This window comes from Halobellus limi (genome assembly GCF_004799685.1).
Lineage (GTDB): Archaea > Halobacteriota > Halobacteria > Halobacteriales > Haloferacaceae > Haloquadratum > Haloquadratum limi.
Map to the genome: position 1 here is coordinate 555,030 of NZ_CP031311.1, position 899,419 is coordinate 1,454,448.

Annotated in this window: 894 protein-coding genes, 19 tRNA genes and 18 pseudogenes (2 of these 931 only partly in view); 465 read left to right on the top strand and 466 right to left on the bottom strand. The window is 66.7% G+C overall.

The features are described from left to right. Both DV707_RS02815 and DV707_RS02820 read left to right on the top strand, forming a co-directional pair. A protein-coding gene (locus tag DV707_RS02815; RefSeq protein ID WP_103990715.1) for an RPA family protein crosses the window boundary here: on the top strand, positions 1–311 show its final stretch. The gene continues 346 nt to the left of window position 1, outside the view; the window shows 311 of its 657 coding nt (coding positions 347–657); its start codon lies beyond the left edge, outside the window; the stop codon is at positions 309–311. A gap of 138 nt (positions 312–449) precedes the next feature. After that, entirely contained in the window at positions 450–860 is a 411-nt protein-coding gene (locus DV707_RS02820; protein ID WP_103990714.1) for a ribbon-helix-helix protein, CopG family, read from the top strand. A gap of 33 nt (positions 861–893) precedes the next feature. Here the strand turns inward: DV707_RS02820 and DV707_RS02825 are convergent, their stop codons facing one another. Beyond that, positions 894–1,349, bottom strand: coding sequence for a DUF5814 domain-containing protein (locus tag DV707_RS02825; RefSeq protein WP_103990713.1), 456 nt, complete (start codon positions 1,347–1,349; stop codon positions 894–896). Positions 1,350–1,523: 174 nt separating this feature from the next. Here DV707_RS02825 and DV707_RS02830 point away from each other — a divergent pair. Beyond that, positions 1,524–1,596 (top strand) — tRNA-His (locus DV707_RS02830). 38 nt (positions 1,597–1,634) lie between these two features. On the opposite strand, the gene DV707_RS02835 is transcribed toward DV707_RS02830, so the two are convergent. The 5 genes from DV707_RS02835 to cobN form a co-directional block, all read right to left on the bottom strand. Continuing rightward, positions 1,635–2,942 carry a cobyrinic acid a,c-diamide synthase gene (locus DV707_RS02835; RefSeq protein WP_103990712.1) on the bottom strand — a complete coding sequence of 436 codons (1,308 nt, stop codon included), beginning with the start codon at positions 2,940–2,942 and terminating at the stop codon, positions 1,635–1,637. 88 nt (positions 2,943–3,030) lie between these two features. Beyond that, entirely contained in the window at positions 3,031–3,819 is a 789-nt protein-coding gene (locus DV707_RS02840; protein ID WP_103990711.1) for a CbiX/SirB N-terminal domain-containing protein, read from the bottom strand. A gap of 278 nt (positions 3,820–4,097) precedes the next feature. Then, complete coding sequence (locus DV707_RS02845; RefSeq protein ID WP_103990710.1) at positions 4,098–4,862, bottom strand: cobalt-precorrin-7 (C(5))-methyltransferase; 765 nt, start codon at positions 4,860–4,862, stop codon at positions 4,098–4,100. Further along, complete coding sequence (locus DV707_RS02850) at positions 4,859–5,587, bottom strand: precorrin-8X methylmutase (RefSeq protein WP_103990709.1); 729 nt, start codon at positions 5,585–5,587, stop codon at positions 4,859–4,861. Before DV707_RS02850 ends, DV707_RS02845 begins: the two co-directional genes overlap by 4 nt. Next, positions 5,577–9,503: a cobaltochelatase subunit CobN gene (gene cobN, locus DV707_RS02855; protein WP_103990708.1), complete on the bottom strand. Its 3,927-nt coding sequence runs from the start codon at positions 9,501–9,503 to the stop codon at positions 5,577–5,579. Before cobN ends, DV707_RS02850 begins: the two co-directional genes overlap by 11 nt. A 34-nt stretch (positions 9,504–9,537) precedes the next feature. On the opposite strand from cobN, the gene DV707_RS02860 reads away from it, so the two are divergent. From DV707_RS02860 to DV707_RS02875, 4 genes are read left to right on the top strand one after another with little or no spacing between them, the layout of a single operon-like run. Beyond that, positions 9,538–11,763 (top strand): VWA domain-containing protein, encoded by a 2,226-nt coding sequence (locus tag DV707_RS02860; protein WP_103990707.1) that lies wholly within the window; start codon positions 9,538–9,540, stop codon positions 11,761–11,763. 58 nt (positions 11,764–11,821) lie between these two features. Further along, positions 11,822–12,010, top strand: a complete 189-nt coding sequence (locus DV707_RS02865) for a CbtB domain-containing protein (RefSeq protein WP_103990706.1) — start codon at positions 11,822–11,824, stop codon at positions 12,008–12,010. A 2-nt stretch (positions 12,011–12,012) separates the two neighbouring features. Beyond that, positions 12,013–12,840 carry a CbtA family protein gene (locus tag DV707_RS02870; RefSeq protein WP_103990705.1) on the top strand — a complete coding sequence of 276 codons (828 nt, stop codon included), beginning with the start codon at positions 12,013–12,015 and terminating at the stop codon, positions 12,838–12,840. Then, a complete protein-coding gene (locus DV707_RS02875; RefSeq protein ID WP_103990704.1) occupies positions 12,840–13,175 on the top strand; it encodes a (2Fe-2S) ferredoxin domain-containing protein in 336 nt (111 codons plus the stop codon). Before DV707_RS02870 ends, DV707_RS02875 begins: the two co-directional genes overlap by 1 nt. A 23-nt stretch (positions 13,176–13,198) precedes the next feature. Here the strand turns inward: DV707_RS02875 and DV707_RS02880 are convergent, their stop codons facing one another. From DV707_RS02880 to cbiT, 10 genes are read right to left on the bottom strand one after another with little or no spacing between them, the layout of a single operon-like run. After that, complete coding sequence (locus tag DV707_RS02880; protein WP_103990703.1) at positions 13,199–13,570, bottom strand: DUF3209 family protein; 372 nt, start codon at positions 13,568–13,570, stop codon at positions 13,199–13,201. Next, entirely contained in the window at positions 13,571–14,815 is a 1,245-nt protein-coding gene (locus tag DV707_RS02885) for a CbiX/SirB N-terminal domain-containing protein (RefSeq protein ID WP_103990702.1), read from the bottom strand. Further along, positions 14,812–15,528 carry a cobalamin biosynthesis protein gene (locus tag DV707_RS02890; RefSeq protein WP_103990701.1) on the bottom strand — a complete coding sequence of 239 codons (717 nt, stop codon included), beginning with the start codon at positions 15,526–15,528 and terminating at the stop codon, positions 14,812–14,814. The genes DV707_RS02885 and DV707_RS02890 overlap by 4 nt, the downstream gene beginning before the upstream one ends. Continuing rightward, positions 15,521–15,826, bottom strand: coding sequence for a ferredoxin (locus DV707_RS02895; RefSeq protein ID WP_103990700.1), 306 nt, complete (start codon positions 15,824–15,826; stop codon positions 15,521–15,523). The genes DV707_RS02890 and DV707_RS02895 overlap by 8 nt, the downstream gene beginning before the upstream one ends. Next, positions 15,816–16,907 (bottom strand): precorrin-3B C(17)-methyltransferase, encoded by a 1,092-nt coding sequence (gene cobJ, locus DV707_RS02900; RefSeq protein WP_103990699.1) that lies wholly within the window; start codon positions 16,905–16,907, stop codon positions 15,816–15,818. Before cobJ ends, DV707_RS02895 begins: the two co-directional genes overlap by 11 nt. A 2-nt stretch (positions 16,908–16,909) precedes the next feature. Continuing rightward, a complete protein-coding gene (locus DV707_RS02905; RefSeq protein WP_103990698.1) occupies positions 16,910–17,872 on the bottom strand; it encodes a precorrin-3B C(17)-methyltransferase in 963 nt (320 codons plus the stop codon). A gap of 2 nt (positions 17,873–17,874) precedes the next feature. Then, positions 17,875–18,861, bottom strand: coding sequence for a cobalt-precorrin 5A hydrolase (gene cbiG, locus DV707_RS02910; protein WP_103990697.1), 987 nt, complete (start codon positions 18,859–18,861; stop codon positions 17,875–17,877). 13 nt (positions 18,862–18,874) lie between these two features. After that, positions 18,875–19,741, bottom strand: a complete 867-nt coding sequence (locus tag DV707_RS02915; protein ID WP_103990696.1) for a cobalt-precorrin-4/precorrin-4 C(11)-methyltransferase — start codon at positions 19,739–19,741, stop codon at positions 18,875–18,877. Next, positions 19,738–20,601 carry a cobalt-factor II C(20)-methyltransferase gene (locus DV707_RS02920; protein WP_103990695.1) on the bottom strand — a complete coding sequence of 288 codons (864 nt, stop codon included), beginning with the start codon at positions 20,599–20,601 and terminating at the stop codon, positions 19,738–19,740. Before DV707_RS02920 ends, DV707_RS02915 begins: the two co-directional genes overlap by 4 nt. Then, a complete protein-coding gene (gene cbiT / locus DV707_RS02925) occupies positions 20,598–21,218 on the bottom strand; it encodes a precorrin-6Y C5,15-methyltransferase (decarboxylating) subunit CbiT (protein ID WP_103990694.1) in 621 nt (206 codons plus the stop codon). The genes DV707_RS02920 and cbiT overlap by 4 nt, the downstream gene beginning before the upstream one ends. Positions 21,219–21,366: 148 nt before the next feature. Here cbiT and DV707_RS02930 point away from each other — a divergent pair, with 148 nt between their 5' ends. The 5 genes from DV707_RS02930 to DV707_RS02950 all read left to right on the top strand — a co-directional run bounded on the left by DV707_RS02930 (position 21,367) and on the right by DV707_RS02950 (position 25,524). Next, on the top strand, positions 21,367–22,179 hold the full coding sequence (locus tag DV707_RS02930; RefSeq protein ID WP_103990693.1) for a DUF7839 domain-containing protein: 813 nt from the start codon (positions 21,367–21,369) through the stop codon (positions 22,177–22,179). 151 nt (positions 22,180–22,330) lie between these two features. Continuing rightward, entirely contained in the window at positions 22,331–22,969 is a 639-nt protein-coding gene (locus tag DV707_RS02935; protein ID WP_103991244.1) for a hypothetical protein, read from the top strand. 20 nt (positions 22,970–22,989) lie between these two features. Then, complete coding sequence (locus DV707_RS02940) at positions 22,990–23,598, top strand: hypothetical protein (protein WP_103991243.1); 609 nt, start codon at positions 22,990–22,992, stop codon at positions 23,596–23,598. A gap of 177 nt (positions 23,599–23,775) precedes the next feature. Continuing rightward, positions 23,776–24,321, top strand: a complete 546-nt coding sequence (locus DV707_RS02945; protein WP_103990692.1) for a DoxX family protein — start codon at positions 23,776–23,778, stop codon at positions 24,319–24,321. A 171-nt stretch (positions 24,322–24,492) separates the two neighbouring features. Next, positions 24,493–25,524 (top strand): threonine aldolase family protein, encoded by a 1,032-nt coding sequence (locus tag DV707_RS02950; protein WP_103990691.1) that lies wholly within the window; start codon positions 24,493–24,495, stop codon positions 25,522–25,524. A gap of 108 nt (positions 25,525–25,632) precedes the next feature. Here DV707_RS02950 and DV707_RS02955 read toward each other — a convergent pair whose 3' ends face one another. Then, on the bottom strand, positions 25,633–26,574 hold the full coding sequence (locus tag DV707_RS02955) for a cation diffusion facilitator family transporter (protein WP_103990690.1): 942 nt from the start codon (positions 26,572–26,574) through the stop codon (positions 25,633–25,635). A 123-nt stretch (positions 26,575–26,697) separates the two neighbouring features. On the opposite strand from DV707_RS02955, the gene DV707_RS02960 reads away from it, so the two are divergent. Next, on the top strand, positions 26,698–27,231 hold the full coding sequence (locus tag DV707_RS02960; protein WP_103990689.1) for a metallophosphoesterase: 534 nt from the start codon (positions 26,698–26,700) through the stop codon (positions 27,229–27,231). Positions 27,232–27,607: 376 nt separating this feature from the next. Here DV707_RS02960 and DV707_RS02965 read toward each other — a convergent pair whose 3' ends face one another. Further along, complete coding sequence (locus tag DV707_RS02965) at positions 27,608–28,564, bottom strand: ArsR/SmtB family transcription factor (RefSeq protein WP_103990688.1); 957 nt, start codon at positions 28,562–28,564, stop codon at positions 27,608–27,610. 212 nt (positions 28,565–28,776) lie between these two features. On the opposite strand from DV707_RS02965, the gene DV707_RS02970 reads away from it, so the two are divergent. Both DV707_RS02970 and DV707_RS02975 read left to right on the top strand, forming a co-directional pair. Then, positions 28,777–28,998 (top strand): DUF7859 family protein, encoded by a 222-nt coding sequence (locus DV707_RS02970; RefSeq protein WP_200820846.1) that lies wholly within the window; start codon positions 28,777–28,779, stop codon positions 28,996–28,998. A 4-nt stretch (positions 28,999–29,002) separates the two neighbouring features. Then, a complete protein-coding gene (locus DV707_RS02975; protein WP_103990687.1) occupies positions 29,003–30,193 on the top strand; it encodes an inorganic phosphate transporter in 1,191 nt (396 codons plus the stop codon). Between the two features lie 125 nt (positions 30,194–30,318). Here DV707_RS02975 and DV707_RS02980 read toward each other — a convergent pair whose 3' ends face one another. Then, positions 30,319–31,821, bottom strand: coding sequence for a hemolysin family protein (locus tag DV707_RS02980; protein ID WP_103990686.1), 1,503 nt, complete (start codon positions 31,819–31,821; stop codon positions 30,319–30,321). A gap of 157 nt (positions 31,822–31,978) precedes the next feature. On the opposite strand from DV707_RS02980, the gene DV707_RS02985 reads away from it, so the two are divergent. Genes DV707_RS02985 through DV707_RS02995 form a run of 3 tightly spaced genes read left to right on the top strand, consistent with a single transcriptional unit; the run spans position 31,979 to position 33,546 of the window. Further along, positions 31,979–32,242 carry a glutathione S-transferase N-terminal domain-containing protein gene (locus DV707_RS02985; protein WP_103990685.1) on the top strand — a complete coding sequence of 88 codons (264 nt, stop codon included), beginning with the start codon at positions 31,979–31,981 and terminating at the stop codon, positions 32,240–32,242. After that, entirely contained in the window at positions 32,243–32,755 is a 513-nt protein-coding gene (locus DV707_RS02990; protein ID WP_103990684.1) for a redoxin domain-containing protein, read from the top strand. It begins immediately after the preceding gene. Positions 32,756–32,808: 53 nt separating this feature from the next. Then, entirely contained in the window at positions 32,809–33,546 is a 738-nt protein-coding gene (locus DV707_RS02995; RefSeq protein WP_103990683.1) for an L-threonylcarbamoyladenylate synthase, read from the top strand. Positions 33,547–33,622: 76 nt separating this feature from the next. On the opposite strand, the gene DV707_RS03000 is transcribed toward DV707_RS02995, so the two are convergent. Next, complete coding sequence (locus DV707_RS03000; RefSeq protein WP_103991241.1) at positions 33,623–34,354, bottom strand: CRISPR-associated protein Cas4; 732 nt, start codon at positions 34,352–34,354, stop codon at positions 33,623–33,625. Between the two features lie 164 nt (positions 34,355–34,518). After that, positions 34,519–35,007: an FKBP-type peptidyl-prolyl cis-trans isomerase gene (locus DV707_RS03005; protein WP_103990682.1), complete on the bottom strand. Its 489-nt coding sequence runs from the start codon at positions 35,005–35,007 to the stop codon at positions 34,519–34,521. 122 nt (positions 35,008–35,129) lie between these two features. Between DV707_RS03005 and DV707_RS03010 the strand changes: the two genes are divergently transcribed. The 3 genes from DV707_RS03010 to DV707_RS03020 all read left to right on the top strand — a co-directional run bounded on the left by DV707_RS03010 (position 35,130) and on the right by DV707_RS03020 (position 39,195). After that, positions 35,130–35,534, top strand: a complete 405-nt coding sequence (locus tag DV707_RS03010; RefSeq protein ID WP_103991240.1) for a DoxX family protein — start codon at positions 35,130–35,132, stop codon at positions 35,532–35,534. A 9-nt stretch (positions 35,535–35,543) separates the two neighbouring features. Next, the gene (locus DV707_RS03015) at positions 35,544–37,904 is read left to right on the top strand and encodes a hypothetical protein (RefSeq protein WP_103990681.1); all 2,361 of its coding nucleotides are present in this window, start codon (positions 35,544–35,546) and stop codon (positions 37,902–37,904) included. Positions 37,905–37,983: 79 nt separating this feature from the next. Beyond that, positions 37,984–39,195, top strand: coding sequence for an MFS transporter (locus DV707_RS03020; protein ID WP_103990680.1), 1,212 nt, complete (start codon positions 37,984–37,986; stop codon positions 39,193–39,195). Between the two features lie 71 nt (positions 39,196–39,266). Here DV707_RS03020 and DV707_RS03025 read toward each other — a convergent pair whose 3' ends face one another. The 4 genes from DV707_RS03025 to DV707_RS03040 all read right to left on the bottom strand — a co-directional run bounded on the left by DV707_RS03025 (position 39,267) and on the right by DV707_RS03040 (position 44,902). Next, positions 39,267–40,454 (bottom strand): sensor histidine kinase, encoded by a 1,188-nt coding sequence (locus DV707_RS03025; RefSeq protein ID WP_103990679.1) that lies wholly within the window; start codon positions 40,452–40,454, stop codon positions 39,267–39,269. A gap of 312 nt (positions 40,455–40,766) precedes the next feature. After that, positions 40,767–40,839 (bottom strand) — tRNA-Pro (locus DV707_RS03030). A gap of 63 nt (positions 40,840–40,902) precedes the next feature. After that, positions 40,903–42,753: an SLC13 family permease gene (locus DV707_RS03035; RefSeq protein WP_103990678.1), complete on the bottom strand. Its 1,851-nt coding sequence runs from the start codon at positions 42,751–42,753 to the stop codon at positions 40,903–40,905. 91 nt (positions 42,754–42,844) lie between these two features. After that, positions 42,845–44,902: a DEAD/DEAH box helicase gene (locus tag DV707_RS03040; protein WP_103990677.1), complete on the bottom strand. Its 2,058-nt coding sequence runs from the start codon at positions 44,900–44,902 to the stop codon at positions 42,845–42,847. A gap of 149 nt (positions 44,903–45,051) precedes the next feature. On the opposite strand from DV707_RS03040, the gene DV707_RS03045 reads away from it, so the two are divergent. Beyond that, a complete protein-coding gene (locus DV707_RS03045; protein ID WP_103990676.1) occupies positions 45,052–46,227 on the top strand; it encodes a CBS domain-containing protein in 1,176 nt (391 codons plus the stop codon). 93 nt (positions 46,228–46,320) lie between these two features. Here DV707_RS03045 and DV707_RS03050 read toward each other — a convergent pair whose 3' ends face one another. Beyond that, on the bottom strand, positions 46,321–47,091 hold the full coding sequence (locus DV707_RS03050) for a competence/damage-inducible protein A (RefSeq protein WP_103990675.1): 771 nt from the start codon (positions 47,089–47,091) through the stop codon (positions 46,321–46,323). Positions 47,092–47,218: 127 nt separating this feature from the next. Between DV707_RS03050 and DV707_RS03055 the strand changes: the two genes are divergently transcribed. Further along, positions 47,219–47,407 carry a hypothetical protein gene (locus tag DV707_RS03055; protein WP_103990674.1) on the top strand — a complete coding sequence of 63 codons (189 nt, stop codon included), beginning with the start codon at positions 47,219–47,221 and terminating at the stop codon, positions 47,405–47,407. Positions 47,408–47,508: 101 nt separating this feature from the next. On the opposite strand, the gene DV707_RS03060 is transcribed toward DV707_RS03055, so the two are convergent. After that, entirely contained in the window at positions 47,509–47,943 is a 435-nt protein-coding gene (locus DV707_RS03060; protein ID WP_103990673.1) for a type IV pilin, read from the bottom strand. Between the two features lie 3 nt (positions 47,944–47,946). Beyond that, positions 47,947–48,378, bottom strand: coding sequence for a type IV pilin (locus DV707_RS03065; protein ID WP_103990672.1), 432 nt, complete (start codon positions 48,376–48,378; stop codon positions 47,947–47,949). Positions 48,379–49,178: 800 nt separating this feature from the next. Here DV707_RS03065 and DV707_RS03070 point away from each other — a divergent pair. After that, entirely contained in the window at positions 49,179–52,049 is a 2,871-nt protein-coding gene (locus DV707_RS03070) for a DUF7827 domain-containing protein (protein WP_136361791.1), read from the top strand. 47 nt (positions 52,050–52,096) lie between these two features. Here DV707_RS03070 and DV707_RS03075 read toward each other — a convergent pair whose 3' ends face one another. The 3 genes from DV707_RS03075 to DV707_RS03085 all read right to left on the bottom strand — a co-directional run bounded on the left by DV707_RS03075 (position 52,097) and on the right by DV707_RS03085 (position 54,178). Further along, positions 52,097–52,411: an MTH1187 family thiamine-binding protein gene (locus DV707_RS03075; RefSeq protein ID WP_103990670.1), complete on the bottom strand. Its 315-nt coding sequence runs from the start codon at positions 52,409–52,411 to the stop codon at positions 52,097–52,099. Positions 52,412–52,499: 88 nt separating this feature from the next. Beyond that, a complete protein-coding gene (locus DV707_RS03080) occupies positions 52,500–52,919 on the bottom strand; it encodes a CBS domain-containing protein (protein ID WP_103990669.1) in 420 nt (139 codons plus the stop codon). A gap of 98 nt (positions 52,920–53,017) precedes the next feature. Next, a complete protein-coding gene (locus DV707_RS03085; protein WP_103990668.1) occupies positions 53,018–54,178 on the bottom strand; it encodes an AI-2E family transporter in 1,161 nt (386 codons plus the stop codon). A 121-nt stretch (positions 54,179–54,299) separates the two neighbouring features. Here DV707_RS03085 and DV707_RS03090 point away from each other — a divergent pair, with 121 nt between their 5' ends. Next, positions 54,300–55,034 carry a YIP1 family protein gene (locus tag DV707_RS03090; protein WP_103990667.1) on the top strand — a complete coding sequence of 245 codons (735 nt, stop codon included), beginning with the start codon at positions 54,300–54,302 and terminating at the stop codon, positions 55,032–55,034. A 178-nt stretch (positions 55,035–55,212) separates the two neighbouring features. On the opposite strand, the gene DV707_RS03095 is transcribed toward DV707_RS03090, so the two are convergent. Continuing rightward, positions 55,213–56,280, bottom strand: coding sequence for a type I restriction enzyme HsdR N-terminal domain-containing protein (locus DV707_RS03095; protein ID WP_103990666.1), 1,068 nt, complete (start codon positions 56,278–56,280; stop codon positions 55,213–55,215). A gap of 226 nt (positions 56,281–56,506) precedes the next feature. After that, positions 56,507–56,577, bottom strand: a tRNA-Gly gene (locus DV707_RS03100). A gap of 232 nt (positions 56,578–56,809) precedes the next feature. On the opposite strand from DV707_RS03100, the gene DV707_RS03105 reads away from it, so the two are divergent. The 26 genes and pseudogenes from DV707_RS03105 (at position 56,810) to DV707_RS03230 (ending at position 72,742) form a co-directional block, all read left to right on the top strand. Next, positions 56,810–57,643, top strand: a complete 834-nt coding sequence (locus tag DV707_RS03105; protein ID WP_103990665.1) for a putative RNA uridine N3 methyltransferase — start codon at positions 56,810–56,812, stop codon at positions 57,641–57,643. Between the two features lie 4 nt (positions 57,644–57,647). Then, positions 57,648–58,663, top strand: a pseudogene (locus DV707_RS03110) (50S ribosomal protein L3). 3 nt (positions 58,664–58,666) lie between these two features. Further along, positions 58,667–59,413 (top strand): 50S ribosomal protein L4, encoded by a 747-nt coding sequence (gene rpl4p, locus DV707_RS03115; RefSeq protein ID WP_103990663.1) that lies wholly within the window; start codon positions 58,667–58,669, stop codon positions 59,411–59,413. Further along, a complete protein-coding gene (locus tag DV707_RS03120) occupies positions 59,410–59,664 on the top strand; it encodes a 50S ribosomal protein L23 (protein WP_103990662.1) in 255 nt (84 codons plus the stop codon). Before rpl4p ends, DV707_RS03120 begins: the two co-directional genes overlap by 4 nt. A 2-nt stretch (positions 59,665–59,666) precedes the next feature. After that, on the top strand, positions 59,667–60,401 hold the full coding sequence (locus DV707_RS03125; RefSeq protein WP_103990661.1) for a 50S ribosomal protein L2: 735 nt from the start codon (positions 59,667–59,669) through the stop codon (positions 60,399–60,401). Further along, positions 60,401–60,823, top strand: coding sequence for a 30S ribosomal protein S19 (locus DV707_RS03130; protein ID WP_103990660.1), 423 nt, complete (start codon positions 60,401–60,403; stop codon positions 60,821–60,823). The genes DV707_RS03125 and DV707_RS03130 overlap by 1 nt, the downstream gene beginning before the upstream one ends. A gap of 3 nt (positions 60,824–60,826) precedes the next feature. Then, positions 60,827–61,297, top strand: coding sequence for a 50S ribosomal protein L22 (locus tag DV707_RS03135; protein WP_103990659.1), 471 nt, complete (start codon positions 60,827–60,829; stop codon positions 61,295–61,297). Next, positions 61,297–62,253: a 30S ribosomal protein S3 gene (locus DV707_RS03140; protein WP_103990658.1), complete on the top strand. Its 957-nt coding sequence runs from the start codon at positions 61,297–61,299 to the stop codon at positions 62,251–62,253. Before DV707_RS03135 ends, DV707_RS03140 begins: the two co-directional genes overlap by 1 nt. After that, positions 62,253–62,459 carry a 50S ribosomal protein L29 gene (gene rpmC / locus DV707_RS03145; RefSeq protein WP_103990657.1) on the top strand — a complete coding sequence of 69 codons (207 nt, stop codon included), beginning with the start codon at positions 62,253–62,255 and terminating at the stop codon, positions 62,457–62,459. Before DV707_RS03140 ends, rpmC begins: the two co-directional genes overlap by 1 nt. Positions 62,460–62,463: 4 nt before the next feature. Further along, positions 62,464–63,012, top strand: a complete 549-nt coding sequence (locus DV707_RS03150) for a ribonuclease P protein component 1 (RefSeq protein ID WP_103990656.1) — start codon at positions 62,464–62,466, stop codon at positions 63,010–63,012. Next, the gene (locus tag DV707_RS03155; RefSeq protein ID WP_103990655.1) at positions 63,003–63,329 is read left to right on the top strand and encodes a 30S ribosomal protein S17; all 327 of its coding nucleotides are present in this window, start codon (positions 63,003–63,005) and stop codon (positions 63,327–63,329) included. The genes DV707_RS03150 and DV707_RS03155 overlap by 10 nt, the downstream gene beginning before the upstream one ends. Then, the gene (locus DV707_RS03160) at positions 63,329–63,727 is read left to right on the top strand and encodes a 50S ribosomal protein L14 (RefSeq protein WP_103990654.1); all 399 of its coding nucleotides are present in this window, start codon (positions 63,329–63,331) and stop codon (positions 63,725–63,727) included. The genes DV707_RS03155 and DV707_RS03160 overlap by 1 nt, the downstream gene beginning before the upstream one ends. 4 nt (positions 63,728–63,731) lie before the next feature. After that, positions 63,732–64,094, top strand: a complete 363-nt coding sequence (gene rplX, locus DV707_RS03165; RefSeq protein WP_103990653.1) for a 50S ribosomal protein L24 — start codon at positions 63,732–63,734, stop codon at positions 64,092–64,094. Continuing rightward, a complete protein-coding gene (locus tag DV707_RS03170; protein WP_103990652.1) occupies positions 64,091–64,855 on the top strand; it encodes a 30S ribosomal protein S4e in 765 nt (254 codons plus the stop codon). The genes rplX and DV707_RS03170 overlap by 4 nt, the downstream gene beginning before the upstream one ends. Continuing rightward, positions 64,852–65,379, top strand: coding sequence for a 50S ribosomal protein L5 (locus DV707_RS03175; RefSeq protein ID WP_103990651.1), 528 nt, complete (start codon positions 64,852–64,854; stop codon positions 65,377–65,379). The genes DV707_RS03170 and DV707_RS03175 overlap by 4 nt, the downstream gene beginning before the upstream one ends. Beyond that, positions 65,376–65,552: a 30S ribosomal protein S14 gene (locus tag DV707_RS03180; protein WP_049985035.1), complete on the top strand. Its 177-nt coding sequence runs from the start codon at positions 65,376–65,378 to the stop codon at positions 65,550–65,552. Before DV707_RS03175 ends, DV707_RS03180 begins: the two co-directional genes overlap by 4 nt. Positions 65,553–65,554: 2 nt before the next feature. Next, a complete protein-coding gene (locus DV707_RS03185; protein WP_103990650.1) occupies positions 65,555–65,947 on the top strand; it encodes a 30S ribosomal protein S8 in 393 nt (130 codons plus the stop codon). Positions 65,948–65,951: 4 nt separating this feature from the next. Further along, a complete protein-coding gene (locus tag DV707_RS03190; protein ID WP_103990649.1) occupies positions 65,952–66,488 on the top strand; it encodes a 50S ribosomal protein L6 in 537 nt (178 codons plus the stop codon). Position 66,489: 1 nt separating this feature from the next. Next, positions 66,490–67,206 (top strand): 50S ribosomal protein L32e, encoded by a 717-nt coding sequence (locus DV707_RS03195; RefSeq protein WP_103990648.1) that lies wholly within the window; start codon positions 66,490–66,492, stop codon positions 67,204–67,206. A gap of 2 nt (positions 67,207–67,208) precedes the next feature. Beyond that, positions 67,209–67,664 (top strand): 50S ribosomal protein L19e, encoded by a 456-nt coding sequence (locus tag DV707_RS03200; protein WP_103990647.1) that lies wholly within the window; start codon positions 67,209–67,211, stop codon positions 67,662–67,664. Further along, positions 67,664–68,218: a 50S ribosomal protein L18 gene (locus DV707_RS03205; RefSeq protein ID WP_103990646.1), complete on the top strand. Its 555-nt coding sequence runs from the start codon at positions 67,664–67,666 to the stop codon at positions 68,216–68,218. The genes DV707_RS03200 and DV707_RS03205 overlap by 1 nt, the downstream gene beginning before the upstream one ends. After that, the gene (locus DV707_RS03210; RefSeq protein WP_103990645.1) at positions 68,215–68,865 is read left to right on the top strand and encodes a 30S ribosomal protein S5; all 651 of its coding nucleotides are present in this window, start codon (positions 68,215–68,217) and stop codon (positions 68,863–68,865) included. The genes DV707_RS03205 and DV707_RS03210 overlap by 4 nt, the downstream gene beginning before the upstream one ends. After that, positions 68,865–69,329, top strand: coding sequence for a 50S ribosomal protein L30 (locus DV707_RS03215; RefSeq protein WP_103990644.1), 465 nt, complete (start codon positions 68,865–68,867; stop codon positions 69,327–69,329). The genes DV707_RS03210 and DV707_RS03215 overlap by 1 nt, the downstream gene beginning before the upstream one ends. Next, complete coding sequence (locus DV707_RS03220; RefSeq protein WP_103990643.1) at positions 69,326–69,823, top strand: uL15m family ribosomal protein; 498 nt, start codon at positions 69,326–69,328, stop codon at positions 69,821–69,823. Before DV707_RS03215 ends, DV707_RS03220 begins: the two co-directional genes overlap by 4 nt. Before the next feature lie 3 nt (positions 69,824–69,826). Continuing rightward, entirely contained in the window at positions 69,827–71,296 is a 1,470-nt protein-coding gene (gene secY, locus DV707_RS03225; protein ID WP_103990642.1) for a preprotein translocase subunit SecY, read from the top strand. 192 nt (positions 71,297–71,488) lie between these two features. After that, entirely contained in the window at positions 71,489–72,742 is a 1,254-nt protein-coding gene (locus DV707_RS03230) for a tRNA (N(6)-L-threonylcarbamoyladenosine(37)-C(2))-methylthiotransferase (protein ID WP_103990641.1), read from the top strand. Between the two features lie 100 nt (positions 72,743–72,842). Here the strand turns inward: DV707_RS03230 and DV707_RS03235 are convergent, their stop codons facing one another. The 5 genes from DV707_RS03235 to DV707_RS03255 all read right to left on the bottom strand — a co-directional run bounded on the left by DV707_RS03235 (position 72,843) and on the right by DV707_RS03255 (position 77,471). After that, entirely contained in the window at positions 72,843–73,823 is a 981-nt protein-coding gene (locus tag DV707_RS03235; RefSeq protein ID WP_103990640.1) for a cation diffusion facilitator family transporter, read from the bottom strand. Between the two features lie 405 nt (positions 73,824–74,228). Beyond that, positions 74,229–74,804: an HIT family protein gene (locus DV707_RS03240; RefSeq protein ID WP_103991239.1), complete on the bottom strand. Its 576-nt coding sequence runs from the start codon at positions 74,802–74,804 to the stop codon at positions 74,229–74,231. Between the two features lie 11 nt (positions 74,805–74,815). Further along, positions 74,816–75,706 carry a type II methionyl aminopeptidase gene (gene map / locus DV707_RS03245; protein WP_103990639.1) on the bottom strand — a complete coding sequence of 297 codons (891 nt, stop codon included), beginning with the start codon at positions 75,704–75,706 and terminating at the stop codon, positions 74,816–74,818. Positions 75,707–75,759: 53 nt separating this feature from the next. Continuing rightward, positions 75,760–76,443: an alpha/beta hydrolase gene (locus tag DV707_RS03250; RefSeq protein WP_103990638.1), complete on the bottom strand. Its 684-nt coding sequence runs from the start codon at positions 76,441–76,443 to the stop codon at positions 75,760–75,762. After that, the gene (locus tag DV707_RS03255; protein ID WP_103990637.1) at positions 76,440–77,471 is read right to left on the bottom strand and encodes a ring-cleaving dioxygenase; all 1,032 of its coding nucleotides are present in this window, start codon (positions 77,469–77,471) and stop codon (positions 76,440–76,442) included. Before DV707_RS03255 ends, DV707_RS03250 begins: the two co-directional genes overlap by 4 nt. Before the next feature lie 132 nt (positions 77,472–77,603). On the opposite strand from DV707_RS03255, the gene DV707_RS03260 reads away from it, so the two are divergent. Beyond that, positions 77,604–78,056, top strand: a complete 453-nt coding sequence (locus DV707_RS03260) for a winged helix-turn-helix transcriptional regulator (RefSeq protein ID WP_394337392.1) — start codon at positions 77,604–77,606, stop codon at positions 78,054–78,056. Positions 78,057–78,062: 6 nt separating this feature from the next. Here the strand turns inward: DV707_RS03260 and DV707_RS03265 are convergent, their stop codons facing one another. Further along, positions 78,063–78,722, bottom strand: coding sequence for a DsbA family oxidoreductase (locus DV707_RS03265; RefSeq protein WP_103990636.1), 660 nt, complete (start codon positions 78,720–78,722; stop codon positions 78,063–78,065). Positions 78,723–78,959: 237 nt separating this feature from the next. Between DV707_RS03265 and DV707_RS03270 the strand changes: the two genes are divergently transcribed. The 5 genes from DV707_RS03270 (at position 78,960) to DV707_RS03290 (ending at position 83,656) form a co-directional block, all read left to right on the top strand. After that, positions 78,960–79,820 (top strand): hypothetical protein, encoded by an 861-nt coding sequence (locus DV707_RS03270; protein ID WP_103990635.1) that lies wholly within the window; start codon positions 78,960–78,962, stop codon positions 79,818–79,820. Between the two features lie 183 nt (positions 79,821–80,003). Then, complete coding sequence (icd, locus tag DV707_RS03275) at positions 80,004–81,266, top strand: isocitrate dehydrogenase (NADP(+)) (RefSeq protein WP_103991238.1); 1,263 nt, start codon at positions 80,004–80,006, stop codon at positions 81,264–81,266. A 170-nt stretch (positions 81,267–81,436) separates the two neighbouring features. Then, complete coding sequence (locus DV707_RS03280) at positions 81,437–82,570, top strand: Gfo/Idh/MocA family protein (protein ID WP_103990634.1); 1,134 nt, start codon at positions 81,437–81,439, stop codon at positions 82,568–82,570. 186 nt (positions 82,571–82,756) lie between these two features. Beyond that, positions 82,757–83,299 (top strand): DUF5817 domain-containing protein, encoded by a 543-nt coding sequence (locus DV707_RS03285; protein ID WP_103990633.1) that lies wholly within the window; start codon positions 82,757–82,759, stop codon positions 83,297–83,299. Between the two features lie 3 nt (positions 83,300–83,302). Then, positions 83,303–83,656 (top strand): hypothetical protein, encoded by a 354-nt coding sequence (locus DV707_RS03290; RefSeq protein ID WP_103990632.1) that lies wholly within the window; start codon positions 83,303–83,305, stop codon positions 83,654–83,656. Positions 83,657–83,661: 5 nt separating this feature from the next. Here the strand turns inward: DV707_RS03290 and hmgA are convergent, their stop codons facing one another. Next, positions 83,662–84,873: a hydroxymethylglutaryl-CoA reductase (NADPH) gene (hmgA, locus tag DV707_RS03295; protein ID WP_103990631.1), complete on the bottom strand. Its 1,212-nt coding sequence runs from the start codon at positions 84,871–84,873 to the stop codon at positions 83,662–83,664. 175 nt (positions 84,874–85,048) lie between these two features. Here hmgA and pyrF point away from each other — a divergent pair, with 175 nt between their 5' ends. Beyond that, positions 85,049–85,858 carry an orotidine-5'-phosphate decarboxylase gene (pyrF, locus tag DV707_RS03300; protein ID WP_103990630.1) on the top strand — a complete coding sequence of 270 codons (810 nt, stop codon included), beginning with the start codon at positions 85,049–85,051 and terminating at the stop codon, positions 85,856–85,858. A 39-nt stretch (positions 85,859–85,897) separates the two neighbouring features. Here the strand turns inward: pyrF and DV707_RS03305 are convergent, their stop codons facing one another. Further along, positions 85,898–86,089, bottom strand: a complete 192-nt coding sequence (locus DV707_RS03305; RefSeq protein ID WP_103990629.1) for a zinc finger HIT domain-containing protein — start codon at positions 86,087–86,089, stop codon at positions 85,898–85,900. Between the two features lie 118 nt (positions 86,090–86,207). Between DV707_RS03305 and DV707_RS03310 the strand changes: the two genes are divergently transcribed. The 7 genes from DV707_RS03310 (at position 86,208) to DV707_RS03340 (ending at position 91,705) form a co-directional block, all read left to right on the top strand. Beyond that, entirely contained in the window at positions 86,208–86,453 is a 246-nt protein-coding gene (locus DV707_RS03310) for a glutaredoxin family protein (RefSeq protein WP_103990628.1), read from the top strand. Then, a complete protein-coding gene (locus tag DV707_RS03315) occupies positions 86,450–86,983 on the top strand; it encodes a cob(I)yrinic acid a,c-diamide adenosyltransferase (RefSeq protein WP_103990627.1) in 534 nt (177 codons plus the stop codon). The genes DV707_RS03310 and DV707_RS03315 overlap by 4 nt, the downstream gene beginning before the upstream one ends. Before the next feature lie 79 nt (positions 86,984–87,062). Next, positions 87,063–87,137, top strand: a tRNA-Val gene (locus DV707_RS03320). 371 nt (positions 87,138–87,508) lie between these two features. Next, entirely contained in the window at positions 87,509–87,889 is a 381-nt protein-coding gene (locus DV707_RS03325) for a hypothetical protein (RefSeq protein WP_103990626.1), read from the top strand. A gap of 75 nt (positions 87,890–87,964) precedes the next feature. Further along, positions 87,965–88,807, top strand: coding sequence for an ion transporter (locus DV707_RS03330; RefSeq protein WP_103990625.1), 843 nt, complete (start codon positions 87,965–87,967; stop codon positions 88,805–88,807). Between the two features lie 100 nt (positions 88,808–88,907). Beyond that, on the top strand, positions 88,908–89,870 hold the full coding sequence (locus tag DV707_RS03335) for an ABC transporter substrate-binding protein (RefSeq protein WP_103990624.1): 963 nt from the start codon (positions 88,908–88,910) through the stop codon (positions 89,868–89,870). Further along, a complete protein-coding gene (locus tag DV707_RS03340) occupies positions 89,867–91,705 on the top strand; it encodes a sensor histidine kinase (protein ID WP_103990623.1) in 1,839 nt (612 codons plus the stop codon). The genes DV707_RS03335 and DV707_RS03340 overlap by 4 nt, the downstream gene beginning before the upstream one ends. A gap of 15 nt (positions 91,706–91,720) precedes the next feature. Here DV707_RS03340 and DV707_RS03345 read toward each other — a convergent pair whose 3' ends face one another. Both DV707_RS03345 and DV707_RS03350 read right to left on the bottom strand, forming a co-directional pair. Further along, the gene (locus tag DV707_RS03345) at positions 91,721–92,866 is read right to left on the bottom strand and encodes a cobalamin-independent methionine synthase II family protein (protein WP_103990622.1); all 1,146 of its coding nucleotides are present in this window, start codon (positions 92,864–92,866) and stop codon (positions 91,721–91,723) included. A gap of 242 nt (positions 92,867–93,108) precedes the next feature. After that, positions 93,109–94,032 (bottom strand): hypothetical protein, encoded by a 924-nt coding sequence (locus DV707_RS03350; protein WP_103990621.1) that lies wholly within the window; start codon positions 94,030–94,032, stop codon positions 93,109–93,111. A 185-nt stretch (positions 94,033–94,217) separates the two neighbouring features. On the opposite strand from DV707_RS03350, the gene DV707_RS03355 reads away from it, so the two are divergent. Beyond that, positions 94,218–95,390 carry an inorganic phosphate transporter gene (locus DV707_RS03355; protein ID WP_103990620.1) on the top strand — a complete coding sequence of 391 codons (1,173 nt, stop codon included), beginning with the start codon at positions 94,218–94,220 and terminating at the stop codon, positions 95,388–95,390. A gap of 36 nt (positions 95,391–95,426) precedes the next feature. Here DV707_RS03355 and DV707_RS03360 read toward each other — a convergent pair whose 3' ends face one another. From DV707_RS03360 to DV707_RS03410, 10 genes are all read right to left on the bottom strand, one after another. After that, complete coding sequence (locus tag DV707_RS03360; RefSeq protein WP_103990619.1) at positions 95,427–96,773, bottom strand: hemolysin family protein; 1,347 nt, start codon at positions 96,771–96,773, stop codon at positions 95,427–95,429. 325 nt (positions 96,774–97,098) lie between these two features. After that, on the bottom strand, positions 97,099–97,707 hold the full coding sequence (locus DV707_RS03365; RefSeq protein ID WP_103990618.1) for a translation initiation factor IF-2 subunit beta: 609 nt from the start codon (positions 97,705–97,707) through the stop codon (positions 97,099–97,101). Positions 97,708–97,791: 84 nt separating this feature from the next. After that, complete coding sequence (locus tag DV707_RS03370; protein WP_103990617.1) at positions 97,792–98,034, bottom strand: hypothetical protein; 243 nt, start codon at positions 98,032–98,034, stop codon at positions 97,792–97,794. 166 nt (positions 98,035–98,200) lie between these two features. Continuing rightward, entirely contained in the window at positions 98,201–99,310 is a 1,110-nt protein-coding gene (locus DV707_RS03375) for a deoxyhypusine synthase (protein WP_103990616.1), read from the bottom strand. A gap of 297 nt (positions 99,311–99,607) precedes the next feature. Beyond that, positions 99,608–100,405, bottom strand: coding sequence for a Nif3-like dinuclear metal center hexameric protein (locus tag DV707_RS03385; protein WP_103990615.1), 798 nt, complete (start codon positions 100,403–100,405; stop codon positions 99,608–99,610). A 106-nt stretch (positions 100,406–100,511) separates the two neighbouring features. Beyond that, positions 100,512–101,393 carry an agmatinase family protein gene (locus tag DV707_RS03390; RefSeq protein ID WP_103990614.1) on the bottom strand — a complete coding sequence of 294 codons (882 nt, stop codon included), beginning with the start codon at positions 101,391–101,393 and terminating at the stop codon, positions 100,512–100,514. A 6-nt stretch (positions 101,394–101,399) separates the two neighbouring features. After that, entirely contained in the window at positions 101,400–101,774 is a 375-nt protein-coding gene (locus DV707_RS03395) for a translation initiation factor IF-5A (RefSeq protein ID WP_103990613.1), read from the bottom strand. 189 nt (positions 101,775–101,963) lie between these two features. Then, positions 101,964–102,407 carry a DUF5518 domain-containing protein gene (locus DV707_RS03400; protein WP_160113913.1) on the bottom strand — a complete coding sequence of 148 codons (444 nt, stop codon included), beginning with the start codon at positions 102,405–102,407 and terminating at the stop codon, positions 101,964–101,966. A gap of 142 nt (positions 102,408–102,549) precedes the next feature. After that, positions 102,550–104,229: an ABC1 kinase family protein gene (locus DV707_RS03405; protein WP_103990612.1), complete on the bottom strand. Its 1,680-nt coding sequence runs from the start codon at positions 104,227–104,229 to the stop codon at positions 102,550–102,552. A 7-nt stretch (positions 104,230–104,236) separates the two neighbouring features. Continuing rightward, the gene (locus DV707_RS03410; protein ID WP_103990611.1) at positions 104,237–104,605 is read right to left on the bottom strand and encodes an Hsp20/alpha crystallin family protein; all 369 of its coding nucleotides are present in this window, start codon (positions 104,603–104,605) and stop codon (positions 104,237–104,239) included. Positions 104,606–104,825: 220 nt separating this feature from the next. On the opposite strand from DV707_RS03410, the gene DV707_RS03415 reads away from it, so the two are divergent. Both DV707_RS03415 and DV707_RS03420 read left to right on the top strand, forming a co-directional pair. After that, complete coding sequence (locus tag DV707_RS03415; RefSeq protein ID WP_103990610.1) at positions 104,826–106,178, top strand: molybdopterin molybdotransferase MoeA; 1,353 nt, start codon at positions 104,826–104,828, stop codon at positions 106,176–106,178. After that, on the top strand, positions 106,175–108,085 hold the full coding sequence (locus tag DV707_RS03420; protein WP_200820845.1) for a molybdopterin biosynthesis protein: 1,911 nt from the start codon (positions 106,175–106,177) through the stop codon (positions 108,083–108,085). The genes DV707_RS03415 and DV707_RS03420 overlap by 4 nt, the downstream gene beginning before the upstream one ends. Positions 108,086–108,097: 12 nt before the next feature. Here the strand turns inward: DV707_RS03420 and DV707_RS03425 are convergent, their stop codons facing one another. The 8 genes from DV707_RS03425 to DV707_RS03460 all read right to left on the bottom strand — a co-directional run bounded on the left by DV707_RS03425 (position 108,098) and on the right by DV707_RS03460 (position 115,083). Further along, positions 108,098–108,820 (bottom strand): HAD family hydrolase, encoded by a 723-nt coding sequence (locus DV707_RS03425; protein WP_103990608.1) that lies wholly within the window; start codon positions 108,818–108,820, stop codon positions 108,098–108,100. 117 nt (positions 108,821–108,937) lie between these two features. Further along, on the bottom strand, positions 108,938–109,309 hold the full coding sequence (lwrS, locus tag DV707_RS03430) for an LWR-salt protein (protein WP_103990607.1): 372 nt from the start codon (positions 109,307–109,309) through the stop codon (positions 108,938–108,940). An 8-nt stretch (positions 109,310–109,317) separates the two neighbouring features. Further along, on the bottom strand, positions 109,318–109,593 hold the full coding sequence (locus tag DV707_RS03435; protein ID WP_103991236.1) for a 4a-hydroxytetrahydrobiopterin dehydratase: 276 nt from the start codon (positions 109,591–109,593) through the stop codon (positions 109,318–109,320). Between the two features lie 72 nt (positions 109,594–109,665). Next, the gene (gene hemA, locus DV707_RS03440; RefSeq protein ID WP_103990606.1) at positions 109,666–111,078 is read right to left on the bottom strand and encodes a glutamyl-tRNA reductase; all 1,413 of its coding nucleotides are present in this window, start codon (positions 111,076–111,078) and stop codon (positions 109,666–109,668) included. Beyond that, positions 111,063–111,905 carry a precorrin-2 dehydrogenase/sirohydrochlorin ferrochelatase family protein gene (locus DV707_RS03445; RefSeq protein WP_103990605.1) on the bottom strand — a complete coding sequence of 281 codons (843 nt, stop codon included), beginning with the start codon at positions 111,903–111,905 and terminating at the stop codon, positions 111,063–111,065. The genes hemA and DV707_RS03445 overlap by 16 nt, the downstream gene beginning before the upstream one ends. Before the next feature lie 103 nt (positions 111,906–112,008). Then, positions 112,009–113,079 (bottom strand): siroheme decarboxylase subunit beta, encoded by a 1,071-nt coding sequence (gene ahbB, locus DV707_RS03450; RefSeq protein WP_103990604.1) that lies wholly within the window; start codon positions 113,077–113,079, stop codon positions 112,009–112,011. Between the two features lie 81 nt (positions 113,080–113,160). Further along, the gene (locus tag DV707_RS03455; RefSeq protein WP_160113912.1) at positions 113,161–114,537 is read right to left on the bottom strand and encodes an MEDS domain-containing protein; all 1,377 of its coding nucleotides are present in this window, start codon (positions 114,535–114,537) and stop codon (positions 113,161–113,163) included. A 147-nt stretch (positions 114,538–114,684) separates the two neighbouring features. Further along, entirely contained in the window at positions 114,685–115,083 is a 399-nt protein-coding gene (locus tag DV707_RS03460) for a DUF5778 family protein (protein ID WP_103990602.1), read from the bottom strand. A 172-nt stretch (positions 115,084–115,255) separates the two neighbouring features. On the opposite strand from DV707_RS03460, the gene DV707_RS03465 reads away from it, so the two are divergent. After that, entirely contained in the window at positions 115,256–116,170 is a 915-nt protein-coding gene (locus tag DV707_RS03465; RefSeq protein ID WP_103990601.1) for an MBL fold metallo-hydrolase, read from the top strand. A gap of 231 nt (positions 116,171–116,401) precedes the next feature. Here the strand turns inward: DV707_RS03465 and DV707_RS03470 are convergent, their stop codons facing one another. Then, a complete protein-coding gene (locus DV707_RS03470; protein WP_103990600.1) occupies positions 116,402–118,342 on the bottom strand; it encodes an aldehyde ferredoxin oxidoreductase family protein in 1,941 nt (646 codons plus the stop codon). A 176-nt stretch (positions 118,343–118,518) separates the two neighbouring features. On the opposite strand from DV707_RS03470, the gene DV707_RS03475 reads away from it, so the two are divergent. Both DV707_RS03475 and DV707_RS03480 read left to right on the top strand, forming a co-directional pair. Further along, positions 118,519–119,616, top strand: coding sequence for an archaeosine biosynthesis radical SAM protein RaSEA (locus DV707_RS03475; protein WP_103990599.1), 1,098 nt, complete (start codon positions 118,519–118,521; stop codon positions 119,614–119,616). A 176-nt stretch (positions 119,617–119,792) separates the two neighbouring features. Next, positions 119,793–120,260, top strand: coding sequence for an SRPBCC family protein (locus tag DV707_RS03480; RefSeq protein WP_103990598.1), 468 nt, complete (start codon positions 119,793–119,795; stop codon positions 120,258–120,260). Between the two features lie 50 nt (positions 120,261–120,310). Here the strand turns inward: DV707_RS03480 and purQ are convergent, their stop codons facing one another. From purQ to DV707_RS03495, 3 genes are all read right to left on the bottom strand, one after another. Further along, positions 120,311–120,988 (bottom strand): phosphoribosylformylglycinamidine synthase I, encoded by a 678-nt coding sequence (purQ, locus tag DV707_RS03485; protein WP_103990597.1) that lies wholly within the window; start codon positions 120,986–120,988, stop codon positions 120,311–120,313. A 55-nt stretch (positions 120,989–121,043) separates the two neighbouring features. Next, positions 121,044–121,295, bottom strand: a complete 252-nt coding sequence (purS, locus tag DV707_RS03490) for a phosphoribosylformylglycinamidine synthase subunit PurS (protein WP_103990596.1) — start codon at positions 121,293–121,295, stop codon at positions 121,044–121,046. Positions 121,296–121,427: 132 nt separating this feature from the next. Next, positions 121,428–122,477 (bottom strand): phosphoribosylaminoimidazolesuccinocarboxamide synthase, encoded by a 1,050-nt coding sequence (locus DV707_RS03495; protein ID WP_103990595.1) that lies wholly within the window; start codon positions 122,475–122,477, stop codon positions 121,428–121,430. A 245-nt stretch (positions 122,478–122,722) separates the two neighbouring features. Here DV707_RS03495 and cofH point away from each other — a divergent pair. From cofH to DV707_RS03510, 3 genes and pseudogenes are all read left to right on the top strand, one after another. Beyond that, positions 122,723–124,119 (top strand): annotated as a pseudogene (cofH, locus tag DV707_RS03500) (7,8-didemethyl-8-hydroxy-5-deazariboflavin synthase subunit CofH). A gap of 150 nt (positions 124,120–124,269) precedes the next feature. Further along, positions 124,270–125,427, top strand: a complete 1,158-nt coding sequence (locus DV707_RS03505; protein WP_103990593.1) for a tubulin/FtsZ family protein — start codon at positions 124,270–124,272, stop codon at positions 125,425–125,427. 69 nt (positions 125,428–125,496) lie between these two features. After that, complete coding sequence (locus DV707_RS03510) at positions 125,497–126,045, top strand: hypothetical protein (protein WP_103990592.1); 549 nt, start codon at positions 125,497–125,499, stop codon at positions 126,043–126,045. Positions 126,046–126,082: 37 nt separating this feature from the next. Here DV707_RS03510 and cofG read toward each other — a convergent pair whose 3' ends face one another. From cofG to DV707_RS03535, 5 genes and pseudogenes are all read right to left on the bottom strand, one after another. Then, positions 126,083–127,237 (bottom strand): 7,8-didemethyl-8-hydroxy-5-deazariboflavin synthase subunit CofG, encoded by a 1,155-nt coding sequence (gene cofG / locus DV707_RS03515; RefSeq protein WP_103990591.1) that lies wholly within the window; start codon positions 127,235–127,237, stop codon positions 126,083–126,085. Between the two features lie 267 nt (positions 127,238–127,504). Then, positions 127,505–128,197 (bottom strand): 2-phospho-L-lactate guanylyltransferase, encoded by a 693-nt coding sequence (gene cofC / locus DV707_RS03520; RefSeq protein ID WP_103990590.1) that lies wholly within the window; start codon positions 128,195–128,197, stop codon positions 127,505–127,507. A gap of 25 nt (positions 128,198–128,222) precedes the next feature. Further along, complete coding sequence (locus DV707_RS03525; RefSeq protein WP_103990589.1) at positions 128,223–129,008, bottom strand: hypothetical protein; 786 nt, start codon at positions 129,006–129,008, stop codon at positions 128,223–128,225. Further along, positions 128,977–130,157: pseudogene (locus DV707_RS03530) on the bottom strand (tubulin/FtsZ family protein). Before DV707_RS03530 ends, DV707_RS03525 begins: the two are co-directional and overlap by 32 nt. Before the next feature lie 219 nt (positions 130,158–130,376). Continuing rightward, positions 130,377–131,306, bottom strand: a complete 930-nt coding sequence (locus tag DV707_RS03535; RefSeq protein WP_103990587.1) for a complex I NDUFA9 subunit family protein — start codon at positions 131,304–131,306, stop codon at positions 130,377–130,379. A 145-nt stretch (positions 131,307–131,451) separates the two neighbouring features. Here DV707_RS03535 and DV707_RS03540 point away from each other — a divergent pair, with 145 nt between their 5' ends. The 4 genes from DV707_RS03540 to tmk all read left to right on the top strand — a co-directional run bounded on the left by DV707_RS03540 (position 131,452) and on the right by tmk (position 134,901). Continuing rightward, positions 131,452–132,519 carry a metal ABC transporter substrate-binding protein gene (locus DV707_RS03540; RefSeq protein ID WP_103990586.1) on the top strand — a complete coding sequence of 356 codons (1,068 nt, stop codon included), beginning with the start codon at positions 131,452–131,454 and terminating at the stop codon, positions 132,517–132,519. Then, positions 132,519–133,256: a metal ABC transporter ATP-binding protein gene (locus tag DV707_RS03545; RefSeq protein ID WP_103990585.1), complete on the top strand. Its 738-nt coding sequence runs from the start codon at positions 132,519–132,521 to the stop codon at positions 133,254–133,256. Before DV707_RS03540 ends, DV707_RS03545 begins: the two co-directional genes overlap by 1 nt. Beyond that, positions 133,256–134,221: a metal ABC transporter permease gene (locus DV707_RS03550; protein ID WP_103990584.1), complete on the top strand. Its 966-nt coding sequence runs from the start codon at positions 133,256–133,258 to the stop codon at positions 134,219–134,221. The genes DV707_RS03545 and DV707_RS03550 overlap by 1 nt, the downstream gene beginning before the upstream one ends. Positions 134,222–134,295: 74 nt before the next feature. Then, positions 134,296–134,901 (top strand): dTMP kinase, encoded by a 606-nt coding sequence (gene tmk / locus DV707_RS03555; protein WP_103990583.1) that lies wholly within the window; start codon positions 134,296–134,298, stop codon positions 134,899–134,901. Positions 134,902–134,989: 88 nt separating this feature from the next. Here tmk and DV707_RS03560 read toward each other — a convergent pair whose 3' ends face one another. After that, positions 134,990–135,310 carry a hypothetical protein gene (locus tag DV707_RS03560; protein ID WP_103990582.1) on the bottom strand — a complete coding sequence of 107 codons (321 nt, stop codon included), beginning with the start codon at positions 135,308–135,310 and terminating at the stop codon, positions 134,990–134,992. Positions 135,311–135,452: 142 nt separating this feature from the next. Continuing rightward, positions 135,453–135,683: an Lrp/AsnC family transcriptional regulator gene (locus DV707_RS03565; protein WP_103990581.1), complete on the bottom strand. Its 231-nt coding sequence runs from the start codon at positions 135,681–135,683 to the stop codon at positions 135,453–135,455. A 146-nt stretch (positions 135,684–135,829) separates the two neighbouring features. On the opposite strand from DV707_RS03565, the gene DV707_RS03570 reads away from it, so the two are divergent. Together DV707_RS03570 and DV707_RS03575 are read left to right on the top strand one after the other, a co-directional pair. Then, complete coding sequence (locus DV707_RS03570) at positions 135,830–136,519, top strand: potassium channel family protein (RefSeq protein ID WP_103990580.1); 690 nt, start codon at positions 135,830–135,832, stop codon at positions 136,517–136,519. Continuing rightward, positions 136,519–136,749, top strand: a complete 231-nt coding sequence (locus tag DV707_RS03575) for an Lrp/AsnC ligand binding domain-containing protein (protein WP_103990579.1) — start codon at positions 136,519–136,521, stop codon at positions 136,747–136,749. The genes DV707_RS03570 and DV707_RS03575 overlap by 1 nt, the downstream gene beginning before the upstream one ends. 133 nt (positions 136,750–136,882) lie before the next feature. Here the strand turns inward: DV707_RS03575 and DV707_RS03580 are convergent, their stop codons facing one another. Beyond that, positions 136,883–137,395, bottom strand: coding sequence for a DUF5813 family protein (locus DV707_RS03580; RefSeq protein ID WP_103990578.1), 513 nt, complete (start codon positions 137,393–137,395; stop codon positions 136,883–136,885). Positions 137,396–137,741: 346 nt separating this feature from the next. On the opposite strand from DV707_RS03580, the gene DV707_RS03585 reads away from it, so the two are divergent. After that, the gene (locus DV707_RS03585; RefSeq protein ID WP_103990577.1) at positions 137,742–138,119 is read left to right on the top strand and encodes a 30S ribosomal protein S8e; all 378 of its coding nucleotides are present in this window, start codon (positions 137,742–137,744) and stop codon (positions 138,117–138,119) included. A gap of 22 nt (positions 138,120–138,141) precedes the next feature. Here the strand turns inward: DV707_RS03585 and DV707_RS03590 are convergent, their stop codons facing one another. After that, positions 138,142–139,143, bottom strand: coding sequence for a phosphate signaling complex PhoU family protein (locus DV707_RS03590; protein WP_103990576.1), 1,002 nt, complete (start codon positions 139,141–139,143; stop codon positions 138,142–138,144). Positions 139,144–139,504: 361 nt separating this feature from the next. Between DV707_RS03590 and DV707_RS03595 the strand changes: the two genes are divergently transcribed. The 5 genes from DV707_RS03595 (at position 139,505) to phoU (ending at position 144,841) form a co-directional block, all read left to right on the top strand. Next, positions 139,505–140,560 (top strand): PstS family phosphate ABC transporter substrate-binding protein, encoded by a 1,056-nt coding sequence (locus tag DV707_RS03595; protein ID WP_103990575.1) that lies wholly within the window; start codon positions 139,505–139,507, stop codon positions 140,558–140,560. Positions 140,561–140,620: 60 nt separating this feature from the next. Then, complete coding sequence (gene pstC / locus DV707_RS03600; RefSeq protein WP_103990574.1) at positions 140,621–141,580, top strand: phosphate ABC transporter permease subunit PstC; 960 nt, start codon at positions 140,621–140,623, stop codon at positions 141,578–141,580. A gap of 1 nt (position 141,581) precedes the next feature. Then, positions 141,582–143,237 (top strand): phosphate ABC transporter permease PstA, encoded by a 1,656-nt coding sequence (gene pstA / locus DV707_RS03605; RefSeq protein WP_103990573.1) that lies wholly within the window; start codon positions 141,582–141,584, stop codon positions 143,235–143,237. A 107-nt stretch (positions 143,238–143,344) separates the two neighbouring features. Beyond that, positions 143,345–144,157 carry a phosphate ABC transporter ATP-binding protein PstB gene (gene pstB, locus DV707_RS03610; protein WP_235010748.1) on the top strand — a complete coding sequence of 271 codons (813 nt, stop codon included), beginning with the start codon at positions 143,345–143,347 and terminating at the stop codon, positions 144,155–144,157. A gap of 6 nt (positions 144,158–144,163) precedes the next feature. Continuing rightward, complete coding sequence (phoU, locus tag DV707_RS03615; RefSeq protein WP_103990571.1) at positions 144,164–144,841, top strand: phosphate signaling complex protein PhoU; 678 nt, start codon at positions 144,164–144,166, stop codon at positions 144,839–144,841. A gap of 51 nt (positions 144,842–144,892) precedes the next feature. Here phoU and DV707_RS03620 read toward each other — a convergent pair whose 3' ends face one another. Continuing rightward, a complete protein-coding gene (locus tag DV707_RS03620) occupies positions 144,893–146,140 on the bottom strand; it encodes a KaiC domain-containing protein (RefSeq protein WP_103991235.1) in 1,248 nt (415 codons plus the stop codon). A 265-nt stretch (positions 146,141–146,405) separates the two neighbouring features. On the opposite strand from DV707_RS03620, the gene DV707_RS03625 reads away from it, so the two are divergent. The 5 genes from DV707_RS03625 (at position 146,406) to mptA (ending at position 150,686) form a co-directional block, all read left to right on the top strand. After that, entirely contained in the window at positions 146,406–147,230 is an 825-nt protein-coding gene (locus DV707_RS03625; RefSeq protein ID WP_103990570.1) for an NAD(+)/NADH kinase, read from the top strand. Between the two features lie 146 nt (positions 147,231–147,376). Beyond that, positions 147,377–148,621 (top strand): NAD(P)/FAD-dependent oxidoreductase, encoded by a 1,245-nt coding sequence (locus DV707_RS03630; RefSeq protein ID WP_103990569.1) that lies wholly within the window; start codon positions 147,377–147,379, stop codon positions 148,619–148,621. Positions 148,622–148,841: 220 nt separating this feature from the next. Beyond that, positions 148,842–149,072, top strand: a complete 231-nt coding sequence (locus DV707_RS03635) for a hypothetical protein (protein ID WP_103990568.1) — start codon at positions 148,842–148,844, stop codon at positions 149,070–149,072. A 167-nt stretch (positions 149,073–149,239) separates the two neighbouring features. Continuing rightward, on the top strand, positions 149,240–149,680 hold the full coding sequence (locus DV707_RS03640; RefSeq protein WP_103990567.1) for a DUF7124 domain-containing protein: 441 nt from the start codon (positions 149,240–149,242) through the stop codon (positions 149,678–149,680). Positions 149,681–149,747: 67 nt separating this feature from the next. Further along, complete coding sequence (gene mptA / locus DV707_RS03645; RefSeq protein WP_103990566.1) at positions 149,748–150,686, top strand: GTP cyclohydrolase MptA; 939 nt, start codon at positions 149,748–149,750, stop codon at positions 150,684–150,686. A gap of 115 nt (positions 150,687–150,801) precedes the next feature. On the opposite strand, the gene DV707_RS03650 is transcribed toward mptA, so the two are convergent. After that, a complete protein-coding gene (locus tag DV707_RS03650; RefSeq protein WP_103990565.1) occupies positions 150,802–151,623 on the bottom strand; it encodes a TrmB family transcriptional regulator in 822 nt (273 codons plus the stop codon). A 94-nt stretch (positions 151,624–151,717) separates the two neighbouring features. After that, positions 151,718–153,475: a DUF255 domain-containing protein gene (locus tag DV707_RS03655; protein WP_103990564.1), complete on the bottom strand. Its 1,758-nt coding sequence runs from the start codon at positions 153,473–153,475 to the stop codon at positions 151,718–151,720. Between the two features lie 114 nt (positions 153,476–153,589). Here DV707_RS03655 and DV707_RS03660 point away from each other — a divergent pair, with 114 nt between their 5' ends. Both DV707_RS03660 and DV707_RS03665 read left to right on the top strand, forming a co-directional pair. Continuing rightward, positions 153,590–154,075 (top strand): FxsA family protein, encoded by a 486-nt coding sequence (locus tag DV707_RS03660; protein ID WP_103990563.1) that lies wholly within the window; start codon positions 153,590–153,592, stop codon positions 154,073–154,075. Positions 154,076–154,181: 106 nt separating this feature from the next. After that, positions 154,182–154,255 (top strand) — tRNA-Ile (locus DV707_RS03665). A gap of 202 nt (positions 154,256–154,457) precedes the next feature. Here DV707_RS03665 and DV707_RS03670 read toward each other — a convergent pair. Together DV707_RS03670 and DV707_RS03675 are read right to left on the bottom strand one after the other, a co-directional pair. Next, positions 154,458–155,867, bottom strand: coding sequence for an alkaline phosphatase family protein (locus DV707_RS03670; RefSeq protein ID WP_103990562.1), 1,410 nt, complete (start codon positions 155,865–155,867; stop codon positions 154,458–154,460). Next, the gene (locus tag DV707_RS03675; RefSeq protein ID WP_103990561.1) at positions 155,864–157,105 is read right to left on the bottom strand and encodes an inositol-3-phosphate synthase; all 1,242 of its coding nucleotides are present in this window, start codon (positions 157,103–157,105) and stop codon (positions 155,864–155,866) included. Before DV707_RS03675 ends, DV707_RS03670 begins: the two co-directional genes overlap by 4 nt. Before the next feature lie 189 nt (positions 157,106–157,294). On the opposite strand from DV707_RS03675, the gene DV707_RS03680 reads away from it, so the two are divergent. The 4 genes from DV707_RS03680 (at position 157,295) to DV707_RS03695 (ending at position 160,843) form a co-directional block, all read left to right on the top strand. Next, positions 157,295–158,095 carry a TatD family hydrolase gene (locus tag DV707_RS03680; protein WP_103990560.1) on the top strand — a complete coding sequence of 267 codons (801 nt, stop codon included), beginning with the start codon at positions 157,295–157,297 and terminating at the stop codon, positions 158,093–158,095. A gap of 6 nt (positions 158,096–158,101) precedes the next feature. Next, on the top strand, positions 158,102–158,929 hold the full coding sequence (locus DV707_RS03685; RefSeq protein WP_103990559.1) for a sugar phosphate isomerase/epimerase family protein: 828 nt from the start codon (positions 158,102–158,104) through the stop codon (positions 158,927–158,929). A 7-nt stretch (positions 158,930–158,936) separates the two neighbouring features. Continuing rightward, entirely contained in the window at positions 158,937–159,875 is a 939-nt protein-coding gene (locus DV707_RS03690) for a UbiA family prenyltransferase (protein ID WP_103990558.1), read from the top strand. Between the two features lie 119 nt (positions 159,876–159,994). Beyond that, positions 159,995–160,843, top strand: a complete 849-nt coding sequence (locus tag DV707_RS03695; protein WP_103990557.1) for a sugar phosphate isomerase/epimerase family protein — start codon at positions 159,995–159,997, stop codon at positions 160,841–160,843. Between the two features lie 130 nt (positions 160,844–160,973). Here DV707_RS03695 and DV707_RS03700 read toward each other — a convergent pair whose 3' ends face one another. Next, the gene (locus DV707_RS03700; RefSeq protein ID WP_103990556.1) at positions 160,974–161,450 is read right to left on the bottom strand and encodes a metal-dependent hydrolase; all 477 of its coding nucleotides are present in this window, start codon (positions 161,448–161,450) and stop codon (positions 160,974–160,976) included. After that, entirely contained in the window at positions 161,450–161,902 is a 453-nt protein-coding gene (locus DV707_RS03705) for a hypothetical protein (protein ID WP_136361792.1), read from the bottom strand. The genes DV707_RS03700 and DV707_RS03705 overlap by 1 nt, the downstream gene beginning before the upstream one ends. Positions 161,903–162,013: 111 nt before the next feature. Here DV707_RS03705 and DV707_RS03710 point away from each other — a divergent pair, with 111 nt between their 5' ends. The 6 genes from DV707_RS03710 (at position 162,014) to DV707_RS03735 (ending at position 168,092) form a co-directional block, all read left to right on the top strand. Continuing rightward, positions 162,014–162,259, top strand: a complete 246-nt coding sequence (locus DV707_RS03710) for a hypothetical protein (RefSeq protein WP_103990554.1) — start codon at positions 162,014–162,016, stop codon at positions 162,257–162,259. Positions 162,260–162,332: 73 nt separating this feature from the next. Beyond that, complete coding sequence (locus tag DV707_RS03715) at positions 162,333–162,584, top strand: hypothetical protein (RefSeq protein WP_103990553.1); 252 nt, start codon at positions 162,333–162,335, stop codon at positions 162,582–162,584. Between the two features lie 180 nt (positions 162,585–162,764). After that, positions 162,765–163,298, top strand: coding sequence for a DUF5815 family protein (locus tag DV707_RS03720; RefSeq protein ID WP_103990552.1), 534 nt, complete (start codon positions 162,765–162,767; stop codon positions 163,296–163,298). 112 nt (positions 163,299–163,410) lie between these two features. Then, positions 163,411–163,635, top strand: a complete 225-nt coding sequence (locus DV707_RS03725) for a helix-turn-helix domain-containing protein (RefSeq protein ID WP_103990551.1) — start codon at positions 163,411–163,413, stop codon at positions 163,633–163,635. Positions 163,636–163,730: 95 nt separating this feature from the next. Next, complete coding sequence (gene carB / locus DV707_RS03730) at positions 163,731–166,976, top strand: carbamoyl-phosphate synthase large subunit (protein WP_103990550.1); 3,246 nt, start codon at positions 163,731–163,733, stop codon at positions 166,974–166,976. Positions 166,977–167,480: 504 nt separating this feature from the next. Next, on the top strand, positions 167,481–168,092 hold the full coding sequence (locus tag DV707_RS03735) for a DUF6149 family protein (RefSeq protein ID WP_103990549.1): 612 nt from the start codon (positions 167,481–167,483) through the stop codon (positions 168,090–168,092). Between the two features lie 115 nt (positions 168,093–168,207). Here DV707_RS03735 and DV707_RS03740 read toward each other — a convergent pair whose 3' ends face one another. Continuing rightward, the gene (locus tag DV707_RS03740; RefSeq protein ID WP_103990548.1) at positions 168,208–169,602 is read right to left on the bottom strand and encodes an NAD(P)/FAD-dependent oxidoreductase; all 1,395 of its coding nucleotides are present in this window, start codon (positions 169,600–169,602) and stop codon (positions 168,208–168,210) included. 140 nt (positions 169,603–169,742) lie between these two features. Between DV707_RS03740 and DV707_RS03745 the strand changes: the two genes are divergently transcribed. Next, on the top strand, positions 169,743–170,618 hold the full coding sequence (locus DV707_RS03745) for a homoserine kinase (protein WP_103990547.1): 876 nt from the start codon (positions 169,743–169,745) through the stop codon (positions 170,616–170,618). A gap of 113 nt (positions 170,619–170,731) precedes the next feature. On the opposite strand, the gene pdxS is transcribed toward DV707_RS03745, so the two are convergent. Continuing rightward, positions 170,732–171,640 carry a pyridoxal 5'-phosphate synthase lyase subunit PdxS gene (pdxS, locus tag DV707_RS03750; RefSeq protein WP_103990546.1) on the bottom strand — a complete coding sequence of 303 codons (909 nt, stop codon included), beginning with the start codon at positions 171,638–171,640 and terminating at the stop codon, positions 170,732–170,734. Between the two features lie 197 nt (positions 171,641–171,837). Between pdxS and DV707_RS03755 the strand changes: the two genes are divergently transcribed. Together DV707_RS03755 and DV707_RS03760 are read left to right on the top strand one after the other, a co-directional pair. Continuing rightward, positions 171,838–172,611: a DUF1405 domain-containing protein gene (locus tag DV707_RS03755; RefSeq protein ID WP_103990545.1), complete on the top strand. Its 774-nt coding sequence runs from the start codon at positions 171,838–171,840 to the stop codon at positions 172,609–172,611. A gap of 159 nt (positions 172,612–172,770) precedes the next feature. Further along, on the top strand, positions 172,771–173,853 hold the full coding sequence (locus DV707_RS03760) for a hypothetical protein (RefSeq protein WP_103990544.1): 1,083 nt from the start codon (positions 172,771–172,773) through the stop codon (positions 173,851–173,853). A gap of 27 nt (positions 173,854–173,880) precedes the next feature. Here DV707_RS03760 and DV707_RS03765 read toward each other — a convergent pair whose 3' ends face one another. Next, positions 173,881–174,972, bottom strand: coding sequence for an aminopeptidase (locus tag DV707_RS03765; protein ID WP_103990543.1), 1,092 nt, complete (start codon positions 174,970–174,972; stop codon positions 173,881–173,883). 141 nt (positions 174,973–175,113) lie between these two features. Between DV707_RS03765 and DV707_RS03770 the strand changes: the two genes are divergently transcribed. Further along, on the top strand, positions 175,114–175,455 hold the full coding sequence (locus DV707_RS03770) for a HalOD1 output domain-containing protein (RefSeq protein ID WP_160113911.1): 342 nt from the start codon (positions 175,114–175,116) through the stop codon (positions 175,453–175,455). 6 nt (positions 175,456–175,461) lie between these two features. Here DV707_RS03770 and DV707_RS03775 read toward each other — a convergent pair whose 3' ends face one another. After that, positions 175,462–176,160 carry a helix-turn-helix domain-containing protein gene (locus DV707_RS03775; RefSeq protein ID WP_103990542.1) on the bottom strand — a complete coding sequence of 233 codons (699 nt, stop codon included), beginning with the start codon at positions 176,158–176,160 and terminating at the stop codon, positions 175,462–175,464. Positions 176,161–176,421: 261 nt separating this feature from the next. Beyond that, positions 176,422–177,012 carry a DUF1684 domain-containing protein gene (locus DV707_RS03780; protein ID WP_103991233.1) on the bottom strand — a complete coding sequence of 197 codons (591 nt, stop codon included), beginning with the start codon at positions 177,010–177,012 and terminating at the stop codon, positions 176,422–176,424. A 252-nt stretch (positions 177,013–177,264) separates the two neighbouring features. Between DV707_RS03780 and cmk (DV707_RS03785) the strand changes: the two genes are divergently transcribed. From cmk (DV707_RS03785) to DV707_RS03795, 3 genes are all read left to right on the top strand, one after another. Then, positions 177,265–177,879 (top strand): (d)CMP kinase, encoded by a 615-nt coding sequence (gene cmk, locus DV707_RS03785; RefSeq protein ID WP_103990541.1) that lies wholly within the window; start codon positions 177,265–177,267, stop codon positions 177,877–177,879. 454 nt (positions 177,880–178,333) lie between these two features. Next, a complete protein-coding gene (locus tag DV707_RS03790; RefSeq protein ID WP_103990540.1) occupies positions 178,334–178,603 on the top strand; it encodes a type II toxin-antitoxin system HicB family antitoxin in 270 nt (89 codons plus the stop codon). Then, entirely contained in the window at positions 178,603–178,854 is a 252-nt protein-coding gene (locus tag DV707_RS03795) for a type II toxin-antitoxin system HicA family toxin (protein WP_103990539.1), read from the top strand. The genes DV707_RS03790 and DV707_RS03795 overlap by 1 nt, the downstream gene beginning before the upstream one ends. Before the next feature lie 219 nt (positions 178,855–179,073). On the opposite strand, the gene DV707_RS03800 is transcribed toward DV707_RS03795, so the two are convergent. Beyond that, positions 179,074–180,003, bottom strand: a complete 930-nt coding sequence (locus tag DV707_RS03800) for a DMT family transporter (RefSeq protein WP_103990538.1) — start codon at positions 180,001–180,003, stop codon at positions 179,074–179,076. Positions 180,004–180,083: 80 nt separating this feature from the next. On the opposite strand from DV707_RS03800, the gene DV707_RS03805 reads away from it, so the two are divergent. Then, on the top strand, positions 180,084–180,359 hold the full coding sequence (locus tag DV707_RS03805; RefSeq protein WP_103990537.1) for a hypothetical protein: 276 nt from the start codon (positions 180,084–180,086) through the stop codon (positions 180,357–180,359). Between the two features lie 56 nt (positions 180,360–180,415). Here DV707_RS03805 and DV707_RS03810 read toward each other — a convergent pair whose 3' ends face one another. Then, on the bottom strand, positions 180,416–180,937 hold the full coding sequence (locus DV707_RS03810) for a CBS domain-containing protein (RefSeq protein ID WP_103990536.1): 522 nt from the start codon (positions 180,935–180,937) through the stop codon (positions 180,416–180,418). 116 nt (positions 180,938–181,053) lie between these two features. On the opposite strand from DV707_RS03810, the gene DV707_RS03815 reads away from it, so the two are divergent. After that, positions 181,054–181,728 carry a ribonuclease H family protein gene (locus tag DV707_RS03815; protein WP_103990535.1) on the top strand — a complete coding sequence of 225 codons (675 nt, stop codon included), beginning with the start codon at positions 181,054–181,056 and terminating at the stop codon, positions 181,726–181,728. 88 nt (positions 181,729–181,816) lie between these two features. On the opposite strand, the gene DV707_RS03820 is transcribed toward DV707_RS03815, so the two are convergent. The 3 genes from DV707_RS03820 to DV707_RS03825 all read right to left on the bottom strand — a co-directional run bounded on the left by DV707_RS03820 (position 181,817) and on the right by DV707_RS03825 (position 185,462). Then, positions 181,817–184,060 carry an NADP-dependent malic enzyme gene (locus DV707_RS03820; RefSeq protein ID WP_103990534.1) on the bottom strand — a complete coding sequence of 748 codons (2,244 nt, stop codon included), beginning with the start codon at positions 184,058–184,060 and terminating at the stop codon, positions 181,817–181,819. Positions 184,061–184,128: 68 nt separating this feature from the next. After that, entirely contained in the window at positions 184,129–184,254 is a 126-nt protein-coding gene (locus DV707_RS19160) for a hypothetical protein (RefSeq protein ID WP_268806870.1), read from the bottom strand. Between the two features lie 11 nt (positions 184,255–184,265). Continuing rightward, positions 184,266–185,462 carry a M24 family metallopeptidase gene (locus DV707_RS03825; RefSeq protein WP_103990533.1) on the bottom strand — a complete coding sequence of 399 codons (1,197 nt, stop codon included), beginning with the start codon at positions 185,460–185,462 and terminating at the stop codon, positions 184,266–184,268. A gap of 171 nt (positions 185,463–185,633) precedes the next feature. Between DV707_RS03825 and DV707_RS03830 the strand changes: the two genes are divergently transcribed. The 4 genes from DV707_RS03830 (at position 185,634) to DV707_RS03845 (ending at position 189,193) form a co-directional block, all read left to right on the top strand. Then, positions 185,634–186,473 carry a COX15/CtaA family protein gene (locus DV707_RS03830; RefSeq protein ID WP_103990532.1) on the top strand — a complete coding sequence of 280 codons (840 nt, stop codon included), beginning with the start codon at positions 185,634–185,636 and terminating at the stop codon, positions 186,471–186,473. 195 nt (positions 186,474–186,668) lie between these two features. After that, a complete protein-coding gene (locus tag DV707_RS03835; RefSeq protein WP_103990531.1) occupies positions 186,669–187,565 on the top strand; it encodes a basic amino acid ABC transporter substrate-binding protein in 897 nt (298 codons plus the stop codon). Positions 187,566–187,598: 33 nt separating this feature from the next. Next, a complete protein-coding gene (locus DV707_RS03840; protein WP_103990530.1) occupies positions 187,599–188,426 on the top strand; it encodes an amino acid ABC transporter permease in 828 nt (275 codons plus the stop codon). After that, the gene (locus DV707_RS03845) at positions 188,423–189,193 is read left to right on the top strand and encodes an amino acid ABC transporter ATP-binding protein (RefSeq protein ID WP_103990529.1); all 771 of its coding nucleotides are present in this window, start codon (positions 188,423–188,425) and stop codon (positions 189,191–189,193) included. Before DV707_RS03840 ends, DV707_RS03845 begins: the two co-directional genes overlap by 4 nt. A gap of 61 nt (positions 189,194–189,254) precedes the next feature. Here DV707_RS03845 and DV707_RS03850 read toward each other — a convergent pair whose 3' ends face one another. Beyond that, positions 189,255–189,476, bottom strand: a complete 222-nt coding sequence (locus DV707_RS03850; RefSeq protein ID WP_103990528.1) for a hypothetical protein — start codon at positions 189,474–189,476, stop codon at positions 189,255–189,257. Positions 189,477–189,638: 162 nt separating this feature from the next. Here DV707_RS03850 and DV707_RS03855 point away from each other — a divergent pair, with 162 nt between their 5' ends. Continuing rightward, positions 189,639–190,178, top strand: a complete 540-nt coding sequence (locus DV707_RS03855) for a hypothetical protein (RefSeq protein ID WP_103990527.1) — start codon at positions 189,639–189,641, stop codon at positions 190,176–190,178. A 124-nt stretch (positions 190,179–190,302) separates the two neighbouring features. On the opposite strand, the gene DV707_RS03860 is transcribed toward DV707_RS03855, so the two are convergent. Continuing rightward, positions 190,303–191,778, bottom strand: coding sequence for a replication factor C large subunit (locus DV707_RS03860; RefSeq protein ID WP_103990526.1), 1,476 nt, complete (start codon positions 191,776–191,778; stop codon positions 190,303–190,305). Between the two features lie 119 nt (positions 191,779–191,897). On the opposite strand from DV707_RS03860, the gene DV707_RS03865 reads away from it, so the two are divergent. Together DV707_RS03865 and DV707_RS03870 are read left to right on the top strand one after the other, a co-directional pair. Then, positions 191,898–192,356, top strand: a complete 459-nt coding sequence (locus tag DV707_RS03865) for a pyridoxamine 5'-phosphate oxidase family protein (protein ID WP_103990525.1) — start codon at positions 191,898–191,900, stop codon at positions 192,354–192,356. 135 nt (positions 192,357–192,491) lie between these two features. Next, the gene (locus DV707_RS03870) at positions 192,492–193,088 is read left to right on the top strand and encodes a transporter (protein ID WP_103991232.1); all 597 of its coding nucleotides are present in this window, start codon (positions 192,492–192,494) and stop codon (positions 193,086–193,088) included. Between the two features lie 36 nt (positions 193,089–193,124). Here the strand turns inward: DV707_RS03870 and DV707_RS03875 are convergent, their stop codons facing one another. Further along, positions 193,125–193,664, bottom strand: coding sequence for a GNAT family N-acetyltransferase (locus DV707_RS03875; RefSeq protein WP_103990524.1), 540 nt, complete (start codon positions 193,662–193,664; stop codon positions 193,125–193,127). A gap of 70 nt (positions 193,665–193,734) precedes the next feature. Beyond that, positions 193,735–194,439, bottom strand: coding sequence for a hypothetical protein (locus tag DV707_RS03880; RefSeq protein ID WP_103990523.1), 705 nt, complete (start codon positions 194,437–194,439; stop codon positions 193,735–193,737). Positions 194,440–194,619: 180 nt separating this feature from the next. Between DV707_RS03880 and DV707_RS03885 the strand changes: the two genes are divergently transcribed. After that, positions 194,620–195,327, top strand: a complete 708-nt coding sequence (locus tag DV707_RS03885; protein ID WP_103991231.1) for a helix-turn-helix domain-containing protein — start codon at positions 194,620–194,622, stop codon at positions 195,325–195,327. A 47-nt stretch (positions 195,328–195,374) separates the two neighbouring features. Here the strand turns inward: DV707_RS03885 and hmgB are convergent, their stop codons facing one another. The 8 genes from hmgB to DV707_RS03925 all read right to left on the bottom strand — a co-directional run bounded on the left by hmgB (position 195,375) and on the right by DV707_RS03925 (position 204,097). After that, entirely contained in the window at positions 195,375–196,712 is a 1,338-nt protein-coding gene (hmgB, locus tag DV707_RS03890) for a hydroxymethylglutaryl-CoA synthase (protein ID WP_103990522.1), read from the bottom strand. A 143-nt stretch (positions 196,713–196,855) separates the two neighbouring features. Continuing rightward, positions 196,856–198,364 (bottom strand): PKD domain-containing protein, encoded by a 1,509-nt coding sequence (locus tag DV707_RS03895; RefSeq protein WP_103990521.1) that lies wholly within the window; start codon positions 198,362–198,364, stop codon positions 196,856–196,858. A 131-nt stretch (positions 198,365–198,495) separates the two neighbouring features. Continuing rightward, positions 198,496–200,211, bottom strand: a complete 1,716-nt coding sequence (locus DV707_RS03900; protein WP_103990520.1) for a hypothetical protein — start codon at positions 200,209–200,211, stop codon at positions 198,496–198,498. 90 nt (positions 200,212–200,301) lie between these two features. After that, on the bottom strand, positions 200,302–200,901 hold the full coding sequence (locus DV707_RS03905; RefSeq protein ID WP_103990519.1) for a DUF2150 family protein: 600 nt from the start codon (positions 200,899–200,901) through the stop codon (positions 200,302–200,304). 176 nt (positions 200,902–201,077) lie between these two features. After that, on the bottom strand, positions 201,078–201,233 hold the full coding sequence (locus tag DV707_RS03910; RefSeq protein WP_103990518.1) for a rubrerythrin-like domain-containing protein: 156 nt from the start codon (positions 201,231–201,233) through the stop codon (positions 201,078–201,080). 116 nt (positions 201,234–201,349) lie between these two features. After that, on the bottom strand, positions 201,350–202,198 hold the full coding sequence (locus DV707_RS03915; protein WP_103990517.1) for a TatD family hydrolase: 849 nt from the start codon (positions 202,196–202,198) through the stop codon (positions 201,350–201,352). 61 nt (positions 202,199–202,259) lie between these two features. Then, a complete protein-coding gene (locus DV707_RS03920) occupies positions 202,260–202,769 on the bottom strand; it encodes an NYN domain-containing protein (protein ID WP_103990516.1) in 510 nt (169 codons plus the stop codon). Positions 202,770–202,906: 137 nt separating this feature from the next. Next, positions 202,907–204,097 (bottom strand): mechanosensitive ion channel family protein, encoded by a 1,191-nt coding sequence (locus DV707_RS03925; RefSeq protein WP_103990515.1) that lies wholly within the window; start codon positions 204,095–204,097, stop codon positions 202,907–202,909. A gap of 267 nt (positions 204,098–204,364) precedes the next feature. Here DV707_RS03925 and DV707_RS03930 point away from each other — a divergent pair, with 267 nt between their 5' ends. From DV707_RS03930 to DV707_RS03945, 4 genes are all read left to right on the top strand, one after another. After that, positions 204,365–204,643 (top strand): hypothetical protein, encoded by a 279-nt coding sequence (locus DV707_RS03930; RefSeq protein WP_103990514.1) that lies wholly within the window; start codon positions 204,365–204,367, stop codon positions 204,641–204,643. Between the two features lie 112 nt (positions 204,644–204,755). Then, on the top strand, positions 204,756–205,826 hold the full coding sequence (locus DV707_RS03935) for an amidohydrolase family protein (RefSeq protein WP_103990513.1): 1,071 nt from the start codon (positions 204,756–204,758) through the stop codon (positions 205,824–205,826). Beyond that, a complete protein-coding gene (locus DV707_RS03940) occupies positions 205,823–206,287 on the top strand; it encodes a metal-sulfur cluster assembly factor (protein ID WP_103990512.1) in 465 nt (154 codons plus the stop codon). Before DV707_RS03935 ends, DV707_RS03940 begins: the two co-directional genes overlap by 4 nt. 46 nt (positions 206,288–206,333) lie before the next feature. Continuing rightward, positions 206,334–207,677 carry an MFS transporter gene (locus tag DV707_RS03945; protein WP_103990511.1) on the top strand — a complete coding sequence of 448 codons (1,344 nt, stop codon included), beginning with the start codon at positions 206,334–206,336 and terminating at the stop codon, positions 207,675–207,677. Between the two features lie 60 nt (positions 207,678–207,737). Here DV707_RS03945 and arsB read toward each other — a convergent pair whose 3' ends face one another. From arsB to DV707_RS03975, 6 genes are all read right to left on the bottom strand, one after another. Then, on the bottom strand, positions 207,738–208,856 hold the full coding sequence (arsB, locus tag DV707_RS03950) for an ACR3 family arsenite efflux transporter (RefSeq protein ID WP_200820868.1): 1,119 nt from the start codon (positions 208,854–208,856) through the stop codon (positions 207,738–207,740). A 69-nt stretch (positions 208,857–208,925) separates the two neighbouring features. Then, positions 208,926–209,375 carry an ArsR/SmtB family transcription factor gene (locus DV707_RS03955; RefSeq protein WP_103990509.1) on the bottom strand — a complete coding sequence of 150 codons (450 nt, stop codon included), beginning with the start codon at positions 209,373–209,375 and terminating at the stop codon, positions 208,926–208,928. Positions 209,376–209,700: 325 nt separating this feature from the next. Further along, entirely contained in the window at positions 209,701–210,798 is a 1,098-nt protein-coding gene (locus tag DV707_RS03960; RefSeq protein WP_103990508.1) for an ABC transporter ATP-binding protein, read from the bottom strand. A gap of 55 nt (positions 210,799–210,853) precedes the next feature. Continuing rightward, complete coding sequence (locus DV707_RS03965; protein WP_103990507.1) at positions 210,854–211,672, bottom strand: ABC transporter permease; 819 nt, start codon at positions 211,670–211,672, stop codon at positions 210,854–210,856. Continuing rightward, positions 211,669–212,601, bottom strand: a complete 933-nt coding sequence (locus tag DV707_RS03970; protein ID WP_200820842.1) for an extracellular solute-binding protein — start codon at positions 212,599–212,601, stop codon at positions 211,669–211,671. Before DV707_RS03970 ends, DV707_RS03965 begins: the two co-directional genes overlap by 4 nt. 78 nt (positions 212,602–212,679) lie before the next feature. Further along, positions 212,680–212,961 (bottom strand): CDGSH iron-sulfur domain-containing protein, encoded by a 282-nt coding sequence (locus DV707_RS03975; RefSeq protein ID WP_103990505.1) that lies wholly within the window; start codon positions 212,959–212,961, stop codon positions 212,680–212,682. A gap of 180 nt (positions 212,962–213,141) precedes the next feature. On the opposite strand from DV707_RS03975, the gene gcvT reads away from it, so the two are divergent. The 4 genes from gcvT to gcvPB all read left to right on the top strand — a co-directional run bounded on the left by gcvT (position 213,142) and on the right by gcvPB (position 217,451). Further along, entirely contained in the window at positions 213,142–214,233 is a 1,092-nt protein-coding gene (gcvT, locus tag DV707_RS03980; protein WP_103990504.1) for a glycine cleavage system aminomethyltransferase GcvT, read from the top strand. Further along, positions 214,233–214,613 (top strand): glycine cleavage system protein GcvH, encoded by a 381-nt coding sequence (gcvH, locus tag DV707_RS03985; protein WP_103990503.1) that lies wholly within the window; start codon positions 214,233–214,235, stop codon positions 214,611–214,613. The genes gcvT and gcvH overlap by 1 nt, the downstream gene beginning before the upstream one ends. A gap of 70 nt (positions 214,614–214,683) precedes the next feature. Then, positions 214,684–216,030 (top strand): aminomethyl-transferring glycine dehydrogenase subunit GcvPA, encoded by a 1,347-nt coding sequence (gene gcvPA / locus DV707_RS03990; RefSeq protein ID WP_103990502.1) that lies wholly within the window; start codon positions 214,684–214,686, stop codon positions 216,028–216,030. Continuing rightward, positions 216,030–217,451, top strand: a complete 1,422-nt coding sequence (gene gcvPB / locus DV707_RS03995) for an aminomethyl-transferring glycine dehydrogenase subunit GcvPB (RefSeq protein ID WP_103990501.1) — start codon at positions 216,030–216,032, stop codon at positions 217,449–217,451. The genes gcvPA and gcvPB overlap by 1 nt, the downstream gene beginning before the upstream one ends. A 20-nt stretch (positions 217,452–217,471) precedes the next feature. Here gcvPB and DV707_RS18560 read toward each other — a convergent pair whose 3' ends face one another. After that, on the bottom strand, positions 217,472–217,633 hold the full coding sequence (locus DV707_RS18560) for a DUF7838 family putative zinc beta-ribbon protein (protein ID WP_170216807.1): 162 nt from the start codon (positions 217,631–217,633) through the stop codon (positions 217,472–217,474). A 206-nt stretch (positions 217,634–217,839) separates the two neighbouring features. On the opposite strand from DV707_RS18560, the gene DV707_RS19370 reads away from it, so the two are divergent. Continuing rightward, on the top strand, positions 217,840–218,193 hold the full coding sequence (locus tag DV707_RS19370; protein ID WP_103990500.1) for a DUF7344 domain-containing protein: 354 nt from the start codon (positions 217,840–217,842) through the stop codon (positions 218,191–218,193). Positions 218,194–218,281: 88 nt separating this feature from the next. On the opposite strand, the gene DV707_RS04005 is transcribed toward DV707_RS19370, so the two are convergent. Beyond that, complete coding sequence (locus DV707_RS04005) at positions 218,282–218,620, bottom strand: HalOD1 output domain-containing protein (protein WP_103990499.1); 339 nt, start codon at positions 218,618–218,620, stop codon at positions 218,282–218,284. 112 nt (positions 218,621–218,732) lie between these two features. Further along, positions 218,733–219,527 carry a TrmB family transcriptional regulator gene (locus DV707_RS04010; RefSeq protein WP_103991230.1) on the bottom strand — a complete coding sequence of 265 codons (795 nt, stop codon included), beginning with the start codon at positions 219,525–219,527 and terminating at the stop codon, positions 218,733–218,735. Between the two features lie 290 nt (positions 219,528–219,817). Between DV707_RS04010 and DV707_RS04015 the strand changes: the two genes are divergently transcribed. The 5 genes and pseudogenes from DV707_RS04015 (at position 219,818) to DV707_RS04035 (ending at position 225,442) form a co-directional block, all read left to right on the top strand. Beyond that, a complete protein-coding gene (locus DV707_RS04015; protein ID WP_200820841.1) occupies positions 219,818–220,648 on the top strand; it encodes a TrmB family transcriptional regulator in 831 nt (276 codons plus the stop codon). A gap of 62 nt (positions 220,649–220,710) precedes the next feature. Beyond that, positions 220,711–222,383, top strand: a pseudogene (locus DV707_RS18900) (transposase); the annotation flags it as partial. Positions 222,384–222,719: 336 nt separating this feature from the next. After that, on the top strand, positions 222,720–223,208 hold the full coding sequence (locus DV707_RS04025) for a DUF6789 family protein (protein WP_103990498.1): 489 nt from the start codon (positions 222,720–222,722) through the stop codon (positions 223,206–223,208). Positions 223,209–223,337: 129 nt separating this feature from the next. Continuing rightward, entirely contained in the window at positions 223,338–224,498 is a 1,161-nt protein-coding gene (locus DV707_RS04030; RefSeq protein ID WP_103990497.1) for a methionine adenosyltransferase, read from the top strand. A 212-nt stretch (positions 224,499–224,710) separates the two neighbouring features. Further along, positions 224,711–225,442 carry a ZIP family metal transporter gene (locus DV707_RS04035; RefSeq protein ID WP_103990496.1) on the top strand — a complete coding sequence of 244 codons (732 nt, stop codon included), beginning with the start codon at positions 224,711–224,713 and terminating at the stop codon, positions 225,440–225,442. A gap of 742 nt (positions 225,443–226,184) precedes the next feature. On the opposite strand, the gene DV707_RS04040 is transcribed toward DV707_RS04035, so the two are convergent. After that, entirely contained in the window at positions 226,185–226,814 is a 630-nt protein-coding gene (locus DV707_RS04040; protein WP_103990495.1) for a class I SAM-dependent methyltransferase, read from the bottom strand. A gap of 167 nt (positions 226,815–226,981) precedes the next feature. Further along, a complete protein-coding gene (locus DV707_RS04045; protein ID WP_103990494.1) occupies positions 226,982–227,419 on the bottom strand; it encodes an acyl-CoA thioesterase in 438 nt (145 codons plus the stop codon). Positions 227,420–227,622: 203 nt separating this feature from the next. Between DV707_RS04045 and DV707_RS04050 the strand changes: the two genes are divergently transcribed. The 3 genes from DV707_RS04050 to DV707_RS04060 all read left to right on the top strand — a co-directional run bounded on the left by DV707_RS04050 (position 227,623) and on the right by DV707_RS04060 (position 231,350). After that, positions 227,623–228,156, top strand: coding sequence for a J domain-containing protein (locus tag DV707_RS04050; RefSeq protein WP_103990493.1), 534 nt, complete (start codon positions 227,623–227,625; stop codon positions 228,154–228,156). A gap of 129 nt (positions 228,157–228,285) precedes the next feature. Continuing rightward, positions 228,286–229,908 (top strand): GTPBP1 family GTP-binding protein, encoded by a 1,623-nt coding sequence (locus DV707_RS04055; protein WP_103990492.1) that lies wholly within the window; start codon positions 228,286–228,288, stop codon positions 229,906–229,908. A gap of 131 nt (positions 229,909–230,039) precedes the next feature. Beyond that, the gene (locus DV707_RS04060; protein WP_103990491.1) at positions 230,040–231,350 is read left to right on the top strand and encodes a M48 family metallopeptidase; all 1,311 of its coding nucleotides are present in this window, start codon (positions 230,040–230,042) and stop codon (positions 231,348–231,350) included. Positions 231,351–231,358: 8 nt separating this feature from the next. Here the strand turns inward: DV707_RS04060 and DV707_RS04065 are convergent, their stop codons facing one another. Both DV707_RS04065 and mch read right to left on the bottom strand, forming a co-directional pair. Beyond that, positions 231,359–231,874 (bottom strand): hypothetical protein, encoded by a 516-nt coding sequence (locus tag DV707_RS04065; protein ID WP_103990490.1) that lies wholly within the window; start codon positions 231,872–231,874, stop codon positions 231,359–231,361. Between the two features lie 13 nt (positions 231,875–231,887). Continuing rightward, positions 231,888–232,832 (bottom strand): methenyltetrahydromethanopterin cyclohydrolase, encoded by a 945-nt coding sequence (gene mch / locus DV707_RS04070; RefSeq protein WP_103990489.1) that lies wholly within the window; start codon positions 232,830–232,832, stop codon positions 231,888–231,890. 123 nt (positions 232,833–232,955) lie between these two features. Between mch and DV707_RS04075 the strand changes: the two genes are divergently transcribed. From DV707_RS04075 to DV707_RS04110, 8 genes are all read left to right on the top strand, one after another. Further along, complete coding sequence (locus tag DV707_RS04075) at positions 232,956–233,246, top strand: UPF0175 family protein (RefSeq protein ID WP_103990488.1); 291 nt, start codon at positions 232,956–232,958, stop codon at positions 233,244–233,246. Continuing rightward, a complete protein-coding gene (locus DV707_RS04080) occupies positions 233,247–233,759 on the top strand; it encodes a DUF3368 domain-containing protein (RefSeq protein ID WP_103990487.1) in 513 nt (170 codons plus the stop codon). Between the two features lie 324 nt (positions 233,760–234,083). Beyond that, positions 234,084–234,287: a type II toxin-antitoxin system HicB family antitoxin gene (locus tag DV707_RS04085; protein ID WP_103990486.1), complete on the top strand. Its 204-nt coding sequence runs from the start codon at positions 234,084–234,086 to the stop codon at positions 234,285–234,287. Continuing rightward, positions 234,284–234,535: a type II toxin-antitoxin system HicA family toxin gene (locus DV707_RS04090; protein ID WP_103990485.1), complete on the top strand. Its 252-nt coding sequence runs from the start codon at positions 234,284–234,286 to the stop codon at positions 234,533–234,535. Before DV707_RS04085 ends, DV707_RS04090 begins: the two co-directional genes overlap by 4 nt. A 460-nt stretch (positions 234,536–234,995) precedes the next feature. Next, positions 234,996–237,422 carry a DUF7827 domain-containing protein gene (locus DV707_RS04095; RefSeq protein WP_103990484.1) on the top strand — a complete coding sequence of 809 codons (2,427 nt, stop codon included), beginning with the start codon at positions 234,996–234,998 and terminating at the stop codon, positions 237,420–237,422. A gap of 284 nt (positions 237,423–237,706) precedes the next feature. Continuing rightward, a complete protein-coding gene (locus DV707_RS04100) occupies positions 237,707–240,547 on the top strand; it encodes a DUF7827 domain-containing protein (RefSeq protein WP_103990483.1) in 2,841 nt (946 codons plus the stop codon). 509 nt (positions 240,548–241,056) lie between these two features. Then, positions 241,057–243,873 (top strand): BGTF surface domain-containing protein, encoded by a 2,817-nt coding sequence (locus tag DV707_RS04105; RefSeq protein ID WP_103990482.1) that lies wholly within the window; start codon positions 241,057–241,059, stop codon positions 243,871–243,873. A gap of 61 nt (positions 243,874–243,934) precedes the next feature. Next, a complete protein-coding gene (locus DV707_RS04110; protein WP_103990481.1) occupies positions 243,935–244,360 on the top strand; it encodes a dCTP deaminase/dUTPase family protein in 426 nt (141 codons plus the stop codon). A 121-nt stretch (positions 244,361–244,481) separates the two neighbouring features. Here the strand turns inward: DV707_RS04110 and DV707_RS04115 are convergent, their stop codons facing one another. From DV707_RS04115 to DV707_RS04125, 4 genes are all read right to left on the bottom strand, one after another. Continuing rightward, the gene (locus tag DV707_RS04115) at positions 244,482–244,820 is read right to left on the bottom strand and encodes a 2Fe-2S iron-sulfur cluster-binding protein (RefSeq protein ID WP_103990480.1); all 339 of its coding nucleotides are present in this window, start codon (positions 244,818–244,820) and stop codon (positions 244,482–244,484) included. Beyond that, positions 244,817–246,229, bottom strand: coding sequence for a selenium-binding protein SBP56-related protein (locus DV707_RS04120; protein WP_103990479.1), 1,413 nt, complete (start codon positions 246,227–246,229; stop codon positions 244,817–244,819). Before DV707_RS04120 ends, DV707_RS04115 begins: the two co-directional genes overlap by 4 nt. Positions 246,230–246,350: 121 nt before the next feature. Next, positions 246,351–246,505 (bottom strand) — tRNA-Met (locus DV707_RS18370). 110 nt (positions 246,506–246,615) lie between these two features. Continuing rightward, positions 246,616–247,293, bottom strand: a complete 678-nt coding sequence (locus DV707_RS04125) for a TVP38/TMEM64 family protein (RefSeq protein WP_103991228.1) — start codon at positions 247,291–247,293, stop codon at positions 246,616–246,618. 360 nt (positions 247,294–247,653) lie between these two features. Here DV707_RS04125 and DV707_RS04130 point away from each other — a divergent pair, with 360 nt between their 5' ends. After that, positions 247,654–247,980 carry a DUF5830 family protein gene (locus DV707_RS04130; protein ID WP_103991227.1) on the top strand — a complete coding sequence of 109 codons (327 nt, stop codon included), beginning with the start codon at positions 247,654–247,656 and terminating at the stop codon, positions 247,978–247,980. A gap of 19 nt (positions 247,981–247,999) precedes the next feature. On the opposite strand, the gene DV707_RS04135 is transcribed toward DV707_RS04130, so the two are convergent. Together DV707_RS04135 and carA are read right to left on the bottom strand one after the other, a co-directional pair. After that, the gene (locus tag DV707_RS04135; RefSeq protein ID WP_136361793.1) at positions 248,000–249,442 is read right to left on the bottom strand and encodes a DUF7115 domain-containing protein; all 1,443 of its coding nucleotides are present in this window, start codon (positions 249,440–249,442) and stop codon (positions 248,000–248,002) included. 221 nt (positions 249,443–249,663) lie between these two features. Further along, positions 249,664–250,728, bottom strand: a complete 1,065-nt coding sequence (gene carA / locus DV707_RS04140) for a glutamine-hydrolyzing carbamoyl-phosphate synthase small subunit (protein WP_103990477.1) — start codon at positions 250,726–250,728, stop codon at positions 249,664–249,666. Positions 250,729–250,825: 97 nt separating this feature from the next. Here carA and DV707_RS04145 point away from each other — a divergent pair, with 97 nt between their 5' ends. Next, positions 250,826–251,248, top strand: coding sequence for an Lrp/AsnC family transcriptional regulator (locus DV707_RS04145; RefSeq protein WP_103990476.1), 423 nt, complete (start codon positions 250,826–250,828; stop codon positions 251,246–251,248). Between the two features lie 82 nt (positions 251,249–251,330). After that, the gene (locus tag DV707_RS04150; RefSeq protein ID WP_103990475.1) at positions 251,331–251,534 is read left to right on the top strand and encodes a 30S ribosomal protein S17e; all 204 of its coding nucleotides are present in this window, start codon (positions 251,331–251,333) and stop codon (positions 251,532–251,534) included. Between the two features lie 74 nt (positions 251,535–251,608). Here the strand turns inward: DV707_RS04150 and DV707_RS04155 are convergent, their stop codons facing one another. Together DV707_RS04155 and DV707_RS04160 are read right to left on the bottom strand one after the other, a co-directional pair. Next, the gene (locus DV707_RS04155) at positions 251,609–251,950 is read right to left on the bottom strand and encodes a hypothetical protein (RefSeq protein WP_235010725.1); all 342 of its coding nucleotides are present in this window, start codon (positions 251,948–251,950) and stop codon (positions 251,609–251,611) included. Between the two features lie 6 nt (positions 251,951–251,956). Continuing rightward, the gene (locus tag DV707_RS04160) at positions 251,957–253,501 is read right to left on the bottom strand and encodes an acyl-CoA carboxylase subunit beta (RefSeq protein WP_103990474.1); all 1,545 of its coding nucleotides are present in this window, start codon (positions 253,499–253,501) and stop codon (positions 251,957–251,959) included. Positions 253,502–253,680: 179 nt separating this feature from the next. Between DV707_RS04160 and DV707_RS04165 the strand changes: the two genes are divergently transcribed. Then, positions 253,681–253,878, top strand: a complete 198-nt coding sequence (locus DV707_RS04165) for an HVO_0649 family zinc finger protein (protein WP_103990473.1) — start codon at positions 253,681–253,683, stop codon at positions 253,876–253,878. A gap of 57 nt (positions 253,879–253,935) precedes the next feature. Here DV707_RS04165 and DV707_RS04170 read toward each other — a convergent pair whose 3' ends face one another. Continuing rightward, positions 253,936–255,369 (bottom strand): sodium-dependent transporter, encoded by a 1,434-nt coding sequence (locus DV707_RS04170; protein WP_103990472.1) that lies wholly within the window; start codon positions 255,367–255,369, stop codon positions 253,936–253,938. A gap of 258 nt (positions 255,370–255,627) precedes the next feature. Between DV707_RS04170 and DV707_RS04175 the strand changes: the two genes are divergently transcribed. The 3 genes from DV707_RS04175 to DV707_RS04185 all read left to right on the top strand — a co-directional run bounded on the left by DV707_RS04175 (position 255,628) and on the right by DV707_RS04185 (position 258,858). Then, complete coding sequence (locus DV707_RS04175; RefSeq protein WP_103990471.1) at positions 255,628–256,281, top strand: potassium channel family protein; 654 nt, start codon at positions 255,628–255,630, stop codon at positions 256,279–256,281. A 343-nt stretch (positions 256,282–256,624) separates the two neighbouring features. Further along, complete coding sequence (locus DV707_RS04180) at positions 256,625–257,992, top strand: glycine cleavage T C-terminal barrel domain-containing protein (RefSeq protein WP_170216809.1); 1,368 nt, start codon at positions 256,625–256,627, stop codon at positions 257,990–257,992. 200 nt (positions 257,993–258,192) lie between these two features. Next, complete coding sequence (locus DV707_RS04185) at positions 258,193–258,858, top strand: helix-turn-helix domain-containing protein (protein ID WP_103990470.1); 666 nt, start codon at positions 258,193–258,195, stop codon at positions 258,856–258,858. A 93-nt stretch (positions 258,859–258,951) separates the two neighbouring features. Here DV707_RS04185 and DV707_RS04190 read toward each other — a convergent pair whose 3' ends face one another. Next, positions 258,952–260,325, bottom strand: a complete 1,374-nt coding sequence (locus DV707_RS04190) for a sodium-dependent transporter (protein ID WP_103990469.1) — start codon at positions 260,323–260,325, stop codon at positions 258,952–258,954. 318 nt (positions 260,326–260,643) lie between these two features. Further along, positions 260,644–261,600, bottom strand: a complete 957-nt coding sequence (locus DV707_RS04195) for an NADPH:quinone reductase (protein WP_103990468.1) — start codon at positions 261,598–261,600, stop codon at positions 260,644–260,646. 166 nt (positions 261,601–261,766) lie between these two features. Here DV707_RS04195 and sucC point away from each other — a divergent pair, with 166 nt between their 5' ends. Together sucC and sucD are read left to right on the top strand one after the other, a co-directional pair. Next, the gene (sucC, locus tag DV707_RS04200; protein ID WP_103990467.1) at positions 261,767–262,912 is read left to right on the top strand and encodes an ADP-forming succinate--CoA ligase subunit beta; all 1,146 of its coding nucleotides are present in this window, start codon (positions 261,767–261,769) and stop codon (positions 262,910–262,912) included. Then, positions 262,909–263,778: a succinate--CoA ligase subunit alpha gene (gene sucD, locus DV707_RS04205; RefSeq protein ID WP_103990466.1), complete on the top strand. Its 870-nt coding sequence runs from the start codon at positions 262,909–262,911 to the stop codon at positions 263,776–263,778. The genes sucC and sucD overlap by 4 nt, the downstream gene beginning before the upstream one ends. Before the next feature lie 105 nt (positions 263,779–263,883). Here sucD and DV707_RS04210 read toward each other — a convergent pair whose 3' ends face one another. Further along, entirely contained in the window at positions 263,884–264,237 is a 354-nt protein-coding gene (locus DV707_RS04210) for a type II toxin-antitoxin system PemK/MazF family toxin (RefSeq protein WP_103990465.1), read from the bottom strand. Further along, positions 264,230–264,469 carry a hypothetical protein gene (locus DV707_RS04215; RefSeq protein WP_103990464.1) on the bottom strand — a complete coding sequence of 80 codons (240 nt, stop codon included), beginning with the start codon at positions 264,467–264,469 and terminating at the stop codon, positions 264,230–264,232. Before DV707_RS04215 ends, DV707_RS04210 begins: the two co-directional genes overlap by 8 nt. 130 nt (positions 264,470–264,599) lie before the next feature. Here DV707_RS04215 and DV707_RS04220 point away from each other — a divergent pair, with 130 nt between their 5' ends. Next, on the top strand, positions 264,600–265,037 hold the full coding sequence (locus DV707_RS04220) for a CBS domain-containing protein (RefSeq protein ID WP_103990463.1): 438 nt from the start codon (positions 264,600–264,602) through the stop codon (positions 265,035–265,037). An 89-nt stretch (positions 265,038–265,126) separates the two neighbouring features. After that, positions 265,127–266,242, top strand: a complete 1,116-nt coding sequence (locus DV707_RS04225; RefSeq protein ID WP_103990462.1) for a DUF7350 domain-containing protein — start codon at positions 265,127–265,129, stop codon at positions 266,240–266,242. Positions 266,243–266,415: 173 nt separating this feature from the next. Here DV707_RS04225 and DV707_RS04230 read toward each other — a convergent pair whose 3' ends face one another. Next, positions 266,416–269,607, bottom strand: coding sequence for an oligosaccharyl transferase, archaeosortase A system-associated (locus DV707_RS04230; protein WP_103990461.1), 3,192 nt, complete (start codon positions 269,605–269,607; stop codon positions 266,416–266,418). Positions 269,608–269,838: 231 nt separating this feature from the next. On the opposite strand from DV707_RS04230, the gene DV707_RS04235 reads away from it, so the two are divergent. Together DV707_RS04235 and glmS are read left to right on the top strand one after the other, a co-directional pair. Then, positions 269,839–271,002, top strand: a complete 1,164-nt coding sequence (locus tag DV707_RS04235; RefSeq protein WP_103990460.1) for a sugar phosphate nucleotidyltransferase — start codon at positions 269,839–269,841, stop codon at positions 271,000–271,002. A 1-nt stretch (position 271,003) separates the two neighbouring features. Continuing rightward, positions 271,004–272,809: a glutamine--fructose-6-phosphate transaminase (isomerizing) gene (gene glmS / locus DV707_RS04240; protein ID WP_103990459.1), complete on the top strand. Its 1,806-nt coding sequence runs from the start codon at positions 271,004–271,006 to the stop codon at positions 272,807–272,809. Positions 272,810–272,829: 20 nt separating this feature from the next. Here glmS and DV707_RS04245 read toward each other — a convergent pair whose 3' ends face one another. Then, positions 272,830–273,813, bottom strand: coding sequence for a GDP-mannose 4,6-dehydratase (locus DV707_RS04245; protein WP_103990458.1), 984 nt, complete (start codon positions 273,811–273,813; stop codon positions 272,830–272,832). A gap of 14 nt (positions 273,814–273,827) precedes the next feature. Further along, positions 273,828–274,571: a sugar nucleotidyltransferase gene (locus DV707_RS04250; RefSeq protein ID WP_103990457.1), complete on the bottom strand. Its 744-nt coding sequence runs from the start codon at positions 274,569–274,571 to the stop codon at positions 273,828–273,830. A gap of 117 nt (positions 274,572–274,688) precedes the next feature. Here DV707_RS04250 and DV707_RS04255 point away from each other — a divergent pair, with 117 nt between their 5' ends. The 4 genes from DV707_RS04255 to DV707_RS04270 are packed head-to-tail and all read left to right on the top strand — an operon-like array spanning position 274,689 to position 278,930. Next, a complete protein-coding gene (locus tag DV707_RS04255) occupies positions 274,689–275,705 on the top strand; it encodes an SDR family NAD(P)-dependent oxidoreductase (RefSeq protein ID WP_103990456.1) in 1,017 nt (338 codons plus the stop codon). Further along, positions 275,702–276,649, top strand: coding sequence for a dTDP-glucose 4,6-dehydratase (locus DV707_RS04260; RefSeq protein WP_103990455.1), 948 nt, complete (start codon positions 275,702–275,704; stop codon positions 276,647–276,649). The genes DV707_RS04255 and DV707_RS04260 overlap by 4 nt, the downstream gene beginning before the upstream one ends. Before the next feature lie 5 nt (positions 276,650–276,654). Continuing rightward, positions 276,655–277,845: a DegT/DnrJ/EryC1/StrS family aminotransferase gene (locus DV707_RS04265; protein WP_103990454.1), complete on the top strand. Its 1,191-nt coding sequence runs from the start codon at positions 276,655–276,657 to the stop codon at positions 277,843–277,845. A gap of 35 nt (positions 277,846–277,880) precedes the next feature. Beyond that, positions 277,881–278,930 carry an N-acetylneuraminate synthase family protein gene (locus DV707_RS04270; RefSeq protein WP_103990453.1) on the top strand — a complete coding sequence of 350 codons (1,050 nt, stop codon included), beginning with the start codon at positions 277,881–277,883 and terminating at the stop codon, positions 278,928–278,930. A gap of 3 nt (positions 278,931–278,933) precedes the next feature. Here the strand turns inward: DV707_RS04270 and DV707_RS04275 are convergent, their stop codons facing one another. The 5 genes from DV707_RS04275 to DV707_RS04295 form a co-directional block, all read right to left on the bottom strand. Further along, positions 278,934–279,608, bottom strand: a complete 675-nt coding sequence (locus DV707_RS04275) for a methionyl-tRNA formyltransferase (RefSeq protein WP_103990452.1) — start codon at positions 279,606–279,608, stop codon at positions 278,934–278,936. Between the two features lie 3 nt (positions 279,609–279,611). Then, positions 279,612–280,628 (bottom strand): UDP-2,4-diacetamido-2,4,6-trideoxy-beta-L-altropyranose hydrolase, encoded by a 1,017-nt coding sequence (pseG, locus tag DV707_RS04280; protein ID WP_103990451.1) that lies wholly within the window; start codon positions 280,626–280,628, stop codon positions 279,612–279,614. 2 nt (positions 280,629–280,630) lie between these two features. Then, positions 280,631–281,287, bottom strand: a complete 657-nt coding sequence (locus DV707_RS04285; protein WP_103990450.1) for a fumarylacetoacetate hydrolase family protein — start codon at positions 281,285–281,287, stop codon at positions 280,631–280,633. A gap of 59 nt (positions 281,288–281,346) precedes the next feature. Then, a complete protein-coding gene (locus DV707_RS04290; RefSeq protein WP_103990449.1) occupies positions 281,347–282,003 on the bottom strand; it encodes a cytidylyltransferase domain-containing protein in 657 nt (218 codons plus the stop codon). A gap of 83 nt (positions 282,004–282,086) precedes the next feature. After that, a complete protein-coding gene (locus DV707_RS04295; protein ID WP_103990448.1) occupies positions 282,087–283,457 on the bottom strand; it encodes a capsular polysaccharide export protein, LipB/KpsS family in 1,371 nt (456 codons plus the stop codon). Positions 283,458–283,684: 227 nt separating this feature from the next. Between DV707_RS04295 and DV707_RS04300 the strand changes: the two genes are divergently transcribed. Then, complete coding sequence (locus DV707_RS04300) at positions 283,685–284,632, top strand: GDP-mannose 4,6-dehydratase (protein WP_103990447.1); 948 nt, start codon at positions 283,685–283,687, stop codon at positions 284,630–284,632. Between the two features lie 29 nt (positions 284,633–284,661). Here DV707_RS04300 and DV707_RS04305 read toward each other — a convergent pair whose 3' ends face one another. Continuing rightward, positions 284,662–285,876: a glycosyltransferase family 61 protein gene (locus DV707_RS04305; RefSeq protein ID WP_103990446.1), complete on the bottom strand. Its 1,215-nt coding sequence runs from the start codon at positions 285,874–285,876 to the stop codon at positions 284,662–284,664. Between the two features lie 267 nt (positions 285,877–286,143). Further along, positions 286,144–286,779 carry an IS6 family transposase gene (locus DV707_RS04310; protein WP_103990445.1) on the bottom strand — a complete coding sequence of 212 codons (636 nt, stop codon included), beginning with the start codon at positions 286,777–286,779 and terminating at the stop codon, positions 286,144–286,146. Between the two features lie 298 nt (positions 286,780–287,077). On the opposite strand from DV707_RS04310, the gene DV707_RS04315 reads away from it, so the two are divergent. Beyond that, the gene (locus DV707_RS04315; RefSeq protein WP_103990444.1) at positions 287,078–288,199 is read left to right on the top strand and encodes a glycosyltransferase family 4 protein; all 1,122 of its coding nucleotides are present in this window, start codon (positions 287,078–287,080) and stop codon (positions 288,197–288,199) included. A gap of 2 nt (positions 288,200–288,201) precedes the next feature. On the opposite strand, the gene DV707_RS04320 is transcribed toward DV707_RS04315, so the two are convergent. The 6 genes from DV707_RS04320 to aglG form a co-directional block, all read right to left on the bottom strand. Then, on the bottom strand, positions 288,202–289,560 hold the full coding sequence (locus tag DV707_RS04320) for a sulfatase (protein ID WP_103990443.1): 1,359 nt from the start codon (positions 289,558–289,560) through the stop codon (positions 288,202–288,204). Positions 289,561–289,623: 63 nt separating this feature from the next. After that, positions 289,624–291,060 carry a lipid II flippase MurJ gene (locus tag DV707_RS04325; protein WP_103990442.1) on the bottom strand — a complete coding sequence of 479 codons (1,437 nt, stop codon included), beginning with the start codon at positions 291,058–291,060 and terminating at the stop codon, positions 289,624–289,626. Between the two features lie 131 nt (positions 291,061–291,191). Beyond that, positions 291,192–292,346: a glycosyltransferase gene (locus DV707_RS04330; protein WP_103990441.1), complete on the bottom strand. Its 1,155-nt coding sequence runs from the start codon at positions 292,344–292,346 to the stop codon at positions 291,192–291,194. 1 nt (position 292,347) lies between these two features. Next, positions 292,348–293,283, bottom strand: coding sequence for an SDR family NAD(P)-dependent oxidoreductase (locus DV707_RS04335; protein WP_103990440.1), 936 nt, complete (start codon positions 293,281–293,283; stop codon positions 292,348–292,350). 78 nt (positions 293,284–293,361) lie between these two features. Then, the gene (locus DV707_RS04340) at positions 293,362–294,642 is read right to left on the bottom strand and encodes a nucleotide sugar dehydrogenase (RefSeq protein WP_103990439.1); all 1,281 of its coding nucleotides are present in this window, start codon (positions 294,640–294,642) and stop codon (positions 293,362–293,364) included. A gap of 65 nt (positions 294,643–294,707) precedes the next feature. Further along, on the bottom strand, positions 294,708–295,625 hold the full coding sequence (gene aglG, locus DV707_RS04345) for a glucosyl-dolichyl phosphate glucuronosyltransferase (RefSeq protein WP_103990438.1): 918 nt from the start codon (positions 295,623–295,625) through the stop codon (positions 294,708–294,710). A 197-nt stretch (positions 295,626–295,822) separates the two neighbouring features. Between aglG and DV707_RS04350 the strand changes: the two genes are divergently transcribed. Further along, the gene (locus DV707_RS04350) at positions 295,823–297,250 is read left to right on the top strand and encodes a flippase (protein ID WP_103990437.1); all 1,428 of its coding nucleotides are present in this window, start codon (positions 295,823–295,825) and stop codon (positions 297,248–297,250) included. A gap of 48 nt (positions 297,251–297,298) precedes the next feature. Here the strand turns inward: DV707_RS04350 and glmU are convergent, their stop codons facing one another. Further along, on the bottom strand, positions 297,299–298,501 hold the full coding sequence (gene glmU, locus DV707_RS04355; RefSeq protein ID WP_103990436.1) for a bifunctional sugar-1-phosphate nucleotidylyltransferase/acetyltransferase: 1,203 nt from the start codon (positions 298,499–298,501) through the stop codon (positions 297,299–297,301). Between the two features lie 191 nt (positions 298,502–298,692). On the opposite strand from glmU, the gene aglJ reads away from it, so the two are divergent. Then, a complete protein-coding gene (aglJ, locus tag DV707_RS04360) occupies positions 298,693–299,607 on the top strand; it encodes an S-layer glycoprotein N-glycosyltransferase AglJ (protein ID WP_103990435.1) in 915 nt (304 codons plus the stop codon). A 281-nt stretch (positions 299,608–299,888) separates the two neighbouring features. Here aglJ and DV707_RS04365 read toward each other — a convergent pair whose 3' ends face one another. After that, positions 299,889–300,212, bottom strand: coding sequence for a DUF5789 family protein (locus tag DV707_RS04365; RefSeq protein WP_103990434.1), 324 nt, complete (start codon positions 300,210–300,212; stop codon positions 299,889–299,891). A gap of 133 nt (positions 300,213–300,345) precedes the next feature. Between DV707_RS04365 and DV707_RS04370 the strand changes: the two genes are divergently transcribed. Continuing rightward, positions 300,346–300,558: a ribbon-helix-helix domain-containing protein gene (locus DV707_RS04370; RefSeq protein ID WP_103990433.1), complete on the top strand. Its 213-nt coding sequence runs from the start codon at positions 300,346–300,348 to the stop codon at positions 300,556–300,558. Positions 300,559–300,563: 5 nt separating this feature from the next. Here DV707_RS04370 and DV707_RS04375 read toward each other — a convergent pair whose 3' ends face one another. Together DV707_RS04375 and DV707_RS04380 are read right to left on the bottom strand one after the other, a co-directional pair. After that, positions 300,564–301,106, bottom strand: coding sequence for a hypothetical protein (locus DV707_RS04375; RefSeq protein ID WP_394337400.1), 543 nt, complete (start codon positions 301,104–301,106; stop codon positions 300,564–300,566). A 40-nt stretch (positions 301,107–301,146) separates the two neighbouring features. Continuing rightward, positions 301,147–301,833 carry a DUF4336 domain-containing protein gene (locus DV707_RS04380; protein ID WP_103990431.1) on the bottom strand — a complete coding sequence of 229 codons (687 nt, stop codon included), beginning with the start codon at positions 301,831–301,833 and terminating at the stop codon, positions 301,147–301,149. A gap of 241 nt (positions 301,834–302,074) precedes the next feature. Between DV707_RS04380 and DV707_RS04385 the strand changes: the two genes are divergently transcribed. The 5 genes from DV707_RS04385 (at position 302,075) to DV707_RS04405 (ending at position 307,029) form a co-directional block, all read left to right on the top strand. After that, positions 302,075–303,016, top strand: coding sequence for a DUF502 domain-containing protein (locus tag DV707_RS04385; RefSeq protein ID WP_235010724.1), 942 nt, complete (start codon positions 302,075–302,077; stop codon positions 303,014–303,016). A 101-nt stretch (positions 303,017–303,117) separates the two neighbouring features. Beyond that, positions 303,118–303,645 carry an archease gene (locus tag DV707_RS04390; protein WP_103990429.1) on the top strand — a complete coding sequence of 176 codons (528 nt, stop codon included), beginning with the start codon at positions 303,118–303,120 and terminating at the stop codon, positions 303,643–303,645. Positions 303,646–303,808: 163 nt separating this feature from the next. Next, entirely contained in the window at positions 303,809–305,224 is a 1,416-nt protein-coding gene (locus DV707_RS04395; RefSeq protein ID WP_103990428.1) for a helix-turn-helix transcriptional regulator, read from the top strand. 132 nt (positions 305,225–305,356) lie between these two features. Further along, positions 305,357–306,511 carry a DUF7096 domain-containing protein gene (locus DV707_RS04400; RefSeq protein ID WP_103990427.1) on the top strand — a complete coding sequence of 385 codons (1,155 nt, stop codon included), beginning with the start codon at positions 305,357–305,359 and terminating at the stop codon, positions 306,509–306,511. 104 nt (positions 306,512–306,615) lie between these two features. After that, positions 306,616–307,029 carry a hypothetical protein gene (locus tag DV707_RS04405; RefSeq protein ID WP_103990426.1) on the top strand — a complete coding sequence of 138 codons (414 nt, stop codon included), beginning with the start codon at positions 306,616–306,618 and terminating at the stop codon, positions 307,027–307,029. A gap of 319 nt (positions 307,030–307,348) precedes the next feature. On the opposite strand, the gene DV707_RS04410 is transcribed toward DV707_RS04405, so the two are convergent. Together DV707_RS04410 and DV707_RS04415 are read right to left on the bottom strand one after the other, a co-directional pair. Then, a tRNA-Thr gene (locus DV707_RS04410) sits at positions 307,349–307,422 on the bottom strand. 14 nt (positions 307,423–307,436) lie between these two features. Beyond that, entirely contained in the window at positions 307,437–308,078 is a 642-nt protein-coding gene (locus tag DV707_RS04415) for a GNAT family N-acetyltransferase (protein WP_103990425.1), read from the bottom strand. A gap of 112 nt (positions 308,079–308,190) precedes the next feature. On the opposite strand from DV707_RS04415, the gene DV707_RS04420 reads away from it, so the two are divergent. From DV707_RS04420 to DV707_RS04440, 5 genes are all read left to right on the top strand, one after another. Further along, on the top strand, positions 308,191–308,754 hold the full coding sequence (locus DV707_RS04420; protein ID WP_103990424.1) for a DNA-3-methyladenine glycosylase family protein: 564 nt from the start codon (positions 308,191–308,193) through the stop codon (positions 308,752–308,754). Between the two features lie 85 nt (positions 308,755–308,839). Then, entirely contained in the window at positions 308,840–310,846 is a 2,007-nt protein-coding gene (locus tag DV707_RS04425; RefSeq protein WP_103990423.1) for a 3-hydroxyacyl-CoA dehydrogenase/enoyl-CoA hydratase family protein, read from the top strand. Between the two features lie 97 nt (positions 310,847–310,943). Next, positions 310,944–311,363, top strand: a complete 420-nt coding sequence (locus DV707_RS04430; protein ID WP_103990422.1) for a universal stress protein — start codon at positions 310,944–310,946, stop codon at positions 311,361–311,363. A 106-nt stretch (positions 311,364–311,469) separates the two neighbouring features. Beyond that, positions 311,470–311,544 (top strand) — tRNA-Glu (locus tag DV707_RS04435). A 157-nt stretch (positions 311,545–311,701) separates the two neighbouring features. After that, the gene (locus tag DV707_RS04440) at positions 311,702–313,015 is read left to right on the top strand and encodes a DNA-methyltransferase (protein ID WP_103990421.1); all 1,314 of its coding nucleotides are present in this window, start codon (positions 311,702–311,704) and stop codon (positions 313,013–313,015) included. Positions 313,016–313,026: 11 nt separating this feature from the next. Here the strand turns inward: DV707_RS04440 and DV707_RS04445 are convergent, their stop codons facing one another. From DV707_RS04445 to gatD, 4 genes are all read right to left on the bottom strand, one after another. Then, positions 313,027–314,331: a 5'-deoxyadenosine deaminase gene (locus tag DV707_RS04445; RefSeq protein ID WP_103990420.1), complete on the bottom strand. Its 1,305-nt coding sequence runs from the start codon at positions 314,329–314,331 to the stop codon at positions 313,027–313,029. A gap of 82 nt (positions 314,332–314,413) precedes the next feature. Next, positions 314,414–315,928, bottom strand: a complete 1,515-nt coding sequence (locus tag DV707_RS04450; RefSeq protein WP_235010723.1) for a hypothetical protein — start codon at positions 315,926–315,928, stop codon at positions 314,414–314,416. After that, positions 315,918–316,235, bottom strand: coding sequence for a DNA-binding protein (locus tag DV707_RS04455; RefSeq protein ID WP_103990419.1), 318 nt, complete (start codon positions 316,233–316,235; stop codon positions 315,918–315,920). Before DV707_RS04455 ends, DV707_RS04450 begins: the two co-directional genes overlap by 11 nt. Before the next feature lie 51 nt (positions 316,236–316,286). Continuing rightward, positions 316,287–317,540 carry a Glu-tRNA(Gln) amidotransferase subunit GatD gene (gene gatD / locus DV707_RS04460; RefSeq protein ID WP_103990418.1) on the bottom strand — a complete coding sequence of 418 codons (1,254 nt, stop codon included), beginning with the start codon at positions 317,538–317,540 and terminating at the stop codon, positions 316,287–316,289. Positions 317,541–317,660: 120 nt separating this feature from the next. Between gatD and DV707_RS04465 the strand changes: the two genes are divergently transcribed. Further along, complete coding sequence (locus DV707_RS04465; RefSeq protein WP_103990417.1) at positions 317,661–318,218, top strand: hypothetical protein; 558 nt, start codon at positions 317,661–317,663, stop codon at positions 318,216–318,218. Positions 318,219–318,326: 108 nt separating this feature from the next. Here the strand turns inward: DV707_RS04465 and DV707_RS19375 are convergent, their stop codons facing one another. The 3 genes and pseudogenes from DV707_RS19375 to DV707_RS04475 form a co-directional block, all read right to left on the bottom strand. Continuing rightward, positions 318,327–318,629 carry a hypothetical protein gene (locus tag DV707_RS19375; protein ID WP_455429285.1) on the bottom strand — a complete coding sequence of 101 codons (303 nt, stop codon included), beginning with the start codon at positions 318,627–318,629 and terminating at the stop codon, positions 318,327–318,329. Between the two features lie 234 nt (positions 318,630–318,863). Next, positions 318,864–319,196: pseudogene (locus DV707_RS18905) on the bottom strand (ArsR/SmtB family transcription factor); the annotation flags it as partial. Between the two features lie 381 nt (positions 319,197–319,577). Then, entirely contained in the window at positions 319,578–320,294 is a 717-nt protein-coding gene (locus tag DV707_RS04475) for a DUF1405 domain-containing protein (protein WP_103990415.1), read from the bottom strand. Between the two features lie 121 nt (positions 320,295–320,415). Between DV707_RS04475 and gpmI the strand changes: the two genes are divergently transcribed. The 3 genes from gpmI to DV707_RS04490 all read left to right on the top strand — a co-directional run bounded on the left by gpmI (position 320,416) and on the right by DV707_RS04490 (position 322,554). After that, positions 320,416–321,930, top strand: coding sequence for a 2,3-bisphosphoglycerate-independent phosphoglycerate mutase (gpmI, locus tag DV707_RS04480; protein ID WP_103990414.1), 1,515 nt, complete (start codon positions 320,416–320,418; stop codon positions 321,928–321,930). Positions 321,931–322,016: 86 nt separating this feature from the next. Continuing rightward, positions 322,017–322,110 (top strand) — tRNA-OTHER (locus DV707_RS04485). 192 nt (positions 322,111–322,302) lie between these two features. Then, entirely contained in the window at positions 322,303–322,554 is a 252-nt protein-coding gene (locus DV707_RS04490; protein ID WP_394337391.1) for a TrmB family transcriptional regulator, read from the top strand. 110 nt (positions 322,555–322,664) lie between these two features. Here the strand turns inward: DV707_RS04490 and DV707_RS18565 are convergent, their stop codons facing one another. From DV707_RS18565 to DV707_RS04565, 17 genes and pseudogenes are all read right to left on the bottom strand, one after another. Continuing rightward, positions 322,665–322,814: a DUF7557 family protein gene (locus tag DV707_RS18565; RefSeq protein ID WP_170216811.1), complete on the bottom strand. Its 150-nt coding sequence runs from the start codon at positions 322,812–322,814 to the stop codon at positions 322,665–322,667. Between the two features lie 45 nt (positions 322,815–322,859). Continuing rightward, on the bottom strand, positions 322,860–323,852 hold the full coding sequence (gene fba, locus DV707_RS04495) for a class II fructose-bisphosphate aldolase (RefSeq protein ID WP_103990412.1): 993 nt from the start codon (positions 323,850–323,852) through the stop codon (positions 322,860–322,862). Positions 323,853–323,990: 138 nt separating this feature from the next. Continuing rightward, complete coding sequence (locus DV707_RS04500; protein WP_103990411.1) at positions 323,991–324,461, bottom strand: PTS fructose transporter subunit IIB; 471 nt, start codon at positions 324,459–324,461, stop codon at positions 323,991–323,993. Further along, the gene (gene ptsP, locus DV707_RS04505) at positions 324,458–326,158 is read right to left on the bottom strand and encodes a phosphoenolpyruvate--protein phosphotransferase (protein ID WP_103990410.1); all 1,701 of its coding nucleotides are present in this window, start codon (positions 326,156–326,158) and stop codon (positions 324,458–324,460) included. The genes DV707_RS04500 and ptsP overlap by 4 nt, the downstream gene beginning before the upstream one ends. 4 nt (positions 326,159–326,162) lie before the next feature. Next, positions 326,163–326,432, bottom strand: coding sequence for a phosphocarrier protein HPr (gene ptsH1, locus DV707_RS04510; protein ID WP_103990409.1), 270 nt, complete (start codon positions 326,430–326,432; stop codon positions 326,163–326,165). Next, on the bottom strand, positions 326,432–326,896 hold the full coding sequence (locus DV707_RS04515; RefSeq protein WP_103990408.1) for a PTS sugar transporter subunit IIA: 465 nt from the start codon (positions 326,894–326,896) through the stop codon (positions 326,432–326,434). The genes ptsH1 and DV707_RS04515 overlap by 1 nt, the downstream gene beginning before the upstream one ends. A 194-nt stretch (positions 326,897–327,090) precedes the next feature. Then, positions 327,091–328,245: a PTS fructose transporter subunit IIC gene (locus tag DV707_RS04520; RefSeq protein WP_103990407.1), complete on the bottom strand. Its 1,155-nt coding sequence runs from the start codon at positions 328,243–328,245 to the stop codon at positions 327,091–327,093. A gap of 105 nt (positions 328,246–328,350) precedes the next feature. After that, on the bottom strand, positions 328,351–329,304 hold the full coding sequence (gene pfkB / locus DV707_RS04525; protein ID WP_103990406.1) for a 1-phosphofructokinase: 954 nt from the start codon (positions 329,302–329,304) through the stop codon (positions 328,351–328,353). Beyond that, positions 329,301–330,080, bottom strand: coding sequence for an HTH-type transcriptional regulator GlpR (gene glpR / locus DV707_RS04530; RefSeq protein ID WP_103990405.1), 780 nt, complete (start codon positions 330,078–330,080; stop codon positions 329,301–329,303). Before glpR ends, pfkB begins: the two co-directional genes overlap by 4 nt. A 300-nt stretch (positions 330,081–330,380) precedes the next feature. After that, positions 330,381–331,361, bottom strand: a complete 981-nt coding sequence (gene leuB / locus DV707_RS04535) for a 3-isopropylmalate dehydrogenase (protein WP_103990404.1) — start codon at positions 331,359–331,361, stop codon at positions 330,381–330,383. Next, positions 331,354–331,962, bottom strand: a complete 609-nt coding sequence (gene leuD / locus DV707_RS04540) for a 3-isopropylmalate dehydratase small subunit (protein WP_103990403.1) — start codon at positions 331,960–331,962, stop codon at positions 331,354–331,356. The genes leuB and leuD overlap by 8 nt, the downstream gene beginning before the upstream one ends. Before the next feature lie 55 nt (positions 331,963–332,017). After that, positions 332,018–333,438: pseudogene (gene leuC / locus DV707_RS04545) on the bottom strand (3-isopropylmalate dehydratase large subunit). A 45-nt stretch (positions 333,439–333,483) separates the two neighbouring features. Then, on the bottom strand, positions 333,484–334,524 hold the full coding sequence (ilvC, locus tag DV707_RS04550) for a ketol-acid reductoisomerase (RefSeq protein ID WP_103990401.1): 1,041 nt from the start codon (positions 334,522–334,524) through the stop codon (positions 333,484–333,486). 10 nt (positions 334,525–334,534) lie between these two features. Beyond that, a complete protein-coding gene (gene ilvN / locus DV707_RS04555; RefSeq protein ID WP_103990400.1) occupies positions 334,535–335,215 on the bottom strand; it encodes an acetolactate synthase small subunit in 681 nt (226 codons plus the stop codon). Further along, positions 335,212–336,978, bottom strand: a complete 1,767-nt coding sequence (gene ilvB, locus DV707_RS04560; RefSeq protein ID WP_103990399.1) for a biosynthetic-type acetolactate synthase large subunit — start codon at positions 336,976–336,978, stop codon at positions 335,212–335,214. Before ilvB ends, ilvN begins: the two co-directional genes overlap by 4 nt. 165 nt (positions 336,979–337,143) lie before the next feature. Next, positions 337,144–337,269: a hypothetical protein gene (locus DV707_RS19165; protein WP_268806869.1), complete on the bottom strand. Its 126-nt coding sequence runs from the start codon at positions 337,267–337,269 to the stop codon at positions 337,144–337,146. 117 nt (positions 337,270–337,386) lie between these two features. Further along, on the bottom strand, positions 337,387–338,664 hold the full coding sequence (locus tag DV707_RS04565) for a LeuA family protein (RefSeq protein ID WP_103990397.1): 1,278 nt from the start codon (positions 338,662–338,664) through the stop codon (positions 337,387–337,389). Between the two features lie 362 nt (positions 338,665–339,026). On the opposite strand from DV707_RS04565, the gene DV707_RS04570 reads away from it, so the two are divergent. Beyond that, on the top strand, positions 339,027–339,311 hold the full coding sequence (locus DV707_RS04570) for a DUF5779 family protein (RefSeq protein WP_103990396.1): 285 nt from the start codon (positions 339,027–339,029) through the stop codon (positions 339,309–339,311). Positions 339,312–339,555: 244 nt separating this feature from the next. Here the strand turns inward: DV707_RS04570 and DV707_RS04575 are convergent, their stop codons facing one another. Then, positions 339,556–340,347 (bottom strand): VOC family protein, encoded by a 792-nt coding sequence (locus DV707_RS04575; RefSeq protein WP_103990395.1) that lies wholly within the window; start codon positions 340,345–340,347, stop codon positions 339,556–339,558. A 126-nt stretch (positions 340,348–340,473) separates the two neighbouring features. Between DV707_RS04575 and DV707_RS18910 the strand changes: the two are divergent. Both DV707_RS18910 and DV707_RS18915 read left to right on the top strand, forming a co-directional pair. Further along, positions 340,474–341,222: pseudogene (locus DV707_RS18910) on the top strand (response regulator); the annotation flags it as partial. A gap of 111 nt (positions 341,223–341,333) precedes the next feature. After that, positions 341,334–342,776: an ATP-binding protein gene (locus tag DV707_RS18915; RefSeq protein ID WP_240728558.1), complete on the top strand. Its 1,443-nt coding sequence runs from the start codon at positions 341,334–341,336 to the stop codon at positions 342,774–342,776. A gap of 24 nt (positions 342,777–342,800) precedes the next feature. Here the strand turns inward: DV707_RS18915 and DV707_RS04585 are convergent, their stop codons facing one another. The 3 genes from DV707_RS04585 to DV707_RS04595 form a co-directional block, all read right to left on the bottom strand. Then, positions 342,801–343,637: an RAD55 family ATPase gene (locus DV707_RS04585; protein ID WP_103990393.1), complete on the bottom strand. Its 837-nt coding sequence runs from the start codon at positions 343,635–343,637 to the stop codon at positions 342,801–342,803. A 73-nt stretch (positions 343,638–343,710) separates the two neighbouring features. Next, positions 343,711–344,037, bottom strand: a complete 327-nt coding sequence (locus tag DV707_RS04590) for a cupin domain-containing protein (protein ID WP_103990392.1) — start codon at positions 344,035–344,037, stop codon at positions 343,711–343,713. Between the two features lie 71 nt (positions 344,038–344,108). After that, positions 344,109–345,761, bottom strand: a complete 1,653-nt coding sequence (locus tag DV707_RS04595) for a sensor histidine kinase (protein WP_235010722.1) — start codon at positions 345,759–345,761, stop codon at positions 344,109–344,111. A 591-nt stretch (positions 345,762–346,352) separates the two neighbouring features. On the opposite strand from DV707_RS04595, the gene DV707_RS04600 reads away from it, so the two are divergent. The 3 genes from DV707_RS04600 (at position 346,353) to DV707_RS04610 (ending at position 349,871) form a co-directional block, all read left to right on the top strand. Continuing rightward, positions 346,353–347,588 (top strand): HD domain-containing protein, encoded by a 1,236-nt coding sequence (locus DV707_RS04600; RefSeq protein WP_103990391.1) that lies wholly within the window; start codon positions 346,353–346,355, stop codon positions 347,586–347,588. 203 nt (positions 347,589–347,791) lie between these two features. Beyond that, entirely contained in the window at positions 347,792–348,805 is a 1,014-nt protein-coding gene (locus DV707_RS04605; RefSeq protein WP_103990390.1) for an amidohydrolase family protein, read from the top strand. A 139-nt stretch (positions 348,806–348,944) separates the two neighbouring features. After that, positions 348,945–349,871 carry a hypothetical protein gene (locus tag DV707_RS04610; RefSeq protein WP_103990389.1) on the top strand — a complete coding sequence of 309 codons (927 nt, stop codon included), beginning with the start codon at positions 348,945–348,947 and terminating at the stop codon, positions 349,869–349,871. A gap of 32 nt (positions 349,872–349,903) precedes the next feature. Here the strand turns inward: DV707_RS04610 and DV707_RS04615 are convergent, their stop codons facing one another. The 4 genes from DV707_RS04615 to DV707_RS04630 all read right to left on the bottom strand — a co-directional run bounded on the left by DV707_RS04615 (position 349,904) and on the right by DV707_RS04630 (position 354,256). Further along, entirely contained in the window at positions 349,904–350,236 is a 333-nt protein-coding gene (locus DV707_RS04615) for a DUF7126 family protein (RefSeq protein WP_103990388.1), read from the bottom strand. After that, positions 350,233–351,150, bottom strand: a complete 918-nt coding sequence (gene guaA / locus DV707_RS04620) for a glutamine-hydrolyzing GMP synthase (RefSeq protein WP_103990387.1) — start codon at positions 351,148–351,150, stop codon at positions 350,233–350,235. The genes DV707_RS04615 and guaA overlap by 4 nt, the downstream gene beginning before the upstream one ends. Further along, positions 351,150–352,808, bottom strand: coding sequence for a glutamine hydrolyzing CTP synthase (pyrG, locus tag DV707_RS04625; RefSeq protein ID WP_103990386.1), 1,659 nt, complete (start codon positions 352,806–352,808; stop codon positions 351,150–351,152). The genes guaA and pyrG overlap by 1 nt, the downstream gene beginning before the upstream one ends. Positions 352,809–353,047: 239 nt before the next feature. Then, positions 353,048–354,256 carry a saccharopine dehydrogenase family protein gene (locus DV707_RS04630; protein ID WP_103990385.1) on the bottom strand — a complete coding sequence of 403 codons (1,209 nt, stop codon included), beginning with the start codon at positions 354,254–354,256 and terminating at the stop codon, positions 353,048–353,050. Positions 354,257–354,354: 98 nt separating this feature from the next. Here DV707_RS04630 and DV707_RS04635 point away from each other — a divergent pair, with 98 nt between their 5' ends. Then, positions 354,355–355,155, top strand: coding sequence for an aldo/keto reductase (locus DV707_RS04635; protein ID WP_103990384.1), 801 nt, complete (start codon positions 354,355–354,357; stop codon positions 355,153–355,155). 171 nt (positions 355,156–355,326) lie between these two features. Here the strand turns inward: DV707_RS04635 and ppc are convergent, their stop codons facing one another. Beyond that, positions 355,327–358,020: a phosphoenolpyruvate carboxylase gene (gene ppc / locus DV707_RS04640; protein ID WP_103990383.1), complete on the bottom strand. Its 2,694-nt coding sequence runs from the start codon at positions 358,018–358,020 to the stop codon at positions 355,327–355,329. Between the two features lie 284 nt (positions 358,021–358,304). On the opposite strand from ppc, the gene DV707_RS04645 reads away from it, so the two are divergent. Together DV707_RS04645 and DV707_RS04650 are read left to right on the top strand one after the other, a co-directional pair. Beyond that, positions 358,305–359,150: a cytochrome B gene (locus tag DV707_RS04645; RefSeq protein WP_103990382.1), complete on the top strand. Its 846-nt coding sequence runs from the start codon at positions 358,305–358,307 to the stop codon at positions 359,148–359,150. A gap of 162 nt (positions 359,151–359,312) precedes the next feature. After that, positions 359,313–359,864: a DUF7344 domain-containing protein gene (locus DV707_RS04650; RefSeq protein WP_103990381.1), complete on the top strand. Its 552-nt coding sequence runs from the start codon at positions 359,313–359,315 to the stop codon at positions 359,862–359,864. Between the two features lie 85 nt (positions 359,865–359,949). Here DV707_RS04650 and DV707_RS04655 read toward each other — a convergent pair whose 3' ends face one another. Beyond that, positions 359,950–360,369: a disulfide bond formation protein B gene (locus tag DV707_RS04655; protein WP_103991222.1), complete on the bottom strand. Its 420-nt coding sequence runs from the start codon at positions 360,367–360,369 to the stop codon at positions 359,950–359,952. A gap of 233 nt (positions 360,370–360,602) precedes the next feature. Here DV707_RS04655 and DV707_RS04660 point away from each other — a divergent pair, with 233 nt between their 5' ends. The 4 genes from DV707_RS04660 to DV707_RS04675 are packed head-to-tail and all read left to right on the top strand — an operon-like array spanning position 360,603 to position 364,711. Beyond that, positions 360,603–361,709 (top strand): branched-chain amino acid ABC transporter permease, encoded by a 1,107-nt coding sequence (locus DV707_RS04660; protein WP_103990380.1) that lies wholly within the window; start codon positions 360,603–360,605, stop codon positions 361,707–361,709. Next, positions 361,706–363,040 (top strand): branched-chain amino acid ABC transporter permease, encoded by a 1,335-nt coding sequence (locus tag DV707_RS04665; protein ID WP_103990379.1) that lies wholly within the window; start codon positions 361,706–361,708, stop codon positions 363,038–363,040. Before DV707_RS04660 ends, DV707_RS04665 begins: the two co-directional genes overlap by 4 nt. After that, positions 363,033–363,935, top strand: coding sequence for an ABC transporter ATP-binding protein (locus DV707_RS04670; RefSeq protein ID WP_103990378.1), 903 nt, complete (start codon positions 363,033–363,035; stop codon positions 363,933–363,935). Before DV707_RS04665 ends, DV707_RS04670 begins: the two co-directional genes overlap by 8 nt. Further along, positions 363,932–364,711, top strand: a complete 780-nt coding sequence (locus DV707_RS04675) for an ABC transporter ATP-binding protein (protein WP_103990377.1) — start codon at positions 363,932–363,934, stop codon at positions 364,709–364,711. The genes DV707_RS04670 and DV707_RS04675 overlap by 4 nt, the downstream gene beginning before the upstream one ends. A gap of 67 nt (positions 364,712–364,778) precedes the next feature. On the opposite strand, the gene DV707_RS04680 is transcribed toward DV707_RS04675, so the two are convergent. Continuing rightward, on the bottom strand, positions 364,779–366,188 hold the full coding sequence (locus DV707_RS04680) for an ABC transporter substrate-binding protein (RefSeq protein WP_103990376.1): 1,410 nt from the start codon (positions 366,186–366,188) through the stop codon (positions 364,779–364,781). A gap of 318 nt (positions 366,189–366,506) precedes the next feature. Between DV707_RS04680 and udk the strand changes: the two genes are divergently transcribed. Then, on the top strand, positions 366,507–367,199 hold the full coding sequence (gene udk / locus DV707_RS04685; protein WP_103990375.1) for a uridine kinase: 693 nt from the start codon (positions 366,507–366,509) through the stop codon (positions 367,197–367,199). A gap of 59 nt (positions 367,200–367,258) precedes the next feature. Next, positions 367,259–368,278, top strand: a complete 1,020-nt coding sequence (locus DV707_RS04690; RefSeq protein WP_103990374.1) for an AIR synthase family protein — start codon at positions 367,259–367,261, stop codon at positions 368,276–368,278. 24 nt (positions 368,279–368,302) lie between these two features. On the opposite strand, the gene DV707_RS04695 is transcribed toward DV707_RS04690, so the two are convergent. After that, on the bottom strand, positions 368,303–368,842 hold the full coding sequence (locus DV707_RS04695; RefSeq protein WP_103990373.1) for a DUF309 domain-containing protein: 540 nt from the start codon (positions 368,840–368,842) through the stop codon (positions 368,303–368,305). Positions 368,843–368,902: 60 nt separating this feature from the next. Here DV707_RS04695 and DV707_RS04700 point away from each other — a divergent pair, with 60 nt between their 5' ends. Further along, positions 368,903–369,721, top strand: a complete 819-nt coding sequence (locus DV707_RS04700; protein WP_103990372.1) for a M14 family metallopeptidase — start codon at positions 368,903–368,905, stop codon at positions 369,719–369,721. A gap of 44 nt (positions 369,722–369,765) precedes the next feature. On the opposite strand, the gene DV707_RS04705 is transcribed toward DV707_RS04700, so the two are convergent. From DV707_RS04705 to DV707_RS04725, 5 genes are all read right to left on the bottom strand, one after another. Next, positions 369,766–370,215 carry a UPF0179 family protein gene (locus tag DV707_RS04705; RefSeq protein ID WP_103990371.1) on the bottom strand — a complete coding sequence of 150 codons (450 nt, stop codon included), beginning with the start codon at positions 370,213–370,215 and terminating at the stop codon, positions 369,766–369,768. A gap of 546 nt (positions 370,216–370,761) precedes the next feature. Beyond that, positions 370,762–371,799 carry a dipeptide epimerase gene (locus DV707_RS04710; protein WP_103990370.1) on the bottom strand — a complete coding sequence of 346 codons (1,038 nt, stop codon included), beginning with the start codon at positions 371,797–371,799 and terminating at the stop codon, positions 370,762–370,764. Positions 371,800–371,802: 3 nt separating this feature from the next. Continuing rightward, the gene (locus tag DV707_RS04715; protein WP_103990369.1) at positions 371,803–372,855 is read right to left on the bottom strand and encodes a DUF1611 domain-containing protein; all 1,053 of its coding nucleotides are present in this window, start codon (positions 372,853–372,855) and stop codon (positions 371,803–371,805) included. Between the two features lie 152 nt (positions 372,856–373,007). Then, on the bottom strand, positions 373,008–373,910 hold the full coding sequence (locus DV707_RS04720) for a Vms1/Ankzf1 family peptidyl-tRNA hydrolase (RefSeq protein WP_103990368.1): 903 nt from the start codon (positions 373,908–373,910) through the stop codon (positions 373,008–373,010). Between the two features lie 82 nt (positions 373,911–373,992). After that, positions 373,993–374,682 (bottom strand): helix-turn-helix domain-containing protein, encoded by a 690-nt coding sequence (locus DV707_RS04725; RefSeq protein WP_103990367.1) that lies wholly within the window; start codon positions 374,680–374,682, stop codon positions 373,993–373,995. A gap of 217 nt (positions 374,683–374,899) precedes the next feature. On the opposite strand from DV707_RS04725, the gene DV707_RS04730 reads away from it, so the two are divergent. After that, positions 374,900–375,868 carry a VOC family protein gene (locus DV707_RS04730; protein WP_103990366.1) on the top strand — a complete coding sequence of 323 codons (969 nt, stop codon included), beginning with the start codon at positions 374,900–374,902 and terminating at the stop codon, positions 375,866–375,868. A gap of 69 nt (positions 375,869–375,937) precedes the next feature. Here the strand turns inward: DV707_RS04730 and DV707_RS04735 are convergent, their stop codons facing one another. Beyond that, positions 375,938–376,717, bottom strand: coding sequence for a CehA/McbA family metallohydrolase (locus DV707_RS04735; RefSeq protein ID WP_103990365.1), 780 nt, complete (start codon positions 376,715–376,717; stop codon positions 375,938–375,940). A 154-nt stretch (positions 376,718–376,871) separates the two neighbouring features. Then, entirely contained in the window at positions 376,872–377,945 is a 1,074-nt protein-coding gene (locus DV707_RS04740; RefSeq protein WP_103990364.1) for an NAD(P)/FAD-dependent oxidoreductase, read from the bottom strand. A gap of 136 nt (positions 377,946–378,081) precedes the next feature. Here DV707_RS04740 and DV707_RS04745 point away from each other — a divergent pair, with 136 nt between their 5' ends. From DV707_RS04745 to msrB, 3 genes are all read left to right on the top strand, one after another. Beyond that, positions 378,082–378,786, top strand: coding sequence for an RAD55 family ATPase (locus DV707_RS04745; RefSeq protein WP_103990363.1), 705 nt, complete (start codon positions 378,082–378,084; stop codon positions 378,784–378,786). Between the two features lies 1 nt (position 378,787). Beyond that, complete coding sequence (locus DV707_RS04750; RefSeq protein ID WP_103990362.1) at positions 378,788–379,201, top strand: hypothetical protein; 414 nt, start codon at positions 378,788–378,790, stop codon at positions 379,199–379,201. Positions 379,202–379,277: 76 nt separating this feature from the next. Further along, entirely contained in the window at positions 379,278–379,685 is a 408-nt protein-coding gene (msrB, locus tag DV707_RS04755; protein WP_103990361.1) for a peptide-methionine (R)-S-oxide reductase MsrB, read from the top strand. Between the two features lie 60 nt (positions 379,686–379,745). Here msrB and DV707_RS04760 read toward each other — a convergent pair whose 3' ends face one another. Both DV707_RS04760 and DV707_RS04765 read right to left on the bottom strand, forming a co-directional pair. Further along, positions 379,746–380,180 (bottom strand): universal stress protein, encoded by a 435-nt coding sequence (locus DV707_RS04760; protein WP_103990360.1) that lies wholly within the window; start codon positions 380,178–380,180, stop codon positions 379,746–379,748. A 130-nt stretch (positions 380,181–380,310) separates the two neighbouring features. Then, a complete protein-coding gene (locus DV707_RS04765) occupies positions 380,311–381,297 on the bottom strand; it encodes a response regulator (RefSeq protein ID WP_103990359.1) in 987 nt (328 codons plus the stop codon). A gap of 600 nt (positions 381,298–381,897) precedes the next feature. Between DV707_RS04765 and DV707_RS04770 the strand changes: the two genes are divergently transcribed. Then, positions 381,898–383,508, top strand: a complete 1,611-nt coding sequence (locus tag DV707_RS04770; protein WP_103990358.1) for a spermidine synthase — start codon at positions 381,898–381,900, stop codon at positions 383,506–383,508. 3 nt (positions 383,509–383,511) lie between these two features. Here the strand turns inward: DV707_RS04770 and DV707_RS04775 are convergent, their stop codons facing one another. From DV707_RS04775 to DV707_RS04785, 3 genes are all read right to left on the bottom strand, one after another. Continuing rightward, positions 383,512–384,267 (bottom strand): hypothetical protein, encoded by a 756-nt coding sequence (locus DV707_RS04775; protein ID WP_235010721.1) that lies wholly within the window; start codon positions 384,265–384,267, stop codon positions 383,512–383,514. 233 nt (positions 384,268–384,500) lie between these two features. Further along, entirely contained in the window at positions 384,501–384,695 is a 195-nt protein-coding gene (locus DV707_RS04780) for a cold-shock protein (protein ID WP_049987241.1), read from the bottom strand. A gap of 254 nt (positions 384,696–384,949) precedes the next feature. After that, positions 384,950–386,290, bottom strand: coding sequence for an FAD-dependent oxidoreductase (locus tag DV707_RS04785; RefSeq protein WP_103990356.1), 1,341 nt, complete (start codon positions 386,288–386,290; stop codon positions 384,950–384,952). Between the two features lie 366 nt (positions 386,291–386,656). Between DV707_RS04785 and DV707_RS04790 the strand changes: the two genes are divergently transcribed. Further along, complete coding sequence (locus tag DV707_RS04790) at positions 386,657–386,827, top strand: DUF5786 family protein (protein WP_103990355.1); 171 nt, start codon at positions 386,657–386,659, stop codon at positions 386,825–386,827. Positions 386,828–386,871: 44 nt separating this feature from the next. Here DV707_RS04790 and deoC read toward each other — a convergent pair whose 3' ends face one another. Beyond that, positions 386,872–387,513, bottom strand: a complete 642-nt coding sequence (gene deoC, locus DV707_RS04795) for a deoxyribose-phosphate aldolase (protein ID WP_103990354.1) — start codon at positions 387,511–387,513, stop codon at positions 386,872–386,874. A gap of 90 nt (positions 387,514–387,603) precedes the next feature. Between deoC and DV707_RS04800 the strand changes: the two genes are divergently transcribed. The 11 genes from DV707_RS04800 (at position 387,604) to DV707_RS04850 (ending at position 397,648) form a co-directional block, all read left to right on the top strand. Next, a complete protein-coding gene (locus DV707_RS04800) occupies positions 387,604–388,293 on the top strand; it encodes a hypothetical protein (protein ID WP_103990353.1) in 690 nt (229 codons plus the stop codon). After that, positions 388,275–389,531, top strand: a complete 1,257-nt coding sequence (locus DV707_RS04805) for a hypothetical protein (protein WP_103990352.1) — start codon at positions 388,275–388,277, stop codon at positions 389,529–389,531. Before DV707_RS04800 ends, DV707_RS04805 begins: the two co-directional genes overlap by 19 nt. A 91-nt stretch (positions 389,532–389,622) precedes the next feature. Next, positions 389,623–390,471 (top strand): DUF63 family protein, encoded by an 849-nt coding sequence (locus tag DV707_RS04810; RefSeq protein ID WP_103990351.1) that lies wholly within the window; start codon positions 389,623–389,625, stop codon positions 390,469–390,471. Positions 390,472–390,600: 129 nt separating this feature from the next. Then, complete coding sequence (locus DV707_RS04815) at positions 390,601–391,788, top strand: LolA family protein (protein ID WP_200820839.1); 1,188 nt, start codon at positions 390,601–390,603, stop codon at positions 391,786–391,788. 422 nt (positions 391,789–392,210) lie between these two features. Further along, on the top strand, positions 392,211–392,582 hold the full coding sequence (locus tag DV707_RS04820; RefSeq protein WP_103990350.1) for an ArsR/SmtB family transcription factor: 372 nt from the start codon (positions 392,211–392,213) through the stop codon (positions 392,580–392,582). A 1-nt stretch (position 392,583) separates the two neighbouring features. Continuing rightward, the gene (locus tag DV707_RS04825) at positions 392,584–392,895 is read left to right on the top strand and encodes a DUF7521 family protein (RefSeq protein WP_103990349.1); all 312 of its coding nucleotides are present in this window, start codon (positions 392,584–392,586) and stop codon (positions 392,893–392,895) included. A gap of 300 nt (positions 392,896–393,195) precedes the next feature. Continuing rightward, on the top strand, positions 393,196–393,561 hold the full coding sequence (locus tag DV707_RS04830; protein ID WP_103990348.1) for an ArsR/SmtB family transcription factor: 366 nt from the start codon (positions 393,196–393,198) through the stop codon (positions 393,559–393,561). Positions 393,562–393,689: 128 nt separating this feature from the next. Further along, on the top strand, positions 393,690–394,553 hold the full coding sequence (locus DV707_RS04835) for a carbohydrate kinase family protein (RefSeq protein WP_103990347.1): 864 nt from the start codon (positions 393,690–393,692) through the stop codon (positions 394,551–394,553). Between the two features lie 236 nt (positions 394,554–394,789). Continuing rightward, complete coding sequence (locus DV707_RS04840; protein ID WP_394337399.1) at positions 394,790–395,317, top strand: hypothetical protein; 528 nt, start codon at positions 394,790–394,792, stop codon at positions 395,315–395,317. Between the two features lie 77 nt (positions 395,318–395,394). Further along, positions 395,395–396,123, top strand: a complete 729-nt coding sequence (locus DV707_RS04845) for a nucleoside phosphorylase (protein WP_103991219.1) — start codon at positions 395,395–395,397, stop codon at positions 396,121–396,123. A gap of 1 nt (position 396,124) precedes the next feature. Next, positions 396,125–397,648, top strand: a complete 1,524-nt coding sequence (locus DV707_RS04850; RefSeq protein ID WP_103990346.1) for an HPP family protein — start codon at positions 396,125–396,127, stop codon at positions 397,646–397,648. A 36-nt stretch (positions 397,649–397,684) separates the two neighbouring features. On the opposite strand, the gene DV707_RS04855 is transcribed toward DV707_RS04850, so the two are convergent. The 6 genes from DV707_RS04855 to DV707_RS04880 all read right to left on the bottom strand — a co-directional run bounded on the left by DV707_RS04855 (position 397,685) and on the right by DV707_RS04880 (position 404,934). Beyond that, positions 397,685–398,998 (bottom strand): NAD-binding protein, encoded by a 1,314-nt coding sequence (locus tag DV707_RS04855; protein WP_103990345.1) that lies wholly within the window; start codon positions 398,996–398,998, stop codon positions 397,685–397,687. Positions 398,999–399,103: 105 nt separating this feature from the next. Then, positions 399,104–399,370, bottom strand: coding sequence for a DUF7511 domain-containing protein (locus DV707_RS04860; RefSeq protein ID WP_103990344.1), 267 nt, complete (start codon positions 399,368–399,370; stop codon positions 399,104–399,106). A 508-nt stretch (positions 399,371–399,878) separates the two neighbouring features. Beyond that, on the bottom strand, positions 399,879–400,802 hold the full coding sequence (pstB, locus tag DV707_RS04865) for a phosphate ABC transporter ATP-binding protein PstB (protein ID WP_103990343.1): 924 nt from the start codon (positions 400,800–400,802) through the stop codon (positions 399,879–399,881). Then, on the bottom strand, positions 400,795–402,429 hold the full coding sequence (gene pstA, locus DV707_RS04870; protein ID WP_103990342.1) for a phosphate ABC transporter permease PstA: 1,635 nt from the start codon (positions 402,427–402,429) through the stop codon (positions 400,795–400,797). The genes pstB (DV707_RS04865) and pstA (DV707_RS04870) overlap by 8 nt, the downstream gene beginning before the upstream one ends. Next, complete coding sequence (gene pstC, locus DV707_RS04875) at positions 402,429–403,571, bottom strand: phosphate ABC transporter permease subunit PstC (protein ID WP_103990341.1); 1,143 nt, start codon at positions 403,569–403,571, stop codon at positions 402,429–402,431. Before pstC (DV707_RS04875) ends, pstA (DV707_RS04870) begins: the two co-directional genes overlap by 1 nt. 151 nt (positions 403,572–403,722) lie before the next feature. Then, complete coding sequence (locus DV707_RS04880; RefSeq protein ID WP_103990340.1) at positions 403,723–404,934, bottom strand: substrate-binding domain-containing protein; 1,212 nt, start codon at positions 404,932–404,934, stop codon at positions 403,723–403,725. 177 nt (positions 404,935–405,111) lie between these two features. Between DV707_RS04880 and DV707_RS04885 the strand changes: the two genes are divergently transcribed. From DV707_RS04885 to DV707_RS04900, 4 genes are all read left to right on the top strand, one after another. Then, positions 405,112–406,050 carry a halo transducer protein gene (locus tag DV707_RS04885; protein ID WP_136361794.1) on the top strand — a complete coding sequence of 313 codons (939 nt, stop codon included), beginning with the start codon at positions 405,112–405,114 and terminating at the stop codon, positions 406,048–406,050. 238 nt (positions 406,051–406,288) lie between these two features. Then, a complete protein-coding gene (locus DV707_RS04890; RefSeq protein ID WP_103990338.1) occupies positions 406,289–407,542 on the top strand; it encodes a potassium channel family protein in 1,254 nt (417 codons plus the stop codon). After that, a complete protein-coding gene (locus DV707_RS04895) occupies positions 407,539–408,813 on the top strand; it encodes a TrkA C-terminal domain-containing protein (protein ID WP_103990337.1) in 1,275 nt (424 codons plus the stop codon). Before DV707_RS04890 ends, DV707_RS04895 begins: the two co-directional genes overlap by 4 nt. 31 nt (positions 408,814–408,844) lie before the next feature. Next, entirely contained in the window at positions 408,845–409,126 is a 282-nt protein-coding gene (locus DV707_RS04900) for a ubiquitin-like small modifier protein 1 (protein ID WP_327328678.1), read from the top strand. A gap of 113 nt (positions 409,127–409,239) precedes the next feature. Here DV707_RS04900 and DV707_RS04905 read toward each other — a convergent pair whose 3' ends face one another. Genes DV707_RS04905 through DV707_RS04920 form a run of 4 tightly spaced genes read right to left on the bottom strand, consistent with a single transcriptional unit; the run spans position 409,240 to position 417,015 of the window. Beyond that, entirely contained in the window at positions 409,240–411,255 is a 2,016-nt protein-coding gene (locus tag DV707_RS04905; protein ID WP_103990336.1) for a SpoVR family protein, read from the bottom strand. Between the two features lie 29 nt (positions 411,256–411,284). Next, entirely contained in the window at positions 411,285–412,643 is a 1,359-nt protein-coding gene (locus tag DV707_RS04910; protein ID WP_103990335.1) for a YeaH/YhbH family protein, read from the bottom strand. Continuing rightward, positions 412,634–414,943: a PrkA family serine protein kinase gene (locus tag DV707_RS04915; protein ID WP_103990334.1), complete on the bottom strand. Its 2,310-nt coding sequence runs from the start codon at positions 414,941–414,943 to the stop codon at positions 412,634–412,636. The genes DV707_RS04910 and DV707_RS04915 overlap by 10 nt, the downstream gene beginning before the upstream one ends. Positions 414,944–414,945: 2 nt before the next feature. Further along, positions 414,946–417,015 (bottom strand): PrkA family serine protein kinase, encoded by a 2,070-nt coding sequence (locus DV707_RS04920; RefSeq protein ID WP_103990333.1) that lies wholly within the window; start codon positions 417,013–417,015, stop codon positions 414,946–414,948. A 439-nt stretch (positions 417,016–417,454) separates the two neighbouring features. Here DV707_RS04920 and DV707_RS04925 point away from each other — a divergent pair, with 439 nt between their 5' ends. Next, a complete protein-coding gene (locus tag DV707_RS04925; protein WP_103990332.1) occupies positions 417,455–417,883 on the top strand; it encodes a DUF5820 family protein in 429 nt (142 codons plus the stop codon). A gap of 52 nt (positions 417,884–417,935) precedes the next feature. Here the strand turns inward: DV707_RS04925 and DV707_RS04930 are convergent, their stop codons facing one another. The 3 genes from DV707_RS04930 to DV707_RS04940 all read right to left on the bottom strand — a co-directional run bounded on the left by DV707_RS04930 (position 417,936) and on the right by DV707_RS04940 (position 421,615). Further along, entirely contained in the window at positions 417,936–419,504 is a 1,569-nt protein-coding gene (locus tag DV707_RS04930; RefSeq protein ID WP_103990331.1) for a hypothetical protein, read from the bottom strand. A gap of 53 nt (positions 419,505–419,557) precedes the next feature. After that, a complete protein-coding gene (locus DV707_RS04935) occupies positions 419,558–420,670 on the bottom strand; it encodes a hypothetical protein (RefSeq protein ID WP_103990330.1) in 1,113 nt (370 codons plus the stop codon). A gap of 93 nt (positions 420,671–420,763) precedes the next feature. After that, positions 420,764–421,615 (bottom strand): PspA/IM30 family protein, encoded by an 852-nt coding sequence (locus tag DV707_RS04940; protein WP_103990329.1) that lies wholly within the window; start codon positions 421,613–421,615, stop codon positions 420,764–420,766. Between the two features lie 59 nt (positions 421,616–421,674). Between DV707_RS04940 and DV707_RS04945 the strand changes: the two genes are divergently transcribed. Continuing rightward, positions 421,675–422,364 (top strand): alpha/beta hydrolase, encoded by a 690-nt coding sequence (locus DV707_RS04945; protein ID WP_103990328.1) that lies wholly within the window; start codon positions 421,675–421,677, stop codon positions 422,362–422,364. 9 nt (positions 422,365–422,373) lie between these two features. Here DV707_RS04945 and DV707_RS04950 read toward each other — a convergent pair whose 3' ends face one another. The 8 genes from DV707_RS04950 to DV707_RS04985 form a co-directional block, all read right to left on the bottom strand. After that, the gene (locus DV707_RS04950; protein WP_103990327.1) at positions 422,374–422,802 is read right to left on the bottom strand and encodes a hypothetical protein; all 429 of its coding nucleotides are present in this window, start codon (positions 422,800–422,802) and stop codon (positions 422,374–422,376) included. Positions 422,803–423,254: 452 nt separating this feature from the next. Further along, a complete protein-coding gene (locus tag DV707_RS04955; protein ID WP_235010719.1) occupies positions 423,255–424,274 on the bottom strand; it encodes a hypothetical protein in 1,020 nt (339 codons plus the stop codon). A 173-nt stretch (positions 424,275–424,447) separates the two neighbouring features. Continuing rightward, entirely contained in the window at positions 424,448–424,750 is a 303-nt protein-coding gene (locus DV707_RS04960; protein ID WP_103990326.1) for a DUF7521 family protein, read from the bottom strand. Positions 424,751–424,752: 2 nt separating this feature from the next. Further along, positions 424,753–425,178 (bottom strand): ArsR/SmtB family transcription factor, encoded by a 426-nt coding sequence (locus DV707_RS04965; protein WP_103990325.1) that lies wholly within the window; start codon positions 425,176–425,178, stop codon positions 424,753–424,755. Between the two features lie 710 nt (positions 425,179–425,888). Next, positions 425,889–426,218 (bottom strand): transcription factor S, encoded by a 330-nt coding sequence (locus tag DV707_RS04970; RefSeq protein ID WP_103990324.1) that lies wholly within the window; start codon positions 426,216–426,218, stop codon positions 425,889–425,891. A gap of 56 nt (positions 426,219–426,274) precedes the next feature. Beyond that, on the bottom strand, positions 426,275–426,796 hold the full coding sequence (locus tag DV707_RS04975; RefSeq protein WP_103990323.1) for a hypothetical protein: 522 nt from the start codon (positions 426,794–426,796) through the stop codon (positions 426,275–426,277). Next, the gene (locus tag DV707_RS04980) at positions 426,793–427,827 is read right to left on the bottom strand and encodes a putative sodium/potassium/calcium exchanger (RefSeq protein WP_103990322.1); all 1,035 of its coding nucleotides are present in this window, start codon (positions 427,825–427,827) and stop codon (positions 426,793–426,795) included. The genes DV707_RS04975 and DV707_RS04980 overlap by 4 nt, the downstream gene beginning before the upstream one ends. A 137-nt stretch (positions 427,828–427,964) precedes the next feature. After that, on the bottom strand, positions 427,965–429,323 hold the full coding sequence (locus DV707_RS04985) for a putative ATP-dependent zinc protease (RefSeq protein WP_103990321.1): 1,359 nt from the start codon (positions 429,321–429,323) through the stop codon (positions 427,965–427,967). 150 nt (positions 429,324–429,473) lie between these two features. Here DV707_RS04985 and DV707_RS04990 point away from each other — a divergent pair, with 150 nt between their 5' ends. The 4 genes from DV707_RS04990 to DV707_RS05005 all read left to right on the top strand — a co-directional run bounded on the left by DV707_RS04990 (position 429,474) and on the right by DV707_RS05005 (position 432,280). Further along, on the top strand, positions 429,474–430,490 hold the full coding sequence (locus tag DV707_RS04990) for a succinylglutamate desuccinylase/aspartoacylase family protein (RefSeq protein WP_103990320.1): 1,017 nt from the start codon (positions 429,474–429,476) through the stop codon (positions 430,488–430,490). A 118-nt stretch (positions 430,491–430,608) separates the two neighbouring features. Continuing rightward, positions 430,609–431,004 carry a succinate dehydrogenase, cytochrome b556 subunit gene (sdhC, locus tag DV707_RS04995; protein ID WP_103990319.1) on the top strand — a complete coding sequence of 132 codons (396 nt, stop codon included), beginning with the start codon at positions 430,609–430,611 and terminating at the stop codon, positions 431,002–431,004. Further along, positions 431,004–431,375 (top strand): succinate dehydrogenase, encoded by a 372-nt coding sequence (locus DV707_RS05000; protein WP_103990318.1) that lies wholly within the window; start codon positions 431,004–431,006, stop codon positions 431,373–431,375. Before sdhC ends, DV707_RS05000 begins: the two co-directional genes overlap by 1 nt. Before the next feature lie 14 nt (positions 431,376–431,389). Beyond that, the gene (locus DV707_RS05005) at positions 431,390–432,280 is read left to right on the top strand and encodes a succinate dehydrogenase/fumarate reductase iron-sulfur subunit (RefSeq protein ID WP_103990317.1); all 891 of its coding nucleotides are present in this window, start codon (positions 431,390–431,392) and stop codon (positions 432,278–432,280) included. Positions 432,281–432,286: 6 nt separating this feature from the next. Here DV707_RS05005 and DV707_RS05010 read toward each other — a convergent pair whose 3' ends face one another. Next, positions 432,287–432,517, bottom strand: coding sequence for a HalOD1 output domain-containing protein (locus DV707_RS05010; RefSeq protein WP_103990316.1), 231 nt, complete (start codon positions 432,515–432,517; stop codon positions 432,287–432,289). A gap of 489 nt (positions 432,518–433,006) precedes the next feature. Between DV707_RS05010 and DV707_RS05015 the strand changes: the two genes are divergently transcribed. Both DV707_RS05015 and DV707_RS05020 read left to right on the top strand, forming a co-directional pair. After that, the gene (locus DV707_RS05015; protein WP_103990315.1) at positions 433,007–434,857 is read left to right on the top strand and encodes an FAD-binding protein; all 1,851 of its coding nucleotides are present in this window, start codon (positions 433,007–433,009) and stop codon (positions 434,855–434,857) included. Between the two features lie 136 nt (positions 434,858–434,993). Further along, positions 434,994–435,572, top strand: a complete 579-nt coding sequence (locus DV707_RS05020) for an NADPH-dependent FMN reductase (protein ID WP_103990314.1) — start codon at positions 434,994–434,996, stop codon at positions 435,570–435,572. A 271-nt stretch (positions 435,573–435,843) separates the two neighbouring features. Here the strand turns inward: DV707_RS05020 and DV707_RS05025 are convergent. The 6 genes from DV707_RS05025 to cofD all read right to left on the bottom strand — a co-directional run bounded on the left by DV707_RS05025 (position 435,844) and on the right by cofD (position 439,662). Further along, positions 435,844–435,927, bottom strand: a tRNA-Leu gene (locus DV707_RS05025). 91 nt (positions 435,928–436,018) lie between these two features. Beyond that, positions 436,019–436,261: a hypothetical protein gene (locus DV707_RS18410; RefSeq protein ID WP_103990313.1), complete on the bottom strand. Its 243-nt coding sequence runs from the start codon at positions 436,259–436,261 to the stop codon at positions 436,019–436,021. 70 nt (positions 436,262–436,331) lie between these two features. Continuing rightward, positions 436,332–437,045 carry an SDR family NAD(P)-dependent oxidoreductase gene (locus DV707_RS05035; protein WP_103990312.1) on the bottom strand — a complete coding sequence of 238 codons (714 nt, stop codon included), beginning with the start codon at positions 437,043–437,045 and terminating at the stop codon, positions 436,332–436,334. A 133-nt stretch (positions 437,046–437,178) separates the two neighbouring features. Beyond that, positions 437,179–437,784 carry an NUDIX hydrolase gene (locus DV707_RS05040; protein WP_103990311.1) on the bottom strand — a complete coding sequence of 202 codons (606 nt, stop codon included), beginning with the start codon at positions 437,782–437,784 and terminating at the stop codon, positions 437,179–437,181. Positions 437,785–437,857: 73 nt separating this feature from the next. Beyond that, positions 437,858–438,670: a tRNA-dihydrouridine synthase gene (locus DV707_RS05045; RefSeq protein WP_103990310.1), complete on the bottom strand. Its 813-nt coding sequence runs from the start codon at positions 438,668–438,670 to the stop codon at positions 437,858–437,860. After that, positions 438,670–439,662 (bottom strand): 2-phospho-L-lactate transferase, encoded by a 993-nt coding sequence (gene cofD, locus DV707_RS05050; RefSeq protein WP_103990309.1) that lies wholly within the window; start codon positions 439,660–439,662, stop codon positions 438,670–438,672. The genes DV707_RS05045 and cofD overlap by 1 nt, the downstream gene beginning before the upstream one ends. A gap of 154 nt (positions 439,663–439,816) precedes the next feature. Here cofD and DV707_RS05055 point away from each other — a divergent pair, with 154 nt between their 5' ends. From DV707_RS05055 to purF, 5 genes are all read left to right on the top strand, one after another. Continuing rightward, positions 439,817–440,560: an alpha/beta fold hydrolase gene (locus DV707_RS05055; protein WP_235010718.1), complete on the top strand. Its 744-nt coding sequence runs from the start codon at positions 439,817–439,819 to the stop codon at positions 440,558–440,560. A gap of 186 nt (positions 440,561–440,746) precedes the next feature. Then, a complete protein-coding gene (gene dnaK, locus DV707_RS05060) occupies positions 440,747–442,681 on the top strand; it encodes a molecular chaperone DnaK (protein WP_103990308.1) in 1,935 nt (644 codons plus the stop codon). A gap of 180 nt (positions 442,682–442,861) precedes the next feature. Beyond that, the gene (locus tag DV707_RS05065; protein WP_103990307.1) at positions 442,862–443,281 is read left to right on the top strand and encodes a hypothetical protein; all 420 of its coding nucleotides are present in this window, start codon (positions 442,862–442,864) and stop codon (positions 443,279–443,281) included. Between the two features lie 115 nt (positions 443,282–443,396). Beyond that, positions 443,397–443,744, top strand: a complete 348-nt coding sequence (locus DV707_RS05070) for a hypothetical protein (protein WP_103990306.1) — start codon at positions 443,397–443,399, stop codon at positions 443,742–443,744. 105 nt (positions 443,745–443,849) lie between these two features. Further along, a complete protein-coding gene (gene purF, locus DV707_RS05075) occupies positions 443,850–445,454 on the top strand; it encodes an amidophosphoribosyltransferase (protein ID WP_103990305.1) in 1,605 nt (534 codons plus the stop codon). A 72-nt stretch (positions 445,455–445,526) separates the two neighbouring features. On the opposite strand, the gene DV707_RS05080 is transcribed toward purF, so the two are convergent. Further along, positions 445,527–445,922 (bottom strand): MoaD/ThiS family protein, encoded by a 396-nt coding sequence (locus tag DV707_RS05080; RefSeq protein WP_103990304.1) that lies wholly within the window; start codon positions 445,920–445,922, stop codon positions 445,527–445,529. 100 nt (positions 445,923–446,022) lie between these two features. Further along, a complete protein-coding gene (locus DV707_RS05085; protein ID WP_103990303.1) occupies positions 446,023–446,583 on the bottom strand; it encodes a DUF420 domain-containing protein in 561 nt (186 codons plus the stop codon). Positions 446,584–446,702: 119 nt separating this feature from the next. Here DV707_RS05085 and DV707_RS05090 point away from each other — a divergent pair. The 5 genes from DV707_RS05090 to DV707_RS05110 all read left to right on the top strand — a co-directional run bounded on the left by DV707_RS05090 (position 446,703) and on the right by DV707_RS05110 (position 450,192). Continuing rightward, positions 446,703–446,787, top strand: a tRNA-Leu gene (locus DV707_RS05090). 176 nt (positions 446,788–446,963) lie between these two features. Next, positions 446,964–447,482, top strand: a complete 519-nt coding sequence (locus DV707_RS05095; RefSeq protein ID WP_103990302.1) for a helix-turn-helix domain-containing protein — start codon at positions 446,964–446,966, stop codon at positions 447,480–447,482. 115 nt (positions 447,483–447,597) lie between these two features. Continuing rightward, positions 447,598–448,803 carry an alanyl-tRNA editing protein gene (locus DV707_RS05100; protein ID WP_103990301.1) on the top strand — a complete coding sequence of 402 codons (1,206 nt, stop codon included), beginning with the start codon at positions 447,598–447,600 and terminating at the stop codon, positions 448,801–448,803. A 110-nt stretch (positions 448,804–448,913) separates the two neighbouring features. Continuing rightward, complete coding sequence (locus DV707_RS05105) at positions 448,914–449,501, top strand: HAD family hydrolase (RefSeq protein ID WP_103990300.1); 588 nt, start codon at positions 448,914–448,916, stop codon at positions 449,499–449,501. Between the two features lie 217 nt (positions 449,502–449,718). Continuing rightward, on the top strand, positions 449,719–450,192 hold the full coding sequence (locus tag DV707_RS05110) for a hypothetical protein (RefSeq protein WP_103990299.1): 474 nt from the start codon (positions 449,719–449,721) through the stop codon (positions 450,190–450,192). A 24-nt stretch (positions 450,193–450,216) separates the two neighbouring features. Here DV707_RS05110 and DV707_RS05115 read toward each other — a convergent pair whose 3' ends face one another. The 3 genes from DV707_RS05115 to tbsP form a co-directional block, all read right to left on the bottom strand. Further along, positions 450,217–451,104, bottom strand: a complete 888-nt coding sequence (locus DV707_RS05115; RefSeq protein WP_103990298.1) for a bifunctional methylenetetrahydrofolate dehydrogenase/methenyltetrahydrofolate cyclohydrolase — start codon at positions 451,102–451,104, stop codon at positions 450,217–450,219. 97 nt (positions 451,105–451,201) lie between these two features. Next, positions 451,202–452,449, bottom strand: a complete 1,248-nt coding sequence (gene glyA / locus DV707_RS05120; protein ID WP_103990297.1) for a serine hydroxymethyltransferase — start codon at positions 452,447–452,449, stop codon at positions 451,202–451,204. A gap of 111 nt (positions 452,450–452,560) precedes the next feature. Beyond that, on the bottom strand, positions 452,561–453,382 hold the full coding sequence (tbsP, locus tag DV707_RS05125; protein ID WP_103990296.1) for a transcriptional regulator TbsP: 822 nt from the start codon (positions 453,380–453,382) through the stop codon (positions 452,561–452,563). A gap of 203 nt (positions 453,383–453,585) precedes the next feature. Between tbsP and DV707_RS05130 the strand changes: the two genes are divergently transcribed. After that, entirely contained in the window at positions 453,586–455,280 is a 1,695-nt protein-coding gene (locus DV707_RS05130; protein ID WP_103990295.1) for a YcaO-like family protein, read from the top strand. A gap of 156 nt (positions 455,281–455,436) precedes the next feature. On the opposite strand, the gene DV707_RS05135 is transcribed toward DV707_RS05130, so the two are convergent. The 4 genes from DV707_RS05135 to DV707_RS05150 form a co-directional block, all read right to left on the bottom strand. Continuing rightward, positions 455,437–456,576 carry a DUF63 family protein gene (locus DV707_RS05135; RefSeq protein WP_103990294.1) on the bottom strand — a complete coding sequence of 380 codons (1,140 nt, stop codon included), beginning with the start codon at positions 456,574–456,576 and terminating at the stop codon, positions 455,437–455,439. Between the two features lie 77 nt (positions 456,577–456,653). Further along, complete coding sequence (locus tag DV707_RS05140) at positions 456,654–457,103, bottom strand: Lrp/AsnC family transcriptional regulator (protein WP_103990293.1); 450 nt, start codon at positions 457,101–457,103, stop codon at positions 456,654–456,656. 43 nt (positions 457,104–457,146) lie between these two features. Further along, a complete protein-coding gene (locus DV707_RS05145; protein WP_103990292.1) occupies positions 457,147–457,947 on the bottom strand; it encodes an inositol monophosphatase family protein in 801 nt (266 codons plus the stop codon). 25 nt (positions 457,948–457,972) lie between these two features. Continuing rightward, entirely contained in the window at positions 457,973–458,326 is a 354-nt protein-coding gene (locus DV707_RS05150; RefSeq protein WP_103990291.1) for a hypothetical protein, read from the bottom strand. 177 nt (positions 458,327–458,503) lie between these two features. On the opposite strand from DV707_RS05150, the gene DV707_RS05155 reads away from it, so the two are divergent. After that, positions 458,504–458,785: a hypothetical protein gene (locus DV707_RS05155; protein WP_103990290.1), complete on the top strand. Its 282-nt coding sequence runs from the start codon at positions 458,504–458,506 to the stop codon at positions 458,783–458,785. A 158-nt stretch (positions 458,786–458,943) separates the two neighbouring features. Here DV707_RS05155 and DV707_RS05160 read toward each other — a convergent pair whose 3' ends face one another. Next, a complete protein-coding gene (locus DV707_RS05160; protein ID WP_103990289.1) occupies positions 458,944–459,891 on the bottom strand; it encodes a biotin--[acetyl-CoA-carboxylase] ligase in 948 nt (315 codons plus the stop codon). 19 nt (positions 459,892–459,910) lie between these two features. Further along, positions 459,911–461,773, bottom strand: coding sequence for an acetyl-CoA carboxylase biotin carboxylase subunit (locus DV707_RS05165; protein WP_103990288.1), 1,863 nt, complete (start codon positions 461,771–461,773; stop codon positions 459,911–459,913). 207 nt (positions 461,774–461,980) lie between these two features. Between DV707_RS05165 and asd the strand changes: the two genes are divergently transcribed. Both asd and DV707_RS05175 read left to right on the top strand, forming a co-directional pair. Beyond that, positions 461,981–463,015 carry an aspartate-semialdehyde dehydrogenase gene (gene asd, locus DV707_RS05170; RefSeq protein ID WP_103990287.1) on the top strand — a complete coding sequence of 345 codons (1,035 nt, stop codon included), beginning with the start codon at positions 461,981–461,983 and terminating at the stop codon, positions 463,013–463,015. 411 nt (positions 463,016–463,426) lie between these two features. Further along, the gene (locus DV707_RS05175; protein ID WP_103990286.1) at positions 463,427–463,909 is read left to right on the top strand and encodes a redoxin domain-containing protein; all 483 of its coding nucleotides are present in this window, start codon (positions 463,427–463,429) and stop codon (positions 463,907–463,909) included. A gap of 23 nt (positions 463,910–463,932) precedes the next feature. On the opposite strand, the gene DV707_RS05180 is transcribed toward DV707_RS05175, so the two are convergent. The 6 genes from DV707_RS05180 to DV707_RS05205 form a co-directional block, all read right to left on the bottom strand. Next, positions 463,933–464,238: a putative quinol monooxygenase gene (locus DV707_RS05180; RefSeq protein WP_103990285.1), complete on the bottom strand. Its 306-nt coding sequence runs from the start codon at positions 464,236–464,238 to the stop codon at positions 463,933–463,935. 99 nt (positions 464,239–464,337) lie between these two features. After that, positions 464,338–466,095 (bottom strand): dihydroxy-acid dehydratase, encoded by a 1,758-nt coding sequence (gene ilvD / locus DV707_RS05185; RefSeq protein WP_103990284.1) that lies wholly within the window; start codon positions 466,093–466,095, stop codon positions 464,338–464,340. Between the two features lie 302 nt (positions 466,096–466,397). Further along, complete coding sequence (locus DV707_RS05190; protein WP_136361795.1) at positions 466,398–467,213, bottom strand: MogA/MoaB family molybdenum cofactor biosynthesis protein; 816 nt, start codon at positions 467,211–467,213, stop codon at positions 466,398–466,400. A 142-nt stretch (positions 467,214–467,355) separates the two neighbouring features. After that, positions 467,356–467,532: a 50S ribosomal protein L37e gene (locus DV707_RS05195; protein ID WP_103990282.1), complete on the bottom strand. Its 177-nt coding sequence runs from the start codon at positions 467,530–467,532 to the stop codon at positions 467,356–467,358. Then, complete coding sequence (locus tag DV707_RS05200; protein WP_103990281.1) at positions 467,529–467,762, bottom strand: LSM domain-containing protein; 234 nt, start codon at positions 467,760–467,762, stop codon at positions 467,529–467,531. The genes DV707_RS05195 and DV707_RS05200 overlap by 4 nt, the downstream gene beginning before the upstream one ends. Positions 467,763–467,912: 150 nt before the next feature. After that, positions 467,913–469,130 (bottom strand): sensor histidine kinase, encoded by a 1,218-nt coding sequence (locus DV707_RS05205; protein WP_136361796.1) that lies wholly within the window; start codon positions 469,128–469,130, stop codon positions 467,913–467,915. A gap of 363 nt (positions 469,131–469,493) precedes the next feature. Here DV707_RS05205 and DV707_RS05210 point away from each other — a divergent pair, with 363 nt between their 5' ends. The 8 genes from DV707_RS05210 to DV707_RS05245 all read left to right on the top strand — a co-directional run bounded on the left by DV707_RS05210 (position 469,494) and on the right by DV707_RS05245 (position 478,235). Continuing rightward, positions 469,494–470,852, top strand: coding sequence for a ribonuclease J (locus DV707_RS05210; RefSeq protein WP_103990279.1), 1,359 nt, complete (start codon positions 469,494–469,496; stop codon positions 470,850–470,852). A 1-nt stretch (position 470,853) separates the two neighbouring features. Further along, entirely contained in the window at positions 470,854–471,900 is a 1,047-nt protein-coding gene (idsA3, locus tag DV707_RS05215) for a geranylfarnesyl diphosphate synthase (RefSeq protein WP_103990278.1), read from the top strand. Between the two features lie 91 nt (positions 471,901–471,991). Continuing rightward, the gene (locus DV707_RS05220; protein WP_103990277.1) at positions 471,992–473,737 is read left to right on the top strand and encodes a glutamate--tRNA ligase; all 1,746 of its coding nucleotides are present in this window, start codon (positions 471,992–471,994) and stop codon (positions 473,735–473,737) included. Between the two features lie 213 nt (positions 473,738–473,950). Next, on the top strand, positions 473,951–474,304 hold the full coding sequence (locus DV707_RS05225) for a hypothetical protein (protein WP_103990276.1): 354 nt from the start codon (positions 473,951–473,953) through the stop codon (positions 474,302–474,304). 177 nt (positions 474,305–474,481) lie between these two features. Further along, positions 474,482–475,030: a hypothetical protein gene (locus tag DV707_RS05230; protein WP_103990275.1), complete on the top strand. Its 549-nt coding sequence runs from the start codon at positions 474,482–474,484 to the stop codon at positions 475,028–475,030. 79 nt (positions 475,031–475,109) lie between these two features. Continuing rightward, positions 475,110–476,501 carry a histidinol dehydrogenase gene (hisD, locus tag DV707_RS05235; protein ID WP_103990274.1) on the top strand — a complete coding sequence of 464 codons (1,392 nt, stop codon included), beginning with the start codon at positions 475,110–475,112 and terminating at the stop codon, positions 476,499–476,501. 7 nt (positions 476,502–476,508) lie between these two features. Continuing rightward, a complete protein-coding gene (locus tag DV707_RS05240) occupies positions 476,509–477,336 on the top strand; it encodes a class I SAM-dependent methyltransferase (protein ID WP_103990273.1) in 828 nt (275 codons plus the stop codon). A 128-nt stretch (positions 477,337–477,464) separates the two neighbouring features. Further along, on the top strand, positions 477,465–478,235 hold the full coding sequence (locus DV707_RS05245; protein WP_103990272.1) for an HpcH/HpaI aldolase family protein: 771 nt from the start codon (positions 477,465–477,467) through the stop codon (positions 478,233–478,235). An 81-nt stretch (positions 478,236–478,316) separates the two neighbouring features. On the opposite strand, the gene DV707_RS05250 is transcribed toward DV707_RS05245, so the two are convergent. Next, complete coding sequence (locus DV707_RS05250) at positions 478,317–478,736, bottom strand: universal stress protein (protein WP_103990271.1); 420 nt, start codon at positions 478,734–478,736, stop codon at positions 478,317–478,319. Positions 478,737–478,908: 172 nt separating this feature from the next. On the opposite strand from DV707_RS05250, the gene DV707_RS05255 reads away from it, so the two are divergent. The 10 genes from DV707_RS05255 (at position 478,909) to DV707_RS05300 (ending at position 486,998) form a co-directional block, all read left to right on the top strand. Further along, complete coding sequence (locus DV707_RS05255) at positions 478,909–479,280, top strand: HesB/IscA family protein (RefSeq protein ID WP_103990270.1); 372 nt, start codon at positions 478,909–478,911, stop codon at positions 479,278–479,280. A 31-nt stretch (positions 479,281–479,311) separates the two neighbouring features. After that, positions 479,312–479,563 carry a DUF5816 domain-containing protein gene (locus DV707_RS05260; protein WP_103990269.1) on the top strand — a complete coding sequence of 84 codons (252 nt, stop codon included), beginning with the start codon at positions 479,312–479,314 and terminating at the stop codon, positions 479,561–479,563. A gap of 153 nt (positions 479,564–479,716) precedes the next feature. After that, a complete protein-coding gene (locus tag DV707_RS05265; protein WP_103990268.1) occupies positions 479,717–480,649 on the top strand; it encodes a winged helix-turn-helix domain-containing protein in 933 nt (310 codons plus the stop codon). A 582-nt stretch (positions 480,650–481,231) separates the two neighbouring features. Then, on the top strand, positions 481,232–482,647 hold the full coding sequence (locus tag DV707_RS05270) for an FAD-dependent oxidoreductase (protein WP_200820838.1): 1,416 nt from the start codon (positions 481,232–481,234) through the stop codon (positions 482,645–482,647). Positions 482,648–482,842: 195 nt separating this feature from the next. Continuing rightward, a complete protein-coding gene (locus DV707_RS05275) occupies positions 482,843–483,184 on the top strand; it encodes a DUF7116 family protein (RefSeq protein ID WP_103990267.1) in 342 nt (113 codons plus the stop codon). 220 nt (positions 483,185–483,404) lie between these two features. Further along, positions 483,405–484,103: a hypothetical protein gene (locus DV707_RS05280; protein WP_103991215.1), complete on the top strand. Its 699-nt coding sequence runs from the start codon at positions 483,405–483,407 to the stop codon at positions 484,101–484,103. Continuing rightward, a complete protein-coding gene (locus tag DV707_RS05285) occupies positions 484,100–484,756 on the top strand; it encodes a hypothetical protein (protein WP_103990266.1) in 657 nt (218 codons plus the stop codon). Before DV707_RS05280 ends, DV707_RS05285 begins: the two co-directional genes overlap by 4 nt. Positions 484,757–484,847: 91 nt before the next feature. Continuing rightward, on the top strand, positions 484,848–485,054 hold the full coding sequence (locus DV707_RS05290) for a dodecin (RefSeq protein WP_103991214.1): 207 nt from the start codon (positions 484,848–484,850) through the stop codon (positions 485,052–485,054). Between the two features lie 56 nt (positions 485,055–485,110). After that, positions 485,111–486,508, top strand: a complete 1,398-nt coding sequence (locus DV707_RS05295) for a bifunctional metallophosphatase/5'-nucleotidase (RefSeq protein ID WP_103990265.1) — start codon at positions 485,111–485,113, stop codon at positions 486,506–486,508. A gap of 82 nt (positions 486,509–486,590) precedes the next feature. Further along, positions 486,591–486,998 (top strand): universal stress protein, encoded by a 408-nt coding sequence (locus DV707_RS05300; protein ID WP_103990264.1) that lies wholly within the window; start codon positions 486,591–486,593, stop codon positions 486,996–486,998. 2 nt (positions 486,999–487,000) lie between these two features. On the opposite strand, the gene DV707_RS05305 is transcribed toward DV707_RS05300, so the two are convergent. Continuing rightward, the gene (locus DV707_RS05305) at positions 487,001–488,167 is read right to left on the bottom strand and encodes a mechanosensitive ion channel family protein (RefSeq protein WP_103990263.1); all 1,167 of its coding nucleotides are present in this window, start codon (positions 488,165–488,167) and stop codon (positions 487,001–487,003) included. A 120-nt stretch (positions 488,168–488,287) separates the two neighbouring features. Between DV707_RS05305 and DV707_RS05310 the strand changes: the two genes are divergently transcribed. The 6 genes from DV707_RS05310 to DV707_RS05335 all read left to right on the top strand — a co-directional run bounded on the left by DV707_RS05310 (position 488,288) and on the right by DV707_RS05335 (position 492,988). Then, complete coding sequence (locus DV707_RS05310; protein WP_103990262.1) at positions 488,288–489,031, top strand: proteasome assembly chaperone family protein; 744 nt, start codon at positions 488,288–488,290, stop codon at positions 489,029–489,031. Positions 489,032–489,201: 170 nt separating this feature from the next. Continuing rightward, entirely contained in the window at positions 489,202–490,149 is a 948-nt protein-coding gene (locus DV707_RS05315) for a cytochrome b/b6 domain-containing protein (RefSeq protein ID WP_103990261.1), read from the top strand. Positions 490,150–490,198: 49 nt separating this feature from the next. Further along, the gene (locus DV707_RS05320) at positions 490,199–491,248 is read left to right on the top strand and encodes a hypothetical protein (RefSeq protein ID WP_103990260.1); all 1,050 of its coding nucleotides are present in this window, start codon (positions 490,199–490,201) and stop codon (positions 491,246–491,248) included. 26 nt (positions 491,249–491,274) lie between these two features. Continuing rightward, complete coding sequence (locus tag DV707_RS05325; RefSeq protein ID WP_103990259.1) at positions 491,275–491,697, top strand: hypothetical protein; 423 nt, start codon at positions 491,275–491,277, stop codon at positions 491,695–491,697. A 1-nt stretch (position 491,698) separates the two neighbouring features. Next, positions 491,699–492,301: a nucleotidyltransferase family protein gene (locus DV707_RS05330; protein ID WP_103990258.1), complete on the top strand. Its 603-nt coding sequence runs from the start codon at positions 491,699–491,701 to the stop codon at positions 492,299–492,301. Positions 492,302–492,568: 267 nt separating this feature from the next. Continuing rightward, positions 492,569–492,988 (top strand): hypothetical protein, encoded by a 420-nt coding sequence (locus DV707_RS05335; protein WP_103990257.1) that lies wholly within the window; start codon positions 492,569–492,571, stop codon positions 492,986–492,988. Between the two features lie 18 nt (positions 492,989–493,006). On the opposite strand, the gene DV707_RS05340 is transcribed toward DV707_RS05335, so the two are convergent. Together DV707_RS05340 and DV707_RS05345 are read right to left on the bottom strand one after the other, a co-directional pair. Further along, positions 493,007–493,342 carry a hypothetical protein gene (locus DV707_RS05340; protein WP_103990256.1) on the bottom strand — a complete coding sequence of 112 codons (336 nt, stop codon included), beginning with the start codon at positions 493,340–493,342 and terminating at the stop codon, positions 493,007–493,009. 47 nt (positions 493,343–493,389) lie between these two features. Next, entirely contained in the window at positions 493,390–494,265 is an 876-nt protein-coding gene (locus DV707_RS05345; RefSeq protein WP_103990255.1) for a thioredoxin domain-containing protein, read from the bottom strand. Between the two features lie 113 nt (positions 494,266–494,378). Here DV707_RS05345 and DV707_RS05350 point away from each other — a divergent pair, with 113 nt between their 5' ends. Then, positions 494,379–495,074 (top strand): FxLYD domain-containing protein, encoded by a 696-nt coding sequence (locus DV707_RS05350; RefSeq protein WP_103990254.1) that lies wholly within the window; start codon positions 494,379–494,381, stop codon positions 495,072–495,074. A 120-nt stretch (positions 495,075–495,194) separates the two neighbouring features. On the opposite strand, the gene DV707_RS05355 is transcribed toward DV707_RS05350, so the two are convergent. The 5 genes from DV707_RS05355 to DV707_RS05375 form a co-directional block, all read right to left on the bottom strand. Beyond that, positions 495,195–495,602, bottom strand: coding sequence for a nuclear transport factor 2 family protein (locus tag DV707_RS05355; RefSeq protein ID WP_103990253.1), 408 nt, complete (start codon positions 495,600–495,602; stop codon positions 495,195–495,197). Positions 495,603–495,808: 206 nt separating this feature from the next. Continuing rightward, positions 495,809–496,798, bottom strand: a complete 990-nt coding sequence (locus tag DV707_RS05360; protein WP_103990252.1) for an FAD binding domain-containing protein — start codon at positions 496,796–496,798, stop codon at positions 495,809–495,811. 2 nt (positions 496,799–496,800) lie between these two features. Continuing rightward, positions 496,801–499,230, bottom strand: a complete 2,430-nt coding sequence (locus DV707_RS05365) for a xanthine dehydrogenase family protein molybdopterin-binding subunit (RefSeq protein WP_103990251.1) — start codon at positions 499,228–499,230, stop codon at positions 496,801–496,803. A gap of 6 nt (positions 499,231–499,236) precedes the next feature. Next, positions 499,237–499,887 (bottom strand): (2Fe-2S)-binding protein, encoded by a 651-nt coding sequence (locus tag DV707_RS05370; protein WP_103990250.1) that lies wholly within the window; start codon positions 499,885–499,887, stop codon positions 499,237–499,239. A gap of 305 nt (positions 499,888–500,192) precedes the next feature. Beyond that, positions 500,193–501,005, bottom strand: a complete 813-nt coding sequence (locus DV707_RS05375) for an XdhC family protein (protein ID WP_103990249.1) — start codon at positions 501,003–501,005, stop codon at positions 500,193–500,195. 303 nt (positions 501,006–501,308) lie between these two features. Between DV707_RS05375 and trmB the strand changes: the two genes are divergently transcribed. From trmB to bcp, 4 genes are all read left to right on the top strand, one after another. Continuing rightward, positions 501,309–502,370, top strand: coding sequence for an HTH-type sugar sensing transcriptional regulator TrmB (trmB, locus tag DV707_RS05380; protein WP_103990248.1), 1,062 nt, complete (start codon positions 501,309–501,311; stop codon positions 502,368–502,370). A gap of 97 nt (positions 502,371–502,467) precedes the next feature. Beyond that, positions 502,468–503,625, top strand: a complete 1,158-nt coding sequence (gene priS, locus DV707_RS05385) for a DNA primase small subunit PriS (RefSeq protein WP_103990247.1) — start codon at positions 502,468–502,470, stop codon at positions 503,623–503,625. Continuing rightward, positions 503,622–504,662, top strand: coding sequence for a DNA replication complex subunit Gins51 (locus tag DV707_RS05390; protein WP_103990246.1), 1,041 nt, complete (start codon positions 503,622–503,624; stop codon positions 504,660–504,662). The genes priS and DV707_RS05390 overlap by 4 nt, the downstream gene beginning before the upstream one ends. 90 nt (positions 504,663–504,752) lie before the next feature. Next, the gene (bcp, locus tag DV707_RS05395; protein WP_103990245.1) at positions 504,753–505,223 is read left to right on the top strand and encodes a thioredoxin-dependent thiol peroxidase; all 471 of its coding nucleotides are present in this window, start codon (positions 504,753–504,755) and stop codon (positions 505,221–505,223) included. A gap of 408 nt (positions 505,224–505,631) precedes the next feature. On the opposite strand, the gene DV707_RS05400 is transcribed toward bcp, so the two are convergent. Further along, entirely contained in the window at positions 505,632–507,893 is a 2,262-nt protein-coding gene (locus tag DV707_RS05400; RefSeq protein ID WP_103990244.1) for a CDC48 family AAA ATPase, read from the bottom strand. Continuing rightward, the gene (locus DV707_RS05405; RefSeq protein WP_103990243.1) at positions 507,890–508,138 is read right to left on the bottom strand and encodes an Hsp20/alpha crystallin family protein; all 249 of its coding nucleotides are present in this window, start codon (positions 508,136–508,138) and stop codon (positions 507,890–507,892) included. The genes DV707_RS05400 and DV707_RS05405 overlap by 4 nt, the downstream gene beginning before the upstream one ends. 192 nt (positions 508,139–508,330) lie before the next feature. Between DV707_RS05405 and DV707_RS05410 the strand changes: the two genes are divergently transcribed. The 3 genes from DV707_RS05410 to DV707_RS05420 all read left to right on the top strand — a co-directional run bounded on the left by DV707_RS05410 (position 508,331) and on the right by DV707_RS05420 (position 510,494). Continuing rightward, positions 508,331–509,110: an alpha/beta fold hydrolase gene (locus DV707_RS05410; protein WP_103991213.1), complete on the top strand. Its 780-nt coding sequence runs from the start codon at positions 508,331–508,333 to the stop codon at positions 509,108–509,110. 80 nt (positions 509,111–509,190) lie between these two features. Then, positions 509,191–509,466 (top strand): DUF5822 domain-containing protein, encoded by a 276-nt coding sequence (locus DV707_RS05415; protein WP_103990242.1) that lies wholly within the window; start codon positions 509,191–509,193, stop codon positions 509,464–509,466. Positions 509,467–509,645: 179 nt separating this feature from the next. Next, a complete protein-coding gene (locus DV707_RS05420) occupies positions 509,646–510,494 on the top strand; it encodes a translation initiation factor eIF-2B (RefSeq protein WP_103990241.1) in 849 nt (282 codons plus the stop codon). Positions 510,495–510,509: 15 nt separating this feature from the next. Here the strand turns inward: DV707_RS05420 and DV707_RS05425 are convergent, their stop codons facing one another. The 3 genes from DV707_RS05425 to tmcA form a co-directional block, all read right to left on the bottom strand. Beyond that, on the bottom strand, positions 510,510–511,001 hold the full coding sequence (locus DV707_RS05425; RefSeq protein WP_103990240.1) for a GNAT family N-acetyltransferase: 492 nt from the start codon (positions 510,999–511,001) through the stop codon (positions 510,510–510,512). Between the two features lie 141 nt (positions 511,002–511,142). Continuing rightward, entirely contained in the window at positions 511,143–511,622 is a 480-nt protein-coding gene (locus tag DV707_RS05430) for a DUF456 domain-containing protein (protein WP_103990239.1), read from the bottom strand. Positions 511,623–511,707: 85 nt separating this feature from the next. After that, on the bottom strand, positions 511,708–514,041 hold the full coding sequence (gene tmcA, locus DV707_RS05435; protein WP_103990238.1) for a tRNA(Met) cytidine acetyltransferase TmcA: 2,334 nt from the start codon (positions 514,039–514,041) through the stop codon (positions 511,708–511,710). A 262-nt stretch (positions 514,042–514,303) separates the two neighbouring features. Here tmcA and rpl7ae point away from each other — a divergent pair, with 262 nt between their 5' ends. Genes rpl7ae through ndk form a run of 4 tightly spaced genes read left to right on the top strand, consistent with a single transcriptional unit; the run spans position 514,304 to position 515,553 of the window. Beyond that, entirely contained in the window at positions 514,304–514,666 is a 363-nt protein-coding gene (rpl7ae, locus tag DV707_RS05440; RefSeq protein ID WP_103990237.1) for a 50S ribosomal protein L7Ae, read from the top strand. A 6-nt stretch (positions 514,667–514,672) separates the two neighbouring features. After that, entirely contained in the window at positions 514,673–514,897 is a 225-nt protein-coding gene (locus tag DV707_RS05445) for a 30S ribosomal protein S28e (protein WP_049986948.1), read from the top strand. A 3-nt stretch (positions 514,898–514,900) separates the two neighbouring features. Further along, positions 514,901–515,092, top strand: a complete 192-nt coding sequence (locus DV707_RS05450) for a 50S ribosomal protein L24e (RefSeq protein WP_103990236.1) — start codon at positions 514,901–514,903, stop codon at positions 515,090–515,092. Further along, a complete protein-coding gene (gene ndk / locus DV707_RS05455) occupies positions 515,089–515,553 on the top strand; it encodes a nucleoside-diphosphate kinase (protein ID WP_103990235.1) in 465 nt (154 codons plus the stop codon). The genes DV707_RS05450 and ndk overlap by 4 nt, the downstream gene beginning before the upstream one ends. Before the next feature lie 174 nt (positions 515,554–515,727). On the opposite strand, the gene DV707_RS05460 is transcribed toward ndk, so the two are convergent. The 8 genes from DV707_RS05460 to DV707_RS05495 form a co-directional block, all read right to left on the bottom strand. Beyond that, on the bottom strand, positions 515,728–516,792 hold the full coding sequence (locus DV707_RS05460; protein ID WP_103990234.1) for a methionine synthase: 1,065 nt from the start codon (positions 516,790–516,792) through the stop codon (positions 515,728–515,730). Then, positions 516,792–517,802: a 5-methyltetrahydropteroyltriglutamate--homocysteine methyltransferase gene (locus tag DV707_RS05465; protein ID WP_103990233.1), complete on the bottom strand. Its 1,011-nt coding sequence runs from the start codon at positions 517,800–517,802 to the stop codon at positions 516,792–516,794. Before DV707_RS05465 ends, DV707_RS05460 begins: the two co-directional genes overlap by 1 nt. A gap of 84 nt (positions 517,803–517,886) precedes the next feature. Then, the gene (locus DV707_RS05470; RefSeq protein WP_103990232.1) at positions 517,887–518,603 is read right to left on the bottom strand and encodes a HemK2/MTQ2 family protein methyltransferase; all 717 of its coding nucleotides are present in this window, start codon (positions 518,601–518,603) and stop codon (positions 517,887–517,889) included. Continuing rightward, the gene (locus DV707_RS05475; RefSeq protein WP_103990231.1) at positions 518,600–519,787 is read right to left on the bottom strand and encodes a mechanosensitive ion channel family protein; all 1,188 of its coding nucleotides are present in this window, start codon (positions 519,785–519,787) and stop codon (positions 518,600–518,602) included. The genes DV707_RS05470 and DV707_RS05475 overlap by 4 nt, the downstream gene beginning before the upstream one ends. 10 nt (positions 519,788–519,797) lie before the next feature. Further along, complete coding sequence (locus DV707_RS05480) at positions 519,798–520,664, bottom strand: 16S ribosomal RNA methyltransferase A (protein ID WP_103990230.1); 867 nt, start codon at positions 520,662–520,664, stop codon at positions 519,798–519,800. Between the two features lie 163 nt (positions 520,665–520,827). After that, positions 520,828–521,478 carry a DUF655 domain-containing protein gene (locus DV707_RS05485; RefSeq protein ID WP_103990229.1) on the bottom strand — a complete coding sequence of 217 codons (651 nt, stop codon included), beginning with the start codon at positions 521,476–521,478 and terminating at the stop codon, positions 520,828–520,830. 77 nt (positions 521,479–521,555) lie between these two features. Then, entirely contained in the window at positions 521,556–521,912 is a 357-nt protein-coding gene (locus tag DV707_RS05490; protein ID WP_103990228.1) for an RNA polymerase Rpb4 family protein, read from the bottom strand. A gap of 11 nt (positions 521,913–521,923) precedes the next feature. After that, a complete protein-coding gene (locus tag DV707_RS05495) occupies positions 521,924–522,214 on the bottom strand; it encodes a 50S ribosomal protein L21e (protein ID WP_103990227.1) in 291 nt (96 codons plus the stop codon). Between the two features lie 137 nt (positions 522,215–522,351). Here DV707_RS05495 and DV707_RS05500 point away from each other — a divergent pair, with 137 nt between their 5' ends. Beyond that, entirely contained in the window at positions 522,352–522,618 is a 267-nt protein-coding gene (locus DV707_RS05500; RefSeq protein WP_103990226.1) for a hypothetical protein, read from the top strand. A gap of 195 nt (positions 522,619–522,813) precedes the next feature. Here the strand turns inward: DV707_RS05500 and DV707_RS05505 are convergent, their stop codons facing one another. From DV707_RS05505 to DV707_RS05540, 8 genes are all read right to left on the bottom strand, one after another. Further along, positions 522,814–523,080 carry an elongation factor 1-beta gene (locus DV707_RS05505; RefSeq protein WP_103990225.1) on the bottom strand — a complete coding sequence of 89 codons (267 nt, stop codon included), beginning with the start codon at positions 523,078–523,080 and terminating at the stop codon, positions 522,814–522,816. A gap of 3 nt (positions 523,081–523,083) precedes the next feature. After that, complete coding sequence (locus tag DV707_RS05510; RefSeq protein ID WP_081927459.1) at positions 523,084–523,263, bottom strand: HVO_2753 family zinc finger protein; 180 nt, start codon at positions 523,261–523,263, stop codon at positions 523,084–523,086. A 100-nt stretch (positions 523,264–523,363) separates the two neighbouring features. Beyond that, the gene (locus DV707_RS05515) at positions 523,364–524,623 is read right to left on the bottom strand and encodes a tripartite tricarboxylate transporter permease (RefSeq protein ID WP_103990224.1); all 1,260 of its coding nucleotides are present in this window, start codon (positions 524,621–524,623) and stop codon (positions 523,364–523,366) included. A 198-nt stretch (positions 524,624–524,821) separates the two neighbouring features. Continuing rightward, on the bottom strand, positions 524,822–525,163 hold the full coding sequence (gene rpl12p, locus DV707_RS05520) for a 50S ribosomal protein P1 (RefSeq protein ID WP_103990223.1): 342 nt from the start codon (positions 525,161–525,163) through the stop codon (positions 524,822–524,824). A gap of 18 nt (positions 525,164–525,181) precedes the next feature. Next, positions 525,182–526,231, bottom strand: coding sequence for a 50S ribosomal protein L10 (locus tag DV707_RS05525; protein WP_103990222.1), 1,050 nt, complete (start codon positions 526,229–526,231; stop codon positions 525,182–525,184). Beyond that, positions 526,228–526,866, bottom strand: a complete 639-nt coding sequence (locus DV707_RS05530) for a 50S ribosomal protein L1 (protein ID WP_103990221.1) — start codon at positions 526,864–526,866, stop codon at positions 526,228–526,230. Before DV707_RS05530 ends, DV707_RS05525 begins: the two co-directional genes overlap by 4 nt. 418 nt (positions 526,867–527,284) lie before the next feature. Beyond that, the gene (locus DV707_RS05535; RefSeq protein WP_103990220.1) at positions 527,285–527,761 is read right to left on the bottom strand and encodes a 50S ribosomal protein L11; all 477 of its coding nucleotides are present in this window, start codon (positions 527,759–527,761) and stop codon (positions 527,285–527,287) included. A gap of 165 nt (positions 527,762–527,926) precedes the next feature. Continuing rightward, a complete protein-coding gene (locus DV707_RS05540) occupies positions 527,927–528,985 on the bottom strand; it encodes a zinc-binding metallopeptidase family protein (RefSeq protein WP_103990219.1) in 1,059 nt (352 codons plus the stop codon). 121 nt (positions 528,986–529,106) lie between these two features. Between DV707_RS05540 and DV707_RS05545 the strand changes: the two genes are divergently transcribed. The 4 genes from DV707_RS05545 to DV707_RS05560 all read left to right on the top strand — a co-directional run bounded on the left by DV707_RS05545 (position 529,107) and on the right by DV707_RS05560 (position 531,829). Beyond that, positions 529,107–529,421, top strand: a complete 315-nt coding sequence (locus DV707_RS05545; RefSeq protein WP_103990218.1) for a hypothetical protein — start codon at positions 529,107–529,109, stop codon at positions 529,419–529,421. An 82-nt stretch (positions 529,422–529,503) separates the two neighbouring features. Further along, positions 529,504–530,556, top strand: coding sequence for a mevalonate kinase (gene mvk, locus DV707_RS05550; protein WP_103990217.1), 1,053 nt, complete (start codon positions 529,504–529,506; stop codon positions 530,554–530,556). Position 530,557: 1 nt separating this feature from the next. Next, the gene (locus tag DV707_RS05555) at positions 530,558–531,295 is read left to right on the top strand and encodes an isopentenyl phosphate kinase (RefSeq protein ID WP_103990216.1); all 738 of its coding nucleotides are present in this window, start codon (positions 530,558–530,560) and stop codon (positions 531,293–531,295) included. Positions 531,296–531,484: 189 nt separating this feature from the next. Next, a complete protein-coding gene (locus DV707_RS05560; RefSeq protein WP_394337390.1) occupies positions 531,485–531,829 on the top strand; it encodes a hypothetical protein in 345 nt (114 codons plus the stop codon). 152 nt (positions 531,830–531,981) lie between these two features. Here the strand turns inward: DV707_RS05560 and DV707_RS05565 are convergent, their stop codons facing one another. The 5 genes from DV707_RS05565 to DV707_RS05585 all read right to left on the bottom strand — a co-directional run bounded on the left by DV707_RS05565 (position 531,982) and on the right by DV707_RS05585 (position 537,583). Continuing rightward, positions 531,982–533,307, bottom strand: coding sequence for a polysaccharide deacetylase family protein (locus DV707_RS05565; RefSeq protein ID WP_103990215.1), 1,326 nt, complete (start codon positions 533,305–533,307; stop codon positions 531,982–531,984). A 1-nt stretch (position 533,308) separates the two neighbouring features. Next, positions 533,309–534,613: a glycosyltransferase family A protein gene (locus DV707_RS05570; protein WP_103990214.1), complete on the bottom strand. Its 1,305-nt coding sequence runs from the start codon at positions 534,611–534,613 to the stop codon at positions 533,309–533,311. Between the two features lie 6 nt (positions 534,614–534,619). Beyond that, a complete protein-coding gene (locus tag DV707_RS05575; RefSeq protein WP_103990213.1) occupies positions 534,620–535,621 on the bottom strand; it encodes an NAD-dependent epimerase/dehydratase family protein in 1,002 nt (333 codons plus the stop codon). Next, positions 535,622–536,944: a nucleotide sugar dehydrogenase gene (locus tag DV707_RS05580; protein ID WP_103990212.1), complete on the bottom strand. Its 1,323-nt coding sequence runs from the start codon at positions 536,942–536,944 to the stop codon at positions 535,622–535,624. Between the two features lie 243 nt (positions 536,945–537,187). Then, positions 537,188–537,583, bottom strand: a complete 396-nt coding sequence (locus tag DV707_RS05585; RefSeq protein ID WP_103990211.1) for a hypothetical protein — start codon at positions 537,581–537,583, stop codon at positions 537,188–537,190. A gap of 296 nt (positions 537,584–537,879) precedes the next feature. On the opposite strand from DV707_RS05585, the gene DV707_RS05590 reads away from it, so the two are divergent. Beyond that, positions 537,880–538,530 (top strand): TetR/AcrR family transcriptional regulator, encoded by a 651-nt coding sequence (locus tag DV707_RS05590; RefSeq protein ID WP_103990210.1) that lies wholly within the window; start codon positions 537,880–537,882, stop codon positions 538,528–538,530. Between the two features lie 169 nt (positions 538,531–538,699). On the opposite strand, the gene DV707_RS05595 is transcribed toward DV707_RS05590, so the two are convergent. Both DV707_RS05595 and DV707_RS05600 read right to left on the bottom strand, forming a co-directional pair. Then, positions 538,700–539,260 carry an NAD(P)/FAD-dependent oxidoreductase gene (locus DV707_RS05595; protein ID WP_103990209.1) on the bottom strand — a complete coding sequence of 187 codons (561 nt, stop codon included), beginning with the start codon at positions 539,258–539,260 and terminating at the stop codon, positions 538,700–538,702. 66 nt (positions 539,261–539,326) lie between these two features. Continuing rightward, positions 539,327–540,187, bottom strand: a complete 861-nt coding sequence (locus DV707_RS05600) for a pirin family protein (protein WP_103990208.1) — start codon at positions 540,185–540,187, stop codon at positions 539,327–539,329. 239 nt (positions 540,188–540,426) lie between these two features. Between DV707_RS05600 and DV707_RS05605 the strand changes: the two genes are divergently transcribed. From DV707_RS05605 to DV707_RS05620, 4 genes are all read left to right on the top strand, one after another. Continuing rightward, positions 540,427–540,783 (top strand): hypothetical protein, encoded by a 357-nt coding sequence (locus tag DV707_RS05605; RefSeq protein WP_103990207.1) that lies wholly within the window; start codon positions 540,427–540,429, stop codon positions 540,781–540,783. A gap of 224 nt (positions 540,784–541,007) precedes the next feature. After that, positions 541,008–541,562 (top strand): DUF7504 family protein, encoded by a 555-nt coding sequence (locus DV707_RS05610; RefSeq protein WP_103990206.1) that lies wholly within the window; start codon positions 541,008–541,010, stop codon positions 541,560–541,562. A 237-nt stretch (positions 541,563–541,799) separates the two neighbouring features. Continuing rightward, complete coding sequence (locus DV707_RS05615) at positions 541,800–542,522, top strand: HalOD1 output domain-containing protein (RefSeq protein WP_103990205.1); 723 nt, start codon at positions 541,800–541,802, stop codon at positions 542,520–542,522. Between the two features lie 193 nt (positions 542,523–542,715). Next, entirely contained in the window at positions 542,716–543,315 is a 600-nt protein-coding gene (locus DV707_RS05620) for an LURP-one-related/scramblase family protein (protein ID WP_103990204.1), read from the top strand. Positions 543,316–543,643: 328 nt separating this feature from the next. Here the strand turns inward: DV707_RS05620 and DV707_RS05625 are convergent, their stop codons facing one another. Next, positions 543,644–544,783, bottom strand: coding sequence for a glycosyltransferase family 4 protein (locus DV707_RS05625; RefSeq protein WP_103990203.1), 1,140 nt, complete (start codon positions 544,781–544,783; stop codon positions 543,644–543,646). A gap of 827 nt (positions 544,784–545,610) precedes the next feature. Between DV707_RS05625 and DV707_RS05630 the strand changes: the two genes are divergently transcribed. Both DV707_RS05630 and DV707_RS05635 read left to right on the top strand, forming a co-directional pair. After that, positions 545,611–545,952: a hypothetical protein gene (locus DV707_RS05630; protein ID WP_103990202.1), complete on the top strand. Its 342-nt coding sequence runs from the start codon at positions 545,611–545,613 to the stop codon at positions 545,950–545,952. Positions 545,953–546,246: 294 nt separating this feature from the next. Then, positions 546,247–546,672, top strand: a complete 426-nt coding sequence (locus tag DV707_RS05635) for a DUF1616 domain-containing protein (RefSeq protein WP_160113909.1) — start codon at positions 546,247–546,249, stop codon at positions 546,670–546,672. On the opposite strand, the gene DV707_RS05640 is transcribed toward DV707_RS05635, so the two are convergent. Together DV707_RS05640 and DV707_RS05645 are read right to left on the bottom strand one after the other, a co-directional pair. After that, entirely contained in the window at positions 546,665–547,639 is a 975-nt protein-coding gene (locus DV707_RS05640) for a glycosyltransferase family 4 protein (RefSeq protein WP_103990200.1), read from the bottom strand. The two genes, DV707_RS05635 and DV707_RS05640, sit on opposite strands and share 8 nt — an antisense overlap. Before the next feature lie 7 nt (positions 547,640–547,646). After that, positions 547,647–549,005 carry a sulfatase-like hydrolase/transferase gene (locus DV707_RS05645; protein ID WP_160113908.1) on the bottom strand — a complete coding sequence of 453 codons (1,359 nt, stop codon included), beginning with the start codon at positions 549,003–549,005 and terminating at the stop codon, positions 547,647–547,649. Positions 549,006–549,178: 173 nt separating this feature from the next. Between DV707_RS05645 and DV707_RS05650 the strand changes: the two genes are divergently transcribed. Together DV707_RS05650 and DV707_RS05655 are read left to right on the top strand one after the other, a co-directional pair. Next, entirely contained in the window at positions 549,179–550,297 is a 1,119-nt protein-coding gene (locus tag DV707_RS05650) for a glycosyltransferase family 4 protein (protein WP_103990198.1), read from the top strand. A 190-nt stretch (positions 550,298–550,487) separates the two neighbouring features. Then, a pseudogene (locus DV707_RS05655) lies at positions 550,488–551,372 on the top strand (IS1595 family transposase). 2 nt (positions 551,373–551,374) lie between these two features. On the opposite strand, the gene DV707_RS19285 reads toward DV707_RS05655, so the two are convergent. Continuing rightward, the gene (locus tag DV707_RS19285) at positions 551,375–551,863 is read right to left on the bottom strand and encodes a sulfatase-like hydrolase/transferase (RefSeq protein ID WP_103990197.1); all 489 of its coding nucleotides are present in this window, start codon (positions 551,861–551,863) and stop codon (positions 551,375–551,377) included. Between the two features lie 164 nt (positions 551,864–552,027). Between DV707_RS19285 and DV707_RS05665 the strand changes: the two genes are divergently transcribed. Beyond that, complete coding sequence (locus DV707_RS05665; RefSeq protein ID WP_103990196.1) at positions 552,028–553,461, top strand: sulfatase; 1,434 nt, start codon at positions 552,028–552,030, stop codon at positions 553,459–553,461. Positions 553,462–553,479: 18 nt separating this feature from the next. Then, positions 553,480–554,400 (top strand): FkbM family methyltransferase, encoded by a 921-nt coding sequence (locus DV707_RS05670; protein WP_160113907.1) that lies wholly within the window; start codon positions 553,480–553,482, stop codon positions 554,398–554,400. A gap of 120 nt (positions 554,401–554,520) precedes the next feature. On the opposite strand, the gene DV707_RS05675 is transcribed toward DV707_RS05670, so the two are convergent. Then, positions 554,521–555,510 (bottom strand): NAD-dependent epimerase/dehydratase family protein, encoded by a 990-nt coding sequence (locus tag DV707_RS05675; RefSeq protein WP_103990194.1) that lies wholly within the window; start codon positions 555,508–555,510, stop codon positions 554,521–554,523. A gap of 496 nt (positions 555,511–556,006) precedes the next feature. On the opposite strand from DV707_RS05675, the gene DV707_RS05680 reads away from it, so the two are divergent. The 3 genes from DV707_RS05680 (at position 556,007) to DV707_RS05690 (ending at position 559,743) form a co-directional block, all read left to right on the top strand. Beyond that, positions 556,007–556,912: a glycosyltransferase family 2 protein gene (locus DV707_RS05680; protein ID WP_103990193.1), complete on the top strand. Its 906-nt coding sequence runs from the start codon at positions 556,007–556,009 to the stop codon at positions 556,910–556,912. A 246-nt stretch (positions 556,913–557,158) separates the two neighbouring features. Next, positions 557,159–557,989 (top strand): IS5 family transposase, encoded by an 831-nt coding sequence (locus DV707_RS05685; RefSeq protein WP_103990192.1) that lies wholly within the window; start codon positions 557,159–557,161, stop codon positions 557,987–557,989. A gap of 221 nt (positions 557,990–558,210) precedes the next feature. After that, positions 558,211–559,743 carry a flippase gene (locus DV707_RS05690; RefSeq protein ID WP_103990191.1) on the top strand — a complete coding sequence of 511 codons (1,533 nt, stop codon included), beginning with the start codon at positions 558,211–558,213 and terminating at the stop codon, positions 559,741–559,743. A gap of 32 nt (positions 559,744–559,775) precedes the next feature. Here DV707_RS05690 and DV707_RS05695 read toward each other — a convergent pair whose 3' ends face one another. The 9 genes from DV707_RS05695 to DV707_RS05735 all read right to left on the bottom strand — a co-directional run bounded on the left by DV707_RS05695 (position 559,776) and on the right by DV707_RS05735 (position 569,738). After that, on the bottom strand, positions 559,776–560,342 hold the full coding sequence (locus tag DV707_RS05695) for a sulfatase-like hydrolase/transferase (protein ID WP_136361798.1): 567 nt from the start codon (positions 560,340–560,342) through the stop codon (positions 559,776–559,778). Positions 560,343–560,614: 272 nt separating this feature from the next. After that, the gene (locus DV707_RS05700) at positions 560,615–561,532 is read right to left on the bottom strand and encodes a glycosyltransferase family 2 protein (protein ID WP_103990190.1); all 918 of its coding nucleotides are present in this window, start codon (positions 561,530–561,532) and stop codon (positions 560,615–560,617) included. Between the two features lie 5 nt (positions 561,533–561,537). Next, a complete protein-coding gene (locus DV707_RS05705) occupies positions 561,538–562,053 on the bottom strand; it encodes a hypothetical protein (protein ID WP_103990189.1) in 516 nt (171 codons plus the stop codon). 70 nt (positions 562,054–562,123) lie between these two features. Further along, complete coding sequence (locus DV707_RS05710; RefSeq protein ID WP_103990188.1) at positions 562,124–564,433, bottom strand: DUF2206 domain-containing protein; 2,310 nt, start codon at positions 564,431–564,433, stop codon at positions 562,124–562,126. Next, the gene (locus DV707_RS05715; protein ID WP_103990187.1) at positions 564,430–565,539 is read right to left on the bottom strand and encodes a glycosyltransferase family 4 protein; all 1,110 of its coding nucleotides are present in this window, start codon (positions 565,537–565,539) and stop codon (positions 564,430–564,432) included. The genes DV707_RS05710 and DV707_RS05715 overlap by 4 nt, the downstream gene beginning before the upstream one ends. Beyond that, positions 565,536–566,765, bottom strand: coding sequence for a sulfatase (locus tag DV707_RS05720; RefSeq protein ID WP_103990186.1), 1,230 nt, complete (start codon positions 566,763–566,765; stop codon positions 565,536–565,538). The genes DV707_RS05715 and DV707_RS05720 overlap by 4 nt, the downstream gene beginning before the upstream one ends. Further along, entirely contained in the window at positions 566,762–568,081 is a 1,320-nt protein-coding gene (locus tag DV707_RS05725; protein ID WP_160113905.1) for a sulfatase, read from the bottom strand. The genes DV707_RS05720 and DV707_RS05725 overlap by 4 nt, the downstream gene beginning before the upstream one ends. Beyond that, entirely contained in the window at positions 568,078–569,334 is a 1,257-nt protein-coding gene (locus tag DV707_RS05730) for a glycosyltransferase family 4 protein (protein WP_103990184.1), read from the bottom strand. Before DV707_RS05730 ends, DV707_RS05725 begins: the two co-directional genes overlap by 4 nt. A gap of 173 nt (positions 569,335–569,507) precedes the next feature. Further along, complete coding sequence (locus tag DV707_RS05735) at positions 569,508–569,738, bottom strand: hypothetical protein (protein ID WP_103991212.1); 231 nt, start codon at positions 569,736–569,738, stop codon at positions 569,508–569,510. A gap of 266 nt (positions 569,739–570,004) precedes the next feature. Between DV707_RS05735 and DV707_RS05740 the strand changes: the two genes are divergently transcribed. The 7 genes and pseudogenes from DV707_RS05740 to DV707_RS18925 all read left to right on the top strand — a co-directional run bounded on the left by DV707_RS05740 (position 570,005) and on the right by DV707_RS18925 (position 573,652). Then, entirely contained in the window at positions 570,005–570,244 is a 240-nt protein-coding gene (locus DV707_RS05740) for a hypothetical protein (RefSeq protein ID WP_103990183.1), read from the top strand. A 239-nt stretch (positions 570,245–570,483) separates the two neighbouring features. Then, positions 570,484–570,633, top strand: a complete 150-nt coding sequence (locus tag DV707_RS18750; protein ID WP_200820837.1) for a hypothetical protein — start codon at positions 570,484–570,486, stop codon at positions 570,631–570,633. Between the two features lie 507 nt (positions 570,634–571,140). Beyond that, positions 571,141–572,343 carry a Cdc6/Cdc18 family protein gene (locus DV707_RS05745; RefSeq protein WP_103990182.1) on the top strand — a complete coding sequence of 401 codons (1,203 nt, stop codon included), beginning with the start codon at positions 571,141–571,143 and terminating at the stop codon, positions 572,341–572,343. A gap of 141 nt (positions 572,344–572,484) precedes the next feature. Next, positions 572,485–572,697: pseudogene (locus DV707_RS05750) on the top strand (glucose-1-phosphate thymidylyltransferase); the annotation flags it as partial. Positions 572,698–572,699: 2 nt separating this feature from the next. Continuing rightward, a pseudogene (locus DV707_RS19290) lies at positions 572,700–572,884 on the top strand (hypothetical protein). A 147-nt stretch (positions 572,885–573,031) separates the two neighbouring features. Continuing rightward, positions 573,032–573,346 (top strand): annotated as a pseudogene (locus tag DV707_RS19380) (DUF7718 family protein); the annotation flags it as partial. Between the two features lie 150 nt (positions 573,347–573,496). Then, positions 573,497–573,652, top strand: a complete 156-nt coding sequence (locus DV707_RS18925) for a hypothetical protein (RefSeq protein ID WP_235010715.1) — start codon at positions 573,497–573,499, stop codon at positions 573,650–573,652. Positions 573,653–573,841: 189 nt separating this feature from the next. Here the strand turns inward: DV707_RS18925 and DV707_RS05765 are convergent, their stop codons facing one another. The 5 genes from DV707_RS05765 to aglF form a co-directional block, all read right to left on the bottom strand. Beyond that, the gene (locus DV707_RS05765; protein ID WP_235010714.1) at positions 573,842–574,291 is read right to left on the bottom strand and encodes an HVO_A0114 family putative DNA-binding protein; all 450 of its coding nucleotides are present in this window, start codon (positions 574,289–574,291) and stop codon (positions 573,842–573,844) included. A 23-nt stretch (positions 574,292–574,314) separates the two neighbouring features. Continuing rightward, complete coding sequence (locus DV707_RS05770; protein WP_103990180.1) at positions 574,315–574,653, bottom strand: toxin-antitoxin system TumE family protein; 339 nt, start codon at positions 574,651–574,653, stop codon at positions 574,315–574,317. Between the two features lie 163 nt (positions 574,654–574,816). Beyond that, on the bottom strand, positions 574,817–575,332 hold the full coding sequence (locus tag DV707_RS05775) for a winged helix-turn-helix domain-containing protein (RefSeq protein ID WP_103990179.1): 516 nt from the start codon (positions 575,330–575,332) through the stop codon (positions 574,817–574,819). 106 nt (positions 575,333–575,438) lie between these two features. Continuing rightward, positions 575,439–575,807 carry a UPF0175 family protein gene (locus tag DV707_RS05780; RefSeq protein ID WP_103990178.1) on the bottom strand — a complete coding sequence of 123 codons (369 nt, stop codon included), beginning with the start codon at positions 575,805–575,807 and terminating at the stop codon, positions 575,439–575,441. A 312-nt stretch (positions 575,808–576,119) separates the two neighbouring features. Next, complete coding sequence (gene aglF, locus DV707_RS05785) at positions 576,120–576,872, bottom strand: UTP--glucose-1-phosphate uridylyltransferase AglF (protein WP_103990177.1); 753 nt, start codon at positions 576,870–576,872, stop codon at positions 576,120–576,122. Between the two features lie 337 nt (positions 576,873–577,209). Between aglF and DV707_RS05790 the strand changes: the two genes are divergently transcribed. Further along, positions 577,210–577,770, top strand: coding sequence for a DUF7342 family protein (locus DV707_RS05790; protein WP_170216813.1), 561 nt, complete (start codon positions 577,210–577,212; stop codon positions 577,768–577,770). A gap of 271 nt (positions 577,771–578,041) precedes the next feature. Beyond that, a complete protein-coding gene (locus DV707_RS05795; protein ID WP_103990176.1) occupies positions 578,042–579,313 on the top strand; it encodes an RNA-guided endonuclease InsQ/TnpB family protein in 1,272 nt (423 codons plus the stop codon). A 157-nt stretch (positions 579,314–579,470) separates the two neighbouring features. Here DV707_RS05795 and DV707_RS05800 read toward each other — a convergent pair whose 3' ends face one another. The 5 genes and pseudogenes from DV707_RS05800 to DV707_RS19295 all read right to left on the bottom strand — a co-directional run. Then, entirely contained in the window at positions 579,471–579,740 is a 270-nt protein-coding gene (locus DV707_RS05800; RefSeq protein WP_235010713.1) for a DUF433 domain-containing protein, read from the bottom strand. 142 nt (positions 579,741–579,882) lie between these two features. Then, positions 579,883–580,314, bottom strand: coding sequence for a hypothetical protein (locus tag DV707_RS05805; protein WP_103990175.1), 432 nt, complete (start codon positions 580,312–580,314; stop codon positions 579,883–579,885). Positions 580,315–580,317: 3 nt separating this feature from the next. After that, positions 580,318–580,833 (bottom strand): DUF7342 family protein, encoded by a 516-nt coding sequence (locus tag DV707_RS05810; RefSeq protein WP_235010712.1) that lies wholly within the window; start codon positions 580,831–580,833, stop codon positions 580,318–580,320. A 203-nt stretch (positions 580,834–581,036) separates the two neighbouring features. Next, positions 581,037–581,624, bottom strand: a complete 588-nt coding sequence (locus DV707_RS05815) for a hypothetical protein (RefSeq protein ID WP_103990174.1) — start codon at positions 581,622–581,624, stop codon at positions 581,037–581,039. Positions 581,625–581,775: 151 nt separating this feature from the next. Further along, positions 581,776–582,028, bottom strand: a pseudogene (locus DV707_RS19295) (hypothetical protein); the annotation flags it as partial. A gap of 59 nt (positions 582,029–582,087) precedes the next feature. Here DV707_RS19295 and DV707_RS05825 point away from each other — a divergent pair. Next, entirely contained in the window at positions 582,088–582,831 is a 744-nt protein-coding gene (locus DV707_RS05825) for an MBL fold metallo-hydrolase (protein ID WP_103990173.1), read from the top strand. 73 nt (positions 582,832–582,904) lie between these two features. On the opposite strand, the gene DV707_RS05830 is transcribed toward DV707_RS05825, so the two are convergent. The 5 genes from DV707_RS05830 to DV707_RS05850 form a co-directional block, all read right to left on the bottom strand. Continuing rightward, positions 582,905–583,606: a nucleotidyltransferase family protein gene (locus tag DV707_RS05830; RefSeq protein ID WP_103990172.1), complete on the bottom strand. Its 702-nt coding sequence runs from the start codon at positions 583,604–583,606 to the stop codon at positions 582,905–582,907. Positions 583,607–583,826: 220 nt separating this feature from the next. Then, the gene (locus tag DV707_RS05835; RefSeq protein WP_235010711.1) at positions 583,827–585,053 is read right to left on the bottom strand and encodes a glycosyltransferase family 2 protein; all 1,227 of its coding nucleotides are present in this window, start codon (positions 585,051–585,053) and stop codon (positions 583,827–583,829) included. A 465-nt stretch (positions 585,054–585,518) separates the two neighbouring features. Beyond that, positions 585,519–586,748 carry an ABC transporter permease gene (locus DV707_RS05840; RefSeq protein ID WP_103990171.1) on the bottom strand — a complete coding sequence of 410 codons (1,230 nt, stop codon included), beginning with the start codon at positions 586,746–586,748 and terminating at the stop codon, positions 585,519–585,521. Continuing rightward, complete coding sequence (locus DV707_RS05845) at positions 586,748–587,980, bottom strand: ABC transporter permease (RefSeq protein ID WP_103990170.1); 1,233 nt, start codon at positions 587,978–587,980, stop codon at positions 586,748–586,750. Before DV707_RS05845 ends, DV707_RS05840 begins: the two co-directional genes overlap by 1 nt. Then, on the bottom strand, positions 587,973–588,704 hold the full coding sequence (locus DV707_RS05850) for an ABC transporter ATP-binding protein (RefSeq protein WP_103990169.1): 732 nt from the start codon (positions 588,702–588,704) through the stop codon (positions 587,973–587,975). The genes DV707_RS05845 and DV707_RS05850 overlap by 8 nt, the downstream gene beginning before the upstream one ends. Before the next feature lie 2,875 nt (positions 588,705–591,579). On the opposite strand from DV707_RS05850, the gene DV707_RS05855 reads away from it, so the two are divergent. The 3 genes from DV707_RS05855 to DV707_RS05865 all read left to right on the top strand — a co-directional run bounded on the left by DV707_RS05855 (position 591,580) and on the right by DV707_RS05865 (position 609,655). Beyond that, complete coding sequence (locus tag DV707_RS05855) at positions 591,580–602,229, top strand: choice-of-anchor D domain-containing protein (RefSeq protein ID WP_160113903.1); 10,650 nt, start codon at positions 591,580–591,582, stop codon at positions 602,227–602,229. 99 nt (positions 602,230–602,328) lie between these two features. Then, positions 602,329–603,168 carry a hypothetical protein gene (locus tag DV707_RS05860; protein WP_103990167.1) on the top strand — a complete coding sequence of 280 codons (840 nt, stop codon included), beginning with the start codon at positions 602,329–602,331 and terminating at the stop codon, positions 603,166–603,168. 1,723 nt (positions 603,169–604,891) lie between these two features. Then, positions 604,892–609,655, top strand: coding sequence for a PGF-CTERM sorting domain-containing protein (locus tag DV707_RS05865; RefSeq protein ID WP_146063898.1), 4,764 nt, complete (start codon positions 604,892–604,894; stop codon positions 609,653–609,655). 38 nt (positions 609,656–609,693) lie between these two features. On the opposite strand, the gene DV707_RS05870 is transcribed toward DV707_RS05865, so the two are convergent. The 3 genes from DV707_RS05870 to DV707_RS05880 all read right to left on the bottom strand — a co-directional run bounded on the left by DV707_RS05870 (position 609,694) and on the right by DV707_RS05880 (position 614,293). Beyond that, complete coding sequence (locus DV707_RS05870) at positions 609,694–610,809, bottom strand: hypothetical protein (RefSeq protein ID WP_103990165.1); 1,116 nt, start codon at positions 610,807–610,809, stop codon at positions 609,694–609,696. A gap of 121 nt (positions 610,810–610,930) precedes the next feature. Beyond that, entirely contained in the window at positions 610,931–611,968 is a 1,038-nt protein-coding gene (locus tag DV707_RS05875) for a DUF1616 domain-containing protein (protein ID WP_103990164.1), read from the bottom strand. A gap of 102 nt (positions 611,969–612,070) precedes the next feature. Further along, positions 612,071–614,293: a DUF4129 domain-containing protein gene (locus tag DV707_RS05880; RefSeq protein WP_103990163.1), complete on the bottom strand. Its 2,223-nt coding sequence runs from the start codon at positions 614,291–614,293 to the stop codon at positions 612,071–612,073. A gap of 137 nt (positions 614,294–614,430) precedes the next feature. On the opposite strand from DV707_RS05880, the gene DV707_RS05885 reads away from it, so the two are divergent. From DV707_RS05885 to DV707_RS05895, 3 genes are read left to right on the top strand one after another with little or no spacing between them, the layout of a single operon-like run. After that, entirely contained in the window at positions 614,431–615,855 is a 1,425-nt protein-coding gene (locus DV707_RS05885; RefSeq protein ID WP_103990162.1) for a DUF58 domain-containing protein, read from the top strand. Then, on the top strand, positions 615,855–616,358 hold the full coding sequence (locus DV707_RS05890) for a hypothetical protein (protein ID WP_103990161.1): 504 nt from the start codon (positions 615,855–615,857) through the stop codon (positions 616,356–616,358). Before DV707_RS05885 ends, DV707_RS05890 begins: the two co-directional genes overlap by 1 nt. Next, the gene (locus DV707_RS05895; RefSeq protein ID WP_235010710.1) at positions 616,355–617,356 is read left to right on the top strand and encodes a hypothetical protein; all 1,002 of its coding nucleotides are present in this window, start codon (positions 616,355–616,357) and stop codon (positions 617,354–617,356) included. Before DV707_RS05890 ends, DV707_RS05895 begins: the two co-directional genes overlap by 4 nt. Before the next feature lie 33 nt (positions 617,357–617,389). On the opposite strand, the gene DV707_RS05900 is transcribed toward DV707_RS05895, so the two are convergent. The 3 genes from DV707_RS05900 to DV707_RS05910 form a co-directional block, all read right to left on the bottom strand. Next, positions 617,390–618,376 (bottom strand): AAA family ATPase, encoded by a 987-nt coding sequence (locus DV707_RS05900; RefSeq protein ID WP_103990160.1) that lies wholly within the window; start codon positions 618,374–618,376, stop codon positions 617,390–617,392. A 233-nt stretch (positions 618,377–618,609) separates the two neighbouring features. Then, positions 618,610–619,515 carry a DUF4350 domain-containing protein gene (locus DV707_RS05905; RefSeq protein ID WP_103990159.1) on the bottom strand — a complete coding sequence of 302 codons (906 nt, stop codon included), beginning with the start codon at positions 619,513–619,515 and terminating at the stop codon, positions 618,610–618,612. After that, entirely contained in the window at positions 619,516–619,791 is a 276-nt protein-coding gene (locus DV707_RS05910) for a hypothetical protein (RefSeq protein WP_103990158.1), read from the bottom strand. It lies immediately after the preceding gene. Positions 619,792–619,905: 114 nt separating this feature from the next. On the opposite strand from DV707_RS05910, the gene DV707_RS05915 reads away from it, so the two are divergent. Further along, positions 619,906–620,433 (top strand): metal-dependent hydrolase, encoded by a 528-nt coding sequence (locus tag DV707_RS05915; protein ID WP_103990157.1) that lies wholly within the window; start codon positions 619,906–619,908, stop codon positions 620,431–620,433. 104 nt (positions 620,434–620,537) lie between these two features. Here DV707_RS05915 and DV707_RS05920 read toward each other — a convergent pair whose 3' ends face one another. Beyond that, positions 620,538–620,879 carry a DUF5658 family protein gene (locus tag DV707_RS05920; protein WP_103990156.1) on the bottom strand — a complete coding sequence of 114 codons (342 nt, stop codon included), beginning with the start codon at positions 620,877–620,879 and terminating at the stop codon, positions 620,538–620,540. Between the two features lie 197 nt (positions 620,880–621,076). After that, positions 621,077–621,490, bottom strand: coding sequence for a hypothetical protein (locus DV707_RS05925; RefSeq protein WP_136361799.1), 414 nt, complete (start codon positions 621,488–621,490; stop codon positions 621,077–621,079). Between the two features lie 6 nt (positions 621,491–621,496). Here DV707_RS05925 and DV707_RS05930 point away from each other — a divergent pair, with 6 nt between their 5' ends. Continuing rightward, a complete protein-coding gene (locus DV707_RS05930; RefSeq protein ID WP_136361800.1) occupies positions 621,497–622,744 on the top strand; it encodes an AsmA family protein in 1,248 nt (415 codons plus the stop codon). Between the two features lie 57 nt (positions 622,745–622,801). On the opposite strand, the gene DV707_RS05935 is transcribed toward DV707_RS05930, so the two are convergent. The 4 genes from DV707_RS05935 to DV707_RS05950 all read right to left on the bottom strand — a co-directional run bounded on the left by DV707_RS05935 (position 622,802) and on the right by DV707_RS05950 (position 625,545). Then, positions 622,802–623,380, bottom strand: coding sequence for a DUF7344 domain-containing protein (locus DV707_RS05935; protein WP_103990154.1), 579 nt, complete (start codon positions 623,378–623,380; stop codon positions 622,802–622,804). Between the two features lie 77 nt (positions 623,381–623,457). After that, positions 623,458–624,066, bottom strand: coding sequence for a hypothetical protein (locus DV707_RS05940; protein ID WP_103990153.1), 609 nt, complete (start codon positions 624,064–624,066; stop codon positions 623,458–623,460). Positions 624,067–624,148: 82 nt separating this feature from the next. Continuing rightward, positions 624,149–624,904, bottom strand: coding sequence for a hypothetical protein (locus DV707_RS05945; RefSeq protein ID WP_136361801.1), 756 nt, complete (start codon positions 624,902–624,904; stop codon positions 624,149–624,151). 56 nt (positions 624,905–624,960) lie between these two features. Further along, on the bottom strand, positions 624,961–625,545 hold the full coding sequence (locus DV707_RS05950; protein ID WP_103990152.1) for a hypothetical protein: 585 nt from the start codon (positions 625,543–625,545) through the stop codon (positions 624,961–624,963). Between the two features lie 315 nt (positions 625,546–625,860). Here DV707_RS05950 and DV707_RS05955 point away from each other — a divergent pair, with 315 nt between their 5' ends. Both DV707_RS05955 and DV707_RS05960 read left to right on the top strand, forming a co-directional pair. Next, positions 625,861–626,217, top strand: coding sequence for a response regulator (locus tag DV707_RS05955; RefSeq protein ID WP_103990151.1), 357 nt, complete (start codon positions 625,861–625,863; stop codon positions 626,215–626,217). A gap of 74 nt (positions 626,218–626,291) precedes the next feature. Then, on the top strand, positions 626,292–627,440 hold the full coding sequence (locus DV707_RS05960; RefSeq protein ID WP_103990150.1) for a signal peptidase I: 1,149 nt from the start codon (positions 626,292–626,294) through the stop codon (positions 627,438–627,440). Here the strand turns inward: DV707_RS05960 and DV707_RS05965 are convergent. Both DV707_RS05965 and DV707_RS05970 read right to left on the bottom strand, forming a co-directional pair. Continuing rightward, positions 627,421–628,047: a hypothetical protein gene (locus tag DV707_RS05965; protein ID WP_103990149.1), complete on the bottom strand. Its 627-nt coding sequence runs from the start codon at positions 628,045–628,047 to the stop codon at positions 627,421–627,423. The two genes, DV707_RS05960 and DV707_RS05965, sit on opposite strands and share 20 nt — an antisense overlap. Before the next feature lie 137 nt (positions 628,048–628,184). Beyond that, entirely contained in the window at positions 628,185–629,207 is a 1,023-nt protein-coding gene (locus tag DV707_RS05970; protein ID WP_103990148.1) for a DUF5305 domain-containing protein, read from the bottom strand. 131 nt (positions 629,208–629,338) lie between these two features. Between DV707_RS05970 and DV707_RS05975 the strand changes: the two genes are divergently transcribed. Further along, positions 629,339–630,925, top strand: a complete 1,587-nt coding sequence (locus tag DV707_RS05975) for a hypothetical protein (RefSeq protein WP_103990147.1) — start codon at positions 629,339–629,341, stop codon at positions 630,923–630,925. Positions 630,926–630,936: 11 nt separating this feature from the next. Here DV707_RS05975 and DV707_RS05980 read toward each other — a convergent pair whose 3' ends face one another. Continuing rightward, the gene (locus DV707_RS05980; protein ID WP_103990146.1) at positions 630,937–632,256 is read right to left on the bottom strand and encodes an RNA-guided endonuclease InsQ/TnpB family protein; all 1,320 of its coding nucleotides are present in this window, start codon (positions 632,254–632,256) and stop codon (positions 630,937–630,939) included. Between the two features lie 191 nt (positions 632,257–632,447). Then, entirely contained in the window at positions 632,448–633,305 is an 858-nt protein-coding gene (locus DV707_RS05985; protein ID WP_103990145.1) for a DUF7504 family protein, read from the bottom strand. Between the two features lie 194 nt (positions 633,306–633,499). Here DV707_RS05985 and DV707_RS05990 point away from each other — a divergent pair, with 194 nt between their 5' ends. Further along, positions 633,500–634,063 carry a response regulator gene (locus DV707_RS05990; protein ID WP_103990144.1) on the top strand — a complete coding sequence of 188 codons (564 nt, stop codon included), beginning with the start codon at positions 633,500–633,502 and terminating at the stop codon, positions 634,061–634,063. A 412-nt stretch (positions 634,064–634,475) separates the two neighbouring features. Further along, the gene (locus tag DV707_RS05995; RefSeq protein WP_103990143.1) at positions 634,476–635,333 is read left to right on the top strand and encodes a universal stress protein; all 858 of its coding nucleotides are present in this window, start codon (positions 634,476–634,478) and stop codon (positions 635,331–635,333) included. A gap of 285 nt (positions 635,334–635,618) precedes the next feature. Here the strand turns inward: DV707_RS05995 and DV707_RS06000 are convergent, their stop codons facing one another. The 5 genes and pseudogenes from DV707_RS06000 to DV707_RS06015 all read right to left on the bottom strand — a co-directional run bounded on the left by DV707_RS06000 (position 635,619) and on the right by DV707_RS06015 (position 640,971). Beyond that, the gene (locus tag DV707_RS06000; RefSeq protein ID WP_161569840.1) at positions 635,619–636,305 is read right to left on the bottom strand and encodes a hypothetical protein; all 687 of its coding nucleotides are present in this window, start codon (positions 636,303–636,305) and stop codon (positions 635,619–635,621) included. A gap of 560 nt (positions 636,306–636,865) precedes the next feature. Continuing rightward, positions 636,866–638,218, bottom strand: coding sequence for an APC family permease (locus DV707_RS06005; RefSeq protein WP_103990141.1), 1,353 nt, complete (start codon positions 638,216–638,218; stop codon positions 636,866–636,868). A 136-nt stretch (positions 638,219–638,354) separates the two neighbouring features. Beyond that, entirely contained in the window at positions 638,355–638,495 is a 141-nt protein-coding gene (locus DV707_RS18575; RefSeq protein ID WP_170216815.1) for a hypothetical protein, read from the bottom strand. Positions 638,496–638,520: 25 nt separating this feature from the next. After that, positions 638,521–639,008, bottom strand: a pseudogene (locus tag DV707_RS19300) (type II toxin-antitoxin system death-on-curing family toxin). A gap of 577 nt (positions 639,009–639,585) precedes the next feature. Next, on the bottom strand, positions 639,586–640,971 hold the full coding sequence (locus DV707_RS06015; protein ID WP_103990140.1) for an NAD(P)/FAD-dependent oxidoreductase: 1,386 nt from the start codon (positions 640,969–640,971) through the stop codon (positions 639,586–639,588). Positions 640,972–641,175: 204 nt separating this feature from the next. Here DV707_RS06015 and DV707_RS06020 point away from each other — a divergent pair, with 204 nt between their 5' ends. From DV707_RS06020 to DV707_RS06030, 3 genes are all read left to right on the top strand, one after another. Next, the gene (locus tag DV707_RS06020; RefSeq protein ID WP_136361803.1) at positions 641,176–642,576 is read left to right on the top strand and encodes a sulfatase family protein; all 1,401 of its coding nucleotides are present in this window, start codon (positions 641,176–641,178) and stop codon (positions 642,574–642,576) included. Positions 642,577–642,679: 103 nt separating this feature from the next. Next, the gene (locus DV707_RS06025; protein ID WP_103990138.1) at positions 642,680–643,069 is read left to right on the top strand and encodes a DUF2237 family protein; all 390 of its coding nucleotides are present in this window, start codon (positions 642,680–642,682) and stop codon (positions 643,067–643,069) included. A gap of 237 nt (positions 643,070–643,306) precedes the next feature. Continuing rightward, on the top strand, positions 643,307–644,734 hold the full coding sequence (locus tag DV707_RS06030; RefSeq protein ID WP_136361804.1) for a DUF7282 domain-containing protein: 1,428 nt from the start codon (positions 643,307–643,309) through the stop codon (positions 644,732–644,734). A 98-nt stretch (positions 644,735–644,832) separates the two neighbouring features. On the opposite strand, the gene DV707_RS18935 is transcribed toward DV707_RS06030, so the two are convergent. Next, entirely contained in the window at positions 644,833–645,138 is a 306-nt protein-coding gene (locus DV707_RS18935) for a hypothetical protein (RefSeq protein WP_235010708.1), read from the bottom strand. A gap of 338 nt (positions 645,139–645,476) precedes the next feature. After that, positions 645,477–645,653, bottom strand: a pseudogene (locus DV707_RS19385) (restriction endonuclease); the annotation flags it as partial. Positions 645,654–645,874: 221 nt separating this feature from the next. Here DV707_RS19385 and DV707_RS06045 point away from each other — a divergent pair. Next, positions 645,875–646,237, top strand: a complete 363-nt coding sequence (locus DV707_RS06045) for a hypothetical protein (RefSeq protein ID WP_103990136.1) — start codon at positions 645,875–645,877, stop codon at positions 646,235–646,237. Between the two features lie 45 nt (positions 646,238–646,282). On the opposite strand, the gene DV707_RS19305 is transcribed toward DV707_RS06045, so the two are convergent. From DV707_RS19305 to DV707_RS06070, 5 genes are all read right to left on the bottom strand, one after another. Then, positions 646,283–646,543, bottom strand: a complete 261-nt coding sequence (locus DV707_RS19305; protein WP_103990135.1) for a HalOD1 output domain-containing protein — start codon at positions 646,541–646,543, stop codon at positions 646,283–646,285. A 328-nt stretch (positions 646,544–646,871) separates the two neighbouring features. After that, positions 646,872–647,117, bottom strand: coding sequence for a HalOD1 output domain-containing protein (locus DV707_RS06055; protein ID WP_103990134.1), 246 nt, complete (start codon positions 647,115–647,117; stop codon positions 646,872–646,874). Continuing rightward, complete coding sequence (locus DV707_RS06060) at positions 647,104–647,496, bottom strand: hypothetical protein (RefSeq protein ID WP_103990133.1); 393 nt, start codon at positions 647,494–647,496, stop codon at positions 647,104–647,106. Before DV707_RS06060 ends, DV707_RS06055 begins: the two co-directional genes overlap by 14 nt. Before the next feature lie 377 nt (positions 647,497–647,873). Next, positions 647,874–648,341 carry a YccF domain-containing protein gene (locus tag DV707_RS06065; RefSeq protein ID WP_235010707.1) on the bottom strand — a complete coding sequence of 156 codons (468 nt, stop codon included), beginning with the start codon at positions 648,339–648,341 and terminating at the stop codon, positions 647,874–647,876. A gap of 105 nt (positions 648,342–648,446) precedes the next feature. Beyond that, positions 648,447–648,677 (bottom strand): HalOD1 output domain-containing protein, encoded by a 231-nt coding sequence (locus tag DV707_RS06070; RefSeq protein ID WP_103990132.1) that lies wholly within the window; start codon positions 648,675–648,677, stop codon positions 648,447–648,449. Between the two features lie 277 nt (positions 648,678–648,954). Between DV707_RS06070 and DV707_RS06075 the strand changes: the two genes are divergently transcribed. Further along, a complete protein-coding gene (locus DV707_RS06075; RefSeq protein ID WP_103990131.1) occupies positions 648,955–649,443 on the top strand; it encodes a universal stress protein in 489 nt (162 codons plus the stop codon). Positions 649,444–650,184: 741 nt separating this feature from the next. Here DV707_RS06075 and DV707_RS06080 read toward each other — a convergent pair. The 9 genes from DV707_RS06080 to DV707_RS06115 form a co-directional block, all read right to left on the bottom strand. Beyond that, positions 650,185–650,397: a hypothetical protein gene (locus tag DV707_RS06080; RefSeq protein ID WP_103990129.1), complete on the bottom strand. Its 213-nt coding sequence runs from the start codon at positions 650,395–650,397 to the stop codon at positions 650,185–650,187. A 118-nt stretch (positions 650,398–650,515) separates the two neighbouring features. Further along, entirely contained in the window at positions 650,516–650,725 is a 210-nt protein-coding gene (locus DV707_RS06085) for a hypothetical protein (RefSeq protein ID WP_103990128.1), read from the bottom strand. Between the two features lie 104 nt (positions 650,726–650,829). After that, on the bottom strand, positions 650,830–652,221 hold the full coding sequence (locus tag DV707_RS06090; RefSeq protein WP_103990127.1) for a PAS domain-containing sensor histidine kinase: 1,392 nt from the start codon (positions 652,219–652,221) through the stop codon (positions 650,830–650,832). A 212-nt stretch (positions 652,222–652,433) separates the two neighbouring features. Next, entirely contained in the window at positions 652,434–652,646 is a 213-nt protein-coding gene (locus tag DV707_RS18580) for a hypothetical protein (protein WP_103990126.1), read from the bottom strand. 66 nt (positions 652,647–652,712) lie between these two features. Beyond that, positions 652,713–652,783, bottom strand: a tRNA-Pro gene (locus DV707_RS06095). Between the two features lie 114 nt (positions 652,784–652,897). Continuing rightward, positions 652,898–653,788 carry an RNA-guided pseudouridylation complex pseudouridine synthase subunit Cbf5 gene (locus tag DV707_RS06100; RefSeq protein WP_394337398.1) on the bottom strand — a complete coding sequence of 297 codons (891 nt, stop codon included), beginning with the start codon at positions 653,786–653,788 and terminating at the stop codon, positions 652,898–652,900. A gap of 61 nt (positions 653,789–653,849) precedes the next feature. After that, positions 653,850–654,428, bottom strand: a complete 579-nt coding sequence (gene cmk, locus DV707_RS06105) for a (d)CMP kinase (protein ID WP_103990124.1) — start codon at positions 654,426–654,428, stop codon at positions 653,850–653,852. Positions 654,429–654,527: 99 nt separating this feature from the next. Then, positions 654,528–655,454, bottom strand: coding sequence for a DUF106 domain-containing protein (locus DV707_RS06110; protein ID WP_103990123.1), 927 nt, complete (start codon positions 655,452–655,454; stop codon positions 654,528–654,530). Positions 655,455–655,597: 143 nt separating this feature from the next. Beyond that, on the bottom strand, positions 655,598–656,236 hold the full coding sequence (locus DV707_RS06115; protein WP_103990122.1) for an adenylate kinase: 639 nt from the start codon (positions 656,234–656,236) through the stop codon (positions 655,598–655,600). A gap of 137 nt (positions 656,237–656,373) precedes the next feature. Between DV707_RS06115 and DV707_RS06120 the strand changes: the two genes are divergently transcribed. The 3 genes from DV707_RS06120 (at position 656,374) to DV707_RS06130 (ending at position 660,003) form a co-directional block, all read left to right on the top strand. Then, complete coding sequence (locus DV707_RS06120) at positions 656,374–656,772, top strand: hypothetical protein (RefSeq protein WP_103990121.1); 399 nt, start codon at positions 656,374–656,376, stop codon at positions 656,770–656,772. Positions 656,773–657,182: 410 nt separating this feature from the next. Further along, positions 657,183–657,698: a universal stress protein gene (locus tag DV707_RS06125; RefSeq protein WP_103991204.1), complete on the top strand. Its 516-nt coding sequence runs from the start codon at positions 657,183–657,185 to the stop codon at positions 657,696–657,698. A gap of 52 nt (positions 657,699–657,750) precedes the next feature. Further along, a complete protein-coding gene (locus tag DV707_RS06130) occupies positions 657,751–660,003 on the top strand; it encodes an amino acid permease (protein WP_200820835.1) in 2,253 nt (750 codons plus the stop codon). Between the two features lie 24 nt (positions 660,004–660,027). Here DV707_RS06130 and DV707_RS06135 read toward each other — a convergent pair whose 3' ends face one another. The 5 genes from DV707_RS06135 to DV707_RS06155 form a co-directional block, all read right to left on the bottom strand. After that, positions 660,028–660,348, bottom strand: a complete 321-nt coding sequence (locus tag DV707_RS06135; RefSeq protein ID WP_103990120.1) for a DUF5785 family protein — start codon at positions 660,346–660,348, stop codon at positions 660,028–660,030. 396 nt (positions 660,349–660,744) lie between these two features. Continuing rightward, positions 660,745–660,828 (bottom strand) — tRNA-Ser (locus DV707_RS06140). A gap of 63 nt (positions 660,829–660,891) precedes the next feature. Then, entirely contained in the window at positions 660,892–661,662 is a 771-nt protein-coding gene (locus DV707_RS06145; protein ID WP_103990119.1) for a TIGR04282 family arsenosugar biosynthesis glycosyltransferase, read from the bottom strand. A 132-nt stretch (positions 661,663–661,794) separates the two neighbouring features. Continuing rightward, the gene (locus DV707_RS06150) at positions 661,795–662,430 is read right to left on the bottom strand and encodes a uracil-DNA glycosylase (RefSeq protein ID WP_103990118.1); all 636 of its coding nucleotides are present in this window, start codon (positions 662,428–662,430) and stop codon (positions 661,795–661,797) included. A 2-nt stretch (positions 662,431–662,432) separates the two neighbouring features. Beyond that, positions 662,433–663,506 carry an Mrp/NBP35 family ATP-binding protein gene (locus tag DV707_RS06155; protein ID WP_103990117.1) on the bottom strand — a complete coding sequence of 358 codons (1,074 nt, stop codon included), beginning with the start codon at positions 663,504–663,506 and terminating at the stop codon, positions 662,433–662,435. 149 nt (positions 663,507–663,655) lie between these two features. Between DV707_RS06155 and moaA the strand changes: the two genes are divergently transcribed. The 3 genes from moaA (at position 663,656) to DV707_RS06170 (ending at position 666,024) form a co-directional block, all read left to right on the top strand. Continuing rightward, complete coding sequence (gene moaA, locus DV707_RS06160) at positions 663,656–664,642, top strand: GTP 3',8-cyclase MoaA (RefSeq protein WP_103990116.1); 987 nt, start codon at positions 663,656–663,658, stop codon at positions 664,640–664,642. Between the two features lie 315 nt (positions 664,643–664,957). Further along, a complete protein-coding gene (locus DV707_RS06165; protein ID WP_103990115.1) occupies positions 664,958–665,680 on the top strand; it encodes a type 1 glutamine amidotransferase in 723 nt (240 codons plus the stop codon). 137 nt (positions 665,681–665,817) lie between these two features. After that, the gene (locus DV707_RS06170; protein ID WP_103990114.1) at positions 665,818–666,024 is read left to right on the top strand and encodes a hypothetical protein; all 207 of its coding nucleotides are present in this window, start codon (positions 665,818–665,820) and stop codon (positions 666,022–666,024) included. A 71-nt stretch (positions 666,025–666,095) separates the two neighbouring features. Here the strand turns inward: DV707_RS06170 and DV707_RS06175 are convergent, their stop codons facing one another. Then, complete coding sequence (locus DV707_RS06175; protein ID WP_103990113.1) at positions 666,096–666,461, bottom strand: thioredoxin family protein; 366 nt, start codon at positions 666,459–666,461, stop codon at positions 666,096–666,098. 230 nt (positions 666,462–666,691) lie between these two features. Between DV707_RS06175 and DV707_RS06180 the strand changes: the two genes are divergently transcribed. The 19 genes and pseudogenes from DV707_RS06180 to DV707_RS19310 all read left to right on the top strand — a co-directional run. Further along, positions 666,692–666,777: transfer RNA gene (locus DV707_RS06180), tRNA-Ser, on the top strand. Positions 666,778–666,800: 23 nt separating this feature from the next. Further along, positions 666,801–667,334: a 30S ribosomal protein S13 gene (locus DV707_RS06185; protein ID WP_103990112.1), complete on the top strand. Its 534-nt coding sequence runs from the start codon at positions 666,801–666,803 to the stop codon at positions 667,332–667,334. Positions 667,335–667,337: 3 nt separating this feature from the next. Continuing rightward, positions 667,338–667,865, top strand: a complete 528-nt coding sequence (locus DV707_RS06190; RefSeq protein WP_103990111.1) for a 30S ribosomal protein S4 — start codon at positions 667,338–667,340, stop codon at positions 667,863–667,865. A 3-nt stretch (positions 667,866–667,868) separates the two neighbouring features. Continuing rightward, the gene (locus DV707_RS06195; protein WP_103990110.1) at positions 667,869–668,264 is read left to right on the top strand and encodes a 30S ribosomal protein S11; all 396 of its coding nucleotides are present in this window, start codon (positions 667,869–667,871) and stop codon (positions 668,262–668,264) included. A gap of 7 nt (positions 668,265–668,271) precedes the next feature. After that, positions 668,272–669,054, top strand: a complete 783-nt coding sequence (locus tag DV707_RS06200) for a DNA-directed RNA polymerase subunit D (protein ID WP_103990109.1) — start codon at positions 668,272–668,274, stop codon at positions 669,052–669,054. A gap of 176 nt (positions 669,055–669,230) precedes the next feature. Further along, a tRNA-Leu gene (locus DV707_RS06205) sits at positions 669,231–669,315 on the top strand. Between the two features lie 206 nt (positions 669,316–669,521). Further along, positions 669,522–669,871 (top strand): annotated as a pseudogene (locus tag DV707_RS06210) (50S ribosomal protein L18e). Next, complete coding sequence (locus DV707_RS06215; RefSeq protein ID WP_103990107.1) at positions 669,868–670,305, top strand: 50S ribosomal protein L13; 438 nt, start codon at positions 669,868–669,870, stop codon at positions 670,303–670,305. Before DV707_RS06210 ends, DV707_RS06215 begins: the two are co-directional and overlap by 4 nt. After that, positions 670,299–670,697: a 30S ribosomal protein S9 gene (locus tag DV707_RS06220; protein WP_103990106.1), complete on the top strand. Its 399-nt coding sequence runs from the start codon at positions 670,299–670,301 to the stop codon at positions 670,695–670,697. Before DV707_RS06215 ends, DV707_RS06220 begins: the two co-directional genes overlap by 7 nt. Before the next feature lie 12 nt (positions 670,698–670,709). Continuing rightward, positions 670,710–670,904: a DNA-directed RNA polymerase subunit N gene (locus DV707_RS06225; protein ID WP_103990105.1), complete on the top strand. Its 195-nt coding sequence runs from the start codon at positions 670,710–670,712 to the stop codon at positions 670,902–670,904. Further along, on the top strand, positions 670,901–671,083 hold the full coding sequence (locus DV707_RS06230; RefSeq protein ID WP_103990104.1) for a DNA-directed RNA polymerase subunit K: 183 nt from the start codon (positions 670,901–670,903) through the stop codon (positions 671,081–671,083). Before DV707_RS06225 ends, DV707_RS06230 begins: the two co-directional genes overlap by 4 nt. Position 671,084: 1 nt before the next feature. Further along, positions 671,085–672,290, top strand: a complete 1,206-nt coding sequence (eno, locus tag DV707_RS06235) for a phosphopyruvate hydratase (protein ID WP_103990103.1) — start codon at positions 671,085–671,087, stop codon at positions 672,288–672,290. Next, positions 672,287–673,102, top strand: coding sequence for a 30S ribosomal protein S2 (rpsB, locus tag DV707_RS06240; RefSeq protein ID WP_103990102.1), 816 nt, complete (start codon positions 672,287–672,289; stop codon positions 673,100–673,102). Before eno ends, rpsB begins: the two co-directional genes overlap by 4 nt. 145 nt (positions 673,103–673,247) lie before the next feature. Then, positions 673,248–674,399, top strand: a complete 1,152-nt coding sequence (locus DV707_RS06245) for an MBL fold metallo-hydrolase (protein ID WP_103990101.1) — start codon at positions 673,248–673,250, stop codon at positions 674,397–674,399. A gap of 115 nt (positions 674,400–674,514) precedes the next feature. Beyond that, positions 674,515–675,546: a zinc-dependent metalloprotease gene (locus DV707_RS06250; RefSeq protein ID WP_103990100.1), complete on the top strand. Its 1,032-nt coding sequence runs from the start codon at positions 674,515–674,517 to the stop codon at positions 675,544–675,546. 123 nt (positions 675,547–675,669) lie between these two features. Beyond that, the gene (locus tag DV707_RS06255; protein ID WP_103990099.1) at positions 675,670–676,227 is read left to right on the top strand and encodes a hypothetical protein; all 558 of its coding nucleotides are present in this window, start codon (positions 675,670–675,672) and stop codon (positions 676,225–676,227) included. A gap of 95 nt (positions 676,228–676,322) precedes the next feature. Beyond that, entirely contained in the window at positions 676,323–676,556 is a 234-nt protein-coding gene (locus tag DV707_RS06260; protein ID WP_103990098.1) for a hypothetical protein, read from the top strand. Between the two features lie 69 nt (positions 676,557–676,625). Next, positions 676,626–678,846: pseudogene (locus DV707_RS06265) on the top strand (AAA domain-containing protein); the annotation flags it as partial. A 68-nt stretch (positions 678,847–678,914) separates the two neighbouring features. Beyond that, positions 678,915–679,529 (top strand): annotated as a pseudogene (locus DV707_RS19310) (ATP-binding protein); the annotation flags it as partial. Positions 679,530–679,540: 11 nt separating this feature from the next. On the opposite strand, the gene DV707_RS06270 reads toward DV707_RS19310, so the two are convergent. Both DV707_RS06270 and DV707_RS06275 read right to left on the bottom strand, forming a co-directional pair. Continuing rightward, positions 679,541–681,142, bottom strand: coding sequence for an SLC13 family permease (locus DV707_RS06270; protein WP_103990097.1), 1,602 nt, complete (start codon positions 681,140–681,142; stop codon positions 679,541–679,543). Positions 681,143–681,214: 72 nt separating this feature from the next. After that, on the bottom strand, positions 681,215–684,103 hold the full coding sequence (locus tag DV707_RS06275; RefSeq protein ID WP_103991201.1) for an ATP-dependent helicase: 2,889 nt from the start codon (positions 684,101–684,103) through the stop codon (positions 681,215–681,217). 350 nt (positions 684,104–684,453) lie between these two features. Between DV707_RS06275 and DV707_RS06280 the strand changes: the two genes are divergently transcribed. After that, a complete protein-coding gene (locus DV707_RS06280) occupies positions 684,454–685,203 on the top strand; it encodes an MBL fold metallo-hydrolase (protein ID WP_103990096.1) in 750 nt (249 codons plus the stop codon). A 27-nt stretch (positions 685,204–685,230) separates the two neighbouring features. Here the strand turns inward: DV707_RS06280 and DV707_RS06285 are convergent, their stop codons facing one another. After that, positions 685,231–685,992 (bottom strand): response regulator, encoded by a 762-nt coding sequence (locus DV707_RS06285; RefSeq protein ID WP_103990095.1) that lies wholly within the window; start codon positions 685,990–685,992, stop codon positions 685,231–685,233. A gap of 165 nt (positions 685,993–686,157) precedes the next feature. Between DV707_RS06285 and DV707_RS06290 the strand changes: the two genes are divergently transcribed. The 3 genes from DV707_RS06290 to DV707_RS06300 all read left to right on the top strand — a co-directional run bounded on the left by DV707_RS06290 (position 686,158) and on the right by DV707_RS06300 (position 688,908). Beyond that, complete coding sequence (locus DV707_RS06290; protein WP_103990094.1) at positions 686,158–686,508, top strand: hypothetical protein; 351 nt, start codon at positions 686,158–686,160, stop codon at positions 686,506–686,508. Further along, entirely contained in the window at positions 686,505–687,509 is a 1,005-nt protein-coding gene (locus tag DV707_RS06295; RefSeq protein ID WP_235010706.1) for an alpha/beta hydrolase, read from the top strand. Before DV707_RS06290 ends, DV707_RS06295 begins: the two co-directional genes overlap by 4 nt. Before the next feature lie 106 nt (positions 687,510–687,615). Further along, positions 687,616–688,908: an ornithine cyclodeaminase, nickel-pincer nucleotide-dependent gene (locus tag DV707_RS06300; RefSeq protein WP_103990093.1), complete on the top strand. Its 1,293-nt coding sequence runs from the start codon at positions 687,616–687,618 to the stop codon at positions 688,906–688,908. Positions 688,909–688,993: 85 nt separating this feature from the next. Here DV707_RS06300 and DV707_RS06305 read toward each other — a convergent pair whose 3' ends face one another. Further along, entirely contained in the window at positions 688,994–689,401 is a 408-nt protein-coding gene (locus DV707_RS06305) for a universal stress protein (protein WP_103990092.1), read from the bottom strand. A 104-nt stretch (positions 689,402–689,505) separates the two neighbouring features. Here DV707_RS06305 and DV707_RS06310 point away from each other — a divergent pair, with 104 nt between their 5' ends. Further along, positions 689,506–692,160, top strand: coding sequence for a cation-translocating P-type ATPase (locus DV707_RS06310; RefSeq protein WP_103990091.1), 2,655 nt, complete (start codon positions 689,506–689,508; stop codon positions 692,158–692,160). Positions 692,161–692,244: 84 nt separating this feature from the next. Here DV707_RS06310 and DV707_RS06315 read toward each other — a convergent pair whose 3' ends face one another. Together DV707_RS06315 and DV707_RS06320 are read right to left on the bottom strand one after the other, a co-directional pair. Beyond that, entirely contained in the window at positions 692,245–692,826 is a 582-nt protein-coding gene (locus DV707_RS06315) for a VIT1/CCC1 transporter family protein (RefSeq protein WP_394337389.1), read from the bottom strand. Between the two features lie 5 nt (positions 692,827–692,831). Next, positions 692,832–693,122 carry a DUF211 domain-containing protein gene (locus DV707_RS06320; protein WP_103990090.1) on the bottom strand — a complete coding sequence of 97 codons (291 nt, stop codon included), beginning with the start codon at positions 693,120–693,122 and terminating at the stop codon, positions 692,832–692,834. Positions 693,123–693,236: 114 nt separating this feature from the next. On the opposite strand from DV707_RS06320, the gene DV707_RS06325 reads away from it, so the two are divergent. Together DV707_RS06325 and DV707_RS06330 are read left to right on the top strand one after the other, a co-directional pair. Then, positions 693,237–694,553, top strand: a complete 1,317-nt coding sequence (locus tag DV707_RS06325) for a phosphoribosylglycinamide synthetase C domain-containing protein (protein WP_103990089.1) — start codon at positions 693,237–693,239, stop codon at positions 694,551–694,553. A gap of 146 nt (positions 694,554–694,699) precedes the next feature. Beyond that, positions 694,700–695,254: a DoxX family protein gene (locus tag DV707_RS06330; RefSeq protein WP_103990088.1), complete on the top strand. Its 555-nt coding sequence runs from the start codon at positions 694,700–694,702 to the stop codon at positions 695,252–695,254. A 19-nt stretch (positions 695,255–695,273) separates the two neighbouring features. On the opposite strand, the gene DV707_RS06335 is transcribed toward DV707_RS06330, so the two are convergent. The 3 genes from DV707_RS06335 to DV707_RS06345 all read right to left on the bottom strand — a co-directional run bounded on the left by DV707_RS06335 (position 695,274) and on the right by DV707_RS06345 (position 697,364). Beyond that, entirely contained in the window at positions 695,274–695,636 is a 363-nt protein-coding gene (locus DV707_RS06335) for a hypothetical protein (RefSeq protein WP_103990087.1), read from the bottom strand. 68 nt (positions 695,637–695,704) lie between these two features. After that, the gene (locus tag DV707_RS06340; RefSeq protein WP_103990086.1) at positions 695,705–696,538 is read right to left on the bottom strand and encodes a ZIP family metal transporter; all 834 of its coding nucleotides are present in this window, start codon (positions 696,536–696,538) and stop codon (positions 695,705–695,707) included. A 97-nt stretch (positions 696,539–696,635) separates the two neighbouring features. Next, positions 696,636–697,364, bottom strand: a complete 729-nt coding sequence (locus DV707_RS06345) for an SDR family oxidoreductase (protein WP_103990085.1) — start codon at positions 697,362–697,364, stop codon at positions 696,636–696,638. A 147-nt stretch (positions 697,365–697,511) separates the two neighbouring features. On the opposite strand from DV707_RS06345, the gene DV707_RS06350 reads away from it, so the two are divergent. From DV707_RS06350 to cruF, 3 genes are read left to right on the top strand one after another with little or no spacing between them, the layout of a single operon-like run. Continuing rightward, the gene (locus DV707_RS06350; protein ID WP_103990084.1) at positions 697,512–699,014 is read left to right on the top strand and encodes a phytoene desaturase family protein; all 1,503 of its coding nucleotides are present in this window, start codon (positions 697,512–697,514) and stop codon (positions 699,012–699,014) included. 5 nt (positions 699,015–699,019) lie between these two features. After that, complete coding sequence (locus DV707_RS06355; RefSeq protein ID WP_103990083.1) at positions 699,020–699,886, top strand: prenyltransferase; 867 nt, start codon at positions 699,020–699,022, stop codon at positions 699,884–699,886. Next, positions 699,879–700,781, top strand: a complete 903-nt coding sequence (gene cruF, locus DV707_RS06360) for a bisanhydrobacterioruberin hydratase (RefSeq protein WP_103990082.1) — start codon at positions 699,879–699,881, stop codon at positions 700,779–700,781. Before DV707_RS06355 ends, cruF begins: the two co-directional genes overlap by 8 nt. A 5-nt stretch (positions 700,782–700,786) precedes the next feature. On the opposite strand, the gene DV707_RS06365 is transcribed toward cruF, so the two are convergent. The 3 genes from DV707_RS06365 to DV707_RS06370 all read right to left on the bottom strand — a co-directional run bounded on the left by DV707_RS06365 (position 700,787) and on the right by DV707_RS06370 (position 705,455). Then, complete coding sequence (locus DV707_RS06365; RefSeq protein ID WP_103990081.1) at positions 700,787–701,821, bottom strand: phytoene/squalene synthase family protein; 1,035 nt, start codon at positions 701,819–701,821, stop codon at positions 700,787–700,789. Between the two features lie 185 nt (positions 701,822–702,006). Then, on the bottom strand, positions 702,007–702,171 hold the full coding sequence (locus tag DV707_RS18585) for an HVO_2523 family zinc finger protein (RefSeq protein WP_170216817.1): 165 nt from the start codon (positions 702,169–702,171) through the stop codon (positions 702,007–702,009). 128 nt (positions 702,172–702,299) lie between these two features. Then, a complete protein-coding gene (locus tag DV707_RS06370; protein ID WP_103990079.1) occupies positions 702,300–705,455 on the bottom strand; it encodes an adenosylcobalamin-dependent ribonucleoside-diphosphate reductase in 3,156 nt (1,051 codons plus the stop codon). 506 nt (positions 705,456–705,961) lie between these two features. On the opposite strand from DV707_RS06370, the gene DV707_RS06375 reads away from it, so the two are divergent. Further along, a complete protein-coding gene (locus DV707_RS06375) occupies positions 705,962–706,183 on the top strand; it encodes a hypothetical protein (RefSeq protein ID WP_103990078.1) in 222 nt (73 codons plus the stop codon). 30 nt (positions 706,184–706,213) lie between these two features. Here DV707_RS06375 and DV707_RS06380 read toward each other — a convergent pair whose 3' ends face one another. The 4 genes and pseudogenes from DV707_RS06380 to trpD all read right to left on the bottom strand — a co-directional run bounded on the left by DV707_RS06380 (position 706,214) and on the right by trpD (position 710,495). Beyond that, positions 706,214–706,948 carry an aminodeoxychorismate/anthranilate synthase component II gene (locus DV707_RS06380; protein WP_103990077.1) on the bottom strand — a complete coding sequence of 245 codons (735 nt, stop codon included), beginning with the start codon at positions 706,946–706,948 and terminating at the stop codon, positions 706,214–706,216. Beyond that, on the bottom strand, positions 706,945–708,618 hold the full coding sequence (gene trpE, locus DV707_RS06385) for an anthranilate synthase component I (protein WP_200820862.1): 1,674 nt from the start codon (positions 708,616–708,618) through the stop codon (positions 706,945–706,947). The genes DV707_RS06380 and trpE overlap by 4 nt, the downstream gene beginning before the upstream one ends. Before the next feature lie 119 nt (positions 708,619–708,737). Then, positions 708,738–709,469: a phosphoribosylanthranilate isomerase gene (locus tag DV707_RS06390; RefSeq protein WP_103991198.1), complete on the bottom strand. Its 732-nt coding sequence runs from the start codon at positions 709,467–709,469 to the stop codon at positions 708,738–708,740. 4 nt (positions 709,470–709,473) lie between these two features. Next, positions 709,474–710,495, bottom strand: a pseudogene (gene trpD / locus DV707_RS06395) (anthranilate phosphoribosyltransferase). Positions 710,496–710,773: 278 nt separating this feature from the next. Here trpD and DV707_RS06400 point away from each other — a divergent pair. Further along, a tRNA-Val gene (locus DV707_RS06400) sits at positions 710,774–710,848 on the top strand. A 53-nt stretch (positions 710,849–710,901) separates the two neighbouring features. On the opposite strand, the gene DV707_RS18420 is transcribed toward DV707_RS06400, so the two are convergent. The 4 genes from DV707_RS18420 to DV707_RS06415 form a co-directional block, all read right to left on the bottom strand. Next, a complete protein-coding gene (locus DV707_RS18420; protein WP_160113902.1) occupies positions 710,902–711,060 on the bottom strand; it encodes a hypothetical protein in 159 nt (52 codons plus the stop codon). A 77-nt stretch (positions 711,061–711,137) separates the two neighbouring features. Further along, on the bottom strand, positions 711,138–711,365 hold the full coding sequence (locus tag DV707_RS06405; protein WP_103990075.1) for a hypothetical protein: 228 nt from the start codon (positions 711,363–711,365) through the stop codon (positions 711,138–711,140). Positions 711,366–711,436: 71 nt separating this feature from the next. Then, the gene (locus DV707_RS06410; protein ID WP_235010705.1) at positions 711,437–712,117 is read right to left on the bottom strand and encodes a hypothetical protein; all 681 of its coding nucleotides are present in this window, start codon (positions 712,115–712,117) and stop codon (positions 711,437–711,439) included. A 505-nt stretch (positions 712,118–712,622) separates the two neighbouring features. After that, complete coding sequence (locus DV707_RS06415; RefSeq protein ID WP_103990074.1) at positions 712,623–713,255, bottom strand: hypothetical protein; 633 nt, start codon at positions 713,253–713,255, stop codon at positions 712,623–712,625. A gap of 313 nt (positions 713,256–713,568) precedes the next feature. Here DV707_RS06415 and fer point away from each other — a divergent pair, with 313 nt between their 5' ends. Continuing rightward, a complete protein-coding gene (gene fer / locus DV707_RS06420) occupies positions 713,569–714,333 on the top strand; it encodes a ferredoxin Fer (protein ID WP_103990073.1) in 765 nt (254 codons plus the stop codon). Between the two features lie 113 nt (positions 714,334–714,446). Continuing rightward, the gene (locus DV707_RS06425) at positions 714,447–715,592 is read left to right on the top strand and encodes a CBS domain-containing protein (protein ID WP_103990072.1); all 1,146 of its coding nucleotides are present in this window, start codon (positions 714,447–714,449) and stop codon (positions 715,590–715,592) included. A gap of 27 nt (positions 715,593–715,619) precedes the next feature. Here the strand turns inward: DV707_RS06425 and radB are convergent, their stop codons facing one another. Beyond that, entirely contained in the window at positions 715,620–716,315 is a 696-nt protein-coding gene (gene radB, locus DV707_RS06430) for a DNA repair and recombination protein RadB (RefSeq protein WP_103990071.1), read from the bottom strand. A 143-nt stretch (positions 716,316–716,458) separates the two neighbouring features. On the opposite strand from radB, the gene DV707_RS06435 reads away from it, so the two are divergent. Beyond that, the gene (locus tag DV707_RS06435; protein ID WP_103990070.1) at positions 716,459–717,274 is read left to right on the top strand and encodes a hypothetical protein; all 816 of its coding nucleotides are present in this window, start codon (positions 716,459–716,461) and stop codon (positions 717,272–717,274) included. A gap of 88 nt (positions 717,275–717,362) precedes the next feature. On the opposite strand, the gene larC is transcribed toward DV707_RS06435, so the two are convergent. Next, positions 717,363–718,706 (bottom strand): nickel pincer cofactor biosynthesis protein LarC, encoded by a 1,344-nt coding sequence (gene larC / locus DV707_RS06440; protein WP_103991196.1) that lies wholly within the window; start codon positions 718,704–718,706, stop codon positions 717,363–717,365. Positions 718,707–718,896: 190 nt separating this feature from the next. Here larC and DV707_RS06445 point away from each other — a divergent pair, with 190 nt between their 5' ends. After that, positions 718,897–721,122, top strand: a complete 2,226-nt coding sequence (locus DV707_RS06445; RefSeq protein ID WP_103990069.1) for a CDC48 family AAA ATPase — start codon at positions 718,897–718,899, stop codon at positions 721,120–721,122. Positions 721,123–721,272: 150 nt separating this feature from the next. Then, positions 721,273–721,929, top strand: a complete 657-nt coding sequence (locus tag DV707_RS06450; protein ID WP_103990068.1) for a lactate utilization protein — start codon at positions 721,273–721,275, stop codon at positions 721,927–721,929. A gap of 27 nt (positions 721,930–721,956) precedes the next feature. Here the strand turns inward: DV707_RS06450 and DV707_RS06455 are convergent, their stop codons facing one another. Then, positions 721,957–722,379 (bottom strand): universal stress protein, encoded by a 423-nt coding sequence (locus DV707_RS06455; RefSeq protein WP_103990067.1) that lies wholly within the window; start codon positions 722,377–722,379, stop codon positions 721,957–721,959. Positions 722,380–722,482: 103 nt separating this feature from the next. After that, positions 722,483–724,483 (bottom strand): ATP-binding protein, encoded by a 2,001-nt coding sequence (locus DV707_RS06460; RefSeq protein ID WP_235010704.1) that lies wholly within the window; start codon positions 724,481–724,483, stop codon positions 722,483–722,485. 118 nt (positions 724,484–724,601) lie between these two features. Here DV707_RS06460 and DV707_RS06470 point away from each other — a divergent pair, with 118 nt between their 5' ends. Next, positions 724,602–724,949: a DUF7113 family protein gene (locus DV707_RS06470; protein ID WP_103990066.1), complete on the top strand. Its 348-nt coding sequence runs from the start codon at positions 724,602–724,604 to the stop codon at positions 724,947–724,949. A 30-nt stretch (positions 724,950–724,979) separates the two neighbouring features. On the opposite strand, the gene DV707_RS06475 is transcribed toward DV707_RS06470, so the two are convergent. Continuing rightward, positions 724,980–726,269, bottom strand: coding sequence for a DNA double-strand break repair nuclease NurA (locus DV707_RS06475; protein WP_103990065.1), 1,290 nt, complete (start codon positions 726,267–726,269; stop codon positions 724,980–724,982). A 59-nt stretch (positions 726,270–726,328) separates the two neighbouring features. Between DV707_RS06475 and DV707_RS06480 the strand changes: the two genes are divergently transcribed. Further along, on the top strand, positions 726,329–726,988 hold the full coding sequence (locus tag DV707_RS06480; RefSeq protein WP_103990064.1) for an HAD family hydrolase: 660 nt from the start codon (positions 726,329–726,331) through the stop codon (positions 726,986–726,988). A gap of 147 nt (positions 726,989–727,135) precedes the next feature. Here the strand turns inward: DV707_RS06480 and DV707_RS06485 are convergent, their stop codons facing one another. From DV707_RS06485 to DV707_RS06560, 16 genes are all read right to left on the bottom strand, one after another. After that, complete coding sequence (locus DV707_RS06485) at positions 727,136–727,516, bottom strand: hypothetical protein (protein ID WP_103990063.1); 381 nt, start codon at positions 727,514–727,516, stop codon at positions 727,136–727,138. A gap of 89 nt (positions 727,517–727,605) precedes the next feature. Beyond that, positions 727,606–729,063, bottom strand: a complete 1,458-nt coding sequence (locus tag DV707_RS06490) for a P-loop NTPase (protein ID WP_103990062.1) — start codon at positions 729,061–729,063, stop codon at positions 727,606–727,608. Positions 729,064–729,117: 54 nt separating this feature from the next. Beyond that, a complete protein-coding gene (locus tag DV707_RS06495) occupies positions 729,118–729,996 on the bottom strand; it encodes a HEAT repeat domain-containing protein (RefSeq protein WP_103990061.1) in 879 nt (292 codons plus the stop codon). Then, the gene (locus tag DV707_RS06500; protein WP_103990060.1) at positions 729,993–730,994 is read right to left on the bottom strand and encodes a phosphate ABC transporter permease; all 1,002 of its coding nucleotides are present in this window, start codon (positions 730,992–730,994) and stop codon (positions 729,993–729,995) included. The genes DV707_RS06495 and DV707_RS06500 overlap by 4 nt, the downstream gene beginning before the upstream one ends. Then, positions 730,991–731,737: a molecular chaperone TorD family protein gene (locus tag DV707_RS06505; protein WP_235010703.1), complete on the bottom strand. Its 747-nt coding sequence runs from the start codon at positions 731,735–731,737 to the stop codon at positions 730,991–730,993. Before DV707_RS06505 ends, DV707_RS06500 begins: the two co-directional genes overlap by 4 nt. Then, a complete protein-coding gene (locus tag DV707_RS06510; RefSeq protein ID WP_103990058.1) occupies positions 731,734–732,552 on the bottom strand; it encodes an ethylbenzene dehydrogenase-related protein in 819 nt (272 codons plus the stop codon). The genes DV707_RS06505 and DV707_RS06510 overlap by 4 nt, the downstream gene beginning before the upstream one ends. Before the next feature lie 96 nt (positions 732,553–732,648). Beyond that, positions 732,649–733,701 (bottom strand): nitrate reductase subunit beta, encoded by a 1,053-nt coding sequence (gene narH / locus DV707_RS06515; protein WP_103990057.1) that lies wholly within the window; start codon positions 733,699–733,701, stop codon positions 732,649–732,651. Next, positions 733,698–736,784, bottom strand: coding sequence for a nitrate reductase subunit alpha (gene narG / locus DV707_RS06520; RefSeq protein WP_235010702.1), 3,087 nt, complete (start codon positions 736,782–736,784; stop codon positions 733,698–733,700). Before narG ends, narH begins: the two co-directional genes overlap by 4 nt. Next, positions 736,781–737,008, bottom strand: a complete 228-nt coding sequence (locus DV707_RS06525; protein WP_103990056.1) for a hypothetical protein — start codon at positions 737,006–737,008, stop codon at positions 736,781–736,783. Before DV707_RS06525 ends, narG begins: the two co-directional genes overlap by 4 nt. Continuing rightward, positions 737,005–738,453, bottom strand: a complete 1,449-nt coding sequence (locus DV707_RS06530) for a cytochrome b (protein ID WP_103990055.1) — start codon at positions 738,451–738,453, stop codon at positions 737,005–737,007. Before DV707_RS06530 ends, DV707_RS06525 begins: the two co-directional genes overlap by 4 nt. A 1-nt stretch (position 738,454) precedes the next feature. Further along, positions 738,455–739,135 carry a QcrA and Rieske domain-containing protein gene (locus tag DV707_RS06535; protein ID WP_103990054.1) on the bottom strand — a complete coding sequence of 227 codons (681 nt, stop codon included), beginning with the start codon at positions 739,133–739,135 and terminating at the stop codon, positions 738,455–738,457. Then, positions 739,135–739,704 (bottom strand): hypothetical protein, encoded by a 570-nt coding sequence (locus DV707_RS06540; protein ID WP_103990053.1) that lies wholly within the window; start codon positions 739,702–739,704, stop codon positions 739,135–739,137. Before DV707_RS06540 ends, DV707_RS06535 begins: the two co-directional genes overlap by 1 nt. 205 nt (positions 739,705–739,909) lie before the next feature. Continuing rightward, the gene (locus DV707_RS06545; protein ID WP_103990052.1) at positions 739,910–740,356 is read right to left on the bottom strand and encodes a DUF2240 family protein; all 447 of its coding nucleotides are present in this window, start codon (positions 740,354–740,356) and stop codon (positions 739,910–739,912) included. Between the two features lie 109 nt (positions 740,357–740,465). After that, a complete protein-coding gene (locus tag DV707_RS06550; RefSeq protein WP_103990051.1) occupies positions 740,466–740,672 on the bottom strand; it encodes a hypothetical protein in 207 nt (68 codons plus the stop codon). Positions 740,673–740,807: 135 nt separating this feature from the next. Then, positions 740,808–741,617 carry an acyl-CoA synthetase family protein gene (locus DV707_RS06555; protein ID WP_136361805.1) on the bottom strand — a complete coding sequence of 270 codons (810 nt, stop codon included), beginning with the start codon at positions 741,615–741,617 and terminating at the stop codon, positions 740,808–740,810. A gap of 31 nt (positions 741,618–741,648) precedes the next feature. Then, entirely contained in the window at positions 741,649–741,966 is a 318-nt protein-coding gene (locus tag DV707_RS06560; RefSeq protein WP_103990049.1) for a cupin domain-containing protein, read from the bottom strand. Positions 741,967–742,085: 119 nt separating this feature from the next. On the opposite strand from DV707_RS06560, the gene DV707_RS06565 reads away from it, so the two are divergent. Next, on the top strand, positions 742,086–742,493 hold the full coding sequence (locus DV707_RS06565; RefSeq protein WP_103990048.1) for a cupin domain-containing protein: 408 nt from the start codon (positions 742,086–742,088) through the stop codon (positions 742,491–742,493). An 8-nt stretch (positions 742,494–742,501) separates the two neighbouring features. On the opposite strand, the gene DV707_RS06570 is transcribed toward DV707_RS06565, so the two are convergent. Both DV707_RS06570 and dnaJ read right to left on the bottom strand, forming a co-directional pair. Continuing rightward, positions 742,502–743,482, bottom strand: coding sequence for a sodium:calcium antiporter (locus tag DV707_RS06570; RefSeq protein WP_103990047.1), 981 nt, complete (start codon positions 743,480–743,482; stop codon positions 742,502–742,504). A 403-nt stretch (positions 743,483–743,885) separates the two neighbouring features. Further along, positions 743,886–745,061, bottom strand: a complete 1,176-nt coding sequence (dnaJ, locus tag DV707_RS06575; protein ID WP_103990046.1) for a molecular chaperone DnaJ — start codon at positions 745,059–745,061, stop codon at positions 743,886–743,888. Positions 745,062–745,182: 121 nt separating this feature from the next. On the opposite strand from dnaJ, the gene DV707_RS06580 reads away from it, so the two are divergent. The 3 genes from DV707_RS06580 (at position 745,183) to DV707_RS06590 (ending at position 747,005) form a co-directional block, all read left to right on the top strand. Beyond that, positions 745,183–746,247 (top strand): zinc-binding dehydrogenase, encoded by a 1,065-nt coding sequence (locus DV707_RS06580; RefSeq protein ID WP_103990045.1) that lies wholly within the window; start codon positions 745,183–745,185, stop codon positions 746,245–746,247. After that, the gene (locus DV707_RS06585; protein ID WP_103990044.1) at positions 746,237–746,536 is read left to right on the top strand and encodes a hypothetical protein; all 300 of its coding nucleotides are present in this window, start codon (positions 746,237–746,239) and stop codon (positions 746,534–746,536) included. Before DV707_RS06580 ends, DV707_RS06585 begins: the two co-directional genes overlap by 11 nt. Positions 746,537–746,654: 118 nt before the next feature. Continuing rightward, entirely contained in the window at positions 746,655–747,005 is a 351-nt protein-coding gene (locus DV707_RS06590; RefSeq protein WP_103990043.1) for a DUF5802 family protein, read from the top strand. Positions 747,006–747,110: 105 nt separating this feature from the next. Here DV707_RS06590 and ahbB (DV707_RS06595) read toward each other — a convergent pair whose 3' ends face one another. Further along, a complete protein-coding gene (gene ahbB / locus DV707_RS06595) occupies positions 747,111–748,211 on the bottom strand; it encodes a siroheme decarboxylase subunit beta (protein WP_103990042.1) in 1,101 nt (366 codons plus the stop codon). 139 nt (positions 748,212–748,350) lie between these two features. Between ahbB (DV707_RS06595) and DV707_RS06600 the strand changes: the two genes are divergently transcribed. The 5 genes from DV707_RS06600 to DV707_RS06620 all read left to right on the top strand — a co-directional run bounded on the left by DV707_RS06600 (position 748,351) and on the right by DV707_RS06620 (position 754,136). Next, complete coding sequence (locus tag DV707_RS06600) at positions 748,351–749,424, top strand: anthranilate phosphoribosyltransferase (RefSeq protein WP_103990041.1); 1,074 nt, start codon at positions 748,351–748,353, stop codon at positions 749,422–749,424. Positions 749,425–749,487: 63 nt separating this feature from the next. Continuing rightward, positions 749,488–749,901, top strand: a complete 414-nt coding sequence (locus tag DV707_RS06605) for a nuclear transport factor 2 family protein (RefSeq protein WP_103990040.1) — start codon at positions 749,488–749,490, stop codon at positions 749,899–749,901. Between the two features lie 72 nt (positions 749,902–749,973). Continuing rightward, positions 749,974–750,516 (top strand): peptidylprolyl isomerase, encoded by a 543-nt coding sequence (locus DV707_RS06610; RefSeq protein WP_103990039.1) that lies wholly within the window; start codon positions 749,974–749,976, stop codon positions 750,514–750,516. Between the two features lie 109 nt (positions 750,517–750,625). Continuing rightward, positions 750,626–753,037, top strand: coding sequence for a DNA topoisomerase VI subunit B (locus DV707_RS06615; protein ID WP_103990038.1), 2,412 nt, complete (start codon positions 750,626–750,628; stop codon positions 753,035–753,037). 4 nt (positions 753,038–753,041) lie between these two features. After that, the gene (locus tag DV707_RS06620) at positions 753,042–754,136 is read left to right on the top strand and encodes a DNA topoisomerase IV subunit A (protein WP_103990037.1); all 1,095 of its coding nucleotides are present in this window, start codon (positions 753,042–753,044) and stop codon (positions 754,134–754,136) included. Between the two features lie 49 nt (positions 754,137–754,185). Here DV707_RS06620 and ligA read toward each other — a convergent pair whose 3' ends face one another. Further along, on the bottom strand, positions 754,186–756,000 hold the full coding sequence (ligA, locus tag DV707_RS06625; RefSeq protein WP_103991195.1) for an ATP-dependent DNA ligase LigA: 1,815 nt from the start codon (positions 755,998–756,000) through the stop codon (positions 754,186–754,188). Between the two features lie 322 nt (positions 756,001–756,322). On the opposite strand from ligA, the gene DV707_RS06630 reads away from it, so the two are divergent. Continuing rightward, positions 756,323–757,855, top strand: coding sequence for a hypothetical protein (locus DV707_RS06630; protein WP_103990036.1), 1,533 nt, complete (start codon positions 756,323–756,325; stop codon positions 757,853–757,855). Between the two features lie 84 nt (positions 757,856–757,939). Here DV707_RS06630 and psmB read toward each other — a convergent pair whose 3' ends face one another. Then, complete coding sequence (gene psmB / locus DV707_RS06635; protein ID WP_103990035.1) at positions 757,940–758,671, bottom strand: archaeal proteasome endopeptidase complex subunit beta; 732 nt, start codon at positions 758,669–758,671, stop codon at positions 757,940–757,942. A 155-nt stretch (positions 758,672–758,826) separates the two neighbouring features. Continuing rightward, positions 758,827–759,012 (bottom strand): hypothetical protein, encoded by a 186-nt coding sequence (locus DV707_RS06640; protein WP_103990034.1) that lies wholly within the window; start codon positions 759,010–759,012, stop codon positions 758,827–758,829. A 343-nt stretch (positions 759,013–759,355) separates the two neighbouring features. Between DV707_RS06640 and DV707_RS06645 the strand changes: the two genes are divergently transcribed. Together DV707_RS06645 and DV707_RS06650 are read left to right on the top strand one after the other, a co-directional pair. Further along, entirely contained in the window at positions 759,356–759,733 is a 378-nt protein-coding gene (locus DV707_RS06645; RefSeq protein WP_103990033.1) for a DUF555 domain-containing protein, read from the top strand. Positions 759,734–759,795: 62 nt separating this feature from the next. Further along, complete coding sequence (locus tag DV707_RS06650) at positions 759,796–760,338, top strand: CBS domain-containing protein (protein WP_103990032.1); 543 nt, start codon at positions 759,796–759,798, stop codon at positions 760,336–760,338. Between the two features lie 91 nt (positions 760,339–760,429). On the opposite strand, the gene DV707_RS06655 is transcribed toward DV707_RS06650, so the two are convergent. After that, positions 760,430–761,764: a cytochrome P450 gene (locus tag DV707_RS06655; RefSeq protein ID WP_103990031.1), complete on the bottom strand. Its 1,335-nt coding sequence runs from the start codon at positions 761,762–761,764 to the stop codon at positions 760,430–760,432. Between the two features lie 11 nt (positions 761,765–761,775). Continuing rightward, complete coding sequence (gene purM, locus DV707_RS06660) at positions 761,776–762,795, bottom strand: phosphoribosylformylglycinamidine cyclo-ligase (RefSeq protein ID WP_103990030.1); 1,020 nt, start codon at positions 762,793–762,795, stop codon at positions 761,776–761,778. Positions 762,796–763,047: 252 nt separating this feature from the next. Here purM and DV707_RS06665 point away from each other — a divergent pair, with 252 nt between their 5' ends. Continuing rightward, positions 763,048–763,314, top strand: coding sequence for a hypothetical protein (locus tag DV707_RS06665; RefSeq protein WP_103990029.1), 267 nt, complete (start codon positions 763,048–763,050; stop codon positions 763,312–763,314). 212 nt (positions 763,315–763,526) lie between these two features. Here the strand turns inward: DV707_RS06665 and DV707_RS06670 are convergent, their stop codons facing one another. Beyond that, on the bottom strand, positions 763,527–764,162 hold the full coding sequence (locus tag DV707_RS06670; protein ID WP_103990028.1) for a zinc metalloprotease: 636 nt from the start codon (positions 764,160–764,162) through the stop codon (positions 763,527–763,529). Continuing rightward, positions 764,159–765,823 (bottom strand): TraB/GumN family protein, encoded by a 1,665-nt coding sequence (locus DV707_RS06675; RefSeq protein WP_103990027.1) that lies wholly within the window; start codon positions 765,821–765,823, stop codon positions 764,159–764,161. Before DV707_RS06675 ends, DV707_RS06670 begins: the two co-directional genes overlap by 4 nt. 129 nt (positions 765,824–765,952) lie before the next feature. Between DV707_RS06675 and DV707_RS06680 the strand changes: the two genes are divergently transcribed. Beyond that, on the top strand, positions 765,953–766,768 hold the full coding sequence (locus DV707_RS06680) for a hypothetical protein (RefSeq protein WP_103990026.1): 816 nt from the start codon (positions 765,953–765,955) through the stop codon (positions 766,766–766,768). 61 nt (positions 766,769–766,829) lie between these two features. On the opposite strand, the gene DV707_RS06685 is transcribed toward DV707_RS06680, so the two are convergent. From DV707_RS06685 to DV707_RS06695, 3 genes are all read right to left on the bottom strand, one after another. Continuing rightward, complete coding sequence (locus DV707_RS06685; protein WP_103990025.1) at positions 766,830–767,207, bottom strand: hypothetical protein; 378 nt, start codon at positions 767,205–767,207, stop codon at positions 766,830–766,832. Between the two features lie 338 nt (positions 767,208–767,545). Continuing rightward, positions 767,546–767,630 (bottom strand) — tRNA-Leu (locus DV707_RS06690). Between the two features lie 56 nt (positions 767,631–767,686). Then, positions 767,687–768,037 (bottom strand): ferredoxin, encoded by a 351-nt coding sequence (locus DV707_RS06695; RefSeq protein WP_103990024.1) that lies wholly within the window; start codon positions 768,035–768,037, stop codon positions 767,687–767,689. A gap of 202 nt (positions 768,038–768,239) precedes the next feature. On the opposite strand from DV707_RS06695, the gene gyrB reads away from it, so the two are divergent. Then, complete coding sequence (gene gyrB, locus DV707_RS06700; RefSeq protein ID WP_103990023.1) at positions 768,240–770,204, top strand: DNA topoisomerase (ATP-hydrolyzing) subunit B; 1,965 nt, start codon at positions 768,240–768,242, stop codon at positions 770,202–770,204. Further along, positions 770,205–772,778, top strand: coding sequence for a DNA gyrase subunit A (gene gyrA / locus DV707_RS06705; RefSeq protein WP_103990022.1), 2,574 nt, complete (start codon positions 770,205–770,207; stop codon positions 772,776–772,778). 107 nt (positions 772,779–772,885) lie between these two features. On the opposite strand, the gene rocF is transcribed toward gyrA, so the two are convergent. Together rocF and DV707_RS06715 are read right to left on the bottom strand one after the other, a co-directional pair. Next, on the bottom strand, positions 772,886–773,794 hold the full coding sequence (gene rocF / locus DV707_RS06710; RefSeq protein WP_103990021.1) for an arginase: 909 nt from the start codon (positions 773,792–773,794) through the stop codon (positions 772,886–772,888). A gap of 4 nt (positions 773,795–773,798) precedes the next feature. Beyond that, positions 773,799–774,716, bottom strand: coding sequence for an NAD-dependent epimerase/dehydratase family protein (locus DV707_RS06715; protein WP_103990020.1), 918 nt, complete (start codon positions 774,714–774,716; stop codon positions 773,799–773,801). A 318-nt stretch (positions 774,717–775,034) separates the two neighbouring features. Here DV707_RS06715 and DV707_RS06720 point away from each other — a divergent pair, with 318 nt between their 5' ends. Then, positions 775,035–775,568, top strand: coding sequence for an Rrf2 family transcriptional regulator (locus tag DV707_RS06720; RefSeq protein ID WP_103990019.1), 534 nt, complete (start codon positions 775,035–775,037; stop codon positions 775,566–775,568). A gap of 112 nt (positions 775,569–775,680) precedes the next feature. Here DV707_RS06720 and DV707_RS06725 read toward each other — a convergent pair whose 3' ends face one another. From DV707_RS06725 to cdd, 3 genes are all read right to left on the bottom strand, one after another. After that, positions 775,681–776,865, bottom strand: coding sequence for an NAD(P)/FAD-dependent oxidoreductase (locus DV707_RS06725; protein WP_103990018.1), 1,185 nt, complete (start codon positions 776,863–776,865; stop codon positions 775,681–775,683). Positions 776,866–776,964: 99 nt separating this feature from the next. Then, the gene (locus DV707_RS06730) at positions 776,965–777,783 is read right to left on the bottom strand and encodes a nucleoside phosphorylase (RefSeq protein ID WP_103990017.1); all 819 of its coding nucleotides are present in this window, start codon (positions 777,781–777,783) and stop codon (positions 776,965–776,967) included. A gap of 76 nt (positions 777,784–777,859) precedes the next feature. Continuing rightward, positions 777,860–778,351 carry a cytidine deaminase gene (cdd, locus tag DV707_RS06735; RefSeq protein WP_103990016.1) on the bottom strand — a complete coding sequence of 164 codons (492 nt, stop codon included), beginning with the start codon at positions 778,349–778,351 and terminating at the stop codon, positions 777,860–777,862. 90 nt (positions 778,352–778,441) lie between these two features. On the opposite strand from cdd, the gene DV707_RS06740 reads away from it, so the two are divergent. Both DV707_RS06740 and DV707_RS06745 read left to right on the top strand, forming a co-directional pair. After that, complete coding sequence (locus DV707_RS06740) at positions 778,442–778,732, top strand: DUF7520 family protein (protein WP_235010701.1); 291 nt, start codon at positions 778,442–778,444, stop codon at positions 778,730–778,732. 104 nt (positions 778,733–778,836) lie between these two features. Then, positions 778,837–779,118 (top strand): hypothetical protein, encoded by a 282-nt coding sequence (locus tag DV707_RS06745; protein ID WP_103990014.1) that lies wholly within the window; start codon positions 778,837–778,839, stop codon positions 779,116–779,118. A gap of 36 nt (positions 779,119–779,154) precedes the next feature. Here the strand turns inward: DV707_RS06745 and DV707_RS06750 are convergent, their stop codons facing one another. Next, a complete protein-coding gene (locus DV707_RS06750; RefSeq protein WP_103990013.1) occupies positions 779,155–779,742 on the bottom strand; it encodes a GNAT family N-acetyltransferase in 588 nt (195 codons plus the stop codon). A 143-nt stretch (positions 779,743–779,885) separates the two neighbouring features. Between DV707_RS06750 and DV707_RS06755 the strand changes: the two genes are divergently transcribed. The 5 genes from DV707_RS06755 (at position 779,886) to ileS (ending at position 787,354) form a co-directional block, all read left to right on the top strand. Further along, positions 779,886–780,506, top strand: a complete 621-nt coding sequence (locus DV707_RS06755) for an ArsR/SmtB family transcription factor (protein WP_103990012.1) — start codon at positions 779,886–779,888, stop codon at positions 780,504–780,506. 346 nt (positions 780,507–780,852) lie between these two features. Next, the gene (locus tag DV707_RS06760) at positions 780,853–781,359 is read left to right on the top strand and encodes a bifunctional nuclease family protein (RefSeq protein WP_103990011.1); all 507 of its coding nucleotides are present in this window, start codon (positions 780,853–780,855) and stop codon (positions 781,357–781,359) included. Between the two features lie 107 nt (positions 781,360–781,466). Next, positions 781,467–781,925 (top strand): hypothetical protein, encoded by a 459-nt coding sequence (locus DV707_RS06765; RefSeq protein WP_103990010.1) that lies wholly within the window; start codon positions 781,467–781,469, stop codon positions 781,923–781,925. A gap of 281 nt (positions 781,926–782,206) precedes the next feature. Next, complete coding sequence (locus DV707_RS06770; protein ID WP_103990009.1) at positions 782,207–784,081, top strand: histidine kinase N-terminal 7TM domain-containing protein; 1,875 nt, start codon at positions 782,207–782,209, stop codon at positions 784,079–784,081. A gap of 90 nt (positions 784,082–784,171) precedes the next feature. After that, the gene (gene ileS, locus DV707_RS06775) at positions 784,172–787,354 is read left to right on the top strand and encodes an isoleucine--tRNA ligase (RefSeq protein WP_103990008.1); all 3,183 of its coding nucleotides are present in this window, start codon (positions 784,172–784,174) and stop codon (positions 787,352–787,354) included. 60 nt (positions 787,355–787,414) lie between these two features. On the opposite strand, the gene DV707_RS06780 is transcribed toward ileS, so the two are convergent. From DV707_RS06780 to glpA, 3 genes are all read right to left on the bottom strand, one after another. Beyond that, positions 787,415–788,752, bottom strand: coding sequence for an anaerobic glycerol-3-phosphate dehydrogenase subunit C (locus DV707_RS06780; protein ID WP_240728559.1), 1,338 nt, complete (start codon positions 788,750–788,752; stop codon positions 787,415–787,417). Between the two features lie 105 nt (positions 788,753–788,857). Beyond that, a complete protein-coding gene (glpB, locus tag DV707_RS06785; protein ID WP_103990006.1) occupies positions 788,858–790,210 on the bottom strand; it encodes a glycerol-3-phosphate dehydrogenase subunit GlpB in 1,353 nt (450 codons plus the stop codon). After that, positions 790,197–792,005, bottom strand: a complete 1,809-nt coding sequence (glpA, locus tag DV707_RS06790; RefSeq protein ID WP_103990005.1) for an anaerobic glycerol-3-phosphate dehydrogenase subunit GlpA — start codon at positions 792,003–792,005, stop codon at positions 790,197–790,199. The genes glpB and glpA overlap by 14 nt, the downstream gene beginning before the upstream one ends. 182 nt (positions 792,006–792,187) lie before the next feature. On the opposite strand from glpA, the gene DV707_RS06795 reads away from it, so the two are divergent. Beyond that, a complete protein-coding gene (locus tag DV707_RS06795) occupies positions 792,188–792,868 on the top strand; it encodes a phosphoglycolate phosphatase (RefSeq protein WP_103990004.1) in 681 nt (226 codons plus the stop codon). 135 nt (positions 792,869–793,003) lie between these two features. Here DV707_RS06795 and DV707_RS06800 read toward each other — a convergent pair whose 3' ends face one another. Beyond that, the gene (locus DV707_RS06800; RefSeq protein ID WP_103990003.1) at positions 793,004–793,207 is read right to left on the bottom strand and encodes an HEWD family protein; all 204 of its coding nucleotides are present in this window, start codon (positions 793,205–793,207) and stop codon (positions 793,004–793,006) included. A 172-nt stretch (positions 793,208–793,379) separates the two neighbouring features. On the opposite strand from DV707_RS06800, the gene DV707_RS06805 reads away from it, so the two are divergent. Both DV707_RS06805 and DV707_RS18765 read left to right on the top strand, forming a co-directional pair. Beyond that, the gene (locus DV707_RS06805) at positions 793,380–793,934 is read left to right on the top strand and encodes a class I SAM-dependent methyltransferase (protein ID WP_103990002.1); all 555 of its coding nucleotides are present in this window, start codon (positions 793,380–793,382) and stop codon (positions 793,932–793,934) included. A gap of 109 nt (positions 793,935–794,043) precedes the next feature. Then, complete coding sequence (locus DV707_RS18765; protein ID WP_200820834.1) at positions 794,044–794,193, top strand: DUF7129 domain-containing putative zinc-binding protein; 150 nt, start codon at positions 794,044–794,046, stop codon at positions 794,191–794,193. 289 nt (positions 794,194–794,482) lie between these two features. On the opposite strand, the gene DV707_RS06810 is transcribed toward DV707_RS18765, so the two are convergent. Continuing rightward, positions 794,483–795,394: a DUF368 domain-containing protein gene (locus DV707_RS06810; protein WP_103991194.1), complete on the bottom strand. Its 912-nt coding sequence runs from the start codon at positions 795,392–795,394 to the stop codon at positions 794,483–794,485. Positions 795,395–795,633: 239 nt separating this feature from the next. On the opposite strand from DV707_RS06810, the gene aglM reads away from it, so the two are divergent. Beyond that, the gene (gene aglM, locus DV707_RS06815; RefSeq protein ID WP_103990001.1) at positions 795,634–796,926 is read left to right on the top strand and encodes a UDP-glucose 6-dehydrogenase AglM; all 1,293 of its coding nucleotides are present in this window, start codon (positions 795,634–795,636) and stop codon (positions 796,924–796,926) included. Positions 796,927–797,184: 258 nt separating this feature from the next. Beyond that, positions 797,185–798,360: a redox-regulated ATPase YchF gene (locus DV707_RS06820; RefSeq protein ID WP_103990000.1), complete on the top strand. Its 1,176-nt coding sequence runs from the start codon at positions 797,185–797,187 to the stop codon at positions 798,358–798,360. Between the two features lie 231 nt (positions 798,361–798,591). Here the strand turns inward: DV707_RS06820 and DV707_RS06825 are convergent, their stop codons facing one another. Beyond that, a complete protein-coding gene (locus tag DV707_RS06825) occupies positions 798,592–799,713 on the bottom strand; it encodes a pyridoxal phosphate-dependent aminotransferase (protein ID WP_103989999.1) in 1,122 nt (373 codons plus the stop codon). Between the two features lie 405 nt (positions 799,714–800,118). Between DV707_RS06825 and DV707_RS06830 the strand changes: the two genes are divergently transcribed. From DV707_RS06830 to DV707_RS06840, 3 genes are read left to right on the top strand one after another with little or no spacing between them, the layout of a single operon-like run. Next, on the top strand, positions 800,119–801,033 hold the full coding sequence (locus DV707_RS06830; RefSeq protein WP_338072191.1) for an ABC transporter substrate-binding protein: 915 nt from the start codon (positions 800,119–800,121) through the stop codon (positions 801,031–801,033). After that, complete coding sequence (locus tag DV707_RS06835) at positions 801,030–801,920, top strand: ABC transporter permease (protein WP_103989997.1); 891 nt, start codon at positions 801,030–801,032, stop codon at positions 801,918–801,920. The genes DV707_RS06830 and DV707_RS06835 overlap by 4 nt, the downstream gene beginning before the upstream one ends. Next, on the top strand, positions 801,908–802,699 hold the full coding sequence (locus DV707_RS06840; RefSeq protein ID WP_103989996.1) for an ABC transporter ATP-binding protein: 792 nt from the start codon (positions 801,908–801,910) through the stop codon (positions 802,697–802,699). Before DV707_RS06835 ends, DV707_RS06840 begins: the two co-directional genes overlap by 13 nt. Positions 802,700–802,713: 14 nt before the next feature. Here DV707_RS06840 and DV707_RS06845 read toward each other — a convergent pair whose 3' ends face one another. Then, a complete protein-coding gene (locus tag DV707_RS06845; RefSeq protein ID WP_103991193.1) occupies positions 802,714–802,902 on the bottom strand; it encodes a hypothetical protein in 189 nt (62 codons plus the stop codon). Between the two features lie 273 nt (positions 802,903–803,175). Here DV707_RS06845 and DV707_RS06850 point away from each other — a divergent pair, with 273 nt between their 5' ends. After that, positions 803,176–804,525 carry a DEAD/DEAH box helicase gene (locus tag DV707_RS06850; RefSeq protein WP_103991192.1) on the top strand — a complete coding sequence of 450 codons (1,350 nt, stop codon included), beginning with the start codon at positions 803,176–803,178 and terminating at the stop codon, positions 804,523–804,525. A gap of 28 nt (positions 804,526–804,553) precedes the next feature. On the opposite strand, the gene DV707_RS06855 is transcribed toward DV707_RS06850, so the two are convergent. Then, on the bottom strand, positions 804,554–804,955 hold the full coding sequence (locus tag DV707_RS06855; protein ID WP_103989995.1) for a transcriptional initiation protein Tat: 402 nt from the start codon (positions 804,953–804,955) through the stop codon (positions 804,554–804,556). 105 nt (positions 804,956–805,060) lie between these two features. Here DV707_RS06855 and DV707_RS06860 point away from each other — a divergent pair, with 105 nt between their 5' ends. Beyond that, complete coding sequence (locus DV707_RS06860) at positions 805,061–806,686, top strand: DUF790 family protein (RefSeq protein ID WP_103989994.1); 1,626 nt, start codon at positions 805,061–805,063, stop codon at positions 806,684–806,686. Between the two features lie 71 nt (positions 806,687–806,757). Here DV707_RS06860 and DV707_RS06865 read toward each other — a convergent pair whose 3' ends face one another. Beyond that, entirely contained in the window at positions 806,758–807,369 is a 612-nt protein-coding gene (locus tag DV707_RS06865) for a DUF7122 family protein (protein WP_103989993.1), read from the bottom strand. After that, positions 807,366–808,304, bottom strand: a complete 939-nt coding sequence (locus DV707_RS06870; RefSeq protein ID WP_103989992.1) for an RsmB/NOP family class I SAM-dependent RNA methyltransferase — start codon at positions 808,302–808,304, stop codon at positions 807,366–807,368. Before DV707_RS06870 ends, DV707_RS06865 begins: the two co-directional genes overlap by 4 nt. A 147-nt stretch (positions 808,305–808,451) precedes the next feature. Between DV707_RS06870 and DV707_RS06875 the strand changes: the two genes are divergently transcribed. Then, on the top strand, positions 808,452–809,195 hold the full coding sequence (locus DV707_RS06875; RefSeq protein ID WP_103989991.1) for a proteasome assembly chaperone family protein: 744 nt from the start codon (positions 808,452–808,454) through the stop codon (positions 809,193–809,195). Positions 809,196–809,405: 210 nt separating this feature from the next. Continuing rightward, a complete protein-coding gene (locus tag DV707_RS06880; protein WP_103989990.1) occupies positions 809,406–810,143 on the top strand; it encodes a nucleotide exchange factor GrpE in 738 nt (245 codons plus the stop codon). Between the two features lie 61 nt (positions 810,144–810,204). Here DV707_RS06880 and DV707_RS06885 read toward each other — a convergent pair whose 3' ends face one another. Together DV707_RS06885 and DV707_RS06890 are read right to left on the bottom strand one after the other, a co-directional pair. Then, positions 810,205–811,143 (bottom strand): DUF4349 domain-containing protein, encoded by a 939-nt coding sequence (locus DV707_RS06885; protein ID WP_103989989.1) that lies wholly within the window; start codon positions 811,141–811,143, stop codon positions 810,205–810,207. 182 nt (positions 811,144–811,325) lie between these two features. Next, the gene (locus tag DV707_RS06890) at positions 811,326–812,177 is read right to left on the bottom strand and encodes a polymer-forming cytoskeletal protein (protein ID WP_103989988.1); all 852 of its coding nucleotides are present in this window, start codon (positions 812,175–812,177) and stop codon (positions 811,326–811,328) included. 154 nt (positions 812,178–812,331) lie between these two features. Here DV707_RS06890 and DV707_RS06895 point away from each other — a divergent pair, with 154 nt between their 5' ends. Beyond that, positions 812,332–812,529 (top strand): DUF5800 family protein, encoded by a 198-nt coding sequence (locus tag DV707_RS06895; protein WP_103989987.1) that lies wholly within the window; start codon positions 812,332–812,334, stop codon positions 812,527–812,529. Positions 812,530–812,592: 63 nt separating this feature from the next. Here the strand turns inward: DV707_RS06895 and DV707_RS06900 are convergent, their stop codons facing one another. After that, positions 812,593–813,276 (bottom strand): dolichyl-phosphate hexose transferase, encoded by a 684-nt coding sequence (locus tag DV707_RS06900; protein ID WP_103989986.1) that lies wholly within the window; start codon positions 813,274–813,276, stop codon positions 812,593–812,595. A gap of 74 nt (positions 813,277–813,350) precedes the next feature. Further along, a complete protein-coding gene (locus DV707_RS06905; RefSeq protein ID WP_103989985.1) occupies positions 813,351–814,136 on the bottom strand; it encodes a ribonuclease H-like domain-containing protein in 786 nt (261 codons plus the stop codon). A 193-nt stretch (positions 814,137–814,329) separates the two neighbouring features. Between DV707_RS06905 and DV707_RS06910 the strand changes: the two genes are divergently transcribed. Beyond that, positions 814,330–815,085 (top strand): SOS response-associated peptidase, encoded by a 756-nt coding sequence (locus DV707_RS06910; RefSeq protein ID WP_103989984.1) that lies wholly within the window; start codon positions 814,330–814,332, stop codon positions 815,083–815,085. 138 nt (positions 815,086–815,223) lie between these two features. Here the strand turns inward: DV707_RS06910 and DV707_RS06915 are convergent, their stop codons facing one another. Genes DV707_RS06915 through DV707_RS06925 form a run of 3 tightly spaced genes read right to left on the bottom strand, consistent with a single transcriptional unit; the run spans position 815,224 to position 817,690 of the window. Then, positions 815,224–815,988, bottom strand: a complete 765-nt coding sequence (locus DV707_RS06915) for an amino acid ABC transporter ATP-binding protein (RefSeq protein WP_103989983.1) — start codon at positions 815,986–815,988, stop codon at positions 815,224–815,226. Continuing rightward, positions 815,985–816,704, bottom strand: coding sequence for an ABC transporter permease (locus DV707_RS06920; protein ID WP_103989982.1), 720 nt, complete (start codon positions 816,702–816,704; stop codon positions 815,985–815,987). The genes DV707_RS06915 and DV707_RS06920 overlap by 4 nt, the downstream gene beginning before the upstream one ends. 2 nt (positions 816,705–816,706) lie before the next feature. Beyond that, entirely contained in the window at positions 816,707–817,690 is a 984-nt protein-coding gene (locus tag DV707_RS06925; RefSeq protein WP_235010700.1) for a substrate-binding domain-containing protein, read from the bottom strand. A gap of 66 nt (positions 817,691–817,756) precedes the next feature. Here DV707_RS06925 and DV707_RS06930 point away from each other — a divergent pair, with 66 nt between their 5' ends. The 7 genes from DV707_RS06930 (at position 817,757) to DV707_RS06960 (ending at position 824,775) form a co-directional block, all read left to right on the top strand. Continuing rightward, the gene (locus tag DV707_RS06930) at positions 817,757–818,443 is read left to right on the top strand and encodes a TOBE domain-containing protein (RefSeq protein ID WP_103989981.1); all 687 of its coding nucleotides are present in this window, start codon (positions 817,757–817,759) and stop codon (positions 818,441–818,443) included. Positions 818,444–818,552: 109 nt separating this feature from the next. After that, the gene (locus tag DV707_RS06935) at positions 818,553–819,665 is read left to right on the top strand and encodes a putative sulfate/molybdate transporter (protein ID WP_103989980.1); all 1,113 of its coding nucleotides are present in this window, start codon (positions 818,553–818,555) and stop codon (positions 819,663–819,665) included. 144 nt (positions 819,666–819,809) lie between these two features. Then, complete coding sequence (locus DV707_RS06940) at positions 819,810–821,297, top strand: MATE family efflux transporter (RefSeq protein WP_103989979.1); 1,488 nt, start codon at positions 819,810–819,812, stop codon at positions 821,295–821,297. Between the two features lie 303 nt (positions 821,298–821,600). Further along, positions 821,601–821,984, top strand: coding sequence for a DUF7344 domain-containing protein (locus DV707_RS06945; protein ID WP_103989978.1), 384 nt, complete (start codon positions 821,601–821,603; stop codon positions 821,982–821,984). A 641-nt stretch (positions 821,985–822,625) separates the two neighbouring features. Further along, positions 822,626–823,060 carry a DUF5805 domain-containing protein gene (locus DV707_RS06950; protein ID WP_103989977.1) on the top strand — a complete coding sequence of 145 codons (435 nt, stop codon included), beginning with the start codon at positions 822,626–822,628 and terminating at the stop codon, positions 823,058–823,060. After that, positions 823,057–824,145 carry a tyrosine-type recombinase/integrase gene (locus DV707_RS06955; RefSeq protein WP_103989976.1) on the top strand — a complete coding sequence of 363 codons (1,089 nt, stop codon included), beginning with the start codon at positions 823,057–823,059 and terminating at the stop codon, positions 824,143–824,145. Before DV707_RS06950 ends, DV707_RS06955 begins: the two co-directional genes overlap by 4 nt. A 132-nt stretch (positions 824,146–824,277) precedes the next feature. Continuing rightward, a complete protein-coding gene (locus tag DV707_RS06960) occupies positions 824,278–824,775 on the top strand; it encodes a phosphopantetheine adenylyltransferase (RefSeq protein WP_103989975.1) in 498 nt (165 codons plus the stop codon). Between the two features lie 64 nt (positions 824,776–824,839). On the opposite strand, the gene DV707_RS06965 is transcribed toward DV707_RS06960, so the two are convergent. Then, on the bottom strand, positions 824,840–825,148 hold the full coding sequence (locus tag DV707_RS06965) for a transcription initiation factor IIB family protein (RefSeq protein ID WP_103989974.1): 309 nt from the start codon (positions 825,146–825,148) through the stop codon (positions 824,840–824,842). Between the two features lie 82 nt (positions 825,149–825,230). On the opposite strand from DV707_RS06965, the gene DV707_RS06970 reads away from it, so the two are divergent. Then, positions 825,231–825,313, top strand: a tRNA-Leu gene (locus DV707_RS06970). Between the two features lie 261 nt (positions 825,314–825,574). Here DV707_RS06970 and DV707_RS06980 read toward each other — a convergent pair. Beyond that, positions 825,575–827,431 carry a cation:proton antiporter domain-containing protein gene (locus tag DV707_RS06980; protein WP_103989973.1) on the bottom strand — a complete coding sequence of 619 codons (1,857 nt, stop codon included), beginning with the start codon at positions 827,429–827,431 and terminating at the stop codon, positions 825,575–825,577. Positions 827,432–827,581: 150 nt separating this feature from the next. On the opposite strand from DV707_RS06980, the gene DV707_RS06985 reads away from it, so the two are divergent. Further along, positions 827,582–828,787 (top strand): inorganic phosphate transporter, encoded by a 1,206-nt coding sequence (locus DV707_RS06985; RefSeq protein ID WP_103989972.1) that lies wholly within the window; start codon positions 827,582–827,584, stop codon positions 828,785–828,787. Positions 828,788–828,793: 6 nt separating this feature from the next. On the opposite strand, the gene DV707_RS06990 is transcribed toward DV707_RS06985, so the two are convergent. Both DV707_RS06990 and DV707_RS06995 read right to left on the bottom strand, forming a co-directional pair. After that, entirely contained in the window at positions 828,794–829,225 is a 432-nt protein-coding gene (locus tag DV707_RS06990) for a universal stress protein (protein ID WP_103989971.1), read from the bottom strand. A gap of 67 nt (positions 829,226–829,292) precedes the next feature. Then, positions 829,293–830,747, bottom strand: a complete 1,455-nt coding sequence (locus DV707_RS06995; protein ID WP_103989970.1) for a DHH family phosphoesterase — start codon at positions 830,745–830,747, stop codon at positions 829,293–829,295. Positions 830,748–830,923: 176 nt separating this feature from the next. Between DV707_RS06995 and DV707_RS07000 the strand changes: the two genes are divergently transcribed. From DV707_RS07000 to DV707_RS07010, 3 genes are all read left to right on the top strand, one after another. Next, positions 830,924–830,997: transfer RNA gene (locus DV707_RS07000), tRNA-Lys, on the top strand. 49 nt (positions 830,998–831,046) lie between these two features. Beyond that, the gene (locus DV707_RS07005) at positions 831,047–831,391 is read left to right on the top strand and encodes a hypothetical protein (RefSeq protein ID WP_103989969.1); all 345 of its coding nucleotides are present in this window, start codon (positions 831,047–831,049) and stop codon (positions 831,389–831,391) included. Then, positions 831,388–831,936, top strand: coding sequence for a hypothetical protein (locus DV707_RS07010; RefSeq protein WP_103989968.1), 549 nt, complete (start codon positions 831,388–831,390; stop codon positions 831,934–831,936). The genes DV707_RS07005 and DV707_RS07010 overlap by 4 nt, the downstream gene beginning before the upstream one ends. A gap of 221 nt (positions 831,937–832,157) precedes the next feature. Here the strand turns inward: DV707_RS07010 and DV707_RS07015 are convergent, their stop codons facing one another. From DV707_RS07015 to DV707_RS18425, 6 genes are all read right to left on the bottom strand, one after another. Continuing rightward, positions 832,158–832,742 (bottom strand): tyrosine-type recombinase/integrase, encoded by a 585-nt coding sequence (locus DV707_RS07015; protein WP_103989967.1) that lies wholly within the window; start codon positions 832,740–832,742, stop codon positions 832,158–832,160. A gap of 111 nt (positions 832,743–832,853) precedes the next feature. Continuing rightward, on the bottom strand, positions 832,854–833,285 hold the full coding sequence (locus tag DV707_RS07020; RefSeq protein ID WP_103989966.1) for a hypothetical protein: 432 nt from the start codon (positions 833,283–833,285) through the stop codon (positions 832,854–832,856). Continuing rightward, positions 833,282–833,950 carry a hypothetical protein gene (locus tag DV707_RS07025; protein ID WP_103989965.1) on the bottom strand — a complete coding sequence of 223 codons (669 nt, stop codon included), beginning with the start codon at positions 833,948–833,950 and terminating at the stop codon, positions 833,282–833,284. The genes DV707_RS07020 and DV707_RS07025 overlap by 4 nt, the downstream gene beginning before the upstream one ends. Then, entirely contained in the window at positions 833,947–834,411 is a 465-nt protein-coding gene (locus tag DV707_RS07030; RefSeq protein WP_136361807.1) for a hypothetical protein, read from the bottom strand. The genes DV707_RS07025 and DV707_RS07030 overlap by 4 nt, the downstream gene beginning before the upstream one ends. Beyond that, positions 834,374–834,880 carry a hypothetical protein gene (locus DV707_RS07035; RefSeq protein WP_136361808.1) on the bottom strand — a complete coding sequence of 169 codons (507 nt, stop codon included), beginning with the start codon at positions 834,878–834,880 and terminating at the stop codon, positions 834,374–834,376. Before DV707_RS07035 ends, DV707_RS07030 begins: the two co-directional genes overlap by 38 nt. Beyond that, positions 834,877–835,014 carry a hypothetical protein gene (locus DV707_RS18425; RefSeq protein ID WP_160113901.1) on the bottom strand — a complete coding sequence of 46 codons (138 nt, stop codon included), beginning with the start codon at positions 835,012–835,014 and terminating at the stop codon, positions 834,877–834,879. The genes DV707_RS07035 and DV707_RS18425 overlap by 4 nt, the downstream gene beginning before the upstream one ends. A 130-nt stretch (positions 835,015–835,144) precedes the next feature. Between DV707_RS18425 and DV707_RS07040 the strand changes: the two genes are divergently transcribed. From DV707_RS07040 to DV707_RS07085, 12 genes are all read left to right on the top strand, one after another. Further along, on the top strand, positions 835,145–835,357 hold the full coding sequence (locus tag DV707_RS07040; RefSeq protein ID WP_136361809.1) for a hypothetical protein: 213 nt from the start codon (positions 835,145–835,147) through the stop codon (positions 835,355–835,357). A gap of 1 nt (position 835,358) precedes the next feature. Then, the gene (locus DV707_RS07045; protein ID WP_136361810.1) at positions 835,359–835,865 is read left to right on the top strand and encodes a hypothetical protein; all 507 of its coding nucleotides are present in this window, start codon (positions 835,359–835,361) and stop codon (positions 835,863–835,865) included. A 12-nt stretch (positions 835,866–835,877) separates the two neighbouring features. Then, positions 835,878–836,300: a hypothetical protein gene (locus DV707_RS07050; protein WP_136361811.1), complete on the top strand. Its 423-nt coding sequence runs from the start codon at positions 835,878–835,880 to the stop codon at positions 836,298–836,300. A gap of 5 nt (positions 836,301–836,305) precedes the next feature. Then, positions 836,306–836,803 (top strand): hypothetical protein, encoded by a 498-nt coding sequence (locus DV707_RS07055; protein WP_136361812.1) that lies wholly within the window; start codon positions 836,306–836,308, stop codon positions 836,801–836,803. Further along, entirely contained in the window at positions 836,803–837,021 is a 219-nt protein-coding gene (locus DV707_RS07060; RefSeq protein WP_103989959.1) for a hypothetical protein, read from the top strand. The genes DV707_RS07055 and DV707_RS07060 overlap by 1 nt, the downstream gene beginning before the upstream one ends. Continuing rightward, positions 837,021–837,749, top strand: coding sequence for a hypothetical protein (locus tag DV707_RS07065; RefSeq protein WP_103989958.1), 729 nt, complete (start codon positions 837,021–837,023; stop codon positions 837,747–837,749). Before DV707_RS07060 ends, DV707_RS07065 begins: the two co-directional genes overlap by 1 nt. After that, on the top strand, positions 837,749–838,126 hold the full coding sequence (locus DV707_RS07070) for a hypothetical protein (protein ID WP_103989957.1): 378 nt from the start codon (positions 837,749–837,751) through the stop codon (positions 838,124–838,126). Before DV707_RS07065 ends, DV707_RS07070 begins: the two co-directional genes overlap by 1 nt. A gap of 1 nt (position 838,127) precedes the next feature. Continuing rightward, positions 838,128–838,553 carry a hypothetical protein gene (locus DV707_RS07075; protein ID WP_103989956.1) on the top strand — a complete coding sequence of 142 codons (426 nt, stop codon included), beginning with the start codon at positions 838,128–838,130 and terminating at the stop codon, positions 838,551–838,553. Continuing rightward, on the top strand, positions 838,550–838,804 hold the full coding sequence (locus DV707_RS07080) for a hypothetical protein (protein WP_103989955.1): 255 nt from the start codon (positions 838,550–838,552) through the stop codon (positions 838,802–838,804). Before DV707_RS07075 ends, DV707_RS07080 begins: the two co-directional genes overlap by 4 nt. Continuing rightward, positions 838,797–838,949: a hypothetical protein gene (locus DV707_RS18430; protein WP_160113900.1), complete on the top strand. Its 153-nt coding sequence runs from the start codon at positions 838,797–838,799 to the stop codon at positions 838,947–838,949. The genes DV707_RS07080 and DV707_RS18430 overlap by 8 nt, the downstream gene beginning before the upstream one ends. Beyond that, positions 838,946–839,089, top strand: a complete 144-nt coding sequence (locus tag DV707_RS18435; RefSeq protein WP_160113899.1) for a hypothetical protein — start codon at positions 838,946–838,948, stop codon at positions 839,087–839,089. Before DV707_RS18430 ends, DV707_RS18435 begins: the two co-directional genes overlap by 4 nt. A 194-nt stretch (positions 839,090–839,283) precedes the next feature. Further along, a complete protein-coding gene (locus DV707_RS07085; protein ID WP_103989954.1) occupies positions 839,284–839,868 on the top strand; it encodes a hypothetical protein in 585 nt (194 codons plus the stop codon). Here the strand turns inward: DV707_RS07085 and DV707_RS07090 are convergent. From DV707_RS07090 to DV707_RS07100, 3 genes are read right to left on the bottom strand one after another with little or no spacing between them, the layout of a single operon-like run. Further along, on the bottom strand, positions 839,831–840,139 hold the full coding sequence (locus tag DV707_RS07090; protein ID WP_136361813.1) for a hypothetical protein: 309 nt from the start codon (positions 840,137–840,139) through the stop codon (positions 839,831–839,833). The genes DV707_RS07085 and DV707_RS07090 overlap by 38 nt on opposite strands. 6 nt (positions 840,140–840,145) lie before the next feature. Continuing rightward, positions 840,146–840,454 (bottom strand): hypothetical protein, encoded by a 309-nt coding sequence (locus DV707_RS07095; RefSeq protein ID WP_103989953.1) that lies wholly within the window; start codon positions 840,452–840,454, stop codon positions 840,146–840,148. A gap of 1 nt (position 840,455) precedes the next feature. Continuing rightward, a complete protein-coding gene (locus DV707_RS07100; protein WP_103989952.1) occupies positions 840,456–840,773 on the bottom strand; it encodes a helix-turn-helix domain-containing protein in 318 nt (105 codons plus the stop codon). Positions 840,774–840,948: 175 nt separating this feature from the next. On the opposite strand from DV707_RS07100, the gene DV707_RS07105 reads away from it, so the two are divergent. From DV707_RS07105 to DV707_RS07125, 5 genes are all read left to right on the top strand, one after another. After that, positions 840,949–841,158 (top strand): ribbon-helix-helix domain-containing protein, encoded by a 210-nt coding sequence (locus DV707_RS07105; RefSeq protein WP_103989951.1) that lies wholly within the window; start codon positions 840,949–840,951, stop codon positions 841,156–841,158. A 3-nt stretch (positions 841,159–841,161) separates the two neighbouring features. Beyond that, on the top strand, positions 841,162–841,914 hold the full coding sequence (locus DV707_RS07110; RefSeq protein WP_103989950.1) for an HNH endonuclease: 753 nt from the start codon (positions 841,162–841,164) through the stop codon (positions 841,912–841,914). After that, positions 841,911–842,795: a hypothetical protein gene (locus DV707_RS07115; RefSeq protein WP_103989949.1), complete on the top strand. Its 885-nt coding sequence runs from the start codon at positions 841,911–841,913 to the stop codon at positions 842,793–842,795. Before DV707_RS07110 ends, DV707_RS07115 begins: the two co-directional genes overlap by 4 nt. Then, positions 842,782–843,816, top strand: a complete 1,035-nt coding sequence (locus DV707_RS07120) for a tyrosine-type recombinase/integrase (protein ID WP_103989948.1) — start codon at positions 842,782–842,784, stop codon at positions 843,814–843,816. Before DV707_RS07115 ends, DV707_RS07120 begins: the two co-directional genes overlap by 14 nt. A 185-nt stretch (positions 843,817–844,001) precedes the next feature. Continuing rightward, entirely contained in the window at positions 844,002–844,190 is a 189-nt protein-coding gene (locus tag DV707_RS07125) for a hypothetical protein (RefSeq protein WP_103989947.1), read from the top strand. Here the strand turns inward: DV707_RS07125 and DV707_RS07130 are convergent, their stop codons facing one another. Then, entirely contained in the window at positions 844,191–844,676 is a 486-nt protein-coding gene (locus DV707_RS07130) for an Lrp/AsnC family transcriptional regulator (protein WP_103989946.1), read from the bottom strand. Between the two features lie 342 nt (positions 844,677–845,018). Between DV707_RS07130 and DV707_RS07135 the strand changes: the two genes are divergently transcribed. The 3 genes from DV707_RS07135 to DV707_RS07145 all read left to right on the top strand — a co-directional run bounded on the left by DV707_RS07135 (position 845,019) and on the right by DV707_RS07145 (position 847,544). Continuing rightward, the gene (locus DV707_RS07135) at positions 845,019–846,098 is read left to right on the top strand and encodes a hypothetical protein (RefSeq protein ID WP_103989945.1); all 1,080 of its coding nucleotides are present in this window, start codon (positions 845,019–845,021) and stop codon (positions 846,096–846,098) included. Positions 846,099–846,207: 109 nt separating this feature from the next. Continuing rightward, the gene (locus tag DV707_RS07140; RefSeq protein WP_103989944.1) at positions 846,208–847,044 is read left to right on the top strand and encodes a bacteriorhodopsin; all 837 of its coding nucleotides are present in this window, start codon (positions 846,208–846,210) and stop codon (positions 847,042–847,044) included. A gap of 167 nt (positions 847,045–847,211) precedes the next feature. Then, positions 847,212–847,544 carry an FUN14 domain-containing protein gene (locus DV707_RS07145; RefSeq protein ID WP_103989943.1) on the top strand — a complete coding sequence of 111 codons (333 nt, stop codon included), beginning with the start codon at positions 847,212–847,214 and terminating at the stop codon, positions 847,542–847,544. 24 nt (positions 847,545–847,568) lie between these two features. Here DV707_RS07145 and DV707_RS07150 read toward each other — a convergent pair whose 3' ends face one another. Then, a complete protein-coding gene (locus tag DV707_RS07150; RefSeq protein WP_103989942.1) occupies positions 847,569–848,294 on the bottom strand; it encodes a ribosome assembly factor SBDS in 726 nt (241 codons plus the stop codon). 189 nt (positions 848,295–848,483) lie between these two features. On the opposite strand from DV707_RS07150, the gene DV707_RS07155 reads away from it, so the two are divergent. Beyond that, positions 848,484–848,672: a hypothetical protein gene (locus DV707_RS07155; RefSeq protein WP_103989941.1), complete on the top strand. Its 189-nt coding sequence runs from the start codon at positions 848,484–848,486 to the stop codon at positions 848,670–848,672. Between the two features lie 58 nt (positions 848,673–848,730). Here the strand turns inward: DV707_RS07155 and trxA are convergent, their stop codons facing one another. After that, positions 848,731–849,069: a thioredoxin gene (trxA, locus tag DV707_RS07160; RefSeq protein WP_103989940.1), complete on the bottom strand. Its 339-nt coding sequence runs from the start codon at positions 849,067–849,069 to the stop codon at positions 848,731–848,733. 135 nt (positions 849,070–849,204) lie between these two features. Next, complete coding sequence (locus DV707_RS07165; RefSeq protein ID WP_103989939.1) at positions 849,205–849,885, bottom strand: 2,5-diamino-6-(ribosylamino)-4(3H)-pyrimidinone 5'-phosphate reductase; 681 nt, start codon at positions 849,883–849,885, stop codon at positions 849,205–849,207. 130 nt (positions 849,886–850,015) lie between these two features. Between DV707_RS07165 and DV707_RS07170 the strand changes: the two genes are divergently transcribed. Then, a complete protein-coding gene (locus DV707_RS07170; RefSeq protein WP_103991190.1) occupies positions 850,016–851,041 on the top strand; it encodes a glycosyltransferase family 4 protein in 1,026 nt (341 codons plus the stop codon). 57 nt (positions 851,042–851,098) lie between these two features. Here the strand turns inward: DV707_RS07170 and DV707_RS07175 are convergent, their stop codons facing one another. Beyond that, positions 851,099–851,503 carry a DUF7510 family protein gene (locus tag DV707_RS07175; RefSeq protein ID WP_103989938.1) on the bottom strand — a complete coding sequence of 135 codons (405 nt, stop codon included), beginning with the start codon at positions 851,501–851,503 and terminating at the stop codon, positions 851,099–851,101. Between the two features lie 147 nt (positions 851,504–851,650). On the opposite strand from DV707_RS07175, the gene DV707_RS07180 reads away from it, so the two are divergent. Beyond that, positions 851,651–852,409, top strand: a complete 759-nt coding sequence (locus DV707_RS07180; RefSeq protein WP_103989937.1) for a GNAT family N-acetyltransferase — start codon at positions 851,651–851,653, stop codon at positions 852,407–852,409. Between the two features lie 263 nt (positions 852,410–852,672). Here the strand turns inward: DV707_RS07180 and DV707_RS07185 are convergent, their stop codons facing one another. After that, positions 852,673–853,524: a hypothetical protein gene (locus DV707_RS07185; RefSeq protein ID WP_136361814.1), complete on the bottom strand. Its 852-nt coding sequence runs from the start codon at positions 853,522–853,524 to the stop codon at positions 852,673–852,675. A 272-nt stretch (positions 853,525–853,796) separates the two neighbouring features. Next, on the bottom strand, positions 853,797–855,779 hold the full coding sequence (acs, locus tag DV707_RS07190; RefSeq protein WP_103989935.1) for an acetate--CoA ligase: 1,983 nt from the start codon (positions 855,777–855,779) through the stop codon (positions 853,797–853,799). A 173-nt stretch (positions 855,780–855,952) separates the two neighbouring features. Between acs and DV707_RS07195 the strand changes: the two genes are divergently transcribed. The 4 genes from DV707_RS07195 to DV707_RS07210 are packed head-to-tail and all read left to right on the top strand — an operon-like array spanning position 855,953 to position 860,394. Further along, positions 855,953–856,576, top strand: a complete 624-nt coding sequence (locus tag DV707_RS07195) for a nitrous oxide reductase accessory protein NosL (RefSeq protein ID WP_103989934.1) — start codon at positions 855,953–855,955, stop codon at positions 856,574–856,576. Beyond that, positions 856,576–858,681, top strand: a complete 2,106-nt coding sequence (locus DV707_RS07200) for a NosD domain-containing protein (RefSeq protein ID WP_103989933.1) — start codon at positions 856,576–856,578, stop codon at positions 858,679–858,681. The genes DV707_RS07195 and DV707_RS07200 overlap by 1 nt, the downstream gene beginning before the upstream one ends. Continuing rightward, a complete protein-coding gene (locus tag DV707_RS07205) occupies positions 858,678–859,517 on the top strand; it encodes an ABC transporter ATP-binding protein (RefSeq protein ID WP_235010699.1) in 840 nt (279 codons plus the stop codon). The genes DV707_RS07200 and DV707_RS07205 overlap by 4 nt, the downstream gene beginning before the upstream one ends. Further along, positions 859,510–860,394 carry an ABC transporter permease gene (locus tag DV707_RS07210; RefSeq protein ID WP_103989931.1) on the top strand — a complete coding sequence of 295 codons (885 nt, stop codon included), beginning with the start codon at positions 859,510–859,512 and terminating at the stop codon, positions 860,392–860,394. Before DV707_RS07205 ends, DV707_RS07210 begins: the two co-directional genes overlap by 8 nt. A 136-nt stretch (positions 860,395–860,530) precedes the next feature. Here DV707_RS07210 and DV707_RS07215 read toward each other — a convergent pair whose 3' ends face one another. Continuing rightward, positions 860,531–861,175, bottom strand: a complete 645-nt coding sequence (locus DV707_RS07215) for an FAD-dependent oxidoreductase (protein WP_103989930.1) — start codon at positions 861,173–861,175, stop codon at positions 860,531–860,533. 267 nt (positions 861,176–861,442) lie between these two features. Here DV707_RS07215 and DV707_RS07220 point away from each other — a divergent pair, with 267 nt between their 5' ends. Continuing rightward, positions 861,443–863,197 (top strand): 2-oxoacid:acceptor oxidoreductase subunit alpha, encoded by a 1,755-nt coding sequence (locus DV707_RS07220; protein WP_103989929.1) that lies wholly within the window; start codon positions 861,443–861,445, stop codon positions 863,195–863,197. Then, on the top strand, positions 863,194–864,057 hold the full coding sequence (locus DV707_RS07225; protein ID WP_103989928.1) for a 2-oxoacid:ferredoxin oxidoreductase subunit beta: 864 nt from the start codon (positions 863,194–863,196) through the stop codon (positions 864,055–864,057). Before DV707_RS07220 ends, DV707_RS07225 begins: the two co-directional genes overlap by 4 nt. Positions 864,058–864,110: 53 nt before the next feature. Here DV707_RS07225 and DV707_RS07230 read toward each other — a convergent pair whose 3' ends face one another. Further along, a complete protein-coding gene (locus DV707_RS07230) occupies positions 864,111–866,276 on the bottom strand; it encodes a methyl-accepting chemotaxis protein (protein WP_103989927.1) in 2,166 nt (721 codons plus the stop codon). A gap of 355 nt (positions 866,277–866,631) precedes the next feature. Between DV707_RS07230 and DV707_RS07235 the strand changes: the two genes are divergently transcribed. From DV707_RS07235 to DV707_RS07245, 3 genes are all read left to right on the top strand, one after another. After that, entirely contained in the window at positions 866,632–867,867 is a 1,236-nt protein-coding gene (locus tag DV707_RS07235) for a digeranylgeranylglycerophospholipid reductase (RefSeq protein WP_103989926.1), read from the top strand. Between the two features lie 163 nt (positions 867,868–868,030). Then, on the top strand, positions 868,031–868,861 hold the full coding sequence (locus DV707_RS07240; protein ID WP_103989925.1) for an aldo/keto reductase: 831 nt from the start codon (positions 868,031–868,033) through the stop codon (positions 868,859–868,861). Between the two features lie 90 nt (positions 868,862–868,951). Continuing rightward, positions 868,952–869,146: a DUF7333 family protein gene (locus DV707_RS07245; RefSeq protein ID WP_103989924.1), complete on the top strand. Its 195-nt coding sequence runs from the start codon at positions 868,952–868,954 to the stop codon at positions 869,144–869,146. 17 nt (positions 869,147–869,163) lie between these two features. On the opposite strand, the gene DV707_RS07250 is transcribed toward DV707_RS07245, so the two are convergent. Next, positions 869,164–870,270, bottom strand: coding sequence for a DUF373 family protein (locus tag DV707_RS07250; RefSeq protein WP_103989923.1), 1,107 nt, complete (start codon positions 870,268–870,270; stop codon positions 869,164–869,166). A gap of 264 nt (positions 870,271–870,534) precedes the next feature. Next, positions 870,535–871,458, bottom strand: a complete 924-nt coding sequence (locus DV707_RS07255; protein ID WP_103989922.1) for a coiled-coil protein — start codon at positions 871,456–871,458, stop codon at positions 870,535–870,537. A gap of 339 nt (positions 871,459–871,797) precedes the next feature. Here DV707_RS07255 and DV707_RS07260 point away from each other — a divergent pair, with 339 nt between their 5' ends. Further along, complete coding sequence (locus tag DV707_RS07260; protein WP_103989921.1) at positions 871,798–872,247, top strand: DUF371 domain-containing protein; 450 nt, start codon at positions 871,798–871,800, stop codon at positions 872,245–872,247. A 64-nt stretch (positions 872,248–872,311) separates the two neighbouring features. Next, entirely contained in the window at positions 872,312–873,172 is an 861-nt protein-coding gene (locus DV707_RS07265) for an endonuclease III domain-containing protein (protein WP_103989920.1), read from the top strand. 7 nt (positions 873,173–873,179) lie between these two features. On the opposite strand, the gene DV707_RS07270 is transcribed toward DV707_RS07265, so the two are convergent. Then, on the bottom strand, positions 873,180–873,674 hold the full coding sequence (locus DV707_RS07270) for a VOC family protein (protein ID WP_103989919.1): 495 nt from the start codon (positions 873,672–873,674) through the stop codon (positions 873,180–873,182). 187 nt (positions 873,675–873,861) lie between these two features. On the opposite strand from DV707_RS07270, the gene DV707_RS07275 reads away from it, so the two are divergent. The 3 genes from DV707_RS07275 to DV707_RS07285 are packed head-to-tail and all read left to right on the top strand — an operon-like array spanning position 873,862 to position 876,850. Further along, positions 873,862–875,049 carry a COG1361 family protein gene (locus tag DV707_RS07275; RefSeq protein WP_235010698.1) on the top strand — a complete coding sequence of 396 codons (1,188 nt, stop codon included), beginning with the start codon at positions 873,862–873,864 and terminating at the stop codon, positions 875,047–875,049. Next, a complete protein-coding gene (locus DV707_RS07280; protein WP_103991187.1) occupies positions 875,046–875,711 on the top strand; it encodes an ABC transporter ATP-binding protein in 666 nt (221 codons plus the stop codon). Before DV707_RS07275 ends, DV707_RS07280 begins: the two co-directional genes overlap by 4 nt. Further along, positions 875,708–876,850 (top strand): ABC transporter permease, encoded by a 1,143-nt coding sequence (locus tag DV707_RS07285; RefSeq protein WP_200820833.1) that lies wholly within the window; start codon positions 875,708–875,710, stop codon positions 876,848–876,850. Before DV707_RS07280 ends, DV707_RS07285 begins: the two co-directional genes overlap by 4 nt. 52 nt (positions 876,851–876,902) lie before the next feature. Here DV707_RS07285 and DV707_RS07290 read toward each other — a convergent pair whose 3' ends face one another. The 3 genes from DV707_RS07290 to DV707_RS07300 all read right to left on the bottom strand — a co-directional run bounded on the left by DV707_RS07290 (position 876,903) and on the right by DV707_RS07300 (position 879,926). Further along, the gene (locus tag DV707_RS07290) at positions 876,903–877,388 is read right to left on the bottom strand and encodes a DUF7332 family protein (RefSeq protein ID WP_103989918.1); all 486 of its coding nucleotides are present in this window, start codon (positions 877,386–877,388) and stop codon (positions 876,903–876,905) included. Positions 877,389–877,434: 46 nt separating this feature from the next. Further along, entirely contained in the window at positions 877,435–877,905 is a 471-nt protein-coding gene (locus DV707_RS07295) for a methylglyoxal synthase (RefSeq protein WP_103989917.1), read from the bottom strand. Between the two features lie 104 nt (positions 877,906–878,009). Beyond that, positions 878,010–879,926 carry a beta-CASP ribonuclease aCPSF1 gene (locus DV707_RS07300; protein WP_103989916.1) on the bottom strand — a complete coding sequence of 639 codons (1,917 nt, stop codon included), beginning with the start codon at positions 879,924–879,926 and terminating at the stop codon, positions 878,010–878,012. A 272-nt stretch (positions 879,927–880,198) separates the two neighbouring features. Here DV707_RS07300 and DV707_RS07305 point away from each other — a divergent pair, with 272 nt between their 5' ends. The 5 genes from DV707_RS07305 (at position 880,199) to DV707_RS07325 (ending at position 884,461) form a co-directional block, all read left to right on the top strand. Then, entirely contained in the window at positions 880,199–880,690 is a 492-nt protein-coding gene (locus DV707_RS07305; RefSeq protein WP_103989915.1) for a hypothetical protein, read from the top strand. Between the two features lie 75 nt (positions 880,691–880,765). Continuing rightward, positions 880,766–882,232, top strand: a complete 1,467-nt coding sequence (proS, locus tag DV707_RS07310) for a proline--tRNA ligase (protein ID WP_103989914.1) — start codon at positions 880,766–880,768, stop codon at positions 882,230–882,232. Between the two features lie 164 nt (positions 882,233–882,396). Further along, a complete protein-coding gene (gene dacZ / locus DV707_RS07315; RefSeq protein WP_103989913.1) occupies positions 882,397–883,212 on the top strand; it encodes a diadenylate cyclase in 816 nt (271 codons plus the stop codon). Next, positions 883,212–884,090: a mechanosensitive ion channel family protein gene (locus DV707_RS07320; protein WP_235010697.1), complete on the top strand. Its 879-nt coding sequence runs from the start codon at positions 883,212–883,214 to the stop codon at positions 884,088–884,090. Before dacZ ends, DV707_RS07320 begins: the two co-directional genes overlap by 1 nt. Before the next feature lie 8 nt (positions 884,091–884,098). After that, positions 884,099–884,461 (top strand): DUF7534 family protein, encoded by a 363-nt coding sequence (locus tag DV707_RS07325; RefSeq protein ID WP_136361815.1) that lies wholly within the window; start codon positions 884,099–884,101, stop codon positions 884,459–884,461. A 27-nt stretch (positions 884,462–884,488) separates the two neighbouring features. Here the strand turns inward: DV707_RS07325 and DV707_RS07330 are convergent, their stop codons facing one another. Together DV707_RS07330 and purD are read right to left on the bottom strand one after the other, a co-directional pair. Further along, a complete protein-coding gene (locus DV707_RS07330; protein ID WP_103991185.1) occupies positions 884,489–884,944 on the bottom strand; it encodes an acyltransferase in 456 nt (151 codons plus the stop codon). A 282-nt stretch (positions 884,945–885,226) separates the two neighbouring features. Further along, positions 885,227–886,525, bottom strand: coding sequence for a phosphoribosylamine--glycine ligase (gene purD, locus DV707_RS07335; protein ID WP_103989911.1), 1,299 nt, complete (start codon positions 886,523–886,525; stop codon positions 885,227–885,229). A gap of 277 nt (positions 886,526–886,802) precedes the next feature. On the opposite strand from purD, the gene DV707_RS07340 reads away from it, so the two are divergent. Further along, positions 886,803–889,118, top strand: a complete 2,316-nt coding sequence (locus DV707_RS07340) for a thioredoxin domain-containing protein (RefSeq protein WP_103989910.1) — start codon at positions 886,803–886,805, stop codon at positions 889,116–889,118. A gap of 22 nt (positions 889,119–889,140) precedes the next feature. Here DV707_RS07340 and DV707_RS07345 read toward each other — a convergent pair whose 3' ends face one another. Both DV707_RS07345 and DV707_RS07350 read right to left on the bottom strand, forming a co-directional pair. Beyond that, positions 889,141–889,551: an ArsR/SmtB family transcription factor gene (locus DV707_RS07345; protein ID WP_103989909.1), complete on the bottom strand. Its 411-nt coding sequence runs from the start codon at positions 889,549–889,551 to the stop codon at positions 889,141–889,143. A gap of 87 nt (positions 889,552–889,638) precedes the next feature. Then, a complete protein-coding gene (locus DV707_RS07350) occupies positions 889,639–890,031 on the bottom strand; it encodes a thioredoxin family protein (RefSeq protein WP_103989908.1) in 393 nt (130 codons plus the stop codon). 146 nt (positions 890,032–890,177) lie between these two features. Between DV707_RS07350 and DV707_RS07355 the strand changes: the two genes are divergently transcribed. Further along, on the top strand, positions 890,178–891,191 hold the full coding sequence (locus DV707_RS07355; protein WP_103989907.1) for a PLP-dependent cysteine synthase family protein: 1,014 nt from the start codon (positions 890,178–890,180) through the stop codon (positions 891,189–891,191). A 381-nt stretch (positions 891,192–891,572) separates the two neighbouring features. Here DV707_RS07355 and DV707_RS07360 read toward each other — a convergent pair whose 3' ends face one another. Continuing rightward, positions 891,573–892,103 carry a GIY-YIG nuclease family protein gene (locus DV707_RS07360; protein WP_103989906.1) on the bottom strand — a complete coding sequence of 177 codons (531 nt, stop codon included), beginning with the start codon at positions 892,101–892,103 and terminating at the stop codon, positions 891,573–891,575. Next, positions 892,100–892,528, bottom strand: coding sequence for a DCC1-like thiol-disulfide oxidoreductase family protein (locus tag DV707_RS07365; protein ID WP_103989905.1), 429 nt, complete (start codon positions 892,526–892,528; stop codon positions 892,100–892,102). Before DV707_RS07365 ends, DV707_RS07360 begins: the two co-directional genes overlap by 4 nt. Positions 892,529–892,680: 152 nt before the next feature. On the opposite strand from DV707_RS07365, the gene DV707_RS07370 reads away from it, so the two are divergent. Then, entirely contained in the window at positions 892,681–895,047 is a 2,367-nt protein-coding gene (locus DV707_RS07370) for a DEAD/DEAH box helicase (protein ID WP_103991184.1), read from the top strand. Between the two features lie 19 nt (positions 895,048–895,066). Here the strand turns inward: DV707_RS07370 and DV707_RS07375 are convergent, their stop codons facing one another. Beyond that, positions 895,067–895,549, bottom strand: coding sequence for an HPP family protein (locus DV707_RS07375; RefSeq protein ID WP_103989904.1), 483 nt, complete (start codon positions 895,547–895,549; stop codon positions 895,067–895,069). A 104-nt stretch (positions 895,550–895,653) separates the two neighbouring features. Between DV707_RS07375 and DV707_RS07380 the strand changes: the two genes are divergently transcribed. The 3 genes in view from DV707_RS07380 to DV707_RS07390 are tightly spaced (at most 45 nt apart) and all read left to right on the top strand, a layout consistent with a single transcriptional unit that may run on beyond the window. Next, entirely contained in the window at positions 895,654–896,826 is a 1,173-nt protein-coding gene (locus tag DV707_RS07380) for an alpha-1 4-glucan-protein synthase (protein WP_103991183.1), read from the top strand. Between the two features lie 45 nt (positions 896,827–896,871). Further along, positions 896,872–898,065, top strand: a complete 1,194-nt coding sequence (locus tag DV707_RS07385) for an extracellular solute-binding protein (RefSeq protein ID WP_103989903.1) — start codon at positions 896,872–896,874, stop codon at positions 898,063–898,065. A gap of 24 nt (positions 898,066–898,089) precedes the next feature. Continuing rightward, on the top strand, positions 898,090–899,419 hold the 5' portion of the coding sequence (locus tag DV707_RS07390) for an ABC transporter permease (protein ID WP_103989902.1). The gene runs 284 nt beyond the window's last position; the window shows 1,330 of its 1,614 coding nt (coding positions 1–1,330); it begins with the start codon at positions 898,090–898,092; its stop codon lies off the right edge, out of view.

An 899,419-nucleotide genomic window follows, 5' to 3' on the forward strand; every position in this document is an offset into this window, starting at 1 on the left:
ACGACGGGAACGTCAACGTCTCCGTTCGACCGGAGTCGATCCAGGTCGTCGACGCCGCGACCCGGGACCGCTGGGTCGTCGAGACCGCCGAGCGGACGCTCGACCGGATCGACGCCTTCGACGACGAGGGCAACGAGTACGCGCGGATGGCCCGCGAGGAGTACGACCTCCCGATCGATCGCTACACCGACTCGGCGGTCTCCGCGCTTGAGAGCCTCGAAGAGGGCGACGGCGACGAACTCGGACTCGACGGCGGGCAGGTGGAGTCCGGCGACGCCGACGAGGGCGCCGACCTCCAGCCCGAACCGTAGGCCCCTCCCGGCCCTCGCCTTCGATTCGCCGTCCGGACTCCGTTTCGGGGTCGCCCCGTCGGTCGAATCCGCGGCCGACCCGTGGGACTGTCTGACGAACGTTTAAGTGAGTCCGCCGACGAACGTCGAAACGAGCCAATGGGCAACAAAAACAAGACCATCTCGTTCCGCGTCAACGAGGACGCGTTCGAGACGCTGCGTGAGATCGCCGAGGAGCGTGACATCTCGCTGTCGGCGGTCTTCCGCGACTACGTCGACACGCTCGTTGCCCACGACGGCCAGGTTCAGGTCGTCCCCGAGCACGAACTCGAACAGTTACGCAACGGCGAGGACGAGAGCTTCCCGCCGAAGGTGAAGGTCCCCAAGAGCTTCGTCCGCGAGCACGAGCGTCTCGAACTGGAGGCCGAGCACCTCCGCGAACAGCTCGAGGAGCACAAACAGTACGTGAACTACCTCCGCGAGCAACTCGAAGACGAGAACGAGGAGGTCATCCAACTGGAAGACCTCGACGCCAGCGAGGCCGACGAGCCGTCGTTTCGGCTCGGGTAGTCAGGTCGATCCCTCACCGCAGGCGGCGAAGCGCTACCCCGAGAGCGCCTGCCGCGCGCGGTGCATCTTCCGCTCCATCTCCTGATTCCCTTCAACTTCGGCGAGGGTCTCGGCGGCCTCCAGCGTCCGGACCGCGTTGTCCAGGAACGAGAGGACGTCGCCGGGATAGGCGTACAACATGTACTCGTCGCCCATCACGTCGACGATGGCGTCGGGACCGAGCCCCTGCGCGCGCAGTTCCAGAAGGTACCGGACGAACTGCCGCTCGGGGTAGCCCGTGTAGAGGTCGTCGGGGTTCTCGGGGTCGAGGAAGTCCTCCGCGAAGTCGAGCAACCGATCCCGGGTCGCGTCGTCGACCTTCGTGAGCCCCTCGCCGGAGTAGAGGACGTCCATCGTCGCCCCCTTGAACGCCCCCTTCGGGATGTTGACGTCCAACTGGGAGACGATCTGGCGGTGGTTCTTGAGGTAGATCTTGTCCGTGATGGCCACGGTTGCTCGCGGATAGGTGACTGTGAACGAAAAGCGTCCCGGTCTGCGGCGTGTCGCGCCGCGAGAGCCGACCCCGGCGTCCGCTCGAATCGGGGGCGCACCGTGTGACGTCGGCGCACTCCGCTGCGGAGTCGTAACGTATTTGACTTCGACGGGGATACCTGAAGGTGCGTGTCCGGGTTAGGGTAGTGGACTATCCTTCAGCCTTGTGGAGGCTGAGACGCGGGTTCAATTCTCGCACCCGGACCTTTCTGTCTGCGAACGACGTGAGCCGACGCGTTCCGCTCACAGCGACTCGACGAACGCGTCGAAGGCCCCGCTCGCGGGGTGGACGTGACAGTACGTCCCGAGCGCTCGGTACTCGGTGAGCCCGTCGCGTCCGTCGTCGATGCCGTCGCCGCGCTCGACGTCGAAGGCGAACCGGGCGTCAGACGCCGCGTCGGCGCTGGAGTAGTGGAACTCGTGGCCCCGGAGGCGACCCCCCGAGCCGGCGGTGAGCGTCCCGCGACGGGCACGGAGTTCGACGTGGTCGAGCGCCTGATACCGGTCGTGCATCCGCACGTCCGCCGGGAGCACGCCGGCCATCCGGTGGCTGTCGCCGTCGGCGGTCGTCAGCGACTCCGCGAGCGCCATCAGCCCGCCGCACTCGCCGAGGACCGGGAGGCCGTCGGCCGCCGCGGCTTCGAGCTGTCGGATCGCGGGGCTGTCCGCCAGCGACGCGGCGTGCAGTTCCGGGTATCCGCCGGGGAGGTAGACGCCGTCGCAGTCGGGCAGACCGTCGCCGGCCGTCGGCGCGAACGTCACCACCTCGGCGCGCTCGCGGAGGCGTTCGATCGTCGCCGGGTAACAGAACCGAAACGCCTCGTCGCGGGCGACCGCGACGCGCCTGTCGGTCTCCGAGGAGTTCGGGTCCGCGTCTCTGGGTTCCGGTCGCGGCGGACGCCGGGCGAGGTCGAGGAGCCGGTCCGTGCGGACGTGGTCGGCCACCTCGTCGAGCACCTCGGGATCGAGCGGCGCTTCCGCCCCCAGGTGCAGCCCGAGGTGTCGGTCGGGGATTTCGAGGTCCTCCCGCGGCGGGATTCGACCCAGGTACTCCAGACCCTCTGGCAGGGCGTCGCGGATGCCGCGCTCGTGTCGGCCGCCGTGGGCGCGCTGGGCGACGACGCCGACGACGTCGAGGTCGCGGTCGGCGTGCGCCGCGTATCGCCGGAACCCCACCGCGGTCGCGGCGACGCTCTCCATCCCGGCCTTCGCGTCGACGACGAGGACGACCGGGAGGTCGAGCGCCTCGGCGACCATCGCGGTGCTGGAGCCGTCGCCGTCGTACAGCCCCATCACGCCCTCGACGACGCAGACGTCGCCCTCGCCGCGGAAGTAGTTCCGCCGGAGGCCCGCCTCGCCCTGGAGCCACCGGTCCAGCGTTCGCGACGGCCGCCCCGCCACGCGCTCGTGGTGGCTGGGATCGATGAAGTCCGGCCCGGCCTTGGCGGGCTGGACCGTCCGTCCCGTCCGTTCGAGCGCCCGCACGACGGCGAGCGTGGCGACGGTCTTGCCGACGCCGGATTTCGTCCCGCCGACGACGAGGCCCTTCACGGCGCTGGCCCCGACGTCCCGGCACCCCGTCGTCCGGACAGAGACGCCGACCGTCCGCGCTCGGCGGAGGCCGGATCCGAGCGTCTGGTCACCGCGGAACCCCCTCCCCGTCCGTCGCGACCGGTCGCTTCGTTCGGGCGAGTTGCGCCTCGAACGACGCTCCGGTGGACGAGCCCTCGCCCGCGAGCGCGCGCTGTTTCTCGACCTCCGCGTGAATCGCGTCGGTGATCCGTGGGTGTGCGCCGAGCGGGTCGGCGTACTCGATACCGCCGCGGTCGAGCTCCAACTCCGCGGGAATCCGCTCCTCGGTCGCCTCCGTCCGCGAGAAAAAGAGGGGGACCGCGACCGACCGGCTCCCGGTCGCGTTGTACCGGACGCACTCGACGGCGGGGTTCTGGAGGAGGTAGCACGTCAACACCTCGCCGTACTCCGACCCCTCGCGGAGGCGAGACGCGTGGTAGTCGGTCGTCTGCCGGTGGTACGGTTTCGAGCTACTGCCGAACCCGACGAGGACGAGAGAGACGTCCTCGGCGGCGGGGAGCAGGTCGGCGCCCCGCTCTTCGATCACCTCGGTGACGACGGGGCTCCGCCCGATCGGTTCGCAGTAACGGACGTCCCCGGAGACGTACGAAAGCGCGGCGGGGACGGCGTCGATCGTCTCGTGAGTGTGTGCGGCACACACCGGAACCGCGTACACGACGTCGGCCGCGATCCGCTCGAACCGCTCGCGGAGTTCGCGGACCGGTTCGCTCTCGTAGGTCGCCACCTCGACGGCGTCGACTGCCGCCCGCCGGCGGAGCCGGTCGGCGTGTTCTTCGAGCACTGCGCGGGCGTTTCTCGTCTCGCGGGCGATGAGCAGGATTGCTTCGGATGTCATGGATCGTCCATAAATCAACTAAGATTTAGCTACTCCAATCTGGGTTTACTAACCCGTGGAGACGGATTATAAAATAAGTTGTGGTGACGCCGAGGCGGGCCGATTCCGGCCGCGGTTCGGGGTCGACGAGGACGGCAGAGAGTAGGAGTCGCGGCGTCGTCGCCGGGGGTTCCGATGAGCGGGCGGTCCAGCGATTCATAATGATTACTCTCGGCTCTTACCGCCGAGCGCCGCAAACGGGGGTGGCGCTCGGTGGTGAAAAGTGAGAGTAAGCATTATCAGTCGACCCGGACCGCGAGCACGGAGAGGTCCGAGAACGGCGACTCGTCGTCCGCCGAGTCCGCCGCACGCGCTCCGAGCGCGCCCAGTGTCGTCCGCGTGATCGACTCGTCGGGGTGGGTCAACCGCTCGAGGACGAGCGCGTCGAGCGAGGGCGACGCGCCCGATTCGAGCAGGTCGGCCGCGACGTCCTCCGGCATCCAGTCGTAGGGGCGCGGGAGCACGAGGAGGTGCCGCCGCCCGACGGCACTGCGGAGTCGTCGCAGCCCGTCCGTGATGTCCCCGCTCCTGTGCAGCGTCACGAAGACGGTATCTTCCATCGGCGTCCGCGCTCGGCTGGCGGCCACCTGGAGCGACGAGACCCCCGGAACCACCCGAACCGGCGGCCCGACGGCCTCCTGGACCTTCCCGACGAACTGATACCCCGAGTGGTTCGGATCGCCCATCAGGACCGCCGTCCCGCGTTCGCCGTCGGCGACGCGGTCGGCGAACGCCGACAGCGTCTCGCCCTCGTCGCGGTAGCCGCAGGCGAGCAGGTCGGCGTCCGTCTTCGCCTCGACGAACCCCACGACCGTCTCGAAGCCGACGACGAGGTCGGCCTCGCGGATCGCCCGCTCGGCTCTCGGCGTCAGATACGCCGGGTTCCCCGGTCCGATCCCGACGGCGTCCACCGGGTTTTCCCGCTCGTCCGGTTCCGACTCCGGTTCCGCGGCCGCGAGCGCCGCCGGGTCGGGGCCCTCGTCCAGGTCGTAGTCGTCGCTCACGGGAGTTCGACCTCGCCGCTCCGGACGTCGCTCGCGACGTGGACGAGTTCGTTCGTCAGGCCCGCCGCCAGTCCGCTCCCGCCGCGGCGACCGACGTTCGTGACCGCCGGGACGCCGCGGGCCGCCGCGACCTCTCGGAGGCGCTCGCGGCTCTCGGCGGCCTTGACGAACCCGACCGGCGTGGCGACCACGACGGCGGGCCGCGTCCCGTCTTCGATGCAGTCCGCCAGCGCGAGCGCCGCGGTCGGCGCGTTGCCGACGACGGCGACGGCGTCGTCGTAGACGCCCTCGCGGTCGAGTTCGAGGACGGACGCCGCCGTCCGCGTCATCCCGGTCCGCTTCGCCAGTTCGCTCCCGTTTCCGATGGCCTTCCGCACGGGGCAGTCGTGCCCGCGCCCCGTGATTCCCGCCTTCACCATCGTGATGTCGGTGACGATCGGCCGCTCGTCGAGGACCGCCCGAGCGCCGGCGACGACCGGTTCGTCCTCGGTGTCGCCGGTGAACCGCACGAGGTGCTGGAACTCCGGATCGCCGGTCGCGTGGACGCTCTTCTGCCGAATCCGATCCGCGAGGGTCTCGTCGGGCACGAGTTCGCGCACGCGGTCCATACTCGTCTCTGCGATCTCCATCGCGCTCTCGGTGGTCGCGCCGAGGTCGGCGTACTCGTCGACGCCGTCGGCCTCGGCTCCGGTGACGCCATCCGTGCTACCGTCTTCAGTCGTCATCGCTCGACACCTCCGGGGCGGCCGCGCTTCCGGCCCGCGCTTCGAGGTCGCCGTCGACGCGGAGGTTGAGATCCCGGAGGCGGTCGGCCGTCGCCTCGTCGGCGTCCCACAGCCCGCGGTTGATCGCCTCTAAGAGCGTATCGGTGATGCTCTCCAGCGCCCACGGGTTCACCTCTCGCATCCACTCCTGTCGACCTTCATCGAAGGCGTACTTCTCGGCGACGTCGCCCCAGAGCGTGTCGCTCACGACGCCGGTGGTCGCGTCCCAGCCGAGGACGACGTCGACCGTCGTGGACAGGTCGCCGGCGCCCTTGTAGTCGTGTTCCTCCATACTGTCGAGCCAGTCGGGGTTGAGCACGCGGGCGCGCATCGCCTTCCGGACCTTCTCCTCGTTCGTGTAGACGGAGACGTCGTCCGGGTCGCTGGAGTCGCCGACGTAGGAGGCCGGCTCCTCGCCCGAGATCTCCGAGACAGCGGTGATGAAGCCACCGTGGAACGCGTACCAGTCGGAGCTGTCGAACTCGTCCTGCTCGGCGGTGTCCTCGATCTTGACCGTGGCGTCGACGCTGTCCAGCCGGCGCTCGAAGGCGTCGTGGGCCTCCGCGACGCGGCCGCGACTCCCCAGGGCGTACCCGCCCCACTGGACGTACACCTCGGCCAAGTCGGATCGGTCCTCCCAGTTCCCCTCGTCGACGGCCTTGTTCGTGCCCGCGCCGTACCCGCCGGGTCGGGTCGTGAACACGCGGTGTTTAGCAGCTTTCTCAGGATCGTCGACGCCTTGCGCGTCGAGTTCCTCGGTCTCCTCTTCGACGTGCTTCTTCACGTAGTTCATCTCGTATGGCTCGTCGAGCTCGCAGACCGCGTCGACGGCGTCGTGAACGACGCTCGCGGCCTGCGGGAACGCGTCGCGGAACAGCCCCGAGACGCGGGTCGTGACGTCGATCCGGGGTCGGCCGAGTTCTTCCAGCGGGATCGGCGAGACGTCGTCGACGCGGCCGGCGTCGGTCCACTCGGGTTCGACGCCCATCAGCGCGAGCACCTGCGCGACCGTCTCGCCGCGGGTCCGCACGGTCGGCGTCCCCCACGCGACGACGCCGATCTCCTCGGGGTACGCGCCGTGCTCGTTGGCGTGGCGTTCGGCGGTGCCCTCCGCGACCTCGCGGCCGACGCGCCAGGCGCTCTTCGCGGGGATCTTTCGGGGGTCGAGCGTGTAGAAGTTCCGAGCGGTCGGCAGCAGGTCGACCCCGCCGCGCGTCGGCGCGCCGCTCCCGCCGGGCGGCACGTACTCGCCGGCCAGCGCCTCGGCGGTTCGCGGGATCTCCTCGGACGCACCGCGGACGCGCGGGGCCACCTCCTCGCAGACGAAGTTCAGGGCCGCCCGGAGGTCCTCGTGCGCGCCCGACTGCACCCGCGCGTCCCCGAGCGGGTCGATATCGACGACCAGCAGGTTCATATTCGTCTCGTCGTCCGGCCCGGCGTCGACCTCCGAGGCCGGCGGGTCGAAGTCGTGTTCGGCGAGGGTTTCGACGAGGTCGAGGCTCGTCTCGTACACCTCGTCCGCGGCCTCCGAGAGCGTCATCCCGAGCTCCTCGTCGTAGTGTCCCGGCTCGTCGAGCATCCGCTCGTAGTCGACGCCGAGCACGCCCGCGACGCTTTCCCGAAGGCTCGGGCCGCCGGGGTTCTCCAGTCTGGTGAGCGCGACCAGATACTCGGTCAGTCGCTCCCCCTCGGGCGGTTCGCCCATCGTGTGCAGCCCCATCCGGATCTGGGTCGTCTTCACGTCCGTGAGGTACGCGTGGACGCGCTCGACGAGGTCGTCGACGTCCACGTCGTCGCCGTCGACCGCGCCCTCGGCGAGCGTGGATCCGGCTTCGTCGGGACCGCGAACGTCCGCTTTCTCGTCGACGTCGCCCGCGATGCCTAACTCCACCGCGAGGTCGAGTTCGTCCACCTTCTCTCGGAGCTGCCGTTCGAGGCCCTCGCCGTCGTCGCTTCGGGCGTCCTCCATCCCGGCCTCGCGGTACTGATCGGCGAGCTCCTCCAGCTCGGACAGCTCGTCGTACGTTCCGGCGTTGCGCATCACCGGCGTGAGGTAGTCGACGATCGCGGCGTAGGAGCGCCGCTTCGCCTGCGTGCCCTCTCCGGGGTTGTTGACGATGTAGGGGTAGACGTTCGGGAGGTCGTCGATCAGCTGGTCGGGGGCGCTCTCGCCGTCCAGCCCGACCGTCTTGCCGGGGAGCCACTCCAGGCTGCCGTGGGTGCCGAGGTGGACGACGGCGTCGGCCTCGAAGGCGTTCCGCAGCCAGCCGTAGAACGCCACGTAGTCGTGGGGCGGCTGGAGGTCCGAGTCGTGGTACACCTTCGAGGGGTCCATCCCGAAGCCGCGCGGCGGCTGGACGGTGACGAGGACGTTCCCGAACTCGACGCCCGGGATCGCGAAGGGCCGGTCGGGGGCCTCGCCCCACTCGTCGCGGACGTTCTCCCGGAAGCGCTCGTCCAGATCGTCGAACCACTCGCGGTACTGCTCGGGGGAGACGATGTCGACGCTCAGGTCGCGGACGTCCTCGGGGGCGACCCAGCGGTCGTCGAGGGTGAGCTGGTCGGTGAGCCGCTCGACGAGCGCCTGGCCGCTGTCGGGGAGCGACGGCGACGCGTCGCTGCCGTCGCCCCCGCCGAGGTCGTACCCCCGTGCACCGAGTTCTTCCAGGAGGTTGACCGTGCTCTCGGGGCTGTCGAGGCCGAAGGCGGTGCCGATCCCGTCGTCGCTCGGCGGGTAGTTGTGCAGGACGACCGCGACGTCCTTCTCCCCGTTCGGGACGTGTCGCAACCGCGCCCAGTTGACCGCCAGCCGCGCGGCGTGGTCGACCCGGTCGTCGATCGGGAAGTGCTGCTTCGGGGCGCTCCCGATGCCCGCCTCGTCGTCGGTGCGCTCCTTCCCGCTGATCGGGTGGGTGACGACGTTGCCGTCGAACTCCGGGAGCGCGACCGAGAGGGCGAGCTCGAAGCCCATCACGCCCGTGTCGCTCGACGCGTATCGAGAGCGAGAGCGCATCGTCGTGACGGTCTGGACCACCGGGACGCCCAGCCTGTCGAGGAAGACGTCCTCCGCGCTCTCGCCCTCGTCGTCGGCCGCGCGCCCCCGCTCGTCCATCGACAGCGAGAACATGAAGGAGGAGAGGACGGCGTCGACGACGGGGTCGCCGTCGTCGAGGAGCCACTCCTCCGTCACCCGCTCGGCGTCCCACTGCTCGTCGGTGTCGGTCGCCGGGTTACAGAAGATCGGCAGCGCGTCCGCGCCCTGGGCCTCGACGGCGCGAACCTGGGCGTCGACGTAACGCGTGTTCTCGTGGGTCCAGTGGGACTCGTAGAACCAGACCGCGACGGTCGGCGTCGACGGGTCGAGTTCGGCCGCCAGTTCCTCGTAAGATGCGCCCGGATAGTCCGGGTGGTAGACGCCCTCGGTCGGGAGCGTCACGGGGTCGTCGTACTCGCGGTCGATCCCGCCGTCCTCGCCATCGACCTCGCCGTACTCGTCGGCGAGGAAGCGGAGGCAGTTCGCGACGTTGACGGTCCCGCCGCGTTCCAGGTACTCGTAGACGCGGTCGCGGTCTTCCGCGGCGACGGACGTGTCTTCGAGCGCGTAGGCGTCACCGGTCGATTTGACCACGAGCGGCACGCCGGCGTCGTTCAGCCGCTCGACGGCGTGGTCGTATCCCGGCATACTGTCCTCAGCGCCGTGGAGCCAGAAGACCGCCGCCGTCGCGTCGTCGATCTCGTCGAGGAACGCGTCGACGTCGGTCCCGTCGTCGAGGTCGCTCTCCGAGCGGACGACCAGATCGACGTCCGTCCGGGTCGCGGCGCGCTGGACGGCCCCGAGCTCGTTTTCGGTCGCGGTGTACAGGCCGATTGTTGGCATAACGTTGTTAAACCTCTATTGCGCTAATTCAACTATGATTGAATACGACGGACGCAAAAAAGCTTCGCACGGCCGGGAGTCGAGGCCCTCGTTCTCCCGTATCGTCGGGCAGGAGGAACTCAAGCGAGCTTTACTCGCCGTCGCGGCGAACGACGGTCTGGACGGTCTCCTGATACGGGGCGAGAAGGGGACGGCGAAATCGACGGCGGTGCGGGCGCTGACGGAGCTGCTGCCGAAACAGGACGCTGTCGCTGACTGTCCGTACGGCTGTCCGCCCGACGCCCCCGAGCGGCAGTGCGAACGCTGCCGCGAGCGGCCGGATCCGCCGCGGACCGAGCGGCCGGTCCCGCTCGTGACGCTCCCGCTGGGTGCGACCCGCGAACGGGTCGTCGGGACGCTCTCGGTGTCGGACGCCCTCGAGGGTGAGCACGAGTTCGATCCCGGCCTACTCGCCCGCGCGAACCGCGGCATCCTCTACGTCGACGAGGTGAACCTCCTCGACGACCACCTCGTCGACGTGCTGCTGGACGCGGCGGCGAGCGGGGTCAACCGGGTCGAGCGCGACGGCGTCAGCGTCACCCACCCGGCCGAGTTCACGCTCGTCGGCACGATGAACCCCGAGGAGGGCGACCTCCGTCCGCAGTTGCGGGACCGCTTCGCGCTCCAGGCGACGGTGACGGCCTGCGAGGACGTGGATCGACGGGTCGACATCATCGACCGTGCGATCGGCCGCGATACGGGGGATACGACGTCAAGCACCGAAACCGACGGCGAAGCGGGTCGCCGAGACCAGCTCCGAACGGCCCGCGAACTCCTCCCGGAAGTCGACCTCTCGACCGAATTCAAACGGGAGATCGCGGAGCTGTGCCGCGACTCGGGGGCGGAGGGACACCGCGCCGACATCGCCACGGCGCGTGCCGCGACTACCTTCGCCGCCCTCGACGGACGCTCGAAGGTCATCGAACCCGACGTCCGACAGGCGGCGGAGCTCGCGCTCCCGCACCGGCTTCGCTCGCGCCCGTTCGAGGACGCGCCCGACCCCGAGGAACTCGTCGACGAGCACTTCGACGGAGCGGGCGACGACGGCGACGAGAACGATGGGGGAACCGACGGGGAACGCTCCGAAGCGGGCGACGAAAGCGAAGCCGGAGGCGAGAACGGCGACTCAGCGGACGAGCGCGACGACCCGTCGAGTCAGACCGGCGACTCCGGTGACCGGGGCGACGGCGATGGATCGGAACCACCGACGGATCCCGGATCGTCGGACGAGGGGAACGACCCCGACGAGACCGGTGAGAGCGGTTCGCCGTCGGTCCGAGACGGCGACGGCGGCCCCGATCACGCCGAAGCGGCGGCGGAGAACGGGGAGCGGGAAGCGGACTCCGACGGGTCCGACGCGGACGCCGACGGCGACGACTCGGCGGGCGACTCCGACGACTCGACGGAGGCCAGTCCGCTCGTCCCGGGGCAGTCGCCCGCCGGGATCGGGGCCGGCCGCGCCCCCGACCTGACCGCGCCGGAGGCCGTCGCGGACGCGAAGACGGGGAGCGGCACTCGAACGCGGGCCGCCCCGAACGTCGACAGCGAGGGCGCCCGGGTGCGCACCCGTCGCGCGAACTCGGCGGGGGACGTCGACGCCGCGGCCTCGGTCCGCGCGGCGGCCGCCCGCGGCGCGACGTCCGTCGAATCTCGGGACCTCCGCCAGTCGGTCCGCCGGAGCGACGCCGCCGCGCTGGTGCTCTTCGTCGTCGACGCCAGCGCGTCGATGCGCCCGGCGATGCGCGCGGCGAAGGGGACCGTGCTCGAACTGCTGAAGGACGCCTACCGGCAGCGCGACGAGGTCGGGTTCGTCGCGTTCGCCGGCGACGGGGCGGAGGTCCTCCTCCCACCCACGGACAGCGTCACGCTGGCAGCGCGCCACCTCAAGGAGCTGCCGACCGGCGACCGGACCCCGCTGCCCGCGGGGCTCCGAACCGCGGCCGACGCCCTCGACCGGGCCGATCTCGCCGCCGCCGTCGTCGTGTTGGTCACGGACGGCCGGGCGAACGTCGCCGGGGGGAGCCCGGTCGGCGAGACCCGCGAGGCCGCCCGGCGACTGGCCGAACTCGGCGCACACGTCGTCGTCGTCGACGCCGGGGACGGCGGGGAAGCGGGAGTGGCCGGCCTGGTCGCCGACGAAACAGACGGGACGCGCGTTCCGCTCTCTGCGCTCTCCGCCGAGCGGATCGACGCCGCCGCCGGTGCCGCACGCGAAAGCTGAGTTTCTCTCACACGCAAGATTTACAATCTAACTTGTCTTTGTCCAAGTGTGATTTAGAATGGCGGCAACCACCGACACCGTTCACGGCCGAATCGAAGGGGTCCGAATCGAGCTGACGCCGACGCAACTCGCCGTCGGACTCGCGCTCGTCGCCGCGCTCGGATTCGCGCTCCTGTTCGTCCAGGAACCGATGCTGCACGACTCGATGCACAACTTCCGGCACGCCGCGGGCATCACCTGCCACTGAGGATGCTCACCGACTACCTGACGCGGGGCGTGAAAGCCGGCGTCGTCGCCGGCGTGGCGTTCGGCCTGCTGCTGGCGCTCGTCGCCAACCCGCTCGTCGCGTTCGCCGACGAACTCGGCCACGAGGGCGGCGACGCCGTCGGGCCCGCAGAGTCCGAGACCGGCGGCCACCACGACGAGGCGGCCGGCGGCCATCACAGCCACGCCGGAGCCACGGCCGGAGGCGGGCACCACGAGAGCGCCGTTCCCGCGGCGGTCACGAACGGCGTGAGCGTCCTCTCCGGCGTGCTCTGGGGGGTCCTCCTCGGCGGCGTCGTCTTCGGCTTCGCCTTCTACCTCCTCGAACCCGCGATTCCGGGGCCCGAGGGCGCGAAGAGCTACCTCCTGGCGGCGGCCGGGTTCGTCACCGTCTCGGGCGCCCCGTGGCTCGTCCTCCCGCCGCAGCCGCCCGGAGTCACGCAGTCGCTGCCCACGGAGAACCGAACGCTCCTCTACGCCGGGATGATGGTCGCCGGCGCGCTGGTCTGTCTGCTCTCGGGGTACGCGTACCAGCGGCTCCGGGAGCGACGCGGACGGGGAGCCGCCGCCGTCGCGGCCGCGCTCCCGTTCGGCCTCCTGGCCTTCCCAGTCGCGTTCGCTCCGGCGAACCCGGTCGAGAGCGCGCTCCCCTCCGACCTGGCGTCGGCGCTCGTCGGGATGACCGTGTTCGGACAGGCGCTGCTGTGGGTGCTCCTCGCGGGGGCCCACACGCGATTCCGTCGTCGTTCGGGCGAGGACCGATCGTCCGACGTCGCGAGCGCGCGCTCGGACACGCCCGTTGCGGCGGACTGATGCGGTCGAGAACCGAGGACGTCGTCGACGGCGACTTCTCCGCTCACGTGCTCGTCTGCACCCACGCGCGGGACTCGGAGTACGCCTGCTGTGCGGAGGCGCGCGGTCGCGACGTGTACGAGGCGGTCAAAACGTGGCTGCGCGACCGCGACGTCTTCTGGTCGCGCGTCCGCGTCGCGGAGACGAGCTGTCTCGGCCTGTGCAGCGCCGAGGGGACCGCTGTCGCGATCCACCCCCGAAACCGCTGGTACTCCGACGTGGTTCCCGACGACGTGCCGGAACTGCTCGAAGCCGAGTTCGGCGCGGACGCGTCGCGGTTGCGCGATCCGCGGTAGAAGGTGGATCGGGGCCCCGATCGCTACTCCTCGACGGGGAACGTCTCGTGCAGCACGTCGTGTGCCTCGCCCAGTCCGTCGAGGACGCTCTCGCCCTGAGCGGTCAGCCTGTGCACCGCGCGCTCGGCGTCGCGGACGGCCACGAGCCGCCCGCGGACGTAGCCGTACTCCGGGTCGTCGGGATCGGTCGCGGCGACTTCCGCCTCCAGATCCACGAGCGCCGCGTCGAGGTGTCGCTCGATCTCCGAGAGCGTCTCCGCGTTCGCGAGGGCTTCGATCGGGCCGTCGAGGTGGCCCTCCAGTTCCTTCTCTGCGTGCTCGCGCGCGTTCCGATCTTCGGTTCCGAGCACGTTCATCAGTCCGAGTCGTAGCGCTTCGATTTCGTGACAGCTCATTTATAACACTTGGTCGACGAGGTCCGAGACGATGCGGTCCCGATCGAGGTGGGACGAGACGATTCGCTCCGCGTCGCTCCCGTCGACGCCGCCGTACCAGACGCCGTCGGGGTAGACGGCCACCATCGGGCCGTCGCCGCAGCGCCCGAGACACGACGAGCGCGTGATCCGGGCGTCGCAGGCGTCGGAGTCGCGCGCGGCCTGCCGCAGCCCTTCGAGGACGGCCGGCGCGCCGTCGGCGGCGCAGGTCTGATTGGTACACACCGCGACGTGTTTCGCCGGCGCGTCGTGCGCGTGCGGCTCTTCGTCGACGTCGTCGCGGTCGGCGTGTGACTCCCGGTGGGTCAGCGCCCGCAGCGTCGCTCTCGCGCCGCCGACGTCCTCCTCGTAGCCGTCGAGTTCGACCTTGTACTTACAGGTGTCACACGACATGTCCACGCTCTCGGTCCGAGCCTCCTGCCAGCGGTCGCCGAGGACGTCCAGCAGCCGGCTGTCCGTTCCGAGCGGATCGCCGGCGGCCGCGTCGACGTACGGGTACTCGTCGTCGAACTCGGCGGCTCCCTCGCGGATCCGCCCGGTGAGGACGCCGTCGCCGAGCATGTACGGGAGGACGACGACGGCGTCGGGCCGGTGTTTGGCGGCGGCGTCCAGCGCCTCCTCCAGCCGCGGCTCGGTGATCCCGACGAAGGCCGTCTCGACGCGGTCGAACTCCCGTCCCTCGTACAGGAGTCGGGCGAGTTTGTGCGCGTCGCTGTTGGCGTCCGGGTCGCTGGACCCCCGGGCGCAGAGCACGACCGCGACGTCGTCGGTCTCGCGATCGACGCCCAACTCGCCTTCGACGGCCGCCGCCCGGTCGTCGAGCAGGTCGACGAGCGCGGGGTGGACGCCGAGGTGTGCACCGTTCCGGATCGCGACGCCGGGGTGTTCGTTCCGGGCCCGCTGGACCGCCAGCGGGACGTCGTTCTTGACGTGGCTCGCGGCGAAGAGCGACAGTTGCACGACGCTGATTCGCGAGACCGTCGCCGCGAGGCCGGCGATCGCGTCGGGTATCGAGGGCTTCGCGAGTTCCAGGAAGCCCGCGTCGACCGGCAGCCCGAGCCGGCTCTCCAGGTCGGCCGCGAGCGTCCGGACCTGTTCGTTCGACTTCTCGCGGCGGGAGCCGTGACCCGCCAGCAACACGGCCTCGTCGTCGAGCACGCCGGTGTCGTCCCGCGCGTCCGGCGCGGCTCTGGCGTTCGCGGTCATCCGGAGAGCTCGCCCACCTCGCTCCCCGTGGCGCGCTCGACGCTCCGGCGGAGTTTCCCCCGCCGCGCCGCCGAGTACAGCCCCGAGTCGTCGCTGCCGCTGTACACCCACCGCGCGAAGGCCGCCGCGTCCGCGTCGTCTGCCAGCCCGAACCAGTGGCCGCCCGACGACGTCGCAGAGAGGTCGTCGGTCGGGACGTCCGGCTCGGCCGCATCGAGCAGCGAGCGAACGGTCCGGAGCAGGGCCTCGTCGTCGTGGACGAACGACACGCCGACCGACTCCGCGGACTCCCGGAAGCAGACGGTGCCGCAGGCCTCGAGGACCCCTCGAACGAGCTGCGGACGGTGGTCGGCGAACGCGTCGAAGCGGTAGCCGCCGGGCTGACCGTCGATCGGCAGGCCGAGTGCGGCCGCCGCGCGCTCGGCCGGCGCGCCGAACACCTGTAACTCGTACTCGTCCTCGAAACGGACGATCGAGGCGTCGTGCGCCGACTCGCGGGCCGCGACCCGGTGGTCGTGGTCCGTCCGACCCGCCCCGGCGACCGCCGCCAGCGCGTCGGCCGCCGTCTCGTCCCCTGCTCGGACGGTCACGCGATCCCGTGTCAGTTCGCCGTCGCCGGCGACGCGCCCCCAGAAGTACGCCGTCGTCGTCGCCGCCGCGAGCAGGTCGTCCACGGGCTCCGGCGTCGTCGCCCCCCGCTCCGCCTCACTCATCGTCGCCCTCCGTCAGCACGTCGATGGCGTCGACGGGACAGGCGCGGGCGGCCTGTTTCGCGTCCGCGAGTCGGTCGTCCGCGAACGAAACGAGGAGTTCGTCGCTCCCATCGGCTCCGCCGGTGGCAACGTCGCCTCCGTCGCCCCCTTCCCGTCCGCCGCCGGTCGCCAGGCGGTCCGACGTCTCGACGGTCGCCAACCCGTCCGACGCCTCGACGAACCGATCGTCGCGCACGAGGCAGGCGAAGACGCCCTCGCACGCCTCGCGGTCGAGGCGAACTCGGTACTCAGTAGTCATACTTGGACTCGTAGCCGCGGGGGGTCACCATCCGGTCGTCCCAGACGTACGTCTCCTCGTTGCCGACGAGGATGGTCGTCGTCATGTCGACGAGGTCGGTCTCGCCGAGTTCTTCTAACTCCCCGAGCTCGACGATGTCGACTTCCTCGTCGTCGCGACCCGCGCCGTGGACGATCCCGACCGGCGTGTCCGGCTCGCGGTGCTCTAAGAGGATCTCACAGCACTTCCGGAAGTTCTCCCGGCGCTTGCGGCTCCAGGGGTTGTAGATCGCGATGGTGAACCCCTCCTTCGCGGCCGCGTGGAGCCGCGACTCGATGGTCGGCATCGACGTCAGGTGGTCCGACAGCGAGATGCTGACGGTGTCGTTCACGAGCGGCGCGCCCAGCCGCGCCCCGCAGGACTGGGCGGCCGGGACGCCGGGGACGACCTCGAAGTCGACCATACTCGCGGTCGCGCCCTTCGATTCGAGGATCTCAAGCGCCAGACCGGCCAGCGCGTAGACGTTCGGATCGCCGCTGCCGACGATGGCGACGTCGTTGCCGGCGAGCGCCCGGTCGATCGCCTCCTCCGTTCGCGAGACCTCGCCGCACATCGGCGTGTCGTACAGCTCCTCCGCGGACTCGGTGACCTCGTCGGGCAGGAGGTCGACGTACGTGGTGTAGCCGACGATGTGCTCGGCCTCCAGCAACGCCCCGCGAGCCCGCTGGGTCATCCCTTCCGGCTGTCCGGGACCCAGTCCGACCGCGACGAGTCGTCCGGGGTCGGCGTCGAAGTCGTCGACGGTGGACTCGACCTTCTCGTCGGTCTTCGATTGCTTCGACCCGCCGCACTTCGAACCGGACGACGAGGAGGAAGCGCCACACGTCGAGGAGGTCTCATCGGCGCTTCCCGACGCTCCCGAGGCGCTCGCGACGCCGCCGTCGGTCGTCGCGTTCGCGGTCGACGCGCCGCACTTTGTCTCGCCGTCCGTATCCGTGCTACTCGCACCGCACTCGCTCTCGTTTCCGGTAGTCGTCCGCTCGCTGTCTGTCGCTGCCTGTTCGACGTCCGTACTCGGCTCTGTGGTGTCGTCCGTGTTCATTGTCAGAAGTCGTCGACGTCACGCCCGCCGCGCGGGGTGACGAGGTGTTTCTTATACCGGTTCTCCCAGACCGCCGTCTCGTGGTTGCCGATCAGGATCGAGGTGCCCATCCCGCCGACCTCCTCCTCGTACTCGTCGGCCTCGCCGAGGGTGGTGATCGTGTGGGTCTCGTCGTCGCGGTTCCGGCCCGCGTCGCCGCGGCCGGCGTCGTTGAAGATCCCCACCGGAACGTCGTCGGCGCGTTCCTCTCGGACGACGTCGATGGCGCGCTGGTAATCGCGCCAGCAGTTGTACAGCACGATCACGAACCCGCTGATCGCCGCGGCGCGGAGCTTCTCCTCGATCTCCTCCCACCCGCGCCACTTGTCCGACAGCGAGACGGTACAGAAGTCGTTCGACAGCGGCGCGCCGAGGTTCGCCGCGCCGCCGAGCGCCGCCGTCACGCCGGGGACGACCTCGATCGGGACGTCCTCGGCGTCCTCCGCTTCGGCCATCGTGAACAGCAGGTCGCTCTTGCCGTAGACGTTCGGATCGCCGCCGGAGACGTGGGCGACGTCCTGGCCCGCTCTGACGCGCTCGAACGCCTCGCGGGCCAGTTCGACCTGCCGCCCCATCGACGAGCGGACGAGCGTCTGCCGGGTCCCGCCGGGTCGTTCGAGGACGGTTCCTCCCTCCGCGTCTTCCGTTCTCCCGCCGTCGGCCGCGGTGTCTCCCGCGCCGGCCGCCTCGACTTCGGCGCTCTCCGGCGGGAGCGTCCCGTCGCGTCGGAGGAACTCCTGATAGAGGTTCGAGGCGATCACGCAGTCGGCGGTCGCGACGACGTCCTTCGCTCGCTGGGTCATCGCGTGGGGGAGCCCGGGTCCGATCCCGACGACGTACAGCGTTCCCAGCGAGTCGTCGTCGTCGGTGCCCCCGCCCGAATCCGACGTCCCCGTGTCGGCGACGGCGTCGTCCGTCCCCGCCATTCTCACTGCCCCACCGCCACGGTCACGGCGTCGTCGAAGCGTTCTTTCTCCCGCGCGAGGTCGTGCTCGCGACCGCCCGCGATGGCCGACGCCTCGGCGATACCCGGCCAGCCGATGAGTTCCTTCGACCGCGAGGGCGAGGGGCCCTCGAACGCTTCGAGCGTCTCCCTCTCGAAGAGGACGACGCCGGAGCTGATCTCCTGGGCGGCCTCGTAGAGGCCCTCTTCTCCCTCTTTTCGGGTGCCGGTCGCGACGAAATCGACGTCGGAGAAGTCCAACCCCAGGTCGTCGAGGGCGGCCGCCCAGGCGTCGAGCACCTGCGACTTCTTCACCCCCGAGACCGTCCCGGTCCCGAGGACGACTCCCCGCTCCGAGTTCCGCTTGAGGACGGTGACGTCGTCGTCGACGAGGACGGCGCGGGGACCGTCGAGCCGCGCGACGGGACCGAGTTCCTCGTTCAGGACCGCGAGGTTCGTCGCGACCGTCGAGTCGCCGTTGACGACGTGCGCGTCCAACGCCTTCGCCTTGCTCTCGACGCCCTGTTTCCCCGCGGCCTCGCTCGCGGTCGTCATCGCGGGTACCGCGCCCAACTGCGAGAGGTCGTGAGCCACCTGATTCGCGCCGTGGTGCCCGCCCGTGATCGGGATGGCCCACGTGAGTCCCTCGTCGACGACGACGATCGCGGGGTCGTCCCACTTGTCGTCGAGCAGCGGCGCGGTCTTCCGTATCGCGATGCCGGAGGCCATCAGCCCGACGAAGCAGTCGTACTTGCCCCAGTGCTCTTCGAAGACGTCGCCGTGGTACTCGATTATGTCCACGCGTTCGTAGCCGTCGCCGATGCCGGCCTTGACCTCCTCGGCGACGTCGAGTTTCCGCTCGAAGCTGACGATCGCGATCTCCTCGGCCACCTCCCCGTCGGAGTCCGGCGTGGAACAGTGGCCGCTCGATTCGCCCGCGTCCGTCTCGGTGTCGTTCGTTTCCGTGCTCATAGTTCGGTCGTCGTCAGTCGTCGGCCTCGCTCTCGGTTCCGCCTCGGTTCGCCCAGCCGTCGTACAGGTACGAGCGCTCGTAGCCCGCCTTCCGCGCGGCGTCGCCGATGACGACCATCGCGGAGGCGCGGTAGCCCGCCTCTTCCAGCCGCTCGCCGATCGTCCCGATCGTGCCCTCGATGACCTCCTCGTCCGGCCACGACGCGTGGTAGACGACGGCGACCGGCGTGTCGGGGTCGTGGCCATCTTCGAGGAGCCGGTCCATCGTCTCGCCGACCGCGTGGGTCCCGAGGTAGACGCAGGTCGTCACGTCGCCCATCCCGACGAACTCGCCGATGTGGTCGTCCTCGGGGTCGAGCGTCTTCCCCTGCGGACGCGTGAACGCGACGTGGTTCGAGACGCCGTTCAGCGTGAGTTGCGTTCGGAGCGTCGCGCTGGCCGCGAACGCGGAGGTCACGCCCGGAACGATGTAGGTGGGAACGCCCTCGTGCTCCAGCGCGTCCATCTGCTCTACGGCCGCCCCGTAGACCGCGGGATCGCCGCTGTGGAGACGGACGACGTCGCGTCCCGACTCGTGGGCGTCTCGCATCAGCGGTACGAGTTCCTCCAGGTCCTTGCCGATGCTCGACACCTGCTCCGCGTCCGCGCAGTACTCCGCGAGGAGTTCGCTGTTGACCAGCGACCCGGCGTGAACCACGAGGTCCGCAGACTCGACGAGTTCCCTTCCGGTGACGGTGAGAAGCCCCGGGTCGCCCGGGCCGGCCCCGATGAAGGGGATTCCCCCCTGCACCTCGCCGGCGGTCTGCTCCTCGATTCTAGGGTCGCGTTCGTTCGCTCGCGCGGCCGACTCCGCGTCGATGGCCTCCTGCGGGTCGGTCATCGCGACGGACCCTCCCGGACCGCGTCGCCGCAGGCCTCGCCCTCCGCGCGCTCGACTGACGCGATGTCGGAGGCGGTCGCAGCGTCCGCGGTCGACTCCGCTCCCCAGTCGGTCTGTGCCGTCGGCTCCACCCCTCCGTCGGTGTGTGCCGCCGGCTCGGACTCGGTCTCCGCCCCGTCGTCGAACGCCGCGGTCGCCGGCCGCGGATCCAGTCCGCGCTTCTCCGCGTACGCGAGGGTGTAGTAGTCGCGGTCGGCGAGGGCCTCGGGGTCGTCGGTCACGACGGTCTCGCCCTGCTGCATGTACAGCCGACGACCGTACACGACGTCGTAGCCGGCGTCGACGAGTCCCTCGTGGGTCACGGGCACGTCGGTGACCTTGAACAGGACCATCCGGTCCGGACCGGTGGGGGACGCCCCGCGGGCGGCCTCGCGGAGCGCGATACTCGACCCCGAGGCGATCTCGACGCCGAGGGCGGTCGTGAAGGCCGTCACGGCGCTCACGCCGGGCACGACCTCGACGCCGACGTCCGGGTGGAACGCCGCGAGCGTCCGCCGCAGGTGGCCGAACGTCGAGTAGACGTTCGGATCGCCCAGCGTGACGAACGCCGCGGTGCCGTCGCGGGCGCGCGGCGCGATCTCCGCGGCGGCGGCCTTCCAGGCGCGCCGGAGCTCCTCCTCGTCGCGGGTCATCGGGAAGTCGACGTCGCCGATCCGCGCCTCCGGAACGTGCTCGGTCGCCACGGAACGAGAGAGGCGCCCGGGCGAGTACACGACGTCCGCCTCTTCGAGGACGCGACGGCCGCGCACGGTCACGAGGTCGGCGTCGCCGGGGCCGAGTCCGACGCCGTACAGGGTCATCGCCGTCCCCCGTCGACGCCGCGCGATGGCGACCGCCGCGAATCGGTGGGGCGCTCCCCGCCGTCGGCCGCGACCTCCCCGGCCCCGCCGACGAGCATATACACCGGGTTCTGGGAGTCGAAACTCGTCGCCCCGGCGAGTTCGTAGCCGTGGCTCACCTGGAACTGGACGACCTCCTCAAGGAGGTCGCGCTCCCGGAAGGCCTCGGTGGCCGCCCCGGCGACCTCCAGCCGCGAGACGTTCATCACGACGCGGTCGATTCGGTGCGCGGCCGCGTGGTCGAGGACGGCCTCGTAGTTCCGGCTGCCGCCGAGGAACAGGGCGTCGGCGTCCGTCGGCAGGCCTTCCGGCGCCTCGGACTCGCGGAGTTCGACGTTCCCGCCCGCATCGTTGGCGGCGAGGTTCTTTCTGGTCGTTTCGAGTCGGTTCGGCTTCCGTTCCAGCGCGGTGACCCGCCCGGCGCGCCGCGCGGCCTCGACGGTGACCGCGCCGGTGCAGGAACCGACCTCGACGAAGTGATCGGTCGGTTCGAGAGCGAGTTTACCGAGAAGTACCGCCCGAACCTCCGGCTTCGTCGGACCGGCCTTCGCGTCGTGCGGGAGCGAGACGTGCGCCATCGACGAATACAACTGTCGTAGGCCGTAAAACAATTTTGGTTGTTTTAGGAAAAGTTAGATTGGTAAAACCGGCCGCTCTCCCGGCCGAAACTCAATCTCGCACGGATTAAGGCAAAGTTACTTTACTTTCCGGTCCGGACACCCGGCAATGTCGAGGAACGCCGAGGACGCCGAGGAGTTCGGCGTTCTCCAGAGTAAACGGAACGCGACCCGCTATCAGATCCTCGTGCAGATCGCCGAGCGGCAACCGGCGGTCAACCAGCAGGAGATCGCCGACGCGATCGGCATCACCGCCCAGGCGGTCAGCGACTACCTCCAGGACCTCGTCGAACACGGCTACGTCAACAAGCACGGCCGCGGTCGCTACGAGGTGACCAAGGAGGGCGTCGACTGGCTGATCACCCAGACCGACGAACTCCGCGGGTTCGTCCGGCACGTCTCCGAGGACGTCATCGGCCAGGTCGAGATCGAGACGGCGATCGCGACGACGGAGATCGAGGAGGGAGAGACCGTCTCGCTGACGATGCGCGACGGCGTCCTCCGGGCGATGGCCGGCGACACCGGGAGCGCGACCGCGGTCGCGGTGACCGACGCGGCGGCGGGCCGGGACGTCGGGATCACGAACGTCGAGGGCGTCGTCGACTACGAGCTGGGGACCGTGACGATCGTCTCGGTTCCGCAGGTCCAGAACGGGGGGAGTTCGGCGGTGGATCCCGATCGACTCTCGAAGCTGGCCGCCGACCACGACCTGATCGCCGTCGGGGGCGCGGAAGCCGTCGTCGCGGCCGACGCGGCGGGGCTCGACCCGGACGTCCGCTTCGGCAGCAGCGCCGCCGTCCAGGAGGCGGCCACGAAGGGGCTCGACACACTCCTGTTGGTCTCGACCGACCTCCTCTCGGCGCACACCGACAAACTCCGAGAGCAGAACCTCAGCTACGAGGTCGTCGACGCAGCCGCGTGATGACGGTCGGACGGGCCGGCCTCGACGCCGCGTGAGCGACCGGCCGAGACGAATCGACTTCGCCGCCGCGTGGGCGACCGACGGTCTGACGGGTCGGCTCCGCCGACTCCGCCGCTGGGCTTATCTCTCGGGAGTGTCTGGACCCGAAGCGATGAACGACGGCGTCGGCGAACCCGGCGGTTCGAGGCTGACCGAGGTCGAAGACGCCCTCCAGCGGCTGTTCCGGGACGGTCGCACGAACGCCGTTCTCGCGTGGCTGCTGGTGGGCGTGCTCGGCACGGTGTTCGTCGAGAGCCTCCTCGACGTCGACTACGGCTGGATCCTGTTCGTCGGCGTCGTCGGGTTCGTCGTGCTGCTCCCGCCGGTCGCCCACCGCGAGTGGCGCGTGATGCTCCCCTGGGAACTGCTCGTCGTCGCCCTGTTCCCCATCCTCGTCCGCGGTCTCGTCGGCGGAACCGTGGGCACGTTCGCCACCTACCTCTCGCTTTCGGGGCTCGCGCTGCTCGTCATCGTGGAACTCCACACGTTCACGACGCTGCGAGTCACCCACTGGTTCGCCGTCGTGCTCGTCGTCCTGACGACGCTGGCCGCCGCTGCGGCCTGGACGATCTTCCGGTGGAACGCCGACCGGTTCCTCGGGACCTCCTTTCTCGTCGACAACGAGACGCTGATGATCGAGTGGCTGTACGTCACGCTCGCCGGCCTCGCCGCGGGCGTGCTGTTCGACGGCTACTTCAGGCGGCGCGATCGCCTGCTCTGGCGGGCCCTCCGCCGGGTGATCCGGCGATGACGCTCCTGCCCCGCCCGTCGATGGCGAACCAGCGGCGCATCACCCGTGGGATGCAAGTCGTCCTGCTCGCGCTCGTCGGCTACGGCTTCGTCGCCGGACAGCCCAAGGCGATCAGCAACGGCGGCATCGCACTGCTGATCACCTTTTTCCCCGCGCTGCTGCGGCGGAACTACGACTTCACGCTGGACTCGTGGCTCGCGCTGTGGATCACGACCGCGGTGTTCTTACACACGCTCGGCTCGGCCGGCCTCTACGGTCAGATCGACTGGTGGGACCACCTCACGCACGCGACGTCGGCCTCGCTCGTCGCGGCCGTCGGCTACACCGCCGCCCGCGCGATCGACCTCCACCACGACCGGATCCACATCCCGCGGCGGTTCTTCTTCGTGTACATCTTCGTGATCGTGCTCTCCTTCGGCGTCGTCTGGGAACTGTTCGAGTTCGGTCTCGACATCGCGGCCGACGCGACGGGGATGACGATGCCGCTCGCCCAGCACGGCCTCGACGACACCGTCCGGGACACGATGTTCAACTCCCTCGGCGCGCTCCTCGTCGCCATCTTCGGACAGGTACATCTGACCGGCGTCGCAGAGCGGATCCGAGAACGGCTCGTCGCCACGGGGGAGTGACCGCCCCACGCGACCGACGAGGTTGCGCTCTCCGGGTCCGACGGCCGACCGCTCGCGGAGAGAGCGACCCGAGCGCCGTGTGTATGGGACGCGTTCTCCCGATTTCTGAAAAATCGAGAACCATATTCCAGTTATAACCCCCGTCCGTGCAACTGTCCATCTGTAAGGTGAACGATTATGTCCACGAACCCAACCCAGACCTCGGCCGCTGAAACGACGTTCGGAAACGTCCTCGACTTCGACCTGCAGGGAACCCTCGCCGGCTACTGGATCGTCGCGCTGCGCGTGATCACCGGCTACTGGTTCCTCCACGCCGGCTTCACGAAATTCGCCTTCGTCTCGGGCGAGCCGTTCGACGCCAGCGGCTACCTCCTCAACGCCTCGGGCAGTCCGATCGCCGGCCTGTTCGCGTGGGTCGGTAGCACGCCGTGGATGCTCGAGTTCACGAACTTCATGATCCCGATGGGCGAGTTCCTGATCGGTCTCGGCCTCGTCGTCGGCGCGCTCGTCAGGCTGGCCTCGTTCTTCGGGGGCGTCCTGATGGTGTTCTTCTACCTCGGGAACGCCGACTGGGCGCACGGGCTGGTCAACGGCGACCTGATGGGCCTGATGCTGTTCGTCACGCTCGGGGTCCTCGGGGCGGGCCGCGTGTTCGGCCTCGACGCGATCCTCGAGAAGACCGAACTCGGCAAGAAGCGCATCGCGAAGTTCCTCCTCGGGTAGCCTCGAAACGTCCCTCCGATTTCCCCCGTCTCGTTCTCTCCGCTTTCTCCCGTCCCGCGCCGTCCGCTTTCTCTCGTCCTGTGCTACCGTTCTCTTCCGTCCTACGCCACTCTCGTTCCGTTCGGCGCCGCCGATCCGCGGATATTTTGCTTCAGCCGTCGAGGATCGAGTATGGCGATCGACCTTCGATCCGACACGGTGACGCGCCCCTCGGCGGCGATGCGCGAGGCGGCCGCAGGCGCGGACGTCGGCGACGACGTCTACGGCGAGGACCCGACGGTGAACGAACTGGAGGCCGCCGCGGCCGAGCGCGTCGGCACCGAGGACGCTCTCTACGTCCCGACGGGGACGATGGGGAACCAGATCGCGGCGCGCGTCCACGCCGACCGGGGCGAAGAGATAATCCTCGACCGCGAGTCGCACGTCTACTGCTGGGAACTCGGCGGCCTCGCGCAGCTCTCGGGGCTGCAACCCCGCCCCGTCGACGCGGCCGACGCCGTCCCGACGCCCGAACAGTTCGCGTCAGCGTACGTCGAAGAGAGCCTCCACCGCGCCGGCACGGGGCTGCTCGCGCTCGAAAACACCCACAACGGCCGCGGCGGCGTCGCGGTTCCCCCCGAGTCGATCTCGGTGGCCGCCGCGGCGGCCCACGACCGCGGCGTTTCGGTCCACCTCGACGGCGCGCGCCTGTTCAACGCCTGCGTCGCGCTCGACGTCGCCCCCGAGCGGATGGTCCGCGACGTCGACTCGGTGCTCTTCTGTCTCTCGAAGGGCCTCGGCGCCCCGGTCGGCTCGATCCTCGCCGGCGACGCCGCGTTCGTGGCGGAGGCGCGCCGCGTCCGCAAACTGTTCGGCGGCGGGATGCGCCAAGCCGGCCTGATCGCCGCGCCCGGACTGCTCGCGCTGGAGAACGTCGACCGGCTCGAAACCGACCACGAGAACGCCGCGGCCCTCGCGAGCGGCCTCGACGACGTCGACGGCCTCCGTGCTTCGGATCCGGACACGAACATCGTGCAGGTGTTCACCGACGAACTCGGCGTCGACGCCGAGACGTTCGTCGACGCCTGCGAGGAGCGCGGCGTCCTCGGCGGCGTCCACGGCCCGTACCTCACGCGCTTCTGTACGCACCTGGACGTGACCCGCGAGGACGTCGAAGCGGCCGTCGAGCGCGTCGCGGCCGTCGCCGCCGACCTCCGGGAGTGAGTTGCCGCGGTCGGACACTTCCGATCGGTCTCGTTTGGTCGGACACTTCCGATCGGCCCCGTTTAGTCGGACATCAGATCGGCCCCGTTCTGTCGACTGCGATCCGACTCACACCTCGGGCTCGACGTAGACGTGCTGGATCCGGTCGTCCGTCTTCAGCAGACGGTCCTCGATGTCCGAGATGATCCCGTCGATGTCGCCCGCCTCGGTCTGCGGGTCGAAACTCACGTCCATCGTGACGAGGACGGTCTGGGGACCGACGTAGACCGTCCGGAAGGTGTCGAGGTGGACGACGCGCGGAGTTCCGGTGACCACGTCTCGGAGGTCCGCCTCGACGTCGGCCGGGAGGCTCTCGCCGAGGATCAACCGCTTGTTCTCCCAGGCCAACGCGAGCGCGAAGCCCATCAGCATGAAGCCGATGAGGAGGGCAGCGACCGCGTCGTACACCTCGTTGCCGGTCGCCTTCGAGAGCAGGATCCCGACGAGCGCCAGCGCCGCGCCGAGGAGCGCGATCGTGTCCTCGGTGAACGCCGTCAGCGTCGTCACGTCGCTCATCTTGTCGAACGCCTCGCGGATCCCGCTCCACCCGTAGTGGTCGATCTGCCGCTGCATCTCCGCGTTCGCCTTCGAGAGGGCGTAGGTCTCGAAGCCGATCGCGCCGAGCAGCACGACGACGTTCACGTACCACGAGGGGAACGTCGCGCCGGCGAGCGTGATCGTCCCGGCCGCGCCGTGACCGCCGTGGACGATGGCGTTGTAGCCGTGCTTGGCCGACTCCCAGCCGGCGATGCCGAACAGCAACACGGCGACGAGAAAGGAGTAGAAGAACTGCGCCTTCCCGTAGCCGAACGGGTGCTCCCGGCTCGACTCCTTCTCGCTGAAGCGGATGCCGACGAGGAGGAAGATCTGGTTGCCCGTGTCCGATATCGAGTGATACGTCTCCGACAGCATCGAGGGGCTCCCGGTCAGGAGGAACCCGCCGAACTTCATTATCGCGATGGCCCCGTTCGCGAACAGTGCCGCGAGGACGACGCCCTTGCTTCCAGCCATACCTCACACCTCCGCCGACGGGGATAAAGTGGTTTGCACCGGCGGGGGCCTCGGGGATCGACTCGGGCGACGATCGATACCCAGTCGGACGGTTCTTGGTCCCGGCCGGTGTAGACGGACCAAATGCTCACGGTCGTCTCCGACACCCACAGCACCGATTCCCATCGCCTCACCGGGCGGACGCTGCAGGCCGTCCGCGACGCCGACGTGGTCGCGCACGCGGGAGACTTTATGCGCGAGTCCGTCCTCGACGACTTCGAGCGCGAGGCCTCCCGCTTCCTGGGCGTCACCGGCAACAACGACGACGCCGGGATCCGATCGCGCCTGCCGGAGGCCCGGAACTTCGCGTTCGGCGGCCTCACGTTCGCGATGACGCACCGGCGACCCGGCGGCCCGACTGCCCTCCCGTTCTTCGGCCGGCAGCGCGGTGCCGACGTCGTCGTCTTCGGGCACAGCCACCGGCCGACCTACGAGACGACCGACGACGTCGTCCTCCTCAACCCCGGAAGCCACGCGCAACCGCGCGGCAACCGGGCCGCGCACGCCGAACTCGAAGCGCGCGACGAGGGCGGCGTCGAGGGGCGGCTCGTCACCGTCGAGGGCGACGTCTTCGAGACGTTCACGGTCGCTCCGCGGGACGGATCGGCCGACGGGTAATCCGGCGTCGACTGCGGGGCAAAAACGGAAGCGCGGAGTTCGGGCCGCCGACCGGCTCCGGCTGGCGGACAGACGGTCGACACCGGACCGCCGTCGACACCCGATGGGTCGGTCTCGGGGGCAGGGGGAACCGGGATCGGTCGTCGGATGGGCCGTCCGGTGGTCGCGTACCCGGAGTGGCGTCGGTGGGGTGTTCGTTCGGGGAGGGGAGACGATTCCGGGTGGAGAGCCGAAGCGGCGGCGACCCTGCGTATCCACTGTCGGGGCGGTGAACAAAATAGGCGACGTAAACTCAAATTCTCGTTTCAGCGTTCCCTCGACCTTCGCGCCGGGTTCGGCGTCGCGTTCGACCCGCGGCGACCTGCGTCCGCTCCGGTCACTGGCGCCAGACGAGCGCGACGAACGACAGCGCGACGACGCCGCCGACGAAGAACAGCGCCCCGGGCGGGAGCGACGCGATCGCGGCCGACAGGGCTTCGAGCGGGCCGTCGCCGCCGCCCGCCGCGGTCTGGGTGGTCTCGACCACGGTCTGTGCCGCGTCCGCGGCGGTTCGCGTCGCCTCCGCGACGGTCTCCGTCGGCGTCGACGGCGCCTCCGTCGGTGCCGGCGTGGCGGTCGGTTCCGACGTCGGCGTCGCGGTCGGCTCTGCCGTGGGCGTCTCCGTCGCCTCCGCGATCTGGACCCCGCCGCCGTCGTCGGGCGTCTCGGTCGACGCCTGCTCCGGTGCGGGCGTCGCCGTCTCGGTTTCCGCGGCGGTCTCCGTCCCCGTTCCGGGGGGATCCTCCGTCTCGGTCGCGCCGCTGAGGTTCGCTCCGCCGTCCGCACTTCCCGCGCCGCCCGAGGCGCTCCCGCCGTCGCCGCCCGTCGCGCCGAGCGAGACGATCGGTCCGGTTCCGGTCCGGGCGAGTCGGTCGACGACGACGCTGCCGAGCGCGACGACGCCGAGGCCGCCGAGCAGCTGCGTCAGCGCCGACTGCAGCCCCGTCGTGTCGTCCTCGTCGCCCGCGACGACGACGAGCGCTTGATCGGAGGGGGCGTAGACGGTCATCTCCCGGCCCTTCTCGGAGTACGCCGTCCCGACGGATTCGATCAGGCCCGCGGTTTCGAGGCGATCGAGGTGGTACTGGGCGTTCTGGATCGACGTGTCGACCCGGTCTGCGACGTCGGAGGGCGGCCCCGGTTCGTCGTGCAGTTCCGCGAGCAGCTCCCTCGCCGTCGTTGAGGAGATCGCCGCGAGCAGGTCGTCGACCTCCTCGCTGTCGAGGCCGACGACGCGCGGCTCTCTGTCGTCGTCGTCGGGGAGGTCTGGCCGGGAGGGCAGGATGTCGGCCATCTCTCACGTGGTTTCGTCGCGTGTATGATGAGTCTTGCTTTCGCCCGTCGGGGCGGGCCGTTCGGCCTCCCGTGCAGAATAGGCCGTTCGGTCTCCCCGTCGGGAGCGGGTACGTTCGGTCTCACGTCCGGAACGCGACGCCCGAGCCCGGGATCCGCGCAACGCACGCCGGCGGCGAAACGCATTTACTGACGCCGGGGGAAGCCCCGGCTATGCTTGCCCGTCAGCCGGGAGTTGTCGGTCGGTCCCGAGCCCTGCGTCCGGACGGCGATCCCGCGCAGGTCGACGTGGTCGTCGACTTCGTCGCGTCCAACCCCGCGTTGATCGTGCTTCTGGTCTTTCTCTTGGGGTTCGTCTTCTTCGCGTACCTCTTCGTCAGGCGGACGCTGACGGGGCTCCGCGACGGATTCGACGAAGGGTACCGGGGGAAATAGTCGGATGGTCGTGGTCGCAACGCTCGCCACGCTCGTCGTCGCCGCGCTCGCGAGTCTCTTCATGGCCTGGTCGATCGGCGCGGGCTCCTCGGGATCGACCCCGTTCGCTCCGGCGGTGGGCGCGAACGCGATCTCGGTGATGCGCGCCGGCTTCGTCGTCGGCGTGCTCGGCCTCTCAGGTGCCGTCCTGCAGGGCGCGAACGTGACGGAGGCCGTCGGGACCGAACTCGTCGTCGGCTCCGTCCTCACCGCCACCGCCTCGACCGTCGCGCTCATCGTCGCCGCGGCGCTGGTCGCGATCGGCGTCTTCGCCGGCTACCCGATCGCGACGGCGTTCACCGTCACCGGCGCGGTCGTCGGCGTCGGCCTCGCCAACGGCGGCGGCCCCGCGATCGCGAAGTACCAGCAGATCGTCTCGCTGTGGGTGCTCACTCCGTTCGTCGGCGGCGGGATCGCCTACGCGACGGCGCGCTTCCTCCGCAACGAGTCAGTCCCCGAACGCGTCGCCGTCCCCGCACTCGGCGGGGTCGTCGGGCTCCTCGTCGCGAACATCCGGTTCGCCGCGCTGGGCGGGGAGTCGGGGCGCTCGCTGGCGGAGGTCGGCGCGGCCTCGACGCCGCCGCTCTCGGTCGCGGGCGTCGACGTCGGCGTCGTCGCCGTCTCCGCGCTGTTTGTCCTCGTCTCGGTCGCGCTGGTGCGCCGCGAGATCGTCGTCGACCCCGCTCGCGGGCAGCGCCGGTTCCTGCTCGTTCTGGGCGGGCTCGTCGCCTTCTCCGCCGGCGGCAGCCAGGTCGGACTCGCGATCGGCCCGCTCGTCCCGCTCTTAGACGAGGTGGCCGTCCCGCTCCCGACGCTTTTGATCGGGGGCGGCTTGGGGCTGCTCGTCGGCTCCTGGACCGGTGCGCCGCGGATGATCAAGGCCATCTCGCAGGACTACTCCTCGCTCGGCCCGCGCCGTTCGATCGCCGCGATGATCCCCTCCTTCGCCATCGCGCAGGTGGCCGTCGCGCTCGGCATTCCGGTCTCGTTCAACGAGATCATCGTCAGCGCGATCATCGGGAGCGGGTACGCCGCCGGCGGCGCGGGCGTCAGCCGCGAGAAGATGCTCAAGACGGTGCTCGCGTGGGTCGGGTCGCTCGCGCTCGCGTTCGGCCTGGCGTACGGTGCGTTCAGCGCGCTCGATCTGGTTCTGTGAACGCGCGGTGGGGTGAGGCGGGCACGCCCCCCTCCGGCGGCCTCATACGGATTGGCTCTCACTTTTTACCGCCGAGCGCCGTCAACGGGGTGGCGCTCGGCGGGGAGAGACGAGAGTAACCCTTCTCACTCCTGCGTCGGCGACTCCGACTGCTCCTCGTCGGCCGTCGCGTCCGCCTCTTCGCCCTCCGGTTCCGGCGCCTCGGGGATGGTGATCCGCGCCTTCATAATGCGGGTGTTGTCGACCTGTTCGATGCGGATGGTGATGCCGTCGAAGGTGATCTCCTCGCCCTCCTCGACCAGACGGCCGGCGCGGTTGAAGATGAAGCCCGCGAGCGTCTCGAACTCCTCGCCTTCGGGGAGTTCGAGGCCGAGTTCCTCGTTGACCTCGTCGATGTTGACCTCCCCGCGGACGAGCGTCTCGCGCTCGTCGACGTACTCGAAGGACTCCTCCTCGTCGTCCTCGAGGATGTCGCCGACGATCTCCTCGACCATGTCTTCGAGGGTGACGAGCCCCTCCGTGGTCCCGAACTCGTCGATGACGATGACCATCCGCAGGCGGTTGTCCTGGATCTCCGTGAGGAGTTCGTCGACGTTCTTCGACTCGGGGACGTGCAGCGTCGGCTGGACCAGATCCGTCAGCGACGCGGTCCCCGAGCCGTAGTTCTTCTCGCGGACGAGGTCCCGGATCGTGACGATGCCGATGATGTTGTCGAGGTTGCCGTCGTAGACCGGCACCCGCTCGTGGTCGGAGTGGACGCACGTCTCGATCGCCTCGTCGATCGTCGAGTCCTTCGCGACGGCCGTCATGTCGAGCCGCGGCGTCATCACCTCCTTGGCGATGGTCTGGTTGAAGCGGAAGATCCGATCGAGCATCTCCCGCTCTTCCTCCTCGATGACGCCCTCGCGCTCGCCGGTCTGGATGAGGTCCTGGATCTCGTCGCGCGTGATGTAGGACGTCTCGATCGCCGAGCGCCCGCCGGTCACCTTGTTGATCACGCGAGTGAGGTAGTCGAAGACGACGACCAGGGGCAACAGCGCGTACTCGGAGTACTTCAGCGGGCGGGCGATGCGGAGCGCCCACGACTCGGTGTTCTCGACGGCGTAGGACTTGGGCGCGCTCTCGCCGAACAACAGGACGAGCGTGGTGATCCCGAACGTCGACGCCAGGACCGCCGTGCCCGGGTCGAAGTAGAGGCTCACGAGCGCCGTCGCGATCGACGACATCGCGATGTTGACGATGTTGTTCCCGACGAGGATCGTGATCAGGAGCCGGTGGGGGTTCGACTTGAGTTCGCTGACGATCTCCGCTCTGGGAACGTTGTCCTCGACCAGGGAGTCGATGCGGTGTTTCGCCAGCGAGAACATCGCGATCTCCGAGGAGGAGAAGAAGGCCGAAAACCCGATCAGCACGAGTATCGCGATCGCACCGGCGACAGTTACCGTCGCGTCGTTGATCGGAATCACCTGGAGGATCGAGGCCGAGTCAGCGAGACGCGTCGCTGCGAAGGACGGGTCGACACCGGCGACCCCCGATTCGGCGCCGAAACTCGTCTCGATCACGGTCCGGTCGTCGATTCCGCTCGGACGTCGGGCGGCGAGAGACGCGAGTGGCGGAGACAAACCCATATAACTACGTCACCTTGTCTGGCCCCGGAATTAAGAGTTACCCTCGACCGCCCCCGTGGCACGGCGGATCGGGGGCGTCGTTCGCGATAGTGGTCTCTCGTGTGCGCTGCGGACGAACCTCCGACAGCCTTAGGAGCGTTTCGACCCTACCGCGGGTATGAGCGATCAAGACCCGCCGATCACGCTGTATCGGCTTCAGGCGTGTCCGTTCTGCGAGCGCGTCGTCCGCACGCTCGACGAACTCGACCTGTCGTACCGGTCGCGCTTCGTCGAACCGATGCACGCCGATCGGAACGTGGTCAAGCGCGTCTCCGGCAAGCGCAGCGTCCCGGCCATCGTCGACGAGCACACCGGCGTCACGATGTCCGAATCCGCGAACATCGTCGAGTACCTGACGAAGACCTACGGGGAGGGAGCGTAGATGGACCTCGACTTCGAGGTCGTCGAACTCGGCGAGTCGGACCACCCGGACGTCGGCGAGACCGCGCCGGACTTCACGCGACCGCTCGTGAACCCCGAGTACTGGGAGGACGCGTCGCTGTCGGCGATCACGGCCGAAGGGCCGACGCTCCTGGTCTTTCACCCGATGGACGGCGCGTTCCCGACGACGTACATCTGGAACGAGATCGACGAGCGGGGATTCGTCGACGACGTCCAGGTCGTCGGCGTCTCCGTCTCCACGCCGTACGCACACGAGGACCTCCTCGACGAACGCGCCGAGGGCGTCCGACTCTTTTCGGACCCCGCGGCCGACCTCGCGGAGACGTACGGCATCGAGAACGACCTCGACGGGATGACCGGCGTGACCGAACACCGCCCCGCGGTGTTCCTCCTCGACGACTCGCGGACGGTGCAGTACGCCTGGGCCGCCGAAGAGTGGCCGGCGTTCCCCGACTACGACGCGGTCGAGGCCGCGATCGACGACCTCGTCTGATCGGGATCCCGATCCGCCACGCTCTTTTCGACCCGCCGCGTTCGCACACGCAGATGACGGAGTTCGACGAGACGTCCGAATCCGACGCCGAGGACGCGTCCGAAACGGGACCCGACGACGCCAACGACCCCGGACTCGGCGGTACCAGCGGCGCCGCGGCCGAACGCGACCTCGACGACGCCATCGACGCCGCGGCCGACGCGATCGGGAACGGCGAGGCCGTCGTCTACCCGACCGAGACGGTCTACGGTCTGGGGGCGGACGCCACCGACCCCGCGGCCGTCGAGCGCGTCTTCGAGGTGAAGGGCCGCGACCGATCGAAGCCGCTCTCGCTCGGCGTCCCGAGCGTCGACGCCGCGCGCCGCTATTCCCGGCCGAGCGACCGCGCGCTCCGGTTTATGCGGGCGTTCCTCCCCGGGCCGGTCACCGTCGTCGTCGACGCCGACCCGTCGCTTCCGGAGGCGCTGACCGCCGGTCGCGACCGGGTCGGGATCCGGATCCCGGACCACGAGGTGGCGCTCGCGCTGTTCGAGCGCGTCGCGCCGACGCCCGTGACGGCGACGAGCGCGAACGTCAGCGGGTCGCCGAGCGTCACCGACGTCTCGACGCTGGACCCCGGGCTCCGCGACGCCGTCGCGGTCGTCGTCGACGCGGGCCCGACGCCCGGGACCGAGAGCACGGTCGTCGACCCCGAGCGGAACGTCGTCCACCGCCGCGGCGCGATGGCCGACGCCATCGTCGCGTGGCTGGAAGACGACGGCGGCGCGGCACCCACCGTCGAGGACGGCTGATCGGTCGCCCCGTCGAGGCAGCCGCTGCTCGCGACGTCGCCGTAGCTGTCACCCCACCGTCGACGTAGCCGTCGGCTCACCCGAGTCCGAGCAGCGTCTTCAGCGACCGCGTCTTCGTCCCGCAGGTCGTCCGGTAGTCGCAGGCGTCGCACTTCGACTCCTCGCGGATCCGACTCGGGACCCCCCGCATCGACCTGACCGTCCACAGCGTGCGACGGTACGCGCCCCGGTTTCGCGTCGTCAGTCGGACGCTCCGAACGACGCCGTGGGCGGGGTACTCGACGAGCGCGCGCGGAATCTCTCGCTCGCGTTCCCACGCGAGCGCCTTCGCGACGGCGACGGCCCGCACGCGCTGCGGTTCCCAGACCCCCTGCGGCGGCGGGTCGCCCGGCGAGACGACCGTCGGCGTCGGCGGCGCGGCGTCGTCGCGTCCGTCCGATCCGTTTCGTTCCTCGGCCCCGCGGTGTCCGTCCGCCCTGCCCGTCTCACCGCCCAGTCCGAGCACCTTGTGGGCGACCCCGTGGCAGTCGCGTCCGCGGAGAAACGCCTCTCGAACCGCCGGTGCCGCGAGCCGGTCGTAGTCGTCCCGCTCTGCGAGCGAAGCCAGGTTCGACCGGTACCGCCCGGGCGAGACCGCGATCGGCAGGCGACGGAGTTCCTCGTCGGTCGCGGTTCGATTCGCCTCGTACTCGAACGCGAGGTCGCGGACGGCCGCGACGTCCCTCGGCGGTCCGTGGTCGCCGTCGCGCTCGGCGTAGTAGTACTGCCGCGGGCAGTACGCCGCGCGGGCGAGGTGCGATATCGGGATCGTGTCGGACGTTACCGTGCTGTCGGCGGGGGAGGCGTCGCCGCTGCGGGCGGGCCGCTCGGCTGGAGATTCCACGGCCTCTCTGGTCGCGTCCCCCTATTTGAACCCTCGGCGGACCGGAGGGCGTTCGCCCCCCGGTTAGTCGCCCCGCCCCGCCGGTTCGCTCACTCGGATCGGTCGGGCCGGCGATCGACGACTTCGATCTCGAACACGAGCGTCCGCCCGGCGAGTTCGTGGTTGAAGTCCACTTCCACCGCGCCCTCGCGAACGGCGACGACGTCGCCGTGGAGCCCGTTCCGGGCGTGGACGTGGAGGCCGACTTCGGGCTCCTCGCCGACCATCCCCTCGAACGTCTCCCGGTCGTACTCGCGGATCCGATCCGACTGGACCTCGCCGTAGGCGGCCTCCGGGGGCACGCGGACGGTGCGCTCCTCGCCGACGGCCATCCCGCGTACCGCCTCGTCGAGGCCGTCGATCACGTCGCCGTCGCCCACCCTGAACGCCAGCGGGCCGTAGTCGTCGGCGTCGCGGTCCTGCGCCTCGTCGAGACCGTGCTCGGCGGCGACGGCGTGCTTCGAGGTACCGAAGACGGTTCCGTCCTCGAACCGGCCGACGTACTCGACGGCGACGCGGTCGCCCCGTTCGACGGTCATACCCGGGATTGGGAGGGCAGCCGAAATAGCCTGTCGTCTGCGCTCGATGCGTCGATCGGTTCCGGCCCGCCGACCGGAGCCGAACGCTAACGCTTATTGAGCGTCCGCGAGTGATCGTCTGTATGACCGCCGACACCGATCACGGCGAGGCTTCCGAGGGACCCAACACCCTCTCGCGGCTCGGCCGGGTGCTTTTCGGCCTCGGCCTCGCCCTCCAGGCCTCCGAGGACTTCCGCGACATGGACGACACGATCGAGTACGCCGAGTCGGCGGGGGTTCCCCTCCCCGACCTCGCCGCGCCGTTCGCCTCCGGGATGATGTTCGTCGGCGGCCTCGGGATCGCCCTCTGGCGTGCACCCCGGATCGCGACGGGCGCAGTCGTCACGTTCCTGGCCGTCGTGACGCCGACGATGCACGACTTCTGGAACGCCGAGGAGGGGTCGGGCAGCGGCGAACGGCTCGCGTTCTTCGGAAACCTGGCGATGTTCGGCGCGGCGCTGGTGTTCCTGCGCGAGGCGTACAAGTAGCCGCACATCGTGACGGACCCCAACACGCACCCCGACACGCGGAACCTGGATCGCCGCACGTTCCTCGCGACGCTGGCCAGCGCCGGCGTCGGCTCGCTCGCCGGCTGTTCGTTCACCGAGCGAGAGCCCGATGGGGCGACCACCGAGACCGACCCAGAGACCGCCGAGTCGCTCGCCCGGCGGTTCGCTCCGACGCTGTATTTCGACGCCGCTGAACCGTGGTACCCGACGGACCCCCGGCCGTACGAGAGCGAGCGGGACGGCGACGCGGTCGTCGACGGCTTCGACGCCCTCGACGGCTACCACGAGCGCGTCGCCGACGCGGAGGGACCGCCGAACCCGACGGTCTTCTACAACGCCGTCGAGTACGACGACTCCCCGCTCGCTGTCGTCCAGTTCTGGCTGTACTCCGCGTTCGATCAGTTCACCACGAACTTCCACTGGCACGACTGGGAGGTGCTGCACGTCTTCGTCGACACCGAGACCGACCGGCCGCAACTGTACGTCTCCAGTTCCCACTCCCGGCGGGTGCCGAACAACGAGTTCCTCGATCCCGACCCCGAGATGGTCCCGCGGATCCTCTCGGAACTCGGCTCGCACTCCAGCGCGCTCTCGGTCAACGACGAACCCGACCAGTTCCAGCGCCTGCCGGGTGCGGACCTCCTCGCGGACATCACCAACTCCGCCATCGAGAGCGTCGAGGCGCTCTCGGAGATCCCGCTGGCCTACGGGCTCCCGCGGGACGAGGGCGCGCGGCTGCCCTACGTCGTCCCCGAGTACGAGGGTGTCCCTGTGTACGATCACGACCGACTGCCGAACGTCGACCGGACGTCGCTCGTCGACGAGGAGCTGACGGTGCGGTCCTTCGAGGCGCTCTCGTCGCCGCCGACTGACCTCCCGGCGCGTTCGACTGGCGTGGTGTTCCGCCACGAGGGTCGCGGGGATTCGGCCGCCGACGGAACGACCGAGTACGCGTACGAACTCGTCCCCACGGCGGAACTCGAACACATCACGGCGTTCACCGGACCGCAACTGAGCTTCGAGTTCTCCGTCCCCGAGTTCGCCGAGGACGCCATCGCGGGACACATCACGACGACGGGCGTTCCGTGGGAGCAACCGCGCTATGAGAACCCCGCGGCCGACATCACCGACCCCAACCACCGATCGTCGCTGTCCGAACGGTACGACGCCATCGGCGATGCGGCCCCGATCAACACCGTCGTGGCCGGCGTCACGGAGGCCGTCTCGAACGACGACGCGCCCGACGGGGAGGGGCTGACGACGCAGACGCCGACCGTCGAGGCCGTCGCGCTGCTCGAAAGCGACCCGACCGCCGTGCCCACGTTCGGCGGCGTCGTAGCGCTCCGCGACGTTTCCGAGGGCGACCACCGGCTCACGGTCAACGCCGCCGGACGGGCACCCTACAGCGAACAGTTGTCCGTCGGCGGCGAAGCGTCCTCGACGACGACTGCACCCTCGACGACCCCGTCCGATACGGGAGCGTCGACCGAGACGGAGACGACAGTGGCGACCGGGACGGAGACGACAGCGTCGACCGGGACGGAGACGACAGCGCCGACCGAGACGGAGACGACAGCGGCGACCGCCGAAACGGAAACGGAGGCCGGGACGTCAGCGGACGCGACGGACCCGGACCGCGACGCACAGCGCGTGACGGCCGCTGGATCGGAGGGAGAGATCCCGCTCGTCGCCCGCGAAAACGCCCGGAAACTGGAGATCGACGCCGACGGAACCGACGCCCACCTCACGAACCTCGCGATCGAAGACGACTTCGCCGGTCGGCTGTACGACTCGCCGCTCGACGGCTCCGACGCGGTGTACGTCCACCGCGGCGGCGCGTACACGACCGAAGTCAGAGACGCCGACGGCGCGGTCGGGGCGTTCCGCGTGAATCCGGACCCCGCTTCCGGGGCCGACGGTGACGACGCCTCCGAGAGGGGACCGCCGATCCGGATCGAGCGCCCCGAGACCGGAAAGGCGTCGCTGTCGTCGTTCCTCGCGTCGATCACCGCGGAGACGAGCGAAGAACTCAGCGGACTCTTAGACGACGGCGGGAGCGGCGGCAGCGGCGACACGCTCGTCGGGCGTGAGAACGCCCTCCGCGGCCTCGTTCGCGCCCTCGACGCCGTCGCCAGCGCGGCGGAGCGAGCGGCCGAGAGCGCCCGCGGCGGCGATCGGTCGAACGCGGACCGCCGGCTTCGGACCGTCACCACCGGCCTCGAACGCATCGTCGAACTGATCGACGAGGCCAGCGACGACCTCCCGGACCCGCTCGAACGGGCCGTCGAAATCCGAGTCGACGAGGCGACCCGGCGGGCAGAACAGGCACAGGACGCCGAAAAGCTCTGAGCGGTCTCGACTTCGCCTCCGGGGCGCGATATAAACAGTTATTTTCGAACTGGGAGTGGTATCGACACTGAGTTCTCGAATGCGAGTCGCCGACACCATCCAGCACGAAGCGACGGAACTGTGGGGCGACGGGAAGGGGCCGCTTTTGGCCTCCATCGCGGGCGGGTGGGGCGTGCTCTTGGGGACGCGGATGATCTACCCCGTCCTCCTCCCGTACCTCCGATCGTCGTTCGACCTCTCGCTCACCGTCGGCGGACTCCTGGTGACGGTCCTCTGGCTCGGGGTGTCGCTCGGACAACTCCCCGGTGGAATCCTCGCCGACCGCTACAGCGAGCGCGGCGTGATGGTCGCGGGCGCACTCGTCGTCGCGTGCGCGCTCGTCCTCGTCGTCACCGCGCCGACCCCGCTCGTCCTCTTCGCCGCCACGGGACTCGTCGGCCTCGGCCAGTCGCTTTACCCCATCGCGCGGATCACGATCCTCTCGAAGATCTACCCCGACCGCATCGGTAGCGCCCTCGGCGTGACGATGGCCACGGGAGACCTCGGACAGACGGTGCTCCCACCGATCGGGGGTGCGATAGCCGCGGCGGCCGCCTGGCAGTTCGGCCTCGGGTTCGTCGTGCCGCTGCTCCTCGTCGTCGCCGGCGTCCTCTGGACCGTCCTGCCCGCACGCCCCTCGACGGCGAGCCCGGTCGACTCCCTCTCCGCGGAGAGCGCCTCGTCCGTCGTCGGGAAACTCCGCCGGGCCAACCTCGGGTTCGTCGCGTTCATCCTCTTTCTGTACATCCTGATCTGGCAGTCGTTCACCGGCCTCTATCCGACCTACCTCGTCGAACGGAAGGGGCTCTCCTCCTCGATCGCGGGGCTCCTCTTCAGCGTCTTCTTCGCGTTCGGCGTGCTCGTCAAGCCGCTGGCCGGCGCTGCCTACGACCGGATCGGGTTGCGCCGCGCGCTCGTCATCGTCCTCGTCGGGCCCGTCGCTGGGCTCGCGATCCTCCCGTTCGTCGAGCGCCTCTGGTTGCTGGTCGTGGTGACCGCGCTCGTGAGCACGATGCTCGGTTCGGGGGCGATCACCCAGTCGTACCTCTCCGATGCGATCCCCGAGGAGGTCCGAGGGACCGGACTCGGCGTCGTCCGGACGACGTCGGCGACGCTCGGCGCGCTCGGGCCGGTGCTCTTCGGGGCGCTCGCCGACCGCGGCTACTTCGACGAGGGGTATCTGCTGCTGGCGGGGGTGCTGGTCGTCGTGATCTTCCTCACGCTCCGACTCCCGGAACGGTCGGGGGGCTGACCGCGACCTATAGTAGCGCTTGCACGTCTTCACTCACTCGATCGCACGACGGAATACGATCGGATGGGTGATCAGCTGCAAACGCTACTATCGCTCTCGCCCTCGTCGAGGCCGGTGATCTCGAACCGCGCGCCGCCGTCGCTTCCCGCCGAGACGGCGACGTCCCACCCGTGCGCGTCCACGACTTTCTTCGTGATCGACAGTCCGAAGCCGGTACCGTCCTCCTCGGTGGAGTACCCGTCCTCGAACACGTGCGCTCGGTCGGCTTCCGGGATACCGGCGCCGTCGTCTTCGACGTAGATTCCCCGCCCCTCCGACAGCGTGCCGACCCGGACGGTCACGTCGGCACCGCCGTGTTCGATCGCGTTCCGGAACAGGTTCTCGAACAGCTGCTGCAGTCGGGTCGGGTCCCCGTCGATCTCCAGGCTGTTCTCCACTTCGAGCGTCGCGTCCGCCGATCGGACGTGCGACCAGCACTCGCTGACCAGGGCGGCCAGGTCTATCGACTCCGTGTCCGTGATCTCCTCGCCCTCCCGCGCGAGCACTAAGAGGTCCTCGATCAGCGCGTCCATCCGATCGAGCGCGTCCCGACACCGCTCGATGTGTTCGGGATCGTCCGCCTCCTCCGCTAGGTCGAGATAGCCCTGGGCGACGCTGAGCGGATTCCGGAGGTCGTGTGAGACGACGCTCGCGAACTCCTCTAACTGGTCGCGCTGCCTCTCGATCCGCGCGGTGGCCTGTCGTTGGAAGAGTTCGTAGCTTACCCACTCGGCCATCAGTTCGACGTAGGTCTCCTCGTCCTCGCTGAACTCCCGTTCGCGAGGCTCCGAATCGGCGAAGCAGAAGGTCCCGTACACGTCGCCGTCGACGACGACCTTCGTCCCGATGTAGGATTCGAGACCGAACTCCTCGTAGGCGGCGTCCCGCTCCCATCCTTCGAGTGCGGCGTGCTGCACCGTCAGCGCGTTCTCGCGCTTTACCGTTTTGCGACAGTACGCCTTGGACAACGGACACGACTCCCCCGCCTGTAGCTTCTCGTGGTCGCCGCTGGCCTCGACGATCACCTGCGTCCCGTCGGAGATCTCGGTGAGAAAACCGGCTTCGACGCCGAGGTACGTCCGCCCCAGCGTCAGGAGTTCACGGAGTCGCTCCTCGAAGGGCCGTTCGTGATCCGCCGTGATGCGGTACATCCGACGGAGCGCCTCTCCCTCAGACAGCACTCTCCCGTCGTCCGATCGATCGTCGTCTGAGAGAGACATACGAACAGTAGTTGGAGAGTGGTCGTTTAGGTTTTTTCACCCCTGACGGGGAGCGTCTGTGACAACTCCGGCCCCCGGCCGGACGTGGCAGCAGAAGAGTGGGACTGCCGCGATTCGCTCCGCTCTTCCTCGTGTTCCCACTTCGACGGAGTCGAAGGTTGGACCGCCCGGATTCGAACCGGAGGAAGACGGACCACTCGCTTCGCTCGTGGTTGCGACTTCCAGGGTTCGAATCGCGGGGGCGTCCACACAACACAGACACGTATCGCTCGCACACGCTATGCGGTGCTCGCTGAGTGGGCTGTGTAGAAGTGGGACCGCCCGGATTCGAACCGGGGTCACGGGCACCCAAGGCCCGAAGTATACCAGGCTAACCCACGGTCCCGTAACTACCTCTGGAACGGTCACCGAGTAAAGGATTTCGTTCGGTTCGCGTCGCGATCGACCCTCAAACCCCCCAGATGGCGGCGATTCCGACGGTCGTCACCGCGGCGAACACCAGCTGTAAGGGCCCGCCCACGCGGATGTAGTCGCTGAATCGGTAGCCGCCGGGGCCGTAGACGAACAGGTTCGTCTGGTAGCCGACGGGCGTCATAAACGCCGTCGACGCCGCGAACGTCACCGCCAGCACGAACGAGAAGGCGTTCGCGCCGAGGGCCCGTGCGGCCTCGACCGCGACGGGGACCATCAACACGACGCTCGCGTTGTTCGAGATCACGTTCGTCAAGAGCGCCGTGAGGAGGTAGAACGCCGCCAACACGCCGACCAGCGGGAGCACCTCGCCGGTCGCGACGACGAACTCCGCGAGGAGCGCGGCCCCGCCGGTGGCCTCTAAGGCGATTCCGAGCGGGATGACGCCGGCCAGGAGAAAGACGACGTCCCACTGGACCGACTCGTAGATCTCTCCCGGGCGGAGACACCCCGTCGCGACCATCGCGAGCGCCCCGGCGAGCGCGGAGACGACGATCGGAAGGACGCCGAGCGCGGCCAGCGCCACGACGGCGACGACGATCCCCACGGCGACCGGGGTCTTCGAGCCGCGGTAGTCGTGCCGTTCGATCTCCTGGGCGACGATGAAGTCGCGGTTGGCGTCGAGGCGCTCGACGCTGTCTGCTGTCGCCTGCACGAGCAGCGTGTCGCCGACGCGCAGCGTGACGTTGTCCATCCGACGGCGAAAGAGCTCCCCGCCGCGGCGCAGCGCGAGCACCGTCGCGTCGTACCGCTGTCGAAAGCTCGCGGAGGCCAGCGACTCGCCGACGAGCGACGAACCGGGGGCGACGACGACCTCGACGAGGTTCTGTCGGGTCTGTCCGGCCTCCAACTCGGCCTCGTCGACCGCCGTCGGGACGAGATCGAGCCCCTCGACGTCGAGCAGTTCGACCAGCGTGTCGCGGTCGGTCCGGATCGCGAACACGTCGCCGGCGTGGATCTCCTTCGGCCCCAGCGGTTCGAGGAACACCTCCCCGTCGCGGATGAGCTGAATGAGATCGACGTCGAAGTCGGTCTCGACGAGCGCCCGCCGCACCTGCTGGCCCACGAGCGGGGAGTCCTCGCGGACGACGACCTCCGTCAGGTACTCGGCCATCTCGAACTCCTCGGTCAGGTCCTGTCGGGGCTTGATCCGCTCGGGCGTCAGCCACCGTCCCACGGTCAGCAGGTAGGCCGTCCCGACGACCGAGACGACGATGCCGAGCTGTGTGAACTCGAACATCGTGAAGGTGCGACCGATGAGTCGCCCCGACAGTTCCGAGGCGAGGATGTTCGTCGACGTCCCGATGAGCGTGAGCATCCCTCCGAACATCGACGCGTAGGAGAGCGCGAGCAGGAGCTTCGAGGGCGACGTGCCACCGCGCTCGGCCAGGTCCGTCACCATCGGAAGCAGGATCGCGACCGCCGCGGTGTTGTTGATAAAGCCGGAGATGGGCGCGACGACGCCGATCGTCGCCCCCAACTGCCGGTTCTGGCTCTCGCCGGTGAACGAGGCGATCCGCGCGCCGAGCCGCTGGATCACGCCCGTCCGCTGGACCCCGTCGCTGAGGACGAACATCGCCAGGACCGTCAGCGTCGCCCCGCTTGAGAACCCCGAGAGGGCGTCGCCGGGGTACTCGGCGAACAGGACGATCGGCTCGGCGAGGGCCCCGACCGCGACGAGCGTCGACGACGCCGGCTGGATCAGCAGCAGCGCCACCATCACCCCGATCGCGGTGATGTCCACGGGCACCGGCTCGGTGACGAAGAGCACGAGCGCGCAGAGGACGACGAGGAAGACGACGGCGATCCCCGGCGATATCGGTGTCACACGCGGTCAGTCGGGGTGACGAGTCAAAATACCGTGGGATTGCTCGCCTCACGTTCCGGGAACTGTCTTCTCCGCGAGGAACAGTCCCCGTTCAGAACTCGTCTTCCAGTTCCATCTCGGCGACCAGTTCGTAGGGCTCCGTGCCCGAGCGAATCAGATCCAGAATGCGGAAGGCGTCCGTCGGCGAGAGGAAGTGTCGACAGACCGCTCTCCCCAGCGGCGTCGGCTCGAAGCCGTCGATGAACTCCCACTGCAGCAGCTTTCCGAGCGCGTGCTTCGTCGGGACGTCGCCGACCATCCGATCGTTCAGCCGCTTCGCGCGCTTGCCGGCGACGACGACGTTCGCGAGCGTCTCCTCGGCGGCGGCGGTCTCGTCGTAGTGGGTCAGCACGTCCTCCATCTCGCCCTTCAGGAGCTTGAACGCCACCTCGTCTTCCGTCATCTCCATCGAGTTGTGGTAGACGCAGTCGGGTTCGACGAGCAGGTAGACCTTCCCCTGATCGTGGTAGTCGGGGCGGCCGGCGCGTCCGAGCATCTGCTCGAACTCCTGGACGGAGAGCCACTCGATGCCCATCGCCAGCGAGTCGAAGATCACCTGCGAGGCGGGGAAGTCGACGCCGGCGGCCAGCGCGGCGGTCGTGACCACCGCGGCGAGGTCCTGATCGCCGAACTGCCGCTCGACGCGCTTCCGCTGGCCGTAGTCGAGGCCGGCGTGGTACGGCGCGGCGTCGTACTCCAGCTTCCTGGAGATCTCGTGACAGCGCCGCCGCGAGTTGGTGAAGACGATGGTCTGTCCCCGGTAGCCCTTCGAGGACTTCGAGTCGAACTCGCGTCTGACCAGTTTGTTCACGATGTCGGGCTTCTCGCGGCCGTCGGCGAACGTCACGTGCCGCTCGATCGGCACCGGGCGCTCCTCGAACTCGATGAGCGTCGCGCGGAGCCGCTCGGCCAGCGACTCGGGGTTGCCGACGGTCGCCGAGAGGTAGACGTACTGCGCGCCGTCGTAGCTCTCGCGGCGCCGCTGTCGCCGCTCGTTGTAGTACTTTAATCGACTGATGAGACCGTCGAGGCGGTGGCCGCGCTCCTCCTCTTTCAGGGTGTGGATCTCGTCGATGACGACGGTCCCGACGTCGCCGAGGTCCTTTCCCGTTCGAAGCGCGTGGTCGATCCCCTCGTAGGTCCCGACGACGACGTCGGCGTTCGGGTCGAAGCGGTTGCCGTCGTCGTTGATTCTGGACGCGCCGACGCGGATCGTCACGTCGAGGACGTCGCCGTAGCGCTCCTCGAAGTCCTCGTGCTTCTGATTCGCCAGCGCGACGAGCGGGACCAGAAAGAGTAGCTTCCCGTCGCCCTTCAGCGCCCGGTCGATCCCGGCGAGTTCGCCGACGAGCGTCTTCCCGGTCGCGGTGGCGGACACGACGAGCTGGTCGCGACCCTCGAAGAGGCCGTTGTCGACCGCGAGCGACTGGACCGGAAGCAGGGTGTCGAAGCGGTCCTCGACGCGCCGCTGGAGTTCGGGGTGGAGATCGAGCGTCGACGTCTCGACGAGGTCGACCTCGTCGGTCGTCGCGCTGACGGTGTCGAACTTCGTGAGGTCGGGGTCGAGACCGCCCGAGAGGAGGTTCGAGATCCGATCGAGGTCCTGGGTTTCGAGCAGCAGGTCCTCGAGGCGGTCCTGGGCCGCGCCGGTGAGCCGTCCCGACGCGGAGAAGTCGAGTTCGCGCTCCAGTTCGCGCTTCGCGCAGTCCGGACAGATGTGCTCTCTATCGGTCTTGATCGCCGTCTCCTCGGTGATCGGCGAGTAGCGGCCGTCGGAGGCGCAGTAGCGACACGTCCGGACGACGAGCGCCTCCAGCTGGTAGCCGTCGAGCATCTCCTGTAGCTCTTTTCGGCGGTGCTTGGCGGTCTGCTGGGAGATGCGGATCCGCGCGGCGCGGCGGGCGAGTTCGACGAACTGGCTCGGGTCGCGCGGCTCCTCGGAGGACCCGCGCTTGACCCGGAACTTCGCGGGGCGGGGGCCGGCGTCCGTCTCCTTCAGTTCGAGCACCGCGCGGAAGACGCGCTCGCCGTCCCGCTCGACGACGACCAGGAAGTCGTCGCCGGATTCGTGGAGGAAGAGCGTGTCGACGCGGCCGACCTGTTGTGACACGCACGGCGGTACGTCGAGGAGGTATTTCAGCGGTTCGTCTCCGAGCGTGCGGTCCGATCGGTCGCGCCGCGCGGCGGCGACGTCGAGGGCGGAACTCCGACGGCGACGCCGCGGCTGGACTTAAGTCCCGTGCCCGACTACGCCACGGTATGCGAGGAATCCGTATCGGTAGCGCCTTCGGGATCCCGATCAAGCTCGATCTCACGTTTCTCATCGTTCTGCCGCTGTTCGCGTGGCTCATCGGGGCCGACGTCGGCCAACTCGCGGTCGTCGTCAACGACCTCTTCGGGTCGGCGATCGACGCCGGGCCGCTCACGACGGGCTCGATGCAGTGGGTGCTGGGCGCGGCCGCGGCGATCGGGCTGTTCGTCTGCGTGCTGCTCCACGAGTTCGGCCACTCGCTGGTGGCGATGCGCTTCGGCTACGAGATCGACTCGATCACGCTGTGGCTCTTCGGCGGCGTCGCGAGCTTCGCCGAGATGCCCGAAGACTGGAAGCAGGAGCTGTGGATCGCCATCGCCGGCCCCATCGTCAGCGTCGCGCTCGGCGTGCTCTCGTATCTCGTCTTTCTGGTGCTCCCTACCTCGCTCGATCCCGTGAAGTTCGTCGTCGGCTACCTCGCGCTGACGAACGTCGTCCTCGCGGTGTTCAACATGCTCCCGGGGTTCCCGATGGACGGCGGGCGGGTCCTGCGTGCACTACTCGCGCGTACGCGTCCCCACGCGCGAGCGACCCAGATCGCCGCGGAGGTCGGGAAGGTGTTCGCCTTCCTCCTGGCCATCTTCGGACTGTTCACCAACCTCTTCCTGATCGCGCTGGCCTTCTTCATCTACATCGGCGCCTCCTCGGAGGCCCAGCAGACGGTGATGAAGGCGGCGTTCCAGGACGTGACGGTCAAGGACGTGATGACGCCGCGGGAGGACCTCGACGTCGTGAGCGAGAACACGAGCGTCGCCGAACTCCTCGAACGGATGTTCACCGAACGGCACACCGGTTATCCGGTGATGCAGAACGGCCGGCTCGTCGGGATGGTGACGCTCGACGACGCCCGGACGGTCAAGGAGGTCGAACGCGACGCCTACCGCGTCGGCGACGTGATGTCGAACGAACTCACGACCATCTCCCCGGACGCGGACGCGATGACCGCCATCGAGGAGATGCAGCGGAACGACGTCGGCCGGCTCCCGGTCGTCGACGACGCGGGCGAGGTCGTCGGGCTCATCTCGCGCTCGGACCTCGTCACGGCGTTCAACATCATCCAGTCCCGGGGGACGCTCTCGTCGATCACGCCGAGCGATCGGTCCAGCCTCCCCAACGCTCGCTGACCCGTTTCCGCGCGTCGCGGACGGGACCCGCCCCCCGATGGGTCGGTTCTCGACGCGGTGTTTCGACTGCGTTCGTACTTCTGCCGAGACCCCTCAGCCGTCCGGCTCCGCTGCTCTCTCACCGACGGGTTCGGCGCCTGCCCCGGTGAGCGAGAGGTCCGCGCTCTCGCGGAGCCACGCGACGGCCTCGTCGAGGACCGCCTCGTCGTCGCCGGTGAGCTTAATCCGCGTCTCGTCGGCCGCCCGGTTCGGATAGCTCCCGACGCGGACGCCGAACTCGTCGGCGACCTCGCCGAGTTGTGCGGCGAGTGCGCCCTCGGGTTCGGGCGAGTACAGCGTCCGCGTCGCGACGGTCCCGCCGAAGTCACCGGCGACGTTGTCGAACACCGCTTCCATCTCCTCGGGGATGCCGGGGAGGACGTACACGTTCTCGACGACGCAGCCGGGTGCGAGCCCCTCGGGGTTCGGGATCGGCGTCGCGCCCTCGGGCATCGAGGCGTACCACTCCGCCCGCAACTCGAAGTCGAGGTCGGGATTCTCCGCGAAGATGCGGTCCAGCGTCTCCTGAACGTCGGCCTCGGCCACGGCGTTGACGACCAGCTCTCGATCCAGTCCGGCCGCGACGGCCGGCATCGTCACGTCGTCGGGCGTCCCGCCGAGCCCGCCGGTGACGACGACGGCGTCGAAGCGCTCGCCCCACTCGCGGACGGTCTCGGCGACGACGGCCTCGTCGTCGGGGATCACGATGATCCGCGCGACGTCGACGCCCCGTTCGGTGAGTCGCTCCGAGAGCCACGTCGCGTTCGTGTTCTCGATGTCGCCCGCGAGGAGTTCGTTGCCCACGGTGACGATCGCCGCGTTCATACAGGCTCTCTCGAACGCTGGCGATTTAAGCCCCTTCCCACAGCGCAGGCGATCGCTTCACGACCGCTCGCGCCGACCTGACGCCGAGAAGCGGAAAGTCCATATTCCGCGGCCCGTAGTGACGGGTATGGGACTGTTCGATAGCACTCGCGTGCTCGCCGGGATCGGACTGATGATCGTCGGGTCGCTGCTGCTCCTGCCGGGCATCTTCCCGGGCACCACACAGCTCTTCACCTACGCGCTCGTCATCGGCGCCGGACTGCTCACGTACGGCACGTGGCTCGTCGGGACCTCGGAAGGCTCGCCGACGGTCTGAAGTTTCGTTTTCTGACGCGACTGTCGATCTGTAGGTACGCCGCGCTAACGACAGTTATCGACGCAAAAGAAACGTATTGGATCCGAAATCCGTTCGCCCGGTTAGGCGCTCGGTGCGGTGGACTGACTCAGCGTCGCGGAGTTTTCGCCGTTCTGGGAATTCCAGATGACGCGAACGGTCTGTCCGTCCCAATCGTCCGTGCTATTGTAGGTGGCTGACTCTCCTGCGGAGATGTCGCCACCGAGACTCTCGAAGGTCGTCGAATTACCGTAGTCTATCGTGGCATCAGAGGTCACGTTCACCTGACTTGCGGAAACCGAATCTCCCGTTTCGTGCGTGACTGTGACGTTATCGGTGGATGTGTTGTAGTCGAATCCGAAGCTGGCCTGCGGTGCGCTCTGGTTGATCCCTTGGCCGAGGTTGAGCACGAAGGTGCCGATGACGGCCGCGAGGATGACCGTGATCGCGACCATCAGGATCACGCCGATGACCGGCGAGACGGCGTCGTCGTCAGTGAAAAACTCTTTGAGTCTCATATTTTATGATCCTCCCGGCGCGGTGGACTGGCTCAGCGTCGCGGAGTTTTCGCCGTTCTGGGAGGACCAGACGACGCGGATCGTCTCTCCCTCGAAATCTTCGTTAGGTGTCTTCTCGATTGAGGTCCCAGCGTCAACGGTACCTGTCCAGTAATCGGAAGCGCCCTCATTCCACGTGAGTCCACCACTCGCAGTCACGTTCAGCTGATTACCCGGAATCGAGTCGCCAGTCTGGTGTGTGACCGTAACGTTCGTCGTTCCGTTGTAGTCGAAGCCGAAACTGGCCTGCGGTGCGCTCTGGTTGATTCCCTGCCCGAGGTTGAGCACGAACGTGCCGATAACGGCCGCGAGGATGACTGTGATCGCGACCATCAGAATCACGCCGATGACCGGCGAGACGGCCGAATCGTCCGTGAAGAGTTGTTTGAGTTTCATATTTGGATTTTGGATGCCATCCCACCACGGGGCGGTTCGTATCCCCTCCCCACCGGTTCGCTTCTGCCCGGTACCGCGAGTTCGTCGTGGGACGCCTACTTCGGGATATTCAGTTACCAGTATTAAACCTAAGCCGCCAGTTATCAAATTCTATAACAGTAGACGGGCTAACGCCGGTGATTCCGAGGAGCCGTGGAACCGAACCCCACACCGCCACGGCGTCCCACACAAAGCCTATCATACAGTATCCTGATAGTAACAATGGACAGTCGACTGTGCGTTCGAGAGGGCTGCAACTCACGGTATCGGACGGTCGGTTGCGGGTTCCGGCCGGCAATCGAAGCACCGACGAAGCGATCGGTAGCCCTCCACTCGTTTCAGCCCCTCGGCGTCGACAGACGACGACTCCCCGCTAGGGCCCACGGTACGTGGGTCCGGACCCCACTAATCCCCCCACTATGACACGCTCAACGTTCCGAATCGGTGCCGTTCCGATCGCGGTGCTCGTGGTCCTGTCGGTCGTCGCCGGCAGCGTCACGTTCGCCGGGTCGGTCGCCGCCGTCGACGGTGTTTCAGCCGAATCGTCATTTTCACCTGATACGGTCTACGAAGAGACCGAGACGACACATTCGTTCAACTATTCGTTTTCCGGTATAAACACGAGTGGAAACACCACCCTCACAGTCTCCATACCGGGCGAATACCCACCGATCGTCGATCACGATATCACTGTCAAGAATTCGACTGGTGCCCAGTTGGACGCCATCTCAACTGAGGCCGACCGAGAGTTGTCGTTCGAGGTGAATTCCACGACGACTACAGTCTACCTTGATGGCTCCCTCACCTTGGAGAGTCCCTCGATCGACTCTGATCAGCAATACAATATCAAATTCAACGGGACAGACGACGACGGGGATACCCAGTCCCTCAACGAAGAGATTTCTGTCCAGAACTTCGGCGTAACGACGGTTTCACAGTTTGATCCAGTTGACGACATCCCCGAGGAAACCGAGAACGAACACACGTTCAACTACTCGTTCACCGGTGTCAACACGAGCGACGACACGGAAGTATCGCTCTCGGTGCCGGGTGAATTCACAGTCGAAGAGACGAACTTCGCACTCGAAGACGCCGACGGGAACGTGCTGAACGACTCTGTCGAGCAGTCAGACAACTCCCTCTCACTCGTCGCGAACGCGCCGCCGACGGAGACTATCTATCTCAGCGGGTCGGTGAATCTGACCAGTCCCCCGGTACCCGAGGGGCAGGAAGAAGAACAGTACACGCTCGATATTGAAGCGAGCGACACGCAGGGACGGTCCGCTTCGACGAGTGAGACTCTCACGGTCAACTACCAGGGCGGCCAGCCCGGTGATCCCGAGTTCCTCAGCGCCACTCAGTACGTCCCCTCTCCTGGATCCGCTGAAATCGAAGTGGCGTTCTCCGAGGATATCGACAACGAGAGCTTCAAGAACAATTACGGTCTCTACACCGACGAAGAGGTGGAAGTGACGGGCGATATCGTTGAGGATGTCTCCGAAGCGCAAGGTCGGGTGACTATCGAACTCAACGATACGTACAGTCAGGGACTGACGCTGCGACTCGAAGACGGAATCGTCGATTCCGATGGAAACGCTCTCGATAATCCCGGAGATAAGGACGTCACATTCGCGCCGACAACCGTGAGAGCGGACGATGACGTCACCGCCTACCGCGGATCGGTCGTCTCGATCGTCGCAGACTCCTCGAACACGGACGTCACTCTTCAGGGAACCGACGACGACACGGACAACTACTTCTTCGAGGGATCGACCGGAACCAACAGCCGCGTCTTCCTCTTCGATACGGAAGGCGAGAATATCGGCGACTACGAGGCCGAGATCGGAACCGAAGGACCTGCCACAATCAGAGTACTTAATCTCGATCTCTCGCTCGACATCGACGACCGAAACGTCACAACACTGCAAAATATTGAGGGAACCGTTGAGGCACGCTCGTCCGGTCGCGAGATCCAACTCGAACTCCTCGACGATAACGACGACGTCGTCGACGACAGGTTCGTCGACCTCTCCGGTCAGGGCGACCGCGACTTCAGTTACGACGTCGAATCCCTCCAGCTCGAAACCGGCGAGTACACGGTCCGCGCGACCGACACGGCGTCGGGCGTCTCCGTCGAATCGGAGACGATCACCGTCCGCGAGGCCGGAGACACGGAAGCGCTGCTCCCGAACGACGTCATCACCGAAGCCCGCGGTGACGTGGTTGCGATTCCCATCGAACTGCGGAACACCCGCGAGGCGACGCTGACCGTCGGCGACGACGAGGCCGGCTACCAGGCGAGCGTGACGGTCCGCGAGGACGATGACGACGCCGACGGCGAGGTGACCGTGTACTTCAACAGCTACGAGGCGTCGAACGTCGAAACCGGATCGTTCGACGGCTCGAACGACCTGTTCAGCGTCGACGACGAGGCCGAGGTCGTCGACGGCGAGGTGAGCATCGGCGTCTCGGACCTCCTCGACGCCGAGGCGTACCCGATGTCAGTCGAGACCGAGGGTCGCGAGACCGACGTCCAACTGCTCTCGCTCGAAGAGCGTTCGACGACCGCGCTCCGCACCTGGACTGCGCCGCGGAGCCGCTACGGCGACCTCGACACCGGCGCCGACTTCCGCGAGGGCATCGACGAGGAGTGGGTGACGCAAGACTCCGACATCGCCGTCGGCGACACCGTCGTCTACGAGATCGAGGCCTCGGGACTCGAAGGCGCGCTCGACGCCCGCGGCGAGGACACCGTCACCGACGAGTTCTTCGAGTTCGCGAACGGCAGCGAGGACGAGCCGGCCGCCCGGTTCACCGTCGCACAGCAGGATCCGGGCCCGAACCGCGATCCCCTCCTGCTCGACTTCGATAGCTCCAACGCGGAGGTCGTCGCCGATTCGGCGAACGACACCTACTACGTGGTCGCCCAGACCGGCGAGGACGAACTCGAAGGCGTCCGCGACGAGGACGGAGACGGCGCGATCGACCCCGACGAGGACGAGACCGGAACCGTCGACGCCGACGACAGCCTCCGAGCCACCTTCACCGTCTTCGGCGAGGACGAGAACGACCTCGATCTGACGGCCGACGGCGAGGACGAGGTCGTCGAGACCACGCACTCGCTGACCGAACCCGAGTTCGACATGAACGAGCCGTTCAACGTCACCGAGGTGAGCGGTCAGGAGATCTTCGGCGAGGCGACGGTCGCGCCCGGGACGGAAGTGAACGTCCGCGTTCGGAGCGCCGACGGCGTCCGCCCGGCGTTCCTGAAGACCGCGACGACGACCGTCGACGCCGACGGGCAGTTCCTCGTGACGCTGTCGTTCAACGACACGACCCCCGGCGACGCGTACACGATCAACGTCGACGACATCGGCCCCGCCTCCGAACTGAGCGTCGACGGGACGGTTCAGCCGGTGATCGAGACGGCGACGACCGACACGCCCGCCGAGACGACGACAACGACGACGGCGACCACGACTGCGACGACCACCACGACGACCGAGACGCCGATCGCGACGACGACTGAGATCCCGACGGTGCAGACGCGGACGACGACGCCCGGGTTCGGCGTCCTCGCCTCGCTCGTCGCGCTCGCCGGGGCGGCGCTTCTCGCCCTCCGGCGGGAGTGACCCCCGCCTGGGCCGGAATCAGGGCTGCTGGCTGATCATCGCTGGTCTCACTCGCCGTCGCCCCGCGCGGACCGCCCGAGGTGGGTCTCGACCGCCTCGACTTTCTCGCTCGCGCGTGCGTCGCTCGCCCGCTTGTCGTCGATCTTCAACACCGTGCTCACTCGGTCGGCGTCGACGGCCCGGTGGGCGGCTTCGGCGGCCGAGAAGAGCGTCCCGACGTCGTCGGCCTCGATCACGGTCCCCATCGGGTTCGTCTCGTACGCCACGTCGAACCCCTCCAACGCGTCGACCGCCTTGGCGACCTCTTCGGACATACTCCCCTCGATCACGGGCGCGACGCTCAGTAGTGCGACGACTGTCATACGAACCGATTCGACGCCGGGGCGCAAAACGCTTGCTCGGAGCCGAGTAGTCCGCCACGGGAGGTGGCGGACCGCCGGGGGATCCGGGTCAGTACGCCGGCCGCTGGGCCCGGATGATCTCCGCGAGTTTCTGCTCTTCGTCTGCGAGCAATTCGGTCAGGTCGTCGGCGGTGATGATTCCGACCAGCGAATCGCCGTCCCGGACGGGCAGGCGTCGGACACCGTGTTCGCTCATCAGTTCGGCCGCCTCGTAGAACCCGGCATCGCGGTCGACGAGACACAGGTCTCCGCTCATCACGTCCGCGGCCGTCTGCGTTTCGGGATCCGCGCCGGCCCCCAGGACGCGCACCGCGAGGTCCCGGTCGGTGACGATCCCGACCGGCGTTTCGCCGTCAGTGATCACGATGCTCCCGACTTCCTCGTCTCGCATCGCGGTCGCGAGCGCGGCGACCGACGTGTCGCGATCGGCCGTTACGACGTCGCTGCGGGCTAGGTCTTCGATTGGCATTGTCTCTCACCGCGTGAACCCACGCGCCCGTCGGGCTAATTCCCCGCGTGCGCTTCCTATCTGTTGGGAATTAGAAAAGAAACTATCCGACGGCGTCGTCAGAGAGGTTCACCGACTTCGTCGCCGGCTTCCGGCGTTCCGCCTTCGTCCGTTGGGGCCGTCTCGGTTTCCCGTTCGCCCGTCGCGCTCTCCGAGGCGCCCACCTCGTTCTCCGGGTCGAGAAGCGGCGGGAGCGCCGTGTCCGCGAACGTCAACCCGACGACGAGGACGATCGGCGCGAAGAAGAGGCCGTAGAAGCCGAGCACCACCGGCCCCAGCGTGTAGGCGAGCATCAACAGGCCGACGTGCGTTCGCTTGCCGGACAGCAGCGGGCGGAGCACCAGGTCGGGGATCGTGTCGACGACGACGACGGCGACGACGAAGAAGGCCCCGACGTACGCCAGGTTCGCGGGGTCGCCGCCGAGGACGATCGGAACCGCGGTGACGAGCGTCAACGGGACGTAGACGATCTTCATCCCGACGACGGGGATCAGGCTCGCGATGCCGGTGAGCGCGCCGGCGAGGGCGGGGTACGGAACCTCGGCGGCGGCGGGGACGAACGTGTTGTAGACGCTGAACGAGCCGATGGCGATCAGCGAGACGGCCAGCACGTTCAGGAGGTTCCCGAACAGGACCGCCTCCAGTTCCTCGTCGACGGCGTCGAGGTACTCCCGCACGATGGCGTCCTCGCCGAACTCGTTGAGCCACGCTCTGATCCTGTCGCCGTCGACCAGCAGGTAGTAGGTGACGATCACGACAATAAACATGTTCAGGAAGAACCCCGAGACCAGCGTGGTCAGGAACTCCGCGTGCTGGGTCGCAAAGTCGATGAAGGGTGCCAGATCGCCCGACTGGTACGCGTCGTAGAGCCCCTGCACGGTGAACTCGGGGATCTCGTTGATCCCGCCGAACCACTCGAGGTTCTCGTTGGCGACGTCGATCAGGGCGTAGTCCTCGATGAACTGCCGCGCCTCGATGATGAGGAGGACCGTGGCGTAACTCACGAGCAGTATCAGCGGAACCGCGAGCGACGACATCACGATGACTGCGCGCACGTTCGCGGGGAGGTGGAAGCGCTTGAGCGCCTGGTGGTACCGCCGGGTCGAGTAGTACAGGAACACCGAGACGGTCAGCGGGGCGATGAACTGGTAGGCGAGGAAGCCGATGACGACGGCGACGAGGAGGCCGAAGAGGGCGACGGCGAAGCGGTTTCCGTTCATACGCGTTGACGTTTTCACGGTTCGGTACTAAAACGTAGCTCTCTCGGGAACCCCACCGGTGCGAACCACAGGCCGCGGCGGAAAGACATTTATTCCGTATCCGGGCTAGCGTTCAACCGATATGGTCCCCCTCGTTCGCCCCCTCCGACAGCTCGCCCTGTCGCCGACCCGGTTCTTCGAGGAGCGGCCGCCGTCGGAGACCCTGCCGGTCGCCGCGGCGCTGGTCGTGTTGTTCGCGGTCGCCCTCACCGCCGCCCTGCTCCTCGTTGGCTCGATGCTCGCGGGTGCGGTCGACGCCACGGTCACGATGGACAACCCGGACCGCCCGCCCGAGACCATCTGTGAGCAGTACGAGGACGACCCCGACTCGCCGTTCGGCGAGAACTGCGACGAGCCGGCGACGGTCGAACGCGACGCGGGGCAGTTGATCCGCGAGGCCGTCGACGACTACCTCTGGATCGGCCTCGTCGGCCCGTTCGTCCTGTGGATCGTCGGGACCCTCGTCCTGTTCGCCGGCGGACGGCTGGCGGCCGGTGATCCTTCCTTCGCCGGAACGGCCGCACTCGCCGGCTGGGCGGCGCTCCCCGAGTTCCTGCGGGTCGTCGCCGGCCTCGCCGGGCTCTGGTACGTCCTCCGGGACCTCACGATCACGGACCCGGAACGCGCCGTCACGGTTCTGGAGACCGCGCTGGCCTCGGTCGAGCCCGTGCTGCTCGTCGTCTCGCTACTCACGCTCGGCTGGCAATGGTCGATTCTCTCCGCCGGTCTCAGTGAAGACGCGGATATCTCTCGCGGGGCTGCCGCCGTCGCCGTCGGCGTTCCGCTCGTGATCTTCTTCGTGGTGGGGGCGCTGTGAGCGTTCGGCGCGGGGACAATACAGAGCAACGTTTGCTGACTGGACAACAATTCCAGAAGTAGTACCGCGAGGCGAGCCGGGCGGGACCGAAGGTCCCGCTGGAAGCCGGCGCTCCGCGCCGGCGACGGTAGCGAGCCTCACGCTCTTTTTGATCCAGTTTTTCGAGACGCGTTCGAAATCACCAACCACCGGCGAACTCGCATTCTAGACCCACTTTCGCCGGAAGCTCCGATACGTACCGCTTCTTGTCACCGGAGCTCAAGTTCGTGAGCAAATAGTACCCTCCCGACACCTGCTGTTGCCCTCGCATCTGGGAACCATTCGGATGCTCGGGTTTATTGTTCAGAAGGGCACGACTCCCCCGTCCCGTACCCGGGACATACGGAATTTCGATCTCGTCCATAAGCCCTTCCTGCTGGATGAGGTACTCGACGAGTGATCCCATCGCTTCGGACTGTAAATCCTCAGATACCCGATATACTTCTCCACCATCTCGAATAAGTCGAATCACGTACTCTCCGTCTTCTGGTTTGCCGGCACCAGTCGAAAGTTCTTGGATAACGGCTGTCCGGTGGGCCTGTTCTTCCAGCGTCTCAATCAAATCATCGATGAACCCCTTCGCTTCGTTCTCGACCTGCTGTGACACCGCGTTCCCGGAAGTTTCCGTAACTACGCCCGTTACGTCCTCTGCGAGATCTTCCTTGTTACTTCGGAGGGAAGCAACCGCATTCTGTACTGCTTCGATCTTCTCTGCGATCTGTTGGGACTCTCCGGAGTCGATAGATTCCCGTGAGAGTGCTTTGAGAGGATGTTCGTTGTCCGGCACGTTGTCGATGGAAAACTCCGCGAGAGAGATTTCCTTCGGCCTGTTGCTGGATAGATCTCTTCGGTAGATCTCGAACGTGCGTCCGTTAGAGAGAAGTCCCCAATCGACGCCGACTTGCCGCATATAGCTTTTCAGTTGATTCTCGTGGCTTTGATCAAGCGGCGTGTCACACCCTTTCGCTTCGACGAACACAACGGGCGTTCCTTCCCGCTTGAGCGCGTAATCCACCTTCTTCGTCCCCGACCCCATTTGGACGGAATACTCCAGTTCGACGTCTGACGAGAGAACGTCCCATTCGAGGAGTTCGATCAGCGGCTCGATAATCTTCCGCTTGGTGTTTTCCTCGTCCATCTGTGGAGAGTTCTCGATAAGGCCCGCAGAGCGTTCCGTGTATTCAGATAACTCCTCACGAAGCGTCATTTCGAGTTGCTTTTTCGGGCAATCGGATAAAGATACGGAGAATCAGAACACCTCGAAGTAGTCCTCGATGACTCCCCTGTTCCTCATCGGGTTCACATTCTGTAGTGGATTCCAGAAGTAGTACCGCGAGGCGAGCAGAGCGAGCCTCGCGGCTCTTTTTCCCTCCAGGTTTTTGCGCCGAGTGGTTCGCGAAGCGAACCCGAGGCGGAAAAAGGTGGGTGCGTGATGCGCTGGCTGGGATTTGAACCCAGGTTGTGACCATGGCAAGGTCACGTGATACCACTACACTACCAGCGCGTGTGTGGTCTGCGTCTGCATTTCTGAGAAGACGGGATTCGTAAATAAGACTTGCGAATCCGGGAGAAAAACCGCCGGATGGCGTGGGGCAATCTACCACGGGTCGGCGGACCACGAAACCGCCGCGGACGGCCGTGTGAACGGCTCACAGCCCCCGCTAGCTTTCGCTACTCTTTTAGGGTCCGCTCCGGTATCGGAAGTACAGTCTAGACGTGACGCTGAAGGGACCGGTATGACGCTGACCGTACTCGTGCCGTCCTCTCTCGTCCGGGAGGCCGAGGACAAACGCGAGGCAACTCGCAAACTCGGCTACGTCGCCCGCGCGGCGACGGTGTTCCGGGCGGATCGGCTCGTCGTCTTCCCCGACCGGGAAGGCGAGCGACGCTGGGGGGGCGAGTTCGTCGCGACGGTGCTGCGGTACGCCGCCACGCCCCCACACCTCCGAAAGGAACTGTGGGGGCGACGCGACGAACTCGAGTACGTCGGCGTCCTCCCGCCCCTCCGCGTCCCGTCTATGACCGGCTCCGAATCAGACGGTTCGGGGTCGTTAACACAGGGAATCGTGACCGAGGTCGGACCTGACGGCCGCGTTCGGGTCAATTGCGAACTGCAACACCCGGTCTCGCTGCTCGCACCTCCGTCGATGGAGGTGGAGGAGGGGACGCGCGTCGCCATCAGGATCTCTTCGCGAGAACCGGTCCGTGCGCGGATCGTCGACGAGCCCGTTCCGGGCTTCGACGTGTCCCGCACGGACCTCGAGGAAGCACTCGGCCGCGCCGACGCGGGCGTCGCGATCGCGACGTCCCGCCACGGCGAAGCGCTGACCACCTCGTGGCTGCCGCAGCTCGCCTCGCGTATCGAGCGCGAGGGCGCGACAGTCGCGTTCGGGTCGCCCGGTCGTGGGCTTCCGGCCATCCTCGGCGTCGACGTCGAGGATGCGGTCGAACCCGCAGACGGTCCGGGGTTCGATCTCTGGCTGAATACGATTCCGCGACAGGGCAGCGAGGTGGTGCGAACCGAGGAAGCGATGTTCGCCTCCCTCTCGCCCCTGACACTCACGGAGTGAACACATGCCACAACCAAGCAGACCACGAAAAGGTTCGATGGGCTTCAGCCCGCGTAAGCGTGCGGCCAAGGAGGTCCCACGCATCCGGTCGTGGCCCGACGACGACGGGTCCCCGGGAATCCAGGGTTTCGCCGGCTACAAGGCCGGAATGACCCAGGTGATGATGGTCAACGACGAGTCCAACTCCCCCGCGAAGGGATGGAGGAGGCCGTGCCCGTGACCGTCGTCGAGACGCCGCCGATGCGCGCCGTCGCCCTTCGAGCCTACGAAGACACGCCGTACGGAGCAAAGCCGCTCACCGAGGTGTGGGGAAGCGAGTTCGAGGAGAACCTCGACCGCACGCTCGACCTCCCGAACGAGGACACCTTCGACGACGACGCCGACGACCTCCGAGCCGCGGTCGAGGCCGGCGACGTCGACGACGTGCGCCTCATCACCCACACCGTTCCGAGCGAGATGCAGAACGTCCCCAAGAAGAAGCCCGACGTGATGGAGACGCGCGTCGGCGGCGGATCCGTCGACGAGCGCGTCGACTTCGCGCTCGACCTCGTCGGAGAGGGCGGCGAGCACGAACTCTCCGACGTCTTCCGCGCCGGCGAGTACCTCGACGTCGCGGGCGTCACGAAGGGGAAGGGGACGCAGGGCCCCGTCAAGCGGTGGGGCGTCCAGAAGCGGAAGGGCAAACACGCCCGCCAGGGATGGCGGCGCCGGATCGGCAACCTCGGTCCGTGGAACCCCTCCCGCGTGCGCTCGACCGTCCCCCAGCAGGGACAGACGGGCTACCACCAGCGAACCGAACTGAACAAGCGCCTCATCGACATCGGTGAGGGTTCAGAACCGACCGTCGACGGCGGCTTCGTCGGCTACGGCGAGGTCGACGGACCGTACGCGCTCGTCAAGGGCTCCCTGCCGGGCCCGGACAAGCGCCTCCTGCGGTTCCGTCCCGCCGTCCGCCCCGGCGACCAGCCGCGTCTCGACCCCGAGGTGCGCTACGTGTCGACGGAATCGAACCAGGGCTAGAACATGAAGGCAACAATTCGCGACCTGAACGGCGACGACGCCGGCACGCTCGACCTCCCGGAGGTCTTTCAGACCCCGTACCGTCCAGACCTCATCGAGCGAGCCGTAGTCGCCGCGCAGGCCAACCGGAAACAGGCGTACGGTGCCGACCCCTACGCGGGGCTGCGAACTCCGGCCGAGTCGTTCGGCAGCGGCCGCGGGATGGCGCACGTCCCCCGCGAGAACGGGCGCGCCCGACGCGTCCCTCACGCCGTCAAGGGCCGGAAGGCGCACCCGCCGAAGGCGGAGAAGGACCAGGGCAAGGAGATCAACGACAAGGAGCGAAAGCTCGCCGTCCGCTCGGCGATCGCCGCCACGACGGACGAAGAGCTCGCCCGCGAGCGCGGTCACCGGTTCGACGACGACGTCGAACTCCCGCTCGTCGTCTCCGACGACTTCGAGGATCTGATCAAGACCCGCGAGGTCGTCGACCTGCTCGAATCGCTCGGCGTCCACGCCGACGTCGAGCACTCCGACGAGAACAAGAAGGTGAAGGCCGGCCGCGGGAAGACCCGCGGACGGAAGTACACGCGTCCGAAGTCGATCCTCTTCGTCACGAGCGAGGAGCCCTCGAAGGCGGCGCGGAACCTCCCCGGCGCCGACGTGGTCACCGCGGCCAACGTGAGCGCCGAGGACCTCGCGCCCGGCACGCAGGCCGGTCGGCTCACGCTGTTCACCGAGAGCGCGGTCGAGGAGGTGGCGGACCGATGAGTTCGCTCATCGAGCACCCCCTCGTCACCGAGAAGGCGATGGACGAGATGGACTTCGACAACAAGCTCCAGTTCATCGTCGACCTCGACGCCACGAAGGCGGAGATCGAAGACGAGGTCGAATCGCGCTATGAAGTGTCCGTCGTGAACGTGAACACGCAGATAACGCCACGAGGCGAGAAGAAGGCGACCGTCCGACTCCACGAGGACGACGACGCGCAGGAAGTCGCCTCGCGAATCGGGGTGTTCTGAACATGGGACGACGAATTCAGGGCCAGCGTCGCGGGCGCGGCACGTCCACGTTCCGGGCGCCGTCGCACCGCTACAAGGCCGAACTCTCGCACAAGAAGGACGAATCGAGCGACACGATCTCCGGGACGGTCGTCGACATCGAGCACGACCCCGCCCGCAGCGCCCCGGTCGTCGCCGTCGAGTTCGAGGACGGCGATCAGCGGCTCGTCCTCGCGCCCGAGGGCGTCGCCGTCGGCGACACGATCCAGGTCGGCGTCAGCGCGGAGATCAAACCCGGTAACACGCTCCCGCTCTCGGAGATCCCCGAGGGAGTTCCCGTCTGTAACGTCGAGAGTCAGCCCGGCGACGGCGGGAAGTTCGCACGGGCCTCCGGGACGAGCGCACAGCTGATGACCCACGACCGCCGCGTCGCGGTCGTGAAGCTCCCCTCCGGGGAGGTCAAGCGGCTGAACCCGCAGTGCCGCGCCACCGTCGGCGTCGTCGCCGGCGGCGGTCGGACGGAGAAGCCGTTCGTGAAGGCCGGCAAGAAGCACCACAAGATGAAAGCGCGCGGCATCAAGTGGCCGCGCGTCCGCGGTGTCGCGATGAACGCCGTCGACCACCCGTTCGGTGGCGGCGGCCGCCAGCACCCCGGTCAGCCGAAGTCCGTCTCGCGGGACGCCCCGCCGGGACGGAAGGTCGGCGACATCGCCTCGAAGCGCACCGGTCGCGGTGGCAAAGGAGGCAAGGATAACTAATGAGTTCGGAATACCGCACCGGCCGCGAGGGTGAGTTCACCTACCGCGGTCACACGCTCGACGAGCTGCAGGAGATGTCGCTCGACGAGGTCGCAGAACTGCTCCCCGCTCGACAGCGGCGAACCATCGAACGAGGACTCTCGGTCCAACAGGAGAAACTGCTGGAGGAGGCCCGCGAGGCCGGCGTCCAGGAGACGGCCAACGATCCGATCCGGACCCACCTTCGGGACATGCCCGTCCTCCCCGAATTCGTCGAGAAGACGTTCGAGGTGTACACGGGGCAGTCCTTCGAGCGCGTCCGCGTCGAGCCCGAGATGATCGGGCACTACCTGGGCGAGTTCCAGCTGACCCGAACGTCGGTCGAACACGGTCAGGCCGGCATCGGCGCGACCCGGTCCTCGAAGTTCGTGCCGCTCAAATAAACCATGGGTATCAACTACAGCGTCGAGGCCGACCCGGAGACCACCGCCAAGGGGATGCTCCGCGATCGGCCCATCAGCCTGAAGCACAGCAAGGCCATCTCCCGTGAGATCAAGGGGAAGACCGTCGGCGACGCGGAGGAGTACCTCCAGGACGTCATCGACGAGAAGCAGTCCGTCCCGTTCCGACAGCACAACACCGGCGTCGGGCACCGCTCCGACATCGACGGCTGGGACGCGGGCCGCTACCCCGAGAAGGCCTCGAAGGCGTTCCTCGAACTCCTCGAGAACGTCTCGTCGAACGCCGACGAACAGGGGTTCGACGCCGCGGAGATGACGATCAAACACGTCGCCGCCCACAAGGTCGGCGAACGACAGGGCCGCAAACCCCGCGCGTTCGGTAGCGCCGACCCGTGGAACACGCCGGTCTGTGACGTCGAACTCATCGTCGAAGAACCCGAGGAGGTCGAAGCCTAATGGCCGACGAACACCAGTTCATCGAAGACGGGCTGCAGCGCTCCCAGATCGACGAGTTCTTCGCCGACGAACTCGGTCGCGCCGGCTACGGCGGGATGGACGTCGCGAAGACGCCGATGGGGACCCAGATCGTCCTGAAGGCCGAAAAGCCCGGGATGGTCATCGGCAAGGGCGGAAAGAACATCCGCAAGGTCACCCGCGAACTCGAAGAGCGGTTCAACCTCGACGACCCCCAGATCGACGTTCAGGAGGTCGACGAGCCCGACCTGAACGCCCGCATCGTCGCGGACCGACTGGCCAACGCACTCGAGCGCGGCTGGTACTTCCGCAAGGCGGGCCACACCACGATCGACCGCATCATGGAGTCCGGCGCACTCGGCGCCGAGATCGTCCTGAGCGGGAAGGTCACGGGTGCGCGCTCGCGCGTCGAGAAGTTCAACCGCGGCTACATCAAGCACAACGGCGAACCCGCCCAGGAGATCGTCGACGAGGGCCAGGGCGTCGCCGTGATGAAGCTCGGCACGATCGGCGTGACCGTGAAGATCATCCCGCCGGGCGCCGAGCTGCCCGACGACTTCGAGATCCACGAGGACGTCGACGTCGAACCCGTCGAGCAGGTCGCAGAGAGCGAGGGCGTCGAATCGCTCCTCGAAGAGGAGCCCGAGGAGGTCCCCGACGTCGGCGAGGCCGACGAGGACGTCGAGGTCCCCGACGAGGCCCCCGAGGAGGTCATCGACGAGGAGGTTGTCGAGGAAGTCATCGACGAGACCGAGGAGGAGCCCGTCGAGACGGGCGACGCCGAAGAGGCCGACGAGGCCGACGTCGAGGAGGAACTCGACGAACTCGACGAGGAGGTCGAGGCGGAAGCCGAGGAGCTCCTCGACGAGATGGAAGAGGCCGACGAGGAGTCGGCTGACGCCGACGACTCCGAGGACGAAACGGAGGACGACGAATAATGGCGATCCTCTACCCCGAAGAGATCCGCGATATGACGGCCGCAGAGCGCGAGGCCGAGCTCGAAGAGCTCGAGACCGAACTGCTCAACACGAAGGCCGTGCAGGCCGCCGGCGGCGCCCCGGAGAACCCGGGTCGCGTCGGCGAACTCAAGCGGACGATCGCGCGGATCAAGACGATCCAGGCCGAAGAAGGCGACCTCGAATAGACCAATGGCACTGACACCCGAGACGCTGACGCGACACGAACTCAACGGCCTCCGCGTGGCCGTCGTCGACGCGCCCAACCCCGACCTCGTCGGGATCGAGGGTCGCGTCGTCGTCGAGACGATGCGGACGCTGCACGTCGACGTCAGCGGAAGCGACGCGGACGCGGTCGCCGTCGAGAGCGACGCGACCGCGACTGCCGTCGGCGGCGATGCCGACGACGCGACCGAGACGCGTCGCGCTCGGGTGAAACAGGTGCCGAAGGGGGGCACGACGTTCGAGTTCGCGCTCCCCAGCCGGGACGAGAGGCCCGGACGCACAGATGAAGCCGCCGACGCCGCGAAGGCGTCGGGGACCGCGTCCAAACTTCGATCGGAAACTGCCGGCGGATTCGAGGCCGGTCAGTCTGGTCGGCGCGCTGCGGACGCCGCAGCCGCTTCTCGGCGGAACGCCGAGAATTGCGAGGGCGTGGCCTACGTTACGGTGGATGGCACACGTCTGCTCTCACGACCCGCCTTGCGGACCGAGAAGGCAGGTGACACATTATGGCGATAGGACTGAACGTAGAAGAACCGGAGGAGACCTGCTCCGACGAGAACTGTCCCTTCCACGGAACGCTTTCCGTGCGCGGACAGACGCTCGAAGGAACGGTCGCCTCCACCGACATGGAGAAAACCGTCATCGTGGAGCGTGAATACGACGTTCACGTTCCCAAGTACGACCGCTACATGAAGCGGCGTAGTCGCATTCCGGCCCACGCACCCCCGTGCGTGGACCTCGAGGAAGGCGACACGGTGCGTATCGCAGAGACCCGACCGCTGTCGAAGACCAAGGCCCACGTCGTGGTCGAGACCCTCGGAGGTGCCGAGTGATGGAGGCGCTGAAAGCCGACGTCACGAAAGGCCTCGAACGGGGCTCGCTCATCACGTGCGCCGACAACACTGGCGCGCGCCAGCTGAAGGTCATCAGCGTGAAGGGTTCCTCAGGAACCAAGAACCGACACCCCAAGGCGGGCATCGGCGACCAGGTCACCGTTTCGGTGACCAAAGGGACGCCGGAGATGCGCCGCCAGGTGCTGCAGGCCGTCGTCGTCCGCCAGCGGAAGCCGATCCGCCGGCCGGACGGGACGCGCGTGAAGTTCGAGGACAACGCCGCCGTCATCATCGACGAGATGGACGAGCCTCGCGGGACCGAGATCAAGGGTCCCATCGCGCGCGAAGTGGCCGAGCGCTTCGGGAGCATCGCCTCGACGGCGACGATGATCGTTTGAATCAATGACTGAACAACCACGCAAACAGCGAACGCAGACGCAGAACGCGCCCCTGCACGAGCGGCAGAACCAGGTCCGCGCGACGCTGTCCGACGAGCTCCGCGAGGAGTACGGACAGCGGAACGTTCGCGTCAACGCGGGCGATACCGTCGAGGTGCTCCGCGGCGACTACGCCGGCACGGAGGCCGAAGTCGTCGAGGTGGACCTCACGGACACGGTCGTTCACGTCGAAGACGTGACGGTCGAGAAGGCCGACGGCGAGGAAGTGCCTCGTCCGCTCGACGCCTCGAACCTCCGCGTGACCGAACTGGATCTGGAAGACGACCGCCGCGAGGCGCGGCTGCGAGCGACGGAGGACGAAGCATGACCCGACACCAGAAGCGACTTTCGGCCCCGAACGCCTGGCCCGTCGAGCGGAAGACGGGCACGTTCACGGTCAAGGCCGGCGCGGGTCCGCACGGAGAGGCGGGGGTTCCCCTGCTCATCCTCCTGCGGGACGTGCTCGGTTACGTCGACTCGAAGAAGGAGGCGCGCTACGCCCTCAACGAGGGCTCGGTCCTCGTCAACGGCGACGCCGTCTCCGACGAGCAGCGCCCGGTGGGGATGTTCGACATCCTCGCGTTCACCGAGCGCGAAGAGTACTACCGCGTCTTCCCCGAGGAGGGCGGACGCCTGGCGCTGACGCCGATCGACGCCGACGCGGCAGACGGCCGACTCGGCAAGATCGTCCGAAAGCAGGACGTCAGCGGCGGCGACACGCAGCTGACGCTGCACGACGGCTCGAACCTCCGCGTCGAGGACGCGAGCGAGTACGCCACGAAGGACTCGCTCGTCGTCGACAACGAGACCAAAGAGATCGTCGCGCACTTCTCCTACGAGGAGGGCGCACTCGTCACCGCCGTCGACGGCTCGCACTCGGGCGAGATCGGCGAGGTCGACGAGATCGTCGTGACCGCCGGCAGCGGCGACAACACCGTCGTCGTCGACACCGGCGAGGACGCCTTCGAGACGATCGAGGAGTACGTCGTCGTCATCGACGAGCAGTTCGTCGACGACGAGGACGCCGACGATTCGGACGTCTCGTCCGACGACGAGGCCGACGCCACCGACGGAGGTGACGACGAATGAGCGAGGCGGAGTTCCACGAGATGCGCGAACCGCAGATCGAGAAGGTCGTCGTCCACATGGGCGTCGGCGAGGGCGGTCGCGAGCTCGCGAACGCCGAGGAGATCCTCGAGGAGATCGCCGGCCAGGAAGCCGTCCGCACGCAGGCGACCCGCGCGGCGACCCAGTTCGGGTCCCGCGTCGGCGACCCCGTCGGCGCGAAGGTCACTCTTCGCGGCGAGGAGGCGGAGGCCTTCTTAGAGAAGTCGCTGCCGATCGCCGACCTCAAAGAGCGGCAGTTCGACGAGACGGGGAACTTCAGCTTCGGTGTCGAAGAGCACACCGACTTCCCCTCTCAGGAGTACGACCCGCAGATCGGGATCTACGGGCTGGACGTGACGGTCAACCTCGTCCGCCCCGGATACCGGGTGAAAAAGCGCAACAAGGCGTCCCAGTCGATCCCGAACCGACACCGACTGACGCCCGAGGACGCGATCGTCTTCGTCGAGGACGCCTTCGACGTCGACGTGGAGGCCACAGACTCATGAGCGAATCAGAGACAGAACAGACGGGCGAGCACGCGAGCCGGCGCACGGGCCAGAGCCACGAGTGCCGACGCTGCGGCCGCAATCAGGGTCTCGTCGGTAAGTACGAGATCTACCTGTGCCGACAGTGCTTCCGCGAGGTCGCCCGCGAGATGGGATTCAAGAAGTACCGATAACTATGGCAGGAAACGATCCACTCGCCAACGCGCTCGCCGGCGTCGACAACGCCGAGAGCGTCGGGCACCTGTCCCACGAGATACAGCCCGCCTCCAACGTCATCGGCTCCGTCCTCGAGGTCTTCTACGACCGCGGGTACATCGACGGCTTCGAGTTCGTCGACGACGGCAAGGCCGGACGCTTCGAGGTCGAACTGAGCGGCGCAATCAACGAATGTGGTGCCGTCAAGCCCCGCTACTCGGCGGGCGCAGACGAGTTCGAGAAGTGGGAGAAGCGATACCTCCCCGCCCGCGACTACGGGACGCTCATCGTCACGACGAGCCACGGCGTCATGAGCCACTACGAGGCCCGCGAACAGGGCATCGGTGGCCAAGTAATCGCCTACGTGTACTGATACTATGACCAGAGTAGAAATCGAAATTCCGGACGAGGTCTCCGCCGAGGTGTCCAACCTCGATCTGACGGTCGAGGGGCCGAACGGCAGCGTCACCCGGACGCTGTGGTACCCCTCCGTCAGCGTGAGCGTCGAGGACGAGCAGATCGTCATCGCCGCCGAGGAGGAGGACGCCAAGACGAACGCCACCGTCGGGACCTTCGAGAGCCACGTGTCGAACATGCTCCACGGGGTCACCGAAGGCTGGACGTACGAGATGGAAGTCTACTACGCTCACTTCCCGATGCAGGTCGACGTCGAGGGCGACGAAGTCGTCATCGAGAACTTCCTCGGAGAGAAGTCCTCGCGACGGACGCCGATCCGCGGAGACACGGAGGTACAGGTCGACGGCGAAGTGGTCACCCTGACGGGCCCCTCGAAAGAGGACGTCGGGCAGACCGCCGCCGACATCGAACAGCTCACTCGCGTGACGGACAAGGACACGCGCGTCTTCCAGGACGGCGTCTACATCACGCAGAAACCGCAGACCGGAGGTGCCTGAGATGTCCGAAGAAGACGCCGAGAACGAAGCCGAGATCGAGTCGCTCGAAGACATCAGCGGCGTCGGCCCCTCGAAGGCCGACGCGCTGCGCGAGGCCGGCTACGAGAGCGTCGCCGACGTGAAGGCGGCCAGCCAGTCGGAACTCGCAGACGTCGACGGCGTCGGCAACGCGCTCGCGGCCCGTATCAAGGCCGACGTGGGCGGACTCGAGGTCTCAGAGGAGACCGAGGCCGAAGTCGAAGACGAGACCGAGGAGGAGGCCGACGAGGACGTCGAGACGGAACTCCGTCCCCGCGGCCACGCCGACAAGACGCCCGAACTCGACGACGAGACCGCGCGCGCCCTCGGTCAGAAGCACCGAGAGGGAAAGCCCGCGTTCCGTCGACAGAAGTACCACGCGAAGAAACGCGTGCCCGAATCCTGGCGGAAGCCCCGCGGCAACCTCTCGAAGCAGCGCCGCGGCATCAAAGGAAAGGGCGACATGGTCGAGGCGGGCTTCCGCTCGCCGAAGGCCGCACGCGGCCTGCACCCCTCGGGCTTCGAGGAGGTTCGCGTCCACAACGTCGACGACCTGGAAGGCGTCGACGGGGACACCCAGGCCGTTCGCATCGCCTCGAAGGTCGGCGCGCGCAAGCGCGAACGAATCGAGGAAGTGGCTGAGGACCGCGAGATCCGCGTCCTCAACCCGACCTACGTCGAAGTGGAGGTCGAAGAATAACGATGACGGATCTGAGAGCACAGAAGCGTATGGCGGCCGACGTCCTCGACGTCGGCAAAAGCCGCGTCTGGTTCGATCCAGACGAACAGTCCGAGATTGCGGAGGCCATCACCCGCGAGGACATCCGTGACCTGGTCGATCAGGGGACCATTCGCGCGAAGGACGCGAAGGGCAACTCCAAGGGTCGCGCCCGCGAACGCGCCGAGAAGCGCGCGTACGGCCACCGCAAGGGCCCCGGTTCCCGCAAGGGGAAAGCCGGCGGTCGGAAGAACTCGAAAGACGAATGGGTCAGCCGGATCCGCGCACAGCGTCGTCGCCTGAAGGAACTGCGCGACGACGGCCCGCTCACCGCGACGCAGTACCGCGAAGTGTACAACAAGGCGTCGGGTGGCGAGTTCGACGACGTGGCACGGCTCGAAGCATACATTCGGAACAACTACGACGTGGAGATAGAATAATGGCAACAGGACCACGGTACAAGGTGCCGATGCGGCGTCGCCGCGAGGTCCGGACGGACTACCACCAGAGGTTGCGCCTGCTGAAATCGGGCAAGCCCCGCCTCGTTGCTCGCACGAGCAACAAGCACGTCAGGGCGCAGCTGATCACCCCCGGACCCGACGGAGACGAAACGCACGCGGCCGCGTCCTCCGAGGATCTCGCCGAGTACGGCTGGGAGGCTCCCACTGGGAACCTGCCGAGCGCGTACCTGACGGGATTCCTCGCCGGAACGCGAGCCGTCGAGGCCGGTCTCGAAGAGGCCGTCCTCGACATCGGACTGAACACCGCGACGCCCGGTAACAAGGTGTTCGCGGTGCAGGAAGGAGCGATAGACGCTGGCCTCGAGATCCCGCACAGCGAGTCGGTTCTCGCGGACTGGTCGCGCAACCGCGGCGAGCACATCGCCGCGTACGCCGAGCAGCTCGACGAGCCCCTCTATTCGGGGGATTTCGACGCCACGAAACTCCCTGAGCACTTCGACGAAGTGCTCGAGCAACTACAGGAGGACGCATGAGCCAACGCAACGATGGCTGGACGCCGCGCACGCGGCTCGGCCGAATGGTACAGGACGGCGACATCACGACGATGGAGCAGGCCCTCGAATCGGGGCTGCCGCTCAAGGAGCCGGAACTCGTCGATCAGCTCCTCCCGGGGCTGGACGACGAGGTGCTGGACATCAATATGGTCCAGCGGATGACAGACTCCGGCCGTCGGGTGAAGTTCCGCTGCGTCGTCGCGATCGGTAACCGCGACGGCTACCTCGGCTACGCCGAGGGACGGGACGATCAGGTCGGATCCGCGATCCAGAAGGCGATCGACGTCGCGAAGCTCAACATCATCTCGGTGGACCGCGGCTCCGGGTCGTGGGAGGACTCCGCCGGCGGCCTCAACTCCCTCACGCGGAAGGCGGAGGGGAAGGCCGGCTCGGTGACCGTCGAGGTTATGCCCGCACCGCAGGGCCTCGGCCTCGCGGCCGCACCGACCGTCCGCAACATCCTCGAACTGGCGGGCGTCCAGGACGCCTGGACCCGCTCGAACGGGAACACGCGGACGACGGTCAACCTCGCGAAGGCGACGTACAACGCGCTGCGGAACGCGTCGCAGTCGCGGACGCCGCGCCGCGCCGCCGCGAAGCAGCGCGAGCAAGAGGTGAGCGAATGATGCAAGCGGTCGTTCAGCTCCGCGGCGACGTCAACATGAGCTCGGCCGTGCACGACACGCTCAAGATGCTCAACATCCACCACGTGAACCACTGCGCGCTCGTCCCGGAGACGGAGACGTACCGCGGGATGATCACGAAGGTCAACGACTACGTCGCGCACGGCGAACCGAGCGCGGACGCCGTCGAGACCGTCCTCCGGACGCGCGCCGAGCCCGCCGAGGGCGACGCCGACGTCGACGAGGAGTGGCTCGCCGAGCACACCGACTACGACGACTTCGGCGCGCTCGCGGAAGCACTGGTCGACGAGGAGACGACGCTGCGCGAGCAGGGTCTCTCGCCGGTGCTCCGACTGCACCCGCCGCGCGGCGGCCACCGCGGTCAGAAGCACCCGACGACCGAGGGCGGTCAGATCGGCAAGCATCGGACCGAAGAGATCGACGAACTCCTGGAGGACATGCGATGACGTCGAAGAAGCGACGCCAGCGCGGCTCCCGGACCCACGGCGGCGGCACGCACAAGAACCGGCGCGGAGCCGGACACCGCGGCGGTCGCGGTCGCGCGGGTCGGGACAAACACGAGTTCCACAACTACGAACCGATCGGCAAACACGGCTTCAAGCGTCCCGAGGACGCAAAGCGGTCGGTCGCCGAGGTCAACGTCCGGACGCTGGACGAGGACGCGGCGCTGCTCGCGGCGGACGGTCTCGCCGAAACCGAGGGCGACGCCTACCACATCGACGCGCGTGACGTCGCCGAGGACGGCGAGGACGCCGACCTCGTGAAGGTGCTCGGCGGCGGGCAGGTCCGACAGGAACTGCACGTCGTCGCCGACGCCTTCTCCGACGGCGCCGTCGAACTCATCGAAGACGCCGGCGGCAGCGTCGAACTCACGGAACGCGGCGAGGAACTCCTCGCCGAGGCCGAAGCCGACGAAGACGACGAGAGCGACGAGGAGTAATCTATGGGATGGAAGGAGGCCGCCGAACCGGTGCTGACGCGGATGCCGTCAGTCGTGCGTCCGGAGGGACACGTCCCGTTCCGCCGGAAACTCGGCTGGACCGCCGGGATCCTCGTGCTGTATTTCTTCCTGACGAACGTCCCGCTGTTCGGTCTGCAGACGGGCGGTGCGGGCAGCGACTTCTACGGGCAGTTCCGTAGCATCCTCGCCGGCGGACAGGGGTCGATCATGCAGCTCGGCATCGGTCCGATCGTCACGGCGAGCATCGTGCTCCAGCTACTCGGCGGTGCGGACCTGCTCGGATTGGACACTGACGACCCCCGCGATCAGGTGCTGTATCAGGGCCTCCAGAAGCTCCTGGTGGTCGTGATGATCTGCCTGACGGGGCTTCCGATGGTGTTCGCCGGCAACTTCCTCCCGCCGAGCGAGGCGCTCGGCCAGTCGCTGGGCGTCGGCGTCGGCGGCGTCCGGGGGATCATCTTCGCGCAGATCTTCGTCGGCGGCGTCCTCATCCTGTTCATGGACGAAATCGTGAGCAAGTGGGGCGTCGGCTCCGGCGTCGGCCTGTTCATCATCGCCGGCGTGAGCCAGCAGCTCGTCGCCGGGCTGTTCAGCTGGCAGAGCCTCGGCGGCCAGAGCGGCTTCTTCCCCACGTGGGTCGGGATAATCACCGGCGCGGTGGAGATCGGCTCGCCGCTGACGCCCGGCGGCCTCTCGGATCTCTTCCTCGGACAGGGACAGATCCTCGCGCTCATCACGACGGTCCTCATCTTCGCGGTCGTCGTCTACGCCGAGAGCGTCCGAGTCGAGATCCCGCTCTCGCACGCCAACGTGAAGGGCGCGCGAGGGCGTTTCCCCGTGAAGCTCATCTACGCGAGCGTCCTGCCGATGATCCTCGTTCGCGCGCTGCAGGCGAACCTCCAGTTCCTCGGGCAGATCCTGAACAACTGGTGGGCGGGGATGCCGGCCTGGCTCGGCCAGTACACCCAGGGACAGGTCACCGGCGGCCTGTTCTGGTACATCGCGCCGATTCAGTCCCGGCAGGACTGGATGTGGTTCCTCGGATTCACCTCCCAGGAGCCGACGGCGATCGCCATCCGGGTCGCGATCGACCTGATCTTCATGATCATCGGCGGTGCGATCTTCGCGATCTTCTGGGTCGAGACGACGGGGATGGGCCCCGAGGCGACGGCCAAGCAGATCCAGAACTCCGGGATGCAGATCCCCGGGTTCCGTCGGAATCCGCAGGTGATCGAGAAGGTGATGGAGCGCTACATCCCGCAGGTGACCGTCATCGGCGGCGCCTTGGTCGGCCTGCTCGCCGTCCTCGCGAACATGCTCGGCACCATCGGCGGCGTCTCCGGAACGGGGCTGCTGCTCACGGTCTCTATCACGTACAAGCTGTACGAGGAGATCGCCGAGGAGCAGCTGATGGAGATGCACCCGATGATGCGCGAGATGTTCAACAACTGACGGCGCGAAATCTGCGGCCTCGTTTTGTTTTATTTTTCACGACGGCGACTCGCGAGTTTGGCGACCGGTCCGACCTCACTCTGCAAGCCCGTCACATCGGCGATTCCCTGATTCGACGAGAGCACGCGTCCCCTCACCCCACCCCGAACCGTCGCGCTTTTGCCCGCGGATCGGATACGCTGTACCGACCGAATGGCCCGATACCACATCGAGACGTACGGCTGCACCTCCAACCGCGGCGAGAGCCGGCAGATCGAGAGCGCGCTCCGCGACGCCGGCCACTACCCCGTCGACGGTCCGGAGGCGGCCGACGTCGCCATTATGAACACCTGCACGGTGGTCGAGAAGACGGAGCGCAACATGCTCCGTCGGGCCAAAGAGCTGGAGTCGGAGACGGCGGATCTCATCATCACGGGCTGTATGGCGCTCGCACAGGGCGAGGAGTTCCGCGAGGAGGGCGTCGACGCGCAGATCCTCCACTGGGACGACGTCCCCACGGCGGTCACGAACGGCGAGTGTCCGAACCCCGGGCCGGGAACCGAACCCGTCCTCGACGGCGTCGTCGGCATCCTCCCGATCGCCCGGGGCTGTCTGTCGAACTGCTCGTACTGTATCACGAAGTTCGCGACCGGCCGCGTCGACTCCCCGCCCGTCGAGGAGAACGTCGAGAAGGCCCGCGCCTTAGTCCACGCCGGCGCGAAGGAGCTCCGGATCACGGGCCAGGACACCGGCGTCTACGGCTGGGATACGGGCGACAGGAAGCTCCCCGAACTGCTCGATCGGATCTGTACCGAGATCGACGGCGACTTCCGGGTCCGGCTGGGGATGGCCAACCCCGGCGGCATCCACGGAATCCGCGAGGAACTCGTCGAGGTCTTCGCGCGGCACGACGAGCTGTACAACTTCATCCACCTCCCGGTGCAGTCGGGGTCGGACACGGTGCTCGAAGATATGCGGCGACAGCATCGCGTCGAGAAGTTCCTCGAAATCGTCGAGACGTTCGACTCGACGCTGGAGTACTGGACGCTCTCGACGGACTTCATCGTCGGCTTCCCGACCGAGACCGAGGAAGACCACGCCCAGAGTATGGCGCTGTTCCGGGAGGTCAGACCCGAGAAGGTGAACGTCACCCGCTTCTCGAAGCGCCCCGGCACCGACGCCGCCGAGATGAAGGGCCTCGGCGGGACGGTGAAGAAGGAGCGCTCGAAGGCGATGTCCGAACTGAAGCGGGAGGTCGTCGCCGAGGCCTACGAGTCGATGATCGGCGAGACCCGTCGGGTGATGGCCGTCCGCGAGGGGACCGGCGACTCGATGAAGTGCCGCGACGAGGCGTACCGACAGATCATCGTCCGGGATGCGGACGAACGAGGGATCGAACCGGGCGACTTCCTCGACGTCGAGGTGACGAGTCACCAGACGGTCTACGCGTTCGGCGAACCGGTCTGATCGGCGTCGCTGTCGTGGTCGACCTGCGATCGGTGTTCTCGTTGGCCCACCGTTTGCCGTCGCTTCCGCCAACCTACCGTTCGCCGTCTCTTCTGCCAGCCTACCGTTCTCCGTCGCTTCCGCCGGTTTCACTGCTGACCCTCTCGTCGTTTCCGCGGGCGATCGCCGTCCCGACGAGCCGGTCCGCCTGCGCGTCCTCCTTCCACTCGCCGAGTTCCTTCGGGTCGACGTGGACGAACACGTCGTCGACCTCCGGCATCGCGCGGATCGACTCGACGACGGCCGATTCGATGTCGTGGGCCTCGAACAGCGTCATATCGCCCTCGACCTCGATGTGGAGGCTCACGTCGACCTCCGGGCCGACGTAGTGGGCGACGACGTCGTGCGCGCCGCGGACCTGCGGGTGTTCGAGCGCGCGTTCGAGGATCTCGCGGCGGAGTTCCTCCGGCGGGGCCGCGCCGACGAGGTAGTTCACGTTGTCGCGGACGATCTCATAGCCCGTGTAGAAGATGCCGAGCGAGACGACGCCGGCGGCGACCGGATCGAGGACGGGCGCGCCGAACGACGCCCCGAGGACGCCGACGAGCGCCGCGCCCGCGGTGAGGATGTCGTTGCGGTTGTCGAGCGCGGCGGCGACGACCGCCGGCGAGTGGCGCTCCTCGCCGACGCGGAGGCAGTAGCGGTAGAGGCCGTACTTCGCGCCGGCCGTACCGAGTAACACGAGGACACCGGCTGTCCCGGCCTCGACGCCGTAGGTGCCGTTCAGGACCGACGTGGTCGCGTTCCAGAGCACGGCCCCGCCGGCGGCGAAGACGCCGACGGCGACGAACAGCGAGACGAACGGCTCGATGCGCTCGTGGCCGTGTGGGTGCTCGAAGTCCGGCGGCTGGGTCGTCAGGTACAGTCCCGCGACGATGACGAGGCTGTAGACGCTGTCGGCGAGGCTGTTGACGGCCTCCGAGCCGATGGCGAGGCTCCCGGTGAGGCCCCAGACGCCCCCCTTCGCGAGCACGAGAGCGAGGTTCACCGCGAGGATGATCAGCCCCACGCGACGGACGGTGCGCCTTCGGTCGTCGCTCATCGTCCGAGCGTACTCGTCAGGAGGCTAAGTCGCTTCGGTCGCCTACGAGCGTTCGCTGAACGGACCTGTCGGTCCCGACACGGAGACGGTGTAGCCCCCGGAGGCCCCCGCGCTCCCGACTCGGGGGACTCCCGCTCGCGGTGGTTCTTCGGCCGCCGTCGATCGCCGGAGTTCACTGTAGAGTCGGGGCTGTCTTTTGGCGAACAGTCGGCACCCGCTCGGGACGCCCGCCGGTCCTCGCCCGACCCGCGGCCGTTCCCTCTCCCGCGTCGACGTGCCGAGCAACCGCGGCCCGACGCGGGGTCGTCCTCAGATCACGGGGCTTCTGGCCGCGGGTTCGCATATAAACCTGCGGCTGGACGGGGTGGCGCACGCGAGGAACCGCGTCCGGGTGCGGGTGTCGGCTCAGTCGTCGAAGTCGAGTCTGACGGCGCGGGTCGGGTGGTCGTCGTCGCGCTCGCTTTCGCCGTCGTCGGTCGCCGCCGGCAGCGACGCGAAGGCCTCGTGGAGGCGGTCGTAGGTGTCTTCAAGCGCCTCGACGATCACCTTCGTCTCGCCGATCACGGGCATGAAGTTCGTGTCGCCGCTCCAGCGCGGCACGAGATGGGTGTGGACGTGGTCGTCGATCGACCCGCCGGCGGCGTCGCCGCCGAGGTTCTCGCCGGCGTTCACGCCGTCGGGGTGAAACGCCTCGTCGAGGGCGTCGATGGCCGCGACCTTCAGCCGCGCGTGATCGAGCAGTTCGGCGTCCGTGAGGTCGCCCCACTCGCCGGTGTGGCGGTACGGGACGATCATCACGTGACCCGGGTTGTACGGGTAGTTGTTCAGGATGACGAACGCGTGCTCGCCCCGGGCGACGATCCGACTCTCCCGGTCCTCCTCGCGCTCGGGCAGCACGCAGAACGGGCACCCCTCGACGTTCTTTTCTTCGGGGTCGCGCTCGACCCACTCGATCCGCCAGGGCGCGAAGACCTGCTCCATCGTCGGCTCGCTCACGAGGTCAGGATCTCGCAGCCGTCCTCGGTGACGACGACGGTGTGCTCGGCCTGGCTGACGAGTTCGCCGTCGTCCTCCTTCAGGACGGGGTAGCCGTGGAGGACGCCCTGCTGTTCCAGCCGCTGGATGGCCATCCCCGCCCGCGGTTCGTCGAGCCAGCGGGCGGCGAAGGGCAGGGTCCTGTACTCCTCTTTCACCTGTTCGAGGATCTGTCGGGCGGTCCGGTTCCGCACCGACCGATCGCGTTCGAGGCTGTAGATCTCCGCGTTCGATCCCTCGGTGACCTTCCCCCGGCCGGTCGTCGCGAAGGGCTCGATCGCGACGACGTCGCCGACTTCGAGTTCGATGCCGCGGTCGGTGCCGCGGTTCGGGATCGTCGGACCCGTGTGGGCGTCCCACTGGGCGACGCCGTGGCCCGAGAGGTTCAACACGGGGGTGTAGCCGTAGCCGCGGATGACGTCCTCGATCTCCGCGCCGACCTCGCCGGTCTCGACGCCGGGCGCGACCGCCTCGAGGGCGGCGTCGAGCGCCTCCTCGGCGGCCTCGACGAGTTCGGCGTTCCCCGAGAGGTCGACCGTCACCGCGGCGTCGGCGATGTAGCCGTCGACGTGGACGCCGCAGTCCAGACAGACCATCTCCTCGCCGAACTCGGTGTCGTCGTCGCGACCCGGCGAGGCGTGGGAGGCCTCCTCGTCGACGCTGATGTTCGCGGGGAACGCGCAGCCGTCGGCGCGCGCTCGGATCTCCGCCTCGGCGAACTCGGCGACTTCGAGCTGCGTGACGCCCGGTTCGACCATCTCGGCGGCCTCGTCGAGCACCTCCCGAAGGACCGTTCCGGCCTCCCTGTACTTCGCCAGCGTCTCCTCGTCGAGGGGTCCGTCGCTCATACCGGAGTCATCGGACGAGCGACCCAAAGAGGTTCCGAAGCCGACGAAGCGGTTCAGTCGGCGACGACGGACGCGACGAGGTCTTCGAGGTACGCGATCTCCTCCTCGAAGATCCCGTGGCCGCGACCCTCGTAGCGGTCGAAGCGGACGTCGGCGTTCAGGCGCTCGAAGACCGCGACGGTCTCCTCCGCGCGCGACATCGGGATGTGGGGGTCGTCGTCGCTGACGCCCAGGAAGAAGGCCATTCCGTCGACGTCGCCCTCGTGATCGAACTCGGTTCCCTCCTCGCCGATCAGACCGCCCGAGAGGAGGACGAGGCCGCCGTAGCGCTTCGGGTCGCGCGCGACGAACTCCGAGACGAGACACGCGCCCTGTGAGAACCCGACGAGAACCACTTTCTCGGCCGGGAGTCCGCCGGATCGGGCTTCCTCGACCGCCCGCGCGAGGTGGTTCAGCGCCGAGTCGAGGTGGGGCTGGTTCCGCTCGATCGGCGCGAGGAACCGGTTCGGATACCAGGTGCCGCGCTGGGCCTGCGGGGCGACGTAGTAGAGGCCGTCGCGGCCGAACTCCCGGGCGAACTGGAGCATCCCGTCGGCCCGCGCGCCCCGCCCGTGGACGAGGACGACCGCCGCGTCGGCGTCTTCGGGCGCGGTGCCGGCGGTGCGGATCGGCTGGTCGGCGTGCGGGCCGGCGTCGGTGTCCGGGTCTTCGTCGCCGCTCGGGGTGCGTCGGCTCATTCGCTCGACCCTCCGTCCGCCGGGGCCTTTTCGCTTTCCGCTGGGGCCGTGGCCGTCGTCTCTCCGGAGGGGGAGCCGTCGCCGGGAGCGTCGAGGGTCGGCAACGCCGACTCGATCCGCTCGCGGTCGTCTTCCAGCCACGAGGGGAGTCTGAGTTCCGAGCCCAGCCCCTCGACCGATTCGTCGACGGTGAAGCCCGGGCCGTCGGTCGCGATCTCGAAGAGGATCCCGCCGGGTTCGCGGAAGTAGATCGACCGGAAGTACTGACGGTCCTTCTGCGGCGTCACGAACTGTCCCGCGTCGGAGAGGCGCTCGCGCCAGGCGAGCTGTTCGTCCTCGTCGGCGGCGCGGAACGCGACGTGGTGGACGGTGCCGACGCCGGGACGACCCCGCGGCGGCCCGCGGTGGAGCACGTCGACGACGGTCGCGTGATCGCCCGCGGCGGCGTAGCGGACGCGGTCGGCCCCGTCGTCGGCGTCGGCTTCGGAGCCGACGCGGTCGAAGCCGAGGACGTCCAGCACGTTCGCCGTCGCGTCCGGTTCCGCGGAGTGCAGCGTGACGCCGAAGAAGCCCCGGATCGCGTGCTCTTCGGGAACGGGACCGCCGCTCCACGGTTCGATCGGCGAACCGGCGGGGTCGGTCTCGACGAGTTCGAGCGGTTGCCCGTCGGGGTCCTCGAACGGAAGGACGGCCGCGCCGAAGCGGCTTCGTCGCTCGCCGACCGTCGCGTTCGACTCCCGGAGCCGCTCCGCCCAGTAGTCGAGGCTCCCCTCGGGGACGGCGAAGGCCGTCGCGACCGCCTGTCCGCGGCCGGGCCGCCCCCGCCGCGTTCCCTCGAACGGGAAGAAGGTGAGCGCGGTCCCCGGCGAACCGGTCTCGTCGCCGTAGTAGAGGTGATACGTCGTCGTGTCGTCGAAGTTGACCGTCCGCTTGACGAACCGCAGTCCGAGGACCTCCGTGTAGAACCGGAGGTTCTCCCGCGGGTCGCCCGCGACGGCCGAGACGTGATGGATTCCGTCTGTTTGCATAGTGTGTGTCTCCTCGCGGTCCCGGAGGGGCAGCGGAAACAGGTGGCCGCGTGCCAGTCCAATCCGGTATCGCTCTGTTACCTACTAAAGAAGCGAAACCATTTGTATCTTCGCGGACGAAGGGGTGACCAGGTGACGCCTGTGTCCCCAGACTCCCAGGACAAATACGACGAGGACGCGTGCTCGGTGATCGACTCGCTCGAACAGATCGGATCGCAGTGGCGGCTCATCGTCCTGCACGACCTCCAGGAGGGCGAGAAGCGCTTCAACGAGCTCAAGCGATCGACGGACGCCAGTTCGCGGACGCTCTCGCGCGTCCTCGACGACCTGCAGGAACTCGGCTTCGTCAACCGCCGGCTGGAGGAGGACGCGCCGGTCGCGACGTACTACTCGCTGACTCCGAAAGGGCGGTCGCTGTGTCCGGTGTTCGACGAGATCGAGTCGTGGGCCGACGAGTGGCTGCACGCGACGCCGACCGGCGAGGACCCCGCGGCCGTCGCGGCCGACGGGGGCTCGACGGACGAGGCGACTGCGGCTGGGGCGAACGACCCCGACCGGACGACCGAATCGGAATCGGCCGAGTGAGGGCTCTCAGACGCCCTCGACGAGCCTGCGAAGCTGTTCGGGCGGCACGGCTCCGCGGGCGGCGTGACCGTCGTAGGCGAACGTCGGCACGCCGGTGACGCCCTGGCGCTGGGCCTCGCGGAACTGCGATTCGAGCGCGGAGCGCCGTTCGTCGTCGTCGAGCGCCTCGCGGACGACGTCGCCGTCGACGCCGACGTCTTCTGCGATATCGACGAGGACGTCCGCCGAGCCGATGTCGCGCTCGTCGTGCCACAGCGCCTCGAAGACGCCCTCGTCGAAGTCGAGCCACGTCTCGTAGTCGTACCGGTCGCGGATCGCGACGGAGACGAGCTGTGCGGAAAGCGAGTCGACGTCCGTCGCCAACTCGACCGCCATCTCCTCGGCGCCGTACTTCTCGCGGAGCTTTCGGACGTTCGTTTTGGCCTGTTCGTAGTAGGCGTCGTCCTTGCCGTCGTCGGCGTCGTGATCGATCGTCCCGTCGGGGTTCCGCTTGCCCGAACGGAGGTCGAACGGGTGCCAGTCGATCCGCAGTTCCTCCTCGCGCTCGGATTGGTACTCCGAGAGCGAGCGTCGTCCGAGATAGCAGAACGGGCAGACGTAGTCCGAGTAGACGGTTATGCGGTCGGCCGACGTCGCTGTCTCGGGTTCGGCGGTGGCGTCTGACATCCCTCGACCGGAGGAGCGCCGCACGTAAGAAGTCGTCCCGCGTGTGCGCAGGGACGGAACGGGCGGACGAGGAGGAGGCGGACTGGGGAGAGAGCGGACGAGAGACGAGAGTGGACCGGGGAGGGCGCGGGCGAGGGACGCCGGACGGCCGTCTCGCGGCGCGAAACGGGCAGGCCGTCCCGTCGAGGTGTCGAAGCAGTACACATACGGTGTCCGAGTGAGAACACGGAGCCGGTGATGAAAGCGCAGGACTTCCTCCAGTCTGAGTGGGACTACTGTCTGGTCCTGGATGCGTGTCGCTACGACGTGTTCTGCGACGTCTACGACGAGTATCTCGACGGGACGGTCGAAAAGCGCCGGAGCGTGGGGTCGTCGACGCCGGAGTGGGCCTCCCGGACGTTCACCGGCCAGCACGACATCGCGTACTTCTCGGGCAACCCCTTCATCAACGACCTCGGAATCCCGCTGAACGAACTCAAGTGGGGCGCCAGCTGCGATTACGAGTGGACCGCGAACGAGCACCTCGCAGACGTCGTCGACGTCTGGAAACACGGCTGGGAGGACGACCTCGGGACGGTCCCCCCCGAGAGCCTCGAAGCGTCGCTGCGAGAGCGACGGGACCTCGCCGAACGCAACGAGCGGACGGTCCTCCACTATATGCAGCCGCACGCGCCGTATCTCTCCCGCGGCGCGGGACAGAAGCTGAAACAGATCCAGAAGGGGATCCGCAGACAGGAGGACAGCCAGGAGGCGGCCGCCGACGGCGGCGGGCCCATCGCGGCGCTCGGGCAGACGGTTCGACCCCGGATCGAGAGCGCCCTGGAGGGCAGCGAACTCGCCCAGAAGGCGGGGCTGTGGCTCGAACTCGACCCCGTCGACCTCGTCCAGAACGGGACGCGCGAGACCGCCTTCGAGCTCCACGAGGAGAACCTCCGAATCGCGCTGGAGGCGATCGCCGACCTGATTCCGAAGCTCGACGGCCGGGTGGTCGTCACCGCGGACCACGGCGAGGCCTTCGGCGAGGAGGGCGTCTGGGAACACCACATCGAGACGCACATCCCCGCGCTCGTGGACGTTCCGTGGCTCGTCGTCGAGTGACAGGCGGAGTGACGTCCGCCGTCGAGTGAGACCGGTCCTCCCGCTCGACGTCGACTGCACCCCTCCGGGAGGCCTCCGTTCTCGTCTGCGTGACTGTTCCGGTGGTATTTCCGCGAAATTTTGCCGGAGGTCGCAGCGATAACGGCAGTAATTTACGCCCGGTGCGGAAAGAGCCGGATGTTTATGAGCTACGACCAGATCGAGGTCCCCGATTCCGGGGAGAAGATCACGCTCGCCGACGAGGAGACCGGGGAACTGGACGTTCCGGACACGCCGATCATCCCGATCATCCACGGCGACGGGATCGGAACCGACGTCGGACCGGCGGCGCAGAAGGTCCTCGACGCCGCGGCGGAGGCGACCGGCCGCTCCGTCGAGTGGATGCGCCTCTACGCGGGCGAGTCCGCCCGCGAGAAGTACGGCGAGAACCTCCCCGAGGACACGGTGCGGGCCATCCGGGACCACCGCGTCGCGATCAAGGGGCCGCTCACGACCCCCGTCGGTGCGGGCTTCCGCTCGCTGAACGTCGCGCTCCGCAAGAAACTCGACCTCTACGCGAACGTCCGCCCGACGTACCACATCGACGGCGTCCCCTCGCCCGTGAAGGACCCCAGCGAGATGGACATGGTGACGTTCCGGGAGAACACCGAGGACGTCTACGCCGGCATCGAGTGGGAGGCCGGCACCGACGAGGTCGAGCAGGTCAAGGAGTTCGTCGAGGAGGAGATGGGCGAAGACGACGTGATCCACGACGGCCCCGTCGGCATCGGCGTCAAGCCGATCACCGAGTTCGGCACGAAGCGGCTGGTCCGCGAGGCCATCGACTACGCCCTCGAAAACGACCGCGACACCGTCACGCTGGTCCACAAGGGCAACATCATGAAGTTCACCGAGGGCGCGTTCCGCGACTGGGGCTACGAGGTCGCAGACGAGGAGTACGGCGAGGACGTGATCGTCGAGGACGAACTCTGGGAGGAGTACGACGGCGACGCCCCCGAGGGCACGCTGGTCGTCAACGACCGCATCGCGGACAACATGCTCCAGCAGCTCCTCACCCGGACGGGCGAGTACGACGTCATCGCGACGATGAACCTCAACGGCGACTACATGTCCGACGCCGCCGGCGCGCAGATCGGCGGCCTCGGCATCGCGCCGGGCGCGAACTTCGGTGAGGGCCTCTGTCTGGCCGAGCCGGTCCACGGCTCCGCGCCCAAGTACGCCGGACAGGACAAGGTGAACCCGACCGCGATGATCCTCTCGGGGCGCCTGATGTTCGAGTACATGGGCTGGAAGGACGCCGGCACGCTCATCCGCGACGCCGTCGAGGAGACCATCTCCTCGGGCGACGTCACCTACGACCTCGAACGGCAGATCGAGGGCGGCAACAAGCTCGCGACCAGCGAGTTCGCCGAGGCGGTCGTCGAGAACATCAACGAGTTGGCGTAGGCCCACTCGTTGAGCAGCCAGAAATCTCCGATTTCTGGCCACATCCACGAACTGGCGTAGGGGCTCTTCCGCGCCGAACCGTCGGTTTTTCCGAGACTCTTTCGGGAGGCGGAAGCGCCGGGCGGAGCGGACCGCTAATGTTTCTCGCGGCTGAAGTCACACGTGATTCGATGACACTCGATGTCGGCTTCCTCGGCCACCGATTTATGGGGCGAGCACACGCCAACGCGCTCGCGCGGCTGCCGATGTTCTTCCCCGACGCGCCGGCGACTAACCTCGACGTCGTCGTCGGGCGCGACGAGAGCGCGCTCGCGACGGCCGTCGACCGTCTCGGCTTCGACCGCTGCGCGACCGACTGGCGGGAGGTCCTCGACGAGGTAGACGTCCTCTACAACCTCGCGCCGAACCGCCTCCACGTCGAGCCGTCGATCGCCGCGCTCGACGCGGGGACGCACGTCCTCTGTGAGAAGCCGCTCGCGCACACGCTTTCGGCGGCCGAGCGGATGGCCGAGGCCGCCAGACGATCGGACGCGACGGCCGGGACCGCCTTCAACTACCGCTTCGTGCCCGCGGTCCAGTACGCCAAGCGCCTCGTCGAGGAGGGGTTCCTCGGGGACCTGCGGCACGTCAGGGCCACCTACCTCCAGGACTGGCTCGTCGACCCGGAGGAGCCCTGGAGCTGGCGCAACGACGCGGAACTCGCGGGCTCGGGCGCGCTCGGCGACCTCGGGGCGCACTCGCTGGACCTCGCGCGGTTCCTCACCGGCGACGACGTCGAGCGCCTGTCGGGACACCTGAGGACGTTCACCGAGGAGCGGCCGGTCGAAGGCGGGGGTGGAGACGGAGGCGGTTCCGACGGCGGGAACCCCGAGACGCGACCGGTCACCGTCGACGACGCCTACACCGCCCAGGTCGAGTTCGCCTCGGGCGCGACGGGCCTGTTCGAGGCCTCGCGCGTCGCGCCGGGGCGGGCGAACGCGAACGAGGTCGAACTCGACGGCACGGGCGGATCGATCCGGTTCGACCTCGAACGGCTCAACGAACTCGAGGTCTGCGGCGCCGACGACCGCGGCTTCGAGACCGTGCTCGTCACAGGGGAGGACGACCCGTACCTGGACCGCTGGTGGCCGCCGGGCCACGTCCTCGGCTGGGAACACGCCCACGTCCACGAGAACTACGAGTTCCTCACCGCCGCGGCGGAAGGTGAGTCGTTCGCGCCCGACTTCCGGGACGGCCTCGACGTCCAGCGGCTCCTCGACGCGATCCAGCGGAGCGACGAGCGGGGCGAGTGGGTGTCGGTCTGAGTGAAACGGGGCGGCGAACGGGGCGAGCGTGTGTCGGCCTGATACTGATTACTCACTTTGTACCGCCGAGCGCCACCCCCGTTTACGTCGCTCGGCGGGAAGAGACGAGAGTAATCAGTATGGCGGTCGGGGAGGGCGTCCCCTCCGAGCCGAAGGTTCAAATCCGACAGCGCCGAACGGGGCGGTATGTACGCCGTCGTCGGCTGCACCGACTGCGAGCACCTGTGGATCCTGAAGGACCCGCGGGCCGCCGAGACCGCGACCTGTCCGCGCTGCGGGCGGACCTATCGAACGAAGAAGCTCCGACGCTTCGTCGAGGACGAGAACCGCGAGGCCGCCAGGCAGGGGCGGGCGGCGCTGCTCGCGAAGCGCGGCGGCAACAGCGAGGCGTTCGCCGAGACGGCCCACGTCGCGGAGATGGAACGCGAGATCGACGAGCGCGGGGGAGCGGTCGACGAGGCCGAGTACCTCGAAGGCTCGGGCCTCGACGCCGAGGAGGTCGCGGCCGCCGGCGAGCGGGCGGAGCGGGGCGCGAACGCCGGATCCGGCGGCAGCCGCATCGACGTCGTCCGCGAGGCGCTCCGCGAGGGCGACGCCCCGACCGCCGACGACGTCGCGAGCTACGCCGCGGATCGCGGCGTACCGGCCGAGAAGGCGCGGGAGATTCTGACGAAACTGTCCCGACGCGGCGAGGTGACGGAGTCGGGCGGCACGTACCGCCTGCTCTGACCGATGGCGGGCGCGTCTGGGACCGGAGCCGTCGGCTGGGTCGCCCGCGGCCTCGTCGCCCTCTGCTTCGTCGGAGGTGCGGTCGCGGCGCTCACCGGCCGGCTCGTGATGGCCGGCGGCGGGTTCCTCGCCGGCCACACGCTGCTGGCCGCGGCGGCGGTGATTCAGGGGCAGCGCCGCCGCGGCGTCGGCCTCTCGCTGTCGGGCGTCGGCTGGCTGGTGCTGTCGCTGGGGCTGGCGGTCGGGCAGCGCGATCCTCCCGGACCGGAGCAGCCGCTGCTCCTCGCCGGTGCCGGACTGGTCGTCGTCGGCGCGGTACTCCTGAGCGGTTCGTTCGGCGATCGGTCCGCGTCCTGACGATGCTATCGACCCAACTCGGCGTGCGCGCTGGAGAGGTGTCGCGAGGCGAGCGCCGACAGGAGCGACAGTTCGCCCGCGAGCGCGCCGACGGCGACGTACTCGGCGAGGGCGTCGGCGTTCGACCCCGCGGGGTCGCCGCCGCCGCGGACGCCCAGGACGTCCAGCGCCTCCGATTGCGTCGGGAGCTTCGTCCCGCCGCCGACCGTCCCCACTTCCAGCGACGCCAGCGAGACCGAGAGGTAGAGGTCATCTTCCCGCACTTCGGCGGTCGTGATCGCGTTCGCCCCCTCGACGACCTGCGCCTCGTCCTGCCCGGTCGCGAGGAACATCGCGGCGACGACGTTCGCGACGTGGGCGTTGAAGCCGAGGCTGCCGGCCTTCGCCGACCCGACGAGGTTCTTCCGGGTGTTGAGTTCCGCGACGTCCTCCGGCGTCGTGTGCAGGCGCTCCTCGACGACCTCGCGTGGAATCGTCACGTCCGCCGTGACGGAGCGGCCGCGCCCCTCGACGGCGTTGATCGCGGCGGGCTTCTTGTCCGTGCAGAGGTTCCCCGAGAGCGCGACGAGGCCCGCCTCGGTCTCCGCTTCGACGACGTCGCAGGCGGCCTCCGTCGCGATGGTGGCCATATTCATCCCCATCGCGTCCTTCGTGTCGTAGCGGAACCGGAGGTAGACGGAGTTGCCGACGACGTACGGCGTCACGTCGAGCAGTTCGCCGTGGCTCGTGGTCGACTCCGCCGCCTCGACCAGCCGGTCGGTGTTGTCGCGGACCCACGCGACGAGCGCCTCCGCCTCGACGACGTCCTCGACGCGGAACACCGGTGCACGGGTCATCCCCGACTTGATCACGCGCGCGTTCGCGCCGCCGGCAGCCGAGAGCACCGAGCAGCCGCGGTTGACGCTCGCCAGTAGCGCACCTTCGGTAGTCGCCATCGGCAGGTACGTCTCGCCGCCGGCGGCCCCCCCGTTCACGGAGACGGGACCCGCGACGCCCATCGGCACCTGGACCGCCCCGAGCATGTTCTCGATGTTCGATTCGGCGCGCTCGGCCGGGAACCCGTAGTCGCCGACGGCGGAGAGCGTCGCGCCGGTCTCCGATTCGACGAGTCGTCGTCGGGCCTCGGCGGCGACGTCGGCGTCGGCGTGGTCGTCCAGTTCGTGAAGCCGGAGGTCGCCCTCGCGGACGCGCGCGGCGAGGTCGGCGGCGTCTGTCATACCGCCCCATTTCCCGGGGCGACCCTAACGGTTTCCGGTTTTCCCGACACCCGTGGGGTCCGCTCGCGGTCGGGGCCCGAGTGGAGTCCGGAGCGGCGGTGGCGGCCCGTGGCGTCCGGCGCGGCCGCGCGCCCGGAAGGGAAACCTACTCGGTTCCCGGAGGTGAGATCCGAGTATGACCGCGCCGTTCTTCGAGCGCCTCGGCGACCGCATCGAGCGGGTCGACAGCGTCGTCTCCGTCGGCCTCGACGCCGACCGCTCGCGACTCCCCGAGCACCTCCTCGAAAAGGACCTCCCGCAGTGGGCGTTCAACCGCCGGATCATCGACGCGACGCACGAACACGCCGCCTGCTACAAGCCGAACGCGGCGTTCTACGAGAGCGAGGAGGGCTGGCGGTCGCTCCGGGAGACCATCGCCTACGCCGACGGGAAAGACGTGCCCGTCCTCTTAGACGCCAAGCGCGCCGACATCGGCAACACGACGCGGCAGTACGCCGAGCTGCTCGACGACGTCGACGCGATCACGGTCAATCCGTACATGGGTCGGGACTCCCTCCAGCCGTTCCTCGACCGATCGGAGAAGGGCGTCTTCGTCCTCTGTCGGACGTCGAACCCCGGCGGGGCCGACCTTCAGGACCTCGAACTGGCCTCGGGAGAGACCGTCTACGAGCGGGTCGCCGCGCTCGCGGACCTGTGGAACGAACACGGCAACGTCGGCCTCGTCGTCGGCGCGACCGCGCCCGAGGAACTCGAATCGATCCGAGAGCAGGTGCCCGACCTCCCGTTCCTCGTGCCGGGCATCGGCGCGCAGGGCGGTGACGCCGAGGCGGCCGTCGAGTACGGGCTGTCGGGGGGCGTCGGCCTCGTCAACTCCTCACGCGGCATCATTTTCGCCGGCGAGGACCAGGACGAGGCGTTCGCGAGGGCCGCCGGCGACGCGGCCCGGCGACTGAAGCGGCGGCTGAACCGGTACCGCGACGCCTAGATCTCGCCTCTGGGATCCCGCCGACCCCGACTCCGGCGGCTACCGGAACTCCGGCACTTCGCCGTCGTCGCCCTCGGCGAAGACATCCTCTCTGCCCTCCGGATCCGCGCAGTGGACGCAGACGCCCTGCTCGGTGTCGAAGTGGACCGAGCAGACGGCCGCGCCGCAACGGTGGCAGGCGTACTCGGCCTCGCGGCGCTCGCACACCTGACAGACGCCCGTCACGCTCATAGCCGGGTGTACGCCGGCCGTTCACTTTAGTCACGGGGGCCGGTGGTCCCTCCCGAGCGACGCGGGGACGACCGATCGACGAGCAACGCTCTTTGCCCCGGCGCTCCCAACGATCCGTATGAGCATCACGCTGTACGCGCTCGACGGCTGTCCGTACTGCGAGGACGTCCACGACGCCCTGCAGACCCACGACGTCGACTACGACACGATATGGGTCGAGGGACTGCACTCCGAACGCGACGAGGTCAAGCGCGTGAGCGGCCAGCGCGCCGTCCCCGTGCTGATCGACGACGAGCGCGGCGTGACGATGAACGAGAGCGAGAACATCCTGACGTACGTCGAGCGGACGCTCGCGAACCGATGAAGATCTACACCGGCCGCGGCGACGAGGGGATGACCGATCTCCGGGACATGTCGCGTGTCTCGAAGACGAGCGCCCGGATCGAGGCCTACGGCACCGTCGACGAGGCGAACGCCCTCGTCGGGACCGCACGGCCCACGGGGTACGACGACGTCGACGAGACGCTCGAACGCATCCAGAACCACCTCCACATCGTCCAGGCGGACTTCGCGAACCCCTCGCCCGACGAGGATGACCCCGTGGTGGCCGACGCGCACGTCGAAGAACTGGAGGACGCCATCGACGAGGCCGACGAGGAACTCGACCCGCTGACGTCGTTCGTCCTCCCCGGCGGGAGCGAGGCCGGCGCGACGCTGCACCACGCGCGCGCGGTCGTCAGGCGGGCGGAACGCCGCGCGGTCGACCTCGCGGCCGACGAACCAGTTAACGGGGAAGCGATCCGGTATCTCAACCGGCTCTCCGACGCCCTGTTCGTGCTCGGAAGGCTGGTCAACGCCCGCGACGGCGTCCCCGAGGAGTCGCCGACGTACTGACGGATCGCCGAGGCGGCTGTCGCGGCCGACGCGCCGAAGAAGAACGCTTAAGTCCGGCGACGGGGAAGCATCGATGCGCGGGTCGGTGGTCTAGTCCGGTTATGACGGCTCCTTCACACGGAGCAGGCCGGCGGTTCGAATCCGCCCCGACCCATGTTTCTGCGGCGCACCGTGAGGAACGAAGTGACGAGCCGCGCCGCAGGATTGGCGTTACAGGCGGATTCGAGCCGGGGAGGTCGCGCACAGCGAACGGAGTGAGCGAGCACGTCCGACCGAGGTTCGCAATCTGCCCCGACCCATGTTTCTGCGGCGCACCGTGAGGAACGAAGTGACGAGCCGCGCCGCAGGATTGGCGTTACAGGCGGATTCGAGCCGGGGAGGTCGCGCACAGCGAACGGAGTGAGCGAGCACGTCCGACCGAGGTTCGCAATCTGCCCCGACCCACTCGTTCTCCTGACGGTTGCGAAGGTTCCGAATCGGCCGTCGCGCTCGGGCTTTATGTCACTCGGAGCCGAATTGACGGGTATGGCCGATACGAAAGAGGGACGAGAGAAACAGGCAGCCGACGAGGCGCGACGGCAGCGAGAGCGAGCACTCAAGGAGGCCCTGGCCCGTGCAGACGAGGCCGAACCGGCTGCTGACGAGCGGGGGGAGGCGAGCGGTGAAGAGGGCGACTCACTCGATCTCCCCCTGACGTGTCACCGGCGCAACTGCGACCAACCCGCGGAGTTCCTCGTGCTCGAACGGTACCAAGAAGAGACGGGAAAGGGGGCCGTCGAGGCGACGGCGGCCCTCTGTCGGGCACACACGGACGAGGAGAGTCCGACGAACCTCGACGGCGCCTACGACGAGTACGTCTTCCGCGTCGTGCCGCTTCCCGAGTCCCTCCGACAGGAATCCGCGTAGTTCGGTCCGTTCCCCGTCTTCCGCCCCGCCTGTAGTCACCGGCACTCATTACCGTCCGTCGCCAAGTGAACTCCGATGGAGCCCACCGTCTCCGGATCGGACGAACGAACCGTCCGAGAGCTGATCCGATTTTACCTCTTGGACCACCGGACGCCGGTCGGAAGGGCGATCGACATCGCGCTGTTGGGACTGAATCTACTCTTCGTCGGTGTCTTCGTCGTCGAAACGTACCCGGTCTCCGCTCGGGTCCGATCGGCCCTCTGGCAACTCGAGGTCGGAATCGCGGGCGTGTTTGCCGTTGAGTATCTATTCCGGTTGTACGGCGCACGCGACCGGCTCGCGGAGTTCTCTAACGGGTACACGATGGTCGATCTGCTTTCGATTCTCCCGACGCTTTCGATCGTGTTGCTGCCGACTTCGGTCGGGATCGTAAACGTCGGGTTCCTGCGCGCGATCCGGATCGTTCGCGTGCTCCGCTTCTACCGGTTCACCGCCGACGCGGAGTTCTTCTTCGGGACTGTCTCGGACAACACCCTCCGTGCGATGAAACTCTTCCTCACGATTCTCGTCTTGTTGGTCGTCTCCGCCGGACTGTTCTACAGCGTCGAGAGCGGAGCGAACCCCGGAATCGAGACGTTCGGGGACGCGTTCTACTACACGGTCGTCACGCTCTCGACGGTGGGGTTCGGCGACATCGTCCCGGCGACGGCCGCGGGGCGGTGGGTCACGGTGGCCGCCATCTTGGCCGCCGTCATCCTGATCCCCCGACAGGCGAGCAAGATCCTCAGAGAGTGGACGTCCAAAGAGAAGGTGAACGTCACGTGTCCCGACTGTGGGCTGGCGTATCACGACCCGGACGCGTCGCACTGCAAGGCCTGTGGACACGTGATCTATCAGGAGGCCGATTCCCGGGAGTGACCGTCGATCGATAGGGGCGCTCGTGGCCTCGGCACGAACCGTGGTGTCGACGGCCCCCTCGCGAGTACTTATTTGTGAGGCGCGTACCACGTGGTGGTATATGCCACGATCGCGCCGGGAGTTCCTCGAACGTCTCGGCGCGACTTGTGCAGTGTCCGCAGCGGGACTGAGCGGTTGTACGGGTAGTCCGTCGGTCTCCACGGGTCCGACGACGGTACGGGTCGGCTCGAAGGCCTTCGCCGAGCAGCGGATCCTCGGATACCTGGCGTACGAACGGCTCCGGCCCCTCGACGGGATCCAGGCCGTCGACGAGATCGGATACGGCGATTCGCGGGAGAACTGGGGGGCGACGGCGGCGGGGACGAAGCACCTCTACTGGGAGTACACGGGCACGGCCTGGCGCGAGCTTCCACCCCGCCGCGAGCGCCGGGTGACCGACCCACGGCGGCTCTACGAACTCGCCGCGGCCGACGCCCGCGAGCGGGGGCTTCGGATGGCCGAACCGGCGTCCTTCTCGAACGAGTACGTGCTCGTCGCCGACCGGGACTGGAGCGAGCGGACCGGCGTCGAAACGATCAGCGACCTCGCCGCCCACGTCGACGCGGGCAACGCCGGCTTCGGCGTCGCCGTCAACGAGGACTTCTATCACCGAGAGGACGCCTGGGAGGGCGTCACGGAGTACTACGGGATCGGTCCCGACGCGCGCGAGCGCGTCGAGTCCGGGCGCTTCGTCGTCACCTCCGTCGGGCTCACGTACGAACTGCTTCGGGACGGGCGCGCGCAGGTGGCGAGCGGGTTCGATACTGATCCGCAACTCGACCGCGACTCCGTCCGGACGCTCGAGGACGACCGCGAGTACTTCATCCCGTATCAGCCGGCGCCGACGGCACACGCTCCGACGGTCGCGGACCACCCGGTCCTCTTCGAGTCGCTCGCGCCCGTGGTCTCGGCGCTCGACGAGGCGACGATCCGCGATCTCAACCGCGAGGTCCTCCTCGAAGGCCGGACGGCGAGGACGGTCGCAGCGGAGTTCCTCGACCGAACCGTGGGGGCCGAGGGATGATCCGCCGACTGCTGTCGCTGCCCGGGGTCCGACTCCTCGTCGAGGCGGTCCGGGACTCGTACCGACGCAAACTGGCGGCCGGACTCTTCGTCGTCCTGCTGGTCAGCGCGGTCGCTGCCGTCGGACTGTACGTTCAGGTGGGGGTGCTCCTCAGCGAGAACGTCGAGCAGTCGATGACGGCCGCGGCGAACTCGGAGGCGAGCGAACTGACCGAGTGGACCGGACAGAACCGGCTCGTCGCGCGGCTGCTCTCGGAACATCCCGTCTACGGGTCCGGGGAGCCGGCGGCGGTTCGATCGTACCTGCAGACCCAGCGGGCCGAGCGGACGGAGGCCGAGATCGTGAACGCCTACGTGATCGATCGTCGGAACCTGACCGTCGAAACGAGTGCGCGGCGGGAACTGGAGGGGACGGCCGTCGAGGACCTCCCGTGGGAGCAGCGGTTCGCGTTCCAGCGGTTCACGGACGTCCGAATCACGCGCCCCTACGAGGACGGAACCGGCGAGACGGTGCTGGGGTTTCTGACGCCGATCCGAGCGATGCCGGGGCATCTCTTGGTGGTCACGATCGACTCCACCGGGCTCTTCGACCGGTTCGAACATCCGGTCGACGGCGGGTACACCCGCGTCGTCGACTCGAACGGGACGGTCGTCCTCGCCGACAACCGCTCGGCGATGCTGCAGCAGTATCGCGACGAGCGGCTCCGCGCTCCCGAGGTCGTCTCCGGACTGCGGGGTGATGCCGGGTTCAGCGATCCGGTGAACTACGGGCGGAGCAACCCTGACCGAACCGTCGCCGCGTATGCGCCAGTCGAGGGGACCGACTGGGTCGTCATCGAACACGCACCGGCCGACGAGGCCTACGCGATCACCGGGCAGGTGCGAACCTGGATCGGCCTCGTCGGCGTCGTCGCCCTGTTCGGGCTCCTCAGCGTGGTCGTCGTCCTCGGAGCCGACGTGACGCGATCGCTGTCTCGACTGACCGCGCGGGCCGAACGCATCCAGGCGGGCGAGTACGACGTCGACTTCGATACCGACCGCCCCGACGAGTTCGGCGACCTCAACCGAACGCTCGCGTCCACGCGAGACACGCTTCGAGAGCGGTTCGAGAAGCTCAGAGAGACCGAACGCGCGCTCCGGCGTTCGAACGTGCGCCTCGAAGAGCGATCCTCGATGGTGACCGTTCTCAACCGGATCCTGCGGCACAACGTCCGCAACGACGTCAACATCATCGCCGGCCGGACGCAGTCCGTCGCGGAGGACGTCGACGACGAGCGACTCCGCGAGGAACTGGACACCGTCCGTCGGACCGCGCTGAAACTGTCCGACATCTCGGATCGCACCCAGCGGATCAAACAACTGCTGGTGGACCGGGGGGCCGAAACGACGTCCCTCCGACTGGCCGACGCGCTGGAGGCGCCGCTCGAGGAGGTCCGGGCGGAGGCGCCCGAATCGACGATCCGCGTCGACGTCCCCGCGGACGTCGTCGTCGGAGCCTCCGAGACACTGCCGCTCGCGATCGCCGACGTCGTCGAACAGATCATCGTCGCGAGCGACGGTCCGGTCTCCGTCGATATCGACGGCACCCCGACGGGGACAGAGCGCGACGGGCAGTCGGTGACACTCGCGGTCAGCGACGACGGGGCGGGGATCCCGAAAATGGACGTCCTGGCGGTCGAACGGGGCGAGGAGACGCCGTTGAACCACGCCGAGGGACTGGCGCTGTGGTGTCTCAAGTGGACCGTGGACACGACGGCCGGCGACCTCGACGTCGATCCCGAGGGCGCGACCGTGGCGGTTCGTCTCCCCGTCGTGGACGAGAGAGCGGAGTCGTGATTCTCCCCGAGGGCGTCAGAACAGCCGTTCGCTCGCGACCGCCGCCCCCTCGACGAGGGCTTCGAGCTTCTTCCAGGCGATGTCGGGGTGGACCATCGCGAGCCCCGCCTGCGTGTCGAAGCCGCAGTCGGGCGCGGCGACGATCCGCGTGGGGTCGCCGACGGCGTCGGCGACGCGTTCGAGTCGGTCGGCGACGACCTCGGGGTGTTCGACGACGTTGGTCTTCACGTCGACGACGCCGGGGATGAGCGTCCACTCGTCGGGCAGGGGATGCTCGCGGAAGACGCGGTACTCGTGCTGGTGGCGGGGGTTCGCCTCCTCGATCGAGAGGCCGCCGATGTCCAGGTCGTAGAGGATCGGCAGGACCGCTTCGAGCGGCTTGTCGCGGTGGTGCGGCCCCTCGTAGCTCCCCCAGCAGGTGTGCACGCGGATCTGCTCGTCGGGGATGTCCTTCGTCGCCTCGTTCAGCGCCTCGACGTGCATCCGGACGACGGGCTTGAGCTTCTCGATCGGCCGGTCGCCGAACCCGCGGTGGCCGGTCGTCAGCAGGTCCGGGGCGTCGAGCTGGAGCGTCGCGCCCGTCTCGGCGATGAGTTCGTACTCCCGCTTGAGCGCGTCGCCGACGACCGAGAGGAACTCCTCGTGGGAGTCGTAGTAGTCGTTGACGAGCGTCGCGGCGGCGACGCCGGGCGAGGCCGCGGTGATGAACGTCCCCTCGAAGTCGAGATCGGACTTTTCGAGCAGTTCGTAGAAGGTGTCGATCTCCTCGCGAGCGGCCTCCTCGCCGACGTACTCCACGGGACCGGTGACCGACGGCTGCTTCGTGAGGTCGATCCCCTCCGCGTGGAAGGCGTCCTCGGCGTACTCGGGGAAGTCCGCGAGGTCGTCCCACAGCGGGGCCTCGCGGGTGTCGCCGATTCCCGAGAGCCTGTTGGCGACGTACCAGTTGAAGGAGACGCGCGGCTGCTCGCCGTTGTTCACGATGTCGAGGCCCACGTCGGCCTGTTTCTGGATGACGGTCTCGGTGGCGTCCACGACGGTCTCGTGCCAGACGTCCTCGTCGACGGCCTCGCCGTCCTGGCGGCGTTTCAGGAGGTCGAGCAGTTCCGGCGTTCGCGGCAGGCTTCCGATGTGCGTCGTCAGGATGCGGTCGTCGGTCATTCGTTACCGAAACAATCCACGTCGGTATTAATATGAATTGCGGTACTATATTATTCTTATTTATGCGTATTGGTTATCCAACAGGCGCTCGACGCGCGTGGACGAGACCGGCCCGGAGGAGATAGCCGCCGTAAGGAACCCCCTAACCGGTGTTAGTGGCGGGGCGCACCCGATCGGTCGGAACGGGCGTGTCGGTCCGACCCTCACGGGCGTCGCCCACAACCCGGCGCGGCGAGTCCCGTTCAGTCCCTGAATCCCCGTCGCCTGTCGCCGTCTTCGGGGGGTTCCTCACCGTCGCCGTCTTCGCTGCTTGCCTCGTCGCCGTCTCCGCCGTTCGATCCGTCGTCGTCATCTTCGCTGCTTGCCTCGTCGTCGTCCCCGCTGCTCGATCCGTCGTCGTCTCCATCGTCAGTCCCGTCGCCGGCTATCGCCCCGTCGATCTCCTTGCTGACGGTCTCTTCGACGGTTTCGGTCACTTCCTCTGTGACCTCTTCGCTGACGGTCTCGCCCACCTTTTCGGCGACCTCGTCGACTTCACTGCTGACGGTGTCCTCGACCGTCTGCTCGACTTTCTCGCTGACGGTGTCTTCGACCGTCTTTTCGACCGTTTCGCTGACCGTGTCCTCGACTGTCTTTTCGACCGTTTCGTTGACCGTGTCCTCGACTGTCTGCTCGACGGTTTCGTTGACCGTATCCTCGACCGTCTTTTCGACCTCCTCGCCGACGGTTTCGTCGACTGTTTCCTCGACCTTCTCGCTGACGGTCTCGCCGACGGTCTTCTCGACTTCCTTGCTGACGGTCTCACCGACGGTCTTCTCCACCGTCTCGCCGACCGTCTTTTCGACCGTTTCCCCGACCGTCTTCTCGACGGTCTCATCGACGGTTTTTTCGACCTCTTCGCTGACGGTCTCGCCGACGCTCTTTTCGACTTCCTTGGTCACCGTGTCTCCGACGGTCTCTTCGATCCGCTCGGCGACCTCCCGGGTCATCCAGTCGGGATCGAACCGCGACATCTTCCAGCCGATGTGGATGACGTACGAGACCAGTACACCGAGACCGAACGCGACCCCCACGGCCGTTTCGACCAGGAGTATCAAGCCGATCGCGATGAAGATCGTGACGCCGTACGCGAGGTCGGTGATGAAATCGGCGCGGGCCGGATTCATCGATCCCTCACCTCGGGTGGTATCTTCGTGGAATCCATACGTGTCCACTCGAACTCCAGACGGGAATACCGTCCGTTCTCCGGTCGGCTTTCGGACCGGCTCGGGACGCCTGCGGTCCGTCTGGGTCCGCTCCTCCGTCAGATCAATGTCCAACCGCTTAACCGACTGCGCTGCGTCCGGTCGGTATGGTCGAAGTTCTTCTTCTCGTCGGTATCGTAGTCGCGCTGTTCGTCGGATTCAACATCGGCGGCTCGACGACCGGCCCCGCGTTCGGCCCGGCCGTCGGGTCGGACGCGATCTCGAAAACCGGTGCAGCGGCGTTGATGGCGGTTTTTTTCTTCGTCGGGGCCTGGACGATCGGGCGTCGCGTCGTCGACACGCTCGGGACTGAACTCGTCACTGACCCCGGGGTGTTCACCATCGAATCGAGCATCGTCGTGCTCTTTTTCATCGGCGGCGCGCTGTTCGTCGGCAACTACTTCGGCGTGCCGGCGTCGACGTCGATGACCGCCGTCGGCGCCATCGCCGGACTCGGCGTCGCGGCCGGCGAACTGGACTGGGCGGTGATGGGCGAGATCGCAATCTGGTGGATCGTCGCCCCGATCGTCGGCTTCTGGACCTCCGGGATGATCGGCCGGTACCTCTACCCGCGGATCAACCGCTGGGTCGCGATCGTCAGCACCCCCGGCCCGTTGCTCGAATTCGACCGATCCGGCCTCGTTCCGCGGCCGAAACCCGGTCCGAACACCACGCGCAGGGAACTCACCGGCGCGATCGTCGTCGTCGCCATCGGCTGTCTGATGGCCTTCTCTTCGGGCACCTCGAACATCGCGAACGCCATCGCGCCGCTGGTCGGCGTCGGCGTCGACATCGACGTCTTGATCCTCCTCGGCTGTGCCGCGGTCGCCGTCGGCGCGTTCACCATCGCCCGGCGGACCCTCGACACGCTCGGCAACGACATCACCGACCTCCCGCTCACCGCCGCGATCATCGTCGCCATCGTCTCCTCGGTGATCGTCGTCGGCCTCTCGGCGATCGGCATCCCGGCCTCGTTCGTCATCATCGCGACGACGTCGATCGTCGGCCTCGGCTGGGGGCGGGCGACCCGGACCGCCACGCTCGCCGACGTCGCCCGCGGCGAGCGGTCGCCGAACGTCTCCGTCGGCGCGCTCGCCGCCGAGGAACCCGGCGAGGACGCGCCACCGATCGGCGAGGAACCCGAGGACGCGATGCCCTCGGCCTCGGACCTGTTCGACCCGGCGACCACCGGCCGCGTGATCGTGATGCAGAACGTCGTTCCGATCCTCTCGACCGCGGGTGCCTACGTCACGTTCACGCTGTTGTTCCGGATCTGGTAACGTCCGCGCTGCTTCCGATTCGGGTGACCCGACCGCTCACTCGTCTGCCGTGCCGTCGCCGTCGCTTTCTCCGTCCCGCTCGCGCACCCACACCGTTGAGATCCGGGTCCCGTCGACGCCCGTCACCTCGACGACGTGTCCGTCGACGTCGACGGCGTCGCCGACTTCCGGCGCGCGGTCGAGGCGACTGAGCACCAGGCCGCCGATCGTCTCGACCTGATCGCTCTCGAACCGCGCCCCGAGCGTCTCGTTGACCGCAGAGAGCGGAACGCCGCCGTCGACGTCGTATCCGCGACCGTCGCGCTCGCGGATCGAGGGCTCGCGCGCGTCGACGTCGAACCCGTCGCGGAGGTCACCCACGACGGCCTCGACGACGTCCTCGACCGTCGCGATGCCCTCGAAAGATCCCCACTCGTCGATGACGGCGGCCATCTGCCGGCGCTCCTCGCTGAACTGCATCAGGAGGTCGTCGGTTGCCGTGGTCTCCGGGACGACGAGTATCTCGCGGGCGATGTCGTCTGCGGTCGCCGCCGCCGCGTCGTCCGTTTCGCTCGCCCGCAACACGTCCTTGACGTCGACGAAGCCGACCACCTGATCGCCGTCGTCGGCGTCGAGCACCGGGTAGCGCGTGTGGCCCGACTCGAAGATCACCGACCGGAGCTCCGCCAGCGTGGCGTCCGCCGGCACGCTCACCACGTCCGGTCGCGGGACCATCACCTCACGCACGTGGGTGTCGTCGAGGTCGAACACGCGTTCGATCATCGCGACCTCCGCGACGTCGATCGCGCCCTCCTCGCCGGACTGGGCGAGCACGCGGCGGATCTCCTGCTCGCCGAGCGTCTCGTCGCTCTCGGAGGCCGGCGGGACGCCGAGCAGCCGCGTGAATGCGTTCGCCGTCCCGTTGAAGACGACGATTCCCGGATAGAAGAGGTAATAAAAGACCTTCATCGGCGGCGCGAGGAACAGCGAGAGCGTCTCCGTCTGGGCGATCGCGAGCGTCTTCGGCGCGAGTTCGCCGAAGACGACGTGGAGGAACGTGATGATGCTGAACCCGATCGCGAACGCGACGAGGTGGATGAGTCCGGCCGGGAGGATCGGCTCCAGCGCGGGCTCGATGAGCGACGCCACGGCGGGTTCGCCGACCCACCCCAGTCCGAGCGAGGCGAGCGTGATGCCGAGTTGCGTCACCGCGAGGTAGTTGTCCAGGTCCGTCATCACCGCCTGGAGGGAGCCCGCTCCGGCCCGCCCCTCGTCGACGAGCTGTTCGACCGACGTCCCGCGCACCCGGACGAAGGCGAACTCCGCGGCGACGAAGAACCCGTTCAGTCCCACGAGAAGCAGCGCCAAGAAGAGCTGTCCGACGGAGAGTGCGACGTTTACCATCGACGACGCCCGCTGACGGTGCCGCTACTCGTTTCTGCTGCGTTCATACTCCCCTCTCTCCGCCTGCTCACTAAAAAGGTCGAGTGCGCGACCGGCGCTCTCGGCCGCGGACGGGTCGTGCGTATGGACGTCTCCCCGTCTCTCGTCGACGGTGGGCGGATCGGTTTCGATACTGGGTATGGCCTCGGCACTCATAGGGTTCGTCGTCGCCGAGCGCCACCCCGGCTCGGAACGGTGCCGTCGTCATCGGCCGTTCGGCGCTACGACCGGAACTCAAAAGAACGTTCGGAGACGTCGGCGCCGAGTCGATACTGAGTACTCAGTATCAGACGACGCGGGCGAACGCGAGCGTCCCGCTCGTCCGCTCCACGATCGCGCGGACGGTCTGACCCTCGCGCGCGCCGGAGACGAAGATGGTGAACTTGCCCTTCTCGGCGACGCCGTCGCCCTTCCGACCCGTGCCGGTGATCTCCAGTTCGTAGGTCGTCCCCTCCTCGACGGCGGGCCCCGAGGACGACTGGGTCTGGGCCGAACGCTTCGCGACGGGTCGGAACGCACCGCAGGCCTCACAACGGAGCATGTCGACGCCGTCCTCGGTGACGAGGCGGGTGTCCGGCAGGCCACACTCCGTACAGGTGACGTACTCGGCGACGTACTCGTCGATGGCGGCCTCGAAGTCGGAGACGTTGAACGACCCGTTGTAGCGCGCGCGGTCGTCGTCGAGCTGCCCGTTCGTCCCCAGCTCGCCCTGGATGTTCCGGTGGACGTGTTCGACGTCGCGGCCGAGCGCGTCGGCGATCTCGCCGATGTTCGTCAGCCGGGTGAACGCCCCGTCGGTCTCGCCCGCGGGGTCGGGAATGCTGAGTCGTGACTGCTCTTCGTTCCGCTCCGGGAGGGCGTCGAGCGCCCTGTCGAGTGAGTCGGCGTAGTTCATACTCCCAAAAATGGACGGGGCCGTATAGCCGTTCCGTGTGCCGCGTTCGCTCGCGACGGGCGGCGGGACGTCCGGATCGCCGGGTCACTCCCCGCCCGGCGAGATGACCACGAGGTTCTCCTCGTCGACCAGGTTGGCGAGCCGATCCCGGTTCCCCGGATCGAACTGCCGCTGGCAGCGGCGGCTCCACGAGTCGGACGTCGCGGCCGAGTCTGATCCCGTTCCGGGTGGCCGTGCGTCAGTCGAGGATCCCTCGGTGGCGGTCCCCGCGTCGTCTGTCGTTCGATCCCGTCGGTTCTGGCGTGCGTGTCGGACGTTGGTGCTCACTGGTGTGGACGGCGGCGGACGTTCGTACGGCGGTACGCGTGTCGAAAAGCGGAATCACTCGCGTACGCGTACGAGAGGCATACTTCAGCATACCCCGTATCTATAATAAAAGTTAGTGTTTGTCTCTCGGTGAGGGCGGTCCCGCGGTCGACGACCGATCGAAGGCTCAGCGGTCCGTGGTTTCGGCCCGCTCGCGCGCCGCGGCGACGACGAGCGGCAGCGTGACCGTGGCGTCGCCGACGACCGTCACGTTCCGCGCGGACTTCTCCAGTTTGCCCCACGAGCGCGCCTCGTCGAGGGTCGCCCCCGAGAGCCCCCCGGTGTGGTCGGGGTCCATCGTCAACTGCACGGCGTAGTCGTAGGCGTCGGGGATCGTCAGCATCGTCTGTAAGACGTAGTTCTTCGGGACGCCGCCGCCGACGACCATCGCGCCCGCCCGCTCGGCGTCGAACGCCAGATCCGAGAGGTGGGTCATATCCCCCAGCGCGTCCAGTCCGAACTCCGACGTCTGCGAGTAGATCCACGCCTGGATCCCGAGCACGGAGTCCTGGATCGCCGGACAGTAGATCGGGACGTCGTGTTCGTACGCGGCGGCGGCGATGCCGGCGTCCTCCGCGACGTCCCGTTCGCGGTTCTGCTCGGCGTTCGCCCGCCCGAGTTCGGCGGTGAACTCCTGGATCGACACGCGGCGCTCGACGGCGGGAAAGACGTTCTCGCGGAGGTGCGACTCGAACAGCGCGAAGTGCTCCTGCGGGAGATACACGTTGTAGATCCGGTCGACGCCCTCGTCCCGGAGGCGCTCGTCGTGCTCTCGGGCGGTCTCGCCCGTCGGGTCGGCGCCGGGCGCGGCGGGATGCGGATCGTGCGGTTCCGCCCGCCCGTGGTGGTGCTTCCCGCCGATCGCCTCGATGGCGTCGTGCGTGAGGTTCGCGCCGGTCGTCACCAGCGCGTCGATGTGACCGTCGCGGATCAGGTCGACGACGATCTGTCGCATCCCCGTCGGCACCATCGCGCCGGCGAGCCCGAAGAGGTTCGTCACGTCGTCGCGAGCGAGCATCTCGGCGTAGACGTCGACCGCGCGGTCGACGCTCGCGGCGCCGATCCCCGCCTTTCCGTACTCGGTCGCGAGTTCGCCGACGGTCATCCCGCCGCGGACCTGCGCGTGGCCGATCGGCGACTCGTGAAACTCCTCGCGGTCGGGTTCGTGAGATTCCTCGTCCGATCCCGAGGGGGATTCGGAGCCCTCAGCGCCGCTCTCGTCGCTGTGGTCGCTCATACACCGTCTGTGCGGTCCGGTCAGTTATGCTTCGCGATCCGTCAGGAGAACTGCACGCTTCTCGATACCCGTCTCGGTATCGATTCTGTGCCCTCTCAGTCCGCTCCGACGCCCGGTTCCGTCTCCGCGGTCGCGAGGCCTCGCATCCTTCGCAGCGCGACGGCGACGAACCCGACCTTCGAGACGATGTCGAGGTAGGTGAACACGAGGGCCTGCGTCTCCGGGAGGAGCAGGCCGACGCCGCTGGTTATCTGGCGTGATAACGGCTATATCAGTGCTGTGGCTGACTTTCGCGTGTTACAACCCGGTCGGATGGTCGAGCACGGTCGTCTCGATTCCCCACTCCGAGACGAGGTCCGAAAGCGCTCCGACGCCGAACGTCTCCGTCGCGTAGTGACCGGCGAGGAAGACGTTGACGCCCGCCTCGCGGGCCTCGTGGTACACCTGCTGTTTGCCCTCGCCGGTGACGAGGGCGTCGACGCCGGCGTCGGCCGCCTCGCCGAGCCAGTCGACGCCGGACCCGGTCACGATGGCGACGTCTCGGATCTCCTCGGGACCGAAGTCGAGGACCCGCGGCTCCCGTCCGCCGGTGTCGAGGCCGGCGAGTCGCTCCCGCAGTTCCGCGACGTCGTAGGCGTCCGACGCGCGGCCGCGCTGCCCGATCGTGACGGGCCCCAGCGTCCCGAACGGCTCGCGGGAGTCGACGTCGAGGCCGAGGAAGTCGGCGAGGCCGGCGGCGTTCCCGAGTTCCCCGTGGCCGTCGAGCGGGAGGTGCGAGACGTACAGCGCGAGGTCGTTCTCGACGAGGGCGGCGACGTTCTCGTACTCGCGGCCGGTCACGCGGTCGAGGCCGCCCCAGACGAGGCCGTGGTGCGTCACGAGCACGTCGGCGCCCGCCGCGGCCGCGTCCTCGATCGTCGCCGCCGCGGCGTCGACGGCGAAGGCGACGTGGTCGACCGCCGGCGACGAGTCGCGCCCGGTGCGGGCGGGGTCGCCGGGGCCGACCTGGAGGCCGTTCGCGCTGGCGTCGACGTCGGCGTAGGCGTCGGTGTCGAGTCGCTCGTCGAGCCTGTCGGTGAGCGTCGAGAGTTCCATACCCCGGCCGACGGCGCCCGGACGCTTGTATCTGTATGGACCGATCGGCGCGACGGGCGCTATCCGTCGTTGCCTGCGACAGCGCTATCCGTCGGTTCGACGGGCGCTATCCGTCGGTGTGTGAGAACACGAACTCCCGACAGAGCTTCGCCGCCAGCGACGCCGCCTGGCCGTCGTCGCGGTCGTTGACCTCCACGACGTCGAACCCCTCGGCGTGCGGGGCGACCGTCCGCACGACGTCGCGCATCTCTCGCGGCTCCAGCCCGAACGGCTCCGGCGTGCCGGTCCCCGGCGCGAACCCCGGGTCCGCGGCGTCGACGTCGACGCTCAGGTACGCGCTGCGCCCGTCGAGGTGGGCTTCGAGGTCGAAGTCGGCGACGTCCTCGGGGGCGACGACGGTCACGTCGTCGCGCTCGGCGCGCTCCCACTCCTCAGGAGACCCGGTCCGCGCGCCGAGGACGACGACCTCCCCGACGTCGGCTTCGACGCCGGCGTCCGCTCCGTTGGCCGCGCTGTCGTCGTCTGCGTCGTCGACGCCGTTGTCTCGCCTCCCTTCCAGAACTCGCCGCGTCACGGTCGCGTGGCTGTACGCGTTGCCGTCGTACGCCTCGCGGAGGTCCAGATGCGCGTCGAGGCAGACGAACACGTCCGGCGCGACGGCCTCGACGCCGGCCGCGGTGACGGTGTGTTCGCCGCCCAGGAGGAGCGGGACGGCCCCCTCGCGGACGACGGCTCGGAGTTCGCCCGAGAGCCACGTCAGGTACTCCGCGGCGTCGTCCCAGGCGCGGACATCGCCGTAGTCGTGGACGGAACAGTCAGAAAAACGCAGGTCGGTTCGCCGGTCGTAGTCGTCGAACGGCCGGGCGAACCGCCGGATTCTCTCGGGACCGAATCGGGTCCCGGGTCGGAACGTTGTCGAGATATCCAGCGGGGCGCCCACGACGACGTACGCGGCGTCGGCACGCGATGCGGTCGCCCCTGGGAACATCGCCGATCAGACGATCTTCCGCTGGCCCTCGTACTCGAGGTACTCGATCTCGTCGTCGGGCGAGAGGTCTTCGCCCTCGGGGATGCGCATCGTGAACGTCTGGTAGGTCTCGAGGTCCATAATCTGGGCGTCGCCGTCGGTGACGGAGACGACCTGGCCCTGCTTTCGCTCGATGATCGGCACCCACACCTTCGCGTCGACCGGCTGACTCAGCGAGCGCTTCTTGTCGTCGAAGACTCCCTTCCCCTCGACGCGGGCCTTGGCGCTGCCGTGCTTGCCGGGCTTCGCGGTGCTGTAGGCGTTGATCTTACACGGCGAGTCGTCCATCATCACGTAGCTGCCTTCCTGCAGTTCGCGGACCTGCTTCTGCTCTTTCGGCATACGTCGGGATTGTCGTGTGGTCGGTATAAACGGTTTGGAAACGGCCCGTGGCTTCGGTGAGACCCCGGAACTCCCCGACTCCCACGTCGTGGTTGCTGCGAGTCGGCAGCGTCGTGACGATCTGTCTCGGTGAGCGGAATCCCTGCCGGCGCCTGTCGACACCAGCCGTGAAAACGGTCGCAGTAACCACTATCGAGCGTCCTCGGGTTCGCCCTCGGCCGGGCGCCGTCCCGCGTGCTCGTCAGATCGCCCGCGCGTATCGTCCCGCCGCCGCGTGAGGCTCCCGAGCGCGCCGGCCGCCACGTTCGGGAGGCTCGCGCTCAGGAGGATCGCCGCGGTCGCCTCGCCCGCCGTGTCGAGGAGCGGGAGCAGGAACTCGATCGGGAACGGCAGCGGCGCGTCGGTGACGACCGAGAGCGCGACCAGCCCCGGGATCAGGACGATCCCCCACGCCATCGCGGACATGAGTCCGTGCCAGGCCCCCTCGGCGGGTTCCTCGCCGGCGAGGTACCCCGCGAGCGCGCTCCCGGCGAGGCCGCCGACGAGCGTCACCCGCCCGGTCGCGGCGAAGACGAGCGCCTCGCTGCAGGCCGCGAGTGCGAACCCGCCCGCGACGGCCCGCCATCGCGTCATACCCGCGACGTCGTCGGTCCACCGGATAAATCCACGTGTCAAATACTCAATGGTGATAACGCGGTGGCGATCGCTTCCGGGTCGGCAGGAATGTACTGGCGGTCGACTTCGGTCTGGAAAACGGTGTCGAGGGGTGCGACAGCTACTCCCGGCCGCGCCGCTCGCGCATGCTCTGTCGCGTGAACTGCGGTTTCGCGCGGATCCCCTTCTTCCGACGGAACGACCGGTACAGCGCCACCAGCGCCGGTAGCGTCAACACGGCGGCGACGGCCGCCGGAACCACGCTCGCGCCCTCGAACGCGTAGAGGATCGCCGTCGAAAGCGCCCCCACCGCGACGAAGAGGCCGTAGACGATCCGGCGTGCGAGCCGATCCAGCACGTCGTTCTCGTCTTCGAGCCGGACGTTGATCGAGAGGTTCTCGTTCTCGACGCGGTCGAGCGTCCGGTTGAGCTTCGGCGGCACCTCGAACAGCGCCCGGGAGGTCTCCTGGACCTGTTTCCCGCCCTTCTGAATCAACTGTTTCGCCGTCTCCTCGTAGTAGCCCTCCTCTTCGAGGTAGTCGGTCGCGACGGAGATGAAGTCGAAGTCGGGGTCCAGCGTCACGCAGACGCCCTCGACGACGGTCGCGACCCGGAGCACCAACGCGAGGTTCTGGGGCAGTCTGAGCGGGAACTCGTAGATCGTCGACTCGACCTGTTCGATGATCTGCTGGACGCGGTACTGTTCGATGTCCTCCCCGCGGGCGTCGGCGATGGCCAGTTCCATCACGTCGCCCATCACCTGCCGGTCGGCCTCCGGCGAGAGCGTCCCCATCTCGACGAGCGTGTCTAAGATGGCGTCGATGTTCTGGTTCGCGACGGCGACGTAGAAGTCGATGATCTTCTCCTGGATGAACGGGTCGACCCGCCCCGACATCCCGAAGTCGTAGAAGATGATCTCGCCGGCGTCGGTGACCGCCAGGTTCCCCGGGTGGGGGTCGGCGTGGAAGACGCCGTCGTCGACGATCATCTGGAGGTAGACGCGCTGGAGCGTCGTCGCCAACTGCGTCCGGTCGAGCCCCTTCTCGTCGAGCGTCTCGACGTCGTTGATCTTCGTTCCCGGCAGGTACTCCATCGTGAGCACGCGCGGGCCGGACCGCGCGTCGATCGGCCGCGGGATCCGGATCTCCGGGCTGTCGGCGAAGTTCGACTTGATCTCTTCGAGGATGCGCTTCTCCCGACTGTAGTCCATCTCCTGGCGGATCGTCTTCGCGAACTCGTCGGCGAGGTTCTCCAGGGAGAACGCCCGGCCCTGCCCGATGAACCGGCGGATGAGCGGCAGCGACCACCGAACGACGCGGAGGTCGGCCTCGACGAGTTCCTCGATCCCCGGTCGGCGGACCTTCACGGCGACCGGGTCGCCCTCGTACCGCGCGGTGTAGACCTGCCCCAGGCTCGCGCCGCTGATCGGCTCGCGGTCGAAGTCCTCGAACGCGTCGTCCACGGGGCCGAGTTCCGCTTCGAGGACCTGCCGCGACTCCTCCCAGGGGGCCGGCGGAACGTCGTCCTGGAGGCTCGACAGCACGTCGATGTACTCCGCCGGGAGGATGTCCGGCCGCGTCGAGAGCAGTTGCCCGAGCTTGATGAACGTCGGCCCCAGCGTCAAGAGCGAGTCCAGGAGGATCTCTGCGCGTTCGATGCGTGTCTCGGTGTCGACGCGTCGGCTCCCGCCGAAGACGACGTACTTCCGCCGGTCACGGGTGTACGCGACGATCAGCGGGAAGAACTGTCGGACGACGACGAGGAATCGCCAGTACGCGCGGAGGTTCACCAGCGTGACCACCCGGCGGTTACGCGTCGTCTCCGGCCGACGTGATCGGGATCGTCTCGCCCGCCGCGGCGTCCCGCTTCGGGAGCGTGACGGTGAAGACGCCGCGTTCGACCTCCGCGGTGGCCCCCGCACCGGTCGCGTCCGGCGGCAGCGGCAGCTCGGCGTCGATGAACAGCGAGCGCCCCTCCTCGACGTAGGCGAACGACGCCGGGACGTCCTTCTCTCGTCTCGCTTCGACGACGAGCCGGCCGCGATCGACGCGCATCTCGGCGGTCTCGGCCGTCACTCCGGGGAGATCGAGCACGATCCGGTAGGCGTCCTCGGACTCCAGCAGGTCGGCGAACACCGACTCCGGGAGTTCCCGAAGCGCGTCCCGCAGTGTTGTCATACACGCCGCTAGGGACGGCGGGTCGAAAAAGCCCGCGGTTGTTCCCCGGGACGTCGGCCACAAGAGCTACAAGCACCGATTTCCGTCGGTCCGCTCGAACGCGACTCGACCGTCTCCGAACCGTCAGTCCGGCTCCGAACGCCGCCGGACGCGACGAGGCGACTCCGAACCGGCGGCGCGTGCCGCGGCTCTTTTTGTACTCGCGACCGCAACGTCACGTATGGATTCTGCGGACACCGACGACACGCCGCCCGAGCGCCAGTCGGCCGGGTTCAAGGACCGAACCCGGATCGACGCCGCCCGCCGCACGCTGCTCGACGCGGCGACGCCGCACGACCGAACCGAACGGCTCTCGCTCGTCCCCGCGGACGGCCGCGCGCTCGCCGAACCGATCGCCTCCGAACGCGCGGTCCCCGACTACGAGCGCTCGGCGATGGACGGCTGGGCGGTCCGCGCCCGCGACACCTTCGGCGCGTCGGACCGCTCGCCCGGTATCCTGCGCGTCGCCGACGGGGAGGCCGAGTCCGTCCCCGAGGCGTCCGTCGGCCCCGAGACCGCCGTCCGCGTCCACACCGGCAGCGAACTCCCCGAGGGGGCCGACGCCGTCGTGATGATCGAACACGCCGAGCGCGTCGGCGACGACCTCGAGGTTTTCGACGCCGTCACCGAGGGCGAGAACGTCGCCCCCGTCGGCGAGGACGTCGCCGAGGGGCAGGAACTCTTCGAGCCGGGCCACCGGCTCCGCCCCTCCGATCTCGGCCTCCTGAAGTCCGTCGGCGTCGACCGCGTGAGCGTCTACGAGCGGCCGACCGTCGGGGTGATTCCCACGGGCGAGGAGCTGGTACAGGAGGACCCAGACCCCGGCGAGGTGATCGAGACCAACGGCCTCACCGTCTCCCGACTGGTCGAGCGCTGGGGCGGCCTCCCCACCTATCGCAACGTCGTCACCGACGACGAGTCGGCGCTGCGGGCGGCGATCCAGCGCGACCTGACGAAGGACGTCGTCGTGACGACCGGCGGCTCCTCCGTGGGGGCGCGCGACCTCCTCCCGGAGGTCGTCGACGACCTCGGGGAGGTGCTCGTCCACGGCGTCGCGCTCAAGCCGGGCCACCCCGTCGCGCTCGGCGTCGTCGAGGAGACGCCCGTCGTGATGCTGCCCGGCTACCCCGTCGCCGCCATCGTCAACGCCGTGCAGTTCCTCCGGCCGCTCGTGAAACACGTGGGGCATCTCCCCGACGATCCGCAGCCGACGACACGCGCGCGACTCGCCCGGAAGATCCCGAGCGAACCCGGCGTGCGGACGTTCGCGCGGGTTCGGCTGGGAGACGGCGACGCCACGGCGGCTGACGTCGCCGAGGACGCGACGGGGGCTGACGCCGACGCGACGGCGGCCGAGACCGACAGCGAACCGGAGGGCGGCGACCTCCCCGAGGCGACGCCGACCCGCGCGTCCGGGTCGGGCGTCCTCTCCTCGGTGGCGCTCGCGGACGGTTGGGTCGTCGTCCCCGAGGGCCGCGAGGGCTACGACGCGGGCGAGACCGTCACCGTCGAGCACTGGGAGTGGTCGGCGTGAGCGACCGCAAGCAGTTCCGGGACCTCGTCGACCCCGACGTGGCCCACGACGCGATCGAGTCGCTGGACCTCGCTCCCGACGCGGAGACGGTCCCCCTCGCGGAGGCGCGCGGGCGAGTCCTGGCCGAGCGGATCGACGCCGACCTCGACGTCCCGGGGTTCGACCGCGCGAGCATGGACGGCTACGCCGTCCGCGGCCGCGACACCTTCGGCGCGGACGAGGTCGATCCGGTCACACTCGACCTCGTCGGGTCCGTTCACGCGGGCACGGAACCCGACGTCGAGGTCGGCGAGGGCGAGGCGGCCGAGATATCGACCGGCGCGGTGATGCCCGACGGCGCGGACGCGGTCGTGATGGTCGAGCGCACCGAGGAAGTGGGCGAGGCCGTCGCCGTCCGCACGGCCGTCGCCCCCGGCGACAACGTGATGCTCGCCGGCACCGACGTCGCCGCCGGCGCTCGCGCGCTCGGACCCGGAACCGGACTCACGCCGCGGGAGATCGGCCTGCTCTCGGCACTCGGGATCGACGAGGTGCCCGTCCGCGGTCGGCCGACGGTCGGCATCGTCTCGACGGGCGACGAACTCGTCCGGCCGGGCGAGGAGCTCCGCAGCGAGCGCGGCGAGATCTACGACGTCAACAGCTACACCATCGCCGCGGGCGTCGAGGAGGCGGGCGGCGAGGCGGAACTGTACCCGCACGCCGGCGACGACTACGAGCAGATGGAACGGCTGCTCGTCGAGGCCGCCGAGGAGTGCGACCTCGTGCTCTCCTCGGGGTCGACCTCCGCCTCGGCGGTCGACGTCATCTACCGGGTGATCGAAGAGCGCGGCGACCTGCTCTTGCACGGGGTCGCGGTCAAGCCCGGAAAACCGATGCTCGTCGGCGAACTCGAAGACAGCGCCTACGTCGGCCTGCCCGGCTACCCCGTCTCCGCGCTCACCATCTTCCGGACGTTCGTCGCGCCCGCGATCCGCGAGGCCGCCGGGCTCCCCGAATCGCAGATCGCGACCGTCCGGGGGCGGATGGCCGTCCGCGAGCGCTACGCGGAGGGACGGCTCCGCCTGATGCCCGTCGGCCTCCTCGCCGACGAGGCGGGCGAGACGCTCGTCTATCCGGTCGACAAGGGGTCGGGGGCGACGACGTCGCTCGTCGAGGCCGACGGCGTCGTCGCGGTCGATCCCGACACCGAGTACCTCGACGAGGGCGAAGCCGTCGACGTGCAACTGTTCTCGCCGGACGTGCGCGCGCCGACGCTGCTCGCCGTCGGCGAGGACGACCCCGCGCTCTCTCGGCTGCTGGACCGGCTGGAGAACCCGCGATTCCTCCCGGTGGGGAGCCGCGAGGGGCTCCGACGGCTCGGCGGCGGCGTGCCCGACGTCGCGGTCGTCGCCGGACCGGTCGAACGCGACGTCGACAGCGTCGACCTCGGCGGGTGGACCCGCGAGTGGGGACTGGTCGTCCCCGACGGCAACCCCGCGGAGGTCGGGGGGCTCGCCGACCTCGTCGATCGCGACCTCGCGTTCCACAACCGCGGCCGCGACGCCGGCGTCCGCGCGAGCCTCGACGCCGCTATCGAGGAACTGGCCGCCGAACGCGGCGTCTCCCGGGCGGAACTCGCCGACGCGATCCGCGGCTACGAGATCGGCTCGAAGGGGTTCGAGAGCCCCGCCCGCGCTGTCGCCCGCGGCGACGCCGACGCGGGTCTCGGCCTCCGGGCGACCGCGGAGAAACTCGGACTCGGGTTCGTCTCGCTCGGGACCGAGTCGGTCGGCATCCGTGCGAACCCGGACCGAACGGAGAAACCGGGCGTCGAGGAACTGTCCGAAGCGCTCGAAACCGCGGGCGAGGACGGACTGTTCGCGTCGCTCGCGGGGTACGAGGCGTCGTCGCTGTCGTCGGAACGGTAAGCGTCGCGACGTCTACGGTCCCGGTTCGGCTTCGACGGTCCCGCCGTCGGCGGCGACGTCGAAGCCGCGGTCCGGAAGCGAGAGTTCGTCGAACGAGGAGACGCGGTGATCGGCGAGGACGCAGCGCCCCCGGTGCTCCGGCGAGTGCCGCTCGACGTGGATGCCGTCGAGTCCGGCGTTCCAGGCCGCGCCGACGTCGCTCGCGCCGTCGCCGGCGAGGACGCCGCGGCCGGGACGGGACGGATGCAGGCCGAGCCGTTCGATCGCCCGGTGGACCGGGCCGGGATCCGGCTTCCAGCCGGTCTCGGCGGTGCAGGAGACGAACGCGTCGAACCAGTCGCCGACGTCGAGGTGCTCGACGACCGGTTCGGCGAGGAACTCCTGGCAGTGGGTCACGACGCCGACGGGCACGTCGGCGGCGACGAGTTCGGAGACGAGGTCGGCGGCGTCGTCGTGGAGGTACGTCGCCTCCGCGCGGGCCTGTGGATCTTCGACGGCGTGAAACGCCGGCCAGAACGTCTCGGGGTCGATCCCCCACTCGCGGAGCTGCGGGTCGCGTCCCCCGCCGAGTCCGTGCCAGATGACCTCCGCCTCGCGGTCGGTGAACTCCCGGCCCACCCTGTCGCCGACGCGGTCGAACACCTCGCGGGTGTACGACCACTCGGCGTCGACGAGCGTGCCGTCGAGGTCGAACAGCCAGAAGTCGTAGGCGGCGTCGATCGGATCGGCGTTCATCGGGCGGAGAGGTACGCCGCGCCCCCGTAAGTGTATTTCGGCGGCGGCGGTCGGCCGCTCTCGACCGTCGCGACGGCGATCGACTGCGTTTCGACCGTCACGACGGTGTCCCGTCCCTCACCCCTCGACGACGCGGATGCTGGAACCGAGGTGCCGGTGGAGCACGTCGCGCGGACTATCGCCGTCGAACTCGCCGGGGGCCGACTCGATCGCCTCTTCGAGCGCTTCGCGGTACGCCGGATCGAGACGCAGTTCGCTGAACGACATGTCCTCGACGGGCACCGACAGCCACGACTCGGCGAGTTCGCGCGCGTGTCGCTCGTCGCCGACCTCGCCGCGCCAGAGCGCGTCGCGGAAGAACAGCCACTCGCCCTCCCCGGGCGGGTCGGCGGCGACCTCGACCGTCGTCTCGACGGTCTCCGGGGAGACGCTGACCTCGGGCGGCGTCTCGAACCGCACCCGGACGCGGAAGACGTAGGCGGCGTCCACGGTCTCGGTCAGTACTCCGAGTCGAAGAGGTTCGCCAGCCGGATGTCCTTCTCGGTGATGCCGCCCTCCTCGTGGCTGGTGAGTCGGACCTCCACCTCCTCGTAGCCGATGCGGATCTCGGGGTGGTGGAACTCCTCCTCTGCGACTTCTCCGACCTGCGTGGCGAATGAGACGCCGGCCAGGTAGTCGTCGAACGCGTACGTTCGCGCGATCTCGTCGCCCTCCTGCTCCCACTCGTCCGGGAGTTGCGTTCGGATCTCCTCGTCTGAGAGTAGCTCTGCCATACCGAGTACGTCACTCGCCGGCCGCATAACGTTTCTCCCGCCTCCCGATCGGTCGCAAAAGAAAGAACCCGGTCAGTCGTCGGAGGCGCTCTCGAGGGCGTACTGCGGGACCTCCTCGTCGCCCGACTGCTTCGTCTCGCAGTCGCCCGCGGCATCGGTCGCGGAAGCCTCCGTTTTCCGGTCGTCGCCGGCCTCTCGGCCGTTTCGCTCCCGCCGGGAACCCGGCGCGATCGACGTCCGCGACTCGCCGAACTCCGGATCGAAGAGCGCCATCGCCGTCTGGATCGTCGACCAGTCGTCCTCGGTGGCGGCGTCGCGGAGGCTCTTCGTCGGCGCGGCGAGCAACTGGCCGACGAGCGCGTCCGCCATCGATTCGACGGTCTCGCGCTGCTCGTCGGTCAACTCGCCCTGCGCCTCCAGCCGCGAGATCGCGGTGTCGACCTCGCGGGACTTCACCTGCTCGGCCGCTTCGTACATCGTGCTGATCGCCTCGTCCGCCTGCCGCCGCTTGTAGGTGTCCAGCAGCCGATCGAACTCCGCGTCGATCATCGCCTCGACCTCCTCGGCTGCGGCCTTTCGAGCCGCTTTCGTCTCCTCGGTGACCGACTCCAAGGCGTCGATGTCGTGGACGACGACCTCCTCGAGTTCCGCGGCGTCGGGGTGGACGTCGCGCGGCTGGGCGAGGTCGATCACGAGCGTCTCGCCCGCCTCGCCGACGTCGTCGGGGTCGAGCAGGTACTCCGGATGACTCGTCGCGGTGACGACGACGTCGGCGCCGTCGAGCGCGTCCGCGACCGCATCGAGCGAAACCGCCCGTGCGGGCGTTTCGACGGTCTCGGCGACGTGCTCGGCGTGCGGGACGGTCCGGTTGGCGACGGTCAGTTCGGCGACGCCGGCGTCCGCGAGGGCGTTGGCCGCGAGTTTGCCCATCTCGCCGGCACCGACAACGAGCGCAGTCGACCCGTCGAGGTCGATCTCGGTCTCGGCGAGCCGCGCGGCCGCGGAGCCGATCGAGATCGCTCCCTCGTTGATCTCGGTCTCGGTCCGCGCCCGCTCGCCCACGTGGACCGCCTTCGTGAGCCCGATCTCCAGCGTCGCCCCGAGCGCGCCCGCGTTGCGGGCGATCTCGACCGCGCGCTTGAACTGCCCGAGGATCTGGTCCTCGCCGAGGACGAGCGATTCGAGCCCCGCGGCGACGCGGATCAGGTGTCGGAGGCTCTCTTCGTGGCCCGTCTCGACGACGGCGTCGTCGGGCGCGTCTCCGTGAACCGCCTCGAGCGCGCGTCGCCCCCGTGCGGTGGACTCGGCGACGACGTACGCCTCCGCCCGGTTGCAGGTCTGAATCGCGAACGCTTCGCTGACGCCCTCGCTGTCGAGAAGCGTCTCGACGACCGCCCGGACGTCTTCGCCCGCCGCGTCTTCGATCTCGTCGACGCCGGCGCGGTCGTGCGACACACGGGACCCACAGATCACTCCCACGTCCATCGGTCACCCCCTGTCGTGTTCCGTATCACGCGTGTCGCCTCTCGGCGGGGATTGGACGCCCCCGTACGTAAAGCCTTCCAAACCAGCGGGTCGCGAACCACCGCACGGATCGCATCACGACGCGCGGACGGATCGAGGTTCGAGGCGCGTAGATCGGCCCGTAACTCCCCGGTCAGTGCCGCCATCGCTTCCGCCCCCTCGATCTCCGCTTCGATCCGCTCGCGCAGGTACTTCGCGAGCGCCGGGCTCCTCCCTCCGGTCGAGATCGCGATCCGGACGTCTCCGTCCGCGACCGTCGCGGGGACGACGACATCGCGGACGGGGTCGGGATCGCCTGTGTTTCCGGTCGTCGGGTCGCTTCCATCCCGTCGGTCCGCGGCGGCGTCTTCGTCCGGTCCGTCCACGGCGTCGTCGTCGGGTCCGTCCGCCGTATCGCCTTCGCCCGATCCGTCCGCCGTGTCATTTTCGTCGGATCCGTCCGGCCCGATCGAACTGCTGTCGGCGCGGTTGACGAGCAGGCCTCGATCCCGCGCCGCGGCCGCGACGGCGTCGTTTACCGCCCCGTCGTCGGTCGCGGCCACGACGAGGACCGGGCCCGTCCGCGCGATCCACGCGTCGACGCCGTCGGGCGTCGGTCGCGCCCGAACCCGCGCGATCTCGCCCTCGGCGGTCTCGTCGGCCTCCCAGTCGCGCCCCTCGTCGAACTCGGGGCTGACGACGACGACGCGCGCCTCCGCGGCGAAGCGTCCGGCCTTCCGCGCGCCGACGGGGCCGCCGCCGAAGACGAGTACCGTCTCCCCGGTGAAGTCGTGATACAGCGGGATCATCCCTGTGAGCCTCGCTCTCGTGTCTCGCTCGTTCGGACGTTCCTCAGTCTACTCGTTCGGACGCCCCTCCACATCCGCTTACTCGGACGCTCCTGATGCCTGCTCATTCGGTGTTCGCCGCGGCGCGCTCGTCGAGTCTGATTCCCGTCTTCTTCAGGATGCCAGTCGAGAACAGCGAGTCCCAGTCGTCCTCGCCGACGTCCCAGTACTCGCGCATCGTCTCGCGCACCTGCTCGATCCGTCGCTCGCTCTCGGCCTCGGAGCGCCCGTGAGTCATCGCGAAGAAGTTGTACGGCCAGACGCCCTCGTGGCGCGGCCGCCGGTAGCAGTGGGTGACGAACGGCAGCGACGCCACCGCGGGGCCGACCTCGTCGACGACCCCGTCGGGGACGTTCCAGACCGTCATCCCGTTCTCGGTGTAGCCGAGCGCGTAGTGGTTCGGCACGACGCCGACGCGGCGGACCTTCCCCTCCCGCTCGAAGCGCTTGATCGTCTCGACGACCCACTCGACGTCGCGATCGATCGCGTCGGCGACGTCCGCGTAGGGCGTCTCGGTGATCGGCAGGCCGCCCTGGATCTCGACGACGAGGTCGCGCTCTGCGGGCGTCAGCGTCCGCGACTCGGTCGGGACCACGTCCGGACCGAGATCCGACAGGTCGACGTCGCCGTCGGGGACCGGGCCGTCGACGAGGAACTTCGCCTCGACGCGGAACTCCCGCTGTTTCGGCATGTTGTACGTCTCCTGTCCCGTCTCGGTCTCGATCTCGTCGAGCACCTCCCCGACGCGGTCCTCGTCGGCGACGCTGACGACGAACCACATGTTGAGATGCGGGTGCTCGCGCTCGTAGTTGTGCGCGACCTCGCGATGGGCGTTGACCGCCTCTTCGACCTCGTCGAAGCGGTCCTCGGGCGCGTGCATCGCGACCAGCGTGGCCGTCCCGCCGATCTCCTCGGCGTTCACGAGCGCCCCGAAGCGGCTCAGCGTGCCCGCCTCGTCGAGTTCGCGGATCCGATCGAGCAGTTCGTCCGCGCTCACGTCGACGCCGCGTTCGCGCAGTGCGGCCGCCGCCGGCCCGAACGGCCGTTCGACGACCGGGAACCCGCCCTGGAACGCGTTGATGACGGCGCGGTCGAGTTCGGAGAGATCCGAGACCTCCGCGGCTGTCTCGCTCATACACGCACTCGGGGGCGGGCGAGGATAAGCGTCTCGGAGGGGTCGCAGACCGGTGGGCCGGTTCGGCTTCGGCGGCGGCGATCAGACGATCGCCGACGACGGGAGTTCGATGCGGACGCGGCACTCCCCGTCGGCCCGCGGGAACCGCAGCGAACCGTTCGAGTTCTCGGTGATCCACTTCACCATCCAGAGGCCGATCCCGTGGCCGTGCGAGAGGGGCGTCTCCCGGCCCCGTCTGAGCGCCCGTTGGTCGTCCTCGGGGATCGGTTCTCCGGGGTTCGCGACCTCGATCTCGACGCTGTCGCCGCGTCTCCGAACGGAGACCGTCACTTCCGGGGGAGCGCGATCCTGGTGACCGATCGCGTTTTCGAGCAGTTCCTCGACGGCCCGGAGGAGGTGTCGATCCGCGATCACAGTCCACGAGCCGTCGATCGATGTCGTGATCTCGGCGTCCGGACGGCGATCGGACAGCGTCTCGGCGGCGCGGTCGACGAGCCGTGCGAGGTCGACCTCTCCGGACCGCTCCTCCGAGAGCGTCTCCTCGGCGTACCGCGCCTTCTCGGAGGTATGAGCGATCCGCTCGGCGTACCGTCGCGCGACCTCGATCCGCTCGCGGTCCTGCCCGTCGAGCCGGTCGTCGTCGAGGGCGCCGTCGAGGTGTCCCAGGATGACGTTGACCTCGTTCCGGACGTCGTGTCTGAGCGTCCGGTTCAGGACCTCGATCCGCTGCCGTCGCCGCCGGATCTCCCGCCGGGCCTGCGCGAGGCTGTAGGTCTGCTCTAACATCAGCTCCGCTCCGGACTGGTCGGTCACCGAGCCCCGGAACTCCTCCGGAGAGACGTAAAAGGGATTCTCGCAGATCCGCCCGCGGTAGACGACGTACTCGTGCGTCCAAAGCGCCTTCCCGATCGATTCCCCGTCGAACCGGTCGAGGCTGTACTGACACAGCGCCCTGACCGGCAGGTCGGGGACGCAGGCGTCGAAATCGCACTCGAACTCCAGGATGTGATCGAACGAGAACGACGTGTGGAAACACCAGGTGTTCTCGCCGGCGACCGCGAGACCGGTGTATCCGGCCTCGACCGCGTCGTGGGCCTCGCGTTCGAGGCACTCGATCAGCCGATCGGGATCGAACTCCTCGTCGAGGTACACCGACCCGGCGTCTGCGATCCGGAGGTCGCCGTCGGCCGTCCGGCGCTCGACGTCGACGTCGGCCGCCCGCAGCGCCGCCTCGATCTCGTCGGGTTCGTTCTCGTCGTACAGGTACAGAACCCGCCGTCCGTCGTCGAACCCCCATCGGACGAACGCGGCACAGACCGCGAGCTGCGTCTCGATGGAGTCGTAGAACAGCGCGAGGTGACGGGGGAGATCACGACCGAGGAACTCCGAGCGGATCGATTCCCGCGTCGGTTCCGGTTCCCGGTCGCCCGTTCCGCTCCCCGCCGCACCTGTTCCCATACCAGATCCGTCTCGCCGGAGCTTCATCCGACTTTTGCTGTTCGGACTGGACACGTCTACCCGCTCGGACCGACCCCCCGTCATCTCGGAACGGCACCCGGATTCGTCGTCGAGTTCGGGGGCTCTCGAATCCGTCCCGACCCTCGACTACGGGACCGCAGTCACGCCGTCGACGTACTCCAACGCCTCCAGATCGTCGGCGAGCGCGTCCTGATCGGGGCCGGCCTCGTAGTAGAAGACGATGTCGAAGGTACCCTCCCGGAGCAGCTGTTGGCACTCCCAGACGAAGGCGTCCCCCTCCAGGGTGAGTCCCTGAAACTGATTCGAGGCGAACTCCTCGGTGTCGTTGCCGGCGTAGATGTACGTCTCGCCCTTCTCGGCGTGCTCGGCGAGGACGTCGTTGATCTCGACGGTGAGCTCCTGCATCTCCAGGTCCTCCTGGCTCTCCAGGTTCGTGTGGACGATCGCACCGACGAGTTCGATCTCGCCGGGTTCGAGCAGCGCGAGGGTCCGTTGATAGAGTTCCTCTTCGAGTGTTTCGCTCATACCGGAGCGTCGACCGCGCGGAATAAACGGGTGGCGGTTTCGACGCCCGGCCGAAACCGCCGCGTCGAACCGGGGCCGCGGAGCGAGTCGCCGCGCTCGAAGACGGGGCGTCGCTCGCGACGTCGGTTCCGCCGACGGGAACGCTTTTTTCTCCGCGCGACGCCGTTCAGCCATGGCCATCGGAGACCTCTTCGCGGTCGAGGGAACGGACGACGTCCATTACGTCGACGTCGGGATCCACGACACCCCGCGGCACGGCTCGGTCTACGTCGTCGACGGCGACGAACCCGCGATCGTCGACTCGGGGACCGGCTGGAACCGCGAGCACGTCTTCGACGCGCTTGACGACCTCGACATCGAACGGGAGGCCGTCGAGCACGTCCTCCTGACGCACGTCCACCTCGATCACGCCGGCGGCGCGAGCTACCTCGTCGAGGCCTGCCCGAACGCGACGGTCCGCACCCACGAGATCGGCGCGCCGCACCTCGTCGACCCCGAACGGCTCGTCGTGAGCACGAAAGACGCCGTCGGCGACAACTGGGAATTCTACGCCGACCCGAGGCCGATTCCCGAAGACCGCGTCGAGCCGCTCGCCGACGGCGACGAGGTCGACCTCGGGGACAGAACGATCTCGGTGATCCACACGCCTGGGCACGCACCTCACCATTCGGTGTTCTTCGAGCCCGGCGACGGCCTGCTGTACACCGGCGACGCGGCCGGCGTCTACGTCCCCGAGCGCGACGAGATCAGGGAGACGTCGCCGCCGCCGCAGTTCGACCTCGAGGGCTGCCTCGACGACGTCCGAACGATCGAGGACCTCGCGCCCGAGACGCTCTGTTTCGGTCACCACGGCGACGTCGAGTACGACCCGGCGCTGATGGAAGGGTACAAGCGGACGCTCGTCGAGTGGGTCGAGGCCGTCAGACAGAAGCGAGCGGAACTCGGCGACGACGAGGCCGTCATCGAGCACTTCGAGGAGCACTCCGAGATGGTCGAGGTGTGGGGCGAGCGGAAGGCCCGCGCGGAAGAGCGACTGAACACGCGCGGCGTGCTCGTCTCGCTGGACAGGCAGGCCGACGACGCGTAGCTGGCACTCGCCGGGTGGTTTTTCGACGCGTGTCGGCGGCGGATCGTTTCCCTCGAAAAGGCGGGTCCGCGTGGTTCGACCCTCGCCCTGCGGCGGCCGCGCGACCCGACCGACCTGTCGCGTCCGGTGGTGCCGAGGCGGCGTCCGCGTCTCGGCCTCAGGACCGCACTGCCATCAGCGTTGTCGTGTCGATTCCCGTCTCGGCCGCCCGAATCCGTCGGCGGTCGGGAATCAGTCGTCCGCCGGCGCGGGGCTGTCGCCGCTGGAGACGCCCGTGCCGGGGCCGACCTCGATCCCGAGTTCGTCGAGTCGGTCGTCGGGGACGACGCCGTCGACCCACTGGCGACGCTCGTAGTACTCCTCTTTCATCTTCTCGAGTTCACACAGCTGTCCCTCGGCCCCGCCCTGTCCGGGGATGGCCTCGTCGTGTCCCTCGACGAACCGACCCGGCAGCGAGTCGTCCTCGCCGTCGAAGCCGACGAGGTTGTTGTAGTAGCGTTCGAGGGTGTAGATGCGGTCGCCGGCCTCCATCAGTTCGTCCTCGGTGACGTCGCGGCCGGTCATCCCGTTGTACTGGGCGACGTACTCGTCAATGCCCTCCGCGAAGGCGTTGAACTTGCAGATGTCGAAGGAGTCCGAGATCGCGTGGAGGTCCTGGAAGAGCGCGCACAGCTCGCCCTTGCCCTCCCACTCGGAGGGGTCGACCTTCTCCGGGATGCCGAGGATCTCCGCCGACGGCGTGTACCCGCGGAGGTGACACGCGCCGCGGTTCGAGGTGGCGTACCCGATCCCCATCCCCTTCATCGCGCGGGGATCGTAGGCGGCGATCGTCTGGCCCTTGACCGCCAGCGAGTTGTCGTGCGCGTCGCGCTCCTCCGCCACGCGGCGGGGGCCCTTCGCGAGGAGTTCGCCGAGCTCGGAGTCGTGGTGGGCGATCTCTTCGAGCAGGTCGATCATGTGCTCTTTGTCGCCCCACTCGAGCCCGTCGTCGAGGTCGTCGAGTTTGCCCTGCTCTGTCATCTCCATCGCCATCGCCAGCATATTCCCGGTCTCGATGGTGTCGATCCCGAGGTCGTTGCACTTGTTGATCATCACGGCGATGGAGTCGCGGTCGTCGTTCATCGAGTTCGGGCCGAGCGCGTACGCCGACTCGTACTCGTAGGACTCCCCGCGGACGTTCATCTCCTCGCCCTTGTGCTCGTAGGTGACTTCCGTCTCCTTCTTGCAGGCGACCGGACAGGAGTGACACGTCGGCTCGTCGACGAGGATGTTCTCGCGGACGTTCTCGCCGGAGACCTTCTCGGCGTCGATGTTTGGCTCGCTCGGATCGTCTTCGGCCTCCGAGTGCGTCGAGGTGTATCTCCCGTTCCGAGTCGGCAGCCCGTCCATCTCCTCGGCGAGGTTCATCAGGACGTTCGTGCCGTACAGCGACAGCCCGCCCTCGTTGGGGCCGGTGACGTCGGACTCGCGGATGAGCTGCATCGCCTGCTGGTAGCCCTCGGTGAACGTCTCCGGGTCGGCGGGTTTCGGCATCTTCGTCCCGGACTTGACGACGACCGCCTTCAGGTTCTTCGAGCCCATCACGCAGCCGGTGCCGCCGCGCCCGGAGGCGCGGTCGTCCTCGTTGATGATGCAGGCGTACTTCGTGCCGTTCTCGCCGCCCGGGCCGATCGCCATCGCCGAGAGGTTCTTGCCGAACTGGCCGTCGTGGCCCTCCTCTATGGCGTCCATCGTGTCGTGGACGCCCATCCCCCACAGGTCGGAGGCGTCGCGGAGTTCGACCTCGCCGTCCTCGACGTAGGCGTAGACCGGCTCGTCGGCCCGACCCTCGAAGAGGAGGCCGTCGAAGCCGGACCACTTGAGCCGCGCGCCCGACCAACCGCCGTGGTGGGAGTCCGTGACCGTCCCGGTCAGCGGCGATTTCGTACAGACGGCGATTCGACCGCTCATCGGCGCTTGCGTCCCCGTGAGCGGGCCGTTCATAAACGCGAGCAGGTTCTCCGGCCCCTCCGGGTCGACGTCCGTGCCGTTATCGAACACGTACTTCACGCCGAGGCCGCGCCCGCCGATGTACTTGCGCGCGTCCTCCTCGTCGATCCCCTCGTACCGCACGTCCCCGCTCGTGAGGTCGACGCGGGCGACGTGGTCGTTGAATCCACCTAGATCTGTCATAGTTAATGTCCATTCTTACATTGGACCCGAATTCTGTTAGTCGTTGCCTTCGGTGGGTAACCGGAACACGTTACGTCCGCCGACGCGGCGATCGCCCCCACCGCAGCCGCGACGGCGCCGACGAGGGGCACGCACAGACGACGGAGATTTACCGGTTCGTCGAGTAGCGACTCCCAATGAGTCAACCGAGCCCGGAGGTCTACGAGCGGGGCAAGGGGATGGACGCCCACAACCAGGTGATGCGGGAGATCCGGAGCGAGAAGGAGAAGCACTACGACCCCCACGAGCCGACCCGGGTCTGGCTCGACGAGGACAACACCCCCGACGGGGTGGTCCAGTCGCTCACGATCATCCTGAACACCGGTGGCTGCCGGTGGGCCCGCGCCGGCGGCTGCACGATGTGCGGTTACGTCGCCGAGTCCGTCGAGGGCGGCAGCGTCGCCCACGACGCGCTGATGGACCAGATCGACGTCTGTCTCGAACACGAGAGCGAAAACGCCGAGGAGCCCGCCGAGCTGATCAAGATCTACACCTCCGGATCGTTCCTCGACGAGCGCGAGGTCGGAGCCGAGACTCGGCAGGCCATCGCCGAGACGTTCGCCGACCGCGAGCGGATCGTCGTCGAGTCCCTCCCCGACTTCGTCGACCGCGAGAAGATCGCCGACTTCACCGACGTCGGCCTGTCGACGGACGTCGCGATCGGCTTAGAGACCGCGACGGACCGGATCAGACACGACTGCGTGAACAAGTACTTCGACTTCGCGGACTTCGAGGCCGCCTGCGAGGAGGCCCGCGACGCCGACCTGGAGGCCGACGGCGTCGACGCCGGGGTCAAGGCGTACCTCCTGATGAAGCCGCCGTTCCTCTCGGAGTCGGAGGCCGTCGACGACATGATCGCCTCGGTCCGTCGGTGTGCGGCCGTCGACGGCTGTCACACGGTCTCGATGAACCCGACGAACGTCCAGCGGTACACGATGGTCGACGAGCTGTTCTTCCGCGGCGGCTACCGCCCGCCGTGGCTCTGGTCGGTCGCCGAGGTCCTCGAAGCGACGGCCGACGTCGACGCTATCGTCGTCTCCGACCCCGTCGGGCACGGCTCCGACCGCGGTCCGCACAACTGCGGCGAGTGCGACGACAGAGTCCAGACGGCGATCAAGGACTTCGACCGCCGGCAGGACCCCTCCGTCTTCGAGCAGGTCTCCTGCGACTGCGAGGCGACCTGGGAGTACGTGGTCGAGGAAGAGACGAGCTACGGGATGCCGCTGGCGCGGTAGCCCGAGCGTCGCCTTCGAACCTTCTCGGAGGTCGGAGTCCCCGCCGAGCGCAACGCGCACACGGCTCACTACGACTATATCTCCTCGGCGGTCCATCGTACACCTAGTCAGACGACGCAGTTTTCCCGCGGTTGCGGAGGGCGAGTGCGTGAGGGTTTGACCGGAGCGTAACACCAATGCCCACATTCGAACACACGATAGAGATTGCAGCGCCCGTCGAGACCGTCTTCGCCTTCGACAGCGACCCCGAGAACTGGCCGCGGACGATGTCCAGCCTGCGGGACCTCGAAGTCGTCGAGGAGACAGAGACCGGCGCCCGGATGCGCGCCGTCTACAAGCTCCTGGGGATCTCCCAGGACGTCGAAATGGAGATGACTGTCGTCGAACCGAACGAGCACCTGCGCGTTCTGGTCGAGGGGTCCGGGATGCGAAGCGAGATCAACAACCGCTACTCGGCGACCGACGCCGGGACCCAGATCGTTCACGAGGCGACCTACGAGTTCGGGGATTCGCTCCTCGAAAGCCTGCTCGAACCCGTGGCGGTCCGGTACAACGACCGCCAGTTCCGGATGCACCTGCAGAACACGAAGGACCTCGTCGAGGCCGAAACCGAAGCGGCCGTCGGGACTCCCGCCGCGGCCTGATCACGGTTCGTCCCGTCGGCTGATCCGCTCTTTCGGTTCCTGCGAGTAGCTCAGACGAACGCCCGCAGCACGCCCTGGCCGTCGACGCTGCGGCCGAGGTCGGGCAGTGACGCGCGTTCGGGGTGCGGCATCATCACCGCGACGGTCTCCCGGTCGCCGAGGATCCCGGCGACGTTGCCGCGGGAGCCGTTCGGGTTCGCCTTTTCGGTTATGTTCCCGGCGGCGTCACAGTAGCGAAAGAGGATCCGGTCCTCGGCGACGAGGTCGTCGTAGCGCTCCTCGTCGATCTCGAAGCGACCCTCGCCGTGGGCGATCGGGACCTCGATCACGTCGCCGACGTCGTAGGCGGCGGTCCAGGGCGTCTCGGCGTTCTCGACGCGCAGGTGGACGGACTCACACTGGAAGCGCGCGCTGGCGTTCGTCGTGAACGCGCCGGGCGTCAGTTTCGACTCGCAGCCGATCTGTGCGCCGTTGCAGACGCCCAGGACCGGCACGCCCCGGTCTGCGGCGTCGCGGACGTCGTTCATAATCGGCGAGTGGGCGGCCATCGCGCCCGCCCGGAGGTAGTCGCCGTAGGAGAAGCCGCCGGGGAGGACGACGCCGTCGACGTCGGACGGCAGGCCGTCCTCGTGCCAGACGCGCTCGGCGTCGACGCCGACGTGGGAGAGCGCGCGGACGGCGTCGCGGTCGCAGTTCGACCCGCCGAAGGTGACGACAGCGACCGTCACGGCGAGGCACCTCCGTGTGCCGTAACGACGGTCGGTGTCGGTGAAGCGACCGACATCAGGATTCGGCCACCTCGACGTCGTAGTCGTGGATGGTCGGGTTCGCGAGCAGTCGCTCGGCCATCTCGTCGGCCCGGTCGGCCGCGGCCTCGGCCGACTCGGCGTCGAGGTCGACCTCGAACTGGTCCGCCGAGCGGAGCGCGTCCAACTCGAAGCCGAGGCGTTCGAGCGCGCGCTTGGTCGTCTCGGCTTCGGGGTCCAACACGCCCCGCTTGAGGCGGACCGTCACCGTCGCGGTGTACGTCGTCATCGAGTCGTAGTGCGCGGTCGTGCGTAAAAGTCGTTTTGGACTGATTCGGTTATGCACGAACGTGGTAATCGGCGGGCGAGGCCCGCGTCGTCGTTCGTGCCTGCAGCCCCCACACGGGGCCGTCGCTCGTCTCTACAGGTCGCGCACGGCGTCGACGGCGTCGTCGACGTCGGGGGCGTCGAACCACTCGGTCCCCGTGTAGGCGTTCGTCCCCGCGGCGTAGAGGTCTGAGACGGCGTCGAGGACGTCCGCCGGCAGCGACTCCGGCGATCGCTCACAGAGCGTCCGCCAGTCGGCGACGCCCTCCTCGCGGGAGCGTTCCTTCGCCGCCGAGACGGCCTCGACCCACTCGGGGTCCGTCCGCTTGTAGTACTGTCTGACGACCTCCTTGGAGATCTCCTGGCTCCGATAGGAGAATCGGTTCTCGTCGAACGTGCCGACGACGTCGGCGACTCTGATCTCGCCGTCGTGGTACAGACACTCGATCTTGCCGTCCTCGTGGACGAACCCGCGCTCTTCGGCGCGGCGGTTGAGCACGTCGTTCACCGCGAGCGCGAGGTCCTCCAGGTCTTCTAGGTCGGCGGCGCCGGCGATCCGGTCGGCCTCCGGACGGGCGAGGTAGCGGTCCTGTTCCTCGTACTTCGTCGAGAACTCGACGACCGGTTCGGGGAGGTCGACGACCTCGTCGGGCCACGCTTCCATATCGAGGCCGTACTCCGCGGGCGACCCCCGCGACCGGAGGCTGGACCCCTCCGGGACCGTGTTGCGGAAGACGATCTCCAGGGGGATCAGGTAGTTCTCGCCCGCGGCGTCGTGGTAGGCGTCGTAGTCGTACGCGCCGTCGCCGAGGTACGGGAGATCGGGCACCTGCGTGAGTTCGATGGCCATCTCCGTCGGCGGCTCCTCGCAGTCGTCGAGGGCGACGGGGTCGACCGTGTCATCGTCGGCCGCGTCGCCGTTCGGGTCGCACACGCCGACGTAGTGCGTCGGCACGTCCGCCTCGGCCAAGCGCTCGAAGTTGAACGCGCCCATCGTACACAGCGACGCGCCCTTTTTGGGGACGTGATCGGGCATCTCCCCCCAGTCGAAGACGGAGTACTGATCGGTGAAGACGAACCGGCCTCGACCGAGTTCCGTCGCGGTCGGCTCCGTCTCGACGCGGAACTCCTTGACGCTCGTCATACGGCGAACTGTCTCGGGAGTCCACAAGAAGGCTTCCACTCCCGTGCGTACTTCCCCTACTGAGCGGAGCCATCTGCCCACGTTCGTGTATTCAGACGACGTCGGAGCCGGAGTCGGGCGTCGTCCGAGCCGGAGTCAGGCGTCGTCGAAGCCCGGATTTCCCGTTCCGTCGCCGGCGTTCGACACCCGTCTTTCGTCTCCGGTACCGCCTGACTTTTTGATCGTCGGGGCCGTCGCTCACGGGTATGCGCGAGCCAGCGGCATCGGTAACCGAGGGGACCGAGTTCGATTTCGATATCGTCCCCGAGACGGACCAGTCGTTCGAGAACGCGCTGGCGAAGGCCCGCGCGGGCGACCGCCTGACGGTCGACGACGGGATCGAACTGCTGACGACGGGGACCGAGGAGGGGGGAATCGATCCGATCCGGAAGGAGCAGGTCCTCGAAGCGGCCGACAGGCGGCGCGCGGAGGTCGTCGGCGAGGACGTGACGTTCGTCGCGAACCTGAACAACAACGTCACGACCGCCTGCAACACCGGCTGTCTGTTCTGCAACTTCAAGGACACCGCCCACCGGTTCGAGACCGACCACGACGGCGAGCACGCGGGGTTCACGAAGACGCCCGCGGAGTCGCGTGCGATCGTCGAGGACGCCCTGGAGCGGGGTATCTACGAGGTCACCTCCGTTTCGGGGCTTCATCCGGCGTTCGCGCTGAACGAGGAGCACCGCGAGATCCTCGCCGCCCACGACGACCCCGCCAGGGACGTCGATTACAAACCCCGAGCGCCTACGACACCGACCCGGGGACGTATCTCGAACAGATGCGCGCGATGTCCGTCGGCGGCGTCCACCTCCACTCGATGACGCCCGAGGAGGCCGCCCACGCCCGCCGCGGGACCGAGTGGTCCCACGAGGAGGTGTATCGGGAGCTGAAGGCCGCCGGCCTCGACTCCGCACCCGGCACGGCCGCGGAGATCCTGGTCGAGGAGGTCCGCGACGTGATCTGCCCCGGGAAGATCTCGACCGACGAGTGGGTCGCGGCGATGGAGGGCGCGATCGCCGCCGGCCTCGACGTCACCTCGACGATGATGTACGGCCACGTCGAGAACGAGGCCCACCGCGTCCGTCACCTGAAGGTCGTCCGCGACCTCCAGGACAGGACGGGAGGCATCACCGAGTTCGTGCCGCTGTCGTTCGTCCACCAGAACACGCCGCTGTACGAGCGCGGCGTCGTCGACGGCGGCGCGAGCGACGCCGAGGACGAACTGCTCGTCGCGGTCTCCAGACTGTTCCTCGACAACGTCGAGAACGTCCAGTCCTCGTGGGTGAAGTTCGGCAACGCGAAGGCGCTGAAACTGCTCAACTGCGGCGCGAACGACTTTATGGGGACGATCCTCTCCGAGGAGATCACGACCCGGGCGGGCGGCTCCTACGGCGAGTTCCGCTCCTTCGAGCAGTACGTCGAGATGATCTCGGCGATCGGCCGGCCCGCGGTCGAGCGGTCGACCGACTACCGGACCCGTCGTCGGATCGATCCCGACGACCCGCCGCACGGTCCGCGGTTGGGGCCGCGTGCGGACGGCACGCCGGTGCTCGACGGTCAGTCCGACGGGCCGAGTGACCCCGCGCCCGCTGACGACTGATCCGAGGAGATCGCCACCCGCGCCGCAAGGGCCCGCCACCCGCGCAGTTTCGGACGCGTCGCCTGCGCCGTTTCTGACGCGTCGCCGACGTCCCGGGTCTCTCACACGGGCGACACTATATTGGTTCCAGCGGTGGATATCCCGGTATAGATGAAGATCGCACTTCTGGGCGTCGGGCAGGCCGGTGGGAAGGTCGCCGACGCCATCCTGGATTACGAGGCGGCGAGTCGGGTCGACTTCGTCACCGACGCCGTCGCCGTCAACTCCGCGAGGGCCGACCTGCTCGGCCTCAGCCGGATCCCGGTCGACAGGCGCGTGCTCATCGGCCAATCGCGAGTGAAGGGACACGGCTGCGGCGCCGACAACGAACTCGGCGTGACCGTCGCCGAGGAGGACATCGACGAGGTCCGGGGGGCGGTCGACGACCTGCCCGTCCACGAGGTCGACGCGTTCCTCGTCGTCGCCGGACTCGGCGGCGGAACGGGGTCGGGCGCCGCGCCCGTCATCGCCCGCGAACTCTCGCGGCTCTACACGGAGCCGGTGTACGGGCTGGGACTGCTCCCGGGTAGCGACGAGGGAGGGATCTACACGCTGAACGCGGCGCGGTCGTTCCAGACGTTCGTCCGGGAGGTCGACAACCTCCTCGTCTTCGACAACGACGCCTGGCGTCGCTCGGGCGAGAGCCTCCGGAGCGGCTACGCGAGCATCAACGAGGAGATCGCGCGTCGCCTCGGCGTCCTGCTGGGCGCCGGCGAGGTGTCGAAGCCGCCGGTACCCGAATCGGTCGTCGACGCCTCCGAGATCATCAACACCCTCGCCGGCGGCGGCGTGACGACTATCGGCTACGCGAACTCCCGACTGGATCGACCGGCGCGCGGACTGTTCGGCCGACGCGAGCCCGACCCCGACGAGACCGACGTCGTGAACCGGATCACGACCACCGTCCGCCGGGCGACGCTCGGGAACCTGACGCTCCCGGCGAACGTCGAGAGCACCGAGCGGGCGCTCGTGATCGTCAGCGGTCCGCCGAGGTACCTGAGTCGAAAGGGAGTCGAGGGCTCGCAGCGGTGGCTGGAGGAGGAGACCGGCACGATGGAGGTCCGCGGCGGCGACTATCCGATACCCGACTCCGACTACGTCGCCGCGCTGGTGGTCCTCTCGGGCGTCACCGACGTCCCGCGGATCAAGGAACTCCAGCAGATCGGCGCGGAGACGCAGCGAAACCTCAAGGAACGCGCGGCCCAGCGCCCCGAGGCGCTTCGAGATCTCGTCTGGGACGGCGACGGCGAGATCGACCCGCTGTTCTAGTATGGGTCTTCGGCCCTCCGAGTGGACGGAGGCACACACTCAAATTCGTCGGGCCCCTCGTCCCGTTCGATGATGGTCACCACGCACGCGGCCGCCGGCCTCCTCCTCGCGGTTCCGGTGGCCTCGGCCGCGCCGCACCTCGCGGTCCCCGCCGCGACCGGTGCGGTCCTCGGCGGCGTCGTCCCCGACCTGGACCTCCTCGCGGGCGTCCACCGCAAGAGCCTCCACTTCCCGGTTTATTACTCCGTTCTCGGACTCCTCGTCGGCGTCGCCGCGGCAGTCTCCCCGTCGCCCGTCGTCGTCGCCGCCGCGCTCTTCTTCCTCGCGGCGGGGCTGCACTCGGTCTCGGACTGGTTCGGCGCGGGCGAGGAACTCCGGCCGTGGGAACGCACCTCCGACCGCGCGGTGTATCTGCACCCGCGCCGTCGGTGGCTCCGCCCGAAGTACGTCGTCCGCTACGACGGCGCCCCCGAGGACCTCCTCCTCACGGTCGGCCTCGCGCTCCCCGCGGCGGTGACGTTCGACGGCTGGCTGCGAGCGCTCGTCGTCGCCGGCGTCGCGCTCGCGGCGGTCTACACGCTCTTTCGGAAACGAGTGCCCGAGTGGCTCGGCGTGTGATCGGGCCGGTTCCGGTCGGGGCGTCGGGCGGACCGCCTCACCGAGAGCCCGATCGAAGCGGTCCGTCTCGGACCGCCACCCTGCGGAACCGCCGCCCGTGGACGTCGTCGCCGTCGATCGCCTCCCGGATCGGGTCTGACAGCCACGTTCCCTCGGCGGGTCGGCCCCCGAAGCCGTCGCGTCGGAACCCCGCCGGGAGATACCGGTCGTACACCGGCAGCCGCTCGTACAGCGGGACGCCGGCGTCGTCGGCCAGCTCGGCCAACTCCCGGAGCGCGGGCCACTCGTACTCGGGGTTGATGTAGTCGTCTGTCACCGGCGAGACGCCGCCGAGGTCGTCGACGCCGCAGTCCAGCAGCTCGCGCGTCGGCGAGAGGTTCGGCGGCACCTGCACGGACACCTCCTCGGGGAGCGCCGCGCGGGCCATCGCGACGACGCGCCGCATCGTCTCGACGGACGGCCGGTCGAACTCGGAGCGCTCGTTGGGGACGACGTTCTGGACGATGACCTCCTGGACGTGGTCGTAGCGCTCGTGGAGCGCGCGGATCGAAAGCAGGCTCTCGGCGCGGTCGCGCCACGTCTCGCCGATGCCGACGAGGACGCCGGTGGTGAACGGGACGCCGACCTCCCCGGCCGCGCGGATCGTGTTCAGCCGCTGTCCCGGCGTCTTCCGTCGCGTCCCCGAGTGCGCGCGGACGTCCGCGGTCGTCTCCAGCATCACGCCCATACTCGCGTTGACTGGCGCGAGTCGCTCGAAGTCCGCCTCGGTCAGGTCGCCGGGGTTCGAGTGCGGGAGCAACCCCTCTTCGAGCGCCATCTCACAGCAGTCGCGGAGATACCCCAGGACGTCGTCGTAGCCCCATTCGGCGAGCTGCTCGTGTATCTCCGTGTACCGCTCGTCCGGCTCGTCGCCGAAGGTGAAGAGCGCCTCCGTACAGCCGGCGTCCGCGCCGATCCGGAGCCGCCGTCTGACGTCCTCCGGCGAGAGCAACGTCGCCTCCCCCGGCACGTCGTAGTAGCTGCAGTAGGTGCAGGTGTAGCGACAGGCGGTCGTCAGCGGGAGGAAGACGTTCCGCGAGAAGGTGAGTTCGGCCGCGGCGGCGACGTCGCCGGGCGTCACAGAGAGCAGCTCGTCGACCTCCGATCCCTCGATTTCTACGTCGACGCCGTACTCCTCGGCCGCGGGAACCATCGTGCGCCATCTGCGTCACGGACGTACAAAAACCGTCGTGCTTTCGGCATCCCTGTCGGACGCGCTCCGGTCCGTCCGACGGACGTGCGTTTATATAGGAGAGAGCGACCAGTCGCCCCGTGACGTGAGATTCACCCCGCGTCGGGCCGCGGTCGCTCGGCACGTCGACGCGGGAGCCGAGCGGTCGCATTCGAGGCCCCGCGACCGCGCGTGTGCCGACTGTTCGCCACCCCGACGCCGGACGCTCACCCGTCGATCGTGACCGTGCTACCGACGCCGGACGCCCACCCGTCCGTCGCTCCCGCTTCCGACCTCGAACCCGGCGTCGACGAGCCACCGCCGCGCCCGCCCGTCGCCGTGCAGGAGCACTTCGAGGAGGTCCGAGGGCTCGTCGACGTCGGTCGCCAGCCGCATCGAGTCGACGACGGCCACCGGCAGGTCCGCCTCGGCGGCGATCCGGCGGTGATCGCGGTACGACGCGCCGTGGTAGTCGACCGAGAAGCCGGGGTCGCGGACGACGAGGGCGTTCGTCCCCCCGCCGCGCCCCGGCGCGATAGCGACGTCGCCGCCGGCGGCGAACAGCCGTCGGAGCGCCGTCGGCGTCGCGAGCGCGAGATCCGCCATCACGACCGCCTGGACCGGGTCCCGATCCGACCCGTCGTCGAGCGCTGCGTTCACGGCTGCCGTCAGCGGCCTGTCGTCGACCGTCGCGGGGAGCGATTCGAGCCGTTCCACCGCGTCGGCGTCGAGTCCGACGCCCGGAGCGTCGTCGCCCGTAGCGGGACCCTCGAAGTCCAGCGGCTCGGGAACGAGCAGTTCGGGTTCGTGGCCGACGCCTTCGACCGCGTCGACGACGTCACACAGCATCGCAAGCGCGAACTCGCGGCGTTCGGTCGTCGAGAGAACGGGAGTGAGGCGGCTCTTCGGATCGCGGTCCGTGAAGGGGACGATGATACGCATCGAGGTGAGGGGCTTCGGGTCGGGATCAGCCGAGTTTGTCGTGGCCCGACTGCTGTGAGCGCCAGTAGAGGAACCCGCCGACGAGGAGGCCCACGACCACCAGCCCGCCCACGGCGTAGAGGATGAGCTGCATCCGCTGGTTCGACTGCTGGGTCTGCTGGGCGCGCTCTTCGGCCTGTCCGGCGAGATCGGTCGCGAGGCCGAATTCCTCGCCGTCGTACGCTTCGATCGCGTTCCCGAGCCGACGCTCGGCCTCGTCGTCGCTCACCTCTTCGACGGTCGAGGCGGCGTCGTCGATCGCGTTCCGGGCGTCACGGCTCTCCTGGGTGTAGTGCGTGGCGGTCCAGGTGTCGATCTCGTTTGTCGAGCCGCCCTCGCGGGTCTGTTCGAGCGCCATCACCGTGAACGACTGCGGCGGTTCGTACGCGTAGTCGTCCACCTGCGGGACCGTCCCGGTCACGCGGATCTCGACCTCGCTAGTGCCGTCGTCGGCGACGACCCCCGCGCCGGAGAACGACTGCCCGTCGTAGGACTCCTGGCCGACCTTCGCGCCGGTCTGATCGTAGTAGACGACCGTCCACGTCACGTCCGTGAGTTCGGTGCTCCCCGCGAGCGTCCACTCCTCCAGCGAGGGGTTCTGGTACAACTCGGTCAGCGTGGCTGTTGCGGTGACCTCGGTTCCGACCTCGGCGTCGCTGGTGACGGTCGAGTCGCCGACCGAAACGGCGGCGGCGGGGACCGTCGCGACGGAGAGGACGAAAAGACAGGCCAGCGCGAGCTTAGAAAAGCGACTCCAGCTCGTCTTCGTCATCGTTTACTAGGTTCTCCAGGTTGTCTTCGCTCTCCTCTCGGATGTCGTCGATGTTCTCTTGCGCCTCGATGGCGACCTGCTGTAGCTCCTTGATCCGCGGGACGTTCGTCACGCCGGAGAGGAGAATGACGGACGCGACCTTCCCGGAGTCTCTGATCGGGTAGTCGCCGCCGCGGACCTCCATACTGCCGGTCTGCTCTTCGATCCACTTGCGACCGCGCTCTATTCCCTTCCGGTTCAGGTGCTGGGAGGGGCCGGCCATCACGAGCAGGGCGCGTTCGGCGCCTTCGATCTCACAGGGGAGCGTGAGACGGCCCAGCGCGGCCTTGCGGACGAGCGAGGTGATCCGGTTGGTCGTGTGGGCGGTGTCGAGTTCGTTCTCCTCGTTGCCGCCGGTGATCCGAGAGAGCAGGCCGCCGCCGGAGGAGTCGTTCTCCACGGTCTCGGAGGCGTACCCGACCGTCGAGACGCCGCCGCCGGCGAGGGTGTTGATGATCTCCGAGGAGTCGACGACGCTCTCGGCGACCTCGCCGCCCTGCCCGATCTCGCCCGCCCCGAACAGGACGCCGAAGCGGGTGACGATCTCCTCGTTGATCTCGTCGTAGCCGCCCTGCACCGACTCGCCGGTCTTCCGCCAGGCGTCGTTGTCGAAGACGAGGAGGTTGTCGACCTCCCGAACGAACGTCTGGAACGACCGCGCCGCGTTCAGCGTGTAGATCCCCCCTCGTCGCTGCCGGGCAGGACCCCCAGTCCGTACACCGGCTCCGTGTAGATCCGCTGGAGGTGTTTCGCGAGCACGGGCGAGCCGCCGCTGCCGGTGCCGCCGCCGAGTCCGGCGACGACGAGGAACGCGTCGATCTCGTGGACCGGGATGCTGTCGATCGCCCCCTGGACCTCGTCGATGTCTTCCTCGGCCACCTCGGCGCCGAGTTCGTTGTCGGCCCCGACGCCGTGACCCTTCACGCGAGACTGACCGATGAGGACCCGCTGGTCCTTCGGGATGTGTTCCAGTCCCATCAGGTCGGCCTTCGCCGTGTTGACCGCCACGGCCGCGCGGACGATCCCCGAGTCGTGGCGTTTGTCGTATTCGACGAATTTGTCGACGATCTTTCCCCCGGCCTGCCCGAAACCGATCATTGCAAGCTTCATGTATCGGGTCCCCTCGCCATTGCGTGTAACCCAGTGCAAACGCGGACATAAACCTTGTGATGGTGCGAAACGTCCGTAAGGAAGTCCATACCGGAATAACCGCACGACAGCGCCGGGGTCTTAATCGGTCATTAGAACCCGCTTCCCACGAAGCGGCGCTCTATTTCTCAGGATTTATATTTGCAACCGGGCCGTCGACACGGTCCCGACTCACCCGGTTCAGTCCGACGTCGCCGCCGCGCTCCCCGCGCCCGCCTCGCCGACCCGTCCGTTCAGGTACGACTTCAGCGTCGTCAGTTCGCCCACGCCCACACCGAAGGCGTCGACGTCGTTGTCGTCGGTGACGTTGTCGAACTGCAGCGACCGGTACTGGTCTTTCCCCATCGGGAACCCCGGCACGAGGTCGCCGATGCTGAGTCCGATCTTGGCCAGCCCCATCGGCACGGGCACGACCGTCGTCGACCGGCCGTCGGACTTGTGGATCATCCGTGCGATCTCCGCGAGCGTGAGTTTGTCGGGACCGCCGACCTCGTAGATCTCCCCGACGTGTTTCTCGTCCTCGATCGCGTCCGCCAACATCGGCACGAGGTCGCCGACCCAGATCGGCTGGAACCGGGTCTTGCCGCCCCCCGGAAGCGCGCTGACGTACGGGGGTGCGAGCAGTTTCGTGAAGGAGACGAACTCCCCGCCGTCGCCGAAGACGACCGAGGGGCGGAAGATCGTGTAGTCGAGGACGGACTCGGTGACGATCTCTTCGGCCTCGCCCTTCGAGCGGATGTACGCCGTCGGCCCGTCCGGGTCGGCTCCGAGCGCGCTCATCTGGACGAACCGGTCGACGTCGTGCTTCTCGGCGGCGCGGACGACGTGCTCGGTTCCCCTCCGGTGGATCTCGTCGTGCATCTTGTCGCCGCCGCTGGGTTTGAAGAGCGGCGACAGCGCGACCAGGTTGTACACCGCGTCCTTCCCCTCGAACGCCTCGCGGATGGAGCCGTACTCCCTGACGTTACCCATCACTTTGTTGACTCCTTTCGGGAGGTCGTCGCTGCCGGGACTCCGCGACAGCGCCGTCACGTCGTGGCCCCGGCGCTTCAACTCGCCACAGAGGGTGCTTCCGATGAATCCGCTTCCGCCGACGACAAGTACTTTCATACCCGTGATATCTCTCCGTGCCGACGTAAAGCTAACTGCCGATCAGATTCCGCGCCGGCCCTTCGGTCTCGTCCGAATCGGTTATTATCTCCATCGCGTTCACGATGGCAAAGTTATTATAACTAAGCAATATATTATTAAACAGATGGAGACAACAAGACGTCGGCTGCTCGCGACGGCAGCGGGGGTGGCCGCGCTGGGTGCCGGCGCCGGCTGCGTCGGCGGAGCGACGACCGGCGACGACTCGGAAGCCGGGCGAGCCACCGTACGGTCCTCGTTTTTCGTGTTCGGAGACGTCACGGCGAACGTCGCGGGCGACGCCGCGGCGACCGAACTGCTCGTTCCGGTCGGACAGCACGGGCACGGGTGGGAGCCCGGACCGCGGGTCCGCGAAGCGATCCACGACGCCGCGCTGTTCGTTCACGGGCCGGTCGGTTTCCAGCCGTGGGTCGACGACGTCCTCGGCGACCTCGCCGCCGACGGTTCGGACGTGGCGACCGTCGACGTGACGAGCGGAGTCGACCTGCTGTCGGCCGACGGCGCTCACGACCACTCGGATCAGCACGAGCACGGGACGGACGAGCACGACGAGGAACACGCCGAAGCCGACTACGGCAGGGACCACACCCAGGACGATCACGAGGATCACACCCAAGACGATCACGAGGACCACAATCGCGGAATCGACCCGCACTTCTGGATGGACCCGCTCCGACTCGGAGCATCGGTTGGAACCGTCCGCGACGCGCTATCGGAGATCGATCCCGAGAACGCCGGGACGTACGCCGGGAACGCCGAGTCGTTCCGTTCGGGTGTCGAGGATTTCCACGAACGGCTGGAATCGACGGTCGACGAGGCGTCGAGAGACGTCGTCCTCGTGGCCGGCCACAACTCGCTCCGGTACTTCGGCGACCGCTACGGCGTCGAGGTCGAAGCGCTGACGAACGTCTCTCCCGACGACCGTCCGACGCCGCGGGACATCGAGCGCGCGCAGACGGTCATCGATCGGCACGACCTGCGGTACGTCTGCGCGGACCCGCTGGAATCCCGGCGGGCCGCGGAGCAACTCGTCGCGGAGACCGACGCGGAGGCGGTGCTGCCGCTGACCTCGATGCCGGGACTGACGGACGAGTGGGAGACCGAGGAGTGGGGGTATCTCGACGTGATGCGCAACGTGAACCTCCCGACGTTGGAACGCGCGCTGGAGGCCTGATGGCCGCGATCGACGTCCGAGACGTCACGTTCGGATACGCCGGACGGTCGGTCGTCGAGGACGTCTCCTTCGAGGTCGAGGCGGGGGCGTTCCTGGGACTGGTCGGGCCGAACGGGTCGGGCAAGACGACCCTCCTGGAGCTGATGATCGGGCTCCGGCGACCGGATCGCGGGACCGTCTCGCTGTTCGGCGTTCCCGCCGCCGAGTTCGACGAGGGCGAGCGGATCGGCTACGTCCCCCAGGACGTCGCGAACGCCGACGAGGCGATGCCGATCACCGTCTCGGAGGTCGTCCGGATGGGGCGGTACCCGCGGCGGCTCTTCGGGCGGTTCTCCGAGGCGGACCGCCGCGCGGTCGAGGCCGCGATGGAGCGCGTCGGGATCGCGGACCTGGCCGACCGACGCGTCGGCCGCCTCTCGGGCGGCCAGCGCCAGCGGGTGTTCATCGCTCGCGCGCTCGCCGGCGAGGCCGACCTCCTGGCGCTGGACGAACCGACCACCGGCGTCGACGCCGAGTCCCGCGAGTCGTTCTACGAACTCCTCCACGAACTGAACGCCGGGGGGATCACGGTCGTGCTGATCGAACACGACATCGGCGTCGTCACGACCCACGCCTCCGAGGTCGCGTGTCTCAACCGCGAGCTCTACTTCCACGGCAGCCCCGAGGCGTTCGTCGAGACCGACGCCCTGGCCGAGGCCTACGGCGGGAGCCAACACGTCGTCCACCACGACCACTGATGGTCTCCGCTTCACCGCTTCCGGCCCTCGCACTCCCGACGTCCGCGGACGCCCACGTCGCGCTCGCGGCCTCCCTCGACCGGGCGGTCGACCTCGTCCTCGACGACGTCTGGGGGACGGCGCTGGATCTACTCGCCGCTGCGACCGGAATCGAGATCCTCGCCTCGCCGTTCATGCAGCGGGCCTACCTGGCGGCGGTCTGCATCGCCGTCATCGGCCCGCTCGTCGGGAGCTTCCTGGTCCACCGCGAGATGGCGATGATCGGCGACACGCTGGCGCACTCGGCGTTCGCCGGCGTCGCGGCCGGGCTGTTCGTCAACGGCGTCTTCGCGCTGACGGTCCCGCCGCTCCTGACCGCGCTCGTCGTCGCCGCCGCCGCCGCGCTGGCCGTCCAGGCGCTCGTCGACCACGCCGGCACGTACCGCGACACCTCGCTCGCGATCGTTCTCACCGGGTCGTTCGCCGTCGGGAGCGTGCTCGTGACGGCGACCGACGGCGGGATCGCGGTCGGCATCAACGCGTACCTCTTCGGGTCGCTCGCGACCGTCTCCAGGGCGAACGCCGCGGTCCTCCTGGCGATGAGCGTCGCCGTCGGCGGCGTCGTCGCCGTCGCGTACCGCCCGCTCGCCTACGTGACGTTCGACGAGGTCGGCGCCCGCGCCGCCGGCCTCGACGTCACCCGCTACACCCGGTTGCTCGCGGTCCTGACCGCCGCCGTCGTCGTCGCCGCGATGCAGATCATGGGCGTCATCCTCGTCGCCGCGATGCTCGTGATCCCGGTCGCGGCGGCGACGCCGGTCCGCGGGTTCAAGCGCTCGATCGCCGCGGCGGTCGGGGCCGGACTCCTCTCGACGGTCGCCGGCGTCACGCTGTCGTACTGGTACGACGTCGCCGCCGGCGGAGCGATCGTCCTCGTCGCGATCGGCGTCTACGGGCTCTCGAAGGCCGCCTCGCGGACCGGGTAGCCGCGGGTGGAACGGCGCAAACGGACGCCGCCGACTCCGAGGAGTTTTAACGCTCCTTCCCGCCACCTCGAAGCATGCTCCTCACGCTGGAGGGACTGGACGGCAGCGGGAAGACCACGGCCTGGGAGGCCCTCGAAGACGAGTACTCCGAGGCGACCTTCACCCGCGAGCCGACCGACTCGTGGTACGGCGACGCCGTCGAGCGGTCGATGCGCGACGACGACGCCGACCCGCTCGCCGAACTCTTCCTTTTCACCGCCGACCACGCCGATCACCTCTCGCGGGTCGTCCGACCGGCGCTCGCCGAGGGCGACGTGGTGATCTCCGACCGCTACACCGACTCGCGGTTCGCCTACCAAGCGGCGTCGCTCTCGGAGTCGTATCTCAGCGGCGCGCGCGACCCGCTGCAGTACATCCAGGAGATCCACGGCGTCTTCTCGCACCCGCCGGACGCGACGATCTACCTCGACGTCGACCCCGAGACCGCGGCCGCCAGGGCCGGCGCGACCAACAAGTTCGAGCGCGCGGCGTACCTCGAACGGGTCCGGGAAAACTACGAACGGCTCATCGAGGCCGACCCCGAGCGCTTCGTCCGCGTCGACGCGACGCGGCCGCTCACCGAGGTCGTCGACGTCGTCGGCGACCACGTCGAACGGCTGGTCGGCGACGAGTTGTCGTAGGCGACCCGGACAGTCGGCGGCGGAACGGGCTGGTGTCTCTCAGGGTCCATCGACCGTTTTCCACTCAGATCCGATCGACTGTTCCCTCTCAGGTCCGATCGGGCAGATCGATCTCCTCTGGCGGCGGGACGTACAGGGTATCGATGGTGAACCCGAGCGCCAGCGGGAGTCCGACGGCCGCCCCCAGAAGCGCCGTCCCGCCGAGGTTCAATCCCGCACCGATCGGGAACACGCCGAAGAAGACGAGCGTCGTCACGAGGAGGACCACGGGGATGATCGCGAACGAGTAGATCACGTAGCCCCACTGGGTCTTCAGCCGAAGCCGGAAGAACCGGGTGAGGACCGCCGCGAACAGGGTGTGGACCACGAGCACCGCTCCGAACAGGACGAGTCCGACGACCGAGGCCATACCGGCGGTAGGGGTGCGGAGGACTTTACGGGTTCGGCTCCGGTGCCGCGCCGACGCCCGTCATACTAATTACTCTCACTTTTCACCGTCGAGCGCCGGCAACGGGGTGGCGCTCGGCGGGAAGAGACGAGAGTACCCGGTCTCAGTCCATCGCGATGTAGGTCTTCGTGTCGGTGACGCCGGTCAGTCCCTGAATGTCGCTCGCCGACGCGTTCAGCACCTCGTAGACCTCCTCGGCGTCGGTCTCCGCGATGATGTCGTACGCGCCCGCGACGACGTGCGCCTCGGTGACGTTCGCGAGTCCCCGGACGGAGTCGACGAGCTGCTCGGACTTCCCCGGGCCGGTCTTCACCATAATGAACGCGTGCACCATACTACCACGGTACGCGGTACCGTTTCAAAGTGTTTGCGCCGACCCAGCGCGGTCGGCAGTTCGGACCGCCCGGTCCGGCCGGGGCGCAGGTACCTCACGGACGTTCCGGAGAAACATTATTCACGCCCGCCGGCGTACGGCACTGTATGCGGTTCGTTATCATTGGTGCAGGTCGCGTCGGACTCCGGACCGCCCGGGTTCTCAGAGACGAGGGGCACCAGGTCACGCTCGTCGAACTGGACCGCGACCGGGTGGAACGCGCCCGCGAGGCCGGCTTCGAGGTGGTCCACGGCGACGGGTCGCTGGAGGACGTCCTCTCGGAGGCGGGCATCGAGGACGCCGACGGCCTGGGGGCGCTCACGAGCGACCTGAACGTGAACTTCGCGGCGTGTTCGATCGCCAAACACCACCGGACGTGGACGGTGCTCCGCGTCGACGAGGACTACCGAGAGGAGGTCTACGAGAAGTACGCCGACGAGGTCGACGAGGTGGTCTACCCCGAGCGGCTGGGCGCGATCGGCGCGAAGAACGCGCTCCTCGGCGGTTCGATCCACGCCATCGCCGACGTCGCCCAGCACCTCCAGGTGGTCCTGATGACCGTCACCGAGCAGTCGCCGATGCGCGGCTACACCATCGAGGAGGTGGCGCTCCCGGCGAACTCCCGGATCGTCGCGTTCGGGAAGGCCGACGAGCCGATGGGGCTGCCGCTGTCGGACGACTCCCTCGAGGTCGGGGACCGACTCGCCGTCCTCGCCGACTTCGACGTCCTCGAGGAGGTCAGACAGCTCATCGTCGGCGAGACGCTCGCTCCCGAACCGGAGGGAGGTGCGGCCTGATGGTCACCGCCTACGTGATGGTGAAGGCCTCGACCGGCGACGTCGACCGGCTGAAATCGGAGATGGAGGCCGTCGACGGCGGCGTCGAGTCCATCAGCGTCGTCGCGGGCGACATCGACTACATCGTGAAGGTCCGCGTCGACACTCCGGGCGACGTCAAGGACATCGCCACGGCGATCCACGAGATGGCCGGCATCGAGAACACCCAGACGTACATCGCGATGGACTGAGACCGGGTACTCTCACTTCGCACCGCCGAGTGCAACCTCCTTTACGGCGTTCGGCGGGGAGAGACGAGGGTAATCGGTATGAGACGGTCGACGATCGCTTTCGTCCCGGCGCGGCGCGCGGCCGGCGACGTTTTCAAAGCGGCGTCCCGCCCCGACTGCCGCCCGCGGCGTCGGCCGCCTGCTGGATGAGATCCGTCACCGGTTCGGTGTACTCGTACCCGGGGATGACGCCCTCGACGTACGTCCCCTCGACGTACTCGACGACCGCGACCGCGTCGTCGGCGGCGCGTTTCGCGTCGAGGTCGGACAGTTCCACGCGAACGACCGCCTCCTCTCCCGTCCGTTCGACCTCGACGCCGACGTCGTCGCTCCCGCGGAGCACGCCGTCGACGTCTTCCACTCGGAGCGCGAACGTGTCGAACCAGCCGTCCTCGACGACGGGCGCGACCCGATCGGCCGTGACCGCGTCGAGCATCGGGACGCGGACGGCGACAGAGAACGTCGCGTACCCGTCCGCCGAGCCGACCTCGACGTCCGCGTCGAACACCGTCGTCGCGACCGCGTAGCGGTCGTCGTCTCTCGGTTCGAGCGATTCGTGGCTGTCGGCGGCGCGCCGGGCGCGCTCGACGGCGTCACTCCCGCTCATCTGGACTCACTCATTGGGGAACGGAGGGGCCACGGCGACAAAAACGTCTCGCGTGACGGAGGACCGACCGCGGATTTTCCGGAAACTTCTGACCGGGTACGGCACGTTTAAGTACATTCCACCCATTCGCTCAAGTGACGCTTCGTCTGGAGGGCCGAAGCGTCAGCGGGGACCAATTCAGGGCGGCAGCGGCCGTCCGGGCCGTTCCCGGACGGCTGCTTCCTTTTCCGCGACCCGACGACGATGAGCCGCGCGGCCGTCGCTTCCGTTCTCCCGCGTGAGACGAGGGGGATCGCCGCGCCGCCACTCCGTGCGATTCAAGTACTCACCCGGCCAGTTACCCCGTATGCAGGACCAAGGACGTTCCAAGCGGAAGCGCACCGGCGGTCGACGCCGGCGCTCGCACAAGAAGACCCGCCACCAGCTCGGCCGACAGCCCGCCGAGACCACCGTCGGCGAACCCCGGTTCCAGGTCATCGACTCCCGCGGCAACAACGAGAAGGTGCGCGCGCTCTCGGCGAACACCGCGCAGGTTGCCACCGACGGCGAGGTCGCCGAGGCGACGATCGAGAACGTGGTCGAAAACCCGGCGAACGTCAACTACGTCCGCCGGAACATCATCACGAAGGGCGCGGTCATCGAGACGTCGGAGGGGCGCGCCCGCGTGACGTCCCGCCCCGGCCAGACCGGTCAGGTCAACGCCGTCCTCGTCGACGACGAGTAACTCGTTCTCTCTCGATCTCGACTCACGGCGTCGGCGCGGCCTTCTGCAACGCCGTCTCCGCGATGTTCCCGCCGTAGTCGGCGCTCCGCGACACCGAATCGACGATGAGTCCGAGGAGCTGCGCGCGTGCGGGGTCAAGATCACGAAGCAGTTCGTCGATCTTCCGCGCGCGTTCGTCGATCACCTGGACGGACTCGCGGGCCTCGTTCGCCAGCCGGGTGGCCTCGTCGCTGTCGTCCGCGAGCAGCGCGTCCATCCCGTCGTCGATGATCGTCCGGGCCTCCTCGTGCAGTTCCGCGAGCGCGTCGACGACCTCCTCGGGGATCGGCTTCTCGAACTCCAGGGTGAGGTGGGCGATCTTCGTCGCGTGGTCGGCGACGCGTTCGAGCTGGCGCGCCGCGGACTGGTAGTCGAAGCAGACCTCGCGGGGCAGGCCGAGTTCCTCGGCGGCCTTCGGCGTCCGGAGCGTGGCGCGGAAGATGCGGGAGACGACCATCCACAGCCGGTCGACGTCGTCGTCGCGCTGGATCACGTCCCGTGCCATATCGGTGTCGAGTTCGGCGAGCGCCTCGACCGCGTCCGAGAGCATCGACAGCGCGATGAGCCGCATCCGTCTGACGGCGGTGTGGATCGACAGTTCGGCCGAATCGAGCAGGTCGCGGATGACCACCGTATCGCGGGTCTCTTCTAGGACTTCGAGCCCGACGAGACTCTGGGTCGCCTGCCGGATCGTCCGCCGCTGATCGGTCGTGATCCGAGAGCTTTCGAGGGTGATGATGTCGAAGCCGCTGACGTACATCGTCATCACCGCGCGCGTCAGTTCGTCACCGGTGAGGTCGGTCACGTCGAGGCTCCCCTCGGTCCGCTCGTCCCCGTTCGTCGGTGCCAGGAACAGCGAGTCCCCCTCCGGGTAGAACTCGACGACGCTTCCGGCCGAGACGTCGTTCTCCGTCGCCCACTCTTTCGGAATGGAGACCGTGAACGTCGAGCCCCCGGTGACCTGAACTTTCCGCGTTTCCACCATACGAGGCCGTAGCGATCATCGGAATATAAATTTGGCTATTACTATATAGCAACCGGCACGAGACGGTCGACTTCGGTCCCGAACACGTTGAGCCGCTGAGATATGTACCCGAAAGTCTCACCGGGCGAAATCGGGCATCGACTCTGCGATCTCCTAGAGCGAAAGCAATTGGACTAATGTGGGACTTTCACCGATCAAAGATCGAATAACCGATCTATCATCGGCTGTTTTGAACACTACTGTTTCCCTGCGGCGCACGCCAGAGAGCAATTGATCTATCTCCGGTCGAGTATTGTCTGGTATTTTTTCTATATAGTTATATTAGTAGCGGTTTTATTCTAACTACGGATACGGAGAGGTAATGACGCGGCAATCCGAACGCAACAGTCGTTTCTCACGTCGTGAGTTCCTCGCAGCCACCGGCGGTCTGGGCGTCGCCGGCCTGGCGGGCTGTACGCAGGACAACCCGAGCGGCGACGCGACCGACGAGCCGACGGAAGCCGGTTCGGACGGTTCCGGCTCGGGCGGGGACGGCGGGTCCGACGGACTCTCGGGAGACATCTCGATCGCCGGGTCGTCGACGGTGTTCCCGCTCGCCAGCGCGATGGCCGAGCGGTTCGAAGAGCAGCACAGCGACGTCAGTATCAGCCTCCAGTCGACGGGCTCGGGCGGCGGCTTCGCGAACTACTTCTGTACGGGACAGACCGACTTCAACAACGCCTCGCGGCCGATCCAGCCCGAGGAGGAAGAACAGTGCGGGGGCAACGACGTCGAGCCGGTCGAACTGAAGGTCGCGACCGACGCGCTCACCGTGATCGTCAACAACGACAACGACTTCCTCGGCGACGGGCTCACCGTCGAGCAGCTCAACGAGATCTGGTCGGCGGAGTCGCCGCCGGAGACGTGGGCGGACGTCAACTCCGAGTGGCCCGACGAGCCCCTGGAGCTGTACGGCCCCTCGGACGCGTCGGGGACGTACGACTACTTCCACGAGACGGTCATCGGCGAGGAGGGCGGGCATCGCCAGGACTACTCTCCGACCGAGCAGGACCGGACGATCATCCAGGGCGTCGCCGGCTCCGAGTACGCGATGGGGTATCTCGGCTTCGCGTACTACAGCCAGAACCAGGACACGGTACAGGCCGTCCCGATCAAAGACGGCGAGGGCGACTACGTCGAGCCGTCGCTCGACACCGCGCTGTCGGGGGAGTACACGCCCCTCTCGCGGCCGCTCTTCACCTACCCCAAGGTGTCCGCGCTCGAAGAGGAGCACATCGCGGAGTTCGCGCGCTTCTGGATCGAAAACTCGACGAGCGAGTCGATCGTCGCCGACGAGGTCGGCTACGTCCCGCTCAGCGAGGACGAGCGCGACGAGATGCTCGAGAAGATAGACAGCGCGGTCGGCGGATCGGCCTGAGCCGCTTTCCGGAGGACTCACCGCACTGACTGACTGACACGCCACTGAAACAATGACCACATGAGCACGGACGAACTGACGACGGACATCACGAAACAGACGGAAAACTCCCCGCGAGAGCTACTGACGCGCACGTTCTTCTTCCTGTGCGCCGCGCTCTCGATCGTGACGACGATCAGCATCGTCGCCCTCCTGGTGACCGAGGCGGCGAGGTTCTTCTCGCTCACGGCACCGCTCCTGGGCGTCACCGGTCCGACCGCGTCGATCGTCGACTTCCTCACCGGGACGACCTGGAACATCAACAGCGGCGAGTTCGGCGTCCTCACGCTCGTCTCGGCGACGGTGATGATCACGCTCGGATCGGCCGTCATCGCCATCCCGCTCGGCGTCGCGACGGCGATCTACCTCAGCGAGTACGCCAGCGAGCGCGCCCGGTCGCTGCTCAAACCCGCGCTTGAGATCCTCGCTGGCGTCCCGACGGTCGTCTACGGCTTCTTCGCGCTCATCTACATCACGCCGGCGCTCTCGGTGGTCCTCCCGAGCATCGGGACGTTCAATATGCTGTCTGCGAGCATCGTCGTCGGGATTATGATCATCCCGATGGTCGCCTCGATCAGCGAGGACGCGATGTCGGCGGTGCCGGACGAACTCCGGCAGGCCGGCTACGGGATGGGCGCGACGAAGTTCGACGTCGCGACCGGGATCGTGGTCCCGGCGGCGCTCTCGGGCATCTTCTCCTCGTTCATCCTCGCGCTCTCGCGGGCCATCGGCGAGACGATGGCCGTCACGATCGCCGCCGGGTCGCGGGCGCAGTTCCTCAACCCCGTCAACCCCGCCTCGTTCCTCGAGGGGTCGCTCCCGATGACCGCCGCGATGGTGCAACTGCTCCTCGGCGACATCACCGGCGGGGGCCTCGCCTACCGGAGCCTGTTCGCGATCGGGCTCGTCCTCTTCGTCATCACGCTCGTCATGAACGTCATAAGCGACTTCGTCGCCCAGCGCTACCGGGAGGAGTACTGAGATGGCAGCCGAAACCGACACCGGGGCGATCGAGGGCTTCGGACAGGTCAGCCGCACGGTCGGCACCGTCTTCCGCTATCTGCTGCTCGCGGCGACGATGTTCGGCATCGTGATGCTGGCGGTCCTGCTGCTCTACGTCGCCAACGACGCGATCCGGCCGCTCACGGCCGACCCCGGCTGGTACCTGGCGTTCTTCCTCGCGCTCGTCGTCCCGACGGCCCTCGCGGGCTGGACCGTGCGCCGTCGCGACCCCGCGGCGCTCACCTTCGGGGCCTTTCTCGTCGGGACGCTCGTCGTCTCACTGATGTTCAGCGGTGGCGTGGCGCTCCTCGTGATCGACGTCGTTCCGCCGCTCGTCGCCCTGGCGTTCGCGATCGGCCTCGTCGTCCCCCTCGCCGCGACGATCGGCCTCACCCGCTACGCTCACCGGATCCCGTTTACGACCCGGCTCGCGGCGACGACGGCGGTCTTCTACCTCTCGCTGTTCGGCCTCCCCGGGCCGATCGGCGACGCCGTCGGCGCGCCACGGGTCCTCCCGAGCCTCGTCGCGTTCGTCCAGTCGATCCCGGTCATTCCGGTCGACTGGATGATGGTCACGGCCGTCGTCGGCGGCGCGTCGGCGGCGGCGACCGGCGCCTACGTCTCCGGCGTCCGCGACACGTCGGCCGGGCTGTACGCGGCCGGCGCGGCCCTCGCGGCGAGCGCCGTCGCCGGCGCCGCCGGGCCGCTCGTCGGCGTCGACTCGGTCCCGGCGGTCGTGATCACGGCCGTCGCGTTCGTCCCGACGGGCGCCTACGCCTGGCGCGGGGCGTTCACCGAGGAGGGCTCCCCGCTCGGCCTCGCCTTCGCGGCGACGGTCGTCGGCGGCGCGCTCCTCGGAGCCGTCGCGGTCGATGCCCTCGGGTTCGCCGGGCCGCAGTCGTGGGTCGACTGGGGATTCCTGACGAGCGCTCACAGCGGGACCGCCGAGAGCGCGGGGCTGTACCCCGCCATCGGCGGGTCGATCCTCCTGATGACGACGGTCGCCGCGCTGTCGTTCCCCGTGGGCGTCGGCGCGGCGGTCTACCTGGAGGAGTACGCCGGCGACAACGCGCTCACGCGGTTCGTCGACGTCAACATCTCGAACCTCGCGGGGGTCCCCTCCGTGGTGTACGGGCTGCTCGGCCTGGGCGTGTTCGTGACGTACCTCGGGCGCTCGGCCGGGACGGTCCTCGTCGGCGGCGCGACGCTCGCGCTTCTCATCCTCCCGATCGTCATCATCTCCGCGCGGGAGGCGATCCGCTCTGTCCCCTCCGATATGCGGCAGGCCTCCTACGGGATGGGCGCGACGCGCTGGCAGACGGTCAAGAACGTGGTGCTCCCCGAGGCGTTCCCCGGCATCCTCACCGGGACGATCCTCGCGCTGGGGCGGGCCATCGGCGAGACGGCGCCGCTCATCATGATCGGCGCGCCGAACGTCGTGTTCAACCTCCCCACCGCGCTCGGCTCGAAGGTGAGCGCGATGCCGCTGCAGGTGTACGCGTGGTCCAGTCTCTTCGCCAGCGAGGACTTCTACACGAAGGCGGTCCCCGCCGGCGTCGTCGTGCTTCTCGCCGTCCTCCTGGCGATGAACTCGGTCGCGATCGTGCTGCGGAACAAGTTCGAGCGAACACAGTGAGTCAGAACCCAACGAGCCAGATCCCAATGAGCCAGAACTCAACGAGCAAACAGAATCGGAACGAACCGGCGGAGAGAGACGAGTCGGCGGATCCGACCGCAGACGGGATGAACATCCAGACGGACGTCAGCGGAAGCGTCGACGCCTCCTCGGGCGGGTCGTGGACGCGCGACACCGTCGTCCGCGCGGAGCACATCGACGTCTGGTACGACGACGACCAGGCGCTCTCGGACATCACGATGGAGATCCCCGAACAGAGCGTCACCGCGATGGTCGGTCCCTCGGGGTGTGGCAAGTCGACGTTTCTCCGCTGCATCAATCGGATGAACGACCTCATCGACAGCGCCCGCGTCGAGGGCGACCTCTACCTCCGCGGGAAGAACGTCTACGACGACGACGTCGACCCCGTGGCGCTGCGACGAAGGGTGGGGATGGTCTTCCAGAAGCCGAACCCGTTCCCGAAGAGCATCCGCGACAACGTCACCTACGGGTTGAAGATCCAGGACAAAGAGGGCGATTACGACGCGATCGTCGAGGAGTCGCTGAAGCGCGCCGCGCTGTGGGACGAGGTGAAGGACCAACTCGACGAGTCGGGGCTGGAACTCTCCGGCGGCCAGCAGCAGCGGCTCTGCATCGCCCGCGCCATCGCGCCCGACCCGGAGGTCCTCCTGATGGACGAACCCGCCTCCGCGCTCGACCCGGTGGCGACCTCACAGATCGAGGACCTCATCGAGGAACTCGCCGAGGACTACACGGTCGTCATCGTCACGCACAACATGCAGCAGGCCGCCCGCATCTCCGATCAGACCGCGGTCTTCCTGACCGGCGGGGAGCTCGTCGAGTTCGACGACACCCAGAAGATCTTCGAGAACCCCGAGAGCCAGCGGGTCGAAGACTACATCACCGGGAAGTTCGGGTAATACAGTATGCCAAGACAAGAATACCAGGAGTCCCTCTCGAACCTCCGCGACGACGTCCTCTACATGAGCGAAGTCGTCGCCGAGCGGCTTCGGCTCGGACTCGACGCGCTCGAACAGAAGGACCGAGAACTCGCCGAGGAGGTCGTCGGCGGCGACGACGAGGTGAACCAGATGTACCTCGACCTGGAGAGCGACTGCGTCGACCTGATCGCGCTGCAGCAACCCGTCGCCTCCGACCTCCGCTTCATCGCGGCGTCGTTCAAGATCATCACCGACCTCGAACGGATCGGCGACCTCGCGGTCAACCTCGCACAGTACGCGATGGACGCCGACCGGGACGTCTTCCCGGAGGTCGACGTCCAGCAGATCGGCGTCGAGACGCTGAACATGCTCGAGTCCGCGATGGCCGCCTACGCGAACGACGACTCCGAGGCGTGCTACGCCGTCGCCGAGCGCGACGACGACCTCGACGCGATGTGCGAGGCCGCGAGTTCGACCGTCGTCCGCGACCTCATCGAACACGACCCGTTCGGCGAGGACGACGCCGACGCGGAGTCGTACCTCCAGGACATCTCACGACTCCTGCTTACGGTCCGCGACCTCGAACGCGTCGGCGATCACGCGGTCAACATCGCCGCGCGTGCGCTGTATATGATCGAGGACGACGCCGAACTGCTGTACTGATCGCCGTCGACCTGGTCACTGTCCCTCGCGAGGGAGCGACGGACCGTCCGCTCAGAAGATGTTCGCCTGCCGGTAGACGCTGATGCCCGACTCGGTGAGTTCGTAGGGCTTCGTCGCCCGCGAGTGGTTCGCGTCCCTGATCTTCTGGATCTCGACGGCCAGCCGCGTCTCCCGGAAGTCGCTCTCTCTGACGTACTGGAGGACGAACACGGCGTCGGCGAGGTACTCGACGATCCCGAACCGCGAGGTGTAGGGGTCCTCCGCGCTCGCCTCCGAGGTCAGAAGCGTCGTGATGCCGGCGTTCTTCAGCGCGCGGGTGAAGCCGAACACCTGGCTCCGTCGCTTCGGGGCGCTCTCGTACATCATCTCCAGCAGCGAGACGGAGTCCAACACCAGCCGGTCGGCCCCGAACTCCTCGATGAGGTCGGGCAGGTCGTTCTGGATGCTGTCGAGGCTGTTCGCCATCTCGATGGGGTCGATGTCGACGACGGCGAGACGGCCCTCCTCGACGTAGCCCTCGAAGTCCCACCCCTTCTCGCCGGCGGTGTCGAGGATGCGGTCGTGGCTCTCCTCTAACGTGATGTAGACGGCAGACTCGCCGTTTTCGAGGCCGTGATTCAGGAACTGGAGGCCGAACGTCGTCTTCCCGGTCCCCGCCGACCCGACTGCGACCATCAGCGACCGGCGCGGGACGCCGCCGAGGATCATGCTGTCGAGGCCCTCGATCCCGATTTCGAGCCGTTCGAGATCGGAGTCGAACGCCTCCTCGTCGAACTCCTCCTCGCCGCCAGCGGGGCCGAACGCGTCGCCCTCGGACGACGGGTCACCGAAACCGAAGTCGTTACCACCGGACCCGAACTCGTCACCACCGGAGCCACCCTCGCCGCCGAATCCGCCCCCGCCACCGAAGTCGCCGAAGCCGTCGTCCGATTCGGCGGACGACGGCTCGTTCGCTCCGCCGTCGAACCCGGACGGCCGGTCCGTCCCCGGATCCGGGGCGTTCTCCAGCGCCGTGGCGAAGTCCTGACCGAACGGGTCCTCCTCGGAGTCGGCGGGACCGTCACCTCCGCTCGGACCGGCAGCCGCCTCGGCGCCGTCGGTCGGCGCCTCGCCGTCCGTCTTCTCGCCCGCCGATCCGTCCGGGGACGGGCTGTCGCTCTTCGACCCGTTCGATCCCGGCGGGACGTCACCGTCCGACTCTCCGCCCTTCGGCGACGAATCACCGTCCTTCGGCGATACGTCCTCGGCGCCCTCCTCCTCGCGGAGTGCCCGTTCGAACCAGTCGTCGTCGTCACTCACGGTGGGCCACCCCACACCGCGGTGGCGCCGTACTCGCCGTCCGGTTCGGACACACTGCGCCCTGGCGGCTCGGTTCCATCGCCGTCGTTTCCACGTCGACCGGGGCGGCTATCAATGTTGCCCGTCGTCCGCGTCGTCGCGCCGGGGCGTCGTTTCCAGGTTCGTGTCCGATCCTGCCGAGAACGGAGCCGATCGCCGGCGGGCCACGAGCGGTCGGCCCGTGACGGAGCCCTTTTTGGACGTCGCGTCGAACGCTGCGACGGAGATGAAGGTGGCCATCGTCGCGCAGTGGGGGAACGACCGGACGGCCCGTCTGGCGAGCGAGATCCGGCAGCGACTCGTCTCGGAGGGCCTCACGGTGTGGGTCGACACGGCGACGGCCGCCGAACTGGACGTCGAGGGGCGGGACGTCGACGAGTTCGACGCGGCCGACCTCGTGGTGAGCATCGGCGGCGACGGGACGTTCCTCTTCGCCGCCCACGGCGCGGGAACCACGCCGGTGCTCGGCGTCAACCTCGGCGAGGTCGGGTTTCTCAACGCCGTCAGCCCCGAGGACGCCGTCGACGCGGTGATGGCCGAGGTCCGCCGCTTCCGGGCCGACGGCGAACTCCCGACGCGGTCGATGCCCCGACTCGCGGCGAGCGGCGAGGGGTGGACGCTGCCGCCCGCCGTCAACGAGGTCGTCGTGCAGGGGCCCCGCCGCGGCCACGGCGGCGGCGCCTCGATCGAGGTGTCGATCGACGGCTCGGCGTACGCCGACTGCCACGCCGACGGCGTGCTCGTCTCGACGCCGACCGGTAGCACCGCCTACAACCTCAGCGAGGGCGGTCCGCTGATCCACCCCGGCGTCTCGGGCATCGTCGTCACCGGGATGGCCGCCGCTGACGGGACCCCGCCGCTCGTCGTCGACCGCGACGCGACCGTCTCGGTCACCGTCTCGGACGCCGACGACGCCGTCGTCGTCGTCGACGGCCGGATCCGAGAGCGGGTCGGCGCTCCCGCGGAGGTCACCGTCGGCATCGCGGACGAGCCGGTGCGGATGGCCGGTCCGGCCTCGGATTTCTTCGAGGCGCTCGGGAAACTGGAGTGAGGCGCGGTCGCGGCGATCGACCGACGAACCGGCAGCCACTTGCACGAATTTCACAATACTCGGTCGAGACTGACCGTGAAACGTTGACAAATCAGCAGCCGATCGGATAGCAATCCACATTAACCCCGAAGCCGAATCGCTCGAATATGACCCAGTCGTACGTCATCATCGGCGACGGTGTCGCCGGCAGCTCCGCCGCCGAGACCCTCCGCGAGGAGGAGCCCGACGCCGACATCACCGTCATCACCGACGAGGGCGAGGCCCTCTACAATCGGATCCTGATCAAGGAGTTCGCCAAGGGGAAGCTCCCGGAAGCGCCGATCTCGATCCACGACGAGTCGTGGTACGCCGAGCGGGACATCGACCTCGAACTCAACACGCTCGTCGTCGACGTCGACGTCGACGGGCACACCGTCGAGACGCACGAGGGCGAGGAGTTCTCGTGGGACAAGCTCCTCCTCGCGATGGGCGGGACGCCGACGCAGCTCCCGGTCGATAACTCCGACGCGGAAGGGGTCCACCACTTCTGGACGTTCCAGGACGCCCGCGCGATCAAATCCCACATCGAGGGGGCCGACAGCTCCGTCGTCGTCGGCGCGGGCCTGCTCGGTATCGACCTCGCGGCGATCACCGCCGCCCAGGACGTCGAGGGCAAGTACCTGATGCGCGGGGACTGCTGGTGGCGCTACGCGCTCTCCGAAGAGGGCGCGGAGATCATCCACGAGGCGCTGCGCGAGCGCGACGTCGAACCGGTGTTTCAGTCCGGCGTCGACCACTTCGAGACGGACGACGACGGCCGCGTCACGACGGCGGTCGACCCCAACGGCGACGAGTACGACGCCGACTTCGTCGGCATCGCGATCGGCCTGAACTTCAACACCGAAATCTTACAGGACACGCCGATCGAGACCGACACCGGCATCGTCGTCGACGAGTACATGCGGACGAACCACGAGGACGTCTTCGCGGCGGGCGACATCACGGAGTTCGAGGACCTCATCCTCGGCGAGCGCGCGCAGAACGGCGCGTGGGGCTCGGCGAAAGAGCAGGGGTCGATCGCGGCGCAGAATATGGTCGAGTACGGCTCGGAACCGTTCGAGTGGGTCTCCTCGTACTCGATCACGCACTTCGACTTCCCGTTTCTCTCCTTCGGCCACCCGACGCTCGGCGACGACGAGGCGGAAGCGAAGTACTCCGACACCGAGTGGCGGCGGCTGGCGTTCAAAGACGGCCGCATCGTCGGCGGCGTCCTCATCGGGGACCTCTCCCCGCAGACGAAGTTCAAGCAACTGATGCGCGAACAGCGCGTCGTCGCCGACCAGAAGGACGTCCTGATGCAGCAGACCTTCGAGCTCGACGAACTCGACCTCGAAGAGACGCCCGCCGAGTGACGGCGCGGGTTCCTCGGAGCCGTCGCTGGCGGCTGTCCATCGAGCGCGACTCGGCCCGGCAGACGCGACGCTGCGGCGCTGTTCTCCGGACGTACGACTCGTTCCTCGCGTCGGATTCCTCTCCTCCGGGCGGCCCGTTCTTCTCGCCGTCACGAGTGGGGAGCGTCCCGTCCCCCGATTCGCCCCAATCTTTATGATCTTTCCTGTCATTTGGTAGCGTATGTCACGATCCGTTCGAACGCACGGCGACGCCGACGTCGGGCGCGTCGTCGTCGAGTGCGACCCGGCCGAGGTCGACTCCGGGGACAGAGTGCGGGACGTCGATCAACTGTCGCCGTCCGATCGCCGCGACTTTCTCGACGCGATCGACGGGACTACGCGGCTGATCGACGCCCCGGGGCTGGCGGCAGGCGACGTCGTTCGCTTCACCGCCTACTACCGCGTCGTTTGATGCTGATTAGGCTCGTCTCGTGCCGCCGAATGCCGTCGGCGGGGGCGGCGCTCGGCGGTAACAAGTGGAGGGACCGGTATGAGACGGTCCCGTTCTACCCCCCGGCCGCGGGGGCGACACCGCGCGCGACCGATGCAGTTTTCGGCGGGTAGGCGATAGGGGCGGGTATGAGCGACGAGTCCTCGTCACCGAGCGGCCCCGGCGGCGACGCCGACATGACGCTGGCGTTCGAGTTGGCGGCGCTGCAGGCGTTGGCGGACCCGAACGCGGTCTTCAACGACGCCCGCCAGTGGACCGAGTACGTCGGCGTCGTGAGCGAAAAGCCCACCTACGTCGTCACCAACTTCACGCGGAAACACCGGGTCAGACAGGACTTCTTCTCGGGCCCACGCGGCGTTGAGGAGAGCCTGAAGAACGTCAAGACCCAGTTCGACACCGAGCGGCACGTCTTCGTCGGGACCAGCGATGAGGACGCCGAACTCGCCGCGGCGGCCGAGTGGGAGTACCTCCCGCTGGAACAGGCGGCCGAGGCGGCGGGGTGGACGCTCGCCGGCGACGCCGAGACGGAGGACCACTTCGAGTCGAGCGGCCGCGACGACTGGCCCTGACCGTTCCGCTAGCGACGAGTTTCGGCTAACGAAAGCGTTAATCGAACTGCGTCCTTCCCGTGTGACAATGAGTCACCAGCTTCCTGACGTCCAGGCAAGCCAACCCGACGTCACGGTGGGGTTGAGTCAAGTCGGCGTGACGGGCGTCGAAAAACTCGTCAAACTCGCCCGCGAGACCAAGCGGCCGCTCATCCTGACCGCGGAGTTCGAGGTGTTCGTCGACCTCCCGAGCGGGCGCAAGGGAATCGATATGAGCCGGAACATGCAGGTCATCGACGAGACGCTCGAATCGGCCGTCGCCGAGCCCGCCTATCGCGTCGAGGACCTCTGCGGCGACGTGGCCGAACGGCTGCTCGAAAAGCACGAGTACACCTCGACCGCCGAGGTGCGGATGACGGCGGACTTCGTCGTCCGCGAGGACACGCCGGCGAGCGAACTCTCCACGCAGAGCACGATCGAGATCGTCGCCAGCGCGACGGCCACCGACGAGGGGACCCGCGAGGAGATCGGTGCCAAAGTCGTCGGGATGACGGTCTGTCCCTGCTCGCAGGGGATGTCCGCCTCCCGCGCCCGCGACGTGATGCGCGACCTCGACGTCGACGAGGAGACGATCGAGGAGTTCCTAGAGCAGGTCCCCCAGCCGGGGCACTCCCAGCGCGGCCACGCGACGCTCACGGTCACCGCCGACGGATCGCCGGACGTCGACCTGATGGACGTCGTCGAGATCGCACGGGACTCGATGTCGGCGCGGATCTACAACCTCGCGAAGCGCCCCGACGAGGACTATATGACCTATCACGCCCACGCGGACGCGAAGTTCGTCGAGGACTGCGTCCGCTCGATGGCCGAGCAGGTCGTCGACGAGTTCGACCACCTCGCGGACGACGCTGTCGTCCACATGAAGCAGTCGAACGACGAGTCGATCCACCAGCACAACGCCCACGCCGAACGCGAGGTCACGCTCGAACAGCTCCGCGCAGAAGTGGACGGCAGAGCGCTGAACTGAATCGACCGGCACGCGATTGGGCCGCATCGAACGGCGTGGAACCGGAGCAGTCGGCCCCGGACTGACCGACCCGAACCCCTCCCCTCGCTCGACCACGTTCCGCTGGGGCTGGACCTCACTCTTCGGCGAGTGCCGACAGCGACAGCGGCTCGGCCGCCTCCCACCGCGGATCGAACATCTCCCTGACGTCGGCGGCGAACTCGGGGTCCTTCAGGTCGATCATCGCGAACGCCTCACCGGGGTCGAGCGGGTTCGGCACCTCGATGCACACCTCGACGTCGTCGATGAGTTCGAACGTCCCGGAGAGTTCCGGTGCCGTTCGGACCGAGAATGTCGGATGGTCCGCGAGCCGCTCGGTGTACCGCTCGCCGACGCTCTGCGGGAGCGACTCGACCAGTTCGGGCGCCATCAGCACCGACACGTCGACGCCGCGGTCCAGCGCCTCCTCCAACTCCGCGACGACCCTGTCGCCGACGGTCCCCAGGTCGAACTGCGGGGAGACGCTGCCGGCGACGACGACCAGCGAGTCGTCGGCCGCGGCGAGACGCTCGACGAGGAGTTCGATCCACTCTTCGGCCCCGACGGCGGCCGTCCAGAACTGGCTCTGGACCGGCTCTGCGGTCTCTAACTCCTCGGTGAGTTCGTCGACGACGCCCTCGTACTGTTCGGCCTTCTCCCGGAGTTCCCGTCGTTTGCTCTCCAGCAGTCGGTCGAGCGCCGTGTCGGGTTCGACCGCGACGTACTTCTTCGGCCGACTCGCGGCCTGACTCCTGACGAGGCTGTGCTGTTCGAGGCTGTTCAGCACGTCGTAGATCCGCCCCATCGGAACGTCGCTCGCGCGAGACAACTCCTTTGCCGTTGTCGGCCCCGTCCGAAGCAACGACCGGTAGGACCGCGCTTCGTACTCGGACAGCCCGAGATCCCTGAGACTCGCCATACCACACGCTGTGAGGCCACGAACAAAAACGAATCGGAGGTTTACACCGGCGGATCGTTCCCGGATTCCACACTGACGGCCCCCGAGAGCCCGCTCAGGCGTCGCGCGTGAGCGTCGAGACCGCGTCCATCAACGCCTCGGGCGTGGTCGCCTCGCGGGTCTGTTCACCCCGCTCGACGGTCGCGACGCCCGCCGACACGGTCGGTGCTCGGGGGACGACGACGGCCTCGTGGTCGGCGACGCGCAGCGCGGCCCGATGGAGGTCACACCCCGCGGGGCCGCCGACGGCGACCACGAGATCCGGGCGCGTGAGCCGCGCCGCGACCGATCCGTATCCGGCGACCTGGACGCCGATCCGCTCCCGCGCGCCGGCGAAGGCGGCGATCCCGGCGTGCGCGGCGTCTTCGTACCGCTGAGACGCTTCGGTCGCTCCGTCCCCGTCTCCTAACTCGCCGACGAGCGCTCCGAGGTCGAGGAGCGCGTCCGCCATCTCGACGCCCCCGTCGAGCGGCCTGAGCGGCTCGTCGAGCAGACCGACGCCCGTTTCGGGGCCGTCGCGGAACGCGCCGTCGGGTTCCTGCAGGGCGTCGATCGCCCGATCGGCCACGCTGCGGGCGACGTCCAGCGGGTCCCGCCCCGAGGCGAGTGCGTCCGGGCCGAGGACCTGCCGCGCGCGAGCGAACGCGCCGACGACCCGCGCGTGGTCTTCGAGCAGGAGTTCGGGCGCGTTCGTGGCTTCGCCGCCGGAGGCCGCATCCGATTCGGACTCGCCCGACGCCCCCGCGGTCGCCTCGAAGTGCACGACCGTCCCGTCCTCGGCGACGAGGGCAGCGTCGAGTTCGTCGAGGACGCGGGTGGCGTACGACCGCGCCGTCTCGTCGTCGGTGTACGACGCGAGCGTCAGGAAGGCGTCCGCGGCCAGCGCGTTGCCGCCGGCGTAGGCCGTCAGGTCGCGTCGCGGGCCGAAGTCGCCCGAGTCGACCGCTGCCGACCCCTCGCCGTCGCCCGACCCTCCGGCGTCATCGGGTGCGGGCGCGACGCTGCCTCCGAACGCGGTCCCGTTCCAGAGGCGCTCGATCAGGAAGTCGCGGGTCCCGAGCGCCGGATCGAGCAGGCCGTCGTCGCCGGTGTAGAGGTAGCCGTTGGCGAACGCGCGAACGAGCGCCGCGTTCGCGTCGAGCACCTTCTCGGTGTGCGGGTCCGACCAGTCTCGCCCCTCCGCGTAGCGGTAGAACCCGCCGGACTCGTCGTCGTAGAGGGACTCCCCGATCACGCCGAGCGTCTCGGTCGCCTGCTCGCGGGCGCGCTTGAGCGCGAACTCGATGGTCCGGGGGAGCGGGAACTTCGCGTCGGTGCCCCACCCGGCAAAGCGCGGGTCCCACTTCTCGTCGAGTTGCCCGGCGAGGTGCGACTCGATCCGCTCGTCGACCGGTCCCGCGGGCGTCGGATCGCCCGACAGCGCTCGTGGGATCCGCCCGGCGTCGTCGCCGCGCTCGCTCCAGACGTCGCGGACGGAGCCGAGCACCTGCCGCATCCCGTCGGGGCCGAGGTACGTCGCGCCGGTGATCACGCTCCCGTCGGGCGTACAGAACACCGTCGAGGGAAAGCCGCCCATATTGTATCGTTCGCGGACGCTCGGCCGTCTGTCGACGTCGACCCGCACCGGGACGAAGCCGTCGTTGACGTTCGCGGCGATCCGCGGTTCGGCGTAGGTCTCGGCGTCCATCTCGTGACAGCTGTCGCACCACGTCGCGGTGAGCGCGAGCAGCACGGGACGGTCGGCGGCCCGGGCCTCCTCGAAGGGCGCCGGTCCCCACTCGCGCCACTCGACGTGCGTCCGATCGTCGGTCATACCACTGATCGGGCGCGCCGGCGGGTAAGCCCTTCGAGGTGACGTCCTCCGGGCGTCCGACGCTCCGAGCCGGACGACACAAGGGCTATGAACGGCCGTCGCAAACGGTGGCGTATGCGAACGCGCTGGGTCATCGCACTCCTGTTGGCGATCCCGCTCGCCGACACGCTCCTGTTGCTGCCGATCGCGGGACGGATCGGCTTCGTCCCGACAGTGCTCCTGGTGGTTCTCACCGGGCTCGTGGGGATGCTCCTCGTCCGCGCGGAGGGTCGCCACACCTTCTCGAAGCTCCAGCGGAAGGCCGCGACGGGCGAGGTCCCGACGAACGAACTCCTGGACGGGGGACTCCTGATCGCCGCCGGCGCGTTCCTGCTCACGCCCGGCGTCGTCACGGACGCGCTCGGGTTCGCGCTCGCGCTCCCGGTCACGCGCTATCCGATCCGCGAGGTGCTGAAGCGGTACGTCGTCCGGCCGTACCTGGACCGGCAGACCGGGGGCTTCGTCTCCGGCAACGTCTGGGTCGGCGGCTTCCCGGCCGACGACGACGTGGTGAACCTCGACCCCGAGGAGTACGGCCGCTCGGGCGACGACAACTCCTGACCGCGAACCCACCGCAATCGGCCCTAACCCCGGCACTCCGTGACCAACTGCCGTCGAAAGGAAACTCTTAAACTACTCATCGAACAACGAGTAGATGCGCTCGCCTGGGCCAATAGCTCAGTCAGGTTGAGCGCTCGGCTGATAACCGGGAGGTCCACGGTTCAAATCCGTGTTGGCCCACCTCCTTCCCTGCCGGCTTCCGGCCGGCGGGGAACTGGGGCCGCAACTCCCCAGCCACCTAACTTCGTGCGATACCCGAAACCGAGAGAGACTTCCCTCTTCGACCCGGCAAACCCCGACTTCCTCTCTTCGGTTTCTCGGCTCTGAGCGCGGGGAGCAGTTGTCGGACCAGACGCGTCTCCCTCGCGACGAGAAGCCGTCATCAGCCGGAAGCAGAGTGCGTACCGGACAGCAGCGAGGCCGCCTCGAAGTCCATATCGAGTCGCTCTTCGACGCCGAGCAGCTCCGCGATCGTCGGCGCCACGGCCCGCGCGTCGACTGGTCCGTCGAGCGTCCCTCGGTCCGGGGCGGCGGGACCGCCGAGTCCGTACACCCCCAGCGTCTCCTCGTCAACGCGCCCGTGGGATCCCCCGACCCGCGTCGGATCGAGCGAGGTCAGTCCGTCGTCGCCGAAGAAGAGTTCGCAGGGATCGAAGCCGGGCTTGGCGTGGATGTCCATATCCGCGGCGTACGACGGAGCCGTCTCGCGGGTGTCCCACCAGTAATACTGGAACCAGGCGTCGGGTTCGGCGACCAGCACGAGGTCGCCCGCGTTCGGGTGGTCGATATCGCGGGCCGCCTTTCCGCTGTCGTCAAGCACCTCGGCGACGCCGTCGAGCGTTTCGAGCGTCTCGCTGGCGTCGGCGAGCACTCCCGAATCGGCGTACACGTGCGCGATCTGGTGGTCGACCATCGCGAAGGCGGACGAGCGCGAGAGATCGACCTCCTCGCCGCCGCGGCCGTCGTCGGTCATCGAGAGCAGTCCCACCTCCCAGAGCGCGCGGTTGGGGAACGCGGGCGCGTCGACGGAGTGGAAGCCGTACTCGCTGACGACGTTCACGACCGTCTCCTCCCAGCGCTCGCCCCCGCGGAGGAACGACAGGAACGATCCGAGGAGTTCGTCGACGGCTTCGAGTGCCGCGTCGGTTTCCGGCGCGTCGGGGCCGTGTCGCTGCGCGTCGTAGTCGAGGTGGGGGACGTACACCCAGAGCAGGTCCGGGTCGTACCGTTCGATCGCCTCGCGGGCGGCGGTCAGAATCCACTCGCTGCTTCCCTCGTCGGCCGCCGGCCCCCAGTAGCTGTGCAGTGGGAAGTGACCGTGTTCGGCCTCCAGCTCGTCGTAGAACCCGTCGGGATTGGTCCAGCAGTCCATCTCGAGGAGGTTGTTCTCCTCGTCCTCGATCGGCGAGGGCGTCACCGCGACGTCGGCGGTCGTCCCGACGAGGTGCTGGAAGAACAGCACGCCGGAGGTGAGACCGGCGTCGGCGGCGGCCTCCCAGACGCGAGTGCGGTCGCCTCGGTCCCGCTCCCAGAAGGCCACCGCGTCGGCGTCGCGGTCGTACTCGCCGTTCGCCACGTCGCCGTGGGCCGCCGGCGAGCATCCGGTCGCCAGCGTGGTCTGCGCCGGAACCGTGACGGCGGGGAACGGCGGCCGGAGGTCGGCCGTCGTCCCCTGGCTCAGTAACTCGGTCAGGTTCGGCGTGCGGCCGTCGACGAGATGGTCGCGCTGGAGGCCGACGACGTCCAGGACGACGACGCGCCGGGCCGCGGTTGGCCCGCCGGACGCGGTCATTCGACGGCGGCCTCCCTCGCGTGCCGGTCGACGTACTCGTCCAGCAGCGCGAACTGCCGGGAGAGGTCGTGTTCGTCGACGCCGAGCGGAGCCTTGAAGAACGACGCGAGATGGCGCTGGAGGCCCCCCTCGCCGCGCTCGTCGGCGTGAGCGAGCAGACGCACCAGATCTAGCACGAGCGGAGCGGCGAGCGCCGAGTCCGAGCCCTCCCAGGTGAACTGCATCGTCATCTCGGTGTTCAGAAAGCCCTCGAAGTGGACGTAATCCCACGCGGTCTTCCAGTCGCCCAGCGACGGCGTGTAGTCGATTCGGACCCGGTTGTGTTCGAGACCGGGCAGGATGGAGTCGAGCACGCCTCCCTTACTCGCCAGTTTCCCGGCCTTGTTGGCCTCGTCTTCGAGGACCCGGCCGTCGTCGTTGCCGAGGATGTTGTGGCCCTCCCACGAGCGCACGCGGAGGTTCCGACCGGCGAACATCGGTGCGAGCGCCGACTTGACGAGCGTCTCACCCGTCTTGGCGTCTCGGCCCGTGTGCGGGACGTCCCGGTCGTCAGCGAGTTCCCGGAGGCCGCCGAGCGCCGAGCCGGTACTCGGCGTGAAGTTCAGGTACGGGTGCTCGTCGACGAGCGCGGCGTACGCGTAGAGCGCGCTCGCCGGGAGGTCGCGGTCGTCGGCGGCGATCGCCCGCTCGAACGCGTCGATCGTGTCGTACCGGCCCGAGTCGTCCAGCGGGGGTTCGGTCGAGGCGACGTTCACCACCACCACGCGATCGAGGCCGTGCTCCCGGCGGAACGCCCGGTAGTCGTCTCGGATGCGCTCGACGACCTCGTCCACGGAAAGCCGGTCGTCGAGGGGCCCCTCATCGGCGAGATCGTCGACCGCCGCTCCGCAGTTCATCGCCGTTCCCGTCTCTATCCGCCGGTCGATGCGACGGAGGTCTTCGGCCACCGCGTCGACGGTTTCCGGACTCGGGACACCGCTCGAAGAGAGGTCCCGCGCCGTCTCCAGGAGGCTCTTCTCCCGGATATCGTGGCCGCCGAAGACGAGTTCCTCGACGTCGGGGAGGGCCAGCCGGGAGTACGGTTCCCGCGCCGTCACCAGGCCCGTCGTGTCCGTTTCTCCGCGGGCCAGTGCGCGCGCTCCCGCGATCGCAGTGGTCGCGACGTTTCCGCGAGCGCCGATCAACCAGACTCCTGTGCTTGTCATAGGCGTGAGCGTCTCTTGTCGAACTATCCACATTGTTATGCCACGTCTGACCGGGACGGTCGGCTGTTACACGACGCCTGAATGGGATTGACACACTGAGAAGCCGGGTGGCGATCAAACCCTTCCGAGCGCTCGGTACGGCCCTTCCTGTTGCAGTGGTACGTTTCGAGGTCAGCCGAAGGAGGCCCATAACGAAGTACGAACTGATTGACACGTAATCCGATGCGTATAATCGACCCCCATATGCATATGGTGTCGCGCTCGAGCGAGGACTACCGGCGTGCCCGACGCGCGGGAATCGAGTGCTGTATCGAACCGGCGTTCTGGAGCGGGACCGACAAACAACACGCGGGCTCGTTCTTCGATTACTTCGAACACATCACCGACTTCGAGACCGAACGCGCCGAGCGCGCGGCCGGGATGGACCACTACGTCACCATCGGGCTCGAACCCAAAGAGGCGAACTACCCGGAGATGGCCGAGAAAGTGATGGAGCGCATCCCCGAGTACCTCGACCGCGAGAACGTGGTCGGCGTCGGCGAGATCGGTCTCGATCAGGGGACCGAAGCCGAGGAGTACGCGTTCCGCAGGCAGCTCCGGATGGCCGAGGAGCGCGAGCTCCCCGTCATCGTCCACACGCCCCACGAGAACAAACCGGAGGGGACCGAGCGGCTCGTCGAGATGATCCGGGAGGAGGACGTCACCGAGGAGCGAATCGTCATCGACCACAACACGGAACACACCATCGACACCAGCCTGCAGACGGATTGCTGGGTCGGCTTCACCCTCTACCCCGGCAAGATCGAGGACGAGAAGGCCATCGACTTACTCGAGGAGTACGGCACCGACAAGATGATTCTCAACAGCGCGGCCGACTGGGACCCCTCGAACCCCCTGGCGGTGCCGATGGCCCGGGACAAGATGATCGACCGCGGCTGGGACCGCGAGGAGGTCCGAAAGGTCGTCTTCGAGAACCCCTACGAGTTCTTCGACCAGTCGCCGAACTTCGACTACGAGCCCTGAGTGCCTATGCGATTCGCCTTCTCAGCCAACGCGTTCCAGGAGTACGACCCGGTCGAGACCGTCGAGATCCTGGCCGACGTCGGGTACGACGGGGTGGAACTGCTGTTCGGCGCGTCGCACCTCCACCCGGCCGACACCGACGAGGACGACGTCGCCGCGGTCGAGAACGCCCTCGACGACGCCGGCCTCGAAATCAGCAACTGCAACGCGTTCATGGTGACCGCGGAGGACTTCCAGCACCCCTCCTACGTCGAGACCGATCCCGGGTACCGCCAGCAGCGCCTCGACTACACCCGCGAGTGCCTCCGCCTGGCCGACGCGTTCGGGGCCGACTCCATCTCCGTCCAGCCGGGGGGCCCCATTCCCGAGGGGAAGTCCCGCGAGTGGGCGATGGAGACGTTCGCGGAGGGGATGCGGTCGATCGCACAGACCGCAGAAGACCTGGACGTCGACCTGTTGATCGAACCCGAGCCGGACCTGCTGATCGAGACGACCGATCAGTACCTCGACATCGACGGCCGGATCGACTCCGGGGCCGTCGGCTGCAACTTCGACGCGGGGCACCTCTTCTGCGTCGGCGAGGACCCCGCCGAGGCCGTCGGACGGCTCGCCGACCACACGCCCCACTACCACCTCGAGGACATCCCGGCCGACCGCACGCACGAACACACCCAGTTGGGCGACGGCGCGATGGACATCGACGGATTTCTCGAGGCGGTCGAGGCGACGGGCCACGAGGGGCTCGTCACCGTCGAGCTGTACCCGTATCAGGAGACCGCCGAGGAGACGGCCCGCGAGGCGTACGAGTACCTCGAAGAGCACGGGTGGGCCTGATCGAGCGATGACTCACTCCCGACGCGGTACAGTCCGCGTGCGACGCACCACGGCGGCGTACGCCGAGTTAGTTCGCGTCCCGAACCTCTTTACCGCACCGCCGGACGTGATAGCCGGAGCGGCGCTCGCCGTCGCCGCGGGTGGCGCAGTCGCGCTCCCTGCCGTCGCCGGCGTGGGCGCCGCGTCCGTACTGCTCTACGCCGCCGGTACGGCGCTCAACGACTTTTTCGACGCGCCCGTCGACGCCGAGGAACGCCCGGAGCGACCGATCCCCACCGGTCGGGTGTCGCGCCCGGCCGCCGGCGCTCTCGGAGCCGCGTTACTGCTCTGTGCCGTGCTCCTCGCGGCCGCAGTCGCCGGAACCGATGCCGGCATCGGCGCGGCCGCGGTCGCGGCGGCGGTCGTCGCGTACGACGGCGCTCTGAAGGGCGGCCCGGCGGGCTTCCTGGCGATGGGCGCGGCGCGCGGACTGAACGTCCTGCTCGGGACGACGGCCACCGATATCTCGGTCGCGTCTCTCCCGCCGTGGGCCCTCGGTGTACCGATCGCGGTCGCCGCGTACGTCGCGGGGGTGACGCTGGCGGCCGCCGACGAGGCGAGCGGCGCGGCCCGGCGGTCGGTGGTCGTCGCGGGCGGCGCCGCCGGCGTCGCCGGGGCCGCCGCGGTGACGCTCCTCGCGACCGTCGGCTTCACCGTCCGCCCGCTCGCCGCGGGCGTCGGCGTCGCACTCGCTGTCGGGTTTCTCGCCGTGACGGGACGAGCGCTCGCGCGGGCCTACCGCGACCCGTCGCCGGAGACGATCGGTCCGGTCATCGGAACGTGCGTGCTCGCGCTCGTCGTCCTCGATGCGGCCGTCGCGGCCGTCGCCGGCCTCGGGTGGACGCTGGTCACCGTCGCATTCCTCGGCCCCGCGGTCGGACTGGCGCGACTGTTCGAAGTCTCGTAATTTGGTGACACCACGATGAACCTGAGACACTCGATTTACCGAACCGGATCCGACCCGACGACGTCGCACCGACTCCCCGTGGCGGCCGATCCTTTCAGCAGGCTCGGGGGTGAGCGGTGATGGTCGAGTTGGCCTTCTCCACGAACGCCTACACCGAGTACGCGCTCCCGGAGGCGGTTCGCCGCATCGGCGCTCACGGCTACGACGGCGTCGAACTACTCGGCGACGAGCCCCACGCCTACTTCCCGACGTTCGGCGACGACGACGAGCGCGCGCTGTGCGACGCCCTCGCGGAGGCCGGGCTGTCGGTGTCGAACGTCAACGCGAACACGGCGATGGGTTACTACGACGACGCGCCGCCCTCGGCGTTCTTCGAGCCGAGCGTCGTCACCGACGACGACGAGGCCCGCGAGTGGCGCGTCGAGTACACGAAGCGCGCCGTCGACCTCGCCGAGACGGTGGGGTCGCCCGCGGTCTGTCTCGCGACCGGACGACCCCTCGCGGGGAACCCGCCGGAACGCGCCCGGGAGCACCTCCGCGCGTCGCTCCACGAGATTCTCGACTACGCGGAGCCGCGGGGCATCGACGTCGGCATCGAGTTCGAACCGGAACTGCTCGTCGAGTGCACCGACGAGGTGTTGGCCCTGATACACGAGATCGGCCGCGAGTCGCTGGGCGTCAACCTCGACGTCGGGCACGCGGCCGTGTACGGAGAGGACCTCACGGAGACCATCCACCGGAGCGCGGGCCACATCACCGGCGTACACCTGGAGGACATCGTCGGCGGCCGTCGGGGCAAGCACTACCACCGGATCCCCGGCGAGGGCGACCTCGACTTCCGGACCGTCTTCGACGCGCTGGACGACGTCGGCTACGACGGGTTCGTCACCCTGGAGCTGTACACGTATTCGCACGACCCCGATCGGGCCGCCGACCGTGCGTACGAGGAACTGACACAGTACTGCTGATACTGTCGGCTGTCGTTTCAGAGCTTCGCGGTCCGGGGTCGCACTACGTCGCGGGCGCACAGCCGACGGGACGAGGAGCGACCCGAGGGCGACTGTGCCGTCCGGCACACCAGTTGGCCGCTCCGGGGTTTCACCCCCGTCGCCGCGCGAGCCAGACCGGAACCGCCACCGCGATCGCGACGGCCGCCGGCCAGACGTCGGTGCTGGCGTAGAGGTTCCCGGCGGGCGGCAGCCAGGCGGTGAGCGGGAACAGATACGGCGCGCCGAACCCGTCGACGCGGATCACGAACAGGTCCAAGAACAGGTGGGTGACGCCGCCGAGAACCAGCGCGCCGAACGCCGCCCGGCGGTCGTCACTGCGGACCGTCATCGCTCCGACGCCGGCGAGAACGACCACGCCGCCGAGGGTGTGGATCCCCCAGAACGAGTACGGAACGCCGGCGGCGGTCCCGGCGACGGCTTCTCCGAGCACGGCGGCCTTCATCACGTCCGGCGTCACGGCCCCCACGGTCACGACCGGGAGGTATCGGTCCGGCAGGGCGGTCCGCCCTACGACGACCGCGCCCGCGACGTAGGCGAGCAACACGTGCGTGAGCAGATCGGGCATCACTCGCCCTCCCGCGGGACGAACCGCCACCCGCTCCGGTCGACGCGCCACCGCCGGAGGAAGCCGGCGGCGGCGAGCAGCGCCCCGAGGACGGACACCCCGTACATGTACCCGATGCGGCCGGTGGACTGGACGTCGTAGGCGGTCGTCTCCATCCGTCGATCGGGGCGGAGCGTCCCGTACACCTGCACGCTGTCGCCCGGGTCGACCGCCCGCGGCGGCGGGTCGGAGACGGCGAACCGGAGCGGGTCGGCGGCGAGGACGACCGTCCCGTCCCCCGTCTCGACCACTTCTCCCCACAGGTGCACCCGTTCGCCCACGTGCGAGGGGTACTCGTCGTCGATCGCTTCCGGATCCGGGTAGGCGTCCGACCCGTTGAACTGCAGGCCGAACCCCACGACGAGAGCGATCAGCGCGACACACAGGACGAGAAGCGTCGGAAGACGGCGCACGGGTGCAATCCGTTCGGATTGGGTAATGATGCTTTCGCTGTCGCTTCCTCCGGCGCCGTCGACGACCGTCATCCGACAGGATGAGAATGCTGCGGCTCCAAGGGCGGAACGATGAGCGACGACACGCCGAGCGAACACGACGGAGACGAGCGCCTGTTCGCGCTGACCCGAGACAACCTCCTGCTGGCGGCGATCCTCCTGTTCGGCATCGCCGGCTCGGGTCTCGTGCGCCGGCTCCTCGGTGAACTCGGCTACAACGACCTCGGTGCGCTCGTGTTCATGTTCGGCTACGGCGGGATGATCTTCGCGATCTGGTACGGTTGGATCCGTCCGATGGACATCAGCGGCCCGAACTGACCGCCGCCCGCTCGTCTGAGGGGACGAAGAACGGAACTTTAATACTCGATTCGCGCCGAAACTCCGGACAAGGATGCTCCCCCTACAGCTCGTCGACAGTTTCCTGCTCAACTACAACGTCGGGCAGGCGCTCCTGCTCGTCTTCGTGTTCGCGACAGTGGGCGTGCTCCCCCTGAAATCACAGAAGGTTCTCGCGCTCAACACCATCGTCTTCGGGCTGATCTTCGCGTTGACGCCGCAGTCGCTCGTGCCGATCCACTACCTCTTTCTCGGTCTGGCCCTCCTCGTCGTCGGCCCGCTCCTGTACGCGACCGCGAGCAACTGAGTCGGGAACGCGAGGGATCGACGTCTCGAACCGGGTCCACGGCTTATAGTAGCGTTTGCAAGTCTCCACTCACTCGATCGCACGCTGTCGTGCGATCGGATGAGCAATCAGTCGCTAACTACTATAGTTTCAACGACCGGAGAGCGCGACGTTTAACCGCCGTCGCGGACAACCGAGGCTATGGCACAACCGCAGGTCCCGGGCGACGGCGGTGAGACGCTCGAGCTTCCGTGCGGCGAGACCAGGTCCGTCCGCACGCTCGATCTGGGGATGCGCGAGTTCGAGTGTTCCTGCGGGGACGCACACGCGGTCGTGATGGACGTCCACCCCCCCGAGCGGTTCGTTCCCGAGTTCCTCGTCTCGGTGCTCCGCGACGCCGTCGAGACGACAAGCGAGGAGATGCCGGAGTTCGGGACGGCCCATCTGATGGGCATCGTCCTCGAAGAGTTCCCCCAGCGGGTCGTCTCCGCCGACGTGAGCGACGACGGCGACGTCGGCGCGGGGATCCTCTGGGTGACCGACTTCGACTCCAGACGACTCCACGAGATCGTCGTCGAACTCGTCGTCGAACTGATGGAGCACGCCGTCAGCCACGCCGAAGACGATACCGCGGTCTCGGAGTTCGAGCGACAGATGCTCGACTTCGACGTGAGCGAGTTCGTCACCGAGTACCGCGCGGAGCGGGACCTCTCCGAAGACGACGTGTACGCCTGAAGGAAACAGCACGCTCGTTCTCCTCGCCGCGTGCGTCCGTGTTCGCCCATCTTCGGGCCGTCTGACGCCTGTCGCACTGACACCTAAGCGTCGTCGGAGCGTAAACGAGGGTATGATCGCGACCCGGCCACCCGGGTTCGAACAGCTCCTCGACGTCCTCGAAGAGGCGGAGGAACCGCTCACCGCACGCGAAATCCTGGAGCGCCTGCAGGCGCGCGACGTCGATGCCTTCGAGACGCCCTATCGGGTCGCGACCGTCCTCGGGCAGATCGAAGAGCGCGGCGGTCCGGTCGACGTGGTCGAGGGGAGCCCGTACCGGTATCGGTCCGTCGAGTGAGGTGCCGCGGCGAGCAGTTACGAATTTCGAAACGGCTTTTCGCATCTCGTAGTATTTCGCCGGGCTTATTACGATGTGCGGACTCAAACAGCGTGATGACTGACGAGGACACCTCGACAGGCGGTGCGGCAGCGTCCGAAGACCGGACGATACTGCTCATCGGCAGCGGACCCATCCAGATCGGACAGGCGGCCGAGTTCGACTACTCCGGCGCGCAGGCCTGCCGAGCGCTCCAGGAGGAGGGGGCGCGAGTCGTCCTCGTCAACTCGAACCCGGCGACGATCATGACCGACCCGGAGATGGCCGACCGGGTCTACATCGAGCCGATCACCCCGGAAGCGATCGCCGAGATCATCCGCGAGGAGAACCCCGACGGCGTCATCGCCGGCCTGGGCGGCCAGACCGGGCTGAACGTCACGGCCGAACTCGCAGAGCAGGGCATCCTCGAGGAGCACGATGTCGAGATCATGGGCACGCCGCTGGACACCATCTACGCCACGGAGGACCGCGACCTCTTCCGCCAGCGGATGGAGAACATCGGCCAGCCCGTCCCCGAGTCGACGACCATCTCGCTCGACGAGGACGAGGAGGTCCAGGGGATGACCGAGGACGACCTCCGCGACCGCGTCGACGACGCCGTCGACGAGGTCGGCGGCCTCCCCGTGATCGCGCGGACGACCTACACCCTCGGCGGGTCGGGTTCGGGCGTCGTCCACGAGTTCGAAGAACTGTACGAGCGCGTTCGCAAGGGCCTCCGCCTCTCGCGCAACAGCGAGGTGCTCATCACCGAGTCCATCTCGGGCTGGGTCGAACTCGAGTACGAGGTGATGCGCGACGCCGACGACTCCTGTATCATCATCTGCAACATGGAGAACATCGACCCGATGGGCATCCACACGGGCGAGTCCATCGTGGTCACGCCCTCGCAGGTCATCCCCGACGAGGGCCACCAGGAGATGCGCGACGCCGCGCTCGAAGTGATCCGGGAACTCGGCATCCAGGGCGGCTGTAACATCCAGTTCGCCTGGCACGACGACGGCACGCCCGGCGGCGAGTACAGAGTCGTCGAGGTCAACCCCCGCGTCTCACGCTCCTCGGCGCTCGCCTCGAAGGCGACCGGCTACCCGATCGCCCGTGTGACCGCGAAGGTCGCGCTCGGCAAACGGCTCCACGAGATCGAGAACGAGATCACCGGCGAGACGACCGCGGCGTTCGAGCCCGCGATCGACTACGTCGTCACGAAGATCCCGCGGTGGCCCAAGGACAAGTTCGACGACGTCGACTTCACGCTCTCGACGGCGATGAAGTCCACGGGAGAGGCGATGGCCATCGGCCGGACGTTCGAGGAGTCGATGCTGAAGGCGATCCGATCGACGGAGTACGAGCCCGCGACCGACGTCGAGGCCGTCTCCGACGAGGTGCTCGAAACCGAACTGCTCGAACGGCCGACGCCCGATAGGACGTACGCCATCTTCGAGGCGTTCGACCGCGGCTACTCCATCGAGGACGTCCAGGAACTGACCGGCATCAAGGAGTGGTATCTCGAACGCTACCAGCGCGTCTCCAGTGCGATGGACGCCGCCCAGGAGGGCGACTTCACGACCGCCGCGACCGCCGGCGTCACGAACGCCGAGATCGCGGCCTCGACGGGATCGACCGTCAGCGAGGTCGAGACCGACGTCCCCGGGCGCACGTACAAGCAGGTCGACACCTGCGCCGGCGAGTTCGCCGCCCAGACGCCCTACTACTACTCCTCGCGCAAGCCCGAGTTCTACAAGGGCCCCTACGAGGGCGACGCCGCGGCGGGCGAGCTCCGCGTCGACCGCGACGTCGAGAGCGTCGTCGTCGTCGGCGGTGGCCCGATCCGCATCGGCCAGGGCGTCGAGTTCGACTACTGCTCGGTCCACGCCGTCCAGGCGCTCCGTGAGATGGGCATCGACGCCCACGTCGTCAACAACAACCCCGAGACGGTCTCGACCGACTACGACACCTCCGACGGCCTCTTCTTCGAGCCCATCACCGCCGAAGAGGTCGCAGACGTCGTCGAGGCGGCCGACGCCGACGGCGTGATGGTCCAGTTCGGCGGCCAGACCTCGGTCAACATCGGTCACCCGCTGAAGTCCGAGATCGACCGTCGGGGACTGGACTGCGAGATCCTCGGCACGAGCGTCGACGCGATGGACCTCGCGGAGGACCGCGACCGCTTCAACCGCCTGATGGACGACCTCGGCATCCTCCAGCCGGAGGGCGGCTCCGCGACCAGCGAGGAGGAGGCGCTCGATCTGGCGAACGACATCGGCTACCCCGTGCTCGTTCGTCCCTCCTACGTGCTGGGCGGCCGCGCGATGCAGGTCGTCTACTCCGACGCGGAACTGAAGGAGTACATCGAGGAGGCCGTCCGCGTCTCCCCCGACAAGCCGATCCTCATCGACGACTTCCTCGCCGACGCGATCGAACTCGACGTCGACGCCGTCTCCGACGGCGAGCGCGCGATCATCGGCGGCGTGATGGAGCACGTCGAGAGCGCCGGCGTCCACTCCGGCGACTCCGCGTGTATGATCCCGCCGCGCTCGCTCGACGCCGACACCCTCGAACGCGTCCGCGAGGTCACAGAGGACATCGCGACCGCGCTCGACACGGTCGGCCTGCTGAACGTCCAGTTGGCCGTCAAGGACGGCGACGTGTACGTGCTGGAAGCCAACCCGCGCTCCTCGCGGACCGTCCCGTTCGTCTCGAAGGCGACGGACGTGCCGATCGCGAAACTCGCCGCGAAGGTGATGGCCGGCGAGACGCTCGACGATCTGGACGTCGAGGAGAAGATCCCCGGCGACGTCAGCGTCAAGGAGGTCGTCCTGCCGTTCGACCGCCTGCCGGGATCGGACCCGCGCCTCGGCCCGGAGATGAAATCGACGGGCGAGGTGATGGGCACCGCCTCGACGTTCGGCAAGGCCTACGACAAAGCCCAGGACGCCACCGGCAAGCCGATCCCCGAGAGCGGGACCGCGTGGGTCGACCTCTCCGCCGACGAGTTCCCCGACCCCGAAACCGAGGACGGGAACGCGCTCGAAGCCGGCTACGACGCGCACTTCGACCTCGCGACGTTCGACGACGAGGAGGAACTCGTCTCGGCGCTGCGCGCCGGCGAGATCGACCTCGTGGTCTCTCGGGACCGCGACGCGCTGGAAGTCTGCGTCGAGGAGGAGATCACCTACTTCTCGACGACCGCCTCCGCGTTCGCGGCGCTGGAAGCCCTCGACTCGAAGGACGATCCGATCGACGTCGAGGCCGTCTCCGACCGCCCGCGCCGGATCCAGCAGTGGGGCGCGCCCTCGGACGACTGATCCGGTAGCGGCGAACCCCACATAACGCGATTCGGGATCATCGACGCCTCGCTGTTTTCGCAACCGGACGTAGGTTTATATCCGAACCCGCGGCCAGAGCCCTCGTGATCTGACGACGACCCCGCGTCGGGTCGCGGTTGCTCGGCACGTCGACGCGGGGAAACGGCGACGGCGCTGCGAGGACGTCGTCGCCGGCGGTGTGCCGACTGTTCGCTACCGGGACAGCCGCGGCTCCAAGTGGGACCCTGACCGACGGGCGGTGGGAGCCGATCGAACAACCACGGGTGGGACTGGAAGGGGCCGCGCTCTCGGCGAAGGCGCGCGACGCAAGCACCGCAAGAGTGAGCGAAGCGAACGACGAGGAGCACAGCGAGCGCACCAAGTCGAGAGCGCGGGGGCTTCCGAGATTCTCGCAGTTGCAACACCAACTCGGGCGGGCTTCACGAAACCACCAGATACGTACACGCGTGTCATTCAAGTTCGCCCGGTCCCAACGCCGATCCGATGAAACTCCGCCAGAACATCCGCCACTTCGCGGCGAAGAAGGCGCTGACGATGCCGGTCGTCGGCGACATCGCGACGGACAAACTCGTCGACCTCCACGTCCGCGTGTTCGGCGAGAAGGCCGACCCGGACCACCGCGAGGAGCGCGAGCCGCATATGGCGACGTTCTTCGAGTTGACGTTCGACACGTACGTCCGCGCGCTCGAAGAGGGGTTCACCGAGGCGGAGGCCAGAGAGATCACGCATATTCAGGCGAACTTCGACTTCTACAACCACGGCTGGACGGAGATGATGGAGTTCCCGGTCGAGGAACTCGAAGCCCACTACGAACGCTACGAGGAGTTCTTCGAGCGCTACGACATCGACATCGCGAGCCCGCTCGGGGACTTCCGCACGAAGGAGATTCCGGACGCGCCGTCGACGCCGGAACGGTTGGAGGACCCCGAGCACCCGCACGCCGCGAGCGGCTTCGCCGACGACGTCTACGTCGAGGGCGAGGACGGCGAGGTCCGCGTCGGCGGTCGCGAGGAACCCGAGGACGTCGACGTCGAGATCGCCCCGGGTCTCCAGGACGTCGACGCCGAGGGCGACGCCGACGAGACCGAGGCATAAGCGTCCGTTCGTCGCCGCTCGCCATCGAATTCGTCGCCGATCACTCGTCGCGTATCCCGCTTACCTTCCTACCGTCGCGTATCCCGCTTATCCCCCTACCGCCGCGTCTCCCGCCTCACTCGTCGACGCCGAACTCGAAACCCGTGCCGACCGCGCCGCCGGTGTCCGCGTCCACCGACGCGTCGATCCGGTCGGCCACCTCGTAGCCGGCGACGATTCCCCCGTTGAGCGACCGCTCCGGATACTGCGCCTCCGAGGCCATCCCGGCGTAGTAGACGCCGTCGCCGACGTCCTCGTCGAGGTGGTAGGGCACCACGAGATCCAGGTAGCCCCGCTCGTAGATCGGAGCGGCGCGGGGGTTGCGCGCGATCCGACACTCGGCGACCGCGGATCGATCGAAGTCGGGAAACATCGACTCGATCTCCTCGAGCCACGTCTCTCTCACCTCCTCGTCGTCCATCCGCCACAGGTCTTCCTCCCGATCCTGGACGTACGCCGCGACGTAGAGGAGGTGATCGCCGCCGTAGCGCTCCCGCTCGACGAAGTTGGTGTGCTCGATGAGCGCGCCGAAGGGCGCGTCGTGTGCGACGTTGAGCCAGTAGGTGTCGAGAAGCGACTCCTCCATCGTGAGGAGGCCGCAGATCGCCCCCTGGAAGTCGATCTCGCAGGGGAATCCCGTCAGGGACTCCAAGACGTTCGGCATCGTCGCGACGACGGCGGCGTCGACGTCGTGGCTCTCATCGCCTGTCGTCTCCGCCTCCGCGCCGTCCGAGTCGCCCGACCCGACCGTCAGCGACTGCACGCGTCCGTTCTCGACCGTGAGATCCGTCACGGGCGCGCCGGTCTCGATGTTCTCCCGCCCGACGGCGTCGACGAGCGCGTCGAGCAGGACGCCGAACCCGCCGTCGAGGTAGCCGAGAACCTCTCCGCGGAGGAGGTCCCGTTCCCCGCGAAATCGGACTCGGCCGAGGAACCACGCCGCGGAGATGTCGTCCTTTCTGTCGCCGTACTTCCCGTCCAAGAGCGGGTCGACGAAGTTCTCGTAGACGCTCTTCGTGGTGTGTTCTTCGACGAACTCCCGGACCGTGACGTGCTCGTACTCGGCGAGGTCGTCGTAGGCGTCGAAGTCGGGCACCAGCCCGCGGACGTCGACCCCCTGCGTGAGCATCCCCAGCCGGAACTTGTCGTAGAGGCTCATGTGCGGGTACGCGAGGATCTCCCACGGCGTGTCGAGGGGGTGGACCACGCCGTCGACGTAGTAGCCGTTGGTACCGATGCGCCACTCGATCCGCTCTTCGAGTCCCAACTCCGCGGCGAGTTCGACGATCGTCTCCTCCGATTTCGAGAGGTGGTGATAGAACTTCTCGACGTCGTCGCCGCGGGTCTCGTAGGTGGCCGCGAGGCCGCCGAGCTGGTCTGCGGCCTCGAACACCCGCACGTCGTGGCCGTGTTGCTGCAACCGATAGGCGGCCGCGAGTCCCGCGATCCCGCCGCCGACGACGCCGATCATACCGGCCCTACTCGGCGGCCCCGAAAGTGTGTTCCGTTCCGGTGCGCCCGACCCGCTCGAACCGCCGGATCGCCCCGCCGATCGGTCTCGCAGTACCGTCGTTCGCTACCTTTTTACCCTCGTTGGGCAACCTGACGCGTATGCAGACGGTCAGGGCCCCGGCGACCAGCGCGAATCTCGGCAGCGGATTCGACGTCTTCGGCGTCGCCCTCGACCGACCGACCGACGTCGTCCGTGTCGAGAAGGCCGACCGGACGACCATCGAGATGACCGGCGTCGGGAGCCAGTACATCCCCGAAGACCCCGAGAAGAACGTCGTCGGGGCCGTCGCGGAGGCGCTCGACGCCCCCGCGCACATCCAGATCGACAAGGGGGTCCGCCCCTCCTCGGGGCTCGGCTCCTCGGCGGCCAGTTCCGCCGCGGCGGCCGTCGCGCTGAACGCCCTCTACGATCGGGGGCTCTCCCGGGAGGAACTCGTCCCGATCGCCGCCGAGGGCGAGGCGGTCGTCTCCGGCGAGGCCCACGCCGACAACGTCGCTCCCGCGCTCCTGGGGGGGTTCACCATCGCGCGCGGCGGCTCCGTCACCGCCGTCGACGCGTCGATCCCGCTCGTTGCCTGCCTGCCGGAGATCGCGGTCTCGACCCGCGACGCCCGCGCCGTCGTCCCGACGTCGGCGTCGATGGAGGACGTCGTCCACACCGTCGGCTCGGCGGCGACGCTCGCGGTCGGGATGTGCCGCGACGATCCCGCACTGGTGGGACTCGGGATGGACGAGCGCGTCGTCACGCCCGCCCGCGCGGAACTCATCACCGGGTACGACGCCGTCCGCGAGGCGGCGCTCGACGCGGGCGCGACGGGCGTCACCGTCTCCGGGGCCGGCCCGGCCGTCCTCGCGCCGTGTCCCGACCCGGACCGCAGACACGTCGCGGCGGCGATGGTCGACGCCTTCGCCGACGCCGGCGTCGAGTCCCGCGCGTATCAGACGCGCGTGAGCGGTGGCGCGACGCTGTACTGATCGGCTTTTCGCGTTCTGCGTTCGAGACTTGTTCTCGGTTCGTAGCGATGCCTGCTCGTTCGATGCGTAACCCGCGAACCGAAATAACGGAGAACGTCGTGCGATTCGACGACTTAGACGCCGCGACCCTGCAGTTTCTCCTCTTCGGGGAGGTCCGCGTTGGACTCGCCTTTCATCCCCTTGCCGAGGTTCGAGGCGATGTCGGCGAGTTCGTCGGGGTCGTCCCAGTTGTTGACGGCCTCGACGATGGCCTCGCCCATCGCCGGCGGGTTCTCCGCGCCGAAGATGCCGGAGCCGACGAAGATGCCGTCACAGCCGTGGTGCATCATCAGCGCCGCGTCGGCGGGCGTCGCGATGCCGCCGGCGGCGAAGTTCACGACCGGCAGCCGACCCATCTCGGCGGTCTCGTGGACGAGGTCCGCGGGCGCCTCGTGCTCTCTGGCCCACTTCTCGCGCTCCTCGTGGGTCTTCCCTTCGAGTTCGCGGATCGCGCCCTTGATGTTGCGCTGGTGGTGGACGGCCTGGTTCACGTCGCCGGTGCCGGCCTCGCCCTTCGTGCGGATCATCGCCGCGCCCTCGTCGATCCGGCGGAGCGCCTCGCCGAGGTTGCGCGCGCCGCAGACGAACGGCGCGGTGAAGTCGCGCTTGTCGATGTGGTAGCGGTCGTCGGCGGGCGTGAGCACCTCGCTCTCGTCGATCATGTCGACGCCGACCGACTGGAGGATCTGCGCCTCCTTCGTGTGACCGATTCGGGACTTCCCCATCACCGGGATCGAGACCGACTCGACGATCTCCGCGACGTCCGCGGGGTCGGCCATCCGCGCGACGCCGCCGCGCTTTCGGATGTCCGCGGGGACGGCTTCGAGCGCCATCACCGCGACCGCGCCGGCTTCCTCGGCGATTCTCGCCTGTTCGGCGTCGACGACGTCCATGATGACGCCGCCCTTCTGCATCTGTGCGAACCCGCGCTTGACGAGGTCGGTTCCGCGCCGGAGTTCGGACAGATCGGTCTCCTCGGGCATACACCTGGATTACGGTCGAACGTACTTAAACCGTTGAGTCACGGCGTCGGCGCGGCGTTCGGCGGTCGGGGCGCGGCCGGTAGACTCTTACGTGAAGAGCGTCCCCCGCGGGGGAAAACGGGAGTTCCGGCCGTCCGGACGCTCCCCGCCGCTACCGGAACCGTCACCGCTTTTTCGCCTGGATCCGAGCGTCGGGTATGGCATCGCCCCGCGCGTCCGCCTCGACGCTCCACGACCTCGTCTCGGGCGACGGGCTCCCGGCACCCGAGAGCCTCCCGCGCTGGCTCGCCCCGCTGCCGACGTGGCTCGAGAACGTCGGCCTCCGCTTCGCCTGGGTCGTCGTCGCGATCAACCTCCTCGGGACCGCCTTCGGCTTCTGGTACTACGGCTTTCACCCCTTGCCGCTGTCGGATCCGCTTGTCACCTGGCAGTTCGCCGCGGAACCGGTCGCGATGTGGCCGTTCGTCCCCGACAGCCCGATGGCGACGCTGTTCATCGCGCTGGCGTTCGCGAGCTGGAAACTCGGCCGGACGAACGAGTACCTCGCGGCGCTGGCCTTCTTCGGCTGCTGGAAGCTCGGGCTGTGGACGCCGTACGTCCTCACGGTCTTCGCCGACGCGTTCCTGGAGACGACGTGGCTCCCGCTCTACGTCTTCCTGTTCGTGAGCCACCTCGCGATGGTCGTCCAGGCGTTCGTCCTCCACCGGATCGCCGACTTCCCGATCCGCGCGGTCGCCGTCGCGCTCGCGTGGTACGGCCTCAACGACGTCGTCGACTACTTCGTCCCGATCGTCGGCGACCCGCACCACACGTCGCTGCCGCTGGCGGACGCGACGGTCGTCGGGATCGGCGGCGGGACGACGGTCCTGCAGCTCGCCGCCGCCGGCGCGGTGGTGCTCACGTTCGTCGCGACGTTCTTCGCGCTCGCGACGCGCGCGAAGAAACTGGAACTGCTGGCCGGGGCGGACTGAATTGGAGCCGCTGGCCGGGGCGGACTGAATTGGAGCCGCTGGCCGGGGCGGACTGAATTGGAGCCGCTGGTCGGGGCCGACCGACACCGGGCTATCGCGTCGACGCCGTTTCGCTCGTTGACGCGACGCTTTTCCGCGTGAGGAGCGAACGTGTACCCGATGAGCGATCTCTTCGATTCCGTCGCCGACCTCCCGCTCGCGGTCGAGTCGACCGAACGGAGCCGACGCGAGCGCGACACCTCCAGCGGCTTCGTTCGAACGACGACCACGTTCCACCTGTCGGGACCGGCGGCCCCCGACGCCGACGGGGCCGAGGAGACCCACACCGGCCGCGGCGAGGACGTCAGCTACGACACCGCCGATCACGACGCCCTCGCGGACGCGCCGGCGTTCGACCTCGCGGGCGAGTACACGTTCGCTGAGTTCTCCTCCGCCCTCGACGACGTCGACCTGTTCCCGACGGCGCCCCCCGAGCGCGAGACGGCGCGGCACTACCGCCGTTGGGCGGTCGAGTCGGCGGCGCTGGACCTGGCGCTCCGGCAGAACGACCTGTCGCTCTCGGAGGCCGTCGGCCGCGCGCCCGAGCCGGTCCGCTTCGTCGCGTCGATGCGGCTCGGGGACCCGCCGACGACCGACCGACTCCACGCGGTGCTGGATGCCTACCCCGACACCGAGTTCAAACTCGACCCGACGCCCGAGTGGGACGCCGACCTCGTCGAGGCGGTCGCGTCGACCGAGGCGGTTCGGATTCTCGACCTGAAGGGCCTCTACGAGGGGACCGAGGTCGACGCCGATCCCGATCCGGACCTCTACGAGCGGCTGCTCTCGGCGTTCCCCGAGGCGGTCATCGAAGACCCGGGGCTGACCGACGAGACGCGCCCGCTCTTCGACGGCGAGGAGGGGCGGGTCTCGTGGGACTACCCGATCACGGGCGTCGAGTCCGTCGAGGACCTCCCGTTCGAGCCCGAGTGGTTGAATATCAAACCCTCGCGGTTCGGCACGGTCGAGTCGCTGTTCGAGACGATCGAGTGGGCCGAGGCCCGGGACGTCGACCTGTACGGCGGCGGCCAGTTCGAACTCGGCGTCGGCCGCGACCACGTCCAACTGCTCGCGTCGCTGTTCTACCCCGAGGGGCCGAACGACGTCGCGCCCAGTGGGTACAACGACCCCGAAGTGAGAGATGGGTTACCAACGAGTCCGCTCGACGCGCCGAAGAACGCGGTCGGACTGTCGTGGGACTGACCGCAACGCGGCGAAGGTCCGGCGGGATCAGGCCTCGTCGAAGCCGTCCTCGAAGACGAACGTCCCGTCGCGCTGGACGACCTCGCCGTCGACCTCGATGACCGAGTCCTCGCTCATGTCGACGATCATGTCGACGTGTTCGGCGCTCTCGTTGCGCTCGTTCTCCTCGCCGACCGTGTCGGGGTACGCCGAGCCGACGGCCATATGGACGGTGTCGCCCATCTTCTCGTCGAAGAGCATGTTGTACGTGAACCGGTCGATCGCGCGGTTCATCCCGATGCCGAGTTCGCCGAGGTAGCGCGCGCCCTCGTCGGTCTCGAAGATGCCGTCGAGGACGTCCTCGTTGCGGCCGGCGCTGTAGGACTCCACGCGGCCGTCCTCGAAGCGGACGCGGACGTCTTCGATCTCTCGTCCCTGCCGGTACAGCGGCATATCGAAGTGGACCTCGCCGTCGACCTCGTCGCGGACGGGCGCGGTGAACACTTCCCCGCCGGGGAGGTTCGCCTCGCCGAAGTCGTTGAGCGTCTCGTTGCCCGCGAGGCTCATCGTGACGTCGGTCTCCTCGCCCGATTTGATGCGCACCTCGTCGGCGTCGTCGAGTATCTCGACCATTTGCTCTTGGTGCTCGCGCTGTTTCTCCCAGTCGAGGCTGACGGCGTCCCACACGAAGTCCTCGTAGCCCTCCGTGCTCATCCCCGCGAGCTGGGCGTTGCCGGAGGTGGGATACTGCGTGAGACACCACGTCTTCGAGAGGCGCTCCTGGAGGACGGGCTTCATCGCACGGCGGTAGGCGGCGTTGCGCTCGGGGTCGACGTCCGACGTCTCGGTGGCGTTGACGTCGCCGCGGACGGCGACGTAGACGTCCATCTCCTCGTACATCGCGAGGAGGTGCTCGGGCGTCTCGAAGTCGCCATCGTGGTTCCGGAGGAACGCCCGGGTCGCCCGGGAGTCGCTGTTGATCGAGACGGGATGCGCCCCGCGCTCGGCGCACTCCTCGTGGAGCGCGACCACCAGGTCCTCGGCGGCCGCCGGCGCGCTGATCACGACGCAGTCGCCGGATTCGATCCCCGTGGAGTGGTCGGCGACGGTCCGTGCGTGTTCGCGGATTCGCGGGTCCATACCCGAAGGTCGTCCGTCCGGACCAAACCCCTTTCGCCCGCCGCTCGACCCGTCCCCCTCCCGCCTCTCGTTCGGCTCCCTTGATGTGTAGGGACGCTTCCTAAACCCCCTCCGTTCCAAGTAGAGCGTGGCCGAGCCACCATGGAAAACCACACCGATTCACGGCACCTCGACGACGCGGACGCCGTCGCCCGCGTCGACGGCGCGGGCGCGGACTCCGACACTGTGGTCTACACCCGTTCGGACGGAGACTCCCCGTCTCACAGCGTCGTCGAGGCGGTCGCCGACGTGACCGGCACGGAGCCGACCCGACTCCGACCGCTGTACGAGGTGATCGACACCGACGCCCTCGACGACCTGATCGCGGGCGACTCCGAACGACCCCGGGCACCCGAAGGGCTCTCGGTGACCTTCCGGTTCGAGGGCTGCGACGTGGCCGTCTACGGCGACGGCCGGACGGTCGCCTCCCGATCTCCACGGTGACGACTCTCACTCGGCGTCCGCGAACAGCGCCGAGAGGAGCTTGCGCTCGGCGGCGTGGATCTGTTCGGAGAACGTCGCCGACGTGATGTCGAGCGCCGCGGCGACCTCCTCTCCCGTCGCCTCCCGCGGCCAGTCGTAGTACCCCGCCTCGAAGGCGGTCTGGATCACCTCCCGCTGCTTGTCGGTCAACTGCGTCGACAGCAGCTGCTGGTACGTCCCGCCGCTGAACATCGGCTCGATGTTCTCCTTTTCGCGTATTCCCGTCAGTTCGGCGTCGGGATACTCGTCGAGAAACCCCTCGATGACCGCTCTGGTGTCGTACTGCGCCGGAACCTCCGCGACGATGCGACCCTCGCCGTCCGTCGCTCTGGCCGTCCGCGGGAGTCCGCCGAGGGTGCCGAGATGCTGCGCCGGACAGCCGTCGGAGACGAGAAACTCGAAGAGCGAAACGTCGTCGTAGGTGCTGAGGAGCGACGCCTCGACGGTCTCGTACTCCTCGGCGAGCGCGAGGACGCGCTGTGGGTCCACCCCGTTCACGTTGAAGAACTCCGCGTACCGGTCGCCCTTCCGGGGGAGCATCCCGACGAGTTCGACCGCGCAGTTCTCGGCGTCCGAGAGGGCGACGAACGGGTACTTCGAGCCCCGGAGGACGAACTCGACTTCGGAGACCGGATCGTCTCGGTCGGAGGCGGACTTGTTAGCCATCGACTGTCTATCGGAGGTACTCCGAGCGACGTTATGTATCTTCGGTAGCACGACGCGGTACTGTTTAGTTAGGAGTGAAATCGGTGGGAAGGATGCAGGGAAGCCCTCGGAAGCCCCCTTCCATTCCCGCCCGTCGGTGGTTTTCCGGGTGGGAGTCGCTTAACTAAACACGACCCACGACGCACTGCCGACGGCGTTCCAGCGGGTCCGGGGTTACACGGAGCCGAGGAGAGAGCCCGCGACTTCAGTCGTGAGAGGACGTCAGGGTTGCCAGTCCTTCTCGCCGGCGCGGACGGCGGTCTCCAGCCAGTTCTCCTCCGGCGGCAGCGGGCACTCGAAGGTCTCGCTGAACGCGCAGAAGGGCGTGTACGCGAGGTTGAAATCGAGGGTGACCCGGTCGCCGTCGCCGAGTTCGTCCGCCGGGTGGAGTTCGAGGTACCGGCCGCCGCGGTAGCTCTCCTGTCCGGTGGTCTTATCGCGGAACGGGACGAAGATCGGCTCCTCGTCGTCGTCGGGGCGCTGCTTGTAGCCGTGGAGGCGGTGGGTCTCGTCGGCGAGGTCGAAGGCGAACGTGACGACGCGGACGTACCGGACCTCGTTATCGGCGGTCGTCTCCATCGGTACGGGCTCGGGGTCGGCGTGCGTCTCGACGGTCGCCTCGACGCGGTACGCCGGCGCGGGATCGAAGTACTCCAGACCGTCGAAGCCCTCGCGATGCTCCGGCGGAATCGGCGACTGCGGGTGGGAGCCGAAGAAGTCGTCCTTCTCCTCGCGGTTCCGCCGGAGCTCCGAAACGTAGTCCTCGTCGGTCGTGACGGCCTCCGCTGTCGTCTCGCCTTCGTCGTCGGTCATACCGGACCCACGCGCGCCGCGCCGTAACGTCTGACGGTTCCGTGTCGCGTCCGGCAGGTGTCGCGACCGGTGAACGTCGCGTCCGGCGGACGTCGATCCGAGGGTGATCGCGACGGAGGATCGCGTCGGTTCGACGCGCCGACGCCTCATACTGAGTACTATCACTGCGGCCGTCCGTGACGTGCTCTCATCCGTCGAAGCGGCGCGAGGTCCCGCGGCTTTTTGTGGTTCGGTGGTAAGTCCTCAACGTCTATGACAGACGACGACGTCCCGACGGCGCGGTCGGTCGACAGCGACCTCTTCATCACCGTCTCGGGGCCGCCCGGTTGTGGCGCGACGACGCTCTGTGAGGGACTCTCGGCCGCGCTCGACTGCGGGTACGTCTCCGGCGGGGACATCTTCCGCGACCTCGCCGACGAGCGGGACGTATCGCTCTCGCAACTCATCGCGAAGACCGACGAGACCGACGAGATCGACCGCGCGCTGGACCGTCGTCTCCGGACGATCGCCGAGAAGTGGGGCGCGTCGAGCAAACCGTTCGTCCTCGAATCGCGCCTCGCCGGGTGGCTCGCCGGCAACCGCGCGGACCTCCGGATCTGGCTCGACGCCCCCGACGAGGTCCGCGTCGATCGGACGCGCGACCGCGAAGAGATGGAGGCGGAGATGCGCGTCCGCGAGGTCAGCGAGGCCGGTCGGTACAAGTCGTACTACGACATCGACATCTCCGATCAGTCCTTCTACGACCTCTCGATCAACACCGCGCGCTGGAGTCCGGAAGCCACCCTGGAGATGGTCCTCACCGCCATCGAGGAGTACGACCCCGAGGTCGACGAGGGCGCGTTCCCGACCGACGACTTCGAGCTGTAACCGTCGATCTGTAGTTATTAATCGAGGGCGTCCCAGAACCATTCACAAGGCGTTCTCTTCATTGGTTCTGAGAACGAATCCCCCTGTTATATCGCGCCTGCGTGTTGAGCATCCGCGAGCGGAGCGAGCGGTTCACCGACGTAGCCGCCGGAGTTCCCGTGAGCGACTGACAGGAGCGAACGGGAGCACGGAAGAGCTCTGCTCTTCCGGAGGCGGCGGAGTCGGACGTTTTTTGGTCCAGCTTTTTGCAACGAGGGCGAGACGGCAGAGCCGTCTCGCTTCCCCACGGGCGACTCACGGGTCGCCCGTGGAGAGCGGTGCGCCGGAGGCGCACCCGAGTCAGCAAAAAGGTAGCTGTATTGAGCGGTCCGCTACCCTTTATTCTGGTCGCGGCGTCCCCGAGTAGCCTCGTCGGACCAAATACTTATTCTCTCCACCCCGTATATCAGCCGTGATGGCAACCTCGACGTGGGACGGCGACAACTACGAAGACGAAATCCGTCTCTGGCGTGAGGACGAGTGGTGGATCGCCAAAGACGTCGAAACGGGAGTCACGACTCAGGGATCCTCACGAACTTCGGCACTGGAAAACCTTGATGACGCCGTTGCCCTCCGAAAGGGTGAGACTGGACGCGAACCCACGGACGAGGAACTCAGATCGATGGGAATCGATCCAGAGGATAACACGACCGGTGATCAGGACCCTCCGGACGTCCTGAAGTAATGGGGAGACGGACGTTCTCCGGGCGAGAGGTGGTCACGGTCCTCGTCAACGTCGGCGGATTCGATTGGCGTCGAACGACCGGCGACCACGCCCAACTGTACTACGAGCATCCGACCAACGAAGACGACCGGCGGCAGGTTACTGTGCCGCTCCACGATGAACTCCGGATCGGAACGCTTCGAGAGATTGCCGAGAACGCAGGTGCGCACAACTTTGACGACTTCTGTGCCTGGATCGATCGAAATTCGTAGGAAAGTACCAAAATCTCATTCCAAGTTGCCACCTCCTCCCGAGAGCGTCATACAAGAGACCCCATAGCGAACCTCAAATCGATCAATTTGCTCACTATATCCTCTGTACTGAGCGATTCCTGCTCGGGTGTGGGAACCATCCTACGATACTCTCGTTAATCAGTACCTGTCGATCAGTCTCCGCCCGCCGCTCGGCCGCGCCGGCCGTCTCCCCCGAGTTCACGGCCGCGACACCATCTTCCGGAGCCGCGGCACCTCCGCGCGGATCGCCCGGCGCTTCAGGAGCAGGAACCCGACGAAGATGACGAAGAAGCCGACCACCGTGTGGACGGTCGGCACCTCGGCGAGGACGGCCCACCCCGCGAGCGCGGCGGAGACCGGTGCGACGTAGGACACGAGGTTGATCTCGATGGCCCCGAGTCGCTCCAGCAGGTCGAAGTAGATGAGAAAGCCGAGCGCGCTCGCGACGACCGAGAGGTAGGCGAGCGCCGCCAGCGACTCGACCGTCCAGGCGACGTCCGCGAGCGACTCGCCCATCCCGAAGCTCACGACGTGCATGATGAGCGCGCCGCCGACCATCGACCACGCCTCCATCGTCTCGATCGGGAGTTCGGCCTCGACGCGCCGGGTCAACACCGACCCGAGCGCGAACGCCGCGGCGGCCCCGAAGATCAGGAGCTTCGCGACGGCGCCGCCGGCCAGGAGGTTCTCCGGGTCGGGGTTCGAAAGGATCACGACGCCGACCAGGCCGAGGAACAGGCCCGCGATCCCCGCGGCCGTGAGTCGCTCCTCCGGGAGGAACAGGCGGGCGAAGCCGGTCGTCAGCACCGGGCTGAGACTCACGATGACGGCCGCGGCGGCCGACGTGACGGCCGGGTCGGTCTCGCCGATGAAGAGCAGCGTGTGGTAGCCGGCGATGAGGAGCGTCGCCCCGATCCCGACGAGCGTCCACTGCCCGCGCGTCCGCGGGATCGGGTCGTCGGTGGCATAGAACGCGTACGCGAGCATCAACACGCCGGCGACGTCGTAGCGGAACGCCGCGAAGAGCACCGGCGGGATGTAGGCGAGACCGGCCTTGATCGCCATGAACGCCGACCCCCACGCGGCGGCCAGGAGGGTGAATAACAGCAGGTTGCGGTACCGGGACACAGAGGCACTGCGGCCCCGGGTGTTCTCAACGTTTCGTTCGCTGGCGACGTTTTAAGTTCAGGTGGTGTGACAGGTGGGGTATGGACGGGTCACCGTATCGCCCCCCAACTGAGGAGGAGTTCGAGCAGGTCGAAGCGGCGTTCAACGACTACTACGCCTTCGGCGATCGGTTCTCGCTGGACGACTTCCCCGTGATCGTGATCGACGAGTACGAGACCGGCGACGACTCCTACGGCGGTCGGCTGGCCGTCGTCGTCGACGGCGGCGCGAACGCCACCACCTACGGCTTCGACGACGACGGCGCGTTCCTCGCGAGCGACGCGCTCAACGAGAAGCGCGGCGAAGAGGTGCGCTAAGATGCTCGCTCGGGGGCGGGGTCACGGCTCCCGTCTCCCGCTGCTGCTCGGCAGGATCAGGCGTCTCCGCCCTCGGCCGTCCGCTCGTCTCGGATCGCTCGGATGACGTCCTGCCGGGCGACGATCCCCACGAGTCCGCCGTCCTCGACGACCGGTAGTCTGTTGATGTCGCGTTCGTCGTCGGCGAGGAGGTCTAGGATCTCGTCCAGCGACGTCCCGGGCGCGACGGTCACCACGTCCTCGGTCATCACCTCGCGGACGGGTTTGTTCGTGTTCCGCAGGAGGTCGATCCCCAGGTCCAGGTCGTCCCAGGAGACGTCGACCGCGTAGGTGAGCGTCTCCAGGAAGGGGGGAAAGCCGACCGGAATCCACAGCGTCCGGTCCTTCGTCTGGAACAGGCCGACGAGGTCGTGCTGGGTGACGATGCCGACGACCGCGCCCTCGTCTACCACGGGAAAGCCGTTGAAGTCCGCGCGGGCGAGGCGGCCGAGCACCTCGCTCACGTCGTCGTCGGGCGAGACGGTCTCGACGTCCGTCGTCATCAACTCCCGCGCCGTCAGAGACTGGATTCGGGCCATACCCGTCGGTTCGTCGCCCGGCGGTCTAATTATTCCGACCGGAACGCGGGGCCGTGGCGGTACGTCGGGGCCGTCGGCTGAGTTATCTTTAAGAACGCGCACGGACTAGCGAGCGTATGGCCGCTCACGGCCGTCCGACGCTCCGTGACCTGTTCGACGACTCGCCGACCCCGCACATCGCGCACCCGCCGCGCACTCACCACCGACACTTCTACGTCGCGACCGACGGGTCGTACCGCCGCGACGGCGGCGGACTGGGCGCGGTGATCGAGGCGCGAGACGGCACCCGCGTCGCGCGGGTCTCTCTACCCGACACCGCCCCGAACAACAACGTCGCGGAGTATCGCGCGCTGCACCTCGGTCTCGACGTCCTCGCCGCTCGAACGCCCTCGGACGCCCGCGTCGGCGTCCTCGTCGACCACGACCACCTCGCGGCCGCCGTCAACGGCGAGGTGCTCGCCGGTTCCGGCGGCGACGCGGAGTGGCGTCCGACCGGCCGCGAGCGGATCCCCTCCGGCAGCGAGTCCCACTGGCGGGGGATCTGCGCGCGGATCGCCGGGTTCGAGGAGCTACGGGCGGCCCGGATCGACGGCCGGGAGAACCCCGCCCACCCGCTCGCGAACGCCCCCGGCGACTACGCGCACGTGAACCGCCGACCGGACCGCTGCGTGGTCCCCGAGCCCGTCGACGCCGGCGACGCCGGACCCGCGACGGTCGAGGAGCGGGGAACCGAGAACGCCGATCCGCAGTACCCGCCGCCGTCGCGGTTCGAGGGTCGGGCGAGCGACTGATCCCGACACGCCGGCCCGGATCGACGCCCCGATCTTCGTCGGCTTCGCCTGCTCTTCTCGCTCGACTCCTTTCGAGCGTCCCCGGCCGCTACTCCTGGGCGTCGACGACGGCGACGCCGGCGAGGTTGACGATGTCTTTCACCTCGTCGCCGCGCTGGAGGACGTGGACGGGCTTGTCCATCCCGACGAGCATCGGACCGATGGCCTCCGCGCCGCCGAGGCGCTGCAGCAGTTTGTAGCCGATGTTCCCCGCTTCGAGGTTCGGGAAGACGAGCACGTTCGCGGGCTGGTCGAGCTGTGAGAACTCATAGGTGCCCTCGAGGATGTCCTCGACGACGGCGGTGTCGGCCTGCATCTCGCCGTCGACCGGGAAGTCGACCTCCGCGTCGGCGTGGAGCTCGGAGACGGCGTCGCGGATCTTCCGGGTGCCCTCGTTGTCGACGCTCCCGAAGTTCGAGTACGACAGCATCGCCGCGCGCGGTTCGACGTTGAACCGCCGGGCGAGTTCCGCGGTGTGTTTGGTGATCTCCGCGAGCACGTCCGAGTCGGGGTCGAGGTTGACGGTCGTGTCGGCGGCGAAGACGACCCGGTTCTTGAACGTCAGCATGTAGACGCCGGCCGCGTAGTCGGCGTCCGGCGCGGTCCCGATGATCGAAAGCGGCGGTCGCAGCGCCGAGGGGTAGTGGTGGGTCAGCCCCGTGAGCATCGCGTCGGCGTCGCCCTCTTCGACCATCACGCTCGCGAGGTAGTTGCTGTCGCCGCGGATCAGTTCGTGGGCCTCGCGCTTCGTGACGCCCTTGCGCTGTTGCAGCTCGTAGAGGCGGTCGGCGTAGTGGTCCCACTCGCCGGCCCAGGGGTCGGCGACCTCGGGTTCGAAATCGAGCCCGAGGTCCGCGGCGGTGCTCGTGATCTCGTCGGTGTCGCCGACGAGGACCGGGTGAGCGATCCCCTGCTCCCGCATCTGGTAGGCCGCGCGGATCATCTTCTCGTCGCCGCCCTCCGCGAGCGCGACCCGCTTGGGGTCGGACTTCGCCTTGTTGAGGACGACGCGCATCATCTCGCGTGACTTGCCGAGCCGGGCTTCGAGGCGCTCCTCGTAGGCGTCGAGGTCGACCTCGGTCCGGGCGCAGCCGGAGTCCATCGCCGCCTCGGCGACGGCGGGGGCGACCTCGAAGAGGACCCGGGGGTCGAGCGGCTTCGGGATGACGTAATCGGGGCCGAACTGCAGCGGCTGATCGCCGTAGGCTTTCACGACGGCGTCGGGGACGTCCTGTCGCGCGAGGTCCGCCAGCGCCTCCGCGGCGGCGCGCTTCATATCCTCGTTGATCTCCGTCGCGCGCACGTCGAGCGCGCCGCGGAAGATGAACGGGAACCCGAGGACGTTGTTCACCTGGTTCGGGTAGTCCGAGCGCCCTGTCGCCATGATGACCGTGTCGTCGCGGGCGGCCTTCGCCGTCTCGTACTCGATCTCGGGGTCGGGGTTGGCCATCGCGAAGACGATCGGGTTCTCGGCCATCGAGGCGACCATCTCCTGGGAGACGATGCCGCCGACGGAGAGCCCCACGAAGACGTCCGCGCCCGCCAGCGCCTCCGCGAGCGTGTCGTCGTCGGTGTCGGAGGCGAATTGGGCTTTGAACTCGTTGAGGTCCTCGCGGTCGGTCCCGATGACGCCCGAGGAGTCGCACATCGTGATGTTCTCGGTCTCGACCCCGAGCGAGGTGTAGAACCGCGCGGTGGCGATTGCGGAGGCGCCCGCGCCGGAGAAGACGACGTTCAGCTCTCCGAGGTCCTTGTCGACGACGTCGGCGGCGTTCAGGAGCGCGGCTCCGGAAATGATCGCCGTTCCGTGCTGGTCGTCGTGGAAGACCGGGATGTCGACCTCCTCGCGGAGGCGAGACTCGATCTCGAAGCACTCCGGCGCCTTGATGTCTTCGAGGTTGATGCCGCCGAAGGTCGGTTCCATCGCCCGCACCGTGTCGACGATGTCGTCGGGATCGTCGAGGTCGAGTTCGACGTCGAAGACGTCGATGTCCGCGAAGCGCTTGAACAGGACGCCCTTGCCCTCCATCACGGGTTTCGAGGCCTGTGCGCCGATGTCGCCGAGCCCCAGGACCGCAGAGCCGTTCGAGACGACGCCGACGAGGTTCCCCTTCGCGGTGTACTCGTAGGCGCGCGTCGGGTCCGCGTCGATGTCGCGACACGGCGCGGCGACGCCGGGCGAGTACGCCAGCGAGAGGTCCCGCTGGGTGTTCGTCGGCTTCGTCGTCGATATCTCGATCTTGCCGGGCGGTTCCTCGCGGTGATACTCCCTCGCGTCGTCGTCCAGTCCCATAGCGGCGGCGACGATAGCAGCACAAAAAAAGCTATCTGTCGAACGCTGCTTCGACAGACGACGAAGAACTACTCGGGGTCGAGTAGTTCCGCGTCGCCGACGACGCGTCGTGTGCGTCGTGGGCGACGCCCGATCTCCGTCGAGATGCCCGACTGCTCCGCCCCGGGAGCGTCGATCGGTCGGCGTTCGAGCACTATGGGGCCGTTCACTCCCCGCGGAGCGAGCGGACCGCGTGACGCTCGATCTCGAACCCGCCGTCGCCGCAGGAGGCGACCGTCCGCGTGGGCCACTCGCCCGTCCTCGTCAGCACCTCCGCGCCGTCGTCGGTGAGGAGGACGGTGTCCTCGGACTTCGCCCCGCGAACCGTCGGGTTGTACGCGTACGCCAGCGGGACCTCGACCGCCTCGTCGCTCCCGGGCGTCGCGATCCACTCGCGGCCCGCGAAGCCGGCGGCCCCGCCCTGGTGGTGGTTCTTCCACTCGCCGGCCTCGCCGACCGCGTCGTACGCCGCGACGACCTCCTCGAAGACGTCCCCGGCCGTCCCCCCGCTCTCTGCGGCTCGCAGGGTCGCGCCGAGCGCCGTCGTCTCCACCTGCATCGCCCGCTCGTGTCGATCCGTGAGCCACTCGGGAGCGCCCTCGAAGGCCACCGTCCGCGTCGCGCTCGCGTAGAGGCCGCCGCGCTCGGCGGTCACCGACAGCAGCGCGTAGTCGCCGAGCTCGCTCCGCGTCGGCGTGTAGTGGCGGTACCGCTGCGCGCGTTCGCTGCCCCCGACGAGCACCACGGGGGCCTCGATCCCGCGCGTCGCGAGCGAGACGCGCAGGCCCGCGGCGACCTCGTGTTCGGTGTCCGCTGCCTGGAGCTCGCGGGCGACCCGTTCGAGCGCGTCCGCGACGTCCCGGCCCAGCGTGCGGTAGCGCTCGATGTCGGTCTCGGCGAGCGGTCGGCGGAGCCGACTCACCTCCAGGGGTTCGAACCCCGGCACGTCGAAGTCGGCGGCGCCCGCGCCCGCCGTCGCGTCGGCGACGGCCCCCGCCAGCGACGACTCGTACCACGGCACCGACGTGACGTCGAACGCTTCGGGCACCTCCTCGGTCGCGAGCCGCTCGGCCTCGATGTTGTCCGTGACAACGACGAAGCCGTCGGCGCGGGTGTAGCCGGCGGCGGCGACCCCGACGTCGGCGTCGCGGTCGACGACGTTGCTCCCGCCGGTCAGCCACGCGAAGGAGTTCGGGCGGCCGAACCAGACGGCGTCGAGCCCCTTCCCGTCGAGGACGTCCGAGAGCCGCTCGCGACGGTGTTCGAGGTGGTCGTCCGTCCGGTCGACCAGGCCGTCGACCTCGCTGACGCCGCCGTCTTCGCTGCCCGGTGCTCGCTCTCCGGTCGACGCGTCGTCGGTCATACCTCCGCGTTCGATCGATGGCCTTTGAAACGTGTCGAATCGCGGCCGACCCGCCGCCGAGGCTGCACAGCGACCGCGAACCGGCGAGCGAACGACCGCGAACCCCCAACCGCGCGGTTCGGCCGCCCGACGAAAGAGCGATTCAAGTAGCTCCGACCCCGACCTTAGGGTATGGACGCGCGCCTCCGCCGTTTCGTCGGCGTCTCCGCCGCGTTGACGGGCATCCTGATGGTGCTCGGCGTGTACACCGCGGCGACGGGAGCGGGACTGACCTGTGCCGGCCGGTGGCCCTTTTGCGACGGCTTTCTGGGACTCTTCCCGGCGAACTGGAGCAGTTTCGTCGAGTGGTTCCACCGGCTCGTCGCGATGATCACCGGGTTCGTCGTTCTCGGGACCACGATCCTCGCGTGGCGGGAGGACGCGGACCGTCGGATTCGACTCGCGCTCGCCGGCGCGACGATCCTCCTCCCCTCGCAGATCGTCCTCGGCGCGCTCACGGTGACGACCTACGAGTGGGCGATCCTCCTTGCGCACTTCGGGACGGCGTCGATCATCTTCACGGGCGTCGCGCTCGCGGCGGCGTGGACGTACGGTCCCTCGCGGGGCCGGAGCGCCTCCGAAGGCGTGAAAAGGGCCCTCGCCGTCGCGGCCGCCTCGCTCCCCGCCCTCCTCGTGTTGACGCCGCACGCGTTCGTCACGTTCGGACCGCCGGTCCAGGCGGCGTACTACCTCCTCGGTCTCGGCGCGTACGCGGCGCTGCTCTCGGCGGCCGTGTGGGCGTCGCCGGCGACGGGATCCGGGACCGCTCGTCGGGTCCGCCTGCTGAGCGCGGCGGCGGCCGCCGTCGTGATCTCGCTCCTCGTCACCGGTCGGCTGGTCTACGGCGGGACGCTCCAGTACGTCTCCCTCGCGGGCGGTCTCACCGCGCTCGCGCTGGTCGTCGCCGCGTGGTACGCGCTCCGCCGGGACGTCGGCGCAGCCGACTCCCGCGGGATCCCCGGCGGCGACTGACCGCGTTCGCGGCTGTCGGTTTCGCCCGTGGTTGTCGGTTTCGCTCGGTCCGATCCCCCGTACCCGATTTCCGCACGTGCGAGCGGAACCACCCGACCGACTTCCGCACGTGCGGTCGAAAGGCCGTGAGAAGCGTGAACGGACGTATACCGAAGCGACACGTTGTTATATTCCTCTCCACAACGGAACGATGTTATGGACAGACGGACGTACGTGAAGACCGGAGCCGGCGTGATTGCCGGCGGTCTGTTCGCCGGGTGTACCGGCGGCGGATCCGGCGATCAGAGCACCGAAGCTGACGGCGACGGCGACTCCGGATCGGACTCGACGGGGACGGCGACCGAGGCGGCGACGACCGAATCGGTCGTCCCCTCGAACGTGGTCATCGGCTCGGACATCCCGTACCGCCCCTTCGAGTACGAGACGACCTCCGGGGAACTGACCGGGTTCGACGTCGACATCGCCGAGGCGATCTTCGAGGAGCAACTCGGCGTCAGTTACGAGTTCAAGCCGACGAGCTTCGATTCGATCATCCCCTCGCTGAACAACAACAACTTCCGGATCATCATGTCCGCGATGACGATCAACGACCAGCGGGCCGAGCAGGTCGACTTCTCGGATCCGTACTTCACGGCCTACCAGACCGTCATCGTCCGCGACGACGGCGAGATCTCCTCGAAGGAGGACCTCCGCGGTAACCCCGTCGGCGTCCAGAAGGGGACGACCGGAGCCGGTGCGGCAGAGGAACTGAAAGAGGAGTTCGACGGCGAACTCGACATCAAGAGCTACGACCAGATCAACGGCGCGTTCCAGGCGCTGATCAACGGACAGGTCAACGCCGTCATCAACGACAACACCGTCAACGCCGGATTCGCCAACGACCGCGACGACGTCGTCTTCCTCGAGGGCGAGGGCGTCGCCGCCGAGAGCGACCAGGAAGCGCCGCCGTACCTCACGCTCACGATCGAGAACTACGGCATCGCGTTCCGACAGGACGACGACGAGTTCCGCGAGCGCGTCAACGAGGCCCTCGCGGCGATCAGAGAGGACGGCACGTACGACGAGATCTACTCGGAGTACTTCGACGGATAATATATCACGGTTCCGCACCACAACCTCGCAACTATGGCTGATTCATACTCGGGCGCCTCACCCGAAGCCAACGCTGCGGCCGACGGGTTCTTCGACGACCAGACGCTGAAGTACCTCGGCGTCGGCCTCTCGAGCCTCGTCGCGCTCGGGATCGCGCTGCTCGTGCTGTACATTCTGGCCGTTCAGGTCGATTACGCGCTCATCCCGACGGTGCTGCCGCAGTTCATCAACGCCTACGTGTTGGTGCTTGGGATCGTCGTCACGGCCAGCGTCCTCTCTGTGACCACGGGGATCTTCGTCGGCCTCGCGCGCGTCTCGAAGACGTCGATCACGAACGGGATCTCGGCGGCCTACGTGCAGTTCTTTCGCGGGACGCCGCTGCTCTTTCAGATCTTCGTCGTCTACTTCGGCATCCCGACGCTGTGGCCCGGGACGTTCCCGATCTCGAACTGGGGGATTCCGACGGCGATCATCGCGCTGACGCTGAACCACGCGGCGTACGTCGGCGAGGCGGTGCGCGGCGGGATCGGCGCGGTTCACGACGGCCAGATGGAGGCGGCCCGCTCGCTCGGGATGGGCTACGTGCAGGCGATGCGCGAGGTCGTCATCCCGCAGGCGTGGCGCAACGCCCTGGCGGCGGTCGGCAACGACCAGATCATCCTGGTGAAAGACACCTCGCTTCTGACGGTCATCGCGGTGCCGGAACTCATCCAGCAGTTCCGCGACGTCAACAGCGCGACGTTCGACCCCTGGACGCCGCTGGTGCTCGTCGCCATCGCCTACCTCTCGATCACGATTCCGATGGGCCGACTCGTGGAGTACCTCGAAGCCCGCGCGGACTGGGGTGGTGAGTCCCAATGAGCGACAGCGACCGCCGCAGCGCCGACGACGCCGGCGAGCACGCGCTGCTCGAGTTCGAGCACGTCGACAAGTACTTCGGCGACACCCACGTCCTCAAGGACATCTCACTGGACGTCGAGGACGGCGAGGTCTGCGTCGTCGTCGGTCCCTCGGGGTCCGGCAAGTCGACGCTGCTCCGGTGTGCCAATCGACTGGAGGAGATCCAGAACGGCGACATCCGACTCGACGGGCGCTCGATCTCCGACCCCGACGCCGACATCAACCGCCTCCGACAGCGCATCGGGATGGTGTTCCAGTCGTTCAACCTCTTCCCGCACAAGACGGCGATCGAGAACCTCACGCTCGCGCCGCGGAAAGTCCGCGGGATCGACGAGGCGGCCGCCAGAGAGCGCGCGGAGGAACTCCTCGCGGAGGTCGGCCTGAGCGATCAGGCGGACTCGTATCCGAACCAGCTCTCCGGCGGCCAGCAGCAGCGCGTCGCCATCGCCCGCGCGCTCGCGATGGACCCGCGCGTGATGCTGTTCGACGAGGTGACGAGCGCGCTCGACCCCGAGCTCGTGGGGGAAGTCCTCGAAGTGATGCGCGGCCTCGCGGACGAGGGGATGACGATGATGGTCGTCACCCACGAGATGGGCTTCGCCCGCGAGGTGGCCGATCGCGTCGTGCTGATGGACGAGGGACGCATCGTCGAGACCGGCGATCCCGAGTCGTTCTTCGAGAACCCGGAGACCGAACGCGGCGAACAGTTCCTCTCGAAACTGCTCTGAGGGCACTCGCGGTTTTTCGACGAGGCCTCCCGGATCTCCTCTTCGGAGGCGATCGTCCCGCTCACGGGCCGCGTCCGAGCAGCCCGAGGACGACGAGCGCGATCCCGCCCAGTATCGTACAGAACGCCGCCATCGACGCGTACGCGCGCTGTTCCTGTCTCGCACTCTCGGGGTCCGATTCCCAGTGGTCCGCGGTCGGATAGTTGCGGATCGACAGCGGACGAGCCAGCGCGTACCCGCCGGCCAGCACGCACAGGACGCCCGTCGCCTCGGTGAGCACCATACGCGTGTGGTTTCATCCGGGCGGCGCGTACTAACGTTTCCGCCGCCGAGTCGCGAGCGCGCGGACGGCCACCGTGACGCTCACCCGTCCCACGACGCTCACCAGCACCGCGACGTCCACCGCCCGACAAAACACTTACCGCCCGTCCGCGTAGCCGCGGCCGTGACCAACGTCCCCGGTACCGGGTTCCTCGTCGTCCTCGCGGCGATCGCGACCCTCCTCGCCCTCCCGCTGCTCGCGGGCGTGAGCCTCGTCGTCGCCCGAGTCACCGACACCCGCATCGAGATGACGCTGCTCGTCGTCCACGCGCTCGCCGTCCTCACCGCCGTCGCGGTCGCCGCGTTCGGTCCCGCGGGTGGCGTAGAGACGGTCACGCTCGGGACGGTCGTCGGACTGGCCCGGTTCTCCGCCGTGACCCTCGCCGCGGGGCTCCTGCTCGCGGCCGTCGCGGAGGGGATACCGATCGCGGTCGGCGCGGCGCTGATCGTCGTGATCCGTGACGCCCCGCGAGAGTCGGCGCTCGGCTACGCCACCGCCGGTTACGCGCTCGGAGGGGTCGGCGGCGCGAGCGCGGGTATCACGCTCACCGGTGCAGTCGAGGGCGCGGCGCTCGGCGCGCTATTGGCGGGGCCGGCGGCTCTCGGGAGCGTTCTCCTCGAGGTGGCGGTCTCGCGGTTCGAGCGGCCCGTTTCGGTCCCGTAGCGCCGCGGCGGACCCCGGGGACGTCTGATTCGTTCGCGGTCGATCTCGACGTCCGCCGTCTCGTGTCGCGGTCGGCCCCGACGTCGGCCGCCTCACGTCACGGTCGGTCTCGACGCCGACACGCTCACATGAAGTCCGAGAGGCCCGCCTGCCCGTCGTCTTCCTCGGCCGGTTCGGCGTCGTCCACGTCGTCCCCCTCAGCGCGGTCCAGCACGTCCGAATCGAACGTCTGCTGGTCGTCGCCGTCGTCCGCTTCTCCGTCCGCGTCGCCGTCCGTTCCCTCCTCTGCCGCGCGCTCGACGAACGCGTCGCCGGCGTGGTCCTCGACCGCCTCCGACCGCAGTTCGGCCGCGTCCTCGACGATCGACTGGACCTTGTTCGTCGTCTCGCCGCTGCCCGTGACGTAGGAGACGGCCGCCTCGTCTAAGTCGTACCACGCGGCCATCGCGACCGTCAGCTCCCGGGGTTTACAGTGGTGGGTCATCGCCGCGAGGAACGGCAGCACGTCCAGGCGGGCGGTCGTCATCGAGAAGCCGCCGGACTCGGCGATCGAGCGGACGACCTCGTCGCGGGTCGAGTCCTTCGTCGAGCGGTAGGGCGCGCCGCCGTACTGCGTCCACCCGCCGCGGGTGCGATCGCGCGCGGCCGCGACCCCCCCGGCGAGGTTGTCGGTGGCGTAGCGCCACCAGCTGTAGTCGAAGTCCGTCGTGTACACCCGGCTGGTCCAGACGTCCGCGTTCGAGAGGAACTCGTAGGCGCGGGCGAGTTCCTCGCCCTCGTAGACCAGAGACACCTTGTCCTCGACCCACTGGAGGAGGTCGTCGGGCGTCTCGTCGACGTCGTAGGCCGTCCGGAGCGCCTCCTCGGCGGGCTCTTCTTTCAGGACCGCATCGAGGAACGAGAAGATGTCGACCGCGCGGTTTCGCGACCCCGTCGTCACGTCTTCGAGGGTCACCGTCGATTTCCCTTCGGCGGTCGCCTGGAGGTCCTTCACCGCCGCGCGCAGGTCGCCGCTGTTCTCCTCGGCGATCCGTTTCAGCGCGTCCTCGTCGAACTCGATGCCCTCCTTCCGCAGGATGTCGCGGAGGACGGGCACGATCGACCGCGCGGAGACGTCGCGGAACTCGATTTCCCTCGCTGCGTTGCGCAGCCCCTTCGACATGTCGTAGTACTCGTTGGCGATGAGAACGATCGGCTGGTTCGCCTCCTTCAGGAGGCTCGTGACCGCCTGTTTGCCGCCGCGGTCGTACTGGTAGTGGATGTTGTCGGCCTCGTCCATCACGACGAGCTGTCGGCCGCCGCTGCCGTCGCCGACCGACCCCGCGAGCGTCGAATTGCGCGAGGCCCGCCCCGCGAACCGCTCGATGGCGTCGGCCGTCCGCTCGTCGGAGGCGTTGAGCTCGACGACCTCCCAGCCCATATCGTTCGCCAGCGCGTGGGCCGCGGAGGTCTTTCCCACGCCGGGCGCGCCGTGGAGGACCACCGGCTCGCGGTGGTCGGACCACGTCTCGGCCCACTCCTTCAGCGCGTCTCGGGCCTTGTTGTTGCCGCGAACCTCGGAGAGGGTCGACGGACGGTACCGTTCGGTCCAGTCGGTCATTGTCGGGCGAAGGGCCGAGACCCGTTTAGCTTCTGCGGGTCGGACGCCGTCGGCGGCGATCGTTCCCGATTTGCTAAACCGAGCGATACTTTATCAGTCAGCGAACCGAACAGTCAGGTATGACCGACGAGGAGAGCGCGGTCGTGATGGACCGCGACGAGATCGACGAACTGCTCGGGACCGGCGGCGTCGGCGTGCTCGGACTCGCCGAGGAGAGCGACCCCTACGCGATCCCCGTCTCGTACGGCTACGACGCCGACGCCGGCGAGGTGTACCTCCGACTCGGGTTCGGCGAGGAGTCCGAAAAGGAACGCTACCTGGAGAGCTCCGAGCGCGCCGCGCTCGTCGTCACCGCCGAGGACGACCGCGGCTGGGCGTCCGTGGTCGTCCGCGGTCCGCTCGCGGAGATCCCCGAGGCGAGCATCGACGGGACCGTGGTGGAGGCGATCCGGTCGATCGACATCCCGTTCTTCACGATCTACGAGGAGGCCCCGCGGGAACTGGAGTACCAGCTCTACCGGCTCCGCCCGGAGGAGATCACCGGCCGCCGAGAGAAGCCGCCGGTCGGGATCGAATAAGCCTCGGAGAGCGATTCTCCGTCGCCAGTCGGGATCGATCACTGCCGGAGAACCGCTACGCCGCCGACGCGCGGCGTCCGGTGCCGACCGATCCCGACCAGAAGATACCTACGTCTCCTCGGCCACGTGCGGACGATGTCTCGCCCCGAATCGTCCTCGAACTCGCGCGGTGGAATCACGCCCGATGGACGGACGCTCGGCGCCGCAGCCCTCGGCGGCGTCCTCTCGTACGTCGTCGCGTACGCGATCACCTACGCGGTGACCGGCCAGCGGATCGCGAACTCGCTGGCCTCGCGGGTACTGGAGATCGCGACCGGCGACCCCGGCACGTGGAAGCTCGTCGGCTGGGTCTTTTACAGCGCACACTACGTCACGAGCGAGATCCCCGGGCTGTTCGGATCGACCGCGGTGAACCTCGTCGGCCGCGGCGACACCTTCCCCGCGGCGCTGTTTCTCCTCCCGCCGGTCGCGCTCGCGGTCGCCGGCGGCCTCGTCGCGGTCGCGGGCCGCGCCGAGACGCCGCTCGCCGGCGCGGTCGGCGGAGCGTCGGTCACGCTCGGGTACCTCCCGCTGGCGATCGCCGGCGCGTTCCTCTTCGCTATCTCCGTCGGCGACTCGACGGCCGGCCCGACGCTCGTGACGGCGATCCTCCTCGCTGGGCTCGTCTACCCGCTCGTCTTCGGCGGGATCGGTGGCGCCGTCGGCGCGCTGGCCTCGGGGGCTCGCGACTGAGGGCGCGTCGCTGCACTCGGGCGACCGTCCCCCCGGCTACAGGCCTCTTGCGACCATCTCGCCCCAGTGTTCGAACCCGTAGCGCTCGTAGAACGCCCGCGCCCTGTCGTTCTCGCGGTCCACGTCGAGCACCATCCGATCGAGCGGGAGGTCCTGCGACCGGGCGCACTCGACGGCGGCGTCCATCAGCGCGTCGGCGATGCCCGTCCCCCGCTCGTCGGGCGCGACGAAGATCTCGTTGAGGACGGCGGCGTCCCAGACGAACGACAGCGACTCCGGGAGGACGAACGCGTAGCCGACGGGCCCGGCGTCCCTCCCTCCCGTCACATCGTCGCGTTCCGCCTCGGCGACGACGACGCACCCCGGGTCCTCCTCGACGCAGCGGTCCACCCACGCCAGCCACCGGTCGCGATATCGTTCGGTCAACTTCTCCTCGTAGACCGCGCCCTTCTCGTCGCCGCCGGTCCCCTCGCCGATCCCCAACTCGAAACCGCGCTTCAGCTTCCAGAGCGCCTCGCGGTCGATCTGGGGGTCGTAGGGACGGACGCGACCGTCGACGTCTGCCTGCTCGCTCATCGGTGTCCCTCCGCGGGGAAGTGCCAAGAGCGCTGGCATTCCTCGCCGCCGGGGAGCGAAGCGGTCCGGCTCATCTGTCGGCCTCGCTGCCGACGGACGTCCGGTGGGCCCGCCACAGCCGCGTCGCCGTGACGAACGCCGACAGCGGGAGCAGCCACGCGCGAAAGCCCGTCATCGCGATCGGGAAGAGGCGCTCAACGCGCCGGGGTCCGCCGCCACCGCCCGCTCCCGACCCACCGGAGTCCGACTGCTCGACGCCGAGGGTGGGCTCGGCGTCGAGCACCGTCCGGAAGTCGAAGTTGCCCGTCGTCCGCCGCTCCGTGGGTCCGTCGGGCGAGAGGTCGACGAACGTCTGCACCCACCCCCGGTCCGTCGAGTAGTACAGCCGGCCGTCGACCGTGTAGAACGCGTCGTGCAGCGGGTACAGCGCGTTCACGCCGCCGACGACGAGGTCCGGAACGATCGCCGCGCCGAAGATGCAGAAGGCCGCGACGAACGCCACGCGGACGCCCCGGTCGCCGTACCGGCGTCGGACCGCGGAGGCCGACCCGCGCCTGGAGTCCCACAGGAGCGCCGCGAACAGGACCGCCGGCAGCAGGAACGTGTGCCCGACCGAGCGGTGCGCGCCCGACAACAGGGGTTCGAGCGCGACGTCGAGGTCGGGGACCACCGTCGCCGCCGCGACGGCGAGCGCGCTCCGGCCGTCGAACTCCTCGCCGAGCAGGCCGGCGGCGAGCAGCAACGCCAGCGAGACGTGGACGAGTGTCGAGGGCACGGCGGTATCTGTGCCGTGATCGGACTTGAACGTTCGCGCCGGAGGCGGGTCGCTCGTCCCCGCGTCTTTTCACCCGTATCGGCGTTCGTCGAACCCCACCTTCGATACGCTTTTGCGGCCGCCTCTCTCACTTCCCACCAGTATGTGCCGAGAGAACCCGGTCTCGGGGGGTCGCCGGACGTGACGACGGTGCCCAGAGAGGACCTCGCGCGTCGCATCGCCGGCGAAATTACGTTGAGTGACGATCCGGGCGCGACGCTCCGGAAGTGGCGGACGGACTTCGACGTCTCCCAGACCGCCCTCGCCGAACAGCTCGACGTCTCTTCTTCCGTTATCTCCGATTACGAGAGCGGCCGCCGCGAGAGCCCCGGGATCGGCGTCGTCCGGCGGATGGTCGAGGCGCTGCTGGACATCGACGAGTCCCGCGGTGGCGGCCGCATCCGCCAGTACGCCCGCGTCATCTCCGCCGGCTTCGAGAGCGACATCGTCCAGGACCTCAGAGAGTACCCGACGTCGATCCCGCTCGAAACCCTCTACGACGCGATGGACGCGACCGAACTCGTCCGCGGCGACCAGGACAGAATCAGCGGGCACACGGTGATCAACAGCATCGAGGCGATCACCCGGCTCTCCTCGGAGGAGTTCTACCGCCTCTACGGGCAGTCGACCTCGCGCGCGCTGGTGTTCACGGGCGTCACGCGCGGGGAGTCGCCGCTCGTGGCGATGCGCGTCGTCAATCCCACGCCCAACGCCGTCATACTCCACGGCCTCACAGAAGAGGACCTCTGGGAGCACGCCCCGGCGCTCGCGACGATCGACGGGTTCTCGCTCGCGATCTCGAACCGCGATTTAGAAGAGATGCTCGACGACCTGCGCCGGTTGCCGTAGGCGGCGCCGCGCACGACTTCCGTACTCTTTCACCCCTCCCGACTCCCTCACTCGACGTAGTCGTACCGCCGCTCGTTCATCCGGCCCCAGCCCGTGAAGACGAACTCGCCGGAGGGCTGGGTGAACTCGTCGACTTCGACCTCCTTCTCGTGGTTGTGGACGTCGTGGACGAGTTCGTACTCCTCGTAGGAGAGGTCGTAGCGGTCGTCGAGGCGGGCCTCGACGTCGACGGCCTCGACGCCCTCGCGCCAGCCGTTCTGCACCGTCTCGGCGTGGATCTCCGCCTGCGCGCCGGAGCCGTAGGACCCCACCAGCAACTTCTCGCCCGCGAGATCGACGTCTGCCTCGGCGGCCGCCCGGAGCGCCGACAGGCGCGCGATGTGGACGGATCCGGTGTACCAGTTGCCGACCTGCCCGGAGATCTGGATCGTCGGCTCGATCGCCCGCTCGTACCACTCGCGGTACCGGCGCGTCTCCTTCAGCTCGTCCATATACGCCCGGATCGCCTCCTCGTAGTCCTCGCGCTCCGGGAAGTCGGCCTCCCGCGGCTGCATCCCGATGTCGTCGGCGAGGGCGTCCTCGATCTCGGTGTCGCGGGTGATGTGGCGATACCCGAGCAACGCCGCCTTCCGAACCATTCCCGGATACGGCGTGTGGAACGGGAAGTAGACGAAGTCGTCGGGGTGCGTGTCGCCGGCGACCGACTCGTAGTCTTCGAGGGCCTCGCGCATCCGCGCGAGGTACACCTGGATCGAGCGCTTGCCGTCGACGCTGGGGAACTGCTGGTTGGGTTTCAGGAAGTCGGTCTCGTCGGCGCTGCCGTAGCCCTGTTCAGTCGAGAGCGCCACGACGTCGGGCTCCTCGTCGACGAGCATCGCGACCGCGCCCGCCCCCTGGGTGGCCTCGCCGGGGTCGCCGCGCTCGTACAGCGCCGTGTCGGTCGCGATCACGAGCGCCGCGCGCCCGCGGTTGCGACCCGCGCGGATCCAGTTGTACGCGTCGTCGATGACCTGCGTCCCCGACAGGCAGGCGAACTTCCGCTCGCCCTTGTTCGCGTGGTGGAAGTCGCCGTCGTAGACCTGCTCCAAACAGCCGGCGACGTACGTCGAGACGGGCTTGGAGTTGTCGAAGGCGGACTCGGTCGCGACGTCGATCCGCCCGATGTCGTCGGGGACGAGTCCCCTGCGGTCCATCAGGCGCTTCGCCGCGTTCGCGCCCATCGTCACGATGTCCTCGTAGACGTCGGGCAGGGAGGAGTACTCGATTCCGATGCCCTTCGTGTACTTGCCGGGGTCTTCGCCCTTCACCGGCGCGAAGGTGTTCGGCAGGTCGAGTCGCAGTTTGCCCGTCCAGAGTTCGATGGCGTCGATGCCGACGGCGGTCATACCTCGCTTATCTCGCGGGACCGCTTATTGTTTTGTCGATAGCGGTGTCGACGATCGTCTAAGTCCGGCGACGTCGGGCCGACGCGATCGGAACTGAGCGGCGTTCTCGACCGCGGCCCCCGCCCGAGGTAGCTCGGTCGGCGTCACCGGAACGGCCACGGGACGCTCCAACCGCCCCGGCCCTCGTCGCCTCGGTCGTTGCGGTCGTCGCCATCACCGCCGTCGTCTCCGTCGTCTCCGCCGTTTCCGCCGAAGAGGGACTCCCACAACTCCTCAAGTACGTCGCGGAGGCTCTCGTCCTCCTCGGCCTCCGGATGGATGGTCACGTTCACCCGGTCGGTGTCAGTCGCACCCTCGGGGTCCGTCACGGTCAGTTCGACCGTGACGTTCCGTCGCTCCGACTCCGGCAGCGAACGTAGCACCACTCGGGGCGTGGCGCTCTGTGCGTCGAGGAGATCGAGCGCGTCCGAGTCGAACCCGTCCCGCCCCGTGACCGTCCACTCGTACTGTAACTCGCCGCCCTCCGGGTCGTAGCTCCCCGTCCCGTTCAGTTCCACGGACGGATCGTCGAGTTCGGTGTCGTCGTCCGTATCGTCCGGGAGGCCCGCGTCGACGCCCGGCGGGTAGATGACCGCCGCCCCCGGTACCGTGACTGGATTCGCGAGTGCGTCCGAATCGTCTTCCTCCTCGTCTCCGCCGTCGTTGCTGTCGTCGTCTCCGTCGTCATCGCCGTCTCCGTCGTCGCTGTCTCCATCGTCTCCGCCGTCTCCGTCGTCGTCGCTGTCTTCGCCGTCCCCGTCCCACTCCCGGTCCTCACCGGCGTCGGCGACCGGCGGACGATTGAACCCCTCGATCACGACTGCCGTCCGGTCCGCGCCCGACGCGGTGTCGTTGCTCGCGGTGAACTCGACCTCGACGGTGTGGTTGTCGGTGACGTTTTCGTACACGTTGAACGTCGGATCGGTCGTCGTCTCGTCGGTCAGTCCGACGGCCTCCGCAGCCACCCCGTCGTCGTCTGTGATCTCCCAGTCGTACCCCAGACCGTTCGCCGAACCGTTCACGATCCCGTCCAGCGTGACCGACGACCCCGACTCCCCGGAGACGGTCCGCCGCGGCCCGGCGTCGACGCCGACGACGGCCTCGCTCGTGTCGGTGCCCTCAGCGCTCTCTCTCGATTCGTCCACGGTGGCCGATTCGACGGTCGTCGTCTGCCGGAGCACCAGCGTCTCGGAATCGGCGTTCACGACCGCGACGGTTACCGATTCGCCGGCCGGCTGCCTCCACCCGAGCCGCCACGTCTCGCCGGGATCGAACTGCCCGTTCGCGTCGCCGCCGTCCCGGATCTGTCCGTCGGAGAAGGCGTAGGCGAACTCCCCGGAGTCGTTCCTGACGGTGACGCGGAGGGTCCCGATCTCGTAGGACGGCCCGCCGTTGTGCGAGAGCCGGAGCGCGTCCTCGGTCGCAGAAAGCGTCAGGTCTACCGTCGATCCCGCCGCGGTGCCGGCGCTTCCCGCCGACCCGCCCGCTCCCCCACCGTCCGTCGAGGCCACGTAGTACGCCCCGAAGGTCGCCCCGCTGACGACGACCACCGCGACGAGGAGCAGGCTCCCGAGGGACTCGGCCTGGGCGCGGTCGAGGGACCGATCAGTCATCAGTTGTCCTCTGGTGTGTGGCACAGTCAAACTTCCCCAGCGATTCTCAAATTCAATAGCAATCGGAGGCGCCGTTCGGCACTCCGATTCCTCGACTCAGAAGCGCCTTGAGTGGAGGTGTCCGATACCAGCTACTCGAAGTAGAAGGTCTTCCGCCCGCCGTCGCTGGTTTCGAGTATCACAAACAGTTCCGCCTCCGTCTCCGAGGATCCGGGCGCGTACCGTAGGGCGTCGAGCGTCCCCGCCGGCACATTGTCCCCGTTAGCGTCCTTCAGTCCACGGAACTGAACCGTTTGGGTGTTTCCCGCTGATATCTCCGGGTTCTGATCGAATGCATACAGCGTTCCATCGGCATCGTAGGGACCGTCGGACGCCTCACCGTTGGCGATCTGAAGTTCTTGATTGTTGTTCGCGTCGAGTTCCGCGACGAGACCTCCACCGACTCCAAACTGGACGATCTCGACGGCCGTCGTGTCCGTGTTTTCAACGTCGAAACTAAACCGGCCTTGCGTCTGTCCCTCGATCGTTTCGTTTCCGACGAAGGCGAGTCGAGCGGCGTCTCCGCTCCCATCTCCGTCACCGCCGCCGCTACCGCTGCCACTCGTCGCCTGCACGTTCACGTCGTACTCGACGTTCTCGACGCGCTCGCCCTCGAAATCGGGGTCCTCGACGTCGTAAGCGGGGTCGTTGGAACCCGTTCGATACGTCACCCCGACCGAGTCCGAACTCGCCGTCGAACCGTCGGGGGCGGTGTACTGATAGCGGTAGCGCCCCGGTTCGAGCACCACCCCGTCCGGAACCGTCGTCTCCTCGCTCCCGGCCTCGACGGACGTTCGGACCGGGTTGTTGTACTTGTCGCGCGACTCGACCACGAACGGGTAGGTACGTCCCTCGAAGGGGTTCGACTCGAGGTCCTCGACGCTCGTCAGGTACGCCGGTTCGGTGTCGTCGACGCCACTCCCGACGCCGACCTTCGAGAGTTTCAACTGGTAGGTCGCCCCGGGCTCGAAGTACAGTTCGACGCCGTCCCGCCCGTCGCTCTCGACGCCTTCGACCCGGTAGACGCGCGCGTCGTTACCGGGATCGGCGGCCGGGTCGTACTCGCCGGTCTCGTTCAACAGGTCCGTCCACGACTGCGCGCTCAGCCGCGAGGGGACGAAGACCGAGACGTTCTCCCCCGCAGAGACGTTCGAGACGCTGATCGTGCGCGTCGAGACGCTCACCGCCCGCGGGTCGACCGAGAGGGTGCTGGCCCCGCCGCGGGAGAGGTTCCCCGAGAGCGCGACCAGCGAGATGCGCGTGCCGGCGACGACCGACTGTCCGGTCCGCGTCAGCGTCCCCGAATCGAAGCGGTTGTACACGACGCCGTTCTCGTAGACCGTCGTCGGGGCGGCGTCGTAGTTCGCGTAGTCCGGCCGGTAGACCAGCGACTTCGTGGCGTAAGTGCGCGCGGTGCCGTTCCAGAAGTCCGCCGTCTCGGGGTAGTCGGCGCCGTCGGTCGCCCGGTCGTCGGCCGTGGCGTTCGAGATCCGGATGGTTCCGAGGTCCGCCGTCGAGAGCGTGCCGCTCGGTGGCCCCGGGTTCACGGCGACGACGCGGGACGGATAGTTCGTCCCGAGTTCGACGCCGACGGGGGCGGCAGCGCCGGACGACGCCGTCCCGAGGATCGCGTTCCTGACCTGCTGCATGTCCGCCTGCACGCGCTGGTTGTGCTGGAACTCGACCTGGCGGTTCTCGTTGGGGACGACCGTCGCCTGATACAGCGACAGGGAGACGACGAGAAAGCCGAGCAGCAGGACCGCCCCGATCTGGACGGTCACGGCCCTGTCGTCGCCTCCGAGAGACATAGTTCCGATTCGGCGGCTACCGGATAAAAACGTGCCGCCGCTACGTGACGGACCGAGGCCAGAAGGCGTGACGTCGGTTCCGCTCGGGGGTCAGTCCTCTTCTTCTTCGACGACTTCCGGGTCGCTCATCGCGCTCTGGAGGCTGTCGAGGCCGTTGACCCACTCGGAGACGAGGCCGTACTCTAAGTCGTCGACGACGGCCATGTCGAGTTCGTCGCCGACGATGATGCGCGTCCCGGCCTGCACGAGGTAGCCCAGCGCGGCGTCCATATCGTCGTCCCGCTCGGCGGCCGCGGCGGCCTCGACGTACTCGTCGAGGGGCGCTTCCTCGGCCGCGCCGGCGACGATGTACTCCTCGGCGGCGTAGAAGACGCAGACGAGGCTCGTCTGGACGCCGTCGACGAGCATCTCCTTGTCCTCGCGCGCGGCGTCGTCCTCGATGTCCAGTTCGGGCTCCGAGAGGACGATCGTTCGGACGCGTTCGAGTTCCTCGATCGCCTCCTCGTCGTCAAGGCGGTCCTCCTCGTACGCGGAGACGATCTTCGCCACCGCAATGGCGGCGTCGTCCTGGAGATTCAGGAGCAATCGCGCGGAGTCTTCGTTCTCGGGATCGAGCTCTTCCTCTTCGACGCGGGAGAGCCAGTTCTGCCAGCGTTCTTCGGTGTAGTAAGTCTCCTCGGCCTCGGTCATACTCCACCATTTCCGCCGGGATTCAAATGCCTTTCTTGTCGAGGTCCGATCTTTCCGGTTCCTGGTACCGACTACGGACGCAGTTGCGCCCTCTTCGCGTGTGCGCGTCGTCGCTGTGCGTCCCCCGTCGCTCTCGGATCACGCGGCGTCGCGTTCGCCACCGATCGGACCGACGATCACTCGAGCGATTTCCCTCGGTTCTGGAACTCGCCGCCGCACTCACAGACGCCGGGATGGGACGTCGCCGTGACGATCTGGCCGCACTGGAGGCACTCGTACGTCGATTCGGAGTCGGGGCTGTTGGCGCCTTCCCGGTCTTGACCGTGGGGCATATTCGAAAGTAGTTCGGTAACGAACATAAGTATTGATCAGTTACGTCCGGGGTTCAGTAGCGGATCCGCTCACGGCTCGGCGCTGTGCGTCGATCCGCTCGCCCAACCGGATTCACTCACCGCGACAGCGTCGCGCGGGTGTCGATCCCGTAGACCCGCTGCGGCGTCTCCACGTGGGCGCGCTCGACGGCCTCACCGTGGCCCTCGTCGAGTAACCACCGCACGCGACGCGGGACGGTCTTCGGACCCAGCACCGCGCCCGGACGGTCGGGGTCGTCGACGAAGTCCGTCTCCATCAGGAACGGCGCGCCCGACTCGGCGGCGGTCTCCAGTCGATCCTTCTCGCTCATCACGCTCGGCGTCGGCCCCGCCAGCGTCCCGCCCGCGTAGTGCTTCACGACCCGATGCGACGGGAGGCCCCGCTCCTCGGCCCACTCGGCGACCTCGGTCAGGTCCTCCGCGGCCTCCGTGTGCAACTGCACGGCGCAGCCGAGGTCTGCGCCCAGGGAGAACGCGTGGCGCATCACCTCGTTCGAGGCTTCCCACACGGCCTCGGAGACGTCGTAGTGGGGCCGCCCGGACTTCAGCGCGAGCGCGTCGCCGTCGCGGACGAACCCGGCCGCCTCGTCGAGCCCGGCGCGCATCAGGTCGCCGGCCTCCTCGGGCGAGAGGCCCCGCTCGTCGACGAGTTTCGAGACGAGACCGGGGTGGACGCCGAGGACGGGCCACGCCCGTCCCGGCAGGATCTCGCTCGCTCGTTCGACGACGTCCAGCGTCGTCTCGAAGACCGGTCGGAAGTCCGCGCCCGCGTCGGGCTCGACGCCGAGCAGCCACGACGGCTTGTTCACGACGAGCAGGTGCGTCCCGCCGAGGCGGGCGAAGTCGCGGACGGCGTCGAGCCCGCGTCCGTGCTCCGGGTCGAGGTGGAGGTGGTCGTCGAGCACCGGCGTCCCGAGTTCTTCCATACCCGCCCTTCGGCGCACCGTTCCAAAAACCCGTCCGCTTTCCGGCGACGCTCCCGATCGGCTATCCGTCGTAGCCGACGAGGGTCGGGCCCTCGTCCTCGCTGTCGTCTTCGATCGTGACGCGCTCTGTCGCGGCGTTCCGGAGGGCGTCCGACCGACCGAACTCGCCGGGCGCGATGGCGAAGGTCCGACAGCCGTAGGCGTTCGCGGTCTCGATGGCGGGCTTGAAGTCGGTGTCGCGAGAGGCGATGGCGATCACGTCGGCGCGGTCCTCGACGGCGAAGCGGGTCACGTCGACCGCGAGCCGGACGTCGACGTCGCCGCTCGTGACGACGACCTCAAACCCGCGCGCCTCGGCCGCCTGAATCAGCCCCGGCGTCGCGTGCTCGTCGAGGTAGAGCCGCATCGCCGTCAACTGCCCGGCCGCCGCGGCCGCTTCGCGGACGTCGTCGAGGTCGACGTCGAACTCGTCGCGGAGGACGTTCGGCCCGTCGACGAAGAGCGCGACCCACGGCTCCCCAGGGTCGTCGTCGGCGGAATCCTCCGCGTACAGCCGTCCCAGGAGGTCCATACCGCAGCATTCGCGGGGACGAACATAACGACGACGATGTCGCAACTCCCGAGGACGTCACAACCGACGACGATCCCGCGGACCGACGACGACCTCGTGGACCGGCGACGACCCCGCGACCGCCGAGACCACCGCATCTACGCCGGACCGTACCTGTCGCGGCCGTCGGCCGCCCGCTCCCGCTCGCTCTTCGACCGCCCGCGCCCGTCGGCGGCTCGATCCTCCGCGGAGTGGACTGCCGTGGTGCCCGCCTCGGCGTCGGCAGCGATTCCCGACCCCGCTCCGGTGACCGTCACGTCGCGCTTCGGGTACGGGATCTCGATCCCGGCCGCGTTCAGCGCCTTGTACAGCGCGCGGTTGAGTTCGTGCTGCGCGCGCCGCCGTCGCGTGGGCCCGTTGACCCAGCAGAGGAGTTCGTACTGCAGCGCCGAGTCGCCGAACGACCGGAACCGCGCCCGGGGCTTCGGCGAGTCGCGGACCAGCGACTCGGCCATCGCGACCTCGACGAGGATCTCCTCGAACGCGTCGATGTCGGTCCCGTAGGCGACGCCGACGGGCACCCGGATGCGACGGCGGCGCTGCGGGGCGGACTCGTTCGTCACCTTCGCGGCGTTGAGCGCGGCGTTGGGGACGGTGACCATCACCTCGTCGCGGGTGAGAAGCGTCGTCGAGCGGACGCCGACCTTGATGACCGTCCCGGCGGTGTCGTCGTCGAGGACGATGTAATCGCCGAGCTTGTAGGTGTCGTCGAAGTACAGGGCGATTCCCCCGAAGAAGTTCGCGACGGTGTCCTTCGCGGCGAAGCCGACGGCGATTCCCGCCACGCCCGCGGCCCCCAGAAGCGGCGTGATCTCGATGCCCCAGAGCCACAGCAGCGTCCCCGCGCTGCCGACGACCACCGACAGCGTCCAGATGTTCGAGAAGACCGGCGCGAAGTCGAACCGGCCGCCCTCCTCGTTGACGGCGGCGACGAGCCGGTTCACCACCTCGTTGGCGGCGTAGGCCCACACGAGAACGAGGACCGAGAGCGCCGGCCGCCCGAACAGGTCGTCGAGCGTCCCCGGATCGACGAGCACCGACGAGCGCACCGAGGGCACCTGCGTGAGCACGAACACGCCCACCAGCGCCGCGGTGACGACTACCGGCACCCGGAGCGTGGAGAAGACGATGTTGTCGTAGACTGTGTCGGTGGCGGCGACGTACCGTTTGGCGAGCCGGAGGACGACGAACTCCATCGCGACGGCGGTCGCGACCGAGACGAGAAGCACCGCGAGCGTCGCCTCGGTCGCGGAGAGCCCATCGAAGAGTCGGAGCAGCGGTTGTATCATACCGACTGGTGGCGGTTCTGTGAGATAACCGTTTCTCGGGTACGGCTGTCGGTCGAGGTACTCGAATCCGGCAATCAGTTACTGATGGAAGCGTCGTCTCCGCTCTATTCGACGGGAAGGTGTCGTGTCCGCCTTATCCGATGGGAACGGCTCGTCTCCGCTCTGTCCGATGTGACCGTCTATCTCCAATTCAGAATAATACGTACATACTCCTTATATTCTTTATAACGTAGATTTATTAACCGATACGCTCCATAATTGGATAGAATGAGTCGAAGTACCGATTCGACCCCCGATTCGTTCACAGTAGTCGCCGAGATGAACAGCCACGACGCGGTGACGGTGCGCTCGACGGCGACACACGCGACCTACCACCTGGTCGATTTCGCCGACGACGCCACCCGGGAGGCGCTTTCGTCGCTGTCGGTCGGCGAGTCCGTCCGCCTCGACCTCTCGCGCGTCGGCCGCCGCGGGAACGTCTGGCGGGCCGACGACGCCGCGTCCCGATCCCCCGCCGAGGTCGCGACCGAGTCCGCCGGAAGCTGATTCCCGCCGCCCGGTTCGCGCTCTCGGACGCCGCTCGGTGCTGTCTCTTCGCTTTCGGGCCTCGATCTCCCGCTCCCAAACAAATATCATCACGTTCTATCATTTGGTACCTATGGACGAACTGGACGACGTGTTCGTCGCGGACGCGGTCGTACACGCCTACAACCAGGCCGAATCGAACTTCCGGGTGCCGCGGTACGCACAGCAGGTCGCCGAGATCGGCGTCGGACTGGAGAGCAAGATGCCCGAGGGCTACCGGCGGACCCGCGAGTCGTTCCTCAGCGACTGGCCGATCGAGGAGACCGAGAACGCGCTCTTCCGGGAGAGCCGGACCGACTTCGCCGTCATCCACCCCCAGTCCATCACGGTGTTCCACGACGGGCTCACCGCCGAGTCGAAGGCCGAGCAGTTCGTCGAGCGCAACCCGACGCGGGCGGCGGCGCTCGCCAGCGTCGACGCCGTCGGGATGGACGACCCGCAGGCCGAACTGACCCGACAGGTCGAGGCGTTCGACCCCCACGGCGTGAAGGTGTACCCATCGTACTGGGAACAGGACGGCACCCACCACGGCTTCAAGATGGACGACCCGGAGGTCGCGTTCCCGCTGTGGGAACACGCCGCCGACCTCGGCCTCGACGTCGTCGCCGTGCACAAGGCGCTCCCGTTCGGCGCGGTCCCGATGGATTCGTACAAGGTCGGCGACGTCGAGGAGGCGGCGGCGTCGTTCCCGGATCTCACCTTCGAGATCGTCCACGGCGGGCTCTCCTTCGCCGAGGAGACCGGCTGGCAGATCGCTCGACACCCGAACGTCTACGTCAACCTCGAACTCACGCTGGCGGAACTCGTCACGTCGCCGGAGTCGTTCGCGGAGACGCTCGAAGACCTCCTCTACGGCGGGGGCGAACTGGCGCTGGAGAAGATCCTCTGGGGCACCGGCGCGCCGCACTTCCACCCCGGCCTCCTGCTCGAACGCTTCTGGGAGTACGACTTCCCGGAGATGAAGAGCTTTTCAGGAACGTTCGAGATCACGAAGGAGGACAAGAGGAAGATCCTCGGCGAGAACTGGGCGGAGGCGCACGGCTTCGACGTCGACGAGATCCAGTCAGACATCGAGGACGATCAGTACAGCGACGTCGAACTGACCGACGAGTGGGAGTCGACGGGCTTCGAGGTGGCCCAATGAGCGTCGAATCCGAAGCGTCCACCGACGTCGAGTCCGCGGTCGTCCCCGACACCATCGACCGGGTCGACGCCGACGGGAGCGTCCCCGCCGCCCGCGTCTTCGAACGCCTCCGCGACGTCGTCGACCCCTGCAGCGCCGCTACCGGTTCGAATCTCGACGTCGTCGCGATGGGACTGGTGAAGTCGGTCGACGTCGACGGCGGCCACGTCGACGTCGAGATGCGGCTCACCTCGCCGATGTGCCACATGGTCCCGTACTTCTACGAGGAGGTCGAGGGGAAGGTCGGCGGCCTCGACGGCGTCGAGTCGGTCGAACTCGACACCGACGCCGGATTCGAGTGGAGCGAGGAGCTGATGTCCGAGGGCGCGAGGAGGAAGCGACAGGCGGTCCTCGACGAGCAGGCCGCGCGGTACGAGGCCGAGCGGTCGGCCGAGCGCACGGGCGCGTCCTCGGACGCCTAGCGCCACCGGGATATATCTCACTGCGGTTCCGACGTCCGGTCGTCAGATGACGTCGGGACGAACCGCGACCGAGACGGACGAACCGGGGCCGCTTTACGCCTTCCGTCAGTTCTTCGCGCTCGAACGAGACGTCCTGGTGCTGTCGCTGGCGATGTTCGTGTTCAGCCTCGGCTTCCAGATGACGAACCGCTTCCTCCCGGAGTACCTGGTCGCCCTCGGCGCGAGCGGGTTCGTCGTCGGGCTGTTCGGGACCGTCGGCAACGTCGTCTCCGCGGTGTACCCCTACCCCGGCGGCGCGGTCTCCGATCGGATCGGTTCGCGGTACGCGCTCACGCTGTTCGGCCTGGTGTCGACGCTCGGGTTCGGCCTCTGGCTCGCCGCGCCCGGAATCGGTCCGCTCTCGGTCGCCGGCCTGACCGTCGAGCCGTGGATCTGGATCTTCGCCGGCCTGCTCTTCGCACAGGCGTGGAAGTCGTTCGGACTCGGAGCCACCTTCGCGGTCGTCAAGCAGGCGACCGACCCCTCCCGACTCGCGGCGGGCTTCGCCAGCACCGAGACGTTCCGGCGGACCGCGTTCCTGATCGGCCCCGTCCTCGCGGCCGTCCTCATCGGCTTGCACCCGGCGTTCGCGGTGAGCTTTCAGTACGTCCTCGCTGTCGCCGTCGTCTTCGGCGTCGTCGGGACCGTCGCGCAGCACGTACTCTACGACGCGAGCGAGGACACGATCGGCGGCTCTTTCGCGGGCCTCGCACAGGTCCGCCGCGACCTCCGGGAGATGCCGAGCGAACTGCGACCGCTGCTCGTTGGCGACACGCTCGTCCGCTTCGCCAACGGGATGGTCTACGTGTTCTTCGTGCTCGTGGTCACGCGGATCTACGAGGTCGGCCTGGAGACGACAGTCTCGCTCGCGGGACTCTCCTACGCCGTCGACCTCTCGCCGGCGGCGTTCTTCGGCTACCTGCTCGGCGTCGAGATGCTGGTCGCGCTGCTGGTGATGGCTCCCGCCGCGAAGGCGGCCGAGCGCGTGGGACTGAAGCCTGTCGTCGCGCTCGGTTTCGCCGTCTACGCCGTCTTCCCGGTCGTCCTGATCAACGCGCCGGCGAGCGCAGTGGCGATGGTCCTCGTCTTCGCCTTTTCGGGACTTCGGTTCGCCGGGCTTCCCTCCCACAAGGCGCTGATCGTCGGCCCCGCACAGCGGGGGTCCGGCGGGCGCGTCACCGGGACGTACTACCTGCTGCGGAACACCGTCGTGATCCCGAGTGCGGCCCTCGGTGGCTACCTCTGGGCGTTCGTGAGCCCCGGGGTTGCGTTCACCATCGCCGCCGCCGTCGGCGTCGTCGGAACGGGCTACTTCCTCATCTTCGGCGAGGAGTTCGAGGCGTACGCGTGAGTCCGGGCGGCCGCGTCGAACCGCCGTCCGTCAGCCGTCGTCGATCGACGCACGCTCCCGTCAGTCGTCGTCGACTATCGGTTCGGTCCCGTCGGCTCCGACCGCGCCCGTCGCTTCGCCGAGACTGCCGGTCGCGTGGCCGGTCCAGTCGAACTCCCGCTGGAAGTACAGCGCGACGTTGACCAGCGCGAGCAGCACGGGGACTTCGATGAGCGGTCCGACGACGGTCGCGAAGGCGACGCCGGAGCCGACGCCGAAGACCGCGACGGCGACCGCGATGGCGAGTTCGAAGTTGTTCGATGCCGCGGTGAAGCCGATCGCCGTCGTCGTCGAGTAGTCCGCGCCGATCCCGCGTCCCATCCCGAAGCTCACGAGGAACATCACGACGAAGTAGATGGTCAAGGGAACGGCGATGAGCAGCACGTCGCCCGGTGCGGCGACGATGTTGCCGCCCTGCGTCGCGAACATCACGACCACCGTGAAGAGCAGCGCGACGAGCGTCAGCGGGTCGATCTTCGGGACGAAGACGTCGTCGTACCACGCCCGGCTCTTGACCCGAGTCCCGACGTAGCGGGTCAGGAAGCCGCCGGCGAAGGGGATCCCGAGGAAGACGACGATCGCCTCGAACACCTGCACCGGCGTGATGTCGAACGTCGAGATGCCCGCGACCAGCGACTCCATCCCGAGAAGTGGGGGCAGAAACAGCGCGAAGAACCAGACGTACACGCCGTAGGTGACGATCTGAAAGAGGCTGTTGAACGCCACGAGCCCGGTCACGTACTCCGTCGAGCCCTCGGCGAGTTCGTTCCAGACGAGCACCATCGCGATGCACCGCGCCATCCCGATGAACACGAGCCCGAGGAAGTACTCCGGTCGCGCGGGCAGGCCGGGAACGAGGCCGCTGAAGAAGACGACCGCGAGGCCGAACATCAGCGTCGGGCCGATGAGCCAGTTCTGCACGAGACTCAGCCCGAGAACCCGCCAGTTGCTGAAGACCGTCGGCAGCCGCGAGTAGTCGGCCTTCGCCAGCGGCGGGTACATCATCAGCACCAGTCCGATCTCGACGAGGTGGAGGTCCCGTATCGGCCGAGTGACCGCGGGGGCGACGTAGCCGAGGCCGACGCCGATCGCCATCGCGCCGAAGATCCAGACGGTGAGGTACTTATCGAGGAAGTCCATCGACCGCGGGTCCCCGCAGCTCTCGCAGTCGCAGTCCGGGCCGTGCTCGTGAGCGTCACCCATCGGCGGTCACTCGCTCCCCGAGGCGTCGCCACTCTCGCCGTCGGACGCACCGCTGGGCGCGCTGCCGCCCACGCTCCCCTCGACGACGGTGACGAGCGCCACCGCGCGGTTCGTCGCCCGGTACATCTTCCAGCGACCGTCCTTCCGACTCTCGACGAGACCCGCCTCGACCAGGCGAGAGAGGGCGTGACTGAGGCCGCTCTCGCTCACGTCGACGACGGCGTTCAGTTCACAGACGCAGAGTTCGTCTCTGGCCGCGACGAGGACGCGCACGAGCGTGTACCGCGTCTCGTTCGCCAGTGCCGACAGCACGTCGAGTTCGGCCTCGACCTGCTCTCGCCCGATCGCGGCTTCGAGCGTGCCGAGCTCGTCGAGCCTGCGCTCGACGTCCTCGCTGCGGCACTCTCCGAGTTCGTCCTCCAGATAGCGCTGGAGCCGTTCCGTTGCTTGTGCCATCACGAAATAATTGAAAGAATACTAAATTAACTGTTCCGATGCCGCATCCTCTACCGGACCATATATGCTCTCCACGGGATCCGGACGAGACAAGCATATCGTTCTCTTTTGGTGGTTGAATACGGTGTGAATTGAACTGAGACCCGTCGATGACGTTCGATCGATTCCCCGTCACCGGTCTCGATCCGTCGGACAGATCGGAGGCGTCGCGACCGGCCCCTCTCATCGGGAGTATCGCAGCCGATCGGACGTCCACAGACTCTCGGCTGGCCGCGGTACGCGGTTCGGATGAAACCGAGTCGACGGGTCTCTCCGATACTCCCTATCAGACCGCCGACAGCGACACGCGGCGTCCCGCCTCGCGGTCGAACAGGTGGAGGCGATCCGCCGGAAACGCCACGGCGACGTCGTCGTCGACCGCCGGCGGCGACGACACCTGCTCTGCGACGAGGTCCTCGCCGGCCCCGATCCCGACGGTCACGTCGTAGCGACGGCCGACGTCCGCGACGCGGGTCACCGTCCCGCGGATCGACGGATCCGTGGTCTCGGTCCCGATCGGCCGAACCGAGAGGTCCCCGGGATGAACGTGACACGTGACCGTCGATCCCTCCGAAACGCCCGGCGCGTCCGCCTTGAACCCCGAGACTTCTACCGTGCCGTCGCCTCGCCGGAGCGTGAGCGGGTCCGCGTCCAGCACCGTCGCGTCGAACGCGTTCGCCCGTCCGAGGAACGACGCGACGAAGGGGGTCGGCGGCGATTCGTACAGGTCCCGCGGCCGTCCGCTGGCGACGATTCGACCGCCGTTCATCACGACGAGGCGGTCGGCCAGCGCCATCGCGTCCTCCTGGTCGTGCGTGACGAACAGCGTGGTCACGCCGGTCTCCCGCTGGATTCGCGCGATCTCGTCGCGCAGTTGAATCCGCAGCGTGCGATCGAGCGCCGACAGCGGTTCGTCGAGCAACAGCACGTCCGGCGACGGCGCCAGCGCCCGCGCGAGTTCCGCCCGCCGCCGCTGTCCGCCGCTCAGCTCCGCCGGCCGCGCCGCCCGCTGGTCCGCCAGCGAGACCAACTCGAGGTGGTCCGCGACGAGTTCCTCGCGGCGAGCGGGTGCGATGTCCTGGGCTCCGAGTCCGTAGGCGACGTTCTCGCCGACGGTCATGTGCGGATACAGCGTCGAGCGCTGGAAGACGACGCTGACGCCCCGCGCCTCCGGCGGCACATCGGTCACGTCCTCGCCGCGGAGGGCGATCCGCCCGGCCGTCGGGCGGACGTGCCCCGCGACCGACTGGACGACGGTCGTCTTCCCGCAGCCGCTGGGCCCGACCAGCGCCACCAGTTCGCCCGCCTCGATCCCGAACGATACGTCGTCGACGGCCAGTTCCTCGCCGTAGCGGTGCGAGAGGGCGTCGATTTCCAGTCTCATCGGTCCCCCGCGAGCCTCGTTCGTCGGTCGCGGCCCCACTCGTCGATCGCCGCCCTCATTCCTCGACCACCGTCGGAATCCGACCGAACCGCTGCACGGCGGTGATGACGATCAGCGTGATCGCGAGCAGCGCGAGCGCGAGCGGGACGACCGTGTCGATGCCGCCCGCGATGAAGTCGATCCAGATCCGCGTCGGGATCGTCCGGGGGTTGTACGCGACCATCATCGTCGCCCCGAACTCGCCGATGGCCCGGGCGAACGTCAGCGTGATCCCCGCGAGGATCGCCCCGCGGGCCAGCGGGAGCGAGACGTTCCAGAACGTCGCGAGCGGCCCGTATCCGAGCGACCGAGAGGCCTGTTCTAAGCGCTCGTCGACCCCGCCGAAGCCCGCGCGCGCCGTGATGACGACGAACGGCGCGGCCACGAACGTCTGGGCGAGAACGACGCCGAGGAGACTCCCGGTGAGCGGGACGCCCGCGCCGGCCGCGATGCGGCCGATCGGAGTGAACCGACCGACGGCCGTCAGGAGCATCGCCCCCCCGACCACCGGCGGGAGGACCAGCGGCAGCACCACGACTCCCTCGACCAGCCGCTTGCCGACGAACGACGTCCGCGCCAGGAGATACGCCAGGGGCACACCGAAGACCGTCGCGACCGCCGTCGAGACGGGCGCGGTGAGAAGCGAGTTCCGGACCGCCGCCTGGGCCTCGGGCGTCGATAGCCTGCCGAGCACGTTCGCCGTCCCGGTGCGGGTCAAAAACGCCACGAACGGCAGGGCGAAGTAGACGAGCAGGAACCCGCCGAGAACCGCCGGAACGAGCCCTCCCGGAACCCGGAACGGTCGCCCGGAACGAACGGCGTCGGTGCGGTTCATACCTCGACGTCCTCCGGGAGGTCGCCGTGACCGCGGGGTAGATCCGCCGTGACGGTCAGTCCGGCCTCGTCGAGGAGTCCCGGGGTATCGGCGAGAAACTGCACGAACCGTCGGCCCGCGTCCGGGTTGTCGGCGTTCGCCTTCGTCGTGGCGTTGTAGACGATCGGCCGCCCCTCGGCCGTGTACCCCTCCTCGGTGGTGTACGTCGCCGTCGCGTAGTGGTCTGCCAGCGCCGGATCGGAGAAGTTGTACGCGTCGGGGAACTCGACGAACGGCATCCCGTGGTCGACGGCCATATTCCGGTAGACGACCGCTGCGGCGCGAGAGCCGCTCTCGACGCCGGCCATCATCTGCGGTTCCTCCGGTTCCCGATACACGCGCCGGGACATCTCCTCCCGGAAGCCGTCGAGGCCGTGTTCGCGCTCTGCGAGCTCGAACGCCTGGAGGGCGCGGTAGCCGAGCGGGTCCAGGTCCGGATCGCCGATGGCGACCGCCCCGTCGTCGGCCCCGCGTACCACCTCGTACCAGGGACGCCCGGCGTCGAGGGCCCGACCGATCGACGTGGACCCGCGGTAGCCGAGACCCAGGCTGTTCGTCGCGAACTCGACGTCCCAGTCCGTGAACTCGCCGTAGAGCCGGTCCCGGAGGAGCGTCGCGTCGGCGCTCACGATCACGTCGGGGTGCTTCGTCCGGTCCTCGACCATCCGCATCACGGCGTTGGTCCCGTAGTACTCGCCGTGGACCGCGGTCCCGGTTTCCGACTCGAAGGCCGGGCCGAGGTGGTCGGAGATGGCGCTGGCGAGGCTTCCGGCCGACAGGACGGAGACCGATCCGGCAGCCGACCCGGTGCAGCCGGCGTGGCCGCCGACCGCGGCGGTTCCGACCGCCGCCAGGTACGTCCGCCTCGAAATTCCCCTCCCGGTCGACATAGTAGAAACCATATATGGTGTCTAATTAAGAATAACGAAACTTCGTACGGTTACACACCGAAACCGTCCGCCGTGACGTCACTCCGGTCGCTCGGAGCGTCCATCTCCCTCGTCCGCCGGTTCGTCGGCAGCGTAGGCGACGTGATCCACCTCACGGCGACGGAGCGTCTCGCCCACCTCGACGTACCGGTACAGCCCGTCGTCGGCTTCGGTTCTCGTGTTTCGGTGGCTCCCATCGCAGAACGGGAACTCGTCGGAGAGCCCACACCGACAGACCGCGACGTCTCCCTTCTCGGGGTCCAGGTCCGACTCGTCGAGTTTCAGCGGCCCGGTCGCGTCGAGTTCGACTAACCGTCCCATAGCCGGTCTTCTCTCTCAGAGCAAATAACGACGGCGCTCGGCGCGGTTCGACGCCGTCGGTGGTGTCGCCCCGGCCGAAATACCGCATTTGTTATCGCAGTATACCGTTTAAACCTGGCAAAAGGCGGCGGCCTCGGCGGACATACCAAAACATTTCTTGCCGCGAACCATCCGTCCACTATGGCCCTTCGGAAGCCGCCGCTGTACGACGTCTACGCCGCAGACGCCACGTTCACCGGGTTCGGCGGGTGGGATATGCCCGTCGAGTTCGAATCGATCCGGGCCGAACACGAGGCCGTGCGCGACTCGGTCGGGCTCTTCGACGTCTCGCACATGGGCGAAATCGTCGTGAGCGGGTCGGACGCGACGGCGTTGATGCAGCGCCTCACGTCGAACGACGTCGAGGCGCTCTCGCCGGGCGAGTCCCAGTACTCGGCGATCACTGACGAGTCGGGGGTCATCGTCGACGACACGATCGTCTACCGGCTTCCCGAGGCGGAAGACCGGTACCTCTTCGTGCCGAACGCCGGCCACGACGAGGCGGCGTACCGTCGGTGGGTCGACCACAGGGACGAGTGGGGCCTCGACTGCGAGGTCCGCAACGAGACCGACGCGTGGGCGATGGTGGCGGTGCAAGGGCCGGACGCAGCCGAGACGGTCGACCGCGCGACGGACGCCGACGTGGCCCCGCTGTCGTGGGGCGACGTGATCGAGGCCGAGGTCGGCGGCGTCCGCTCGTTCGTCTCGCGGACGGGCTACACCGGCGAGGACGGCTTCGAGATCCTCTGTCCGACCGACGAGGCCGAACCCGTCTGGTCCGCCTTCGCGGCGGACTGCACCCCGTGCGGTCTCGGCTCCCGCGACACGCTCCGGACGGAGATGGGGTTTCTCCTCTCCGGACAGGACTTCGATCCCGACGCGGAGCCGCGCAACCCCTACGAGGCGGGGATCGGCTGGACCGTCGCGCTCGACACCGACTTCGTCGGCCGCGACGCGCTCGCGACCGTCGCCGACGCGGGCGTCGAAGAGACGTTCGTGGGGCTGGTCCTGCGGGAGCGCGGGATCGCCCGACACGGCCACGAGATCGTCGCGGACGGCGACGTCGTCGGTCACGTGACGAGCGGGACGATGAGCCCCACCCTGGGCGAGCCGATCGCGCTCGGCTACGTCCCGACGTCGCTCTCTGAGCCCGGAACCGAGCTCTCGATCGCCGTCCGCGGACAGGAGAAGCGCGCCGAAATCGTTCCCACACCATTCATCGAGGACAACTAATGTTCGAAGTACCCACAGACCGCAAGTACCAGGAATCGCACGAGTACGCCACGACCGACGGAGAGACCGCGACGGTCGGGATCACCGACTTCGCCCAGGACGAACTGGGCGACGTCGTCTTCGTCGAACTGCCGGAGGTCGGCGAGGAGATCACCCAGGGCGAGGAGTTCGGCGTCGTCGAATCGATCAAGGCCGTCTCGGACCTCTACGCGCCGATCTCGGGGACCGTGACCGCCGTCAACGAGGACCTGTTCGACCGCCCCGAACTGGTGAACGAAGAGCCCTACGGCGACGGGTGGATGCTCGAAGTCGAGGTCGCAGACGACGCGGCGTTCGACGAGTTGCTCTCGGCCGACGAATACCGCGAGCAGACCGAGTGATCAGGATGCACCCGAACGCGCGTTCGACGCGGGCTCGAACCGCCCGTTCCGCCAGCGGGAGGTGCGACGGATGAGCGAGGGCGGACGCCACGAGCGGGTCGCGGGCAGCCCGTACACGCCGCACACGCCCGCAGAGACCGCCGAGATGCTCGCGGCGGTCGGCGTCGACAGCGAGGCGGAACTCTTCGACGTTCCGCCCGAGGTGCGGTTCGACGGCGACCTCGGCATCGAACCCCGGAGCGAGCGCGAACTCCGCGCGGAGCTGTCGTCGGTGCTCGCGAAGAACGACGACCTGACGGGGTTCCTCGGGCGCGACCACCACTCACACTACGTCCCGTCGGTCGTCGACGACCTCTCACAGCGGGCCGAGTTCCTGACCTCCTACACGCAGTACCAGCCGGAGATCGCTCAGGGCTTCCTGCAGGCGCTCTTCGAGTACCAGTCGCTCGTCGTCGAACTGACCGGGCTTCCGGTCGCGAACTGCTCGATGTACGACGCCGCGACGGCGCTGGGAGAGGCGGCCAGGCTCGCCGACCGAGTTCGGAAGGTGTCCGGGTCCGTCGTGTGGGTACCCGAGGTTCTCCACGAGAACAAGCGCGCGGTGCTCGAAAGCTACGTCGACGGTACCGACCTCGCGGTCGAGACGTATCCGATGGCCGAGGGGACCGTCGACGTCGACGCGCTCGCCGAACTCGCCGACGGGGAGTCGGCGATGATCTACGCCGAGAACCCGACCGTTCACGGGACGATAGAGGAGCGTCTCTCCGACGTTGGCGACGTCGCCGACGAGGCGGGCGCGCTGTTCTGTCTCGGCACCGACACCGTCGCGCTCGGCCTGCTCGAAGAACCGGCGAGCGTCGGCGCCGACGTCGTCGTCGGCGAGGCCGACGCGCTGGGCCTGCCGACGGCCTACGGGATGGGGCTGGGCCTCTTCGCGACGCGCGAGGCGTTCCTCAGACAGGTCCCCGGTCGACTCGTCGGAGCCGGCGAGGACGCGGCCGGCAAGCGCGCCTACACGCTCACGCTGCAGACCAGAGAACAGCACATCCGCAAGGAGCGCGCCACCTCGAACATCTGCACGAACCAGGCGTGGGTGGCGCTGCGGACCGCGATGCACCTCGCGTGGCTCGGTCCGGACGGCCTCGTCGATCTCGCGAGCCGGTGCGTTCGCGAGGCGGAGTCGCTCTCGGCGCGGCTGGACGAGTTCCCCGGAGTCAAAGCGCCGGTCCACGATCGGCACCACTTCCGGGAGTTCCTCGTCCGGACCGACCAGCCGGCGCCGGCGATCGCGCGAGACCTCGAAGCGGACGGCTTCGCGGTCCACGTCCTCGACGACCACCTGCTGCAGATCTGTGTCACCGACGTGAACGCCGACGAGACGGACGCGCTCGTCGCGGCGTTCGAGGAGGCACTATGATGAACCACGATCAGGCGCGCTACGGCGACGACGACCGGTACGAATCGCTGCTCTCCGAGAAGGACACGACGGCCGTCGACGTCGCGGAGGCGTCGCCGCTGCCCGACGATCTGACCCGCGATAGCCTCGAACTGCCCGGACTCTCCGAACCGGAGCTGTCGAGGCACTACACGCGGCTCTCGCAGATGAACTGGAGCGTCGAGAGCGGGCCGTACCCGCTCGGATCGTGCACGATGAAGTACAACCCCTCGTTCACCGAGGACGTCGCGGCCGACCCGAACGGGGGCGTCCACCCCGACCGCTCCGAGGAGAGCGTCCAGGGGACGCTCGAACTCCTCTACGGCCTCCAGGACTACCTCGCACGCATCGGTGGTATGGACGCGGTGACGCTACAGCCGCCCGCCGGCGCGGCCGGGGAGTTCACCGGCATTATGATCGCGAAAGCGTGCCACGAGGCCCGCGGCGACCCGCGGTCGGAGGTCATCGTGCCCGCGTCGGCGCACGGCACGAACTTCGCGAGCGCGGCGATGGCCGGCTACGACGTCGTCGAACTCCCCTCCGGCGACGACGGTCGCGTCGACCTCGACGCGCTCGAAGCGGCGGTCTCCGAGGAGACGGCGGCGCTGATGCTGACGAACCCGAACACCGTCGGGCTCTTCGAGCGCGACATCGAGGAGATCGCCGAGATCGTCCACGACGCCGGCGGCCTGCTGTACTACGACGGCGCGAACCTCAACGCGCTGCTCGGGCGGGCCCGTCCCGGCGATATGGGCTTCGACGTGATGCACTACAACGTGCACAAGACGTTCGCGACGCCGCACGGCGGCGGCGGTCCCGGCGCGGGCCCGGTCGGCGTCACCGAGGAACTCGCCGAGTTCCTTCCTCGACCCCACGTCCGCGAGCGCGACGGCCGTTACGAACTGTACGACCCCGAGCGGAGCATCGGGAAGGTCCACGGCTACCAGGGCAACTGGCTCGTGCTCGTGAAGACCTACGCCTACATCGCCCGACTCGGAGACTCCGGGCTGAAGGACACCTCGGCGAAGGCCGTGTTGAACGCGAACTACCTCGCCGAGCGGATCGACTACGACATCCCGTACGGTCCGTTCCACCACGAGTTCGCCGCGACGGCGGGCGACCGCGACGCGGCCGACGTCGCGAAGGGGATGCTCGATCACGGCGTCCACCCGCCGACGACGAAGTGGCCCGAGTTCGTCCCGGAGGCGATGCTCACCGAACCGACCGAAGCCGAGAGCAAGGCGTCGCTGGACGACCTCGCGGACGCCTTCGACGCCGCGATGGCCGACTCGAAAGACGCACTCGAAGCCGCACCGTCGAAGACGACGGCGCGCCGGATCGACCAGGCCGCCGCGGCGCGGAACCCGCGGCTCTCCTGGCGCGCACTCGACAGAGAAGATTAACCCGCGGGCCGACCGCTCGACTACGCTTTCGCGGTGCTGATGCCGTTGATCTCGATGAAGCCGTAGCCGCACTCGTTACAGCTCCACTTCGTCTTCGTCCCGAGGTGGAGTTCCATCGACGCCGTCTTCCAGAATCCGTCGTGGCCGCACTCGGGGCACTCGTACTCGCGTTCGAGGCTCATACGCACGGATTCGGCGCCACCGGTGTTGAATATACTGATTCGAGCGCCCGCCTCGACATATACCTTATTTCACGATATACAATCCGCCAACGGGGAGAACAGTTTGAGGATCCGGGTTAACGATACGGGTTTCTGTTAGGTATGTGAAGTATCGAACCCGTGTTCACGCCAGCCGGTGTCCCAACTGAACACGATGGAGCCACCTTATGAGCGACTTACCACCGTCGATATCGACAGAGACAGCACTACGGCTGCTGACCAAACGGCAGCGACGACGGATCCTCCGCCGGGTGGCCGACACGCCCGAGGGGACGACTGTCGACGGGCTCACGGAGCACCTAGCCGTAGCGGGCTCGACGACCTCGAACGGAAACGGACTCTCGGAAAGTCGGGGTATCGAACTTCACCACGTTCACCTGCCGATGTTACGGGAGGCGAACGTGATCGAGTACGATGCCGGTCGGCCCACCGTGCGTCGGGGCCGAGAGTTCCAACGCGTTCTGTCTCTGTTGGAGGCGATCGACGGTCACCGAAAGGACACATCGACGGACCGCTCCTGATCGCGGGTATCTCAGCTCTCTCGCAGGCGACGAGTCGGGCTCCCGGATCGTCGCAGTCCGTACCGTGCGCTCCAGCGGGGAGGAGGCACTACCCGTCGTCTGTCCCCAGGAACCTTCCGTCGACTCGGACTTCGATGCTGCCGTCCCCGCTCACCGAGACGCCGGTGCCGGCGTACCGAAACGAGACTGTTACCGGCGGTGACTGTCCATCGAGCAGCGTATCGAGCGCCCCCGAATCGACAGTCTCCTGCAGAGGTGGCAGATCGGTCGTCGCCCGGTCAGTGGCCGCAGCAACTGCTTCGACGATCGCCACACTGGGCAGGGTCGATTGCTCCCAGTTGTGGCGGACCGTCGTGGACCTCGCATCTGTGTTTGCAGGCTGGTCTACTGTGTCTGAGTCACCGATCTGATCTGTGTCGTCACACATTATTTTCACTTGGTCGAGGAAACGAGAGCGGAGGTCACTGCTCGGGTTTCTGTACCGGGCCTTCGATCCGCGTCTGGATCGGATCGCTGTGCGTCTCTGCGCCCACTCATGGCTATTCGCGGTTACTGTCGAGTTGCCACGTGAACAGCGCTTTCAGGACGACGACCAGGCTGTTCGTGGGCCCCGTTCCCCAGATGGCCGTTTCGTCGCGCGGCTCGGGCGGGTGTTGACCGTCACCGTCGACGAGGACACTCACGAGCGTCTTCTCTCGGTCCACCATAAGGAGGCGACCGGCGGGCGTATCCGACCAGTCCCACAGCGACTCGAACAGTTGCGCGTCGGGGACCTCCTGTTCGAGCCGATCCTCGGCCGGTTGAGACATCTCTGCGAGCCGGATCGACGCTCCGCGGTCGCTGGCGGCGGCTAAGCTTCGGACGATCTCCTCGGTCAGTAGCTCCTCGACGGTCATGTAGACGATCTCGTCGTCAGCGGTCGAGACGAACTCCACGACGCGTTCGGTCACGGTTTCTCGGCCGGTGACCGTCCAGACGCCCTGCTGTTCGGTCGTCCGGTTCGATGATGCGAGCGTATCCAGGGCGTCTGTCAGGGCGGCCACGCGGTGGTTGTACTCCTGCTCGAAGTGACGGGCGGTCGTCTCCGTCGAGATCGCCCAATATCGCCGTGGACTCGACTGTTTGACGTCGACGAGGCCGCGCTCTCGGAGTTCGTCGGCCGCGTCGTAGACGCGGGTTCGGGGGACGTCGGCGGCTTCGCTCACGTCCTGAGCCGTTCCCTCACCGAGGCCCACGAGTGCGACGAACGTCCGGGCGGCGTAGGTACTGAGCCCGAGTTCTTCGAGTTGTTTGACGGCCGTGGACCGTGCGTGGTCGGATGGGTCACCGGACATCGAGTCGTCACCAGTCTCGTGAACCACCGAGTGTGGTGGTTTTCGGCGTGTAGCCGCAGCGAGGTTGGGACCAAATCTGCGGCTTCACGCCACGCTACTGTCTGTGCTACCCGTACATAGATGTACTGTGATTAAGTGAGTGAATAATCTCGGAGCGCTGGCTCTGGCGGTTCCAGGACCCCTAGAAATCGGGCCGTCGTCTGACTCTGTGAGTGACGCCCTCGTATCTCGGTGCCACGTACTAAACACCCGGCGGGTGAACGTCCACGTAGCGGTCGAGGTTGGGACCAATGGAAGACGTGTCAAATCAAGATAAATCGATCGAACTGCTCCAGCAACTCGGGCTCAAGGAGTACGAAGCGAAGTCGTTCGTCGCGCTCGCGCGCCGACAGCGCGGGACGGCCAAGGACATCAGCGAGACCTCGGAGGTTCCCCGGACGCGAGTGTACGACGCGATTCGCGTGTTGGAATCGAAGGGGCTCGTCGAGACCCAGCACTCGAATCCACAGGTGTTTCGTGCCGTCCCGATCGACGAGGCCGTCAATACACTCCAGACGGAGTACGTCGAACGAGCGCAAGCACTTCGAGGCGCCCTGAGCGGGCTCGAACCGACCGACGAGAGAGAATCAACAGAGGCCACCCACGAGGTGTGGTCCATCTCCGGCGATCAGGGCATTACGAGCCGGGCGCGGCAGTTGATCGAGGGAGCGACAGAGGAGTTGATCCTCGTGGTCGGCCACGAGAGTATTTTCACCGACCAGCTGGCCGAACAGCTGCAGTCGGCTCAGGAACGCGATGTGAACGTCATCATTGGGACGGTCGATGAAGACCTCCAGGCCACCATTCAAGATGCCCTGCCTGGTGTCGAAGTGTTCGTCTCAGGATTGGACTGGCTGAGCCGGTCGCCGCTTCCAGATGACGATACCGAAATCAGTCGGCTGTTACTGGCCGACCGTGAGGCGATCCTAGTAAGTTCGTTCACCGAAACGAGGGCAGACGGGCGTGAGCACGAACAAGGCGTCTTTGGCCGCGGATTCGACAACGGGCTGGTCGCGATCACTCGGCGGCTGATGGCGACCGGATTGCTGTCTGTGAACGATCCCGAAACTGAGGCGACTTGAGCATCTCGTGAGCGTCAGAGAGAACGTCATATCATTGCCCGGGAACGGCAGGCGTGTCCCCGATGGCACCGACTTCTGTCTCTCGGCGCGATGTCTTCCGTTCGATAGCGACAACAGAGTATCCCGACTGGCCGGCCTACGACTCGACGCCACTGTACGACCAGAGCTCACTGACGGCGCTCATTGAGGATTTCCGAACCGTCTCGGGAATCTGGTTCGAGCACGACGCCCACGACTCGATCGAGGGGTTCGTCTGTCAGTATCCACTGTCCTACGCGGAGTTCAACCCCCACGACCAGTACTCCGGTCCAACTGAATACGAGATGCCACAGCTCTTCAGGGCGTTCCTGCTGAAAGTGATACACGGCTGGGGCCACGAGACAGCGCTCGTCGAATATCTCCGGCAGCACTCAGAGACCCGTCGCTCGCTCGGGTTCGACTCCGTTCCCGATCAGTCGACACTCTGGCGCAGTTGGAACAAGCGCTTCAGCGCTGATCTCCGTGAGACAGTTGAGAGAACGGCTCGGACGCTCCTCATCAACGCACAGAATACCGGTGTTGTGGTTCCTCGTGACCCGGAACGGAAGCTCCAGTACTATGACGACGAGTCTGAGGCGACCGATCCGGACGACCAGACTGTTTTGGAAGAAACAGCGAAGATCAGCGATCACGTCAGCCGCGTCGTCTTCCCCGCGTTCTCGCTGGACCGTGGTGAGGGCTGTGAGATCCACGAGAACGCGTACTGAGACCTGCAGACATATCTCGGACTTCGCGAGCGGCTGGCTGCGAACGAAGGGGCTCGCAGTTTCGTCTACGAATCGACTCGAGATCGGACACCGCTGGGGCACGCCCGTCGCAAACACATCCGTGACCTCTCGATTGACCAAGTGCGAGAGATGTACCGGCAGGCCATCACTCGGCTCCTGAACGAAGTTACGGAGACAGAGCAGTTCTTTCGAGCGGGGATCGTCGCGATCGACATTACCGAAGCTGATCCGTTCACCGGCGATAGAACGGGCTACGAAGACGAGATCATCGGGACGAAGGAGAAGACCGACGAGTACGCTCACCAGTGGGCCACAGTTCAGCTGGTCGGCAACGCCGTCCCAATCGTGCTTGATGCGCGCCCGTCCGAAAGGGGGAGATACGACTGGCAATCGTCGAGGACTTACTGGATTCGGCTGAGGACCTCGTTCACGTCGATAACGTGCTGATGGACCGGAAGTTCGACAGCCAGCACGTTCTGGAGATGGTCAGTCAGCGCGGGCTTTCCTACGCCGTCCCAAAGCGGATGCAGACGAGCGAGAAAACTCAGGCCAAGCGGTTACTCCAGCGGGACCAGGATCGGTACGAGACTGACCGCAAACTACATTTCGGGAAGAATGAGTGGCACGAGGCGACGCTAATCTATCGTCGAAAAGAAGACTCTGAGCACGACGATCATCGACAATATTCGGTGTTCATAACGAATTGCGGGAGTGGTCACCTCACGGAGTACGGGTATCGGTGGGAAATCGAGAGCGGGTACAGATCGATAAAGCGGTTTATGGCTGCGACGACGTCAAAGGATTTCGAGCTTCGCTTCTCCTACTTCGCGCTCGCGTGTTCGCTGTACTCTATTTGGCGAGCAATCGATTTGCCGGTACAGGCCGATTTGACCGGTGAATATGAACACTTGCCGATCGTGACGGCCGACAACACGCTTACGCTGTTGAAGAAGGAAACCGGAATCGGATCGCGAGGGTATCTATCCGTGGTAGCGCGGCGTCTGAGTGGCTACACTAGCCGCGGTCTCGGAAACGATCCGAATGAGTTGATCATCCAACAATAATGTCCGGTCAGAAAGCGATCTGAATCAGTTTCTGCTCACCGATTCGGCTGATACTACGCATCAAAGCCCCGCTAATCCCGCTATAGTCTCAACTTCTACGGCGAGGAACTTGCGACTGGCCTTCTCGACGCGTACGAGAGTTGAACTCTCTTCGGTAACCAGAGTTCTGTTGGCCCTAATCAGACACTATCACGGCGAATCCGGTGTATACTTTTTTATATTGACATCGAAGACAGGGATATGGATCCAGTACGAAGTAGCCTCGGCGGTGGGATCGCAGCAACCGCCGCGTTATTGGTGTTTCTCCTGGTTGCGGATCTCCTCCTCGCCGGAACCAACCTCTTCGTATTCGCCACCTTCACGAGCCTGTGCGCGGTCGGTGGAGCGCCCTACTGTGAACTCGGAAGCCCGACTGCGACGTTTCTGACGTTCATCTGGTTTGGGCTTCTGTACGCCGTCGCCTGGCCACTCCTCTTCGCGGGGTTCACGTGGGGACTCCCCGGCGAAACGGGGCTGACTCACGGGGCAGTGTATGGCCTCATCCTCTGGGCGGGGTACGTCGTCGCCGTACTCTACGGGATCAGCATCGAAGGCCAGACGCTCGGCGATAATCTCCCGATGGTGGTCGTAACGCTCCTCGCGTACCTGGTCTACGGGGTCGTGCTCGGAGCGGGGTACGATTACCTCGCTGAACACCGGACCTTCCTCAGCGAGAGACAGCCCACCTAGACCCCTACCGATTCACACGATGGCTGACCCCGGCATCGCAAGTCGACTGCAGTTGTCCATTGGGACGATCGTTCACGTCGTTTCCCGGCGACGAATCACTCTTTGTCAGTCAGCGTTAATGATGATACTATGGCCGAACCCTCGTTCACCATTCGTCACCTCGACCGGAACCCGATCACCGCCCGGACGACGGAGTTCGTCGAACGGAAGGGAATCGGCCACCCGGACTCGATCTGTGACGGCATCGCGGAAGCCGTCTCGCGGCATCTCTCGCGGTACTACCTCGACGAATTCGGGCAGATCCTTCACCACAACACCGACAAGGTTCAGCTCGTTGCGGGAACGACGGTCCCGGACTTCGGCGGCGGTGAGATCACCGATCCGATCTACGTGCTGATCGGCGGTCGAGCGACCCGATCCGTCGATGGGCGACGTATCCCGATCGACGAAATTGCGATCGGCGCGGCGAGAGAGTACGTCGACGAGCACTTTTCGGAATTGAGTGGCGATATGGTCGAGTTCGAGTCGCGTATCGGCGAAACGTCGGTCGATCTGAAATCACTGTTCGACTCACCGGCGGCCTCGCTGGCGAACGACACCAGCGTCGGGATCGGCTACGCCCCGCTCTCGGAAACCGATCGAATCATCAACGGTCTCGAGCCGGAACTCCGTGAGCGGCTCCCCGCCGTCGGCGAAGATATCAAGTTGATGGGGTGGCGGACGGACGACGAACTCAGAATCACCGTCGCGGCCGCCGTCATTTCTCGAAACGTCGCAGACGTCGACGAGTACGTGGAGGTGAAAGAGCGGATTGTGGAACTCGCCACTCGGTACGCGAACCGGCATACCGAGCGAACCGTCCACGTCGACGTGAACGCCGCAGACGACGTCGAATCCGGGGTGGTGTACCTCACCGAAACCGGCCTCTCCGCGGAGATGGGCGACGACGGAAACGTCGGCCGTGGGAACCGTGTCAACGGCGTCATCACGCCGCACCGGCCGATGACCCTCGAGGCGTCGGCGGGAAAGAATCCAGTCTCCCACGTCGGCAAACTGTACAATCTCGTCGCCACGAACGCCGCAGAGCGCATCCACCGGGAACTCGGAGCCGAACACACCGAAGTGAAACTCCTCTCTCAGATCGGGCAACCGGTGACACGACCCCTGGCCGTGGACATCGACACGACGGTGCGCGACGACGACGAGGTGCGACACATCGTCACCGACGAACTCGAAGACGTGGAGTCGCTCACCCGCGATCTCGTAGACGGTGAGACGACGGTTTTCTGACGACCCCATTAGGACGGGGCACATTCAGTACGGGCCCAGACTCAGATACTCAGGGTCCAAGACGGCGCCAGCCGGACGAACATTTCTTTTATTATTCGCCGCGGTAGTTTCGGTAAGAGACGGCCAGAGAATCTCGAATTGGCGGATCAGATGTCGCTTCTCGTGACCGAGAGCGGGCCGTTGAGGCCCCCGAAGGAACATAGGCATCAGCTATGGTAGCGTTTCCGGCGGAGTTCTACTGGATTGCAGCGTTTGCCATTGTCGCGGCGCTGGTAAACAGTGCAGGAATCATCGCTATATTTCGACACCGGGAGTGGGCGGAACGATCGCTTCCGTATCTTATGTGCTTTGCTGCGGGAATTCTTATCGCGACGCCGTTGATTCACGCCGTCCCGAACGCGGTCGAGAACAACGCCGACGCGGGCTTTACCGCCTTGGCTGGTTTCCTCTTTATGTATCTCTCCAACCAAGTGATCAAACGTCGAACCGGAGAGGAGACACTCGCGTTTGGGGTGACGGCAGCGGAGGGCATCGGGGTCCACTCGCTGATCGACGGCGTCGTCTACACCGTCACGTTCAACATCTCGCTGCTGACCGGCGTTCTGGCTGGAACCGGACTGGTCGTCCACGAATTCGCCGAGGGAGTCATCACGTATCTCGTCTTATTGAGGGGGGACGTGACGGAACGAACGGCGGCAACGTACGCGTTTTTCATCGCGACATTGACGACACCGATCGGCGCCTTCGTCGCCTATCCTCTAGTGGGTGGGTTGGGACAAAGCGATCTGGGCCTCTTGCTTGGATCCGTCTCGGGCGTGCTGATCTATATTTCCGCAGCCCATCTGCTTCCCGAAGCACAGTCCTACGAGAAGGAACATTCGATGCTCGCCCTCCTGGCCGGTGTCGGCCTGGCGTTGTTTATCGTATTCGCGCGGACAATGTGAACCGATTCTGCGAATAAATCACGAGTTCGGCACCGAGACGTGCCGACAGATAGGGACGATTGTAGACGATTTCAAGTTCTCCCGATCACGGCCTCGTCGGAGTGGTCGGTTCACTGCCGGAAGGCGAACTCTCAGGGATTCGCTCTCCCCTGCGTGGTCACTTTGACGTACTCACGTCTTGGATGAGTATCTGAACACCTATACATAGAGACAGGGACTGCCGGAAGGACAGACGATTGAACGGCCAGACAGAACAACTCAGGCACCCATCCACTACCATCGATAGGATAGAACCTATCACTGCGAGAGGGTTCAACAGTGCCACCGAGAGTATGGTCGCGTGGAACCGCAGTGTAGGCTATTGTAGCCAGTTATCGCTTATGTGGCTGCTGACCGTCGTAACGCGCGGGAAGTGACCACGTTCTCCATTCCAATCCCGTCTGAATGCATCGGTGTCGTCGGCGTAGCGATCGCGACCGTCGGCCTCCGGCTAGCATCGGGTTCCTTCTCACGGAGAATTGGGACCTGATGGGATGGTCTCTGTTTCTCGGAAGCGGAACGCTCTGGGCGATTCCCTGGCTCTGCTGTCTGAGCTGGGGATGGGATTGGTTTCCGTACTCCCGGTCGTGACCTGATGTACACGTGAGAGAGGCAGCTGACCCACTCACGCGTCCAAAGATTCGATTTGGAACCGGTTGACGCGAGTACAGCAGAAAGACGAGGTTCCGTCGCGTCCTGCTCGCTACCGAGTCGCTTTGATACCCACGAAGGAGCCGTCTCCGTATCCCGATTCGATCGGTTCGGGCCCTTCGATCTCGCCGGGCCAGTGGTAGATGGTCTGGACGAACTCGAAGTCGGAGAACCCCGCGGTTTCGAGCGCGTCGACGAGCTCCTCGGTCGAGACGAAGACGGCCTCCCGGTAGAACGGGTTCTGAGCCTTCGTTTCCTGATAGATCTTTCCAACGGGACTGTCCTTGTCGATGTATCCGATCACGAGCGCCCCGTCCGGTCTGAGGACGCGCGCGACCTCGGCCAGCGTCTGCGGAACGTCGTCGACGAAGCAGATCGTCGTCACGATCAACGCGGTATCGAACGTCCCGTCTTTGAATGGGAGAGACTCGGCGACGCCCCCGACCACCTCGACCCCTCGCTCACGGGCGTGTTCGAGCATCTCTTCTGAGGGGTCGATGCCGACCTGCACTCCGAGCGGCGCGGCGAATCGAGCGCTTCCGACGCCGACCTCGATCCCGTACCCCGTCGTCGGAACGAGCCGTCGGAGTGCCTCCAGTTCGGACTGGTAGGCGGCCTCGTGTTCCTCGAACCATCCTTCGTACCGCTCTGTGTGTTTCTCGAACGGCTCCGTCTTCGGCATAGAGAGACATACGTGGCGCGACGACACCAAGGTTCGGGGCGGTAGAACTACGGGAGATGACTGGTCCCGCGTCCGCCGGGTCTCGACCTGCGAGCGGTCGCGTCCGGGGGACTCCATTCAACGAATCCGGCCCGGAGAACCGCTCGCGATGCCGCCTGCGTCGCGGTTCAATCGTGTTCGCCGTTGGCGGCGTCGCGCAGTTCGACCGCCCGTTCGGAGGAGACGTCGAGGTCGGGGACGGGCGTCGGGGAGTTGTCCTCGTCGATGGCGACGTAGACGAAGTGCGACTCGGTCGTGAGTTCGGTGTCGCCCGAGAGCGGGTCCTCGCTGAACACGCGGAGGTAGACGCTGACGCTCGTCGTGCCGGCGTCGTAGACGTACGACTTGATGAGCGCGGTGTTCCCGCGCGGGATGGGGCGGTGGAAGTCGACGCCCTCCATCTGGGCGGTGACGACCGTCTCGCCGGCGAAGCGCATCGCCGACATCGCGCCGACCTCGTCCATCCACTTCATCACGTTGCCGCCGTGGGCGGTGTCGTTGTTGTTGGTGTCGTTCGGTTGCACGAGAACCCGGTTCTCGATGTACGTGTCTTCCAGCGGAATCATAGCCGGCTATCTCTCCACGCGGGTAATTGTTCTGTCGTCTCGGAGACGGCGGCGCGTGATCGGCCCATCGATCGGCGTCGGATCGACTCCACCGGCGTGGGACCGGCCCGTCGATCGGCGTCGAAGCAGTTCGTCGGTCTACTGTCCCGGTAGTCGGCGCAGACGCCGGGAGGCTTACGGTCGTCGACGCCCTTCTCCCGATCGTGGACGAAGACGGACTCGTCATCGGTCTCGCCGCGGTGTTCGCCGGGACGACGGTGCTCTTCGGCGTCCTCGGCTTCGTCTATCAGCCGCTGCTTTTCCTCTTCGCGACGATCTTCGCGATCGCGACGTACCTCCTGTGGTACCACGCGAGCGGCCGCCTCGGCGAGCGGATCAGGCGAACCGCCGGGAGCGCACGCGAGCGGCGACGCCGACGCGGGAACGCCGCCTCGCGCGGGCCGGGCGACTTCGAGGGATTCGGTCCGGGACGGCGGGCGGCCGGGTCGGGTCGTCAGCGCCGGGCGGACGGGCGCGGCGCGGCCGGCGGCCAGCGCGGGGAGCGGCGCCGACGCGACCCGAACGAACCCACCCGCGGGGAGGCGTACCGGACGCTCGGACTCGACGCCGACGCGGACCAGACGGCGGTGAAGGCCGCCTACCGCGAGCGGGTGAAGGCCGTCCACCCCGACACCGACGACGGCGACGAGGAGCAGTTCAAGCGCGTCAACCGCGCTTACGAACGGCTCAAGGAGTGAGTGACCCGCCGGGGACGAGGAGTGACCCGCGCGTTCGCGGCCAGCTACGCCCGACCTCGGGAGAACTACTGTGACACGGGAACTCACACCACGAAAAGGGTTTTATCAGGCGATTCCCTATCCGCGGCTATGAGCGCTGACCGGGCCGTACTGGAATCGGCCCTCGAGCGCGGCGAGCAGGAGGGCGGCAGCGTCGAATTCAAAGAGCGGCTCTCGCGGGAGCTCCACCTCGCCGACGGTCGGCTCGAGAGCCTCGCGGCGCAACTGCGCCACCGCGTGCTCTCCGGCGACGGCACGGCGACGTACGTCGTCGGCGTCACCGACGACGGCGGCATCGCCGGCATCACGCCCGACGCGTTCTCCGAGTCGATGGACGTGCTCTCGATCCTGGCCGAGGAGGCGGGCGCCCACATCGACGACGTCGAGACGTGGGGCGTCGGCGACGACGGCGACCGGGGACTCGTCGGCGTCGCGACGGTCGCGGAGGGGGCCGTCCTCGACGTCGACGACGACCACATCGTCGTCGGGACCGCGGGCCACGTCGACCACGGCAAGTCGACGCTCGTCGGCTCGCTCGTCACCGGGACCGCCGACGACGGTCAGGGCCAGACCCGCGGGTTCCTCGACGTCCAGCCCCACGAGGTCGAGCGCGGGCTCTCGGCGGACCTCTCCTACGCCGTCTACGGGTTCACCGAGGACGGCCCGGTCCACCTGGACAACCCGCACCGGAAGTCCGATCGCGCGCGCGTGGTCGAGGAGTCCGACCGGCTGGTCTCCTTCGTCGACACGGTGGGCCACGAGCCCTGGCTGCGGACGACGATCCGGGGGCTGGTCGGGCAGCGACTCGACTACGGCCTCCTGGTGGTCGCCGCCGACGACGGGCCGACGAAGACGACCCGGGAGCACCTCGGCATCCTGCTCGCGATGGAGCTCCCGACGGTCGTCGCGATCACGAAGGCCGACGTCGTCGACGCGGATCGGCTCGCGGAGGTCGAACGGGAGGTCGAACGGCTGCTCCGGGACGTCGGGCGGACGCCGCTCCGGGTCGACAGACACGGCGTCGACGTCGCCGTCGAGGAGTTGAGCGACTCGGTCGTCCCGATCCTGGGAACCAGCGCGGTCACGATGGACGGCCTCGACGACCTCGATGCGATGTTCGAACGGCTCCCCAAAACGGCCCGGGACGCCGGCGACGACTTCCGGATGTACGTCGACCGGACGTACTCGGTGACGGGCGTCGGCGCGGTCGCGTCCGGGACGGTGAACGCCGGGAGCGTCGAGGCCGGCGACGAACTGCAGATCGGGCCGATGCCCGACGGCTCCTACCGCGAGGTCGAGGTGCGCTCGATCGAGATGCACCACCACCGCGTCGACCGGGCGAAGGCCGGGCGCATCGTCGGCATCGCGCTCAAGGGCGTCCGCGAGGAGGAGATCGAGCGCGGGATGGCGCTGCTCCCCGCCGACGCCGACCCGCCGGCGGTCCGCTCGTTCGAGGCCGAGGTGATGGTGCTGAACCACCCAACCAGGATCCGCGAGGGGTACGAGCCCGTCGTCCACCTCGAAACCGTCAGCGAGGCGGTCGTGTTCCGACCCGAGGGCGGGCAGTTGCTCCCGGGCGACACCGGGACGGCGACGGTCGAGTTCAAGTTCCGGCCGTACCTCGTCGAGGAGGGCCAGCGGTTCGTCTTCCGCGAGGGCCAATCGAAGGGCGTCGGGACGGTGCTGGACGTCGCCGACGACGGCGACCGGTAGCCGGCAGCGGCGCGTCGTCGCGGACGACGTCGGTGCCGTCGTCGCAGACGATCACCGAGAGCCCCGCCACGAGCGGCGGCCGACGAACCGTCCCGCGACGTTGAAGTCCCACGAGACCCGATTCGGAGGCAATGGTCGCAACTGCCGCGCTCGCGCTCGCCGGACTCCTCCTCGGCATCCAACTGCTGGAGACGGCGCTCGATTACCTGAACCTCCAGTACGGCGCCGACGCCGTCCGCGACGCCGACGAGTGGGTCCGGAACGCGCTCGACGTCGACGACCCCGAGGAGATGCTGGCGTATCAGCGCTCGAAGACGATCCTCTCTCGATCTCAGTCCTGGCTCGGCGTCGCCGCCGTCGTCGCCGTCGTCGTGTCGGGAGCGTACGGCGACGTCGCGACCGCGCTGTCGGAAACCGGACTGCCGAGCGCCGCCCAGGGCGTCTCCCTCCTGGCCGGCGCGGTCGTCGCGGGACGGCTCCTCTCCGCGCCGTTCGACGCCTACGAGACGTTCGTCGTCGAGGAGCGCTTCGGGTTCAACAACCAGACCGCAGGGCTGTGGCTCCGGGATCTCCTGATCGGGACGGTCCTCGCGCTCGTCCTCGGCGGGCTCGTCGGCGGCGCGATCCTCTTGGCCGTCGAGGCGCTGCCCGCGGTCTGGCCGGTCGTCGGCTGGGCGCTCGTCGTCGGCTTCTCCCTGCTTATGATGATCGTGTACCCGCGCGTGATCGCGCCGCTGTTCAACGACTTCGAGCCGATCGGGGCCGGCGACCTTCGGGATGCCGTCGAGGACGTCTTCGAGCGCGCGGGGTTCGAGTGCGAGCAGGTCTACGAGATGGACGCCAGTCGGCGCTCCTCGCACTCGAACGCCTACTTCGTCGGCTTCGGGCGAGCCAAGCGCGTCGTGCTGTTCGACACGCTCGTCGAGCAGATGGACCGAGAGGCGATTCAGGCGGTGCTCGCGCACGAACTCGCCCACTGGAAGAAGTCCCACATCTGGAAGCAGCTGGCGGCCTCCGCGGTGCAGATGGCCGTCGTCTTCGCGTTCCTGTGGTGGGTGACGACCTCCCAGTGGGTGTACGCCGCGTTCGGCCTGCCCGCGGAGACGTACGCCGCGCTGGGAATCGGGCTGCTGTACGCCGCGCCCGTCCTCACGCTCACCGCGCCGCTGACGAACCGGCTGTCGCTGGCTCACGAACGCGAGGCCGACGACTTCGCCGCGGCGACGATGGGCGAGGCGGCGTCAATGACGCGCGCCTTAGAGACGCTCGCGGGCGAGAACCTCAGCAACCCGTTCCCGCACCCGGCCTACGCCGCGTTCCACCTGACGCATCCGCCGATCCCCGAACGGATCCGTCGGCTCCGAGAGCAGTACGGCGAGGACGGCGGAAGCGAGGGCGTCGCGGGCGACGAGGGCGGGCCGGACGTCCCGCCGGCCGCGTAGGCGGGATCCTACGCTCGGCGTCGCGGGCTGCCGCTTCGTTCAACGCGGACGTATCCCTCGTCGCGCTCGGCGGCGAGGTCGAGGAGGACGGCCCACTCTACGATCCGCTCGACGCGCTCGCGCCACACGTCGCGCCAGTCGCCGGCCGCGCGGTGGGTCTCCCAGACGGGGACGCGATCCTCGAACTCCGCGAAGACGTCGTCGACCGTCCGTGACTCGTCGGTTTCGAGGCTGTCCAGTACCTCTCTCGCGCCGTAGATCCGGCGCTCGAAGGCCGACCGGAGGTGTTCGGGCGTCGGCTCTGTCGGCTCGCGGACGAACCCCGAGGGCGTCTCCGAGACCAGTTCGAGCGCGCGCAGGAACGTGAGCCACGTCCGCGCGACGTCGCGGCTGGGGAAGTCGAGCCGCCGCAGCAGGCGGGCAGTGCAGTCGTCCTCGCTCGCCGGCACGAGCGGAACCGCACGCCGGGCGTCGGCGACGACGTCGAGCGACTCCGGCGGCTCCGGGAGGAGTTTGAATCGCACGGTCTCCCCTCGCTCACGACCGGTAGCCGAACGACTCGGCGAGAATCTCCTCGTCGGTCTCGCCCAGCACGTGCGTCGGGCCGTCGACGACGTCTATCGTCACCGACGCGGGCGCGAAGATGGTCTCGGGCACTTCGTAGAAGTCCCAGCCGGCGTCGTCGAAGATGTCCTCGAACGGCGTCCCGTACTCCTCGCGCGCGCTCGAGGGCACGCGATCGAACTCCTCGAAGTCCTCGGCGACGGTGAGGTGGACCTCGCCGCCGTAGGCGACGGCGTCGTTCGTGCGGGCCATCGCGACGCTCTCGTCGTAGCTGACCGGGGCGATGGGGGCGGAGCCGAACGCCGACTGGACGTCGCGGACGTCGTACCCGAGTTCGAAGAGGCGGAAGACCGCGAGTTCGGCCGCGCGGGCGGCCGCGGTGACGCTCCCGACGGTCGAACCCGTGGCGTAGGCGGGGAGGAAGACCCCCGAGGGTTCGACGCCGGCCTGCTCGGCGACGTGCTCGGCGATCCGATCGCCCGGGAGGTCGATGCTCTCGACGGAGAGGACCGTGAGGTCGAACTCGTCGAAGTACTCCAGTTCGTGGAACTCGTCCTCCTCGGCGACGAGCGCGCGGGCCGGCCCGGCACCGAGGCCGTCGTACGGCGGGTCCTCGAAGGTGAGCTCCCAGCCGGCCTTCTGCGAGCAGAGCAGCGAGAGCGCGGGGTTGTCGGTCTGGAGTTCGACGTGCGGGGTCGGCGCGCCCCGGATTTCGTCCATCCGGGTCTGGACCGTCGAGAGCCCGGCGGTCTGGACCTCGGCCAGCAGCATCCCGGCCTCGATACCGCCCGGCGCGTCGACGCCGAAGTCGAGGACGGTCGCCCCCGACTCCAGTTCGTGCGGCACGACGCGGAGTTCCTCCGCGAAGTCGATGGCCTCGTCGATCAGTTCGATGGCCATCCGGTTGATCGAATCCATACGCAGGGGTTACTCGTCGTCCGGTAAAGACGTTGGCAGTCGGTCGGGATCGGCTCCTGCCCTCGTTTCTCCACGCCGCATTCGGTCGAAGCGTTTGTATACTTCGCATACAATGTATGCAATATGGGAACCGTTTCGGCACGCGTGCCCGACGACGTCGAGTCCGAGCTCGAGGCGTACCTCGACGCCGAGAAGCTCGATCGGAGTACGGCGATTCGGAAACTCCTCTCCGAGGGGCTCGAACAGTGGCGTCGCGAACAGGCGCTCGAACGGCTCGACGCGGGAGACGTCTCTTTCAATAGGGCTGCGGAGATCGCGGGGCTGTCCGTCTGGGACTTCGCGCAGTTGGTCGAGGAGCGCGACGTCACGTGGGTCGCCGAGGAGCACCTCGACGACGACCTCGAGGCGCTGTGAATGTGGGTCTTCGACGCCACGCCGCTCATCTACCTCGGGAAGACCGATTCACTCGACCTTCTCCGAAACCTCGACGAGCCGTGCGTGATCCCCGAGCGGGTCTACGCGGAGGTCGTGGAAGCGGGCGTCGAGCAGGGCCATCCCGACGCTCGACGCGTCGAACGCGCCGTTTCGGACGGCGTGTTCCGAGTGGTCGCGGTCGAAGAATCGGGGATGCTAACACGACTGCGGGAGAATCCGAACCTCAGCGAGGCGGACGCGGCAGTTCTCGCCTGCGCCGACGCACGCGACGGGACCGCAGTGATGGACGAGGCCTACGGTCGCGACGTCGCGGGAGTCGAGAACATCACGACTCGGGGCACGGCGTATCTCCTCTTACTTTTGGTGTCTCGGGACCGGATCACGGTCGAGACGGCACGGACCGTCGTCGACGCGATGGTCGAGGCGGGCTGGTACTGCGCGCCCGACGTCTACGCGAAGATTCTGCGGAAACTGGAGTCGTTCGAGGAGTGATAGCGGCCGCTGCTTAGACCCGTGATAGCGGCTACCGCAACCGTCGAGAGTTCGTCACCGATTCGAACGCAGACTGACGGGGTTAGACGTCTCCTCGCACCAGCCGATCGACGAACTGCTCTCGTTTCCTCCCCTTTGCTCGTCGGAGCCGGCGTCGTGTGCCGATTCGATCCGCGCGCTGTACGCATCGATGATTGATTCCTCGCCGACGAGCGGAGCAGCGTCCCGGAGCGCGGCGTACGCGACGTGGGTGGGCGGCGCCTCAATGTCGTGGTGGGTTGAAGCGACAGAACGCTTATCCCGAATTGTCGTCTACATTCGCGTATGAGTATGGGCCGTGAGATCCGCCTGATCGAGGAGGACGAGGGCGGCTGGTCAGCCATCGACGAGGGGGTCGGCGTCGCCAGCCAGGGCGAGACGCGCGAGGAAGCGCTCGCGAACCTCGATGAGGCGGTCGCGCTGACGAAAGAAGCACGCGAGACCGACACGGACGCGCCGGTTGCGGACGCTCCCTGGTTCGAGGGATGAGCGGCCCACCACGAGACTTCTCGGGTCAGGAGATCGTCAGCGTTCTGACCTCCTTCAACTATCGCAAGGATCGACAGCGGGGGAGTCACGCAGTTTTGAAATACACGAACCCCGACACTGGAGAAGTCCGAACCGTGACTGTCCCACTACACGACCGCGTGAAAATCGGGACATTGCATTCGATTGCGGATCAATGCGGTGCGAATGACTTCGACGCGTGGTGTCGTTGGATCGATGCGAATCGCTGAGATATTACGCCTTCTGCGGTTCACGGCGTGCGTACAGACGCACGAAGCGATGAGAAACGGTACTCAATCGCACGTCCCGTTCGACGGGAGTTCCGCTGGACGACAACCAGAGTCCGACACGTGATCCGTCGGACCGGTTGATCCGTCAAACAACCCGACATCGCCGGCGAGTGCGAACAATTTAGGCACCGATTACACGCCGAAAAATGTTGTCCGATCGATCACCGAAAGGTGTGTGAACTGTTCTCACAGAATTCCGGGGTCTGGAGCGCTCTCGCGTCCGCTCAGCGTCAGACGACTACACAAAGTATTTACCGGACGTGGTACTTGGTTGTCCCGTACCCCTACCCATGGTGGCACCAGCGAGTACTGCGGACCACGTCCGGACGCCCGGACGCACGCATCGGCGTTTCGGTGCGCGCAAAGCTGTTGTCGCCGATTGTGGTCAACACAACAAACTATGACAGGAAATACAACCAAGACCCGCGCAGTGATTCTCGCGGCGCTTATGGTCTTCAGCGTCTTCGCTGGGACCGTGGCGTTCACGGGGAGTGCTGCTGCTGGAACACCGACATACACTGGGAATGCTGTCCACTATGTAAATGAAAGTGGCAGCGGCACCCCTGTAGTTGAAGTACCGTTCGAAGGTGGAACCATCGACGTGACCACTGTAAGTAACTCCAGCTTTACGCTGCTGGACGATGGAGACAACGCCAGCGCCTACGTTGAAAACTACGAAGTCCGCGATGGTGCTGTCTACATCGAGGTGAACCAAACTATCGCCTCTAACGATTTAGAGGTAGATATTAGTGACACCGTCCAGTCTACCAGCAACGACCCTGTGAGTAACCCTGGAGAAAAGTCCATCATCTTCGCAGGTCAAACGCTGGAGTTCGATGAATCCGCACCTACTCCGAGTTCACCGGCTAACTCGAGTGCATATCAGGGCTCGGTAGTTGCGATTGAGACGAATGCGACGAACACCGATGTGACTGTTGAAGGTGAGGACAACAACTACTTCAGCGAAGGAAGTACTGGTACCAACAGTACAGTCTTCACTTTTGACACTAGTGACCGCGAAATCGGCGAATACAGAGTCTTCGTTGCGGGTAGCGACGACAGCAACAATCGGACGTTCATTAACGTCCGCGACCTGCAGCTTGACGTTGAGGTCGACGATCTGAACGTCACCAACGAAGACACGATCGAAGGAACTGTCTCCGCTGTTGCGGGTGGTCGAAACGTTGATATCGATCTCCTCGACAGCAGTGGAGATAGCGTGAATACGACGAACGTTAACCTGAACGGACAGGGAGAATACGACTTCGAGTTCAACACTCAGACCGCAGACGATGGTTCCGTCCTCGAGACGGGAACCTACACGGTCGAAGTGACTGACACCACCTCCGGTGTCGCAACTGAATCCTCCGATATCGAGGTCTCAGAGGCGGCTGACGAGGACGTTGACTTCGCGTCTAACGTTATCTCGAACCAGCGTGGTGACTTCCTCGAGGCTACGGTCGAACTGACTTCGACTGATACAGCGACGCTCTCGTTCGGTTCACAAAGCGACGGCGTCGTTGCGAACGCCACTGTTGAGGATGACGACGGTGACGGTCAGGTGACCGTCTACCTCAACACGTACAATATGCAGAACGGCAACGACGTCTACAGCCTAGACAGTGACAGCGACGACGTCATCCTCGATCAGAATAACCCCACGAAGACGTCTGATCTGATCGACGCGGGGGACTACGACTTCGAGGTCCAGGCCGGTGACCAGGGCGTCGGAACCGGCGTGACGAGCTCCGACGACGTCGCCACGGTGACGCTCGAAGAGCGCAGTACGGACGCCCTCCGGATGTGGACGGGTAGCTCCGACGAGATCGGCAGCGTCTCCGATCTCGAAGACGTCAACGAAGCGCTTGATGAGGGTCAGATCACCCAGTCCTCGGAAGTGGCTGTCGGTGATCTCGCGGTTCACCAGCTCGAAGCCTCCGGCTTCGAAGGTGCACTCGACGCTCGTGACAACGAACTGGTCACGCAAGAGTTCGTGAATCTTAACCGGACTGGTCCGATCAACCTGACGATCGAAGAGGCCGATCCGGGTGCGAACCAGGCTCCGTCCGAACTCGCACTTGACTCCACGAACAACCTGACCGTGATCGCCGATGGTGAGAACGACACCTACTTCATCATCGTCGACACGGGAGAGGCCCAGTTCAAGGGTGGAGAAGACCTCCCGGCTGACGACGACACGGCGCTGGAGACGAACTTCACCGTCATCAACCGCGACGCTGGGTACGACTTCACGCCTGAAGGCGAGTTCGACTCCGACGAGAACGAGGAGACCATCCTCGAGTGGGGCGCCAACGAGCCGGACGTCACTGTCAGCCAGCCGTACAACGTCTCGCAGGCTAGTGGCCAGTCCATCAGCGGTACGACCAACATCGCTCCGGGCACGGAACTGAATCTCCGCGTCCGTAGTCAGAGCGGGACGAGCCCGAGCTTCCTGAAGACGGCCTCGCCGGTCGTCGAGTCGGACGGCACGTGGAGTGCCGAGTTCGACTTCAGTGAACAGAACGTCGGCGACGAGTACGACATCGTCGTTAACGCCAACATCCTCGCGAGCGCAACCGAGGAAGAAGGCACAGTCGTCGAGGCTGTCGAAACCGACACCGCGACGCCTGAGCCGGACACGGACACGCCTGAGCCGGACACGGACACGCCTGAGCCGGACACGGACACGCCTGAGCCGGACACGGACACGCCTGAGCCGGACACGGAGACCTCCGAACCGACGGAGACCTCCACGCCCGGCTTCGGTGTCGTCGTCGCGCTGACGGCACTGCTCGCCGCAGCCCTGCTCGCGACTCGTCGCGACTAAGGCTCTGAACTACCGGATCTAATCCGGCTTTCGACTTCCCATTTCTTTCGACGCTACGTCGGTTAGCGACAGCTTTGATACGAGTGTCTCTTCGTTCAGTTGCCCGTGATTCTGCTGCGTTTCGCCGGAGTGATTTTCGTCTCTGAGAATCGGGAAGGAATCTATTTAGGGCTCGTCTGATCCTCTTTTCGTACCCCAGTCTGTGAGACGGTTGTGCCACGCTCTCGGTCGGTAAAGGGGGAGAGGGAGTCGGCGACGCCGTGCTCACTCGTGAAACTAACTTTATGACAACAGAGACAAACAAGATCCGCGCGGTGTTCCTCGCGGCGCTTATGGTTCTCAGCGTCTTCGCTGGGACCGTGGCGTTCTCGGGGAGCGTTGCAGCGGCGGAAAGCGCAGACGGTGGAAGCGTCTCGAACGAGACGGTGTACGAACAGACTACCAACACGCACACGGTACAGCTCAACGCGACGCTGAATACGACTGCGACGAACAACCCGTCGAACGCGAACTACACGGTGACTTTCCCGGATTCGCCGGACTTCGACCTCTCCGCGGAGGATAACTCCACGGTCCAGATCCACGGGACGGGAAGCGGTAACGTCGACGTCTCGAACACCTACTGGGACTCGGCCAACAACAACTTCACCGTCGAACTCGCTCGAACGGGTGCAGACGGTTCACCGCACGAACAGGACGTCAACCTCTCGTTCCGGCTTCGGAGCGTCGTCGCTCCGGAAGTGAGCAGCACCACGAGCGGACAAGCGTCGTTCGCACTGGATACGAACGCTGACAATACGGACGAGTACTCGACGAACATCCAGCAGTTGACCGTCGAAGCGACGCCCGAGGGGGCACCCGAACTCGAAAGCGCCGTCCACTACGACGACACCATCGACGGTGGAGTCGGCGTCGAGCTGGCGTTCAGCGAGGCGGTCGACGTCGCCGCTGACGACATCACCCTCTACGAGGGCGACTCGGAGGTCGACGCCTACACCGTCGAGGACACCGGCGTCACGGGACGCGTCTTCGTCACTACGGACGGGGAGCTCCTGACCGGCGATCTCAAGGTCGGATTGTCGAGCGACATCGCGGACGTCGACGGTGACACGCTCGTCGACACCGGCAACAATTCCGTCACGTTCGCACCCGTAACCGTGGCCGAGACAGACGACAAGAGTGCCTACAAGGGAGGAAACGTCGCGATAATCGGCGATCAGACGAACGACGATGTCGAGATCGAAGGTCCCGGAAGTTACTATTTCGAGGGCTCGACCGACACGAACAGCGAGGTACTCGTATTTAACACGACGAACCGTGACTTCGGTCAGTACAACGTCAGCATCGACGGCAGCAATATTGACAGTACTCAGGTCACGGTTCGTGACCTCGGGTTCGGTGTCACCATTGACGACGTGAATGTCACCACCGACGACACCATTGAAGTGGATCTCAGCGCTAACGCCGGAAATCGCGACGTCGAAGTCGATCTCCTCGACAGCAACGGTGACAGCGTCAACTCGACCCAAGTCACGACCGACGGTCAGGGAGAGGCGATCGTGGAATTCAACACCGCAACCGCTGACGGTGGCGATGCACTCGATACTGGTGACTACACGGTCGAAGCGACCGACCTGTTCTCCGGTGTGAGTACTGCGTCCCCGACGATTACTGTGAGCCAAGCCGCTGATACGGACGTCAACTTCGCGGAGAACGTAATCGTCAATCAGCGCGGTGACTTCCTCGAAGCCACCATCGAGATGACTCAGACCTCCGAGGCGACGCTTTCGTTCGGTTCGGAGAGTGACGGCGTCGTCGCGAACGCGACGGTTGACGACGCGGACGGCGACGACCAGGTGACCGTACTTCTCAACACATACAACTTCAAGACCGGTGGTAACATCTACAGCTTACCGGATGACAGCGACGATGAACTCCTCGATCAGAACCTACACACACCTGCTCTCGATGACCTGATCGACGCAGGCGACTACGACTTCGAGGTCCAGGCCGGCGACCAGGGCGTCGGAACCGGCGTAACGAGTTCCGACGACGTCGCTACGGTGACACTCGAAGAGCGAAGCACGGACGCCCTCCGGATGTGGACGGGGAGCTCCGACGAGATCGGGAGCGTCTCCGATCTCGAAGACGTCAACGAAGCGCTCGATGAGGGTCAGATCACCCAGTCCTCGGAAGTGGCTGTCGGTGATCTCGCGGTCCATCAGCTCGAAGCCTCTGGCTTCGAGGGTGCACTCGACGCACGCGAAAACGAGGACGTCACGAGTCAATTCCTGACACTCAACCAGTCTGGCCCGATCAACCTGACGATTGAAGAGGCCAGCCCCGGTGCGAACCAGCAGTCTCAGGAACTCGCTCTCAACTCCACGAACAACCTGACCGTGATCGCAGACGGTGTGAACGACACTTACTACATCGTCGTTGACACTGGCGAAGCCCAGTTCAAGGGTGGAGAAGACCTCCCGACGGACGAGGACACGGCACTGGAGACGAACTTCACCGTCATCAACGATGACGCTGGATTCGACTTCACGTCGTCTGACCTCGACTCCGACGAGAACGAGGAGACCATCCTCGAGTGGGACGCCAACGAGCCGGACGTCACTGTCAGCCAGCCGTACAACGTCTCGCAGGCTAGTGGCCAATCCATCGGCGGCACGACCAACATCGCTCCGGGCACGGAACTGAATCTCCGCGTCCGTAGTCAGAGCGGGACGAGCCCGAGCTTCCTGAAGACGGCCTCGCCGGTCGTCGAGTCGGACGGCACGTGGAGCGCCGAGTTCGACTTCAGTGAACAGAACGTCGGCGACGAGTACGACATCGTCGTCAACGCCAACATCCTCGCGAGCGCAACCGAGGAAGAAGGCACAGTCGTCGAGGCCGTCGAGACGCCGACGGCGACGCCTGAACCCGAGACCGACACCTCCCAGACGGAGACGGACACGTCTTCCCCGGGGACGGACACGCCTGAACCGGATACGGCGACGCCCGAACCGGCTGCGGGGACCTCCGAACCGACGGAGACCTCCACGCCCGGCTTCGGTGTCGTCGTCGCGCTGACGGCGCTTTTGGCCGCGGCCCTGCTCGCGACCCGCCGCGAACGCTAACGCGTTCGCGAGCGCCCGTCTCCGACGAGGACGCCGTGAGAACTAACTGAGTTCTCACGAGCCCTCGTCTTCGACGAGGACGCCGCGACTAAACCGCTGAACCACCGGATCGAATCCGGCCGTTCGACTTCCTTTTCTTTCGGACGCGACGATCGAGAGCGGCAGCGCCGCGTACGTGTTGTTCGCTGTCTCGCCCGAACCCGACCCGTCGGCGGTACTCGTTTCGACTGTTTGCCGTCGTCGCTCAAATCGAGAGCCGACGGCCCGCCTCCCGGTATCGGCCGTTATACACCGACTAAACGGTCGGTAAGAACGTGTTAGTCTGCGAGTAGTTGTATGGCAACCCCTAATAGAGGCAGGTGGTCGTCCCAGTACCCCTACCCGGAGGCGGCGGCCGGCCGTCCGAGAGATCCGATCGGCCCAGCGGGACGCGGAACCCACGTCGGGGGCGACGCCGGTCGGCGCAGTCGGACGGGCGGCGCGCCGCCATCGCGACCATTCACACAACTATGACAGACCACACGAACCAGCGCCGCGCGGTGTTCCTCGCGGCGGTTATGATCTGCAGCGTCTTCGCCGGGGTCACGGCGTTCGCCGGGAGTACGGCGGCGGATCTGCACGGCACAGACAACCCGGTGACGGTCGAGAACCCCGACACCGGCGCAACGACGACGCACACGCTGAACGTCTCCGCGAGCGACGGCACCTGGCCGGCGCCGATGGACACCGACAGGATCAAAATCGACTACAGCGTCGGCTCGCAGGCGGCCGACGTGAGCGGCGTCGGCGCCGGCGACGTCACAGTCGTCATCGACGAGGCCGACGGCAGCACGACGGACGTTGACGTCGACAGCGTCGCTAGCTCCAACGGCGGCGAGACGCTGACCATCGAGCTGTCGAGCGTCGAGGACGTCGGCGACGGCGACGACGTGAGCGTGCGGCTCGACGGCGTCACGAACCCGCCGAACGCGGGCACCTACAACGTGAACTTCCGGGTCTCCGACGGCGGGAGCGGAGCCCAGATCGCCGAGCTCTCCTATTCGATCGGCGACCAGTCGGAGGCGCCGCCGCAGCTCACGAAGGCCGTTCACTACGACGACACGGGTGACGAGGGAGTCGGCGTCGAACTCGCGTTCAGCGAGGCGGTCGACATCGCCGCCGACGACGTCACCCTCTACGAGGACGACAGCGAGGTCGACTCCTACACCGTCGAAGACACCGGCGTCACGGGACGCGTCTTCGTCACCACGGACGGCGAGCTCCTGACCGGCGATCTGGAGGTCGAACTGTCCGACGACGTCGCGGACCTCGACGGCAACACGCTCGTCGACACCGGACGCAACGACGTCACGTTCGCGCCGGTGACGGTGAAGACGAACGACGACCGGGGCGCCTACCGAGGGAGCACCGTCGCCATCGTCAGCGACAGCGGGACCGACGTCGGTATCCAGATCGAGGGTCCGGACCAGTACTTTTTCGACGGCTCGACGGACACGAACAGCGAGGTGTTCGTCTTCGATACGGAGGGGCGGGACCTCGGCGAGTACAACTTCGGCATCGCGGGCAGCGACAACGAGGACACCCGGCTCGATCTGCGTGACCTCGGGCTGGCGGTGACCGTCGACGACGCCACCGTCACGAACGCGGAGGCCATCGAGGGGACCGTCGAGGCCCGAAGCGCCGATCGACCGCTCACGGTCGAACTGCTCGACGGCGGCGGCGACACGGTCGACGGATCGGAGACGGCCGCGACGCTCAACGGCCAGGGCGAGTACGACTTCGCGTTCGACCTCTCCCCGTCCGGACTCGACGTGGACCCGGGGACGTACACGGTCCGGGTGACCGACGACTACTCCGGCGTCGAGGCCGACTCCTCGGACGTCACCGTCCGGGCGGCGAGCGAGGAGGACGCGCAGTTCGCGAGCGGCACAGTCACCGACCAGCGCGGTGACGTCGTCGCGATCACGGTCGACATAGAACGCACCGATCAGGCGACGGTGACCGTCGGTACCGAAGAGCAGGGTCTCGTCTCGACGGCGACCGTCGAGGACGGGAACGACGACGGGACGGTCACGCTGTATCTCGACACGTCGATCGGCGCGCTCGCGCAGTCGGAGGGATCCTCCAGCACCGGTGGGTACGGGATCTACACGGTCGCCGCTGACGACGACGAGGTCGTCGCGGCCGGTCTCTCGTCCAACGTCGACGACCTGATCGACGCCGGGACCTACGACCTCGAAGTGACGCCGGGACGGGACGCTTCGGCGGACTCGACCGACATCGCCTCGCTCGTCCTCGAAGAGCGCGGGACGACCGCGTTCGACACGTGGACGGCTCCGGGGTCGCTCTCGGTCTCCGACCTCGAAGACGTGACGACGGCGATCGAGAACGACGAACTCACGCGGGCCTCCGAGGTCGCCCGTGGCGACAAGGTCGTCCATCGTCTCCAGGCGTCCGGCTTCGAGGGCGTCCTCGGCGCACAGGGTGACGAGGACGTCACGGCCGCGTTCTTCGACAACGCCGGCTCTGGAACCGGTATCTACGACCTGACCGTCGAACAGTCGCAGGCCGGCGCGAATCAGGATCCGTTCGAGGTCGCGCTCGGTCCCGACAACACGACCGTCGTCGCCGACGGTGACGGCGACACCTACTACGTCGTCGTCGACACGAGCGCAGTCACGACGACTCGCTCGGACGGCGAACTCCCCGCCGACGAATCGCTGACGGCGGAGTTCACCGTCTACGACGACGACTCGACTGACTTCCTCCCCGACGACGTCGACGAGAATCAGACGACCTCCGTCGACTACGACGTCGTCGAACCCGAGATCACGGTGAGCGAACCCCACGACGTCGCCCCCGCCGGCGGACAGACGATCACCGGCACGACGACGTACGCGCCGGGGACGGAACTGCGCGTCCGCGTCCGGAGCGCGGGCGAGACCAGTCCGAGCTTCCTGAAGACGGCGGCGCCCACGGTGGGGCCGGACCGGCGGTGGAGCGCGACGCTCGACTTCGCAGAGCAGAATGTCGGCGACACCTACGAGATCGTCGTCGAAGGCGACGACGCGGAGACGACCGAGGACGGCGAGGTCGTCGAGGCCGTCGAGACCCCGGCCGAGACGCCGGGTCCGGATACGGACACGCCGGATTCGACCGCGACGGACACGGCGACGGCCGAACCCGACACCACCACCGCGGCTTCCGAACCGGGGACGACCGAACCCGCGACGGAGACGTCGACCGCCACGCCCGGCTTCGGCGTCGTCGTCGCGCTGACGGCGCTTTTGGCCGCGGCCCTGCTCGCGGCGCGCCGAGAACGCTAACGCGTTCGCGAGCGCCGTCTCCGACACCGACGCTTTTGCCGCACGGGCCCTACTGTGAGGTATGACAGATCTCGCCGACGCGGTCGAGGGAATCGTCCACGAACCGACGCAGGTCCGGGAGGGCGGCGTCGATCTCACTGTGAGCGAAATATACGAGATCCACGGGGCGGGACGGATCGATTTCGGTGGCGACGAACTCCGGGATGCGGATCTCGTTCCCCACAGCCGGATCTGGCGCGACGAGGGCGACGACTACCAGTGGTGGCACCTCGAATCGGGGACGTACCTGTTGGAGTACAACGAGTCGCTGTCGGGCGTATCGCCCGCCGACGAGGTGGGGCTCCAGCCGCGGACGGAGGTCCTCGAACGCGGCGCGTCCCACCCGTCGCTCCGGGTCGAGACGCTCCCCCGCGTCCCGCTGACGGTCGGCGGCGCGGGCGTTCGCCTGAAGGAGAACGCGCGGGTGTCGACGTTGCTCACGCGGTGAGTTCGCACTCCTCCGGGCCAGTTCCGGGGGCGAACCCCGGTCCGGCCGTGCCGCCGTAGACACCGGCGGCCCCGCGGTACAGACGGCCGATGCGAGACGACGGCGATACCTCGTGTCCGGGCTACTTCCACGGTGTGCCGACGACCTCGGCCTGGATGCCGTGACCGACGCGGAGCCGACAGTCCGTCTCCGGCGTGGCGATACAGGGAAGGACGTATCCCGCGTCGAGCGCCCGGTCTTTCAGCGCTCGCGGCGGCTCCAAGTGCGTCATCTCGCCCTCGAGCAGTTCGGCGGTGCAGGTCCCACAGGCTCCGTACAGACACCCGTAGGGGAGGGAGACGTCGGCTGCCTCGGCGGCGTCGACCACGGTCTCGTCGCCACCGACGCGAATCCTCTCGTGTCGGCCGTCCGCCCAGCGGAGTTCGACGGTGTGCGTCGCGCGTCGGCGACGCCCGTTCACTGCCAGACGTCGCTGGTGCAGTCGCCACCGGGCCAGCGGATCTCGTGGGCGCGCGCCGGGCCGCCGGGCGCGTCACCGAAGTCGACGAGGAACTCCTCGTCCAGCTCCATTCGCCCCTCGTCGGGGTAGACGTCCGCCTTCAGCATCAGCGATCCATCCTCGGCGATGTCGGGGAAGAACTGGTTGTCCCACGAGGAGAAGAGCGACGTCGTCCAGTAGAGCCGCCGGCCGTCGCGGGAGAGCTGCAGCATCTGCGGTGCGCCGCGGATCTCGGTGTTCTTCACCTCCTGTCGGTCGCCGAACAGCCCGCCGGCCCACACCCGGTCGACCAGCCGGGGATTCGCCGAGTCGCTCACGTCGTACATCCGCACGTCGCCGTGGAGCCAGTTCGAGAAGAAGAGGAACTGGTCGTCGAGCGACAGGAGGATGTCGGTGATCAGCGGCGGAACGGGCATGTCCCAGTCTTCGTGTTCGCGGGGTTCCTCGTCGATGACGACGTCCCAGTCCCACGTGCCGTCGTCCTCCTCGTAGAAGCGGATGATGTTCGAGGACAGCGCGGCGCCGACGTAGCCCTGCGTCTCCTCGGGGTTGTGGCTCATCCGGACTTCCAGCGGGATCCGACCGCGTTCGCCGAACTCCAGGGTCTGGACGTGCTCGCGGTCCTCCCAGGCCCAGACGTGGATGCTGTCTCCGTACTTGCCTTCTTCGACGTCTTCGAGGTCGAAGCCCGGATAGTAGGTGTTCGGCGCGGCCCACTCGCTGGAGATCAGGACGTCGTGACGCGGCTGATACCAGTAGTCGTAGTTCATCTCCATCTCGCCGCGATCGGCCTCCCAGTGGCCCTCGATGCTGAAGTCCTCCTGATCGAGCTGCAGGAAGCCGCCGGGGAGTTCGCCCTCGGCGTCGCCGAGCATACTGACGACGACCTTGCCGCCGGGGACGCAGTGGACGGTGTGGGGAGCCGAGAGGTCGTGGGCGAACACCTCCTCGGGTTCGATGACCTTCACCATCTCGGGGTCGCGCGGGTCCTCCGCGTCGATGACGTGGATGCGCGAGGAGCGCTGTCCGGGAACGACGAGGTACTGGCGAGTCAGTCCCTCGGCGTGGCAGGACGACGAGCAGGCGTTCCAGCCGAAGTGGTGGAGTTCGTCGCCCCTGTTCGGCATCTCGACGGTGTCGATGAGTTCGCTGTACGTGTCGGATTCCGGGTCGAGGTCGACGACGCCGACGAAGTCCGGGCCGTCCTCCTCCATCCCTACTCGGGGGGCCATCACGTACGCCGTCTGCTCCCGTCCGCCCTCGGTTCGCATCGCGGCGGGCGTCGGATAGCCCGGTCCCTCGACTTCGTAGTGTTCCTGGTGTCCTCGGCTACTGTGCTCCGAATGGGGGGAAGGGTCGTCGGTGCTCATCCTCGCTTCGAAGTTTCACCTCAATGAATTAATATTATATTTAATATTTGTGTCGTTTTAGGTTCGTATAGAAGGTCTCAGAGAACGCTCTCGCCATCGAGAGAAACGACGAACCGATGAGTGCCCGGGGTGGGCTCCGAACCCACGATCTCCGCATATCCCAGGTCCGAGGCTCGGCGGGCCCCGTGGGGAGCGGCGGAGGCTTCCAAGGCGTACCGCACCGAATCTCAGGAAACCCTATGAGTGCGGCGCTATGTCCAGCTAAGCCACCCGGGCTCGTCTCACCGTTGGCCGATGACGTTCTTAAACCTTCGCAAGTCCGACGACGGCGGGGCCGTCGACCCCCACCGACCGAGGGGTTCGGTCCCACACCGTCGACGGCCGACTCACGAACCGCCGTCGGGGGCGTCCCCCGCGTCGGCACCTCCGGACCGGTCGAGATACCACCCGTACGCGGTCGGCCCGAGCACCAGCGCGGCCGCGATCCCCGCGGCCGCGACGAGGCGGAGATCCGCCGCTCCCGCGACGTCGCCGGCGGCGAGCGTCTCGGCGGAGGCTCCCGCGAGCACGCCGGCGAGCACCCACGGGATCTCGCCGATAGCCGTCCCCACGAGGAACGTCGAGAGCCGGACGCCGGCGACGCCCGCGGCGACGCTCACGACGTCGGAGGGCGCGGGAACCAGGCGGCTGGCGACGACGCTTCGGATCCCGCCGGCGCGGTCGACGAACGCCTCGCCCGCGTCTGCGAGTCCGCCGCCGCGGCCGAAGCGTCGCGCCAGGAGGAACGGCGGGGCGCTCGTGAGCGCGACGAGCGCGAGCGCCAGCGGGAACCCCGCCGGGCCGAGTCCGTAGCCCAGAAGCACCGCCAGGAGCGTCGTCGGCCACGCCAGCAGCGGTCTGATCGCGGCGAGGACGACCGACGCCGCGACGAGTCGAATCGGATCGGACACGAGCCACGCCGCGCGCGAGAGCACCGCGTCGGGCGAGACGAGGAGCGCGCCGGCGACGACGAGAGCGATCGCGGCGCCGGCGACGACGCGAGCCCGCAGGCGTGACCGATCCATCGTGTCGTCTCCGCCTCGCTCTCGGGCGGGCATAACAGTTGTTTTGTCGCTGTGGCGCGGACACCCGGTCGGATCGTGGCCGACGACGAACAGCCGGACCTCTCGGAGTTCGAAGGCGGTGACGCCGAGAGCGACGCGGACGGCGAGGCCGGGCCGGGACCGGAATCGAGCGGCGAAACCGGGGTCGACCCGAATCCCGAAACCGAACCGGAACCGAACGCCGAAACTGGGAGCGATCCGAACGCCGAAACCGCGCTCGACCCGAACGCCGACACAGACGTTTCCGACGTTCCGAGCGCCGAGGCCGCGCGTCCCGTCTCGGAACTCGACCGCAGCGAGCGCGTCGAACTCGGCGTCGACCTGCTGGCGCACATAGAGCGGGAGTCGCTGTCGCTGTCGGAGGCGGTCGACCGCATCGAGTCGGTGACGACGAACCCCGCGTTGACACGGGAGATCCTCGACACCGCGGAGCTTCGCGGCGTCATCGAGCGCGAGGAGGGGCGACTCCGGACGCGACGCGGCGGCACCTTCGTCCGGTTCGAACGCCAGGTCGTCGAACGCGAGGGCGACTACGAGTGCCGCCGCTGCGGGGCCGGCCTCTCGACGGGACACTTCGTCAGATTCGAGTCCGGCGAACTCGGCCCGTTCGGGCCCTCCTGCGTGCGGAAGGTCCTCGGACGGGAGTGAGGGGCCGCCTCCGACGCGCTCACCGACCGCGGCGGAGCTCTTCTATGAGCTGTTCGACCAGTTCGCGCTGCGCCTGCAGCTCCGCGTTCTGGCGCTCGACCGTCTCGCGGAGGTCCGCGAGTTCGTCGAGGATCCGCTCGTCGGCCGCGGGCGCCGCCGACTCGAACCCGGATCCCGCGAAACCGGCGTTCGCTCGCTTTTGTGCCGGAGTCTCCTCCGGCCCCGACCGCTCCCCGCCCGTCCCGGCCTCTTCCGCACTCGCTCGCGAGCGTTCGTCGTGGGTCGTCTCCTCGGGGGACCCACGAGCCTGGTCGGCCGCGGCGGGCCCGGTCGCCTCGGGGGCCGGCGTCGTCCGATCCTCCTCGGCCGCTCGTGGGGCGCCCGACTGCGACGACGCGGCGTCGCCGGAATCGGTCCTCGTGCCGTCGGCGCCCGCTCCGCTGATCGGCTCGTTCTTCCGCTGCGGCTCGCCCTCCGATGCCGCTCTCGGCCCGTCTCCAGGTGTCGGTTCCGACCCGTTTCTCGACGCGGGTTCGGACTCCGTTCTCGACGTCTCCTCCGGGCCACTCCCCCTCGTCTGTCCCTCCGAGAGCGGGTCGGCCTCGGCCTCCGCGTCCGTCGGTCGCTCGACCTGCCGGGCGACGGCGTCGGGTGTTCCGGCCGTCGATTCGGCTTCGCTCTCGCCTCCGTCGTCCGAACGCGTCGCGTTCTCCGGCAGCTCCTCGGGCTCGGCGGGGTCGGCGATCAGCGGGTCGGGGCCGTCGCCGAAGGAGACGTCCCGTCCCTGCGCGTCGTCGGCCGCCTCCTCCGGCTCGTCCTCGTCGGGCTCGGCGGCGGCGCGGAGTTCCTCGACCGAATTGACCTCCCAGTGGGAGAGAAGCGAGGTCTCCAGGGCGGCGCGGACCGCCCGGGCCTCGTCGTTCGGGGCCTTGAACCGTTCCTGTCGGCCGTTCACCGTCAGGACGACGGAGGTGGCGACGCTGCCGTCCTCGAAGTCGAGGTCGCTCACGTCGTCGTAGTGGTAGGTCTCGCAGTCCTCGTCCCACAGGTTCGCGCCGATGTGGCGCACGACGCGCTCGCCCGCGATCGCGATGGTGAGTTCGCTGAACCGGAAGAGCCGCTCCATCGGTTCGTCGGCCTCGAGGACGCCGTTGGCCTTGAGCACGCCCTCGACGATCGGCTGCAGTGCGCGTTCGAGTCGCTTCGCCGGCAGCGAGATCGTCTTCTCGCCGTCGAGGCCGTAATCGAGCGTCACCTTCGCCTTGCGGCGGCCCTCCGAGACCGTGATCCGCTCGGCCTCGTGGGGGTACTCCTCGACGGACTCGTCGGAGAGCAGCCCCTCGGCGCGATAGAGCAGGGTCCGCGTCGGCGTCACGTACAGTTCGTCCTCGCCGCCGAGGTCGACTCGCGCGACCACGTCCTCGTCGGCGAGGTCGGCCTGGACGATCTCCGGTTGGCTCATAGATCCGTTCTCCGCCCGTTCGATCATAAATCCGTGGGTATTGTTCGTGCCCGTCGGCGGTGAAAAAGGCGGAGAGCGGCGTCGGACCCGCTCGAACGCGACGTATCGGTGTCAGAACTGCGGTCGCAACGCGACGGGTTCATACTGATTACTCTCACTTTTCACCGCCGAGCGCCACCCCGCCGACAGCGCTCGGCGGTGAGAGACGAGAGCAATCAGTGTCAGTCGTCGGCGACGACGTGGTGGCTCTCGCTCGTCATCGCGAGGACGTCGTCGAAGAAGCCGAGCGAGTCGTGCGGGCCGGGGTGTGCCTCGGGGTGGTACTGGCGGGTGATGACGTCGAGTTCGTCGTTCGCGAGGCCCTCGGCGGTGCCGTCGTTGACGTTGACCTGCTTGACGTCGAGTTCGTCGCCGGGTTCGCCGACGGTGTAGCCGTGGTTCTGCGTGGTCATCACGACCTTCCCCGAGTCGAGGTCGCGGACGGGCTGGTTGACCCCGCGGTGGCCGAAGTCCATCTTCTCGGTGGTGCCGCCGAGAGCGCGCGCGACGACCTGCTGGCCGAGACAGATGCCCGCGATGGGCACCTCGCCGACGTACTCCTCGACGAGTTCCTGTGCGGCCTCGAAGTTCGCCGGGTCGCCCGGGCCGTTCGAGATGAAGAGCAGATCGGGATCGACCGCGGCGAGTTCTTCGGGGGTCGTGTCGTAGGGAAGCACGTGGACCGTCGCGTCGCGCTCGACGAGCGACTCGACGATCGACATCTTCGCGCCGCAGTCGACGAGCGCGACGTCCGCGCCGCCGTCGCCGTAGGTGGTGTGTTCGACGGTCGTGACGCGCTTGCCGATGTCGACGTGCTCGCTCATCCCCTTGCACTCTTCGAGTTCGGCCTTCGCGTCCTCGGGGGTGACGTCCTCGCCGACCGCGATGCCGCACTTCATCGCCCCCTCCTCGCGAATGGAGGTGACGAGGTCGCGGGTGTCGATGTGATCGATCGCGGGGACGTTTTCCTCTTCTAACCACTCGACGACGTCCTCGGTGAACTCGTGGGCGATCGCCGCACGCGGGTGGACGCGGTCGGACTCGAACCGCTCCTCTCGGACGCCGTAGTTGCCGATGAGCGGGTAGGAGAACGTGAGGACCTGCTCCTCGTAGGAGGGGTCCGTCAGGCTCTCCTCGTAGCCGGTGTAGGCGGTCGTGAACACTAACTCGCCGCGGGTCCGTCCCGAAGCGCGACCGCGAGCCTCGATCACGCGGCCGTCCTCCAGGGCCAGATAGGCGTCCGACATTACGAGAAACGCACGTGATCCGGGGGCATAAGTGTTGCTTTCGTAGCTCAGTTACGATTTTCGTAATCGGTAAGCCCACGGAGGTCGTTGGGCCGCTATGGACGACCTCGACCGGCAGATCCTCGACATCCTGCGGCGAGACGCTCGGACCCCGTACACGGAGATCGCCTCGCAGGTGGGGACCTCCGAAGGGACGGTCAGGAACCGCGTCGAGCGGTTGACCGAGGAGGGGGTCATCGAGCGGTTCACCGTCTCCACGCGGACCGGGAACATCAAGGCGATGATCGAGGTGTCGGTGAAAGTCGACGTCGACACCACAGAGATCACAGAACAGATGACCGAGTGGGACCAGGTCGACTTCGTCTGGCAGGTCTCCGGCGAGGAGGACGTCGTCCTCGTCGTCGACGCCGCCGACACGCGCGCGGTGAACCAGCTCATCACCCGCGCGCGCGAGCTCGACGAGGTCAAGAACACGAAGACGCGACTGATCCTCGACGAGCGACTCGGTCGGTCGCCGTAGACCGAGGCCGACGAGCGGGCGCGACGCGCTCGCGCCGGTCCGGAACGAATCGTTTTAGTGCGCGCTGACGGAAGAGACGGGTATGGCGATCAAACCCAAGTACGTCAAACAGCTGGGGAAGCTGCTCTTAGAGAAGTATCCGGACGCGTTCAACACGGACTTCGAGACGAACAAAGAGAGCGTCTCGACGCTCACGAACGTCGAATCGAAGGGCGTCCGAAACCGGATCGCGGGTTACATCACGCGCAAGAAGAGCGGCGGCAACCAGTCCTCCTCCTCGGCGTAAATTCTCCTCGGAGCCGTCGACGTCGCGACAGTTCGGACCCGCGTTCGGCAGCGTCGACTGTGGCGAATCGAATATTAAAACCGGTCCGCACGCGCCGCGGCCGTCCACTTCTCGCGCGGTGCGCCGTCGGGGACGCGCCGGACGCGACGGCCGCTCGACGCGGCCACGCGGCCCGCGAACGTCCACTTCTCGCCGTTCCACGTCGGTACCGACCGGGCCGTCGCGGCCGCCGCAGCCGCCGCCGCGCGCTCGCCGTCGGCGACGTGGGCCGCGACCGCGGCGGCGATGGCCGCGGCCTCCTCGTCGGTGGCGTCGTCGGGGATCGACAGCCGGTCGGTGACGCGGTCGGATTCGGAGACGCCGTCGGATCGATCGGATTGAGTGACGCCGCCGTCGGGATCGGTTTCGGCTCCCATCGTCGATCAGATCGGGAGGTTCCCGTGTTTCTTCTCGGGCAGTGACTCGCGCTTCGAGCGGAGCATCTCCAGATCGGAGACGAGCCGCGAGCGGGTCTCCGGCGGCTCGATGACGGCGTCGACGAAGCCGCGATCCGCCGCCGTGTAGGGGTTCGCGAACTCCTCGCGGTACTCCTCGATCAGTTCGTCGCGTCGCTCCTCGGGGTCCTCGGCGGCGGCGAGTTCGTCGCTGTAGAGGATGTTGACCGCGCCCTGCGGGCCCATCACCGCGATCTCGGCGGTCGGCCACGCGTAGTTGACGTCCGCTCCGAGGTGCTTCGAGGCCATCACGTCGTAGGCGCCGCCGTAGGCCTTCCGGGTGATGACCGTCAGAAGCGGGACGGTCGCCTCCGAGTAGGCGTACAGCAGTTTCGCGCCGTGGCGGATGATCCCTTCGTGCTCCTGGTCGGTGCCGGGGAGGAAGCCGGGGACGTCGACGAAGGTGACGATGGGCACGTTGAACGAGTCGCAGATGCGGACGAAGCGGGCGGCCTTCTCGGAGGCTTCGATGTCGAGCGTGCCGGCGTTGACGCGGGGCTGGTTGGCGACGACGCCGACGGAGTGGCCGTCCAGTCGGGCGAAGCCGACGAGGACGTTCTTCGCGAAGCCCTCGTGGACCTCGAAAAAGGAGCCCTCGTCGAGGACGCCCGCGAACACGTCGTGCATATCGTAGGGCTTTCGGGGCTCGTCAGGTACGACGGAGTTCAGCGACTCGTCGGCGCGTTCGGGGTCGTCCCACGGTTCGACGCGGGGCGGGTCCTCGACGTTGTTCGGCGGGAGATACGAGAGCAGCCGTCGGATGTCGTCGAGCGCCTCTTCTTCACTCTCGCAGGCGAACTGGGCGACCCCCGAGGTGGCGGCGTGGGTGACCGCGCCGCCGAGTTCCTCGAAGCTCACCTCCTCTCCGGTCACGGTCTTGATCACGTCGGGGCCGGTGATGAACATGTGGCTCGTGTCCTTCACCATGAACGTGAAGTCGGTGAGAGCCGGCGAGTAGACCGCGCCGCCGGCGCAGGGGCCCATGATCGCCGAGATCTGCGGGACGACGCCCGACGCCTCCGTGTTCCGACGGAAGATCTCGCCGAAGCCGGCGAGCGACTGGACGCCCTCCTGGATCCGCGCGCCGGCGGAGTCGTTGAGGCCGACGACCGGCGCGCCCACCTCGACGGCTCTGTCCATCACCTTCGTGATCTTCTCGGCGAGCACCTCGCCGAGCGAGCCCCCGAAGACGGTGAAGTCGTGGGCGAAGACGAACGTCTTCCGTCCGTCCACCTCGCCGTAGCCGGTCACGACGCCGTCGCCGGGGAGCTGTTTCTCCTCCATCCCGAAGTTGTGGTTCCGGTGGGTCCGGAGCTGGTCGATCTCTCTGAAAGTCCCCTCGTCGAGGAAGTAGTCGATGCGCTCGCGGGCGGTCATCTTCCCCTTCTCGTGCTGGGCGTCGATGCGTTCCTGGCCGCCGCCCTTCAGCGCGCGCTCGCGCTTCTCGCGCAGCTCCTCGATTCGGTCCTCCATCGTCACGTCGGACCACCTCCGATCATCGTCCCGTACGTACCGACGGGAGGCAAAAGGGTTTCCGCAATCCAATAAAGATAGGTTCGTCGATCGTCGATAGTTGGCGCGTAGGGGGTGCGATACATAAACAATCAATAATTATATTTATTGCCTAGCGTCGTGTGGTAGTCAGTAGCACAATGGCGAGCACGAACCGGTCCCCGTTCGAGCGGCTTCGGAACCAGTACAACGAGGTCGACCTGGTCTGTCCGAAGTGCGGCTACGACGACGCCGACGGCGAGTGGCAGGCGGTGACCACCGGAGGGGTGGTGCAGTACCGACACATCTGTCCGAGCTGTGGGTCGATCCGTCGGCGGACGATTTCGCTCGGGCCGTGAGCTGATCGTTTTTTCGAGCGCAGTCAGAAACGGGCGACCGCTCGGACTAGCGACCGCTCAGACCAGCGACCGCTCGGTCCGGAGTCCGACGAACGCGACGGCGCCGGCGAGGACGGCGACGAGCACCGTCGGCCAGAAGCCGAGACTGGCGTCGACGCCGAACGTCGTCAGCAGCGTGAAAAGCAGGAAGATCGGGAGCGCAACGCCGGCCGCCAGGAGCCACGGCGTCGCCAGCGCGGCGGAGAAGCCGCCGGCCCCGGAGCGGAACTCCGCGACGGCGTCGCGACCCATCACCCATCCGACGAAGACGAGCACCGCGGTCAGTCCGGCGGTCAAGAGCGTATCCACGAGCGGGCCCGCGACGAATCCGAACACGGCAGTCCCGGCGACGGTCGGGTTGATCGCACAGACACCGCCGGTCACCACGACGGCGGTCGTGACGAGCGCCACCGCGCGCTGCCGGGAGAGGCCGTACTCGTCGACGAGGAACGAGACCGGAATTTCGAGCATACTGATCGAGGAGGACAGGGCCGCGAGGACGACGACGCCGAAGAACGCCGTCGCGACGAGCGCGCCCGCGGGCAACTGCGAGAACGCGCCGGCGAGGCCGACGAACAGCGCGCCCGGTCCCGGTGCGGTCTGGGAGGGATCGACGCCGAGCGAGAACAGGAGGGGAAAGACGACGAGGCCGGCGAGCACGCCCACGAGCGTGTTCAGCACCGCGATGACCGTCCCGTCGAACGGCAGCGAGCGGTCCTCGTCGATGTAGGAGGCGTAGGTGATCATCGTCCCCGCGCCGAGCGAGAGGGTAAAGAGCGCCTGCCCGGCCGCGGGGGCGAGCACGTCGAAGAAGTTCGCACGGACGGTCGCGAGGTCGAAGCGGAGGTAGAACGCGTACGCCTCGGCCGCGCCCGGTCGCGTGCCGGCCCAGACCGCGAGGCCGACGAGCAGCGCGAGCACCGCCGGCATCATCACCTTCGTTCCCAGTTCGATCCCGCGGCGGACGCCCGCGTAGACGACGAGCGCCGTCAGCCCGAGAAACAGCAGGTGAAAGCCGAGCGCGTCGAGGCCGGCGGCGGCCCCGCCGAAGTACTCGCCCGGCGCGGTGAAGTACGCGGGCCGAGCGCCCGCGAGACCCAGCGCGCTCTCGCCGAAGTACCGGAGGATCCACCCGCCGACGACGCTGTAAAACGAGATCAGCGCGATGGCCGTGACGACGTAGAAGACGCCCCAGAGCCCCCACGCGCGCGACCCCGAGAGGTCTCGAAGCGCGCCCACCGGGCTCTTCTTTCCGCGTCGGCCGACGACGAACTCCCCGAGCAGGCCGGGGACGCCGACCAGCAGGACGATACCGAGGTAGACTAATAGAAAAGCGCTCCCGCCGTTGTCCGCCGTCACCCACGGGAAGCGCCAGATGTTCCCGAGGCCGACCGCCGAGCCCGCGGCGGCGAGGATGAACCCCGCGCGCGTCGCCCACGTCTCTCGTGTCATTGGTTCTCAGTCCACCGCTCGCGAGTAAGTGGCTTTCGGACCGCATCTCTCTCAAATGGCCGATACAACGGACGTTCGTGAGGGATTCGGGGATCGTCGGGCCACGCACGCGGACCGGCGCTGGACCCGTGGAAGCAGCGGTTCTCACGAAGCGTGGGCAGGCGTCGCTGCTCCCGTACCGTCCCGCAGCGGTCGCCCTCTTGAAACCCACCAGTGGGCCGGGGTGACGCTTATTTGATGCTACTATAATGAACGTATATGACTGACACAGAGCACGTCGTGATCGCGGGGAGCGGACGCGTCGGACACAGAGTCGCAGAACACTTCGCCGACCGCGGTCGGTCGGTCACCGTTATCGATCCCGATCCGACCGGCGGATTCGAGAGCGACGACGTCGAAGTCGTCCGGGGCGACGCGACGAAGCCCTCGGTGCTCGAAGACGCCATCACCGAGCGGACGGGCGTCGTCGGCGCGCTCACCGATAAGGAGGACACGAACCTCGTCGTCTGTATGGCCGCGAAGCGGTACGCCACGGGGCTTCGAACCGTCGCTCGGATCGAGGACCGCGCCGGCGACGAGTACGACGAGTACGTCGACGAGGTGTACTTCCCCGAGCGCGCCAGCATCCGTGCGGCGGTCAACGCGCTCACCGGGAGCGACGTCCGAACGATCGAGGAGGTCACCGGCGAACTCGAAGTGCTGGACGTCCGGATCGACTACGACGCGCCCGCGGCGGGTGAGGTGGTCGCCGACGCGCTGCCCGAGGGCTCCGTGGTCATCGCCGAGTCCGGCGGCCACGTCGCCGTCCAGCACTCGACCAAACTGGTCGAGGGGCGGCGGTACCTCATCGCGGCCGACCGCGACGTCGTCGGCGACGTCATCGAGCAGTGCCGGGGAGAGCGCCCCTCGTGAATCGCCCCGCGATCAAGCCCCGGGAACTCCCCTCGACCGCCTGTAAACGGATGAGCTGTCGTCTCACCAGGGGACTGTAACGCGCAGACGGAGGCGGGACTACGCGAGATCTTTCCCGCCCGGTTATAAGGAGGTTATACGCTTAAGCTACAGAGCAATGCAGGTACGGGTCCTCCGTTCACCCGTATGCCACAGAGAACCCGTCCCGACAGTCGAGGCAGAGCGACCGAAACGAAATTCTACCTCCCCGCGGGGGACCGCATATCGGTCGTCGCCGATCGGTTCGAGCGTGTCTGGTCGTCGCTGTTCAACCACCACGTTGGACCGCGGAGATAGATCGCTGATGTCGGGAGACAACCCCCACCCGAACCACCCCAGCGTCGACCAATCGGACCGCACCGTTCCCAGGAATCTGCGTCAAACGGGCGACGCAGACGTCGACCTCGTGATCTCGACCCGGGCCAGGAAGTCCCCGTTCTGGCACCTCTCCGTCGAGGAAGGCTGTCACGAGGCGACGGTGTACAACCATATGTACCACCCTCGGGCGTACATCGATCCCGAAGACGGCGGTTCGGAAGCCGAGTACGAACTGCTGGTCAACCACGTGGCGCTGTGGGACGTCGCGGTCGAGCGCCAGATTCGCGTCGAGGGACCCGACGCCGAGGCGTTCGTCGACTACGTCATCACGCGGGACGCGACCGACATCGAGCCGATGCGCGGCAAGTACGCCATCTGCTGCAACTACGACGGCGGGATCCTCAACGACTTCGTCCTGTTACGGCCCGACGACGACGAGTTCTGGTTCTCCATCGCCGACTCGGACCTGCTGCAGTGGTTGCAAGGGGTCACGGTCGGAAACGACTTCGAGGTCGACATCGACGAGATCGACGTCTCGCCGATGCAGGTTCAGGGCCCGAAATCGCCCGACGTGATCGAGTCGCTCATCGATGCCGCGGTCGAAGACGTTCCGTACTACGGACTGCTGGAGGCGACTATCGACGACGTCCCGGTGTTGGTGAGCCAGACGGGCTTCTCCGGAGAGGCGGGGTTCGAGATATACGTCCGTGAGGCGACGGAGAACGCCGAAGCGGTGTGGAACCCGGTGCTCGAAACGGTCAAAGACCACGGCGGCGCCGCGGGGCCGGTAAACGGTCGTCGACGGATCGCCGCGGGAATCCTGTCGTTGGGACAGGACATGGACCACGAGACGTCGCCGTTCCAGGTCAACCTCGGGTATCAGGTCCCCGACGACAAGGACGCGGACTACGTCGGCAAGGCCGAACTGGAACGCCAGAAGGAGGCCATCGAAAACGGCGAGTTCCCGTTCACGCACAAACTGGTCGGTCTGAAGATGGCGGGCGACCCGGTCCTGGAGTGGGCCTCGGACTACTGGCTCATCTCGGACCCGGAGACGGGCGACGAATGCGGCTACCTGACGTCGGCGGGGTGGAACCCGGACCTCGAGGCCAACATCGGCCTCGGATTCGTGCCGGCGGAGAAACTGCAGGCCGCGACCGACGTTCCGCTCGACGACTCGATATACGACGCGGACGTCGACTTGGAGTTCGAGGTGCACCTCCCGGACGAGTACGCCGAGGTGCCCGGCGAACCCGTCTACGCCACGCTGGCGAAGGTCCCGTTCAAAGAGTCGGCCAACCCCAGCGCTCGCGAACAGGCCAAGATCCACGCCGGAGACGAGATGGAGGAGTAATCATTATGAGAGTCGTTCCTCCGAGGACGGGTCCGACGGACGACGGACATCCGGAAATTGCGACCGACCGACTCAGTTAAGCCACCTCGTAGCCACCGTGACAACACCGGTAGCAAGTACCGCAGTATGGATTTTCATCAAGCATCTAAAAGACTCCAATCGTACGGTTTCGCACGCTGACACTCCTCCCTCACAGAACAATGACCGATATCAAAGCGGTCGTCCGAGTTGAGCACCCGGACATCGTGCTCACAGAGACGGTCACTCACGACCCGAGTTCGAAAGTCAAGTCGGTGTCGGAAGCGGGGACTGACCCGACGTCGGGGAAGTTCTTCTATCACATCGAGTCGTCGGATTTCCCCCGGTTCGAGGACGGGTTACGGAAGGATCGTACCGTCGGCGAGTTCGAACGGGTCATCGAGACGAGAGACGAGAAGGCGATCTACAGCTTCGAGTACACCGACGAGGCGAAGATTCTCTCCCCGGTGATTTCGGCCGCGAACGGCGTCATCCTCGATATGGAGAACGACGGGAGCGCGTGGACCCTCACGGTGTGGATGCCCGACAGAACGGATCTGGTCCACCTCTGGGACTACGCCCGACGGAACGACGTCGACATCGACTTACTGCGCCTGAACGAATACGCCGGATTAGGGAACGCGGACGCCGGGTTGACCGATAGTCAGCGAGAAGCGCTGCTCGTCGCCTTCGAGTCGGGGTACTTCGAAGAACCGCGGGACGCGTCCCTCAGCGAGGTCGCCGGCGACCTGGACATCTCTCAACCGGCGGCCAGCGGTCTCCTTCGACGCGGGATCAGGCGGCTCATCGCCTCGTCGATGATCGACGACAGCGAGAACCCGGACTGACCGACGACAGCGAGAATCCGGACTGACCGATGGCCGCTCGGCGCAGCGGCGACGCTCTCGGCGAACGGATCGAGAAAAGCGATCGAGGCCCGCCTACAGCGGCGGAACGATCGCCGGGTTCTCCGCGAAGAACAGCGTCTGTACGCCGAGGGCGAGGGTGAGCACCACGCCGAGGACGACGACCGTCCGGACGAGCCACAGCCACGTCATACCGACGCCACCGCCCAGCGAGGAGCCGTTGAGGAGTTCGTCGACGGCGGGGCGGCCGAACACCCAGCCGATGAAGACGAGGACGCCGAGGACCGACACCGGGAGCAGGAGCTGGTAGGCGAGGGTGTCGAACCAGCCGAGCCAGGCGGTGTCCAGCGCCGAGGGGATCCCGAGCAGGAAGATGAGCCCGCCGAGCGCGGCGGCGATCTGCGGGCGGCGCGCGCCGTAGTTGTCGACGGCGTAGGAGACGACCACTTCGAGCAGGCTGATCGCCGACGACAGCGCCGCGATGAGGACGACGCCGAAGAAGACGACGCCGACGACGCGGCCGGCCGGGAGTTCCGCGAACGCCGTCGCGAGGCTGACGAACAGCGCGCCCGCGCCGCCGCTGCCGGGTTCGATCCCCTGCACGAACAGGAGCGGAATGACCACGAGCCCGGCGAGGATGCCGACCGCGCTGTTGAACACGACGACGGTGATGCTGTCGCCGAAGAGGCTCTGATCCTCGCCGACGTAGGAGGCGTAGGTGATCATCGCGCCCATCCCGAGCGACAGCGAGAAGAACGCCTGGCTCACGGCGAAGGGGATGATATCCGTGAGCGGGCCGCTAAAGGAGGGCAGCGGGTCGAAGGAGACGCTCAGGCTGAGTTGTGAGAGGTCCGGCGAGAGGAAGTAGCTGTACCCGGGACTCGCGCCGGGGAGGGTGAACACCCAGACGGCGAGGACTCCCAGGATGACGACGATGCTCGGAACCATCAGCTTCGTCGCCTTCTCGATCCCGTCTTCGACGCCGCCGGCGACGATGGCGACGACGAGGATCATAAACAGCGCGTGGAGCGCGAGGGCGTCGAGGCCGGCCGAGACCTGGCCGAAGTAGGCGGCCGGGTCGGCGAAGTACGCGCCGGTGACGCTGCCGCCCATATAGCGGAGGACCCACCCGCCGACGACGCTGTAGTACGACAGGATCCAGAAGCCGGTGCCGACGCCGAGGACGCCGACCCACTTCCAGTTGCGGAATCCCAGTTTCTCGAACGCGCCGATGGCGTTCAGGTTGCTCTTCCGTCCGACGACGAACTCCGCGAGCATCGCCGGCAGGCCGATTCCGATCGCGGCGACCAGGTAGACGACGAGGAACGTCGCCCCGCCGTACTCGGAGGTCTTGAAGGGGAACTGCCAGATGTTACCGAGCCCCACTGCCGAGCCGACGGCGGCGAGGATGAACCCCGCGCGCGTCGCCCACGTCTCTCGTTGACTCATACTACGTCGGCGTAGTCGCCGGGCGAGTGATAAGACACGCGATTATCGGCCGAATATCGCGAGAGAAATGTACACGACCGGCTCTGGAGTGACATTTTTGTTCATTCGTGAAGGGGGCAGGCAGATCGATCGTTCCGACGGCGATGCTCGTTGTCGGCCTCCAGTCGCTGGTCTTTCCGACGTGGCCGATCGGACCGGTTCTCACGCCGCGGGATCGGCTGCGCGACAGCGACCGGAGTCGCCGTCGTCTTCGGGCCCTTCCTCCTGGTTCCCATCGTGGCGTTGCTGTGGGCGGCGCGCTCTCGAATCCGAGGTTCCCTACGGCGTCACCACGAGCTTCCCGACGAAGCTGTCCTCCAGGACGGCGCGCTGGGCCTCGCCGATCTCTCCGAGGCCGTACGTCTCGTGGATCACGGGCGCGATCTCGTCGCGGACGGCGAGGTCCGCCAGTCGAGCGAGCACCGCACCGATGTCGTCGGCGTTGTACATCGACATGAACTGGTACCGGACCTCCTTGCCCTTCGTGACGCCGATGTCGGTGAATCCCCCGCTCGAAGTGTCGTTGCCGATGCCGATCACGCGCGCGCCGGCGTTCGCGACGTCCGCGTTGAACTGGAGGTACTGGTCCATATGCAGGTCGACGATCACGTCCGCGCCGCCGGCGTCGACGACGGCGTCCGCGAGGTCCTCGCGGGCGTAGTCGAAGACCGCGTCCGCTCCGAGCGACTCGAGTTCGTCGGCGTGATCGGGCGAGGCGGTCGCGTGGACGCGTGCGCCCATCGTCTCCGCGAGCTGGATCGCGACGTGGCCGACGCCGCCGCTGCCGCCGTGGACCAGCACCGTCTCGGCGGGTTCGGCGGCGGCGTGGTGGACGAGCCCCTGCCAGGCCGTCGTCCCGACGAGCGCGAGCGCCGCGGCGTCGTCGAAGGCGACCCCCTCGGGGAGGTGTGCGAGGAAGTCCGCGGGCGCGGCGACGCGCTCGGCGTACGATCCGGGCATCCCGTTGCCGAGTCCCGTGCCGAACACGCGGTCGCCGACCGCGAAGTGCTCGACCCCGTCACCGACGGCCGCGACGGTGCCGGCGACGTCCGATCCGCCGACGAACGGCAGGTGCGGGACGGGGTACTCGCCCTCGCGGAAGTACGTGTCCACCGGGTTCACCGCCGCGGCCTCGACGTCGACGAGTACCTGTCCGTGATCGGGGTCGGGGTCGTCGACCTCGTCGACCGTCAGTACCTCGGGGCCGCCGTGCTCGTGGAATCTGGCTGCGCGCATCGAGACGAGGTTCCGTGCGGAGGGTGATAAAAGACGCCGAAGCGAACGAGCCCTCGCGTCGGGTGCATTCGAATTCGAGTGAGTCCGCCGCTCACGGACGAACTCCGCCGAGTTGCGGAAACGATATCGACGGGCTTTATGCGGATACGTACCCCTCTCTCGGACGATGCGCTTACACGAATATCAGGCGAAGGGCGTCTTCGCCGATGCCGGGGTACCCGTCCCCGAGTCGCACCTCGCGACGACCGTCGAGGAGGTCGTCGAGGCCGTCTCGGAGATCGGCTTCCCGGCGGCGATCAAGGCACAGGTACACGTCGGCGGCCGCGGGAAGGCCGGCGGCATCAAGATCGCGACCAGCGAGGAGGAGGCCCGACAGTACGCCGACGAGATCCTCGGGATGGACCTCAAGGGCTACACCGTCGAGAAGGTCCTCGTCGAGGCGGGCGTCGACTTCGAGAACGAACTCTACGTGGGAATCACGATGGACCGCGGCGAGGGCGAGCCCGTCGCGATGGTCTCGACCGAAGGCGGCGTCGACATCGAGTCCGTCGCCGAGGAGACGCCGGAAGCGATCGCCCGCGAGCACATCGACCCCGCGTTCGGTCTGCACCCCTACCAGGCGCGAAAGGTCGTCTACGACGCCGGGATCCCCGGCGACGTCGCCGGCGACGTCGCGTCGATCCTCTCGACGCTCTACGACCTCTACGAGTCGAAAGACGCCTCCGAGATCGAGATCAACCCCGTGATGATCACGTCGGATCGAGAGGTCGTCGCGGCCGACGCCGTGATGAACATCGACGAGGACGCGCTGTTCCGTCAGCCCGACCTCGCGGAGATGGAAGACGAGGCCGCCGCCGACGACCTCGAGGCGAAGGCCAACGAGTACGGCTTCGACTACGTCCGCCTCTCGGGAAACGTGGGAATCATCGGCAACGGCGCGGGCCTCGTGATGACGACGCTCGACCTCGTCGATCACTTCGGCGGTCAGCCCGCGAACTTCCTCGACATCGGCGGCGGCGCGAAGGCCGAGCGCGTCGCGAACGCGCTGGACATGGTCTTCTCCGACGAGAACGTCGACGCGGTCGTCTTCAACATCTTCGGCGGCATCACCCGCGGCGACGAGGTCGCGAAGGGGATCAACGAGGCGCTTGAATCCTTCGAGGAGATCCCGAAGAAGGTCGTCGTCCGGCTCGCCGGCACGAACGCCGAGGAGGGAATGGAGATCCTCAACACCGACCTCGTCGACGTCGAGGCGACGCTGGAGGACGCGGTACAGCGAGCGGTCGAGAACGCACAGGAGGCATCCCAATGAGCATCTTCGTCGACGACGACACGCGCGTCGTGGTACAGGGAATCACCGGTGGGGAGGGCAAGTTCCACACCGAGCAGATGATCGAGTACGGCACCAACGTCGTCGCGGGCGCGGTCCCCGGCAAGGGCGGCCAGAAGGTCGCCGGCGTCCCCGTCTACGACACCGTCGACGGGGCCGTCGAGGCCGAGGACGCCGACGCCTCCGTGATCTTCGTCCCGCCGGCGTTCGCCGGCGACGCGATCTTCGAGGCGCTCGACACCGACCTCGACCTCGTGGTCGCGATCACGGAGGGGATCCCGACCCAGGACATGGCGAAAGTGAACAAGCGCCTCTCCGAGACCGACACCCGCCTCATCGGCCCGAACTGCCCCGGGATCATCACGCCCGGCGAGGCGAAGTTGGGAATCCTGCCCGGCAACATCTTCGAGTCGGGAGAGGTGGGCCTCGTCTCCCGCTCGGGGACGCTGACCTACCAGGTCGTCTCGAATTTGACTGAAAGAGGGCTCGGTCAGACCACCGCCATCGGCATCGGCGGCGACCCGATCATCGGGACGTCGTTCGTCGACGCGCTGGAGGCGTTCGAGGCCGACAAGGATACGAAGGCGGTCGTGATGTGCGGCGAGATCGGCGGCGAGGACGAAGAGCAGGCCGCGCAGTTCATCGCGCAGAACATGGACACGCCCGTCGCGGGCTTCATCGCCGGCCGCACCGCGCCGCCGGGCAAGCGGATGGGCCACGCCGGCGCCATCGTCTCCGGCTCCGGAACGGGAACCGCCGAGTCGAAGATCGACGCACTCAACGACGCGGGCGTCCCCGTCGGCGACACGCCGAACGAGGTCGCCGAGTACGTCGAGGACTTCCTGTAGCGATCTCTGATACTGCCGGATAGAAGTCCGCGGGACAATTCGGCACCCCGAGGGTGCCGGTACGATTCCCATAGTTCTGTCCGGCAGTACGAGTCGCCAACTCGGTCAATCGAGACCGAGGCTCAATTTCAACGCCTCGTCTATCTCCCGCATTGGTCCGGCATCGAGCGATCCGACGACCGAGTGGATTCGGTTTTCCACCGAAACGGTTCGAATCTGATCAAGCCGAACTGACGAGTCCTTCTCGAACGGTGAACTCGCCGCTTCTATCTGTACCTCGAACGGGTAGTCCCTATACGTCCCCGTTGCGGGAGCGATGATCGTCGTAGCGGAGTTCGCGTTCCCGATATCGTTCTGTACGACCACGGCCGGACGCGTTTTTTTGAGCTCGTGACCTTCTGCAGGATGGAGTCGGACGATGACGACGTCTCCCCGCCGTACCGTCGGTCCCTCATCCATCGCTCAGTTCGCCCCACGCTTCGGTCGAAGTCTCGTCCCACTCTTCGGCGAGTTCCTGGGCGCTCTCGGACGCCTCCTGATACGCTGTCGCGAGTTCCTCGGCGTCCGGTCGATCTGAATCGACCTCTACGACGGCGACGGTGACGCGCTTGTTCGCGTACTCCGTTCCGAGGTAAATTCGCCCCCGGTCGTCCGTCTCCTTCGTTCGAAGGTCTTTGGCAGTCACTTTCATCGTAGTTCGTCTTCGGACCCGCCGTAGATAGATCTTACCCACTATTACCCACGGCTGATGGATTCGATTTCACGTCCGTTCACGACTGTCACGACCGAATATATATTCCTCGCACTTGAGGTGGTATCCAATGCGCGTCAGCGACATCTGCTCCTCGTCGGTCGTGACTGTCGACCTCAACGCCTCGCTCGCGGCGGCCGTCGACCGGATGCTCGACGCCGACGTCGGGAGCGCGGTCGTCACCGACGACGGCGCGCCGGGGGGCATCGTCACCGAGCGCGACGTGCTCGAAGCGACGCACCGGACGGACGAACCGCTGTCGTCGATCGACGTCAGGCACGCGGCCAGCGCGCCGCTCGTCACGATCGGTCCCTCGGCCTCGCTCCGGCGCGCGGCCCGAAAGATGCGCGAGAACGACGTCCACCGCCTCGTCGTCGTCGACGGCATCGACGTCGTCGGCGTCGTCTCGACGACGGATCTGATCGCCAACTACGGGGAGATCCGCGAGGAGGAGCGGAAACACGCCGACGCGGAGTACGAGTGGCTCACGCGCGAGGACGTGCGGTGAAGGGCTCGATGCGATCGCTCGCTCGACGCGATCGTTCGCTCGACCTTCGGAACGGTCATCACCGTCGAGCCGCAAGTTCGGGAGAGACGATGGCACCTTCACCTCCGACGCGGACCCACTCGGGGAGGACCCGGCGCGCGTTCCTCGGGAGCGTCGCGGCCGGCGGACTGCTCGGGACCGCCGGCTGTCTCGAGACGCTGGGGTTCCAGCGACAGTCCCTCTGGCGGGACCCGCCGCTGGCGGAGGACCGCCCCGACGCGGTCTACGTCCCGGCGGTCACCGAGGGGATGGGAATGTACGGGACGGCGACCGCCGGCCGGTACGGCGTCGCGCTCACCTACTCCTACCCGCACCGCTTCTGGACGCTGACGGGAGTCGAAAAGTCGAAGACGGTCGTCGAGGCCGACGACGACGTCCACCTGATGGCGTCGCTGTGGGACACCGAGACCGGGATGGCCCTCCCGATCGACTCCGGACTGTCGATCGAGATCCGAAACGGGGACGGGCTCGTCTCCCAGGAGGTCGCCTATCCGATGCTCTCCCAGCAGATGGGGATGCACTACGGCGACAACTACCCGCTCGACGGCGCGGGCGCCTACGAGGCGCGGATACGGATCGGCGGCGTCTCGCCCCGTCGGACGGGCGGCTTCGCGGACGCCTTCGAGTCGGCAGAGACCGCGGCGATCGAGTTCGAGTTCCGTCCGGACCAACTCTCCGAGATCGAGATCGCCGAGAGCGAGAACGGCGGCGAGCGCGGCGCGATCCCCCCGATGGAGATGGGTGACGTGCCCGTCGGTCGCGCGCCCGGCGCCGACTCCCTTCCCGGGCGACACCTCGGACGCGGGCGCGCCGGCGACGTCGTCTTCGAGGCGTTCGCGGTCGACAGCGGGGAACTGGACGGCCGGTTCGACGCCGACCCGTACCTGTACGTCTCCGCGCGGACGCGACACAACGGGATCGTCCTCCCGATGATGGGCCTCGAAGCGACGGCGACGCGGGACGGCGAGACGGTCGCGAACGCCCGATTGACGTCGACGCTCGATCCGGACCTCGGCTACCACTACGGCGCGGCCGGCGCCGACGTCTCCCTTCGGCGGGGCGACGAGCTGACGCTCGCGATCACGACGCCGCCGCAGATCGCCCGCCACGACGGCTACGAGACGGCCTTTTTCGACCTTCCGGACGCGTCGATTCGCGTGTCGTGAGTGACTGTAGCGGGCTGTTCCGCTTGATGGACTTTCATTCGGAGTCTATGTATGACTCCACGGAAACTCCACTGAGTCGCTCGACCTCGGACGTGTTCTGGGTAACCACTGTCGCGTTCTGTTCTCTCGCGACGGCTGCGATGAGAACGTCGGAGATCCGTCGCGTCGGGTGGTCAGTTCGCCCGCGCGACGTCAGTCTGAACCGCCGAGTCGCTCAGACTCGACTGCGTGTCGGACGTTGAGCCGTCAGATCCGTCGGTACTCCCCGACTCGTCGGTAGACTCACTATCGCCGGACCCGCCGCCGATCTGCAGCTCCTGTTCGGTGCGTTCGAGTTCGACGCTCACGGTGCCGTCGTCGTCACCGTTGACGTCGCCCTCCGAGACCGAGAGGTTCGACTGGTAGGTGACGATCGACCCGTTCTCGAACGTTCCGGGCGAGGAGATCGTGTACGGGCTCGTCGCGCGCACGCTGACGTTCGTGTAGCCGTTCTCCGGGCCGTACTCGTCGTAGCCGGCCGTCGAGTACGGCAGCGTCATCTCGAAGTTGCCGTTCTCGTCCGTCTCCGCGCGCTGGGTGTAGGCGAACGTCGAGTTCGTGTTCGGGATCCGGAGTTCGACCTGCGCGGTCACGTTGGTGTTCGCGGGCGCGCCGCTGCCCTCGACCGTCGCGCCGGGCACGCGCTCGAAGGTCTTCACCCACGCGGGGTTGCTCGGGACGGTCGCCTGCGGGTTGATGCCGGCGATCTGCGCCTCGCGGCCGGTCGTCCGGAGGATGGAGTTCGCGGCCGAGGTGTCGCTCACGTGCGCGAGACGGTAGTGTTCGAGCGCCTCGACGCGCTCGGCCGGGTACTGGCCGACGCCGCCGATCTGGGCACTGTCGTCCTCCTCGACGTAGGATTCGGCGGCGCTCATATTATCGAAGGTCTGCACGAACGTCCCTTCGCCCTGCGGGTTGGCGGGAACGGTCACCGCTTCGCCGCCGCCGGTCTGAACCTGGCGGTCCTCCCAGTCGACGACGATCGGCGAGGGCGTCTGAGCGCTGCCGTGGTAGTAGTACAGCTTCGTCATCGTGCTGTTGTAGAAGCGCTGGGTGCGAACCGAGGTGGTGCCGACGAACTGCCCCTCGTTCTCGTCGTCGAAGCGGTAGAGCGTCCGGACGAAGTCGTCGCGAGAGACGTTCTCTTCCGCGTCGTAGAAGACGGTCGGCGCGCCGAACTTCGAGCCGGGCGTCGCCATCTGCCAGTCGACCATCACGTAGCGGGTCTGATCGCCCTCGGTGCTCTGGGAAGTGAGGACCTCTTCCGATTGGGTCTCATTCGGCGCGAGCAGGAAGTTCGCGGCCGACGTGGCACCCTGCTGGAACGGGTTGGCGTTCGGAACCCGCTCGCCCTCGACGGTGATCCAGTGGCCGTAGTCCCACCAGGACATCACGCCGTAGGCGCCCTCCGGATACTCGAAGTCGTCGGTTCGCTCGTAGGTGCCGTAGTACTGCATCTGCTCGGCGTTCCCCGCACCGCCGAGGTTACCCTCCTCGGGGGTGTTGCCCTGCATCCACTCCAGCGACTCGTCCCACACGGTGACCGCGCCTGGACCGTTGTTCTGCGCGGACTGCCACGCGGGCGACGTCTGGGTGTTGCCGACGGTGATCGGGACGGCGAGCGCCGGTCCGAGGATCAGAAGGATGGAGGCGACGACCGCGAGCACCTGATACCCGTCGATGTCGTCGACGGCCTCGCGCGCGGAGACGTCGAGGTCCACCCAGCTGAGGATCTGTCCGAAGAGGTAGGCGTTGAAGACGGCGACGACGATGGCCAGATAGTAGTTGAAGCGCACTTGCGTGAACGCCATCGACGTGATGAAGACGGCCCAGACGACGAGGAACAGTTTGTCGGCGTCGTAGTCTGCGAGGAACGTGGAACCGACGATGAGCGCCGAGACGATGAGCAGGCCGGCGACCTGCTCGTCGACGCCGGTGACGCTCTCGATCCCGCCGGGGATGGCCGGGACGAGGAAGATGAGCGCGATGACCGCGAGTGCGCCGGCGACGTAGCCGTACGCCCGCGTGGAGCCTCTCTTGACGAGCGGGCGTGTGTGCAACCAGACTGCGGCCGCGAGGCCGGTGAAGAACGTCAGGCCGTATTCGATCGAGATCCGACCGGCCGCCTCGACGCCGTAGCGCTGGAGGGTCGACGGCGCGATGAAGGGCTGGGCCTCACCGATGGTTCGGGCGGTCGCGCCCGCGGAAAAGCCGACGATGCGGAGGAGGTTGTTAGCGATCGAGTCGACGACTCCGATCGGAAGGATTGCGAGAACGCCGATTCCGACGACGGCGATACCGGCGACCGCGACGGGATAGAGGTTCGTGTCGAGGTTAGTGCTCTCCCATACGCGGGCGAGCCAGGAAAAGAAGACGGCTGCGACGGCGACGCTCAACGCGGCCCCTGGTTGAAGCAGCGATGGGTCGTTCGTCGAAAACGACGTGATTTCGAGAGAGATCAAAGCCATCACGGCCACGACGAACATACTCGTCGCGACGGCGAACGCGGTCGGTTCGGGCGTCCGTTCATTGACGACGTCGCTCGGTATCTTGACTAGAAGGAAGACGCCGACGATTCCCACGAGGACGACGCCCGGCGGCCACGTCCAGATGTAGATCCCGACGAGGAAACCGGCGAAGAGGCTCCACTTCAGCGGCTCCGAGAGCGTGTCGACTTCGCGCCTCTCGAACAACTCCTCGCGTATGACTTCCCAGACCGGCATCGTTTCCTCGGCCTTCTGGAGCGCGACGACGAGTCCCGCGACGCCGAGCGCCATCACGAGCGGTTCGACCGCGTTGTGGTCGGCGACGCCGACGAGGGTCCGGTTGAGGAACGAGCCGGGTAGCAGCATCAGCACGACTGCCCCGAAGAGACCCGAAAGTCGTCCAGCGAGGCGCTTTCCGATGAAATACACCGGAATCACCGCGAGCGCGCCGGCGACTGCGGGCGCGACGAGGAGCGTTTTTGCCACGAGTTCGGGACTGGGCGATCCTAGACCGACGATCAGTGCGACGGTCGCGACGATCTGATCATAGAGCGTTCCGAACTGGCCGGCGAACGTGCCGTAAGGGAATCCAGTCCACGGATCGAACGGCATCGTAGATGGCCAGTTTTGGACCGTATACATCGTCGATCTGTAGTGATACCACGCGTCGTTTCCCGAGAAGAATACCTCACCGTCTCGGATGAAGTTCGAGTACGATTGCATCCGGAAGGCGAACATCGCACCGACCACGAGGAGGAGTGCGGGGATCTGATACCAGTCTTCCACCAGATCGAGGATCGACTGACCCCTTCCATCGTCTGTTTCGCTGCGCGAACCCATTATGGAGTGACTGTTTCGGAAAGGGCGAATAAGCCTTGTGAAGTGTCGATTACAGAGATACGATTTTTCAAACCCGCGCTGGTAAGCAATACCGTAATTACCTGTCTTCTCGGTCATAAGGCTATTTGCGGCGGTTACTCCACGCATAAAAAAGTGGGACCTGCGGGCCGTCGGGTATCGAGAATGGGTGTCCTCCGGAAAACATATCACGCGGGATACGGACCCCAATGTATGAAAGCGGTTATTCTCGCGGCCGGAGAGGGGACACGTCTCGAGCCCCTCACGGCCGTGCGGCCGAAACCGATGCTTCCAGTGGCGAACAAGCCGCTGCTCGAATACGTGGTTGAGGCCGCAGCCGAGGCAGGAATCGACGAGATCGTCATCGTCGTGGGGTACAAACGCGAGCGGATACAGAACCACTTCGGCGACGGCGACGACTGGGGCGTCGATATAGAGTACGTCCTTCAGGAGAAACAGCTCGGAACCGGACACGCGATCCTCCAGGTGGAAGACGTGGTCGGAGACGAGTTCGTCGTACTGAACGGAGACTTGATTATGGGAAGCGAATCCGTCGAGCGGCTCGTTCGACGGCGCGAGGCTACGGGAAACACGGTGATGAGCGTTATCCGCTCACGGCAACCGTCGGCATACGGCGTCGTCGAACTCGACGGCGACACCGTGGTGAGCGTCGTCGAGAAACCACCGGAACACACCCAGCCGTCGAACCTGATCAACGCGGGTGCGTACGCGTTCGACCGGTCGATATTCGACGCGATACGGGAGACCGACTCGCCAGGCGAACAAGCGATAACCGACACCCTCTCGCGGATCGCCGGTCACGGCGACATCGAGGGAGTTCGGTTCGAGGGACAGTGGCTCGACGTCTCGCACCTCTGGGATCTGTTGTCGGTGAACGGGAGGATCCTCGATCATATGGCTGCCGCGGATCACCCGTCAGTATCGGTCCACGAATCGGCAGTGGTTTCCGACAACTGCGTCGTCGGCCCTGACACGTACGTCCGAGCGAACGCGACGGTCCTTCCGGGCGTTTCGCTCGGCGCTAACGTCGAAGTTGGATCGAACGCGGTCGTCTCGAACAGTGTCGTGTTCGCGGACGCGACGATCGAACCTGGCGCGGTCGTTCGGGATTGCATCGTCGGCGAGAACGCGACAGTCGGCGAGAACGCGACAGTCAGTGGCGGCGACACCGACATCGTCGTGAACGGCAATCACTACGAGAACGTCCGTCTCGGGGGTGTCGTCGGAGACAACGCGGATCTCGGCGGCGGCGTGACGGTTTCGCCAGGGACCGTGATCGGGAACGGCACGACCGTCGCTACCGGCGCGTCCGTCTCCGGGCGGATCGAATCGAACGCGACTGTTCGGAGGGGATAAGATGTGTGGAATCGTCGGCTACGTCGGCAGTTCGGAAGCGCTCCCGATTCTGGCGACCGGGCTCAAGAACCTGGAGTACCGCGGGTACGATTCCGCGGGTATCGCGCTCGCCGACGGGGACGGCATCGAAGTCCACAAGCAGGCGGGCGAGATCGACGATCTGGAACTTCCCAGCAACTCGCCTGAGACGATCGGCGTCGGGCACACGCGCTGGAGCACGCACGGGGAACCGACGGACGCGAACGCGCACCCGCACGTCGACTGCACGGGCGACGTCGCCGTCGTCCACAACGGAATCATCGAGAACTACGCGACGCTCAGAGACGAGCTGGAACGGAGCGGGCACGAGTTCACCAGTGAGACCGACACCGAGGTCGTCCCGCACCTCGTCGAAGAGGAACTCGAAGGCGGTGCGTCGCTCCCGGAGGCCGTCGAGGCGGTCGTCGAGCGCCTGCACGGGAGTTACGCGCTCGGCGTCGTCACGCCCGAGTACGACGGCATCGTCGCGACTCGCCGAGGCAGCCCGCTCGTCGTCGGCCACGGCGACACGGGAAATTTCATTGCGAGCGATGTCACCGCGTTTCTCGAACACACGCGTCGCGTCTCCTACATCGAAGACGGCGACATCGCCTACGTCACGGCGGACGACGTCGTCGTAGAGCAGGACGGTCAACGGGTGGAGCGGGCGGTGGAGACTGTCGAGTGGGAGGCGGAGGCCGCAGAGAAGGGCGGGTACGAGCACTATATGCTCAAGGAGATTCACGAACAGCCGACGGCGCTCAGACAGGCGATCTCCGGTCGACTGGACGAGTTACACGGCGACGTCGACCTCGACATCGAACTCCCCGAGGAGTACCTCCAGTCGCTGGAGGAAATCCAGATCGTCGCCTGCGGGACGTCGTATCACGCGGGGATGGTCGCCGCGCAGCTGTTCGAAGAGCACGCGTCGGTCCGGACGTCGGTCGAGATCGCGAGCGAGTACGAGTTCCAGGGCGGGCGTGATCCGTGGCGGACGCTCGTCGTCGCCGTCACGCAGAGCGGCGAGACGGCGGACACGCTCTCGGCGCTCAGAAAGGCGAATCGGAGCGGCGCTCGTACGCTCGCGGTGACGAACACCGTCGGCAGCACGGCGACTCGCGAGGCGGATCACACGCTGTACATCCGCGCGGGGCCGGAGATCGGCGTCGCCGCGACGAAGACCTTCGCCTCGCAGGTCGCGACGCTCACGCTCCTTTCGGTGTATCTGGGTCGCCATCGTAGCGAGTTGGGATCGAGTCGCGCGAGCGACGTGCTCGCGAGCGTTCGAAACCTCCCGGGAGCCGTCCAGCAGGCGCTGGACGCCGAGTCGCAGGTGCTCGAAGTCGCGGAAACGTACGTCGACAGCGACGCGTTCTTCTTCATCGGTCGCGAGCTCGGCTATCCGGTCGCGCTGGAGGGGGCGCTCAAGCTCAAGGAGATCTCCTACGACCACGCGGAGGGGTTCGCCGCCGGCGAGCTCAAACACGGCCCGCTCGCGCTCGTCACACCGAATACGCCCACCTTAGCCGTGCTCACAGAGGGAACGCGTTCGAAGGAGACGCTGAACAACGTCAAGGAGGTCGAATCCAGGGGGTCGCCTGTCGTGGGGTGTTCGTCGCTCGAAGACGGCGGGCTTCTGGACGCGGCGTTCGACGTCCCCGAGATCGGCGTGATGGAGCCGCTCGTCGCGAACGTCTATCTCCAGTTGTTCGCCTACCACGTCGCGAACCTGAAGGGCCGGCCGATCGACAAGCCGCGGAACCTGGCGAAGAGCGTTACGGTGGAGTGAGCGTCGACATTTAACCCTAATTAGGAGTTCCGGACGAGCGGTTCGTACCACTCGCGGTTCGCCTCGTACCAGTCGATGAACTTCGAGACGCCTTCGCGGATGTCCGTGGTGGGCTCGTAGTCGATCAGCTCACCGGCTTTCGAGACGTCGGCGTGGGTGTGTCGCGCGTCGGCGTCTTTCGCCTCCTCGTGGACGATGTCGACGTCTGCGCCCGTCTCGGCGACGATGTACTCGGCGAGCTCTCGGATCGAGATGTTGTCGTTCGAGCCGACGTTCATCGACTCGCCGTCGGCGTCGCTCGTCTCCAGTAGCGTGCGGTTCGCCTCGACGACGTCGTCGATGAACGTGAAGTCGCGCGTCTGCTCGCCGTCGCCGTAGATGATCGGCGGTTCCCCGTTCAGACAGCGCGAGACGAAGTTCGAGATGGCCATATTCGGACGCATCCGCGGGCCGTAGACGGTGAAGTATCGGAGATTTACGGTCGAGAGGTCGCGGAGGTCGTCGTAGACGTTGCAGTAGTGCTCGGCGGCGAGTTTCGTGACCGCGTAGGGACTCTTGGGATGGTTCGGGTGGTCCTCGTCGTAGGGGAGGTACTCGGGAACGCCGTAGACCGAGGAGGAAGAGGCGTTCACGACGCGGTCGACGCCGTGATCCGCGGCGGCTTCGAGGACGGTCACGATGCCGTCGATGTTGCTCTCGTTGTAGGCCTTCGGGTGCTCGACGCTCGTTCGGACGCCGGCCTTCGATGCCTGATGGAAAATCACGTCGACGTCGTTCGAGGCGACGACCTCGTCGACCAACTCCTCGTCCGTCGTCGAGCCCTCGACGAACTCGAAGTGGTCGTCACCCGCTTCGTGGCATACTTCGAGGTTGTGTTCCTTGATGCCGAGGTCGTAGTACGGATCGAGATTGTCCAGGACGACGACGCGGTGGCCCGCGTCAAGGAACCCTTCGGCGAGGTTCGAGCCGATGAATCCGGCACCCCCGGTGACTAGCACTTGCATACGGCGGCGTTCGATCAGGCCTCTTTTGTCGGTTCCGGTTCCGACCCCGTGTCGGTCTGCTGTGATTCGTCGCCAGTGAGGCGTTCCTCCGCTCGGTCGCGGTTCTCGGGATACCCGACGTCGATGCGCCAGCCGTCGAGGCGGATGGCGTCGATTGTTCGGCCGGACTGAATCAGGAGATCGATCGCGTCAGGGAGTTCGTACTCGCCGCGGTCGGAGGGCTGGACCAGGTGACAGGCGTGGAGGATGGCGGGGGTGAACGTGTAGAACCCGGTCATCACCAGGTTCGACGGCGGGTCCTCGGGCTTTTCGAGGACCTCCGTGATCTCGCCGTACTTGTTGGTGTTGCAGACGCCGTAGCGACTCGCCTCCTCGACGAGGAACGCGGCGTCCGCGCGGTCTTCACGCTGTCGGCTGACGACGTCGCCGAGGTTCCCGCGGAAGATGTTGTCTCCCAACATCAGCATAAAGTCGTCGACGTACGGCTCGGCCGTGAGGAGCGCGTGTGCGAGCCCCTTCTGCTCGCGCTGGTGCGCGTACGTGATCGGAATTCCACGGTATTCGTCGCCATAGCGCTCCATAATCTTCTCTTTGAGGTAGCCAACGACGACGAACTCCTCGGCATCGAGGTCGATAAGATCGTCGAAGACGTGCTCGACAAGCGGCTTGTCGTTGGCTTCGACGAGGACCTTCGGCTTGTCTTCGGTGAGCGGGCGGAGGCGGGTACCCTTGCCCGCGGCGAGAACGACGGCTTGCATCGTGGGATTTTCTCTTGCCGCTCGGCATAAGTGATGGAATCCAAATAATACGGAATACCGATGTTTTTCAGTACCAATTCAGTAGATTGATGAGGTGGCTAAAGAAGGTTAGAGTAAATGATTTCCGCTCAGAACGTTCTCCTCACCGGTGGTGCGGGCTCAATCGGTCGCTCACTCATTCCGAGACTCTTAGATCGTAATCCGAGTGTCCTCCGAATTCTCGACAACAACGAACCTGGGCTCGCCAGATTAAAATCCCAATTCGACGACGATCGTTGTCGATTTCTGGCAGGTGATATCCGAGATAAGGAACGGTTGGAGAGGGCAATCGAGGATATTGATATCGTCATTCACACAGCTGCGATGAAACACGTCGATGTCTGTGAATACAATCCCTTCGAGGCGGTGAAGACGAACACACTCGGCCTCCAGAACGTCGTCGACGCCGCTATCGACTCAAGCGTCGAGCGGGTCCTCTTCACGAGCAGCGACAAGGCAGTCAGTCCAGCAAACACGATGGGAACGACGAAACTTCTCGGGGAAAAACTGATTACCGCTGGAAACAAACACAGCGGTCGATCTGATCTCCGTCTCGGATCTGTCCGGTTCGGGAACGTCATCAATTCCTCGCAATCGGTGATACCGCTCTTTACCGAACAGATCCGTGAAGGCGGCCCTGTCACACTCACCGACGAACGGATGACTCGATTCTTCCTCACATACGACGACGTATTCGACCTCGTCCAGCAGGCGATCGAACGGATGCGGGGAGGGGAAGTCTTCGTCTACAAGATGCCTGCAATCCGGATCGAAGACCTCGCAGAAGCGATGATCGAAACTATCGCGCCGAAATATAACTACGATCCGACGGATATCGATATCAAACTGATCGGTCGACGACCTGGAGAAACGTTCCACGAGGAGATTATGTCTGATCGAGAAGCAACGCGTGTATACGAGAACGATTCGTTGTATTCTATTCTTCCGGAAACTACGGAATACCTATCCTACGATTCTCCCAAAGGATTTGACGAAGCTAACAGTATCGTCCGCTCGTCAGAAAACGCAGAGAAGCTGACGAAGGAGGAAATCGTAACGCTTCTGGAACGGAACGGTGTTGGAGGAGACGAATGAGCGAGACAGTCGTCGTTACCGGTGCTGCGGGATTCATCGGACGCTGGGTCGTCAACGAACTCCTCGATCGTGGGTATATTGTTCGGGGTATCGACAATCTCTCGAACGGAGCCAATCGAAATATAAAACCGTTCCGCGATCACGACCGCTTCGAGTTCCGCGAGGGAGACGTGCGTGACGAGCAAATCGTCTCGGATCTCTTCGAAAACGATCCAAACGCTTGCATCCATCTCGCGGCCGAGATCGACGTTCAAGAGAGCCTAGAAGACCCACAGGCTCACTTCGAGACGAACGTCGTCGGAACGAAAAACGTCCTCGAAGCCTGTCGACGAACGGATACGCGACTCGGGCTCGTGGGAACCTGTATGGTGTACGACGTCGCCGATTCCGACGAAGGAATCGATGAAGAGCATCCAGTCAAGCCTGCATCGCCGTACGCCGGCTCGAAGCTCGCAGCCGAGAACCTCGCGGAGAGTTACTATCACGGGTACGATCTCCCGGTCGTGACGTTGCGACCGTTCAACACCTACGGACCGTATCAGAAGACAGGAATGGCCGGAGGGGTCGTATCGATATTTACAAACCGGGATATCGCTGGTGAGCCGCTGAAGATTTTCGGCGACGGAACACAAAGTCGGGATCTCCTCTACGCAACTGACTGTGCTCGATTCATCGTTGAAGGGACGTTCTGCGATGATGCGATCGGAGAGGTACTCAACGCGGGGACCGGATCCGACATCTCGATCAATGATCTCGCCGAACTGATCGCAACGGAGGGAACAGAGATCACGCACGTGGAACACCACCATCCCCAGAGTGAAGTCCAGACGCTCCGGTGCGATCCGAGCAAGGCCGGGGAGATGTTAGACTGGGAGCCCGAAGTTTCGCTTGAGGAGGGCGTCGATCGACTTCGGACGTGGCTGCGAGAAGAGCGGTTTGACTGAAGACAATGGTGCCTGAGAAACCCGCCCGCTACGGTGGCGAGCCGATTCGTGACGAAGTGCTTGGCTATGGAGGTCAAAGCATCACCGAACGCGAGAAAGAGGCCGTCGTCGAAGCGCTCGAAGGCGACTACATCACCCGTGGACCGACCGTCACAGAGTTCGAAGAACGAGTTGCCGATCTCGTTGGGGTAGAGCACGCGATCGCGACGACGTCGGGAACGACAGCGTTGCACCTCGCCGGCGAGGCTGCGGGATTTGGTCCCGGTGACGAGGTGATTACGACACCGCTGACGTTTGTCTCGACAGCACACGCGGCGACCTACACCGGTGCAACTCCGGTCTTCGCAGATATCGATCCACATCGTCGGACGCTCGATCCCGACGCGGTTCGTGATCAGATTACTGATGATACAGTTGGGCTCGTTCCGATGCATTACGCTGGGCACCCAGCAGACATTGAGGGACTACTCGAAGTCGCAGACGAACAAGATCTCACAGTCATCTGGGACGCGTGTCACGCCTTTGGAGGCACCTGGGAAGGAGAACCCATCGGTGCCCAGCGTGATCTCGCTATCTTCAGCTTCCACCCCGTAAAGAGCGTAACGACCGGTGAAGGGGGAATGGTCGTCACGGACGACGACGACCTAGCGGCACGGATTCGTCGCCTTCGATCGTTCGATATGAGCTACGATCCGGACGGTCACGAGGAGGAGCCGTGGTATCAGGTAGCTGAAGGCGTCGGCTACAACTACAACGTTACAGACATTCAGGCAGCACTCGGCCTCACACAACTGGATCGCTTAGACGATTTCAAACGTCGACGAGACGAAATCATCGAGCAGTATGATGAAGCGTTTGCGGAGATCGATGGGATTCGGACGCCACCCCAAGCAGCCAATGCAGACCCATTGTATCACCTGTACGCGATTGAGGTGAGTGAAGAATTCGGTTGTGATTGCAAAGAGTTCGTGAACGCGATGCACGCGGAGAATATCGGTGTGCAGGTACACTATGTCCCGCTGCACTTTCATCCGTTGTTCCAGGACAGATACGGCTACACCGAGGGTGACTTCCCCGCAACCGAACGTGTATATGAGCGTATCGTGAGTCTCCCGTTCTTCCCCGAAATGGATTCGAGTGACGTACGGAACGTCGTGCAGGCTATCGACCGTCTCCATCAGTATCACGCGGAGTAGGTGGGTTTATCGGTCGGGCGTTCTCTCCTTTCGCTATGAGTGGTTTCGAGATCGGGGACCGAAAGATCGGTCCGAACGAACCGACGTACATCATCGCAGAGGCGGGATCGAACCACAACGGTGACCTCGAGATAGCCAAGGAACTCATCGACGTCGCCGCCGATGCAGGAGCGGACGCAGTAAAGTTCCAGACGTTCCGCGCCGAGGATATGTACGTGGAGGAGAGTGGCGAGGTCGAGTATCTCGACGACGATCGATCTATCTATGAGATCATCGAATCGATGGAGATGCCCTTCGAGTGGATTCCCAAATTACACGAGTACTGTCACGAGAGGGGAGTCCAGTTCTTATCGACACCCTTCGACGAACGTTCCGCGGAGAAATTAGAAGAGTTCGTCCCGGCGTGGAAGGTTGCTTCGTACACGAGTAGTCATATTCCATTCCTCGAACATCTCGCGAAGACGGACAAACCGATTATAATGTCCACGGGGGCTCACGAACTTGAGGAGGTGGCAGAGTCAGTTGGGGTGCTGCGTGAACACGATGTCTCAGACCTGGTTTTGCTTCAGTGTGTGGCGGCGTATCCCACGCCATTGTCGGACATCAACGTCCGCGTTGTCAAAACGCTTCAAGAGGAGTTCGATGTACTCTCGGGGCTATCGGATCACACGCTGGATCCAGTGATCGCTCCGTCTGCCGCGGTCGCACTCGGAGCGACAGTCGTAGAGAAGCACTTCACGCTCGACAAGTCAATGGAGGGTCCTGACCACCAGTTCGCGCTCGAACCTAACGAACTGGATCAGATGGTCTCGGCAATTCGGGGCACTGAGACAGCGATCGGAGGTAGCGAAAAAAGTGTTCTCAACGTGGAAAAAGAACTGTACGAGAAAGCTAGGCGAGCAATCCACGCTGTCAACAATATCGAAAAGGGAGACAGATTCACCTCCGAGAATATAAATATACTTCGACCAGGCGAACAAAAAGCGGGGTTACATCCTAAGTTCTACGACGAGATACTTGACGAAACTGCTTCTCGAAACGTTGAGAAAGGTGATGGAATTCATTGGGATGACGTATGCGAATGAGATTTATTTCGTAATATCGACTTCGATATAGTAGGTTTCACCGTCGACCTCTATCTCTGCGTTATCGTACGGCGGATATGTGAGAGCCCTAAGCCGGTCCAGGAAATCTTTGACTCGGACCTCCTCGTCGGGGTTGAGTTCGCAGAGATCGTCGAACTCATTCGTACGGTGGTATGTACCCTCGTCTTCGTTTTGACATCTCCCCGTCACTTCTTCTTTCACTACGTCCGGCCATACTTTCTGAAACAATTCTACCTGAGCGTCTTCGAGTTTCTCATTCAGATCTTTTCCATCATCCGAAAAGTCGGTTCCCACTTTCTGCTGCGCGATTATATTACCCGTATCTATACCCGGGTCCATCCAATGAAGAGTGACACCGGCTGGAGTCCCTTCAACGATACTCCAAACATTGGGATTCGCTCCTCGATTGTACGGTAAGTATGCTGGATGGAGATTGAGACAGCCCTCATTCGGTATATTGAGTATTTCTTCGGGCACGATATGTCTATAGCCACATGAGACCACATAATCCGGCTGGGTTTCCTTGATCACCTCTAGCTGGTCCTTAGTCGTCAAAAGGGAATGAACAAATACGTTTTTTTTATCACAAAGCCAATCATAGACTCGCATTCCTGCATCGTTTACGCCAAGGAATATGATGTCAATCTCGTCGGACATATGTTAGATATCGCTTTCGACTATCGAGAGTATTTCGGCATAAATCCGTTCAACTCCCTTTCCATCGACGAGTTGACGACCGTATTCCCGCCGGTCCCTTCTTAATTTGGAATCAGCTTCGTATTTTTTGATAGCATGTCGAAACGAGACTTTTCCAGCCTCTCGATCAAGTACGGTTGCAGCGTCACGTTCACGAAGCGCTTTTGCGATCGGTTCCTGATTGGCTACAACTGGGATGCTTACGATAGGCGTTCCTAGTGCGAGAAGTTCGTATGTCGTACTACTCGCTGTGCTCACTGCAAAGTCTGCTTGGAACATACGCTCTGGGAGGTCGTCGGGATCTCGTCTAACGCAGACATCAACTGATACATTTTCAGCGACGTTTCTGATCTCCTCTTCTTGTGTATCAGAGAAACCAGGGCCTACAATAGCATCTATCTCTAAATCGAATCTATCGAACGCTTGGATAACGGTTGGTGTCTGATTGGTCATATCGCTCCCACCCATCGTAATAATAGCTCGTTTCGGTCTTTCTCGCCAGGGAGGATCTTGATCTGTAAGTGCTCGAATTTGCTCTCGAAGCGCGACGTATTTTGGACCGAGGAGCTGCTTCGGTGACGAGCCTGCAAACTCATACGAGAGACTATTTGCGTAGAGATTTCCATTGATCAAAATATCGGCACAGATCGCGTGTCGCGTATCGTCGGACAACACTGCGGTCGCCCTTGCTGACTTTCGTAACGTCTCCTGATAGCCGGTATCTGCCTCATAGGAGTCAATCAGCACGACATTCGGCTCGTGACGTTTGATCCACTTACAAGCCGTGTTCAGTTCACCGGATTCCGGTAGCGCGACTGTGTCGATGTCGGTCGGACAGACAGTTCCTATGTTGTCAGGAGTCTTAGTTAAATACGTTACATTCCCCCCCTGACTGAGTACTTCGTCAGCGATTGTACCGGTCCGTACGAGGTGTCCGAACCCGATCTCCGGTCCGCCGTCGGCCCGGATTGCCAGATCCATCGTCAGCGGCGTACGACAGGGTTAGTCAACTGTCCGATAGACTCGATTGAACAGGTCACTTCCGAGGCCTGGTCAAGGAGAATACTGGGATTTCCGGGATCACCCAGAGCGACGACATCGTTTTCCTGGAGTTTCACAATGTTGCTCGCAAAGGAGATCATCTCTGGAATGGTGAACGACATCTGGGCGGTCGTTCCCGATACCGACTCTTCGCCATCGGCCGTCACTGAGACATCAAGGTCCTCGTAGTGACTTAGTTCCTCTTTTTCGACGTACTCGGTTAGAATTGGCGAGAACGTCGGGAGCAATTTGTATCCGACGCCGGTGATCATTCCGTGGCCCGGGTCGGACCAGCCGGGCCAGTCGCCCGAAGCCGTAACATCATTAGAGATGGTGAACCCTTTGATCGCTTCCCACGCTTCCTGTTCGTCTGCTTCGTAGAGATCGTCGCCAATGACCGCGGTGAGCTCTGATCCGGGTTTTACCTTTTCAACCCGTTCTGGAATCTCGATGGTCTCTCCGTCGCTGATAACAGCCTCATCCGGAACCACCCACAGATCGGGCCACCGATACCTGCGTTCCTTTTCATCGAGATGAGATTGAAATCCGCCACCGAGAGCGACGAATTTTCCGATAGTCTCAGGTAACAATTTGCCCATAGTACGAGTTCCCACCAGCAGGCTGTTATAACTTACCGTTCGGCCACCTACTTCGTTGCCTACCGTTCAGCCAGCCACTCTGCCACTGCGCGCGGTCGACTACCGACTGCCCCGACAGCATCCGACAGCAGCCAGTAGTCGTCCGGTGTATCGACAGCGAGGTGAGCGTCACTGAACCCCATCCATCGTTCGTTGGGCGTGACGACGACATCCCATTCTCTGGGGTTGTTCCGCAGTCGGCGTACCGGATGTGTGTCGCCCAGTTCTCGGAGTTTTTCGATCACTTCTCTGTCGATGACATCGACGGCAGTACCGATGGGCATCCCATCGGTGTGGTTCGTCGTATACCGTGCGTCGTTCTGCTCGTGTTCTTGGAACACGCGGTCGATCTCTGGGGGAGAGACGAACGGACAGTCACCCGTTATACGAACTACCGGGTCGCTGTCTGCGGTTTCGGCCGCCTGGTAATGCCGCTCCAAGAGGTCGTCTTCGGGCGCCGTATCGGCAGGAACTCCGTTTCGCTCGCACCACTCGCGGATCGCATCATTTTCAGGGCGGTCACCGACCGTTAGAACCGCCTCTGTTACGCTCTCAGCCTGACGAGCACGTTCGACCACCCAGCCGAGCACCCGCCGCGAGCCGAGTTGGTAGAGTACTTTCCCGGGGAGTCGCGTCGATCCGAGCCGAGCTTGTATCTGAATAGTTGGAGAAGTCATACCTCAACGAACGGCGAAACCATACTAGTAGTTTTATGAGACCACTGTTTCCAGATCCGACTCCGGTTCGCCGTAAACCGAGATCACGTGTGATCCTCCACGAAGGACAGTAGCGAGTCAACGATGATCGAAAGCTGGTCGGAGTCGTTCCGTGCTGCGGCTTCGTGGATCGGCATCCCTGGATAGGTAGCCTCTCTGAGTGAGTAGATACTCGACCGTACTACGGAGTCTGATACTGTTTCACCGAGAGCCCGCGCCATCGCCTCCGGGAGCGATGAGAGATCGGACACACGTGTGGCCGCTGGAACATCACCATAGAACGCGTTGCCAAGAACGACGAGCGGGACATTATAGAAGATCGCCTCGAAACCGACCGTGTTATTAGTAACGACTACCCCTTCGGCCTGCTCGATAACCTCGTGAGTGTTAAACGAGGGATGCAGCAGCTCAACTGTGTTGCGGCGTGAGACGCGTTGAATCCACGCCGGAGACTGTTTTCCCGGATGGTTCGGATGTTGCTTTACGAATAACTTGATATTACTCGGCAAAATCCGAGAGAGATAATCGATAAGAAACGACTGATCGAAGAACTCCGGTGAGAACACAGTCAGCCGCGACTCTATCGGATACTGCAGCGGCAAGAGAACGAATTTGTTTTTCTCACACAATTTCTTACTTTTTTTAATAGATGGGAGGATTCGATTATTGATACGCCCGTAGACGTTGGCTCGGAGCTTTCTGATACCGTACCGATACGGGTTGTTCGGCGTATTTCCTGCTACTGCTGTGCTAAGACTCTTGACGGTGTCTGTGACTTTTTTTATTATTTTTCTCGCATCATTATTTTTCATAGAATGATTGTATACTTTTTTATCAGAAGTAAACGAATTAATGTACTCATCGATATCTTCTCGCTCTCCCTGAGGAATCTCGTAATCCGGAATAGTCGTATATGAATCCCATTTTCCGTCCAGCTGCGTGCTGAATGCGGTCCGGTTTTCGAACGGTGAGAACTCACCCCAGACGCTTGCTACGTCGTGTTGCTGTGCGAGGTAGTGAGCGAGTAGTCTCTGTATTTCGCCGCCTCGTCCCTGAAATACGAAATCGAGATCCGTTTCAGCAAACGTCTGTTTCAATCCGGCTGCCATTGATCGAGACCGGAGAACGACCTCGGATTCGGAAAGGGCAAAATACTGCTTATCAGTGAAATAGAGATGAGGTAAACTCGGAATTCCGCACTCCGATTCGATCTGCTCGGGAGTTGGGAGTTCAGACGGCTGTGACTCCAACTGCTGATACACGTTGCCGCTCAGTTTATTGCGGTCAATATGTTCTGCGGCGGGGGAAAACAGGTGAACGGTGTAGTCCCGGGTTTCCAGTTCTTCTGCCAGTTGAGATAGAGATTTGATCTCAAACTCATTCCATGAAGTTACGAGGAGAACCTCTTTCGACATAAATATTTACTTAGATACTGGAGGATGGTTTTAATCAATCTTGTGGTTCAACCGGTTGGTACTGCGAATCGCCGTTCTCCACAATTAAATTATGCTCCGGTAGCGTAGAGTCCGGCAGTGTCTCAATGTAGGCGCGGTTGGACTATTAGCAGATAGCCATTTATCCATAATACTCGATAAGTATAGCATAATATATATACGGTGAGATCAACCTCATTATTACAATAATGCGCGTGTTAATAACCGGAGGATCTGGTTTTATAGGTTCCCACCTCGTCGACCATTTGATTGACACTACTGATGCGGATATAATCGTTCTAGACGATTTTTCTACTGGGAAAAGATCAAATATCGAACATATAAAGAGCGATCGCCTCACCGTTCGCGAAGGAGATATCAGAGACGAGTCGACCGTCCGGGATGTCGTTGAGGGAGCAGATGCGATTTACCATCTCGCTGCAGCAGTTGGCGTTAAAAAAATAATCGACGATCCGCTTGACTCCTTGCGGACTAACCTTTCCGGGACAGAAAACGTATTAAAGGCTGCAGAAAATGACAAAACACCCACATTTATTGCCTCATCATCGGAGGTATACGGCAAGACTAAAGACGTTCCGTTCGATGAAGAGGAAGATCGGGTTCTGGGACCGACAGCCTCGCTTCGGTGGAGTTATGCCACCGCAAAGGCCGCAGACGAAAGTATGGCTTTCGGTTATTACAGAGAATATGATCTCCCGGTAGTCGTCGCCCGGTTCTTCAACATTGTCGGCCCACGACAGACCGGACAGTACGGAATGGTAATTCCGACGTTCATTGATCAGGCGTTATCGGGAGAACCCTTGACAGTCTACGGTGACGGTACTCAGACTCGGAGCTTTACACACGTTCGTGATGCAGTTAGTATTGTTTATGAGCTATTACAAACTGAGGAGGCGTATGGAGATGTGTATAACATCGGGACTCCGGAGCCGATCAGTATCAATGAACTCGCCCGACGTGTGATAGAGATCACCGGATCGGATTCGGAAATCACACACATCCCGTTTGAGCAAGCATATAAGAAAGACTTCGAAGAGCCACTCCACCGAGAGCCAGACGTAACAAAGCTCAAAAAGACGATCGGTCGAATACCCGAGACGGACCTCAATGGAATTTTAACGGATATTATCAATTAGCACGCGCTGAACGCTAAATAGATCCGAGGTCACGTGGAGGCGTCGTCCAGAACGGTCTGCAGGAATTCAATATCGACGATCAGATCATTTTCTTCGGATTCGGAGATCAAATACTCATATTCAAATCCGAGCACATTAGCCAAGAAATAAAAATACGGGCTAATATACGATTCCGGAAAGAGTTCGACAATCGTAGCATCTTCCGAAAATATCATATTAGTCAGTCCGGCACCATGCGGAGAGACGATCGTCTCCGCATCGGCGATCACCTGAATCTGCTTTCGTATCGGGAGCGACTCCATAACGTAGGATTCGAACCCACGGGATTCGAGCTCCTCCATCAGTTCATCGTAGTTGAGCACGGAACGTCCTCTCGCCGATTGCTGTCTGGATATGTATATCTTCTTTCCACCATCTCGATTGGTCGCGATCTCGTTTCCGGACAGCACGGTCTCCCTGAGCCACTGATAATCGCGACGCGAGTATTCGAATAGCTTCAGATCCGAGCTGTGTATATTGAAATTCGAAATGACGAGACGATCGACTTCCGTCTCTTTTCCGTTCCACTCGATACAGCGATCCGAACCATAGCCGAGTAACGAAAGCGTTTCGACGACGAATGAGGGCGGATCCTCTGGAATCAGGAGTTGTGGTTCGCGACCGGTTTGGCTCTCATACAACTCCAGCATTCGCAGTTTCGGGAGGTATTGCGCTATCCAATGGTAGTAGTACTGATTGAAAAAGGGTACCAGAGGAAACACTGGTGTCGTTATTATCGGTATCGAACTCGATGGAGCAGATCGTCTCAGCGTCCGTATCGGCCGGTCCCCTAAAAACGTACCTAACCTGCTGACAAACCGTTCGCCGTCACTGCCAGCTGACTCAAGGATCAGCTCTCGTTCGTTGGTGAAACCAACCGCTGAAGGACCTACTAACCGACATAATTCCAGTTCACAAACGAACGATCTCCCAGTGTTGACAGTGAAATCGGAGAAATTGTCCGGTGCCGGAGCAGTGAACGATTCGGCGTCAACCGACGTCTCTGGCTCGTCAAACCAAACAGAATCGTTTAGCCTGCCGATAGCTATCAATTCCTCTCTATCAATACTATTTTCAGAGCTGTGTTTTTTCGCAATGAATTTTGTGAGATACTCGATCGCATAGGAAGGAGCACATCGAAATAACGAAACGAGGCCGTCCGTCCGTGCGATTTCAACCGCTCTATGTCTAGCCTTTTTCACCATTTCTGGTTTTATAATTGGATGTAATAAATGTGATCACTTTATCTGGTGTTGTTTAACTATAACCGAGAAATGCGTCGTAATCAGTCTCGGCTTCTATCTGGGTACCACTCTCTTCGGCGGGAGAAGCCGTCGTCTTGGGTCCGGGTGATCCGACCGAGAGAGTATGAGTGAACTAACGGCGCTCGGTTTCTGTCTTTGCTTAGCTGGGATAACGGATCTAACTCTAATCCAAGAGGCGGGATAGCGGTAAACACCCAGGGGCACTGTTCAGATTAGCTGATTGAAGCAGACGGCGAATGCTTGGAGCCACGTTTCAGCGGTTTTCGGATCAGCGTGTCTGAAGTGGTTTGCGAAGGCTTCAGTTCGGCGTTTCAACTCTTTAAACACGCGTTCGACGGCATTCCGATTCCCGTGGGTGACGTGTTGGAATCGGAGTGAGTGGCGGTGGCAGGCCGCCTGCAGCCAGGGTGCGCCATCGACCAGGAAGATCGCGTCGTCGACGAGATGTTTCTCGCGGAGTTCCGCGAGGAACATCTCGGTCAGCGCTTCGGTTCTGGTCGGGAACAGCCGCACGTGCAGCAGGCGGTTCGTGTCGGGATCGACCGCCGCAAACAGCCAGTAGCGTTGGTCATTCACTCGAATTACAGTCTCGTCTACAGCAACGTAATTCGGATCTCGGCCCTCTGTTGGCTGTAGATCGGCCTTCTGAATCCAGTTGTGAACGGTGGAACGACGACGTTCGACACCCAAGCCAGCGAGGACAGAGACGGTATCCGACAGTGACAATCCTGCTAAATGCAGTTGGATACCCACCTTCATCGCCGGTTCGGGTGTCGCCTCTCGCTCCACAAACTCTAACTCCGGAAAGTCGCTACACTCGATGAGGCGGTCTGGTTCTTGCATAGGCACCAACGAACTACGACCGCCTCACTTTTCGATCTTATCTGAACAGTGCCTCTATATTTTGTCCCTCGACTTCGACCCATATTAAAGTGGCACTGAATTTTCATTTTAAAACCGCCAGAATCAAAAATTATACGCGCTACTGAGATACAAATGAGACGTATCTGGAAATGGCTCCAGGAATAAACATTGATCAGAGGCTGAATAATCCAGCTTGTATGACAATAAAACGATCTGGTGGTTTGGAAACTAGCGTCGCCATCGTACTATCGTCGAATAAAGAATTAGCAATAACTTGATGAAGGTCGCTATTGTCACACCCCGGTACCCGCCGCGATCGAGCGGCGGGGGCGAGCAGAGTACGAAACTGCTCGCAACACAACTGACAACACAAGACCGAATCGACAGAGTCACTGTCTTCTCGTTTGATGGAACCGGGTCTACGATGCGAGATGGTGTCGAGATCCGGCGGCTCGGCAGTGTATCTTCGTTTATTACGGAGCTACAGAACCTCTCCGTTGCCAGCAAACTTCGCGGTCGACTCGCTAGCTATGATATTATCCATACATATAATATGGAACTCAATCCCATCGTTGGCTATCTGTCCACGCGCGAGGGGACCCCTTCTGTAGCGTCGCTGAACTCCTATCATTTCTTCCACAGTTCAGTAACGAACACGACGGCTGAGGGCCTCGAAAGAGTGTATGAATTAGTTGGAATGCCGACAACCGGCCGTATACTTCGATATTTGATGAAGTTGAATGATGCATTCATCGCATTAAGCCGAGCGAGTCGTGAGGTATACCATCAGCACGGCTTTGATGGAATAGAAATCGATTATGTGCCGAATATGATTGACCCATCGTTTGAGCTCCCGACCCGGGACTTGACCGACGGATTTCAGCTTCTCTATGTGGGATCACTCTCCGAAAATAAGGGTGTAAGATATCTCATTGAGGCGATGTCGCGATTACCTAAACGGTATGAGTTGCGGATCGTCGGTGACGGCGAGCGGAAAGAGGACCTCCAAGCACTCACAAGAAATCTCGGCGCTGCGGACCGGACGACATTCCGCGGTCGGGTTCCCCACGATCAGATCGGACAGGAATACGCTAGTGCTGATATATTTGTTCATCCGGGGATCTGGCAAGAGCCGTTCGGTAGGACTATTCTCGAAGCGATGTTGGCCGAGCTGCCGGTGGTCTGTACGGATATCGGAGGCCCACCAGAGATTGTCCCGACCGAGGAACTTATTTGCAAGCCGGCAGATCCTGCGGCCATATCGACGGCTATCCAGCGTGTTGAGGAACTCCCGGATGATGTCGGTGAACGAAATCGGCGCTATGCTGTGGAAAACTACTCACCATCAGTCGTCGTTCCTCAGATCGTCGATATCTATGAGAGGCTCGTCAGCCAGTAAGGTCATTTGTACCCGAGTGCCTCAAGTCTGTCTTCGGTCTCCTCACCGACCGCTGGTTCAGCCAGTTTGTCCCTCTTTGCTGCTCGGTCAAGGAAGGAGTGCATCTCCTCGCGAAAATCGTTGACGATGTCTTTTTGGCTGTCGACAGGAACTCGTTTACACTCCGGAAGCTGCCAGAGATCCCACTCTTGGTCCGGGTTTTCGGGGTTATCGATATCCCGCCACCAGACGAGTCTCCACCTTTCGTTCTGGTAGGCGAGCACGCTTGTATCCCCGAGAAACATCGAATGCTCTTGGTCTCGTGGGCCGTCCTTGATAGAGGGTACGAGGCTCTTCCCCTCCCATCGGGAGTCCTCACCGAGGTCAAACAGCCCGGCGACCGTTGGGGGGATATCCAGGAGTGAAGCGATGTCCTCGATCCGCCTGCCTTCCGGGATTCCCGGGCCGAAACAGAAAAGCGGGACGTGAAAGCTTTCTTCGTAGCCCGATGGGGGATGTCCAACCTTACCGTGTTCCCCAAACAGTTCCCCGTGATCTGATGTAACGATGAATACAGTGTCTTCTAATAGTCCCCGCTGTTTGAGCGCATCAATGAACTCACCAAGGTGGTGGTCGAGATACCGGACATCACCGCGGTAGAGCGCCTGTAAATCGGCGATGTCCTCGTCGGAAAGTTCCGTCCCATCCTCGTGCATTTTGCCGTTGACCGAGATGGCCCGGTTCTTCGAAATTGACCTGTCGGTTACATCGTCAAGAAACTCATCTGGCGGGTAGAACGGATAGTGAACGTCCATATAATGAGTCCACAAAAAGAACGGACTGTCCTTGTCACGTTCCTGATCTATCCATCGGAGTGCTTTTTCGTTGAGTGCAGGTGCTTCCGTGTAGTCGCTACTCCCGGAAGTGGTTCTGACGAAGTGATACACGCGCTTGAGTAATTTGTAGAGAACCGAGTCGCTATCCAAGTTTTGGGTGACGAGATACCGGAGACGTGAGAGCCCCCCCGCCTCGTCGTCGAAATCGTTGTAGGTGTTGAATCCGATGTCGTAGTTCTTGTCGTCACGAAGGTGGGGGTTTGTGTGGAAGCCAGCAGTAGCGTAGCCGGAATCTTGAAATTTCGAGGCGAGGAAAGGACGTTCATCGGACATATATCCGGAACCACCATAGTGGTCTGCATAGGTACCCGTGAGGATTGTCGGAAACGAGATTGGCGTTGCATACCCGTTAGCGTATGCTCGAGTAAATCGGACACCATCATCAGTATATTCGTTTATTCGCGGCATTAGCTCAGAAGCCTTAGTCGAATGGTCTGCACGGAGACTATCTACTGTGAGAAGAACGAAATTCGGCCTCATCGTCATAAAATCACTTTTAAATCAATAAGTAATTTTTGTTTCGTTCGTCACTGTAAGATCGTACTGAACTTAGGAGATCTCCGAAAGTGAAGCTGGTAGGTTATCAGAGACAATCGATCTGAACCGGCGTGAGAGAACTGCCAGTAGCGAAAAATACGTTACTGGTCCAACGGCGACAAGTAACAAGACGATAATAACGTTGTCAGCGATGTGACTCGATTCGAGAACCCGTCGAGTAATAAAAACGACGCCCCCCATCACTACAGCTGACGCAGACTGTCTCCCCATCTCAGCTATCGGTACCTCGAATTTCAAGACCTGGAATAAGTATCTGAACGCAAGGATCAGTCCCACTGTCGCTGAGATGACGGTTGCGACTGCAGCACCGACCCAGCCGAACAGGTGTACGAGAATAACGTTTAGAACGATATTAACGGTAATAAACGTTGCATTCACCCGAAACGAGAGTTCAGGACGGTCAAGTGCGTTCAAGCCGGTCATCAGCTGTCCTTGATAATCATATATAATCATTGAAACAATCAAGAGGGCTAGGACCGTAGTGCCTCGGGTGAACTCGTCCCCGTAAATCCGCAGCAGCCGGTCCCCGATAACGAGAGCACCAACCAAGCCTGGAATAGAAATAAGGCCGGTATTCGCGATCGAGTCGGTAATTATCGTCCCGAATTGATTGTCCTGATTTCTTGCGTCGGCGTGACTGAGTTCGGGGAACGTGGTCTGCTGTATACTTGAACTGAATATCCCTACGAAGTTCGTCAGATTCCATGCGATCTGATAGACTCCAACGAGCGCTGGGGAGACGAACGCTCCAAGAACAATAAAATCCATATCAGTAAATGAGCGGCTACTGAGATTTCCGAGCCAAGAGTATTTGGCGAAGTCGATCAGGCTTATAAAGTGTTCTTTCGCCGGCCACTGGAATCCAACCGAGAGGAACAGCAGTCCGAGACAGCTAACGAGAGCCGCACCGGCTGCGTACCCCACCAGCATCCCGGTCAGTCCCAACCCGGCAACTACGAGAGTGATTTGAATTAGACTCTGGCTCCCCACTCGAACCGGTCCAAGTAAGCCGGAGATGTGGACGAGTCGGTCGCCGTGTAACGCGGAGCTAATCAGAGACGCCGGAAGGCCGATGACGACAAGTAGGGTGACGAAGAAGGCAGCTTCGACGCCTAGATACGAATTTACTGCGTCTTTGAATAGGACGACAGCGAGAGAGACGACGACGCAGATGCCAACAACAATAATAAGTCCGGCAGTGAAATAAGCCTCCTTTTCGTCCGATTCGCTCATCCGCTTTGTCACCGCGGACGCCACTCCGACCTCACCGCCGGTTCGTAGCCACTTGCTGACAACGAGTACGAGCGAGTAGTACCCAAGAACCTCCGCACCAACAACCCGAGCGAACACGAGCGTTGCAGCGAAGCCAAGCCCGGAACTGAGGAATTTTGAAATGAAAACGATGAACGAGGTTTGTCCAATACGCATTATTTGTGATCCTGTCAAGCAGGCATTCTCGGATATCCCCGTAGGTGGTTTATAAGCTTTGTACTTTGTTCACCGGCGTCTCATAGACAGTATTGAACTCCATCTGTTGTCTCACAATTTGTTGTCCATAGTTACTGACATTTAAATTGCGTCTGAAACGATCCGAGCATTTCAGCGACAGTTGCTCGCAGCTGATCTTCGAACGACGCCATCGAAAACTGGCCAATGAGCGATTCCGGATCTCCCGAGAGTCCTTCACGCTCTAGTTGGTTGATCGCGGAGCGGATCGATGGCGGTGAGCCATTATGCGAATACCCGTTGATCCCGTCTTCAATAAATAGTCCCGGAAATCCCTCGTCACGAGCGAGACAGGGTTTCCCGCTTGCATTGGCTTCTATCGGGACAATTCCAAAGTCCTCGTTACGTCCATTAAATACGACTGCCCGACACCGGCCGAGGAGATCGTACTTCTCAGCCTCGGAGACGAACCCAACGTAGTCCATATTCTCGGCAGCCTGTATCCGGTCAACGACGCCCGCGTCGCCCTCACCGCCAGCGAAGACAATTCGTTTATTTATCCCTTCGAACGAGTCGACGACAGCCTTGATCCCCTTTTCTACATCAAGCCGTCCGAGGTGGAAATAGAATCCCTCGTCGCCGTGGTTTTCGTACTGGTTGAGTTTGACAGGGGGGTAGACAACCTCGGCGTCGCGCTTGTAATATTTCCATAGGCGGCGAGAAATGATAGGGCTATTGGCGAGGTAGTGGTCAACGCGGTCATCGAGCGCGCTATCGCGCATTCGGAGATAGCGGACAGCGGGTCGAGCCAACTGACCTAGGAGGGAACTTTTCCGGTCGTGGTAGAGGTCATAAAACCATCGTGGTGGCGAGTGACAGTAATTAACGTGTAGTGTCGTATCTGGCGTGATGACGGCTCGTGGTGTCGATCCGGAGGTGATGAGAACATCCGGCGATCCATAGATGCGCCAGTCGACATCCTCCCAGAGACTATACTCTGCGGAGCGGCCAAAATGACGCTTAAATGAAGTTCCAATCCCCGATATATCAGCAGTTACGTCATAGAAATGGATATCACCGTACGGATTTGTCTCGTCTGGTTCTGGGTCACCGACGGTGTAGACAGTCGTCTTCCCGAGGGCCTCGGCCAGTTTTGTCACGAGATATTCCGAACCGCCCCAAGAATCGATGTGCCAGTGCGCGATGGCGACCTCTATATCTGAAAGAGAATTGGCATTTTTCGCATCGGATACATCTCTGTCAGTCATCTCACTCCGACCAAAAAAACTCGACCGTTCGTTCTAATCCCTCAGCAAACCCGACTGTCGGCTCATACCCCAACAACTCCGTAGCCTTCGAGACATCCGCGTGCGAGTGCCGGACGTCTCCGGGACGTGGATCGTCATACTCCGGTTCAATATCCGTCCCCAGCGACTCGTTCAACGCCTCAACCAGCTCGTTGACGGTCACCCGACCGCCGGTACCGACGTTAAACGCCTCCCCGGTCACGTCGCCCTCGGCAGCCAAAATATTCGCTTCAACCGCATTCTCGATGTACGTGAAGTCTCGGGATTGTTCGCCGTCGCCGTAGATGACCGGCCGTTCTCCCTCCAGCATCAGATCGATGAACTTCGGGATCACGGCCGCGTAGTCGCCCTCGGGATCCTGCCAGGGGCCGAAGATGTTGAAGTACCGAAGCGCGACCGTATCTATATCGTAGAGGTCGCTGCACTGCAGCGCGAGCTTCTCCGTGAAGTGCTTCGAGAGCGCGTACGGCGACTCCGGGCGCTCTTCCATCGTCTCGACCTTCGGCAGCCGCTCGCTCGACCCGTACACCGACGAGGAGGAAGCGACGACGACGGTGTCGACGTCGGCGCGACGGGCGGCGTCCAGCACCGTCGCCGTCCCGGTGCAGTTGGCGTCGGTCGTCGTCACCGGGTCGTCGACGCTCCGCGGGACCGAGGGGACGGCGGCCTGGTGAAAGACGTACTCGACGCCCGTCATCAGCTCGCCGATCGTTTCCTGATCACGGATGTCCGCTTCGTGGAACGTGAACCCCTCCGAGTCCCGAAGCCGCTCGACGTTCTTCTCGCGACCGGTCGCGAAGTTGTCCACGCCGCGGACTGAATAGCCTTTATCCAGAAGCGTCGCCGCGAGATTTGATCCGATGAACCCCGCCGCGCCCGTAACGAGTGCAGTCGGCATACGAAACCTCGTGTTCGGAACTCTGTTGAGTGTATCGACTTTCGGATTCTACAGGTGAGCAGGGAACTCCCCGAGTGGTCAGAGTCGGACGACGTCGGCGCCATCGACATCGAGATCGGCTGTCGCGTTCCGCGTGTCGAACACGAGTGACGAGTTCCCGACGATTCGGTCGAGATCGAGCGTGCTGTGATCTGTCACGATGACTGCACAGTCTGCCTCCTGTAGTCGTTCGTTCGTCAAAGAAACCGACTCGTAGAGATTTCCGTCGACGTCGAGCGTCGGCACGAACGGGTCGTGGTACTCGACGTTCGCCTTCCAGTCTTCGAGTCGCCTGACGATGTCCACGGCGGGCGACTCCCGCGTATCGGAGACGTCGGGTTTGTAGGCCGCTCCGATGACGACGACGTCAGCCGTCGACAATGCCATCCCCCGGTCGTTCAACTGCTCGACGATGCGCTGGACCACGTGTTCGGGCATCTCGCGGTTGACGGTGTCCGCGAGGTGGATGAAGCGCGTGTCGATCCCCTGCTCGTTGGCCTTCCACGACAGGTAGAAGGGATCGATCGGAATGCAGTGACCACCCAACCCCGGCCCGGGATAGAAGGCCATAAACCCGAACGGCTTCGTCTTCGCCGCGTCGATGGCGTTCCAGATGTCGACGTCAAGTTCGTGAGCCACCTGTGCGAGTTCGTTGATGAGGCCGATATTGACCGCGCGGAACGTGTTTTCCAACAGTTTCACCAACTCCGCCTCCGTCGCGGAGTTCACGCGCACGACTTCGTCGAAGACGGGCTCGTAGATCGCCTCGGCGTGATCGCCGCACTGCTGGCTGACGCCGCCCAGCACTTTCGGGATGTCTGTGGGGCCATACTCCTCGTTTCCTGGGTCGATGCGCTCCGGCGAGAACGCGAGATAGATGTCTTGGCCGACTGTTGCCCCGTTCTCGGTGAGCGCGTCGCCGACGATCTCTTTCGTCGCCCCCGGATAGACGGTGCTCTCTAAGATGACCGTCGTCCCTTCGGGGACAACGGGAGCGAGCCGCTCGGCGGCGTCAACGACGAACGAGAGATCCGGCGTGTCCGTCTTGCGGAGCGGTGTCGGAACGCAGATCGAGACGCCGTCGACATCGGCTAGTGCCGCGTACTCCGTCGTAAATTCGATACCCTCCGCGAGTGCATCGGCGACGTCCGCGTCGTCTACGTCGCTGACCTTCGTCTCGCCGTCTCGGAGTTTCTCGACGGTCTCTTCGTCGACGTCGACACCGACGACGTCGTATCCGGCCCGGTGCATCGCTAACGCCAGCGGGAGGCCGACGTATCCCAGTCCCACGACGCCGACCCGACCCAGCTGCGAACTCATATGCACTCAGCAACGGACTTCGGGGATTTCAGCCCATCGCTTGCGTTCGGTCGGTCACTCCCCGATCACCACTTCGCGAGTCCGTACAGGTAACCGATACCCACCGTTCCGGTGAGCACGAAGAGCGTGAAGAGCTGTTTCGCCTCGGTCGTGTCCGGATCCGCGACGAGCGATTTCACTCGCGACGGAACGAACGCAAAGAGGAGCTTCTTCAGGAAGTCCGACTCCTCCTCGCTCGATTCCTCTGAGACGAGCGTCTCCATCGCACGCTTGGAGTACCCCTGCCAGAACGAGCGTTCCAGTAACCACCGCTTGTCGGTCCGCCATTCGAATACTTTGTGACCGACCTTCGCATCGGGATTGTAAATCACACCCCGCCCGTACTCTTCTCGCATCCGGGCACAGAACTCCGTCTCGTGAGCCTGGAGGTTCTTTTCACCCTGTCGTCCGACCTCGGTTGCGAACCCTCCAAGTTCCCTGAGCACCTCCGTCTTGAACGAGATGTTCGAGCCGAAGGTGTTTCGAACCTCCTCGCCGGGCTCGGCGAATCCGCGGTGAGTGACGCCGACCAGCCAGTAGAACTCCTCGGGGAGGAACTCGGGCTTTCCCGCGACCCACAGTGGTGTCATCTTCCCGCCGACGGCGATGGCGTCCCGTTCTTCGTACACGGAGACGAGTTCTTCGACCCACCGTTCGTCCGCGACGGCGTCGTCGTCGATGAGCGCGACGATGTCGCCGGTGACGTATTCGAGGGCGTTGTTACGACTTCCCGAGAGGCCGACGTTTTCATCGTTGCAGTGGATTTTCAGCTGCGGGTCGTCTCCGTATTCCGAGAGGATCCGCTCGTAGAGTGCTTCGTTCCCGTCGACGATTACGACGATTTCAACGTCGTCATACGTCTGGGACTGTACGCTCTCGAGGCTGTCCTCGAAGTGTTCGTACATCTCCTCGGAGTACGTACAGATGACGACGGAGACTTTCATTGATCGAGCGATGCCGACGCGGTACCGTAAGGGTTGTGTATACGACTTTTCAGAGATTGATATCTGACGTAGCCGAGATGTCGGGTCACACAGGTTAGGACGACTTATCCGTCTCGAACGTCCTACCATCCTGTGAACCGTCCCTGACGACGTCCGGCGTTCACCCAGCGACGACGTCAGTGGTTCCTCGCCCGCCAATGAGAATCGGACAGACGTCCTTCGTCGTCTTCGCGTCGAAGCTCCTCGGCTCTGCGCTGGGATTCGTTGCTACCCTCTACTTCGCACGAACCCTCGGAGCCGCAGTGTTGGGGCAGTACGCCCTCGTGCTCGCGATCGTGGCGTGGCTATCGCTGGCCGGGAATCTCGGTATTTCCGGGGCGATAACCAAACGAATGACTGAGGGAACAGACACGCCCGCGTACGCGACCGCGGGAGCACTCGTCGTCGCGGCGTTCGGCCTCGCACTCGGAGCCCTCGTGTTCCTCTTTGATGAGGCTGTAAACGCGTACGTCGGCGAACCGGTCGCGCCGCTGGTCGTCGCGCTCCTGCTGTTGGGGCTCTTTCAGTCACTCACGAACTCGGCACTTCAAGGCGAGCGGAAAGTCCACATCACGGGGCTGCTCACCCCTGTCGGGATCGCCGTCCGCAGCGTCATCCAGATCGCGCTGGTCTTCGTCGGATCCGAACTGGTTGGTATGATCGCTGGTTATGCCATCGCGAACTTTCTCGTCGCTGTCGTCGGCCTCGGGTTGCTTTCGGTCGGTGTCGCTCGTCCGTCGCGAAAGCACTTCGCGTCGCTCTACGAGTACGCGAAGTTCTCGTGGCTCGGCGGCCTCCAGTCGCGGTCGTTCAACGACGTCGACGTCCTCCTGTTGGGCGTCTTCCTCCAGTCGTCGCTCGTCGGCGTCTACTCCGCGGCCTGGAGCATCGCGAAGTTCCTCACGCTGTTCGACTCCGCCGTCAGTTCGACGCTGTTTCCGGAACTGAGCCGCGCCGACGCGGAGGGGCGGCAGAGCTCCGTCGCCGGCCTCGTCGAGGACTCGCTCACCTACGGCGGTCTCGTCCTGATTCCGGGGCTGTTCGGCGGGATCCTGCTCGGCGATCGGTTGCTCCGGATCTACGGCCCTGAGTTCGTTACCGGCGCGTCGGTGCTCTGGATCCTGATCGCCGCGACGCTTCTGTACGGCTACCAGAAACAGCTGTTGAACGCGCTGAACGGGATCGACCGCCCGAAGGCGACGTTCCGGATCAACGCCGCGTTCATCGCGGCAAATGTGATACTGAACGTGCTCTTGATCCCGACGGTCGGCCTCGTCGGGGCCGCCGTCGCGACGGCGCTGTCCGCGGGCGTCGGCGTGGTGCTCGCGCTGGTCACGCTGCGCTCGGAGATCGAATTCGAGATCCCTCTCGGGGAGATCGCCCGACAGTTCGCGGCCGCCGCCGCGATGGCCGCGGTCGTCGTCGGAGTCGAAACCCTCCTCCGGACGGCGATCGATCTGAACCACAACTTCGCGACCGTCGTCCTGCTCGTTGCCGTCGGTGCCGGAACGTACTTTATCACCCTCTTCGGGATCTCCGAAGCGTTTCGGTCGACGGTCTTCGATAACAGTCCGTTTCACTCCTGACCGACGACCTGGATCAGTATCACTCCCCACCGACGTCTCCCACCGGCTTCACTCCCCACCGACGTCTCGCATCACCGTCTCACCCGGCCGTATCCCCGCCCCGCTCGCGATCTTCACGCCCGCGTTCAGGCTCACGTTGATCCCGGTCTTCACCCCGTCACCCAGCACGACGCCGAGTTTCCGCCGTCCGGTGTCGACCCGCTCGCCCTTCACGGTCATCGCCACCGACGCGTCGTCGTGCCGCAGGTTCGCGACCTTCGTTCCGGCACCCAGGTTCACGTCCCGCCCCAGGATCGAGTCGCCGACGTAGGAGAGGTGCGGCACCGCCGCGTCGGAGAACAGAATCGAGTTCTTCACCTCGACGCCGTGGCCGACGTGCGCGTCCGGGCCCACCACGGTCGCGCCCCGGACGTACGCGTTCGGACCCACCTCCGCGCCGGACATAATCAGGGCCGGCCCCTCGACGTGGACGCCGTCGCGGACGGTCGCGCCTTCCTCGACGACGACGTTCCCGTCCAACTGCGCGCCCTCGGCGACTGCCCCTCGAACATCTCCGTCGACGTCGGCCAGCAGTAGCTCGTTCGCCCACAGTAGCTCCCAGGGCCGGCCGACGTCGAGCCACCGGCCGTCGTACTCGACCACGGAGACGTCGCGGCCATCCGAGAGCAGCAGATCGAGCGTGTCGGTGATCTCGTACTCGCCGCGCTCGCTTTCCTCTGTCCTGTCGATGTACTCGAACACCTCCGGCTCGAAGGCGTAACAGCCGACGTTCGCGAGGTCCGTCGGCGGATCCGAGGGCTTCTCGACGATCGCCGAGAGCGCGCCCGCGGCATCGACGGAGACGACGCCGTAGGAGCGCGGGTCCTCGACTGGCGTCGTCGCGATGGCGTGCCCGTCCGCGGCCGCGAGCGACGCCGGGAGCGCCGGGTCGACCAGGACGTCGCCGTTGAGCACGATGAAGCGGTCGTCGACGACTTCGCGGGCCTGTTCGATCGCGTGGGCGGTCCCCGCGGGGTCGGCCTGCTCGACGTAGCTGATCGGCGTGCCCCGATAGGCGTCGCCGAGACGGTCGGTGACGTCCGTCCCCCGGTAGCCGATCACGACGACGAACTCGTCGACGACGTCGATGCAGGCGTCGAAGACGTGTTCGACGAGGGGGCGGCCGGCGGCGGGAAGGAGCGGTTTGGGCCGGTCGTCGGTGAGCGGTCGCATCCGTGTCCCCTGTCCGGCCGCGAGCACGACTCCGTACATACGAGGGGAGAACGCAACACCGCCGTATAGAAGCCTCGGTCGTGACAGCGGCTCACGGTGACGCGGATCCGATCGCCGGAGGTCGGTGACGTGGGCCCGATCGTCGGCGCGGGCCGTCCTCGGCACCGCTCCGATTACCGCCCCGTCGAGTTCCGGTACCACTTTTATGCGCCCACGACGCACTCCCAGCAATGCCTTCGCTCGACGACGTCACCGTCCTCGTGCCCACCTACGACGAGGCCGAGACGATCGGTCAGGTCATCGACGACTTCCGCGAGGCCGGGTTCGACGACGTCCTCGTCGTCGACGGCGGCTCCGACGACGACACCGACGACATCGCCGCCGAGCACGGCGCGCGCGTCGTCTACCAGACCGGATCCGGCAAGGGCCAGGCCGTCCGCGAGGGCGTGCGCGAACACGTCGACCGCGAGTACGTGCTGATGCTCGACGGCGACGCGACCTACCGGGCCGCCGACGCCGAGGCGATGCTCGAACCGCTCTTCGAGGGCGAGGCCGAGCACGTCATCGGCGACCGCTTCGCGGACATGCGCGAGGGCGCGATGACGCGCTTCAACAAGCTCGGAAACCGCCTGATCAACCGCGGGTTCGCGTACGTCCACGGCGAGGAGTTCGGCGACATCCTCTCGGGCTACCGCGCGTTCACGCGCGAGTCGTTCCGTCGGATGACCCTCTCTTCGGACGGGTTCGGCATCGAGACCGAGATGGCCGTCGAGTGTGCGAAGCGCGGGATCGAGACGACGGTCGTCCCGATCACGTACCTGCCGCGGCCCTCCGGGTCGGACACCAACCTCCGGCCGATCCGCGACGGCGGGATCATCTTCCTCGAACTGTACCGCCGCGCGAAGACCAACAACCCGCTCTTTTACTTCGGCAGTCTCGGCGTGATGTCGACCGTCGCCGGCCTCGTCATCGCCGTCTACGTCGGGATCGAGTGGGTCACCGTGAACGTCTCCCACGAGGTGCTCGCGGTCGTCTCCGCGTTCGGGATCATCGTCGGCGTCCAACTGCTGATGTTCGGCGTGTTGGCCGATCTGATCCTGACGCTGCACCGGGACACGCTGCAGAAGATCGACGAGGAGACCTGATCGGCGTCGGTCGCTATGTCGCCTGCGTCGTTGCGTCTCTCTCCCGTCATCCGAACAGGGTGATAGCCATCACACTGTACGGCTAGGCGAGCGGACGCGATTCCTCGATCCCGAGTTTGTCTTCGACGCTGCTGTTCCTGAACAGAGTTATTACCTGGTTGTACCGCGAGGCGAGCGAATGCGAGCCTCGCGGCGTTTTTCCCTCCAGGTTTTTGCGCGGTGGGTTCCCGCAGCGAACGCAGTGAGCGAGGAAACCCACCGTGGAAAAAGGTGGGGGTGACTTAGAAGGGGAGAAGCGCCCGCAGCTGTGAGAAGATCCCGCCACCGGAGGCGCGGTACTCCTCGAAGACGGGGTGCAGCGCGTCGAGTAGTTCCCGCTTGCTGTCGAACTGGCTCGGGCCGACCGCGGCGAGCGCCTCCGAGAGCGCGACCGAATTGCCGTTGGCGTCGTAGGGGATCGCGGGATCGTTGAGTTCGCGGACGATCTCGTCGGTCGTCGCGGGAAACGAGAGATCGGTCTCCGAGAGATAAGGGGTGAGCGCCGCGATGCCGAACTCCAGGGAGTCGGGGTCGTCGCCGCCCTGCTGCGGTGGTCTGACAGCCATCGGAGACCGCTACGGCTCGGGGGATGGAAAAACCCCCGGCTCCCGTTCGACGGGGCGAAAAGCGGCGCCGCGTCGGGCCGCAGTGCCGACTCCACAGGGTTTTGTCCGCGCGACGCCTCACACCGTCCAGACGATGACCGAGTACACGACCGTCTCGATCCCGAAGGACCTCGCCGAGCGGGTCGACGAGACCATCGAGGGGACCAGCTTTTCGAGCACCAGCGACCTCGTGCGCTTCCTCCTGCGGAGCATCGTCATCCAGTACCAGCGCGAGGGCGAACTGACGGAAGCGGAGTTCGAGGACATCGCCGAACAGCTCACGGACCTGGGGTACCTGGATCGGTAGCGCCTCTACCCGGCGACCGTCTCCTCCGGCGGCTCGACGTCGAGGACGTCGAGGTCCAGTTCGCGGTCGTTCCGGTCGAAGGCCGCACACGACGCCTCGTCCCAGGGCGGCACCGCGACCACCAGCGCGGCGGCGAAGGTATCCTCGCGCGTCGCTTCCAGCGGCCCCTGCGGATGCGAGACGAACCGGGCGCGCCCCCGGCCCGCGGGCGTGCCGAGGTCGACGCCGAAGACGGCCGTCACGGAGCCGCTCGCCTCCGGGAAGTAGAAGTGGGTGAGCACCGGCGTCTCGGGATCGAGGTCCAGATCCGCCTGGAACTCGCCGGCCGGTGTCGACGCGAGCACGACGCTGACCGACGACGGTTCCTCCGCGTCGGCCATCTCCAAGAGGGCGTCCAAGAGCCCGCGCGTGATGTAGACCACGACGGGGTAAACGGCCGCACGGGTCAAAACGCCGTCGGACGTGCGGCGGTTCGGCCCGCGCGTCGCTGGGGACGGACCGGCTGTCGACGGAGGCGACCCGCGAATCGACGGAGCCGTCCGACGTATCGGTGTAGCAGCAGCCGTTCGTCGCGTTCGACCGACGACGCTACGACAGCAACTCCCTGAGCGCCCGCCCGTAGGCTCCCGGCAGGTTCGACCGCGCGTTGTCGAGTGCGTCCCGGAGCGCGGCTCCCGCATCGGTGGACACGCCCGCGCCGTGGCCGACGAGGACCCGTTCGGGATCGTACCCCGAGAGCGCGCGCCGGGGCGGGACCGGACGCAGCATCGGATGGACGCCGAGGCGTTCGCCGGGCGCACAGAAGTACGAGACGGTGCCGACCGCCTCCGGAACCAGGAGCGTTCCCTCCTCGGGGTGATACAGGCCGACCTCCTGCCACGGCGGGAGGTCGGAGTCGCGGATCCGGAAGGACTCGTAGCCCGAATCGGCCAATTCGCTCCCGAAGCGCTCGACCGGCGCGTCGAGTTCCGCCGCCACGCCGGTCATCCACTGCGGAACGTAGACCGGGACGTCGTACCGCCTCGCGAGCGCCGCCGAGTCGCGTTTGTGTCGGTCCAGGCCGACGACGACGCCCGCGACGTCGCCGAACTCCGCGAGCAGCGCGTCGAGGTCGGGCGCGTCCACCGGATCCACCACCCAGAGGCCGCCGTCGTCGCCGACGAGCGCGTGGCTGGCTCGTTGCATCGTCTCTCCCGGATGGGCGATCCAGCCGACGCCTCGCTCCCACCGGTCGATCTCGCGGTACCCGTCGCCGTCGCCGCCCTTCATCGGCATACCCGACACTCCGAGCGCGATCCGGATAAAGCTCCTCGCCGACGGGGACGCGCCCTGACGCGCGATTGTGGACGGAGCGGGTCGATCGGGCGAGTCGGAGCCGGTGGGTCCACCCGGGCGAGTCGGCCGAGACGAATCGAAGCGAGGCCGACCGTGGCAATCGCCTCCCCCGGAACTGGAGGGACGGAATGTCGTAGCCGGGACACCTTTGGGGGGATCACTCCTACGTGGGGAGTACGCTATGTCTGATGCACGCTCTGACGTCCCTTCGATGGGTCGGGTCCGACGCTCGATGTACGATGTCGTCCGCGAGGCGTTCATCTCCGGGCTCGCCGTCGTCGTCCCGCTCGTGATCACGGTCGCCGTCTTCCTCTTCCTGTTCAACGCGGTCTACGGGTATCTGAACCTGTTCTCGGAGGCCATCGTCGCGCTCCCGGTCGTCTCGCTCATCCCGGAGGTGCTGAACGTGAGTCCCGCGACGGTCGTCGAAGCGGCGGCGCCCGTCGTCGTCTTCGGTGCCGTCCTCGGGATCGGGCTCGTGGTGAACAGCTCGCGGTACGGCGAGCGCGCCGTCGAGTACTTCGACTACGTGATGGTGCAGATCCCGGGGATCGGCTCGGTCTACGAGAGCTTTCGACGGATGAGCGACGTGGTGCTCGAATCCGACGCCGAGAACTTCCGCGAGGTGAAGCTGGTCGAGTTCCCCCACGAGGGCGCCTACACCATCGGCTTCGTGACGACGGAGACGCCGGAGGTGCTGCGGTCGGCGGCGGGCCACGAGGAGATGTACACGCTGTTTCTCCCGCTCGCGCCCAACCCCGTGATGGGCGGACACCTCGTGCACCTCCCCGAGAGCCGGGTGATGGACGTCGAGATGAGCGTCGAGGAGGGCGTCCAGGCGATCGTCACGAGCGGCGTGGCGATGACCGGTCGCGGCGACGACGGGCTCTCGCCGGAGGAGTTGAACTCGCTGTCACCGGGCGAGGTCGGAACCGCCGAGCGCGACGCGGGATCCGCGTCCGAGTCCGGTTCGGAACCCGACCGTCGAACGGGAGCCGCCGGCGACGGCGACGAACCGGCCGACCGGTACGACGACCGGATCGATCCCGAGCACGCCGAGACGCCGGCGGATCTGGTTCGCCGGGCGCGTTCGGACGAAACGGACCGCGGGGACGGCGGCTGACGGGCCGACGGCGGTGATCGAGCAACGCTGACGGGTCGACGGCAGCGGGCAGACGACGGGCGACCGGAAGACCCAGGCCCTCTCGCGCCGCTCCGGTACGTATGCCCTTCGAACTTCGCGAACACACCGCCGACGTCGCCGTCGAGGCGACCGCTTCGACCCTCTCGGCGCTGTTCGGCTCGGTCGCCGACGGACTCGCCGCGGCGTCTTGCGACGCCGTCGCCGAACGCGCGGCGGGATCGGCGGCGGACGACCCCGACGGGGCCGAGCCGACGCTCCCGGCGATCGACGCCGAGACGTTCGAGGTCTCGGTCGCGTCCGAGGGTCCGGAGGCGCTCCTGTTCGACTACCTCGACGAACTCATTTACGAACGCGACGTGCGCGGCGTCCTCCCGGTCGACAACCGCCCCCGGATCGAGGCGCCGGAGGGCGCGAGTGCGGACGACGACCAGACAGCCGACGACGAGGCCGGCGGCGACGACGCCGAATGGCGGTTAGACGCCACCTACCGCGGACTCCCGCTCTCCGAGATCGACGCGAGGGAGGTGAAAGCCGTCACCTACTCGGAGATGCGAGTAGAGCGGACCGAAACCGGCGGCTGGGTCGCGTACGTCGTCTTCGACGTGTGAGTCGGCCGAGACGCGCCGTACGTCGTCGGGTACGGCGGCGAGGGCGTCGACTGCGGCGGAGGAGTCGCCCGCGAACGCCGCACCGCGCGCGTGGCAGTCCCCGGTCGGTCGCACGGTTCGTCTCGGAAGTTGTTTGTGCCCCCCGCGTCGAGAATGGCACGAGATGACCGACCGCGCAGCGCGCCTCGTCTGTGTCGCCCTCGTCGTCGCCGCCGTCGTCGGGGGTATCGGCGCGACCGCACCGGGCGCGTCGGCGCAGACGACGGACAGGATCGCCGGGTCGCAGATCGCCCCGGACGACGTCTCGATGCGTATCGAACTCCGTTCGGACGGGTCCGCGGCGTGGACGGTCGAGTACCGGGTCCGCCTCGACGACCAGAACACGACCGAGGCGTTCGAGTCGCTCCGCAGTGACATCGAAGCGAACGAGTCCCAGTACACCGCCCAGTTCGGCGACCGAATGGCGTCGACGGCAGCCACGGCCGAGAACGCCACGGGGCGGGAGATGGCGGTTCGGAACGTCTCGGTCACCGCGACGCGACAGCAGCTCCCGCAGGACTACGGCGTCGTCACGTACACGTTCGTCTGGACGAACTTCGCGGTCGTCGAGAACGGCGAGATCCGCGCCGGCGACGCTCTCGCGGGACTGTTCCTCGACGAGGAGACGTCGCTGCAGTTCTCCTGGCCCGAGGGCTACGCCCTCGACACGGTCCAGCCCGACCCCGACGACACGCGGCTGTCCTCCCGCATCGTCGTCTGGAACGGCCCGCTGGACTTCGGGCCGAACGAACCCACGCTCGTCGCCGCGGAACAGCCATCCGGCGGTGAGGGGACGCCCACGGACACTCCCGCGGACGACGCCGGCGCTGACGACGGCGGGAACGACGCACTCCTGATCGGCGCGCTCGTGCTCCTCGGAGGCGCCCTCGGAATCGGTGGCTGGTTCCTCTACCGGCGTCGCGACGCGGGGGGCCGAGGGACCGGTTCCGGCCGTACCGGTGGCGCCGCAGGGACGGGTACCGAAGCCGCCGGAGCGGACACAGCCGGTCGGACGTCGCAGCCGAGTGCCGGCTCCGACACGGACGGCGCGACCGCGGAAACCGCCGACGCCGAGGACCCGTCCGCCGCGGCTTCCGCGTCGGCAACCGACACCGGTGCGGCCGCCGATTCCGGTACAGACGTCGGTGCCGATGCAGACGCCGGATCCGGCGGGAGCGGTGTAGCCGGGAGCTCCGCGGGCGGCGGTGGAAGCTCCGCGGGCGACGGGGACGAAGCTCCGGACAGCGGCGGGACGGACGAGAGCGCGGCCGGCCCGGGGACGGCCGCCGCGGACGACCGGCCGTGGGAGGACGAACTCCTCAGCAACGAGGAGCGCGTGCTCGCCTTGGTCGAACACAAGGGCGGTCGGATGAAGCAGCAGGAAGTCGCCGGGACGCTGGAGTGGACCGACGCGAAGACGAGCCAGGTGGTCCGGAAGATGCGCGACGAGGACAAACTCGACGCGTTCCGACTCGGCCGCGAGAACGTGCTCGTGCTCCCGGGCGAGGGTCTCGGACCCGGCGACTCCGACGAGGAGTAGGGGCTCGACGGGACTCGCCGCGCCGTCCGCCGGTCCCGACGGCGTGGTGCGATACAATCCGGGTTAAACCGGCGAAAACCGGCGCAAGGATGTCGGAGGTATATGTGGTTCGGGGGTCTACCGGCAGTTGAAATGCGACCAGCATCCACGCTCCTCGTCGCGCTCGTCGTCGTCGTCGCGGCCGTCCCGGTCGGCGTCGCGGCGTCGACGGCCACCGGCGGGTCGCTGTCGCCCGCCGGAGGTCCGGTCGCGGCCCAGGTAACGGACGACGGCACGGCGGCGACGAACGCCACGGAGACGGAGACCGGAACCGAGTCGTCGCCGACGGCCACGCCGAGTGAGAACGCCTCCGAGGAGGCGGATTCGGAGCCGAACGCCTCGACCGAGATCGCGCCCGGCGCGAAGCTCGCCGGCGTGGTGGCGGTCCAGCGGACCGAGATCGACAGCGAAGTCGGATCACGTGCGTTCGGGCAGCGGGTCGCCGCCGCGGCGACGAACGAGTCGAAAGCGGCGGTCATCGCGGAGAACGTCAACGACAGCCGCGAGCGGATCGAGACGCTCCGGGACCGACTCGCCGAACTGGAGCGCGCCCGGGAGTCCGGCGAGATCTCCGAGGGCCGATACCGCGCCCAGACCGCGCAGGTGACCGCGGAGATCAACTCGGTGGAGCGCCGTCTCGACCAGGCGAACGAGTCGGCGTCGTCGCTGCCGGCACCGGTGCGGGAGGCGAAGGGCATCGACGCGTCGAACATCGAGCGCCTCCGGACTGACGCGCGGAACCTCTCGGGGCCCGAGACAGCCGCGATCGCCCGCGAGATCGCCGGCGACAACCCGGGGCGGGGGATGGGCGACGCACCCGGACGGAGCGGTGACGCACCGGGTCGAGACGGTGATACACCGGGACGAAGCGGCGATGTGCCGGGACGGAGCGACGGACCGGCGGCGGGAAACGAGTCTGAGGACCGACGGCCCGAGGAGGCCGGGAACGGCGACGCGGGCCGAGCGGACGGCTCGAACTCCGGTACCGACGGCGACGGTGCCCCCGGTCGGTCCGGCGATCCCGGCGCGGACAACGACCGCCGTGAGAAGAACGCGAGCAGGAACGACGCTGACGAGTCCGCCGAATCCGGCGACGACGACGGAGGGAACGACGCCGGACAGAGCGGTGACGGCGACGGCGACGGTGGTTCCGACGGTTCCTCCGGACAGAGCGGTGACGGGTCCGGACAGGGCGGAGACGCGCCGGGACGGAGCGGTGACGCTCCCGGACGCGACCGCGGTGAGTAGGTTTCCGACGTCGAACGTGGCGGTCGACTCTCGGCCGTCCGCTCGGATTCAGATCTGATACTGGAGGGATAGGATTATGCCGATCCGGCTGAACTGACCGACTGATGGAGTACGCGTACCCGATCGTCGGGTTCATCGCTGGGATGGCGCTCGTCGCTACCAGCGTCTTCACGGCGTTCGTCTACACGCCGACGACGACCTCCACGGTCGACACCGCGCTGACGGCCTTCACCGGCGTGACGCTCCAGGTGGGTGACTTTCTCGCCGTCGCCTCGATGACCGCGGTCGTCTTCGATCTGCTCGCGACGCAGTTGGGGGTCCGATTCTCGCTCGTGGTCCCGTTCGGGGTCGGCTATCTGTTCACGCACGTGATCATCTACTACTCGTCGCTGCGGATCACCGACGTCCAGAGCCAGCCGCTCGATCCGGATTTCGACATCCGGGAGAACCCGCTTCGGCTGGCCACCCTGTCGATTCCCGGCGCGTTGATCCTGCTACCCGCGGCACGGCGTCGGTGAGCGGATAAGTGAAACAGCTCTTTGAGGCAAGGTCGCTTTTACGTGGATCTCCCCCGTAGGCACAGGTGCCCAGGTTGGGCCGCCCGCGATTCGGTCCCCGCCGACGCGAACGCAACCGATCCCGGCCGCCTCCCCACCCCTCCCCTCCCCGCCGGGATCGGTGGCCCACCGACTGGGCACCCCCCGCTGACGCGTTCCCTCCCTCGCCTACGACGCGCCGCCTTGCCCCGCGGATGTCCCACCTCCCGACGGAGAGCGAGACGGTAGAACCCGAAACACCCCGGAAGAGACGTCACTCGCGGTCAGAACCGTAGCGGAGAGCCAGGGGTGGGATTCGAACCCACGAAGTCTCGATTACAAGTCGAGTGCATGAACCGCCCATGCTCCCCTGGCGCGGGTCGACCTACTCAGTCCTCCTTTGAGTGTGTGTCGTTTTCGGCGGGCGGGTCCGAGGCGGTCACCGCGCCGCCGTCGGCCGGCTTCTCGAACTGGACCCGGTGGGGTTCGTAGCCCCGTTCGCGGTAGAACTCGCGGGCGCGCCGGTTCGCGGCCATCGCCTCCAGCGACAGCACTGTCGCGCCGGCGGCCCGCAGGGAAGACTCGGCGGCGTCCATCAGCGCCGTTCCGACGCCGTCGCCCCGGGCTGTCGGATCGACGTAGACGTTCCGGACGACGCCGCGCGTCTCGTCCTGCTCGTACGCCCCGCGCTCGATACCGAACGTGACGAACCCGACGATGTCGCCGTCGCGGCGCGCCACGCGGATTCCACCGGTGACCGCGTGCCGCGCGAGCGTGTCGCGGACGACGGCCCGGTTCTCGTCCGGGAGGACGTGGGAGTCGTGCGCCCGCTGGTCCGACGCGAGCGCGACCCACAGGTCGACCAGCGCGTCGACCGCGTCGAGGTCCGGACTGTCGATCGAGACCTCCCGGTCCCCGGATTTCTCTGAACCAGCCCCGGCCGATTTCGGACCCCTCTCGGTCGACTGGACGCCCCCCTCGGCCGACTGGGAATCCGCTTCGAGCGCCTCGGAGTCGTCCGGATCGGCCATACGCTCCGTTCGACCGAGAGGCGGATATATCGTCGGGTTCGCCGACCCCGCTCCCGCAGGAGCCGCGACCCGAACGACGCGTCTTTGTCGGTCGCGTCCCCACTCGAAGGCGATGGAACCGCTGCGAAACGATCCGGAACTGGGCCCGCTCGTCGAAGCCCACGGCGAACTCCCGATCGGCACGGCCGACGACGAGTTCGCCCGCCTCGTCGTCGCGATTGTGAACCAACAGCTCTCGGTCGAATCGGCCTCGGCGATCCGCGAGCGGCTGTTCGACCGCGTCGAGGTCACGCCCGCGGGGGTACGCGACGCCGAGGAGTCGACCCTCCGCGACGTCGGCCTCTCCGGCCAGAAGATCGAGTACGTCCGCAACGTCGCCGCGGCGTTCGAGGATCGGGACCTCTCCCGGAACGGACTCGCGGACGAGAGCGACGAGGCGGTGATCGACGCGCTGACGGAGATCCGCGGGGTCGGGGTCTGGACCGCGAAGATGTACCTCATCTACGTGCTCGGCCGCCCCGACGTCTTTCCGGTCGAGGACCTCGGCGTCCGAAGGGCGATGGCGGAACTGTACGGCTACGACGACGGGGAACGAGCGGAGATGACCGAACACGCCGAGCGCTGGCGGCCCTACCGGAGCTACGCGAGCAGGTACCTCTGGCGCGTCGTCGACTGACGGTTCGGCGACACGGAGAAACGCTGTCTGGGTTTATTTTCCGAGCGAAGGAAACGTTGAAAGACCGAGGCTCCGACGATGCGGTATGGACATCGACGACGTCAACGCCGTCGCGGTTCTCGGAGCGGGAAGTATGGGACACGGCATCGCCGAGGTGGTCGCACTCGCCGGCTTCGAGGTCCGCCTCCGCGACGTCGAGACGGAGTTCGTCGAGGACGGCTACGAACAGATCGAGTGGTCGCTCGGGAAACTCGTCGAGCAGGGACAGATCGAGGAGGCGGACGCCGACGCGGCGCTCGACCGCATCTCGACGCACGTAGCGCTCGCGGAGGCGGTCCAGGACGTCGACGTCGTGATCGAGGCCGTGCCCGAGCAGATGGCGATCAAGAAGGACGTCTACGCCGACCTGGAGGCGGCCGCGCCCGACCGGACGGTCTTCGCGACGAACACCTCCAGCCTCTCGGTCACCGAACTGGCGGGCGTGACCGACCGCCCCGAGCGGTTCTGCGGGATGCACTTTTTCAACCCGCCGGTGCGGATGGACCTCGTCGAGGTCATCTCCGGCGCGGAGACGAGCGAGGCGACCCTGGATCTGATCTCGGCGCTCGCCGAACGGCTGGGGAAGACGCCCGTCCGCGTCCACAAGGACAGCCCGGGGTTCATCGTCAACCGCGTACTTGCCCCGCTGATGAACGAGGCGGCCTGGATGGTCGAGGCCGGCGACGCGACGATCGAGGAGGTCGACTCGACGACGAAGTACGGGCTCGGCCTCCCGATGGGGAGTTTCGAGTTGGCCGATCAGGTCGGAATCGACGTGGGCTACCACGTCCTCGAGTACATGCACGAGGAGCTCGGTGACGCCTACCGTCCCTGTCCGCTGCTCGAATCGAAAGTCGAGGACGGGAAACTCGGCAGAAAGACCGGCGCGGGGTTCTACGACTACGAGTCGGGCGAGGGCGCACAGGTCCCCTCCGATCAGGTGCGCGAGGACGTGGCCGACCGACTCCTCGCTATGCTCGCGAACGAGGTCGCCGGGCTGATCGAAAACGACGTCGCCGACGCCGAGGCGATCGACACGGCGGTGAAACTCGGCGGTCGCTGGTCCGACGGCCCCGCGAAGATGGTCGACGACGCGGATCTGGAAGCCCTCCTCGACGTCCTCGACGGGCGGTACGAGGAGACCGGCGAGGAGCGCTACGCGGCCGTCTCGTACCTGCGCGAACTCGCCGAGACCGGCGGCGGCTTCCACGCGGGCGACGGCGATGGTGCGGATGGGTCGAGTGACTCCGAGGGCGACGCAGAGACGTACGACTACGAGGACCTCTCGGTCGAGGTCCGAGACCGCGTCGGTCACGTCGAACTGGACCGGGCCCACCGGATGAACACGATCACCGACGGCATCTTAGAGGAACTCCGCGACGTCGTCGAGCGCTTCGAGGACGACGAGGCAGTCCGGGCGATCCTGATCACCGGGACCGGCGATCGCGCGTTCTCCGCTGGGGCGGACATCCAGGCGATGGCGGGCGGCGCGGGCGACGTCAACCGCGCGGCCGACCTCTCGCGGCTCGGTCAGGAGACGTTCGGCCGGCTGGAGTCCTCCCCGCTGCCGGTCGTCGCCGGCATCGACGGCTACTGTCTCGGAGGCGGGATGGAGCTCGCGATGGGCGCGGACCTCCGAATCGCCTCGGAACGCTCGGAGTTCGGCCAGCCCGAGCACGACCTCGGCCTCCTGCCGGGGTGGGGCGGCACCGCCAGACTCCAGCGCATCGTCGGGATGGGGAGGGCGAAGGAGATCATCTTCACCGCCGACCGCTACGACGCCGAGACGATGGCCGACTACGGCTTCGTCAACGAGGTGGTCGCGAACGACGAGTTCGACGAGCGGGCGTTCGAGTTCGCCCGCGACCTCGCCGCCGGACCGCCGATCGCCCAGCGGTACACCAAGCGCGCGATGCACCGCGGCTGGGACGACGTCGACGCCGGCCTCGACGTGGAGGCGCAGTCGTTCGGGTTGCTCTTCGACACTGAAGATCTAATGGAGGGGATGACGGCGTTCATGGGCGACGGCGAGCCCGAGTTCGAGGGGAAGTGATACTGTCGGGCGCCGCCGAACGTGCCGCCGGCACCGACGGGCGAGAGGAACGGATGCGCCGTCTAGACTTATCACCGGGCCGTCCGACCGTGTAGGTATGGTGTCACGAATCCTCGTCGCGATGGACGACTCGGAGATGGCGGCGGAAGCACTGCGCCACGCGCTCGACGCGCACGGGGACGCGGAGATCACCGTGTTGGCCGTCGTCGGCGAGCCGTCGCAGCTGATGGGACGGGCGACGGCCATCGCGACGGCCGACGATCCCCGGAGGAAGGCCGAGGAGATCGCCGCGCCCGTGCTCGATCGCGCCCGAAAGATCGCCGACGAGCACGGCCGGGAGATCACGACGTCCGTCGGGTACGGCGCGCCGGCGCGCGAGATCGTCAACCGCGCCGAGGAGTTCGACGCCGTCGTCATCGGCAGCCACGGCGGGACGCTCCGCGATCGACTCATCGTCGGCGACGTCGCGAAGACGGTCGTCAACCGCTCGCCGGTGCCGGTGACCGTCGTTCGGTGAGCCGTGCTCTCGGTCGGTCACGCTCCGCCGAACGTACGCGAAGCAGTGCCGCACCGCCCCCGTAACGGAATCTTTAAACGAGTATATCCGCCACGTGTGAATGCAGGCTCGGTTGGTGTAGTCCGGCCAATCATCTTGGCCTTTCGAGCCGAGGACCAGGGTTCAAATCCCTGACCGAGCATTTCTCTCCTAACAAATCGCCGAGCGACAGCGAGTTGGCTTGCGCGAGCTTCTCTCACTTCGATAGCGGACCGACTCACCTCCGCGACGCGTGAGGCTCCGACGGCGGAACTCATCACCGGCGGGAACTATACGTGACGCTCCGTATACACGTTCTAATGGAGTCCCGGCATCGGATCCGCGTCGGCGACGCGAGCGATATGTCGGACGTCGCGGCGGACGCCGTCGACCTCGTCGTCACCTCGCCGCCGTACCCGATGATCGAGATGTGGGACGAACAGTTCGCCGAGCAGTCGCCCGCGGTCGCGGCGGCGCTCGAAGACGGCGACGGCGAGCGGGCGTTCGAGGCGATGCACGAGTGTCTCGACGGGGTCTGGAACGAGGTCGCGCGCGTGCTCGTCCCCGGCGGCATCGCGGCCGTCGTCGTCGGCGACGCCACCCGAACGTTCGGCGGCCGATACCGCGTGTATCCGAACCACGCCCGCGTGATCGAGGCGTTCGAGTCGGCCGGGTTCGACGCGCTGCCCGACGTCCTCTGGCGGAAGCCGACGAACGCCGCCTCGAAGTTTCTCGGGAGCGGGATGGTGCCGCCGAACGCCTACGTGACGCTCGAACACGAGCACGTCCTCCTGTTCCGGAACGGATCCGCGAACCGGGAGTTCGATCCGGGCGCGACACGGCGCTACGAGTCGGCGTACTTCTGGGAGGAGCGCAACCGCTGGTTCTCGGACGTCTGGACCGACGTTCGGGGCACGAGCCAGGAACGAACCGACGAGCGGGAACACGGCGACGGACGGATTCCCGGCGACGGGCAGGCTCTCGAAGACGAAGGGACTCCCGGCGACGGTCGGGCTCTCGACAATGAACGCACCCCCGACGACGAACGGCCCTCGGAGGAAACGGCGGACGCCGCCGATCCGCCGGAGGAGGCCGCCGTGCCCGGAGCGGGCGGGGCGGTCGACCGCGAACGCACCGGCGCGTACCCCTTCGAGATCCCGTACCGGCTCGTCTGTATGCACTCCCTCTACGGCGACACGGTCCTCGACCCGTTCCTCGGGACGGGGACGACGACGCTCGCGGCGATGGTCGCCGGTCGCGACTCCGTCGGCTACGAACTCGACCCCGGGATGCTCTCGGCGCTCGGCGAGCGCGTCGGCGACCTCCCCGAGCGATCCCGGCGCGTCGTCGCAGCGCGCCTCGACGCGCATCGACGGTTCGTCCGGGAGGCGCGGGCGGACGGACTGACGTTCGACTACGAGGCGACGCACTACGACTTCCCGGTGCGGACGCGACAGGAGCGAGACATCAGGCTTCGCGTCGTCGACGACGTCCAGCGGGTCGAATCCGGCGAGCGCGCGGGCGACGTCGAGCGAGCCGGGGCCGACGAGAACGCAGGCGACGTCGCAGACGGGGAGACGGAGTTCCGGGTGCAGCACGCCCCGGTCGGCGACGTCCCCGCCGGCGACTCATAGGGCGCGTGGCGTCAGTCCCGAAGTCCGTCTGCGACGCGCCGTGCGCGCCCGCGGACGTCGTCGGCGTCGCCGGTCTGGAGGCCGCCGAAGGCCTCGTCGTAGACCACGTCGCCGTCGACCATCGTGAAGGTCACGTCGTCGCCGTGCGCCGAGAAGACGAGGTGCGAGAGCGGGTCGAAGAGCGGCGTCGCGCGCGTCAGGTCGGTATCGAGCGCGATCACGTCGGCCTGCCAGCCCTCCCGGAGCGCCCCGACCCTCTCGAAGCCCGCCGCGCGGGCGCCGCCGAGCGTCGCCATCTCGAAGACAACCTGCGCGGGCGTGGCCCGCGGGTCCAGCCGATCGACCTTCTGGAGGAGGCTCGCCTGCCGCATCTCGGTGAAGGGATCGAGCGTGTTGTTGCAGGGCGGCCCGTCGTTGCCGAGCGCGACGCTGATCCCGCGGTCGAGGTAGTCCGCGACCGGCGCGATTCCCGAGGCGAGCTTCATGTTCGAGGAGGGGCAGTAGGTGACGTGCGTCCCCGTCCGTTCGAGGATGTCGCGCTCGCGCTCGGTCGTGTGGACGCAGTGGGCGAGCACGACGTCCTCGCCGGTCAGGCCGACCTCGTCGAGCCACGCGATGTTCCGCATTCCCGTGTCGGACTCGACGGTTTCTATCTCCTCTCTGTTCTCGCTGGCGTGCGTGTGGATCCGGACGCCGTCGTAGCGGTCGGCGATCTCCCGCGCCCCGCGGAGGCACGCCTCGGTACAGCTCACGGCGAACCGCGGGGTGACCGCGTACCGGATCCGGCCGTCGGCCGCGCCGTGGTACGCCTCAAGCAGTCGCTCTGTCGATGCGAGCGCCTCGTCGGTGTCCTCTTTTAACCCCTCCGGCGCGCGTTTGTCCATCAGCACCTTCCCGAGTCGGCCGCGGATCCCGAGGTCGATCGCCGCCTCGAAGGCCGCCTCGGCGTGGCGGACCGAGAGGTGGTCGATTGCGGTGGTCGTCCCGCTCTCCAGCAGTTCGAGGTAGCCGAGTTCGGCCGCCGTCCGCATCTCCTCGCGGTCGAGCGACGCCTCCATCGGGAGCACGTGCTCGAAGAGCCACTCCAGGAGCGCCGTGTCGTCGGCGATCCCGCGGCCGACGCTCTGCACCGAGTGGACGTGGCCGCCGACGAGGCCCGGCGAGAGGAGGTCGAACTCCCGGACCGGACGGTCGGGGTAGGCGTCTTCGACGTCCGCGCGCGGTCCGACGGCTTCGATCGTTCCCTCCTCGACGACGACCGCGCCCTCCTCGTAGACGGTCTCGGGGTCGGCGACGACGGTTCCTGCGAGCAGCATCCCACCTCTCCGAGTGGACGCGTCGACAAGTGCCTTGCGCTCGGTTTTCACCTCGCGCCCGCGTGGCGCCGCCCGGCGTTCCCTACCCGAGGAACGCCGGCGTCGCCGTCGGCAGCGAGATCAGCCACAGGCTCACGACGGTGTAGCCGATCATCACGAAGACGAACGGGTACTGGCTCCGGATCGCCTGCAGCCGACTCGGAAAGAGCCGGTAGGCGATCGAGTGCGCCACCCAGATCGCGACCAGGTGCCCGCCGAGGACGAAGGCGATGTTCAGCGCCGACACCCACGCCGGCAGGGCGAACACGATCGGATTCGTCGGCGCCGACAGCGGCGACGCGAGCACGGCCCACAGCGAGGGAGACAGAGAGAGGAAGAACGCGAAGTAGTGCGCGAGGTGATAGCCCGCCGCGACGACCAGCAGCGACGGCGCGAAGGCGACCGCCAGTTCCCGGGGCGTCCGCGTCGTCAGGATCCGCGCCACGGCGACCCGCGCCGCAGCGAGGAACGCGCCGTAGAAGAGCGCGAACCCGCCGACGAAGAGGAACGCGTAGACGAGTATCGGCGGGACGCCGACGCCCGCGACGCTCCCGATCGCCGCGGCCCCCTGTTCGGTCGTGACGAAGCCGCTGAAGGTGAGTTCCCAGACGAGCGCGACGGCGACGGCGACGTCGTCGAGGCCGGTGACGAGGCGCTTTCGGGTCCCTCCCGATACGTCGGTCGTGGCCGCCGGTTCGTCGCCGGTCCGGGACCCGCCCCCGACCGGTCCGACGCGCTCGTCGACCTCGACGAGCCGCATCGCCGGCAGTGAGAGGCGGAGCCGTCCGTCCGCCCACGCGAGCGGAGCGACTCGACCGTAGAACCGGAAGAACGTCGCGATCGGGTCGACGTGTCGGAGCCACGCGTCGCTCCCGACGAGGGCGGTTCCCGCGACACCGACGACGACGTAGGCGGCGACGACGGTCGCGAGCGTCGCCGGCGTGTCGGTGACGCCGGTCGTCGTCTCGACCCAGACGAGGAGCAGGATGCCGGCGACGGCGGGCCACCGGCCGAGCCGCTCGGGGTAGTCGACGAGTCCGTTCGGGAGGCGCGATCCGACCGTTCTGACGGGGTTCAGCGCCGGCCAGACGTTCCCGACCGCGTAGGCCGCCATCGTCAGCCCCGCGCGACCGCCGGCGAAGACGACGACGACCGCGAGGTTGATCGTCGAGAGCGGCGGCCCGGCGATCCCTCGGTAGACCACGAGCGCGAACAGCGCGAGTCCGAGGAGCGCGGCGAGCGCGCCGCCGACAGCGCGCGCCCGCCCGCCACCGCCGAGGTCTCGCCGCCACTCGTGGACGCGCTCGACGAATCCCCGGTCCGTGACGAACCCCGCGAGCAGCGCCGAGGCGCCGATCGCCGCGCCGCCGGTCGCGACGTAGAGCCACCGCGGCACGGCGAGCGCGTCGCCCGAGGCGTCCGAGAGACCGACGGCCGCGTTGCTGGCGGCGACGCCGCGTGCGAGCAGCAGGACGCCGACGACGGCGAGACCGAACGCCCCGGCCCGGGTCAGTCGACGGGCCGACGGCCGACCCCGATCGCCGCGATCACGAGGCATAGACCACGTAGAGAAAGAGGAAGCCGAAGTACAGTGCGACGAGGATCCCCAGCGCGCGGATGCGGAACGAGCGGATCGCGCGCTCCTCGGCGGCGTAGGCCTCCCGATAGGCGTCTCGCTCGGCGTCGTCGAGCGCCTCGGGGTGCGTCACGCCGCGGTGCAGGACGAGCAGGTCCGCGGTGTAGAACCGCCGCCCGCAGTCCTCACAGACGTGTTCGGGGGCGTCGGCCGCGGCTGGTTCGTCCCGGTCGCCGGGGTCGAACCCGCGGGAGTCGTCGGTCGTGACGGCGGTGTGTGGATCGGTCATCGTGCTCTCTGTCGGCCCAGTCGGGTGGTCGGATCGGATTCGGATCGGCAGTTACGTCCAGGGGACGGAGCGCTCCTGCAACTCGCCGGCGACCGAGCGCCGCATCGCCTCGGCCGGATCGTCGCGGTTCGCGAGCGCCCACATCAGCTTCACTTTCGCCGTTCCCGGCAGGGTGTCGCCGGCCTCGACGACGCCGGCGTCCAGCAGGTCGCGACCCGTGTCGTAGACGCGGTCGCAGACGCGGCCCTCCAAGCACTGGCTCGTCATCGCGACGACGACGCCGTCGTCGACGAGGTCCTCCAGGACGGGGATCAGGTCCGTGTGGACGTGACCGAGGCCGGTCCCTTCGACCACCAGTCCGTCCAGATCCGCGGATCGGAGCAGCTCCGCGTACCGCTCCGTGTCGAACCCGGGCGTGAACTTCAGCAGGTCGACGTTCTCGTTCAGTTCGAGACCCACGTCGAGGTCGACCGCGCCGCGCTCGGCGTAGTCGCGACGGAACTCGACCGTCTCGGTGTCGTACTCGACCCTCCCGAGCGGTTCCGCCCCGACCGTCTCGAAGGCGTCGCGTCGGGAGGTGTGGTTCTTGCGGACGCGCGTGCCGCGGTGGAGCGCGCAGGCGTCGTCGGACGTCGAGGCGTGCATACAGACCAGCACCTCGGCGGCGTCGGCCTTCGCGGCCTCGACCGCGCAGACGGCGTTCATCACGTTGTCCGAAGAGGGGCGGTCAGCCGAGCGCTGACTGCCCGTGAAGACGATCGGAACCGGCGTGTCGAGCATGTACGACAGCGCCGAGGCGGAGAACTGCATCGTGTCGGTGCCGTGCATCACGACGACGCCGTCCGCGCCCGCGCGGATCTCCTCGGCGACGGCCTCCGCGAGTTCCTTCCACACCGCGGGCGTCATGTTCTCCGAGAGGATGTTCGTGACGACCCGACCGCGGTAGTTGGCGCGGCCGGCGAGGTCGGGGACGGCCCGGAGCACGTCCTCGGCGTCGAACTGCGCCGTGACCGCGCCCGTGCGGTAGTCGACCGTCGACGCGATGGTCCCGCCGGTCGAGATGAGAGAAACCGTCGGGAGGTCCTCGTCGAAGGCGATCTCGCTCTCCGCGGACTCGGACTGTGCGGCCTCGACGTCGTGGGCGTCCGATTCGAGGACGTCCACGTCGGCGTCCTCGCGCGCGATCCCGACGTTGTACCCGCCGTCGAGTTTGACGACGAGGTGGTCCGGCGTCGAGGAGGGCATCAGGACGCCCTCGTTCGTGACGCCCGCGCGCTCGACGCGGACGCGGTCTCCGGGGTTCATACACGGCGGTACCGGCGGCGCGGACTTGAATCCATTCGTTCGCGGCGCTCGGTCCGCTCGAACGTCGCGGTCGCTAGCGACCGGCACAAGAGTCAGGAGCCGGGAGGACGTTGTCTCCGTATGCAGCGCTCCAGCGAACAGGACGAACGGGAGCGGGTCGATCCCGCCTCGCTCCTCGACGACGACGCTCCCGACACGGTCGAGAGCGCGGAGGGACCGACGAGCGGCTCCGACCGCACCGGCCGCGACGGATCGACCGGCGGCGGTCGTCTCCGCCGACTGCTCCCCTCCCGGCCGCGTCCGCTACGAGGGTCGTTTTCCGCCCGCTCGTTCCTCGTCGTCCTCGCGCTCTCGCTCGCCGGCGTCATTGCGGGCGGGTCGATCCCGCTCGTGGGGACCGTCGGGCAGTTCCTCGGCCTGTTCCTCGTCGCCTTCGTCGTCGGCGCCGTCGGCGCACGGCGGCGGTATCTCGAAGTCGGTCTCGCGGGAGCGATCGCCGCCGGGATCGCGTTCGTCCTCGGGACGCTCACCAGCGTCTTCGCGCCCGTCGCGGTGCAGGTCCTCGCGGACTACGGCGTCGCCATCGCCGGCGTCGGAACCGGGGCGGGGCTGCTCGCGTCGCTCGCGGGTCACTACTTCGGTCGCGACCTCCGGGACGGGCTCACCCGCGACGTGTGAGTGGTCTGGCGCGGCTCCGCCGGCGTCGTACTGATTACGCTCACCTTTCACCGCCGAGCGCCGTTAGTGGGGGCGGCGCTCGGCGGTACGAGACGAGCGTAATCAGTATCAGACGATCCGCCAGCCGCTCCCGTCGTACTCGACGAGCTCCTGATCGGACAACCGGTCGAGCGCGGTCTCGACCCGCTCGGGATTCGCGTTGAGTTCGCGGGCGACCTCGCGGGCGCTCTTCGGCTCGTGAGCGATGGTCGCGAGGAGTTCGGCGTAGAACCGGCTGTCGGCCTCGGCCCCGACCCGCTCTGAGAGGCTGTCGAGGACGTCGGTCACCCGGCCGTGGACCCACCGCTGCGCGAGCGAGAGTTCGCTCTCGACGTCTTCGAGGTAGGCGTACTGCCGGGCGAGTTCGGCCACGTCGTCCGGGTCGTCGACGGCCGGGTCGTCGGTGTCCGGGGCGTCGACGTTCGAGTCTGCGGTGTCCGAATCCCCGGCCTGACCGTCCGTCTCGGCGTTCCTACAAGGGTCGATCCGCCCGCGCGCACCTTGACTCTCGTCCCCGCCGTCGCTCCCGTCGCCCTCGACGTCTCCTCTCTTTCCGTCCCGATCCTCGGCGTCCAGGTCGTCGACGCGCGCCCGGCCGTTCGATCCGGGGATGTCGAGCGAGATGTGCTGACAGCGACCGCGCATATCGAGGCTCCGGCTGGCCGGATACGCGCTCTTGGCGCCGAAGCGGTACGGCGAGACGCTCACTTCGAGCCGGAGGTTCCGCGCGATGTGGAAGTACTTCCGGCGCTGATCGTCCGTCCGGCTCTCGACGAGGCCGGCCTCTTCGAGTCGCCGCAGGTGGTCGATGACGGCCTTCGGACTGACCCCGAGGTACTCGCTGATCTCGGTGACGTAACACGGCTTGTGCGAGAGGAGCCGGAGGATGCGCCGCCGGTTCTCGTTCCCGAGGAGATCCAGCAGTACCGCAGAGTCCATAACCGAAGGTAAATCGTCGAGACGTAAGACGCTGACGCATCGATCGGCGGGAAACTGCCGGACGACACGGGAACGCCGGCCGAACGGGGACCCGCGGCGAGGGAGGGCGGCGTGGCCGGAGCACGCAGATGTGCTGTGTCGTGGCGAACAGTCGGCACACCTCCCGCGACGACTTCGATGCCGGCTCTCCTGCCTCCTCCCGTGGCGTCGTCGCCCTCGCTTCCCGCGTCGACGTGCCGAGCGACCGCGGCCCGACGCGGGACGGTTCTCAGATCACGGGGGCTCTGACCCCGTCTTGGTATATAAACCATCGTCGCTCCCCCGCCGTCTCCACTCGGACACGCCCTCCCCGCCTTCACTCGGCCACGCTCTCCCCCGCCGTCACTCCGCCGCTCCGCCGTCGGAACCCGATTGGTGTCGGTCGAACGCCCACGCGGCGTATCCGACGACGGCGACGGAGAGGGCGACGGTGATCCCCGCGAGCAGCGGACCGGCCTCGTATCGGAGCGGCGGGTACAGCCCCAGGCCGTAGTCGAAGGCGTCGTTGAGGAGGAGGAAGACGAGCGCCGCGGCCAGCGCCTCGCGCGTCGTCTCGCCGTAGTACGGGATCACCGCCGCCTGCAGGAGGAAGAACAGGTGCGTGATCAAGATCCCCCAGTACTCCCACAGCAGCGCCGGCGTGAAGCCGACGTAGAGGTCCGGTCGGAGGTTGAGCGCGATGGCCGTCCAGAGGCCGTACTTCACGAGCCAGACGAACGCGAGGGTGTGCAAGAGCGCGAGTAGCCGGTTCGAGGGGGCCTCGGTGACGCGGCGGCCGAGGTTCGGGAGCAGCGTCGCCACCGAGAGCGTCGCGAGCGCGAGCGCGGTGGGCGAATCGCCGAACAGCGGGTACGCGAGCGAACTGAGGTCGTTCAGCGAGGGGTCCGAGTGCACGTAGAAACTCACGCCGAGGAGGAAGGCCGCGCCGTCGACGACGAGCAGCCATCCGAGGCTCGCGCCGTTGCCGAGGTAATACTGCACCCAGCGCTCGGGGAACGGGCGTCTGAGTCGCGCCCGCCACCCGCGGCGTTCCGTCGGTCCGTCAGGCGACTCGCCCATCAGGTCCGACGACGGCGGGAGCCCGAAAGAAGGTGTCGCGTTCGCGTGACGAGTCTCCGAGCGGGAACGGACCGGCGGCCGAAGCGAAGCCTATTCCCTCCCACCTCGTCTCTCCTCAGGTATGCAGGCAGCGCTCGTCATCCTCGACGGCTGGGGCCTCGGGGACCACGACCGACGCGACGCGGTGAAGGCGGCGTCGACGCCGAACTTCGATCGACTCGCCGAGACCGGCGCCTACGGCACGCTCGACGTCTCCGGGCGGAACGTCGGCCTCCCGGAGGGACAGATGGGCAACAGCGAGGTCGGCCACCTCAACATCGGCGCGGGCCGCGTCGTCAAGCAGGCGTACACGCGCATCGAGGACGCCATCGCCGAGGGCACGTTCCGGACGAACGACGCCATCGCCTCGGCGTTCGACCACGTCGAGGAGACCGGCGGCCGCGTCCACTGTATGGGGCTCCTGAGCGACGGCGGCGTCCACTCCGAGCAGGGCCACCTCCACGCCCTGATCGAGGTCGCGGCCGACCGCGGCGTCGACGCCGTCACCCACGCGTTCACCGACGGCCGCGACACCGATCCCTACGGCGGCGAGGGGTACCTCGAAACGCTCGAAGGCGTCGTCGAGGAGTGCGGAACGGGCGGCGTCGCGACCGTCTCCGGGCGGTACTACGCGATGGACCGCGATCGGAACTGGGAGCGGACGAAGCGCGCCTACGACGCCATCGTCGGCCGCGAGGCCGACCACGAGGCCGCCTCGGCCGTCGCCGCCGTTCGGGAATCGTACGAGCGCGGCGACACCGACGAGTTCGTCGAGCCGACGCTCGTCGAGGATCGACCGGCCCTCGAAGACGGCGACGCGGTGCTGTTCTTCAACTTCCGACCGGACCGCGCGCGCCAGCTCGTCCGGCTCCTCGCGGACATCGACCCCGAGTGGCCCTTCGAGACCGATCCACCGGAGACGCGGATCGTCACGATGACCGAGTACGACGAGACGTTCGACCTCCCGGTGGCCTTCCCGCCCGAGGAACCGACAGACACGCTCGGCGCGACGCTCTCTGCCGCCGGAAAGACGCAGCTGAGAATCGCCGAGTCCGAGAAGTACGCCCACGTCACGTACTTCCTCAACGGCGGTCGCGAGGTGGAGTTCGACGGCGAGATCCGCCGGATCGTCGAGAGCCCCGACGTGCCGACGTACGATCTCCAGCCGGAGATGAGCGCCGCCGAGGTGACCGACACGGCGCTGGAACTCATCGACGCCGAGGACCCCGACGCGCTCGTGCTCAACTACGCGAACCCGGATATGGTCGGCCACACCGGCGACTTCGAGGCGGCCGTCGAGGCCGTCGAGGCCGTCGACGAACAGCTCGGCCGGCTGGTCGCGGCGGTGCGGGAGGCGGGCGGCCACGTCCTCGTCACGGCCGACCACGGCAACGCCGACGATATGGGCACCGCCGACGAGCCGCACACTGCCCACACCACGAACCCGGTTCCGTTCGTCTACCTGACGCCCGGCGGCGACGACGGCGGCCGGCGGGTCCGTTCGGGCGGATCCCTCTGCGACATCGCGCCGACGCTCCTGGAACTGATGGGCGTCGAGAAACCGGCGACGATGACGGGCGAGTCGCTCCTGGAGTGATGGCATCAGAGAGCGGCTGAGACCGGATCGGCCGGGGGTCGTCGCCGCCGCTACGCATATACGACAGCGTCACGTACCTCCGAGCCGGAAGGGTGGCTCAGTGGTAGAGCGTTCCGGCAGCGACCGTCACTCGGTCGCTCCGGCGTACGGCTTCGCGTGGTTCGACTCCCGCCCCTTCCATTCTCCCCGGCACGCCGAACGAGCAGTATCGTCAGAAGTCGAAAAAATCGACGTCGGATCGCGCCGGAACGACGATGAACGTTCGTCCACTTTCGAGCACACGTCGGGTAGGAGCGATCTGCGGCCGGATTCGCGTCTCGACTACTTCGACGATTGTCGTGGATGGGTTTTATTATCGTCGAAGCTAAGAGAATGACAACAACGATGCAGGGTACGATGCACTCACGACCGACGGCCGGGATCGAGACGCCGTCGATTCCGTCCGACCTCGAATCGCCGCGTGCGAAGCTCGTCTATCTGTTCCTTTCGACACACGGGGAAGCGAGCCTCTCGGAACTCGAATCGTGTCTGGATATGAAGAAGATCTCGCTGTACAGTATTCTCTCGACGCTCTGTGAACGCGGCCTGATCGACCAGGACGCCGAGCGCTACCGCCTCTGCTGAGACGGCCGACGACGACGAACGCGTTCGACAGCGCCGCCGCTACCGTCTTGTGAGCCGGCGGTATCGCTCGACGTGGAGTAGGGTCGCCCTTCCGCGCTCTCCGGTGTGGTCTATACCTCGTCGCCGCCGTGGAACAGCGTCAGTTCCTCGGCCTCGTAGATGTTGATGAGTTCGGTGACGATCTCGTCGTAGTCCTCGTCCTCCTGTCGGAGCGAGTCCAGTCGGGCCACCGTGTCCTCGTCGAGGTGTATCTGCGGCATACCCGAAGGGACGCCGCGTGGAGACTTAAACTCCGGGGGGAGCGTCTACGCGTACCGACTCTGTCCGGCGCTTCCGGAGACCTCGGTGAGGTCGGCGTGGACGTCGGCGATCCGTTCGCGGATGTCCCGTCCCGCGACCCGCGGGTCGAAGACGTCCTTGTTCGGCGACCAGTCGGTGTCGTTGAAGAACGTGTCGCGGTCGGCGTCGACGCCCTCGGGCGGGACGATGTCGGTGGGGTCCTCTCGGTAGAGGTCGTAGGCCGTCCGCGTGTACTCGTACTGGTACCGGGTGTCTTTGTTCACCTTGCAGATGCCGTGCTGGAGCATCCGCTGGAGCTGCTCGGGCTGGACGCCCGAGGAGCCGTGGAGCACGAGCGGCGTGTCGAGGCCGTGATCGCGGAGCGCCTGTCGGATGTCGGCGGCGAGGTCCGGCCGCAACTCTAGGTCCTTGCCCTTCGCGACGCCGTGTTGGGTTCCGACCGAGATCGCGAGCAGGTCACAGCCCGTCCGGTCGACGAACTCGACGGCCTGCTCGGGGTCGGTGTAGAACGCCTCCTCGGACTCGATCTCGTCCTCGACGCCCTTGATCTGGCCGAGTTCGGCCTCGATGAGGACGTCTGCGCCCTTCTCCTCTTTCATCTCGACGACCTCCTTGCTCCTCGCGACGTTCTCCTCGAACGGCTCGTGGGAGGCGTCGATCATGATCGAGGAGGGGATCCCGAGATCCATCTGCGCCTCGATGAACTCCAGGTCCGTCTGGTGGTCCATGTTGAGGAAGACGCCGACGTCGTACTGGTCGGCGATCGTGTCGATGTACGCCCCCATCGCTTCCAGCCCGTCCACCGGATCCTCGTTGCCGGCGAACGTGCAGGCACCGCCGCTGAGCTGGAGGAGGAGGTCCGAGTTCTTCCGTGCGGCGCCCTCCATCAGCCCCATCATGATGTTCGGTTCGGCGATGTTCGACGCGACGAGGCCGAATCCCCTCTCTAGGGCGTCGTCGTAGACGTTGGCGAGTTCACTCCCGCCGTAGAACGGCACTGTGTGTCACCTCGCTTCGGACTTCTCGGGCCTGCGTGATAAGGGATACGGAGACTGTTCGTCTCTGCACGGTATTGCACGTTCGAGGGACGAACCGTTCGCCCGGCGCGGGATTCGGCCGAACGGGACGGCGACCGATCAGGAGAAGAGCTTCTTGAGCCGCGCGAACAGCCCCTTCTCGCGGTCGCCGCCGCGTCGGCTCGGCTCCGACGCGTCAGAGCCGTCGGCCTCTGCGTCGCCGGCCTCGGTACCGGCGTCGGCGTCGGACTCCCCGTCGCCGACCTCGACGGCCTCGGTCTTGCCCTCCTCGACCAGTTCGGCCGCCCGCTCGAAGAGGCTCTCGGGGTCGTTGACGCCGTCTTTCACCGTCCCCTTCACGAGGGGCTTGCCCTCGAAGCGGTCGCGGCTGACCGCGGTGTCGGAGGCGATGATGACGGCCTCGGCGTCGGCGATCTCCCCGGCGGTGAGTTCGTTCTGCGCGCCCATCGCGCCCTGGACCTCGACCTTGATGTCGTGACCGAGCCGCTCGGCCGTCTGTTCGAGGTTCTCCGCGGCCATCTGGCTGTGTGCGATTCCGGTCGGACAGGATGTGACAGCGACGAGTTTCATTGTGTGGTCTCCGTTAACACGGCTTCGACTTCAGCTTTCGTACTGGCTGCGAGCGCCCGCTTCGCGAGCGCGCGCGCGTCAGCGACCGTCGTTTCGGTCACCGCCCGCTTCACCTGCGGCACCGTGACCGCGCTCATACTCAGTTCGTCCAGGCCGAGACCGACGAGCAGTTTCGTCAGTTCGGGGTCGCCGGCCATCTCCCCGCACATCCCGACCCAGACGTCCGTCCCCTCGGCTCCCTCGACCGTCTCGCGGATCGCCCGAAGCACCGCGGGCTGGCGGAAGTCGCCGAGATCGGACACTCGGCTGTTGCCGCGCTCTGCGGCCATCACGTACTGCGCGAGGTCGTTCGTTCCGATGCTGAAGAACTCGACGTGCTCGACGAGGTCTGGAGCCACGAACGCCGCCGCGGGCGTCTCGATCATCACGCCGAACTCCGGGACGACGTGGTCGACGCCCTCCGCCTCCAGGTCGGCGGCCACCGCCTCCAGCACCTCGCGCGCCTCGCGCACCTCCTCGACGGTCGAGACGAGCGGCAGCATCACCGAAAGCTTCCCGCCCGCGTCGTCGCCGGCCGCGCGCAGGAGCGCACGGAGCTGCGTCTCGAAGAGGTCGGCGTCGGGGCCGAGCGAGCGTCGGATGCCGCGCTCGCCGAGGAAGGGGTTCTCCTCCTCGGGCAGGTCCAGGTACTCGATCGGCTTGTCGCCGCCGACGTCGAGCGTCCGGACGACGACCCGTCCGTCGGGGAACCGCTCTAACGCGTCGCGGTAGGCCTCGTACTGCTCCTCTTCGTCCGGCGGCGACTGCCGGTCGAGAAAGAGGAACTCCGTGCGGAACAGGCCGATGCCGTCGGCGCCGCGGTCGGCCGCGGGCGCGAGATCCGCCTGCGTTCCCACGTTCGCGGCGACCTCGATCGGCGTGCCGTCGGCCGTCTCCACCGGTTCCTCGCGGATCTCGACGTCCTCGCCGCCCGCGGCGGCCTCCCGCGTCTCCGCGTCGGGATCGACGACGAGCGTCCCCTCGGTGCCGTCGACGACGACCTCGGCGCCGTCCGCGACGTCGTGGAGGCCCTCGCCGACGCCGACGATCGCCGGCAGCGCCAGCGACCGCGCGAAGATCGCCGCGTGCGACGTTCGCCCGCCGGTGGCGGTCACGAACCCGGCGACGCGATCGGGGTCGAGCTGTGCGGTGTCGCTCGGGGTCAACCGCTCCGCGAGGACGACGCTCCCCTCCGGCAGGTTCGCGAGGTCGACCCGGTCGCCGCCGACGAGCACGCGCACGAGGCGATCCCGGACGTCCCGGAGGTCGTCGGCGCGCTCGGCCATCCGCCCCTCCATCCCCTCGAACTGCTCGACGAACCGGTCGAACGTCCGGGAGACCGCGTGTTCGGCCGGGAGGCCGTCCTCGATCGCCGCCTCGACGCCCTCGGTGATCTGCGGGTCGTCGAGGAACTGCACGTGCGCGTCGAAGACCTCCGCCTCGGCCTCGCCGACGCGCTCGGCCGTCCGCTCGCGCTCGGCGCGGATCTCCTCGCGGGCGTCGTCGCGGGCGCGCTCGAACCGGTCGGTCTCGGCGTCGACGTCGATCGTCTCCGGTTCCGGCGGCTCCTCGAGGTCCGCGTCGGGCGCGTACCAGACGACGGAGCCGACGCCCGATAGCGGCGTGACGCCGATGCCGGAGAGTCGTCGCTCGGTCATCGGTTCAGAGTTCGTCCTCGGGCGTCGTGAGGATCCGTTCCAGTTCGTCGAGGGCGGCCTCGGCGTCCTCGCCCTCGGCGGTCAGTCGGACCTCGTCGCCCGCGGCGGCCCCCAGCCCGGTGACCGCCAGCATGCTCGCCGCGTTCACCTGGTCGCCGTCGACGTGCCCGACCTTCACCGTCGAGTCGAACTCGTTGGCCGCCTCGACGAACTTCGACGCCGGCCGCGCGTGCAGTCCGTCCTCGGGGACGATGGTGACGACGCGTTCGGGCATCAGTTCACGGCCTCCCTGACGGTCTCCTGGACGGTCTCTTCGTCTTCGGCCTCCAGCAGCGTCTCGCGGACGTCTTCGTGCATCAGTGCTCTCGACAGGGCGCTCAAGATCTGTAAGTGTTCCTCGCCGCCCTCCTCGGGGACGAGGATCATGAACAGCAGGCGCGCGGGCTCGTCGTCCATCGCGTCGAAGTCGATCCCCTCGCCCGAGCGGGCGAACGCGATCGAGGGTTCCTCGACGGCGCTCGTCTTCGCGTGCGGGATCCCGATCCCCATCCCGACCCCCGTCGTCGCCTCCTTCTCGCGCTCCCGCAGCGCGTCGAGAGCCGCCTCTCGGTCCGTCACGCGGCCGTTGTCCGCGATGAGGCCCAAGAGGAACTCGATCGCGTCCGTCTTGTTCGCCGGCGGCTCCGAGAGCGAAATGTGCGCGAGCGGCAGCAGCCGGTCGATGTCATCTTCGAGCATAACCAATCGAATATGTGCACGGGATTGTTAAGGAATTTTCTCTTCGGTTCGTCATCCGCGCGACGTAACGAAAAGATCGAAACCGTTCGGATCGAGGGTGCGGACGACCGCTCTATGCTGAGTACTCTCGTTCCGTCCGGCCGAGCGCCGTCGCCGGGGTGCCACTCGGCGGTGAACAGTGAGAGTACCCGGTATCAGTCGTCGCTGCCGGCCGCCGCGCCGGCTTCGGCCCCGCCGGCCGCGCCGACGCCCTCCTCGTAGTCCGGCTTGAGGAGCGTCGCCAGCGCCGCCGTCACGAGCGACCCGATGATGATCGCCGCGAAGAACATCAGCGGGCTGTTCGACAGCGGAACGACGAAGATGCCGCCGTGGGGGGCGGGCATCGTGACGCCGAGCGACATCGACATCGCCGCACCGACCGCGCTGCCGACCATAATCGACGGGATGACGCGGATCGGGTCCGCCGACGCGTACGGAATCGCGCCCTCGGTGATGAACGAGAACCCGAGGATGATGCCGGACTTGGCGTTCTCGTACATCTCCTCTGCGTACTTGTGCGGCGCGATGAAGTTCGAGATCGCCAGGCCGATCGGCGGGATCATCCCGGCGATCATCACCGCGGCCATCGGCTCGTAGATGCCCTCGGTGATCAGCCCGGTGGCGAACACGTAGGCGACCTTGTTGACCGGGCCGCCCATGTCGAACGCCATCATCGCTCCCAGAATGCCGCCGATGAGAAGCGCCTGTCCGCCCTGGAGGCTCTCGAGGTACGCGGTGAGCGCCGCGTTCCCGATGGCGACCGGCACGCCGAGCACGAGGATGACGAGCGGCGAGAGGATCGCCATCGTGAGCACCGGCACGATGAGGACCGGCATCATCGGCTGGATGAAACTCGGCACGCTCCAGTTCTTGATCCACCGGGCCACGTAGCCGGCGAGGAGGCCCGCGACCAGCGCGCCGAGATAGCCGGCTCCGGCCGCACCGCCCTCGAGGCCGATGACCTCACCCGCCGCCACCAACACGTCGCCCTGCTGGATGATCCACGACAGCAGGAAACCGGGAGCCAGTCCCGGTCGGTCAGCGATCGCGTACGCGATGTACGCCCCGAGGATCGGGACCATGATCGTGAGGCCGGCGACGCCGATCTGCGCCAGGAACCACCCGAACGTTCCGGTCGCCCCGAAGACGTCCTGCACGCCGGTCCCCGTCGCCCCGGCGACGGCGTAACCGAGCGCCAGGAAGATCCCGCCGATGGTCACGAACGGGATCATGTACGATACGCCGGTCATGAGGTCCTCTTTGACCTTCGTCAGGTGGGACCGCATCTTGCTCTCAGCTTTGGATGACATAAGTCTCCCTCACGGATGTTTCTGAAGGAACTCAAAAATACTTTCGCTCGTGTTTGTTTCTGATCGAATATGGCGCTTTCGAGGCGGAAGCGAACAGCGGCCGCGTCAGACCCGCGCGACCGTTACCCGCTCGCGGCTCGCGAAGACGTCGTCGAAGGCGGGGACGCTCGTGCCCGACACCGACACGACGCGCGCGGCGACGACGACCGCCGTTCTGAGCGCGTCCTCGGTCGACTCGCCCCGGGCGAGCCCCGCGAGGAACCCCGAGAGCATCGCGTCGCCCGCGCCGACCGTGTCGACGACGTCGACCGGGAGCGCCCGCGCGTGGACGGCCCCGGAGTCGGAGACCAAAAGCGCGCCGTCGGCGCCGAGCGACGCGAGCACGTACCGGTAGCCGCGCTCGCGGAGTTCCGCGGCGGCCGAGGCCGCGTCCTCGAGGGTTTCGATCTCGCGTCCGGTCGCCTCGGCGAGTTCCGCCCGGTTGGGCTTACACACCAGGTAGGACCCGTCGAACCGGTCGAGGAACGCCCCGCCCATGTCCACGGCGGTCTCCCAGGGGCCGGCCTCGGCCAGCCGATCGACGGTGTCGGCGCCGATCCCGCGCGGGAGGCTCCCCGCGACGACCAGCCTGTCGGGGTCGCGGTCGCGGACCCGCTCGACCAGCGCGTCGACGTCCGCGCCGTCGACGACGGGGCCGTTGTGGTTGATTTTGTACTCGCCGTCGGGACTCAGGACCGTGGTGTTCAGTCGGGTCCGGCCGTCGATCTCGACGAAGTCGCGCGCGACGCCGTCGTCGTCGAGGGCGTCGGCGATCATCCGGCCGAACGGGCCGCCGAGAAAGCCCGTCGCGGGGGCCTCGACGCCCAGTGCGGTGAGGTACTGCGAGACGTTGATCCCCTTTCCGCCGGCGTCGAACTGCGCGTCGTCGGTCCGGGCGACCGCCCCCTCGCGGAGCGGCTCTTCGACCGTGAGCGTGTGATCGACCGCCGGGTTCATCGTCACCGTCAGCACGTCGGCGTGAGCCGGTATCCCGGTACCGGCACCGGTTCCGCGAGTCATGGCGTGGGTGCCTCCGGCGTCGTGACGACCACGGTGACGTCCTCGGCCTCGAAGCGCTCTCTGGTCTCGTCGTCGATCTCACCCGCGGTGACGAACAGATCGACGTCCGAGAGGTCCGCGAAGGTCACGAACGAGCGCTCGCCGATCTTCGTCGCGTCCGCGACGAGGACGACCCGGGAGGCCCGCTGTACCATCAGTTCCTTCACGCGCGCTTCCTCCTCGTTCGGCGTCGTGAGCCCGGTCTCGACGTCGACCGCGTTCGCGCCCAGAAACAGGAGGTCGAAGTTCGTCCGTTCGAGGAACGACTCGGCGGTCGGACCCACCAGCGAACGCGTCCGCTGGCGGAGCGTCCCGCCGGTCAGTTTGACGTCGTTGTCCTCCTTCCCGAGTTCGACCGCCAGTCGCGGGGAGTTCGTCACCGCGAGCATCGATCCGTCCTTCGGCGCGTTCTGTGCGACCTGCATCGTCGTCGTCCCCGCGTCGAAGAAGACGACCTGCCCCTCGGTGATCTCCTCGACGGCGCGCTCGGCGATGGCGCGCTTGGCTTCGAGGTTCTGGACCTCCTTCTGTCCGTACGCCTGTTCGTGTCCGACGCTCGTCACGGGGACCGCACCCCCGTGCGACCGTTCGATGAGTCCCTGGCTCTCCAGTTCCTGGAGGTCCCGACGGATCGTCGCCTTCGAGTACCCCAGTTCGTCGGCGAGGGCTTCCACCGATCGCCCGTCCGCGGCGGTGACGAGTTCCACGATGCGCCGTTTTCTCTCAGCGGGTAACATAAGGTTCGTCTGAGCGGACTTCGATCTGTGTATTGTTAATGGTTTGTGTTCGTATCGGAACGTATCCCGAGACTTTCGGTCGTCTAACGATCACGAACGGACAACAGTAGACGGATACGACTGTACCGGCGGCACTGACGCGGACGGTATCTATGAACTGACGTTCCGGTATCGAACTGACGCGCACGCGTGACCCGCGAACTGACGTCACGATATCCGGGAAAGACGAGACTGAAGCCTCTCGGAACCGACGTGGAAACCCGGGCGAAACCGGACAAAGAACGGACGGGGGAACCGGCGTCAGTCCAGCCGATCGAGGATCGCGGCCGTGACTTCCTCGGTCCCGGCGTCGCCGCCGAGGTCGGCCGTCCGCGGGCCGTCTTCGAGCACGGACTCGACCGCCGTGCGGACGTTCTCGGCCTCGTCGGCGTAGCCGAGGTGGTCGAGCAGCATCGCCGCCGAGAGGATCGCCGCCGAGGGGTTGGCGACGCCCTCGCCCGCGATGTCGGGTGCGGTGCCGTGGACCGGCTCGAACAGCGCGTTGTCGGGGCCGACGTTCGCCGAGGGGAGCAGTCCCAGGCCGCCGACCAGTCCCGCGGCGAGGTCCGAGAGGACGTCGCCCGCGAGGTTCGGACAGACCACGACGTCGAACTGCGTGGGGTCCAGACAGACGCGCGTCGCGAAGGCGTCCATCAGGACCTCCTCGGTCTCGACGCCCGCCTCGTCGGCGACGTCGACGACCGCGTCGCGGAAGCGACCGTCGGTCTCGCGCATCACGTTGGCCTTGTGGACGACCTGGAAGCCGTCTTTCCCCTGGTCTCGCACGTACTCGCAGGCGTACTCGGCCAGCCGCTCTGAGGCCGAGGTGGTGACGACCCGCGTCAGCGTCGAGAGGTCCTCCGAGAGGCGATCCTCGTGGCCCGCGTAGACGCCCTCGGTGTTCTCCCGCAGGAAGACCAGGTCCGTCTCCGGTCGCACGGCGTCGACGCCGGGGTACGCCCGGGCGGGCCGGACGTTGACGAACGACCCGACCGCGGTCCGCAGCGGCAGGATGACGTCAGCGGCCGTCTCCCCGGCCGCGCCGAACAGCGTCGCGTCGGCGCCGGCGACGGTGTCGTAGGTCTCCTGCGGGAGCGCCTCGCCCGTCTCTTCCTTCACGGCGTCGCCGGCCTCGGCCGCGACGAACTCGAAGTCGCCGACGGCCTCCAGCACGGAGACCGCGGCGGGGACGACCTCCCTCCCGATGCCGTCGCCCTCGATGACGACGATCTCCTCAGACATCGACGTAGGGGAGTTCGGCGGCTTTCTCGGCGACCGCGTCGGCGTTGGACTTCATCAGCGCCGTCGTGTCCCAGACGCCCTCGGTGAGCGCCCGTCGCTGTGCGTCGTCGACGGTCGCTTCCACGGTCGTGTCGCCGTAGGTCACCGTCTCCTCCTCGACGTCGACGTGGATCTCCCCGTCGGGGTTCTCGTCGATCCACTCCTGGAGTTCGACGACGGTCTCGTGATCCGCCGTGACCGTCGGGATGCCCAGCGCGAGGCAGTTGCCGGCGAAGATCTCCGCGAACGACTCGCCGACGATGGCGTCGATGCCCCAGCGCATCAGCGCCTGCGGGGCGTGCTCGCGCGAGGACCCGCAGCCGAAGTTGGCGTTGACCGCGAGCACGGAGGCGTCCTGGAACTGCGGTTCGTTGAACGGGTGGTCCTTCTGGTTGTCGTCCTCGTCGAACCGCTGGTCGAAGAAGGCGAACTCGCCGAGGCCGTCGAACGTGACGACCTTCATAAAGCGGGCGGGGATGATCTGGTCGGTGTCGATGTCGTTCCCGCGGAGCGGGATGCCGGTTCCGGTCACCGAGTCGATCTCCGGGATCTCGTCGGTCATACGATCACCTCCAGAGCGAAGCTCTGGCGTACTCGCATTCGCTGTCGCAGACAGCTCATGCGACCGTCACCTCCTTCAGTTCGCGCACGTCAGTCACCTCCCCCTCGATCGCCGCGGCGGCGACCATCCGGGGGTTCATCAGCACCGTGCGGCCGTCCTTCGAGCCCTGCCGGCCGACGAAGTTGCGGTTCGAGGAGGACGCGGAGGCCTCGTCGCCCTCCAGTTGGTCCTCGTTCATCCCGAGACACATCGAACAGCCCGCGTTGCGCCACTCGAAGCCGGCCTCCTCGAAGATCTCGTCGAGGCCCTCCTCTTCGGCGGCGGCCTTCACGCGCTGGCTGCCGGGGACGACCATCGCGCGGACGTCCTCGTGGACCTCGCGGCCCTCGACGACCTCGGCCGCCCGACGCAGGTCGGGCAGGCGCGCGTTCGTGCACGATCCGAGGAAGGCGACGTCGATCTCGTAGCCCTCCATCGTGTCGCCGGGCGTGACGCGCATGTGCTCCTGGGCGCGTCGCGCGGTGTCCCGCTTGTCCTCGGGCAGCGACTCCGGTTCCGGAATCGGCTCGGAGATGCCGATGCCCTGCCCGGGGTCGTTCCCCACGTGACGACGGGCTCTAACTCGGAGCCGTCGATGGTGACGACGTCGTCGTACTCGGCGTCCTCGTCCGAGCGGATCGACTCCCAGTAGGGCTTGAGTTCCTCGAACTTCTCGGGGTTCTCCCGGAAGTAGTCGGTCTCTTCTAACCACTCGTAGGTGGTCTCGTCGGGGTTGACGTAGCCCGCTCGCGCGCCGCCCTCGATGGACATGTTGCAGATGCTCATCCGCCCCTCCATGTCGAGGTTCTCGATGGCCTCGCCGGCGTACTCGTAGACGTAGCCGACGCCGCCCTCGGTGCCCAAGCGACGGATCACTTCGAGGATGACGTCCTTCGCCTCGACGCCGGGGCCGAGTTCGCCCGTGACCTCGATCTTGCGGACGTCCTTCTTTTCCATCGCGACGGTCTGCGTCGCCAATACGTCGCGGATCTGGCTCGTCCCGATCCCGAACGCCAGCGCGCCGAACGCGCCGTGCGTCGAGGTGTGGGAGTCGCCGCAGACGATCGTCTTCCCGGGCTGGGTGAGTCCCTTCTCGGGCCCGATGACGTGGACGATGCCCTGTTCGCCCGTCGTGGGATCCGAGAACTCGATGCCGGCGTCCCGAACGTTCTGTTCGAGCTCCGACATCATCTCTTCTGCGGCGTCGTCGCGGTAGGGCCGCGACTGGTCCGCCGTCGGGACGATGTGGTCGACCGTCGCGTGCGTGAGTTCGGGGTAGGCGACCTCCAGGTCGCGCTCCTGCAGCATCCCGAACGCCTGCGGGCTCGTCACCTCGTGGATGAGGTGGAGACCGACGAACAGCTGCGTCTGTCCCGTCGGCAGCTCCGAGACCGTGTGTTCCTCCCAGACCTTGTCGTACAGCGTGCCCTCACTCATCTACATCACCGTGGGCTTTCGCGTTGATTACTCTCTCGGTCATCGTCAGTCGTCCGCGGCCGCCTCTGCGGCCTCCTCTTCTTCCTCGCCCCACGCGAACAGGTCGCGGAGGGGTTCGCCGACCTGTTCGACCTCGTGGGTCTCCTCGGCGTGTTTCAGCTGGGTGTAAGACGGTCGGCCGGCCTGGTTCTCCGCGATCCACTCGCGGGCGAACGTGCCGTCCTGGACCTCCTCGAGGACGACCTCCATCTTCTCTCTGGCGTGGTCGTCGATGATGTCGTCCCCGCGCGTGAGCCCGCCGTACTCGGCGGTGTCGGAGACGGAGTCCCACATGTTGGAGAGGCCGCCCTCGTACATCAGGTCGACGATGAGCTTCAGTTCGTTCAGACACTCGAAGTACGCCATCTCCGGGGAGTAGCCGGCGTCGACGAGCGTCTCGAAGCCCTCGCGGACGAGCGCGGTCATCCCGCCGCAGAGGACGGCCTGCTCGCCGAAGAGGTCGGTCTCGGTCTCCTCGCGGAACGTCGTCTCGATGACGCCGGCGCGGGTGCAGCCGATCGCGTGTGCCCACGCGAGCGCCTCCTCGCGCGCGTCGCCCGTCTCGTTCTGGTAGACCGCGACGAGCCCCGGCGTTCCCTGCCCGGCCTCGTAGTTGCGCCGCACCAGGTGCCCGGGGGACTTCGGCGCGACCATCGTCACGTCGACGTCCTCCGGCGGCCGGATCTGGTTGTAGTGGATGTTGAACCCGTGAGAGAACTGCAGCGTGTCGCCGGCCTCGAGTCCTTCCCTGATCTGCTCGAACACCGCGGGCTGGACCGTGTCGGGGACGAGCATCGAGACGATGTCCGCCTCGGCGGCCGCGTCGGCGGGCGTCTCGACACGCAGGCCGTCGGCCTCGGCGGCCGCGCGCGAGGAGGAGTCCTCGCGCAGGCCCACGATCACGTCGACCCCGCTGTCTGCGAGGTTCTGCGACTGGGCGTGGCCCTGGCTGCCGTAGCCGAGGACGGCCACGGTCTTGTCGTCGATGTAGGAGCGATCCGCGTCGTCGTCGTAGTATACCGTCGTGTTCAGGTCTTCGTCTGTCATTTTCGATTGGTTATTGTGCGTTCGTCGGTTGCGTCGGTTCGTCTGCGGTGCCGGGTTTCTCGCCGGGGACCGTCGCCTGATCGCCGCGCGCCAACGCCGTGTAGCCCGTGCGTGCGATCTCGATGATGCCGAACTGGCGGAACGCGTCGATCGCGTCGTCGATCTTCTGCTCGTCGCCGGTGAGCTGGACCGTGATGGTCCGCGGGCCGGCGTCGAGCGTCTGCCCGTCGTACATCTCCGTGACCGCGTGCACCTTGTCGGGTTCGTCGCCCTCGACTTTCAGGAGGACGAGTTCGGTCCGCACGGCGTCGTCGTCGAGTTCACCGACGGCGATCACCGGCTTGAGTTTGGCGAGTTGCTTCTCCGCCTGATCGATCCCGGGGTCGGACTCCTCTATGACCATCGTGATCCGCGAGTGGTTCTCGACGGTCGTCGGCCCGACGGTGAGGCTCTCGATGTTGAACTGCCGGCGGGAGAACAGCCCCGCGATGCGCGAGAGCACGCCCGGGTCGTCCTCGACGAGCGCCGACAGCACCGCGCGGCGCTGTTCGGGCTCGGCCTCGGCCTCCGGATCGATCCGGATCCCCTGGGAGTTACGGCGTCCCTCGGGGTGCGGCCGCTCGTCCGGCGAGGGTCCCTTCAGTCCGTGCTTCGGCAGATCGTCGGTCTCGTCGTTCTCCTGGGAGCTCATAGCTGATCCTCCGTCAGTGCGAACTGTCCGTTTGCGCCGCCGGAGGGGACCATCGGGTAGACGTTCTCCGCCGGGTCGATGTGGAAGTCGATGACCGACGGTCCGTCGTAGGCGACGGCCTCCTCGACGGTCTCTGCGACCTCGTCGTAGTCGTCGACGCGGAACCCGCGCGCGCCGAACGCCTCCGCCAGCATATCGAACTCGGGACACCAGTTGTACTCCGCGGCCATCCGTCGGCCCTCGAAGAAGGCGTCCTGCCACTGGCGGACCATCCCGATGTACTCGTTGTTGAGCACCGCGACGGTGATGTCCAGTTCCTCGCGGACGGCGACAGAGAGCTCCTGAATCGTCATCAGGAAGGAGCCGTCGCCGTCGATGCAGACGACGTCCTGGTCGTCGTCGGCCGCGATTCGCGCGCCGATCGCCGCGGGCAGGCCGTAGCCCATCGTCCCGAGACCGTGGCTCGACACCCACGTCCGCGGCTCGGTGAACGTCCAGTACTGCGCCGCCCACATCTGGTGCTGGCCGACCCCCGAGGTGACGATGGCGTCGTCGCCGGTCGCCTCGTCGAGGATCTCGACGACGAACTGCGGCTTCAGCGGCTCGTCGTCGGGCGTCGCGTAGTCCATCGGGTACTCGTCCTTCCAGGTCTGACACTGTTCGCGCCACTCGTCGGCGTCGGGGGAGGCGTCGATCGCGTCGTCGACCTGATCGAGGACGATGCCCGCGTCGCCGACGAGCGGGTAGTCCGCGTGGACGTTCTTCGAGATCTCCGCGGGGTCGATGTCGATGTGGACGACCTCCGCCTCCGGCGCAAAGGTGTCGATACCGCCGGTCAGGCGGTCGTCGAAGCGCGTCCCGACCGCGATCAGCAGGTCGGTGTGCGTGATCGCCATGTTGGCGTAGCCAGTGCCGTGCATCCCCGCCCACGAGAGACACAGGTCGTCGTCCTCGGGGAACGAGCCGATGCCCGGCATCGTCGTGACGACCGGGATCTCGTGTCCGCGTGCGAACGCGCGGGCCTGCTCGGTCGCGTCGCCCTTGATGACGCCGCCGCCGAAGAGCAGCAGCGGCCGTTCGGCCGCCTCGATCGCCTCGGCGGCCTCCTCGACGTTCTCCTCGTCGGCGACGTACTGCGGTCGCGTCGTCTCCGGCGGCTCGGCCGGACCGGGTTCGGCGTCGGTCTCGTCGAGCGTGACGTTCTTCGGGAGGTCGACGAGCGTCGGTCCCGGGCGTCCCTCACCGGCGAGCGCGAGCGCCTCGCCGACCGTGTCGCCGACGGTGTCGGCGTCGCTGGCGAAGTAGTTGTGCTTCGTGATCGGCGCGGTGACGCCGGTGGTGTCGGTCTCCTGGAACGCGTCGGAGCCGACCATGTCCGAGGGGACCTGCCCGGTCAGCGCGAGCAGGCCGTCGGAGTCCATGTTCGCGTCGGCGATGCCGGTGACGAGGTTCGTCGCCCCCGGCCCCGACGTCGCCAGGCAGACGCCCGGTTCGTTCCGGACGACGCTGAAGGCGTCGGCGGCGTGGGCCGCGCCCTGCTCGTGCGCCATCGTGACGTGCCGGATGTCCGAGTGGTACAGCGCGTCGTAGACGGGCATGATCGCCCCGCCCTGGACGCCGAACGCCGCCTCGACGCCCTCGTTCTCGAGCGCGCGGATGACGGCCTCCGAGCCGGTGGTGACGGGGGCCTGTTCCGCCTCCTCGTCCGGGTCGACCTCGGCCTCGGTCGTCGCGTTCGGCGACGACGGTGCCTGTTTACTCATCTGTGCTCACCTCCCTGTGGGTCGCTGTCGTTGTCTGCGTTCGATACGTCGGCATCGGTCGTGCGGATCGGGCGTGGTACTCCATAGTCGGTGTGTGACGGTCGCTGGTCGGTCGAACGGCGGTCGCGAACGAGGTCGAAACGGCGAGAATGGGTAGTGACGGGGCTATAGCGCCCCTACAATGATCTGCGCGTCGACGCCGAGCGTCTCGACGTCGGTCGACCGGCGCACGCGAGCGAGCGACGCCGCTGTCGGCGCGGCGGCCGTCGCGTCGGTGTGCCGTCGTCGCATCGTACCTCGAAGATGCGTCTCGTCCGTATTGAACGTTTCGCGCCGCGCGTCCGGTTCGAGCGGTCGGCCGGCGGCGCACCCGTGGCTCGTCGGATCGAGCAACCGGGGCGCGCGCCATCAGGCGCGGACCTCCTCCTGTTCGTCGTCCTCGTCCTCCCGGTCGACGCCGACCTCCCGGGCGAAGCGCGTGAGCACGTCGACGGTGACGCGCTCTTTCTCCGCGCCGTAGTCCTTGACTCGTCGGGTGACGTCTCGGACCTCCGTGTCGGTCGGCGTGAACCCGGACTCCTCCAGTCGCTTGCGGACCGAGTGAGTCCCGGTGTGCTTGCCGAGGACGAACTCGCGCTGGGCCCCGACCATGTCCGGCGTCATCACGCCCGGCTCGAACGTGTCCGTGTTCTCGAGCACGCCCGCGGCGTGGATGCCGCTCTCGTGTGAGAAGGCGTTCCGTCCCACGACCGGCTTGTTCGCCGGAACCGGGATGTCGCTCGCCTCCTCGACCATCCGCGACAGTTCGGTGATTCGAGTGGTGTCGACTCCGGTATCGACGCCGTACAGCGACTCCGCCGCCATCACGACCTCCTCGAAGGCGGCGTTGCCGGCGCGCTCGCCGATGCCGTTGACCGAGACCTGCGCCTGTGAGGCGCCCGCCTCGAAGCCGGCCATCGCGTTGGCGGCGGCCAGTCCGAAGTCGTCGTGGGCGTGGACGTCGATCCGGGCGTCGGTGTGCTTGCGCACCTCCCGGACCATACTGGCGAAGCGCGTCGGCGTCGCGACGCCGGTCGTGTCGGGGATGTTGACCCAGTCGACGCCCGCCTCGTCGACGGCGCTCAGGATCTCCGCTAAGAAGTCGATGTCGGTCCGGGTGGCGTCCATCGGCGAGAACATCGCCTCGACGCCGGCGTCTTTCACTCGTTCGACGCTCTCGACGGCGCGCTCGACGGCCTCCTCGCGGGAGGCGTGCATCGAGTCCGCCAGCTGGACGTCGCTCGTGCTGACGAAGACGTGGACCAGCCCGACGCCGGAGTCGAGTGCGGCCTCCACGTCCTTGTCGACGACGCGCGCCAACCCGCAGACGGTCGTGTCCGTCGCGGCGGCGATGTCGCTGACGGACTCGAACTCGGCGTCGGAGTTGACCGGGAACCCCGCCTCGATGACGTGCGTCCCCATCTCGTCCAGCGTCGCCGCGATGTTCCGCTTCTCGTCGTAACTGAACGAGGTGCGTGGCGACTGCTCGCCGTCGCGGAGCGTCGTGTCGAAAATCCGTACGTTCTCGATCTCGGATTCAGTTATTTGGGCTAATGTGCCCTGGAAGAACTCGACCAGCCGGGGTGTCCGACTGAGCCTCCATGTCGTCGTTAGACATTGTGTCTGTTCACTGCCCCGGAAAGATATTAAAAGCTTTCGCTGTGGCCGGTCTCGGCGGCCACTCGCGACGGATCGCGTGGAACGGTCGAACCCATCTCAGAACGGCTGTGCGGCCGGAATATATGGTTATCGAGGCGCCACGGATATCGGCTCAGAACCGTACCCGGTGTCGACTTCGGCCGTGTGAACGCTCGCCAGTTGGCGCAATTTCCGCCTCGAAACCGGTCAGTTGCCCACCGTCGCCGCTCGCGCGCGCCTCGGAGTGGACGAACGGTCATCGGTTCGGAAGCGCCGACGACGCCGAGGCCACCGCTGCGGGCGAGGTAGTATCAATTCGATTATGTCTATGGGTCCGAATCCTTTTCGTCCCGCTTCGCGTCTACGTCGGTATGAGCGATTTCAACCTGAACCTCTCGGAGGCCGAAGAGCACCTCGACGAAGACGTCGAAGGCGACGTCGTCCTCGGCGTCCTCGACGGTTCGACCGACCCCGAGGTGTGGGTCCGAACCGTCGAGGCGGACAACGTCCTCGTCCTCGCCGTCGAGGGCGACCTCAACGAACTGGCGAAGGGGTTCGCCCGCCCGATCAGGGACATGGGCGGCAGCCTCACTCACTTCCGGGACTTCCTGATCGTGGCCCCGCCGGAGGTCGACATCGACACCGACCGCCTCTGAGCTACAGGAGCGTTTGCAACTGATTGCTCATCTGATCGCACGACAGCGTGTGATCGAGTGAGTGAAGACTTGCAAACGCTACTACAGGGTCACGCGTCGTGGCCGAAAGCCGACTGTCGCCAGCGACGCGACGCCGGTCGAAGACGAGGCGTATCAGCCGTGCGAGACGTATCAGCCGCACGGGACGTACTAGCTGCACGGGACGTATCAGCCGCACGAGGCACATCTGAAGCGAGGAACGACGTCACTCCGCTCCCGACCGCAGAAACGTCAGGACGTGGCCGTCGTCGTCGACGACGCGGACGCCGCCGTCGACGGGTTCCGGACCGCCCGACCAGGGCGCTCCCGCCTCGACCGCGGCGTCGGGGCTCGGCGTATCGAACGCGAGATCGACGTGCAGTCCGCCGCGGGCGTCCGCGATCCCCAACTGCGGCTCCCAGAGTTCGAGCGCCACCGGTCCGTCGAGGCGGACGCGACGACGCTCCTCGCCGCGGTCGACGACCTCGAACCCGAGCCGTCGGTACCGCTCTTCGGCCCGGGGGAGGTCCGTCACCTCCAGGACGACCTCGAAGATGCCCGTGAGCGGCGGCGGCCGTTCTCCCTCCGCCTCGCCCGCGGGATCGGCGGCGCCGGCGTCGCTCGCAGGGTTCGCAGTGCCGACGTCGCTCTCTCTGTCCACGTCGCCGATCTCGACGCAGTGGCCGTCCGGATCGTAGACGTAGAGGGAGTCGCTCGCGCCGAAGGAGAACTCGACCGGGTCGAGGTCGTCGAGTCGCCGCCGCCACGCCGCGTACGCCGCGGGCGTCGTCGAGAACGCGTAGTGGGTGTGCACGCCGCCGCGCGGGACGTCCGTCGGCCGCCGCAGGAGCAGCGTCGTCGGAGCGGCGTCTCCGGCGATCGGGCCGATCTCGTAGCCGACGGCCGCCGGCGGTTCGTCGGTTCCGGCCGCTTCGAGACCGAGGCGCCCCTCGTAGAATTCCCGCGCCCGCGCCAGCGACTTCACTTCGAGTCCGAGACGGCGGAGTCCGGTGAGCATACCCGACGTTGGCGACCCAGCGTCAAGGGTATACTGCCCGATACCGATCGGTCGGTCGGGATCGGGCAGTATCAGTTCCGAGATCCGACGTGAATTTATATACCGTCAGTCGCAGTATTGTCTCGTATGTCTGAAACGACGGCGGAGTCGCGGGATCCGCCGACGGAAGTCCGGGTCCTCCACGTCGACGACGATCCCGGCATCGCCGAGCTAACCGCCTCGTTTCTGACGCGCTTCGACGACGCGTTCTCGGTGTACACCTCGACCGATCCCGAGGCCGCGCTCGAACGTATCGAGGGCGAACGGATCGACTGCGTCGTCAGCGACTACGAGATGCCCGGGATGGACGGCCTCGAACTCCTCGAACGCGTCCGGGAGTTCGATCGCGACGTCCCGTTCATCCTCTTCACGGGACGGGGCTCCGAGGAGATCGCGAGCCAGGCGATCTCGGCCGGGGTGACCGACTACCTCCAGAAGGAGACCGGCACCGAGCAGTACGCCGTGCTGGCGAACCGCATCGAGAACGCCGTCGAACAGACCCGTTCACAGCGGGCGCTGGCGGAGAGCCAACGGCGGCTCTCGCGGTTCATCGACCAGTCGCCGCTGGGGACGATCGAGTACGACGAGAGCTTCACGATCGTCAGGGTCAACGAGGCGGCGACCGAGATCACGGGCTACGACGCGGCGGAACTGGTCGGGGGACCTGGCTCCCGATCGTCCCCGAGGAGGCGCGCCGACACGTCGCCGCGGTCGAGCGGCAACTGCTCGCCGACCGCGGCGGCTACCACAGCGTCAACGACATCGTCCGCAAGGACGGCGAGCGGCGGCTCTGCTCGTGGCACAACCAGGTCGTCACCGGCGAGGACGGCGACGTCATCTCGATCTTCTCGCAGTTCGAGGACATCACCGAGGAGGAGAAGCGGCGACGGGAGCTCGAACGGACGAACATCCTCCGCTCGACGCTCTTCGAGACGCTGCCCGTCGGCGTGCTCGCGGAGGACGCCGACAGAGACGTGCTGCGGGTCAACGAGCGGTTCCTCGAACTCTTCGGTATCCCCGCCGAACCGGAGGACGTGATCGGCGACGACTGCGAGGCGTTCGCAGCGCGGGTGAGCGATCTGTTCGTCGATCCCGACGGGTTCGTCTCGCGGATCGACGAACTGATCGAGGGGGGCGAGCCGGTCTGGAACGACGAACTCGTGCTCGAGGACGGTCGAGCCTTCGAGCGGAACTACCGACCGATCGAACTCCCCGACGGGGGCGGGCACCTCTGGGTGTACTACGACGTCACCGAACGCGAGGAACGGGAACGCCGCCTCGAAGCGCTGAACGAGACCGCGAGAGAGCTGATGGCGGCGGAGACCTGCGAGGAGGTGGCCGAGATCGGCGTCGACGCGGCGAAGACGATCATCGGCCTCGACGCCAACGTGGTCAACCTCTACAGGGAAGGTGAGGGGCTCGTCCCCGTCGCGGCGACCGAGACGGCGAGAGACCTCGTGGGCGAGTTGCCGACGTTCGCGGCGGGCGAGGGGATCGCCTGGCGCGTCTTCGAGAGCGGCGAGGCGAAGTCGATCGACGACGTCCAGTCCGATCCCGACGTGTACAACCCGGAGACGCCGATACGCAGCGAGATGTACGTCCCGCTCGGCGAATACGGCATCCTCATCGCCGGATCGCCGACGCGAGACGCCTTCGACGACGAGGACGTCGTGCTCAGCGAGATCCTGGGGATCAACATCGTCACGGCGCTCGAACAGGTCCAGCGGAACGAGCGGATCCGCGAGCGCGAGCGCGAACTCACCCGACAGAACGCCCGTCTCGAAGAGTTCGCCAGCGTCGTCTCCCACGACCTCCGCAATCCGCTGAACGTCGCCTCGGGCCGGCTCGACCTGGCCCGCGAGGAGTGCGACAGCGAGCAGCTCGAGTACGTCGCCGACGCCCACGACCGGATGGGCGAACTGATCGACGACCTGCTCACGCTCGCTCGCGAGCGCGACACCGACATCGAACCGACGCCGATCGCGCTGGACTCGTTCGTCCGCGCCTGCTGGCGGAACGTCGACACGGGCGACGCCGAGTTCACGCTCGACGTCGAGGGGGCGATCAGCGCCGACGAGACGCAACTCAGACAGCTCTTCGAGAACCTCCTGCGCAACGCCGTCGAACACGGCGGCGACGCGGTGCGCGTCGGGACGCTGGAGGACGCCGACGGGTTCTACGTCGAGGACGACGGCCCGGGAATCCCGCCCGACAAACGCGGAGACGTCTTCGAGTACGGCTACTCGACGACCCAGGGCGGCACCGGGTTCGGCCTCTCGATCGCGAAGCAGTGCGTGGAGGCCCACGGCTGGGAGATCCGGGTGACCGACGGCGCCGAGGGTGGTGCGCGCTTCGAGATCACCGGCGTCGATATCGGCGACGCGGAGTGACTCCGGGTACCGCGTCGACCCGCCTCACCTGATCTTTCGAACGTCGCTGATGTCGAACCCGCCCTCGTGGATCTCCGTCTCGAAGCGGACGATGTTCTCGCGTTCGATCTGCGAGAGGACGCCGCGGAACTCCTGGACGACCATCGTCCGCGCGCGCTTGGAACCGCCGGACTCCCACTCGAACTGTAACGTCCCGTCGGCGGCGTCCATCAGGTGACCGAGTTCGGTCCGTTCGAGTGTCTCGCGGCTGGCGTACGCCAGAACGAGGCCGTCCCAGCGGTGTGCGGCCTTCCCGAGGCCGCGGATCAGCATCGCGATGTCGTTCCACGTCATCTCGTCGGAGACGGCGGCCACCAGATCCGTGATCGAGTCGATGACGACGAGGTTCTCCGCCGCGTGCGCGTTGAGGTACTGCCCGAGCGCCGTGAGAACCTCCGAGCGCTCCTCGCGGCCGCCGAGGTCCTGCAGCCTCGTCGTCTCGCCGAGGTACCACTCCCGGGGGACAGGACTCAACTGGAAGTACTCGGGGGAGAAATCGCGGACGGCGATCCGGTCTGCGGCCTCGCTCACGAGGTCGTCGTCGAGCACGTACGCCATCTCCCGTCGGAGGTTGTCCTCGTCGTCGGTGAACGAGAGGTAGTGCACCTCCGGGGGCAGCGCGGCGTTCTCGTGGAGGTCGCCGTAGTGCAACTCGAACAGCTCTCTGTCGCCGCGGGCGACGGCGTTCATCGTCGCGCTCGTGTACATGAACTCCCGCGCGCCGGCGCCCGGCTCGCCGACCAGAAGCACGACCGACCCCGACGGCGCGCCGCCGCCGATGACGCTGTCCAGGTGCGAGATTCCGAACGGGACCCGGTCCATAGGCGAACCTCACGGGCGTAGCCGTTAACCGTTTCGGGCACCGACGGCCGGCGTTCGAGCGATCCATCAGAACCTACGGGAGCGGACAGAGGCTGGCCGTGAAGACCGCGACGTTCCCCGACTCGTTCTGCGCTCCGTGGACGGCGCCGCGGTCGTGACGGACGACGCTCGGCGCGTCGACCGTCTCGCTCTCGCCGTCGCGAACGACGGTCACGGACCCCTCCAGCACGTGGAACACGTTCGTGCTCTCTGCGTGTTCGTGGGGCTCCAGTTCCGCTCCCGGACCGAGCGCGAACGCCTTCACGAGCACGTCGTCGGTCACGACGAGTTCCGCGGTCTGGACCTCGCCGTCGGCTGGATCGAGCGTCTCGCGAACGTCGTCGTACAGGTCGAGTGCCATACCGGCACCGTGTGGGGGAACCGCCTATAGGCTGTCGGTCGTGCGGCCTTCGGCTGTCGGTCGTGCGGCCGTCACTCCCGGGCGTACTCCGACGCGGTCCGGATCTCGAAGCGCGCGCCGCCCGAGTCGGCCTCCGTCGCTCGGATCTCCCACTCGTGGGCCTCGACGATCTCCGAGACGATGGCGAGGCCGAACCCGGTGCCGTCCTCCGAGGTCGTATAGCCCGCCTCGAAGATCCCTTCGCGGTCCGCTTCGGGAATCCCCGCGCCGTCGTCCTCGACGTAGAACCCGTCGGCGTCCGCCAGGGGGCCCACGCTCACGACGACGTCGTCGCCGCCGTGTTCGATCGCGTTTCGGAACAGGTTCTCGAACAGCTGCTGGAGGCGCTCGGGATCCGCCGAGACGGTCACGTCGACGTCGTCGTCTACCGAGAGCGACGCCTGCCCGCCGGCGATCATCCCCCACGACCGCCTCGCGAGCGCGGCGAGGTCGACGCGTTCGGTCTCGTCGATCGAGACGCCCTCTCTGGCGAGCGTCAGCATCTCCCCGATGAGTTGCTCCATCCGCTCGTGGGCCCGGACGACCGGCTCCAGGTGTTCTGTGTCCCCGCCCTCGATCGCGAGTTCGGTCCGGCCCTTCGCGACCTGCAGCGGGTTCCGGAGGTCGTGGGAGACGATGCTTGCGAACTGTTCGAGCTTCTCGTTTTTCGTCTCCAGCTCCTGGCGGTACTGCTCGCGGTGCGTCACGTCCGAGAGGACGATCGACTTCCCCGTCTGTGCGCCCCCCGTCGTGAACGGGTTCGAGGAGACGTTGTAGTATCGGGTCGTCTCGCCGCCGTCGATTTCGAGGACCGACCCCTGCTCGTCGAGCGCGTCCGCGAGCCGCGGAACGACTTCCGCGAGCGGCTCGTCCAGCGAGTCGCCGAGCGACGGGAACAGCTCCTCCGCGCGTCTGTTGTAGTCTCGCACCTTGCCGCCCCCGTCGACGACCACGATCGGATCGTCGGTCTCGCCCGCGACGCGGACGAACTGGAACCGATCGAAGTACAGCGAGAAGACGCCGACGGCGAAGGCGGCAACGCCGATCGAGGAGTACGTGATGTCGAGGACGGCCGGCGACACCGCGCCCGCGACGTCGAGGACCACCGGGATGCCGGTCAATCCGATGAGGACGAAGAGCGGGCGGGTGTCGGAGTTGACACGAACGAACAGCTCGAAGAGCATGAAGAAGCCGACGAACGCGAGCGAGTACGCCAGCCCCATCGCGATCCAGTGGAACGGGCGGTGGTTGATCTCGAGGTAGGCGAAGGGAGTGACAGCCGACTCGGCGACGAAGTACCAGTTGTGCACCGGGTTCGTCACTTTCACCGCGACGATGACGAGGAAGACGAAGAGGAACGCCCGACGGACGGCCGGGTCGCGGTGGACCGACCGGCCGGTGTACGCCGCACAGAAGTAGAGCCACGGCCCGACCGAGGCGATGCCGACGACGAGCCCGATCACGTAGAACGTGTACCGGAGCCCGGCGGTCGGCATCGTGAGGTAGCCGACGTGGGCGGCCGCCCACCCGCCGCTCGTCACGAGGAGCCAGAAGAGCCCCCGCCTGGTGTCCTCGTGTTCGATGTGTCGCGTCCGTGGGAGCATCGCGAGACAGGCGATCGCGGCGGCGGCGAAGGCGAACACGTACGCACCGTACAGCGCGCTCGAAGAGGATAGCGACAGCATCCGTATCGGTTCTGCTCCTACGTTAGGGGGGAACGCAATCAACCCACCGAATTACCGGCCGGACCGTCGGCGCCGCGGAAAAGGGGTGTCGATCGTGCGGGCGTTCGCTCGCCCGCGAGAGCGGGTGCCTCTGTCGCCGGCCGTCGGGTGGGGAGACGACCGGCCGGCGCTCGGCGGCGAACGGGTGGTCAGGCCCGCTCGCACGCGTCGACCCCCGCCGGGACGGGAGAACCGGCGGGCGTCGGCGCGTCGGACCCGCGGCCGGCCGCGCGGAACGCGGGTGGGGATCGCGTTCCGGCGCCGGCCCCGGAAGGCGGTCGCCCCGACCATCCATCGGGGCGACCGCGTTGCGACGCCGCGCAGCGAGGCACGGCGACGCGGTCACCGCTTGTGGGGCGGACCACTTCAACCGGGTCGATACTCAAGCCGAATTCACTGACTGCCGGCCACGAAAACCCGGTTAATTCGGCTAAAACGTGGCTCGAAACCCCCCGGTACCGGCGGCTGCCGGGCCGTGAATACCGGTGGAACGGCCCGCCGACCTGCCGGCGCGGGCGACTGTTTTTGTACGAGGGCGCGCCTACCCGACGTATGGCGACGATCAAGGACAGCGTCCACGACCACATCCAGGTCGAGGGCGTCGCTGCCGCCCTCCTCGACACCGAGCCGGTACAGCGGCTCCGGCACATCAAGCAACTGGGGACCGTCCAGCTGGTCTACCCCTCGGCGAACCACACGCGGTTCGAGCACTCCCTCGGCGTCTACCACCTCGCGGACCGCGCGCTCGACCACCTGGGGATCGGCGGGCGGCAGGCCGAGCGGATCCGCGCGGCCGCGCTGCTCCACGACGTCGGTCACGGGCCGTACAGCCACAACGTCGAATCGGTCACCCACCGACACACCGGCAAGTACCACGACGACGTCCACGAACTGCTCGGGGCGGGCGCGGTCGGGGAGGTCCTCCGCGAGCACGACCTCGAACCCGACCGCGTCGCGGACCTCGTCGCCGGCGAGGGCCAGTACGGCCAGCTCGTCTCCGGGGAGCTCGACGTCGACCGGATGGACTACCTCGTCCGCGACGCCCACCACACCGGCGTCCCGTACGGCACGATCGACCACGAGCGGCTGATCCGCGAGCTCACCTTCGTCGACGGCGAACTCGTCCTCGCCGAGGGGAACGTCCAGACGGCCGAGTCGCTGCTGCTCGCGCGCGCGCTGATGAACCCGACCGTTTACCAGCACCACGTCGCCCGCATCTCGAAGGCGATGCTCCGGCGCGGGGCCGAACGGCTGCTCGACCGGACGGACACCACGCCGCACGAACTCCGCCGGATGGACGATCACGACCTGCTGGTCGCGCTCCGGACCACGGACGCGACGAGCGAGGTCGCCCGTCGGCTTCGCACCCGTACCCTGTACAAGCGTGCGGTCTGGGCCGAACTGGAAGCCGTCCCCGAAGACGTCGTCGACGCCGACTACGCGACGCTCCGGGACCTCGAAGCCGAGGTCGCCGACCGAGCGGACCTCCCCGCCGAGCGGGTCGTCGTCGACGTCCCCGAGCGGCCGTCGATGACCGAGTCCACCTCGCGCGTGATGGTGAGCGGCGAGATGCGGCGCCTGGGCAAGCAGTCGCCGCTGGTGTCGGCACTGCGGACGGCGCAGAAACAGCAGTGGCGACTCGGGGTCTACGTCCCCGAACCGGAGACTGACCGGGCGGGCCGGGCGGCCGTCGACGTGCTCGGTCTCGATCTCGACGGCGCGCTCGTCTCCGACGTGCGCCCGGGCGTGACGGCGACGCTCGACGAGTTCACGGACGCGGAACGGTGAGGACGGCGCTGGACACAGTCACGGATGCGGAACGGTGAGGTCGATGCCGAACGAGTTCACCGACGCCGGGCGAATTCACCGAGCGGGACCGTGACTCCCGGTCTCCCCGCTCTCGGTCTCTCCGCTCTCTGTCTCCCCGCGATCGGAACGGCGGCCACCTCACTCCGGGAGTTTCAAGCCGCTGTGCGGGCGAGTGTGCCGCAATGATCGTCGAGGGAACGGTACTGCGCGGTCCGGAACTCGAACCCGTGCGGGGGCGCGTCGTCGTCGAGGACGGCGAGATCGTCGCCGTCGAGGAGGCGGACGTCTACTCCGAGGACGTCGTCCTGCCGGCGTTCGTCAACGCGCACACCCACATCGGCGACTCGATCGCCAAGGAGGCCGGAGCGGGGCTCTCGCTGGACGACCTCGTCGCGCCGCCGGACGGACTGAAGCACCGACTACTCCGGGAAGCGAGCCGCGAGGAGACGGTCGACGCGATGCGCCGCTCGCTGCGGTTGATGGCGGACACCGGCACCGCCGCCTGCGTCGAGTTCCGCGAGGGCGGCGTCGAGGGCGTCGAGTACATCCGCGAGGCCGCCGAGGGCCTCCCGATCGAACCGGTGACGCTCGGCCGGGAGACCGAGGCCGCGATGCACGAATCGGACGGCTTCGGCGCCTCCGGCGCGCGCGACGGCGACTTCGACCGACTCCGGAACGCCACGCGCGAGGCGGGCAAACTGTTCGGCATCCACGCCGGCGAGCGCGACCCCCACGACATCAACCCCGCCTTGGACCTCGACCCCGACTTCCTGGTCCACGTCGTCCACCCCGAGTCGATCCACTACGACCGGATCGCCGACGACGACGTACCGGTCGTCGTCTGCCCGCGTTCGAACCTCGTGACCGGCGTCGGCGTCCCGCCGATCCGCGAACTCGTCGAGCGGACGACCGTCGCGCTCGGTACCGACAACGTGATGCTAAACTCGCCGTCGATGTTCCGCGAGATGGAGTTCGCCGCCAAACTCGCCGACGTCCCCGCGACCGAGGTGCTCAGGATGGCGACGGTCAACGGTGCGGAGGTCGCGGGGCTGAACTGCGGCGTCGTCGAGCCCGGACGCGACGCGAAACTGCTGGTCCTCGACGGCGACTCGGACAACCTCGCCGGCGCGCAGGACGTCGTCCGCGCGGTCGTCCGCCGCGCCGGCGCGAGAGACGTGAAGGACGTCATCCTGTAGTCCGGACGGGTATCGACCGACGGCGACGCCCCGTCTGCGGGCTCCGACGCCCGTCGACGGACCAGGACGACCCGTCTCCGGCCGTTCCCGGGCGAACGACGGGGAACCGATATAGGCCTGGGCGGACGACTCCCCGCCGATGCGACGCAGACGACTGCTCGCCGCCCTCTCGACCCTCCCCGCATCGCTCGCCGGTTGTGGCGGTCGCACCGGGCCGGTAACTGATCGGCCCACCGAGACGGAGACGACCGTCCCGGGGCCGACTGCGACGCCGCTGACCGAGACTGACCCGCTTCCGGAACCGCCCGAGTCACCGTCGGCGGCGGACGCCCTCGCGTTCGTTCGGGAGTACGAGCGCGTCGCCGTGCGCAACCACCTCGTCGAACACGCCGGCGACGCGCCCGCGAGACGCCCGGAGGTCGGCGACCCCGCCGCGACGCTCGTCGTCGAGAGCGACGCGGGGTTCTACCTGTTCGGCGCGTGCAGCGCCTCCGCGCAGTACGGCGAGCGCGGAGGGTACGGACGGAACCGCCACGAAGTGCCCCACTTCGTCGGCCGCGACGGCCGCCACGAGGTCGCGCCGTGGAGCGCGGTGGTGTGTGAGTCCGCCGAAGAGCCCTACGCCGCGGCCGACGCCGACGAGAACGCCGTCGACCCCGGAGAGGAGTACGGCGCCGAGATCCACCTCTTCCGCTTCGACGGGGCGGCCCACGACGTCTCGGTGTTCGTCGACTACCTCGACGACGGCGCGCCCCGGGCCGTGTTCTCGACGACCGTCGAGGCGAGTGCGGACGCGCCGGATCCGGCCTACGAGTACGTCCTCGGGGACCTCGCGGTACGAGAAGGAACGTATCGAGTGACCGTCGACGTCGCCGGGGCGTCGGCGTCGGACCCCGACGCGGTGTCGACGTGGACGCTCTCGGACCCCGAAGCCGTCTCCTGGACCGGGCTCTCGGTCTTCGTCGGCGACGACGGCCGGCCGCACGTCGGCCTGCCCGACACCGGGAACGACTCGCTCGTGCCGGGGCCGTCGCTGTGTGCGAGGCAGTTGCGGCACGAGGAGTGACGTGGCCGGTTCGGAAGGGCCGTCTCGTCCCGTTACCCTTCGATCCGCCCGTCGACCAGTTCCTCGGCGACGACGTCGGGCGTCAGGAGGTCGGGATCGACGGCGAGGTCCGCCTGTCCGCGGGCGAACTCCGGGAGCGAATCCCTGGAGTAGGCGACGATCCGGACCTCGGTGTTGGCTTCCTTCGCCACCGGGATCGCGGAGGCGTCGTCCATATCTGTGAGGACGAGCGTGTGAGCCTCCGCGAGTCCGGCCGCGTCGAGCGACTCGCGGGTGGCGACGCCCGTAACGCGGACGACCTCGACGCCGAGCGCTTCGAGCGCGTCGCCGATGCCCTCTCCGTCGGCTCCTGCGACCAGGATCATTCGTACTCGATGGTCGCGGGCGGTTTGTGCGTCACGTCGTAGACCACGCGGGCGACGTTCTCGTTCTCGCCGGTGATCCGCGACTGGATGCGCTGGAGCGTCTCCCAGGGGAGTTCCTGCGCGCGCGCGGTCATCCCGTCGCGGGACTCGACCGAGCGGACCGAGACGATCCAGCCGTGGACGCGGTTGTCCCCCTTCACGCCGGTCCCCTTGCCGACGACGGCGGCGAACGCCTGCCAGGGGTCGTGCTCGGCGGTCTCCTCCTCGACGATGTGACACGCCTCGCGGGCGATTTCGACCTTCTCTCTGGTCACCTCGCCGACGACGCGGATCGCCAGCCCCGGACCGGGGAACGGCATCCGCTCGGAGATGATCTCCTCGAGGCCGAGTTCGCGGGCCACGTCGCGGACCTCGTCCTTGTACAGTTCGCGGACGGGCTCGACGAGCCCCTCGAAGTCGACGACCTCCGGCAGCCCGCCGACGTTGTGGTGGGACTTGATGTTCCCCTCCGACTCGATCCGGTCGGGGTAGATCGTCCCCTGGACGAGGTAGTCGGCGTCGGCGGAGACGGCCTCCCGTTCGAACTCGCGGATGAACCGCTCGCCGATGGCGTGGCGCTTCTCCTCGGGATCGGTGATGCCCGAGAGCGCGTCGAGGAAGCGGTCCTGCGCCTCGACGACCCGCAGGGAGTCCATGTACGAGAAGGTCTCTCTGATCTGGTCGGTCTCGCCCTTCCGCATCAGTCCGGTGTCGACGTAGACCGGCGTGAGCCGATCGCCGATCGCACGGTAGGCCAGCGCGGCGGCGACCGAAGAGTCGACGCCCCCAGAGAGCGCGATGACGGCGTTGGCGTCGCCGACCTCCGCTTCGATCTCCTCGACCGCGTCCTCGATGAACGACGGTGCGTCGACCATCAGGCCTGCACCCCCTTGTCCGCGAGGTCACGCGCGTCCAACTCCCCGGCGACGGCGTCGAGGAACCCGACGAACGGCGGGCTCGCCCGGTCCGGCCGCGAGCGGAACTCGGGGTGGAACTGCGTCCCGAGGAAGAACGGGTGGTCGGTGCGTTCGAGGATCTCCATCCGGTTGTCGGCCCGCCCCGAGAAGTCGAGCGCGCCCGCCTCCAACTCCTCGATGTACTCGGGGTTGACCTCGTAGCGGTGCCGGTGCCGCTCCGTACAGACGGTGTCGCCGTAGACCCGCTCGGCGAGCGATCCGGGCTCGATGGCCGTGTCGTGCGCGCCCAGACGCATCGTCCCGCCCATGTCGTTGACCTCGTACTGCTCGGGGAGGATGTCGATGACGGGGTGTTCGGTGTCGGGATCCAGTTCCGCGGAGTGGGCGTCCTCGAACCCGAGGACGTTTCTCGCGTGCTCGACGACCGCCATCTGGAAGCCGAGACAGAGCCCCAGGAAGGGGACGTCGTTCTCCCGACAGTACTCGACCGCCTTCAGTTTCCCCTCGATGCCGCGGGAGCCGAACCCGCCGGGGACGACGACGCCGTCGGCCTCTTTCAACCTGTTTTCGTGCCGGTCGAGCATCTCGTCGGAGTCGACCCACAGGACGTTCACTTCCGCTCTGCGCTCGATGCCCGCGTGCTTCAGCGCCTCGTGGACGGACATGTAGGCGTCTTCGAGGTCGTACTTCCCGACGAGGGCGATGTCGACCTCCTCGGTCCGCTCGCGGGTGACCAGTTCCCGCCAGCGGTTCTCTCGCTCCTCGGGCGGCAGCGCCTCCGAATCGAGGTTCAGCCGCTCCATCACGTACTGGTCGAGCCCCTCCTCTTCGACCATCAGCGGGACGTGGTAGACGTCTTCGACGTCGGCGTTCGAGAAGACCGCCTCCGTCGGGACGTCGCAGAAGAGCGCGATCTTCTCCTTCGTCTTCGGTTCGAGTTCGTTCTCACAGCGTCCGACGAGGATGTCGGGCTGGAGGCCGATCGAGCGGAGTTCCTTCACCGAGTGCTGGGTCGGCTTCGTCTTCTGCTCGCCGTTCTTCGAGTAGGGCACGAGCGTGACGTGCGTGAAGAGGATGTCGCCGTCGTCCTCCTCGTGGGCGAACTGCCGCAGCGCCTCCAGGTAGGGCATCCCCTCGATGTCTCCCACCGTCCCGCCGACCTCGACGATGCAGACGTCGGTTCCCTCCGCGGCCTCGCGGATGCGACGCTTGATGTCGTCGGTGATGTGCGGGATGATCTGGACGGTCTTGCCCAGGTAGTCGCCCGCGCGCTCCTTCTCGATGACGTGCTGGTAGGTCTTCCCCGTGGTGACGTTGTGATCGGAGGTCATGTCGACCCCGAGGAAGCGCTCGTAGTTTCCGAGGTCGAGGTCGACCTCGCCGCCGTCCTTTAACACATATACCTCGCCGTGCTGGTAGGGGTTCATCGTCCCCGCGTCGACGTTGAGGTACGGGTCGATCTTGACCGCGGTCACGTCGAAGCCCGCGTTCGACAGCAGACGGCCGGTACTCGCGGCGGTGATCCCCTTGCCCAGTCCGGACATCACCCCGCCGGTCACGAAAATGAACTTCCGACCCAGCGTGGGGTCGTACCCGGTGTCGGGTTCCTTCGGCATACCGAGTGTGCGCGAGGCCGCATCAAAACCGTTTCGGAGCGACGGAGCGTCTGTGACCGATCCGCACGAATCCTCCATCATCGATCGGTTCTATTTCTGAACAATAGGCGCGTTTTCGGGACGGAAAATAGACGAATATCTACTTGCGCATCGCGCCCGTCGTGCTGTCGGTCGCCGCGACCGCGATGCGAAGCCGACTCGCCACGCCGCCGTTTCGATCGGGGCGAGAAGTCGACTCGCTACTCCGCCGGCCGCGACGTCCCCGCCCCCGCCGTCCGCTCGACGACCTCGTCGCTTTCGAGGTCGACGCGCTCGACGCCGGGAACCTCCAGGATCAGGTCCGGTCCGAACGCGCCGGCGGGCGTCTGGTAGCCCGCGGGGGCCTCGCCGTCGAGCACCTTCGTCGCCGTCAGCAACGCCGTCTGAACGGTGAGGCGGTACGTCTCCGGGGTCCGGAGCCGCGAGACGACGCGGTCGTCCGCGGACCGTGCCTCCCCCCAGACACGCGCCTCGCCGGTCGAGCGCGTCTCCGCGTCGGGGCCGTCGACGTAGCGGTCGACGAGCCACGAGAGCCCCCGCTGGAGGGCGTCGCCGTCGAGCGCGCGGCCCGCGTACGCGGAGAGCGCGACCGCCCGCCGCGCGTTCGCGGGCAGGGAGAGGTACACGTCCACGTTCGGGACGCCGGTGGTGTGATACGCCGTCGAGACGTCCCCCCAGGGGATCGAGACCGCGCGGCGGAGGCCGTCCCCGAAGTCGACGACGCGCGTCCGCGCGCCGACCCGCTCGTGTCGCAGTCGGCCGTCGCGCCGCACCGCGCCCCCGGAGCCGAGGTCCGCCAGGACGGTCTTCAGCGTCCCCGGTGAGACGCCGCCGTCGGCCTCCAGCGCCAGCGAGAGGTGCGTCGCTTCCGGGAGGCGGCGGTGCAGGTGCGCCGCCAGACAGTCGGTCGGAACCACGTCGAAGCCGACGCCCGGAAGGAGCGTCACCCCGGCCTCCGCGGCGTCCGCGCCGCGTCGGCGGATCCGCTCGAAGACGGCCAGTTCGCCGGTGATGTCGAGGTAGTGCGTCCCACACTCGATGCAGGCGTCGGCCATCGCGTCGGCGGTCTCGGCGAACGGCCCGGCGCAGTTGAGCACCGCGTCGACGTCGCCGAGGTGCGCGGCCGCGTCCTCGACGGGGAACGTCCGCGCCCGGAGGCCCTGCGCGGTCGCGACGCCCCGAGTCTTGGTGACGTCCCGCCCGGCGACGACGGGATCGAGGCCCCGCTCGACCGCGGCCTCGACGATCAGGCGGCCGGTGTAGCCGTAGGCGCCGTAGACGAGGAGCCGGGTGTCGGCGTCGGGGTCCGCGGGAGAGTCGTCGGCGTCGGAGTCCGCGGGAGAGCCGTCGGTGTCGGAGTCCGCGGAGGAAACTGAGTCGGCATCAGAGCGGGATCCGGATTCGGACATACGCCACGTTCGGCGGGGACGGACAAAGGGACACCGGCGTCGGTGCCGCGGGTCGGGAACACCGAAACTGTCGAAAGCGTGGCCGCCGTCGAAGGCGTATGGACCTGCCACCGCTCGGATTGGGCACGTACGAACTGACTGATCCCGAGGACGCGCCGGCGGCCGTCGCCACGGCGGTCGACCTCGGCTACGACCACGTCGACACCGCACAGAGCTACGGGAACGAGGCGCTCGTCGCCGAGGGACTCGCGCGCGCCGACCGCGACGCCGACGACGTGTTCGTCGCGACGAAACTGGACACGAAGAACCTGGGATACGACGACGTGCTCTCGACCGCGCGCGAGAGCGCGGCGCGCCTCGGCGTCGACTCGATCGACCTGTTGTACGTCCACTGGCCGCTCGACACGTACGATCCCGACGAGACGCTGCCCGCGCTCGACGAACTCGTCGACGAGGGCGTCGTCGAGCGCGTGGGGCTGAGTAACTTCCGTCCCGATCAACTGGTCGAGGCGATGGACCGACTCGACACGCCGCTTTTCGCCCACCAGGTCGAGATGCACCCCCTCCTCCCGCAGACGGAACTGCACGAACTGGCCGTCGATCGCGGTCACCGCCTGGTGGCGTACTGCCCGATCGCCCGCAACCGAGTCGCCGACGTCGACGCCGTCGTCGACGTCGCGGAGAAGCACGACGCCACGCCGGCGCAGGTGTCGCTCGCGTGGTTGCGGGCGAAGGGGAACGTCACCCCGATTCCGAAGTCGGGGACGCCCGCACACATCCGCGAGAACTACGAGGCGCTGGCTCTCGAACTGGACGACGAGGACGTCGCCGCCATCGACGACGTCGACCGCCGGGACCGAATCGTCGACTTCGAGGGCACGCCCTGGAGCCAGGGCTGAGCGAAGGTTCATATACCGAGGCGGGACCAGAGCCCCCGTGATCTGAGGACGACCCCGCGTCGGGCTGCGGTTGTTTCGACACGTCGGCGTGGGAAGCGACGGCGACGGCGACGCCGTCGTCGCAAGCGGGTGTCGACTGTTCGCCCTACAGCAGCGATTGCGTGTCTTCGCTCACCCGGTGTTCTTCATTCCGGCGGCGATGCCCTTGACCGTCAGCCGCAGCGTCTGCTCCTCGTCGTCGGTCCGGTGCTCCAGATCCAGCAGGTGCGTCTGCAGCAGGTTCAGCGGGTCCACGTAGGGGTTGCGGCGGCGGAGGCTCTCGTCGAGCCACTCGCGTTTGAGAAGCGAGTCCCGGCCGGTCACGTCGAGGACGACCTCGCGGGCGCGTTCGTACTCCTCGGAGAGGTGCGGGAAGAACTCCTCGCGGAGTTCCTCGTCGGCGAGGTCGGCGTAGTACTCCGCGATCTCAAGGTCGGTGCGCGCGAGCGCCAGCGACGCGTTGTCGAGCGTCGTCCGGAAGAACGGCCACTCCTCGTACATCTCCCGGAGGGTTTCGAGGTCGCCGCCCTCCTCGAGGTACGCCTCGATGCCCGTCCCGAGCGCGTACCAGCCGGTGATGATGCAGCGCGACTGCGTCCAGGAGAACACCCACGGGATCGCTCGCAGGTCCTCGACGGTGCGCTCGCCCGAGCGCGAGGCCGGCCGGGAGCCGAGGTTCAGGTTCTCGATGACGCCGATCGGCGTCGCCTGCCCGAAGTACGTCACGAAGCCGTCCGATTCGAGCAGCTCGCGGTACTGCGCCCGGGCCGTCGTCGCCATCTCGTCCATCGCGTCGAGCCACTCGTCTCGGACGTCCTCTTCGGGTTCGCGGATGGCTCGCAGCCGCGAGCGTACCTGCGCGTTCAGCATCTGCTCGACGTTGCGCTCGGCGATCTGGGGGTTGGCGTACTTCTCCGCGATGGCCTCGCCCTGCTCGGTGAACTTGATCTGTCCGGAGACGGTCTCGTTCGGGAGCGCGAGCATCGCCTCGTTCATCGGGCCGCCGCCGCGGGAGATCGACCCGCCGCGGCCGTGGAACAGCCGCATCTTCACGTCGAAGTCCTCACAGATCGTCGCGAGGCGGCGCTGGTTCTTGTAGAGGTCCCAGTTCGCAGCTAAAAAGCCGTTCTCCTTGTTCGAGTCGGAGTACCCGAGCATGATCTCCTGGACGTTGTCCCGGGCGTCCAGCGCCGTCGCGTACGCCTCGTTCTCGAAGAGCGTCCCCATGATGCGACGGGCGCCGTTGAGCGCCGACTCGGTCTCCAAGAGGGGGACGACGTCGAGTCCGCAGTGATCCGGGAGGGAGACGACGCCCGCCTGATCGGCGAGGAAGAGCACTTCGAGCACGTGGCTCGGTTCCTCGGTCATCGAGATGCAGTAGGTGTCGATGGCGCTGACGCCGAACTCGCGCTGCCACTCGCCCAGCATATCGAACCGTTCGAGGACGCGCTCGGCCGTCTCGGAGATCTCGCCGGGATCGTCGAGGTCGACGACCCGTTCCTCCTGAAGGATCGATTCGGTCAGGACTTCGATCCGCTCGTCCTCATCGAGGGACGCGTAGTCGATGCCCTCGTTCGCGAGCGCCTCGTGGACCGCCTCCGTGTGGTTCTCCTGGTGGTCCCGCAGGTCCAGGCTCGCGAGGGTGAAGCCGAAGGTGTCGACCTGCCGCATCAGCGGTTCGACGTACTCGTCGGCGACGACGTCGGCGCCGATCGAGCGGAGGCTCTCGTCGACGACCGCCAGGTCCTCGAGGAGTTCGCTCTCGTCGGCATAGCCGTCGGGACGGACGTCCTCGATCCGGCGGAGGCGCTCGCGCATCAGCTTCAGTTTCTGCCGGTAGGGCTCGCCGGGATACCGTTCCTCGGCCTCGGCGGCGACGCCGGGGAGCCGGTCCCGGTCGGCCTTCAGCGAGCGTTCGAGGCCGGCACCGACCTCGACGCGGCGGCCGTCCTGGCTCAGGACGCCCGAGAGCCGCTTGAGCGCCTGGCTGTACTTTTCGAGGACGACCGAGCGCTGCCGTTCCAGCGTGTCGGTGGTCACCTCGGGGGTGACGAAGGGGTTGCCGTCGCGGTCGGAGCCGGCCCACGAGCGGAACTCGAAGAGCTTCGGCACGTCGACGCCGGGGTACTCCTCGGCCAGGAGGTCCTCCAGTTCGGCGTACACCTCGCCGACGACGTCGAAGAGGATCGATTCGAGGTACCACTGGACGTTCCGGGCCTCGTCCTGCGGTTCGGGGCGTCGCTCGCGGACCTGGGAGGTCTGCCAGAGGCTCGTGACCTCGGCGTCGACCTTCCGCCAGAGCTGATCGTGCTCGCGGTCGGTGAGCCGGCGTTCGTCGAGTTCTTCGAGCCGGCTCGCGATCGAGCGGAGCTTCGCTTTCACCGTCTTCCGGCGGGCCTCCGTCGGGTGGGCGGTGAAGGTCGGTTCGATGAGGACGTCGTCGAGGACCCGCTGGACGGTCTCGGCGTCGGTATCGGATTCGAGGAGGGTCTCGACGGTGGCGACGAGACCGTCTTCGAGTTCGCCCGCCTGCGAGGACTCGCGGACGACGCGGGCGCGTTCGCGCTCCTCGGCGAGGTTGATGAGCTCGAAGTAGGTGGTGAACGCGCGCGCGACGACGCTCTCGTCGGCCGGGGAGAGCCCGTCGAGCCGCTCGTCGAGTTCCGTTCGCGAGTCGCGTTCGCCCTTCCGATAGTCGATGGCGGCGGTCCTGATGTCTTCGACGGTCTCGAACGAATCTCGGGAGGTCTGTTCGGCCAGTACGTCGCCGAGGAGCGCACCGAGCTCGTGGACGTCCTGCTTGACGTCCCTGCTGTGCAAGTCCATACCGAGCGGTATACTGTCATCCGAGTAAAAACCTCCGTGTTATCGAGATGGTTCCGAGTCGACCGAAGCGCGGATCGACCCCTTCCGCCGACGCGCCCGATCGACAGGTTCGGTGGTCCAGTGGCGGGGAAATCGGGTTCCCGTCCGATCTCACGCTGTTGGGCGATCGGGCGAGCGAGGGCGCGAAAACGCCACGCCGGATCGTCCGATGGCGTCGGTCGATCGGGGTCGGGCGCGACCGCGGGTTTCGTCATCCTTTTTACCGGCGGGACGAAGGTTCTCGTATGAGTGAGCGCGACAAGTACCCGGCGGAATCGGGTCGCCGCCGGTTCGTCAAGGGTGTCGTGGGGGGTGCGGCACTCGCGGGCGTCGGCGCGACAGGCGCTGCTGCAATCAACTCCGCGACGCAGGCGTCCGGTGCCGGTGGCGGGTCGACGCAGGCGTACGCCATCGAGAACACCGACGGTCCCGCACCGCGAGGGATGCCGCAGATTCCCGTCGAGATCGACGACGAGGGGTACCTGAGAGGCGTCTGGCCGGAAGTCAAGACCGAACAGCAACAGGGCGTTCAGGTCACCATCGCCGAGACGGAGGACTTCAAGGGCTCGGGCGTCACGTACAGCACGGACTGGTTCCAGTTCTGCGGCGTCGAGTCCTACGGCGGCATCAACCCCGAGTACGACTCGGACAACTACTTCCGCTCGGGAAGTTCGCCGGGCTACGAGTGGCAGAGCGAGACGTACTCCGAGGGCGATCGGCTCCACGTCGACGACTTCTCCGATTACCAGGATTGGACGAACGGCGTCGGGACCGAAGGTCTCGGCAAGCCCGCGACCGGCCGCTGGCGCTCCGAGGACGCCGAGGACGTAATCCCGATCCAGGTCATCAAATCCGACCGGGTACAGGAGATGGCGCAGAACGACCCGTGGCTCGAAGCCTCCACGGAGGAGGGCTTCATCGCCTGGCTCAACAAGTGCACGCACTTCTGCTGCGTCCCGCAGTTCAAGGCGGAGGGATCCGCGAAGTTCGGCGCCGAAGACGACGTCTACTGTCAGTGCCACCAGTCGATCTACGATCCGTTCAGCATCGTCCAGACGCTCTTCGTGGCGCGTCCGCGGCCGACAGAGTAGGCCCGCGGCCGCGCCCCCGGCGACGCAACCGACTCTCCCGTTCGTGAACCCTGCACACCATCGGTTCGGGCGTTTCGAGCGTGAGCGAGCCCCGTCGCCCTCCCGTCCGGACACCTCGATTCGGATACATTCATGTAGGGTCCACCCCGAGGGTAACGTGAAATGACCGGATCCGAGGTCGCACCGGGGCCCGACGGTGAGAACCTGGCGGCCTCGGAGATACACGACGTGCTCCGGAACGACCGCCGGCGACTCGTCCTCGAACGGCTGCGAGCGGGCGGGGGGACCGAGACCGTCGCGGACCTCGCAGAGCGGATCGGCGCGGTCGAATCCGGGGAGTCGCCGCCGCCGCGGAACGTCCGACAGAGCGTGTACGTCTCCCTGCACCAGACGCACCTCCCGAAACTCGACGAGCTCGAAATCGTCGAGTACGATCCCGACGCGAAGACCGTCACGCTCGCGGAGAACGCCGCCGACGTCGCCGTGTACATGGAGGTCGTCCCCCAGTACGGGATCTCCTGGGCGGAGTACTACCTCGGAGTCGGCCTCCTCGGCGGCCTCTCGTCGTTCGCGGCGTCTCTCGGCGTTCCGGTCCTGCGGTCGCTCTCCCCGGGCGCGATCGGCGCCGCACTCTCTCTGGTGGTGGTCGGTTCCGCCCTGTATCAGCTCTACGAACAGGAGAGTTCGCTCCTGCACCGATTCCGCGGTGACTGACGGAATAGAGCCCTTCGACCCCGAATCGCGACAAAACCGTCGATCGGTGCCTCACGACCGTCGACGGTGTCCCGCGTCTGCCGCGTCATCGCTCGCGGCTGGAGGCCCACGCCGCGGCCGACAGCGCCGTCACGAGGACGAACGCCGCCAGCGACAGCCGCGGAATCGTGAGGAGGCCGCCCGCCATCGGGTAGAGGATCGACGAACAGCCGCCGCCGACAGAGCAGGTCGCCCCCAGCGTCGGTCGGAGCTGTAGCAACACGTGGTACGTCGCGACGACGACCCCGACTCCCGAGAGCGGGAGCGCGGTCCGTGCCACCGTCGGTCGATCGTCGAGCGTCGCGACCCCGAGGACGACCGTGAGGGGATACAGGAGGATCCGCTGATACCAGCAGAGTTCACAGGGGACGAGCCCGAATCCGAGGCTGAAGTAGAGACTCCCGGCCGTTCCGACGGCCGCGACGAACGTCGCGAGGCCGAGCAGGAGGCGCGTCCGGGAGGGCACGGTCACTCGGTATCCCCGCTCCCGCTTGATAACGATTACTCTCACTTTTCATCGCCGAGCGCCGGAAACGGGGGTGGCGCTCGGCGGTACGAGACGAGAGTGATCATTCTGAGACCGTCGACGCCCATTGCCGGTTCCGAATTATCGACAGACCGGGTCTACGGTCGGATCGCCCGCGGGAGGAAAGACTTATCATCGCTTCCCGACCGCAAACATCGTGAGGATAGTTATCAATGGGTATCGCCGAGACATACACACGCGGACGTCAGTTCGCGATCACGCGGCCCGGCTCCGTTCTGCTGGCGCTCGTCGGGGTCGTCCTGCTCTTCGATCTGGTCGCGGGGCTCGCGACCGGGCGACACTCGTTCAGCGGGATCGGCTCGCTCGTGTGGGACGGGCTGATGCGCGGGCTGGTGATCGGTCTCGCGGGCATCGGGCTCTCTATGACGTACAGCATTCTGAACTTCGCGAACTTCGCGCACGGGGACTACATCACCGCGGGGGCGTTCTCCGGGTGGGCGACGACGTACCTCGTCGCGGGGTTCGGCCGCGCCGACGTGGGGGCGCTGTTGCTCGTCGGCGCCGGCGGGTCGGTCTTCGGGGGGACGCTCGGGATCGGGGTCACGACGACCCCCGTCGCGGTCGTCGCCGGCATCCTCGTCGCCGGGATCGCGACGGTCGCGCTGGCGCTGTTCGTCGACCGGACGACGTTCCGACCGATCCGCGACGCCGACGGCATCACGCTGCTCATCACGAGCGTCGGCGTCGCGTTCGCGCTCCGGTATCTGATGCAGTTCGTCTTCGGATCGAGCGTCCGGGGAACGACGTCTCAGCCCCCGGCGATCCCGCTGTATCTCGTCGACGGTGCGGTCCGGATCGACGCCCACGACGTCGCGCTGGTCGTCGTCGCCGGCGGCCTGATGCTCGGCGTGCACCTCCTCCTGCAGATGACCAAGCTCGGAAAGGCGATGCGGGCGATGGCCGACAACGAGGACCTCGCTCAGATCACGGGCATTCCGACCGAGCGGGTCGTCCGCGCGGTGTGGGTGATCGGCGGCGGCCTCACCGGGATGGCGGGCTACATGTTCATCCTCTGGAAGGGCACGCTCGGGTTCAACGACGGGTGGCTGCTGTTGCTCTTGATCTTCGCGGCGGTCATCCTCGGCGGTATCGGCTCGATCTACGGGGCCATCGTCGGCGGGCTCGCGATCGGGCTGACGGCGTCGGTCTCGATCATCTGGATCCCCTCGGCGTTCGCCCGCGCGGCGGCGTTCTTCGTGATGATCGTCCTCCTCCTGGTGAAGCCGGAGGGGCTGTTCTCCGGGAGGTCGACCGCATGAGCGTCCGCGACGACGTCGCCGAGCGGATCCCCGGCGGCGACGCGGGGCTCATCGTCGCCGTCCTCCTCGTCATCTACGCCGCGTACGTGTTAGTCGGCGTCGGCCTCGGCTACTCCGTCCGGGGGCAGTTGAACACCGTCGGCGTGTTGACCTTCTACATCGGCGTCTTCGCGATGCTCGCGCTCGCGCTCAACCTCCACTGGGGGTACACCGGGCTGTTCAACATCGGCATCGTCGGGTTCATGGCCGTCGGGATCTACGTGATGGCGCTGGTCTCGAAGCCGCTGTACGAATCGGGCGGGGCCGCCCAGGTCGGCGGCCTCGGGCTGCCCCTGATCGTCGGCATCGTCGCCGGGATGGCCGCCGCCGCACTCTTGGGGGCGGTGATCGCGCTGCCGGCGCTCCGGTTGCGGGCGGACTACCTCGCGATCGTGACGATCGCGATGTCGGAGATCGTCCGCTTCTCCTTCCTCTCTGGGGAACTCCAGCAGTTCCGACTGTTCGGCGAACGGGTCGGCTTCGGGGGTGGATCGGGGCTCATCCTCGATTTCACCAACCCGCTCGAGGCGTTCTTCCGCTTCTTCGGCCTGTGGGACGCGTACCTCGGGTTCGTCTCGGCGTTCGAGGTGCTCATCCCCAACAATCCGAAGCCGGTCGTCGACGGCCTCGTCTACGGTACGGTGCTTCTCGGCTTCGTCGCTGTCTACTTCTGGCTGCTCAAGCGGACCGGCGAGTCGCCGTTCGGCCGCGTCCTGAAGGCGATTCGCGAGGACGAGGACGCCGCCAACTCGCTGGGGAAGAACACGAACCGGTTCAAGATCAAGGCGTTTATGCTCGGGTGTGCGCTGATGGGGCTGGCGGGCATCCTCTGGCTGATGACCAGCGGCGCGGTCACGCCGAACTTCTTCCGGCCGCGGATCACCTTCTTCGTGTGGATCGCGCTCATCATCGGCGGCGCCGGCTCGAACACGGGCAGCGTCCTCGGGGGAGCGGTCTTCGCCGCGCTGCTCTATCAGGGACCGCGTTACCTGAAGAACCTCATCGACACGGTCATCCCGAACGCCGACGCGCCCTCGGGGTTCGGCCCGGCCGTCTCGCCGCTCGTCTCGAACTTCGATCCCGCACCGCTTTTCTTCTACACGATCGACAGCGTCCGACAGCTCCAACTCGTCTTCATGGGCCTCGTCCTGATCTGGCTGATGCACAACCGGCCGGAGGGGATGCTCGGACACCGCAAGGAGACGGCCGCGGGCATCCCGTTGACCGGGCCGCCGGCGAGCGCGTCCGCGGAGACCGACGGCGGCGACACCGGAGGTGGGTCCGATGAGTGATTCCGACGTCACGGACGTCGGATCGGATCCCGCCGGTGGATCAGAGGGCGGCCGGGACGCCCCCGGTGGCCCCGATGCCCCATCGACCAGGCTCGATCTCGGCTCCGGCGGGCCGAACGTCGGCGAGGAGTATCCGCTCCAGGTGGAGGGACTGCGCAAGACCTTCGGCGGGATCACCGCCGTCGACGACGCGTCCTTCCGGGTGGAGCGCGGCAGTCTCACCGGGCTCATCGGCCCCAACGGCGCGGGGAAGTCGACGACGTTCAACCTCATCACCGGGATGCTGCGGCCCGACGCGGGAACCGTGACGTTCGACGGCGAGGACGTCACCGGACAGAAACCGCACGCCATCGCGAACAGGGGACTCGTCCGGACGTTCCAGATCGCCCGGGAACTCCAGGAGATGACGGTCTTAGAGAACCTGATGTTGGCCCCGAAGGACCAGCGCGGGGAGGCGCTCTGGCGATCGGTCACGCCCGGTTTCCGCGGCGACGTCGTCGAACAGGAGGAGGAACTCCTCGAACGCGTCTGGAACGTGCTCGAGTTCTTCGACATCGACCACATCGCCGAGGAGTACGCGGGCAACCTCTCGGGCGGGCAGCGAAAGCTGCTGGAGCTGGCGCGGGCGCTCCTCACTGATCCGGATATGCTCCTCTTGGACGAGCCGTTCGCGGGCGTCAACCCGTCGCTGGAGAGGCGGCTTCTGGAACACATTCACGAACTCCGCGAGCAGGGGTACACGTTCCTGCTCGTCGAACACGATATGGATCTGATCATGCAAAACTGCGAGCGCGTCATCGTGCTCCATCAGGGACGGGTCCTGACCGAGGGATCGCCCGACGAGATACAGGCGAACGAGGAGGTCATCGAGGCCTACCTCGGAGGGAACGTATGAGCGCAGACGCCGAGGGCGACCCGCCGTCGACGGCGGACGTGTCTCAGGAGGCGATCCCCGACCGCGAGGAGCAGGCGCTCCTCGAGGTCCGCGACCTCGACGCCGGCTACGGCGACCTCCAGATCCTGACGGACGTCGACTTAGACGTCGCCGACGGCGAGTACGTCACTATCGTCGGTCCGAACGGAGCGGGCAAGTCGACGGTGATGAAGTCCGTCTTCGGTCTCACGAACCTCATGGACGGAACGGTCGTCTTCGACGGCGAGGACATCACCGGGCTCCGCCCCGAGGAGATCATCCACGAGGGTATCGGCTACGTGCCCCAGAACGACAACATCTTCTCGACGCTGACGGTCCGGGAGAACCTGGAGATGGGCGCGTACATCCTCGATTCGGTCCCACAGGACGCCCTCGACGCCGTGTTCGACCGGTTCCCGATCCTCGAAGAACGGGAGTCACAGAAGGCCGGGACGATGTCCGGCGGCCAACAGCAGATGCTCGCGATGGGGCGGGCGCTGATGCTCGATCCCTCGTTGCTCCTGCTCGATGAACCCTCCGCGGGCCTCGCGCCGGACCTCGTCGACGACATGTTCGACCGCATCGACGCGATCAACGACGACGGGACGGCCGTCCTGATGGTCGAACAGAACGCGAAAGAGGCGCTGCGGCGCTGCGACCGCGGCTACGTGCTCGCGAACGGACGAAACCGCTATATGGACGCCGGCGACGCGCTCTTGAACGACGAACAGGTCCGTCGGGACTTCCTGGGCGGGTAGCTTCGCTCGCGTCGCTCGCGACTCTTCGACTCCAAAAAATCGGGATATCGAAACGCCGGTTCGGCGCTTAGCTGTCCGGCGCCGACAGCGCGCTGCTGACGACCGAGGAGTACGAGGACTCGCCGATGTTGAACGCGACCTGCCGGTAGACCTCGCCGTCGAAGGTGTCTTCGAACACGTTGCTGAAGCGCTCGGAGAGCTGCTGGCCGTAGTCGTTGTTGACGTACAGCGTCGAGACGGTGTCGACGCCGAGCCGTTCGGACATCACCTGCGCCATCACGCGGCCCTGCAGGATGTCCGAGGGCGCGGTCCGGAAGATGTAGTCGTCGTCTTCGAGGTTCGTCACCGACAGCGCCGTCGACGACGGCGAGCAGCCGACGATCTCGTTGGGGATGAACACCTCCTGAGAGACGGGCACGTTCACGCCCGAGGAGGCCGATCCGCAGACGCTGGGGACGCCCGCACTCACGAGCGATTCGGCCGCGGCGGTCCCCGCGCTCGGCGAGGTCTGGGTGTCTTCGACCTGCGCGTTGACCGAGAGGCCGGCCGGGTTGGCCTCGTTGACTTGCGTCACGGGGAGCTGTGCGGCCTGGATCATCGGGGCGCCGACGGAGGCGAGATCGCCCGTCTCCGGCAGGAGGATCCCGACCGACATCTCGCGGTCGCTGCCCCCGGGGCCGCTGTCCGCCGCGGGCCCGGCTCCGTCGGGGTTCTCGCCCTCGAAGTTCTGTACTTCGATGTTCTCGGCGGCGCCCTCGTCGGCGTTGAACTCCCAGATTGCGTACGCCGCCGATGCCGGATCGCCGGCCTCGTTGAAGTTCGTCGCCGAGGAGGCGCCCTGGTAGTTCACGTCGTCGCCGTTCGCCGCGGCCTCGATGCCCTCGACGAGGTTCTCCGGCGTGACCTCCATCCCGCCGGGGTTGGCGACCCGGCGCATCTGGTCGCGGACGGCCGTTCCGTCGTTCTCGCCGGCCGCGGCGTTCGCGAGCAGCTGAATCGCGACGGAGTCGTACGACTGGGAGGTGAAAACGCCCGGCGAGGAGCCGTACTCGTCCTGGAACAGGGAGCTGAACGCCTCCTGGTTCGGACCGCCCGCCGCCGGCGCGGTCCCGGTCACGTTCTCCATGTCGTTGCCGACCTGCCCCGGCATCGACCCGTCTCTGAGCCCGTCGGGAACGAGGATCTCCTCGCTGCCGTCGGACTGGCTGTAGTAGTCGCGGAACAGCTGGATCCCGCTCTCGGGGTAGCCGATGATGACCAGGCCGTCCGGACCGTCGCCGCCGCCACCGCCGCTGTCACCGCCGCCGTCTCCGCCGCTGTCGCCGTCGCCACCGCCATCGCCGCCGTCGCCGCCACCATCGCCGCTGTCCCCACCGTCGTCGGGGCTCCCGATACACCCCGCCAGTCCGGTCGCACCGATCGCTCCCGCTGCACCGACCCGTTTCAAGAACCTGCGCCGTACGATATCACGTGCCATAATCACGGGAATGGGACTCCTCAATATAAATGTATTCGTTGCGACACTGATCGGACGCGAATACCCGACGAACGATGATAGACGTTACTCGACGGCTCAATCTCGTGTGAGACACCGTTTCTGTCTCGTGTACGCCGCGGTGTGCGTCCATATCCTCTCGACGTTCTGGCACGTTGTGGTCCGCGGTGGAGGGCCTGACGGGATCAAACCGACACCTGTGAGCGTGCGCTCGGGCCGCGAAGCCGAGCGATATCGAAGCCGGACGGCCGGTTCGACGAATCGCCACGCTCAAGCGCGCGGGGACGACTCTCTGAGAAAATGAGCATTCCCTCGTTCGTCATCGGGATCGCGGGCGGGACCGGTGCGGGGAAGACGACGATCGCGCGTCTCATCACGCAGAACGTCGGCGACTCCGTCGCGCGGATTCCGATCGACAACTACTACGAAGATCAGAGCCACCTGGCGCTCGAAGAGCGCGAGGACGTCAACTACGACCACCCCTCCGCGTTCGAGTGGGACCTCCTCAGGCGGCAACTCTCGACGCTGCTCGAGGGCCAGCCCATCGAGATGCCGACCTACGACTTCGAGATCCACAACCGGACCGACGAGACGGTCCGGGTCGAACCCACGGACGTGGTCATCCTCGAGGGGATCTTCGCGCTCTCCGACGAGGAGATAAACGAGATGCTGGACCTGCGGCTCTACGTCGAGACCGACGCCGACGTCCGGATCATCCGGCGCATTCAACGGGACGTCATCGAACGCGGTCGCGACCTCGAGGGCGTCATCGAGCAGTACCTCTCGACGGTCAAGCCGATGCACGAGCAGTTCGTCGAGCCCACGAAGAAACACGCCGACCTCATCGTCCCCGAGGGTGCGAACAGCGTGGCGGTGAACCTGCTCGCGGAGAAGATCCACGCCGAGGTGGGCGGCGCGGCCGGCCGCGACTGGGAACGGACGGTGACCGAGGAGGCGCTCGCCGACCAGCTCGTCGTCGACCCCGACGAGTGACCGGCCGCCCCGCTCGGCGGGTGCGTCACGTTCAAACCGACTCGTAGAGACGGACCCGTATGGCGGACCTCGGAAAAGTCGACCGGCGGTTCTTCGACGAACACATCTTCCCCCGGCTCGGTGCCGACCGCGACGACGTCCGGCTCGGACCGACTCACGGCGTCGACTTCGGACTCTTAGATATCGACGGGACGGCGGTCGCGATCGCGACCGACCCCGTCTCGGTGTTGCCGGGGCTCGGCTTCGAGCGCGCCGGTCGGTTCGCGCTGGACTTCGTCCTCGCTGACGTCGCGGTGTCGGGACTCGCCCCCTCGCACCTGGCGATCTCGTTCACGCTCCCGCCGACGCTCTCCGACGATTCCTTCGCGACGCTCTGGGAGGCGATGCACGCGGAGGCGGCGGATCTGGGCGTCTCGATCGTCACCGGTCACACCGCTCGCTACGCGGACTGTTCCTTCCCGTGGGTCGGCGGGGCGACGGCGCTGGGCGTCGGCGACTTCGGAGACGTGATCCGCCCGGACGGGGCGCGCGTCGGCGACGACGTCCTCGTGACGAAGGGCCCCGCCGTCGAGGCGACGGGACTCCTCACGACGCTGTTCCCCGAGGAGATCGACCTCGGCGGTTCGACGCTCGAGACGGCGCAGCAACGACTCGACGAGGCCGCCTGCGTCCGCGACGCGATGACCGCCGCCGCGGCGGGCGGCGTCCACGCGATGCACGACGCGACGGAGTGCGGCCTGTTCGGCGCGTTCGTCGAAGTCGCCGAGGGAGCCGCGGTCCGACTCGATCTCTCGACCGACGAGATTCCGGTCCGGCCGGGCGTTCGCGAGACCTGCAACGCGCTCGGGATCGATCCCTGGAGGACGACGACCGGCGGCACGCTCGTGCTGGCTGTCGATCCCGAACACACCGACGACGTCGTCGGTGCGCTGGAATCGGAGGGAACGCCCGTGGGCGTCGCCGGGACGGTCGAGGCCGGCTCGGGCGTCGTCGTCGACGGCGAGGAGATCGCACATCCCGACGTCGACCCCTCGTGGGCGGCCTACGAGCGACTCGCGCGGGCGGCCGGCGAGGAGTGAGATCCCTTTCTCGTCGCCCGCGACTCAGTCCAGCCGCTCGGCGTACTCGCGGTCCAGCCGATCCGCGTCCGGGTGCGCACCGTCGAGTTCGATCCGCCATCCCTCCAGGACTGTCGGATCCTCCAGCGCCGCTTCGAGGGTGGTCCGGACATCGGCGACGTCGACGCCGTAGTAGTCGTCCGGAACGCCGCGGAGGTACTGAAGCGCCGTCCGGAACAGCGAGCGCATCCCGCCGTCGTCGCCGGACGACGTCCGGCTGCCCGAGGCGCTTTGCGCCTCGCTGTCCTCGAAGTCGAAGTGCTTGTACGCGCCGGCGGCGACCTGGACCATCCCGTGGAGGAAGGCGCTCTCCGTCGTGCCGGACCCGTAGTTGTACCACTCGTCCTCGAAGCAGTCGTGGGAGGCGTGGAACTCTCGGGCGTTGTACAGCCGCACGCCGTGGACCGTCGCGCGCCGAAGCGTGCCGTGTGCCCACCCGTTCGACGCCGCGCGCGTCGGGTCCCAGCCGGTCGGCTCGCCGGACGTCGGCGGCCCGACGGTGTCGTCGCGAGTGTGGTCGTTCATACCTCCAAATTCGTCCCCACAAATAAAGAGATTTGACCCTCCGCCGCCTGGAGAACAGCAATGCGAATCTACGAACTCGGGGAGGGGACACCCGAGGTCGCCGTCGTCGGATCGGTCCACGGGGACGAACCCTGCGGAGAGCGGGCGATCGAGCGCTTCGTCGCGGGCGAGCCGTCGGTCGAGCGCCCCGTCAAGCTCGTCGTCGCGAACGAGGAGGCGCTCGACGCCGGCGTCCGCTACCTCGACGAGGACCTCAACCGGGCGTTCCCGGGCGATCCGAAGGCGGAATCGCACGAGGGCCGGCTGGCACACGACCTCGTCCGCGAACTCCGCGGGAAGACGGTCCTCTCGCTGCACTCGACGCAGTCGTACGCCGAGCCGTTCGCCCTCGTCGACGAGGTCGACGCGGTGTCGAGAGCGATCTGTCCGCACCTCCCGATGGAGTACCTCGTCGAGACGGGACCGTTCTCGACCGGCCGGCTCATCGACCACGCCCACACGATCGAAGTCGAGTGCGGACTGCAGGGGAGTGAAGAGGCCGCGACGAACGCCTACTGGATCCTGCGGGCGTTCCTGTCTGCGACGGGCGTCCTCCCCGCGCCGGTCGAGGGCGACGTCGAACCGCCGCTGTCGCTCCACCGACGCGACGAGAACGAGGTGACGGTCTTTCGGCTCTTGGATCAGATCCCCAAGAACCCCGCCGAGGAGTACCGGATCTTCGTCGACAACTTCCAGCGGGTCGCCCCGGGGGACACCGTCGCCGCCGCCGACGGCGACGCCTACAGCGCCGACGACGAGTTCTACCCGGTGCTGCTCTCGGCACACGGCTACGAGGACGTGTTCGGCTACGCGGCCGATCGGCTCGGCACGCTCGCATAGGGGAGCGGGGAGACGCCCGAAGGCCCGGCGGACCGATGTGGTGACTACTCCTCCGGCGGTTCGAGTTCGACGAGCGTCAGCTCTCGATCCAGGTAACAGAACTCGTGGGGCGGGTCGCCGACGACCTCCTCGATCCGGTACTCGGCGTCGAAGCTCGCGCCCTCCGGGACGCAGTACTCGTGGCTCGGACACTCCGTGTGCGGGCACGGGCCCGGAAGCTCCACCTTGCTGCCGGCGTAGGCCCCCTTCGAGGCGACGTTGGCGGTGATCGACGCGGGTTCGACCTCGACGGCGCGGACGCCGGTGTCGTGGACGGCGCAGTCGAGTAGCTGTCCGTTCTCGCGGACGTCTGTCACCTCGTAGCGGACGCCCTCGGTGAGGTTCAGGCACTGCTGTCGGTAGGGACAGCCCTCGCACGCCGCCGACTCGCCCTCGTAGACGAACTCCGTCCCCGGAGACGCGAGCCGGTCGCCGATGAGCGTGACCTGAGTCATCTACGCGTCGCTACTCGGCGCTCGCTGTTAAGCCTGTGCGTCTATACGAAGTAGATCGAATAGATGGCAACACGTCGTAACAGTAGCGGCGAACACTTCGGAAGCCCCCGCGCGCTGGACTCGATGCGCTCGCTGTGGTCCTCGCTCACTACGTTCGCTGCGGTCCTTGCGTCGCGCGTCTTCGTCCAGCGCGCGGCCCCTTCCAGTCCCACCCCGGTTGTTTTTCGAATAGCAATCGCTCGCCGGAGGCGGAGATAGTCGTCGAACCGGGTGGTTGGCGCGTCGTCGACGCGTGGCTGGTCGGTTTGGGCGAACAGTCGGCACCCGCTCGCGGCGATGTCCTCGTCAGCGACGCGGTCGGCTTCCGCACTGCTGACGGCGTCGTCGCCGTCGCTCCCCGCGCCGACGTGCCGAGCGACCGCGGCCCGACGCGGGGCAGACGTCAGATCACGGGGAGCCTGGCCGCGCCTTCGTATATAAACGCTCGCTGGAGCAGTGCAGATCGGTTCGGGCGTCGAGGGCGACGCCGCCTCGTCGACCCGAGTGCTACGTCCGCCGCGCGCCGGTTCCCGCGCGGTCGACCCCGGCGAGTCGGATCTCGCTGCCGTCGATCGGCACGCCCTCGTACTCGTCGTCGTCGAGCAGCAGCGCGCCGTCGAGGTCCGCGTAGTCGACGAGCGGCGCGAGGTGACACGCGGCCGCGATGGCGGCGTTCGTCTCGATCATACAGCCGAGCATCACCTCCAGTCCGTGGGCCCGCGCGGCGTGGACCATCCGCTTCGCCTCCGCGAGGCCGCCGGTTTTCATCAGTTTCAGATTCACGACGTCCGTCCGGTCGGCGACCGCGGGGACGTCCGACAGCGTCACGCAGGACTCGTCCGCGGCGATCGGCAGGGGGGATCGCTCGTAGACGAACTTCAGCCCCTCCGGGTCGCTGGCGGGAACGGGCTGTTCGACGAACTCGACGCCGTACGCGTCGAGTCGCTCGGTCGTCCGGACCGTCTCCCGCGGCGTCCACGCCTCGTTGGCGTCGACGCGGATGCTGGCGTCGGGGGCCTCTTCGCGGACGGCGGCGACGATCTCCTCGTCGCGGTCGGTCCCGAGTTTCACCTTCAGGACGTCGTAGCCCTCCTCGATCGCTTCACGCGTCTTCTCGCGCATCCGCTCGGTCGCGTCGAGGCCGATCGTGAACGACGTCTTCGGCATCCGGTCGGGGTCGAGCCCCCACTGTCGGTACAGTGGAACGCCGAGGCGCTTCGCGGCGAGGTCGTGCAGCGCGACGTCGACCGCGGCGCGCGCCGCCGGGTTGTCCTCGACGACGCCGCGGAGTTCGCGCTCGATCCGCTCGATCGCGTGCGGGTCGCCGACTGACTCGACGACGTCGAGGAGGGCCGGCAGCACGGCCTCGACGGTGTCCGCGGTCTCGCCGTAGTGGCCCACCGGGGCGGCGGCCCCGACGCCCGTCATTCCGCCGTCGTCGGTGATCCGGACGACGACGTTCTCGGCGACCTCCTGGGTCCCGCGGGAGATGGTGAACGCGTCCGCGAGCGGGAGCGAGACGCGCTCGAACTCGGTCGAGAGCATCGCTCACTCCGCCCCGAGGACCGAATCGAGGACCGCGTCGGCGTCGAACCGGACGACGTCGGTCGCGGGTCGACCCAGTTCGTCGGAGTACGCCTCGACGGCCGCCCGCGCCGCGGCGTCGTCGTCGATGCCGGACGTGTTCAGCGCGCCCGCGACGACGTCCCCCTCGTGAACGGGCGCAGCCAGCCCCTCGTAGAGGTCGACGTACTCGTCGGTCTCGGGCAGCGAGAACGACTCGTAGCCGTGGATCGCTTCGCGGCCCGCGGTGTGACAGAGGACCATCGAATCGGGCATCGCGCCGTGGAGGATGCCGCAGGTGACCGCCGAGTACGCCGGGTGGACGATGCTGCCCTGCCCCTCGACGAACAGCACGTCGTAGTCGTCGCCGACTTCGAGGATCATCTCCTCGACCGCGCCGGCGGTGAAGTCGGAGACGACGCGGTCGATCGGGTTCCCCCAGCCGGCGATCATGATCCCGGTCTGACCGGTCGGGACGAACCCCGCGTCGACGCCGCGCTCGCGGGCGGCCTCGACGAGTTCGAGCGCGACGGTCATCTTCCCGACCGAGCAGTCGGTCCCCACCGTCAGCACTACCTCGGCGTCCACGTCGGCGCTCCGACCGCCGGCGACCGTCAGGTCCTCCTTGGGCTTCCGCACGTCGCGGAGCGTGACGCCGTGTTCCGCCGCGAGCGTCGCGAACTCCTCGTCTTCGGAGAGGAAGTAGTGGAGGCCGGCGACGACGTCGCACCCGCGCTCGATCGCGGTCCGGACGTCCGGCCGCCAGGAGTCGTCGAACTCGCCGCCGATGGGCGAGATTCCGACGAGTAGCGTGTCGGCCTCGGGCGCGTCGGCCATCGAGGAGACGATCGGAACCGACGGGAGGTCCGCGCGGTGGTCGGTCGTGACCGTCCCGGCGCGGTCGCGGTCGAGGACGGCGACGACGTCGTAGTCGGCGTACTTGAGGACGCCCGTGGCCGTCTTCGCCCGCTCGGGGAACTTCTCGTGGGCGAGCACGACGACTCGCTCCGGGTCGTTTTCCGGTGACGTGTCAGTCATACCTGCACCGACGGCGACGGTGGTTTTAACTCTTACAGGCTAAGTCCCCACCCTCAAGGAGCGAACCGCGTCAGCGGTGAGCGAGTAGGGTGGGGTAGTTCACCGGTCGTGATCCGTCGCTCCGGCGGTCGCGACCGGCAGTGCTCGACGGATCAGAGAAGCGACAGCCGAACCGTCCAAAACTCCCGAACCGCGCTTTCGAGCGCCGCGGCGGGCTCCCCGGTGGCGTCGACGGTCGCGGTCCGGTCAGCGAGGTCGGTGAACCGACCGAGGACGGTCCCCTCGCCGAGGACGATCAGATCGCGGTCCGCGCCCGACCCGACGTGGGCTTCGATCGCCTCCCGCGCCCGGTCGAGGTGTTCGTCGACCTGCTGGTCGCGGCGGCGCTCGAAGCGCGCCTGCGAGAAGCCGCCCTTCGAGTGCGACCCCATCACGTCGGACTCGACCTCGTCGACGAGCGCCACCGACTCCCCGTCGTAGACGCCGAGGGCGAACAGGTCCGAGCGCACGAGGGCGACCCACGTCGGACCCGCGGGCGCGAACCACGACCGGTCGAGTCGGAACCCCGAGCCCCACTCTGCGAACGCCGCGGGCGGCGTCGGCGGGTCGAGCGCGGCGGCGACGAGACCGGCGTCGTCGACGCAGACCAGACACGGCGCGGCCCGGCGGACGAGCGCCGACCGATCGCCGAGCGCCTCGGCGACGGCGTCGGGGACGTCCTCGTGGACCATCGCGGTCAGCGCTCCTTCCGGTCCCGTCTCGAACGACGACAAGCGGGAGAGGACCTCGTCGCGGCGGTCTCCGCGCAGCTGCTCGGTCCCGCGGAACGCGACGTCGACGTCGTCGGTCTCGGCGAGCCGTTCGACGCGCTCTTCGAGGCCCTCGATCCTGTCTTCGAGCCGGTTGACCTCGGCTTCGGCCTCTTGGCGCTCGCGGGCGGCCTCCGATCGACGCTCCTCTTCGGCCGCCGCCCGGCGTTCGAGGTGACGCTTCTCCTCCTCCAGTTCCTCGATCCGCGCCTTGAGCTCCGCGCGGCCGAGCAACTCGTCGAGCATACCACGACGCGCGGCCGCGGGGCACTTAGCGGTTGTCGTCGCGTTCGCGGCTCCGCCGGACACCGCGACGACGACCGATCGACTACGGGAGGATCGCGGAAAGGAGCTTCCCCTGCGCGGCCGAGAGGTGCTCGACGAACGTCGAGTCGTCGACGCCGAGTTCCTCGGCGACGTCGCCGGCGTTCGCCCGCTTCGGGTACTCGAAGTAGCCCATCTCGTGCGCCGTCTCGAGGACCTCCCGCTGCCGTTCGGTCAGTTCGCTGCGATCGACGAGAACGAGATCCGAGCCGTCGCGGTCGGCGTCGGAGCGGACGAGCCGACGGACGGACACCCCGGACCACCGCTGATCGAGCCGCGCGACGACCGACCGGAGCGTGTCGACGTCGGGGGCGTGGAAGCTGACCGTCAGGGAGCCGCCGCGGGAGTGCACGTCGCGCACCGGACAGCCGAACGCCTCGATGCACTCGCAGAAACAGGTCCGCTCCTGGGACCGCTCGAACCGGTAGACGCGCTCGGAGCCGTAGGAGAAGACCTCCTGGAACTCGTCGGGATCTACGTCCGACTCTGGGGTCTCCCCCTCACCCCCCCGCGCGTCTGCGGTTTCCAGCGACCGATCGCCCTCCAGCACGAACTCCTCGGTCACCGGCTCTTCGGGATCCGCTGGGACGGACTTCGTGATCGAGTCCGCCGTGCCCTCGGTCGCCTCTGCGGCGGTCGCGGCCGGGCAGTCGGGCGGCGAGTCGACGGTGATCTCCGCGCGGATCCCACTCACGTCCGACGGGACGCGTCGCGGGGGGAAGAATCGTTCGGGCGCCGCAACATTCGGCGGGAGGCGAACCCTCCTTCGGAACGAACCGTCAGCCGAGCCGGACGGATATATAAAGTGCCCGCATATACGGGGGTTTTCTATACCGGTTTTCCGGGAGAAATACCGCCCGTCCAGTAGCGACTACCACCATCCGTTGCGGAACGACCCAGATCAAACTCACATGAAACGACGAAACTCACCCGTTGCAAAGCTCGGACACGTCGCAGCACACACCCCGGACCTCGACGAATCGCTCTGGTTCTTCAACGAGGTGATGGGCCTGCAGGTCACCGAACGCGACGGCGACACCGCCTACCTCCGCGGGATGCGAGACTGGGAACACCACACGCTCAGCCTCACCGAGAGCGGGAAGAGCGGCGTGGACCACTTCGCGTTCCGAACCGCCAGCGAGGAGGCGTTAGACGAACTCGAACAGCAGTTCGAAGCGGAGGGCGAGGAGATCACCCACGTCGAGGCCGGCGAGGAGAACGGCATCGGCGAGGCCATCCGCGTCGAGAAGTTCGGCCACAACTACGAGTTCTACTGGGACGTCGAGAAGCCAGACGCGCCAGAGGGACAGCGGTCGGGGCTCAGAAACCGCGTCTACAGCGAGTCCGTCGGGAACCGGATCGCCCCGCGGCGGATCGACCACATCCACGTGAACGACCCCGGCCAGAACGCGTTCGACCACGACGAGTGGCTGCGCGAGACGATGAACTTCCAGCTGAACGAGCGTTACGAGGCCGAGGACGGCGAGTACTGGGGCTGGTGGTACGCCGTCACGCCGCTCCCGCACGACATCGCCATCCACCGCGAACCCGAGGACGACCCGACGCAGTTCCACCACGTCGCCTTCCACCTCGACAGCCTCCAGGACCTCTGGACCGCCGGCGACATCTGCAGCGAGCACGGCATCGAGATCAACAACCGCAGCGACGGCCCGGCGATGCACGCGATCACGCGCGCGGACTGTATGTACGTGAAGGACCCCGCAAGCGGCCTCCGCCTGGAGCTGTTCGCCGGTCCCGGTTACCTCAACTTCGAGCCCGACTGGGAGCCGATCGAGTGGAAAGAAGAGACCCTCGGCGGCCCGACCAACCACCAGTGGCACGGCGGCGGCCCCACCTGGGACGGCATCGACTACGTCTGATCCGCCCGGCGCCGGACGGGTCTGAACCGCCCGTTCTCTCTCACCGCTGTTTCCGGATCGACCCTCGGATTACCCCGACAGCGGCGAGATCCGATAGAGCATCCGCGCGGCTTCGAGCGCCCCGGTCTTCGCGAGCGCGCCGCTCCGATAGGCGCCGTACTTCGCGTAGAACCCGCTCTTTCTGGCGCCCGCGCCGGCGTAGTGACGCGCGGACATCGGAATCGGCGTCCGCCGGCCCTCGACTCTCGTCGCGCCGTCTCTGATCGCGTCCAGGACGACGTCGGCCGTCAGCTCCGCGCGGGTGACGTTGTCGATCTCGATCTCCGTGTACGCGCGGCCGACGTACCCGACCTTGTGCGCGTCGCTGCCGGCGACGCCGGGGTAGCCGTACGCGTCGGCGTACCGCCGCGCCCGGCGGTTCTTCCACCCGGTGAACGCCCAGGAGTTGTACACCTCGATCGCGTCGGGGTCGACGGTCTGAAGTCGGCTCTTTCGGACCCCGTGTCGGCTGCGCTGGAACGGGTGCGGCACGATGGCGGCGCCCCCGCGCTCGCGGACCCACTCGGCGGTTTCGCCCATCGGGGCGCGCCGCGGCGGCATCTCCTCGACGCCGAGCGCGAGCAGGTGGCCGTCCGCGGTCGACACCTCGACGCCCGGGATCCCGACGAGGCCGTACATCGGGGCCAGTTCCGCCGCTCGGACCGACTCGTGGATGACGTCGTGGTCGGTGACGACGACGGCGTCGAGACCGATCTCGGCGGCCTGTTCTAAGAGCAGTTCGGAGGGATCCGACCCGTCGTAGGAGGCGTCCGAGTGGACGTGCGGATCGATTCGTACGGTGAGCGACACGGCCGCGAGTACGGACCGACGGGAGTAAAGCCTGTCTGCTTCGCGCCGGGTCCGCAGATCCGAGACGAGGGACAGCCGCCGACGCGCGGGCCCCTCGGAGTGCCGCACTGATGCGTTCGCACCGCCGCGCTGACGCGTCCGCGGACGTATCGTTCTACGAGAGATCCGCCGCGATCCGTTCGCCGACGTCGTGGCCGTTCCAGAGCGCCTCGGGCACCCGTCCCTCGCCGACGACCCAGTCGCCGGCGACGTACAGCCCCGCGTCCGCGACGCGTTCGGTGGCCTCCCGGTCGACCGCCGCATCGGGGAGCGCGTAACGCCATCCCTGGTCGTCGACCCAGTCGGGATCGCGGTACCGCTCGTCTCCGAGCAGTCTCGCGACTCGATCCGCGACGTCGTCGGCGACGTCTCCGAGCGGGTCGTCGTAGCGTTCCTCCGACCACGCGGGGCTCATCTGGGCGATCAGGAGGCTCTCGCCGTCGGGGACGTGGCCGGCCTTACACTCCTCGCGGGAGAGCCAGCCGACGGCGTGTTCCCGATCGGCGTCCACGAGGCCGTACCAGGGGCGGGACTCGCAGAACGGGTAGTGGAGCACGACCGTCCGAATCGTCCGGTAGGGGACGGCCTCGACGGCCTCGACGAGTTGGCCGAGCCGGTCGTCCTCCCACTCGGTCGCCCGCAGCAACGCGGCCGTCTGCGGTGCCGGCGGCGTCAGGAGGAGCGCGTCGAACGGGCCGTGGCGTTCCCCGTCGGCGTCGACGAGCGTCCACTCGCCGCCCGCGACGCCCTCGACCTCCCGTTCGATCGCCTCGATCCGCGTCCGCCGGTGAACGGTCGCGTCGGTTCGATCGAGCAGGCGCTTCGCCAACTGAGTGATCCCCTCGGTCCACGTGAACTTCCGGGAGTCGCGGCCGTCGCCCGGACTGATCTCGCCGTCGCCGTCGAACGTCCAGACCGGTTCCTCGATCTCGGCGAGGCCGTCGTCGCCGAGTTCGTAGAGCAGGGCTTCCGTCCGCCGGTCCGCGTCCTTCAGGTAGTTCGCGCCGTGGTCGTAGCGACACCCGTTCTTCCGGCGGGTCGCCGCGCGGCCGCAGACGCCGCCGCTCTTCTCGACGACGGTCACGGCCGCGTCGGCATCGCGGAGCGCGTACGCCGCGCCGACGCCCGCCGCACCCGCGCCGACGATGCCGATGCGCGTGGCGGTCTCGTCCTCGACTCGGTCTGTCACGTTCGGAGGGGAGTCCCGAACGGGCTTTACCGTTCGGGCCGAGCGCGCCGCCTCCGAGAGTCCCCCCGCGGCTTCCCGTTACGATAGCTGAGAATCGGCCCGGAACCGTTTTAGGGGCGTCCGTCGAGTCGCCACTATGCGGATACCGAGCGGCGTCAGCGGGTTCGACCACCTGATCCAGGGGGGGTTCCTTCCCGGGCGCCTGTACGTGCTCTCCGGCCCGCCGGGGAGCGGAAAGACGACGTTCACCGCCCAGTTCGTCGCCGAGGGGCTCAGAAACGGGGAGAACTGCCTCTACGTCACGATGCACGAGTCCCGCGAGGAACTCGTCAACGACATGTCCAGCTACGAGTTCGGCTTCGAGACGCTCGCGGCCTCCGAGCAGTTCCGATTCGTCAACCTGGCGAACAAGAAGGGAAAACGGCTGTTGAGCCAGTCGTCCTCGGGCGGCGGTCCCTCCAGCGTCCAGAGCCTGACCGACAAGATGGTCGCGTTCGTGAACTCCCGCGAGATCGATCGGCTGGTGATCGACTCGACGATGCTCTTAGAGCTGTTCTTCACCGACGGCGAGGAGGAGATGGCGCGGTTTCTCACCGCGCTGAAGGGCTGTGACGCGACGACGCTTCTCATCTCGGAGATGACCGACCCGAGCGCGTACTCCGACGAGCACTTTCTCGCCCACGGCGTCGTCTTCTTCCACAACTACCTGGAGGCGACCGGGATGACCCGCGGGATCCAGGTCGTGAAGATGCGGGGGACCGACATCGACTGCGACATCCGGTCGCTGCGATTCACCGACGAGGGTCTCGTCGTCGACCCGACGAAACGCGTGGACTTCTGAAATGTACGAACGCGCCTTCGACACCGGCTGGGACTCGCTGTCGGGCGAGGAGGCGATCCGCCGGATGTACGCGCTCGGCATCGCCACGGAGCTCGGGCACCGACTCCCGGACGAGCGCTCGCGGATCCGAGCGCTCGCGTCGAGCGCCTACGAGCGGAGCGTTCTGGACCTGGCGTTCGAGGAGGGTAAGCGGGAGGTACAGGACGTACACCCCCACCACGAGAGTGCCGAGGAGACCTGGGAGGTCCTCGTCGAGGAGTCCGATTCGCCGGCGCCCTCACCGGAGTCTCTCCAGACCGACCGCCGTCCGAACGACGTTCCCGACGCGGTCGGACAGCCGCCGCTGCTCGACGGGTACGGCATCGACGACCTCGAACGGCTCCGGCTCCCGTCGTTCCTCACGCGCGAGGAGTGAGAGCGATCGGTAGGCCTCGGAGCGATCGAGCGGGATCGGGAGAGGGGTTCTTGCCGCTCCGGTTCCAAGGAGGCGTATGGCGAAGGACACGGCCGACGAACTCCCGACGACAGACTCCGAGTGGCGCGAACGGCTCACCGACGAGGAGTACGAGATCCTGCGCGAGCGCGGCACCGAACCGAAGTTCAGCGGCGAGTACCTCGACGTCCACGAGGACGGGACGTTCAGGTGCGCCGGCTGTGGCGCCGCGCTCTTCGACAGCGAGACGAAGTTCGACTCGGGGTCGGGGTGGCCCTCCTTCTTCGACGCCGACGAGGAGGCGGTCGAGACCCGGACCGACACGCGACACGGGATGCGGCGGGTCGAGGTGCTGTGTCGGAACTGCGGCGGCCACCTGGGGCACGTCTTCGACGACGGCCCCGAGCCGACCGGCAAACGCTACTGCATCAACTCGGTCGCGTTGGAGTTCGACGCCGAGGAATGACGGGGAAGGGCTGGGGAGACTCCTTCCCGGGCCACCCTACAGGACGCCGGCGGCCCGCTCTCACTCTTCCGTCGCGAGGTTCGTCGTCAGCACCGGCGTCTGCGAGCGGGCGACGACCTTCTGGGAGACGCTGCCCATCAGGTTGTTGGTGTAGTCACCGCTGCGGGTGCCCATCGTGATGAGGTCCGCGTCGATGCTCTCTGCGTACGCGAGGATCTGATCCGCGGGGTCGCCCTCGCGGATCGCCGTCGTGACGTCGATGCCGGCCTCGCGCAGTCGCGTCGCGGCCCGGTCCGTGGCCGCCTCGCCCTCGCCTTCGAGTTCCGCGAGCACGTCGGTCTTCATCTCGTCGTGCAGGGTGAGGAAGGCCCTGTCGTCGATGACGTAGAGGACGTGGACGTCGGCCCCGCGCAGATCGGCGATGTCGGCTGCGGTCTGGACGACCGCATCCATCGAATCCGTCCCGTCCGTCGGCAGCAAGATTCTTCCGAACATATGGCTCTGTCGGACGTTTCACCTCCGGCACCCTATATCCTCCTTTCTCGTTCGGGCGATCTCACCGCGGGTTACTCGGCGTCGAACGGTCTCGCGGCGGCTACTCGACGCCGAACGGTCTCGCCGCGGGTCACTCGGCGTCGGGCGCGGGAATCGTCCCCGTCACGGACGGTGCACCCTCGACGGTCTCGCGGATCGATTCGAGTTCCCTCCGGATCTCGGAGCGGCCCAGCTCCGCCTCGCCGACGCGCTCGACGAGATCCTGCACGGCGTCTCCGACGGCGCCCAGCGCGGCGTTCCGGTCCCGTTCTTCCGTGACGTCTTCGGCGATCCCCAACACCGCCTCCGTCCCGTCCGGCCGCAGCTCCAGCGGGTACTTCACGACGCGCTCGACGCGCTCGCCGGATTCGTCGGTGACGCGCTGGTCGGTGACGACGAGCGGCTTCCCCTTCTCGAGGACGACTTCGTCCTCGGCACGAAACCGGGATACGACGTCGGGATCGTCGATGACGTCCGATTCGAGTTCGCCCTCGATCGCTTCGGGCGGACGTCCGTACCCCTCCGCGCCGGCCCGGTTGACGAAGCGATAGCGTCCCTCGCGGTCCTTGAGGAAGACGCACTGCGGGAGCCGATCGAGGACCTGCCTGAGCCGGCGTTCGCTCTGTTCGACGGTCCGTTCCGCTCTGGTTCGGGCGCACGCGTTGCGGACGCTGTTGGCCAACACGTCGAAGCGGTCGGCCTTCCCGCCCTTTCGGAGGTAGTCGGTCACACCCGCCGAGATCGACTCGCTCGCGATCTCCTCGGAGCCTTTGCCGGTGAAGAGGACGAACGGGATCTCCGAGTCCCGCTCGCGGACGGCCCGGAGCAGTTCGAGGCCGTCCATTCCGGGCATGTCGTAGTCGCTGACGACGCAGTCGACCTCGCAGACGCGTTCGAGCGCGGCGACCGGATCCGTGGCGGTCTCCACCCGAATCTCGGGGTGGTCGCCGTCGCCGTCTCGGGCCAGTCTGAGCGCGGTCAGGTCTGCGAACGCGTCGTCGTCGTCGACGTGAAGGACGTCGATCGGTCCGCCTTCGTCCCCCTCGACGAGTGCGTTCGTCCCCCCGTTCCCGTTCATATCGGTTGAAAATACACTCGCTGTGATAGGTGTTTGGCTTCGAGCGGCGGTACTGTTTAGTTAGGAGTGAAATCGGTGGGACGGATGCAGGGAAGCCCTCGGAAGCCCCCGCGTTCTCGACTCGATGCGCTCGCTGTGCTCCTCGTCGCTCACTGTGTTCGCTCCTGCGGTGCTTACGTCGCGCGTCGTCGTCGAGAACGCGGCCCCTTCCATTCCCGCCCGTCGGTGGTTTTCCGGGTGGGAGTCGCTTAATTAAACACGACCCGAACGGCCCCCGAGCGTTTATATACGAACGGGCGGCCATCCGCGCCGTGATCTGACGTACGCCCCGCGTCGGGCTACGGTTGTTCGGCACGTCGACGCGGGGACGAGGACGACGACCACTTCGCGCGGCTGTCGTCGACGCAGGGACGAGCGCGACGACCGCTTCGCGCGGCCGTCGTCGCGAGCGGGTGCCGACTGTTCGCCACTTCGCGCCGACCGTTATTCGCGGGTCGCCACTCCGCACCGACCGTCGTTCCGCCGGGGCGCGCCCGAAAATCCACCTTCGCGACCGGACGGCCGCGGCGTTGAAGTCGCTCCCGCCCCTCCCCACGAGCGATGGATTCGCGGTTCTTCCCGGAACGGTGGCCGACGCGACCCGAAACGGCCGTGTTCGTCTCCGGCGTCACGAGTATGGGCCTGGAGATCCTCGCCGGCCGGATCCTGGCCCCGGAGTTCGGCAACAGCATCTACACGTGGGGCGGCATCATCGGCGTCTTCCTCGCCGCGCTCAGCCTCGGCTACCACCGCGGCGGGAAGCGGGCGGCGACGAGCGCCTCCCACGGCCGCCTCGTCGGGGTCTTTCTGGCGACGGCGCTGTACGTCGCGGGCGTCGTCCTCCTGGGTGACCTCGTCGTCCAGTCCACCGGCGTGCTCCCGCTGCCCAGCCAGTTCGCGTCGCTGCCGGCGATCACGCTGCTCTTCGGCCCGCCGACGTACCTCCTGGGGTACGTGAGCCCCTACGCCGCGGAGCTGGCCGGCGGCGACGTCGGCGCGACCGCGGGGCACGTCTACGCCGTCGGGACCGTCGGGAGCATCGTCGGCGCGTTCGCGACGACCTACCTGCTCGTGCCGCTGCTGTCGGTGCCGCAGATCGGCCTCGTCCTCGGGCTCTCGGCAGTTCTGGCGGCCGCAGCCGTCGCCGCACCCGCCCTCGACGGAACGACCGGCATCCGCGTCGGCGTCGTCGCCCTCGCGCTCGTCGCGGCGACGGCCACGGGCGGCCTCGGGCCGGGCGTCGGCGGCGACGTCGTGCACGCGGAACAGACCGCCTACCAGGAGCTCCGCGTCGTCGACCGCGGCGACACCCGCACGCTGTACCTCGACGGGCAACCCCACAGCGCGATGGCCCTCGACGACCCGACGAGACACGTCTTCGAGTACACCCGGTACTTCCACGCCTCGATGCTCTTCGCCGACGAGACGGACGACGTCGACCGCGTCCTGTTCGTCGGCGGCGGCGGCTTCACCGGCCCGCGGATCTTCCACGAGACGTATCCGAACGTCACCGTCGACGTCGTCGAACTCGACCCCGCGGTCGTCGACGCCGCCGACGAGCACTTCGGCATCCCCGACTCGCCGCGGATGAACGTCCACGTCGGCGGCGGTCGCCAGTACCTCGCGGAGACGAACCGCACCTACGACGTGATCGTCCTCGACGCCTATCGGAAGGACACCGTGCCGTTCCAACTCACCACGGTCGAGTTCATGCGGCTGGCCGCCGAGCGTCTCGACGAGGACGGCGTCCTCGTCGCGAACCTCATCTCCGCGCCCAGCGGGCCCGCCTCGGAGTTCTACCGCGCGGAGTACAAGACGATGCGGCAGGTCTTCCCGCGCGTCTACAGCTTCCCGACCGCCGGCGGCCCGGTCGTCCAGAACATCGAGGTGATCGCGACGAAGGACGACGCGTTGCTCACCCGCGAGGAGTTGCAGGCCCGCAGCGAACGCCGCGACGTCGGTATCGACCTCTCGTCGGACCTCTCCTCGTACCGGACGGACGAGCCGACCGACGACGTCCCCGTACTCAGAGACGACCGCGCGCCCGTCGACAGCCTGCTCGACGGGGCGGTCGGACAGCGGTACGTCCGCGTCCGCGCGAACGAGACGAACGGGACAGTCGCCGGCGACCGGACGTCGCTTCGGGAGCCGCGGCTCCGCGCGACGGCGTAGCGGTCAGAACCCGAGGCCGCCCCAGCGGATGTACACCATCACCGCGACGATGCTGAGCTGCAGGACGCCCTCGACGCCGCTCAGTTTCGCATTGCGCATCCCGATCGCGCCGATGAGGTCCGCGTCGGGGTCGTCCGAGGTCATCTCCAGGTACATCCGGGCCTCGCCGGGCAGGAGCACGCCGAAGCCGAGGACGGTGAGCACGGTGACGATGCCGAGCGCGGCGAGGATCGATGCCCCCGGCATCGCGAAGGTGCCGAGGTTCGCGACCAGTGACGCCGCGCCGCCGCCGACGACGAGGGCGAACAGCGCGAGCCACCGCCAGTCGGCGAACGAGTCGAACTGGTAGCCGACCGCGAGGAGCGCTGCGCCCATCGCGACGACCGAGAACAGCCCGCCCCACGCGGCGAGGCCCGGGAGTAGCCCCATCCGCGCCGCAAGCACCATCCCGCCGAAGATGGTCGTGAAGGCGAGCGTCGGCATCAGGAACGCCATCTTCGGCGTGAACCGCTGGAAGACCGCGGCCCGCTCCTCGACGTCGAGGCCGCCGAGAACCGGCCCGAGGACCATCGCCATGAAGAGGTCGATGCCCGTCCAGAGCACGCCGGCCATCACGTGGACGTAGGTCAACTGCTCTACCGTTCCGAACAGGACGGCGGCGACGAACAGCGTGATTGGTATCAGAACCGCTCCCGCGCCGAAGACCGGGTTCGCCCTGTTCGCCATCCCCCGAATCGTCGTCCTGATAGAGACGCTCACATCGTCACTCGAACGAACGGACGATAAATATTCTATCGATTGTCACAATCGGTGACTGACAGTTCGAGCCGTGTGTCGGTTCCGGCGTGGCGACGCACCCGACCGTAGAGGACAATCCTCCCGCCGTCGCCGCTCAGTGTCGGTCCGTCTCGGACGCTCGCGGCGCTGTCGAGGTAATTCGGTGGAAAAATCGCGGATCGTACGTCGCCTAGGCGGCGACGGTCAGAACCGGATTAGACGCGGACGACGTTCGTCGCGCGGGGGCCCTTGGGGGCCTGTTCGATCTCGAATTCGATCTCCGTTCCCTCGGTGAGGTCCTCGCCGCCGACGTCTTCCATGTGGAAGAATACGTCCTCGTCCGCGTCCTCTGTCTCGATGAAACCGTAGCCGCCTGTGTCGTTGAAGAAATCAACCGTACCGTTTGCCATTGCAGATAGACGAACGCCCGAGACACGGATAAGGCTTCGGTATTCGTCTCCTCGATCCCGAATCTGCTCCACGAATGTGCTATTATCGAAGGATCTGCTGATCACTCGCGTGTACGGTCGGTTCCGAGCCGTGAGGGCGACCACCCCGACAGAAGCCGAGCGGTGTCGGACGGCGGCTCCGACGTTTCGGTCCCGCCGGCACGCGACCCCGGGGAACGGCGGCGCGGGCGTTCGACCGCGGCGTCTCTCTGCCGCTACGCGCCGCGTGGGAAGTTCTCGATCGTCTCCGCGCGGAAGGCGTCCTCGTCGAACTCGTAGTCCTCCTCGAAGAACTCCAGGATGGTCTCCGTGTCGCGCATCGCGTTCTTCAGGCTCGTCGACGCCCCCGGCGAGGGCGTGATGTTGAAGATGATGTCGTCGCCGACGATCTTCGCCTCGCCCATATCGAGGGACTTCTCGCTCGTGTCGACGATCTGCGGTCGGACGCCGCCGTAGCCCTTCGCGCGCTCGATGTCGTCGAGTTCGACGCTCGGGACGACCTTCTGGACCTCGGGGAGGAACGCCCGCGTGCCGAGTTCGGGGACGTCGTAGAGGAGGTTCGTGAGGACGTACGGGAGGAGAATGCGGTCGGCGAGGATGTTGGCGTAACTGAGGAACGAGGCGGCGTTCAGCCCGAAGACGTCGAGGAAGTCACTGACCGTCGAGACGCGCCCGCGCTCCAGCGTGGGGACGAGTTTCGCCGTGGGTCCGAAGCGGGTGATACTCCCGTCGTGGACGTCGGCGTCGCCGTGGACCGCCGCGAACGGCAGTTTCTTCATCTGGAGCGTGTAGACCTTTCCATTTAAGAGGTCGTCGGCGAGGAAGAAGCTCCCCGCGACCGGCAGCAACACCATGTCCTCGCCGTAGCCCAGTTCCTTCGCGATCTGGAGGCTGTGGGAGCCGGCGGCGACGACCGCGACCTCGCAGTCGAACGGTCCCCGTCCGGTCGTGAGCGTGTAGCCGTCGGTGTTCTTCGTGACGTCTTCGACCTTCGTGTCGGTGAACACGTCGACGTGTGCCTCCTCCCGGGCGTTCTCGACCATCGACTTCGCGGTCGCACCGTAGTCGACGACGTACCCGTCCGGGGTCTGTAACGCGAGCATCTCCACGTCGGGGTCGCGGCCCTCCACGACCTTCGGTTCGATCTCGCCGATCTCCTCGCGACCGATCGGTTCGAGTTTCGGGAACAGGTCGCCGAACCCCTCCTCGTGGTAGCGGTCTTCGAGTTTGTCGACCTCCTCCTCGCCGACGCCGAGCACCATCTTGCTGCGCTTGGCGTGCATCTCGCGGTCGGGGTCGTGGTTCTCCAGATACCCCGCGAGCAGTTCCGCGCCCGTCTTGACGCCCTCGGCCTTCTCTAAGGTGTAGTTCGTCTCGATGTCTCCGAAGTGAAGCGTCTGTGAGTTGTTGGTGTGATGGGAGTTGATCGCCGCGATCTCCGACTCCTTCTCGACCAGCGCGATCGAATCGATGTCCGTGAACTTCGCAGTGGTGTACAGAAGCGATGCCCCGCTGATGCCGCCGCCGACGATAACGAGATCGTACTTTCCAGACATAATCGATTCCTGTGGGAGTGTCTATCTCCCCGAGTGCACTCCAGCGGGATAACTCCATATTTTTCCGACCGGCGTTAAGACGATCGACGAAGTCGATTTCGACGGAATTGGCGCGTCGGCGGTAGCGTCGTATCGCTCACCGAAGGCACGCCGACGAGGGCGGATCGGCGAGTTCCTGCGAGACTCGACGGCGACGGACGACTCCGTTACGCCGCAGTCCCCGGGAGGGATCCATCGGGCCGTCGACTCACCGCCTCGCCTCGAAAACACCGCCCCGAAATGACGTCTCGACGCGTCATCCTGTCACTCTCACTCGTTGCGCCCGCACTTCGTGCGTTTCTTCTACGGCGGGTAGAATCGAGGGGTATGGGCTTTGGAAGCTACGACGAATCCGAACAGCAGGAGCAGACCACCGAGGCGGACGACAGCGAGGCGGTCAACGTCCACGAGCACGACCACGACGGCGACGTCAACGTCGAGTCCGACGTCGACACCGACGCGCTCGTCGATCGACTCGGCGAGATGCGCGAGGAGTAGCGCGCCGCTCCGTCGGACTGTCGTACGCTCGCGCGATACCCCTCTCAATCCTCCTCCGGGAACCCCTCGACGATCTCCACGCCTGACGAGGCGCCGATCCGTTCGGCGCCCGCTTCGAGCATCGCCATCGCCTCCTCGTAGGATCCGATGCCGCCGCTGGCTTTGACCGGGAGGTACGCCGCCATCAGCTCGACGTCGGCGACGGTCGCGCCGCCGTCGGCGAACCCGGTGGACGTCTTCACGAAGTCGGCGCCGGCCTCCGCGGCCGCCTCGCAGGCGCGGTGCTTCTCGTCGTCGGTCAGCAGCGCCGTCTCGATGATGACCTTCACCGGGATGGGGACCGCGGCGACGACCTCGGCGACGTCGGCCGCGACGGCGTCGTCGTCGCCGGCCTTCAGGCGCCCGACGTTGAGGACCATGTCCACCTCGTCGGCGCCGGACTGCCAGGCGTCGACGGCCTCGCCGTGTTTCGCGGCCGTCGAGTGCTGGCCGTGCGGGAACCCGACGACCGTCGCGAGCGTGACGTCGGGGGCGTACGCGGCCGCCTCGGCGACGTAACACGGCGGGATACAGGCGTTCATTCCGTGCTCCTCCGCCTCCTCGAGGACGGCCTCGACGGCGTCGAGCGTCGTCGTCGGCCCCAAGACCGTGTGATCGACACACGCGGCGAACTCCGTTCTGTTCATACCGTCTCCTGGACACCGAGCGAGAAAAATCGAGGGGTCGCAATAGTGAAGTACGACAGCCGACAACACAGCGGAGACGGCGCTCGATCAATGACACCGATATTTGGGTACGGCAGCCTGATTCTCCCGACGAGTCTGATATCCAGGTTCGAGAACGTCAATCCGACGCTCGACGACGTCTACGAGGGCAACACCGATCGGAACGTCAGGGCGAACGCCCTGGAGAAGTGGGAGAAGCGACGGGAACGCATCGTGTACGTCCCGGCGAAGATACGGGGCTTTCGTCGGTACTACTCGCTGGAGTCCGATCGGGGCGGCACGATGCTGGAGGCCGTCCGGACCGACGATCCCGACGACTGGATCAACGGCGTCCTCGTGTTCGGGCTGACCGCGGAGGAGAAGGCCCAGATCAGAGAGACGGAGAGCCCGTACGATTACACCGGCGTTCGGGACCCGGAACTGGAGTACTACGTCGATCCGGACCGCTTCGACGAGTACGACATCACCGACATTTCGGAGGTCCGGCTGTTCGCCAACAGCGCCGAGAGCGCGGACATCGCCGCCGACAAACCGCGAAACGGGACGTACCACAGCCGGATCGTCAACGGGATCATGATGATCGGCGAGATGTACGGCTCGGCGGTGGCCACGGAGTTCTACCGGGACTTCTGTGCCACGACGTACGAGACCGCCTACGACTCGACCGACGCGAGCGAGTTCAACACGGTCGCGGAGAACGACGAGCTCTCGGGTGATTCAGGGTGGACAGTGCGAGAGTAGTCTCGAAGACGATTTCGGACTTCCGGAACCACTGTTTCGAGGAGGGAGACAAGTTCTGGTACGCGGCGATCGTGCCGCAGTCGACGCTCTCGGGACTGGACGACACCGAGGAGTACGAGTACGTCGAGCTGTCCGCCCCGGAGGTGGACGAAGACGGGACGCTGGCGCAGATCATCGCGTTCAGCGACGATCACGACGTCGCGGAGTTCTCGACGGACGAGGGTCGGCCCTGGGCCTGCATCCGGACCAGGCTCCAGCGGGAGATCGGCCTCGATCCGGACGACGGCGACGACGACGAGAACATGGAGGTCGTGATCCGCGAGTGCGAGACGGAGACGCTGGAGGGGCTGAACGTCCACCGCGTCTCGGCGTGGGAGCAGGAGGACCGCGACATCACGACCCAGGGCCTCGCCGGATACATCTCCGCGGGCGATATGGACGACACGGACGCCCTAAAGCGGGGCGACGTCTGCGAGCTGATCAACCCGGAGACGGGCTCGCGGATCCAGTTGCCGATCGAAACGTACGATCACAAGAACCGGAAGGACAACACGATCAGGATCAACGGCATCACGCGGAAGCTCCTCCGCGTGGACTCGAAAGACGAGGGCGAGGACAACGAGGTCAGACTCCGGATACTCACCGAAGTCGACGAGGAGGAAGGAACCGTAGAGCGGGCCTCGAAGTGGCTCGGCCGGCGGTTCGTCGATTACAGTTACTCGAACTTCCGCGTCCTGCCGGGGTACGACCGGGACGAGGGCCGGAACGTCGTCCGGATGAACGAGGACGCGATGAAGGGGCTCGGCATCGAGGAGAACGACCGCGTCCTCTTGAGTTGGCTGCGCGACGAGAAGCGACGGCGCAACGTCCGCTGTCAGTCCGGGTGGGAGGAGGACAAAGACCTCGAACCGGAGGCCACACCGGAGAGTTCCTACGGCGAGGAGGAGTCGCTGTCCGTTCGGATTCCGAGCACCGAACGCGACAACCTGAACATCAGCGTCGGCGACAGCATTCAGATACGACGCGATATGCGGTACCAGGCCGGCAAGCAGGTGTCGCTGTCGGCGTTCGGTATCCTGGGCGTGGTCGTCGGGACCGGTCAGTTGATCAATATGGTCTTCGAACAGATTACGTTCGCCTACGTCGTCTCTTCGGTGAGCATCGTTCTCGTGCTGTCGGTGTTCACCGTCTGGCTCGTGATGAATCCGATCCGGCAGAAGTGCCGAACGCCCGAGTAGGCAGTCGAACCGACACTCCCGCTGGGTTCGCCCCGGGACGGGCGTCGGCCCGCTTCGGTACCGTTTTGCCCGCGGGTCCGGATCCGCCAGTATGGCGATACTTCCGGAGGGGTTCGCGCTGCCGCCACCGACGTACCTCGCGGCGCTCCTCGCCGCCGCCGCGGTCGTCGCGCGCGCCGCGCTCCGACGACGCCCGACGGTCACGACCGGTCGCGTCCTCGCCCTCGCGCCCTGGATGGCGCTTGGATCCGCACTGCACGTCCTCTACGTCGTCGAGGCGCTTCCCGCGCTCGCCCGCCCGCTGGCGGGCACGCCCGCCGTGTACGTCACCGTCGCGGTCGCCGCCGTCGGCGCCTGGGTCGCTCTCGACGCCGTCCTCGACGAGCGCGACGGCGACTCCGCGGGGCAGTCCCCGCGCGTCGCCCGCGCCCTCGCGCTCGGCGGCGGCGCGCTCGCGCTCGTCGCCGTCGTCCGCGTCCTCGCCGTCGGCGTGGCCGCGGGCGCGTTGTCGCCGCTCGTTCCCGCCGCCAGCGTCGTCGTCGCCGCGGTTCTCGCCGCCGCCGTCTGGTTCGCCCTCACTCGCGTCGCCCCGGAGACCCGGACCACCGGCGCGCTCGGCGCCTTCGCGGTCTTCGCACACGTCCTCGACGGCGTCTCGACGGCCGCCGGGATCGACCTGCTGGGGTTCGGCGAGCGGACGCCGCTCTCGCGGCTCATCGTCGAGTTCGCCGCCGGGCTGCCGACCGAACCGGTGCTGGGTTCGGGGTGGCTGTTCGTGCTCGTCAAGATCGCGGTCGCCTCGCTCGTGGTGTGGCTCTTCGCCGACCTCGTCGAGACGGACCCGACCGAGGCGCGGTTGCTGCTCGGGTTCGTCGCGGCCGTCGGGTTCGGGCCGGCGACCCACAACGTCCTGCTTTTCGCGATCAGCGCGCCCGGGTGAACGACGAGCAGACCGCCGAACGTCGCCGCGCCCCGCAGTGCTCGACGCCGGCCGTGGCCTCCCGTCCGAGGAACCAGCGGCATTTATTTGCGAGCGACCGCAGCGAACAGTTGTAGCACGCCCTCCCGTATGATCGACGACGCCCTCCCGCTCCGAAAGCGCACGCTCGTCGTACTGCTGCTGTGCATCGTCGCCCTCTCCGCGTTCGTCTGGATGTCGGGCGCGGCTGTGACCGACGGCGAGCCGCGGGTCAGCGCCAACGTGAGCGAACGGTACCGATCGGTCGACGCGCTCACCGCGACCCGCTCTATCGAGATCCGGACCAACGGGACGACGACCACGCGAACCGTCGCCGACGTGACGCTCGTCCCCGGGACCGACCGCGAGCGGGTCCGGTTTCGGCAAGACGGCTCACGCCGCTACGAGCGGCGCGTCTCCAACGGCTCGACGCTGTGGCTCTACGACCGCGACCGGCAGACCGTCACGACCGTCGACCTCAGCGGACCGCCGACGCGGTCGGTGCTTCCGGGGCGCCTGCAGCGACTCGTCGCGGAGGCCGGACTGACGGACTCCTCCGGACGCCCGCAGAAACCGGCGGTCGCGCCGCTCCCGGTCGTACCTCGACGCGATGGCGCACAGTTCGGCCCCGCCACCGACGGGGAGTACACCGTCCGGTACGTCGAGACGGCCTCGGTCGGCGATCGCGAGGCGCACGTCCTCAGCGTCGCTCCGCGGGGGAACCGAACGGACGCCGGGTACCGCCAGCGACTCTGGCTCGACACGGAACGCTTCTATCCGCTCCGTACGCAGACCGTCTGGACCGACGACGGAACGCGGCGGTCGGTCACGACCACCTACACGGACGTGACCTTCGACGCGTCGGTTTCGGCGGCCGCGTTCCGCCCCGACATCGACTCCGAGACGACAGTCGATCAGCTCGAATCCCCCGACACCGAGTGGTATCGTAGCGCCGATCGGCTCTCCGCGCGGAGTTCGATCGCGGTCCCGGACCCGTCGGTCCCGTCGGAGTTCTCCCTGACGTACGCCACTCGGACGACCGGGCGCGTGCGGGGCGTCGGACTCCGGTACGCCACGGACGGAAGCCGTCTCACGGTGGCGAAGTACAACTTCACCTACGCGCTCGACGAGGACGAGCGCGATCTCACGATCGGCGGTCGGCCGGCGACGCTCGACCGCGGGCCGACGACCTCGCTGTCGTGGGCGTGCGGCCGGTACCGATACACGGTCCGCGGCACGGGGGTCGAGACGGACCGACTGGTCGCGGTCGGCCGGTCGATCGGATGCCCGACCGCGTGATGCCGTCGGCCCTCTCGGATCGCCGTGACGCACTCACCCCGTCTCCGGACGCGCCCCCACCTGGAACTTCTGACTGTGAAACCGCGCCTGCCGTTATATGTCCCGCCGTCTCCTCCCGTCGAGTGCGATGGACACAGCCGACGGACGTCAGGTGTCGACCCCGCTTGCGTCGCCCTTTCGCCCGTCGTCCGCGACTCCGTCGTCACCGCGTCCCCGCTGACGCCTTCCTGTGCCCTCCTACGAGACTTCGCTTCCCGGAACCGCTACCCCCGGAGTCGATGTCCCGTCTGCGCTCGCGCGTCGAACCGATTCCGCACGGCGGACGGCGGCGGGTACCCGCTGTCTCGACGGGCGGCTCGCGGAACTTCCGGTGGAGAAATCTGTGGGGCTTTTTATTCCGCCGGGCGTCCTCCGGGCAACACGTGAGCGAGGACCCGGCGCTCGGTGACGTTCTCGACGTCCTCAGCGACGAGTACGCCCGGGCGATCCTCGCCGCAACGAGTGTCAAGCCCATGTCTGCACAGCAACTCGCCGACGAGTGCGAGATGTCCAAACCGACGGTGTACCGGCGGGTCGAACGGCTCCGAGACTACGACCTCATCGAGGAGCGCACGGCGATCCAGGACGACGGGAACCACTACAGCGTCTACGCGGCGACGCTCTCGGAACTCTCCGTCGAGTTGGACGAGGGGTCGTTCGAGGCCGACGTGACGCGACGCGAACCCGAGGCCTTCCCGGGGCAACGCGAGACAGACACCGCCGACCGCTTCGCGAAGATGTGGGAGAACCTCTGAGATGCTCCCGCTGGCTGCCGTCATCGACTGGCTGATCAACGCGTTGTCCTTCGGCTCGACGCTCGTCGGCGGATACGTCGGCTACCAGGCGTACCGGGGCTATCGCCGACACGACAGCCGGGCGATGCGAGCGCTCTCGCTCGGGCTGCTCCTTCTCACCACCGTCGCGTTCGGGATCGCGTTCGGCGGCACGCTGCTCCTCCGGGAGGGGTATCTCGGCCTGCAGTACCAGCGTCCACTGACACTCGTGACGCGGGCCCTGCAGTTCCTCGGAGTCCTCCTCATCGCGTACTCGCTTCACGCCCGGGAGTGAGCGCACGGCCCCGCGTGAATCGTCCGGGGCGTTCGCCTCGGCTGTCGACCTCGTCCCACCCGTGAACGGGCGGACTTTCGCCTCGAAACCCCGTAAATAAACCGCCGGGGGAACTTCGGGGCGAGAAACTGTGCCCGCCCTCTCTTGTCGGAGCGCCCCGTAGGAGCGCGTATGATTGACATTCGAGGAGGTTCGGCGAATCCCAGTCTCGGTCCCTCGGACGGTCGGCGCTCCCCGCCCGTCCGATGCCCGGAAACGTTCGCTAACGATCCCGGCGCGGGCTCGCGGCGCGCGTGAACGATGGCGGGCCTGCTACCCTCCCCGCGATCGATCGAGCAGCCGCCGCAGGAGCGAACCGAGGTCGTCGTCGACGGGAGCGGATCCGGCACGGTGTTTACGGTCCTGGCCTCGGAGACGGCTCACACGATTCTCGGCGCGCTGCGGGAAGAGCCACGACCGGTCTCCGCGATCGCCGAGACGGTCGAGACGTCGCTGCAAAACACGCGGTATCACGTGGAGCGCCTCTGTGAGGCCGGGTTCGTCGAACCGGTCGACACGCGGTACTCCGCGAAAGGCAGGGAGATGACCGTGTACGGGTTGCGGGTCGACCGGCTCGTCATACGGTTCGAGGACGGCTCTCAGTCGGCGGAGTCGACCGCGGACTGACGCCGCTCTGGGTCCCTCTGGGAGCCGTCGGCACCGCGCGGGATCGAAGGGACACGGGTCCCGACGACGCGGACCTCCCGTCGTCGCGTCCGAGCGTTTTTGTCTCCGGCCCGCCTTCCCACGCAGAGATGCCCCGGGTTATCTGCGCCGGCCACGTGAACTGGGACGTGACGCTCCGCGTCGAGACGCTGCCGGACCCGGACGGCGAGGTCGCGGTCGACTCGCGACGCTCCGGCGGCGGCGGCAGCGCCGCCAACGTGGCCACCGGACTCGCGGACCTCGACGTCGATTCGGGGCTGCTCGGCAGCGTCGGCGACGACGAACACGGGCGGACCGCGCGCGCTGAACTCGCCGACGCGGGCGTCGACGTCGACCACGTGCTCACCGTTCCCGAAACCGAGACCACCACGAAGTACATCATCGTCGAGCCCTCGGGCGAGGTGATGGTCCTCGGCTGCTCGGGTGCCAACGAGTCCTTCGCGGCCGACGATCTCCCCGAGTCGGCGCTGGCCGACGCCGACCACCTCCATATGACGAGCCAAAGCCCCGAGACGGCGGCCCGCCTCGCCGAGCGCGCACGCGAACGCGACGTCCCGGTGAGCTTCGACCCCGGGCGGCGGATCGACCAGCGGGGGTACGGCCCGGCGCTCACGTCGGTCGATTACCTCTTCCTGAACGACCGGGAGGCGGCGCTGGCACTCGACGCGTTCGACCTCGAAGCGCAGACGCTCGTCCTCAAACACGGCCCCGACGGCGCGGAGATCCGCCGGGGCGAGGACCGCACCGCCCACCCCGGCTATCCCATCGAGGTCGTCGACACGACCGGCGCCGGCGACGCGTTCGCCGCGGGGTTCATCGCCGCGAGCGTCGGCGGGGCGAACGACCACCGTGCGCTGGCGGTCGCGAACGCCTGCGGCGCGCTGGCCTCGAAGGCGCCCGGGGCGCGGACGTCGCTCACCTGGGACGACGTCCGGGCGTTCCTTGGGGAGTGAGACGCACGGGCGTTCCGGGGGAGAGCGAGAGATCTGGGCGTTCCTGGGAAGTGAGACGTCCTGCGTTCCTGGGGGGCAAATACATCGTGCGTTCCACGGGGAACGCGATCGCGCGTTCCCCGACGGGCGAGACGTCCCGCCGCGTATCAGGAGCGTTTTTGACCCTCGCCGATGACGGGTACGTACTCGTGTTCTCTGCGTCCGCCGTCTCCGGGGGCTCTCTCACCGGGACGCCGCTGTCCGTGCTCGTCGCCGTCGCTCCGGGCCAGGTCGGGTTCGGTGGCGGTACCGGCGTCGGAGTCGGGCGCTTCGTCCTCGTCTGTGTCGCCTGTGGACTCCTCGGCGCGGCGGTGATGGACCTCCCGATGATGAAGCAGGAAGACGGGTTCACGCCGGCGTACGTCGCCGCCGCGCTCCTCAGGCGCACGTCGCCCGGAGAAGTCCCTTTCCGCGAGGCGGTCGTCGTCCACCACGCCACGGGCGCCATCGCGGGCGGGCTGTACGGACTCGCCTTTCTCCTCTTCGCCGCGGTGCTCCCCGCCGGTGCCGTCGTGGGCGGCGTCGAGGCGGTCCCCCACGTCGCCGCGGCCGCCGGGATCGCCGCGTTCGTCTACGGGTTCTTCGCCCACGTGGTGCTGCCCCGTGCGGGCCGGCGCATCTACGAGGAGCGGGCGACGGCGGTCCGCGGGCAGTGGCTCCGGTCGGCGGTCGTCTTCGGGGTCGTGATCGGCGTAGCCGTTCCGGCCCTCACGAGCGTGCTGTAGCGATCGACCCTTCTCCGGTGGCCTCCGACGTCGGCGCTGACCGCGTCGTTTTTCACCGCCTCGCGCGAGGTGCCGGTATGGCCAAACAGCCGCACCTGCTCGTCGAGTCGGGCGACGTCCACGACACCGCGCTCATCCCGGGCGACCCCGGGCGCGTCGACCGCATCGCCGCCCAGTGTGAGGACGCCGAGACCGTCGCGGAGAACCGCGAGTACAAGGTCGTGAACGCGACCTACGAGGGCGTTCCGCTGACGATCTGTTCGACCGGCATCGGCTGTCCCTCCGCCGCCATCGCCGTCGAGGAACTCTCCCGCGTCGGCGTCGAGACCGTGATCCGCGTCGGGACGACGGGCGCGCTCCAGCGCGGCATCGAGATCGGCGACATGGTCGTCGCGACCGGCGCGGCGAAGGAGGAAGGGACCTCCAAGCGCTACGAGGACGCCGTGATCCCGGCCGTTCCCGACTACGAGGTGCTCACCGCACTCGTCGACTCGGCGGAGGCGCGAGGCGAGGACGTCCACGTCGGGCCGATCGTCTCCGACGACGCGTTCTACAACGAGAACGACGCGTACGTCGAGGAGTGGGAGGCGGCGAATCTCCTCGCTATCGAGATGGAGGCCGCCGCGGTGTTCTCGCTCGCGCGGCGGAAGGGCCTCGCGGCGGGCGCGATCTGCACCGTCGACGGCAACCTCGTCGAGGGGACGCAGAAGGGCGCGGACTCCGACTCCGAACTCCCTGAGAAGGCCAAGGACAACGTCGAGCGCGCCATCGCGCTCACGCTCGACGCCGTCGTCGACCTGGCGTAGGATGCGCGGGCGGGGGCTCCTCGACGCGGCGCTGGACCGTCTCGTCGCGGCGCGGAGTCGCATCCGGCGGATCGAGCGGCGGGAGCTCGGGGAGTTCCGCCGCTGGATCCAGGACACGAGCAACCTGCTGCACCTCTCGATCGTCCTCTTCGTCCCCGTCGTGATCGGCTTCGTCACCTACGTCTCGAACCAGGTGCAGACGCTGTCGTTCCTGCTCTTCCCGCCGCTGGCCTCGGGGACCTTCACGCTCTTTCGGGACCCCGAGGGCGAGTACGCGAACCCGGTCCGGTTCGTCGCGAGCCTCAGCGTCGGGGCGCTGTGCGGGCTCGTCGCCTACACCGCGACCGTCTGGGCGTACGGGAGCGTCGCGCCCGGCGTCGTCCACCCCGAGAGCGCCGCGCTCGCCATCTTCCTCACCGGGCTGGTCACCTGGGCGGCCGACGTCGAGGCGCCCTCGGCCTTCGCGACGGCGCTCTTAGCGCTCGTGACCGGCGACGTCGACCCGGCCACCTATCTCGTCAGCATCGTCCTGGCGTCCTCGCTCGTCGCGGGCGCGTTCGTCGTCTGGCGCGAGCAGTTCTACGAGCGACGCGCGAAGTACCTCTACGAGACCGTTCGCGGCGACGACCACGTGCTGGTCCCGATGCGGGGGGACACCGACGACCGGACCGCCCTGTTCGGGGCGCGACTGGCGGCCGCCCACGAGGCGGGGAAGGTCGTCCTCTGTGACGTCGTCGACGACGCGACGGGTCGAGAGAGCGGGCAGGCCGACGCTGCCGACACCGCCGAAGCCGCGGGCGACGCCGGACGCGACGACGAGACGAGTGCCGCTGGCGGTGTCGAGGTCGATGACACGGCGAGTGCCGCGGGCGGTACCGACGACGAGACGCTCTCTCCGGCGACCGCCGAGCGGGTCGACCGACTCGAGGGGCTCGCCGGGACGATCCGGACCCGGGTCGGCGTCCCCTGCGAGGTCGTCGTCGTCGCCGGCGACCCCGTCCAAGCGACGCTGCAGGCGGCGCGGAACGCGAACTGCGACCTGATCGTGACGCCCTACGAGGCCGACCGCGGCGCGCTCTCGACGTTCGTTCGCGGGATCTTCCGCAGCGAACTCGACGCGGTCGCCTTCCGGTCGTCGTCGGACCGGCGTCGCTGGTCCCGCGTGCTGGTCCTCGTGGCGCGCCCCGGCGACACGGCCCACGCGATGATCGACTTTGCGACCCGGCTCACCTACGGCCGCGGGATGGTGAGCGTGACGACCTGCGTCGGCAGCGACGTCGAACGCCGACGGGCCGAGAACCGGCTGGACCACCTCGTCGAGACGGTCGAGGGCAACGTCGAGACGCGGGTCGCCCGCTCGTCGGTCGACGACTTCATCGCCGCGAACGCCGGACACTACGACCTGCTCGTACTGGGGTCCAGCGGCGAGCGCTCGCCCGCCTCCCGGTTCGTCTCGCCGCCGATGTTCCAGCGGTTGGAGGGCCTCGACTGCGACGTCGCCGTGTTCGACCGCGGGGCGCCGTGACGGTCCACGGTTTCCGAGCGGCCCGCAGCGCGGTCGCTATTCCCGCCGTTCGGACGGATCGCCGTCGTCACCGCCGCCGGCTCCTCCCCCGTGGTCGGTTTCCGTCCCGGCGTCGGCTCTTCCCCCGTGGTCGGCGTCCTCCCCGTCGTCGCCTGCCTCCCCGACGGCCTCGGCCGCGGCTTCGATGTCGCCGCCGCCGTCGTCGCCGAGGAGGTGCGTCTCGAGCGTCTCCGCGCCCTGCCGACCCAGCGCGGACTCCGCGAGGAAGTGCGCGCCCAGCGTCGCGGGGCTGATGACCGTGTCCGCCCCGGCTCGTTTCAGCTTGTTGATGTTCTCCCGCTGGGTCGCGGCGGCGACGATGGTGACCCCGGGGTTCAGCTGCCGGGCCGTGAGGATCGTCAGCGCGTCCTCCGCGTCGTTGTTGGTGGCGGCGACGACGGCCTGTGCGGCCTCGATCCTGCCGCGGTGCTGAGCCTCCTCGTCGCTCGGGTCGTCGGTGAGGACCGTGTACCCGCGCTCGGAGAGCCGCCTGGCGCGCTCCTCGTCGTCGACGACGACGAGCACGTCCGCCTGCGTCGAGAGTTCTTCGAGAATCGGTTCCGTCAGGTCCCCGAATCCGAGCACGAGGACGTGGTTGTCGAGTACGTCGAGTTGTTCTTCTGTCATGCGTCCGAGTGCCTTCGAAAACCGCGCCTCGATGAGCGGCGTGAACACGACCCCGAGCACGACGGCGAACGAGGAGACGGTCACGAGAAGCACCGAGAGCGCGAACAGTTCGCCGACCGCGGAGTTCGGGGTGATGTCGCCGTAGCCGACGGTGCTGCCGGTCACGAGCGTGAAGTAGAACGCGTCTAGGAGCGTGCTTATCCCGTCGAAATCCTCGCGCAGCGCGAACGCCCCGGCGGTCCCGTACGCCTGTGCTCCCCCCAGCGCCGCCAGCGAGGCGATCTGACTCGTGGTCAGCGACAGCTCCCGATCAAAGGCGCGGACGTTCAGTCCGACGATGGCGAGCGCCAGCACCGAGAGCGCGATGAGCGGGAGCGACAGCTGCGAGGACTGGAGGACCCCCTGTACGGCCGTGATCGGGAACAGGAAGAGCGTCGCGTACCAGGCCGCCCGGAGGCGTCGCTGGAGGCCGAACGCGCTCAGGAGCAGGACGAACCCGGTGAGCGTGCCGGTGAATGCCGTCACCTGCCGGATGACGCCGGGGATGACGACGCCGAACAGTGTGAAGTCCGCGCCGGTTCCGACGCCGATGTTGGCGATGCCGGTCACGACCGACAGCACGCCGACCAGGAGCGTCAGGACGACGGAGGCGCGTGCGCCGATCCAGTCCCGCGAGAGCGCCATACCCCTTCCTCCCGCGTCATCGACTTAAGAATCTCGCACTCGGGGGTGTGCCTGCCGGGTCGCTCCGTCAGCCGGCGGGGCGATCGTCGCGCGACGGGACCCGTCTCATCGCCAGGCCGCGAGGTCGACGACCGCCGAGAGGTCCACCGAGAGCCACGTCTCCATTCGCTCGATGCCGGTCAGCCCCGCCGGGTGGACGGTGCCGCGGTCCGCGCCGTCGTCGCGTTCGGCGATCGAGAGCCGAAGTTCCGGGACCGTTCGACGAGAGTCGGACTCCGAGGTCGCGGCCGCCGGAGGATCTATCGACCGTGTCGCCGACCGCTTCGACCGGCGAGCGTCGCCATCGTCGGGAGCGCGGGGTGTACTGCTCATCGCTCGGTTACGTGATCCGCCGTCGGGTACAAAGCCGCTGCTAAGAGCGTGACGTACCTCTCCGTGCGTCGGATAGCCGGACTGACGGATATATAGCGCTCCGGTCGGATCTGTCCGATTCCCCTACCACGTCCCGAGACGGGTCTTCCGAGGACTGCGGCGAGGACGTGTCGACGGACGCCTTACGGGACAGAACGCGATTGCGACGCTGAGAGAGCGTGACGCCGGGAGAGGGGTGGACGTGCACGGTATCGGCCACAGAGAGCCCGTTCTCCCGGGCCTGATCGCGCGGAGCGAAACAGTGAACGTCCCCTCGCTGACCCGCTGTACTTTGTGTGTCTCCATCTCTTGACTCCGCTGTCTTCGGCGGGTGGTTCGTGTGACTCCCGCGTCGGATCCGAGCCGGGATGCTGTCGCGGCGCACGAACGTCGCGTCCGGATCCGACCCGCCCGGGCGTCGCTGCGACGCCGCCCGGCGCTCACTGCACGCTACCGCTCGTACCCCGGATCAGCCGAACTTCCCGTTGATGTAGTCTTCGACCCGCTGGCTCCGCGGGTCGTCGAAGATCTGGTCCGTGTCTCCGTACTCGACCAGCTTCCCGCCGGTCAGAAAGACCGCCGTCTGATCGGAGATGCGCTCGGCCTGTTGCATGTTGTGCGTGACGATGACGACCGTGTACTCCCTGGAGAGCTCGTGGATGAGCTCCTCGATCTTCGAGGTGGCGATCGGATCCAGGGCGGATGCGGGCTCGTCCATCAGCAGGACCTCGGGATCCGTCGCCAGCGCCCGAGCGATGCAGAGCCGCTGCTGCTGGCCGCCCGAGAGGCCGAGGGCGTTGTCGTCGAGTCGGTCGTTGACCTCCTCCCACAGCGCCGCCTGTTTGAGAGATCGCTTGACCAGCCGTTCCTCGGCGTCCTCGTCGCTCCGGCCGAACAGCCGTGCGAGGAGGCTCGTGTCGACGTCGCCGTGTTTCCGCGGACCGTAGGAGATGTTGTCCCGGATCGACTTCGGGAACGGGTTCGGGGACTGAAACACCATCCCGACGCGCTTGCGGAGTTCGACCAGATCGACGCCGTCCTGGTAGATCTCCTCGCCGTCGAGCCGGACCGATCCGTCGACGCGGGCCGACTTGATCCGGTCGTTCATCCGGTTGAGACACCGGAGGTACGTCGACTTCCCGCATCCGGACGGACCGATGAGAGCCGTCACGCTCTGTTCGGGGATCTCCATCGAGACGTCCTTCAGGGCGTGATCGTCGCCGTAGTGGACGTCGAGGCCCTCGACCGCCAGCTTCGTCTCGCCGTCGAAGCGGTAGTCGGTCCACTCCTCGTGTAGCCGTTCGTCCGATTCGCCGCTCGTCGTCTGGAGCGGCCGGGCCGTTCCCGCGTCGCTCTCCGCCTGGGTCTGCTCTGTTGGTTCGATTTCACTCATAGCTCAGTTTCCTCCGGAAGTAGTACCGCGTCGCGATCCCCACCGCGTAGAACGAGAGCACCACGGCGAGGAGCACCAGCGCCGTCGCCCACCGGAACTCCTCGGGGTTCGCGACGTTGTCGCCGAGTCCGACCCCCGCGGTGATGAGCGCGAACAGCTGGTAGGGGAGGGCCGACGTCGCCTGGAGCAGTTCGGGATTCGTCACGAACGGCGGCGAGGCGACGAACTCGAAGCCGCCGATCACGTCGGCCGTCTGGCTCCCGGGAACGAAGGTCCCGCCGGCCATCGTCAGCAGGATGGGCGCCGTCTCGCCCGCGATCCGTCCGACGCCGAGGATCACTCCGGTCACGACGCCGGGCAGCGCCGCCGGCAGCACGACACTCCGGATGGTCTGCCACTTCGAGACGCCGAGGGCCGCGCTGGCGTCGCGGTACTCGTCGGGGACCGAGATCATCGCCTCGCGGCTCGTGATGAGGACCAGGGGCAAGAGCATGAAGCCGAGCGTCAGCATCCCAGCGAGCAGCGACTTGCTGTTGCCGAACCGGGGGATGAGGAAGGCGAAGCCGAAGAGGCCGAAGACGATGCTCGGGGTGCTCCAGAGGCCGTTGGTCGCGACCTCGACGGCCTGCGTGAACGGCCCCCGTTCGGCGTACTCGGTCAGGAAGATCGCCGCGCCGACGCCCAGCGGCACCGCGAACAGGACCGCGCCGACGACCAGCCAGACCGTCCCGACGATCGCGGGCAGGACGCCCTGGAAGTCGTTCAGCAACGCGACGCCGTTCATCACGAACGGCACGGAGAACGGCCACGAGAACGTGAAGCCGAGTCCGTCCAGTCCGATCGTCGTCGCCGGGCCGACGCCCGGGCCGAACTCGGCGCCGGTGAGGAGTCCCGGGATCCCCCGCACGACGGTGAACGCGACGAGGACGAACAGGAAGGCCACGATCGAGAGCGCGTTCAGGTAGACGAGGACGTACGCCCCCACGTGCCGGCCGCGAGCGCCGAAGCCGCCGTACGCCTTCGCCGCGGCCCAGCCGGCGTACATCGCGTTCAGGAGCGTCACGACCGGAACCACGAACTCGGCGGTCAGCGACGCGGGCTGCTCCCAGCCGAGGTCCCACACCCACCCGGGGCCGAGGACGCTCGTCAGGAACGCGAGGCCGGTGACGACCGACAGCGCGCCGATCGGGACGGTCGAACCGACGTCCTCGCGCGGGAACGCCGTCGCCGCGAAGGCGACACCGCCCAGCAGGAGACCGACGACGAGGCCGCCGGAGACGCCGAGCCCGAGCGTCTCCGAGGCGAAGCCGCCGCCGACGAGGAACCAGGGGACGCCGGCGGCGACGGCAGCTATCAGCCCCGCGCTGTCGTCCGCGGTCGTCCCGACGTACCCGAGCCGCGAACTCAGGCCGAAGGAGGAGACCGCTCCGCCGAGGAGGACGAGGAGTCCGCCGAGCAGCGTCACCGTCGGTACGCCGGCGATCGAGCCGGTGACCGACACCTGTTCCGCCAGGGAGGCGATCGCCAGGACGAAGAGGACCGTCGAGAGCCCGATCGCCGCCGCGGCCGCGAGGTCGGTCCCGGAGGTCTCCCGGTTGACGAGCGTCGATCGCGTCGCACCGGCCATCAGACGTCACCTCCGAACTGCCGCTTCATCCGCCACTCGATGTACTGCGAGCCGATCGAGATGAACAGGACGGTGATAAAGAGGATCACGCCGGCGACGAACAGCGCGTCCATCTGGAGCCCGTCCGCGTCGCCGTAGTTGCGGGCGATGATCGACGTGAGGGTCTCCTGCCCGTAGAACGCGTTATAGAGCGGATCGGTGAGCCGCGGAACCCCCTTCAGCATCACCGTCGCGGCCATCGTCTCGCCGATGGCGCGACCCACGCCGAGCAGCACCGCGGCGGAGACGCCCGAGAACGCCGCCGGGAGCGTGATCGACGTCATCGTCTGCCAGTCGGTCGTCCCGACCGCGAGCGACCCGCTCTTGATCGACTCGGGCACGCTCGAGAGCGCGTCCTCCGCGACGGAGACGACCGTCGGGAGCGCCATCAGCCCGACGACGACGCCGACGAAGAGGTACGTCCCCTGACCGGTGAGCCGGAACTGGGTGGACGCCCACGGGCTCAGGATGGTGAACCCGATGAACCCGTAGACGATAGAGGGGATGCCCGCGAGGATCTCGACGCCGGGCTTGACGACCTCCCGAACGGGTGGCGGGGCGATCTCCGAGAGGAACAGCGCCGCCGAGACCCCGAGCGGTGCGGCCACCGCCGTCGCGATGACGGTCACCATCACCGTCCCGTGGATCATCGGGACCATCGAGAACCGGACGGGGTCGCTGACGGCGTCCCAGCGCGTCTCGAGAAACATCCGAAGCCCCGGCACGGTCACGCCGAAGACGGTCGCGCTCTCGTATCGGACGACCGGGATCGACTCCAGGAAGATGAACACGATGATGAGTCCCAGGATCAGGAGCGTCGAGACGGTCGTCGTCAGCGTCAGGACGCGAGCCGTTACCTCCTGGTGGCGAAGCCACCCGTACGCGACGGCGACGAGGAACGTCGCGAACGGCACGACGGTCAGCGCCGAGACGAGCAGGAAGCCGGCGAGCGCGGCGACGAGCGAGACCGAGGCGACCGTCACGACCGCGAGCGCCTCGGGTTCGGTCTCGTCGACGAAGTCGCGCGCTTGTCGACCCCGGCGCCTCGCGACCGCCCGGATCCTCGACCGTCCGCGTTCGATGAGATTGTGAGTTGATGACATTGAGTGTATGAATATGACCGACCGCGTGCCGCGTCGGGGCCGCGGCCCCGCTACCGAGCCCTCGGGCTCGTAATGGTTACTCTCACTTTTTCACCGCCGAGCGCAACCCCCGTTGACGGCGCTCGGCGGGAAGAGCCGAGAGTAATCATCATCAGTAGTCGATCCAGTCGCTCAGCTTCTCGCGCTCGGCCTCGATGTCCGCGGTCGGGAGGGGGATGTAGTTGACGTCCTCGACGAACACCCGCTGTCCGAACTCCGTCAGGAACATGTTCAGGAACGCGGCCTCGCGCTGGTCCGTCCCGCTCGGCGTGTCCTCAGTGATCTTCGTGTACATGTGCAGGTCGCGGTTGAGCGGGTACTCGCTGTCGAAGATGGTGTTCTCCGCGTCGGGGTCGGGCTCGTAGACGGTCCCCTCGAAGTCGATCGCGATCGGCTGGACCTGATCGCTCGTGAAGGCGAGCGCCATGTACGCGATGGCACCGTCGTTCTGCGAGACGAGCTGGGCGACCTGCTGGTTCTGCCCCTGCCGGGTGTCGACGTCCATCGACGCGTCGGCGTCGCCGAGCATGTTGAGCCGGAAGGAAGTGTCCGTCCCGGAGCCCTCCGCGCGGCCGATCACGAACAGTTCCTGGTCGTAGTCGATCCCGTCGAGTTCGCTCCAGTTGTCGACCTCGCCCTGGAAGACGGCCCGGACCTGCTCGCCGGTGAGCTGGTCGATCCCGGCGTCGGCGACGTCGGAACTGACCACGATGGGCTGCCCGTCGCGGCCGACGACGTGGTCGACGACCTCCTCGTCCCGGCGCTCCTCGCTCCAGTCGAGTTCGGCCGTGATCGGCCCCGAGGAGTTCCCGATGTCGACGAGTCCGTCGACGACCGCCTCACAGCCGGTTCCCGAGTGCGAGAGGCCGACGGTCGTCGGGAACGGCGGCTCCGAGCGCTGCTCGGTCGGCTCGAACCCGGCCTGGCTCGCGAAGTAGTCGGCGATCATCATGTCCGGCTCGCCGAGTTCCTCCCAGCCGGGCACGGTGCTCTCCGAGTTCGAGCCCCAGTACTCACCGTCGCTCGGCGGCGCGTTGGAGTTCCAGTAGGAACTGCCCTTGTTCGAGATCGGGTAGACCGTCGAGGAGCCCTCGGCGTTGAGAAGCGAGGTATCGACGCCGCCCTCTCCCCCGCCCGAGGCGTCGGACTGCGACTGCGTCGGCGTGCTCTCGCCGCCGCCGTCCCCGCCGGAGGCCGACTCCGTGTTCGAGCCGCCCTGCGAGGCACCGCAGCCCGCAAGACCGGCGGTTCCGACGGCACCCGAGGCGACGAGGAATTCCCGACGTGATACGCGGTCTCCGAGGCGCTCTGATTCGCGCGTCATCACCTGTATCCATCCGGGATCGGATAAAAGCGGTTTATAATAGGCGTCTACGGTGGTCCCATCCGCTCCGGAATCCTCGTCTCCGAAAGGAGCCGAAGAGAGCCGACGCGAGTGCTCTATAGCCCTATAGACACCTAATAGCAGGACGCAAACCGTCCCGGCGACAGCGGGCGAACGATGAGTCCGAACCGAGTGGAGGGCGACCGGACGGTCGTCGGACTGCCGACCGAGGAGGCGGTGGAAGCGGTCGTCGCTGCGGACCCGACGCGCGACCCCGATGAGGTCCGGTCACTCCTCGATCACGTCACGGAGGACGGCCGAGTGACGCGCGACGGCATCGACGCGACCGTCTCGGACGTCGCGAAGCGTCTGGCGACCGCGGAGACCCGCGTCGAACTCGCCCGGTCGGCGCTCGACGACGCGTCGAGGGCCGCCGCCGGAGTCAGGGAACTCGACGTCGTCGCGTCGCGCTTAGAAGGGTATCGAGCGACGCTCGACGCGGTCACGACGCGGGTGGAACGGCTCGGGGCGGAACTCCGGGAAACGTCGACCCCGGCGGACCGCCCCGACGCAGTCTACGAGTCGGTCGTCGAACTCCGGCGGATCGCGATCGAGATTCGGGAGCCACAGCGGCGGGCCGACGACCTGCAACTGGATCTCGAAGAGTTCGGGCGGTGGCTCGGCTCCCACGAGCGCAGACGCCGCGCGTTCGCGGAGGACGTCGACGCCGTCGCCGACTCGCTCGAAGCCGCTCGGGGCGACCGCGACGACGCCGAGTCGTGGCTCGACGCGTCGTTGCAGGCGGCACTGGTCCCGGTACTGATCGCGGACCTGCGGGCCGAACTGGCCGACCTCCGCGAGATGGCCGAACGCGACGGCGTCGCGGACGGAAAGTGGGCCGAGGAACTCGAAGGGCGCCTCGACGCGCTCGAATCGCGGGCCGAATCGGTGCGGGACACGCTCGACGAAGCCGGGACCCCGGCGTGGGCGGAGGCCCACGGCGACCGGATCGACGCGTTCGCGCGTTCCCTCGACGGGGTCGAACCGCCCGTGGACTGGGGTGCGGTTCGGTCCGACCTCGAACGGGCCCGCGCGCTCGACGAACCGTATCCCTGACCGTTTCGCTGGGCTCTCGGACACTCTCGGCTGTGACTGGGCGGTTCCGGTGTGAACGGGAGGTTTAGACGCGACCGGGGCTCCGGTGTGACCGAGAGATTTGGACGCGACCGAGTGGTTTCGCCTCCGACTGCGGGAAACGCGACGGGAGGCCTCGTCGCCGGGGCGACCCGGTTTTCGCGACCCGGTTCCGGGGCCGAGCGACAAGTGTAAATCGCCTCCCCGAGAGAAGCCGTCGATGGCATCGCTCCCCGTCGAAATCCTCTACGGCCTCTACCTCGGCGTGCTCACTGGGCTCGTCCCGTCGTTCATCGCGTGGCTCCTCGGCTTCGGGTTCAAGTACTTCACCGGGATCACGATCCCCGGCCTGGGCGTCGTCGGCCTCGGCGTGATGATCGCCGGCCTCAACGGCGGACTCTTAGCGCTCGCGGACCCCTCGCTCACGGGGTCTGCGAACCAACTCCGGCTCACGGTCGCGCTGCTTGTCGTCCTGATGGGGACGCTGTACGCGCACGGCCAGGGCGACAAGATGGGCGCGTCGCTCCCGCGTCGGATGACGCTCCGCGAACTCACGAAGCGGACCCTCTCGGCGGACGTCGTCGAACTGGTCGGCGGCCGCGGCCAGGCCCGGATCACCGTCGTCGGCGAGATCGGCGACATAGAGGGGTACCCGCCGCTCCCGGCGGCGCTGCGGGAGGCGATCCGCGCGGAGACGTGGACGTTTCCGGCGGATCTCCCGCTCGTCGAACTGGAATCGCGCGTCGCGGCCGCGCTCCGAACGGAGTACGACCTCGTCGAGGTGTCGGTGACGCTCGACGAGCGCGCCCGGGCCACGGTTTCCGCGGCGCCGCCGACGAGCGGCCTCTCGAAACACCTCAAACCGGGCGAGCGGGCGGTGTCGGTGGACGCGTTGGTCCCGACGGGGGCCGCGCGGGGCGACGAGGTGACGGTCCTCGCCGACGGCGAGCGGTTCGACGCGCGGCTTCTGGGCGTCGTCGAGGACGCGGGGGCGGACGCCGGGACGTCTGGATCGGCGGGGGAGCCGCCGGCCGCCGAAACCGACGGCGGTGACGAGACGACCGGCGCGCCGGTCGCGACGAGCGAGGCGACGGTCCCGACGGCGACGGGCGGCCCGGCGCGGGTCACGCTCGCGGCCGGTCGACAGCCGGCGACGACGCTCCTCGCGGCCGACGACGTCCGTCTGATCGTCGAGTCCCGGGGGAGCCGACGGGAGTTCGAGTTGGTCGGACTGCTCCGCCGCACCGGCAAGCGGTTCCGGCGGTTCACGGTCGGGGCGGGGAGCGAGTTGGCGGGGACCACGATCGGGGAGGCCGGCGTCCGGGAGATCCACGGCGTGATCGTCCTCGCGATCAGACACGACGGGTCGTGGTCGATCGCGCCCCGCGGATCGCACGCCGTCGCCGCCGGCGACGACCTCCTCGTCGTCGGTGGCAAGGCGGACCTGGACGCGTTCGGGGAGGTGGCGGCGTGAGTCCCGCCGCGGTGACCGGGCTCTCGCTCCAGGTCGGCGCGGGCATCCCGGACGATCCGACGCTGATCGGCGCGCTGACGCGCGTGATCGGCCTCGCCCTCCTCGCTGCGCTGCTGGCCGCGCTCGGGGCGATTCTCTACCGGTGGTACACCCGCGAGGAGATCCCGGCGTGGCTGGCGACGCTCGTCGGCGCGTCCGGGGTGGCGGTGTATCTCAACGCCGTCGGCCTCTTCCAGCGCGCCGTGGGGTCGAACCCCGCCGACGTGTTCGATCCGACGGTCGTGCTCGTCAACGCGGCGACGCTCGCCGCCGCCATCGCCGTCTCGCCCGCCGGCCGGGCGGTCGGTGACCGACTGGCGACGAGCGTGTTCGCGCTCGTCGGGGCGCGCGAACTCGACACCGAGGTGAGCCGACTGGTCAGCAACGTCGGACGCATCCGCGCGGTCGAACTCCCGGAAGAGGCCGACGACGTGGCCGATATCGAGGGGTACGAGCCCGTCCCGGGGGCGACGAAGGAGGAACTGGCGGGCAAGACGCTCCTCGTGCCCCGGAACCTCCGCGGGGAGGCTCTCCGGGACCGGGTCGCCGCGCGCATCAAGGAGGACTACGGCGTCGGCTACGTCGACCTCGAACTCGCCGACGACGGGACGGTGACGAAACTCGGCCTCGGTCGTCGCGTCGCCGGCCTCGGAACGACGCTCGCGCCCGGGTTCGCCGCCGTCGCCGTCCGTGCCGATCCGGGCGCGGGGGCGTCCGCCGGCGACGCCGTACAGTTGTGGCAGCGGGTCGACGGGACGGGAGCGGACGGAGAGAGTAGCGAAAAAACGGCCAGGCGCGTCGCGAGCGGCGAACTCCGCGCCTCGACCGACGACGTCGCCACGGTGATCCTCGACGAGACCGACGCGGCGGCGCTCGCGCCCGGGGAGTCCTACCGACTGCTCACGCTTCCGACCGACCCCGGCGCGGAGCGCGAGTTCACGGCCCTGCTGCGCGCGGCCGACGAGACGATGGACGCCGTCGCCGTCGAGGAGGGCAGCGCCCTCGACGGCGCGACGCTGGGCGACGTCGCCGCGACGGTGGTCGCCATACGGCCGCCGGGGAACCCGATCGAGGCGATCCCCGCGCGGAGCAGGGAACTCGCCGCCGGCGACGAGCTGTACGTGGTCGCCCGCCCCGAGCGGCTCCGCGAGGTGGCCGGACTCGCGGCGGCCGCGTCCGCGGACGGCGGCGTCGACGGGTCGGACGGGGACCGCGACGACCCGACGGCGTAACGCTCAACTCGTCCGGGGCGCGAGTGGGAGTATGCAGATCACCTGGCGGCTGTTCGCCGATCTCGCCGAGGTCGCGGGCGGACGAGAACACACCGTCTCCGTCGGCGGCGACGGCACGGTCGACGACGCGATCGACGCGCTCTTAGCGGAGTGTGACGGTCTCGACGACCGGATTCTCGACGGTGACTCCATCGCCGACGACGTGAACCTGATGCGGAACGGCACGCCCGCCTCGCCGGCGGACGAGATCGACGACGGCGACGAACTCGCGATGTTCCCGCCGGTGACCGGCGGCTCACTGCCGATTGTTTGACCGGCGGACCCTGGGCGGCTGTGTGACCGGCGGACCCGGACCGACAGCTCCCGACTGACCGTCCCGATCGACGAACGGCTTCGTCCGTCCGGTCAACGGCGGAGAGACGCCGGCTACGACAGCCACTCGTCGGGCTTCGTGTCGTAGTCGATGTCGTCCGCGGCGATCCGCTCTTGCAGGTCGGGGTCGAGTTCGAACTCGTCGAACCCCTCGCCGTCGTAGCGGATCCGCACCCCGACTTCGGTGGGCTCCGGCTCGCGGTTGCGCCGACGCGCGATCTCGACGTCGTGGTCGTCGTACTCCTTGCGGATCGTCATCAGGTTGACCGGCCGGCCCCACAGTTCGTGGACGCGTTCGAGGACGTCGCGCGCCTCGTCGAGGTCGAGCATAATCCCGTTGTATCGGTGTCCGAGAAGCAACTCCCCGCGGTTCCGGAAGTTGTCGTCGAAGACGGCGATCGTCGGCTTCCCGAAGTTGGTGAACTGCAGGAGCAGCTTCTTCTTCACGTCGTCGGGGTCCGTCGAGGCGACGCGGAAGTCCCCCGTCGAGCGGGTGTACTCGTACGTGAAGTAGTCGTTCGACTCGACGAACTCCGGGGAGAGGAACGCGTCGAGGAACGTCACGTCGTTGTGACTCTCGCGGACCTCGTACATCCGGTTCCACCCGGCGGTCTTCTCGACCTCGGCGAGGGCCGCCTCGACGCTGCCGTACCTCGCGTCGTCGAACATGTATCTGGAGAGCTCTTCGAGCTCCGAGCGCCTGACGCGCCGGAGGAACCCCCGGTTCTGCGGTTTCACGAGCGAGAAGTGTCGCTCGGCCAGCCCCTCGTAGGTGAGGACCTTCCACGGATAGCGCTCGACGTCGACGGCGTCGGGGTCCGACAGCGCCCGATCGAGCGTCTCCCAGTCCACGCGGGGGTCGTCCTCGGGGAGGGCCGCGAGATCCTCCAGGGTGTCCGGCCTGATGCGGTCGATCGCCGGGTGCGGTTCGAGGAGGGACTGGACCGCCTCGAAGTCGACGGCGTCGTGGAAGTTCCGCCAGGTGATCCCCTCGACGCGGAGGAGCCTCTCCGCGACTTCCCGCCGGTTGGCCGCGTTCTCGACGTACTCCCAGAGTTCTTTCCCAAGCTTGTACGGGTTGAGCCCGGGCGAGCCCAGCACGCGGGCCTGGTGGTCGGCGTAGGTGAGGAACTCGTCGGTGCCGGCGAAGCGCTCCTCGCCCATCATCTGCGACTCCCAGTAGGCCGCCCAGCCCTCGTTCATCGTCTTCGTCATCTTCTGCGGCGCGAAGTAGTACGCCTCCCGGCGGAGGAGTTCGAGGACGTCGGTCTGCCAGGGCTCCATCTCGACGGCCTCGCCGGTCTCCTCGTCGTAGACGGTCCCCCGTTCGAGGAGGAACCCGAGGACGTCCGCCCGCGGCCGGTCGAGGTCCGCCGCGGCGGCCTCCGCCTCCGCGAGTTCGTCGAGCCACTCGTCGTCGAAGACCGCGCCGCTGACTGCGGGCGAGAAGTCCATCTCGTCGAGTCGCTCTCTGAGGTCCTCCGGCCGGCTCCGCTCCCCGTCGCGGTCGGCGGTCAGCGGCCGGTGCTGGTCGATCGTGTCCTCCAAGCAGGTGACGGCGTCGACGAAGCGCTCGACGTCCTCGCGGTCGATCTCGGAGTCCTCGACGTACCGCTGGATCGTCTCGGCGTGGCGTTCGAGCATCGCGGCGGCGTCGAGGTCGCCGTCGCCGGAGAACCTGGAAAACCACTCGTTGTTGCGGAAGAAGTCCGCGTGCGCCTCGACGTGGGTGATCACGGCCTTCTGGTCGGCCAGGGAGTTCGACTCCTGCAGGAAGGCGTGGCTCGGGTCGTCGTTGTTGACGATCTCGAAGGCCTTGCCCATCCCGAACTGGTCCTGCTTGCGCTGGCGGTCGTAGGTCATCCCCCAGCGCCAGTGCGGGTACCGGGTCTGGAAGCCGCCGTAGGCGATGAGCTGGTTCATCTCGTCGTGGTCGACCACCCAGTAGTTCACCGGGTAGGGGTCGAGTCCGAGTTTCCGGGCGAGCGCGGCGGCCTCCCGCACCGGCTCTTCGAGCCGATCGGCCTCCTCGCGCGCCGCCCGTCTGAAACGTCGCGGTCTGGTTGTCATGGTCTGTTGTTGGTGTGGTTCATCGGCAGTCAGGACGACCCCGCCGGTGACGCCGTCGATACCTTCGACGACGCCGGCTGGAGGATCTCGTAGATCGCGTCGGTGACGTCCTCGGGGCCGCTGACCCGCGCCACGACGACGCTTTCGTCGTCGGAGAAGGCGTCTTCGACCTCCTCGGCGTGCGTCGCGTTGATCGCCGTGCCGCCGGGCTGGGTCTCCACGTACGCGTGTCGGTTCGCGGGGATCTCGCGCATCAGCGGGATCACCTTCTCGGTGGTGTCGTTCGAGGAGTTCTCGGAGTCGCCGGCGGCGAAGACGTAGCGGTTCCACTCCGCCCAGGGGTACGCGGCCTCCAACACCTCCTTCGCCAGTTCGTACGCGCTGGAGATGCGCGTGCCGCCGCCCGAGCGGATGCCGAAGAACTCCTCGCGGTCGACCTCCCAGGCGTCGGCGTCGTGGGCGATGTAGACGAACTCGGCGTTGTCGTACTTCCCCTGGAGGTACCAATCCAGCGGCGTGAACGTCCGCTCGACGAGTTCGCGCTTGGTCTCGCGCATCGACCCCGAGACGTCGCGGATGTTCACGACGACGACGTTCTTCTGCTTCTTCTCCTCGATCTCGGGGTGGCGGTACCGCTCGTCGTCGCGGCGGAACGGCACTTCCTTGAGCCCCTTCCGCCGGATCCGCTGGACCGCCGTGGTCCGCTCGACGTTCGACTCCATCTCCGCGAAGGAGCCCCACGTCCCGCGTTCTTCGTCTTCGATCTCGTCCCACTCGGACTCGATCCAGGCGAGGGAGACGAGGATGTTCCGCTCGCGACACCACTGGAAGACCGACTGCGGCGTCTCGCCGTCGACCTTCATCGCCTCGCGGACGAACTCCTCGTCGAAGTCGGTCGCGAGCTTCCGTTTTAAGCCCTGTTTGAACAGCCGCTCGAAGTCGAGCGTGCTGTTCGGGCCCGTCCGCGTGACGTCGGTGAAGTCGCCCTGGACCTCCTCGATCACCTCCTTGCCCTTGGGTTCGAGGTCCAAGCCGAGCTCCTCGTCGAGTTCCTCGGCGAACTCCTCGGGGTCCATCTCGTAGTAGCCGTGTTCGCCGCCCTCCTCGCCGGGCTCGCCCTCTTCGCCCTCGTCGTCCCCGTCGCCGTCGCCGGGCTGCGGCTGGCCGACCGGCTGTCCGACGTCCGGCGTGCCGCCGTCGCCCTGGCCGACCCCGCCGCGGTCGAGCCTGTCGTACTGGAACTCGGGGAGGTCGACGACCTTGATCGGGATCTGGATCTGGTCGGACTCGGATCCGCTGAGGTCGCCGTAGCGGATGAACGATTCGAGGTCCTCGCGGCGCTCCTCGCCGACCTCACGGAACCGTTCGAGGTCCTCTCTCAGTCCCATCGGTGACGCACCTCCCGCATCACGGCGCGGCTCGTCAGCTCCGCCGACGCCGGCGTGTAGCCGCGGTCGATCAGTTCCTCGACGGTCTGTGCCTTCAGCCGCGCCGTCTCCGTGTTCTCCGGCGGGTCCTCCCACTGCGCGGGGTCGAAGTCCTCGTAGAGCCGACGGACGTCGGCCCACTCGTTCGTGTCCAGCACCGATCTGATCACCGGGATCTCCGAGAGGTCGACGTCGTCGACGGCGAACTCCTCGTCGCGGTTCTGCCACGCGTAGCGGTTCAGCGCGGTGATGATCTTCTCGCGGCGGAACCGCTTTACCGTCTCCGTGGGCTGGTTGCCGAGGTAGTCGTCCTCGTCGAACCGGCCCAGCTGTTCGGTCTCGAAGAGCTTCATCCGCAGCGGGTCCGGGTCGATCGAGCCGTGGATCGTCTCGACCTGCTCGTCGCCGTCCCACGCGTAGACGTGCTCGACGTACTCGGCGACGGTCTCGCGTTCGACCGAGTGCTCCGCGAGCAGCGCCGCGAGGACGTCCTCCTCCTGCCTGTCGAGGACGTACTCCTTGGCCATCGCGACCCGCCCCTCGTACTCCGCGCGCTCGGAGCGCGAGAAGACCGGCGCGTCGTGTAACCCCTGGGCCATCGCGTCGAGGACGTCCTCGGGGAGGACGACCCGCTCGACGTCGAGGTCGGGGTGCCACCGGTCGGTGTCCTCGTGTAACAGGTCCGCGATGACGTCGCGGGTGAACGTGACCGGGATGCCGTGGATCCCCTCGCTCTCGCCGTCGAAGGCGAACTCCTCGACGCCCGTCCGGCCGTCGTCCTCACGGACGTAGCCGTAGTCGAACAGCAGCGCCTTGTCGACGAGGTCGTAGCCGGCGGGGACGTCCTCGCCGTCGAGACGGGTGAGCACGCTGTACATCGCCGCGGCCTCGATCGCGTGCGGCGCGAGCTCCTTCGAGCGGACCGCTCCGGCGCCGCTCTGCACGTCGACGAGGAGCGGGGCGCGGACCCGTTCGCGCAGTTCCTCCTCCTCGTCGACGTCCCAGACCGCCGTCTCGTCGGTGAGTTCGCGGCGGATCAGCTCCGCCTCCAGAGAGAGGTTTGTGAGATACCGGAACTCGTGTTTGTCGAGCCGGCGTTTCAGCGCCTTCAGCGGGTCGCGGCCGTTCCGGTCCGCGTACTTGTCGAGCTCGGCGTCGAGGTCCGGGTTCGAGATGATGAGCAGCTGGGTGTCGACGTCCATCCCGGTGCCCTTGTCGAGCTTGACGTGGCCCTCGTCGGGGACGTTCAGGAGCTTCTGCAGCAGGTCCGCGTGCTGGGCGGCGTCCTCGACGATCGTGAGGAGCCCGTTGCCCTGCGAGAGCACGCCGTCGTAGCTGAACGCCTGCGGGTTCTTCCGCCCTCGCGAGTCGAGTTCGCGGAGCATCCCCGGCATCCACGACCCCACGAGCCGCTCTTTGGGGGAGCCGTCGTCCTCGGAGTGGAGGACGCCGATCCCCCGTCCGACGTCGACGACGTAGTTCTTCACGCGCAGGTGGGTGGGGTCGGTGACCGCCGAAAAGAGGTCGCGCGTCCCGTCCCTGCGGTACTTCTCCTCCAGGTGGTCGTACGCCTCGCGGCAGAACGGGTCGAGTTCCGTGTCGACCGCGATGGGCACGTGATCGTCGGACTGGTCGTTCAGCGCCGCCAGCAACTCCCCCCGGACGTCGGCCGGAAAGACCGAGAGCGGGTGCGACTGCACCGGGCTCTCGTACCAGTCGGTCTCGCGCTCCGCGCCGCTCGTCTCGCCGCCGTAGGAGAGCCCGCGGGTGTCGCTGGCGCTCGCGACGTTCCACTCGACGGTGTACCGGCGACCCTCCTCCGTCCTCGAGTACGCCCGCAGCCCGTTGATCAGACAGCGCTTCAGTTCGGACTTCCCGGTGGCGGTGGGGCCGTCGAACCAGAGGATCTTCTCGGATTTCCCCCGCTCGGCGGCGATGGTCCGGAGATCGTCGACGAAGCCGTTCAGCACCTCCGTGTTCCCGAGGACGGCGTGTTCGCCGTCGTTCGCCGGATCGTCGAAGAAGCGGTACCGCTGTCTGGTCTCGCCCTCCTCCAGCACCGTCCGCGTGCCCATCGACTCGATCGCGTCCAGCAGGTACTTCGAGGCGTGCGCGGCGATCGACGGCCGCTCGAAAGCGGCCTCTACGTAGGCGTCGAGGCTCATCGGCTCCTCGTAGGTGCCTCTGAGGTGCTCGTCCGCGCGCTCGACGTAGTCGCGCGCCGGGTCGGAGTCGGAGCCGTGGGTGTGTTTGGCGGTCATACTCACTCCTCGAGTTCGCTCTTGGCCACCTCCGCGCCGGCGAACTCCAGCACCTCGCGCGCGCCCTCCGGGGAGTACCCCTGTTCGATCAGCGCGTCGATCCACGCGCTGCGCTCGTCGTCGTCGAGTTCGTTCGCGCTGACCAGCGCCGAGAAGTTGATGTTGTGCTTCTTGTCCTCCCAGAGCTTCCGCTCTAAGGCGCGGCGGAGGCGGTCGTTGTCCTGCGGGTCGAAGGAGGTGCCGTCGCGGGCGCGCCGGGAGACCCAGTTCGAGACCTCTTGGCGGAAGTCGTCCTTTCTGTCCTCGGGGATCTCCAGCTTCTCCTCGACGGATCGGAGGAACGTCTCGTCGGGGTCCTGCTCGCGCCCGGTGAGTTCGTCCTCGACGGTGGCGTCGTCGATGTACGCCATCACGTGGTCCATGTACTTCTCGCCCTGCCGTCTGATCTCGTCGACGTCGTAGGCGAGGGCGTGGCGGACGTCCTCGATGGCCCGGTCTTTGTACTCCTCGCGGACGAGTTCGAGGTAGCGGTGGTACCGGTCGAGGTTGTCCTCGGGGATCGAGCCGTGGTTCTCCAAGTTGGCCTCGAAGTGCGAGAACACCGACAGCGGCGAGAGGTACGACCGGCCGCGGTGCGTCGAGTCCATGATCGCCTCGGCGATCTCGTCGCCGATGAACCGCGCGGAGACGCCGTCCATCCCCTCGCCGATGTCGGCCTTCTCCTCGCCGTTCTCTCTGAGCTTTCTGACGTCGACGTCGTCGCCGTCGTCTATCTCTCCGTTGTACGCCTTCGCCTTCTGCACGAGCGAGACCGACCCGTCGGGCTCGGTGAGCCGCGTCAGGACGCCGAACAGCCCCGCCATCTCCAGGGCGTGCGGCTCGATGTGCATATCCGGCACGTCGGCGTTCCGGAGCATCTTCCGATAAATTTCGGCCTCCTCGTCGTACTCCAACACGTACGGGAAGTCGATCCGCTTCGTCCGGTCGTTGAACGCCTCCATCTTCTCGTCGCCTTTCTTCTCTCTGTACTCGGGCATGTTCGTCCGCCCGACGATCACCTGGTCGATGTCGATTCTGGGGTTGTTCTTCGGTTTGATCGTCTGCTCTTGGGAGGCGTGCAGGAAGTCGTAGAGGAACTCCCGCTGGAGCTTCAAGAGCTCCTCGCCGGAGAAGAGCCCGCGGTTCGCGTTACAGAACGCGCCGGAGTAGTCGAAGGCGCGCGGGTCGGACTCGCCGTAGACCGCGAGTTTCGAGTAGTTGACGTCGCCGGTCAACTCCGTCTCGTCCTGGTTCTTCTTGTCCTTCGGCTCGAACGTCTCGACGCACTGGCGCTTGTTCTCCGAGGCGACGAGGCGGACGATCTCGACGTGGTTCTCCAGGACTTTCCGCAAGTCGTCGTCGTAGTGGGCCAGCAGCTTGTCGAGGTAGAACTCCGAGGCCGGATCGAGCGTCTGGTCGTTCCGGATGGTGTAGGGGGCGTCGAGGCGCTCGTTGAGCCGTTCGATGACCCCGTCGCGCTGCGGCTGCGGCAGCAGGACGAGCGGGTCCTGGTTCATCGGCGAGGTGACGACGTCGTCCTCGGGGTCCTGATCGCGGACGACGTCGCAGAGGTTCGTCCACCGGAAGGTGTACATCCGCCCCGCGTCTGTCGCCGTGTAGTCCTCGAAGTAGCGTCGCACCATCCAGTCGAAGTGCGACTTCCCGGAGCCGACCGGGCCGAGAAGGAGTTTGATACGCTTCTGGGGGCCGAGTCCCCGCGCACCCGATTTCACCTTGTTCACGAACTCGTGGATCGACTCGTGGACCTCCCGTCCGTAAAAAGTGTTCTCGCCGTCGTGGAGCGGGTCCTCGGCGGCCATTCGGTACTCGACGACGCCGGCGTCCTCGTCGTAGTCGGTGCCGTAGTGGTCGAACATGTCCGCCACCCGCTGGTGGGCGTTGCGCGCGATCCGCGGGTCCTCGTACACGGCGTCGAGGTACCACTCGAAGCGCTTGGCTTCGCGGAGGTCTTCTGGCACCGAGTCCTTGTACTGCCGGCTCAGGGTTTCGAGGGTTTCTCTGTCACCGTTCATTGTTTGTCCGTCTCGGGGAGCGACAGGCCCCGGCGGCCGTTCGGCGGACGGGGCACGGCGAGCGGGTCGTTCGCGCCGTCACTTGGTATGTCTCCACATACCAATGCGCACACGCGCAACGAGACATCACGGGGCGACGGCGACGAGACGGCGACGGGGCGACAGAACGTCGATTGCGGCTGACGGTGCGTGTGCGGGCGGTCGCTCGATCCGGTTGACCGAGACTGAACGTATGTGAGTGATCAACACACATAAGCCTTCCTTCGATTACGGTCCCGGTAGCCGGGGGGTCGATTCCGATCACTCGGCGGGGGCTCACCGTCGGCCGACGGTATTTGTAGGAGGACGAACGAAGGGAGGGTATGATCGGATACCCGGACGGCGACTCCGGCGAGGCGAGACCCCTCCGGCGGGGAATACCGGGGGCGAACGCGGCGCGATGAGCGACGACGACCCGGACGGCGCGGTCGGGGGCGACCCGTCCGAGGACGAGCCGCCGGCGGGGTGGACGCTCTGGAACGACGAGCCGCACGGCCGGCGGATCTTGGTCTACCGCCCGGACGCGTTCAACGAGGCCAACGACCTGCCCGCCGAGTGCATCCCGACGATACTGGTCTCGAACCGCTCTCGGGCGCGGCGACCGGGGGCCTCACAGATCGCGACCGACACCTGGCACGTCGCGCTCACGCTCGAACCCGAGGTCGAGGCCGTCGTCGAATCGTACGAGAGCCGCGAGGCCGCCGTCGCGGGCGCGAACGACCTAGCCGGGCGCTTCGCCGACGGCGAGGTCGACTACCGGGCGGCGTATCAGATCCCGCGGGAGGCGTACCTCGACCGCCTCGACGACGTCGTCGGCGACGGCGAGTGAACGGCCGCGGACCGCTCGACCGCCGATGTGTCATCCGACGCCCGTCGGCCGCTCACCACCGCGCGAACGGCACGCCGCTCGCGGACCGCCCGACGTAGTCCGCCTGCATCTCGCGGATCGCCGCCGACACCGACGCGCCGTCGGCGACGGCGTCGCGAACCCTCGCGCGCTTCCAGGCGCTCGGCGCGGTCCGCGCGGCTTCGCGGCGCGCCTCGATCGGGCCGAGCGCCCACTCGACCGTCTCGGCGCCGACGCCGAGTTCGTCGAGGCCGCGCCGCGCCAGCGCGAACAGCTCGTCGTAGATCCGCCCGGTCGCCGCCGTTTGCTCGCCGTCGCGGGTGACCCACCGGAGGTCGGCCGCGGGGCCGTCGTCGACCGCCGCGTAGAACGACTCGCGGGCGTCCTCCCACGGCAGCGTCGCGAGCGGGTGGTCGGTGGCGTCGACGCCGACGAGGACGCCGACGACGAGCGCCTGCACGCCGACGGTGTCCCGCAGCGTCGGCTGCGTCGGGAGCGGGCGGTACTCGATCCGGATCGACCCCTCGTCGGCCCCGGCCGACGGCCCGCCGTCGGCCCCGCGCGGGACGTCGCCGCCGAAGACCGGGCGGACCCACCGCCAGTACGTCCCCCGCTTCGCGCCGAAGGCGGGGTAGGCCTCGCTCCCGACGTCTCCCTTGCCGGCGGGATCGCCGCTCTCGACCGGATCGTCGAGGTCCGGCGGGGCGACGAGCGTCGGGTCCGACGCGATCCGGTCGATCAACTCCGCGATCGTGTCGACGTCGCGCGGCACCCGACACTTGTTCGAACCCTCGTCCACCGAGCGCTCGAAGATCGGAATCCGGAGTTCGTGCGGCGTCCGTTCGAGGACCGACGCCGCGCCCTCCTCTTCGGCCCACTCGTCGTACAGGTCCGCGGGGAGGAACGGCGAGTTCGCGGTGAGCGAGAGGACCGGGCCCATCGTCCGCGTCGCGGCGTTCACAAAGCGCGGTACGTCGTCGGGGTCCGGAATCTGGAGGTGCGGCTGCATCGACGTCGCCAGCGACTCGACGAGCATCGACTTCGCCGTCTCCAGGCCGGGGAGGTCGAGGTCGGTCCGACCGCCGTTGGCCTCGCGGATCTTCCCGTCGAGCGCGACGTACCTCGGCACGGGTCGCATGTTGTCCGCGAGAAAGACCCCGTCGGACTCCGCGCCGCGTTCGAGGTACCGAACGGTCCCCTCCGCGGGCGGCACCGTCCACATCGCGTCGAGGACGAACCGCCGATCGGACTCCCCGAGGGTCCGCTGGACGGCCCCGTGGACGTCGTCCAGTTCGTCGAACTGCCGGCGGAGTCCGGCGTCACAGACCACGTCGGGGCCGGTGTGGAGTTCGGCGTTGTGAACGCCGAGTTCGCGGCTACAGCCGTCGATCTCGAAGAGGCGTTCGGGCGCGGCCGCGAGGCTCCCGTCCCCGTCGACGACGTAGCCCTCGAGTTCGAGGCCGACCGCGAAGTCGGGGGCGTCGAACAGCCCGGCGGCGACGTCCTCCCGCAGCGACTCCGCCTCGCGCTCGACGCGTCGCTCGAACGCCGCGCGTCGCTCGGGATCGAGTGCCGCTCGGACGGCGTCGATCGTCTCGGTCATCGACTGTCTATCGCGGCCGACGGCTACTGATACTGTCGGCTCGGGATCGGCGCTCACTCCCTCCCGTCTCTCCGATCGCGACCCTCCCCGCTCGTCGTCCGCAGGATCAGCGGGCCGATCGAGAGCGTCCGCTTCGCGACCGTGCCGATCCGCAGGACGAACGAGAGGAGGATCGCGAACGGGGCGAGCGCGGCGGCCATCGCGAGCGCGACGATCCAGACGTAGTGCGCCACGCCGAGCGTCGTCGACGAGAGGGTCGCGAGCACTCCGTGAAAGAGCAACACGTTCGTCGCGACGACGAGCGCCGGGACGGCGCTGTACAGCATCGCCCGAGAAAGGTCGACGAGCTCCCACTGGAAATACAGCGTCTTGACGTGCTCTCTCGCGGGGCCGAAAAGCGTCAGCACGGCCACCACGTCGTCGAGCACGTCGGCCAGCTCTCGCTCGGACGCGGAGTCGCCCCGCGCGTCTCCTCCGACCGCGTCGGGGCCGTGGCTCGGAGCCCCCTCGTCTTCGAACGCCGCCCGCAAGCGCCGGGCCTCGTAGATCTTCCACGAGTAGTTGAAGTTCAGCGCCGCCGACAGCACGTCGAAGGTGCCGAACTGCGCGTCCGCGAGGGCCGATTCGGTCGAGGCGGCGTTGCGACGGAGTTCGTCGGCGAACTCCGTCACGCGGTCGACCTCGGGACGGGCTCCGGCCGCGCTCTCGGCGGCCTCAGAGAGCGCTCGCGCCCGGTCTCCCGCGGCACCGATCAGTTCGCGGAGGAACGTCGCCGGCGTCGCCGGTGCGACGTCGATCCCGAGTTCGTCCTCGACGTCCCGCCGGAACGACATCGCGCCCTCCATCCGCTCGCGCTGGTCTCCGAGCGGCCCGAGTTCCTGTGAGAGCACGAGCGAGTTGATCGAGACGACGAGCGTGACGCCCGTGACCGTCGCGGTCAGAAGCGCCTGAAACAGGGTCTCGACCGGGTCGCCCACTTCGACGACGACCCGGTTCGGGAGGAGCGTCGCGGCGACGACGGTCCCGAGAGCGAAGACCGCGAGGAGTGCCGCGGCGACGACCCAGCGGTTCGCCTCCAGCAGCACCCACAGCTTCAGCCGGTTCTCGTCGGCCCGTCGACGCATCGTGTCGTCCGGTTCGTCGTTCTCCGGCGTGTCCTCGCTCATGTCTCATTCCGGGATGCCACGTTCGCGAGTGCGAGTTCGAGCGGATCCGCGGACCGCTCGGACCGACTCGTCGGTCGACGCCTCGAGGAGGCGTCAGTTCTCGTCGTCTTTCAGCTCTTCGAGTTCGGCTTCGACCTCGGCGTCGGAGACGTCGACGTCGGCCGCGGAATCGCCCTCGGTGTCGGCCGCGGAGTCGCTCTCGCCTTCGGCCGCCGACGCCGCTTCGGCTCCGTCGGACTCCTCGGCCCCGCCGCCCATCTCGGCCTTCAGCGTCTCCAGTTCGGAGTCGACCTCAGCGTTCGTCCGGCCGGATTCGAGTTCGCGGTCGATGCTGTCCTTGTCGGACATCGCGTCCTCGAACGCGCCGGTGTCGACGAGTTCGTCCATCGCCTCCGAGCGGGCCTCCATCTCGTCGGTCCGCTCCTCGGCGCGTTCGATGGCGCGGGAGACGTCGTTCATCTCGTCGCCGACGCCGGTCATCGCCTCCGAGACCCGCGAGGAGGCCTCGGCGGCCTCGTAACGCGCCTTCATCGTCTCCTTCTTCGTCCGGAACTCCTCGATGCGGTTCTGCAGTTCGTTCTTCTTCTCGACGAGGTCGTCCTGCGTCGACTGGAGGTCGGCGATCTGACCCTCCAGTTCCTCGATCTGGTTCATCTTCGCCTGCTTCTTCTCTAAGGCCTGCCGCGCGAGGTCGTCGCGGTCCTGCCGGACGGCCTCTCTGGCCTGCTCGTTGTGCTTCTCGACGTTCTCTTCGAGGCGTCGCTTCTGGATCTCCAGGCGCTTCTTCTGGGTCGTCAGGTCGGCGATGCCCTGCTTTACGTCCTGGAGTTCGTCGCGCATCTGTTCGTAGGAGTAATCGAGCGTCTCCGTCGGATCCTCCGCGCGGTTGAGGAGGGCGTTGAGCTTCGAGCGGACGACGTAAGACGCGCGTGAGAGGATTCCCATACGTCTCCCGTTGGGCACGGCGGAGTTAAAACCTCACGTCACCAACGGGTCGAAACCGAATGTCAGAGACGATCCTGCTACCGGGCGGCCGCGACGCTCGCGGGACGCTCGACGCCGCGTCCGAGAACGTGGACCGCCCGGTCGATGCGACGCGCTCGACCACGGCCTGCGTCGTCGCCTGTCCGCCGCATCCACAGCACGGCGGCCACCGCGGCGACCAGCGGCTCCGCGCCGTGAGCGAGGAACTGAACGAGGGCGGGACCGACTGCCTCCGGTTCGACTACGGCCCGTGGGACGGCGGCCGCGGCGAGCGCACCGACGTCGAGTCGGCGGTCGCGTGGGCGAACGAGCGGTACGACTGGGTCGGCCTCTTCGGATTTAGTTTCGGGGGCGCGCTCGCGCTCTCGGCGGCAGCACACGGTGCGGACGTCGCGGGCGTCGCCGCGCTCGCGCCCCCGGCGTCTCTCGGCACGAAACGCTCGGACCCCGACGCGCCGGACGACGAGGGAATCGGCGGCGTCGACGTCGTCGCCGACGTCCACGACGTCCCGTCGGACCTCCCGGTTCAGATCCTCTACGGCACGCGCGACGACGTCGCCGAGGTCGGGCCGGTGGTCGCGGCCGCCAGAGAGCGCGGCTTCGAGGTCGTCGAGTTCCCCGCGGACCACTTCTTCATCGGGCAGGCGGGGAAGGTCGCGACCGCCGTGGCGGACTTCCTGGCACCACTCCTCGGCGGGTCGTCGCGGTAGCGCCCCGTCTCACGTCGACGCTTCGCTGTAGCCGGCGGCCAGGGAGACGGCGACGGCGACGACCCCGGCGGCGACGGCGAAGGCCCAGAAGCCTGCCCAGGCGGCCGCGCCGAGACTCGTCGTCGCCGCGTACGTCACCGCCACCGCCGCGAGGCCGCCTCCGACGGGGACGAGAAACGGGAGATTGGACCACTGGCCCCCGGCGTTGGCGTATTCGACCGCGTAGCCCCAGAGGTTGCCGACGGTGAAGCGGAGGACGACCACGGCGAACAGGCCGGAGGCGACGGCCGTGACGGCCTCGAACGGCGTTAGGGAGGTGAGTTCACCGAACCCGGAGAGGGCGCGCCGGAGCGAACCGACGGCCCCGAGCAGGAAGGCGGCGACGTCGAGGAAGTACCACGGGCGGAGGCGGTCGTGGAGGCGGTGGTGGAGGGACATACCGTTGTCTTAGTCGGACGTGTCAAAAATTCTCGTGACGGTTTCTTCGACGCTCTTTGTGCTGCGGAATCTACGTCGTCACAGGGCATCGCGATGTGGAGAGAGGGTAGTGTGCGGAGAGGGTGTCATAGAAGGCTTCTCACTCCCAAACAAGAATCGTTCAATACAGCCACCTTTTTGCTGACTCGGGTGCGCCTCCGGCGCACCGCTCGTTGCAAAAAGGGAATCCACGGATCGCTAAATACCACACAGAGATCGTCCGGCGACATCTCGTCAACACGCCCCAGCCGCCGTATTTCGATTGATCTGCAGACTGTTGGGAAGTATACGTTGAGGATTGTATGGCAAGGATGTCGATTATGGACTTGATGAGTCCGAACTCACTCAGTCAGAGTGAGCTGTATCTTCCGCCCTGATTCAGTCAGCATTCGGTTGAGTAGGGGGAGACGAAATCAGCGTCGACGCCAAGTAACGTATCCACCCACTACACCAATAACGACCACGATAGCTGCTATCGACTGATAAACTGTTGATGCGGGATTCTGCCGTGAGTTCCAGTCATCCATCCAGCCTTCTTCGAGTGATTCGGCCCGGTCTTGGACGTCATCGAATTCGTAGTCCGAGAGGGCAAGCGCTGCGGTTTGGTTTGCAGTGACAGTCGACTCGTTATGGACCCTCCAGAAGTGTTGAGCCGTCTCATTTCCGCGTTCGGGAACTGATGATACGTTCATCGCGATTGCCTCGCTCGTGCCGGCCATCCCGGAGAGTTGTTCGTCGATACCCTCGTATCCTAAGTGGTCCGAAACGTCGTTCTTCGCTTCGAGTGTCGCCACGTATTGGGCGTAGAGGCGCTGGGGATCGATATCAGTCCCGTTTTCTCGCTGTTCGAGTAATCCAATAAGTGTCGTCGCATTCGATCGGTACGCAGTCGAATCGTTGTCGAAGGAACGAAGTTCGGGAAGCGCTTCGTGTGCGGTTTCATTGAAGTCGGTGATCTGCGGTGCAGCCTGGACTGACGCGTTATAGACCGTCGTCCCGTTTTCACGGACCGTTTTCATTCGCTCCATATACACGAGCGTCTCGTTGATTGATGTAGCCGTTGACGACACGTTAGATGCGGCCGTACTGACGTTCTGTGACGTCGTGCGGAGTGGATCGATATCTTCCGTTCCGAGGTCTTGAGCGGCCCGTCGTTGTGCGAGTTCGGTAAGTACCGCTTCAGCAGTGGATTCCGAGGTGACACGCTCACTATTCGTATAGATGTCGATGCCACTGGCCCAGGAGAAGATGTTCTCGTGCCGGTAGACACTGTACTGTTGTCCGTCAACGGTGATATCCGCAATATGGGTCGTTTCTTGGTCCAGTAGTACTGGCCGTGGATCTGAAGCTCCTTGTGCAAGCGCAGCCATCGGCGTTGCGCCCACCAAGAGCATTATCACAACGAAACCGGTAACCAGTTTTCGTCCTTTCATCGTCCACGTGTGATATTCTGTTATGCCGATAAGAAAGAAGATGGAGAGTTACAAATGGCGAAACTGTGGGGAGTTATCGAGATGAAATTAATAGCACTGAATCTCTCAATAGATTTGTCGTTGAACTAACCAAGTCCGAAACGTGGCGTTCGACTCGTTTCTGGAGTATCCAGTCAGTATCGAGAGAGTGCATAAAAAATCACAACGAGCCCCGCGGTAATCAGCAGGCTATCAATCGTTTGAAGCGCGAGTGATTCACGTCCGCCAAGATGGTAATCTCGACGAATACCGAGCTGATAGATGATGTCGAGGAGTCCACCGAACGTGATGAGCGCGAAGCCTCCAGATGCGAGACGAAGGCTTTGTTCCTGGACGCGAAGGTAGGCTCGATAGCTGAGCGCCGTTAAGGCTCCCCCGGCGATGAATAAGAGTGAATTGGCTACGAGAAAACTCCAGAACTCCGGCGGTTCAGCCATATTTACCCACTACTGAGATCAGAAGATGAACCATCACGGTGAGGCGAGTTGGCGTTTGTATCTTTCGAGACGTCTTCTGTCCCCTTCTCCAGATCGTTCCAGAAGTCCGCGAATTTGTCACTATAGTCTTTCTTGAGCTGGATATCGATATCGAACTGCCCCTCATCAACCCGGAACCGTGCCTCCTTGAGGTTCGTTTTGAACTGCTTAGAGTGGTGGCCATCATTGTTGATATCCCTCTGCTCGTCCAGCATATCGTATTCTTGGAGCGCGTGAATCCGTCGATAGATCGTTGGCTCCGAGACATCACAGTGTTCGGCGAGTTCGGTAGCTGACAGGGGTCGGAGGCTGGCTAACGCGAGAATTTGTCGAGCAACCTCGCTCCCGAGCACGTCGAACACGTTCTCTGGCTCCCATTCTTTGCTCACAGTCTATACCTCCTCTGTTGATTTTCCACGTATGTACGATTGGGGGTCGGTTTCACGATCCGAAGCCGTCCCTCAACCGTTCGTATTCAGTTGTTGCTACGGTTGTCGTATCAATCTTTCCCGAAAAGATGGTTTCCATAGTGGAAGGTGAGGGGGGGAGGGTAGGGAGCTACAGAGAAGGGTGGCACGACGAATCGAACTCTCTGGGATTTGTTTTCCACCGGTTGTTGGGGTATCGTGATATCCGCTGTTCACTGTGTTTGGTTGGATATCATTAATACCCAACTGTCTGTTTACGCCTGTCCCTTGTTAATTAGTCTCCTGGATTCGCGTTCCGAAACCGTGCTCAACGGTGATACACGCGAAGAACCATTTACGTACTGGGTTGTCAGTGCAGAGTGCCATACCAAACGGTCCACTTTACGAAATACCGGGTGACTCGCTTAGTATGCAAACATATTCTTATGACTAATTCGGCTGTGAGATCGTGAAATAAACGCCGTGGCAACGATTCTATGACGCCTTGTGGTGCGGATGCAGTCGCGGTGCGGAAGGGCTGTTGTAGTGCGGTGGTGGTATCCCAGTATTCGTCCCGCGAGGCGAGCGGATGCGAGCCTCGCGGTCTTTTTCCCTCCAGGTTTTTGCACGGTGGGTTCCCGCAGCGGCGCGTAGCGCCGCGAGGAAACCCACCGCTGGAAAAAGGTGGGGGATTAGTTATAACCCCGCCACCGGTGCCCGCACTCGGTACACTTGAAGAACCGCGTCGGCGGTTCGTCCGCCGATCCCGTCTGCTTGATCGTGTACCACGCCTCCCGGTTGCCGCACTCGTCGCAGACGACGTCGGTCGCGGTCGGCTTGCCCTCGAAGTTCGCGTCCTCGGTCGTCTCGATCACGTCGTCGTCGGTCTGCTCCTCCGTCGAGACGAACTGCGCCGCCAACTCCTCGTCCTGTTCGGCCTGCGCGCCGCAGTCGTCGTTCGTGCAGACCATCGATCCGTCCCGGGAGACCATCATCGAACCGCACTCGTCGCAGAACTGCATTGCGTCACGCTTCGCCCCGCGGACACAAGTGTTTCACCCTTCGGCCATCGGGCTTCTCACTCTTCGACCATCGGACACTCCCGGACGCGGAAGCGCTCGCTGTCGACGACCTCGAGGATCTCGGTGCCCTCGTGGGTGCACGCCAGCTCGGGGGGGTCGGCCAGGTACGGACACCGCTGACAGTAGGACTCCTTCGAGACGACGCGCTCTGCCGGCTCGTCCTCGGAGGCCTCGGACGTCCGGACCGTCGCGTCTCCGTCGACGGGCTCGGCTCCGACGCGCAGCTCCGGCGACTCGTCGGCGTCGTCCGCCAGCGACGCCCAGAGCGTCTCCTCGTCGATCTCGGGGACCGACATCTCGTCGAAGTGATCGCCGGCGGCGTCGGAGGCGCCCTCGGTGGACGACGTCTCGTCGCCCTCGTCGGCCCGTGCTCCCGTGGAGGCCTCCCGACGGCGGCGCTCCGAGATCCGATCGGCCAACTCCGAAAGCGGGGCGTCCCGCTCGGGTTCCCCGACCGACTCGTCGTTCGATTCCGCCGGACCACTCGGGTCGGGGGAATCCCGGTCGTCCCCGCTCATTTCCGTACCATCTCCGTCCCGAAATTGAACTCCCGATCCGGCTCCTCGCGCGTGCCGGCGGATCGGTCCTCTGACGCCGTCGAATCCGTCCCGTCGCCACGGGAACCGGTGGCATCATCGCTTGCGTCAGTCGAACGCGCGTCGGCTTCCGAGGTATCGGCCGCTCCGCCCCCGTCCCCGGCAGCGGACGGTTCTCCCGCCGAGTGTGCGGGCTGCTCTCCGGAACCGTTCCGGTCGTCCTCGGTCGCGGGGCCGTCGCGCGCGCGGTCGGCCGGTCCTCCCCCCTCGCTTCCGGCCTCCAGCGCCGGCCGGTCGCCGACGGTCAGCCGGTTCGATCCGAAGAACCCCGTCTTGGGGTCGAGGCCGTCGAACGGCGAGTCGCAGTGCGGGCAGCGCGGTTCGTCGAGCAGGCCCAGGCGGACGGACTCGCCGCAGGACTCGCAGGCGGCCTCGGCGACGCCGTGGCGGTTCGCCTCCCGGCGCAGGTCCGCTGCCGCCTCTCGCGTCTCGACTGCGCCTTCGAGGTCCGACAGGCGCGACCGAAGCGCGAGCACCGCCGAGCCGAGGCGGTCGAGCTTCGAGCCGTGCTCGTCGGTCGCGTCGGTGAGGTACTCGAGGATCTCCTCGTAGTTCTCGAACCCCGCCGACAGTCGGCGCTCGATCTCCGGGTGGTCGTGCTCGGCCGACGCCTTGGCGTCCGTTTCGCGTTTGACCTGAATGACCCGCTCTCTGACGTCCGTGATCTTCTCGTCGAGATCGGCCTCCAGGGCCGCGACGCGCTCGGCGACCTCGTCGAGTTCCCGCTCGATCGATTCGACGTCTGCCTCCCGCGCTGTCTCGCCCTCGGCTCCCGGTCGGTCACCGCCGGCGAGGGCGCTTTCGCCGTCGCTACTTCCGTCCTCGTCGAGTTCGCGGTGTGCGGCGATCAGCCGGCGCACGACTTCCTCGCGCGTGCGGTCCGTGGCCGCGGCTCTGTCGTCCACCCACGCTTCGAGCTCGTCCGGCAGGCCGTCGACGCGCTCGCTCCCCATCTAGGCTACGTTCACCTCGGCGTACGTAAATCAATACCGGCGTCAGGGTCCCGTGACGACGGGGCCCGTGGCAACTCGGCTCTGTCCCGCTTCGAGCGCGGCAGCCCGGAACCGTCACCGTGGCGTTCGCGGCGGTCCTACTCCAGGTACTCCTCTTCGCGCTCGTCGTCGTCGGGCCCCCCCGCGTCGGATCGTCGGTTCACGTCGACCTGGTAGTGCTGGAGGATGTCGCGGCCGAGAAGCAGCGGGTAGTCCATGTGCGAGCGGTCCTCGACGCTCGCGGTGACGGTGTGCTGCGTGCCGCCGATGCCGATGACGAGGTCGACGACCGGGCGGGCCTTCCCGGACTTCACCGACCCCGAGCGGACGCGCGTCATGCTCTTGATCGGTCCGGCGCCGATCTCGGCGGCCAGCGACGTGTCGATGCTCGTCCGCGTCGCTCCCGTGTCGGACTTCGCCTTCGCCTGCGTCGACCCGCTGGTCCCCGAGACGACGACCTCCTCGATGTACCCGATCGTCGGGCGGTCGCCGACCGGCCCCGAGTTCACGCGCGGCATCCCCGCCGGCCGGGAGTCGTCGAGCGTCGCCGACAGCTCCTCGACGCGCTCGTCGTCGACCTCGCCGCCGCTCTGTTCGATCGCGAGCTTGGCGATGTACGGTGCGGGGCTTCGCCCGGTCGCCTTGTGCAGGCCTCTGAACCCGGCGGTCGGGTTGACCTCGAGGACGAACCAGCCGTCGTCGCCCTCGATGAGGTCGACGCCGACGTAGTCCAGTTCCATCACTTCCGCCGCGTACAGCGCGGTCTCTCTGGCCTCTTTCGGCATGTTCTCCGTCGCGTCGGTGACGTCGCCGCCGAGCGCGACGTTGGTCCGCCACTCGCCCTCGGGCGCGTAGCGGTACATCGCGCCGATGACCTCCCCGTCGACGACGTACACGCGGAGGTCGCGGTGCTCGTTCTCGTCGCGGTCGATGAGGTCCTGGAGGAACGCCTGTCGGCTCCCGACCTTGGGGTTGACCGGCTCCGTGAGGTCGACCTTCCACGTCCCGCCGCCGTGGGTCCCGATCGCGGACTTGTAGACGCCGACCTCGCCGAAGCGGTCCCGGCCCTTGTTCAGCCGCTCGTTCGAGAGCGCGAGCAGCGCGTCGGGGACCTTGATGTTCCAGTTCGCGAGCGTCGCCGCCGTGGCGAACTTGTGGATCGCGGTCAGCACCGAGGCGGGCTCGTTCAGCATCGGGCGGATCCGCTCGAAGGTCGTCGCCAGCCCCAGCAGTTCGGCCGGCTCCTCGGTGTTCGAGAGCAGCAGCCGGTTGGCCACGATGTCCACTTCGGGCTCGATGGCGACGTCGCCGTCCTCGACGCTGATCGCGGTGTTCTCCCGGCGCAGCCAGATGCCCTCGTGGCCGAGGTCGTCGACGGCGTTGAGAATCGCCTTCGTTTCCTTGCTGTTGTGCAGTGAGAGGACGCCGACTCGAACCGGATCTCCGTCAGTAGACATACCCTTCCGTACACGACCACGCCAAGAAAGAGGTGCCGGTCCGAGGCACTCTCGGCCGGTGTGAACGCTTCCCACTTCGGGGGCCGCCACCGGCCGGATCCGCGGCGTCGGGTTGCGAGCGTTTATCCCGCCGGGTGTCCGATGGCGCGTATGAGCACCGACGGGACCTTCACGTACAACGGGGGGAAGGTCGAACCCGGAGAGCGACAGAACCTCCGGTACGGTATCAGCGAGACGTACCTCGGCGATCCGGTCCGCATTCCGGTCACCGTCATCAACGGCGAGCGGTCGGGACCGACGGTGTTCCTCTCGGCGGCGGCGCACGGCGACGAACTCAACGGCATCGAGGTGGTCCGCGAGGTCGCCCACGAGTGGGACCTCGCGGACCTCGCCGGAACGCTCGTCTGCCTGCCGGTGATGAACGTCCCCGGATTCCTCGCCCAGCAGCGCTATCTCCCCATCTACGACCGCGACCTGAACCGGTCGTTCCCCGGCCGGGAGGACTCGACGAGCGCCAAGCGGATGGCCGCGCGCATCTTCGACAACTTCGTCGCGCCCTGTGACTTCGGCATCGACTTCCACACCTCCACGCGCGGTCGGACGAATATGCTCCACGTTCGCGCGGACATGTCCGACGAGGCGGTCGAGCGACTCGCGCGGGCGTTCGGCTCGAACGTGATCATCGACAGCGAGGGCAGCGACGGCATCCTCCGGACGGAGGCCACGCGGGTCGGCATCCCGACGGTGACCGTCGAGATGGGCGAGGCACACCGGTTCCAGCGCGGCCTCATCGACGACGCGCTCGACGGCGTCGAGAGCGTCTTCGCGGAGTACGAACTGCTGGAGGCGTCGGCCGTCCGCTGGCCCGGCTGGCGGACCGTCATCGACGACGCGAACGAGAAGACGTGGATCCGCGCCGACGCCGGCGGCATCGTCGATATGCACCACGAGCGCGGCTCGCTCGTCCGCGAGGGCGAACGGATCTGTACGCTCACGAACCCCTTCAAGGACGACAACGTCGCGGTCGAGGCCCCCTTCACGGGCCTGCTCGTCGGCGTGCTGGAGAACCCCGTGGTCTACCCCGGCAACCCGCTCTGTCACCTCGTCGAACTCGAACCGGACGTCCGTCGGGTCGTCGAGCGGGAACAGGCGGCCGGTGGAACGTAGCGGCACCGAATCCGTTCGGTCCGGAGTCACCCCGGCGCTGTCGGCCGATTCCTCCGACGGCGTATCCCAGCCGCACACGTAAGTTCTATAGTGGGTCCGGCCTGACTCTCAGGAGAGTATGAGTCAGTCTTACAATCGGGGCCTCATCGAGGACTTCGGCCGCTGGCGGGAGTTCTCGGCCGGGATGTGGGCCTGGGTGTTCCACAAGTTCACCGGATGGGTGCTCGTGGGGTATCTCTTCACCCACATCGCCGTCCTCTCGACGGCGCTGCAGAGCCCGGATGCGTACACGACGACGATCCAGTCCCTGGAGAGTCTGCTCGTCGTGCGCATCCTCGAGGTCGGGCTGCTGTCGGTGGCCGTCTTCCACATTCTCAACGGCCTCCGGCTGCTGTTCGTCGATCTCGGCGTCGGGCTCGAAGCACAGGACAAAAGCTTCTACGCGTCGCTGCTTTTGACGGGCGCAATCGCCGTCGCGAGCGTGCCGACGTTCCTCGCGGGGGTGTTCGGCTGATGGCCGAGCGCTACTCCTCCTTCGAGGCCGGCGGCCGCCGCTGGCTCTGGCAGCGCATCACGGCCGCGTTCCTCGTGGTCGTGCTCGCCTTTCACTTCTTCCTGCTCCACTTCGTGAACCACGCCGACGAGGTCACCTTCGCGATGTCGCAGGCGCGGATGCAGGAACTGACGTACTTCTCGCTGATGATCCTCTTCCTCCTGACCGCGACGTTCCACGGCGTCAACGGCGTCTACAACGCCCTCATCAATCAGGGCCTCACCGGGACGCGGAAGACGGCCGTGAAGCTCGTCCTCGTCGTCGCCAGCGCCGTCGTGATCGTCCAGGGCGTCAGAACCGCACTCGCGTGGGCCGGAGGCGTCCCGATCTAATCGCCCTTCCACCAATGAGCACGCAACTTCCAGACCAGACCGAGGATGAATCGTCCGCCGGCGAGGCCGAACCGACGTCCGCCGCGCAGGAGCGCCGGATGGCGAAGAAGCGCGAGCGGGCCGCCGAACGAGACGAGAGGCGGCAGGCCGAGGAGGCCGAAGCGGCCCTCGCCGACGAGGAGACGTACCACCTGAAGGTGTTCCGGTACGACCCCGAGATCGAGGGCAAGAAGGAGCCGCGCTTCGACGACTTCCACGTCCCCTACCACAAGGGGATGACCGTCCTCGACGCGCTGATGTACGCCCGCGACACGTACGATTCGAGCCTCACCTTCAGACACTCCTGCCGGCAGGCGGTCTGCGGGTCGGACGCGATGTTCGTCAACGGGTCACAGCGGCTCTGCTGTAAGACGCAACTCTCGGATCTCGAAGAGCCGGTCCGCATCGAGCCGCTCCCGCACGCGGAGGTCGTAAAGGACCTGGTCGTGGATATGGAGCACTTCTACGACCAGATGGAGGCCGTCGAGCCGTACTTCCAGACGAACGACTTACCCGACGGCGAACTCGAAGAGCAGCGGCAGTCCCGGGAGAACCGCGAGAAGGTGAAGATGTCGACGCGCTGTATCTGGTGCGGCGCGTGTATGTCCTCCTGTAACATCGCCGCGGGCGACAACGAGTACCTCGGCCCGGCGGCCATCAACAAGGCGTACCGCTTCACGATGGACGAGCGCGAGGGCGAGGATATGAAGCAGCAGCGCCTGGAGATCCTCGAACAGGAACACGGCGTCTGGCGGTGTCAGACGCAGTTCTCCTGTACGGAGGTCTGTCCGAAGGACATCCCGCTGACCGAGCACATCCAGGAACTGAAACGAGAGGCGGTGAAGAACAACCTCAAGTTCTGGTGAGCGAGACTATTCGAGAAGCGTGACGTCTCTGTTATCGTCGATGACGACGGTGTAGCCCTCGTAGTCGAAACGGACCTCTTCGATCGCCATCGAGTCGGAAGCGAACAGGGCGTCGAGGGCGTCGGGGTCGAGGACGGATGCCAGCGGCGTCAGTTCCAGCGGCGAAACGTCTTCCGCGTCTGCGACCGCCGAAACGACCGCTCCGGAGACTGTTTCTGGTCGTGGGCTGTACTCCATAGTCAAATATGTTAATCGCTCATCAATAAGGGTTGCTTACTCGTTCAGTGTTGAAAACCAAACGGGCGGGTGGACGGGGTGAGGTGGTCGCTGAAAATCGATCGTGATTATGGCTCTGTGACCGCCGTTCTCCCCGCGGGAATCCCGGAGTTAATCGACGACTAGCGTCGCGCTCGCCCCCGGGCGATCGACTCGGTCCCCGACTCGACGGGGACGGACACCCGTTCGATCAGACAGCCGAGAACGACGCGGTCGAAACGGTCACCGGACGGACCGGTCGACTTCGAATCGTCGGGAGGGCACGGGACCACCGGTCACGGCTCGCCCCCCGTCGTCGGCCGAATCCGAATCTTTTACTCTCTGTCTTCCTTTCCGTCGGCTATGGGCAGGACTATCGCCGAGAGACGCACGCTGGATTCCGGATTCGGTGAACTCACGCCTCGAAGAGCCGCTGACAACCTCGCTAGCTGATACCTCGGAGACTACACTATGCACGAACACGACGTCATCGTGGTGGGCGCGGGAGGCGCGGGCCTCCGCGCGGCCATCGCGGCGCAAGAAGAAGGGGCCGACGTGGCCATCGTCTCGAAACTCCACCCGGTACGGAGCCACACCGGCGCGGCGGAGGGCGGCATCAACGCCGCGCTCCGGGAGGGCGACTCCTGGGAGGACCACGCCTACGACACGATGAAGGGGTCGGACTACCTCGGCGACGCCCCGGCCATCGAGACGCTGGCGCAGGACAGCCCCGAGGAGGTCATCCAACTGGAACACTGGGGGATGGCCTTCTCCAGGGAGGACGACGGCCGCGTCAGCCAGCGGCCGTTCGGCGGCCTCTCGTTCCCGCGGACGACCTACGCGGGCGCGGAGACCGGGCACCAGCTCCTGCACACGATGTACGAGCAGCTGGTCAAGCGCGGCATCCAGGTCTACGACGAGTGGTACGTCCTCGACCTCGCCGTCAGCGACGAGGAGACGCCCGAAGAGCGGAGCTGCCACGGCGTCGTCGGCTACGACGTCCAGTCCGGGAACATCGAGGGCTTCCGCGCCCGGGACGGCGTCATCCTCGCGACCGGCGGCCCCGGCCAGGTGTACGACCACACCACCAACGCGGTGGCCAACACCGGCGACGGCGTGGCGATGGCCTACCGCGCGGGCGTCCCGATCGAGGACATGGAGTTCATCCAGTTCCACCCGACGACGCTCCCCTCGACGGGCGTCCTGATCACCGAGGGCGTCCGCGGCGAGGGCGGGATCCTCTACAACGAGGACGGAGAGCGCTTCATGTTCGAGTACGGCTACGCGAACAACGACGGCGAACTCGCCTCCCGCGACGTCGTCTCTCGGGCGGAGCTGACGGAGATCAACGAGGGCCGCGGCATCGAGGACGAGTACGTCCACCTCGATATGCGTCACCTCGGCGAGGAGCGGATCGTGGACCGACTGGAGAACATCATCCACCTCTCGGAGGACTTCGAGGGCGTCGACCCGCTCGAAGAGCCGATGCCGGTCAAGCCCGGCCAGCACTACGCGATGGGCGGCGTCGAGACCGACGAGAACGGCGAGACGTGCATCTCCGGACTCTACGCCGCCGGCGAGTGCGCCTGCGCCTCGGTCCACGGCTCGAACCGCCTCGGCGGCAACGCGCTGCCGGAACTCATCGTCTTCGGTGCCCGGGCGGGCCACCACGCCGCCGGCCGCGACATCGGCGAGGCCGAGATCCCGACCGGCAAGCGCGGCGAGTGGGAGGCCGGCGACGTCGAGACGCCGGTCGAACCCGGTGCCGTCGAACCGAGCGTCGAGGCCGACGCCACCGGCGGCGACGCGGTCGCTGACGGCGGCTCCGGCCCCGATCCGGCCGGCCTCGTCGAGCGCGCGACCGAGCGCGCCAAAGAGCGCGTCGAAGCGCTTCTGGACAACGAGGACGGTCGCAACCACGCGGAGATCCGCGCCGAGGTCCAGCAGTCGATGACGGAGAACGTCAACGTCTTCCGCGAGAAGGAGGGCCTCGAACAGGCGCTTCGGGACATCCGCGAGGCGCGCGAGGCCTACGAGGACGTCGGCGTCGCCGACCAGTCGCGGACGTTCAACACCGATTTACAGCAGACCATCGAGACGCGGAACGTCATCGACCTCGCGGAGGCGATCACGCTCGGCGCGCTCGCCCGCGAGGAGTTCCGCGGCGCGCACTGGCGCAAGGAGCACCAGGAGCGCGACGACGAGAACTGGCTGAAGCACACGCTGCTGTCGTGGAACGACGGCTCGCCCGAGCTGTGGTACAAGCCGGTGCTGCTCGAAGGCGAGAACAAGCGGTACGAGCCGAAGATCCGGAGCTACTGATAAAGATTACTCTCGTCTCTTCCCGCCGAGCGCCACCCGTTGCCGACGCTCGGTGGTAAAAAGTGAGAGTAATCTTTATGAGAGCGAGACGCACCGCGGCGGCAAACGTTTATACGCGCCAGCGGAAGGGCAGCGTATGACCGACCGTCCACACGTCGTCGCCGTCTGTGGCAGTCTACGCGAGGCAAGTCGGACTCGACTGGCGCTCTCTCACGCCCTCGACGGGGTTCGGGAGGCCGGCGGGAGTGGGGAACTGATCGATCTCCGGGAGTTCGAGCTGCCGATGTACGACCCCGACGTGGACGATCAGGCCGACGGCCGCGAACTCCGGGCCCGACTCCGGGCCGCCGATGCCGTCATCTTGGGGACGCCGATGTACCACGGCTCTTACTCGAACGTCGTGAAGAACGCCCTCGACTACTGCGGGTTCGACGAGTTCGAGGGCAAGACCGTCGGTCTGCTGGCCGTCGCCGGAGGGTCGTTCCCCGTGACGGCGCTCGAACACCTGCGCTCGGTCTGTCGGGCCCTCGACGCCTGGGTCGTCCCGCATCAGGTCGCGGTCCCCCGCGCTTCCGGCGCCATCAGCGAGGACGGGACGTTCGACGACGAGGATCTCGCCGAGCGGGTCCGGGTCCTCGGTCGGAGAGTCGTCCAATACGCCGACATCGAGCCCGATCCGGCTTCCTTCGAGAGCGAGCACAACGCGGGCGCTTAACACACAACTTGGTTCACGGCGCAGAGTCCTCGCTGTCGTTCGGGTACGAGATGCGAGAGAAGGGATGTTGAACCACGGTCGCAGCGGAGCTGCTCCCTGATTCAAACCCCTCGTCCGATACGCGGCCCTCACTGTCGTTCGGGCACGAGATGCGAGGGGAGGGATTTGAACCGAAGCCAGACGTGCTCGCTCACGTCGTTCGCTGCGCGCGACTGGCAGGGTTCAAATCCTCCGTCCGACAGATATCGCTCGCTGTCGCTCGGCAATCTAGTGCGAGGGGAGGGATTTGAACCCACGGACTCCTACGAGAGCGGATCTTGAGTCCGCCGCCTTTTCCAAACTCAGCCACCCTCGCGCAGTCCGGGGTTCGATTTCGCGGAGGTTTAACCCTCCGGTTTTTCGCCGTCCGAGCGGCCGATCCGAACTGGGACCGCTGCGGGCGCTCGCTACGCGAACCGCTCGCGGAGGCGGGACGGAACTTCGAGCGCGACGGCGGCGGCGACGGCGGGAGCGACGACGGCGAGAACCACGAGCGCGACGCCGCCACCGACGACGGCGAGCGCGAGGAGCCCGAGCAGCAACGCCGGCACTGCGACGACCACCGCACCGCGCGCGACGACGCCGGCGACGCCGGCCGCGTAGTCTCCGATCGCTCCGGGTACCTCGCGGAGAGTCGCGTCCTCAGACATACGCGAACCGACGCGGTCCGGAAACAAAGAACTGTCCCATCGACGCCGGTGTACCCTCCCGCCGACCGCCTCACCACTCGATGGGCTCGCGGTCCTGCCAGAACCGGCCGGCCGGCGAGCCGGGGCGGAACCGACAGAGCCACGTCGGCGTCTCCGCGCCCTCCTCGACGGACCGGTCGGCCTCCTCGCCGCCCATCTCGGTGCGGACCCACCCGGGCGACACCGAGTTCGCGAGCAACCCCTCGTCGCCGTACTCGCCGTGGAGGTACGCCGTGAGGCCGTTCAGCCCGGTCTTCGAGACGCGGTAGGCCGGCGAGCTTCCCGACTGTTCCCCGCCGAGCGCGCCCATCCCCGAGGAGAGGTTGACGACGCGGCCGCCGTCGGTTTGCAGCAGCAGCGGGACCGTGTGCTTGCAGACGAGCATCGGGCCGCGGAGGTTCGTCGCGAGCGTTCGATCGATCGTCTCGACCGGCTCGGAGACGATGTCCGTATCGGACCCTCCGACCCCGGCGTTGTTGACGACGACGTCCAGCCGCCCCGCCGACTGGAAGATCTCGTCGGCCGCGTCGGAGATCTCGCCCTCCTGGGTGACGTCGACGAGGAGGTGCTCCCATTCGTCGGGGACGTCGTGCGTGATCGACCGCGTGGCGGCGAAGACCGTCGCCCCGAGATCGTGGAGGTTCTCGGCGATCTGGCGGCCGAGTCCGCGGTTGGCTCCGGTGACGAGCGCGACCTGCCCGTCGAGGGAGTCGTACAGCTCCGGCTCCGGTGAGTGCTCGGTCATAGTCCGAGTGAGGCGGCGGGCGTAAAAGGGGATTCCGTCTCGTCGCGGGCGGCTCTCCCGAGCGCGCGGTCGCGCGCTCACGACGGCGAACCGTTCGCGCCCGGCGACCCCGCTCTCCGAGTCTCCCGTCGAATCAGTCCTCGAAGTCGCGACGCATCGCGATCTCGAACCACGGGCACAGCCGGAGTTGCCGGTACCACTCGGGGTGCTCGTGGAGGTGCTCGTAGTCGGCCCACAGCAGTCCCGCGATCTCCTCCTCGTCGGGATCGAGCGACGTGTCGTCGAGGGTCACCTTCAGCACCGAACAGACCTCCCACTCCAGGCCGGCGTTCTCGTAGTAGCGCTTGTACTCGAACTTGTCGGTCACCCGGAGGTCGTCGTACTGGTCGGGCGTGATCCCGAGTTCCTCCTCCAGGCGCTGGGCCGTCGCGTCGATCTGCGACTGTCCCTCGACGGGGTGGGAGGCGACCGTGCCGTCCCAGTGGGTGTCCCAGAGGCGCTTGCCCGGCGCGCGCTGGCCGAGCAGGATGCGCCCCTCGTCGTCGAAGACCAGACAGGTGAACGCCCGGTGTCGGACGCCGTCGCCGGTGTGGGCGTCGAGTCGGTTCGCCAGCCCCGTCCGGTTGTCGTCGGAGTCGACGGCGATCACGTCCTGGAGGGCGTTCTCGTGGACGTCGGCGTCGTCGCTCGCGGCGGTCCCGCCGGCGGCCGCGGCGTCGTCGCGCTGATCTGCACTCATACTCGCCCTCTCGAAGAGGGAGAACAAGGAGTCTTCGATGCGTCGTCGCGAACCGGCCGCGAGGGACGGCGACTCACGTCTCCCCGCCGTCCGTTCTGTCGGCACTCGCCGCTTCGCCGTCGTCGAACCGCTCGTCGATCGTCGTTCCGTCGCCGTCGAACCACTCGTCGACCGCCGCTCGAACCCGCCGTCTGACCCGTCCGTCGGTGCTCGGCCGGCCGAGGCTCACCGCGTCGGCCCCGTACGCCAGGTACTCGCGGACGCTCTCGCCCCCGCGGACCTCGTTGTTGGCGACGACGAAAAGCGACGGGGCGGCCGCGGCGACGTCGGCGACGACGGACTCCGAGTCCATCGCGTCGACGTGAATCGCGTCCGCGCCGGCGGATTCGACCGCGCGGGCGACCCCCGCGAGGTCGACGCCTGTGACCTCCGTACGGACTTTCACGCTCACGTCGGCGCCGGCGTCGCTCGCGGCGGCGACGAACGAACGGAGCCGGTCGGTATCGCGGAGGAGCGCCTCCCCGCAACCGGCGTCGCACATCTCCGACTGCCGGCAGTGGGCGTTGATCTCGACGATCGCGTCGCGGTCGGCACAGACCGCTGCGACCGCCGAGACCGGTTCGAGCGTCGCGCTCCTGACGTTGACTCCCGGCCGGATCGGAGCGTCCGAGAGCGCGTCGAGTTCGCGCTCGACGAACGCGAGCGGGTCCGGCGGGAGGAACTCCGTGCGGTCCCGGGCGACGAGCGCGCGGGCGGCCTCCCGGGTCGACTCGTCGAGGGCGATGCCCCCGAGGAACGCCGCGCCGGCGTGGTCGCTGCCGTCGCGGGCCCAGTCGGCGTCCGCCTCGCCGCTGAGACTCGCCAGCGCGACCCGGGGCTCGAACATCAATCGACCGCCTCCAGTGCTCTTTTCGCCGCTCGGGCGACCCGCTCGGCGTCGTCGGGACCCCCGATCTCCGTGTCGGTCCGGACGACCGGCCGGTCCAGGTCCGTCCCGTCGTCGGCGTCGAGGACGAACGCGTCCGCGAAGGGGTAGGCGTCCGCGACGCCCGCCGTCGAGGGATCGCGGCCGACGCCCGCCATCAGGTCCGCGGCGGGGCCGGAGAACACCTCGTCCTCCACGAACGGCGAGACGGCGACGACCCGCGTCGACGCCAGCGCGTCGGCGAAGGCGTCCATCGCGAGCATCGGGCCGAGGCTCGTGACCGGGTTCGACGGGCCGACGACCACGGGATCGTCGAGCGCGTCGAGCACCGCCGGCGTCGGCTCGGCCGTCTCGGATCCGCGGAACTCGACGTCCAGCACCTCGGGCTCCGCCCGTCGGTGGACCCAGAACTCCTGGAAGTGCATCGGCCCCTCCGAGGTGTGCACGATCGTCGCCACCGGGTCGTCACTCATCGGCAGCAACCCGATTTCGAGGTCGAACGCCGCGGCGAGCGTCCGCGTGGCCTCGGTCAGCGAATGCCCCTCGTCGAGCAGCGAGGTGCGGGTGACGTGGACCGCCCGGTCGCGGTCGCCGATCCGCATAAACTCCGCGACGCCGGAGAACCGCCGCCAGCGGGCGATGTCGCGACCGGCGGTCTGGGCCTCGTCGTTGAGGTACCGCGGCCCCGAATCGAGGCCGGCCGCGTCGGCCAGGCGGTGCAGTTCCTCGTGCGTCGCCGTCGTGTCGCCGTCGACGCCCCACCACGTCTCGGTGTCGAGGACGCCGCCCTCGTTGAAGAGCACCGTGTCGACGTCCGGACAGACGAGATGCCCGCCGAGTTCGACGTCGTCGCCGGTGTTCGCGACGACGGTCGTCTCCGCGGAGTCGAACACGCGGTCCGCGCCGTCGAGGAGCTTCGGGGTTCCCGTCCCCCCGGCGAGAAACGTGACCATAGCCGACGTTGGGCGGGCGGTGATTTGAACGTTCGCTCGCGCGAGCGCCCCGTGCGCCTCCGTCGCTGGCGGTGCGCCGCCGACGCCGTCGGGGGCGTTCGGTCGTCGATACCCTGCCCGAGGGTTTTTGCTCGCGCCGCGCCCTCTTTCGGCCGTGAACCTCCCGCTTGCGACCCGGTTCCGCGAGACGCCCCGGATGCGGATCACGCGCCGCGGAGCCGACGGCGAGGACCTGCTCGTCGTGCTCGGGTGGGGTAACAAGCCCACGCACGAGCACGTCGCGTGGCTCCTGACGCGACTGCTCGACGCCGGCTACCGCGTTCACGCCGTGACGCTGCCGACGAACGGCTGGAACTTCGAGGCGCAGTACGTCGCGCCGCTCGACGAGTACCTGACCGACCACGACGTCGACCTCGCGTTGAGCCACAGCACCGGCGGTCTCGTCGCCGAGCGTCTCGCCGATCGGCACGCGCTTCGGAACGTGTTCCTCAGCCCCTGGTGGGGCGTCCGGACCGACGGGCTCGTCGATCGGGCGATCCTCGCGGCGTTCGAGCGACTCCCGACCGCGAAGCGGCTGTACGCTCCGGACCTCGACGCCGCAGCGATCGGGGATCTGAAGTCGACTGCGGAGGCCGCCACGGGTCCCGGGGGCCTCTCGCCGGCGTTCCTCGCGACGGTCCGCGAAGCCCAGTCGCGACTCGGCCCCTTCGACGACGGCGACGCCGTCTTCTACTCGCCCGAGGACCGGGTGGTCGACCCTGCCGCGATCGAAGCGCGAACGCCGCCGGAGAACCGGCGCTCGTACGACGGCGGCCACGAGTTCTTCGCCTCCTCGGGCCGGGCAGACGTCCTCGACGACGTGCTCGCCGCCCTCGACGCGGGACCGGACGCGGTCTGACCGGGCGGGGCGACCGACCGCTGGCCGAACGGCTCGACGAGCCGCTGAGCTGCGCTTCGATATAAATCCTACTACTTGGCAACTGTTGACATAGATAAAACGCACGACAGCGTAGACCCCGTGTTCCGTCGGGACTGCCAACGTCTAGTAACCTTTAACCGATTTAGACCAGTAGTTGACGTCAAGATGGCCAGCAACAAGATCCTCGGTATCGACCTCGGCACCACGAACAGCGCGTTCGCGGTGATGGAAGGGGGCGACCCGGAGATCATCGTGAACGCCGAGGGCGACCGAACGACGCCTTCCGTAGTGGCGTTCACCGACGACGAGGAGCGACTCGTGGGCAAGCCCGCGAAGAACCAGGCGATCCAGAACCCCGACAACACGATCGGCTCGATCAAGCGGCACATGGGGGAGGAGGACTACTCCGTCGAAGTCGACGACGAGGAGTACACGCCCGAGCAGATCTCGGCGATGATCCTCCAGAAGATCAAGCGCGACGCCGAGGAGTACCTCGGCGACGAGATCGAGAAGGCGGTCATCACCGTCCCCGCGTACTTCAACGACCGTCAGCGCCAGGCGACGAAGGACGCCGGCGAGATCGCCGGCTTCGAGGTCGAACGCATCGTCAACGAGCCGACGGCGGCGTCGATGGCGTACGGCCTCGACGACGACTCCGATCAGACGATTCTCGTCTACGACCTCGGCGGCGGGACGTTCGACGTGAGCGTCCTGGACCTCGGCGGCGGCGTCTACGAGGTCGTCGCCACGAACGGGGACAACGACCTCGGCGGCGACGACTGGGACGAGGCCATCATCGACTGGCTGGCCGAGCAGTTCGAGAACGAGCACAACATCGACCTCCGCGAGGACCGGCAGGCGCTCCAGCGGCTGAAGGACGCCGCCGAGGAGGCGAAGATCGAACTGAGTAGCCGAAAGGAGACGACGATCAACCTCCCGTTCATCACGGCGACGGACACCGGGCCGGTCCACCTCGAGGAGACGCTCTCGCGGGCGAAGTTCGAGTCGCTCACCGAGGACCTGATCGAGCGCACCGTGGGGCCGACCGAGCAGGCGCTCGAAGACGCCGGCTACGACAGAGGCGACATCGACGAGGTCATCCTCGTCGGCGGCTCCACCCGGATGCCGCAGGTCCACGAGAAGGTCGAGGAGATGCTCGGGACCGAGCCGAAGAAGAACGTCAACCCCGACGAGGCCGTCGCGCTCGGCGCGGCGATCCAGGGCGGCGTCCTCGGCGGCGAGGTCGACGACATCGTCCTGCTCGACGTGACGCCTTTGAGCCTCGGGATCGAGGTCAAGGGCGGCCTCTTCGAGCGCCTCATCGACAAGAACACGACCATCCCGACCGAGGAGTCGAAGATCTTCACGACCGCCGCGGACAACCAGACCTCCGTGAACGTCCGCGTCTTCCAGGGCGAGCGCGAGATCGCCGAGGAGAACGAACTGCTCGGGGAGTTCCAGCTGACCGGCATCCCGCCGGCTCCCGCCGGAACGCCGCAGATCGAGGTCTCGTTCAACATCGACGAGAACGGCATCGTGAACGTCGAGGCCGAGGACAAGGGCTCCGGTAACGCCGAGTCGATCACGATCGAGGGCGGCGCCGGTCTCTCCGACGAGGAGATCGAGCGGATGCAGGAGGAGGCCGAAGAGCACGCCGAGGAGGACAAACAGCGCCGCGAGCGCATCGAAGCCCGCAACGAGGCCGAGAGCGCGATCCAGCGCGCCGAGACGCTGCTCGAAGAGAACGAGGAGGAGGTCGACGACGACCTCCGCGCCTCGATCGAGGAGAAGATCGAGGACGTCGAGGAGACCCTCGAAGACGACGACGCCACGAAGGAGGACTACGAGGACGTCACCGAGGCCCTCACGACCGAACTGCAGGAGATCGGCAAGCAGATGTACGAGGCCCAGCAGGCCGCCGGCGGCGCGGGCGGTGCGGGTGCCGCGGGCGCCGGTCCCGGTGGCGCGGCCGGGCCCGGCGGCGCAGGCCCCGGCGGAATGGGCGATATGGGCGGCGCCGCCTCCGACGGCGACGAGTACGTCGACGCCGACTTCGAGGACGTGGACGACGACGAGGACGACGAGGAGTCGTCCTCCTGAGTCGGTCGGGAATCCGATTTCTGACGACGTCGACGGGAACGTTACCTTCGCGGACGTCGACGGCGACGAAGACGGCGAGCGGCAACGCGTCGGTCCGCGATCTGTAACATTTCTTGTCGAAACCGGCGGACGGCGTGGGGTAAATTTTATGTAGTTTATCTATTGTTTTCGGAGTGGAATATGACGAAGGCACTCAAGTCATCGGGCTTTCTCGGGTTGGCCGTGATGATGGCCGTCGGGTTGCATCAGTTCGTGATCCTGTCCGGTGGGGATCCGGTCCCGCCGTGGATGATCGGCGGCCACGCCCACCTGGGCGTCCTCTCGATTCTCGCCATCGTGATGGGCTTTGCCGTCCCCGCACTCGGCGTCACGGGCGCCCTCCGGACGGCCGTCACCGTCCTCTTCATCGCCGGACAGTGGGGTATCCCCGGCATCGTCTGGCTCGGCGAGGGCCTCGGCCTGCTGTTCCTGATGCCGACGGGGTTCCTCTGGGGGCTCGCGCTGATCGTCTCGATGCTGATTATGCTGTACGCGACGCTCACCGAGGACGTCGGTGCCGGGGGGAGCGGTCCCGCCGCGATGGCGCCGAGCGACGACTAGTTCGACGGCGCCTCACACTCCGGTCGGTCGATGACTCTCTGTCGACGGAGGGGAGTCGACGACGCGCGTCTGACACTGCAGAAACACTTTTTGCGGCCGTGTCCGACCACCGCGTATGCCCATCAGCGAGGACGAGTGGGAGTCGGGAAAGCAGTGGGACGACGTCGAGCGCGCGGTCGCGGAGTTCCTCGACGCCGTCGAGCCCCGCGCCTACACCGTCGAGGAGCTGCACGGTCTCCTCGTCGACGGCGGGACGGTCGTCCCGCCGGAGACGGACACGTGGGACGACGAGGCCGACGGGGCCGAAGACGTCGACGTCGCACCGATGGACGTCACCGAACGGCGGGTCCGGTCGGCCGTGACCGACCTGCGCGACGCGGAGTACCTCGAATCGAAGCGCATCCAGGTCGACGACGGCGTCGTGACGTACTACCGCCGGGGCGAACACGCCTTCTTCGGATGATGTCGACGTCGAGTGAATGCACGTTCGTGGATAAGCTCACCCGAAAACGGCACCGAAGGTAGCATATGGACGGGTTTTTAGCCCTCGGCTTCCGTAGCTACGCGTATGCCTGACGGGCGGGACCTCTCGAACCCCACTCCCGGACGCGAGCCGACGAACGCGGAATCATCGACCGACGATCCACCGGCCGCCACCTCGGCGCAGGCGACGCCGCCGGGGGCGGATCTCTCCGGGCCGACCGAGAAGTGCGGGGTCGTCGGCGTCGCGCTCGAAGACCGCGCCGCGTCGCGCCCGTTGTACTACTCGCTGTACGCGCTCCAGCACCGCGGCCAGGAGTCGGCGGGGATCGTCACCCACGACGGCTTCCAACAGCACAGCCACGTCGAGATGGGCCTCGTCGGCGACGCCTTCGGCGAGGGCGATCTCGACTCACTGGCGGGCCGGACCGGCATCGGCCACGTCCGCTACCCCACCTCCGGCGGCGTCAACGCCTCCTGCGCACAGCCCTTCTCCGTCTCGTTCAAGTCGGGGTCGCTCGGGCTCTCGCACAACGGCAACCTCGTCAACGCCGACGAGATCCGCGAGGAACTGGCGAACCTCGGCCACGCGTTCACCTCCGACGGCGATACGGAGGTCATCGCCCACGACCTCGCGCGGAACCTGCTCGAAGCCGACCTCGTCCGTGCGGTCAAGCGAACGATGGACCGCATCCACGGTTCCTACGCGCTGACGATCATGCACGACGAGACCGTGCTCGCGGTCCGGGACCCGCAGGGGAACCGACCGCTCTGCATCGGGAAGCTGGAGGACGGCTACGTCGTCGCCTCCGAGTCCGCCGCGATCGACACGCTGGACGGCGAGCTCGTCCGCGATGTCCGCCCGGGAGAACTCGTCGTCCTCGAACCCGACGGCTCCGGCTTCGACTCCTACCAGCTCGTCGAGCGCGAGGACACCGCCCACTGCTTCTTCGAGCACGTCTACTTCGCCCGGCCCGACTCGATCATCGACGAGTCGCTGGTCTATGAGGCCCGCCGCGACCTCGGCCGGAAGCTCTGGGCGGAGTCGGGCATCGAGACCGACGTCGTGATGCCCGTCCCCGACTCCGGACGGTCGTTCGCCTCCGGCTACGCCGAGGCGGCCAACGAGACGACCGCCTCGGGGGAGGAACGGCCCGCCGAAGAGGAGGCCGTCGAGTTCGCCGAGGGGCTGATGAAGAACCGGTACGTCGGCCGGACGTTCATCATGCCGACACAGGACGAGCGCGAGCGCGCGGTTCGGCTGAAACTCAACCCCATCAAGAGCACCATCGAGGGGAAGTCGGTCACGATCATCGACGACAGCATCGTCCGGGGAACGACCTCCCGCCAACTCGTCTCGCTCCTGAAAGACGCCGGCGCCGAGGAGGTCCACGTCCGGATCGGCGCGCCGCCGATCGTCGCCCCCTGTTACATGGGGATCGATATGGCCTCCCGCGAGGAACTCATCGCCGCGGACCGGTCGATCGAGGAGATCCGCGAGGAGATCCACGCGGACAGCCTCGGGTACCTCTCGATCGACGCCGTCGCCGACGTGCTCGGGGAGTCGCGGCTCGATCTCTGTCTCGGCTGCGTGACCGGCGAGTACCCCTACGACATCGACGGCGAGGACACCGACCGCGACGTGCAGCGGCCGGTCATCGGGGACGGCGCGACCGCCAGCGCCGACGACTGATCTCCGGGGTCAGAGACCGGACTATCTGCCGGGATCAGAGACCGGACCGCCAGTGAAGGAAATAAAACGCGTTCACAGACAGAACAGGAACGGGTAGACCAGCGCGACCCGATCGCCCTCGTTCAGTTTCGTGTCGAACCCCGCCAGGTTCTCGTTGAACTGTCCGTTGACGAGGATCCGCGCGTACGCCCGCGTCTGCTCGCCGTCGGGGTTCTTCCGGAGTTCGCCCGGGACGTCCTCGGCGTCGATCGGCGCCCACCCGCGCGTCGCCGACTCCGCCTCCGTCTCGGCGATCACGAGGTCGCGGACGTCGTACTCCTCGAAGAACGCTTCGGCGAACTCCCGGAGCGTGTCGCCCTCGAAGGTGAAAGAGAGCCTCGGCGTCCCGAGGGCGTCGCGGACGTGTCCCGTCGCGCGCACCTCGACGGTCGTCTGTGTCGTCTCCAGGGCGGACTGCGACTGAGCCATAGCGGACCTAAGACGCCCACGGACAAATCCCTGTATCCGAATATGTTCGTGTCGCCATTCATTTCGGCGACGCGCCGGGATCGGACCCATCGATACGGGATCAGTAGACGACGTAGAGCAGGACGTAGACGACGTCCCCGAGCGCGAAGGAGACGAACCACAGCGCGGCCGCGACGCGCCCGACGCGTCGGTGGGGCGTCTCGTAGAGCTCCGCGACCGGGCGCGAGAGCGCCAGCAGCAGCACGTAGTACAGGAGCGGAATGCAGGCGATCGCGAGTGCGACGTGGACCGCGAGCGTGGGGAGATAGACGAACTGATAGACGGCCTCGGGACCGAGGAACTCGGTGGCGCCTTCCAGCGAGATCCGATAGAGGTAGAGAACGAGAAAGGCGACGAACAGCGCGAGCGTCGCGAGCATCATCGCCCGATGTCGGCGGACGTCGTCGCGGCGGATGAACCGGACGCCGAGGACGATGGTCACGAGCGCCGTCGTGCTGAGCACGGCGTTGACGTGCGGAATCGCCTCGACGACCGCGTCGGGGACGACGGGCAGCAACGACGCGGGGACGACGCCACCGACGGCGGCGAACACGGCTGCGAGCGAGACGACCGAAAGCACCGCTGTGAGCCCGAGCACGTGGTCTCGTGCGCGCAGTTCCATACGGCAATGGCCGGACGGAGCGGTGAAAACGGTGCCGACTGCCGATCGGCTCCGCCGTCGAAAGGAAACTCATTTAAATTACCCCGGACAACCAGATATTGCGCGACAGGACACAGCGAGCGTGGGTAGCCAAGCTAGGCCAACGGCGCAGCGTTGAGGGCGCTGTCCCATAGGGGTCCGCCGGTTCAAATCCGGTCCCACGCATCGCACGGCGTTTCGCGCCACTCGATGCAGGTGCTCATCCCTTCGGGGACGCAGCACCCACGCACAATCCTTCCGACGCTATCTCCGCGAGCGGCGGTGCTCGCGACTCGCGAGCGATCGCCGCGACCGACGCCGCTTGGGATACGTTTTAAGTTGTCGAGTCGGTACTGGACGCTATGGCCAAGTACTCCACCGGCAGCGGCGGGGGCGGTGGCGACGGCGACAGCTGTGAACTCTGCGGTCGCTCGACCGGCGACCTCCGCCGGGCGAACGTCGCCGGCGCGGAACTGCTCGTGTGTTCGGACTGTGCGCCGCACGACGACTCCCGAAAGCAGAGCGGTAGCTCCTCGAACGCCGAGTCCGGCGGCCGCGGTGAGGAGACGCCGCGGCGGAAACGGGCGGCCCAGCAACAGGCGCGGATGTACGACCAGACGAAGGGCGACTCCTCTCACTGGGAGGAGGGAACCGACTACGAAGAGGATCAGCTCCCGTATCTCGTGACGGGGTACGGCGATCGCGTCGAGACCGCCCGGCAGGACGCGGGGCTGACCGTCGAGGAACTGGCGGCCGAACTCGACGTCGACGAGTCCGACGTCGACGCGGTCGAACAGGGCCGGGCGACGCGGGCCGGCGTCGGCGGGTCCGTCGTCCGCGCGCTCGAAGAGCGACTGGACGTCGAACTGGTCGACGAGTAGCGGCCTTCGGGTGGCTCCGGCGGCGAAACTCGTCTTCCGGGCGCGTCGGTCCGACGAGCCACCCGTCGGAGCGGAACTGCAACCATTTTTGTCTCCGACGACCACAGCCGGAGGTATGCAGACACGCGCCCCCGAGGAACCGGAGGTCCGGGAGTTTTCGGCCGAAGTCGTCGGCGTCGACGACCGGACGGTAACGCTCGATCACACGTACTTCTACGCCGAGAGCGGCGGTCAGCCGGCCGACCGCGGGACGCTCGGTGGGACACGCGTGGTCGACGTCCAGGAGGGCGACGGCGGGGTCCGGCACGTCCTCGCGTCGTCTCCCGAGTTCGGCGTCGGCGACACGGTGACCGGGGTCGTCGACGACGACTTCCGGACGTACTGTATGCGCGCACACACGGCGAGCCACGTGCTCTACGGGGCGGGCCGGCGGCTCCTCGACGACCTCGGCTACGGCGGGTTCGACATCTCCGAGGAGAAGGTGCGCGTGGACTTCTCCACCTCGACGGACATCGACGACGAGACGCTCGTGGAACTCGAACGGCTGGCGAACCGCACCGTGTGGGACTCACGAGACGTCAGTTGGGAGGAAGTTCCGACGGCGGAGGCGACCGCTCGGGAGGACGTCGCGTTCAACACCAAGACTGAGGAGGGCGTGATGGACGACGCCGACACGGTCCGGATCGTCGACGTCGACGGCTGGGACGTCGCCGCCTGCGGCGGCACGCACGTCTCGAACACCCGCGAGATCGGGCCGGTCACGGTCCTCGACCGCTCGAACCCGGGAGAGGGCCTCACCCGCGTCGAGTTCGCCGTGGGGCCGAGCGGCATCGACCGTGGGGCTGAGCGGCATCGCGCGCTCCGCGAGACCGCCGCGGCGCTCGAAACGAACGTCGACGACCTCGCGGAGACGGCGGCGACCGTCCGGTCGGAACGCGACGACCTCGAAGCGCGCGTCCGCGACCTCGAACGCGCCGCCGTCGCGGACGCGATCGACGACTTCGAGACCGTCACCAAGGACGACACGCTCTGGCGGATCGGCGTCCTCGACGGCGTCGACCCGAACGACGCCGGCGAGGCGGCGAAGGACGCGGTCGGCGACTCGGACGTCCTCGTCGCCGTCGGCGGCGACGAGCGACCCTACCTCGTCGTCGCCGCCGGCCACGACAGCGACGTCCACGCCGGATCGGTGGTCGACGACGTCACCGACACCTACGGCGGTGGCGGTGGCGGCGGGCCGCCGTTCGCGCAGGGCGGCGGCCTCGACGCCGCTCCGGCCGACGTCCTCGACGCCGTACGCGAGTGGGAGCCCGAGGAGTGAGTTGACCGCCGCGAGGCGTCCCGGTCGTTCCGGGCCGTACGGGCCCGCGACTCGTGACACCCGCCCTCGCGCCCGAAGCGCCTTTTCCCCTCGGGACCGTACGCTCTCCGATGACCGATCGGTCGACCACGGCGACGACGCGTCCGCTCGACGACTTCGAGACCGTCGTCTGGGACTTGGACGGAACCCTCGTTCGACTCCTCGTCGACTGGGACGTCGTGACCGGAGACGTCGCGGCCGTCTTCGAGGCGGCCGGCGTCGATGCCGACGGGTACGACCTCTGGGGGATGCTCGACCTCGCCGACGAGTCCGACCTCCGTGACGACGTCGAGGCCGTCATCGGCGATCACGAACGGACGGGCGCGGAGCGCTCAGAGCGCCTCCCGCACGCGGACTTCGTCGGGCGGTTCGACGCGGAGGGCGTCTGCTCGCTGAACGCCGAACGCGCCTGCCGGACCGCGCTCGACGTCCACGGACTCGCGTCGCACGTCGACGCCGTCGTCGGCCGCGACAGCGTCGCGACCCGAAAGCCCGATCCGGCGCCGCTGCTCGAAACGCTCGATCGGCTCGGCGCGGAGCCGGACGAGGCCGTGTTCGTCGGGGACTCGGTTCGAGACGAGGAGGCCGCTCGACGGGCGGGCGTGGCGTTCCGCTACGTCGACGAGGACCGGGAGACTGAGGGGACCCTCTCCGAATAGGGGCTGACAGGCGGTACGGGTCGGATCACGAGACGCTGTACCGCACACCCGCGAGACGCCTCGTGGCTGTCGTCATCGCACGAGGTCTGTGGTCCCGTGTTCGTACATAAACCTCCGGAGGGGCTGTGTGCTGTCTACGGTCTTCGATCGCGAGCCCGCACGCCTCGGACGTACCGGCGGCGCGGGCGTTAAGTCGATTCGCCTCCCAAATCGGACGATGAGCTATCCCGTCAGGTACTACTGCCCGCACTGCGGGGCCGTCTTCGAACTCGAACGCGAGGGGTACCTCTCCGATAAGTCGGTCACGCCGTACCCGCTCGTGGGGTGGGAGTACGCCGCTCCCGACGAGGACTTCGAGTCGGCCGACGGCGTCCGCCTCGTCTGCGGGGAGGACGTCGCTGGTGGCGAGGGGAGCGATGGCGGCGAGAGGAACGATGGCGGCGAGGAGGGCACCGGCGACGTCGTCCGCTGGACCGGCGAGCGCAGCAGCGCCGACGACGTCGAGGACCCGACCCGCGAGTCGCCCTGCGGAGAGACGCTGTTCCTGTCGTTCGTCAGGTTCGTCGACGGCGAGGAGGTCGAACCGGAACCGGAGCGGGCGCACACGACGATCGCGACCGACGGTCCCGGCGGCCCTCGCGGAACGGCCGGGCCGCGCGGACCCTCCGGTCCGAGCGGTTTCGGGCAGTAGTTCCGACGGAGGGGGAGACGACGCTTACGGGAGGTCGACCTCGATGCCGGCGACGTCGCCCGCGGCCTTGACCGTGTTCCACAGGAGCATCGCACGCGTCATCGGTCCGACGCCGCCCGGGACGGGCGTGATCGCGCTCGCCTTCTCCTTCGCGCTGTCGTAGTCGACGTCGCCGACGAGTTCGGAGCCCTCGTCGGTCTCGACGCGGTTGATCCCGACGTCGATCACGACGGTGCCCTCAGAGAGCATCTCGCCGGTGATCATCTCGGGAACGCCCGCGGCGGCGATGACGATGTCGGCCGCGCGCGTCTTCTCCGCGAGGTCGTCGGTCCGGGAGTGACAGACCGTGGTCGTGGCGTTTCCGCCCTCGTCCTTCTGGATGAGGAGGTTCGCCATCGGCTTGCCCACGATGTTCGATCGACCGACGACGACGGCCTCGGCGCCCTCGGTTTCGACGTCGGCCGCGGCGAGGAGCTTCTGGACGCCGTGGGGTGTGCACGGCTTGTATCGGGCGTTCCCGGCGACGAGGCGGCCGACGTTCTCGGGGTGGAAGCCGTCGACGTCCTTCGCGGGGTCGATGCTGCGCAGGACCTCGCGCTCGTCGACGTGGTCCGGGAGCGGCATCTGCACGAGGATCCCGTGTACCTCGGGGTCCGCGTTCAGTTCGTCGATGGTGTCGAACAGTTCCTCCGCGGGCGTGTCGGGGTCGAGTTCGATGTCGCGCGTGGCGATGCCGACCTCCTCGCAGTCTTTGTGTTTCATCGAGACGTACGTCTCGCTGGCGGGGTCGTCGTTCATCAGCACGGTCGCGAGACACGGCGTCGTCCCCGCGTCGGTCAGCGTTTCGATGCTGTCGAGCAGGCCGTTCCGGATGTCTTGGGCGACCTCGTTCCCGTCGATGATCTCGGTCATAGTAAGAAGGGTGAGGGTAGCACACTTCAAATGTGCGGGTTTGGGTGCGTGACCTCTCCCTCCGCGTCGGCAGAACTGGCCCTCGAAGCGCCGCTCGTTACTCGTAGAGCGGGTGTTCGTCGGCGAGTTCGTCGACTCGCGCGGAGACCTCTTCGACGACCTCTTCGTCGTCGTAGTCGTCGATGACCCGCGTGATCAGGTCTGCGACCTCTCGGGTGGCCGCTTCGTCGAAGCCGCGGGTGGTGAGCGCGGGCGTCCCGAGGCGGATCCCGCTGGGGTCGAACGCCGAGCGGGTCTCGCCCGGCACCGTGTTCGCGTTCATCACGATGCCCGCAGCGTCGAGTGCGGCTTCGACGTCCTTGCCCGTCGTCTCCGGATGCGAGGGCCGGAGATCGACCAGGACGAGGTGGTTGTCCGTCCCGCCCGAGACCAGGCTCAGCCCGTTCTCCTGCAGTCGGTCGGCCAGCGCCTGCGCGTTTTTCACCGTCTGTTCCGCGTAAGCGTCGAACTCCGCCGAGAGCGCCTCGCCGAAGCCGACGGCCTTCCCCGCGATGTTGTGCATCAGGGGACCGCCCTGCGCCCCGGGAAAGACCGCGGCGTCGATGGCGTCGGCGTGTTCCTCATCGCACATCACGATCCCGCCGCGGCCCGCCCGGATCGTCTTGTGCGTCGATCCCGTCACGAAGTCGGCCACGCCGACCGGCGAGGAGTGCGCGCCCGCGGCCACGAGGCCGGTGATGTGGGCGATGTCGGCCAAATGATACGCGTCGACGTCGTCGGCGGTCTCCTGAATCCGCTCCCACTCGACCTCCCGGGGGTACGCGGAGTACCCGGAGACGATGATGTCCGGATCGAACTCGTGAGCGATGTCGTCGAGACCCTCGTAGTCGACGTAGCCGGTGTCGGCGTCCACCTCGTACTGTTCGACCTCGTAGGTCTGGCCCGCGAAGTTCGCGGGGTGACCGTGGCTCAGGTGACCGCCGTGAGTGAGGTCCAAAGAGAGGATCTTGTCGCCGGGGTCCAGCATCGCCAGGTAGACCGACATGTTCGCCTGCGACCCCGAGTGCGGCTGGACGTTCACGTGCTCGGCGCCCCACAGTTCCTCGGCGCGCTCGATCGCTAACTCCTCGACCTCGTCGGCGTACTCACACCCCGCGTAGTACCGCTCGTCCGGGTAGCCCTCAGCGTACTTGTTCGTCAGCGCGCTTCCCTGCGCTTCGAGGACCGCCTCGCTCGCGTGGTTCTCGCTCGCGATCATCGCCAGGGTGTTCTGCTGTCGCTCCACTTCGCCGGAGAGCGCGTCTGCGACGGCGGGATCGACGTCGCGGACGTGGCTGTAGTCCATACGTGATACGGCGCCCGTCCGTCCAATAAGTGTGTCCACTTTGGATCCGGTGGGTCCGAAAACGGTCACGAATCGACACCGCGGACGCAGCGAGCGTCGCGTCCGGCGGATTCACTCGAGGATATTCCGAGCGGTACTCGCGAGTTGGTCCGCCTCCGCGTCGCGGAGGCGCTCGTCGCCGAGTCGCAGTCGCAGCCGTGGCCGACCCACGTCGATCGGAACTTTCTCGGTTTCGATCAGTCCGACGTCCTCCAGTTCGGTCTTCGTTCGAGAGAACGTCGCCTTGCTGGCGATGCCGACGTCTTCGCCCCACTTCGAGATGTCGTACAGGAGCACGTCGTTCTTCGCGGCGACGAGCAGGCTGACGGTCACCTCGTCGAGGATCGAGCCGTCGTCCGGGACGGCCTGGAGCGATCGGAGGACCGCGTCGAAGTCGGCCCGCATCTCCGGACCGAAGTCGGACTCCAGCGATTCGCGAACCGCCGAGATGGACGGCGTCCGGAGCGTGAACGGCTCGGACGCCTCGAACGCGTCCCGGTAGGTGTCGTTCGCGCTCCGAACGAACGCCTCGTCGTCGGTGGTCAGCCCAGCGACGCGGTCGCCGGCGGTGACGACGGCGACGACGGACGATTCGGTCACGACGAGCGTGTTCTCGAACCGCTCGTCGGTCACGCGCAGATCGAGCACGCCGTCGTCGATGAGCGACGCGGCGTTGCTCGCGAGGAGGAAATCGTCCAGGACGTCTTTCAGGAGCGATTCGTCGCTGAGCACGCGGACGTGCGGGGTCGCGTCGGCGTCGACGCCGAGTTCGACGAGCGCCTCGACGATCTCTCGGGTCGGACCGACCACGTAGGCGGCGTCCGAGACCGACCGGAGGGCCGCGGAGACGACGTCCTCGACGGTAGCGCCGAGGACGTTTGTACTGGAGGACATACGTTGAATCATCCCCGAGTAGATATTTAATTTTAACGCAGTGTGTGCTGTATATACCTCCGTTCGAGAGACCACACGTGCCACATTCGAGAGACCACACGTGCCACGTTCGAGAGACCACACGTGCCACGTTCGAGAGACGACGAGCGATCCCGCGAGCGGAGACCCGCCGATTTTTCCCCTCCAGGGCCGATCACGGACCTGTGACATACGACATCGAACTCGTCGGAAGCGGTCCGGCGGCGACGGCCGCGACCGCCGCCTTCGAGGACATCGACGCGCGCGTCGTCTCCGACGCCGACGATCCGGCGTTGACGCTCGCCGTCGTTCCGGCCGGCAGCGACGCTGCGGAGGCTTTCGACCGGTGCGAGCGGCTCGTGACCGTCGAGATCGGCGGCGTCGGGGGCCGCGTGGTGCAGCGTCTCGACGCCTCCGTCTCCGTGTTCGGCCCGGCCGGTGCCGGATTCGCGGACCTGCGAGCGCGGGTCGCGGCGACGACCGAATCGACCGGATCGCCGACGGGCGACCGGAGCGCCGTCAGACTCGCCGGCGCGATCGCCGGACGGCGGGCGGTCGCCCTGCTCGCCGGCGACGAGGCTGTCGCCGGGACGGTCGTCGACGTCGTCGGCACCGACGCGGCGGGGACGCATCGGGTTCTTCCGGTCCCAGAGCCGGACTCGCGCGACCGAACGGTGCGACGCGACCACCGCGAGGTCGACGTCGACGACTCGCTGGCGCGCGCGGAGCGGGCGCTCGACGAGCGGACCGGAATCGTCGCGCAGGTCGGCGAGCGCGAGTCGTTCCCGGTCCCCTACTACCTCGCGCAGACGGCCGACACCTCCGGTTTCAGCGACGCCCGCGCCGCCGAGTTCGCCGCCGGCGTCGATCCCGACTGGGACGCCGCGTTCATGAAGGCTCTCGGCGAGGCGCTCGAACGGTACTGCGCCGGCGTCTACCGCCGCTCGGAGTTCACCGTCGCGCCGGAACGAACGCGGTCGTCGGCGGTCGCTCCCTCGCGGTTCGTGCGCCCGGAGAGGTGGGATACGGTCGACGCCGAGACGCCGATCCCGTGGGTCGAGGGCGTCGACCTCCGCACCGACGAGGCCGTGTCGCTGCCGGCGGAGTTCGTCCACTACCCGCCGCCGACCGAGCGGCACAAGCCGGCGATCACGACGGGATTGGGACTCGGCAACTCCGGGGCGGAGGCGCTGCTCTCGGGGCTCTACGAGGCGGTCGAGCGCGACGCGACGATGCTCGCGTGGTACTCGTCGTTCGAGCCGCTGGAGCTTTCGGTTTCGGACCCGACGTACGAGGAACTCCGAAAGCGGGCGCGCGCGGAAGACCTGTCGGTGACGGCGCTCCTGGTCACGCAGGACGTGGACGTGCCCGTGGTCGCCGCGGCGGTCCACCGCGAGGGCGAGTGGCCGCGGTTCGCCGTCGGCTCCGGCGCGTCGCTCGATCCGATCGACGCCGCGCGGTCGGCGCTCGCGGAGGCGCTCCAGAACTGGATGGAGTTACGGTCGATGGGCAGAGAGCAGGCCGCAGCCGAAGACGGCGCGATCGGCGAGTACGCCGACTTCCCCGGGGCCGCACGGGAGTTCGTCGACGCCGACGCCAGCGCGCCGGCCGAGAGCGTCGGCCCCGCGGAGGTCCCGACAGGCGAGGCGGAGCTCGACGCGGCGATCGAGCGGGTCGCCGACGCGGATCTCGACGTCTACGCCGCGCGGACGACGACGGCGGACGTCGCCTCCCTCGGGTTCGAGGGTGTCCGCGTCCTGGTTCCCGAGGCGCAACCGCTGTTCCAGGGCGACCCGTTCTTCGGCGAGCGGGCGCGGACGGTGCCCGCGGAGTTGGGCTTCGAGGCGGACCTCGACCGGCCGTACCACCCGTTCCCGTGACGGGGACGGTGGCACGGTCGCGACGGTGAGCGGCTGACAGCCGGCACGAATCGGTCCACGCGGCGGCGTGCCGGACTCCCGCGAGTCGCCGCGTGGTCGTTCTCAGGTGATGCGGGCCCTGGCCGCGTTCGGGTTAAAAAGTCACGGGGTGGAGTTTCACACGCCGAACGTCGCCCGGAGCATATCGCGCGTCCCGGGGCCGAGGCCGACCGCGAGCACGGCGACGAGGAGCAGCATCGTGTACCGGGGGCTCTCCTCGAAGATCTCGTCTTCGAACACCCAGAGCACGAACGTCGCCGCCAGAAGCTTCACGATCAGGAACGGCCAGGTGTCGCCCGTGACTGCCAGGACCGACGGCGGGAGGACAGAGCCGGTCACGTTGACGACGAACTCGTTGACGGGATGTTTCGGGACCAGGTTCCGGCCGGCCCCCAGCGCCGGCATCCAGTCGAGGCCGACGACGTTGGCGACGCCGTCGACCGCGTGGCCCCAGAGGACGACGAAGCCGATCCACCGGGTGCCCTCATTCACCGCGGGCGCGAACCGCTCGATGAGCAGCCACGAGACGCCCGCAGCGACGGTGGCGCCGAGGACGACGACGCCGAGTACCTGCGGGTAGAACTCGACGCCCTCGGCTCCGGTGATCACGAGCCAGAAGAGGTAGGCGAGGGTGACGAAGAGGACCGCCCATCCGACCCCGAAAAGCGGCCGATCGTACCGCTCGACGACCCCCCTCCGCGCGGCCCAGACGGCCGCGACGACGGCGACGAGGGTGATCGCGAAGACCGTGAAGTAGATGATCGGACTGATGAAAAGCGTGTTGAGCGGGTAACTGATGAGCGCTTCCGCGGCGGGGACGGCGTCGTTGGCGTCCTCGACGACGCGGAGCGCGCCGCCGAAGAACACGAACGGAACCAGCGCGTAGAAGAACTCACGGTCCGTTCCCAGATCGAGCCGTCGCAGCATGAAGACGACCCCGATGAGCGCGACCAGCAGCGTGATCATGTAGCCGACCTCCGAGACGAGCGTGTAGCCCGGGTAGGCGACCGGTTCCGCGGCGTTCGCACACGCCCCCGAATCGTACAGGTACTCGACCGTGCTCCCGGGTCGAATCGCACAGGCCGCGGAGTTCGCGTCCGCCTGGACGGGCCCCCAGAAGTAGTGCCAGATGAACCCGTCGTAGACGACTTCCGGAAGGACCAGCGATCCGGCGACGAGTGCGACGAGCGCGCTCAGCACCCCGCCGGCCCAGAGCCGTTCGGGCGCGACGCCGACGCGTTCGGCGACTGTTGACATAGCGGAAAAACCGAGGTCGGTGGTGTTGAGGATTCCGGTATCGGGCGCCAGCGTCGTCCGGACGTCTTCCGGCGCTCTCAGATCGGGAGCGCCCGCTCTTCGAGGTCGGTCGCGAGGATCACCATCGTCTGCGATCGGGAGAACCCCTCGATGCGGGAGATCTGCTCGAACATCAACTCGCGGAGGCCGTCCGTGTCTTCGGCGTACAGCCGAAGCACGACGTCCCACTCCCCGGTCGTGAGGTGGATCTCCTGGACGCCCTCGATCTCTCGGAGGCGTTCGACCGCGTCGGTCTCGTTCCCCTGTTCGATCCGGAGCCCGACGAGCGCGGACGTGCCCAGGCCGACGGCCCGCGGGTCGATCTTCGCGTGGTACCCCTCGATGATGCCCGCCTCTTCCATCCGCCCGACCCGATCGTGGACGGTGGCGCTGGACATCTCGATCTGTCTCGCGATCTCGCTGAACGGCGTCCGCGCGTCGGACTGGAGGATCCGAAGGATCGCCCGATCCGTCTCGTCGAGTTCCATGTCGCTACGTAACGGGCCAGCACCTTGCGGTTTGTGGGACCTGTCAGTTCGCACACGACCCGTCGATCTCGCGGGCGGCCTCCAAGACGGTGTCGTGAACCCGGCCGTTCGACGCGACCAGCCCCACGGAGTCGTGTCGCCACCGCTCGCCCGCGAGGTCGGTGACCGTCCCGCCCGCGGCGCGGATCATCGCGACGCCGGCGACGGTGTCCCAGGGGTGGGCTCGCAGGTTCGTCACGACGCCGTCGATGGACCCGTCGGCGACGGCCGCGAGTTCGGCCTGCGCGCATCCCATCCGACGGAGGTCGCCGAAGCGCTCTGCGAGCGCCCCGCAGGCGCGACCGTACTGGTCTCTCTCGTCGAAGTCCCACCACATCGTCGGCGTGACGACGCAGGCCTCGGGGTCGGTCTCCGTCGAGACGGTCACGCGCTCGTCGTTGCGGTAGGTCCCCTCGCCGTCGGTCCAGTAGACGTCGCCGATCGCGGGGAAGTTCGTCGCGGCCGCGACGGGGTCGCCGTCACGGACGGCCGCGACGGCGGTCCCCCACACCCGGATCCCGCGCACGTAGTTGTTCGTGCCGTCGATCGGGTCGATGACCCACGCGGGGCCCGCCTCGGGAACGTGCTTCAACTCGTCCGCTTCCTCGCCGACGACGGCGTCGTCCGGACGCGTCTCACGAATGACGTCGACGACCGCCGCTTGCGCGTCGCGGTCGGCCTGCGTCACGACGTCGACCTTGCCGTCCTTGCGTTCGACGTCGACGTCCGTGCGAAACCGCTCGTCGGCGACAGCCGCGCCCGCCTCGGCGGCCCGCCGGGCGAGCGCCGCTCGGTCTTCGTCCATACGTGAGGTCCCGACTCGGCGGTCCCTAAACACCGGGGATCCCGAACGCCTCGATGCCGAGGTTGAACACGGAGTTCACGATCAGGAGGATGACGAGCGCCGAGAGCCACGCGCCCACGCCGATGATCGCGGCCTTCGTCCATCCGCCGGGGTAGCGCCAGTTGATCACGCCGACCCAGACGACGAGCGCGACGAGCGGACCGACGAGGGGGACCCACGAGGTGAGCGCCCATCCGACGGCGCCGAGGAACGCGGTCACGACGGCGTGGCCGTAGTCGTCGACGTCGACGACGAACCTGGCGCTGACGTAGATGGCGAGCCCGCCGATCAACAGCGCGACGACGAACGTGACCACCGACCCGAGGAATCCGAGTACCATACGCGGTCGTACGCCGTCCCACCGTATAGCTGCTGGGACCGGGGGCCGGCGCGAGTGAGTGACGCCCCGACCGGGTCCGTCCGCGGCCGAGTTCACCCCGACCGCGCCGAAACCGAGATAATTAACTCGATTTCGAGTCGGAGTACCTTTTAGTACTCCTACGGCGTTGGTGTAGGTATGCGCCCGTCTGATGCGGCACGACAACTCCAGTATGCGGTCGCCTCGCAAACGGACACTTACGACTACGAGATCAGCTACTGGGAGGCCCACGCCTACGAGGACGTCTTCGCGGACGTCTCCGAGCGCGGGAGCCTCTCGGACGTGATGGACGTCGTCGACGAACTCGGCGCGCGCTTCGTCGACGGCACCCGCCCTTCGCCCGCGGAGGCACGAGAGATCGCAGACGGCGTCCTCACCGCCGGCGGCCGCCCCCTGACGGACGGCGGCGACGGGAACTGATCGGCTGTCCATCCGGGCGACCGCGGGCCTTTCTGCAGTCGCGTTCTTCGACCGGGAGTGACTACGTCGGCCACAGGCTTCTCAAGCCGGCCACAGGCTTCTCAAGCCGGCCACAGGTGCTCAAGCCGGCCGCAGGTGCTCAAATCGGCCACAGACGCTCAAGTCGGCCGCAGGTGTTCGCAGTCGCCGGCGTGGACGGCGCGCTCGTCGCCGTCGTCGGTCCGGACGACGAGGCTGCCCGGGAACCGCACGTCGACGGCCTCGCCCTCGACGACGCCGCCGGGCGTGTCGATCCGGACGCGTCGGCCGAGCGTCGCGGCGTGTTCGCGCCAGGCGTCGAGTATCGTCTCGACGTCGGCGTCCGCGCTCGTGAGGTCGTAGAACGTTTCGAGGACGCGCTGGAGGAACACGCGCCGGTCGACGTCGCCGACTGCCGCGCGGAGGCTCGTCGCCTCCGGCGGGAGCGCGTCGGCGTCGATGTTCGCGTTCACCCCGGGGCCGACGACGAGCCACGAGACGCGGTCGGCCTCGCCCTCCATCTCGGTCAGGATGCCGCAGAGCTTCCGCTCCTCGCCGTCTTCGCCCGCGAGGAGGACGTCGTTCGGCCACTTGATCCGGGCGTCGGCGCCGGCCTCTCGACTCGCGCGGGCGACCGCGACGGCGGCGGCGAGCGTGTAGATCGGGACCTCCGCGGGCGGACGGGCGGGCCGAATGAGCAGGCTCGCCCAGACTCCGCCGGAGGGCGCGGTCCACTCCCGGGCCAGCCGTCCGCGGCCGCCGGTCTGTTCGTCGGCCACGACGACGACGTTCTCGGCCCCCTCGGCGGCGAGTTCCCGGGCGCGGTCGTTCGTACTCGCGATCCGGTCGTGGTACTCGATCTCGTATGGCGCGTCGAGGCCGAACTCGATCGCCGCCGCGCCGTACGCCGGGACCGAGTCGACCCGGTAGCCGTCGTCGCCGCTCTCGACGTCGAACCCCTCCTCGCGGAGCGCCTCGACCTGCTTCCAGACCGCCGCCCGCGACACGCCGAGCCGCTCTGCGAGTTCCGGGCCGGGGACCGGGCCGTCCGCGAGCGCCGCCAGCAGTTCGCGTCGCGTGTCGTTCATCGGGTTCTCCTCTCCGTCCTCACTCCAGGACGACGAGCACGTCGTCCATGTCCACGCTGTCGCCCTCCTCGACGAGGACCCGCGTGACGGTGCCGCCGCGCTCGGTGACGACGTCGTTCTCCATCTTCATCGCCTCGAGCACGCAGACCACGTCGCCGGCGGCGACCTCTTCGCCCTCCGCGACGTCGACCGAGAGGATCGTCCCCTGCATCTCCGCGGTGACCTGCTCGCCGTCGCCCTCGACGACGACCTCGCTCTCGTCGTCGCCGGTTGCCTCGTCGGGTCGCGAGCGGGTCCGACCGCCCCCGCCGGCGGCCGAACCGCCGTTCCCGACGGCGTCGAGGTCCGGTACGGGTGGTGCGCCCCGCTCTTCGAGATTGACCTCGAAGCGCTTCCCGTTGACCTCGACGGTGAACTCCCGCTCGGTCACGTCGTCGCTAGCATCGTCGTCGGCGTCGTCGCCGCTTCCGTCGCTCCCGTCTCCGTCGCTCCCCGCCGACGCGTCGGCCGAGCCCCACTTCTCGACCGCGCGGTCGATCCGCGTCCGGTCGAGTTCCTCGTCGAGGTACTTCGTGGAGTGTTCGCCCGCGCGGAACGCCTCGTCGGTCAGCATCAGCCGGTGGAAGGGAACGATGGTCGCGAGCCCCTCGATCTCGAACTCCGAGAGCGCCCGCTCCGAACGGGCGAGACACTCCGTCCGATCACCGGCGGCGACGATCAGTTTCGCGATCATCGAGTCGTAGTCGCCGCCGATCTCGTCGCCCTGCCGGACCGCGTCGTCGACGCGGACGCCGATCCCGCCCGGCGGATCGTACGTCTCTAAGGTCCCCGTCGCGGGCGCGAACTCGTCGGCGGCGTTCTCGGCGTTGATGCGGTACTCGATGGCGTGGCCGTCGATCTCGACGTCCTCCTGTGCGAAGTCCAGTTCCTCGCCGGCGGCGACCCGGAGCTGCCACTTCACGACGTCGATGCCGGTGACCTCCTCGGTGACAGTGTGTTCGACCTGGATCCGGGTGTTCACCTCCATGAAGTAGAACTCCCCGTCTTCGACGAGGAACTCGACCGTTCCGGCGTTCGTGTAGTCGGCCTCGCTGACGCCGCGGCGGGCCGCCTCGCCGATTCGCTCGCGGAGGTCGGCGTCGAGCGCCGGCGAGGGCGCCTCCTCGATGACCTTCTGGTGACGGCGCTGCAGCGAGCAGTCGCGCTCGCCGAGGTGCCGCACGTTCCCGTGTTCGTCCGCGAGGATCTGCACCTCGACGTGCCGCGGCGCTTCGAGGTACTTCTCGACGTACACGGAGGCGTTGTCGAAGTACGCCTCGCCCTCGCGCTGGGCCGTCTCCAACTGGGACTCGACCTCGTCCTCGGAGCGGACGACCTTCAGGCCGCGGCCGCCGCCGCCCCCCTCGGCCTTGATCGCGACCGGGTAGCCGTACTCGGCGGCGATCTCTTTCACTTCCCCGGCCGATTCGACCGGTTCGGTCGTTCCCGGGACCACCGGCACGTCCGCCTCCTGCATCAGCGCGCGCGCCTTGGTCTTCTCGCCGAGGCGCTCCATCGCGTCCGCGGAGGGGCCGATCCAGGTGAGTTCGCTCATCTCGACCTTGCGGGCGAACTCCGCGTTCTCCGCGAGGAAGCCGTAGCCCGGGTGGACGGCGTCGGCACCGGCCTTCCGCCCGGCCTCGATGACGGCCTCGTGGTCGAGATACGAGTCGGCCGCGCGCGCGGGACCGACGTTGTACGCCTCGTCGGCGAAGCGAACGTGACCCGCGTGCTTGTCGGCGTCGCTGTAGATCGCGACCGTGCGCACGCCCAGGTCGCGGCACGCCCGCATCACCCGGAGGGCGATCTCTCCGCGGTTGGCGACGAGAACCTTGTTGAACATTTGCCGAAACCTTCTGAAACGCGCCACCTCTATCTGTCGGTTCCCCACGAAGGGGTGTTCGACGATCGTCGATTTCTCGGGCCCCTTCGCCGTCGGTGCAACTGACCGTTCGTCCGTCCGATAGTTCGATCCGCGAATGGATTTGAACGTTCGTGAAATACGCCGCGAATCCAAACCGCCTTATGCGTGTGTCTCCCACGCCCATTAATGTCAGTACGTGTCGGCATCCTCGGCGCAACGGGCGCAGTGGGACAGCGATTCATCCAGCTCCTCGAAGACCACCCGACCTTCGAGCTCGCGGCGCTCACCGCGTCGGAGTCGAGCGCGGGCAAGTCGTACCGCGAGGCGGCGAAGTGGCGCGTGAACACGCCGATCCCCGACGACGTCGCGGAGATGACCGTCGGCGCGACCACGCCGGAAGACGTCCCCGACGACGTCGACCTGCTCTTCTCGTCGCTCCCCTCGGGCGTCGCGGCCGACGTCGAACCCGACTTCCTCGAGGCGGGCTACGTCGTCTCCTCGAACTCCTCGAACGACCGGATGGCCCCGGACGTGCCGCTGACGATTCCGGAGATCAACCCCGACCACCTCGACCTGATCGAGGTCCAGCGCGAGGAGCGCGGCTGGGACGGCGCCCTCGTCAAGAACCCGAACTGCTCGACGATCACGATGGTCCCGACGCTCGCGGCACTGGACCAGTTCGGCCTCGAAGCCGTGCAGGTCTCGACCCTGCAGGCCGTCTCGGGGGCGGGCTACTCCGGCGTCACCTCGATGGAGATCATCGACAACGCCATCCCCCACATCAGCGGCGAGGACGACAAGATGGAGACCGAATCGCGGAAGCTCCTCGGCGCGTTCGACGGCGCGGAGCTCGAACTCCACGGGATGGACGTTTCGGCCTCGTGTAACCGGATTCCGACCCTGGACGGCCACCTCGAGAACGTCTTCGCCGAGACCGCCGAGGACGTCTCCGTCGACGAGGCGGCCGCGGCGATGCGCGAGTACCCGAGCGTCGATCTCCCCTCCTCGCCCGAGCCGCTCATCCACGTCTTCGAGGACTTCGACCGGCCGCAACCCCGACTCGACCGCGAGCGCGGCGACGGGATGCAGATCTCCGCCGGCGGCCTGCAGGAGACGACGAACGGCGTGCAGTACAACTGCCTCGCGCACAACACGATCCGCGGCGCGGCCGGCGCGTCGCTCCTCAACGGCGAACTGCTCGTCGAAGAGGGCTGGGTCTAAGAACCCACCTTTTTCCAGCGGTGGGTTTCCTCGCTCACTGCGTTCGCTGCGGGAACCCACCGCGCAAAAACCTGTCTTGCTGAGCGAAGCGAAGCAAGGCTCGTGAGACGCGCAGCGTCTCACGGCGGATGAAAAAGCCCCCGGCTCGCGTTCGTCGCCGGCGTTACGGGCCGGCTTCCAGCGGAACCTCCGATTCTGCCGGCCCGCCTCGCGGGACTACTCCTCGGACGCGACAGCCGCTTGCGACGACCGTGAGCGCCTCACGTTGATCACGCTGTCCGGAGCTGTTCCGTTTTCTGAATCCGTCTCTTCTTCGACGCGCTCGCCGGTCCGCGACGGCGGCAGCACCGTACCACCCGAACATCTGACCCAGTATCTTTTCGTCCGTGGCGATCGAACCCCGCTAGCGCAATGACATCGTCACCGGCGATCGGCGACGAGGCACCGACGTTCACCGCGACGTACAAGGGCAGCGACCACGAGTCGTTCGACCTCGCCGACCACCTCGGCGACGGTCCCGTCGTGCTCGCGTTCTTCCCCGGTGCGTTCACTCCCCCGTGTTCCAACGAGATGGTGGCGCTGCAGGAGCACCACGACGACTTCGCGGCCGCGGGCGCGACGCTGCTCGGCGTGAGCGCCGACTCGGCGTTCTCGCTCGGCGCGTTCGCCGACGAGTACGACCTGGAGTTCGACCTCGTGAGCGATATGGCCGGCGACGCCATCGAGGCGTACGGCCTCAAGATGGACATCCCCGATCTGGGACTGTACGGCATCGCCAACCGCGCCGTGTTCGTCCTCGACGACGAGGGGATCGTCGCCTACAGCTGGGTCGCCGACGACCCGACGAACGAACCCGACTACGAGGAACTGCTCGGGGAAGTGCGGAAGCTCTGAGGATCGAACGGCCGCGGTCGGCTCTACAGTTCGAGTTCTGCGGCCGATTCCACGTCGAACCTGACGACCTCGGGCTCGCCCGCCAGCAGGTCGTCCAGGGCGGCCTCGAACTCCCGGAAGTGGTCGGTCTCCGTGTGAGACTCGAACGCCTCGGCGTCCTCGTACTGCTCGAAGAACCGGACGACGTTCTCGTCTCGGACGTCCGTCGCCGCCCGGTAGTCGATCATCCCCGCCTCCCGGTTCGACTGCTCGACGAGATCCCTCGCGAGGTCCAGCGCCTCGGAACGCTTCTCGGGTTTGATCGGGAAGGCCGCGTGGAGTACGATCATCAGTACGGGGGACACACGATGCCAGCAGCAAAAAGATCTGGCGGACGTCCGCGGCGATCCGCCTGACGCCTCCGACGTTCGGAGGCGGGTCCCGATTCGCTACTCCTTCGCGCCGGGGTTCGTCACCGCGCCGTTGGCGGCCGATCCAAAGTCGTTGCCGTACTTCGCGAGCACGCCGGAGGTGTAGGCCGGTTCGCGCGGCTCCCACTCCTCGCGTCGGGCGTCGAGCTCAGATTCCGAAAGGTCGACGGAGAGTTCGCGCTCGGGGATGTCGACGGTGATCTCGTCGCCGTCCTCGATCAGTCCGATCGCGCCGCCGACGGCGGCCTCGGGCGCGACGTGGCCGACCATCGGGCCGCGAGTCGCACCGGAGAAGCGGCCGTCGGTCAACAGGGCGACGTCGTCCTCGTGACCCTGGCCGACGACCGCGGCCGTGACGCCGAGCATCTCGCGCATCCCGGGCCCGCCCTGGGGGCCCTCGTTGCGGATGACGATGACGTCGCCGGATTCGATGTGGCCCTCCTGGACGTACTCCATCGCGTCCTCTTCGCCCTCGAAGACCCGTGCGGGACCCTGGTGGTGGAACTTGTCGTCGCCGGTCACCTTCAGCACCGCGCCGTCGGGCGCGAGGTTCCCGGTGAGGATCTTGATCGCCCCCTCCTCCTGGTAGGGCTCGTCGACGGTGTAGATGAAGTCGCCCCCGATCTCGTCGTCGTCGGGCAGGTCCAGTTCGTCGAGTTCCTCCTCGATCGTGCGCCCGGTGACGGTCATCGCGTCGCCGTGGAACAGCCCCGCATCGAGCAGGCGACGGATCACGACGGGAACGCCGCCCTCCTCGTGGAGGTCGTTCATCGTCTTCGTTCCGCCCGGCTGGAGGTTCGCGATCTTCGGCGTCTTTCGCGAAATCTCGTCGAACTCCTCGATCGAGAGGTCGATGTCGGCCTCGGCGGCGAGCGCGAGCAGGTGGAGCACGGCGTTGGTCGAGCCGCCGATCGCGACCTGCAGGGCGATGGCGTTCTCGAAGGACTTCTTCGAGAGGATATCGGAGGGACGGATGCCGTTCGCGACGGCGTTGAGGACGGCCTCGCCGGAGCGTCGCGCCACCTCGTAGCGCTCCGGGGCCTCTGCGGGGGCGTCGGCGGTCCCCAGCGGCGCCATCCCGAGCGCCTCCGCGATGGACGCCATCGTGTTCGCGGTGAACATCCCGCCGCAGGAGCCCGCGCCCGGGCAGGCGTGGCGTTCCAGGTCGTCGAGTTCGTCGGCGTCCATCTCGCCCTCGGCGTAGGTGCCGACGCCCTCGAAGACGTTCTGGATGGTGACGTCGCGGCCGTCGTGCTCGCCGGGCATGATCGACCCGCCGTAGAGGAACACCGAGGGCAGGTCCGTCCGGATCGAGGCCATCATCATCCCCGGGAGGTTCTTGTCGCAGCCGGCGACGGTGACGAGGGCGTCCATCCGCTCGCCGAAGGCGACGAGTTCGACGGAGTCGGCGATGACCTCCCGGGAGATCAGCGACGCCTTCATCCCCTCGGTGCCCATCGAGATGGCGTCGGAGATGGTGATCGTCCCGAACTCGATCGGCATCCCGCCGGCGTCCTCGATCCCCTCGATCGCGGCGTCGGCGACGTCGTCGAGGTGGACGTTACACGGGGTGATGTCCGCGGCGGGGTTGGCGACGCCGACCATCGGCGAGCCGAGGTCCTCGTCGTCGAATCCCATCGCGCGGAACATCGCGCGGTGGGGCGCTTTGTCCGGGCCCTCCGTGACGTCCGTGCTGGGGAGATCCGGATCCTTGCCTGTCGAGAACGGCTCCTCGTCCGCGCCGTCCTCGCGTTCGGGTTGTTCCTGCTTGCTCATACCCAAAGCGTGGTCGCAACGGCATTAAAAGGCCACGCATAACGTCTCTCGGTGACACGGAACGCGATCTTCGGCGTGGACCGGTTCACGTCTCGGGCCCCGGAGGGATTCCCTCGGGCCGATCAGACGGTCCGAGAAGTCGGGTCGGCGCCGACGAACGTTTATATACGAAGGCGGGGCCAACGGCGGTGTGATCTGACAGTCACTCCGCGTCGGGCCGCGGTTGCTCGACACGTCGACGCGGAGACGGGGGCGACCCCCAGCGTGTGTCGACTGTTCGCCAGCGGTTTCCGCCCCGCGGCTCACTCCTCCGGGCGCGTCGCCAACCCCGCGAGATGCGGCGCTTCGGGAACGATGATCTCCTCGCTGCCGAGTCGGGCGGCGTTCTCGCTGCCGGGCAGGCAGAACACGGGGACGCCCTGGACCGTCCCCGCCGTCGCCCGCGTTCCCACCACGCGGGTCCCGATCTCGTCCTCGGAGTAGCGGCGGAACAGCTCGCCGAACCCCGGCAGTTCCTTTCCGAAGAGGCCGCTGACCGCCTCGATGGTCACGTCGTCGGGGGTGACGCCCGTCCCGCCGGTCGTGACGACCGCGTCGACGTCGTCGCGGTCGACGAGTCGGTCGACCGCCGACTGGAGCGCGTCGAAGTCGTCGCCGACGACCTCCCTGAGGGCGACCTCGTGCCCGGCGGACTCGAACGCCGCCGCGACGGCGTCGCCCGCGGGGTCGTCCTCGAGCGTCCGCGACGTCGAGACGGTCACGACAGCGGCACCGAGGGAACTGACGTCGTGAGCGTGGTGGTCGTGGCCGTCGTGGTCGTCGTGGTCGTGAGCGTGGCCGTCGTGGTCGTCGTGGTCGTGAGCGTGGCCGTCGTGGTCGTCGTGGTCGTGAGCGTGGCCGTCGTGGTCGTCGTGGTCGTGAGCGTGGCCGTCGTGGTCGTCGTGGTCGTGAGCGTGGCCGTCGTGGTCGTGACCGTGGTTTCCGTGGGTATGATCGTGAGAACCGCGGTCGGGACTGTCCGATCCGCTGTGACCGTGATCGGCCGTCTCCTCGTGGTCGTGAGAGCCGTGTCCGTGATCGCCTTCCCCGTCGTCGCTGTCGTGGTGGTCCGCATTCATACCCGAACGCGGGGGCTCCATCGCCAAAGGTATCCCTCATCCCGATCGGGGAGTGTGAACTACTGACACACGAGGAGCGAAAGCGCTTCGACGGACTCCAGCGGCGCGGATGAAAAGGAGACGAGAAGACGGGGCGTCTCGATCAGTTGTCGCCGGACTTCGACTGCCACTCGTAGTCACGACGCTTCGCCGACTTGCCGAAGCCGCACGAGGAGCAGACCTTCTTTTTTACGTGGTAGGACTTCTCGCCGCAGCGGCGGCACTTGACGTGCGTCGTCTTGTTCTTCTTTCCTTGACTGGGGGTTCCTGCGCCCGTCATGTTTGTATCGTCACGACGTTGTCGCCGCGTATAATCGTTGTGTCTTCGACCGCTGTGACCTCCAGTTCGCCGACTGCGACGTCCTCGACGTCCACCGGTGGCTCAAGGACGGCGTTCATGTGTTGGTCGTAGCCGGCGAGCGTGCCGTAGTATGCGGTGCCGTCCTTCAACGTGACCGTGACGGCGTCTTCGAGTGCGGCTTCGAGGACGTCGAGGGGTCGTCCGCTCATACCCCAAGCGCCGCCCGTTTCGGTATTAAATGTGCCGGACATACTGCGGGACCGACCGCGCCGTCGCGTGTCGGTCTGTGGCCCCGACACGGAACTCTCGACCACCGCCGTTCGGTTCGGCTCTCGCCGTTCGAATTTCGCACCCCGCGCTCACGGGTCGTCCGCGAGCGGCAGGTGCAGCGAGACGACGCTCCCTCCGTCGTCTCGGTGGCGTGCGGAGATCTCCCCACCGAGCCGTCGGACGACGAACCGCACGAGCCAGAGCCCCAGCCCGCTGCCGTGCCGCAGGGGCGTCTCCCCGTCGACGTGAAGCGCGGAGAGTTCGTGTGTGGGTATCCCCGGACCGTTGTCGGCGACGCGGACGGCGAGCCATCCCGGTCGAGTGCCGCGCGCTATCGTCACCGAGACGGGGATTCGTCCCCCGTCCTCTGCCGACTCGCCGGCGTGCTTGATGCCGTTCTCACAGAGTTCGACGAGCGCGACGTGGAGTCGTTCGGAGATGCGACACTCCGGGTCGACGTCGATCCGGACGTCGACGCGACCCTCCGGCCACTCCCGTTCGACCGTCTGCTGCACGGAAGTGACGATGTCTCTCACCGTCGCGGTCTCGACCGCCGCGTCGTCGAACAGCCGTTCGATGTCGCGCACCGTCTCGGCGAGCCCCAGCCACCGGTCGGCGACGCGGTCGATCACCTCCGCCGCTTCGACGACTTCCTCGTCTTGGTGTTCGGTGAGGGTGCTGGCGTGGCCGCGGAGGATGTTCAAGTCGTTCCGCACGTTGTGGCGCATCAGCCGATTCAGCACCTCGGCCTGCCACTCCCGACGCTGTTGGCGCGTCACGTCGACGTGGAAGACGACGTGTCCGTCGCCGTCCGACCGCGGGAGGGCCTCCGCGATCGTCTGCACCAGATGCCCCTCCGCGTCGACGAGCGCGAAGAGGCAGTCGGAGTCGGGCTCGCCGTCCCCGGCACCGGCCACGGGCAGTCGAAACGGCCGTCGGTCACCGACCCGCGGCCCGACCGCGACGGAGCGGTCGCCCTCTACCGGCGCGCTCGGCTGTCGGTCGCGCCCCGGTGTCTCGACCGATCCGCCGTCCGACTCCGCGCGTCTGTCGGCGCGACACTCGCCGGCCGAATCCTTCGCCTCGGTGTCCGGCGGAATCGAATCACCGCGGTAAACGCCCCGGAGCGGACGACCGCAGAGTTCGCTGCGGGTCCGACCGAGTCGACGGGCGAATCGGTCGTTGCAGTCGTCTATGATCTGCGTGCCCGAGTCGTCGACCGTCGTGAGTACAGTCAGAACTGGGAGATGCTCGAAGAGCCCCACTCCCCCGTCAAAGCCGGGTCCGTCCGATCGTTTCTGACTCACGACTCACCCGGCGATCGGCCACCGCCGATAGTCAACGTTTCCCACCGAGTATCGGATTCGATAACTACCCGTCTTCGATAGCTGCCTGTGGCGCTGCTCGGACGTCGCGTCGACCCGGATAGTTTTTAGTCCCCGGTCGAGAAGCACCCAGTACCAGAACTCCCGCGGGCAAGTGCTCCGGATCGACCGGAGCACGCGGGACCGACGACCGACGCGCTGTAAGACGCCGGGGCCGATCGGTCCCGAGACGCGTCGCCCCCCGACGGGGCGGCCGGCCCAGACGACGGGACGTTTGAGTGAGCACCCTCGCCACGACAGACGGGCGACGCCCGTACCGGTGGCTTTCGATGCTCGGATCCAACAATGGAAATCGAAATTGCGACAATCGGCGGTTACGAAGAGGTCGGTCGACAGATGACGGCCGTTCGCGCGGGCGACGACGTCGTCATCTTCGACATGGGCCTGAACCTCAGTCAGGTCCTCATCCACGACAACGTGGAGACCGAAAAGATGCACAGTCTCGACTTGATCGACATGGGCGCGATCCCGGACGACCGGGTGATGTCCGACCTCGAGGGCGACGTGCAGGCCATCGTGCCGACGCACGGCCACCTCGACCACATCGGCGCGATATCGAAACTCGCCCACCGGTACGACGCGCCCATCGTCGCGGCGCCGTTCACGATCGAGTTGACGAAGCAACAGGTCGAAGACGAGACGAAGTTCAGCGGGAGCTTCGACAACGACTTCGTGAAGATGGAGGCCGGCGAGACGATGTCGATCGGCGACTCCGGCAACGTCGAGATGGAGTTCGTCCACGTGACGCACTCGATCATCGACGCGATCAACCCGGTGCTGCACACTCCCGAGGGCGCGATCGTCTACGGCCTCGACAAGCGGATGGACCACTCGCCGGTGCTGGAAGACCCGATCGACATGGAGCGCTTCCGCGAGATCGGCCGCGAGGGCAACGGCGTCCTCTGTTACATCGAGGACTGTACGAACGCGGGACGGAAGGGCCGGACGCCCTCGGAATCCCACGCGCGTAACCACCTCGAGGACACGATCCGTTCGATCGAGGACTACGACGGCGGGATCGTCGCCACGACGTTCTCCTCGCACGTCTCTCGGGTCTCCTCGATCGTCGAGTTCGCGAAGGATATCGGCCGTCAGCCCGTCCTGCTCGGCCGCTCGATGGAGAAGTACTCCGGCACCGCAGAGCGACTCGGCTTCGTCGACTTCCCCGACGACGTCGGGATGTACGGCCACCGCAAGTCCGTCGACCGGACGTTCAAGCGGATCATGAAGGAGGGCAAGGAGAACTTCCTGCCCGTCGTCACGGGCCACCAGGGCGAGCCGCGGGCGATGCTCACCCGGATGGGTCGCGGCGAGACGCCCTACGAGATCGAGGACGGCGACAAGGTCATCTTCTCGGCGCGGGTCATCCCCGAGCCGACGAACGAGGGCCAGCGCTACCAGTCCGAGCGCCTCCTGCGGATGCAGGGCGCGCGGATCTACGACGAGATCCACGTCTCCGGGCACCTGCGCGAGGAGGGTCACTACCAGATGATCGACGCGCTCCAGCCGCAGCACATCATCCCCGCCCACCAGGACCTCGAAGGCTTCTCGCCGTACGTCGACCTCGCGGAGTCGCAGGGGTACCAGATGGGCCGCGACCTGCACGTCACGCGGAACGGGAATATGATCCAGCTGGTGGAGTGAGATGAGTTCGGACGCGGCGGAGAAGCGGGTGCTCGAGGCCATCGCGGAGCGGCGCGAACTCGTCAACGACGCGCTCGACGAGGACGTGCCGATGCAGTCGCCCGAGCGGCTCTACGAGGCCACCCGCTACCTGCTGAAGGCCGGCGGCAAGCGGCTCCGTCCGACCGTCGCGCTCCTGACCGCGGAGGCGCTGGCGGACGTCGAACCGCTGTCGGTCGACTACCACGCGTTCCCGGCGCTCGACGGTTCGGAGATCGACGTGATGTCGGCCGCGACGAGCATCGAGGTCATCCAGTCGTTCACGCTGATCCACGACGACATCATGGACGACGACGACCTCCGTCGCGGCGTGCCGGCCGTCCACAAGGAGTACGACACCGAGACCGCGATCCTCGCGGGCGATACGCTGTACGCGAAGGCCTTCGAGTTGCTCTCGGAGACGGGCGCGGATCCCGCGAACGGCCTGGAGGCCGTCCGACGGCTCGCGACGACCTGCACGCAGATCTGCGAGGGTCAGGCGCTCGACATCGAGTTCGAGAAGCGGACCGAGGTGCTCCCCGAGGAGTACCTCGAAATGATCGAACTGAAGACCGCGGTCCTCTACGGGACCGCGGCGGCGACGGCGGCGACCCTGATGGACGCCGACGAGGAGACGGTGGCGGCGCTCTACCGCTACGGCATCGACTCCGGACGGGCGTTCCAGATCCAGGACGACGTCCTCGATCTGACCGTCCCTTCCGAAAAGCTGGGCAAACAGCGCGGCTCCGATCTCGTCGAGAACAAGGAGACGCTCATCACGCTGCACGCGCGCCAGCAGGGCGTCGACGTCGACTCTCTCGTCGAGACCGACGACGTCGACTCCGTCTCGGAGGCGGAGATCGAGGCGGCGGTCGCCGAACTCGAAGCCGCGGGCTCGATCGAGTACGCCGAGGCGAAGGCCGAGGAACTCACCGCGAACGCGAAGGACCACCTCGAGGTCCTCCCGGAGAACGAGGCGCGCGCGCTCTTGGGCGACATCGCGGACTACCTGATCACGCGCGGGTACTGAGGTCGCCGGGACGGTTCACCTCGCCCGGGACCCGCCTTCGCGCACCCCCAATCCGACCCCCTTTTTACCGGGGAGGACGCACCGACGCGTAATGGACGACGAGTTACGCGAACGCGTCGAGCGCGAGGCCGAGAAGCACGCGCTGCTCAACGCGGTCAAGTACGAGAGCGACGCCGACGTCGGGGCCGTGATGGGGCCGCTGATGGGCGAGAACCCCGACTTCCGCCCCCACGGCGACGAGATCCCGGGCGTCGTCGGCGGCGTGGTCGCCCGCGTCAACGACCTCTCGACAGAGGCGAAGCGCGATCGGCTCGAAGACCTCGCGCCCGAGGAACTCGCCGAGATCGAGGCCGAGGACGAGGGAGACGAACACGACCTCCCGGACCTGCCGAACGTCGGCGACTACGACGAGGTGCGGATGCGCGCCGCGCCGAACCCCAACGGCCCCTGGCACATCGGCCACGCGCGGATGCCCGCGGTCATCGGCACGTACAAGGAGCGCTACGACGGGTCGTTCGTCGTCCGCTTCGACGACACCGACCCCGAGACGAAGCGGCCGGACCTGGAGGCCTACGACGCGATCTTAGAGGACATCGACTACCTCGGCTTCGAGCCGGACGAGGTCATCGTCGCCTCCGATCGCCTGGAGACCTACTACGAGCACGCCCGCGAGCTGATCGACGCCGGCGGCGCCTACACCTGCTCGTGTTCGGGCGAGACCTTTTCGGATCTAAAGAACAGCGGCGAGGCGTGTCCGCACCGCGAGAAGGCCGCTGAGACCGTGCGCGAGGAGTTCGAGGCGATGGTCGACGGCGCGTACGAATCGGGCGAGATGGTCCTCCGCGTCAGGACCGACATCGAGCACAAGAACCCCGCGCTACGGGACTGGGTCGCCTTCCGGATGATCGACACGCCGCACCCGCGCGAGGAGGCCTCGGAGTATCGCTGCTGGCCGATGCTCGACTTCCAGTCGGGCGTCGACGACCACCTCACGGGCGTCACGCACATCATCCGCGGCATCGACCTCCAGGACTCCGCGAAGCGCCAGCGGTTCGTCTACGACTACTTCGACTGGGAGTACCCGGAAGTGATCCACTGGGGGCACGTCCAGGTCGACGCCTACGACGTGAAACTCTCGACGTCGACGCTGAAGGCGAAGATCGAGGCGGGCGAACTCGACGGCTGGGACGACCCGCGGGCGCCCACCCTCAAGAGCCTCCGGCGGCGCGGCATCCGCGGCGAGGCCGTCGTGGACGCGCTGATCGGCCTCGGGACGTCGACCTCGAACGTCGACCTCTCGATGAGTTCGATCTACGCGGCGAACCGAGAACTCGTCGACGACGACGCCGAGCGGTACTTCCTCGTCCGCGACGGCGAGCGCTTCGACGTCGAGGGCGGTCCCGACGCCGGCCACCCGCCGCTCCACCCGGACCACGAGGAGCGCGGCGAGCGGACGGTCCCCGCGACCGGCGGCGTCGTCCTCGAACCCGAAGACGTCCCCGCCGCGGGCGAGCGCGTCTGGCTGAAGGGCTACGCGTGCGTCCGGCGGGAGGCGCGCGGGGATGCGACCGGCGACGGCGACGCGGACGCGCTCGTCGCGACCGGCGACGACATCGACGTGGTCCGCGACGGCGACGTCGACGTCGTCCACTGGGCGCCCGCCGAGGACAATATCGACGTCCGAATGCGGACGCCCGACGGCGACGTGACCGGCGTCGCCGAGCCCGACTTCGCCGAGACGGCGGTCGACGACGTCGTCCAGTTCGAGCGGATCGGCTTCGCGCGCGTCGACGACCACGCTCCCGAGGAGTCGGTCACCTACTGGACGCACCCGTGAGTCGCCGCCGACTGGCGCACCTGCGGCCGTCCTCGCGCGAGCGCGATCACGGGGTGATCGGGAGCGCCTCGACTTCCGTGACGGTTGCGCCGAATTAAATCCGATTCAACCCCGGCTAATCCGGACGAAACCCGTGAAAACGGGGCGAAAACCCGGTTCAGCGACTCGACGCTTTAGGTCGGTTCACGGTCACGGTGAGGATGCAGATCACCGATGAACCGAACGAAGCTACTCGCTGTCGCGCTCGCTGCACTCATCGTGGCGACGGGCGCGGCGGCGGCGACACCGGGAAGCACAGCCACGGGAGACGACGGCGCTGCGGCGAGCGCCGCGGACGCGTCCGAGCGGGCGGGATCGGGCGCCGCCGCGCAGGCCGGGCCGCCGGGTGACCTCCCGGGCGCCGTTCCGGACTTCGTCTCGGATGTCCACGAGCGCATAAACCAGTTCCTCGACGGGTCGCTGGACGCGCTCGGTCCGGCGGTGAGCGACGTGGCCGGTAACGGCGATGACGCCGGCGACGACGACACGGCCGGCGACGGCGACACGGCCACCGACGGTGAGAGCTGAACGGCGCACGGGAGCCGCAGTTTCGAGAACAGCGAACCCCGCTGACACCGGTACTCCTATCCGGGGTCCGTCCTCACCGACGAACAACACGAGGTCGTCGGCAGTGGCGTCCCAAACACGCGTCCGCCGAGAACGGCGGCCACTTCGAACACACGAACACACCGACAACACCCACGTATGAACGGAACACCAATCGTCGTGCTCGCGCTCCTCGTCGCGGTCGTCGCGGGGGCCGTCGTCGTCGGCGGCGACGTCCTGCCCGGCGGCGACGAGGCGGAGAGCGGAGAGTTCCCGACGGCGACGTCGACGCCGCAGGAAACGGCACAGGGCAGCGCGGACAGCGAATCGACCGGAACGGCTTCGGACGGAGCCGAGACGCCGACTCCCCCGTTCGGGTTCGTCATCGAGAACATCGAGGAGTGCGGGACGACCTGCCGGGACGTCACCACGACGCTGACCAACCAGCAGGACGCGACCGCCGAGGACATCACGGTCTACAGTCGGATCGTCGCCGGGCAGGGAACCGACGGCGAGGAGGTCTGGCGCGGCGAGGAGCCCGTGGGCACGCTCGAAGCGGGCGAGTCGTACACGACGACTCGACAGGTCGAACTGTCGTACTCCGAGGCGTACGCCGTGCGCCAGGAGGACGGCTGGATCACGATCCAGACGACCGTCGAGACGGCCGATCGGAAGGTCACGTTCACCGAGCAGCGACAGGTGCTCTGACCCGTCGAGACCGGGCTCGCTGCACTCGCGGAGCCCCCGATCCGGAACGTCCTTACCCGCCCGCGCCGAACCGCGCGGTATGACGCTGCAAGTTCGGGAGATCTCCGAGCTCTCGCCCGACGAGCGGGCGGCCTTCTTCGATCGCGACGCGGGAATAAGCGAGGTCCGCGCCGACGTCGAGGAGATCGTCGGCCGGGTTCGGACCGAGGGCGACGTCGCCGTCAGGGAGTTCTGCCGCGAGTTCGACGGCGTCGAGGTCGGAAACCTCGACGTGTCCGACGCCGCAGAGCGCGCCTACGACGAGGTCGACGACGACGTGCGCGAGGCGATCGAGACGGCGGCGGCGAACGTCCGTCAGTTCCACGAGCGACAGGTCCCCGAGGACTGGCGGGAGTCGTTCGTCACTGGTGACGGTGACGGGGATGACGGCGGTGACGCGGACGGGGACGCCGAATCCGGCCTGCGCGAACTCGGGCGTCGCTTCCGGCCGCTCGAACGCGTCGGCGTCTACGCGCCGGGCGGGACGGCCGCGTACCCCTCCAGCGTCCTGATGGGCGTCGTCCCCGCGAAGGTCGCCGGCGTCGAGCACGTCGCGCTCGCGACGCCGCCCGCCGAGGAGCTGAACCCCGTCACGCTGGCGGCCGCGCACGTCGCGGGCGCGGACGCGGTCTACAGCGTCGGCGGCGCGCAGGCGATCGGCGCGCTGGCGTACGGTACCGAGACCGTGACCGCCGTCCAGAAGGTCGTCGGGCCCGGAAACAGGTGGGTCACGGCGGCGAAGGCCGAGGTGCGCGGCGACGTCGACATCGACTTCCTCGCCGGCCCCTCGGAGGTCCTGGTGCTCGCGGACGCGACGGCCGGTCCCGAACTGATCGCCGCCGACCTCCTCGCGCAGGCCGAACACGACCCGAACTCCTCGGTCGTGGCCGTCACCGACGACGAGGCCCTCGCCGAGGACGTCGTCGCCGCCGTCGAGGCCCAGGCGGGCGAGCGCGAGCGCGAGGACGTCATCCGGGAGGCCCTCGACAACGACGCCTCGGGCGTCCTCTCCGCGCGCTCGATGTCGGAGGCGGTCCTGTTCGCCGAGGAGTACGCCGCCGAACACCTCTCGATCCAGGCCGACGACGACGAGGCGCTGCTCGATCGGATCACCAACGCGGGGAGCGTGTTCCTGGGCCCGTACACGCCCGTCGCAGCGGGCGATTACGCCTCCGGGACGAACCACGTGCTTCCAACCTCCGGCGGGGCGAAGCGGTACGGCGGGCTCTCGGTGGACACCTTCCTCCGGTCGACGACCGTCCAGCGCCTCGACCGGGAGGGCCTCGGCGCGCTCTCGGAGACCGTGACGACGCTCGCGGACGCGGAGGGACTGGAGGCCCACGCCGAGAGCGTTCGCGCCAGGTTCGACTCGCGGTCCGGATCGGCTCCGTCGACCCGCTCGGACGCCGACGACGGCGGGGACAGCGCGTGATCGCGGGATGACGGCCGGCGCGCGTCGCCCGCCCACGTTCGCCGACGCCTGCGAGGCCGTGCTCGCGGACCCGTCGGCGGACCACTCGGAGGACACGACGCTCGCCCCGGTTCGGATCCGGTCGGTCCCCGACGGGTGGGCCGAGCGCCGCGAACGGCTCGTCGCCTCCCGGCTGCCGGCGGACGTCGACCGGATCCTCGAACTCGGCAGCGGCCTTGGCGGACTCCTCCGGCGCTTGGGCGAGCGGTACGAGGCTATCGGCGTGGACGATCGACGCGCGCACCTCCGGTTTTCGCAGGCGCGCGGCGCGACTGCGGTCCAGGGAGCGCCGACGCGACCGCCGGTCAGGGCGGTCTTCGATGCGGTCTGTACCGTCGAGGAGGCGGTCGGACGCGCCTCCGCCGTCGACCTCTGCGTGGCGGCCGTCCGGTCGCTCCGCCCCGGTGGGATCGCCGTCGTCGCCGCCCCGACGGACCCGGCCGCGGTGGCCGAACCCGGGGTGGCCACCTACAGCGGACCGCGGTACCGGCTCGAACGGGCCGTCGACGTCGTCTCCGAGGGAAGCCCGGCATCCTATCGGACGCGGTCCGGCGCCGCCGGCGACGAACTCGTCGTCGACTACCGAATCACCGACAGACAGACCGGAGACAGCGCGGTGGTGACGGACCGTCGGACCGTCCGGACGACGACGGCCGACGGGCTCACGGGCGCGTTCCGGACCGCCGGCTTCGAGGACGTGCTGGTGTCCGGCGAGAGCGACCTGCCGGGGCTCGTCGTCGGTCGCGGGGTGCGGCCGGTCGAGACGGGCGTTCCGACGGCCGAGTTGGACGGGTGAGGCGGGGCTGGTCGATCTGACCGATCGGGGCGCTACCGCTTCTATTCCGTGCGCCCCTCTCGGCCATCCGGATGTCCCGAGATTCGGTCGACCCGAAGCTTCAAGCGATCCGTGAGCCGATTGATACTATGGTCGAGGACTTCCCGTCGAGACTCCGCGGTCGCGAACCGGTCGCCGGCTGTTGGCTCTCGATCGGACATCCGGCGAGCGCCGAACTCCTCGCCGGAGTCGGATTCGACTTCGCCGTCCTCGACGGCGAACACACGGAGATGACACTCGGGGCGCTGGCGACGGTGCTCCGGGCCGTCGAGGCCGCGGGCACCGACACCGTCCCGATCGTTCGAGTGGCGTCGAACGACCCCATCGAAGTGAAGCGGGTGCTCGATCTGGGTCCCGCGGGCGTGATGGTGCCGGCCGTCGAGACCGCCGCGGAGGCCGAACGGGCCGTCGACGCCTGTACCTACCGCCCCCACGGACGGCGCGGCGTGGCGGGGTACCGCGCCGCCGACTACGGCGCGAACCTCCAGTCGTACGTCGAGTCCGCGAGCGAGGAGATCCTCACGATCGTCCAAGTGGAGTCCGCGGCGGGTGTGGAGAACGTCGCGGATATCGCCGCCGTCGACGGCGTCGACGCCCTGTTTATCGGGCCCGCGGACCTCTCGGCGTCCCTGGGCGCGTTCGGCGAGTACGACAGCGAACCGGTGCGGAGCGCCGTCGATCGGATCGTGAGCGCGGCCGACGCCGAGAACCGTCCGGTCGGAACGCTCGCGACGAGTAGAGACGAGGTCGCAGCGCGGGACGAGTGGGGCGTCGACTTCCTGGCGATGGGGCCCGATCTGGCGTTCCTCGCCGAGAGCGCGAGCGGCTACCTGACCGAGTACCGCGACCGACACGAGTGAACCGCGGGCGGTCGGGTCGTCGGGTGTCCGTCGTCGCTTCCTCGTCGCCGTTCTGTCGTCGCCGTCGCCTCCGAGGGTCCGTCACTCCTCGCGGATGGTCAGGACCGGTACCGACGACAGCCTGACGACCCGCTCGGTCGTGCTCCCGAGGAGGTACCGGTCGATGCCGCGTCGGCCGTGCGTCCCCATCACGATCACGTCGGCGTCGACCAGGTCCGCGTAGTCGAGGATGGTTTCGACGGGCCCGCCGGTCTCGATGGCGTCGACGACGTCCACGGCGGGATCGAGCCGTTCGGTCGCCTCTTCGAGGATCCGCTCGCCCTCCCCTTCGAGCGCGTCGACGACTTCGCCGCCGAGCGTCGTGACGCTGTCGCGGTTGCTGTCGGCGACGTAGAGGAGGTGGACCGTCGCGTCGTGCGCCCGCGCGAGCGAGACCGCGTGGTCGATGGCCGCGTCGGCCTGCTCGCTGCCGTCCGTCGGAACGAGTATCGTGTCGTACACACGGGTCAGTTCTGGAGGCGGCGATATATATCCCGCGCCGCGTCTGTCCCGACCATCGGTTCCGGGTCGCCGGCGGCGGAGGTTTCCTCGCCGTCCTCCGCCGGCGAACGTAACCGGTTCCCGTAACCCCGTGCGTCAGGATTAACACCTTGCGAACGTTATCTCTCCGCATATGAGTACCGAGACCGCAGACGGAGGCGGCGACGACGACACCGCCGTGACCGTCACACAGGACGCCGCGGCGGAGGCGATTCGGCTCATCGAGTCGGAGGGGCTCGACACCGACGAGGCGGGACTCCGGTTGTTCGTCCAACAGGGCGGCTGTGCGGGCCTCTCCTACGGGATGCGGTTCGATCACGAACCCGAACCCGACGACGCGGTCGTCGAACAGCACGGCCTCCGGGTGTTCGTCGACCCGGCGAGTCAGAACTACGTCGGCGGGTCGACGCTCCGCTACGAGGGCGGCCTCCAGGGCGCGGGGTTCCACGTCGAGAACCCCAACGTCGTCAGCGAGTGCGGCTGCGGCGAGTCCTTCCGAACGTGAACCCTTTCTCCGTGGGGGCACGTCTCCGGGTATGGCCGTAGAACTCGACGCCGTCGAGACGCCCGACGGCGAGACGGTGTACGTCGACCGATCCGAAGCCGAACGCGGCGCGAAGGGCCCGTTCTTCGTCGCGTACGCGACGACCGACCGATCGGAGCGGTGGGGCTTCTTCTGTGCGAACTGCGAGTCCACCGACAACGCGATGGACACGATGGGACGGATCGAGTGCAACGTCTGCGGCAACATCCGAAAGCCCGACGAGTGGGACGCCGCCCACGAGTGACTCGCCCCGCTGTCGCTCGCGGGAAGTCGAATGCGCCGATTGTCCCTCTCCGGTTCCAACTGCGGGCCGATCGCTTCGGAGACCGCAGTCCCGTTCGGACAGGCGACTTTCGAGGGAGGCACGTCTATATCCGAGTCCGTGGTACGCTGAGATATGATGGACCGAGCAGACGGGGGGTCCCCCGACGCACTTGCCCCGGACGACGCGTTCACGCTGGTCGGTAACGAGACGAGAATCGGCATTCTCCGAGCATTGTGGACGGTTTACGATCCCTACGCGACCGACAATGCCGTTTCGTTCTCTGAACTCGTCGACCGGGTCGGGGCCGAAGACACGGGGAATTTCAACTACCACCTGGGAAAGTTGACGGGCCATTTCGTTCGCCGGACCGACACCGGCTACGAGCTGACCGCTCCCGGATTCAAGATCGTCCGGGCGGTTATCGCCGGCGGGGTCACCAGGAATCCGGTAGTCGAGTCGACCCTCGTGGGCGTGACCTGTGATCGGTGCGGGAGTACGGTGGAGATAACCTACGAAGACGGGACCGTATGGGCGCGGTGCAGCACGTGTGAGGGATACTGGCCACAGCGGGGTGGCGAGATCTTCGGGTTCAGCCTCCCCCCGGAGGGCCTTCGCGGTCGTTCCCCCGAGGAGATTTTCGACGCCACCATCGGCTACTCCATCCGTCGGTTCGAAACGATGATCGACGGGATTTGTCCCGAGTGTGGTGGCTCCGTCGACACGTCGCTCGCAGTCTGCGAAGATCACGACGACGCCGGAATCTGTGAGGCCTGCGGATCGCGGTTCCTGGGCATCCTCACGTGCGTTTGCGTTTCCTGCAAGTTCGCCTGGCGGTGTCCCAGTTACGCGTGGGTGAGCAACCATCCGGCGCTCGTCTCCTTCTACTACCGTCACGGTGTCGAACACGCTCCCAGCACCTGGGCCGCGATCAAACGGGGCTTGGGGTGGCGAGAGGAGCGCATCTCGACGGACTCACCCTCCCTCCGACTGACTGTGGAACACGACGGAGAGCGGCTCCGCTTCGTGATCGATCACGTCGGAGCGGTCACCGAGGTTGACGCGTAACCGTCTCATCGACTACCAACGTGTCAACCGGTCACTCGGCGTGGACGTTACTCCGACTGTGAACGGTACTGTTTAGTTAGAAGTGAAACCGGCGAGATCGCTGTGGTGAAGACTTCGGAAGCCCCCTCACTCTCGACTCGATGGGCTCGCTGTGGTCCTCGGCACTCGCGGGGCTCGTGCCTGCGGTCCTTGCATCGCCCGTCTTCGCCGAGAGCGCGGCCCCTTCCATTCCCACCCGAGAGCGGTTTTACGGCTGCAATCGCTTAACTAAACACCACCCTGTGAACAACACGAAAAATGATGCTGTATACCTTACAGTAATTGATTGCTGATCACGGTTATGCCGCCGCGCGGCGGACTATCTAGCGTGATGGCAGACGACTACCACTCGACTGCGGCCAACGGATCGCACGCCCCGCTCGTAACGCGCGCGGCGGGTTCGCTCACGAGGACTACCGGTGACGACTCCGAAACGCGGTTCGCCTCGAACGTCCGTCACTCCACCGCCGTCGGTGGTCACGAGATCGCGCCCAGTGGGCCTGTACAGGACCGTCAGGAGTCCCGACTGGAAGGAGGGTCCCGATGACCCTGGCGACGATTCCGCGGTACGACCGATCCGGGGTCGGCGTGATCGGTGACCACGCGGTGGTGGTCGGCGCGAGTATGGCCGGGCTGTTGACCGCACGCGTCCTGGCCGATGCGTTCGCCACCGTCACAGTCGTCGATCGCGACCGGCTACCCACAGAGCCCGTGGCACGCCGAGGCGTGCCGCAGTCGCTCCACCCGCACGCCCTGTTGGAGGCCGGGCGCGCGACAATCGAGGATCTCCTTCCGGGGTGTTTCGAGGACGTGATTTCGGCTGGGGGTGTGATCACCGATTTCGCGGGCGACGTTCGGTTCTACAGCGGGGGCGGCTTCCTCGCGCCGGGGCCGACCCGGCTAGAGACCGTTTCGGTCAGTCGGCCGGTCTTCGAACACGTCGTTCGACAACACGTATCCGACATCGGCACCGTCGACGTCCGGTCGAACTGCCACTGTGCCGACTATCTGCTCGACAGTTCGGGAACGGCCGTCGAAGGCGTCCGAATCCGGCAGGGCGGACGCCGTCGGGAACTCCGCGCCGACATCGTCGTTGACGCCACCGGCCGCGCGAGCCGGACTCCAGGGTGGCTCGAGAATCACGGCTATCCGTCGCCAGTCGTCGACGAGGTGAAGATCGATATGGCCTACAGCACCACCTTCGTCCGGCGACCGCCCGGCGATCGTCGGACCTATCTCGTCCCCCCGAGTTCACCCCGGACTCGCGGTGGGATGGCCGCGCCCGTCGAAGGCGATCGCTGGATCGTGAATCTGCAGGGCGTCCACGGCGAGAGGCCCCCGACCGACCGCGAGGGGTTTGTCGAATACGCGGCGAGCCTCCCGGTACCGGAACTGAAACAGCTGCTCGAAGACCACTCGTGGGCGGACACCGAGATCGAGCACTATCCCTTCCCCTCCAACCGACGGCACCACTACGAGCGTCTCGGCCGGTTCCCCGACGGATTGCTCGTCGTCGGGGACGCGATCGCCAGTTTCAATCCGGTGTACGCACAGGGAATGTCGGTGGCGGCGCTCGAGGCGCTGATACTCCATCACAGTCTCGCAGACGGTCTCGAAGACCTCGCGTCGCGGTTCTTCGAGCGCACGGCGTCGACCGTCGACGCGGCCTGGAATTTGGCGGTCGGTGCCGATTTCGAGTTCGCCCAGACGGAGGGACCGAAACCTCGCGGAACGGCCTTCTTCAACTGGTATCTGGGTCGGTTACTCCGCGGTGCACACGCCGACGGCGTCCTGACAGACGCCTTCGTTCGAGTACTGATGATGGAACGACCCCCCAGCACGCTGTTGCGCCCGACCATTCTCCGGCGGGTTCTCACTCCTCGGCGGCGTCTCGATCGATCGGAGTCAAGCGAGCTGAATCCCCGGCAGGATCAGCCCTCATCGGTGGGCGCACGCTGATTTCGGACGGAAATCGATATGTTCTGATCACCGGCGTGTTGACCTATTGCATCCGCTTCCAGCCGAGGGCTACGCGACGAACCTCCCGCAGCCGATCCCTCGGATCCCAACTGTCGTAATCGCGTTCGCGTTCGATCCCACCGTGTGGTAACCGGTGGCAAGATTTATGCTACCGGCTGGCGAAGGATCAGGTACATGCCCCCTGTCAGCATGCCTCCCTCGGAGGACGCCCGGGCGATCTTCAGTCGGCTGGGCTACAGTGTCTCGGGCGACGGACCGGACTTCGTCGCCGAGCGAAAGTGGCGCACGGTCCGCGTCACGGCGCTTTCGGACGGCGAAGACCTCAACGGACGCCGCGTTCTCGCGGACGGCGGCGAACCGTCGGACACGTATCGATTCCGATGCTTCGTCGCGCCCAAAGAGGCGACAGGGGACGTACAGAACCGCCTCGCGAGCGTCGATCCCGCCTACGAGTGGGCCGTGATCGGCGTCGACGACGACGGGGAGTACGACGTCCACCTCCCGGACGCCAGCTGAGGCGAGCGCTCTCGTCTCGGCGCTCGTTCGCCGTCGCGCGACGTTCCGCCGACAGCGACGAGGCCGTCGCCGACGGCCCCGTCCGCGTGCGCAGTCGGACCGGACCGTGAGCGGCGTGACCCGAGTGCGAAAAACGAGATTCGACCGCGACTCGCAGTTCCCCGGCGCGGAACCGCGGTCGGACGAACCGTTTTGTACCGGGCGCGACCTACCGACGAGTATGTCGCACACCGGCCTGTCGAGCGTCGTCGAGAGCCGCCGGCTCAACGCCGCCCTGGCCGCGACGATCCTTCTCTTCCTGACGGTCGCGGCGGTCGCGCAGGTTCTCACCGGCGACGTCCAGTGGGCGGGCTTCACGCTCGCGGTGCTGGCCGTCGCGCTCGTCCCCCCGCTCGCACGGCGCCGGGCGACCGCGATGTTGCCCTGGGAGGTGATCCTCCTCGCCGCGCTCCCGATCGTGCTGCGGGCGCTCGTGGCGGGCGAGACCGTCGCCGGAATGACCCTCTCGGGGCGCATCGTGACGTACGTCGCCGTCGCCGCCGTCGCGCTCCTGATCGCGGTCGAACTCGACGTGTTCACGTCGGTGAAGATGAGCCACCGCTTCGCGGTCGTCTTCGTCGTCGTGACGACGATGGCCGCCGCGGGCATCTGGGCGGTCGTCCGGTGGCTCTCGGACGTCCTCGTCGGCACGCGGTTCCTCTACGACGGCCGCCCCGAACACGTCATCGAGGAGGCGCTGATGTGGGACTTCGTCGCCGCGACGGTCGCCGGCGTGTTCGCCGGCGTCCTCTTCGAGTACTACTTCCGCCGCCGCGCGCGACTCGCCCGGCGGATCCCCGGCAGCGACCCGGCCGGATACCCGGACGTCGACTCGGTTTCCGAACGGTCTCCCGAGGACGCGGAGGTGAACGACCGATGAGGGTCCGCGACCTCCTCCACATCTCCGAGCGTCGCCAGCGCCAGGCCGCCCGCGGGATGCAGTTGTTCCTGGCTTCGATGCTGGTTGCGGGGCTGCTCCTCCGCAACGTCGGGGTGATCGTCAACGCCTCGATCGGGCTCGTCGTGACGTTTCTCCCCGGAATCCTCGAACGCGACCTCGACATCCCGATCGACGCGGGACTGGCGCTCTGGATCTCCGCGGCAGTGTTTCTGCACGCGGTCGGAACGATCACGATCCCGGGGGTCGGCAAACCGTACGCCAACATCTGGTGGTGGGACCACCTCACCCACGCGCTCTCGGCCAGTCTCGTCGCCGGCGTGGGCTACGCGACGACCCGCGCGGTCGACATCCACTCCGACGCGGTGTCGTTGCCGCCGCGCTTCCAGTTCGTCTTCATCCTCCTCTTCGTCCTGGCGTTCGGCGTGCTCTGGGAGGTGATCGAGTTCACGATCGGTCTCGCCGCCGAGCACACCGGAACGCCGGGTGTCCTCACGCAGTACGGCCTCGGTGATTCGATGCTGGATCTCGTCTTCGACACCGTCGGCGCGATCGTCGTCGCCGTCTACGGCAGCAGCCAACTCGGAGAGGTCGTCGACGCGCTCACCGACCGGCTGGCGGAGACGCGACCGTGAATTCGGTGCGTGGTGAGCGACGTTCCGGTCCGGACGGTCCCCGACCCGGCCCCGAAACTTATCGTCCTCCGTGCTGTACCACCGCACGACGATGGTATTCAAGAAGGTAACCCTGATCGGCCGGAGCGGAGAGAGTTTCGACGAGGCGGTCGACGACGCGATCGACCGCGCCGAGGAGACGCTCGACAACGTCCACTGGATCGAGGTGGACGAACTCGGCGTCGAAGTCGCGTCGGTCGAGGACCGGGAGTACCAGGCGGAAGTCACCGTCGCCTTCCAGCTCCGCGACGGCGAGTAATCGGCGGCCGGCGCACACCGACGGCTTCTTTTTTATTGCACCACCAGGGAGCCTGAATGCCGCGTCTCCTCCACTACTCCGACGTCGAAAACGTCTACGACGACCCGGTCCGAGTCGGTCGCCTCGCGGGGGCGCTCCGCGCGCGAAACGGGGCGGACGCCCTCGTCTGCGGGACCGGCGACAACACCTCGCCGGGCGTCCTCGCGCTGATCGAACGCGGCCGGCAGGCGCTGGATCTCTTCTGCGCCGTCGACGCAGACGTCGAGACCTTCGGCAACCACGATTTCGATTTCGGGCCCGACGCGGCGCGGTCGATCGTCGCCGCCGCGCCCCAGACGTGGGTGTCGGCGAACGTTTACGATTCCGACGGCGGGCGATTCGCCGCCGCCGACGTCGTCCCGCACACGATCGAGACGGTCGACGGCGTCCGGATCGGCCTCTTCGGCGTCACCGACCCCGCGACGCCGTCGCTGAATCCGATGGCCGGCGAACTCCAGTTTACGGACCCCTACGACGCCGCCGAAGCGGCCGTTTCGGAACTCCGCGCGGCGGGGGTCGACCGCGTCGTCGCGCTCTCACACCTCGGGTCCGGCGACGACGAACTCGCGCGGCGGGTCGACGTCGACGCCATCCTCGGCGGCCACGTCCACGCGGAACGACGCGAGCGGGTGAACGGGACGCTCCTGCTCCGCCCCGGGGCGAACGGACGGACGATCTTCGAGGTGACCCTCGACGCGACGGACGGCCCGGTAGGCGTCGAGCGTCACGAGACGGCGGACGCGCCGGTCGCCGACGACGTCGTGACCGCGCTGCGGGGACGCGTCGAGGCCGCGGGTCTCGACGAGGTGGTCGCACGCGTGGAGCGGCCCCTCGACCGGAGCGAGTCGACGGTGGCCGGCGGCGAGTGTCGGATCGGGAACTTCGTCGCCGACGCCTACCGGTGGTCGCTCGACGCCGACGTGGGACTCCAGAACAGCGGGGGGATCCGGGACGGACCGCCCCTGTCCGGAGCGGTGACCGTCGCCGACCTGGTGAGCGTCATCCCCTTCGAGGAGCACGTCGTCCGGGCGGAACTCACGGGCGCGGAACTGCTCGACGTGTTCCGCGAGTCGGCGGCCGCCGTCGTCGACTTCGGCGAACCGGGCTGGTGGCACGGCCACTTCTCGGGCGCCGAGATCCGCTGGGACGACGACGCGACCGAACTCCTCGGCGCCCGGGTTGACGGCGATCCCGTCGACCCCGAGCGGCGGTACACGGTCGCGACCTCGGCGTATCTGCTCCACACCGACCACGAGTTTCCGAGCCTCGAAGAGCGACACCGGGTCGGCGAGGGAGAGATCCAGTTCGAGGTGCTCGCCGCCTACGCCAGGGAGTTCGGGATCGAGACGGAAGTCGAGGGACGCGTTCGCCGGGTGTCGGCGACGGAGACGGCGACTCGGCCGTCCGAGGACTGACCCTGTCGGAGGCACGTCGGTGAGGTACACTCGACGGACCGAGTGGAAACGTTCAGGAACCGTCGCATCCTCCGTGCCGATAATGACTCGCGTCGTGGTCCCCGTCCGGTATCCGCTGTCGAAGCACTCTCGGGCGACGCTCTCGGAGGCCGTCCGGATCGCCGAGGAGCGCGAAGCCGAACTGACCGTGCTCCACGTCGACCTCTACCAGGAGAGCCACGGCGTGACTCGGGCGGAACTGAAACGGGCCGTCGAGTCCGAGTTCGGCCCGCTGGAGCGGACGCGCTACGTCGTGCGACGGGGGTTCCTCGTCGAGGAGACGATCTTAGAGGAAGTGGCCGCAGACGAGGCCGACGTCGTCGTCCTCGGATCGAAACAGGCCAGTCGGTGGCGGACGATGCTCCGTCGCTTCCTCGACGACCCCGACATCGAGACGTACCTCCGCGAGAAACTGGACTGTACGGTCGTCACCGCCCGCGTCGGCGACTGAGCTCACCCCTCGTCGGGACGTCGCGGTCGAGGGTCGTCGTCGCCATCGTCGGCGTCGGGGTCGGCGGTATGCCCGCCGTCGGCGCCGGGGCCGGCAGCACGTTCGGCGTCGCCACTGTCGGCGTCGAGATCGGCAGCACGTTCGACGCCGCTATCCTCGACGACATCGTCGGACCGTCCCCCGAAGGCCGTCTGTATCGACCCGTCGTCGGATCTCGCTCTGTCTCCGTCTCGACTCCCGACCGTCGCGTCGAGCGTCCCGCTGGTGTCGTCGAAGACGAGGTGGCGATGCGGGTACGCGAACTCGATGTCGGCGTCGGTCTCGGCGAACGCGTCCCAGATCCGAGTCCGGACTCGCGACTCGACGGAGGGGATCTTGTAGGGCGTTTTGGCCCAGTACCGGAGCGTGAGTGCGACGCCGTCGTCGCCGAAGTCGGATTTCAGCACCGTGGGCCGGGCGGGGTACCGCGCGCTGCCGATGCGGATGTCCGGCCCGCCCTCGATCACCGCCTCGTCCGCGGCGGCGGCCCGACTCAGCAGTCGCCGGGCCGCGTCGACGTCCGACTCGTAGGTGACGACCACGTCGAGGCTGAGTCGCACGCGCTCGTCCTCCGCCGAGTAGTTCGTCACCAGGTGCTCGCGGATCTCGGAGTTCGGAATGACGAGGAACGTGTTGTTGAGGGTGAACATCTTCGTGTACCGGATCGTGATGTCGTCGACGAACCCGCGTCGCCCGTCGTCCAACTCGATCATGTCGCCGATCTCGTAGGGCTGGTCGGCGAGCAGGAACAGCCCGTTGATCGTGCTGCCGACGATCGGTGCGAGCACGATACCCAGCACGGCCGAGAAGACCGTCACCGAGAGGACGAGGTCGCCGAACTCGAGGCCGAGCACGCTGGCGGCGATGCCGAGCGTCACGAGGACGACGCCGAGTCGCACGAGGCGGAGCGCCATCTGGGCGACGCTCTGCCGCTGGAACCGCCTCGCGACCGGCCGCCCGACGAGTCGGACGACGTACCGGGAGACGAGCACGCCGACCGCGACGATCAGGGCGGCGAGGACCCACCGCCACCCCGGAAACAGGAGCCACTCGGGGAGGACGGAGGCGAGCGTCTGACCGCCGCCGGGGGCGGGAGAGGGCGTGGCCGTGGGTGTCGTCGCCGACTGCATACCTCCGTCCACGAGAGGCCCGGACAAAAAGCGTTCCTCCCCGGTGCGGTCCGGGACACCGCCATCCGACAACTGTTCAGTTAGGAAACAATAAGGTGGCAGTCGACGAACGGGGAGACGATGAGCACGTCAGGCTCCCAGTCCACCCCCGACTTCACGATCACCCACGAGACCGAACCGAGCGAGACGCTTCTGGCGGGCTTTTCGTCGTTCGGACTCGCCGGGCTCACCGCGGCGGACTACATCGTCGACCACCTGGAACTCGAAAAGCGGGGCCACCTCTCCGTCGACGGGCTGCCGACCGTCACACCGTTCGAGGATGGGCGACCGAGACACCACACGCGGCTGTTCTCCCGGGACGACCTCGACGTGACGGTGCTGGTCGGCGAGCTGTTCGTCCCCGTCGGGGTCGGTCGGGCCTTCGCCGACGCCGTCCTCGACTGGACCGAGTCGAACGGGGTGCGCGAGATCGCGGTCCTCTCGGGCGTCCCGATCCCGCACGGCCCCGAGGAGCACCGGACGTTCTACATCGCCACCGACGACTACCGGGAGAGCCGACTCGCGGACGGGTCGGTGCCGGCGATGGGCCGCGGCTTCCTCGACGGCACCAACGCGGCGCTCATAGAACGCGGTCTCGACTCGCCGCTCGGGGTCTGCACGTTCGTCACGCCCGTCCACGCGCAGGTCCCCGACATCCAGGCGTCGATACGGCTGGTCGAGACCGTCGAGGATGTCTACGGGATCGGGATCGACGCCGGCCCGCTGGAGGCGTTCGCGGCCGAGGTCGAACAGTACTACGCGGAACTCGCAGAGCGGATGCAAGAGCGAGACGACGAACTCCCCGAAGACCGGATGTATATGTAGCGCCGATCCGTCCCCGGACCCGCGGCGAACCGTTCGAGGTCGCGGTCGACCTCGGCGCTTTTTTTTCGGCGAGAACGGCCGGTCGAAATTGCTGCACGCCGCTGGTGTGGGATTCCTCGGCGAGTTCCGGGGACCCTAAGTTTAAGTCTTGGCATGATTATCATTATGTTATGCCATTCGGGATCGAGATATTCAGATACGCTCAACGCGCCGGTCGCGAAGTCATCGTCGGGTTGAGCTGGGACATCCTGCTCGTGTTCGCGTTCCTCGGGACGCTCACGTTCCTCGTACACTACGTGCTACGGGAGCTGTGGAACCCGACAGATCACACGTCCCGACCGGACGATCCGTCGAAGTCCGAGGTCGAACGATCCCTGGAAGAGCAGGGCGTCGACGAGATCAAGCGCTTCTCGCTCGCACAGCGGGCGTCACACTGGGTGATGGCCATCTCCATCTTCGCGCTGATGCTCTCGGGGTTCGTGATAATGAACACCGAGGTGACGCTCCGGGCGGTCCCGGGTCTGTCGTGGCTGGACGTCCACATCGTCTCGGCGGTCGTCCTCCTCGGGTACGTGATCTTCCACCTCGCCCACGTCGCGTACAAGGGGACGTGGTCGAAGATGTGGTTCGGCGTCGCGGACGCGAGGGACCTCTGGCGGCGCTTCACGAACCTCGTCGGGATGACCGACGAGTACCCGCGACAGTTCGAGTACCCGAGCGCACAGAAGTTGCTTCACTGGGGCGTCACCGGGGCGTCGCTGGCCGTGATCGCCACGGGGTTCGTCCTCCTGCGCCGGGTGAGTCTCGAACCGCTCTGGGACGCGACCCGGGAGTTCTCGTTTCTCGGGATCTCCTTCGGCCTCGGAACGGCCGACGCGCCGGGGCTGGTCGCCTGGAGTTTCGTCTTCCACGACTTCTTCGCCGTCGCGCTCCTCGCGCTCGTGATGGGCCACATCTACTTCGCGCTGCGACCCAACGAGTGGGCGATCACGAAGAGTATGATCACGGGACGGGTCACCGTCGAGGAGTACGCCGAGAAGTACTCGCCGACGAGCTGGCAGATCGGCGGGTCGAAGGCCACCGACGGCGGCGACCTCGAACCCGAGGATCCCGAATAGGGCGCGAAGCGACCGCGACCGCTTTTCATCCGACGCTCGAACGAACACTATGTCCGACATCACCATCACCCTGTTCTCCGACCCGCTCTCGGTCGCCGCGTATCGCAACCGTCCGGTCCGTTCGCGACTCCGGTACGGTTTCTCGGACGTCGACCGCAGGTATCGCTGTCTCGTTTCGATCCCGGAACCGATCGACGGGGCGGACGCCGAGTCGGCCGAAAGGCTGGCGCGGTTCGACGACACCGGCGGGATGCCGGTCGAATCGGACGTGACGGCCGACGGCGTCCCCTCGTCGTGGATGGCCTGCGAGGCGATCGCCGCGGGGCGAGAAACCGGCGGCCGGGGGGCCGCGTTCGACCTCGCCCGGGCGCTCGCCGACCGGACGTTCGCGGCCGGCGATCCGCCGTCGACGCCGGAGGGCGTCCGTCGGATCGCCGAATCCGTCCCCGGTATCGACGCCGAGGCCGTCGCCGCCGCCGTCGGGACCCGGCGGGCCACGGCGGCGGTCGGACGGGACCTCGAGCGTGCCCGCGAAACCGTCTCGCGGCTCGCCGAGGTCGACGTCCGCGGGTCGCCCCGCACGGTGCCGCTGCGCCCCCGAAGCCACCTCGACGGCCCCCTGTCGGACGGCGACGGCGCAGGCAGCCCCGACGGAAGGGACAGCGACGACGGCACAGACGACGCCGACCCGACCGCCCGGACCGAGGACGCCGTCTTCGCGGCTCCGGTGTATCGGATCGACGGACCGGCCGGAACGACCGTCGTCGACGGGGCGGCGGGCTTCGACGTCCTGCGCGACGCGGTTCGGACGCACGACCCCGACCTCGGCGACGCGGGGGCGAGCACGGAGACGCAGAGCCGGAACGTGATGCAGCAGTACGGCGCCGACGCGCTCAGCGCCGAGAGTCTCGGCCCCGAGGACCACCGCGAGCGCGCGCTCGAAGTCCTCGGGGCTCTCCCGTCCGCGTTCGCGCCGGAGATCGCGGCCTGTCTGGACGTCACCGAGGAGACCTGCCGGATCGCCCTCCACCGACTCAAACGCGAGGGCTCGGTGCGTCGAGAGACAACCGGCGCGTGGACCCGGGTTCCCGAAGAGTAATACCCCGAGCTACGAAATCCAAGCCTATGACTGACACACCGGCATCGGACCTGCGCGACGCGATCGAACGGATCGAGATCGCCTACGAGTACCTCATCTCCTTCGCCGGCGAGGGGATCGACCGCGAGACGGTCAAGGCCGGAACCAGCCAGACCAAAGACTACGTCGCCGACTTCGCCTCGGGGCTCGAAGACGGATACGAGGCCGCGCTGGCGGTCGCAGACCACCACGAGGAGTTCGATACCGAAAACTACCGGACGTTCCTCGCGGATATGGAACCGGAGGTCGAGGAGGCCCGGACGGTCCTCCAGTTGCTCGGAGAACAGGAGTCGGTCACCTCGCCGATGGCGGACAACCTCAACGGGATGGCGGTCTTCCAGTCGGTGATGATGAAGTTCTTCTTCCTCGACGAACTGACCGACCACCTCGAACGCGACGCCGCGGAGTGAGATGGCCGCGGACCTCGTGGCCGCCGTCACGGCCGCCGGCGAGTCGACGCGGATGGGCGGCTTCCCGAAACCGCTTCTGACGTTCGACGGCCGGCGGTTCGTCGAACGCCTCGTCGACACGTACGCCCGCGTCGGGGTCGAGCCGGTCGTCGTCCTCGGACACGAGGCCTCGGAGGTCCGCGCCCGGGCGGACCTCTCGGACGCCACCGTCCGAGAGAATCCGGCGTACGAGCGGGGGATGCTCTCGTCGGTGCGCGTGGCCGTCGAGTACGCGCGGCAGCGGGACGCGAACGGCGTCCTGCTGAACCCGGTCGACTGCCCGCTGACGCCCCCGGCCGTCGTCGAAACCGTCGCGGCGGCCGCCGAGGCGGGAGGCGACGTCCTCGTGCCGACCGCAGACGGCGGACGAGGCCATCCCCCGCTCTTCGCCGCGAGCGCGTTCGACGCCCTGCTGGACGCACCGGACGACCGCGGCGCGCGTGCGGTCGTCCGAGCCGACGACACCGACACGCGCGAGGTCCCGGTGAACGACGAGCGGATCTTCGCCGACGTCGATACGCCGGGCGAGTACTGGGACTTGGTGAAGCGCTACGAACCGGTCTGAGCCGGCTCGACTCGTCAGCGTCGCGGTGGCGTATGCGGGTCGCGGTGAGGTCTGTGGGTCGCGGTGAGGTCTGTGGATCGCGGCTGCCGTGTCGACTCCTGAAATAACAGACGGGCCGAACGGGGCGAACCCGACGCCGACGGGCCGATCGGAGTGAATCCGAGTCCGACGAGCCGACCGGGAGGTGAGGCGCCGACGGACGTGCCCCGTCGCCGCCCGGTGGTCCGCGGCGGTATTTTTATTCGCGTACCCCGAGAACTGTGCACTATGGCAACGAGCGTCACACACTCGGAATCGGGGAGACTGAAGGCATCGCCCGACGTCGTCGGCGCCGCCGTGATCACGGTCCTGGGACTCCTCCACCTGTTCGGCCTACAGGTGGGTGGCGCCGTGGGGTTCGTCGTCCTGCTTGTGGGGTGGCCGCTCGTCGGCGGCACCGTGGCCGCTCGGCTCTCGCCGGTCGGCGAGGAACGGGTCGCCGGCGTCGTCGCCGGTGCGCTCGCGGCGATCACGACGACGCTCCTCGTGTTCGTGGTCGGCCTGTTCGGCGCCTGGTCCGGTTTCATCACCGGGACGTTCGGCGTGACGCTGTGGCCGGTGACGTTCGCGATGCTGGCGCTGCTGACGATCGCGTGGTCGGTCTTCGGGCTGGCCGGGGCGGAGCTTTCGGTCCGGGTGAGGGGCTGACACACCCGTCTCCGAGAGCTATTCGTCGGCGTCGACCCGACGGCCACCCGCGTCGAGCGCGCGGTCGACGGCCCCGTCGTCCGGACAGAGAACCGTCGTCCGGAGCGGTGCGTCCTCGACGAACAGCGCCGCCGCCTCCACGTCGGCGGGCGGATCGCCCTCGAAGACGACGCGGTAGGCGTCGAGATCCGAGACGATCCGCCACTCGTCGTCGAGGGCATCGAGGTCGGCCTCGGTCGGGACCTCGTAGCGGTCCTCGGCGTCGTTGTGGTAGCGAGCGAGCGACGGCGGAACCGACTCCTCGTCCGCGCGAAAGAGGTACACCCCGCGCATCTCGAAGACGTTGAGCGGCATCTATCCACGCCCCCTCCCGTCGGACACCCGTTCGGGAAACGACCACATCACTGTTTCGCGTCCTCACGGACACGTCCGCGTTCGACATCGTCGTGGAGACGTTCGGGATCCGCGTCCCCCCGGAGACGGACGAACGTCTCTGCGGCGAACTCCGCCGTCACCGTCTCCGAAAGCGCCGCGGCAGCGTCGACGGCGTCCCCGTAGGACCGCCCCGTCAGCGCCGATAGCTCCGCCCCGCAGAGCCACCCCTCGGGAGAGAACCGGCGGACGACGGTCTCGACGGAGGGCGACGCGTCGACCGTCGGAGCGCCGCCGACCTCGGTCACGAGCGTTCGCAGGTCCTCGATCCCGGACCGGCCGGAACGGCCCGCCCGCTCGGAGTCGCTACTGACCACGACCGCCGGGAGGACCGGCCGGTCGCCGACCGTTTCGACGCCGTCGACGCCGGAGAGATCCGGCGGAGAGAGCCGAGAGGAGTCGGGGTCGAACCGACCGGCCGCGTCGGGACCGAGCGCGTCCGCGAGCAACCCCCGGACGGCCTCGTCGGTGTCGAGGTTGGTCTGTCGGAGGAACGTCGCTTCCCGCGCGGCGCGGAACAGGCGGGACCGCGCGTCGGTCCCGGGATCGGTGGCCTGCTCGATCCCGACGCAGGCCGGCCGGGAACCGTCGGGAGCGTCCTCGAACCAGAGGTACTCGTCGATGGGCATCCCGGTCTCCTCGGCGATCCGGAGACAGGTCGCCGGTGCGGTCCGCCGCCCGCCCGGGAACTCCGGCCCGTCGTACCGGTCCCAGTCGGGGACCATCACGACCGGCTGCCGCCGCCAGTCGGCGTCGGGACACTCGATGCGGAGTCGGCGCAGCGCCGGTTGCATCCCCCACCCGGTCGGGTTCAGGGGATCGTCGTAGACTGCGATCTCGACCATTGTTCTCTCCAGGGGAAGCACGACCAAAGAACCCGGTGTCTCCGTCCCACGTGGGGTCGCCGTTCTGCCGGCGCACCCAGCGTTTATGTCCGCTGCGCCCCCTCTAACGAGAGATGGTCGACGCCAAGGCGGTCCTCGTCGGTGCGGTGCTGGCGGCAGCGCTCACGTACGGCGGACTCGTGGGTGTGGAGATCCTCGTCACGGGCGAGGTGGACGCGCCGTCGGCGCCGCTGGCCGGCGAGACGACGGTGGAGGGGACGACCTACCACCTCGACCGACTGGGTCGACCGACCGTCGTCGGCGAGGTCCGGAACGGCCGGTCGCATCCGATTGGGAACGCGACGGTGACGGTGACGTACTACCGCGACGGCGAGGCGATCGGCGAGACGACCGGGGGCGTGCTGGGGGAACCGATCGCCCCGGGCGAGTCGGCCCCCTTCGACGTCCACTACGACGCCGACGGCGACGTCGACGACTACGACGTCGCCGTCGCCGCCGACCGCGTGTCCGCAGAGAGCGCGAGTCTGACCGCCGAGGCGTCCGTCGACGACCGATCACAGAACCGCGTCGTCGTCTCCGGAACGGTCTCCAACGACGGGAGCGAGCCCGTGGCGTCGGAGGTCGTCGTCGCCTTCTACGACGACGGGGACGACGTGATCGGCGTCCGGACAACCAGACCCAACCGGGAGATCCAGCCGGGCGGGTCGGCCCCGTTCACGGTGACGTTCCGGACCGTCGGCGACGTCCCCAGCCTCGCCCAGGAGTTCGACGACTTCGCCGTCCGCGCCGTCGCCGTCGACGACGCGTGAGCGGTCCGGTGACTGACCGATGTCGTTGACCGAGAGGACATCGTGACGGACACGGTGGTGTCACAGAACACTTCGTGAGGGATTCATAACCGCGAACACACCGAGAGTGGCGATCAGACGCTACGCCCGGTGCGCCTCGTTGAACAGCGCACTGTCGGCGTAGGACGTCCACCGGACGATCTTCCGGTCCTCGAAATCGAAGACGTGCGCACCACGGAACGCGGCCGACTTCCCGGTCTCGACGTTCGTCCCGCTCCAATCGATCAGTGCGACGACCGAATCACCGCCGTCGACGTATCGCTCCGGGACGACCGAGACGTCCTCCCAGTCGTTCGCCAACCCGGCAAAGACGTTCTCTCGAATCTCGTCCGCGCCGCGGAAGGTTCCGCTCCCGATCAGTCCCTCGGTTTCGATCAGCTCGATGTCCGGATCCCAGGTGTCGACGACGGCGTCGAGGTCGCCGTCGGCGAACGACCGATACAGTCCCCGAACGGTCTCGACGTTACTCTTCGCTGTCGGTTCTGTCATTTTAAGCTCCACGTAGATAGACGGCCTCCGAGGAGATAGACCTGCGCTGCGGAGGGGCGGGCCTCGAAAGTGGACCTGGTCGACGGCCTCTCTATTTTTTCATACCGCTGTGGCTCGGTTCGAACGGAGAAAATCCCGAGTCGGGTTGAGAACGCCGCTACGACGTCTCCTGGACGACAGCGGAGGGTATGCCACCCCCGTTCCGCTCAGGCGACGCTGTTGAGCGCCCGCCTGACGAGGTTGTCCGCGAGGTTCAGTTTGTACTCGTTGTCCGGCTGCGGCGCGGCGTTCGGCAGGACGTTCTCCGCGGCCGCGTCGATGTTGCTCTCGGAGAGCCGGCTCCCCTGTATCGATCGCTCCGCGGTGCGCAGGCGCTTCGGCGTCGGCGCGAAGCCGTTCGCGACGAGGCGAACGTCCGAGACGGACCCCCCGCTCTTCTTCACGGCCGCGGCGATGTTCCCGATGGCGAAGTCCCAGGAGTCGCGACCGCGGACCTTCTCGAAGTAGAAGTCCGCGCCGCGCCACTCGCTGGGGACCTCGATGTGGGTGAGGATCTCGTCGTGGGCGAGGTCGTGCATCACGGTGATGTTGTCCTCCGGCCCGACGAAGAACTCCGAGAGCGGCTCCCGGCGCTCGCCGCGCGGACCGCTGACGACGACCTCGGCGCCGAGGGCGATGAGCGCGACGGCCCCGTCGGAGGGGTGGGCGGTGATGCACCGCGAGTAGTCGGTGACCGCGTGGTCGCTCGACTCCCCGGTGATCGCATAGCAGGTGTTCCCGCCCGCGCGGTAGCAGTCGAAGCCGCCGCGGTAGTACCAGCAACGGGAGTCCTGCGTGAGGTTGCCGCCGATCGTCCCCTGGTTTCTGATCTGCGGGGTCGCGATCTCGCCCATCGCCTCCGCGAGCACGGAGAACCCGTCGGTGACCGCGTCGTGGCTCTCGACGTCCGACAGCGTCGCCAGCGCACCGATCCGAAGCCCTCCACCGCTCGTCTCGGTGATCTCCTTCAGCTCCTCGATCGGTTTCAGGTCGACGAGGACCTCCGGCGACCGCTCGCGGTTCTTCAGCCAGTTGATCTCGTCGGTGTTACCCGCGATCGTTGCCGCGTCGCTTCCGTGTTCGTCCAGGAGCCGCACGGCGTGGTCGACGCTCGTGGCGTCGATGTGCTCGAGCGGCGGGATCATGTCTTGTTGCATGGTTAGATGTCCACCTCCCCGGCGCGGACCTTCTCAAGCACCTTGTCGGGGGTGACGGGGAACTCGTTGAAGGTCGTTCCCAGGGCGTCTTTGACCGCCGCGGCGACCGCACCGGAGGCCGCGCCGTACGGCGGTTCCCCCACTCCTTTGGCGCCGTAGGGGCCGAACGGATCGGGCTCCCCGACGGCGCCGACGTGGAGGTCGCCGGAGACGTAGTCGTGTATCGACGGCGGCTTGCTCTTGTAGAGGTCCGTGTTCACCGGGATCCCGGTGCCGTCGTCGTGTCGGTACTGCTCGTACAGGGTGTACCCGATCCCCTGAGTCGCCCCGCCCTCGACCTGGGCCTCGAAGCTCTCGGGGTGGACGACGGTCCCCGAGTCGTTGTAGTTGGCCATCTCCTCGACGGTGATCTTGCCCGTCTCCAGGTCGACCGAAACCTCCGAGATGGCGCCCGCGAAGGAGGTGACGAACCCGTCGAGGTCCTCGCCCGTGGTCTTGCCGAACGCGACCAGCCCCTGCCCGACCGCGTCGCTCGCGGCGGCGATCGTCAGCGGCACCAGGCTCTCCTGGTACTGCTCTGGGATCTCCTCTGCGGAGTACTTGCCGCCGGCGTCGACGGCGGCCTGTGCGGCCTCGGCGAACGTGATCGACTCGCCGGACTGCCCGTGGACGACCTCGTGGTTCTCCACGGTGTACGCCTCCGCCGTTCCGCCGAGTTCCTCGGCGGCCAGTTCCTTGAGGTACTGTACGGCCGTCTCCGCGGCCTTCACGTTGGCCAACCCCTCGGTGAACGTCGTGTTCGAGGAGAACTGCCCCAGCGTGAACGAGGACTTGTCGCTGCTACCCCAGGAGACCTCGACGTTCTCCCAGTCGGCGTTCATCGTGTCCGCGGCCATCCGGGCGACCGCGGCGAAGCTCTCCGTCCCGAGGTTGCCGGCGCCCTGTCGCACCTCGACGGTGCCGTCGGTGTGGACGACGATCAGGCCGTCGAAGCCGATGTAGCCCGACTGGTGGGACGACGACGCCATCCCGACGCCGTAGACCTTCGAGCCCTCCCGGGTCCCGGACCGAGCCCGTTTCTCCTCGTAACCGATCGCGTCGGCCGCCAGTTCGTAGGCCTCGCCGAGGTACGCGCTCGTCATCGGGAGCCGGTCGGCGCCCGCCGGATCGCGGTTCTCGGGCGCGTTCCGGAGACAGACGTCAAGCGGGTCCAGCCCCGCCTGCTTGGCGGCCTCGTCGATGACCTGCGCGATCGCCAGCGCCGCCTGGTTCTGTCCGGGGCCCCGCTGCGGCCACCGCTTGGGCGTGTTGGTGAAGACCCCGATCCCGCGGAACCGAAGCGTCTCCGGCTGCCAGCACTGCGTCAGCGAGTTGAACCCGGAACTGAGCGTCGACAGCGCGTCGGAGGAGTACGCGCCGGCGTCGCCGATCGCGTCGATCTCCAGCGCCGTGATCGTCCCCTCGGAGTCGAGACCGACGCGCGTTCGCGCGATGAACGTCGCGCGGCCGTTCCCCCAGTGGAACTCCTCGCGGCGGGTCCCGCGGATCTTCACCGGGCGGTTGACCTCCCGGGAGAGGAACGCCGGAACGCCCATCTGCGGGTAGGCGGTCCCCTTCGATCCGAACCCGCCGCCACAGAAGTTGCTGATGAAGGTGACCTCCGTGGGCGGCTTGCCGATTATTCCCGCCACGCCCGTGTGCGTCAGGCTGATACTCTGGCTGGACCCCCAGATGGTGACGTGGCCGTCGGTGCCCCACTCGGCGACGGTCGAACGCGGCTCCATCGGGTTCGTGGGTTGCGGTTGGGCCTTGACCGTGTCCTCGTAGACCGTGTCGGCGTTCTCGAACCCGTCGGAGACCTCGCCCCAGTTCCACTCCATCGTGAAGTCGCCGGGATTCTCGGGAAAGTCGCCACTGAAGTCGGCGTCGTTCCACTTGATCGTGTCCGCGGCGGCCTCCCCGCCGCCCTGTCCCTCGGCGCTCTCGCCGCCGGCCTCGCCGGTGGGGACGTTGCCTTCGGGCCTGGCGTTCGGACTGCCCGGTTTGAGCGTCTCGACGGGGTCGACGACGTGGTCGAGGACCTCCCACTCGACGTCGATCGCCTCGACGGCCGCGGCCGCGGTGTACTCGTCGTCGGCGGCCACCGCCGCGACGGGGTACCCGAACGTCAGCGGCTCCTCGGCGAGCACCGGCTGGCCGATCGTCGCGTCCGGGACGTCCTCGTGGGTGATGACCGCCTGAACGCCCGACATCGACTCCGCCTCGGAGGTGTCGATGTTGCGCACCCTCGCGTGGGCGTAGGGACTCTTGACGGTCTTCGCGTGCAGGAGGTTATCGAACTGGTAGTCGTCCGCGTACTTTGCCTCGCCCGTCACCTTCGCCCGGCCGTCCGGGACCTCGAAGTCGTTTCCGACGTAGTTGTGGTTGGACACGGTTGATCACATCCGCTCGGCCGCTGTGAGGACGCTGTCGATCTCGTTCTCGTAGTTGCCGCACCGACAGAGGTTGCCCTCCAGGGCGTCTTTGACCTCCTCGCGGGACGGGTCGCCGTTCTCTTCGAGCAGCGACTTCGCCGACATGATCATCCCGGGCGTACAGAACGCACACTGCCCGCCGAGTTCCTCGATGAACGACTCCTGGATCGGGTGGAGTTCACCGCCCTCCGAGAGCCCCTCGACCGTCGTGATCTCCTGGCCCACAGCGTCTTTCGTGAAGTAAGAGCAACTGTAGATCGGATCCCCGTCGACCTGGACGGTACAGGCACCGCACATCGCCCGGTCGCACCCGAACTTCGTCCCGGTCAGCCCGAGCTTGTACCGGAGCGTCTCGGCGAGGCGCTCCTGATCTTCGACCCTGACGAAGTGCTCGCGACCGTTGACCGTGAGCTTCAGTTGGTTCGAGAACCGCTCTCGAACCCCCGGCGAGCCGTCGCCCGCTGCGGACGTCTGCCTGATGTTGTTGAACAGGTACGCGTTCGCCGCAACGAGCGTCCCGCCGATGGTCCCCTTGATGATGTCGCGGCGGGACGGCCCTCCCGAGTCGTCGCCCGCCTCAGGCTCTGACTCGTCCGGTGCATCTGTCGTAGACATACCTTGATTATTTTTCATAGACGTTTATATAGATTCGGCCTCCGGAAGGGGTGTCCGGTGGACCTCACGAACGGGCTTCTTCGACGCATCCGCCGCCCGTATCCGACATTTTCGACGCGTTCCGACGTCGGCGATCACTCGGTCGATCTCACCGATCGAGCATTCGCTCGGACGCGCTCTAATCGCTTGTCGGGCAGACGCAAGTGGCGAACTTCGACGCCCCAGTCACGAGTAATCAGACCCACGTCCCACAAGGAGGCGGCCGCGTGTCCGAAATCGTCAGGAGACAGTCACGTCCGACAGCGTCAGGAGTCGATGGTGCCGGGTCGCAACCCGTGGCGGACCCGGTTGAGCTCGGCGAGGATCGAGAGGGCGACGTCCGCGGGGTCGCCGCCGCCCAGTTCGAGGCCGACCGGCGAGTGAAACCGCTCGAAGTCGCCGTCGTCGACGCCGTCCTCGCGGAGGCCGTCGGCGACGCGTTCGGCCTTCGTGTCGGAGGCGACGAGGCCGACGTAGTACGCCCCGCGTTCGAGCGCCTCCCGCGAGGCGACCCGATCGAAGTGGCCGCTCCTCGTGGCGACGACGACGGCGGTGTTGTCGGTGACGCCGACCGATTCGATCCCCGCGTCGTAGTCGTCGGCGTACACGTCGGCGTCCGGGAACCGCTCCGGGTCCGCGAACTCCTTCCTGTCGTCGACGACGAACACGTCGTACCCCATCTCGGCGGCCATCGCCGCGAGCGACTGGCCGATGTGGCCGCCGCCGGCGGCGATCAGCCGTTGCTTGCCGGGAATCACGTTGATGAACACGTCCATCTCGCCGCCGCAGACCATCCCGGTGTTGCCCTCGGGCCGGAGTTCCCAGTGTTCGGTCCGCGGGCTCCGCGCTTCGATCGCTTCGAGGGCGGCCCGGCGCGTCCGCTCCTCCACCGTCCCGCCGCCGACGGTCCCCTCAGTCCGCCCGTCCGCGCGGACGAGCATCGCCGCACCGGGGTCCTGCGGGGCCGACCCGTCCACGCCGGTCACGGTCGCGAGCGCGACCGTCTCGCCGGCCTCGGTCAGTTCCTCGACTCGACCGTACACCCCGGTCGATTCGTCGGTTCCGCCGTGCTCGCCCATTGTGATTCGGTACCGTCCGACGGATCTTATATCTGTCTTCCGTCGAACCGGGAGGGGCGACGCGATGCGGTGCGGTCGGACGCGGGCGACGCGGTTCGATCGGACGCGGGCGACGAGGAGGCTGAGGCGGAAGAGGACGGGCGAAACGCCCCTCGGCGATGGGACCGTCCGTCGGCGACGAGCGCTCTCGACGACGGGGAAGTTCGCCGGCGGCAGGGGTCCGGAGGCGGTTCACCGCGTTCCGAAACGGTGTGCTACTCGAAGCATAGTAAACAGTAAGTGTCGGGAGCGAGACCTTCCGGTATGGCAGACGAACTCCGAACGACGCTCGAACGCGTCGGCGACCGCTTCAATCTCGGGGAGTACGAGATCGAGGCGTACCTGGCCGTCCTCGAACACGGCGAACTCACCGCCTCCGAGATCGCCGACCGCACGGAGATCCCCCAGCCCAGGGTGTACGACACGGTCCGGAGCCTCTCGGACCGGGGGCTCGTCGAACTGCGGGAGTCGCGACCGATGAAGATCGTCGCCGTCGCGCCCGAGGACGCCTTCGGCAACGTCCAGCAGTCGCTCGACGAACTGGTCTCGGAGCTGGAAGCGCGCTACACCGCGCCGGCCCGCGACACCGAGGCCGTCTCGCTCGTCAAGTCGCGCTCGACGATCCTCCGCTACGTCGAGGAGATCATCGAGAGCGCCGAGTACGAGCTGATCCTCTCGCTCACGCCGGACCTCCTCCGGCGGTTCCGCGAGGACCTCGCGGCCGCCATCGACGACGGCGTGAGCATCGACCTACTCGTGACGCCCCGCTCGCGTGCGCCGGATCCCGACGACTTCGACTACCTGGAGGTCGCGACCGTCGCGCGCGCTCGGCGCGGGATCACGACGCCGGTCCTCGCGGTCGCCGACGGCAACTACTCCGTCTACGCGACGCAGGACGCCCTCCGCGACGACCGCGAGCGCTACGGCGTCATCTTCAACCGCTCGGCGCTCGGCTTTCTCGTCTCGGGGTTCTTCGGCACGGTCCTGTGGTCGACCGCGGAGACGCTCGCCGCCGACGGCAAGCGGCGGCCGTTCCCCCGGCGCTACGCGTCGATCCGCCGCGCCGTGAAGGACGTCCGCGAACTCGACGGACCGTTCTACGCCTCGATCACCGGTCGCGACATCGAGACCGGCGACGCCGTCGTCGTCGAGGGGAAGGTCCAGACGGCGAAGATCGAGGCCACAGAGGAGGTCGCCTCGCTCAAACTGGAGACCGACGACGGCGTGCTCGACGTCGGCGGCCTCGTCGCCGCGCTCGAAGACGTCGAGGCCCAGGAGATCATCCTCGGTCGCGACGGCGTCCCCGACCGCGAGCAGTTCGCCTGAGGCCGGTCATCGAGGTCGGCCGGGCGGCGAGGACCGAGAGCGATCCGCCGCCGAGGCGCAACGGCTTTACCCCTCCCTTCGCAATCCTCGCCGACCGATGGAGGCGCGCACGCGGACCTATCTGGAGGGGCGGTTCGGCGACTACTACCGCCGCAGCGACGTCTCCCTGCCGCCCGCGGCCGAACGCCGCGAGTGGGGACACATCCCCTGGAGCGCGGGCTCGACCACGATGATCCGCCACCAGTCGCTGCTCGACGTCGGCGACCTCTCGGATTTCCTGCACCGCACCGCGCCCCGGCACGTCTACTTCTCGTCGGCCCGCTTCTCCGACCCCGGCGCGAGTTCGATGGACGAGAAGGGCTGGCGGTCCGCGGACCTCGTGTTCGACCTCGACGCCGACCACCTCCCGGGGGTCGATCCCGCGGAGACGACCTACGCGGAGATGCTCGCCGCGTGCAAGGAGGAACTGCTGAATCTGCTCTCCTTCATCGACGACGACTTCGGCTTCGAGGAGACGGAGGCCGTCTTCTCCGGCGGCCGCGGCTACCACGTCCACGTCCGCGACCCCGAGGTGCGGGAACTCGACAGCGAGGCCCGTCGCGAGATCGTCGACTACGTCCGCGCGATCGACCTCGACGTCGAGGGGCTGATCGGCACGGAGTCGAACCGCGGCACCACCCGCCGGGTGCTTCGCCGCCGCGGCGGCTGGGGGGCGCGCGTGCACCGCCGGCTCGTCGACCTGGCCGAGCGCCTCCGGGAGATGGACGAGGCCGACGCGCTCGACCGGCTGCAGGAACTCGACGGGATCGGCGAGGGGCGCGCGACGACGATCCTCGGGCAGATCCAGCACAACTTCGAGGCGATCCGTCGGGGGAACGTCGAGGCCGGCGGTCCGGGGACGCGCATCCTCGTCGACGCGCTCGCCGCGGAGGCGATAGAGGAGGAGACCGCGCCGATCGACGAACCGGTGACGACCGACACGAAGCGGCTCATCCGCCTGCCGGGGAGCCTCCACGGCGGGTCCGGCCTGACGGTGACGCCGCTCTCCCGCGAGGAACTCGACGACTTCCGGCCGCTCGAAGACGCGATCCCCGAGCGCTTTCGCGGCAGGGAGATCAGGGTCGACGTGACGGATCCGGGGCCGACGACGTTCGACGGCGACACGTTTACTATCCCGGAGGGAGAGCAATCCGTAGAAGAGTGCCTCGGGATCTTCTTGATGACCCGGGGGCGCGCCGAGAAGATCAAAGAATGAACTTAGACGAGTTGCGGAGCGTCCGTCGGACCGAGCGGCAGAAGGACAGCCTCCAGCATCTCCGCGACTCCTTCTACGAGGACGTCGCCGCCTACATCGCAGAGCGGAAGGCCGAGCGCCGCCGCGCGGCCGACGCGGCCGAGGACCCCTTCGCGGACCCCGAGGTCGGTCAGTTGACCGACGAGATCGAGACCGCCGAAGACGTCGTCGAGGCCATCTACGAGCGCCGCGTCGGCAAGGTCGTCAAGCTCGCGTCCTTCGCGGCTGCGGACATGAGCGCCGACACCGACGGCCTCACCGCCGAGGAGCGGGAACTGTTCGAGAACCTCGTCAGTCGAATCAAGCAGAACCGTCGGAACGTCCTCGACGTCCTCGCGGGCGAGGGCGGCGACGCGACGACGGGCGAGTCCTCCGCCGAGACGGGCGGACCCCAGTCGGCGTCGGCCGGCTCACCGTCGGAGGCGGCCGCTTCACCGACGGACCCCGAGTCCGCCGATCCGACGGCATCAGAACCGGCGGACCCGCAGGTGACGGAGGGACAGGCGGACGCGCCGACGGACCCGAAAGCAGCCTCTCCGGACGACGTGCTGGCGGACGCGATGGGCGGGAACGAGCGCCCCGACGGCGACGCTTCGCCGTCGGACGCGACGGACGACGAACCGACCGAGTCACCTCGCGACGCGTCGGGGGGCGACCGCCCCGAAGACGTCCCGCCGGACCTCCCTCCGGACGCGCCCCCTGATGCGACGGCATCCGAAACGCCGGTGATCGGCGATAGCGGTGTCGACGGTGAGTCCGGTCAGGGTGAGCCGCGAACGGACGGCGCACCGGGACGCGTCGAGAACGGCCGTGACTCCGCGGGGGCCGGGGAGGCGGATCCGACCGAGCGCGTGACGCTCCGGATCACGGAGGACGTCGGAGCGATCCTCGGCGTCGACGAACGCGAGTACGACCTCGAATCCGAGGACGTGGTGACGCTCCCGACGACGAACGCGGGTCCGCTCATAGAGCGGGACGCCGCCGAACGCCTGGATTGACACGGCGGCGGCCACGGCGCTCGAACGCCGCGCGGTGATGCGGCGCTCGGGAACGGTACGTTGAAGCGCCTCTCCCCGAAGGTACGGACGATGCTCGACACCGGCGAGACCGCCCCCGACTTCGAGTTGCCCGACCAGAACGGACAGACAGTGTCGCTCTCGGAGTTCCGAGACGAGTACGTCGTCGTGTACTTCTACCCGCGCGCGGACACCCCCGGCTGTACGACCGAGGCGTGCGGCTTTCGCGACTCCTACGCGGCGTTCGAAGACCGCGGCGTGGCCGTCCTCGGAATCAGCGACGACCCCGTCGACGACCTGAAACCGTTCGCCGACGAGTACGACCTGCCCTTCGCCCTGCTCTCCGACGAGGACGGATCGGTCGCGACCGCCTACGACTCCTACGGCGAGAAGAATATGTTCGGAAACACCTTCGACGGCGTCTTCCGGAACACGTACGTCGTCGGACCGGAGGGCGACGTCGTCCTCGCCTACGAGGGCGTTTCACCCGAGGGACACGCCTCGGAGATCCTCGCGGACCTCGACAGCTTCGACGACGACTGATACGAGACGGTCGCGGAGCGTCGGTGCGGACCCGCCGCCCGAAAACGGTCATCGCACGGCGTCCTTCGAGCGTCGACGCCGCCCGAGCGGTAGACGTCGTGATCCGGGCAGTTTCGACACCTCATTTCCGGTGAAAGAAACTGTAAATTCGTTTCTACGATAGACCATCGCTTCCCCGACACGGGTTAAAGACGCGACCGTCGGCCGTCACGGCGCGGAACTCCGTACGGCGTTCCCCACACTGATTCCTCTCGTACCGCCGGCAACGGGGGTGGCGCTCGGCGGTGAAAAGCGAGAGTAATCGGTATCGGTCGATCGAAAACAAAAGGCCGTCGATGAGCCGAACTGGGAGCGTCCGTGGGGGGCGTTCCGGAAACGCGCTCACGCGCTACCGGAACGTCTGCCGCGCTACTGGAACGTCCGGCCGACCTCGCCCTGCGGTTCGCGCTCGACCTCGTTGGTCTGGAAGCGCTGTTCGATCTCCTCGTAGCGCTCGCGCGTCTCGGCGGTGACGCTCGGCCCGACCTCGTCGAGCGCGTCCTCGAAGTGGTCCATCGTCACGCGGACGTTGCCGACGGACTCCTCGACCTCCTCGCGGGAGACGCTGTTGATGAACTCGCGGCTCGCGGCCATCGACGCCTCGCGGGCGACCGCTTCGATGTCGGCGCCGACGTATCCCTCGGTCTTCGAGGCGAGCCTGTCGAGGTCGACGTCGTCGGCCAGCGGCTTGTGCTCGGTGTGGACCTCGAAGATGGCCCGGCGGGCGTCCTCGTCGGGGACCGGCACGTGGACGTGGCGGTCAAGCCGTCCGGGGCGCAGCAGCGCCGAGTCGATCAGGTCCGGGCGGTTCGTCGTCGCGACGACGACGACGTCTTCGAGCGTCTCCAGCCCGTCGAGTTCCGTCAGCAGCTGCGAGACGACGCGCTCGGAGACGCCCGAGTCGCCGGTGTTGCTGCCGCGCTCGGTCGCGATCGAGTCGATCTCGTCGAAGAACACGATCGTGGGGGCGTTCTCGCGGGCCTTCTTGAAGATCTCGCGGACGCCCTTCTCGGACTCGCCGACGTACTTGTCGAGCAGTTCCGGCCCCTTCACCGAGATGAAGTTCGACTCGGACTCGTTGGCGACGGCCTTCGCCAGCAGCGTCTTCCCCGTGCCGGGCGGCCCGTACATCAGGATGCCCTTCGCGGACTGCATGTCCATCGCCTCGAACACCTCGGGGTACTCCAGCGGCCACTGGATCGTCTCGCGGAGGCGCTCCTTCGTGTCTTCGAGGCCGCCGACGTGCTCCCAGGTGACGTCGGGGACCTCGACGAAGACCTCCCGCAGCGCCGAGGGCTCGATGCCCTTGATGGCCTCCTTGAAGTCCTTCGAGGTGACCGAAAGCGACTCCAGCACCTCGGCGTCGATCTCGTCGGACTCTAAGTCGAGCTCCGGCCGGATGCGGCGCAGCGCGTTCATCGCGGCCTCCTTCGTGAGGCTCGCGATGTCGGCGCCGACGAAGCCGTGGGTGTTGTCGGCGTACTCGTCGAGGTCGACGGCGTCCGCGAGCGGCATGTTCCGCGTGTGGACCTGGAGGATCTCCTTGCGTCCCTCCCGATCCGGCACGCCGATCTCGATCTCGCGGTCGAAGCGGCCGCCGCGGCGCAGCGCCGGATCGATCGCGTCCACGCGGTTGGTCGCGCCGATGACGACGACCTCGCCGCGCTCGTCGAGGCCGTCCATCAGCGAGAGCAACTGGGCGACGACGCGGCGTTCGACGTCGCCGCCGGCCTCGCCGCGCTTCGGCGCGATCGAGTCGATCTCGTCGACGAACACGATCGCGGGCGCTTCCTCTTCGGCCTCCTCGAAGATCTCCCGGAGCTGTTCCTCCGACTCGCCGTAGTACTTCGACATGATCTCCGGCCCGGAGATCGTGTGGAAGGAGGCGTCGATCTCGTTGGCGACGGCCTTCGCGATGAGGGTCTTCCCCGTTCCGGGCGGACCGTGCAGCAGCACGCCCTTCGGCGGCTCGATGCCGAGCCGCTGGAATAGCTCGGGGTGCCGCATCGGCAGCTCGATCATCTCTCTCACCTGTTCGAGCTCCCGGTCGAGGCCGCCGATGTCCTCGTAGGTGACCGAGGGCGTGTCGGCCTCCTCTTCCTCGGTCGACTGGATCTCCTCGGCGGGCGTCTGGCTGATCGTCACCTCGGTCGAGTCCGTGACGACGACCGTGCCGCTCGGCTCCGTCGAGGCGACCTTCAGCGGGATCGGCTGGTTCGACGAGGACATGAACCCGAACCCGAAGGGGACGCGGATGTTCTGCCCCTGCGTGACGGGCTGGCCCGCGAGCTTGTCCCGGAGGTGCGTCCCGATGTTACCGCTGATGCGGAGGTTCTGCGGGAGCGCGACCGAGACGTGCTTCGCGGGCTTGATGTCGGCCTTCTCGACCTCGACGCGGTCGTCGATGCCGACGTTGGCCTGCTGGCGGAGTCGGCCGTCGATGCGGACGACGCCCGTGCCGCTGTCCTCGGGGTAGCCCGGCCAGACCCGCGCGATGGCGGTGCCGCCGTTGCCGTCGATCCGGATGTAGTCGCCGCCCTCCAGATCGAGTTCCTCGGCCGCCTGGCGGTCGATGGCCGCGAGTCCGCGGCCGGCGTCCTTCTGCTTGAGTGGTTTGACAGTGAGCTTCATTTCTCGACGGTGATGGTGAGTACGCCGTTGTTCGTCGCGACCGATGCCTCCGATCCGGGCAGTTCGAACTCCGCCTCGGAGACCTCGTCTCCGGTCTCGGCGACGACGATCGCGGTCGTGCCGACGACGTCGACGTCGACGTCTTCGGAGGCGAGACCGACGTCCGCTGCGAGAACCCAACTGTCGTCGTACTCGTACCGGCGGACGATCCGTTCGTCTCCACCGGCTAATTGCTTGGTGCTCATCGTTATTCCTAACTCCAGGTTAGTCGCTTAAGTATTTAAATCTGTCGCAGGATAATCGCATCACTGCGGAGAAAACGCGTCATCGCCGGTTGAATTGCGGTTCGACTCCGCCACTCCAGCGTCCAGGCGCGCGAGCGACGACCGCCGCACCGCGCTCGGGGGTTTATGTCGGCGCCGGTCGAACAGGTCCGTATGGAGACGGTTTCACACCACGGGCGGGAGACCGCCTACCGGACGTTCGACCGCGGGGGCGGCGGCCCGACGATACTCGCCGTGCACGGCAGCGGGGGCACCCACCGGGTCTGGAGCGCCCAGTCGAAACTCGGTGCGGAGTATCCCTTCGTCGCGCTCGATCTGAGCGGCCACGGCGAGAGCGGGGACGTCGCCGCCGAACCCGGCTACGAGACCCTCTCGGCGTACGTCGACGACGCCGTCGCCGTCGCCGACGCGGTCGACGCCGACGTGCTTCTGGGCAACTCCCTCGGCGGCGCGGTCGTCCTCACGGCGCTCGCGGAGCGGGAACTCGCGGTCGACGGCGCCGTCCTGGCCGGGGCGGGACCGCGGCTCCCGGTGCTGGACGACCTGCTCCGGTGGGTGACCGAGGACTTCGAGCGGGTCGTCGAGTTCTTCCACGAACCGGACCACCTCTTTCACGACGCCGACGAGGACACGCTCGCGGTCTCGCGGGCGGCGCTGCGATCGACCGGCCGGGCGATACTCGAACGGGACTTCCGGACGGCCCACGCGTTCGACGCCCGCGGGGACCTCGCCGACGTCGACGTGCCGACGCTCGCGCTCGTCGGCGAGCACGACCGGCTGACGCCGCCGCACTTCCACGAGGAGCTCTGCGCGGAACTGCCCGACTGCGAACTGACCGTCCTCGACGACGCCGCCCACCTCGCGATGCTGGAACGTCCCGACGCGTTCAACGACGCCGTCACGGAGTTCGTCGACGGCCGCGTCTCGGGTTGAGTCCCGTCCCGACCAGGGGGGGCGCCACCGGTTCGGCCGGAAATCGGCACGTCTTTGCGCACGCTCTCGAAGACGGGCCTGTGGACCCTGTCGAGACCTCCGACCCCGACGGCGTCGACTACGGGTGGGTGATGCAGACGACGTTCGTGCTCACCATCGTGGTCGGCGCGCCGATCGTCGCCGCGCTCTCGCTGCGCGCCACCCTGCCGACGTGGGGCGCCCGCGTCGAGTTCGCGGTCCGCGTGGGGGCCGTCGTCTGGGTCCTGGTCGCGCTCGCGGTCTTCGCGTACGCCCGGCGGTTCGACGCCGGCGACGGCGGCGGTGACCCCGACGAGATCGACGGCGAGTCCGACTGATCCGGACGGCGAAAACCGAACCGGGGACGCCGAACCCGACTGATACGGACACTTCGCTGAGGGCCCGTCACCCTCGACGTCGGTGGAGAACGGCGTTTTCCACCCGCGTCGGCGTCTCGTTCGAGTGCGAAACCCACCGCCGTCGGAAACTCTTTCACCCGAGTCACCGACGTTCGATTATGATCGACGAGACGATCGCGGAGATCCGAGAGATGCAGACGCACAGTTCGTCGGTCGTCGCCGTCAAGGCGACGCGGGCGCTTTCGGATCTGTTAGAGCGCGATCACGCCACGGTCGAGGAGTTCGAGCGCGACCTCGAACGGAACGCGAGCGCGCTCAAGCGGGCGAACCCCTCGCACGCGTCGCTGTTCAACGCGATGCAGACCGTGCTGGTGAACGTCGTCGACCGGAAGGACACCGTCGAGGAGGCGAAGTCCCTCCTCGACGAGGTGGTCGAACGGGTCGTCGAGGACGTTCAACAGGGCAAGTCGCGGGCGGCGCGGAACGCGGCTCCCACGTTCGAGGACGGAGAGACGTTCCTGATGCACGACTTCTCCTCGACCGTCTTGGAGGCCGTAGAGCAGGCGGCGACGGACGGCACCTACCTGACGGCGTACGTCACGGAAGCCCGACCCCGGTACCTCGGCCGGAAGACGGCCCGCAGACTCGCCGGCATCGACCGGGTCGAACCGCACCTGGTGGTCGACAGCGCGTCGGGCACGTTCCTGGACGACTGCGACCGGGTCGTCGTCGGGATGGACTGCATCGTCGAGGACACGCTGTACAACCGCGTCGGGACCTTTCCCATCGTCGCCACGGCGAACTACCTCGACGTGCCGGTCACGGTCGTCGGGTCGGCGGCGAAGATCGTCGACGACGGCTTCGTCTTCGAGAACGAGCATCGCTCGCCCGCGGAGGTGTCCTTAGAGCCGATCGAGGACGTCGTGATCGAGAACCCCGCCTACGACGCGACGCCCGTCGACCTGCTCGACGAGGTGATCACCGACAACGGCGTCGAGAACCTGTAGCCGCCACGACGCCCCTCACTCGCCGACTACCGAGCGACGGAAGAACTCCGCGAACTTCTCCCGCAGCGAGGTGCCGTCGCCGAGGCGGAGGTAGTACGCGTCGCCGCCGTCCTCGTAGTAGCCGGTGATCCGCCGCTGGATCTCGAAGCCGAGGTGCTCGTAGAAGGAGAGCGCTCCCTCGTTCGTCGCCCGCGCGTGACACGAGATCGACTCGTGGTCCTGCAGCGCGGCGGCGACGAGGCGCTTGCCGTACCCCTCGCCGCGTCGCTCGGGGGCGACCGCGAGAAAGAGGATGTAGCCGTCCCGTCGAACCGACGCGAACCCGACGAGGTCGTCGTCCTCGAAGAGGAGGTGGTCGTTCGCCCGTCGATACGCGTCGACGAAGAACGCCCGACGCTGCTTGAGGACGTCCTCTCGCTCCCGGATCCGCTCTTTGAGGTCCCACGCGCTCTCGACGAACTCGGCGGACCCCGGGGCGTCGACTCGCGTCTCGACGTTGACGCTCACGGCGTCAGGTAGGACCACGACCGATATAATTCTGCCGTCGGTTCGCAAATCTGCCGGTCCGCGTGCCCCAGTGCGTCGTCTCACTCGTCTGCCGGTCCGCTCGTCGGCTCGCTCTCTCGAATCGAAACCGTCGAGCACGCCTCAGACGAAGGCGACCAACAGCAGCACCACCAGCACCGATCCCGTCAGGACCACCTGCACGACGGTCGACGCGAGCACGCCAACCGTGGCCCACAGCGCGACGCGGAACCCCGCCTCGGCGTCGGCGTGCTGGGCGAACTCCACGGCGAAGACGGTCGCCGCGATCCCGAGGACGAACCCGACCGGGCCGGCGACGAAGAGGAGGAAGAGACCGACGAGCACCGCGGCGGCGGTCGTGAGCGCCGAGGCCCCGCCCGCCCGCGCGGCGACGGCCCCGCCGAAGTAGTCGACGAGCATCGTGAGGAGTCCGACGCCGACGAGGATCGCGACGAGCAGCGCCGAGGGCTCCGCATAGCCCGTCGACCACCAGTAGCCGAGGACGCCGACGACCGAGAGCCCCCCGCCGGGGACCAGCGGCAGCGCCGAGCCGACGACCCCGAGGGCGACGACGCCGAGCGCGATCCAGGTGAGCGGTTCCATACGGGGACGTCGCCGCCGACGGTGATGAAGGCTGTCTTCGATCTGCTGTCGGGGCCGCCCTCACTCACTGTCGGGGGCCGCCCGATCACTCACCGAACCGCTCGCGCTCGGTCGCGACGACCTCGTTGGTCCCGCCGTAGCGCTCGACGAGCGACCCGTACGCGTCGCCGAGCGCCCGGAGACACTGCCGGGCGGACACGTATCCGAGTTCGTCGGCGACGGCGTCCGCCGGGCGCGTCTGGAGCACCTTCCTCACGAGGAGGCGCTCCTCCCGCGGCGTCAGCGTCGGTTCGCCGTCCGGGCCGTCTTCTCCCTCTTCTCCCGCCCCGACGAGCGCGGCGAGCGCGAGGCGGCGGAACGCCCGCGGGGCCGTCGCGTACTGCCCCGGACCGAACGCGACGCCGACGACGACGCGCCACTCGTAGTCGGAGAGGTCGAGCGAGAGGGGGGCCTCGCAGGCCGCCAGCGCACCGCGGACGACGTCGGGGTCGGCGTCGCGGAGGTGCTCGGCGAGCAGGTCTCCGATGCGGTCGCGGAACCAGCGGGCGTGGCGATCACAGAGCGCCCGTCCCACCTCCGAGAGCGGATCCAGCATCAGCGCCGAATACTCGCCGCTGGACTCGTTCCGCGTCGTCGAGAGGTGGACCGTCTCGTAGCCGTTCGATTCCCAGAAGGAGAGCAGGTCCGGCGTCGCGCCGTACCCGACGCCGAGGTAGTCGGCGTCGCCGTCGAACTCGGTGCGGACCTCCGAAAGGAGCGTCGATCCCAACCCGCGCGAGCGAGCGGCGTGGTGCGTCGCGATGCGGACCACGCGGTAACCCACCGGAACGCCCGCCTCCTCGTCGCGGAGTTGGCTCGTGAACACGTCCGGGAGCATGTTGCCGCGGACCCGCGCGCCCTCGTACATCGACCGGCGCGTCTCGGCGTCAAGGCCGCCCTCGCGCGCCAGCAGTGCGACGCTGACGACGTGTCCCTCGTGTTCCAGCACCCGGACCCGGAGGTTCGGCGCGTCGAGGAGGCGGGCGAGGTCGTCCGGCTCCGTCCGGTAGTGCGCCAGCACGAGGAGGCCGAACACCTCCCGGAGCAGGTGTTCGTCGGCGGCGAGTTCCTCGGGAGAGAGCGCCCGATAATCGACCGACGACGGCGACGCGTCGGCGACGAGGGCCTCGACCGGCGGGCGGGCGTCGAGAAGCAGCGCGCGGAACGCCCACGACTCGACGGGATCGGCGGGCGCGAACCGGATCGGCTCCGAGAGCGTCACCTCCGTCACGTCGTGGTCGCGCCCGTCCAGTTCGTCCCTGAAGCGCACGGAGAAACCGCGGCCGGCCCCCTCGTAGCCGTGGACGGTGGTGAAGAAGGCGACCGCCGGCCCGTCGAGGAACGACGAGAGCAGCCGAACGGGCAGCGCCGCCGCCTCGTCGACGAGGACGACGTCGGGGTCGTCCGGAAGCTCTGCGGCCTCCGCCGGCGGCGCGAAGCGGATCCGGCCGCCGCTTCTCGCACGCAACGGCCCGTCCCCGGAGCGCTCGTCGCCGAGAGCGTCGAGCGCCGACAGCAACTCGCTCGCCCGTGAGAACAGATCGCTCGCGTTCCGCCTGTCGGGGGCGGTGACGAGGACGTCGCGACCGGCGGCGGCGAGCGATCCGGCGGCGAGGCCGGCCGCGCTCGACTTCCCGCGGCCGCGGTCGGCCTCGACGACGACGGCGCGCCGCCGTCCCTCGTCAGCCTCGCCCTCCGCGTCCCGCTGCTCCCCGTCGGTGCCGCCCACCGAATGTTCGAGCGCCTCCAGGGCGTGCAGCGCGCGCGACTGATCCGCGGTCAGACAGGCCTCGTACGCCGCGGCCGGGAAGCGCCGTGTTCCCGCAGGGGGCGTCGAGGGCGTCGAACGCGCCGGAGCCGACGCGTCGGCGTCGCCGCGGCGTTCGACGGTTCCGGCGTCGACGTCGACGATCGCCACGCCGGGGTGGTCCCGGAGCGTGCCGACGAGTCGCTCGCGGAACCGGCCGCCGACGTCGTCGACGGCGTACGGCGGGACAGCCAGCGAGGACTCGAACGAACCCGGACGGTCGGGCCAGTCGTCGAGCGGCGGCGCGAGCAGGACGAACAGTCCACCGCCGTCGACGGTGCCGACGAGGCGGCCCAGGGCGTTCGGCGAGAAGTCCTCGTGGGCGTCGTAGATCACCGCCGTCCGGGTCGTGCCCAGGAGTTCCCGGGCGTGGTTCGGCGCCACGCGCTCGAACCGGAACCCCTCGGCCGTCGTGACGATGGTCGTCTCCTCGTCGGGGATCGCGGCCCCCTCGACGGCGTCGAAGGCGGCGTCGACGCCGGCGTCGCGCTCGCCCGCGAGGACGAGCAGCCGCCGGTGATCGCTCCGCCGGGCCGCCGCGCGGAGGTCCGCCGCGAGAGCGGCGACGTTCATATCCCGGAGTCGTCGCGGCCGTGTAAGGAGGTTGCGTTCGGTCGCGCGTCGTGAGCGGTCGGGGCGACACCGGCGCGTGCGTCCGACGACACAGCCGCGTGTGTCGTCGTGCCACGGCACGACGCCATTGAAAGCGCTTTTATGCGATCCGGAGCAATCGAAGTGTACAGCCTGCCCGGGGTTGATGATACTCCCCGCCGTCAGGGAAACCGGTATTTCCGGCGGGGCAGTCGAGCCCGCGAGCAGGAGAGGTGAACAACCAATGCCAGTCTACGTAGAATTCGACGTCCCAGCCGACCTCGCAGAGGATGCCCTCGAGGCCCTCGAGGTCGCCCGAGACACAGGAACCGTAAAGAAAGGAACCAACGAGACGACCAAAGCCGTCGAGCGCGGCACCGCCGAGCTCGTCTTCGTCGCCGAGGACGTCTCGCCCGAAGAGATCGTGATGCACCTGCCCGAACTCGCCGACGAGAAGGGGATCCCCTACGTCTTCATCGAGACGCAGGACGAGGTCGGCCAGGCCGCCGGCCTCGAAGTCGGCTCGGCCGCCGCCGCCATCGTCGACGCCGGCGATTCGGAGGGTGACGTCGAAGACATCGCCGCGAAGCTCGAGGAACTGCGGTAAGCGACGATGAGCGCAGAAGAGACCGCCAGCGACTCGACCTCGGCCGAAGTCATCGAGATCGTTGGCAAGACAGGGATGCACGGCGAGGCCATGCAGGTCAAGTGCCGCATCCGCGAGGGCTCGAACCAGGGCCGCATCATCACGCGGAACGTCCTGGGCCCCGTCCGCGAGGGCGACATCCTGCAGCTTCGCGAGACGCAGCGGGACGCCGACTCCATCGGAGGTCGATAACCAATGGTCGAAACGCGCACGTGCGATTACACCGGCGAGGAGATCGAACCCGGCACGGGCACGATGCTCGTGAAGAAGGACGGAACGATCCTCCACTTCAAGGACTCGAAGGCCGAGAAGAACTACCGCCTCGGCCGCGAGCCCCGCGATCTGGAGTGGACCGAAGCGGGCCGTAACGAGGGCGGCAGCGAATGAGCGAGGACGAGCGCACCTTCGTGATGGTCAAACCCGACGGCGTGCAGCGCGGCCTCATCGGCGAGATCGTCTCCCGGTTCGAGGAGCGCGGGCTGAAACTCGTCGGCGGGAAGTTTATGCAGATCGACGACGACCTCGCCCACGAGCACTACGGCGAGCACGAGGACAAGCCGTTCTTCGACGACCTCGTCGAGTTCATCACCTCCGGACCGGTCTTCGCGATGGTCTGGGAGGGCGCGGACGCGACCCGACAGGTCCGTTCGATGGTCGGCGAGACCGACCCCGCCGAGTCCGCCCCGGGCACGATCCGCGGCGACTTCGGCCTGGACCTCGGCCGCAACGTCATCCACGCCTCCGACCACGAGGACGAGGGCGCGAACGAGCGCGAGATCGACCTCTTCTTCGACGAGGAGGAGCTGCTCGACTACGAGCGGATCGACGCCGCCTGGCTGTACGAGTAGGTCGCTCGCCGATTCGTTTTCCCCGTCGCGATCGACGGGATCTCTCATCCGTTCGACGAGGCCGGGAGAGACACCTCCCGGTCTGCGGAGAGGAGGGGAGAGGAGAGAGCAACGGCGTAGTCGGGGCCGGACGCAGAAATCGGGCCGGGGAACCGAGTATCCGATCGCGGACGACTAACTTTTGGGCGCGGCGACCTCGATCTCGCCGGCGTCCAGTTCGGCCTCGACCTCGCGGGCGGCCTGCACCATGTTCGCGATCTTCTGATAGGCCACCTCGCGCGGGAGCAACTTCACCCCGCAGTCCGGCGAGACGGTGAGTCGGTCGGGTGAGACGACCTCGAGCCCCTGCCGGATGTTGCCTTTGATCTCCGCGACGGATTCGACCTCGGGGTCGTGGACGTCCACGACTCCGAGTGCGAGATCCGGCTCGAACTCGGGGGCTCGAAACACGTCGATCTGTTCGTAGCCGTCGTTGCAGAGTTCGACGTCGAACTCGTCGATCGGGAAGTCGTTGATCTCCGGGTAGATCCGGGAGTAGTCGCCGTAGCAGACGTGCAGGCAGATCCGGACGTCCTCGGGAACGCCGTCGACGATCCGCTCCATCGACTCGCCGACGATGTGGTGATCGTCCGGCGTCGTCGCGAGCGCCGGCTCGTCGATCTGGACGTAGCGCGCACCAGCGTCGACGAGGCCCTTGATCTCCTCGTTGACGAGGTTCGCGAGGTCGTACGCGAGCGCGGCCGTGTCGTCGTAGGCCTCGTTGAACGACCACCGCGCGAGCGTGTAGGGGCCGGTGATCGGGACTTTCACCGGACGGGTCGCGACGTCGGCGGCGAACTCGAACTCATCTAGGAGCCACGGGTCGTCGTATTCGACCTCCGAGACGACCGAGGGCTTGTCGAAGTAGTTGTGTCCCCAGACCTTCACGGGGCCGTTGAACTCGTAGCCGGGGATCCGGTGGGCGAAGTACTCGACCATCTCCTCGCGGCGCATCTCGCCGTCGACGACGGTGTCGAGGCCGGCGCGCTCGTGCTCGCGGGTGATCACGCGCGCGGCGTCGTCGTAGGCCTCCGCCAGGTCCGCGTCGTCGAACGCCGCGTCGGGATCCTCCGAGAGCTCTTTGACTGTGTTCAGCCACGTCGGCTTCGGGTAGCTCCCGACGACGGTCGTCAGGAGGAAGTGCTCGGCGTCGTGGTCTCCCGGCCTGAACTGCGCCCGGTTCGAGGGGTTCCGGACCATCAGGCCGTCACCTCCCTGTCGAGACCGGCGGCCGTCGCGAGCGCCGAGAGCTTCGCCCGGTGCTTGTTGATCGGGAGGTAGAACGTCTCCGTGTTCGTGCTCAGGTAGACGGTCTCGAAGTCGGTCGCGGGCACCTGTTCGGTGAACCACTCCGCGCGTTCGCGGAGCGTCTCCGCGGACTCGACGAGCGTGTTCTGGCCGTCGGCGACGCCGAGCGCGACGTCGCCGGTGACGCCGTACTCGACGGCGTTGTAGACGGTTTGCTCTCGGTCCGCGGCGACGAGGTCCAGGCCGAACGCGGCGACGTCGGCGTCCATCAGGTGGGCGTAGGTCTTCTCCTCGAGCGCGCCGAAGTACGTGTGGACGACGACGTCGGCGTCGGTCGCTCCGGCCACGGCGTCGATTGCCTCCGGGACGGCCGCCGCGAGGTCGTCGCCCGGGGGGTTCGCGACGAGCGACGGTTCGAGGAGAAACAGCGTCTCGTGGGCCGGAAAGGACTCGACCTCGCCGGCCAGGAAGTCCGCGACGGCCGAGAGGAACTCGCGGTCGTCGCCGTAGTGGTCGTCCGTCGCGAGGTCGGCCAGCGAGTGCGGGCCGGGGAGGACCGCCTGCAGGGGCGCGGCGTCGTCGAAGAGTTCCAGCGCCGCCGACAGGTCGGCTGCGACGTCGCCGGAGCGCGTCAACTCGCCCACGACGCGGGGGTTCCGGTAGAAGTTGTTGTTGTCGTAGTAGCGGCTGATGCCGCCCGTCTCCACGTTGTCGTGGACTGTCAGCGGGTGCGCGATCATGTCGTCCCAGCGGAGTTGCCCCTCGACGATCCGGTCGAGGCCGGCCTCGAACTGGTCGTCGACGACCTCCGCGCGGGCACGGCCGTACGCCGAGACGACCTGGTCGGACTCGTCGCCGGAGATGAGGTCGGCTTTCTGCCGGCCCTTGAGTTCCGAGAACTCGGACTTCGCCCAGTCCGGAAGCGGAAACAGGCCCGGTGTCGTCGCGACGAGTTCAGTCATCGACGGTCGCTACGAAATGCCGCTGCTTAATATTTACTAAAGTGTGTTATTACTATTGGGTATTTCATACGCGGGCGGTGTCGGTCACGCTTCGGCCTCGCGGGTCAGCGCGAGCACCGAGAGGGTCTCGAACGGGTACGACTCCTCGACGACGACCTCGTGTTCGAATCCGCACTCGCGGACGCGGTCGAGCACCGCGTCGTACCCGGTGAGCGAACTCACGAGCAGCAGCGCGACGCCGCCGGGCGCGAGCACCCGCCCGACGGTTCCGAGGAACGGGTCGATCAGCTCCCGCCCGGACTGCCCGCCCGAGAGCGCCCGCTCCATCCAGTCGTCCCACTCGTTCTCGGGGTCGGTGGGGAGATACGGCGGGTTGAACGCGACCGTGTCGAACGCGTCGTCGTCGAAGGGCTCGACGAGGTCCGCGCGCACGACGTCGAAGAGCGGCGGCGCTCCGGCGGGCGCCGCGTCGGCGTCGGCCTCGTCGACCGTCGCCCCGTCGACGCCGCCCGCCACGGCACGCTCGCGCGCCGCCCGACACGCGTGGGGACTCAGGTCGCTCGCGACGACCGCACTCACCTCGGGGACGTCCCGCGCCGCCCGAGAGGCGACCCAGCCCGATCCGGTACCGACCTCCAGCAGCCGTCCCCGGCCCCGTTTCTCGACCGCGGACGCGAGGAGGGCCGAATCCTCCGCCGGCTGATACACGGCCGTCTCGGCCCCGCGACGCGCGGCGAGATCCCGTTTCGTCTGCTCCTCCGTCGGGTCCGTAGGTTCCGTCCCCTCTGTCGAGTCTGTCACGAGTCGCCTCCGCCTCCGTCGCCCCCGTCGGGCGTCGGCTCCACCTGTGGCTCCGCGGGCCGTTCGTCGCCCGCGAGGACGAACCCGCCCTCTTCGCTGCGGCCCATCAGTTCCCGCTGCGGGAACGGGATCTTGATTCCCTCCGCCTCCAGGGCCTCTTTGACCGCGCCGATGACGGCCGTCTTCGAGCGCCACTTCCGCCGGGCGCTCGGGTTGTCGATCCAGTAGCGCACGCCGAGGACGACCGCGGAGTCGTCGAGCCGTTTGAGCACCACCTGCGGCGTCGGCACGTTCATCGGATCGTCGAGCTCCGAGACGGCGCGCTTTGCGACCTCCGCGGCGTGCTCGGGGTCGGCGTCGTAGTCGATCCCGACCTCGATCTCGATGCGGAGCCGACCCTTCCGACTCCGGTTGACGAGGCTCTCCGAGGAGACCACGTCGTTCGGGATCATCACGTACTCGCCGTCGAACGTCTGGATCCGGGTGTTGACGATCGTGATGTCGGTGACGATACCCTCGTAGTCGCCCACCTGGATCCAGTCGCCGATCTCGAACGGCCGGGAGAACATCAGGACGAACCCCGCCAGGAGCGCTCCGAGCGTCTGTCTGGCGGCCATCCCGACGACGATCCCGAGGAATCCCGCGCCGACGAGGATCCCGCCGACGTTCACGTCCCACAGCGCGAGGATGATCGTGAACGCGAGGAGATACAGCGTCACCTGGCCGACCCGGAAGGCGATCTCGCCCTCGTGCTCGCCGATCGACGAGCGCGTCTCCGCGAGTTCCTCGGCCAATTGCCGGACCAGCCCCGTCATCGTGTACGCGCCGATCAGGAACAGCAGGGAGATGCCGATCTGAACGATGGTTTCGGGGCCGTAGTTCGGTCCGAAGACGCCGATCAACTCGTCGGAGAGCCCCCAGACCCCGACGATCGCCACGCCGGCGGTCGCGGCGAGGAACATCGTCCCCAGCGTGACCAAGAGGTGCCACGCCGTCGACGGCAGCCGCTCGGGGGCCGCGGCGTGGACCCGGTCCGTCCGCGCCAGGAGCGCCATCGTGGCGACCCCGATCGCGAAGGTGACGGCGAGGCGGCCGGTGAACGTCGGGACCAACTCGGAGAGCGCCGCCAACGCGCTCTCTACTCCACCGAGACCGCCGGTCGACGTCTGGAGGATTCCGGACATAGAGAGCGACTCAGCGACCGTGCTCGTCGGCGATCGCGGTCAGTTCCGCGAACGCTTCGGGTGCGAGCGATCCGGCCCGCGCACGCAGGAGGTCCTCGTTCCGCTCCTCGACCGCGTCGACGACCGCGTCGGGATCGGAGAGCCCCGAGATGTGGGCGGTGTTCCGGATCCCGTTCCGGATCGTCTTGCGGCGCTGGGTGAAGAGCGCCTTCACGAAGTCGAAGAAGAACCCCTCGTCGTCGACGGTGTAGTCCGGCTCCCTCGGTCGCAGCCGGACGATCGCGCTCTCGACCGCCGGCGCGGGATCGAACGCCGTCGGCGGCACGGTCTCGACGACCTCGACGTCGGCGTAGTGCTGCGCGGTGACCGACAGCCGACCGTACGCGTCGGTGCCGGGGTCGGCCGCCATCCGCTCGCCGAACTCCCGCTGGAACATCAACACGAGCGGACGGCTCTCGGGCAGGAGTCGGAACGCGATCTCAGAAGAGATGCCGTACGGGAGGTTCGAGACGGACGCCGAGAAGTCGGGCAGGTCGACTTCGAGGGCGTCGCCCTCGAGGACCCGCAAGCGTCCGGCGTCGATTTCGGCGGCGAACTCCTCGCGGAGGAACGTCGCGAGCGGCGGATCGCGCTCGACGACGGTCACCTCGTCGGCGACCCGAAGCAGCCGGTCGGTGAGCGCGCCCGTCCCGCCGCCGATCTCGAGGAGGTGCGTCGCGTCGGCGTCCTCGGGGAGGTACGTGGGAATCCGATCCAACACCCGGTCGTCGACCAGGAAGTGTTGGTCCCGATCCGGGTCGCCGCGTACGCCCGCCCGACGGCGCAGGTCGTCGGGATCTCGGGGCTCGGAGATCCCATCGGGCGTCGTATCTGTCATTGCCCCTCGTTGCGGGCGGGAGAGTGTAAACGTCTCGGGTCGCGGGCCCGCCCCGACCGCGATCCGGGCGCCGTTCCCACCCCTGTCGCCGTTCTCGACCCCGGTGGCGTTCGCACTCCGAACATCGGCGTCGACGGACCGCCCTCGGCGCGCGACGCCGCCGCTACGAGTCGCGTCCGACGAAGGTCTTGTACTTCAGGTCGTCGTCGCGCAGTTCCTCTAAGATCCGCTCGACGAGCACCTCCTTCGGTCGGTGGAGCCCCGAGACGCGCTCTTCGACGTCCTCGAAGCTCTCGAAGGGGCCGCGTTTGCGCTGATCCAGGATGTTGTTCCGGAGTTTCTTCCCGATTCCGGGGAGGAGGTTCAGCTGGTGCAGCCGGAGGGTGATCGGCTGCGCGTCGTTGTAGAAGTCGACGAACCGCTGTTCGTTCGCCTCGACGATCTCCTCGATGGCGTACTCGAGTTCGGCGTTCGCGGTGTTCGAGAGGTCGTCGTAGGTCACCTGCTTGAATCCCGAGACGGCGTCGCGCGCCTCCGTCGGACCGATCACGACGCGGTCGCCGATCGAGACGTCGGCGTCGTCCGCGAGCGTCACCTCGAAGAGGCGGAAGTCGCGCTCGCCGAGCGCGTACGCGAGCGGGGACTTCCGGTGACGGGGCCGGTCGTCGTCCGCGCGTCCGTGCGGGAGGTGATCCAGGACGACCGCATAGCGCACGTCCTCGGGGTCGGATTCGCGTTCGCCCGCCGTCTCGTCGGCGTCGTCGCCCGCCGAGTCGGTCGGGCCGTCGGCGTCTCCGCTCTCGGTCGTGGTCATGTGGTGTCGTACGGCGAGGGTCTATTTAAATAGTTGGCCGACGCGTCGCCCCGTCGGTCGGTGCGACAGCCGCCGCCCTAGACGTACTTCGCGACGACGTTCAGCACGTCGTCGAGTTCGTCGCCGCTGAGGGCGTATCGCTCCTGGGCGTAGACCGCACGGAGTTCGTCCCGGCTCTGCGGGAGGAGGTCCGCGATCTTGATCGCCGTCGTCGCGTCGACCTTCTCCAGTTCGAGAAGTTCCTCGACGAGATCACGCGACTCCTCGGGGTCGAGATGGGCGAACCGGTTCACGTGTTCGATGGCGCGAGCCAGCTCGTAGCGGAGCTCCCGCTCCTCGTCTGCGGCGCGGTCGGCCTCGACGTCCTCCAGGAGGGTCTTGACCTCCGAGACGGTCAAGTACTCCTCGTCTACCTTCTCTTTGAAGATGGTCATCGGCGTCGATGTTACTCCTGAGCGCGCAGGTGAGCGGGACGAGCGATGAGCGTCTTCTCTTTCCCGCCGTCGACGATCCGGACCTTGAACGCGCGGCCCTGTTTGCCGACGACCTCACCGGTGTGCCCGTTGAATCGGGGGTGGAACCGACCGCCGCGAACGCTCGGGTCGATCTTCAGGTGGACCTTCTGTCCCTCGTCGTACTCCGCGATCGCGCGCTGCGGCGGCGACGTCCCGCGCTCGCGCGGCTTGTTCGAGAGCTTTCCTCGCGTCCCGTGAAGTGGACCATTGGAACTCGGCATAGTCGTTGGAGGCAGTACTTCCGACGCGGTTATAAAACGCACGTTCCCGTCCCGTCAGCGGTCGCGGGGCCACGGCGGGAGCGAGGCGCCAGCCCGTCTCGACAAAATCTAAACCACCGGGTGTCGTACGACCGGGTATGGCACAGCAACACGCTTCCGGCGGGCAGCTCCCAGAGGAGATCGACCGCGCCACCGACGGCGGCGGAACGGTGGATCACGACTCGAGCTCTCGCCTCGAAACGTTCGGGCTCGGCGTCTCGGTGAGCATCCTCCTCGGTGCGGTCGTCGGCGTCGCGGCCGCGACCGCCCTCGACGCCGGCGGGCTGCCGCTCTTGATCGCACTCGGCGTCGGCTTCATCCTCTCGCCGCTGGTCGGGCTCCTGTTCCTCCGCCGGGGCGAGTGACCGTCGTCGCGCACGGGTGAAGCGTGTGCGCGTCCGGTCGCAACAGCCGTCCGGAGAAGACACGGGACGAACACGCGACGAACGGAGCGGACACTACCGAATCGGTGCGGTCGACCGGCCGGCGGTCGGCCGATCTAGTACTGGTTACTCTCGTAAGTGAGAGTGAGCGGTGTGAAAAAAACGCTCGCGACGGCCTCAGATGCGGCCGACGTTCTCGACGGAGACGCTCTCGACGCCGTCGACGCCGTGGAACGCCTCTTCGACCGCTTCGGTGCCGCCCGCGTCGTCGGGGACGACCACGGTCGGCAGCAGCGCGACCAGCCCGAACGCGACGTCGTCACGCTCGAAGCCGTTGATCTTCGCGCCCTCGGGGAGCGACTGTTCGAGTCGCTCCTGGAGGTCGTCGAGGTCGATTTCGGGGCTGTTCGGCATGACCTTGATCTTGGCAGCTACCTTTCCCATCGTTCAGGGTCCCATGAACCCGCAGTCGGGGCACTCATAGAGGTTGCTCTGCTTTCGGCACTTCGCACACCGCGAGATCTCGTGGCCACAGTCCGGACAGTTGAACGTCGCCGCGCTCATGCCGGAGATGTTGATGCCACAGGACACGCACTGTCGGGCGTGTCGCTGTTCGGACTGGCTCATACACTACTTGACCCGGCGGCGACTTTTAACGGTTGTCTTTCCCGCCGCGTCGACGGACCGCCGGTCGCGGGGGCGTCGTACCGCCGCCCGCACCGAGGCCTCACCCCAGCGCGATCGGCCCGAAGAGCACCCCCATCAGGTGGACGCGCCGCGCGCCGACGCGCGGCGGCAGCAGTCCGACGAGCGACGCGAGACAGAAGACGGCTCCGCCCAGCGCGCCCGCGAAGCCGACCGAGAGCGCGAACAGGAGCCCCAACACGACGGCGAGGAGCGGCCGGCGCGGGAGGCGACGGACGAGTCCGAGGTACCGCTCGCCGACCGACAGCAGGATCGCGACCCCCAGACCCGCGGCGAGGACGATCACCAGGAGCATCCCCGGGAGGTCGATCGGGGCGGTCGCGGTACCGTCGCTCCCCGATCCCACGAGCGACGAGAGCGCGACGGTCACGCCGCTCCGCGGCGCGCCGAGCACCGCGAGCGAGGCGACCGCGAACACCGCCGTCGCGGTGTCGGCGCCGCTGGTCGCGACGACGTACGCGCGGTCGGAGCCGCGACCCGCGGGCCCGCTCCCGCCCGCGCCGCCGAGCGCGAGCACCGCCGCGACCCCCGCGGAGACGCCCGGCAGGTAGCCGACGAGCGCCCCGCCGCCGACGCCGGCCAGCGCGGCCCGGAGCGTCCCGACCCGCGACAGGCCGAGCGTCGTCCCCTCCTGCGGCGGGATCCGTCCGCGGGCGTCGAGCGCGTCCAGTAGGATGGGCGCGCCGAACAGGCCGCCGAAGATCGGCGCGAGCATCGAGGCCGCGCCCTCGGGAGTCAGTATTCCGGTCGCCGGCAGGTCGAGCGTCAGGAGTCCGAGCGCGGTCGCGACCGCGAGACAGCACACGCCGCCGAGGCGCGCCCGTCGGGTCGGTTCGGCGAGGACCAAAAGCGCGGCGACGAGCGCCAGGAGGACTGGCAGCGCTGCGAGCAGCGGCTCACGCCCGGCGGCGACGACGCGCGACAGCGGGACCGCGACCGCGACGGCCCCGACGAGGGCGACGCCGCTGCCCACCGCCGAGAGCCGGATCGCCTCCCGGCCGCGACCCGCGAGCACGAGCCGGTGACCCGGAAGGGCCCCCGGCGCGGTCGCGGCGTCGGGCACGCCGAGGACGAGCCCCGGAACGATCGAGAGGAAGGTGTGCACCACGCCGGCCGCGAGGATCGCCGCGCCGACGGCCGCGGGCGGACCGTCGACGCTCGGCGCGACTCCGACGAGGACGAACGCGACGCTGTTGACGTGGAGCCCCGGGATCAGCCCCGTGAGCGTTCCGAGCCCCACGCCGAAGAGCGCGTACGCGAGTGTGATCGACGGCGACGCCATCGCGACGCAGTGGTCCCGCCCTCGTATTTGAACGTTCGCGGCGGGCGAGTCGAACGAGAGCGGCCTCGACCACAGCCCCGCCCTGTGCGACCTTCACCACAGCGCCGCCGCTGGCGACGAAGCGTCGAAAGAAATCGAATCGAAAGACGGGTCGGCGCGACGTCCGGACGGGACGCTCGGCGTGTTCGTCCTCGGAATTCAGCCGAAGAGGTTGCCGAGGCCCTCGCCGGAGGCCTCCTCGTCCTCGTCGTCGTCGCCGGCTTCCTCGGCCTCGTCGGCCTCGTCGGCCTCGTCGGCCTCTTCAGCCTCGTCGTCGGCCTCTTCGACGGCGCCGGCGTCGCCGCCCGCGGCGGGCGCGGGAGCGGCGGCGGCCGTCTCGACGGCCTCGTCGATGTCGACGTCCTCGAGCGCGGCGACGAGCGCCTTCACTCGGGACTCTTCGACGTCCACGTCGGCGGCCTCGAGGACCGCGGTGATGTTCTCTTCGTTGATCTCTGCGCCCGATTCGTTCAGGGTGAGAGCTGCGTAAACGTATTCCATTGTCGTGTTCCTCTGTAGTTATCCGAACATCGCGCCGAGGCCCTCGGCACCGTCGTCGTCATCGTCGTCGGTGTCGTCGGCGTCGGCTTCGTCTTCGGTGTCGTCTTCGTCGGCCGATTCATCTGCATCGTCCGCGTCGTCCGCCTCCTCGGCGGCCGGCGCGGGCGCTTCGACGCCCCGGAGTTCCTCCGGGAGCGCCTCCTCGTCGTCGATCTGGGCGGCGAGCGCGCGGACCTGCGCGTCGGCCTTCGCGACGAGGTCGGGCAGCACGTCGGGGTCCTCGATGGCGGCGAAGAGCCCGAGGGCCTTCGCGTCGCCGGCGGCCTTCGCGAGCAGCGTCGGCGCGGTCTGCGCCGTCGGGTAGCTCGCGTTGACCGAGAGGTTCCGGGCTGCCGCGGCGGCGGACTCGATGTCCGCGCGGTACTCGTCGACGTCGATCGCGAGTTCGTCGGGCTCGAAGCGGACGCCCTCGGAGAAGACGCCGCGCAGGTCGAGACCGACCTCCTTCGGCTCGATGCCGAGCTCGGAGAGGACGCCTTCGAGTTCCTCGGAGACGGGCTCGCCGGCGTCGAGGACCTTCGAGTCCTCGGTGACCTGGATCGAGCCGTCCATGATGCGGGCGGCGGCGCCCACCTGCTGGAGTTCGCCCACGAACGGGCCGGGGTCGACGCCCGTGTCACCCTCGGGGATGACGATGTCGTTGGGCGCGACTTCGCCGGCGCTGATGGGCGCGGGCGTCTTCGAGGCTTCGAGCTGCTTGTACAGCCCGAAGGGGTTGTCGTTGGTGCCGACGAGGGCGACCTGTCCCGAGACGTACTCGGTCAGGTCTTCGAGGCCGTCGTCGACCTCTTCGAGCGCGCGGACGGTGAGCGTGTTGCGGCTCATCCGCAGCTCCGCGCTCCCGTGGAGTTCCCGCCGCATGCTCTGCAGCTGGCGGCTCGGGATGCCGGCGACGTCGACGACGCCGATCGAGTCGTAGCCCTCGAGGAAGTCGACGAGTTCGGCGACCTCCTCTTTCTTCCACTCGGGGATCGTCTCCGTTCGTCGCGCGGCGGCGCTCTCGCTCATGCGGGTACCTCCACGGACGGGCCCATCGTCGTCTTCACGTACATCGAGTCGATGTTGAGCGGGCCCTTCTCCAGGCTCGCTTCGAGACGACGGACGATGACGTCGACGTTGTCCGCGATCTCGTCGGGGTCCATGTCCTGAGCACCCACGCGGGTGTGGAACGTCCGGCGATCGCGGGAGCGGAGTTGCACCGTGTTCTTCATCCTGTTCACTGTCTCGACGACGTCGTCGTCCGGCTGGAGCGGCGTCGGCATCTTACCGCGCGGACCGAGAACCGTCCCCAGGAAGCGGCCGATGTCCTGCATCATGCTGGCTTCGGCCACGAAGAAGTCGGTCTCGTCGGCGAGGTCTTTTGCCGCGTCGGTGTCGTCTCCGAGCTCTTCGAGGTCGTCGCCGTCCAGAACCTGGTCGGCGGCCTCCTCGGCTCGGAGCGCGGTCTCACCGCTCGCGAAGACGACGATCTGTGTCTCCTGCCCGGTTCCGGCCGGCAGGACGACAGACTCGTCGACACGTTTCGATGGATCGTTTAGGTCGAGATCGCGCAGGTTGACGGCGAGGTCGACCGTCTCGCGGAAGTTCCGCGGCGGCGCCTCGTCGAGTGCGCGAGCGACTGCGTCAACTATCGTATCTGCCATTATTCACCTCCGTAGTACGCAGGATTGCTCCTACGGGTCAGTGAAACAGGCGTCTGCCTGTCTCGTCGGATCGAACGGGGATGGCGGCCTTAAGTCCGTCGAAGCAGTCTCCCCGTACCGCCCGATTTCGGCCCCGAGACGCCCGATCCGTGGGAACTGTCGGCACGGTCCGGACCGCGGAAACCGATCCCCTTCGAGCGATCACGAACTATAGTAGCGTTTGCAAGTCTTTCCTCACTCGATCGCACGACGGTATGCGGTCGGATGAGTAATCAGTTGCAAACGCTACTATAACCGTCGACGATCGAGACCGGCGTCGCGACTCTCGGTCACGTTCGAACGCGTCGAGGTCCCGTCGAGAGCGACGGTCCCTCGAACGAGGAAGTGAGAAGTCTCGGTCGTTCCCGCGGTGTCCGGACTACTCCGCGAAGACGTCGTCGTACTCGCCGTCGTCCATCCGCTCTTTGAACTCGCGCGGGTCGTTGCCCTCGATCGTGACGCCGAGGGAGGTGCAGGTGCCGACGACCTCCTTCGCGGCGTTGAACGAGTCGTAGGAGAGCAGGTCCGAGGACTTCTGCTCTGCGATCTTCTTCACCTGCTCGACGGTCAGATCGGCGACGAAGTTCTTCTGGGGTTCGCCCGATCCGGTCTCGAAGCCGGCCTCGTCCTTGACGAGTTCGGCCGTCGGCGGGACGCCGACCGAGATCGAGAAGGAGCCGTCGTCGTCGTACTCGACGGTGACGGGGACTTCCATCCCGTCGAACGCGGCGGTCTCGTCGTTGATCTGCTGTACGACGTCCTGCACGTTCACGGGAGTCGGTCCGAGTTCCGGACCGAGCGGCGGACCGGGGTTCGCCTCCCCGCCGGGAACGAGTACTTCGATAGTTCCAGCCATACCTCACAACACCCTGCGGCGACTTTTAACGGTTTTCTTTCGGCCGAACGGCCGTGTGAGGGTGCGACACGGTGTTCGCTACGGGTCCGTGGGACCCGCTGCCCGCCCGACGAGAGACGTCTTCTCTCGACCGGCTCATACCGTCGGACGTACGTCCGCGGCGTATCACAGTTCCAGCCCGAACGGCGCGGCGTCGCCGGCGCGGGCCGCGACCGAGCCGAGCAGGTCCGCGACGGCGTCGAGGTCGGTCGTGTCGATCACCTCGACGGGAGTGTGCATGTAGCGGTTCGGCACCCCGAGGTTCAGCGCGGGGATGCCGCTGCGGGCGGTGTAGAACGCGTCGGCGTCGGTGCCGGTCCGCGTGCCGGTCGCCTGCAACTGCACGTCGATGTCGGCCGCCTCGGCCGAGTCGCGCGCGAGTTCGACGAGCGACGGGTGGTTCGCGCTGCCGCGTGAGACGACCGGGCCGCCGCCGAGTTCGACGGGGCCGGTGCGCTTGCCCGGGACGTCGGGGTTGTCGGTGGCGTGGGTCACGTCGACGGCGACGGCCGCGTCGGGATCGAGGCCGAACCCGACCATCTTCGCGCCCTGGACGCCGACCTCCTCCTGGACCGTACTCACCGCATACACCGTGGCGTCGACGTCCGCCTCGACGGCCGCGCGGAGCCCCTCGGCGGCCGACCAGATCCCCACGCGGTTGTCCATCCCCCGGGCGGCCAGTCGGGTCCCGTGCAGCGGCCGCACGCGGGTCTCGACGGTCACCGGGTCCCCGACCTCGACGAGATCCTCGGCCTCCTCGCCGTCCTCGACGCCGACGTCGACGAACTGCTCGTCGATGTCGTCGTAGGACTCGTCCTCGCGGTCGCGCAGGTGGATCGCCGTCTGCCCGACGACGCCCGCGACCGGGGTCTCGGCGTGCACGGTCACGTGCTGGCCCTTCGAGACCGTCCGGTCGGCGCCGCCGATCGGGCCGATCCGAAGGAAGCCCTCCTCGGTTATATCGCGGACGATGAATCCGATCTCGTCGGCGTGACCGGTGAAGGCGATCGAGACGTCCGTGCTCCCCTCGTGGACCGCGACGGCGTTGCCGTAGTCGTCCGTCCACACGTCGTCGGCGAAGTCGCGAACGTAGTCGAGCCACACCCGCTGGCCGACGGCCTCGAAGCCCGAGGGGCTGGGCGTCGTCAGGAGGTCCGTCAGAAACGCGCGTCTGTCGTCGTCCATACTCACGCTCTGACTGGGTGGTACCTGAAAGCACCGACTGACAGGCGCTAGACATTCCGGCGGCTCCGCCGAGCGGACGTCCGCAACCGTTATGATTCCTGTCGGCGTATCGAGAGGTGTTGTGACCGAGTTCACCTTCTTCGAGATCCACCTCCACGACGGCCTCAGTTTCAGCGCGACGAACACCGCCCCGGCGATCGGCGGGTCCGGCGAGGGCGCATCCGACGGCGGGACCGAACAGAGCGAAGCGGGCTCCGTCGCCGACGAGGGCGGTTCGACCGACGACGGCTCGCCTGCCGGCGGCCGTTCCGGACAGGTCCGGATCGGGGCGGTCGTCGCGCTCGTGCTCCTCGTCGCGCTCGCGGCCGCGGCGAAGTACCTCCGCGGCGGCGACGACGCAGAACTGACGGAGCTCGACGACTTCGCCGAGGAGTAACGCGAGGGGACCGACCCTCCGGAGCTCCCGGCCCCCGATTTCAGTCGGATAGCTTAAGCGCCGCCCACGGTATGCCTCCCGTATGACCGTCTCAAGCGCCCCCGGGAAGGTGTACCTCTTCGGGGAGCACGCGGTCGTCTACGGCGAGCCGGCGGTCCCCTGCGCCATCGAGCGCCGGGCCACCGTCGCCGTCGACGCCCGCGAGGACGACCACATCAGGGTCGAGGCCCGGGATCTGAGCCTCGACGGCTTCACCGTCGAGTACGCCGGCGACACCGACGACCGGCCCGACGTCGACGTCCCGTCTGGACTCGTCGACGCCGCGATGGGGTACATCGACGCCGCGGTCGAACAGGCCCGCGACGCCGCCGACGCGCCCGACGCCGGCTTCGACATCCGCGTCGAGAGCGAGATCCCCCTGGGAGCGGGGCTCGGCTCCTCGGCGGCCGTCGTCGTCGCCGGCATCGACGCCGCCACGCGGGAACTCGGCGTCGAACTGTCGTCCGAAGAACTTGCCGACCGAGCCTACCGCGCGGAGTACGACGTCCAGGACGGTCAGGCCTCGCGCGCGGACACGTTCTGCTCGGCGATGGGCGGCGCGGTGAGAGTCGAGGGCGACGACTGCCGCCGGATCGACGCGCCGAACCTCCCCTTCGTCGTCGGCTTCGACGGCGGCGCGGGCGACACGGGCGAACTCGTCGCCGGCGTCCGCTCGCTCCGCGAGGAGTACGGCTTCGCCGCCGACACCGTCGAGAGCATCGGCGACATCGTCAGGGAGGGGGAGTCGCTGCTCGCGGCGGCCGACCCCGCGTCCGATCCCGAGCCGGAACTCCTGGCCGACCTCGGCCGACTGATGGACTTCGATCACGGCCTGCTCGAAGCGCTCGGCGTCTCCTCGCGCACGCTCGACAACATGGTGTGGGCCGCCCGCGAGGCCGGCGCCCACGGCGCGAAACTCACCGGCGCGGGCGGCGGCGGCTGCATCGTCGCGCTCGACGAGACGCCCGAGACGCGGACGGCGCTGCGGTACACGGCGGAGTGCCGCGACGCCTTCCGCGCGGAACTGGATCGGGAGGGCGTCCGGGCGGAAAAGGCACCGAACGCGACGAGCGCCCCGAACGCGGAGGCGGAGTGACGTGACGGTCGTCCTCAAACTCGGCGGGAGCGTCGTCACCGACAAGGAGACGCCCGAGACCGTCGACGACGACGCGCTCGATCGGGCCGTCGAAACGATCGCCGACGCCGACGAGTCGTCGCTGGCGCTCGTGCACGGCGCGGGGAGCTTCGGGCACCACTACGCGGACAAACACGGCGTGACTCCGACGGAGGGGAGCCACGACGCCGAGGGCGTCTGGGCGATCCACGACTCGATGCGCCGGCTCAACGACGAGGTGGTCGGTCGGCTCCAGGCCGCCGGCGTGCCGGCGCTCCCGGTCCACCCGCTCTCTGTGGGCGCGCGGGACGCCGAGTCGACGCTCTCGTTCGCGCTCGACTCCACGGCGACGATGCTTTCGGAGGGCTTCGTCCCCGTCCTCCACGGCGACGTCATCGCGCAGGCGGGCGCCGGTGCGACGATCATCAGCGGCGACGAGATCGTCGCCCACCTCGCCCGCGGCCTCGACGCCGACCGCGTCGGCCTCTGTTCGACCGTCGACGGCGTCTACGACGCCGACGGCGACGTGATCCCCGAGATCACCGACTTCGCGGAGGTCGCCGACGCCCTCGGCGGCTCCGAGGCGACGGACGTGACCGGCGGGATGGCGGCGAAAGTACGGGCGCTCCTGGCGCTCGGCGCGCCGGCGCATATCTTCGGTCCCGACGCCCTGTCGGCGTTCCTGGCCGGCGAACCGGCCGGAACGCGCGTCAGCGGGTAGTCCCGCCAGCACTCGTCGCGGCCGTTGCCATCCGGAAGTCGACTTTCGGATCGAGGCAGGTTGGAGTGAGTCCCACTGACCCCGGCCTGCGATCGGGTCGCAGGAGGCTATTGAGGATACGTAGTCCCTGGGAGCGATTAATATAGGAAATATATCATTTTATCCGGCCAGTCGTCGTTATCCCAGGTGATGTCCCAGCCACCCGCCGAGACGCGCGTCGTCGTCCGCCGCCCGATGAACGACCACGACACGGTCACCGTGGAGGTGTGTGCGACGAACGAGACGCGACACCTCGTGGAGTACGCCTCTCCGGAACTCCGACGGACGCTCTCCGACCTCCCGGCCGGAGCGGCGGTCCCGCTCGGGATGTCGCGGGTCGGCGTGCGCTCGAACGTCTGGCGCGCCACGTCCGTATCCGGAGCCGACCGAGCGCCTGTTCGCGAGGCCGACGACGCCCGGGACGGTCCTCACCAGTCGCGAACACGCGTCACGGACCGAGGTACGCCGTCCGTTTCGGCGTCCAGATCCAGGTAGCCGGAAGACGCTCCGCGCCGATCCGTCGCGAGTTTCGACCCTCCGGACCGGCACTGTTCTGATGAGAGCGCGGGAACTGGAACCGAAGCTCGGATCTCAGAAGTTCGACTCCCCACCGCTGTCGCTCCGTCGTTTCTCGCTGGAAAGACAGGCTACAGCTCCCCCGCCCTGAGTTTCGAGAGGTACTCCGAGGGGGTGATCACCTCGATCCCGTCGGTGTCGGCGACGAGGTCCACCGTGGCCTCGAAGTCCGCTTTCGAGATCCGCCCCTCCGCGTTCAGCGCGTGGTACATAATCGGGACGACGAGTCCGTATCTGGCGGCCCGATCGATCGCCTGGCAGACCGACTCGAACCGGTCGCCGTCGGTGCGACCGAGCAACAGCGGCGAGGAGACGCGCGGACTGTACTGACCGCGCTCGACCTTGAACGCGAGCCTGTGATAGTCGGCGACGACCTCCAGCGCCGCGTCGTCTACGGCCCCGTAGGGGTAGATCATCGTCTCCGCTCCCCGATCGAACCCGTGGTCGTAGAGCCACGATTTGTACGCTGCGAGGGTGTCGTCGAGCCGATCGAGACCCATCTCCGGAAGCGCTCGGTCGAACTGCGGATGGCTGCAGAACTCCCACCCCGCCGCCGCCATCTCGTCCATCCGGTCGAGCGACAGGTAGCCCGAGTGGCCGAGGTGTCGCTTGATGACCCCGACGCACCCGGCGAACCCGCGCTCTCGCATCGCCGGATACGCCACGGTGTAGGCGGACTCGGGGGCGTCGTCGAAGGTGAAAAGCACGTATCCGGTGTCGGCGGTCGGCACCGACCGGAGGTCGTCGACGAACACCCGGGAGGCGCCGTCGCCGACCCACGTCATCACGTCCATCCCGGTGACTCTCGTGAGGTCCGGGTCGCCGCCGACGGAGTGGACGCCGAGGTCGAGTCGGTGCCAGTCGCTTCGGTGCGGGGCCTCGACGACCTGCGTGAATCGGAGGAAGTCACCGTCTGCGTCCCGAAGCGTGAGCGCCACCTGGTACCACGCGTCGCTCGGAGCCTCCCACTTGGCGGCGAGGGAGAACCCCCGATTCGAGAAGTCCCGCGGCGCGTCGAACTCGCGGCAGGCGATCGCCTCGGACTCGGTCCGATCGGTCGACAACCGGAGGGCCCGTTCGCCTCGGACCCGCTCCCCGGACTGGAGGCTCGCGTCGCCGCGGGAGGCCGACCACGAGCCGGCCGTCTCGAAGTCGGCGACCGGCGTTCCGACGTCGGCGCGGGCCGCTCTGAACTCGCCGTCCACCGTGAGCGACGACCTCGGGCGGGAGGTGGCGGTTCCGGTCGGCTCGACAGGTTCGGTCGCGCCGGTCGTAGAGCGCGGAGGCGCCGTGTCGGTCCGGCCGGTCGCGGTGCTCGACTCGTCGTCCCCGAGACAGCCGCCGGCGATCGAGGCGATTCCGACGCCGACGGTCGAGAGGAAGTGACGCCGGCGCATGTCACTTCCCCCAGCTGCGGTTTCCGCGCAGGAGATCCGCGACCACTCGGAGGTAGACGTAGGTCCCCATCGGGAGCTGGAACAGCCGGACGGGCACGGAGACGAGCGCGCCCAGGAGCGCTCGCTTCCGTTCGCGTGCCACGGCGACCGCGATCACCGCGTACGTCGATAGCTCGAACGCGAGCAGGCCGAAGAGCCACTCCAGGTCGACGATTTGTAACGCCAACAGTGCGACCGTCAACAGGAGCATCGACGGGTAGAGCCCGTCGACGAACTGCGCGAGCACGGCCCGTCCGTACGGGCGGCGACGGGGGTCGTCGCCGCCTCTGACGCGCGTCGAGAGGCGTCTGAAGTAGTACGCGCTCTGGAGGTACGCCGACCCCCACAGGTACGTCTGCCGCGGTAGCTCCCGGAGCGACGGTTCCGCCGTCCGCATCGAGACGCGATCGACCTGGACGTTCGTCAGGCCGCGGTGGGCGAACGCGAACCCGAGGAAGATGTCCTCGCTGTTCGTGAGGTTGTCCCCCAGCGACGCCTCGTAGCCGTCGAACACCTCGACCAGTCGTTCCCGGTCGTACAGGACGCCGCAGCCCGCCGGGAACAGCGCCGTCCCGAACAGTCGCATGTACGCCTCCTTGATGAACCCCTGTTCGACGCGGTAGAGGGTGTCGCGGTACCGCTCGACCGGCCATCGGCCGAGGTAGTACCGGAGCTTCGAGCCGGGCGTCTCCCACGACTCGATCTCCTCTTCGAGGGGCACACGGGCGGGGTCGTCCTCGCCGTACCGACCCCGAATCTCCGAGTCGAACACCGCCGCCTTGTCGGCTCGCGTCGACGGGCGCACGCGCCCGAACGCACACGCGACGTCGTCGTCGCGCTCGTGCTCTCCGAGCAGCGCTTCGAGATACGTCTCGCTCTCCAGGTACGTGTCAGCGTCGAGGACGAAGAGCCGCTCCTCGGTGGCCGCCCGCGCGACTTCCTTGATGCTCGCGGTCTTCCCCCGCGGCGTCTCGTGGGTGCGGAGTTCGACGTCGAACGGGACCCCCGATCGGATCCCCTCGACGACGTCGCCCGTCGAGTCGGTCGACCCGTCGTCGACGACGACCAGTCGGTCCGGCGGCACCGTCTGCGTCGCCAGCGAGACGATCGCGTACGGGATCGTTCGCTCCTCGTTCAACGCCGGGATGACGGCCACCACGTCCGGCTGTGCCCCCGTACTCACCGCGGCCGGGAGCGCCCCGTAGCGGAGCTTCGCGTAGCCACACAGCATCGTCGACAGCCCGAGGATCGGCATCGGCGCGCCCATCGCCCGTCACTCCACCTTCGACCCGACTGGAGCGCGGGCCGTCGTTCCCGACTCGACTGGTCCCTCTGGCTGCTCGTCGAGGAAGGATCGGAGGCCGTCGTCGAGATCGATCTCCGGTTCGTACCCGAGCTTCTCGGTCGCTTTCGAGACGTCGGCGACGCGGCGCTCCACCGTGTAGGGCCGGGGGTGGTCCACGTGGACCACCTCGCCGTCGCCGACGACGTCGACGACCTTCCGCGCCAGCGCGCCGACGGACGTCTCGGTGCCGGTCCCGACGTTGAACGTCTCGTTTCGCCCCGCCGGACCGAGCGCTCGAACCGTACACCGGACCGCGTCGCGAACGTGCGTGAAGTCCCGCGTCTGGTCGCCGGCGCCGTGCACCGTCACCGGGTCGCCGTCGAGCGCGTTCGAGAGGAAGATCGGCACGACGTATCCGTACTCCGAGCCGTCCTGACGGGGGCCGTACACGTTGAAGTACCGCAGGACCGTGTACTCGAGGCCGTAGCGCTCCGCGAAGGCCTTCGTGAACCGCTCGTCGACCAGTTTCGCGACCGCGTAGTTCGTCTTCGGGGCGGTCTCGTCGCTCTCGGCGTAGGGCGGGACGGGGGCGTCGCCGTAGACCTCCGACGTGGAGGCGACGGCCACCCGTTCGACGCCGGCGTCCCTCGCCGCCTGCAGGACGGTCTGCGTCCCCTCGATGTTCACCGACAGCACCTCCAGGGGGTTCTCCAGCGTCCGCTGGACGCCCATCATCGCCGCCAGGTGCACGACGACGTCCTGCCCCTCGGCGGCGTCGCGAACGCGGTCGTACGCTCGCACGTCGGCCTCGACGACTCGTTCCGGGTCGATCCGCGCGAGGTTCTCGCGGGCACCGGTCGAGAAGTCGTCGAGGACCGTCACGGCGTTGGCGCCCTGGAGCCGCTCCGCCAACCGACTGCCGATGAAGCCCGCCCCGCCCGTGATCAACACGTTCCGGTTCCGAAGCCCGGCGTCTACGGTGTCGGTCATCTACATCCCCCTGACGATGAAGCCCCGCTCGCGGGCGGCCCCGCGGTCGATCGACTGCGTGGCGTCGACGAGGACCGGGTTCTCGCTCATCGCTCTCGACACCCGATCGAGATCGAGCCGCCGAACCAGTTCGTGGTCGGTGAACACGACGAGGGCGTCGAACCCCTCGGGGTCCAGCTCCGCTTGGATCGGGACGTCGAACGTCTCTGCCGCCGCGGCCGGCGACGCGTGCGGGTCGTACCCGACCACGTCGCCCTGCCGCTCGGACAGTTCCGCGATCGCGCGTCTCCTCGTCGGAACCCGGAGGTCGTCCGCCCCCGACTTGTAGGTGAGGCCGACGGCGAGTACGTCGTTCGACGACCCCCGGGCGGGAACGGTCGGTCGGCCGTCGACCCCGCCGTCGGCGACCACCTGTGGACGCTGCGCGAGGGCGTCGCACGTCAGCTCGACGACGTGGTCGGCGGCCCGGTCGTTCACCCGGCGCGCGGTCTTCATCAGTTCCGGCGAGTAGTCCGCTTCCTCGAACCGGTGGATCAGGTAGTGCGGGTCGACCGGAATGCAGTGGCCGTCGACCAGTCCGGGCCGGTAGCTGTGGAAGTTCCACTTCGTGGCCGCCGCCCGGAGGACCTCGTCGGCGTCGAGGGCCTCGACGCGCTCGCAGGCCATCGCGAACTCGTTCACCAGGGCGATGTTGACGTCGCGCTGGACGTTCTCGAGGCACTTGGCCGCCTCGCACGCCTCGATCGTCGCGACCGGGTGCACCGGTGCGTCGAGAACCGTCTCGAACAGTCGCCGTATCCGCGCTCGGCTCGCGGCGTCCTGCGCCGCCACACATCGCTCGATCTCCTCGATGTCCCGGGTTTCGGCGCCCGGACTCGACCGCTCGGGCGCGTAACCGACCGAGAACTCCTCGCCGGCCGTCCAGCCGGACGCCTCCTCGATCGCGGGCACGAGTTCCCGGCGGGTGCCGCCCGGATAGATCGTCGACTGCAGGACGACCGTGGTGTCCTCCGAGAGGTGAGCGCCGATCGTTCGACCGGCCTCCCGCACGGCGGACGTGTCGGGTTCTCCGCTCTCTGTGATCGGCGTCGGGACCGACACGAAGACGGTCCCACACGCCGACAGCCGCTCCGGCTCCGAGGTGTGCGTGAGCCGGGCGGCTTCCGCACCGGTCGCTTCGGCGAGCGAGTGATCGCCGCTCCGAAGCGCGTCGACCTTCTCCTCGTCGACGTCGTAGCCAACCACGGAGAACCCGCTCTCGGCGAACGATACCGCTAACGGGTAGCCAGCGTACCCGAGTCCGACGACGCCTATCTGGGTCATCTCGCGTCGAGAGACGCCGGATTTTCACATTGTTATTCTCAGTAAACCGCGAGTCGGGGGCGCGGTTAGCAGGCTCCTACGGATTCCGGCCCGATTCGTATCACCTCAGTAACTATACGGAGTCTCGGAGCGGGCGGATTCGAGGCGTCCGCTCGCGGCGGGGTCGAGTCCCCGCAGCGTTCGCCGTCCATCCGGCCGATACGGTATGCGTCTCGCTGCGGATTCCGTCGCGGCCCCCGGCGGCTACGTTCCGGGAACGCCGAGCGCCGAGACCGACCCCAGACCGATCAGTTCCAGCGCGGCGAGGGCGACGACCGCGGCGGCCCAGGCCGCCGCGCCGGTGACCGCCGCCTTCGCCCAGCCGCCGGGGTAGCGCCACTTGATGACGCCGATCCAGCCGACGAGTCCGAACAGCGCCCCGAACAGCGGGATCCACGAGAGGAGCGCCCACGCGACGGCGCCCAGGAGCGCCGTGAGGACGGCGTGTTCGAAGGTCAGCCCGCCGGGCTCGCCGCGGAAGACGACGTGTCTGGCCGCGACGTGGATCGCGCCGCCGCCGACGAGCAGGCCGACGGCGAAGACGACGACGCCGTCGAGCGGATCGAACCGACCGAACTGGAGCAGGGTGTCGAGATACATCGGATTCACTGACCTCCGACGCCGACTCGGCGGCCGTCGACAATGAATGGGACCGTCCTTGAACGCCAGTTTCGCCGGATTCTCCGCAGTTTGCGTCGATTTGGGCCGGGGCGGGATGCGACCGGGAGGCTCGTCAAGCACGCGTCGCACCCGCAGGGCGGGACGGCGCTTCCATAGTCGGGGTGCGGACCGCCGGCGCGAAGAGCGGCCACGACGGGGCGGGGCCGACGCGCGGACGAGGGCCGAACCGCCCGCGCGAGGAAACCGATATGTAACCCGCAGCGCAACGGTACCCTATGAGCGAACCGGACGGGTCGGTCGAGACCCAGGACACCCGTGAGGTCATTATGGAGGCCACCTTTCGGGCGCTGCGAAAGCACGGGTACAGCGACCTCCGCGTCCGCGACATCGGGGCCGAGATGGATCTCTCTCGGCAGGTGATCCACTACCACTTCGACGGCAAGTACGACCTGCTGTCGTCGTTTCTCGAATACGTCATCGACCAATACGAGGGGAGCATCGCGGTCGACGAGGAGACGGGCCCCCGCGAGGAGCTCGAGATGCGCATCGACCGCTGCCTGTTCGGACCGGAGTTCGCGGAGTTCTCCCACTGGGAGCGCATGGAGGTGTATCACGAACTGTACGCCTCCGCCCAGCACGACGAGGCCCACCGCGAGCTGTTCACGGAGCACTACGACCGGCTCAAGGCGAGCATCGTCGACGTCATCGAGCGCGGGATCGAAGCGGGGGCGTTTCGAGACGTCGACGCCGACCTGATGGGACAGCACCTCACCGACACGATCCACGTCGCGCGGGAGCGGCGGCTGGCGCTCGGCCACGACGACGCGCCGGAAGAGGCCCGGCGCGCGATAGAGGAGTTCGTCCTCGACTCGCTGTACGACGGGTCGGACGAGGCCGGCGAGGCCGACGAAACGGCAGAATCGTAACCGCTCGACCGATCCGTTTCAGTCCGGGATCGTGTTTCGATCCCGGTTCGGTTCCAGTTCAGCGTCGTTTTCGATTCCAGTTCAGCGTCGTGTTTCAGTTACGGCTCGCCGTCGTTTCCCAGTTCCGCCACGGCGTCGCGTTCCGGCCCCGGTCGGCGTCGGCCCTTCCCTACAGTTCGGGGACGTCCGACGGCATATCGAAGTCGTGGTAGTACTCGCCCTTCTCCTTCGAGAGGACGTCGAGGACGGCGGCCGCGCCGTCGCCGGCGGCGATGACGGCCTGCCACTTCTCGGCGCGACCCATCGCGCCGGTCGCGTAGACGTCCTCGACCGACGTCTCCATATCGAGATTCACGTCGACGACGTCCTCGTCGGTGAAGTCGCAGCCGAGACCCTCCGCGAGGCTCCGGTCGCCGCCGGTCGCGAGGACGACGTACGACGCGGTGTACTCGTCGTCGGCCGTCGAGACGTCGAACCCGTCGTCGGTCTCCTCGACGTCCGTGACCGCCTCCTCGACGAGCGTCGCGCCGCGGTCGCGGGCCTGTCCGCGGGTGACAGTGAGGAACTCGTCGCCGCTGATGCTCCGCACGGCGGGGTAGTTGAACAGGTGCGCCTTGTGCATCCACGACTCGTCGGTGTCGAAGACGACGGTTTCGAGGTCGTTCTTGGCGGCGTACAGTGCGGCGCTCAGGCCGGCGGGTCCCCCGCCGACGACAGCTACGTCTACCATACCTCAGTGCAATCACCGCGCGTTAATACACTTTACCATCTGGTAAAACAGGTCGTTCCGCCCGAACTACAACACGAACGGACCGCGCTGGCGGATCGGCTCGCCGTGCGGTTGCCCCGCGACGGCGACGACTCGCCAGTCGTCGGCGTCGTCGCCGCGGGGGTCGTCCCCACCGTCGCCGCGTGAACCCCCGGCAGCGTCGCCGCGGGAATCGCCCCCACCGTCGCCGCGGAGTTCGACGGGTGCGTCGTCGGTTATCGCCAGCACGTCGCCCTCGCCGAGCGGTTCCGCCGAATCGAACCCCGCGCCGGCGCCCTCGGAGCCGACCGCGACCGTGCCCGAGCCGGAGACGCCGTAGAGGAACCCCGACCAGCCCTCGGGCCGGGTCCACGTCCAGTCGCCGTCGACGGTGACGTCCAGGTACTCCATCGAGGTCCGAAGCGCGATCGGCGATCCCTCGCCGACGACGGTCGTGACCGTCGCGCCGTCGACGCGCTCGGTCGGCAGTTCCGCGGCGCTCGCGTCCTCGTAGTCGGGATCGACGTCCTTGGCCGCCCGCGGGAGGTTCACCCAGAGCTGGAGGCCCGTACAGGCTGCCCCGCCCGCCGGGAACTCCGAGTGGCGGATCCCCGCTCCGGCGGTGATCCGCATCGCCTCGCCCGCCTCCGCGGTGTTCGCGACGCCCAGGGAGTCCTCGTGTTCCATCCCGCCGTCGATCATGTACGAGACGATCTCGAACCCGCGGTGGGGATGCATCGGGAACCCCTGATCGGGGTCGATGTAGAACCGCTCGAATAGGACGAAGGGGTCCAGGTTCGAGGGATAGGCGTCCGTCGGGAACGCGCGGTTCGAGTGCACGCCCGTGCCGTGTCGGACGCGCTGTCCGGTGCGTACTCGTCCCGCCGCGTTCGACTCGTTCGGGGACATACCGACCGTTGGCTTACCGTCCGGTAAAGGCTGTCGGCACGGACGTCGTATCGGAGGGACGGCGAACGTGACATCGGAGATCGTGCGGTCGAAAGCCGTGACGCCGGCAGTCTAGGGATCGACGTCGTGGACGTCGATAAGGGCCCGAACGCGGCCGATCTACGGGGCGGCGTCGATCGACGGTCGACGGGTCTCGCGGAGCCGACCGGGATTTATCCTCGGCTGGCCTTCCCTCTCGCGTGCAACTGCCGTCGCGGCTCCGGCTTTCCGGAACGCCGTTCGGCGAGCGGGAGTTCTCGCGGCTGTGGTTCTTCGCCACGGTGACGTACGGCGTCGGCGACGTTATGACCACCATCGCGCTGATCGGCTTCAGCGATCGGGTCCGAGAGGCGAACCCGCTGATCCGGGCCGCCGTGGAAACGCTCGGCAACGCGGGGCTGGTCGGACTCAAACTGGCGGTGTTTCTGACGTTCATCCTCGTGAGCGTCGACGCCGCCCAGCGCGAGGGCCGGATCTTCTATTACTTGCCGCCGGTCGTGCTGACGGTTCTGGGAACGTTCACCACGGTGTACAACCTGCGGTTGCTGCTGGGGTGAGACGCTCGTCGACGCGCGACTGCTCGGCGCCCCCGTCGGAGACCGCGAGCGACCGCATCGACCGTCGGTCCCTCGTCGGCCACTGCCGATCCCTCGTCGCTGCCGCGCGAGGATCAGAAGTCGGACCGCCGAGCGGTTCGTTCGCGAACCCGAGGGACCGACGTCGAACACCACAGTTCATCGGGTTTATATTTTTGATTGTCAGATTACTACCTACACACCGGATGGCCCCCCACAACGCAGATCGGGATTCGGATGTCCGCATCGTCGAACGGCCGGTCATCACCAGCGCCACCGATCCCGTCTTCAGTCCGCCCTCGTCGCTCGAACCCGACACCCACGTGCTCCACCTCGATTGCGTGTTCTCCCCGCAGGCGCGCCTGCAGCACTGGTCCGAGACCGACGTCGACCGGCTCGCCGAGGTGGCGATCGTCCACACCGGGTACGCCGTCGACGACGCGACGGCCGTCGAAGCCGCCGGCGAGTCGCTGGGGATTCCCACGCGGTTCACGTACGTCGGCAACCCCGGCGACCTCTCGCAAATCGGGCTCGAACTCGTCAAGTTCTGCGATCGCACTCCAACTGATGACCCGACGATCGTCTACGTGGACTCGGTGTCGCTGCTGCTGCAGTACAGTTCGGTGGACGCCGTGGTCTCCTTTCTCGAGCGGTGTCTCGAGCTGTTCGAACAGCACGACGTCTCGGCCCGACTGTTTCTCACCCCGGCCGTCCACGACCCGGAGACGGTGGAACGACTCCGGTCGGTCGTCCCCGAGTAGCGTTTCCTCGCTCTCGCAGGGGACGCACTCTTTCACGGTCTCGTGAATTGATGGGGATCATCGTAGCAACCTATCGATTCGGTTTCAGCCGATCCGAAGACCGGGGCCAGCCGAGGTCTGTGGCTCCCCGGTCACCTCCGTTACTCCCTCTGACAAGCCCGAAGCCGAAGCCTCGGAAGCGTCGTTCCCCGGCGGCTTCCAACTACTTTTTGTACTTGAGACAACAAGTTAGTGCTGATGAGTATCGACCTGCTCCGACGGCAACCGTTCCCGTCGGAGTATCACCTCCTTTTGTTCACCGGTCTGAACGCGGCTGCGGCTGGCGGATACCTCCTGTACTCTCCGGAGCCGGTCCTCTGGGATCTCCTCGTCGTGCTCGTTCCGCTGGGCGTCTCACTCGGACTGGGGCTCTTCACGCTCCGTCTCAGACGGCGACAGCTCGAAACCGACCAGGTGAACCGGATCGTAAAGTGGGGCTGGGTCGGGACGGTGGCCGCCGCCGCGATCGCGGGGTGGATGATCGCGCTGCACCACGTCAACTCGGCTCCGATCGGCGGCGTGATCGATCAGACGCTGATCCTCATCAGCGTCGGTATCGGCGCCGGGGTCTTCGTCGGAAGGACCCGTGCCCGGACGCATCCGGCTCCCTCGCCGTCCCGACGGCGGTCTGCCGGCGGGCGGAGGCCCGTTCCCGATCGGGACCGCGTCCTCGCCGAGAACAGCTGGGTGACGCAACCGGGCGACGATCCGATTCTGGAGACGGTCGTCCAGACGCTGGCCGACGCCGACGGCGTCGATCCGCTCGAACTCGAACCGATCCACACCCACATCGATCCGGACCTCTTCGCACGCCTGCTGCAACAGGAGGACTCGGAGTGGCAACTGCTCTTTTACACCGACGAGTACGCGGTCCAGATCAGTAGCGTGGGTACGGTCACCGTGTACGAACGCGAATTATAATCGGTTCGGGGCGGAAAACCAACGGCCCGGCACTTCTGACGGTCTCTCTCGTCCCTTCGATGGCGACCGCGGGTGCGACGCGAAACGCTCTCCCGAGTCGCTCTCGGTCGCGTGGTCGCGCCGAGGCGGTCGGGACCACCGTGCAACCGCGGTCAGCAGAACACTTTTCTCCGAACGTGGACCACCGGTAGCTATGTCCCAGTTCCCCGGGTCCGACGCGTCGTCCCCCTACGACATCTCGACGGTCGATCTCACCGACGACCGCTACGAGGTCAAACAGTCGATGATCCGGAACAAGTACGTCGTCCGCGACGGCGCCGGTGACGTCGTCCTGCGCGGCAAGCAGAAGCTGTTCAAGATGAAAGAGGAGTTCCCCTTCGTCACCGGCGACGGCGCGGAGGCGTTCACGGTGAAGGCCGGCGGCATTCTGGACGTCGCCGGGAACTACGCCATCACGGACGCGGGCACCGGCGAGGAGGTCGTCGTTCTCGACGAGGACTTCTCGCTGTTCGTCGAGAACTGGACGATCCGCGACCCCGAGACGGGGGAGGCGCTCGCGACCATCCGCTCGAAGAACAAGCTCCTCTCGGCGCTCCGACACCTCGTCTCCGTCGCGAACCTCGTCCCGAACAAGTACGAGATCTTCGACGCCGCGGGCGACCACGTCGGCGACATCGAGGGGCAGTTCTCGCTGCGGGACACCTACACGGTCAGCATCGACGACGCCAGCAACGTCCCGAAGGAGGCCGTGATCGCCGCCGCGTGCATCCTCGACGCCCTCGAAAACCAGTGAGGTGAGATCCGGTGCAGTCGTCGGGCGCTCCGGTTGTGAGACGTGCGGCGACGCTGGCTCGCGTCCGATTCGGGGTTAGGAATCCTCCGGAACGTCGGCGCCGCACTCCTCGCAGTAGTCTGACTGCCACGGCACGGTGTCGATGATCGTCGAGTCGTTGCCGCAGTTCGGGCACTCTCGGGTCATTGGTCGGGCCTACGGGCGTCGTTGGATCGTACGAGAGGACGTGTCAAATAAGTTTCCTGAAAATTCCCGAGTGACGGACGGCGTAATTAGTTGACGTTCTCGCGTGCGTCTCCGGCCGGGACGCACGGCGTCCCGCGACCGACTACCACGACCCCGCTACGGCGCGTTGGTAGGCCCGCTCAGCCCGGTCGGCGACGGCATCCCAGTCGTACTGCTGGGCGCGGTTGAGGGGATCCGTCGGCGGTCGTCTCCCTCCCAAGGCGGCGTCGAGCGTCTCCGTGAGGGATTCGACCGTGGGATCGACGAGAAAGCCGGCGTCGCCGACGACTTCGTCGGCCGCGGAGTCGGGGTGGTCGGCCGCGATAACGGTGCAATCTGCGGCCATCGCCTCCGCGAAGGTGAGCCCGAAGCCCTCCCTCGTGCTGGGGGAGGCGAAGACGTCGGCGGCGCGCATCTGACCGAGGACGTCCTCGTAGTCGTCGAGGAAGCCGAGGAACTCCACGCGGTCGGCGTGGGTGAGTGCGTCGCGCTCGCGTTCGAGGCGGTCGCGCTCGGGGCCGTCGCCGACGACGCCGAGCGTGACGTCGCGGTCGTCGGCGACCGCGTCGAAGGCGTCGAGGAGGAGGTCGACGTTCTTGTGTTCGACGAGCCGGCCGGCGAAGAGCACGTCGTAGCCCCGGTCGGGCAGCGGGGCGTTCCGGATCTGTCCGACGTCGATACCGTTCGGGACGACGTCGATCCGTTCTCTGTCGGGACCGATGGCCGCGAGTCGGTCGGCGGTGATCTCGGAGATCGCGATCGGGTGCTGTGGCGTACGGGCGGTGAGGTGTTCGGTCAGTTTGCCGAACGGGGCGAGTGCGCCGAGGTACTCCTCCCAGTATTCGCCCCAGACCTCGTGCCAGGTCGTGACCAGCGGCGTGTCCGTCCGGAGGCTCGCGAGTTCGGTGGCGAGGACGGGGAAGTACGGAAAGACGCTGGCGACGACGACGTCGTGTTCGTCTTCTCGGAGCCGGCGGCGGAGCGGCGGGACAGCTCGGACGGCGAAGTCGAGGGCCTCCGTGATGGAGCGGCGCTCGCCGGCGTAGAGTTCGGCCTCGGGGGCGACGGCACGGAGGGTGATGCCCTCGTGGGTGATCTCTTCGGGGCCGTCCCAGAAGTGGCGGCCGTAGATCGTGACGTCGTGGCCCCTGTTCGTGAGTCGGGTGCCGATCTCGTGGATGCGCTTTTCCGCACCGCCGGTCACCCAAGGATAGACGACGTTGCTCACGAAGGCCACGCGCATTGTTTTGAGTGGTAATGGACAGCGACAATGGTCTTTCGATGTGTCGTCGGACTGTAGATCGGCGTCTGCTCGCCGGCCTCGGAACGGAGCCGGCATCGAACGCGCCGATTCGAGAGTGGTCGACCGAGGGATGTCGCCTCCTGGTACGCGCGGCACTGCGCTGACCCGTCGGGGAGCGGGTCACCACGACAGGTACGCGTGAAGGATCGTAATCAGGACGATCGCGAGGAACAACCCGCCGAGTAAGAGCATCGCGACCATCGCCTCCGCGGGGGTGAGCGGTCGCATATCACGCACACAGCCGTGCACGACGGAACCATCCACCCGAACGGGCTAAGTTAGAGACATTTTACCCTGGTCCGCGTCGCCGGGGGTCGGTCCACACGGGCCGGTAGGCGGTCGCTATCCCGCGGGAGTCGCCGGCGGAGTCCGCGCGCCGCCTGCTCACAGATAGCGAAACACAAGCCCGCGACCCCAGTCGCGAGAGATGCACTCGGCCTCTGTTTCGCTCGGCGTCGCTGCGAACGCCTCGTACAGTTCCACGTTCCCTTCCAAACCGCGGTCGAGCCGACGTTGTGCATCCCGATATCTCTCGACAGTCTCTCGGCGAGCTATCGATTTAGGTTTCGGGTCGTTAACGTAGGTACTATTCAGATGGGAAGCCTATGGAGAGAGGGCACTCGAGCGATTGTTCACGGTTTCGTTCCTTCGTGCTCGCAGGATCCATTTCTCTTCTAGGCTCGAGACGGGCGTGATCAGCCATAGCCGTTCCAGAGAGAGCCTCGTTTCGACTCGAAATATAAACCAACGGATGATAACACACCCGTATGCAGGCACTGGTACACTTCACTGTCGGTATCAGTATCGCGCTCCTGATTTTCACGCGCGTCGATCTCCCTACCCCCCAGGAGTTCCTCCTGATGTTCTGCAGCGGCTTCTGGGGGTTGGTCCCGGACGGTCACTGGCTGTTTCGGGAGTTCGGGATTACGGGCGTCGCGAGTACCTGGCGCGCCGTCCACCAGACGGTGTACGTGAACGTCTTCTGGTTTCACCACTTCATCGACAGCATCGAGACCGGACGGAACAACCTGGAGGCTGGAATCGCGCTCGGCATACTCCTCGTGGCGGTCGCCGGGTATCACCGCTACAACGACTGGACGATCAGTTGAGTCTCGATGTGGTGATCCGCGGGCGGGTCCGCTGAACCGCCGGCGAACGGCTCCCGCTGCGTCTCGAGAGCATCGCAGTGAGGATCGCTCAGGGATCCGTAGACTGCCGTGCGGTGTCTCTCGATTGTGCGTATTCGGGGACGAGCAGTAGGCCGATATCCCTCGTGACCGCGATCGCGTTTCCGGTCGAAGAGCGGCTCTCGGGTAGACGCCTCGGCCGCGGTCCCGGTGAATAGACGGAGGCCGCAAAACGTTTCCCCGGTGACAGTCAGATACGACTATCGGATGGACGAGATGACGACGGAACGAGCCGTCACCTGGGTGTTGGCCGTGGCGCTCCTGGCGTCGCTCTTCGGCGTGGTGTTCTTCGCAGCGAATCCCCCCACGGTGACGGAGCCATTCACGGAGTTCTACATCCTGGGGCCGGACGGGAGCGCGACCGACTACCCGACGAACCTGTCCGTCGGCGAATCGGGGACGGTGATCGTGGGCGTGACGAACCACGAACACGAGGCCGTGAGCTACACGGTGGTGATGAAACTGGACAACGAGACGGTCGGAGAGCGACCAGTGCGGTTGGGAGACGAGGAGACCTGGGAGGGGGAGATGTCCTTCACCGTCGAGGAGCCGGGTCGGCAGCGGCTTCGGCTGGAGTTGTACCGGGGTGAGGTGTCGGGGGAGCCGTATCGGTCGTTACGGTTGTGGGTGCACGTTACGTAAGATCTCGGTAGATATTCATCGTCTCTTCGGCGGCCCTCTCCCAGGAGAACTCCCACGCTCGTTCTCGCGCTCTCGTCGAGAGTGCTTTACGCTCGGTTTCGTCTTCGAGAAGTCGTTCGATGGCCTCGACGTGAGCGTCCGTATCGTGCGGATCACACAGGATAGCGGCGTCGCCGGCCACCTCCGGAACGGAGTAGACGTCGGAGGCGACGACCGCACAGCCGGCCGCCATCGCTTCGAGGACCGGCAGGCCGAACCCCTCGTGGAGGGTCGGGAAGTAGAACACGGCGGCTCGCTCGTAGAGGTCGACGAGTTCGTCCTCGGGGACGTAGCCCCTGATTTCGACGTTCTCCGTTTCCGGTCGGTCCGGGATGTGCTCGTCCCACCCGCTGCCGGCGATCACGAATCGACGATCGAGCCGTTCCGCGGCTTCGACGATCGCGGCGGGGTTCTTGCGCTTCGCCGCGAGGCTGACGTGGAGCACGAAGGGCTCGTCGTCCGTCGGTGTGGTCTCGTCGGCGCGGTATCGCGCGTCGACACCGTGGCGGACGACGTCGATCTTCGACTCCGGGAACTCTTTCCTCAGCGCCGCTTTGACGCTCTCGGAGATCGCGATGATTCGATCGCAGCTGTCGAAGAGCCACGTTTGCGTGAGGTGATTGAGCGGGTAGAGTCCGGGTCGGGCGGTGAGTTCCGGGCGATCGAGGAAGAAGAGGTCGTCGGTGGAGACGACGACGGGCGTGTCGGATCGGAGCATTCGGAACAGCGTGAGGTATTCGAACTCCGAGAGCGCCGCGCGGGAGTAGAAGTTCACCTCGAAGAGGTGGACGACGTCGGCCTCGCGCCAGTCGTCGACGGCGACGACGTCGCGGTCGGTGAGGGCATCGCGGAGCGAGGACATATAGATGTGTTCGGAGGCGTTGGTGTCGGTGAGAGTGAAGAAGTGAACGCGGAGGGGATCGGTCATCGATGAATCACTTATATCCGAGGTGTTCCAAACGGTCTTCGATCTCGTCCGGCATTTCGTCTATCGAATCGTCGCTTTCGCCCGTGAAATCTCTGCGGTTCTCCCGCACTTCGTCGACTCGTTTTCGTAGCTCGGATACGCGCTCCGGGAGCCGTTCTCCCGTCTCGGGATCGATCGCTCGATCGCCATCCTTGTCGTGGATGAACATCGCGTCCTTCGTCCGGAGCATATAGTGGTCCCGATTCCACTCGGCCGGGATGTTGGCGAGGATACCCGTGGCGTCGGGCGAGTACTGACCGACTCCCGTGCTCTCGGCGTAGACGGCTCGGTCGTCGTCGAAGTCGTCCTCGAAGAGGTTGCGTCCGCGGATGAAGTCGTCCGTGTCGATCCCGGCGAGATCGAGGATCGTCTTGTGGATCTCGAGGATGCTCGTCACGGCGTCGATATCCCTCTCTGGGACTTCATTGCCGAGCGCGACGGCGGGGACGTGGACGAGCTCGGGCCAGATGCCGTACTCGTGTCCGCGGAAGCCGTGCTCGCCGAACATTTCGCCGTGATCGGAGATGACGAAGAGCGCGTCCCAGTCGACGCGATCGATCAGTTTCGGGAGTTCGTCGTTCAGGTAGCGGGCCGCACCCCTGTAGTTCTCCCAGTGGCGGGCGTGTTCCTCGTCTGTGACGGGATCCCTTCGGAGAGTGAGGTGGAAGGGTTGCGTGTCGAGTGGCTCCTCGTCGGCGTAGCCCTCGGGTGGTTCGTACGGGAAGTGTGCCGGCATCAGATTCGCGAAGAAAAAGAGATCATCCGGTGGGTTTTCCAGGTGTTCGTCAGCCCCGTCGTGGGCCCACGAGAGAGTGTTCGAGTCGTCTGCCACGTTCGACCGGAGGAACTCTACACCCGTGCGAAGAGTCCGGAGCGTCGGGGCGTCGCTTTCGACGACGCGTTTGACCGCACGGGCGTAGCGAAGCGGACCGTCACCGATGGTCGAAAATAGCTCGTCCCAGTCGAAGTCGTCGGAGCCGGTGGGTCGCCCTTTGAGATTCGGTCCCCTGACTAACTCATCGAATCCACGACTGAAATTGAAGAAGGGATCGATGTGGACGTTGTTGCTAAACGCGACTGTGTGGTAGCCGGTGTTGGAGAGCCGTTCCGCCAGCGTCGGACGATCAGTCGTGAGATATCTGTTTTCGGAATGGGTACCGGTTTCAGTCGGGTAAAGACCTGTGAATAGAGACGCGTGTGCAGGCGCAGTCCATCGTGAGGTAGAATGAAATGCGTTCAACGACGAAGTGGCGGAGTTGAGGTCCGTACACTCAGAACAGAAAGTATCGTAGCGTAGCGTGTCAAGTACAACGATGCCTATCTTCACTCGGACCACGTCCGTTGCGCTAACCTCATTTACAAATTCCCCGATATCGCAACGTCTCGGTTCCAACTATCCGATTGGATAGAAAAGCATTTCTATTTGATACACAGTTTACATTCAATCACAAGGAGGAGCGTGAACTACTATCGATTCACGCCGATCTAAAAAAGAAACCAATGGATGTCGAACTAAACGTCGGCTGGGTATACCCCGCGATGGGACACTCGGTAAACGAGGAAAGCGCGAACTACGGACATCCGGCTCACCGGGGCTTCCAGCAGCACATCGATGCCGATCCGATTCTCTTGCCCGATGTCGATATTGGCCCATTTGCTGGGACGTTCGCGAAACCACTCGTGGAAGCTTGGCAGCTGGCCATTCCTGAGTACGACGTGTATATTTTGGAGAACGCGGAAGCAGTATACGCCGCTCCGTTCATCCGGCGAGCGTATCCAGACGCGACAATCATTCTCCTCGCTGCACACCGCGTGTTCGGCTTGGAGAGCTACGACTTCGCTAGCGATCCGTTCCCGAAATCAGTATTTCGCCGAGGAGAACGATACCTCGACCAGAGACTCATTCGGAGGTTCATACGAAGTTACGTTGACGGTGTACTCGCCGTGTCCGACCTAGTCAAATCGACTGTCGAGCAGTTCGCCCCCGGCCTGCCGGTCGAGGTCGTGTACCCGTACGTTCAGCCGGATATGGTTGAGGCTCTAGACGGAGTTACGCCGAATCTGGGATCCAATCACGCGGTCACCGTCTGTGAAGGTCGCGACCACAAGGGCGTAGATCTACTGGTCGAGGCATGGTCGCAGGTTCGCGAGCAGATTCCGGATGCGACACTCCACATTGTTGGTAGTGGTCATCCTGAGAAGTACGAATCAACGCCCGGCGTCACGGTTCGAGGGTTCGTGGATGATCTCGGCGACGAGTATGGGAAGGCATCATTGTATGTTCACCCGGCGCGCGCTGATGCCTTCGGTGTGACGGTTACGGAAGCGATGCGTGCCGGCGTCGTCCCGCTCGTCACACGTACTACTGGAGCGTACCCTATCGTTCGAGAGGTGTCGCCAGATATGGTCGTCGAACTGAACGTCGAGTCGTTAGCAGATGGGGTTATAAGATACTTTGAGCAAAGCGATAACGTGCGACAACAGTGGTCCAAGCAGGCTATTAAGGGGTCTAAACCATTCGTGGAGGACAAAATGATTAGAAAATTCAAAAACTGGCTTCGAACATTACTTGAAAAAGATAATTATCGTATACAGTTCAAGAATTTACCGAAACAATAATTTATTAGAGATTAATGGTATGTTATATCAATATTTCCTATTAAATATTCTATATTATTTTAATTCTGTCTAGTATTCTTAGAAAATATTTCTGTTGGAACGCTCTTCTGTAGGAGATTGTTGATACTGGCGAGCTGTCGCTGTGGAGTCGAAGAGGACAAGGGCACCGCGTCAGCGGTGCCCGACACGGATGATTCCGCTAGATGCGTTTGGGTCGGAATCGGTCGCAGCGGACCTGCTCCAACAGGTTCGCTGGCGTGACGGTGTGACTTGTCCCCGCTGCCGTTCTGACCGAACGGTCAGAAACGGCAGCTATGGGAAGTTTCAGCGGTATCTCTGTAAGGATTGCGGCCGCACATTCAACGATAAAACCGACACGATCTTCGCTCATTCGAAGATCGCGCTCCGCAAGTGGCTGTTTTCGACCTACGCCTTTCTCCGGTTTAACACCAGCCTCAGGCAGTTATAGTGCGAAATCGAGGTCACCTACAAAACGATCCATAGGCGTGTCGAGCGCTTCACCGAAGCACTCGACGCGCCGTCACTCAATCTCGTTGGCCCGGTCGAAATAGACGAATTCTACGTCTCTGCCGGCCTCAAAGGCCGCGAGCGCGACCGCTGGTCGCGCTCTCGCGGTCTCTCCCGACGTGGACGCGGAACGTATCACCAAGACAAACCGCCAGTTTTCGTTCTCGTAGATCGTGGCACCGAGCAACGATACATCGTGCCAGCGAAATCCGCAGATGAATCGACGATTCGGCTCCTGCTGGCTGACCGCCAGCAGGAGCCTCTCACCGTCTATACCGACGGATTTTGCGCGTACGAGCCCCTTGCGGAAGATGAGAATTTCGACCGTGAATACGTCGTTCATAGAGACGGTGAGTACACCGATGACACGGTCCACGTGAACACGTGCGAGAGCCACGCGTCGCTGGCGCGACGGTGGCTCTCGCCGCATCGAGGCATCTCAAAAGATCGTCTCACACAGTATCTTAGAGCGTTCCAACTCAGACGAGAACTCTATCGCAAACCCGGACGAAAAGCGCTCAAACACGCCATCAAAGCCACTCTCTGAAATCAACAATGTGCTCCACAAGAGCGATGAATGTTTACTGCCAATTGGCGTACTCCAGGCTTCTTCCCGATTATCGGGCCAAATGAATCAGCGATTTTAGAATACACCCTTGAACGCGTTGATGACGGGACAGTATGATCAGTTTCCTCATCCATTTCAGTTGTGAAGTCCTCGTAATGGTCGAAATCTGCAACTGTGTCATATCGCGTCGAGATCGTTGTATTAGAATGGAATGCTGCCGTAGTCAATCCGAAGCTTTGTACTGGTGTTGCAATTGTCGGACATTCTTCAACTGCCTCACCAGGAACATACTGGGAAGTCAAGAGAGAAGGAAGAGATTGCGCAGTATGTGGGCCGTTTGCAATCGTTGGATCCACTTGGGTTGCATTAGCCAACCAATCATCTATAACCGACATAGTATTTCGCCGGTATCCATATTGAGAAAGATGGTCGGCTCGGAGAGCATCAACCGTAATTATGATCGTCGACATTATTAGTAGATAGAGGTGTCTTCATCATTTAATAAGTTGCTCATCCACAGGAGACTATTGACACGGTTACGGGATGCTCAATAGGGAGTTACCTTTTGATTGTGTGCGACCCGTCAGATCCAGTCGGATTTAAATACTTAGAACGTGACCGGTGAACACGACTGATGGCTCTGAATATAGTCTGCGTTTCTATTGATAGCCTTCGAGGTGACTTTTGTTCATTTATTGAAAGTGACGAGGAGACAACACCGTTTTTATCCAAACTCTCGAACAATGCAATGGTTTACGAATCAGCAATCACGCCCTCGATATGGACACTCCCTGTCCATACCTCGATTTTCACCGGCCACTTTCCACCCGAACATGGTGTTCTAACCGGCAACGAAGGGTTAGGTGATCATCCGACTTTTGCAGAACAATTACAGGATGCTAATTATACAACTAAGGCGTTTTATTCAAACGGTTGGCTAGATACCGCAGATATCCTACGGGGATTCGACACCAGTTGGAGTTCTCAGCCCTCTAGTCAGTCTGAAGAAACAGTTAAGAAAAAAGTTTCAAATGGAATAAAATCTGTCTCCCCAAGACTTCAAGAAGCCGTGAAAAAAAGCTATTCATATTATGAGGGGTCTCGGGCAAGAGAGGCTTATGATCTCTACAATTTGTGGCGATCCTCAGAAACATCCCTGACTGGAAAGGATACGGATGGAGAACGAGATGTGAATTCGGCAATAGATGAGGTGAAAAATATCACAGAGCCATTTTGTTGGTTCCTACATCTTAATGAAGCACATTGGCTGTATAAACCACCAAACCCTCACCAGACTGCGTTTACTGATCGTTCAACCCCAGCACTGATAAAAAATGCAGTGTATTGGCAGAACCGTGTCTATGGATCTAGACCGAACCGTCTCAAGACTGTTGCCGACGAGATCTCTCCCCCTGCGCGCGAAGTTGAAACGTTCCGAAATCTCTACCGAGGGGGTATCCGATACTGCGATAGTCTCGTACAGAAATTGGTAGAGAGTTTAAAATCGGCTGGTGTCTGGGATGACACTGTATTCATTCTTTTCGGTGACCATGGCGATAGCTTCGGTGAAAACGGTGTGTTTGGACATCACTTCTCAATGGACGAATCGCTCATTCGGGTTCCGTTACTAATTCATGACCCCACGGGTCAGATCTCTTCTGGTCGAGTCTCTAAGCCTGTTTCTCTAGTTGATATTTATCCGACCGTTTTATCGCTTGCTGATGCTGATATACCGGAAAATAGTGGATTTGATCTTACTAAAGAGACACGTGATGAGGCTTTCTCTTATTATGATATCAGTAAACATGATTACTATACAAACGATTACGGGGTCAGTAAGGATGATCTGCCACCACCAATACAACATCTCGTTTGGCGATCTCAATCGGAAAAGGCTATTCACTACCCCATTAGCGACGAATATCATATTGTCGGGGCAAATAAAAAAGAACTCCGGAACTTACTACAGGAGCACAAAGCTGGATTCAACTTATTGGAAAATAGTGAGAATGAACTGAGCAAAAATGTTCGAGACAGACTAGAAAAAATAGGTTATCTGCAAGAATAATACAAGCACATGACACTAATGGAACTCCTCAATAAGATATATACGGCGGTTGGTATGATTCGAAACGGGCAGACAAAGAGGTTAGTAGCTATATTATCAGATAAGTATAGAGAATGGGTAGATATACCGCAAAACAATTCACGATATGTTTTCTTGTTCCCTATTATAGTGCTAGAAGAGATTCACATTTTACTTGATGAATGTTCGCTTGCTTATCCACTCCATGATGGGGGGTGGCAGATAATCGAATTGTCTGATTTTTCTCGTGGACGGCAGATTCTAGTACTAACTAGAAGTGTTATAGATACACGACATGGATCACCTAAACACACCAAACTGATGGAAGATATATATTCGTTTGATGGGTTTGTTACAGTTGAACAAGACGATATAATAGTTGATGTCGGTGCATATATTGGTACGCTATCTTTCTGCTTTGCTGAAACATCAAGCATCTTCATTTCGATTGACCCGATGGCTGCAGTAAGTGATGAGCTAAAATATAATACACAATCATATTCAAATGTTATTACTGTGCCGAAAGCAGCATGGACAAAAAAAACAGAATTGGAAATTAACCAGTCGTCGCTCCCGAACGAGAATTCTGTTCTCCAACCCGATCAGCGCGATTCAAATAGCTCTTTTACTGTTGATGCTGATACTGTACCAAATATTGTCAAAAACCTTGGAATTGAGCATATTGACTATCTTAAAATCGAAGCTGAGGGGGTCGAAATGGAGATTCTAGAAGCAGCACTCGCAGATGAGATCGAGATTGAGAAAATCGCAGTAGATGCTAGTGCTGAACGAGACGGTAGTGGTGTTATTGATGAAGTGGGTGCTATTCTTGAGTCCTACAATTATGATTGGCGAATTAATGAGGAAGCTCCTGAATGGGGTTCAGAAATTGTCTTCGCAAAACAAGAATCTAGTAAATGACGGCAGAAGTACATACACTCTGACAAAACCGCTCAATTAGATTTCCATTTTGTCGATTCAAAATACCTGTTTCATATTCAATAGTGGTCTCTCATTCTACGCAAAGTCAAGAACGCTTGGTTATGATTTTCGAACCAATGGCTCGTACCACTCTTGGTTCTCTCTGTACCAATCGACAAATTTCTTGACCCCCTCACGAATTGTATATTCTGGACTGTAGCCTATGAGTTCATCAGCCTTCGATACAGCTGCGTGAGTATGTTCAGCATCAGCGTCGTATCGTTCAGCATACTCTAACTCTAACTCTGGAGCCAACTGATCACGGACTTCCGTAGCTAGCGCCCGAATCTCAATATTATCTGATGAACCAATATTTAGGACCTCTCCATCTGCTTCGTCTGACTCTAACAGCGTCAGATTCGCGTCAACAATATCTTCGATGTACGTGAAGTCGCGTGTTTGCGTCCCATCCCCGTATACTACCGGTGATTCCCCGTTCATACATCGGGATACGAAGTTCGAAATAGCCATATTCGGTCGCATCCGCGGGCCGTACACCGTGAAATATCGTAGCGATACCGTCGAAATGTCGTATACCTCGTGATAGGCGGCTGCGTAACGCTCGGCAGCAAGTTTCGATGCCCCGTAAGGGCTCACAGGGAGTGTCGGATCAGTTTCTTCGAACGGAACATACTCACCACGCCCACCGTATACCGACGAAGAAGATGCCACTACAATCCGCTCAATATCTGTTTCGCGGGCCGCATCTAGAATATTTAGTGTACCATCAACATTCACCTCATCGTACACTCGTGGCTCCGCAACGCTGTCGCGGACACCAGCACGCGCTGCTTGGTGGAAGACGATGTCTGTTTTACTGACGAGGTCGTCAACTAAATTACTATTCCGAACATCACCTTCGACAAACGCATAGGTACACCCTTCAGCCTCGGCAATTGATTGGTGGACATCCAGCGTGTGTTCCTTAATCTTGAGATCATAGTAAGGGTGCATCACATCAAGAACCGTAACATCGTGGCCGTCTCTAAGGAATTGCTCGACGAGATGACCGCCGATGAAGCCAGCACCACCCGTGACGAGTATTTGCATTACCCATCCTGTTCTCAGCGGTTCTAAAAGAGCTATTGGATTCATGCCATTAAGTATACTAGGTGGCAAATTGAATCAGACTGCCCTGTAGAATCCGCATAAAGCGAAGAGATAGCGTCGCTCTTAAAATGATGACGAGACTGAGAGAAGAGATGGAGCGCATGCGCGAACAGATAGTGATCCAAAATTAATTTTCGCGTGTGATTACTGACTTGACCAAGCTCCCTATGAAGAATCCAGGCTTCCCAAATATTGGGGCTATCAATAACTCTAGATATTCCCCGCTCACTCCGGGGTGAATATGAAATGCTCGTGAGAAAGACCGTATAGCTGAAAAGGACCAGACGTGATCTCTCAAATGTGCATACCCCAGTTTCCACGCCAGACTCTCCACCTAAGACAGACCCTTACGATGAAACGGCAGATTGTTATGAGGATCTCAACAGAGACGGAAAATTAATATCCTGATAGTGCAGTAACATCCAAGAGAACAACCATGGAAGAACTGGTATCTATCATCATTACAACGCACTATCGTAATAAACCACTCCAGAACGCAATTAAAAGTGCGTTGAATCAAGAATATCAGCCAATTGAAGTTATAGTCATAGATGATTCGGGGGAGCGCTACGCCGAGCCAGTAGTACAAAAATATGATGTCCAATACGTCGCTCATAAAGAAAATATGGGACAGGTATCGGGTTGGCAAACCGGCCTCAGAGTGGCTTCAGGGGACTATATTCAATTCCTTGATGACGACGATATACTTAAGGAACAAAAAATATCGGAGCAAGTGAAGATTCTTAGGGATCAGCCAGACACTGGAGTTGCGTATTGTGGTGTTGAACGTCAGGATGGGTTCGTGAATCTTCCTCCAGAAAATGCTCGTGGTGATGTCGAGGAACTTATGTTACAGATTAATTTTTCTCCGGCTCAAACATCAACTCTGTTGATGGAGCGAAAGTGTTTAGATCGCATCTCACCTCTCCCAGATTATCAGGCAGGAACTGACATCCCACTCCGTATCGAACTTGCTCAGATTACTAAATTCGACTTCGTGAATGAACCACTCGTGAAACGCCGCGTAGAATTTGGTACACAGGCCACATCGCTGGCAGCCATTGATGCACGAGAACGAATGCTTAACGACTATGAAGATTTATATGAAAACTATCCCGAGAGAGTTCGTCAAGAAGCTATAGCAAATGTATCGCGATTCCAAGGGCTCGTCTATCTTAATCATAGTATCTGGTCACGGCATGCGATAGCTTGCTTCTGGCGGGAGATCCGGACGGATCCCAATACTGATACAGTCTCAGTCGGTCGATTCCTCGCCTCGATTTTTGGATCACCCGGTATTGATATCTCGGAAAAGTGCTTTGATTTTTACACAAGTAGGTAGATTTTCATTACTGTTATTTTCTCACGCATACAATGGAACTAACGATGGCCGAGTGCCCGAAGTTGCTCTTCTACTCTTTTTCAGACTGTTTAACGGACTTGTGTTCAGCAGGCATCAATTCCCCAGGGCCTTCCGCGGTTGTCTCAATCCAAGGAACCTTATGTACAACGGCTCTGTTGAATCACTAGACAGCGTCGGGATGGGTCGCTAAATCGAAGGAGTTGAAGCGGGAGACTTCAGTTGTCTATGACCCAAATCTCCCGCTTCACTAGTGAGATTGTCTCGATTGCTCAAAGAGTTGCTGGTGATGAGGACGAATCCGCCGCCCCGCAAGGTGGCGGCGGATTCTCCGATTCTGCTCTCATTTCTCTCCATTGTCTACGGATTTATTTTGATACGTCGTACCGAATGACGATTGATCTGCTGAAGGAGATGCCACAAATAACCCGGGAGATCGGCCTCAGCGCAGCCGATCTCCCTTCGCCGTCCACGTTGTGTAAGGCATTCGATCGGATCAGTATGAACGTCTGCCGAGTGCTGCTGCGCCAGTCGGCGCAGCTGCACGATCCTTCGAAACACGCTGCTATCGACGCCACATTCTACGAACGCTCAGCAGCGAGCCGCCATTACTGCCACCGAATAAACTACCGCGTGCAAAAACTGAAAGTCACGAAGCTCGTCGATACAGCGTCTCAAGCAGTCCTTGACGTTCACTGCTCGACGACTCGGGACGGAAGTGACGCAGACCTCGCTGAGCAGATCGCCCGCCGGAATGCGGGCGATCTGCGGTCTCTCGCCGCCGATAAAGGCTATGACAAGCAATCTCTTCGTGGCGCTCTGCGCGAAATCGGCGTCAGACCGCTCATCAAGCACCGTATCTTCGCTCCCTACGATCACGCTCACAACGCCAGAATCGACAACCAACGCTACAACCAGCGCTCTATGACAGAAACCGTGAACTCGGCAATCAAGCGCTCGCTCGGCTTCGCCGTGCGAGCGCGTTCCTGGTTCCGTGAGTTTCGAGAAATCGCTCTGATGTGTGTCGTCTATAACATCAAGCGAGCCGTGAAACAGTGAATTCCACCGCAGTATGGCGATTCAACACAGCCGTACAACAGGATGTTGAAGACCAGTCCGATGATCCCACAGGAACCGCTTACAAAATGCGTGGCCTTGATCTGCCGTGATAGCTGCCTTCGTTGCATCAATGTTTTCTAGCAATACAGGAACATCATCAGAAATCAAGTCATCAAGAATGAAACAACACTACCTAAATCCCGGAAAAATATCTTCTGATAATGACTGAAAACAGAGACGAACAATCTACAGGTGATTCGCTTGCCACAGTCCTCTCGGGTGGCGCGCTCGTCTCCGCTGGCAAGGTTCTTGCGTTAGGATTCGGGTTTTTTACGCAGATCGCGATGGCTCGTCTCTTGACGGAGGCAGCCTACGGGAATGTCGTTTTAGCGTTAGCCGTCGTGAACATCGCCGGACTCGTCGCTAAACTTGGCCTCGACGACGGCGTCATGCGAGAGTATCCACATCACGAGGATGATCCTGCCGAGGCCCATGGTGTCGTTCGTGCAAGCACAGTTATAACAGTAACTTCAGGGCTCGTCACCGCGATTGTCCTATTTCTCGCTGCACCTACTATTGCACGCGTGGTCTTCGACGATGCATCACTCATTCCACTGTTCCGTATCGGTTCGATTGCGATTCCGTTCATCACGACGAGCAGCGTTGCAGTGTCGCTAGCGCGTGGAGCTCGTGACGCTCGAGTGCAGGCATACGTACGGCAGATTTTCCAGCCCGCGGCGCGTCTGCTGTTCGTTGGGGGCCTTCTCCTCGCAGGGTTCAACGCGGTCGGTGCAATTAGTGGACAAATCGCAGCTATCGTGTTAGCTGCTCTTGCCGCATTCTATATGGCACGACGGTCGTTGCCGTCGTTCGACGTTTCACCGAACCCAATGTATCGTTCGGTACTTGCGTTCTCACTACCTTTGATCGCGGTCCAGGGTATGGGATTTCTCAATTCGAACGTGGATGTCTATATGGTCGGGTACTTTATGAACTCATCTTCACTGGGTGTTTACAATATCTCACTTCAGCTGGGGAATATCGTCAATTCTATTCTTGGTACTACGGGGTTTCTCCTTCCGCCTATGCTGACCCGTCTCCAGCAGCGCGGACAGAATACTGAGATGCTCCGTACGTATCAGGTTGTCACAAAGTGGATGGTCGTTCTCATTATACCCGTATTCATCGTTCTCTTTTTCGCCCCTCGATTGGTTATCGGGCTGTTCTTCGGTGAGTCGTACACCCGTGGTACGTTAGCATTGCGAATTCTTCTTGCCGGTAAATTCATCACTATTATTATGGGACTGAACAGCAGCGCTCTCATCGCACTTGGAAAGAACCGAGTCGTCTCGTATATCGTATTCTGCGAGACGGCGGTAAACGTAGCGATCAATTTCATCCTCATCCCAGTTATTGGGTTCGAAGGTGCCGCGATCGGGATGACAATCAGCACAATCATTGGCGACGCACTGGGAGTGGCAATTCTCTACCGTCGGTTCGGACTTCATCCGTTCACTAGGAGTGTTCTATCTCCGGTAGCTGCAATTGGGGTCGTTAGCACAGTTGGATACGGAACTCTTTGGCTACTTGGCCTTCCAACGTACTTGACAGTGGGACTAGTCGGCATAGCGTACTTGCCGATTATCGCAATTCTCGCACCCGAACCCGAAGATGAGAAATTACTAACTCAAGTCGAAGATCAAACGGGATATGATCTTGAGGTTGTTAGAGATGTGGTGAGCTCTTTCAGATAACCGAATTGAAAAGAGGGGCTGGGTTTCATAGGTTAGATTTGTGAAGAAGCACTGACGGTACCTGCTGCCCCCCGCACACGCTGTATTTCAGCTTCATGCGACAGCCGTGACGAAATTATTTGTTCGGCTAGTTCCGTGAAATTCGTAGTATTTTCTGTCTCTTGATCTCTTTCAGAACTAAGTACGTATTCTGTACCATTCTTTGACCTTTCAGAATCGACTGTTGACCAGTACTTCCTCTCAGTAGTTCGGACCGCTATCTGATTCGGCCGGAACGTACGACTGAGTGTGTACCTCGATTCATGATCCGTTGGGTCGAAGTCATCCTTCGCGATACTCACGATTATGTCATAGATTGAGGTGAGTGAGACGGGACCCGTGATCTCGTCACTGGCATCAGCATCTCTTACGACGAGCGGAACGTGAACGTTCTCCTCGAAAAACGTCCCCTGATGTCCCCACTCGCCGTGATCCAATGGACCGAATCCCTCTCCGTGATCTGAGTGGACGATCAACGACGTGTCTGACGACACGGTCTCAGACAGCCAACCGATAAATTCGTCCGCGTCCTCGATTGCGTCCTCGTATAGTTCCATCATCGCCGTGGGATCTGGAGATAGCGGACCATCAGTCCCGGATCAGTAGCGAACGTTGTTCGTGACCATCCGAAGCCAGCTGCTTCGCCGATGTTCTGCGTGCGGTAAGTACGGGGTGTGCGGTTCGAGAAGGAATATCCAGAGGAAGTAGGGTTCTGAAGCGTCGTTCAACCACGAAGATAAGTCTGACTGATATGATCTTCAGGGTTGAGCGATTCGATCCTGCCCGCAACGCGGCGGTCGAATGGTGTCTAGATGGTTTCTTCAGCTGCGTTTCACCAGATTTTCCCCTCATTTGTTTCGTCAAGGATGTATTTCGAGTATATCTGACGAGCCATATCGCGTCCGGGCCTGCCGAAGAACGCCGCAATCGCGTATCCGGTTGTTGCAATTGACGGTGAGTTTTGCGCTGCACATAGGCCGTACCAGATTGCTCGCAGTGACCATATGTGGTCTCGGAACTCTGCTTGTGCTGCTAAAAGGTTCGTTGCGGCTGTAGCACGGCGATACGCTTCTGGATGTTCTTGATAGAGGTCGCGGTACTCTGTGATTGTTTTTCGGCGGTTCTCCACGATCTCTTTTTCCCCTCCTACTCCTGCCTCTCCCGGCTGCCGTTTAGCAACAACCTCATTCACGAATTTATATTCTGCAAATTGTGCCAATTCGATATTGACTGCTATATCATCGCTTGGGAGTGTCTCCATCCTAGGTATCCTCTTCAGGGCTTCTGCCGAAATTAGCATAGTTGATGGGATACACGGTGCCATCTCGAATGCAAGTGCTTGCGGCAGTACATCTTCCTGTACCTCAGGGTTAGGTTGAAGTATACGTCCGTCTGGCCACTGGATTGCTCCATATACGACTTCTGCTCCAGTTTCTTCTGCAGCCTCAACTTGCGATTCGATAGCAGATTCTGTTAGCGTATCATCGTCATCTAAGAAGTGGATATACTTGCCATCAGCCTCGTCAATTCCGAGTTGACGGCACCCTGCGATACCGGGATCTGGGGTTGGTGAGAGATAGGTGGCTCCGAAATCTTCAGCAATATGTTGTGCGTTCCCATCAGCACCGTCTACGACGAATATTTCGACATTCTCTTCTGAGACTGTTTGGTTTTTAACACTCTCTAGGGCTCCTTCGAGTGATTCATTCCGTCTAAATGTTGGGATGATAACCGAAATTCTGGATATCATCTCTGTCACCTCACACTTTGTGATTGGCTGTTATATCGCCACGTGTGTTCACCCTCGCCGGGCGGCTGGACGCCCTCGAGGGCTGAGAGGCTGTCCCGCCCCTTCACACAGTTCGACCAGAACGAGGCGCCGGTGGCGTAGTCGATGTCGTCGGGGTCGACCAGCTCGAGGAAGTCGGCGCGGGTGGCGGAACCCTCGCATTGAAGATAGGCGTACAGCCAGGCAATCGCCCGTCGACGGCGCTCGTAGGTCTCCCCGGAACCGAGAAAGTCGAGGTCGTCGGGCACGTCCGCCGACTCGATCTCGGCGATCGCCTCGCCGCTCTCCTCTGGTTCGGCGTCGACATCGCCGCGCTGCTCGCGGAGGCGGTTGAGTACGTCGTTGAATGACTCGCCGGGGCGTTGCTTCTGTTTGGTGAACCACCGCCAGTTCGGCGTGAAACTATCTCCAGTACTCAAGCCAGTCTTGTCTGCCCGAAGGCTGTCGATGGTTACAAGAACGATATTGGAGTGTTCAGCCATTTTATTTGAATAGTAGATCAATCGGTTGATAACATTAAGCCAGTAATGATTCACCGGACTGATTTCGATATCAGTTCAGTGTTCGGTTATCATATGAGTTTTCGTAATAAATAACACCATATCCATTCGAATACACCTGGCTTCCAGTCGTGAACGCATTCATATCTCTTTGATAAAAGTTGAATTTGTATCCAATAGCGAAACCACCTAAATCCCGATTATGTGCAAGCAAGGCGAGGAAATCGCCGGATGGTACGTCCGACTGATTTGCGCCAATGACGTTGTAACTGAGCGGCAAATCCGTCTGCTCTGCGAGTGTCCCGCGGTAGTAGTCTCGTTGGTTGTCCATTCGCAGGCCAACGTGAACGGTCTCTTCACGGGGGATCTGATTTCCCCTCCACACGTGCGTCTGAACGTTACAGCGCCCACATGCCGTGGCACGTAACCGGAAATCCGGGTCGTCGCTGTTCAATAACCGTTCTCCACTCAACGAATTACTCGGTGCGACATCGTTAGTAACGGTCTCGGAGACGACGCCGATATTCAATAACAGAAACACCGCAAGAACGAGAGAAAGCGTTGTCCGACTTGGAAGATACCCGGACCAGGTTGATGAAACGCGACTGAAATCGTGCCGGAACATCCACTCCAAGAAGTTCCCAGATTCCCGTGAGCCGATTACTGCGAAGGGAACTGCGAATGTAAATATAATCATCATCACGCGCGCGACCGCGAACCCGTTCCCCGAGGGAAGTGCCGACCCGACGAACATACTCATAAAACCGATTGCGACGGCGAGATAACCGGCGTCGATCCGCTCGTCCCTGAGTACGACGAGCCGAAGCACAGCAATAGCGATGCCGAGCGACATCAGGAGACCGAATACCACATAGAGGTACTTCGAGACAGTGATCGCAGTCCCGGCATAGGTCTGCTGGAACGACGATACAGTACTCCCACTCGCCTCGGCGTAGAGTACCCCACTTACGGCGTCAATGATCTTGCGAGGCAACACCGCGAATTTCGCACCCTCGGCGGTATAGAGGTACCAGGCCATTGAGAATATACCATAATAGGCGAGGTACGACGGTCGGAGTAGAGGAGGTGCGACCCCAGTCAGCGACGTACCCAGAGACCTCCTGCCGCCATCGGATTGAACCGCTGTGAACCGCTTCGGGAGCCACCTCGGAATATTCAGGTAGAGCAATACCTGTAGTGTGTAAAACGCCGCTAGACCGGACATCAGTGCGAACAGGACCACGTAGGCTGTCCCGTAGTGGGATACGGCAACCCCGAATCCGAACGCGAGCAGGAACAGTTTCTGAATCGACGCGGGAAGCTGTCTGTCACTAAACGCCAGTCCGAGAAGCGCGATGAAGATGACCGGCGTCGCCGCGCGTCCCGCACCCGGATAGAGGACGTAGAACGAGTACGCGGACATAAACAGGAACGCCGACAGGAACGCCTCCTTCGGAGAGATGTGCCGCCGGAACGACTCGTAGAGCGTGACCGGCAGGAACGACACGAGGAACGTGTTCACGATACTCCACTCGACCGCTATCGGGAGCCCCGAGACCACCGCGTATACCGGGAATAGAACGCCGTTCGCGAGGAGTGACCCGAGCCCGTCGCTGTGGTTCGGAATCCATCGGAGGTGTTCCATCGTCACCTGCGGGAGTGGCTGAGTGATCGTGTACGAACCAAGTCCCATCCCGTGGAACAAGAGTGCCAGCGCAATCGACCAGACAGTCAGCGGGAGGTACCACGTCTCCCGCGATCGAACCGTGACGACGACTGGGATCACCGCGATCGTCGTCAGCAGGCCGAGCAACACGAGGTTGTTCCCGGTCAGTTTGTAGTGGATCGTTCCGAGAACGCTCGTTGGGAGAAACAGGAGGAAGAACGGGGTTCGAGGATCCGAAATTCGATCTTCGGGAACGCGAAACGTCAGTGATCCGCTACTCGTCCAGGCCAGAAGACCACTCAGAACGACCCACGTGACGATGAGCCAGTCCAGCGAGAGCGGCCGCATAATCCCCACAGCAGGGAACAGGAGGCTCGTCGCGCCGCCGACGAACATCACGAGAAAGAGACTCAGACCGAACGCGTAACAGACGGTCGTCGTGAAACTCTCCTCGTGGTAGTCGAACTGGAGGAGGACGAACAGTCCCGGAACGAATGTGAGGAAGACGACCGCGAGGAGCGTCCTGAATAACACCAGATCGACTACGAGGTCGCCCAACAGATCTGAGAGTTTTACGAGAGCGAGCGCCGCCACGGAGAACGCGAGGAGCGATCGCCCTGTGATCTCGATCTCTACGTGACCGTCCTGCCGACGGAACGGCTTGGTTAGCGTCGCACGAACGTAACGAGTGTTCATATTCTGTAGAGATCAGCCAAGCGATCGACCCGCCGGTCCCACCGCATCGTCTTGGCTATCTCTTCGACCCTCTCACTCATATCTCTTTGCCGCTCCTCATCCTGCAATACCTCCTGCACCGCGTCCGCGAACGAGGAACCAGATTCAACGGCCACTGCCGCGCCCTCGGCCGCAAGTTCCTCGACGACGCTCGGCCCCGCAGAGACCACCATCGGGACTCCGAGGGCCGCGTAATAGTAGAGTTTCACCGGCGAAGACGCGCGCTGGAGCCCGGACGACTGCTGGGGGTTGATCGCGACCGACGACGACGCCACCAGCTCGAACGCCTCCTCGTCGGGGAGTCGACCCGCGATCCGTAACGAGTCCAGCCCTCGTGCGTGCTTCCCTTCTTCGAGCACCTCGTGCTTCGCCCCGTCGCCGATCACGATCAGCTCTTCGACCTCCGGGAGGGCCGCCGTCTCGAAGAACGCCTCGGCGTCGAGTTTCGGATGGAGCGTCCCGAGGAACGCCACCCGACCGGGGACCGTCTCCGCGGTCCGGTACGCCTCGATCTCGTCGGCGAAGTACCCATTGGGGATCACCGTGATCGACTCGGGGTCGACGTCCCACGCGTCGCTGACGAGTTCCCGCATCCGCTCGGAGACGACGACGACCGCCGCGGCACCGCGGACCGCTCGCCCCTCGATTCGCCTGATGGCTCCCTGGACGAGTGACCCCGCGGGGAGATTGCCGTACAGCGGCGATTCGAACGCGAGGTCGTGCATATCCAAGACGAACTCGTGGGCGCCGAGGATCTGACCGACGCCGCCGAGCGTCGAGTGCTCGAACTGGACCGTCGCGTCGGTCCGCGATGCGATTCGGTTCGCTCGCCTGGCGATCGCCGCCGCCCGCAGCGGCTGGTCGACGACGCCGGAGTTCGGAACGGAAACGGGCGATACGTCGACTGCCGAGAGCCGAGAGGGGAACTCCCCTTCGGGTTCCGGGACCACGAGCGTGACGTCGTGACCGTGGTCGACGAGCCCCGAGGCGAACGCCGACACGCGGTTTGTGCCGCCACTCGGCCGACTCACGTCGCCGCCGTGCGCGATGACGATGCGGTCGCTCATAACGTCTCGTCCGTCGCGAGGGCGCTCGCCGCGGAGGCGATCGAACGCCGCTCCCGCTCTCCCGCGCGGTATCGCGCGACGACGGTGTCGATGGCTTCCGGGAGCGTCGAGTCTCCCTCACCCTCCGAAAGCGCCAGTCGGTGCGTCTCCCCGGGAATCCGTACCGAGAGCGCGTCCCCGTCGCGAGTCCGAGCCACCGCCGGACGCGTGGGGCCGATGGTCGTGTCTCCAGCGGCGATAGAGGAGAGTACGTCGGGCAGTTCACGGAGTGAAAACGGCTCCGAGATTTCCCCTGCGGGCGGTCCGTCGACGACCAACGGCACCCGCACGTTCTCCTCGTAGAGATACGGCTCGTGTCCGTACACGTCGTGCTCGCCGAACGCTTCGCCGTGATCTCCGTGGACGGCGATCACGGGGTCGTCCTCCCGGAGGTCCGAGCGCAGGCGCTCTAAGAACGCGTCCGAGTACCGAACGGAGTCGTCGTACGCGGTCACCAGTTCCCCGTGGACAGTGTCCGAAAAGGGCGTTTCGTGGCTCTGCCGCCAGAACTCCACGTTCGCGCGGAACTCCCGCAGTCTCGACTGCGTTCGGTACTCCGCAGAGGAGAGATAGGGGTTGTGCGCGTCCATCAGGAACACCCACAGGAAGTACGGCTCCGTCGCGTTCCGTGTCCACTCGAGGACCTCCTCGTAGTAGGACTCCCAGGGCTTGAACACTTCCTCGCGCTGCCAGAAGTTCACGAACGCACGGGCGAGCGACGACGCGCCGCTACCCTCCAGGAAGCCCTGAAAGACCGTCTCGTACAGCGATCCGCGGTTCGATTCGTCCATAAAGTCCTGGAAGTGATCGAACCCCTGATCGAAACCGAAGTGTCGCGAGGTGAAGGGGTTCGGGGTGAACGCGGCGGTTTCGTACCCCAGCTCTCGCATCCGCTCGGGTAACGTATATCGTGCCTCCATATGCGCGCGGATGCGTTCGCGGCGACGCACGAGCTCGGAGTCGCCGTCGACGTCGCGATCGACGGGCCAGTCGCCGGTGAAAATCACCGGCATCGACTCCGGCGTCGCCGGGCCGGGAGCGATAGCGTGCTCGAACTTCGTTCCCTCGCGAGCCATCGTATCGAGCGTCGGCGTCGTGTTCCGCTCGTACCCGTAACACCCGCAGTGATCGGCTCGGAGGCTGTCCACCGTCACTAACACGATATTCGGCCGCTCCACGTCGTTCATAGCTCCACCTCACCCTCCGTTACCGCTTCGCGCGCGGCCTCGACCGCGCGACGCTCCTGTTCGTCGTGGACGTGCGATCGAAGAGCATCACCGAAGGCCGCGCTCGACTGCGGGTTCTCATCCGAGCGGTCCCGCTGTTCATCGGGATCCGCAGAGAGGTCGTAGAGTTCGCGCCGGTCCGATTCTTCGATGTACTTGCCCGATCGCGTCCGGACCGCAGCCCGTCGGTTCCCTTCGGCGAACACCTTCGAGACAACCCACGGCCGGGCCTCCTCGGAGTCGGTCAACAACCCATCGACGTCGAAGGGGTGTTCCGCGCCGCCGAGTTCAGCGATCGTCGGTGCGAGTTGCCGCAGTTCGACCGGTTGCTCGACGCGTCCCCGCTCGTCTGCGTTCCACACCACGAGCGGCACGTGCGTTAGATCCTCGTAGAGGTACGGCTGGTGACCGTACCGACCGTGCTCGCCGAACTCCTCGCCGTGATCGGCGTGAACCACGAATACGGGGTCGTCGTCCGCGAGGTCATCCCGCAATCGGGCGAGGAACTGATCCCCGTACCGGATGGAGTCATCGTAGAGGTCGATCAGACGCTGGTGCTCCGCCGCTGAGAAGTCCGGCGTCCACCCGCTGTCGAACATCTCCCAGTACTGCCGAAACGCGGCGTACTTATCCGACCGCGAACTCCACTGCTGGGTGTCGCTCGGCGGCATCCACGGATGGTGTGGCTCCAGGAGGAGGACCCAGAGGAAGTACGGCTCCTCGGCGCGTTCGCGAAACGCGAGAATCTCGTCGTAGAAGTCTTCCCACGGCCGCAGTACCTCGCTCTGTGTGACGACGTTCCGGAACAACCGCAGGTACGTCGATAGTCCGCCCCCCTCGATCGAACTCTCGAAGATCCGCCGCCACGCGCGTTCGAGGACACCACGGTCCTCTGCGAGGAAGTCTTCGAACCAGTCGAACCCCGAATCGAAGCCGAAGTAACTCGACGCCGGCGGATTCGGGGACAGCGCGCCGGTACTGTATCCGGACTCCGAGAGCACCTCCGCGATCGTCGGCCGTGACGTCACCTGCTCGCGCTGCTGTTCGTTAAAGCCGATCTCGGGACTCGCCAGCGAATGCCGACCAGTCATCACGCTCGTCATCGACGCGATGGTCGGCACGCCCGACGCGATCGCGTTCTCGAAGAGAAGCCCCGAATCCGCCATCTCGTCCAGCGTCGGCGTCGTGTTCCGTCCGTACCCGTAACACCCACAGTGATCCGCCCGAAGGCTGTCGTAGGTCACGAGGACGACGTTTCGTCGCTCGTCCGAGCTCACGCGTGTACCTCCTCGTATACCTCGATGAACCGCTCGGCAACCGACGGCCAAGCGTACTCCGCAGCCTTTGACCGCGCCGCGTCCTCGATGTCTGTTCTCGAATCTACGATTAGATTCAACATATCCTCGATTGCGTCCGTGAGTCCGGAGACGTCACCGGGATCCGCCAGCGTGCCTGTCCGTTCAGAATCGATCAAGTCCGGGAGACCCCCAACTCGTGTGCCGACTACGGGTGTTCCCGCAGCCATCGCCTCGATTGCAGTCATCCCGAATCCTTCTTCGAGAGACGGAACGACGAGCGCATCCGCGAGGTGATAGAGCGCCGTGAGGTCCTCCCCGGGAACAAAGCCGGGCATCGTAATATGAGAATCCAGTCCGGCGCGTGCTATCAACCTTTCTACTCGTTGAGTGTACGACACGTCGAGGTCAGCCTCGCCAGCGAGTACGACATCGACGTCATAATCCCGTTCGTTCACGACCCTATCGATCGCACCCACCAACTCTGTGACACCCTTCCGGGGCATCAGTGTCCCCACGAACAGCAGGACCGGTCGATCGCCGATCCCATATGTCTCACGGACCCGCTTGAGAGCCGCAGTGTCGACCGTACCGAACCGTTCGATGTCGACGCCATTGGGGATGATCCTCACAGACGACGGAGGAACCCCCCGGTCGACGAACGCCGATTCGATGGCTGGATTGAGGACGGTCGTCTGTGCAACGCGGTTCGCGAGGAAGACGTCTGGCGAGAACACGGAGAGGAATGAGGGAACATCGGGACCGTCTCCGTCACCCTCCTGTCCTCCTTCCAATAGGTCTAACCGCAATTCTCCGAGGTGGGCCGTGTACACCATCCGATCGCGCAACCACGGCGCAACGGTCGCGAGGACGTTCGCCGCAAACGGGAGGTGGACGTGAAGCACATCGAACTCCATCCCGCGGAGCCAGCGCAGCGCCGCGAGAGCGAAGTTCGTCCGATCGGCGACGAGGCGCACCGCACCGCTTGGAGACGTCACTTCCTCGTAGGGAACGCGCGTCCACGGTTCGTCTGCGCCAGTCCGGAGGTCGAGACGGTGGAACGCGACGCCCTCGTGTTCGGCAGTCGCCGGGAGTCCCTCCCATTGCCGTTCGAGGACCGTCACCTCGTGGCCTGCGGCGGCGGTCCCGCGGGCGACGTTCCAGACGACACCGGGGACAGATCCACGGCCCCGGTACACCTGTTCGTGGCCGTCGTAGAGGTGAATGACGCGCATTACTGACCAATTCTCCCTCGGTGACGATTACTTCTGGAGAGAGTCATCCCGAATGACAACGCGTTCGCGATTCCGTAGCTCTGAATGAAGCCGAGTAGAAACGAGCGAGTGAGCAATCCCATACTACGAGAATAGATACGGATCTCGGCTGAGACAGACAGGATTCCCGATCTTCATTCGTTGAGGTAGCCGAGAGATTTCAGGCGATCTTCGACTTCCGCTTCGTCAACCGGTTCGAAGTCGTCATCTTCTGTCTCTTGCTCTACTTGATAAAGCACCTCCTCCATAACGTATGTGATGTACTCACCTGGGTCGTCCCATTCAGTCCGAGAGAGCCGATTTTCAACGCGTTCAACTATGCGTTCCGGAATATCAACCGAGCGAGTATTTTCCTGCATAACCATCGTTTCCTTGATAGACAATCTGTTGTCAGATAGGTTATTGCGGTTGTATTAACCTTTGGACCGCGTCAAAATATTGCTCACCTGAGTTCGGAGTGGAGCAATATCGGCCACTCTTCGGATGGCTTTTTAGTTGCTCCCGGAATTATAGGTCTTGTTTTGGACTGCGGTGACGTCGCTGCCCCCCACAAACCCCCATCCCAACAAATACTAAAAACGCGGTTTGTCTCTCCGACGGATTTTGTACCACCAGACCCGAAATACGAGATATGGCCCCGCAGACGTCCCCTCCACAGTCGACACCCGACAGACCCAAGCGAGCGAGCGATCCCGATTCGCCCCTCGACACCGATGGTACACGGGACGCACACGCCGCGCCGTCGATCCCGGAACTCTGCTCGATCGGCGGACTGCTCGTCGTCTACCTCGCGGCGCTGACCGCACTCGGGGTGCGGCGCGCCGTGTTGTGGCCGCTTTCGACGAACAGTGACCGGGGTTCGGTGACGTAATCACCCGAGATCAGTCAACCCCGCCGACTCCGCAGCCGTCGCACGTCTCTCGGAGTCTCCTCTCAACAGCTCCTCCACCCGTTCCCGATTCGGCGGCGCACCGGATGACAGTCTTTGCATCGATTCACGATACCGCCAGGTGCCCCGATAGAATAGGTACGCGACCATCCCCGATACGCAGGGCGTAGAGCTCCTCTAACGGATGTCTAACTTTGACACAGTACTCCATAGCTATCCACGTGAGTCAGACGATCCCCTCCCAGTGCCCCGAGTGCTCGGAGATCGCGGTCGACGTCTCGTCGGTCCCGCCCGACAGGCACGACCAGGGGGACCGCTGGGCGACCCGGGCGAAATGCGGCAACTGCGGCGAATTCGTCGGCTGGTATTGATACTGATTACTCTCACTTGTTACCGCCGACGCCACCCCCGTTGACGGCGCTCGGCGGGAAGAGACGAGAGTAATCAGTCTGAGGCGGTCTTCGCCGCAATCGCGGAGCTCGAACCCTCCGACTGTGTGGTCCGTCCTGGTAGAAACTCTATGCCATAGTAGTGACAGAGAGTACGTTTCGTCTGTCTTCGGCTCGGGAGTGCCCCGAGAGAGAGTGGATTTCGTCTGTCTTCGAGTTCCGCGGAGCGGTCCTCGGCGACCACCATCGGTGCGCACTCTCACAACGGGAATGGGTCGTGTGCATCGACGGAGAGTACGTTTCGTCTGTCTGCGGAACGGGAGCGTCCCGGACGAACGCTGCGTCTGTCTGCCGAAGAGGGAGAGTGGAATTCGTTTGTCTTCCGGCGCGGTGGAGTCTAGCAGTGCATTTCGAGTGCCACTAGCAAGACAGAAGAAACAAACAAAACGAGGTTTTAAATATGATTGGGTAGTTTCGAGCGGTAGACCAATGGCCGGGCCATTCAGCGACGTCGAACGGTCGATTTTCGCTGCCAAAGAAGTTCTCTCTGAGGACCACCAACCCGATCAGATCCTCGAACGTGACGAGGAGATCGAGGAATACCGCCACGCTCTCGAAGACGTCCTTTTCGGCCGTACTCCGCAGAACATAATGCTGTACGGGAAGGCGGGACTCGGCAAAACCGCCGTGACGAAATATATGATGGAGGCCCTCCAGACCGAAGTCACGGAGCGTCCTGACGCTGAGGAGTTACACGTCCACGAACTGAACTGTAACGGGAAGACCGTGTATGCTGTCGTCCGCACGCTCGTCAACGAACTGCTTCCGGACACCGCGAGCGACTTTCCCAAGCGAGGCCTCGGGACGGCCGACGCGTTCGAGGAACTCTACGGGCAGCTCGATCGACTCGGTGGGACACATCTGATCGTGTTCGACGAGATCGACCACCTCGATGCGGTCGACACGCTCCTGTATGAACTCCCTCGTGCCAGATCGATCGGTCACATTACGAACTCGAAAGTCGGCGTCATCGGAATCAGTAACAACTACACCTTCCGGCAGTCGCTCTCTCCGAAGGTCAAGGACACGCTGATGGAGAGCGAGATATCGTTCAGCCCGTACGATGCGAGCGAACTCCGGGCGATCCTCGCTGACCGCGCCGATCGCGCGTTCGTGGACGGCGTCTGTGAGGAGTCGGCGATCGCGAGAGCGGCGGCGATCGCAGCGAAAGACCGCGGGAACGCACGCCAGGCGATCGATCTCCTCCGAGTCGGTGGCGAAGTAGCGAAAAAGCGAGGCGACACCCACGTCGACGACACCCATATCGTCGCGGCCCAGGAACTCGTGCAACGCGGTCGGCTGCGAAACCGGATCCGGGATCAGACACAGCACGCCCAACTGCTGCTCGAAACCCTGGCATATATCGAACAACACGAGGAGGCACCGGCCCGATCGAAGGCGATCAAAAACCGATACGAAGATGTCGCCGACTCACACGCCGTCGCCCCACTCACGACGCTGAAGAGCATTCAAAACCACCTCTCGGACCTCCATATGCTCGGATTCCTGCGCCGAACTGGCCAGAATCACGGAGAGGGTGGTGGACGATACTACGAGTACAGTCTCGATCTCGATCCTCAGATCGTTCTCGACATCAGGCGCGAGATCGAAGCGGCGGCCAATCCGGGGTGACGCTCGGACTGAGACAGACGAAACGTACTCTCTCTCGGGAGCGAACTACCGACTGGTATCCGGCGAGTGTTTGCAAGTCTTCGCCCACGCGATCGCCCGACGCCGTGCGATCGGATGTGCAATCAGTTGCAAACGCTACGATACGTCGGACCGTACACCTCGATCGGCGCGAATTCAGAACTCGAAGGCGTCCACATCGAGAACAGCGTCGTCATCGGCGATTCAACCATCACCGCCAACGGTCGGATCGTCGACAGCCTCCTCGGCCGCGGCGCGAACGTCGAGAGCGCCGAGACCCTCCTCCCGGAGGGCCGTAGACTCGTCGTCGGCGAGAACTCCCAGCTCAGATTGTGAAAATGAGAATCATCACTCACTCCTGTCCGGCCTGTGGCACCGTCGTCGCCGCGAACGAACTCGAAAGCAATCGCGTGATGAAGTGTCCCGTCCCGGACTCGGCTGTCAGGAAGTCCTCCGCTTCGCGGACCTTCCCCAAGAGGCGCGCGAACACTTCCTCGACAATCGCGAGCAGTACCGGATGTAGGCGATCGAGCCATCACGGAAGGCGTCGATTCCCTCCCGGCGTCGGGAGGCTTCTTCCAACTTTTCGAGTTCGCATCCCTTCCTGTTGAGACCTGCTTCTGTGGGAACGTACCGGAGAATTAATTGCTGATTCTCGGAACCGTTAGGTATGCGAGTACCCTCACCGCCCGCTGGATACGATGTCTCGAAGGTTGTCGGTGGGAGTACGCCGAACTGTGTACGTACAGTTGGCTTCGACCGACAGTCGAACCACATTCCTCGGTTCATCGTTCAACTGCATTATCAAACCGGTGTCAACCCCGTTCAGTGGGAGGCCATCGCCCGAATCGATCATAATGAAACTGCCGCACTCGGACACGACATCTATCAAGAAGGCCTCCACATCGATACTGCTCGACGATCCCAGCCGCCTGTGAAGCTCCGTCCGTCCCATAGCCCACTCCCGACGAGTCGGGGCAAAGTAATCCGGTCCTGTACCGACTATCTTGATGCCAACGCGGATTATTTTATCGACGTCTATGAGGGCCGAATCACCCCTGGATCGCCGCCACGGTGGCCTGACGGGGGATCCACACCACCTACGTTTATACACTCGTGGGACCTAACTGAGCGTATGAGCCAGGAACCGCCGGCGGAAGACCCCCTCTCGACGGACGAGCTGACCGAACTGCTCGCCGAGGCCGAGGGGACTACGCCGGAGGCCATCGAACGGGGTGCAGCGGAGATCGAGATCGCGCCTCCAAGCGAAGCGAACGTTGTTGACGAGTAGCTCAGCACCCGTCTGCTACTGTTCTCGCAGTTCTTCTGCGCCGCCCGCAGCTGATGAGCACCGACGAATCGACGAAAACGATCGCCTGATCGCGTTCCCTATCGATTCATACTGACTGCTCTCACTGTGTCCCGGTGATCGCTATCCCCGGTCGTGGTGATCACCGGTAAGAGACGAGAGCAGTCAGTATCACGGCGCGGCAGTGGCCGTGTCGCCACTCTCTGGATCGAACGGGAGAGCGATGACGAGTTCGTCGAACCAGACGACCGGGCGTTTACGCTGGCCCTCTTCCTCGAAGAAGATGATGCCCAGCTGGGCGAGCCGACTGAGTTCCTCGTGGACGTTCTTCACGTCCCGGTCAACGACCCGTGCGGTTTCGTTGATGCTGGCTGGCTCTTCTCGGCGGATGGCGTCGATGAGATCGAGGACGCGCGGCGTCAGCGTCTCCATCAGATCGTCGTAGCTGGTGAACGAGAGCGTCGGCGTGGAATCCACCGCGTCGCCCCCTTCGAGCGCCTCGATCCCGTCGGTGACGTCGTCGTGGAACTCACTGGAGGACTTCACAGTCACGACGAGGGTTGATTCGGCCCGAAGCTGTTCGCGCTCCATCGGGTGCAGCGGCGGCGTGGTATCGTTCATAAGTATCACCGTGATTGAAGGCCTCACTTGACCTCGAACTCGGATTTTGGGATCTCGCTCCAGAACCGTTCCCAGAGTTCGACCATCCCGGGGAACGTGATGCTGTCTGGGTCGGAGTCCGGTGCAACGTGTAGTTCGTGTCCTTTTGTGTATTCGTGTGAGTTATCGTAGCGACGAATCGTTCCATCGTCAAGCGTGCGGGGCGGGTCCGGCTCCGTCGCGCCGTAGTGGAGCTTGTAGGCCCATCCGGACGGGTACGCGTCACGATCTGTCCGCATACAGAACACGCGGACGACGGTCCCGTCAGGGTACTTCTCTACCCTACGTACCCCGTCAAGGTCGTCGTCGGTCAGTGAGACCATCCTCACCTAATGGTACACAGACCAATACTATAAGAATATTGGTCAGGAGGCCAATAGCAATTGTCGCACTCCCAATACTCATACGATTTATCTTCGCACCGACCGCAACTGATGAGCACCGACGATCGACGAAAACGATCTCCCGTTCGTGTCCCATATCGACTCAATCCTCGACGATGGGACGGAGTGCATCCAGAATGACGCCCGCTTCCAGGCGCGTGAGATCCTGTTCGCGAGCCATTATCTGGTGCGTCACAGACCCGTCGACGTACTCGCGAGCGTATTCGAGTGCGACGGCGAGCCCGTCCAGTCCGTGGCGATCGATGTACGTGTCGATGTCGTCGTCCCGCAGCCGACGAGCGATCGCCTCGATCAACGCCGGCGTGATGCGTCGCTGGGCATCGCCGTCGATCAGTTGGAGGTCGATGTCGTGAGCCGTATACCTCGCCGGTCGTCCGTCGTTTGACTGCTCGATGAAGCCCGCGGCTTCGAGGTCGTCGACGTATTCGTAGACCGTTCGCTGCGGGAGATCGAGCGTCTCGACGACGTCCTGGATCGTCGTCGATGGATGATGATGGAGATAGGTGTAGATCCACGCCTTGCGCGGGTTTCCGAGGAGTTCGAACGCCTCACCGCCGGTATCGAGTGGGGTGTCCCAGCTCGCTTCTCTCGTGGCCATCCTTAGTAGCGAATTGCACGCAATGTGCAATAAGGTTTCCGCGTGATGAAGTGTCCCGGAATCGGCTGGGAAGAGGTTCTCGGGTTCGCTGGAAGACCGTCACCTGTCATTTCGCAGGTGACTCCTCGTCGTCGGAGTCCTCCTCGTCGAATTCGAGTTCGCTCGCTGCCTCTACTTCGTAGGCTGCGTCGTCTTCGTCAACGAGTCCGAGGCGGAGCTCAACACCGTGCTCACGGAGGATGTCCCGCATCGTCCACCGGTCGACGTCAGCGAGTCTCGCAGCATCGCCGAGTGTGATCCGCTCGCGTTCGTAGAGGGCGACCGCAGCCGCAATGCGCTCGTTTTCGTGGTCCTTGAAGTATTCACGCACGAACTCTCGCAACGCATCGCTCTTGCCTCCGAACACACCAGCCTCGACAGCACCCTCAATGAGGAGGTCGAGGTCGTCCGGATAGGAGCCGGTGATTCGTGCCATCGTTCTACTCTAGACTACAACTTCATACTATTTATGAACTACGCCAGAATGTCATCTGCATTGGGGGGCAGGTCTCAACTTCTGGACCGTCCGCCACGCCGGTATCACAGTAATGAGGGTATAGCGAGTACGCTCACCCCAATGACCACTCAGGAGCCCCGAATCGTCGCGGCCGACGAGTCCGAGATCCATACCGAGCCACACATTCGGGGAAGCCGACTGACGGTTCGGTTCGTCCGCAAACTCGTCGAGGAAGAATAAGCGGTCCTTCCAAAGTCTTCTCCGTACCGATTCCGACAATTCCCCCCGCGATCAGTCGCCGTCTGCCGACTCCACGGCCGCTTCGCTCTCGGTGTCGCCCCGAAGCAACTCCTCAGCTCTCTCCCGGTCCTCCGGATACCCGACGTCCACGCGCCAGCCCTCCAACGCGATCGCGTCGATCGTCCGCCCGCTCTGAATGAGTAGGTCGATCGCCTCGCTGATCTCGTACTCGCCCCGGTTCGACGGCTGCACCAGGTGACAGGCGTGGAAGATCGCCGGCGAAAACGTATAGAATCCCGTCATCACCAGATTCGACGGGGGATCTTCGGGCTTTTCGACCACGTCGGTGATCTCGCCGTACTTGTTCGTATCACACACGCCGTACCGACTCGCCTCCTCCCAGGGGACCTCCTCGACCAGGAAGGCCGCGTCGGCCCGGTCCTCGCGCTGCCGCCGCACCACGTCCGACAGGTTCGCCTGGAAGACGTTGTCCCCGAGCATCAGCATGAAGTCGTCGTCGATGTGCTCCTCCACGCTCAACAGCGCGTGCGCTAGCCCCTGCTGTTCGCGCTGGTGGGCGTAAGTGATCGGGACGCCGTCGTATTCGTCTCCGTAGTGTTCGATGATATTCTGCTTCAGATACCCGACGACCACGACGAGTTCGTCCGCGCCGAGATCGACGAGCTGGTCGAAACAGTGGGTGAGGATGGGCTGTCCGTCGACTTCGACCATCCCCTTGGGTTTGTCCTCCGTCAGCGGACGCAGTCGCGTCCCCTCGCCGGCCGCTAAGACGACGGCTTTCATACTGGGGGAGAATCGGGATTTCCTCATAGGTCTTTTCATCGACTCAACCAGATTAGCAAGTGCCGCGACGGGACGAGCCCGAGAGATCCACTCCGGGAGAGGACGTTTTTTCTGCTTCAACACCCCTAGTGCCGTCGCAGTCCGGTGAAAACCACACGAAACCACCTGTCTCCCGTATTTGTCCTGATAAAGCTCTCGGCGGAGGTAGTGGGAGCGAACGTTTCGTGTGTTCCCCGTTGACGACGCAGACACAGGAGAAGCGTCCCTCTCTTTCACCGTCTAATCGATATTTCTACTCTAGAAAAGATATATATCTTCATAGCTCGAACGGCGACGTATGTCCGAAGACGAGTCGACGGAGCCGTCGCCACGGAGCGACGCGGAGCCAGCGCGACGCCAGTGGCGCGAGGATCGGACGACGTTCCAGCGGGTGTACGACGTGCTCACCGGCCTGACCGAGTACGAACGAGTCGAGACGATCGCAGAGCGCGCGGCGTGCTCGGCGGATGGTGCCCGAAACGCACTCACGCAACTGACGGAGATGGGAATCGCGACACGTCGGGGAAGTCGTCCGGCGAAGTTCCGGCGGAACGACTCGTACTTCCGGTGGAAACGGATCGAAACGCTCGCCGATGAGCACTCGCTTCCCGAACTCCGAGAGCGGCGCGCAGAACTAATCGACGAAGACGCCGAGTTTCAAGCACAGTTCGAGGTCCCGGATCCGAACGCCGTTCCGTCCACCCAACTCGCTGACAGCGACCACGAGACGGCTCACGAGCGCCTTGAGTCACTGTCCCGCTGGCGGACAGTTCGATACGATATCGAACTCGTTCAAGACGCGATCACACGCGCGGAGCGTCGACAACGTGGCGACGATGGAGCTGGGATCTCCGCGTGACGGAGGCGCAGTAGATGCGCGATGAACACGACGGCACGCCGGAGAGTGGTCGACTCGATCGAACGACGATGGAAACGCTCGCCCGATAGTCCGAAACGCATCCGTTGGTCGCGTCGTGACCTCGTTCACAGAATAGCGAGGCGGATGCCACGGGGCTTGACCCCGTGGAGGAAGCCGACACTTGATGAAACAAACCACGCTCGAAAGCAAGGCCGACTCCCTACTCTACAATTAAACTTTTATTAGGCAACAGAACTGAATGTGAACCACGATGGACGACGCGCCACGACGCACCGTCCCCATCAAACTCGACGTGTCCGAAGAGCGTCGTGGCGACCTCCACCAAACCAAGAAGCAATTCCTGCACTGTGTCAACCGAACGAGCGAGTGGGCGTGGCGCTACGACGACTACTGTGTCACCAGCAAGTCAAAAGCCGAAAATGCCCTGTACGACGAGTTGCGCGAGGAAACCGACCTCACCGCCAACCTCGTCCAGAAAGGCATCCGCCGCGCCATCGAAGCCGTCACGAGCGGAGTCGAGAAACTGAAGCAAGGCGAGAACACGAGTCAACCAGAGTTCGACTCGTGGAGCGTCGTCTACGACAAACGCTCCGCGTCGTTCAACGACGACCACGCCACGCTCTCCACTCCGAACGGCAGAGTCACTGCCGAATACGTCCTCCCGCCCAAGGTGGAGCGAGAGGAGACGCCGTTCGGACGCTACTACGAGAGCGACGACTGGGATGCGTCGAGCGCCACGCTCCAGTACGACGAACAAGACGACACGTTCTACCTGCACGTCACGCTGAAGAACCCCGACTACACGGTTGACGGAACGGAACGCCAAGAAGCCAAGTCACCCGATGACCACGAAAAGAACGGAGTGGTTCTTGGTGTGGATTTGAACGTGACTGGCGCGTTCGCCGTCACCAGCACGGGAGCCTTCATCGGCAGTGCGGACTACCTCACCCACAAGCGCGACCAGTACGAACAACGCCGCGCCAAACTGCACCAGACAGGCACTCGATCCGCGCATCTAACGATTCAGTCCATCGGCAGCCGCTTTTCGGATTGGTTGTTGGACTGGTTGCACAACAGAGCAAACGATCTCATCGCGGAAGCGCAAGAAACGGATGTGGACGGCATCATTTTCGAGAACCTTGACCATATCCGCGAGAACATTGCAAATGGGTCGAAGTTCCAGCAGTGGGCCTATGCGAAGTTCGTGGGGCTCGTGGAGTACAAGGTTGAGTCCACGGCGTTGTTCGTGGACTTTGTGAATCCTGCGTACACGAGTCAGCGGTGTAGTCACTGTGGGTTTCCCCACGAGGACAACCGCGACGACAAGGCGTTCGAGTGCCAGTCGTGTGGGTATGAGGTAAATGCGGATTACAACGCGGCGAAGAACATCGCCGTCAGGTATTGCGGGTATATCCATCGCGGGCAGAAGTCTCGCGGTGGATGGGCCACCAGTCAACTGGCCCTCAAGTCAGGGACGTTGAACGTGAACGGCGACTACACGCCTACCGAACTACTCGGTTAGAACGGGAGTCCACTGACAAGCCTCGGGGCTTGACCCCGAGGAAGTTGACGCCGGATCGACTGTCTCCACGATCGCTCGAAATCACACTTGACGCGTCGGCGTATCCCCCGTACGTTGACGCTGTACGCCTCGATATCCACTGGTTCGTGACTGGCAATTACTTCGGAGCGCGACTCGTCTCGCGCAGTCGCTCGCGGGTCGTCGCGGCCTCGTCGGCGATCGCCGCCATCTCGTCGGGATTGGCGTCGTAGTACTCCAATGCAGCGTCGATCTCGTCGGCGGTCAGGTCGAACTCGTCGGCGACCGCTGTCGTCGACCATCCGTGTTCGCGGACGAGCGCCCCGAGCTGCTGCACGCCAACGCGGATCCCTTCAATGCGTGGCTTGCCACCGAGGACGTCCGGTGTCGACACCACGGGTATCGTCACATTTATACGCACGGATTCGCCGCCAGGAAGTATAACGCTTTGGCGAGGTCCCTCGGTTGTGTGTAATTATAGTAGCGTTTGCAAGTCTTCACTCACTCATACGACAGCGTGCGATCGGATGAGCAAGTAGTTGCAAACGCTCCTATCGTTCCGGCAGTTTTTCCTCGAACAGTCGGTCGAGCGCTGTCCAGAGTACCTCCGTCGGAATTTCGTTCTCGAACGTGGCGTGTTGGTGATCCGCAGCTCCTGTCGTGGGGTTCTCGTACTGGAAGTGTACGGGGCCGAGTTCGGGGTGATCATCGTCTCGATGCCAGCCACAGTTGAATCCGGTATTTGGGTCCGCGTAGTGAATTCGATAGTACTGGTCGTCTGCCGTGAAGCGCCATTCGACGTCAAGTGTCGGTGGATTCGGGCCGATCGAAGGATCGAGGCGCGCTGGATCGATGTGTGCACGGAGGAATTTCTTGGTGATGCTGTCGGGTTCGTAGGTGACTCTCGTTACGAACGGATAGCGTTGGAGGACATCTTTGAGTCCCTCGTAAACTGCACTATCGATTGTACCGGAGAGACCCATCGGTCAGACGGAGACGGAGTCGTGCTCGCTTGCCCAATCGTATTCGTTGAGTGCGGCGCGAACGATGGGAATGCGATCCGCAAGGTGTTCCCATTCGGTAGCTGCCTCCCGGCGGGCTGTGATTTCGTCAGGATCGTCGAGGTCGGCGATGGTTGCACGCAGCTCGCCCGGCGTTTCGACGTCGTATGCCGTCTTCCACTCCGTAATCTCGGACCGCATCGACTCGAGCGCGGACGTGAGTTCTTCTCGCGTGTGCTCGCGCTGGAGGGAGGCGACTTCACGATAGGTCGCCATCAGCTGATCGACGCAGTAGAGCGTCTGGTCGCCCTGCTCGAGTTTCCGCAAGACGTTGTCGGCGACGAGCTGGTCGAGGTACTTTTGCGCTGTTTTGACCGAGACATCGGTCTCATCGGCGACCCAAGAAGCGGTTCGAGGTGTCCGCAGCGTTCGTGCTGCCGCGCGGATACGCTCCCCCCTCGTCATCGAGGCGTGAATATCTTGGCCTGGATCTTCGGACATACTTACTACTACCACGATCTGGAATATATATCTAATGAGGTGGAAATATGTTAGAACCTTCGACGCGAGTAGTAATCGGAGAGCCAATACGGACGGGCTACGTTCCAACTGATCGGGGTGATTGGGTCTCTGAGTAGTCTCGGCGCTCCACGACACCTAACGCCGTTCCAACTGCACAGTTCCCTTCCGGACCCCCCGACTGTCTACGTATCCAAGTTCGAGGAATCGTCGACTTCTGTCTCGAATCCTTCGACGAGACGAGCAACGCCGGATCGAAGCGAGAATTCGGCATCCGCCTTCGTTTCTCGGAGATCCTTCTGCTGTTTGCCTTCGGCCTCCGCGGCCATCTCCTCCAGTTTGATCACGAGCGCTTCCAGCGTCTCCTCGTCGCCGAGGGCGTCGTAGGTTCGGAAGACGTCCTGGAGGCCGCGTCTGGCCGACTGCCTGACGCGACCGTCGTCGTCCGTGAGCGCCTCCAGCAGAAAGCCACCGATCGCGTCCGTCTGGTCGCGGATGTCCGCTTCGTCGGCCCCAATCGACCGGTCGTCGTTGTCGACTGCCATCACGGTCGGAATCCCGGGCGTGAGTTGGTCTGCCACGCGGACGAGGGACTGCCGGACGTAGCCGTCGGCGGCCGCCTCGTACGTTTGGGTTACCTCGTCGAAGCAGACGTCGAAGAGTTCGACCCGCTCGTCGAGACTCATCTCGCCGATCTCGTCGATCACGTCGTTGACGCGGTCCGGTTCACCCGATTCGAGTGCTGTCGCGAACTGCGACCATCGGTCGTGCATACTCGAACCGTTGCTCCGCATCGACAAACACTTGACTCCCTCTCTGGCTTGCCGGCCGTGAACCGCCCGGTATCAAGTCATTCGAGAATCTTAGATTCTCGTCGTCACGAGAGAGCTTCGCTCTCTCGCACGGTCCGAGACTTCCCGTGGGTCAGTTGGAAACACACACTCGGCCATCGGCTCGATAGCCTCGGGCGGTCGGGGGGTCACGGTCGGGGCGTCCACGGCCCCTGAGGCCAGCTATCGTCCGGAACTCGGATTTTTCGTGCTCACGAAAAACGGAGTCTTTCGAACGACACCTTCCGCACAACGAGATAGTCGTTGAGAGCAGACACATTCGAATCGAGTTTCTTGCTGGCTTTCACGGCAATATCGACGCTCGCACCACGGTCGCTGTGGTCTTGATCAGTGTGAGGAGCCGCCACCGTCAGTTCTTAGCCAACCGCCTCCGACGCCACCGACGATGCGCGTCACGTTGCTCGGCACCGGAAGCGCCCTTCCCTCCGCGAACAGGCTCCAGGCGGGGATCCACCTCGAACGGAACGACCATCACCTGCTCGTCGACTGCGGGAGCGGCGTCACCCACCGCCTCGCACAGGCGGGAATCGATCACCGGGACGTCGACACCGTCCTCCTGACGCACCACCACCTCGATCACGTCGCCGACCTGACGACGCTGGCGAAGGCGCGCTGGCTGGAGGGGCACCCCTCGTTCACCGTGGTCGGCCCACCCGGCACTCAGGAGATCTGCGAGCGGCTGTTCGGGATCGACGACCTCGATACCAGAATCGACCTGAAGATAACGGAACTCGACGCCGACCCCGCCGCCTTCGATCTCGGCCCGTATCGCGTCTCGACGGCGCAGACGAAGCACTCGAAGCCGGGATTTGCTTACCGGTTCGACGACGCGCTCACGATCAGCGGCGACACGGCGCCTACCCAAGCCGTCGCCGCCCTCGCGGACGGGTCGAACGTCCTGGTCCACGAGTGTGCGTACCCGGACGGAACCGACACCGAGACCCACTCGACGCCGTCGGCGCTCGGCCGAACGCTCGCCGACGTCGACGTCGATGTCGGCCGCGTGCTCCTCACCCACCTCTTCCCGGAGACGGGGGTACAGACCGAGGAGCTCGCGGAGACCGTCAGTCAGTACACGGACGCGGCGGTCGACGTCGTGTCCGACGGGGACGAGGTGACTATCGGGTGAGGTCGACACGGGAGCGGACGGAGCCGAGCGGTCGACCGCCGCCCCGTGCCCGATCACGATTTCTCGTGTGTGATCACGACACCAGCGCCGCGGCGCGGTCGAGATCCTCGGGAGTGTTCACGTTGACGCGGTCACCGGCCTCGACCGTCTCGAACGTGTACCCCGCGTGGAGCAGTAGCCCGACTGCCTCGCTTAGTTGGTACTCCCCCTCGGCTGTGGGCCGAAGGAGTCGACACGCGCGGAAGATCTCCGGTGGCAGCACGTAACACCCTGTCGTGACCAGCGTCGACGGCGCCTCGTCCGGCTTCTCGACGATTCCGGTGACCGTCCCGTCGTCGAGTTCGAGCACGCCCGTCGTCCGCGCGACCTCGCGCGAGACCGACTCGACCGCGAGCGCGCCGTCGACGCCGGGTGAGTCGGCCGCCTCGACGACCGGGTCGAGCGCGTCCGCGAAGACGTTGTCCCCGTTCACGAGCAGGAACCGCTCGTCGACGTGCGGTTCGGCCTGCAGCACCGCGTGACCGAGCCCTAGCCGCTCGCGCTGGTGGACGTACGTGAGGGGTACGTCGCGGTAGGCGTCGCCGAACCGGTCGACGATCTGTGCGCCCTCGTAGCCGACGACGACCACCAGTTCGGTGACGCCGGCGTCGATCGCCGCGTCGAACGCGTACGCGAGAAGCGGTCGCTCGGCCACCTCGACGAGGCCCTTGGGCCGCTCGTCGGTCAGCGCGCCGAGTCGCGTGCCCCGCCCGGCGGCCGGCACGAGTCCCTGCATAGGACAGCGTCGACTCGCCAGTGTCCTCAAATCAACGGTGCCGCCGGGAGGCGAGCGACGGAGAACGGACCACCCGATGCGACGGATGGACGTCCGGGGATCAGCCGGAACTGAGAGACTGAGGCGTTCGTCGACGAGAGACGACCCTCAGAAGTCGACGGCGGATGTCGGAACGCCGAGATAGGCGACCAGAAGCGGGACCGACGAGTCTCAAAAACGCCTACTCGCGGTTCGCGATCGCGCTCATAAAGAACGCGTTGAAGACGATCTGCACGCCCAGGACGATCGCGGTGAACGCCACGACGTCGCCGATCACCATCGGCAGTTGGGTGAAGCCCGTCTGGGCCCACTGGACGACCAGCCAGGTGGCGTAGACGGCCCCGCCGGTGAACACTATCAACCCCAGCGTGGACATCCGTTCGAGCGTCAGGTGCTCGACGATGGTCTCCGTGAGCACGTCGTTCGGGCGTTGGATCGGATCGCTCGCGATGGTCGCGAACGCACCCATAATGCTCACCTGAAAACCGACGAGCGTCAGCAACGACCCCGCGATGGCCGTGTGGATCCCGAACGAGGTGCTGCCGAGTGAGATATCGCTGAAGGCCAAAAGCAGGACGAGCAGTCCCAGGACGCCCATCACGGTCCCGGGGATCGAAAACAGATACCCCGGGGCATTCAACAGCATAAAGCGGACGTGCCGCCACCCGTCGCGGAAGCTCTCCAGCGTCGCCTCGCCCTCGCGTTCGTGGTAGACGATCGGGATCTCCTCGATCGTGACGTCGCGAGCGCCGGCGTCCATAATCATCTCCGAGGCGAACTCCATCCCCGTCGTCTGGAGGTGCAACTCGTCGAGCATCCCCGCTCGGAACGCGCGGAATCCCGAGTGCGCGTCGCTGACGCCCGCGTCGTAGAAGACGTTCAGGAACTTCGTCAACAGGGGGTTCCCGACGTACTGGTGGAGCGCCGGCATCGCGCCCGGCTTGATGTCGCCCTCCAACCGACTGCCCATCACCATATCGGCCTCGCCACGAATGACCGGTTCGAGGAGTTTGGGGAACTGCTCGAAGTCGTACGTCGTGTCCGCGTCGCCGATGACGATGTAATCTCCCCGACAGTGTTCGAACGCGTACCGGTAGGCGTAGCCGTAGCCCGACTCTTCGGGTTCGACGACGATCGCGCCCAGTTCCCGGGCGATCTCCGGCGTGCGGTCCGTCGAGTCGTCGCTGATGATGACCTCGGTCGAATAGCCCGACTTCCGAATCGCTCGCTTCACCCGTTCGATGCACTCGCGGATGCCCGCCTCTTCGTTCATCGTGGGCATCACGATGCTGACCATCGGGTCGATCTCGCTGTCCGCGCCGAGTAGGAGGTCCGTCTCGGGTACCGTCGTGTCTTCGTCGTGCTGTACCTCGCCGCGCTGCTGGTTCTGAACCTCTGTTGATGCCATTCTCGATTGTCTCGTGGCGATGGTCGTACGTTCCAAGCGGTGATCGCCGTCCCCACGCTTTTCCGCGCCCCACTACCTCTGGCCCTTCCACGTTGGAAGACGCCGACGCGCCCGCGTCGACCCACCCTGTGGGCAACGTGTCACTACCGTATGCAATAGGAGATGCACATAAAGGTGTTTCTCTCCCAACCCTTTTCGCGGGCGGTTTCTTTCAGGTAAATACATTATAGACGCCCTCAGCTCGGCGATCTCGTGACGAGGTCGGCACCGGGATCCGTCCCGGTTGGTGAGTCACTCCCGGGGTACGACCGGATTCCGGAGTCGTTCCGTTCGCGTTAGCCGACACTCTCTCCACGGCTGAGGATGTGAGAGTCCGCTCCGAAGGTGTCGGAATACGGGCAGAGAGGAAAAAAAGTAAGAGGGGGAATAAAAGTCCGCCGCGTTTCACCACCGTATCGACGACGGTCAGCTCAACTCTTCCAGCGGCGAGAGCCGCGAGACGCGCCAGCCCGCGACGAGCGCCCCGCCGATGCCGATCACGAGCGCGACGGCGATCCCGGCGAGGAGGATCCGCGGTTGGACGCTCACCACGTTCTCGAAGCCGACGACCGTCTCGGCGACGACGTTCAACACGCGGATCGCCGGAACGGTCAACGCGGCTCCGAGGAGGCCGCCGGCGAGGCTGAGGAGGATCGCCTGCGTCCCGACCACGCCGACGAGCGTCGAGGCGGTCGCGCCCTGCGCGCGCAGGGCCGCAAGAATCCGCCGCTGCTGGTAGACCAACGAGAGCAGGAGGTTCGTTGTCAGCGCGATGCCGGCGATCGCCGCCAGGACCACGAGGCTGCCGCCCGCGGCGAGCAACACCGCCTGCCGTTCGAGCGTCGCCTGCAACTGCTCGCGGTTGGTCCGGACGTCGTACTCCGGATACGCCGCTTGGAGGTCGCGTTCGACCCGGGCGACGTCGGCGTCGTCCGCCACGTCGACGGTGATCATCGTTGCCTTGTCGTTGGCCGTCTGGCCGGTGAGCTCCTGCAGTTCGCTCAGGTGCAACACGACTGTCGGCGTCCCGAGGAACCGCGAGAACGTCGGTGAGACGCCTACGATCCGGAACTCGTTGTTCCGGGCGCCGCCGATCGAGCCGCCGATGTAGAGCGTGTCGTTGACGCCGACGTCGTAGAGCTCGGCCGTCTGGGGAGAGATGACGACCTCGTGGGTCATCGGGCCGTCGTAGGTGCCGTCCGCGTAGTGCGTGTCTCTCGAAGAGAATCCCGAGCCCTCCGTGATCCGGACCGATCCGCCCCGGGCGGGCGCGCCGGTGCCGATGAGCGTGTCGAACTCCGAGCCGTTCGCGGAGATGTACACCGTCTGGAAGGCCAGCGGGACCGCGGTGTTCACGTCCTCGCGCGCCGAGATGTTCTCGGCCATCGGATGCGCGTCGTAGACGGTGTTCTCGAAGCCGCCGACGCTCCCGGGCGAGAGCTGAACCGGGCCGCCGGTGACCCACAGGTCCCGCCCCGACTCGTCGAACTTCTCTTCGCCGGTCTCGATGACGCCGAGCCCGACGCTTCCGAGTAGCGTCATCGAGAGCACCGCCAGGCAGATTCCTATGACTGCGAGAACCGTCCGCCCGCGGTCGTGTCGCAGCTGCTGGACGGCGATGCCGACCACGGCCCGGAGTTTCGAGAGCAGCCACATCAGCCGAGCACCTCCAGGACGTCCGTCCGGCGGGTGAGCCAGACGGGATAGATCGAGGCCGCGGCGGCGATGAGGACCGCGACCGCTCCCGCCGCGCCGACCAGGATCGGATCGAAGACGGCGACCGACTGGACGCCGAGGTACCGCGTCGCGAGCGCGTTCGTCGCCGCGATGCCGCCGACCCCGAGCGCGATCCCGACGACGGTGCCACAGAGCGTCAGGATGAACGTCTCGGCGACGACGAGGAACGCCTGCGAGCGCGTCCGGTAGCCGATGGCGGCCAGGACGGCGAGTCGCCGGCGGTCGGCGTGCAGTTCGAGGCCCATCATCGTCGCGACGAAGAGCGTGCCGACGACGACCGCGGTCAGCACGGCCGTCAGCGCGACCGCGACGGGGAGACTCGACGTCGAGACGCTTTGTTCGGCGAAGCCGCTCTTCGTGATCACCGACGACTGCGGGTAGAGCGCTTCGAGTTCGGATCTAACCCCGGCGGAGGTCGTGCTCACGAGGATCTGATCGGCCGGGTCGCCCGCGGTCGCGCCCGTGATTGCCTGAAGTTCGCTCTGGTGGACGACGACGATGGGCAGCGGGCCCGCCCCGGTGTTGTAGCTGCCCGTCGAGACGTTCTCGACGTGCAGCGATCGGTTCGAACCCTGTCGCGGCGTCGCCAGCGGATCCCCCCCTTCCAGCGCCAGCAGCTCGGCGGCCGGTCCGCTCGCGACGACCTCGCCGGTCCACTCGCCGTCGTAGGTCCCGTTCGCGTAGTAGGGATCGCCCGGCGTCAGCGCCGCCGTCGAGACGCCGAGGACCTCCCGGTCGCCGCCGTCGGGGATGACGCCCGCGACGAGCACGAATTCCGACGTATCTGAGGCGGGCGCCCGCAACTGCACCACCCGGAGCAACACGGGCGTCGCGTACTCCACCTGTGGGTTCCGGTTCAATCGGGCGGTGACGTCGTGTGTTCCGCCGAGCTGGGGGCCGTCGACCGAGACGGCGATCGAGGAGGCGGTCCGGTCCTCCGGGACGATCCAGTAGTCGACGTCGTCGCCCTGGATCGCCGACTGGGAGGCGAGGCCGAGCGCGACGCCGCCGACGGTGACCATCACCATAATCGCGATCGCGACGCCGAGGACGCTCACCGCGAGCTGTTTGCCCTCGCCGCGGCGGAACCGACCGGCGAGTCGCCCGAGCGCGACGCCGAGGAGCCCGGCGTAGCGGTGTCTGCTACCCATCGCTCACGAGGCGTCCGTCGCGGAGCCGGAGGACCCGGTCGGTCTCTTCGAGCACGCGTTCGTCGTGGGAGGCGACGACGACCGCGCGGTCGTCGGTGCTCGCGCGCAGCACCCCGATGATTCGATCGCCCGTCTCGGTGTCGAGTTCGCCGGTGGGCTCGTCGGCGATCAGCACTTCTGGATCCGTCGCGAGCGCGCGGGCGATCGCGACGCGCTGTTGCTCGCCGCCGCTCAGCTCGCCCGGCTTGTGGGTCGTTCGGTTGTCGAGACCGACGCGACCCAGGAGGTCCGTCGCCGTCTCGCGGCGGGTCGACTTGCCGACGCCGTACTCGACGAGCGGCAGCGCGACGTTGCCGCGCGCGGAGATCGACGGCAGCAGATAGAAGTGCTGGAAGACGATGCCGACGTGCTCCAACCGAAGTCGCGCGCGGCGCTGTTCGGAGAGTCCCGTCGTTTTCGTCCCGGCCAGCGTCACCTCGCCCTCGCTTGGCGTGTCGAGGCCGGCGAGCAGGTGCAGCAGAGTCGACTTGCCGCTCCCGCTGGGGCCGGCGATCCCGACGAACTCGCCGGGGCGGATGTCTACGGAAACTCCTTCGAGGGCCGTTACCGTCGGATGCGTCTGCCTGGAGAATCTGGATTCTGAGCCGCGCGTGTACTCTCGCGTCACGTCGCGGCAGGCGACGACTTGGGGTCGTTCGGAGGGCGTCTGGGCGGCCTCTGCCATCGTGTATTCTGAGTGTACCTTTGTGCGTATATAATCTCTGCGAGGCGGTGATCCCGTCTCGAAAGGATAACCACAACGAACGTAGCCTCGTATGCGCGATCGGGATACGACAACGGGGTCGACCACCAGAACCGTATACTCATCCTACACGTTGTATTCTCACGGCGTCGTCGATCTGGAGCCTCTAATTTCGTCTGTTGATACTCAAGGTACAGGTGTCGTGTAGAATCGCTGAAACGGGATTACACGGAATATATAGCTGATACAAACATTGATATTGGGAAGGAATTACCATATTAATTACCCATCTTATACTATATCAAAAATATGATTACTACGGGTAAAACCGTCTTCGATATTGGGTCGGTCGCCCTTCGATCGGCTGTGTCCGGAGTGGTTATCGATTTCCTTCGATAGGTCTCAGAGCGACTTGGGGAGCCGTCGAAACGAGATGTAGATTCTCTAATCAGGGCGAGGCAGAAACAGCGTATCTATGACTTCTCGACCCGAATATGAGCCAATACAGAAAACGATACGGTACGAAACTTGGACTGTCGTGTACGTAGTAATATCCGCATAACGTGACTTCCTCGATGAAAAATACCGCGACACTTCCCGACGGCTGGACCCGGTCGAACCACATCAACTACGAGGGGCCGAGTAACCTATAATTAACCGAGACACTTCGGTCGAGCAAAACAATTATGTCACTACGTTAGGAATACGAGTGCATATGAGCCCATTGGGTGGGAACCAATTTTTCGCTGCCGTCTTTGCCTTCCTCATGATCACTTCCGGGATGACCTCGGGCGTGGTCGCTGCAGAGGAACCTGCAGACGGTTTCGAGCGAATCGACGATAGCGAGACAGTACAGCAAATGGGGGGGAGCAATACGACGCTCAACTTCTCCGTACAGACGTCTTCGGCTAGTGGGGTAGAAACCTACGATGCCACAGTAAACGGTGAGATCGACAACCTCACTACAGACTCCGTCGAGGTGTACTTCGAGTGGCGCCCCGAGTCTGAATCCGAGTACCGGAGGACAGAGAGTCAGACTATTTCTGATAACGGAACGTTCAACGAGACGCTGACGTTCCTCGATCCGGGAACGACGTTCGAGTACCGCGCCGTTGCCGAATCCGAAAATGGGCGCGGTGAAGGAGATATTGATACGTTCACCACCTCTGATGTAGATATTGCTACTCAAGAGTTCACCCAGGCACCTAACACCGACAACATATACCTGTTTAATTTGTTTTTCCAGGGATTACAGGTTGAAGTCGACGATTCCGAGGTAGGAATGCAGACTGACGTCCCGGAGGTGCAACTCGAGGCCGGCGGGCTCTCCCCGAGCGTGTATCCCAATGAGAAGGGAACCATTCCTGTACACAACGAGGACGAAACACTCCAATTTGATTTTGAAGGTGGTGACACCCTTCAGCCATTTAGTGGGTCACAGGCCGACATCGTCGCGGTAAAGACCGATTCATCTGAGGGGCTCGATACGTTCTCACAGATTTCACAACTTGAGGACTTTCTCAACGACGAGGATTCAACTGTCGAAGTATTCGAGACCACGACTATCGGTGACGGTGAGCAGATTACGTACGATCTACAGGCCGATGGTCGTGGCAGCGGCAACTATGTCTTCTTAGCGGTCAACAATGGTAGTGTCAGTGTCGACGACACTGGAAACGTCACGTTAGACAACGTGCGCGTCGTCGGACTTGACTTCGCTGTCGTCCAAGACGGGGAATCGACCGTTGATACGTCGCGGCAGGACTCCGATTACCCGGCCCCGGAATACCGTCCGGGAGAGAACGTGACTGTCGAAGCCGAGGCCGCGTTATCCGGTCAAGGTGAGATCACGCAGGCGGTCATTCTGTACGATGAAAATGATCTCGGTGACGAAACGGTAACTGCTGTAATCAGCGATCTTTCCAACGTCGATCCCAACAATATCACGGTCGAATCGAGTATATCCGGGTTCGAGGGGGTTCGTCGAGTCGAAGAGGGTTCCACGTTAATGGGAGAGGATCTCGGTGAACGTGATGAAACAGGTGTCTTCACTGTCGACGACGCGTTCCGCTTCATCGGCGGAAACATTGGTGATCGGCTCACCGACAACCCTGATGCAGAGGTCCAAAACGCCTCGATAGTCGCAAAAGCGAATACGGGAACGGAGACGACTTTCGAGATCGGAACCTTCGAGAACTTCTCCACTGGCCAATATTCGGTCATTCACATCGCCGAGAACAACGAAACTGGCGAAGTCTACACGAACAAAGAATCGGTCACGCTGACTGAAGAGCTTGATCCGTGGGCGACCGTCGAAATCGATGAGGAGGATTCGGATCTCAACGTCGTAGACGGTGAAGAGATCGTCATCAACGCGACGGTGACTAATATTGGTAACGGGACGGTCAATGATACGGCTGATTTGTACTTTGACGGTAATCAGGTTGTCATCGGGGGATCACTTGGTAGCCCAGAATATGAACAAGAGGGCATCAACCTCTCTGCCGGGGAGTCACAACAGATATCACTAGTGTATGACACAGATGAGGATGTTGGCGGTTACTTTGATAACGTACCTGAAACCGTAACAGCAGAAATTCGAACTCCCAACGGTACCGATTCAACCACCGTTCGAGTCGGCGATCAGGGAGCAAACTTCTCTGTTGATATTGATGGAGGAGCCTCCGACGACGAGGTAACCCAGGGAGATAACCTGACAATAGTCTCGGACATCACGAATGACGGAGACATCTCCGGGACGCAAACGATCGAAGCGGAATTCGGAGGAGCGACTGAATCCACGGAAATATCGGTTGATCCCGGCACGACCGAAACGGTCGAATTCACCTTCGAGAACGTGGAGGTCGACGCTGACACCTACGAGGTGAACGTCAGCTCCGAAAACGACTTCGCCACCACCGACGTCACGGTCAACCCCGGACCGAACTTCGTCGTCGGTCCGCTTGAGACGGACGACACGGTCACAGCGGGCGAAGATATCTCGGTGAACACGACCGTCGAAAACACCGGCGGCGCGGAGGGAACCCAGGACGTCGAATTCCTGTTCAACGGCACGGTCGTCGAGACCAGATCGGACGTCACGATCGGTTCCGGTGCGTCACAGGAGTTCAACTTCACTGTGCCCACGTCTGAAGCCGATGCCGGTAGTCGCGACGTGACTGTGCGCACGGCGGACGATACGGCAACTCAGAGCGTGACGATCCTCGGCCCGCCTGAGTTCCAAGTCGAAATCGACGGGGACGCTTCCAACGACACCGTCGTTCCCGGTGGAACCGCGACGATCGTCGCGAACGTGACCAACTTCGGCGGCCAGTTCGCCGAACAGGACATCACGCTGGAACACAACAGTGACCAGGTCAAGAGTAAGAGCCTCGGGCTGGAACCCGGCGAGTCCGGGTCGGTCACGTTCGAGTACCAGGCCGACGGCGCTACCCCCGGTGAACCTCTCACTTTCGCTGTCGCCAGCGAGGACGACACCGCCGATTGGTCGGTGTCGGTCGTCCAAGACGCCACCTTCGACGTGGCGATCACCGAACCGGCCGAAGGCGCTGAATTCGTGGCCGGCGAAGACACGATCACGGTCACGGCAAACGTCGAGAATGTCGGTGACCTGTCCGATAGCCAGGACGTCCGGCTGCTCGTGAACGGGAGTGAGGCCAACAGCACGGATGTCTCACTCAATGCAGGCGGAACCGAGACGGTCAGCTTCGACTACGACCCGAGTGAGAGCGACGTCGGGGAACTGAACCTCACCATCGCGAGCGCGGACGCTGCGGACGTGCGAAACATCACGATTCAGAGTCCCGCGGCGGTGAGCTACTCGAACTTCGAGTCGTCAGCTGACGCGGTTACCGTCGGTGACTCTGTCACCGTCACCGCGGACGTCGAGAACACGGGCGATATCAAGACGACGGTCGACGCGACGCTCCAGGTCTCGTTAGAGGGTGAAGAGGTGACCACGCTGGAAGACTCGGTGCCCCTCGCCGGCGGCGCAGAGGATCAGCTGCAGTTCGAGTACACCTTCGAAGAGCCGGGAACGTACAACCTAACGCTCGTCGATTCGGGGCTCGGTCCCCTGAGCGTCGAGGCCAACCAGGAGGTCGTTGATCTGTCCATCGCGGCGAACACGACCCAGCCGTCCAACGGAAGCGTCGTCCGGTTCACGGTGACGAACGCCTCGGCCGAAGAGGATCCGATCCCGAACGCGACAGTCACCGTCGGTGAAGCGACTGGGACGACCGGCGCGGACGGCGTAACCAACCTCACGGTGACGGGCGACGGCGAGACCACCGCAACCGCGACGAAGGAAGGGAACGAAACGATCGCGTACAACAGCTCGTCGATCGACCTCTACGTCCTCCAGCCGTCCGATATCGTGTACAGCGACCTCTCGGTCGATCCGTTCGATCCGGAAACCGGCCAAGCGGTGACCATCACTGCCAACGTCACGAACGAGGACGGCGTCGAACGGGAGTTCAACGCCTCCGTCTACGCCGACGGTCAACGGATCGATGCCGAGGAGAGTTACAGCGGTTCGCTCAACGCCAGTGAGACGCGGACCCTGACCTTCACCACCTCGTTCGACACCGCGGGGACCCGAACGATCACCGTCGGCGACGCCGACCTCGACGGTGAAGTCCAGACCGCACCGTCGACAGTGGTCGTCGACCGCGCGGCGCGGCAGTTGAACATCACCGCCGACCCGAGGGAGGTCACCGAAGGTGACTCCGTCGAGTTCAACGTCACGAGCGAGACCGACGGGCAGCCGGTGAACGCGTCGATCACCGTGGCCGGCGAGCAGCGCTGGACCGACAACGAATCGGTCACGATCCAACTCAACGAATCGGGCGACTACACGGCGGCGGCGACCAAGCCGGCGACGCCGAGCGTGGACTACCTCAACGACTCCGTGGACGTCCGAGTCAACGCGCCCGCTGACATTCAGGTGATCGACGTCTCGCCACTGCGAACCCAGCTCTACGAGGGCGATGACCTGACCGTCGAGGTGACCGTGGAGAACCTCGGCGATCTGCAGGGATCCGAAGAGATAAACTTCAGCTTCCAAGGGCCGGAGCCGAGCCAGCCCGTCGAGCTGAACGGCAGCGAGCGAACGACGCTCGTCTTCACCGCAGAAGCGCCGAACGAGGGTGACTACAACGTCACCGTCGAAGGTGAGGAGTACCAGACGATCACGGTCGATCCCGCACTCGCCACGACTGACCTCTCAGTCGCGCCGACCGTGACGAGTGGCGAGGAACTCGTGGTGACCGCGACGGTCGAGAACCGGGGTTCGACTCAGGATACGAAGACGGTCGAGCTTGAGATCGAAGGAGAAAACAACCCGGTCGACTCCCAGGACGTCGTCGTCAACGGGAGTAGTTCCAACACGACCGAATTGATATGGGACACCACGGATGTGGCCGCCGGTGACCGGACCGTCTCCGTCGACGACCTCGAACAGACGGTGACGGTCGAACGTCAGAGCGTCGGCCTCCAGATCGAATCGAACGCGACGTCTACGACGACGACCAACGAGACGGTCGAATTCCTCGTCGAAGACCAAAACGACAACCCGGTCGAAGGAGCGACGATCCGCGTGGGTGGGCAGACGCTCATCACTGACGCGAGCGGGACGAACACCACCACGTTCGAAGAAGCCGGTCGGTACACCGCTCGCGCCTCGAACGAGAGCACGAACACCACGGCATTCGAGCGCGCCTCGACGAGCGTCACGATCCGAGAGCCGGCGAACCTCACGGTCACCGAGGCGTTCCTCCCGACTGACGAGGTCTACGCCGGCGACGACGCCGAGGTCTTCGCAGCTGTCGAGAACGACGGCGGCGTTCCGGGCACGCTCGAACTGAACGTCACGAACAGTTCGGACGAGTCGGTCACGACGCGGAACGTGACGCTCGGCGCCGGGGAGTCGCGGACGGTCACCCTGACGCCGCAGCTCAACGCGACGGCGGACGAGGAGACGTTCACCGTCAACGGCGTCGAGGCCGGCGATGTCACGATCCTGCCGCAGTCGATCGTGACTGACGTCTCGCTCAACGCCACGGCGGTGACGACCGAAGACGCCGTGCGCGTGGACGCAGTCGTCACGAACCGCGGGAGTACTTCCGACGACCCCGTCACCGTCAACTTCACCACGGGAGAAGGCGAAACGAGAGAACCGAACACGGGGGAGATCCCCGACGGCGAATCCGTAACCGTCTCTGAAACGTTCACGTTCAGCGAGGATACCACGGTAACGGTCGAGGGGCCGACAGGTGAAGGATTCACGCGGACAGTCACCGTCGCTGAGGCCGTCGAAGACCTCCAGATCTCGGCGAACCCGGCCACTGTGACTGAAGGCACGGACCTGAACATCACCGTGCGAAACGAAAGTGGTGATCTCGTCGACGCGACACTCGTCATCGGCGACGAGACGTACGACGTCACCGACGGCGTCCGGAACATTACCACGCCCGAAACGCTCGATGCCGGTGATTACACGGTGACTGCCACGAAGGAACCCGAGGATATCGGAACGAGCTACAACAGCTCCTCGGTCGATGTCACAGTCCAGGCACCGGCCGCTATCGAAGTCACGGACGCCTACCGACTGACGACCCAGGCGTACACCGGTGACGAGGTCGAGGTGGAGGCAGTCGTCGTGAACGACGGCGACCGGTCTGGAGAAGCGACGATCAACCTCACCGACGACTCCGGCGAGGTGCTCGACAACCAGACCGTCGACCTCGCTGGCAACGCCAACACCACGATCACGCTGAACGCGACGTTCAACGAGACTGGCTCGCCGACGCTCTCCGTCGGCGACGAGGTGGCCGGCGAAGTCGAGATCGATCCGCAGACGGTCGTGACGGACTACACGCTCACGAACACGTCTGTGACCGTCGACGAGCAGGAGACGACGATCAACGCGACGGTTCGCAACCGCGGATCCGAAATCGATGAGAGCTTCGCGGTGAACCTCAGCGTGGGCGGTCAGGAGGACGTCGACAACGCCACCGTCAGAAACCTCGGATCGGGCGAGGAGGAGTACGTCGAATTCAATCGGACGTTCGACACCGTCGGCCGGACGCCGGTCACCGTCAACGAGGAACCGGAGACGAGCGTCCTCGTGACCGAGCAGATCGTCGACCTCTCCGTGGAAGTCGAGACCGAGAACCCGACGACCGACGACGAGGTCGTCTTCAACGTCACCGACAGTAACGACGACGCGATCGAGAACGTGACGATCGTCGCGCGCGGTCAGGTTCTCGAGACGGGACCGAGCGGGCAGGCGAGCGCGAACTTCACCTCTGGAACGGTCTCAGCCTCGGTGACGGCGGACGGAGAACAGATCTCCTACAACCCCGACAGCGTGGAGTTCACGGTCAACCGCCCGGCGAACGTGCTCCTGCTCGGCGCTGACGTGACGAGCGAGGACACGGTGTATCAGGGCGAGACGGTCGACGTCTCTGTCGACCTGCTGAACCTCGGCGGCGTCGCCGGCGAGCGCAACGTCACGCTGAACGTCAGCGGGACGACGGCGGACTACTCCGTCCGGTCCGTCGATCCGGGCGACTCGGAGACGGTGACGCTCTCGGCGCAGCTCAACGACACGGGCGAACAGACGCTCACCGCCACGCACAACGGGACCGACGCCGACGAAGAGGCGACGGTCGATGTCCAGCCGGCGGCCGTCGTCGCCAACTACACGGTGAACCAGACGGCGATCTCGGTCGATGATGCCATTCGCGTGCAGGCGAACGTCACGAACCGCGGCGAAATCACCGACTCAGCCGAGGTCGACGTGTCGATCACGCCGGCCGCCAACGAGTCGTACGATCCGGTGACAGTCGACGTCGCGCCCGGCGAGACCAACTCGACGAACTTCACGTTCACCTTCGCGGACAACGCGACGCGCACGGTCTCGGTCAACGACCTCGATCCGACCGAGATCTCGATCGCGCGGAACCAGAACGAGCTCAACCTGACGACGACGACCTCGACGGTGACGTCGGGTGAAACGGTCGAGTTCACCGTGACGAACGAGGACGCGGACGGCGCCGGCGTCGACGATGCGACGATCGCGATCGCCGGTCAGTCGGTCTCGACCACGGGTGGCGTAGCCGAGACGACCGTCCGCGAGAGCGGCACGTACACGGCAGTCGTGACGAAGACCGGAACGGAGGAAGTGGTCTACGAACGCGACACCGTCGAGATCACCGTCACCGATCCGCTCACGGTTCCGGACGAAGCCGAGTTCGGTGAGGTCGGTGCCGCACCGGACGGTGGAACCGAAGAGACGCTCACGGTCGAGATCGCGAACGACGGCGGACGCAGCGTCTCCCTCGGAAGCGCCAGCGTCATCGGCGGCAACGCCAGCCAGTTCGAGGTTCTGGAGGCACCCGATTCGATCGCCGCCGGCGAGAACGGCACGGTGACCGTCGCGTACACGCCCACCACGCGCGGTGACACGTCCGCGACGCTTCGGTTCCGTGCCGACACGCCGCGGGACCCAGTCCGCGAGGTCAACCTCTCCGGGACCGGCGTCGCGCCGGGAATCAGCGTCGATCCCTCGTCGCTACGGTTCAGTGACACCGACCTCGGAGACAGTCCGACCGAAACGGTCACCATCGAGAACACGGGCAACCGCGACCTCCGGATCACCACTGAGTCGATGGGCGACGGGTTCAGTCGCTCGGAGACCGGCACGATTACGATCGACCGGGACACCACCAAGACGATCGACGTCGAGTTCGATCCGGACGAGGCCGGCGAGTACGGCAGTCTGCTGAGCCTCTCGTCGAACGATCCGTTCAACGGTACTGTCGAGGTGCGCGCGAGCGGCACCGGACTCGGCGGCGAACTCCTCCTCTCACCGAGCGGGGAGTACTCGTTCGGCGAGGTCACGCAGGACTCCACCGAGAGCGCGAGCGTCCTCATCGAGAACACTGGAACTGACACTCTCACGGTGACGCCCGTTGTGGACGACGAAACCAACGGGACGTTCACCGTCGACAGCGAGGTCGACGACATCTCCCTCGATCCCGGAGAGTCCGAGTTCGTCACGGTCGAGATGACGCCGACGGATCTCTCGCCCACCGCGAACCTCACGTTCGATACGAACAATCAGGAGGTCGAGAACGGAACGCTGAACCTCTCCGCGACGACGCTGACGCCGACGGCAGAGGTGACGACGCCGGCCGACGACGCCAACCTGACGTTCGGCGACGTCGCGGTCGGCGGCTCCTCGACCAACGCGACCGTGATCGAGAACACGGACGACGCGGCACTGGAGATCGAAACGGCGGACGCGCTGTCGAACTCCGACTTCGAGTTCGTCGGCTCGCCCGGGACGATCACCGTCCAGCCCGACGAGACGCGCGAGATTCCGGTCAGACTCTCCCCGACGAGCCCGGGTCTGAGGACGACGAACCTGACGCTCACGACGAACGACCCGAACAACGAGACGGTCAACGTCACGCTGGAGGGCCAGGGCCAGGCGACCGATCTGACGGGAAGTCCCTCCACCGTCGAGTACGAGACGATCGGTGAGGACAACGTGACCGTCGAGACCGTCACGCTCGAAAACGACGGGACGGAGGAACTCACGGGACTGCGCGTCACCTCCAAGAGCGGAAGCGGCGCGGGCCAGTTCGCGGTCGACTCGAGCACCGTTCCGGACTCTCTCGGTGAGGGAGAGACGGCGGACGTCGAGATCGCGTTCGCACCCACCGAAGACGGCAGCCACTCGGCGACCGTGACCTTCGAGGCGACGGGCGACGTCGCCGGAAGCAGCCAGTTCGCGGTCTCCCTGTCCGGCGAGGCAACGCCGCCGGACGTCTCGGTCAACGAGACCGACCTCGGGTTCGGCTACGTGAACACCGCCGGGGACGAGGAGGCGACCGAGACGGTCCGGATCACGAACGACGGACTGCCGGGCACGAACCTCACGATCGAGGACGTCTCGATCGCCGACGACGAGACGGATGCGTTCAACGTGACCTCACCGGAAGAGACGGAGATCGCCGGCAACGAATCGGCGATCGTCGCTGTCGACTTCAACCCCGACACGACGGGCGAACAGACCGCGACGCTAGAGATCGAGACCAACGATCCCGACGAGGACACCGTCGAGGTCTCCCTGACCGGCGTCGGCTCGGCGCCGAGCGTCTCGGTCGATCCGGAGTCGGTCCAGTTCGGCCAGGTCCCGACCGACACGACGAGCGAGTCGAGGACGGTCGAGATCACGAACGACGGCGGTGAGACGCTCACGATCGAGGGTGTCTCGACCACCACGGATCAGTTCACGGTGACCGACGGCGTCGGTGACGACACCACCGTCGTCCCCGGCGCGAGCCGCACCGTCTCGATCGCGGCCGAACCGACCGAGACGGGTGAGCAGACGGCTGACCTCACCATCTCGACGGCGTCGGTCGGCGACACGAACGTGAGACTCACCTCAGAGGGCATCGAGGCCAACCTCAGCGTCACCAGCGACCTGAACGGGACGTTCGGTGACGTCCGCACCGGTAGCTCCGAGCGTCGCACGCTCACCGTCACCAACGACGGCAACGCGACGCTGGAGATCGATGATGCGACGGTCAGCGACTCGGACGCCTTCACCGTCGTGAGCGGGGGCTCGACTTCGCTCGAACGCGGCGAGACCGAGACCTACACCGTGGCGTTCGGCCCCGATGCGCAGACCGAGTACGAGGGGACATTCGAGCTGACGTCGAACGGTGGTCCCCACACGGTCGATCTCAACGGCACGGGCGTCGAGGGCAACGCCTCTCTCTCGCCGTCGACGAACGACTTCGGTGACGTCCAGATCGAGAACAGCTCAGAGGAGACGTTCGAGTTCGCGAACACCGGCGACGCGCCGCTGGAGATCACGAGCGTCTCGGTGACCGGCGACGACGCCGGTGCCTTCGAGGTGAGCGGTCTCTCGACCGGCACGGTCGGGGACGGTGGCTCTGAGACCTTCACCGTCGAGGCCGCGCCGAGCGTGACCGGCAGCGCGACCGCGACGCTCGAGATCCAGACGGCCGAGTCCGGGACAACGACCGCTAGCCTCGGCGCGACCGGCGTCGAGCAGGACATCGAACTCGGCAGTGGAAGCATCGAGTTCGACCGCACTCGACTCGGAACGACCACAACCACGACGGTCACGGTCTCGAACGACGGGAACGCAGACCTGAGCGTCTCCGACCTCACGGTCGCCGGCGCGGACTCCGATCAGTTCGAGGTAGTCGATCCGACCGTCACCGACGCGTCGTCGCTGACGATCGAGCCCGGAGACAGCCGAGAGGTCGAACTAGAGTTCTCACCGCCGACAGACGACGTTGAGGACGCCCAGGACGGCATCGCGCAGACCGCGCGGCTGATCGTCCGGAGCGACGATCCCGACGAGGGCACGCTGGAAGTCGATCTCAGCGGGACGGGCAAGACGCCCGATCTCCAGGTGAGCACCGACGCGCTCCAGTTCGGTTCGACGTCGATCGGCGATACGTCCACGCGGACGCTGACGATCACGAACGGCGTCAACGCGACCGCGGACGTGAACCTCCGCGCGGTGGCCGCCTCGGGCGGCATCGGCAACGAGTTCACGGTGACCGACGCGGGGGCTGACGCCCTGGCGCCGGGTGAATCCACGACCGTCACGGTGGCGCTGACGCCGCAGGTGCCCGGACCGAAGTTCGGTTCGCTGAACGTCATCACGACCGATCCGCGGCAGCCCGGCAAGTCGGTGTTCCTCTCGAACTCCGAGACCATCGTCACCGTCGCGTACGGCAGCGTGGATGTCTCCTACGAGAACGTCAACCCCGGACTCCAGCCGGAGCGTAGCTTCCGGCCGTACCCGGACGCCGACGCCGAGGTGACCGGCACGCAGCCGTTCGTCCAGACCAGCGACGACTTCGAGCTCCGGATCGATGGCCAGCCGGATCCGTTCGGAGCCGCCGTCGAAGACGATGACTACGGCGCGATCCGCTACGTCTCGGCGACGAAGTCGAACCTCTCTGCGAGCTCACTCGAGAACAACACCTTCACCTTCCGGGTGAGCAAGGCCGCACTCGCCGACCTGGACGCCAGCGAGTCCGACGTTGAGCTCCTCCGATACGACGGAAGCAGTTACGAACCCGTCAGCGGCGGAACGACGCTCGAAAGCGAGGAGCGGGCCGACTACACCTACGAGGCGACGACCGACAGCCTCTCGCAGTTCGCGATCGTCGTCGAGGATCCGCAGCCGAACCTCGGCGTGGTGAGCGGAAGCGCGAACCTGAACACCACCTCCGTCACGGAGAATAATCCCGTGTCGGTGACAGCCGAGGTCGAAAACACCGGCGCCGCGGACGGCGAGGCTGACTTCGAGCTCACCCTCGATGGGGACACGGTCGCGACCAAGACCGTTGACGTCGACGCGGGTGACACGACGGAAGTCACGGTCGCGTTCACGCCGAGCGAGATTGGGACGTTCCCCGTCGCGTTCGGCGGTGAGCCCGCAGGCAATCTGGAAGTTACCGAAGCAGACGACGAACAGCCACCCAGCGGTGGCGGCGGTGGCGGCGGACAGCCCGCCGCGCCGACCCAGCCCGCACGGGTCGACGTGACCGTTCAGGACGGCACCGCCGAGGTGTCAATCACCGGCGCCACCGCCGGCCAGCCGGTGACGATCGAACCCGGCGTGACCGGCGAGGGCGCGGCGAGTCCGCAGCTCGACGCCGTGAGCGTGGACTTCAGCGAGGACGTCGAGAGCACGTCGATGTCCGTCAGCGGCTCTCCCGGTGACACGCCGCCGGTGAACGAGGAGGGCGATCTCGGCTACTTCAACATCGAACACGACTTCACCGACGAGCAGGTCGGTGACGTGACGTTCGACTTCACGGTCGAGCGCGACCGCCTCGAGGAACGCGGCGTCGCGCCCGAGGACGTCGTGCTCTACCGGTACCACGACGGCTCCTGGAACGCGCTGGAGACGTCACAGACCGGCAGCGCCGACGGAGCGGTCCAGTTCGAGGCCGTCTCGCCCGGCCTCTCCGTGTTCGCGGTGAGCACGGCGCAGGCCCAACAGCCCGCGTTCGAGGTGACTGACGCGACGCTCGGATCGACGGAGATCGGGACGGGTGACTCCGTCGACGTCACGGCGACCGTCGAGAACACCGGTGACGGGTCCGGCACGTTCACGGCGAACCTCACCGTCGACGGCGAGACCGTCACGCAGGAGTCGGTGACCGTCGACGCCGGAAGCTCAGAGACGGTGACGTTCACCCGGACGTTCGAGGAGGCCGGCACCTACGACGTCGGCGTCAGCGGCTCGAACGCCGGCACGCTGACCGTCTCTGAGGACGCGACTGCGACGACGACCGCGACGGCGACGACGACCGAGGAGGTGTCCGCGCTGGGCGACGTCGACCTCGCCCTGCTCGGACTGCTCGCGCTGCTCGTCCTGGCCATCGCCGGATTCTTCGTCTACCGGCGCCGCGAGCTGTAACCCGCGACCGCGGTTTCTCGACGCCGGTTCTCGATTTCGTTCGTTCGACCCGACCGTCCGACCCACACGTATTTTTAATCCGGGCGGCGAGGTAGGTCCGTGAGCGTCCGGCCGGCCTCCATTGCCGACGAGTTCGCCCGGCGATCAGCCTGGTACGACGTCCTGCTTTTAGCGATCGTTCCAGCCGTCCTCCTCGGAGTGTTCACACTGCCGTACGGCGTCCGCCGGCAGTTCGCACTGCAGTACTCCGATCCGTCGGTCGTCTCGTTGTACGTCGCGAACTTCACGCATTTTTCACGATCCCATCTGATCAGCAATCTCGTCGGGTACGCGCTGGTCGCGCCGACGGCGTACCTGCTGTGTACGCTCGCGGAGTACCGCGACACGTTCTGGGGCGTCTTTGCGGTGTTCGTGCTCGTGTTTCCCGTCGTGCTGTCGATGCTCATCGTCGGTCTCTTCCGCGGGAGGACGGGCGTTGCGATCGGCTTTTCGGGCGTCCTCGCCGCGTTCTTCGGGTTTCTGCCGATCGCGCTGCTGTGGTATCTGCGCCGTCGCTTCACTGAGGCACTCGTCCTCCAGCAGGCGCCGCTTCTGTACTTCGTCGGGATCGGGACGATCACGCTGATCGCCGCTCCGCTCAACCGGCTGAGTTACCTCGTGTTGGGAATCTCGGCGGTGGGTCTGGCTTTGCTCGGCCGGCAACTGTTCGTCGACCTCTCGCGGCTCACCGTCGCGAACCTCAAGCGGTCGTTCTTCCCGCCGGGGTACGCCGAACTCGCGAGCGTCGGCATCCTCCTGTTCTTCGCGTTCCCGTTCGCCGCGTTTCCGTCGGTCCGCGTCACCGGATCGTCGTTCACCAACCTCTACGTCCACCTCGTCGGGTACTCCCTCGGATACCTCGTTCCGTACGTGACCTTCGCGGTCGTCGCTCGGGAGTGAGCGACGGTGTCACAGCGGCCACCGAAGCGAGGTGGGCTCCGTTCGTCAATTCGATATCTCCGGGTGGTGTGGACGTGTCGCTGTCGCGGCGACAGACGAGTATCGAGGCACCCGTTTGTACCCGCAGTAGCCTGGTCTCTTTCTCAGAAATAAGAGTGAGATACAACTAATATCTGATATGTGTTAGGCGTTCATAGAAGACTGAATATTCGCTTAGACGTCATTTAGTGTGTGAAATACCATTTTGAATAAATGGTGTATTATTATTTCTAAAAACAGGCGTTTAGATGGCCTCTCCCGGTAATTTTTTACATATTCACTAACTGATATAGCAATATGTTCCGTGGTGGGGACTTGACGAGACGGGGTCAGTTGAGTAGTGTCCGGACGACCGACCGGCAGAATCAATCGCCGCACATCTAATTTTCGCGATAAAATGGATACACCAATTTCACGATACGGTCGCGTCGCGTTCGTACTGGTCGTCTGCGTACTGCTCGTCGTGAGTCCGGTCGCCGGGGTCGCGATGGTACCGGGGATCGACGCCCAGCAGTCGTCCTTGATGGGGAGCGCCAGCGCGGAGAGCTCATCAGGCGGGACTTCGGCGTCAACGGCACCGACCTGTTCGGAGGTCGGATATGAAGGAGATGGAACCGAATCGAGTCCGTACGAGATCACGAACGTCTCCCAACTGCAGTGTATCGAGTCACAGGGACTCGGCGCACACTACGTACTCATCTCCGATATCGACGCGTCGAGTACGAGTGAGTGGAATAACGGCGCGGGATTCGATCCGATCGGAGACGCTTCTGCTTCGTTCACCGGATCGTTCGACGGGGCCGGACATACGATTTCAGGTCTCACAGTCAACCGTCCGGAGGATCTCGATACGGGGCTGTTTGGGGCTGTAAATGATGGCGGAACAATCGAGAACGTTCACCTCAGGGAGGCGAACGTCACGGGAGATCTGAGAAGCGCCCTCCTCGTCGGCGGTATTAATTCTGACGGCCTCGTGCGTTCCTCCACTACAACAGGAAACGTAACTGGTGGTGCCCGCGTCGGTGGGGCTGTTGGGGACGTGAACGGGGGAACGATCCAGAATGTTTCGGCGACCGCCGACGTTCAGGGCAATGAGTCCGTTGGCGGGCTTGCGGGATCCGTCAGAGGATCTGGTGCCGTCGAGAACTCGGCGGCACAGGGTACAGTAAGCGGTGAAAGCTCCGTCGGTGGATTCGTCGGATCGATGTCTCTCAGGGTTGCGACCGTAATTGATTCTTCGACGGAGAGTACGGTTAACGGCACGGCCGACGTCGGCGGATTCGCCGGACGGATCGAGGCGAGTACGATCGAACGATCGTCGGCATCAGGCAGCGTGACGGCTTCTGATCGCGTCGGCGGCTTCGTTGGAACCGTCACCACCGGTCCGAACGATAACGAGGGAGAGATACTCAATTCCTACACGACCGCATCCGTCGAAACAGTCGAGGACACCCAAGCGGTCGGTGGGTTCGCCGGCCTCGTTCAGAACGGTAGTGTTACGACGTCGTATGCGGCCGGATCGATCACCGGGGCGGCAACGCAACCGGGCGGTCTCGTCGGGAACGGTACCGATGCGTCGGTGTCGGAGTCCTACTGGGACACTGATGTGACTGGTGTGTCGACCTCCGACGGTGGAACCGGTCTAACCACAGCGGAAATGACCGGTGAGACCGCCAGCGGGAATATGACTGGGTTCGACTTCGCTGCGATATGGACGACCACGACGTCGTATCCGGAGTTGAGAGAGCAACCCGCGACAGCGAGCATCGAAGGATCACTCTCTACGGAGAATGGGGTGTCACTTGACGGCGATGTAGTCGGCGCGTTTTACGAATCCGATGAAAGCACTGACGATGGAGGTGCCGACGATGATGACGGCGGCTCTGATGGTGACGATAACGTCGTCGGAGAAGACACTGAAGTCGCAGCCGACGGGACGTTTGAGATCGACGGCCTTGCGGCCGATCAGACGTACAACTTAGTCTACGGCGACGACGATATCGGAGAGGAACGTAACGGCGTCCCGGACCTCTACGCGATCAAAAGAGTCACTCCACCTGCCGAGGTCGAAGAAACCCTTCCGCAGGCACACAACGTCTCGATTCGGGTCACGGATCAGTTCGGAAATCCGATCGAGGATGCGGACTTGGTGATCCGTCACACCAACGGTGACGCCGTCGTCGAAGACGGCGTGTACAACGCGACGAACGAAACGGGATACGTCTCGGAGGACGGATCGAGCCAGCTCGAATTCAACGGCAGCCTCACCGTTCAAGCCGAGTTCAACGGCGTCAACAACTCCACGGACGTGACTGTCGACGACGAGACAGACATCACCGTCGAACTACCCGGTGCCACCGTCAACGGCACGATCAATACCACTACGGAGCCGCCGGAGGGTGATACGGTTAGTGTCTTTACCCTGACCGACGACGGGGTCGAGGGTATCGACACGACAGTCGGAGAGAACGGCCAGTTCGAGATCGGCGGCCTGTCCCCGGATCGAGAGTATATGCTGGCGTTCGGCGACAAGGAGGTCGGTGACGTGACGAACGGCGTGCCGGACCTCTATGCGATCCAGCCCGTTTCACCGTCGAGTGCGGATCAGAACATCAGCGTTGGTGAGGTCGATATTCCGGAAGCCTACAACGTCTCCGTGCAGGTCGTCGACCAGGACGGTGAGCCGATCGAGGGCGCCGACGTCGCGATCGGACATACGAACGGCGATGCTATTATTGAGGACGGCGAGCGCAACGCCACGAACGAGAGCGGGTACTTCTTCCGTGAGGGCGATGCTCCCCTCGAACTCGTCGGCAACGTGACCGTCGGAGCGGCGTACCGCGGCGTCAACAACACGACGAACGTGCCAGATCTGAGTGACGACCGGAAAATCACCGTTCAATTATCGGGTAGCACGGTCACCGGAACTGTTAGAGACGCTGACGACGATGCGGTCCCGAACGCTACCATCACTTACCTCCCCATTGAAGACGGAGAATTCGACGACGATCGAGAAGTCGAGTTCGACGAGACCGACGATACTGGGTCGTACGAGCTCTCGTTGACTCCGGGAGACTACCAGGTTCTCTTCCGGCAGGGAGTAGAAGAGTACCCGATTGACGGCGTGCCTGACGTCTACAGCGCCGATCAAATCTCCGTTAGCGGACAGACGCAAAACGATATCTCGCTTCCCGAGGGTAACCGCCTCCAGATCCGGCTTGTCAATCAGTCGGGCGATCCGCTCTCAAATGAGACGATCGAAGTGAACCACCGAAACGAGGAAGGCTTCAACTCCGGCGTAGCACTGGAAACTAACGAAACCGGTTGGGCCTACGTCGGCGGGACGCCCGGCCTGGAAGTCAACGGGACGGTAGATGTCTTACTCGAGTCTGATAGCTATTACGCACAACGAGACCTTGAGGTCACAGAAAACGAGACGGTGATACTCGACGCGAGGGGACTACTCAACGTCACCGGAAATCTCACGACTGCCGACGACACCGACGTGACAGAGGGAGAAGTGTTCGCTCAGAGTCCGAAGACGGGCCACTACGCCGATACAGAACTCTCCCCAGATGGTGAATTCAGGCTCTCGCTCCTGCGTAATGCGAGCTACGAACTCGGCTTCCGACAAGATGGGATCGACACGCAAACGGACTTCCCGGAGGATGGAGTTCCGGATGTCCAATCGCTCACACGGGTCGAGACTGGAACGGACGACATCGACCTGGCTACCCAGCAACTCGGCGTCGGGCATCCGTTCGAGATCACCGTGAAGAACCCGGACGGCTCCAACGCCTCCGGAGTTAACGTCTACGTATCGGACAACAACGTCGGAGAGGAATTCGCTGTCAGCGTCACCGGCGAAACGAACGAGAACGGCTCGGTCGTGCTCGACGGCGCTGAATCGCCCGGCGTAGAGCTGAACGGTTCGATCGACGTGTACGTGGACGCGCCCGAAGACTCGGGCCTCGCGGATACGAATCGACGAAACGTCGTCGTCGACGAGCCGGGAGGCATCACGGTCCAATTCCAACCGGCGGCGTCGGTGAACGGGACGATCCTCGAATCTGACGGGGAAACGCCCGCAGCCGGTGAAGTGGTACAGGTCAACCCGGTCGGTGACGGTGTCGGCGACACCGTCCCCACCGACGAGAACGGGTTCTTCGATGCGCGTGTCGCCGCCGACGGTGCCTACCACGTCGGGTTCGTTCAGGGCGACGCGGACAGCGAGTTCACTCCACCCTACCCGCAGGACGGCACCGTCGACGTCTACGCCATCGCTAACGTGACGAGCGCACAGGAAGCCGAACTCGGAACCGTCACGCTTCCTGAAGCGCACAACCTCACCGTGAACGTCTTCGATCCGAGCGGAGACCGCGTCGAGGACGCGACGATCGAGATCTGGAGCACGGCGAACGACGCCTACCAGTGGGGCGGCGACACCACCGTCTCCGACGGCACGCTCACCGTGGAGGCCAACGGATCGCTCGACATCCGGGCGTCAGCCCCCGAAGGGACGGAGCTACGAACCGAGTACGAACGGGTCAACGTGACAGAAGAGGACACCGTCAACGTCACGCTCGATCGCAACGTGACCGTCTCCGGCAGTGTCGAGTACTGGAACGGTGACGGGGTCTCCGGATACCGGATGGAACTGTTCAGCAGCGGCGACGGCGGCGACTACCGTCCGACCAACGACAGCGGCTACTTCGAGCTGTACCCCGAGCCGAACCAGTTCTACGCGCTCGGATTCAAACAGATCGATGTGGAGGGCGACCGACCGAACTTCCCGAAGGACGGCCGCCCCGACCTCCACACATTCAGTGCAATCGAGCTTGAGAACGAGGACCGTGATGTGGGTGATCTGACGCTGCCGCCGGCACACCTCGTGAACGTCACGGTTGAGTACACGAACGGCGAACCGGTCTCGGGAGCGACGGTGGATCTCCAGCAGTTCGAGGGAGCCGCCTCCTCGCACCACCCGGGAACGACGAACGCGACCGGCGAGGTCGTCCTCGACGGGGCGAGTTCGCCCGGCATCGAGGTGAACGGGACGCTCCGCGTTGGCGTCAGAGGGACTGACGACTACGCGTGGAACACGACGGAGTTCGAGATCGACAGTGAGCGTAACGTCACGGTCGTCGTCAGAGAGCGTGTCAACGTGACCGGCCAACTGGAGAACGAATCGGGCGATTCCCTGACTGACTTCGACGTCCTGGTCGGACAGAGCGCGCGCTCCTTCGTCTCCGAAGAGGTGAACGACACCGGTCAGTTCGCTGTCCCGGTCGGCGCGAACCAGACTTACAGCGTCGCGGTCGGACAACGCGACGCGGAGACTGATACGCTCGCGCCGCGCGACGGCGTGACGGACTTATACGAGCTTACAACCGTCAAGGTCGGTGCCGGCGATTACGACCTCGCCGAGCAGACTGTCCCGGACGCTCACGGCGTGCTCAACGTCAGCGTCGAGAACGAGTCCGGCGTACCGGTCGAGAATGCGCTGGTGACCATCGTTCCCAACCAGTCCGGAACGCCCGAGCCGACAAGCGCCCGACTCGGAAGCCTGACCGACGAACGGGGCTACCTCGTCGTCGGCGACAAGCCGGGAATCGAGGCCGCGGGGAACTACACGGTCCGCGTCGAACGACCACCGAACGCCGAGCAGTTCGTCGACGAGACCTATGTCCGGGAAGTGAACGTCACCGAAGCGGGTGGCGACGAAAACGTCACCGTGACGCTGAACGAGGTCGATACGACCGAGCCTGAATCCGACATCAGCATCCAGAGCGCTTCGGCCGTGGACGATAACATCACGGTCGGTGACCAGGTGATTGTTGACGTCACACTCGAAAATCAGGGTGACGCGGAAGGGGAGACAACGGTCGAACTGACCTCCGCAGATGGATCGATTTCGGCTTCTGAGACCACCTCGGTCCCCGCGGACGGTACTGCCAGCGTCGATCTCCAAACGACAATCGACTCAGCCGACACGTACGATTTGACTGTCACCGCAGCCGGTGACAGCGTCGACGTGGGATCCGTGACCGTCGAAGAACCGACAGAGCCGGCGAACGTCACCATCGCCGACGCCGGACTCTCACGGACCGATATCACCGCGGACGAGACCGTCCTCGTCAACGTGACGCTGCAGAACACTGGAGATGAAGAGGGCGAAATCAACCTCTCCCTGTATCGCGGCGAGGGCATTATGGTGACGTCGTCGTACAACGTCTCAGCAGGCGACACGAGGACTGTCACTTATGAGATGCCGTTCCCGGAGGCCGGCACCTACGACGTCAGCGCTCAGGTCGACACTGGCGACCAAGTTGAGGCTGGGACCGTGAACGTCGAGGAAGAGAGTTCCACCGAAACGCCCGGATTCGGCATTGTCCCCGCGGTCGTCGCACTGCTCGGAGCCGCGATGGTTCTGCGGCGACGCCGCTGAACCCTTTCGGTCTCGTCCTTCTTTCTCGGATTTCAGGCTCAGTACCGCCGTCGGACCAACAGCATTAGCGCGAGGAACGCGCCGACGACGTTGAGCGGGAACATCGGGGTCGACGTCCCGGTTCCCTGTGCCTGTGAGTCCGAGTCAGTCGGCGTCGACGGTTCGATGACGTCCGAGTCAGTCGCCGTCGACCCGCCGGACTCCCCCGCCGACGAGTCCGTGCTCGTGTCGACATCGGTACCCGGCGACGCCGGCGTCGACACGTCCGTCACGGTCGCGTTCGTCGGTGTGGCGGTCACGTTCTCGGGCGTCGCCGTCGTGTTCGTCGGTGTCTCCGTCGCGGGCGTCGACGTGGCGGTTCCCGCCGAACCGCCGGGTTGCGCGCCCCCGCCGCCGGAGGACTCCGTCGTCGTACTGGTGCTCGGCGCCTCGGTTGTGGTCTGCTCTTCCTCCTCGGCCGTGATGTTGAGCCGCTGGACGGCGCTGACGCCGGTCGCTTCGTCACGACCGTTGATTTCTTCCTCTCCGCGAGCGGCCGCGTAGAACCGGTACTCGTCCGGGTCCAGGTCCTCGATGACCACGTTGTACGTCCGGTCGTCGACGCGAACCGCGTCGTATCGGTGCGTCGAATCGTTCATCACCACGACGTCGACGTAGTTCGGCCGCTCCGTGTCGTCAGTCAGTTCGACCGTGATCGAGACGCGCTCGTCCTCCGGAACCTCCTCGGGAGCGTCGACTGCGAAGTCGTAGCCGGACATCACGATCGGCTGGATCGCCTCTCTATCGTCCCCGACTTCGAGCGAGAGCACGTACGTGCCCCGTTCCAGCGAGGTGGTCTGATCGAGCGTGTAGGTTCCGTTCTCCGATCCCTCCACGGAATCCATCGTCAGTCCGTCACCGTTGTACATACTGACGGTGAAACCCTCGTCTCCCGGCCGCGTCACCTCCACCGGGACCGTCTCGCCGACGTCTCTGTAACCGAGCGACGAGACGGTGTAGTCCTCTCCGAGGACCGTGACCGTTCTGGAGGGCGTGTCGATGCTCGACGTCGATTCGACGGTATACTCCGAAGAAGCCAGCGCCGACCCGGCGGCCAGGAGCAGCGCGGCGACGAGGGCGAGGAGGACGACGGTGCGAAGGCGGGGCCGCTTCATACTACATCAGTCCCGTCGATTTTGTGAAAAGTGTGTCGTCCTGCCACTGACGGCCGTCGGAGGGTTCAGCGAGATCGGGGGTCGTCAGGCTGTCGAGAACGCCCCACGCCGTTCTCGTCCGCTACGCCGCTCTGACGGTGACCCACAGGTGGACTTCCCGGTACGCGTTCTCGACGCTCGGTGAAGCGGGCGGCGCGCCCTTGTAGAGCAGATACGTCAGTCGGAGTCGCTCGCCGGTCATCGTCGGCTCGATCCGATGCGGCCGGTGCCACGTCTCGTTGTGCGCGACCCGCGGTGAGAACGTCCGGAGCCGGTCTTCTTCGAGGACCGTCGTGGAGTTGTTGGCCACTTCGACCCGCTGGAGGGCGACGACGACCGTGTAGTTCGTCGGCTGATGCTCCTGGTTGCCGACGCCGACCACGAGCGACGCGGGTTCGCCTTCGACGAGTTCCTCGGGGTAGCCGTCGGCGACGAGTTCGCCCTCATCGTTCTCGGTGAGGAGATACAGTTCGCTGAAGGACTCCCCGGTCTTCGGGACCGCGACCGCGTACCCGACGCTCGCGGTCGCGAGGAGCACGCTCACCACCAGCAGGACGTTCAGCGCGGCGTCGGCCCGGGAGTCGGGGTGGAACAGCTCCTCGGTCGCCGCCCGGTACCACCGGTCGTACGGGACCGCGAACCGCTCGTCCTCGGGGAGCGCCTTCCGCCGGGCTGACCCGACGGCGACGGCGGCGACGGTGAACCCGCTCACGGCGACGAGGATCGGCACGAGCCTGATCCCCCACGGCGTGAAGTTGAGCACGAGCCCGAGCAGGGGCACGACGGCGATGCTCGTCCCGAACGAGAGCGCGACCCGCTCGATGCCGTCGATCCCCGACTCGCCTCTTGCGGTCCCGTCTGGGTCGTCCGTTCCGTCGGTGTCGGTTCTCTCCTCGGCCGTCGATCCGCGCTCGGGAAACAGCGCGGCGATCAGGGCGTACCCGGGGACGAAGAGCACGAACGGCAGACCGAGGACGACCCGCAGCGGCGTCTCGTTCAGCACCGGCGTGAGGGTGACAAGTAACTGGAGTCCCACGAGGGTGAGCACCGCGGCGAGGTCGGCCGGAAGGGTGCGAACCGACTCGGGAAGGTAGAGCTTCCAGTCTGCGCGCTCGGGCATCTATCCGAATGTCGGTGTCAGTACACAAAAATCAGTTGTTCGAACGGAACCGGTCGCGGGACGGGCGCGCCGAAGAGCCGTAGCGAGCCGAATGGATCGGGATCATCGCGCCTCGGTCGCATCCAGAAGCGACCGTGCACTCTCCAACAGCGCTTCGGCGTCGTCGTCACTCACCGCCAGCCCGCTGTAGGCCGCCTTCTCGTAGCCCGTCGTCAGCGATTCGAGCGACGCCGCCCCGTCGATCCCGCGGTCGACGCACTGACGGTAGAACTCCCAGTGGGTGGCGCTCGGATCGACGTCCATCCGCGCCGCGAGCGCCTCGCGGACGCCGCCGTACGCCGTCACGACGGCGTCGTTCGGCCGTCCGGAGGAGAGCGCCGTCGCGGCCGACTGGAGCGCCGACTCCGACACGTCGGGATCGGTCGCTGTCGGGGGTTCGGGATCGCTCCCGGCCTCACTGGGCGAAGCGGCATCTGCCGCGGTGTCGTCGTCGCCGGCGGCCGCCCCGTTTCGCCGGAGGAGCACGACGGTGACGATTCCGACGACGGCCACCCCTGCGATCACCCAGAGGAGCTCCGAGCGGTTGAGCGGGAAGGACTCGCCCGAAGCGACCCCGCTCTGGTCGCCGTCCTCGCCGTCGATCTCCTGCCCGACCGCGTCGGCCGGCGTCACGGCGGCGGTCGCCTCCGCGGATTCGAGGTTCGTCCCGCTGCCGTCGAAGGCGACGGAGACCGTCGCGTTCTCGACGTCCGCGTCCACCGGCGGGTCGATCGCCGCCCGATAGGTTCCCGACGCACCGGTCGTCGTTTCGAGCGACTGGCCGCCGAGTTCGACCGAGACCGGCTGATCCTCGACGGCCTCGTCCTCGGCCGTCAGGAGCCGCCCCTCGACGACGACCGTTCCCTCGGCGTTCGCGCTGGCGCCCGCCGAGAGATCCGTCGCCTCCGATTCGATCGGCAGCGACTCGGTCGCCGGTTCGACTCGCACGGCGCGGTCGTCGCGATCGGACGCGACGCGGAGTGTTGCGTCTCCTGTCGGTACGTTCGCGGGAACCACCCCGGTGAGCGTCGCGCGGCCGCTCGCGTTCGTCGGTGTCGTCGTCAGCGACGCCCCCTCCAGCGAGAGCGAGAGCGGGTAGTCCGCGACCGGGGTGTCGTCCGCGCGGACGGACGCGTCGACGGCGATCCGGTCTGCGTACCCGTAGGACGCCTCCGCGGGTCTGGCGGTGCGCACCGTCGCGGTCACCTGAGTCACGTCGACGGCCAGCGTCTCGTTGCTCGATCGGTACACCGAGGCGTCGGCTGGCCGGTACTCGACACCGAGTTCGGAGGTGTTCGCGTCGATCACCGTCGGTCGGTAGGCGAGTTCGAACGTTCCGTCGTCGTCGACGGTCGTTCGAACCGTCCGCCCGCCCACGGCGAAGCGCGCCGTCTCGGTCTCGACGGGCGTTCCGTTGGCGGTTTCGAGCGCGCCCGAGACCACGAGCGGATCCGAGAAGGAGATATCGCGATCGTAGGAGCGAACGACGAGGCGCGTCTCGACCAACTCCCGAGCGACGATCTCCTCGCTCTGGTCCGTGATCTCCGATTGGACCGCCGTGATACGTTCCCTGCTCTCGGAGAGGTCGTCGCCGGTCGCGTTCGCGATCCCGCCGTAGGCGTCGATCAACCGATCCGATTGGGATCCGCCCTCGTCGGCCAGCCGGTTCAGCTCACGGGCGAGTTCGCGCGCCCGCTCCCCGTCGCCGGCCTGCCTCGCCTCCTCGTACTCGCGCTGGGTCTCGCGGAACTCGCCGACCGTGTCGGCGTACTCGCGCTGGGTCTCCTGGACGGTCCGGTACTCCTCGCTCGCCCCGTCGCCGTCGGTCTCGCCGTCGACGTCGACGTACTTCCCGAGCGAGTCGGAGTAGTCGTCGCCGAGGACGGACCTGGCGGCGTCGTACTCTCCCTGGCTGAGCCGGAGCGAGCTCTCGCCGATGCGGCCGTTCAGGTCGCCCGAGAGGTACGAGACGAGGCGGTCGAGGCGGTTCTCGCTCTCGACTTCCTCGGGGTTCCGATGGAGGACGTCGCTGTCGTTGCCGTCGGTGGTGTTGCCGCTCGTCCCGTTTTCGGCCTGGTACTGGAGAGCCGTCCCCCCGAGCGATCGGACGGGCGACGACCGTGTGGTGTCACCGAGCGACGAGGCAGACGAGGTGTCCGCGGGTGGCTGGTCCGCGGGCGCGCCGGCGACAACCACGGCGGCCGCGGCCGACGTCGGGGCGACGACACTGACCGCTACCAGGAGCGTCAGCAGCAGACGGATCGAGACTCCCCGGGTTCCGCGCACTGTCCGGAGCCAGTCGTGCGAACCTAATGTGTTTTCGCATTCGGCTGACGAGTCCGCCTCGCGGTTCGGCCGGCGAGTCCGTCTCGCGGGCCGGCGAACACAAACATTCAACTTCGGTGCCACGAATCCGTAGCACGATGCTTCCGACCCGCCGGTGGGCCGCACTCGCAGGGGCCGCGTGTTTCTTCGCCCTCTTCGCCGTCGCCCTCGGCGAGCCGACGCCGCTCCTGGCCGCGGGGGGACTCGGCGCGTGGCTCCTGCTCGCGCAGGTCGACGCGGCGCGGACGATGCAGACCGTCGATCGCTCCCTGTCGGCGACCGTCTCCGTCGCCGACACGAGCGTCTTCGTCGGCGACCGGACGGCGATCACGCTGCGCGCGTCGCTGTCGACCCCCGTCGACGCACCGGTCGAGGTCGAACTCGTCGAACCACCGAGCGTTCGGGGCCCCGGACGGGACCACCGAACGGTGACCATCGAGCCGGGTGAGCGCTCGGCCTCGACCACCTGCAGCGTGACGCTTCCGGTCGCCGGCCGGATCTCCTTCGAGACGGTCCGCGTCAGGATCGGCGATCGCGCGGGCTACTTCACCGAGGAGGTGTCGCTGGCGGCCGACGCCCAGTGTCTCGTCGAGCCGCCCGCGCCCGACGACGTCCACGTCGGACAGGGCGGTCACGCCGTCGGCACGATGTACGGCGAGCACTCGACGGATCAGACCGGACCGGGACTGGTCCCCCACGAGACCCGACAGTACGTGATGGGCGATACGCTCTCGCGGGTCGACTGGAAGACGACGGCCCGGATGAACCAGCCGTACATCCGCGAGTTCGAATCCGAGTCCGACTACCAGCTGTCGCTGGTGTTTGACGCCGGAGCGGATATGGGGTCCGGACCCACGGGCCGGACGAAACTCGACTACGCCCGGGAAATCGCCCTGGGGTGCGTCTACGCCGCGGAGTCGTACGGCGACCCGGTTTCGGCACGGCTCGTCGACGACGACGGAACGCGCTGGCAGTACGGCCCGTCGGCGTCCGCGACGGCCTACCGGACGGTCCGGAGCCGCCTCCTCGACCTCGATTCGGGCGCTGGCCGGCGTCGAGATGTCGACCGCTCGCGCCCGATCTCGCCCGCTGACGCCGGCTCGCGGGGACAGCTTCTCGACGACGACTCGCCGTTCGCGAGTCGGCTCCGGCCGTTCCTCGCCGACACGGAGAGCTACGTCTCCCGGGTGAGCGACCGGCCGCTGTTCGGCGCCGTCGGCGCCGCGTGTTCGGACGCCGACCGTCGACACCACCTGGTGCTCGTCACCGACGACACGGCGAAGGTCGAGACGTACGAGGCCGCCGTCCTCGCGTCGAAACAGAGCGGCCGCGTGAGCGTGTTCATCACGCCGAGCGCGCTGTTCGAACGGGACGAGACGGTCGGCGACGACGGCTTCGTCGAGTTCGAGGAGTTCCGCGCCCGGCTCGACCGGCTGGAGAACGTCACCGCCTACGAAGTCGCGCCGCGGACCGCGGTCGAGCGGGCGACGACCAGCGCGGCCACAGCCCTGGGTGAGTCCTGATGGAGGAGCGACTGCAACTCGTTGGGCGGTCGTTTCGGTCGACGCTGGGGACGAACGCGCTCACGCCGCTCGACGGCGTCGGCGTCGTTCTTTTCACCGGCACGCTGGCCGTAACGCACGGACCGTGGGGGCTTCTCGCGGGCCTACTCGTCTTCGGTACAGCCATCGCGAGCGCCGGCCCCGCCGCGTTCGTCCTCGCCCAACTCGGGATCGTCTCGCTGCTCGCCGCGTCGAGCACCTGGACGATGGCCCTGGCACAGTTCGCGGCGTTCTTCCTCCTCGTGGGCGCGGCGTACGGCCGGGCACCGACACGACACCAACTGGGGCGGCTGGCACTCGCGTATTTCGCGAGCCTCGGCGTCGTCTGGGTGCTGGTGAACAGTCTCCGGTGGCTCTGGCAGTCCGCGCTGGCGTTCCTCGCGCTCGCGGCGCTGCTCGCGTACGCGGTGCACCGATACGAACGCGTCGCGCTCGGCCTCGTCACCGCGGAGGGCGACCGATGACCGACGAGAGCCAGGCGGGGGTGCCCTCGAACGAGTCACGACCACGCGAGGCCGCGAGCGATGGGGGACGAGCGGACGAACGACGAGCGCGCGGCCCCGCGAACGCAACGTCGTCGACCGAGGGCGAGCGAACGTCTCCGGCGGGAACGGACCGTGAGGACGCCGCCGATACAGACGATTCAGATGCAGGTAATGCCGAAGAGATCGCGTCGCTCCGGCGGGAGAACGCCCGTCTCCGACGACGTTACGAACGCCTCCGTCGGGGCCAGTACCGGAAGACCGCAATCGTCCTACTGGGACTCGGCATCGCCGGCCTCGTGGGGGCGGTGCTCTTTCCGCCCGTCAGAGACGTCCTCGTCGTACTCGGGGCGATCGGAGTGTTCTCGGCCGCCGTCACGCGCTATCTCAGTCCCGAGCAGTTCATCCCGGTCGACGTCGGGGCGACGGTCTTCGGAGCGCACGCCTCGAACCACGCGGCGATCGTCGACGAACTGGGCCTCCAGGAGACGACCGTGTACGTCCCGGACGCCGAACGGGAGACGGTCCGCCTGTTCGTTCCGGAGCACCGTGACTACGCCCTCCCGTCGGCGGCGGAACTCAGAGACACGTTCGTGGTGGCCGACGAGGAGACCCGTCGCGGCCTCGCCGTCACGCCCAGCGGCGTCGGCCTGTTCGAGGAGTTCGACCGGAACCGGGACGGACCGCTCGGGACCGACCCCGGAACGCTCGCCCGGCAGGCGACCGACGCCTTGGTCGAACTGTTCGAGCTCGTCGAGACGGCGAACGCGGAAACTGACGTCGAGGACGGCCGGCTGACGGTCCGTATCGGCGGGTGTCGGTTCGGGTCGGCGAGCACCTTCGACACGCCCGTGGCGTCGTTCCTCGCCGTCACCGTCGCCCGGGGACTGGACACGCCCGTCGTCACCGAAGTCACGCCCGAAGCCGAGGAGGAGTTCGTCGTGACGTGTCGCTGGGAGCCCGCTTCGGCGGAAGAGTAAAAATGTCGCCGGCGCGCCGATAGTGATCGCTGATCAGTCGTCGTCATCGGCGGTCGAGGGCGTCGCCTCTCGGAGTTCGTACTCCGGCGTGGGGACGCTCTCGACCACCTCCTCGACGATGTCTCGGGGTTCGCGACCGCTGATCTCCGCCTCCGTGTCGAGCACGAGCCGGTGCGAGAGGATGAGCGGCGCGAGGCGCTTGACGTCGTCGGGGATCACGTACTCGCGCCCGCGGATGGCCGCGGCGGCCTTCCCCGAGTGGAGGAACGCGAGCGACGCGCGGGGGGAGGCGCCGTACTCGATGGCCGAGTGCTCGCGCGTCGCCGAGACCAGATCCAGGATGTAGTCGTACACCTTCTCGTCGACGTGGACGTTCGCGACGGCCTGCCGCGCCGCGTCGATGTCGGCTAACTCGACGACGTTCGAGATGTCCGACGGCGCGAGTTCCGGCGAGCGGTCGAACCGCTTCAGGATCTCCCGCTCGTCGGAGCGATCGGGCACGTCGACGACGATCTTGAACTGGAAGCGGTCGCGCTGTGCCTCCGGCAGGGCGAAGGTGCCCTCGTACTCGATGGGGTTCTGCGTGGCGACGACGATGAACGGATCGGGCAGATCGAGCGTCTCGCCCTCGATCGTGGCCTGACCCTCCTCCATCGCCTCCAGGAGCGCCGACTGGGTCTTCGGCGTCGCGCGGTTGATCTCGTCGGCGAGGACGACGTTCGCGAAGACGGGGCCCCGCTGGAGGTCGAACTCGCCCAGGTTCTCCCGGTAGATGTGCGTCCCGGTGATGTCCGCCGGGAGCACGTCGGGCGTCATCTGAATGCGTTGGTACTCCAGGTTCGACGCCTGCGCGAAGAGGTTCGCGATCGTCGTCTTGGCCACGCCCGGGACGCCCTCGAGGAGGACGTGGCCGTCGGTCAAGAGCGCGATCGTGAGCGCCTCCACCGCGTCCTCGTTGCCGACGAGGAGCTGTGAGGTCTCCTCGACGATCGCGTCGTAGACCTCCTCGGGCGAACTCATAGCGAATCAGCCCGCCGTTCCGCACGGAGGGGTGGCTGTCGCGCGTCGCTGCGGTGAACCTTCGTCGATCGGTGGCTGCAGATCATAGGGAGAGACGACGTCTGCCGGGCGTGACAGCGTTCGTTGATTACATATACGCGCAGAAACATATAAATGCGGCCTTCCGGGAGAGCGGCCCGGGCGCGCCCCCGGTCGGTCGTCGGCTACCGCGTCTGTGCGGCTCGTGTCCGCTGCTAGGACTCGAAGCCGCGACGCGAGACTACCGCCACCGCGCCGAGGACCGTCGCGCCGACGAAGAACTGGAGGAGAGGCGATCCGCGAAGGAGGTACAGCGCGACCCGGAGCGGCGGCCGCTCGTCGACGTGGGAGCGATCCAGGAGAGCGGTCTCGTGGGGACCGATCAGCGCCGCGGCGAAGGCGCGGTTGTCCGGTCGTTCGAGCATCGCGTTGATGAAGACGCTCGGGTCGCTGACGACGACGACATCGCCCGCACCGACCGGCTCGACGGTCACGATCGGGTACGATCGGAGCGGTTCGTCGTCGTCGAGTTCGTCGTCGGCGTCGCGGTCGAGATACGAGAAGTTCGAAGAGCGGACGAGCACCGCGCTCCCGTTCGGTCGCACCGTCGCCGGGTGGTTCAGGGTCAGCTGTTCGACGTCCTCGGTGTAGGGGTCCGTCGCCGTCCGCGTCGCGACCGGCAGCGCGCCCGAGCGGAAGTTGTGCCGCTCGTCGCGCAGCGGCGTCTCGTTCACCCTGGCCGCGACGCCGACCCGGTCGAGGAGGTCGTTGCTGTGCGGTCTGAAGTCGTCGGCGACGACGAGCGTACCGCCGGCGCGGACGAACGATTCCACGCGCGCCGCCTCGGCGTCGGAGTAGGAGCGTTCCGGCGAGATGACGAACGCGACCGTCTCGGCGGCGTCGACGCCGCCGTAGTCGTCGGTGGCGAAGGCGACGCGGTACTCGGTGTCCGTCTCCGTCGCGACCGCGCTCACGCCCGAGGCGCCGTCCCACTCGGGGTTGAACGCGCCGTAGGTCGTCGCCGACGTGCTCGCACCGACGGCGATGCCGACTAAGAGCGTGAGGAACAGCGCGGTGGCGAGCAGGTGCGGGTAGCCCACCTCCCGGGAGCCGATCCGCACTCAGATCACCCCCGGCGGGAGGATCGCGAGGATCTCTCGGACGACGATGTAGCCGAAGACGACGAGACCGATCCCAATGAGCCACCGGAGGCGGCGGCGCCACGCCGGCGTCACCGCGATGGGCGCGGTGAGTTCGACGACGACGAGAAAGCCGATGAGCGAGACGACGAAGACCAGTTCGTAAGACAGCGAGTCGAGGAGGACGAGCACGAGCGTCGCGCCGAGCATCCACGCCAACTGTGCGCGGATGAACCGTTCGCGTCGTGCCGTCGCCATACTCCGTGGTTCGCGTCCGGGCTAACTAAACTGTCGCTTGCGGGGACTTCGCGGCGTGTCCGGGTCCGACAGAGACCACACGCTTGATGGGTCTCGGTCCCCTCGGCTCCGCTAGTGTTCCCGATCGGCCACGCCGCTCTCGGCTACCTCGCCGTCGCTCTCCTCCACCGCGTTCGCGGACTGTCGCTCCCGAACGGCTGGCTCCTGGTATCCGTGTTCGTCGGCTCGCAGCTCCCCGATCTGATCGACAAGCCGCTCACCTACTACGGGGTGCTCGAGAGCGGGCGCTCGTTCGGGCACTCGCTGCTCGTGATGGTCCCAGCGCTCGTCGTGCTCGTGTTCGTGGCCCGCCGGCGGGGGTACGCCCGACACGGCGGCGCGCTCGCGGTCGCGACCCTCTCGCACTTCCTCGGCGACACCTATCGGATCGCGCTCGCCGGCGAGTGGTACGAGATGCGCTTTCTCCTGTGGCCGCTCGTCCCGGCGATAACGTATCCTTCCGACGGGACCCCTCCGTGGATCCGCGTGCTCGACTCCCTCGGGGACCCCCGCTTTGGCTTCCAGTACGGACTCGCTGCCCTCGCGTTCGGGATCTGGTTGTACGATCGCTACGGCGGTCGGACGAGGATCGAGCCCGAATGAACGAGCCCCGCTGTGGAAGTCGACGGCGATCCGATCGTTCTATCGAGCAACGATCAGAGGGCCGTTCGGACGTGCTCGATGGCGATCGCGACAGGTGACGGTGATCAGAGCACTGCGGCGGCGATCACGGCTCCGTTCCACACCGTGACGACGAATCCGAGCGCGCACAGCCCGAGCGGGACGCCGAGGTTGTGCGGGTCGGGGACGACCCGGTAGAACCCGTAGAATCCACAGACGACGGCCAACTTGAGCGGGACGATCAGGAAGAGCCCGTGATCGTTGATGAGCCACGCGGCCAGGGGGCTGGCTTCCACGATCGTCCGCAGTTGGAGGCCGGCGAACGTCGTCACGAGGTCACCGACGAGAAAGAACGCGATGGCACCGTACCACCACAGCCGGGTGTTGTCTTCGAGAATCTGGATGGAGGGCTGGAAGTCCGAGTTCATGTTCTTGAACGGTTGTTGTCCGGGGGTCGCCAGTCTGAGTCCGAAGTTGGGTGTTAGAGACTAGTCGGCGTAGATACACGTTCTCTGCGGTTCGTGTTAAATATTTGCACCGAAGGTGCGTCCCCGTGACGTCGGATCGACTGTGGCAACGCTGAGACGGTAGTCGGGAAGCGTCGATATCGGGCGGATGAAAGCAGCTACGACCTCGGAACCGGTCGACAAGGGACGTTCCAGTCGAAGTACACAAGGCGTTCGGCCTCTACCCTCCTATAAGAAACGCGAATGAACCGGTCGCTGCTGTACGTTGGGCTGTTGTTCATTCTCGTCGGCGCGACGTTGACGATCGTGCCGACCGCGAGCTTCAGCACCATCGCGGGCGACCGACCGGTCGACGTGTCCGTCGCGGACGACAGCGAGGCGTTCGTGGCGGTCGCGAACACCCAGACCCCGGTGACACAGCCCGGAGACGGCGTCGCCGTCGCCGAGCTGGTAAACAACCTCGACGCGTCGATGACCGTCGAATACGAGGCCAGCGTCACGTCCGGTTCCGTCGCGGTCGAAAACCCCTCCCGCACGGTGACGATCCCGCAGGGCGGACGCGAACCGATCACCGTCGCGTGTTCGCCGCCGGGTGGGGGGCCGGGACCGCGACGCTCCGGATCGACGTGGTCGAAGCACGGGGCGGCTCGGCGACGATCACCGACGCGACGCTGGAAACCACCGTCGAATACGACTGCCCGGGGCGACCGGGCGGCGGCCCGGGACAGCCCGGTAACCCGAGCGGCCCGCCAGGCGGAGCGGTCGCGTACGTCGACGACGATCAGGACCTCGAATACGACGAAGGCGAGCGCACCGTCAGCGAGGGCGAACTCGCGGAGTTCGATAACGACAGCGCTCACCTCGTCGTCGCGGCCGGCGGAGGCCGGATCAACTTCCGGAACAGCGAGGTCGAGATGGCGGCGAAGTCGATCACCGTCGGCGACGCGACGCTCGCGAGCAACCGCGAAATCACGCTTGAGGCCGAGGAGGGCACGCTCTCGCTTCTGGACTCGACGATCGACGCGAAGAACGGCGCGATCGAGCTGTCGGCGGGCGAGATCACCGCCGCGGATTCGACGGTCAGCACCAACCGAGAGATCTCGATGAGCGCGGAGTCGGGGGCGCTCGCGTTCAGCGATTCGCACATCGACGCGAAGAACGGCGAGATCGAGCTCTCCGGCCGATCGATCGAGATGCCACGGACGACGGTCAGTACTAACCGCGAGATCTCGATGAGCGCCGGTTCCGGTTCGCTGACGCTCACTGACGCCACGATCGACGCGAAAAACGGCGCGATCGAACTCGCGGGGAGTCGCGTCGACGCGGCCCGCGCGACGATCTCGACCAACGCGGCGATCACCGCCACCGCCGACTCCGGGACGCTGCGCCTGACCGATGCGACGGTTGACAGCAAGAACGGAGAGATCGAGTTGGGCGGCGGGAGTATCGACGCAGCGGGTGCGACAATTTCGACCAACGTCGGGATTTCGCTCGCGACGGAGTCCGGCGACCTCCAACTGGGGGAGGCGACGGTCGAGAGCAAGAACGGCGAGGTAACCGTCGAATCGAGCGGGGACCTCCTCGCCAGCGGCGCGGTCTTCGAGACCAACGTGGAGATTTCCCTCAGCGCCTCCGGCGACGTGCTGTTGGACGCCGCCCGACTCACCTCCTCGAACGGCCAAGCGACAGTTGCTCTCGACGTCGAATCGGCCACGCTGTCGATCGACAGCGCGGTCCTCGACGACCGGGACTCGACGATCACCTACAGTCCGAGCGAGGCGGCCGTCACGGGGACCCCCTCGCGGGGGAGCGTCCAGGCCGATTGAGGCCGACAGCCGAATCGCGACTTCGGGGTTCTCGACGGCGCTCGGACGCCTGAGCGATCAGGGTGGCCGATCGAGGTTCTCGAAGCGGTTCTGCCGGTTCGCGTACACGTGGTACGCGGCGGAGACGGTGAACAGCGCGATCAGGACCGTCGGGTACGCCAGGACCGGCAGTTGCTCGGTCGGGAGGAAGTCGACCCACAGCGCGACGAGGATGAGGCTGCTGATGAGCGACAGCCCGAGGTAGTAGACGCTCCAGGGGATCGAACTCTCCGGTACGATATCGAGGTAGATGTCCAGTCGGTCGACCCGGTCTGTCAGTTCGACCGTTCCGTTCTCGAACTCGATCACGCCCGCGCGATCGAGGCGGGGGAGGTGCGTCTGCTGGAGCGACGTGTAGACGGTCTTTCGTTCCGCGGAGGTGACCTCCTCGATCTGCTTGTCGTGTTCCCAGGCGGCGACCTGCTCTGCGAGGTCGGACAACTCGACCGGACCGTCGGTCTGTTTGCAGTAGTGGATCGCGTATCGCCGCCGGTGGTTACCCATCAGGTCGAAGATCTCGTCTTTGGGAAGCCTCTCTTCGGCCCCATCCCCGGTGCCGTCGTCGGTCGTCAACTCTGTTGCGGCCCGTTGGCCCATCCGTCGGATGTCAATAATAACGACACCTACAAATAGCCTCTCCATTCGCTCCGGCTGACAGCTCCCGTGCGGAGCGCCTACTCCTCGCCTTCGACCAGGACTCGGAGCGTCATCTCGTAGTCCTCGGGGTCGGGGAGGTCCGTCAGCGTCGACGGGCCGTGGTCCGCGATGAGGTCGACCTGGACCCCGAACGGGACGGACTCGCCGGGGGTGAGGACGCCGTCGCCCGCGGCGTCGTCGGGACTCACCGCCAGGAGGTCGTCGCCGGATCCCCCGGTCGTTTCGAGGGTGTCGCCGCCGGCGGTCACCGACAGCGCGTCTTCGACGTCCGAGAGCGTCTCCGTCGAGAGGGTGTCGCTCTCGGCCTCGAACTCGAAGTACAGCCCCGTGAGGTCGATCGTCCCCGAGTTAGCGACCTCGACGATGTCCGCAAACTGCGTGATCGCGCGCTGGTTCAACCCCGTATCGCCGCCCGGAGTGATGGCCGTGACGCGGTTTTCGCTGTTGGTTTCGACGTGGATCGGCGGGTCGTTCGCGGGCGTGAGTTCGATGAGGCGGGGATAGACGACCGTGAAAGAGGCCTCGGAACTGGAGGACGTGGCGGTGAACGCCGCCGTCGAACTGACGACGCCGGCGCTGACGAAGGCGCTACCGAGGCCGGCGACGAGTTGGCGGCGAGTGAGCATATGAAGTTCCTATTATTTGGATAGGCCAATATGGAGAGCGATATTAGTAGAAACTAAAACTTGAGTTCCTTACTCGACGGCTCTAGCTTGTCTGAGTCGGGGTTTCGTCTGCCACCGCTGTGATCTCCGAAATGAGCTCTGACCGTCCTGCTGGATCTCCTTCGCCTTCTGCAGCGAAGTCACCTGCACCTTCGTATTCATCATTGTACACATCATCATACGGCAGACCTTCACGCGATGCATCTACGTCAAGATTGACCCCTTGATTACTACCACTCCCAACAGAAACCATATTTGCAGGTGTTTCTCCGTTATTGCTACTAGCCGGCGAAAGCAGAGAACCATCTCCTCTAAATTGGAAAACCGAGTTTGCAGTGCTTTTCGACACACCATTATCGACATCTGTCCCATATCCAGTGTAGGCAAATCCTACATCGTAGCTTCGATCGTCGTTATTGACTATAGCAATGATATTACTGAAGTCAATATCTCCTGGAGGAGTTCCTGCAGCAACAGCCGTCTGGACGGTAGCCATCCCATTTCCAGCATCCTTGGCTATCGCTAGTGGTAAATCGTCGAGAGAAAGAGAATCAAAGGCGATGTTACCGCTACTGTCGATGTATTCTGGAGAGTTATCACCAGTATACACATGGGATCCTACTGTGAGTCCTTTATCATCTCCAGGAACAATATCGAGTTCGACATCCTCGCTTTGTGTCACTATCGACATCGCGGAGTCACTGTTAGCTGACGTAGCGTCGAACGCACCCGTTCCGAGTGCCGTCCCTGCGCCGAGTGCGAGCGTTCCGATCGCCGTGATGACCTGTCTTCGTTTCATTGTGGAGTGAATTTGAATTTATAGTAAGATTTTATAATAATTATGGCTCGTTTCGACTAGTTCTCCCCGGCGACGATCGTCAGACCGGTGTCCTCAGCGTCCGTGTCGTCCACGGTCGCCTGTCTGGTGTCGATCTCGACATCGAGTTCTGCGGATTCGCCTTCGTCGAGGTCTTGGGTACTACCATCTCCGACGCTGTTGGAACCAGTCTCACCGACGTAGAAGGTGACCACAGCCGCGCTGTTGTCTCCCTCCGAAGGAACGAGAACTGATGCGCTGTCACCAGGTTCTGCCGATTCCGGGCCATCAGTGGAGACTCCGACCGTCGTACTGGCGTCGGTGTCGGCCGCGTTGTTCGTGATCGTGACGATACCGTCGATCGTCGTGATCGCTTCCTCGTTGAGCCCGCTGCCATCCGGACCGCCGATGTTGATCGTCAGTGTTCCATCGTCGCCGCTGTTGTCTTCGACGTAGTCACCGTCACCCGTGATACTGAGGAACGCGCTCGCGTCGCCCGCGGTGCTCACTTCGACGGAGCGTTCCGCGCTCACTGTGGTGAACGCACCCGTACCCACGAGTGCGCCGCCGCCGCCGACCAATGCTCCGAGTCCGATCAGTACGTTTCGTCTGCTGAGTGCCATAGTAGTGTTCTCCTAACACGGGGTGGCCCGTGTCGCTATCTGTATAATGTACCCTTACCCACTTTGTATTCAGGTGCTTGAATCGGATTCAAGCCCGGCGAGTAATCCGTAATCACCCGTTACGAAGAGCATATTCGTCTTCAAGCTCTGCTTTCTCGACGGTTTAGCGCTCCGAGTAATCGAGGCCGCACCGTCGACGGGTCGAAACAGTTCAAACAGCCATCACAAATTCTTATTGTTCGGCTCGGGCAATACGTTGACAGCGCCGTCCCGGCGAGTAGGTCCCCAGGCGTCGCGGTAGCGACCCACCCAACAATGGCCGATGTCTTGATCGTCGAGGATCTCGGGCTCCAGCGAGCGGTCCTCCGCGGATTCCTGAGCACGACCCATACCGTCGTTGGAGAGGCGACGACCGAACGGGAGGCGGTGCGGCTCGCCCGTCACCACGCGCCCGACGTCGTGGTGATGGATCTGAACCTCGAACGCGGAAACGGGGTCGAAGCGACGGCGGTGATCAAGACCCTCGATCCGTCGATCGCGGTCGTCGTCAGCACGGTCACCGTCACCGAGGCCGTCCGCGAGCAGGCGATGGAAGCGGGCGCGGACGCGTACCTCTCGAAACCGTACGGCAAGGCGGATCTCTTGGAGGCCATCGAGTCGACGCTGGGCTGACGTCGACCACGGCCGGACACCGAGCGCCCGGAACCGTATCAAGCGTTATATCGATCGATCGTCTAGGCGCTCGCGTGAAGCTCTCGACGGCCGTCCAGAACGGGGTCCTCATCCTGCTGATCCTCGCCGTCGGTGCGATGCTGTTCGGGCAGGCGGCCGGACAGCCGGTCCTCCTCGGCTACGTCGAGACCGGGAGTATGGAACCCACGATGGAGCCCGGCGACGGGTTCGTCGCCGTGCCGTCGGCCATCGCCGGGCCGCCACAGGAGGGCGACGTCGTCGTCTTCGTCGCCGAGGAGCTGCAAGGCGGAGGGCTGACCACCCACCGGATCGTCGGCGAGACAGAAGAGGGCTATATCACCCGCGGCGACGCGAACCCGTTCACCGACCAGTCGGGGGCCGAACCGCCGGTCACCGAAGAGCAGATCGTCGCCGAAGCGCTGCAGATCAACGGTCAGGTGGTCGTCATTCCGAACCTGGGCTCCGGCGTCGTCGGCTTCCAGGAGTGGCTGACGAGTGCGTGGGCCGCGATCGGAGTCGGTGCGCTCCTGAGCGGCGGCGGGTCCGCACAGTCGCTGGTCCTTCTGGGCATCGGCATCATCGCCGTCGGCTTCGTCGTCGACGCGTTCACCGGAGACCGGGGGACGAGTCGGCGGAGTCGGCGCCGCTCGAACTACATCAAGACGTCGACGTTCCTGCTCGTGCTCGCACTCGTCGTACTGGCCCCCGCGACGGCGAGTATGATGGTCCCCTCGGGGACGACGTCCTTCGACATCGTCAGCTCGGAGTCGCCGAACGAGAACCCGCTGGTCATCGGTGTCGGCGAGGAAGCGACCGTCGAATACCGCGTCGCCAACGACGGATTCATTCCCGTCCTGACCGTGATCGAACCGCGGAGCCCCAGCCTCTCGGTGTCGCGCTCGTCGTTCATCGTCTCGGGGCGCTCCGAGGAGGTGACCTCCCTCCGGATACGGGCACCGGACGCCACCGGGTCCTACACGCGCAGCATCTCCGAGTGGCGGTACCTCCCGATCCTCCCGCGTTCTGTCATCCTCGCGCTGCACGCGATACACCCGGTCGTCGCCGTGCTGGTCATCGATCTGGTGCTGTTGACCGTCGCGGTCACGGCGGGGCTCATCGCGGTGGGAGTCGGCCCGATACGGATGCGGTCGACCGGACGGAACATCACGCTCGTCCAACAACTCAAGCGGCGGCTGTTCTGAGCGGTATCGATCCCGCTGTCGTGTCCGTGCGGCCCGTGGCGGTCCTCCCGCTCGTGCGGGCTGTGGCGGTCTCCCCGCCCGTGCAGTCGTAGGCGACCCGCACGTCGAGTTCCCGGTTCGAGGCCGTCGTGTTCGTGCTCGTTTCCACGACGGTCACCGTCAGCCGTGCGGTCCCCGACGCCTCGGTCGAGGCCACACACCGCGCGAACAGTCGATGCTGTCCGCCCTGCGGAATCGTCACCGTGTCGCTGGCGTTCCGAAGTGCGATCGCATCGGCGTCGGTGCGCGCCCGGTACGTGACGTTGACCGTCGCGTCCGCGTCGTTGACGAGCGCGGCGACGACGACTCCCGCTTCGCTCGTTCGATCGTCCTCGGTTGTCCCGGCTGCTGTCCTCGATGTCGAGTCCGTGGACTCGGAGTCGGGTCCCGCGTCCGTCACCTCGGTGTCCGTCGCGACGAGGGAGATCGGCCCCTCGGAGCGACCGTCGCCCGGGAGTCCGTCGGCGCTATCGCCGAAGAGCGCTCCGAAGCCGGCACTCGGCACGGCGGCGAACGTGACGCCGGCCGCGATGAGCAGCAGCCCGAGGTACCAGAGGTTGCGGTCCATACGAGAGAGACCGTGGTTGTCTCCAACAGCGTCTCCCGCCGTCTTGTACTCTTCGGGCGCCGCACCGGAGTCAGTGCCGGATTCGAACACCGTACCCGACGAAGGACGGAACGGATCGAAGCGGGGCCGAGAACCTCTCAGATGTCGAGCCACTCGTCGGCCTGGATCTCGTCCAGCGCGTAGTAGTAGATCTCCGAACTGTCGATCACCGCGTAGGCGTCGATCTGCGGGTCGTGGATCACCCGGCGGTTGGTATCGATCGCGACGTCGACGAGGTCTTCGAGCGTCAGGATCGAGATGTACTGCTTCTCGGAGTCGGTGGGGAACTGCCCTCGGGAGATCCACTCGGCGTGCTGGTCGTGGACGATCTGCGTCCGAAGCTCCTCGGGATCGACACGGTCTTCGAGGCGGCTCACGACGGCGGCGACGCCGAACAGGAGGAGCCCGACCGCCGCGAGGCCGCCGTACTCCGCCGGGCTCGGTGGCTGGGTGACCTCTCGCTCGACGAAGGTCGATTCGGTCTCTTCGGCCGCGAGCGCCCCGTCGATGTAGTACGATTGGCCCTGGATCACGAACGGTGCGGTCGATCGAAGCGTCCCCTCGTACTCTCCGGTGCTGTAGGTCACTTCCAGGAGCAATCGGAGTCGGAACTGGCCGACGTCTTGGGCGTCCTCCAGCAGGACCGCGAGATCCCGTCCGACCGCGGAGACGTTCACCGTCTCCGAGGCGGTCACGCGGCCGTCCGAGACGGTCTCGTTCGTCTCGATGAGCGTCCGCGTCGAGCGGTAGAACGGCTGTCCGTCGCGGGTCCCGAGAATCTCCAGTTCGAGCCGTTGCGCCACGCTGACCCGCTGTCCGGACGGTACCGTGGTGTTGGCCTCGAATCTCATCGACGGCGAGGCCGAGAGGAAGTAGACCGAACGGTTCTCGAGCCGTTCCCCCTGTTCGTACAGCGCCGTCGGCCGAGTCACCAGCGCGCTCGACCCCACGCGGGTCTCGAACGTCTGCTGGTCGGTTTCCTCGGTGATCGTCTGTGTGGTCGGCGTACTGAACACGTAGCCCGCACCGACGAGACAGAGCACGCCACCCAGCAGTAACAGCGCGACAACCAGCCTGTGGTTCTCACTGACGAACAGTTTGACACGGTGCTCAAACGCCATCGGGGGCAGTTCCTCCAGAGAGAAGCGCGATCGAACACCGACAGGCGGGAGACATCGTGTTTAATATGGTCGTAACGGTAACAAAACTTTTGTTCTCACTCACCTTAGGTACGGTAACTGTACCGACCGAGATGTCCAACGACATTCCAGACAGCGGTGACGGCCCCTCGACGACCACCTCCTTCGAGGAGTGGTTAGACCAGCACGCCGCGACCCAGGGCATCTCGCGCGAGGAGCTTTTCGAGCGGTTAGTCTCCTCTTACTGGACGCTCAACGAACTGATGCAACTGCTCGACGACTCGGGGAGCGGCAACCCCTCGTTCGGAGGGGCGTCCGAGCCGACCGACGAGTCCGGAGCGCTCCCGATCGGTCCCGAACGAACCGATCCGACCGCAGAGGCCGAACACGCCGGAACGGATGGGTCACGAAACGACCGCGAGGCGGCGACCGACGTCGAGGCGCTGGCCGAGGAACTCGATACACTCGGGGACCGCGTCGACGAACTGCAATCGACGCTCGAAGCGGAGGCGGAGCGCGGTCGATCGCTGGATCAGGTCACCGAGACGATCGCGACTCGGCTCGCGGAGGTCGAATCGGAACTGGAGGGCCTGGCGTCGGAGTCGGAGGCGACCCGCGAGTCGCTCACCAGGGAGTACGAGTCCCTCTCCGAGCGGGTCGAGACGATCGAGTCGGAACTCGACAGGGAGCGGGAGACGCGAGCCACGGAACAGCGAGAGCTGGCTACAGAGCAGAAGGAGATCAGGTCGCGGCTGGACTCGGAGTTCGACAACCTGGAGACGATCCTCAAATACCTCGTCTCTCAGACCGACGAACTGGGGGCTGACCTCGCGAGTGCAGAGTCGCGGTACGAGGACGCGCTGTCGCGGATCCGCCGGGAGCAAGAGACGTTGGCCTCGCTCAAACGCGACGCCGCGGCGGCGGACGCACACGCCGGCGAGTGCGAGTCCTGCGGTGAAACGGTCGACCTCGACCTGCTTTCTCGACCGTACTGCCCGCACTGTGAAGAGGGGCTGACCGGGGTCGAGAAACAACGCAAGTGGCTGCTCTTCTCTGATACCCTCGTCACCACGGACGACGAAGGCCGCTCGAAGCCCACGGAAGGAACGCGGGGACAGACCGGGAGACAGCCGCCCTCGCAGCCGCGGTCCGGGAGCGGAACCCGAAGCCAGGCTCCGTCTTCGAAGGGAGGCGGCTCATCGATACCGACTGGCTCCAGTGAGTCACGGTCGTCGGTCGGTGACCACGAAACGCGCGGCCGCGGGGCCGACTCCGGAACGCAGCGTCGGGGCGACGAAGCGGAGACGGTCGAATCGGAGACGGCCGCCGATCGAACCCTGGGCGGATTCTCGGGATTCGATTCCGCGGAGGACGAGGACGTCGAATCCGCGGCCGACAGCGCGACCGAACGGACGGACGAGACGGCCTCCCCCTTCGAGTTCGGCGACTCCGGAACGGACCCGAGAGACACGGCTTCGGAGTCCGCTTCCGAACCCAGCAGGCAGGGGGGCCGGGGGTCTACGGGACGGAACCGGGACCAGGAGGACCCACGTCGGCGAACCCCGGCCGAGCCCGAAGCGGCCGAGTACGCTGCGGGGGGCGACGAGCGGTCATCCACGCAGTCGGAATCGGCGTCCGGATCCGATTCGCCATTCGGGAACCTCGAAGATCTGGAACGGCGAGAAGGCGTCGACGAGTAAACTACTCCACCCTACTCGCTCACGGCGTCGCCGTTCGCTTCGTTGAGGGTTCCGTCAGACTTCGTCTGACGGCGTGCAGACTGTGCGTCTGCACTGGGGTTTTCGCGTGGACTCTCGTTCTGGCCTTCACAGGCAGGCTCGTAATCGCCGTTCACGTTCAACGTCCCGCGATTCAAGCGCACGTTTACGGGTGCGCCTCCGCTCGACGACTTTTGCGCCGAACGGAGATACTTCAGACCGATATTCTTCGCCGCGTTATAGTCAGCGTTCACTTCGTAGCCGCACTTCTGGCAACAGAACCACTCTTGTGTCTGGCGGTTCTCGCGGAGTGTCGTCCCACACTTCGAACACCGTTGGGATGTGTAGGTGGGACTCACTTGCTCGACCGAGATGCCGACCACCTCGGCTTTGTATTCAACGTACTCGAACAGCCGGCGGAACGCCCAGACGTGGAATTTCTTGGCGTTCGGCATCCGCTCACGAATTCCAGTCAGGTTCTCGAACGCGATCACGTCGCAGTCGGTTTCGACGGCTTCCGCGATGAGTTCCTTCGAGACGGTGTGTAAGAAGTGGTCGTAGCGGCCTGTCTCCGTGCGTCCGACCGACTGGATAGTTTCGTGAGCGGCTCGCGTTCCACGTTGTTGAAGCGATCCGCGCCGCTTCTCGAACTCGCGGTGCCAGTGGTTCAACTCTGATCCGTTCCAGAACGTACCTGTCGAAGTGACGGCGACGTTTTCGATGCCGAGGTCAACGCCGAGGACTGTGCTGTGCTCGTCGTTGCCTTCGTCGGCAGTCTCGAACTCCACGTCCGCCTTTGTTCGGACGTGAAGGTAGAAATCCCCCTCTCGGTAGTGGAGTTCTGCGCCCGTCACTTCGTAATTAGTATTGAACAAGTACTTCGAGTGTGGCGTCTCGCGGTTCTCGTCGGGAAGAACGTACTCGGCGGTGATGCGTCCGTCCACGGTTGAGAGTGTGGCGTGGTCGTCGTTGAACGTCGCACACCGCTTGTCGTAGACGAGCGTCGGGGCGGAGAAGTGCGGTTTTCCTGCGTAATCACCTTGCTTCCACCGAGCGACGACGCTCTGGACGGCGTCGGCGGCCTTGTTGCGGGCGTTCTGCACGAGATTCGCTTGGAGCCGAGTCTCTGCCCGCACGTGGTCGTACGTTTCGCGTTGGAGTTCGGCTTTGCTTGTCGTCTTGTACTCGCCTTGCCACGCGTGGTCTACGACGTAATTGGCAGCCCACAAGAACTCGGAGACGGTTTCGTGGAGGAGGTCGGCGTCGCTGTCTGCCACGTCGAGTTTTACTGGAACAGTACGACGGACCTCCATCCGTACTTCAGATGGGTGTCTATGCCTTTATATTAGTGACGGGTCGTTGGGAGTCGGTCAGCAATCGAGCGTGGTTGGTGTCGTACTGTGTCGGTTTCCTCTCCGACCTACTCGCTCGCTACGCTCGCTCCTTGAGGTCGGAGGCTCCTCCTTGCATTCGCTGAAGTCCGTTTGCGGCGATCGACGCCCGCTCACAACAGCGAGACCGACCCGTCGTCGTCGAACTGGAGGACCGTATCGAACAGCGACTGGAACGTGCGGACGGTCTGGTCGTCGTGCTGCTGTGGGTCGAAGTGGTAGTGAGCGCGGACGCCGGCAGACTGCACGCGGCCGCGGAGGACGTGCAGGAACCGAAACACCCGCTCGTGGTCGTCGTTCAGGCTGAGCAGGTCCGAGAGGGAGTGAAAACACATCGTCGTCTGCCCCGACGTCTCCTCCCACTCCGTGAGGATCTTGCTGGTCACGATGCCGATCCGTCGGAGGTCCTGCGTGTTCGAGACGCTTCTGACCGTGACGGGGCCGTCGTACTCGTCGTAGCTCACCTCCCGGTTGTAATTCCGCACGTCGACGACGGCCGTCTCACCGACCGGTCCGTTGAGGTAGTTTTCGAGCACCGAGAGGCGTTGGCTCGGCGTGTCGGTGATCGTGATCACGAGGAGGTTCACGCGCTCTTCCGAACGGGACTCCATCAGTCGCGAACAGAGCCCCTGTTCTGCGGGACAGTCGGAGGGGCCGTTCAGGAGGACGTTGGACGCCCCGCCGGTCAGTTCCAGGAGGGCCTCCGTTTTCGGATCGAGGGCGGACTCCCTGCCGCTCTCTTCACCCTGAGCGACGAAGTCCCACTCGCCGAGGTCCTCGTCGTCGAGCGTCGGTTCGGCATCGCTTCGCCGTTCGAGCGATTCGGCGAGCTCCGACAGTGACTGTGAGCCGCCTGTCTCTCCGGCCTTATCGACTTCGCCGGACCCGCCGCTGAGACGATCAGCCAACTCAGACAGAGACGAGGAACGATCGCTATCGGAAGTCGACGACGTCTCCTCGTCGTTTCCCATACGGGGTACTGTTAGAGCGAATTAATAAGTCTTAGCGTCAGGCGAGCGAAACCCAACGGCGGCCATCAAAAACTGATAATCCTGAAAGCGCGGGTGCATTCTATCTGAGTTACGTCCTTCAGGACGTGGGGGTGGTCAACCCCCGTAAACTTATCACCACAACGGCCCAAACCGTTGGCAGGCGCACCGACAGTATGAGCACATATCCCCACGTCCTGATTGTCGACGACGAGCCGGACCTCGCAGAGTTATACGCGTCGTGGTTGCCGGAGGACCACATCGTCGAGACGGCTCACGACGGGACCACCGCGCTCGAACGGTTCGGCGAGTCGGTCGACGTCGTGCTCTTAGACCGGCGGATGCCGGGGCTCTCCGGCGACGAGGTCCTCGAGCGGATCCGCGAACGCCCGACGAACTGCGGCGTCGCGATGATCACCGCCGTCGATCCGGACTTCGACATCCTGGAACTGGGGTTCGACGCGTACCTCACGAAGCCGGTCGGAAAACCGGACCTCAGAGACGTCATCGATCGCCTGCTTCGGCGCTCGGAGTACACCGAAACGCTCCGGCAGTTCTTTATGAAGCTCTCGAAGCGCGAGGCGCTGATGGCCCAGAAGCCGCTGTCCGAACTCGAATCCGATTCGCGGTACCAACAGCTGGAATCGGAGATCGAAACGCTGCGGCAGGAGTCGGAGGCGCATATGGCCGAACTCGACGGGGAGGACTTCGAGGCGCTGTTCTACCGGCTCGACGCCTGAGGCGATCGAAGGCCATTCGCAGTGACGACGGTACGCACTCGGAATCGGGGGGAGCCCGCTCACGTCGGATCACACTCGTTTCTCCGGTGGCCGTTGCCAGTTCACTCGTACGACGGAGGTGATCCCGAGGTCGACGAGCGACCATCGGGAGTGATCCGAGAGGCAGTACGTCTCTTTCGTCGTCACGAGAACACTTCGCTCTCTCGAACGACGGGGGAGCTTTTACAGAGCCAGCGACGCCGTCGCTTGCCCAGCGGAACACTACCGGGCGAAAAGGGATTAATAGACTCGGTGGAACTGTAATGGGTAGGCTGTGGCATTCAAGCAGGAGTTTTCGCCGATCAGTTGGGAACGTGTGTATTGTGGAAAATTGGCTCCCATCTTGATGTGGCCCCTGAACGAATTCGGTGGTGTGTTCGAGAACATCCTTGTCCCGACCGACGGAAGCGACTGTGCGCAGGCGGCTGTCGGGTACGCCGCAGACTTGGCGACACGTTATGATTCGAGGGTACACGCGCTCTGTGTGGCTGATTCCAGAACGCTCGAAAACCTCCCACAGTACGACCAAATTACGAAAGAACGTGAGGAGGTCGCTGAAAGGGCCTGCAACGACCTTTCCGAGAGTGGCGTCGCAGTTGAACAAGCCGTCCGTACTGGCGTCCCCTACGAGACGATTCTCCGGTACGCGACCGAACAGGATATCGATCTCATCGTGATGGGGACACACGGTCGAACCGGCGTCCAACGGTATCTGCTAGGGAGTGTCACCGAGAAGGTCGTCCGGCTCTCGGATGTGCCAGTATTGACGGCGAAATCGGAAGGCGACGGCGAAGTCACGTGCCCTTACACCGAAATCTTGGTGCCGACCGACGGAAGCGAGGGAGCTGAGGCCGCTGTTGACCCCGCGGTCGATATCGCACACACCTACAATGCTCGCCTCCATACGCTCTCGATCATCGATACGATGGCGATGGGCGTCGACGTCCGTTCCGGTGCAATCCTCGAAGCACTCGAAGAGTCAGCCCGATCCGCGGTAAAAACCGTCGAGGAGCAAGCGGCCCAAGCTTCTGTGTCTGCGGTAGAAACCGAGATTGAACACGGGAGCCCCTACCGAGGGATTCGTTCCTACGTTGAGGAACACGACATTGATCTCGTCGTGATGGGTACCCACGGACGCAGTGGGATCGAGCGATACCTCTTGGGAAGCGTCGCCGAAAAGACAGTGCGTACGTCACCAGTTCCTGTAATGACCGTTCGTCAGCCAGAGTGAACCAGCGATCAGGAATGAGTCTTGATCTGTCTTGCCGTGTAGAATCTACAGATAAGCAAGGCGAGTGCCTCGGGGCTTGACCCCGAGGCGGTTCACCGTTCTCAACACTGAGTCCGCCCTGAACCACTTCTCCGGTCAAAGGATGCCCCGCTTCTGTACTCGACACTGACTACTAGGTCATCCCCCGGCGTGCTTCCAGTAACTAATGGCTGTCTCCGGTTCGACGGGCTGTAGGTAATTAAGCATAAAAGACGGGAGAATTTTTTGGTGGTCTCGGGAGACCGTTCAGGTCGTCTCTTCTTTCGGGGGCTGATACCCACGGCGGGAGAGATGAAAGATGTTGAGCGTCCGGAGAATTCCGTGGATACCCAGACATGAGCCGAACGCTATCGTCCCCAATTTCCCGCCTGACCCCCCGACGAACGGCGTCGTGTACACGACTACCAGCCCGACCCCGATTCCAGTCGTTCCGATCCACCACTCGTTCGGGATTCGTTTCGGATCCGTCATCCCCGCGAACGAAGCGGAGTAAACGGCCGCGGCGAGTAGTTCCCCCGAGGCATCGACGAATACCGGGAGCAGGAGCCCGCCAACTGTACCCACGAGCCCGGAGGCCAAGACCGGATCCGCAGCCGAGCGAGTATGAACCGTGAAGGAGCTGATGGCACTGAGTGCCGCGAACCCGACCACTGGGAAGAGTACACGCTGACTGGGGATTGTGCCACTCTGAAAGGAGCCAGCAGTCGGCAGCAAGATCATCAACACTCCGACGAACGCGGTCGTTCCCAGCTTTCCACCTACGCCGTGAAACACCGGATGGGCGACGGTAAACAGAAGTCCGGCAAGCACCGCGGCGAGGGTCGCATACCAGTATGACCCGAACAGCTCCGGAGAGGTCATCCCGACGAACGCGCCGCAGTACACTGGGACAGCCACGCCTTGGATGGTTATGGCTGCGATGATTCCGACCAAACTGGCGGCTACAATCGGAGACACCCCCAGTTCTGCGACACCAGCGAAGGTGAGCAACGTCCCGCTAACGACAGCTAACAGGTTCTGATGGGCCTCGCTAACAACAACAGTCCCTTGGTCGATAACACGACGCAGTTCCCACCACTCGTATCTGATTCCTAACCCGGTTCCGAGGGTACCAGCAATGAGGACTGGACTCAGCAGTATGGGCCCGCTCGGAAGGAAGGTGCCCCACACGCCGAAGCCGAAGAGAACGAGCGGTGCTACCGCCAGGAGGAGAAACCCCCGACCACTGGTGGCCAGGGCAGTGACCGTTCAAGTACGTTCCAGTGTGTCATCGGTCAGCTAGAGGGATCGGCAATTCGGTTCAATCGATGAGCATCCATTGACGGTGTCCGGACTAAAGCCGTTCGTATTATTCACAGACTTTTCTAATAGAATATCTGAAATGTCGCCCGGAACACTACCGGGCGAGTTTCTACTAATAGCTCGGTGAAAGTGAACGAGTGAGTCCACATTGAACGAGGGCGTCTCGCCGTTTTGAAATTTCGTCGCTCAGATCAGCCTCTCTCCCCACTGTCGACATCGGGTGTGAACGAACTCCGATCGACATAGAGGGACTCGACGAGAAAGACTACCGCGAAGATCCCGATAATCCAGAGCAGAATCTCCACGTCAGTCCGATAGAGGTGATAGAGAACGATCGGGAGTGCGACTCCCGTACCGACCAGACCGAGTACTGGGATGAAGCGGTTCGACCCCGTCTCGTCGGCGAGTATGAGGTTCGTGTAATTCGTGACTGCAAACGAGATCAGAAACGCCACTGATCCGAACTCGGTGATCTGTTTGAGAGTGCCGAGGGCTGCGAGTGCTGCCGTCAGACTCCCGATGATCAGCAACGCGTAGACCGGGATTCCGTCCCGATTCCGAAACGAGAACAGACGGGGGAGTGCTCCCTCCGTTGCGATTTTATTAACGAGCCGCGAGGTGCCGAAGAGAGTCGCGTTGATACCTGAGGAAGTGCTCTTCATCGCCGAAAGGATCACCAGAACGAATCCCGCACTCCCGAGCACCGGTATGTTGGAGACGGCCTCGGCCAGGGCGACTTCCCGATGGGCGAGGAGTTGCTCGGGCGTGAGATGGAGCGTTGCCATGAACGACACCGAAACGTAGATTAGAATCGCGATAGCGATGGCGACGTACATCCCGATTGGTAACACTCGTTCTACGTTTTCGATGTCTTCGTAGTCATAGACCAGTAGTTGGAATCCTTCATAGGAGACGAAGATGATGGCGAATCCGGTGATGGGGCTGACGACGCCCTTGCTGAAGAAGTCCAGCGCAGCCACGCTCCCATCGTAGAAAACCACTCCGAGGGTTGCGAGCGACAGCAAGATGACGATTTTGATGTACACCGCGATATCTTCAAAGAGACCAGTCTCCTGGACCCCCCGGAGGTTGAGCCCGACGAACGCAGCGACGATCATTGTCGAAATCACCGGCCGCAGGAGTTGCGGGAGTTCGATTCCTGCGATGGCTCGCGCGGCAGTGAGCGTGTACGCACCGAAGGCGAACGCGTACATCGCCATCACACCCACGTATCCGACGACGAGAATCCACCCGACGTACGCGGCGACAGTCGGATTGTCGACGATGTGCTCGACGAACGAAAAGACGCCGCCGTGCTCGCCGAAGTGCAGCGTGAGTTTGAGATAGGAATAGGCAGTGAGGAGGGTGATGACGCCCGCAATGAAATACGACAACGGGACTGCATTACCGGCTTGCTGCATTGCGACGCCGAGTACGGCGTAGATCCCGCCGGAAACCATTCCGCCGACACCCATCGCGACGACCTCGACGAGTCCGAGTCGCCCGGGACGACTGCGAGTCAGGAGAGATCGGAGTGATTTCATAGGGGATATGATCGAGATGTCCAGTTAACCCATTAAAACATCTGCCCGGAACACTACCGGACCAGAAACTGCTAGTAGGCTCGGTGGAAGTGTAACTCACGCGTCTGCGAATCGAGAATAGACGTATGTGAAACCGCTACTCGTTTTCGAGGGCGTCGTAAATATCGCGGTGTTCATCCCGATCAGCCTTGGCGACGTGCAACACGAGCGCTCGACGAATGTCATCCATCACATCATCGAGTGGCGTTCGTTCGCCTGTCTTCTCTTCCGTCGCCATATCTATCTCTTGTCTATGAATCCGGTTAATCGTTCGGGTCCGATGAGTCATCGGACAGCTGTTCGAGTCCATACTCAACGAGATCGCCTCGACATCGCTTGACCACTTCGTTCAAATCGACACCGGACGTGTGTGTTCGGAGATATTCGAGCACGTGGTCCTCATCGACCGTCGTCTCGTCCGTCCCGAACTGCTTCAGTATCTCCCTGACCTCGTCGTCGTAGTCGAATCGATACCCATTGAGCAGGTAGAACACAGTCGTCGCGTTGAGTGCGGTGCGCTTGTTGCCGTCCACGACGGGTGATTGGCGACGAGAAGCCGAAGCAGATGAAACGCCTTCTCGTGAACCGTCTCCGGAACTGACCCGAAGCTCCCTTCGCTGATGTAATCCAGCGCGAATTCGATGTCGCCACGGCTCTGGATGCCCGAACTCGTGTCGGGATACTCCGAGACGATGTCCTCGTGGATGTCGAGGACATCCTCGACCGATGGATACCAGAACGAGTCGGTCATCGTCGGAGTCTCACGCCGAACAGACCTATTGTTTTCTCTCTACGACTGTACGAGTCTCGGAAGTACTCCACAGGTCTTCTGTGAGTAGAATCATTGTATCGAAGGATGTGCGCCCGGAACACTACCGGACGAGTTTCTACTAGTAGACTCAGTGAAAGTAAAACGGACTGGAGCACCAGCATCTGGCGACCGAGTGGCTCGTAGAGCCCGGTAGGTCGCCAGTTCACTCGCGCGAGCGAATGCGAGCGCGAGGCCAAGGAAGGGGCGAAGCCCCTGACGCAGGCTTTTGGTCGAGCTTTTGCCGAGCGAGCCGCAGGCTCGCGTAGCGCAAAAGGTCGATGTACGCCCGGAACACTAACGGCCGGCCTCATCCCGGGGCTGCGTGCCGCGTCGGCCGGGAAACCCTCGTGTCGGGCGGTCCGTCTTTCGGGCGCGGACGGTCCACGGATGTCGCACACCCGGGTTCGCCGCCGATTCATCGCTCCCGTAACGGGAGAACTCGGGCGGGGACTAAGGGTGCGCACTCGGACGAACGGGACCGACGCCCAAGGCCGTTCCGGCTCGCTGTCGGAACCGGCTACACCGTGTACTCGGATTCGGACAACTGGACGTACTTGCCGTTGCGGAACGAGAACTTCTTGCGCTTGTAGCTGGTGACCAGCCGGGCGGCGCCGAATCCGGCCCGGACGTTGCTCGTGTCGAACAGGCCGTAGCCTTCGCTCTTTTCCATCAGTTTCCGCGCCGTCGAGAACGCCCAGTCCCAGTCGTCCGGGTCGTAGTCGTGGACGACGTCAGCCATCGCGACGTTGCGGAGCACCTCGTCGCCGATGGCGTCCTTCCAGCGGTCGTTGTACGTCGAGAGGTCGCCCGAAGCGGCCAGTTCGCCCGCGATTGCCCCCGTTCGAACGGCCGTGTGATCGCCGCCCTCGTGGAACGCCGACGTCGCGCCCATCGCGCCGCCGACGACGGCGATTCCGGCGGCGGTCGGCGAGTCGATCGGCCGCGTCGACGAGATGGCGTACGTCTCGGTCCCGCCCGATTTCCCGCGCTCTTCGACGAGCGGGAAATCCTCCTCGACGTCGTACTCGTCACCGTACTCCATCTCTAGGAGCCGTCGGATGTACTCCTTGCCCTGCGGGATCCGCTCGTCCTCGGGGCGGAGGAGGGGATAGTCCTCGCGGCTCTCGACGTCGTCGAGGTCCATCCCGATGGGCATCGTCAGCCCGATCCGGGCGACGTTGTCGTCGTTCGGGAATATCCACGGGTAGGCGGTGTGACCCGGCATATGTCCCCACCAGAACTTGATCGCGCCGGCGACCTCCTCGAAGACCTCCTCGGGCAGGCGGCGGTGTTCCTGGTAGGCGATGTGGTTCGTCTCTCGGGTCGAGAGACGTTCGGTGACGTCGAAGGGAAGGTACTCGTCGAGGACGCCCGACGTGACCTGTCGCTGCGGACCGTCCGCTAAGATCAGGAAGTCGGCACCGACGGCCTCGCCGTCGGCGAGTTCGATTCGGTGTCGCGGTCCGTCCGTCGCTGCCGGATCCGTCTCGACGCCGCGGACCGACGTGCCGACCCGGTAGGTCGCACCCGCTTGCTCCGCGCGGTCGCGGAGGAAGTCGTCGAAGCGGGCCCGGTGCATACAGAATCCGAACTCGTCGTACGACGACTCGATGCCCGTCGAGCGCAGCGTCAGCGACTCCGTCGGGCCGATGAACTCGGCCCTGTCTAACTCGCCGAGCACGACGCCCTCGGGCATCTCGTCGGGGTGAATGCCCATGATGTCCACCCAGTAGTCGAGGATGCCCGCGGCGTCCGTCGAGTCGGGACCCAGTCGATCCGGCCGATCAGCCCGCGGGACGCCCTTTTCGAGGACGACCGCCGACGCGCCGGCCGACGCGGCGGCGTGTCCGGCGGACGACCCCGCGGGGCCGCCGCCGACGATGGCTACGTCGAATCGCTCCATATGGCTACAGCGACCCCGACCCGGTATTATACTGTCGCCTGGCGGTCGAAAGCGAGGCACCCTCACCGCGGTTCGGCTCCCGTGGTCCTCCAGCAGTGCTCCGTGATTCTCTAACAGCGCTCCCGCGGTCCTCCAGCAGCGGTTCCCTCCGACCGCGGCCGTCCCCGAAAACCTATCCGCGTCGGGAGAGTGCTGTTCTATGACATGCAAGTCCTCTTCATCGACATCGACTCCCTCCGAGCGGATCACGTCGGCGGCTACGGCTACGAGGGGCCGACGACCCCGAACATCGACGACCTCATCGACGACGCCGTCGCGTTCGAGCGCGGATACGTCGCGAACTCCCCGTGTATGCCGTCGCGGGCGGCCTTGACCTCCGGACGGTTCGGCATCGCGAACGGCGTCGAAACCCACGGGCGGCAGTCCCAGCAGATCGACCGCCCCGAGAACCGGACCGACTGGGCCGGGTCGTGGACGGAGAACCAGCCGGAGCGACCCTGGTGGACGCTCCCGGAACTGTTCTTCCAGAACCGCATCCCGACGATCGGCGTCTCGTCGTTCCCGCGACACCCCGCGCCGTGGTTCTACCACGTCTGGCACACGTTCAGACAGCCGCAGGAGCCCGACGAGGAGATGACGGTCGAGTGGGGGCACGTCTCGTTTCAGACCCCGCGCGCCGAGACCGTCACCGACACCGCGATCGAGGAACTCGAAGCCGTCGACGGCGACTCGTTCTTCCTGTACGCCCAGTACTGGGACCCCCACGCCCCGTACAACCGCTCGGCGGACGAGATCGAGCGCTTCCGCGACACCCCGTTGCCGCCGCATCCCACAGAGGAGCAACTCGAAGCACACCGCGAGTGGGACACGCTCCGCGGGGCGACCCAGGAGGGAATCGAGACGCGCGGCGATCTCAACGAGATGATCTCAGCGTACGACGCCGAGATCCGGTACACCGACCGTCACGTCGGCCGACTCTTGGAGTACCTCAAATCGACCGGGCAGTACGACGAGACGCTGATCGTCCTCTCGGGCGATCACGGCGAGGAGTTCGGCGAGCACGGCCTCTACAGAGAGCACTGGAGCACCCACGACGGCACCCAGCGCGTGCCGATGATCGTCAAACCGCCGGCGGACACCGAGATGGAACAGGGGACCCGCGAGCACCTGATAACGAACGTCGACTTCGCGCCGACAATCGCGGACTACCTCGGCGAGTCGCCGCCGGAGCGCTGGCAGGGTACGTCGCTCCGGGCGATAATCGAGTCGTCGGACGCGGACGGACGGGACGCGATCGTGTTCGACCACGGCCTCTACACCGCCCAGCGAGCGATCCGGACGCCGGAGTGGAAGCTCGTCCGGACGTACCACCCCGGGATGTGGGGCGGAGTCCTTCCCGAGTACCAGCTGTACGAGATGAACGACGACCCCTGGGAACAGGACGACCTGGCGGCGGACCGCCCGGACCTCGTCGACTCACTCGAGGAGGAAATGATCCTCTGGGCGGAGCGCCACCGGACGGGCAGCGTCGATCCCCTCCGGCGCGTCGCCGAGCGCGGGCCTTCCGGCTACAACTCGTTCAAAGACGGATTCGAGGGCGTGTGACCTGGAGCGCATCTGTGTCGCCGCCTCGATCAACAGCGTGCGTCACTGCCATCGGTGAGTCCCCGACACGGGGGCTTTTATTCGCCCGCCACGAGCAGCAAGTATGCCCGAGCGGAACGTTCTCGGCGGAGAACTCGCCACGTGTAGCGCCGATCCGAAAACCGGCTTCGAGCGCGACGGGTGTTGTCGAACGCACCCCGACGACCGGGGGCGACACGAACTCTGTGCGGTGATGACCGACGAATTTCTGGCCTTCAGCAGGGAGCGGGGTAACGACCTCGTGACGCCACGGCCCGAGCTCCAGTTCCCGGGGCTGGAGCCGGGCGATCGGTGGTGCGTCTGTCTCGGCCGGTGGCTCGAGGCCCTCGAAGCGACGCGGGCGGAACGCAGACCGGAAACGACCGTCCCGCCCGTCGTTCTCGAGGCGACGAACGCGGCCGTGCTGGACGCCGTAGAACTGGAGACGCTCGAGGCACACGCATACGACGTTTGACACTCTCTGCGAGTCTGACACTCTCTGCGGGCCTCTCTTTGACATACGATTTCCGCGAATCGGCACGAGCGACTGCGGCGTCAACGCTGAGATCACCCGAACACGCCGCTATCGACGGCGAGAGCGTCACTGTGTTTTCCTACGAAATGCTGCGCACTCGGGCCTCCGCGTCTGTGAATGTCTGTCTGATATGACATTCAAGGCATACTTTTCTGATCACGGGCGGAGTCCTGTCGTATGGATGACTCCATAAAACGGTCGTTTGCGGCCGTTATGACGGCAGTATTGCTCCTCTCGGCTGTGGGGATGATCGGACTCGCGGGTGCGCAAGATGGGGGCACTCCGGACCCAGAGCCCACAGCAACAGTCTCGTTCGCTGATCAGCAAACGAACGGAACGACTGTCACCGTGGACGCGGTGAACGTCTCCGCGGGCGGCTTCGTGGCGATCCACGACAGTAGCCTCCTCGACGGGGCCGTAATCGAGAGCGTTATCGGGGTGTCGGGGTACCTCGAACCCGGACTTCACGAGAACGTGACGGTCACGCTGTACGACGTGCCCGGGGCGACGTTCGAACAGTCGGCGCTCACGGAAGACGAAACGCTCGTCGCGATGCCGCACCGGGACACGAACGAGAGCGGAACCTACGACTTCGTCGCGACCAACGGCAGCGAGGACGGTCCCTACCTCGCGAACGCGAGTCCCGTGGTCGACAGCGCGAACGTGACCGTTCCGGAGCAGACCACCGGCGCCTCGTTCACCGTCGCGAACTTGACTGCACCCGAACTCGTCGAGCGCAACGAGTCCGTCGAGGTCTCCGCGACGGTCGCGAACCCCAACGACGTCGCCGACACCCAGGAAGTGACGTTCCGGTTCGACGGCGAGGTGCTGGTCCGTGAGGACGTCGCGCTCGAACCGGGTGAATCGACCGAGTTCGACACCACCGTCGACACGACTGGCGTCGAAACCGGGACGTTCTTCCACGGCGTGTACACCCGGGAGAGTGGCGCTGCCGCACAACTTCGCGTGGTCGACCAGATCCAATCGTTCGGGGTCTCGAACCTGACCGCACCGGCGAATGCGACCGTCGGGGAGTCGGTCTCGGTGACCGCGACCGTGACGAATCCCAACGAGTTCGGGTCTGAGCAGTCCGTCGAGTACCGGTTCGACGGGGCGCTCATCGAAGCCCGAGACGTCGATGTCGGCGGCGAAGGATCGGCTACCGTCGAATTCGAACTCGGCACCGGCTCGCTGGCTTCCGGGACCTACATCCACAGCGTCTTTTCCACCGATTTCGGCGAGAGCGCGCTGATCGTGCTCGAATCCCCTGACGACGGGGACGACGCTGATGACGGTGGCGACGCGGACAATGGAGACGCCGACGACGCGGATGATGGTGACGCCGGCGACGGCGACGGAGATTCCGACGACAGCGACAACGCCGATGACGGAGACGACGCTGACGATGCGGATGACGGAGACGACGCTGATGACAGCGACGATGGAAACGACGCCGACGATGCTGATGACGGAGACGACGCTGACGACGCCGACGACGGGGACAACGCCGACGGTTCAGATGGTGAAGCGGGTACTGACGAGGCGGGTGATCAGAGCGGTCCGGACGGGGAAGCCACGGACGAGGACAGTCAGATGGCGGAGTGACGGAACGAATCGATTCGGGATCCGGCCCCGAGGCTGGTCCGTTCCTCCGACGTGACTCGCAGACCCGCGCTGAAAGTCAGAACAGTCTTCAAAACGGGTCACTCGGACTCCGTCCGCTCTGCCCACTCGATGAGTTTCTCGAAGCCGGCGAAAACGACGAGAAACAGGATCATAAACACACTCCATCGGATCACGTCGAATTCGCCAGTGAAGGCCAACACGTTGAAAATGTAGGATATCGAGGCACCGACCGCACCCGCTATATAGAGCTGTCTTCGCGCGTTCATACGCAAAATACCGGTCGCAGCTACAATAGCTGCCGGGGTGATGGCCGTCTCGAATGCAGGGAAGTCGGACGCCGCTTGTGAGTCCTCGGTAAACGGTAAACCTCTGTGAGATTCCATCGGGTCCCCCGAGGGTGTGATGAAAATGGTCGTTACTCTGGAACGTCCTTCTGCAGCGTCAACTCGGTATGCGCTCGCTCGTCCTCTGCAGGTACGCCTCTGGTGGAAGGAGCATCGGGGGGCCTATCTGGAACTTGGAAAAGTTCCGTAATGTCAGAGACACCCCTGACCCCGACTGCTGGTTCGATTCGCAACTGTATATAGTACCGCTGTCACTCAGTTCCTCCTCACGAGAATCCGCTTCGGCCTAGTGACTACACTCGTTTATTAACCGTCGCGGCCGGAGTCAACGGTCGTTCTCCGGCTGCTTCCGATACTCCTCGACGTCGACGACTTCTCTCCCCCAGTGTCTCGATCGCCTCGTCGGTGAGTCCGTACAGCGTGTAGACGGCCTCGTCGATCAGTTCGTCGTCCAGTTCGTCGGCCCGTTCGATCTTCTCGTCCAGTTCCTCGGCGCGCGCTTTCGCGTCGACGTATCGCTCCAGCCCGTCGGCGACATCGTCGGGATCGGGGAGTCGTTCGTCTATGTAGTGGTCGGAAAAGAGGTTCGAGTTGACGTAGGGGCGGTCAGCAAGCGTCGCCGGACTCATTTCGGATATGCAGACCTCCCGGGACCATTACAGATAGGTGGCGCCAATCGATCCTCGGCCTCTCGGGTGACCTCCGTCTCGAACGCAGAGAAATCACCAAGGGATCTATCACCTAGATTTTTGCAGATCGGCTATCGATTTGGGCTATGTCAGAGATCGTCGAGGCCACCCAGAACTTCGAGCCGGCCACGCCGCGGCTCGTCGCCGAGTTACGGACCCTCGATTTCGAGATCGAGTACATTCGAGACGACGTGGAGATCCGCTACACGGACGAGGAACTCGACGAAGCATACAAACGAATTATGGGGAACCTCGTCGCCAGTGACGAATTCAAATCGGTCATCGGCGAGCGGGATTGCAGGGCTCAAACCCTGTTTTTCGACAACGTCCTGGTCTTCCTCTTCCCGTCCGAACGCTATCGAGCCGTCTTCGCTTCTTTTGATTACGACGAGGGCTTTCCGGTGAACGAGTTCGTCCAACACGTTACGGAGATCGCTTCGACCGAGTAAATCACTCTCGGGGCTCGACCGAGGCGGTTTACCGGTCGTTGATCGCTAATCTCGTAATTCCGGCCGAGTGCCACCGTCGGGAGTGAGTGTGACCGCTCCCGTTTCGTCGACCGTTATCTCGTGATCCGAATATTCGAATCGCACTACACAGGTCATTTCTGAGTCCGCTGACTGTGACTCTATGAGTCGGTTAATCGCATCGGGATCGATCGTCTCGTACAGCGGAGGAAGGGCGGTGGGATCTGTGCCTTCCGCTTCTGCTACAGTGTTCACGATGCGTTCTAAAATATGGTTCATATAGAACATATCGTTATTATACTATAATTAAATTACCGGATAGTTCAGCAGTTAACCGAACAGCCACCCTTACTCGATACGTCATTTGGACTGAGTGGTTCGCTCGATTTCACGTGTATTTCGATCACTCAGCCGAGAGAGCGAGCGGTTCGCCGAGGGCGCTTTTTGATCCACCCTGAGACGCTCCGCATCTCACGAGCCTCGCTTCGCTTCGCTCAGCAAGACAGCTTTTCGTAACGAGGGCGAGACGGCTCTGCGGTCTCGCTTCCCACGGGCGATTCACGGATCGTCCGCGGGGAGTGGTGCGCGAAGCCGCACCCGAGTCAGCGAAAAGTGGCTACGCCGATCGCTCGGAGCGATGAAAGTCCCCGTCGACGACCACCCGCGAGTCGTGGCTGATCGTGACGTAGTGGGTCCCGTAGCGAAACGTGAACCGCCACTCGGTGTCGTTCTCTACCCCGTCCAGCCTGTACAACACTTCGGGGTCTATGTACTCGTGCAGCGGCTCGACCGCCGACGGCTCGACCCCGTCGGCGGCGGCCACCGCCTTGACGACCTCGGTGAGGAGGTCAGTTCGAGTCATTCGTCGCACCTCCGATGACGACACACTCCTCGCGTAATCGTTCCGGGTACTTCTCGTCCGCCTCGATCATCCTGCTCACGACGAATCCCGGCTCCTCGAAGTGCGGGCCGCGTCTGACGCGGAACGGGTCACTCTCCCAGCGGACGTACCCCGCGTCGGCGAGCTTGGGGAGGTGGTGATGTCGAAGTTCTATGCGCGGCTCTTGGGAATCCATCGGTTGCATCGGTGAGTCCGCGGCGTCGGGCAACGAAAGCCACTGGTCTTCGGGTGCCTTCAGTAGCGAAAAGATGATCGTCCGCCGTGGCTGGGACGCCAGCGCTTCGTACAACTGGTCCCATCTCTCAGTGGTCTTTCCACTCCCGGCGGTGTCGGTGGCCATAGTGATGCGTACGGTCTTGAAGAATAAATCGTTATGTCCCGATCACGTCGAATCGATTTTAAATCTATGCGACCCCGGAGTACGCCGGATCATCCCGTGTAGATTCCTCCCTGCGGGTGCCGTCGCCGACGACCGTCGTCCGCCCGCGATTCGGCCAGCGAAGACCACGGGCCGGTCCGTGAGAATCGGACTCACCGCGCTCGCGACATAGCCGGCGGACGTCTCAATTCATCTCCCCCGCAATCGCTGTCGCACTCTCCAGACGGAGGGTGACCGCCGTTCCACTCTCGGCGACCTCCAGATCTGTCTCGCCGTTCACGTCGGATCAATGACTCGTCTACTCGTACTCTGCGTGGCTGCTGGCCCGAAAGGGGCGGTCAGTACTTGTACAGCGAGACGACGAACGGGAGCCGGTCGTACATCCAGACGGCCACCGGAAGTCCGACGATGCTAATCGAGGCGAGCCACGCGATCGACATCCAGACCCCGCTGAACCACCAGCCGACCAGGAGGAAGTACACCCCGCGAACGACGAGTGAGTACTGCTCGCTCGTCGACTCGGTGACGGTCACGTCGCCGGCCTCCGTTCGCGTGATCGTCATCGTGATCTTCTGATCTTTCAGCGAGACGATCTTCGGCACCCTGTTGATCATCTTGATCCCGAGCGGCATCCCGATGATCGTGAGGTTGAGGAACCACGCGACGCTCAGCCAGATCCCGCTCGCCCACCACCCAATCAAAAGGAAGTACGCTGCGCGGACCACGATCGAGGGCGTCGCGTCACGCTGCTCGACGGTGACATCCACGCCGGCGTCGGCCCGATTCTCTGTCGGTGAGTCGCTCATAGGTCCGACTACGCCGGGAATGCGCTTAACACCGCGGACGACCGGACTCCTGTCTCTCGGGGACCGCGTCTGTGTGACTTCCCGTTCAGTACAGCGCCTCGCGGCTCACCTGTCGTTGATCGCCACCTGACCGTCCGCCACCACTACCTCGTAACCCAAGTACCGAAACGAGATACGCGTGCCTTCCGTCTGCGCGACTTGCTCGACCGCTTCGACGTCGATCGTCCGACCGAGCGGCGGAAGATCAGCCACATCGTCGCCTTCTAACCGTGCGATTTTCCGCAAGATCTCGACCGCGAGTGACGTTGACTCGCCGCTACTCCAGGACGCTTCCATAGGCTATTGCTGACATATCCGTTGATAATATTGTGTAAACTTCTGTTGACCTATTCGAAGTTTACGATGCCACAGACTCGAAGTAGTCCCACGATGCGAGTGCCATAGAACCCTCACCGTGGTAGTCGTTTCACGATTCCCCCGGCCGACTCGGCCTGTAGAGCGTCCGTGCTACTTGATCCGGGTATAGAATCCTCCGAATGGGGCATACGGAATAACTCTCTGCGGTCTGTGCTGAGCGGTACATTTATTTGTTTTATTGTTGACTTTTTCAGACATGAGCTACGACAACCTTCTGATCCCCACCGACGGGAGCGAACAGGCCGCCAACGCGGTAGAAGAAGGCATCAAACTCGCAAATGAAGTCGACGCCACCGTCCACATTCTTCACGTAGTGGATGCGTTTGAGGCAAAAATACTCCCGATAACCGGAGAGGAAGAAGCGAAGCGAGAGGAATACGTCGAGTACGGCGAGCAGATCACGACCGAGGCCGCACAGGTAGCAAAAGATGCTGGCCTCGAAGTCGAGACGGCAGTCGTCGTCGGCATCGCTCACAAGGAGATCCAGGCCTACGTCGAGGAGAATGAGATCGATCTCGTTGTGATCGGCTCTCGTGGACTCGGTGGCGTCGAAGAGATGCTGCTTGGCAGTACCGCCGACAAAGTCATTCGGCTCGTAAATAAGCCAGTGACCGTCGTGTATCAACAACCCGCCGAGGAAGTCCGATGGATGCTGCCCTCTGCTGAGGACACGATTCATCGGTAGGCGATCGTTAAACGCTACTGAGCGAATTTATTCACGTGAGTAGATCGTGATAGCCTCGGGAGTGATACGCAATGGGTAGCCCCATACTGTCGTTCGCACTTCCAACTGTGGGTTGTCCCAGTTTAACTGCGCAAGGGCAAATGGGTCAACGAACTCCATCATCGGTACCCCTTGGTCCTCCAAGTCTGCACCGGCTACCTCAAATGCCGTGAGTAAGTCATCTTCAAACGAGGTATCATCCTGTCGTTCGTAAATGACTAGTTCGCTTTCCTCAGAGAATTCAATAGAATCAGACGGTTCGGACGACATTATGAGAAATCTCTATCGTATATTTCTTGACATCCGACCAATGTAATTGTTACGGCATACTGTCGTGAACGCCCGAATCTATTGATCCTCTGGGCTGGGTGATTCGCTACCTTTGATTTCACGTGTATTTCGATCGCTCAGCCGAGAGAACGATCGAGCGGTTCGCCGACGGAGCCGCCGGAGTTCCCGTGAGCGACTGAAAGAAGCGATTAGGAGCACGGAAGAGCGGAGTTCTTCCGGAAGCGGCGGAGTCGGACGCTTTTGATCCACCGTGAGACGCTCCGCATCTCACGGGCCTCGCTTCGCTCAGCAAGACAGCTTTTCGCAACGAGGGCGAGACGGCGCTGCCGTCTCGCTTCCCACGGGCGACCTGTGAGTCGCCCGTGGAGAGTGGCGCGCCGGAGACGCACCCGAGTCAGCAAAAAGTGGGTTCTATGGATCGATATGGTGTACCGCTTCAGGAGAGAGGAGCCGACCGGTCGGTAACGCGACCCAACTGTTTGGAAGAATACGAACCTTCCCTTGGTGGAGAATCTGCTCCTGTTCAAAATCGCCGTACACGGTCGCACCTTCGTACTCGATTATCGAGCCATCCACAACCTCGTCTGCGATTTCATCCCATACTGACGTGGTGGAAATGACCATAGTCGACGAACAGCTTTCACAGTATATTTCGGTTTCCCAACGGCGACCCGCAACTCGCATGTATAGTCATCACTGAATCATTCGTCGGACGTAATACCGCGCCGTCACGCGGTCCACGTCAATCGCGGTTGCTCCTCAGCAGAAGTGCGACCCCTGTAACCGATATCGATATTCCAAGGAGGATCAGACCGAGGTATGCGATCGCTATCGACCCGATATCCTGAATCGCCGAATGGTACTGGTTGGTCGTATGCAAGAACAGTAACAGGGTGGCTACGATACTGATGAGGAGTCCCACTGCGTTCGCCCACAGTCCTACCTTCGCCATACTGTCACCTCGTGTTCTCCAGTCTACGGCGAGAATATGTGACAAGTTTTACGCTTTTGTCTCCTGTCCGCACGCCGCGCGGAACCCCAGCAGTCCTGCGAACGCTACGAAAGGTCGATCGTGACGACGTTCCCGCGCTTTTCGCCCCGATCGAAGTGCAGCGATCCACCGGACTGCCGCACGGCGTGGTAGACGAACCAGAGACCGAATCCCGCGGAGTGGTACGTCGAATCCAGTAGCGAATCCTCCGAGAACGATCGGTACTCCATCTCCGGGATGGGCGGGCCGTCGTCGCTGACTCGGATCACCACTCTCGGATCGGTGTGCTCGACGTCGATTTCGATCTGCGGCTCCCGTCTCTCGTTGTGCTCGATCGCGTTCTCGACTAACTCCCGGAGCGCGAGTTTGAGTGTGTGAACCCCCGAGACGCCCGCCCGCTCGGGGAGGTCGGTCGTGATCGTGGCCGCAGGATACGACTCGCCGCACTCTCGGGCGATAGCTTCGAGGGCCGCCACCACGTCGATGGATTCCGTCGGTTGCGGTGTCGTCAGCTGATCGATGATGAGGTGGTGGTTATCGAAGATGGATAGCAGCCGTTCGGCGGCCGCGTCGATACGCTCGGCCGCAGACTGACCTTGCGCCGAACTGGCGTCGGAGACCAGTTCGACCGATCCCTGAATGATGTTGATCTGATTCCGGAGGTTGTGTTGCAGGAGGTAATCAACCGCGCGGAGGTGTTGCTCGCGGGCCTTCCGCTCGGAGATATCGCGCCCGATTCCGGCCAGTCCGATCACGTCCTCGCCGTCGACGAGTCGTCGCTTGCGGAACTCGAACGGGATCTCCCTCCCCTGTTTGGTGACGACTGTCGCTTCCACGGTGTCAGCGCCCTCAGCGAACGCCGTCGCGATCGACTCGGAGATCCGCTCGGTATGCGACTCCACGAAGAAGTCCTCGATGTCCATCGCTCGAACCTCCTCGGCGTCGTACCCAGAGACGTCGAGCAGCGAGTCGTTCCATCGATCCAGCTCTCCACCGGGTGTGATGACGTAGAAGACGTCCGGAAGGGCATTCAGCGCGTTCTGTACGAACTGCCGCTCCGTTTCGAGTTCCTCGTGAGCACGCTCCAGTTCCGTGACGTCGATGACCACCGCCTGCCCGATGTCTCTGCCCCGGAATCGGCCAGGGGCAGTGGATACCCGAATACTCCGGATCTCACCGTCAGCACGCCGCAACTGCATCGGCGTCGGCCCCGTCGCCGTCTTCGACTTGACGACGTCGACGAGTTCTTGCTCTGCGGTGTACTGATCCTCCGCGACGATAAAGTCGAATATGGATCGACCGATCAGATCCTCCCTGGAATCGAGTCCCAAGAGATCGAGAACTGCGTCGTTTCCCCAGATGATCTCTCCGGATTCGTCAAAGAGGTTGATCGGGGCGGGCGACACGCTGATCAACTGCTGATAGTTTCCCGGCTCCGCGTTCTCTTCGTCGGCCATAGTGTGCGTGGTAACCGTGGTTCTCTCTTGGGGAACAGAGAGTATTGACCCGTCAGATACGGGGGCGTCCTTATTGTTGTAATAGCATCATATAAGTTCTCGTCGGCGGTATCGGGCGGGGTGACGTTCTCACCGCATCTCACGAACGCACTGCTGAACCCGCCTGTAACCGTAGTACGGGAGAACCCTCGAAATCACGGGAGATTTTCCTTTTACAGGCCGAACCCGAATGCACGGCCTCGAAAGCCGACGAGCGGGGCCGGATCTACCTCCCCGAGAAAATCCGGGAGAAGCGCGACTGAAAATACCGCATCGTCGAACTCCCGTCGCACGTCGCGCTGTTCCCCGTCGCCGACGACCCACTCGCCGCGTTCGAAGGTCGCCGAGTTCACCTCGCGTTGAGCCCCGAAGTCCAGCGGCGTCACGCTGACGCACCTCCGAGAATAACGACTAATCCAACTGGTACCCGATGAAATTGGAGAAATAGGCTATGGGACCGCTGAGAGTCGAACTCAGGTCCTACCGACCCCATCGGCAGAGGATACCACTACCCCACGGTCCCGTCGTGCATTCGAGACGATGCGAGTTGGACCGTTAAGTCCTTCGTTTCCTCGCGCGGCGAGAGACACAGTCGCACGGACGGGCGATCCGCGATCCGGAGGACGGTCGCTGCCCCTCAGACGAGGACGCGTTCGAGCGAGACCACTTCGCCGGTCGACGCCGTCGGATCGCCCACCAACCGGCCGAGACAGACGGCGGCACCGTCGGGGGTGAAGCAGGCGAGGAGCGTCTCCTTCTCTGCCGTCTCGACGGCGTCCCCGACGTCGACGACCCCGGGCGCGTACACCGGCGCGCCCTCGGCGATCTGTTCGGCCGCGGAGAACGCGACGGTGAGTCGCGGGAGGTGCCGAAGTGCTCGCTCGGCGGGCGCGACCACCTCGCGGAGCGGCCCCTCGTCGCCCTCATCGGCGAAGACGAGCCCGTCCGTCAGGTCCGCGGTCGAGACCAGAGCCGTGTCGTCGAACGGGTCCGTCGCGGTCCGGCGGAGATCGCCCATATGCGCGCCGGTCCCCGCCGCGAGTCCGAGGTCGTGACAGAGCTTTCGGACGTACGTCCCGCTCTCACAGCGGATGCGAATCAGGGCCTGCCGCTCGCGAACCTCCAGGAGATCGAGTTCGTGGATCTCGCGGGTTCGGAGGCGGCGCGCGACGGCGCTCTTCCGGGGCGGTTTCTGGTAGATCTCGCCTTCGAACTCCGCGAGTACGGCGTCGAGGTCTGCGGGCGCGGGGCCGTGCAGTTCCAGGACCGCGACGTACTCCTTCGTGCCTTCGAGGAACACCTGCGCGAGCCGGGTCGCGTCGCCGAGCAGGATCGGCAGACAGCCGGTCACCTTCGGATCGAGCGTCCCCGCGTGGGCGGCGCGGCCGACGCCCGCTCGGTCGCGGGCCCACGCCGACACCTGGTGGGCCGAGGGCCCCGGCGGCTTGTCGAGGTTGACGACGCCGAACGACAGCAGGTCGTCGACCGACCGTTCCTCGGGCGGGTCGCGGAGCGTCGGCACTCTCAGGCACCCCCGAGTACCACCGGCGTCGGCGGGGCCGTCCGCCTCGGCGAGGGTCCGGTCATCGTTAGAAGTCGTAGCTGACGCCTTCGACGGGGTACTTACCCTCGTCGGCGGTCGGATCGTACGCGCGGACCGCCGCGGTCAGGATGTCCGGGACGTCCGCCTCGCTCCAGCGAGCCGTGTTCAACGCGACGTCGTAGATCGAGAGGTCAGCGATGTCGATGTTGTAGTACTCCCGATAGCGGAGCGCTTCGCTCTCCTCGCGGGCGCGGGTCTCTTCGAGCGCGGTCTCGGCGGATTTGTCCTCCCGCTCTGCGATCCGCGCGGCCCGGACCTCGATCGGGGCGTCCAGCCAGAGACGGAGGTCGGCGGCGTCGCCCGCGAGCCACCCGGCGAGTCGGGACTCCAAGAGGACGTCGTCGCGTTCGAGAGCGACCGACCGGAGCCGTCGGTCCAGGTCCCGGTCGATCTGATCGTCCTCCTCGGCGAGCCTGTTGAACTCGACGGCCGACATTCCGCGCTCGTCGGCGAGTTCGCGGAAGATGTCGCCGCCGCTGACGTGTTCGAGATCGAACGCGTCCGCGAGCGCACTCACAGTAGTACTCTTGCCGGCCCCCGGCGGGCCAGAGACGGTCAACAACATACTCTCCCTGCGGGAAGGCGAGTAAAAGAGGTTGTCTTTGCGCGCCGCCGGCGAGAGCGGTCTCCCGATCGGCTCGTCGGGACCGAGAGCGGTTCGCGATCAGCTCGTCGTCGGCGAGATGTCGATGTTCAGGCTCTTGCGGATGATCTGGGTGAAGCCCATCGAGCAGAGGAAGTACCAGACGATCCACGCCTGGATCGGGCCGATGACCGAGTCGGTCCACCCGACCTCCCCGCGCAGCGGGAGCACCAGCGGGTCGAGCGGGACGTGCGCGCTCGCGTTCTGCCCGACGCCGATCGCCCAGTACATCCACAGGAACACCGGGATGGTGAGGAACATGATCCACACCATCGGGCGGAACTGCTCTTTGAACATCCCGAGCTGGTCGCCCATCGCGTCCATCTGCTCCTCCTGGATCGCGTCGAGGGCGTCGTCGTCGCCGGCCTCCTTGGCCTCCTTGCGGCGCTCTTGGATGTCCTTCATCCGCTCCTGGTAGGCGGACATCTTGTCCATGTTCATCAGATTCGCCTGCAGCAGCGTCGAGTACAGCCCCGTCGCGAGCGCGAGGATCATCACGACGGCGTAGAAGGGAAGCATCTCTCCGAGCGGCCCGAGCACGACGTCCATCACGGTCCCGATGAGGTCCCGGAGCGGCTTCCACGAGTAGCCGACGAAGAGGCCGACGGTGACCAGCGCCGCGCCCTTGTCGTACTTCGACCACGAGGACTCGTCGTCGTCGGGTATCTCGGTGACGCTCCCCGACGATGTCGACGTGTCCTCGCCGGACGCGGGTTCGAGTCCGGCTCGCGTCGCCTCGGCGTCGGCAACGCGGAACCCTTCCTCGCCCTCGACGAGCACTTCCTTCTCGATGAGGCGACCCCACTGGCCCGACGTGATGTCGCCTTTGACGTCGAGCCATTTGACTTCGGTCTCGCCGTCGTCGGTCCGCTCGAGGACCGTCTCGACGGCCTCGCGCATCCCGTCGTCGGATGCGAGGGTGCGCACCTTCGATTCGATTCGTGGCATCTACCCCCAGATAACCCCCCATCGGTTATGAACCTTTTACTCTTCGCGCGTCAGCGCGTGCTACGCGGAACAGGGGCGAAAAACTGATTCGGCCCTTTCTTTTCTTTTCCTTTACAGAACGGTCCCCGAGCCCCAGCGACTGCTTACTGGTCGACGACGTCCGCGATGGCTTCGAAGACCTCGTCCGGCGTGCCCTCGCCGTCGACCTCGACGAGGACGCCCTCCCCGCGGTAGTGTTCGACGACCGGCGCGGTGTTCTCCTCGTAGACGCGGAGCCGTTCGCGGACGGTCTCCTCGGTGTCGTCGTCGCGCTGGACCAGTTCAGCGCCGCACTCGTCGCAGACGCCCGACTCCTCCGGCGGTTCGAACTCGACGTGGTAGCTCGCGCCGCAGTCGGGACAGACGCGACGCCCCGTCAGTCGGTCGACGAGTTCGTCGGTGTCGACCGAGAGGTAGACGACGGCGTCGAGGTCGGTCATCGACGAGAGCTCCTCGGCCTGTTCGAGGTTTCGCGGGTAGCCGTCGAGGACGTAACCGTCGGCGCTGGAGAGCGCCTCCTCGACGATGGCGTTGACGACCTCGTCGGGGACGAGTTCGCCGGCGTCCATGTACGCGCCCGGCGTGTCGTACTCGGTGTCCATCTCGCTGATGTCCATCTCCTTGTTGGCGCGGAGCGCGTCGCCGGTCGTCACGTGTTCGAGGTCGAACTCCTCGGCGAGGCGCTTCGACTGCGTTCCCTTCCCGGCACCCGGCGGGCCCAGAAGCAGGATGTGCTTGCCCATATCGCACCAGTCTGCGTCCGCCCGTATAACGTTGAAGAAATGTGTCCGTGTGCGCCGGGATCACTGCCAACCGCCCGGCCGCTCGCGTTCGTCCCGTAATCGGCGACTTTTCACACCTGCGGTGGAAGGTAGAGACGATGACCAGATTCGACGCCGCGGACCCGCGCGAGCGACAGAAGTTGTTCGCAGAGGCCATCGCCGCCCACCGGACGCGAGCGAGCGCGTTCCTGACGCTCGAAGCCGAACACGACCCCGATATCGACGGCGACGACTCGCCCGCCCCGTGGGTGCAGTTCGCCGAGAGCACGTTCAACCTCGACGTCGACGACGACGAACTGGACCGGTTGAACGAGGTCGTCGACGACTTTCCCGCCTTCCGGATCGACCAGTTGGAGTCCCCCGAGGAGGCCGAGGCGACGAACGTCCGGATCACGGCGCGCTCGGACGCCAATCGGCTGGCGGCGTTCGCCGATCGCGTGTTTCGAGACGTGTACGGCCGCGACGACGACTACCGGGTCTGGGTGGCGGCCGTCTGACTTGAGCGCGGGGAGAGTATCGTGGCCGACCGGTGGTCCACAGACCCCCCGCCGGCCGCGGTCTTCGATTCGGCTGAGGCCGAATCGACGGATTGCGACGATACTCTCGATGAGAGGACAGGACGTGAATTCGACCGGTGCGTGGTGACGAAACGATACCGTAATACTATCTATCGTGTCGAGGTGACAACGAGATGCGCGTTTCGCGGGCGCGAGTGAGAACCACTTTACCCGATGCCGTCATAGAAGCCCTGTATGACTGTCCGGAAAAACGACCCGTCGCGATCGAATCTGCTCCCGTCTCGGGGACGGCTGGGATCTCAGCCGGCGGCAACGGCGGCGACGAGGCGCGACAGGACGGACGGACCGCGTCGGCGGCGTCGGAGCACTGCCGTCAGTACTCCACACAGATGAACGAGGTCGAACCACTGTTCGCCCGGCCGCTCCTCCCGGTCGCGAACGAGGAGGACGCCGATCGAACGGCGAGGCTGGCGTTTCCGCACGTCGCCGCCGCGGGCGGTCGCGCGATAGTCACCCACGTGATCGAGAAGGCCGGCGGCGCGCCCGACAAGGCGCCGCTCGAACAGCGCGAGGAGATGGCCGAGTCGATCTTCGAGCGAGTGCGCTCGTCGGCCGAGGACGCCGGCGTCGACGTCGAGACTGAACTGCACTACGGCACCGACGTCGCCGACACGATCCTCGACGCCGCGGATGCGGTCGACGCGACGGCCATCGTTTTCACCCCGCGCGGCGGCAAGGCCTGGTGGGATATTTTCAGCGGCGACACCCGCGATGCGCTCACCACCGAGAGCGAGATTCCGGTCGTGGTGTTCCCGACACGCGAGCGCGCTGCTTCGTCGGACGTCGACGACGACTCGGACGCCTCAGACGACGTAACCGAATCCACGGGCGGTGACGGCGCGTGAGCGGAGAGTGCTCCTCCCCCCTCACGTCTAGCCCACACGGAGGTGACTGCGCGTGAGCGGAGAGGAGGAACTCGCGAAGGACCTCGGTCCCCTCGCGGCGCTCACGATCGGCGTCGGCACGATGATCGGGGCCGGGATCTTCGTCCTCCCCGGCGAGGCCATCCTCCGATCCGGATCGTTCGCCTCCATCGCGTTCGTTCTCGGCGGCGTCATCGCGATGTTCACGGCGCTGTCGGCCAGCGAACTCGGGACGGCGATGCCGCGGTCCGGCGGGGCGTACTACTACGTCAATCACGCGCTCGGGCCGCTGCTCGGGTCGGTCGCCGGCTGGGCGAACTGGCTCGGTCTCGCGTTCGCCAGCGCGTTCTACATGGTCGGTTTCGGCCGCTACATCTCGCGGATTTTCGGCATCAGCGGCACGGTGGGGATCGGTCCGATCGGACTCGACATGGTGACCATCGCCGCGCTCGTCGGCGGGGCGTTCTTCGTCTTCGTCAACTACGTCGGCGCGAAGGAGACCGGTCGGCTCCAGAACGTCATCGTCCTCCTCCTGATCGCCATCCTGGCCGCGTTCACGCTGCTCGGAACGCTTCAGGCGGACCTGTCGAACCTCCCCGAACCCAGCACGGTCGGCGAGACCCTCGGCACGACCGGGTTCATCTTCGTCTCCTACCTCGGGTTCGTCCAGATCACGAGCGTCGCAGAAGAGATCAAGGACCCGGGGAAGAACCTCCCGCGAGCGGTCATCGGGAGCGTCGTCCTCGTCACGGTCATCTACGCGCTGGTTCTGGTCGTGATGAGCGCGGCCGTCCCGCAGGGATTCATCGCCGACCTCGTCACGGACGTCGCGCCCGGCGAGACCCAACCGATCGCCGTCGTCGAGGTCGGCCGCCAGGTTCAGGGCGCCCTGATGGGCGGCGCGCTGCTGTTCGGTGGGCTCCTCGCGACCGCCTCCAGCGCGAACGCCTCGATCCTCGCGTCCTCGCGGATCAACTTCGCGATGGGCCGGGACAAGATCGTCACGCCGTCGCTCAACGAGATCCACCCCCGGTTCGGGACGCCGTACCGGTCGATCGCCATCACGGGCGGACTCATTCTGCTGTTCATCCTGGTGGGCGACATCGCGTTGCTTTCGGGAGCCGCCTCCGGGCTTCACCTCATCATCTACGGGCTCCTGAACATCGCGCTCATCGCGATGCGGTACATCGCTCCGGAGGACTACCAGCCGGACTTCACGGTGCCGCTCTTCCCCCTGTTGCCGATCCTGGGGACCGTGTTGTCGTTCGCGCTGTTGGCGTACGTCGAGTCGAGCGCTCGGCTGCTGTCGTTCGGCATCGCCGCCGCGGCCATCGTCTGGTATCTCCTCTACGCTCGCAGCAGGACCACGAAACAGGGGATTCTCGGGAAGTACATCCTCCACCGCTCCGAGCAGATGCCCGACGCCGCCGTCTCGGCTGCCACCTCCGTCCAGCCGGACGGCGGGGACTACCGCGTGATGGTCCCGCTCGCGAACCCCGAGCACGAGACCGATCTCATCACGCTCGCCAGCGCCGTCGCCAAGCAGCGGAACGGGACCCTCGTCGCGGTGCACATCGAGAAGGTGCCGGATCAGACGGCGCTCGAATCGGCCCGCGAGAAACTGGACCTCTCGGCGTCCCACGACCTCCTCGAACAGGCCCGCGGCGACGCCGAGACGTTCGACGTGCCGATCGAGACGCACACCGTGCTCTCACACCAGAGCTTCGAGGGCATCTTCGACGCCGCGAAGACGTACGACGCCGACCTGACGGTGATGGGCTGGGGTCCCGACTCCCACGGCTCGCCGGGGCGCGCCGAGAGCGCGATCGACGAACTCGCCGCGTCGCTGCCGTGTGACTTCCTCGTCCTGAAGGACCGCGGCTTCGACCCCTCGGAGATCCTGCTGCCGACCGCCGGCGGTCCGGATTCGGAACTCTCGGCGGCCATCGCGAGTGCACTCCAGGGCGAATACGACGCCGAGGTGTCGCTGCTTCACGTCACCGACGACGAGGCGGCGGGCCGGGAGTTCCTCGAAGCGTGGGCGGCCGAGAACGGCCTTCCGGACGCGAACCTGATCGTCGAGTCCGGCGACGTCGAGGAAGCGATCGAACGGCACGCCGCCGACGCGTCGATGCTCGTCATCGGCGCGACGGAACGCGGCCTCCTCTCGCGGCTCGCCCGCGGGACGCTCGTCTTGGACGTCCTCAACGAGGTCGAGTGCTCGGTGCTGCTCGCAGAAAAGAAGCGGAAGCGGACGCTGTGGGAGCGGCTGTTCGGCAGTCGTTGACTCTAAACTAAAAAAGCCGACCCCTCAAGCTTCGTTCGCGTCGACGAACTGCTCTGCGCCCTCGTAGAACCAGTAGTCGTTCTCGCGCATCGCGCGACCGACCGCCTTGTGGAACGCGACGAAGTCCTCGAACTCGTCGGGTTCGACGTGCTCGAAGATCTCCTCGACGGAGACGACGCGCTCGTAGTCCAGTCGAACGGGGTGGTCGCCGTACTCCTCGACGAACTCGTCGCGGTCGAGCGGGAAGTCCTCCTCCTCGTCGACCTTCTTGGCGATCACCGCGTGGCCGTACTTGCGTCTGCCCTCGGAGCCCTCCTCGCCGTCGGGGTCGTGTGGCCAGTCCATACCCGCGTGTTGGGGAGCCACGGCAAAGCCGTTACGCATCTCTCGGCGGCGACGCTCCACAGTTTGGATCCCACCTGTTCCGACGATCGCGCTCGCTGTCGCTCGCGCATTCGATACGGTGGGACTGGGATTTGAACCGGAGCCAGACGTGCTCGCTCGTTCCTCGCTGCGCGCGACTGGCAGGGCTCAAATCCCACTCGTTCCCGAGATGTTCGGTCACGTGTACGCCGCAGACGGGGCTGCGGCGCGAGTGATCCTCACAAAATGCGGTGGGACTGGGATTTGAACTCACTCGCAAATCACAGATTTGCTCGCTGCTCAAATCCCAGTGTGTCCGAAATAGTCACTCACGTGTCGCGAGCACATAGGGTGCTCGCGGGGGTTCGTGACAATATGCGGTGGGACTGGGATTTGAACCCAGGAATCCGTGAGGATACCTGCTTTCAAGGCAGGCGCAATAGGCCGCTCTGCCATCCCACCGCGCCCGGTACTTTCCGACCCGGCGTCTAAGACTTGTCGGTCGCTTCCGACCCGACTACCGGATCACTCCCGGACGAGACGCAGATCGGCGTCCCCATCCGCGTCGCTGCCGACGACCGTCAGCCCGTGATCGACGACGAACTCCGCCGTCCGCTCGGGGACGACCCGACCGGCCTGCCAGCGGGCGCGGATCGTCGACACGAGCGTCGCAAGGTCCGAACCCGTCCGGACCGTCGGTTGCATCTCCAGGAATCCGACGTCGCGGTCGGCGTCGTTCGCGCAGTCCACGAGCGTCTCCGCCTCGGGAGCGGCGAACGCGCCCGCGAAGTCGATCGTCGTCTTGAACCCCGCGTAGTAGACCCGGCCGTCCGTCGAGGGACCGAGCACCACGTCGTGCGTGCGGAGCTTCATCGCCGCGGAATCGATCGTCGACCGGAGCACGAACGGCGCGTCGCCGCGGAGCACCGCGGCCGACTGCACGCCCTCCTCGCCGAGCAGGTGGCTCACCGTGTTGCCGGCACGCGCGGAGAACGTCGAGCCGACCTGGACCTCGAAGCGCGCCGCCGTGGGATCGTCGAGGGCGTCCGCGGCGATCGATTTGAGCGCGTCCTCGGCGGACTCCTCGGGGTCGACCGCGGACTCCGGGAGGAGGTCGTCCGGTCGGTAGTTCACGAGCAGGTCGCCCCCGGAGCGCTCGACGGCGCGGAGGGTGTCCCGGAGCATCGCCTCCGAGAGCTCCGCGGCCTCCGACTGGGAAAGCGGGCTCGCCTCCGCGAGTCGCGGTAACGCGAGTCCCGGGCGCGGCGGGTCGGCCAAGACGGCGACGACGGTCATACCTCCCCTCGGCCGCCGTCGCTCTTGAACCCGACGTTTTCGGACCCCGGCGGGCCCGGTTCTCGCGGACGCGACACCCTCGTCGTCGCAGACGCAACGCCGCCGACTCGGCCCCGTCTACCGGGTCGGCCGTCACCGACCGCGACGACCCTTCGTCTGCCGGTAGTCGCGAGAGAAGACGTTCTCCAGGAGGTGGTCGACGAACGCCTCGGTCTGCTCGTCGGTCTGACGCTCCAGGTCGACCATCGGTACGAGTTCGAAGCCTCGCCCTCTGATGGTCGTCGCGTGCGCGTTCGCGACGTCGACGTCGCCCGGCCGGTTCGTCGTGTAGTCCGTCGCGAGCGCGTCCAGCGTCCGCTGGCCGATCGGGACGATGATCTCGGGGTTGATCATCCGGATCTCGGCGTTGAGGTACGGCTCGCAGGTCCGAATCTCCTCGTCGGTCGGCCGCCGGTCGGGGTGGCGACAGCGCGTGAGGTACGTGAGAAAGGCGTTCTGTAGCTCGGGTTCGTCGGCGTCGGGCGGGGAGCGCGCGAACCCGAGGTCGCCGAGAACCCGCTGGAGGCGTTCGCCCGCCGCGTCGCCGGTGAACGGGACGCCGGACTCGTCGGCCCCGGCATGGGGTCGCTCGGCGACGAACAGGAACTCCCCGCCGACGTCGCCGTAGCCGTGGACGACGTTCGATCGGGCGTCACAGAGGCCCTCGCAGTTCCGACACTCCGCGTCCATACTGAACGGGTTCGCCAGGGAGTCCTGCTCGGCGTCCATACTCACTCCTGCGGCGGCCGGCCGGCCGAGGCGTTCCGCCGCGAGGCCTCGCGTCGACGGACGACGCCGGCCATGTCGGCCGTGGTCTCGGTCGTCACGCGGAACGCGTCGGCCGTGTCGCCGTCGTCGAAGACGATCGGTTCGCCGCCGTCGCCGCCGTCTCGAACCGACGGGTCGAGCGGGATCGACCCGAGGAACGGCAGGTCGTTCTCCGCGGCGAACGCCTCGCCGCCGCCCGCCCCGAAGATGTCGTGGGTCGAGCCGCAGTCGGGACACCGGAACGACGCCATGTTCTCGACGATGCCGAGGACGTTCGTGTCGTGCTTGCCGAACATCTCAAGGCCCTTCCGGGCGTCGTCGACGGCGACGTCCTGGGGCGTCGTGACGATCACCGCGCCCGTGAGCGGGAGCGTCTGCAGGACGGTCAACTGGGTGTCGCCGGTGCCCGGGGGGAGGTCGAGCACGAGGTAGTCGAGGTCGCCCCACTCGACGTCCTCGACGAGTTGGGTGAGGAGCTGGTGGACCATCGGACCGCGCCAGATCACCGGGTCGTCCTCGCCGACGAGGAACGCCATCGACATCAGTTTCACCCCGTACTTCTCGGGCGGGATGATCGTGTCCTCGCCCGTCGCCTGCGGAGCCTCGTCGGCGCCGACCATCCGCGGGACGTTCGGCCCGTAGACGTCGGCGTCGAACAGGCCGACGCGCGCGCCGAGTTCGGAGAGCCCCGCCGCGAGGTTGACCGCGACGGTCGACTTGCCGACGCCGCCCTTCCCGCTCGCGACCGCGATCACGTTCTCGACGCCCGGGAGGACGTCCTCGTCGGCGTCGACCTCCGAGGGGATCCGCGCCGTGAGGTCGACCTCGTATCCGGTGTCCGAGAGCGCCTCGCGCACGTCGCTCGCGATCTCGGTCTCCGATGGGGAGTAGGGTGCACCCAACGCGAGCGAGATCCGGACGGTTCCGGCGTCCTCGTCGACGTCGACGGCGTTGACGAGTCCGAGCGAGACGATGTCGTCGCCGAGATCGGGGTCCGTGACCGAGCGGAGGCGCTCGCGGACGGCTTCGTCGTTCATACTCCGAGGTCGGTGAGATCGGCGGATAAGGGTTTTGACCGGTTCCGTCGTCTTTTGCCGGTACATTTCCGAAGAATGTAATTACAAACGGTTACGTTTCGGGCGGAGACGACGGCGAATTTATCTGCATCGCGACGAACTCTCGGATAATGCTCGAAGACGACTTCGGGCGCGAGGTGTCCGGCGTTCGCGTCTCCCTGACGGACCGATGCAACTTCGACTGCGTCTACTGTCACAACGAAGGACTCGGCGACACTCGCGGCCCGATGGACCCACAGGACGACGAGATGACCGCCGACGAGATCGTGCGGTTCCTCGAGGTGGTCTCGGAGTTCGGCGTCCGGAAGGTGAAGTTCACCGGCGGCGAACCGATGCTGCGGGGCGACCTCGAAGAGATCATCGAACGGACCCCCGACTCGATGGAGGTGTCGCTGACGACGAACGGGACGTTCCTCCCCGGCCGCGCGGAGGACCTCAAAGCGGCGGGGCTCGAACGCGTCAACGTCTCTCAGGACGCCATCGACCCCGACGCGTTCGCGGAGATCACGAAGTCCGGCGCGTACGAGAAGGTCATCGAGGGCGTCGAGGCCGCCCTCGACGCCGGGCTCGACCCGGTGAAACTGAATATGGTCGTCTTCGAGCACACCGCCGGCTACGTCGAGGGAATGGTCGACCACGTCGCGGAGAACTCCGGCCTCCAACTGCAGCTCATCGAGTATATGCCGGAGCTGACGGGGCGTCCCGAGTGGAACATCGACATCGAGCGCGTGCACGACTGGCTCGAAGAGAAGGCCGACCGCGTCGAGACCAGGGAGATGCACAACCGCCGGCGCTACTACGTCGGCGAGGACTCGGGCGAGGGCGGGATGGTCGAGATCGTCGACCCCGTCGAGAACCCGAACTTCTGCGCGAACTGCCACCGCGTTCGCGTCACCCACGAGGGCTACCTGAAGGGCTGTCTCAACCGCAACGACGACCTGCGCTCGATGGGCGAGATGAGCCGAGAGGAGATCCGCGAGACGTTCCGCGAGACCGTCGCCAATCGGGTCCCCTATTACGGCGAATACATGGTCAAAGAGGAGGGCGAGTGGGTCGTCAACGACGACTACATCGACGCGCCGGTGACGCACTCCTGACCGTCTTCTGCGAGCGCACGGACCGACACCTAGGACCGCTTCTCTCCGCCGCCGACGCCAGTGTCGCTTTCCCGGAATCGTCGTAGTACTGCTTTCCCGGAATCGTCGTAGTACTCTTTCCCAGAATCGTCGTAGTACTGTCTCCCCCGAATCGCCGTCGTACTGCTTCCGTGGAATCGTACTGCTTCCCCGGAATCTCCGTGATCTCTGCCGTCCGAACCGCGGTCGTGACGAGCCTCGCGACCGCCGATCGGTTGTGCGCGATAGTGAACATTCTAGACAATATTAAAGCGTCGTCGGTCCGTAGGGACGCGTATGAGTGCACCCCACATCGCCCTGTTCGACGCCTCGGTGGGCGAGACGCCGGCAGAGCGCAACGTCCGGCGCGAACTCGACGCGACGGTGACGGCGTTCAAAGTGAGCGAGGGCGAGTTCCCGGAGTGGCCCGGTGCGGACGGATCGTGGCCGTACGACGGCGTCGTCGTCTCCGGGTCGCAGACCGCCGTCTACGACGACGAGCCGTGGATGGAGACCCTGGGAGAACTGGTCGTGGACCTCCACGAGCTCGGCGTCCCGATGCTGGGCATCTGCTGGGGCCACCAGTTCCTCGCGCAGGAACTCGGCGGCTGCGTCGACGATATGGGCGAGTACGAACTCGGGTATCAGCGCATCGAACGCTACGACGACTCGCCGCTTTTCGCGTCGATGCCCGGCGAGTTCGTCGCCTTCGAGACGCACTCCGACGAGGTGCTGCGACTCCCGCCGGGCGCGGTCGAACTCGCCGGCAACGAGACGTCGTGTCAGGCCTTCTCGCTGGGGCCGACGTTCGGCGTGCAGTTCCACCCCGAGTACGACTTGGAGACGGTGCGGCAGGTCGTCGAGGGCAAGCGCGAGGAGGGCGTGCCCGCGGAGAGGGTAGAGGCGGTCCTGGCCGAGGCGACGCCGGAGCGACACGCCGAGACCGAGGCCGCGAAACGGGTCTTCGAGAACTTCCTGGCGGTCGTCGAGAGCGAGCCGATCGCCACGGCCGCGGAGTGAACCGGCGGTGACTGCCGGGCGCTTCGAGTCAGCGACGGCCGCTCGAACGCTCCGGTGACGAGGGTCTGACCGACCGATCGCGCTCCGCGGGCGCGAACGAGCGCCGAACTTTTGTCCGCCGCGGAGAGACGGAGCGTATGCCCTCCGAGAAGGTCTGCCCGGACTGTGGGGAACCGCTGGAACGAATGGAGCTACAGGGGACTAACGCCCTCGGATCCCTGTCGATCGTTTCTCCCGCCGACGACGACGGGCTTCTGAGCGGAATCCGAGCGGACGAGATTCTCGGGCCGGTCCCGTACGTCTGCCCGGCCTGCCGACGGACGCTCCTGTACGCGGAGGAGTGAGGAGCGAGTCCGGAGCGCCGCGGTCTCGTGCTACGGTGCGTGAATGCGACGGTTCGGGCGTCGATTGCCGCCTATTCGTCGCCGCCGGGGTTCTCGATGAACGCGTCGATGGCGTCGCCGCCCTGGAAGCCGCTGGCGAGCCGCCCCACGACCTCGCCGTCCTCGAAGAGCAGGAGCGTCGGCGCGCTCGTGATCCGGAACCGATCGATCAGCGGCGGGTCGTTTCGGGGGTTGATCGTCGCGACGGCGAGGTCGTCGTGCGCGCGGGCGACGTTGCCGACGACCGGCTCGATGCTGGCACACAGCGTACAGCCCTCGGTGTAGAAGTCGACGAGGACGCGGTCGTGTGCGGCGAGGAACTCGTCGAGGTCGGCCTCGCTTTCGAGGGCCACGGGTCGTTCCGGCGTCGAGTCTGTCGCGGATGCGTCGGTGCTCATACCCACCGCTTGGGCGTCGAGGGTGATATACTGTCGGCGCGCTGTCCGGAGCGGCGCACACCCGCCACCGTCTGTCGTGGGTGTCTCTCCCACGAAACCCGCCGTGTGGGTCGCTCGCACCCACAGACCCTATCGTGACGTTTAAGTAGCGACCGCGGCTTGTTAAGCCTGCAATACGCTGTAGGGGGATTGGCTCCCGAGTCCGCAAGGGCGACAGTACGAAACCGCGCGTTGCGGTAGCCAAGCCTGGCCCAAGGCGCAGGGTTGCTAACTCTGTGGCGTTAATGCCTCCGGGGTTCGAATCCCCGCCGCAACGCTCACCAGACTGCCCAAAAAGTCATGAGTGCAGAAGAACCACAGGACGACGCTCCCGAGGAGGAGGAAGACCTCCGATACTTCGTCCGGATCGGACAGACCGATCTCGACGGGACGAAGACGGTAGAGCGGAGTCTCAGCGAGATGAAAGGAATCGGCAAGCGCACGGCGCGCATCGTTGCCGACGCCGCGGATGTGGACCGACACGCGACGTTCGGTCTGCTCGACGACGACGAGATCGACTCCGTCGTCGAGGTCGTCGAGAACTTCGACGAACACATCCCCGAGTGGATGGCCAACCGCCAGAGCGACTTCTTCAGCGGAGAGACCACCCACGAGACCGGCTCGGACCTCGAAGAGAAACGCCGCCACGACATCAACCGCATGAAGATGATCGACTCCTACAAGGGCGTCCGACACAAGCGCGGACAGAAGGTCCGCGGACAGCGGACGAAGTCCACCGGGCGTACCGAGGGGACGATCGGCGTCAACGTCGAGGCGATCAAAGAGGAGGCGGCCGCCGAAGAGGCCGCCGAAGAGGAAGGCGACGAAGAGTAACCAATGGCGACCGGAAACAACACCAAGCGGTACGAGACGCCGAATCACCCGTTCCAGGGCGAGCGCATCGTCCAGGAGGGTGACCTTCTCGGCCGCTACGGCCTGAAGAACAAAGAGGAGCTCTGGCGCGCCCAGTCGGAGCTCCGGAACTACCGGCGCGAGGCCCGACGCCTCATCGGCGAGGCGCAGGGCGACCTGGAGGCAGCCGAGGCGGCCGGCGAGGAGTTCCTCGCTCGGCTCCGCCGCTACGGCGTCCTCTCGGAGGACGACGACATCAGTCGCGTCCTCGGCCTCGACGTCACCGACATTCTCGAACGCCGACTGCAGACCGTCGCGTACCGGAAGGGCCTCGCGAGCACGCCCGAGCAGGCGCGACAGTTCATCGTCCACGGCCACGTCGTCGTCGACGGCGCGCGCGTCACGCGCCCGTCGAAGACCGTCGAAGTGGCGGAGGAAGACAGCATCGCGTTCGACGAGACGAGCCCGCTCGCGGACGAACTGCACCCCGAGCGCGCGGAGGGACAGGAGTAACCCATGAGCGAATCCGAGACAACCCGAGACAAGTGGGGGATCGCCCACGTCCACGCGTCGTTCAACAACACGCTCATCACGGTCACCGATCTGACCGGTGCCGAGACGATCGTGAAGTCCTCGGGCGGCGCCGTGGTGAAGCAGAACCGCGACGAGGCGTCGCCGTACGCGGCGATGCAGATGGCCGAGTCCGTCGCCGAGGAGATCAAGGCGGCGGGCATCGAGGGCCTGCACGTTCGCGTCCGCGGCCCGGGCGGGAACGACAACAAGAGCCCCGGCCCCGGCGCGCAGGCGACGATCCGCGCGCTGGCCCGCGCCGGACTCGAGATCGGCCGCATCGAGGACGTCACACCGATCCCGCACGACGGGACCCGCGCGCCGAAAAACAGCCGCCTCTGAGACACCAATGACGAACGATTTCGAGGTCGAGTTCATCGAACGCGGCGACCGGAAGGCCCGGTTCCTCGTCCGCGGCGCGTCGCCCGCCGTCGCCAACGGCATCCGCCGAGCGATGGTGGCAGACGTGCCGACGTTCAGTATCGACACCGTCCGGTTCGTCGAGAACTCATCGGTGATGTTCGACGAGATGATCGGACTCCGACTCGGGCTCGTCCCGCTGACGACGCCGCTCGACGACTTCGAGGTCGGCGACACCGTCACCCTCGCGCTCGACGTGCAGGGGCCGGCGACGGCGTACTCCGGCGACATCGAGTCCTCGGACGCGCTCGTCCAGCCGGCGGACGAGAACGTCCCCATCGTCGAACTGAAAGAGGACCAGCACCTCGAGTTCGAGGCCGACGCGGTCCTCGACACCGGGAAGGCGCACGCCAAACACCAGGGCGGCGTCTCCGTCGGCTACCGACACCTCCAGCGCGTGGAGGTCGTCGGCGACGCCGGCGAGTTCGAGTCGCAGGATCCGAACATCCTGCGCGGCGTGATCGAGGAAGCGGCGGCGGACTACGCCGCCGACGAGACCGCCGAAGACGGCGATCTCGTCCCCACCGACGCGTTCGACAACGACCTCACGAACCGGTATCCGGGCAAGGAGGTCGCGGTCCACGACGTGCCCGAGGCGTTCGTCTTCCACGTGGAGACGGACGGGTCGTTCACCGTCGAGGAACTGGTGCTTCGCGCCGCCGGGTCGCTCGGCGACCGCGCAGCAGAACTCGAAGAGAAGGTCGCGGTATAGTATCATGTCTGTCCCTTCACTCCCACCCCGACGTCCGCCCGCCGCCGCGCCGTCGCCGTCGTCTCAGACGGCGCGGACGGCCGGTAGCGCCGCGACCGGCGCGGCACGGCGCGGACGCGATCGGCGGTGCCAGATCGAAAGGAGTTTGAAGGGGCACGCAGTAGAACGGAGTGCGAGCAGGGATAGCCAAGTCTGGCCAACGGCGCAGCGTTCAGGGCGCTGTCCCATAGGGGTCCGCAGGTTCAAATCCTGCTCCCTGCACTTCTCAGCTCGACCGAACGGGAGAGCTGTGCGTGCAGCAGGGAGATTTGAACCTCGGGGGACGCGGTGCGTCACCCGGCAGTTCGAATCCTGCTCCCTGCACTTTTCGGATCGACGACCCCGGAGAGCCGTAGATGCCCGCTCTCGCTCCGTTTTCTCTCGTACGGCCGGCAGAAGCCGTCCGTATCACTCTCAGGAGACAGATAATGAGTAAGACGAATCCGAGACTCAACAGTCTCATCGCCGAGCTGAAGGCGGTCTCTCGCGAGTCCGGTGCCAACATCTGGCAGGACGTCGCGGACCGTCTGGAGAAGCCGCGGCGCACCCACGCGGAGGTCAACCTCGGGCGTATCGAACGGTACGCCCAAGAAGAGGAGACCGTCGTCGTCCCCGGCAAGGTGCTGGGGAGTGGGGCGCTGCAAAAGAACGTTACAGTCGCGGCGGTCGACTTCTCGTCGTCCGCTCGAAAAAAATCGAACAGGTCGGGGAGACCGTGGCGCTCGAACGCGCCATCGAGGAGAACCCCGAAGGAAGCAACGTGCGGGTGATCCGATGAGCCTCGCAGAGTTCGACGCCGACGTCGTCGTCGACGCGCGAAACTGCATCGTCGGCCGCGTCGCCAGCGAGGTCGCCCAGCGCGCCCTCGCCGGCGAGACGGTCGCGATCGTCAACGCGGAGGACGCCGTCATCACCGGCACCGAAGAGGACGTGATGGCGACCTACGAGAAGCGGGCGGAGGTCGGCTCCGACCGCGGACCGCACTACCCGACGCGTCCGGACGGGATCTTCAAGCGCGCCGTGCGCGGAATGCTCCCCTACAAGAAACAGCGCGGTCGCGAGGCGCTCTCGAACGTCCGCGTCTACGTCGGCAACCCGTTCGACGAGGACGGCGAGGCGCTCGAGGACACCACGCTGGATCGACTCTCGAACATCAAGTTCCTCACGCTCGGAGAGATTTCCGAGAACCTGGGTGCGAAAGTCACATGGTAACGAACACCTCTGGCAAGAAGAAGACGGCCATCGCCCGCGCCACCGTGCGCGACGGCGAGGGTCGCGTCCGAATCGACTCCCAGCCCGTCGAACTCGTCGAGCCGGAGATGGCCCGCCTGAAGATGCTGGAACCGTTCCGCATCGCCGGCGAGGATCTCCGCTCGCAGGTCGACATCGACGTCAGTCTCTCCGGCGGCGGCTTCGCCGGGCAGGCCGACGCCGCGCGGACGGCCATCGCCCGCGGGCTGGTGCAGCATCTCAACGACGCCGAACTCCGCGACGCGTACATGGACTTCGACCGCTCGCTGCTCGTCAACGACGTGCGTCAGTCCGAACCCAAGAAGTGGGGCGGACCGGGCGCGCGAGCGCGCTATCAGAAGTCCTACCGCTGAGGTGATCCAACTATGATGATACCAGTTCGGTGTTTCACGTGCGGCAACGTCGTGGGTGAACACTGGGACGAATTCAAAGAGCGTGCCCGCGAGGGCGACGAGGATCCGGCGAAAGTGCTGGACGAACTCGGCGTCGAGCGGCACTGCTGCCGACGGATGATGGTTTCGCACAAAGACCTCGTCGACGTCGTCGCCCCCTACCAATGAGCGGACGCACGCAGTACAACCGGTACGAGAAGGCCCGCATCCTCGGCGCGCGAGCGCTGCAGGTGTCCTACGGGGCACCCGTGCTCGTCGACACCGACCAGTCCGAACCGATCCTGGTCGCCGCCGAGGAGTACGACGCCGGCGTCCTTCCGTTCACGGTCAAGCGCGAGGGCAACTGACATGACGCTGATCACGAACGTCTCGCTCCGGCGCGTCCTCGACTCCCGTGGCAACCCCACCGTCGAGGCCGACGTCCTGACCGAGTCCGGCGGCTTCGGCCGCGCGGCCGCTCCGAGCGGGGCGAGCACGGGCGAGTACGAGGCGATCGAACTCGAACCGTCGGAGGCCATCGCCGCCGCGCGAGAGCACGCGCTCCCGCGGCTCGTCGGCGAGGTCTACGCCGGCAACCAGCGCGAGGTCGACGCCGCGCTCCACGCGGCGGACGGCACCGACGACTTCTCCGCGATCGGTGCGAACAGCGCCGTCGCCATCTCGATGGCGGCCGCGAAGGCCGGCGCCGACGTGCTCGGCGCGCCGCTGTACCAGCATCTGGGCGGCACCTTCCGCGGGGAGTCGTTCCCGACGCCGCTCGGCAACGTCGTCGGCGGCGGCGAGCACGCCAAGGAGGCGACCCACATCCAGGAGTTCCTCGCCGCGCCGGTCGGCGCGCCGAGCGTCTCCGAGGCCGTCTTCGCGAACGCGGCGGTCCACGCACGCATCTCCGAGATCCTCGACGACCGCGGGGTGCCCGCGGCGAAGGGCGACGAGGGCGCGTGGGCCCCGCCGATCTCCGACGCGGAGGCGTTCGAGGTCGTCGACGAGGCCGTCGCCGACACGGCCGACGAACTCGGCTTCGAGATCGGCTTCGGCCTGGATATGGCCGCCGCCGAACTCTACGACGCCGACGAGGGCGGCTACGTCTACGGCGACGAGGTCAAATCGACCGCCGAACAGGTCGACTACGTCGCCGAGATGGTCGACGAGTACGACCTCGTCTACGTCGAGGACCCCCTCGACGAGGACGACTACGAGGGCTTCGCGGATCTCACAGACCGCGTCGGCGACCGGACGCTGATCTGCGGGGACGACCTCTTCGTGACGAACGTCGAGCGCCTGCAGGACGGCATCGACGCCGATGCCGGGAATTCGATCCTCATCAAGCCCAACCAGATCGGCACGCTCTCGGACGCCTTCGACGCGATCGAACTGGCGACCGAGAACGGCTACGAGACGGTCATCTCCCACCGATCGGGCGAGACCGAGGACACCACCATCGCACACCTCGCCGTGGCGACCGACGCCGGCTTCATCAAGACCGGGACGGTCCAGGGCGAGCGCACCGCCAAACTCAACGAACTCATCCGCATCGCGGACGACGCAGTATGACAGAGAACGACAACGACGCGGTCGAAGTCGTCGACGACGAGTCCGACGTGGCCGAGGAGGCCGCCGAGGGCGTCGAGGCGACCGAGGCCGACGCCGAGACGACCGAACCGGTCGCCGAGGCCGCCGAGGAGGGCGCCGCCGACGAGGGCGCGGCCGCCGACGAGGCTGCCGAGGCCGAAGCACCCGAGGAATCGGGCCCGACGTTCGACGAGGACGTCATGCCCGACGAGGAGGCCGACCTCCTCATCCCGGTCGAGGACTACCTCTCCGCAGGCGTCCACATCGGGACCCAGCAGAAGACCGAGGACATGGAGCGGTTCATCCACCGCGTCCGCGACGACGGCCTGTACGTCTTAGACGTCAGCCAGACCGACTCGCGGATCCGGACGGCCGCGGACTTCCTCGCGAACTACGACCCCGAACAGATCCTGGTCACGAGCTCGCGGCAGTACGGCCGCTTCCCGGCGACGAAGTTCGCCGACGCGGTCGGCGCGCGCGCCCGGACCGGCCGATTCATCCCGGGGACGCTGACGAACCCCGACTACGCCGGCTACATCGAGCCCGACGTGGTCGTCGTCACCGACCCGATCGGCGACGCGCAGGCGGTCAAGGAGGCCATCACGGTCGGCATCCCCGTCATCGCGATGTGCGACTCGAACAACCAGACCAGCAACGTCGACCTCGTCGTCCCGACGAACAACAAGGGTCGACGCGCGCTGTCGGTCGTCTACTGGCTGCTCGCCAACGAGACGCTCGACCGCCGCGGCAGCGACACCGTCTACGGCCTCGAGGACTTCGAGGACGAGATCTAACGGCTTTCGACGCTCGCAGAGACTTTTCGCGTTCGCGTTTCCGTCGGTCGCTCGCGACGCCAGCGGGGAGCGACGGCTCTCGCCCGACGAACGCGACCGCCGCCGGCCAGAAACGATTATTCGCGTGTGTCCCATATCCGCACCTATGCCGAAACTGCTCGATCAGCTCACCGTCGAGGAACTCGCCGCGGCGATCGACGCCGGCGAGGACCTCACCGTCGTCGACACCCGACCGGCCGAGAGCTTCGACGCCTGGCACGTGCCGGGCGCGGTGAACGTCCCGTACCACCCGGTCGAGGGCCTCGGCGGCGGGACGGACTGGGACGACGTAGAGGAGATCGTCGAGGGGCAACGAGTGGCGGTCATCTGCGGCAAGGGGCTGTCCTCGACGTCGTTCGGCTTCGAGCTCTCCACGCGGGGCCACGACGTCCAGGTGGTCAAAGGCGGGATGGAAGACTGGAGCAAGCTCTACGACGTCGTCGAGGTGGAGACCGACGGCGACCTCTTCATCGCGCAGGTCCAGCGGCGCGCGAAGGGCTGTCTGGGCTACGTCGTGGGCGACCGCGAGGCGGGCGAGGCGCTCGTCGTCGACCCCACGCGCCAGTACCACGAGTTCGAGCTCGTCGCCGCGGACAACGGGATGGTGATCACGGGCGTGCTGGACACCCACGTCCACGCCGATCACGTCTCCGGCGGACGCGCTTTGGCCGAGCGGCTCTCGGTCCCGTACTACCTGAGCGCCGACGCCGAGGAACGCGACGTCGCCTACGACTACGAGGGCGTCGCGGACGGCGAGACGCTCTCGGTCGGCGACGTCGACGTCGAGACGCTGGCCGCGCCGGGGCACACCACCGAACTCGTGAACCTCCTCGTCGACGGTTCCTATCTCCTCTCCGCCGACACGCTGTTCGTCGAGTCGGTCGGCCGGACCGAACTGGAGTTCGGTGAGGAGGGCGCAGAACACGGCGCGAGGCTGCTCTACGAGACGATCCACGAGCGGTACGATCCGCTCTCCGACGACGTGGTCGTCCTGCCCGGCCACGTCTCCGTCGACGCCGACGGCCGGTTCGGCGTCGGTCGACCGGGCGAACTGATCGCGGCGACGCTCGGCGACCTCCGCGACGAACTCGACCTGTTCGCCCTCGACGAGGCGGCGTTCGTCGAGCGCCTGACCGGCGAGGGGAACGAGAAGCCGCCGAACTACGAGACGGTCATCGACGTGAACCGCGGGACGGCCGAACTCGACGAGAACGAGGCGACGGAGGTCGAGTTGGGGCCGAACAACTGCGCGGCGTAGCGGAGCGGGAGCGTCGCGACACGGCGTGTCGGTGACGACCGGCCGACGCCGGTGGGGGACGCTCCGAGCCGACCGTCGGAACAAGGGTTTTGCGCACGGGTCGCCACGTATCGGTATGGACCTCTATCGGAGCGTTCGCGCGATCGCGAGCGCGTCGGGCACGGGCGACGGATCCGGAGGCATCGACTGGGACGCCGTCGCGACCGCCGCCAAGAGCGCTACCGACGCGGGGACGCTGGAGCTGTCGCCCGACGACCGCGCCGGGTACGCCGCGGACGTCCGCGACGCCCGCGAGCGCCTGCGGTCGGTCGGCGGACTCGACTTCGAGGTCCCCGAGACGATCGAGGTGCAGAACCGCCACCACTGGATCGACGCCAACGTGTCCGCCTTCCGTCGGGTGATGCGCCCCGTCGAGTCCGAACTGCAGGTGGCCTTTCCGAACGCGACCCGCGTGATCAACACCGGGTCGATGACGTTCGTCCTCTCGTTTCTCGGCTCGCACGTCCTCGGCCAGTACGACCCGCTGCTTTTGGCCGACGGCGACGCCTCCGGGCCGGGAGACGACGTCTCGGCGTCGGAGGCCTCGTCGGGCAGCCGTGTCGAGGACCCCCAGCACAGCCTCTACTTCGTCCACCCGAACATCGTCGCCGCCGCCGACGCGCTCGACGTCGACTACCCCCGGTTCCGTCGCTGGATCGCGTTTCACGAGGTGGCTCACGCCGCGGAGTTCGGCGCCGCCCCGTGGCTCTCGGAGCACCTGGAGTCGCGGATGGAAGACGGCCTGGAGACGCTCACGAAGGGGGAGTTCGACCGCGAGGCGTTCCACGACCTCGACGTCGCGATGACGGCCGTAGAGGGGTACGCCGAGATGCTGATGGACCGCGCCTTCGACGCCGAGTACGCCGATCTGCGAGCGAAACTCGACGAGCGCCGACGCGGCGGCGGTCCGCTCGCCCGCCTCGCGCGTCGACTGCTCGGCCTCGGACTGAAGCGCCGACAGTACGAGCGCGGGGCGCGGTTCTTCCGAACCGTCGCCGATCGCCGGGGGGTCGCGGCCGCCGCGGCCGTCTGGGAACGCCCCGAGAACCTCCCGACGAGCGCCGAGCTGGACGACCCCGGACAGTGGCTGAAGCGGGTCGATCCGTAGGCTCGACGGGGGCTGTAGACGGTCGATCCGCCGACCCGCGACGCCGGGTCCCCGGTCGCTCGCGACTCGCTCCGCCGACCCGCGACCGTCATACTCTTTCTCTCGGGGGGTATATCGGGAGATATGCGCGTCAGAGACTGGCAGGACATCCTCGCGGACGTGACCGAAGCGGACGTCGACCCCGACGGGTGGCGGGCCGTCGCCGGTGACAGACGCGGCGGCCTCGGGGAAGACCTCTTTCTCGGGCACCCCGACGCCGGCGTGTACGCCCTGAAGACGTACACGAAGAACCCGACCGAACTCCGCGGCGTCGGGGGCCGCGTCGCCCGCCGGATCGACGACGACCTCGAACCGCTGCTGCCGAACCAGGAGCGCGAGGAGGGCGGGCGGTTCGCGGTCCAGTCGCCCCCCGAGGACGAAGACCACGCGAAGTCGATGGCGACGCGCCTCGAAGAGACGGTGAAGGTCCACTCGGAGGCCCCCACGACGCCGGACGATTTCTTCGAGGACGTGATGGACGCCCTCGACAGCCCCGCGTTCGGGCCGATGGACTACGAGTTCGACGGCCGCCCCGACCGCCTCGACGACCTGAGCGAGGAGTTCGCCGACGCCGACGAGTTGCTCTCGAAGGACCTCGACGACCTCGTCGAGGAGGACGGCGTCGGCCGCGGGTTCCAGTGACCGCCCGTCTCCCGCGCTTCGGAGCGGCGCCATCCCCGCGGTCCGGAGCCGCCACAGACCGGCTCCGACAGGCGGACGTCGAGGGAGGACGCTGAATGGTCGGACCGAGTCTCACGCCGACCGAACGCGACGTCGCCAGCCGGCGCCTGAAGGCCGGGTTCGTCGCCCTCGTCGGGATCTCCGGCGCGCTCATCGCGACCCAGGCGGGCGGGTCGCTCCCGATCGTTACGGCCGGGTTCGTCGCCGGCCTCGCGCTCGGGGTCGTCCTCCTGTGGTTTCTACTACGATGGTGGGCGGAGTTCCTCCCGTCGCCGCGAAACGACCGCTGATTTCGGTGGGAGACCGCCCGAACCGGAACGACCGATAGCGTCTTATCTCGCCGCCCGCAGGTACGCCACGTGAAACTGCGCGGCCGGATCGTCGACGTCGGCGACGAGCGCGAGGTGGAGACGAAGTACGGATCGCGGTCGCTCGCGGAGGTGACGGTCCGTCCCGAGGGGGACGGGTGGGTCCCCGACGGCGGCCAGACGGACTCCGGCGACGCCGACCACGGACGGGCGGCGCGAGGTGAGGACGGCGACGGACAGACGACCCTGGGTGATGCGGACGGGGAGACGTCCCTGAGTGACGCCGACGGGGAGACGACGCCCGCGGAGCGCGACACCGGGGACGGGACCGTTCGGCTCACGCTCTGGGGGAAGTGGACGCACACGGTCGAACACGCCGAGGTCGGGATGGAACTGCTCGCGATCGACGTTGAGGAGTCCGAGTACCGCGGGGAGACGACCTACGCGACCGGCGGGGACTCCCGCGTCGTGCTCGAACCCGGCTTCCTCGTCGACGTGACGGACATCCGCTCGTGGGTCCAGTGCCCGCGGATGTACTACCTGAACAAGCTCTCGGGGATCCCGCTGAACTACCCGGTCGTGAAGGGGACGATCGTCCACGAGGTGTTCGGCGACCTGCTTCGCGACCGCGACCTGGAGGACTCGATCGACGAGCGCGTCCGGGAGGCGGGGCTGGAACTGGGACTGCTCGGCCGGGACGCCGATGAGGTCCGCGACGAGGTGCGGCGCAACGCCGCCGCGATCGAGGGCTGGCTGCAGCAGGGGACGCTCACCGAGGAGGACGCCTGGCGCTCCGAATACACGCTCATCTCGCCGACGTTCGGGATCAAAGGGCGGGCCGACGCGCTCCGCCGCGGGATGCCGGTCGAACTCAAGACGGGCAAGAACACCAACCGCGAGCCGCGCTTTCAGGACAAGATCCAGGCGGCCGCCTACGCTCTGGTGCTCGCCGAGCGGGGCGTCCCGGCCGACACGGGGACGCTTTTGTACACGAAGAACACGGCGCTCGAACGCCACGAGGAGAGCGGCGACCTCTCGCCGGCGAAGGAGTTCTCCATCGGCGACGGCCTGCTCGACTTCGTCGTTCGAACCAGGAACGAGATCGCGGCGATGGAGTTCGACGTCTCGGTCCCGACGGGCTACGAGGCCGACGCCCGGTGTGAGTACTGCTTCGAACAGGACACCTGTATGGTCGTCTCGGGTCGACTCGACCAGGAGTCGAAGGCCGGACAGATCGGCGAGGCCGTCCCCGAGGACGAACTGGAGTACTTCGAGCGCTTCTACCGCGCCATCGAGGCCGAGCGGCGCGCGGTCCACGCCGAGTACCGGAAGCTCTGGGAACAGTCCGCCGAGGAACGCGCCGAGGACGACCGGGCGCTGATCGGCCTGGAGCCGGCGGGGAACGAGGAACTCGACGACGGCCGCTGGGAGATGCGAGCCCGGAAATCCGACGACGCCGTCTCGAAGCTCCGCGAGGGGGACGTCGCCCTGGCGAGCGACGGCGACCCGGTCGATGGCCACGCCGAACTGTGTCGGATCCGCGAGTTGGGCGAGGCGGTCGTCGTCACCGCCGACGAACCCGTCTCCCTCCGACGGCTCGACGTCTACCCCTCCGAGATCGGCGTCGATCGGATGCTCACGGCGCTGCACGACTTCGTGCTGAAGGGCGATCCCGACCGCAAGGACGTGCTGTTCGGACGGCGGGAGCCGGAGTTCGCCGACGGGGACGCGTCCGAGGGCGGCGAGGGAGACCGCGAGCCCTACGTCGACAACAACGCGGCCCAGGACCGCGCGGTGCAGATGGCGGTAGACGCCGAGGACTTCGCGCTCGTCCACGGGCCGCCGGGGACGGGCAAGACGTACACGATCGCACAGATCGTCGCCGCGCTGGTCGACCGCGGTCAGCGCGTCTTGCTCTCAGCGTTCACGAACCGCGCGGTCGACAACGCGCTGGAGGCGATCCGCGAACGGGGGATCGACGATGTCGTCCGCGTCGGGACCGAGAACGGCGTCCGCGAGGACATGCTGGACGTGCGACTGGAGCGCGGCGGCGACCCGAACGAGCGGGCGGCGGCGCTTCGGGACGCACCGGTCGTCGCGGCCACGACCTCCACCTGCGGGTCGCGCGTGATGCGCGAGAACGCCTTCGACGTCGCGCTCGTCGACGAGGCCTCACAGCTGACCGAGCCGGGAACGCTCGCGGCCGTCGAACTCGCGGATCGGTTCGTCCTCGTCGGCGACCACGAGCAACTGCCGCCGGTCGTGCAGGCGAGCGGGACCCAGCGCGGCGCGGCGTCGCCGAACGGTTCGTCTGCGAGCGGCGAGGAGCCGCGACCGGCGAACGACCTCCAGACGTCGCTGTTCGAGCGACTGATCGAGACGTATCCCGACGCCTCCGTCCTGCTGGACCGTCAGTACCGGATGAGCCAGCGCATTCAGGCGTTCTCCTCGCGGGAGTTCTACGACGGGGCACTCAGACCGGCGAACGGCGCGGTCGCCGCCCAGCGGCTCTCGGACCTCGGCGTCGACGAGGGGGCGCTGCCGCCGGCACTCGGTGACCCCGTCGCGTTCGTCGATCCGGACGGGGAGCGCGTCGGAAACACGAATCCGACCGAGGCCGACCGCGTGGCAGAGATCGTCGACGCCTACGTCGCCGCCGGGGTCGACCCCGACGACGTCGGCGTCATCGCCCCGTTCCGCGCGCAGGTGGCCGAGATCGGTCGACGGACCGACGTGACCGTCGACACAGTCGACCGCTTCCAGGGGTCGGCGAAGGAGGTGATCGTCGTCTCTTTCGTCGCCACCGACGCGCTCGACGGCCCGATATTCGAGGACTATCGACGCATCAACGTCGCGCTCACGCGGGCGAAGAAGGCGCTGGCGCTCGTCGGCGACGCCGAAGCGCTCTCGACGGAGCCGTTCTACGAACGGTTGCTCGACTGGGCGCGTCGGTAGCGCTCGCCGTGCTACCAGAGGAACGCGGGCCAGACGAACCGGAACAGCACCCAGAGTAGCCCCGTGAGAACGACGGTCATCACCAGATTCAAAACGACGCCGGCGCGCAGCATATGTCGCTGTTCGACGTACCCCGATCCGAAGACGATCGCGTTCGGCGGCGTCGCCACCGGGAGCGCGAACGCGAAACTCGCCGCGATAGCGCCCGACACCGCGAGAAAGATCGCGGTCGAGACCTCGGCGACCCCGAGCCGAACCGCGAAGACGCTTCCCACGCTGATCAGGATCGGAATGACGATGGTCGCGGTCGCGGTGTTCGAGGTCACCTCCGTGAGGAAGACGACGAGTATCACGACCACGCCGACCACGAGGACGATCGGCGCGTCGGTGAGCGAGGTGAAGACCGTACTCGCGATCCAGTCGGTCGCGGCGGTGGCCGCGAGCGAATCGGCCAGCGAGATCCCGCCGCCGAACAGGAGGATCGTTCCCCAGTCGACGTCGGCCAGTTCCTCCCACTCCATCGTGTCTGCGAGCACGAGCGCGGGGATCGCAGCCAGACCGACCATCACGTAGTAGAGCAGCCCCTGGTGTCCGTCGACGCCGAGGACCGTCACGCCGCTCCCACCGAAGATCGTCGTCGCCCACGCCGGCGGCAGCGCGGGGGCGAAGAACTCTCCGAGACCGCCGAGGACCCACAGGGACGCCGTCGCGGTGAAGACGTACGCGACGCGCCGGCCGCGCGAACCCAGATCGCCCTCGGCTTCGAGGACGTCCCTCGCTCCCGTCCGGGCCGGTTCGACGGACGCGACCTGCGGCGGGTAGAGCCGGAAGGTGAGCAGGTACCAGACGATCGGGAGCGTGACGGCGACGATCGGTACGCCGACGAGCAGCCACCGCGCGAACCCGATCTCGTACCCGAGGATCCCGTTCAACTGCGCGGCGAGAATCGCGTTCGGCGGAGTCCCGATGAGCGTCCCGACGCCGCCGATGCTGGCGGCGTAGGCCGTTCCGAGCAGCATCGAGACCTGGAGGTTGCTGAACGGCTTTTCGTCGCCGTCCCCCTCATCGACACCGTCCGCGACGTGCCGTCCGGGGACGGTCGCGACGGCGTCACGGCCGAGCACCTGTGCCAGGATCCCGACGGCTATCGGCGTCATCATCGCGGCGGTCGCCGTGTTCGACACCCACATCGAGAGGAATGCGGTCGCGAGCATCACGGCAGCGACGAGTCGACGCGGCGACGTGCCCATCTTCGACAGCAGCCACAGCGCGATCCGACGGTCGATGTCGTACTTCTGCAGCGCGTTGGCCAGCATAAACCCCGCCAGAAACAGGAAGATGATCGGATCCGCGAAGCCGGCGAGTGCGGCGTCGAGTTCCGCGTACACGCCGAACGCCGTCAACACGAACGGGATCGAGAGGGCCGTCACGGGCAGCGGCAGCGTTCCGGAAACCCACAGGAAGCCCGCGAAGAACATCGTCGCCAGCGCGTACTGCCCGGAGGTCGAGAGCCCGCTCGGCGAGGGGGCAGCGGCGACGAGCACCGTCCCGCCGACGGCGACGAGGAACAGCGCTACCCGCCGTCGGCTCCGGGAGTTTCCGAGCGGACTCATCAGTAGAGTGTCCGTGAAAATCGGTTGACACTCCACCGAATCAAACTCCGAGGGTCGAAGAGAGGGAGACGCTCACGGAACCCCGTCTTCGTCGCCCTCGTCGTCGATCGACTCCAGCACGCGCTCGTGGAACTCCTGTAACACCGCGCTCTCGTCCTCGGCGAGGACGACGTCGCTGGCGAGCAGCGTCGCGAGCCCGAAGGCCCGCGGCGTGGGCGAGTCCACCCGCTTCGTGACGACGTCGACGTCGCCGCCCCGAATCGCTCCGAGCGCGTCCTCGACGGCCGCCACGTTCAGTTTGTCCTCGATTATCTCGCGGTAGGTCTCCTCTATCACCGCGAACGACTCTAACTCCTCGGCGAAGGAGAGAAGCATCTCCGCGGACACCTGTTGTTCGGCCGCGGACTTCTCATAGCCCTTGTAGCGCTTCAGGATCATCAGCGAACGCGTCGCGTTGATCCGGAAGTAACGCTTGAGGAGATCCGTCCCCTCGAGCGCGTCCCGGAGGTCCGAGCGGACCGTCTCGGGATCGAGATCGCGGAGGATCCCGCCGACGTCGACCTTCCGGTTCAGCGGCATAGAGAGCGAAAAGCCGTTGTCGGCGACGGCGATCTGGACGTTCGCGTTCGAACGGCTGGCACAGCGGGCGGCCACCAGGCGTGAGAGGCCGTCGTTGAACCGCCGACCGTACGTCGAGTGGACGTAGAAGTGCCGGCGGTACGTCTCGCGGTCCAGCGTCTCCTCGACGACGATCCGCTCGTCGGTCGCGACGCTGTCCGCGCCGGCGTAGCGGCGCTGCTCGTCGAAGAGGCGCGTGATCGCCCGGACCGCGTTCTCGTCGATCGGGAACGCCCGGAGCCACTCGCGGACCCTGGGCGGGCCGCCGGCGTCGAGGCGGTCCAGCAGATCGGCCTGAAACGCGGCGATCTCGCGACCGAGGTCGTACGACAGCGGCAGCCGTTCGGAGAACCACGACGGCACGGTCGCCTGCTCGCTCGTCCGATCGACGTACACCTTCGAGCCGCGGCGGTAGCGGTAGGCGAACCGGTCGCCGCCGAGGACGAACACGTCGCCTTTCTCTAACGTGTCGAGGTAGTCCTCGTCGAGCGTCCCGACCCACTCCTCGCCCTGCCGGGTCACCACCTCGCAGGTGAACGAGTCGGGGATCGTTCCCACGTTCGTCATGTAGATGACGCGGGCGAGCCGCCCCCGCTTGCCGAGCAGCGGTTCGCCGACGGCGAACGACTCGTAGTGGTGTTCGCCGTCGGGCGGGTCGTTGGTGTCGCGCCAGACCTTCGCGTAGACGTTCTTCTCGTCGAGGCCGTCGTAGTCGGCCGTGAGGTACCGGAGCAGCCGCTCCCAGTGGTCGTCGGAGTAGTCGCGATAGGGGTAGGCCCGACGGAGCGTCGACAGGACGTCGGCCTCCCGGCGGACGTCGTTTATCGCCATCCCGTAGACGTGCTGGGCCGCGACGTCGTGGGCGTTCTCCGGGACGAACACGCGGTCGACGAACCCCGACTCGGCCTTCTCGACCATCACCGCGCACTCGACGAGCTCGTCGCGGTCGAGCGCGATCACGCGTCCCTCGACCGTCTGTCCGAGGCTGTGGCCGGCGCGGCCGACGCGCTGGAGCAGCGACGCGACCGACTTCGGCGAGCCGACCTGTACGACCAGGTCCAGGTGCGGCATATCGATCCCGAGTTCCAGGCTCGTCGAGGTCGTCACCACGTCCAACGAACCGCTCTTCAGTCCCTCCTCGACGGTCCCCCGACGTTCCTTCGAGAGGCTGCCGTGGTGACACCCCGAATTCCCGTCGTCGTAGTCGTCGAAGCGCTCGCGGAGGTTCTCGAGGACGCGCTCGGCGCCCGAGCGGGTGTTCGTGAACACGAGCGTGTTCTCGTGGGACCCGATCAGTTCGTGCAGCCGATCGTAGAACCCCGACTGGATCTCCGAGCGGGGCGTGTGGATCAGGTCGTCGGTCGGACACTCCACTCGGAGGTCGAAGTCGCGGACGAATCGCGTGTCGACGATCTCGTGGTCCCGCGGGTCGCCGTTCTCGCACCCGACGAGGAACTCGGCCATCTCCGAGAGCGGTTCGACCGTCGCCGAACAGCCGATTCGCGTCGGCGACTCCTCGGCGAGGTCCTCCAGGCGCTCTAGGGAGACCGACAGGTGCGTACCGCGCTTGTTGGCCGCGAGGCTGTGGACCTCGTCGACGACGACGTACTCCACGGAGCGGAGCTTCTCTCGGAACTTCGGTGCGTTCAGCAGGATCGCGAGCGTCTCCGGCGTCGTGTTGAGGACGTGCGGCGTCTCCTCCAGCATCCGCTGTCGCTCGGCGGAGTCGGTGTCACCGTGGCGGATCGCGTGTCGCACCTCGACGTCCGCGTCGCGGGCCTCCATCCGCGCTTCGATGCCCTCCAGCGGGACGGTGAGGTTACGGTGGATGTCGTTGGCGAGCGACTTCAGCGGCGAGACGTACAGGCAGTACACCGAGTTGTCGAGGCCGTCCTCGCGCTCTCGTCCGCGGCGAAACAGGTCGTTGAGGATCGCGGTGAAGGACGCGAGGGTCTTGCCCGACCCGGTCGGCGCACAGACGAGCGCGTTCTCGCCCTCGTCGACCAGCGGGATGGCCTCGCGCTGCGGCGGCGTGAAGAAGCCGCCGTTCTGGTCGACGTAGCGGCCGAACTCCTCGACCCACCACTCCCGGACCGCCGGTTCGAGCCGATCGAGGACCTCCTCGTCGGCGATGTCGACGGCGTCGGGATCGAACTCGAACGGGTCGCCTGCGGAGGCGCGGTTCGCGTCCGGTACGCCGTCGTCGCGCTCGACGGCGACGGCGGCGCGGCTGTCGGCGCCCCCGTCGTCGACGTCGGCCTCGCCGTCACCCTCGCACTCGACGTCGGCCGCTGCTGCCTCAGCGGCGACTCGTCGGAGCAGTTCGCGCCCGCTCGGCGGCATCGTCCGAAGGTAGGAGCGGAGGGGTAAGTGGGTTCTGCCCGTCGTCGCGGCTCGGCGTTCGTCGTCGGTCCGCTCGAACGTCGAGGCCGACGGGCGATCGCGTCGTGATCGTCGCGGCGCCGTCTCACCCGTGGCGAACAGCCGGCACCCGCGTCGGCGACGCGCGGCCTCCTCGGGGCCGCGCTCGCCCGTTCCCGCGCCGGCGTGCCGGACAACCGCGGCCCGACGCGGGGTGTGGCTCACGTCACGGCGGCGATGGCCGCCCGTTCGTATATAAACCTCCGCCGCGGGTCGGCCGCGAGCGGCGTCGGTTCCGAACGACTTTCGGCCGCCCAGCCGTACGCGACGGTATGCAACTGACGTTCCTCGGGACCGGCAGCGCGATGCCGCTTCCCGACCGCGTGCAGTCGGGGCTGCTCCTCCAGCGGGACGATCGTGCGCTCCTCGTCGACTGCGGCAGCGGGGTCCTCCACCGGCTCGCCGGCACGGACGTCGGCTACGAGGGCGTCTCGACCGTGCTCTTGACGCACCACCACCTCGACCACGTCGCCGACCTGCTGCCGCTTTTGAAGGCGCGCTGGCTGGCCGGCGAGGACCACCTCGAAGTCGTCGGTCCCGCGGGGACGAAATCGCTCGTCGACGACCTGCTCTCCGTCCACGAGTACCTCGACGGACGGGTCGACCTGAGCGTCCGCGAGGTCGGCCCGACCGAGTTCTCGGTCGCCGGCTTCGACGTCGCCGCGACGGAGACGACCCACTCGGTGGACTGCCTGGCCTACCGGTTTTCCGCCGACGGAGCCGACGGCGACGTCGTGTTCTCGGGCGACGGCGAGGCCGAGACGCGGGTCGCGAACTTCGCCGACGGCGCGGCCGTCCTCGCGCACGACTGCTCGTTCCCGGACGACGTCGACGTCTCGAACCACCCGACGCCGTCGCAACTCGGCGAGGCGCTCGCGGGCCACGACATCGGGCGCGTCTACCTGACGCATCTGTACCCCCACACCGAGGGTCGCCACGAGGAGATGCTCGACGCTGTCGGGGCGCGCTACGACGGCGACGTCCGGTTCGCACGCGACGGCCTGCGCGTCGAAATCGAGTGAGCGCGACGGCGCGACCGGGCGGAACCGCTATTTCGGCTCCTCGGAAGCCAGTTTCGAGTCGTCGAGTTCCGAGACGGCGATCAGCAGCCTGCCGTCGTCGAGCGCCGTCACCATCTTCGACTCGGTGAACGTGCTGCCGTCCGATCGCAGGCCGCGACTGCGGCCGCTCCACTCGCCGCCGCGCCGGACGACCGGCAGGACGTGGGTGCGGATGTGTTCGACCTCCTCTTCGGGATGCAGTTCCGTCCAGTGTTTGCCCTCGACGTCCTCGGACTCGTAGCCGTAGAACGACGCGTAGGTGTCGTCGGCCGCCTCGAAGCGCTCGTCGCTGCCGACGACGCCGACGCCGTCGAGTTCGGTCTCGGCCTCGGGGTCGAACCGGCCGCCGCCCTCCACCGCGTGTTCGACCCGCCGGATCAACATCGTGTACTGGTCGGTCCCCATCCCCTTCTGGAGGTAGTCGGTGAGACCGGCGCGGATGACTTCGGCGGCGACGTCGTTGGTCTCCTCGCCGGAGAAGAGCAGGAGCGGCAGTTCGGGGTGCGTCTCGCGGACGGCTTCGAGGAACTCGACCCCGTTCATCTCGGGCATGTTGTAGTCGCTGATCACGCAGTCGAACTCGACGTCCCCGGAACGGATTCGATCGAGCGCGTCGGCCGGCGACGTCTCCGTCGTGACCGTACAGTCCACGTCGTTCGAGTCGCGTTCCAGATACGCCTTCACGAGCCCCCCCAGGTTCGGGTCGTCGTCAACGTGGAGGATCGAGAGCGGGTCGTCGGTCGCGGCCATAGCGGCGGTACGACCCCGGCGGGAAAGTGTATTTCGCCCAATTATCCGCGCTGATTCCGACGGGGGCGGGTGCCGGCCTCCCGCGGGGGACGAACGCCAGCCGTCCGCGGGATCGACGCCGCCCGCGCGGCAACTGTTTACTCGCTCCGCATAGAAAGAACCGGTATGGAAGACGTCATCTCCGGACTCGAAGGCGAACTCCGGTCGAACGGGGTCAACGTCGAATCGATCGATCCGAGCGGCGAAACCGTCGATTTGGTCTACCTGACCGCCTTCCCGGACGTGCACGTGAACCACCAGGAGATGGGGCGCGCCCTCCGGACGTTCATCGACGCCGCAGAGCACGACGAGTGGGAGCCCAAGCGGGTCGAGGCGACGGTACTCCGGCACGAGGACGACGTCCAGGGGACCTGGTACGCCGAACCCGAGTGGTTCCGCCAGTACCTCGAGTACGACATCAGCGGGGAGGAGTTCTCCGCGCGCGTGATCGAGACGCTCTCGGAGGACGGACAGTGACGGTCCGCCGTCCCGAGTCCGGGGAGGACGACGCCGGCGACGACGCGCGGTCGGAGAGCGGCGATGACGCGCGACGAGACGACGCTCGCCGCCGTCGGCCCTCCCGCTACGACTTTTCTACAGTGCGGATGACGTTCCGCAGCGGCGACGAGCGCTGTGTGGGTCGGCTCTATCGACCGGACCGGCCCTCGGACCCGGCGCTGGTCGTCCTCGCCGGCGGCCCGATAGGTGCCTCGGGCGTCGGCCTCGACCGCTACGCCGAGCGCCTCGCGGCGGCCGGGTACGCGGTCTTCCACTTCGACGTGCGACACACGGGCGACAGCGACGGCGACCCGCGGAACCTGCTCTCGCCGCCGCGGCAGCGCGCCGACTGGGAGGCGGCGCTCTCGGGGCTGCGGGGCCGAAGCGACGTCGCCACCGACCGGGTCGTCCTCTGGGGCGTCGACCTCGCCGGCGGCACCGTCCTCGACGTCGCCGCCGACGACCCGCGGGTCCGGGCGGTCGTCTCCCAGACCCCGATCCTCTCCGGGCGGGCGTTCCTCCGCGACCGCGGCCTCGGGTTCCTCGCCCGCGGCGTGCTCTCGGGCGTCCGCGACGTGTTGCAGTCGCGGCTCCTCGGACCCCACTCGATTCCGGTCGCCGCCGACGGCAGCGACGGGAGCCGTGGGCTCTCGCTCGTCTCCACGCCGAGCGCCCGACGCGGCTATCGCGACGTCGCCGGCGACGAGTGGGACGGGCGACTCCCCGCGCGGTCGCTGCTCGCGCTTGCGCGGCACGTCGGCGACGCGGACCGGGAGCGGCTCGCCTGCCCCGTCCTGTTCGTCGGCGGCACCCGCGACGACGTGGTCCCGATCGAATCGATCGAGGAGGTGAGCGAGGAGATCGCCGACGCGACGCTGGTCCGACTCCCGTCGGGGCACTTCGACTGCTACGACGGCACCGGCTTCGAACAGGCGATCGGACACGGCCTGGCCTTCCTCGACGCCGCGGTCGGGGAGTGAGAGAGCGATCGAGCCGGCCTCACGGACCCGCCCGAGCGGTCGCCGCCGCCTCGCCGGGCGCGCCTCCGGCGCAACCGTCTTTTAGCTCCCGGGCGCACTTCCGGCGATGAACGCCACGCGCACCGTCGAACTCGACGGGCACATCATCGACTCGGGGGCGATGCAGCGCGCCTTCGGCATCGTGATGGACCTCGGCGGCACCTTCGAGATCGAGACGTTCGACGTCGGTCGACGCAAGGAAGAGACCTCCTACTGCCGGATGGAGGTCGGCGCCGACGACGAGGAGACGCTCCGGGAGATCCTCCACGAACTCCACCAGAACGGCGCGAACCTGGCGGATCCGGTCGACGCCCGGGTCGAACCCGCCCCGGCAGACCAGGTCGTCCCGGCGGGTTTCTACTCGACGACGAACCACCCGACCGAGATCAGATACGACGGGGAGTGGATCCCCGTCGAGCACGTCGAGATGGACTGCGCCATCGTCGTCGAGCAAAGCTCGACGAGCAACCAGAACTCTCCGAGTTCTGGTGACGTCGTCGAGGAGGACGGAGACGGGGAACCGGTCCGCGCGCGGACGAAGGTTCTCAACGCCATCCGGGAGGGCGACCTCGTCGTCACCGACGAGGTCGGGATCCGCGTCAAACCGCCCGACCGCCCGCGCGACGCCTCCGGCCCGTTCGGGTTCATGCAGGGCGGCGTCTCCGCGGAGCGGCCCTCCGAGTCGCTCATCGAGGAGGTCGCAGAGGCGCTGGTCGAGACCAAAGAGCGAGGGGAGTCGGTCCTCGTCGTCGCCGGCCCGGCCGTCATCCACGCGGGCGGCGGCGACGACCTCGCGCGGCTGGTCCGGGAGGGCTACGTCGACATACTCTCGGCGGGCAACGGCTTCGCGACCCACGACATCGAGCGCGGCCTCTACGGCACCTCGCTGGGGATGGACATGGAGACGATGGAACACCCGCGAAAGGGTCACAAACACCACATCTACACGATCAGCGAGGTCATCCGCGCCGGCGGCATCGAACCCGCCGTCGAGGACGGGCTCATCGCGGAGGGCGTGATGTACGAGTGCGTCGAGAACGACGTCCCCTACGTGCTCGCGGGGTCGATCCGCGACGACGGGCCGCTGCCGGACACGATCACCGACGCCGTCGAGGCCCAGGAGGCGATCCGCGAGCAGGCCAGGGAGGCCGACCTCGTCCTGATGCTGTCGACGCTTCTGCACTCGGTCGCCGTCGGCAACTGCCTGCCCTCGACGACGAAGGTCGTCTGCGTCGACATCAACCCGGCGACGGTGACGCAGCTGCTCGATCGGGGGAGCTCACAGGCGATCGGGATGGTGACGGACGTCGGCACGTTCGTCCCGTTGCTCGCCGACGCGGTGGTCGAGACGGGCGAGTAGGAGGCGGGGAGCGGCCCAGTAGAGGCGGGAAGCGGCTCAGTAGCGCGAGTCGGAGGCGAGTGTGCCCTCCGTTCTCGACGGCCGGTCACTCGTCGAGTTCGACGAGCGGAACGACCGCGATCGGCCGGTTCGAGTGAAGGAGGATCCGCTGTGCGGTGCTACCGAAGACCACCTTCGCGGTCGGGTTCCGCTTGCGGATCCCCATCACGATCTCGTCGGCGTCGACGTCCTCGGCCTGTTCGAGGACGTCCTCGTAGGGGGCGTTGTCGCGGACGAACTGGTGGGTCTCGACGGTGGCGAACCCGCCGAGACGGGAGGAGACGACCGTCAGCGCCTCTTCGCCGTCTCGGATGTCCTGGCTGTCCGTCTCGTCGCCGCCGCGGTGTGAGTTGACCGCGTGGATCTCGTCGCTCGTCGAGACGCGATCGACCAGGTAGTCACAGAGCCGCGCGCTCGTGTCGACGTGGTTCGTCGCGAGTACGTACGTCGTCATACTACGACGGCCGTGTGGTACAACCAAAAAGCCACCTCACGCCGGCGGAAATCGCGTCGCGGGCGATGATATATACGCCGCTGTTGTGAACGTGTTGACAACCGATGGACTGGCACAGTCGATCCGCCGAAGCGGTCTGTGACGCGGTCGAGACGACGCCCGCGGGATTGACGGCTCAGGAGGCCGCCGAGCGGCTTGCCACGGTGGGACCGAACGAGATCACGGGCGACCACGGCCGCGGCCCCCTGAAGATCTTCCTCGCGCAGTTTTCGAGCGCGCTCATCTGGGTGCTGATCGTCGCCGCCGTCCTCTCGGCCGCCATCGGACACCTCGTGGACGCCGTCCTCATCGCGGTCATCCTGCTCGCGAACGGGCTCTTCGGCTTCGTCCAGGAGTACCGCGCCGAGCGGAGCCTCGACTCGCTCCGGGCGATGGCGGCCCCCGAGGTCCGGGTTCGACGCGACGGGGAGGAGACGACGATCGCCGCGACCGACCTCGTCCCGGGCGACGTGGTGCTCCTGACGGGGGGCGACGTCGTCCCCGCCGACGCGCGCCTGCTGGAGGCGGGGAACCTCGAAGTCGACGAGGCGGCGCTGACCGGCGAGAGCGTCCCCGTCCCGAAGGAGACCGAGCCGATCGACGTGGAGACGCCCCTCGCCGAGCGGTCGAACATGGTGTACAAGGGGACGAACGTCACGCGCGGACACGCGGAGGCCGTCGTCGTCGAGACCGGAATGGACACCGAGATGGGCGAGATCGCGACGGCGCTCGTCGGGGCCGACGATCCGCAGACGCCGCTGCAGCGGGATCTGGACCGACTCGCGCGCCGGCTCGGGATCGGCGTCGTCGCGCTCTCGGCGGTGATCGTTCCCCTGCTGATCGTCGAGGGGCGCGGCGTCGTCCAGGCGGGGCTGACGGCCGTCTCGCTGGCCGTCGCGGCCGTTCCCGAGGGGCTCCCGGCCGTGGTGACGCTGACGCTCGCGCTGGGCGTCCGGCGGATGGCCGACGAGAACGCCCTCGTGCGGACGCTGCCGGCGGTCGAGGCGCTCGGCTCAGTCGACGTGGTCTGCACGGACAAGACGGGGACCCTGACGGAGGGCGAGATGCGCGTTCGATCAGTGTGGGTCTACGACGAGACGTTCGACGTCGGGAGCGGCGGGAGCGGCGGGAAGGGCGGGAGCGACCTCGGAACTGCTGAGTCCGACGGTGACGAGGACATCGACGTCGCGAACGGCGGAAGCGGGGCGAGCAACGAGCGGCTCGACCTGCTGTTCGAGATCGGGGCCGTCTGCAACGACGCGACCGTCGAGGAGGGCGACCCGACCGAGCGCGCCCTCGTCGCGGCCGCGGCCGAGCGGGGCGTCGACGTCGAAGCGCTCCGCGAGGAGCGCCCCCGCCGCGACGAGGTCCCGTTCTCCGCGGAGCGCAAGCGGATGGCGACGATCCACGACGACGCGGTCTACGTCAAGGGGGCGCCGACGGTGGTGCTCGAACGGTCGACCCGGGTGCTCGGCCCCGACGGGACCACCGACCTCGACGAGAGCGCGCGAGAGCGGATCGCCGCGCGGGTCGAGTCGCTGGCCGGGGACGCCCTTCGCGTCCTGGGATTCGCGTACAAAGAGCGGACGGACGAGGGCGGTCCCGAGGAGAACCTCGTGTTCGTCGGCCTCCAGGGGATGCTCGACCCGCCGCGGGAGGAGGTGCGGTCGGCGATCGCCGACACCCACCGGGCGGGGATCGAGGTGAAGATGATCACCGGCGACAACGCGCTCACGGCGAGCGCCGTCGCCGAGGACATCGGCATCGACTCGGACGTGCTGACCGGGGGCGAGGTCGAAGCGCTCGACGAGGGGACGCTCCGCGAACGCGTCGACGAGGTCGACGTGTTCGCCCGCGCGGAGCCGACCCACAAGGTCCGGATCCTCAAGGCGCTGCAGGCGAACGGCCACGCGGTCGCGATGACCGGCGACGGCGTCAACGACGCGCCGGCGCTGAAGAACGCCGATGTCGGCATCGCGATGGGGATCCGCGGCACCGACGTGGCGAAGCAGGCCAGCGACATCGTGCTGCTCGACGACAACTACGCGACGATCCGCAACGCGATCCGCCGCGGGCGGACGATCTTCGACAACCTCTGGAAGTTCGTCGCGTACCTGCTGAGCGCCAACGCCGCGGAGGTCGCAGTGGTCTTTCTCGCGTCGCTGTTCGGCTACCTCGTCCTCCCGGCGGTCCAGCTCCTGTGGATCAACCTCCTGACCGACGGGTTGCCGGCGCTGGCGGTGGGTGCCGATCCCGGCGGCGACGTGATGGACCGGACGCCGCGGGAGCGGTCCGCGGGGATCATCGACACCGAGATGCTCGGGTTCATCGGCGGTGCGGGCCTGACCGCGACCGCCCTGTTCCTCGGGCTGCTGTGGTACACGCTCGACGGCGCGGCCTCGGTCACGCCCTACGCGATGACGATGGTGTTCACCGGGTTCGTCGTCTTCGAGTTCGTCAAGCTGTACGTCGTCCGGTGGACGCGGGGCACGCCGGTCCTGACGAACCCGTGGCTGGCCGCGGCCGTCGGCGGTTCCCTGCTGCTTCAGCTCGCGGTCCTCTACACGCCGCTGAACCGGTACTTCGGGACGGTCCCGCTCGGGGTCGGCGACTGGCTGATCCTGGGAACCGTGTTCCTGGTCGGCGCGCCGGTGCTGGTGCTCGTCGGCTGGCTCCTCAAACGGCGTCGGTCGCGGGAATCGGCGGCTCCGAGCGCCTGATCGACGCGAGCAACTTCGGGCGCCTGATCGACGCGGACGACTCCGGAGGCCCGAGCGACGCGGGCGACTCCCCCCGCCGCTCGGTCACCCCGGTAAGAACAGGTTGATCACGGCGACGACGAGTCCCGCCAGCGCCATCCGGAGCGCCGAGACGTACCACCGCTGCCCCGCGATCGTGCTCATATACGCGCCGAACACCGCGAGGACGCCGATACCGAGCGCGACGCCGATCACGCCCGCCTCGGCCATCGACACCACCGCGCCCTCGAACAGGAACGGGACGAGCGGGATCAACACGCCGATGAGCGGTCCGGCCCCGCTGGCGGCCGCGTGCACGATCCGCGCGCCCCGTCGCTCGCGGTGGACGCGCGTGTCGTCGAGGTCGGTGAGCATCGCGCGCTCGATGCGGAGAATCGCCGCGCGCGTCTCGGCGCGCTCGATCTCCCAGACGCTCCAGACGGCCGAGGTGCCCAGCCCCACGGCGGCCCCGAGTCCGATCTTGACGACGGTCAGTCCGTCCGGGATCCCCGACAGCACCGCGCCGACGATGACCCCGATGCTCGTCAGGGTCCCGTCGAACCCGTTCGAGACGAAGTACCGGCGGGAGATGGCGCGGACGTCCTCGCGTTCGAGGAGGTCTCGGAGCACCGCGAGCCGTGACGGCACGGCGATCACCCGTCCTGCAGCGTCCGTCGCTCCTCGACGACGTGCTCGCCGTACGCGACCTGGTCGATGGAGTGGATCGTTCCGCCGAGACCGTCGACGGCGGCCTCGATGGCGTCGTAGTCCAGTCCGGCCCCCTCGGCCGTGATCTTGACGTTCTGGACCTCCTGGTCGAGTTCGATCAGCGACGCCGTGACGCCGTCGACGCTCTCGACCTCGGCGACGCGTTCGGTGAACGCCAGCATCGACGGCTCGTGCGGCTTCAGCACGTCCAGCGTCACGCGTCGGAGCGTTGTCATTACGTGAGCTATCGCCGCGCGGTTTCTTAATACCGCCGGCCGGGCCGACCTCGACGTTCGCTCGCCTCCCCGCCGGGTCACACACTCAAGTCACTGCTCGCCGAACGGGGGCGTATGGACCCGAAGCGGTTCCTCTTCGTCTCGGCCGACGCCGCGTTGATCACCGATCTCGCGTGGCAGATCCACCGGGAGGGCCACGAGGTTCGATACTACGTCGAGGCCGAGAGCGACGGCGAGATCGGCGACGGGTTCGTCCCGAAGACCGACGACTGGCGGGGCGACGTCGACTGGGCGGACGTGATCGTCTTCGACGACGTCTGGGTCGGCGACGACGTCGGGACCGGTGCGCTCGCGCGGGAGCTCCGCGAGCGGGGGAAGGCGGTCGTCGGCGGGACGCCGAACACCGATCGACTGGAGGAGGACCGCGGCTACGCGATGGAGGTCCTCGAAGCGCACGGCGTCCCCACCGTCGAGCACCACGTCTTCGAGGACTTCGACGCGGGCATCCAGCACGTTCGAGAGCACCCCGCGCCGTACGTGATCAAGCCGCTCGGCGAGGTCCAGAACGTCAAGCGACTCCTGTACGTCGGCAACGAGGACGACGGCAGCGACGTGATCGACGTCCTCCGTGCCTACAAGAAGGCGTGGGGACACCGGATGAAGGGGTTCCAACTGCAGCGGAAGGTCGAGGGCGTGGAGGTCGCCGTCTGCGGGTTCTTCGACGGTTCGCGGTTCGTCGATCGGGTGAACTTCAACTTCGAGCACAAGAAGCTCTTCCCCGGAAACATCGGCCCGTCGACCGGTGAGATGGGCACGTCGATGTTCTGGGCGGGGCAGAACAGACTGTTCGAGGAGACTCTCGGCAAGCTCGAAGGCTGGCTCGCCGATGAGGGGTACGTCGGGAGCATCGATCTGAACTGCATCGTCAACGCGAACGGGATCCACCCGCTGGAGTTCACGCCGCGGTTCGGCTATCCGACGATCGCGCTGCAGGAGGAGTCGATCGAGTCTTCGACCGGGGAGTTCTTCTACGACCTCGCACGCGGGAACGACCCCGAACTGGAGGTCCACCGGGGCTATCAGGTCGGCGTCCGGATCGTCCTCCCACCCTTTCCGTTCGACGACGCGAAGACCTACGACGAGAACTCCCGGAACGCCGCCGTCGTCTTCGAGACCGACAGTCGAGAGGGTATCCACATCGAAGACGCGAAACTGGTCGACGGACAGTGGCGCGTCGCCGGCGAGAGCGGGATGCCCCTCGTCGTGACCGGCAAAGGCGACACGATGCAAGCCGCGCGTGAGCAGGCCTACGACAGGATCGACGACGTCGTGATGCCGAATATGTACTACCGCGACGACATCGGCGAGCGGTGGGTCGACGGCGACGGCGACCGGCTCCAGGCGTGGGGATACCTCGGGCCGCAGGCGTAGGGATACCTCGGGCAGCGGGCGTCGGCGCCGCCCGATCGGACGACGGCTCGCCGCCACCGGTCAGCACGGATGTGTACCGAATCTGAACAGCTGGTAACCACGTCCCTACCTTTTTAACACGGGTACTCGACATTGAGGTGTACATTATGTCTACTCAAGAAACCACGCTCCGGAGTACGGTCGCCGGCTTCACGGCGGAGGGGAAACTGCACACGCTGAGCGTCTGGTTCATCCTCGCGCTCAGGCTGATGATCGGGTTGGCGTTCTTCCAGAGCGGCTTCGATAAGGTGCTGTCGGGGAGTTTCAGCGCCGCGGGCTACCTGCAGAACGCGCCGCCGTCGAACGGCAGTCCGGTCGCCGGGCTGTTCGTCGCGATGGGGGAGACGCCGTGGTTCGTCGACTTCGTCAACATCGCCGTCCCGTGGGGCGAGCTGCTGATCGGACTCGGCGTCATCTTCGGGGCCCTGACGCGGCTCGCGGCCTTCTGGGGCGCGTTCATGATGCTCATGTTCTACCTCGGGAACTGGGAGATCTCACACGGCTACATCAACGGCGACTTCGCGTACATGCTCGTGTTCCTCTCGGTGGCCGCCTTCGGCGCCGGGCGGATCCTGGGACTCGACAGCTACATCGAGCAGTACGACGTCGGCGGCGAACCCCTCATCCAGCGGTATCCGTGGATGCGCTACTTCCTCGGCTGACCGCTGCCGCCGCGTTTTTTCAGCGCGTACGGTCCCGAGCCCACAGAAAGACCACTAGTCCGCCGACCGCCGCGACCCCGACCGCCGGGACGAGCGCGAGGACGGCGCCCACTCCGAGGCCGACCAGTAGCCCGACGAACGCGACGAGAAAGACGATCGCGAACGCGAGGAGCGCGGCGGCGGGCGCTCGCGGTCCGTCGTCGGTCCCGAGACCGAGGAGGGCGACCGCGGCGACGACGGCGCCGGCGATCAGTCCCGCGGGGATCCCGAGGAACACCGAGAACTCGACCGTGGGCGCCAGCAGCTCGGTCACGGCGACGAAGGCCCCGAGGAAGGCGACGACGCCCGCCCCGGCGGCCGCGGCGATCGCACGAACGTTCATACGAGAGATACGACGCGACCGATCAAAAAGGCGCGTGCCCGCGTGGTCGAAGCCCCGCGGTCTCCGCGTCACGCGATCGCGAGCCACGCGACCAGCACGACGAGGCCGCCGATCGACGTCGAGGCGACGGCGTGGAGGCGCAGCCGGTCCAAGAGCGCGTGCGCGTCGCCGGAGACGGAGAGCAGGTCGTGGATCTCGCTGCCGATCTCACACCGGGGAAGAAAGTCCATCGCGACGTGGAGGAAGACGCCGGCCGCGAAGCCGAAGACCAGTCCCCGGACCGTCCCCGTCGCCGGGAGCGCGATCATCGAGGAGGCGATACCGGCGATTCCGACGCCCGTCGCCGGGAGCAGGAGCACGGAGGCGTCGCGGCCGGCGTTCGCGAGGCGCCGCGCGGCCGCGTAGCCCGCGGGGCCCTTGTGCGAGACGATCGCGAGTCCCAAGAGCAGGCCGAGTTCGGGCATGTTGCCGTAGATGATACCGATGATCGCGCCCGCGGAGAAGGCGTGGGCGGTCAACTCGGCGATGGTTCGGTCCATCGGGAGGTCCATATGCGAGAGCCGGTGTCCGATCGAGTGTGACGCGAACCCGGCCAGCAGGCCGAAGGCGACGCCGAACCCGCCCCACTGCGGGTGCTGGCCGATCGCCTGCGGCACCAGAAAGACGGCGGCGCTCGTCACCATCGCGCCGGCGGCGAGGCCGTAGCCCCACACCAGCGCGCCGGCGCTCTCGTCGCCGGTCCGCGCGCCCAGCGGGGCGGCCAACGCCATCGCGAGGAACGCGACCCACGAGATGCCGACGAGCTTGCCGCCACCGGTCGTCTCGGCGACGAGCGCGAGCGCCGACAGCGCGACGAGGACGAGCGTCGCGAACGCACCGATCCGGGAGACCCCACGCGTCATATGAATTTCACTACTCCGGTTAATAATCGCACATTGATAACACGGAGTTTTATTTTAATAAGTCTGTCGGACCCGTCCGGTCTCGGGGAGACGCGTCCTACCGCGACCGGGTCGCCCGCATCCACGCCCGGAGATCGATCCGCTCGCCGTCGATCGAATCCGGATCCGCCTCCCCGGCCGCCCAGACGAACATCCCGGCCACCTCGTTCGGGTCTCGACCGTCGCCGTCGCTCAGGTCGGTGTTCACGAGCCCCGGATCGACGACCGCCGCGGTCTGTGCGGCGTCGACGGCGAGTTGGCGGACCAGCGCCTCGGCGGCCGCCTTCGAGACGGCGTACGCGCCCATCCCCGCCTCGGCGTCGACCGCGATCGATCCGGACGGGACGAGGATTCGCCCCGACTCGGGCATCCGATCGAGAGCCTCTCTAACGGTGGTGAAGACCCCTCGGAGGTTCGTCTCGAGGGTTTCGTCGAACCGGTCGTACGGCTCCTCCTGAATCGGCATCGCTCCCGACGGCCCGTGTTTGACTCCCGCGTTGGCGACGAGGACGTCGACGCCGTCGCCCTCGCCCGCCGCGGCCGCCGCGTCGACGACGCGTTCGACGTCGGAGGCGTCTCGGACGTCGGCGCGAACGCCCTTGACGTGGACCTCGCCGTCGTCGGCGGGATGTGCGTCCCGGGCGGCCGCAACGGCCTCGGCCAGCGCCTCCTCGGACCGGGCACAGCCGACGACCGCTGCGCCCTCGGCGGCGAACGCGTCGAGGAGCGCCCGCCCGATCCCGCGGCTCGCGCCCGTTACCACTACTGTCGCGTTCGTGAGTTCCATACCGCCCGTTGGCACCGACCGAGGGTAAACGTACTCGCCGATTTCGCTTCCGAAATTCCCGCCGAAACGCGCCGGTCTCGACGGACACGCGCCGCCGACGCCGCCCCGGCCAGCCGATTTATACCCACCACGGTCCACTGTACCCGTATGGACTCCCTCTCGGATCTCGACTCGCTCGACGGCGCGGACGTCGTCGTCGTCGGTGGCGGGTTCGGCGGCCTCTCGACCGCCTGTTATCTGGCCGGCGCGGGCGCGGACGTGACGCTCCTCGAGAAGAACGAGCAACTCGGCGGCCGCGCGAGCCGGCTGGAGGTCGACGGCTTCCGCTTCGACATGGGGCCGTCGTGGTATCTGATGCCCGACGTCTTCGAGCGCTTCTTCGGTCACTTCGATCACGAGCCCTCGGAGTACTACGACCTCACGCGACTGGACCCGCACTACCGCATCTTCTTCAAGGACGGCGACCGCGTGGACATGGTTCCGGACCTCGGCCGGAACCGCGAGGTGTTCGAGTCCTACGAGCCCGGTGCGGGCGAGCGCTTCGACGAGTATCTCGAGAAGTCGAAGGTCAACTACGAGGTCGGGATGGAGCACTTCGTCTACGAGGACCGCACCTCGATCTCGGACTTCCTCGACTGGAACGTCGCGAAGAACGCCCGCGGACTCTCGCTCGTCGGATCGATGCAGCGCCACGTCGAGAAGTACTTCGACCACCCGAAGCTCCAGCAGATAATGCAGTACACGCTGGTGTTCCTCGGCGGCGCGCCGACGAACACGCCCGCGCTGTACAACCTGATGAGCCACGTCGACTTCAATATGGGCGTGTACTACCCCGAGAACGGCCTCGGCGGCGTCGTCGACGGCATCGTCGAACTCGGCGAGGAACTCGGCGTCGACTTCCGGACGGACGCGCCCGTCACCGAGATCGAGGGCCGCGAGGGGGCGTTCGTCACGCGGACCGAGGGGGCGGGGGAGTTCTACTCCGACTACGTCGTCAGCGACGCCGACTACCGACACACCGAGATGGAACTCTTAGATGAGAAGAAGCGGCAGTACGACGCCGACTACTGGGAGTCGAGGACCTACGCCCCCTCGGCGTTCCTGCTGTATCTCGGCGTCGAGGGCGACGTCGACCCGCTGGAACACCACACGCTCGTGCTCCCGACCGACTGGGACGAACACTTCGAGCGGATCTTCGACGACCCGGCGTGGCCCGAGGACCCGGCGTACTACCTCTGTGTGCCCTCCGAGACCGACGACGACGTCGCGCCCGACGGCCACTCGAACCTCTTCGCGCTCGTGCCCATCGCGGCCGGGTTGGAAGACACGCCGGAACTCCGCTCGGAGTTCCGCGATCTCGTCCTCGACGACATCGAAGAGAACACCGGCGTCGACCTCCGGGATCGGATCGTCGTCGAGGAGTCCTTCTGCGTGAACGACTTCGCAGAGCGGTACAACAGCACGAAGGGCACCGCGCTCGGTCTCGCACACACGCTCAGACAGACCGCGCTGTTCAGGCCGCCTCACAGGTCCGAAGCGGTCGAGGGGCTGTACTTCACCGGGTCGTTCACGACGCCCGGTATCGGCGTCCCGATGTGTCTCATCAGCGGCCAACTCACGGCCGAGGCGATGGCCGAACGGACGGCGTGAGGAGGATGGCACACCGATCCGGACGGACGGGCGGGGCACTCGGACGGGTCCGATACCTCCTGACGCTGTCGCGCCCGCGGTTCTGGCTCTACCTGGCCGGCCCCGTCGCCGTCGGCGTCACGTTCGCCGCTGAGACGACGGGAGACCTGTTCACGCCGGTCACGCTCGGGCTCTTCGCGTACTTCCTGCTCCCGGCGAACGTCTTCCTCTACGGCGTCAACGACGTCTTCGACGTCGACGTCGACGCGGCGAACCCGAAAAAGGAAGACAGAGAGGCGCGCTGGCGGGGCGATTCGGCGGTCGCCGCGGTGATCGCAGCCGCGACGTTCCTCGGCGCCGGCACCTTCGCGCTCGCGCCACCGGTGGCGTGGCCGTACCTCGCGGGCTTTTTCGTCCTCGGCTTCCAGTACTCGGCACCCCCGCTGCGGTTCAAGACCACTCCCCTGCTCGACTCCGTCTCGAACGGCCTGTACATCCTCCCCGGCGCCGTCGGCTACGCCGCCGTCGCGGGCGCACATCCCCCGCTCGCGGCCCTCGCGGGCGCGTGGCTCTGGACGATGGGGATGCACACGTTCTCTGCGATCCCCGACATCGAACCCGACAGGGCGGCCGGCATCCGCACGACGGCGACGTTCCTCGGCGAACGGCGGACGTTCCTGTACTGTCTCGCCTGCTGGCTCGCCGCCGCCGCCGTCTTCGCGCTCGTCGACGTCCGGATCGGGCTCCTGCTCGTCGCCTATCCCGCGCTCGTCTTCGCGATCTACCGCTCGGACGTCGACGTCGACCGCGCCTACTGGTGGTACCCGATCCTCAACACCGCCGTCGGGACGCTCCTGACGCTCGGGGCGCTCTGGAGGCTCCTGTATGCGTGACGCCGGCGACGCCCCGGGGCAGGGCGCTCTCACCGACGGGATCCCCCGAACGCGCGCGGAGTGGGAACGGCGCCTCGAACGGCTGGTGCGCGAGAACCGCTTTACGATCTCGGTGTTCTTCCCGCTGAACGGCATCGTCCTGCTGCTGGCGAGCGCCGAGGGCGTCCTCCCCGCGCCGCTGGCGTTCAACGGCCTGTTGATCCTGTTGGGCACGCTCGTGATGCGCTCGCCGCTCGTCGTCGGCGTCCTCCCGGTCACGGACCGGCGCGCGGCCGTCGGGGTCGGGGCTCTGACCCTGTACGCCTACGGGATCGAGTTCCTGGGCGTCCACACGGGCGTCCCCTACGGCGAGTTCTTCTACGGCGTTGACCTCGGACCGATCGTCGCCGGGGTCCCGCTCGGCCTCCCCGTCTTCTTCATCCCGCTGGTGATGAACGCCTACCTCCTCTGTCTGCTCCTCCTGGGCGAACGCGCCGCACGGACCGGCGTCCGCCTCCTCGCGGTGATCGCGACGGTCCTGACGATGGACGTCGTCCTCGATCCCGGCGCCGTCGCGCTCGGCTTCTGGGTGTATCCCGGCGGCGGCGCGTTCTACGGCGTCCCGCTCTCGAACTACGCCGGGTGGGTCCTCTCGGCCACGGTCGCCGTGCTCGCCCTCGACTGGGGGTACGACCGCCGCGCGCTCCTCGCGCGGCTCGACGACTGCGAGTTCCTGCTCGACGACCTCGTCTCCTTCGTCATCCTCTGGGGCGGCGTCAACGCGTGGTTCGGAAACTGGATCCCCGTCGCGTTCGCGGCGCTGTTCGGGATCGGGCTCCTGCGAACCGATCGGTTCGACGCCCCGCTCGGTGCGGTCTCGCGGCTCCGGACGCGCGACTGGACGTCGAAGCGCTGATCGGCCTACTCGCTCCGCGTGAAACTCCGGAGCCAGCCCGAGAGGCGTCGACCGACCCCTCCGGAGGGCCAGGGCCACCACGTTCGACCCGTCGCGGGGCCGGAGTGTCCGGGGTCTCGCGCGGAATCGTCCTCGTCGGGGTACGGCACGACGCTGACCCGACGGAACACGGCGACCGGGTCGCGCTCGAACGCCCAGTACAGGCGGGTCTTCGCGAGCAAGAACAGCTTCCGCGACGTCGACAGCGACGGCGTCGTCGAGAGGACGTCGCAGTCGCGCCGACGGATCTCGCGGTGGTGGTCCGCATAGAGGACGGCCGCCAGCAGGACGGCGAACTGACAGTCCTCGGGGAGATACCGGATCCCCTCGACGCCCTCCCGATAGAGCGACTCCGCTCGCTCCAGCTCCTCGCGCATCGCCGCGCGGAAGTTCGCGTCGTACTCGAAGTTCAGGACCTGTTCCTCGGTGACGCCGTGTCTCTCGAGCGTCTCCTGCGGGAGGTAGATCCGATCGCGCTCGACGACGTCCTCGCGGACGTCCCGGAGGAAGTTCGAAAGCTGGAACGCCTCGCCGAGCGCCGTCGCGTGCGGGAGGGCCTCCTCGGCCTGCGGAGTCTCCATGATTTCGGTCATCATCCGGCCGACCGCGGCCGCCGACCCGTCCATGTACGCCTCCAGGTCGGCGTACGTCTCGTAGCGGTCCGTCTCGATGTCCGAGAGCATCGCGTCGATGAACACCTCGACGTCCGCGTCGGGGATGTCGTACCGGTCCCGTAACTCCGCGAAGGCGTCGAGCACGGGGTCGTCGGTCTCCTCGCGACCGAGCGCCTGCCGGCGCAGCTCTTCGAGCCGCCGCCGCTGTTCCTCGGGCGGGGCCGTCTCGGCGGCGTCGACCACCTCGTCCGCGACGCGGAAGAACGCGTACAGCACGTACGTCGGGTGTCGAACGCGTTCGGGGAGCACGCGCGTCGCGAGGTGGAAGGTCTTCCCCGTCTGTCGCTGGATCGCCTTGCTCTGTCGGATCTGTTCCTGTTGAACCATCGTTACGTGTTGCGTTTCAGGGCGTCTCGTCGCGGTGCCGTCGGACCACACATCTGTCATCATATGGACGGACCGGACTCATATAACGCTTCGTGCCGATTTGACATCGAATCGGACCAGTACTGACGAAACGGCCAGTAGAGTAATATACGGGTTTTCGCCGGTCGCTCCCAAAATGTATCAGATTACCAGAACGTGTCGCTGCAGTCGTAGACCACGCCGTGTTCCGGACAGACGTACTTGCAGTGGCGGCGAGCCATCGGCCGCTCGCAGAGCGGGCACGGGCGACCGGGCGGGGTCTCGACGGTCCCCGATTCGTCACGGTCTTCGGCCTCGTTCGCGTCGCTCACGTCCGACCCGGCGGCCGCAGTCGACAAGAAGGTTCGCGTTTCCGCGGCTCGGCCCTCGCTTCGACGAAGAAAGGAACCGAGCGGAAAATTCGACTGACTACGCTACGATCGAGGTCGGGAGTGCCGCCTCAGCACTCCGACCAGCCGCAGGACTCGCAGGTCTTGCAGCCCTCCGAGTAGTACAGCGACATCCCCCCGCACTCGGGGCACTCGGGGCTCTCTCCGGCCGCGAGCAGGTCGTCGGTCGCGTCGTCGTTGGGGCCGCTCGGCTGTTCCGCGTCGGGGCCGACGTCGACGTCGTCCACGTCGACGGCCGCGCCGCCGTCGGTTTCGCGCCCCGCCGGGGCGTCGGCGGTCGCGTCCGCGGACGACCTCTCGGAGAGCTCGGTCAGGTTCTGCTGCTGCGGGTAGCCCTTCTCGATCTCGCCGTCGAGGTAGCGCCGCATCGCCGTGCCGATGGCGTCCGGGATGGAGTTGATCTGCTCGCCCTTGTCCCAGGCGACCTTCGGGCTGCGGATGCCCTGCAGTTCGCTTGCGATCTCGCTCGGGTCGACCCCCGAGCGCAGCGCCGTCGAGATGGTCTTCGCGAGCGCCTCGGTGAAGGAGGCGGTGAAGCCGCCGGAGTTGCCGATGTTCGCGAACAGCTCGAAGGGCCGGCCGCGCTCGTCCTCGTTGATGTTGACGTACAGCTTCCCGTAGCCGGTGTCGATGCGCTGGGTCACGCCGTGGAGGACGTCCGGCCGCGGCCGCTTCTTGCCGAGGTCGGTCTCGCCGTCGGCGGCCGACAGCAGCCGGTCGACCTCCTCGTCGAGCGCCGCTCGCACGTTCTCGTTCTCGAGGAAGCCCTCGACGCCGCCGAAGACCTCCTCGATCTGCTCGACGAGCGCCTCGGCGGCCTCGCTCTCGTCGGCGAAGTCGGCGTTCTTCGCGCGCGTCGTGAGGACCTGCTTCGAGCGCGTGCCGTCGCGGTAGACGGTGACGCCCTTGCCGCCGTTGCGGTAGATGTAGCGGTAGACCTCGTCCATGTCCTCCTTCGACGCGGAGTTCGGGAAGTTACAGGTCTTCGAGATGGCGGAGTCGACGCCCTCCTGGGTGGCACACTGGACCGCGGCGTGCTGCTTACCCGAGAGGTCGCCGGTGACGACGAACAGCTCCGAGATGGCGTCCGGAACGGTCGACAGAGAGGAGACGCCGTCGAACTCGTTTTCGGCCATCTGCTCTTGGGCTTCCTTCTTCACGGCGTCGACGTCGATGTCGTTGGCCTCCAGCACTCGGAGGAAGTAGTCGTCGAACTCCACGAGCATCTCGTCGCCCTGGACGTCGTCTGAGACGTTCTTGTAGTAGGCGACGTTGTAGATGGGCTCGATCCCGCCGGTCGTGTTGCCGACCATCGACGTCGTGCCCGTCGGCGCGACGGTGGTCGTGTTGTGGTTCCGGATCGGGAACCCGTCTTCCCACTCGTCGGCGTCGAGGCCGGTGTGGTGCTCGAACCATTCCCGATACTCGGTCGGGTCGGCGTACTTCGAGTCAGCCCAGTCGTTGAACGCGCCGCGCTCGTCGGCGAGTTCGTGGCTGGTCCACTTCGACTCGTGGTTGATGTGGGTCATCAGCTGGCGGGCGACCTCGTTGCCCGCCTCGGTCCCGTACTGGATGCCGAGCTGGATGTACAGCTGCGCCAGCCCCATCACGCCGAGACCGATCTTCCGCATGTCCCGGACCTTCTGTTCGATCTCCGGGACGGGGAAGTCCGACATCGTGACGACGTTCTCGAGGAAGTGCGTGCCACGGTCGATCCGGTAGTCGAACTCCTCCCAGTCGACGGCCTCTTCGAGGAACGCGTCGACGGCGTCCTCGAACTCGTCGTACTCGTCGCCGTGGGCGTCGTACCAGACGCGCCAGTCGGGGGCGTCGAGGTCGACGAGCGTCGAGAGGTTGATGTGCCCGAGGTTGCAGGCCTCGTACTCCTCGAGCGGCTGCTCGCCGCAGGGGTTCGTCGCGAGGATCCGGTGGTCGGGGTGCTCCTCGACGTCGAAGGAGTGCTGCTTGTTCACCCGTTCGAGGTAGATGACGCCGGGTTCGCCGTTCTCGTGCGCGCCGTCGACGATCTGGTCCCACAGCTCCTGGGCGGGGACCGAGAGCACCTCGCCGACCTCGACGTGCTCGCCGAGACCGAACATATCGTACAGCTCCTTCGTCTCGGGCGTGGCGACGTGCGGTTCGTCCGTCCGCGGGTTGGTGAAGGTGAACTCCTCGTCCTCGAACAGCGCCTCCATAAAGTCGTCGGTGATTCCGACGGAGATGTTGAAGTTCGAGAGGTGGCCCTCGACGGCGTTTCGGAGGTGCTTGGGGACGCGTCCCTCGTCGTCGATGAGTTCGCGGGCCTCCTCTAAGGCGTCCTTGAAGGAGTTGTGCGTGAAGTCGTCGGGGTCGTTCAGCCGCAGGGTGTGCGCCAGGGAGACGTCCTTGTTCTTCGCGTGGAGGAACTGGATGACGTCCGGGTGGCTGACCCGCATGACGCCCATCTGCGCGCCGCGTCGCGCGCCGCCCTGCGCGATCGTCTCACAGAGCTGGTCGTACGTCCGCATAAACGTGATCGGCCCGGAGGCGATGCCGCCCGTCGAGCCGACGGCGTCGCCGTAGGGGCGCAGCCGCCAGAACGCATAGCCCATCCCGCCGCCGCTCTGGAAGACCTGTGCGGCCTCCTTCGCAGTCTGATGGATGTCGTCGATGTCGTCCTCGGGCGAGTCGACGAAACAGGCGCTGAGTTGCTGGAGTTCGTCGCCGGCGTTCATCAGCGTCGGCGAGTTCGGCATGAAGGAGAGGTCCTCCATCAGCGTCTCGAACTCCTCGCGTTTGGCCTCGACCTCCGACCGGATCTCCTCGGGGAGGTCGGGGACGACGGTGTCGTAGGCGAACTTGTTGACGTTGTACACCGACAGCGACGTTTCCGCCTCGGAGTCGGCGGTGACGCCCTTCCCGAACACTTCCTCGGCGAGTTCGTCCCGGCGCGGGTGGTCGGGCTTCAACTGCTCGGGCGTGACGGTGACCTCGACGTCTCGCTTCTCGGCCTCGAAGACCGCCTCCGCGAGCGCGACGTTCTTCGCGACGCGGGGGAAGAGGTCCTCCTGGGACTCGACGGGGTCGCCGTCGGCGTCCTTGCGGAGGTACCGCGCGGGCAGGATGTTGTGATACGCGTTCGCAGTGAGGCGCTCCTCGAGGGTGTCGCCGTCGGTCCGCTTGACGGGCAGTTCGAGTTCGCCGGCTCTCACGTTCTTCTCGCTCATCTACTGTTCCTCCCGTCCTGTGCGGACACACGGGACGTTCTCGGATCGAGTGAGTGGCTCTGGTTGGATCATTTGTAACGGTGTCGTGTGAGTGTGGGAGGTCGGTTAAGGCTTCGGTATCCGGGCATTCCCCCATTAAATATCATAATTAGCACCTATCCCTGACCGTGGTTCCCCCACACTCGACGTGGCGTAGCCCAGTAGGCACACGAGGGATATGAAGGTTCGTAGACCGGAGCGGAAGTGAAAACACCGGCGGTGGGAAACGACGCTGTCGGTCGATTATCCAGCGGAACCGAAGGGGCCCTGCCGGTGAGGGCCGCCCCTGTCGCCGATGCTCGTTCCACCGTTATCGGCGGGGAGCGACCGCGAGACACCGACCGAATCGACAAAAATAGCCAGGTTTCCTATACGTTCGATCGCCCCGGTCCCGTCGGTCGATTCGGGGGACCCGAGAGGCCACCGACCCCACAGACTTATTCCCCCGTCCGATGATAGCGTCGGATATGTCGTCCACACTCGCACCGACCGCGGCGGCCGTCCCGCTACAGCTGGGTGGGCTCCTCTCGGAACCGCTCGGACAGGCGCTCGCCGTGATCGTCGCGATCGCGGTCGTCGTTCTCGTCGGCCGGATCGCGCTGAAGATCGCCTGGCGGTTGGTCACGATCGCCGCCGTCGTGGTCGGGGCGCTCTTGCTGCTCTCGTTCTTCGGAATCAGCGTGTTGTGACGACGGTATCCGCTGACGACCCGGCGCGAATCAGACCTGCGCCGCCCGCTCCGATTCGGGAGGCCGCACGTACGCTTCGAGGAAGTTCCGGACGACGTCGTGGCCGACGCCGGTGAGCACCGACTCGGGGTGGAACTGGACCGCCTCGATCGGGAACTCCCGGTGGCGGACGCCCATCACGAGGTCCGTCGCGGTCGCGTCCGGAGCCCCGTCGGTCGCCGCCTCATCGTTCCCCACATCGGTCGCCGCCTCACCATTACCCACGGCGGTCGTCTCCTCGCCGTCCGCGACCGCGTGCGTCGTCGTCGCCGACACCTCGAAGCAGTCGGGAACGCTGGTCGCGACGAGGGAGTGATAGCGCCCGGCCTGAAACCCCTGATCGAGACCGGCAAAGACGCCGCGGCCGTCGTGGTCGACGGGGTAGGCCTTCCCGTGGATCGGTTCGGGCGCGTGTCCGATCTCGCCGCCGTACGCGTAGACGGCCGCTTCGAGGCCGAGACAGACGCCGAGCGTCGGGACCGTCTCCGAGAGCGTCGTGAGCACCTCGGTGGTGACGCCGACGTCGCGCTCGTTCTTCGGGTGGCCCGGGCCGGGACTGATGACGATGGCGTCCGGGTCGATCTCGCGGAGTTCGTCGAGGTCGGCGGTGTTCTTTCGAACCACTACCTCCACACGCTCGCCGTCGATCCGCTGCTCGGAGAAGTACTCCACGAGGTTGTACGTGAACGAGTCGAAGTTGTCGACGACGAGCAGTCGGACCGTCATCGGGGCACCTCCCCGGAGACGGCCTGGTCCTCCGGCGTCGTGTCGTCGCTCGTGTCCGACCCCGCGGCGTCGTCACTCGCTTCGGACGACTCGGACCCCGCCTCGATGCGCTCGACCGCCGCGAGGACGCCGTCCATCTTCTGCTCGGTCTCCTCGTACTCCGCGGTCGGGTCGCTGTCGGCGACGATGCCCGCACCGGCCCGGACGGAGATGACGTCCTCCGCGCCGCTGCGGTCGACCGTCGCCGTCCGGATGACGATCGCGAAGTCGGCGTCGCCGGACCACGAGTAGTACCCGACGCCGCCGCCGTAGACGCCTCTGGGCGTCAGTTCCAGGTCGTCGACGATCTCCATCGCGCGGACCTTCGGCGCGCCGGTCAGGGTGCCGGCGGGGAACGTCGCACGCGTGGCGTCGAACGCGTCGGCGCGCTCCGCGTCGCCCGCGGCTTCGGCGTCCGCGCCCGCCTCGTCGTCGGCGTCGCCACTTCCGGCCAGCGTCCCGGTCACGGTCGACTCGATGTGCTGGACGTGGCTGTACTTCAGGACGTTCATGAACTCCTCGACGCGGACGCTTCCGGGCTCTGCGACCCGCCGGACGTCGTTGCGCGCGAGGTCGACGAGCATCGTGTGCTCGGCGCGCTCCTTGCCGTCGGCGAGCATCTCGCCGGCGAGCCGTCGGTCCTCGACGGGGCTCGTCCCGCGCGGGCAGGTCCCCGCGATCGGGTTCGAGACGACGCGGTCCCCGCGGACGGAGACGAGCGTCTCGGGACTCGCGCCGACGATGTGTCGGTCGTCGTGTCTGAGGACGTACATGTACGGCGAGGGGTTGACCTCCCGCAGCGCCTCGTAGAGGCCGAGCGGATCGACTTCCCCCCGGAGTTCGCGGACCCGGGAGATGACGCCCTGGTAGATGTCGCCGTCGAGGACGTGCTCTTTCGTCTTCCGCACCGCGGCCTCGTATTCCTCCTTCGGACCGGCTGACTCGCCGCTCCGGACGAATCCGCCCGTCTCCGGCGGCGTCGCGTCTGCGAGCGTCGAGACCACCTCCTCGGCCTCCGCGCGGAGGTCGTCGTAGATCTCTCCGGGGTCGTCGTCGGGGCCGATCACCGGCGTGAGGACGAGCGAGACCGAATCTTCGGCGTGGTCGAACGAGAGCGTCTTGGTCGTGAGCACGAACTGCGCGTCCGGCGTCTCCGTCTCGGGGCGCTCGACGCCGACCTCCGAGAGCCAGAGGTCGTAGACGGCCTCGTAGGCGAGGAAGCCGACGAGGCCGCCGCGGAGCTGCTGGCGGTCGTCGTCGGGAAAGCCGACCCGCGGCAGCGTCGGAAACGCGGCCCGGAGTCGGTCGAGGACGTCGCGGTCGGTATCCGCGTCGCCGTCTCCGCCTTCGTTCTCCGCTACGTCGACGCCGGCGACGTAGTCCGCCGCCGGTCCGCCCAGCCGCTCGACGTCGACGCCGTCGGGATCGACGGTGACGACCGCCTCGGGGTCGTAGCCGACGAACGAGAACCGGGCGTGGCGGTCGGTCGTCGCGTGCTCGGGGGCGAACGCGCCCGCGGGGTCGCTCGACGGCGTCTTCTCCGCGCTCTCGAGGAGGAACCCGTAGTCGCTCCGGTCCGCGAGCGCGGCGTAGGCGGTCAGCGGCGTCACGTCCGGGAGTTCGGCCGTCATATGCGCGACGACGGGACCGTCGGCCTCCCCCGTGGCGGCCGCGACGTCCGCGACGAACGACCCGCGGGAGCGAGAGAGCGTCGCGTCCGCCGGGTCGGAGTCCCCACCGGCGGCGTCGGTCACGACGACACCTCCTCGACGGGCGCGTTCGCGTCTTCGTCGGCGTCGCTCGTCTCTTCGCCGCCTCCGCTCGTCTCTTCGTCGGCGTCCGTATCTCCTCCGGCCCCGAGGGCGTTCGCGACGAACGCGCGGACGGCGTCGCGGTCCTTTCGCCCGCCCGTTCGCTCGACGCCGCTGGCGACGTCGACCGCGTAGGGTTCGACGACCCCCGCGGCCTCGGCGACGTTCTCGGGCGTCAGTCCGCCCGCGAGGATCACCGGGGCGTCGAGCGTCGCCGCGACCTCGGCGGTCGCCGCCCAGTCGTGGGTCTCGCCGGTCCCGCCCGCGCCCGACTCGTCGACGGAGTCGACGAGGACGGCGTCCACTGCCGGTGCGACGCTCCATGCGCGCTCGGGGTCGGCGGCGTCGACGACGGCGACGAGGTCGGCGGCGACGTCCGCACGGATTGTCGCCAGTTCCTCGGGAGCGAAGTCGCCGTGGAGCTGGAGCACGTCGGGGGCGACCCGCTCGGCCGCGTCGACGGCCTCCGCGACGCCGTCGGGCATCGTCACCAGCGCCGTCGTCAGAAACGGCGGCGCGGCGTCGAGCAGTTCGCTCGCTCGGCCGAGGGATACCTCCCGCGGCGTGTCGACCGGGACGTCCGCGATGACGCCGACGGCGTCCGCGCCGGCCGATTCGACGGTTCGCAGGTCCGACTCGTTCCTCACGCCGCAGATCTTCACCCGGACCATCGGTTCAGCGCTCCACCGCGGCGTCGATCGGCTCACAGAGGTCCGAAAACGTCGACGCGGCGTCGCCCTCGTCGATCGCGTTCGCGGCGACCTCGACGCCCTCGTCGATGCTGTCGGCGATGCCGGCGACGTAGATCGCCGCGCCGGCGTTCGCGAGGATGATGTCCCGCTTGGCCCCCGTCACCTCGCCGGTCACGATGCCGCGGAGGTCCGCCGCGTTCTCCTGCGGCGATCCACCGGCGACGGCGTCGATCGGGGCGGCGTCGAGGCCGATCTCCTCGGGCGTTATGGTGTACTCCTCGATCCCGTCGCCGTCGACCTCGGCGACGGCGGTCTCCTCGTGCAACGCGATCTCGTCCATCCCGGAGCCGTGGACGACGAGCGCGCGCTCGACGGACATGTGCGAGAGCGCGCGGGCGAGGACCGGAACCAGGTCCTCGTCGTAGACGCCGACGACCTGTGCGTCCGCGCCCGCGGGGTTCGTCAGCGGGCCGAGCACGTTGAAGATCGTCCGCATTCCCAACTCCTTCCGCGGGCCGATGACCGCCTTCATCGCCGGGTGGAAGACCGGGGCGAGCATGAAACCGATCCCGTCGCGCTCGATCGCCTCCTCGACGGCGGGGGTTCGGCCTCGACGTCCGCGCCGGCGACCTCCAAGACGTCGGCGCTGCCCGAGGAGGAGGAGACCGAGTAGTTGCCGTGTTTCGCGACCGCCGCGCCCGCGCCCGCGGCGACGATGGCGCTCGTCGTCGAGACGTTGATCGTGTTGTAGTCGTCGCCGCCGGTGCCGCAGGTGTCGACGAGCGGCTCTCGATCCGGCTGGATCGTCCGCGCCGCGTCGCGCATCCCCTGGGCGAACCCCGCGATCTCGGTCTCGGTCTCGCCCTTGGCTCGCAGCGCCGCCAGCAACGCGCCGATCTGGGCCTCCGTCGCGTCCTCGAAGACGAGACTGGCCGCCTCGCGTGATTCCTCCTGCGTGAGGTCCTCGCCGCCGGTCGTCCGTTCGATGTATTCTTGGAGTGTCATCGTGATCACCGATGTACGTGTTCGGGTTACAGTGAACAAATCCGTTCATCATCATAAGGCTGTCGGAGCGCTCGACGGACGGATGGACAGAGACCGCCAGAGGGTACCGAGAGGCGAACGTAGACGGCACCGTCCAGGTCAGCGTCGACGGGTCTGAGGCACGAGAGCGGTCGGAAATCCGGCGACGGCGGCGTCCGTTTCCGAAACGAAACCTTCAATTACGTCCCCGGGGAACGAAGTAATGCGCTCAGACGGGCGCGACCGAACGCGGACCAGACGGGTTGGTGGTCTAGTCTGGTTATGACACCTCCTTGACATGGAGGAGGCCGGCGATTCAAATTCGCCCCAACCCACTCTCTTATAAGTAGAATCGAACCACGTAGGCGCTCCTTTAGAATAAGAGGTCTCAGGAGGAGTCTCCGTCGAGTCGTAACGCGAAGTCGTCGGCGACGGGGAACAGCGCGACGCGCGGCGGGAGTTCGACGGTGTGGTATCTTCGGCCGTGCTTCTCCCGAATTTCCTCGGGGGAGTAGATCCGGCCCCGCTCGTCGGCGTTCGGGGCCATACGCTCGGATTCCGCCCGTACAAACGAACTGGTCCCGTATTCCTACTACTTTTCCCGTACCGTCTCGCGGGTCGAACCTACCGAGTCGACCCGCCCTGGTCTGGGTCGTCCTTCTTCGGGAGGTCCTTTCGCTCCGAGAAGTAATACAGGATCACGACGAAGCCGACCGTGGGGACGACGACGCCGAGCCAGTACACTTCGGGGTCTTTCAGGCCGAGTCGCTTCGCGTCGAAGTACATCACGACGCCGAGCGGGAGCTGGAGGAGGAGGGCTCCGACCAACAGTAGGATCACCGGCTCGGTCATCGGTCGTGCCTACACGCTCCCGGCGGATTACGGTTCCGTCGGGGCTCATACTGTCGTCTCCCTCAGCTGCGTCAGCCGACTCGGTGGCTCGACCGCAACCTCGCTACCGCCGTTCGCGACGCCCTTATCGATTTATCCCGAGCGTCCGGCGTGTCAGCGGTTCGCTCGCCGGCTTCGGTCTCAGCGGAGAACTCGAATTCGAGTCGTCCGTCGAGGAGACGTGTCCGAGCGGTAAGCCCCGGTTCGACGAGTTCGACGGTGCTCTCGACGACGAGCCGACCGGCCGACTCCGGCCATCGGGCGACCGGAAGCTCGATAAATACGGTCTCGTCGGCGATCTCGCCGAACCGGTGGACTTCGAGGACCGCAGCCGACCCCTCTCGGAACAGGGATACGGACGGGTGGGGTTCGTGGTCGCCCATAAACGGGCCCTGGAGGGAGACCCGCGGCGGGGTGCCGTCACCGCCCAGCGCCACAAACCGCTGTGTGAGCGACCGCAGTTCGGTATCGTCGGGGTGCGAGATCGACGTGAAAAAGTACTCCGGCAGGGGGGCGAACCTGGGGTCGACGCCCACGGTTGCGAGAGCAGTCCCGTCTTCGCGAAATTCGAGGTACTTCGCGTCGTCTCGGGGGTTGTCGTCGGTCTCTACTGTCGGGTCGGTGTGTTCGGTCCGCGATCCGACGGCACTGCACCCCGCAGCGGTGGTGGAGGCGGCGGTCAGGGCGGACGCGAGGAACGCGCGACGGCGCATAGGCGCCGGTTTCCGCTGGTAGCGGCAAGAGTGTTAAGAAACGGGCATCGGACCCCGAGCTTGCGCACGCTCTTTCGAGTTCAGGTCGCTCGCCGAAGTGGAGCCTGCACCCACTCATAATGCTTACTCTCACTTTTTACCGCCGAGCGCCGGTACTGTTTAGTTAGGAGTGAAATCGGTGGGACGGATGCAGGGAAGCCCTCGGAAGCCCCCGCGTTCTCGACTCGATGCGCTCGCTGTGCTCCTCGTCGCTCACTGTGTTCGCTCCTGCGGTGCTTACGTCGCGCGTCGTCGTCGAGAACACGGCCCCTTCCATTCCCACCCGTCGGTGGTTTTCCGGGTGGGAGTCGCTTAACTAAACACGACCCGAGCGCCACCCCCGTTTACGGCGCTCGGCGGGAAGAGACGAGGGTGAGCATTTCAGCGACGCGTTCGTCGTAGCGCGCGAGCACCGTCGCGCGAAACCCGCTCTCTCACGCGGTGGAACCGACGCCCGGGGCCGTTCTCATCTCGCTTCGAGCTGTACCACGATGTCGTCGACGAAGTGAGTCGCGTCCCCCTCCCAGATGACGGCCGTACCGACGGCGACGTACAGCCTCTCGGTCGAGAGTTCGGGCGTCGTCCACTCGAAGCGGTACTCGCGCCAGCCGTCGGCGAGCCACAGCGGCTCGCGGAGCCCGCCGTAGGGCGTCTCGCCGAGGGCGGTCGTGTTCACGCCCGGGTTCGGGAAGTCGGCCTCGACCGACGGCCGCTCGGGGCCAAGACGCATCAGGGCGTCCCGAAGCGTGTTGAACGACTCCGACTCGCTCCAGAACTGGGCAGCGACCGTGATTTCGTACGCCCGCCCGGGCTCGACGGCGACGGGGTGGACGGCCCAGGTCACGCCGTCGTCGTAGTCGCCCTCGTTCCAGATCCGCAGCGAGCGTTCGCCCGACGCCGCCTCCGCGTCCGAGACGCCTACCTCCCACTCGAACTCCCGGAGGTCGACCTCGGGACCGATGGCCGCGCCGCGCTCCCAGTCGCCGAGACCGTCCTCGAACCCCTCCTCGAACGCCGGTCCCTCGGAGTCACACACGCAGCCGGCCGCGGCGACGAGGCTCCCCGTCGCACCCATCCGAAGCAGTTCCCGTCGCCGCATACTCCGAGTTGGCGCCGGGCACGCAAAAACCCCTACCGTGGGCCAGGGGGTGTCCTTCGGGCGGCCTCGTCTGTGATTCCCCTTCCGAGGCGTCGCTCACGGCGTTCGCGACGGTCTCGCCTCTGGCCGTCGCCGGAGCGTTCGCCCCTCGTCGTCGACGCCCCGCTGTCGGGACGTCGGGTGCTTGGGACGGGGGATGCTTGGGATGTCGAATACTTGGGACGTCGGGTGCTCGGAACGTCGGATCCGTATCGTTCTCACGCGCCCGAGAACGGGGAGAGGACTTAACTCCGTCATCGCCTAAGGCGCCTGCGTGGAGTCGCCGTACGACGTACTCGGGATCGACGCCGACGCCGACGAGGACGCGGTCGTTCGGGCGTATCGCAAGCGGGTCAAAGACGCCCACCCGGACCACGGCGGGTCGCTCGCGGAGTTCGAGCGCGTCCGACGCGCCTACGAACACGTCACCGAGGGCCGAGACCCCTCCACGTTCGAGGCCGACGTCGACGACGACCGCGGCCGTCGGAACGGGACGACCGGAGGGGGCGATTCCGTCTCGCGGCGTCAGACCGACGAGGGGCGCGGTTCGACGCGGTCCCGGGAAGAGTCCGGGAGCGCGGAGGACTCCGCCGGCGAGGACGGCGAGCGGACGCTCGGCCCGACCGTCGAGTACCTGGACTACGAGGTGCTCGAAGCCAACGGCTGGGAGCTCACCGACGAGGACCTCTTCGAGAAGGCCGAGGCCGCAGACCTCGACGTCGACCGCCACGGGCTGCTGGTCGTCGAGGACCGGGAGACGCTGCTGGAAGCGGCCGAGCGGTACGGCTTCTCGTGGCCGTACGCCTGTCGGGGGGGCGCGTGTGCGAACTGCGCGGTCGCGGTCGTCGAGGGCGACGTCGAGATGCCGGTGAGCACCGTCCTGACCGACGAGATGAAAGAACGGGGGATCCGCCTCTCCTGCATCGGTCAGCCGGTCACCGACAGTCTGAAGGTCGTGTTCAACATCGAGCGGCTGCCCGGACTGGCCGAGCTCCGGCTTCCCGCCGAGCAGTTCGAGAGCGCGCGAGCGGACGACTGATCGGATACGCGCTCTCGGTCGGGACCCCGCTGTCGCCGCCGCCAACGTCCTGAGAACGGGACGAAGTTTCAAGACAGCAGCCGGCGTACACCCGGACGGAGGCTACTCCGACTATGGATATTACTGATATTGCCACTCCTGATTTCGTCGAAGTCGACGTCGACAAGCGCCTCGGGAAGATCCGCGCCATCTTCGAGCGCGAGAACCCCCGAGGAATCGTCGTCACGGAGGAGGGCGACTACGCCGGCGTCATCGGCGAAAAACAGCTCGTCCGGTCGCGAATGGAGGACGACACGAAGGCCTCCGTCGTGATGAAGTCCGCGCCGCGGGTCGACCGCCACGAGGACGTCCGCGAGACCGCTCGGATGCTCGTCGAGGGCGACGTGAAGGTCGCGCCGGTGTTCGAGGGCGAGAAGCTGTACGGCGTCGTCGCCAGCGACGCGATCTTAGAGGCCGTCATAGACAGCCTCGACGCCATCTCCGTCGAGGACATCCTGACCGAGGACGTCGTCAGCGTCGGCGAGAAGTCCCACGTCGGCGGAGCGATCAACAAGCTCCGCGAGCACGGCATCTCCCGACTGCCGGTGGTCGACGAGGACAGCGGCAAACTCACCGGGATCGTCACCACCCACGACCTCGTCGAGTTCGTCGTGCGCGACGACAGCCGACAGGGCCGCGGCGACCGGCGCGGCGACCTCGACCGGATGTTGGATCTCCCCGTCTACGATCTGATGTCCTCGCCGGTCGTGACGGCGACGCCGGCCGAGACCGTCGACACCGCGGTCCAGCGGATGTTCGACAACGACATCTCGGGGCTCGTCGTGACGCCCGACGAGAACGACGAGCGGGTCCGGGGGATCGTGACGAAGACCGACGTCCTCCGCGCGCTCACGTTCACCGAGGAGGAGAGCATGGACGTCCAGATCACGAACGTCAGCCTGCTGGAGACGCTCTCCCGCGAGGAGGTCGTCGAGTCGATCACCTCCGTCGTCGACAAGTACCAGCAGATGCAGGTGCTCCACGCGCACGTCCGCTTCCACCAGCACAAGGAGAAGCTCCGCGGGACGCCGCTCATCCAGTGTCAGATCCGGCTGCGGACCAGCCACGGCCAGATCGCCGGCAGCGGCGAGGGCTACGGCTCCGAGCACGCCTTCCACGTCGCGCTCGACAAACTCGAACGCAACGTGCTCGAACTGAAGGGACTCAACGCCGACGAGAAGTACCGCGGACAGCTCATCCGGAAGCTCGGCGAGCTCTAGGCCGGTCGACGTTCTGCTTTCTTTCGTCTACAGATCGACGCCAGAGAGCCCCTCGCCCGTGATCTCGAACGCCGCCGACTCGCCGGCGGGTTTCGCTCGGTGTTTCTCCAGCGTCGCGCGGCGGTTGCCGCCGCGGAACCGATCGAGCCGCAGCACCGCGCCCGTCCAGTGTTCGAGGGTGTGACCGCCGAGCGCGCGAGAGCGGTCGCTGTCGGGGTCGGTGAACACCTGGTTCGTGATGACCACCGCCAGGTCGTGCTTCCGCGCGAGCGAGAGCAGGTGCGTCACCTGGCTGGCGACGCGGCGGAGCGAGTCGCCGGCGTCGGCGTCGCCGGTGCGTTCGAGCCGGTAGAATCCCGTCGCGCTGTCGAGGACGATCAGCTCCGCGCGCTCGGCGAATTCGGCGGCGTCGCGGACGGCCTCCTCCTGCTCTTCGAAGTCGTGCGCCTCCGAGACGACGAGCCGCGAGGTGACGTCCTCGACGGACTGGTCGGCGTCGGTCGCGCCCTCCGCGAGCTGGCGGAACCGGTCGATCGAGAGCCCCTCGGTGTCGATGTAGACGGCCGTGCCGCCGTCGGCGGCGACCTGCACGGCCGCCGAGAGCGCGAGGTTCGTCTTCCCGGCCGCCGGCGGGCCGTAGAGCTGCGTGACGGTGCCGCGCTCGAAACCGCCTCCCAACAGCTCGTCGAGCGCTCGACACCCCGTGGTGAGTGCGTCGGACACGCGGGGGTCTCGGTCGGCTTCGGCGAAAAAGCCCCCGGTCCGAGGGCTCGACAGGGGGTCGAAAGCGTTCGGAAGCGACGGACGGATCCCACCGATCCGACGCTCGCGACATCTTTTATATTGGGACGGCGCAAGGTGAGAGCGTGATCGTCGTCGCGACCGACGACTTCGAGCTGTACCACGACGTCGTCGACGAACTGCGAGACCGCGGGGTGGCGTTCACCACCCAGAAGCCGGGCGCGGCGCTGCCCGATCGGACCCGCGTGGTGATCCGCTCGCCCGAGGACGGAGCCGTCGCCGAGGACGGCGCCCCCGGCGCCACCGACTCCGACGGCGGTGAGAGCGAGAACGCACCCGGGATAGACGTCGTCGTCGCGACGGCCGAGGAGGCCCGTCGCGCGGTCGAGGAGGCGGTCTCGATCCTCCGCGGCGGCGGCGGCCGGACGGTCGTCGGCGTCGATCCCGGCACGCGACCCGGGATCGCCGTGCTCACGGGCGACACCGTCGTCGCCGCGTTCCAGGTCCCGCTGGCGGACGCCGTCGAGACGATCCGCCGGGAGGTCGCCGACGCCCCGGACCCGCTCGTTCGGATCGGCGACGGCGCGCGCCTGCAGGGCTCACAGCTGGTCAACGACCTCGACGACGTCACGGTCGAACTCGTCGACGAGACGGGGACGACGCCGTATCTCGGCACCGGCGCGCGCGGGATGGGCGACGTGCTCGCGGCGGTCAACATCGCGCGGCTCTCCGGCGAGGCGACGGACTCCCGAGAGATCGATCCCACGGCGGGGGAACTCCAGCGCATCAAGGACCGCTCGCGGGAGGCTTCGAGCGACGGCCGCACGATCGACGAGGGGCTCGCCCGCCGGGTCGCCGCCGGCGAACTGACCGTCGACGAGGCGCTCGCGACCCACCGCGAGCGCGACGGCGGGGACGCGGAGGAGCCGTCGGACGGGTAGCGGCTTCGACGCGCCGGGGGAGGATTCGCGTCGCCGACGGGGTCACACAGTGTCGCCGACGGCCCTCACTCAGCGTCGCCGACGGCTCTCACTCCGACCCGCGGACGGCTTCTTCGGCGCGGCGGGCGACCTCGCGGACGGGGAGGTCGGTCGCCTCGGCGACGGCGACGGCGTCGTCGTACTCCGCGCTGTAGTCGTAGACTGCCCCGTCGGCGTCGGCGGCGACCTTCACCGCGACCTCGTGGGACTCGCCGCCGACGTCGAGTTCGGCCGTTCGGAACTCGCGGGCCGCGACCCAGCGGTGCCCCGCACCGTGTTCGCGGACTCCCAGCGTGCCGGTCTCGACGGCGAGCCGATGGGCGACGCGCTCGGCGTCCTCGGGCCTGACGACGACCTTCACGAGGTGGCCCGGCCGGGACTTCTTCATCGTCGCCGGCAGGACGCTCACGTCGCGCGCGCCGACCTCCTGGAGGGTCGACTGGAGGCTCCCGAGGGTCTCCGGCGCGGCGTCGTCGAGGTTCGTCTCCAGGACGGTGATCTCCTCGCGATCCAGGCGGTCTCCGCCGTCGCCGACGAGCGCGCGCAGGACGTTCGGCCGGTTCGGGAAGTCGTAGCCGCCGGCACCGTAGCCCGCGGCGTCGACGTTCAGCGTCGGGAGCGTTTCGATTCCGCGGGCGACGTGCGCGAGGATCGCCGCGCCCGTGGGCGTGAGCAGTTCGGCGTCGACCGGGCCCCCTTTCAGCGACCAGTCGGCGTCGGTCGCGATCTCGACGACCGCCGGGGCGGGGATCGGGTACTCGCCGTGGGCCATCGACCGCGTCTCGCCGCCGGTGGCCACCGGGGTCGTCACGACCCGCTCGACGTCGAGGTCGTCGAAGAGGAGCGCGACGCCGACGACGTCCGCGATGGCGTCGTCCGCGCCGACCTCGTGGAAGTGCGTCGCGTCGAGGTCGGTGTCGTGGACCGTCGCTTCGGCCTCGCCGAGGCGGCGGAAGATGCCCTTCGCGTCGGCTTCGACCGCTTCGGGGAGGCCCATCGCTTCGACGATCTCGACGACCTCGGCGTACGTGCGGTGCGGGCCGTGGCCCTCCGCGGGGGTCGAACCCGAGTGGTCGTCGTGATCGTGACTGTGCTCGTGATCTCCGTGGTCGTGGTCGTGTGTGTGCTCGTGGTTGCCGTGATCGTGTGTGTGCCCGCGGTCACCGTCCCCATCGTCGGTCGCCGAACGCCGCTCCTCGGTCTCGTCGTCGAGCAGCACCCGAACGCTCGTGGCCGCGATCCCGTTCTTGTCGACGGTCTCGACGTCGTAGCGGACGTCGAGGGCGTCCTCGACGGGAGAGAGCGCCCCGCGGTCCGCGCCGGCCGCGAGGAGCGCGCCGAGCAGCATATCGCCGCTGGCACCCATCCGGCCGTCGAAGGCGAGTGTGCGCATACGCGAGTACTCGCCGCGGGAGGCCAAAGGTCCACGCATCGATGCCGCTGTCGGTAAGGATTTGTATCCCCGAGGACAACATTGTCATAGCGTGTCACGGTCGAGGGACGGATCCGCGTCGGGAACGGCGCAGGAAAGGACTTAACCTCGGCCGCGACCGACTGGCGGGACGTATCCCCGCGACCCAATCATGAACGAAGTTCAACTCGAAGTGGCGAAGGCGTACCCGAACGACTCGGGCCGCGGCATCGCCCGTCTCGACCCGGACACGTTGCTCCATCTGAAGCTCTCGCCGGGCGACATCATCGAAATCGAGGGCGCCGAGACCACCGCGGCGAAGGTGTGGCGCGCGGACCGGCAGGACTGGAACACCGACACGGTCCGTATCGACGGCTTCACGCGACAGAACGCCGACGTCAGCATCGGCGAGCGCGTGACGATCCGGAAGGCCGAGGAGACGAAGGCCGAGAAACTCGTGCTCGCGCCGCCGGAGGAGGCGAGCGTGCAGTTCGGCTCCGACGCCGCCGGGATGGTCAAGCGGCAGATCCTCAAGCGGCCGGTCGTCGAGCGCGACATCGTCCCGGTGATGTCCTCGACGAACCACCCCTTCATGCGGTCGCCCGGACAGGCGATCCCGCTGATCGCGGTCGAGACCGAACCCGACGGCGTCTGTCTCGTCACCGAGGACACCGACGTGGAACTCCGCGAGGAGCCCATCTCCGGCTTCGAGAAGACCGGCGGGGGAATCACCTACGAGGACATCGGCGGCCTCCAGAGCGAGATCCAGCGCGTCCGCGAGATGGTCGAACTCCCGATGAAGCACCCGCAGATCTTCAAGAAACTCGGGATCGAGCCGCCGCAGGGCGTGCTGCTCCACGGGCCGCCCGGCACCGGCAAGACCCTCCTGGCGAAGGCCGTCGCCAACGAGACCTCCGCGAGTTTCTTCTCCATCGCGGGCCCCGAGATCATCTCGAAGTACTACGGCGAGTCCGAACAGCAGTTGCGCGAGATCTTCGAGGACGCCACCGAGGAATCGCCCTCGATCATCTTCATCGACGAACTCGACTCGATCGCGCCGAAGCGCGACGACGTGACCGGCGAGGTCGAGCGCCGCGTCGTCGCCCAGTTGCTGACGATGATGGACGGCCTGGAGACCCGCGGGGAGGTCATCGTCATCGCGGCGACGAACCGCGTCGACAGCGTCGATCCGGCGCTGCGCCGACCCGGCCGGTTCGACCGCGAGATCGAGATCGGCGTCCCCGACGAGACGGGGCGGAAGGAGATCCTCCAGATCCACACCCGCGGGATGCCGCTGTCGGACGACGTCTCGCTCGATCACCTCGCCGACGAGACCCACGGCTTCGTCGGCGCCGACATCGAGTCGCTGACGAAGGAGGCCGCGATGAAGGCCCTTCGAAGATATCTCCCGGAGATCGACCTCGACGAGGAGGACATCCCGCCGAGCCTCATCGACCGGATGATCGTCAAGCGCCAGGACTTCCAGGGCGCGCTCGCGGACGTCGAACCCTCGGCGATGCGCGAGGTCCTCGTCGAACTCCCGAAGGTGTCCTGGGACGACGTCGGCGGGCTCGAAGACCCGAAGCAGACCGTCAAGGAGAGCGTCGAGTGGCCGCTGACCTCCCAGGACAGATTCGAACGGATGGGCATCGACCCGCCGAAGGGCGTGCTCCTCTACGGCCCGCCGGGCACGGGCAAGACCCTGATCGCGAAGGCCGTCGCCAACGAGACGAACGCGAACTTCATCTCGGTCCGAGGGCCGCAACTGCTCTCGAAGTGGGTCGGCGAGTCCGAGAAGGCGATCCGGCAGACCTTCCGGAAGGCCCGGCAGGTCAGTCCGACGATCATCTTCTTCGACGAACTGGACAGCCTCGCGCCGAGCCGTGGCGGCGAGACCGGCAACAACGTCTCCGAGCGGGTGGTCAACCAGCTGCTCACCGAACTAGATGGGTTAGAGGAGAACGGCGACGTGATGGTGATCGCCGCGACCAACCGGCCGGATATGATCGATCCCGCCCTGATCCGCTCGGGGCGGTTCGACCGGCTGGTGCTCATCGGCCAACCCGAGGAGGAGGGTCGCGAACAGATCCTCAAGATCCACACCCGCGACTCGCCGCTCGCGCCCGACGTGAGCCTGCGCGAGATCGCCGAGATCACCGACGGCTACGTCGGCTCGGACCTCCAGACCATCGCCCGCGAGGCCGCAATCGAGGCGCTGCGGGAGGACGACGACGCCGAGGAGATCGAGATGCGGCACTTCCGGCAGGCGATGGAGTCCGTCCGGCCGACAATCACCGACGACCTGCTGGAGTACTACGAACAGATGCAGGACCAGTTCAAGGGCGGCACCCGCGAGGAGTTCGGCGGGCGTCGCGACGGGCGGATCGGCTTCCAGTAGCGGCCCCGGACCGTTTTTATTCGCTCGCGGGACGAGTCAGCTGCCTGATACCACGATAACGCCCGCGTAACCACCTGATACCGGTGTCCGCGAGAGGTTAAGTGGCTCACGGGCCTACCGTGGAGTGTCGAAACCGACACCCTACAACAAATGCCTCAGCAGAAATCCGACTACGTAGACGACACCGAAATCGACGCAACGCTGGACGAACTCGCCGACGACGAGACCATCGAGGAGACCGTCGAGAGCCTCGAGGAGAACGGGTTCGAGGTCGTCATCGTCGACTCGGCCGACGACGCGCTCGAAGCCGTCCGCTCGCAGATCCCCGCCGGCGCGTCCGTGATGAACGGCCACTCGACGACGCTCGAAGAGATCGGGTTCGACGACTACCTCTCGGCGGGCGACCACGACTGGGAGAGCCTCCCGGATCAGATCTGGAGCATCGACGACGACGAGGAGCGCCAGGCCGCCCGTCGCGAGTCCCAGACGGCCGACTACTTCCTCGGCGGCATCAACGCCATCTCGGAGACCGGCGAACTCGTCGCCGCGGACCTCTCTGGCAGCCGGATCGGTGCCTATCCGTTCGCCGCGGGCAACGTGATCATCGTCAGCGGCGTGAACAAGATCGTGCCGACGCTCGAGGACGCCCTGGATCGGCTCGAATCCGTCGCCTACCCGCTGGAGAACGAGCGCGCCCAGGAGGCCTACGGCGTCGAGTCCGCCATCGCGAAGCAGCTCATCTTCCGCCAGGAAGTCGAGGAGGGCCGGACGACGGTCGTGCTCGTCCGCGATCAGCTGGGGTACTGAACGACGCCGCCGTCCCTCACCGGCGCTTCACCTCACGATCGTCACCGGGACCGGCGACCGCCGGGCGACGTGTTCTGCGACGCTCCCGAGCACCAGCCGCGAGACGCCCCGCCGCCCGTGGCTGCCGACGACGACGTGGTCGACGTCGAGTTCGCGCGCCTGCTCTACGATCGTCGCCGCCGGCCGCCCGACGTCGACCGCCGTCTCGACGTCGCCGTCGATTTCCAGTTGGGATCGGGCCTCGTCGAGTACCTCTTCGGCCTCGGCCTTCGCCTCCTGGTACCACTCCTCGGACCCGCTCGGGAGGACGCCGGCGCGATAGCCCGCCTGAACCGGGTTGATGACGTGAAGCAGCGTCACGTCGACGTCGTCCCACTCGGCGGAGACGAACCCGATCGCCTGCAGCGACTGCGGAGATCCGTCGACGGGGACGAGCACGTGCCTCGGCATAGGTTCGGATACAGCGGCGGGGTACAAAAAACGGACCCCGGCGGTCACGCCGCGGCCGGCCGGCGCCGACGCGTCCCCACCGCGTGCCTCTCTGCGCCCCGTCTCACTCGCCGTGACGTGTGAGACAGACCGGGAGGCCGACGAGTTCGACCGGTTCGGAGTTGTCGGGCGAGTAGACGACGAGTTGGCCCTTCTCCATATACGGGACCTTGTCTTCGAGCTCCGGCGGGATGTTCACGCTCTTGATCGCGTCCTCGTCGCCGAGGTTGAGCACCAGGCGGGTGTTGATCTGCTTGAACACCGACTCGGCGACGTCCTGGGGGTCCTGGGTGACCAGGAAGAGGCCCAGCCGCTCCTTGCGGCCCTGCTTGGCCGCTTCGGTGAACTTCGAGATGACCTTCCGCGCCTGCACGTTGTCGGCGTCCGCGAGGAAGTTGTGCGCCTCGTCCATTCCCAGGAGTAGCGGCGTCTCCTTGATCCGCTCGGAGTCGGGCGCGTTCGAGAGCTTGTCGTCGATCAGCATACTGGAGACCGCGAGCACGAACAGCTCCTTCGCGCGGCTGGTCGAGAGGTGGTACGTCGGGATCACCGTCAGCCCCCCGGGCCGGACGAGCTGGTGGTCCAACTCGGTGATCGGCCGCGCCGACTGGTCGAAGACGCCGTCCGGCACTCCGTGGACGCGACGCTTGACCGCGTCGAACGTCGCCTCGTGGACCCGACCCGACTCGTCGAGCTCCTCCCGCAGGGCGGGGTCGTCGAGGAACGTCAGGAACTCCGCGTACGTCCCGCTGTCGCCGTACTCGCGGAAGAAGCGGTTCAACAGGTGCATCAGGGCGGGGTACTGGTTCTCGTTGAGGCTGCTGCCCGCGACGAGCCACGGGCGGTCCCGGGCCATCGAGAACGGGATGGTGAACTCCAACTGCTCGGCGCGGTGGTTGTCGCCGCCGTAGGGGACGCCGTCCTCCTTCGGCACCAGCGCGATGGTGTCGTCGTGGCCGCCGTGGACGATCCCCTCCCGCTCGTAGCGCCGCGCGGTCGACTCGTCCATCGAGGGGTTGTCGTCGTGCATCTGGGCGTACTCGTCCTGCGGGTCGAACTGGACGACCGCGAGCCGCGCCGACCGGCCGTCGTCCATCTCGTAGGTCCGGTCCTCGGCCAGGAGCTGTCGCAGGACGTTCTTCGTCGCGTGCGTCTTCCCCGATCCCGTCCCGCCGGCGACGAGGGTGTGCCGGAACACGAGCGGGTCGCCGTCGGCGTAGTCGTCTCTGAGTCGGTAGTCGATCGTCGGCGGACGGGCCGCCGTGCGGACCTTCTCCCCGCCGACCGAGAGGTGCCCGAGGAAGACGCCGTCGGAGGGGATCGCGAGCCCCGTCTTGATCTGTGCGGGGTCGGTCGCCTCGGCGACGACCGCGCCGGGCTTGGGGACGCGGTCGACCATCCGGCGCTTCAGCACGTCGTCGTCGGAGCCGGTGGCGCCCGTTCCGAGACCGCTGCCGTCGCCCCCGCTCTCCTCGCCGGCGACGTCGTCCCCGACATCGGTGTCAGCGGCGGCCGCGTTCCGGTCCTCGAACAGCACCGCCAGCGGCGCGAGCGACGCGACGAACTTGTAGTCGCGCTCCTCGAAGTCGTCGCGGCGCATCGCGCGCCGGGCGTGGATCTCGGTCGCGTCGTCGGTCTGGAACTCCTGGGCGTACTCCAGGGCGGTGATCCGCGAGAAGAGCAGTTCGCCGTCCGGGTAGGGGACGAGCAGGTACTTGCCCAACCGGACGCTGTCGCGGTTGTCGGTGGTGACGTACGCTCTGAGCGTGGTCTCGTCGCCGTCCTCCGCGACTCGGAGCCCCTGTGAGACGGCGATCGCACCCAACCCCCGGTCCTCGCCCGCCGGCGAGACGTCGTAGCTCTCGAACGCGTCCTCGCCGGGGTTGTGCCCGTCGCCGTCACCGCCGTCGGTGGGGGAGTCGCCGCCGTCGGCAGTCCCTCCGCCGTTGCTCCCCCGACTCCTCTCGTCCGTCGCGGACGAGGCGTCGCCTGCGGTCCGCCGCTCGTCGTTGGTCCGCCCGGACGAGCGGTCCTCGCCGCCGGGCTCGAAGTCCCCGAGATCCATCTCGTCTCGGTACAGCGGCGGCAGCGACTAAAACGCCTCGCCCGGCGGCGGGAGGTCGGCGACGCCCTGCCCGCCCGTGTGCCGCGCCCCTTTTGCCGGCCGAGCCCCAAGCCTCGGTATGCTTCTCATTCGCGGTCACGCGGGGGGTACCACGCTCACGGGGACGGTCTTCGAGCGTGGGGAGCGCGCGCCCTCATACAAGGGCGCGCCCGACGAGGACGCCCCCTACGTCTGGGTCTGCGACGAGTTCTACGAGGTCGAGAGCGGCGGCTCCGAGACCACTATCGGCGGCGAGACGGTCAACGTCGCCTTCGAGTCGCCGATGCCCCGCGGCTTCGAGACGCGCGAGCGGGCCATCGAAGCGGCGAAGGCCCACGTCCGCACGCAGTTCGCCCGCGTCGGCGTCCCCGAGTCCGAGGTGCGGATCGAGGTCGTAAAGGAGGAGCCGGGCGCCGAGCAGTCCTGACTCTGGACGGTTGCTTGGCCGAACACGGTCTCACTGGTCGACGTCGCCCCATCGGACGTCGTCGTACCGCTTGATCTCGTCGGTGTCGAGCGTCTCGGCGAATTTCTGTCGGAGCGAGGACTTCTCGCGGGCGCTGATCTTCGCCAGTTCGTCGGCCTTCGCGACGGCCTCGGGCGGCCCGCGGTTGGCCGCGACGTCGCCGAGTATCTGTCGCGTGATCGACTCGCGGACCTCGGCGTCCCGAGCGAAGGCGTAGGGCGTCTCCACGCGGTAGCAGACGTCCGTCCGCGGTTCGTACACGACGAAGAAGCACTTCTCGTACAGCGTCGGATCCAGCTCTCGCTCGATGCCGTAGGCGTCGCCGTCGGCCGCGACGGTGGCGTCGACGCCGCCGCGGGAGACGAACCAGTTCGTGAACGTCAGCTCGTCGGTCTTCCGGCCCTCGACCCCCTGCGTCGGTTCGCCGTCGGCCACGCCGCCGCGCTGCTCGCGCCGTTCGAGCAGGCGGGCGAAGAACGCGGCGTCGTCGGCCCAGGGGACGTCGAACTCGACGTCGCCCTCGCGGAGCGTGCCGACGATCCGCTTCGAGGCGGGGTTCTTGACGAACCCGCAGAGGGGGACGTCGCGCTCGACGAACGACTCCACGAGGCGGATGTAGTTCTCGACGATCGATCGGGGTTTCAGCTCCTCGGTGAGCGCTCTGAGCTCCGCGTCCCGCTCGCGCCAGTTGAGCAGTTCGACGGGGTACAGCGGGCCGTCGAGCACGAGCAGGTCCGAGACCTCGTCGGCGTGTTCAAGCGCGTGCGAGCTCTCGGCGAGGTAGAGCGCGAGCGCGTGGACGATCCCCTCGGCGTAGCGGTTGACCCGCGGGATCTGGAGGACGCGCCACCGGCAGTACCCCTCGTCGACCTTCCGCCAGGGCTCGTCGATCGCGGCCGTCTCGTCGGTGACGTGAGTCGCGGCGACGATGCTCCTGTGTCGGTGGAGGTCGAGATCGGAGGGCACGGCCGCCATCGCGGCCTGGGCGAGGTCGAGGACCAGCCCGTTCTTGAACGTCGTGGGGTTGATCGTCCCCGAGTCGAGGCCGTGGACCGTCTCGAACGGCGGCGACGCCAGCGCGACGTCCTCGGCGTCGACCGCGCGCAGCCGCCGCTCGCCGATCGGTTCGAGGACGGCGCGGCCGTCGGGGCCGTACAGCGGGTCGAGAAATCCCTCCCAGATCCGCGAGGCGACGTCGACGTGGTCGGTGTCGTCCACGCGGCTCGCGAGGTACGCCGCGAGGTCCGCGATGCTGTCGACGTGGACGGGATCCAGTGTCACGTTCCCTCCCTCGCGACGAGACGAGAAAAGTCATACGTCCTGGGCCCCTGATCCCGCACGTGACGATCACTGCGGTCGGGTTCGACCTCGACGAGACGCTCGCCGTCCCGACGCGGGACCGGACGGCGATCCTCTCGGACGCCACCGAGCGCGCGGACGCCCCGTCGTTGACGCGTGAGGCGTACCTCGACGTGCACGGCCGACACCTCACGAGCGAGAGCCGAACGCCCATCTTCGCCGAGTTGCTCTCGGGGCACGAGACCGACACCGACCCGGAAACGCTCGCGGAGACGTACCGTCGGGAGATCGCCGACGCCCTCGTTCCGATCCCGGGCGCCGAGGCGTTCCTCCAGCGGCTGCGATCGGAGTACCGCGTGGGGCTCCTCACGAACGGACCGCGGGTGGCCCAGCGCGACAAACTGGCGACGCTCGGCTGGACGGACGCCTTCGACGCGGCGCTCGTGACCGGCGACCTCGACGCCGGCAAGCCCGATTCGGCCGCCTTCGCCGCGCTGCTCGACGCGCTCGGCAGCGACGCCGGGGCGACGGCCTACGTCGGCGACGACGTCGACGCCGACATCGCGGGCGCCGACGCCGCCGGCCTCGTCCCGATCCAGGTGCTCTACGAGGGCGGCCCGGAACCGTCGTCGCGGGCCGCCGCCCACGTCCGCCGAGAGGACCTGGTCGACCGACTCCCCGAACTGCTCGACGCGTTCTGAACGGCCCGCTCGTCGGCACATACCGCGACCGACCGGCGCGCTCTCGATAGGGATCATCGTAGCCGACCGGATATTCACAGACCCTCGGCCGGCCGCGGTCTTCGATTCGGACGAACCCGAATCGATGGATTGCGACGATAACCCCTCTCAGCCGTCGGAACACACCGCGACCGCCCGGAGCGCCGGGAGCAGCCACTTCACCTGCGCGCCGTCCTCGACGAACACGAGCGTCCGCGGCGGTTCCGCGGCCTTCGGCCGGACGCGGAGCCCCTCCGCGCTGGCGGCTTCCGCGACGGGGTCGACGGCCCGTTCGAACTCGATGCGGACCCGATCGGGCTGGACGTACACGCCCGCGACGCGCTCGCCGCCGCAGTCGATCGCGTACGCGAACGTCCCGTCCGGCGACGGTTCGACGTCCGGGTCGGCGTCGGTCACCGCCAGCGCGTCGAGGTCGTCGCCGTGACCGGTGACCTCGCTCGCGAGGAACTGCGCGATACGACGCCCGTCCGTGAGTCGCTCCTCGACCATACGCCCGATTCCTCGCGGGGCGAAAAGAACGCTCCGTTCGCGGCCAACCGTCCGCAGTTGATCCGCGAACGCGCCGTCTCCGCACTCCGTCACCGGACGGTTGCCCGCGCGAGCCACGTCTCCGGGTTCTGCCGCTTGACCTCGAAGGAGTCGACTCCCTCTCCCGACCCCTCGTCGAGCAGCTCCGAGAGGTACCCCCGGAGCGGCGTCGGGTCGCGGTCGCTGACGACGTGGAACCGCTCGTCGGGCTCCAGACTCCGGAAGGCCTCGGCGACGCGTTCGCGCCGCTCCTCGGGCGGGACGTCGCGCAGATCGACCGCGGTCTCGGGCACGTCCACCTCCCAGATCTCCTCGAGGCGATCCCTCGTCGCGGCGGCGAGTTCGCGGGCGTGTCGGGTCGTTCCCTCCCGCGTCGGTCGCGGCGTCTCCTGCATCGCCGACGAGAAGGGGATCTCCGCGAGCACGGGGATCTCCAGGGCTTCGAGGGGGTCGCTCCCGTCGAACAGTTCGTGGGGGTGCCCGCACTCCTCGCAGACGAACTCGCCCATGTTCGAGACCACGCCGAGCACCGGCACGTCGTTCTCCTCGAACAGCTGGATCGAGCGGTGCGTGTCCGAGACGGCCGCGTGGAACGGCGTCGTGACGAAGACGACGCCGTCGACGGGCGCCTCCTGCAGCGTCGTCAGCGCGACGTCGCCGGTCCCCGGCGGGAGGTCCAAGACGACGGTGTCGGGGTCGTCCCACGCCGTCTCCTCGAACAGTTCCGTGAGCGCGTCGTGCGCCATCGCCCCCCGCCAGGCCAGCGGCGCGCTCGACGACATCAGCCCGACGCTCATCACCTCCAGCCCGCCGGCGTCGACGGGGATCGGGTTCCCCTCCTCGTCGGAGTGGATCGGACCGCTGACCGACAGCAACTCCGGGACGTTGGGGCCGTGGATGTCGGCGTCGAACAGCCCCACGTCCTCCCCGTCGGCGGCGAGCGCACACGCAAGCGACGTCGCGACAGTGGACTTCCCGACCCCGCCCTTCGCGCTCGCGACCGCGACCACGCGCTCGGCCGCCCCGATGCCGACGTTGCGACCTTCGACGTCCGGACGCGACTGGACGTGCTCGACGTGCGCGCGCTCGACGCCGGGCACGTCCGACACCGCCCGCATCATCGTCGTCGTCACCGCCTCGGCCTCGGACGGCGGGAACTCGCTCAGGTCGGCCTCGACGGTGACGTGGCCCTCGCGCGTGCGGATGTCTTCGACGAGTCCCGCCTCGAAGACGGTCACGTCTGCCTCGGGGTCACGCACCTTCCGGAGCGCCGCCTCGACGTCATCGGCGTCGACCGAATCAGTATCGACACCGACCGAATCAGTGTCGACGTCGTCGGGGGGGACCGCGTCGCTGTCGACGTCCTCGGCAGGGACTGTGTCGACATCGACCGCATCGCCGTCGACCTCGTCGACGACGTCCCCGTCTCGTCCGTCTACGCTTCGGTCTCGGCTCTCGCCGCCCTGTTCGCCCTCGCTGTCGTCGAACCGTCGATCGTTTCCGGTCATATGATATGGTAGGTCCGGCCTTCGTCGCTCCGTGAGGGGGCAGCGGCCGGCCGCTCAGAGGTCCGGCCGTCGGTTCAAGCGGCTCTCTCCCGGGCGGTCCGCGCTGTCGTTCTCGATGCCGCCGGTGAACTGCCGCCGGAACTTCCCGGGGTCGGCCTCCAGCGACCGCGCCGCGGTGCTGCGGACGACCTCCGGTTCCGACTCGTCGGCGGCGATCTCGGTCAACCGCCGCTCCGCGCGGTCGTCCTCGACGCCCGCGAGGAGGTGGGCCGCCCACTCGCGGACGCGCTCGCTGTCGTCCGTCGAGAGGTCGAGCAGGATCTCCAGGGTGTCCTCGCCGCGGATCTTGAACAGGGAGACCGCCGCGTTCCGGCGGACCGCGTGGTGGTCGTCGCCCAGCGCCGCTTCGAGGTGCGACTCGTAGGCGGTCCGGTCGATCCGATCGAGCGCGACGACGGCCTCCGCGCGCACCCAGGGGTCCTCGTCGGCGAGCGCTTCGAGGGCCGCCGCGCCGAGCGATTCGTCGGAGACGTCGCCGCTCCCGGTGGGGTCAGCAGGCACCTCCCCGCCGAGGTTCCCGAGCGACTCGACGGCGAACTGCCGGACGTCGCTGTCGTCGTCCGCCAGTCCGATCTCGACGAGGGCATCCACGACCCCCTCGGCCGGTCGCTCCTCGCCCAGCGCGAGCGCCGCGCGTCGGCGCTCGACGACGTCCCCGTCCGTCAGGTCCTCGATCAACTCGACGGCAGAGCGGTCCGCGACCGGCCCCAGGTCCGTCGCCTGCAACTCCCGCGGCGTCGCCTCGCCGAGCGTGACGTCCCTGCTCACCTCGATCTCTTCGAGCCCCGCGGGCTCCTCGCCGAACCCGGGACTCTCCTCGGGGTGGACGCGCGGGTCCGTCGGCCCGTCGGTGGCCTCCTCCTCGTCCCTCATCGCGACACCCCTCGATCCCGGTTCTCGGACACGCCGCCCGACTCCCCGCCGCCGCGGTCGGTCCCGAGGAGCCTCTCGACCGGGAGGAGCGCGAGCGACGCGCCGAGGACGACCGCCATCGCCGCCGAGAGGGTCGCCGGCACGCCGGCGACCACCAGCAGTCCCGCACCGACGGCGAGTCCGTACTCGCCGCGGTGGATCCCGGCGACGGCCGCGGCCGTCCCACCGCCGAGCGCGAGCGCGACGAGGAGATGCGGGACGTCGACGGCGGCGATCCCGACGAGCAGGCCGCTGCCGACGACGAACGGCCGCGACGCGGCGGCGACGACGGCGAGCGCGACCACCACTCCGCCGGCCAGGAGCGCGAACCGGTCGCCCTCCGCGCGGATCCCGAGCGCCGCGAGTCCGCCGAGCGCGAGGACTCCGCCGGGGCCGCGGAACCCGACGCCGATCAGGCCGGCGGTGCTGGCCAGCGAGACGGCGACGCCGGCGACGACGAGGGCGGCGATCACCCGCAGGCGGAACCCGCGGTACGTCGTGGGGCGGCCCAGGCCGCCGAGGAGCGCGACGCCACCGCCGGCGATCAGAGCGACCGTGGCCGGGAGGACCGCTCCCGCGTCGGTCGCCGCCAGCAGGCCGAAGACGCCGGCGAAGAGCAGGCCGACGCGGACGACGTCGCGACGCGACGCGACCGCCACGGCGACGAGAGCGACGCCGACTACGAACGGCGTGGCAGCGACGAGCGCTCGGGAGAGCCCGGGCACGGCGACCGGATCGGACGGGAGGTTCCGGAGGACCGTGAGCGCCGTCGCGGCGGCGACCGTCGCGAGCGCGACCCCGCCCGCACCGAGCGCGACTCGCTCGCGCGAGGCGGCACCCCGTTCCGCGGCGCGTTCGACGACCGCCCGGGTCTGGGGGCCGCTTCCGGGCTCCGCGCGACCCCGCTCGCCGTCGCGCTCCCCGCTCCGGTGGGCGGGGCTGGAAGACTCGTTTTTCATCGGCGCTCCCCCCGGCTCGCGTCCGTCTCGGCCGCCTCCCGACGGGCGGCCAGGTCGTCGACGTCCGCCGCGGTGAACCGGTCCAGGAAGTCGCCGAGGCGACCGTACAGTCCGGTCCCGGTTTCGGATGCCAGCGCGTCGGCTATCCCCTCCGCGAACGGGCGGAGGTGCCGGTCGTGGAAGTCGAGTCTGGCGGCGGCGACGTCCGGGTCGACCGCGGCCTCCCGCCGACACAGGTAGCCCATAAACTCCAGTTCGAGGCGGAGGTGGTCGTGGTTCCGGCGGACGTCCTCGTCGACCTGACAGCCGAAGTACTCGTAGGCCCGCGCCAAGTCGAGGTTCACGTCGTTCCAGGAGACGTTCGGGCGGTAGCCCGACTCGTACAGCGACACCGGCGGGCCCTCGTTGTGGACGGTGCCGTCGGTCCGGTCGACGACCTCCGAGTAGCCGACGACGAACAGGTCGTTGTACCGCGCCGAGAGCGTCTCCCTCTCCTCCTCGACCGTAAGGTCCGGCGGGTCGACGTCGAGGCCGGTGCGCTCCAGCAGTCGGGCGCACTCGTCGGTCACCCCGCCGCCGGAAAGCGCCGCGTACAGTTCCTCGTCGGCCTCGGTGAACAGCCGCGCCAGGAGCGCATACACCGCCCCGCGCGCGCCGGCCTCGACCTCGATCTCGTCGGAGACGTCGTCCGATGCGACCGCGGAGCCGGATTCCTCGCCCTCACCGTGTGCCGCCACGGTCACTCACCCCTCGTTCGGCGGACGCCCTCGATCGTCACGAGCGTCGTGAGGACGATGGCGACTCCGGCGACCGTCCAGAGGATCGCCTCGTAGGGCGGTCCCTGAGGGCCGGGGCCGAGCGCGAGGTAGTACCACTCGCTCGTGGCCTTCTGTCCGGAGCGCTCCATGTTCGAGCCGTTCCAGACCGCGACGGCGACGTCGACGTCCCGGGTCCCCGTTATCGTGGTCCGGTTCTCGCTCGCACCGGCGAGCGGTCGCGAGAAGACCACCCGCCAACGGCCGCCGTCGTAGGTGGCGGCCGTCCGCAACTCGCTGTCGGTCAGGGTCGTCGTCGTCCCCGGGCCGCCAGCCAACAGTTCCTGGCTCGCGTTCGCCCCGTTCCAGTACCAGACGTTCACCGGGTTGTCGGTGCTCCCCATCGTGATCGGCGGTCGCGCCGACTCGTTGGCCGGCAGTTGGACCGCGACGGCGTCGGGGAACTCCCGCACGTCGTCGGCCCCGGTGTCGCGGGTCCCATCCTCCCACGAGAGCCGGACGTACAGGCGCTCGTCCGTCCGAGCGCTGGCGACGCGGACGTTCTCGACCGTGGTGTCGTCGCCGCCGGGCACGGCCGCGCCGGCGCTGCTGAGTGGAACGCCCGCCGCCGGCACCTCCGTCCACGCCTCGCCCTCGGCGCTGTCGAGCGAGTCGGGGTCGTCGGCCGCGGTGACCGGGATCTCGTAGGCCGGCCGCGCCGAGACCATCGCCGGGACGGCGACGGTCGTCGCGACCACCGCGAGCGCGAGCACCGCAGCCAGGAGCAGAGGCCTACGGTCCATCGTGCGGCCACCTCCGGGTGGGCTCCGACGGTCGGTTCGGGTCTGCGACGGGGAGTCCGCGCCGGAGGCCGACCCCCCACCCCAGTCGGTCGACGGTCATTCGTCGAACACCTCCAGGCGGTACTGGTCCGCGGTGTCAGTCGTCGTCAGCATCTCCATCACCTCGCTCTCCTCGCCGCGTTCGACCCTCGCGCGCTCGCGCTCGATCGTGTTCAGCGCCTCGTTGACCGCCGGACCGAACAGCTCTTCGAGGTAGTTCCGCGGGATGCGCTCGGCCTCGACGGACTCGCCGCTCTCGGAGTGCTGCGGCGGCGCGAACGGCGGGATGTAGTAGACGTTCGGCTCGGTGCGGTACTCCGGGTGGAGCCGCACCGCGACCTCGTACTCGTTGACGAGCTTGTGGATCGGCCCCTCCTCGTCGTCGAGGTAGCCCACCATCCGCAACTGCGGCGGGCAGTCCTCCGCACACGAGGGCGCCATCACCTCCCCCTCCGGCCCCTCGCCCTCGATCCGGGGGTAACAGAAGATGCACTTCTCGGAGGTCTTCTTCATCGCGTTGTAGTAGACCTTCTTGTACGGACAGCCCTCGACGCAGTAGCGGTAGCCCCGACAGCGGTCCTGGTCGACGAGCACGATGCCGTCCTCCTCGCGCTTGTACAGCGCCGAGCGGGGGCAGGCCTCCACGCAGGAGGGGTGCGTGCAGTGGTTGCAGATGCGGGGCAGGTAGAAGTAGTAGGAGTTGGGGTACTCGCCGGCGCCCTCGTCCTCGTCCCAGTTCGGCCCCCAGTCCGCCTGGTCCATCGGGCGAAGCGGTTCGTCGCTGCCCTCGTACATCACCTGCTCGTGGTTGAACTCCCAGGGGCGGCCGTAGTCCTCGCTCTCGGGGAGGTCGCCGGGCGTCCGCTCTTGGCCCTCCTCGTCCCAGCCGCCGCCCATCTCCTCCCAGTCGCGTGGGTAGCCCGAGCCGGGCTTGGTCTCGACGTTGTTCCAGTACATGTACTCGCGCCCGCCGCCGTCGGTCCAGTTGGTCTTGCAGGCGATCGTGCAGGTCTGACAGCCGATGCACTTGTTCAGGTCCATCACCATCGCGACCTGGTGGTCGATCCCCTCGGCGAGGCGGACGTCCTCGCCGCTGCCGGTCTGGCTCATCGGCGCTCACCCCCCGGATCGTCGGCGGTGTCCCAGGCCGCGTCGGATCGGCCTCCCGGGCCGCCGTCGGTGCCGACGGTCAGATCGGCCTCGGGCTCGTCACCGGCTGTGTCGGCCGGTTCGCCGTCGACGGATTCGGTGCCCGCCGTTTCGGCGTCGGTCGGTGCGCCGTCGATCCGCTCGTCGCTTCCGCTGCCCTCCTGGTCCGCGTCCGCGACCTTCTCGACCTCGACGCGGACGTCGCTGTTGACGCCGGTCGGGCCCCAGTAGTTCGGGAAGAAGTGCAGGTGTTCGCCGGTGTCCTCGGGGTACTGGACGAGCTGTGTGGGTTTCATGTACATCGAGACGAGCGAGTTGAAGTTGTTGCGGTCGGGGAACTGAAAGCGCTCCCAGGCGAAGTACATCCGTGCGGTGCCGGGCTCGCCGCTGGGGTAGCGCTTCGCCTGGATCTCGACCTCGCCGACGTCGTTGTAGATCCGGACGGTGTCGCCGTCCTCGATGCCCCGCTCGTCCATGTCCTCGGGGTTGAGATAGACGATCGGTTCGCCCCGCTGGAGGCGGAGCATCTTCTCGGAGTCGCGCCACGTCGAGTGGATCGACCACCGGCCGTGCGGCGTGTTGTACCGCAGCGGGTACTCGGATTTGTCCTGCAGCGTCGGCGCGTCCTTGTGCGTCGGCAGCTCCTCGCCGAGGTCGAGGAACCAGTCGTGGTCGATGTAATACTGCTGGCGACCCGTGAACGTCGGCCAGGGCTCTTTGTCCTGCACGTAGCTCTGCCAGGGCGTGTAGGCCTCCCCGTCCTCGATGTCGGAGGTCCAGTGGTCGCCCGCCTTCGGGAACCGGCGGGGCTGCTCGTCGATGTCCTCGAAGGTGATCCGCTCGTCGCTGTCCGACGGGTTCGTCTCCTCGGAGTTCTCGAGGATGTACTCGCAGGCCGCCCGGTCTTCGGCCAGCGCGCCCGCCTCGCCGGTCTCCCAGTCGCGGACGTAGTCGTCGTGGACCGACTGGAGGTCGATCTCGCGGTCGAAGGAGCGGTCCTCGATGGGGTCGATCCCGCGCTCGGTCGCGACCTCCTGGATCTTCGCCGCGAGTTCGCGGAAGATCTGCCAGTCGGTCTTCGACTCCCCGAGCGGTTCGACCGCGGGGGTGAAGGGGTGGACGTAGCTGTGCATGTCCGTCATCGAGAGGTCGTGCTTCTCGTAGTGGCTGGCCGTCGGCAGGACGATGTCGGAGTACAGCGCCGAGGAGTCCATCCGGAAGTTGATGTCGACGATCAGGTCGAGCTTCGGCCAGAGCCGCTCCTCGATGGCGACGTTGCCCTTGGACTGGTTGAAGTAGTTGCCGCGCCACATGAAGAGGACGCTCGGGTCGGGCCGGGAGCCGTCGTCCCGCTCTTCGGGGTACACCGGCATCCAGTCGCGGTCGATCGCCTCGCGGATCCGGTCGGCGGTCTCCTCGTCGACGTTGTCGATGATGTCCGAGTGGTAGTACGTCCACAGCGTCGTGGGGACGCCGCGGACGCTGCCCGTCGGGAACGACAGCGACTGCCAGCCGCTGTAGGTCCATATCTTCTCCTGGCCGACGTAGTGGTCCAGTCCCGTGCCCTGCCGGCCGAGGTTCCCCGTCAGCGTGACGAGCAACTGGATCGCCCGGTTGCCGAGGTCGTTGTGGTACCAGTCGTTGACGCCCTTGCCGTGGATGATCTTCGCGCGGTCGACCTCCGCGAACTCGCGGGCGACCTCCTGGTGGGTCTCGCGGCCGACGCCGGTTACCTCGTTGACGTGCTCGGGGGTGTAGGTCGCCAGTTCCTCGCGGAGGTTGTCCCACACCGTCCGCACCGACACCTGCCCGCTGTCGGTCGTCGAGACCGACCCCTCGGCGGACAGTTGCGGGTCGAAGCCCAGTTCGATGCTGGCGCTCGCGTCGTGCTGGCCGTCCCGGTCGCCCAGTGACCCCGGGGCCGCCCGCAGGTTCCCGCTCGCATCCCGCATCACGAACACCTTCTCGGGGTCGTCGGCGCCGCCGCCGACGCCCGAGACCTCGCTCGCGCGGAGGAACTTCCCGGTGTCCTCGCGGACGAGAAGCGGCATGTCAGTCTGCTCTTTGAGGTGCGCCTCGTCGTGGAGGCCCTCGTCGACGATGGTCCGGGCCATCCCGAGCGCCAGCGCCGTGTCGGTGCCCGGCTCCGGCGAGAGCCACTCGTCGCAGTGGATCGCCGTCTGGGAGTAGTCGGTGAAGACGCCGACGCGCTTCGTGCCGTTGTACGCCGCCTCGAGGAAGTACTTCGCGTCGGGGATCCGCGTGACGTTGACGTTCGACCCCCAGGCGATGATGTAGTCGGCGTTGTACCAGTCGGCGCTCTCGGCGTTGTCGGTCTGGGTCCCCCAGGTGATCGGCTGCCCCGGCGGGAGGTCGGAGTACCAGTCGTAGAAGGAGTGGCTCACGCCGCCGAGGAGGTTGATCAGTCGGCTCCCCGACGCGAACGAGACCGGGCTCATCGCGGGGATCGGCGTGAATCCGCTGATGGCGTCGTACTCGCCGGCTCGGACGGTGTCGACGACCTCCTCGGCGATCTCCGTCAACGCCTCGTCCCAGGAGATCCGCTCCCACATCCCCTCGCCGCGCTCGCCGGTGCGGCGCAGGGGGTGGAGCACGCGGTGGTCGGCGTTCACGTAGTCGGAGTAGCAGGCGCCCTTCTGACAGCCGCGCGGGTTGGGATCGGGCAGGCTCTCGTCGAACTGGGGGTAGTCGCCGGCCTGGGACTCCCGCCAGACCTGCCCGTTGCGGACGTACACCTCCCACGAGCAACTGCCGGTGCAGTTGACGCTGTGGGTCGACCGCGCCGTCGAGTCCCAGTCCCACTCCTCGCGGTAGAGGTCCTCCCAGTCGCGGTAGGCGTAGGAGCCGATCGGGTCGTCGACGACCTCGAGGCCGTCCATGTCCAGTTGCCGGTCGGCGACGCTCACGCCTCCGAGCCCCAGCACGGCGCCGAGGCCGATCCCCTTCAGGAAGTCGCGCCGCGCGGCGTCGATGCCCCCGGTGGTCGATTCCGAGTCGTCGTGGAAGTCGTGTGAGTCGCTCATTGGTTGTCGATAAGTACGGTCAGGAGTCCGGCCGCGACGCCCGCCGCCGCGACGCCGATCCCCGCGGGCGTCCCGCCGCCGATGTGGAGACCGGTGGCGATCAGCGCCACCCCCAGGAGTTTGCTCGCTCGATCCAGCCAGCGGTACTGCCGGGCGGAGGGCGCGATCGTCCCCCCACCGCGTCCGTCGCTCGCCGGCGCGCGGCCGTTGGGTCTGTCACTCATCGTCGGCCCTCCGAGCGGTCGGCCGCGCTCGATATCGCGTCGCCGTCGTCGTCCTCCGTCACGGCTTCTCCGTCGCCCGCCGACCCGTCCCCGTCCGCGTCGCCGTCGCCGACGGCCGGTTCGTCCGATCCCGTGTCGTCGTCGAACCCGCCGAGCACGGCGTAGGTGGCCGCGCCGGCGGCGATCGGTCCGGCGATCACGAGCAGCGTGAGGTACGGCCTGAGGACGGCCGTCGAGGTGTCGAGGACGTCGGCGACGATGACGTCCATCCCGGCGATCGAGGCCAGCATGATGAACACGACGCCGGCGACGCCGACCGCGGTCTGGGACGGCCGTTCCAGCGGGTCTGCGCCGAAGTGCGTCGGCTCGGACTCGTAGTCGACGAACGGCCAGGCGACGACCGCGGCGAAGACGAGACCCGGCAGGACGAGCCCCCCGATGAACTCCGAACTGAGGTGGATCCCGAGCACGTCGAAGCTCATCCACGAGGGAGTCAGCTTCAGGAAGCCGTACCCCCACATCAGGAACCAGTCCGGCATCACGAGCGACGGCGTCGAGGCCGGATCGCTCGGGCCGTACTCCGCGATGTTGTGGACCGGGAGGAAGCCGGCCAGAAGCGACAGCGTCGCCAGCGTGAGGAAGAAGACGACGGCGCTGACCGCCGCCTGGTTCGGCACCATCGGCAGCCCGACGACGACGCTGTCGTCCTCTCTGTCGACCGGCTCGCGCCCCTCGACGTCCGCCTCGCGCGGGGCCTCCGTGTGCTTCTGTCGGATGAGGATGAGGAGGTGCAGTCCCAGCAGTCCCGCGATCGCCAGCGGCAACACGAGCACGTGCAGGAAGTACAGCCGCGGGATCGTCGCGGTCGAGGGGAAGTCGCCGCCGAAGACGATCTGTCCGAGGGCGTCGCCGATAATCGGCACCGAGATGGCGACGTTGTAGCCGATGCCGGCGGCGGTGCTCGCGAACTCGTCGAAGGGGAGCGCGTAGCCGGTGTAGGCCGCGAACATCGTCAGCCCGGCCAGCCCGGAGCCGACGACCCAGTTGATCTCGCGGGGGTTGCGGTAGGCCCCGGTGAAGAACACCCTGAGCATGTGCAACCCGATCGAGGCGACGAACAGGTGGGCCGCCCAGTGGTGCATCCGCCGGATCAACATCCCGAACGGCACGTCGTAGGTGATGTTGAGCACGCTCACGAACGCCTCGGGCATCTCCTCGCCCTGGTACTGGGCGACGCTGCCCTCGTACTCGACCTCGCTGATGCTCGGCTCGAAGAAGAACCCGAGGAAGAGCCCCGTCAGGATCAAGAGGAGGAAGCAGAAGGCGGCGATCTCGCCCAGCAGGTAGGAGTCCTCCGCGGGGAAGGCCTTCCCGAGGAACGTCTGCGCCTCCTCGAGGTCGAGTCGGGTGTCGAACCAGCCGTAGAGGCGGTCGAGTCGAGCCATCTCACTCGCCCCCCGGGCCCACCGGGCCCTCGAAGTCCCCGACGGCGACGAGGTAGCCGTCGCCGGAGATGGTGATCGGGAGCTGCGGGAGTTCCCGCGGGGGCGGCCCGCCCGTCACGTCGGCCCCGGAGAGCGGATCGAACCGTCCGGAGTGACACGGACAGACGAGGGTGTCGCCGTCGCGGTCGGCCACCATACACCCCGCGTGGGTGCAGACCTTCGAGTAGGCGGCGTAGCCGCCGGCGGTGAACTCCAGTCGGGTGGTGCCGCCGTAGGCGTCCTCGGGGTATCTGACCAGAAGCGTCGGCGCGCGGTCGATCCCGGGTCGGGCCTCCGGGAAGACGGTCAGGAGTTCCCCCTCCGCGAGGCGGCCCTCCTCGACCCGCTCGCCGTTGCCGTCGACGAGCGCGACCCCGTCGGAGTAGACTGGGCCGGTGTAGCTCCGCTCGAACACGCGCGTGAGACTGGCCAGCGGCGCGACGAGACTCGCGACGGCGGTGAGTCCACCGACCGTCGCCAGGGCCTTCGCGTAGTCTCGGCGCTCCATCCGCGCCCGGCCGTCGCGCCAGAACTCCTCGTAGATGCTCGGTTCGTTCGACGGGACGTCCCCCTCGCAGGGACACCCGCAGCCGTCCGAGTCGACGCCCTCGGAGACGGGGAGATCCTCACCGTTCCGCGGCATCAGTGTTCCCTCCGTTCGGCCACTTCGAGGTGCGGCATGAACCAGGCGTAGTACGAGACGGTCAGCCCGGCCAGCGACATGAACATCCCGAACGCGTAGACGCCGAAGTACTGCGTCCGCGCTAACGTGAGGTACTCCCCGGTGAACAGCGCCGCGAAGGCGATCGTGAGGACGGTCAGCCCCCCCATCGCGATCAGCCCCTCGGCGGCGTCGCTCGGCGGGTGGTACTCGACGAGCCAGCGCTCTTCGGTCTCGATCCAGGGGAACGAGAGGCCGCTGCCGTCGGTGACGGTCGCGTCGGCGTCCGGGCGGGCCGCTCTGTCCATAAACCGATGGAAGAACGCGGTCACGCCGACCAGCCCGAAGAGCGCGATCCAGACGATCACGCCCACCTGGCTGGGCGAGAGCTTGTTCGGTGTATCGACGATGCCATCCAGCGGTCGTATCTCGCTGACACTCTGGTCGAGTTCGACCTCCTCGGAGGGGGGTTCGCCCTGCATCGCGACGAACCACATCGGGAGGAGCACTGCGAGCAGAATCCCAACGATGACGATTGTGCGGCGGTCCATTGGCGGTGGAGCGGGTATCGGACTACTGACTGATCGGCGCGTGATCGGCGCGCGGTTCTCCGACCTACACCTCGATCCACACCAGGAACTATGTTAAATTTTAATTACGAATATGTTCGGCTCCGTGTTCATACGTGGGAACGGCACCAGCGTCGCGGGCCGATCGACGGTGAGCGTCTCGGCGGAGACGGTCGGCCCGAAGCGCTCACCCGTCGAGTTCGGACTTCGCGCTCCGTGCCGCGTCGCCGACGTCGACGCCCTGCTGACGGGCGTACAGCGCGGCGGCCGCCTCGACGCTCACACCCAGGCGTCGCTGGCGCTCGTTCACGGCCGCCACGGCGTCCTGTTTGTCGTGACCGGCCGCGACGAGCGCGTCCAGAATCCGCTCGAAGGCCGACTGCTCGCGGAGGACGGACTCGTCGGGTTCGTACTCCTCGGGCACGTCGACCGCGGGCGGGTCGAACTGCGCGACGAGGTCGCCGTCCTCGCGCGCGAGCAACCCGCGCCCGGCGGCGATGTCGATGAGCCGCTTCGCCTGGTCCGGCGAGAACCAGTTCCGGTCCAACGAGAGCGCGACGACGAACTCCCCCTCGCCCAGTCGCGTCGTCCCCTGCTGTTTGAACGGGACGGCGACGGCGACATCGAGGCTCATACCCAGTAGGCCGACGTCGACCCTCAAGGAGCCCTCGGTTTCCGCTCGGTCGGCTGACGGTCTCCGTCCATTCCGGGGCGGCGGATTCGGTCTCGATCACCGGACCCGCTCAGGGCGAGGGTTCGTCGTCGCCCGAACAGCCGCCCTTGAGCGCCCACAGCACGAGGACTACTCCCTCGGCGCGGGCGGCGGTGTAGACCCACGGTCTGAGTTCCACGTCGTCTGTCGTCGCCAGCCCCATCCAGAAGTCGACGAGTCGGCGCGGAGCGATCAGTTCGACGATGCCGAAGACGAGAGCGACGGCTCTGAGCACCATATCCAAGTATTGTCAGTTACCGGTGATAGCTCTTCGTCCGGTTCTCGACCGATGGGAACCACGAACGCGTCGCGTCCGGGGAAAACGGTGGACACGCCGGTGAGCGTGATCGTCGCGTCCGGAGGGAACGCAGACTCACCCGGTGAGCGTGATCGTCGCGCCCGCGGCGATCGGTTCGACGAGGCCGTCGACGACCGCCTCGTAGTCCTCGAACGGGCCCTCGACGACGACTCGCTCTCCCGGTTGCGGTCGCTCGCTTCCCCCCGCACCGGACCCTGCCGACAGCGCGTCGGCGTGCGAGTGGGTCCGATCGCCGACCGCCAGGAGCGGGTCCGCCCCTTCGACGCTCGCCGGATGGACCGCCGGGTTCTCGCTCCAGACCTCCGTCTCCCAGTGGGTCGTCGTCGGCTCCGTCGGCGCGTCGCCGTAGACGACGAGGTGGCGCCCGGGGGGCAGATCGAACGCCGCCTCGCGGTCCGCGGGCGCGACCACGACGCGGGGATCGGTCGACGGAAGCGCGTCGGAAAAGCGTGTGACCGCACCCAGTTGAGCCGCGCCGTAGAAGGCGAGGACCGGTTCGGGAAGCGGGTCCGGTACCACGAGGACCTCCGTTCCGCGGCGGACGCCGAGGTGGCGGAGGACGTTGCCGACCTTGTACGTCGTCGTGATGAAGTTGCGGTAGCTGTACGCCCGGTCGACGCGCTCGGCGCGGAGCGCGATGCCCGGCGTTCGTCGGTCGCGGGCGACGAGGTCAGCGAGCGTCTCGGGGTCCGAGGGGGCGGCGGGTACTCCCCACCGGCGGCTGTCTCCCCGGCGGATCCGAGGCCGGACGGCTCCTCCCGCTCTGGATCGGGGTTCATACCGGGGCCTCGGGCGGCGGGGAGCAAAACGGCGTCGGCCGCGCGACGACCGCCGGCGGGTCGATTCCCGATACGGCACCCCCACCGGCGATCGACGCGTCCCGTCCGCCGGGGGGTCAGGGAGCGCCCGCGACGACGAACGTGCTCGCCTCGTCGGCGGTCAGTTGTCGGCTCGCGTCGGCCGCCACGCGAAGGGCGTCGCCGGCGCTCATCGTCACCGTCTCGCCCTCGACGTCCATCGTCGCCGCGCCCTCGACCAGGTAGTACACCTCTTCCTGGCCGCCTTCGCCGTGGTCGTGTTCCATCCCGGTCCACCCGGCCTCGGCGTCGATGACGGTGAGTCCGAGGTTCTCACAGTCGAGTTCCTCTCGGAGGAAGTACATTCCCGGGGCCTTCTCGTCGCCGTCCGCGTGGTTCGCTTTCGTGTACGACATCGACCGACCGTTCGGACGAGAGCGACGTGAAAGTGAGGGTCCCGGACGTTTCCGAGTGGCCGACCTCTCGGCGGGTCTTTTTCGGACCTGCGGCCGAAACCGACGCGCGAGAGCAGCCGATGACAGAGGGCTACAACGTCGTCGAGCCGGAGAGCGTGCCGAAAGAACAGTTCAACACCTGCGAGACGTCGGTTCGGAAGCTGACCGAGCGCCTCGGGGCGACGGAACTCCGGGTGAACCAGGTCCTCGTCGAACCGGGCGAGGTGACGACGCCGCACACCCACGAGGGCGCGGACGGCGAGCGCGGCCAGGAGGAGGTGTTCGTCGCGCTGACCGACGGACAGATCGCCATCGAGGGGTCCGTCCACGACGTCCCCGAGGGCGGCGTCGTCCGCGTGCGGCCCGACGTCGAGCGGAACCTGCTGAATCGGACCGGCGACCGAACGCACGTCTGGCTCGCGTTCGGCGCGCCGCCGGTCGGGACGGTCGACGACTTCGGTTCCTACGTCGTGAGCGACGGGGAGTGACGGGCTCTTCAGCCGAAGACCCGGAACAGCCCCGCGATCCATCTGACGGCCTCCGAGAGGGCGAAGAGCCCGCCTTCGAGGCGTGAGAGTCTTCGACCCGACCAGAGGGCGCCGACCATAACGACCGTGATCACCGTCAGCCAGAGGAGGCCCTCTATCGCTGCGCCGCCGACAGAGAGGGGACGGACGATTGCCGCGACCCCGAGGATTCCGAGCACGTTGAAAATGTTGCTGCCGACGACGTTGCCGACGGACATCCCGATGTGTCCCCGCCGGAGTGCGAGGAGCGACACCGCGAACTCCGGCGTCGACGTTCCCGCCGAAACGATCGTCCCGCCGATGACCCAGTCGGAGACCCCCGCGTATCGAGCGAGCGCCGAGGCGGCTTCCACCAGATAGTGCCCGCTGATCAGCACGGTCGCTAACCCCCCGAGGAGTAAGAGGACGTCGCGTCCGGGGAGCGACACCGATTCCGCGACCGTTTCCGACACGCGCGATTCCGGGTATTCGGTGTCGATCGGCGGCGGTGCTCGCTCGTCTCGGATCAGATAGATCGTGTAGCCGACTAACAGCCCGACGAGGGCGATCCCCTCACCGCGGGTCACGGTCCGATCGAACAGCACTGCGAAACCGACGAACGTCGCGAGAACCAGTGCGATTCCGTCCCGGTGCAGCAGCGATCGCTCGACCGGGATGACGCGAAGCAGCGACACGACGCCGAGGATGAACGCGAGGTTGTAGATGTTCGAGCCGACGACGTTGCCGACGGCGATGTCGCCGAGCCCGGAGAGGGCGGCGTCGCTCGTCACGACGAGTTCCGGCGTCGACGTTCCGACCGCGACGACCGTCAGCGCGATCGTGATCTCGGAGACGCCGAACCGTTGGGCCAGCTTGACCGCCGCGTCGACGAGCGTTCGGGCACCGATTCCCAACCCGAGGACGGCCCCGATGATGACCGCGAATTGAACGACGATCCCTCCGTTGACCATACTGCCTCACAGTTCCGAGGGGTCAACATACTACTGTTTGACTTTTCGGTATGCCGGCGTCATCTCGTTCAGTCAGGAACGACCGAGCACGGGAGCGCCGTGGCCCCTCTCCTTCGTCGAGCACTCGCGAGGTGAGCGATACCGGCAGTCTCACTGAGAGGGGGTTATCGTAGCAATCCATCGATTCGGGTTCATCCGAATCGAAGACCGCGGCCGGCCGAGGAGTCGACCGCCGGTCGGCTGCGATAGTCCCTATGAGTTGGAGCATCGGCGCGGTGCGGTGGCGGGGAAGCGACCGGTGTCACCGCCGACGAGCGGCCGAAAGCCGTGACGTCGGCGGCCTTTTTCCCTCTAGGTTTTTGCGCGGAGGGGGCCTTCGGCCCCCTCCGTGGAAAAAGGTAGATTAGAAAGAGTTCTTGATCTTCTCGAAGAAGCCCTCGCTGACGTCGACGTCCTCGCCGCCGGCCTCGGCGAACGCTTCGAGCGCCTCCTTCTGCTCGTCGTTGAGGCTGTCGGGCGTCACCACCTGCACCTGGACGTAGAGGTCGCCGCGGCCGCGCCCGCGGAGGTGCGGCATCCCCTCGTCGCGGATCCGGAACTCCTCGCCGCTCTGGGTGCCCGCAGGGATCTCCAGTTCCGTCGTCCCGTCGACGGTCGGGACCTCGACGGTCGCGCCGAAGACCGCCTTCGGGAACGAGATCGGGTGGCGGTGATAGAGGTCGTCGCCGTCGCGCTCGAAGTCCTCGTGATCGCGTACGGAGACGTCGATGAGGAGGTCGCCCTTCGGGCCGCCGTTCTCGCCGGGCGCGCCCTCCCGTTCCATCCGGAGGGTCTGGCCGTCGCGGATCCCGGCGGGGATGTCGACCGAGAGCGTCGCCTCCTCGCGGGTGACGCCGTCGCCGCCGCAGGCCGAACACGTCTCGCTGTAGGTCTCGCCGGTCCCCTCGCAGCGCCGGCACGTCTGGGTCTGCTGGACGCGGCCGAGCGGGGTGTCGCGCACGGTCGTGGTCTGTCCCTGCCCGTTACACTCCGGACAGGTGTTGACGTCGGCGTCGGCGGGGTGTCCGCGGCCGTCGCACTCCGAGCACTCCTCCGGGCGGGTGATCGTGAACTGCTTTTCGACGCCCTCGTAGACCTCTTCGAGGTCGAGCGTCACCTGGGTGCGGAGGTCCTGGCCCTGGCGCGGACGGCTGCGGCCCCTGCCGCCACCGCCGCCGCGGCCGCCGCCGAAGAACTGGTTGAAGATGTCCTCGAAGGGGCTTCCCTGACCGCCACCGCCGCCCATCCCGCCGAAGGGGTTGCCCTGGCCGCGGCCGCCGCCGGCGCCGCCGCCTCCGACGCCGCCGCGCTTTTCGGCCTGTTCGAAGCGCTCGTGGCCCAGTTGGTCGTACATCTGGCGCTTCTCGTCGTCGGTGAGGACCTCTTTGGCCTTCTTGATCTTCTTGAACTTCTCCTCGGCGTCGGCCTCCTCGGAGACGTCGGGGTGATACTCCGCGGCCTTCTTCCGGTAGGCCTGCTTGATCTCGTCCTCGGTGGCGTCTCTGGAGACACCGAGCACGTCGTAGAAGTCCTCGCTCATTCGTTGTGCGTGTCGTACACGGTTGAGATACTTCAACGGAACGGGTCGGAGACGGCCAAAGCGGGCCAGCCGTCGGATCGCCCGCCCTCGCGCTTTTGTGTTCGCCGGGAGAGACCCCGGTATGAAAGCCGTCCAGTTCACGGGCCACGGCGACCGCGACGTCATCGAGTACGGCGAGTTCCCCGACCCCGAGATCGACCGCGACGAGGCCCTCGTCGACGTGAAGGCCGGTGCGCTGAATCACCTCGACGTCTGGACCCGACGGGGGCTCCCGGGGCTCGACCTCCAGTTCCCGCACGTCCCCGGCAGCGATATGGCCGGCGTCGTGCGGGAGGTCGGCGAGGACGTGACGCGCGTGGCCCCCGGCGACCGCGTCGCCCTCTTCGCAGGCGTCGGTGGCGACGGCGGAGACGACGAGGCGGGCGGGGCCGCGGCGTCCCCCCGCCGCGACGACCCGACGCTGTCGCCCGACTTCCACATCATCGGCGAGCACGCCCGCGGCGTCCACTCGGAGTACGCTGCCGTTCCCGCCGAGAACCTCGTCGCCGTCCCCGAGCACGTTGCGTGGGAGGTCGCCGCGGCGGCGCCGCTCGTCTTCGGGACGGCCTGGCGGATGCTGATCCACCGCGCGGAGGTGCGCGCCGGCGAGCACGTCCTGGTGCACGGCGCCTCCGGCGGCGTCGGTCACGCGGCGGTGCAGATCGCCGACCACGCCGGCTGTGAGGTGTACGCTACCGCGTCCTCCGCTGAGAAACTCGAACACGCGGCCGACTGCGGGGCCGACCACGGCATCGACTACGAGGAGACGGACTTCGCCAGGGAGGTCTACGACCTGACCGACGGCCGCGGCGTCGACGTCGTCGTCGATCACGTCGGCGACGCCACCTACGAGGGCTCGCTGAAGAGCCTCCGGAAGGGCGGCCGGTTCGTAACCTGCGGGGCGACCACGGGACCGAACCCCGACGCCGCGCTGAATCGGGTGTTCTTCAACCAGTTGGAAATCATCGGCTCGACGATGGCGACGCCCGAACAGGCCGAGGAGGTCCTGGAACTCGTCTGGGACGGCGTCTTCGAGCCGCGGATCCGCGAGACGCTGCCGATGAGCGAGACCGCCCGCGCCCACGGACTGATCGAGAACCGGGAGGGCTTTGGCAAGGTAGTCGTAATTCCGGACAGTGAACCCTGACGACGGCGGATACGTCCATCGGCCGGGGGAGACGGACGCGGCCGCGGAGGCCCGGGAGTCGGAATCGGGTGATGACGGCGACGGCTTCGGCACGCGCGGGTGGGTGCTCGTCGCCGTCCTCGTGGTCTGCCTGCTGGTCGTTCCCGGCGTCATCTACGTCCGGCCGGGCGTCCTCTCGGCGATCGGAATCCCCTACATCGCCTCTTTGCTCGTGCTCCCGCTGCTTCCGGCGGCGGTCCTCGGACTGACCGCCGTCTGGGCGATGACCGCGGCGACGGACGACGAGTGAGCGACGAACAACGGCGTCGAAGAGATACTCGCCGTGCGCCAAATCCGCTGATTGCGCTTCGACTTGAACGTTGCCGGAAAGACTTATTGCCGAGTGTGTGTGACAACCTCTCGCACAGATGTTCGAAACGTTCTCGACGGGCTACTACCTGGGACGGCTGTACGTCGAACCAGCCGACAGGGACGTCCCCGCGATACAGCGGGCGGACCACGAACGGGTGAACGAGCGCCTCTACGGCGACGAGGGGCTCTTCAGAACCGACGCGCCGCTCGTGATGAAACTCGACAGCGGTCACATTCCGGTGCTCGGCGACGACGACGTTCCCTCGGGAACGCTCGCCGTGCCCGAGTCGGTCACCGACGGCGACCTCCCCGCCGAGCGCGACGTGTTGTTGGCGAAATCCGATCGCGCCGCGGAACTACTCAAGTACTCGGGCTATCGATTCGGCGACGACAACGCCGTGGCGTGATCCGCTGCCGCGGCGGGGATCGTCCCGACGGAATCGCGACTCGGTCGCCTCCGTCCCCCGCAGAGAGCGCGGCTCGCTCGCCTCCGTCCCCGCCGGGACCGCGGCTCACTCCTCTCCGGCGCTCACCAGTTCGTCGTAGCGCGCGCCGGTCTGTTTCAGCGTCGCCGTCGAGTAGAGCCGTTCGTGCTCGACGGGCAGGTACTCCGCGGCGAGTTCGTCGATCTTGGCGTCGACGGCGTCGGCCTCGCGGCCGTGAATCATCGTGAACAGGTTGTACGGCCAGTCCTGCTCGGGCCGGCGGGGTCGGTGATAACACAGGGTGACGTACGGGAGTTCGCCGACCGCCTCCCCGCGGGCGTCGAGTTCGTCGTCGGGGACGTCCCAGACGACCATACAGTTCGCGTCGAAGCCGGTCACGACGTGGTTGACGATACAGCCGATCCGCTTGATGCACCCGTCGTCGAGCAGTCGCTCGACGGCGTCGATCACGTCGTCGACGCCGGCACCAGCGCCCGCGCCGCGCTCGGCGTCTTCGCCGTCGCTGGCGCCGCGATCGGCGTCGATCTGCGCTGCGATGTCCCGGTACGGCGTCGACGACAGCGGAAAGCCGTCCTGGATGGCGACGAGGAGGTCGGCCTCCAGTTCGGTCAGGTCGCCGGCGGCCTCCTCGGAGATCCGCGTCGCCGACGCGTCCGTCGCGGCGAGGCTCTCGCGGGCGAAGGAGTCGTCGTTGACCACCGGGAATTCGAGGTCGATGTAGTAGTCCGTGAGCATCGGGAGGTTGAGAACCTCGCATCCCGTCCGCTCCTCGATCTCGTCGAGGATCGAATCGCGCTTCTCTCGGGAGGCCGCGGTGACGACGAACCACATGTTCCACTCGTGGTCCCGGCGGTAGTTGTGGTTCACCTGTCGGTAGCCGTTGATGACCTCCGCGACCTCGTCGAAGCGCTCCTCGGGGGCCGAAACCGCGGCGAGCGTCGAACTGCCGATGACGGGGGGGTTGAGCACCGCGCCGAACCGACGGAAGACGCCCCGCTCGCGAAGCCGACGAACGCGGTCGAGAGCCTCCTCCTCGCCGATCCCGAGGTCGTCGCCGACGACCCGGAAGGGCCGCTCGACGACCGGAAAGCCGCTCTGGTACTCGTCGACGAGCGCGGCGTCGATCTCGTCGAGGTCGGCGCGCCAGTCGTCCTCCAGTGCACTCATTACATCCTCCTTGGACCGGACGAACGTACCTATTTCGGCCTCGGGCGGGACTGTCGGTTCTCCCCCTCCGGACCGTCGTTCCGGCGCCGCGAGAATCGAACCGATCACTTTTGACCGTCGGACACCAACCCTGGTCTATATGGCGCAAGCGCCGGAGACCGCCGAATTCGGGGAGTGGCCGCTGAAACGACTGATGACCGAGGTCGTCGGCACGGGCGTGAAATCCGCTGAGGATATGACGCGCGAGCAGGCGACGGAGGCGATGGAGCGAATCCTCGCCGGCGAACCCGATCACACGACGCTCGGAGCGTTCTGGTTGGCGAATCGCTGGAAGCACAACAACGCGGAGGAACTGGCCGCCTACGCCGACGTCATCGCCGAGGACGTCGTCTACGCCGAGCCCGACGCCGACCCCGTCGACTGCGGGGCGAACTACGACGGCAAGGGCGACACCGCCATCCTCGGGGCCGCGGCGGGCATCGTCGCCGCCGGCGCGGGAACGCCCGTCGTCGTCCACTCGGGCGACCGCGTCCCGACGCAGAAACAGGACGCCTACAAGCACGTCCTCGACGAACTCGGAATCCGAACGGAACTCGTCCCCACGGAGAGCGCGGACATGGTCGACGAGACGGGCTTCGGCTTCTACTACCAGCCCGAGTTCGCCCCGCGCGTCCACGCGCTGTGGGACCGCCGCGACCAGATGGGCGTGCGGACGTTCGTCAACACCGTCGAGACGATCGCCAACCCCGCGAGAGCCGACGTCCACCTCGGCTCCTTCTACCACCTCGCCTTCGCGAAGAAGATCACCGACACCTTCGAGAAGATGGAGAGCCAGAGCCCCCACCGCGTCGTGATGTTCCAGGGGATGGAGGGCTACGACGACATCCGACCGGGCTACACGAAGGTCGGCGAGTGGACCGACGGCGAGTTCGACGACTACGAGATCGAGACCCCCGAGTACGGGATGGACTTCGAGTACGAGGACCTGGAGGTCGACCCCGACGACGTCGCGGGCGACTCCGCCCGTCTCACGGAGGAGATCGTCGCCGGCGACCGCGAGGACCACTTCGCCGACGCGGTCGCGCTCAACGCCGCGTTCCGGATCTACGCGCGCGAGGACGCCGACACCCTCGACGAGGGCCTGGAGATGGCCCGCGAGAGCATCGACTCGGGCGCCGCCGAGGCGGTCCTCGACGACCTGCGCGCGTTCTAAGCGCGCCGACGCGTTCCCGCCATCGCCGACAGGCGTTTCCTCCTCGCGCCCGCTGTGGTCGATATGGCCGACGCCGCCGACAGCGCGACCGCCGAGGATCGCGTCCGTGACTACTACGAGGCGCTCAGAGACGGTGAGCCGCTGTACCCCTTCTTCGCCGAGGACCCCTCGGTCGTGAAGTTCGGTATCACCGAGAAACTGACCGGCTACGGGGAAATCGAAGCGGGACTGCGCGAGCAGACGGCGGCGACCGAGGACTGGACGGTCGACAGCCGCGACCTCCGGGTCGTCGAACGCGACGACCACGCGTGGTTCTCCGACGACGTACGGATGGCCTGGCGCGACGCGGAAGCGGACCGCGAGCACGCCTTCGACAGCCGGTGGAGCGGGACGCTCGAACGACGCGAGCGTGACGAAAGCGAACCCGGCGCCGAGTGGCTGTTCGTCGGAATGCACGTCAGTGCGGTCCCGGAGTGATCAATATGAGCGATCTGACCCCCTCGAAGCACGAGTGAACACCGTTTTGTATCTGACTGCCCTCTCTCGGCTATGGTCGACGACTCCGAACTCGAGAACCCCGAGAACCCCGTCGTAACGCTGCACACAACGAAGGGCGACATCACGCTCGAACTGTTCGAGCAGCGCGCTCCGCGCACCGTCGAGAACTTCCTCGGCCTCGCGACCGGCGAGAAGGAGTGGAGCGATCCAGACACCGGCGAGACCCGCACGGACTCGCTCTACGAGGGGACGGTCTTCCACCGGATCATCGACGACTTCATGATCCAGGGCGGCGATCCCGAGGGGACCGGCCGCGGCGGCCCCGGCTACACCTTCGACGACGAGTTCCACGAGGACCTGAACCACGACGGCGCGGGCGTTCTCTCGATGGCCAACCGCGGCCCCAACACCAACGGCTCGCAGTTCTTCATCACGCTGGGCGCCCAGCCGCACCTCGACGGCCGCCACGCGGTCTTCGGCCACGTCGTCGACGGGATGAGCGTGGTAGAGGAGATCGGCGACGTGCCGACCGACAGCGACGACAAGCCGCTGAACGACATCGAGATCGAGTCGATCGACGTCGACGCCGAGTAACTCCTCCGTCGGCCGCGCCCGGAGCGGGACCCGACGGTCCGTCGCGGTTTCACTTTCACCGTACTCCCGAACCCTTCTTAACCGTTCGTCGGGTAGGAGCGCGCACAGAATGACCTCGATCCAGTCGACGCTCGGCGAGGAAGAGGGAGGGGGGATCGCCGAGGAGCTGGCGGAGGGCCAGCGCGCGATCTCCATCGCCGAGTTCTTCGAGAAGAACAAACACATGCTCGGCTTCGACTCCGGGGCCCGGGGGCTCGTCACCGCCGTGAAGGAGGCGGTCGACAACGCCCTCGACGCCACCGAGGAGGCCGGGATCAAGCCCGACATCTCCATCGAGATCAGGGAGTCAGGGGACTACTACACGCTGATCGTCGAGGACAACGGGCCGGGAATCACCCGCGAACAGATCCCGAAGGTCTTCGGGAAACTGCTGTACGGCTCGCGGTTTCACGCCAGAGAACAGAGCAGAGGACAGCAGGGAATAGGCATCTCGGCGGCTGTACTGTACTCTCAGCTGACCTCCGGCAAGCCGGCCAAGATCACCTCTCGGACCCAGCGTTCCGAGCGCGCGCAGTACTTCGAGCTCATCATCGACACCGACACGAACGAACCGGAGATCCAGGTCGAAGAGGAGCGCGCCCCGGGCGAGTCCGATCTCTCGCCGACCCACGGGACCCGAATCGAGATGGAGATGGAGGCGAACATGCGGGCGCGCCAGCAGCTCCACGACTACGTCAAGCACACCGCGGTCGTCAACCCCCACGCGCGCCTCGTCCTCTCGGAGCCCGGTCTCGACGAGCCCCGCCACTACGAGCGCGTCGAGGGCGCGGACCTGCCCGCCGAGACCGAGGAGATCCGCCCGCACCCCCACGGCGTCGAACTCGGGACGCTCATCAAGATGCTCGGGGCGACCGAGTCGTACTCCGTGTCGGGCTTCCTCCAGGAGGAGTTCACCCGCGTCGGCGCGAAGACGGCCGAGAAGGTGCTGAAGGGCTTCCGGGACAGACACTTCGGCCGCGAGATGGGCTGGGCGGTGCCTCGAAATCCGGAGACGCCGCTCGAAGAGGCGATCGAGGACGCCGTCGTCAACAAGGGCGCCGACGCGACGGAGACGTTCGCCGGACGGGTCGCGAACACGCTCTCCTCCCGGGACCGGACCACGCACTCCGAACTGGCGGACGTCGTCGACACCGTCGCCGACGACGTCGAGGAGGAGTTCGGCGCGAACTTCGGCGACACCGTCCGGTCGAACGCCGTCGAGGCGGCCTGGGCGGTGCTTACGAGCGACCGCGCGGCGGACCTCCACTCGCTCGTCGACGACGCGACGAGCACCCGGAAGGACGACGCGACCGTCTCGGGACTGGCGGACCGGCTGGCCGATAAGTTCGACGAGGGCGACGCCAGAAACCGCGCGACCCGCGCGGAACTGCGCGAGTACGTCGACCGCTCCGCCGACCGGATCGTCTCCGAGGACGTCTCCTTCGGCGACACCGCCCGCGAGAACGTCGCCGACGCGCTCTGGGAGGCGATGCGGACCGTCCCCGACGACGTCCCGAAGGTCAAGGAGATCGCCGGCAGCCGCGACGTCGCCTCCGAACTGCTGGAGGCGATGCGCGAGACCGACATCCTCGCGCCGCCGACGAACTGCCTCTCGCCGATCACGGCCGAACTCGTCGAGGCGGGACTAAAAAAGGAGTTCGACGCCGACTTCTACGCGGCGGCGACGCGCGACGCGGAGGTCCACGGCGGCGACCCGTTCATCGTCGAGGCCGGCATCGCCTACGGCGGCGAACTCGAGGACGGCACCGTCGACCTCCTGCGGTTCGCGAACCGCGTTCCGCTGGTGTATCAGCGCGGCGCGTGTGCGACGACGGACGTCGTCAAGAGCATCGGCTGGCGGAACTACGGCCTCGATCAGCCCGGCGGCTCCGGGATGCCCAACGGGCCGGCGGTGATCATGATCCACGTCGCCTCGACGAACGTGCCGTTTACGAGCGAGTCGAAGGACGCCATCGCGAACATCCCCGAGATCGAAGACGAGATCGAACTGGCGATCCGCGAGGCCGCCCGCGAACTCAAATCGTACCTGAACAAGCGGCGCTCGATGCAGAAGCGACGGAAGAAACAGGACGTCCTCGGCAAGATCCTCCCGGAGATGGCCGACAAGCTCTCGGAGGTGACCGGCCGTCCGCGACCCAACATCGACGGCGCGCTCGCCCGGATCATGAACAACGTGAGCGTCGAGCGGGAGGTCGACGGCGACACCGTCGCGCTGACCGTCGAGAACCACTCCGATCGGAGCGAGACGCCCGAGATCACGGACATCGTCTCGGCGGAACCCTCGGGTCTCCCGGAGGAGGCGAACGTCGTCGACCTCGACGGCGAGTGGTTCGTCTCCTGGGAGCCGTCGGTGCCGGCGGGCGAGTCGGCCGAACTGACCTACACGATCGCCGAGGACGCCACCTTCGACGTCGACGTCGACGGCGTCGAAGCCGAGAAGCTGACAATCGACGCAGACTAACACTATGAGCACGAAACAGGACGACGAACTCGCGAAGGAGCGCCTCGTCGATCTCGCCGCGGAGTTCTACGACCAGTTCGCGGCGGGGGAGGTGCCGCGGATGAACATCCCCACGCGGACGAAGTCGAACATCGTCTTCGACGAGGACTCGAAGGTGTGGGTGTACGGCGACCGGACCTCGACCCGCTCTGCGAACAGCGTCCGCGGCGCGCGGAAGCTGCTGAAGGCCTCTTACGCCATCGAGTTCCTCGTGAACCAACTGGAGGAGGACCGCTCCTCGACGCTGCGTGAACTGTACTACCTCTCCGAATCGTGGGACAACGAGGAGGCGCAGTTCAACAGCCAGGACGAGTCGAATCAGCTGATAGAAGATTTAGAAATCGTCTCGAAGGTCACCCGCGAGGACTTCCACATGCGCCCCGAGGAGTCGGGAGCGACGCTGATGGGACCGCTGGAACTCCGCGAGCAGACCCGACGCGGCGAGCGGGAGATCCACTGTCAGAAGGACGTCGGGGAGGGCGGCTACCAGATCCCGAACAATCCGGATACGATCGACTTCCTGGATCACGACATCGACTTCGTGCTCTGCGTCGAGACCGGCGGGATGCGCGACCGCCTGGTGGAAAACGGGTTCGACGAGGAGTACAACTGCCTGGTCGTCCACCTGAAGGGCCAGCCCGCGCGGGCGACCCGGCGGATCACCAAGCGGCTCCACGACGAACTCGACCTGCCGGTCGTGGTCTTCACCGACGGCGACCCGTGGTCCTACCGGATCTACGGCTCCGTCGCCTACGGGTCGATCAAGTCCGCGCACCTCTCGGAGTACCTGGCGACGCCGGAGGCCCGTTTCGTCGGCATCCAGCCCGAGGACATCGTCGAGTACGACCTCCCGACGGACCCGCTGGCGGATTCGGACATCAACGCCCTGGAGTCGGAACTGGAGGACCCCCGCTTCGAGACCGACTACTGGACCGAACAGATCGAACTCCAACTCGACCTCGAGAAGAAGGCCGAACAGCAGGCGCTGGCCGCCCGCGGCCTGGACTTCGTCACCGAGACGTACCTGCCCGAGCGGCTCTCGACGATGGGCGTGCTGTAGCGCCTCGAAACGACGCTGTCTCGGCGGCGCTCGCCGGCCGTGAACTCCGCTACTGCTCGTCGACCAGCCGTTCGACCCGCGCGAGGCCGTCGGCGTCGACCGGCGACTTGTCCTCGCGGACGGTCACGTACCTGGGGAACCGGAGCGCGTAGCCGGACTCGTACGTCGGCGACGCCTGGATCTCCTCGTAGCCGACCTCGAAGACGACCTCCGGGGCGATCGAGACGGTCTGTCCGTCCTCGCGTTCGATGTGCGGTTCGAGCCGTTCGGTCAGGGCTTCGAGTTCCTCGTCGGTGATGCCCGTGGCGACCTTGCCGATGGTGGCGTAGGCGTCGCTGTCGGCGGCCGCATCGCCGTCGGTCGCGGTCGCATCGCGGCCGGCGGCTTCGCCGTCGACGCGCGCCGAGAGCAGGAACGTCCCGAAGAGGTTCGCACGACGGCCCTCTCCCCACTCCGCCCCGGTGACGACGAGGTCGAGCGTCTCGACGTCCGGCTTGCGCTTCAGCCAGTTTCGACCGCGCTTGCCCGGGGCGTACGTCGACTCGGGCTCTTTCAGCATGATCCCCTCGTGACCGGCCTCCAGCGCCCGCTCTTCGACGGCCGCGATCTCGTCCGGGTCGTCTGAGACGACTGGCTCGGAGACCGCGTCGGTGTCGCCGAGCAGCGCTCGGAGCCGGTCGTGACGCTCGCTCAGCGGGGCGTCGAGCAGGTCGTCGCCGTCGACGTGGAGGCAGTCGAACGCGCGGAGTTCGACGCGGACCTCCTCGCGCATCCGCTCGACGTCGTACTTCCGGCGGAACCGGCGGAGCACCTCCTGGAACGGCAGCGGCGACCCGTAGTCGTCGACGGCGACGACCTCGCCGTCCAAGACGACCGGCACGTCGACCGCCCGCTCGACGAACTCGACGACTTCCGGGAGCGGGTCGGTGACGTCGTCCATGTTTCGCGAGAACAGCGCGGTCTCCTCGCCGTCGAAGTGGACCTGCACGCGCGCGCCGTCGAACTTCGTCTCGACGACCGCCTCGCCCCACTCCTCGATCGCCTCGGTGGCGCTGCCGGCCTGTGCGAGCATCGCCTGCACCGGCCGGCCGACTTCGAGGCCGACCGCGTCGAGGCCCTCCCTGCCCTCCTCGCGGGCGACGCGAGCCACCATCCCGTAGTCGTTCGAGACCTGGAGCGCGCGCTCGACGGCGTCGACGGCGTCCGAGTCCGGCGTCGCTTCGGATTCGTCGCCCCCGGGAGCCTCCGAGGGCGTCTCGCCCCTCTCGCCGGCGACGCCCTCGTCGACGAACGCCGCGGCGGTCGCGTCTCTGACGGTCCCCCCGCCGACCCCGATCCGCATCTCCCCGAGGACGAGTCGGGCGAGGAACTTCGCCTCCGTCTGCGACGCCCGGTTGAACAGGCCGAAGAGGGCGTCGAGCCGTCGCCCCTCGCTGCCCTCGCCCGTCGTCGTCGCGATCTCGCGAAGCCGGTCGTCGACCGCCGCGACGGTGAGTCCGCCACCGCGCTCTCCGGAGCCGTCGGCCGCGCCGCCGCCGAACGCGCCGAGGCCGCGCTGCCCGCCGAACTCGTAGGTCGCCGCGACGGCGCCGATCTCGCCGACCTCGGCCAGTTTCGACTCGACGTCGTCGCTGTCGACGTTCGGGCCCGCGGCGCGGGCGATGGCCTCGTGGAGGAGTGCGGGGCCGATATCGAGCGTCGTCGCGTCCCACGCCGGGTACACCCGACCCTGGAGGAATCGGACGACGACCGGGAGGTCCTCCGAGGCGTCCGCGAGCAGGTCGCGGACCCGCTCGGTCGTCGCCAGGTCGCCGGGCTCCTCGGCGATCTCTTCGGCGCGCGCAGCGAACTCGGCGAACTCCATTTGCCGGGAGTACCGGTCGATCAGACAAGAGTCCGCCGACTCCGGACCGCCGATCGGGTCGGGTCCGATGTGGGCTGACAGACGGCACCGCCGGCCGAGACGGTCGTCGACGTCGCTCGCCGTCCTCACGGCGCTCACCGGCCTCGCGTCCACGCCGCTTTCCGTCCTCGCGTCGACGTGCCGTGCGACCGCTGCCCGACGCGAGGCGCTTCTCACCGCATACCCCCGCTGGCCGCCCGATCGGATATAAACCCTCGTTCAAGTGGCCACCGCTTCGGTCGAAGCCGCGGGATTGAAGCCGCCCGCTGTCCCAGGGACGGCTATGACCGAGGAACTGGCGGCGTCGGTGCGGGACGCCCTCGCCGTCGACATCGAGGAGTTCGAGGCCCAGGCGCGGAGGGACGCCGAGGTGGTCAAATCCGAACTCCGGGAGGGGACCTTCGACAACCACCAGTCGATCGTCGGACTGGAGTACGAGTTCTACGCCGTCGCCGACGGGCGGTGGGCCGCCTCCGACGACGCCGACGTGTACGCCCTGATGCGCGTCCCGCGTCGGCTGCTCGAACTCATCGGCTTCGAGAAGGAACTCGGTCTGCACAACGCGGAGATGACGACGAGCCCCCAACCGCTGAACCCCGACGGCCTGCGAGCGCAGGAATCGGAGGTCCGCGCGCGCCTCGGCGCGGCGCTGGACTGTACCGGTGCCGAGGGGATCCGTCTGGTCAGCGACGGAATGTGGACGATCCCACCGGCCGGCGAGACGGCCCGCGAGTACCTCACAGACAGCGTCGAGGCCGACGGGGTCCGGATCGCGACGAACATGAGCGGCTCCGAGCGATACCACGCGATGGCGAACGGACCGGCCGCGCCCGAGGAGATGACGGTCGACGCGCCGAACGTCAGCCTCGCGGCCGACACGGTGATGCCCGAGTCGCTCATCACCTCGATCCAGCCGCACTACCAGGTCGCCCACGCCGCGGACCTCCCGGCGTATTTCAACTACGCGCTCCGGGTCGCCGGGCCGCTTCTCGCTCTCGGCGTCAACTCGCCCTTCTTCCCCCCGGACCTGTACGACGACGTCGGCGCGGCGAAGATCCTCGAAGACGGGTACGCCGAGCACCGGATCGGCGTCTTCGAGTCGGTTCTCAACTCAGGGGAGGCCGAGAAGGTCCGGTTCCCGCGGGACCTCGACGATATCGAACAGGCGGTCGACCGCGTCGCGGACGACGCGACGATGGTCCCGATGCCCGTCCCCGAGGGCAACCGCTTCGACGACGAGTTCGCCACGCTCCGTCGGAAACACGGCACGTACTGGCGGTGGGTCCGCCCGGTGTTCGACGGGGCCTCCCGCTCCTCGGCGAACGCCCGGATCGAGTTCCGGCCGATCGCCGCCCAGCCGACCGTCCGGGACTCGGTCGCGTTCCAGGCGACGTTCGCGGGGCTGATGGAGAGCCTCCCGCGACGTCGACACCCGGCGACCGATCAGCAGTGGTCGACCGCCCGGGAGAACTTCTACGCCGCGATGCGCGAGGGCCTCGACAGCGGTCAGCGCTGGATCTGCAACGACGGCGCGGAGACCATCGACACCGAGACCGTCTACGACGACATCTTCGCGCACGCGGTCGACGGGCTCACGGCCGCGGGCTGTTCGGACGCGGAGGCCGAAAAGTACGTCCGACCGCTCCGCGCCCGCGTCGAACACGGCACGACTCCCGCCGACTGGAAGGTCGACCGCGTGCGGGAGTACCTCGCCGACGGCGACGCCTTCGCGGACGCCGTGATGGAGATGCAGCGCGACTACGTGCGGAAGCAACGAGAGACGCTTCTGGACGGCTCGTTCGCGGACTGGCTGTAGCGGCGCGTCCGTCGAGGGCTATCCGGCCGCCGGGAGAGAACGAGACGGGCGACGATCGACCGCTCGACCGAGTCGCGAGCCGACTTACAGGACCTCGTCGAAGTCCTTGTGCTGGGTGATCTCGACGCCGTCTTCGGTGACGACACAGACGTTGATCCCGTTACCGGAGGCCAGGTCCCGCTCGACGGCGCTCTTGATCGAACGGGCGGCGACTCGCTTCGCCTCCTCGATCGAGAGTTCCTCGTCGTACTCCTGTTCGAGGACACCGAGGGCGTACTGGCTGCCCGAGCCGGTGACGGTGTACTCCTCTTCGAGGATCGATCCCGCGGGATCGATGCTGTAGATGTGGGGGCCTTCCTCGTCGACACCGCCGAGGATGGGCTGGACGATGAAGAACGCGCCCGAGCGCAGGAAGTTGCCGAGGAGCGTCGAGAGCGCCTGCATACTCATATCCTCGCCGCGTCGGGCCTCGTAGAGGCGGACCTCCGCGCGGATCGAACTGATGAGCGACTGCGCGGCCGAGACCGACCCGGCGATCGTCAGCGCCCCGGTCGGGTGGATCTCCTCGACCTTCTGGACGTTCTTCGAGGAGACCATCCGACCGAGACTGGCCCGCATGTCCGTCGCGAGGACGACTCCCTCGCTCGTTTTCAGGCCGACGGTGGTCGTTCCGGTCTTGGTCTCTTTGTCGCCCATCTGTTCGGCGCGCTGTTCAGCGTTCGAGAATTCGCCGAGTTCAGGTGAGAAGACGCCCGAGTGCTCGCCGTTCAGTGGGTCGAGACGCCCCGAGGCGTCATCGCTCGTGGGAGTACGCATTACCTGGGATTGTCGCCCGTCGCTGATAAATGCCACCCTTCCCACCGCTGTTGCCCGTACCGACGGGCATCGTTCCGGACGGCGACCGACATCCTCCGAAGCCACGGCTACCGAGCGTGGTTGGTGGGCGCCATAGAACAGTCGCGTGCGTCCCGCTAGCGGTGCCCGCGGTGGCCGTCCGCCCGTTCGTAGGTCCGCTCGGCGGATTCGATCAGCGATCGGACCGGGAGCGTCAGCCCCAGTCGCCGCGCGAACAGCGCGATCGGCATCGCCAGGATCCCGAAGAGCAGCGTCGTCTGGTACAGCAGGAAGGCCGCGCCCCGGTGCAGGTCTGTTATCATCTGCTTGACCGACCCGGGGTGACGGTAGTATATAAATTTTCCCTGTCGGCCGCGCGCTCGACGTCGACGCTGTCTGTCGATTCAACGCTATCTGTGCTGAGTCCAATCGCACTTGATCACCGTCGCGATCACCCCGTAGGAACGTCGTCATCAGTCCCGTTCGTCGGCATAAGTTATGCGCAGTATTGGCGTCGCGTACGCGGCGCGGCGCTCACTGAACCGCTCTATCGGGGCCCGTGAGTGGGTCTGTCACGGTTTGGCCCCATCGGACGTCCCCTGACAAGGTGTCCCACGAGCGCGGGCGAACCACAAGACACGAAACCCCGCGGAACGTCTCCAGGGTATGAGCAACTATCTCGTCGCGATGGAGGCCGCGTGGCTGGTCCGCGACGTCGACGACATCGACGACGCGATCGGCGTCGCCGTCAGCGAGGCCGGCAAGCGACTCAACGATCAGGACAAGGAGTACGTCGAGGTCGAGGTGGGCGCGACGACGTGTCCGGCCTGCGGGGAGCCGTTCGACTCCGCGTTCATCGCCGCCAACACCGCGCTCGTCGGCCTCCTCCTCGAGATCGACGTGTTCAACGCCGACAGCGAGGAGCACGCCTCCCGGATCGCCAAGAGCGAGGTCGGCGGCGCGCTCCGCGACGTGCCGCTGTCGGTGATCGAGGTCGTCGAGACCGAAGAGGACGCACACGAACGCGACGACCGCGACGAGTAGGCGTCCGGGCGCCTCCGGAACCGCCCCGAAACACTTTCGTATAACTTCGGGTAATTAGGGGTATGGAACTCCCGACCCCACAGGATCTCCGACAGCGCCGCACGGAGTTGGACCTCACCCAGAGTCGGCTCGCGGAGATGGCCGGCGTCTCCCAGCCGCTCATCGCCCGGATCGAGGGCGGCGACGTCGACCCCCGGCTGTCGACGCTCCGACGGATCGTCAACGCGCTCGAAGAGGCCGAAGGCAGCGTCGTTCGCGCCGTCGACCTGATGAACGAGAACGTCGTGAGCGTCGCCCCCGACGACTCCGTCCGCTTCGCCCGCGACGTGATGCTGGACGAGGGGTTCTCTCAACTCCCCGTGATCCGCGACGGCCGGCCGGTCGGGATCATCTCGAACAGCGACATCCGTCACGCCCAGGAGGAAGACGACGTCGGCACGCTCCCCGTCGCCGACGTGATGCGCGAGTCGGTCACGACGGTGGAACCGTCGGCGACGCTCGAGGAGATCGACGCCGCGCTCGATCACCACTCGGCCGTGCTCGTCGTCGAGAGCGGTGAAACGACCGGGATCGTGACCGAGGCCGACGTCGCGGCGCACCTGTAGCCGGGGCGGACGCACCCGTCCGTCCCGTCGCTGGGCCGTCACCTGATCTACCACCGGTGGATCTATCGTCGCCGAACTGCCGTCCCCGGGCCTACCGCCGGTGGACCGTCATCGGGACGTCGCCGTCGGGCTGGTTCGTCATCTCCGGCGAGAGCGACAGGTCGCCGTCGCCGGCGTACTCGAAGCGGTACCGTCGAAGCAGTTCCGCCAGCACGACGCGCGCCTCCACGCTCGCGAACGTCGCACCGATACACCGCCGCGGTCCCGCGCCGAACGGGAGGTACGCGTCGGCCGAGCGGTCCCGCGCTTTCCACCGCGTCGGGTCGAACGCCTCGGGGTCGTCCCAGAACCGCTCGTCGCGGTGCATCGCGAAGACCGAGACGAGGAGTTCCGCGCCCGCCGGAATCTCCCGGCCGTCGAACTCGACGGGCCGTGTTGCCTCCCGGGGGAGCGCGTGAACCGGCGGATACAGCCGAAGGCTCTCGTCGAAGGCGCGTTCGAGCGTCGGCAGGTCGTCGAGGTGCTCCCACCGAATCGGTTCCTCGCCGAGCACCTCGTCGATCTCGGCCTCGACCCGGTCGTACGTCTCCGGGTGCTCGGCCAGACAGTAGAGCGTGTACGTCAGCGCGAGCGCGGTCGTCTCGTGGCCGGCGAAGACTAAGCCGATCAACTGATCCACCGCGGCGTCGCGGTCGCGAGGGTAGTCCCCGTCCGCAGGTCCGCCACCGGTGTCGGGACTGCCCGCACCATCGGTGGCCGCCGCGAGCGCGGCGAGCAGACTCTCCTCGTCGGTGCCGGCCGCCTCCTCCAGCAGCGACAGCAGTTCCGCACGCAGCGTGTCCTTCGCGGCGTCGAACCGCCGACCGCTCGGGGTCGGCACCCAGTCGGGAAGCGCCCACGTCACCGGATCGAAGTAGCTGTTCAGGTCGTCGGCGGCGCGTCTGAGGTCCGCGCCGTTCGAGCCGGGATCGAACCCGAGAAGCGTCGCGGCCAGCACGTCGAACGTCAGCGCCTTCATCTCCGAAACCGTCGCGAGGGTGTCGCCCCCCTCCCAGGACTCCGCGCGGTCGACGACCCGCTCGCGCATCGTCGGGAGGAACGCCCGGATCCGCGAGGCGTAGAAGAAGGGGTCGAGGAACTCCCGCTGTTCGCGCCAGTCCTCGCCGTCGACGGCGACGACGCTGTTGCCGAACGCGAGCGCGAAGTCGTCGGTCTTCTCGAAGGCGTCGCGCTCGGAGACGAGCACGCGCTCGGCGTACTCGGGGTGAGCGAGGACGTAGCGGTCGCCGACGGGGAGGTCGATCCGGAACACGTCGCCGACGCTGTCGACGGCGTCGGTGGTGAACGTCAGGGGGTCGCGGCCGAAGTCGACCGCGTTTCCGAGCAGGGGAAGCCCGTCGGGCGCCGGCGGGCGTGCGTCCTCCATCCGTCGCCACCTCAGAGTTCGAGGCCTCTGATAGCGACGCCGTCGCCCGACTCGACGCGGCCGATCACGCGCCCGTCGGTCGCCGCCGCGAGCGCCTCGGCGTCCTCGGGATCGAGCGCGCAGACGAACCCGGTCCCCATGTTGAACGTCCGGTGCATCTCCTCGTCTGTGACGTTCCCTTCTTCCTGGACGAACTCGAAGACGGGTTGGGGTTCGAACGCGTCCTCGACGACGTAGCGGTGCTCGCCGAGGCGTTCGAGGTTCGTCCAGCCGCCGCCGGTGACGTGCGCCGCCGCGCGGACGCCGTGCTCGCGCATCGGATCGAGCAGGTACGTGTAGAGACGCGTCGGTTCGAGCAGCGCCTCCCCGAGGGTGTCGTAGTCGCCGAACGGGCAGGGGTCCGTGTACTCGTGTTCGCGCGTGACCGCGGTCCGGGCGAGCGTCAGGCCGTTCGAGTGGACGCCCGAGGACGGGAAGCCGACCAGGGCGTCGCCCGGTTCCGCTTCGCCGGGGAAGACGGCGTCTTTCGCGGCGAGTCCCGCGCAGGTGCCCGCGAGGTCGAGGCCGCGGATCACCTCGGGCATCACCGCCGTCTCCCCGCCGATCAGCTCCAGCCCCGCCTCCTCGGCGCCGGCGCTGAGCCCCTCGCCGACCTGTTCGGCGAACGTCTCGTCGGGTTCCTCGACCGCGAGGTAGTCGACGAACGCGACCGGGCGGACGCCGGCGGCGACGAGGTCGTTCGCGTTCATCGCGATGCAGTCGATGCCGATCGTCGAGTAGTCCGAGAGCGCCTCCGCGACGAGGAGTTTCGTCCCGACGCCGTCGGTCGCGAGCGCGAGGTAGCGGTCGCCGATGTCGAGCAGCCCCGCGTAGTCGCCCTCGCTCTCGCCGACCGCGCCGATCAGCGCCGCGGTCGCGGCCTCGCTCGCGTCGATGTCGACGCCGGCCTCGGCGTAGGTCAGTTCCTCGGGCGATTCGTCGGCTCCCCCCTCGGGGTTCGATGCTCCGTCCGCGTCCGCCTCCTCAGTCATACGGGAATGCCCGTCTCGCGGGGAGAAAATACGTCCGGTCTCCGGCTGGTCCCCCGTGGCCGCCGCGCCGGCAATATTGTCTGCTTATCTTCGAAACCTCTTCAAAAGCCTTTTTGAACTTTCTAGCGTCCTTTGAACCGTTCGTAAAACGTCGGTGAAACGTTCTCGCGACGAATAAAGCGTCGCGAAACGACTGAACGCTCGTCGCGTTATATGGGGATGGCCCCCCTACGAACGTGTGAGGCGAAACAGATGTCAAGCGTCCCCCACACCCCCGACCTCCCCCTCGAACGCGACTCCCTCCGTCGCGGACTCGGCGCTGCGAGCGCCGCGGCCCGTTCGGCACTTCACAACCTGAAGGCCGTGAGCTTCTGGGCCGCGATCGTCCTCCCGTTCACGTACCTCCCGCTCATATTCGGCGGCCTGACCGGCGGAGAACCCCTCCTCTTCGCCGCGCTCGTCGCCGCCAACGCCGCCGCGTTCGTCGCCGGACACGGGTACGAACCCGCCGAGGCGTAGGCCCCGTCGGCCCTCCGGTATCTTCTCGGCCTCCTGGTATCTCTCCCCGACCGTCCAGTCTCACCCCGTATTCCCAGTATCGACTGATCTGGATCCGCGTGGTACCGAATCCGTTTCGACCGCTCTTCCGTCGACGGCGACGCTGCTGTACGATCCGTCGAGGTCGCCCTGACGACTCGTCAGCGGGTTAGGAGGCGGCTAACGGGGCGGGGTCAGAACCCGAGCCCGAGGACGAACGCGCCGACCGTCAGCAAAAGCGCGGGAACGAAGAACGCCGCGAAGACGGTCTTGCTCCACCCCAGGACGGTCTTGCCGTCGAGGGGGCCGAACGGGAGCATATTGAACGCCGCCAGGAAGAGGTTGATCATCAGGCCGCGCGACCCGGCGAGCGCGACGAAGTCCGAGCCGACGAGCGTCCCCACGACCAGCACCGGAAGGAACACGACCGCGAGCGCGACGTTCGTCGCGGGGCCGGCGAGCGCGATGAGGCCGTGTTCGCGTCGGGTCAGCCGCCCGCGGTGGTGGACCGCGCCCGGCGCGGCGAAGATGAAGCCCGCGAGCGAACTCACGACGGCCAGAAAGAGCATCCCGTAGTCGGCGCGGAACTCCGCGACCTGCCCGTATCGAACCGCGACGACCTTGTGCGCCACCTCGTGAAGCAGGAATCCGACGCCCGCGGTGAGCAGGCTGAGCAGGACGGGACCGAAGACGCCGCCTTCGAGGATCCCGACGACCGCGCGCTGGCCGCCGCCGGCGAAGAAGATGGCGAACGCGACGCCGAGTGCCACCCACGCGACGGCGAGGTCCTGGATCTCCTTCGAGCTGAACGAGAGCCGCGAGACGCTCATCCGGCGATCGCCCCCCAGAGGATCTCCCAGCCGTTTTCGGCGCCCTCGAAGAGCAGCCGCGTCACGCCCGCCGCGCCGCCGAGATCGAGTGCGAACAGCGGAAGCAGGTACGCCACGAACAGCGCCGAGGCGATCACGCTCCCGATGTTCGTCGCCGCGACGACGACGATGAGCCGGAACAGCGGCACCGCGAACATCTCGTTCACCAGGTCGCCGATCGGCTTCTCCTCGTCGGCCAGCAGTTCGTTCAGCGTCCCGATGTCGGAGACGTTCACCGGGTCGTACTGCAGTTCGACGTAGCCGGTGAACCACCCCGGCGCGAGGAACGGGTTGATCGAGGTCATCCACGCGACCGCGCCGCCGACGAGCGAGGAGGTCCACCGCGCGCCCGCGGCCTTCGCCAGCCCCGCCGCGAACAGGCCGTTGACGAGGAACCACGCGCCGAACAGTCGGAGGAGCGTGTCGTCGCCGGCCGACGACAGCGCCAGGAGGACGAAGAAGCCGATCACGACGAGCGAGATCCCCGTCCCGACGATCTTCGCCCACGGGAGGCCGCCCCCGCCCGTCCCGGTCAGCGACTCCATCGGCGGGAGTTCCTCGGGGTGGTCGAGGTAGCGCTCGATCCCCTCGCGGTGGCCCGCGCCGACGACGGCGACGACGTCGGCGCCGGTCGAGCGGAGCGCGAGGAGTTTGTGCGCGATGAACGCGTCGCGCTCGTCGATGAGCGCCGCGGCGCCGCCGGGGGAGAACTGCCGGAACTCCTCCATCATCGCGCTCACGACGTCGGTGTCTGTCATCTGCGACATATCGAACTCCTCTACGTCTTCGACCTCGCCGTAACCGAACATCGAGCCGAACTGTCCGAGAACACCGCCGACGAGCACGCCGCCGACGAGTCCGAGGGTCATGCTCCCGATCACGCGGACGGTGAAACCGCCGAGGCGGTCGACGACCGGCGCCGCGAGTCCGAGGCCGACGCCCGCGACGCCGCCGATCGCGATGCCCGCCGCGGTCGCCGCGACGAGACGGTCCTCCGTCGAGAGGACGGACGCCCCGAAGATCCAGATCGCGGCCGCGACGCCGACCGCGAGGAGGACGCCGCCCGTGATCCGTCCGAGGACCGGCAGCCCGAACCCGACGCTGCCGCCGAATATCGCGACGAGCGGCCCGAGGAGCAGGCCGAGCACCGCCCCGGCCGCGAGGCCGACGCCCCGGCTGTCCGCGACGCCGAACGCGAGGCCGCCGACCATCCGGAACTTCTCTACGATCCCCATCTGCGACCAGAACCGCCGCATCGTCTCGTTGATGTCGCGGTCGACGAGCGCGACGTCGATGCCGTGTTCCTCGGCCGTCTCGACGGCCGCGAGCATGTCCGCGCCGGGCGTCACGTCGAAGCGCTCGCCCAACCGCGCCTGGACGTACGAGAGCATCCAGTAGGCGATGAACTGAAAGACCGTGTTGCCCGAGAGCAGATCGCTCGGTTCGATGTCGTCGGGTTCGCCCCCCTTCAGCTGCCGGTACCGCCCCTCGTCGAGTTCGACGGCGACGACGTCGGGGCGCTCGTCCGCGATGGTCGCTTCGACCTCCCGGACGCTCTCCTCTGAGACGTGCGCCGTGCCGACGACCCGGACGCGACCCGACTCGGCCGCTTCCTGACTCATTGTCTTCCATATCGCACGGTGGTTTTTACCCCTGTCGGAGTGTTGGACCCCCTTCGGGCCGCTCTTCGCGTGCGGAGGTATACTCTACGACCGCTGAAACTATTACCCAGCCGACGTGTGTGAGAGATAATGGGAGAGACCGAGGCGTGCCCGGACGGCGGGGCGAACGTGCTGTACGGGAACGCGGTCAGGACGCCGTTACCGGACCGGCAGGCCGAGACGCTCTTCCACCAGAACATGACGGCCATCGCGGAGGGGCGCGAGCGGAAAGCGGAGTTACTGGCGGACCCGTCCGTCTCGGTCGCGAAGGCCTACGAGACGGAGTTCGAACGCGTCGCCGAGACGTTCGAACGGCGACTGCGCCGCATCGCCGGCGACGACTACGAGGCGGTCGCGCGGGCCTACCTCCGCGGGGAGCGCGAGGATCGGGAGGGCGAACTGGCGGCGTACTACATCGAGGGGCTCTGGCGGATCCAGCAACGCTCGACGATCTCCGAGATGCTGTTCTTCCCGCTCATCCTCAGGTATCCGGACAGCTTCACCGTGAACCTCCGGTTCGCCGGCGAGCACACGACGACGGAGTCGGTTCCGTTCGAGTCGCCGCAGCACGCCGCGACCGACTCGGAGGGGCCGCACGCCCAGCAGTACTTCGACGAGAGCCAGTACGAGCAAGAGCGGGCGGCGGAGTACCTCCGCGAGACCGCCGGGGTCATCCGCGAGCAGTTCCCCCACCCCGACGAGGTCCCCTTCGCCGAGCGGAAGTACGGCGGCGTCGTCTCCGCGGGCGGGCGCTACGAGTCGATGTTCACCGAGATGCTCGCTCCCGTCTCGCCGGATCCGGATCGGTTCTCCGAACCGGTCACCGAGTCGACGCTGGTACCCGCGGGCGAGGAAGCGAAACGGACCGCAGAGAAGTACCTCCCCGCGGCGAAGGTGATCATCTGAGCGTCGTCGCGTCTGCGTCGCCGTGCGGCGATTCGAAGGCTGAACAGTTCGCGGTCGGCGACTAACACGGCGAGACGTCGTCACCGCGGACGCGACGGAGCCCCGCGAGCGAGACCTCGTAGGTCGCTTCCGACGCCGTATCCGCGTACACCGCCCCGTCGTCGGTCTCCGTCGTGTACGCGTACGGAATCGTGACGTCGACCCGTATCGAAGCGGCGGTCACTCCCGTTACCGACGCGTCACGGCGGGGCCCCGCTCCCTCGTCGACGCCCCAGTCCGTGAGACAGGGCGCGCTACCTAGCTGCTGGGCGACGTGCTCCGACTCGGCGTCGAGGGCGCGGTGTTCTGCCGCCGATATCGCTCCGAGGACACCGAAAGCTACGACCACGGCGATCGCGAGCGCTACGAGCAGTGTCCGGGTGGGGACTCCGGGAGGCACGTCGTCGCATATTTCGACGCGAAACAAAAATCCGGTCCACGCAACGTGTTCGTCTCCCGGCACGGAAGCTCACAGACCGACGACGCTCCGATACGGATAGGCGCGAGGACATCGAGTGCGGGGGATGGGATTTGAACCACGGTCGCTCTGCTCACTCCGTTCGCGACGCTCTCTGATTCAAATCCATCCGTAGAAACCGAACTGCTCGCTTCGCTCGCAGATTCGGATGCGGGGGATGGGATTTGAACCACGGTCGCTCTGCTCACTCCGTTCGCGACGCTCTCTGATTCAAATCCATCCGTAGAAACCGAACTGCTCGCTTCGCTCGCAGATTCGGATGCGGGGGATGGGATTTGAACCCACGAACCCCTACGGGAGCGGATCTTAAGTCCGCCGCCTTTGGCCTGGCTCAGCCACCCCCGCGCAGGCCACAGTTCCGCGGACGGCCGGTTAGTGGTTTCGCTTTCGGAGACGCCGGCTCACCAGTCGACGCTCAACGTGCCGTCGCCGTGCGGGTCCGGCGCGATCTCCTCGTCGGTCCGCCGGTCGACGACGTGGATCACGCCGCTGTCCTTCTTCGCCGGGCAGACCTCGGCCGCGCGGACGTTCTCGTCGAGTTCGTCCTCGCCGATGAAGTACGACTTCGGGCGGGCGAGTCCGGATTTGATGTCCATCTCCCAGTTGTCTGCGACCTCCGCACACCGGCCCGCGCCGATGCACTTGTTCCCCTCGAAGATGATCTTGTAGGGCTTCTCGGAGACGGGCGGGGCGTTCGCCTCGTCGCCGACGTCGCTCGGCTTCGGGGCTTCGTCGCCTTCGGCGTCGCTCATACCCCAGGCTAACGGTGGCGTCGTCTTTGTGCTGTCGGTTCCGGGGCGTGGGAGCCCGATCCACGACGGACGAGCACCCCGAAGACCGCGTCGCCGTCGGCCGAAGTCGGTGGGAGAGCGCCCCAGGGACGGTTTATACGTACTTTCGCGCCCGCGCGTGCGAGGGTTTAAGAACCGAGGTGGCTTAACGGAGACACGATCAATGTCACGCGAAACTGAGTACGGGGCCGGACAGATCCAGGTCCTCGAAGGGCTGGAAGCCGTCCGGAAGCGCCCGGCGATGTACATCGGGTCGACGGACTCGCGAGGCTTACACCACCTCGTCTACGAGGTCGTCGACAACGCGATCGACGAGGCGCTCGCGGGGTACTGCGACCGCATCGAGGTCACGGTCCACGACGACGGCTCGGTGTCGGTCTCGGACAACGGCCGCGGCATCCCGGTCGACACGCACGAGCAGTACGACCGCCCCGCCGTCGAGGTCATCATGACCGTCCTCCACGCCGGCGGCAAGTTCGACAACAAGTCCTACCAGGTCTCCGGCGGCCTCCACGGCGTCGGCGTGAGCGTCGTCAACGCGCTCTCGGAGCGTCTCGAAGTCGAGATCAAGCGCGACGGCGCGCTGTGGCGCGACAGTTTCGACCACGGCGAGCCACAGGAGGGTGCGTTCGAACGCGTCCGCGACCTCGACGAGGGCGAGGAGACGGGCACGACGGTCCGCTTTTGGCCCGACGGCGACATCTTCGAGACCGACGAGTTCGACTTCTCCACGCTCGAGAACCGACTCCGGGAGCTCGCCTTCCTCAACTCCGGCGTCGAGATCCGACTCGTCGACGAGGGCACCCCGGCGGACGGCGCTGCCGACGCCGAGGACGAAGTCGACTCCGACGCCGACCGCCGCGAGCGCACGTTCTGCTACGAGGGCGGCATCCGCGAGTTCGTCCGCTACCTCGACGAGACGAAGACCGTCCTCCACGACGACGTCATCTACTACAGCGACAGCGAGCAGGACATCGAGATCGAGGTCGCGCTGCAGGCGACAGAGGAGCTTCAGGGGTCGATCCACGCCTTCGCGAACAACATCAACACCCGCGAGGGCGGCACCCACCTCACGGGGTTCAAGACCGCGCTCACCCGCGTCGTCAACGACTACGCCCGCGAGCACAGCCTCCTCGGCGACCTCGACTCCCTGAAGGGCGAGGACGTCCGCGAGGGGCTCACGGCCGTGATCTCGGTCAAACACCCCGATCCGCAGTTCGAGGGGCAGACGAAGACGAAGCTCGGAAACAGCGAGGTCCGGGGAATCGTCGAGTCGATCACCCACGAGAAGCTCGGCACCTACCTCGAAGAGAACCCGGACGTCGCCGAGGCCATCGTCGGCAAGGCCGTCGAGGCCGCGAAGGCGCGGAAGGCCGCGAAACAGGCCGAGGAACTCACCCGTCGGAAGTCCGCCCTGGAGTCGACGTCGCTGCCGGGCAAACTCGCGGACTGTCAGAGTCGCGACCCGAGCGAGTCGGAGCTGTTCGTCGTCGAGGGCGACAGCGCCGGGGGGAGCGCAAAGCAGGGCCGAGACCGACGCTTCCAGGCGATCCTCCCGCTCAAGGGGAAGATCCTGAACGTCGAGAAACACCGCCTCGATCGGATCCTCCAGAATGACGAGGTCCGCGCGCTCATCACCGCCATCGGCGCGGGCATCGGTGAGGAGTTCGACATCGACGACGTCCGATACGAGCGGATCATCATCCTCTCGGACGCCGACGTCGACGGGGCGCACATCCGAACGCTGCTTCTGACGCTCCTGTACCGACACATGCGCCCGCTCGTCGAGGCGGGGTACGTCTACGCGGCGAAACCGCCGCTGTATCGGATCAGATATCGGGGCGAGACCTACGACGCGATGACCGAGGCCGAGCGCGACCGGATCATCGAGGAGAAGTGCGACGGCAACCCGACGCAGGTCCAGCGGTTCAAGGGCCTCGGGGAGATGAACCCCGATCAGCTGTGGGAGACCACGATGAACCCCGAGAACCGCATCCTCAAGCAGATCACCGTCGAGGACGCGGCCGCCGCCGACAAGATGTTCTCGGTGCTCATGGGCGACGCCGTCGAACCGCGCAAGCAGTTCATCAAGGAGCGAGCGACCGACGCCGAATGGGTGGATATATAGATGAGTTCTGACGCACCAGACGCTTTCGACCCCGGGGCGGGCATCGCCGCGGAGGTCGAGACCGCACGCATCGAACAGGAGATGGAGCAGTCTTACATCGACTACGCGATGTCCGTCATCGCGGGTCGGGCGCTGCCAGACGTCCGCGACGGGCTCAAGCCCGTCCACCGGCGCATCCTCTATGCGATGCACGAGGCGGGCGTCACCGCCCGCTCCTCTCACCGGAAGTCCTCCTCGATCGTCGGGGAGACGATGGGTGATTACCACCCGCACGGGGACTCAGCCATCTACGACACGCTCGCGCGGATGGCCCAGGACTTCTCGATGCGGTACCCGCTCGTCGACGGCCAGGGCAACTTCGGCTCCGTCGACGGCGACCCGCCGGCCGCGATGCGCTACACGGAGGCGCGGATGGCCCCCATCGCCGAGGAACTGCTCGAAGATATCGAGATGGACACCGTCGACTTCCAGTCGAACTACGACGACCGTCTCGAAGAGCCCGAAGTGCTCCCCGCCGCGTTCCCCAACCTCCTGGTCAACGGCTCCTCGGGCATCGCCGTCGGGATGTCGACGAACATCCCGCCGCACAATTTAGGAGAAGTGATCGACGCGACGGTCCACCTCATCGAGGACCCCGACGCGACCGTCGAGGACCTGATGGAGCACGTGAAGGGCCCGGACTTCCCGACCGGCGCGAACATCGTCGGCCGCAACGCGATCCACAAGGCGTACAAGACGGGTCGCGGGCGGATCCGCGTCCGCGCGGAGTTCGAGGTCGAAGAGGACGACCGGATCGTCATCACCGAACTCCCCTTCCAGCAGAACAAGGCGCGACTCGTCGAGCGCATCGCCGACGACGTCAACGAGGGGAAGATCGAGGGCATCCGCGACCTGCGCGACGAGTCCGACCGCGACGGCATCCGCGTCGTCGTCGAACTCAAGCGCGGCGCGAACGCCGAAGTGGTGAAGAACCAGCTGCTCGAACACCACCTCGAATCCACGTTCGGCGTCATCAACCTCGCCCTCGTGGACGGCCAGCCGCGGGTGCTCACGCTCAAGGAGACGCTCGTCGAGTACCTCGAACACCGACGGGAGGTCGTCCGGCGGCGCTCGCGGTCCGAACTCGAAGAGAAGGAAGAGCGCGCGCACATCCTCGAAGGTCGACTGACGGCCCTCGAGCACGTCGACGACGTCGTCGAGGTCATTCGGAACTCCGAGAGCCGCGACGACGCGAAGGCGGCGCTGCGCGGCGAGCACGTCGTGGAGGTCGACGGCGAACCGCTGCCCTCGTTCGACTTCTCGGAGGCGCAGGCCGACCACATCGTCGCGATGCAGCTCGGCTCGCTCACCGCGATGGAGGCCGGCGAGATCGAATCCGAGTACGAGGACGTCCAGGCGCGGATCGAGCGGTTGGAAGCGATCCTCGAGGACCCCGACGAACTCGACGCGGTCGTCGAAGACGAGTTACTGGAGATCAAAGACGAGTACGACGACGACCGCCGGACGTCGATCATCGAGGACACGGGCACGGTCACACACGAGGACCTCATCGCCGAGGAGGACGTCGTCGTCGTCGTCACCGAGGACGATTACATCAAGCGGATGCCGCTGGACACCTTCCGCGCGCAGCACCGCGGCGGGAAGGGGATCATCGGCACCGAGTTGAAGGAGGGCGACCGCGTCTCCTCGGTGTACGTCGCGAGCACGCACGACTACCTGCTGTACTTCACCAACCACGGCCAGGTCTACCAACTGAAGACCTACCAGGTACCGGAGATGTCCCGAACCGCCCGCGGGAAGTCCGCGGTCAATCTCTTGGACCTCGACGACGGCGAGGAGATCACCGCCGTGGTCAACACCGCGGAGATGGAGTCCGAAGAGGAGAAGTTCCTCACGATGACGACCCGGAACGGGTACATCAAGCGCACGAGCGTCGAGAAGTTCCAGAACATCCGCTCGACGGGGATCATCGCGACGAAACTCGACGAGGACGACGCGCTCGCGGACGTCGAGGTCACCGACGGGACGCGGGATCTGATCCTCGCGAGTCGCGGCGGGATGGCGATCCGCTTCGCGGAGGAGGAGGTCCGCGCGATGGGCCGCTCCGCCCGGGGCGTCCGCGGCATCGACCTCGAAGGCGACGACGAGGTGGCCGCGGTCGCGGCCGTCGATCCCGACAGGCACCAGTGGGTGCTGACCGTCACGGAGAACGGCTACGGCAAGCGGACCGACATCGACGAGTACCGACGGCAGTCGCGAAACGGGAAAGGCCTGATCGACATCAAGACGAACGACCGCAACGGCCGCGTCTGCGAACTGGAGACCGTCGGCCCCGGCGATCACCTGTTCGTGATGAGCGGCGAGGGACAGATCCTCCGAACGCCGGTCGAGGACCTCTCGACCGTGGGGCGGAACACGATGGGCGTCATCGTGATGGAACTGGACGCGGGCGACAGCGTCGCCAGCGTCGACGTGCACTTCCCGTCCGACGGTGAAGGCCCCGAGGACGAGGACGGCGACGACGGCGACGACGCCAGTGACGCCGCCGACGGCGACACCGCCGGCACCGAGTAAGACCGGTAGATCGAACCGGCGGGTTTCACCGGAAACGTGGTGTGCGTCGTCGTCGCACGCGACGCGTTTCTGTCCGTCCGACGGACTGGTATCGGAGCAAAAACCGACTACAGGATCTGTTTTCCCAGCGCGCTCGCCGCCAGTTCCGTCGCGAGCGAGGCGGTCTCGTTCCGCTCGTCGAGGATCGGGTTGACCTCGACGAGGTCGAGCGAGCGGAGGCGGTCCCGCTCGGCCACCGTCTCCAGCGCCGCGTGGGCCTCGCGGTACGTGACGCCGCCGCGGACCGGCGTTCCGACGCCGGGGGCCTCGCGGGGATCGAGCCAGTCGAGGTCGAGACTCACGTGGACGCCGTCGGTGCCGGCGGCCGCAACGTCGAGAGCGTCGTCGGCGACGCTCGCGATTCCCCGCTCGTCGACGTCGGACATCGTGAACGTCGTCACGTCGCTGTCGGCGATCGCGGGTCGTTCGCTGGGGTCGACCGATCGGAGGCCGACGATCGCGACGTTCTCCGCCCGGAGTCCTCCGGCGTTCGCCCACTCGACGTCGGCGAACTCGCCGACGCCGAGGACGGCCGCCAGCGGCATCCCGTGGACGTTCCCCGAGGGCGACGTCTCGGGCGTGTTGAAGTCGCCGTGGGCGTCGAACCAGACCGCACCGATCTCGGCGTCGCGGGCCGATCCGGTGACCGATCCGATAGCGACCGAGTGGTCGCCGCCGAGGACGAGGGGGAGTTCGCCGGCGTCGAGCGCGCCCGCGACCCGGTCGGCGAGTCTCGTCGCGACCTCGCGCGTCTCGCGGAGGAACTTGGCCCGGCCCGACGCCGGCGGTTCCGCCTCGGGGTCGCGCTCCTCCGCGCGCGGCGCGCGCACGTCGCCGTCGTCGACGACCTCCCTGCCCGCCCGCGCCAGTTCCTCGGCCAGTCCCGCGTAGCGGATGGCCGACGGCCCCATATCGACCCCGCGGCGGTTCGCCCCGTAGTCGGTCGGCGCGCCGACGACGCGGACGTTACGAGTCATCGTGTCACTCCGTGTACGGCGCGCAGACCCGCTCGACGCCCTCCTCGAACGAGATCTCGGGCTCCCACCCGGTCGCCTCGCGCATCTTCGTGCTGTCGGCCATCGTGTCGTGGACGTACACGTCCAGGGGGTTCTCGACGTACTCGGGCTCTACCTCCGTACCCAACTCCCCGTTGATCATCTCGATCATCTCGTTGAACGTGTAGCTCTCGCCGGTGCCGAGGTTGTAGATGCCCTGGAGGCGGTGGTCGGCCGCGAGTTCGATCCCGCGGACGATGTCGTCGACGTGGGTGAAATCCCGGGTCTGAGAGCCGTCGCCGAACACCTTCGGCCGCTCGCCGTTGGCGATCTTGTGGGTGAACTGCGCGATCGTGTTCGCGTACTCGCCCTTGTGCTCCTCGGCGCCGCCGTAGCCCTGATACACCGAGAAGAATCGGAGCCCCGCCAGCGTCATGTCGTAGTGGTGGTGGAAGTACTCGCCGTACTGCTCCCTGGCGAGTTTCGAGGCCTCGTAACACGTCCGCGCCTCCACCGGGAGGTCCTCCGGCGAGGGGTCGGTCCGCGAGCCGTAGATCGAGGAGGTCGACGCGTAGACTACCGTGTCACAGCCGTCCTCGCGGGCCTGTTCGACCGCGTTGACGAACCCCTCGACGTTCACGCGCGTGGCCTCGCGCTTGTGCTCTTCGGCCATCGTGTAGGAGGAGTACGCCGCGAGGTGGAACAGGACGTCGACGCCCTCGGTCGGGAGGTCGTCGTCGAGGACGCTCGCGTCGACGAACTCCACCTCCTCGGCGAGGTTCTCGGGCGTCCCGAGGTGGAGGTCGTCGACGGCGACGACGTCGTTGTCCGCCGCGAGGTGATTCGCGAGGTTCGAGCCGATGAATCCCGCACCGCCGGTGACGAGGACTCGTTGGTTCTCCATACGCATCAAACGGGCGAGGGGTCACAAATCGGTACCGGATGTTGTCGACGACCGCCGCGCGCTGCTGCGGTCGGGCCGTCGCGGTCGATGCCCCGAGAGCGCGGCGCCGTCGGCGCCGTTCACGCCGAACGACGGACCGGCGCTCGTGATCCGAGCGGCGACAGCGGAGTGAATATATGCTAGCTATTGTCGGTCACAGCTCGTCTTTCTGCAAAAACGGGGCCGAATACGGTCGAATCGAGAGAAAACCGAGGCAGTCTTTCACAGAGTGTGTATCCATCCACCGGATTTAAGGCCGTATGCGGCGAACGATTCGCTATGTCATCCATCGAGCTGACGTCCAGTCAGAAAACTATCCTGACCGCGCTGATAAACCTCCACCGCGAGAGCGAGGACGCCGTCAAGGGTGAGGACATCGCCGCGGAAGTAGACCGGAACCCCGGCACGATCCGCAACCAGATGCAGAGCCTGAAGGCGCTCCAACTCGTCGAGGGCGTCCCCGGCCCGAAGGGCGGCTACAAGCCGACGGCCAACGCCTACGAGGCGCTCGACGTGAACCAGATGGACGAACCGGCGTTCGTCCCCCTGTTCCACGACGGCGAGGAAGTCGAGAACGTCAACGTCGACGAGATCGATCTCTCCTCGGTCCACCACCCCGAACTGTGCCGCGCGGAGATCCACATCCAGGGCTCCGTCCGCGACTTCCACGAGGGCGACGACGTGACGGTCGGCCCGACGCCGCTCTCGAAACTCGTCATCGAGGGCACCGTCGACGGGAAGGACGACACGGGCAACATCCTCATCCTCCGGATCAAGGACATGCGAGCCCCCGTCGGCGACGCGTCGCACTGATCTCGGCTGCACTGCTGTCCGAAGTCGGTTCTTCTCTCGTTTCCGTCGGCGCCGAACGCCCAGAAGGGAGTGTCGAGCCGACCGCTCCGCTCGATTCCGGCGTCCCCCGCGCCTAGAGGCTGTCCCAGGCGTCGAGGGCGTCTTTCGTGGACGCCACGTCGGCGATCCAGCGCGCGGCGATCGCCTTCTTGAGGTTCCGCGCGGCCGGGCCGCCGAAGACGTTCATCGGGAACGACCCGAAGACGGGCAGTTTGACGTCGTGAGCGACGGCGTCGTCGCCGACGGAGACGACCGTCCCCTTGTCGTCGTGCCGCCAGGTCTTCAGCGGCTTGCCCGCCGCGGCGCGCGCGAGGTTCTCGCCGGCGACGTCGGCGGCCTGCCAGGCGGCCTGCGCCGTCGGCGGCGCGACCGAGTCGGGGCCCTGCTCGACCAGGGCGGTGTCGCCGAGCGCGAACACGCGCTCGTCGGACGTCTGGAAGTCGGCGTCGGCGAAGACGCGGTGCGAGCGGTCGTCCTGGTCGAGGTCCATCCCGTGGACCTCCTCGTGGCCGGTGATGCCGCCGGTCCAGACGAGCGTGTCGTAGGCGAGTTCCGCGTCGTCCTCGTCGTCCCCGAGGTACACCGTCTCCTCGTCGACCTTCGAGATGAAGTCGCCGGTGAGGATCTCGACGTCGAGCGCCTCCAGTCGCTTGCGGAGCGCGCCCTGCAGTTCGGGGTCGTTGTTCGGGAAGACCTCGTCGAGCCCCTCGACGAGCGTCACGTCGATCGGCGCGCGGTGCTCGTCGCGGTACTCGGCGACCTCGCCGGCGGTCTGGATGCCCGAGAGGCCCGCGCCGCCGATGATGACCTGTGCGGGGTCGTCGCGGGAGGCCGCCTCGGCGGCCTCCTTGATCTCCGCGTGGATCGCGCGGGCGTCGTCGAGGCCCTTCAGTTCGTGGGCGTACTCGCGGAGGCCGTCGATGCCGAAGAAGGCTGTCCCGGAGCCGATCGCGAGAAGCAGGTAGTCGTACTCGACCTCGTCGTCTTCGAGTTCGACGACCCGCTCGTCGACGTCGACGTCGGTGACGTGGCCCTTGATGAACTCCGTGTCGTCGGATTTGATGTCGTCGACCGGGATCGTGATCTTCGATTCGACGCTCGGATCGCGGATGCAGCGGTGGACCTCGTGGAGGACGAGGTGGTAGTCGTTCTCGGAGATCCAGGTGAGTTCCGCGCCCGCGTCGAGTTCCTCTTCGAGCCGGTTGACGGCGCCGGCGCCCGCGTAGCCGGAGCCGACGACGACGATCTGTGTGCTCATACGTGTGTCTGCCACCGCATCCGATAAAGGGACTGCGAAACGTCACTGACGCGTCGTGACCGTCGAATCGGACGGCGCTCGACCGACGGGTCGACGCCGTCACTCGATCGAGAGGCCCGGATGCCAGTGGTCGACGCCGGCCTCGCGTTTCACTTCGTCCATTCTCGCCAGCAGGTGGACGGCCAGACTCGCCGTCTCGGCCGCCCGCGACTCCCCTTCGGTCCGGAATTCTCCCGTGATTCGATTGGCGTAGACCGAACAGACCGCGCCCGCGCGGAGCCCGTAGACGTTCGCCACGGTGAGAAGCGCCGCGGCCTCCATCTCGACGTTCTTCACGTTGGCCTCGCGCAGTTCCTCGACGAGCGACTCAGACCCCGCGGCCTGAAAGCCCTCGAAGCCCGGGCGGCCCTGACCGGCGTAGAAGGAATCGGCGCTCATCGTCAGTCCGACGTGGTAGTCGTGGCCGAGCCGTTCGGCGGCGGCGACGAGCGCGGCGACGACCTCGTGGTCCGCGACGGCCGGGTAGTCCTCGCGGACGTACTCCTTGGAGGTGCCCTCCTGGCGGACCGCCCCGGAGGTGATCACCAGGTCGCCGACGTCCATCCCCGGCTGGATCGCGCCGCAGGAGCCGACTCTGATGAAGGTGTCGGCGTCGACGCGGGCCAGTTCCTCGATCGCGATCGTCGCCGAGGGGCTCCCGATCCCGGTGGAAGTGACCGAGATCGGCGTCCCCTCGTACGTGCCGGTCGCAGTCCGGTATTCGCGGTGGTACGCCTTCTCGTCGTGATCGTCCCAGAGCGCGGTGACCTTGTCGACGCGCTCGGGGTTGCCCGGCAGGAGGACGCTGTCGGCGACGTCCTCGGGACCGACGCCGATGTGGTACTGCACGTCGTCGCTGGGGTCTTCGCTGTCGCTCATACCCCTCCTCGCGCGCGCAGCGAAAATACACTGTCGGCTGTGCGGACCGTTGCCGAGCGTGTGGGCCGCCGCGGCCCTACCGGTCTGCACCTGAGGCGTCACCGTCGGGGGCGTCCTCGGCAAGCTCGGAATCGCGTTCCGCCTCGGCCGCCGAGAGCGTCTCCAGGGAGATCGTGTTCGGCAGCAGTTCGCCGAGCGTGTAGGTCGTCGCCTCCCCGTCTCCCTCGTCGCAGACGACCCTCAGGTCTCCTCCCGCGAACTCCGCGAGCGTCTGGCGGCACATCCCGCAGGGCGTCACGCCGTCTCTCGCCCCCGATGAGACCGCGATGGCGTCGAACTCGCGGTGGCCGTCCTGCACCGCCGCGGCGATGGCGACCTCCTCGGCGTGGAGGCTGTTCGAGTAGTTCGCGTTCTCGATGTTGCAGCCGGTGTACACCGTGCCGTCAGCGGTCCGAAGCGCCGCGCCGACGCGGTACTCCGAATAGGGGACGTAGGCGTCCCCGAGCGCGTCGCGGGCGCGCTCGACGAGACCTCCCGTCGTCGGCCGTGGTCCGTCCTCGTCAGTCATCACTCGCGATTGGGCCGGCGGCGGTTTGTACGTTGCCGTCGGCGACGCGCGGACCAGAAGTGCAAAGCCGCTCGCACCCGTAGCGCCGCTGTGCACTCCGACGCCGAAGCGGGCCGTGCGGGTCTGGGACGGAAGATCATGCTGGGGGTCGGCGCGACGGTCGTGCTCCTCTCCGGCGGCATCGGGTGGCTCGTCGGGAGCAACGGCGCGGTCGAACTCTCCGAGGCGGCGGTCCTCGGCACCGGCGTGACGATCCCGGTGACGCCCGCGGCGGTCGCGCTCTACGGGATCGCCGTGTCGGCCCTGCTCCTGGGGCTCCTCTTCGGCCTCGTCGAACTCGCCTCGCGGCTGGAGGGCGACGGCGGGAACTCGGACGCGTGATTCCGACCCCGTCGGCCGCGTGAGTCGACGACTGGGACCACTCGACGGAACCCCGATAGACACGACAGCGCGGCGCTTTTATCGCTCCGCTTCGAAGCCCGACTATGGCCTCGTCCACGTCGGCCGACGACCCCGGGGACCCCGCGTCGACCGCCGACGAGTTCGATCCGAACGACCCGCTGGAGTCGGAGTTGGGGGGCAAAAACCGCAAGCGTGCGGCGCTGGCGGTCGCCCCGTTCCTCGTGATCGGCCTCGCGAACGTCGTGTTGCTGCTCGGTTGGGGAATCGAGCCACTGTGGGCGTTCGCGCTCCTGCCGCCGATCCTCTTCTGTAGCGTCCTCGCCTACATCGTCTTCGGCACGGACTTCCTCGAGGACCGGACGTAGCGGCGAACGTCGGATTCGAGAGCCCACTCCGACGCCCTAGTTCCCGGTGTCGTACTTGTAGGTCGCCTCCGAGGGGTCGATGCCGAAGTCCTCCGGCGTCTCCTCGACGCCGTCGCCCTCGGGCTTGTCGGCGGGCGACGCCTCCTTGAACCGCTCGCGGAACGACTCCGGGACGTCGAACTCGTCGGCGTGAACGCTCATCGCGATGACGTCGTCGCCGCGCTCATCGCGGACCGTTTCGAGGCGGCCCTTTACCGGCTCGGGCAGTTCGCTCGTCTCACGCGGCTCGAACCCGAACGGCGTGAAGTAGGAGGGCTGTCGCGTGAACGTGTACACCGTCTCGTAGCCCTCGTCGCTCGCCTCCGCGACGAGGCGCTCGATGACGTGAGCGCCCACGCCCTGCTGGCGCCACGGCGGGAGCGTGTAGACGAACGCGAGCTCACAGAAGTTTCCCGCCTCGGTCTTGTGAACCCTGATTCGGCCGAATCCGGCCTTTCTCGACGTCTCCTCGTCGAGGGCGATGACGTAGTCGCGCGACCGGAACGCGGGGTCGTCGATGTCCGCCTCCTCGATCCTGTCGAGTAACCAGACCTCGTCGCGGTTTTTGGCGTCCCGGACGTACATACGGGACCGTACGAAACCGGGACGCAAGTGTATTGCGGAGCCGTCGGTCGAACCGCGGGTGTCGCGTGGGACCGTCCGAAACCGCCCGACGAACGGCGGTCCGAACAACAGGTTTGTATCGGTCTACGTCCTACACCTCGGCGATGGCTCGCCTCTTGCCCTCCCAGTCCGAGCCCGACGTCGACGCCTCTCCGCGCGTCGTCGGCCTCGACGACGACGACGCAGACGACCTGCTGTCGGCGCTCTCGTCGGCGACCGCCCGCCGCGTCCTCGCAGCGCTCCACGACGAACCCACGAACCCGGCCGCCCTCGCCGACTCGGTGGACACGTCCCTTCAGAACGTCCAGTACCACCTCGAACGCTTAGAGTCCGCGGGCGCGGTCGAGGTCGTCGACACGGCCTACTCCGAGAAGGGCCGCGAGATGAAGGTCTACGCGCCCGCGGACCGCCCGCTGGTCGTCGTCGCCGCCGACGACGAGGAGACGACGGGGCTCTCGGACGCGCTCAAGCGCCTCCTCGCCGGCGTCGGCGTCGTCGGCCTCGTGAGCCTCATCGCGCAGTTCGCGATCGAAGGGTTCCCGTTCGTCGGGAAGACCGGCGGCGCCGACGGCGGCTACGAGACGCAGACGGAGTCCGTGCAGGTCGCCGCCGACGCGGCCGCCACGACCGCTGCGTCGGGACCACCGCCGGGGCTGCTCGTGTTCCTCGGCGGACTGACCGTCCTCCTCCTGTGGTTCGGGATCTGGTTCGTCCGACGGCGGTAGTCGGTCGTCGCGTCTCGAAAGGCTCTCGGGACTTCCCAGACCCCCGCCCAGACCCACCGGCGAGAGTTTATGTACGAACGGGCGACCACACCCGCCGTGACGTAGGTGAGACCCCGCGCCGCTCTGCGGTCGTTCGGCACGTCGGCGCGGGCAGCCAGACGACGACGCGAAACCGGAGACGACGCCGGCACCGTGGTCGTGAGCGGGTGTGCCGACTGTCCGCCAAGAACGGAACGGGGGCGACAACAGCGTTCCGGAGGTCGAACCGGCGTGATCACTCGATCCGTCGCGTCGGTCCGGGCGCTCGTCCCGTAAGTATTCGTACCCGGGCGGAGTAGGATCGGGTATGAATCACCCGGGCGAGGTCGAGGGCATCGCCGTCGGCGTCGACGCGGACGGCGAGAACATTCCCGCGGTCGTGGTCGCGGCGCGATCGGAGCTGCTCCCGATCGTCGTCACGGCCGATCAGGCCCGGGCGATCCAACTCGCGATCACCGGCGAGGCGTTCGAGCGCCCGCTGACGCACGATCTCCTCGTCGAGATGCTCACCGAGTTCGGCGGCGCGATCGACAAGGTCCGCATCGACAACGTCGCCGACGGGACCTTCTACGCGAAGATCGACGCCGAGCGGTACGAGAACGGCGAGCCGCAGCGGTTCGTCTTCGACGCCCGCCCGAGCGACGCCATCGCGCTGGCGGTCCGCGTCGACTGTCCGATCGAGGTCTCCGACGTGGTCCTCGACGCGGCGGGGCAACCGCCGGAGCGGTTCGACTTCGGCGACGACCCCGACTCCGACGGGGCCGGGCCGCCGGAGGACCTCGACGACTTCGGGGAGTTCGGCGACGAGGGGTGACCGGGCGACGACGGGTAACCCAGCGGGGGAGGCGACCCGAGGGGGTCGTCGGCGGACGTCCGCCGACCGCACATCGCTTATACCCACAGCGCCCGAACGGGACGGATATGCCTCTCGACGTGGAGACGCCGCCGGTCCCCGATCTGGAAGACTCGGTCGATCCCAACGAGTACGACGACGCCGAGGTCGTCGGCGACACCGACTACCGGCGTGGCCAGCTCGAAGGGCTCCTCCGCGACGGCGCGTGGGCGGACGCCTTCGAGCGGTGGTCCGCGGAGACTGACGTGACGGCCGACGAGTGGCAAATCGTCCTCGAACTCGACCTCCTCGCTCGGTTCGACTTCTTCTGGGACGACTTCGCCGACCGCGTGGGGTATCACGCGCCGGGAATTCCCGAGGACTGGAAGGAGCGGGAACTCCACCCAGACGTCGACTCCTGGAAGACGGTGTCGAGTATCAACGCCGGGCTGACCGAGTTCGGACAGACCGTCTGTGAGGTGCTGAAAGACGAGTACATCACCTGGGAGTCGGAGTACGAGGCACCGGAGGACCTGCCGGACTTCTAGTACTGATTACATAAACGGATCGGGCCACGGCCGGAGCATCGCCAGCGACGACAACCACTCAACAGTTGTTTCGACGCCTCTCTCGCTCGCAACGGGACGGAGCCGGTAGTTATTTGGTTCGACTCTGACAGAACCAGGTATCGAACGGATCGATAGACGGCGTCGTCACGGGCGCCCACACAGAACCTCGCCGTGAACGAGACGCACACGACGGACCGGGCGGAGACGGCGACGAGGGGCGAAGAGAGACCTCCGAGCGGTCCCGACGGAGGGTCCGAGCGGTGAATCTAGCCGTCACCGTCTTCTCCGTACTGGAACTGCTCGTCGGGGCGCTCGGGCTCGTCGTCGCCTACGTCGCGTGGGGCTTTCGGGACACCCCCGGCGGCGTGCCGCTGTTCGCGATGGCGAACACGGCCGTGGTGTACGCGCTCGCGAGCGCGTTCGCGTCCGCCCTGACGGATCCGCTGTGGTGGGAACTGGCCGAAACGATCCAGTACCCGCTGACGGCCGGCATCGCCGTCGGATCGCTTTTTTTCGCCCTGGAGTTCACCCACCGCGACCCGTACGCCCGCTCGGAACTGCTGGCGCTGCTCGGCGGCGTCCTCCTCGCGAGTCTGGGGACGGCGCTGACGTCGCCCGTCCACGATCTGCTGATCGCCGAGCGCGGCTCCGGCCCGGCCGGGCTGTTCGTCGCGGCCTTCGGGCCGCTGTTCTGGGTCAACACCCTGGTCTCGCTTTCGATCATCCTCTCGGCTCTCACCCTTTTAGCGGTCGAACTGGTCGAATCCGAGGGGATCTATCGCGCACAGATCACGGCCGTGATCGTCGCGTCCCTGCTCGGCGTGGGATTCTTCCTGTGGCAGTCGCTGGCGCCGATCCACCCGGCGTTCAACCTCGCGACGGTCGGGATCGTCGGCTGGTGCGGCGTCACGCTCTGGGGGGTGTTCCGGTTCGAACTGCTGGAGACGTCGCCGATCGCCAGCGAGACGCTGATGGACAGCATCGACGCGGCCGTCGTCGCACTCAACACCGACGACCGGATCGTCGAGGCGAACGAAGACGCCGCCGAACGGTTCGACGTCGGACCGCACGACGTCGGCCGCCCCGTCGCCGACGCGCTCGGGGACTACCCCGCCTTGTTGGAACCCATCGAGGCCCGGGCGAGCGAACGTGACGTCACGATACGGGAGGACGGCCAGGATCGCTACCTCCACGTCGAACAGTCACCGCTCTCCCGGACGCACGGCCGACTCGGAGCGGTCGACGAGAGAGAGCGACCCGTCGGTCGAACGATCGTGATCAGAGACGTCACCGAGCGGCGGCGACGCGAGTGGGAACTCGAACGGCAGAACGAGCGGCTGGAGGAGTTCGCGAGCGTCGTCTCTCACGACCTCCGGAATCCGCTCAACGTGGCCGAAGGCCGCGTCGACCTGGCCCGCGAGGACTGCGACAGCGAGCACCTCGACGCCGCGCTCCAGGCGCACGACCGGATGGAGACCCTGATCGACGACCTCCTCGCACTCGCGAGGAGCGGCGACTCGACGAACGACGTTCGGCCGGTCGATCTCGGCGATCTCGTCGACCGCTGCTGGCTTCACACCCGGGCCGAGGAGGCGACGCTCCGCGTCGAGACCGACCGGACCGTCCCCGCCGATCGGAACCGCCTCCAGCAGCTCTTCGAGAACCTGTTCCGGAACGCCGTCGAGCACGGCGGCGCCGACGTGACCGTCACCGTCGGCGACCTCCCCGACGGGTTTTACGTCGCAGACGACGGCCCGGGCATCCCCGAGGGCGAACGCGAGCGGGTCTTCGACGGCGGGTACTCGCTGTCCGACGGCGGCACCGGACTGGGCCTGAACATCGTCAGCCAGATCGTCGCGACCCACGGGTGGGACGTCGACGTGACCGACAGCGACGACGGCGGGGCCCGCTTCGAGATCACCGGAGTCGGAACCGTCGAGGGGCACGGAACCGGATCCGACGGCGGTTCCGGGGTCGGGAGAGACGAGAATTCCGAGGTCGCGACGCATAAGAGTCCCGAGGCCGCGACGGACAGGAGTTGCGGGAGCGAGACGCACGAACGCTCCGGGAGCGAGACGAACGAACGCTCCGGGAGCGAGACAGTCGACGAGGCCGGTATCGACACCCCCGAGTGAGCGCGTCGCGTTCGGGCGGGCGGTGAATCCGACGCGGGCGTTCGCGTCGGTTCCACGGATTTCATATACGTTCGCTGGTACTCCACGGGTATGGACGAAGTCGACGACCAGTACACGCCCGCGGACGTCGAGTCCGCGGTCGAGACGTACTGGGACGATACCGACGCCTACGAGGCGACGAAGGAGGCCCACGCCGACGACCCCGCCTTCTTCTTCGTCGACGGGCCGCCGTACACCTCCGGACAGATGCACCTCGGAACGGCGTGGAACAAGACGCTGAAGGACGCCGTCATCCGGTACAAGCGGATGTCCGGCCACCGGGTCACGGACCGCCCGGGGTACGACATGCACGGCCTCCCGATCGAGGTGAAAGTCGAGGAGGAACTCGGGTTCGACTCGAAGCGCGACATCGAGGAGTACGGGATGGAGGCGTTCATCGACGAGTGCAAGGAGTTCGCCGAGCGCAACCGCGAGGCGATGGACGAGGACTTCCAGTCGATCGGCGTCTGGATGGACTGGGACGACCCCTACGAGACGATGTCGCCCGAGTATATGGAGGCCGCGTGGTGGGCCTTCCAGCGGGTAGACGAGCGCGGACTCGTCGAACAGGGCAAGCGGTCCGTGAACTACTGTCCGCGGTGTCAGACGGCCATCGCCGCCAACGAGGTCGAGTACGACGAGATCACCTCGCCCTCGATCTACGTGAAGTTCCCGTTGCGGGACCGAGAGGGGAGCCTCGTCATCTGGACGACGACGCCGTGGACCATCCCGGCGAACACCTTTGTCGCCGTCGACGGCGAGATGACCTACCAGGCCGTGCGCGCGGAGAGGGGCGGGGAGAGCGAGGCGCGGAGCGCCTCGGACAGTTCGAGCGGCGACGAGCCGCGAGAAAGCGAGGTCCTCTACGTCGCCGAACCGTGCGTCGAGGACGTCCTGAAGGAGGGGCGCTACGAGGACTACGAGGTCCTCGAGGAACTCACCGGCGAGGACCTCGTGGGGTGGTCCTACGACCACCCGCTCGAGTCCCACCTCAACGAGGTCGCCGACTTCGAGGGCGCCGGCGAGGTCTACACCGCCGACTACGTCGAAGCGGACCGGACTGGACTGGTCCACTCCGCGCCCGGGCACGGGCAGGAGGACTTCGCCCGGGGCGAGGAACTCGGCCTCGACGTGTTCGTCCCCGTCGACGGCCGCGGCGAGTTCACCGAGGCGGCCGGCGACTACGCCGGGACGTTCGTCCGCGACGCCAACGACGACATCATCGAGGATCTCGACGAGTCGGGCGCGCTGCTCGCCTCGGGTACCCACGAGCACCGCTACGGCCACTGCTGGCGCTGCGACACGGACATCATCTTCCTCGCCACCGACCAGTGGTTCATCACGGTCACCGACATCAAAGACGAGTTGCTGGAGAACATCGACGAGACCGAGTGGTTCCCCCAGTGGGCGCGCGACAACCGCTTCCGCGACTTCGTCTCCGACGCCCCCGACTGGAACATCTCCCGACAGCGCTACTGGGGCATCCCGCTGCCGATCTGGCAGGCCGACGACGGCGACTGGATCGTCGTCGGGACCCGCGAGGAACTCGCAGAGCGAGTGGATCAGGACATCGACCCCAAGGAGATAGACCTCCACCGGCCGTCGGTCGATCCGCTGACGATCACCGAGGACGGTAAGACCTACGAGCGCGTCCCGGACGTCTTCGACGTCTGGATCGACTCCTCGGTCGCGACGTGGGGAACGATCGACTATCCGTCCGAAACCGACGCCCACGAGGAACTGTGGCCCGCCGACTGGATCGTCGAGGCGCACGACCAGACCCGCGGGTGGTTCTGGTCCCAACTGGGGATGGGCACGGCCGCGGTCGGACAGGCGCCCTACGAGCAGGTGATGATGCACGGCTTCGTCAACGACGAAGACGGGCGAAAGATGTCGAAGTCGCTGGGCAACATCGTCACGCCCGAGGAGGCGATCGACCGCGCCGGCCGGGACCCGCTTCGAGCCTATCTCCTCAGTCACGACCAGCAGGGCGTCGACCTCTCCTTCGAGTGGGACGGACTGGGAGAGATGCAGTCGACGCTCAACATCTTCTGGAACGTCTTCCGGTTCCCGCTTCCGTACATGGAACTCGACGGCTACGACGCCGCCGACGCGGACCTCTCCGACGGCGACCGCACGGTCGTCGACGAGTGGGTGCTCTCGCGCCTGCAGACCGTCGAGGCCGAGGCCGTCGAGGCCTGGGAGAACTACGAGGTCAGTACCGCGGTGAACACGGTGTTAGAGTTCCTCACCGAGGACGTCTCGCGCTTCTACGTGAAGGCGATCCGCGAGCGGATGTGGGAGGAAGAAGATTCCGCCTCCAAGCGCGGCGCGTACGCGACGCTCGCGACGGTGCTCGGAGAGACGATCCGACTCCTCGCGCCGGTCACGCCGTACCTCGCAGAGCAGATGTACCAGCACCTCGACGGGAGCGAGACGACCGTCCACGCGCTGTCGTACCCCACTGCCGACGAGGACCTCCGCGACGACGAGCTCGAACGGGAGATGGCCGTCCTCCGCGACGTCGAGGAGGCCGCCGCGAACGCGCGCCAGCAGGGCGGCCGAAAGCTCCGCTGGCCCGTCCAGCGGGTCGTCGTCGCCACCGAGGACGACGGCGTCGCCGACGCGGTCGAGTCGCTCTCGGAACTCCTCTCCGAGCGAGTCAACGCCCGGTCGATCGACGTCGTCGGCGAGTTCGACGAACTGATCGAGCGCGCCAGTCCCGAGATGGGCGTCATCGGGCCGGAGTTCGGCGCGGACGCCCAGAAGGTGATGGAGGCCGTCCGGGGCGAGACGCGCGCCGAGGTCGAGGGCGGCGTCGAGGTCGACGGCGAGACGTACGACCTCACCGAGGAGATGGTGACCTACGAGGCCGAGCCCCCAGAGCACATCTCTGCTGCGGACTTCGAGGGCGGCACCGTCTACGTCGACACCGAGCTCACCGACGAGATCGAGGCGGAGGGCTACGCCCGCGACGTGATCCGGCGGATTCAGGAGATGCGCAAGCGGCTGGACCTCGACGTCGACGCCGAGATCGACACCTACGTCGACGTCGCGGACGATCGCGTCGCCGACTTCGTCGACCGCCACCGCGACGTCGTCGCCGAGGAGACGCGGACCCGCGAGTTCGTCGCCGGCGACGAACTGGGCGCAGAGAGCGAGCGGGCGCTCGTCGAGGAGTGGGACGTCGAGGGCGTGACCGTCACGATCGGCGTCGAACCGGTCGACGCGTAAGCGGACGCGGCTCGATCGCGGAGTAGCGAATGCACTGCGGTCGCGGGCCCTCGGGTCCGGTCAGCAGAGCGCCTCTTCGAGCAGTTGGAGCGGGTGCTTGATCTCGTAGCCCGTGCCGTGTTCCATCTGCATCGCGCAGGTGGGGCACTCGGTCATCCCGACGTCGCCCGCGGCGTCGTGCATGTGTTCGAACATGTCTTCGCCAATCTTCATCGAGGTCTCGTACTTCTCCTCCTTCCAGCCGTAGGTGCCCGAGATCCCCGAACAGGAGTCGCCGACGTCCTCCATCGCGACGCCGTCGAGCTCGCGGAACAGTTCGAGCGCCTGTCTGTCGAGGCCCTGGTTGCGGGCGTGACACGGCGCGTGGTAAGCGAACGCCTGCTCCTCGACGCTGGCGTCGGCGATCGCGCCCTCCAGGTCCTCCTTGATACGCAGGTATTCGAGCGCCTCGAAGGTGTTCTCCGCGACGTCCTCGATCCCCTCGATATCGAAGAGTTCGGGGTACTCCTGTCTGAGCGCCATCGAACACGACGTGCAGGAGGCGACGGCGTCGTAGCCCTCCTCGACGAGGTCGGCGAAGGAGGCGACGTTCACTTCCGCCGCGCGCTCGGCGTCGGCGAGCATCCCGTTGGCGAACATCGGCGTCCCCGAGCAGCGCTGCTCGGGGGCGACGATCTCGTAGCCGAAGGACTCGAACACGCGGACGAGCGCCTTCGCGACCTCGGGGGTGTTGTAGTTCGAGTAGCAGCCGTGGAAGTACGCGACCTTCTTGTCGGCGTCGACGGGGTCGCCCCGGCGTTCGCGGGCCTCCCGGGCGTTGCGCCGGGAGGCGTCCGCGCCGCCCCGGTTTCGCCACCACTCGCGGAACGTCTGCGTCGCGAAGGCGGGGAAATCGCGCTCGCTCGTGATCCCCATCGCCTTCTCCATCACCCAGCGCGTCGGCCCGAAGTTCATCGCGAAGTTCGCGAGTCGGGGCACCTTGCTGGCGAACCACGCCGAAGTGCGGTAGTTCGCGAGGATCCGGTTTCTGACGTACTCGACCGACAGCTTGTCCATCTGCTCGTCGACGTACTCGCCTCTGGCGGTGTTGTGCATCTGCGAGAGCGGCACGCTCGACGGGCAGGCGTCGTCGCAGCGCATGCAGTTCGAGCAGGACATGATCGAGTCGTCGATCTCCGACCCCTCCTTGCGCTTGAGCCGCCACTGCTCGGGTCCCTGGAACTTCGGACCGGGGAAGTCGTCGTCGACCTCCGCGACCGGGCAGGTCGTGTCGCAGACCGAACACTTGTAGCAGTTGTCCGCGCCGGGGCGGAGGTCCATCGTCCCGTCGTCACCGAAGACCGAAACCGGTTCGAGGTCCGACCCGGTCGCGGGACCGTCCGTTGCCGAAGGGTCGATCGGTTCTGTCGTGGGGGGTTCTCCGCGTCGCTCATTTGATAACTCGCTCCTGTGTGCTCGTCGTGGTCGTCTCGTTTCTGGTCGTATTGCACTCGTCAGTCCCGCTCATCGCGTCGCCTCCTCACCCGCGCGTCGGCCCGCGTACGCGCCCGTCGCGAGCGAGACGCCGGCGGCGGACTTCTCGCGGGCGGTGTCCGCGCCGCCGAGGACGCCGCCGGCGGCGCGGAGGTTCTCGAACTCCGGTTCGCCGGACTCCCCGGCGGGCCGCAGGTCGTCGTCCGGGACCACCCCGAAGCGCGCGAAGGCGTGGCCGCCGAACGCCTCGGGCTCGGACCAGTCGTAGCGGTCCTCGGGGTGAGGAACGTGACAGCCGAAAACCGGCTCCGTGACCGACTCGCGATCGGAGTCGATCCCCTTGCCGACGAGGCCGCCGGTCGCGAGGACGAACTCCTCGGCGGCGTAGGGGACCTCGCGCCCGCGGCGGTCGACGAGGACCGAGTCGATCCGCCCGTCGCTCGCCTCGTAGCCGACGGCGGGGTTCCCCGAAGCGAGGCGGACGCCCGCCGCGTCGAGCGCGTCGAACAACAGGTCCTCCAGTTGCGTCCCGAGCAGGCTCGGCGGGCCGGTCGGGATCTGAAACACCGACGCGCCGAGGCGGTCTTCGAGGTCCGTTCGGACCGCCTCCCCCTCGTCGTCGCCGAGCATCGCGGGGAAACCGACCCGGTCGTAGCCGTCGAGGTCCGCGTCCGCGTCGCGGACGGCGTCGGCGAGCCGTCGCCGCGCGTTCGATTCGTCCGTGTCGAGCGCCTTCGCGAAGCGCGTCGTCAGCGCGTCGTCGCGGAACCGCACCGGAAACTCGACGGTCGCGCCGTCGACGGCGAAGGGAACGCCCGCCGCGTCGAGGTGGGCCGCGGCCGCGGGCGCGTCGAAGTCCGTCAGGCCGGCGAAGCCGACGAGCAGCGTGTCCCGTTCGGCGCTTGCGAGCCCGGGTGCCACCGACTCCGGATACCGCGCGGTCGGCTTGACCGTCCCGCCGTGGGTGATGACGAGGGCGTTGCGGTCGGTGTGTGCTCCCTCGTAGGCGCCGCCGACGGCGTCGTCGAAGAGCTCGAGCCCGTCGCGGATCGCCCCGCCGCCGACGACGCGGTAGGGGTGCGCCTCGGGGAGGCGACCGATCGCCTCGAAGGGATCGGCGACCAGTTCGGACTCTCCGGTCGATCCGCCGCCGGCGGGTTCGGTGCGGTCGCCCGGCGAGCGGTCGCCGGCGGGGTCCGCGCCGTCGGAGGATCCGTCGCGAGGGATCGCCCCGAGCACGTCGATCAGGCCGCTGGCCTGCCGGAGCGTGCTCTTCTTGTGCGAGAGCAGGCGGACCGTCGCGCCCGACTCGGCCGCGGCGAGCGCGGCCGTCGCGCCGGCGATGCCGCCGCCGACGACCAGGACGTCCTCACGAATCGCCATCTGCCTCTCCTTCCGCTTCGTCGGTCGGGGTCCGCTGGCCGCCGTCGGCGACGGCGTCGTCCGGCCGGGTCCCGCTATCGGTCCCCTCCGATGGGTCTCCCGATCCCGCGCCGGCGTCGAACGCCCCGAAGTCGACCGGCTCCTCCGTCGCCGCGGGGTCGGCGTCGCGGTTCATCGTCGTCGCGTGCAGGTGGTGCTTCAGCATCGCCTGAGAGAGCTGTTCGCCCCACAGGGCGTGGCGCTCGCCCTTCCAGCGCTCCTGGTAGAGGTCGTCGAGCGCCTCTCGGGCGGTGGGTTCGTTGTACTCCGGCACCAGTTCGTTCGCCATCCGGTGACAGCAGAACGCGCCCTGACAGTTCCCCATCGACGCGCGCGTGCGGATGCGGACGGCGTTGAGTTCCGTCCCCGACTGCGAGATCGCGTCCTGAATCTCCGCGCGGGTGACGGCCTCGCACTCGCAGACCGTCGGGTTCGGGCCGTCCCACTCGCCGAGCACTTCGTCCACTCGGGAACCGAGCCGTTCCGCGCTGCGGAGCCCCACCGGCGACCGGAGGCCGAACTCGTCCATCCAGTCGCGCAGGACAGAGAAGTCCTCCGACCCGGGCAGCGGCTCTTCCGCGGTCCGGCACTCGGCGTCGATGCCGAGTTTCTCACAGACGTGATCGGCGATGTCCTCGGCCATCATCCGGTAGGTGGTGAGCTTCCCGCCGACGATCGAGGCCATCCCGGGGAGGCCGTCTCGCTCGTCGTGATCCAGCAGGAAGAAGTCCCGCGTGATGTCGGTCGGGTCCTCGCTGCCGACCTCCGGGGGTTCGTAGAGCGGCCGGACGCCCCAGAACGAGCGGATCGTCCGCGCGTCTTCGAGCATCGGCACGAGTTCCGAGAGCGTGTCGATCATCAGGTCGACCTCCCAGCCCTCCTCGGGGTAGTCCTCGGGGTCTTCGACCTCCTCGTCGGTCGTCCCGAGGATGCAGGTCGTCTCGTGGGGAACGACGATGTCGGCGTCGCCCTTCGGCCGGCAGCGGTTGATGACGGTGTCGACCTGCCGGACGTTCATGATCGTCATCACGCCCTTCGAGGGGCGGACGGCGACCTCGACGCCGGCCATCTCTCCGATCTGTCCCGCCCACGCGCCCGTCGCGTTGACGACGTAGTCGGCGTACAGTTCCTCTCTCCGGCCCGGCTCCCCGTGGACGAACGAGTCGAGGCCGTCCGCGGAGCCGCCGTCGGAGGCGTGTTCGACCTCGACGCCGACGACCTCGCCGTCCTCGACGAGGACGTCCGTCACCTCCGCGTGCGTCTCCACGCGCGCGCCGTGTTCGATCGCGTCGGCCGCGTTGGCGACGCAGAGCCGGAACGGGTCGACGGCCCCGTCGGGCACCCGGATGGCGCGCTCGATATCCTCGGCGAGGTACGGCTCCATCTCGCGGGCCTCCTCGGCGGAGAGCACCTCCGCGGGGATGCCGCACTCGCGACAGCCCCGGAGTTTCTCCTCGAAGTACTCGTCGTCGTCCTCGGGGCGCTGGACGAACAGCCCCCCGGTCATCTCGACGCAGTGGCTCGCGATCCGCCGGAGGACGCGGTTCTCCTCGATGCACTCCGTCGCCGACTTCTGATCGGAGACGGCGTAGCGGCCGCCGCTGTGGAGGAGGCCGTGCATCCGCCCGGTCGTCCCGTGGGTCAAATTCCCCTTCTCGACGAGGGTGACGTCGACGCCGCGCATCGCGAGGTCCCGCGCGATGCCGCAGCCGGTCGACCCCCCGCCGAGGACGAGAGCGCTCGGCGTTTTACTCATTTCACAGTAGTAGGTTGGCCAGCACGTACTTTATTGTAGCGTCTGGGAGTGTCAATCACGATCTGACGGGGCGCCCGTTCTCCGGTCGTCACGCATTCGCCCGGTCCTCACGCCCCCGGAACCGCGGTCGACGGCGAGCGCGTACGACAGTCCTTATCACGTCTCGCCCCCAAACCGCGCCGATGACCGACGAGACGCCGCCGCTCGCACTCGACATCGACGGGACGCTCACCGACGGAACGGGCCGCCTCGACCCCCGCGCGTTCGAATACCTGCAGGCGTGGGACGCGACCGTCGTCCTCGCGACCGGGAAGGCGTTCCCGTATCCGGTGAGCCTCTCGCACTACCTCGGTCTCGAACTGACGGTGATCGCCGAGAACGGCGGGGTCGTCCTCGCCGACGACACGGTCTCCTACCAGGGCGACCGCGAGCGCGCCCAGGCCGCCGCCGACGCGTTCGTCGAGCGCGGCGGCGACATCGGCTGGGGCTCCTTCGACGCCATCAACGAGTGGCGACGGACGGAGATCGCGGTCAACCGCTCGGCCGACGAGGAGCTCCTCCGCTCTGTCGCCGCCGAGTTCGACCTCGAGGTGTTCGACACGGGCTACGCCTACCACGTGAAGACGCCGGGCGTCGAGAAGGGCACGGGACTGCGAGCCGTCGCGGAGACGCTCGGTCGCGACCCCGACGACTTCGTCGCCATCGGCGACAGCGAGAACGACGTCTCCACCTTCGACGTCGCCGGCCGCTCCTTCGCCGTCGCGAACGCCGACGCCGCCGCCCGGGACGCGGCGGACGCCGTCGTCGAGGGGTCGTACTTCGACGGAACGGCCTCGGTGCTGGAGTCGCTCGCCGACGAGTAGGCCGCTTCTGTCGAGAAGAGACGGACACTGTCGAGCGGCTCGACCGCTCGTATCACACTGCTCACTCTCGTCTCTCACCGGCGAGCGCAACCCCCGTTTCCTGCGCTCGTCGGCGAACAGTGAGAGGAATCAGTATCAGGCCTCGGCGGCGTCGCCCTCGAAGGGAGCGAAGCTCCCGTTGATGTCCCACTCGTGAATGCAGTACGGACTGCCCACCGCCTGCGGGTCGCCCGACTCGTCGACCGCGAGGCGCCACGTTCCCGTACTCTCCTCCCAGACCTCGACGCGGCCGCAGCGCTCACAGGTCCGTTCGCTCGGGGTTCGGAGTGTCGGTGCCATCGTTCGAAACTCGCCGCCGTCCCTGTTAACGTTGACTGCTGCGGCAGCGCCGGCGGCCCGGCGGCGATCGGTCGCGGTCCCCGTCGCGCAGTACGCCTGCTGACGAACCGCCGGCTGACGAACCGCCTGCCGACGAACACACCTTTAGGTTCGCATCGTTCCTAAAGCGGGTATGGGATTCCACACGTTCGACGCCGAACGGGCCGACGCGCTCGAAGACGCCGAGCGGTATCGCTTCTGCTCTCGCGAGGAACTGCTGGGCGCGGTCGATCCGGCCCCCGACGACGTCGTCGCCGACATCGGTAGCGGAACCGGGTTCTACACCGACGAGATCGCGCCGTTCGTCGGCCACCTCTACGCCGTCGACGTGCAGGCGGAGATGCACGAACACTACCGGGAGAAGGGCGCCCCCGACGCCGTCGAGTTCGTGACCGCCGAGGCGTCGTCGCTGCCGTTCGACGACGACGAACTCGACGCCGCCTTCTCGACGATGACGTACCACGAGTTCGCCGAGGACGCGTCGCTGGCCGAACTCGCGCGCGTGGTCCGCCCGGGCGGCCGCGTGGTCACGCTCGACTGGTCGAGCGCGGGAGCGGGGTCCGACGGCCCGCCGATGGACGAACGCTTCGGTCTCGGTGACGCGGTCACCGCGTTCGAGGAGGCCGGGTTTACGACTGTCGAGGGGCGGACACGAGGTGAAACGTTCGTACACATCTGCACCAGATAGAGCGAATTTGATGTCCGATCGTGGGATACATTATTTGATTATACGTCTTTAGACTGTATTTCGTTATATCAGGACAACCGTTAAGCGTGTGAATCGATCTCACACTACTATGGTGATATACAACGGTGATGTCGACCCTTACCATCCGGAGACGAGTCGGTACGAGTGTCGTTCCTGCGGCGCCCGCACCGACAGCGGCGGTGTCTGTGACGCCTGCGGCAACGAATCGCTGATCAACATCTCGGTCCCACGGGAGTGAGAGGCCAGGCGAACGAAACGACGTCGGCGAAGCCGGTGGTGGCGTCACGCCTTCGGTCGAGTGGCGCCGTACGCCGCCGGATCGCCGACGCTCCACGACCTCGAAGATCCATCCCCCGACCGTGCGGAGGCCCGAGGCGGCCGGACCCCGGGCCGACACCCGCGTTCGACCGCCGTCGCGGTCGGGGCCCGTCGTTCGACTGTCGTCAGTCCCGGTCCGGCCCCCGTTCGCTTTTCGTTCCTCAGTTCGCGCCGCTGAATCGACGCCGGACAGAGCCGACAGCGGCCCGCTACGCGTCGCCGTCGATCTCGCCGATGCCGGTGTAGTGATCCAGGAGTACCACGAGCACCGCCCCGACGACGGCCGCGGCGACGAACGCCGCGATGGCCGTCGGCGTCCAGGAGCGGCCGAGTTCGGCCAACTGGCCGCCGGTCCGGGCGACCGGCGCGCGCAGTGCCCCGACGATCAGCGCGACGAGGAACGCGAGCGTCGCCGTCCGGGCGCGTTCGAGCGCGGCCCGAACGGCGTGAGCGATCGTGAACAGGCCGACGAACGCGCCGGCGACGAACGCGACGACCACGGCGCCGTGTTCCCAGATGGGTGCGGTCGGGCCGCCGGTCGCGAGTGCCAGGAGCGCGTCGACGAACGCCGACAGCGTCCCCGTCATGTACTCGTACTGGCCCAGGATGATGAGCAGCAGCGACCCGGAGATCCCCGGGAGGATCATCGCGCTGACCGCGATCGCGCCGGCGGCGACGGTGACCGGGAGTCCGTCGCCGAGCGTCGCGGCCGCCTGCCCGGAGACGACGAACGCGAGGACGAAGCCGGCGACGGCGGCGGCCGCTCGGGGGAGCGTGTCGACGGCGACCTCCGAGAACAGCACCCACGCCGAGGCGGCGATGAGCCCGAAGAAGAACCCGAACGTGAGGACGGGGAAGTCCTGGATGCCGACGTGGACCACGCGGGTGATCGTCACGATCGCGGTGAGAATTCCCGCGCCGAGCACCAGCAGGAAGCCGGCGTCGACCGCGCGGAGCGCGTCGACGGCGTCCTCGCGGCGACCCGGGAGGAATCCGAAAAGGACGGCTCGGATCCGGGCGGGCGAGACGGCCGTGATCGCGGCGATCAGCCGCTCGTAGATCCCGGTCACGAGCGCGATCGTTCCGCCCGAGACGCCGGGCACGGCGTCGGCCGCGCCCATACAGATTCCCTTCAGATAGACGACCAGCCACGACGTCCCGGCGACCGTCGGCCGGGACGTCACGGCGTCGGGGGACCGCTCTGCCGTCCCGTGAGAGCCGTCTCGGTCTTTCGACATAGGACTCGGTTCGCTCTCACCCTACTCCGGGTTTTCGCTTCTGTCCGCTCGGGACCGGGTCGGAACCGGGGCCCACTCCCCGAACGCGAAAATTGAAACGATCGGCCGGCGTCGACTCGGGTATGCAACTGAGCATCGTCGGCAGCGGCTACGTCGGGACGACGATCGCGGCGTGTTTCGCCGAGGTGGGCCACGACGTGGTCAACGTCGACATCGACGAGGATATCGTCGCGACGCTCAACGACGGCGACGCGCCGATCCACGAACCCGGCCTCGACGACCTCGTCGCAGAGCACGCCGGCGACCGACTGCGCGCGACGACCGACTACGGGGCCGTCCGCGACACGGACGCCACCTTCCTCGCGCTCCCGACCCCCTCCGAGGACGACGGCCACATCGACCTCTCGATCATGAAGGCCGGCGCGCGCTCGCTCGGCGCGGCGCTCGCCGAGAAGGACGGCCACCACCTCGTCGTGACCAAGAGCACGGTCGTGCCGACCACGACCGAGGAGGTGATCGCCCCGATCCTCGAAGAAGAGTCCGGCAAGACGCTCGGCGAGGACGTCGACGTCGGGATGAACCCCGAGTTCCTGCGCGAGGGCAGCGCCGTCGAGGACTTCCTCTCCCCCGACAAGGTCGTCCTCGGCTCCGAGACCGAGCGCGCGGCCGAGACGCTCCGCGACGTGTTCGACCCCCTCGTTGCGCGCGCGGACGATCCGCCGGTCGTCGAGACGGGCGTCGCCGAGGCGGAGATGATCAAGTACGCCAACAACGGCTTCCTCGCGGCGAAGATCTCGCTGGCGAACGACATCGCGAACATCTGCAAGGAGTACGGGATCGACTCCGAGGAGGTCCTCTCGGCCATCGGTCTGGACCACCGGATCGGCTCGGCGTTCCTCGGTGCGGGCGTCGGCTGGGGCGGCAGCTGCTTCCCGAAGGACGTCGCCGCGATCATCGCGGCCGCTCGCGACGTGGGCTACGACCCGGCGATGCTCGAGGCCGCCGTCGAGGTGAACGACCGACAGCCGGTCCGCCTGCTGGGTCGCCTCCGCGAGCACCTCGATCCCGACGGCGCTCGCGTGGCGGTGCTCGGCCTCGCGTTCAAGCCCGGCACCGACGACGTCCGCAACTCCCGCGCCATCCCGCTCGTGGAGGCCCTGCTGGATGCGAACGCGGATGTCGTCGGCTACGATCCCGTCGCCACCGAGAACTTTCGAGAGAAGTACCCGGAAATCGAGTACGCCGACTCCGCCGGCGAGGCGCTCTACGGCGCGGACGCCGCGCTTGTCGTCACCGACTGGCCCGCGTTCGCCGACCTGGATGCCGAATTCGACGCGATGGCGACGCCGGTCGTCGTCGACGGCCGACGGATCGTGACGCGGCGCGAGGGCATCGTCTACGAGTCGCTGGTGTAAGCTCGGAAGGGCTTTTCCGGCGGCCTCCGAGCGTCGAGAGGCGATTCGGATGGTATGGCGAATAGTCGGCACACCCACTCCCACGTCGACGTGCCGAACAACCGCTGCCCGACGCGGGGCGTTTCTCAGGTCACGGCGGCGATGGTCCCGCCTTCGTATATAAATTCGCCCCCCAGACGACGAGTGGCTGTTGCGGAGCACGGTCCGGCCACCGACAGACACGGAAACCTACTTCCGGCCGTCGTTCGTCTCACAGGTATGCTCTCGCTCGCGCTCGCCGGCAAGCCAAACGCCGGCAAGTCTACCTTCTACAAGGCCGCGACGATGGCCGACGTCGACGTCGGCAACTACCCGTTCACGACGATCGACCCGAACCGCGGCGTGACCCACGCCCGGACGCGCTGTCCCTGTCTCGACCGCGAGGAGCGCTGCGGCAACTGCGAGGACGGCGTCCGCTACGTCCCCGTCGAACTGCTCGACGTCGCCGGACTCGTGCCCGGCGCACACGAGGGACGCGGCCTCGGGAACCAGTTCCTCGACGCGCTCACCGACTCCGATGCGATTCTCGCCGTCCTCGACGCCGCCGGCGGCACCGACGCCGAGGGCGAACCCGTCGAGATCGGGACGTACGATCCCGTCCAGGAGGCCGATTTCGTCGAGGCCGAACTCGAACAGTGGCTCGCGGGGATCATCGAGCGGAACTGGGAGTCGATCGTCCGGAAGTCTCGCTCGCCCGACTTCGACATCGACGAGGCCCTGACGGAGATGCTGACGGGATTCGGCGCGACCGAGTACGACGTGGCGGCGTCGCTGCGGGCGGTCGAATATCCCGACGACCCCCAGCAGTGGAGCGACGACGACCGCGAGCGACTGGCGCGGGACGTCCGCGAGCGGACGAAGCCGATCGTGCTCGTCGCCAACAAGGCCGACGTCGCGCCGCCGGAGAACCTCGACCGACTCGGGGAGTCGGACAAGCCCGTCGTGTCGTCGACGGCCGACGGCGAACTCGCGCTGCGGACGGCCGCGGAGGCGGGCGTCGTCGAGTACCTCCCGGGCGACGAGGACTTCACCGTCGTCGGCGACGTCTCCGAGGAGCAGCGCGCGGGGCTGGAGACGATCCGCGAGGTGATGGCCGAGCACGGCGGGACCGGCGTCCAGCGCGCCGTCGACACCGCCGTCTACGACGTCCTCGATATGGTGACCGCCTACCCCGTCCAGAACGAGACGAAGTGGACCGACGGCACCGGAGAAGTGCTCCCCGACGCGTTTCTCCTGCCCCGCGGGTCGACGCCGAAGGATCTCGCGTACGCCGTTCACTCCGACATCGGCGAGGGATACCTCCACGCGGTCGACGGGAAATCCAACCGCCGGATCGCCGAGGACTACCAGTTGGAAGAGGGCGACGTGATCAAGATCGTCAGCACGGCGTCGTAGGCTCCGAAGCTATTGTGGACGCTCGGTATTCGGTTAGGTCAGATTGCCAGTAGAACGACTATTTAGCGGGCGTACGAACCGGATTTTCAGCGTTCGCGCGAACGAGCGGTCCGAAGGACCCGGTAGTGAGCGCGATTCACCGAGAGCGAAGGCCTCGCTCTCGGGTTTTTTGGTCCAGATTTTTGCGCCGAGTGGTGCGCGTCGCGCACCCGAGGCGTAAAAAGGTGGGTTTTAGACCACCGCGTCGTACGCCTCGCCCATAACGTCGAGCGCCTCGTGCAGCGAGTCCTCGTCGGTCGCGTAGGAGAGACGAGCGTACCCCTTCCCGTGTTCGCCGAACGCCTCGCCGGGCACGACGATGACGCCCCGATCCAGGCACTCGTCGACGAAGCCCTCCGGGACCTCCGGCATACAGTAGAACGCGCCGCCGGGCGTCGGGACGTCGAGTCCGATGTCCGTGAGGCCGTCGACGACGATGTCGCGCCGGCGCTCGAACGATTCGGTCATCTCGCCCACCTGGTCTTGCGGCCCGGTGAGCGCCGCCTCGGCGGCGAACTGCGACGGCGCGGCGGCGCAGGCCTGGGCGTACTGGTGGACGCGGAGCATCCGCTCGATTCGGCGCGTCGAGGAGACGACCCAGCCGAGTCGCCACCCGGTCATCGAGTAGAGCTTCGAGGCCGAGTTGACGACGACGACGTTGTCGCTGTCGGCGAACTCCAGCGGCGAGCGGAACTCGCCGTCGAAGACGGTGTACTCGTAGACCTCGTCGGAAATACAGAGGACGTCGTGCTCGTCGGCGATGCGGGCGAACTCCCGGACGTCCTCGGGCGGCGAGACCGCGCCCGTGGGATTGCCGGGGCTGTTGACGACGAACGCGGCGGTGTCGTCGGTGATCGCCGCCTCGATCGCGTCGGGGTCGATCGTCAGGTCGTCGCGGAGCGGGACCGGCACGGGCGTCCCCCCCGTGAGGCGCGTGAGCGCGTCGTAGGAGACGAACCCCGGATCCGGGATGATGACCTCGTCGCCGGCGTCGACGTGGGCCTCTAAGGCGATGTGCAGCGCCTCGGAGCCGCCGGCGGTGGCGATCACGTCGCCGGGGTCGACGTCGAGCCCCTGATCGCGGGCGTGTTTGTCTGCGATGGCCTCGCGAAGGGACGTCAACCCCTTGTTCTCGGTGTAGCCGTCGGCGAGCCCCTCGCGGATCGCTTCGGCGGCGGCCTCCCGCGCGTGGGTGGGAGCCGAGAAGTCCGGCTGTCCCAGTCCGAGGTTGATCGCGTCCTCGCCCGCGGCCTCGAAGACCTCGCGGATGCCGCTGATCGACACCTGCTCGACTCGCTCGGAGAAGTGCGTCATACTCTGGCTCGGGTGGGCCACCGAGTTAGGTTTTCCTTCCTCGGTCGACTGTCGGCGGCACTCGCGCAACCGGGGACCGATACCAGAGATTATCTCCTGTTTCTGTGACGCTACCGGGACCCGTCGGGACCACACCGTATGGTCGTTGCACCGCGCAGAACAGCCGATATCGGGATTCAGAAGCGTCGAGCCTTCGAGCGACGTTCGCCGCGTGCACGGTCCAAATATACGTAGGGCACTAAGGGAGGACAAATGAAGAGCGACTCGAAAGTCGACCGGGCGGGCGTCTCGCGACGGCGGTTCCTTCAGGCTGCGGCCGCGACATCGGCAGTCGGCGGCGTCGCCGGATGCGTCGGTGGAACCGGCGGGTCGAGCGGCGGCCTCGACGAGATCCGCGTGGCGTACATGCCCATCTACCCGGATATGCAGTACTTCATCATACAGGAGGAGGGGTACTTCGACGAGCTGTCGGCGACGGTCTCCGGAGAGGTGTTCTCCGACGGTCCGAGCATCGTGCAGGCCTCCGCGACGGGCGATTTCGACGTGATGCTGTTCGGTATCGTCCCCGCGATGATCGTGATGGACAAGGACATCCCCGCGAAGATCACCGCCGCGAACATCCAGAACGCGATGCAGGTCCTGGCGCACGACGACTTCGCGGCGATCTGGGCGGACGCCGACTCGGGCGCGGACGCCTTCGCCCGATTCGAGGAGGAAGAGGGACGGAAGTTCACCTTCGGGACGTTCCCGCCCGGATCGGTTCCGGACATCCTGCTCCGCTACTGGCTGTCGGAGATCGTCGGCGTCGACCCCGAATCCGACGTGAACATCACCGCGCTCGGCGGCGCGGGACCGGTCCGGCAGGCGCTCCTCGCCGGCGAGGTCGACGGCACGTCGATCATGGAACCCGTGCCGACGGTCGTCGAGATGCGTGACGCGCCGTATCAGTCGATCGCCTGGGCGGGCGACTTCATGCCCGGTCAGCCCGCGGCGGTGACGCTGATGCACGACCGGCTCCGCGAAGACAACCCCGAGCAGGCGGCCGCCTTCGTCGAGCAGCACCAGCGCGCGACGAACTTCGCCAACGAGAACCCCGACGGGGCCGCACGGCACGCCAGCACCGTCATCGGCGAGTCGTCGCTGCCGGTCGAGACCGCGCGCCGGGCGATGGACTCGCCCGCCTCCGACTTCATCACCGACCCGCACAAGATCGCGGACGGCGCGCAGATCTTCTCGGAGTACGCCGCGAACGCGGGGCGGATCGAGGAGGCGCTCTCGAACGACGACCTGTTCGACTTCGGGGTGTACGACTCCCTATGAGCCTCGAATCCGGCGCGACGGCGGAGGCGGGGACGCCGGACGCGGCGCGGACGGGGGACGACGAGGGCGTGACGGCGACCGGTTCGCTCTCGGACCTCGACACGGCCGGACTCGCCTACGGCGCGGCCGGGACGGCGGTCTTCCTCACGGTCTGGCAGGCGGCGGCGATGGCGGTCGGCCGGACGTATCTGCTCCCCTCGCCGGTCGAGGTCGCGACCGCGTTCGCCGTCGAACTCACCGCGCCGACGACGTTCACGGTCCCGTTCGTGGGCGTCTCGCTCCCGGCGACGCGGCTCGTCGCGAACCTGCTGCAGAGCCTCCTCCATTACCTCCCGGGGCTGGTCGTCGGGAGCGTCCTCGGCATCTCGCTGGGCGTCGCGATGGGCTGGAGCGGCCGCCTCGACGACGCGCTCACGCCGGTGACGCGCTTTCTCCGACCGATCCCGCCGCTGGCGTGGATCGTCTTCGCCATCGTCTGGATCGGGATCGGCCACGGCGGCGCGGCGTTCATCGTCGGGATCGGCGCGTTCTGGATCAACTTCTACAACGCCTACGCCGGCGTCGAGGGCGTCTCGACGCACCTCAGGGAAGTCGCCGAGACCCTCGGCGTCGACGACGACCTCACGATGGTCCGCAAGGTGATCCTGCCGGCGGCGACCCCCTCGATCGCGACGGGGATCCGGACGAGCATCGGGCAGTGTTGGATGATCGTCGTCGCCGCCGAACTGTTCGGCGCGCCCGGCGTCGGCTTCCAGATCATCAACGCGGCACAGAACCTCGCGACCGACGTGAGCGTGGCGTACATGGCCGTCATCAGCCTCGTCTTCCTCGTGAGCGACGGGGCGTTCCGGCGGGTCGAACGGAGGGCGCTGGCGTGGCGGGACTGAGCGACTCCTCCGAGAGCGAAGTAAACCACGCGACGACGCCCAAGGTCGTCGTCGACGGCGTGAGCAAGGTCTACGAGTCCGAGCGCCAGCGCGTCGAGGCGCTCTCGGACGTGAACTTCTCCGTCTCCGAGGGCGAGTTCGTCTGCCTCGTCGGTCCCTCGGGCTGCGGGAAGACGACGCTCTTCCGGACGATCGCCGGACTCGAAGCGCCGACCGGCGGCGAGATCCGCCTCGACGGCGACCCGGTCACCGGGCCGGGCACCGACCGCGGGATGGTCTTCCAGGAGTACGGCCTGTTCCCGTGGCGCACCGTCCGCGGCAACGTCGCCTTCGGTCTCGAAGAACAGGGCGTCGACGAACCCGAGCGGAGCCGTCGCGTCGACGAGATGCTCGGACTCGTCGGCCTGGAGGATTTCGCCGACGCCTACCCGAAGGAACTCTCCGGCGGGATGAAACAGCGCGTCGGCATCGCCCGTGCGCTCGCCGTCGACCCGGAGATCCTGCTCGCGGACGAGCCGTTCGGGAGCGTCGACGCCCAGACACGGGACATGCTCCACGGGGAACTGCTGCGGATCTGGGCGGAGACGGGGAAGACGGTGCTTTTCGTCACCCACGACGTCGAGGAGGCGGTGAAGCTCGCCGACCGCGTCGTCGTGATGGCCGCCGACCCGGGACGCGTCCGCGAGGTCGTCGCCGTGGACATCGATCGACCGCGCGGGCGGACGGACCCGGAATTCGGCGAGTACGTCGACCGGGTCCGCTCGCTCATCGGCGAGTAGCGGTCGCCGTGGGGCTACTCTCCACGCTCGTGGGCCTCGCGAAGCGTCTCGACGTGTTTCATCACCACCGCCAGCGTCGCGTCCGCGTCGGTGTAGCCGCGGTCGTAGTCCTCGTGCGCGGCGTCGACGTCGCTGAGGAACTGCGCCACGGATTCGTCGAGGTCGGGAGTCGCGTCGTCGGCCGTCTCGGAAGCGTCAGTCATACGCCGTGATCCGGCCGCAGTGTACAAAAACACGGCGTCACGAGGATCGCCGAGCCACCCGTCACGAAAATCGTCGAGCCACCCGTCACGAAAATCGTCGAGCCACCCCTCACGAAAATCGTCGAGCCACCCCTCACGAGGGGCGTCCGACGAACCGCCGTCCGACGGTCGGTGACCGATCGACGGCCGGGTGATCCGTCGACGATGGGGCACTCGGTCGACGACGGAGCGACCGGCCGACAGTATATATACGATCGCGACGCAGGACCGTGTGTGATCACGCTGCGGTTCGAGGACGGCACGATCCGCGTGGGGGGCCTCGACGAGTCGGACGCGGAGATCGAGTCGCTCCCGGGTGTCGCGTGGGACGACCGGGGACTCGTCGCGCGCGCGCCGGCCCACCGGTACGCCGAGTTGCGAGCGGCTCTCGACGAGGCCGGGATCCGCTTCGAGGATCGGGTCCGCCCCGAGGAACGGCTGTCGCTGTCGCACGCCTACGACCTCCGCGAGTACCAGCGCGAGGCGGTCGAGGCCTGGCGCGCCAACGGCGACCGCGGCGTCGTCGAACTGCCGACCGGTGCCGGGAAGACCGTCCTCGCGATCGACGCGATCGCCGCGCTCGGCGTCCCGACGCTCGTGGTCGTGCCGACGATCGACCTCCTCGAACAGTGGCGACGCGAACTCGAAACCGAGTTCGACGTCCCGGTGGGACAGTTCGGCGGCGGCGAGCAGACTCGGGAGTCCATCACGGTGTCGACGTACGACTCGGCCTATCTGCGCGCGGAGGACGTCGGCGGCGACTTCGGCCTCGTCGTCTTCGACGAGGTCCACCACCTCGGGGGCGAGGGCTACCGCGACGCCGCCCGTCTCCTGGCCGCGCCCGCGCGGCTCGGACTCACGGCGACGTTCGAGCGCCCCGACGGCGCACACGAGGCCGTCGCCGATCTCGTGGGGCCGAAAGTGTACGAGGCCGACGTCGACGACCTCGCGGGCGAGCACCTGGCGGACTACGAGGTCCGACGGATCGAGGTCGCGCTCGGCCCCGACGAGCGGGCGGCCTACGAGGAGGCCCAGGGCACGTTTGTCGACTACCTGAAGCGCTCGAACCTCTCGCTGCGGAGCGGCTCGGACTACCGAAAACTGGTGATGCGCTCGGGGAGCGATCCGAAGGCGCGGGAGGCGCTGCTGGCGAAACAGCGCGCGCGGCGGATCATGATGAACGCGGACGCGAAGGTCGACACCCTGGGCCGGTTGCTTGACCGCCACCGCGAGGACCGGGTCATCGTCTTCACCGCTCACACCGACCTCGTCTACCGGCTCTCCGAGCGGTACCTGCTGCCGGCGATCACCAGCGAGACCGGGGCCGAAGAACGGCGAGAGATCCTGGAACGGTTCCGAGAGGGCACGTACTCGCGGGTCGTGACGGCGAACGTCCTCGACGAGGGGGTCGACGTCCCCGACGCCAACGTCGCGGTCGTCCTCGCCGGGTCGGGCTCCGAGAGAGAGTTCACCCAGCGGCTCGGCCGGATCCTCCGCCCGAAGGCCGACGGACGAGGGGCCCTGCTCTACGAGGTCGTGAGCGAGGAGACCGCGGAGGAGCGCGTGGCGGACAGACGGCGGTGATCCACGCGAGGGGACCGCGCTCTCCCCATCAATCGACGTCGACGCCGAGGTCGCCGCCGCTCGCGAACTCCTCGTAGGAGACGTCGAAGGTGACCGACCACTCGGCCGTCGCGCCGGGGTCGACGGCGAGAGACGTCTCCCGGACGAACGGCTCGCCGTCGACCCGTGCGGTCACGGTCACCGTCGCCGTTCGCTGGACGTCGCCGCGGTTCTCGACGGTCCCGAACACGCGGAGCGACCCCTCGTCGTCGGCCTCGAAGTCGAACGTCCCGACGACGAGATCCGGGCGATCGGGCGTCTGCCGGGGCTGGTCGGCCGGCGCGTCGGGCGGGTTCCGCGGACCGGTCGCGCGTGGAAACGCGCCCAGACAGCCGCCGAGGAGCGCCGCGAGCGAGACGCCGGCGGCCCCGAGGACGGTTCGCCGTTCCATCGTCCGTCAGAGGCCCGGCCGTGGGCATCGGTCTTTCGGTGGCGGCGTCCGGGCGCCCCGTCCGAGGGCGGCAGTCTCTTGACCCGCCGCCCCGAAGTCGTCGCCGTGCTGAGGAAGGACCTCCTCCGGGTCTCCCGGGCGGGCGGCGGCTACCACCCCCAGTTCGCCGGGCGGGGCGAGCGCCCGCTCGCCGCCCGGGTCGTCGGCGTCTTCCAGGGACACGTCGGGGAGCCGCGACACCGACTCGACGACGCGCTCGACGACCTGGAGCGCGAGGCCGACGACTTCAAACTCGTCAGGGGGTTCGCCGCGCTGCTCGAACGGGAGGCGGTCTTCGAGACGCGCGCGCCGCTCCCGCCCGAGCGCGTCCGCCGCGTGGTCTTCGAGTCCGCCGAGTCGGCGGGTGGAGTCGTCGACGGCGAGGACCGGCGAGCGGCGCTCGAATCCGCGGCCGATCGGCTCGGGACCGGGGTCGAGGCGATCGAGCGGTCGCTGTACGCCGACCGCGACGTCAACGAGGTGCTCTCGGAGTTCGACCCGCGCTGGGGGCCCGACGAACTCGTCGAGCAGTACAACCTCTCGCTGGCCCAGACCGCGCTGTTCGACGCGACGGAGGTCCGGATCCGCAGTTCGGACCCGAAGCGGCTCGTCTCGGCGGTCAAGCGGCTCGGGCTCCTCTACGAGATCGAGCGGCGAGGTGACGGTGTCGGGGGGACCACGGCAGCCGACCGCGACGACGACGGAGGAGCGGACGGTCCCTCGGGCGAGGAACGAATCCTCGTCGTCACCGGCCCCGACGCGCTCTTCCGGCGGACGCGACGCTACGGCACCGCGTTCGCCCGCCTGCTCCGCAGCGTCGCGGCCACCGCCGAGTGGTCGCTGTCGGCGACGATCGACGACCGCGGGACCGACCGCGAGTTGCGCCTCGGCCCCGACGACGTCTCGGTCCCGGACGTCGAACCGGTCACCGAGCCGACCTACGACAGCGGCGTCGAGGCCGACTTCGCCGCCCGGTTCGGGAACCTGGATCTCGACTGGGAGCTGTCCAGAGAGCCCGAACCCCTCGCCGCGGGCGCGCGGGCGATGATCCCGGACTTCGCGTTCGACTACCGGCCGGCCGGATCGCGGGAGGTGGGCGACCGCGACGGCGAGGCCGGAACGACAGTCGCGCCCGCCTTCCGCGTCTACTTCGAGGTGATGGGCTTTTGGACGCCCGAGTACGTCGAGAAGAAACTCGACCAGTTCGGGAGCGTCGACGACGACGTCGAACTGCTCGTCGCCGTCGACGACTCTCTCGGCGTTGGCGAGGAGATCGAATCGCTGGATCACCGGGTCGTCACGTACTCGGGTCGCGTTCGCGTGAAGGACGTCGTCGACGCGCTCGGGGAGTACGAGGCGGATCTGGTCGAGGCGGCCGCGGCGTCGCTGCCGTCGGAACTCGCGCCCGACGCCGACGTGATCGACCTCGACGAGCTGGCGGCCGAGCGGGGCGTGGGCGTCGACGCGCTCGGTTCGGTGACGTTCCCCGAGCACGAGCGGGTCGGCGGGACGCTGGTCCGCCCCGCGGTACTCGACGCGGTCGGCGCTGAGATCGACGTCGGGATGTCGCTGTCGGACGTCGAGGGGGTACTCGACGAGCACGGTCTCGACGACGCCTCGGCGGTGCTCTCGCGACTCGGCTACCGCGTCGCGTGGGAGGGGCTCTCCGGCGGGACCGTCGAGGAGAAGTGATCGAGCGGAGGGGAGCCGAAGAGAAGTGAGCAGCGGTTGATACGGGCGGTCAGACGGCGACCCGAACCGTCCTACGACAGGTCCTCTCGCCGGCCCTTCGGGACGGTCGAGCGGAGTTCGCCGTGGAGGTAGAGGCCGACGCCGATCGGCTCGACGTCACCGGCCTCGCCGGTTGCCCGAGGCGTCTCCGACGTCTCGTTGTCACCGGCGATCTCGTGGGCGGCGACGACGTACCCCCAGTCGCCGTCCCAGCGCGGAAGCTCCTGGTCCTCGCCCTTCGCGAACCGCGTCGCCTCCTCGGCGTCGAGCACGACGACGTTCTTCGTGGCGTCCGTCGCGAAACGCTGGACCGCGTTCGTCGACGGTTTCCAGTGCTCCTGGCGGGCGCGTAAGATCCGCAGGCCGAGCCCCTCGACTTCGATCGGCGAGACCACGTCGTCGGCGAACGCCCACAGCTTTCCGTTCCCCTTCTCCCAGAACGTGTGCCCGTCCCACGTCTCGGGGGCGATGCCGTAGCGTTGTTCCCACCAGTCGACGACCTCCTCGCGAGAGGGACGACCGGGAACGTCGCGCTCGTCGGCGGTCGCCGGCAGGCGGTCGAACCGCTGGCCGTCGTTCTCCGGTGGGGCGGAATCGGTTGCGTCGGGGGCGTCGGGAGCGTCGCCCTCGTTCGAGTCCGTCACGCCGTCACCTCCAGTTTGGCGCAGAAGAACCCGCCCGTGTCGTTGCGGTGGGGATACACCCGGTGGGCCAGTTCGACCGAGGAGTCGTACTCCTCGCCGTTCCACTCGGTGATGCCCGGATCGGTCTCGAACCCCTCCGGCGCGTCCCACTCGACGATCTCACAGTCCGCCTCTTCGAGAGCGTGATCGAGGACGGCCTCGTTCTCCTCGGGCGCGAACGTGCACGTCGAGTAGACGACGGTGCCTCCCGGTCGAGTCGCCTGGACCGCGCGTTTGAGGATTCCCTTCTGGATGCCGACGATGCCTTTGATGTGGTCCATCGACCACCGCTCTAAGGCGTCGGGGTTCTTCCGGATCGTCCCCTCGCAGGAGCAGGGCGCGTCGACGAGCGCGCGGTCGAACGCCTCGATCCGTTCTTCCTCGTCGGTCCGGTCGCCGAACGGCTTGAAAGAGAAGTTGCGCGCGTCCTGGTTCGTCACCGCGAGGTTCGTGATCCCGAGCCGTTCGGCGTTGTGCCGCAGCGCCGAGAGCCGCCCGAGGTTGTTGTCGTTGCCGACGAGGACGCCCGTGTCGTCCATCAGGTCCGCGATCTGGGTGGTCTTGCTCCCGGGCGCGGCGCAGGCGTCCCAGACGACCTCTCCCGGCCGGGGGTCCAGCGCCAGCGCGGGGAGTGCCGAGACCTCCTCCTGGCCGTGGAGCCAGCCGTGGAAGTACGGCCAGGAGGTACCCGGGCCGCGCTCGTCGAGCCGGAGGACGCCGGGGTGCCAGTCGGTGGCCTCGTAGGCGACGCCCTCGGCGTCGAGCGCGTCGCGTGCGCGCTCGATCGACGCCTTCAGCGTGTTGACGCGGACGACCGACGGCAGCGGCCGCTCGCACGCCGCGCGGAACGCGTCGTAGTCGTCGAGGAGCGACGCGTACCGCTCCAGTGGTTGCATAGGGTGAGAGACTCGCCGGTCCCGCTTGTGGGTGTCGGTTCCGGACGTCGGCAACTCCCCCGTCTGCGTCCGTCTGTCGCCCCTGCCACGTCACCGAACTCCGACCTCGCCCGCAGTTTTACCACGGTCGCCGTCGTACCGGCGGCTATGGCGCGAATCTCCGTGCTCGCAGACGACGTGTCGCTGTCGAACCCGTCGCTCGTCGAGGGGTTCCCCGGCGTCGGACTGGTCGGCAAGATCGCCGCCGACCACCTCGCCGAGGAGTTCGAGATGACCCACTACGGCAACGTCCACTGCGACAGCCTCCCGAAGGTGGCGGTCTATCAGGAGAACGACACGGAACTCCAGCCGCCCGTGCGACTCTACGCCGACGAGGAACGCGACCTCCTCGTGCTCCAGAGCGACGTCCCGGTCCAGCCGCAGGCCGCCGCGGAGTTGGCAGACTGTCTCGCCGGCTGGTTCGACGACCACGGCGTGACGCCGATCTACCTCTCGGGGATTCCCAGAGAGAAGAGCACCGGCGTGCCGTCGCTGTACGGGCTGGGAGTCGGGGCCGGCGTCGACCTCGTCGCCGACGTCGGCATCGCCGCGCCGAGCGAGACGGGACTCGTCTCCGGGCCGACCGGCGTCCTCCTGAACGCCGCCGTCGAGGCCGACCGAACCGCCGTCGGTCTCGTCGTCGAGTCGGACCCGCGGTTCCCCGATCCGGAGGCCGCGCGGATCCTGATCAAGGAGGGGATCGAACCGCTCACGGACGTCGAGGTCCCCGTCGAGGACCTGGTCGACCGCGCCGAACAGATCCGTGAGGCGAAAGAGCGCCTCGCGAAGCGGATGCAGGAGGCCAGCGAGGAGGAGAGCACGCAGGCGCGGCCGATCGGGATGTACCAGTAGCGGGGCCCGCGTCCCGTTCGGGCCGAATCACGCGGTCGAGGACGTTCCGTCCGCCCCGAATCACGCGGTCGCCGCTGACCCGCTCGCCGCAACCAGGCCGGTCAGTCCCGTCCTGTCCCGTTCTATCCCGTCCTGTCCCGTCCCGTCGGCGCCGCGAACCGCCCGGCTCGTTTGTACATCCTTAAGGCTCGTCGCCCACTCCCTGCAGGTATGAGCGATGAGTCCCCCGAGCGCACCGCGGCGGCCGCGTCCGCCGACGCGGACGTCGAAGACGACGAGGACGTCGAAGAGCGGGACGTCGAGAACGCCGTCGGCAACGGCGTCGCGGACGCCGAGAGCAGTGTCTCGAACGACGACGCGGGCGCCGCAGACGGCGAGGCCGCCGACGCCGCGGCGGAGGCGGTCCCGAACGTCGCCGACCGCGTCGCCGAGTACGACGAGGAACTCGCCGCGGAGGTGTCGGAACTCGAATCGCGGGTCGAATCCGCGGAGTCGGAACTCGAGGCCAAGAGCGAGCGGGTAGAGGAACTGGAAGCCGCGCTGAAGCGCTCGAAGGCGGACTTCAAGAACTACAAGAAGCGCGCGAAGAAGCGACAGGACGAGATCCGCGAGCGCGCGACCGAGGACTTCGTCGAGCGCGTCGTCAGCGTCCGCGACAACCTCGTGCGCGCGCTCGATCAGGACGAGGACGCCGACATCCGTCCGGGGATCGAGTCGACCCTCGAAGAGTTCGATCGCGTCTTAGAGGAGGAGAACGTCGACCCGATCGACCCCGAGGCGGGGACGGACGTCGACCCGACCCGCCACGAGGTGCTGATGCGCGTCGACGACGAGCGACCCGAGGGGACGGTCGTCGACGTCTACCGGCCGGGCTACGAGATGGCCGGGTCTGTGCTCCGAGAGGCGCAGGTGACCGTCAGCACCGGCGAATCTGCGAACGACGAATAGCGTCTCCGAGCCGTCGTCGGCGCCGAACTCCCATCGATCTCGACCCGTCGTCGACGTTGGACTACGACTCGTCTCTGAACCGCCGTGCGACGCGCCAGAGGACGCCGCCCACGACGACGACGGGAACCGCGAACGCGAGGAGGTACGGCAGCGCGTACGCGAAGCCGACGACGGCCGCTCGGGCGACGAGGACGACGCCGTCGACCGACTGCATGAACGCCGACAGCACCGGCGTGTCGTACCAGCGGTCCGGGGCGACGCGGTTCGGCGTCGGCCGGGGCTCCTCCAGTCGAACCGTCAGCGTCGAGTAGGCGACCTGGTTCTCCAGGGACTGCTGTCTGGCCTCCAGCCGCTCGATCTCGCCCTGCACGTCGGAGAGTTCGCGCTGGACGGCCAGGACGTCCTCGGTGGTGTTCGCCTGGTCGTACAGTTCTCGCAGGCGATCCCGCTCGGCGCGGAGGTTCTCCAGGCGCGCCTCGATGTCGACGAGCTGGTCGGTCACGTCGCGGGAGTTCACCTCGACGGTCTGGACCTCGCCGAGGCCGCGGGTGTCGTCGACGAGCGCGTCGAAGTGCTCGCTCGGGACCCGCAGCACCAACTCGCCGCGGACCCACGTCTCGTTGCCGATCTGCCGGCGGTCCTGTCGGCTGTCGCTGACGTAGCCGCCGTAGCCCTCGACCGTCGAGGTGAGGTTCGACTGCGCCGACTCGAAGTCGTCGACCTCGACGGCGACGGTGCCGGTTCGAATGATGGCGCGCTCGTCAGTGTCGACGACGTCACCGGACGCGTCGCCCGCACCTCCGGAACCGCCGTCGCCGACCTGTTCGCGCGGTTCGCCCGTCGGTGCCGGCGTCGCCCTCACGTCGGCCTCGACGCCCGTCGCCTGTTCGTAGCCGCCGGCCGCGCCGCCGTCGCCGCCGCCGCTGCCGGTGGCTCCGCAGCCGGCGATGGCGACGAGGGCGACGACCGCGAGGAGTCCGAGTGTGCGTCTGGATACCATCTCGCTCCTCACTACAGCGGAGGGACGGAAAGACGCGCCGGTGACACAAAGGGGTCTTTGAGTCACAGCGGGGCGGTCAGAGTCTCGTCAGAATCTCGTCAGGTACACAGCGCTATGGTTGGAATCCGGTCAAAATCCCGTCAGAGTCACAGCGGGGCGGTTGAAACCCCGTCAGCCGGCGCTCATTCGGCCTCGCGGCTCGCCTTCGAGCGAATCAGCCGCATGTCGCCCGAGGCGCGGATCGTCCCCTCGACGTCGGCGTCGTCGTGGAGTTCCAGGTCCGAACAGGAGACGTCGCCGAGGATCTCCGCCCCGTCGGCGATGGTGACGGTGCCGTCGCGGGTCGTCACGTCGCCGTGGACGCGCGTTCCCTCGCCGACCTCGATGTCGCCGCGGGCGCGGAGGCTCCCGAAGATGTTGTTGTCGGCGCCGACGTCGATCGTCTCCGCGCGGACGTTGCCGTGGAGCCGACACTCGTCGCCGACCGTCGCGGGCGTCGAGGCCTGCCAGGCGTCGTCGGAGACGGTCGACCCGCGCGGGATCACGAGCGGGTCGTCCTCGCTCTCGCCGGAGAGCGCGTTCGCGAGTTCCTCGGCGCTCTCGTTCTCGCCGATGTGGAGGAGCTGTGAGAGGACGACGAAGTAGAAGACCAGCGTCGGCACTGGATTTCGAATGACGATCCAGCCGTTGGCCTCGAACCCCTCCTCGATGTCGACGTCGTCGCCGATGTCCAGGTCGCCGGAGACCATCAGCCGGCCGCCGATGTGGACGCGCTCGCCGAGGTAGGCGTCCTCGCCGACGAGGACGTTGCCGGCGACGTCGCACCAGACGTCGAGGCGGCAGTCGCCCTCGGCCTCGATGTCACCGCCGAAGGTGACGCGCTCGCCGGCGAGGACGTTGCGGCCGCGGACGCCGAACTCGACGGTGCTCTGCCCGCCGACGACGATGTCACCGTCGGTGACGATGTCGTGCTCCTCGGCGGTCGTCCCGTCGGGGATTTCTAACGTATCGAGTCGGTCCTGACCGAGTGCCACACTCCGGAGCAACACGTGGGGCCTAATAAACGACGCGTCAGACGCTCGTCGGACTGTCCGGGGTCGTATCGGACGACTCCGGTGGACGTCGGACGGGCGTCGGCTCCCGGTCCGGACTGATGGGCTTTTACTCCGTGATCGATTACGATCGCGTATGACTGCGCTCTCGTTCGACGAGGACGGCGTCGACGTCGTCTACGAAGGGACCGAATTCAGGCTCGAAAAGTCGCTCATCGAGGAGGCGACCGAGAAGTCCTACCCCGACGTGACCGACCACGAGGTGCTGAAGATCGTCGAGGAGAACCCCTCGTTGAGCGGTGAGCCGCGGCGAATCGCCGACATCCTCCGCTAGCGGCCGCTAGCGGCCGCGAGCGCGCGTTTCCGTTCGACTACCCGAACCGAACGGGCACACGGGCTACCCGAACCGCTCTTCGAGACACACTTTCACGATCGACTTCGCGATGGCGGCCCCGCCCTCGAACGGATCGAGTTTGGTCTCGCCGGCGCGCTCGCGGTAGGGGATCGGCTCCTCGCGGATCTCGTAGCCGCGCATCAGCGGCCGGATCAGGAGTTCCGCCGAGAGCCCCGTGTTCTCGGTCCACTCGATGTCGTGGAGGAGCTCCCGCCGGTACGCGCGCATCCCGGTCGTCGTGTCGTGGACGCGCTCGCCCATCAGTCCGGACGCGAGCAGCGCGAAGGCGGCGTTTCCGAGTCGGTTCAAAGTCGGCATCGCCTCCGCGCCGTGGTAGAGTCGGTCCCCGGAGACGACGTCGTAGCCCTCGTTGATCAGCTCGAGGAACTGCGGGAGTTTCTCCATCGGATACGTGTCGTCGCAGTCGGTGGTGACGACGACGGGGCGCTCGGGCGCGAGGACGGCCTCCCGGACCGCGTAGCCGTATCCCATCGGCGGCTGTTCGATCACGGTCGCGCCGTGCTCGCGGGCGATCTCCGGCGTCCGGTCGCTCGAACTGTCGACGCAGACGACCTCCGCGCGGCCGTCGGTCACGTCGTCGATGTCCGTGAGGACTTTCTCGATTGCGGCCTCCTCGTTGTAGGTGCCCATCACGACCGCGAGGTCGTCGAAGGTGTACTCGCTCATTACCCGCCGTTTCGCCCCCGGCTATTTGAATTTTTAGGTTCGCCAAAAACAGGCCGGCTGGCGAACGGCCGCGCCTACGCCAGCGGGTCCGGAATCCCCGGCGACTCACCGGCGACAGAGCCCAGCGAGTCCTCGTGCAGGCGTCGGGCGACGACGTCCGCGAGGTTGCGGAGGTTCTCGGTGTCGTCGCGGTTGTACGAGACCAGGGTGTCGAGGGCGTCGTCGTCGCCGTCGCGGGCGTAGCGGTACCAGAGCCGCACGGCGTCCCGCCCCGAGAGGTCCGGTCGGTCCCGATCGATCCCGACCGCCTTCTCGATCGACTTCAACCCACCCGTCAGGTCGATCCGTCGACAGGGGTACATCAGGTCGAGGTGCGGGGCATCGATCGAGATCTCGAAGTTGTCCTCCAGGAAGGGGACGTCGAACTGCTTTCCGTTAAAGGAGACGACGAGCGGCGCGTCGCGGAACTGCTCGCGGAGGCGCTCGTCGGTGAGGTCCTCGCCGCGGATCAGCGTCGTCGTGTCGCCGTCCCGCGTGAACGACACGGTGGTGACGTCCTCCCGGCCCGAGTCGAGGCCGGTCGTCTCGATGTCGAAGAAGACCGCCTCCTCGCGGAAGTTCTCGTAGAACCGCCAGGTCTCCCCGGCGGGGAACCGCTCGCCGAAGTACCGGGCGTCCCCGTCGTCGAGGCGTTCCAGCGCCTCCGCGACGAACGACTCCACCCGCTCGCCGGTCTTCGGCCCCAGCGGCGCTCGCGCGGGGTCGAACTCCTCCCAGGTGAGGATGCCCGCCTCCCACAGCGAGCGCTCGCGGCCCTCGCCGACCCCCTCCGCGGGGACGAAGCTGTTCTCGATGCGCATACCCGGACAGGAGAGCGGCGAGGGCCTAAACCCTTCGAGGCGCGCCCGGGCGCTGCGGCCGTCAGGACCGCGTACGTCGGGGTCGGAGACGGTCGCGATCGTCGGGACCGGGGACGTCGGCGCCCGCCGGGACCGCCGAGATCCCCGGCCGTCGGCCAGGGCCGTTTTGCGTCTCCGGCGCCTCGGTCGGCGTATGTGCGGCCGCTACACGCTCTTCACCCCCGCCGACGAACTGGCGTCCCGGTTCGACGCCGACTTCGCCGAACCGCCCGAACCGCGGTACAACTGCGCGCCGGGGCAGTCGCTCCCGGTGATCACGAACGACGACCCCGACGCGTTTCGCCGGCTGAAGTGGGGCCTGATTCCCTCCTGGGCCGACGACGAGTCGGCGGGCAACGACCGCATCAACGCCCGCGCGGAGACGCTCGACGAGAAGCCGAGCTTTCGCGAGGCGTACGAGCGACGGCGGTGTCTGGTCCCCGCCGACGGGTTCTACGAGTGGGTCCGAGACGGAGAGACGAAACGGCCCTACCGGGTCGCGTTCGAGGACGACCGCCCCTTCGCGATGGCCGGGCTCTGGGAGCGCTGGGAGCCGACGCACACCCAGACCGGACTCGGGGATTTCGGCGTCGGTGCCGGCAGCGAGGGCGCTTCCGGCAACGGTGACGGAACCGGGAGCGACTCCGGCGACGACTCGGCCGCCGTCGAGTCGTTCGCCATCGTCACCACCGAGCCGAACGACGTCGTCTCGGACCTGCACCACCGGATGGCGGTCGTCCTCGACCCCGACGAGGAGTCGACGTGGCTCCACGGAGACGGCGGGGACGTCGCGGACCTGCTCGACCCGCACGCCGGCGACGACTGGCGCGCCTACCCGGTCTCGACGCGCGTGAACAGCCCCGCGAACGACGCCGCGGACCTGATCGAGCCGGTCGAGGCCGAGGGCTGATACTGATTACGCTCGCTTCGTACCGCCGGGCGCCCACCCGTCGACGACGCTCGGCGGGAAGAGACGAGAACAACCGTCGTGAGGCGGGCGTCGGCACGTATCGGTCCCGCCGACCCGTATCGATCCCGCCGGGCGGTCTCAGTAGACGAGTTCGCCGGAGACGAACTTCCGCGTACGCTCGTCGTCGGGATCGTCGAATACCTTCTCAGCGGGTCCGATCTCGGTGAAGCCGTCGCCGAGCAGCACGCCCACCCGGTCCGCGATGCGCTCGGCCTGGTGCATGTCGTGGGTCGCGACCACGACGCCGATGCCGCGGTCGCGCGCTTCGAGGACCGCCTCCTCGATCACGCTCGTGTTCCGCGGGTCCAGGTCCGACGTCGGTTCGTCGAGCAGGAGGTAGGCGGGGTCGTACGCCAGCGCCCGCGCGAAGGAGACGCGCTGGGCTTCCCCGCCGGAGAGCGACCGCGCGGACTGCTCGGTCTTCTCGGTCAGTCCCACGACGTCGAGCGACCGTTTCACCGCCTCCGGCGTCCCGTTCGGCGCGACGACCGAACCCAGCGCGTCGCGGACCCGATCGCTCCACGGTTGTCGCACCCGAAGCCCGTACTCGACGTTCCGAGCCACCGTGGCGTCGAACAGGCTCGCGTCCTGAAAGACCATCCCGATGCGGCGTCGGAGCGCGAGGCGTTCCTCCTCGTCGACGTCCCACACCGGCGTGCCGTCGAGTTCGACGGTGCCCTCCGTCGGCCGCGTGAAGAGCGCGAGAATCCGGAGGAGCGTCGTCTTTCCGACGCCGGAGGGACCGATGATGGCGAGGACCTCGCCCTGCTCGACCGGCAGCGAGAGGTCATCGACGATCGTCTCCTCGCCGTAGGCGTGCGTGACGTTCGAGAGCCGGATCATCGGCTCATCGACCCCTCGTCACCGAACCGGACGACGATCGCGTTCACGGTCAGCACGAGTGCCAGAAGCACCGCACCGAGCACCAACGCCGTGTCGTACTGTCCCTGTCTCGCCTCCAGTTGGATCGCGGTCGTCAGCGTCCGGGTCTGTGAGATCCCGCTGGCACTCGTGATGTTGCCGCCGACGATGAGGACGGACCCGACCTCGCTGATCGCACGGCCGAAGCCCGCGAGGATGGCCGTCGCGATGCCGTATCGGGCCTCCTTGATCACGACCAGCGCCACGTCGAGGCGCGTCCCGCCGAGCGCGCGCGCGGCGTCGCGGACGTTGTCGCTCACGCTCGTGATCGACGCGAGGCTGATCGCGGTGATCGGGGGCGTCGCGAGCACGAACTGGGACATAATCATCGCCTCCTTGGTGAAGATGAGCTCCAGCGGTCCGAGCGGCCCCTGATTGGAGACGATGAAGAGCACCAACAGGCCGACGACGACGCTCGGAAAGCCCATCCCGGTGTTGATGATCGACTTCACGATCTGCTTGCCCGGGAAGTCGGTAAAGCCCATCACGAGTGCGACGGGGATGCTGAACAGCGTGCTCAGAATTACCGCGATTCCGCTCACGTACAGCGAGACGTAGATGATACTCCGGACGTACCCCTCTCGGAAGGAGAGGTCGACGAGCGCCGGCAGCAGGTGGACGACCGGTTCGGACGGCACGGTTACTCGCTGGAGTCGCTACTCCACCCTTCGGGGACGTACTGCTGGAAGTTCGGGTCCTCGGAGACGGCCTCGGGGAAGAACAGCTGCTCCCCGTTCATCTGGTAGCTCGAGATGGCGTCCTGGGCGCCCGGGCTGGTGATCCACCCGATGTACGCCATCGCGAGGTCGTAGTTGGCGTTGTCGTGGACGCCGGGGTTGACGGCCATAATTCCGTAGGGGTTCGCGAGGATCTCCGGGCCGTCCTCGATGGGCCCCTGCACCAGGATGACGAGGTCGATCTCCGATCGCTGTGAGATGAAGGTCCCGCGGTCGGCGAGTGTGTAGGCGCCCTGCTGGTTGGCGATGTTCAGCGCCTCGCCCATCCCGGTGCCGGTCTCCTGGTACCAGTCGCCGCCGGGCTCCGTTCCGGCGGCCTCCCAGAGGTTGAGCTCCTTGGTGTGGGTGCCGGAGTTGTCGCCGCGGGAGACGAACGCCGCCTCGGATTCGGCGATGGCGGTGAGCGCCTCCGTGGCCGAGCCCATCCCCCCGATTCCCGCCGGGTCGCTCTCCGGACCGACGATGACGAAGTCGTTGAACATCAGGTCGCGGCGGTTGATGCCGTAGCCGTTGCGCATGAACTCGTCTTCGAGGCCGCGAGCGTGCACCATCACCACGTCGGAGTCGCCGTTGCGCGCCGACTCCAGGGCCGCGCCCGTCCCCTGGGCGACCGCGTCGACGGTCACGCCGTACATCTCCTCGAAGTCCGGGTGGATCTCGTCGAGCAGCCCCGTGTCGTAGGTGCTCGTCGTCGTGGTCAGCGTGAGCGTCTCGCCGGAGACGCCGGCCTGTTCCTCCTGGCTTTGTCCGCTGCCAATGATCCCCGAACAGCCGGCGAGCGCCGTGATGCCCGCTGTGAGACCGGCGCCGAGGAACGCTCGACGCGACGTCTTCCCGCCGAATCCAGCCGTGCTCCGTTCGGTAGACTGCGATCGTTGTTTCGTCATCGATATAACCACCGTTCAGTCAGCGCAGACATAACGCTTTTGCTCTCCGTACGCCAGTTTCCGGCTATGGAGACGAGTTCCTCCTTCGACGCGTACATCAGCAGCGACGGCGTGACGCTCGACGCTCGCGACGTCGCGCTCCTCCGCGCGATCGATCGGGAGGGCTCTCTCAACACCGCGGCGGAGTCGCTGGGGCGGTCGTACGCCCACGCCCAGCGGCGCGTCGTCGAACTGGAGGCGGCGTTCGGCTCGCTCGTCGAACGGACGCGCGGCGGGTCCGGCGGCGGCGGGAGCACGCTGACGGAGACTGCGCGGGACCTGCTGGCCGCGTTCGAACGGACGAGAGCGTCCTTCGAGGGGGTCGCCGAGATCGCGGAGACGGTCATCGTCGGGACGGTGACCGAACGCGACGGGGAACTCGTGACCGTGGAGACGTCGGCCGGAAACGTCCGAGCGCTGGTACCCGAAGGCGACGACGAGGTGCAACTGTCGCTGCGGGCGGACGCCGTGACGCTCACCGACCCCGACGACACGCCGGTGCCCGAACACACGAGCGCCCGCAACCGGTTCTCCGGGACCGTCGTCGGCGTCGAGTCGGGAGACCGTATCGCCCGCGTCGCCGTCGACATCGGCCTCGATCAGCCGGTCCTGGCGCTGGTGACCGAGGACAGCCGGAAGAAACTCGCACTCGACGCCGGAAACGAGGTCGTCGTCTCGTTCAAGGCGACGGCGACCCGTGGCGTCCCGCTGTAACTGTATTCGGTTTCGCAGTTTGTGAAACAGAAAGTCCGGCATTTGCGGCCTCCCGGATCCTCTCCACATTTCCCAGACGTTATGTAACCGGCAGTACTCCGGGTAATCAATGACCACCCTCGCCGGTCACGCGCGACACTGGGACATCGAACTGTCCCGAAGTGAGTTCACCGGCGCGTTAGGGGATTCGGTTACTGTCCTGCCCATCGTCGTGGCCGTCGCCGCGCTCACGGAGCTGTCGCTCGGGCGGCTGCTCTTGGGGTTCGCGGCGTTCCAGGTGATCTGGGGGGTCCACTACGGACTGCCGATCTCGGTGGAGCCGATGAAGGCGCTCGCCGCGCTGGTCATCGCCGGCTCGCTGACGACCGGCGAACTCGTCGTCGCGGGACTCCTCGCCGGCGTCGTGCTGTTGCTCGTCGGTACCACCGGCGCACTGGCCCGGATCGAACGCCACGTCGGGCAGCCGGTGATCCGCGGCGTCCAGCTCGCGGTCGGGCTCGTGCTGCTGGAGACGGGGATCCAGTTGAGTCTCGACGGCGTCGGCTACGCGCTTCTCGCGCTCGCCGCGGTCGCCGTCAGCGTCGCCGTCGGTCGTCCCCGTACGAGCACGCTCCTCGTCATCGGTCTCGGCGTCGCCGTCGGAGTCACACAGACGGGGCTCCCCGACCCGCGACTCCCCGCGATCGGCGTGACGCTTCCGACGGTGGCGGACGCGTCGTCGGCGTCTCTCGGGGCGACGGTCGGACAGTTAGCGATGACCGTCGGCAACGCGGCGGTCGCGACCTCGCTGCTCCTCTCGGACTACTTCGACGCCGACGTCTCCGCGGACGAACTCGCCACCAGTATGGGCGCGATGAACCTCCTCGCCGTCCCGCTGGGGGCGATGCCGATGTGCCACGGGAGCGGCGGCGTCGCCGGCAAGTACGCCTTCGGTGCGCGAACGGCGGGCGCGAACCTGATTCTCGGTATCCTCTACGCGCTGGCGGCGGTCCTGGCGGTCGGCGTCGTGGCCGCGTTCCCGCTCGCGATGCTCGGCGTCGTACTCGCTGTCATCGCCGTCGAACTCGGACGTGCCGGTCTCGACACCGACGACCTCCCGCTGACTGTCGGTATCGGGGTTCTCGGCGTCCTGACGAACGTCGGCGTCGCGTTCGTCGTCGGCGTCGCCGTCCAGCGCGTCCGCCTGTGGCTCGGATCGGAACCCGATCGGACGGCCCGATAGGACGTTTCTACGAACTGAACGGAATCGATATACGCGCTCACCGGCTATCCGTTCAGCAGTGTCAAAGGCGATTTCAGCTCTCGACTCGCCCCGCGGTCCTCGTGACGCGATTACGCACGCCGAGACGGTACTCTCGGGGGACCGATGAGCGGCGGCCCCGGTTCGAGGCGCGCGGTGAACCTCACGGACGGCGCGCTGCTGAAACCGCTCCTCGTCCTCTCGGTGCCGATCGTCCTCACGAACATGTTGCAGGTGGCGTACAACCTGGCGGACACGTTCTGGGTCGGCCGACTCGGACAGGAGGCCGTCAGCGCCATCTCCTTCTCGTGGGCGATCGTCTTTCTCGTCATCACGCTGGCGGCCGGGTTCACGGTCGCCGGCACGGTGCTCGTCGCCCAGAACAAGGGCGCCGGGAACCACGACCGGATCAACGCCGTCGCCGGCCAAACCATCGCGTTCGTGATCGGCCTCTCCGTCGTCTTCTCGATCCTCGGCTACGCGCTGGCTCCGGGGCTCCTCCGACTGATCGGCGCGACTCCGGGCACGGTCGTCTTCGAACTCTCGGTGACCTACACCCGGACGATGTTCCTCGGGATCCCGTTCGTCTTCGGATTCTTCATCTTTCAGTCGTTGCTCCAAGGCTGGGGCGACACGAGGACGCCGCTGTATCTAATGCTCCTCGGAGTCGTGTTGAACGTCGTCATCGACCCGTTCCTCATCCTGGGGTTTCAGGACAACCTCCTGTTCGACGTCGCGGGCCTCTCGGCGCTTCAGGCCGATCTCTACGCGTCGACGGGGTTCGACGGATTCGGCGTACAGGGCGCGGCGATCGCGACCATCGCTTCTCGGGGGGTCGGTGCGGTAATCGCGTTCGGCCTCCTCCTCTCCGGTCGGGTCGGCATCCACCTCGCGCCGCGGGACTTCCTGCCGACGCGGGAGACGGTCGAGAAGATATTCCGCATCGGCGCGCCGGCCAGCGTCGAGATGAGCACCCAGTCGCTGGGCGTGACGGTCATCACGGCCCTGGTCGCGCTCGCGGGCGCGGAGTCGGTGGCCGCGTACGGAATCGGAACGCGCGTCACCTCGCTGGTCGTCCTTCCGGCACTCGGGCTCGCCCGCGGGACCGAGACGGTCGTCGGGCAGAACCTCGGCGCCAAACAGCCCGAGCGGGCGAAACGTGCCGTCCTGGCGAGCGCGGGAATCGTCGCCGCCGTCCTCGTCGGCGTCTCTGCCGTCATCTATCTCAACGCGACCGCCATCGTCGGCGTTTTCATCACCGGGACGGACGCGGCCGCCGTCGTCGCGATCGGGGCGGAGTACCTCCGAATCGTCGGTGCGACCTACGTCTTCCTCGGCGTGTTCTACGTCATCCAGGGAGCGTATCGCGGGAGCGGAAGCACCAGACTGGCGATGCTCTTCGGAATCTTGGGGCTCATTCTGCTCCGCATCCCGCCCGCGTACGCACTCCTGACGTGGTTCGACCTGGGTGCGACGGGGATCTGGTACGGGATCGCCGCGGCGAACGTGCTGATCGTGGTGCTCTCGGGAGCGTACTTCCTGCGCGGAACGTGGACGGACGGGGTCGTCGACCGGGACCGTCCGGGGCCCGAGACGATCACCGGAGACGACTGATTCGATATAGCGATATAAGATACATACGTTCGTTCGGAGACACCGTTTTCACGAGACGAACGGGACAGTGACAGCCAGTTGAGTCGATCGGCGCGGTACCGGCGTTCGGACCGATGGTCGATACTCGAGGGACCGGTCGGCCTGGTACGCGGTGGTCACCGAACCAGTTCTCGGGTGGAGGCCGGCTCGGTTCTCGACTCGGGAGGTTCGAGTCCATTACTCGGCCATACCACCCATATATAACCAGTAGTACCGGAGTAGCAGCAATATTTATTGTTCTTCATACTGCATTGACACGACGGGATGGGAGATAGTCGGGACGAATCGGTCCCCTTCGATCGGAGTTCGGGAATCGAGAAGCCTCAGCAGCTGCGCAACGATCAGGTCTACCGGGGACTCGGCTCAACGCGTCGTCGTCGACTCCTGCACGTACTGCGGGAACGACAGGAGTGTACTGTTGACGAGCTGGCCGGCGCTCTCGCTCAGTGGGACGACGCGGGGGGAGAGCGCTCGACAGATGAACAGAAACGGGTGCAGATCAAATTGGTACACACCGACCTCCCGCTACTCGCGGAGGCCGGCATCGTCGGATACGATCGCGAGAGCGAGATCGTTCGATCAGAGCCGCTTCATCCGCTCCTCGATGCGGTGATCTCTCGTAGCGTCGACCCCGACACGGCCCCGTAAGGTGCTCGAGCGGATACGACTGTCCTGAATCACCGGTCTCTGCCGAACGGGGGCGCGTACCGAGCCGCGATGGTTTCGTCCGTCGAACGTGTTCACACGGTACTCCCGAGTGAAGCGGTAGGTGTCCCTACGGGCGTCGGAATCTCTTTGGGAGCGATCGATCGTTCGCCGCTTCCGGCTCTCGCCGCGTCTCTCCGTCTCAGACGGATCTCATCGGGATGTCGACCAGCTACGTGATCACACAGACGTGAGGCCGAAAGCACGCCATCTAACGGGACAGTCGACTTTTGGCCGTCCAACTCACCCCGTCGGATCCTGCGTTCGATGGATGACGGCTGTGCGATTTCGACGACGCAGCCGAATCCGTTCGAGGAAGTATCGATCTTTGTTGGTTCCAACATCGACCGCGTATCCACAGAGGTGGTTGCGGATCGTCGCTGGTACGTTCCGGGAAGTCGGGATTGGGCGCACGTGGTGGAATATGTTTATCTGTGTATATACAACCTAGCGGAGAAATTTTGATATCATCTACACAAATAAATTAACAATACGGTCGAAGAAGCGGGGGTAGAGACACACCTAATCTCTCTTATTCTGATTTCTGCAGTACAATGAAGTGGGTGGGGCCGACACGGTCGAGTATGGCCGCCGACGAAGACACCGAGCGGAAGACGGTGATGACGTACGTCCCGGCGTACCAGAAAGAGCGCTGGAGCGAGCACGCCGAAGAACTGGGGATGAGCCAGAGCGAGTTCGTCCGGACGATGGTCCAAGCCGGTCGACGCGACTTCGAGGTTCCATCCGCCCCCGGACGCGACGCCACGCAGACGTCCGAGGAACCGGATGATGGAGCCTCGTACCCCAGGGGTCAGCCGGCGGAAAGTGGGTTCCAGAATCGCGTCCTCGACGTGCTCTCGGAGTCGGAGTATCAGTCGTGGGACGACCTGCTCGCAGCACTGACCGACGACATCGAGAGTCGCCTCGACGAGACGCTTCAGGAGCTCCAGGCCTCGAACGCGGTCCGATACAGCGGGCGCCACGGGGGGTACGCGCTGACGCCCGCGGAGGAGCAATGAGCGTCGATACCGCAGGCGACGAGGAACTCGATGATCCCGTCGGGTACTTCCTCCAGGATATGACCTACCACGGGAAGTCCGAGCGGACCCGCGAGGCATACGAACGGGTGCTTCGACGCTTCGAGGCGTTCCTCGCCGATCCGTCGCGGAACCCCCGGAGAATCGGGATCGAACCGGAAGACGCCACCCACCGGGACTGTATGGCCTGGATTCACTCGCTTCGACACGGGGACCTGGCGGACAGCACCGTCGCGACGTACGCGTCGTATCTCCATCGGTTCTACGCGTACCTGTCTCAAGTCGGTGCGTTCGACTCCAATCCGATGGCACTCGTGATGGAGGAGATGGACGAGCGGATCGACACGAACCCGTCCCGCCGAGACGTGTCAGTTCCGGCGATGAGAGAGTTCCTCGCCGGGATCGCCCATCCGCTGGATCACGCGGTCGTCGTGACGTTTCTGAAGACCGGGATCCGCGTCGGAGAACTGTGTAACCTCGACCTTCGCGATGTCGTCCTCGAAGCGGCGACGAGTGAGGCACGCGATGCAGCGCTCGCCGCTGTATCGAACCGTGAGACCGCTCCGCGGCCCCAACTCGACAACCGCGGTCCGTCACTGTACGTCTCGGCGGAACCAGCCGCCGGCGAGGTACTCGCGGGAGAGGAGCGCACGGCGTCGAACAAACGGAAGCGGTCGACGGTCGTTCCCGTCGACGAAGAGCTCGAGACGGCGTTACGCCGCTGGCTCGCGATCCGTCCGGAGACACGCTCGCCCGCGGAGCCGCTGTTTTGCAGCACGTCGGGGAGTTGGGGCTATCGGCTCACCCCCGATATGGTCCATCACCTCGTCGAACGCCACGCGAGCGACTCCGGATGGTACCGATCCGGCGGCGGCGCAGAAGAGAACGTCACCCCGCATTACTTTCGGCACTTCTTCACGACGCACCTCAGAGATCGGACCGGCGATCGCGGAATCGTCAAGTACCTCCGCGGCGACGTCGGCGGCGACATCATCGACACCTACACCCACAATTGGGGCGACAGGGTCCGTCAGACCTACGAATCTCACATTTACTCCCTGTACTGAGCCGTCCGACGCCGAACAAGTAAATGCTATTTCGCTATATCAATATACCCTAGGCGATCCTGCTCACGACTCCCGGACCACGGTCGATCTCGGACCCGTCCCGTTTAAGTCCCGGGAGGTACTCGGCCGGGTATGCACGTCGCGCTGGGCGGGACGTTCGACCCGGTACACGACGGCCACCTCGCGCTCTTCGAGCGGGCCTTCGAGTTGGGGGACGTCACCGTCGGACTGACCAGCGACGAACTCGCGCCGAAGACCCGTCACGTGGACCGGTACGTCAGATCGTTCGAGGACCGAAAACAGGATCTCGTCGACGAACTCGAACCGCTCGCGGAAAAGTACGACCGGGAGTTCACGGTACGCCGGCTGGACGAACCGACCGGCATCGCCACCGAGCCCCAGTTCGACGTACTCATCGTCTCGCCGGAGACCCGCGACGGGGGCGAACGGATCAACGAGATCCGCCGAGAGCGTGGGTACGAGCCGCTCGACATCGAAGTCGTCGACCACGTGACGGCGGCCGACGGAGATCGGATCTCGTCGACGCGAATCGTTCGCGGTGAGATCGACCGACACGGGAACCTCACGCCGGATCGCGAGGGGCGCGGCCCCACGCGTCCGACCGAATAGCGTCTCGATCGGAGGTCCGGGTGCCCTTTTGAAGCAGTATCCGTGGGTATCGACGACTATGCCGTTACCACGAGGGCGGGCGAAAGCCCGCGGATTCGAGTATCGGTTTCCAGTGTTGCTGGACGCTGAGCCGACTCACACCCATCGCGTCGGCGACCCGGGACTGTGGCCGTTCTTCGCCGGCGATGAGGGCGCCGGCGTAGAGGCTCGCCGCCGCCACGGCACGCTTCGATCGGTCCTCGTCGGGGACCTCCGAGAGGAACATATCGCTCGCGTAAGAGCGGGCCTCTGCGCCGAGGGACAACCGGTCTGCGGCGCGCTCGATCCGGGTCAGCCACTCCTCGTTGTCGACTCGGTCCCGAGCGCTGTACATACTGCAGGGTCGACCGCGGTGCACAAGAATCCTCCGTGCGGAGCGACAGGTTGATTTAGGAGTTGGCAGTAGGATGGCGTGCGCGCGGGTAGCCAAGCGGTCAAAGGCGCAGCGCTTAGGACGCTGTCCCATAGGGGTCCGCAGGTTCGAATCCTGTCCCGCGCATCCGACCTCGACACGGTCTGTCGGTTTTGCTTCGGTAGGACCAGAAAATGGGGAGTCAGCCTACAAGACCTACCGATCACACTGGAACGCTGCGACACAGACATCAACGCCGATCTCACCCCCGCACGGAAGGTGGTCGTCGTCCCAAAAACGCTGGACGGCTACCTCTCCGAGCGACAACTCGTCGACTACGTCGACCAGCGGATGAAATTCCTGTCGTGGCTGTTAAATGTTGAGCCGTGAGGAGGGTTTAGACCTGCGTCAGTCGCGGGGATGAAACCGCTTGACAGCCTCTTCGACGGCTGCGGCGTCGCCGAGGAACGTGAGGTGGTCCCCGTACTCAAGGACCTCGTCGGGGTCAGGAACGTGTGCGTCCTCGTTCTGCCCGATCTCGGCGATGAGGCAGCCGCCGGGGATCCGATCGTTGAGGTCCCGGATCGACTCTCCGACCAACTCCTCGGCGGTCATCTCGATCTCCTGGATGTCGTGGCCGTCGCTGGCGTCGTACATCCAGTTGGCCAGTTCCGGCCGCTCGATCTCGTTGTCGATCGCGAAGGCAGTCGACATCGGGCCGTCGACGGCGGTGACCGAGAGCGCCTCGAAGGCGGCCATATTCTGCGGATCGTTCACACGCGCGTACACGTCTTCGACGCCGAATTTCGTGCGCGCGGTCTGACAGACGAGGAGGTTGATGTTGTCGTCTTCCGTCGCCGCGACGACGATCTTCGCCTCGTCGATGCCTGCTGCGCGGAGGGTGTCGCTCTCGGTCCCGTCGCCCTCGTAGACCGTGACGCCCGCTTCTCTCGCTGCGCGCTTCGGTTTCTCGTCCTCCTCGATCAGGACGACGAACTCTCCCCGCTGTTCCAGTCTGGTGGCGAGCGCCAGGCCGACCCGGCCCCCGCCGACGATTATCGTGCGCATTGGTGTCACTCCTAGAGCGTCGCCGATCTGCCGTGCCAGTCCCGCTTCGACCGCATCAGTAGTCGCGATGACGACGAAGACGGTCCCGAGGAGGACCTGGCTCGCCGCCTGATTGCCCGCCGTCGCCAGTTCGATCGCGAAGAGCGTCGCCACGCTCGCGGGGATGATCCCTCGGGGCCCTATCGCCGCCAGAAACAGCCGTTCGGAGGCGTTGAACTGCCTGACTCCGAACGTCGCGATCCCGGCCACCAGCGGCCGGAGGACGAACATCACCACGGCGACCAGGAGAATCCCGCCGACGCCGAGCCGAAGGATCGCGCCGACGTCGATCAGCGCCGCGAGAGAGACGAAGACGAACGCCAGTACGATCAGCGTCGCGTCGCGGGCGAACTCCTCGATCGTCTCGCGGTGAGGCAACTCTAAGTTCCCGAGCGCGATGCCGGCGGTCGCCGCGGCGGCGATTCCCGCCTCGGCGGCGACGGCTTCGGCGAGGGCGAACGATCCGATCGCCGCGCTGAAAACCAGAAACCGAGCGGTCTGGGGGCCGCCCTCGGGGGTGAGTTCGTGCTTGAGGAGGAAGTAGATGAGCCCGGTCGCGAGGAGCCCCGCCGCGACTCCGACGCCCGCCCGTTCCAGAAACGCGAGGACGGTCCCCGAGATGCCGATGTCGTCCAGCAGCATCGTCTCGAAGATCACGACCGCGGCGATCGCCGCGGTCACGTCGTTGATGATCCCCTCGGTCTCCAGGGCCGCGGCGACGTGTTCTCTGACGCGGACGACCTCTAAGATCGGCGTGATGACCGTCGGCCCGGTCGCGACCAGGAGCGCGCCGACGACGAGCGAGATCTCCCAGGTGGCGCCCTCGAGGACGCGGACCGCACCGGCCGTTCCCAGGAACGTCACGAGCGCGCCGACCGTGACCAGTCGCAGCGACGTCGTCGACGCCTCTCGGATCCGGTCGAACCGCAGCGCGAACGCGCCGTCGAATACGATGATCGCGACGCTGAGTCCGACGATGGTCTCCAATCCGGCACCGAAGGTGTCGATCGTGACGAGCCCGAGCGCCTCCGGGCCCAGGAGGATACCCAGACCGAGATAGAAGACGACGCTCGGAATCTCGACCCGCCGCGCGAGTAACTGGACGCCGATTCCGGAGACGAGAATCAGCGCGACGACGGGGAGGAGGCTACTGGACACTGTTCGACGTGATTGTGGCGTTCGAGGGCAGCGTATTCATTCTATCGCCCGGTTTCGCGCCGACCGCCGCCGGGGTACGCGAACGTTTATTCGCTTGCTGACACAACTGTGGGATATGTCTGCCACGCCGATTCGCGGGGGCGTCTGAGGGTGCCGGGACTCCTCTTCTGGACGCTCGTCGTACTGGCGACGCTCACGAGCCTCGTCACAGCGTGGGCGCTCGGCGCCAACAGCAACTCGCCGCCCTTCGCCCCCGCGATCGGTGCGAACGCCATCTCGACGATGCGGGCGGCGTTCCTCATCGGCATCCTCGCCGCGCTCGGTGCGCTGACTCAGGGCGGGGCCATCTCCGAGACGGTCGGGGCGGGCCTCATCGAGGGGGTCCAGATCACGTCGCTCGCGGCCACGGCCGGGCTCCTGACCGCTGCCGGATTCATGGCGTTCGGCGTCTACAGCGGCTACCCCGTCCCCGCGGCGTTCGCGACCACCGGGGCGATGGTGGGGGTGGGCCTCTCGCTCGGCGGCGATCCCGCGACCGACACCTACCGGCGGATCGTGACCTTCTGGGCGCTCGTGCCGCCTGTCTCGGGTGGCCTCGCGTACCTCACGGCGACGATCCTCCGCCGCGACGACATCCCCGAGACCGTCGGCGTTCCCCTCCTGGCGGCCGTCGTCGGCGGGATCATCGCCAACGTCCAACTGGCGATCGTCCCCTCACCGCCCGAGGCGGCACAGAGTTCGATCGCCGGTTTTCTCGCGAGACAGCTCCCGACGCCGGCCGTCGCAGGAGTCGATCCCGCAGTCGTCCTGGTGACGCTGATCGCCGCCGCAGTGAGTTTCCGGTTCATCCGCCGGCGGACGCAGGAGTCGGTCGACAGGGGGATCCGGACGTTCCTGGTCCTGCTCGGGAGCGTCGTCGCCTTCTCCAGCGGCGGCAGTCAGGTCGGGTTGGCCACCGGCCCCCTCGAAAACCTCTACGGGGCCGAACTCGGGCTCCCCGGGGTTCTCCTGCTCGCGCTCGGGGCGGTCGGCATCCTCGGCGGGGCGTGGATGGGTGCGCCCAGACTGCTCCAGGCGACCTCGCGCGAGTACGCGCAGTTGGGAGTTAGACGCTCGATCGCCGCGCTGGTCCCCGGGTTCATCATCGCCCAGGTGGCCATCGCGCTGGGCATCCCGATCTCGTTCAACAACATCATCATCTCGGGGGTCATCGGCGGCGGCCTGGCCGGCGGTTCCGCGGGCGTCTCCCGCCGGAAGATCGGCGTGACGATCGCCTTCTGGCTCATCACGCTCGTCGCCTCGACGACGATCGGCTTCGGTCTCTACAGGGCGCTGGCCGCGGTACTCGGCGGATAGCCGTCCTCAGCGGACGACGGTCACCGTCACGGGCGCATCGCTGACGACGCTCGTCGCCACCGTCCCGAGCAAGCGGCCGGCGACACCGCTTCGCTCGCCTCCGTGACCGCCCATCACGACGTGATCGACGTCGTGTTCGTCGACGTACGCGAGTATCGTCTCGGCGGGATCGCCGGTCTCGACGACCGTCTCGACGGTTCGATCGACCGTCTGGGCCTGTTCGCTCGCCAGGTCGACGACGCGTTCGGCCCGCTCGCGAGCGCTCCCGAGTCGATCTTCGTCGGGTTCGAGGATCCCCCCTTCGCTCATCCCGGCGTCGGCGGGCGTCACCACGTTCAGGACGGTCACCGGACAGTCGAACACGTCGAGGGCGTGCACGAGTGCGTCGTCAGCGAGCGGCGATCCGTCGAGCGGGACGAGCACGTGTGAGGGGTGCATAGGTGCGCTACGAAAGGAGGACACATATCCTCGGGGGGTCGCTCGGTACTCGGAATCGGCCGCGCCGCTAGCTCCCGTTGCCACTCTCGGAGCTGTCGACGCCCATCGCCTGAAAGAGCTTCTTTCGGACGGCCTCCTCGGTGAGTTGTAAGAGCGTGTCGCGGTTGTCGTCGCTCGTCTCGATCCCGGTGAAGATGCCGAGCGGGATCTCGACGTCGCCCTGCGTGGAGTGGCCGCCGGTCTCGCCGATTCCGGAGAAGGCGTCCTGGAGGATCTTCCCGATGTTCATCCGGATGTCCTTCGAGCGCGCCGAGAGGAAGATCCGGTCGTCGGCGATCCCGAAGACGGCCGTCGTCGTGATGCCCTCCAGTTTCAGGAGGTGCTGGGCGGCCTGCCCCAGCGCGTCGCGGTCGCGGATGAAGCCCGCGTTCGAGACGAGGTGGCTGCCCTGGACCTCCCGGTTCTGGATCGCCTCCGCGAGCACGTCCAGCGTCTCCGGCGACATCGACGGCGACTCGACCTGTTCGAGGGTGTCGTGGTCGGCGAAGGGGTAGAGGTACGCCGCCGCGGTGAGGTCCGCGGGCGTCGTCTCCCGCTTGAAGTCCAGCGTCTCAGAGCGGATTCCGTAGAGCAGCGCCGTGGCGACCGCCTCGCTCGGCGAGAGGTCGAACTCCTGGAGGTACTTCGTGAGGATCGTCGACGTCGAGGAGACGTTCGGGCGGACGTCGGTGAACGCCGCCTCGATCCCCTCTTCGGGCTCGTAGTGGTCGATGAAGATGTCGACCTCGACGTCGATGTCGGGGTCTCCGGACTTCATGTGGTCGACCAGCGCGACCGCCCCGTACTCCGAGAGGGGCTTCCCCTCCGAGAGCGGGACGAGTTCGATCCCCAGGAGGTTGACGAACGCGCGGTTCTCCTGGTGGCCGATCTCGCCGTCGTAGTTGATCACGGCGTCGACGCCGTGCTCTCGGGCGATGGCCTGCAGCGCGACTGCCGAGGCGATCGAGTCCGGATCGGGGTTGTCGTGGGTGAGCACCGCCAGTCCCTCCGAGGCCCCTTCGAGCACCTCCGCGAGCTGTCTCGCCTTGTACTCCAGTTCGCCGGACTCAAGCGAGCGCAGCGCGGAGTCCGCGATGACCTCCGAGGGGTTGATGACGACGTCCGCGCCCAGGTCGGCGAGTTCGTCTTCGGAGACGGGATCGGACGCGCGGACCACGATGAACTGGTCGCCGCCGCTCTCGCGGATCGCCGAGACGGCCGCCTTGTTGGCCTCGACGTCCGAGGCGAGGATCAAGACGACGTCCCGGTCGGCGACGGCGTCGGCGACGTCGGTGTCGGCGATGTCGGTCTGCTGGGCGTTCAGATCCTGATCGCGGAGGGATTCGACGCGACTCTCGTCTTTGTCGAGGATGAGGACGTCTTTCCCCTCCTCGACGAGGTCTTCGGCCACCGCGTAGCCGACGCTCCCGCATCCGAGGATGGCGTAGGTGGACATCGAAGAGATTGTGACCCCAGCGCTCATTTTAGCGTACATCGCGTCGGACGACACTTAACAGCACTCGTTTGGGCGAAGGGACCGACGTCCACCGCGGGAGTCCCCCGCGTCCGTCGGGTCGAGTTCGTTCGTGGGAGTCGATGACGCGTCTCCGAGCGAAAGGAAACATCTTTAATCGCGCCACCGAAACGATCGGATGCAGTGGGCCGGTAGCTCAGTCCGGCAGAGCGTCTGACTCTTAATCAGACGGTCGCGCGTTCAAATCGCGTCCGGCCCGTCCGATCTGTAAACGTTTGCTTACCTCAGGTTAATCGAGGTGAGCGCGCGTGAGCGTCGACGATGCTCTTTCCGTCGACGCCGACCTAGATCTCGACGAGAACCGTCTCCGAGCCATCGTCGTCGAACGGCGCGAGCTCGAGGTCGACGACCTCTTCCAGAACGGAGAGCTCCGTCTCTGGGAAGACTCCGAAGGGTGGGACGGCTACGTTCGCGAAGAGGACGAGAACGGCGACGTCGCCTACTACAAGGTCAACACGCGGCACGACGGGGACTCCTGGATCAAGCATATGCGCGTCGGTGAGCAGGCGGTACACGACGCGGTTCGGCAGCATATCCGTGATCCGCTCGCGGGAGAAGCCGGCGTCTTCCGGCGGAGGTGCTCTCCACCATGACGGACGTCGACGAGCGCCTGAACGACCTCGAGGGCCAGGTCCGCGCGCTTCATAACGCCCGGAAGTATCTCCTCGAGAAAGTCGAAGAGCTCGAAGAGGAGAACGAGCAGCTCCGCCAGGACCTTGAGGAAGTGAAGCGGACCGCAGACACCGCCTACGGTGTCGCCGGTGAGACGTCCGACGGAGCTCGAGCGGACGGCGGCCCGTCGGATCAGAAGCGCGCCGAGTGGCTCTCACGAAACGAGGTCGTCCGTCGAGCGATCACCGGCAACCAGGACGGCGGCGCGGTCACCGCGACCGAGGTCAAGTCGATGGCGCGGCCGGAGACGGAGCTCTACAACAAGCAGGTCTCGCGCGCCTGGGCTAGTCTCGCTCAGAGGTGGACCGCCCTCGAGTACGAGCGCCGCGACGACAAGCTGAATCGGCTGAAGGTCCGCGCCGACGATCTCTCCGACGACCTGGTCCGGGTCGTCGAGCGCGACCTCGATCGAGACGACCTCGTCGAGAAGCTCGAGGAGAAACGTCACCGGAAAGCGAAGCTATGACGATGTCGTCACCGACCACACCGAGAAGCGGCCCACGAACGGAGCTCGCGAAGCCGCCACCACTAGCCTACTCCTAATCTTAGTGAGAGGTGTAGTGTGTAAATAGAGGTTCGTTACTGTGAGGTATATCGGCTGTAGCGTCGCGAAGCGTCACGATTAGAGGCTTTCCGGATCCGTCATCGGAGGTTCACCCGGTGACGACGATGTCACCGAAGAAGTGTCTAGAGCCAGTCGACTTTTCCGCGCTCGCGCCGCTGCGCGGCGGGCGACGCTTCGCCGCGGTAGTGGTTCAGGAAGGTCTCGAGGTCGTTCCAGCCGCCCCAGAGCAGCGCGACCTGTTCGTCGACGTCATCGTTCGCGAGCGCGCCGGCCCAGGTTCGACGGAGGTCGTGGAAACTCAGGTAGGTCCAGCGCTCATCGTCGGTCTCTTCGGCGAGAAGGTCGGCCGTATTGGTGACCCATCGACGAAGTGTTCTCGTCGAGCGGTCGATGATCGGCTCGTCGACGTCGGCGTCGCGAACGTCACCGACGGTGCGGATCGACTCGGCGAGCGTCGCCGGCATCGGAGTCTCCCGCGGCTTGTTTCCTTTCCCGTCGACGACTCGGAGCATCGTTCCGACGTCGGAGTCGACGACATGGGCGGGCGCGACGTCGAGGACCTCGTGCGACCGGAGCCCGCAGCGCGCCCCCAGAGCGAAGGCGATCCGGCGCTGCCGATCGGCGACGCGCTCGAGGAGCTGGTCGACTTCCTGGTCGGAGAGCCATACCCGCCGGCCGTCCTCTTCGTCGAATGGTTCAGTGAGCATTTGTCCGGGAAGCGCGCTTGTCGGTCACTTCCCCCGGGGTAGGCGTGGCGATCACGGTGGTCCAGGGGGTCGGTTTGGTGGGAAATCGTCCGATTCCCCTCCGATTGTCGGTCATATGCTCATCACCTCGGACCACGGCACCTTCTTTTGTCGGGCCTCCCGCTCGCGATGCTTCGCTACCGACCACGGCTCGCCGTCCTCGAGGGCGATCTCCCGAACGATCCGCGTCACCGTCGACGGCTTTCGGCGCTGGATCCCGACGACCTCGTCGTCGGTCGAGAAGAGGACGAACGCATACCACGCGGTCCCACTCGCTTCGGCGCTGGTCAGAGACGTGTGTTGATCCTCCCAGAGTCGGAAGCGGCCTTCGGATCCGTCGTCGAGCTCCGTGTGCGTCGACTTGACCTCGATCTTCGTTCCGTTCGGAGTGACGACGTCGTACCAGTAGGATTCACCAGGGACGTGCTCGCCGTTAACCTCGGCGGCGATGATCTTCCCGGCGGCCTCACCCTGGCGTTCGTTCGCGCGTCGGCGGGTACTCATGCGTATTCCTCCGAGGTCGTTCCGCGGTCGATCACCTGGGGCGGATCAGTCGGCTTGATGACGACATAGCGCCAGTCCTCGGTCGGGAGATCGACTTCGTTCAGCCCGTAGTACCGGAGATATCCCCGATGCCACGTCTTCACCTCTCCGCACCACACGAAGTACTTGCAGTTCTTGATCGGCGGGTAGTACAGTTCGGTCGGATCCTGGGTCATAACGACACCTTTCACGTTCTCGTCGCGGTCCTCGTGGAGGATCTTCGCGAGCGGGTTTCCGGTCTTCACCGCCGACGTATCCTCGTCGTCCGGGAGAACGGTATGGCCCTCGTCGACGATGATCTGAGTGCACACCTCGGCGTCGGTCGCATCGGCGATCGCGAGCGCGAGCTGACGTGAATCGGCGACGCCCTTCGTCGGATCCGAACACCGATAGTCGATCCGGAGCCGGCGGAGTTCTCTTTGCGTGGTGCAGGACGTAACGAGGTCCTTCGCTTCCGAGAACGACCGGGCGACGCGCGCACCGTCGACGTCTCGGCTCGTGAGCCCGTCCTCGTCATTGTGGTTCACCCAGATACTCACTCCGTTGTGCTTCGCGTACATCTCCCGGGCGTAGGTCGTCTTTCCGCCACCCGAGGAGCCGCCGATCATCACGTGTTTCGCCTTCATACCGCCGCTGCACCTCCCGGCGTCGCCACGTCTTCCAGGTCCTCGTCCGGCTCGTCGTCGGACTGATCGCTCTCGTCGACATCGGCGTTACTGAGCATCTGGGATATCCCGCGGCCCATCTTCCCGAGTGGTCCGAGGGTATCGCCGAGTTCGACGTCGACCACGTCGAGAATCCAATCGAGCAGCCCATCGCCGACGTGCTCCATTCCATCCTCGAGTCCGGACTCCCGGAGCGTCTCCGCACGCGGCCCGTGTTCGTCGGCCGTGAGCAGCTTCTTCAGGATATCCGTGATATCGATGGTTCGCTCATCGCCGGTGTCTGCGGCCGTTTCGGCGGCTTCCTCGGCTACGCTCTCCGCTGCTTCTTCAGCTGTGCTCGTCGGCTCGCCGAGATCCCCGAACGCCGACTCGTCGAAATCGACCTCAGCCATCGGGACTATACACCTCCTGGCAGTCGGCACACACCCGATCGTGCTCTGTCAGCGCTCGCGTCGCTTCGGGACCGTGCTCGCCCGCGCGGAGGACCTCCGTCGCGTCGTAGTAGTCCTCGCTCCCGCAGTCCGGGCACGTCTCCGCTTCGGGCGGCCCGCGCCCCATCGTGGGATTCTCCGATCCCGGATCGTTCTGATCCCGGATATCCTGGGATCCCTGTTCAGATCCCGGATCCGATCCGGGATCGTCGTCGACGTCCTGCTCGAGGTCGTCGGCACCGTCCTGGGAATCCGTCTCGGATTCGGGCGTCCCGGATCCGAGTCCGTCCCCGGCGGCGCTGTGGACTTCGAGCATCTGGGTTGCTTTCTGGAAGCCGATCCCGGAATGGTCCTCATCGGTTTTCGAGGACATATGCGAGATCGTCGCCGTGTTGGCTTCCTCCTTCGATTCTCTCTGGAACGATGCCCCGCAAGCGGGGCAGGCTGTCGTTGCTGTCATATCGTCACTCCGAGTGAAAATGCCGCCGACACGGCCCAGACCACCAACACGAACAGTCTCGTCGACGTCCGCTGTGCTCTCGCTCCCAAGATCATCGCGACGATGCTCGCATCGGCCAGGCCGAAAATCGGCATATCTGGGATAATTCCCTGTCGGTCTTAAACCCGTACGCGGGATATTCGTCGGATAGTTTGATAAATAACTGATTTCTATGGATATCCCGCTCAGACGCCTTTTTCAATCCCGATACAAGGCCGACTCGCCGTGAAAGTCAATGTTCCATTCGCTGACGAAGAAGTCAGCACCGACAACCCAACGAACGCAGTCGTAACGGTCGGCCTCATCATCATCGGATTCGTCATTTTCCATCTGGCGAGTTCCATCGGTGAGAATCTCGCAGGTCGAGTGAACAGCGCCATCGGCGAGTTCATCGGAACGAACCCGGCAACGGGCGACTCCGGGACGGGTGGTGTCTGAGATGTCCCAGACGCTCTTCCCCGCCGACGACCTCGCCCGATCGGGCTCTCCACGAGCGATCAAGAGCTCGCATCTCGACGGCGACGAGGCGCTTCGCGCCGGCCAGCACATCGTCGTCTGGGAGCGGCAGGTTCCCGCCGACAAGACCAACTGGTTCGGTCACGGTGGCGAGGACTCCCCGCTCGATCTCAAGCGAATGTACGCCGACCTCGAGGCGTCCGGCGCGGGCTCGGGCACCGACGGCGATCCGATCGAGGGAGACGTGATGGTCCGCATCACCGACTCCTCGGGCGACGAGGTGAAAGCCCAGAAGGAACTCGGGGACCTCGGGACGCTCCGCGACGCCGCAAGCGACGAGCGGACCGAGCGCCCGGCGATGCCCGCGATGGGCCCGTACGCCTATCCGCACCGAAAGCTCCAGCTCGTCGTCGTCGCGGACTCCGCATCGGACGGCAACCAGATCGACACGGCCGACAGCTCGTGTCGGTTCTGGTACAGCGAGCCCTAGGAGGGACCTCAAATGTCACTTCTTTCGCAGCTGACGACCGACGAGCGGCAGGTGACTCCACACCTCCAGGACGAGGTCCCGCCGGATACGACCGACTTCGAGGTCGCCTGGGAGGTCCCCCGCGACGGGACCGTCGAGGGCGTCCGTGTGTGGGCTGTCCCCGGTTCGGAGGACGCGCTCGAAATTCGGCCGGTGGTTCGGCGAGATCAGGGGCCCGATCGAGCTGAGGATCTCCCGCTGCCGACCTACGGCGACGGCGAGCAGTTCATCACGGGAGAACCTGACGGTGACCCGTATCACACGAGCCAGCCAGTCGAGCAGGGGGATCATATCGTTGTGAAAACGACGAATACCAGCGCCGATTACGCCTACCGGTTCCGTGTTCTCCCGTACGTCGACTATGCGGGTGGGCTCAGTCGGTACCTCGGGGGGTGATGTAGATGCCCGGCAGACCACCGTGGAGCCAGGAAGGCACGCAAGGCGGCGGACAGACTGTCGCCACGCAGAACCGCCCCGAGATCGTCAACACCGACCTTAGTCAGACAACCACAGTTCCAGCCGGGGGAGATCTCTTAATCGAACATTTCGCGCCGAATGATGCCGTTCAATACGTTCAGCAGATGCGGCTCAACTCACCAGCCCCTGCTGATAGCGGTGCCACAACGGGGAGCCATAAAATCGAAATAATGGTTGGTTCGGGAGGTCTCCTCGCACTGTACGCGACTCAGCAATATAACAACCCAATCTGGTTTAATAAGTCGTATTGGGAGGTCGCTGATACAGGAGCGCCGACCAACGAAGCGGCCCAGAACAAAGCGCTGCGGTCACTGATAGCTACTCCTACCAACCCCGTTCAGATCCGATTCCGGAACGAGTCCGATGTAGAGGTGACTGACGAGTTCATCGTTGAAATGCAGCTAAGACAGGTGAAATACTGATGAACGGAAAAGCGCCAGTCGACAAAGTTGGGGGTCCGCAAGAGCAAGGCCCGTGGCCGAGCGCGATCGACGAAATCGTCGCGGGAAAGAGATACCGTCGCCAGGTTGATGGCTCGGAGGTTGAGATAGACGTCCTCGATATTCGAGAGCTCAAATCAGAAGAACAGACGGCGGCCGGACACACAGTTATGTGCGTCACAACGGGCGGTGAATCCTGATGTATTCCGATCCACGTCGTGACCCCACAAATTGGGGCGCAGACGACAACGAGGATTTCGACGATACCGGCGTCACCGGCGGTGGCAGAGTCGACACCACCTCGGAGCCGTCCGGTCCCGGAAACGGCGTCGATTTTGGCGGCGTCGCTGGCGACAGCGACCCGTCCGACGCTCCGGGAGCGGGCGGGTCCGACGATGACGACTCGGGGGGTTCGTCCGTGCCCCCATCGGACGCCTACGTTGGCGACGACGGCGACGAAGAGTATGACCCGCCGTCGGACCCCAGCAGCGACGGCCCCGCACTTCCCGGACCGGGAGGCTCCGACGCCGAACCCCCGGACCCCGATCCCGATCCGCCGCCCGACACCGGCGGCTCAACGGGTGGATCGAACAGCGGCGACGCCGGAGATCCCTATCAGAACGATCCGCGCCAGGATCCGAACAACTGGGACCCGGACGTCGACGACGGATCCGTCCCGACGTCCTGGGACGAGGTCCCGAACCTGATCGGTTCTGACTCGGGCTCGCACATCTTCGATCCCGACTCGGAGCAGTCGGTGGCGCGACCGCTGATGAACTTCGACGATGCACTCCGATCGCGACTCGCGGAGCTCTCCGGCCAGGAGACGAGCGGCATCTCCCTCCCGCTCGTCGGCGCGATCTCCGCGGGAGCTGTCGCCATACTCGTCGCGATCGTCGCCGTCGTCGCGAGCGGAGGTGACGGGTAGTGTCCGAGCAAACGATCTACTTCAGCGGGCCCGACGATGCGACGCTCTCGTACTCAAATCCCGATGATCCGAACCTGGGGGATACGACGAAGTTCCTCCAAGAAGAGCTGAATATGCTCTCGCGGACCTTTTCGGTCTCGAACTTCCGCGACCGGCTCACGTCGCTCAGTCCTGGGGTGACAGTCCGGCGCGGCGGGCCGGAAGGTGAGCTGATCGCCCGCGGAACCGAGACCGGCATCGAGTGGGAGAACGCTGAGAGTTCCTCAAACCAAGAGCCCGTCGACGCGTCGGCAACAGTCCTCGGTTCGATCGGGCCGAAGGCCGTCGGCGCGGTCGTCCTCTTGGGCGCGCTCGCACTAATCGGAGGTAGTGGCTGAGATGGGCGTCCTTGGTGACGCCTACGACACTGTCGCGGGAGCGGCCGATCACGCGGCCGGATCCGTCGACGAGTCGATCGGTCGGCAGTTCGACGATGAGACCGGTGGCGGGTTCTTCGACGTCGCTCCCGAAGGATCGGGGGGCGCTGCGGTCGACACTGACGGTGACGGCGAGCCTGAGGAGTTCAACAATCGGTTCCTCCGCGGACCCGTGCGCACGGTCTACGACGCCACGTTCGACTACGAGGGTACCCTGAACGGCGAAGAGGATACGGTCGACCTGATCGGTCCGACTACGGGAGACGTCGCGACGGGCGAAACCGGCTGGCAGTTCAAGGCCGTGGTGGTTCTCGTCGCCGTTGGCGCGTTCCTCTACCTCGCTCGCCCGCTGCTGACGATCCTCGCAGGGGTGACCGCCGAAGAATGATCCTCTTCGTCGACGTCGGATGGCTTGGGTCACCGGTCGACGTCGGGACGTTCCTCATCGTTCTCGCGATGCTCGTCTTCCGACTCAGACCGCGCGTCGCCACGATCGCGGCGGCGGTCGTCGCGTTGGCCGAGCGTCGCGACGACGTCGACGACGATCGCCTCCGGAGCGAGCTCGAGGTCGACTCCCGCGACGTCGAAGCCCTTCGCCCACGGATCGTCCGCACGGACGGCGGTGATAACGATGGCTGACGTTACCGCCGTCGCCGCCGAATGGCTCGCCGCGACCGGCGCGCCGAACGCCGTGGTCATTCTCGCGCTGCTGACGTCGCCGGCGACCTGGTCGAAGCGCGCCGTCGCGTTCGTTCGGCAGCGGATCGGAGCTGACGACCGATGAACTGGGACGATCTCGAGGACGTCGACGACTGGGAGGCGATCGACGTCGACGAGGATCCGCCGCGCCGGGATCCCGTCAAGACGATGCTGCTCGGATCCGGCGTCACGCTCATCACCGAAGACGTCGACGAGTGGCGCTAATCAGTTGATTACTTACTTAATACCGTTGTTTAAGTCCGTCTGGTAAAAATCGACAGACGGATTCGACGAGGCCGGCCCCGACGAGTCCCGGGTAGCGTCCCACACGCCCCGACATCACCGTTACATTCTGTTACAGATCGTTGACGTAGCGTTACCCAAATGTTTACACAGTCAGGAACGTATCTTTGGACGAGATGGCTAGTACGACTACCGTGGTCGATGAAGGGATTGACCTCGGTAAACGGGCTGTCGAATACCTATTAACGTCGACAGTCGGGACCGCAGTGATGATCGCCGGTATCGGTCTATTCAGCCTCCCGGCCATTCTGGGACTCATCATTACTGATGGGTTCGGCTCACTCCCCGTCTATTTCGCCCTCCTCTCAGTCGTTGGTCTCGGAGTCTACGCTATTCAGGCAATGTACCACGATGATTGGACGATGGACGAGGAAAAACAACAAGAGATCTCGACCCTGCAACAGGCGGTAATTGCAATTTCTTACTACAACTTTGTGGTCATATTCGCCTGTATGGGAGGTCTCGCCCTGATCGCTCAGGGGTATCCACTGGTTGGTGTCGGGTTCGCGCTCCTACTCGGTCCAGCAGACGTTACTCTGGCCGAACGTCTCAACGCGAGCCCGATCACCCTGTTCCTAGGCCTTTGTTTCGCCCTCGGTTCCGTTATAGGCTACATCGCCAAAATTAGCAGTGACGCGGATCCGAGGACGATCGTGGAGATATCTACTCTTCAGTTCCGCCGGAACCGTCGTCTTCCGTAGCGTTCTCCGACTTGTAGTATTTTTCTGGAACCGACCAACAGAATCCTCTGTAGAGGATCAGAACGAACAGAAGCGACTCGATAGTGTTCGACACTCCCACTATGTTCTGAATCGCTTCAGGAGGAACAAGCGCCTTATTCAGTACCCAGCTGATCAAAGATGCGAGCCAATAGGCTACAGGAACCTCGATCGCAACCTTCAGACTAAGAGCAGCGAGTCTCTTTAGCGGTGGAAGTACGACCTGTCGAAGCGCAACGGCGACCCTACTCATCAGATTTCAACTTTCTCCGCGGTGCCGACTCCGAAGAACGCGATCGACAGTCGGTCGCGGTCGATGCTCCGCGTCAATCTTGCCCTCGAGGTACAGCTTCCCGTCCGTCGTTAGTTCATACATATCGCCGTGAATCGGCGCGATAAATCTCACATAGTGGAGCATCTGACACCGCTCCCAGATGTGGCCCTCAGACGCCGTGAACCCCTTCTCTTCGGCCATCGTCGACGGCGTCGCCCAGCCCTCGGTCTCCAAGTGCTCCAGGATCCGCTCGTCCAGCTGCTTCATCCAGTAGGCGGACCTCCGTTCACTCATCTCAGGCCTGGTTCTCGTCGGGCTCCGGTTCTCCCACACTCACGTCGCCGGCGTCGACCTCGTCCGGCGCGTCTTCTGAGGTGTCGATCTCGCCGTCTAGGTACCTCTCTCCGCGCTCGGTGATGACGTACACACCATTTCCTAAATGCTTGAGCAGCCCGTGCTCGACGAGATTCTTGCATCGGGTGTGAATATACTGCCGAGAGTATCGAACATAACCGCTTTCTGCCATCGCAGTTGGGCGGCCGGATCCATTTTCACGAATATATTCGAGTATCCGGTCATCAGCGAGCACCATCCAGTCGCCCGAGTAGCGCATAAACAAATAACCAAGACGGCGATTATTATTGTTACCGTATCTCTGTATGGAAGTACAGTAGATTTTATTTGGTAGATTAGACTTTATTTAGAAAGATGTCCCTCAATAAGTCTAATAGACTTAATTAGAGACACCGTAATCTATATCTTACATCGGTTAATTGTTAGCTAACGCAATGGCTCAGAGAAGCCTATCGGTGACCATCTCAATGCCACTTGAGATGGACGAAACGATCGATGAAGAGGCTGAGAAACACGGAATGTCGTACTCGAAGTACGTTCGGCAGGCTCTTCGCGAAAGCGTTGGCACTCCGTTCGAGTGCGAGAAAGAGATGCTTTCGGTCGACGAAAGCACTCAGAGTAATCGGAATGAGGGGGCGGCGTGAACCATGTCCAGTGACCCAGACGCCCCCGACTCTGATCTAGTCCGGTCAGCCGAAAAAGCCGTCGACCAGGACGAAGCCCTCCGGCGCGCCCGACAGAGCGCCCGGACGCTTCGCGCCTGGTCGGAGGTCGCCGGCGAGGATCCGACCGACGTCCTCGAGGAGATCGGGAGCGATCCCGAGGTCGCGACCGACGGCGGGATGCGCTCTTTCACGGTCGGCCCGCGCGTCGAGTTCTCGCTAGATCACTACCCGCGGATCCGCGTCTCGGAAGGAGGGCGCGAGTGGTACGTCTACCTTCACCGACTCACCGCGTTCGCACACGGTGAGCTCGACGCGCTCGACGACGAGCGTCACGTTCACCACGTCGACGGGGACCGGTGGAACAACGCGCCGGAGAACCTGGAAGCCGTCGCGTCTCACGAGCACGACGAGCTCCACGAGCACACCGTCATCGCCGACGGCGGTATCGAGATGGACGTCGCGAACGTCGACGTCGAAGCATTCGCTGAGGACAAGACAATCAGCGAAGACGGCCTCCGGATGGAGATCGACCTGTACCGCCGCGTGCAACTGGCGGTCAACGAGGACGACGTTGATCCACGCGAAGTACAAGCCGCCGTCGAATCGCTCGCCGACGACCTCCAGGACGTCGCCGACGTTCCTGACGAGTGGATCCTTGAGGGGCGCTTCGGCCTTCAGCAGTGCGATCTCGAGGACCCGGGACTTACCGATCGAATCGTGGGGTGGTTCCGGTGAACCCCGACCTCCCGCATCAGGCCCGGCGCGTGGATCCGTACGCCGCTCGCGACGCCCAGAGCGAACCCTTCCGGCGCGCTCGCGACGAAGAGATCGACATCGAGCCGGACAACGCACCGAATCGCTCCTGGGTCCAGGTCGGTGACGGCGACAAGCACAGAGTCGCGCTCGTTGAGGACCAGGAGGGTCTCGTCGGCTACTGCGACTGCGACGGCTTCGCGTTCCACGAGGGCGAGCTCGCCGGCGACTGCTGCACGCATATCATCGCGATGATGATGGAGTCGGTCCAGGACGAATCGCTCATCACCACGATCGACGACGTCGTCGAGACCGGCGGGTCGCCGATGAGCGACGACGGTTCGGAGAGCTCCGATGTCGAGGTCGTCGACGTCGACCAGGAGGCGAGCGGCGACGGCGATCGCGACGATCACGCCGAACCCCCGACCCCCTCCGAGCCCGAAGCCCCGACGCCGAAGATAGACGACCCCTTCGCGGAGGCGATCGAGGGGGTCGACGACCGATTCGTTATGACCCTCGGCGGGGACCCGTACATCCGTCGCGAGGGCTTCCAGCGGCTCGCCCGCCAGGAGGGTTACCGAACGAAGACCGAGATGGTGACCTTCCAGGGCGAGAGCGACAACGAACTCGCCGAGGCCCGCGCGTGGGTGTACGACGGCGAGAGCGACGACCTCGTCGCGACCGGTACCGGGACGGCCTACCTCCCTGACGAGGACCTCTCCGGCGCGGAGGGCAACCTGAACGAACTCGCGGAGACGCGCGCACTCTCGCGAGCGATGGGGTGGGCGACCGGCGCGGGCCTCTCCGCGGTCGAGGTCGACGCGAGCGCGGAGTACGACTCGGATACCGATGTCCGAGCGTAACCGCCGCGATCCCGGCGCGCTCTCTCCGAGAGAGGCCGTCGAGCGCTATCTGAGACGTCGTAAGTCCGACGCGACTGAGGCGAGCGTGACGACATGGCGTTACCGGCTCAAGCTCTTCGTCGAGTGGTGCGACGACGTCGGCATCGAGCGCGTCGACGAGATCGGCCGACTCGACTTAGACGAGTACTTCGGTGTTCGGAGTGACGCCGTCGCGCCGGCGACGCTCGAGGGCGAGATGTGGACCCTCCGGATGTTCGTCGACTTCCTCGAGGACCTCGGTGCCGTCGACGACGGGTTCGCCGAGGCCGTCCGGATCCCGGACGTCGACGAGGATGATCGGAGCAACGAGGTCCGACTCGATGCCGCGGCAGCGCTGCCGCTACTCGAGTACTACCGAGAGGGCCACCGGCGCGCCTCTCGCGAACACGTTTTCCTCGAGCTCGCGTGGGTCACCGGAGCCCGCCAGGGCGGACTTCGCGCGCTCGACGTCCGCGACGCCTATCTCGACGAGGACTACGTCGACTTCGTTCACCGACCGGGCACCGGGACGCCGTTGAAGAACAAGTCCCGCGGCGAGCGCCCGGTCGCACTCCCGCACGATACGACGATCGTCCTCGAGGAGTGGATCGACGAGAACCGTCCCGACGTTCGCGACGACCACGGGCGCGCGCCGCTGCTCGCGAGCGCGGCCGGACGACCGGTCGCGGGGACCGTCCGCTCTTGGAGCTACGTCGCGACGATCCCGTGTCTACACAGCGCGTGTCCGCACGGTCGCGATCGCGCCACGTGCGAGTGGGCGCACTACAAGCACGCATCGAAGTGTCCCTCCTCGAGGAGCCCGCACCAGATCCGTACCGGGTCGATCACGTGGCAGCTCGATATCGGGATCCCGCCGGAGGTCGTCGCGAATCGAGTCAACTCCTCAGTATCGACTATCGAACAACACTACGACGTCGCGGATCCGCGCGAGCGGATGGAAGAGCGACGTCGGCACCACATTAATAGGAAGATAGACCTATGAGTCGAAAGCTTCAGCGACAGGTGCAGAGCGCCGATAATTGCACTCGCGTCCGGCCCGTTCTGTTGCGAACGACAGTGAGTAGTGATACGACAGTCCTGCCACCGACGACCGGCCGACGGCTGCGTTTCGATTCAGAGAATAGACAGATAGCAACAACTAATGCGTAGACGCAGTCACCGGCTACTATGGCGATCGTAGACGTCGTCTGTCCCCACTGCGGGAAGGAAGCGAAGGCGACCACTGCACCGGGATCACAGTTCGACGGAGTGACCACCGATTCGCCGGGCAGCAATCTCAAAAGCAAGTACGGCGCGGCGGAAAACACGTGCAGCACCTGCGGCGGGACGTTCTGGTCGTACTACGTCACCGAGTGATCACTCGTCGCTCAGTTCCGCCAACAGCGTCTCCAGGTCGTAGTTCTGCAACGGCCGCGTGCTGTGTCTGAGCGTCGAGACGACGAACGTCGAGTTCGTCCGGCGGACCTCCTCGATCGTCTCGAGGTCGGTGATGAGCCGCTCGACCATCTCCTGGTCCGGGAGGTGGGCGACGACGACGAAGTCGGTCTCGCCCATCGTGAAGTACGCCTGCGAGACCCCCTCGACGGCGAGGATCTTCTCCTCGAAGTCGTGGTGTGAGCCGTGGTAGTCGGTGAGCAACTCGACGAGCACCGTCACGCCGAGGCCGACCTCCTCTAGGTCGATGTCGTACAGGTCGTTCTCGATGATACCGGCCTCTCGAAGGTTGTTCAGCCGGTAGTGGATCGTCGAGACGGGGATGTCGGTCTCTTCGTGCAGGCGCTCGGGACTGCCCGTTCCGAGATCCGAGATGGCCTTCAGCAGGCGGATGTCGCGTTCGTCCATATTTCGATGGGTGTCATTTCGAGTCGTATGGGTTGTATGTTGCGCCTCCCAGCGTGGGTACTGTTCAGATAACGAGAGAAGTGGAATCGGCGGTGAGACGTACTCGAAAGCCCCCGCCGTCTCGACTCCCGGGACTCGCTGCGGTCCTCAGACTCCGTCCTGCGGTCCTTACGTCGTCCAGGTTCGTTGAGACGGCGGCCCCTTTCAATCCCACCCAGCGGTGGTGTTCCGGCAGCAATCGCTTATTTGAACACTGCCCCCAGCGTGGCGGTATCCGTCGATCATCTCGACACGACGGTTCCCCCGAAGGCACTTACTACCGGCCGGTGACCTCGGAGTGGGATGAACCGTCGCAGGTACCTCGCGGCCACCGGAACTGCCCTCACCACGCCGCTCGTCGGCTGTCTTCGGTCCGACTCCGGAGCGACTCCGACGGGGGAGACCACCGACACGACGGGGTCGAGTACCGACACCAGGGAGCCGACCTCCGAAACCCCGCCCGAACCAGACGCCGCCGACCGCTCCATCGACGGGTTACTGCACAACGAAACGTCCGAGCCGAGACAGTTCGCCCTCACCGTCACTGACTCAGAGGGAGCCGTTCTCGTCGAGGAGGAGCGAACCGTCGGACCGACGGGCACGGCGTTGGTCCCGCGGATCGGACGGCCCGGCACGACCCGTACGTTCGAGGTCGCCGTCGGCGACGCGGCCGTGTCGGAAGAACTCGCGTTCGACGTGGCGCGGACGCCGGAGCGGGTGGACGGGTACGTCGGCGTCAGGTACGCCGGTCCCGGCGACGTCGCGGTCGACTTCACGCCGGTGGAGTACCCACACACCGAAGTCCTCGCGGCCGATCCGCGGGTCGATGCGCCCCCGCACGCGATCGAGCGCCCGGAGACACCCGAGGATCCGGGCGACGGCGACGGGTGGAACGAGGAGTATCTCGGCGACGCGATGGCGACGACGCCATCTCTCGATTTCACCACCCTGGCGCACCGCGGTGTTGCTCGCCCGCCGTTGCGGCACCGGGGTTGGGAGGAGAACCTGTACTGGGTGACGCTCGTCGCCGACGGAGCCACCCGCGATACGCTGCTCGACCTGGACGCGCTCGACGAGCCCGCGCGGCAGCGCCTCCGTGAGGTCGACTTCGACGACTCGATCGTCGTCGCCGTCGAAACCGGGTACGGATCCGGATCCGTCGAGCACCGGTGGACGCGGGTCGAGGAAACCCAGCGGGGTGTCCGCCTCCACGGCTACTACACGGACCCGTGGATCCAGACGGACGACCTCACGACTCGCGGCTCGGTCGTCGAGGTCGACCGCCCGGCGGGTGAGCTGGCGCTGGCTCGGGTCAGTCTCACCGTCAGCGAGGACCGCCGGATCCACTTCAACTCCACCGAGGGCCTCGTCACGGTGGAGTGATCCGGTCGACGGCCAAAAGATTCATATTCAAACGATTCGGCACCTGAGATCGAATAAAATAACGATCTGCTAAAAGATTTTTATCGTATTGAAACATATACGTAGTCGTATGCTACCACCAAGCACTGTGAAGGCGACCGACGTGTTGCTGCAGGCGACACAGAGCGACGCGTTCTCCCAGATCCAGGGGGACGCGCTCCTCAGTTCCTCCCTGTGGGTGAACATCGCGCTGGCCGGCCTCTCGATCGTGCTCTTCGTGTATATGGGTCGGAACGTCACCTCGCAGCGCGCCCGCCTGATCTGGGGGGCGACGCTGATGATCCCGCTCGTGTCGATTTCGAGCTACCTCGGGCTCGCGTCCGGGCTCACCGTCGGATTCATCGAGATGCCCGCCGGACACGCGCTCGCCGGCGAGGAAGTGATGAGCCAGTGGGGGCGGTATCTCACGTGGGCGCTCTCGACGCCGATGATCCTTCTCGCGCTCGGGCTGCTCGCCGACGTCGACGCGGGAAGCCTGTTCACGGTCATCGCCGCCGACGTCGGGATGTGCGTGACCGGTCTCGCGGCCGCCCTGACGACCTCTTCTCTGCTCTTCCGCTGGCTGTTCTACGGAATCAGCTGTGCGTTCTTCGCCGTCGTCCTGTACGCCCTGCTGAGGACGTGGCCGAAGGCGGCGGCCGACGCCGGAACGAGCGACATCTTCGAGACCCTGAGGCTGTTGACGGTCGTCCTGTGGCTGGGGTACCCGATCGTCTGGGCGCTCGGCGTCGAGGGGCTGGCGCTCGTCCAGTCCGTCGGCCTCACCTCGTGGGGGTACTCCGGACTCGACATCCTCGCGAAGTACGTATTCTCGTTCCTCCTCCTCCGGTGGGTGGCCGCGAACGAGTCGATCGTCTCGGTGGACGCGAGGGGGCCGTTCTCCGGAGGGTCCCCCGCCGACGACTGATACTGATTACGCTCGCTTTTCACCGCCGAACGCCGGCAACGGGGTGGCGCTCGGTGGGAGAGACGAGCGTAATCAGTATGGCCCGACGCCACACGGCGCGGGACTCACGTCGGGGATCGAGGTGCGGCCTCCACAAACGACTTATACTGCGGCGGAGGACTTCGGGTATGTTCGACCCGTTGCAACTGTCGCTGGATCCGACGCAACTCGGCCTCGAATTCGGGAGCGGGGCAGTCATCGGCGGGATCATCGGCTTCGCGGCGAAGAAGGTCGCGAAACTCATCGCGATCATCGTCGGCCTCGAACTGGCGCTCTTCAAGTTCCTCGAATCCCGCGGCATCCTCACCGTCGACTGGGAGCGGCTTTCGGCGGGCCTCCTCAAGACCACACAGGGTGCGGCCGACGGGACGCCGCCGGACTGGCTCTCGACGATCCTCTCGACGCTGTCGGTCTCGGCGGGGTTCACCGGCGGCTTCCTGGTCGGGTTCAAGAAGGGATAGTCCGGGGTTCGCTGCGGCGTCGGTCTAGCGCGTGCTGAGTTCGTCTTTGTCCTTGAGGATCCGCGTTTCCGCCTCGCCCGAGGTGTGTTCGTTCACCATATCGTAGAAGTCGTTCTGCATTCCGGCCGGGAACGTCACGACGCCGACCCACGAGCCGTCCGGCTGCCACTCCTCGCGTTCGAGGTCGCCGTACTCGCGGACCTGCGCCTGCGTCTTGCCGGCGTACTCGGCGGGGATCTGGACCGCGACGGTCACCTCGTCGAACCGGATCGGGATGACCGGCCGCAGCGCGTCGAGGGCGTCGTCGACCTGCGATTCGACGGGTTCCATCGGATCGACGCGGAAGCCGGCCTCTTCGAGCGCGCGCTCGATGCGTTCGGGCGGGTGCGGCGCGTTGTCCATCTGGGGGTTCACCGCGTTGCGGGCGATCCGGTTGATCAGGTTCTTGCGCTTCTGCTCTTGCATCTCCCGGCGCTGTTCGGCCGTGATCTGGATCTCCCCGCGGCGGACGACCTCGGGGATGATTTCGAGGGGGTCGGTCGTCCCGAACACCGTTTCCAGGTCCTCTTCGGCGGGGCGATCGCCCCGGGAGGCGTCCTCGAAGACGTCCTCGGCGGCGATCACGTCCTCTAACTCCCCCTCGAACTCGTCGCGTTTGATCGCCAGCGCGGCGTCGGGATCGATCAGCACCTCGAAGCGCTCGCCGTGGGATTCGAGTCGCGCCGTCACGGCTTCGTCAAGTGAGATCATACCGCTATGTTCTCCCTCCGTGGTAAAAAGCCCTCCCCGACGCGGCCACAGCGCACGCACCGACGGCGAGAAACGCTCGCCGAATATCGTAACGAGAACGCGAAAAACACGGAATTAACGGGTTCCTTCGCCCCGCCCGAGAGCGATAACCTACGATTAACTAAACCAACGGAGGGGGACTGTCGGGGTATGTCGCAGGTCTTCGATGCGGACTCGGACGCGGACGGAGAGTACGTCTACCACGTCGTCTGTCACGACTGCCCGACGGAGTCCGTCGACGCGCGCGCCTCCGACGCCGAAGAACGGCTCGACGAACACCGGATATCGACCGGACACGACATCGAGGTCGCACGGCTTCCGAACGAACGAAACGCGTAGTCCGAGAGACGGCCGCGGCTAACCGTCTCTCGCGACTGCCGCGACCGACGCGAACGCCTCAGTTCGAGAGCTGTTCGATGACGCCGAGGAGGTCGCTCTTGTCCTGGACCCCCACGACGCGTTCGGCCGCCTCGCCGTTCTTGTAGAACTCCAGGGTCGGTACCGATCGAACGCCGGCGTCGCGGGCGATGTCCTGGTGTTCGTCGATGTCCACCTTGAGGACGGCCGCGTCGGTTTCGGCCGCGATCTCCTCGACGGTCGGTTCGAGCATCTTACACGGACCGCACCAGTCCGCGTAGTAGTCGACGAGGACGACGTCGTGCTCTCCGAGGAGTTCTTCGAGGTGGTCTGCGCTCTCGACGTGGATCGGCGCGCCGGTCGCTTCGGGTGTACTCATACCGACGACTACTGGCGGGAGCCTCTTACCTATTTCGAGGGTTGGGACGGTCGTCGCACGACCGGCCCCGGCGGCGTTTGTGACGGGTTAAACGCTGAACGGGCGCGATATACGGCCTGCAGGCGAAAGAGGATGTCAACTGGACTCGATTGACCCTACGACGTCGTACCGAAGGAGCACACCGTCGTCGACGCGACCCACCTCCCGCAGCGACAGCTGCGGGAAGGATTCGACGAAGCCCGGTCCGTCGGCGAGGGTCGGCGCCTCCCGGCCGCCGATGACGAGCGATCCAACGTACAGCGAGAGTTCGTCGACGAGACCCGCCGCGAAAAGCGAGTAGATGATCTCCCCGCCGCCCTCGACCATCAGCTCCTCGACCCCTCGCTCACCGAGCTTCGAGAGCGCCGCTGAGAGTTCGACCCGCTCGTCGCCGGCGACGAGAACCTCGGCCCCCGCGTCGGCGAGCGATGCCTTTCGGTCCGCCGTCGCGTCGCGGGCGACGACGACGTACGTCGTCGCCGCGTCGTCGAGGATCCGGGCGTCGAGCGGGGTGCGGCCGCTGGAGTCGACGACGACGCGGGCGGGGTTCCCCGCGTCGCCGCGCGTCTCGCGCTCCTCGCGGAGCGCGGGATCGTCGACCGTGAGGTGCGGGTCGTCGGCGAGCACCGTCCCGACGCCGACGAGCACGGCGTCGCTCGCCGCGCGGAGTCGGTCGACCCGGGCGAAGTCGTCGGGGCCGCTGATTGTCACCTGTTCGCGCCGGCGCGTCGACAGTTTCCCGTCGGCGCTCGCGGCGGCGTTGACGACGACGTGCATACGTCGGTGTTCGAGCGGGTCGGGGAAGCGAATTTCGGTACGGGCCGCCGGCGGAACTGTGGGAAAAATACGGATAGAACTTATGTGCGAGAGCGAGAACTATCGTAATAAGATGTCGCCGAAAGTCCTGATGCTCGGATGGGGGTTTCCGCCGAACGTGAGCGGCGGGCTCGACACCCACGTCGGGGAACTGTTCGATGGGATGCGAGAGCGCGGCCTCGACGTCGAGCTCGTGCTCCCGTCGGAGTACGCACCCGACGACCGGGACGGAATCGTCGGCGTCCCGACGGGCGACGGCGACATCATCACCCGCGTGGGCCGGATGAGTTCGACGTTCGCCGAACGGGCCGAAGACGCCGACATCATCCACACCCACGACTGGTTCGGCTACGGCCCCGGGTCCCGCGCGAAGTCGAACACGGACGTCGAGTGGGTGACCACGTTCCACTCGCTGTCGACCGATCGGAACCTCGACCCGCCGAAGCGGGAGGTCGAGACCGAGCGGCGACTCGCCGAACGCGCCGACCACCTCATCGCGGTCAGCGAACTCACCGCCTCCGACGTTAGAGAACAGTACGGCGGCGACTGCGAGGTCATCTACAACGGCTTCTCGGAGTGCGAAACGACCGGCCGAGACTACAAGTCGGAACTCGGGATCGACGGCGAGATGCTGTTCTTCGTCGGCCGTCACACCGACCAGAAGGGGATCGCCCACCTCGTCTACGCGATGGAGAAACTCCGGCGAGACGACGTGACGCTGGTGATGGGCGGGTCGGGCCACCTCACCGATCAGCTGAAGCGGTTCGCGGAACTGCTCGGCGTCGACGACCGGATCGAGTGGGTCGGCTACGTCCCCGAGGAGGAGCTCGGCGACTACTACGCCTCGGCGGATCTGTTCGTCTCGCCCTCCCTCGCGGAGCCGTTCGGGATCACGATCACCGAGGCGCTCTCGGCGGGGACGCGCGTCGTCGCGACGAGAAGCGGCGTCAACGAGGTGCTCTCGGACGACTGCGTCGTCGAAGTGACGCCGGACTCGACGTCGATCGCCGAGGGGATCGAACGCGGCCTCGCGCTCGAAGAACCGCCGGTGTACGAACCCATCACGTGGGACGAGGTGGTCGAGGAGACGGTCGCGTTCTACGAACGGATTCTGTGAGCGGCCGACGCTCCCGGGCGGTCCGAACGGACCGACTGTGAAGCGGGCCCGCGCGTCTCACCGCAGGACGCGCACGTCGGTCGCCGGTTCCGGGTGGCGGATCCGGTAGCCGTCGGCGGTCGGGACCAGGCCCTTACTCGGCAGGCTCTGTCTGGCCGCCTGGTATGGGCTGTCGCTCTGGACGCCCTGATACGGGCTGTCCCGCTGCGTCCCGCGATACGGGCTTTCGTCGTGCGCGCCCTGATACGGGCTGTCAGTCGACCGTTCGGCCTCCCGCTGGAAATCCTCCGGCGGCAGGTAGATCCGCTCGCCGGACGCCGAGCGGACGATCACCGCGGTGTCGCGGTCGCCGCGCATCGCGATCACGGTCTCGCCGTCTTCGACGTTCACCGTGAAATTGACCCGTTCTTTCTCCGCTTCGGAGCCGCGTTCGTCCGTCTCCTCGCTCTCGCGTGCACCCATAGGTGATCGATTATTCGGAACCCACTTATAGATCGGCCGTGACCGTGACGGTTCGGTAACAAATCCGGCGGGTCGTCACGGGTCTGTATCGGCAACCAGTATATATGGCCCCCGAACGTCAAGTAGTGGGACGACGAAACGGGGTGTATGGACATCCGTGACGCAACGACGGAAGACGTCGACGAGATCAGGCGGGTCGCCACCGAGTCGCTGCGCGCCTCGTACGGCCACGCCATCGACGAGGAGACGATCACCGCCGCCGTCGAGAAGTGGTACAGCACCGATCGGCTGACGGAGGCGCTCGACGACGAGCGGGAGATCTTCGTTCTCGCGGTCGAGGACGGGTCCGTCGTGGGGTTCGCCCAGAGCGAGATCTCGGACGGGCGGGAGACGGTCGGCTACCTCGATTGGCTCCACGTCGTGCCCGAACACCGCGGCGGCGGTATCGGCTCGCAGCTCCTCGCGCGGCTCAGACAGGAACTCGTCGCGGCTGGCGTCGACCGACTGGAGGGCCGCGTCCTCACCGAGAACGAGGAGGGCGTCACCTTCTACGACGAGCAGGGGTTCAGCGAGGTCGGCGAACGGACCGTCGAGATCCGCGGGGAGGCGTTCAAAGAGCGCGTGTTCACCACGTTCCTCGACAGCGAGGAGGAGACCGAGTCCGGACTCGCCGGACGCCAGACCGACGACGGGACGACCGTCTACGTCGCCTACGACGAGTCGATGCGCGGATCGGACGCGCCGTTCTTCGCGGTCTACCTCGACGAGGAGCGGACGGAGCGCTACGGGTGGCTGTGCGGTGCCGACGAGAGCTTCGACATCGCTATCGACACGATGGAGCGTCTGGAGTGCAACGACTGCGGCAACCGGCGCAAGCCCGTCCGCTGGGACGCCGCCTACCTGTAAATTCACCCACCTTTTTGTCGCGGTGGGTTTCCTCGCTCGCTGCGCTCGCTGCGGGAACCCACCGCGCAAAAACCTGGAGGGAAAAATGCCGCTCGCTCGGCCTTCGGCCTCGCTCGCGGTGGAATACGCTAGATGCTGAGTGTGTGGCGTTCGTTCGGGGCCATTGATTTCACGTCCCTCGTCGATGAATTAGCCGTCCGATAGACAATGCGGACTGGTTAGAACCCTACGCAACAAAGTGAGTTGCTGTGGGATTGAGAGGGTTACTCTGGGAGACGACATTCGAGAAGTTCTCTATCTTCAGGCGATGTGGCATCTTCAGCCGATGTGGATTCTGCTCGCCGAACCACGTACTCTGTCACATAGTATCGAGCCTCTCCGCCGGCATCACTGTGGACAATTCCGATATCAATCTCTAAGAGGACACCGGTTCCATTAACGTCGAAATAAGCCAGCTCATTCCCGCCGTTATCATCAATGAGTGACGCTGCTGAGGAGAGATTTGCAATTAGTTCTGCGTACTGCTCTATCTCGGCTCCATCGTAAATAAAATCACTCTTGGCGGTGCCAGACTCCGCAGCTGACTCCAGTATCTCTCGGAGACGCTGATCCTCAACCTCTTCGATTGAAACATACTCGGAATCTTTTGGTAGTCGAGACTCCTTGATGTTGTGATCTTCAGCTTTTGGAATACCCTCAGAATCAACTTCATAAGCCATAAAGAACATAGAAGGCTCTTCAGCATATCCTTCAAAAATAACCGTAACCTCATATCCGGTATCTACCTGGGTTGGTTCCTCATTTATATACGCAGAGACACCGACAGAGTAGAATCGTGATTTTGAGTCACTACCCCGTAACCTCCGGAGGAAATACGCTTCTTCGTATGCTGTGACGAATTCACCAACTGTGTCTGCGTCGAGTTCTCGTGGCCACCGAACATCGAGATCGAGCGATGTTGGACACCCCTCTGGTAGTTCGTCTTCACTGGTTGTTCCCGACTCACCGAGACTTCCGTTTTCAGTGGTTGTTCCCGACTCACTGAGGCCCGTACAACCTGCAAGAGCTATCCCTGAGAAAGACGCCAGAATTGCCCGACGTGTATGGGAATCCACACCTGAGTGTCATCCAACTGTTCATAAATGCCTTCTGGTGATGAATTGATTTCAACAATATTGACCGCTCATAATACACTGGCAGTTGTATCGGTCTCTCGTTTGTTTGTCTTGAGCATCCGCGAGCGAACGCAGTGAGCGAGCGGTTCACCGCCGACGAGCGGCCGCAGGCCGCGATGTCGGCGGCATTTTTCCCACCAGGTTTTTGCGCGGTGGGTTCCCGCAGCGAGCGCAGCGAGCGAGGAAACCCACCGCGACAAAAAGGTGGGTGTTTAGCGCTGCACTTTCCCCTGGATCTCCGTCACGATGTCGGGGTTCCGCAGCGTCGTCGTGTCGCCGAGTTCCTCACCGTTTGCGATCTCTTCGAGGAGCCGACGCATGATCTTTCCAGACCGGGTCTTCGGGAGTTCGGGTGTGAAGATCACCTGTTCGGGGCGGGCGATCGGTCCGATGCCGTCCTCGACGCCTTCGATGATCGCCTCGCGCATCTCCTCGGTTCCCTCGTAGCCGTCTTCGAGGATGACGTAGGCGTAGACGGCCTCGCCCTTCACCTCGTGGTCGCCGCCGACGACCGCCGCCTCGGCGACGCCCTCGACGCCGACGATGGCCGACTCGATCTCCATCGTGCCCAGGCGGTGCCCGGAGACGTTGAGCACGTCGTCGACGCGGCCCAGAATGGTGATGTATCCGTCCTCGTCGATCTTCGCGCCGTCCTCGGGGAAGTACACCCACTCGTCGGCGTCGGGATCGGAGTACTCCTGCCAGTACTCCTGGACGAACCGGTCGTCGTTCTGATACAGCGTCCGCAACATCCCCGGCCACGGCTTCTCGACGGTGAGATAGCCCGCGCGGCCCGCCTCGACCTCCTCCCCCGCGGTGTCGACGACCTTGGCGTCGATGCCGGGCAGCGGCGGCCCCGCGGAACCGGGCTTCATCGTGCCGACGCCGGGCAGCGTCGTCACCATCATCCCTCCCGTTTCGGTCTGCCACCAGGTGTCGACGATCGGGCACTCCTCGTCGCCGATGTGCTGGTAGTACCACTTCCACGCGCGGGGGTTGATCGGCTCGCCGACCGTCCCGAGCAGTCGGAGGCTGGAGAGGTCGTGACGCTCGGGGTACTCCGAGCCCCACTTCATAAAGGCGCGGATCGCGGTCGGGGCGGTGTAGAACACGTCGACGGCGTACTTCTCGACGATCTCCCAGAGGCGGTCCCGCTCGGGGAAGTCGGGCGTGCCCTCGTACATCACCGTCGTCGTCCCGAGCGACAGCGGCCCGTAGACGATGTATGAGTGCCCGGTGATCCACCCGATGTCCGCCGAGCACCAGTAGGTGTCCTCCGGCTTCAGATCGAGGACCGCGTGGGAGGTCCACGTCGTGTACGCGAGGTAGCCGCCGGTGGTGTGTTTCACACCCTTCGGTTCGCCCGTCGTCCCCGAGGTGTACATCAGGAACAGCATGTCCTCGGCGTCGCGCTCGACGGGGTCGACGCGGTCGCCCTGATGGTCGGCCATCAGGTCGTCCCAGTCGTGCTGGTTGCCCTTCAGGTCGTGACCGAAGCCGTCGTCGCCGAGGCGATCGACGACGACCGTCGCGTCGACGCCGTGGTCGACGCCCTCGAGCCCCTCGTTCGCCTTTTCGAGGTGATCGAGGGGGTCGCCGCGGCGGTAGTAGCCGTCGCAGGTGATCAGGTACCGGGAGTCCGCGGAGTTCATCCGCGTCGCGAGCGCGTCGGCTGAGAAGCCCGCGAAGACGACGGAGTGCGGCGCGCCGATGCGGGCGCAGGCGAGCATCGCGATCGGGAGTTCCGGGACCATCGGCATGTACATCGTGACGACGTCGTCCTCCTCGACGCCGAGGTCGCGCAGGCTCGCCGCGAACTCGTTGACCTCCCGGTAGAGGTCCTGATAGGTGTACGTCCGCGTCTCGCCGTGTTCGCCCTCCCACTTGATCGCGACGCGGTTCTTGTCGCCGCTCTCGACGTGCCGGTCGACGCAGTTGTACGAGGCGTTCAGCGTCCCGTCGGCGAACCACTCGTAGAACGGGCCGTTCGACTCGTCGAGCACCTGGCTGTACTCGGTCTCCCAGTCGAGCAGATCGGCCGCGCGGGTCCACGATCGCGGCCAGTTCTCCTCGAACTCCTCGTAGATCGACTCGTCGGAGACGTTCGCCTGCTCGACGAACTCCTCGCTCGGCTCGAAGGTCTCCTGTTCTACCAGTCGTGCCTCGAGTTCCCCGTCTCCTTCTTCGTCAGTCATATTCGTCCGTATTATTCGAACACCGGATCATAAATCTGTGCGACTCCCTCCCGAGGGTGCCGGATAACCGGACGACGGCGGTGACCTCTGCCGGCGGTGTTCGGGTTGCGTTCAGTCTCAGTTCCCGGGAACGGCCCCGGTGCGTTTTTGCCGCCAGTCCCGTACTGTAATGTATGGACAGCGAACGACTGGGGAACGCCGACGAGACCGCGGAATCGCGATCGATCCGGCGCCGTCCCCTCTTGCTCGCGAGCGCAGGTGCGCTGGTGGGCTCGTCGAGCGGGTGTCTGGGTGGCGACGGGAGTGGCGGGGACGGGAGCGACGCCCCCGCGGCGATCACGATCCCCGAGGGCGCCACCTGCGACGTCTGCGGGATGACGATCCGACAGCACCCGGGCCCGAGCGCGGAGATCTTCTACGCGGAGCAGGAGCCGGAAGGCCACGAGAACCCGGCCCGCTTCGACAGCACCTGGGAGGCCTACCAGTACGAGTTCGAACGCGACGACGAGGGCTGGGAGGACGTCGCGTTCTACGTGACCGACTACTCGGCCGTCGACTACGAGACGTTCGAGGACGGCGGCGACACGCTGATCACGAGACACTACGAGGCCTCGTCGTTCGCCCCCGTGACCGACGTGACGTTCGTCGTCGATTCCGAGGTCAAGGGGACGATGGGGCGGGATCTGATCGGGTTCGGCGACGAGTCCGACGCCGAGTCGTTCCAGTCGGAGTTCGGCGGGTCGCTCACCGGTCACGACGGCGTCACGCCCGAAGTGGTCGCCGGCCTCGGAATGTGATGGCGATCCTCTCGCCGACCGGTACCCGGTGGCTGACGGTGCTCGTGAGCCTGGCGCTGGTCGTCGCGAGCCTCTCCTTTCTCTTGACGCCCGCCAGCGGCGAGTCCCTGCGCCCGGTCGACTTCGCCGACACCGTGAATATGGGTGGCACGGGAGTCGACGCCCGCCGCGCGGACGACGAGGGGTTCGTCCTCCCGCAGATGGAGGTATTCTACTCGGGATACCGGTACGTCGTCGGCTACGTCGGTATCGAGACGGGAGTGAGCGAACTCGGCGACCCGAGCGCGAAACGGCAGTTCGGGGACCCGCTGGCCGTCTACGTCTCCGACTTCTCGACGATCGAACCGAATCTGACGGCCGAGGGGTTCGTCGCGCCCGAGCGCGGGCGAGCCGTCGGCTGGACGCCCGCCGACACCGCGTCCTACGTCGTCGGCAGCGACGCCTCGATCCCCTCGGGCCCGGTGACGGTCGCCTTCTCCGAGCGGGCCGACGCCGAGGCGTTCGCCGCAGCCCACGGGGGCGAGGTCGTCGACTGGGAGACGCTCCGATCCCGGGTCGGCGATCCGCTCCCCGCGAAACTGGAGGAGTTCGAGGCGAGCGTCGACGACCGGCACGCCTGGGCGAACGACACCGTCGCGGCCGCGGAAGCGCACCGGCAGCGGCCCGTGAGCGTGGTCGTCGGTACCGACCCCGCGTCCGTCTCCGAGCGGGCGACTGCAGACGGGACGACCCCGGTCGATATGCCGGCCGACGCCGCGAGCGAACCCACGGTCTCGGCGGCGCTCGCGGCCGCGCCGTCGGACACGACCGTCTACGTCCCGCCGGGGACCTACGAGGTCGACCGGCTGGTAGTTAACCGGTCGGTCACGCTCGCCGGTGCCGGGGGCGACACGGTCCTCCGCGGCGACGGCAACCGGAGCGTCCTCTACGTCCGGGCGGACGGCGCGTCCGTCGCCGACCTCCGGATCGACGGCGTCGGCGACGTCGGGAGCCGCGGCCGCGACCTCCGAAACGGCTCGGGCGACTGGGACACCACGGTCCAGTTGGCCTACGGCTACGGCGACGCCGGGATCGTCCTCGACGGCGCGGCCGGGGCCTCGGTCCGGAACGTCGGGATCGACACCCCCGCAAGCGGCGTCATCGCTCGGGAGAGCCCCGACTCCGTGATCCGGAACCTGACGACCCGCGGCGCGGAGACCGCCCGCGAGGGCTTTATGGGCGTGGTCCTCATCGGGGCGCCGAGCGTCGTCGAGGACTCGACGTTCCTGGGCGGCCGCGACGGCGTCTACACCCACCGAGCGGACGGGAGCGTCGTCCGCGACAACCGCGCGGAACCGGGGCGGTACGGCGTCCACGAGATGTACACCTCCGAGTCGCTCGTCGCGAACAACACCGTCCGGGACGGACAGGCGGGCGTCATCGTGATGACGCGCCCGACCGGCAACGCCGTCGTCGGCAACGACGTCCGCGGGAGCACCTACGGCGTCGTCCCCGCCGGCAGCGACTCCTACTACGCGCGGAACGTGGTCGTCGACAACGAGTACGGCCTCCAGGTCGCCGGCGACCGCAACGCGTTCGTCGACAACGTCGCCCTCGAAAACGAGGTCGGCGCGCGCGCGAACGACATCCTGCCCTCGAACTGGGTGCTCAGAAACGACTTCCTGCGCAACGACAGAGCGGTCGAATCGCGCATCGGTCCGCTCCGAACGTGGTCCCACGGCGGCGTCGGCAACCACTGGGGCGCGCTGCCCATCGCCGACGGCGACGACGACGGCGTCTACGACCGTCCGTACCGGCCGACCGGGACGGTCGACAGCCGGATCGGGGCCGTCTCCGGCGCGACGGCGCTGGCGCAGTCGCCGGCCGTGGCGACGCTGCGGCGCGTGCAGGACGCCGTCTCCGGCCTCCGGCAGTCGGGCGTCGTCGACACCGACGCGAGGACGGAGCCGTTCCACCCCGAGGTGATCGACGACGCGCTGTCGGCGGCGGGCGACGAGGGATCGAACGAGAACGTCGCGGTTCCGGCGAACGCGACGTCAGAGCGAAGCGTGGAGTGGTCAGCCGACGCCCCCGCCGACGTGGTGACCGGAGGTGTCGCGTCGTGAGCGGCGACGCGCCCGCGACGGCCCTGCGTGCGCGGGCGATCGAGCAGTCGTTCGGCGACGTCGACGTCCTCTCGGGCGTGTCGCTGTCGGTCGAGCGCGGCGAAGTGGCGGCGATCGTCGGGCCCAACGGCTCCGGGAAGTCGACGCTGCTCCGGATTCTCGCGGGCATCGCCGCGCCCGACGGCGGGTCGGTGACCGTTCCCCGCGCGGCCGGCGGCGCCCGCAGCGTGGGCTATCTGCCCCAGCGGCCGGCCTTTCGCGAGGGGTTCACCGCGCGCGACACGCTCGGATTCTACGCGCAACTGCTCGACGGCGTCGACGACGAGGACGTCGCCGCGACGCTCGATCGGGTCGGCCTCAGCGGGGTGGCCGACCGGTCTGTCGGGTCGCTCTCGGGCGGGATGACACGGCTGCTCGGACTCGGCGAGTCCGTCCTCGGCGACCCCTCGGTCCTGATCCTCGACGAACCCGGGAGCGGCCTCGACCCGGCGATGGTCGAGCGGCTGTTCGGCGTCTTGGGCGACCTCGCGGCCGACGGGACGGCCGTCGTGGTGGCCTCCCACGAACTCCCGGCGGTCGAGGCGCACGCAGACACCGTCCACGTGCTGGACGAGGGCGACTTCGGCGCGAGCGGTTCGCCGGCGGCGTTGCTGGCGGAGACGGACACCGGCTCGCTCTCGGCGGCGTTCCTCCAAATCGTCCGGGCCGAGGTCGGCGAGGCGACTGTCCGATCGGGCGTCGGGAGCCGACCGTCCGAGTCCGAAAGCGATGACGAACGCGCGGACGGAGCGGCCGAAACGGGTGCCGAAAGCCGGGAGGTGGCGGCCGATGAGTGAGCGCGAGGGGAGCGACGGAGCGGCCGCGGGCCGAGAGCGGGTCGCAGCCGCCCTCGAGGACCTGTTCGTGATCGCCACCCGCGAGCTCAGGACGATCGTCAGAACGCCGGCGCTGCTGGCGCTCGCGGCGGCCTTCGCGGTGAGCGTCGTCGGCGTCGCGTGGGCCGGAACCGGAGGCGGCGGCGGGTTCGTCCCGCTGACGCTCGACCTGCTGACGTTCGTCGAGGTGCTGGTGCCGCTCCTGGCCGTCGCCTTCGGCTACCGGTCGGTCCTCGGAGACAGACAGACCGGCGAGTTAGACGTCCTGCGGACGTTCGACGTGGAGCGACTCTCCTACGTCGGCGGCGTCTACCTCGGCCGCGCGCTCGCGCTCGTTACGCTCGTCGTCGGGACGCTCCTCGTCGTCGGGCTGTTCGTCCCGCTTCTCACCGCCGACATCCCGACGTTCCTGGCGATCAACGCCGCGGCCGACTCGGGGGTGCGCTACGTCCGGTTCGTCGTGCTCTCGGCGGCGTTCACGCTGGTCGTCCTCGCTGCGACCGTGGGCATCTCGGCGGCGACGCGGACGACCCGGACGGCGTTCGCGCTGGCGGCGGCGCTGGCGCTGGCGCTCGTTCTCGGTATCGACACCGCGCTCGTCGCCGGCCTCGCGAGCGGGGCGATCCCCGAAGACGGCCTCACGGTGTTGCTCGCGCTCAGCCCCAACAGCGCGTTCCGGGGGCTCGTCCTCTCGAACGCCGTCGGGGTCGTCGGCGGCGCGGACGTCGCCGCCGGCAACGCCGCCCTGAACGCGCTCGGGCTCCTCGGCTGGTGGCTCGGGAGCCTCTCCATCGCGCTCTGGCGCGTCTGGCCCGCGGTCGAACCGATCGAGGAGTGATCGTCCGGGCGCGACCGCCCGATAATTGGTCGGGGCGCGACCGCATCGACAGTCAGCGGGGGCGTGACCGCATCGACAGTCGGTCGGGTCGCAACCGCGTCGACGATCGGTGAGACGCAGTCGCGCCGACGGTCGATCACCCGAAGTTCTCGACCTTCGCGTCGTCGGGACCGAGTCCCGCCGCGTCGAGCGCGCTCGTCGCGTCGTTGACGAAGCCCGCGAAGCCGTAGACGAACACCTGCTCGCCGTCGTCGTCGCCGAGGGCGGCCGCGACGGCGTCGCTGATCTCCTCGCCCTCGTCGACGACAACTACGGAGGCGCCCGACTCGCGGAGCGCGTCCAGGCGGTCCCGGTGGGCGACCGCGTCCGTTCGGTAAACGATGGCGGCGTCGTTGCCGTCGGCGACGGCGGCCTCTGCGATGCCCACCGCGGGGCCGATCCCCGGGCCGCCGGCGAGGACGACCACGCGCGGCTCGCCCTCGTAGTAGCTGTCTCCGAACGGGCCCGAGACGTCCAGTGTGTCACCAGGCCGGAGGTCGATCAGGAACCGGCTGAACGGGCCGGCCTCCTCGGGGTCGACGCCCACGGTGACCTCGAACGTGTCGTCGACGCCGGGCGAAGACAGCGTGTAGAAGCGCGCGTACCCGTCGCCGTCGATGGTGGTAGAGAGCTTCACGAACTGTCCGGGCTCGGCGTCGAACCCTTCGGGCGACTCCAACTCGAGTGCGACCGTCCGCGGCCCGACGTCCCGGACCGCGCTGACGGCGACTGTCGCGTCCATACGACGGGGTTCGTGATCCGGCGAGAAGGATGTTGCCTTCCGTCGGCGCCCCTCGCTCTGTGGAGTCCGCATCGGCGACTCGTCCCGCAGGACGACAGTATGACTGTTCGGTCATTTATAAGTGCAATATTTGCATATCGGTAGTTATCTACACCGATATTTCCACATTTTTATTTACGTACGTTAGATTTTGAACGTACCGAACCGTTCCTTTTTTCAATGGCTTTCAGAAGGCTTTTCTTCGGTCCAGAGGTACCTCTTAGCCACATGCCTGCGGACTTCAACTGGGCCATCGGCGGCGAAGCCGGCGATGGCATCGACTCGACGGGGAAAATCTTCGCCCAGGCGCTCTCCCGAGCCGGGCGGCACGTGTTCACGTCGAAGGACTTCGCCTCGCGCATCCGCGGCGGCTACACGGCGTACAAGGTCCGGACGGCGGTCGATCCGGTCCAGAGCGTCGTCGATCGACTCGACGTGCTCATCGCGTTGACCCCGCGCACGATCGAGGAGAACCTCGACGAACTCCACGAGGGCTCCGTCATCATCTACGACGGCGAGCGGACCACGATGGAGAACGTCGAGATCCCCGAGGGGATGATCGGCCTCGACGTCCCCCTGAAGCGGCTGGCCGAGGAGGCCGGCGGCGCGATCATGCGGAACGTCGTCGCTCTCGGCGCGGCGTGTGAGGTGTCCGATTTCCCCATCGAGAACCTCGACAGCGCCCTCGAGAAGCGCTTCGGCTCGAAGGGGCAGTCGCTCGTCGACAACAACAAGGAGGCCGCCCGGGCCGGCCGCGACTACGTCGCCGCGGAGTACGACCACGAGTTCGAGTACGAACTCGAGACGACCGACGCCGATTACGTCCTGCTCAACGGCGACGAGGCCATCGGGATGGGGGCGATCGCCGCCGGCTGCAAGTTCTACGCCGGCTACCCGATCACGCCCGCGACGGACGTGATGGAGTACCTCACGGGACGGATCGAGCGGTTCGGCGGCCACGTCGTTCAAGCGGAGGACGAACTGTCGGCGATCAACATCGCGCTCGGTGCGGCCCGCGCGGGTGCGCGGTCGATGACGGCGACGTCGGGGCCGGGGATCGACCTGATGGCCGAGACGTTCGGCCTCGTCGCCACCTCGGAGACGCCGCTCGTGATCGTCGACGTGATGCGCTCGGGTCCCTCGACGGGGATGCCGACCAAACAGGAACAGGGCGATCTGAACATGATGCTGTACGGCGGCCACGGCGAGATCCCGCGGTTCGTGCTCGGTCCCACGACGATCTCGGAGTGCTTCTGGAAGACGGTCGAGGCCTTCAACCTCGCCGAGAAGTACCAGACGCCGGTCTACATCGCCGCGGACCTCGCGATGGCGGTCACAGAGCAGACGTTCCCGCCGGAGGCGTTCGACATGGACGAGGTCGAGATCGATCGCGGAAAGGTCGTCGACGAGGAGTCGATCGAGGAGTGGCAGAACGAGAAGGGGCAGTTCAAGCCCCACGCGCTCACCGAGGACGGCGTCTCCCCGCGTGCGTTCCCCGGCACGGACGGCGGCGTCCACATGTCGACGGGGCTCGAACACGACGAACTCGGGCGGCGGACCGAGGACACGGAGATGCGCGTCGAGCAGGTCGACAAGCGCACCCGGAAGGTCGAGACCGCGCGGGAAGAAGAGGACCTCTCGCCGCGGGAGTTCGGCGACGAGGACTCCGAGAACCTCGTCATCTCGTGGGGATCGAACGAGGGCGCGATGACCGAGGCGATCCGGTTCCTCGAGGAGGAGGGCATCGACGTGCGCTTCCTCTCGGTGCCGTATCTGTTCCCGCGGCCGGACCTGACCGAGGCGGTCGAGGCCGCCGAGAACGTCGTCGTCGTCGAGTGTAACGCCACCGGCCAGTTCGCGGACGTCGTCGAGCACGACACGCTCTCGCGGGTCGACCGCGTGAACAAGTACGACGGCGTGCGGTTCAAGGCCGACGAACTCGCAGGAGAGATCAAAGCGGCCCTACAGGAGGCAGACCAATGAGCTCCGACGTTCGATTCACGGACTTCAAATCAGACAAGCAGCCGACGTGGTGTCCCGGGTGCGGCGACTTCGGGACGATGAACGGGATGATGAAGGCGCTGGCCGAGACCGGAAACGACCCCGACAACACGTTCATCGTCGCGGGGATCGGCTGTTCCGGCAAGATCGGGACGTATATGCGCTCCTACGCCCTCCACGGCGTGCACGGTCGCGCGCTCCCCGTCGGGACGGGCGTCAAACTCGCGAACCCCGACCTCGAAGTGATGGTCGCCGGCGGCGACGGCGACGGCTACTCCATCGGCGCGGGCCACTTCGTCCACGCGGTCCGGCGCAACGTCGATATGACGTACGTCGTGATGGACAACCGAATTTATGGCCTCACGAAGGGGCAGGCCTCGCCCACCTCGCGATCGGACTTCGAGACGTCGACGACGCCCGAGGGGCCGCAGCAGCCCCCGGTCAACCCCCTCGCGCTCGCGCTCGCGTCGGGCGCGACGTTCATCGCGCAGTCGTTCTCGACGGACGCCCAGCGTCACGCCGAGATCGTGCAGGAGGCCATCGAACACGACGGCTTCGGCTTCGTGAACGTGTTCAGCCCCTGCGTGACCTTCAACGACGTCGACACCTACGACTACTTCCGCGACAACCTCGTCGACGTCGCAGAGGAGGGACACGACCCGACGGACTACGACGCCGCCAAGGACAAGATCCTCGACGCCAGCAAGGAGTACCAGGGCGTGATCTGGCAGAGCGAGAAGTCGATCCCCTACGGCGAGAAGCACGGCCTCGACACGAACACCTCCGAGATCGACGACGGCGCCCCCGAGGGCGCGATGGACCTCGTCCGCGAGTTCTACTGACCGAGGACGTCCCGACCTGGTTCGCTCGGGGAGTCTCCGAAGGTCTGCGGCGATTACTCCGTATTCTCCCACGAGAACGACGACGTACCGGAGGGGCTCTCCTCGATTTCATCTGCCGGTTGCGATTCGTCGTGGCCGCCGTCGGGCTGTGCGATCGCCTCGCCTCCCGTTCCCGGCGCCGGGCCGGTCTCGCTCGCGTCGGCCGCGGCCGCCGTGCCGTCGACCTCGAACGTCGATACCTGCTCGTGGAGCGATTCGGCCAGCCGTGAGAGGTGTTCGATGTTCTCCGTGGCCTCCGAGAGCGACGCGGCCTGCTCCTCGGTGGCGGCGGAGACGTTGCTCGCCTCCGCTGCGGTCTGTTGACTCACGCCCGACACTTCGTCGACCATCGCCACGACCTCCTCCGAGGAGGCGGCCTGGTCGTCCGTCGCCTCGCTTATCTCTTTGATCCCGCTCTCGGCCTGCTCGACCGCGACCGCGATGTCGTCGAAGGTCTCGATAGCGTCTTCGATGGTCTCCGATCCGCGTTCGACCCGGTCGCTCATCGCCTCGATCTCCTCGACGGTCTCGGCGGTCATCGATTGGACGTCGTTGATGCTGGCTTCGATCTCACTCGTGGCCCGGGCCGCCTCCCCCGCGAGGCCTTTGATCTCCTCGGCGACGACAGCGAACCCCTCGCCGGCCTCGCCGGCGCGTGCGGCCTCGATCGAGGCGTTGAGCGCGAGCAGATTCGTCCGCTCTGCGATCTCGGTGATCATCTCGGTGACCTCGCCGATCTCCTCCATCTCGCTGTCGAGTGCGGCCACTCTGGTCGCCGCCTCGTCGGCGCGCTCTTCGATCGACCGGATTTCCCGGGTCGCTTCGGCAGCGTGATCTTGCCCCGTTTCACTCCGCTCGACGGCCGTCGAGGCCGTCGAGGCGACCTCCTCCGCCGACGACGCGATCTCCTCGACCGTCGCGGACATATCGTTCATCTCGCTTGCGACCTCCTGGAGGTTCTCGCTCTGCGTCTCGGCGCCCTGAGAGATCTCTTCGACCGATCCCGCCACTTCCTCGCTCGCCTGCTTGATCTCCGCGGCGCTGGTCGAGACCTCCTCGCTGGAGGTGGCGACCTGTCCCGCGATCCGCTGGACGTCGCCGACGCTCGCGTGTAACTGATCGACCCCCCTTTCGAGGTTCCGCAGGACGTCACCGTAGTCCCCGGGACGGTCCGTGTCGATCTCCTGATCCAGCCGGCCCTCGCTGAGGCCGTCGCTGGCCCGTCGGATCTCCGCGAAGCTCCCGGTGAGTTCGTCGGTCCCGCCGTCGATGCGGCGCATAATCGTGCCGTAGGTGCCGGGGAAATCGGTCTCGACGTCCGCCTCGAGATCGCCGGATTCGAGGTTCTCGCTGACGGCATCGAGTTCTCCGAAAACCTCGCGGAGGTTCCGATTGAGGGTCCTGAACGCGTCGACCATCCGGCCGATCTCGTCGTTCTCGGCGTAATCGTCGATCTCGGCGTCCAGGTCGCCCTCGCTGGCGGCGACGGCGGCCGCAGAGAGCTGTGAGACGGGCCTCGTGATCCGCCTGGCGACGAAGAGGCCGATCAGGATGGCGAGGATCAACGCGCCGATGGTGAGACCGACGATCTCTCGCTGGCTCGTCTGCGTCGTACCGTCGGCGATGGCCACCTGTTCCTCTATGTCAGCCCGTGCCGACTCCTCGATGGAATGCGCCCGCTCTTCCATCTCGACCCGCAGCGTCTCCATCTCGGCGGCCTTCTGTTCGGCGAGCGCCGTATTCCCGGCCGCGTGCGCCTCGAAGAACTCCTCTCCGAGTCGGTTGTATTCGTCGTGTTGAGACCGTAACTCGGTGAACTGAGTTTCCTGCTCCGCGGTCAGGTGGGCCGACTCCAGTCGGGCGGCCTCCTCCTCGAAGTGTGCCGCAGCCTCCTCGAACTGTTCTCGCGCGTCGGATTCGCCGAGCTGTGCCGCCTGAACCGCGGCCCGCTGCCGTTCGATACCGACGATCAACTCGGCGGAGGCGTCCATCTTCTGTCCGTCCTCGGCGATGAGGTGCGCCTCCTCGTCGACGGCCCCCACGGCCTGATAGCCGACCGCGCCCGTGACGCCGACGAGTACCGCCACGATCACGAACGCGAGGACGAGTTTCGGTCCGACGTCGAATCGGTCGATGGTAATCCGGTCTGCGACAGTTGTTATCACACGATCGACATTCATGTCTCCCCGCTGCCACCCTCGGCGTAAAAACCTATACTCGCAATTATCAGTGCGTGAAACGGGAGCGGTGCCGTTTCCGAGACTGGACGACACGGCCATCCGCCGCATACCGACGAGACGACAGGTCAATTCACCTGTCATCCGAGCGGGGAATTCCGCCCTCTCGCGGACGTCAGGAACGTTCCGGCGCGTTTTTTACCCGCCCCCAATTCAAGCGTAACAATAATGACTGCGGACGCCATCGCAACCGGTCGAAGACGCGAGCGGGCCGAAGGGCGCTCGCATCACGGCGTCCGCGCGGCCGCCGCATCGACGCGTCGGTGCGCGCAGCCACCGCACACTACGGGAGTACGCTATGTCTGAGAACTACGACGTCGTCATCGCCGGCGCGGGGCCAGCCGGAGCACAGTGCGCGCGGGACCTCGCACAGCGCGAGTACGACGTGCTCGTGCTTGAGGCCGAACCCGAAGACGGGTTCCCGAAGCAGTCGAACAAGTCCACGGCGGGGACGTTCGCCTCGATGACCGGCGCGTTCGGGATTCCCGACGGCGTCGTGATGAACTACACCGACGAGGTCGTCCTCGAGTCCCCCAACGAGCACTTCGTTCAGCACCAACCCGGCGCGGTCCTCGAGTTCGCGGACTTCAAGCGGTGGCTGGTCGCGGAGGGGCGCGAACACGGCGCGGAGTACCGCTTCGGCGCGCGAGTGAACAACCCCATCACGGAGGACGGCGAGGTCGTCGGCGTCCAGTACGCCGGCGACGAGGAGGTGTACGCCGACATCGTCGTGGACGCCACGGGACCGGCGGCGCCGCTGGCGAAGAAACTCGACGTCTGCGGTCTCGAACGGAAGCACCAGGCGGTGGGCATCGAGTGGGAGATGGAGGGCGTCGACGTCGACCACCCCGAGTACGCGGACCTCACCGACGCGATGATGCTGCGCCTCGACCACGAGTACGCGCCCGGCGGCTACTCGTGGATCTTCCACACCGGCGGCGACACCGCGAAAGTGGGGCTGTGTTACATCCAGAACGAGAGCTATCAGCAGTACGGCGACACGTCGAAGAGCATCGACGATCACCTCCAGCACTGGCTGGAGACCGATCCCCGGTTCGCCGACGCACGGCGTATCGCGGACAAACAGCAGCACCGCGGGAGCGCACACATCCAGATGCCGGACGGCTTCAGCACGGACAACTTCATGGCTATCGGCGATGCCGTGCCGACGATCGACCCGCTGTGGGGCGAGGGCATCCACAAGTGTATGGAGTCCGCACGCGCCGCCGCCATCACGGCGGACCGCTGTCTGATGGGGTCGCAGGCGGACACGTCCGCGGAGGCGATGACCATCTACGACGACCTCTGGCGGGCCCGGGTCGCGCCGGATATGCGAACGCGGCTGACGATGACCCAGCTGCTGTACCTCGCGCCGAACGACCGCTACGACCGCCTGATGAACGACCTGAACGCGATGGGCGCGGAGACGCTCACCGACGCCAACGACGGCAGCATCCGCAGCCTCTCGAAACTCGTACACGTCGAGGACGTGCCGTTGCTCGCGCGGTTCGCGAAACAGCGATTGACCGAGTGACGCGGCCGCTCGTCGCCGCCCACATCCGTTCAACACGCGGATTCGAAGTGCCGGGTACTCTGTCCCTTCGGCTGCCGGTTCGTGGGAGCTCGACGCACGCTTTCCGGCAACGCTCCCGCCGCCCGCAACGGCTTTTGGCGCGAGACGGCTATTTTAAATCGATATGTCTCAACGATCTTCAGTCGACGAGGGCGGCCCGCGCACCGACGGGATGCCGATGCTCGGTCTCGGAACGTGGCAGAACGACGATCCCGAGGCGTGCGCTGCCGCCGTCGAGACCGCGCTCGAAGCCGGATACCGGCACGTCGACACCGCGCAGGCGTACGGCAACGAGGCCCACGTCGGACGCGGGATCGAACGCGCCGACGTCGACCGCGAGGACGTCTTCCTCGCGACGAAGGTGTGGATCGACGACCTCGCGCACGACGACGTGCTCGCGACGACCGAAGAGAGCCTCGAAAAGCTGGGCGTCGACTACGTCGACCTCCTGTACGTCCACTGGCCGTCGCGGGCGTACGACCCCGAGGGGACGTTCCGCGCCTTCGACGAACTCGTCGACGAGGGGAAGGTAGACCGGATCGGAATCAGCAACTTCCTCCCCGCGCAGGTCGACGAGGCGATCGAGCACGCTGACGCGCCGATCTTCGCGAACCAGGTCGAGATGCATCCGCTGCTCCAGCAGGAGGAACTCCGCGAGCACTGCGCCGACCGCGGCGTCGAACTCGTGGCGTACTCGCCGCTGGCCCGCGGGCGGGTCTTCGACATCCCCGAGATCACCGAAATCGCGGAGAAACACGGCGTCAGCGAGGCGCAGGTGTCGCTGGCGTGGCTCCGCGAGAAGGGCGTCACCGCGATCCCGAAGGCGACGAGCGAGGCTCACATCCTCGACAACTGGTCGTCGCTGGACGTCGACCTCGACGACGACGACGTCGCGGCGATCGACGCCATCGACCGGACCGACCGGCAGGTCGACCCCGGATTCGCTCCCTGGTAACGGCTCGATCGAGTCGATCACCGGGGTCGTCTTCGACGAGCGACAATCGGGGGGAACCGATTTGTCCCCGCGGTCCGAAGGCCGCGGTGTATGGAGTTCGACCTCCCGACGACGGCCGGTGCACTCATCGTACTGGTGGTACTCGGAACGGGCGTCCTGATAGCCGCCGGCGTGATGGCGACGAGTACCGTGCTGATGATGGTGACGCCGGCGATGCTCGTCTTCGGCATCATCTGTCTCGCGATCGGCGTCAAACACGGCGAGTACCGCGCTCGCGGGTCCTGAACGGCGTCCGCTCGTATTCACTGCGCCACGTCGTCGAGCGACTCGCCGCCGACGCTCGCGGCGACGCGGACGCCGACGACGCTGACGACGATGCCGGCGACGATGAAGCCCGCGAGCCGCTGCTGCGGCGTCAGCACGTAGCCCCACAGTCGCGGATCGGCGAGGACGGCCTCCCGCTGGAGGAACCAGCCGGCGAACCCGCGGACCACGAGCCCGAGCGCGACGACGCCGAAGGGGAGGTTCAGATACGGCGTGCTGATCCCGTCGGTGCCGATGAGTTCGTCGAGCAGGCGTCCCGCGCTGGCGGTGAGCGCGGCGAGCGCGAGCCAAGGGACCGCGCTGTAGGTGAACTGCATCGTCCGGACGACGACCGACTCCGGGCCGAGCTGCGGCGAGACGGAGAGCGCTCCGAGGAAGATCCCGACCAGCCCGAGGCCGAGGCTGACCGCGTACGTGACGACCGAGACGCGGCCGGAGTACAGCGCCGCCCGCGTTCGCTCGGGCACCTCGGAGAGGTACTCGTCGATCGCGAGCCCCTTGTACAGGAGGACGGCACCCAAGAGCGCCGCCAGCCCCGCCAGCGCCACCGCCGGTGAGAACTGCGTGAGGAGGATCGGGAGGAGTAACAGCGTCGCCCCCAGGGGCACGAGGATCGTCGTCCGCAACTCCTCGTCGGCGAGGAACTGCTTGAGCAGGTAGTACGTCGATTCGATGTCGTGGGCCTGCCGGACGACGACCCGGTCGACCGAGTCGATACGGACGCGGCTCTCTATGACCGGAACCACCCGCTCGTCGTTCGCCGAGTCGAGGACGACGACCGCCGAGTCGGGATCGTACGTGTCGACGAGCGCGTCTACTTGCGCCGACAGCGAGCGGTCCGCTCCCACGAGCGAGTCGCCGCCGCCGGAGACAACGGCCAGAACGGTCTCCTCGCGTCCGTCCCGCAGGTCGCGGGCCACTCGAAGCGACTCCAGGAGGCAGTTGACGCCCGAATCCTCCGGATCGGCCAACCCGACGTCGGTGACGAGCGACTGGACGGCTTCCCAGCCGACGATCGGCGTCTCCAGCCCCGCCGTCCGACCGATATCGTTGGATCGGTCGACGCAGAGGACGAGCGTGGTCACGCTCGTGAGAAAGGGCTGACTCGGTTAAAGAACTCCCGGTCGGTTCACTCAGCGGGATTGTCGTTGCCAATCAGAGATCCACAGACCCACGGTCAACCGCGGTATGCGATTCGAGTGAAACCGAGTCGGTGGGTCTCTACGGTAATCCCTCTCAGAGGGCGTGAGAGTAGGAGAGGCGTGAATTTCGGAGGGCGGCGCCGTCGCTGGGCGGGTGAAAATACGAAAAGACAGCAACCGACCGCGGTCGCCGGCGTCCTCGCCGACTTAGAGAAGCCCCGTCTTCTGGAGCTTCATCAGGTCCTCGGTGTCGAGGGTCTCGCCTTCCTTGAACTTCTGGTAGATCTCCTCGGCCTCCTCCTTGGCGGCCTCGCGCTCCTCTTCGCGCTCGTCCTCGCGCTCCTGCTCTTCCTGCTTGTCGAGCTCGCGGAGCCGCTTTTGGACGCGGACGAAGTCCTCGTGGTGGCGGTCGGCGGCCTCCTGGGCCTCGACGAACAGCTCGTGCATCGCGTCGGCCTCGTCGCGGATGTCGTCGGCCTCGCGGTAGGCCTCGATCATCTGGTTGTGGTGCTCCTGGGCCTCGTCGGCGAGCTCCGTCACCTTCTGGTGGTGCTGGGACGCCTCCGAGCGGACCTCCTCGGCCTCCTCGATGAGCTCTTCGAGTTCACCGCTGTCCTCGACCTTGTCCTTCTTCTGGCTGAGCTCCTCGCGCTTGTCCTCGATCTTCTCGATGAGTTCGCGCTCGTCCTCCGTCGAGAGGACCTCGGTCTGCTGGCGGAACTCGAGCTGCTCGATCTCCTCTTCGAGCTCCTCGATGTTCTTGCCGTCATCGAGCTCGAGGTCCTCTTTCATCTCCTCGACCTCGTCGAAGAGCTCGTTGGCCTTCGCGTTGAGCTCGTTCCGGCTCTCTTTGTGTTCCTGAACCTTCTCGTTGAGCTCGTCGCGCTTCTCGCGGTGCTCCTGGGCCTCGTCGACCTTCTCGCGAGTCTTTGCGTTCAGATCGTCGCGCTTCGACGCGCGCTCGGAGGCCATCTGGTTCAGCTCGTTTCGTCGATCGCGGAGCTGCCCCGCGATCTTGATGAGCTGGCCCTTCGAGCCGTTCTCGAGCTTCTCGTCGGTAAGCTCGATGTTGTCTGAATCTTTGAGTTCCTGTACGTCGTATTCGGTAAGAACGTCTTGCTGCGTCACCATACGTAATCAATCCTCGATACCATCACCGCTCCGGACCGTGGCGGCCGCTCGTCGATCGCTGTCAACCGTGGATAAGAATTCCCGATCATTCTGCGTGCTGTGCCGCCGGAACGCCGGAGGCGTTCTGGTACCTACACATTGACCGCTACCATATATAAATCTGCCGGAGGGTCGAGCGGCTGTAAATCACTCGCACACACCGCCTACGGCTCGTGTGAGTGATTCACAGTGCTCCGGAGTAGTATATAAATAAAAGTGGTACTGTGTCACACACGAGAGGCGAACCCGGCCGAGGACGGAGACCGAGCGACACTTACCGCCGCACCGGCGACTACGGGTATGCGAGAGCGAGAGGTCGTCCACGCGCGCGGCCACGAGAATGTGTCGGCCGAACACGCGAGCACGTTCGAGGTAACGACCGACGACTGGCTCACCCCCGCCGGCGACTGCATTCTCGCCGTGGAGGCGGACCGGACGCCCGCCGACTTCGACGCCGCGTTCGTCGAGGCCTGCCGCGACCCCGACGCGACGGTCACGGCGACGATCGCGGCGACGACCGACGACGGCGAGACCCACGAGCAGACAGTCACCGGCCGGGGGCATCCGGACCTCACCTTCGAGAACGAGCGGAGCCACGTGGGTCGGACAAGCGAGTACGTGGACGACCGGACGGTGCTCGTCGACGCCGACGCGGCCGCGGCGGATCTGGATCGCGACCTAGTGGAAGCGCTCGCCGACGGCGCGTCGGTTCGCTTCGAGTTGGTCGTCGAGGCCGGCCCGGCGGAGTGATAGGGGTTATCCTCGCCGGCCGGCGGGCCGACGGCTTTTTTCGCTTACCGACGAACGTCGCGGTATGGCCGAGGAACCGACCGAAAACATCAGCGGCGGCGACGACGGGAGCGCCGCCGCGGCCTTCGAGGCGGGCGACGCGGGAACGCGCGCCGAGGCGGTCGTCGACGAACTCGGCGACCTGTACTGGCAGAAGACCTACGGCGGCAAGGACGCCTTCGAGTCGCTGGTGCGGACGATCCTCTCGCAGAACACGTCGGACGTCGCCAGCCAGCCCGCCCACGACGCGCTGATGGAGCGCTACGGACCGGAGGGGAGCGACGACGACGCGGCGGGCGGGGGAGCGGACGGCGGCGGCACCGCGGACGACCGCGACCTCGCGGCCGCCCTCGCCGACGCCGAGCAGTCCGAACTCGCCGAGACCATCTCCTCGGCGGGGCTGTACAACCAGAAATCGGAGATGATCGTCGGCGCGGCCGAACGGATCCGAGAGGAGTACGGCGGCCGGGCGGGGTTCGACGAGTTCGTCCGAACGGAGGAACCGAGCGAGGTCCGGGAGGCGCTCTTGGACATCCACGGCGTCGGGCCGAAGACCGCCGACTGCGTCCTCCTGTTCGCCGGCGGCCGGGACGGCGTCTTCCCCGTCGACACGCACGTCCACCGCATCGCCCGCCGGATGGGACTCGCGCCCGCGGACGCCGACCACGAGACGGTCCGCGAGCACCTCGAAGCCGACGTGTCGGGCGAGAAGTGCGGCTTCGGACACACGGCGATGATCCAGTTCGGGCGGGAGTACTGCACCGCCCGCAAACCCGCCTGTCTCGACGGACCGGAGGCGTGTCCGCTGTACGATCTCTGCGACCGCGTCGGCGTCGACGAGGTCGGCGAGTCAGTCGTCGATCCGGCGGAGGCGGCGGGCGAGTGAGGCCGCTTCACTCGTTCGCGTAGATCCGCGCCGCCTCCTCGCCCGCCTCGGGCCACTCCACGTCGGTCCGCTTCACCAGGTTCCGCACGACCGACCCGTCGAGGGCGTCGGCGTCGGGGGCGTTCACCTCGACGAGGTTCCCCGCCGGGTCCCGGACGTAGCACTGGACCTCGCCCGAGGGGAGCACGTACACCGGCGGGTGGCCGTCCGCGTCGACCTCGATCTGCGGGAGGGCCTCGATCTCGGCGCTCTCGTGCTCGCGGATCGACCGATAGACCGCCTCGAAGTCGTCGACGTGGAGCGCGTGGTGGTTGAACGCCGGCGGGTCGTCGTCGCGTTCGACGAGGTGCAATTGGAGGTCCCCGCACCCCAGCCACTGGATCCGCTCGTCGAAGGCGGGGGTGCGGATCCGCTCCATCCCGAAGACCGAGGCGTAGAAGTCGACCGACTCTTCGAGGTCCGCCGCGACGATGCTGACGTGGGTGTACCGCGATTCGACCATACTGCGAGCACCCGCAGCGGAGGAACATAAAGCCGCTCGCGTCGCGGGACGGGTCGGACGAGTGGCCGAGAGCGACGGTCCAGGCGTTTCTGCGGCCGACAGGGCGAGTCGGGACCGCCTCCGCGACCGACGCTATCGCTCCGCGACCGACGCTATCGTTTAGTGTCGCCGACGTGTACGCCGGTGTGTGAACTGGTCCCCCTCGACTCGACTGCTCGTCGCCCTCCTCGTCATCCTCGGCGGTGTCGGAGCCGTCGGGACGACCGCGACGGCGGCGAACCCGGCCGTACAGCTCTCCTCGGTGTCGGTCTCCCCCGAGGATCCGAACACCGGCGAACGGGTCACGATCGACGCGACGATCTCGAACCTGGAGAACAGCGACACGACCGTCGAAGTGCGGGACGTCTACGTCCGAACGCCCGGCACCACCGACGAGTACGCCCGCCTCGAGGAGGTCGGCTCGATCGCACCGGGCGGGTCGCTCTCGATCCCCATCTCGACCACGTTCGAGTCCGCCGGCGAGAAACGGCTCAACGTCAACGTGGTCGTCCAGGACGAGGACGGCGACTACCACCGTTACACGTACCCGGTGTACGTCGACGTGACAGAACCCAACGTGCGAGCGGACCTGTCCTCGCGGACGGACGCGGACTCGGGCACGACGTCGGTCTCGCTGACGAACTTCGGCAACGCCGACCTCTCCGACGTCGAGATCACCGCCCGCGTCGGCGGCGAGGTCGTCGCGCGGAACTTCCTGTTCGACGTCGCGCCGGAGTCGAACCGGACGACCACCTTCGACACCGACGACTACGCCTCGGAGACCGTCCGGTTCGTCGCCACCTACGACGCGGCCGGCGAGAGCCACGAGACGACGCTCTCGGTGGAACTGGACGACCGGACGGAGATCCCCGGCGAGATCCGACTCACCGCCGTCGAGACCACGCGGACCGGGTCCGGCGTGACGATCGAGGGCGACGCCGCGAACCTCGGCGGCACCGACGCCGAATCGGTCCTCGTGAGCGTCGGCGACGCCGACGGCGTGCGCCCGGCCTCGCCCTCCGGGGAGTACTTCATCGGCGCGATCGACGCCAGCGAGTTCGCGACGTTCGAGCTGACGGCGGCGGCCGATCAGAACGCGTCGTCAGTGCCCGTCGAGATCGCGTACATCGTCGACAACGAGCGCGTGACGACCACACAGCGGGTCTCGATCGACGGCGATTCGCCGTCGAGCGGCGTCGATCCGGCGGCCGGAAGCGGTGACCGGCGGCCCGGCGGTGGCCCCGGTGACTCCGGCGGCCTCCAGCTGACGGTCATCGGCGGCGTCGCGGTCGTCGTCCTCGTGGTCGGCGCCGGCGTCTACCTGTGGCGCAGATGACGGTCGTCGAACTCGAGGACGCGGTGAAGCGGTACCGGAGCGGCGAACAGACCATCGAGGCGCTGAAGGGCGTCGACTTCGCCGCCGAGCGCGGCGAGATGGTCACGGTGATCGGCCCCTCCGGGTCGGGCAAGAGCACGATGCTCAACCTGGTCGGACTGCTCGACACGCCGACCGAAGGGACCGTCAGGGTCGACGGCCGCGACGTGACGGACTTCACCGAGGACGAACTCACCGAGGAGCGCCGCTCGGGAATCGGCTTCGTCTTCCAGGCGTTCCACCTGCTGCCGATGCTCACCGCGACCGAGAACGTGGAGCTCCCGTCGATGTGGGACACCTCGCGGGACCGTCGCGACCGGGCGGTGGACTTGCTGCGGCGGGTGGGCCTCGGCGACAGGCTGGATCACACGCCGAGTCAGCTCTCGGGCGGGCAGCAGCAGCGCGTCGCCATCGCGCGGGCGCTGATCAACGAGCCGAAGGTCCTGCTCGCGGACGAGCCGACCGGGAACCTGGATCAGGACACCGGGCGCACGATCCTCGACGAACTGACGCGGCTCAAAGCCGAGGAGGGAATCGCCATCGTCGCGGTGACCCACGACGAGCAGCTTCTGGACTACGCCGACCGGGTCGTTCGCCTCGTCGACGGGGTGATCCAGGAGTGAGCGTCACCGACCTGCTGTGGCGGTTCCCCAGCGTGCAGATGGCCTGGCGGAACCTCGGGCGCAACCGGGTCCGGACGGCGCTCGCGGCGCTCGGGATCATCATCGGCGTCGTCGCCATCTCCTCGCTCGGGATCGCCGGCGTCGCCCTCCAGCAGCAGGCGACGACCGACCTCGGGAGCCTCACGAACGAGGTGTCGGTCTCCTCGGGGACCGACAGCACGACCGACGGGGTGACCGACGATCAGGTCGAGGAGATCCGGAGCCTCGCGGGTGACGCGGCCGTCGTCCCGCAGAAGTCGAACGCGACGACGCTCTCGGCGCGCGACGGCAGCGAGGCGTTCGTGAGCGTGACCGCGGTGACGCGAGCGAGCGCGCTGTACACGGTCTCCGCCGGCGACAGCCCCGATCGGCTGGAGTCGGGAGCGCTTCTCACCGCCGGCACGGCGGAACGGCTCGGAATCGAACTCGGCGACCCCGTCGAGTACGACGGACGGCTCTACCGCGTCCGGGGGCTGGTCGAGTCCTCCACCGGATTCGGCGGCGGGAGCGAACTCGTGGTCCCGCTGTCGGCACTCGCAGCGCAGGAGCACTACGACACGGTCACGGTCGTCGCCGCCGACGGCGACGAGGCCCAGGCGATCGCCGATCGGCTCGAAGCCCGGTTCAACGAGGGCGACGAGGAGGTGCTGAGCGTCACCAGTTTCGCGAGCACGCAGGAGAGCATCGACTCGTTCCTGAACACGCTCAACCTCGCGCTCCTGGGAATCGGCTCCATCTCGCTCGTCGTCGCCAGCGTCGCGATCCTCAACGTGATGCTGATGAGCACGATCGAGCGCCGCGGCGAGATCGGCGTGCTCCGCGCGGTGGGGATCAGACGCGGGGAGGTGCTCCGGATGATACTCGCCGAAGCCGCGTTCCTCGGCGTCGGCGGCGGCGTCGTCGGCGCGGCCGCGTCACTCGGCGTCGGCCTCGTCATCTTCCAGGTGCTGTCGGGGGACCCGCTCCTCGTCTTCGGGTGGCCGAGCGTCCGGTACCTCCTGCTCGGGTTCGGGTTCGCCGTCGTGGCGAGCCTGCTGAGCGGGATCTACCCCGCCTGGAAGGCGGCGAACGACCCGCCCGTCGAGGCGCTCAGGGGGTGAGATCGCCGTCGGTGGCTCGTCGCTGCGAATCGCCGTTGCGAACCGGCCGCCGTCAGCAGCCGCGGGTCTCGACCCCGGAGACCGGACCGCCGGTCGGTTCGTACGTCGAGTCGTCGACGGCGTCGGAGAACATCGGCAGCGACAACCGGTAGTCGAAGAGGATCGCGAAGGCGTCCCAGACGGCGGCGGGTGAGATCCCCTCGGGAGTTCCGTCGAGGACGACGCCGGTCCGGAGTTCGATCACGTCGCTGTCGAGGGCGACGCCGCGGGCTTCCAGCCCGAGCGCGCTCGGCGGCGACGGGTCCGTGAACAGCGAGGTGTGCACGGTCACGTCGATGTGTGGATTGCCGTCGCCGACCGTGAGGTCGTGTCCGCCGGCCGGGAAACACCGCCGCTCGTCGGCGTCCGGGGCGGCTCCGCCACCCCCGTCTCCGTCCGACTGCGCCGCCGCCGGCGGGACGGCGGCGACGACGAGCGAGCAGACGAGGGCGACGACGACGAGCCGGGCGAGGGCGGACGTACCGCGACGGCGACTCATACGGGGGCGTTTCGACGGGACGGGATTAAGTCCCGCGGCGAAATTCTCAGCGCTGAGACTCCGAGGCGTCGTCGCCGTCCGGGGACTCGCGGCGCTCCGGACGATCGTCGACGGGCGCTTCCCGAGATTCCGGTCGATCTCCGCCGTCGAGCACGCGCACGAGTTCGTCGAGGACGGCGTCGGCGCTGGCGAGGTTCGTCGCCAGCGGGATCGAGTGGACGTCGCAGAGGCGAAGGAGCGCGCTGATGTCCGGTTCGTGCGGCTGCGCCGTCAGGGGGTCCCGGAGGAAGATCACGCCGTCGCAGTTCCCGTCGGCGATCTCCGCGCCGATCTGCATATCGCCCCCGATGGGCCCGGACTGCTTCCGTTCGACGTCGAGGCCGGTCGACTCCCGCAGTCGCTTGCCGGTCGTCCCCGTCGCCATCAGGTCGAACCGCTCGAGGTCGTCGAGCCTGCTCTCCGCGAACTCGATGATGTCGGGCTTCTTCTCGTCGTGGGCGATCAGCGCGAGACGCATACGGCTACTGTCGTCGCACTCGGGTAAGAAGGTTCGTCGGCGTCCTGCGGGATGCGAGACGGGATCGGCGCACCGGTCTCCCGGCGGGACCGAACCGTTCGCAGTCAGCGGAACCGGAACGTTTCGAGGTTCTTCGGGGTGAACGTCCGGAGGTGGTACTCGTGGTACAGCCCGGAGGAGAGGTCCTGGACGGCGCGTTCGTCGCCGTCGACGCAGAGGATCTTTTCGGGGCGAGGGTTCATCGTCTTCACGAAGTTCTCGAGGCCCTGCCGGTCGGCGTGTCCGGAGAAGCCGTCGAAGGTGTCCACGTCCGCCTCCAGGCGGATCGACTCCGAGCGGCCGACGCCGTCGTCGATCGGGACCTCCTCGAGACCGTTCTCGATGCGGCGGCCGAGCGTCCCCTGCGCCTGGTAGTCGACGAAGACGAGCCGTGAATTGGGGTCGGGGCCGGCGTGGCGGAGCCACGAGGTGATCGGTCCACCCGTGACCATCTCGGCGGGCGCGAGGACGATCGCGGGGTCCCTCTCGACGATCTCCCGACGCTCGTCGTCGTCGCCGTCGAACTGCGAGAACGCGTCGGCGAGGAACGGGTTGTCCTCCTCGCCGAAGATGCGGTCGCGGAGGTCCGAGCGGAGGTACTCGGGGTACGTGGTGTGGACCGCGGTCGCCTCCCAGATCATCCCGTCGAGGTGGACGGGCATACTCGGGATCTCCCCCTCGCGCATCGCCTCTTCGAGCACGAGCATCAGCTCCTGTGCGCGGCCCACCGCGGAGGTCGGAACGACGACCGTGCCGCCGCGGTCGTGCGTCTCGTTGATCGCCTCGACGAGCTTTCGCTCGGAGTCCTCCTGGTCTGTCTGATAGTCGTTTCGACCGCCGTAGGTCGACTCTAACACGAGCGTCTCGACGCGCGGGAAGTCGTTGACCGCGCCGTCGAACAGTCTCGTCTCCCCGTAGTGGACGTCGCCGGAGAAGGCGACGTTGTAGAGGCCGTCGCCGATGTGGAAGTGCGCGATCGCCGATCCCAGCGCGTGCCCGGCGTTGTGGAGCGTCAGTTTGACGTCCGGCGCGATGTCGGTGACGTCGCCGTACTCGATGGGGATGGCGTGTTTGATCGCCTCGCGGACCATCTCCGGGTCGTAGGGCGGCGACCGTCCCTCCGTGCGCTCCACGTCGAGGTAGTCGAGTTGGAGCAGTCCCATCAGGTCCCGCGTGGGTTCGGTCGTGTAGACCGGGCCGTCGTAGCCGTGCTTGTAGAGCAGCGGAATCAGCGCGGAGTGATCGAGGTGCGCGTGCGTGAGAATGACCGCGTCCAGGGAGTTCGCGCCGGCGCCGAGCGCCTCCGGGATGTCCATATACGGCGGCTCGCCGGTCCCCGGCTTCTCGCCGCAGTCGACCAGGACTCGCGTCTCCGCCGTCGAGAGGATGAACGACGACCGCCCGACCTCCCGGCAGGAGCCGAGCATCGTGATCCGGACCCACTGCTCGTTGGCGAGTTCCTCGCGGTGGATCTGTCGGCCGACGCGTTCGAGGATCTGTCGGCGGTCCTCGCGCTCCTGCTTGAGGAAGTCCCGGACGTTCGACACCGTCGAAGATTCGATCGGCGGCGTCCGAACCACCTCGGGCGTCCAGCCGACCTCCCGGGTGATCTCCCGGAGGGTCTCGCCGTTGCGGCCGATGACCACTCCGGGTTTGTCGGCCTGGATGACGACCTCGCCGGTGTCCTCGTGGAAGTCGAGGTCGGTGACGCCGGCCTCCTCGGGGATCACCTCGAGGATCCGGTCTCTGGCCCGCTCGGGCGGCGACAGCGCCACGGGGTCCGGACGGACGGTGATCCGCTTGCGGAGTTTGCCCGCGAGGTCGCGAACCAGGTCCCCGTTCCGGGCGAACCGCTTCGGGTCACGCGTGTAGATGACCAGTTCCGGACCCTCGTAAGTGACGTCCGACACCGAGATGTCGGCCGGCAGCTCCGATTTGATCTCTGCTTTCAACTCCTCGAGTTGCGTGTCTACTGAACTCATAACTGAGAGCGTCCCGTCGTGATCGCCGACGACAGCTGATTGGTCGGGGTACCCAGCCCCCGCAGCGGACCCGCCAGTTCGAACACTCCGTCGACGCGGGGGAACGGCGATGTCGCGTGAGAGAGCATAGGACGAACGTCGTACGTGTCGAACGACTATGTCTGCGGTCCTGGCTGCTGAGAGGCAGGGAGAACCCGCTTGGAGCGAAGTAGATCCGCCTCCGTATAAAAGCCTTCGCAAAACCGAAACCGCGACGGCGCGTGAGCGCCCGTATGGAGATCTCCCCCGAACGGGTCGCGAGCGAGGCAGCGTGGGTGCACGACCGGGCGGACGAGGTCGTCCCGATCATCAACGAGACGCGGGCGCGACTCGGCGAGCTGTTCGAGACGGACGTCGGCCGCGTGTCGACGGAGGCGTACCGCGAGGAGGTCGCGACGGTATTCGCCGACGGCGACGTCGCCGTCAACGCCGCCGCGTACGTCGCGCTGCTCCGGGGCCTGGACGTCGACGGCGACTACCCCGGGTTCGTCGTCGACGAGGTGCTCGGTCGGGAGCTCGCGGCCACGATCGCCGGCGGGACCCCGCTGTCGCTGCTCGCGCAGGCGACGTTCCACTTCGCGGACGTGTCGACGCACAGCGAGGGCGGTGCCGGGATCGACGACCTCGACGCGGCGCTGGCGGCGGGGTTTCAGACGCGACTCCCCGGATGGAACTGGCAGGAGACCGAAAGTCCGTTCGCCGTCGACCGCGACCGACTCCGCTGATCGGTCCCCGGTGAGCCAACCGAATACCGGGGCGCTTCAGGAGATTTAAGACCGCCCTGGGGCTCGAAACACGTAATGAGCGACGAGCAGGAACTCGGCATCACCGAGTCGAAGGAGTACAACACCGGCGAGTGGTACGCCGAGGTGGTCCAGAAGGCCGACCTCGCGAACTACGCGCCCGAGGGGATGAGCGGGTTCATCGTCACGCGGCCGCGCGCGTACGAACTGTGGGAGCGAATCCAGGGCCATCTCGACGGCCTGTTCAAGGACACGGGCGTCCAGAACGCCTACTTCCCGATGTTTATCCCCGAGAGCTACCTCGAACAGGAGAAGGACATCGTCGAGGGGTTCGACCCGGAGGTCGCGTGGGTCGAGCGCGCGGGCAAAGAGGAGCTAGAGGAGCCGCTCGCGGTCCGGCCGACCTCCGAGTCGATCATCACGCCCTACATCTCGCAGTGGGTCCGGAGCCACCGGGACCTGCCCCTCCGCGTGAACCAGTGGGTCTCGGTCGTCCGCTGGGAGGCGACCGAGACGAAGCCGTTCTTCCGGACGAAGGAGTTCCTCTGGCAGGAGGGCCACACCGCGCACGCGACGCGCGATGACGCCTGGGCGGAGACGATGCGCCGGCTCGACCAGTACGAGGAGACCTACGAGGACCTGCTCGCGATGCCCGTCCTGCGCGGCGCGAAGCCCGAACACGACAAGTTCCCCGGCGCGGACACGACGACGACCGTCGAGGCGCTGATGCCCGACGGCAAGTCCGTCCAAGGGGCGACCTCCCACTACCTCGGGACCTCGTTCGCGGAGGCGTTCGACATCACCTACACCGACGAGGACGAGGACTCGCAGATCGCCCACACCACGTCGTGGGGGCTCTCCTGGCGCGCGATCGGCGCGCTCATCATGACCCACTCGGACGACCAGGGGCTCGTGTTGCCGCCGGCGATCGCCCCCGATCAGATCGTCGTGGTGCCGATCTGGCAGGCCGACACGAAAGAGGACGTCTTAGAGTACGCCGAGGGGATCGCCGACGACCTCGAAGACGCGGGTATCCGCGTCGAACTCGACGACCGCGACGAGCGCAACCCCGGCTTCAAGTTCAACGAGTGGGAGCTGAAGGGCGTCCCCGTCCGGATGGAGATCGGCCCCAACGAGGCCGACGACGGGACCGCCACGCTCGTGCACCGACCCGACGGGGAGTCGGCGGAAGTCGACCGCGAGGACATCGCCGAGACCGTCGAGTCCCACTTCGACGAGGTGTACGCGAAACTGTACGCCGCCGCCGAGGAGAACCTCACGGAGAACGTCCGCGAGGCCGAAAGCAGGGCGGAGATCCTGGGAACGATCGGTCAGCACGGCGGCTACGTGAAGGCGCCGTGGTGCGGCGACGAGGACTGCGAGACCGAAATCAAAGACCAGATCGCCGCCGAGATCGTGATGGTGCCCCTCGACGACGAGGAGGCGGAGATCCACCACGGCGAGGAGTGTGCGATCTGCGGCGACGACGCCGTCGAGACCGCGTACTTCGCGAAGTCGTACTGAGCCCCTCGCCGCGCGCGTCCCGGCGATTGTCCTGGTCACCCCGCCCGCAACGTCAAACGTCGCTCCGCCCGAAACGTCAGACGTCTGTCAGCCGACTGCAAGACTGATATCACCGGCGAGAACGTCCCACAACGCTTTACAGCGGCGGCGGCGTAGAGGGACCAATGTCGGCGTTATCGGACCTCCTGGGAGCTGTCGTGTCGGACGTCGAGAGCGTGTTTCTGTTCTCCCCGAGCAGTTCCCACTACGAGCGGTTCGCCGACGCCGAACTCGACGAAGAGGTCGTGGTCGTCGCCCCCGCGAACGACGTCGACGCCGAGACGTACGTCGAACTGCCGCTGGAGTTCGACAACGTCCGCGATCGGATCAAGTTCGGCGTCGAGGGGGCGCTCGAACAGGATCTCGTCGAGGAGGGCGACGTCGTCGCCTGCAGCGTCCGGGTCTTCGACGGCGACCCCGACGGCGTGGTCCGCGTCCGAGTCGAGGAGGCGATGCGATCGGGGATCTACGACCTGTTCGCGAACTCCCGGGCGGACCCGAGCGTCATCCGCGACGTCTTCGAGGTGGCGATCGAACTCGGCAAGAAGGGACAGAAGGGCAAGCCGGTCGGCGCGCTGTTCGTCGTCGGCGACGCCGGAAAGGTGATGAACAAGTCCCGGCCGCTGTCGTACAACCCCTTCGAGAAGTCCCACGTCCACGTCGGCGACCCCATCGTGAACGTGATGCTCAAGGAGTTCTCCAGGCTCGACGGCGCGTTCGTCATCTCGGATTCGGGGAAGATCGTCAGCGCCTACCGCTATCTCGAACCCGCCGCCGAGGGCGTCGACATCCCGAAGGGACTCGGCGCGCGCCACATGGCGGGCGCGGCGATCACCCGCGACACGAACGCGACGGCGATCGTCCTCTCTGAATCCGACGGCCTCGTCCGCGCGTTCAAGGGCGGTCAGATCATCCTGGAGATCGATCCGGAGGAGTACTGATGACGGGTTCTCTGATGCGAGCGACGGTCGCGAGCGTCGCTCACCCGACACCGGGTCTCGGCGTCGGGACGAACCCGGTCACGACCGGATTACAGGTCGATCTGAGCCGGCTCACCGGTCTCTTCGACGCGGTCCCGCAGTGGGTCTGGGCCGCCCTGATCGTCGTCGTCGCGGGCATCGTCGCCGCCTTCGTACTCGGCACGCTCACGACTCGCCTCCTGATTCGGGTCGGCATCCCGGAGGCGATCGAGGGAACCGCCTTCGAGCGTACCGCCCGGGAGTTCGACACCTCGACCGTCGAGGTGCTCGGGACCTTGGTCCGCTTTTTCGTGCTCGGGATCACGTTTCTCGCGATCCTCTCGGTCGCTCACGTCACGGTCGCGGCCAGTTTCTGGAGTCGGACCGTCGAGTTCCTCCCGCAGCTGTTCTTCGCGGCCGTCATCCTCATCGTCGGCATCGTCGTCGGCGACAAGGTCCAAATCGTCGTCGGTGAGCGCCTCACCGGTATCAAGCTCCCGCAGATCGGCATATTCCCGCGGCTCGCGAAGTTCACCGTCATCTACGTGGCCGTCCTGGTCGCGCTGTCGCAACTGGGGGTCGCCACGCTGGCGCTCGTCGTGCTGCTGGCGGTCTATCTGTTCGCGCTCGTCTTCCTCTCGGCCATCGCGTTCTCGGACCTCCTGAAATCCGGGGCCGCGGGATCGTATCTCCTGTTGAACCAGCCCTACGCGATCGGCGACGAGATCGAGATCGGCGAGAAACGCGGTATCGTCCAGGAAGTGAACCTCTTCGTGACGCACGTCGAGAACGACGGTGAGGAGTTCATCGTGCCCAACAGCACCGTCTTCGAGGAGGGCATCGTGCGCATCCGCGAGTGACGGGATCGATGTGGCCCCTCGTTCCCTCGGACCCGTCGTTGCTACCGCTTCAGGGTACCTCCGGAGGACTCCCGCTCTACGTGCTCTTCGGAATCGGCTTCGTCGTCACGAGCCTCGTGGTGTCCGTCGCCGTGGTCCGGTCCACCCTCCGGCGTCGGCGAGAGGAGGAGGCGTCCCAGAGCAGGCGCGAACGGGCGTTCCGCGCGGTCGCCGCTGCGCACGCGCTGGCGGCCGCGGGGGCGGTGTTCGGACCGCCGGATCCCCTGACGCAACTCCGCTATCTCGCGGGCGGACTCGTCGTCGCGTACCCGCTGGCGTACGTGTTCGTCTACCGCGAGGGAGTCGATCGAATCCGGGAACGGCTCTCCTGAGTCGCTCGAGGAAAGTGAAGCTGGGGGTCACTCGTCGTCGCTGTCGCCCATCGGCCGTGCGGGCACGCCGGCGACGGTCGTCTCCGGGGGCACGTCGCGCGTGACGAGCGAGTTCGCCGCGATCTGCGCCCTCTCGCCGACGTGCACGCCGGGGAGGATCACCGTCTTCGCGCCGATCATCGCCCGGTCGCCGACGACGACCTCGCCCGTGCGGTACTCGTCCTGTAAGAACTCGTGGCAGAGGATGACCGAGTCGTAGCCGACCACGGCGTGGTCGCCGAGGGTAATCAGTTCCGGCCAGAACACGTCGGGCGTCGCCTCCAGGCCCCAGGAGACGCCCTCGCCGACGGTGACGCCGAGCCGGCGCAGCGCCCAGTTGCGGACCCGCAACGACGGGGCGACGCGCGCGACCCACACGAGGACGTAGTTGAGCGCGATCCGCCAGACGGGTTTCACGTCGGTCCACCCCCGCAGGGAGTTCATCGCCCCCGGCGTCGGGTGACGTTCGACGCGGTCGTGCCTGCGTCCCGCGTCGCCTCCGGGTTCGGATCCGTCGCTCCCGGCGCCTGCGGGTGCGTCGGCCGTTCGACCGTCGCGTTCCTCCGGGTCGCGGTCATCGCGCTCCTCGTCCTCTCGGTCGTCGCGTTCCTCGGCCTCTCGGTCGTCGTCCTCGCTCACGACTGTCCGTTGGGGGCGAAGTATCAAAAGGTTCGCTCGGTTTCCTCCGCGCAACCGCGTCGGCGACGACCCGAAAGCGGCGCTCGGTCAGTTCCCGCGGAGTTCGTTCATGTGGTCGATCCGACGCTGGACGAGATCCGCCTTGCCGACGTCGTGGCGGACGCGGAGGCCCTCGCCCGCGGCGGCGAGGGCCTCTTCGGCCTGTCTCTCCGCCGCTTCGATCGAGTCGGCGACGCCGACGACGGCGAACGAGCGGGAGGTCGTCGTGTAGAGGCCGTCCGCCCGCTCGTCGACGCTGGCGTAGAATAAGAGCGCCTCGCCGACGCTCTCCTCGTCGACGGTGATCTTCGCGCCGCTCTTCGGGTCCGTCGGGTAGCCGTCGGGAACGGCGTACTTACAGACGGTCGCCTTCCCGTCGAACTCGAGTTGCGGCAGCGACTCGCCGTCGCGGGCGGCGGTCAGGACGTCGAGGAACGAGGTGTTCAGGACGGGGAGGGTGTTCGTCGCCTCCGGATCGCCGAAGCGGGCGTTGAACTCGACGACCTTCGGTCCGTCGGCACCGAGCATGAACTGCCCGTAGAGGACGCCCTTGTACTCGGGGAGCGCCTCGACGGTCGCCTCCAGAATCTCGACCGCGTCGGCGTAGTCCTGAGACGTCATAAACGGCAGTTCGGGGCCGGCGTCGCTGTAGCTCCCCATCCCGCCGGTGTTCGGCCCCTCGTCGCCCTCGTAGGCGCGCTTGTGGTCCTGGACGGCCGGCGTCGGTCTGACGTCGCCGTTCGCGACGAACGCCTGGACGGTGAACTCCTCGCCGACGAGGCGCTCTTCGAGGACGACCCGCTCGTAGTCGTTCTCGCGGAGGTACGCCTTTGCCCCCTCCCGATCCACCTGATCGCCGATGACCTTCACGCCCTTGCCGCCGGTGAGGCCGGCGGGCTTGACCGCGAGGTCGCCGTCGTACTCGTCGATGTACTCGCAGGCGGCGTCCATATCCTCGAAGACGGCGTAGTCCGGACAGCCGGGGATCGACTCCGAGTTCATAAACTCCCGCTGGAACGCCTTGTCCGTCTCGATGCGGGCGGCCTCGGCGTCGGGGCCGAAGGTGTAGACGCCGGCGTCGTCGAGGGCGTCGGCGACGCCGGCTTCGAGCGCGGACTCCGGACCGATCACGGCGAGATCGGCGTCGATCTCCGTCGCGTATTCGACGACCGCCTCGACGGCCGTCTCCTCGATCGTCTCGAACCCCGCCGCGAGCGCCGTGATCCCCGGGTTCCGGTTGCTCGCACACGCGTACAGGTCACACGCCGGGTCCTCGGCGAGCGAGCGGGCGATCGCGTGTTCGCGTCCGCCGCCGCCGACGAGGAGCACCGTCTCCGAGCTTGACATACCCGGAGCACATACACAGGAGAGTGTAAAGGTTGCTCTTTTTCCATCCCTCGGTATGCACGTCTGTGCTGTACTTCGCGCTCGATGGGCGCTTCGATCGGACTCGACGATCACCCGCTGTGGGGCGGCCACCTGACTCCGAGGCGATCGGCCCGGCGGTCGCCGGGGCCCCCGAGTCGGTCAGTCCGCCGGTCACCGGACTGCGGATCGGTCGGACGCTCGACCGTCGGGGCGACCGGGTCACACCGCTTTTCCCACCCACTCCCCTACGAGGCGTATGGACGATCCCCTTTCGCGGAACCGGCTCGACGAGGAGGAGAGCCCCTACCTCCGGCAGCACGCCGATAACCCGGTGCACTGGCAGCCGTGGGACGAGGCGGCGCTGACCGCGGCGCGGGCGACCGATCGACCGATCTTCCTCTCGATCGGCTACTCGGCGTGCCACTGGTGTCACGTGATGGCCGAGGAGAGCTTCGAGGACGAGGAGGTCGCGAGGGTCCTCAACGACTCCTTCGTCCCGATCAAGGTCGACCGCGAGGAGCGCCCGGACCTCGACCGGGTGTACCAGACGATCTGTCAGCTCGTCACCGGCGGCGGCGGGTGGCCGCTGTCGGTCTGGCTCACCCCGGAGGGAAAGCCGTTCTACGTCGGTACCTACTTCCCCAAGACGGAGAACCCCCAGCGCGGCAACGTCCCCGGCTTCCTCGATATCTGTCGGTCCTTCGCGGACTCCTGGGAGTCGGCGGCGAACCGCGAGGAGATGGAGAACCGCGCCGACCAGTGGACCGACGCGCTCCGAGACAACCTGGAGACGACGCCCGCGGGCGGGTCGGGACCCGCCGGTGACGTCGACGACGACCGCGAAGGGGTCGACGACGACGTCCTCGCCGACGTCGCGAAGTCCGCGCTCCGCGCGACCGACCGCGAACACGGCGGGTTCGGCTCCGGCGGGCCGAAGTTCCCCCAGCCGGGGCGCATCGAGGCCTTACTTCGGTCGCATCTCCGTTCGGGCTCCGACGAGGCGCTCTCGGCGGCGACGACGACGCTCGACGCGATGGCGGCCGGAGGGGTCTACGACCACGTCGGCGGCGGGTTCCACCGCTACGCCACCGACCGCGAGTGGACGGTTCCGCACTTCGAGAAGATGCTGTACGACAACGCGGAGCTCCCCCGGGTCTACCTCGCGGCGTACCAACTCACCGGAAAGGAGGCGTACGCGACGGTCGCCCGCGAGACGTTCGACTTCCTCGACCGGGAGTTCAGACACGACGAGGGCGGGTTCTACAGCACCCTCGACGCCCGCAGCGAGGGCGAGGAGGGGAAGTACTACGTCTGGACGCCCGACTCGGTCGAGGCGGCCGTCGACGACGAGCGGACGGCCGAGATCGCCACGGAGCGATTCGGCGTGACGGAGGCGGGCAACTTCGAGGGCGAGACGGTCCTCACGGTGAGCGCGTCGATTCCGGACCTCGCCGACGCGTACGACTGCGACGAGGGTGAAATCGTCGACCGGCTCGACGACGCCCGGAGGGCGCTGTTCGAGGCGCGCGAGGAGCGCGTCCGACCCGCCCGCGACGAGAAGATCCTCGCGTCGTGGAACGGCCTCGCGATCTCGAGTCTCGCCCGCGGGGGGCTGGTCCTCGGCGACGACGCCTACACCGAACTGGCCGCCGACGCGCTCGGTTTCGTCCGCGAGCACCTGTGGGACAGTGAGGAAGAGAGACTCGCCCGCCGCTACAAGGACGGCGACGTGAAGGGCACGGGCTATCTGGACGACTACGCGTTCCTCGCGCGCGGCGCGTTCGACCTGTATGGGACGACCGGCGACGTCGACCACCTCGCGTTCGCGCTCGATCTGGCCCGGGTCGTCGTCGAGGAGTTCTACGACGCCGACGCCGGCACCCTCTATATGACGCCCGCGGAGGGCGAGTCGCTCGTCACCCGACCCCAGGAGCTACAGGACCAGTCGACGCCGTCCAGTACCGGCGTCGCGACCTCGCTCCTGCTCGGTCTCGACGCCTTCGCCCCCGACGAGGGGTTCGACGAGGTCGCCGGCGCGGTGCTCGACACCCACGCGAACCGGATCCGCGGCGGCCCCCTCGAACACGTTTCCCTGGCTCTCGCCGCTGACAGGCGCTCTCGCGGGGGAACCGAGGTCGTGATCGCCGCCGGGGCGTCGGAGGGGTCGGTTCCGCTCCCCGAACGCTTCCGGGAGTCGCTGGCGACGACGTACCTCCCCGATTCGCTCGTCTCTCCGCGGCCGCCGACCGACGACGAACTGACGGACTGGATCGACCGCCTGGGGACCGGCGAGATTCCCGCGATCTGGAGGGGGCGAGAGATGCGCGACGGCGAGCCCACCGTCTACGTCTGTGAGGGCCGCACGTGTTCGCCGCCGACGCACTCGCTGTCGGAGGCGTTCGGGTGGTTCGGAGCTGGTGGCGAATCGACGGGCGAATCAGCGGACGTCGACGACGTGTCGATCGACGACAACGACGTCTCGATTCCGGACGTCGGCGGCGACGGATCCGGTGAAGTCGGCGGCGACAGACCCGATGACGTCGGCGACGGGTCTCGTGACGGCGAGTCGTAGTGAGCCGCCCGCGCAGAGAGAACTACGACGACGAACTGTCGTACAGTTCGTCGAACGCCTGCTCGCCGCGGATCAGTTCGTCGACGCCCTCGGTGAGCGTGACCTCGCCGAAGACCGTCGCGCGGTAGTACGTGTACAGCCCGTCCTGCCCGCGTTCGGTCCGGGCGCGTTTCTCGACGAGGCCGGCATCGACGAGTTTGCTGAGATGGTAATGGAGCGTGCTGTCGTCGATGTCGATGGCCGCTTCGAGTTCTTTCGGGCTCATCTCTCCGCCGTGGACGAGCCGATAGAGGATCTCGTATCGGGTTCTGTGCCCGACCGCGGCGTGCATTTCGAGGTACTCGTCGAGGCTGAGCACGCTGTCGTCGGGGAGTAAATCCGCGGGGTCGTCCGGAACGTCCCCGTTGACGACACGCGTTTGATCCGTCGACATCTCGGGTACTGATACGTCGACGAGACTCTTAGTTTTAACCGGGCCAGGAAACGCCAAAAAGTGGCGTTTTGATATGGGTCAGAAGGATTACAGCCGTTCTGCGAGGTAGACCGCGATCGGCGCGCGCTCGTCCTCGACGTAGCGCGCGACCTCCTCGCCGTCGCGCTCGACGACCACCGTCGGGATCAGTTCGATCCCGTACTCCTCGACGAGCGGGCCGGTCTTGCTGCCGTCGTCCTCCTTCTCGACGGGGTAGTGGTGGACCCGCTCCTCGGGGACGCCCGCGGCGTCGAGGGCGGCCCCGAAGTCGGGGAGTTGCCCCCGGCAGTCGCCGCACCAGTCGCCGCCCCAGACGCGGAAGACGAGGCCGTCCTCCGAGAGCGCCTCGACGGCGTCCTCGTAGGAGTCGGCGTCCCACGCGGGGTTCGGTCGCATCGTTTCGAGCGTTCCGGCTTCCGTTTCTGCGTCGGCTTCGGACATACTCCCCCGTAGGACGGCCGCGGGCGTAAACCCCGCGGTGATCGGGAGCGAGTCACGTGAGGGAAGCGGCGCCGCGTCCCGCCGGTAGCGGCACCTCGTGGCCGGCGTCGTCACCGTCTTGTGCCCCACCGACGAAGGTCCGATCGATGAACGCGAACGTCCTGGAGACGATCGGGTCGCCGCTGGTCCGCGTCGACTCGCCCGCGGGCGCCGAGATCGCCGCGAAGATCGAATCGAAGAACCCCGGCGGGTCCGCGAAGGACCGGCCGGCGCTCGCGATGGTCGAGCGCGCCGAGCGAGAGGGGGAGATCGAACCCGGCGACGCCCTCGTCGAACCGACGAGCGGGAACACCGGAATCGGTCTGGCGGTCGTCGCGGCCGCGAAGGGCTACGACCTCACGGTCGTGATGCCGGGGTCGAAGTCCCCGGAGCGCCGCCAGATAATGAAGGCCTACGGCGCGGACATCGAACTCGTCGACGGCGACATCTCCGACGCGAAGGACCGCGCGGACGAACTGGAGGAAGACGAGGGGATGATCCAACTGCGGCAGTTCGAGAACCCCGCGAACCCGGAGGCGCACTACCTGACCACGGGCGAGGAGATCCTCGACCAGATCGGCGACCGGAGCGTCGACGCGCTCGTCGCGGGGGTCGGAACCGGCGGGACGATCACCGGGATCGGCCGTCGGCTCCGCGAGGAGTTCCCCGAGATGGAGATCGTCGCCGTCGAACCCGCGGACAACGCGGTCCTCTCCGGCGGCGAGCCCGGGATCGACGACTTCCAGGGGATGGGACCGGGGTTCGTCAGCCCGAACCTCGACACCGACCTCCTCGATGGCGTCGAGACCGTCACCATCGAGGACGCCGAGGCCGAGTGCCGGCGCCTCGCCCGCGAGGAGGGGATCCTCGTCGGGCAGTCCTCCGGCGCCTCGAACCTCGCGGCCAAGCGCGTCGCGGAGCGGCTCGCCGACCCCGACGCGGACTGCCACGAGCCCGACCTCGGGTACGTCATCGGTTCCGGAGACGGTGCCACGGGGGACGGCACGGCCGCGACGGCGGCGACCGACACGCCCGAGCGCGGACCCGACGAGTGCCCGCTCGTGATCACGGTCTTCTGGGACAGCGGGGAGCGGTACATGTCGACGGGGATGTTCGAGTAGGCGTTCGACCATCGTGGGTCGCCTGCCCACCGGAGCGGTCCGTCATCCGACAAGTCTACGATTCAACGGACATACTACGGTTCGAGTTACGTTTTGAAGCCGTAAACGGACCGAGACCATTGGTACGACAGAATATCCCTCACTTTCGTTTACACAAGTAGGTGGTTATAAATATCAGGCCGGCGAATTGTTCTCTGCCGGGGTGCCTCTGACAAACCGGCAAACGGTGCGTCTCGACGCCGACTCGCACGGCACGCGTGTCAGTCGGATGATGCCGTATCCACGGCCGGAGACGCAACGACGGGCGGTGTCTGCCTTGCCCGGACAGGCACGGTCCGTGTTTTCGATCTGTGTTTCGTTCTCGGGAGACCGCCTCCGGATTCAGGAACGTATCGTCTCGGCGACAGCGACGGCCCTGTCGCCGAGAGAGGCCGCATCGCTGCCGCCGAGGAGGTGCGTCTCACACGTGCAGTCGGAGGCCCCGAAGCCGTCGAGCGGCGTGGGATCGACGGCGTCGCGACCGTCCACCGCGTCGGCGAGCCCCGTCGCGAGCAGACACTCGACGTCTGCGCGGGGCACGGCGACGACGGCGTCGAGCGTCACGTCGGGGTGGCCGCCGAGGTAATCGACGTGCCAGTGCTGGACGTCGTGCGCCCCCGCGGCGACGCGGCGGTGTCGGTCCACGCGACCGAGGCCGTTCGACCCGAACGCGCTCCCCACGTAGGCGTACGCCCCGGCCGGGAACCTCGCGGTCCCGAGCGCGCCGACCGTGATCGTGGCCGCCGAGTCCAGCGAGAAGAGGAGGACGTACGTCCCGGGCGGCGCGGTTCCGTCGCCGATCCCGAGCGCGTCGGTTCCGGCTTCGATCGCCTCGGGGTCGACGACGGCGACTCCTCCGGGGCCGCCCGTCACGCCAGCGCCTCCGGGCGCTCGACCGCCGCCGCGACCAACTGATCGAACAGGGCGGCCGCGTCGTCGTCGAGCGGGTAGATCTCGTGGTAGTCGTCGGGGTCGCGTCCGCGGCCGCTCGCGACGCCGACGGCGCGCGCGATCCGGTCGTAGTTCTCCCGCACGAGCGATCCCACGATCCCGGGGGTCCCGGCACGGTCGGCCAACTCCTCGGCGGCCGACCGGCCCGCGTAGACCCGCCCGCGGCGCTCGTCGACGAGAAACATCGCGAACGGGACCTCGCCGAACTGCGCGTCGAGAAACGCCTGCGCGGCGTCGTCGTACCATGATATCGCGCCCACGTTGTCGAGGCGTTCGAGCGCGCGCGCCGCGATCGAACAGTACGGGCACTCGCCGTCGTAGACGAGCACCGCGTCGTACGTTCCCATAGGCGGGTAGAGGAACCGAGCGGGCAAAACCGTGCTGGCGGATCGTCGCCGTTCCGCTCTCGGGTGGGGGAGGCGGCGGGGTCTCGGCCGACCGTAACGGTGAGTACCGCGCCGCCCCGAGGACGGACGTGACCGTGGACGAACGCGCGTCGATCGACGAACTCGTCGACCGGATCGAGGACCGGCCGTACTACGCGGGACAGATCCGCGATCACCGGCGCGTCGAGGGTCGCGCGGCCGACCACGCCGACGTGGAGACGGAGTCGCGACTCGCGAGCGCGCTCGGAGAACGCGGGATCGACCGACTCTACCGGCACCAGGCCGACGCGATCGAGGCCGTCCGCGACGGCGACAACGTCGTGCTCGCGACGCCGACCGCGAGCGGCAAGAGCCTCGCGTACACGGTTCCGGCGTTCGAGCGCGCGATGGATCATGGCGGCCGGACGCTGTATCTGGGCCCGCAGAACGCCCTCGTTTCGGACCAGCGGGAGACGCTCTCGGACCTCGCCCACGGCCTCGGGTTCGGGAGTCGGGTCTCCGTCGAGGGGTACACCGGCCGGCTCTCCCAATCGGAGAAGCGCGACGTCCGCGACCGCCGTCCCACCGTACTGCTCTCGAATCCGGATATGCTGCACTACGCGTTGCTGCCGCACGCCCACCGCCTCTGGGAGTGGTTTTTCGGGTCGCTCGAAACGGTCGTCGTCGACGAGGTACACGGCTACCGGGGCGTCTTCGGCAGTCACGTCGCGCTGACGCTCCGTCGACTGAACCGGGTCTGCGAGCGGTTCGGGAGCGACCCGCAGTACGTCTGCTGCTCGGCGACGATCGGCAACCCCGTCGAGCACGCGGCCCGCGTGACCGGCCGAGGAGAAGAAACGTTCCGGCTGATCGACGAGGACGCGAGCGCGACGGGCACGAAACACTGGCTGCTGTGGAACCCGCCGGAGTACGACGGCGGGTCGGGGGGATCCGACGCCGACGGCGGCGACAGCACCGGCGGAAGCACCTCCGGCAGCGGTCGCCGCCGATCCAGCCACGTCGAGACGAAGAACCTCTTCGTCGACCTGGTGTCTCGGGGGTTCCAGACGCTCGCGTTCACGCGGGCCCGGCAGACGGCCGAGCGGTACGCCACCGAGAGCGCCTCCGACCTCAGAGAGCGCGGCGAGCACGACGCGGCGGCGTCGGTGACGGCGTACCAGGCCGCCCTGAACCACGATCGGCGCCGGGAGATCGAGGCGGGGCTGCACGACGGCTCGGTCCGCGGCGTCTGGTCGACGAACGCCCTGGAACTCGGCGTCGACGTGGGCGAACTCGACGCCGTGCTGATCGACGGCTACCCCGGCACGCGGATGTCGGCGTTCCAGCAGGCCGGCCGGGCGGGCCGCGGCGACGACGAGGCGCTCGTGGCGCTCGTCGGCGGCGAGGACCAGCTGGATCAGTACCTGCTTCGACACCCCGAGGAGTTCTGGGACGGGGAGCCCGAGCGGGCGGTCTGCGACCCCGAGAACGACGAACTCCTTCCGGATCACGTCGCCTCGGCTGCGCGGGAAAACTGGCTGAAAACAGGAGATGCGCGTCACTTCGGCGAGTCGTTCCCGGACGTCGTCGCCGCGCTGTCGGAGGCGGGCCGGCTGGAACGCCGCGAGACCGACGAGGGGATCCGCTGGCTGTACGACGGCGACGGCAGCCCGCAGCACGAGATGAGCCTGCGGACGATCGAGCGCCGCGAGGTCGACCTGCTCGACGCGCGCTCGAACGAGGTGATCGCGTCGCTGTCGTTCGCCGACGCCCTGCGCGACGCCCACGTGGGCGCGATCTACCACCACCAGGGGACCACCTACGAGGTGGTCGAACTCGACCTCGACCGCGACACGGCGACGCTCCAGCCGACCTGGGCGGACTACTACACGCGCGTCCTCCACGACAAGACGATCACCGTCGAGGCGGACCTGAAGTCGAAGTCGCTGTCGGCTCGACCCGACACGGAGGTTCGCTTCGCCGAGGTGACGATGCGCAAGCAGATCACGGGGTTCGAGCGCCGAGACCCGCGTCGCGGCGAGGCGATCGGGCGGGAGACGCTCGATCTGCCGGAGACGACGCTGCGGACGACCGCGCTATACGTCACGGTGCCCGCGGACGTCGAACGGGAGATGCGCGAGGCGGGCGGCGAGTACGGGTTCAACGGCGGGATCCACGCGGCCGAACACGGGATGATCTCGCTGTTCCCGCTGTCGTTCCTCTGCGATCGGGGGGACATCGGCGGCCTGTCGACGCCGTATCACCCCCACACCGATCAGTCGACCGTCTTCGTCTACGACGGCTACCCCGGCGGGGTGGGGTTGACAGAGAGCGGCTACGACGAGATCGAGACGCTGCTCCGCCGGACCCGAGAGATGATCGACGACTGCGAGTGCGCCGACGGCTGTCCGGCCTGCGTCCAGTCGCCGCACTGCGGCAACGCCAACGACCCGCTCGCGAAGGCGGAGGCGGTGCTGTTGCTCGATTCGCTCGCGGAGTGATCGGCTTCCGCCGTCGCACTCAGCGGCGGAGGGTTTCCGAGAGAATCCGATCGACCAAAAGCACCGACGCGACCGCCGGCAGCACGACGACGAGCGCCGGAGCCGGTTCGAGAAGCCCGAGCCCCACGATGAGCGTCGTCGCGCAGGCCGGAGGGTGGACGAGGTGGGTGAGACGCATCCCGGCCGTCGTCAGCGCCACCGAGGCGACCCCGCTGATCGCCAGCCACGGCGGGTCGAAAGACAGCGGCGACGCCGGGACGGGAACGACGCTGGAGACGGCCAGGTACGCGAGGAGACCGGCGACGACGCCGACCGCGTGCCCCCCGACGACGACGCGTTCGGACGGGCCGGGGCGGTCCGTCGAGAGCACGTACGCGGTGGGACCGAGGCTCGGAAAGACGGCCGGCGCGCCGGAGAGCCAGGCGACTGCGGCCGCGACTGAGAGGAGCCCGCCGGCCCGGATCCCGACCGCGAGGTCGCCCCGCGCGTCTGTGTCGGACACGGATCCGTGGAGCGGGCCCTCAGAGAAGAAAGGAGCGATCGCTCCGTCGCGGGGTCGTGCCCAGAGCGACAGAACTTTTAGGGCGGCCTAAAGAGATGCAGTCGATGAAGCAGGACGTGTGTGTCGTGGTGCCGACGATCCGCGACTACGACTGTATGCGGGCGTACTTCGAGAACGCCCGCGAGCACGGGTTCGACCTCGACCGACTGTTCGTCCTCCTCGTCACGGAGGACTTCTGCGACGTCGAGGAGATGGAAACGATGCTGGAGGAAGAAGGCGTCGACGGCGCGGTCTACGACGGGTCGCGCCGGGAGGCGTGGTTCGAAGAGCGGGGCCTCTCCTCGTTCTCGCACCTGATCCCGGCCGCCTCGCACGCCCAGACCAGTTTCGGACTGCTGTATATGTGGGCGCACCCGCGGTTCGAGCGCGGCGTCTTCATCGACGACGACACGCTGCCGCACGAGGAGTGGGACTTCTTCGGTCGCCATATGGCCAACCTCGACCGGACCGACGAGGTCGAGTCCGTCCGCTCGGAGGAGCGCTGGGTGAACGTCCTCTACCAGAACGCCGAGGAGCACGGTCTGTACCCCCGCGGATACCCCTACTCCGCGATGGACGAGGACGTCCAGACCGATCGCCGGGAACTCACGGACGTCGTCGCCTCGCAGGGCCTGTGGACGAACGTTCCGGACCTCGACGCGGTCCGCATCCTGATGGACGGCGACCTGCAGGGACAGGCGCAGACCCGGACGGAGAAGGCGGACTTCGAGGGCGACTTCGTCGCCGAGACCGGCCAGTACCTCACGGTCTGCTCGATGAACCTCGCCTTCGAGCGGGAGGTCATCCCCGCGTTCTACCAGCTGCCGATGGACGACAACGAGTGGGAGGTCGGCCGCTTCGACGACATCTGGTCGGGCGTGTTCCTCAAGCGCGCCGCCGACGTCTTGGAGAAGGACGTCGTCAACGGCTACCCCCTCTGTGAGCACAACAAGGCCCCGCGGCCGACGTTCGACGACCTGAACAACGAGGTCCCAGGCCTCGAACTCAACGAGCACGTCTGGGAGGTCGTCGACGGCGTCGCCGACGACGCGGACTCCTGGGAGGGGGCCGCCCGCGAGATGGCCCGGGCCTTCGCCGGGGGCGACTTCTCGGAGTGGAACAACGGGTCGTTCCTGAACCACTGCGGCGAGTACTGGCTCGACTGGCTCGACTGCCTGGACGAACTGGCCGGCGCGGAGGGGGCCCGGGCGGAGTCCGCCGTCGCGGCCGACGACTGAATAGTATCGGAAAGTATATACGTTTTAGGCAGGCCTAAAACAACTATGAAGGAACACAACGAGACCTCGCGAACCGAAACCCCGCGAACGCGTCGTCGCTTCCTCCAGGCCGCGGCCGCGGCCGGAATCGTCGGCGTCGCAGGGTGCAACACGCCGGGCGGAGACGGAACCGACACGGAGACGGAGGCCGACAGCGGTGGAGACGGAACGGGCGGCAGTGCGCCGGAGCAAATCGGCTCCGGGCGGTCGCCCTTCGGCGATCGGGAACTCTCCGGCGTCTCGATGTCGGAGATGCCCGACCTCGAGGGCGAACTGACGCTGTACTCCGGGCGCGGCCAGGCGCTCGTCGGCGAACTCGTCGGGTTCATCGAGGACCGCTATCCCGACCTCACCATCCGGCCGCTCTACAACACGGCTGCCGAACTGGTGAGCCAGATCCAGACCGAGGGACAGAACAGCCCCGTGGACGTCTTCTACTCGGTCAACGCGGGCGCCCTCGGCGCGCTGGCGCAACGGGACCGAACGCAGGAGCTCCCCCAGGAAGTGCTGGAGTTCGTCCCCCAGAACTTCCGCGCCCCCGACGGCCACTGGATCGGGACCTCCGGCCGCGCCCGCTCGATCCCGTACAACACGGACACGTTCTCCGAGTCCGACATCCCGGACAGCATCATAGCGTTCCCCGAGACGTCGGCGTTCGACGGCGAACTCGGTTGGGCGCCGACGTACTCCTCGTTCCAGGCGTTCATCACGGCGATGCGGATCCTCGAGGGCGACGAGGCCACCCGCGAGTGGTTGGCCGGGATGCAGGAGCTGGGCGTGAGCCAGTACGGCGACGAGTTCCAGGTCGCCCGAGCCGTCGCGGACGGCGAGATCTCCGCCGGCCTGACGAACCACTACTACATCCAGCGCGTGCTGGCTCGCCGCGGTCTCGGCGCGCCGCTCAGAACCACGTTCACGCAGAACGACGCCGGCGCGGTGTTCAACGTCGCGGGGGCCTGCGTCCTCGACACCGCCGAGGACTCGACGCTCGCCGCGAACTTCGTCCGGCACCTCCTCTCGGCGGAGGCGCAGGACTACTTCGCTCGGACCACCTTCGAGTACCCGCTCGTCCCGGAGGTCGAACCGATCGGCCGACTGCCGACGATCGACGAGTTGAACCCGCCCGAGGATATAGACCTCTCACAACTCGCGGATCTCGAGGGGACGATCGATCTCCTGCGTGAGACCGGCGTCCTCTAGAGGTCCGGGAACACCCACGTGAAGATGGCCACGGAGCACCGGACGACGGCGGACGACGACGCGGGAGAGGCCGACGAGCAGACGCGACTCCCGCTCGGCGTCTCCGTCGCCGCCGCCGCCGTCGCGGCCGCGGTGTTGCTCCCGGTGCTGTGGCTGATCAAGACGAGCCTCGACGTCGGTTTCGCGGAGGCAACCGCGCTCCTCACGCGCCCGACGACGCTCGAAGTCCTCCTCAACAGCGCCGTCCTCGTCGTGCTGACGACGACCGCCTGCGTGGTCATCGGCGTGCCGCTGGCGTACCTGACGGTCCGGACCGACCTGCCCTTCCGACGCTTCTGGACGGTCGTCGTCTCGCTGCCGCTCGTGATCCCGAGTTACGTCGGCGCGTTCGCGTTCGTCTCGGCGTTCGGCCCGCAGGGGGGCTTCCAGCGCCTGCTCGCGCCGATCGGGATCGAGCGGATCCCCGAGATCTACGGCCTCGAAGGGACCGTGCTGATCCTCACGCTCTACACCTACCCGTACGTCTACATCACCGCTCGCGCGTCGCTGAAGTCGATGGACACGACGCTGATCGACGCCGCGCGGACGCTCGAACACGACCGCTGGGAGACGTTCAGGCGGGTCACGGTCCCCCAGATCCGCCCGGCGGTCGCCGCCGGGGCGCTGCTCTCTGGGCTCTACGTCCTCGCGGACTTCGGGACGCCGTCGATTATGCGCTACGACGTGTTCACGCGCGTCATCTTCGTCGAGTTCGGGACGTTCGGGCGCGACACCGCCACGCTGCTCTCCCTGCAACTGGTCGCCGTGACGGTCTTCATCCTCTGGCTCGAGTCCCGCGTCCGCGGCGAGGAGCGGACCACCGCCGGCGGGCGCTCGCGCGCGGTCGTCTCGCTCGGCGGGTGGCGCTACCCCGCGATGGGCTTCGCGGCCGCGATCGCGGGTCTGGCGCTCGTCGTCCCGCTCGTGATCCTGCTGTCGTGGCTCGGAACCGCCTCGGCGACGGTGAACCAGTCGCTGGCGTTCCAGTGGTCCTACGCGGCCAACTCCGTCGTCATCGCGACCGCCGCCGCCGCCGTCGCCGTCGTCGCCGGCCTCCCGGTCGCGTACCTCTCCGCGCGGTACGACGGCCTCCTCCCGACGGCGTTCGAGCGGATCAGCTACGTCGGCTACGCCGTCCCGGGGGTCGTTCTCGGCCTCGCCTTGGTCTTCTTCGGGAGCCAGTACGCGACGCCGATCTACCAGACCCTGTATCTCCTGGTGTTCGCGTACGTGATCCGGTTTCTGCCCCAGTCTGTCGGGTCGCTCCGGGCGTCGTTCCTCTCGGTCGACCCCGCGCTTCCGGAGGCGGCGCGGA

Coding starts and splice junctions, on each gene's coding strand:
- DV707_RS02820 (WP_103990714.1), top strand. CDS start 450: ATGGGCAACAAAAACAAGACCATCTCGTTCCGCGTCAACGAGGACGCG.
- DV707_RS02840 (WP_103990711.1), bottom strand. CDS start 3,819: ATGACATCCGAAGCAATCCTGCTCATCGCCCGCGAGACGAGAAACGCC.
- DV707_RS02850 (WP_103990709.1), bottom strand. CDS start 5,587: ATGACGACTGAAGACGGTAGCACGGATGGCGTCACCGGAGCCGAGGCC.
- cobN (WP_103990708.1), bottom strand. CDS start 9,503: ATGCCAACAATCGGCCTGTACACCGCGACCGAAAACGAGCTCGGGGCC.
- DV707_RS02860 (WP_103990707.1), top strand. CDS start 9,538: ATGATTGAATACGACGGACGCAAAAAAGCTTCGCACGGCCGGGAGTCG.
- DV707_RS02865 (WP_103990706.1), top strand. CDS start 11,822: ATGGCGGCAACCACCGACACCGTTCACGGCCGAATCGAAGGGGTCCGA.
- DV707_RS02870 (WP_103990705.1), top strand. CDS start 12,013: ATGCTCACCGACTACCTGACGCGGGGCGTGAAAGCCGGCGTCGTCGCC.
- DV707_RS02875 (WP_103990704.1), top strand. CDS start 12,840: ATGCGGTCGAGAACCGAGGACGTCGTCGACGGCGACTTCTCCGCTCAC.
- DV707_RS02880 (WP_103990703.1), bottom strand. CDS start 13,570: ATGAGCTGTCACGAAATCGAAGCGCTACGACTCGGACTGATGAACGTG.
- DV707_RS02885 (WP_103990702.1), bottom strand. CDS start 14,815: ATGACCGCGAACGCCAGAGCCGCGCCGGACGCGCGGGACGACACCGGC.
- DV707_RS02890 (WP_103990701.1), bottom strand. CDS start 15,528: ATGAGTGAGGCGGAGCGGGGGGCGACGACGCCGGAGCCCGTGGACGAC.
- DV707_RS02895 (WP_103990700.1), bottom strand. CDS start 15,826: ATGACTACTGAGTACCGAGTTCGCCTCGACCGCGAGGCGTGCGAGGGC.
- cobJ (WP_103990699.1), bottom strand. CDS start 16,907: ATGAACACGGACGACACCACAGAGCCGAGTACGGACGTCGAACAGGCA.
- DV707_RS02905 (WP_103990698.1), bottom strand. CDS start 17,872: ATGGCGGGGACGGACGACGCCGTCGCCGACACGGGGACGTCGGATTCG.
- cbiG (WP_103990697.1), bottom strand. CDS start 18,861: ATGAGCACGGAAACGAACGACACCGAGACGGACGCGGGCGAATCGAGC.
- DV707_RS02915 (WP_103990696.1), bottom strand. CDS start 19,741: ATGACCGACCCGCAGGAGGCCATCGACGCGGAGTCGGCCGCGCGAGCG.
- DV707_RS02920 (WP_103990695.1), bottom strand. CDS start 20,601: ATGACCCTGTACGGCGTCGGACTCGGCCCCGGCGACGCCGACCTCGTG.
- cbiT (WP_103990694.1), bottom strand. CDS start 21,218: ATGGCGCACGTCTCGCTCCCGCACGACGCGAAGGCCGGTCCGACGAAG.
- DV707_RS02930 (WP_103990693.1), top strand. CDS start 21,367: ATGTCGAGGAACGCCGAGGACGCCGAGGAGTTCGGCGTTCTCCAGAGT.
- DV707_RS02935 (WP_103991244.1), top strand. CDS start 22,331: ATGAACGACGGCGTCGGCGAACCCGGCGGTTCGAGGCTGACCGAGGTC.
- DV707_RS02940 (WP_103991243.1), top strand. CDS start 22,990: ATGGCGAACCAGCGGCGCATCACCCGTGGGATGCAAGTCGTCCTGCTC.
- DV707_RS02945 (WP_103990692.1), top strand. CDS start 23,776: ATGTCCACGAACCCAACCCAGACCTCGGCCGCTGAAACGACGTTCGGA.
- DV707_RS02950 (WP_103990691.1), top strand. CDS start 24,493: ATGGCGATCGACCTTCGATCCGACACGGTGACGCGCCCCTCGGCGGCG.
- DV707_RS02955 (WP_103990690.1), bottom strand. CDS start 26,574: ATGGCTGGAAGCAAGGGCGTCGTCCTCGCGGCACTGTTCGCGAACGGG.
- DV707_RS02960 (WP_103990689.1), top strand. CDS start 26,698: ATGCTCACGGTCGTCTCCGACACCCACAGCACCGATTCCCATCGCCTC.
- DV707_RS02965 (WP_103990688.1), bottom strand. CDS start 28,564: ATGGCCGACATCCTGCCCTCCCGGCCAGACCTCCCCGACGACGACGAC.
- DV707_RS02970 (WP_200820846.1), top strand. CDS start 28,777: ATGCTTGCCCGTCAGCCGGGAGTTGTCGGTCGGTCCCGAGCCCTGCGT.
- DV707_RS02975 (WP_103990687.1), top strand. CDS start 29,003: ATGGTCGTGGTCGCAACGCTCGCCACGCTCGTCGTCGCCGCGCTCGCG.
- DV707_RS02980 (WP_103990686.1), bottom strand. CDS start 31,821: ATGGGTTTGTCTCCGCCACTCGCGTCTCTCGCCGCCCGACGTCCGAGC.
- DV707_RS02985 (WP_103990685.1), top strand. CDS start 31,979: ATGAGCGATCAAGACCCGCCGATCACGCTGTATCGGCTTCAGGCGTGT.
- DV707_RS02990 (WP_103990684.1), top strand. CDS start 32,243: ATGGACCTCGACTTCGAGGTCGTCGAACTCGGCGAGTCGGACCACCCG.
- DV707_RS02995 (WP_103990683.1), top strand. CDS start 32,809: ATGACGGAGTTCGACGAGACGTCCGAATCCGACGCCGAGGACGCGTCC.
- DV707_RS03005 (WP_103990682.1), bottom strand. CDS start 35,007: ATGACCGTCGAACGGGGCGACCGCGTCGCCGTCGAGTACGTCGGCCGG.
- DV707_RS03010 (WP_103991240.1), top strand. CDS start 35,130: ATGACCGCCGACACCGATCACGGCGAGGCTTCCGAGGGACCCAACACC.
- DV707_RS03020 (WP_103990680.1), top strand. CDS start 37,984: ATGCGAGTCGCCGACACCATCCAGCACGAAGCGACGGAACTGTGGGGC.
- DV707_RS03025 (WP_103990679.1), bottom strand. CDS start 40,454: ATGTCTCTCTCAGACGACGATCGATCGGACGACGGGAGAGTGCTGTCT.
- DV707_RS03045 (WP_103990676.1), top strand. CDS start 45,052: ATGCGAGGAATCCGTATCGGTAGCGCCTTCGGGATCCCGATCAAGCTC.
- DV707_RS03050 (WP_103990675.1), bottom strand. CDS start 47,091: ATGAACGCGGCGATCGTCACCGTGGGCAACGAACTCCTCGCGGGCGAC.
- DV707_RS03055 (WP_103990674.1), top strand. CDS start 47,219: ATGGGACTGTTCGATAGCACTCGCGTGCTCGCCGGGATCGGACTGATG.
- DV707_RS03060 (WP_103990673.1), bottom strand. CDS start 47,943: ATGAGACTCAAAGAGTTTTTCACTGACGACGACGCCGTCTCGCCGGTC.
- DV707_RS03065 (WP_103990672.1), bottom strand. CDS start 48,378: ATGAAACTCAAACAACTCTTCACGGACGATTCGGCCGTCTCGCCGGTC.
- DV707_RS03075 (WP_103990670.1), bottom strand. CDS start 52,411: ATGACAGTCGTCGCACTACTGAGCGTCGCGCCCGTGATCGAGGGGAGT.
- DV707_RS03080 (WP_103990669.1), bottom strand. CDS start 52,919: ATGCCAATCGAAGACCTAGCCCGCAGCGACGTCGTAACGGCCGATCGC.
- DV707_RS03085 (WP_103990668.1), bottom strand. CDS start 54,178: ATGAACGGAAACCGCTTCGCCGTCGCCCTCTTCGGCCTCCTCGTCGCC.
- DV707_RS03090 (WP_103990667.1), top strand. CDS start 54,300: ATGGTCCCCCTCGTTCGCCCCCTCCGACAGCTCGCCCTGTCGCCGACC.
- DV707_RS03095 (WP_103990666.1), bottom strand. CDS start 56,280: ATGACGCTTCGTGAGGAGTTATCTGAATACACGGAACGCTCTGCGGGC.
- DV707_RS03105 (WP_103990665.1), top strand. CDS start 56,810: ATGACGCTGACCGTACTCGTGCCGTCCTCTCTCGTCCGGGAGGCCGAG.
- rpl4p (WP_103990663.1), top strand. CDS start 58,667: ATGAAGGCAACAATTCGCGACCTGAACGGCGACGACGCCGGCACGCTC.
- DV707_RS03120 (WP_103990662.1), top strand. CDS start 59,410: ATGAGTTCGCTCATCGAGCACCCCCTCGTCACCGAGAAGGCGATGGAC.
- DV707_RS03125 (WP_103990661.1), top strand. CDS start 59,667: ATGGGACGACGAATTCAGGGCCAGCGTCGCGGGCGCGGCACGTCCACG.
- DV707_RS03130 (WP_103990660.1), top strand. CDS start 60,401: ATGAGTTCGGAATACCGCACCGGCCGCGAGGGTGAGTTCACCTACCGC.
- DV707_RS03135 (WP_103990659.1), top strand. CDS start 60,827: ATGGGTATCAACTACAGCGTCGAGGCCGACCCGGAGACCACCGCCAAG.
- DV707_RS03140 (WP_103990658.1), top strand. CDS start 61,297: ATGGCCGACGAACACCAGTTCATCGAAGACGGGCTGCAGCGCTCCCAG.
- rpmC (WP_103990657.1), top strand. CDS start 62,253: ATGGCGATCCTCTACCCCGAAGAGATCCGCGATATGACGGCCGCAGAG.
- DV707_RS03150 (WP_103990656.1), top strand. CDS start 62,464: ATGGCACTGACACCCGAGACGCTGACGCGACACGAACTCAACGGCCTC.
- DV707_RS03155 (WP_103990655.1), top strand. CDS start 63,003: ATGGCGATAGGACTGAACGTAGAAGAACCGGAGGAGACCTGCTCCGAC.
- DV707_RS03160 (WP_103990654.1), top strand. CDS start 63,329: ATGGAGGCGCTGAAAGCCGACGTCACGAAAGGCCTCGAACGGGGCTCG.
- rplX (WP_103990653.1), top strand. CDS start 63,732: ATGACTGAACAACCACGCAAACAGCGAACGCAGACGCAGAACGCGCCC.
- DV707_RS03170 (WP_103990652.1), top strand. CDS start 64,091: ATGACCCGACACCAGAAGCGACTTTCGGCCCCGAACGCCTGGCCCGTC.
- DV707_RS03175 (WP_103990651.1), top strand. CDS start 64,852: ATGAGCGAGGCGGAGTTCCACGAGATGCGCGAACCGCAGATCGAGAAG.
- DV707_RS03180 (WP_049985035.1), top strand. CDS start 65,376: ATGAGCGAATCAGAGACAGAACAGACGGGCGAGCACGCGAGCCGGCGC.
- DV707_RS03185 (WP_103990650.1), top strand. CDS start 65,555: ATGGCAGGAAACGATCCACTCGCCAACGCGCTCGCCGGCGTCGACAAC.
- DV707_RS03190 (WP_103990649.1), top strand. CDS start 65,952: ATGACCAGAGTAGAAATCGAAATTCCGGACGAGGTCTCCGCCGAGGTG.
- DV707_RS03195 (WP_103990648.1), top strand. CDS start 66,490: ATGTCCGAAGAAGACGCCGAGAACGAAGCCGAGATCGAGTCGCTCGAA.
- DV707_RS03200 (WP_103990647.1), top strand. CDS start 67,209: ATGACGGATCTGAGAGCACAGAAGCGTATGGCGGCCGACGTCCTCGAC.
- DV707_RS03205 (WP_103990646.1), top strand. CDS start 67,664: ATGGCAACAGGACCACGGTACAAGGTGCCGATGCGGCGTCGCCGCGAG.
- DV707_RS03210 (WP_103990645.1), top strand. CDS start 68,215: ATGAGCCAACGCAACGATGGCTGGACGCCGCGCACGCGGCTCGGCCGA.
- DV707_RS03215 (WP_103990644.1), top strand. CDS start 68,865: ATGCAAGCGGTCGTTCAGCTCCGCGGCGACGTCAACATGAGCTCGGCC.
- DV707_RS03220 (WP_103990643.1), top strand. CDS start 69,326: ATGACGTCGAAGAAGCGACGCCAGCGCGGCTCCCGGACCCACGGCGGC.
- secY (WP_103990642.1), top strand. CDS start 69,827: ATGGGATGGAAGGAGGCCGCCGAACCGGTGCTGACGCGGATGCCGTCA.
- DV707_RS03230 (WP_103990641.1), top strand. CDS start 71,489: ATGGCCCGATACCACATCGAGACGTACGGCTGCACCTCCAACCGCGGC.
- DV707_RS03235 (WP_103990640.1), bottom strand. CDS start 73,823: ATGAGCGACGACCGAAGGCGCACCGTCCGTCGCGTGGGGCTGATCATC.
- DV707_RS03240 (WP_103991239.1), bottom strand. CDS start 74,804: ATGGAGCAGGTCTTCGCGCCCTGGCGGATCGAGTGGGTCGAGCGCGAC.
- map (WP_103990639.1), bottom strand. CDS start 75,706: ATGAGCGACGGACCCCTCGACGAGGAGACGCTGGCGAAGTACAGGGAG.
- DV707_RS03250 (WP_103990638.1), bottom strand. CDS start 76,443: ATGAGCCGACGCACCCCGAGCGGCGACGAAGACCCGGACACCGACGCC.
- DV707_RS03255 (WP_103990637.1), bottom strand. CDS start 77,471: ATGCAAACAGACGGAATCCATCACGTCTCGGCCGTCGCGGGCGACCCG.
- DV707_RS03265 (WP_103990636.1), bottom strand. CDS start 78,722: ATGTCAGACGCCACCGCCGAACCCGAGACAGCGACGTCGGCCGACCGC.
- DV707_RS03270 (WP_103990635.1), top strand. CDS start 78,960: ATGAAAGCGCAGGACTTCCTCCAGTCTGAGTGGGACTACTGTCTGGTC.
- icd (WP_103991238.1), top strand. CDS start 80,004: ATGAGCTACGACCAGATCGAGGTCCCCGATTCCGGGGAGAAGATCACG.
- DV707_RS03280 (WP_103990634.1), top strand. CDS start 81,437: ATGACACTCGATGTCGGCTTCCTCGGCCACCGATTTATGGGGCGAGCA.
- DV707_RS03285 (WP_103990633.1), top strand. CDS start 82,757: ATGTACGCCGTCGTCGGCTGCACCGACTGCGAGCACCTGTGGATCCTG.
- DV707_RS03290 (WP_103990632.1), top strand. CDS start 83,303: ATGGCGGGCGCGTCTGGGACCGGAGCCGTCGGCTGGGTCGCCCGCGGC.
- hmgA (WP_103990631.1), bottom strand. CDS start 84,873: ATGACAGACGCCGCCGACCTCGCCGCGCGCGTCCGCGAGGGCGACCTC.
- pyrF (WP_103990630.1), top strand. CDS start 85,049: ATGACCGCGCCGTTCTTCGAGCGCCTCGGCGACCGCATCGAGCGGGTC.
- DV707_RS03305 (WP_103990629.1), bottom strand. CDS start 86,089: ATGAGCGTGACGGGCGTCTGTCAGGTGTGCGAGCGCCGCGAGGCCGAG.
- DV707_RS03310 (WP_103990628.1), top strand. CDS start 86,208: ATGAGCATCACGCTGTACGCGCTCGACGGCTGTCCGTACTGCGAGGAC.
- DV707_RS03315 (WP_103990627.1), top strand. CDS start 86,450: ATGAAGATCTACACCGGCCGCGGCGACGAGGGGATGACCGATCTCCGG.
- DV707_RS03325 (WP_103990626.1), top strand. CDS start 87,509: ATGGCCGATACGAAAGAGGGACGAGAGAAACAGGCAGCCGACGAGGCG.
- DV707_RS03330 (WP_103990625.1), top strand. CDS start 87,965: ATGGAGCCCACCGTCTCCGGATCGGACGAACGAACCGTCCGAGAGCTG.
- DV707_RS03335 (WP_103990624.1), top strand. CDS start 88,908: ATGCCACGATCGCGCCGGGAGTTCCTCGAACGTCTCGGCGCGACTTGT.
- DV707_RS03340 (WP_103990623.1), top strand. CDS start 89,867: ATGATCCGCCGACTGCTGTCGCTGCCCGGGGTCCGACTCCTCGTCGAG.
- DV707_RS03345 (WP_103990622.1), bottom strand. CDS start 92,866: ATGACCGACGACCGCATCCTGACGACGCACATCGGAAGCCTGCCGCGA.
- DV707_RS03350 (WP_103990621.1), bottom strand. CDS start 94,032: ATGAATCCGGCCCGCGCCGATTTCATCACCGACCTCGCGTACGGCGTC.
- DV707_RS03355 (WP_103990620.1), top strand. CDS start 94,218: ATGGTCGAAGTTCTTCTTCTCGTCGGTATCGTAGTCGCGCTGTTCGTC.
- DV707_RS03360 (WP_103990619.1), bottom strand. CDS start 96,773: ATGGTAAACGTCGCACTCTCCGTCGGACAGCTCTTCTTGGCGCTGCTT.
- DV707_RS03365 (WP_103990618.1), bottom strand. CDS start 97,707: ATGAACTACGCCGACTCACTCGACAGGGCGCTCGACGCCCTCCCGGAG.
- DV707_RS03375 (WP_103990616.1), bottom strand. CDS start 99,310: ATGAGCGACCACAGCGACGAGAGCGGCGCTGAGGGCTCCGAATCCCCC.
- DV707_RS03385 (WP_103990615.1), bottom strand. CDS start 100,405: ATGGAACTCTCGACGCTCACCGACAGGCTCGACGAGCGACTCGACACC.
- DV707_RS03390 (WP_103990614.1), bottom strand. CDS start 101,393: ATGTTCCCAGGGGCGACCGCATCGCGTGCCGACGCCGCGTACGTCGTC.
- DV707_RS03395 (WP_103990613.1), bottom strand. CDS start 101,774: ATGCCGAAAGAGCAGAAGCAGGTCCGCGAACTGCAGGAAGGCAGCTAC.
- DV707_RS03400 (WP_160113913.1), bottom strand. CDS start 102,407: ATGACGCGATGGCGGGCCGTCGCGGGCGGGTTCGCACTCGCGGCCTGC.
- DV707_RS03410 (WP_103990611.1), bottom strand. CDS start 104,605: ATGACAACACTGCGGGACGCGCTTCGGGAACTCCCGGAGTCGGTGTTC.
- DV707_RS03415 (WP_103990610.1), top strand. CDS start 104,826: ATGGATTCTGCGGACACCGACGACACGCCGCCCGAGCGCCAGTCGGCC.
- DV707_RS03425 (WP_103990608.1), bottom strand. CDS start 108,820: ATGAACGCCGATCCGATCGACGCCGCCTACGACTTCTGGCTGTTCGAC.
- DV707_RS03435 (WP_103991236.1), bottom strand. CDS start 109,593: ATGGCAGAGCTACTCTCAGACGAGGAGATCCGAACGCAACTCCCGGAC.
- hemA (WP_103990606.1), bottom strand. CDS start 111,078: ATGGACGTGGGAGTGATCTGTGGGTCCCGTGTGTCGCACGACCGCGCC.
- DV707_RS03445 (WP_103990605.1), bottom strand. CDS start 111,905: ATGATCCCGCTGTATCACGACTTCACCGGGGAGACGGTACTCGTCTTC.
- ahbB (WP_103990604.1), bottom strand. CDS start 113,079: ATGAGCGAGACAGCCGCGGAGGTCTCGGATCTCTCCGAACTCGACCGC.
- DV707_RS03455 (WP_160113912.1), bottom strand. CDS start 114,537: ATGGGAACAGGTGCGGCGGGGAGCGGAACGGGCGACCGGGAACCGGAA.
- DV707_RS03460 (WP_103990602.1), bottom strand. CDS start 115,083: ATGAGCGAAACACTCGAAGAGGAACTCTATCAACGGACCCTCGCGCTG.
- DV707_RS03465 (WP_103990601.1), top strand. CDS start 115,256: ATGGCCATCGGAGACCTCTTCGCGGTCGAGGGAACGGACGACGTCCAT.
- DV707_RS03470 (WP_103990600.1), bottom strand. CDS start 118,342: ATGACAGATCTAGGTGGATTCAACGACCACGTCGCCCGCGTCGACCTC.
- DV707_RS03475 (WP_103990599.1), top strand. CDS start 118,519: ATGAGTCAACCGAGCCCGGAGGTCTACGAGCGGGGCAAGGGGATGGAC.
- DV707_RS03480 (WP_103990598.1), top strand. CDS start 119,793: ATGCCCACATTCGAACACACGATAGAGATTGCAGCGCCCGTCGAGACC.
- purS (WP_103990596.1), bottom strand. CDS start 121,295: ATGACGACGTACACCGCGACGGTGACGGTCCGCCTCAAGCGGGGCGTG.
- DV707_RS03495 (WP_103990595.1), bottom strand. CDS start 122,477: ATGACGAGCGTCAAGGAGTTCCGCGTCGAGACGGAGCCGACCGCGACG.
- DV707_RS03505 (WP_103990593.1), top strand. CDS start 124,270: ATGAAGATCGCACTTCTGGGCGTCGGGCAGGCCGGTGGGAAGGTCGCC.
- DV707_RS03510 (WP_103990592.1), top strand. CDS start 125,497: ATGATGGTCACCACGCACGCGGCCGCCGGCCTCCTCCTCGCGGTTCCG.
- cofG (WP_103990591.1), bottom strand. CDS start 127,237: ATGGTTCCCGCGGCCGAGGAGTACGGCGTCGACGTAGAAATCGAGGGA.
- cofC (WP_103990590.1), bottom strand. CDS start 128,197: ATGCGTATCATCGTCCCCTTCACGGACCGCGATCCGAAGAGCCGCCTC.
- DV707_RS03525 (WP_103990589.1), bottom strand. CDS start 129,008: ATGACGAAGACGAGCTGGAGTCGCTTTTCTAAGCTCGCGCTGGCCTGT.
- DV707_RS03535 (WP_103990587.1), bottom strand. CDS start 131,306: ATGAAAGTACTTGTCGTCGGCGGAAGCGGATTCATCGGAAGCACCCTC.
- DV707_RS03540 (WP_103990586.1), top strand. CDS start 131,452: ATGGAGACAACAAGACGTCGGCTGCTCGCGACGGCAGCGGGGGTGGCC.
- DV707_RS03545 (WP_103990585.1), top strand. CDS start 132,519: ATGGCCGCGATCGACGTCCGAGACGTCACGTTCGGATACGCCGGACGG.
- DV707_RS03550 (WP_103990584.1), top strand. CDS start 133,256: ATGGTCTCCGCTTCACCGCTTCCGGCCCTCGCACTCCCGACGTCCGCG.
- tmk (WP_103990583.1), top strand. CDS start 134,296: ATGCTCCTCACGCTGGAGGGACTGGACGGCAGCGGGAAGACCACGGCC.
- DV707_RS03560 (WP_103990582.1), bottom strand. CDS start 135,310: ATGGCCTCGGTCGTCGGACTCGTCCTGTTCGGAGCGGTGCTCGTGGTC.
- DV707_RS03565 (WP_103990581.1), bottom strand. CDS start 135,683: ATGGTGCACGCGTTCATTATGGTGAAGACCGGCCCGGGGAAGTCCGAG.
- DV707_RS03570 (WP_103990580.1), top strand. CDS start 135,830: ATGCGGTTCGTTATCATTGGTGCAGGTCGCGTCGGACTCCGGACCGCC.
- DV707_RS03575 (WP_103990579.1), top strand. CDS start 136,519: ATGGTCACCGCCTACGTGATGGTGAAGGCCTCGACCGGCGACGTCGAC.
- DV707_RS03580 (WP_103990578.1), bottom strand. CDS start 137,395: ATGAGCGGGAGTGACGCCGTCGAGCGCGCCCGGCGCGCCGCCGACAGC.
- DV707_RS03585 (WP_103990577.1), top strand. CDS start 137,742: ATGCAGGACCAAGGACGTTCCAAGCGGAAGCGCACCGGCGGTCGACGC.
- DV707_RS03590 (WP_103990576.1), bottom strand. CDS start 139,143: ATGGTGGAAACGCGGAAAGTTCAGGTCACCGGGGGCTCGACGTTCACG.
- DV707_RS03595 (WP_103990575.1), top strand. CDS start 139,505: ATGACGCGGCAATCCGAACGCAACAGTCGTTTCTCACGTCGTGAGTTC.
- pstC (WP_103990574.1), top strand. CDS start 140,621: ATGAGCACGGACGAACTGACGACGGACATCACGAAACAGACGGAAAAC.
- pstA (WP_103990573.1), top strand. CDS start 141,582: ATGGCAGCCGAAACCGACACCGGGGCGATCGAGGGCTTCGGACAGGTC.
- pstB (WP_235010748.1), top strand. CDS start 143,345: ATGAACATCCAGACGGACGTCAGCGGAAGCGTCGACGCCTCCTCGGGC.
- phoU (WP_103990571.1), top strand. CDS start 144,164: ATGCCAAGACAAGAATACCAGGAGTCCCTCTCGAACCTCCGCGACGAC.
- DV707_RS03625 (WP_103990570.1), top strand. CDS start 146,406: ATGAAGGTGGCCATCGTCGCGCAGTGGGGGAACGACCGGACGGCCCGT.
- DV707_RS03630 (WP_103990569.1), top strand. CDS start 147,377: ATGACCCAGTCGTACGTCATCATCGGCGACGGTGTCGCCGGCAGCTCC.
- DV707_RS03635 (WP_103990568.1), top strand. CDS start 148,842: ATGTCACGATCCGTTCGAACGCACGGCGACGCCGACGTCGGGCGCGTC.
- DV707_RS03640 (WP_103990567.1), top strand. CDS start 149,240: ATGAGCGACGAGTCCTCGTCACCGAGCGGCCCCGGCGGCGACGCCGAC.
- mptA (WP_103990566.1), top strand. CDS start 149,748: ATGAGTCACCAGCTTCCTGACGTCCAGGCAAGCCAACCCGACGTCACG.
- DV707_RS03650 (WP_103990565.1), bottom strand. CDS start 151,623: ATGGCGAGTCTCAGGGATCTCGGGCTGTCCGAGTACGAAGCGCGGTCC.
- DV707_RS03655 (WP_103990564.1), bottom strand. CDS start 153,475: ATGACCGACGATCGGACGCACGTCGAGTGGCGCGAGTGGGGACCGGCG.
- DV707_RS03660 (WP_103990563.1), top strand. CDS start 153,590: ATGCGAACGCGCTGGGTCATCGCACTCCTGTTGGCGATCCCGCTCGCC.
- DV707_RS03670 (WP_103990562.1), bottom strand. CDS start 155,867: ATGACCGCGTCCGGCGGGCCAACCGCGGCCCGGCGCGTCGTCGTCCTG.
- DV707_RS03675 (WP_103990561.1), bottom strand. CDS start 157,105: ATGTGGATAGTTCGACAAGAGACGCTCACGCCTATGACAAGCACAGGA.
- DV707_RS03680 (WP_103990560.1), top strand. CDS start 157,295: ATGCGTATAATCGACCCCCATATGCATATGGTGTCGCGCTCGAGCGAG.
- DV707_RS03685 (WP_103990559.1), top strand. CDS start 158,102: ATGCGATTCGCCTTCTCAGCCAACGCGTTCCAGGAGTACGACCCGGTC.
- DV707_RS03690 (WP_103990558.1), top strand. CDS start 158,937: ATGACTCACTCCCGACGCGGTACAGTCCGCGTGCGACGCACCACGGCG.
- DV707_RS03695 (WP_103990557.1), top strand. CDS start 159,995: ATGGTCGAGTTGGCCTTCTCCACGAACGCCTACACCGAGTACGCGCTC.
- DV707_RS03700 (WP_103990556.1), bottom strand. CDS start 161,450: ATGCCCGATCTGCTCACGCACGTGTTGCTCGCCTACGTCGCGGGCGCG.
- DV707_RS03710 (WP_103990554.1), top strand. CDS start 162,014: ATGAGCGACGACACGCCGAGCGAACACGACGGAGACGAGCGCCTGTTC.
- DV707_RS03715 (WP_103990553.1), top strand. CDS start 162,333: ATGCTCCCCCTACAGCTCGTCGACAGTTTCCTGCTCAACTACAACGTC.
- DV707_RS03720 (WP_103990552.1), top strand. CDS start 162,765: ATGGCACAACCGCAGGTCCCGGGCGACGGCGGTGAGACGCTCGAGCTT.
- DV707_RS03725 (WP_103990551.1), top strand. CDS start 163,411: ATGATCGCGACCCGGCCACCCGGGTTCGAACAGCTCCTCGACGTCCTC.
- carB (WP_103990550.1), top strand. CDS start 163,731: ATGACTGACGAGGACACCTCGACAGGCGGTGCGGCAGCGTCCGAAGAC.
- DV707_RS03735 (WP_103990549.1), top strand. CDS start 167,481: ATGAAACTCCGCCAGAACATCCGCCACTTCGCGGCGAAGAAGGCGCTG.
- DV707_RS03740 (WP_103990548.1), bottom strand. CDS start 169,602: ATGATCGGCGTCGTCGGCGGCGGGATCGCGGGACTCGCGGCCGCCTAT.
- DV707_RS03745 (WP_103990547.1), top strand. CDS start 169,743: ATGCAGACGGTCAGGGCCCCGGCGACCAGCGCGAATCTCGGCAGCGGA.
- pdxS (WP_103990546.1), bottom strand. CDS start 171,640: ATGCCCGAGGAGACCGATCTGTCCGAACTCCGGCGCGGAACCGACCTC.
- DV707_RS03755 (WP_103990545.1), top strand. CDS start 171,838: ATGGCATCGCCCCGCGCGTCCGCCTCGACGCTCCACGACCTCGTCTCG.
- DV707_RS03760 (WP_103990544.1), top strand. CDS start 172,771: ATGAGCGATCTCTTCGATTCCGTCGCCGACCTCCCGCTCGCGGTCGAG.
- DV707_RS03765 (WP_103990543.1), bottom strand. CDS start 174,972: ATGGACCCGCGAATCCGCGAACACGCACGGACCGTCGCCGACCACTCC.
- DV707_RS03770 (WP_160113911.1), top strand. CDS start 175,114: ATGGAAAACCACACCGATTCACGGCACCTCGACGACGCGGACGCCGTC.
- DV707_RS03775 (WP_103990542.1), bottom strand. CDS start 176,160: ATGGCTAACAAGTCCGCCTCCGACCGAGACGATCCGGTCTCCGAAGTC.
- DV707_RS03780 (WP_103991233.1), bottom strand. CDS start 177,012: ATGACCGACGACGAAGGCGAGACGACAGCGGAGGCCGTCACGACCGAC.
- cmk (WP_103990541.1), top strand. CDS start 177,265: ATGACAGACGACGACGTCCCGACGGCGCGGTCGGTCGACAGCGACCTC.
- DV707_RS03790 (WP_103990540.1), top strand. CDS start 178,334: ATGGCAACCTCGACGTGGGACGGCGACAACTACGAAGACGAAATCCGT.
- DV707_RS03795 (WP_103990539.1), top strand. CDS start 178,603: ATGGGGAGACGGACGTTCTCCGGGCGAGAGGTGGTCACGGTCCTCGTC.
- DV707_RS03805 (WP_103990537.1), top strand. CDS start 180,084: ATGGACGGGTCACCGTATCGCCCCCCAACTGAGGAGGAGTTCGAGCAG.
- DV707_RS03810 (WP_103990536.1), bottom strand. CDS start 180,937: ATGGCCCGAATCCAGTCTCTGACGGCGCGGGAGTTGATGACGACGGAC.
- DV707_RS03815 (WP_103990535.1), top strand. CDS start 181,054: ATGGCCGCTCACGGCCGTCCGACGCTCCGTGACCTGTTCGACGACTCG.
- DV707_RS03820 (WP_103990534.1), bottom strand. CDS start 184,060: ATGGGACTGGACGACGACGCGAGGGAGTATCACCGCGAGGAACCGCCC.
- DV707_RS03825 (WP_103990533.1), bottom strand. CDS start 185,462: ATGACCGACGACGCGTCGACCGGAGAGCGAGCACCGGGCAGCGAAGAC.
- DV707_RS03830 (WP_103990532.1), top strand. CDS start 185,634: ATGGACGCGCGCCTCCGCCGTTTCGTCGGCGTCTCCGCCGCGTTGACG.
- DV707_RS03835 (WP_103990531.1), top strand. CDS start 186,669: ATGGACAGACGGACGTACGTGAAGACCGGAGCCGGCGTGATTGCCGGC.
- DV707_RS03840 (WP_103990530.1), top strand. CDS start 187,599: ATGGCTGATTCATACTCGGGCGCCTCACCCGAAGCCAACGCTGCGGCC.
- DV707_RS03845 (WP_103990529.1), top strand. CDS start 188,423: ATGAGCGACAGCGACCGCCGCAGCGCCGACGACGCCGGCGAGCACGCG.
- DV707_RS03850 (WP_103990528.1), bottom strand. CDS start 189,476: ATGGTGCTCACCGAGGCGACGGGCGTCCTGTGCGTGCTGGCCGGCGGG.
- DV707_RS03860 (WP_103990526.1), bottom strand. CDS start 191,778: ATGACCGACTGGACCGAACGGTACCGTCCGTCGACCCTCTCCGAGGTT.
- DV707_RS03865 (WP_103990525.1), top strand. CDS start 191,898: ATGACCGACGAGGAGAGCGCGGTCGTGATGGACCGCGACGAGATCGAC.
- DV707_RS03870 (WP_103991232.1), top strand. CDS start 192,492: ATGTCTCGCCCCGAATCGTCCTCGAACTCGCGCGGTGGAATCACGCCC.
- DV707_RS03875 (WP_103990524.1), bottom strand. CDS start 193,664: ATGAGCGAGCAGGCAGACGTCGACGGTCGCGTCCGTCCCTACGACCCC.
- hmgB (WP_103990522.1), bottom strand. CDS start 196,712: ATGACCGCCGTCGGCATCGACGCCATCGAACTCTGGACGGGCAAACTG.
- DV707_RS03895 (WP_103990521.1), bottom strand. CDS start 198,364: ATGACTGATCGGTCCCTCGACCGCGCCCAGGCCGAGTCCCTCGGGAGC.
- DV707_RS03900 (WP_103990520.1), bottom strand. CDS start 200,211: ATGTCTCTCGGAGGCGACGACAGGGCCGTGACCGTCCAGATCGGGGCG.
- DV707_RS03905 (WP_103990519.1), bottom strand. CDS start 200,901: ATGACCGAGGCCGAGGAGACTTACTACACCGAAGAACGCTGGCAGAAC.
- DV707_RS03910 (WP_103990518.1), bottom strand. CDS start 201,233: ATGCCCCACGGTCAAGACCGGGAAGGCGCCAACAGCCCCGACTCCGAA.
- DV707_RS03915 (WP_103990517.1), bottom strand. CDS start 202,198: ATGGAAGAACTCGGGACGCCGGTGCTCGACGACCACCTCCACCTCGAC.
- DV707_RS03920 (WP_103990516.1), bottom strand. CDS start 202,769: ATGGACCTCCTGGGACGGCTGTACGCGGAGGATTCCGCCGACGACGAC.
- DV707_RS03925 (WP_103990515.1), bottom strand. CDS start 204,097: ATGATACAACCGCTGCTCCGACTCTTCGATGGGCTCTCCGCGACCGAG.
- DV707_RS03930 (WP_103990514.1), top strand. CDS start 204,365: ATGAGTCGAAGTACCGATTCGACCCCCGATTCGTTCACAGTAGTCGCC.
- DV707_RS03935 (WP_103990513.1), top strand. CDS start 204,756: ATGGACGAACTGGACGACGTGTTCGTCGCGGACGCGGTCGTACACGCC.
- DV707_RS03940 (WP_103990512.1), top strand. CDS start 205,823: ATGAGCGTCGAATCCGAAGCGTCCACCGACGTCGAGTCCGCGGTCGTC.
- DV707_RS03945 (WP_103990511.1), top strand. CDS start 206,334: ATGACGTCGGGACGAACCGCGACCGAGACGGACGAACCGGGGCCGCTT.
- arsB (WP_200820868.1), bottom strand. CDS start 208,856: ATGGACTTCCTCGATAAGTACCTCACCGTCTGGATCTTCGGCGCGATG.
- DV707_RS03955 (WP_103990509.1), bottom strand. CDS start 209,375: ATGGCACAAGCAACGGAACGGCTCCAGCGCTATCTGGAGGACGAACTC.
- DV707_RS03960 (WP_103990508.1), bottom strand. CDS start 210,798: ATGAGACTGGAAATCGACGCCCTCTCGCACCGCTACGGCGAGGAACTG.
- DV707_RS03965 (WP_103990507.1), bottom strand. CDS start 211,672: ATGAACCGCACCGACGCCGTTCGTTCCGGGCGACCGTTCCGGGTTCCG.
- DV707_RS03970 (WP_200820842.1), bottom strand. CDS start 212,601: ATGTCGACCGGGAGGGGAATTTCGAGGCGGACGTACCTGGCGGCGGTC.
- DV707_RS03975 (WP_103990505.1), bottom strand. CDS start 212,961: ATGGGACGGTTAGTCGAACTCGACGCGACCGGGCCGCTGAAACTCGAC.
- gcvT (WP_103990504.1), top strand. CDS start 213,142: ATGGCCCTTCGGAAGCCGCCGCTGTACGACGTCTACGCCGCAGACGCC.
- gcvH (WP_103990503.1), top strand. CDS start 214,233: ATGTTCGAAGTACCCACAGACCGCAAGTACCAGGAATCGCACGAGTAC.
- gcvPA (WP_103990502.1), top strand. CDS start 214,684: ATGAGCGAGGGCGGACGCCACGAGCGGGTCGCGGGCAGCCCGTACACG.
- gcvPB (WP_103990501.1), top strand. CDS start 216,030: ATGAACCACGATCAGGCGCGCTACGGCGACGACGACCGGTACGAATCG.
- DV707_RS18560 (WP_170216807.1), bottom strand. CDS start 217,633: ATGAGCCTCGAACGCGAGTACGAGTGCCCCGAGTGCGGCCACGACGGA.
- DV707_RS19370 (WP_103990500.1), top strand. CDS start 217,840: ATGAGCGACTTACCACCGTCGATATCGACAGAGACAGCACTACGGCTG.
- DV707_RS04005 (WP_103990499.1), bottom strand. CDS start 218,620: ATGTGTGACGACACAGATCAGATCGGTGACTCAGACACAGTAGACCAG.
- DV707_RS04010 (WP_103991230.1), bottom strand. CDS start 219,527: ATGTCCGGTGACCCATCCGACCACGCACGGTCCACGGCCGTCAAACAA.
- DV707_RS04015 (WP_200820841.1), top strand. CDS start 219,818: ATGGAAGACGTGTCAAATCAAGATAAATCGATCGAACTGCTCCAGCAA.
- DV707_RS04025 (WP_103990498.1), top strand. CDS start 222,720: ATGGATCCAGTACGAAGTAGCCTCGGCGGTGGGATCGCAGCAACCGCC.
- DV707_RS04030 (WP_103990497.1), top strand. CDS start 223,338: ATGGCCGAACCCTCGTTCACCATTCGTCACCTCGACCGGAACCCGATC.
- DV707_RS04035 (WP_103990496.1), top strand. CDS start 224,711: ATGGTAGCGTTTCCGGCGGAGTTCTACTGGATTGCAGCGTTTGCCATT.
- DV707_RS04040 (WP_103990495.1), bottom strand. CDS start 226,814: ATGCCGAAGACGGAGCCGTTCGAGAAACACACAGAGCGGTACGAAGGA.
- DV707_RS04045 (WP_103990494.1), bottom strand. CDS start 227,419: ATGATTCCGCTGGAAGACACGTACATCGAGAACCGGGTTCTCGTGCAA.
- DV707_RS04055 (WP_103990492.1), top strand. CDS start 228,286: ATGAGCGCTGACCGGGCCGTACTGGAATCGGCCCTCGAGCGCGGCGAG.
- DV707_RS04060 (WP_103990491.1), top strand. CDS start 230,040: ATGGTCGCAACTGCCGCGCTCGCGCTCGCCGGACTCCTCCTCGGCATC.
- mch (WP_103990489.1), bottom strand. CDS start 232,832: ATGGATTCGATCAACCGGATGGCCATCGAACTGATCGACGAGGCCATC.
- DV707_RS04075 (WP_103990488.1), top strand. CDS start 232,956: ATGGGAACCGTTTCGGCACGCGTGCCCGACGACGTCGAGTCCGAGCTC.
- DV707_RS04080 (WP_103990487.1), top strand. CDS start 233,247: ATGTGGGTCTTCGACGCCACGCCGCTCATCTACCTCGGGAAGACCGAT.
- DV707_RS04085 (WP_103990486.1), top strand. CDS start 234,084: ATGAGTATGGGCCGTGAGATCCGCCTGATCGAGGAGGACGAGGGCGGC.
- DV707_RS04090 (WP_103990485.1), top strand. CDS start 234,284: ATGAGCGGCCCACCACGAGACTTCTCGGGTCAGGAGATCGTCAGCGTT.
- DV707_RS04095 (WP_103990484.1), top strand. CDS start 234,996: ATGACAGGAAATACAACCAAGACCCGCGCAGTGATTCTCGCGGCGCTT.
- DV707_RS04100 (WP_103990483.1), top strand. CDS start 237,707: ATGACAACAGAGACAAACAAGATCCGCGCGGTGTTCCTCGCGGCGCTT.
- DV707_RS04105 (WP_103990482.1), top strand. CDS start 241,057: ATGACAGACCACACGAACCAGCGCCGCGCGGTGTTCCTCGCGGCGGTT.
- DV707_RS04110 (WP_103990481.1), top strand. CDS start 243,935: ATGACAGATCTCGCCGACGCGGTCGAGGGAATCGTCCACGAACCGACG.
- DV707_RS04120 (WP_103990479.1), bottom strand. CDS start 246,229: ATGAGCACCGACGACCCTTCCCCCCATTCGGAGCACAGTAGCCGAGGA.
- DV707_RS04125 (WP_103991228.1), bottom strand. CDS start 247,293: ATGGATCGGTCACGCCTGCGGGCTCGCGTCGTCGCCGGCGCCGCGATC.
- DV707_RS04135 (WP_136361793.1), bottom strand. CDS start 249,442: ATGAGCCAACCGGAGATCGTCCAGGCCGACCTCGCCGACGAGGACGTG.
- carA (WP_103990477.1), bottom strand. CDS start 250,728: ATGTCGGACGCCTATCTGGCCCTGGAGGACGGCCGCGTGATCGAGGCT.
- DV707_RS04145 (WP_103990476.1), top strand. CDS start 250,826: ATGGACGACCTCGACCGGCAGATCCTCGACATCCTGCGGCGAGACGCT.
- DV707_RS04150 (WP_103990475.1), top strand. CDS start 251,331: ATGGCGATCAAACCCAAGTACGTCAAACAGCTGGGGAAGCTGCTCTTA.
- DV707_RS04155 (WP_235010725.1), bottom strand. CDS start 251,950: ATGGGAGCCGAAACCGATCCCGACGGCGGCGTCACTCAATCCGATCGA.
- DV707_RS04160 (WP_103990474.1), bottom strand. CDS start 253,501: ATGGAGGACCGAATCGAGGAGCTGCGCGAGAAGCGCGAGCGCGCGCTG.
- DV707_RS04165 (WP_103990473.1), top strand. CDS start 253,681: ATGGCGAGCACGAACCGGTCCCCGTTCGAGCGGCTTCGGAACCAGTAC.
- DV707_RS04170 (WP_103990472.1), bottom strand. CDS start 255,369: ATGACACGAGAGACGTGGGCGACGCGCGCGGGGTTCATCCTCGCCGCC.
- DV707_RS04175 (WP_103990471.1), top strand. CDS start 255,628: ATGACTGACACAGAGCACGTCGTGATCGCGGGGAGCGGACGCGTCGGA.
- DV707_RS04180 (WP_170216809.1), top strand. CDS start 256,625: ATGTCGGGAGACAACCCCCACCCGAACCACCCCAGCGTCGACCAATCG.
- DV707_RS04185 (WP_103990470.1), top strand. CDS start 258,193: ATGACCGATATCAAAGCGGTCGTCCGAGTTGAGCACCCGGACATCGTG.
- DV707_RS04190 (WP_103990469.1), bottom strand. CDS start 260,325: ATGAGTCAACGAGAGACGTGGGCGACGCGCGCGGGGTTCATCCTCGCC.
- DV707_RS04195 (WP_103990468.1), bottom strand. CDS start 261,600: ATGCGCGCAGCCAGATTCCACGAGCACGGCGGCCCCGAGGTACTGACG.
- sucC (WP_103990467.1), top strand. CDS start 261,767: ATGCGCTTACACGAATATCAGGCGAAGGGCGTCTTCGCCGATGCCGGG.
- sucD (WP_103990466.1), top strand. CDS start 262,909: ATGAGCATCTTCGTCGACGACGACACGCGCGTCGTGGTACAGGGAATC.
- DV707_RS04210 (WP_103990465.1), bottom strand. CDS start 264,237: ATGGATGAGGGACCGACGGTACGGCGGGGAGACGTCGTCATCGTCCGA.
- DV707_RS04215 (WP_103990464.1), bottom strand. CDS start 264,469: ATGAAAGTGACTGCCAAAGACCTTCGAACGAAGGAGACGGACGACCGG.
- DV707_RS04220 (WP_103990463.1), top strand. CDS start 264,600: ATGCGCGTCAGCGACATCTGCTCCTCGTCGGTCGTGACTGTCGACCTC.
- DV707_RS04225 (WP_103990462.1), top strand. CDS start 265,127: ATGGCACCTTCACCTCCGACGCGGACCCACTCGGGGAGGACCCGGCGC.
- DV707_RS04230 (WP_103990461.1), bottom strand. CDS start 269,607: ATGGGTTCGCGCAGCGAAACAGACGATGGAAGGGGTCAGTCGATCCTC.
- DV707_RS04235 (WP_103990460.1), top strand. CDS start 269,839: ATGAAAGCGGTTATTCTCGCGGCCGGAGAGGGGACACGTCTCGAGCCC.
- glmS (WP_103990459.1), top strand. CDS start 271,004: ATGTGTGGAATCGTCGGCTACGTCGGCAGTTCGGAAGCGCTCCCGATT.
- DV707_RS04245 (WP_103990458.1), bottom strand. CDS start 273,813: ATGCAAGTGCTAGTCACCGGGGGTGCCGGATTCATCGGCTCGAACCTC.
- DV707_RS04250 (WP_103990457.1), bottom strand. CDS start 274,571: ATGCAAGCCGTCGTTCTCGCCGCGGGCAAGGGTACCCGCCTCCGCCCG.
- DV707_RS04255 (WP_103990456.1), top strand. CDS start 274,689: ATGATTTCCGCTCAGAACGTTCTCCTCACCGGTGGTGCGGGCTCAATC.
- DV707_RS04260 (WP_103990455.1), top strand. CDS start 275,702: ATGAGCGAGACAGTCGTCGTTACCGGTGCTGCGGGATTCATCGGACGC.
- DV707_RS04265 (WP_103990454.1), top strand. CDS start 276,655: ATGGTGCCTGAGAAACCCGCCCGCTACGGTGGCGAGCCGATTCGTGAC.
- DV707_RS04270 (WP_103990453.1), top strand. CDS start 277,881: ATGAGTGGTTTCGAGATCGGGGACCGAAAGATCGGTCCGAACGAACCG.
- DV707_RS04275 (WP_103990452.1), bottom strand. CDS start 279,608: ATGTCCGACGAGATTGACATCATATTCCTTGGCGTAAACGATGCAGGA.
- pseG (WP_103990451.1), bottom strand. CDS start 280,628: ATGGATCTGGCAATCCGGGCCGACGGCGGACCGGAGATCGGGTTCGGA.
- DV707_RS04285 (WP_103990450.1), bottom strand. CDS start 281,287: ATGGGCAAATTGTTACCTGAGACTATCGGAAAATTCGTCGCTCTCGGT.
- DV707_RS04290 (WP_103990449.1), bottom strand. CDS start 282,003: ATGACTTCTCCAACTATTCAGATACAAGCTCGGCTCGGATCGACGCGA.
- DV707_RS04295 (WP_103990448.1), bottom strand. CDS start 283,457: ATGTCGAAAGAGGTTCTCCTCGTAACTTCATGGAATGAGTTTGAGATC.
- DV707_RS04300 (WP_103990447.1), top strand. CDS start 283,685: ATGCGCGTGTTAATAACCGGAGGATCTGGTTTTATAGGTTCCCACCTC.
- DV707_RS04305 (WP_103990446.1), bottom strand. CDS start 285,876: ATGGTGAAAAAGGCTAGACATAGAGCGGTTGAAATCGCACGGACGGAC.
- DV707_RS04310 (WP_103990445.1), bottom strand. CDS start 286,779: ATGCAAGAACCAGACCGCCTCATCGAGTGTAGCGACTTTCCGGAGTTA.
- DV707_RS04315 (WP_103990444.1), top strand. CDS start 287,078: ATGAAGGTCGCTATTGTCACACCCCGGTACCCGCCGCGATCGAGCGGC.
- DV707_RS04320 (WP_103990443.1), bottom strand. CDS start 289,560: ATGACGATGAGGCCGAATTTCGTTCTTCTCACAGTAGATAGTCTCCGT.
- DV707_RS04325 (WP_103990442.1), bottom strand. CDS start 291,060: ATGCGTATTGGACAAACCTCGTTCATCGTTTTCATTTCAAAATTCCTC.
- DV707_RS04330 (WP_103990441.1), bottom strand. CDS start 292,346: ATGACTGACAGAGATGTATCCGATGCGAAAAATGCCAATTCTCTTTCA.
- DV707_RS04335 (WP_103990440.1), bottom strand. CDS start 293,283: ATGCCGACTGCACTCGTTACGGGCGCGGCGGGGTTCATCGGATCAAAT.
- DV707_RS04340 (WP_103990439.1), bottom strand. CDS start 294,642: ATGAGTTCGCAGCTGGGTCGGGTCGGCGTCGTGGGACTGGGATACGTC.
- aglG (WP_103990438.1), bottom strand. CDS start 295,625: ATGAAAGTCTCCGTCGTCATCTGTACGTACTCCGAGGAGATGTACGAA.
- DV707_RS04350 (WP_103990437.1), top strand. CDS start 295,823: ATGAGAATCGGACAGACGTCCTTCGTCGTCTTCGCGTCGAAGCTCCTC.
- glmU (WP_103990436.1), bottom strand. CDS start 298,501: ATGTACGGAGTCGTGCTCGCGGCCGGACAGGGGACACGGATGCGACCG.
- aglJ (WP_103990435.1), top strand. CDS start 298,693: ATGCCTTCGCTCGACGACGTCACCGTCCTCGTGCCCACCTACGACGAG.
- DV707_RS04365 (WP_103990434.1), bottom strand. CDS start 300,212: ATGGCTGTCAGACCACCGCAGCAGGGCGGCGACGACCCCGACTCCCTG.
- DV707_RS04370 (WP_103990433.1), top strand. CDS start 300,346: ATGACCGAGTACACGACCGTCTCGATCCCGAAGGACCTCGCCGAGCGG.
- DV707_RS04380 (WP_103990431.1), bottom strand. CDS start 301,833: ATGCCGATGAAGGGCGGCGACGGCGACGGGTACCGCGAGATCGACCGG.
- DV707_RS04385 (WP_235010724.1), top strand. CDS start 302,075: ATGTCTGATGCACGCTCTGACGTCCCTTCGATGGGTCGGGTCCGACGC.
- DV707_RS04390 (WP_103990429.1), top strand. CDS start 303,118: ATGCCCTTCGAACTTCGCGAACACACCGCCGACGTCGCCGTCGAGGCG.
- DV707_RS04395 (WP_103990428.1), top strand. CDS start 303,809: ATGACCGACCGCGCAGCGCGCCTCGTCTGTGTCGCCCTCGTCGTCGCC.
- DV707_RS04400 (WP_103990427.1), top strand. CDS start 305,357: ATGCGACCAGCATCCACGCTCCTCGTCGCGCTCGTCGTCGTCGTCGCG.
- DV707_RS04405 (WP_103990426.1), top strand. CDS start 306,616: ATGGAGTACGCGTACCCGATCGTCGGGTTCATCGCTGGGATGGCGCTC.
- DV707_RS04415 (WP_103990425.1), bottom strand. CDS start 308,078: ATGGCCGATCCGGACGACTCCGAGGCGCTCGAAGCGGATTCCCAGTCG.
- DV707_RS04420 (WP_103990424.1), top strand. CDS start 308,191: ATGGAACCGCTGCGAAACGATCCGGAACTGGGCCCGCTCGTCGAAGCC.
- DV707_RS04425 (WP_103990423.1), top strand. CDS start 308,840: ATGGACATCGACGACGTCAACGCCGTCGCGGTTCTCGGAGCGGGAAGT.
- DV707_RS04430 (WP_103990422.1), top strand. CDS start 310,944: ATGGTGTCACGAATCCTCGTCGCGATGGACGACTCGGAGATGGCGGCG.
- DV707_RS04440 (WP_103990421.1), top strand. CDS start 311,702: ATGGAGTCCCGGCATCGGATCCGCGTCGGCGACGCGAGCGATATGTCG.
- DV707_RS04445 (WP_103990420.1), bottom strand. CDS start 314,331: ATGCTGCTCGCAGGAACCGTCGTCGCCGACCCCGAGACCGTCTACGAG.
- DV707_RS04450 (WP_235010723.1), bottom strand. CDS start 315,928: ATGCCTCGTGATCGCGGCGATCGGGGTCGGCCGTCGGCCCGTCGACTG.
- DV707_RS04455 (WP_103990419.1), bottom strand. CDS start 316,235: ATGACCGATCCACACACCGCCGTCACGACCGACGACTCCCGCGGGTTC.
- gatD (WP_103990418.1), bottom strand. CDS start 317,540: ATGAACCCCGGAGACCGCGTCCGCGTCGAGCGCGCGGGCGTCACGAAC.
- DV707_RS04465 (WP_103990417.1), top strand. CDS start 317,661: ATGCAGCGCTCCAGCGAACAGGACGAACGGGAGCGGGTCGATCCCGCC.
- DV707_RS04475 (WP_103990415.1), bottom strand. CDS start 320,294: ATGGGCGAGTCGCCTGACGGACCGACGGAACGCCGCGGGTGGCGGGCG.
- gpmI (WP_103990414.1), top strand. CDS start 320,416: ATGCAGGCAGCGCTCGTCATCCTCGACGGCTGGGGCCTCGGGGACCAC.
- DV707_RS04490 (WP_394337391.1), top strand. CDS start 322,303: ATGACAACAACGATGCAGGGTACGATGCACTCACGACCGACGGCCGGG.
- DV707_RS18565 (WP_170216811.1), bottom strand. CDS start 322,814: ATGCCGCAGATACACCTCGACGAGGACACGGTGGCCCGACTGGACTCG.
- DV707_RS04500 (WP_103990411.1), bottom strand. CDS start 324,461: ATGAAACTCGTCGCTGTCACATCCTGTCCGACCGGAATCGCACACAGC.
- ptsP (WP_103990410.1), bottom strand. CDS start 326,158: ATGACCGAGCGACGACTCTCCGGCATCGGCGTCACGCCGCTATCGGGC.
- ptsH1 (WP_103990409.1), bottom strand. CDS start 326,432: ATGCCCGAACGCGTCGTCACCATCGTCCCCGAGGACGGACTGCACGCG.
- DV707_RS04515 (WP_103990408.1), bottom strand. CDS start 326,896: ATGCTCGAAGATGACATCGACCGGCTGCTGCCGCTCGCGCACATTTCG.
- DV707_RS04520 (WP_103990407.1), bottom strand. CDS start 328,245: ATGTCATCCAAAGCTGAGAGCAAGATGCGGTCCCACCTGACGAAGGTC.
- pfkB (WP_103990406.1), bottom strand. CDS start 329,304: ATGACTCGCGGAACCGGTGCCGGTACCGGGATACCGGCTCACGCCGAC.
- glpR (WP_103990405.1), bottom strand. CDS start 330,080: ATGTTACCCGCTGAGAGAAAACGGCGCATCGTGGAACTCGTCACCGCC.
- leuB (WP_103990404.1), bottom strand. CDS start 331,361: ATGTCTGAGGAGATCGTCGTCATCGAGGGCGACGGCATCGGGAGGGAG.
- leuD (WP_103990403.1), bottom strand. CDS start 331,962: ATGACCGACGAGATCCCGGAGATCGACTCGGTGACCGGAACCGGCATC.
- ilvC (WP_103990401.1), bottom strand. CDS start 334,524: ATGACAGACGAAGACCTGAACACGACGGTATACTACGACGACGACGCG.
- ilvN (WP_103990400.1), bottom strand. CDS start 335,215: ATGAGCTCCCAGGAGAACGACGAGACCGACGATCTGCCGAAGCACGGA.
- ilvB (WP_103990399.1), bottom strand. CDS start 336,978: ATGAGTAAACAGGCACCGTCGTCGCCGAACGCGACGACCGAGGCCGAG.
- DV707_RS19165 (WP_268806869.1), bottom strand. CDS start 337,269: ATGCGACGACGGCACACCGACGCGACGGCCGCCGCGCCGACAGCGGCG.
- DV707_RS04570 (WP_103990396.1), top strand. CDS start 339,027: ATGAGCGATTTCAACCTGAACCTCTCGGAGGCCGAAGAGCACCTCGAC.
- DV707_RS04575 (WP_103990395.1), bottom strand. CDS start 340,347: ATGCTCACCGGACTCCGCCGTCTCGGACTCGAAGTGAAGTCGCTGGCG.
- DV707_RS04585 (WP_103990393.1), bottom strand. CDS start 343,637: ATGGACCGGGTCCCGTTCGGAATCTCGCACCTGGACAGCGTCATCGGC.
- DV707_RS04590 (WP_103990392.1), bottom strand. CDS start 344,037: ATGGCACTCGACCTGTACGACGACGTTCGCGAGACGCTCGATCCAGCC.
- DV707_RS04595 (WP_235010722.1), bottom strand. CDS start 345,761: ATGCTGTCGCTATCCTCTTCGAGCGCGCTGTACGGTGCGTACGTGTTC.
- DV707_RS04600 (WP_103990391.1), top strand. CDS start 346,353: ATGGCGACGATCAAGGACAGCGTCCACGACCACATCCAGGTCGAGGGC.
- DV707_RS04605 (WP_103990390.1), top strand. CDS start 347,792: ATGATCGTCGAGGGAACGGTACTGCGCGGTCCGGAACTCGAACCCGTG.
- DV707_RS04610 (WP_103990389.1), top strand. CDS start 348,945: ATGCGACGCAGACGACTGCTCGCCGCCCTCTCGACCCTCCCCGCATCG.
- DV707_RS04615 (WP_103990388.1), bottom strand. CDS start 350,236: ATGATCCTGGTCGCAGGAGCCGACGGAGAGGGCATCGGCGACGCGCTC.
- guaA (WP_103990387.1), bottom strand. CDS start 351,150: ATGGTCGACGCACCGTCGTTCATCGAGGACGCGGTCGAGGAGATCGAA.
- pyrG (WP_103990386.1), bottom strand. CDS start 352,808: ATGCCGAAGGAACCCGACACCGGGTACGACCCCACGCTGGGTCGGAAG.
- DV707_RS04630 (WP_103990385.1), bottom strand. CDS start 354,256: ATGTCCGAATCCGGATCCCGCTCTGATGCCGACTCAGTTTCCTCCGCG.
- DV707_RS04635 (WP_103990384.1), top strand. CDS start 354,355: ATGGACCTGCCACCGCTCGGATTGGGCACGTACGAACTGACTGATCCC.
- ppc (WP_103990383.1), bottom strand. CDS start 358,020: ATGGACTTGCACAGCAGGGACGTCAAGCAGGACGTCCACGAGCTCGGT.
- DV707_RS04645 (WP_103990382.1), top strand. CDS start 358,305: ATGAGTGAGCGCGACAAGTACCCGGCGGAATCGGGTCGCCGCCGGTTC.
- DV707_RS04650 (WP_103990381.1), top strand. CDS start 359,313: ATGACCGGATCCGAGGTCGCACCGGGGCCCGACGGTGAGAACCTGGCG.
- DV707_RS04660 (WP_103990380.1), top strand. CDS start 360,603: ATGGGTATCGCCGAGACATACACACGCGGACGTCAGTTCGCGATCACG.
- DV707_RS04665 (WP_103990379.1), top strand. CDS start 361,706: ATGAGCGTCCGCGACGACGTCGCCGAGCGGATCCCCGGCGGCGACGCG.
- DV707_RS04670 (WP_103990378.1), top strand. CDS start 363,033: ATGAGTGATTCCGACGTCACGGACGTCGGATCGGATCCCGCCGGTGGA.
- DV707_RS04675 (WP_103990377.1), top strand. CDS start 363,932: ATGAGCGCAGACGCCGAGGGCGACCCGCCGTCGACGGCGGACGTGTCT.
- DV707_RS04680 (WP_103990376.1), bottom strand. CDS start 366,188: ATGGCACGTGATATCGTACGGCGCAGGTTCTTGAAACGGGTCGGTGCA.
- udk (WP_103990375.1), top strand. CDS start 366,507: ATGAGCATTCCCTCGTTCGTCATCGGGATCGCGGGCGGGACCGGTGCG.
- DV707_RS04690 (WP_103990374.1), top strand. CDS start 367,259: ATGGCGGACCTCGGAAAAGTCGACCGGCGGTTCTTCGACGAACACATC.
- DV707_RS04695 (WP_103990373.1), bottom strand. CDS start 368,842: ATGAACGACCACACTCGCGACGACACCGTCGGGCCGCCGACGTCCGGC.
- DV707_RS04700 (WP_103990372.1), top strand. CDS start 368,903: ATGCGAATCTACGAACTCGGGGAGGGGACACCCGAGGTCGCCGTCGTC.
- DV707_RS04705 (WP_103990371.1), bottom strand. CDS start 370,215: ATGACTCAGGTCACGCTCATCGGCGACCGGCTCGCGTCTCCGGGGACG.
- DV707_RS04710 (WP_103990370.1), bottom strand. CDS start 371,799: ATGCTCTCGACCGAGTTCGAGCGCGTCTCGCTCCCGCTCGCGGACGCG.
- DV707_RS04715 (WP_103990369.1), bottom strand. CDS start 372,855: ATGACTGACACGTCACCGGAAAACGACCCGGAGCGAGTCGTCGTGCTC.
- DV707_RS04720 (WP_103990368.1), bottom strand. CDS start 373,910: ATGCTCGACGAGTTGCTCGGCCGCGCGGAGCTCAAGGCGCGGATCGAG.
- DV707_RS04730 (WP_103990366.1), top strand. CDS start 374,900: ATGAAACGACGAAACTCACCCGTTGCAAAGCTCGGACACGTCGCAGCA.
- DV707_RS04745 (WP_103990363.1), top strand. CDS start 378,082: ATGCGGATACCGAGCGGCGTCAGCGGGTTCGACCACCTGATCCAGGGG.
- DV707_RS04750 (WP_103990362.1), top strand. CDS start 378,788: ATGTACGAACGCGCCTTCGACACCGGCTGGGACTCGCTGTCGGGCGAG.
- msrB (WP_103990361.1), top strand. CDS start 379,278: ATGGCGAAGGACACGGCCGACGAACTCCCGACGACAGACTCCGAGTGG.
- DV707_RS04760 (WP_103990360.1), bottom strand. CDS start 380,180: ATGTTCGGAAGAATCTTGCTGCCGACGGACGGGACGGATTCGATGGAT.
- DV707_RS04765 (WP_103990359.1), bottom strand. CDS start 381,297: ATGAACGGGAACGGGGGGACGAACGCACTCGTCGAGGGGGACGAAGGC.
- DV707_RS04770 (WP_103990358.1), top strand. CDS start 381,898: ATGGATTCGCGGTTCTTCCCGGAACGGTGGCCGACGCGACCCGAAACG.
- DV707_RS04780 (WP_049987241.1), bottom strand. CDS start 384,695: ATGGCAAACGGTACGGTTGATTTCTTCAACGACACAGGCGGCTACGGT.
- DV707_RS04785 (WP_103990356.1), bottom strand. CDS start 386,290: ATGTCTGGAAAGTACGATCTCGTTATCGTCGGCGGCGGCATCAGCGGG.
- DV707_RS04790 (WP_103990355.1), top strand. CDS start 386,657: ATGGGCTTTGGAAGCTACGACGAATCCGAACAGCAGGAGCAGACCACC.
- deoC (WP_103990354.1), bottom strand. CDS start 387,513: ATGAACAGAACGGAGTTCGCCGCGTGTGTCGATCACACGGTCTTGGGG.
- DV707_RS04800 (WP_103990353.1), top strand. CDS start 387,604: ATGACACCGATATTTGGGTACGGCAGCCTGATTCTCCCGACGAGTCTG.
- DV707_RS04810 (WP_103990351.1), top strand. CDS start 389,623: ATGGCGATACTTCCGGAGGGGTTCGCGCTGCCGCCACCGACGTACCTC.
- DV707_RS04815 (WP_200820839.1), top strand. CDS start 390,601: ATGATCGACGACGCCCTCCCGCTCCGAAAGCGCACGCTCGTCGTACTG.
- DV707_RS04825 (WP_103990349.1), top strand. CDS start 392,584: ATGCTCCCGCTGGCTGCCGTCATCGACTGGCTGATCAACGCGTTGTCC.
- DV707_RS04830 (WP_103990348.1), top strand. CDS start 393,196: ATGGCGGGCCTGCTACCCTCCCCGCGATCGATCGAGCAGCCGCCGCAG.
- DV707_RS04835 (WP_103990347.1), top strand. CDS start 393,690: ATGCCCCGGGTTATCTGCGCCGGCCACGTGAACTGGGACGTGACGCTC.
- DV707_RS04845 (WP_103991219.1), top strand. CDS start 395,395: ATGGCCAAACAGCCGCACCTGCTCGTCGAGTCGGGCGACGTCCACGAC.
- DV707_RS04850 (WP_103990346.1), top strand. CDS start 396,125: ATGCGCGGGCGGGGGCTCCTCGACGCGGCGCTGGACCGTCTCGTCGCG.
- DV707_RS04855 (WP_103990345.1), bottom strand. CDS start 398,998: ATGGCGCTCTCGCGGGACTGGATCGGCGCACGCGCCTCCGTCGTCCTG.
- DV707_RS04860 (WP_103990344.1), bottom strand. CDS start 399,370: ATGAGCAGTACACCCCGCGCTCCCGACGATGGCGACGCTCGCCGGTCG.
- pstB (WP_103990343.1), bottom strand. CDS start 400,802: ATGAGTGAAATCGAACCAACAGAGCAGACCCAGGCGGAGAGCGACGCG.
- pstA (WP_103990342.1), bottom strand. CDS start 402,429: ATGGCCGGTGCGACGCGATCGACGCTCGTCAACCGGGAGACCTCCGGG.
- pstC (WP_103990341.1), bottom strand. CDS start 403,571: ATGTCATCAACTCACAATCTCATCGAACGCGGACGGTCGAGGATCCGG.
- DV707_RS04880 (WP_103990340.1), bottom strand. CDS start 404,934: ATGACGCGCGAATCAGAGCGCCTCGGAGACCGCGTATCACGTCGGGAA.
- DV707_RS04885 (WP_136361794.1), top strand. CDS start 405,112: ATGAGTCCGAACCGAGTGGAGGGCGACCGGACGGTCGTCGGACTGCCG.
- DV707_RS04890 (WP_103990338.1), top strand. CDS start 406,289: ATGGCATCGCTCCCCGTCGAAATCCTCTACGGCCTCTACCTCGGCGTG.
- DV707_RS04900 (WP_327328678.1), top strand. CDS start 408,845: ATGCAGATCACCTGGCGGCTGTTCGCCGATCTCGCCGAGGTCGCGGGC.
- DV707_RS04905 (WP_103990336.1), bottom strand. CDS start 411,255: ATGACAACCAGACCGCGACGTTTCAGACGGGCGGCGCGCGAGGAGGCC.
- DV707_RS04910 (WP_103990335.1), bottom strand. CDS start 412,643: ATGGGACTGAGAGAGGACCTCGAACGGTTCCGTGAGGTCGGCGAGGAG.
- DV707_RS04915 (WP_103990334.1), bottom strand. CDS start 414,943: ATGACCGCCAAACACACCCACGGCTCCGACTCCGACCCGGCGCGCGAC.
- DV707_RS04920 (WP_103990333.1), bottom strand. CDS start 417,015: ATGAACGGTGACAGAGAAACCCTCGAAACCCTGAGCCGGCAGTACAAG.
- DV707_RS04925 (WP_103990332.1), top strand. CDS start 417,455: ATGAGCGACGACGACCCGGACGGCGCGGTCGGGGGCGACCCGTCCGAG.
- DV707_RS04930 (WP_103990331.1), bottom strand. CDS start 419,504: ATGACCGAGACGATCGACGCCGTCCGAGCGGCACTCGATCCCGAGCGA.
- DV707_RS04935 (WP_103990330.1), bottom strand. CDS start 420,670: ATGAGCGAGGACACGCCGGAGAACGACGAACCGGACGACACGATGCGT.
- DV707_RS04940 (WP_103990329.1), bottom strand. CDS start 421,615: ATGGGAATCCTCTCACGCGCGTCTTACGTCGTCCGCTCGAAGCTCAAC.
- DV707_RS04945 (WP_103990328.1), top strand. CDS start 421,675: ATGTCAGAGACGATCCTGCTACCGGGCGGCCGCGACGCTCGCGGGACG.
- DV707_RS04950 (WP_103990327.1), bottom strand. CDS start 422,802: ATGTCCCTCCACCACCGCCTCCACGACCGCCTCCGCCCGTGGTACTTC.
- DV707_RS04955 (WP_235010719.1), bottom strand. CDS start 424,274: ATGAAAGGACGAAAACTGGTTACCGGTTTCGTTGTGATAATGCTCTTG.
- DV707_RS04960 (WP_103990326.1), bottom strand. CDS start 424,750: ATGGCTGAACCGCCGGAGTTCTGGAGTTTTCTCGTAGCCAATTCACTC.
- DV707_RS04970 (WP_103990324.1), bottom strand. CDS start 426,218: ATGCAGTTCTGCGACGAGTGCGGTTCGATGATGGTCTCCCGGGACGGA.
- DV707_RS04975 (WP_103990323.1), bottom strand. CDS start 426,796: ATGAGCGGGGACGACCGGGATTCCCCCGACCCGAGTGGTCCGGCGGAA.
- DV707_RS04980 (WP_103990322.1), bottom strand. CDS start 427,827: ATGGGGAGCGAGCGCGTCGACGGCCTGCCGGACGAGCTCGAAGCGTGG.
- DV707_RS04985 (WP_103990321.1), bottom strand. CDS start 429,323: ATGTCTACTGACGGAGATCCGGTTCGAGTCGGCGTCCTCTCACTGCAC.
- DV707_RS04990 (WP_103990320.1), top strand. CDS start 429,474: ATGAGCACCGACGGGACCTTCACGTACAACGGGGGGAAGGTCGAACCC.
- sdhC (WP_103990319.1), top strand. CDS start 430,609: ATGAGTCAGTCTTACAATCGGGGCCTCATCGAGGACTTCGGCCGCTGG.
- DV707_RS05000 (WP_103990318.1), top strand. CDS start 431,004: ATGGCCGAGCGCTACTCCTCCTTCGAGGCCGGCGGCCGCCGCTGGCTC.
- DV707_RS05005 (WP_103990317.1), top strand. CDS start 431,390: ATGAGCACGCAACTTCCAGACCAGACCGAGGATGAATCGTCCGCCGGC.
- DV707_RS05010 (WP_103990316.1), bottom strand. CDS start 432,517: ATGGAGTACAGCCCACGACCAGAAACAGTCTCCGGAGCGGTCGTTTCG.
- DV707_RS05015 (WP_103990315.1), top strand. CDS start 433,007: ATGCACGAACACGACGTCATCGTGGTGGGCGCGGGAGGCGCGGGCCTC.
- DV707_RS05020 (WP_103990314.1), top strand. CDS start 434,994: ATGACCGACCGTCCACACGTCGTCGCCGTCTGTGGCAGTCTACGCGAG.
- DV707_RS18410 (WP_103990313.1), bottom strand. CDS start 436,261: ATGTCTGAGGACGCGACTCTCCGCGAGGTACCCGGAGCGATCGGAGAC.
- DV707_RS05035 (WP_103990312.1), bottom strand. CDS start 437,045: ATGACCGAGCACTCACCGGAGCCGGAGCTGTACGACTCCCTCGACGGG.
- DV707_RS05040 (WP_103990311.1), bottom strand. CDS start 437,784: ATGAGTGCAGATCAGCGCGACGACGCCGCGGCCGCCGGCGGGACCGCC.
- DV707_RS05045 (WP_103990310.1), bottom strand. CDS start 438,670: ATGTTCGAGCCCCGGGTCGCGCTGGCGAGTCTCAGCGGCGAGGCGGAC.
- cofD (WP_103990309.1), bottom strand. CDS start 439,662: ATGGTCACGTTTCTCGCCGGGGGGACGGGAACCCCGAAGCTCCTCGAC.
- dnaK (WP_103990308.1), top strand. CDS start 440,747: ATGGCCAGCAACAAGATCCTCGGTATCGACCTCGGCACCACGAACAGC.
- DV707_RS05065 (WP_103990307.1), top strand. CDS start 442,862: ATGACGAAGGCACTCAAGTCATCGGGCTTTCTCGGGTTGGCCGTGATG.
- DV707_RS05070 (WP_103990306.1), top strand. CDS start 443,397: ATGCCCATCAGCGAGGACGAGTGGGAGTCGGGAAAGCAGTGGGACGAC.
- purF (WP_103990305.1), top strand. CDS start 443,850: ATGCCTGACGGGCGGGACCTCTCGAACCCCACTCCCGGACGCGAGCCG.
- DV707_RS05080 (WP_103990304.1), bottom strand. CDS start 445,922: ATGGCTCAGTCGCAGTCCGCCCTGGAGACGACACAGACGACCGTCGAG.
- DV707_RS05085 (WP_103990303.1), bottom strand. CDS start 446,583: ATGGAACTGCGCGCACGAGACCACGTGCTCGGGCTCACAGCGGTGCTT.
- DV707_RS05095 (WP_103990302.1), top strand. CDS start 446,964: ATGGCCAAGTACTCCACCGGCAGCGGCGGGGGCGGTGGCGACGGCGAC.
- DV707_RS05100 (WP_103990301.1), top strand. CDS start 447,598: ATGCAGACACGCGCCCCCGAGGAACCGGAGGTCCGGGAGTTTTCGGCC.
- DV707_RS05105 (WP_103990300.1), top strand. CDS start 448,914: ATGACCGATCGGTCGACCACGGCGACGACGCGTCCGCTCGACGACTTC.
- DV707_RS05110 (WP_103990299.1), top strand. CDS start 449,719: ATGAGCTATCCCGTCAGGTACTACTGCCCGCACTGCGGGGCCGTCTTC.
- DV707_RS05115 (WP_103990298.1), bottom strand. CDS start 451,104: ATGACCGAGATCATCGACGGGAACGAGGTCGCCCAAGACATCCGGAAC.
- glyA (WP_103990297.1), bottom strand. CDS start 452,449: ATGGACTACAGCCACGTCCGCGACGTCGATCCCGCCGTCGCAGACGCG.
- tbsP (WP_103990296.1), bottom strand. CDS start 453,382: ATGTCCTCCAGTACAAACGTCCTCGGCGCTACCGTCGAGGACGTCGTC.
- DV707_RS05135 (WP_103990294.1), bottom strand. CDS start 456,576: ATGTCAACAGTCGCCGAACGCGTCGGCGTCGCGCCCGAACGGCTCTGG.
- DV707_RS05140 (WP_103990293.1), bottom strand. CDS start 457,103: ATGGAACTCGACGAGACGGATCGGGCGATCCTTCGGATCCTCCAGTCC.
- DV707_RS05145 (WP_103990292.1), bottom strand. CDS start 457,947: ATGGACGAAGACCGAGCGGCGCTCGCCCGGCGGGCCGCCGAGGCGGGC.
- DV707_RS05150 (WP_103990291.1), bottom strand. CDS start 458,326: ATGGTACTCGGATTCCTCGGGTCGGTGGTCACGTTCGTCGTCGCGCTG.
- DV707_RS05155 (WP_103990290.1), top strand. CDS start 458,504: ATGCGCCCGTCTGATGCGGCACGACAACTCCAGTATGCGGTCGCCTCG.
- DV707_RS05160 (WP_103990289.1), bottom strand. CDS start 459,891: ATGAACGACACGCGACGCGAACTGCTGGCGGCGCTCGCGGACGGCCCG.
- DV707_RS05165 (WP_103990288.1), bottom strand. CDS start 461,773: ATGTTCAACAAGGTTCTCGTCGCCAACCGCGGAGAGATCGCCCTCCGG.
- asd (WP_103990287.1), top strand. CDS start 461,981: ATGTCAGTACGTGTCGGCATCCTCGGCGCAACGGGCGCAGTGGGACAG.
- DV707_RS05175 (WP_103990286.1), top strand. CDS start 463,427: ATGACATCGTCACCGGCGATCGGCGACGAGGCACCGACGTTCACCGCG.
- DV707_RS05180 (WP_103990285.1), bottom strand. CDS start 464,238: ATGATCGTACTCCACGCGGCCTTCCCGATCAAACCCGAGAAGCGTTCC.
- ilvD (WP_103990284.1), bottom strand. CDS start 466,095: ATGAGCAAGCAGGAACAACCCGAACGCGAGGACGGCGCGGACGAGGAG.
- DV707_RS05190 (WP_136361795.1), bottom strand. CDS start 467,213: ATGAATGCGGACCACCACGACAGCGACGACGGGGAAGGCGATCACGGA.
- DV707_RS05195 (WP_103990282.1), bottom strand. CDS start 467,532: ATGACGGGCGCAGGAACCCCCAGTCAAGGAAAGAAGAACAAGACGACG.
- DV707_RS05200 (WP_103990281.1), bottom strand. CDS start 467,762: ATGAGCGGACGACCCCTCGACGTCCTCGAAGCCGCACTCGAAGACGCC.
- DV707_RS05210 (WP_103990279.1), top strand. CDS start 469,494: ATGGAAATCGAAATTGCGACAATCGGCGGTTACGAAGAGGTCGGTCGA.
- idsA3 (WP_103990278.1), top strand. CDS start 470,854: ATGAGTTCGGACGCGGCGGAGAAGCGGGTGCTCGAGGCCATCGCGGAG.
- DV707_RS05220 (WP_103990277.1), top strand. CDS start 471,992: ATGGACGACGAGTTACGCGAACGCGTCGAGCGCGAGGCCGAGAAGCAC.
- DV707_RS05225 (WP_103990276.1), top strand. CDS start 473,951: ATGAACCGAACGAAGCTACTCGCTGTCGCGCTCGCTGCACTCATCGTG.
- DV707_RS05230 (WP_103990275.1), top strand. CDS start 474,482: ATGAACGGAACACCAATCGTCGTGCTCGCGCTCCTCGTCGCGGTCGTC.
- hisD (WP_103990274.1), top strand. CDS start 475,110: ATGACGCTGCAAGTTCGGGAGATCTCCGAGCTCTCGCCCGACGAGCGG.
- DV707_RS05240 (WP_103990273.1), top strand. CDS start 476,509: ATGACGGCCGGCGCGCGTCGCCCGCCCACGTTCGCCGACGCCTGCGAG.
- DV707_RS05245 (WP_103990272.1), top strand. CDS start 477,465: ATGGTCGAGGACTTCCCGTCGAGACTCCGCGGTCGCGAACCGGTCGCC.
- DV707_RS05255 (WP_103990270.1), top strand. CDS start 478,909: ATGAGTACCGAGACCGCAGACGGAGGCGGCGACGACGACACCGCCGTG.
- DV707_RS05260 (WP_103990269.1), top strand. CDS start 479,312: ATGGCCGTAGAACTCGACGCCGTCGAGACGCCCGACGGCGAGACGGTG.
- DV707_RS05265 (WP_103990268.1), top strand. CDS start 479,717: ATGATGGACCGAGCAGACGGGGGGTCCCCCGACGCACTTGCCCCGGAC.
- DV707_RS05270 (WP_200820838.1), top strand. CDS start 481,232: ATGACCCTGGCGACGATTCCGCGGTACGACCGATCCGGGGTCGGCGTG.
- DV707_RS05275 (WP_103990267.1), top strand. CDS start 482,843: ATGCCCCCTGTCAGCATGCCTCCCTCGGAGGACGCCCGGGCGATCTTC.
- DV707_RS05280 (WP_103991215.1), top strand. CDS start 483,405: ATGTCGCACACCGGCCTGTCGAGCGTCGTCGAGAGCCGCCGGCTCAAC.
- DV707_RS05285 (WP_103990266.1), top strand. CDS start 484,100: ATGAGGGTCCGCGACCTCCTCCACATCTCCGAGCGTCGCCAGCGCCAG.
- DV707_RS05290 (WP_103991214.1), top strand. CDS start 484,848: ATGGTATTCAAGAAGGTAACCCTGATCGGCCGGAGCGGAGAGAGTTTC.
- DV707_RS05295 (WP_103990265.1), top strand. CDS start 485,111: ATGCCGCGTCTCCTCCACTACTCCGACGTCGAAAACGTCTACGACGAC.
- DV707_RS05300 (WP_103990264.1), top strand. CDS start 486,591: ATGACTCGCGTCGTGGTCCCCGTCCGGTATCCGCTGTCGAAGCACTCT.
- DV707_RS05305 (WP_103990263.1), bottom strand. CDS start 488,167: ATGCAGTCGGCGACGACACCCACGGCCACGCCCTCTCCCGCCCCCGGC.
- DV707_RS05310 (WP_103990262.1), top strand. CDS start 488,288: ATGAGCACGTCAGGCTCCCAGTCCACCCCCGACTTCACGATCACCCAC.
- DV707_RS05315 (WP_103990261.1), top strand. CDS start 489,202: ATGCCATTCGGGATCGAGATATTCAGATACGCTCAACGCGCCGGTCGC.
- DV707_RS05320 (WP_103990260.1), top strand. CDS start 490,199: ATGTCCGACATCACCATCACCCTGTTCTCCGACCCGCTCTCGGTCGCC.
- DV707_RS05325 (WP_103990259.1), top strand. CDS start 491,275: ATGACTGACACACCGGCATCGGACCTGCGCGACGCGATCGAACGGATC.
- DV707_RS05330 (WP_103990258.1), top strand. CDS start 491,699: ATGGCCGCGGACCTCGTGGCCGCCGTCACGGCCGCCGGCGAGTCGACG.
- DV707_RS05335 (WP_103990257.1), top strand. CDS start 492,569: ATGGCAACGAGCGTCACACACTCGGAATCGGGGAGACTGAAGGCATCG.
- DV707_RS05340 (WP_103990256.1), bottom strand. CDS start 493,342: ATGCCGCTCAACGTCTTCGAGATGCGCGGGGTGTACCTCTTTCGCGCG.
- DV707_RS05345 (WP_103990255.1), bottom strand. CDS start 494,265: ATGGTCGAGATCGCAGTCTACGACGATCCCCTGAACCCGACCGGGTGG.
- DV707_RS05350 (WP_103990254.1), top strand. CDS start 494,379: ATGGTCGACGCCAAGGCGGTCCTCGTCGGTGCGGTGCTGGCGGCAGCG.
- DV707_RS05355 (WP_103990253.1), bottom strand. CDS start 495,602: ATGACAGAACCGACAGCGAAGAGTAACGTCGAGACCGTTCGGGGACTG.
- DV707_RS05360 (WP_103990252.1), bottom strand. CDS start 496,798: ATGCAACAAGACATGATCCCGCCGCTCGAGCACATCGACGCCACGAGC.
- DV707_RS05370 (WP_103990250.1), bottom strand. CDS start 499,887: ATGTCTACGACAGATGCACCGGACGAGTCAGAGCCTGAGGCGGGCGAC.
- DV707_RS05375 (WP_103990249.1), bottom strand. CDS start 501,005: ATGGGCGAGCACGGCGGAACCGACGAATCGACCGGGGTGTACGGTCGA.
- trmB (WP_103990248.1), top strand. CDS start 501,309: ATGGCAGACGAACTCCGAACGACGCTCGAACGCGTCGGCGACCGCTTC.
- priS (WP_103990247.1), top strand. CDS start 502,468: ATGGAGGCGCGCACGCGGACCTATCTGGAGGGGCGGTTCGGCGACTAC.
- DV707_RS05390 (WP_103990246.1), top strand. CDS start 503,622: ATGAACTTAGACGAGTTGCGGAGCGTCCGTCGGACCGAGCGGCAGAAG.
- bcp (WP_103990245.1), top strand. CDS start 504,753: ATGCTCGACACCGGCGAGACCGCCCCCGACTTCGAGTTGCCCGACCAG.
- DV707_RS05400 (WP_103990244.1), bottom strand. CDS start 507,893: ATGAAGCTCACTGTCAAACCACTCAAGCAGAAGGACGCCGGCCGCGGA.
- DV707_RS05405 (WP_103990243.1), bottom strand. CDS start 508,138: ATGAGCACCAAGCAATTAGCCGGTGGAGACGAACGGATCGTCCGCCGG.
- DV707_RS05410 (WP_103991213.1), top strand. CDS start 508,331: ATGGAGACGGTTTCACACCACGGGCGGGAGACCGCCTACCGGACGTTC.
- DV707_RS05420 (WP_103990241.1), top strand. CDS start 509,646: ATGATCGACGAGACGATCGCGGAGATCCGAGAGATGCAGACGCACAGT.
- DV707_RS05430 (WP_103990239.1), bottom strand. CDS start 511,622: ATGGAACCGCTCACCTGGATCGCGCTCGGCGTCGTCGCCCTCGGGGTC.
- tmcA (WP_103990238.1), bottom strand. CDS start 514,041: ATGAACGTCGCCGCTCTCGCGGCGGACCTCCGCGCGGCGGCCCGGCGG.
- rpl7ae (WP_103990237.1), top strand. CDS start 514,304: ATGCCAGTCTACGTAGAATTCGACGTCCCAGCCGACCTCGCAGAGGAT.
- DV707_RS05445 (WP_049986948.1), top strand. CDS start 514,673: ATGAGCGCAGAAGAGACCGCCAGCGACTCGACCTCGGCCGAAGTCATC.
- DV707_RS05450 (WP_103990236.1), top strand. CDS start 514,901: ATGGTCGAAACGCGCACGTGCGATTACACCGGCGAGGAGATCGAACCC.
- ndk (WP_103990235.1), top strand. CDS start 515,089: ATGAGCGAGGACGAGCGCACCTTCGTGATGGTCAAACCCGACGGCGTG.
- DV707_RS05460 (WP_103990234.1), bottom strand. CDS start 516,792: ATGGTCCGGAACCCCTCGAACCGGGCGCAGTTCAGGCCGGGAGACCAC.
- DV707_RS05465 (WP_103990233.1), bottom strand. CDS start 517,802: ATGACTGAACTCGTCGCGACGACACCGGGCCTGTTTCCGCTTCCGGAC.
- DV707_RS05475 (WP_103990231.1), bottom strand. CDS start 519,787: ATGTCCGGAATCCTCCAGACGTCGACCGGCGGTCTCGGTGGAGTAGAG.
- DV707_RS05480 (WP_103990230.1), bottom strand. CDS start 520,664: ATGACAGATACGACGCCCGATGGGATCTCCGAGCCCCGAGATCCCGAC.
- DV707_RS05485 (WP_103990229.1), bottom strand. CDS start 521,478: ATGACCACGACCGAGAGCGGAGACGCCGACGGCCCGACCGACTCGGCG.
- DV707_RS05490 (WP_103990228.1), bottom strand. CDS start 521,912: ATGACCATCTTCAAAGAGAAGGTAGACGAGGAGTACTTGACCGTCTCG.
- DV707_RS05495 (WP_103990227.1), bottom strand. CDS start 522,214: ATGCCGAGTTCCAATGGTCCACTTCACGGGACGCGAGGAAAGCTCTCG.
- DV707_RS05500 (WP_103990226.1), top strand. CDS start 522,352: ATGGCACAGCAACACGCTTCCGGCGGGCAGCTCCCAGAGGAGATCGAC.
- DV707_RS05505 (WP_103990225.1), bottom strand. CDS start 523,080: ATGGGAAAGGTAGCTGCCAAGATCAAGGTCATGCCGAACAGCCCCGAA.
- DV707_RS05510 (WP_081927459.1), bottom strand. CDS start 523,263: ATGAGCCAGTCCGAACAGCGACACGCCCGACAGTGCGTGTCCTGTGGC.
- DV707_RS05515 (WP_103990224.1), bottom strand. CDS start 524,623: ATGGCGTCGCCGTCGATCACACTCGCGTACGCGCTCTTCGGCGTGGGG.
- rpl12p (WP_103990223.1), bottom strand. CDS start 525,163: ATGGAATACGTTTACGCAGCTCTCACCCTGAACGAATCGGGCGCAGAG.
- DV707_RS05525 (WP_103990222.1), bottom strand. CDS start 526,231: ATGAGCGAGAGCGCCGCCGCGCGACGAACGGAGACGATCCCCGAGTGG.
- DV707_RS05530 (WP_103990221.1), bottom strand. CDS start 526,866: ATGGCAGATACGATAGTTGACGCAGTCGCTCGCGCACTCGACGAGGCG.
- DV707_RS05535 (WP_103990220.1), bottom strand. CDS start 527,761: ATGGCTGGAACTATCGAAGTACTCGTTCCCGGCGGGGAGGCGAACCCC.
- DV707_RS05540 (WP_103990219.1), bottom strand. CDS start 528,985: ATGGACGACGACAGACGCGCGTTTCTGACGGACCTCCTGACGACGCCC.
- mvk (WP_103990217.1), top strand. CDS start 529,504: ATGACCGTCTCAAGCGCCCCCGGGAAGGTGTACCTCTTCGGGGAGCAC.
- DV707_RS05560 (WP_394337390.1), top strand. CDS start 531,485: ATGTCCCAGCCACCCGCCGAGACGCGCGTCGTCGTCCGCCGCCCGATG.
- DV707_RS05565 (WP_103990215.1), bottom strand. CDS start 533,307: ATGCGCCGGCGTCACTTCCTCTCGACCGTCGGCGTCGGAATCGCCTCG.
- DV707_RS05570 (WP_103990214.1), bottom strand. CDS start 534,613: ATGGGCGCGCCGATGCCGATCCTCGGGCTGTCGACGATGCTGTGTGGC.
- DV707_RS05575 (WP_103990213.1), bottom strand. CDS start 535,621: ATGACCGACACCGTAGACGCCGGGCTTCGGAACCGGAACGTGTTGATC.
- DV707_RS05580 (WP_103990212.1), bottom strand. CDS start 536,944: ATGACCCAGATAGGCGTCGTCGGACTCGGGTACGCTGGCTACCCGTTA.
- DV707_RS05585 (WP_103990211.1), bottom strand. CDS start 537,583: ATGTATCTCGACACCCTGCTCCAGTTCGGTCGGTTCGATCCGCTCGAC.
- DV707_RS05590 (WP_103990210.1), top strand. CDS start 537,880: ATGAGCGAACCGGACGGGTCGGTCGAGACCCAGGACACCCGTGAGGTC.
- DV707_RS05595 (WP_103990209.1), bottom strand. CDS start 539,260: ATGGTAGACGTAGCTGTCGTCGGCGGGGGACCCGCCGGCCTGAGCGCC.
- DV707_RS05600 (WP_103990208.1), bottom strand. CDS start 540,187: ATGTCCCCGAACGAGTCGAACGCGGCGGGACGAGTACGCACCGGACAG.
- DV707_RS05610 (WP_103990206.1), top strand. CDS start 541,008: ATGGCCCCCCACAACGCAGATCGGGATTCGGATGTCCGCATCGTCGAA.
- DV707_RS05615 (WP_103990205.1), top strand. CDS start 541,800: ATGAGTATCGACCTGCTCCGACGGCAACCGTTCCCGTCGGAGTATCAC.
- DV707_RS05620 (WP_103990204.1), top strand. CDS start 542,716: ATGTCCCAGTTCCCCGGGTCCGACGCGTCGTCCCCCTACGACATCTCG.
- DV707_RS05625 (WP_103990203.1), bottom strand. CDS start 544,783: ATGCGCGTGGCCTTCGTGAGCAACGTCGTCTATCCTTGGGTGACCGGC.
- DV707_RS05630 (WP_103990202.1), top strand. CDS start 545,611: ATGCAGGCACTGGTACACTTCACTGTCGGTATCAGTATCGCGCTCCTG.
- DV707_RS05635 (WP_160113909.1), top strand. CDS start 546,247: ATGACGACGGAACGAGCCGTCACCTGGGTGTTGGCCGTGGCGCTCCTG.
- DV707_RS05640 (WP_103990200.1), bottom strand. CDS start 547,639: ATGACCGATCCCCTCCGCGTTCACTTCTTCACTCTCACCGACACCAAC.
- DV707_RS05650 (WP_103990198.1), top strand. CDS start 549,179: ATGGATGTCGAACTAAACGTCGGCTGGGTATACCCCGCGATGGGACAC.
- DV707_RS19285 (WP_103990197.1), bottom strand. CDS start 551,863: ATGTCGACGATCATAATTACGGTTGATGCTCTCCGAGCCGACCATCTT.
- DV707_RS05665 (WP_103990196.1), top strand. CDS start 552,028: ATGGCTCTGAATATAGTCTGCGTTTCTATTGATAGCCTTCGAGGTGAC.
- DV707_RS05670 (WP_160113907.1), top strand. CDS start 553,480: ATGGAACTCCTCAATAAGATATATACGGCGGTTGGTATGATTCGAAAC.
- DV707_RS05675 (WP_103990194.1), bottom strand. CDS start 555,510: ATGCAAATACTCGTCACGGGTGGTGCTGGCTTCATCGGCGGTCATCTC.
- DV707_RS05680 (WP_103990193.1), top strand. CDS start 556,007: ATGGAAGAACTGGTATCTATCATCATTACAACGCACTATCGTAATAAA.
- DV707_RS05685 (WP_103990192.1), top strand. CDS start 557,159: ATGACCCAAATCTCCCGCTTCACTAGTGAGATTGTCTCGATTGCTCAA.
- DV707_RS05690 (WP_103990191.1), top strand. CDS start 558,211: ATGACTGAAAACAGAGACGAACAATCTACAGGTGATTCGCTTGCCACA.
- DV707_RS05695 (WP_136361798.1), bottom strand. CDS start 560,342: ATGATGGAACTATACGAGGACGCAATCGAGGACGCGGACGAATTTATC.
- DV707_RS05700 (WP_103990190.1), bottom strand. CDS start 561,532: ATGATATCCAGAATTTCGGTTATCATCCCAACATTTAGACGGAATGAA.
- DV707_RS05705 (WP_103990189.1), bottom strand. CDS start 562,053: ATGGCTGAACACTCCAATATCGTTCTTGTAACCATCGACAGCCTTCGG.
- DV707_RS05710 (WP_103990188.1), bottom strand. CDS start 564,433: ATGAACACTCGTTACGTTCGTGCGACGCTAACCAAGCCGTTCCGTCGG.
- DV707_RS05715 (WP_103990187.1), bottom strand. CDS start 565,539: ATGAGCGACCGCATCGTCATCGCGCACGGCGGCGACGTGAGTCGGCCG.
- DV707_RS05720 (WP_103990186.1), bottom strand. CDS start 566,765: ATGAACGACGTGGAGCGGCCGAATATCGTGTTAGTGACGGTGGACAGC.
- DV707_RS05730 (WP_103990184.1), bottom strand. CDS start 569,334: ATGCGCGTCATTCACCTCTACGACGGCCACGAACAGGTGTACCGGGGC.
- DV707_RS05735 (WP_103991212.1), bottom strand. CDS start 569,738: ATGGTTATGCAGGAAAATACTCGCTCGGTTGATATTCCGGAACGCATA.
- DV707_RS05740 (WP_103990183.1), top strand. CDS start 570,005: ATGGCCCCGCAGACGTCCCCTCCACAGTCGACACCCGACAGACCCAAG.
- DV707_RS05745 (WP_103990182.1), top strand. CDS start 571,141: ATGGCCGGGCCATTCAGCGACGTCGAACGGTCGATTTTCGCTGCCAAA.
- DV707_RS18925 (WP_235010715.1), top strand. CDS start 573,497: ATGAGCCAGGAACCGCCGGCGGAAGACCCCCTCTCGACGGACGAGCTG.
- DV707_RS05765 (WP_235010714.1), bottom strand. CDS start 574,291: ATGAACGATACCACGCCGCCGCTGCACCCGATGGAGCGCGAACAGCTT.
- DV707_RS05770 (WP_103990180.1), bottom strand. CDS start 574,653: ATGGTCTCACTGACCGACGACGACCTTGACGGGGTACGTAGGGTAGAG.
- DV707_RS05775 (WP_103990179.1), bottom strand. CDS start 575,332: ATGGCCACGAGAGAAGCGAGCTGGGACACCCCACTCGATACCGGCGGT.
- DV707_RS05780 (WP_103990178.1), bottom strand. CDS start 575,807: ATGGCACGAATCACCGGCTCCTATCCGGACGACCTCGACCTCCTCATT.
- aglF (WP_103990177.1), bottom strand. CDS start 576,872: ATGAAAGCCGTCGTCTTAGCGGCCGGCGAGGGGACGCGACTGCGTCCG.
- DV707_RS05790 (WP_170216813.1), top strand. CDS start 577,210: ATGTCCGAAGACGAGTCGACGGAGCCGTCGCCACGGAGCGACGCGGAG.
- DV707_RS05795 (WP_103990176.1), top strand. CDS start 578,042: ATGGACGACGCGCCACGACGCACCGTCCCCATCAAACTCGACGTGTCC.
- DV707_RS05805 (WP_103990175.1), bottom strand. CDS start 580,314: ATGGGTCTCTCCGGTACAATCGATAGTGCAGTTTACGAGGGACTCAAA.
- DV707_RS05810 (WP_235010712.1), bottom strand. CDS start 580,833: ATGTCCGAAGATCCAGGCCAAGATATTCACGCCTCGATGACGAGGGGG.
- DV707_RS05815 (WP_103990174.1), bottom strand. CDS start 581,624: ATGCACGACCGATGGTCGCAGTTCGCGACAGCACTCGAATCGGGTGAA.
- DV707_RS05825 (WP_103990173.1), top strand. CDS start 582,088: ATGCGCGTCACGTTGCTCGGCACCGGAAGCGCCCTTCCCTCCGCGAAC.
- DV707_RS05830 (WP_103990172.1), bottom strand. CDS start 583,606: ATGCAGGGACTCGTGCCGGCCGCCGGGCGGGGCACGCGACTCGGCGCG.
- DV707_RS05835 (WP_235010711.1), bottom strand. CDS start 585,053: ATGGCATCAACAGAGGTTCAGAACCAGCAGCGCGGCGAGGTACAGCAC.
- DV707_RS05840 (WP_103990171.1), bottom strand. CDS start 586,748: ATGTGGCTGCTCTCGAAACTCCGGGCCGTGGTCGGCATCGCCGTCCAG.
- DV707_RS05845 (WP_103990170.1), bottom strand. CDS start 587,980: ATGGGTAGCAGACACCGCTACGCCGGGCTCCTCGGCGTCGCGCTCGGG.
- DV707_RS05850 (WP_103990169.1), bottom strand. CDS start 588,704: ATGGCAGAGGCCGCCCAGACGCCCTCCGAACGACCCCAAGTCGTCGCC.
- DV707_RS05865 (WP_146063898.1), top strand. CDS start 604,892: ATGACTGGGTTCGACTTCGCTGCGATATGGACGACCACGACGTCGTAT.
- DV707_RS05870 (WP_103990165.1), bottom strand. CDS start 610,809: ATGAAGCGGCCCCGCCTTCGCACCGTCGTCCTCCTCGCCCTCGTCGCC.
- DV707_RS05875 (WP_103990164.1), bottom strand. CDS start 611,968: ATGCCCGAGCGCGCAGACTGGAAGCTCTACCTTCCCGAGTCGGTTCGC.
- DV707_RS05885 (WP_103990162.1), top strand. CDS start 614,431: ATGCTTCCGACCCGCCGGTGGGCCGCACTCGCAGGGGCCGCGTGTTTC.
- DV707_RS05890 (WP_103990161.1), top strand. CDS start 615,855: ATGGAGGAGCGACTGCAACTCGTTGGGCGGTCGTTTCGGTCGACGCTG.
- DV707_RS05895 (WP_235010710.1), top strand. CDS start 616,355: ATGACCGACGAGAGCCAGGCGGGGGTGCCCTCGAACGAGTCACGACCA.
- DV707_RS05900 (WP_103990160.1), bottom strand. CDS start 618,376: ATGAGTTCGCCCGAGGAGGTCTACGACGCGATCGTCGAGGAGACCTCA.
- DV707_RS05910 (WP_103990158.1), bottom strand. CDS start 619,791: ATGGCGACGGCACGACGCGAACGGTTCATCCGCGCACAGTTGGCGTGG.
- DV707_RS05920 (WP_103990156.1), bottom strand. CDS start 620,879: ATGAACTCGGACTTCCAGCCCTCCATCCAGATTCTCGAAGACAACACC.
- DV707_RS05935 (WP_103990154.1), bottom strand. CDS start 623,380: ATGGGCCAACGGGCCGCAACAGAGTTGACGACCGACGACGGCACCGGG.
- DV707_RS05940 (WP_103990153.1), bottom strand. CDS start 624,066: ATGCTCACTCGCCGCCAACTCGTCGCCGGCCTCGGTAGCGCCTTCGTC.
- DV707_RS05945 (WP_136361801.1), bottom strand. CDS start 624,904: ATGAAACGAAGACAGGTCATCACGGCGATCGGAACGCTCGCACTCGGC.
- DV707_RS05950 (WP_103990152.1), bottom strand. CDS start 625,545: ATGGCACTCAGCAGACGAAACGTACTGATCGGACTCGGAGCATTGGTC.
- DV707_RS05955 (WP_103990151.1), top strand. CDS start 625,861: ATGGCCGATGTCTTGATCGTCGAGGATCTCGGGCTCCAGCGAGCGGTC.
- DV707_RS05965 (WP_103990149.1), bottom strand. CDS start 628,047: ATGGACCGCAACCTCTGGTACCTCGGGCTGCTGCTCATCGCGGCCGGC.
- DV707_RS05970 (WP_103990148.1), bottom strand. CDS start 629,207: ATGGCGTTTGAGCACCGTGTCAAACTGTTCGTCAGTGAGAACCACAGG.
- DV707_RS05975 (WP_103990147.1), top strand. CDS start 629,339: ATGTCCAACGACATTCCAGACAGCGGTGACGGCCCCTCGACGACCACC.
- DV707_RS05980 (WP_103990146.1), bottom strand. CDS start 632,256: ATGGAGGTCCGTCGTACTGTTCCAGTAAAACTCGACGTGGCAGACAGC.
- DV707_RS05985 (WP_103990145.1), bottom strand. CDS start 633,305: ATGGGAAACGACGAGGAGACGTCGTCGACTTCCGATAGCGATCGTTCC.
- DV707_RS05990 (WP_103990144.1), top strand. CDS start 633,500: ATGAGCACATATCCCCACGTCCTGATTGTCGACGACGAGCCGGACCTC.
- DV707_RS06005 (WP_103990141.1), bottom strand. CDS start 638,218: ATGAAATCACTCCGATCTCTCCTGACTCGCAGTCGTCCCGGGCGACTC.
- DV707_RS18575 (WP_170216815.1), bottom strand. CDS start 638,495: ATGGCGACGGAAGAGAAGACAGGCGAACGAACGCCACTCGATGATGTG.
- DV707_RS06015 (WP_103990140.1), bottom strand. CDS start 640,971: ATGGAGCGATTCGACGTAGCCATCGTCGGCGGCGGCCCCGCGGGGTCG.
- DV707_RS06020 (WP_136361803.1), top strand. CDS start 641,176: ATGCAAGTCCTCTTCATCGACATCGACTCCCTCCGAGCGGATCACGTC.
- DV707_RS06025 (WP_103990138.1), top strand. CDS start 642,680: ATGCCCGAGCGGAACGTTCTCGGCGGAGAACTCGCCACGTGTAGCGCC.
- DV707_RS06030 (WP_136361804.1), top strand. CDS start 643,307: ATGGATGACTCCATAAAACGGTCGTTTGCGGCCGTTATGACGGCAGTA.
- DV707_RS18935 (WP_235010708.1), bottom strand. CDS start 645,138: ATGGAATCTCACAGAGGTTTACCGTTTACCGAGGACTCACAAGCGGCG.
- DV707_RS06045 (WP_103990136.1), top strand. CDS start 645,875: ATGTCAGAGATCGTCGAGGCCACCCAGAACTTCGAGCCGGCCACGCCG.
- DV707_RS19305 (WP_103990135.1), bottom strand. CDS start 646,543: ATGTTCTATATGAACCATATTTTAGAACGCATCGTGAACACTGTAGCA.
- DV707_RS06055 (WP_103990134.1), bottom strand. CDS start 647,117: ATGACTCGAACTGACCTCCTCACCGAGGTCGTCAAGGCGGTGGCCGCC.
- DV707_RS06060 (WP_103990133.1), bottom strand. CDS start 647,496: ATGGCCACCGACACCGCCGGGAGTGGAAAGACCACTGAGAGATGGGAC.
- DV707_RS06065 (WP_235010707.1), bottom strand. CDS start 648,341: ATGAGCGACTCACCGACAGAGAATCGGGCCGACGCCGGCGTGGATGTC.
- DV707_RS06070 (WP_103990132.1), bottom strand. CDS start 648,677: ATGGAAGCGTCCTGGAGTAGCGGCGAGTCAACGTCACTCGCGGTCGAG.
- DV707_RS06075 (WP_103990131.1), top strand. CDS start 648,955: ATGAGCTACGACAACCTTCTGATCCCCACCGACGGGAGCGAACAGGCC.
- DV707_RS06080 (WP_103990129.1), bottom strand. CDS start 650,397: ATGGTCATTTCCACCACGTCAGTATGGGATGAAATCGCAGACGAGGTT.
- DV707_RS06085 (WP_103990128.1), bottom strand. CDS start 650,725: ATGGCGAAGGTAGGACTGTGGGCGAACGCAGTGGGACTCCTCATCAGT.
- DV707_RS06090 (WP_103990127.1), bottom strand. CDS start 652,221: ATGGCCGACGAAGAGAACGCGGAGCCGGGAAACTATCAGCAGTTGATC.
- cmk (WP_103990124.1), bottom strand. CDS start 654,428: ATGTTGTTGACCGTCTCTGGCCCGCCGGGGGCCGGCAAGAGTACTACT.
- DV707_RS06110 (WP_103990123.1), bottom strand. CDS start 655,454: ATGCCACGAATCGAATCGAAGGTGCGCACCCTCGCATCCGACGACGGG.
- DV707_RS06115 (WP_103990122.1), bottom strand. CDS start 656,236: ATGGGCAAGCACATCCTGCTTCTGGGCCCGCCGGGTGCCGGGAAGGGA.
- DV707_RS06120 (WP_103990121.1), top strand. CDS start 656,374: ATGACCAGATTCGACGCCGCGGACCCGCGCGAGCGACAGAAGTTGTTC.
- DV707_RS06125 (WP_103991204.1), top strand. CDS start 657,183: ATGAACGAGGTCGAACCACTGTTCGCCCGGCCGCTCCTCCCGGTCGCG.
- DV707_RS06135 (WP_103990120.1), bottom strand. CDS start 660,348: ATGGACTGGCCACACGACCCCGACGGCGAGGAGGGCTCCGAGGGCAGA.
- DV707_RS06145 (WP_103990119.1), bottom strand. CDS start 661,662: ATGACCGTCGTCGCCGTCTTGGCCGACCCGCCGCGCCCGGGACTCGCG.
- DV707_RS06150 (WP_103990118.1), bottom strand. CDS start 662,430: ATGGACGCCGAGCAGGACTCCCTGGCGAACCCGTTCAGTATGGACGCG.
- DV707_RS06155 (WP_103990117.1), bottom strand. CDS start 663,506: ATGAACGACGAAGCCGTCCGCGAGCGCCTCCGCTCGGTCACGGACCCC.
- moaA (WP_103990116.1), top strand. CDS start 663,656: ATGCTCGAAGACGACTTCGGGCGCGAGGTGTCCGGCGTTCGCGTCTCC.
- DV707_RS06165 (WP_103990115.1), top strand. CDS start 664,958: ATGAGTGCACCCCACATCGCCCTGTTCGACGCCTCGGTGGGCGAGACG.
- DV707_RS06170 (WP_103990114.1), top strand. CDS start 665,818: ATGCCCTCCGAGAAGGTCTGCCCGGACTGTGGGGAACCGCTGGAACGA.
- DV707_RS06175 (WP_103990113.1), bottom strand. CDS start 666,461: ATGAGCACCGACGCATCCGCGACAGACTCGACGCCGGAACGACCCGTG.
- DV707_RS06185 (WP_103990112.1), top strand. CDS start 666,801: ATGAGTGCAGAAGAACCACAGGACGACGCTCCCGAGGAGGAGGAAGAC.
- DV707_RS06190 (WP_103990111.1), top strand. CDS start 667,338: ATGGCGACCGGAAACAACACCAAGCGGTACGAGACGCCGAATCACCCG.
- DV707_RS06195 (WP_103990110.1), top strand. CDS start 667,869: ATGAGCGAATCCGAGACAACCCGAGACAAGTGGGGGATCGCCCACGTC.
- DV707_RS06200 (WP_103990109.1), top strand. CDS start 668,272: ATGACGAACGATTTCGAGGTCGAGTTCATCGAACGCGGCGACCGGAAG.
- DV707_RS06215 (WP_103990107.1), top strand. CDS start 669,868: ATGAGCCTCGCAGAGTTCGACGCCGACGTCGTCGTCGACGCGCGAAAC.
- DV707_RS06220 (WP_103990106.1), top strand. CDS start 670,299: ATGGTAACGAACACCTCTGGCAAGAAGAAGACGGCCATCGCCCGCGCC.
- DV707_RS06225 (WP_103990105.1), top strand. CDS start 670,710: ATGATGATACCAGTTCGGTGTTTCACGTGCGGCAACGTCGTGGGTGAA.
- DV707_RS06230 (WP_103990104.1), top strand. CDS start 670,901: ATGAGCGGACGCACGCAGTACAACCGGTACGAGAAGGCCCGCATCCTC.
- eno (WP_103990103.1), top strand. CDS start 671,085: ATGACGCTGATCACGAACGTCTCGCTCCGGCGCGTCCTCGACTCCCGT.
- rpsB (WP_103990102.1), top strand. CDS start 672,287: ATGACAGAGAACGACAACGACGCGGTCGAAGTCGTCGACGACGAGTCC.
- DV707_RS06245 (WP_103990101.1), top strand. CDS start 673,248: ATGCCGAAACTGCTCGATCAGCTCACCGTCGAGGAACTCGCCGCGGCG.
- DV707_RS06250 (WP_103990100.1), top strand. CDS start 674,515: ATGGACCTCTATCGGAGCGTTCGCGCGATCGCGAGCGCGTCGGGCACG.
- DV707_RS06255 (WP_103990099.1), top strand. CDS start 675,670: ATGCGCGTCAGAGACTGGCAGGACATCCTCGCGGACGTGACCGAAGCG.
- DV707_RS06260 (WP_103990098.1), top strand. CDS start 676,323: ATGGTCGGACCGAGTCTCACGCCGACCGAACGCGACGTCGCCAGCCGG.
- DV707_RS06270 (WP_103990097.1), bottom strand. CDS start 681,142: ATGAGTCCGCTCGGAAACTCCCGGAGCCGACGGCGGGTAGCGCTGTTC.
- DV707_RS06275 (WP_103991201.1), bottom strand. CDS start 684,103: ATGCCGCCGAGCGGGCGCGAACTGCTCCGACGAGTCGCCGCTGAGGCA.
- DV707_RS06280 (WP_103990096.1), top strand. CDS start 684,454: ATGCAACTGACGTTCCTCGGGACCGGCAGCGCGATGCCGCTTCCCGAC.
- DV707_RS06285 (WP_103990095.1), bottom strand. CDS start 685,992: ATGGCCGCGACCGACGACCCGCTCTCGATCCTCCACGTTGACGACGAC.
- DV707_RS06290 (WP_103990094.1), top strand. CDS start 686,158: ATGGAAGACGTCATCTCCGGACTCGAAGGCGAACTCCGGTCGAACGGG.
- DV707_RS06300 (WP_103990093.1), top strand. CDS start 687,616: ATGAACGCCACGCGCACCGTCGAACTCGACGGGCACATCATCGACTCG.
- DV707_RS06305 (WP_103990092.1), bottom strand. CDS start 689,401: ATGACGACGTACGTACTCGCGACGAACCACGTCGACACGAGCGCGCGG.
- DV707_RS06310 (WP_103990091.1), top strand. CDS start 689,506: ATGGACTGGCACAGTCGATCCGCCGAAGCGGTCTGTGACGCGGTCGAG.
- DV707_RS06320 (WP_103990090.1), bottom strand. CDS start 693,122: ATGACAACGCTCCGACGCGTGACGCTGGACGTGCTGAAGCCGCACGAG.
- DV707_RS06325 (WP_103990089.1), top strand. CDS start 693,237: ATGGACCCGAAGCGGTTCCTCTTCGTCTCGGCCGACGCCGCGTTGATC.
- DV707_RS06330 (WP_103990088.1), top strand. CDS start 694,700: ATGTCTACTCAAGAAACCACGCTCCGGAGTACGGTCGCCGGCTTCACG.
- DV707_RS06335 (WP_103990087.1), bottom strand. CDS start 695,636: ATGAACGTTCGTGCGATCGCCGCGGCCGCCGGGGCGGGCGTCGTCGCC.
- DV707_RS06340 (WP_103990086.1), bottom strand. CDS start 696,538: ATGACGCGTGGGGTCTCCCGGATCGGTGCGTTCGCGACGCTCGTCCTC.
- DV707_RS06345 (WP_103990085.1), bottom strand. CDS start 697,364: ATGGAACTCACGAACGCGACAGTAGTGGTAACGGGCGCGAGCCGCGGG.
- DV707_RS06350 (WP_103990084.1), top strand. CDS start 697,512: ATGGACTCCCTCTCGGATCTCGACTCGCTCGACGGCGCGGACGTCGTC.
- DV707_RS06355 (WP_103990083.1), top strand. CDS start 699,020: ATGGCACACCGATCCGGACGGACGGGCGGGGCACTCGGACGGGTCCGA.
- cruF (WP_103990082.1), top strand. CDS start 699,879: ATGCGTGACGCCGGCGACGCCCCGGGGCAGGGCGCTCTCACCGACGGG.
- DV707_RS06365 (WP_103990081.1), bottom strand. CDS start 701,821: ATGGTTCAACAGGAACAGATCCGACAGAGCAAGGCGATCCAGCGACAG.
- DV707_RS06370 (WP_103990079.1), bottom strand. CDS start 705,455: ATGAGCGAGAAGAACGTGAGAGCCGGCGAACTCGAACTGCCCGTCAAG.
- DV707_RS06375 (WP_103990078.1), top strand. CDS start 705,962: ATGTCGTCCACACTCGCACCGACCGCGGCGGCCGTCCCGCTACAGCTG.
- DV707_RS06380 (WP_103990077.1), bottom strand. CDS start 706,948: ATGACGGTCCGACTGCTCGTCGTCGACAACTTCGACTCGTTCACGTAC.
- trpE (WP_200820862.1), bottom strand. CDS start 708,618: ATGACGGCCGAACTCCCGGACGTGACGCCGCTGACCGCCTACGCCGCG.
- DV707_RS06390 (WP_103991198.1), bottom strand. CDS start 709,469: ATGGTCCGGGTGAAGATCTGCGGCGTGAGGAACGAGTCGGACCTGCGA.
- DV707_RS18420 (WP_160113902.1), bottom strand. CDS start 711,060: ATGGCCCCGAACGCCGACGAGCGGGGCCGGATCTACTCCCCCGAGGAA.
- DV707_RS06405 (WP_103990075.1), bottom strand. CDS start 711,365: ATGACCGAGCCGGTGATCCTACTGTTGGTCGGAGCCCTCCTCCTCCAG.
- DV707_RS06410 (WP_235010705.1), bottom strand. CDS start 712,117: ATGCGCCGTCGCGCGTTCCTCGCGTCCGCCCTGACCGCCGCCTCCACC.
- DV707_RS06415 (WP_103990074.1), bottom strand. CDS start 713,255: ATGCGGCGACGGGAACTGCTTCGGATGGGTGCGACGGGGAGCCTCGTC.
- DV707_RS06425 (WP_103990072.1), top strand. CDS start 714,447: ATGGATATTACTGATATTGCCACTCCTGATTTCGTCGAAGTCGACGTC.
- larC (WP_103991196.1), bottom strand. CDS start 718,706: ATGCGCACACTCGCCTTCGACGGCCGGATGGGTGCCAGCGGCGATATG.
- DV707_RS06445 (WP_103990069.1), top strand. CDS start 718,897: ATGAACGAAGTTCAACTCGAAGTGGCGAAGGCGTACCCGAACGACTCG.
- DV707_RS06450 (WP_103990068.1), top strand. CDS start 721,273: ATGCCTCAGCAGAAATCCGACTACGTAGACGACACCGAAATCGACGCA.
- DV707_RS06455 (WP_103990067.1), bottom strand. CDS start 722,379: ATGCCGAGGCACGTGCTCGTCCCCGTCGACGGATCTCCGCAGTCGCTG.
- DV707_RS06460 (WP_235010704.1), bottom strand. CDS start 724,483: ATGGATCTCGGGGACTTCGAGCCCGGCGGCGAGGACCGCTCGTCCGGG.
- DV707_RS06470 (WP_103990066.1), top strand. CDS start 724,602: ATGCTTCTCATTCGCGGTCACGCGGGGGGTACCACGCTCACGGGGACG.
- DV707_RS06485 (WP_103990063.1), bottom strand. CDS start 727,516: ATGGTCGAGGAGCGACTCACGGACGGGCGTCGTATCGCGCAGTTCCTC.
- DV707_RS06490 (WP_103990062.1), bottom strand. CDS start 729,063: ATGACCGGAAACGATCGACGGTTCGACGACAGCGAGGGCGAACAGGGC.
- DV707_RS06495 (WP_103990061.1), bottom strand. CDS start 729,996: ATGAGGGACGAGGAGGAGGCCACCGACGGGCCGACGGACCCGCGCGTC.
- DV707_RS06500 (WP_103990060.1), bottom strand. CDS start 730,994: ATGAAAAACGAGTCTTCCAGCCCCGCCCACCGGAGCGGGGAGCGCGAC.
- DV707_RS06510 (WP_103990058.1), bottom strand. CDS start 732,552: ATGGACCGTAGGCCTCTGCTCCTGGCTGCGGTGCTCGCGCTCGCGGTG.
- narH (WP_103990057.1), bottom strand. CDS start 733,701: ATGAGCCAGACCGGCAGCGGCGAGGACGTCCGCCTCGCCGAGGGGATC.
- narG (WP_235010702.1), bottom strand. CDS start 736,784: ATGAGCGACTCACACGACTTCCACGACGACTCGGAATCGACCACCGGG.
- DV707_RS06525 (WP_103990056.1), bottom strand. CDS start 737,008: ATGAGTGACAGACCCAACGGCCGCGCGCCGGCGAGCGACGGACGCGGT.
- DV707_RS06530 (WP_103990055.1), bottom strand. CDS start 738,453: ATGGCTCGACTCGACCGCCTCTACGGCTGGTTCGACACCCGACTCGAC.
- DV707_RS06535 (WP_103990054.1), bottom strand. CDS start 739,135: ATGCCGCGGAACGGTGAGGATCTCCCCGTCTCCGAGGGCGTCGACTCG.
- DV707_RS06540 (WP_103990053.1), bottom strand. CDS start 739,704: ATGGACCGCCGCACAATCGTCATCGTTGGGATTCTGCTCGCAGTGCTC.
- DV707_RS06545 (WP_103990052.1), bottom strand. CDS start 740,356: ATGAGCCTCGATGTCGCCGTCGCCGTCCCGTTCAAACAGCAGGGGACG.
- DV707_RS06550 (WP_103990051.1), bottom strand. CDS start 740,672: ATGGTGCTCAGAGCCGTCGCTCTCGTCTTCGGCATCGTCGAACTGATC.
- DV707_RS06560 (WP_103990049.1), bottom strand. CDS start 741,966: ATGTCGTACACGAAAGCGAACCACGCGGACGGCGACGAGAAGGCCCCG.
- DV707_RS06565 (WP_103990048.1), top strand. CDS start 742,086: ATGACAGAGGGCTACAACGTCGTCGAGCCGGAGAGCGTGCCGAAAGAA.
- DV707_RS06570 (WP_103990047.1), bottom strand. CDS start 743,482: ATGGTCAACGGAGGGATCGTCGTTCAATTCGCGGTCATCATCGGGGCC.
- dnaJ (WP_103990046.1), bottom strand. CDS start 745,061: ATGAGCGAGGACTTCTACGACGTGCTCGGTGTCTCCAGAGACGCCACC.
- DV707_RS06580 (WP_103990045.1), top strand. CDS start 745,183: ATGAAAGCCGTCCAGTTCACGGGCCACGGCGACCGCGACGTCATCGAG.
- DV707_RS06590 (WP_103990043.1), top strand. CDS start 746,655: ATGTTCGAAACGTTCTCGACGGGCTACTACCTGGGACGGCTGTACGTC.
- ahbB (WP_103990042.1), bottom strand. CDS start 748,211: ATGAGTGCACTGGAGGACGACTGGCGCGCCGACCTCGACGAGATCGAC.
- DV707_RS06600 (WP_103990041.1), top strand. CDS start 748,351: ATGGCGCAAGCGCCGGAGACCGCCGAATTCGGGGAGTGGCCGCTGAAA.
- DV707_RS06605 (WP_103990040.1), top strand. CDS start 749,488: ATGGCCGACGCCGCCGACAGCGCGACCGCCGAGGATCGCGTCCGTGAC.
- DV707_RS06610 (WP_103990039.1), top strand. CDS start 749,974: ATGGTCGACGACTCCGAACTCGAGAACCCCGAGAACCCCGTCGTAACG.
- DV707_RS06615 (WP_103990038.1), top strand. CDS start 750,626: ATGACCTCGATCCAGTCGACGCTCGGCGAGGAAGAGGGAGGGGGGATC.
- DV707_RS06620 (WP_103990037.1), top strand. CDS start 753,042: ATGAGCACGAAACAGGACGACGAACTCGCGAAGGAGCGCCTCGTCGAT.
- ligA (WP_103991195.1), bottom strand. CDS start 756,000: ATGGAGTTCGCCGAGTTCGCTGCGCGCGCCGAAGAGATCGCCGAGGAG.
- DV707_RS06630 (WP_103990036.1), top strand. CDS start 756,323: ATGACCGAGGAACTGGCGGCGTCGGTGCGGGACGCCCTCGCCGTCGAC.
- psmB (WP_103990035.1), bottom strand. CDS start 758,671: ATGCGTACTCCCACGAGCGATGACGCCTCGGGGCGTCTCGACCCACTG.
- DV707_RS06640 (WP_103990034.1), bottom strand. CDS start 759,012: ATGATAACAGACCTGCACCGGGGCGCGGCCTTCCTGCTGTACCAGACG.
- DV707_RS06645 (WP_103990033.1), top strand. CDS start 759,356: ATGAGCAACTATCTCGTCGCGATGGAGGCCGCGTGGCTGGTCCGCGAC.
- DV707_RS06650 (WP_103990032.1), top strand. CDS start 759,796: ATGGAACTCCCGACCCCACAGGATCTCCGACAGCGCCGCACGGAGTTG.
- DV707_RS06655 (WP_103990031.1), bottom strand. CDS start 761,764: ATGGAGGACGCACGCCCGCCGGCGCCCGACGGGCTTCCCCTGCTCGGA.
- purM (WP_103990030.1), bottom strand. CDS start 762,795: ATGACTGAGGAGGCGGACGCGGACGGAGCATCGAACCCCGAGGGGGGA.
- DV707_RS06665 (WP_103990029.1), top strand. CDS start 763,048: ATGTCAAGCGTCCCCCACACCCCCGACCTCCCCCTCGAACGCGACTCC.
- DV707_RS06670 (WP_103990028.1), bottom strand. CDS start 764,162: ATGAGCGTCTCGCGGCTCTCGTTCAGCTCGAAGGAGATCCAGGACCTC.
- DV707_RS06675 (WP_103990027.1), bottom strand. CDS start 765,823: ATGAGTCAGGAAGCGGCCGAGTCGGGTCGCGTCCGGGTCGTCGGCACG.
- DV707_RS06680 (WP_103990026.1), top strand. CDS start 765,953: ATGGGAGAGACCGAGGCGTGCCCGGACGGCGGGGCGAACGTGCTGTAC.
- DV707_RS06695 (WP_103990024.1), bottom strand. CDS start 768,037: ATGAGCGACGCCGAAGGCGACGAAGCCCCGAAGCCGAGCGACGTCGGC.
- gyrB (WP_103990023.1), top strand. CDS start 768,240: ATGTCACGCGAAACTGAGTACGGGGCCGGACAGATCCAGGTCCTCGAA.
- gyrA (WP_103990022.1), top strand. CDS start 770,205: ATGAGTTCTGACGCACCAGACGCTTTCGACCCCGGGGCGGGCATCGCC.
- rocF (WP_103990021.1), bottom strand. CDS start 773,794: ATGACTCGTAACGTCCGCGTCGTCGGCGCGCCGACCGACTACGGGGCG.
- DV707_RS06715 (WP_103990020.1), bottom strand. CDS start 774,716: ATGGAGAACCAACGAGTCCTCGTCACCGGCGGTGCGGGATTCATCGGC.
- DV707_RS06720 (WP_103990019.1), top strand. CDS start 775,035: ATGTCATCCATCGAGCTGACGTCCAGTCAGAAAACTATCCTGACCGCG.
- DV707_RS06725 (WP_103990018.1), bottom strand. CDS start 776,865: ATGAGCACACAGATCGTCGTCGTCGGCTCCGGCTACGCGGGCGCCGGC.
- DV707_RS06730 (WP_103990017.1), bottom strand. CDS start 777,783: ATGAGCGACAGCGAAGACCCCAGCGACGACGTGCAGTACCACATCGGC.
- cdd (WP_103990016.1), bottom strand. CDS start 778,351: ATGACTGACGAGGACGGACCACGGCCGACGACGGGAGGTCTCGTCGAG.
- DV707_RS06745 (WP_103990014.1), top strand. CDS start 778,837: ATGGCCTCGTCCACGTCGGCCGACGACCCCGGGGACCCCGCGTCGACC.
- DV707_RS06750 (WP_103990013.1), bottom strand. CDS start 779,742: ATGTACGTCCGGGACGCCAAAAACCGCGACGAGGTCTGGTTACTCGAC.
- DV707_RS06755 (WP_103990012.1), top strand. CDS start 779,886: ATGGCTCGCCTCTTGCCCTCCCAGTCCGAGCCCGACGTCGACGCCTCT.
- DV707_RS06760 (WP_103990011.1), top strand. CDS start 780,853: ATGAATCACCCGGGCGAGGTCGAGGGCATCGCCGTCGGCGTCGACGCG.
- DV707_RS06765 (WP_103990010.1), top strand. CDS start 781,467: ATGCCTCTCGACGTGGAGACGCCGCCGGTCCCCGATCTGGAAGACTCG.
- ileS (WP_103990008.1), top strand. CDS start 784,172: ATGGACGAAGTCGACGACCAGTACACGCCCGCGGACGTCGAGTCCGCG.
- glpB (WP_103990006.1), bottom strand. CDS start 790,210: ATGGCGATTCGTGAGGACGTCCTGGTCGTCGGCGGCGGCATCGCCGGC.
- glpA (WP_103990005.1), bottom strand. CDS start 792,005: ATGAGTAAAACGCCGAGCGCTCTCGTCCTCGGCGGGGGGTCGACCGGC.
- DV707_RS06795 (WP_103990004.1), top strand. CDS start 792,188: ATGACCGACGAGACGCCGCCGCTCGCACTCGACATCGACGGGACGCTC.
- DV707_RS06800 (WP_103990003.1), bottom strand. CDS start 793,207: ATGGCACCGACACTCCGAACCCCGAGCGAACGGACCTGTGAGCGCTGC.
- DV707_RS06805 (WP_103990002.1), top strand. CDS start 793,380: ATGGGATTCCACACGTTCGACGCCGAACGGGCCGACGCGCTCGAAGAC.
- DV707_RS18765 (WP_200820834.1), top strand. CDS start 794,044: ATGGTGATATACAACGGTGATGTCGACCCTTACCATCCGGAGACGAGT.
- DV707_RS06810 (WP_103991194.1), bottom strand. CDS start 795,394: ATGGGCGCGGCCGACGCCGTGCCCGGCGTCTCGGGCGGAACGATCGCG.
- aglM (WP_103990001.1), top strand. CDS start 795,634: ATGCAACTGAGCATCGTCGGCAGCGGCTACGTCGGGACGACGATCGCG.
- DV707_RS06820 (WP_103990000.1), top strand. CDS start 797,185: ATGCTCTCGCTCGCGCTCGCCGGCAAGCCAAACGCCGGCAAGTCTACC.
- DV707_RS06825 (WP_103989999.1), bottom strand. CDS start 799,713: ATGACGCACTTCTCCGAGCGAGTCGAGCAGGTGTCGATCAGCGGCATC.
- DV707_RS06830 (WP_338072191.1), top strand. CDS start 800,119: ATGCCCATCTACCCGGATATGCAGTACTTCATCATACAGGAGGAGGGG.
- DV707_RS06835 (WP_103989997.1), top strand. CDS start 801,030: ATGAGCCTCGAATCCGGCGCGACGGCGGAGGCGGGGACGCCGGACGCG.
- DV707_RS06845 (WP_103991193.1), bottom strand. CDS start 802,902: ATGACTGACGCTTCCGAGACGGCCGACGACGCGACTCCCGACCTCGAC.
- DV707_RS06855 (WP_103989995.1), bottom strand. CDS start 804,955: ATGGAACGGCGAACCGTCCTCGGGGCCGCCGGCGTCTCGCTCGCGGCG.
- DV707_RS06870 (WP_103989992.1), bottom strand. CDS start 808,304: ATGCAACCACTGGAGCGGTACGCGTCGCTCCTCGACGACTACGACGCG.
- DV707_RS06875 (WP_103989991.1), top strand. CDS start 808,452: ATGGCGCGAATCTCCGTGCTCGCAGACGACGTGTCGCTGTCGAACCCG.
- DV707_RS06880 (WP_103989990.1), top strand. CDS start 809,406: ATGAGCGATGAGTCCCCCGAGCGCACCGCGGCGGCCGCGTCCGCCGAC.
- DV707_RS06885 (WP_103989989.1), bottom strand. CDS start 811,143: ATGGTATCCAGACGCACACTCGGACTCCTCGCGGTCGTCGCCCTCGTC.
- DV707_RS06895 (WP_103989987.1), top strand. CDS start 812,332: ATGACTGCGCTCTCGTTCGACGAGGACGGCGTCGACGTCGTCTACGAA.
- DV707_RS06900 (WP_103989986.1), bottom strand. CDS start 813,276: ATGAGCGAGTACACCTTCGACGACCTCGCGGTCGTGATGGGCACCTAC.
- DV707_RS06905 (WP_103989985.1), bottom strand. CDS start 814,136: ATGCGCATCGAGAACAGCTTCGTCCCCGCGGAGGGGGTCGGCGAGGGC.
- DV707_RS06910 (WP_103989984.1), top strand. CDS start 814,330: ATGTGCGGCCGCTACACGCTCTTCACCCCCGCCGACGAACTGGCGTCC.
- DV707_RS06915 (WP_103989983.1), bottom strand. CDS start 815,988: ATGATCCGGCTCTCGAACGTCACGCACGCCTACGGCGAGGAGACGATC.
- DV707_RS06925 (WP_235010700.1), bottom strand. CDS start 817,690: ATGACGAAACAACGATCGCAGTCTACCGAACGGAGCACGGCTGGATTC.
- DV707_RS06930 (WP_103989981.1), top strand. CDS start 817,757: ATGGAGACGAGTTCCTCCTTCGACGCGTACATCAGCAGCGACGGCGTG.
- DV707_RS06935 (WP_103989980.1), top strand. CDS start 818,553: ATGACCACCCTCGCCGGTCACGCGCGACACTGGGACATCGAACTGTCC.
- DV707_RS06940 (WP_103989979.1), top strand. CDS start 819,810: ATGAGCGGCGGCCCCGGTTCGAGGCGCGCGGTGAACCTCACGGACGGC.
- DV707_RS06945 (WP_103989978.1), top strand. CDS start 821,601: ATGGGAGATAGTCGGGACGAATCGGTCCCCTTCGATCGGAGTTCGGGA.
- DV707_RS06950 (WP_103989977.1), top strand. CDS start 822,626: ATGGCCGCCGACGAAGACACCGAGCGGAAGACGGTGATGACGTACGTC.
- DV707_RS06955 (WP_103989976.1), top strand. CDS start 823,057: ATGAGCGTCGATACCGCAGGCGACGAGGAACTCGATGATCCCGTCGGG.
- DV707_RS06960 (WP_103989975.1), top strand. CDS start 824,278: ATGCACGTCGCGCTGGGCGGGACGTTCGACCCGGTACACGACGGCCAC.
- DV707_RS06965 (WP_103989974.1), bottom strand. CDS start 825,148: ATGTACAGCGCTCGGGACCGAGTCGACAACGAGGAGTGGCTGACCCGG.
- DV707_RS06990 (WP_103989971.1), bottom strand. CDS start 829,225: ATGCACCCCTCACACGTGCTCGTCCCGCTCGACGGATCGCCGCTCGCT.
- DV707_RS06995 (WP_103989970.1), bottom strand. CDS start 830,747: ATGAGCGCTGGGGTCACAATCTCTTCGATGTCCACCTACGCCATCCTC.
- DV707_RS07010 (WP_103989968.1), top strand. CDS start 831,388: ATGACGGACGTCGACGAGCGCCTGAACGACCTCGAGGGCCAGGTCCGC.
- DV707_RS07015 (WP_103989967.1), bottom strand. CDS start 832,742: ATGCTCACTGAACCATTCGACGAAGAGGACGGCCGGCGGGTATGGCTC.
- DV707_RS07020 (WP_103989966.1), bottom strand. CDS start 833,285: ATGAGTACCCGCCGACGCGCGAACGAACGCCAGGGTGAGGCCGCCGGG.
- DV707_RS07025 (WP_103989965.1), bottom strand. CDS start 833,950: ATGAAGGCGAAACACGTGATGATCGGCGGCTCCTCGGGTGGCGGAAAG.
- DV707_RS07035 (WP_136361808.1), bottom strand. CDS start 834,880: ATGACAGCAACGACAGCCTGCCCCGCTTGCGGGGCATCGTTCCAGAGA.
- DV707_RS18425 (WP_160113901.1), bottom strand. CDS start 835,014: ATGCCGATTTTCGGCCTGGCCGATGCGAGCATCGTCGCGATGATCTTG.
- DV707_RS07045 (WP_136361810.1), top strand. CDS start 835,359: ATGTCCCAGACGCTCTTCCCCGCCGACGACCTCGCCCGATCGGGCTCT.
- DV707_RS07050 (WP_136361811.1), top strand. CDS start 835,878: ATGTCACTTCTTTCGCAGCTGACGACCGACGAGCGGCAGGTGACTCCA.
- DV707_RS07055 (WP_136361812.1), top strand. CDS start 836,306: ATGCCCGGCAGACCACCGTGGAGCCAGGAAGGCACGCAAGGCGGCGGA.
- DV707_RS07060 (WP_103989959.1), top strand. CDS start 836,803: ATGAACGGAAAAGCGCCAGTCGACAAAGTTGGGGGTCCGCAAGAGCAA.
- DV707_RS07065 (WP_103989958.1), top strand. CDS start 837,021: ATGTATTCCGATCCACGTCGTGACCCCACAAATTGGGGCGCAGACGAC.
- DV707_RS07075 (WP_103989956.1), top strand. CDS start 838,128: ATGGGCGTCCTTGGTGACGCCTACGACACTGTCGCGGGAGCGGCCGAT.
- DV707_RS07080 (WP_103989955.1), top strand. CDS start 838,550: ATGATCCTCTTCGTCGACGTCGGATGGCTTGGGTCACCGGTCGACGTC.
- DV707_RS18430 (WP_160113900.1), top strand. CDS start 838,797: ATGGCTGACGTTACCGCCGTCGCCGCCGAATGGCTCGCCGCGACCGGC.
- DV707_RS18435 (WP_160113899.1), top strand. CDS start 838,946: ATGAACTGGGACGATCTCGAGGACGTCGACGACTGGGAGGCGATCGAC.
- DV707_RS07085 (WP_103989954.1), top strand. CDS start 839,284: ATGGCTAGTACGACTACCGTGGTCGATGAAGGGATTGACCTCGGTAAA.
- DV707_RS07090 (WP_136361813.1), bottom strand. CDS start 840,139: ATGAGTAGGGTCGCCGTTGCGCTTCGACAGGTCGTACTTCCACCGCTA.
- DV707_RS07095 (WP_103989953.1), bottom strand. CDS start 840,454: ATGAGTGAACGGAGGTCCGCCTACTGGATGAAGCAGCTGGACGAGCGG.
- DV707_RS07100 (WP_103989952.1), bottom strand. CDS start 840,773: ATGCGCTACTCGGGCGACTGGATGGTGCTCGCTGATGACCGGATACTC.
- DV707_RS07105 (WP_103989951.1), top strand. CDS start 840,949: ATGGCTCAGAGAAGCCTATCGGTGACCATCTCAATGCCACTTGAGATG.
- DV707_RS07110 (WP_103989950.1), top strand. CDS start 841,162: ATGTCCAGTGACCCAGACGCCCCCGACTCTGATCTAGTCCGGTCAGCC.
- DV707_RS07120 (WP_103989948.1), top strand. CDS start 842,782: ATGTCCGAGCGTAACCGCCGCGATCCCGGCGCGCTCTCTCCGAGAGAG.
- DV707_RS07125 (WP_103989947.1), top strand. CDS start 844,002: ATGGCGATCGTAGACGTCGTCTGTCCCCACTGCGGGAAGGAAGCGAAG.
- DV707_RS07130 (WP_103989946.1), bottom strand. CDS start 844,676: ATGGACGAACGCGACATCCGCCTGCTGAAGGCCATCTCGGATCTCGGA.
- DV707_RS07135 (WP_103989945.1), top strand. CDS start 845,019: ATGAACCGTCGCAGGTACCTCGCGGCCACCGGAACTGCCCTCACCACG.
- DV707_RS07140 (WP_103989944.1), top strand. CDS start 846,208: ATGCTACCACCAAGCACTGTGAAGGCGACCGACGTGTTGCTGCAGGCG.
- DV707_RS07145 (WP_103989943.1), top strand. CDS start 847,212: ATGTTCGACCCGTTGCAACTGTCGCTGGATCCGACGCAACTCGGCCTC.
- DV707_RS07150 (WP_103989942.1), bottom strand. CDS start 848,294: ATGATCTCACTTGACGAAGCCGTGACGGCGCGACTCGAATCCCACGGC.
- DV707_RS07155 (WP_103989941.1), top strand. CDS start 848,484: ATGTCGCAGGTCTTCGATGCGGACTCGGACGCGGACGGAGAGTACGTC.
- trxA (WP_103989940.1), bottom strand. CDS start 849,069: ATGAGTACACCCGAAGCGACCGGCGCGCCGATCCACGTCGAGAGCGCA.
- DV707_RS07165 (WP_103989939.1), bottom strand. CDS start 849,885: ATGCACGTCGTCGTCAACGCCGCCGCGAGCGCCGACGGGAAACTGTCG.
- DV707_RS07170 (WP_103991190.1), top strand. CDS start 850,016: ATGCTCGGATGGGGGTTTCCGCCGAACGTGAGCGGCGGGCTCGACACC.
- DV707_RS07175 (WP_103989938.1), bottom strand. CDS start 851,503: ATGGGTGCACGCGAGAGCGAGGAGACGGACGAACGCGGCTCCGAAGCG.
- DV707_RS07180 (WP_103989937.1), top strand. CDS start 851,651: ATGGACATCCGTGACGCAACGACGGAAGACGTCGACGAGATCAGGCGG.
- acs (WP_103989935.1), bottom strand. CDS start 855,779: ATGACTGACGAAGAAGGAGACGGGGAACTCGAGGCACGACTGGTAGAA.
- DV707_RS07195 (WP_103989934.1), top strand. CDS start 855,953: ATGGACAGCGAACGACTGGGGAACGCCGACGAGACCGCGGAATCGCGA.
- DV707_RS07200 (WP_103989933.1), top strand. CDS start 856,576: ATGGCGATCCTCTCGCCGACCGGTACCCGGTGGCTGACGGTGCTCGTG.
- DV707_RS07210 (WP_103989931.1), top strand. CDS start 859,510: ATGAGTGAGCGCGAGGGGAGCGACGGAGCGGCCGCGGGCCGAGAGCGG.
- DV707_RS07215 (WP_103989930.1), bottom strand. CDS start 861,175: ATGGACGCGACAGTCGCCGTCAGCGCGGTCCGGGACGTCGGGCCGCGG.
- DV707_RS07220 (WP_103989929.1), top strand. CDS start 861,443: ATGCCTGCGGACTTCAACTGGGCCATCGGCGGCGAAGCCGGCGATGGC.
- DV707_RS07225 (WP_103989928.1), top strand. CDS start 863,194: ATGAGCTCCGACGTTCGATTCACGGACTTCAAATCAGACAAGCAGCCG.
- DV707_RS07230 (WP_103989927.1), bottom strand. CDS start 866,276: ATGAATGTCGATCGTGTGATAACAACTGTCGCAGACCGGATTACCATC.
- DV707_RS07235 (WP_103989926.1), top strand. CDS start 866,632: ATGTCTGAGAACTACGACGTCGTCATCGCCGGCGCGGGGCCAGCCGGA.
- DV707_RS07240 (WP_103989925.1), top strand. CDS start 868,031: ATGTCTCAACGATCTTCAGTCGACGAGGGCGGCCCGCGCACCGACGGG.
- DV707_RS07245 (WP_103989924.1), top strand. CDS start 868,952: ATGGAGTTCGACCTCCCGACGACGGCCGGTGCACTCATCGTACTGGTG.
- DV707_RS07255 (WP_103989922.1), bottom strand. CDS start 871,458: ATGGTGACGCAGCAAGACGTTCTTACCGAATACGACGTACAGGAACTC.
- DV707_RS07260 (WP_103989921.1), top strand. CDS start 871,798: ATGCGAGAGCGAGAGGTCGTCCACGCGCGCGGCCACGAGAATGTGTCG.
- DV707_RS07265 (WP_103989920.1), top strand. CDS start 872,312: ATGGCCGAGGAACCGACCGAAAACATCAGCGGCGGCGACGACGGGAGC.
- DV707_RS07270 (WP_103989919.1), bottom strand. CDS start 873,674: ATGGTCGAATCGCGGTACACCCACGTCAGCATCGTCGCGGCGGACCTC.
- DV707_RS07280 (WP_103991187.1), top strand. CDS start 875,046: ATGACGGTCGTCGAACTCGAGGACGCGGTGAAGCGGTACCGGAGCGGC.
- DV707_RS07290 (WP_103989918.1), bottom strand. CDS start 877,388: ATGAGTCGCCGTCGCGGTACGTCCGCCCTCGCCCGGCTCGTCGTCGTC.
- DV707_RS07295 (WP_103989917.1), bottom strand. CDS start 877,905: ATGCGTCTCGCGCTGATCGCCCACGACGAGAAGAAGCCCGACATCATC.
- DV707_RS07300 (WP_103989916.1), bottom strand. CDS start 879,926: ATGAGTTCAGTAGACACGCAACTCGAGGAGTTGAAAGCAGAGATCAAA.
- DV707_RS07305 (WP_103989915.1), top strand. CDS start 880,199: ATGGAGATCTCCCCCGAACGGGTCGCGAGCGAGGCAGCGTGGGTGCAC.
- proS (WP_103989914.1), top strand. CDS start 880,766: ATGAGCGACGAGCAGGAACTCGGCATCACCGAGTCGAAGGAGTACAAC.
- dacZ (WP_103989913.1), top strand. CDS start 882,397: ATGTCGGCGTTATCGGACCTCCTGGGAGCTGTCGTGTCGGACGTCGAG.
- DV707_RS07320 (WP_235010697.1), top strand. CDS start 883,212: ATGACGGGTTCTCTGATGCGAGCGACGGTCGCGAGCGTCGCTCACCCG.
- DV707_RS07325 (WP_136361815.1), top strand. CDS start 884,099: ATGTGGCCCCTCGTTCCCTCGGACCCGTCGTTGCTACCGCTTCAGGGT.
- DV707_RS07330 (WP_103991185.1), bottom strand. CDS start 884,944: ATGAACTCCCTGCGGGGGTGGACCGACGTGAAACCCGTCTGGCGGATC.
- purD (WP_103989911.1), bottom strand. CDS start 886,525: ATGTCAAGCTCGGAGACGGTGCTCCTCGTCGGCGGCGGCGGACGCGAA.
- DV707_RS07340 (WP_103989910.1), top strand. CDS start 886,803: ATGGACGATCCCCTTTCGCGGAACCGGCTCGACGAGGAGGAGAGCCCC.
- DV707_RS07345 (WP_103989909.1), bottom strand. CDS start 889,551: ATGTCGACGGATCAAACGCGTGTCGTCAACGGGGACGTTCCGGACGAC.
- DV707_RS07350 (WP_103989908.1), bottom strand. CDS start 890,031: ATGTCCGAAGCCGACGCAGAAACGGAAGCCGGAACGCTCGAAACGATG.
- DV707_RS07355 (WP_103989907.1), top strand. CDS start 890,178: ATGAACGCGAACGTCCTGGAGACGATCGGGTCGCCGCTGGTCCGCGTC.
- DV707_RS07365 (WP_103989905.1), bottom strand. CDS start 892,528: ATGGGAACGTACGACGCGGTGCTCGTCTACGACGGCGAGTGCCCGTAC.
- DV707_RS07380 (WP_103991183.1), top strand. CDS start 895,654: ATGAAGCAGGACGTGTGTGTCGTGGTGCCGACGATCCGCGACTACGAC.
- DV707_RS07385 (WP_103989903.1), top strand. CDS start 896,872: ATGAAGGAACACAACGAGACCTCGCGAACCGAAACCCCGCGAACGCGT.